Raw genomic sequence first — 905,471 nt, forward strand, 5'->3', positions numbered from 1 at the left:
GGGGACGGCCGGTCGCGCGGGCCCGAGGCACGGTCGCCGGACCGCGGCGCCGTCGTCGTCCCGTCCCGGTGCCCGGCCACGGCCAGGGCCGTGAGGTAGCCGGCCGCGCAGCCCAGCGCGACCCATCCGGCGACGGCGGCGCACACCGCCCAGACGTGGGAGCCGATGTCCGTCAGCGTGCCGAGCCCGAGCGTCCCGGAGGTGAGGGCCAGCGGCACGAGCAGCAGCAGCCCCGTGAGCAGTCCGGTGAGCACGGCTAGGGCCAGCGTGGACAGCGTCAGGGACACCGCGCGGCTGCCGTGGCGGGTGTGCAGCCAGTCGTCGAGGTGGTTCTCCCCCTCCCGCAGCAGCCACACGCCGGCCACGACGCCGGCGCCGATCGGCACGGCCAGCAGGAGCAGCTGCCACGGCGACCACGTCCCGGGCAGCGCACCCAGCGCCGGGAGGGCGGGCGCGGTGGCCGGCGTCGCGCCGAACACGGAGTAGAGGCTGTCCGCACCCACGGAGAACCCCGGGCCCGCCGTCCACGCGATCGACCACGCGGTGAACGTGGGCAGCCAGCCGATCTGCAGCAGCGCCAGCAGCAGGCCGCCCAGCGGGCCGCCCCCGATCGCCTGGGCCACGGTGACGACGGCGGCCCACTCGACGGCCAGCCGCCCCGCCACGAGCAGCGCGTTCAGGCCCGTCAGGGCGAGCACGGCGACGGCCGCGGCGCGCACCACGGACCACGCGTACGAGCCGGCCCAGCGTTCGTACTGCGAGCGCCGCGAGATCCGCTCCGTGAGGTCCAGGCCGATCAGGTGCGCCCAGGTGCCGGCCTCGCGCCGCGCCCCCGCGAGGGCGGCGACGCCGAAGAGCAGGGCGGGCAGCAGCGCCGCCGGGGCGGGGTGGGCCGTCAGCTCGTCCGTGCCGGGCAGGAACGCCACGGCCAGCCCCACCAGGGCGTAGGCCCCCACCGCGCCCACGAAGGCCTGCCACGCCTGGTCCCGGTAGGACGCGCGGGCCAGGCGCCGGCCGGCCCGCCAGGACAGCGCGAGCGGGACCAGGGTCAGGCCCCACGGCACGAGCCACGCCGTGCCGGTGATGAGGTGATCCGGCGCGGTGGGCATGGCCGTGGCCACGGTGACGGGCACCGCGTGCAGGGCCAGCCACAGGACGCCGCCCACCTGGACGGCGCCCTCGATGGTCGGCCGCTCGAACCCGCCCGTGGCCCACACCGCGAGGGTGGGGACCATGACCGCCAGCAGGCTGATCATCGCCGTGACGAGCGCCTCGACCACCCCCTGCAGCCACAGCGGCAGGGGGACGGGGCGCAGCAGACGGGGCGCAGCGGGGCGGGAACTCACCCGTCCATGGTGCCACCCGACTCCGGGCGGCGCCTGGACGGGGGCGGGCCGCGCGGGCCGGTGCGACGACCGTCACGCGCCCCGAGAGTTCACCGCGGGGTCACCGGGCCGTCGTCGGCGGGTGTCCCGGCCGTGGTCCGGGGTCCTTAGCGTCGGCCACGTGCGTGTCGTCGTGGTCGCCGAATCGTTCCTGCCCCATATGAACGGGGTCACCCACTCCATCCTCCAGGTGCTGCGCCACCTGCGGGAGCGGGGCGACGAGGCGATGGTGGTCGCCCCGGCTGCCTCGTGGTCCGCCGGGTGGACCCAACGCGCGGGCGCCGGTGAGGCCCCCCGCGAGGTCGAGGGCTTCCCCGTGCGCACCCTGCCCTCCGTGCCCCTGAGCGGGTACGCCTCCGTGCGGGTGGCCGCCGGCACGGTGGGCCGGCTGCGCGGCATGCTCGCCGACTTCGCCCCGGACGTGGTGCACATCGCCTCCCCCTTCGTGCTGGGCTGGCGCGCGGTGCAGGCGGCCGAGGAGCTCGGCATCCCCTCCGTGGCCGTCTACCAGACCGAGGTCCCCGGCTACGCGGCCCGGTACGGCGCCCCGTGGCTGGAGGACGTCCTGTGGAGCCACGTGGCGCGCCTGCACAACATGGCCACGCTGACGCTCGCGCCGTCGTCGTTCACCGTCCGGCAGCTGCACCGCCAGGGGGTGCGACGCGTGCACCTGTGGGGCCGCGGCGTCGACTCCCGCCGATTCCATCCCGCCAAGCGGGACGAGGCGCTGCGCGCCGAGCTCGCCCCGAACGGCGAGAAGCTCGTGGGCTTCGTGGGGCGGCTGGCGCACGAGAAGCAGGTCGGGGACCTGCGGGTGCTCTCGGACCTGCCGGGCACCCGCCTCGTGGTCATCGGCTCCGGGCCGCTGCGCGAACAGCTCGAGCGGGAGCTGCCCGGCGCGCACTTCGCCGGCTTCCAGGGGGGCGAGGACCTCGCGCGCCACGTGGCCAGCCTGGACCTGTTCGTGCACCCCGGCGAGTCCGACACCTTCGGCCAGACGCTGCAGGAGGCGATGGCCTCGGGCGTGCCCGTCGTCGCCGTCGGCCGCGGCGGCCCCCTCGACATCGTGGACGCCTCCCGCACCGGCTGGCTCTACCCGCCCGGCGAGCTGGACGAGCTGCGCCGCCACGTCGCGGACCTCGTGTACGACGACGTCAAGCGGGCCGCGTTCGCCGACGCGGCGTGGGCGTCGGTGCAGGGCCGGACCTGGCCGGTGCTGTGCGAGCAGCTCGTGGGCTACTACGAGAAGGCGATCGCGGTGCAGGAGCGCCGCCGCGTGGAGCTGGCCCGCCGGCTGCTGACGGCGCCGTCGCTGCTGGCCGCGCGCGTGTTCGGCTGAACCCCGGGACGGACGACGGGCCGGACGCCGGACGGGCGCCCGGGTGTCGTGTCCGGAGTCGTGGCTAGGGTGGCGGGCATGGACGCCACCCCGCATGCCCGCCCCGCCGAGCCTGGCCCCCTGCCCGATCCCGCCGAGCCCCGCCGCCTCGCCGGCAAGGACGTGCACCCCGTCGGCCTCGGATGCATGAACATCGTGCACGGCTACTCCGGATTCCTCGACGACGACGCCGCCGTCGACCTGCTCACCCGCGTGCTGGACGACGGCACCGACCACCTGGACACCGCCACCCTCTACGGCGGCGGCCGCAGCGAGGAGCTCGTGGGGCGCGCGCTCGCCCGGGCGGGGTCGGGCGTCCGCGAGCGCGTGCTGCTCGCCTCCAAGGGCGGGCTCGTGCGGGACGGGCAGCGACGGATCGACGGCCGCCCGGAGACACTGCGCGCGCACGTGGACGCCTCACTGCGCCGGCTCGGCCAGGACCGGATCGACCTGTACTACCTGCACCGGCTGGACCCGGAGGTCCCCGTCGAGGAGTCCGTGGGAGCGCTCGCGGAGGCCGTCACGGACGGCAAGATCGGGGCGATCGGCCTGTCCGAGGTCTCGGCCGTCACCCTGACCCGGGCCGTGGCCGTCCACCCGATCGCGGCCGTGCAGTCCGAGTACTCCCTCGCCACCCGCAACCCCGAAGGGGGCGTGCTCGAGGCGTGCCGCCGCCACGGGACCGCCTTCGTGGCCTTCTCCCCCGTCAGCCGCGGCCTGCTCACGGACGCGCCGCCGCGGCTGGACCGGCTGGACGCGGGAGATCTGCGGCACCGGCTGCCCCGCTTCGCCGAGGGCCACTACGAGGCCAACCTGACGCTGCGCGAGGCGCTCTCGGCCGAGGCCGTCCGGCTCGGGACGAGCACGGCGGGGCTCGCCGTCGCCTGGGTCCTGGCCCAGGGCGAGGACGTCCTGGCGATCCCGGGCACCACCTCGTGGGAGCACTGGCTCGAGGACCGGGACGCGCACGAGGTGCGGCTGACCCCGGCCGACGTCGCCCGGCTGGACGACCTCGTCAACGACGCGACCGTGGCGGGGCCGCGCTACAGCGAGAGCCAGCAGGCCAGCATCGACACCGAGGCGGCGCCGCCGCGCTGAGCCGAACGTGGGGCCCGGGGTGGCCCGCGTCTCATTTCGGTAACAGAGCGCGCTCCCTGTCAGGATGGGCGTCAGGCACCGCGGCCTCCTCCGACCGCGGCGCGCCACGGGGGGCACCGCGGGGCGTCTCTACCCCGACGTCCGAGGAGGACACCATGAATGAGTCTCTGGAGACCCTGCGCGACGAAGTGTTCGCGCGCAACCCCGGCGAGGCCGAGTTCCACCAGGCGGTGTCCGAGGTGTTCGAGGCGCTGGGACCGGTGATGCAGCGCCACCCCCAGTACGTCGAGGCCGGGGTCATGCACCGCCTCTGCGAGCCGGAGCGCCAGATCATCTTCCGCGTCCCGTGGATCGACGACGCCGGCGTCGTGCAGGTCAACCGCGGGTTCCGCGTGGAGTTCAACTCGGCGCTCGGCCCGTACAAGGGCGGGCTGCGCTTCCACCCCTCCGTGTACCTCGGGATCGTCAAGTTCCTGGGCTTCGAGCAGATCTTCAAGAACTCGCTCACCGGCATGCCGATCGGCGGCGGCAAGGGCGGCTCGGACTTCGACCCCGCCGGCAAGTCCGACCGCGAGATCATGCGGTTCTGCCAGTCCTTCATGACGGAGCTGCATCGCCACATCGGTGAGCACACGGACGTGCCGGCCGGTGACATCGGCGTGGGCGCCCGCGAGATCGGCTACATGTTCGGCCAGTACAAGCGACTGACCAACCGCTTCGAGGCCGGCGCCCTCACCGGCAAGGGCCTGACGTGGGGCGGCTCGCTGGTCCGCACTGAGGCCACCGGCTACGGCGCCGTGATGTTCGTCGACTCCATGCTGCGCACGCGCGGCGAATCCATGGACGGTCAGCAGGTGCTGATCTCCGGCTCCGGCAACGTGGCCATCTACGCCGCGGAGAAGGCCGCCGCGCTCGGGGCCACCGTGCTCACCGCGTCCGACTCCTCGGGCTACATCGTGGACCCGGACGGCCTCGACCTGGACCTGCTCAAGCAGATCAAGGAGGTCGAGCGTGCCCGCATCTCCGAGTACGCCGAGCGCCGCGGCGGGCGGTCCCGCTACGTGACCGGCGGCAGCGTCTGGGACGTCGAGGGCACCGTGGCCCTGCCGTGTGCCACCCAGAACGAGCTCGACGAGTCCGCCGCGCGGACCCTGCTGAAGAACGGGGTGAAGGCCGTGGCCGAGGGCGCGAACATGCCCTGCACCGAGGCGGCCGCCCACCTGTTCGTCGACTCCGGGACGCTGTTCGGCCCGGGCAAGGCCGCCAACGCGGGCGGCGTGGCGACGTCGGCGCTGGAGATGCAGCAGAACGCCTCGCGGGACTCGTGGAGCTTCGACTACACCCACGACCGGCTCGAGCAGATCATGCGCGACATCCACGACCGCTGCGTGGAGACCGCCGAGGAGTACGGCACGCCCGGCAACTACGTGGCGGGGGCGAACATCGCCGGGTTCATCAAGGTCGCCGACGCGATGATCGCCCAGGGCGTGGTCTGAGGCCCGGCCCTGTCCCTTCCGTGATCCTCCGCCGCCCTGCGACATCACCGCCGTTCTGACGCGCGGTGATGTCGCAGGGCGGCGGTCGCTCAAGGGCGCCCGGCTCCTGCACAGGCCCCCCGACGTCGGGTGCCCTCCACCGCCGGCGCGGCCGACCCGTCGCGCCCCCGACGGGCCCACGAGACTGGGCCGCATGACCCTGCTCTCCGACCACTCGCGTGCGCTGCTCCCGGGACGCGGGCCCCTGCTCAGCGCGGCGGACCCTCACGACGGGGCGGCGCGGCGCCGTCTCGAACGCGCCTGGACCCGCGGGGTCCTCGTGCGGCTCTGCCCGCGCGTCTACATCAGCGTCAGCGACTGGGCCGCGCTGCGTCCGTGGGACAGGGCGGTCGTGTCCGCCGTCGCCCTCTCGATCGCCCGCCCCGCGACGGTGTTCACGGGCCTGACCGCGGCCCGGTTGCACGGTCTGGGGCCGGCCGTCGAGCCGCCCGTGCTCGAGCTGCGCGCCCCCTCGCCCGGGCATCACGGCGCCGGTCCGCTGACCCGCCGTCCCTTCGCCCCCTCCGTGGTGGCCCACGATCGCCGGCTTCCCGTCCCGCCGCGCCGCCGACCCCGGTGGGGGCTGCCGGAGGCGGCCCCCGCCGCGCCTCAGCCGGTCGAGGCCGTCCTGTCGGACGGGCAGAGCCTGGGAACCGTCCTGGCGGATCCGCTGCCCACGGTGCTGCTGGTGCTGGGGGCGGCCACCCCGTTCCGCGACGCCGTGGCCCCGCTGGACGCGCTCGTCCGAGCCCGGCCCGAGGAGGCCGCACGCTGGGCGAGGCAGGCGGAGAGCCGACTCAAATCCGCGGCCGCCCTCCGCCGATTCGAGCGGGCCTGGCACTTCGCGGACGCGCGGGCGGAATCCGCCGGCGAGTCCTACAGCCGGGCCAGCATCCACGAGCTCGGCTTCGTCCCGCCCACGGCGCTGCAGCATCGCCACCGGGATGCGAACGGACGCGAGGTGGCCCGCACGGACTTCTGGTGGGAGCAGGTGCGGGTGTACGGGGAGTTCGACGGGCTGGGCAAGTACGACCTGTCGTTCTTCGACGGTGACGACACGGCCCGCCGCGCCAGCATCCGCCGGGAGAAGGAACGGGAGGTGGCCCTGCAGCTGGTCACCCGGGCGGGCGCGCATTGGACGTGGGGAGACCTCCTGCGGCCGGACCGGCTGGCGCGGATCCTCACCGCCGCGGGCGTCCCCCGCTCGGTCTGATCCACGGCCGTCCCACGGGCCCGGTCCCGACCTCCGCGAGCCCGAGCGTTCGACCTCCGCTCTGCGACATCACAGCCGTGCTGCACGGCGGTGATGTCGCTGGGCGGCTGCCGGGCAGTCAGCAGCCCACATCAGCCTGCCTCAGCCGGCCAGGGCCGCCCGCTGCTCGGGGCTGATGCGCACGGGGCGGCCCGTCTGCCCGTCGACGAACACCATGACGGACGTCGCGGTGGCGCAGAGGGTGTCGTCGACGCCGTCGTGCAGGGCGTAGCCCACGTGCACCGAGGCGGCCTTCACGGCGTCCACGCTCACCACCACGCGCAGTGGCACGGGGCGGTAGGGCATCTGGGCCCGGTACTTCACGGTGTGCTCGGAGATGAACGTCCGCACACCGGGGGCCACCCCCTCGAGCAGGTCGATCGGCGGGGCCTGCCCGCCGCCGGCGCCGGTGTTCGCGGGCACGCCGAAGGCCGCCACGCGGGCCTCCTCCAGCAGCTGCACCACGGCGATGTTGTTCACGTGGCCGTAGGCGTCCATGTCCGCCCAGCGCAGCGGGATGCGGACCTCGACGGAGCGCGAGGCGGTCAACGGGCGGCCTCCTCGTCCGCGGACCGGCCGTCGCGCTGCGCCGCGGCGTCGAGGGTCGCCGGCGCCTCGTCGTCGCCGAGGATGTCCTCGCGCCAGGCCTCGGGCTGCACGTCCACGAACTCGACGGGCAGGATGCCCAGGTCCTCGAGCTGATTGGACAGCGTGGCCCCGTCCGGGCCGTAGCACCACGGGATGCCCGGGGTGGAATGGCGGGTGTCCTCCGCCCGACCGCCCGCGAGCAGCGCCTGCGAGGGGGTCAGCTGCCGGATGACGATCGCCTTGACCCGGTCGGGGTGGCGCTGCGCGAACTCGGCGTAGATCTCGGGGTCGTGCTGGCCGTCGTCGCCCACCAGGATCCACTGGATGTCCGGGAACTGCTCGGCGAGGCGCTCGAGCTGGACCCTCTTGTGCTCCTGGCCGGAACGGAACCAGCGGTCCTTCGTGGGCCCCCAGCTGGTCAGCAGCAGGGCGCCGAGCGGGTAGAGGTTGCGGCCCAGGAAGCGGGTGAGGGTCTGCGCCACGTTCCACGCGCCCGTGGACAGGTACAGCACGGGGGCCTTCGGCTCGAGCTCGGCGATCCGGCGCAGCAGCACGGCGATCCCCGGGGTGGGCGTGCGGGCGTGCTCGTCGATCACGAACGAGTTCCAGGCCGCCAGCAGGGGGCGGGGCAGCGAGGTGACCACCACCGTGTCGTCGATGTCCGAGACCAGGCCGACCCGCGCACCCGGCTCGCAGATGTACAGGTCCATGACGGCGCGCTCCTCCTGGCCGCCGACATGGAGGGTGGCGGTCTGCCAGCCGGGCTCCAGCTCGACGTCCAGCACGACGTCGACGACGCCCATCCGGTCCGTGCGCACCGTGGTCCGCAGGTCCCCCACCTGCACCTCCACCTCGGCATAGGCCATGGGTGGGGCCACGAAGTTGCGCCAGCCGCGCACGCCGTCCGCCACCACCTTCGACAGCCGACGGCCGTTCATGAACTCCTCGTCGGGGGCGATCACCACGCGGGAGAGGAGCCGCACCCAGCTGGTGCTGCCGTAGCCCGTGAACGCCATGACCGTCGGCACGTTGCCGGCACGCAGCGCACGGGCGCGGTGCCAGCGGTTCCATCCCTCCTGCAGGTGCGTGGCGACGTTCTCCACGGGAGTGGGGTCACCGGAAGGGACCAGGCGGCCGCGCCGGGGCGCGGGCGTGGGTGCGTCGGAGGCTGCGGGCATGCGTCCAGTATTCCGCACCGCGCGCGCTCTCAGCGGATCTCGGGGACCAGCGCGGTCAGGCGGTCCAGCATGCGGCCGACCTTGCCGTTCTCGATCGCGGCGGCCACGTGCCCGTCCGTGAACCGCTCGCCGCGCACCAGGTAGGTGAACAGCGTGCCGAGGTCGGCCAGGGACGCCTCGGCGATGCCGGCCTCGCTCACCCGGTCCACGTTCCGCAGGTAGTCGACGTCGATGCCCGCCAGCTCCTGCGCGGCCACGAGGCCGGGGAACACGCGGTTGTCGTAGTCCGGGTAGACGCCGCCGAGGGTGCCGGGCGCGGGGGCGCCGTAGGAGGCGATCGGCCGGGCCTCGGTGCCGTAGCCGGCGGCGAGCAGCTCGCGCAGCGCACGCACGGCGGCCACGCGCTGGGGCGTGGGGGTCTGCGGGCCGGTGAGGGTGGCGTCGTCGTCGGGGGTCGGGAGGGGGTGCTCGGTCATGGCGGCTCCTCTGCTCGGGGGGGTCGGCCCCATTGTCTCGCGTGCGGTCCGGCGTGTCCGGACCCCCGCCTAGGCTCGGGGCATGAGCCCAGCCCTGCCCCGCCCCGCCGAGCTCCGCGCGATCGCCCTCGACGCCGCCCGCGCGGTCGTCGGCGACCTCGCCGCCGCCTTCCGCTCCCCCACCGCCATCGGGCCCGAGGCCAAGACCACGCACCACGACCTCGTCACCGTGCACGACCGACACACCGAGGCCCGGCTCGTCGCCGCGCTCACGACGGCGGTCCCCGGCTCCGGCGTGCTCGGCGAGGAGCTCGGGGCGCAGGCCGGCACCGGTGAGGCCGCCCGGCTGACCTGGATCGTCGACCCCATCGACGGCACCTCCAACTTCACACACGGCTTCGCGATGTTCTCGGTGTCCCTGGCCGCCGAGGTCGACGGCGAGGTGGTGGCCGGCGTCGTGCTGGACCCCGTGGGCGGGCTGGCGTTCTCCGCCGACGGGGACGGCGCCTACCTCACCCGCGGCGACGGGCCGGAGCGTCCGCTGGCCGAGGTCGGCCGGCCGGCGCCGGCCGGCGGCGAGCGCGCCCAGAACCTCGTGACCTCCTATCCGGCGGGCGAGGCGCTCGCGCGCGAGGGCGAGGACGCGCTGCGCCGCTTCGGGCGGCTCGTGACCGCCCACGCGACCGTGCGCCGCACCGTCTCCGGCGCCCTCGAGCTCGCCCACACGGCGGCGGGCTGGGCCGACGCCGCGCTGTACGTGGACACCAAGCCCTGGGACGTCGCGGCGGGGCAGCTGATCCTGCGCCGCGCCGGGGGCAGGTGGCTCACGCCGGACCCGGCCGCGCCGTCGTCGGGCCGGCTCGTCGACGACGGCCCGCGCGCCCACACGTGCCCGTTCGCGCTCGCCGTCGCCCCGGGCCGCGAGGCGCCGACGACGGCGGCGGTGCTGGGTGACATCGTCGCCTCGCGGGCGACCGACCATGTATAGAGTGGATGTGAGCCCGATCTCAGCGCCGCGCCCGACGGCGCCCGTCCCGGCATGCCAGGAGGCCCCGATGACCCAGCAGCACCATGACACCGACGACGCCCCGTCGATGCAGCGCCCCGATCCGGTCGCGGAGCCCGGGGACCACCTGATGTTCGAGCACCCGGACGGCGAGGCCGTCCTGGTGCTGGACGAGGACCAGGTCTGGCGACTGCTGGGCCGCGTGGGCCACGCGCGCCTCGGGCTGGCCGTGGACGGGCGGCCGGACATCGTGCCGGTGAACGTGCGGGCCCACGACGGCGCCATCTACTTCCGCACCGCGCCCGGCTCGAAGCTCGCCGAGCTCACGGTGAACCCGCGCGTCGTGGTGCAGGCCGACGGGATCCTGGCCGACCAGGCCTGGTCCGTGCTCGTGCACGGCACCGCGCGCCGCCTGGACACGGAGGCGGAGATCGCGGAGGCCGAGTCCCTCGGCATCGAACCGTGGGTGCCGACGCTCAAGGACTTCTACGTCCGCGTGGACGTCCAGCGCGTGTCCGGCCGCCACTTCGTGTTCGGCCCGCACCCCGAGCGCAACGAGTCCCAGACCGACTGAGCCGCCGGCAGGACGCGTGGGCTGAGCCGGACGGCTCAGCCCACGTCCGCCGGGCTCAGGGCTGCGCCGGGGGCTGGCCGCCCTCGCCGCCCGCCGGGGGCTGGCCACCGCCGGGCCCGCCCATCCCGCCCTGCTCCTGCTCAGTGGTGGTGTCGATCGGGACGTCGATGGTGATGGCGAAGCCCTTCTCCACGGAGCCCGTGATCTGCGGCAGCTGCGTCTCGTAGCCGTCCGAGAAGACGTTGTCCGTCTCGAGGCTGACGTCGGCGAAGTTCTCCGTGGACCCGTCGTAGGCCGAGGTGGCGTAGACCTGCGCGGACTGCTCCTCGGGCATGGCGATCTGGGAGGTGAGGACGTTGTTCGTCGAGTCCGTGATGGACGCCTTGTCCGGGAACACCTCGAAGTGCAGGTGGGGCCACCGGCCGTCGTAGCAGCCGGGCCACACCGTGGTGAAGGTGACCGTGCCGTCGTCGCCCACCACCTGGACGCCGCGCAGGTAGGTCTCCTCCGTGATGCCGTCCGAGTACATCGAGTAGCGGCCCTGCGCGTCGGCGTGCCAGAGGTACACGGCGGCGCCGGTCATGGCGGCGTCGCCGTTGGCCATGTCGATCACGTTCATCGTCACCCTCAGCGGGACGCCCTCGGCGGCGGTGCCCGTGTCGATGCTCGTGGTCAGGTCGGAACGTTCGATGCCGGACGCGTCGAGCACGTCCGGGCCGTTGGAGCCGCCGCCCGGGTACGGGCGTGCGTTCTCGGTGACCATCTCGGTCAGGGTGGCGGACGGCGAGGCGCTCGCCGCCGACGAGGAGGAGGCCGCGGGTGACGAGGAGCCGGCGCTCGCCGACGTCGAGCCGGAGGAGGACGAGGCGCCCTCCTGGACACCGCACGCGGCGAGGACGAGGGCTCCCGCCCCCGCGCCGAAGATGCCCAGCGCGTTGCGGCGGGAGACGAGCGTGCCGACGTCGAAGGCGGCGCCCTGGTCCTCGACGTCCTCGGCCGGGCGGTGGAAGGCCCGGCCCTCGAAGGTGGGCGTGACGGCGGGGGCCTCGCCTCCCTCGGAGACCTGGGGGAAGGGACGGCGGGAGCGGATCGAGAGCCAGGGGCCATGGAGTTCCTCTCGTGGGGCGCCCGCCGGGTGGCGGACCGCGTCGAGAGGCCAGCATGGCAACGGATGCCGGACGTTTTCGTGAGATCGGCGGGATGGTTCCAGGACATCTCCTGGGCGGTTTCTGACACGGGCGGGACCGCCGGCGCCTCGGTCGACGCCTCAACTACCTGCCGGTCCAGCTCCGTTGCTGAAACATGCACCTGGAAAGGTGGCGCACACTCTCAGGGTCGAGTCAGCGATTCCGGCGCCGGGCCGCCTCAGACCTCCGGGGCCTCCCCCAGGTGGCTCGGCGCCCACATCGCCAGGCGGGTCTGCACCACGACGACGTTCGGCCCGTCCGCCTGGAACGAGCGCTCGAGCGCGCCGCGCACGTCCCCCACTCCCACCGTCTCGGCGGGCACGCCGAAGGAGGCGGCGAGGGCCTGGAAGTCCGGCCGGTCGAGCTCGGTGGCCGTGGCCTTGCCGAACGCGCCCTCCATGTACTCGCGCAGGATGCCGTACCCGCCGTCGTCGATGATCAGCCACGTCACCGCCGCGCCGTGCTGCCGGGCGGCCGCGAGCTCGGCGATGGAGTACATCGCCGAGCCGTCGCCGGCGACGGCGAGCACGCGCCCGTCGATCCCGGTGCGTCCCTGGTGGGCCAGGCCCACCGCGCCGCCGAACGCGGCCGGGAACCCGTAGCCGAGCCCCCCGGCGCCCTGCGCCGAGTGGAACTCGCCGTCCTGCGCGTCCCAGCAGTTCCACGCCCAGTAGGCGGCGATGGTCATGTCCCAGTACGTCTGCATGGTCGACGGGACGGCGGCGCGGATGTCCGCCAGGAGCCGGCGCTCCACGCCGAGGTCCTGGGCGTCGAGCCGGGCGGTGATGCGCGCGTTGACGTCGGCGACCACCTCGGCCGGGGTGCGGCCGTGCCAGACGGCGGCGTCCTGCGCCACCGAGCCCGACTCGCGCAGCGCCGCGGCGAGGGCGTCGAGCGCCTGGCCGGCGTCGGCGCGCACACCCAGCGTGGGGTGGTTGGTCTCCAGCACGCGCGGCTCCGCGTCCACCTGGATGAGGCGGCCGCGCGGCTCGAGCGTGAAGTAGTTCGAGGTGACCTCGCCGAGCGAGGAGCCCACCACGAGCAGCACCTCCGCGTCCTCGAGCAGGTCCGTGACGAGGCGGTCCTCCACCCAGCCGCCGAGGCTGAGCGGGTGCTCCCACGGGAAGGCGGTGTTGCCGCCCGGCGAGCAGACCACGGGCGCCTGGAGCAGCTCCGCGACCTCCTGCAGGCTCTCCATCGCGGCCCGGCCGGAGCGGCGCACACCGCCGCCGGCCACGATCGCCACCCGCCCGGCCCCGCGCAGCCAGCGCACGGACTCGGCCACGAGCTCGGCGCGCGGCGGGTGGTCGTAGGGCACGGCCAGGGCGTCCTCGACCGGGGGCACCATGACCTCGCCGAGCAGCACGTCCTGCGGGATCTCGACCCACACCGGCCCCTGCGGCACGGTGATGGCCTCGGCCCACGCGTCCTGGATGGCGGAGGGGATGCCCGAGGCGTGGTGGACCGTGAACTGGGCCTTGGTGACGTTGCGGGCCGAGGCCTTCTGGTCGTCCAGCTGGTGCAGCATGCCCTTGCGCCGGGCACCGAGCCCGGACAGCGGGATCTGCGAGGCGATCACGAGCATCGGCACACCGGTCGCGTAGGCCTCCTGCAGGCCGGCCAGCGAGGTGAGGGCGCCCGGGCCGGTGGACAGGAACAGGACGCCGACCTCGCCGGTGGCCCGGGCGTACCCGTCCGCGGCGAAGGCGGCGTTGTTCTCCACGCGGTTCGAGACGAACTCCAGCGGGGAGCGGGACAGGGCGTCGAAGAGGCCCAGGGCGTGCTGGCCCGGGATGCCGAAGACCGTCCGTGCACCCAGGGCGTGGAGCGTCTCGACGGCGAGGTCGCCGCCGTTGCGCCGCGGGGCCGCCGCCGTCGTCGTCTGCTCGTCCGTCATCGGCCCGGCTCCTCACCGGCGGCCGCGCGGGTGGCGCGGCGGTCGGCCATCAGGGAGATGAGGTCGTACGCCACGTGGGAGGCGGCGACGCCGGTCAGCTCGGCGTGGTCGTAGGCCGGGGCCACCTCCACCAGGTCCGCGCCCACGATGTCCAGCCCGCGCAGGCCGCGGAGGATCTCGAGCAGCTCGCGGCTCGTGATGCCGCCGGCCTCGGGGGTGCCGGTGCCCGGCGCGTGCGCGGGGTCGAGGACGTCGATGTCCACCGAGATGTAGAGCGGCCGACCCCCGATGCGCTCGCGCAGCTGGTCCACGATCTCGTCCACGCCCTGACGGAACACGTCCGAGGAGGTGACGATGCCGAAGCCCATGCGGTGGTCGTCGTCGAGGTCCTTCTTGCCGTAGAGCGGACCGCGCGTGCCCACATGCGAGATGGCCTCGGTGTCCAGGATCCCCTCCTCCACGGCGCGGCGGAACGGCGTGCCGTGGGTGTACTCGGCGCCGAAGTAGGTGTCCCACGTGTCCAGGTGGGCGTCGAAGTGCAGCAGGGCCACGGGCTCACCCGCCCGGGCGGAGGCGGCGCGCAGCAGCGGCAGCGCGATGGTGTGGTCGCCGCCGATGGTCATGAGCGAGGAGCCGTCCTCGGTGAGGTCCATCGCGTCCTGCTGGATCGCCTCGATGGCCTCGCCGATGGTGAACGGGTTCACCGCCATGTCCCCGGCGTCCACCACCTGGGCCTGCGCGAAGGGCGAGGTGTCCGTGGCGGGGTTGTACGGGCGCAGCAGCCGCGAGGACTGCCGCACGTGGCCGGACCCGAAGCGTGCACCGGGGCGGTAGGAGACGCCGGCGTCGAACGGGACGCCGACCACCTTGATCTCCGGGGCGACGCCGGCCGCGGCCGCCTCGTCCAGGCGCGGCAGCAGCGCATAGGTGGGGGCGCCGCCGTAACGGGGCACGAGGGCGGAGTTCACGGGGCCGAGGCGGCCGTTGTCCTCGACGCGGGGGATCTCGAGCATCTGGATGTCCTCTCTGGGCGGTTCGGTTCGTTCTGGTCGGTCTGGTCTGTCCGGCGCGGGCGTGCCGCACGGGGTCACGCGTGGCCCACGAGGGTCCACAGCACGACGGCGGGGCGGTCGTCCGGATTGGCCCACGAGTGGGGCTCGCGGCCGGGGAAGGTGACGGTGTCCCCCTCCTCCAACAGGTGCACGGCCTCGGTGGTCCGCAGCTCGAGGCGGCCGGTGGCCACGTGCACCGCCTCCACGCGGCAGTCCACGGTGTACAGCTCCGCCTCCCCGCGGCCGTGCGGCGCGATGTCGGCGCGCAGGATCTGCAGGTCGCGACTGCCGCGCGGGGTGATCAGGCGCTCGCGGATGCCCTCGCCGCCGAGGCTGATCGCGGGGGCGTCGGCGAGGCGCACGACCGTCACCTCGGGCGCGTCCAGGACGTCGCCCGGGCTCGCGCCGAGCACCTGGCACAGGGTCACGAGCGTGCTCACGGACGGGCTCGTCAGGTCCCGCTCGAGGCGGGAGAGGAAGCCCTTGCTGACGCCGGCCGCCTCGGCCAGCTGGGCCACGGTGAGCCGCCGCGCCTCGCGCAGCGCGCGCAGCCGGCGGCCGATCAGCGCCTGGCCCGGGGTGGTCTCGAGCGGGAGGGCCTTCATCGCGTTCCTCCCGACGTCGGCCAGGCGAGGACGCGGGCCGGGGCGCCGTCGCCGCCGGCCAGGGGCAGCGGATGCACCTCGAGCCGGAGGCGGGCGGACCAGTCGGCGCGCGGCGCGGCCCCTGCGGGGCGGAGCGCGTCCAGCCCCACGAGGTTCTCGACGATGATCCCGTCGCCGCCGAGGAAGGCCGCGTGGGCAGGAAGGTCGGGCTCACCGGCGAGCCCGGTGGGATCGGGACTGAGCATGTCCACCCCCAACAGACGGATGCCACGATCCCACAGCATGGCCGCGGCCTCTCCTGTGAGGAAGGGATGACGCGCGCGGAGGAGGCCGTCGCGCCAGTGTCGATCCCAGCCCGTGGCCAGCAGGAGTCGGGCGGGCGTCTGCGCATCCGTGCCGGGCAGGAGGGGGGCCAGGCGCGCGGCGGAGATCGGCTCCCCGGGGGCGAGCCCGGCCAGACCGAGGACGAGGGTGTCCCCGCACAGCTCGTCCCAGGTCAGCCCCTCGACGGTGCGGCCGCCCGGCACGGTGTGGCACGGGGCGTCCACGTGGGTGCCGGCATGCGAGCCGATCTCGAGGGCCATGACCGCGACCCCGTCCTGGGCGACGGTGAGGGCGGGACGGATACGCACACCTGGATCGCCCGGGTACACGGGCATGCGGTCCTCCAGGGGGCGCGAGAGGAGCAGGGGGGCAACGGAGTCAGACGCCACGGCGTCCCTCGATCGACGCGCCGGCCTCCGGGCGGGCCTCCGGCCGATGACGCGGCCAGGCGAGCAGGGCGTAGAGCAGGGCGCTCAGGAGGAACACCGGGACGGTGACACCGACGGGACTGGGCCACACGTCCGTGAGCAGCCACGACGTCGCGGCACCGACGACCCACACGGCCACTGCTCGCCCGTGGACACCCCCGCGGAACCAGGCGCGCGGGCCACGGGCCACGAGCACGTCCAGGGTGGTGCGGCGGCCCTGGAGCACGTAGTCCACGAGGATCACGGCGAACACCGGCACGAAGAAGGCGCCGATCAGCGCAAGGAAATCTGTGAAGCGGGTGAGCAGGTCGAACCACATCGCACCGATGACGCTCACCGCGCCGAGCACCAGGGCGACAGGCACGAACGGAAGGGGCCGGCTCAGCGAGGCGTGGGTGACCGACGTCGCCATCCCGTAGACCACCATCGTGTTCGTGGCCATGACCGAGAGGAACATCACCACGGCCAGCGGCCAGCCGAAGGCCGCGACGAGGGTCGCCGGGTCGAAGGGGGTGGCCGCGGCGTCGCCCAGGAGCACGTGTGCGAAGGCCGTGAGGCCCAGGCTCATCGCGATGACGGTGGACAGGGTGTAGCCGATGCCAGAGCCCAGCGCGGCCGCTCGCGGGGTGCTCGCGTTCCGGGTGATGTCGGCGGAGAGGACGGTCCACGAGATGGCCGTGGCGAAGACGAGATCGAAGGCGAGGGCGGGAGTCAGCTCGACTGCGGGGTCCACCGGGATCGACGCCAGCTCGGCCGGGCCGTGGGCACGGAAGGCGGTGACGAAGATCCCGCCCATCACGGCGAGCATCACGAGGGCGAGCCAGGGTTCGATCCGCGCGATGCCCTCGTGCCCGAGGATCGCCAGGGCCACGACGACGAGCTGGCACAGGACCGCGAAGAGCATCGGCGAGGAGAATCCGGTGGCCGCGGACACCAGGGCGTCCACCGCGAGGCCGGCCAGCATGGCCTGCACCCAGGACCACCCCATCAGGACCACCACGTTGAACGTCACCGGCAACAGAGATCCGCGGTGGCCGAAGGCCGCACGGGTCAGCGCCATGGTGGGCAGACCGGTGCGGGCGCCGATGACCCCGACCCCCACCAGGACGAGGGCGCCGAGGACGGTGCCGAGCACGATGCTTGTCAAGGCGGTGGCATAGGAGACCCCGGGCTGGAAGAGGGTCCCCGTCAGAAGCGTGGTGACCACGAGGTTGGCGGCCAGCCAGATCAGGAGCATGCGGAGCGTGCTCACGGTGCCGCGGGGCGGTGTCTGGACGACATGCTCGGACACACGCGCTCCTCTCGTTCGACCCGGAGCCTGCGCCCCGTCGCCCTGGACGACATGTTGCCTGCGATGCAACATGTGTTTACCGTAGACCCAGATCGTGTGATCGGCAACACGCCGATCTCTCCTGTCCCGCCCGCGGCGCCCCCGCATCCCGGCGCCCTGGATCCCCTCGCCCCAAGGACCACCCGTGACCCTCAACCTGACCATCGTCGCCGTCTACCTGGTCGGCATGCTCGCCTTCGGCTGGTGGGGCAAGACCCGCGCCGCCAGCTCGGAGGACTACCTCGTGGCGGGCCGCCGCCTCGGGCCGGTGCTGTTCACCGGCACCATGGCCGCCGTCGTGCTCGGCGGCGCCGCCACCGTGGGCGGCGTCGGCCTGGGGTACGAGTTCGGGCTCTCCGGCGCGTGGCTCGTGGCCGCCATCGGCGTCGGCGTGCTCATCCTGTCGGTGGCGTTCGCCCCGATCCTGGCCCGCCTGAAGATCTACACCGTCTCGCAGATGCTGCGCCTGCGGTACGGCCGCGGCGGGGCCTCCCACGCCTCCTCCTTCGTGATGCTCGCCTACACGCTCATGCTCGCCGCCACCTCCACGGGCGCCTACGCGTCGATCTTCGTGGTGCTCTTCGGCTGGGACCGCTGGCTGTCCGTCCTGGTGGGCGGCGGCATCGTGCTGGCCTACTCCGTGCTCGGCGGCATGTGGTCCATCACCCTGGCCGACATGGCCCAGTTCCTCATCATGACCATCGGCCTGTTCGCCCTCATGCTCCCCCTCTCCCTGGCCAACGCCGGCGGCTGGAGCGCCATGCAGCAGCGCCTGGGCGCCGAGTTCTTCAGCTGGGACGGGATCGGCGTGCAGTCGATCGTCACCTACTTCGTGATCTACACCCTCGGCCTGCTGATCGGCCAGGACGTCTGGCAGCGCGTCTTCACGGCCCGCTCCCCGCGCGTGGCTCAGATCGGCGGCGCCACGGCGGGGCTGTACTGCATCGCCTACGGCGTCGCCGGCGCCGTGATCGGCATGGCCGCCCGCACGGTGACCGCGGACATCGCCACCACGGACGACGTGTTCGCGTGGGTCGCCCAGAACCTGCTGCCCGTCGGCGTGGGCGGCGTGGCCCTGGCGGCCGCCGTCGCGGCCATGATGTCCACCGCATCAGGGGCGATCATCGCGGCCTCGACCGTGATGCGCACCGACATCCTCCCCATCCTCCGCGGCGAGGCCGCCGCCGCCGAGGACGGCGCCACCACCGAGGACGCGGCCACGGAGACCGCGGCGGAGCTCGCCTCGAACCGCGGCTGGGTGCTGCTGCTCGGCGCCGTCGTGCTGGGGCTGGCGATCGTCGTCCCGGACGTGGTGGCGGCCCTGACCATCGCGTACGACATCCTCGTGGGCGGCCTGTTCGTCGCGATCGTCGGCGGCCTCGTGTGGAAGCGCGGCACCGGCACGGCGGCCCTGTGGTCCATGGTGGTCGGGACGGTGGGCACCCTCGGCACCATGGGCTGGCTCGAGCTGAACGCGGCCGAGCCCTTCGAGGGCGTCTTCGCGAACGAGCCAATCTACGTCGGCCTGGCCGCCTCCGCCGTCGTGTACGTCCTCCTCAGCCTGATGACCCGGCCCACCGACCCCGCGGTCCTCGAGGCCTGGCGGGTGCGCTCCCGCCACGGCGTCGACCCCGCGGTCCGAGCGCAGGTCTGACCGATGCGCCCGGGGCCTGCGGTCCTCCGATGCCCGCACGATGGTCAGGCCAGACGATGCGGCGGCGGGCGATCCTTCCTCAGGCTCCTCCCGGCCCCTAGTGTTTCCGTATAGCTCGGGACCGGGACGCCCCCTCGGGGCCGTTCCGGCTTCCATCCACCCGGGCCTCGCTGGAGACAGAAAGGCAACGGTTCCCATGACCACCAAGAATCGCGCCGTGGCATTCCACGGCATCAAGGACGTGCGCGTCGACGAGCTGGACTTCCCCAAGCTGGAGATGCCCGACGGCTCCGCCGCCCCGCACGGCGTCATCCTCAAGATCGTCGCGACCAACATCTGCGGCAGCGACCTGCACATCTACCGCGGGTCCTTCCCCGCCCCCGAGGGCATGGTGCTGGGTCACGAGATGACCGGCCAGGTGCTGGAGGTCGGCAGCGACGTCCAGTTCCTGCAGGAGGGCGACCTCGTCTCCGTGCCGTTCAACGTGGCCTGCGGCCGCTGCCGCAACTGCCGCGCCGGCCGGACCGAGATCTGTGAGACCGCCAACCCGGAGCAGGCGTGCGCCGCCTACGGCTTCAATCTGGGCGGCTTCCAGGGCGGACAGGCCGAGTACCTGTTCGTGCCGTACGCCGACTTCCAGCTGCTGCGCTTCCCGGACCAGGAGCAGGCGATGGAGAAGATCCTGGATCTGACCGTGCTCTCGGACATCCTCCCGACGGCGTTCCACGGTCTCATGGAGGCCGGCGCCAAGCCCGGCTCCACCGTCTACATCGCCGGCGCCGGCCCCGTGGGCCGGTGCGCCGCGGCCGCCGCTCGGCTGCTGGGCGCCTCGTGCATCATCGTGGGCGACCAGGACGCCTCCCGGCTGGAGCTGGTGCGCAAGCACGGCTGCGAGACCATCGACCTCTCCGCCACGGAGAACCTGCAGGACGCCGTGAACGACATCCTGGGCGAGCCGATGGTGGACTGCGCGGTGGACTGCGTCGGCTCCGAGGCCCACGGCCTGGGCTCCGCGTCCGATGAGATGCAGCCGATCGCCGCCGTGAACCAGGTCCTGGACATCACCCGTCCGGGCGGCGCCACGGGCATCATCGGCATCTACGGGCCGAACCCGATCGCGGAGACGAAGGCCGAGCAGGAGGGCACCTTCCCGGTGGACTTCGGCAAGGCCTGGATCAAGTCGCCCCACATCATCGGCGGCCAGGCGCCCATCATGCGCTACAACCGCCAGCTGATGATGTCGATCCTGTGGGACCGGATGCCGTACCTGACGGAGATGGTCAACCCGCGCGTGATCACCCTGGACGAGGCACCCCAGGCCTATGCGGAGTTCGACCAGGGGTCCCTGGAGAAGTTCGTCATCGACCCCCACGGCATGATCGCCCGCTGAGCGGTCCGCCCCCGGAGGCACGACGGCGCCCCTCACCTGCCCGCGCAGGTGAGGGGCGCCGTCGTCGTCCGCGGATCATGCCGCGTGCAGCAGCGTGGCGGTGATCCCGAGGCCCGCCAAGCCCACCACCAGGGCGACCATGCAGGCCACCGACGCCAGCGCCGGCCGGGCCCGCTCCCGCGCGATCCCGTCCGCCTGCGCCACGTAGCGCCGGCGCTGCGTGGCCAGCACCGCCGCCCCGCCGACGGCCGCCACCACCGCAGGCCCGAACGCCCACGCGCCGACGGCCGGCCACCACCTCAGGAACGTGAGGCTGAGGACGCCCAGCGCCAGGACCGTGCGGCCCCAGCTCATCACGGTGCGCTCGGGCTGCAGCCCCGGGTCGTGATGCAGACGCATCGCCTCAGCCCCGCGGCAGGACGACGGCGAGCATCAGCACCACGACGGCCAGCACGACGCCCCCCGCCAGGACCGGGACGATCAGCGGCAGCGGCAGCGGACGGCCGCGGCGCATCGCCCGCTCTACCCGGAGCCAGCGCACACCCGCGCCCAGGGCGAGCAGCGCCGCCAGGACGAGCAGCACCGTGCTCAGCACCACCCGGACCGGCGGCGCGAAGAGGGCGCCGGTGAACGCCTCCACCGCGACCCCGCCGGCCAGCAGCGCCAGCGCCGTCCGGACCCAGGCCAGGAACGTGCGCTCATTGGCGAGCGTGAACCGGGGGTCCGGCTCCACCCCGCCCGCCAGGAGGCGGTGCTGCCAGGCCGGCCGGCCGCCGTCGTGGGCGGCGGCCTCGGGGCCGTCGGGGGTCTCTGCTGCGTCCATGCGGCCATGGTAGCGACGGCGTAGACTGGCGGGTCGGGCGCGCGCCCGGCCGCCGTGGTCCGCGGCGGCGGCGCCCGTCCCCGCCCGACCATCCGATGGAGCCCCATGAGCCCCGCCCACACCGCCACTCCTGCAGCACGCCCCGAGCCGACCCGCGAGCAGGTCCGACGCTGGCGCCGCTACCTCGCCGACGAGATCGCCGAGGGCCAGATCTACCGCGACATCGCCGCCCGCAAGGACGGTGTGGAGCGCGACATCCTGCTCGGCCTCGCCGAGGCCGAGCGCCGCCATGAGCAGCACTGGCGGATTCTCCTGGGCAAGCACGCCGAGAACCCCCCACGCCCCTCCTTCCGTCGCGTCCTGCTGCGCTGGCTCGCACGGATCTTCGGCTCCGTGTTCGTGCTGGCCCTGGCCCAGCGCGCCGAGTCGGACACTCCCTACGCGGAGGACCAGGACGCCCCCGAGGGCATGGTGGCGGACGAGGCCATCCACGAGGAGGTCGTGCGCGGCCTCGCCGCCCGGGGTCGCGAGCAGCTGGCAGGCAACTTCCGTGCCGCCGTCTTCGGCATGAACGACGGGCTGGTCTCCAACCTGGCGCTCGTGATGGGCATCGGCGCGACGGGCGTGGCGCCGTCCGTCGTGCTGTTCACGGGCGTGGCCGGCCTGCTGGCGGGCGCGCTGTCCATGGCGGCCGGCGAGTACGTCTCGGTGCGGTCCCAGCGGGAGCTGCTCGAGGCATCCTCCCCCACCCAGATCACCCTCGAGGCGGCCCAGCACCTGGACCTGGACCACAACGAGCTCAAGCTCGTCTACCTGGCCCGCGGCATGACGCCCGAGGACGCCGAGCACCGCGCGCTCGAGCGCCTCGGCTATCTCACGTGCGACTGCAACCCGCGGTTCTCCGCCCGTCCCGACGGCTCCCAGGGACCCGTGGACCACTCGAACTCCTTCGCGGAGATCGGCTCGGCGTGGAGCGCCTCCCTGTCCAGCTTCGCGTTCTTCGCCTCCGGCGCGCTCATCCCGATCCTGCCGTACATCTTCGGCATGTCCGGGCCGTGGGCCCTGGGCCTGGCTGCGGCGATGGTGGGCGCGGCCCTGCTCTTCACCGGCGGTGTGGTCGGGCTGCTGTCCGGCTCCTCACCGCTGGCCCGGGGCCTGCGCCAGCTCGCGATCGGCTTCGGCGCCGCCGCCGTGACGTACGTGCTCGGCCTGCTCTTCGGCGCGAACGTGGGCTGACGGGCGCCCACCGCCTGCTCCGCCCCGCACAGCACACGGCCCCTGCCCCTCAGGACGAGGGACAGGGGCCGTGGTGCATCCGCCTGCCGGTGCGGAGCGCCGGCATCGGCGCCCCCCACCGCGGGATCAGGCCTGGGCCTGCAGGATCTCCCGCATGAGCTGGGCGGTCTCGGACGGGGTCTTGCCGACCTTCACGCCCGCGGCCTCGAGGGCCTCCTTCTTGGCCTGCGCGGTGCCGGCGGAGCCGGAGACGATGGCGCCGGCGTGGCCCATGGTCTTGCCCTCCGGGGCGGTGAAGCCGGCCACGTAGCCGACGACCGGCTTGGTGACGTTGGCCTTGATGAACTCGGCCGCACGCTCCTCGGCGTCGCCGCCGATCTCACCGATCATCACGATGGCCTGGGTGTCCGGGTCGGCCTCGAACGCCTCGAGGGCGTCGATGTGGGTGGTGCCGATGATCGGGTCGCCGCCGATGCCGATGGCGGTGGAGAAGCCGAAGTCACGCAGCTCGTACATCATCTGGTAGGTCAGCGTGCCGGACTTGGACACGAGGCCGATGGGGCCGGAGCCGGTGATGGTGGCCGGGGTGATGCCCGCCAGGGCCTCGCCCGGGGTGATGACGCCGGGGCAGTTCGGGCCGATGATGCGGGTCTTCGGCTTGCCGTCCTCGCCGGTCTTCGACTGGGACAGGGCGAAGAACTTGGCGGTGTCCTGCACCGGGATGCCCTCGGTGATGACCACGAGCAGCGGGATCTCGGCCTCGATGGCCTCGATGGCGGCGTCCTTGGCGAAGGCCGGCGGCACGAAGGCCACGGACACGTCCGCACCGGTCTTCTCCATGGCCTCCTTGACGGTGCCGAAGACGGGCAGCTCGACGGCGTTGCCGTCCTTGTCCTCGTGGGACACGGTGGTGCCGGCCTTGCGGGCGTTCACGCCGCCCACGATGTTCGTGCCGGCCTTGAGCATGAGGCGGGTGTGCTTGGTGCCCTCGCCGCCGGTGATGCCCTGGACGATGACCTTGGAGTCCTTGTTCAGGTAGATCGACATAGCTGTTTCCTCAGTCTTTCCGAACGGTCAGTTCGCGGAGTGGGCGAGCTCGGCGGCCTTGTCGGCGCCCTCGTCCATGGTGGCGGCCAGGGTGACGAGCGGGTGGTTCGCCTCCTGCAGGATGCGGCGGCCCTCCTCCACGGCGTTGCCGTCCAGACGCACGACCAGCGGCTTGGTGGCGGTGTCGCCCAGGATCTCGAGGGCCTTGACGATGCCGTTCGCGACCTGGTCGCACGCGGTGATGCCGCCGAAGACGTTCACGAACACGGACTTGACCTGCTCGTCGCCCAGGATGACGTCGAGGCCGTTGGCCATGACCTCGGCGTTGGCGCCGCCGCCGATGTCCAGGAAGTTGGCCGGCTTCACGCCGCCGTGCTGCTCGCCGGCGTACGCGACGACGTCGAGGGTGGACATCACGAGGCCGGCGCCGTTGCCGATCACGCCGACCTGGCCGTCCAGCTTCACGTAGTTGAGGTCGTTGGCCTTGGCCTTGGCCTCCAGCGGGTCCTCGGTGCGCTCGTCGACGAGGGCGGCGTGGCCCTCGTGGCGGAACGCCGCGTTGTCGTCGAGGGAGACCTTGCCGTCCAGGGCGAGGATCGTGCCGTCGCCGGTCTTCACCAGCGGGTTCACCTCGACGAGGGTGGCGTCCTCCTTCTCGAAGACCTCCCAGAGCTTCTGGATGACCTCGGCGACGTCGGCGCGCAGCTCCTCGGGGAAGCCCGCCTCGGTGACGATCTTCTGGGCGGTCTCGGCGTCGATGCCGGTCAGCGGGGAGACGGGCACCTTGGCGAGGGCCTCGGGGCGCTCCTCGGCGAGCTGCTCGATCTCCATGCCGCCCTCGACCGAGCACATGGCCAGGTAGGTGCGGTTGGCGCGGTCCAGCAGCACGGAGAAGTAGTACTCCTCGGCGATGTCGGCGCCCTGGGCGATCATGACCTGGTGCACGGTGTGGCCCTTGATGTCCATCCCCAGGATGGCCTTGGCGTGCTCGTAGGCCTCGTCGGCCGTCTTGGCGACCTTCACGCCGCCGGCCTTGCCGCGGCCGCCGACCTTCACCTGCGCCTTGACGACGGTGACGCCGCCGATCTTCTCCGCGGCCGCCTTGGCCTCGTCCGGGGTCTGCGCAACGATGCCGGCCAGCACGGGGACGCCGTGCGCCTCGAACAGATCGCGCGCCTGGTACTCATACAGGTCCACGGTGGTGTGTCCTTCTTGGTCGAAGACAGGGTCTGCCGGCCTCGCCCGCGGGCGCGGCCGACGTCGACGCCCCCTCCGTGGCCGGGCCGGGCGCGGGGGCACGGCGGGGCGGCGGACGGCGGCGTTCCACGGCTCACTGTAGTCCACGCCCCGGGGCGACCGGGGGGTCGGCGGGCCGGTCCCGTCAGCCCTCGACCTTCGTCAGCGGGGCGTAGCGCAGCAGCAGCCGCTTCTGCGCCCCGGTGGCGTCGAAGGTGACGGTCGCGACGGTCTTGTCCCCCGCGCCCGCGACGGCGTCCACGCGCCCCTCGCCGAACGTGGCGTGGGAGACGCGGTCGCCCGGGCTGAGCGCCACGATCTCCTTCTGCGGCTGCACCCGGCTCGGCGCCTTCCCGCGCACCACGGCGGAGGGCACCGTGAGGTCCGCCGGCTCGTCCCCGCGGGTGAGGCGCTGGGGCCGCGCGCCGTCGTCGTCCCGGGACCGCCACGCCGGCCGGCCGCCCCCGAACCGCCCCGCGTACCGCGAGGTGCCGGCGCCGGTCAGGCTCAACGACCCGGCCGAGCGCGTGGTGCCCTCCCGCTCCCAGTCGATGAGCGTCTCCGGGATCTCCCCGAGGAACTGGCTGGGCGGGTTGAACTGGTGCTGGCCCCACAGCGAGCGTGCCTCGGCGCGCGTCAGGAACAGGCGACGGCGGGCGCGCGTCAGGCCCACGTACGCCAGGCGACGCTCCTCCGCGAGCTCCTTCTCGTCCGTCATCGAGCGGGCGTGCGGGAACACCCCGTGCTCCATGCCCGTCAGGAACACCACGGGGAACTCGAGGCCCTTGGCGGTGTGCAGCGTCATGAGCGTGACCTGGCCCTGCTGCTCCGCGAGCGCCTCGCCCTCCACGTCCGGGGCCGTGGGCAGCTGGTCCGCGTCCGCCACGAGCGCGACCTGCTCGAGGAAGTCGGACAGGGTGCCGTCCGGGTGCGACGTCTCGAAGGAGCGGACGACGGCGACGAGCTCGCCGAGGTTGTCCGCGCGGGACTCGTCCTGCAGGTCCTCGGACTCGCGGAGGGCGGCCAGCATGCCGGACTGCTCGAGGACGGCCTCCAGGACGGTGGCCGGGCCGGCGGACTCGGCGACCTGGCCGAGGTCGTCCATCATCTGCACGAAGCCACGGACGGCCTTGAGCGAGCGCGCGGCCATGCCGGGGGCGTTCTCGGCGTCGCGCAGGGCCGCGGAGAACGTGGAGCGGTTGCGCTCGGCCCACGCGGCGATGGCGCCCTCGGCCCGGTCCCCGATGCCCCGCTTGGGCTCGTTGAGGATGCGGCGCACGTTGACGTCGTCGTCGGGGTTGACGATCACCCGCAGGTAGGCGAGCGCGTCCTTGATCTCCTTGCGGTCGTAGAAGCGCGTGCCGCCGATGACGCGGTACGGGATGCCGCGCGTCACCAGCCGCTCCTCGAGCGCGCGGGACTGCGCGTTGGTCCGGTAGAACACGGCGACGTCGGCCGGGCGGATCCCGTCCTCGTCCTGCAGCCGGTCGATGGTGGTGGCGATCCACTCCGCTTCGGCGGACTCGTTCTCCGCGGCGTAGCCGACGATCGCCGGGCCCTCCCCCTCGGCCGTCCACAGGCGCTTGGGGCGGCGGTCCGGGTTGCGCTCGATCACCGCGTTGGCGGCGTCCAGGATGGTCTGCGTGGAGCGGTAGTTCTGCTCGAGCTTGATGGTGACGGCGTCCGTGAAGTCCTGCTCGAACTCGACGATGTTGCGGATGTCCGCGCCGCGGAACGCGTAGATGGACTGGTCCGAGTCGCCGACGACGGTCAGCTCGCCGCCGGGGGTCTCCACGCCCTCGGGGTCGCCCGCCGGGCCGGCGAGGAGCCGGATCAGGCGGTACTGTGCGTGGTTGGTGTCCTGGTACTCGTCCACGAGGACGTGGCGGAACCGGCGGCGGTAGTTGTCCAGCACGCGCGGGAACGCCTCGAACATGTGGACCGTCATGCCGATCAGGTCGTCGAAGTCCAGGGCGTTGGCCTGGCGCAGGCGGGCCGTGTAGTCCCGGTAGACGGCGGCGACGGCGCGGCCCCACGGGTCCCCCTCGGCCACGGTGGCGGCGTAGTCGTCCGCCTCCACGAGCTCGTTCTTCAGGGAGCTGATGCGGTTCAGCAGGGCCTTGGGCGCGAAGCGCTTCGGGTCCAGCTCGTGCTGCTTGGCGACGGTGGTGACCAGGCGCAGGCTGTCCGCCGAGTCGTAGATGGTGAACGTGGACTTCAGCCCGATGTTGGCGGCCTCGTTGCGCAGCAGCCGCACGGCGGAGGAATGGAACGTGGAGATCCACATCCGCTGGGCGGTGGGACCGATCAGCCCGGCCACGCGCTCGCGCATCTCCGCGGCGGCCTTGTTCGTGAAGGTGATGGCGAGGATCTCGTGCGGCCGCGCCCGGCCGGTGGCGAGCAGCCACGCGATGCGGTGGGTCAGCACCCGGGTCTTGCCCGAGCCGGCGCCCGCCACGATCAGCAGCGGCGCCCCCGTGTGGGTCACCGCGGCGGCCTGCTGCGGGTTGAGCCCCGCCACGAGCGACTCGGGAGTGTGCGCCGGAGCGGCCGGGCGGGCGTCCTCGCCCCAGGCCTCGGGGTCCGCGGCCGCGCGCGTGACGGCCGGGGGCACGAGCCCGGGCAGGGCGGTCTCCGGGTCCGCGGGGCGGCGGGTCCGGTCGAGGTTCAGGGGCGTGCGTCCGAGCGCGGAGAAGAGGTCAGCCATGGCGGACCCAGTCTAGGCGCGGCCCCGGACGCGACAGGGGGCGCCGTCGTCGCCATCCCCCACCGCGCCGCCCCGCCCCACCCCACCCGCACTTTCGAACGTGATGTGGGGCCTATCTCGCGTTCGAAAGTCCCCAAGACCCCGATTCCACGTTCGAAAACCGGCGGGAATCGAACGGCCCGCTATGGTCTTCTGGGCGTTCCGCGCGATGTGGCGGCGGAGCCTCCTTCCCCTGCCCCGCCACGTCACCCCGGAGCCGCCATGTCCACCACGCCGACCCCGCCCATGTCCCACGGGTCCACCCCCAGCCGGATGACCTGGATGGACGCGATGCGCGGATTCGCCGTGCTGCTGGTGATGTTCACCCACACCTACACGATGCCGCAGGGCCTCGACGCGACCTTCAGCTCCGTGGCGTTCGCGAACGTGGTGCAGGTGTTCCAGTCGTGGCGGATGCCGATGCTCGTGTTCCTGTCCGGCGTCCTGCTGCCCCGCTCCGTGTCCAAGCCGCTGGGCACGTACTACCGCGGCAAGGCGGAGCGGATCCTGTGGCCGTTCCTCGTCTGGATGGTCGTGCTGGCGCTGGCCACGGGCAGGCCCGGGTCCCTGCTGTCCGGCGAGTTCTGGCGCGGTGGCGCGTGGCACCTGTGGTTCCTGTGGGTGCTCATGCTCTGCTATCTCATCGGCCCGGTGATCCGCCGTGTCCCGGCGCTGGTGGTCGCGGCCGTCCTCTTCGTGCTGCTCCTGGAGTTCGTCAGCGGCCCCCGCGACTGGGTGCGTCCCCTGTACTGGGGTGTGTACTTCTTCCTCGGTGCCGCGTCCGCGCGACTGCTCCCCCGGATCCGCACGGCGCCGGCCGCCCTGGGTGTGATCGCGGTGATCCTGATGGTGCTCACCGTGACGGCCACGCGCACCGGCGCGCTCGTGGTGGCGGAGCGCCAGCCCTGGTCCGTGTTCGCTGCTCTGCCGGGGATCCTCGTGGTGCTGTGGCTCGGCCCGCGCCTGCCCCGTCTGCCGTTCCTCGAGTTCTGCGGCCGCCGCTCGATGGTCCTCTACGTCGCCCACATGCCGGTGCTGATCCTGGCGGTGGCGGCCTTCCGCGACCTCGCCGCGGTCCGCCCGGTCGACTTCTACGTGGCCATCGCGTCGTTCACGTTCCTCGTCCCGCTCGCCCTCGCGCTCGGCTACCGACGGGTGCGCTGGCTCTTCGAGTTCCCGACGGCGGGACGCGGCCGGGAGCGGCCACGCACCCGGGCAGCGGTCCCGGAGGCGGCCGACGCCGTGCCGGCGCAGACCGCCGAGCCCGCCCCGACGACGGCGCCCCTGCCGGTCGTCGAGCCGGCGTCCGAGCCGCAGTCCACCGCGGGGCCGGCCCCGGCCACCGAGCCGGCGTCCGACGCACCCGCCCAGGTCCCCCGCCCGCGGCCTCGCCACGCGGACTGAGCCGCCCCGGACTCGCCCCCACCCGCACTTTCGAACGTGATGTGGGGCCTATCTCGCGTTCGAAAGTTCCCATGACCCCGATTTCACGTTCGAAAGTGAGCTGGGCTGGGCGGGGCTGGGCGGGACCGGACCGGCTCGGCCGGTCTGGGAGGATGGACCGCGGAGGTGCCCCGTGTCCCAGAAGTCTCGCAAGTCCCGTCCGCGCCCGTCGCGGCCCGCCGCGCGCCCGGTCGCCGAGTCCCCGCGCTCCCGTCCCACGCTGCGGGACGTCAACGTCCGTGAGGACCTCGCCGCGGCCGCTGAGCGCGAGGGCAGCCCGGCGATCCCGGTGAGCGCGCTGATCGTGACCACCCTGCTCGTGGGCGCGTACCTCCATCTGCTGGTGCTGCAGCAGATGACCCAGCTCAGCGGCGGCCTGGCGATGCCGGACTCCCTGCTGTTCTACGGGCAGGACCACATCCGCGCGCTCTCCGCGGTCATGGACGAGGACGCCCGCGGCCAGCTGAACTGGGTGCACAAGACGGCCGGCGTGATCTTCCCGATCGCCGTGGCACTGACGGTCACCGCGGTCGGCGCATGGCGCCTGCGTCCCGTCGGCGCCAAGTGGGCCGTCTTCGGGCTGGGCGTGCTGTTCGCGGTCGTGGACATCTGCGAGAACATCGCGATCGAGCAGGCGATCGCCGCCGGCGGCCCGGGCACCGGCCTGGCCGCCGCCCTGACGCTGACCCGCTGGGTCCTGCTGGCGCTGCTCGCGCTGGCGGTGGCCGTGATGCTGTGGGCCGGGCGGCGCCGTCGTGGTCGCGCCACGCGGGCGGCCTGAAGGGCTCGGCTAGACTCGCTCACCGGACCGACGCACGGTCCGCGCCCCAGTAGCTCAGTTGGATAGAGCGACCCTCTCCTAAAGGGTAGGCCGTCGGTTCGATTCCGGCCTGGGGCACCTGGGCGGCCGGTCCGGTCGCCGCCTCATTCCGCGTCGGCGAACTGCGTGGTGTAGAGCTCCGCATACCGCCCGCCCGCCGCGAGCAGCGCGGCGTGCGTGCCGCGCTCCACGATCCGCCCGGCCTCGACCACGAGGATCTCGTCCGCGCTGCGCACGGTGGAGAGCCGGTGCGCGATCACGATCGCGGTCCGCCCGGCCAGCGCCTCCCCCAGCGCCTCCTGGATGGCGCGTTCGTTGGTGGAGTCCAGCGCCGCCGTCGCCTCGTCCAGCACCACGACGCGCGGAGCCGCCAGCAGCAGCCGCGCGATCGTCATGCGCTGCCGCTCGCCGCCGGAGAGGCGGTAGCCGCGCTCGCCGACCACGGTGTCCAGCCCGTCCGGCAGCGCCTCGACCACGGGGCGCAGGCGGGCCCGCTCGACGGCGTCCCACAGCTGCTCGTCCGTCGCGTCGGGGCGGGCCAGCGTCAGGTTGGCGCGCACGGTCTCGTGGAAGAGGTGGCCGTCCTGGGTCACCATGCCCACGGCCCGCTGCAGGTCCGCGAACGCGAGGTCCCGCACGTCCACGTCGCCGATCTCGACGGCGCCGGAGGTGACGTCGTGCAGGCGCGTGACGAGCGAGGCGATGGTGGACTTGCCCGCACCCGAAGAGCCCACGAGGGCCACGGTGGCCCCGGCGGGCACGGCCACGTCGATCCCGTGCAGCACCTCCTCGCCGCCGCGCGTGTCCAGCACGGCGACCTCCTCGAGGGAGGCCAGGGACACCTGCTCCGCGGTGGGGTAGGCGAAGCGCACGTCCCGCAGCCGCACGGACAGGGGCCCCTCCGGCAGGGCCGCGGGCCGCGCGGGCTCCGTGATGAGCGGCTCCAGGTCCAGGACCTCGAACACGCGCTCGAAGCTCACGAGCGCGCTCATGATCTCCACGCGGGCGTTCGCCAGCGCGGTCAGGGGGGCGTACAGGCGGGTCAGCAGCAGGGCGAGGGTGACGACGTCGCCGGCGTCGAGGGTGCCCGCGATCGCCTGGAGCCCGCCCACGCCGTACACGGCCGCGAGCGCGAGCGCGGAGACCAGGGTGAGCAGCGTGGTGAAGACGGCCTGGCGCACGGAGATGTCCACGCCGGTGGCGCGCACGCGGTCCGCGCGGCGGGCGAACTCGGCGGACTCGGCGGCGGGGCGGCCGAAGAGCTTGATGAGTGTGGCGCCGGGAGCGGAGAACCGCTCGGTCATCTGGTCGCCCATGGCCGCGTTGTGCCCGGCCCGCTCGCGGGACAGGCCCGCCAGCTTCGAGCCGACCGCCCGGGCCGGCAGCAGGAACAGCGGCAGCATCACGAGGGACAGGACGGTGACCTGCCAGCTGGTGGCCACCATCACGCCCAGGGTCAGCGCGACGGACACCACGTTCGCGACGACGCCGGAGAGCGTCCGCGAGATCGCCGACTGCGCCCCGATCACGTCGTTGTTCAGGCGCGAGACGAGCGCGCCGGTGCGGGTGCGCTGGAAGAACGCCACCGGCATGCGCTGCACGTGGTCGAACACGGCGGTGCGCAGGTCGTAGATGACCTGTTCCCCCAGCCCGGCGGAGAGCCACTTGGTGAACACGGACAGCGCCGCGTCGAGCACCGCCACGAGGGCGATCAGCAGGGCCAGCCGCACCACGAGCCCGCGGTCCGCGCCGCCGGTGATCGCGTTGACGACGTCGCCGGCCAGCACGGGCGAGGCCACGCCGAGCACCGCGCCCACGATGGACGCCGCGACGAACACGATCAGGCGGGTGCGGTACCGGCCCGCGAACGCGATGGTCCGGCGCACCGTGCCGCGGGCGAGGCTCTGCTGGGCGTCGGACTGCCCGCGGGTCATCCGCATCATGGACATCCGTGCCGCCGACTCCATGCTCATGGGCCCCTCCGCTCTCTCGACCGTTGGAGAGTCTAGGAACCGCCGGGCACGGGCGGGCGCGATTCCGCTTCCGGCGTCAGGCCGCCAGGCGCAGGTAGTCCCGCCACGCTTCGGCGGGCCGCTCCAGCTCGCGGATCCGCCACTGGGCCCCGCGCGGGCGCACCGGCTCCACCCGCAGCCGCCAGCCCAGGGCCTCGAGCGAGCGGTCCGCCTTCGCCCCGTTGCAGCGCAGGCAGCAGGCCACGAGGTTCTCCCACGAGTTCTCGCCGCCCCGCGAGCGCGGCCGCACGTGGTCCACGGTGGTGGCGTGGGCGCCGCAGTAGGCGCAGCGGTGTCCGTCCCGGCGCAGCACGCCCTTGCGGGAGACCGGGGCCGCATCCGTGTGGGGCACCCGGATGTACTGGTGCAGCAGGATCACGAGGGGTCGGCCCCACGCGCGGGTGGGGCTGCGCATCGGGTCACCGGCGTCCTCGAGCACGCTCGCCTTGCCGGTGGCCACGAGCAGCAGCGCCCGGCGGTCGGAGACGACCGAGAGGGGTTCGTAGCCGGCGTTGAGGACGAGTGTGCGCATCGGGGGCCTCGGAAGCGTGGGGACACAGGGGCGTCGTGTCTCCACGCTAGACGCGGGTGCATCGGCGCGCCACGTGTCGCCTGCGGCGGCGGAAGAGGTTCACCGGCCCGTCACCGGGCCATCACGCCCCCGTCACGCACGACGACGGCGCGCCGCGCCTCAGCCGTCGAGACGCTCGACCCACACGTGCGCGGCCGTGGCCTCGGCCAGCTCGAGGGCCCCGCCGTCCGCGGCCGCGCCGTCCTCCGCCTCGCCCTCGACCCGGATGTACCCGGCGTCGCGGGCGGCCTCGGCACGCACCACGCGGCCGGGGGTCACGCCGGCGCCGGCCAGCTGGGCCAGCAGCTCGGGGTCGGTCTGCACGCCCTCGGCCAGCCCGCGGACGCGGAACCGGCCGGCGGTGGCGGCCTCCTCGGAGAGCCGGGCGCCCGCCAGGCCCATGTCGCGGCTCCAGTCCTCGGCGGAGGCCTGCTCGGGCCGGGGCGGGATCGGGGTGCCGTAGGGGGTCTCGGTGGGGTTCTCCAGGAGCGTGAGCAGGCGGCGCTCCACCTGGTCGCTCATCACGTGCTCCCAGCGGCAGGCCTCCTCGTGGACGAGCTCCCACTCGAGGCCGATCACGTCCGCGAGCAGGCGCTCGGCCAGGCGGTGCTTGCGCAGCACGGACACGGCCCGCTCGCGGCCCGCCACGGTCAGCTCCAGCCGACGGTCCGCGCCCACGTGCACCAGCCCGTCCCGCTCCATGCGGGCCACGGTCTGGGAGACGGTGGGGCCGGAGTGCTCCAGACGCTCGACGATGCGGGCGCGCAGCGGGGGGATGCCCTCCTCCTCGAGCTCGAGGATCGTGCGCAGGTACATCTCGGTGGTGTCGATCAGATCCGTCATGGCACGTCCTCTTCCCTCGGGCTCTTCGTCCCGGACATCCTAGCGAGGCGTGAGTCACGTGGACGGCCGGTGGTCCCGGGCGCGGGAGAATGGGCGCGACCCGCGACCCCGAAGCGTCAGGAGCACGCATGACCTCCCCCGCCGAGATCACCATCCCCCAGGACCTGCTGCCGGCCGACGGCCGCTTCGGCGCCGGCCCCTCCAAGGTCCGCCCCGAGCAGCTGAGCGCGCTCCAGGACGCAGCCGGGCTGCTCGGCACGTCGCACCGTCAGAAGCCGGTCAAGGACCTGGTGGCGAGCGTCCGGTCAGGCGTCGCCGAGCTGTTCTCGGCGCCGGAGGGCTACGAGGTGATCCTCGGCGTCGGCGGCTCCACCGCGTTCTGGGACGCGGCCGCCTTCAGCCTGGTCCGCGAGCGCGCCCAGCATCTGAGCTTCGGCGAGTTCGGCTCGAAGTTCGCCAAGGCCACCGACCAGGCGCCGTTCCTGGCGCCGTCGGACATCCGCACCTCCGAGCCGGGCACCCGCCCCGAGCCGGAGGCCGTGGCCGGGGTCGACGTGTACGCGTGGCCGCACAACGAGACCTCCACCGGCGTGATGGCGCCCGTCGTCCGCCCCGCGGGCATCGACGAGGACGCGCTGGTCGTCGTCGACGCCACCTCGGCCGCGGGCGGCCTGCCGGTGGACGTGTCCGAGGCGGACGTGTACTACTTCGCGCCGCAGAAGAACTTCGCGTCCGACGGCGGTCTGTGGCTCGCGCTGTTCTCCCCGCGGGCCCTGGCGCGGGTCGCGGAGATCAAGGAGTCCGGCCGCTGGATCCCGGCGTTCCTGGACCTGGCCACGGCCGTGGAGAACTCCCTCAAGGACCAGACCTACAACACGCCCGCGCTGGCCACGCTCGTCATGCTGGACGCGCAGCTGCGCTGGATGAACGGTCAGGGCGGGCTGGACGCGATGACCGCCCGCACCGCCGACTCCTCCTCGCGCGTGTACGCGTGGGCCGAGGCGTCGTCCTTCGCCACGCCCTTTGTGGCCCGGTCCGAGGACCGCTCCGCCGTGGTCTGCACCGTCGACTTCTCCGACGACGTCGACGCGGCGGCGGTCGCCCAGGCCCTGCGCGCGAACGGCGTGGTGGACGTGGAGCCCTATCGCAAGCTCGGCCGGAACCAGCTGCGGATCGCGACCTTCGCCGCGATCGAGCCCGAGGACGTCGCGGCACTGCTGCGCTGCATCGACCACGTGGTCGAGCGCCTGGCCTGAGCCGTCCCCGGACGGGGACACGGGCCCGCGGGGGACTCCACCGCGGGCCCGTTGCGTGTCCGCCCCGGCGGGTCAGCCGGGGCGCGCCGTCTCAGCCGCGGTCGTCCGGCGCGGTCTCAGGCGCCGGGGCGCCGGGCACACGGCCCTCGGCCACGGCCTTGAGCCGCTCGCGCTCCTCCTCGTTCACGCGCTCGGCGTACGGCACCCACGGGGGCGCCACGAGCGCACCCTCCCCCGCCATGAGGCCGGTCTCGCACACGGTGACCTGCTTGGCGCGTGGGGCCCGGGCGATCGTCACGTACCAGAGCCAGCCCGCGTAGCCGGGCATGCGGCACGCGAAGCGGTGCGTCAGGAGCCGGTCGTCGTCCACGAGCACGTCCACGTGCTCCCCCACCTCGTCCGGGGCGGCCAGCCCGGCCAGCCCCGCGCGGGCGGCGTCCACGGCGGCGGCGAGCAGCTCGTCGCGGCGCGGGGCCCGGCGACGCGCGGGCGGCACGGCCGCCCTCTCCTCCGCGGGCGCGGGCTCGGCGTCGGGGCTCCGGTGGTCGACGCGCGGGGCGTCGTCGTGGGTGGTCATGGCTCAGGCCTCCAGATCGTCGGCGACACGGCGCAGCACCTGCGCCATCTTCTGCGCCTGGGCGCGCTGGGGGTAGCGGCCGCGGCGCAGGCCGTTGGAGGTCTGGTCCAGCCACGTGATGAGGTCCTCCATGAGGACGGCCATCTCGGTGGCGCCGGGTCGGTGGTTGCGGACCACCGAGGGTGCGGCGTCGAGCACGCGCAGCGAGAGCGCCTGCTTGCCGCGGCGGCCCTCGGCCACGCCGAACTCCACGCGGGTGCCTCCGCGCAGCTCGGTCACCCCGGCCGGCAGGGCCGAGGCGGGCACGTGGACCTCCTCGCCCTCGTCCGTCTGGGCGAACCCGAAGCCCTTGGTCGAGTCGTAGAACTTGATGCGCCCGGTGGGCATGTGCGTCACCTGCTCCTCGTCATGTGGGTCCACCGCGTCGGGCCGGCGCCGCAGGGGCGGCCGTGCTCTCGTCTCGGGTCGGCGGGGTCCGGCACCGGCGTGGCGGTGCGCCGCGGCATCGGTGGGACCAGCCTGGCCGTGCGCCCGGAGGGGACGGCGGAGGACGTGGTCGTCAATGACCTCCCAGGATAGCCCGACTAGAGTGGCGGGCATGCCTCGGACCTCCACCCTCCCCGCCTCCGCGCCCGCCGCCGACCCCGCCGATCACCGGGGCGGTCGTGGCGTCGTCCTGGTGCTGGGCGTGGCCGTGACGGCGGTGTCCGCTCTGGCCCTGGTGGCCCTGCTGGTCGCGTACTTCCTGGCGTGGCCGGCGTCCCCGGCGCTGTTCGCGCTCGCGCTGTTCGGCCTGCCCGTCGGCTTCGGCCTGATGCTGCTGCACGTGGTGCTGGGCGCCGTCCGGCGCTCGCGCCCCTGAGCCGTCGGGCCAACGACGCCCCGTGACATCCAGCACCCTTTCAGGGTGTTCCCAGGTCGGGGCGGTTGACTGGGCTCCATGCAGCCTCAGAACCCCGAAGCACGCCTCCTGGTGGTGGACGACGAGCCCAACATCCGCGAGCTGCTCTCCACGTCCCTGCGCTACGCCGGCTTCGAGGTCACGGCCGCGGCCAACGGCCGGGAGGCCCTGGACGCCGCCGAGGAGTTCCAGCCGGACCTGGCCGTGCTGGACGTGATGCTCCCGGACATGGACGGCTTCACCGTGACCCGCCGCCTGCGCTCCGCCGGCCGTCACTTCCCCGTCGTGTTCCTCACCGCGCGGGACGGCACCGAGGACAAGATCACCGGCCTGACGGTCGGCGGTGACGACTACGTGACCAAGCCGTTCTCCCTCGACGAGGTGGTCGCCCGCATCCGCGCCGTGCTGCGCCGCACTGCCTCCCTCGACGACGACGACGCGGCGGTGCTGCGCGTGGACGATCTCGAGCTCGACGACGACGCGCACGAGGTCCGCCGCGGCGGCGAGGTCGTGGAGCTCTCCCCCACCGAGTTCAAGCTGCTGCGCTACCTCATGATGAACCCGAACCGGGTGCTCTCGAAGGCCCAGATCCTGGACCACGTGTGGGAGTACGACTTCAACGGGGACGCCTCGATCGTCGAGTCCTACATCTCCTACCTGCGCCGCAAGATCGACGTCGGCGGCCGCGAGAAGATGATCCACACCAAGCGCGGCGTCGGCTACATGCTCCGCACCGCGGACAAGCGCTGACGTGCGTGCGCGGCTCGACGCCGCGGCGGCCCGCGTCCGCCATCCGCGCGCCTGGCTGAGGGGCGCGTGGCAGGGGCAGTCCCTGCGCACCAAGCTGGTCGTGATGATCGCGGCGCTCATGCTGGCCCTGGTCGCCGTGACCGCCGTGGCGACCGCGGTGCTGTTCCGCCAGGAGGCGGTGCGCCAGCTGGACGAGGACATGGCCGCCAACCGGGACACCGTCTCGATGTACCTGGCCAACGTCGCCCAGACCGGCGAGTACTACATGCCGCAGCTGCCCATCCTGCGCTTCTACGGCGTCGTGTGGGACAACGAGGGCGCGCGGGTCGTCCAGACCCCGGTGATGCCGGGTGCGGACGAGCCGGCCCTGCCGGACATCACCCCGGCCGAGGCCCTGGAGCGCGGCTCCGCCTCCTTCGAGGTGCCCGGCACACAGCCGGACTCGAGCGGCTGGCGCGTGCAGCTGTACGGGCTCAGCAGCGGCGACGGCACCATGGCCGTGGCCCTTCCCCTGCAGAGCGTGACCTCCTCCGTCGAGCGCGTCACCTCGATCGTCGTGACCATCGGCCTGCTCGCGACGGCGGGCACCGTGATCGTGGCCAACCTGGCGGTCCAGCGCGCGTTCCGCACCCTGAACCGCGTGGAGCGCACCGCCGCCAAGATCGCCGCCGGCGACCTGAGCCAGCGCGTGGAGAGCGCGGCGCCCGACACCGAGGTGGGCCGGCTCTCCCGCTCCCTCAATGCCATGCTCGCGCACATCGAGTCCGCGTTCCGGGACAAGGAGATCTCCGAGGACAAGATGCGCCGATTCGTGCAGGACGCCTCCCACGAGCTGCGCACCCCCCTGGTCACCATCCGCGGGTTCTCCGAGCTGTACCGGCACGGCGGGCTGCGCGAGGAGGAGGACGTCGCCGCCGCCATGCAGCGCATCGAGTCCGAGGCCACCCGCATGACCCGCCTCGTGGAGGACCTGCTCACCCTGGCCCGCCTCGACGAGCAGCGCCCCCTCGAGCACGCCCCGGTGGACCTGCTCATCCTCGCGATGGACTCCATGATGGACGCGTCCGTGAACGCCCCGGACCGCAAGGTCACCCTCGTGGGCCCCGACGACGACCGGGCGGCTCCGGCGCCCATCCTCGGCGACGAGAACCGGATGCGCCAGGTGGTGGTGAACCTCATGGCCAACGCCCTGCGCTACACCCCCGCCGGCACCCCCATCGAGATCGCGGTCGGCACGGTCGACCACCTCGGCGGCCGGGCCGGGGCGGACGGCGCGGGCCGCAGCTCCGTGATCGAGATCCGTGACCACGGGCCGGGCGTGTCCGAGGAGGACCGCGCCCGCATCTTCGAGCGGTTCTACCGCGCGGACACCTCCCGGCACCGCGAGACGGGCGGCACGGGGCTCGGCCTGGCCATCGTCGCGGCGATCGTGGCCCAGCACGGCGGCTCCGTCCGGCTGCTGGAGACCGAGGGCGGCGGCGCCACCTTCTCCGTCCACCTGCCGTGGGCGCCGTTCGAGGACGAGGCGGACGAGGACGTCGAGGACGAGCGCCCGTCCGCGCAGGACACCGACGACGACGCGGCCGGTCCGCCCAGCGGCCCCCTCGCCCTGACCGCGCCGTCAGGAGCCGGCGCCAGCGCCGCGGACGCCGCCCGGAGCAGCCGCCTGCTGCGGGCGGCGGAGCGGTTCCGTCGTGCCTCGGCCGAGCGCCGCCGTCGGGCTTCTGCTCCTGCACAGGCGCCCGAGGCCAGCGTCCCGTCCCCAGGCGGGGACGACCCGGCGGCCGGGCGCGACGCGCGTCCCTAGCGTGGTGCCCGGCGGCACCCGCCGCCCATCAGCACTCATCAGAGGGGACAGTCACATGAGCATCGTGCAGATCGACGTCGAGGACCTGCGGGCCAAGAGCGGGGCGGTGGAGGGCTCCATCGGCCGCCTCCAGGCGGAGGTGAGCACCATGGAGGCCAACCTGCGCCAGCTGCAGGACACCTGGCGCGGCCAGGCGGCCGCGAACTTCCAGGGTGTGCTCACCGAGTGGCGCGCCACCCAGCAGCGCGTGGAGGAGTCCCTGGCGGGCATCCGCCGCGCGATGGACGCCGCCGCCACCCAGTACCAGGACGCGGAGACCGCCAACGCCGCGATGTTCCGGTTCTGAGCGCCCGGAACGGTCCGGGGTGCGGCCGGCCGGCCGCGCCCCGGTCCGTGCTTCCTAGAGTGGGGGCATGACCGTCCTGATCGACCCGCCCGCGTGGCCCGCCCACGGCACCGTGTTCTCCCACCTCGTCTCCGACGCCTCCCTCGAGGAGCTCCACGCGTTCGCGCGGGCGGCGGGGCTCTCGGAGCGGGCCTTCGACCGGGACCACTACGACGTGCCCGCGCACCGACGCGCCGAGCTCGTGGCCCGCGGGGCGGTGCCCGTCACCGGACGGGAGCTGGTGCGCCGCCTCGCCGCCTCGGGGCTGCGCGTGCCCGCCCGGAGCCGCGCCGAGAAGCGCGACGTCGTCCTCGCCCGGCGCTGGGCGCGGCTGTTCGAGGGCACGGCGGCGAGCCCGGACGCGGTGACGACGGCGGGACGCGACCTGCTGGCCCGCTGGGCGGAGCCGCATCGGCACTACCACGACCCGGCCCACCTGCTCGCGGTGCTCGAGTCCGTGGACCTGCTCGAGCGGGCGGGGGCGAAGGCCGGGCCGGATCCGCGTGCGGTCCGCCTGGCCGCGTGGTTCCACGACGCCGTCTACGTCGGGGACCCCGCCGCGCCCGCCGGCTAGGACGAGGCGGACTCGGCCGCCCTGGCCCGGGACGTGCTCACCGACCCGCGGCTGGCGGTGCCGGCCGACGTCGTCGACGAGGTGGCGCGCCTCGTGTTGCTCACCGCCGCCCACGACCCCGCCCCGCACGACGCGGCCGGGGCGGTGCTCTCGGACGCGGACCTCGAGGTCCTCGGCCGCTCCCCCGAGGCCTACGCCCGCTACGTGGCCGCGGTCCGGCAGGACTACGCGCACGTGTCCGACGCGGACTGGGCCCGCGGTCGCGGCGCGGTGCTGGACGCCCTGCTGGACGCCGAGCGGCTGTATCGGACCGCGCCCGGCCGAACGCGCTGGGAGGCCGCCGCCCGCCGCAACCTGGCGGCGGAACGAGCCGCGCTGTCGGCCTGAGCGGGGCGCCCCGGTGCCGGCCCCGGACGCGGCGAGGCCCGCCTCCCCGGACGGGGAGACGGGCCTCGCTGGCTGGGCGCCCGAACGGGCCGGGCCGGCTCAGCGGCTGATCACATCATGCCGCCCATGCCGCCCATCGGGTCCATGCCCTCGGCGCCGGCGGCGGCCTTCTCGGGCTTGTCCGCGACGACGGCCTCGGTGGTCAGGAACAGGCCCGCGATGGACGCGGCGTTCTGCAGGGCCGAGCGGGTCACCTTCACCGGGTCGTTGATGCCGGCGGCCAGCAGGTCCTCGTACTCGCCGGTGGCGGCGTTCAGGCCGTGACCGTCGTCGAGGGTCTTGACCTTGTCCGCCACGACGCCGGGCTCCAGGCCGGCGTTGAAGGCGATCTGCTTCAGCGGGGCCTCGATGGCGACCTTCACGATGTTCGCGCCGGTGGCCTCGTCGCCCTCGAGCTGCAGGCCGCCGAACGCCTTGGCGCCGGCCTGGATCAGGGCCACGCCGCCGCCGGCGACGATGCCCTCCTCCACGGCGGCCTTGGCGTTGCGCACGGCGTCCTCGATGCGGTGCTTGCGCTCCTTGAGCTCCACCTCGGTGGCCGCGCCGGCCTTGATGACGGCCACGCCGCCGGCCAGCTTGGCGAGGCGCTCCTGCAGCTTCTCGCGATCGTAGTCCGAGTCGGTGTTCTCGATCTCGGAGCGGATCTGGGCCACGCGGCCGGCGATCTGCTCGGCGTCGCCGCCACCCTCCACGATGGTGGTCTCGTCCTTGGTGACGACCACCTTGCGGGCGGTGCCCAGCAGGTCGAGGGTCGCGTTCTCCAGGGACAGGCCCACCTCGGAGGAGATGACCTGGCCGCCGGTGAGGATGGCGATGTCGGCGAGCATGGCCTTGCGGCGGTCACCGAAGCCCGGGGCCTTCACGGCCACGGACTTGAAGGTGCCGCGGATCTTGTTGACCACGAGGGTGGCCAGGGCCTCGCCCTCGACGTCTTCGGCGATGATCAGCAGCGGCTTGCCCGACTGCATGACCTTCTCGAGGATCGCCACCATGTCCTTCACGGAGGAGATCTTCGAGTTGACGATGAGGATGTAGGGATCCTCGAGGACGGCCTCCTGGCGGTCCGCGTCGGTCACGAAGTAACCGGAGATGTAGCCCTTGTCGAAGCGCATGCCCTCGGTGAGCTCGAGCTCGAGGCCGAAGGTGTTGGACTCCTCGACGGTGATGACGCCCTCCTTGCCGACCTTGTCCAGGGCCTCGGCGATGAGGGAGCCGATCTGCTTGTCCGCGGCGGAGATCGAGGCGGTGGCCGCGATCTGGTCCTTGGTCTCGATCTCGCGGGAGGCGGAGAGCAGCTCGGAGGTGACGGCCTCCACGGCCTTCTCGATGCCGCGCTTCAGGGACAGCGGGTCGGCGCCCGCGGCCACGTTGCGCAGGCCCTCGCGGACCAGCGCCTGGGCCAGCACGGTGGCGGTGGTGGTGCCGTCGCCGGCGACGTCGTCGGTCTTCTTGGCGACCTCCTTGACGAGCTCCGCGCCGATCTTCTCGTACGGGTCCTCGAGCTCGATCTCCTTGGCGATGGAGACGCCGTCGTTGGTGATGGTGGGGGCGCCCCACTTCTTCTCCAGCACCACGTTGCGGCCGCGGGGGCCGAGGGTCACCTTCACGGCGTCGGCCAGGGTGTTCAGGCCCTTCTCCAGGCCGCGGCGGGCCTCTTCGTCGAATGCGATGGTCTTGGCCATGTGCAGGTCCTTTCTGGACGTCGGCTTCCTACTGCTGGTGGCTGACCCGCGCCGGTGCCCGCGACGGACGGCCCCTGGGGGCCTCACCGGTGGACAGGTCCTCCTCCACGGCGCCGGGCCGACCGGGGTACGGCTGGCAGTCGCGCCTTCGGAGTGCTAACCCCATTATGAGCACTCGCACCGGGAGAGTGCAAAGGGTCCGCAGTGCGGGGCCCGCCCTTCCGCGGACGGCGGACGGCCCCCGGCAGAACGCCTCGGAAGGCGCCCCGCCGGGGGCCGGAAAGGGTGCGCGGCCGGCACGGCCGCACGACGGGCGGATCAGCTGGTGACGACCACCGCGATACCGTTCACCTGCAGGTTCGGGGTCTGCATGACCGGGAAGCCGAGCTCCTTGCCGACCGCCTCGGCGGCGGCCTTGTTGGCCGAGCCGTTGTACAGGACGGTGGAGGACTGGATGCCGTAGCCGCTCCAGTTCTTCGCGTCCACCGAGGTGTAGCCGGCGCCCGTGAGCCGCTGCGCGTAGGAGGCGGCGAGGCCCTGGGTGCGGGTCGCGTTGTACACGGTGACGTGGGTGCCGCGCACGGCCGCGGACTGCGCGGCTGCACGAGAGCTCGACGCGGCCGCAGACTGCGCGGCCGCACGAGAGCTCGACGCGGCCGCGGACTGCGAGCGCGAGGCCTCCGCCGCGGCGGCCGAACGGGACGCGGCGGCGCGCGAGGACTCCGCCGCCTGGGCGGCCGAACGGGACGCGGCGGCGCGCGAGGACTCCGCCGCCTGGGCGGCCGAACGGGACGCGGCGGCGCGCGAGGACTCCGCCGCCTGGGCGGCCGCCGCCGACCGAGACGCCTCTGCGGACTGCGCGGCGGCCTCGGAACGCGAGGCCTCCGCCGCCTGTGCCGCGGCGGCGGCACGGGACGACTCGGCGGCCTCGGCGGCCTCGGCGGCGGCTCGAGAGGACTCGGCGGCCTCGGCGGCAGCCGCCTCCTGCGCCGCCCGCGAGGACTCGGCCGCGGCCGCGGAACGGGACGCCTCCGCCGCGTCCTCGGACGGGGTGGCGGACTCGGTCGCGGACGCAGTCGACGCCGACGCGGAGGACGCCGAGGAGGACACGGACGACGCCGACGTCGACGGCGCGGCAGCCGGGGCCGTCGTCGAGCTCTCGGCGGCGACGGGCTCGGAGCGGTCGCCGGTGAGCCACGGCAGGACGACGCCCACGAACAGGCCGGCGAGCAGGACGAGGCCGGCCACCCAGAGCAGCGGGCTCAGGCGGCGACCCCCGCCCGCGGCGGTTGCGCCGGCAGCGGCGAAGGACTCGCGGTGCGCGCCGCGCTGGTCCGTGTACTCGGGGACCTCGTCGAAGCGGTCGGGCTGGTAGGCCATGGGTCAGTTCTCCTGGCGGGAAGCGGGCGTGGACGGCGCCGGATCCGCGGGTCCCCTCCGGGCCCGGCTGCGGGTGCCGCGCTTGCGCAGCAGCCGCGTGACCAGCAGGGGTCGGTAGGCCAGGGCGGCCTCACGGTCCAGCAGTCCGTTCAACACCTGATAATAGGCGGTCGGAGACAGCCCCAGACGCTCTCGGACGGCGTGGTCCTTGGCCCCGCCGTACCGCCAGGTGGCGGCCTCCAGGTCCAGGACCGCACGCTCCAGGTCCGTCAGCTCGTCCCGTCGCGCACGCGCGCGGGCACCCTCGTCCGGGGCCGGATCGGGCGAGACGGGCGTGGGGTGGGACATGGCGGCCACTGTACCCACCCGGTCTACCCTCGGGGCATGGAGTTCATCGCGCCCCTGGATCCGGGCTGGGAGGCGGCCCTCGCCCCGCAGGCCGCCGCGTTCGAGCAGGTCGGCGAGCGGCTGCGGGCCCGCCGGGCGGCCGGAGAGCAGGTGCTGCCGGCGCCGGAGCACATCCTGCGGGCGTTCCGTCAGCCGTTCGCGGACGTCCGCGTCCTCGTGCTGGGCCAGGACCCCTACCCGACGCCGGGCCATCCGATCGGCCTGAGCTTCGCGGTGGACCGCCACGTGCGGCCGCTGCCCCGCTCCCTGGCCAACATCCACCGGGAGCTGCACGACGACCTCGGCATCACCCCGCCCGCCCACGGGGACCTCTCCGCGTGGACGGACCAGGGCGTGCTGCTGCTGAACCGCGCCCTCAGCGTGCGGGCCGGCGCACCCGGCAGCCACCGCGGCCTCGGCTGGGAGCAGATCACGGAGGCCGCGGTGCGGGCCCTCTGCGCGCGCGGCACCCCGCTCGTGGGGCTGCTGTGGGGAGCCGACGCGCGGCGCATGGCGCCGCTGCTGACGGCGGCGGGGGCCGGCGTCGTGGAGTCCCCGCATCCCTCGCCCCTGAGCGCCCACCGCGGGTTCTTCGGCTCCCGGCCGTTCAGCCGGGTGAACCGGCTCCTCGAGGCGGCCGGCGCGGCCCCGGTGGACTGGCGCCTGCCCGACTGAGCCGGGCCGCCGGTCAGCCGCGCTGGTGCATCACGAGTTCGGTGGGCAGCAGCGTGCCCATCCGGTCGGTGATCGGCTTGGCCAGGGTGTTGCCGAAGGCGACGCCGGCCGCGATTGCCACGACGATGACCGCGGCGTTGAAGAGTCCCTCGACGCCCAGCAGCGTGGCCCCGGTCTCCACGGTGAACCCGTAGACGGACCGGAACATGGTGAGTCCGGGAAGCAGGAACAGCATGGACGGCAGGACGATCACGAGCGCCGGGGCCGCGAGCCGCTGGGCCACCAGGCGGCCGAGGAACCCGACCGCCGCCGCGGCGACCGCGGGCACCAGCCGGTCGCTGACCCCGATCTGCTGCGCTGCCAGGTACGCGCCGAAGCCGGCCCCGGACACGAGACCGCAGGCCAGGATCTGGGGCCACCGCGACTGCTCCACCACCGCGTCCGCCATGCCCGCGGCCATCACGAGGCCCAGCAGCAGCAGCGGCGGATAGCTCAGCGTCCCCGCCTCGGCCAGGTCCAGCTGTTCGAATCCCACGAGATCCCCGATGCCCACGGCGATCATGATCCCGGCCATCACGCCGGCGAACACGAGCAGCGCGGAGAGGAAGCGGCCCGCGGCGGTCACCGGGAAGCCGTGGATGGCGTCCTGCACCGCGGTGACGAACCTCGCCGTGGGCAGGAGCATCATGATGCCGCCGGCGATCACCAGCGCCGGGTTGACCGGCAGGTCGAGGGCGTGGGCCATCAGCGCGATCACCGTGGCCGTGATCGCCCCGAACATCGTGGAGAAGATCTCCGGGAAGCGCGCCTTGTCCGCCTGGACCTTGAGCCAGAAGACCAGCCAGGTGGAGACCATGCCCAGGGCCGCGCCCGTCCAGGTCCCGCCGATGAACGGCACGAAGCAGGCCACGAACACGCCGGAGAAGAGGACCTCGAAGACGGCGGGGAACGGCTTGGGCTGATGCCGGATCTCCACGAGCCGGCGCTGGGCCTCGGCCCGGTCCACCTCGCCCGCGGCGATCTCCTCGACGAGCCGGTGGACGGCCACGAGCCCCTCGAAGTTCACCGAGGACGAGCGGACCACCCGCTGGAGGGTGAACGGGGCCTCGCCGCGTGAGGAGTCGGGCGCGTAGTTCAGGGAGATGGACTGGTTGGTCAGGTCCACCTCGGTCTCGAGGATCCCGTAGGCCTGCGTGGCCACGATGATCGAGGTCTCCACGTCCAGCGAGGCCGCGCCGAAGCTGAACATCGTCTCGCCCAGCTTGAGCGCGAAGTCCAGGGTCGTGCGGGCCTCAAGGGCCTGCGCCTCCGCGCGGCGCTGCTGCAGCGTGGAGCGCATGCGGCGCCCGTACGGCGAGGAGTGCAGGCGGTCGGCCAGCACGAGCGCCTGCGTCGGCAGGTTCTCGACGAAGACCTCGCGGGAGCGCCGGCCGCGCCGACGCCCGCGCTTCTCGGGCGGACCCGCGGGGACCACCGGGTCCGGGACGGTGACGTCCGGCGCGGGGATCACCTCCGGGGCGGGCAGGGCGCCGTCGGCCTCCGCGGGCGCCAGGACGGAGGTGGGCACCTGCTCGGACAGCGGCGGCTCGGTCAGGGGCGCGTCCGCGGCCGGCTCCGGCAGCGTCTCCGCCTCCGGCTCGGCCGATTCCTCCGGCTCCGGCTCCGGCGCCGAGACCGGATCGGCGGCGGCGGGGCGGACCACGGGCGGCAGCGGCTCCGTCGGCTCGACGGCGACCGCGGCCGGGTGGGCCGACTCCGCCGGGTCGAGGTCGAGCAGGCCGGGGTCCTCCGGGTCGAGCGTGAGGTCGCCGACAGCGGCGGCGTCCTCGGCGCCGGCCGGGCGCAGCACGGGGATGAGCGTGGGGACGGCCGGGGGCTCCGCGATGCGGGGGTCGAACCGCGCCGGCTCCTGGGTGCCCTCCTGCTCCATGCGGCTCACCCTCTCCTTCCGTGTGCGGGCGCTGGACGCGCCACGGCGGTGGGCCGAGCCCCGCCGACGCGTCCATCCAACCACGCCGGCACCTCCCCCGCCGGGGCCGTCGGCACCGCGGCCCGGGGACGCGAAAGGGCCCTCCCGGAGGAGGGCCCTGCTGCGGTGGATCTTACTGGACTCGAACCAGCGACCTCTCGCGTGTGAAGCGAACGCTCTAACCAACTGAGCTAAAGATCCGGGCGTCGCCCCATGGGGGTGACAACTCGAAGAACGATACCTCAGGCGGCGCCGCCTGTCCACCCGGGCGACGGCCACCCCGCGCACGGCGGAGCGGCCATCGAGAGCCGACGAGCACGTCAGGCGTCGGTCAGCGTGGCGCCGGGCTCGAAACCGCCCTGGGCGACCAACGAGGTCCCGGCGCCCGGGCGGGCTCCGGTCAGGAGCTGCCACCGAGGGAGGAGACCGCCCTGGCGGCGTCCGCCAGGCCGGCGCCGCAGCCCGCGGAGCAGGACACGGGCATGGACCGGGCCGTGGACCTGAGGGTGGACTCGACCTGGGCCGGGGTGAGGCTCGGCCGCTCGGCCAGCAGCAGGGCGGCCAGGCCCGCGACGTGCGGGGTGGCCATCGAGGTGCCGTTGTAGGCGGCGTGGCCGGCCGTCGTCGGGGTGGTGGCGCCGTTGTTCACGGTCGAGATGATGTTCGCCCCCGGGGCGGTCACGTCCACGGCGGAGCCGTAGTTCGAGAACGAGGCGCGGGCGCCCTGCGAGGTGGAGGCGGCCACCACGATGGTGTTCCGGCAGTTGGCCGGGCGCACGTTGGCGGCGGGCTGGTTCTCGTTGCCCGCGGCCACGACGACGGGCACGCCGCGGGAGACGGCCGCGTTGATCGCGTTCTGGTAGGTGGTGCCGCACGTGCCGGAGCCGCCGAGGGACATGTTGATGACGTCCGCCGGGTTCGGGTTGGCCGGCACGCCCGCCACGGTGCCGCCGGCGGCCCACACGACCGCGTCGGCGATGTCGGACAGCGAACCGCCGCACTTGCCGAGCACGCGGATGGGCTGGATCTTCGCGTTCGGGGCCACGCCGACGACACCCTGGGAGTCGGCCACGGCCGCGACGGTGCCCGCCACGTGGGTGCCGTGCCACGAGGAGTCAGAGGCGCCGGTGGTGCCGCACTCGCCGGCGGCGTACCAGTCGCCCTCGTCGCGCGGGTTGGAGTCGCGGCCGCCGCCGTCGCGCGCCGCCCTGCCGTCGGAGATGAAGTCGTAGCCGGGCACGACGTTGCTGTCGAGGTCCGGGTGGGAGGTGATGCCGGTGTCGATGACGGCCACGGTCGCACCGGAGCCCGTCGTGCGGTCCCACGCCCCGGGGACCCGCATGCCGTGGGCGCCGGTGAAGCCCCACTGCTGAGAGTAGAGGGCGTCCACGGGGCTCAGGCCGGTGGCGGTGAGGATGGCGTCCGGCTCCACGGCCTCGACCGCCCCGGAGGCCTTCAGGTCGGCCATGAACTTCGCGGACTCGGCCTGGTCCAGCTTGCGGTCCGCCTTGACCACGCGGGAGCCGAGCGCGGTCTCACGCAGCTCCTTCACGGAGACGCCGGCCTCCTTCGCGGCCTTGCCCCAGGCGTTGGCTCGGCCCTTCGCGTGGGCGGTGGCGGCGGTCTCCTTGTAGGTGACGATGAAGGAGTCGTAGCCGTCGGCGTTCGGGTCCTCGACCTGCGCCGCCGCCAGGGGCGAGGCGGCGGTCGGGGTGGCTGCCGGTGCGGCGGGGGCGTCGCCGGAGGGGGCCGCAAGCGCGGGGGACGAGGTCAGGGTCCCGCCGGCGAGGACGGCGCCGGCCACGAGGGCGCCGATGCGGCGGCGGGTGCTGCGGGGGGTGGAGGACTGCACGGGATCTCCTCGGAGTTCTGGGCCACCGGACGCGGGTGCCCGAGGGGCTCGGGCCGGGGTGGCTGGGATCACGGTAAGGTCACGATTCCGTCACGACGAGGCCCAGGGTTGAAGTCTGGCGGATGGTCGAGGCATCTCTGGCGGATCCGCCAGCCGAGCCTGGCGGATGGCCGCGGGCGCGCACAGCGGCGCCCCAGCGTCGGCCCGCGCCGGACGCGACGACGGCGCCGCGCCCTCCCGGCGGAGGTGCGCGGCGCCGTCGGGCCCGCGGTGGGGTGGAGCCCCCTGCCGGATTCGAACCGGCGACCTGCTGTTTACAAGGCAGCTGCTCTGGCCAGCTGAGCTAAGGAGGCCTGCGGCCGGCGCCCGGGGCGCCGCGGCCGACCCTTCCAGCGTACAAGGCCCGGGCGGGGGGCGCGGGGCGCCCCCTGCGTGGGGACGCCCCGCGGACCTCGGCGACGGGTCAGCCGGGTCAGCCGGCGATCTTGGCGCCCGCCCAATCGGCGAAGGTCTTGTCCTCGCCGTCGAGGGCCCAGTTCTTCCCGTCCACGAACACGGTGGGGGTGCCGGCCACGCCGGCGACGCGCGCCTGGCGGGTGGTGTGCTCGACCGCGGAGCGGAACGTGCCGTCCTCGACGCAGGAGGCGATGTCCGCGCCGTGCTCCTGCGCGAGCTGCGTGATCGCCGCGTTGTCCAGGCCCTTGCCCTGGTGCTCGTCGTAGGTGGCGAACAGGGCGGCCACGAAGCCGTTGTAGGCCTCGGGCTTCTGGTCCGCCACGCAGTACGCGGCGTTGGCGGCGCGGGCCGAGTAGTTCTGGTTGTTCGGGGCGCTCAGGTAGTCCACCATCCGGTACTCGACCGTGACCTGGCCCTGCTCGAGCCACTGCTCGATCTGGTCCCCGTTGGTGGACTCGAAGTCCGCGCAGTGCACGCAGTTGAAGTCCGCGTAGAGCACGATCCGCGTCGGCTCACCGTCACCACGGGCCTCGGTGTTCGGCAGGGTCTCGGGCTGAGAGCTCGCGGCCTGCTTCGGCACCTCGATCTTCGAGGGGTCGACCTCGCGTTCTCCCGCGCCCTCCGCCAGGTCCGTGGCCGAGGTCAACTCGATGCCGCCCTGCTCGTTCGCCACGGCGGGGATGGGGCCGGCGGCCGCGGCGTCGTCGCCGTTGCGGTTGAGCACGAACGCGACGACGAGGCCGATCACGAGCACCACCGCGAGGACCGAGCCCCAGATGACGCCGGTGCGGCGGCGACTGTCCTTCCTGCGCTGCTCCTCCTGGATCTGGCGGGCACGCGCACGAGCGTCCGTCGCCGAGGTGTGCGAGCCTGACGTGTTCCGGGCCAAGGGTCCTCCTCGTGGGGCAGTCGGTCCGGGTCGAGCACCGGAGCCGGCGGGCAGCGGGCGCGCCGCGCCAGGCGAGCATAGCGGCCCTGTCTGAAAGGATCGTGACCATGGACACCGCCGAGACCCCCTCCCCCGTCGATCGACTGACCATCACGGGCGCCCCGTCGGGGGACGCGACCGAGGACCCGGCGACGTCTCTGCTCGCCCTGCCCTGGGCGCTCCCCCTCGAGACGTGGCCGCGTGAGGTGCTGGCGGCCCTGCCGCGGGGCATCTCCCGTCACGTGGTGCGCTTCGCCCGGGTGGGCGGGGGCATCGTGGCGGTGAAGGAGACCACCGAAGAACTCGCGTTCCGCGAGTACCGGCTGCTGCGCCGGCTCGAGCGGAGCCCGGCGCCGTCGGTGGTGCCGGTGGCCGTGGTCACCGGACGCACGGAGGACGACGGCACGCCCCTGCCCGCCGCCCTCGTGACCCGGCACCTGCGCTTCTCCCTGCCGTACCGCGCCGTGTTCTCGGAGCGCCTCGAGCGCCGCACCCTCGTGCGGCTCATGGACGCGCTGGCGACCCTGCTCGTGGAGCTGCACCTCGAGGGGTTCTTCTGGGGTGACGTCTCCCTGTCCAACGTCCTGTTCCGGCGGGACGCGGGCGGGTTCGCCGCCCACCTGGTGGACGCCGAGACCGGCGAGCTGCGGGCACGGCTGTCCACCGGCCAGCGCGAGCACGACCTGGACGTGGCCGCCGTGAACGTGGGCGGTGAGCTGCTGGACCTGCAGGCCAGCGGGCTGCTGGACCCGGAGGTGGACCCCGTCACCACGCCGGACCTGCTCGTGGCCTCCTACCGGCGGCTGTGGGACGAGCTGACCGGGCCCCTGCTGTTCCCCCGCGCCGAGCCGTGGCGCCTGGACCGCCGCGTCCGCCGCCTGCAGGAGCTCGGCTTCGAGCTGGCCGAGTACTCACTGCGCGCCGCCGACGCCCCCGGGATGATGATCGCCCGACCCGTCGAGATCCACGCGGGCTACCACCGCCGTCGGCTGACCCGCCTCACGGGACTCGAAGTCCAGGAGAACCAGGCCCGCCGGCTGCTCGTCGACATCGAGGCCGCCCGCCGGGAGTGGGACCCGTACATGGACATCGAGGCTGCGGCGCATCGCTGGGTGGTGGAGGTGTTCGACCCCGTGGTCCGCTCGGTGCCCCTTGAGCTGCGGGCCAAGCTCGAGCCCGCCGAGGTGATGCACCAGCTCCTCGAGCACCGCTGGTACCTCTCCGAGGCCCGCGGCCAGGCCGTGCCCCTGCAGGAGGCGGTGGACTCCTACGTGGACACGGTGCTGCGGGCCCGCCGCGACGAGGACGCGGTGGCACTGCACCCCACGACCACCATGCTGCGCGCCGTCCCGCCTGCGGACGCGGACTGACGCCGGACGCGGCTCAGCGGCGCAGGAGCAGGAAGCCGGGGGCCGGGACCGCCGCCGGCACCGTGCCGGGGCCGAGCGGGCCGTGGTCGCCGTGGCCGGCGAGGAGCCCGGCCCGCGCCAGGTCCGCGGGCACGGGCAGCGGGTCCGCGCCGAGGGCGACGAGCAGGATGACGTCGGCGTCCGCGCCGGCGCGGGTGAGGCGCACGTGGCGCCGGGCCGCGTCCACCTCGGCCCGGACGCGGTCGCGGCGGGGGTCGGTGAGCTGGGGCAGCGTGCGGCGCAGACCGATCAGGATGCGGTAGGCGGCGAGCACGCGCGCTCCCCGGCCGTGGCCGTCCGCGCCGCCCGCGGCCTCCGCCCAGTCCAGCACGGCCGCGTCCCGCGTGGCGGGGTCCTGCGGGTCGGGGACGTCGTCCGGATCCCAGCCGTGGGCGGCGAACTCGCGGCGACGTCCCTGCCGGACGGCGTCCCCGAGCTCGGGCTCGCGGAACGAGGTGAAGAACGGCCACGGCGTCGAGGCCGCGAACTCCTCCCCCATGAAGAGCATCGGCACGTGCGGGCCGGTCAGCAGCAGGGCGGCCTCGGCCGCGAGCGCGCCCTCGGACAGCGCGGCCGCGGTGCGGTCGCCGCCGGCGCGGTTGCCCACCTGGTCATGGTTCTGGATGCTGGCCACCCACGCGTGGTTGGGGATGGCGTCCGGCACGGGCCGGCCGTGGTCGCGGCCGCGGAAGGTGGAGCGGGTGCCGTCGTGGAAGTAGGTGCGCTCCATGACCTTGGCCACAGCCTCCAGCGGGGCGAAGTCCGCGTAGTAGCCGTGGGTCTCCCCCGTCGCGGCCACGTGCAGGGCGTGGTGGACGTCGTCGTTCCAGGCCGCGGCGAGGCCGAGCCCGCCGGCGTGGCGGGGCAGCACCAGACGTGGGTCGTTGAGGTCGGACTCGGCCAGGAGGGGCACGGGTCGGCCGGCACGGGCCGCGATCCCGTCCGCGAGTGCGGCCATCTCCTCGAGCAGGTGCACGGCGCGGGTGTCCCGCAGGGCGTGCACCGCGTCGAGGCGCAGCCCGTCCACGCGCATCTCCTCGAGCCAGAAGCGGACGTTGTCCAGGACGAACCGGCGCACCTCGTCCGAGTCGGCGCCGTCCAGGTTCAGGCCGTCGCCCCAGCCGGTGCCGCCCTGACCCAGATACGGCCCGAACACCTGCAGGTAGTTGCCGGAGGGGCCCAGGTGGTTGTGCACGACGTCCTGGACCACGCCGAGGCCGGCGGCGTGGGCGGCGGCCACGAAGCGGCGGTAGGCGGCGGGGCCGCCGTAGGACTCGTCGACGGCGAACCACGCCACCCCGTCGTAGCCCCAGTTCCGCGGCCCGGAGAAGGAGTTCACGGGCAACAGTTCGACGTGGGTGACCCCGAGGTCCGTCAGGTGCGGGAGGCGGGCGATGGCGGCGTCGAGGGTCCCCTCGGCCGTGAAGGTCCCCAGGTGCAGCTCGTACAGGACGGCACCGCGCAGGCCGCCGCCCTGGGGCGCGGCCGGATCGGACTCCACCCCGGGCGGCCCGGCCCAGCCCTCGTCCGGCCACGTGAAGACGCGGCCGGCGACGTCGCGGCGGGAGGGCCCGTGGACCGTGTCGGGCTGGCGGCGGGAGCGGGGGTCCGGCACGGGGTCCGCCCCGTCCACGCGGTAGCCGTAGCCGGGGTCGGCCGACGGCTGGGCGGCGTCGAGGCCGAGGGCGGCCAGCGGGTCCTCCGTGGGCGTCCACCAGCCTCCGGCGGCGGGGTCCATGGGCACGACGGCGGCGACGGGCCAGCGGTCCTCGGCGTCGTGCAGGGCGCCGGGCTCGGTGTCGACGAGGACGAGGTCGACGCTCTCGGCGTGCGGCGCCCACACGGCGTAGGGGACGGCGCGCGCGGCCTCGACGGCGGCCCGCTCCGCCGCGGCGGGGTCCACGGGGTCGGAGCCGATCGGGTGCAGGCCCGGGGCGGGGGCGTCGACCGGACGGGGCTCGGTCACGGGGCGGTCCTCTCTCGGCGGTCGGACGGGGCGTGCGCCGGGACGAGCAGCGCGACGGGCAGGGTGCTGAGCAGTTCGTCGAGGCGCACGGCGCCGCGCGCGTCCGGGTGGACGGGGTGGCCGGTGACGGCGTCCTCCCACCGCCCAGCCGGCACGGTCACGACGGTCTGGCCCCAGCCACCCGCGGCCGCGAGGCGGACGGGCCAGCGCGTGGCCACGGCGAGCGCCCCGCCCCGGTCGAACGCGATCGCGTGTTCGGCGGCGGGGCCGGAGACGTCGAGCGGGCGGTGGCCGGTGAACAGCTCGGGCCGGTCGCGGCGGGCGCGCAGCACGCCGGCCACGACGGCCAGCTTGGCGGCGGCGGGGTCGTCGAGGCCGGGCGTGTGGCCGGCGTCGAGGCGGTCCAGCAGGTCGGCCCGGGCCGCGAAGTCCACGGGGCGGCGGTTGTCCGGGTCCACGAGGGTGGGGAAGGGCACCTCCGTGCCCTGGTAGACGTCGGGGACGCCGGGGGCGGCGAGCTGGACGAGCTTGTGGCCGAGCTGGACCACGAGGCCGGGCTCGGCGATACGGTCCGCGACGGCCTGCAGCACGCCCCGCGCAGGCCCCTCGGGGGAGGTGACGGCGGCGGCGAGCGCGGCGAGCCGGGCCTCGAACTCGGGGTCCTGGTCCGTCCAGGTGGTGGCCAGGGCCGCCTCGCGGGAGGCCTTCTGCAAGAAGCCGAGGATCCGTTCCTCCTCCGGCGCGGTGCCGTCCGTGGGCCAGACGCCCACGATGGACTCCCAGAGCAGCCGCTCCGCGTCGGGGTGGCCGAGCGGGTGGAGGCGCCTCAGCTCCGCGAGCTCGGCGGCCCAGCGGTCGGGCTCCTCGGCGAGCACGGCGATGCGGGCGCGCACGTCCTCACCGCGCTTGGTGTCGTGGGTGCTCAGGGTGGTCATGGCCGTCGGCCAGGCGGCCTGGCGCGCCTGCTGGGCGGCATGGAAGTCGGCCAGGGACAGGGCGACGTGGGAGGGGTCTCCGCCGACCTCGTTCAGATTGGCCCACCGCGTGTACCGGTAGAAGGACCGGTCCTCGACGCCCTTGGCCATCACCATGCCGGAGGTCTGCTGGAACCGGCGGGCCACGGGCGAGTCCGGGTCGGTCAGCTCGGGCCGCAGGTCACCGAGCACGTCGGCGAGGCCCGGCTCCGCCGCGGCCGCGTCCGCCAGCGCACCCTCGAGCACGGCCAGGCCCACGGGCAGGTAGGTGCGGTACACGGGCAGGCGGGCGAGCACGGCGGCGAACGCGGCGGCCACGTCCTCGTCCGGGTGGGCACCGAGGGCGTGCACGGCGCGGACCTCCCGGACCAGCCGGGCGGTCTCGGCCGCGAGGGAGCCGGTGGCCACGTCGTGCTTGGCCCGCACCACGGCCTCGTCCCACTCCCGACGACGGCGCGCGTCCTCGGCCTCATCGCCCGCGGCGTCGGGGTGCATGAAGACGCGTTCGACCTCGCCGAGCGCGCCGTAGCCGGTGGTCCCGTCCACGGGCCAGTCCGCGGGCAGCGCCTCACCGGGCTCGAGGATCTTCTCCACCACGAGGTAGCCCTCCGGGAGCACGTGGGAGCGCAGGCGTCGCGCGTAGCCGGCCGGGTCCGCCAGGCCGTCCGGGTGGTCCACGCGCAGCCCGTCCACGAGCCCTTCGCGGACCCAGCGGGCGGGTTCGGCATGGACGGCGTCGAAGACCTCGGGCTCCTCCACCCGGACGCCCGCGAGCGTGGTGACGGTGAAGAACCGGCGGTAGTTCAGCTCGGCGTCGCCGCGGCGCCAGCCGACCAGCCGGTAGTGCTGGCGCTCGTGCACGGCGCGGGCCAGGCGGACCTGCTCCGCGGTCGGCTCCTTCGCCGGGTCCGCCGCCGCGAAGACCTCCGCGGCGCGCAGCCCGGTCTCCGCCTCGGCCGCCTCGAGCGATCCGGGGGCGAGGGGGTAGACGTTGTCCCAGTAGCGCAGACGGCCGCCCTCGGCGTCGACGACGAGACGGTCCAGTTCCGCGTCCGCGTCCCCGTCAGGGCCGTCTCCCAGCACGGGGATGAGCAGGGACCCGCCGCCGGCCGCCCAGTCCACGTCGAACCACGCCGCATGCGCCGCCTCGGGACCGTGGGTGAGCACGTCCCACCACGCCGGATTGGCCTGGGGCGTGGCCACGCCCACGTGGTTCGGCACGATGTCCACGAGCACGCCCATGCCCGCCTCGTGCGCGGCGCGCGCGACCATGTCCAGCCCCTCGGCCCCGCCGCGGGCGGCGTCCAGCCGGGTGGGGTCCACGACGTCGTACCCGTGGTCGGAGCCGGGCTCGGCCTCGAGCAGCGGCGAGAGGTAGAGCCAGTCCACGCCCAGGCGCCGCAGATAGGGCACGAGCCCGGCCACGGACTCCAGCGGCAGATCCGGGCTGACCTGGAGCCGGTAGGTGGACGCGGGGGCGGAACGGACGGTCGAGGTGCTCACGCGGCGACGCTAACAGAGGCCCCCGACGCGGCATCAGGCCCGACGGGCCGGGGCGGGAAGGTCAACGCGTCTCGACCGGACGGGCGAAGATGTCCTCCCCGACGACGGGCTCGCCCGAGGACTCCAGCAGGACCATCTCGTCGCGCAGCACGGTGCCGTCGGCCTGGGTCAGATCGGCCACGAAGCCGGGGCCGGACTGGCGGATGCGGTCCACCGCGGTGTAGCCGTACTTCGCCTCGAGGTTGCCGCGGAACGCGTCCAGACCCTGGACGTGCAGGACGGCGCCCGTCGCGCCGAGGGCGACGGCGGCCGCGAGCGCGACAGCCCCGACCCCGCGCTGGGTGCGGGTGTCCTCGAGGAGTCCGATCTCCGGGTTGCGGCCGTGGGTCGCGGCGAAGCGCCGGTGCCGCCGGGCACGCCACAGGCCGACGACCACGAGCGTGCCGCCGACCACGAGGGTCAGTGAGGCCAGCCAGTAGAGGATCCAGGGGGTCACGAGGTCGACGTTCGCGAAGTCCATGCCCCAGTGTGACACAGGTCTCACTCCGGCGGGAGGGCGCGCGGCCGGTCGCGCCTCGTCAGGGCAGCAGCCGGCCCCGCGCCGCGGTCCACAGGCGGTGCCACTGCGCGGAGTCCATCGCCTCGGCCGCGGCGGCCGCCTCGGCGCACGCGGCGACGCGCTCCGGGTCCTGGGTGCCGATCACGGGCCGCACGCCCCACGGCAGGCGCAGCAGCCAGGCGAGCACCACGGCCTCCCGGCTGACGCCCAGCTCCGCTGCGACCTCGCCGACGACGCCGGCCGCGCCGTCGTCGCCGGAGCTGAACCGACCCTGCCCCAGCGGACCCCAGGCCTGCAGCTCGATCCCCTCGGCGGCGCACACCGGGCCGAGGCGCCCGGCGTCGGCGTCCGCGGGGGCGTCCGGGTGGTTGGCGAGCACGACCGCCTCCACGAGGGTGCGGTGGTGCAGGCCGAGCTCGACCTGGACGCATGCCAGCCCGGTCCCGTCCGCCGCTTGGCTCTCGAGCTCGCGCTGGAACTCGAGGACGCGGCCCACGCCGAGGTTGGAGACGCCCAGCTTGCCGACCAGGCCCGCCTCCCGCGCGTCGAGGAAGGCACGCACGGTGTCGGCCACGGGCGTGAGGACGTCGGGCCGGTGGATGATCAGGGTGTCCACGCGCTGCTCGCCGAGGCGGGACAGCGAGCTCTCCAGCGAGGCGCGCACGTGCTCGGGCGAGGAGTCGTAGCGGGTCAGACGCCGCCCGGCCGGGTCCGTCTCGTGCAGGACGATCCCGCACTTGGTCTGCACCTTCAGGGCGGAGCGCTCCTCGTAGGGCAGCTCGTGCAGCAGCCGGCCGACGGTCTCCTCGGAGCGGCCGGCCCCGTAGATGTCCGCGGTGTCCAGCAGGTCGACGCCGGCCTCGATCCCGGCACGCAGGGCGCGGCGGGCACGCTCCACGGCCGCCTCGGCCTGCGCTGCGCCCGCGGGCCCCTCCGGCCCCGCCCCCGGATCGGCGTCCGGGGGCGGCGGGGGAACGGACCCCCAGGCCATGGTCCCGAGGACGATCGGGGTGGCCGGGGTCGGGTCGAGGTCGAGCGGCGGATGCGTGGAGGCTGTGCTCATGGCCTCACCGTCTCACGTCCGCCCGCCCCGGGTCCGGACCCGCCGCCCTGTGATGGGATGGGTCCATGAAGCTCGCCACGTTCCGCCAGCCCGACTCCGACGCCGCCTACCCCGGCGCCACGTTCGCCGCGGTCATCACCTCCGTGCACCCCGAGGACCCCGAGGTCGCCGTGCGCGCCGTCGCCCTGCCGGACTGTCGCGACGTCGGCGAGTACCTCACCGCCACGCCGGAGGAGCAGCGGGAGATGGTGGAGGGTGCCCTCCGCGCGGCGCAGGCCGACCGGTCCCTCCTGCTGGACACCTCCGGCCTCGTCTACGACACGCTCGTGCCCTTCCCCACCAAGGTGTTCTGCGTGGGCCTGAACTACACGAACCACATCGACGAGACGGGCCTGGATCGCCCCGAGCATCCGACGCTGTTCGCGAAGTTCCCGCAGTCCCTCACGGGTGCGCTGGACCCGATCGAGGTCCCCGAGGAGGACCACCGGGTCGACTACGAGGGCGAGCTGTGCATCGTGGTCGGGGAGCCGGGCCGACGCATCGCCGTCGAGGACGCCCCGGAGCACATCGCGGGCTACGCGGTGGCCAACGACATCTCCATGCGCGGCTTCCAGGGCCGCACCTCCGAGTGGCTGCAGGGCAAGGTGTGGGAGGCCTCGACGCCCGTGGGTCCGTGGCTGGTCACCCCGGAAGAGTTCCCGGCGGACGCGCGCGTCCTCACGCACGTCAACGGTGAGCTGCGTCAGGAGGACAGGGTCGCCGACGTCGTCTTCTCCCCCGCCGAGCTGGTCTCCTACGCCTCGCAGCTGATCACCCTGAACCCGGGTGACCTGATCCTGACCGGCACGCCCGCAGGGGTCGCCCTGGCCCGCCGGGACGCCGAGGGCCGCCGCCCGTGGCTGCGTCCCGACGACGTCGTCGAGGTGGAGATCACCGGGCTGGGACGCCAGCGCAATGAGCTCGTCTGAGGCGGCGCCGGCGGACGCCCTGCCCCGCGTCGTCGGCATCCTCGGTGCGGGGCGGGCGGGCACCGCGCTGGCACGGGCGATCGCGCGCATCCCCCGCCTCTCCCCGGGCACGGCCGCCCCACGGGTGATGGTCGCGGGCACGCGGCGCCCCGCGGCGGTCCAGCGTCACCTGACGATCTACGCGCCCGAGGCCGTCGCCGTGTCGGCCGAGGACCTGGCGGCGGAGGCGGAGCTCGTCGTCGTGGCCGTGCCGCGCGAGGCGCTCGACGACGTCGACCCGCTCGCCCTCGCCGGGCCGGCCACGCGCGCCGTGGTGGACCTGACCAACACGTGGCCGGGCGAGCCCGTCCCGGCGTGGCTCGACGACGACGGCTCGCCCGGCTCCGTCCGGATCGCCGCGCGCTGGGCCGCCGCAGGGCTGCGCGTGCCCGTCGTGCGCGCGTTCTCGGAGATCTCGCATCACGACCTGGAGGACGCCGGGCGCGCCACGGCCCCGCGTCGCGCCCTCGCGGTGGGCACCGAGCGGACTGACGCGGCGCCCGAGCCGGCCGCGGTCGCCGCCGCGCGCGACACGGTGGTCGCCCTCGTCACCGCGATGGGCTTCGACGCGGTCCCCTACACGGGCCTCGACCGGGCCGGGGTCCTCGAGCCGGGGGCGGCGGGATTCGGCACCGCGCACGACGCCGGCCGGCTCGCCGCGCTGCTCGCCGACGCGCCCACCGGCTGAGGCGCGCCACCGGCTGCGGTGCCTACGCTGGGCGGGACCGCCGACCCGTCCAGGAGGCCCCGTGACCCGTCCGACGCACCGCACCGCCCGCCGCACGCTCACCGCGGTCGCCCTGTCCGCCGCCGCCCTCACCGGACCGGCGGCGTCCGCCACCGTCGTCGCCCTGCCGGTCACGGCGGGGGTGACGGGCGCCGTCGTCGCCGCCGCGCCGCAGGCCCACGCCGTGGCCTGGGACCAGGTGGAGCTCGTGGATGACGCGGGCGTGATCGACCCCGCCCAGCTGCGCCGTGACCTGGCGGGGATCGAGTTCCGGGAGCCGACCCGCGTCGCCGTGGTCACCGAGCACGGCCCGGACCTGTCCGCACTGGACGACGACCGCGCGTCTCAGGCGTTCAACGGGCGGGTGCTCGAGCGGGCTCGCGCGGAGCACCCGGACTGGCTCAGCGCGGACGGCCAGAAATGGGCCGACGGCCTCGTGATCGTGGCGCTCGACCCGGACAACCGGGTGATCGGGGTGTACGTGGGCGAGGACCGGATGCTCAGCACGGGCCAGCTGCGGGAGGTGCGCGAGGCCGGACACGAAGCGGCCCGTGCGGCCCGATGGACGGACACGGTCGTGGATGTGACGGACGCCGCCGCCGAGCTGATCGGGCGCCCCTGGTGGCAGGCTCCCGAACTGTGGTTCGGCGCGGGGATCGTCGGTGTGGCGGGCGGTGGCGCCGCGGCCGCGGCACTCGCGAGCCGACGGCGTCGCCGCCGCCGGACGGCCGACCTGCTGGCCGAGGCCCGCACCCACCTGACCCCCGTCACCCTGGAGATGGACACCACCGAGGTGAACGCGTCTACGGTGCCCGAGGACTCGCCCCACGCGGCCGCGCTGATGGAGCGCTTCCGCAACTTCCGGCGCCAGGCGCTCGATGCGTCGGCGGAACTGGACCGCCTCGAGGCCCTGCCGGAGCGCAGCCTGCATCGCACAGAGCACGCCCGGGCCGCGGAGGACGTCCGGGACCGCGCCCGTGAGCTCGACCGCCTCGACGACGCCGTGGCCGCGGCGAACACCTTCCTCAACCGCCACGCGGGGTGGCCGTCGGCGTGGGACCAGCAGACCGCCCCGCTGCGGGCCGACCTGGACGCCGTCGGCACGCTGGCCTCCTCCGTCGGCTCCGCCGGACCCGTCCGATCCGCCGTCGCCGCGCTGGAGTCCTTCCGCACCGAGGCCCAGGACCGACTCGAGGCGCTGGGCGCGGACCTCCAGGACGAGCGCCTGACCCCGGCCGCGGCGCTGGATGAGCTGGACGCCCTGCGGCGTCGCCTGACCGGGCTCGTCTCCGCCCTCGCCGACGCCGAGGTGGCGGCGTTCGGCAAGGACGACGCCGAGCGTGAGCTGCTGCGCGACGAGCTGCGCTCGCACCGTGGCCCGGCCCGGTCCGGGCGCGGCTCGATCCTGGACTCCGCGCTGCCGGCGGATGCCTACTGGACGGTGGTGGCCTTCACCACGGGCCACCAGGCCGGCGAGCGGTCCGTCCAGGACCATCGCCAGGCGCAGTCCAGCTCCTCCGGGACCGGCTACGGATCCTCGGGCGGCTCGTTCTCCGGGGCGGGCTCGTCCGGCCGATTCTGAGCCGGTCGGGGCCGGATCTGAGCCGGAAGCTCGTCCGGGCCGGGCACCCGGTCCCTGGCCCACCGCCCCGTTCTGCGAGCCAGTGAAGGACCATGACCGCCGCTGACACCCCCGCACCCCGTCAGGACCCCCTCGCGTTCCTCCTCGACAAGGCCGTGCCCGAGGCGTGGCACGCGGTCGGGCCGCTGGCCTCGGCCGCGCGCGCCGCCGCCGAGCAGGCCGGGCTGGACCGGCAGCTCGTGGAGCTCGTGAACCTCCGGGTCTCCCAGCTCAACGGCTGCGTGTTCTGCCTGGACCGGCACACCCGCCAGGGCGCCGACGCCGGTCTGAGCGTGCAGCGCCTGGGGCTGCTGCCGGCGTGGCGTGAGGCCGAGGCCGTGTACTCGGAGCAGGAGCGCGCCGCACTCGAGCTCGCCGAGGCGGTCACGGACCTCCCCGAGCAGGAGCAGCTGAACTACGTGCAGGCCTCCACGGCCGCCGCGCTCACGGACGCCCAGTCCGCGGCCGTGCAGTGGGTCGCGATGGTGATGAACCTGACGAACCGCATCTCGATCCTGTCTCACCACCCCGTGCGGCGCCGGGACGGCTGACCCCTTCCCCGTCGCCGGCCCAGCGGCGGGGTCCACCCAGGAACGAGAGGACCGACCATGACCGAGCAGACCCCCAGCCTGGAGCACCCGCAGGTCCGCAAGAACGGGGAGAGGTACGAGATCGTCATCGACGGCGCGGGCACGGTGGCCGGCTTCACGACGGCGATCGACGACGACACCGCCGACGGCCCGGCCCAGCGGATCTTCCCGCACACCAAGGTCGACCACGAGTACGAGGGCCGGGGCCTGGCCTCGACCCTCGTGCGCGAGGCGCTGAAGGACACCGTGGCCGCGGGCCGCCGGGTCGTCCCCGTCTGCCCGTACGTGAAGGACTGGGTGGACGAACACGACGACGTGGCCGGCGAAGTGGACCCGGCGCGCCCCGAGCATCTCCAGTTCCTGGAGTCCCGCCAGGACTGACGCACCGCACCCGGTGAGCACCCGGAGACGAGAAGAGCCCCCGCCGATCCGGCGGGGGCTCTTTCTGGTCGGGGTGACAGGATTTGAACCTGCGGCCTCGTCGTCCCGAACGACGCGCGCTACCAAGCTGCGCCACACCCCGTTGGAGGTCTCAGACCTGAATCCAACAGAGAGCGACTATACCAGCCACACCGGGTGCCGCCAAACAGAGATGCGGGGCAGAATCTCACGCGTGAGACCTCTGCGCACCCCGCGAATCCGAGAGAGGCCGGCATGAGCTGGTGGCCGTTCCCGCGTTCCTCCGCGAGCCCCTCCCCCGACGACGACGGCGCCCCGGCCGCCGCCGAGCTCGAGGAGGCCGTGGCCGCCCTGCGACAGCTGTTGCGCGCGGAGCGGCACCGACTGCGCCCGGACAGCTGGGCCCTCGCGTGGGAGATGGTCGAGCACGCCGCCGAGTACGCGCCAGCCTGGACTCGCCTGCAGCGCACACGGCCCGTGGAGACCCAGGAGCTCGTGCTCGCCCTCACCGGGCGCTTGGAGCCGCTGCTGCGCGACTTCCTCGCACTCCCCGACTCGGAGAAGCCGGCCCATGCCGACGCCGTGCACGCGCGCCTTCGGGAGCAGGGCACGGAGCACGGCCGGCTGCGCCGCCGACTCACCCGCGCGCTCACGGCACGACTGCGGGCCGGCGAGGAGCTCTGAGCGCCGCGGGTGAATGCACCCGGAACGCAGAAAGCCCCGTGCAGATCGCACGGGGCCGCCCGGTGAATCCTCCCGGGAATGCGGGAAGGGCCTCGCACCAACAGTGCGAGGCCCTCCCCCAAAGAATGTCCGGCGGCGACCTACTCTCCCACAACCTCCCGGCTGCAGTACCATCGGCGCTGTGGGCCTTAGCTTCCGGGTTCGGAATGGAACCGGGCGTTTCCCCCACGCTATGACCGCCGTAACCCTAACCCCACACCACCACCCTCAACACGGGCAACAGCAGGGAAACCTAACGGGTCACACAACAGTGACACTATTCAACTGAAACACCCCAACCATCCACCAACACATGGACAGCCGGTTGCAATCAGACAACCGCACAGTGGACGCGAACACCAACCCATCACCTTGAAGCAAGCAATGGAATAAGAGTGTGTGTAAGTCATCGGCCTATTAGTACTGGTCAGCTTCACGAGTCTTCAGTCCTCGCTTCCACATCCAGCCTATCAACCCAGTGTTCTAGCTGGGGGCCTCACACCCTCAAAGGGGCAAGGAAATCTCATCTCGAAGCCGGCTTCCCGCTTAGATGCTTTCAGCGGTTATCCATCCCGAACGTAGCTAATCAGCCATGCACCTGGCGGTACAACTGACATACCAGAGGTTCGTCCGTCCCGGTCCTCTCGTACTAAGGACAGACCTTCTCAAATTTCCAACGCGCGCAGAGGATAGGGACCGAACTGTCTCACGACGTTCTGAACCCAGCTCGCGTACCGCTTTAATGGGCGAACAGCCCAACCCTTGGGACCTACTCCAGCCCCAGGATGCGACGAGCCGACATCGAGGTGCCAAACCATGCCGTCGATATGGACTCTTGGGCAAGATCAGCCTGTTATCCCCGAGGTACCTTTTATCCGTTGAGCGACGGCCGTTCCACAACGAGCCGCCGGATCACTAGTCCCGACTTTCGTCCCTGCTCGAGCTGCCACTCTCACAGTCAAGCTCCCTTGTGCACTTGCACTCGACACCTGATTGCCAACCAGGCTGAGGGAACCTTTGGGCGCCTCCGTTACATTTTGGGAGGCAACCGCCCCAGTTAAACTACCCATCAGGCACTGTCCCTGACCCGGATCACGGGCCGAAGTTAGATATCCAGAGTGACCAGAGTGGTATTTCAACGGCGACTCCACGAACACTGGCGTGCCCGCTTCACAGTCTCCCACCTATCCTACACAAGTCACACCGAATACCAATACCAAACTATAGTAAAGGTCACGGGGTCTTTCCGTCCTTCTGCGCGTAACGAGCATCTTTACTCGTAATGCAATTTCGCCGAGTTCATGGTTGAGACAGCGGGGAAGTCGTTACTCCATTCGTGCAGGTCGGAACTTACCCGACAAGGAATTTCGCTACCTTAGGATGGTTATAGTTACCACCGCCGTTTACTGGGGCTTAAGTTCTCCGCTTCGCCGAAGCTAACGGGTCCCCTTAACCTTCCAGCACCGGGCAGGAGTCAGTCCATATACATCGTCTTACGACTTCGCATGGACCTGTGTTTTTGATAAACAGTCGCTTCCCCCTGGTCTCTGCGGCCCCGATCCCCTCACACCAGCACGTGGTGCTCAAGGTTGGGGCCCCCCTTCTCCCGAAGTTACGGGGGCATTTTGCCGAGTTCCTTAACCATGATTCTCTCGATCGCCTTAGTATTCTCTACCTGACCACCTGTGTCGGTTTAGGGTACGGGCAGTTTGAACCTCGCGCCGATGCTTTTCTAGGCAGCATAGGATCACCGGATCACCCACCATGTGGGCGCCCATCAGGTCTCAGGCATACAGCCGGCGGATTTACCTACCAGCAGCCCTACACCCTTAGACCAGGTCATTTCCATTGCCCGGCCCGGCTACCTTCCTGCGTCACACCCGTTAATGCGCTTGCCTCCCCGGTTCAGGTCCCGCGCTCCCCATCACCGACCCCGTCAAAGACGAGGTTCGGGATGGTTCGGGCGGTTAGTATCACCGGCTCAACATGGACGGTTCTTCACTGGTACGGGAATATCAACCCGTTGTCCATCGACTACGCCTGTCGGCCTCGCCTTAGGTCCCGACTTACCCAGGGCAGATTAGCTTGACCCTGGAACCCTTAGTCATCCGGCGGACGGGTTTCTCACCCGTCTTTCGCTACTCATGCCTGCATTCTCACTCGTCCACAATCCACCAGAAGTTACCCGCTGGCTTCACCTCGTGAACGACGCTCCCCTACCCATCCAGCAAAACTGAATGCCACGGTTTCGGCGGTGTACTTGAGCCCCGCTACATTGTCGGCGCGGAATCACTTGACCAGTGAGCTATTACGCACTCTTTCAAGGGTGGCTGCTTCTAAGCCAACCTCCTGGTTGTCTCAGCAACTCCACATCCTTTCCCACTTAGCACACGCTTAGGGGCCTTAACCGGTGGTCTGGGCTGTTTCCCTCTCGACTATGAAGCTTATCCCCCACAGTCTCACTGCCACGCTCTCACTTCCCGGCATTCGGAGTTTGGCTGAAGTCAGTAACCTTGTAGGGCCCATCGTCCATCCAGTAGCTCTACCTCCGGGAAGAAACACGTGACGCTGCACCTAAATGCATTTCGGGGAGAACCAGCTATCACGGAGTTTGATTGGCCTTTCACCCCTACCCACAGCTCATCCCCTCCATTTTCAACTGAAGTGGGTTCGGTCCTCCACGCGCTCTTACACGCGCTTCAACCTGGCCATGGGTAGATCACTCCGCTTCGGGTCTAGGACACGCGACTCAATCGCCCTATTCAGACTCGCTTTCGCTACGGCTTCCCCACACGGGTTAACCTCGCCACGTATCACTAACTCGCAGGCTCATTCTTCAAAAGGCACGCTGTCACCCCACAAGGAGGCTCCAACGGTTTGTAGGCACATGGTTTCAGGTACTATTTCACTCCCCTCCCGGGGTACTTTTCACCATTCCCTCACGGTACTGATCCGCTATCGGTCAACAGGTAGTATTCAGGCTTACCAGGTGGTCCTGGCAGATTCACACGGGATTCCTCGGGCCCCGTGCTACTCGGGCAACCCTCCAACAGCGGCGGAACACATTTCGACTACGGGACTCTCACCCTCTACGGTCCAGCATCCACACTGGTTCGTCTATATGCCCGCACCTCACTGCGCCATGCCGGCAGACATGACAAGGAGGGGCCCACAACACCGCACATGCAACCCCTGCCGGGTATCACACACATACGGTTTAGCCCCATCCGCGTTCGCTCGCCACTACTAACGGAATCACTTTTGTTTTCTCTTCCTGTGGGTACTGAGATGTTTCACTTCCCCACGTTCCCTCCACCCGGTCTATGTGTTCAACCGGGGGTCACACGACACGTCGTGCGGGGTTTCCCCATTCGGAAATCCTGGTCTCAACGTCCGGTTATCGACTCCACCAGGCTTATCGCAGATTCCCACGTCCTTCTTCGGCTCCTGTTGCCAAGGCATCCACCATGCGCCCTTGGAAACTTTCACACACAATGAAAGTCCTCAAATGAGCAATATCTAACTAAGATGTCATTCTCGGCATCACCACACCTCACACACCACCCCAGGGGGGACAGTGCGATCAACGATGCAGCAACAAAAAAATAAGATGCTCGCGTCCACTATGCAGTTCTCAAACAACAACCCACACCCCATCCACCAACCCACAAGGCCAGCTTCACAAGATACGGAGACCAGAAACAACAACCCCAACCCTCACAGGTCAGGGCACCTGCTGTTCCAGGACCCAACAGTGTGCCAACACCAGCTCGCAGCCACCAACACCACCCATTCCAACCACACCCGCAAAGGCATGACGTACTCGAGCACTGCCGGCACCACCACTGGCACCATTCATTGATGTTCCACCCATGAGCAACCCGCCATCACACACGCGGTGATGCAACGGGCACTGATGCTCCTTAGAAAGGAGGTGATCCAGCCGCACCTTCCGGTACGGCTACCTTGTTACGACTTAGTCCCAATCGCTGGTCCCACCTTCGACGGCTCCCCCCACAAGGGTTAGGCCACCGGCTTCGGGTGTTACCAACTTTCGTGACTTGACGGGCGGTGTGTACAAGGCCCGGGAACGTATTCACCGCAGCGTTGCTGATCTGCGATTACTAGCGACTCCGACTTCATGGGGTCGAGTTGCAGACCCCAATCCGAACTGAGACCGGCTTTTTGGGATTAGCTCCACCTCACAGTATCGCAACCCATTGTACCGGCCATTGTAGCATGCGTGAAGCCCAAGACATAAGGGGCATGATGATTTGACGTCGTCCTCACCTTCCTCCGAGTTGACCCCGGCAGTCTCCCATGAGTCCCCACCATTACGTGCTGGCAACATGGAACGAGGGTTGCGCTCGTTGCGGGACTTAACCCAACATCTCACGACACGAGCTGACGACAACCATGCACCACCTGTGAACCCGCCCCAAAGGGGAAACCGTATCTCTACGGCGATCGAGAACATGTCAAGCCTTGGTAAGGTTCTTCGCGTTGCATCGAATTAATCCGCATGCTCCGCCGCTTGTGCGGGCCCCCGTCAATTCCTTTGAGTTTTAGCCTTGCGGCCGTACTCCCCAGGCGGGGCACTTAATGCGTTAGCTGCGGCGCGGAAACCGTGGAATGGTCCCCACACCTAGTGCCCAACGTTTACGGCATGGACTACCAGGGTATCTAATCCTGTTCGCTCCCCATGCTTTCGCTCCTCAGCGTCAGTTACAGCCCAGAGACCTGCCTTCGCCATCGGTGTTCCTCCTGATATCTGCGCATTCCACCGCTACACCAGGAATTCCAGTCTCCCCTACTGCACTCTAGTCTGCCCGTACCCACCGCAGATCCGGGGTTAAGCCCCGGACTTTCACGACAGACGCGACAAACCGCCTACGAGCTCTTTACGCCCAATAATTCCGGATAACGCTCGCACCCTACGTATTACCGCGGCTGCTGGCACGTAGTTAGCCGGTGCTTCTTCTGCAGGTACCGTCACTTTCGCTTCTTCCCTACTGAAAGAGGTTTACAACCCGAAGGCCGTCATCCCTCACGCGGCGTCGCTGCATCAGGCTTGCGCCCATTGTGCAATATTCCCCACTGCTGCCTCCCGTAGGAGTCTGGGCCGTGTCTCAGTCCCAGTGTGGCCGGTCACCCTCTCAGGCCGGCTACCCGTCGTCGCCTTGGTGAGCCATTACCTCACCAACAAGCTGATAGGCCGCGAGTCCATCCAAAACCGATAAATCTTTCCAACACCCACCATGCGGTGGACGCTCCTATCCGGTATTAGACCCAGTTTCCCAGGCTTATCCCAGAGTTAAGGGCAGGTTACTCACGTGTTACTCACCCGTTCGCCACTAATCCACCCAGCAAGCTGGGCTTCATCGTTCGACTTGCATGTGTTAAGCACGCCGCCAGCGTTCATCCTGAGCCAGGATCAAACTCTCCGTAAAAAAATTACAGAACAACACCGTGGCAGCCGGAAATAACCACCACGACATCCATTCAATACCTGGCAGACCATCACCACACCACGGGGGTGGCAGGCGATGATCAACCAATATGTGTTAAAACAATTGGCATCAACAAACTTGGCACACTATTGAGTTCTCAAACAACAGGCGCTTCCAGCTTCAGCGACCCGCTCCGCGGGCCGTTTCGCTCTGGAGCAACTTCTCCATCCTAGACCATCCGTTTCGACCGTGTCAACTCCGTGTCCGAAGCATTCACCGTCCGTTCACGTGGCCGGGCTAGAAAACCTTACCACGCGATCCGACAATGTCAACTCCGCTTCCGCGGGGTCAGACACTCACCGGACCATCCACGTGGAAGGCCTCGAAGAGCTTACCACATGATTCCCGGCTGTCAAACCAGATCATCTTCTTCAGGAATCCCGACCCGCATCACTGCCGGCCGCGCACCCGGTGAGCACCACCCGCCCTGGACCTGCCATTCTCGGCATGAATCCGCGGATTCTGTGTTCTTCACCCCGCCTCCCGGTCACCCGGTCGGCGTCTTGAGCACGAGATGGAACTCTACACACGAATCCCACCGAACACAAAATCAGGGGCGGCACCCGGCGTGCGGTCAAGGGTGGGCGGCCGGTTTCCGCCTGTTCTCGCGCATTCCTTCGGCCTGGCCCGCCCCGTTCGACGCTCCAGCGCCGTCACCCCCGGCCGTGACGTGCACCACTCCTCAGGGCGTGGCCGTCGTGTCCAGGGTCGGCTGGAGCCACAGGGTGGTCAGCGCCGGCACGTTCACCGTGACGTGGGCCGGCTGGCCCTGCCACTGGCCCTCGTGTGCCGCGATCACCTCGGACTGGCCGGTCTGCTCCCGCCAGCCGTCACCGTGGAAGTCGGTTGAGTCCGTGTCCAGCACCACCGTCCACTCCCCCGCGGACGGCACCCCCACGCGCAACCCCTGACGCGGCGACCCCGAGAGGTTGGTGATGCACAGCAGCGGGGCGCCGCCCGGTTCAGCGGCCGGGACCGCGGCGCCGTCGTCGTCGATCCGTGTCTCCGGCACCACCTGCGCCGCGGGCATGCGGAGGAACACGAGCGTGTTGCCGTCGGCGTCGCCGCCGTCCACCCACGAGAATCCCTCCGGGCTGTGGTCCAGCGACCACAGCGCCGGCTTGCTGCGGTAGAGCGCGTTGAGCTCCCGGATCGTCAGCTGGACCCCGCGGTGCGCCTCATCCCACGAGACGGGCCAGTCCAGGCCCTCGCCCTCGGACCACTCGCTCGGCTGCGCGTACTCCCCGCCCATGAACAGCAGCTGCTTGCCGGGGTGCGCCCACATGTACCCGTAGTAGGCGCGCAGGGTCGCCAGCTGCTGCCGTCGGTCGCCCGGGATGCGGCCCAGCAGGGAGCCCTTGCCGTGGACGACCTCATCGTGGGACAGCGGCAGCACGTAGTTCTCCGAGTAGGCGTACACCAGGGAGAACGTCCACTGCTCGTGGTGCCACCGGCGGTTGACCGGGTCCTGGGACAGGTAGGCCAGGGTGTCGTGCATCCAGCCCATGTTCCACTTCTTGCCGAAGCCGAGACCGCCCGCGTCCACGGGAGCGCTCACCCCGGAGAAGGCCGTGGACTCCTCCGCGATCATGTGGACGCCGGGGTGCAGGCGGTACACGGTCGCGTTGACCTCGCGCAGGAAGTCGATGGCCTCGAGGTTGTGGTTGCCGCCGTGCACGTTGGGCTCCCACTGCCCGTCCTCGCGCGAGTAGTCCAGGTAGAGCATCGAGGCGACGGCGTCCACGCGCAGCCCGTCGATGTGGAACTCGCCGAGCCAGTAGAGCGCGTTGGCCACGAGGAAGTTGCGGACCTCGGTGCGGCCGAAGTCGAACACGAGGGTGCCCCAGTCGGGATGTTCGCCCCGCCGCGGGTCCGGGTGCTCGTACAGGGCGGTCCCGTCGAAGCGCGCGAGCGCCCACTCGTCCTTCGGGAAGTGCGCCGGCACCCAGTCCACGATGACGCCGATCCCCGCCCGGTGGAGCGCGTCTACCAGGTGCTTGAACTCGTCCGGGGAGCCGAACCGGGAGGTGGGGGCGTAGTAGCCGGTCACCTGGTAGCCCCAGGACCCGCCGAACGGATGCTCCGCGACCGGCAGGAACTCCACGTGCGTGAACCCGAGCCACTGCACGTACTCCACGAGCTGCTCGGCCAGCTCGCGGTAGTCCAGCCCGGGCCGCCACGAGCCCAGGTGCACCTCGTAGATGCTCAGCGGGCGCTCGTGCGGGTCCGTGAGACGGCGGCGCTCCATCCAGGTGCGGTCCCCGAAGGCGTAGTCGGACTCGAGCACACGCGAGGCCGTGGCCGGCGGGACCTCCGTCCAGCGGGCCATCGGGTCCGCCTTCTGCCGCCAGAGCCCGTCCCGGCCGAGGATCTCGAACTTGTAGCGGTCGCCGTGACCGACGCCAGGCACCAGCAGCTCCCACACGCCGGAGGAGCCGAGGGACCGCATGGCATGGGTCCGGCCGTCCCAGCCGTTGTGGTCGCCCACCACGCGCACGGCCCGCGCGTTCGGCGCCCAGACCGCGAAGGCCGTGCCGACGGCCTCGCCCGCGGAGGTGCGGACCACGCGGGCGCCCAGCACCTCCCACAGCCGTTCGTGCCGGCCCTCCCCGATCAGGTGCAGGTCCAGCTCGCCGAGCGTGGGCAGGTGCCGGTACGCGTCGTCCTGCTCCTGGACGGGGCCGGTCGTGCCGTCCTCGGTCTCGTACGCCACCTCGACGCGGTAGTCGCCCGCGGCAGCCCCGGCCACGCGGGGCGTCGGGGCCACGCCCGCGAACACGCCGTCGTGCTCGTGCGTCAGCTCCACCCGCTGCCCGTCGCCGGCGCGGACCACCGTGACCGTGCGCGCCAGCGGGCGCAGCACGCGGTAGGTGACCGCCGCGCCGTCGGGATGCGGGTGGGCGCCCAGCACGGTGTGCGGATCGTGGTGCCGGCCCTGCGCGACGGCGGCCAGCACCTCCGGGTCCACGGCGAGCGGGGCGACGGCGGGACGGGGGGCGGCGGACGGGGTCATGGCGATTCCTGTTCTGGGGACGGCGGGCGTCGGGAGCGGCTCAGCCGTTCCGGACGACCCGCAGGACATGGGCGGGCTCGACGTTCGGGTCCAGGCGGACGTACGGGGTGCGGCCCCACCGCCAGCGCTGGCCGGTGAGCAGGTCCTCCACCTCGACGGCCCCGGACGCGTCGCGGTCCTCGGGGCGCAGACGCAGCGCCTCGAGGTCCAGGTCCAGGGTCGCCTCGACGACGTCGTGCGGGTTCGTGGTGACGACGACGATCAGGGTGTCCTCCGCGGGACCGGCGTCGGTGACCGCCTCGGCGTCCCGGTGCGCACCCTCGGGCCGGGCCGAGCGCGTCTTCGAGAACACGAGCAGGTCAGGGTGCGTCGAGGCGTGCAGGGTCAGGTTCTGCAGGTCGCCCAGCGCCGGGTGCGCCGCGCGGATCTCATTGAGCCGGGTGAGGTACGGGGCGAGCGAGGCACCCGCGGCCTCCGCGCCCTCCCAGTCCCGGGGGCGGTACTCGTACTTCTCGTTGTCGATGTACTCCTCCGCGCCCGGCCGGGCCACGTGCTCGAACAGCTCGAACCCGGCGTAGACGCCCCACAGCGGGCTGGCCGTGGCGGCGACGACGGCGCGGATCCGGAACGCGCCCGGGCCGCCGTGCTGCAGGTACTCCGTGAGGATGTCCGGCGTGTTGACGAAGAGGTTGGGGCGATAGAACGCCGGCGTCTCGTGCGAGATCTCCTGGAGGTACTCCGCAAGCTCCTCGGCCGTGTTCCGCCAGGTGAAGTACCCGTAGGACTGCTGGAACCCGACCTTGCCCAGGGCGTGCATCATCGCGGGACGGGTGAAGGCCTCGGCGAGGAACACGACGCGCGGCTCCTCGGCGCGGACCTTCGCGATCAGCCACTCCCAGAACCACAGGGGCTTGGTGTGCGGGTTGTCCACGCGGAAGATGTGCACGCCGCGGGCCACCCAGCCCCGCACCACGTCCAGCACCGCCTGGGCGAGGCCGCCCGGGTCGTTGTCGAAGTTCAGCGGGTAGATGTCCTGGTACTTCTTCGGCGGGTTCTCCGCATACGCGATGGTGCCGTCCACGCGGGTGGTGAACCACTCCGGGTGCGCGGCGACCCACGGGTGGTCCGGGGAGCACTGCAGGGCCAGGTCCAGGGCCACTTCGAGGCCCTCGTCCGCGGCCGCGGCCACGAACGCCTCGAAGTCCTCGACGGTGCCCAGGTCCGGGTGCACGGCGTCGTGCCCGCCCTCGGGCCCACCGATCGCCCACGGCGAGCCCGGGTCCTGCGGCCCGGCCGTCAGCGTGTTGTTCGGACCCTTGCGGTGCGTGGTGCCGATCGGGTGGATCGGCGGCAGGTAGACCACCTGGAAGCCCATCCGGGCGACCGCCGGGAGCCGGTCGGCCGCCGTCGCGAAGGTGCCAGAGGACCACGTGCCGGAGGCCTCGTCGAAGCGGGCGCCCTCGGAGCGGGGGAAGAACTCGTACCAGGCGCCGCGGCCGGCGAGCTCGCGCTGCACGTCCAGCGGGTAGAGCTCGGAGCTCGTGAGGTGCTCCCGCACGGGGCGGGCGTGGAGGACGGCGGACACCTCCGCCGACTCGGCGGAGGCCAGGCGCTGGGCCGGGATGAGCGACTCGTCCTCGAGGCCGCGAACGACCTCCTCGAACACGGCGCGGTCCTCGGCCGAGCGCTCCGCGTCCTCGGCGGCCCGGCGGAACAGGGCGGCGCCCTCGGCGAGCATCAGCTCCACGTCGACGCCGGCGGCGATCTTGACGGTGGCCGCGTGCTTCCACGTGCCCACCGGATCGTCCCAGCCCTCGACCACGAACTGGTGCAGGCCCGGCTCGGCGGGCCGCAGCGTGGCCACGACCTCGTCCAGGCCGGGCCGGCCCGGACGCATCTGCACGCGCTGCACCTCGGCGCCGGCCGGGTCGAACAGGCGGACGGTGGCGCGCACGGAGTCGTGGCCCTCGCGGAACACGGTCGCGCGGACGGGGATGTCCTCGCCGACCACGGCCTTCGCCGGGAACCGGCCGTCCAGCACAACGGGCTGCACGTCCGTCACCGGGATACGCCCCGTGACGGTCTGGAGGCGGACATCGGCTGCGGTGGCGCTCTGGGTGTCGGGCTTCACGGTGCTCACGCCACGACGCTACCCCGCGGCCGCGCCGGTGAGAACGGCCGGCCCGCCCGCCCGCCGTGGGGGGCGGAGGGGCGGGCCGGGGACGGGGCGCCGGACGGGACGCTCAGGACAGCATGGTCTTGTCGTCCACGACGGCGCCCTTGATCTTGCCGAACTCGGCCAGCAGGTCCGCCGGGGTGCGCCCGGCCTTCTCCTGCTCGTCCAGCTCGAGGATGATCCGGCCGTCGTGCATCATGATCAGCCGGTTGCCGACCTCGAGGGCCTGGGACATGTTGTGCGTGACCATCAGCGTGGTGAGCCGGTGCTCGGCCACCACCTGCCGGGTCAGGCGGGTCACCAGCTCCGCCCGGGACGGGTCCAGGGCGGCGGTGTGCTCGTCCAGCAGCAGGATCTTCGGTCCGGAGAACGTGGCCATGAGCAGGCTGAGCGCCTGACGCTGGCCACCGGAGAGCAGCCCGACCTTGGCGGTGAGGCGGTTCTCCAGGCCGAGTTCGAGCTTCGTGAGCTCGTCGCGGAACATCGCGCGCCGGGCGCGGGAGACGCCCCGCGAGAGCCCGCGGGCGTGCCCGCGTCGCCAGGCCAGGGCCATGTTCTCCTCGATCGTGAGATTCGGGGCCGTGCCCGCCGTCGGGTCCTGGAACACCCGGCCGATCGAGGCCGCGCGGCGGTGGTCCGGCATGCGGGTGACGTCCTTGCCGCCCACGGCCACGGTGCCGGTGTCCGGGAGCAGCTTGCCGGCGATCGTGTTCAGGATCGTGGACTTGCCGGCGCCGTTGGAGCCGATCACGGTGACGAAGTCGCCCTCGGCCAGGTACAGGTCGATGCCCTGCAGGGCGCGCCGCTCGTTGACGGTGTTCGGGAAGAAGGTCTTGGAGACCTGTGAGATCTCAAGCACGGGGGGCCTCCTCGGAGACGGATGCGGCGGGGGTGGCGCCGCCCGGCTCGCCGGTCAAAGGCATGCCGGCGGTGGCCGGAGCGGCGGCGGCCGGCCCCGGGGTCACGGCCGTGCCCCGCGTGCGCAGGCCCAGGCGCGTGGCGAAGCCGAAGCGCGGCAGCAGCAGGGCCACGACGACGAGAGCCGCGGAGATCAGCTTCATGTCGTTCGGGCTCAGGCCCGCGTTGAGGGCGAACTGGATGATCAGGCGGTAGAGCACGGCGCCGACGATCACGGCGAGCGTCGCCCAGAAGACCGTGCGCTGGCCGAACACGGCCTGGCCCACGATCACGGACGCCAGGCCCACGAGGATGAGGCCGATGCCCATGGAGATGTCCGCGAAGCCCTGGTACATGGCCAGCAGGGAACCGCCGAGGGCCACGAGGCCGTTGGAGATCATCAGGCCGAGGATCTTCATCCGGTCCGTGGAGACGCCGTACGAGCGGATCATCTCCTCGTTGTCACCGGTCGCCTGCAGGGCGAGGCCCAGGTCCGTGTGCAGGAACCAGTCGAGGATCAGCTTCACCACGAACACGCCGAGGAAGAGCACGAGGATCGAGCCCCAGTTCCGGGCCAGGCCCAGGTCGTCGAGCCACGTGAACAGGGTGTCCTGGCCGAGCAGGGGGATGTTGGCCTTGCCCATGATCCGCAGGTTGATCGAGTAGAGCGCGATCATCGTGAGGATGCCGGCGAGCAGGCCGTCGATCCGGCCCTTGGTGTGCAGCAGGCCGGTGACGAGGCCCGCGAGCGCGCCCGCCACGAACGCGGCGAGCATGGCCAGTGGCACCGGCGTGCCGCCCGTGATGAGCACGGCGGCCGTGGCGGCGCCGGTGGTGAACGAGCCGTCCACCGTGAGGTCGGGGAAGTCGAGGATGCGGAAGGTCAGGTACACGCCGAGCGCGACGACGGCGTAGATCAGACCCAGTTCCACTGCGGTCAGCATGGGGTGGGTGCCTTTCGGGCGGTGCGAGGGGGACGGACGACGGCGGGCGGGGTGGGCCGGCCGTCGACGTGCTCCGCGGCGGCCCGGACCCTGTGGTCCGGGCCGCCGCGGAGGCGGGTCAGGCGCGGGATCAGCCCTCGACGAGCTGGTCGGCCCTGTCCGTGAGCTCGGCGGGGATCTCGACGCCGTAGGCCTCGGCGGCCTTCGGGTTCAGCACGAGCTGCAGGTTGGCCGGGTCGGCGTAGCCCACGGGCAGCTCGGCCGGCTTCGCGCCGTCCTTGAGGATCTTCACGGCCATCTCGCCGGCCTGCTTGCCGTGCGCCTCGTAGTCGATGCCGTACGTGCCCAGGGCACCGCGCTCCACGGAGTCGATGTCCGCCGAGATGACGGGGATGCGCTGCTCCTCGCCGTAGCCCACCACGGTCTCCAGCGCCGAGACGACGGCGTTGTCCGTGGGCACGTAGATGCCGTCCACGCCGGACAGGGACTGCACGCCCTGCTGGACCTCGGACGAGTTGGTGATGGTGGCCTCCTTGACCTCGAGGCCCAGCTCCTTGCCGGCCTCCTTGGCCTGGTCCACCTGGACCTTGGAGTTGGCCTCGCCGGAGTTGTAGACGATGCCGACGGTCGTGGCGTCCGGCTTCACGTCCTTGAGCAGCTGCAGCTGCTCCTTGACCGGGTTGCGGTCCGAGACGCCGGTGACGTTGCCGCCCGGGGCCTCGTCCGAGGCCACGAGCTCAGCGCCCTTCGGATCGGTGACCGCCATGAACACGACCGGCTTGTCCTTCACGGCCGAGGCGGTGCCCTGCGCGGCGGGGGTCGCGATCGCGGCCACGAGGTCGACGTCCGCGTCGTTGGCGAAGGTGGAGGCGATGGAGGTGACGGTGGCCTGCTCGCCCTGGGCGTTCTGCTCCTCGAACGTCACGTCCAGGCCGGCGTCCTCGAACGCCTCCTTGAAGCCCTCGGCCGCGCCGTCGAGCGCCGGGTGGGAGACGAGCTGGTTGATGCCCACGGTGTAGGAGCCCTCGCCGCCGGCGGCGGAGGAGGAGCCGGAGCCGCCGGAGCCGGAGTCGCCGCACGCCGTGAGCCCGAGGGCGACGACGGCGAGGGCGGCGGTGAGGGGGAGGGAGCGGTGCTTCATGAGACGGACCTCGTTCTGATGGTGCGGTGCGGGATGCGCTCGCCGACGGGGGCCCGTCGGACACAGTGCAGACACTGTGCGCGGTGACGCGCGTCACGGGCAAGACGTGGGCGTGTCCACGCGACATCCTGCCATGTGATGGGCATCACGGTGGACACTCTGCCCCGCTGGGCTTCGTGTGCGACCCCCGCGTCCCCGCCCGGCCGTCATCCCGGGCGGGACGCCGTGGAGGTCAGCGCCCGCCGGCGCGCTGCACCGAGATCTCGTACAGGGAGATGCCCACCGCCATCGAGGCGTTGAGGGACTCCATCGTCGAGTCGATCGGGATGGACACGATCTGCTGGCAGTGCTCCCGCACCATGCGGGACAGACCCTTGCCCTCGGCCCCCACCACGAGCACGAGCGGCTCCGTGGCCAGGGCGAGCCCGGGCAGGGAGACGTCCCCGCCGCCGTCGAGGCCCAGCACGAAGTAGCCGGCCTTGTGCAGGTCGACGAGGGTGGTGTTCAGGTTGCCGGCCTGGGCCACGGGCACCCGCGCGGCCGCGCCGGCCGAGGTGCGCCAGGCGGTGGCGGTCACGCCGACGGAGCGCCGCTCGGGCACGATCACGCCGTCCGCGTCGAACGCGGAGCCGGCCCGGATGATGGCGCCGAGGTTGCGGGGGTCGGTGATGCCGTCGAGCGCGATCAGCAGCGGCGGGGTCCGCAGGTGCCCCTTCTCGTGCTTCGCGAGCGCGTCGAGGGCCAGGGCCGTGGCGTCCGCGTACTCATAGGGCGGGATCTGCAGCACGATGCCCTGGTGCACGGCCTCGCCGGAGAGGCGGTCCAGCTCCGGCTTGGTGTTCTCCAGGACCGGCACGCCCTGTTCGAGGCAGAGGCGCAGGGCCTCCTTGACGCGGTCGTCCATCTCGATGCGCACGGCCACGTGCAGCGCCTTGGCCGGGATGCCCGCGCGTAGCGCCTCGAGCACGGGGTTGCGACCGGAGACCGTCTCGTCCGTGAGCTTCACGCGGCCGCGGACCTGGTCCTTCACGGGGCCGCGCTTGGCGGCCGAGCGCTCGGCCAGCTGCTTGGCGCGGTGCGCCTTGTGGTAGACCCGGTCCTCGGCCTTGGGGGTGGGTCCGCGGCCCTCGAGCGCCTTGCGGCCGTGGCCGCCGGTGCCCTTCATGGGGCCCTTCTTGCCCTTGGGCTTGCGGGATCCGCCGGAGCGGGGGGCGGTGGACATGGCGGGACTCCTGCGGGCCGGGGACGGGGGCGGCGGCACGCGGGGCGCCGCCGGATCGCCCTCCAGTCTAGGTGTCAGTCCGCCAGGCGCCATGTGGCGCCGTCGGCGCCGTCCTCCACCACGACGCCGGCCGCGGCCAGCGCATCGCGGATGCGGTCCGCGGTGGCCCAGTCCTTGTCCGCGCGGGCCTGTGCCCGCGCCTCGATCTGCGACCGGACGAGCGAGTCGAGGGCGTCCGACACCGGGCCGGCCGCGGCGTCGTCGCCCTCGGGCACGTCGTCCAGGCCCAGCACCGCGGTCATGGCCTCCACCTCGGCCAGGCGGGCGGCCGCGGCGTCGAGGTCCTGCCCGGCCAGCGCCGAGTTGCCGGCGCGCACGGTCTCGTGCAGGGCCGCGAGCGCCTGGGGCACGTTGAGGTCGTCCTCCATGGCGGTGCGGAAGGCGGCGGGCACGCGGTCCGCGAGCGCCCCGTCGGGGGCGGGCGGGACGGCGCCGGCGGCGCGGGCGCGGGCCGTGAAGCCCTCGATGCGCTCGACGGCGGCCTCGGCCTCGTCGAGGGCGCCGGGCCGGTAGTCGAGCTGGGAGCGGTAGTGGGCCTGCCCCAGGAAATAGCGCACCGCCGTCGGGCGGGCCATGCCGAGCATCTCCTCGGGGGAGATCGTGTTGCCCACGGACTTGGACATCTTCTCGCCGCCGTAGGTGACGAGCCCGTTGTGCAGCCAGAAGCGGGCGAAGCCGTCACCGGCGGCCGCCGACTGGGCCAGCTCGTTCTCGTGGTGCGGGAACCGCAGGTCCAGGCCGCCGCCGTGGATGTCGAACTCGGCGCCGAGGTACTTCGTGGACATGGCCGAGCACTCCAGATGCCATCCGGGGCGGCCGGCCCCCCAGGGCGACTCCCACACGGCGGTGGCGGGTTCGCCGGGCTTGGCGCCCTTCCACAGGGCGAAGTCGCGGGGGTCGCGCTTGCCGCGCGGGTCGGCGTCGGGCGCGTCCTGCATGTCCTCCACGCGCTGGCGGGTGAGCTCGCCGTAGCGCTCCCACGACCGGACGTCGAAGTAGACGTCGCCCGAGCCGTCCTGCGCGGGGTAGGCGTGGCCGCGCTCCATCAGGCGCTCGATGAGCGCGAACATCTCGGGCACGTGGCCGGTGGCGCGCGGCTCGTAGGTGGGACGGCGGACGCCGAGGGCGAGGTAGGCGGCGTCGAACGCCTTCTCGAACCGATAGGCCAGGGCCCACCACGGCTCGCGGGCCGGGTAGAGGTCCGAGGCCTCGAAGCCGGCCTCGTGGGAGGCGGCCGAGCGCTCGAGGATCTTGTCGTCGATGTCCGTCACGTTCCGCACCGAGGTGACGCGCAGCCCGGTGGCCTCGAGCCAGCGGATGAGGATGTCGAACACGATCGCGCTGCGCACGTGGCCCACGTGCGGCATGCCCTGCACCGTGGCCCCGCAGTAGTACACCGACGCCTCGCCGGGCACGAGGGGCTCGAAGTCCCGGACCTGCGCGGTGCGGGTGTCGTAGAAGCGCTGGGCCATGGGGCGCGGTCCTTCCGGAGGGGCGGGGTCCTGACGGGGCTCTGCCAGCCTAGTCGGTGCGCCGGCGCGGACTCAGGCCGCAGGGATGACGAGCGCGGTCGCGATCCCGACCAGCCCCTCCTTGCGCCCGATGAACCCCAGCCGGTCCGTGGTGGCGGCGGAGACGGACACGGGGGCCCCGCCGAGGGCGGCGGACAGGGCGGCCTCCATCTCCGCGCGGCGCGCGCCCACCTTGGGCCGGGGGGCGACCACCTGGACCGCCACGTTCCCGACGGCGAGGCCCGCCTCCGTCAGCAGGCGCAGCACCTCGCGGAGCATGTCCGCGCCGGACGCGTCCGCCATCTCGGGCCGGTCGACGCCGAACACGGCCCCGAGATCGCCGAGGCCGGCGGCGGAGAGCAGGGCGTTGCACGCCGCGTGGGCGGCCACGTCCCCGTCCGAGGTCGCGGCCACCCCCCGCTCGCCGGGCCAGTGGATGCCGCCGAGCCACAGGGGCCGGGGGGCATCCTCGGGTGCCCACGCGTGCACGTCGGTGCCGATCCCCACGCGCGGCAGGGGGGCGGCCGCGACGGCGGGGCGGGTGGGCTGGCGCATGGAGGCCCCCTGGGGGGCGCGGCGGGCGAGCTCGAGGCGGGCGAGGTCGAGGTCGGCGGGGGCGGTGACCTTGAACGCGGCCGGGTCGCCGGGCACCACCACGACCTCGTGCCCCGCGGCCTCCATGACCATCGCATCGTCGGTGAGCGCCGCGGCGTCGAGCGTGGGGTCCGTGCGCACGGCCTCGTGGGCCGCCAGCAGGGTGTCCAGGTCGAAGCCCTGCGGCGTCTGGATCGCGCGCAGTCCGGCGCGGGCCGGCGTGGCCGCGACGACGTCGACGCCGCCCCGTCCGGGGGTGACCTGCTTGACGGTGTCCGTCAGCGGCAGGCCCGGGACCGCGGCGACCGCGCCGGTCCCGAGCGCCGCCGTCACGGCCCCGAACACGCTCGGCGGGGTCAGCGCGCGGGCCGCGTCGTGGACGAGGACACAGCGGGGCGCCCCCGCCGGGGCGAGGTCGGCCAGAGCGCCGGAGGCCGCGGCGAGTCCGGCGCGGACCGAGTCCGCGCGCTCGGCGCCGCCGGGCACGCAGTGCACGGGCACGTCCAGGCGCGGGCCGGCGTCGACCTCGGCGGCCACGCGGCCGGCATCGGCCTCCACCGGCGGGGTGAGCACCACGACGGCGTCCAGGGCGAGCCCGGCGGCGCGCGCGGCGGCGACGGACTCCAGGCAGTGGTGCAGGAGGGTGCGGCCGTCCGCGAGGGGGGCGAGGGCCTTGGGCAGCCCGGCGCCGAGGCGGGTGCCGGCGCCGGCGGCGGCGATCACGAGGGCGGTGGGCATGGCCTCATCCTAGGGAGCGCGCCGGGGTCCGTGGCCGGGGACCCCCATGGCGGCGACGGCCGTGGCCGGGGACGAGACAGGGGAGGGGCCCGCGTCGTGGACGCGGGCCCCTCCCCTGTCGTGTGCTGCTCGTCAGCCCTCGAGCACCTTGTCCAGGCGGCCCTCGGCCTCCTCCTCGGTGACCTTCTTGGCCAGCGCCAGCTCGGACACGAGCACCTGGCGGGCCTTCGCGAGCATGCGCTTCTCGCCGGCGGACAGGCCGCGGTCCTGGTCGCGGCGCCACAGGTCACGGACGACCTCGGCCACCTTGTTGACGTCGCCGCTGGCGAGCTTCTCCAGGTTCGCCTTGTAGCGGCGGGACCAGTTGGTGGGCTCCTCCACGTGCTCGGCGCGCAGGACCTCCATGACGTGCTCGAGCCCCTCCGCATCCACGACGTCACGCACGCCGACGAGGTCGACGTTCTCCGCAGGGACCTCGATGGTCAGGTCTCCCTGCGCCACCTTGAGCTTGAGGTACATCTTCTCCTCCCCCTTGATGGTGCGCATCTTAATCTCCTCGATCCGCGCAGCACCGTGATGGGGGTAGACGACGGTCTCTCCGACCTCAAAAACCATGTTGTTGTGCCCCTTTCAGTCGTCTCATTCTATCATGCGGCCTCGTCATGCCGCGCGCGCCGTCACATCGTCGGCCTCCGGATGTGATAGTGGACGACCCGGCGCCACGGGCCGGCCGGCGTCCCGGGATGCGGTAGCCTGACCTGGCAGGACCCCTGCCTCGGGGCTCCTGAGCACGTCATCGCACCTGAGGAGACCTCTGTGAAGAACGCATCCCGGCCCGCCCGGCGCCACCTCGCCGCAGGTGCGCTGGCCGCGGTCGCCCTGCTGGGCGCCACCGGCTGCTCCGCCGTGAGCCCGATCGCCACCGCCATCCAGTACTCCCCCTCGGACGGCATCAACGGCCAGGAGCAGGACTTCCTGAGCTACCGCAACCTCGCCCTCGTCGGCGACGGCGAGTCGGGCCCCGCCCGCCTGATCGGCACCGTGGAGAACACCTCCGGCCAGGATCAGACCTACACCTTCCAGGCCGAGGGCGGCGGCTCCGCGACCCTGAAGGTCCCCGCCGGCGAGAGCCGCAAGCTCGAGGACGAGGCGAACACAACCGTCCTGGAGCGCGAGGGCGTGTGGGTCGGCGAGAACCTGCCCGTGACCGTCTCCGGCAACGGCGGCACCGCCGACCTGGCCGTCCCGCTGCTGAGCGCCACCCAGGAGCAGTACCGTGACCTGCTCCCCGAGGGAGTCGAGCCCTCGGAGGAGGATCTCGTCGGGCACCTCCACGAGGAGACCCACCACTACGGCGAGGAGCACTGACCTCCGCCGGGCCTGCGCCCGGCACGCCACGGCCCCGGCCCCACCGCGAGGTGGAGCCGGGGCCGTCGTCGTCCCGGGTGCAGCGCGCCGGTCAGGCCTCGAACTTGTAGCCCAGGCCGCGCACCGTGACGAGGTAGCGGGGGCTCGAGGGATCGGGCTCGATCTTGGAGCGCAGGCGCTTCACGTGCACGTCGAGGGTCTTGGTGTCCCCCACGTAGTCGGAGCCCCACACGCGGTCGATCAGCTGGCCGCGGGTGAGCACGCGCCCGGCGTTGCGCAACAGCATCTCCAGCAGCTCGAACTCCTTGAGCGGCAGGGACACCTGCTCGCCGTCCACGGAGACGACGTGCCGCTCGACGTCCATGCGCACGGGGCCGGCGCTGATGGTCGCCGACATCGGCTCCTCCTGGTCCCCCTGACGGCGCAGCACGGCGCGGACGCGGGCCACCAGCTCACGCGAGGAGTACGGCTTGGTCACGTAGTCGTCCGCCCCGAGCTCGAGGCCGACGACCTTGTCGATCTCCGAGTCCTTCGCGGTCAGCATGATCACGGGGACGTTGGAGCGCTGGCGCACCTGACGACACACCTCGGTGCCGGACATCCCCGGGAGCATCAGGTCCAGGAGGATCAGGTCCGCGCTGTCGCGCTCGAAGACGCTCAGCGCCTCGTTGCCGTCGGCGGCGACGGTGACCTCGAACCCCTCCTTCTCCAGGAGGTAGGACAGGGGGTCGCTGAACGACTCCTCGTCCTCCACGATCAGAATGCGGCTCATGCGCTCGTCTCCTTCCGGGTCGGGGGTGCGGCCGAGGCGGTCACCCGGTGACCGCGCCGCTCGGTGACGTGGGCGGCACCCGGCGCGCCGTCGACGGCGACACCGTCCCCCCACTCGGGCAGGCGGATGGTGAAGGTCGACCCGCGGCCCGGCTGGGACCAGAGGGTGACCTCCCCTCCGTGGTTGATGACGACGTGCTTGACGATGCTCAGCCCCAGGCCCGTGCCGCCCGTCTGACGCGACCGCGCCGCGTCCACGCGGTAGAAGCGTTCGAAGACCCGCTCCTGCTCCTCCGGGCTGATGCCGATGCCCTGGTCCGTGACGGTGACCTGCGCGAGCCCGTCCACGGAGCTCAGGCCGATGCCCACCGTGGTGCCCTCCGGGGAGTAGCGCACCGCGTTGTCCACCAGGTTGCGCACCGCGGTCATCAGCTGGTCCTGGTCCCCGTGCACCACCGCGTCCACGCGGCCGCCCACGCGCAGCGCGATGCCGCGGTCCTCGGCGGTCAGGCGCAGGCGGTCCACGGCGTCCGCGACGACGGCGTTGAGGTCCACAGGCCCTCCGTCCTGGACCACGTCCTTGGCCTGCAGCCGGGAGAACTCGATGATGTCCTGCACGAGGGCCGTGAGCCGGCGGGACTCGACGCCCAGCCGTGCGGCGAAGCGACGCACCGCCTCCTCGTCCTCCGCGGCGTCGCCGATGGCCTCGGAGAGCAGGGAGATGGCGCCCACCGGCGTCTTGAGCTCGTGCGAGACGTTGACGACGAAGTCGTGGCGCATGGCCTCGGTGCGGGTCACGTCCGTGCGGTCGTCGGCGAGGATCAGGATGTACTCCTCGTCCAGCGGGGCCACGCGCAGCTCGACGACGAGGCTCGACTGCCCGAGGGGTCCTCGGGGCAGCTCCATGCGGCGCTCGACGATGACGCCGTCGGCCCGCACGGTCCGCGTGAGCTCCCGCAGCTGGTCCTGGACGAGCGAGTGCCCCCGCACCAGGCCCAGGGCGTAGGCCGCGGGGTTCGCGCGCACCACGCCGTCGACGTCGTCCACCACCGCGTACGCGCGGCCGACCACGGAGAGGACCTCGGCGGCGCCCGGCGCCAGGGTGGGTTCGCCAACCGTCAGGTCCACCGTCCGCGAGCGCTCGGACGCCCGGAAGGCCAGCATGGAGGCCACTCCGGTGAACAGTCCGACCGCTCCGCACAGCAGGCCGATGATGACGGGATCCACGGCACCAGACTAGCCTCTGGCGGCCCGGAGACGGGCTGCCCCGGCCCCGCCAGACGCCGGACGATCGGCGTTCATGGGCCGTTCATCTTGCCCTGCCAGGGTGGACCGTTGCCCCGGGGAGTCGGGGTCGGCGGCGCACGGGCGTCGCCGGGGAGAGGAGACCATGCGCGAGCTCTACCGAGCCGACCTCGAACGGCTGGGCCGCGACCTGACCGAGATCGCCCGCCTCGTGCACCGCGCCATGATGGACGCGCAGGCCGCCCTCGAGGCGGCCGACGTGCACGGCGCCGAACGGGTCATCTCGGAGGACGCGCGGATCGACCAGCTGCAGGAGTCCCTCGACGAGCAGGCCGTGCGCATCCTGGCGCTGCAGGCGCCCGTGGCCACGGACCTGCGCACCGTCGTCGCCACGCTGCGGATGAGCTCCTCGCTCGAGCGCATGGGCGACCTCGCCCGCCACGTGGCCCAGCTGACCCGGCTGCGCTACCCCGAGCACGTCATCCCGGAACAGGTCCGGACCGTGATCACCGCGATGTGCGACGCCGCCGTGGAGGTGGCCGAGGAGGTCGTCCTGCTGCTCGAGACCCAGGACCTGGCGCACGGGGACCGGATCGACGCCCTCAACGAGGACGTCAACGCGCTGCACCTGTCCGTCTTCCGCGCGATCGCCGCCCCGGACTGGAGCGCGACGCCGGCCACCACCACGGACGTCACGCTGGCCTCGCGCTACCTCGAGCGGTTCACGGACCACGGCCTGTCCGTGGCCGCCAAGGTGCGCTACCTCGTCACGGGCGAGTGGGCGACCCACCGCCCGGACGCCACCGGCTCCTGACCGTCCCCGACGCCACGGGCCGGGCCCCCGGCGGGGTCCCGGCCCGTCGTCGTCGGACGCGTCAGTGCGCGGAGCCCTGGGCGGCCACGGCGGCGGCGCCGGCGGCGGCGGCCTCCGGGTCGAGGTAGCGGCCGTTCGCGGTGATCGGCTTGAAGTTCTGGTCCAGCTCGTAGACCAGCGGGATGCCCGTCGGGATGTTCAGGCCCGCGATGTCCTCGTCCGAGATGCCGTCCAGGTGCTTGACCAGGGCGCGCAGCGAGTTGCCGTGCGCGGCGATCAGCACGGTCTTGCCGGCCTTGAGGTCGGGCAGGATCTGCTCCTCCCAGTAGGGCAGCAGGCGGTCGATGACCTGCTTGAGGGCCTCGGTGCGGGGGGCGTCCTTGCCCAGGTCCGCGTAGCGCTCGTCGCCGATCTGGGAGAACTCGGAGTCGTCGTCCAGGGCGGGCGGCGGGGTGTCGAAGGACCGGCGCCAGACCATGAACTGCTCCTCGCCGAACTCCTCCTTCACCTGGGCCTTGTCCTTGCCCTGCAGGGCGCCGTAGTGGCGCTCGTTCAGGCGCCAGCTGCGCTTGACCGGGATCCACTGGCGGTCCGCGGCCTCGAGGGCCAGGTTGGCCGTGGTGATGGCGCGCTTGAGCAGGGACGTGTGGACCACGTCCGGGCGGATGCCCTCCGCCTCCAGCAGCTCACCGCCGCGGGCGGCCTCGGCGCGCCCCTTCTCGGTCAGCGGGACGTCCACCCAGCCGGTGAACAGGTTCTTCTCGTTCCATTCGCTCTGACCGTGCCGCAGCAGGACCAGCGTGTACGTGGTGTTCGCCATGTCACCATCCTAGGCGGACCCGTCCCGCCGCTCCCCTACGCTGGAGCCCATGGTGGAGAAGGCCCGGCGGCTGCGCGCGCGCACGACGCCCGGCCCAGTCCCGGCACGGGGCCCGCAGGGCCACATCACCCGCGGCACGACGGCGGCGCAGCGGATGCGCCGGGTGGACCGCTGGCTCACGGACGTGCACGGCCCCCTGCTGCGGCGCACTCCCCGCCCGCTGGCCGTGGACCTGGGCTTCGGCGCGGAGCCGGTGACCGCCGTCGAGATGGCCCAGCGGCTGCGCGTGCAGAACCCGGCCCTCGAGCTGGTGGGCCTCGAGATCGACCCCGCTCGGGTGGCCCGGGCGCGGGAGCGGGCCGGCGGCCTGCCGGGGGTCACCTGGGCGGTCGGCGGCTTCGAGCTGCCCGTGCCGCGGCCGCCCACCGTGGTGCGCGCGTTCAACGTGCTGCGCCAGTACCGGGAGGAGGACGTGCCCGCGATCTGGTCCCTGCTGTGCGCGGGGCTCGCCGACGACGGCGTCCTCGTGGAGGGCACCTGCTCCGAGGACGGCCGGCGGGCGGCCTGGGTGGACCTGCGTCGGGACGGGCCCGCGAGCCTGACCGTGGCCCTCCGGCTGGGGTCCTTCGCCCGCCCCTCGGACGTGGCGGCGCGCCTGCCGAAGGTCCTCATCCACCGGCACGTACCCGGCGAGCCCGTCCATCGGCTCCTGGCGGAGGCCGACGCCGCGTGGGCCGCGCACGCCCCGCTCGCGGCCTACGGGACGCGGCAGCGGTGGCTGGCGACGGTCGGCACGCTCCGCGCGGCGGGCTGGCCCGTGCTGGGCGGCCCGCACCAGTGGCGGCGCGGGGAGCTGAGCGTGCGCTGGGCGGCGGTGGCGCCGTCGTCATGAGGGCGGCGCCGACGGCGCGGGACCCTCAGCGGCGCAGGGCCGGGCCCATGTCCTGGCGGGGGCCGGCGAGGTAGACGCACGCCACGCACGCGGCCACGAGGCCGAACATGCCCATCCCGCCGCCCGCGAGCACGCCGAGGAGCCCGACGACGGCGGCGACGCCGGTGAGGATCAGCCAGAAGCTCCTGTCCCGGCCCCCGATGCGGGCGAAGTCGTCGGGGCGGCGCCGGACGACGTCCACCAGCGCCCAGACCTCGAGCACGAGCGCGGCGATCGCCAGGACGCGGAACAGCCAGTGGTCGACGAGCAGGGCGAAGTGCATGGGGGCGCTCATGCCGGTCAGTCTAGGCGGTCGGCCCGGCCGGGTTCCCTCCCCGTCCGGGGCGGCGTCTAGGCTCGAGGCGTGAGCACCCAGACCGAACATCGCGGCCTGTTCGTCGCCGTCGAGGGACCAGACGGATCCGGCAAGTCCACCCAGGCCCGCGCCCTGACCGAGGCCCTGCGCGCCGCGGGCCACGAGGTGGTGCTCACGCGCGAGCCCGGCGGCTCGGACCTGGGCGAGACGCTGCGGGAGCTGCTGCTGGACCCCGGGCACGCCCCCGTGGACCCCCGCACCGAGGCGCTGCTGTTCGCCGCGGCCCGGTCCGCCCACGCCGTCCGCACGCTGCGCCCCGCGCTGGCCCGGGGCGCCGTCGTCGTCACGGACCGGTATGTGGACTCGTCCGTCGCCTACCAGGGCGCGGCGCGCGGGCTGGGCGAGGCGCGGATCGCCGCCCTGAACGAGTGGGCCACGGACGGCCTCGTCCCCGATCTGACGGTGCTGATCGACGTGGACGCGGCCACCGCCGCGGACCGGCGTGACCGCCGCGCGGCGGGGGGCGAGGGCAGCCCCGACCGCATGGAGCGGGAGACGGCGGACCGGCACGAGGCCCTGCGCGCCGCCTTCCTCGCGCGCGCGGCGGCCGCGCCCGAGCGGTACCTCGTGCTCGACGGCGCGCTGCCGCCGCAGGAGCTCACCGCCCGCGCGCTGGCCCGCGTCACCGCCCAGGCGGCCGACCGATGACGGCCCCCGCCCCCGCCGTGTTCGCGGACCTCGCGGGCCAGGAGGCCGCGGTGGCCCAGCTGCGCCGCGCCGCGGCCGAGGACCGTCCCACCCACGCCTGGATGTTCACGGGCCCGCCCGGCTCCGGCCGGTCGACGGCGGCGCGTGCGTTCGCCGCGGCCCTGCAGTGCGAGGTCGCAGACCCGGCGGCGCGCGGCTGCGGCGAGTGCCACGCGTGCCGCACCGTCCTCGGCGGCACCCACCCGGACGTGACCGTGTTGGCCACCGAGGCGGTGAGCTATCGGATCGAGGACGTCCGCGCCCTCGTGGAGGCCGGCCAGTCCACCCCCGCCACCGGGCGCTGGCGGATCTTCCTCATGGAGGACGCGGACCGCATGACGGAGCGCGCCACGAACGTGCTGCTCAAGGCCATCGAGGAGCCGCCGGCCCGCACGATCTGGATGCTGTGCGCCCCGTCCCCCGCGGACGTGCTCCCCACCGTCCGCTCCCGCTGCCGGCTGATCACGCTGAGCATCCCCGCCGTGGAGCAGGTGGCGGAGCTGCTGCACCGCCGCGACGGGCTGGACCGCGAGACGGCGCTCACCACCGCCCGGATCTCCCAGTCGCACGTGGGCATGGCCCGCCGCCTCGCGCGGGACCCGGAGGCCCTCGAACGCCGCGAGCGCATCCTCTCCCTGCCGCTCCAGGCCACCGCCGTCTCCGACGCGATGGCCCTGGCCGCCACGTTGGCCGAGGTGTCCAAGGCCGAGGCCGAGTCCGCCGCCGAAGCCCGGGACGCCGAGGAGCTCGAGGCACTGCGCCGCTCCCTGGGCCTCGAGCCCGGCGAGCCCGTCCCGCCCAAGCTCCGCCACCACGTCAAACGGCTCGAGGAGGACCAGACCCGCCGGCGGCGCCGCGCCGTCCGGGACTCGCTGGACCGGGCCATGATCGACGTCATGGGCCTGTTCCGGGACGTGCTGCGCGTGCAGCTGGGGGCCGACGGCGAGCTCATCAACGAGCACCGTCGGGACGAGATCGAGGCGTACGCCCGCGGCGCCGCCGGCGACTCGGCCGAGGTGCTCGCCCGGATCGACGCCGTCACCACGGCCCGCGAGCGCATCGCCGCCAACGTGCCGGAGCAGCTGGCCCTCGAAGCCATGATGCTGGCCCTGCTGCCCCGCCGGGTGCGCACCCCGCGACGTCGCTGAGCGGCCGCGCGGGGCGGGCCGGCGCCGGCTCAGCGGGTGCGGACCACCAGGTCCGGCACGTCGGCCAGGCCCGGCACCACCCGGTCCGCGCCCGCCGCCAGCAGGACGTCGTCCGCGTCGCGACCCGTGCGCACGCCGACCACGAGTCCGGCCCCCGCGCGGCGCCCGGCCGTCATGTCCTCCGCGGTGTCCCCGACCACGAGGACGCTGCGGACGTCGTCGAGGTCGAGACCGAGCAGGGCGGTGAGGATCATGTCCGGGTAGGGGACGCCGCGGCCGGCGTCGTCCGGGGAGAGGCTCAGATCCGCCAGGCCCATCCACCCCAGCGACTCGAGGATCATGTTCTGGGTGTGGCGGGCGTAGCCGGTGCAGAGGCACACGTGGAGGCCGAGGGCGCGCAGGCGGACGAGCGCCTCCTCCGCGCCCGGGACGGCCTGGACGCCGTGCTGGCCCAACAGCGCGTCGAAGGTCGCCTCGAACGTGCGGGTCGCCGCCGCGGCCACCGCCCGGTCGGCGAACACGCGGGGGAACACGGCCGTGCGCGAGGTGGGCCGGAGCGCGCGGAACCGCCGCGCGGCGTCGTCGTGCTCCGGCGTGCCCGCCGGGACGCCGTGCTGGTCCAACGTGCGGGCGAACGCCGTGTCCTGGAGCCCGTGCTCCACGATGGACGTGCCGGACATGTCCACCACGGCCAGGCGGAGGGGCACGGCTGACGAGGCCGCGGCAGGGGGTGCCGGGGTGCGAGGGGCGTGGGGCAGGCTCATGCGTCTCCCGTCGACGGTGTGTGCCCACCAGGGAACCGTCCCCGTCTGGCCGCGGCATGGCCTGGGGGTGAACGCCCGCAGAAGGGGCGGGCCACACTCGGTGGCCCGCGCGCCCAGCCGTGCGGTGGAATCGGGGCCGCGAAACCGGTATGCTCGTCAGCCGTGGCCGTTCACGGTCACGTGCCTCCTTAGCTCAGCTGGCCAGAGCAGCTCCCTCGTAAAGAGCAGGTCGCCGGTTCGAATCCGGCAGGGGGCTCCCCCGGGCCCCGCCGCGTGATCACGCGGCGGGGTCCTCTCGTCTCCGGGCCGGCCCTCCGGGGCGCGCCGCCGTCAGAGCCTGGCTCCCAGCTCCTCCGCCCGGTCCAGGTGGCCGAGGGTGCGTTCGGCGTGCCGGCCGACCGACTCCGCCGAACCCTGACCGAGCCGGTACAGGGCGAGGGCCTGGGCGGTCGCGGCCAGCTCGTGCGCGGCGCGGGAGAGCTCACGGTGGACGTCGGCGGCCTCGGCCGGGATGTGCTCGCCGTCGCCCTCGTGGTCCCGGTGCAGGCGGACGCACAGGGCGCGGACCGCGGGGAGCCGTTCCGTGAGGACGTTGCCGGCGTGGACCACGCCGTTGCGCTCCTCGGGGCTCAGCACGTCCGTGCCCCGCTGGCCCTCCAGCACCTGCCAGTAGCGGTCCAGGGCCCGGCCGAGTCGGTCGTGGGCACGGCGCCACAGCCCCGTGCCGAGCTCGCGGTCGTCGGCACGCTCCTGACGGAAGCGTGCGAAGGGCCCCCTCATGCGCGGTCGCCGGACGGCCGGCGCGCGTCGGCGGGGTCGGTGACGAGCACGACCTTGCCCGTGCGGGTGGCGGAGTCGAACCAGTCGAACGCCTCGGCGGCCTCGGCGAGCGGGAAGCACGCCCCGACGCTCGCGTCGATGCGGCCCGCCGCCACCAGGGGCCACACGGCACGTTCGGCCGCGGCCACGATCCCGGCCTTGTCCACGACCGAGCGGGAGCGGAGCGTCGCCCCCGTGAGCCAGCCGCGCTTGACCACCAGCTTCATGATGTTGAAGTCCTCCGGGACGGCGCCGCCCTGGACCGCGAGCGTCACGATGCGTCCCTCGGGGGCGAGCGCGGACACGTTGGGCGCCAGGTACGGGGCGCCGACGACGTCGAGGATGACGTCCGCGCCGTGGCCGTCCGTGACCTCCTTGACCCACGGGGCGAAGGCACCGGACTCGGCGGCGCGGTGGTCGAACATGTGCTCGGCGCCCAGCCGCCGACCGAGCGCCACCTTCTCCGGGCCGCCGGCGGTGCCCAGCACCCGTGCACCGAGCGCGGCGAGGAACTGGACGGCGAAGGAGCCGATGCCGCCGGTGGCGCCGTGCACGAGCACCCGGTCCCCGGCCTGCACGCCCGCACGGCCCACGAGCGCCGAGTGCACCGTGCAGGCGACCTCCGGCAGGGCCGCCGCCTCGACGAGGCCGACGCCGTCGGGGACGGCCATGAGCTGGCCCGCCGGCACGGCGACGTACTCGGCGAAGCCCCCGCCGGCCAGGAGAGCGCACACCCGGTCACCGACGGCGAAGCGCCCCTCCCCCGGCATCCCGGCCTCGGGTCCCAGCGCCGCCACGGTGCCGGAGACCTCGAGCCCGGGGATCTCGGAGGCGCCGCGCGGCGGCGGATAGCGGCCCTCGCGCTGCGCGATGTCCGCGCGGTTGAGACCCGCGGCGGCCACGTGCACCAGCACCTCGCCCGGGCCGGGGTCCGGCACGGGCTCGTGGCCCACGCGGACGACGCCGTTGTCGCCGGCACCGGTGAATCGCACGGCGCGCATCTGTGCGGGGACGTCCATGGGGGTCTCCTCCTCTGGTCGGGGGTCGAGGGTCCATCCTCGCGCGCGGGGGCCGGACTCGCCACCGGTCGCCCGCCGGGCCACGGGCTAGAGTGGGTCCTCGACGCGGCGGCCCACGCCGTCGCGGTCAGGCCCGGGATGGTTGTCCGAGCGGCCGAAGGAGCCGGTCTTGAAAACCGGTGCGCGGTGACCCCGTGCCGAGGGTTCGAATCCCTCACCATCCGCGTGCACACGACGAGAGGCGGCGGGCCGGACGGCCCGCCGCCTCTCGTTCACCTGGAGGCCACCTGGATGTGATGGACTCCGCGCGTCACCCCGCCGTCCACCGGCGGCGCACCTCTGTCATCACGCATCCCGGGGAGAGCCATGCCCAGCCTGTTCCGCCGCCGTGCCGTCACCACGGCCGCCTGCACCGTCCTCGTCCTCGCGCCCGCGAGTGCGGCGCCCGCCCTCGCCGTCGAGACGGCCGCCGCGGACGAGACCACCATCTCGATCCTGTCCTTCAACGACTTCCACGGCGCGCTGTCCGGGGACTACATCGGCACGCAGTTCGCGGACACCGTGGAGGACTACCGCACCGCGTTCGAGGCCGAGCACGGCGCCGGCTCCACGCTGCTGACCAGCGCCGGCGACCTGATCGGCGGCTCGAAGTCCGTGTCCAACGTGCAGCAGGACAACCCGACGATCGACGTGATGAACGCGCTCGGCCTGGCCTCGCTGACCGCCGGCAACCACGAGTTCGACAAGGGCCTGGACGACCTGCAGGGCCGCGTGGAGTCCCGGGCCCAGTTCCCGGTGCTCTCCGCCAACCTGGTGGACCCGACGAGCAAGGAGCCCGTCCTCACCTCGCACGCCGTCTTCGACGTCGACGGCGTGCGCGTCGCCGTCATCGGCGCCTCCCCCAACGAGCTGTACGCGACCACCACCGGCGCGGGTCTGAAGGGCAACGAGGTCCTCGACGAGGTCGCCGCCGTGAACGCGGTCGCCGACGAGCTGGCGGCCCAGGACGCCGCCGACGTGATCGTGGCCTCGTACCACGACGGTGCCGCCGGTGCGGGCGAGCTGGCCGCCGAGCGGGCGGCCCGGGCCGAGTTCGACCGGATCGTCGGCGAGACCTCCTCCGCCGTGGACGTCATCTTCAACGCCCACACCCACCAGCTCTACCAGTACGACACCACGGCCGGCGGCGCCCACCGCCCCGTGATCCAGGCGGGCGCCTCCGGCAGCCACCTGGCCGCCGTCGAGCTGACCGTGGGCGCCGACGGCGAGGTCACCGGGCTCACCCCGCGCCTGCTGACCCGGTCCACGCAGGCCCCCGCCGAGGCCGCCGCGGAATCCCCCGTCACCGCCCAGGTGTACGCGATCGAGCAGGAGGCCGTCGCGGTCTTCGAGGACCTGCAGGGCGAGGTCGTGGCCGACCTGTCCGCCTCCATCACCACCGACTACCAGAAGCTCATCGACGCCGGCGGCTCCTGGAAGGCCGGCGGCACGCGCGCCGCCGAGACCACCCTGGGCACCTGGGTGGGCGACGCCGTCAAGCACGCCGCCGAGCAGGCGAACCCCGAGGTGGACCTCGGCGTGACCAACCCCGGCGGCCTGCGCTCCGAGCTGCTGACGGACCGCTTCACCGACGGCGGCGCGTTCCCGGCCAAGCCGGCCGACCTCGTCGGTCGCCTCACCCTGGGCGAGCTGCTCGACATGGCGCCGTTCGGCAACACCATCACCTACTTCGACATCCCGGGCTCCTCCATCAAGCTGGCCCTCGAGGAGAACTGGCGGAACGACGTGCGCAAGTTCACCCTCGGCTGGTCCGAGGAGCTGACCTGGACCTACGACGAGTCCCGCCCGCAGGGGGACAAGGTGACCGGCGTGTGGATCGACGGCGAGCCGCTCCAGGCGGACCGCATGTACACGGTGGCCAGCCAGTCGTTCCTGGCCGACGACACCTGGACGACGCTCGGGGACCCGACCAAGGCCCCCGACGGCTACACCGCCTTCGCGACCGGCCGCCAGAACTTCGTGAACATGGGCCTGTTGGACTCCCAGGCGATCACGGACTACGCCCGCGCCCAGGACGCGGCCCACGGCGCCGTCGCCCCGGACTTCGGCAAGAACGGCGTGCCGGTCACCGACGCCCCCGCCTCGGTCGAGGCCGGGCAGGCCGTCGGCCTGACCCTCGGGGACCTCGTGGTGGACTCCGACGGCGCCCCCGCGGCGACCGCGGTCGACGTCGCCTTCCGCACGGCCGACGGCACCGAGACCGCCCTGGGCACCGTGGCCGTCCCCGCGGGCTCCGAGACCGTCACGCTCTCCGGGATCACCGCCCCCGCCGCGGCGGGCACGGGCGAGCTCGTGATGACCGTGCGCTACGCCGACGGCAGCACGACCGTGGTGCGCCATGCCCTCGAGGTCACCGCGGCCCCGTCCCCCACCGAGCCGGAGCAGCCCGCCCCGACCCACCCGGGCAAGGGTCATGGCAAGGGCCATGACAAGGGCGCCGACCACCCGGGCAAGGGCCGCGTGAAGGGCGAGGACCACCCGGGCAAGGGCCGCGGCGTGCAGCGCGGCGCCGCCACGCACCCCGTCTTCTCCGCCCATGCCTGGCTGACCGCCGCGGGCCTGCCGCGCTGACCCATCGAGAACGAGACCGAGGACGACATGACCCCCCTGCCCCGCTTCGCCGCGCGCACCGCGGTGACCACCGCCGCCCTGGCCCTGCTCGCCCCCGCCGTGGCCCTGCCCTCCCAGGCCAGCCCGGCCGGCGACTCCCTCGTCATCAACGAGGCATACACCAACGGCGGCTCCGCGAACGCCGTGTACACCCACAAGTTCGTGGAGCTCTACAACCCCACCGACCAGCCGATCAACCTCGACGGCTGGTCCCTGCAGTACCGCTCCGCCGCCGGCACGGCCGCGACCCAGGGCACGGTCGCGCTGTCCGGCACGGTGCCCGCGAAGGGCCACTTCCTGGTCTCTGGCGGCTCCAACGGCACCGCGGGCGCGGCCCTGCCGCAGGCAGACCTCGTGGCCGGCGGGGCGTTCAACCCCGCGGGCACCAAGGGCACGATCGTGCTCGCGCGCCAGGCGGGCACCGTGACGGACCTGCCGGTCGGCTCCGTGGTGACCGGCCAGGTGCCGGGCGTCGCGGACGTGCTCGGCTACGGAGCCACGAACACCTTCGAAACAGCGGCTGCCGGCGCCCCCTCGGCCAACTCGGACCCGAAGTCCCTCACCCGCACGAACGGCGTGGACACGGACGACAACAGCGCCGACTTCACCGTCACCGACCAGGTCACCCCGACCAACGCCGCCGCCACCGGCGGCGAGCCGACCCCGGAGCCCGAGCCGCAGCCGACCCCGGCCGAGCGGATCACCATCGCCCAGCTCCAGGGCACCGGCACGGCCACCCCGTACGCCGGGCGCCAGGTGACCACCACCGGCGTCGTCACCGCCGTGTACTCCACGGGCGGCTACGACGGCTACTACATCCAGACCGCCGGCACCGGCGGCGACACCCCCGACGCCACCCCGGGCGCCTCCGACGGCGTGTTCGTGTACTCGCCGGACACGGTCGGCTCCGTGACGCTCGGCGACCACGTCCAGGTCACGGGCGAAGCGGCCGAGCACTACGGCCTCACGCAGATCAAGGTCGCCGCCGGCGGCGTGCTGCCGGTCGCCGAGCCCGGCGCCGTGGCCCCCACGCCGGTGGAGTTCCCGCTGGAGGAGGCCGACCGTGAGGCGCTCGAGGGCATGGTCCTCGCCCCGCAGGGCGACTGGACGGTCACGGACAACTACTCCCTCAACCAGTACGGCTCCCTCGGCATCGTCCCCGGCACCACGCCGCTGGACAACCCGACGTCCGTGGCTCGGCCCGGCGCCGAGGCCCAGGCCGTCGCGGCCGCCAACGCGCAGCAGCTGATCGTGCTCGACGACGGGGCCACCACGAACTTCATGCGCTCGCCGGGCAACCAGAATCCGCTGCCGTACCTGGACGCGGACCAGCCGGTGCGCGTGGGCGCGGGCCTGGAGTTCACCACCGGAGTCATCCTCGACTGGCGCTTCGACGCGTGGTCCTTCCAGCCGCTGGGCCACCTCACCGATGCCACGGCGGCCGCCGTCCAGCCCGTGACGATCGAGGACACCCGCCCGGCCGAGGCCGCCCCCGAGGCGGTCGGCGGCAACGTCACCGTCGGCAGCTTCAACGTGCTCAACTACTTCACGACCCTGGGTCAGGACGTGGCCGGCTGCAGCGCCTACCGCGACCGCGCCGGCAACCCCGTCACCACGAACGGCTGCCTGCCGCGCGGCGCCTACACCTCCGAGGCGTTCGCCCGCCAGCAGGAGAAGATCGCGGCCGCGATCAACGGCCTCGGCACCTCGGTGGTCGCGCTCGAGGAGATCGAGAACTCCGAGAAGTTCGGCCTCGACCGGGACCACGCGCTGGCCCACCTCGTGGAGGCCCTCAACGCGCAGGCCGGCGAGCAGCGCTGGGCCTACGTGGCCTCCCCGGCCACCCGTCCCGCGCTCGCGGACGAGGACGTCATCCGCTCCGCGTTCATCTACCAGCCGGCCGAGGTCACCCCGGTGGGCGAGTCGGTGATCCTGGACGACCAGACGAACTTCGACAACGCCCGCGAGCCGATGGCCCAGCTGTTCCGCGCCGCCGACGGCACGTCCGAGGGGGCGGCCGGCACCGACTTCGTGGCGATCACCAACCACTTCAAGTCCAAGGGCGGCTCGGGTGCGACCGGGGACAACGTGGACGCGGGCGACGGCCAGGGCGCGTACAACGCGGACCGCGTGGGCCAGGCCGAGGCCCTCGTGGCCTTCGCCGAGCGCATGAAGGCCGAGACCGGCACCGACCGCGTCCTGCTGATGGGCGACTTCAACGCCTACGAGAAGGAGGACCCGATCCGCGTGCTCGAGGCGGCCGGGTACCTCTCGCAGGGCGCGCTCACGGGCGAGTACTCGTACGCGTTCGGCGGCGCCGTCGGCAGCCTGGACGGGATCTACGCCTCGCCGTCGGCGGCGACGGCGATCACCGGCCAGGACATCTGGATGATCAACGCGAACGAATCCGTGGCACTGGAGTACTCGCGCCACAACTACGTGGCCGAGGACCTGTACTCCGCGGACCAGTGGCGGTCCTCGGACCACAACCCGATCCTGGTGGGCCTCCAGCTCGACGCGCCCGTGACCGAGCCGACCCCGGAGCCGGAGCCCTCCCCGGGCGAGACCTGCGACGGCGTGACCGATCCGCGCGGCGTGCCGGGCAAGCCCGCGAACTCCGTGCGCGAGTGGCTGCGCTGCGTCGGCGCGACCCCGGGTCACGGCGGCGACCACCCGGGCAAGGGCCACGGCCCGGAGCACCCCGGCAAGGGCCGCGGGCCGGTCCGTCCCTGACGGGACGCGGGGCGCCGCACCCGGCATGACGACGGCGGGGCCGTCCGGGAGCAACCCGGACGGCCCCGCCGTCGTCGTGGGGGCTCAGCCGGCGAGCACGGCCGTCGCGGCGGCGTCGGCGTCGGCGAGGAAGAGGGCACGTCCGGCCGGATCGGCCCCGGCCTCGGCCGCGATCGCGGTGCCCCACTGCACGCCCGAGAGCTGCAGGCCCAGCACGAACACGTCCGCGTGGACCGTGCCGTCCGCGGCCCGCAGCCGGTACGGGCGGGCCGTGACGTCGAAGCCGGTGGCGGGCACGCGCACACCCTCCTCGTCCTCCCACGTCCCGGCCGCGGCGACGCCGTCCGCCAGCATCTGACGGACCAGCGGGGAGGCGGCGGCCTGCACGCGGTTGGGCGGCATCATCGCCTCCACCAGCCAGGCCCCCTCGACGACGGCGGGCCCCAGCGAGTCCTGCGCTCCCACCTGGGGGCTGTGGGCGGTGAATGCGTGTTCCTCGGCCTCGACCACGGGCGCGGGGCCGGCCCAGGTGAGCAGGCCGGCCCGGTGCACCGCGAGCATCTGCTCGACGCGCCACAGGGGCGGCCCGGAGGCGAGGCCCTCGACCAGCGGCTCGAACCAGCCCTGGACGTCCCGGATGCGGGAGGCCTCGGCGATCCGGCCCTCGGCGATCCACGCCTTGATCCGCAGTCGGCCGGCATGGAGCGCGCCGACGGCCATCATGAACGGGGACTCCTCCCCGAGGGCGGCCTCCACGCAGGCCTGCTCCATGAGGTCCGCGACGGCCCGCTGATAGTCCTCGTGGGAGGCGAACACGGCGTCCTCGAACGGGGACCCATAGGCCAGGATGTCGAGGAAGCGGCGGCCGGGGGCGTACCGCTGGAGGAGCTCCTCGGCGTGCGCGGAGGTCACGGGGGCGCCGCGGCCGGCCTCCTCGAGCTGGCCGACGAGCTCCCCGAGGAACCGGCGCGCCTCGACGGGCCCGCCGAGGATCTCGGGCTGGGCCCGGACGAGCGTGGCGTAGTAGTGCCGGACCACGTCGCGGTGCAGCAGCGGCCAGAGGTGCTCGGCGAGGTCCAGGGCCCCGTGCCGGGCGGCGAGGGCGTCCACGGCGGCGTCGGAGAGGTAGCTGAGGGTGACGCCGCGGGGCACGAAGGCGTCCACCTCCGCCTTGGGCAGGTACGGGATGCCGCGGCGGGACATCAGGTGCAGGCGCGGCTCGTCCCCCGACGGCTCGTACCGCAGGGCCCGGCCGGGTCCGTCGCCGGTGCGGCGGTACACCCCGCCCCGGCCCTGGGTGAGCTGGGCCAGCAGGTCGAACGCGTTCAGGCCCATGCCCCGCACGAGGACGTCCGCCCCGGCCTCCACGGTCTCCCAGTCCACGTCCGAGGGGATCTGCGGGCCCTGGTAGTGCAGCTCGTCCCGGCCCCGCGCGGCGGCGGCCATCCGGTTCTGGCCGGGGCTGAGCTCCGCCGGCTGATGGCCCAGGCAGAGCACGACGGCGTCCGCGTCGAGCGCGGAGACCGCACCGTCGGCGTCCCGCAGCTCCAGGCGGGCGCCGCCGTCGGGCCGGGGGTGCAGGGCGGTGGCCTCCGCGCGGTGCTCGACGACCTCGACGACCTCGGGGCGGGCGCGCAGCCCCGCGACGACGTCCTTGTACAGGTGCCGGAGGTAGCGCCCGTAGACCGCTCGGGCCGGGTACTGGTGGCGGCGCACGCCGAGGCTGGCCTCCGGGTGCACGCGACGCCACTGGTCGAAGGTCTGGGCGGCGGTGGAGGGGCGCAGACCGGGGTTGTCGGCGGCGCACGCGGTCGGGAAGAACGCGGGGGTGTTCATGAGGTACAGCTCGGACTGGTCCGTGCGCCACACCCGCCCTGGCCCGGGCGGATAGGGGTCCACGACGTCGATGCGCAGCCGCCGGGGGTGTGCGTCCGGGGCCGCGCCCTCGAGTCGGGCGAGGATCCGCTCCAGCAGCATGACGCCGCGGGGGCCGGCTCCCACCACTGCGAGGCGGCGCTCGGCCACCAGGGGCTCGGACATGGGGCCTCCACTCTCCTCGGGATCGTTTTCACGCCTGCGGCGCGCGTATTCCACACAATATCGGTGGCCGTCAAGGGTCGCGGACCGCATGCGCCACACTCCCACCGATCCCCCAGGATCCACAGCAGGCCCGGACGAAGAATCCGCGGAATCATGCGGATCACACCGAGATTCTGGGAGAAGTCTGGGAATTGGGAATCTGGGGGGCCGATGGTTGACGCCACTCGGGCCCATGGGGAATTGTGAATGAGCGTAAGGCAACAAAACACCAATTCAGAAGGAGAATTCCTCATGGACCGCAACGCTCTCGACCAGCTGCAGAACTCCACCGTCTTCGCCACCGACGGCGACAAGATCGGCTCCGTCGGTCAGGTCTACCTCGACGACGTCACCAACGAGCCCACCTTCGTCACGGTGAAGACCGGCCTGTTCGGCGCCCGCGAGACCTTCGTGCCGCTGCAGCAGGCCCAGACCACCGCCGACGGCATCACGGTGCCCTTCGAGAAGTCCTTCGTGAAGGACGCCCCGAACGTGGACGCGGACGGCTCGCTGACCCCCGAGGAGGAGCAGCGCATCTACGAGTACTACTCCATGGAGTACTCCGCCGCGGATCACGACGGCGACGTGCGTCGTGACGACGTGCGCACCGACGCCGGCGCCGCCGGCGTGGCCGGCACCGCGGGTGTGGCCGGCGTGGCCGACCGCCGCGACGAGGCCGTCGTGGACGGCGACCGCCGCGACGTGGCCGATCGTGACCGCCGCGAGGTGACCGACGCCGACTCCGTCGTCGTCAAGGACGAGCACCTGAACGTCGGCACCGAGCGCCGCGCCTCCGGCCGCGTCCGTCTGCGCAAGCAGGCCTACACCACCACCGAGACCGTCGAGGTGCCCGTCACCCGCGAGGAGGTCGTGGTGGAGCGCGAGTCCGTCGACCCGAACTCCGCCGAGGCCCGCACCGCCGGCCGCGACGGCGACGTCGAGGTCACCACCTACGAGGAGACCCCGGTCGTCAACAAGACCGTGGACGCCGAGAAGGTCTCCCTGGGCAAGCGCCAGGTGCAGGACACCGAGACGGTGACCGAGGAGGTCCGCCACGAGGACGTCAAGGTCGACGGCGACGCCACCGATCGCGACCTCGACGGCCGCAACGACCGCAAGGATCGCATCTGATCTGAACGGACGCGTCGGCCTCAGGCCGGACGGCTGACAGATCACGCGGGGCCCCGGATCCATGGATCCGGGGCCCCGCTCGTGCGCGATGGTGATCCGTCCGTGAGCACGCCGCTCCTTTGCCCTGCCCTGGCCTGGCGCGCTAAACTGAACCGGTCTGACCGCGCGTCGCCCCGTGCGAGGCGCGCCGGATGGAGGAGACGTGCCAGAGCGGCCGAATGGACTTCACTGCTAATGAAGGGCTCGACGAAAGTTGGGCCGGGGGTTCAAATCCCCCCGTCTCCGCGAGAGAGGGCCGGAATCCACGCGATTCCGGCCCTCTTCGCGTCTGCGCGCGGCGACCTGACATGCCGACCGGCCGGTGACTAGCCCTCCCCGCGGCGCTCCCGCATGCGGCGCAGCAGCTCGTACGCCTCCGGGACGGAGAGCTCCGAGTGGCTGGACAGCTGGACGGCGGCGGACTCGAGGTTGCCGTCCCGCACCATGGCGGAGAGCTGGTCGCGCAGCCACGGCGGCAGGTCCTGCGAGGAGAGGCGGACGGAGTCCGTCCCCCGCATCACCTCGACCTCGAAGGGGAGCTCCTCCTCGGCGGGGGCGGCGGTCCACTCGGCCGGGACGGTCAGGGTGGTCAGCTCATCGGCGGGCGTCGCCGTCGGACGCGGCGCAGCTGAGGCGTGGTCGGTGTCCTGCTGGGCGTCGTCCTCGGCCACGGCGTCAGAGGGCTCGCGATCGGGCGTCTGGGCGTCCGGCTCCCCCCGCCCGCTCGAATCCTGTCCGGGCCGCTTCGGCCCGGGGGTCTCGGCCGGGGCCGCATCGTCCCGGTGGGGCTCCCCATGGTCGTCGGGAACGGGCCCCGCGACTCCGGCGGACGTGGCGTCCGGTTCCTGCACCGGCTCGGAGTAGACCTGCGGATGCACGGCGAGGGACTGCACGTCCATGACGGCGTCCTTCAGGCCGCGTCCCGTGTGGGCGCGGTAGTCGCGCACGGCCTCCATCACACGGCTCTGGGCGATGTGCCCGTACACGCGCCGATGGGCGTCCTCGTCCAGCAGCCCCGCCGCCAGACGCGCCCGCTCCGGTCCGATGTCCAGCCCGCGACCGGACGGCGTGCGCTGATCCGCCGCCTGACGCGCTCGACCAGCCGACATCCACCGGGCGGCGGCGAACGCGAGGGCGCCGATGACGACCACCGCGAGGACAGGGACGAGATATTCCATGCCTCCAGTCTAGGTGTGGCCCGCGAGGGCCATGCCGGCGGCCGCGGCGCCACATCACAACCTGGTCACAGTTCTGCCAGGGCTCCAGAGCCACCGAGGGCCTCGCCTACGGTAGAAAATGGAGTTCTCCGTGTCTGGTCACGGCGGCCATGGAGGAGACACTCCGCCCGCCACTCGACCGAGCCAGGAGACCGCATGTCCTTCCCCCGCCCGTCCGCCCGCACCGTCGACACCCCCTCGCCCCGGCGACGCCGCTGGTGGGGGACGTCGGTGGCGCTCGCCCTCGTGCTGGCCGGCTGTGCCGCCCCGCAGGGGGACGAGGGGACGGCGGCCGGGTCCTCCGGCGCCACGGACGCGGCCGTCTCGTCGCCCGCATCTGCGGACGGATCCGAGGCCTCGTCGTCACAGGGACGGTCCTCGGATGCGGCCTCCTCGCAGGCTGCGTCGTCGTTCGGTGAGGGCTCGCCGTCGGCCGCCGCAGACCCCGCGGACCCCGCGCTCCCCCTGGCCGCCCGCTCCCACGAGGGCGTGCCGATGCGGGCCTTCACGGCGGAGGAGCGCCCGCCGCAGTTCGTCCTCTTCTCCTTCGACGGCGGCCGTCAGGACGCGCGCTGGAAGACCTTCCTGGACGCGGCCGCGGACTCCGACGCGAAGTTCACGGTGTTCCAGTCCGCGATCAACCTCATCGAGACCGCCAACCGGGAGAACTACACGGCACCCGGCAACGAGCCCGGCTACGTGGGCACGGAGTTCGGCGGCGACGAGGCCGAGGTGGCGCAGCGCATCGAGAACATCAACACGGCCCACGCCGCCGGCCACGAGATCGGCACCCACTACGCGGGTCACCTGTGCGCGCCCACGAGGTACGGCGCAGACCAGTGGTCCACGGCCGAATGGAAGCAGGAGTACGGCTCGTTCACGGACATCCTCTCCGACCCCGGCGCCTACAACCCGGGCAGCTCCCTGCCGGCGCTGGAGGTCACCCCCGACGACGTCAAGGGCGGACGTCTGCCCTGCCTCGACGGGGAGTGGGACCAGCTCGTCCCGATGTGGAAGGACAACGGACTCGAGTACGACACGTCGCGTGCCGCGGCCGCCTCCGGCGTCGCCTGGCCCTACCAGGAGGACGGGATCTGGGAGTTCGAGATGCCGATGACCTGGTCCCCCGTGCTCGCCGAGAAGGACGCGGCCAGCCCGTTCGTGATGGCGATGGACTACAACTTCTGGATCTCCGGCAACGGCGGCAAGGACATCCCGGAGGACGTCTCCCGACTCACCGACTTCCAGTACCGCACCTACCGCTACATGTACGACTCGGCGTTCGTGGGCAACCGCGCCCCGCTGGTCTTCGGCAACCACTTCAACGACTGGGGTCTCAACGCGTTCAACCCGGCTGTGGAGAAGGTCATGCGGGAGGTCTGCGTCGAGGAGGACACCTACTGCGTGACCTACCAGCAGATGATCGCGTGGCTCGAGCTGCAGGACCCGGAGGTCCTCGCCGCCTGGCGCGACCAGGCCCGGTCCGCCACCGGCACGGATGCCGAGGCCCTCAGCTGGTGACCCGCGGGTCGACCCGCTCACACCCGCCCCCACGACGGCCCCGGCTCAGCGCGCCGGGGCCGTCCCGCGTCCGCGCAGCACGACGACGGCGCTCGCCAGGGCGGTCAGCACCAGGGCCAGGACCATCAGCACCGTCCCCGGCCACCCATGGGACTCGTGGAACACGCCGCCCAGCCAGCCGAAGAGGCTCGAGCCGGCGTAGTACGCGAAGTTGTACAGGGAGGTCGACTGGGCGCGGCCCGTGGGGGCGGCCGTCCCGGACCACGCGGAGGCCACGGCGTGGGCGGCGAAGAACGCGCCCGTCACGAGCACGAGGGCGGGCACCAGCACCGCCGGATGCGGGACCGACGTGAGGGCGACGCCCGCCGCCATGGCCGCCGTCGCGCCGGCCAGGACGGGCAGCCGGCCCACCCGCGCGGCCAGCCGACCCGCGCGCGGCGACGACCACGTGCCCGCGAGATAGGCGAGGAAGACGAGGCCGGCCGCCGTCGGCGTCCAGGAGAACGGCGGGTCGAGCAGGCGGTATCCCACGAAGTTGTACAGCGCCACGAACCCACCCATCAGCAGCGCCCCCTGCAGGTAGACGACGACGAGCTCCGGCGAGCTCAGGTGACCGCGCACGATGCGCACGAGCGCCGCCGCGGAGGTGGGCGACGGCGTGAAACGTCGGGCACGCGGGGTGATCGCCAGGAAGCCGACCGTGCACAGCACACCGACCACGGTGACGGCCAGCATGCCGCCGCGCCACGAGGACGCCTCCGCGACGGGCAGGGCGAGGAGCCGGCCGGAGAGACCGCCGAGGGTGGTGCCGGCGATGTAGGTGCCGGCGGCCGCCGCGACCGCGTGCGGGGCCACCTCCTCCGCCAGCAGCGCCACGGCGAGTCCCGCGACGCCCCCGTGCGCCATGCCCTCGAGCAGGCGCAGGCCGAGCATGGCCTCGAACGTGGGCGCGAGGACGCCCGTGAGCGCGCACGCACTGGCGGAGACCATCGAGACCACCATGGCGCGTCGGCGGCCCCACCGGTCCCCGGCCACGGACCACGGCACCACCGACACGGCGAGGCCGAGTGTGCTGGCGGAGACGAGCAGGGCGGCACGGTCCGCGGGGACGCCCAGGTCGTCGCTGACGAGCGGCAGCAGGCCCTGCGGGGAGTAGAGCTGGGCGAACGTGGCCACCCCCGCCAGGAACAGCCCGATCAGCAGCCTGCGGTACGCGGGCTCCCCGGGAGCGGCCGGCGCGGGTCCCGACGGCGGGACGGCCGGGGGCCCCGCGCTCGGGGGCGGAGTGGTCGGGGGCACGCCCTCACTGTATCCAGGCTGTCCACTACGATCGGTCGGGTGACTACCTCGACCCCCTCCCTCGACCTGCACGACTCCTTCAAGGCGTACGACGTCCGCGGCATCGTGGGCGAATCCATCACGGCGGAGAGCGTCCGCGCGGTGGGCGCGGCCTTCGTGGACGTGCTGGGCCTGGCCGGTCAGACCGTGCTGGTCGGCGGGGACATGCGCCCCTCCTCGCCCGCGTTCATGACGGCCTTCGCCGAGGGTGCCACGCGCCGCGGCGCCGACGTCGTCACCCTGGGGCTGATCTCCACGGACATGCTCTACTACGCGGCGGGCGTGAAGCAGGCCTCGGGCGTGGTGTTCACCGCCTCGCACAACCCGGCCGAGTACAACGGCATGAAGATGGCCCAGGCCGGCGCCGTGCCGGTCTCCTCGGACACCGGGCTGTTCGAGATCCGCGACGCGGCCCAGGCCTACCTCGACGCCGGTGAGATCCCCGCGGCCGAGACCACCGGCACCGTGACGGAGGAGGACATCCTCCCCGGCTACGCCGCATACCTGCGCTCGCTCGTGGACCTGACGGGGGTGCGCCGCCTGAAGGTCGTGGTGGACGCGGGCAACGGCATGGCGGGCAAGACCACCCCGGCCGTCCTCGGCGACGCCGAGCTGGCCGCCCTGCCGCTGGAGATCGAGCCGCTCTACTTCGAGCTGGACGGCACCTTCCCGAACCACCCGGCCAATCCTCTGGAGCCGGAGAACCTGCGGGACCTGCAGGCCGCCGTCGTGGAGCACGGTGCGGACATCGGCCTGGCCTTCGACGGCGACGCCGACCGCTGCTTCGTGATCGACGAGCAGGGCGCTCCGGTCTCCCCCTCCGCGGTCACCGCCCTGGTGGCCCGCCGCGAGATCGCCCGCGCGAAGGCCGACGGCGAGCAGACCCCCGTGGTCATCCACAACCTGATCACCTCCCGCGCCGTCCCCGAGCTCGTGGCGGCCGACGGGGGCCGGGCCGTGGAGACCCGCGTGGGCCACTCCTTCATCAAGGCGGTCATGGCCGCCGAGTCCGCCGTGTTCGGGGGCGAGCACTCCGCGCACTACTACTTCCGCGACTTCTTCAACGCGGACACCGGCATGCTCGCGGCCATGCACGTGCTGGCGGCCCTGGGCGGCCAGGAGCAGCCGCTGTCCGAGCTGGCCGAGGAGTACGAGCCGTACGTGGCCTCCGGCGAGATCAACTCGCAGGTCGAGGACAAGGACGCCGCCGTGGCCGCGGTGGTGGCGCAGTTCGCCCCCGCCGTGGGCGAGGGCGTCGGCGAGGGCCAGGCCGTGCACGAGGACTTCGCCGGGGTGGCCACCACGGTGACCCGCATGGACGGCACCACGGTCGCCGCCCAGGACGGCACGTGGTGGTTCAACCTCCGCCCGTCCAACACGGAGCCGTTCCTGCGCTACAACGGCGAGGCCCGCACGGCCGCCACCATGGAGGCACTCCGCGACGCCGTGCTGGCGATCGTCCGCGCGGAGCGCTGACCGCGGCGGCTCATCCGGCCTGGGCGAGGACGAGCGGCAGCACCCCCTGCGCGCCGGCCTCGCGCAGCACCCGCGCAGCCTCGGCGAGCGACCACCGCGAGTCGACGAGGTCGTCGACCAGCAGCACGGGGCCGTGGCGGCCGGCGTCCGGGGCGGTGCGCAGCATCTGCGCCATCGCCTCGGGGACGGCGAACCGGCCGTACACGGACCCGAGCCGGTAGGCGCTGTTGCCGCCCGGCCCGGCCGTGGGACCGCCGCGCGCGTGCTCGAGCGAGCCGAGGAACGGCAGCCGGCCGATCCGGGCGATCCCCTCGGCGAACGACCCCACCAGCTGCGGGCGGGTGCGCGAGGGCATCGCGACGACGGCGATCGGCCGCGTCCGCCACCCCCAGCCGGCCAGGACGTCGACGGCGCCCCGCAGGACCTCCTCCGGCACCGGGGCGTCCTCCCGGTCCAGCAGGTCCCGCAGGACGGTGCCCCACCCGAGGTCCGTCAGGCGGGCGAGCGCGCGACCCTCCTCGGCCTGCGACTCGGGCGCGATGCGCCCCTTGACGGGCACGCCCAGCCGGTCCATGCCCGAGGGCCACATGCGACGGGGCTCGATCGGCACACCGGTGCGGCGCAGGGCGGCCTCCGCGCGCTCACGCGCCGCCCCGTCCGATCCCGTGGGGTACCAGGGGCCGGCGCAGACGTCGCAGCGGCCGCACGGCGCGGCGGTGGGGTCGTCCAGGGTGCGGGCCAGGAACTCCATGCGGCACCGGTCCGTGGTCTGGTAGTCGAGCATGAGCCGCTCCTCGGCCCGGCGGGCCTCGGCCACGCGGGCGTACCGCTCGGCGTCGTACGTCCACTCCCGCCCGGTGGCGCGCCAGCCGCCGCCCACCCGCTCGACCGCCCCGTCCACGGCGAGGACCTTGAGCAGCAGCTCCAGGGAGGTGCGCTTGATCCGCACGTCCGGCTCGAGCGCCGCCACGGAGAGGGCCCCGCCGTGGTCCGCGAGCGCCCCCAGCACGGCGCGCGCCTGCTCCTCGTCCGGCATGGAGGCGGTGGCGAAGTACTCCCAGATGCGACGGTCCTCGGGCCCGGGCAGCAGGAGCACGTCCGCGTGGTCCGTCCCACGGCCGGCGCGGCCGACCTGCTGGTAGTACGCCACGGGCGAGCCCGGCGCACCGAGGTGCACCACGAACGTCAGATCCGGCTTGTCGAAGCCCATGCCGAGCGCCGAGGTGGCCACGACGGCCTTCACCCGGTTGGCCTTGAGGTCCTCCTCGATCTCGGCGCGACGCTCCGGGTCTGTGCGGCCCGTGTAGGCGACCACCTCGTGCCCCGCCTCGCGCAGGGCGCGCGCCGTGTCCTCGGCGGCGGAGACGGTGAGGGCGTAGACGATCCCGGAGCCCGGCAGGTCCCCGAGGTGGTCGAGGAGCCAGGCCAGGCGCGCGGCCGGGCTGGGCAGGTGCAGCACGCCCAGGCGCAGCGAGGCGCGGGCCAGGGGGCCGCGGAGCACGAACACATCCTGCTCGGAGGCAACGCCGAGCTGCTCCACCACATCCGCCACCACACGGGCGTTGGCCGTGGCGGTGGTGGCCAGCACGGGCACCGCGCGCGGCCCCTCGGCGGGAAGCAGCCCGATCAGGTCCCGGATGCGGCGGTAGTCCGGCCGGAAGTCGTGGCCCCAGTCGGAGATGCAGTGGGCCTCGTCCACCACGAGCAGGCCCATGCGCGCCACGAGGTCCGGCAGCTGCTCGTCCCGGAACCGGGGGTTCGTGAGGCGCTCGGGCGAGATCAGCAGCACGTCCACCTCGTCCGCCGCGAGCCGGGCCCGGACCTCGTCCCACTCCGTGGCGTTCGCCGAGCTCACGGACACCGCGCGCACGCCCGCCCGGGCCGCGGCCGCGACCTGGTCCCGCATGAGCGCGAGCAGCGGGGAGACGATCAGCGTGGGCCCCGCGCCGCGGGCGCGCAGCAGCAGGGAGGCCACGAAGTACACGGCGGACTTGCCCCAGCCGGTGCGCTGCACCACCAGGGCGCGGCGGCGGTGGGCCACGAGCGCCTCGATCGCCTCGAACTGCCCGTCCTTGAATCGCGCGTCCGGCCGGTCCACGAGCCGACGCAGGACGGCCAGGGCCTCCTCGTGCAGCGCGGCGTCGCCCCCCGGCGCGGAGGTCTCGGGGAGGCGGGGGCCGGCGTCGGGGTGCGAGGTGGCGTCCATGGCGTCAGTATGCCAACCGGCCCGGACACCGCAGGCGCGGCGGCGCCGTGCACCGGTGGGATGATGGCGGGATGAAGCTGAGCGCCTACACCGACGTCTGCCTGCGCGTGCTGATGACGCTCGCGGCGGCCGAGGGGGAACGGCTCACCAGCCAGCAGATCGCGGACCGGATCCAGGTGCCCTACAACCACGTGATCAAGGCGGTCGCCGAGCTGCGTCGCCGCGGGACCATCGAGGTGCTGCGCGGTCGGCACGGCGGGGCCATGATTGCCGCGGCCGGTCTGGACCAGCGTGTGGGCGAGCTCGTGCGCTCGCTGAGCAGCCGCGACGAGGTGATCGACTGCACCGGGCGCGACTCCGGGGTGGCGTGCCCCTACGCCGGCGACTGCCGCCTGCGCGGCGCCCTGCACCGCGCACGCGAGGCCTTCCTCGCCGAGCTCGACACCGTGCAGATCCGGGATCTGGTGAGCGCCGGGCCTGTCGGCGGGCCCGTGCTGCTGGGCCTGCCGGAGATCCCCGTGGCGCACTGAGGGAACGGGCCGGGGGCGAGTTCCCGACGGCGACGGCCGGGTGTAATCTGGCAAAACCAGCGCAAGATTCGCCACCGAGGAGACGGAGACCCCCGTGCTGTCCGAGAAGTCCCGCCCCGTCATCGAGGCCACCGCCGCCGTCGTCGCCGAGCACATGCCGGAGATCACGCCCCTGTTCTACGCCCACATGTTCGAGGCCCACCCCGAGCTCCTCGACGGCGTCTTCTCCCGCGCCAACCAGCGCAACGGCGAGCAGGCCCAGGCCCTCGCCGGCTCGATCGTGAAGTTCGCGGTGCACCTGCTCGAGAACCCGGGCACCCTGCCCGAGGCCGTCCTGTCCCGCATCGCCCACAAGCACACCGCCCTCGGCATCGTCGAGGAGCAGTACCCGATCGTCTACGAGAACCTCTTCTGGGCCATCGGCGAGGTGCTCGGCGACGCCGTCACCCCCGCGGTGGCCGACGCCTGGACCGAGGTCTACTGGCTCATGGCCGACGCCCTCATCAAGATCGAGAAGGGCCTCTACTCCCAGCGGGCCAACGACAGGATGTGGACGGACTGGAGGGTCGTCGCGAAGGAGCCCACCGGCAACGCGGCCGTCACCTTCCGCTTCGAGCCGGCCGACGACACCCCGCAGTCCCGCGGCAGGGCCGGCGGCTACGTGTCCGTGCGCCTGAAGGTAGAGGACGGCCTGCGCCAGTGCCGCCAGTACTCCCTCTCCGAGAAGGCCGAGTCCACCACCGAGCGCGTCATCACCGTGAAGCTGGACGAGGGCGGCGAGGTCTCGCCCATGCTCATCCAGAACGTGGAGGTCGGCGACGTCATCGAGCTGTCCAACCCCTACGGCGACATCACCCTCGAGGACGAGGACTCCACCGCTCCCCTGGTCCTGGCGACCGCCGGCATCGGCATCACCCCGGCCGCCGCGATCCTGGACACCCTCGCCCAGCAGGGCTCGGACCGCCAGGTCCTCCTCCTCCACGGCGACGCGTCCTGGGAGGCGGTGGCCCTGCGCGAACAGGTGACGGAGTCCCTGGCGGCGTTGCCGCACGGCGACGCCCGCCTCTTCCTCGGGGTGCGGCCGGAGCAGGACCCCGAGGGCGTCACGACCGTCGAGGGTGTGATGCACTTCGACGACGTCGAACTGCCCCGCGACGGGCACTACATCCTGTGCGGCCCGCTCGCGTTCATGCAGTCCACCCGCTCGAAGCTGATCGACGCCGGCGTGCCCGCGACGTCCATCCGCTACGAGATCTTCGGCCCGGACCTCTGGCTCGCCGCCTGATCCGGCCCCGGAACGCGGAACGGCCCGCACCCCTCACGGGGTGCGGGCCGTTCCGCGTGCGGCGGGGCTCAGGCCTGCGCGAAGCGCTGCTTCTGCGCCTCGAAGCGGTCGCGGATGGCCTGCGGCAGGGACTCGCCGAACCGGCCGAGCCACTCCTCGATGAGCTCGTTCTCCTCGGCCCATTCCGCGGCGTCGACCCTGAGGGCGTCCTCGAGGTCCTCGGCCGACACCTCGAGGCCGGACAGGTCGAGCGAGCCCGCGGCCGGCACGAGGCCGATCGGGGTCTCCACGGCCTCGGCCTTGCCCTCCAGGCGCTCCACGACCCACTTCAGGACGCGGGAGTTCTCACCGAAGCCGGGCCAGGCGAAGCCGCCGTCGCGGTTGCGGCGGAACCAGTTGACCAGGTAGATGCGCGGCAGCTTCTCCGGGTCGGCCTTGCCGGACTCCCTGACCCAGTGGGCCAGGTAGTCGCCGGCGTCGTAGCCGAGGAACGGCAGCATGGCCATCGGGTCGCGACGCACGACGCCCACGGCGCCGGCGGCGGCCGCGGTGGTCTCGGAGGAGAGGGTGGCGCCCTTGAGGATGCCGTCCTCCCAGTCGAAGGCCTCGGTCACCAGCGGCACGGTGGTCTTGCGGCGGCCGCCGAACAGGATGGCGTCCAGCTTCACGCCCCGCGGGTCGCGGTACTCGTCGGCCAGCATGTCCGTCTGCTCGATGGGCGTGCAGAACCGGGAGTTCGGGTGGGCGGCCGGGGTGCCGGACTCGGGCGTCCAGTCGTTGCCGCGCCAGTCGGTGAGGTGCTCGGGGGCCTCGTCCGTCATGCCCTCCCACCACACGCCGCCGTCGTCGGTGAGGGCGACGTTGGTGAAGATGGAGTTGCCCTTGGAGATCGCGCGCATGGCGTTCGGGTTGGTGGACCAGCCGGTGCCGGGGGCGACGCCGAAGTAGCCGGTCTCCGGGTTGATCACGCGGAACTCGCCGTCCTTGCCGGCGCGGATCCAGGTGATGTCGTCGCCCAGGGTCTCGGCCTTCCAGCCCTCGATCGTGGGGTCGATGAGGGCGAGGTTGGTCTTGCCGCAGGCCGACGGGAAGGCGCCGGTGATGTGGTAGGACCGGCCCTCGGGGTTGGTCAGCTTGAGGATCAGCATGTGCTCGGCGAGCCAGGCCTCGTCCCGGGCCATCACGGAGGCGATGCGCAGCGCGTAGCACTTCTTGCCGAGCAGGGCATTGCCGCCGTAGCCGGAGCCGAAGGACCAGATGGAGCGCTCCTCGGGGAAGTGCACGATCCACTTGGTCTCGTTGCACGGCCACGGCACGTCCTGCTCGCCCGGCTCCAGCGGGGCGCCCACGGAGTGCACGGCCGGCACGTAGAAGGCCTGCTCGCGGGACATCTTGTCCAGCACGTCCTGGCCGATGCGGGCCATGATGCGCATCGACAGGACCACGTAGGCGGAGTCGGTGATCTCCACGCCGTACTTCGGGTCCTCGGCGTCGAGGTGGCCCATCACGAACGGGATCACGTACATGGTGCGGCCGCGCATGGCGCCGGTGAACGCGTCGTCGAGGATGCCGTGCATCTTCGCCGGGTCCATCCAGTTGTTGGTGAAGCCGGCGTCCTCTTCCTTCTCGGAGCAGATGAAGGTGCGGTCCTCCACGCGGGCGACGTCGGCGGGGTCGGAGAACGCGGCGAAGGAGTTGGGGAACTTGTCCTCGGCCAGGCGGGTCAGGGTACCCGCCGCCACGAGCTCGTCCGCGAGGCGGTCGCGCTCCTCCTCGGAGCCGTCGACCCACTGGACGGAGTCCGGCTGCGTCAGCTCAGCGATCTGAGCGACCCACTCGCGCAGCTGGGCGTAGTCCGTGGGCGCGTCCGCCAGGGCGCGATCCGCGAACGAGGTGGTGGCGTTGTCAGCCATGGTGGAGAGTCCTCCCATTGGGGTCCGGGGCCGTTCCGTCCCGTCCACTCCGATGCGTGCACCGCCGAAGCGCGCACCACATCGTTGTGGCCGCACGGTCCTGCCATGGTACCTGAGCCCGGCTATCATGGCCGCGCCTGCGCCACACCCCCGACACAGACCGCCGCAGACCGTCGATTTGCACTTCGCCGGAGAGGTCCTGTAGTGTTCTACGAGTTCGAGCCGCTCCGGCGGATCGGGTGATGCGCCCATAGCTCAGCTGGATAGAGCGTCTGTCTACGGAACAGAAGGTCAGGGGTTCGAATCCCTTTGGGCGCACGATCGGAAGGCCCCGCTCCTGCTGGAGCGGGGCCTTCGTCATGTCGGCGCGCCTCTGCCACGCGCGCCGCCGCGGAGGTCAGCGCCCCGGAACCACGAAGTGCGTCAGGGCGGCGTCGCGGCCGTCGAGCTCGGCCCACGGCTTCTCCACCCGGAACACCTGCATCCCGAGCGTCGGGCAGTGCTCGCTCATGCGCAGCGCCGCGTCCTGGTCCGAGTCCAGGCTCATCAGCCGCATGCCCAGCTCCTGCACCCACGGCATGTGGCCCACCACCAGCAGCCGTCGCGTGGTCTCCTCCGTCTCGTTGACGACGGCCAGGGCCCGCGCCGCGTCGGCGCCGTAGAGCCGCGGGTCCAGGTAGGGCGTGGGTGCCAGCTCGCCCAGGCGCTCGCACACCCACACGCACGTCTGACGGGTGCGCAGCGCATCGGAGCACACGACGGCGTCCGGGACGAGGTCGTGCTCGCGGAGCCAGTCGCCGGCGGCGGGCGCCTGGGCGTGGCCTCGCTCGGCGAGCGGGCGGGCATGGTCGTCGGCCGCGTCGGGCCAGCCGGCCTTGGCGTGCCGGAGGACGATCAGGGTCTTCGCGTCGGCGGTGCTCATGCGGCCAGGCTACGGCGACGGCCCCCGCTCGGGTGAGCGGGGGCCGTCGTCGGACACGGGCGGGCGCGGGTCAGATGCTGTACTCCGGCGCCGCCCACACGACCACCTCGGGGTGGCGGTAGAAGCGGTAGCCCTGGCCGCGCACGGTGCGCACGGTGTTCGCGAGGCGGCCGAGCTTGGCGCGCAGGCGGCGGATGTGCACGTCGATGGTGCGCTCGTTGGGCACCTCGTCGGCGTTGCGCCACAGGGCGTCGAGCAACTCCTCGCGGCCGACGGTGCGCTCGCCGTTCTCCACGAGGTAGTTCAGGAGCTCGAACTCCTTGAAGGTGAGGTTCAGCGACTCACCGTCCAGCTGCACCTCGCGCCGGGACAGATCGATCAGCACACCGGGCTGGCGCGTGGACACGGGGGCCGGCGCCTGCGCCAGGTCGGGACGGGTGCCGCCCTGCACGGTCGGGTCGCCGAGCACCTGGCGCACGACCTCGATGTCGCGGCCCTCCGCGCCGGCGGGGGCCAGGGCGACGGCGGCGTGCGACTCCGCCCCGGGGACGAGGGACTCCACGTAGTGGCGCAGCTCATTGGCCAGCCGCGTGAGGGAGGTGCCGGCGGCCGAGGCGGCCAGCTCGTCCATGCCCACGTAGATGACGAACCCACGGGCCTCGTTCTCCCGGGCCACCGCCTGGGGACCCGGGATGCCGTTCGGCGCCAGGACCGGCGTCGGCGCCGTCTGGGAGTCGGGGGCGTCGGTGCCACCGGCCAGGCGCAGGCCTGCGCGGGCCTGGCCTCGGCGGGACATGCCGTCGGCCCGGCGCTGCGCGTTGCGGACGGAGATGTGCACGTATCCGGCGGACTGACCCATGGCCACCACTCCTCTTTCGGCTCATGGCCCCTCCACCGCTCGGTCGGTGCGGCGGACGAGGCGTCACATGACAAGAATGTGACTTCACCGAGGGGACTGGCAAGTAACGTTCGCACTTTTGTCTCATTATTTGAGAAGAAGAGTCCTGAATGTGCTCAACATCACTATTCGCGGATCGGAATAACGTCGCGCCGTCGCTCGGCTCGCCCGCGTGACTCTCTCATTGTTCAACAGGTGGGAGCGCGCCGCAGGACCAATGAGTATGCGGAATATTTATGCAGGAGACTGCCAGGTTTTCCATGCGACGCCATGATGACGGGTCACAGCGGGTCGTGACGTCCACTAGATGGACGACACATTGGCGGCCCCGCTTGACGTCCCCGCCGGAGACGCTCCCGTGAGACGACCACGGCCCCCGCCGGGTGGGGGCGGGGGCCGTGGTCGTCTCGTGGCGGACGCGGAGGTCCGATCAGGTCATTCCGCCAGACCGTAGAGCCGGTCGCCGGCGTCGCCGAGGCCGGGGACGATGTAGGACCGCTCGTCCAGGCGCTCGTCGACGGCGGCCAGGTACAGGTCCACCTCGACGTCGCCCAGCGAGGCCTCCAGCCGCTCGATGCCCTCGGGCGCTCCGAGCAGGCAGAGGCACGTGACCCGCGCCGCGCCGCGCTGGTAGAGGAAGCGGATGGCCTCGATCAGCGTGCCTCCCGTGGCCAGCATGGGGTCCAGGACGAACACGTGACGCCCGGACAGGTCGGCCGGCAGCCGCTCCGCGTAGGTGACGATGTCCAGCGTCTCCTCATTGCGGGCCATGCCGAGGAACCCGACCTCGGCGGACGGCGCCATCTTGGTCATCCCCTCCAGCATCCCGAGCCCCGCGCGCAGGATCGGCACGACCAGCGGACGCGGCCGGGCCAGCCGGAAGCCGGTGGTCTCGGTCACCGGGGTCTCGATCCGCACCTCCTCCATGGCCACGTCGCGCGTCGCCTCGTAGGCGAGCAGCATCACGAGCTCCTCCGTGAGCTGCCGGAAGATCATGGACGGGGTCTTCTTGTCCCGCAGGACGCTGAGCTTGTGGGCCACGAGCGGGTGGTCGACGATGTGGACGCGCATGGCGCCCACGGTACCGCCCACGCGCGCCCCTGCGCCCGTCCCCGCGCCCGCGGGGGCGCCGACACCGCCGCTAGGCTGGCCGCGTGTCCGCCCCCGTCCCCTCCCCCGCGCCCACGGCCGAGCAGGAGCACGCGTGGATGGGCCTGGCACTCCGGGCCGCCCGCGTGGCCGGAGCGGCCGGCGACGTGCCGATCGGAGCCGCCCTCGTGGCCGGCGACGGGGCCGTCCTGGCCGTCGTCGGGAACGAGCGCGAGCAGCACCACGACCCCACCGCCCACGCCGAGGTCCTCGCGCTGCGCCGCGGGGCGGAGCTGCGGGCCGCCGCCGGGGCGGGCGACGGCTGGCGCCTGACGGACTGCACCCTCGTGGTGACCCTGGAGCCCTGCCCCATGTGCGCCGGTGCGCTGCTGCTGGCCCGCATCCCGCGCGTCGTGTTCGGGGCATGGGACCCGAAGGCGGGCGCGTGCGGCTCGGTGCTGGACGTGGTCCGCGACCCCCGCTTCAACCACCAGGTGCAGGTCCGCGCCGGCGTCCGCGCCGAGGAGAGCGCGGCGCTGCTGCGGGAGTTCTTCGCGGCACAGCGCGGCTGAACGCGCCCGCGCCCGACGACGGCGGGCGGCCGGTTTGGGCGCGCCGCCGCGGCTCGGGTAGGGTGTCCTGGTCTGGTGACGTGTCCGAGCGGCCGAAGGTGCAGCACTCGAAATGCTGTGTACGGTAACCCCGTACCGTGGGTTCAAATCCCACCGTCACCGCCAGATGTGTAGCCCGGGAGCCTCGTGCTCCCGGGCTTTCGCCATGCCGGGGCGGGTCCGGCCGCCGGCTCAGCGCGGCAGGACGGCGTCCAGGAACGAGGCCACCGCGGACCACGAGATGGTGGCGTGCACGGCGCTGGCCGGCACACCGTTGCGAAGCACCTCCGCGCTGCGGGTCTTCGCGGTCATCATGCCCAGGTCGTGGCCGCCCTCGGCCACCGAGTAGAACGCGGTGCGCAGTCCGGCGGCCTCCGCGGCCCGGTACAGCTCGAGGCTCTGCCCCCACGGCACCGTGACGTCCTTGCGCCCGTGGACGACCAGCAGGGGCGGCGAGTCCGAGCGCACGTGCGCGATCGGGGAGGCCAGCCGGGTCAGGCCGCCCGAGGCCAGGACCGGCACCCCCAGCATGTCCGACTTGGTGCTGCGGTCGTCGAGGTGACAGTGCTCCAGCCGGTTCGCGCGGTTGTAGTCCGCGCACGCGCCCGGGAGCATCTGGCGGTTCATCGTCAGGAAGTCCGTGGGCCCGAAGAAGTCCACGATCGCGTGGACGCGGTCCTCCTCCGGGACCGCGTGGCCGCCGTCGGGCACCTCCCGGCCGGGCGGCGGCACCTGCTCCCGGTCCAGGTCCTGTCCGCCCGTGAGGCCGGCCATGAGGGCGTTCCAACCGCCCGACGACGAGCCGGCCACGGCCACCCGCCCCGCGTCCAGCTGCAGGCCCGGGGCGTTGCGCCGCACCCAGCGGACCGCCGCCGTCGCGTCCTCCACCTGGGCGGGGAACGTGCCCTGCTTGGAGCTGCGCACCGAGAACGCGGCGACGGCGTAGCCGTGCGGGACCAGGCCGCGGGCGACGTCGACACCGTCGCTGTAGCCGCGATCGCTGCGCCAGCCGGAGCCCGCGTTCCACACGAGGACCGGGAACGGGCCCTGGCCCGGCGGCCGGTACACGTCGATGCGTCCGGCGCGCCCGGGCAGGGCCGCGTACGTGTGCCCGGTGGAGCTGCGCATGCCGTACAGGGCCGTCGCGTTGGCGCCCAGCGGCCCGGCGGGCGCGCCGGCCAGGTCGGTGACGACGGCCACCCCGCCCACCGCGAGGGCGCCGACCCCGAGGCCGAGCGCGGCGCGGCGGGACACCCGCGGGGACCGTGCGGTCGACGTCATGGGCCCCCTTCCGGTGCGGAGCCAGGCACCCCGCCCCGGCGAGCGTAACCGAGCGGCGGGGGCCGACCCCCGTACCGTGTCCGCGGCCGGTGCGATCATGGGGCCATGTCTGTTCGGGTGCTGGCCATCGGCAAGAAGCATGAGGCGTGGGTCGTCGACGGGATCGACCGCTACGAGCGGCGCCTCAAGAAGCCCTACGACCTCTCGTGGCGTCTGCTGCCGCACTCCGCGCGGCAGGAGGAGGCGGCGCGCACGGAGGAGTCGGACCGGATCCTGGGCGCGGTCGGCGCGGACGAGCACCTGATCCTGCTGGACGAGCGGGGGACGGCGTTCGACTCGCCGGGTCTGGCGCGGCACCTGCAGAGCCGGTTCGACGTCGGCGCCCCGGTGACGATGGTGATCGGAGGCGCGTACGGGGTGGACGCCCGGGTCCACGCCCGCGCGGACCGCGTCTGGTCCCTGTCCCCGCTCGTCTTTCCGCACCAGCTCGTGCGGCTGATCCTGGCGGAGCAGGTCTACCGAGCCCAGGAGATCTCCGCCGGCCGACCGTACCACCACGCATGAGCGGGCCCGCGGAGACCGCAGCGGGCACGGCCACGCCCGCGGCCGACGTCGTCCTGGGCCGGTTCACCGAGCCCACGCGCGCCTGGTTCACGGGCGCGTTCGAGGCCCCGACGCCGGCCCAGCTCGGCGCGTGGGACGCGATCTCCTCCGGGCGGCACGCACTGGTGATCGCGCCGACCGGCTCAGGCAAGACCCTCTCCTCCTTCCTCTGGGCGCTCGACTCGTTCGTGCGCGAGCCCGCCGCCGAGGGGACGGCGGCCACCCGCGTCCTCTACGTCTCGCCGCTGAAGGCGCTCGGCGTGGACGTGGAGCGGAACCTGCGGGCCCCGCTGGTGGGCATCACACAGACCGCCGCACACCAGGGCAGGCCCGTGCCGCGCGTCCGGGTGGGTGTGCGCTCCGGAGACACCCCGGCGGCCGAGCGACGGCGCCTGCAGCAGGATCCGCCGGACATCCTCATCACCACGCCCGAGTCGCTGTACCTCATGCTCACCTCGCAGGCCCGCGCGGCGCTGGCCGGGGTCCGCACGGTGATCGTGGACGAGGTGCACGCCGTGGCCGGGACCAAACGCGGCGCCCACCTGGCCGTCTCCCTCGAACGCCTGGACACCCTGCTGGACACGCCGGTGCAGCGGATCGGCCTGTCCGCCACGGTCGAGCCGGCCGCCGAGGTGGCCCGGTTCCTCGGCGGCACGCAGCCGGTGACGGTGGTGCGGCCCGCCTCGGCCAAGCGCTGGGACCTGACGGTCACGGTGCCGGTGCCGGACCTGACGGACCTCTCCTCCCCCGCCGCCGCCCACGACCTGGGCCCCGGCTCCTCGACGGGCGGGCTCGGCGACGAGGGCGCGGTGACGGGCGGGTCCATCTGGCCGCACGTCGAGGAGCGGATCGTGGACCTGGTGGCCGAGCGGCGCTCCACACTCGTGTTCGCCAACTCCCGGCGCCTGGCCGAGCGCCTCACCGGCCGCCTCAACGAGATCTGGGAGGCCCGCGCCGAGGCGGCCGCCGCAGCCGAGCACCCGGACGCCGTCCCCGGCTTCCGCACACCGGACCCGACCGGCTTCCACGGACCCGCCCAGGTGGCCGGGCAGACCGGCACCGGATCGGGCACCGTCTCCGACTTCGCCCGCGCCCACCACGGCTCCGTGTCCAAGGAGCAGCGCGCCATCGTGGAGGACGCCCTGAAGACCGGCCAGATCCGCTGCGTCGTGGCCACGAGCTCGCTCGAGCTGGGCATCGACATGGGCGCGGTGGACCAGGTGATCCAGGTCGAGTCGCCGCCCTCGGTGGCCTCCGGTCTGCAGCGCGTGGGCCGCGCCGGCCACCAGGTGGGTGAGGTCTCCCGCGGCGTGTTCTTCCCCAAGCACCGGGGCGACCTCGTGGACACCGCCGTCGTGGCCGAGCGCATGACGGCCGGGCGCATCGAGTCGCTGCGGATCCCCGCCAACCCGCTGGACATCCTCGCCCAGCACACCGTGGCCGCCGTCGCCGTCGCGGACCTGGACGCGCAGGAGTGGTTCGACCTCGTGCGCCGGTCCGCGCCGTTCGCCACGCTGCCGTTCTCCGCCTACGAGTCCGTGCTCGACCTGCTGGCCGGCCGCTACCCCTCGGACGAGTTCGCCGAGCTGCGCCCGCGCATCCTGTGGGACCGGGAGAACGGCACGCTCGCCGCCCGCCCCGGCGCCCAGCGCCTCGCGGTCACCTCGGGCGGCACCATCCCGGACCGCGGCCTGTTCGGGGTGTTCCTGGCCTCCGACGGCGGCGCGGACGGCACCCCCGGCGGCGCGGCGGCCGGGGACACGGCCGAGTCGGCGGGCTCCGCGTCCGCGGGCTCGGCCCGCTCCGGCGGGCGCCGGGTCGGCGAGCTCGACGAGGAGATGGTCTACGAGTCCCGCGTGGGGGACGTCATCCTGCTGGGCGCCACGAGCTGGCGCATCGTGGACATCACCGCGGACCGCGTCCTGGTGCTGCCCGCCTACGGGCAGCCCGGCAAGCTCCCGTTCTGGCGGGGCGACGCCGCGGGCCGGCCGGCGGAGCTGGGCGACGCCGTCGGGCGCTTCCGCCGCGAGCTGGACGCGGACCCCGAGGCCGGCCGCACCCGCCTGGCCGCCGCGGGCCTGGACCCGTGGGCGCAGGACAACCTGCTGGCCTACCTGAAGGACCAGCGCGAGGCCACCGGGGTGCTGCCCACCGAGCAGACGCTCGTGGTGGAGCGGTTCACGGACGAGCTCGGCGACTGGCGCGTGGTGCTGCACTCCCCCTACGGCATGGCGGTGCACGCCCCGTGGGCGCTCGCGGTGGGGGCGCGGCTGGCGCAGCGGTACGGGCTGGAGACCGGCTCGGGCGCGGCGATGGCGGCCGACGACGGGATCGTGCTGCGCATCCCCCTGATGGACGCGGAGCCGCCGGGCGCGGAGCTGTTCGAGTTCACGGCCGAGGAGCTGGACGAGATCGTCACGGCGGAGGTCGGCGGGTCCGCGCTGTTCGCCGCCCGGTTCCGGGAGAACGCGGCCCGGTCCCTGCTGCTGCCGCGCCGTGACCCCGGGCGGCGGACCCCCCTGTGGCAGCAGCGGCAGCGGTCCGCGCAGCTGCTGGACGTGGCGCGGAAGCACCCGCGGTTCCCCGTGATCCTGGAGACCGTGCGCGAGGTGCTCCAGGACGTCTACGACCTCCCGGCGCTCAAGGAGCTCGCGGGGCGGGTGGCCTCGCGGGCCGTCCGGCTCGTGGAGGTCACGACGACGGCGCCCTCCCCGTTCAGCCAGTCCATCCTGTTCGGCTACATCGCGCAGTTCATCTACGAGGGCGACTCCCCGCTGGCCGAGCGCCGCGCCGCCGCGCTCTCCCTCGACCCGGCACTGCTGTCCGAGCTGCTGGGCACGGAGGAGCTGCGCGAGCTGCTGGACGCCGGGGTCATCGCGGAGGTCGAGGCCCAGCTGCAGCGGCTCGCGCCCGACCGGCGCGCCCGCGGGGTCGAGGGCGTGGCGGACCTGCTGCGCCTGCTGGGGCCGCTGTCCGTGGCGGAGGCCGCGCGGCGCACCCGGGCCGAGGGGGAGGCGGAGGAGGCCGCGGACGAGGACGCCGTCGCCGGGATGCTGGCGGAGCTCGAGCGCGCCGGCCGCGCGTTCCGCCTGCGCCAGGACGGGGTCGAGCGGTTCGCCGCCGTCGAGGACGCCGCCCGCCTGCGGGACGCGCTCGGCACGCCGATCCCGCACGGAGTGCCCACCGCATTCCTCGATCCGGTCGACGACCCGCTCGGGGACCTCGTGGGCCGCTATGCCCGCACCCACGGCCCCTTCACCGCCGCCGAGGCGGGGGCCGCGCTGGGACTGGGCGGCGCCGTCGTGCTCTCGGTGCTGCAGCGTCTGGCCACCGAGCGCCGCGTGAGCACGGGCGCGTTCCGGCCGGAGGGCACCCCCGGGGCCGCCGGCCTGGACGCCGAGTGGTGCGACGCCGAGGTGCTGCGGCGGATCCGCATGCGCTCCCTCGCCGCGCTGCGCGCCGAGGTCGAGCCGGTGGACCAGGCCGCCTACGCCCGGTTCCTCGCCGACTGGCAGCACCTGCGGCCGCGGACGGGGCGCGACGGGGCCTGGCGGCCGCCGGCCACGCTCGAGGGCGTGGACGGGGTGGCCACCGTCCTGGACCAGCTGGCCGGCACGCCCCTGCCCGCGAGCGCGTGGGAGTCCCTGGTGCTGCCCGCCCGCGTGCGGGACTACGCCCCCGCCCTGCTCGACGAGCTGCTGGCCACGGGCGAGTACGTGTGGTCGGGCGTCGGGGAGGCCGCCGGCAACGACGGTTGGGTGGCCCTGCACCCCGCCGACGCCGTGGACCTCACGCTGCGCCTGCCCGAGCCCGCCGAGGCGACGCCGGCCGACGCCGCCCTGCGCGCGGCCGTGCTGGAGGTGCTCGCCGGCGGTGGGGCCTGGTTCTTCCCGCAGCTCGTGGAGCGGGTGCGGGCGGCGCAGGCGGCGGGCGACGACGGCGACGCGGGTGGCGCAGGCGGGGCGGGCGGGCCCGACCCGCACCGCGACCCGGCCGACCTGGCCCGCGGCCCCGCGGTGCTGGGCGCGCTGTGGGGCCTGGTGTGGGACGGCCGGGTCGGCAACGACACGTTCGCCCCCGTCCGCGGCCTGCTCTCGCTCGGCAAGACCGCGCACCGCACCGGGCGGCAGACGCCGCGGGCCCGCACCGCGCGGACGGGCGGGGCCGCGGGGGCGGCGGCCGGGCGCGGGCTCGGCGGACGGCTGGCCGGGGTGCGCGGGCGTGGCCGGTACGCGGGGCTCGCCTCGCCCGAGGGCGGCGCCCGGGGCTCGGCCGGTCTCACGGCGGGGACCGTCGGGCTCTCGGCCGCCGAGCAGGCCCGCTCGGCCGGCCGCTGGTCCCTGCTGCCCGCCGCCGAGCAGGACCCCACGATCCGCGCCCACGCCACCGCCGAGCTGCTGCTGGACCGGTACGGCGTGATCACGCGCGGCTCCGTGGTGGCCGAGGAGGTCCCCGGCGGGTTCGCGGGGCAGTACCGGCTGCTCACCCGAATGGAGGACGCGGGCCAGGTGCGCCGCGGCCACTTCGTCGACGGGCTGGGCGGCGCGCAGTTCTCCACCGGCGCGGTGGTGGATCGGCTGCGCGGGTTCCAGCGGGACGAGGAGGACGCCGCCGTCGACGCCGCCCCGCTCGCCCTCGCCCTGGCCGCGACGGATCCGGCGAACCCCTACGGCGCCGCGCTGGACTGGCCGTCCGTGCCGGCCGGGCCGGACGGCGTCGTGCCCACGGGCCACCGCCCGGGCCGGAAGGCGGGCGCCGTCGTCGTGCTGATCGCGGGGCGGCTGGCCCTCTACATGGAGCGCGGCGGGCGCACGCTGCTCGCGTTCACGGAGGATCCGGGCGAGCTGCGGGCCGCGGCGGAGGCGCTCGTGTGGGCGCTGCGCACCGGCCGCACCGAGCGGCTGAGCCTGGAGAAGGTCAACGGCGGGCCCGTGCTCGGCACGCCGCTGGCCGAGGCGCTGCTGGCCGCGGGGTTCTACTCGAGCCCATCGGGCATCCGGTTCCGGAACTGAGAACTCGTGTCCGTCTGTCCGTCCGCAACGCGGGTTGAGTTGTCACGGGTCCCGCCGTCGAACACCCGCGACAACCCAACCCGCGTTGCCCGGGGTGGCCCTGTCGCGGAGGCGGGTCCCGGGGGTAGGTTCGGCCCATGAGCATCGACGCCGCCCCGCCCGAGGACGGGGGCACCGCCCCCACGGGCACCTCCCCGGCCCCCGAGGCCCTCGAGGACGCCCTGCCGCACCCCTCGGACCCCTCCGTCACCCCGTTCCTCCTGTTCGAGGGTGACGCCGGCGCGGCCATGGACGCCTACCTCACCGCGTTCGTGGAATACCTGCCGGTCACCGAGGTCCGCCGCGACCTCTTCGACGACTCCTCCCCGCGCGGCGCCGAATGGGCGGGCAAGGTCCTGCACGGCGAGCTCGAGATCGCCGGCCAGCGGCTGCGGTTCTTCGACTCCTTCACCCCGCACGGGTTCACGTTCACCCCGGCCATCAGCCTGTTCGTCGAGCTGCCGGACGCCACCGCGGTGGACGCGGTCCACGACGCGCTCCTCGCCGGCGGCGGCCGTGACTGCATGCCGCCCGACGACTACGGCTTCTCCCGCCGCTTCGCGTGGGTCGGGGACCGCTTCGGCGTGACCTGGCAGCTCAATGCGGCCTGAGCCGGTGACGGCCCGTGCCTGAAGGCGACTCCCTCGTCCGCGTCGCGCACCGGCTCCGCCCCGTGCTCGAGGGCCGGGTCCTGACGCACGCGGACCTGCGCGTGCCCCGCCACGCCACCGCGGACCTGACCGGCTGGACGGTGGCCGAGGTCCTGCCGCGCGCCAAGTACCTGCTGATGCGGCTGACCCCGCCCGCGGCCCGCCCCGGGGCCCGGCCGCTCACCCTGATCTCGCACCTGAAGATGGAGGGGCGCTGGCTCGTCTCGACCCTCGACGGGCGGTGGGGCGCCCCCGCCTGGCAGGTGCGGGCGGTGCTGGAGACGGCGGAGCACCGCGTGCTCGGCGCCCAGCTGGGCCTGCTCACCCTCGTGCCCACCGCCGACGAGGCCACCGTCCTCGGCCACCTCGGCCCCGACCTGCTGGACCCGGCCTGGGACACGCCCGACGACGGCGCCGCGCTGCTCGCCGAGGGCGTGCGGCGGCTCACGGCCCGGCCCGAGCGGCCGGTCGGTCTGGCCCTGCTCGACCAGCGGCTCGTCTCCGGGATCGGCAACATCTACCGCTGCGAGACCCTCCTGCTGGCCGGCATCGACCCGCACCGGCCGATCGGCGAGGTCGACGACGTCGCCGGACTCGTGCTGCTCGCCCGGGACCTGCTGCGCGCCAACGTCCCGCCCGCCGCCCCCGCCGCGGGCGCCCGGCGCCGGACCACGGGCGTGCGTCCCAACCCGGGGCGGCCCTTCGGGGTCGAGGTGCTGGTCCCGGCCGGTCCGGCACCCGGCCGGACGCCCGGCGCGCGCGGCGGCGGGGCGCCGTCGTACTGGGTCTACGGGCACGACCGCGCCCCGTGCCTGCGCTGCCGCGGCCCGGTCCGCCAGGAGGACTACGGCTCCCCCGAGGACGACGCGCGGCGGCTGTGGTGGTGTCCGCACTGCCAGCGCTGAGCCGGACGCACCCGAACGGTGGCCGCGTGTCCTCCCCGCTCCCTACGCTGAACCCGCCCCGACCCGAGGAGAAGTCATGGCCGACCCGTTCCCCAAGGACCCAGAGGGCGCCGTCGTCGCGCTCGTGCTGGCCGGCGGCACCGGCGGCCGCCTCATGCCGCTCACCGCGGCCCGCGCCAAGCCGATGGTGCCGCTGGCGGGCCAGTACCGGCTGATCGACGTCGTCCTGTCCAACCTGGCCCACTCGCGCCTGCGGGACGTGTGGGTCGTGGAGCAGTACCGCCCCTTCACGCTCAACCAGCACCTGGCCGGCGGCCGGCCGTGGGATCTCGACGGCACCCGCCACGGCCTGCGGCTCCTGCCTCCCGCGCAGGGCCGCGCCGAGGAGGGCTTCGCCCGCGGCAACGGCCACGCGATCGCCCAGCAGCTGCCGCTGCTGGAGCAGTTCGGCGCCGAGACCGTCGTCGTGCTCTCCGCCGATCACCTGTACCAGCTGGACCTGCGCCCCGTGCTGGCCGAGCACACCCGCTCCGGCGCCGAGCTCACCGTGGTCACCACCGAGACGGACGAGGACCCCTCACGCTTCGGCGTCGTGCGGGTGGACGACGACGGCGCCGTGACCGACTACGCCTACAAGCCGGAGGACCCGGCGGGCACGCTCGTGGCCACCGAGGTGTTCGTGTTCGACGTCGCCGCGCTCTCCGAGGTGGTCGGCGACCTCGTGGCGGGCGAGGACGAGGCGGCCACCAAGGACGAGGGCGAGACCGATGAGGACGGCGACCCCGTGGGCTCCTCCCTCGGCGACTACGGGGAGAGCATCATCCCGGCGTTCGTGGCGCGGGGACGCGTGCGGGAGCACCGCCTCGTCGGGTACTGGCGGGACATCGGCACCCTGGACGCGTACGTCCGCGCCCACCGGGAGATCCTCGACGGCACCGGCCTGGACGTCGCCGCCGAGGGCTGGCCGCTGATCACCAACCCCCACCAGGCGCCGCCGGCGTGGGTGGCCCCGGGCGCCCGCGTCTCCGGCTCGCTGCTCAGCCCGGGCTGCCGGATCGAGGGCGAGGTGTCGGACAGCGTGGTCGGCCCCGGGGTGGTCGTGGCGGCCGGCGCCACGGTGCGCGGCAGCCTCCTGCTCGGCGACTGCGAGGTCCCCGCGGGCGCGGTGCTGGACACCGTGGTGGTCGACGTCGGCGGGGCAGTCCCGGCGCGCGAGGTGACGGGGCGCGCCGCGCCGGCCGAGGAGGTCGTGGTGCTCACCCCGCAGCACCGGGGCCCGGCCGAGGACGAGACCACCGGCTCCGGCCGGCCCGGCCGGTCGGACTGAGCGGCGCCGGTCGGACGCAGCCGCGCCGGGCTGGGAGGATGGACCCGTGGCCGTCCCCTCTCCCCTCCCCCCGCGCAACGGCGTCAACGCCACGCGCCTGCGCCTGCCCGCCTCCGGCTGGCCCACCGCGCAGGACTACGTGCTCCACCGGTTCGGTCACGTGGACCCGGACGGCATCCGCGCGCGCTTCGCCCGCGGCGAGGTCGTGGCGGCGGACGGCACCGCACTGACGCCGACGACGCCGCTGGGCGTCCACGAGGACCTCTGGTACTACCGGGACATCCCCGACGAGGCCCCGCTGCCCGTGACGCACACGCTCCTGCACCGCGACGAGCACCTCGTGGTCATCCACAAGCCGCACTTCCTGCCCACCACCCCGGGCGGCCGCTTCGTCCAGGAGACCGCGCTGGTGCGGCTGCGCAACGAGCTCGGCCTCGACGACCTCGTGCCCCTGCACCGGCTCGACCGGGCGACGGCCGGCGTCGTGATGTTCTCCGCGAACCCGGCCACCCGCGGCGCCTACCACCTGCTCTTCGAGCGGCGTGCCGTGGCCAAGACCTACGAGGCCGTGGCGCTCCTGCCGGACGCGCCCGACGACGGCGCCCGCCGCCCCGGCGCCCCGGCCGACCCCGTCCTGGGGCGATTCCCGCTGACCGTGCGCAGCCGGATCCGCAAGGACAAGGGGATCCTGCGCTCCGTGGTGGAGGAGATCCCGCCGGCCGCCTCGGGACGCCGGGCGGGCGCGCCGGTGCGGACCCGGCGGGCGAACCGGCCCCACGCCGGGGCGAACGCGGAGTCCCGGGTGGAGCTGCTGGGCGTCGGCATCTCCGCCGGGACGCTGGCGGGGCGGCGCGTGGGGCACCTGCGGCTCACCCCGCGCACGGGCCGCACCCACCAGCTGCGCATCCACCTGGCCGCCCTGGGCCTGGGCATCGCGTTCGACCCGTTCTACCCGGACCTGCTCGACCTCGCCCCGGACGACGTCACACGGCCCCTGCAGCTGCTCTCCCGGTCGCTGCGCTTCACGGACCCGGTGACGGGCGAGGAGCGGGAGTTCACCTCCTCCGCACAGCTGCAGGAGCGACCGCGGTGACGGGCGGGGACCCGGCCGGCCTGCTGGACGCGCTCGGGGCGTGGTTCCACCCGCTCACCGCGCTGCTCGTGGCCCTGGACGCCCCGATCCCGCCCGTCCCGTCGGAGGTGGTGGTCATCGGCTCGGGGGCGCTCGCGGCCGAGGGCCGGGTCTCCCCCGTGGCCGCGGTGCTGGCGGCGTGGCTGGGCTGCTGGGCCGGGGACGTCGGCCTCTACGCGCTGTTCCGCCACGGCCTCGCCGACCGCCTGGACCGCTGGGCGTGGTGGCGTCGGATCCACCGGGGGATCCGGACCCTGCTGGTGCGGGTGGGCCCGGCGGGCAGCCTGGCGGGGCTGTCCGTGCTGCGGTTCGTCTCGGGCGGACGGACGGCGTCGATGGCGGCGGCGGGGATCGGCGGGATCCGCTGGCCCGTGTTCCTGTGGCTGTCCGGGGCGGGCTCGCTCGCGTGGTCCTCGTCCATGGTGGGGCTCGGCTGGATCACCGGCCGGGCCACCGGCCTGCCGTGGTGGGCGTCCGCGGTGGTCGGCATGGTGTTCGGTACCCTTGCAGGGTTGATGATCGCGGGGATCGTGGCCCACCGTCGCCGGGGCCGGAAGGGGTGAGCATGCAGGACGCGTCCTCCGAGTCCCGCGCCGCCCTCGAGCGCCTCCGGGGCGCCTCGGCGCCCCGTCCCGACGACGACGCGACGCGTGCTCCCGCCGCGCGCCCTCGCCGCGCCCTGGCCGCGCCCGGGGAGATCTCCCGCCGCGATCTGCGCCGTCACGAGCGCGCCCTGCGCTCGGGCCGACCCGAGACCGCCGCCGAGCGCCGCGTGCGCGAGGACCGCCGCGCGGACGTGCACCGCGCCATGGACCGTCTGCGCACCCCGGGCGCTCCCGCCCAGCAGCGTCCACGCCGCGACCTCAGCGAGATCCTGGACCGCCTCGGCAGCCCGGACCTCGCCCGTTTCACCGACCCGCTCGTCGGCACGGTCGAGCGCATCCTCCCCGCCCCGGGCCGGGACCCGGAGAAGGCCGCGGAGGCCGCACGCCGCCGCACTGCGGCCGAGGAGCGCCGGCGGGCCCGCCTGCGAGCCGGCCGGGAGCGCGCCGCCGAGGCCGCCCGTCGCCGCCGCGAGGAGGAGAAGCAGCGCCGTCGGCGTGAAGCCGAGCGGCGCCGTCGGGTGGCGGCCGAGGAGAAGGCCCGTGCCGCCGCCGAGGCGGAGGCCCGCCGCCGGGAGCGGGAGGAACGGCGCCGCCGGGAGGCGGAGGTCGCCGCCGAGCGCGCCCGCGTGCAGGCGGAGCGGCGGGCCCGCGAGGAGGCCGCGCTCGCCGAGCGGGAGCGGCTGCGGCTCGAGGCGGAGGCGGAGGCGGAGCGCCGTCGGCAGGCGGCCGAGGCCGAACGCCGTCGCCTCGAGGCCGAACGCGTCGAGGCCGAGCGGCGCCGTCGGGCCGAGGAGGCCGAGCGGCGCCGTCGCGAGGCGGAGGAGGCCGCCCGCCTCGAGGCCGAGCGACGTCGTCGCCAGGCCGCACGCGTCCGCGCCCACACCGTGCTGCACGCCGAACGCGCCCTCGCCCAGGCCCGGCTCCTCGAGGACCGAGCCCGGGAGGCCGAGCGCCGCGCGGCGGAGGACGCCGCCCGCCGCCGCCGCGAGCACGAGGAGCGGGAGTCCCGCGCGCTGGCCCGGGCCGCGCGCGAGCTCGAGGGCCCCGAGGTCTTCCCGGCCGCCGCCGACCGGCCGCTGCTGTCCGACCCGGAGGAGCGGCTCACCGATGAGGAGCTCTTCGCCCGGGCCCGAGTGGCCCTGCCCGAGTGGCGGCGCCGGCAGCGGCTGTCCACGAAGGCGCAGGCCGTCCGGACCGAGGCCATCGCCCACTCCTCGGCGGGGCCGGTCACGGGCGCCCTGCCCCTGATCCCCGGCTACACCCCCGCCCCGCCCGAGGAGCCGGCCGGCTCACCGACCGCTGCGGACCGACGCGGCCAGGCGCTGCTGACCGTCGTGTGGGCGCTGTTCGTGCTCTCCGGTGCGTGGGGCCTCGGTCTGGCCGGGCGCGTCCCGGGGCTCGGCGCCCTCGATGCCGGCGCGTACCCGCTCACCGCCGACGGCCGACACGGCCCCGGCGCGAGCGTGTTCGGGCTGTCCCCGCTGCACCCGGCGATCTGGCCGGTGCTGTGGCTGCTGACCGGGATGTACGTGCTCCGGCAGTGGGGGCGGGGCCAGGGCGCGTCGCCGCGGCACCGCCGCATCCGGGGCGCGGTCGCGGGGACCCTGCTGGCGCTGGCGCTGTGGTTCCCCCTGGCCGTCCTGGCCCCCGGGGGCCTCGACGTCGTCCCGTGGCTGCTCGCCCTGGTCCTCATGCTCGGCGTGGTCCGGCGGCTCGGCGCACGCCCGGCGGCCCGCCGCGTCGCACGGGTGGCCGAGGACGGCGCGCTCGGCGTGCTGCTGGGCACCCTCCTCGCCGGCGCACCCACCGCGGTGGGCGCCGCCCTCCACGCCTGGGGTGTGCACGTCGACTGGTTCCCGACCGAGCTGCTCGCCCTGCTGGTGCTGGTGGCCCTGCTGCTGGCGGCCCTGCGCCTGGTGCTCGGTGGGCGCGGCCGCCTGGGTGTGGCCCTGGGCATGGCCTGGACCCTGCTCTGCCTCGCCCTGCCCCGCCTGCTGCCCAGCCCGCTCGGGGCGCAGCAGAGCGTGTGGGTGGGTCTCGCGGCCGCCTTCGGGGCGCTGCTGCTGATCACCGCCGCGGCCGTGCGCCGCTCCTGGGCCCGCCAGATCGAGCGCGACGCCGCCCGCCGGCCGCACCCGGCCGGCGCCTGAGCCCGGCCCCGTTCAGCGCCCGAGCCCAGCGGGCACCGGGACCCACCGGCCGCCGTCGCGCCGGAGCACGTCCAGCCGGCCCGTCACGGCGACGCCGGACACCGCCTCCGCCATCCGCCGCGCCACCTCGGCGGCCTCGGCGTCCTCGCCGGCCCGGTGCGAGCCGGGCACCGCGAAGCGCAGCACGATCCGCGGGACGCGCGCGACGACCTCGATGTCCTTGGCCGCGAGCACGTGCGTGGCCTGGACGGCCGCCTCGGCCAGGTCCATGACCTCTTCGGGTCGGTGGCCGGGCAGGAGGTCGCCGATCTGCAGGCGGGCACGGTAGGAGGGCATGGGCCCAGGGTAGGGGCGGACGCAGCAGCGGTGACGACTTCTCTCGTCGCGCGGGCCGGCCCGCCCTTCCGCCCGCGGCGGACGCGTGCCCTCCCGTGTCCGGACCCGCTCGTAGGGTGGGGTGCATGACTCAGACCGCCACCCCGCAGACCGACGCCCCCGCCGTGCCCGCGATCTTCGAACCGATCGAGATCAACGGCGTGCGCGTGCGCAACCGCCTGATCCTGCCGCCGATGTGCCAGTACTCGTGCGAGGCGCGCGACGGCGTCCCCCACGGCTGGCACTTCCAGCACCTGGGCGCCCGCGCGGCCGGCGGCTTCGGGATCGTGGTGGCCGAGGCCACCGCCGTCACCCCCGAGGGACGCATCTCCGCGTGGGACACCGGCCTGTGGAACGACGAGCAGCGGGACGCGTGGGCGCCGATCGCCGAGTTCATCGCCTCCCAGGGCGCCCTGCCCGCCATCCAGCTCGGTCACGCCGGCGCCAAGGCCTCGACCGTCCCCATGCACCCGGGCGCGCCCGCCGGGCAGCCGATCCTCGAGGGCCCCGACTCCTGGGAGACCCTCTCCCCCTCCGGCGTGGCCACCAACTCCATGGAGATCCGCACCCACGCGATGCGGGTGGACGAGATCCGGGAGACCGTCCAGGCCTTCGCCGACGCCGCCGAGCGCGCCGACCGTGCCGGCTTCGGCGCCGTGCAGCTGCACGCCGCCCACGGCTACCTCATCCACCAGTTCCTCTCGCCGCTGACCAACACCCGGACCGACGAGTACGGCGGGGACTTCGAGGGCCGCACCCGCTTCCTCAAGGAGGTCGTGGCGGCCGTGCGCGAGGTGTGGCCCGCGGACAAGGTCCTCGGCATCCGCATCTCCGGCTCGGACTGGGTCGAGGGCGGCTGGAGCATCGAGGAGACCGTCCGCCTGGCGCAGGAGCTGCAGGGACAGGTGCACTGGTTCGACCTGTCCTCCGCGGGCATCGGGGACACCTACGAGGGCCCTCAGGGCCCGGGCTATCAGGTGCCGCTGGCCACCGCCGTGAAGGAGGGCACCGAGGGGATCGTGGTGTCCGCCGTCGGCTCGCTGACCGGCGCCGAGGAGGTCGCGGCCGTGGTGGACGAGGACCGCGCCGACGCCGTCTGTGTGGGTCGCGCCGCCCTGGCGAACCCGAACTGGCCGACCGCGGCCGCCCTCGCCCTCGACGTCCCCTCGGAGCAGGTGCCGATGGCCCGGCAGTACTTCCGCGCCAAGTGGTGAGCGGAACACGCGGGACCCGGTGTGCCCCCGGCGCGGAACTCCGGTAGAACAGAACCATGAGCGTGCGCACCCCCGACCCGAATCCGGGCTGGCTGTCCGACGAGGACCTCTACGAGGCCCGGCGTCGGCTGCCCATGGTGTATGTGGAGGCCATCCCGGTGCGGCTGGACTCCCTCGGCTACGTCACCGAGATCGGCCTGCTCTACGTGGCGGACGAGACCGGCACGTTCCAGCGGACGTTCGTCTCCGGCCGCGTCCAGTACCGGGAGACCATCCGTGCCGCGCTGATGCGCCACCTGGAGAAGGACCTCGGCCCGCTCGCCTTCCCGCAGCTGCCGCCGTCGGTGGTCCCCTGCACCGTCGCCGAGTACTTCCCGGCGCCGTCCGAGACCGGGCTGACGGACGACCGCCAACACGCCGTGGCCCTGGTCTACGTGGTGCCGGTGACGGGTGAGTGTCAGCCGCGCCAGAACGCGCTGGAGCTGACCTGGCTCACCCCCGAGGAGGCCCTCGGCGAGGACATCCAGGCCGAGTTCATCGGTGGCCGCGGGGACCTGGTGCGCCAGGCCCTCGCCCACGTGGGATGGGGGCGCTGAGCATGGCACCCGTCGTCGGCGGCTACCTCCGCCATCTGAAGTCCCAGGACGTGCAGCCCGGGGACAGCTTCCTGACCCGCCGCGGCGAGCCCGCCCCGCCGGTGGCCTCGACCCGGGTGATGCGGGACGACTTCGGCACCCCCGCGCTCGTGATCGCCACCCTCGAGGGCGGCCGGGAGGTCAAGATCGCCCACGGCTCCGTGATCCGGGTCCGCACGGACCGCCCGGAGGAGCGCAGGGCCGTCCCGGACACCACCTTCTCCCCCGTGGACGCGGGGTCCCCCGAGGAGCGGATCGTCGCCGTCGGCAAGCGCCACCTCGAGGACACCGAGCTGACCGCCACCGCGGCCCGGCTCTCGCACGGGTTGAACCTGCGCTCCGGCTCCCAGCTGGAGGACGTGTTCGGCATGGCCGAGCGGCTCTACCTGCTGCACGAGGACACCGAGGGCACGCTCGCCACCCTGGGCCTGCTGACGAACCTGCCGTGGGACGGGGCCGTGGGGCGGTGGAAGTCCATCCAGGCCGCGCTGTCCCTGGCGTCGCTGATCCTGCGCGAGGAGGGCGAGCACATCGCCGCCGCCAACCTCGGGCGACGCCTGCTCGAGGCGGACGAGGTCCCCTCCGAGCCGGGCCGGGCGGCCCGTGTGCTCGAGGTGCGCCAGCGCCAGCTCAACGAGCCGCCGCTCTACGACCGGGAGATCTCCCGCGCCCTGCAGGCCCGCGACGCCGAGGCCGAATATCAGTGGCGCCGCGCCCGGTTCGACCAGCTGCTGTACCTGCGTGCCCGCGGCGGGTCTGAGACGCTCACGGACGCCGACCTGGATTCCCGGATCGCCCGCGAGCTGGGCACGCTGCGCACCCTCGCCAACGAACTCGAGGCGAAGGCCGCCACGCGCCGGTGACACGCCTGCCGGGGTCCGGTTCGTGTGGCGCACCTCACTGTGGAGCCCCTGTCGGGGCTATGCTCCCGGCATGACCGGCTCCGCACCCGCCCAGCTCCGCCCCCTGCGCTCCACGGACGCGCCCGCCGTCCTGACGGCCTTCCACGCGGGCACCGTCGGCATGGCCGATCCCGCGGAGGTCACCGATGAGGCCTCTGCCCGCGCCTACGTCGACGGACTGGTCCAGGCGGAGGGGACGGACGCCGTCGCCGTGGTGGAGCGCGGGACGGACACGCTGATCGGCCTGGTCGCCGTCGTGCGCGACGAGGCGCACGGCACCGGCGCGCTCACCGCCTGGCTGCATCAGGGCTGGCGCGGGGACGCGATCATGTCGCGCGCGGCGACCACCGTGGCGGACGCCGAACTGGCCGAGGGCGGCCTCGAGCGGATCGAGCTGGCCCACCGGGCGGACAGCCCGACGGCGGGGGCCGTCGCCCGGGCCGCCGGGCTCCGTCACGAAGGCACGCAGCGCGGCCGCCTCCGCGCGGGCGGGCGACGGCTCGACGTGCACCGCTACGGCCGGCTGGCCACGGACCCGCTGCCCGAGGAACGCGTCCGCCCCCTGCCGTGGGCCTCCGACGCCCGCCCCTGGGCCGACCGCTGACCGCGGCCCGCCCCCGACGACGCCCCACGACGCCGCCACGCCCTCCCGGCCCGATGCCCCGCTAGTCTGCCGAGATGACCACCCCGACCGACGCCGTCCCGAGCCCGCATCCGCGGCCGTTCCTCCTCGTCCAGACGCGCCCCGAAGACGACGCCGCGGCTGCCGAGGTCGAGGCCGTCCAGCGACTGGGCGGCTATTCGGAGGGCCGGCTGCGGGTGCTGCCCCTCGACCGCGTCGTGCAGCGCCCGGACGTGGCCACGCACGGCCTGGACTGGGAGGCGGAGCTCGCGGACGTTGTCGCCGTGATCCTGCCCGGCAGCCCGTTCACGGGCACCGATCCCGAGGAGACCAAGTCCCCCGTGCAGCGCGCCGTGGAGGCGGAGCTGGGCCGGATGCTCGACGTCGTCCGGCGCCGCGACCTGCCGTTCCTCGGCTGCTGCTACGGCGTCGGCACGCTGGGCCGACATGCCGGCGGCGTCGTGGACAACGCGTACGGTGAATCGGCCGCGCCCGTCGAGGTCACGCTCACCGACGAGGGTGCCGCGGATCCGTTGCTGGCCGGGGTGCCGCGCACGTTCGCGGCGTACGTCGGCCACAAGGAGGCGATGAGCGCACTGCCGCCCGGCGCGGTCCTGCTCGCCGCGGGCGCCGACTGCCCCGTGCAGATGTTCCGGCTCGGCACCCGCCAGTACGCCACCCAGTTCCACCCCGAGCTGGACCAGGCGGGGATCCTCGAGCGCCTCGAGATCTACCGCGACCACGGGTACTTCGCCCCGGGCGAGTACGAGCCCACGGTGGCGGGGCTGGCCGCCGTCGACCCCGAGCACCCCCGCCGGATCCTGGCGAACTTCCGCACGCTGTTCGGCTGAGCCGCCCGGCCCACCCCGTAGCGTGGCCGCATGGACACGCACCTCGCCACCGCTTCCCTGCCCTGGATCGACGGCCCCGCCGTGCGCGCCGCCCTGAGCCCGCGCGCCGCCGTCGACGCGCTGGAGGCGGCCCTCGCCGCCGGCCTGGACCCGGAGGCCGACGCCCCCCGCACCCGCGTGGCCACCGCCGCCGGGCAGCTGCTGCAGATGCCCTCGACGCGCGGGGCCGAGGTCGGCACCAAGCTGCTCACCCTCACGCCGGACAACCCCGAGCGCGGACTGCCGGTCATCCAGGGCGTCTACGTGCTGTTCGGCGCCCCGGGCACCCCCGGCCAGGCACCGCGGGCCGTGCTGGACGGCGTCGAGCTGACGGGCCTGCGCACCTCCGCGGTGTCCGCGCTCGGGGTGCGGCTGCTCGCGGACGCCTCGCCCCGGCACCTGGTCGTGTTCGGCACGGGCGTGCAGGCGTGGGAGCACGCGCTCACCTTCCAGGACGTGTTCGGGCTGGAGTGGGTGTCCGTGGTGGGCCGCGACGCCGGCCGGGCCGCCGCCCTGGCCGCGCGCATCGAAGCGGAGCTGGGCGTGACCGCGAGCGCCGCGGGCCCGGAGGCCGTGGCGGAGGCGGACGTCGTGGTGACGTGCACGGCCGCGACGGCCCCGCTGTTCGACGGGACGCTCGTGCCGGAGCACGCGACGGTCGTGGCGATGGGCTCGCACACCACGGACGCCCGCGAGACCGACGACGCCCTGGCCCGCCGCGCGACCGTGGCGGTGGAGTCGCGGGACTCGGCCGCCCGCGAGGCCGGGGACGTGACCCTCGCGATCGACTCCGGTGCGCTGGCCGGGATCGAGGACACGGTGACGCTGGCCGAGCTCGTGGCCGGGACCGCGCGTCGTCGGGAGGGCGCGCCCGCCCTGTTCGTCACCACCGGCATGCCCTGGCAGGACCTGGTGGTGGCGAGCGCAGTGGCGCGGGAGGTGCTGGGCTGAGCCGGGGCGGCCTGCGGTGCCTGCGCACTACCCTGGGTCCCATGCCTGAGACCCCCGCCGCCCCGACGCCGCAGCCCGCCTCCGGTGCCCCCGCGCATCCCTCGCAGTTCGGCTTCGAGGTGACGCACCGGCTGGAGACCGGCGGTGCGGACGGCGCCCCGCTCGGGCGCACCGGAGTGATCACCACCCCGCACGGGCGGATCCAGACGCCGGCGTTCATCCCCGTCGCGACGCAGGCCTCGGTGAAGGCCGTGCTGCCCGAGTCCATGGCGGAGCTCGGCGCGCAGGCCCTCCTGGCCAACGCCTACCACCTGTACCTGCAGCCCGGGGACGACCTCCTCGACGAGGCCGGCGGCCTCGGCGCGTTCATGAACTGGCCCGGCCCCACCTTCACGGACTCCGGCGGCTTCCAGGTGATGTCCCTGGGCTCGGGATTCAAGAAGGTCATCGACATGAAGGGCCCCGGCGCGCCCGAGGGGCAGGGCGCCGACGACGCCGTCGCCCCCGGCAAGGAGCGCCTGGCCAACGTCGACGACGACGGCGTCTGGTTCAAGTCCCACCTGACCGGGGACCGACACCGGTTCACCCCCGAGGTGTCCGTGGGCATCCAGCACAACCTCGGCGCGGACATCATGTTCGCCTTCGACGAGCTGACCACCCTGCACAACTCCCGCGGCTACCAGGAGGAGGCGCTCGAGCGCACCCGCCGCTGGGCCCAGCGCTGCCTCGACGAGCACGCCCGCCTCACCGGGGTCCGCGCGGCGCGGCCGTACCAGGCGCTGTTCGGCGTGATCCAGGGGGCCCAGTACGAGGACCTGCGCCGCAAGGCCTGCCGCGACCTCGCAGCGATGCGGGCAGAGTTCCCGGCCGCGGGGGAGCTCGACGGCGTGACCTCCGGCTTCGACGGCTACGGCGTCGGCGGGGCCCTGGAGAAGGAGAACCTCGGGACCATCGTGGGCTGGTGCGCGCAGGAGCTGCCCGAGGACAAGCCGCGCCATCTGCTGGGCATCTCCGAACCCGATGACCTGTTCACCGCCGTCGAGAACGGCGCCGACACCTTCGACTGCGTCTCCCCCACCCGTGTGGCCCGCACCGGCGCGTTCTACACCCGCGACGGGCGCTACAACCTGCCCGGGGCGAAGTACCGCCGCGACTTCGGGCCGCTGGACCCCGAGTGCGACTGCTACACGTGCGCCCACTACTCGCGCGCGTACCTGCGGCACCTGTTCAAGGCGAAGGAGATGGTGGCGCACACGCTCCTCTCCATCCACAACGAGCGGTTCACGGTCTCGCTCGTGGACCGGATCCGCGCGGCCATGCAGGACGGGACGTTCGCGGAGCTCAAGGCTGAGACCCTCGGCCGGTACTACGCCCCGAAGGGCTGAGGGGTGCTGGGTCCGCCGGCACGCTGCGGGGGGGGGGGGGGGGGGAGCCAGCACGCTGCGACGGGCGCGAGCCAGACGTTTCTGCTGTTCTGAGGGGGCTGTCACGACCGATTCGTCTGGCTCAGCGCCGCTCGGACGCGTAGAAGACGTGAGCCAGACGATTCAGTGGCTCCTGCACAGGGCCGCCGGCCCGGCTCGCCCTCCACGGCCCTCCCGCTCGCCATCCGGGGTCCACCGCCGGAAGGGGAGGCTGGCGGCATGGTCGCCCCTCCTCCGCACGACGACGCCCTCGGCCCCGTCTTCCCGGTCGCCGCGGGGCTGCAGGCCGGTCTGACGGCCTCGCAGCTGCGCGGCCCCCGGTTCGACGCCCCGCACCACGGGCTGCGGCACCTCGCCGGGGGTCAGCCCTCACTGGCCGACGTCGTCCGCGCCCTCCAGCGGACGAACCCCGGCACCGCGGCCACCCACGCCACCGCCGCTCGCCTCTGGGGGATGTGGCTGCCGCGGCAGTGGGAGCGCGGCCCCATCCATCTGGGGCGCACGCGGGCCGAGGGCGGGGCGCCGCGCCGCAGCGGCGTCGTCGGGCATGAGCTGCACCCGCAGGACCCCGTGCTGGTGCGCTCGGGGGTGCGGATCACGACGCCGGCCGCCACCTGGGCGGCGCTGGCGCAGCTGGGTCTGCCGTTGGCCGACGTCGTCGCCGCCGGGGACAGCCTGCTGCAACGGGCGGACGGCCCGGCCGGCCGGCGTCGCCCCGGCGAGCATCCGCGGTGCACCGTGCGTGATCTGGAGGCGGAGGTGCTGCGGGTGCGCGGGAGGCGAGGGACGCGGACCCTGCGAGCGGCCCTGCCGCTGCTCAGGGACGGCGCGGATTCGAGGGCCGAGACGCTCCTCCGACTGGCGCTGGCCGACGCGGGTGTGCCGGAGCCGGAGGTGAATCCGCTGCTGATGCTGAGCGACGGGTCCACCGTCCGGCCAGACCTGGTGTGGCGGGAGGCCCGTGTCTGCGTGCAGTACGAGGGCGATCATCACCGGACGGACCCGCAGCAGTGGCGCCGTGACATCGAGCGCGACCGCCGGATGCAGGCCGAGGGGTGGATCGTGCTGCGCGTGACCGCCAGCGTCGTCACCCAGCGGGGCCTCGACGCCCTGCTGCGCGACCTCGCCGCCCACCTGCGGCTCCCTCTGCCTGCGTGAGCCAGATGAATCGGCCGCCGAGCCAGACGAATCGGCGGCAGGGGGGCGTGCGTACCAGCAGAAATCTCTGGCTCACGCCGCCGCCCCCGCTCGCGTCATCTCACACGAACGCGCCGACCCCCGTGATCTCGCGGCCGATGATCAGCCCCTGCACGGTCTCGGTGCCCTCGTAGGTGTGGATCGCCTCGATGTCCGCGAAGTGGCGGGCCACCTCGTTCTGGATGAGGATGCCGTTGCCACCGAGCAGGTCGCGCGCGTTCGCGGCGATGGACCGCGCGGCGCGCGTCGCCGAGTACTTGGCCAGGGACGCCATCGGCCCGGTGAGCCGCCCCTCGTCCTCGAGCCGGGTCGCACGCAGCACGAGCAGCTGCACCTGGGTGAGCTGGGAGAGCATCTCGGCCAGGCGGGTCTGCACGCTCTGGGCGGCCGCCAGCGGCCGGCCGAACTGGACGCGCTGCCCCGCGTAGTGCACCGCCGCCTCGTAGCAGCCCACGGCCTTCCCGAGGGCGGACCACGCGACGCCCACGCGCGTGGCGAAGAGGACGCGGGAGGTGTCCTTGAAGGAGCGGGCCTCGGGCAGGACGTCGGCGTCGGGCACGAAGACGCCGTCGAGGGTGATGTGGGCCTGGTCGATGGCCCGCAGCGCGACCTTGCCCTTGATGACCTCGGCCGTGTAGCCCTCGGACTCCTGGCGCACGATGAACCCGCGGACCTTCTCGTCCTCGGCGCTGCGCGCCCACACCACGGTCACCCCGCCGGCGGCCCCGTTGCCGATCCACTTCTTGTGCCCGTGCAGCCGCCAGCCGCCGTCGACGCGCTCGGCGCGGGTCTCCAGCGAGACCGAGTCGGAGCCGTGGGTCGGCTCCGTGAGCGCGAAGGCGCCGTAGAGCTCGCCGCGCGCCATGGCCGGCAGGTGCTCGGCACGCTGCTCCTCGCTGCCGCACAGCTGGATCGAGCGCATGGCCAGACCGCCCTGCACGCCCGTCATCGTGGCGATCGAGCCGTCCAGGCGCGAGAGCTCCATCATGGCCAGGCCCGCTGCAACGCGGGAGACGTCGGGCAGCCCGTCCACGGGCACGCCGTCGCGCAGCAGGTCGGCCTGCCCCAGGCGGGCCACGAGGTCCAGCGGGTACTCGTGGCGGTCCCACGCCTCCCGGATCCGGGGCAGCACGTCCGGCTCGAGCGCGAAGGCGCGGGCCCGACGCCACACGTCCTTCTCGGCGTCGGAGACGTCCGCGAGCGCCAGGTAGAAGTCGGTGTCCAGCGGCGTGGCGACGTCGTATTCGGGCTCGACGGTGGGCAGGGTCTCGGTCATGGTGGCCTCCCGGGCGGGGTCGGAGAGATGGGTGTGTCCGTCATCACCCTACACCGACTGACACGCCATCTCACAGAAACAGACGCAGTCTCACCCCCTCTCCTCGCCCGTGGCACCATGGCCCGCATGACGACGCCCGCCGAGGACACCCTCACCGCCCTGATCCACCTGCTGGACCGCGAGGGCTACGACGCCGTCACGGCCGACCAGCTCGCCCGCCAGGCCGGCATGAGCCGGGCCAGCTTCTTCCGCCACCTCGGCGGGAAGGAGGAGGTGGTCTTCGCCGACCATGCGGCGCTGCTCGCCCGCCTGGACGACTTCCTGCGCGGCACCTCCCTCGGCGTGCGGGAGGCCCTCGAGGAGGCGGTCCTCCAGGTCTTCCGGCATCACACCGCCGATCCGGACCGGGCCCGGGCGCGCTCCCGCCTGCTGCGCGGCTCCCAGGCGCTGCGCACGCGCGAGCTGCTCACCTCGCACCGCTACACGGAGCTGTTCTCCGGCTGGCTCGCCACGGCCCTGCCGGACACGCCCGCGCGCGGCGGGGTCGCCGTCGGGCTGGCGGCGGCCGTGGTGGCCGTCCACAACCGCGCCCTGCGGGCGTGGCTCCACGCCCCGGCCGACGACGCCGAGGCCGGCCTGCGCGCGGACCTCGCGGAGGTCATCGCGCGGCTCACGGCCGAGCCGGCCGAGGCCGAACGAACGCTCGCCGCCGTGCGCCGACTCGTGGGCTGACGCCCCGCCCTCAGCGGCCGGCGACCTGCGCGTTCTCCGCCCCGAACGCGGGCGGGTAGCGGAACTCGCCGGCCGGCACCTCCGCGCCGTCCTGGAGCGTGAGGATCTGCAGCGCCTCGGGTTGACGCGCGAAGGCCGCGTGCACGCCGTGCTCGGAGGCCCGGTGGAAGCCGAACTTCGCGTAGTACTCGGGCCAGCCGTAGACCACCACGACCTCCTCGCCGTCGGCCTGGGCCTTCTGGAGCAGGGCGTTGACGAGCGCGGTGCCGGCGCCCTCGCCCTGGTGCTCGGGCAGGACGCCGTGCGGGGCGAGGGCGATCACCTCGGCGTGGTCGATGTGGGCCCGGACCAGGGTGCCGTAGCCCATCGGGTCCGACTGCAGGTCCGTGCCGGGGATCGCGGCGGTCATGGCCACGAGGGAGTACTGGGGCAGCCAGCCCTCCGCGCCGCCGGCGAGCGCCTCGACGAGGTCGGCCTCGGCCGTGGACGCGAAGGCGAGCTCGGCGATCTGGCGGACGGCGCGGCGGTCGGCCGGATCGTCGTGATCGGCCTCGCGGGTGGACCAGCGGTGGCCGAGATCCTGGCCGGCAGGGACGTGGGCGGTGCGGTGGCCGGGGGTCTGGGTGCTGTTCTGCTCGGCGCTCATGCGCTCACCGTAGCCAGGGTGTGACCCCGGATACAGAGACGGCGCCCTGCGTCACGCTCGTGACGCGGGCGCCGTCGCCTCCTCTGGCCGGGGGCGGGCTCAGTCGATCTGCAGCTCGCCCATCGGGCCGAAACCCTCCGCACCGACCTGCTCGGAGATGATCTGGGGCGTGCTCGCCAGCAGCGGGCGCATCGCGTCCAGGCCCTCCTGGAAGTGCGGGGACGCGACGTGGGCCTGCGCACCCTCGTCCGTGAACCCCTCGAGCAGGAAGTACTCGTTCGGGCCGCCCTCCACCGGGCGGTACCACTCGAAGAACAGGTTGCCGGGCTCGGAGCGCACGTCCGCGGTGTACTTCGCGACGGCGTCCATCCACTCGTCGGCACGCTCGGGCTGGACGGTGAACTTCAGGTTGATGAGGATCATGCCGTCCATTCTGGCCCACCCGGGACGGCCGCGGCACGGCCTCGCGTCCGCCGGTCGCGGAACCGCCGGGCCAGCAGCCACAGGCCCACGACGACGGCGACCACCAGCACGGCGACCAGCACCGGCAGGAACAGCGCGGCCGCGACGAGGCCGGCCGCCGAGACGTCCTCGGCCGCCGAGAGCACGGGCGCGGCGGCCCCCACCGTGACCGTGTCGGCTCCCACGACCGTCTGGACGGCGTCGTTGACCGCGTCCACCCCGGGGATCTTGTCCGCGACGAGCTCGAGCGCGAGCAGAACGCCGAGGATCCAGAGGGAGGCGTCGGCGGCGAGCCACGTCCAGCCCGCGGGCAGGTCGACGAGCCCCGTGAACCGGTCCAGCAGACCCAGGGCGAGCAGGGGGATGTAGGCGTTGAGCCCGGCCGAGGTGGCCAGGCCCGTGCCGGTGAGGAACTCGAGCACGTCCGTCCCCGTCCTTCGCGGGTCGCTCGGGGCGCCCGGGCGGACGCTCCGGGTCCGAGGACCCTCGTTCCCCGGTGAACACCGCCGGCCGTCGGGCGCTTCCCGTCCGGGGTCGGTCCTACCATGGGCGCATGCCCCAGACCGCTCACTCCCCCCAGCACTCCGCCTCCGCCCCCGCGCTCGCCCTGACCATCGCCGGGTCCGAGGCCACCGGCGGCGCCGGCGCCCAGGCCGACCTCAAGACGTTCCAGGAACTCGGCGTCTTCGGCATCGTGGCGCTGACCTGCATCGTCTCCTTCGACCCGGAGGACGACTGGAACCACCGCTTCTTCCCCGTGCCCACCGAGATCCTCCAGCAGCAGCTCGACGCCATCCAGGGCGACTACCCGGAGCGGCTGCGCACCGTGAAGCTGGGCATGCAGGGCTCCCCGGAGGTCATCCGCACCTCGGCCGCGGCCCTGCGCCGCGCCGCGTGGGACCACGTGGTCCTGGACCCCGTGCTCATCTGCAAGGGCCAGGAGCCGGGCCACGCCCTGGACACGGACCAGGCGCTCAAGGCCGAGCTGCTGCCGCTGGCCACCTTCACCACCCCGAACCACTTCGAGACGGAGCAGCTCTCCGGCATGACCGTGCGCTCGGTCGAGGACCTGACGGCGGCCGCTCGGCGCATCCACGAGATCTCCGGCGCGGCCGTGCTGGCCAAGGGCGGGATGCACCTGCCCGGCCCGGACGCCGTGGACGTGTTCGTGGACGGGGACACCGTGGAGGTGCTCTCCGCCCCGAAGATCGGCCAGTCCGGCGTCTCTGGTGCGGGCTGCTCGCTCGCCGCCGCCGTCACCGCCGAGTTGGCCAAGGGTGCCACCACGCTCGAGGCCGCGCGCCGCGCCAAGGAGTTCGTGCGAGCCGGCATCGCGCAGGCGGTGGAGGGCCGCACGCCGTTCGCCGCCCTGTGGCAGGGCGGCCTGCGCTCCGCCTGAGCGCGCACGTGGGCCGCTGACTCGTCCTGAGCCGGGCGGTGCGCCACACTGGGGGCATGAAGCTCTCCTCCCCCGCCCCGTCCGTCCCCGGCGAGGTCCACCACTCGGCGTCGTCCGTTCCCGTCGACAACGCGGAGGCCGTCGTCCCCGCGCTGCGCCAGCGCGCCCTCGCCCCGGGCGGCCGGCTCTACGGGCTGGCGGCGGCGGCCGCGGTCGGCGGGCTCACCCTGCTGGATCCGCACGCCCGCCGAGGGCGCGAGCGTCGGGCCCTCGCAGAGCTCGAGGCCGCCGTCAGCGGCACGTTCCTCGCGGCCGAGACCGCCAACGCCCTCCACACCGCCGCGATCGCCGACGGCGAGGTGGCCCCCTCCCCCGCCGCGCGTGCCCTGCGCGGGCTCGGCGGACTGGCCGTCGGCGGCGCGGTCGCGGCGGTCGCGCTGCGCACCACCGGCCTGAACGACCGGATCGACGGCGCCGTGGTGCGCGGGCTCCAGCGGGCCGGCGTCCCCGCCCCGCGCGTCGCGCTGGCCGCAGCGGCCTCCCTGGCGATGCTGCTGGCCAACGAGGACGCCCGCCGGACCCGCCGCGACGCCGTCGAACTCGCCGTCACCGGCCCCGCCGGCCTGGACGAGGACACGGTCGACGAGGTCGAGCCCGAGGCCACCGCCGAGCTGCCGGTCGAGGTGCGCGTCCTGCTCGAGACCCTGCTCGACCCGGCGCTGGCCGAGGGCCGGGACCTGCCCGGGGCTGAGGCGCTGCGCTCCCAGCTGCCGCACGCCCGCACCGTCACCTCGGTGGCCGAGGCCATCCGTGAAGCCGGCGAGGTCCCGGACTGGGTGCCGCTCGTCGTCCAGACCGACGACGACATCCGTCGCGCGGTGCCGAACGACTGCGTCTGGCCCGTCCGCGGCCGCTTCGCCTCCGGCTCCGCCGGAGGACACGAGCTCGAGCTGCGCCTGCAGGTGATCGACGGGGAGATCGGCGCCCTGACGGTGACCCTGCCCGCGGACGCCGAGGCGGACAGCGACGCCTGGGACGCGTTCCAGGAGATCGAGTCCTTCCCCGGCGTCGAGGACCTGGCCTTCCACGTGGACGGCGACCGGCGCGCCTGACCGGGAACTCTCCCGGGGCCCGTCCAGCCCGGCCCACTACAGTGGGGACCCGCCCGACGTCGTCGATCCCCCTCCCGGAGAGTTCCCGCCATGACCACCCCCGCCCCGGTCGCGTCCGCCGCCCGTGCCCGTCGCCGCGCGGCCCGTTCCGGCCCCCGCCCGCAGCTGCGCATGGGACTGAACGGGTTCCTCGTGGCCTGGCTGCTGCCCAACCTCGTGATGGCCGCCGTGGTGGCGGTCCTGGCCGTGGTCCCGGGCCTGCAGGCCTTCGGCAGCCTGACACCGCTGCTGACGGTGGTCGGGGTCGCCGGGCTGGTGGTGGGGCTGCCGCTGTGCCTGCTCGTGAACTGGGCGTTCCGGCACGTGCTCAACCAGTGGGTCCACGTGCTGGCGTACGCGCTGATCGGCATGCTCTACGGCCTGGTGGTGCTCACGCAGGGCGCGGCGGGCATCCTGCCGATGCTCATCCCGGTGATCGGATTCCCGGCCGCCGTGCTCATGGCCCTGGGCCGGACGGCGGCCCGTCCCCTCGTCCGCACGGTCACCCCGGAGCCGTCGCGCACCGAGCCGGCCTGAGCACGCCCGCAACGAGAAAGGACGATGGCCGGATGGCCATCGTCCTTCTCGGAACCGCGTCCGGGGCCCGCATCCCCTCAGGCATGTATCCCGGCTCGTGATTCGCACTGTGCACCGTCTCAATGGGGCATGACCCACTCTAGGAGGGACGACGGCGCCCCCGACAGTGGCGGATGGTGCAGACTTTCGGGCGATGATGTGAGGCAGCTCACATGGACGTGGTCCATGACGGTGCCGGCGCCGGCCTCAGTCAGACGGACCGGGGGAGCACCGCGCGCACCCGCCACCCCCAGCCCCCCGGCCCGGCCTCGATCGCGCCGCCGAAGGTGGCCACGCGATCCCGCATGGAGTTCAGGCCCACACCGGAGGAGTTCCACTGCGGCGGGCCGGACCGCTCGGCGACGGTGTTCTCCACCGCGAGCACCACGTCCGACCCCGCGTCGCGGAGTTCGATGCGCACGCGCGCGCCCTCGCCGGCGTGCTTGGCGACGTTCGTGGTGGCCTCCTGGAGCACCCGGTGCAGGGTGGACCGCACGGAGATCGGCATCGCGTTCTGGTCGCAGCGGACGTCCGTCTCCACCGTCATTCCGAGACTGCGCAGCTCCTCGGCCAGGCGGGCCACGGACAGGACCGGATCCGCGGACGTCGCGCCGTCCGCGTCCCCCGCGGCGCCCGGCTCACCGCTCGGGTCCACGATCCCGTCCTCCTGGAGGACGGAGAGCATGCGCCGCAGGTCCCGCAGCGCGTCCTTCGCGGAGTCCCCCACCACGTCCAGCACGCTCTGAGCCGCCTCCGGGGTGCCGAGGTAGCGTGCCGTCCGGGCCTGCATCGAGATGATCGTGAGGTTGTGCGCGACCACGTCGTGCAGGTCGCGGGCCAGGGAGCGACGCTCGGCCTCGGCAGCCAGCCGGGCCCGTTCCTCCGCCTCGAACACCCGGCGGCGATCCCGCTCCCGCCGGGTCAGGCTCTCGCGGATGAAGAGCCCGCCGCCGAGGCCCATGGACATGAGCAGCAGGATGAACCACGTCGCGTTCGCCTGACCCACCGCGAACGGCTGGGCGACGCCCCAGGTCAGCGCCAGGACGGCGGCCGTGACGACGAACCCCCAGGAACGGGCGGTCGCCGCGACGGCCCCGAGGACCACGGGCGCGACGACGGCGAAGAGCACCTCGGAACCGCCGACGACGGTCGCGACGGCCCCGGGCAGGAGCAGGGCGAAGCCCACCGTGCTGCGCCACCACTGGGCGAGGAAGGCGCTGGTCGCCGACGCGATGGCGATCCCGTCCAGGACCGGGATGACGCCGTGGCCCGGGCCGAACAGACCGATGTCGGACGCGGTCGAGGCGAGCAGGAACGCCGACCCGAAGGCGAGATAGACGCGGCTCAGCGGCGCCGCGGCCCAGAACGCGCGCCACCGCAGGCTGCGCGCCTGACGCCACGCCGAAGAGCGGCGCGCCCGGGAGGGCGCGCCGCTCCGGACGGAGGGGGTCGATGGGCTCGAATCAGGCATCGGGGGCGGACCGCCCCGGGGTCAGTCGCACCAGATGCCGAAGTGGCGGCACGTCCACTCCGCAGTGCCTTTGCCGAGGCCCAGGGTCGTGACGACGTCGTCCTCGGCCGAGGCCGCCGAGGCGGCGGCGGCCGGAGCGCCGACGAGGGTGGAGGCGAGAAGGAGAGCGGAAGCGAGGAGAGCGCGAGTCTTCATGGCCCCAGTATGTATGACGCCCGTCACAAATGGTGCACGCCGCGCACAGGCCGCGCCGCGGCATGGCGCAGATGACGGCCGGCGGGCACCCCGGCCTCGCCCCGACGCCGACAAGGTGGCATGCGCCACAGCACCGGTTACGCTGACCTGCGTGTCCGAAGAGCTGCGCATCCTGATCGCCGACGACCAGCCGCTCATGAGCGGCGCGCTCCGCGTGCTCGTCGACTCTGCCCCCGGCATGACCTGCGTGGGTGTGGTCGCCAACGGCGTCGAAGCCGTGGAGGCGTGCGCCGCCATCGAGCCGGACGTGGTCCTGATGGACATGCAGATGCCCCTGATGGACGGGGTGGAGGCCACACGCCGGATCAAGGACACCCACCCCGCGATCCGGGTCCTGGCGATCACCACGTTCACGTCCGAGGACTACCTCGTGCCGGCCCTGCGCGCCGGAGCGGGCGGCTACCTCCTCAAGGACGCGGAGCCGCCGGCCATCCTGGGCGCCATTCAGGCCGTCCATCGCGGCGAGTCCGTGCTCTCCCCCGCCGTGGCGACCAAGCTGCTCGTCTCGATCGAGCGGGACCGGCCGACGGTGGGCCCCACCTCGGTGCAGCCCGGCAGCCCCGACGGCTCCGACCTCACCGAGCGGGAGCTGGGCGTGCTGCGGCTGCTGGCCAGGGGTCAGTCGAACCCGGAGATCGCCGCGAACCTCTTCGTCTCCGAGTCCACGGTCAAGGCCAACCTCACGCGGATCATGGCCAAGCTGGAGGTCCGCGACCGCGTCCAGCTGATCATCCGGGCGGCCCAGCTCGGGCTCGTCACCCTCGCCCTGGACTGAGCGCGGCGGGGTCAGCCACGGGCCGCGATCTCGTTGCGCCGCGTGTTGAGGTCCTTCAGGACTTGCATCCCGTGCTCCACCACCGGGTCCGCCTCGGCCAGGAGCGACTCCTTGGCCGGCCCGTAGGCGAGGTCGGCGAACGTGCCGTTCTCCGGGTCGAGGGCCCGGATCTCCTGCTGCACCAGGCGCACCTGGTCCAGGCCGGCCGCGTACTCCACCGCTCGCTCGTCGATCTTCGTCAGGGACGCCTCCGCGTCCTCCGGGATCTGCTCCAGGGCGAACTGGGCCTCGTAGAGCCGGTTCTGGTACGTGCAGGGCTCCTCGATGTCGTAGAGCCCCACGCCGCGACCCACGGCCTCCTGATTGGCCTGGGCGATCTCCTCCGCCAGGCGCTTGCCGACGGCGACCTCCGTGGGGGCGGCCATGCCGGCCTCCGCCATGGCCACGTTGACGGTGCCGCCGCCGATCGAGATGACCGCGCTCTCCATCCCCTCGGGCGCGCCCTCGTCCGAGGTGGTCATGCTCGCGGTCGCCCCCTGCGGGAGCCGATCACGCAGCCAGGCGTAGGACTCCTCCCCCATGCAGAGGTTGGGGCCGACCTTGAGGCCCTCGGGGTTGCGGCCCGCGCTCGTGACGCCGGCGAGGACCACGGTCCGCTCGGTGCCGCCTTGGTTCACCACCACGGTGTTGCCGTCCAGCACGGTGACGATGTCCACGCGGGCGGCGTCGGCGGCCACGCCGCGGAGGACGGTGACGATGCCCAGCAGGAGCAGGACGGCGGCGACGGCGAGGAAGACCAGCAGCCCCTTCAGGGGGACCCGGGCACGGGCGGCGACGTGAGTCATGCGGACTTCCTGCAGGTGGACGGCGGGACGGGGGGCCGCGACGACGGCCCGGAGCCCGAGTCTAGCGAAGGGCCCCGGGACCGCCGAGCGGCGGGCCGAGGGACGGCTGCGTCGGGCTCAGCGCTCCCGGCGGTAGAACGGCGTGGCCACCACGGTGAACGGCTCGCCGCGGCCGCGCAGGTCCACCTGCAGGGACGTGCCCTCGGCGGCCACGTCGCGGCGGACACGGGCCAGGGCGATGGGGTGTCCGAGGGTCGGGCTGGGGGCGCCCGAGGTCACCTCGCCCACCCGCTCGCCGGACTCGTCCAGCACGGCGTAACCGTGCCGGGCGGCACGCCGACCCGCGCCCTGCAGCCCCACGAGGACCTCCTCGACGTCGTCCCTGCCGACCAGCGCGGATCGTCCGACGAAGTCGGCCTCCTTGCTCGCGGGCACCGCGAAGCCGACGCCGGAGGCGTGCGGCTGGTGCCCGGTGTCCAGCTCGTTGCCGTAGAGCGGCATGCCCGCCTCGAGGCGCAGCGAGTCCCGCGAGGCGAGCCCGCACAGCGTCAGCTCCACGCCCGCCTCGTCCGCGGCCGAGAGCATCGTGTTCCACACGGCGGAGCCGCGGTCGCCGGCCTCGGCGGTGGAGGCGGCGGGCAGGAACAGCTCGAAGCCGTCCTCACCGGTGTAGCCGGTGCGGGCGACGACGGCGATGACGTCACCGGCGTCCGTGGGCACGGTCAGGGTCAGGTGGCCGTAGTACTTCAGCTCGGCCAGCTGCGCCGCGGCCTCCGGCATGGCCCGGGCGAGGATCCTCTCGGCCTGCGGGCCCTGCACGGCCACGAGGGCGGTGGTCGAGGACTCGTCCTCGACGACGGCGTCCCAGCCCGACGCCCGCTGGTTCAGGGCGGTGTGGACCGCGGCGATGTTGCCAGCGTTGGGCACCACCAGGTAGTCGGGCTCGGAGCCGGCCTCGCCGTCGTCCATCCGGTAGACGATCGTGTCGTCGAGGATGGTGCCGGCGTCCGTCAGGCACAGGGCGTACTTGGCGCGGCCGGGCTTCAACGTGGAGAGCACGCTCGAGAGGGCGTGGTCCAGCATGGCCCCGGCCTCCGGGCCGGTGACCCGGATCTCGCCCATGTGGGAGAGGTCGAACAGGCCTGCGGAGGTGCGCACGGCCTTGTGCTCGGCCAGCTCGGAGCCGTACTTCAGGGGCATGTTCCAGCCGCCGAAGTCCGTGAACGTGGCGCCCGCGGCCTCGTGGACCGGGTGCAGCGGGGAGTTGCGCGTCGAATCGCTCATGGGGGTGATCCTCTCAGTCCTCGTCGGCGGTGTCGGCCACGGCGCCCTCGAACGCCTCGGGCGGCGGGCACGAGCACACGAGGTTGCGATCGCCGTAGGCGCCGTCGATGCGGCCCACCGGCGGCAGGTACTTGTCCAGACGCAGGCCCGGCACCGGCGTGCCCGCCTGGGCGCGCGAGTAGGGGCGATCCCACTCGTCGGCCATCAGGACGTTGAGGGTGTGCGGGGCGCGGCGCAGGACGGAGTCCGCCACGGTCTCCGGGGTGACGGCGGTGATCTCGGCGTGGATGGCCTCCATGGCCTCGATGAACCGCTCGATCTCCTCGAGGTCCTCGGACTCGGTGGGCTCCACCATGAGCGTGCCGGCCACGGGGAACGCCAGGGTCGGGGCGTGGAACCCGTAGTCGATGAGGCGCTTGCAGACGTCCTCGGCGGTCACGCCCGTGCGGGCCGTGAGCTCGCGCAGGTCGAGGATGCACTCGTGCGCCACGAGGCCGTCGTTGCCCGTGTACAGCGTCGGGTAGAGGGGCGCGAGGCGGCGGGAGATGTAGTTGGCGCCCAGCAGCGCGTGCGCGGTGGCGGAGCGCAGACCCTCGGCGCCCATCAGGTGGATGTAGGCCCAGGAGATGGGCAGCACGCCGGCCGAGCCGTGCGGGGCCGCGGTCATCAGGGCCTCGCGGGAGGGCAGGTACGGCACCAGGTGCTCGCCCACCGCCACGGGGCCCACGCCCGGGCCCCCGCCGCCGTGCGGGATGCAGAACGTCTTGTGCAGGTTCAGGTGGGAGACGTCTCCGCCGAACTCGCCCGGCTGGGCCAGGCCCACGAGCGCGTTGAGGTTGGCGCCGTCGATGTACACCTGGCCTCCCGCGGCGTGCACCGTGGCGCAGACCTCCTTGACGTCGGCGTCGTAGACGCCGTGCGTGGAGGGGTAGGTGATCATGATGGCCGCGATGCGGCCCTCGTTCGCCGCGATCTTGGCGTCCAGGTCGGCGGCGTCGATCGTGCCGTCGTCGGCGGTGGCGACGACGACGACCTTCAGCCCCGCCAGCACGGCTGAGGCCGCGTTGGTGCCGTGGGCGGAGGCCGGGATCAGGCAGATGTCCCGCTCACCCTCACCGCGGGCCAGGTGGTACTGGCGGATGGCCCACAGGCCCGCGAACTCGCCCTGCGAGCCGGCGTTCGGGGCCACCGAGACGCCCGCGTAGCCGGTGATCTCGGCGAGCTTGGCCTCGAGGTCCTCGATCAGGAACCGCCAGCCCTCGGTCTGGTGGTCGGGCGCGAACGGGTGGATGGAGCAGAACTCGGGCCAGGAGATGGCCTCCATCTCCGCGGTGGCGTTGAGCTTCATGGTGCACGAGCCCAGCGGGATCATGGTCCGGTCCAGCGCCAGGTCGTAGCCGGAGAGGCGGCGCAGGTAGCGCAGCATCTTCGTCTCCGAGTGGTGGGTGTTGAACACCGGGTGCGTCATGAACGCGGAGGAGCGGCGTAGCGCCTCCGGCACGGCCGGGGTGGCCACGGCGCCCTCGTGCGCGGAGGCCGGCAGGGAGCCCGCGTCCAGGCCGAACGCCGTCAGGACGGCCACGAGGTCGGCGTCGACGGTGGTCTCATCGGCCGCGATCCGCAGGGTGTCCGCGTCCACCAGGCGCAGGTTCACGCCGTTCTCCTCGGCGGCCTTCAGGACCTGTTCAGCCCGGCCGGGCACGCGGACGGTGATCGTGTCGAAGAAGTGCTCCTCGGCGACCTCGACGCCGCCGGCCCGCAGCGCCTCCGCCAGGCGGACGGCCTGGGCGTGGGCGTGGCGCGCGATGCGGGCGATGCCCTGGGGGCCGTGGTAGACGGCGTACATCGAGGCGACGATCGCGAGCAGCGCCTGGGCGGTGCAGATGTTGGAGGTGGCCTTCTCGCGCCGGATGTGCTGTTCGCGCGTCTGGAGGGCGAGGCGGTAGGCGGGCTTGCCGGCGTCGTCGTGGGAGACGCCCACGAGGCGGCCCGGCATGCTGCGCTGCAGGCCCTCCTTCACGGCCATGTAGGCGGCGTGGGGGCCGCCGAAGAACAGGGGCACGCCGAAGCGCTGCGTGGAGCCGACGGCGATGTCCGCGCCCTGCTCCCCGGGCGGGGTGATCAGGGCGAGGGAGAGGATGTCCGCCGCGACGGTCACGAGGGCGCCGGCCTCCTTGGCCTGCGCGATGACGGCGGCGTGGTCGTGGATGCGGCCGGAGTCGCCGGGCTGCTGCAGCACGACGCCGCACAGGCCCTTCTCCTCGACCTCGGCGCGGACGTCCTGGGGGATGCCTGCGGAGAGGTCGGCCACGCGCACGTCGATGCCCACGGCCTCGGCACGCAGGCGCACCACGGAGAGGGTCTGCGGGAAGAGGTCCGCGTCGAGGAGGGTGACGCCGTCGGTCCTGCGACGGTTGGCGCGGTGCATGAGGAGCACGGCCTCGGCGGCGGCGGAGGCCTCGTCCAGCAGAGAGGCGTTGGCGATGTCCAGGCCGGTGAGGTCCTGGACCATCGTCTGGTAGTTCAGGAGGGCTTCGAGGCGGCCCTGGGAGATCTCCGGCTGGTACGGCGTGTAGGCCGTGTACCAGGCCGGGTTCTCCAGCACCTTGCGGAGGATGACGCCCGGGGTGACGGTGTCCGAGAAGCCCTGCCCGATCATCTGGGTCTTCATGACGTTGCGGCCGGCGATCTCGCGCAGCTGCTCCAGGACCGCGGACTCGGTCAGCGGGGCGGGCAGCTCGAGGGGCTTCGGCTGGCGGATGCCGGCGGGGACGGCGGTGTCCACGAGGGCCTCGAGCGAGTCGTAGCCCAGGGTCTGCAGCATGTGCTCGACGTCCGCGGGGCGCGGGCCGATGTGGCGGGCCACGAAGGGGGCCGAGGCGGTGTCCTTGGGCTCGACGCGCTCGTGGGGCAGCGCGGTCGTGCTCTCGGTGGTCTGGGGGCTGGTCACGGGGTACCTCCGGGGGGATCCTGCCGTGGTCACGGCGTGGGTCTGCTCCTCCCCGCTCTGTCATGGACCTGAGAGTTTCCGACGCCCGGGTGGGCGGCTTGCACCGTCGGTGGTCTCGGTCCGGACGCGGGCGCGGCGGAGTGAGACGCTTTCCAGAGCGCCTGACCCCACGCGGTACGGATGCCTGAGAGATTCCCGGGGAGGGTTTGCTCCTTCGGCGGCCTGCTCACGCGGCCGGCCGGGGCAGGACGCGCGCCGACGCTCTCCCGCGCGGGGCATGCGGCGTGCCGCCAGTATCCCACACGTGTACGCCGCGTCACAGGGCGCCCGGGAGGGGCCGGACGGGGCGTGTCGAAGGCTTTCGTTGATGAAACGGGCGCCCGGGAGGGGTTGAGTCGCCCCACGCGCCCGTGCCTACCGTGGCGAGGACGGGCGGGCGTGTTCCTCCGCCCCGGAGCCGACCGAGGGAGCGATCCACCCATGTACACCCGCAGCCGGAACGACGTCGAGAAGGTCGAGTGGGGCGGAGGCACCTCCGAACGCCTCATCACCGCGAAGGACGAGATGGGCTTCGCCGTCGCCCACACGATCGTGCGCGCCGGATCGTCCTCGAAGCTCCAGTACCGCAACCACCAGGAGGCCTGTTACTGCATCGCGGGCAACGGCTCCGTGGTGGAGCCGGACGGCACCGTCCACGAGATCACGCCGGGTGTCATCTACGTCCTGCCGGACCACGAGCCGCACGACCTGCGCGGCGGCACCGAGGACATGCACCTGATCTCGGTGTTCAACCCCGCCATCACCGGCGACGAGAAGCACACCCTGTCGGAGGACGGCTACTCCAGCTACTGAGCCCGGGCACGGTGACGGGAGGCGTCGACGACGGCGCCTCCCGCGTCGGCGCCGACGGCGGCGTCCGGTCGTAGGGTGGCGGGGTGCTCAACCTGTGCGCCCCCGAGCGCACCGTGCGCCGCAACACCCACCTGGCGCTGGTGCTGACCGCGATCGCGGGGATCCTCAACTCCGTGGGCTTCGTCGCCGTGGCCACGTACACGTCCCACATGACGGGGATCGTGGCGTCCATGGCGGACGCGGCGGTCCTCCACGCCCCGGGTCTGGTCGGCACGGGCCTGCTCGCGCTGGCCATGTTCATCCTGGGCGCGGTCGTCTGCGCGCTGGTGTTCAACTGGGGCCGGGTCAACGGCCTCCGGTCGCGGTACGCCAACATCCTCCTGCTCGAGGGCGTCGGCATGCTGGTGTTCGGCCTGCTCGCCGAGCACGTCCGCGATGCGCACCGGCCGCTGGTCGTGGTGGCCGTGCTGTGCTTCACCATGGGCCTGCAGAACGCCTTGATCACCCGCATCGGGGCGTGGCCGATCCGCACCACGCACGTGACGGGCATGGTCACGGACATCGGCGTCGAGCTCGGCAAGATCCTGTACCGCAACGGCCCCGGGGCCGCGGCCCCCGTCGTCGGGGAACCGCGGCGCGTGGGACTGCTGGCGCTGCTCGTGGCCCTGTTCTTCCTGGGCGGGGTGGCGGGCGCGGCCGGCTACCTCTGGCTGGGCTTCGAGGTGGTCATCCCGGTGGCCGGCGTGCTGCTGCTCATCGCCCACCGCCCGCTGATCCAGGACCTGCAGGACGCGTGGCTCACACGAAAGCCGAGACGCCGGTGAGGGCCCGTCCCACGATCAGGGTGTTCATGCCGTAGGAGCCCTCGTAGGAGTAGATGGCCTCCACGTCCCCCATGATCTTGGCGATCTCGTGCTCCGTGAGCAGGCCGTTGCCGCCGAGGGCGTCGCGGGCGAGCGCCGCCGAGGACCGGGCCAGCCGGGTCGAGGTGGCCTTGGCCATCGCCGCGTGCATCATCTCCATCCGCCCCTCCTGCCGCAGGGCGTCCACCTGGAGCATCATCCCGGCGGAGGCGGCCAGGTTGCCGGCGACCTCGGCGATCTGGGCCTGGATCAGCTGGAACGCGGCCAGTGGGCGGCCGAACTGCTCCCGCCGCAGCGCGTAGGAGCGCAGCACGTCCAGCACGCCCATCTGCGCGCCGACGCCCTGCCAGCCGACCCACATGCGCGAGTCGCGCAGCAGGGCGCGGGTGGCGGCGAAGGTGGTGGCGCCGGGCAGGATCGCGTCCGCGGGCAGACGCACGTCCAGGGTGATGTCCGCGTTCTGCATGATCCGCAGGCCCATCTTCCCGCTGATCTTCGTGGCCTCGTAGCCGGGGGTGTCGGTGGGCACCACGAAGCCCTTGATCTCGCCGTCGGCGGTGTCGCGCGCCCAGACGAGCGCGACGTCGGCGATCGTGCCGGCCCCGATCCAGCGCTTGGCGCCGCGGATGACCCACTCGTCGCCGTCGCGGGTGGCGGTGGTGGCGAGGCCGCCGGCGATGTCCGAGCCGTGGTCCGGTTCGGTGAGGCAGAACGCGCCCAGGGCGTCGAAGGATTCGAGGCGCCCCTGCCACGTGGCCTTCTGACGCTCTGAGCCCAGGCCGGCGATCATGCCGAGGTTGAGCTCGTTGTGGATGCCCACGAGGGCGGACAGGGACAGGTCCACACGGGCGATCTCCGCGTGCACGAGCTGCTGGAACAGCGAGGACGAGCCGTCCAGGACGAGGCGCCCCAGACCCAGCTCGGCCAGGCCCGGCAGCAGGTCGAACGCGAACTCCTCGGCGTCCCAGTAGCGGGTCAGGTGTGGCCGCACGCGGGTCTGCAGGTGGTCCTCGATCGCGTCGAGCCGGGCACGCTCGACCGGTTCGAGGCGGTCCCGCAGGCGCAGCAGGTCCACGTGGGGCAGGCCGGGGGGGACGGCGGGCGCGCCGGTGGCGGGGAGGGGGCGGTCGGCGAGGGCGGTCATGGCTCTCCTTCGGGGGCGGTCCGACGACGGCGGGCGGTTTCACCGAGAATCCGACTGTAGGACTTCCAACTATCCAGGTCTGACAGTAGTGTTCCAGATCACAGACCCCCGGCCAAGGATCCGTTCAGCAGCCACCCCGAGGAGGGACCCATGACCGTCCAGGACCCCACCGCCGTCGCCGCCCCGTCGCCGACGGAGGTGTTCCGCGCGGCCCGCGACCTGCTGGTCGAGTGCCAGACCGACGACGAGCGCGCCCGCGCCGAGTTCGAGTGGCCCCGCTTCGAGCACTTCAACTTCGGCTTCGACTGGTTCGACCGCCTGGCCCAGGACCCGGCCCGCGCGGACGTGCCGGCGCTGATCATCGCCGAGGACGACGGTCGCAGCACCGAACGCACCTTCGCCGAGCTCTCCGCGGCCTCCAACCGGGTGGCGAACTGGCTCTCCGCGCAGGGCCTGCGCCGCGGCGACCGTCTCATCCTCATGCTGAACAACCAGGTGGAGCTGTGGGAGTTCATGCTCGCCTGCATCAAGCTGCGGGTGGTCATGGTGCCCACCACCACACAGATGACCTCCGGGGACCTCGAGGACCGGGTGACGCGCGCCGGCGCCGCGTGGGCCGTGGCCGGCGCCGAGGACCTGGCCAAGTTCGCCGGCGTCGGCGAGGACCTGCACCTGGTGCACGTGCCGGGCGTCTTCGCGGAGGGCCCGGCGCGCCGCGCCCCCGAGGTCGCCGGCCACACCGTGCTCTCCTACGACGACGCCGACGACGCCGCCACCGAGCTGACCCCGGCCGAGCCGACCCCCGCCGACGAGACGCTGCTCTTCTACTTCACCTCGGGCACCACCTCGAAGCCGAAGCTCGTGGAGCACACCCACACCTCGTACCCGGTCGGCCACCTCACGACGCTCTACTGGATCGGTCTGGAGCCGGGCGACGTGCACCTCAACGTGGCCTCCCCGGGCTGGGCCAAGCACGCGTGGTCCAACTTCTTCGCCCCGTGGATCGCGGAGGCCACGATCTTCGTGCACAACGCCCGCAAGTTCGACCCCGCGGCCCTGATGGCCAACATGGAGCGCTACGGCGTCACGAGCTTCTGCGCCCCGCCCACCGTGTGGCGCATGCTCATCAAGGCGGACCTGGCGCAGCTGACGACCCCGCCGACCAAGACCATCTCCGCGGGCGAGCCGCTCAACGCCGAGGTGATCGACCAGGTGCACAAGGCGTGGGGCACCACGATCCGCGACGGCTTCGGGATGACCGAGACCACCCTGCAGATCGCCAACACCCCGGGCCAGAAGGTCGTCATCGGCTCCATGGGCCGCCCGCTGCCCGGCATGGACGTCACCCTGCTCGACCCGCTCACGGGCCAGGAGGCCGAGGAGGGCGAGATCTGCCTGCGCCTGGACCCGCGTCCGGTGGGCCTGCTGAAGTCCTACTACGGCAACCAGGAGAAGACGGACGAGGTGTTCCGCGACGGCGTGTTCCACACCGGTGACATCGCCCGCCGCGACGAGAACGGCGTGCTGACCTATGTGGGCCGCGCGGACGACGTCTTCAAGTCCTCGGACTACAAGGTGTCCCCGTTCGAGCTGGAGTCGGTGCTGGTCAAGCACCCGGCCGTGATGGAGGGCGCGATCGTCCCCACCCCGGACGAGCTGCGACTGGCCGTGCCGAAGGCCTTCGTCACCCTCGCCCCGGGCCATGAGCCCACCGCGGAGACCGCCCGGGCGATCCTGCAGTTCACGCTCACCCAGCTGCCCCCGTACAAGCGCATCCGCCGCATCGAGTTCCTCGAGCTGCCGAAGACCATCTCGGGCAAGATCCGCCGCGTGGAGCTGCGCAAGGCCGAGGTCGAGCGCGCCCAGACGGGCGCCGCCCCGGACGGCTACGGCACCGAGTTCCGGGAGGAGGACCTGGACCTGCAGCGCTGACCGGCCGTTCCCCGCCACCGCCCCGTCCGTGTCCGGCGGTGGCGGGGGACCCCCGGTGCGCCGCTAGTCTGGAGCGCCATGAAGAAGCCACCCCTCGCCCAGGACCCCATCCGGGAGGCCGCCCGGAACTGGGAGCGTCACGGATGGGGTGACGTCGCCCGCCCGATGGCCGCCATCACCTCGATCATGCGGGCCCAGCAGATCCTGCTGGGTCGGGCGCAGGCCGCGCTCAAGCCCTACGGGCTCACCTTCGCGCGGTACGAGCTGCTGGCGCTGCTGAACTTCTCGCGCGAGAAGCGGATGCGGATGTCCAAGGCGTCCGCGCTCCTGCAGGTCCACCCCACCTCGGTGACCAATGCGGTGGACCGGCTCGAGGCCGCCGGGCTGGTGGAGCGCACCCCCCACGAGTCGGACCGCCGCGCGCTCGTGCTCGCCCTCACGGACGAGGGCCGGCGCGTCGCCGTCGCCGCCACGGAGACGCTCAACGCCGAGGTCTTCGGCCGTTCCGGCTTCGATCCGGCGGACGTGGACACCCTCATCGACGTCCTCGGCCGGTTCCGCGCCGAGGCCGGCGACTTCCAGGTCGACGGCCTCGACGCCTGAGCGCCCCGACGGCGGAGCACACCTCCTCCTGACGCTCTCCGCGGCCTCCGGCCGCGCGGCTCAGCGGGGCTCGAGGCGCACGGCGCCGTCGAGCCGGATGACCTCGCCGTTGAGGAACGGGTTGGACACGATCTGCTCGACGAGCAGCGCGTAGTCCTCGGGCCGGCCGAGGCGGGCCGGATGCGGGGTCTTGGTGGACAGCGCCTTGCGGGCGGCCTCGGGCAGGCCGGCCATCATGGGCGTCTCCATGAGGCCGGGGGCGATCGTGACCACGCGGATCTGCGAGGAGGCGAGCTCGCGGGCCGCGGGCAGGGTCAGCGCGACCACGGCGCCCTTGGAGGCGGAGTACGCGATCTGGCCGATCTGCCCGTCGTAGGCCGCCACGGACGCGGTGTTCACGATGACGCCGCGGTCCTCGCCGAGCGGCTCCTGCGTCCTCATCGCGGCGGCGGCCTGGGCCATCATCGACACGGTGCCGACCGTGTTGATCGCCAGGACCCGGCTCAGCACCTCGGCGGACAGCGGCCCGTCGCGGCCCACGAGCTTGCCCGGCGTCGCCACGCCGGCGCAGTTGACCAGCACCCGCAGCGGCCCGGCCTCCAGCGCGGCGGCCACGGCCTCCCGGGCGGTGTCCTCGGCGGTGACGTCGCCGGTCACGAAGCGCGCGCGGGGGCCGAGGGCGGCCACGGCGTCCGCGCGGACGGTCTCACCCTCGCGGTCCGGCAGGTCCACCACCACGACGGCGGCACCCGCGTCCGCCAGGCGGCGGGCGGTGGCGTGGCCGAGGCCCGAGGCCCCGCCGGTGACGATCGCGCTCTGGTTCGACAGGTCCATGGACGGACCCTCCCTTCCTCCTCGGGATACCCCCCGAGTTCGATAGTTGCATGTCCTACGTTCTCATCCTAGATTAGCGGAAGAGTAACCCAGATCACACACACAGCCGGGCCCGTCACGCCCGCCGTGGGCGGCGCCGCCCGGCGTCCGCCTTCCGCCTGGACCCGCGAGGAGCCCCCATGTCCCAGAAGACCGCGCCCACCGAGACCGCCCCCGTGATCCCCCACTTCGTGCACGGCGAGCGGCGCGAGGGCGCCTCCGGCCGGCACGGCGACGTCTACCACCCGGCCACGGGCGGCGTGGCGGGGCGCGTGCCGCTGGCCTCCGCCGAGGAGATCGACGCCGCCCTGGCCTCCGCCGAGGAGGGCTTCGCCGCGTGGTCGAGGCTGAACCCGCAGCGCCGCGGCCGCATCCTGCTGCGCTGGGTCGACCTGATCAACGAGAACATGGACGAGCTGGCCACCGTGCTCGCCCAGGAGCACGGCAAGACCTTCCCGGACGCCAAGGGCGACATCCAGCGCGGCATCGAGGTCGTGGAGTTCGCCGCGGGCGCCCCGCACCTGCTCAAGGGTGAGTTCACCGCCGACGCGGGCACCGGCATCGACGTGCACTCCATCCGCCAGCCGCTCGGCGTGGCCGTGGGCATCACGCCCTTCAACTTCCCGGCGATGATCCCGCTGTGGAAGGCCGGCATCGCCCTGGCGGCGGGCAACGCCTTCGTCCTCAAGCCCTCCGAGCGCGACCCCTCCGTCCCGGTGCGCCTGGCCGAGCTGGCCCTCGAGGCCGGCATGCCCGCCGGCGCCCTCAACGTGGTGCACGGCGACAAGGCCGCCGTGGACGCGCTCATCGAGGACCCGCGCGTCAAGGCCGTCGGCTTCGTCGGCTCCACCCCGATCGCGCAGTCCATCTACGCGCACGCCGCCCGCATGGGCAAGCGCGCCCAGTGCTTCGGCGGGGCCAAGAACCACGCCGTGATCATGCCGGACGCGGACCTCGAGATGGCCGCCGACGCCCTGGTCGGCGCCGCCTTCGGCTCCGCCGGCGAGCGCTGCATGGCGATCTCCGTGGCCGTCCCGGTCGGCGAGGAGACCGCCGACCGCCTGATCGCGCTGCTCCGCGAGCGCATCAAGGGCCTCACGGTCGGCCCGTCGCTCGAGGCGTCCTCGGACTTCGGCCCCGTCGTCTCGAAGGACGCGAAGGAGCGCATCGAGGGCTACATCGCGGCCGGCGTCGAGGCGGGCGCCGAACTGGTCGAGGACGGCCGGGGCGTCGTCGTCGAGGGCCACGAGGACGGCTTCTACGTGGGCGCCACCCTGTTCGACCGCGTCACCCCGGAGATGAGCATCTACCGCGAGGAGATCTTCGGCCCGGTGCTCTCCGTGGTCCGTGCGAAGGACTACGAGGAGGCGCTCACGCTCGTGAACGAGCACGAGTTCGGCAACGGCGTGGCCATCTTCACCCGCGACGGCGACGCCGCCCGCGACTTCTCCACCCGCGTGGACACCGGCATGGTCGGCGTGAACGTGCCGATCCCCGTGCCGATCGCCTACTACACCTTCGGCGGCTGGAAGGCCTCCGGCTTCGGCGACCTGAACCAGCACGGCACGGACGGGCTGAAGTTCTACACCAAGACGAAGACCGTCACCACGCGCTGGCCCTCCGGCGTGCGCGAGGGCGCCAGCTTCGTGATGCCGGCCGGCTCCTGACCGCCCCGCAGCCCGTCCCGACCAGGAGGACCCCATGACCACCGTTCTGTTCCTCGGCCTCGGCCACATGGGCGGCCCCATGGCCGCCAACCTCGCCGCCGCGGGCCACCGCGTGCTCGGCTTCGACCTCGTCCCCGAGGCCCTCGAGAAGGCCCGTGCGGCCGGCGTCGAGACCGTCACGGACACGGCCGCGGCGGCCGCGGAGGCCGACGTCGTGCTGACCATGCTCCCCCACGGACGCCTGGTGCTGGACGTCTACCGGGGTGAGGACGGCGACGGCGGCCTGCTCGCCGCCGCCCGGCCCGGCACCGTGTTCCTGGACTGCTCGACCATCGACGTCGCCGAGGCCCGCGAGGCGGCCGCGGCGGCGGAGGCGGCGGGCATGCGGGCGGCCGACGCGCCGGTCTCGGGCGGCCAGGTGGGCGCCGAGGCCGGCACCCTCGCCTTCATGGTGGGCGCCTCGGACGAGGTGTACGCCGAGGTGCTGCCGCTGCTCGAGGTCATGGGCGCGCGGATCGTGCACTGCGGGGCCGCCGGCCTGGGCCAGGCCGCGAAGATCTGCAACAACATGGTGCTGGGGGTCACGCAGATCGCCGTCGCCGAGGCCTTCGTCCTGGGCGAGCGCCTGGGCCTGCAGCACCAGGCCCTGTACGACGTGATGAGCAAGGCCTCCGGGCAGTGCTGGTCCCTGACCACCAACTGCCCGGTGCCCGGCCCCGTCCCCGGCTCCCCCGCGAACCGGGACTTCCAGCCCGGCTTCGCCGGCGCCCTGATGGCCAAGGACCTCGGGCTCGCGCTCGCGGCCCTGGACGAGCAGGGCGTGGCGGCCGACCTGGGCCGCCTCGCGCAGGCCAAATACGCCGAGTACGCCGCCGGAGAAGGCGCCGCCCGCGACTTTTCCGGCATCATCGAGGACATCCGAGCATCACACACGGACAGGAGCGAGGCATGAGCGAGCAGACCACCCCGGACGGCGCCGAGTCGCCGATCATCGTGGAGCGGCAGGGCCGGGTCGGCCACATCCGCCTGAACCGGCCGAAGGCCCTGAACGCGCTGAACGAGGCGACGATGCGTGCTGTCGTCGCGGCGGTGCAGGAGCTGGACACCGACCCGGAGATCGGGGCGATCCTGCTCTCCGGCTCCCCCAAGGCGTTCGCCGCCGGCGCGGACATCAAGGAGATGGCCACCAAGGAGTTCTCCGAGATGTACGCGGCCGACTGGTTCGCCGGCTGGGACGGGCTCACCCGTGCCCGCACCCCCATCGTGGCGTGCGTGACCGGCTACGCCCTCGGCGGCGGCTGCGAGCTGGCCATGATGGCCGATGTGCTCGTGGCCGGCGAGGGCGCGAAGTTCGGCCAGCCCGAGATCAACCTCGGCGTCATCCCCGGCATGGGCGGATCCCAGCGCCTGACCCGCGCCGTGGGCAAGGCGAAGGCCATGGACATGATCCTCACCGGCCGCATGATCGGGGCGGAGGAGGCCGAGCGCATCGGACTCGTCTCCCGCGTGGTGGCCGACGAGAATGCCCTCGAGGAGGCGCTGGAGGTGGCCGCGACCATCGCGTCCAAGTCCAAGCCGGCCTCCTGGATGGCCAAGGAGGCCGTCAACGCCGCGTTCGAGACCACGCTTGCCCAGGGCATCGCCTTCGAGCGCCGCGTGTTCCACGCCGCGTTCGCCACGGCGGACCAGAAGGAGGGCATGGACGCGTTCACGGCCAAGCGCGAGGCGGGGTGGCGGCACCGATGAGCGACGCGCAGACCACCGCGACGACGGCCCCCGCGGCCGCACAGGAGGGCGCGGCGGGCGAGGTGCTCCTCGAGGTCCGCGACGGCCTCGGCCGCATCACGCTGAACCGTCCGCGCGCCCTGAACGCGCTGACGCAGGACATGGTCCGGGCGATCGACGCGGCCCTGACCGACTGGGCCGCGGACCCCGCCGTGCGCGGCGTGCTGATCCGCGGTGCCGGCGAGAAGGGGCTGTGCGCCGGCGGCGACGTCGTCTCCCTGCGCTCCTCCCTCCTGGCCGGGCGGTTCGCGGAGGCCGAGCAGTTCTTCCGCGACGAGTACGCGATGAACGAGCGCATCGCGGCCTACCCCAAGCCGTACGTGGCCTTCATGGACGGGGTCGTCCTGGGCGGCGGCATGGGCGTGTCCGCGCACGGCTCGCACCGCGTGGCCACCGAGCGGACCCGCGCCGGCATGCCCGAGACGGCGATCGGGTTCACCCCCGACGTCGGCGGCTCCTTCCACCTCGCCCGCGCACCCTTCCAGGCGGGCCGGCACCTGGCCGCGACCTCGGCGCACGCCTCCGGGTCCGACGCGGTGGCCCTGGGCCTGGCGGACGTCTTCGTGGAGTCCGCCCGGCTGGACGAGCTCGAGCAGGCCCTCGCCGCGGCGTTCGGCGCCCTCGGCCCGGCCGCGGACGCGGGCGCGCGCGACGAGGCCGCCTTCGCCGCCGCCGACGAGGTGCTGGCCCGGTTCGCGGTGGCCGAGGACGCACGGCCCGCCACCGCGCTGGTGGCCGGCCGGGAGTGGATCGAGGACGTCTACGACCGGGAGACGGCCGCCGAGGTCCTCGCCGCCCTGGACGAGCGCGCCGCCGCTGGCGGGGAGCACGCCGAGGCCGCGGGGCAGGCCGCCGAGGCCATCCGCACCAAGTCCCCGACCGCCGTCGCCGTGGCCCACGAGGCCCAGCGCCGGCTGGCCGCGCGCGGAGCGGACCTGACCGTGGCCGACGCACTGCGCCAGGAGTTCACGATCGCCACCCACCTGATGCGCGAGCCGGACATGGCCGAGGGCATCCGCGCGCTGCTCGTGGACAAGGACAAGGATCCGACGTGGAGCCCGGCCCGGCTCGAGGACGTCTCGGCCGAGGACGTGGCCGGGCACTTCGAGCCCGTGTCCGGGGTGGACCCGCTGCAGCTCGGCTGAGCCCGCCCCGACGGACCGCGCCCCGTGGTCACGTGCGCTGACCGCGGGGCGCCGTGCTGTGCGGGCGACCGGGCAGGCCCCCGGCGTCAGCCGATCAGGCCGCGACCCACGATCATGCGCATGATCTCGTTGGAGCCCTCGAGGATCCGGTGCACGCGCAGGTCCCGGACGAGCTTCTCCACGCCGTACTCGTGCAGGTAGCCGTAGCCGCCGTGCAGCTGCAGGGCGGTGTCGGCGGCCTCGTAGCCGGACTCGGTGGCCACGAGCTTGGCCATGGCGCACAGGCGCACGGTGTCCGGGTCGTTGCGGTCCAGGGCGTCCGCGGCGCGCATGAGCATCGTGTGGGCGGTCTCCAGCTTCACGGACATGTCCGCGAGCTCGAAGACGAGGGCCTGCTTGGTGGTGAGCGGCTCGCCGAACGCGCTGCGCTCCTTGAGGTAGCGGGTGGCCTTGTCCAGGGCGGCCAGGCCGCCGCCGATCGAGCAGGCGCCGATGTTCAGGCGGCCGCCGTTGAGGCCCTTCATGGCGATGCGGAAGCCGTCGCCCTCCTCGCCGAGGCGGTCGGCCACGGGCACGCGGACGTCCTCGAAGATCACCTGGCGCGTGGGCTGGGTGTGCCAGCCCATCTTCTTCTCGTTGGGGCCGAAGGACAGGCCGGGGGTGTCCTTGTGGACCACGACGGCGGAGATCCCCCGGGCGCCCGTGTCCGCGGTGCGGCACATGACCACGTAGTAGCCGGAGGAGCCGGCGCCGGAGATGAACTGCTTGACGCCGTTGAGGACGTAGTGGTCGCCGTCGCGGACGGCGCGGGTCTTCAGCGCGGCCGCGTCCGAGCCGGCGCCGGGTTCGGTGAGGCAGTAGCTGGCCAGGTGCTCCATGCCCACGAGGTCGGGGATCCAGCGGGCGCGCTGCTCGTCGCTGCCGAAGGAGTCGATCATCCAGGCGACCATGTTGTGGATGGAGATGTAGGCGGCGAAGGCCGGGTCCGCCTTGGCGAGCTCCTCGAAGATCAGGATCGCGTCCGTGCGCGCCAGGCCGGTGCCGCCGTGCTCCTCCCCCACGTAGATGCCGCCCAGGCCGAGCTCGCCGGCCTCGGCGAGGACGTCCACCGGGAAATGCTACTCGGCGTCCCAGTCGAGGGCGTGCGGGGCGACGCGCTGCTCGGCGAAGTCGCGGACGGCGTCGACCAGGGCCTTCTGGTCATCGGTGATGGGGAACATGGGTTCGTCCTCCTGGGGCTCGGTCCGGCCGCGCGGGCGGTCCACGACGGGGTGGGGCGGGGGTGACACCGCGGGCGGCGACAGGGTGTGACTGTCATCACCATGATAATAGGACATCCAATGATTTGCCGTGTCGCCACCGGGCCGTGGGCTAGCGTGCTCCCCGTGCAGACCACCACCAGCCCCACCTCGGACTCGCCCACCGGCCCCCGCTCCCACGCCTCCGGCCGCACGGAACAGCTGTTCGGCATCCGCCGCCACGCGCTGATGAGAGAGCGGGACGGTGCCCTCAACCCTGCCGCGTTCGAGGTCGGCCCATGGTGCCTCGACCTGGACGGCCGGCCCACCGGCGCGGCGGCCACCGTGATCATGGACAACGCCACGGCGGTGGCCGTGCACCACGCGGCCCGGGACATCGAGACCGTGGTCACCACCGAGCTGCAGGTCAACGTGCTCGGCCCGCTGCCCGCCTTCGACGCGGCGGCGGTCACAGCCGGGGACGAGGACGGCCCGCTGCTGGAGTGCTGGACCCGCCCGCTGGCCTGGGATGCCGGCGGCGGCGTGGCCCGCGCGTGGCTCGAGGACGCGGACGGGCGTCGCGTCGTCGAGGCGACCGGCTGGTTCCAGTCGGTGCCGGCCGGAGCGCCGGAGCGGATGGCCGAGTTCGTCGCGGCCGGACGGCTGCCCCGCGGGGCCGAGACCCGTGTGCCCATGCCGGAGCTGCTCGCCGCCCGCCCCGAGTCGCTGCCGACGGCCGATCCGGACACGCGCCCCGCCGTCGCCGCGGCGCCGACCGCGGGCGCCCGCTTCGCCCCGAAGCCGGAGCTGGCCAACCCGTCGGGCGCGGTCCACGGCGGGGCCATGACGCTGCGGGCGGTCACCGCCGCGCAGGCGGCCATGCCGGACCGCGAGCGCTACGACGTCCAGGCCGTGCGCGTGGTGTTCGTGCGCCCGGGGCATGGCGAGATGGTCGCCCTCACGCGGGTGCGGCACGCGGGCCGGTCCCTGCGCCTCGTGGACGTGGACCTCGTGCCGGTCGGCGCCGACGGCGTCCCCGTGGCCGACAAGCCGATGGTCCAGGTGCAGGTCACCTTCCGCGCTGCTCGGAGCTGACGCCCCGCCCGCCCGAGCGCCCGAGCGCTTTCGAACGTGAGAGAGGCCCTATCCCACGTTCGAGAGCGCTCATTCCCCCGACATCACGTTCGAAAGTCCCGGGAGGAGGAGGGGCCGTCGTCGTGCGGCCGGCTCAGCGGCCCACGGTGCCGAACCGGGAGGCCACGGGGGCCGTGAAGGCGGGCTTCAGGAAGAACCACGCGGCGGCGGTGACCGCCACGCTCACGAGGAACACCACGAGGCCCCACGCGTCGGTGGCACCGCCCCGCGAGGTGTACATGTGGTTCAAGTTCGTCAGCAGGCCCGTGAAGGCCACGAGGAACACGTGCACCACGATGAACGCCACGAAGAAGACCATCACCGGGAAGTGCACCTTGCGGGCCACCTCCATGGGGAACGCCTTGTTCAGTCCCTTGGCCTCCGTGGGGAACCACGAGGACATGCGCCAGCCCGTGAGGGCGGCGAGCGGGGCGGCCACGAACACCACCAGCGCGTAGGAGAGCATCTGCAGCGCGTTGTAATGCACCCAGCCGTTCTCCGTGGGCCAGTCCAGGGACAGGTACTGGATGCCGGCGGACAGGGCGTGCTGGAACACGTGCGGGTCCGTGGGCACGATCCGCGCCCAGTGGCCGGTGACGATCAGCAGCACCACGAAGATCACGCCGTTGAGCAGCCACAGCGCGTCGAGGGCCTGGTGCGTCCAGATGGTGAGCGAGAACTTCTTCGGGGTGTTGCCCCGCGCGGAGAACAGGCCGTCCTTCGTCGGAGTGAAGTTGGCCGGAGGCCGCGTCTCGTGACGGATCTGCAGGCCCGTCCGGATGATCAGCACCATCAGGAACATGTTCAGGAAGTGCTGCCAGCCCATCCACCAGGGCATCCCCTCGGGGGTGCCCTCGGGCAGGACCGGGTGCCCGTCGTAGGTCGCGATGAAGTCCGCCACCGGGTCGAGGCTCCGCAGCCAGCGTCCGGCCAGCACTGCGAGCAGCGCCAGCACGACGACGCCGGCCACCGCCGGCAGCGCCTTGCGCAGGCGGGACGGGGCGGCGGATTCGGCGGCGTCCGTCTCCGCGGCCCGAGCGGGCGTGCCGGTGGCGGCCCCGGGGGCGGCCCGGGGCGGCTGCGCGGTGGAGGCCGGCGGGGCCGAACGGGTGTCCGGCGCGGTGGGAGCCGGCTCCGCAGCCGGCGCCGCGGCCACGGGGGCGGCGACGGCCGGTTCCGCATCGGCCGGCTCCGCGGCGGCGGGCTCGGCGGTGGCCGGCTCGGCGACGACCTCCTGCGCCACCATCTCCGGCGCGGTGGGGCCGCCCACGGCGGCGAGCTCGGTGAACCACTCCCCCTCCCGGGCGAACGGCACGTACCCGGCCATGCGTCGCCGCTTCGCGAGCGGCACGAGGTCGGACTCCACGGGAGCGCCCACCCCGGCCGCGGCCGGCGCACCGGTCGCGGAGGCGACGACGGCCGCCACGTCCGGCACGACGGGCTCGGTCTCCGCGGGTGCGGGGGCCCGCGTCGGGGACGCCGAGGCGGCGATCGGCTCGGGCGCGACGGACCGCGCCGGGGCGGCGGCCGGGATCGATCCCGCGGCCGGGGCGGGGGCGCCGCCGAGCCACTCGGCCTCGCGGGCGAACGGGACGTACCCGGCCATGCGGCGTCGCGCGGACAGGGGCGTGAGGCCCGACGTCGGCGCGGTCGGCGCCACCGGGACGGCGGCCGCGGCCGAGGCGGGGGCCGCCGTCGTGGTGTCCTGCGCCGGGGCGGGGGCGGGCTCGGTCTCGGCCGGGGCGCCCTTCAGGGGGACGTAGCCGGCCATTCGCTGCTTGGGCATGCTTCTCCTCGTCCGAGGGGCGCGGTCCGCAGCGGACCGCGCCCGCACCGGTTCAGCCGCGGCGGGTGCGCAGCTGCTCGATGACCTGCGGGACCACCTGGAAGATGTCCCCGACCACGCCGAAGTCGGCGTGCTCGAAGATCTCGGCGTCCTCGTTCTTGTCGATCGCCACGATGGTCTTGGCGGTCTTCATGCCGGCCAGGTGCTGGATGGCGCCGGAGATGCCGAGGGCGATGTACAGGTTCGGGGACACGATCACGCCGGTCTGGCCCACCTGGCGCTCGGCCGCGGTGTAGCCGGAGTCGACGGCGGCACGCGAGGCGCCCACGGCGGCGCCGAGCTCGTCGGCGAGCTGCTCGACGATCGCGAAGCCCTCCTCGGAGCCCACGCCGCGTCCGCCGGCGACGACGGTCTTGGCGCCGCGCAACGGCGGACGGGCGGAGTTCTGCGTGCGGGCGTTCACCTCGAGCACCCGGGCGCCGGCGGTCACCGGGCCCAGCTCGGCGGCGGCCAGCTCCACGACCTCGGGCGCCTCGACGGCCGGGGCCCGGTCCGCGACGGCGCCGGGGCGCATGGTGATGATCCGGGGGCCGCCCTCGCCGGTGGACTCGCTGAGGTAGTCGCCTCCGAACACGGAGTGGCGGGCGATGACCTCGTCGTCGGCCCAGCGCAGCCCCACGGCATCCGCGCAGACGGGGCCGCGGGCGCGGACGGACAGGCGGCCGGCCACCGCGCGGGACTCAGGACTGCCGGAGAGCAGCACGGCCACGGGCGCGGTGCGGGCGGCCGCGGCGGCGAGGGCCTGCACGGCGGCGTCGCCGAGGGTGGTGGCGGCGTCGTCGGCCACGAGGACGTGGACGCGCGTGGCGCCGTACTCCCCCAGCCGGGCGACGGCGGCGTCCCTGCCCTCCGCATCGGTCACGAGGACGGCCTCGGGCACGCCCACGGTGGCGGCCGCGCCGAGCAGCTCGGCCACGACCGGGCGGAGCGCGCCGTCCGCGCCGATCTCGGCGTGCACCAGCACGGTCTGACCGCTGTTCGCGGCGTCGGTCTGCGTCGTCATCTCGGTCTCCTCCACGTTCGCGCTCACACGAGCCCCCGACCCGCGAGGAACTCCACCAGCCGCTCGGCGGCGGTGCCGTCGTCGGTGATCTTCTCGCCCGCGGCGCGCTCGGGACGCGTGTCCGCCGAGACCATCACGGAGCGGTAGGCGGCCTCGGCCGGGCCCGCGGCGATGCCGAGGTCGGCCAGGGACAGCACGGTGAGCGGCTTCTTCTTGGCCGCCATGATGTTCTTGAAGTTCGGGAACCGCGGCTCGGCGGTCTTCTCCGTCAGGCTCGCCACGGCGGGCAGGGCGACGGCGGCGCGTACGTCCGCGTCCGAGGTCGCCACGGTGCCGGTCAGCTCGCCGTCGGTCAGCTCGGGGGCCTCGGCGTGCGGCAGGTAGGGCCGGTCCAGGAGCTCGGCGACCATGGCCGGCACCACGCCGGTGCCGCCGTCCGTGGACACCGTGCCGGCGAGCACGAGGTCGGCGCCCTCCTTCTCGACGGCCGCGGCGATCACACGGGCCGTCTCCACGGCGTCCGAGCCGACGAGCGCGTCGTCGGTGATCTGCACGGCGGAGTCTGCGCCCATGGCCAGCATCTTGCGCAGGGTCTTCGAGGAGTCCTCGGGGCCCACCGTCAGGGCCACGACCTCGACGTCCGCGCCGGCGTCCCGCCAGCCCAGGGCGACCTCCATGACGCGCTCGCTGATCTCGTCCGGCACGGGCTCGGCCGCGCCGTCGCGCACCACCCAGCCGGTCTCCAGGCTCAGCTCACGCTCCTGCCACGTGTCCGGCACCTGCTTGGCCAGCACCAGGATCTTCACGGCCTCTCCTCCTCGGCTCACGGTCTCGCCCCGGGGCCTCCGCCCCGAGCACGGTGACTTACGCTACAGACTACGGGTCCGCGCACATCCGGGCCGCATGACCCCCGCGCGGGAGCGGCCGGGGCCGCCGTCGTCGGCCCGTGCGTCCGGACCATGATCGCCCGAACCGAGGAGGCACCGTGAGCCCCGCCGCCCCGCCCGCCGAGGACCGGCCCCGGGTCCCGGCGGTGCCCGCCTCCTCCCTCGTGCTGGTCCGGCCCGGGGCCGGCGGCGAGATCTCGGTGTTCACCGTCCGCCGCGCCGGGACCATGGCCTTCAGCGCCCACGCCACGGCCTTCCCCGGCGGCCGCGTGGACCCCGCGGACGACCTGTCGGACCGATTGTGGGAGGGCACGGATCTGGCCGACTGGGGCCGGCGCCTGGGGCTGCCGCACGAGCCCGTGGACGCCCACCGCACCCTCACGGAGCTCGACCCCGCCGAGGGCGCCGGCCGCGTGCTGGCCGCCGCCGTCCGCGAGACGTTCGAGGAGACCGGAGTGCTCCTGGCCCGGGACGCCGTCACCGGCACCCCCGTGGACCCGGCCCGGGTGGCCGCGTTCCCCGACGAGCTGCGCGACGCCGTCGAGCGCCACGAGGTGGACTTCGGGGAGCTGCTCGACCGCGAGGGGCTGCGCCCCGACGCCCGCGCGCTCGTGCCGTGGTCCCGGTGGATCACCCCCCACGGGGGCCCGCGCCGCTACGACACGTTCTTCTTCGCCGTCCACCTGCCACAGGGCCAGTCCCCCGAGCGGATGTCCTCCGAGGCGGCCAGCCACGGCTGGGCGTCCCCCGCCGAGCTGCTGCGCCGCTTCCGGGCCGGCGAGGTCAACCTGATGGCCCCCACATGGTGGCAGCTGCGCACCCTGGTCGACGCCGGCGAGGACATCCACGCGGGCCGCTCCCGGTTCGAGCCCCTCGAGGGGGTCATGCTCGTGGCCGGGCAGGGGCCCGTGTTCCCCCACGCGGACGAGTATCTGCGTGACCTGACGGCGTTCCGCGCGGCCGCGCAGGTGGAGGAGTCCAAGGACAACATCCTCTGAGCGCTCCCGGCTCCGGACCGTGCGGCGGGCGACGGGCCGGAGAGCACCGCGGACCACGACCCGCGACCCCATGGCCTGCCGGGCCCCGTGCCCCTAGTCTGGTCTGCACCGGATCACCCGGCTCCGCGCGTCCGGCCCACACCCCCCGGCCACCGCGCGTCCCGCTCGCACCCTAGGAGCACTGCATGGCGCTCAGCGTCCTCGACCTGTTCTCGATCGGCATCGGCCCGTCCTCGTCCCACACCGTGGGGCCCATGCGCGCTGCCCGCCGCTTCACGGACAGCATGGGCCAGCACGGCGTCCTCGAGCGCACGGCCCGCGTGCACGCCGAGCTGTTCGGCTCGCTGGCGGCCACCGGCGTGGGCCACGGCTCGGACACCGCGGTGCTGCTCGGCCTGGCCGGCCAGGACCCCGAGACCATCGACCCGGACGCCTGCACCGGGCTCGTGGAGGAGATCGTCACGGGCGGTCGGCTGCCCCTGGACGGGCGCCACGAGATCGCCTTCGACCGGCAGGGCGACCTGACGCTGCACATGCGCGAGTCCCTGCCCGGGCATCCGAACGGCATGCGCCTGACCGCCTACGACGACGCCGGCGAACAGCTTCACACCCGCGACTACTACTCCGTGGGCGGCGGCTTCGTGGTCACCTCGGACGAGCTCGAGGCCGAGTTGGACGCCACCAAGGACGTCAACCGCACCGACGACGGCGACACCGGCGAACCGTACCCCTTCTCCACGGGCGCCGAGCTCGCCGCCCGCTGTCACGAGGCGGGCCTGAGCATCGCGGAGCTCATGCTCGCCAACGAGGCCACCCGCCACGACCTCGACGAGCTGCGCACCCAGCTGCTGGCCATCTGGGCCGTCATGGAGGAATGCGTCCACAACGGCGTGTCCCGCACCGAGCCGATCCTGCCCGGCGGACTGAAGGTCCGCCGTCGGGCCCCCGCGCTGCGGGAGCACCTGCTCCAGACCACCGACCGCACCGACCCTATGTGGGCCATGGAGTGGGTCAACCTCTTCGCGCTCGCGGTGAACGAGGAGAACGCCTCGGGCGGGCGCATCGTCACCGCGCCCACGAACGGCGCCGCGGGCATCATCCCGGCCGTCATGCTCTACTACATGCGCTTCGTGCTCCCCGAGGGCGCCACGCAGCAGGAGCGGGACGACAAGGTGGTCGAGTTCCTGCTCACCGCGGCGGCGATCGGCATCCTGTACAAGCGCAACGCCTCCATCTCCGGCGCCGAGGTCGGCTGCCAGGGCGAGGTCGGCTCCGCCTGCTCCATGGCGGCGGGCGCGCTGTGCGCCGTGCTCGGCGGCACCGTGGACCAGGTGGAGAACGCGGCCGAGATCGGGATCGAGCACAACCTCGGGCTGACGTGCGACCCCGTGGGCGGCCTCGTCCAGGTGCCGTGCATCGAACGCAACGCGATCGCGTCCGTGAAGGCCATCAACGCGGCCCGGCTGGCGCTGCTCGGGGACGGCTCGCACCGGGTGACCCTGGACCAGGCCATCACGACCATGCGCGACACCGGCGCGGACATGAAGTCCAAGTACAAGGAGACCTCGCGCGGCGGCCTGGCCGTGAACGTCATCGAGTGCTGATCGCCCGGGTCCGCGGCCCAGCGCCGCTCCGGTCGGGACGGACGGGGCACCCGTCCGCTACCGTGGGGCCCGACCCGCACCCTGCCCCCGAGCGCGAGAGGACCGACGTGGCCATTCATCCTGTGGACGCGACCCTGGAGGCCGCGAAGATCGATCCCGACCAGCGTGCCGAGAGGCTCAAGGGCGTGAAGCTCGACGGCGCCGGCTGGAAGTACGCGCTCACACGCGCGCTCAAGGAGTTCGGCAACGACGGCGGCACCGACCTGGCCGCGAAGCTCACCTACTACCTGGTGCTCTCGCTGGCTCCTTCCCTGCTGGCCGTGTTCTCCATCCTGTCCCTCGTGCTCGCCTCCAACCGCGGGGCCATCGACGATCTGCTGGGGGAGCTGACCGGCCTGGTCCCGAGCGACTACCAGCCGCTCGTCACGAACCTGGTGACCACCATGAGCGACTCGGCCGGCTCAGGCGGCGGGATCATCGCCCTCATCATCGGCATCGCGACCGCCCTGTGGTCCGCCTCCGCGTACGTGAAGGCGTTCAACCGCTCGGCCAACACGGTGTACGGCTACGAGGAGGGCCGCGGCCTGGTGAAGCTGACGCTGACCAACCTGCTCACCACGCTCATCCTGATCGTGGGCATCGTGGTCGTGCTGCTCTCGCTGGCGCTGAACCGCTCGCTCGTGGACGGCTTCCTCCAGCCGATCGCCGGGCCGCTCGGCATGACCGGCGTGGTGAACTTCCTCTCGGACACGTTCCTGCCGGTGTGGGCGTGGGCGAAGTGGCCTGTCGTCGTCGTGATCCTGCTGGTGCTGATCGCGACCCTGTACTACACCACCCCGAACGTCCAGAAGCCGCGCTTCCACCTCTTCGGCCCCGGCAACATCGTGGCGCTGGTGGGCATGGTGCTGGCCGCGGTGGCCCTGTCCGTGTACTTCACGCAGTTCGCCGGCTACTCGGCGTACGGTGCGATCGGCACGGTCATGGCGCTGCTGTTCGCCCTGTGGATCTTCAACATCGTGCTGCTGCTCGGCCTGGAGGTCGACGCCGAGGTGGAGCGTGCCCGCCAGCTCGAGGCCGGCCTGCCCGCCGAGGCTCGGGTGCAGCTGCCCCCGAAGGACGTGGCCGGGGTGGAGAAGCGCGCCGAGAAGCAGACGGCCGTGGAGGAGCGCGGCTACGAGCTGCGGGCGGTCCACGAGGGCCGCTGACCGCACCCGATGCGGCGCCCTCAGCGCCGGGCCGCGCGGTAGCCGCCCGCCTGCGCCGCGGAGGCGGAGGCGTAGCAGTGGCGCGCGTTGGTCTTGCCGTAGTGCTGCTGACCGGGCATGTGGTAGATGCCCGAGTTGTCGTTGGCCTTGACCGGGTGGGAGTCCGGGCACACGGAGTCGGCTCCGCTCACCGGCCCCGCGTCGCCGGCCGCGGGGGCCGCCTCCGGGGCGGGGGCCGGGGCCGCCTCCGGGATGGGCTCGGCCGCGGTGCCGCACTCCCCGGAGAACCTGCCGACGCCGTTCGCCCGGGCCTCCTCCCACGCCGCCTCGACCTCGGGCAGGAAACGGTCGTTGCCGTCGAAGACCGCCGGCTCGCCGTAGCCCAGGCGGGCCATCTCGGCGTTGACCAGGACGTCGTGCGCGTACACGCCGGCGAGGAGGCGGTCGTAGCGGTCGTAGAGCCGGCGATCGTACCGCAGCACCACCGTGTCGCCGGGGCTGATCATCGACTTCAGCGCCGCCGTCGCCTCCGGTCCCATGCACTCGACCGGCTTCGAGGGGTGGTGGGTCTCGGGGGTGTCGATGTTGAGCAGGCGCACCCGCGTGGACACCTCGCCGAGGGTCACGCGGAGCGTGTCGCCGTCCGAGATCGACTCGACCGTGACCACGTCTCCCTCGACGTCGGCCGGGGCGGCGGGCGCCGCCGGCTCGGCACTGCGGGAGCCCTCAGCGGCACGCGACTCGGCGGCCCCGCTCGAGGACGACGCTGCGGCGCGCGAGCTCTGCGCGGCGGAGGAGGCGGCCAGCGACGACGCAGCGGCACGGCTCGTCGCAGCCCCGTCGACGGAGGGGGTGGGCGTCGTCGGCATCGTGCTGACCGACGCGGAGGTGTCGGCATCGCTCGCCGGGGTGACGCCGTCGTCGGTGGCGGTGCAGCCGGTGAGCAGGAGCAGGGACAGTGCGGCCGCGGGGAGCGCCGCGCGCAGACGGGCAAGGGGCACGAGGATCCTGGAGGGGAAGGGACGGGGACATGACGAAGGCCCCGCCGTGAGGCGGGGCCTTCGGATCACCACATCATCGCATGTGGGAGGCACAGGTGTTGCCGCACGTCACGACAGCATCGGTCCCCGTTCCGTCAATGACGACGGGGGTCAGCGACGGCCGTCGATGGGGTCGCCGCCGCCGTCGAGTGCGTCGAGGACGAGGTCGCGGGCCTCGCCCGTCGCGGACCGGCGGGAGAGCAGCAGCGCGGCCAGCCAGCACAGCAGGACGATCGCCGCGCCGCCCCACGCCAGGAGGGCGAGGCTGCCCGAGAGCAGCCCCGTGCCGTCCGCGCGGCCGACGCCGATCCACACCAGACCCCACGCGAGCGCGAACGCCGGAGCCGGGCGGCCGCCGTTGTACACGGCCGTGAACGCGCCGATCAGCACGGCCACCACGAGCATCACCTTCGCCCAGAGGGACGACTGCCCCGGATCGCCGACGACGCCGGTCGAGGCCAGCCACGCGGCCAGGTTCGCCACGGCGGCGATCGAGACCCAGCCCAGATGCAGGCCCTGCACCCCGTCCAGGAGGATCCGCTCCCCCCAGCTGTGCGCGCGGACGGATTCGAGGAGCACCAGGATCCACGCCAGGCACGTCAGCAGCAGCGCGATCACCACGACGCTCAGCCCCAGCAGCCCGGCCTGCACCGTCCAGATCCACGCGGCGTTGAGCAGCACCGAGACCAGGATCCACGGTCGCAGGCGGTCGTGACGGGCGGACTGGGCCGAGGCGAGGAACTGCCACACGGCGTACGCCAGCAGCCCCGCGTAGATCACGGACCAGATGCCGAACGCGGGGGTCGCCGGGGAGACCCAGGTGGCGTCCGGGCCGAGCCAGCCGCCCGCGGCCTCGGCCACGGGGGTCAGGCCGCCGACGACGCCGGAGCCCAGGAACGCGGCCACGACCGCGAGGATCACGACCACGAGCATGGCCACCCGGCCGCCCGTCGAGGACAGCCCCGTCCCCGAGCTGGGGACGCGCGCCGCGGCGTCGGGGCCGAAGGGGCTGCGGGACGGGCCGAGGTCGGTGGCGGTGCTCATGGGTGCTCCCGTGGGGTGATCGTCGGGGGTGTGCCCCGGGCGGGGCGGGTCTCAGGGTCAGCGTAGCCGCCGGGCCCATCGCGGGCACGGGCCACCGCGGCCTAGGGTGGGGGCATGCGCACTTCCTCCCCGATAGGACTCCTGCTGGACGTGGACGCCCCCGTGGCCTCCACCGAGACCCGGACCGTGCCGGAGGGGATCATCGACGTGCTCGTCCGCCTCGCGAGGCGCGGGGTGCCGGTCGGCTTCAACACGGGCCGCTCCACGGACTTCCTCCTGCACAACCTGATCGCCCCGCTGCGCGACGCGGGCCTCCCGGACGACGCTCCCTTCCACGCGATCTGCGAGAAGGGCGCCGTGTGGTTCCCGTTCTCCGCGGTGCCCTCCGGGGACCTGCCCGACGTCACCGTGGACGGCACCGCCCCGGACTGGCTCCGCACCGACCCGGACATGGCCATCGACGCGGACACCCGTGACGCGATCTGGGCCCTCAACGATGAGCGCGCCGGGGACCTGCAGTTCACCGACCGCACCAAGCTGGCCATGGTCTCCCTCGAGAAGACGGTCGGCGCCGACCAGACGGAGTACGAGCGGGTGCGCGACGACGTCGCCGCGGGCGTCGAGGATCTGCTCGCCGAGCGCGGACTCGCCGAGGAGGTGCGCGTGGCCCCCTCGGTGATCTCGGTGGACGTCGAGCACCGCTCCTCCGGCAAGGACCTGGGCGTCGAGCGCTGCTTCGACCTGCTGGCGGAGGCGGGCACCCCGGTGCCCGAACGCTGGCTCACCGCGGGCGACTCGCGCAGCGACTACGCCATGGCCGACCGGCTGCACGAGCGCGGACTGGCCGTGGAGCACATGGACGTGCGCCCCGCCGACGGCGTCCCCGAGAAGCCCTACGGCGTGGTGACGGCGGCGATCCTCGCCGAACGCGGCATCGGCGACGCCGAGGACGTCCACGAGCGGGCAGGCGAGTCCCTGCTGCGCTGGGTGGAGCGCGACCTGCTGCGCTGACCCGGCCGGACGCCCCCTCCGGGCGGCCGCCCCTCCCCGGGCCTGGACCTCGACCCCTAGCGTGGAAGGCAATGCCGCGCCCCTGCCGAAACCGGCCCGGGCGCCTCCCGACCAGAGAGAGGTTCCACCGTGGCCACCGTCGCCCAGAACATCGTCGAGACCCTCCACGCCTCGGGCGTGCGCCGCATGTACGGCGTGCCCGGGGACTCCCTCAACGGGCTGACCGAGGCCCTGCGCTCCCACGGCGGCATCCAGTGGGTGCACACCCGGCACGAGGAGACCGCGGCCTTCGCGGCCTCCGCCGAGTCCCAGCTCACGGATGAGCTCGCGGTCTGCGTGGGCTCGTGCGGTCCGGGCAACCTCCACCTGATCAACGGCCTGTTCGACGCCCAGCGCTCCCGCACTCCGGTGCTCGCGATCGCCGCGCACATCCCGTCGGAGGAGATCGGCTCGGGCTACTTCCAGGAGACCCATCCGCAGGACCTGTTCCGCGAGTGCTCCGTCTACGTGGAGCACGTCTCCTCGGCGGACCAGATGCCCCGCATGCTGCGCACCGCGATGCGGGCCGCCGTCGAGCAGCGGGGCGTGGCCGTGCTCGTGATCCCGGGCGACGTGGCCCTCACCGAGCTCTCCGCGAAGCCCGAGGTGATCCGTCACACGCCGTCCCGCGTCATCCCGGCGGACTCCGTGCTGCGCGAGGCCGCCGAGGCCCTGGACTCGTCCAAGCGGATCACCATCCTGGCCGGCGCGGGTGCGGCCGGCGCCCACGACGAGGTCGTGGCCCTGGCGGAGCGCCTGCAGGCCCCGATCGTCCACGCGCTGCGCGGCAAGGACCGGATCGAGTACGACAACCCGTATGACGTCGGCTTGACCGGCCTGCTCGGCTTCGCCTCCGGCTACCACGCGCTCAAGGAGGCCGAGACTCTGCTGATCCTCGGCTCCTCCCTGCCGTACCGGCAGTTCTACCCCGAGGACGCCACGGTCATCCAGGTGGACGTGCGCGGCGAGCAGATCGGCCGACGGGTGGCCGTGGACGTGCCGCTCGTGGGCGGCGTGAAGGAGACGGCCCAGGCCCTGCTGCCGCTGCTGCGCGGGAACTCGTCGTCGGCGTTCCTGGACAAGGCGCTCAAGCACTACGCCAAGACCCGCAAGGACCTCGACCAGCTGGCCTCCCCGGGACGCGGACGCGTGCATCCGCAGTACGTGGCCCGCCTCCTCGACGAGCTGGCCGACGACGACGTGGTGTTCCTGCCCGACGTCGGCTCCCCGGTGGTCTGGGCCTCCCGGTACCTGACGATGAACGGGCGCCGCCGGATCATCGGCTCCCTGTCCCACGGCTCCATGGCCAACGCGGTCACGCAGGCGGTCGGCGCCCAGGCGGTCGACCCCACCCGCCAGGTGGTGGCGATGGCCGGCGACGGCGGGTTGGCCATGATGCTCGGCGAGCTGCTGTCGTTCGTGCAGAACGACCTGCCCGTGAAGACGCTCGTGTTCGACAACGACTCGCTGAACTTCGTGGAGCTCGAGATGATGGCCGCCGGGTTCGTCCCCTTCGGGACGGACCTGCAGAACCCGGACTTCGCGGCGATCGCGGAGGCAGCCGGCATCAAGGGCTTCCGCGCGGACCACACGACGGACCTGCCTGCGGTGATGCGCGAGTTCCTCGCCCACGACGGGCCTGCGCTGCTGGTGGTCAAGACCGAGCGTCAGGAGCTGACGATCCCGCCGAGCATCGAGTTCGAGCAGGCCAAGGGCTTCGCGCTCTACGCCATGCGCACCGTCCTCGACGGCAAGGGCACCAAGCTGCTCGACCTCGCGAAGGCGAACCTGCGCCAGCTGTTCTGACCTGCCGCGCACGACGACGGCCCGGACGCTGGCGGCGTCCGGGCCGTCGTCGTGGTGGGGCGGGGAGGGCCCAGCCCCGCCGGCCCGTCAGGCGCGGTGGGCGCCGCCCTCGGTGACGATCGGGTGCTCGGCCGTGCCGGCGACGCCCTGGGTGATCAGGCCGTCGGCGCGGTGCTCCCAGAAGTCCGCGTTGCGGATGCCGAGCGGGCGCGGGTCGAACTGCGGGTCGAGACCCTGGCGCTTCTGTGCACGGTAGTCCTTGAGGGCCTTGAGGGCCGGGCCCTGCAGCACGAGGATGCCGAGGATGTTCAGCCAGGCCATGGAGCCCACGCCGATGTCGCCGAGGCCCCAGGCCGCACCCGTGGTGGCGACGGCGCCGTAGGCCACGGACACGAGGATCAGGGCCTGCAGGAAGCGCAGCACGACGCGGCGGACCATGCCGTTGCGCAGGTTGCGCGTGAGGAACACGAGGTTGACCTCGGCCATGTAGTAGTACGCCACGATCGTGGTGAAGGCGAAGAACGCGAGCGCCACGGCCACGAACGTGGGGCCGAAGCCGGTGAACATGGCGTCGAAGCCAGTCTGGACGAAGGCCGGGCCCTCGGAGGCCGTCGGCGAGACGATGCCCTCGAACAGCAGGCCGGAGCCGGACCCGTCCGAGTACACCCGGTAGGCGCCCGTGGAGATGATGATGAACGCGGTGGCCGAGCAGACGAAGAGCGTGTCGATGTACACGGCGAACGCCTGCACGAAGCCCTGCTTGGCCGGGTGCGAGACCTCGGCGGCCGCGGCGGCGTGCGGACCCGTGCCCTGGCCGGCCTCGTTGGAGTAGACGCCGCGCTTCACGCCCCACTGGATGGCGAGGCCGAGGATCGCGCCGAACACGGCGTGCACACCGAACGCGCTGGCGAAGATGGAGCCGAAGACCTCGGGGATCTGGTCGAAGTTCAGGAACAGCACGATCAGCGCGAGGATGATGTACAGCACGGCCATCACGGGCACCACGTAGACGGCGAACGTCGCGATGCGCTTCACGCCGCCCAGGACGATGAAGGCCAGCAGGATGACCATGGCCAGGGCCACGACCCAGGCGGGCACGGCCCACGCCTCGCCCACGGCCGCGGCCACGCCGTTGGCCTGCACGCCCGGCAGGAAGTAGCTGGTGGCGAAGACGGTGACGACGGCGAACAGGATCGCGTACGCCTTGAAGGCGGGGGCGGCGGCCGTGTGCTTGTAGGCCTTCTCCAGGTAGTACGCCGGGCCGCCGCGGTACTCGCCGGTGTCCGGGTCGCGCTCCTTGTAGATCTGGCCGAGCGTGGACTCGATGAAGGATGTGGCGGCGCCGAGCAGGGCCATGACCCACATCCAGAACACGGCGCCGGGGCCGCCGAACGCGATGGCCGTGGCGACGCCGCCGATGTTGCCCATGCCGACGCGGCCGGCGAGCGACATCATGAGGGACTGGAGGGACGAGGTGCCGTCCGCGGAGTCCTGGCCCTCGCGGAGCTGCTTCACCATGTCCGGGATGTTCACGAACTGCAGGAACATGGTCCGGATGGTGAAGTAGAGGCCGACGATCAGGCAGAGCCAGATCAGGGCCGGGGACCAGATGACGTCGTTCACGGCGGTGATGAGATCTGCGAAGGACATGGGGTCTCCAGATCGGGGTGGGGATGGCCGGTGCGGTGCGAGCTCCGAGCGGCGGCCGCCGGCGGTCCCGGACGACTGGGGAGAAGGATACGCGCAAATGTGACCCGCGTCTCGCATCCAGCGTGGCGGATCGGGAGTCCGGGCGCGCGGCCCGCGACGACAGCGGCCCCGGACATGCGAAAAGCCCCGGAACCACTGGGGTCCCGGGGCTTGCCCGCGGAGGATGGGGGATTTGAACCCCCGAGGGCTGTTAACCCAACACGCGTTCCAGGCGTGCGCCATAGGCCGCTAGGCGAATCCTCCTTGGTGCGCCCTCATGCGGCGGACCGCGCGAGGGCAGGCTCCATCATAACCAGATCGTCCTGGGCCGCGCCAATCCCCCGCGGGAGGCGAGGGCCCGGTCCGGGTCTCGCCGCGGCCCGAATCGCCCCGCCCACCGCCGCCCTGGTAGAGTCGTGGGCGGCCCCTCACGTGGTGTCATCTCGCTGAACTCCCCCAGGACCGGAAGGTAGCAAGGGTAGGTGGGCTCTGGCAGGTGCGTGAGGGGTCTTCACTTTCCCCCAGGAGATCCCATGCCCGCCGGACGCTACGCCCCCTCCCCCACGGGAAGCCTGCACCTGGGCAACCTGCGCACCGCGCTCGTCGCGTGGCTCGCGGCGCGCGCCACGGACCGCGCCTTCCTGCTGCGGGTCGAGGACCTGGACCGCGTCCGCTCCGGGGCCGAGGCTGACCAGCGGGCGGACCTGGCCGCCGTCGGGCTGGACTGGGACGCCGAGCCGGTGCGCCAGTCCGAGCGCACCGCCCTGTACGACGCCGCCGTGGCCGCCCTGCGCGCCGCGCACGGCACGGACGCGGTCTACGAGTGCTTCTGCTCCCGCAAGGACATCGCCGAGGCGACGTCGGCCCCGCACCCGAGGCCCGACGACGGTGCCCCCGCCTCCGGCGGCACCGTGCCGCTGCGTCCGCCCGGCTTCTATCCGGGCACCTGCCGCGGCCTGACCGAGGCCGAGCGGGCCGAGCGACGGCGGGTGCGCCCCGCCGCCCTGCGGATCGATGCGGCGAAGGTCGCGGGTCTGCCGGCGGGCGAGATCCCGCGCGCCACCGCCGTGGACGTGCTGCACGGCGAGGTCACGGGCCTGGTCGACGACCTGGTGCTGCGCCGGAACGACGGGGCGTACGCGTACAACCTGGCCGTCGTCGTGGACGACCTGGCGCAGGGCGTGGACCAGGTGGTCCGCGGCGACGACCTGCTCGACTCGGCCCCGCGCCAGCGCTGGCTGGCCGAGGCGCTGTGCGCCGCGCGCGGGGAGCCGACGCCTGCGGTGGAGTACCTGCACGTGCCGCTCGTGCTGAACACGGAGGGGCGGCGGCTGGCCAAGCGGGACGGCGCCGTGACCCTCAAGGACCTCGCCGCGCAGGACCCGGCGTGGACCCCCGAGCGGGTGCGGGACCGGCTGCTGGAGTCCCTCGGCCTGCCCGCGGGACCGCTGGCGGCCGCCGTGCCCGCGTTCGACCCGGCCGCCCTGCCGCGTGTTCCGTGGGTGTTCACCGGGCTCTGAGCGGGCCGGCGCCCTGGTCCGCCGCAGGCCCGGCCCCGGTCAGAGGACCTGGGCGGCCTGGTCGAAGTCGAGGCGGCCCTGGCGGGGCTGCTGCGCCTTCTCGTCGTCTGCGGCGGCGTGGCCCACGTTGATCACCAGGAGGGACTTCCAGGCACGGTCCGCATGGAACTCGGCGTCCACGGCGGCGGCGTCGAACCCGGCCATGGGGCCGACCTCGAGCCCGTGCGCGCGCAGGGCCACGAGCAGGTAGCCCACCTGGATGAGCGCGTTCGTGCGGCCCATCCCCTCGCGCATGCCCGGCTTGCCCTCGGCATCCTCCTCGAAGCCCTCCCGGAACGGGGCGAGGTGGCCCATGTGGCGGTGCCAGTCGAGGTCGTAGGAGGCGATCAGCGTGAGCGGGGCGCGCTCCGTCTTCTCCCGGTTGAACTCGATCATCAGTGGAGCCAGGCGGGCGCGGGCCTCGGGGCTGTCCACGACGTCGAGCCGCAGCGGCTGGTTGTTCATGGCGGTCGGCGCCCAGCGGAGGTCCGCGTAGGCCCGCTCGATCAGTTCGAGGTCGACGGGCTCGTCCGAGAAGAGCTGCGTCGTGTGGCGGTCCGCGAAGAGGCGGTCGATCTCGGCCTGACTCAGCGGTCCCGCGTCCGGGGCCGGCTGCGTGGGGTGGATCGTGTCCTCGGCGTCGGTGTGCATGTGCGTGGTGGTCATGGGCCAGGGAACGGGCCGGTGGGTGGGCGCATTCCCCGGCTCCCTTAGCCCGTCCGCCCGCCGGATAGGCTTTCGAGGGTGAGCACCGCCCTGTACCGCCGCTACCGCCCGGACCGTTTCGAGGACGTGATCGGGCAGGACCATGTCACGGTCCCGCTGCGCACCGCACTGGCGAAGGACCGCGTGAACCACGCCTACCTCTTCTCCGGCCCGCGCGGCTGCGGCAAGACCACGTCCGCCCGCATCCTCGCGCGCTGCCTGAACTGCGCCCAAGGCCCCACGCCCACGCCGTGCGGCGAGTGCGACTCGTGCCGGGACCTGGCCACCGGCGGGCCGGGCTCGCTGGACGTGCTGGAGATCGACGCGGCCTCGCACGGCGGTGTGGAGGACGCCCGCGGCCTGCGCGAGCGGGCCACGTTCGCCCCGGTCCGGGACCGCTACAAGATCCTCATCATCGACGAGGCGCACATGGTCACCGCGGCGGGCTTCAACGCGCTGCTCAAGATCGTGGAGGAGCCGCCGGAGCACCTGAAGTTCATCTTCGCCACCACGGAGCCGGAGAAGGTCATCGGGACCATCCGCTCCCGCACCCACCACTACCCGTTCCGGCTCGTGCCGCCGGAGCCGCTCATCGCCTACCTCGAGCAGCTGTGCGCGGAGGAGGGCGTGTCCGTGGAGAAGGGCGTGCTGCCGCTCGTGGTGCGCGCCGGCACGGGCTCGGTGCGTGACACGCTCTCCGTGCTGGACCAGCTGATCGCGGGTGCCCAGGAGGGCCAGGTCTCCTACGAGCTCGCGGTGAGCCTGCTCGGCTTCACCCCGGAAGCCCTGCTGGACGACGTGATCGACGCCGTCGCCGCGGACGACACCCCCACCGTATTCCGCGTGGTGGACCGCGTGGTGCAGTCCGGCCAGGACCCGCGCCGCTTCGTCGAGGACCTGCTGGACCGCTTCCGCGACCTCGTGATCGCCCGTGCCCTGCCGGAGGAGGCCGGGGCGATCCTGCACGGCATGCCGGAGGACCAGGTGCGGCGTCTGTCGGCGCAGGCCGCGCAGCTCTCCCGCGCGGAGCTCTCCCGCCTCGCGGACGTCACCAACCTCGCGCTGACGGACATGGTGGGGGCCACCAGTCCCCGCCTGCACCTCGAGCTGCTCATGGCGCGCCTGCTGCTGCCTGCCTCGGACGAGACGCACCGCGGCCTGGCCGCCCGCCTCGAGGCCCTCGAACGGCGCCTGGAGCTCGGTGGCGCCGCGCCCGTCGAGGAGGGCGCCCCGGAGGGCACGACGACGCCGGCCCGGTCCGGCACGCCCGCCGCGGACGGCGGCGGATCGGCCGAGAACGCGGAGGGCTCCGGCACTCTGACCGGTGCCGCGCTCGCCCGGGCCGCCATGCGGCGGCCGGAGGAGCCCGCGCCGACCGCGTCCACCGCCCCGCCGGAGCGCTGGACGCCGCCTGCCCCGCAGTCCGCGGCAGAGGCGCCGGAGGGGGACGCCGCCGCCGGGGCCACGGGGTCCGAGCGTCCGCAGCAGGCGCCGCAGCCCGGGCGGCCCGAACCGGCTGAGGTCGGGGCCCGTTCCGGGGACACGCGCCGCCCGGAGGCCGGGAGCCGCGCCGAGCCTGAGGGCCGGCCCGAGCCCGAGGGCCGGTCCCAGGCCCAGGAGCGCACCGGTGCCGCGCCGGCCCCCGCCCACGGGCCGGAGGAGACGGCCGCGCCGTCGAGCCCCACGCCCGCCCCGGCGGCGAGCCAGGTGGAGATGATCCGCCGGGCCTGGCCGGACATCCTCACGGCCCTCGAGGACGCCTCACGCCTGGTGTGGATGCTGGTGAAGGACAACGCGAGCGTCGCGGGCTACGACGGCTCGTTGCTGACGATCGGCTTCCAGCAGGACGGGCCCCGCCAGTCGCTGCTCGGCCGGGGCGGTGACCGCGTGCTCGGCGAGGCCGTCCACCAGGTGCTCGGCATCCGCCCGCGGCTCGATCTGATCCTCGGTGGGGACGCGCCGACCGGGGACGCCCGCGCACAGTCCGGCGCTCGCCCGGCCGGCCCGGCGCGGACGGACCGGCCTGAGCGTCCGGCCCCGCAGCAGGGCCGGCCCGACCGACCGACGGCGCAGCCGAACCGGCCCGCTCCGGCACCGGGGCAGGCCCCACGCGAGCCGGAGTCCTCCCGCCCCACCCCGCCGCGCTCCGCCGCACCCTCCACCGCGGAGGACGATCCGGCGCCGCCGGCCGCTCCGCCCCGGGCCACGCAGCAGCGTCAGACGCCGGAGCCGTCCCCCGCCTGGACGCCCGCGGCTCCCGCCACCTCCTGGGGGCCGGCGCCGACGTCGTCGACGACGCCCGCCCCCGCCCCGCCGGCGGACGGCTGGGGCGGCCCGGACGAGGAGCCGCCCGCCTGGGACGACGCTCCCCCGCCCGAGGAGGACCCGTGGGACTCGCTGCCCGCGTTCGACCCGGACGCGGAGCAGGACGACTCGGACGGCCCCGAGGGCTGGACCCCGCCGGCCCGCGACGCCGAGGAGCGGCCGGTCGGCGCCGCCGGCTGGGACGGCCCCGTGCCGTCGGTCGAGGACTGGGGGGCGCCGCCGCAGCCCGCGCCGGCCCCCGGCGGCGCCGCGCCGGAGGCCGGCCAGGGCCCCCCGGCCCGGCCTGACGCCCCGACCCCCGGCGAGAGCGAGCCGAGCGCCGAGGAGGTCCGTCGGGCCTACGACCCGGGGCCGCTGGTCCGCGAGGAGGAGCACTCGATCCCCGTGTTCGCCCGTCCGGAGGCGGAGCTGCGCGCGGAGTTCGCGAAGCGCTTCGGCGCGACCCGTCCCGCCGGCTTCGACGACGGCGCGGGCGCGGCCGCGGACGGTGACTCCGCCCGGCCTGCCACGCCGTCGCCCGCCCCGGACGACGACGCAGCGGCCACGGAGCGACGCGATCTCCACCCGGCCGCCTCGGGCGCCGGCCCGTCCTCGGACGAGGAGCGGCGCCCCACGGGCTCGCCCACGGCCGACGCGACCCCTGACCCGGGCGTGCCCGCCGACGACGCGGACGCCGCGCCGCGCGCGGCTGCCGGCCCGACCGGTTCGGACTTCCCGGGTTCGGGCCATCCGGCGAGCATGTACCCGCGGCTCATGGAGCGGCTGCGGGCCGGTGGGCCCCTCGAGCCTCCGGTGAACGCGGGCTCGGGCGGCGGCGGCGGGACGGGCGGCGGCCCCGGCGCTCCCGGTGGCCCCGACCCGGACGCCTCGCCGGGCTCCCCCGCCGGGGGCCGGCCGAGCGCGGCCTCGCTCGGGGCGCGCCCCGCCGACGTCGAGCCCGCCGGGGGAGCCTCGGCGCTGCCGTCGTTGGACGCGCGGGCCGCGGCCATCCGCGCCGCCCGCGAGGCCGCCCAGGGCCGCGGCCCGACCCGGCCCGCCGACACCGGCCCCGCCGCCCCGGCGACGTCCGGGGTGGGGTGGGAGGACGAGGTCGCCAGCGACGACGACGTCCCGCTCGAGGACTCGGGCCTCGTGGGCCGGGCCGTCGTCGAACGGGTGCTCGGCGGCCGCCTGCTCGAGGAACGCCCCAACGACGCCTGAGGCGAACGCGCCCGTACGCCGTCCGGGGCCGCGGGCATGATGGACGCGGCGCCGGACCACGGCGCCGCGTCGGGGCGCACGCCCCACGAGACGCACCATCGGACGAGGGAGACGGATGTACCAGGGCGCGGTGCAGGACCTGATCGACGAGCTCGGCCGCCTGCCGGGCATCGGGCCGAAGTCCGCCCAGCGCATCGCCTTCCACATGCTGGAGGCGGACCGGGAGGACATGCTGCGGCTCGCGGACGCCATCCGCACGGTCAAGGACAGGGTGCGGCTGTGCTCGGTCTGCTTCAACGTCTCCGAGGACGAGGTGTGCTCGCTCTGCCGGGATGAACGCCGGGACCGCTCCCAGATCTGCGTCGTCGAGGAGTCGCAGGACGTCATGGCCATGGAGCGCACCCGCGCCTTCCAGGGCCGCTACCACGTGCTCGGCGGGGCCATCAACCCGATCGCCGGCATCGGCCCCGAGCAGCTGCACGTCCGCGAGCTGCTCACCCGGCTGCAGGACGAGGCCGTGCAGGAGGTCATCCTCGCCACGGATCCCAACCTCGAGGGCGAGGCCACGGCCACCTACCTCGGCCGGCTCCTCGGCGCCACGGGCATCCGCGTCACGCGTCTGGCCTCCGGTCTGCCCGTCGGCGGGGATCTCGAGTACGCGGACGAGGTCACCCTCGGCCGCGCCTTCGAGGGCCGCCGCCTGATCAGCGGCTGACACGGGCCGGCGTCGAGCAGGCCCCGCCCGACGCCGGCCCGGCTCAGGCCACGCGCGTGCCGGCGGGCAGCCGCCCGGCCGGGGTGTCCAGGCGACGGTGGCCCCACCAGCCCAGCCCGGCCACCAGCACACCCTGCATCGCCAGGCCGAGCGGCCACACCGGCCAGGTGCCCTGCCGGTCCGGCACGCCGCTCTGGTCGAGACCGCGCAGCTCGCCGTCGAGGCACTCGACGTCCCGGACGGGGTCACGCTGGGTCCAGCGCAGGCCCACGGACAGCAGGTTGAGCGGCCCGGGCTCCGCCCAGGTCCCGTCCTCGACGAGCCCGCCCTCCCAGGGGGACGCATCCGCGAGGACGGCGTAGGGGTTCGCCGCGAGCAGCCATCCGCTGCGCCGCGGGTCGGGGATCGTCCGGGTGGTCACCGGGCCGACGCACCGGTCGGCGATCCCGTCGTACAGCTCCGGGTGCGCCGCCTCCCACTCGGCCCAGGCCCGCTCCGCCTCCTCCGGGGTCATCTTCTCGAGCTCCGCCTCGGTGAACGGCTCCGCCGTCATGGAGCCGTACTCGGCGTCGTTGGCCCGCACCTCGGTCTGCAGGAACTGCAGGGACAGCCCGAAGGCCACCAGGGTGCCGATCGTCAGCGCCGCCACGATCAGGTACGTCACCACGACGGCGAACAGCGTGCGCCCGGCGATGGCCGAGACGGCCACGCCGATCCCCGCGATCATGCCGAACTCCACGAGGATCATCACGAGCCCCACCAGCACGGCCCACGGGGACACGCGTCCCACCACGGCCGCGACCGCGAGCCACGGCAGCGCGGCCGCGAGGAACGCGGCGGAGGCGATCCACGCGGCCAGCCACTTGCCCGCCATCAGGTGCCCGGTCCGCAGCAGGGTGACCTGGGTGATGGCCAGGGTGCCGCCGGCACGGTCGCCCGAGATCGCGTTGGCCGCCAGGGCGGGCGAGACCAGCAGCGAGAGGGTGAGGACGAAGAGCAGGACGCCGTCGAAGAGCGTCCGCCCCAGGGCGCGCATCTGCTGCTCCGCCAGCTCCGGCTCCAGGCCGGACGCCTCCATCTCCGTCATGCCCAGGCTCCGCAGCCCGAGGGCGCCGAGGGTCACCGCCCCCACCACCACGAAGAAGACGCCCAACAGCACGTACCAGCCGCGCGAGCGCAGCCGCTGACGCAGTTCCATGCCCACCACGGTGGCCACGGCCTGGGCCGCGCCGAGGCGTCCCCCCGGCTGCGGCTGCGGCGGGCGGCGGTCGTGGATCGAGGTCGCGACAGCGGTGCTCACGGCCGGTCTCCTTCGGTGCGGGGGCCCTCCAGATGGAGGCCCAGGTAGGCGTTCTCGAGGCGGGAGCCCTCCGGGGCGAAGTGGCTGACGAGCACACCCTCGCGCACGAGGTCCGCGAGCAGCGCGGCCGCGGCGGCCTCGCCCCGCAACTGCACCACGACGCCGTCCCGGCGCTGGCCCGCGCCGGCGCCGGTGGCCGCGGTGACGGTCAGGCCGCGGGTCTCGAGGGCGCGGACGAGGGTGTCCCGGGCCGTCGGGTCGGGCCCGGCGATCCGGTAGGGGCGGGCGAGGCCGTCGGCGGCGCGGAACTCCTGGGTGGCCACCGTGGCGCCCTCACGGAGGAACACGGCGCGATCGGACATCTCCTCGAGCTCGGCGAGCACGTGGGAGGAGACGAGCACGGCGGTGCCGGCTGCGGCCATGGCGCGCAGGTCGTCCCGCAGCCGGATGCGGGCGGCCGGGTCGAGGCCGTTGGCGGGTTCGTCCAGGAGCAGGACGGAGGGCCGATGCACGGTGGCCCGAGCCAGGGACAGGCGCTGCTGCTGGCCGCGGGAGAGCACGCGGGCGGGCCGGTGGGCGAACTCCGTGAGCTCGACCCACGCGAGCTGCTCGTCCGCGCGCGCCGACGCCTCCGCCTTCCCCATGCCGTAGAGCCGGCCCAGGCTGGCGAGGATGTCGTGGCAGGTCAGCTCCTCCCACACGCCCAGGGTGTCGGGCATCCAGCCGAGCCGCCGCCGGGCCTCGACGGGCTCGCGCACCGCGTCCACCCCGGCCACGGACACGGCGCCGGCGTCCGGGCGCAGCAGGGTGGCCAAGATGAGCAGGAGCGTGGTCTTGCCCGAGCCGTTCGGGCCGACGAGGGCCGTCACGGAGCCGGCGGGCACGGTGAGGGAGACGTCCCGCACCGCATGGACGGCGCCGAACGAGCGGGCGAGGCCGTGGGCCACGATCCCGTCGTGGGCGGCCGCCCCCAGGACGGGTGAGGCGGGCGGGGGTGCTGGAGCGGTCATGGCCCCATCCTTGCCGGGCCGTGCTCGGACGCGGATCCACCCGGGGGATGATCCCGGCGCCGATCCGAGCCCGACCGGGGCCGCAGGCGGGGCCGCGGGCGCCGTCGTCCTGACCGGCCGCGGGCGCCGGGTCCAGCATCCGGAACAGGGGTTCACCTGGCGGACCCGCGCGGGTGCGCGCCCCTAGACTTGGCCCGAACCGACCCTCGATCCCGTCCGGAGCGACCCATGAGTCTCATCGTCCAGAAGTTCGGCGGCTCCTCCGTGGCCGATGCCGCCGGCATCCAGCGCGTGGCCCGCCGCGTCGCGGACACGGTCCGGGCCGGGAACCGCGTGTGCGTCGTGGTCTCGGCCATGGGCGACACCACGGACGAGCTGCTCGACCTCGCCGCCGAGCTCACGCAGGACGCGCCCGCACGCGAGATGGACATCCTGCTCTCGGCCGGCGAGCGCATCTCCATGTCCCTGCTGGCGATGGCCATCCACGCCGAGGGCGTCGAGGCCCGCTCCTACACCGGCTCCCAGGCCGGCATGCTGACGGACACCTCGTACGGCCGGGCCCGGATCGTCAAGGTCAACCCCCACCGCGTGCAGGAGGCCCTCGACGCCGGCCGCGTGGCCATCGTGGCCGGGTTCCAGGGCATGAGCCCCGAGTCCAAGGACATCACCACCATGGGCCGCGGCGGCTCGGACACCACGGCCGTCGCCCTCGCCGCCGCGCTCGGCGCGGACGTGTGCGAGATCTACACGGACGTGGACGGCGTCTACTCGGCGGACCCGCGCGTCGTACCGACCGCCCGCAAGCTCACCGAGCTCTCCTCCGAGGAGACCCTCGAGATGGCGGCCTCCGGATCCAAGGTGCTGCACCTGCGCTCCGTGGAGTACGCGCGCCGCTTCGGCGTGCCGCTGCACGTGCGCTCCTCCTTCTCCGACCATGAGGGCACCTGGATCATGCCCGACCCGAACGACACCATCACCCTTCAGGAAGGCGCTCCCATGGAACAGCCCATCGTCTCCGGCGTCGCCCACGACCGCTCCGAGGGCAAGGTCACGATCGTCGGCGTCCCCGACGTGCCCGGCAAGGCCGCCGAGATCTTCCGCGTGATCGCCGTGTCCAACGTGAACATCGACATGATCGTGCAGAACATCTCCCGCGAGGGCTCGGGTCGCACGGACATCTCCTTCACCCTGCCGATCGTGGAGGGCAAGGACGCCATGGCCGCCCTGCGCGCCGCCCAGGACCGGATCGGCTTCCAGGACATCGTCTCGGACCCGGAGATCGGCAAGCTCTCGCTGATCGGCGCGGGCATGCGCTCCAACCCGGGCGTCTCCGCCACCTTCTTCAAGGCCCTCGCCGACGCCGGCGTGAACGTGGACCTCATCTCCACCTCGGAGATCCGCATCTCCGTGGTCACCGCCGAGAGCAAGCTCGACGACGCCGTCCGCGCCGTGCACGCCGCCTTCGGCCTCGACGCCGAGGAGGAGGCCACGGTCTACGGCGGCACCGGCCGCTGACGCCGCACCCGCCGCTGCCCTACTCACCACGACGCCGGCCCCGCACCTTCAGCGTGAAGGTGCGGGGCCGGCGTCGTGGTGGGCGGTTCCTCCCGTTCCGTCAGCGAGGACGGAGGGGGTGGGCGGTCACGGGACCTGGACGGTCACGTCGGTCGTGATGCCCGCGTCCCAGGTGACGAGGCCCTTCCAGGTGCCCGAGGTCAGGCCGGACCAGGAGAGGGTCGCCTCGGTGGCCTTGCCCGAGGTCACGGGGACCGGGTTCGGGGAGACGGTGAGGTTGCCCGCGTCCTCGCGCAGCTTGAGCGTCTCGAGGGTGCCGGTGTCCTTGCCGCCGTTGGCCGCGTACAGGTGGCCCACCACGGTGTAGGCACCCGGGGTGGGGTTGGCGATCGTCAGCGTCTCGGACTCGTCCGCGGTCGCCCGGGAGAGCTGCTTGCCCTCGGGGGTGATCACGTACAGGTCCCAGTCGGCGCCGGCGGCGCCCGCGCTGATCGAGGCCACCAGGGACTGGGTGCCCTCCTCCACGGTCACCGTGGACACGGCCAGTGCGCTGGACACGAGCGAGTTGCTCGCGGTGGCGGCGGCCACGGTGGAGTCCACCCTGCCCAGGCCCAGGACCTGCGGGGTCAGCTCACCGGTCACGCCGGGGGTGATCTCCACATTGGCGGAGCCGGTGGCGCCCGAGCCCTCGACGGCGGAGGTGACGGCCGCGGACTTCGCCTTGACGGTGACCGGGGAGGTCACCGCCGGGACGGCCTTGCCCTTGGCGGTGGTCCAAGACATGGAGCCGTGGGTCCAGGTGTTCACCGCGGCGTCGGTGCGGGTGACGGTCAGCTCGACGTCGGCGGACTGGCCGGCCTTCAGGTCCAGCACGGCCGGGGAGGCGGTCACCTCGAAGCCGGGCACGTTCGCGGAGAACCGCCAGCGGCCGTTCTCCAGGGCGGTCACGGTGCGGGTCACGGTGGCCGAGCCGACGACGTCGGGGATCGCCAGGGACGGGACGTTCACGTCACGACCGGCGATGTCGCCGCGCAGCAGCGCGTCCCACTGCTCCTTGCCGGAGTCGTAGACCAGGCCCGGGCGGGCGGCGGCGGCCGGATCGGCGGAGCCGGCGCCCGTGGCGAAGTTGTCCGTGTTCACGGTGCCGTCGGCGTTGTACACGTCGCCGGCGGTGGTCATGAGGGCGGACTTCACGGCCATCGGGGACCAGGCCGGGTACTTGCCGATCAGCAGCGTGGCCATGCCGGCCAGGTTCGGCGAGGCCATGGACGTGCCGGACATGAGGCCGAACGTGTTGCCGTGGTAGTCGGGGTCCAGCGGGGAGACACCGGCGATCACGTTCACGCCGGGGGCGGCGAGGTCGGGCTTCAGGAGCTCCTGGTTCACGGCGTTGGCCGGGCCGCGGGAGGAGAAGCCGGCGATCTGGGGCAGCGGGTCCTCCGGCAGGCCGGTGGTGTCGCCCGGGACGATCGTGGCGGTGAGGTCGGAGGACTTCACCTTCTCGATCACGCCGTTGTCGTTCATGTGCACGGTCGGCACCGCGTGGATGTCCGCGTCCAGCGAGCCGGACGGGGTGTTCACGAGGATCATGCCGACGCCGCCGGCCTCCTCCACCACCTGCGACTTCTCGGTGCGGGCGTTCCCGCCGCGCTCGCAGAGCACGATCTTGCCGGCGGCCTCCTCGGTGAGCCCGCCGGGCAGGCAGAGACGCGCGGCCTCGGCGTCGCCGGCGGCGGCCTCGGACGCGTGGATGACCTCGGCCGGGCCCACGCCGGTGCGGGCCGAGGAGGCGCCGCGGAGCTGCGTGCCGTCGGAGAACTGCACGGTGGCGGTGAGCTCGTTGGAGAACGTCTCCGCGGCCACGGTGGTCAGCCACGGGGAGCCGTGGTTCACGGTGTTCGGGCCGGGGCCGGAGTTGCCGCCGGAGGCGGCCACGAAGATGCCGGCCTCGGCGGCGGACTTGAAGGCCATGGCCACCGGGTCCACGATCGAGGTGTTGGAGCCGGAGATCGAGTAGTTCAGCACGTCCACGTTGTTCTCGATGGCCTGCTCGATGGCGGCCACGGAGGCGGAGGTGTAGCAGCCGCCGGTGTTCGGGTCGGTGTCCTCCCAGCAGATCTTGTAGGAGATCAGGTGAGCGGCCGGGGCCACGCCCGCGCCCTCGCCGAAGGAGTCGCCGTCGATGGTCTGCTCCACCCCGGTGTTGCCGAGGATGGTGGTGGCCACGTGGGTGCCGTGGGAGAACACGCCCAGCGGGGAGATGCGCTCCTCCGGGGCCCGCTCGTCCACCGGGACGAAGCGCTCGAAGTCGTCGGAGAAGGCGTAGGCGCCGATCAGCTTGGAGTCGCACGACGACGCCGGGAAGTCCGGGCCGGTCTCGCACTCGGCCGTGGCGGTGGTGCCGTCCGCCTTGAGCACGGCGATCTGGCCGTCCGCGGTGCGGTACGGCACGCCGACCTTGGCCTTGCCCTTGAGCGGCTGGACGGGCTGACCGTCGATGAACGGGTTGTCCGGGTGGATGCCGGAGTCGATGACGCCGACCACCACGCCCTTGCCCGCGTTCTCGGCCTTGCCGTACACGGACTTCCAGGTGCCCTTCTTGCCGGGCAGGCCGAGGAATTCGGTGGAGCTGTAGTCCGGGGCCACCTGCTCGTCCGGTGCGACGCCGAGCACGGCCGGGTCCTTCGCGATCGCCTGGGCCTCCTCGGCGGTCAGCTCGGCGACGAACGCGTTCACGGCGCGCTGGAAGGAGATCTCGGCCTTGGCGCCGTGGGCCTTCGCGACCTTCGCCTGCTGGCGCTGGAGCTTGGCCTCGTAGTTCTTCACGCGCGGGTGCGAGGGGTCGAACTTCGCCTTCGGGGCGGCGCCCGGAACGGCGCCGGCCTCGGGGGCGGTCACCGACGGCTGGTCCTTCAGGACCACGAAGTAGCGGGCGTCCTCGAACTGCTGCTGGACCTGCACCTCGCCCTGCGGGCTGGAGACGGTGCTGCCGTCGGGCAGTTCGACGGCGGTGGCCGACACCGCGAGCGCGGGAGCGGCCACGAGGCTCGCGCCGGCGACGGCCGCGGCCAGGGCCCGGCGGCGCCGGGCAGGGGTGGGGTTCTGAGGCATTGCCTCCGCCTTTCTCATCAAGGTCCGCCCAGCTCTCGCCCGTGGCACGCCGGCGGGGATGGCGCCGGGGGACGGGGAGATCGACACCCATGTGATGAGCGCCACAGCGAGACACATGCAATCTACCGTCCGGTAGGGCGTTTGACCAGATCTTTGTCAGGCAACGTCCAGGACCGTCGAATAGGGGCCGCCGGGGCGCGCTCCCCGCGTCGGCATCACGTGGGCCCGCTCGCTCGTGAGGGGCGCCACGGGGGAGGATGGTGGGGCCATGCCCGAGCCACGCACCGCCCCCGCACCCCCGCCGACCGCCGTCGTCGCCCTGTCCGCCGACGTGTGGCGGGCCCACGCGCGGGCGCACCGCGAGCGCATCGCCCGACGCACGGACCCGCTGGTGGCCCTGCGGATGCGCGGTGAGAAGCACCCGGTGCAGGACTTCCTCTTCGGCTACTACACGCACTCCCCCGCCGCGCTGCAGCGCTGGCACCCCGGGCCGGGGGTCCTCCTCGCGGACGACGACGGCGCCGCGGCCCGCGCCGAGGCGGCCGAGCTGGGCACGACCCCACGGGGCGAGTGGAAGCACTACCGGCGCGTCGAGGCCGGTGAGGTGGCGGGCGCCGTCGTCGACGGCCGCCCGGTGGGCGGCTGGCTGGTGGACGTGGCGGCGGTGCTGGCCGACCGCGCGTCGGGGGTGGCGTTCACGCGGGACCTGCTCGCGCGCACGGCGGAGCGGACGCCGCGCCTGGGCTGCTTCGGGCTGCACGAGTGGGCGATGGCATACCGCTCGGACGTGCACGGGGTGCGGCACTCCCAGCTGCCGCTGCGGCTCGGGGCCGAGGGGACGGACGCGGTGGTGGAGGGCTCGCGGATCCGGTGCACGCACTTCGACGCGTTCCGGTTCTTCGCGCCCGAGGCCCGCGACCGCAACGAGGGCGACGACGGCGTCCTGCCCACGCGCGCCGGGATGCGGGAGATGGAACAGCCCGGCTGCCTGCACGCGGGGATGGACCTGTACAAGTGGGCGTACAAGCTGGTGCCGGTGGTCGCCTCGGGCCTGCTCGCGGACTGCTTCGACCTCGCGTGGGACATCCGCCGGCTGGACATGGAGGCCTCGCCGTACGACCTGACCGGGGTGGACGACCTCTCCGACGGGTGCGGCGGCTACGCGGCCGTGCGGATCGAGGAGCCGACCGGGCGTGCCGAGTACGCGCGGCGGCAGCGCGAGTTCGCCGAGCGGGGGCAGGCGCTGCGGGTGCGGCTGCTGGCGGTGCTGGACGAGGCCGTGGGGGCGGCCCCTGGGACCGGGCCGGACGCCGAGTGGACTTCCAGCGCACGTCCATGATTAGGATGGCCGCTCTACAGGCTGTGAGGCGCATCACTCGCGTCATCCGGTGACCGCCCCGGCCCTCTCCGCACCGAACGACTCGAGGACCTGACGTGACCAGAACCGTTCCAGCTCGCCGCCGCACCACGCTCGCCGCCGCCGTCGCGGCCGTCTCGCTCGCCGTCACGGCCGCCGCCCCCGCGCTCTCCGCGCCCGGCAACGGCAACGGCAACGGCAACGGGTCCGCATCGCAGGGTCAGGCCCGCTCCAACGACCTCTCCGCCACGCGCGGCAACAAGGTCAACGACGCCGCCGCGCTCGCGCCGCACCTCGTGGGCCAGACGCTGGACTGGGATGCCTGCGACTTCGGCAGCGAGCGCCTCAACGCCCGGTTCAACGCGATCCCCGGCACCGCGTGCGCCGACGTCACGGTGCCCCGCGACTGGAAGAACCCCGAGGACGGCCACACCATCACCCTGCGCTTGGCCAAGACCGAGACCTCGAAGGGCAACCCGGAGCGCCAGGGCATCGCACTGGTGAACCCCGGCGGCCCGGGCGGCTCCGGCCTGCCCTGGGGCCCCGCCATGGCCGAGCGCGCCCCGGAGCTCGCCGAGCAGTACGACTTCATCGGCTTCGACCCCCGCGGCGTGGGCCAGTCCACCGCCCTGGAGTGCACCTACACGCCGAACCCCGAGCACGACGTGTGGCAGGACACGAAGGCCCAGGTCGACGCGTGCCTCGAGAACGAGCTCACCCCCTACATCACCACCGAGCAGACCGTGTACGACATGGACTTCATCCGCGCCGTCCTGGGCGAGGAGAAGACCTCCTACATCGGCTACTCGTACGGCACCTGGCTGGGCAGCTGGTACCAGCGCGTCTTCCCCCAGCACGCGCACCGGTTCCTGCTGGACTCCGCCGTCGACATCTCCCGCGACGGGCTCCAGACCACCTGGGACCTGCAGCCGCGCTCCCGCGACCGCCAGTTCCAGGACGCGATGCTCCCCTACGTGGCCCGGCACGACGAGATCTTCGGCCTCGGGGACGACCCGATGCAGATCCGGCAGCGCTGGGAGGACGGGGGCGGCACCCGCACCCAGCTCGGCATGATCGTCGCCGGTTCGTTCCTGCTGCCGGCCATGTACGACACGTCCCAGTACCTCGACGCCGGGTCCGTCATCGCCGCCTACATCCGCATCATGGAGTCCGAGGCCGCGGCCACGGACCCCGCGGGGCAGCGCACCCAGATCGAGCGCATCCTGGCCGAGGCCCGTGCGTCGCTGCCGGCCGAGGAGCGCGACTCCTTCGACCGCTTCGCCGCCCGCGGCCTGGAGACCGTGGGCGAGCGCGAGCAGCTCGTCGCCGCCACCCAGGCCGGTGACGCCGTCACCTTCGAGGGCGCGTTCTCGGCGATCCGCTGCCAGGACGGCCAGTGGAACACCTCGCAGGGATACTGGACCTCGTGGGTGGACGACCTCGGTCGCAAGGCCCCGTGGATCGGTGTGCTGATGGGCCCGTCGGAGTGCATGTACTGGCCCGCCCAGACCTCCATGCCCTCCCAGCCCGGCGGCAAGGGTGCCCCGAACACCGTGATCGTGCAGTCCGAGCTGGACGCGGCGACCCCGTACGAGGGCGGCCACCGCGCCGCCGGCGTGCTGCGCAACACGTCCCTGATCTCCGTGGACAACGAGGGCACCCACGGCCTGTTCCCGTACGGCACCGAGTGCGTGGACACGCCCATCCGTGACTACTTCCTGACCGGCGCCCAGCCGGCCGAGAAGTCGCTGTGCGACGCCGTCCCGCTCCCGCTCGAGACCCAGCCGGTCCAGGTGGCCGGGACCCCGACGCACAAGGGCGACATCAAGATCTCGATGCGCACCGACGCCGTGCGCGAGGCCAACCGGATCACCCACGACGCGATCGAGCGTCAGCTGATCGACTCCCGCGCGGTGACCCCGGACGTCGAGGCCTTCCTGGAGGACTGACGGCCCGGGCACCCCGGCACCCGGCTCGCCCCCGACGGCCCGGCGACTCCCCCGCGGAGACGCCGGGCCGTCGTCGCGCCCGGGGCGGCCCTGCAACGCTGGTTGGGTTGTCGCGGGTGCCGCCGCCCCACACCCCCGATAACTCAACCCGCGATGGGCAGCCGGAGGGGTGGCGTCGACGCCGAGGCCGATAGCCTCGCGCCATGATCCTGCACATCACCCTCCCGGAGGACTGGGCCGCCGCGCGTCGCACCGGCCGCTACACGGCGTCGACGCGCGGCGCCTCGATCGACGACGTCGGCTTCCTCCACGCCTCCGACGACGCCGCCCAGGTAGGAGTCGTCGGCGCGGCGATCTACCCGGACCGGCCGGACGCGTTCGTCTGCGGCCTGGACGAGGACGAACTGGCGGGGGCCGGCCTGCGGGTGCGGCGCGAGCCGGGAGACCCCTCCGATCCCCACTCGGCCGAGTTCCCGCACGTCTATCCGGGCGGGGCCGCCTCCGGGCACATCCCGTGCTCGATGCTCACCCCCGTGACCGACCCACGGGCGGACGCCCGCGTGCACCGCGAAGACTCGGCCGAGGCCGCTGCGCTGCTCGACGCCGGGTGGAGCGTGCGATCCCGCTCCTGGGGCGCGCGCCTCCACCTCGACGACGACGCCGACCTGGCGCCCTACCGTGGCCACATCGCGGCGGCCGAAGCGCGGGGAATCGAGGTGCGGAGACTGACCGCCGTCGACCTGCCTGCCCTGCGCGCCCTCGACGAGGAAGCGGCTCCCCGATTCCCGCACACCGACGGCTCCCGTCACGAGCCGCTGCCGGACGACCTCGAGGCCCGACTGTCCACCCCAGAGGGGCTCGCCGTGGGGGCCTTCGAGGGAGGCGTGCTCATCGGATTCACCCTGACGTTCCGCTCCCCTGCCCGGTGGGAGGTCGACCGCACCGCGGTCGCGGCCGAGCACGAGAACCGTGGCGTGGCGAAGGCCGTCAAGGCGGCGACCGTCCTGGCGACCCATGCCCGCGGTGGGCGCGAGTGGGGAACCGGCGGCGCCGAGTCCAACGCGGCGTCCCTGCGGATGAACGCGGCCCTCGGGTTCCGTCTCGAGCCTGCCTGGCTCGGGCTGACCCCGCCCACGACGTGGGAGGAGTTCGCGCGGGCCCCGGCGTCAAGCTCCCTTGACGACAAGGTCACTTGACTGTCAAGCTTGCTTCACAACGTCCGGTCGGACGGCCCCCACAGAGCCTCCGAGGCGGGCCGGGCCACCGGCCCAGGGCATCGACCACAGGAGGGCCCCATGACCACGAACCACTCCCGCCACACCACCGCCGCCGCGGACGGCCCGGGCACCCGGTACCCGGTCCGCCCCGACGGCCCGGCGACTCCCCCGCGGAGACGCCGGGCCGTCGTGGGGTCGGCTCAGCCGTCGAGGATGCAGAACTCGTTGCCCTCGGGGTCGGCGAGGACGGCCCAGCCGAGGTCGACGCGGCGGTCGTCGACCATCGCGGCGCCGAGGGCGAGCGCCCGCTCGATCTCGGCGTCGCGCGTCGAGCCGGCGGCCGCGCGCAGGTCCATGTGGGCGCGGTTCTTCACGCGCTTGGCGTCCGGGACGCGGAAGAAGAGGACGACCTGCCCGTCAGGGCCGACGAGTGAGCACTCGTCCGACCCCGGGCGGTAGAGGTGAGGCTCGTCGACCTCCCAGCCGAGCAGCGCGCGCCAGAACTCGGCGATGGCGTGGGGGTCCAGCGCGTCCCACGTGGTGTGAGAGAGACGGAGGGACATGGCGGCTCCTCAGGAACGGGCCGGGGCGGGCGGGGACGACTCCACGCGAGCCAAGGGCGCGGCACCCCGGGCAAGGCGGGTTGACTTGTCACGGGTATTCACCGCCCAGACCCGCGACAAGTCAACCCGCGTTGGCCGGACGGGCGGACGGACGGCGGAGGGCCGGGTCACCCGCGGATGTGTCGCATCACGAGCCGCGGGATCGCGCTGCGCGGGCTGATGCTGCACCACGCGACGGGCTCGCCGTCCGAGTACCGACGACGCCGGGCGCAGGCTCCCCCGCAGCGAGCGCCCGCATGGTGTCCTCGCGGGGGTCGCCGGGCGCGTGCCTCTGCGGCGCTGAGAGCCGGGGGGACAGGCACCAGCAGTGCGTGGCGCGGCGGTTCGGGTTGACGACGTGCGCGAAGTCGTCGAAGCGGTCGGCGGTGAGCGGGTGCACCTCGAAGGCCATGCGGCCAGCATCGTGGGCGGCGGTGGAGGCGTCCACGGCGAGGCCCAGCTCCGCCGCCGCCCTGTCGGGCCACCGTCAAGCAGACTTGACGTCAAACTCTCTTTACTGTCAAGCTTGCTTCACACGACGGGGACAAACCCCGGCCCCGCCCCGGAGGGACCGCCATGGCCACCACGCCGCACACCACCACCGACCTCGCCCGCGACCGCCGCCCCCGCTGGGGCCGCTCCGCCCGTCTGGGCGGCGGGTCCGGGCGACTGATCCTCGTCAGCCTCGTGGCCGGCGTCGTCATCGCCCTGCTGATCGGGGCCGCGTCCTACGGTCTGGCCTCGAGCCAGGGCGACGCCGGTCCCCGCTTCCCGGCGGTCACGGGCGCGGTCATGGCGGCGTCGGCGCTCCCGGTCGGCGCAGCCCTCGCCTGGCTGTTCCTCGTGGACCGCACCACCCTGCGCGGCGCCGTCCGGGACACCGAGGAGACCATCGAAGGCCGGTGGCTCGAGAAGGCGCAGTCCGGCGCGTTCGGCGACCTGCTCGTGGTGCTGGGCCTGGGCACGTTCGTCGTCGCCCTGGCGGGGTGGCAGCCCAGCCTCCCCCTCGTGGGCGCCGGGCTGCTCCTCTTCGCGGGCGCCTCGGTGGCCGTCCGCTACGCGCTCCAGAAGCGCCGGGGCTGAGCCGTGGAGAACACCATCCCCGACGAGCGTGCCCGCCTCGGCTGGTCGCAGCAGCGGCTCGCCGACGAGCTCGGCGTCTCCCGGCAGACCGTCATCTCTCTCGAGAAGGGCCGCTACGACCCCTCGCTCCCGCTCGCCTTCCGCCTGGCGGCCGTGTTCGGGCGGCGGATCGAGGACCTGTTCACCCCGGACGGCAACGCGGGTTGAGTTGTCGCGGGTCCGGGCGCCCAGCACCCGTGACAAGTCAACCCGCGTTGGGCCCGGGGCGGCGTGGGGCATGAGAGGCTGGGGCCATGGATCGAGAGCTGCGCACCCCTCCGGAGCTGGAGGGCGTGGACTGGCACGACGACGCCCCGCGTCGCCCCCGCCCGATCGTCACCCTGGTGGCGTGGGTCGCCATCCTGGGCCTGGTCCTCAGCGTGGGCGCCGGGATCTTCTCCGCCTTCTGACGCGGCACCGCCGGCCGCCGTCCGACGCGCCCCCGGCCTCAGCGCACGTCGCCGTCCACGTAGCGCCAGATCCCGTCCTCACGGCGGAACCGGCTGACCTCATGGAGTCGGAACCGGCCCTCGGCCCCCGCGCCGACGGCCACGAACTCCACGGTCCCGGCGTCCTGGAACGGCCCGCCGTCCCGCACGTCCAGCACCGCCAGGCGGGTGAACCGCGGAGCCTGCTCCCCCGCGGCCGGCAGCAGCTCGGCCGCGGTGGGCCGGTGCTCGGGAACCCAGGTCGCGGCGAGATAGTCGGCCATCGCCCGCGCCTCTGCCGGCCCGGCCTCGCCCAGCCGCGCGAACGCCGTGTACCGGGAGCGCATGAGCGCCTCGGCGGTGGGCGCGGTCAGGGCGCCGTCCCGGGCGAAACGCGCGTGCAGGCGACCGCAGCACGCCGCGAGCCCGGCTCCGGACCCGCAGGGGCAGGGCTCGGGGCGGGTCACCGGCGCGGGCGTCCGGTCGCGCGACGCCGGGCGGAGCGGGCCTTGATGCGGCGCACTCCCGTCAGCACGACGCCGGCCGCCGCGGCGAGCAGCGCGGGGCCGAGCGGGCTGATCGGCCGGCGTCGGCCGAGCGGGGACATACGGGTCTGCTGAGGTCTCATGCCGCCAGGCTACGCCGGGCCGGCTGCCGCGTGCCGCCCCCATCACACCCACGATCCCGCGTCCGGGCGGCCGAGTAGACTGGCCGGGCAAGCACGCGGAGCGCCCAGGGCCGGGCGTGAGACGGCATCTACACCGTCCTGCTCCGCGGCATCGTCCCGCACCCAGGAGCGTGTTCATGCCCATCATCGTCGTCGACGTCATGCCCAAGCCCGAGATCCTCGATCCGCAGGGCAAGGCGATCAACGGGGCCCTGCCCCGCCTCGGCTTCACCGAGTTCAGCCAGGTCCGCCAGGGCAAGCGCTTCGAGCTCACCGTGGAGGGCGAGGTCACCGACGAGATCCTCGCCCAGGCCCGCACGGCCGCCGAGGAGATGCTGTCCAACCCCGTCATCGAGGACGTCGTGAACGTGGCCGTCCTGGACGAGGCCGAGGGCGCCCGATGACCGAGCTCCCCCTCATCGGCGACTACTCGACGCCGACGACGCCGCTCAGCGGCGCGCGCATCGGCGTCATCACCTTCCCCGGCACCCTGGACGACGTGGACGCGCTGCGCGCCGTCCGCCTCGCCGGCGCCGAGCCCGTCTCCCTGTGGCACGCCGACGCGGACCCGCAGCGGACACTCGCCGGCGTGGACGCCGTCGTGATCCCGGGCGGCTTCTCCTACGGCGACTACCTGCGCGCCGGCGCGATCGCGCGCTTCGCCCCCATGATGGACGCGGTGGCGACGGCGGCCGGCGGCCCCGAGGGCGACGCGGACGGCCTGCCGGTGCTCGGCATCTGCAACGGCTTCCAGATCCTCACCGAGTCGCACCTGCTGCCGGGCTCGATGGTCAAGAACGACCACCTGCACTTCATCTGCCGCGACCAGGAGCTGGTCGTGGAGAGCACGGACACCGTGTGGACCCGCGACTTCGAGCAGGGCCAGACCATCACCGTGCCCCTGAAGAACCAGGACGGCCAGTACGTGGCGGACGAGACGACCCTCGACGCCCTCGAGGCCGAGGGCCGCGTGGTGTTCCGCTATCAGGGCTGGAACCCGAACGGCTCGCGCCGGGACATCGCGGGCATCGCGAACCCGGCCGGCAACGTCGTCGGTCTGATGCCGCACCCGGAGCACGCCGTGGAGACGGGCTTCGGCCCGGACACCGCCGCCGGCCCCCGCTCCGGCGTGGACGGCCTCGGCTTCTTCACCTCCGTCCTGACCACCCTCGCCAGCCGTGGAGGCCATGCATGAGCCAGCAGTTCAACATCGAGACGGTCGCGGACGCCCAGGCGACGCCGGACGTCGAGCAGCCCTGGGCCGAGCTGGGCCTGAAGGAGAACGAGTACGCCGAGATCAAGAAGATCCTCGGCCGCCGCCCCACCGCGGCCGAGCTGGCCATGTACTCGGTCATGTGGTCCGAGCACTGCTCGTACAAGTCCTCTAAGGTGCACCTGCGCCAGTTCGGCGAGAAGCTCACCGACGAGATGAAGCAGCACATGATGGTGGGCATCGGCGAGAACGCCGGCGTGACCGACCTCGGTGACGGCTGGGCCGTGACGTTCAAGGTCGAGTCCCACAACTCGCCCTCCTACGTGGAGCCCTACCAGGGCGCGGCCACGGGCATCGGCGGCATCGTGCGCGACATCATCTCCATGGGTGCCCGCCCGGTGGCCGTGATGGACCCGCTGCGCTTCGGCGCGATCGACCACCCGGACACCGCCCGCGTGTTCCACGGCGTGGTGGCCGGCATCGGCGGCTACGGCAACTCCCTGGGCCTGCCGAACATCGGCGGCGAGACCCGCTTCGACCCGATCTACCAGGGCAACCCGCTCGTCAACGCCCTCGCCGTGGGCGTGCTCAAGCACGAGGACCTGCGTCTGGCCAACGCCTCCGGCGTGGGCAACAAGGTAGTTCTGTTCGGCGCCCGCACCGGCGGTGACGGGATCGGCGGCGCCTCCGTGCTGGCCTCCGAGTCCTTCGACGGCGACGGCAAGCCCGCCAAGCGCCCCTCGGTGCAGGTCGGCGACCCCTTCTCCGAGAAGGTGCTCATCGAGTGCTGCCTCGAGCTGTTCCGCGACTCCCTCGTCGAGGGCATCCAGGACCTCGGCGCCGCCGGCATCTCCTGCGCCACCTCCGAGCTCGCCTCCAACGGCGAGGGCGGCATGCGCGTGGAGCTGACCGACGTGCTGCTGCGCGACTCCACGCTGACCCCGGGCGAGATCCTCATGTCCGAGTCGCAGGAGCGCATGATGGCCGTGGTGACGCCGGAGAACGTCGCCGCGTTCGAGGCCGTCATGGCAAAGTGGGACGTCGAGTACTCCTGGCTGGGCGAGGTCACCGGCGACGGCCGCCTGATCATCACCTGGGACGGCGAGGTCATCGTCGACGTGGACCCGCGCACCGTGGCCCACGACGGCCCGGTCTACGAGCGCCCGTACGCGCGTCCGGCCTGGCAGGACGAGCTCCAGGCGGACACGTTCCGCTCCTCCGAGGCCGGTCAGGACCTGCCCGCCACGGGCGAGGAGCTGCGCGCCGCCGTCGTGGAGCTGATGAGCTCCCCGAACCTGGCGGACACCTCTTGGATCACCCGCCAGTACGACCGCTACGTCCGCGGCAACACCGCCCTGGCGGCCCCGGACGACGCGGGTGTGGTGCGCGTGGACGAGGAGACCGGCATAGGCGTGGCCCTGGCCACGGACTGCAACGACCGGTTCACCTACCTGGACCCGTACACGGGCGCGCAGGCCTCCCTGGCCGAGGCGTACCGCAACGTCACCACCGCCGGGGCCGTGCCCCTGGCCGTCTCCGACTGCCTGAACTTCGGCTCCCCCGAGGACCCGGACGTGATGTGGCAGTTCGCGGAGGCCGTGCGCGGCCTGGCGGACGGCTGCCAGACCCTCGGCATCCCGGTGACCGGCGGCAACGTGTCCCTGTACAACCAGACGGGCAGCACCCCGATCCACCCCACCCCCACGGTGGCGGTGCTCGGCCAGCTCGACGACGTCCTGCGCCGCACCCCGTCCGGCTTCGCCCCGGACGCGGACGGCCAGGCGATCTACCTGCTGGGCGAGACCGCGGACGAGCTGGACGGCTCCGAGTTCGCGCGCCTGCGCGGCCACCTCGGCGGCCTGCCCCCGAAGGTCGACCTGAAGAAGGAGCGCCTGCTCGGCGAGCTGCTGGTCAACATGTCCCGGGACGGCATGATCGACGCCGCCCACGACGTCTCCGGCGGCGGCCTCGCGGCCACCCTGTCCGAGATGGTGCTGCGCTTCGGCGTGGGCGCCCGCGTGGTGCTGGACGAGGTGCTGCGCCGCGCCGGCGTGGACCTGTTCACCGCACTGTTCTCCGAGACGCAGGCGCGCGCCGTCGTGGCCGTGCCCCGCACCGAGGAGGTCCGGTTCACGGACATGACCACGGCCCGCGGCTACGCGGCCGTGCGCATCGGCGTGGTGGACGCCGACTCCGCGGCCCTCGAGGTCCAGGACGCCTTCACCCTGCCGATCGCGGAGCTGCGCGAGGCCTGGGAGGCCACCCTGCCGAAGCACTTCGGCTGAGCCTGGGACAGAAGCGACGAGCCCTGCGCAGTGGTGCCTATCCAGTACCGATAGGCCCCACTGCGCAGGGCTCGTCGTATCTCAGGGCTCGTCAGGTGGTCCGGTGCATCTCACCAACCCACAGGGAGAGCGTCGAGTGGGACGGGTCGCCGTCGAAGTGCTCATGCGAGACGTCCAGCACGGGGTAGGACGCCAGGTCGACGCCCTCCGGGACGGTCAGTGTCGTGTCCTGGCGGGTCACCGTGCCCAGCGAGATCATGCGGCTGGCGGCCTCGTCGCGGATCCAGACCTCCAGGTAGCCGTCCTCGGGGGCGGGCACCTGGGGCACATGCACGGCCAGGTGCATCTCCCCGTCGGCGGCACGCGTCATCTCCGCGCGGGCCGGCGATCCGTCGGTGGTCACGGACGCCATGACGGCGGTGCCGATGAGGTCGTCGCCGCCGCCCAGGGCGGCACCCACGGCCCCGCCGCCGATGACGAGCCCGGCGGCCGCCGCCGCGGCGACCGGCCACCAGCGGCCGCGGGCAGCGGACGGACCCGAGCCGATCGGACGGACGGGCGCGACGCCGTCGGGCGCGACATCCTCGCCCGTGGCCTCCCCCTGCAGTGGCCCGTCGTGAGCCACGGCCTCCGTCTCGGGTCCCAGCTCAGCGGCGATCCGCCCCCACAGGTGCGGCGGCGGGTCGGCCAGGTCCGGGGCGGGGCCGTCGAGGGCGGCCAGCACACGCAGGATGGCCTCCAGCTCGGCCGCGTCCTCCGGATGGAGCGACGCCGCGACGTCGGCGGGCGCGGCGAGCGGGCCGCCGTCGCCGCGCACGCGCTCGTGCAGCCGGACGGCGAGGTCGGAGATCTCCTCCGCGGGCTGTCGGCCGCGGGGATGCTCACGCTCGGGCATCGGCGGCCTCCAGACGGCTTCTCAGTGCGGCCAGGCCGCGGTGGATGTGGGAACGGACAGTGCCGAGCGGCATGTCGAGGCGCTCGGCGATCTGCTGGTGCGCCAGGTCCTCCAGGAAGGCGAGGCGCAGCACCTCGTCCTGGGGCGGACCCAACAGAGCGAGGGCGTCATGCACGACGACGGCGGCCACCACGGTGTCGCTGACCGCGTCCTCCGCGCCCTCGGCGCGGGGGAGGTGGACGACCTCCGCCTCCATCTTCCGCGCCTCACGAGCACGGCCGGCGAACATGTCGGCGATGACGCGACGGGTGATGCCCGTCAGCCACCCGCCGAGCGGCCGGGCGGGATCGTAGGTGTCCCGCGAGCGCCACGCCCGCGTGAACACCTGCTGGGCGGCGTCCTCGGCGTCCTACCGGCTGCGCAGCGCGGCGAGACACAGGGAGAAGACCAGGCGACCGTGGCGCTCGTACGCCTCGCGCACGGCGACGGCCTCCCCCGCGGCGAAGCGGCGGTCGAGCCCGTCGTCCTCAAACATGGGACTCCTCTCCCGCGGTGTGCTGCGTCGGCGCGGCGCGGCCCGATTCAGGCCAGACCTTCCGACAGGCTACCGGTCAGCCCTCGACGGGAGTGGCGATGGTCACGATGTTCTCCGTGTAGTCCCGCTCGTCCGGCAGCCATTCGCCGCCGCAGGTGATGAGGACGAGCTCGGCGGCGCCGTCCCGGCGGAAGTACGGGGACAGGTCCAGCTCGCCCTTCCCCAGACTCTGGGTGGAGGCCACCCGATAGCGCCGGGCGGTCCCCGCCGCATCCGTGACGGTGACCTCGTCGCCGACCGCGGCCTGCCGCAGCCCGTAGAGGGCCCCCACGGGATTGCGCGGTGAACCCGAATGGGAGGCGATCACCGCCGTCCCCTCAGGATCCCCGGGGGCCGAGCCGTGGCGGTACCAGCCGCCGACGGAGCTGTCGTCGGGCAGCTCCATCGCCCCGTCCTCCGTGACCCCGACCGAGACCACGCTCAGCGTGGCCCCGATGGCCGGATAGTCCACGCGCACGGGGATCCTGGCGTCGTCCGATGGGCTCTGGGTGGCGCGCCGGACGACGATCCCCGACGACGGCGTCCGCCCGGGGACGACCGGAGCCGCGGAGGGGGTTGCGGCCGGTGGAGTTCCCGTTCCCTCCGCGGGACCCGGCGTCATCGCGACGACGGAGCCTCGCCCCTGCTCGGACGGGAGGGAGGAGACCGCCGCCGACGGCGCGCAGCCGGTGAGGACGACGGCGGCGAGGGCGAGGACCACCGGCACACGGCCGGCGGTCCTCATCTCCGGGCGGGAGGGACCCCGCCCGCAGGACTCATCACGCACGGGCCGCCCGGCGGCGGGCCATGAGGACGGCGCCGGCGACCAGGGCGGCCGCACCGGTGCCGACGGCGGCCAGCATCCCGGTGGAGTCCTGGGCGGGGGCGACGTCGATGCCCGCGGGGACGGAGCCCGGCGCGCTGTGGTCGACGGCGACCTCCTGGGTGGCCAGCGCGAGGGTGCCGTCGGCGGCGGAGCCCCAGGCGTAGGCGATCGTGGTGACGCCGTCCTTGACCTCGACGTCGGCGGGGCCGATCACGGGGTCGGTGGTGCCGGCCACGGACACGGCGGCGGAGACGGTGCCGGCGGGCACCTCGAGGGAGGCCTCGTCCGGGTTCTCCAGGCCGGGCACGACGACGTCCTCGCCGGCCCAGACGTCCACGGCCGGGGCGGCGGCGATGTGACGCACGGTGAGGCGGCCCTCGCCGGCGGCGACGGCGCTCGTGTCGTTCTCGAACGCGGTCACCGTGGGCGTGCCGGCGGCGTCGAGGTGGGCGGCGGCGGTGTAGTCGCCGCCGTCGGCGAGGGTGAGGGTGACGGGACCGAGGATCGGGGCGGAGTCATCCATGGCGTCCGCGGCGGTGATGGCGACCTCGTAGTCGCCGGCGGCGAGCTCCAGGGGACCGGCGAGGTCGCCGGGCTCGAAGTCGTCCAGGGTGAGGGCACCGTTGACGTAGACGTCCACGGGGGTCGCGGGCACGGCGTGCAGCACGGAGAGCTCGGCGCCGGACGGGGCGTCCATGGCGGCGGCGGACAGGGGGGCGAGGACGGCGATGCCGAGGGCGGTGGTGACGGCGGCCGGGAGGGACTTGCGCATGGTGTCGTTCCTGTTCGTCGAGGGTCCTGCGGGGCGAGGCGCCGAATGCGCTCACACCAGGACTACCGACGCCGCGACCGATCCGTTGCAGAGGATTTTCCTCCCCCTCCGATCACGCGCCCTGCGCAGTGGGGCCCGTCGTGTTTCGGGGGCTCGTCAGAATTGAAGAAGGTCCGCCCCGTGGATTCATCGTGTACACACCCCTCCCGCGAGCCTCCCCGCCCCGCGGCCTGGGCGCCGTCGAGGGGCTCGACCGGGAAGAGGCCCTCCTCACCGGCGAGAACGACCCCGTCCCGACGCACGCGGGAGACGCCGTGCTCTCGGGCTCGGCCGTCGTCGCGGGCACGGGAGTGGTGCTCGCCATCGTCGTGGCCGTGCGCCTCAGTCGTTGACGCGGCGGGCTCCGATGACCAGAGTGATCCCAGGACAGCGCGCCAGCGCGCCGCCCGGCCCGTCCAAGAGGGTCGGCGCGGTCCCGACACATGAAGGAGACCACCCATGCGCCTCATCACCCTGGGCCTCGGCGCCGCACTCGGCTACCTGCTCGGCTCCGCCGAGGGCCGCAAGAACCTCGAGAAGATGACCCAGAACGCCCAGAAGCTCTGGAACGACCCCAAGACCCAGGAGAAGGTCGGCCAGGTCCAGGAGACCGCCCAGCAGAAGTTCGCTGAGGTGAAGAAGTCCGATCCGGTGCAGAAGGCCACGACGAAGGTGGAGGATGCCATGCAGGGCAACGACAAGAAGAACGACGTCCGCGAAGATCGCGTGACCGAGTCCAACAACGACAACATCACCTCGGCGGCCCGCCACGGTGCCGAGCCGGACACCATCTCGGACCCGTCCACCCCGCTGGGTGACGAGGGTCCGCTGACGCGCTGACCCGCGCAGACACGGCGGCCCGCCTCCCCGAGGGGAGGCGGGCCGCCGCCGCCGTGGGCCGGGTCAGCCGTCCTGCTTCAGGACCTCGTCGGCCGGCGGGGCCTGCACCGGATCCACCCCGCCCATCTCGGAGAGGGTCACCACGGCCTTCGTGCCGGCGGACTCGGTCTCCACGGTGAGCAGGCGGCCGTCCTCCTTGGACACCGTGAACGCGGTCAGCTCCACGCCCTCCTGCGGGCCCGAGACGGGCTCGTCCAGCACGTAGCGGATCGCATCCTGACCGCTGCGGCGGATGCCGTCCGCGTCCGCCTCGACGTCGTCCAGGCCGCCCGACTCCGGCAGGGAGCCCAGCAGGGAGCTCACCATCGCGCCCATGCCGGTGGCGCTGGGATCGCCCTCGTACGGGGTGGCGGTCCAGCGCTCCGCATAGGCGGGATGGTCCTCACCGCTCGCGCCGACGCGCTCCACCGTGAACCGGGAGTACGCGGTGCCGTCCACGATCCGGGACTCGTCCCGGGTGATCAGACCGTCGTCCTTGTACACGGACACGTACCGCATGGACGAGCCGTCCACGGGACCGGAGATGTCCACCGCGTCCGGGACCGCGCGGCCGTTGCTCGGGGCCTCGGACCGCAGCTCGGTGACCATGCGGACGGAGTCGGCCTCCTCGAGCTGGGTGCGGGCGCGGTCCCAGGCGCCGGGGGCGTCGTCGCCCGAGGCGCAGCCGGTCAGCAGCAGGGCGGCCGCCCCGAGGGCGGCGAGGGACAGGCCGCGGCGGGTGCGGCGGGTCTGGGTCTGGCGCTGCCTCACTCGGCCACCTCCTCCGGCGCCTCGGCCGGCTCGATCTGGTTCCAGTCGCTCAGGGCGTACTGCTGGGTGGCCCGGCCGTCGTCGACGGTGAGCGCGACCAGCTCGCCGTCGTCGTCCACCGTGAAGGAGTGCACCCGGGTGGCGTCGCCCTCGACCATTGCGGCGTCGGCGACCTCCTCGGGCACGGCGTAGCGGTAGGCCGTGCCGTCGTCCCAGTCGACCTCCTCGGCGCGCACCTCGGCGCCGTCGAGGGCGTCCGCCGCGGGGAAGCCCACCTGGTCGAGGAGGGCCTTCAGGGGCGGCTCCTGCCCCTCACCGGCCGGGACACGGCGCCACTGCGGGTCGGAGTACATCACCTGGACGTCGTCCGGGACGTCGGAGCCGTCCACGTCGACCCGGACGAACACATCCTCGCCGACCTGGCGGGACTCCATGGTGATGTGTGAGTCCCGGCCGACCTGCATGACGCCCTTCGACTCGGCGTCGCCGCCGTCGAGCCGGCCGGCGATGTCCCAGCGGACCGAGTGCGGGCCCTGACGGCCGGTGGTGTAGGCGGTCTCGAGTCGGACGGTCTCGGCCTCGTCCAACTGGGTGCGGGCCTGATGCCAGGCCTCCCCCGCCGACTGCGGCTCGGATGCGCACCCGGCCAAGGCCAGGGCGCCCACGACGCCGAGCCCGGCCGCGCGGACGGCACGTCTGCGCTGCATGTTCTCCTCCTGGGGCTGCTGCCGGCCGAGGCAGGGCGCCGCGGCCATTGGCGTCACCCTACCGGCGGCGCAGGGCGAAGGATGCGCCGTGGTGGTTCTGCGGCAGGTGGTCGCCGCGGCCGAAGAGCTTGTGGCGCAGCGTGCCGTCCGTGTACGCGGTCTTGTAGCGGCCGAGCTTCTGCAGCGCCGGCACCACGAACTCCACGACGTCCTCGAAGGCGCCCGGGGTGATGTGGTAGGCGAGGTTGAAGCCGTCCACGTCGGTCTCGTCGGCCCACTCGACGAGCTGACGGGCCGCGGACTCGCCGCCGCCCACGATCACGGGGCCGAAGCCGCCGATGCCCACCCATTCGGCGAGCTTGCGCACGGTCCACTCCTCATCCGTGCCGGAGGCCTTCTGGAAGGTCTCCACGGCGGACTGGATGGCGTTCGACTTCACGTCCCCGATCGGCTCGTCCAGGTCGTACTGGGACAGGTCGATGCCCATCCAGCCGGACATGAGCACGAGGCCGCCCAGCGGGTCCACGTACTGCGCCAGGTCGTCGTACTTGGCCCGCGCGTCCTCGTCGGTGGCCCCGGTGACGATCGTCTGCATCGCGAAGATCTTCACGTCGTACGGGTCACGGCCGGCGTCCACCAGGGCCTGGCGGATCTTCTTCACGGTGGCGGCCGCCAGCTCCTTCGTGGGGGAGTTGATGAACACGGCCTCGGCGTGCTTGCCGGCGAAGGCGCGGCCGCGCGTCGAGGCGCCGGCCTGGTAGATCACGGGGGTGCGCTGCACGGACGGCTCGGTGACGGCGTGGCCGGGCACGGTGAAGTACCGGCCCTCGTGGGCGATGTCGTGGACCTTGGCCGGGTCCGCGAACACGCCGGACTCCTTGTCGTAGACGACGGCGTCGTCCTCCCACGAGCCCTCGAGGAGCTTGTAGACGACGTCGAGGTACTCGTCGGCGTGCTCGTAGCGCTCGTCGTGCTCCATCTGGTCGTCCTGGCCCATGTTCTGGGCGGCGGAGGGCAGGTAGCCGGTGACCACGTTCCAGCCCACGCGGCCGCCCGTGAGGTGGTCGAGCGTGGCGAGGCGGCGGGCGAACGGGTAGGGGTGCTCGTAGGCGGTGCCGGCGGTGACGCCGAAGCCGAGGTGCTCGGTGACCGCGGCCATCGCGGAGACGAGCAGGAACGGGTCGTTCACGGGGGTCTGCGCGCCGGTCCTGATGGCGGCCTCGGAGGTGCCGCCGTACACGGAGTACGGGCCGAGGACGTCGGCGATGAACAGGCCGTCGAACAGGCCCTTCTCCAGCGTCTGCGCCAGGTGCGTCCAGTAGCCCAGGGTGTTGTAGTCCCGGGCGTGGTCGTCGGGGTGACGCCAGAGACCCGGGGACTGGTGGGCGACGCAGTTCATGTCGAATGCGTTGAAGAGGATCGCGCGGTGCTCGTCCGGGCGGGTGGGTGCTCCGGCCCCGGCGTTCTCGGCGGTGCTCATGGGTCTCCTTTCCAGGGCCGCCCGGTCGCAGGGGCGCGGCCGGGCGAGCGACGGTTCCGCACCATGCAACGCTGACGCGGCCGGCGGTGGAAGCCGGTCCGGCCCAGGGGTTCATGACGGCCCCGCCGGGCCCGGCCACGCGTGCGGCGCCCGGTTCGTGACATGCCCCGACCGTGACGGAGGGCACGTCCGCGGGTGGCGTCCCTGCGGCGACTCAGCGGCACCCCAGCGCTGAGCCAGTGACGTCCCAGCGCTGAGCCAGTGACACCCCAGCGCTGAGCCAGAGAAATCTGCTGCCTCCACCCTACGGAGACGACCGAAACGTCTGGCTCGGCGCTGGCTCGGCGCCGGCTCGGCGCGGGATCGGCGCGGGGCCCGGCGCCCCCGGTGTGACGCCCGTGCGGCCCTCCGGCGCCGGCGGCGGGGCAGACTTGCAGCCGACCGGGCCCGCGGTGGTCTGTTTGGCATCCGTCTCCGTCCGGCGCCGACACCGACGACGCAGCGACGATGGGAGCCCTCCATGAGCGTGCACGCGCCTTCCCGTGCCACCGCCTCCACCCCGGTCCGGGACGAGGACCGCCACAGCCTCGACGTCGTCTTCCGCGGCGTCGGGCGCACGTTCCCCACCGCGGACGGACCACGCGTCGTCCTGCGCGACGTGGACCTGACCGTGGCGCCCGGCGAGGTGCTCGCCGTGATCGGCGCCTCCGGCTGCGGCAAGTCCACGCTGCTGCGCGCCGTGGCCGGCCTGGACCCGGACTTCGACGGAGAGCTGCTGATCGACGGCTCGCCCGTGCGCCCCTACGACGAGCGCACCGCCGTCGGCTTCCAGGAGCCGCGCCTGCTGCCCTGGCGCACCCTGCGCCGCAACGTGGAACTCGGCCTGCCCCGGGGGCTGGACCGCGCCGCGGGCCGGGCCCGCGTGCAGGAGCTGCTCGAGCTCGTGGGCCTCGCGCCCTTCGCGGAGCACCGCCCCCGGGAGGTCTCCGGCGGCATGGCCCAGCGGGCCTCGCTCGCCCGCGCCCTGGCCCGCCGCCCCGGCGTGCTGCTGCTCGACGAGCCCTTCGGCGCCCTCGACGCCCTGACGCGCCTGAAGATGCAGGACCTGCTGCTGGACGTGCACGCCGCCACCGGCACCACCGTCCTGCTCATCACCCATGACGTGGAGGAGGCCCTGCAGCTCGCCGACCGCGTGCTGCTGCTCTCCCGTGACGTCCCCGTGCCCGAAGGCGCGGCCCGCCCCGGAGCGACCGTGGGGCGGATCGTGGACGTGCCGGGGGCCCGTCCCCGCGACCGCGCGGACGCCCGCCTGGCCCGGCTGCGCTCCGAGCTCCTCGAGGGCCTCGGCGTCGAGAGCCACGCCCGATGAGCGGCACCGGCACCGCACGCCTGACCCGTCGCACGGCGCTCGGCCTGCTGGCCGCGTCCCTGCCCCTGGGCCTGAGCGGATGCGTCCTGCAGGGTGAGGCGGGGGCCGGCCCGGTGAATGACCGGGACACGCTGAGCATCGACTACGCCACCTACAACCCGCTCTCCCTCGTGATCCGCCACCAGGGATGGCTGGAGGAGACGCTCGCGCCCCGCGGCGTCCGGGTGAACTGGGTGTTCTCCGCCGGCTCCAACAAGGCGAACGAGCTCCTGCGCTCGAACTCCGTGGACATCGGGTCGACGGCCGGCTCGGCCGCGCTGCTGAACCGGGCCAACGGAGCGCCCACGCGCATCGTGGGCATCGCCTCGCGACCGGAATGGTCCGCGCTCATGGTCCCGCCCGGCTCGGACATCACGGACGTCGCCCAGCTCGCGGGCCGCACGGTGGCCGCCACGCGTGGGACGGACCCGTACTTCTTCGCCGTGCAGGCACTTCAGGCCGCCGGGGTGGACCCGGCCGACGTCGAGATCCAGAACCTGCAGCACGCCGACGGCCGCGCCGCCCTCGCCGGCGGCTCGGTGGCCGCGTGGTCCGGGCTCGACCCGATCATGGCCAAGGCCGAGGCCGAGGGCGCCCGCTTCCTGTACCGGGACCTCGCCCTGAACACGTTCTCCGTCCTCAACGCCACGGAGTCCTTCCTCGAGGAGGACCCGGAGACGGCCCAGACCGTCCTGGACACGTACGAACGCGCCCGCGCCTGGGCGCTCGAGCACCCGGACGAGACCGTCGGGATCCTGGCCGAGGCAGCAAAGATCTCCCCCGACGTCGCCCGCACCGTGATCCTCGAACGCACCAACGCGGACGTCAGCCCCGTGCCGGGCCAGGAGCTGCTCGACGCCCTGACGGGGGTCGGACGGATCCTGGTCGACACCGGGTCCGTCGACTACCAGCACCAGGTGGACGCCGCCCTGGCGAGCATCCTGGACACCCGTTTCGCCGAGGAGGCCATCCGATGAGCACCGCCCCGACCACCCCCGCCGCGACGACGGACCCCGAGGCACGCGAGCGGTCGGGTCACGACGACGGCGACACGGGGGCGCGCCGGCGGCACCGGTCTCGGCTGCTGGAGCGGCCCGGCGCCCGGGCGGTGGTGGGGCTGGCCGTGCCCGCCGTCCTCCTGGTGCTGTGGTGGGCGGTGACGGCCGCCGGGCTGCTCTCCGCGGTGCAGCTGCCCTCGCCCGGGGCGGTGCTGAGCGCCGGCGTCAACCTGCTGGAGCGGGGCGACCTGTGGCTGCACGTGGGGATCTCCACCCAGCGCGTGCTGCTGGGCTTCCTGCTCGGCGCCGCGCTCGGGCTGGCCGTGGGGTCCGCGCTCGGGCTGTCCCGGTGGGCGGACGCGCTGTTCGCCCCGCTGATCGGGGCGCTGCGCGCGGTGCCCTCGCTGGCCTGGGTGCCGCTGCTGATCCTCTGGATGCAGATCGGCGAGGAGTCCAAGGTCACCCTCATCGCGATCGGCGCGTTCTTCCCGGTGTTCACCACCGTCTACGCCGCCCTGCGCCATGTGGACCCGCACCTGGTGGAGGCCGGTCGGGCCTTCGGCTACCACGGGCTGTCCCTGCTGCGGACGGTGCAGCTGCCCGCCGTGGTGCCGGCCGTGTTCTCCGGCCTGCGGCTGGCCCTGGCCCAGGCCTGGCTGTTCCTGGTGGCCGCGGAGCTGATCGCCTCCTCGATGGGCCTGGGCTTCCTGCTCACCGACTCGCAGAACAACGGACGCACGGACCGCCTGATCCTGGCGATCATCCTGCTCGCCGTGCTCGGCAAGCTCACCGACTGGCTGCTCGGCCTGCTGGAGCGCCGGGCCCTGCGCCGCTGGGCCTGAGCCCGGCACGTCCGGCCGCCCGGTCGTCGGGTCAGTCCCCCTCGGGGACCTCGCCGGCCGACGTGTAGGCGGTCGGCGGGGTGCCGTTCACGAGCCAGTCGCCGGCCATGCGCACCTTGAACGCCGCCGGGTCGTGGGTGGCGAGGGTGCGGGCGTTGCGCCAGTGCCGGTCGAGCCGCAGCGTGGCCGACGTCGCCGACGCGCCGAGCGTGTCGAAGATGCGGGTGCACACCTCGAGGACGGCCTCCGGCACCACGGCCTGGGCCCGGTACGCGGCCGCCATCGCCTCGGCGGACGCCGCCACGACGTCGGCCTCCGCCGGGCCGGCCCCGTCGGCGCCGTCCTGCCCCTCGTCGAGCAGCCGCCCGATCTCGCGCACCATCAGCTCGGCCGCGGCCTGCCGCCCGGCCAGCTGCCCCATGATCTCGAGGAGCTGGGGGTCGTCCTTGGGCAGCGCGGCCGTGCCGGTGTTGAAGGTGCGGCGCCGCTGCCGCAGCAGCTGCGTGCCCTCCGTGAGCGCCGCCCGGCCGATCCCGGCCTGCAGCGCCAGCAGGGTCGCCTCCATGAGCACGGGCACGGGCCCGTCCTGCCGCGGCACCTCGAGCAGCTCCTCGGCCGCGGCGTCGTCGAGCACCACGGACCCGGTGGCGGTCAGGCGCTGGCCGAAGCCGTCCCAGTCGTCCTTGATGCCCACGCGCGGCTGACGCACGCGCACGACGGCGACGGCCCGGTCCGGCTCGCGGACCGCGCCCCCGGCCCGCTTGGAGTTCCGGCGGGAGACGAGGTCCGCCCCCTCGATGCCCACGGTCGCGGCGGTCCACGTGGCGAAGGCCGAGCCGGTCGCGTAGTACTTCTGCCCCCGCACGACCCAGGTGCCGCCCTCGTCCCGGCTGGCCAGGGTGGCGGCACGGCCCGGCGCGGCCCCGCCGGCGCGTTCGGCCAGGGCGGAGCCGGCCCAGTCCCCGTCGACGATGTGCCGCAGCCACCGCTCCCGACGGGCGGGCGCCTGGTCCATGGCCGTGGCGATGAACACGAGGTGGGAGCGCCAGACGTGCGCGGTGTTCACGTCCCGGGCGGCCAGGTCCATGAGCAGGCGCAGCACGGTCTCGCTGCCGCCGCCCTCGCCGCCCGCGTCCTCGGGGACACCGACCTTGCCGAACCCGGCGGCCTGCAGCTCCGCGAGGGCGGCGAACGGCAGGTGCCGGCCCGCCTCGCGGGCCCGCTCGCCGTGGGCGACGGAGTCGAAGGCGTCGGCGTACCGGGCGGCGAGGGTGGCGTAGGTGGTCATGGACCTACTCTGACACGCGCGGGCGGCCCGGGGGCCGGGACGCCCCGGCCGTGGGACGGGGTCCACACCGGCCGCCGTCGCCCTGGCCCGCGCCGGACGCCCGCGGGGCCCCGGCGGGCCGAGCATGACCGCCGGTGACGACGGCGGGCGGGGCGCCGTCGTCGTCGTCCCTAGCCTGGTCGGACCCGCCGACCAGGAGGACCGCCGCCCATGACGCCCACCGAGGACCCCGCCCGCCCCGACCCGGCCGAGGAGGGCGCCTCCGGGGCCGTCCGCGGACCGAACGACGGCGTGCCCGCCGCGGCCCTCGCCACGCTGCCCGGCCCCCTCCCGCAGGCGCTCGTCGACGCCGCCGACCCGGACGTCCACCCCGGCCGCCCGGCGGACCGGCTGCACGGCGGGCGCGGCGACGGCCGCCCGGTGGCCGAGGCGGACCGGCTCGCGTTCTGGGAGGCGGCCGGCCGACGTCTGAGCTGGGAGCGACCCTTCACCCGGACGCGCTCCCTCACCGCCCCGGACCCGGCCGCCGAGCGCGGCCCGGAGATCCGCTGGTACGAGGACGGCACCCTGAACGTGGCCGTGAACTGCGTGGACCGCCACGTGGCGGCGGGGCGCGAGGAGAAGGTCGCCCTGTACTTCGAGGGCGAGCCCGGCGACCGCCGCGCCGTCACCTACGCACAGCTGCAGCGCGAGGTCGCCCAGGCCGCGAACGCCCTCGAGGAGCTGGGCATCGAGGCGGGCGACCGCGTCGTCGTGTACCTGCCCGTGCTCGTCGAGACGATCGTCATCACGCTGGCGTGCGCGCGGATCGGCGCCGTGCACTCGCTCGTGTTCGGCGGGTTCTCGGCGGAGGCGCTGCGGTTCCGCGTCGAGGACACGGGCGCCAAGCTGCTCGTCACCACCGACGGCCAGTTCCGCCGCGGTGCCGCCGTCCCCGTGAAGGCCAACGCGGACGAGGCCGTGTCCGGGGACAACGCGATCGAGCACATCCTCGTCCTGGACCGCACGGGCCACCGGGACATCCCGTGGACCGAGGGCCGAGACCTGTGGTGGCACGACGTCGTGGACCGCCAGCCGGACACCCACACCCCGCGCGCCTTCGACGCGGAGCACCCGCTGTTCATCATGTACACCTCCGGCACCACGGGACAGCCCAAGGGGCTCGTGCACACCTCCGGCGGGTACCTCGCCGCGGCCTCGTGGACGCACGACTTCCTGTTCTCCCACCCGGACCCGGCACGGCGCGACGACGACGTCCACTGGTGCACCGCGGACCTGGCCTGGGTCACCGCGCACACCTACGAGATCTACGGTCCGCTCTCGAACGGGGTCACGCAGGTGATCTACGAGGGTGTGCCGAACGCCCCGCACCCGGGCCGGCACTTCGAGGTGATCGAGCGCTACCGGGTGACGAGCTACTACACGGCGCCCACCCTGATCCGCTCGCTCAAGGGCTGGCATCCGGACGGGATCCCGGCGCACGCGGACGGCGGTCCGGACCTGTCCTCGATCCGTCTGATCGGGACCGTGGGCGAGTCCGTGAACCCGGAGGCCTGGACGTGGGCGCGGACCCAGATCGGCCGGGACACCCCGGACCTGCCGATGGTGGACACGTGGTGGCAGTCCGAGACGGGCGCCACCGTGCTCTCCCCCCGCCCCACGGACACGGCCTTCAAGCCGGGCTGCGGCTCCCGGCCCCTGCCGGGGGTGGACGTGGCCGTGGTCGACGACGACGGCGCCCCCACGCCCGAGGGCCTGCAGGGTCGGATCGTGGTCACCCGCACCTCGCCGTCGATGGCCCGGACCGTGTGGCAGAACCCGGCCCGCTACTTCCACTCGTACTGGGAGGACTACGCGGACCAGGGCGAGGCGGGCTGGTTCCTCGCCGGCGACGGCGCCAAGCGGGACGAGGACGGCGACGTCTGGATCCTCGGGCGCGTGGACGACGTCATCAACATCTCCGGGCACCGGCTGAGCACCATCGAGATCGAGTCCGCCCTCGTGGCGCACCCGGAGGTGATCGAGGCGGGGGTGTGCCCCGTGCCGCACGAGACCACCGGGCACGCCGCCGTCGCCTTCGTGGTGGCGCACGAGAGCTGGCTGGCCGGCGATGACGGCCCCGGCGCCTCCGCCGCCGACCGCGCCGAGGAGCTGCGGCGGCATGTGGGGCGGGTGATCGGGCCGGTGGCCAAGCCCGCCGAGGTGGTCTTCGTCCCCGACGTGCCCAAGACCCGTTCGGGCAAGATCATGCGGCGGCTGCTGACGCAGCTGCACCAGGGCACCGCGCTCGGGGACACCACGAGCCTGCAGAACGAGCCGTGCGTCGGGCAGATCGCCGAGGTGCTCCGGGCCGGCCGCCGCGCTCAGGACGCCGGCACCGGCGCCGTCCGCAGCGCCAGCTCGGCCAGCACCTGAGCGGCCCGCGGCACCACGGCGTCGTCGAACACGGCCTGCGGGGAGTGGTTGACCGGGGCCTCGTCCGGGTCCATGCCCTCCGGGACCGCCCCGAGCAGGACGTAGGCGCCGGGCACCCGCTGGAGGACCTCGGAGAAGTCCTCGCTGCCGGGCTCGGGCTCGGGCAGCTCCCGGTAGGCGTCGGCCCCGTAGAGGTCCTCCACGACCCCGCGGACGAAGGCCACCGCGTCCGGATCGTTGGCCGTCACCGGGAACGCGCAGTCCGTCCGGACCTGCGCGCTCATGCCGTGCGCCGCGGCGATCCCATGCACCAGGCGCTCCACGGCCGAGAGCAGCCGGGCGCGGGCGTCCGCGGAGAAGGTCCGCAGGGTGAGGGCGAGGGTGGCGCTGTCCGGGATGATGTTGGCCGCCGTGCCCGCGCTCAGGTGCCCGACGGTCGCGACCACCGGGTCGAAGGCGTCGAACTGCCGGGTGACCACGGACTGCAGCGCCAGCACCATCTCGGCGGCCACGGGCACCGGATCCTGGGCCAGGTGCGGCACCGAGCCGTGCCCGCCTCGACCGTGCACCGTCACCACCAGGTCGTCGCAGCCGGCCTGGATCGCCCCCGGGCGGCTGAGCAGGACGCCGCGCGGGTACGTGCCCGAGGAGACATGGATCGCGTAGGCGGCGTCCACCGGTCGCCCGGCCGCCTCCAGCAGTCCCTCCTGGATCATGTGCAGGGCGCCGCCGCCGGTCTCCTCCCCGGGCTGGAACATGGCCACCACGTCGGCGGTGAGCTCCCCGCGACGGCGCACCAGCCAGGCCAGCGCGCCGTAGAGGCCGGCGGTGTGCAGGTCGTGGCCGCAGGCGTGCATGGTGCCCGGCACGGAGGGGGCGTACTCCAGCCCGGTCTCCTCCGTGACGGGCAGGGCGTCCATGTCCCCCCGCAGCAGCACGACCGGCCGCCGGGCCCCCTCCGGCAGCGGGGCCCCGCCGCGCAGCACCACGACGACGGAGCTCAGCGCCCGGCCCACGCTCGTCTCCAGCGCGGGGCGGCCGGTGGCGGCATCCTCCCCCGCCTCGGCGCGCAGGGCCTCGAGCCGCTCGAGGACGGCGGCCTGGGTGCGGGGCAGGTGCAGGTCCAGCTCCGGATGCCCGTGGAGGCGCCGGCGGAAGGCGATCGCCTCCCGTGCGATGTCCTCCGGCAGGTCCGGGGCGAGGGCGTTCGCGGGCGGGGTGGGGGCGGTGCGGTCCATCAGGACATCATGCCGTGGCGCCCCGCCGGCCCACCCGGATCGCCCAGCGGGTCAGCCGGCCAGCTCCTGCAGCTCGGGCAGGTCGAAGACGTCCTCCGAGGCGGGGGCCTCGGGCGCCTCGACCGCGTTCCACTCGGTGAAGGTGGCGTCCGCGGCGGGCCGGAGGCGCAGCCGCGGATGTGCCGTCCCTGTGCGGGTCAGCCGCCGGTGGTGCCGTCCTCGAAGATCTGCCCCGCCGGGGTCTGCTTCTCCGCCTGGAACACGTCCTCGGCGCGGCCGTAGGCCCAGTACGCGCTCACCGACAGCTGCCGCCGGTCCACGCCGCGCACGTCCGTGAGGTACGCCCGGACGCGCTTGACCTGCTCCCGCTCGCCGTGCACGAACGCGTGCACCCGCCCCTCCCGCCACGCCGCGTCCTCGACGGCGGCGGCGAACCGCGTCGTCTCCGGGGTGAAGGGGTCGCCGCGGTGCAGCCAGCGCACCTCGACGCCGGCCGGCGCGGTCAGGGGCACCTCGTCCCGGGCGTCGGTCACCTCGATCAGCGCGACGCCGACCGCCGCGGCGTCCGTGGCGGCGAGGTCCTCGAGGGCGGCGGCGATCGCCGGCAGGGCGGCCTCGTCGCCGGCGAGCAGGTGCCAGTCCGCGGTGGGGTCGGGTCGGTAGGCGCCGCCGGGGCCCAGGAACGCGACCTGCTGCCCCACGGGCTCGGAGGCCGCCCACGCCCCGGCCAGGCCGCCGTCGCGTCCGGGGGCGGCGCCGTCGTCGGACGCGCCGTGGACCACGAAGTCGACGTCCATGGTGCGGGCGGCCGCGTCCATGCGGCGCACCGTGTAGGTGCGGCGGACCGGCAGCTGCTCCGGGGCGAGGCGCTCGCGGAGGGCGTCCAGGTCGTACGGGGGCTCGAGGCCGAGCGCGGGGTCGGCGAAGAGCAGCTTCACGTACTGGTCCGTGGCGCCCTTCTCCGCCCAGCGGGCGTGGACGGCGTCGAACTGCTCGCCGCCGAGGGTCAGGCGCACGAGGTGCGGGGTGAGCCGGCGGGCGGCCACCACGGTGAGGACGGTCTGGGGCCGGGCCATGCGGGCCTCCTGGGATCGGGGCGGGGTCTGCGCGGGCGCGCGTCCCCCACTTTCCCACGACGAGGCGGATTAGCGCACGTCAGCGTGTTGTTTTCCGCGGCCTCGGGGTCAGCGGAACCGGGCCCCCCGGTGGTCCTCGGGCAGCAGCGCTCCCGCGCCGGCCGGGGCCGGGGTGGCGCGGCGCGCCCCTAGGCTGTGGGCGTGCGTCTCGTCCTGCTCGTCCTGCTCTCGCTGCTGAGCCAGCAGCTCGGCGCGTCCGTGGCGGGCCTGCTGTTCGACGACGTCGGCGCGTCCGCCATGGTCGCCCTGCGCGTGGTGTTCTCCGCGGCCGTGCTGCTGCTCGTCACCCGGCCGAGCCGCGCCGCCCTCGCCGGCCTGGGCCCCCGGGGGTGGGCCGCCGTCGTCGGGCTGGGCGCGGCCATGACCGGCATGAACCTGGCCATCTACGAGGCGTTCGCGCGGATCCCGCAGGGCGTGGCCGTGACGTTCGAGGTGCTCGGGCCGCTGGCGCTGTCCGTGGCGGCGCGGCCGTCGTGGCGATCGGCGGCGTGGGCGGCCCTCGCGCTCGCCGGGATCGGGGTGCTCGGCCGGGAGGGGTTCAGCGCGGACGGCGGGATCGGCGGGGCGGGGCTGGACCCGGTGGGGGTGGCGCTCGCGCTGGCCGCGGCGGCGTGCTGGGCGGGGTACATCCTGCTCTCGCGGCGCGCGGGGACCCACCTGCCGGGGGTGCAGGGGCTGGCCCTGGCGACGGCGGCCGGGTCCCTCGTGGCGCTGCCGGTCGGCGTCGCGACGGCGGGGGCGGCCCTGCTCTCCCCCGTGGTGCTGGGCGTGGGGCTGGCCGTGGCGCTGCTGTCCACGGCGGTGCCGTACGGGATCGACCTGCAGGTGCTGCGCCGCATGCCGACCGCACTGTTCTCCCTGCTGACGTGCCTCTCGCCGATCGCGGCGGCGCTGACCGCGTGGGCCGTGCGCGGGCAGGAGCTCACCCCGCTGGACCTGGCGGGGATGCTGCTGGTGATCGCGGCGTGCGCGGCCGCCGTCTGGACGGGCCGATCACCGGGTGTGGCGGGCAGGGGCTGAGGCTAGCCTGTGTCGATGCCCCACCCGTCCCGTCCCGCCCCCGACGACGTCCCCGCCGCCGAGCGCGCCGCCCTGCGCCGTGGCCGGCTGCGTCCGTGGCTGCCGTTCCTGCTCGCGGCCGTGCTGTGCCTGGCGCTGCTGGGGTGGGCCCTCGTCGCCCTGCCGGGCCTGCCGGAGCGCGTGCCCACGCACTGGGGCGTCGACGGGCGGCCGGATGCGTGGGAGGACACCTCGTTCGGCACGGTGGCGGCGGGGCCGCTGATCGGCCTCGGCGTGACGGGGTTCCTGGCCCTGGTCTCCGCGATGGTCACCGTCCTCGTCCCCACGGATCCGGGGCTGTCCCCGTGGCGGCGCGTGCGCCAGGCGGGGGTGCACCGCGGGGTCCAGGAGTGCCTCGGGTGGTCGTGCGTGCTCATCGTGCTGGTGCTGGCCCCGTCGACGGTAGAGGCGCTCGCCGCCGGGGCGTGGATGATGCCCTGGTGGCTCCTGCCCCTCACGCTGACCGTGCTCATGGTGGGCATCTTCCCGGCGATGCGGGCCGGCATTCAGCGGTGGACGCGCTGGTCGGACCGCGTCGCGGCGGAGCTCGGGCACCGGCCCACGGCCGCGGAGCTCGCCGAGGACGAGATGTGGACGCCCCTGGGGCTCAAGCGCGACCCCGAGGACCCGGCCGTCTTCCCCGCCAAGCGCCCCGGCTACGGGGTGGGCGTGACGGTCAACCTCGCCACCCCGGTGGGCCGGTGGCTGGTGCGCGGATTCGTGGCCGTGTTCATCGTCGGCCTGCCTCTGGCGATCTGGCTCGGCGCGTTCGCGGCACGGTGAGGCGGACCGTGCCCGACGACGTCGCCGTCCGCCTGCTCCTGATCGCCGACACCCACATCCCGCGGCGTGCCCGTGCCCTGCCCGCGCAGGTGCGGGCCGAGGTGGCGCGGGCCGACGTCGTGCTCCACGCCGGCGACTGGGTGACCGAGGACGTGCTCGACGACCTCGACGCACGGGCCGCCCGGCTGGTGGGCGTGTGGGGCAACAACGACGGGCCGGGGCTGCGGGCGCGGCTGCCCGAGGTGGCGCGCGTGGAGATCGGCGGGGTGCGGATCGCGATGGTCCACGAGACGGGCCCGGCGGCCGGCCGCGAGCGCCGCATGGCCGCGGCGTTCCCGGACGCGGACGTGCTGGTCTTCGGGCACAGCCATATCCCGTGGGACACCGTGGCCGGGCCGGAGACCGCGAACCCGGGACTGCGGCTGCTCAACCCCGGCTCCTGCACGGACCGGCGACGGCAGCCCGAGTGCACCCTGATGCGCGCGGTGGTGCGGGACGGGCGGCTCGAGGACGTGGAGCTGGTGCCCGTGGACCGCACGCCGTGACCGACGGGCCGGCCGCTCCCCCCTGCAACGCTGGTTGAGTTATCACGGGTCCAGGCGGCTTGCACCCGTGATAACTCAACCCGCGTCGCGCCGGTGCCACCATGACCGGCGGGTCGGCCGCTCCTGCACAGCCACCACGACGACGGCGGCCCTCCCCAGGGCGCGTCGGTCCGGTCCGTCGCAGGGCCCGGGGGCGGCAGGCTCACCCCATGACCGCGCGCACGCCCCTGCCGTCCACCCTCGCCGCGGGCGCCTTCACGACGGCCGAGCTGCACGCCGCCGGCCTGCCGTGGCGCCGCACCCTCGCGGCAGACCTCGCCCGGATCTGCCGCGGCGTGCACACCGCGGGCATCCCCGACCCGTGCGCCCCGGACGGCGCGGCCGCGCTGGTCCGCCTCACGGGCGGGGTGGTCTCCCACGTCTCTGCCGCCCTCTGGCACGGACTGCCGCTGCCGCCCCGCCTCGCGCGGCCCGCCGGACTGCACCTGACCTTCGACCGCTCCGCGCGCACGCACCGGACCGACCTGGACGGCGTCGTCAGCCACCGGGTGCGGCTGCCCTCCGACCACGTGCTCGAGCTTCCCGACGGCCAGCGCGTCACGACGGCGGCGCGCACCTGGTTCGACCTCGCCGGGATGCTCCGCCCCCACGAGGTGGACTGGCTCATCGCGGACGGCGACCACCTGGTGCGTCCGCCGTGGACGCCGACGGGCCGGGCGGACCCCGTGGCCACCGTGTCCGAGCTGTCGGAGGTGCTCGCCCGCTGCCGTGGCCGGCCGGGTGTCCGTCTCGCACGTGCCGCGCTGGCGGAGGTGCGCGTCGGGGCCGACTCCCCGCCCGAGACCTTCCTCCGGCTCGCGCTGATCCGGGCCGGGCTGCCGGAGCCGGAGCTGCAGGTCGCCGTCGACCCGGCCGACCCGGCCTCGCCCGTCGTGGACCTCGGGTACCGGGGGGCGCGCCTGGCCCTCCAGTACGACGGCGCCGGCCACCGCACGGCTCAGCAGCAGGCGAGGGACGCCCGTCGGGACGCGTACTGCCTCGAACGGGAATGGACGACCCTGCGCTGCACCTGGGAGGACCAGCGCGCTGGGTTCGGGCGGATCGTAGGGCTGGTCCGGCGTCGGCTCGCCCGCACGCGCTGATCCGCCCCCGCCCGTCCCAACGCGGGTTGAGTTGTCACGGGTCCCGTCCAACGCGGGTTGAGTTGTCACGGGTCCAGGCCCGCGTAACCGGTGATAACTCAACCCGCGTTGCACGCCAGCGGCCGGCGCCGCGTGACGCTCTGCGACGTCCCCACCCTGCCCCCGGCGCGCCTCGCCCGGGACAATGGGACGGACTGTCCCGAAGCCTCCATCGAAAGGACCCCCGTGGCTGACCACGAGTTCGGCTTCCGCACCCAGGCGCTGCACGCGGGCGCCGTCCCGGACGCCGTCCACGGCTCCCGCGCGGTGCCGATCCACCAGACCAGCTCCTTCGTGTTCGAGTCCGCCGAAGACGCCGCCAACCTCTTCGCGCTGCAGAAGTACGGCAACATCTACTCGCGGATCGGCAACCCCACGGTCGCCGCGTTCGAGGAGCGGGTCGCCACGCTCGAGGGCGGGATCGGGGCCGTCGCGACGGCGTCCGGCATGGCCGCCGAGTTCGTCACCTTCGCGGCCCTCGCCGCGGCCGGCGACCACATCGTGGCGTCCTCCAAGCTGTACGGCGGCACGATCACCCAGCTGGACGTCTCCCTGCGCCGGTTCGGCGTCGAGACCACGTTCGTGGACTCCGCCGAGGCCGCGGACTTCGAGGCCGCCCTCCAGCCCAACACCAAGACCGTCTACACGGAGATCGTCGCCAACCCCTCCGGTGACGTCGTGGACCTGCCCGGCCTGGCCGACGTCGCCCACCGGCACGGCGTGCCGCTCGTCGTGGACGCGACCCTCACCCCGCCCTACCTGATCCGGCCGATCGAGCACGGGGCGGACATCGTCATCCATTCGGCCACGAAGTTCCTCGGCGGGCAGGGCACCACGCTCGGCGGCGTCGTGGTGGAGTCCGGCCGCTTCCCGTGGGACAACGGCAAGTTCCCGTCGATGACCGAGCCCGTGCCGTCGTACGGCGGCGTCTCCTGGTGGGGCAACTTCGGCGAATACGGTTTCCTCACCAAGCTCCGCTCGGAGCAGCTGCGCGACTTCGGCCCGTCGCTGGCCCCCCAGTCGGCGTTCCAGCTGCTGCTCGGCGTCGAGACGCTGGCCCCGCGCATGGACGCCCACCTGGCGAATGCGCAGGCCGTGGCGCAGTGGCTGGACGAGGACCCGCGCGTCTCCTGGGTCCGCTACGCCGGCCTGCCCGACCACCCGCACCACGCCCGCGCGCAGCAGCTGCTGCCCCGGGGCGTCGGCTCGGTGTTCAGCTTCGGCGTGGCCCCGGCAGCCACAGACACCGACGACGGCGCCTCCGGTCCGGAGGCCGGGCGTGCGACGGCGTCGCGCTTCATCTCCGCCCTGCAGCTGGCCAGCCACCTGGCCAACATCGGCGACGCGAAGACGCTCGTGCTGCACCCCGCCACGACGACCCATCAGCAGCTCACCGCCGAGCAGCTCGTGGCCGCGGGCATCCCGGAGGACCTCATCCGCATCTCGGTGGGCATCGAGGACACCGAGGACATCCTCTGGGACCTGGACCAGGCCCTGACCGAGGCCACCGGCCGCACCCGCGACGACGACGGCGCCCCGGCCGCGCCGAAGGAGGCCTGAGCCATGAGCACCACCCACCCCGAGCGCACCTGGACCGGCCCCGGCGCCCCCGAGCGCCTGGCGATCCTGCGGCGCACCCGGTCGATCGCGATCGTCGGCGCCTCGGACAAGCCGGCCCGTGCGTCGTACTTCGTGGCCACGTACCTGCTGAGCTCGACCACGTACGACGTCTACTTCGTCAATCCCGTGCTCGCCGCGGCCGGCAAGGAGATCCTCGGCCACCGCGTGTACGCCTCGCTGGACGACCTGCCCGTCACCCCGGACCTCGTGGAGGTGTTCCGCAAGTCCTCCGACGCCCCCGAGGTGGTGGCGGACGCCGCCCGCGTGGGCGCCCGGACCGTGTGGCTGCAGCTGGGCATCTGGAACGAGGACGCCGCGCGTCAGGCCGAGGCCGCGGGCCTGGAGGTCGTGATGGACCGCTGTGTGAAGATCGAGCACGCCCGCTTCCACGGCGGGCTCAACCTCGCCGGCTTCGTCACCGGCGTGATCAGCTCGCGGCGCCAGGAACTGGACCGCTAGGCGGACGACGCCCCGTGTCGGGCGTCGTCCGGCCCTCGTTGCGCACCCGCCCGTCGATGGCGTGAGATGGGCCCATGACCTCCGAGCTCCCCTCCTCGTCCCTCTCCCCCGCCTGGACCGGCCGCACCGACGGCGACACCCCCGAGCACCTGCGCTGGCACCAGGTCGTCCGCCCCGCCGACGGCCGCGGCGAGCCCACGACGACGCAGCGCCACCCCGGTGCCGGCGCTCCGACGTCGGGCGCGCGGTCCACGGCGCTCGTCGGCTTCGCCTCGGACGAGGGCGTGCGCCGGAACCACGGCCGCGTGGGCGCCGAGGACGGCCCGGAGGCGCTGCGCGGTGCGCTCGCCTCGCTCGCGTACCTCGAGGGCACGGGCGCGCTCGTGGACGCGGGCGACGTGTCCGTGGACCGCGGCGACGACGACGCCCCGGGCGAGCTCGAGGCGGGCCAGGCCGAGCTGGGCACGGTGGTCAGCGGGCTGCTGAACGCCCACGACCTGGCCGTGGTGCTCGGCGGCGGACACGAGACCGCCTACGCCTCGATCACGGGCCTGACCGGCTCCACGCGCGTGGGCGCGGGCACGCGCGTGGGCATCCTCAACCTGGACGCGCACTTCGACCTGCGCGAGGCGCCGCGGCCCAGCTCCGGCACCCCGTTCCTGCAGGCGCTGCGGGACGCCGAGGAGGCGGAGCATCAGCTCTCCTACGCGGTGGTGGGCATCAGCGAGGCCAACAACACCCGGGCCCTGTTCGACACCGCGCGCGAACGCGGGGTCACGTGGGTGACCGACGAGCAGGCCCAGACCGCCGACGTCACCGGCGTCCGCCGCTGGGTGCGCTCGTTCATCAACGCGGTGGACGTGCTCTACCTGACGATCGACCTGGATGTGCTGCCGGCCGCCGTCGCCCCGGGGGTGAGCGCACCGGCCGGCTTCGGCGTGCCGTACGAGGTGATCCACGCGTGCGCGCTGGAGGCCACCCAGTCCGGGAAGCTGGCCCTGGCCGACGTCGTGGAGCTCAACCCCGCCCTGGACGTGGACGGCCGCACGGCGAAGGCCGCGGCCCGGCTGATCCACACGGTCGTCAGCCGTCACCGGACGGACGCGTCGCTGCTGGCCTGAGGCAGGCCGGGGTCCCTTCAGGCGGGGGCCGCGCGCGTCAGCGTCCCTCCGCCCACGGGGCCGGGGGCTCGGCACTGCCGTGGGCCGCGCGTCGGGCGGCGTAGTCCAGCGCCGAGCGTGCCAGGAAGTCGTGCAGGGCCAGCACCCCGGCCCGGGCTCCCGCCGAGTCCCTCCGGGTCACCGCCTCCAGCGCCGGGACGTAGAACGCCCGGCCGCGTTCGACCTCGTCGGGCAGGCCCTTCGTGGTGGCGAGCCAGAACCGCCGAGAGAGCCCCTGGAGCGGGACCAGGGAATCGGCGAGATAGCGGTTGTTCGCGATCGTGCGCAGGAGTTCGTTCGAGCGCCCGACGGCGGCGACGTACGCCGGCAGGTCCTCCACCGTGCGCAGGTGCCGCACGTGGGCTGCGACGGCGGCCAGCTGCTCCTCGTCCGCCCGTGCGCAGGCCAGTCCCACGGCCAGCGCCTCGAGCGACCGCCGCACCTCCAGCCTCTCCAGCTGGTCGTCCACGGAGATCGGGGGCACCTGCAGGCCACGTCCCCCACCGGCCAGGAGCCAGTGGTCTCGGATGAGGCGTTGCACGGCCTCGCGCAGGGGCGTGCGCCCCGTCTCGGCGGCGGCGATGAGGTCCGCCTCGCTGAGGATGGCGCCCGGTGGCAGCTCCCCGGTCTCGATCTTCTGCGTCAGGCGGGCGTAGGCCTCCTCCGACTTGTTCATGGGGCCCAGCCTAGGCAGTCAGCTGCCCCCCTCCGCTTGATATATATCCGGAATATGCGGCGTAGCGTGGCCCACACACTGTTACCGGCATCACATGGAGGACTCATGAAGTACCGCCCGCAGCACGAGGCCAACCCCCTGCCCTTCTCCCCCTTCAAGAGCTCCACCGTGCCGCGGCCCATCGGCTGGCTGTCCTCCGTGAGCACGGACGGCCGGGAGAACATCGCCCCCTACAGCCAGTGGCAGAACCTCACCTTCGACCCGCCCATGGTGATGTTCTCCGCGAACCAGTACCCGGACGGACGCCGCAAGGACACCGTCCTCAACGCGGAGCAGACCGGCTGGTTCGTGTGGAACATGGCCACCTACGACCTGCGCGAGGCCGTCAACGTCTCCGCCATGGCCCTGGAGCCGGGCGAGAGCGAGTGGGACCGCATCGCCGAGCACGGCGTCACCAAGGTCTACGCGGACAACCACCCCATCCCGATGGTCGCCGAGTCCCCCGTGCGCTTCGAGTGCCGCTACCACTCGACGCACCGCATCAAGGGCGACTCGAACGTCGGCACCATCGACGTGGTCTTCGCCCACGTGGACACCATCCACATCGACGACGACGTCATCACCGCCGACGGCCGCATCGACATCCCGCGCATCCAGCCGATCGCCCGCCTGGGCTACTTCGACTACACCGTGGTGCGGGAGACCTTCGAGATGCGGGTGCCCGGCGCCGACGGCGATGCCCAGGCCGGCCTCGAGGGACGGGCATGAGCACCGCGGCCACCGGCGCGGCCCGGCCCGCTCCCGTGCCCCGGGCCCGCCCCCGGAGCCTGAAGGACATGCTGGCCGTGAACTTCGGCAACGCGCTGGAGTGGTACGACTGGAACGTCTACACGATCTTCGCCCCGGTCTTCGCGGCGCAGATCTTCCACGCGGACAATCCCACCTCCGAGCTGCTCGCCACCCTGGCCGTCTTCGCGGTGGGCTTCGTCGCCCGCCCCATCGGCGGCTACGTGTTCGGCGCCTACGCGGACCGGGTGGGCCGCAAGCGCAGCCTCTTCGCGGCGATGATGATCACCGCGCTCGGCAGCCTGATCATCGCCTTCACCCCCACCTACGGCACGGTGGGCGTCCTCGCCTCGGTGATCCTCGTCATCGCCCGCCTGCTGCAGGGCCTGGCGCATGGCGGCGAGATGGGCACCTCCGTGACCTACCTCGTGGAGCGGGCGCCGCAGGGTCGGCGCGGGCTGTTCGGGGCGACGTCGTGGGTGTCCGTGGTGGTGGGCACGATCCTGGCCACGCTCGTGGGCCTGGCCATCAACACGCTGCTCTCTCCCGAGCAGGTGGCGTCCTGGGGCTGGCGCGTGGCGTTCGGCATCGGCGGCGTCCTCGGCCTCTACGCGCTGTACCTGCGACGGAGCCTGACGGAGTCGGAGCACTTCACGGCGGCGCAGCAGGTGGTGCCCACCGCCGACGACGCTCCCCGCCGGGAGCCGGGTGCGGTGTGACGCGGCCTGCTGACGATCTTCCTGGTCTCCGCGGGCGGCTCCCTGATGTTCTACACGTGGCTGATCTACCTGCCCACGCACGCGCAGGTGGCCCATCAGATGGACAAGTCCACCACCCTCTCGGCCTCGCTCGTGGCCCAGGTGATCTTCCTGGCCGCCATCCTCGGGGCGGGCCTGCTGGGCGACCGGATCGGCCGCCGTCCGCTGGTCATCGCCTTCGGCCTGCTCTTCGTGGTGCTGCCGTTCCCGCTGTTCGGCATGCTGGACGGCACCTTCGCCTCGTTCCTGCTCGTGCAGACCATCGCCCTGCTGGCGGTGGCGCTGCTGTTCGGCGTCAACGGCGCCGTCTGGTCCGAGGCGCTGCCCACGGCGGTGCGCGCCAAGGGCGTGGCCACCATGCTCTCACTGGCCACCGCGATCTTCGGCGGCACGGCGCCGTACCTGATCACGTGGCTGACGGCGCAGGGGTGGACCAGCGCGTTCCCGATCTACCTCATGGTGGTCGGCGGCCTCACCGGCCTGACCGGCCTGGTCATGAAGGAGACGAAGGACGTGGACCTGGCGGCCTGAGCCGGGGCCAACCGACCCGACCCGCAGGCCGCCCCTCCACACACAGAGTGGTCACGACACGCCGTCTCGCGCAGGCGCACGGGGCATGTCGTGACCACTCTGTGGCGTCGGACCACGCTGTGGCGTCAGTGCCCCTCGGCCTCGGCGCCCTCGGACTCCTCGGCCAGGTCCTGCGGCTCGGCGTCGGCGGACACGCCCGCGAGCGCCTCCGCCACGGCGGCCAGCACGGACCCGTCGCGCAGGGCCTGCTCGGCGGCGGCCAGCTGCGGGGCCATGTACTGGTCCGGGCCGGGGCCGGGGACGCCGGCCTCGCGGATCACGCGGACGGCGGCACCGGTCGCGGCGGAGGGCTGCAGTGGGGCGCGCAGCTCGATCGCGCGGGCGGCGGCCACGAGCTCGACGGCGAGCACGCGGCGGAAGTTCTCCACGGCCGAGCGCAGCTTGCGGGCGGCGTGCCAGCCCATGGAGACGTGGTCCTCCTGCATCGCGGAGGACGGGATGGAGTCCACGGACGCGGGCACGGCCAGGCGCTTCATGTCCGAGACGAGCCCGGCCTGCGTGTACTGGGCGATCATCATGCCGGAGTCCACGCCCGGGTCGTCCACGAGGAACGCGGGCAGCCCGTGTGAGCGGGCCGGGTCCAGCATGCGGTCGGTGCGGCGCTCGGACATGCTGGCGACGTCGGCCACCGGGATGGCCAGGAAGTCCAGCACGTACGCCACGGGCGCCCCGTGGAAGTTGCCGTTCGAGCTCACCCGGCCGTCGTCGAGCACCACCGGGTTGTCCACGGTCGCGGCGAGCTCGCGCTCGGCCACGGTGCGCACGTACGCGAGGGTGTCGCGCAGGCCGCCGGCCACCTGCGGGGCGCAGCGCAGCGAGTAGGCGTCCTGCACGCGGGAGTCGCCCTCCTTGTGGCTGGCCACGATCGGCGAGCCCGCCAGGATCTTCAGCATCCGCTCCGCGGAGGCCGCCTGGCCCGGGTGGGGGCGCAGCGGGAAATGCAGCTCCCGCACGAACACGCGGTCGGTGCCGAGCAGTGCCTCCACGGACATGGCGGCGGTGAGGTCCACGGTGTCGGCGAGCTCGTCGAGGTCCGCCAGGGCCATGATCAGCATGCCGAGCATGCCCTCGGTGCCGTTGACGAGGGCCAGGCCCTCCTTCTCCCGCAGCTCGACCGGCTCGATCCCGGCCTCGGCGAGCGCCTCGCCGGCCGGACGCAGCGCGCCGTCCTCCCCGACGACGTCGCCCTCGCCCATCAGCGCCAGGGCCACGTGGGAGAGCGGAGCGAGGTCGCCGGAGCAGCCCAGCGAGCCGAACTCGCGCACGGCGGGGGTGATGCCCGCGTTGAGCATGGCCACGAAGGTCTCGACCACCACGGGGCGCACGCCCGTGCGGCCGGAGGCCAGCGTGGTGGCGCGCAGGAACATCAGCGCGCGGACGACCTCGCGCTCCACCACGGGGCCCATGCCGGCGGCGTGGGAGCGGATCAGGGACTTCTGCAGCTGCGCGCGGGACTCGAGCGGGATGTGCTTGTCCGCGAGCGCGCCGAAGCCGGTGGAGACGCCGTAGGTGGGGGTCTCGGCCTCGGCCAGCGCCTCGACGTGGCGGCGCACCGCGCCGACGGTCTCGAGCACGTCGTCGGCGAGCACCACGCGGGCGTCGTGGCGGGCCACGGCGACGACGTCGTCCAGGGTGGCCCCGGACGTGCCGAGCGTGACGGTGGCGGGAGGGGTGGTCATGGTGATGCGTTCTCCTTGCTGTCGGTCGATCAGACGGCCCGGCGACCGGCGCGCCAGACCGCATGGGTCAGCGGCATGCCGGGGCGGTAGGCCAGGTGGATGGCGGCGGGGGCGTCGAGCACGTGCAGGTCGGCGCGCTTGCCGACCTCGAGGCTCCCGACGCGGTCCTGCGCCCGCAGGCCGAGGGCCCCGCCGAGGGTGGCGGCGCGCACGGCCTCGGCGAGGGTCAGGTGCATCTGCAGCACGGCGGTGCCCACGTTGAAGTTCATGGACGTGGTGTAGCTGGTGCCCGGGTTGCAGTTCGAGGCCAGGGAGACCTCGATGCCGGCGTCGAGCAGGCGACGCGCGGGCGCCAGCGGGGCGCGGGTGGACAGGTCGCACGCGGGCAGGCAGCCGGCCACGGTGCCGGGCGTGCCGGTGGCCGAGGCGCGGTCCCAGCCGGTCCAGGTGCCGGCCAGGGCCTCGACGTCCGCGTCGGAGAGGTGGTTGACGTGGTCCACGGAGGCGGCGCCGAACTCCACGGCCACGCCCACCCCCGGGCCCTGCTCGATCTGGTTGCCGTGCAGGCGCACGCCCAGCCCCGCCGCCACACCCGCGGCGAGCACGCGGCGGGTCTGCTCGGCGTCGAAGGCGCCGGTGTCGCAGAACACGTCCACCCAGCTCGCGTGCTCCCGCACGGCCTCGAGCATCGGCCCGACGACGTCGTCGAGGTAGTCCTCCGCGTCCCGGCCCGGGGGCACGAGGTGGGCGCCGAGGAAGGTCACCTCGTCGACGAGGCCCTCCTCGCGCAGCCCGGCCAGCAGGCGCGCGTGGCGGGCCTCCTCCGCCACGGTGAGCCCGTAGCCGGTCTTGGTCTCGAGGTAGGTGGTGCCTCCGGCCACCGCGTCGGCCACCCGGCCGCGGACCAGCTCGGCCAGGCGGTCGTCCGAGGCGGCGCGGGTGGCGGAGGTGGTCACGCCGATGCCGCCGGCCGCGTAGGACTCCCCGGCCATGCGGGCCTCGAACTCGGCGGAGCGGTCCCCGTCGAACACGAGATGCGTGTGGGAGTCCACCCAGCCGGGCAGCACGGCACGGCCCCCCACGGACACCCGGTCGTCCGCGTCCGGGGCGTCCGCGGCGGCACCGATCCAGGCGATGCGCTCGTCCTCGACGACGACGGCCGCGTCCTGGAGCACCCGCCCTTCGGGGTCGACGGTGGTCAGCTCGGCGATGTCGGTGATGAGCGTGGAGCGCATGGGGGCCTCTCTCTGCGGGACGGACGGGACGGGACGGCGGGGCGGGGCCTCAGGTGAGCGCCGCGACCAGATGGGCGACCGGCGTGGCGAGCAGGATGGTGAGGGCCACACGCTCGGCCCAGATCACCACGAGCTTCCACAGCGGGATGGGGATGTCCGTGGCCAGGATGGCAGGCACCACCGCGGAGAAGAAGATGATCGCGGAGACGCAGACGACGCCGATCACGAACCGGGCGACGAGGTCCTCGTGACCGGCCGCCATCGTGGCCGGGATGAACATCTCGGCGATCGAGGTGGCGGAGGCCGAGGCCAGCAGGCCGGGATCGGAGTAGCCCAGCGCCCAGAACAGCGGGTAGAAGATCACGCCGATCCACTCGAACACGGGCGTGTAGGTGGCCAGGACCAGGGCGATCAGGCCCACGGACATGATGGAGGGCAGGATCTGGAGCACCATCACGAGGCCGTCCCGGAAGTTGACCCAGATGTTCTTCGGCAGGGACGGGGCCTCGGCGAGGGTCTGCTCGGCGGCGCGACGGGCCACCCGGAAGCGGTCCCGGGTGACGGCCAGCTCGGGCGAGTGCACCGCGCCGGGGTACACCTCGTCCGGGATGCGGCTCAGCGGCGGGATGCGCACGGTGATGGCCGTGACCGCGAACGTCACCACGAGGGTGCCGAAGAAGTACCAGAGCCAGATGTCCATCAGGCCCAGCGTCTTGGCGACGATCACCATGAAGGTCGCGGACACCGTGGAGAAGCCGGCGGCGATGATCGCCGCCTCGCGGGCCGTATAACGGCCGCCGGTGTACATGCGGTTGGTGAGCAGCAGGCCCAGGGCGTAGGAGCCCACGAAGGAGGCCACGGCGTCGACGGCGGCGCGGCCGGGCACGCGCCAGATCGGCCGCATGGCCGGGCGCAGGTAGACGCCCACGAACTCCATGAGGCCGTAGCCGATCACGAGGGCCAGGAAGACGCCGCCGATGGGCACGATCAGGCCCACGGGCACCACGAGCTTGTCCATCAGGAACGGGCCGATGCTCTTGTCCAGGATCCAGCTCGGGCCCACGCCGAACACGACCATCGCCGAGGCGACCAGGCCGAGCACGGCGAGGAGGGCGAAGACCGTCCGGGTGGTGCTGGTCCGCCAGCGGCCCGAGGCGAACGGGTACACGGCGCCGGCGGCGATGATGGCCAGGCCCACCCAGCGGTCGGCCGGGCCGAGCAGCCCGCGCACCCAGGTCACCAGGTGGTCCAGCGGGATGGAGCTCGCCCCGTTGATCGTGACGGGCACGAAGAACATGACGATGCCGATCGCCGAGTAGACGATCATGCGCCAGCGCGCCGGCGGGCGGGGCGCGTCGGCCTCGATCGCGGCCATCGCGGTGGTGTCGGTGTGCAGCTCGTGGTCTGCGGGGCGGGACGAGTCCATCGTGGTGTCCTTTCGATCGCGAGCCGGACGGGCGGCCGCCCGTCCGGCTCGCGGCGGTGAAGTCGTCGGACGGCGACGGCGCGGCGGCACCGTCGCCGTCCGACGACGTGACCGGGGTCAGTCCCGGATCGTGGCCTCCATGGGCACACGGACGCCGCGCTCCTTCGCCACCTCGGCGGCGCGGGAGTAGCCGGCGTCGACGTGGCGGATGACGCCCATGCCCGGGTCGTTGGTGAGCAGCGCCTCGAGCTTGGCCGCGGCCAGCTCGGTGCCGTCGGCCACGCCCACCTGGCCGGCGTGGATGGACCGGCCGATGCCGACGCCGCCGCCGTGGTGGATCGACACCCAGGTGGCACCCGAGGAGGTGGCGGTCAGCGCGTTCAGCAGCGGCCAGTCGGCGATCGCGTCGGAGCCGTCCAGCATGGACTCGGTCTCGCGGTACGGGGAGGCCACGGAGCCCGAGTCGAGGTGGTCGCGGCCGATCACGATCGGCGCCTTGACCTTGCCCTCGGCCACGAGCTGGTTGAAGAGCAGGCCGGCCTTGTGGCGCTCGCCGTAGCCCAGCCAGCAGATGCGGGCCGGCAGGCCCTCGAACTCCACGAACTCGGCGGCGCCGTCGAGCCAGCGGTGCAGGTGCTCGTTCTCGGGGAACAGCTCCTTCAGGGCCTCGTCGGTCACGCGGATGTCCTCCGGGTCGCCGGAGAGCGCGGCCCAGCGGAACGGGCCGAGGCCCTCGCAGAACAGCGGGCGGATGTAGGCCGGGACGAAGCCCGGGAACTCGAACGCGCGGGAGTAGCCGGCCTTGCGGGCCTCGTCGCGGATGGAGTTGCCGTAGTCGAACACCTCGGCGCCGATGTCCTGGAAGCCGACCATGGCCTCGACCTGGCGGGCCATGGACTCCTGGGCCTTCTTGGTGAAGGTGTCCGGGTCGGCCTCGGCCTCGGCGTGCCAGTCCTTCTCGTCGATCTCGATCGGCAGGTAGGACAGCGGGTCGTGCGCGGAGGTCTGGTCGGTGACGATGTCGATCTCGACGGTGCCGGCCTTCTGGCGCTCGAGCAGCTCGGGGAACACCTCGGCGGCGTTGCCCACGAGGCCCACGGAGACGGCCTCGCCGTCGCGCTTGGCCTGCATGACGCGCTCGACGGCCTTGTCGATGTCCGTCTCCACCTCGTCCAGGTAGCGCTTGCCCATGCGACGGCGCAGGCGGTCCTCCGAGACGTCCACGATCAGGCAGACGCCGCCGTTGAGGGTGACGGCCAGGGGCTGGGCGCCGCCCATGCCGCCGCAGCCGCCGGTGAGGGTGAGGGTGCCCTGGAGGGAGCCGTCGTAGCGCTTGCGGCCGATCGCGGCGAAGGTCTCGTAGGTGCCCTGCAGGATGCCCTGGGTGGCGATGTAGATCCACGAGCCGGCGGTCATCTGGCCGTACATCATCAGGCCCTCGGCCTCGAGCTTGCGGAACTCCGGCCACGTGGCCCAGTCGCCCACGAGGTTGGAGTTGGCGATCAGCACGCGCGGGGCCCACTTGTTGGTGCGGAACACGCCCACCGGCTTGCCGGACTGCACCAGGAGGGTCTCGTCCTCCTCGAGGTCCTTGAGGGTGGCGACGATGGCGTCGTAGGCCTCCCAGGAGCGGGCCGCGCGGCCGGTGCCGCCGTAGACGACGAGGTCCTCGGGCCGCTCGGCGACCTCGGGGTCCAGGTTGTTCATGAGCATCCGCAGCGGGGCCTCGGTCTGCCAGGACTTGGCGGACAGCTCGGTGCCGCGCGGGGCGCGGATGGTGCGGGACGGGTCGTGCTGGGTGAAGCCCACGGCCATGGCAGTTCCTCTCGACGGGGTGCGTGCGCCGCCGGGACGAGTGGCCCCTGTGATTTCACGGCTCGGCATGCACTTTCCGAACATTGAAACAGTGACTCGGCTCACGCGCAAGCCCGATCCGTGTGTCCCGCACCCGTTACGCTCCCTCTCATGACCACCACCCCCACCGCCTCGACGCGCACCGTGGACCGGGCCCTGGACCTGCTCGCCGCCGTCACCGAGCAGCCCCGGCTGAGCCTGACCGAGGCCGCCCGCGCCACGGAGCTGCCGGCGTCCACGGCGCTGCGCCTGCTGCGCAGCCTCGAGGGATCCGGCTTCGTGGCCCGCGACGACGACGGCGCCTACCGCCCCGGCGTGCGCCTCATCCAGCTCGGGGCGCGGGCCTTCTCCCGAGACTCGCTCGTGCAGCTGGCCCGCGGGCCGATGGACCACGTCGTGGCCGCCACGGGCGAATCCGTCTACCTCTCGGTGACGACCCCTCCGGACTCCGCCGTCTACCTGGCGATCGTGGAGGGCACGCACTCCGTCCGCCACACGAACTGGGTCGGACGCACCGTCCCCCTGGCGGGCACGGCCGTGGGCGACGCCCTGCGCGGCAGCGTGGCCGCGGGGGACTACACGCTGCGCACCCGTTCCGTGGAGAAGGACGTCACCTCGCTGTCCGCCCCCATCAGCGTGGCGGGCACGGTGGTCGGTGCGCTCAGCACGCTCGTGCCGGCCTACCGCTGCACGGACGAGCTGGCGGACCGGTGCGGGGCGGCCCTCGTCGCCGCCACCGGCGAGCTCGCGCACCTGCTCGGGGCGGCCGACACTCCCAGGGAACGCCCAGCCGACTCCCCTGGAAAGCCCAAGGCGAGTTCGTAGGCTGAAGCCACCTCATCGAAGGTGCGAGTGATGACGGAGAAGGCCCCGGGCCCGGCGAGAGCCGGAACCGGGGCCTTTCTCTGCGGCCGGCGCCCGAGGCGCCGGTTGCGGGGATCAGCGGCGGGAGGAGACGACGCCCGCCCAGAGGCCGCCGAGCAGGCCCGCCACCGGCAGCATCCAGAACAGGTGCAGGCCCGCCCCGTAGAGGACGGTGTTGGAGAACACCGCGAACAGGCCCACGGCACCGAGGAAGCCGCCGACCACGCCACCGACCACGTAGCGCACGACGGAGCGGGCAGCCCCGCCCATCAGCAGCACGACCAGGTAGCCGGCCGCGCCCGCCAGGGCGCCGCCCACCAGGCCGAACATGAACGACTGCACCAGCACGACCCAGCCGTGGCCGGTCTTGCCCAGCGCCACGGAGCCGTTCGGATCACCCAGGTCGCCGGTGAGCACGCGCACGACGTTGCCGATGATCACGACGAGCACCGAGACGAGGATGACGCGGTTGGTGAAGCCCCAGCCCTCCACCGGGCCCAGCGGCTCGAGCACCTCCTCCTCCACCACGGCGTGGCGCACGGGGCGGGCCGGGGCGGTGTGGGCGTTCGCGGCGTGGGGCTGGACGGCGTGGCTGCCGTCGGCGTTGATGGTCATCTCTGATCTCCCGTCCCGCCCCGGGCGGGGCGCGTTCCGAGCGCCGGGGCGCCCGTCTGGTTGCACGTCTGACGTGATTTTAGGCTTTTCCCAGCCCGAGGGGGTAATGGTGACCCGTCCGCCGGGCGGGGACGGCTCAGAGGACGTCGGTGCGGCGGTTGGCGAGCGAGGGGAGGAACTCCCGGACCTCGTCGATCCGCTCGCGGGTGACCTCCGCGGTCGCCACGGCCTCCCGCTCGTCGGCGAGCTCGGCGACGGGCAGCGCCAGCGGGTCCACGATCATCGAGTGGCCCACGGTGCCGTCCGAGCACGTGTCCGCCGCGGCCACCCACACGGTGTTCTCCACCGCGCGGGCCTTGAGCAGGGTGCGCCAGTGCTCCACCTTGTGCTCGCCGGAGAACCACGCCGCGGGGATCACGAGCACGTCCGCGCCCTCCACCGCGAGACGCCGGGACAGCTCGGGGAAGCGCAGGTCGTAGCAGGTGAGCAGGCCCAGGCGGAGCCCGCCGAGCTCGATCGCGGCGACGCCGCCGTCGCCGGGGGTGATCCGGTCCGACTCGCGGTGCGCGAACGCGTCGTAGAGGTGGAGTTTGCGGTACGCGCCCAGCCGGGCGCCGTCCGCGCCCACCGCCAGCAGCGTGTTGTAGGGACGCCGGTCCGGTCCCGGCTCGTAGCCGCCCGCGACGACGGCGATCCCGTGCTCCCGCGCCAGCGCGGCCAGGCCCGCGGCGAACGGCTCCCAGGCCGCGGCGACGGCGTCGGGGAACTCCTCCCCCACCTCGCGGGCCCCGAGCATGGCCTCCTCGGGCAGCACCAGGAGGTCCGCCCCCTCGCCCGCGGCGCGGGCGGCGAGGCGGGCCATCACGGCCAGGTTCTCCTCGACGTCGCCCACGGGCCCGAACTGTCCGACGCTGATCCTCATGCCCCCAGGGTAGCCAGGCCCCTGCCGGTGGCCGTCAGCCCTGGTCAGCACCGAGGTCAGCCGCCACGCTAAAGACCGGACACGACGTCGGCCCGCATCGGCCGCCGTCGTCCTCCGCCCCGGATCCGCGCGGCACCGCGCGGCACGTCGACACCACAGGAGCAGACGCGATGACCACCCAGCAGCCCGACATCCCCGGCACGCCGGGGCCGATCACCCCCGACCTCGAGGAGCACACCGCCCTCACCCACCCGGACCAGCCCGTGGCCGTGCCGGCCCCGGACCAGCGTGGTCCGGCCCAGGTCTCCCCCACCGGCCAGGACACCGGCGCCGACCCCGCGACCGCCGCGCAGGGCTGCCCATACCTGACCACCGCGCACGGCGTGCGCCTGCAGGACTCGGACCACTCGCTCAAGGCCGGCCGCCGCGGCCCCACCCTGCTGCAGGACCACCACCTGCGGGAGAAGCTCAGCCACTTCGACCACGAGCGCATCCCCGAGCGCGTGGTCCACGCCCGCGGCGCCGGCGCCCACGGCGTGTTCCGTGGCTATGGCACCGCCGCGAAGATCAGCCGGGCCGGGCTCTTCGCCAAGGACAAGGAGACGGAAGTGTTCGTCCGCTTCTCCACCGTGGCCGGCTCCCGCGGCTCCATGGACCTGGCCCGCGACACCCGCGGCTTCGCCACCAAGTTCTACACGGACGAGGGCACGTGGGACCTGGTGGGCAACAACATCCCCGTGTTCTTCGTGCAGGACGCCATCAAGTTCCCGGACGTGGTGCACTCGGTGAAGCCGCACCCGGACCGCGAGATCCCGCAGGCGCAGTCCGCGCACGACACGTTCTGGGACTTCGTGTCCCTGCACACCGAGGCCCAGCACCACACCCTGTGGAACATGTCCGACCGCGGCATCCCGCGCTCCTACCGCATGATGGAGGGCTTCGGCGTCCACACCTACCGCCTGATCGCGGCGGACGGCTCCACCGTGCTGGTCAAGTTCCACTGGAAGCCGATGCTCGGCGTGCACTCCGTGACCTGGGAGGAGGCGCTGCTCACCAACGGCATGGACCCGGACTTCCACCGGCGTGACCTCGCCGACGCGATCGAGGCCGGCGCCTTCCCCGAGTGGGAGCTCGGCGTGCAGGTGTTCGAGGACAACGAGGAGCAGATGTTCGAGGGCATCGACCTGCTCGACCCCACGAAGCTGGTCCCGGAGGAGCTCGCCCCCGTGCAGCCCCTCGGCCGCATGACGCTGAACGCCAACCCGTCCAACTACTTCGCCGAGACGGAGCAGGTGGCCTTCAACCCGGCCAACCTCGTGCCCGGCATCGACGTCACCAACGACCCGCTCCTGCAGGGCCGCCTGTTCTCCTACCTGGACACCCAGCTCACCCGCCTCGGCGGGCCGAACTGGAACCAGCTGCCCATCAACCGCCCGCACGCCCCGGTCAACGACATGCTGCGTGACGGCTTCCACCAGAGCGCCGTGCATCGCGGCGTGGCGCCGTACCGGCCCAACTCGCTCGACGGCGGCCTGCCGTACGAGACCCCCGCGGACGACCACGCGTTCATCGAGCACCCGGAGCCGCTGCCGGCGTCGGTGAAGGAGCGCGCGCACGCCGCCTCCTTCGACGACCACTTCTCGCAGGCGCGCCTGTTCTTCCTCTCCCTCTCCGAGGTGGAGCGCGAGCACGTGGCGCAGGCGTACACGTTCGAGCTGGGCAAGTGCTACGAGCAGACCATCCGCGAGCGCCAGCTGGCCCACCTCGCCGCGATCGACACGCGACTGGCCCAGCAGGTCGCGGACGGCCTGGGCATCCCCGTTCCCGCGCCGACCGAGACCCCGGCCGAGGTGCAGCCCTCCCCCGTGCTGTCCCAGATCGGCGGCGCGTGGCCGCTCGACGGCCGTCAGGTCGGCGTCGTGGTGGGCGAGTCCGTGGACGAGAAGGAGCTGGACGCCCTCGTGCAGGGCATCCACGGTGCGGGCATGGTCCCGCTGGTCATCGCGCCGAAGGGCGGCCCCGTGGCCGGGGAGATCGTGGCCCAGCGGACCTACCTGACCGCCGCGTCCATCGAGCTGGATGCCGTGGTCGTGGCCTCGCCGGCGGCCCCCGCCGCAGACGCCGCCCCCAGCCTGGACCAGAAGGCCGGCGCCGCCGACTCCGAGGCGGTGGACCCGCGCGTCGTCAAGGTGCTGCAGGAGATGTGGCGCCACTCGAAGGCGATCCTCGCCCTCGAGCCGGCGGAGGCCGTCCTCGCTGCCGCCCAGGTGTCCGGCAAGGGCGTCGAGTCCGCGGCGGACGGCGCGGCCGCCGTGGCGGCGCTGAAGCAGCTCCTGCCCGCGCACCGCGTGTGGGACCGCTTCCCGACGACGGGCCGCCTGGCCGACTGACCGGCGGACCCCCGGGCGCTTTCGAACGTGAGATAGGGCCTATCTCACGTTCGAAAGCGCCCATTCGCCCTCTTTCACGTTCGAAAGTGCAGGCCAGGGCGGGCCGGGCCGGGGCGGCGGGCCGGGTCAGTCCTCGATGAGGTCGCGGACCTGGACCACCTGGTCGCGGCCCGGGCCCACGCCGATCGCGGAGATCCGGCACCCGGAGAGCTTCTCGAGGGCCTCCACGTAGCGCTGGGCGTTCAGCGGCAGGTCGGTGAACGCGCGGGCACCGGAGATGTCCTCGGTCCACCCGTCGAAGTGCTCGTACACCGGCTTCGCGTGATGGAACTCGGTCTGGGTCATGGGCATGCGGTCGTGGCGCACGCCGTCCACCTCGTAGGCCACGCACACCGGGATCTTCTCGATGCCGGTGAGCACGTCCAGCTTGGTGAGGAAGTAGTCCGTGAAGCCGTTGATCCGCGCGGCGTAGTGGGCCATGACGGCGTCGTACCAGCCGGTGCGCCGCGGGCGGCCGGTGTTCACGCCGAACTCGCCGCCGGTGGTGCGCAGCTGCTCGCCCATCTCGTCGAAGAGCTCCGTGGGGAACGGACCGGCGCCGACGCGCGTGGTGTAGGCCTTCACGATGCCGATGGTGCGGGAGAAGCGGGTGGGGCCGATGCCCGCGCCCACGGCCGCGCCGCCGGCGGTCGGGTTGGACGAGGTCACGAACGGGTAGGTGCCGTGGTCCACGTCCAGGTAGGTGGCCTGGCCGCCCTCCATGAGCACCACCTTGCCCTCGTCCAGGGCGTCGTTGAGCAGGTTCACGGAGTCCACGACCATGGGGCGCAGGCGGTCCGCGTAGCCCAGGAAGTACTCGGCGATCTCGTCCACGGTCACGGCGCGGCGGTTGTAGAGCTTCACCAGCAGCTCGTTCTTCTGCCGCAGGGCGCCCTCGATCTTCTGGCGCAGGATCGACTCGTCGAAGATGTCCTGCACGCGGATGCCCAGGCGGGCCACCTTGTCCATGTAGGTGGGGCCGATGCCGCGGCCGGTGGTGCCGATCGCGCGCTTGCCCAGGAACCGCTCGGTCACCTTGTCCATGGTCTGGTGGTACGGCGCCACGAGGTGGGCGTTGGCGGAGATCTTCAGGTGCTCGCACGGGTGGCCGCGGGACTCGAGCCCGTCGATCTCCTCGAACAGCGCCTCCAGGTTCACCACCACGCCGTTGCCGATCACCGGCACCGCGTTGGGCGAGAGGATGCCGGCGGGCAGCAGCTTGAGCTCGAACTTCTCCCCGTTGACGACGACGGTGTGCCCGGCGTTGTTGCCGCCGTTCGGCTTGACGACGTAGTCCACTCGCCCGCCCAGCAGGTCGGTGGCCTTGCCCTTGCCCTCGTCGCCCCACTGGGCTCCGACGATCGCGATCGCTGGCATCTGCATCTCTCCTCAGGGCCGCGGGTCGCCCCGGACCGGCCCGTACATGGAAAACGCCCCCTTGCGGTGCACGCGGAGGCCGTACCCCCGAATCCTACCAGCGTGACGGATGCCACCCTCTGGCTACGCTGGCGCCATGAGCACCGCAGCGCCCGGCACCCAGCACTCGGAGTTCGCCTCCCCGACCCCCACCCGCAAGGGCCCGAGCGTGGGCACGTGGCGCCCCTGGGCCGTGCTGCCGTGGGCGCTGGCCCTCCTCGCCCTGCCCCTGATCGCGCTCGCCCTGCGCTCCAACTTCGGCGCGAACGGCTGGATGACGGTCATCTACATGGTCTTCGGCGCCCTGCCCCACGAACTCGTCCTCGTGCTCATGGTGGGGAGCCTGTTCCTCCTGCCCCGCGTGGACCCGCAGGATGAGCAGCGGGGCGGCATCCGGCTGGGGCGCCTGCTGCACACGCTGCTGGGCATCTCCTGGGGGTCCTTCGCGCTGGCCGCGATCATCTTCCCCGACGGCGGCGACCACCCGGACTCCGGCGCCACGACCCCGGTGCTCATGGACCTGCTCGGCAAGAGCACCGCGATGGACGTCGGCCTCGTGGGCGGCCTCGCCCTCGCGGCCGTCAGCGCCCTCACCGGTCTCGCGGTGATCGTGGTGTGCGTGGTGCGGCGGATCCGCGCCGTTCGCTGAGCACGCTCCCGACGACGGCGGTCAGCGCGCCGACATGACGCGCGGCGGGGTGCCCCGCGGCACCGTCTCCAGCACCGCCCCGTGGGCGCCGGCCAGGCGGGCCAGGAACACGAGGTTGGCCCGCTCGACGGGGTCTGGGTCCGCGGCCACGCCGCTGACGAGGATCCGCTCCGGCGCCACGCCACGGGCGGCGGCGTGCTCCACCGTGAGGCGCGCGTGGTTCTGCGTGCCCAGCCCGGGGCGCGCCACGACCGTCAACCCCGCGTCGAGCCCGGCCGCCCGCAGCGCGCGCACGGCGTCCACAGGCCCCTCGTCGGCCTCGGTCCACGCCACGGTGATCCCGCCGGCGCCCTCGATGAGCAGGTGGTCGACGCCCGCGGCGAGGCCACGCCACCGGCCCAGCTGCTCACCCAGAGGCGGCAGAGGGGGCGTCCCCTCCCCCGCGTGGGCGACCGCGTCCACGGGGGCCATCGCGGGGCCGACCCGCGCCCCCTCGGACACGGTCAGGCGGGCCGGAGCGGCGGCGTCGAGCGCGCCGGATGCGGCGGCCGCGGCCACCAGGTCCCGGACGGTCTCGACGTCGCCGGCCTCCCCCGGTGCGACGCCCGTCTGCACCGGCTTGTCCACGTGCACGCGGAGCCCGGCCACCAGGGCACGGGCCGCGAGCGCGGCGGTGCCCCACGTCTTGCCGACGTCCGTGTCCGTGCCGGTCACGACCTCGATGCGCATGTGTCCACTCCACTCTGCTCGATTCGGATGTCCTCGCCGCCGTGCCACGGTCCGGGCGTCACGAGCACGTGCTGCGGCGCCTGGAAGGAGAGCAGGCGCAGCCACGTCGCCGGCGGCCCGGTGAGCCGGGCGTCCGGCAGCAGGCGGGCGACCTCGCGGACCACGAGGGCGGTCTCGAGCTCCGCGAGCCCGGCCCCGAGGCAGCGATGCAGGCCGAAGCCGAAGGCGAGCCGGGCGTCGTCGTGCTGTTCGCCGCTGAGGTGCAGCAGGAGCTCGTCGCCGGCGCGGACCTCGTGCTCGCCGACGCGGACGTCCGCCGTGGCGAGGCGCCGCCAGGTGGGCACCGAGGAGCTCGTCCGGAGGCACTCGGCCACGAGCTCGGCCGCGGCCGCCTCCGCCGCATCGGCTCCGGCGCCCCCGTCCGCCCCGGCGCCGAGCGCGGCCCAGCGGGCGGGGTCGGCCAGGGCGCGGGTGAGCGCGGTGGAGATGAGCAGCCGGGTGGTCTCCTGCCCGGCGATCACCAGGAAGTAGCCGAGGGAGACGATCCGCTCGTCGTCGACGCCGGCCTCGTGCAGCGCCGCGAACAGGTTGCCGGGCTGTGCGTCGTCCCCGCGCGCCTCGACGACGGCCCCGCGCAGCCACCGGTGGAAGTCGGCGGCGGAGCGGGCGAGCCGCAGCTGGCGGTCCTCGTCCGGCCAGCCCCAGAACAGTTCGAGGGAGTCGGCGCTCCAGCGGTGCAGCTGCGCCTCGGGCGGGTTGGGCACGCCGGTCAGGGCGGACATCACGCGCGCCGGGACCGCTGCCGCCACGGTGGTCGCCAGGTCCACGGCCCCGCCTGCGCGGCCGGTGTCCGCGAGGGCGGCCGTGAGGGCCATCCGGGTGGTCGCGAGGATCCGGCCGCGGGCTTCGCGCACCTTCGCCGGGGAGAAGAACGGTGCCACGACGCGACGCACCGCCCGGTGCTCCTCCCCGCCGGCGGAGGCGAGCACGGGCGGCAGCCGGAAGCGGGCGGCGGCCAGGATGCGGCGGGCCGGGCCGCTCAGCGGGACGACCGCCGTGAGGGCGTTGTCCGAGGCGAACGTCCCGGGGTCGGTGAGCACGCGCCGCAGGTCGGCGGGATCGGAGATCCGCAGGTGGTCGCCGCGCACGGCCTCCGGCCGTGGGTCGCCGTGGGCGAACGGGCAGCCCGTGGACGCGCCCCACGCCCGGGCGGCCACGCTCGCCACCGCCTCCAGCGCCGCCCGCAGCCGGGGCTCGGGGACGGCGGTGGTCACGCTCACGCGGAGGCGGGCGATGCCGTCGGGCACGCTGGGCGGGCGGAAGCATCCCACGAGGACGCCGTGCGCGCGCAGCTCCGCGGCCGCGGCGACGGCCTGCTCCGGTCCGGGCATGCGGATCGAGTGGACGGCGCCCGCCCCGACCTCCACGTGCCCGGCCAGCTCGGGCCGGCGGGTGAAGACGTCCACGGCCGTCTCCCGGGCCCGCGCGAGCCGTGCCGCGGGCTCCCCCGTGGCGGCGATCCGGCAGGCGGCCGCCGCGGAGGCGGCGAGCACGGGGGCCAGGGCCGTGTCGAAGACGAAGGTGCGGGCGGTGTTGAGCACGTGGTCGCGCCAGGACCGCGCGTCGGGCCCGCCGAACAGGGCCAGACCGCCCTGGCCGCCGAGGGCCTTCGAGCAGGTGGCGGTGACCACGACGGGCGCCTGCCCCGCCCACAGTCCCAGGGCGCCCGTGCGGCTGCCGCCGGGGACCACGCCGAGCGAGTGGGCCTCGTCCACCACGAGCAGGGCGCCGTGTTCGGCGGCCAGGGCGGCCAGGGCGGGCAGGTCGGCCTCGTCCCCCAGCACGGAGTACAGGGACTCGACCACCAGCACGATCCGTCGCGCCCGCCCTTCGGTGCGCAGCCGGTCGAGGGCGGCCCGGAAGGCGGGCACCCTGTTGTGCTCCACCGTGGTGACCGACGCGCCCGCCAGGGGGGCGAACGCCCCTGAGCGGGCGGTGACGGCGAGGGCGGCGCCGTCGCGCAGGCTCGCGTGGGCGTGCTCGTCCAGGAGGAAGGCGGTGCCCGGCCCGGCCAGGGCGCCGAGGACACCGAGGTTCGCGGTGTAGCCGGAGGAGAAGGCGAGGGCGGCATCCGCGTCGGCCAGCGCGGCGGCGGCGGACTCGAGGTCGGCGTGCGCGGGATGCGTCCCCGTGACGACGCGGGAGGCCCGCGCCCCGACCGGCCCCTCGGTGGCGATGCGCGCGGCGGCGGCCCGCACGTCCGGGTGGACGGCCAGGCCCAGGTAGTCGTTGGCGGCCAGGTCCACGACGCTCGACGACGGCGCGCCCGGCTCCGGCGGGTCGGCGCGGCGCTCCAGGCCGCGGCGCGCGCGGACGGCGGCCCGAGAGCCCAGCCACGAGGACCAGGGGTCGGCGGGCGTGCTCGTGGCCGCGCCGGCCTCGGCGGTGTTCATGCGCAGACCTCCTCGACGGCCCCGGTGACGGCCGCGCAGATCGTGGCGACGTCGTCGTCGGTGCTCACGTAGGGCGGCATCACGTACACCAGCCGCCGGAAGGGGCGCACCCATGCACCGCGGGCGACGGCGGCCCGAGTGACGGGCTCGACGTCCACGGTCCGGTCCAGCTCCACGACGCCTACCGCACCCAGGACCCGCACGTCGGTGACGGCGGGCAGGTCGGCGGCCGCCGCCAGCCCGGCGCGCAGCCCGGCCTCGACGCGGGGCACCTGGGCGGCCCAGCCGTCGCGCGGGTCGGTGAGCAGGTCGAGGGACGCGGAGGCGACCGCGCACATCAGCGGGTTGCCCATGAACGTGGGCCCGTGCAGGAGAGCCCCGGGCATGCCCCGTTCCCGCCGGGAGACCGTCTCGGCGACCTCGGCGGTGCACAGCATGGCCGCGCCCGTCATGGTGCCGCCGGTGAGCGCCTTGCCGAGGCACAGCACGTCCGGGGCGACGCCGGCCCCTTCGCACGCGAGCCAGCGGCCGGTGCGGCCGAAGCCGGTGGCGATCTCGTCGGCGATGAGCAGGAGCCCGTGCTCGTCGCACAGCTCGCGCAGCACGGTGAGGCAGCGCGGGTCGTAGACGCGCATGCCCCCCGCCCCCTGGAGCACGGGTTCGAGGATCACGCCGGCGATCTCGTCCGCATGCGCGGCGGTGAAGGCGCGGGCCTCGTCCTCCCACGCGGCGAGGGCGGCGTCGTTGGCCTCCCAGTGGCCGGCCGGAGCGGCGTCGGGTGCCATGGGTGCCGCGGCGACGCCCTCGGGCACCCAGCGTGCCGCCGGCGGGCGGGGCAGGAACAGATGCCGAGCCACGAGCGAGGTGAAGGCCGCGTGCATGCCGTCCACGGGATCGCACACGCCCATGGGCGCGGCGGTGTCCCCGTGGTAGCCGCCGCGGACCGTGAGGAATCGGCGGCGGCTGGGCCGGCCGCGCGTCGCCTGGTACTGGAGGGCGAGCTTGAGCGCAACCTCCACCGAGACCGAGCCGGAGTCGGCGAGGAACACGTGCTCGAGCGCGGCGGGGGTGTGCGCGACGAGCCGTTCCGCCAGGTCGACGGCGGGCGCGTGCGTGAGCCCGCCGAACATGACGTGCGGGAAGGCCGCGGCCTGCCGGGTCAGGGCCTCGACGAGCGCGGGGTGCCCGTGCCCGTGCACCACGGACCACCAGGACGCCATCGCGTCGATGGCGCGGTGACGCTCCCCGCCCGGCCCCTCGAGGTCGAGGTGGACGCCCCGGGCACCGCGCACGGCGTAGAGCTGGCGGGCGCCGGCGGCCCCGTAGGGGTGCCAGAGGTGGGCGGCGTCGCGGTCGAGGAGGCCGGCTTCAGCGGGGGCGGTCACGGTGCGTTCAGGCGTTGGCGGGCTCGGCCGTGCCCGCGCCCCGGCGGCGCAGCTCGGGCTTCACGGTGCCCTCGGTGCCCGTGTCGGGGCGGACGTCCTCTGCGGCCCCGGCCTCCGCAGTGACGGCCGCACCGGAGCCGCACGGGCCGGCGTCGTCCGTGCCGCCGCAGCAGCCGCCGGCCGAGGCGCCGTCGTCGGCCGCGGCCTGCTGCGCACGCTCCTCGGCGCCGAGCACGGTGAAGCCGGCGTCGGCGATCATCTGCAGGTCCGCCTCGGCGTCCTGGCCCTCGGAGGTGAGGTAGTCGCCGAGGAAGATCGAGTTGGCCACCTGCAGGCCGACCGGCTGCAGGGAACGCAGGTGCATCTCGCGGCCGCCGGCGATGCGCAGCTCCTTGTCCGGGCAGGCCAGGCGGACCATGGCGAGGATCCGGAGGCACTCGAGCGGGGTGAGCTGCTGGTGGCCCTGCAGCGGGGTGCCGTCGAAGGGCATGAGGAAGTTGACGGGGATGGAGTCGGAGTCCAGGTCGCGGAGCGCGAGGACGGCCTCGACGAGCTGCTCGTGCGTCTCCCCCATGCCCGCGATCAGGCCGCTGCAGGAGGACAGGCCGGCGGCGCCGGCGCGCTGCACGGTGTCCACGCGCTGCTCGTAGGTGTGGGAGGTGCAGATGGACTCGTAGTGGGACTCGGCCGTGTTGAGGTTGTGGTTGTAGGCGTCGACGCCGGCGTCCTTGAGCTTCTCGGCCTGGCCGTCCTTGAGGAAGCCGAGGCACGCGCACACCTCGACGTCCGGGTGCTGGGCCTTGAGGTCGCCGACCATGCCGGCCACGCGGTCGACGTCGCGATCCGTGGGGCCGGTGCCGGAGGCGACCATGCACACGCGCGAGGCGCCGCCGGCGATGCCCAGGCCCGCCTGGCGGACGGCCTCCTCCGGCTTGAGCCACGTGTACCGCAGGATCTCGGCCTCGGTGCCGAGACGCTGGGAGCAGTAGGTGCAGTTCTCCGGGCAGAGGCCGGTCTTGAGGCTGACCAGGTAGTTGACCTTGACGGTGCGGCCGAAGTGCTTCTCGCGCAGGCGCGAGGCCGCCGCGACGATGCGGAACGTGTCCGCGTCCGGGGCGTCCAGCACAGCGACGGCCTCCTCAGCGGTAAGCACGTGGCCCGCCTCGATGCGGTCCACGAGGGCCTCGGGGTCGAGGGCGGCGGCGGGGCGGGGGTCGACGGCGGGGGCGTCCTGGGTGGCGGTCATGCGGGCCTCTCCGGTGGGCGGGGCTCGGCCCCGGGTGGGTCTGACCCGAGGGACTCTAACAGTGTTAATTGAACAGTGTTCAGGAGCGGGGGGCCATGACCCCGACGTCAGCGCCTGCGCCGGTCCAGAGGGACCGGCTCGGGCCGGGGCTGCTCCTCGAGCGTCGTCGCCGCGAGGATGCCGTGGGCGGCGGCAGCGAGCACCGCGCCGAGCGGACCGGCCCCGACCGCCCGGACGCCGGCGTCGTCGATCACGTTCAGCACCAGCCCCGGAATGACCGCGGCCCCCATCAGCAGCATCACCCACGCGGTGGAGCCGGCTCCGGCGTCGAACACGTTGCGGCGAGCCTGCTCCGCCTCGACCCGGTGATGCACCCCTCGCAAGGCGAGCATCGCCCCGAGGGCCGTGACGGCCACCAGCGTCAGACCCCACCCCAGTCCCAGATCCTGCCGCAGCCCCGCGAACACACCAGCCGAACCCACCAGGGCAGATGCCACACCGATGCGCCACCGCCACTCACGCTCATTCCCCACCCGGCTCACAGCCCCATGCTGGCACACGGCCCTCGGAGGCGGAGCGGCAGATCATGCGGTCGTGGCCGGCGGGATCACTCCTGCGTAAGGGGCGGATGGAACTCCGAGGCGAGCATCGCGTAGGTGGCGCCATCCACCCAGCCGCGCGTGAGATGCAGAGACTCCTCCTTGAACGTGCCCTCGTGACGCATCCCCACCTTCTCCATGATGCGCAGGCTCGGAGCGTTGTCCGCGAAGGCATGAGCCTCCACGCGCCGCACACCCAGATCGTCGAACGCGAAGCCCAGCAGGGCTCGCGCAAGCTCGGTGCCATAGCCCTGCCCGGCCTGGCGCGGATCGATCGTCCAGCCGAGCTCGGCCTGGGCGTCCCGGGCTTCCTCCCGCGGGCCGCCCTGACTCCACGCGTCCTGCACCGCGACCTTCCCGACACCGACGATGACGTCTCCGGCCCGCACGGTGAGACGGTCCCCCGCCCCGAGGTAGGACTCGCGCAGCGCGTTCTCACTCTCCGGGCGGCCGGAGGTCCACGACCACACCTGCTCACGACGGCAGAAGCTCCACACGGCGGGTGCATCGAGACCCCGGAACGGGGTGAGGGTCAGCCGGCGGGCTCGCAGCGGGAAGCAGACGCCTCGACTCGCGGCGAGCTCCAGGAGAGGGGTGGCCATGACAGACAGGGTACGAACAAAAGTTCTCGAGTCAGCCCCCGGACAGACCAGTGCCCGCACCCTGCGTCGATGTCAGATCCACGCGGCCTCTCAGGGCCCGTTGACCTCGGGCAGATCCCGCCACGGAGTCCCGCACCTGCACTGGCAGATGATCGCTTCGACCATCGTGCGGGCATCCGAGAAGGGTCGGCCCTGCTGGCCCGTGCGGTCTGGAGCAGCGGGGCGATCAGCTCCGATTTGGCGTCGGAGACGACCTGGAACCGGGACATGGCTCCCCGGATCTCAGCGGGTCCCTGGAGCCATTCTCAGACACGCCCTAGGCCATCTCCAGCGCCGAGGCCCGCCTCACATCCGAGGAGGTCCTCCACGCTCAGGTGACGCGGCTCAGACACGATGCAACAGTCGATCGAGGGCCTCTCGCCCGGCGGCCCGCTCACGGACGTCGTCGGAGTCCATGAGGTCCAGCGCCACGACTGTTTCAGTGCGAAGCAGGGCGGAGGGATCCACGGGTGCAGGTATGTGGCGGATCACCACTTCCCCCGCCGCCGAGGCGTCGAGGCGGAGCCGCGACTGGAGAGCCTCCAGGTCGCCGAGCAGATAGCCCTCCTCCCGCTGGTTCCCTTCGACAGCGGCGAGCCCGAAGCGGCGGGCGAGATCCGACTGATCCAGGGCGGACACCCCCGAGGGCACGAGAACGTCGGCGAGCTTGGCTCGGGCTCGAGGCGAGGCGTGGAACCGGTGGGGCCGGGCCCTGTTCTCAGCCAGTCGGTGCATCTCGGCAGCGGTGAGCGTTCGCAGCCGGGAGCGCAGACGGGAGATCCGCGGCTGGTCGAGGAAGGCCCGTCCGTTTCCTCCGGCAAGGAGGTCGACGGCGGCCCAGGCGGTCCGCGGAGCCCAGGTGCGGCCGATACCCGGCGCCCTGCGGGCACGACGGGCCAGGGCGCGCTCATCGATGAACCAGGATTCTCCGAGGCGGCGGGCCGGCACATCACCGCGCTCGACGAGACGCCGCACATAGCGGTCGGAGACCTTGAGGCGCTCGGCGGCCTCCCCCACCGTCAGAAGAGTCATGCAAGAAGAGTACCGGAGTCGGGCCTGTTCATGCATGCCCGGGGAGCCCTGGCTTTGAGACCCTGTCATGCCATGCGCCGAGAGCGCGTGGCCCTCTCTCTAGAGCCGTACTCCACCAGAGCGGAGACGCGAGGGCCATCGACAGCAGCGCTTGGAAGGAAACAACACGCCCCAGGGCGATCCCTTCGGCCTGGCGCTCCTTGATCCTTCGACGCGCGAACTCAGCGAATGCGGCCTGGATGCCGAGCATGAGTCCGGCTACGGGGGAAGTGCCGGGCCTGGGCACCGTGATCTCACTCGGTCGAGACCCGCACGGTGCATCCCTTGTCGGTGAGCTCGTCCACGATCGCGTACAGATTCCGGGTGACCCGGCCGAGCCGGGCCACGACGTCGTCGACCGCTGGGGGATCGACCGCGCCGGCACTCTCGTCAGCGAGCTCCCGGCCAGGGACGCGGCCCACGTCCCGCCCACGACGATCGAGCGCCTAGAGTGATCCACATCACTCTCGCCGTGGCCTCTCACCCTGAACAGGAGCCTCATGTCCGCCACGTCCACACGTCCGCCCACACCCGGACCCTCGGGCCGTACCGCCCGCGAGGGCACGTTCTTCAGCCGCGCCATGCGCCCGCTGAACACGACGATGGAGCGGTTCATCCCGTCCTCGCTCGTGTTCACCATCGTGCTCACGTTCGCGGTGGCAGCCCTGTGCCTGCTGCTCACTCCGGCCGGGCCGGCCGACGTCGTCGTGGGCTGGGGTGACGGTCTGTCCGGACTGCTGGCGTTCATCACGCAGATGGCGCTCGTGCTCATGCTCGGACACATCCTGGCGAACACCGGCCCGGTGCGCCGTCTGCTCGCCAGGCTCGCCAGCATTCCCCGCACGCCCCTGGCCGCCTACATCTTCGTGTTCGTGGTGGCGGCGGCGGCCTCCCTCATCACGTGGGGCCTGGGCCTGGTGGTCGGTGCGCTGCTGGCCAAGGAGGTCGCGGCGCAGGCCCGTGAGCGCGGGCTGGTCCTGCACTTCCCGATGCTGGTGGCCGCCGGGTTCTCCGGGTTCGTGGTGTGGCACATGGGGTACTCGGGCTCCGGCCCGCTGACGGCCGCCACCCCCGGTTCGTTCCTCACGGAGAGCCTGGGCGGCCGGACGGTCCCGGTCTCGGAGACCACCTTCTCCTGGTGGAACATCACCGCCGCCGTGGTGACCATGCTCGTCGTGGCCCTGGCCCTGTTCCTCGTCGCCCCGCGCGCCGGGGACCGGATCGTGGAGCTGGAGATCGACGCGCGGGACCGGGACGCCGCGCCCCCATCGGAGATCGAGACGCCGGCGGACCGCCTCGACGCCTCCCGTGCCCCCACGCTCCTCGTCGGCGCCATGCTCGTGGCCTATCTGGTGATGCACTTCGTCGGCGGCGGCACCCTCACCCTGGACATCGTCAACTGGTCCTTCCTCGCGCTGATCCTGCTGCTGGTGCGCAGTCCGCACGAGCTGATCGGCCTCACCCAGTCGGCCGCGTCCAACGTGGGCGAGATCCTGCTGCAGTTCCCCCTCTACGCGGGCATCCTCGGCATGATGACGTCCACCGGCCTGGTGGCGGTGCTCTCGGACGCCTTCGTGGCGATCTCGAACCCGGTGACGTTCGGCCTGCTGGCGTTCCTGGCCGCGGGCCTCGTGAACTTCTTCGTCCCCTCCGGCGGCGGACAGTTCGCCGTGCAGGGCCCGATCATGCTCCAGGCCGGCGACGCGCTCGGCGTGGACCCGGCCATCACCATCATGGCCGTCTCCTACGGCGACCAGTGGACCAACATGATCCAGCCGTTCTGGGCGATCCCCCTTCTGGCGATCGCCGGCCTGAAGATGCGCGACATCCTGGGGTACACCACGGTCGTGCTGCTCGCGTCGGGGCTCGTCTTCGGCGGCACGCTCCTGCTCGTCTCGCTCTGACCCGGCCGGCCGATGCGGGCCGGGTCAGGACAGACGAAGGGCCCCGGGATCACCGGGGCCCTTCGCCTGTCATCACTCGCACCTTCATCACTCGCACCTCGATGAAGTGGTTCCACCGTACGAACCGAGCATGGGCGCAGCCGTCATGCAGCCTGGCAGTTGCCTGGCAATGGCCGCCTCAGCCCAGGGCACCGCCGGACTCCGCCAGGTAGCACGTGCCGCACAGGGACTCGTAGGTCACCTGGACGCCGTCGATCGCCACCTGGTCCCCCTCGAACACGAAGTGCTCGGCGCCCGTGGCCGGGTCCACGACCTTGCGCGTGTTGAACACCGCCTTCCGGCCGCACCGGCAGATGGTCTTCAGCTCCTCGAGGGAGTGCGCCAGCTCCAGCAGCCGCGCGGAGCCCGGGAAGGAGCGGGTGCGGAAGTCGGTGCGCAGCCCGTAGGCGATCACGGGGACGCCGTCGAGCACGGCGATACGCAGCAGGTCGTCCACCTGCGCCGGCTCGAGGAACTGCGCCTCGTCCACGAGCAGGCACGCCACGGGCGGGGCCTCCACGTGCCCCACGAGGGCGTCCGGGTCGTCACCGGTGGCGTGCCGGCGGAACAGCTCCCGCACGTCCGCTCCCGCCGGGACGAGGAAGTCCACGGCGCGGGTCACGCCGAGGCGGGAGACGACGTCGCCCTCCCCCTTCACGTCCACCTCCGGCTTGGCCAGCAGCACCCGCTGGCCGCGCTCCTCGTAGTTGAAGGCGGCCTGCAGCAGGCCCGTGGACTTGCCGGAGTTCATGGCCCCGTAGCGGAAGTAGAGCTTGGCCACGGCTCCGCTCAGTCCCCGGCGCGGCCCTGGTCGGCCTCGATCTGGTCCGCCGCCGTGGGGTCCGAGTCCCGCAGGAAGGTGCGGATGCGCTCGACCTCGTCGGACTCCCCGATCCCGGCGGCCGCGCGGCCCAGCGCGTACAGGGCGCGCAGGAAGCCGCGGTTGGGCTCGTGGGCGTACGGCACCGGGCCGGCGCCGCGCCACCCCGCCCGGCGCAGCGCGTCCAGGCCCCGGTGGTAGCCGACGCGGGCGTACGCATAGGAGTCCACGGTCCGGCCCTCGGCCCACGCGTCCTCCGCCATGAGCGCCCACACCAGGGAGGACTCGGGCGCCACCGGCACGATGTCCTCGGGCAGGTCACCTGCCTCGAGCCGGGCCAGCACCTCCGGCTCCTCCGGCAGGCGCGTGGCCGGCGGCTCCATCAGGTTCTTGCCGATCAGGGACTCGGACATGGGATGCCTCTTCTCCTCGCGGACGATGCGGTCGCGGCCGAGTCTATCGACGGCGCCGGACGCCGGACGGATCGCCGTCCCCGCGTCCAGGACGGTCCGGTACCGTAGGCGCAGCGTCCGTCCGCAGCCCCACGCTCCCGGGGCCGGGCCGCCGATGCCGTCGAAGGAGCCTCCATGACCCACCCCGCGCCCGCCCGCCGCCGTGCCCCGCTGGCCGTCGGCGTCGCCGCCCTCGCCCTCGCCCTGGCCGGCTGCGGCTCGGCCGGCCAGTCCGGTGATCCCGCCTCGTCGACCGCCGCGGCGCCCAGCGGATCGGCGGCCTCGGCCGCGGCCGGCTCGGCCACGGAGAGCCCCACCGACCCCGCGTCCGCCGCGGCGTCCCGCGTCCGTGAGGCCCTCGCGTCGGAGTCCGCCGAGGGCACCCCGCGCGCCGAGCCGCGTCAGGCGTTCGAGACCGTCGGCCCGGGCATCAAGGACGGCGCCGCCACCGAGGCCTGGAAGAACACGGCCGCGGTCCGCAACGACACCGTCTCCGTGATGGACTGCACGCGCGACGTCCTGGACCAGCGCACCCTGGACGCCGTCGCCACGCACATCCCGGACAGCTCGAACATCGAGATCGTGCAGCTGTTCGCCTCGCAGGACGAGACCCACGAGTTCCTCACCTGCGTCTACAACGGCTACTTCGAGTACAGCCCCGGCATGCCCCTGGCGCAGGTCCACTACCAGCACAACCTCGACGGCTCCCGCCTGGAGTGGTGCCAGGAGGAGCCCGCCGCCGTGGCGGACGAGTACACGTTCGACCCGAAGACCGGCAAGGGGCTGCTCGCCCTGCTGCGCCCCGGCATGGTCGGCGGCCAGGACGGCGCCCCCCTGCTGCCCCAGCGCACCGCGTGGGCCTGCTCCGAGGACGGCAGCGAGATGGTCTCCGTGACCATGGGCTCCATGGAGGGCTTCGGCGACGCCAACGGCGGCCTCACCCAGGTGAAGAACTCGCCGGTCGCGCAGAGCACCACCCTCGTCACCGAGACCCGCGACCACCTCGCGGACACCGTGCTGAAGGACGCCGGGGACTTCCAGGAGGTCATCAAGCTCAGCTCGCCGTTCTTCCTGAACGCGCAGATGGACGAGGAGACCCTGGCCCAGGCCCGGGAGATCCCCACCGGCCGCGTGCCCGACGAGCTGCTGAACAACCAGTCCACGATCGACCGCCCCGAGGGCGCCCCCGGCCCCGTGGCCCCCGGCCAGCCGCCGCGGCCGTTCCAGGGCGCCGCGCGGGAGGCCGCCGAATCCCAGCGGGCCGCGGAGGCGTCCGCCTCGGCGTCGGCCAGCCCGTCACCGACGAAGTCGACTTCGGCCTCCCCGTCCCCCTCCACGTCCGGGGACTGACACCCGGCACGACGACGGCCGGTCACCTCGTGAGGTGACCGGCCGTCGTCGTGGGGCCCGGCGGATCAGGCCTTCGCCGCGGCGTCGTCCTGACCGGCGAAGTGCCGGCGGTACGCGCCCAGGGTGAGGAACGCCGGGTACTCCGGCGGCAGGGCCGACTCGCAGAACACGCGCACCGCGTCCTCGAACCGGTGGCCCTCGGGCAGCGGGCCGGCGAGGATCCGAGCGTGCTCCTCGCGGATCAGCTGCTCCATCCAGCCGCGGTTGGCGGTCCGCACGCCGCCCTCGGTCAGCTGCACACCGGTGCCGTTGTGTGCCCACTGCCAGATCTGGGACCGGGAGATCTCCGCCGTGGCGGCGTCCTCCATGAGTCCGTGGATCGCGGCGGCGCCGTTCCCCCGCAGCCAGGACTCGATGTAGCGGATCCCGACCTCGATGTTCATCCGCACGCCGGCCTCGGTCACCGAGCCCGTGGTCGCGGCGACGTCGAGCAGGGCGGCCTCGTCCGGCACCACGTCCTCGCGGCGGCGGGTGCGGATCTGGTTCGGGGCCTCGCCGAGCACGGCGTCGAACTCCTCCCGGGCGACCGGCACGAGGTCCGGGTGCGCCACCCACGAGCCGTCGAAGCCGTCGCCGGCCTCGCGGGCCTTGTCCGCGCGCACCTTCTCCAGCGCGGCGGCGTTGGCCTCCTCGTTCCGGCGGTCCGGGATCACGGCAGACATGCCGCCGATCGCCGAGGCGCCGCGCCGGTGGCAGGCCCGGACCAGCTGCTCCGTGTAGGCCCGCATCATCGGCTGGGTCATGGTCACCTCCGAGCGGTCCGGGAGGACGAACTCGGCCCCGCGGTCCCGGAAGTTCTTGATGATGGAGAAGATGTAGTCCCAGCGGCCGGCGTTGAGGCCCGCGGCGTGGTTGCGCAGCTGGTACAGGATCTCCTCCATCTGGAACGCCGCGGTGATCGTCTCGATCAGCACGGTGGCCCGGATGGTGCCCTGGGGGATGCCCAGCTCGTCCTGCGCCGCCACGAACACGCAGTTCCACAGCCGCGCCTCGAGATGGGACTCGAGCTTGGGCAGGTAGAAGTACGGGCCGTGGCCGCGGCGGATCAGCTCGTCGGCGTTGTGGAAGAAGTACAGGCCGAAGTCCACGAGGGCGCCGGCCATCGGCTCGCCGTCCACGCGGATGTGGTCCTCGAGGAGGTGCCAGCCGCGCGGGCGGACGATGATGGTCGGCCGGTCCGTGAGCTCGCGCTCGCGCAGCCGGTACTCCTTGCCCTCGGGGGAGGTGAAGTCGATCTGGTCGCGGATCGCGTCGAACAGGTTGACCTGCCCGTCCAGCATCCGGTCCCAGGACGGCGTCGAGGAGTCCTCGAAGTCGGCGAGCCAGCCCGAGGCGCCCGAGTTGAGGGCGTTGATCGTCATCTTCCGATCCACGGGGCCGGTGATCTCCACGCGGCGGTCCTGCAGGCCGGGGGCCAGCGGCGCCACACGCCAGGAGTCGTCCTCGCGGACCCGGCGGGTGGACCGCAGGTAGTGCGGGTTCCAGCCGTCGGTGATGCGGCGCCGGGTGTACTCCCGCTCCTCGAGCAGCCGCCGGCGGCGGTCCTCGGCCAGCCGGTGCAGGCGGCCGAGGAACGCCAGCGCCTCGTCCGTGAGGATCTCGGCCTGCCGCCCGTCGACCGGCCCGTGGACGGTCACCACGGGGGCGGCGCCCTCGGGGATGACGACGGGGATGGCCTGGGTGCTCACGTCATGCGGCAGGGGCGTGTGCTCCCGAACGTCGTCGGCATGGATCTCGTGCAGGGTGGGGGTCGTGGTCTGCGGGCTCATGGGACTGCCTCCTCGCGGTCTCGGCTGAGCGGATCAGTGGAACTGGCCGGACTCCGTGGAGCCCGCCAGGGCCACCGTGGAGCTGTCCGGGTTGATGGCGGTGGACACGGCGTCGAAGTAGCCGGTGCCGACCTCGCGCTGGTGCTTGGTCGCGGTGTAGCCGCGGGCCTCGTCGGCGAACTCGCGCTCCTGCAGCTCGACGTACGCGGACATCTGGCGCTCGTTGTATCCCTTGGCCAGGTCGAACATCGAGTGGTTCAGGGCGTGGAAGCCGGCCAGCGTGATGAACTGGAAGGTGTAGCCCATGGCGCCCAGCTCGCGCTGGAACTTGGCGATGGTGTCGTCGTCGAGGTTCTTCTTCCAGTTGAAGGACGGCGAGCAGTTGTAGGCCAGCATCTGGTCCGGGAACTCGGCCTTGACGGCCTCGGCGAACTTCCGGGCCAGCTCGAGGTCCGGCGTGCCGGTCTCCATCCAGATCAGGTCCGCGTGGGGGGCGTAGGCCTTGGCGCGGGCGATGCAGGGCTCGACGCCGTTGCGGACCTTGTAGAAGCCCTCCGCGGTGCGCTCACCGGTGATGAACTCGGCGTCGCGCTCGTCCACGTCCGAGGTGATCAGGGTGGCCGCCTCGGCATCGGTGCGGGCGATGATCACGCTGGGCACGTCGGCGACGTCGGCGGCCAGGCGGGCGGCGTTGAGCGTGCGGATGTGCTGGCCGGTGGGGATGAGCACCTTGCCGCCGAGGTGGCCGCACTTCTTCTCGGAGGCCAGCTGGTCCTCCCAGTGCACACCGGAGGCGCCGGCGGTGATCATCGACTTCATGAGCTCGTAGGCGTTGAGCGGGCCGCCGAAGCCGGCCTCGGCGTCGGCCACGATCGGCACGAGCCAGTCCTCGACGCTGCTGACGCCCTCGGCGTGCTCGATCTGGTCCGCGCGCAGCAGGGCGTTGTTGATGCGGCGCACCACCTGCGGCACGGAGTTGGCCGGGTACAGGGACTGGTCCGGGTACGTGTGGCCAGAGAGGTTGGCGTCCGCGGCGACCTGCCAGCCGGAGAGGTAGATGGCGCGCAGCCCGGCCTTGACCTGCTGGACGGCCTGGTTGCCGGTGAGGGCGCCGAGGGCGTTGGTGAACTCACCGCGGGCGTTCTCGTCCTTCAGCTGGGTCCACAGCTTCTCGGCGCCGCGGCGGGCCAGCGTGTGCTCCTCCTGGATGCGGCCGCGGAGACGGACGACGTCCTCGGCGGTGAAGCTGCGCTCGACGCCGGCCCAGCGGGGGTTGTTGTCCCAGTCGTGCTGGAGCTGTTCGGCGGAGGCGGGAGTGGAGTGGTGGGGCTGGGTGGTCATGACGTCCTCCTGAGGATCGGTCCGGTTCGTGAAGGGTTCGGTGCGACGTGTCCGTCGCTGCCGTTGACATCCACCTTGGCCCCGGGCAAGGCCCTCTGGAGCACAAAATCGGTGGAAACTCCGGCCGTTCCTGCCACTGGGTCAGAACGTGACAGTCCTTGCGCCCCCATGTGGCATGGATCACGGCAACGGCCCCCCGCTTGTCAAGAATGTGACTTTCTTTCCGTCACACGTGATCTCCTCCCCGGTTCCGTCTACAGTTCCGCGCATGATGACCCGCCCGCTTCCCGAGGACAGCGCGACCGTGGACACCGTCGCGCTGGGCCGCCGCGTCCGGCACCTGCGCAAGCAGGCCGGCCTCACCCTGGACCAGCTCGCGGAGCGCACGGGAGTGAGCGGCTCCCACCTGTCCCTCGTGGAGAACGCCCGCCGCGAGCCGCGGCTCTCGCTGGTCCAGCGGATCGCGGAGGTCCTGGGCGTGCCGGTCGAGGACCTGCTCACCGGCCGGGCCCCCACCCGGCGGGCCGAACTGGAGATCGAGGTCGAACGGTTCGCGCGCTCGGAGCACTACGCCTCCCTCGGCCTGCCGCCGCTGCGCATCGGGCCCCGCACCCCCACCGAGGTCCTCGAGGTGATCGCGGGGCTGGAGGCCGAGCTGCGCCGTCGCCTGGAGGAGCAGGCCGCCACCCCCGAGGAGGCGCGCCGCGCCAACGCCCAGCTGCGCGCCCGGATGCGCGCGGTGGACAATCACTACCCCGACCTCGAGGCCGAGGCGCATCGGCTGCTCGACGCGATCGGCCACACGGGCGGGCCGCTGGGCCTGCACGCGGTCTCGGAGCTGGCCGAGCACCTCGGCTTCACCCTGCGCTTCGTCCCGGACCTGCCGCACTCCACGCGCTCCGTCACGGACCTCAAGCACGGGCGCATCCACATCAGCGGCTCCCGCTCCTCGGACCACGACCGCCGCACCGTGGTGCTCCAGGCCCTCGCCGCCGCCGTCCTGGGCCACGGCGAGCCGCGGGACTACGAGGACTTCCTCGCCCAGCGTGTGGCGGTGAACTACCTGGCGGGCGCGCTGCTCATGCCGCAGCGGGCGGCGTCGTCGCTGCTGCGGGCCGCCCAGAAGCGCCGGGACCTGTCCGTGGACGACCTGAAGGACGCGTTCGGCGTCTCCTACGAGGCCGCCGCGCACCGGTTCACCAACCTGGCCACCGTGGACCTGGGCATCCGCTGCCACTTCCAGAAGGTCCACGAGACCGGGGTGATCCACAAGGCCTACGAGAACGACGGGATCGTGTTCCCCGCCGACCACACCGGTGCGATCGAGGGCCAGCAGGCGTGCCGGAAGTGGGGCGCACGGCAGGCCTTCTCCCGCAACGACCGGTTCCGCGCCCACACGCAGTACACGGACTCGCCCAACGGGACGTTCTGGTGCACCTCGATGATCGAGAACGGCCCCGACGGGCTGTTCGCCCTCTCCGTGGGCACCCCGTTCGAGCATGCCCGGTACTTCCGCGGCGCGGACACCCGCCACCGGGTCACCTCCACGTGCCCCGATCCGCGCTGCTGCCGCCGCCCCGACCCCGAGCTCGAGGCCGCGTGGGGCGGGCACGTGTGGCCCGCGGCCCGCATGCACGCGCATCTGCTGGCGGCCATGCCCACGCAGACCTTCCCCGGTGTGGACGAGCGTGAGGTCTTCGAGTTCCTCCAGGCCCAGGAGGAGCGGGAGGGCTGAGGACGACGCCGGCCCGCACCCTCACGCGAGGGTGCGGGCCGGCGCGGCGGACGGCGGGGTCAGCCGATGCTCTTGCCGGCCGAGTTCAGCTCGGTGCAGGCCTGGACCACGCGGGCGGCCATGGCCTCCTCGGCCTTGGCGCCCCACACGCGGGGGTCGTACTGCTTCTTGTCGCCGACCTCGCCGTCGACCTTCAGGACGCCGTCGTAGTTCTCGAACATGTGCCCGGCCACCGGGCGGGTGAACGCGTACTGGGTGTCCGTGTCCACGTTCATCTTCACGACGCCGTACTCCACCGAGTCGGCGATCTCCTGGGCGGCGGAGCCGGAGCCGCCGTGGAACACGAGGTCGAACGGGCGCTCCTTGCCGAACTTCTCGCCCACGGCCTGCTGGATCTCCTGCAGGATCTCCGGGCGCAGCTTCACGTTGCCCGGCTTGTAGACGCCGTGCACGTTGCCGAAGGTCAGCGCGGTGAGGTAGCGACCGTGCTCGCCGAGGCCGAGGGCCTCCACCGTGGCGATGCCGTCCGCCACGGTGGTGTAGAGCTTCTCGTTGATCTCGTGGGCCACGCCGTCCTCCTCGCCGCCCACGACGCCGATCTCCACCTCGAGGATCTGCTTGTTGGCGTGGGTGCGGGCGAGCAGCTCGCGGCCGATCCGCAGGTTCTCCTCGAGGGTCTCGGCGGAGCCGTCCCACATGTGGGAGTTGAAGATCGGGTCGCGCCCGGCCTTCACCTCGGCCTCGGAGGCGTCCAGCAGGGGCAGGACGAAGCCCTCGAGCTTGTCCTGGGGGCAGTGGTCCGTGTGCAGGGCGATGTTCACGGAGTACTTCTTGGCGACCTCGCGCGCGAACGCCGCGAAGGCCAGCGAGCCGGCGACCATGTCCTTCACGGAGGAGCCGGAGAAGTAGGCGGCGCCGCCGGTGGAGACCTGGATGATGCCGTCCGAGCCGGCCTCGGCGAAGCCGCGGATGGCGGCGTTCAGGGTCTGGGAGCTGGTGACGTTGATCGCCGGGTAGGCGAAGGCGCCGTTCTTGGCGGCGTCGATCATCTCGGCGTACTTCTCCGGGGATGCGATGGGCATGCTGCAGCTCCTAGGCGTCGTCGACTCGGGCAGGCGGGGGAGCGCGGCGGGCGCGCCGCCCTCGGGCTCATCCTATCCGCGCGGCCGGACCCGCCCCAGGGCCCCGGGCCCGACGGCGACGCCGGCCTGGGCACGGGCCCGTCGCTGGCCTAGGGTGAGCTGCGTCACATTCACATCCGAGAGACCGGAGACCGCCATGGCCCCCGCACGCCGCCCCTCCCGCCCCCTCGCCCTGGCCGCCGCCGTGGCCGTCGTCGCCGGGTTCGGCGCGCCGCACGCTGCCCTGGCCCAGGAGTCCGCCCCGGCCCCGGACGCGCCGGAGGTGAGCTCCGCCGTCGCGGACCTCTCGCAGCCGGCCACGACGGCCGAGGACGCCCGCTGGAACGCGGCCCGGGACGCCCTGGCGGCCGCCTCGGTCGACGACCCCTTCTACCTGCCGCCCGCCGTCGTGCCCGCGACCCCCGGCGCCCTGATCCGCAGCGAGCCCGCCGCCTTCTATCTGGATCCCGTGCGGCTGGTGCAGGTGCCCGCGCACGCCACGCGCATCATGTACGCCTCGCAGGACGCCCAGGGCCGACCCGTCGCCGTGACCGGCACCGTGCTGACCCCCACCGCCCCCTGGACGGGCGGCGGCGAGCGCCCCGTGATCGGCTACGCGGTGGGCACCCAGGGCGCGGCGGACCGCTGCGCCCCCTCGCGCACCCTCTCGACCGGCGCGCAGTACGAAGGCGTCGGGATCACGTCCCTGCTGAGCCGCGGCCACGCCGCGGTGGTCACCGACTACGAGGGCCTGGGCACCCCGGGCACGCACACCTACATGGTCCGGGAGGCCCAGGCGCACGCCGTCCTCGACGCGGTGCGCGCGGCCGCCCAGGTCTCGGGGTCGGGCGTCACCTCGACCGCGCCGGTCGCGCTCGCGGGCTACTCGCAGGGCGGCGGGGCGGCCGCGGCCGCCGCCGAGCTCGCGTCCGACTACGCCCCGGAGCTGGACCTCAAGGGCGCCTACGTGGGCGCCCCGCCGGCCGACCTCGTGCAGGTCGCGGACCGGATCGACGGCGGCCTGTACGCGGCCTTCCTGCTCTACGCGATGGCCGGGCAGCTCGCCGCGTACGACGTGGACCCGGCCACGCACCTCAACGAGACCGGCCTGACGGCCCTCGCCGGCGCGGCCGAGACCTGCGTGGCAGGCAGCCTCGCCTACGCGCACCTCGACTCCGCCACGCTGACCCACACGGGGCAGGACTTCCCTGAGCTCGTCCGCTCCGACGCCGAGCTGGCCGGGATCCTCGCCGAGCAGCGGATCGGCGCACCGGGCCGCCGTCCGGACGTGCCGGTGATGATCGCGCACTCCGTCACGGACGACGTCATCCCGTACCGCACCGGCCGCGACCTGGGCCGCCGCTGGTGCGCGGAAGGGGCACGGGTGCGTTTTGACCCGCTCCTCACCCCGACCCACGTGGGCGGCCACGTGGCCTCGCTGCCGCGGATGGGGGCGTTCCTGGACGCGACCCTCGCCGACCGCTGGACCGCCGACTCGTGCGGGTGGTTCTGAGCCTCGGCTAGCGTCGGGGCCAGGACCGTCCCGCCCACCGAAGGAGCAGTCATGCGCGCCGAGCAGGTCACCGATCCCATCACCTACCACGGCGAGGGCCCCGTCTGGGCCGCCTCGTGGGGCAGCGCCGCCGAGGGCGTGACCGCCGGCGGCGGCCTGCGCTGGGTGGACATGCTCGCCGGGGACGTCCTGTCCCTGCGCGCCGACGGCACGGTGGACCGCACGCACGTCGGGGACGTGGCCGCCGCGCTGCGCCCGCGTGCGGGGGGTGGCGCCGTCGTCGCGGTGGAGCGGGGCTTCGCCCTGATCTCGCCCGAGGGCGAGCTGACGACGCTGCCCGAGCTGTGGGGCGCGGACGCCGGGATCCGGATGAACGAGGGCGGCTGTGACCCAGACGGCCGGTTCCACTGCGGCACCATGGCGTACGCCAAGACCCCCGGCGCCGCGAACCTCTACCGGCTCGCCCCCGGACCCGACGGCGGCGCCGGCGAGGTGGACGTCGTGCTGACCGGCGCGACGACGTCCAACGGCCTGGAGTGGAGCCCCGACGGCACGCGGGCCTACTACAACGACACCCCCACACGGCAGGTGGCCGTGTTCGACTACTCCCGCGAGGAGGGCCTGACGAACCGCCGCGTGCTCGTGGACGTGCTCGACGGGGAGGGCAAGCCGGACGGACTCACCGTGGACGCCGAGGGCGGGATCTGGGTGGCCGTGATCAGCCACGGGCAGATCCACCGGTACACGCCCGAGGGGACGCTCGACGAGGTGGTCGAGGTGCCCGTGCAGAAGACCACGGCGTGCACCTTCGGCGGCGACGACCTCGGCACCCTCTACATCACCACCTCCTGGGAGAACCTGGAGCGCGGCGAGGACCCGCTGGCCGGGGCCGTGTTCGCCGTCCGCCCGGGGGTGACGGGCCTGCCGGCCCGCCCCTTCGCGGGCTGACGCCGTCACGCCGCACGTCGTCGGCGCGGTCCTGCGCCACCCTGCGCCGTTCTGCGCGGCGAGCCAGACGAATCTGCGGCCCAGAGTCTCCTTTCAGCACGGAATCGTCTGGCTCGCGCCGGACTCAGGGGACGGCCGCGTGCTGCCGGATCCACGCGTGCATCGCGATGCCGGCGGCCACGCCCGCGTTGATCGAACGGGTGGAGCCGTACTGCGCGATGGACAACACCGCGCTCGACGCCGCCCGCACCTCCGCCGAGAGCCCCGGCCCCTCCTGCCCGAAGACGAGCACGCAGGCACGCGGGAAGTCGAAGGTCTCCATCGGCACCGACTCGGGGAACAGGTCCACGCCGAGCACGGGCAGCCCCTCCCCCGCCGCCCACGCGGTGAACGCCGCCACCGTCTCGTGGTGGCGCACGTGCAGGTAGCGGTCGGTGACCATGGCGCCGCGCCGGTTCCAGCGGCGCCGCCCGATGATGTGCACCCCGGCGGCGTTGAACGCGTTGGCGGTGCGCACGACGGTGCCGATGTTCAGGTCGTGCTGCCAGTTCTCGATGGCCACGTGGAACGGGTGGCGCCGCGCGTCGAGGTCCGCGACGATCGCCTCGAGGCTCCAGTAGCGGTAGTGGTCGAGCACGTTGCGGCGGTCGCCGTGCGCGAGCAGCTCCGGGTCGTAGCGCGGGTCCTCCGGCCACGGGCCGAGCCACGGCCCGACGCCGACCTCGCGGGGCGCGGCGCCGTCCTCGGCCGGCGCGGGCTCGTTCAGCGGCCGGCCTCGGACCGGTCGACGGCGGCCCAGGCGGCCCCGGCGGACACCGCGGCCACGGAGAGCACCGCCGGCCACGCACCGATCTTCTTGGCCAGCGGGTGGGAGGCGCCGAAGCCGCCGAGGTACAGGGCGGCCAGGCCCCCGGTGACGGCCGGCCCCCGCGTGGCCAACCACGTCCGGCCGGCATACAGGCCGGCGGCGGCCAGCACGACACCGCCGAGCGGCCGGATGCCGGTCTCACGGGCGGTCAGGTAGCCGCCGATCAGACCGAATGCGGTGACCGGGGCCGTGGAGACGGCGTGGGCGGGGAGCAGGGTCTTGCCGTCGCGGACGACGGGCGGGGCATGACGCGGAGTCTTCATGGCGCCACCGTAGCGCGCGCATCCTGGAATCCGCCGGGGGCCGCCGTCGGGGAGAATGTCCGGGTGAGCATGATCGACAACGCCGTGTACGTGGACGGGCGGCGCGTCCACGCCCCCTCCACCCTCGAGGACACCTGGGAGGAGTGTGAGCGCACCGGCGGCATGGCCTGGCTGGGCCTGTACCGCCCGGACGTGGCCGAGCTCCAAGCGGTCGCGGAGGAGCTGCGCCTGCACCCGCTCGCCGTCGAGGACGCCCTCGCCGGAGGCGAGCGCGCCAAGCTGGACCGCTACGGCGAGGACTCGTTCATGGTCCTGCACCCGGCCCGCTACGTCGACCGCACCGAGACCGTGGAGTTCGGCGAGCTGAGCGTCTTCACCGGTGAGCACTACGTGGTGACGGTGCGTCACGCGGAGGAGCCGGACCTGGCCGCCGTGCGACGGTCCCTGGAGACGGAGGGCCGCGAGCGCCTCGCGATGGGGCCGTGGCAGGTCACCCTGGAGATCCTGGACCGGGTCGTGGACGACTACTTCCCGGTGGCCGACGGCCTCGAACAGGACATCGCGGAGATCGAGGACCAGGTCTTCGCCGGCGACGGGCACGTCTCCCGGCGCATCTACGAGCTCTCCCGCGAGGTGCTGAACTTCCAGCACGCCATCCGCGCGCTGCCGTCCATCGTGGAGCAGCTCCAGGAGGAGGTGCGCACCCGCCTGCATGAGGACACCCGCCGCCTCGACGCCGACGGCCTGCCCCGGCGCGACGACGCCCACGCCTGGGAGGACGAGGAGCTCAGCGATCAGGCGCGCCTCGAGGTGGAGAACCTGCGCCGCCTGCGCGACGTCCACGACCACGCCGTCCAGATCAACGAGCGCGTGATGACCATGCGCCAGATGCTCAACAACGCCCTCGAGCTGGACTCGACGCTGGCGTCGAAGCGGCTGGCCGAGCAGTCGATCGCCCAGAACGAGCAGGTCAAGCAGATCTCGTCCTGGGCGGCGATCATCTTCGCGCCGCAGCTGGTGGGCTCGGTCTACGGCATGAACTTCGACGGCATGCCCGAGCTGCACTGGGCGTTCGGCTATCCGTTCGCCCTGGGACTCATGCTGGCGGTGGCCCTCACCCTCTTCGTGCTGTTCAAGCGCGCGGACTGGCTCTAGGCGGGCGGCGCGGGGCCGGCCGAGGCTCAGTCGAGGCCGAGCTCGTCCTTGCCGAACGCGTACAGGTACGGCACCCCCGCCTCCTCGGCCACGCGCTCGGCGGCGCCGGTCGCACGGTCCACGATCACGGCCACGGCCTGGACGTCGCCGCCCGCGTTGCGCACGCCCTCGACGGCGGTGAGCGCGGAGCCGCCCGTCGTCGAGGTGTCCTCCAGCACGACGACGCGGCGCCCGTCCACGCCCGGGCCCTCCACCTGCCGGCCCATGCCGTACGACTTCTGCGCCTTGCGCACCACGAACGCGTCGAGCGCGCGGCCCACGGTGCCGGCCTGATGCATCATCGCGGTGGCCACGGGGTCGGCGCCCATGGTCAGGCCGCCCACCGCGTCGAACTCGATCCCGTTCTCCTCGAGCAGGCGCAGCATCACGCGGCCGATCAGTGGGGCGGCCTCGTGGTGCAGGGTGACACGACGCAGGTCCACGTAGTAGTCCGCCTCCTTGCCGGAGGACAGGGTCACCCGGCCGTGCACCACGGCCAGCTCCTGGATGAGCTGCTTGAGCCGCTCGCGGTCCTGCTCGGGCGTGGGGACGGTGGGGGTCTGCGCGTCGGTCATGCCGCCCATGCTAGTGCGAGCCCGGCCACCCCTGCCGATTCCGTCCCGGCCTGGCTAGGCTCGGGTTATGAGCGAGATCCCGCACGACGACGCCCCCGTCCAGCATCCCTCCGGCCTGCCCCTGGCGCACTGGCTCACCCTCACCGAGGGCCTGATCGCGGCGCGCGTGGCCGAGAGCCTCGAGGAGCACGGCCTGACCCGCGTCCAGTGGCAGCTGCTGAACACCCTCACGGTGGCCCCGCAGTCCCGCGCCGAGCTCGAGGCCGGCTTCGAGGAGGAGCAGCGCGGCGCGGTGTCCGGTCAGATCGAGGAGCTGGTCGAGTCCCACTGGGTGACGGTCGAGGGCGACCTCTACACCCTCACCGCCACGGGCCGCACCGCGGGCGCCCGCGTGGGTGAGGCGGTCGAGGCCCTGCGTGCCGAGGCGACGGCGGACGTCCCGCGGGACCAGATCGACGACGCCGTCCGCGTCCTGCGCCGCATCGCCCGCAACCTGGGGCACCCGGACGCGTGAGCCGTCGTCGCCGACCGCCCCTGTCCCCGTGCGCGGGGCCGGTCCTACGCTGACCGGCATGCGTGAACTCCAGCAGCGGATCATCGCCCAGCAGGGCGTCCTCCCCGAGATCGACCCGGCGGCCGAAGTCGAACGGCGCGTGGCCTTCCTCGCCGACTACCTCGCGGCCACGGGCGCGTCCGGCTTCGTCCTGGGCATCTCCGGCGGCGTGGACTCCACGGTGGGCGGCCGGCTGGCCCAGCTCGCCGTCGAGCGTCGCCGCGCCCAGCTCGGCGTCCCGGACGCCGTCGCCCTGGGCGGCCCCGGCACCACCCCGCCGGGTGAGGCGGGGGTGGGCGCCGACGTCGTGCCCTCCCGCGAGAACCCCCGGTTCACCGCCGTGCGCCTGCCCTACAAGGTGCAGCACGACGAGGCGGATGCCCGGGCCGCCATGGACTTCGTGGGCGCGGACCAGGACGTCACCCTGAACATCGCGGAGGCCGTGCAGGGTCTGGCCGCCGCCTTCGCCGAGGCCGTGGGGGAGCCGATCTCGGACTACAACCAGGGCAACGTGAAGGCCCGCATCCGCATGACGGCCCAGTACGCGGTGGCCGGCGCCCACGGGCAGCTGGTGATCGGCACGGACCAGGCGGCGGAGGCCATCACGGGCTTCTACACGAAGTTCGGCGACGGCGGCGCGGACGTCCTGCCGCTGGCTGGCCTGAACAAGCGGCAGGTGCGGGCGCTGGGCCGCGAACTCGGCGCCCCCGAGCCCCTGTGGAACAAGGTGCCCACCGCGGACCTGCTGGACGGCACGCCGGGCCAGACGGACGAGGCCGAACTCGGGATGACGTACGAGGACATCGACGACTACCTCGAGGGCAAGGACGTCCCTACCGAGGTCGCGGAGAAGCTCGAGGGCATCTGGCTCCGCAGCCGCCACAAGCGCACCACGCCGGTGACGATCCACGACGACTGGTGGCGCTGAGGCGCCGATCCCACGGTGTCCGCGCCCTTCGATAGCCTGGCCGGGTGAAGATCGCCACCTGGAACGTCAACTCCCTCCGTGCCCGCGCCGACCGCGTCGAGGCCTTCCTCGAGCGCCATGACATCGACGTCCTGGCCATCCAGGAGACCAAGTGCCGGGACGAGAACTTCCCGTGGGAGCTCTTCGAGCGCGCCGGCTACGAGGTGGTGCACAACGGCACCTCGCAGTGGAACGGCGTGGCCATCGCCTCCCGCGTCGGCCTGAGCGACGTGCAGCGCGGCTTCCCCGGCCAGCCGCACTTCGGCAAGGGCGGCGTGGACCCGCAGGAGGAGTCCCGCGCCATCGGGGCGACCGTGGGCGCGGAGGCGGCCGACGGCGTCGCCCCGGTGCGCCTGTGGAGCCTGTACGTGCCCAACGGGCGCGGCCTGGAGAACGAGCACATGGGCTACAAGCTCGAGTGGCTGCGCGTGCTCCAGGAGCACGCGGCCGCTCGCCTCGCCGAGGACCCGGACACCCGGCTCGCCCTGACCGGCGACTGGAACATCGCTCCGCAGGACGAGGACGTGTGGGACATCGAGCTGTTCCAGCGCGAGGGCTACACGCACGTCTCCCCGGCCGAGCGCGCGGCGTTCCACGCGTTCGAGGACGCCGGGCTGGTGGACGTGGTGCGCCCGCGCCACCCCGGCCCCGGCGTGTACACGTACTGGGACTACACGGGCCTGGCCTTCCCCAAGAAGAAGGGCATGCGCATCGACTTCCAGCTGTGCTCCCCCGCCCTCGCACGGACGGTCACGGACGCCTGGATCGACCGCGAGGAGCGCAAGGGCAAGGGCGCCTCGGACCACGCGCCCGTGGTCGTCGAGCTGGGCTGAGCCACGGATGAGCCCGCGATGACCCACGACGACGGCGGCCCGCCCCCGGGTGTCGCGCGCGGCACCGCGCACCTGCGCGTCTTCCAGCCGCTGGCCACGTTCCCGGACGCGGTCCAGGCGCGGCTGATCGCCGGCGGCCACCGCACCCGTGCCGAGGTCGAGGCCGAGGCGGCCGAACGGGCCCGGCGTCGCCTGGCCCGGCCCGTGGCCGACCCGTTCCCGGAACCCGGTGAGGACGACCTGGTGCGGGTCCTCCAGGACGAGCACCGCTCCGCCTTCTACTGCCCGGACGAGCGGGGCCTGCGCGCCGAGATGGCCGCGGCCATGCTCGAGGAGACGATGCTGCCGCGGCTGCACGAGGCCGCCATCCCGCCGGCGGCGCGCGCCATGAACCGCGGCCGCGCGCTCGTGGCGCTCGAGGACGAGTGGGGCCTCTCCCCCGACCCGGACGCGGCGGGCCAGGACCCGCAGGACGAGGGCGGCGCGCCGGAGCACCACCGCGTGCAGACGCGCACGGCCACGTGGGGTGTGCCGCACGGCTGGCTCACGGTGTTCGACCCCGAGGAGCCGGTGAAGCGCCTCGTGGACGGCGAGCGCACGGCGTACCGGCGCGCCCCGATCGTGGCCGCCCGGGAGCGGGCCGGGCACGCGGCGGCGGTGCTCGCGCGGCACGCCCCGGATGCGGAGCTGATCGGCGAGCTCACGGTGATGGTGGAGTGGCTCGGCGCGTTCCACCCCGACTCGTGGATCGAGCTGGACTACGGCGGCCTCACGCGGCACGTGTGGCCGGACGACTCCGTCTTCGACCTGTGGACGCTCATCGACGCGCTCGAGGAGGGCGACGAGGCGACCGCCGGCGTCGCACAGGAACGACTGAACCGGCGCTGGGCCGCCGTCGGGATGCTGGCCAGGCTGACCTGAGCCGGCCGCCGGCGCACCGGGGTGGGGCCGACCCGGGTGCTCGAGACGCACACCACGCCGCCGACGCCGCCCACGCGGGGCGCGCGCCCCGGCGTCGGGCCTAGGGTGGATCCCATGACCACGCAGCGCCTGAGCACCCCGCCCTCGGAAGCCCGGAACCGGCCCGTCACGCCGTGGTGGGTGGACGCCGTGATCTACCAGGTGTACCCGCGCTCCTTCGCGGACGCGGACGGGGACGGCATGGGCGACCTGCGCGGCGTCACCTCGCGCCTCGACTACCTGGCCCAGCTCGGCGTGGACGCGATCTGGCTCTCGCCCTTCTACCTCTCCCCGCAGCACGACGCCGGCTACGACGTCGCGGACTACCGCGCCGTGGACCCGCGGTTCGGCACGCTCGCGGACGCGGACGAGATGATCGCCGCCGCGCACGAGGCCGGCATCCGCGTGGTCGTGGACCTCGTGCCGAACCACACCTCGTCCGAGCACGCGTGGTTCCAGGCCGCCCTGGCCGCCGGCCCCGGCTCCCCCGAGCGCGCCCGCTACCACTTCGCCGAGGGCCGCGGCGAGCACGGCGAGCTGCCCCCCAACAACTGGGAGTCCACGTTCGGCGGCGGGGCCTGGACCCGCGTGACCGAGGCGGACGGCACCCCGGGCCAGTGGTACCTGCACCTGTTCGACACCACGCAGCCGGACCTGAACTGGGAGAACGAGGAGGTGCGTGAGGAGTTCCGCTCCATCCTGCGGTTCTGGCTGGACCGCGGCGTGGACGGCTTCCGGGTGGACGTGGCCCACGGGCTCATCAAGCAGCCCGGCTACCCGGACGCCGAGCACTCCCGCATGGGCATGGTCACGGACGCGGGCGAGGACGCCGACCCCACGTTCGACCCGGACACCTTCGAGCCGCTCACCCCGTTCATGGACCAGGACCGCGTCCACGAGGTCTACCGGGACTGGCGGCGGGTCCTGGACTCCTACGACCACGAGCCGATGATGGTGGCCGAGGCGTGGGTGGCCCCGCTCTCGCGGATGTTCCGGTACGTCCGCCCCGGCGAGATGCACCAGACCTTCAACTTCACCTACCTCATGGCCGGCTGGGACGCCGCCTCGCTGACCCACGCGATCGACCGGTCCTTCGAGCAGGCCGGCCGGGTCGGCGCCCCGAACACCTGGGTGCTCTCGAACCACGACACGGTGCGCCACGCCTCCCGCTACGGCCTCGCCGACCCGAGCTCCTACCCCGCCGGCATCACGGCCGAGGACGAGCAGCCAGACGAGGCGGTCGGTCGCCGTCGGGCCCGCGCCGCCGCGATGGTGGAGCTGGGCCTGCCCGGCTCCGCGTACATCTACCAGGGCGACGAGCTGGGCCTGCCCGAGCACACCACCCTCGCCGCCGAGCACCGCCAGGACCCGTACTTCTTCCGCACGGACGGCAAGGAGCCCGGCCGCGACGGCTGCCGCATCCCTCTGCCGTGGGCCGCCGACGAGCCGTCCTACGGCTTCTCGACCCCCGCGGACGACGACGGCCCCGCGTCCGCCGCCGAGGGCGTCGCCGCGCCGTGGCTGCCCCAGCCCGCGTCCTTCCGAGCGCTGGCGGCGGACCGGCAGGTCGGCGTCGAGGGCTCCGTGTTCGAGCTGTACCGGCGTCTGCTGCAGATCCGCGGCGAGCTCGACCTGGGCACGGGCACGTTCGCGTGGTCCGAGCACCACGACCCCACACGCGGCGTGCTGGCGTTCACGGTCACCTCGGGCGGTGGCCGGCACCTGGGCTCGGGCGAGCCGATCCCGGCGCGCACCGTGCTCGTGATGGCGAACCTGTCGACCGAGCCCGTCGACCTGCCCGCGAACCATTCCCGGGCCCTGTTCTCCCTCGAGGAGGCGGAGGCCGTGCAGGACGGGCGGCTCGCGCACGACGCCGCCGCGTGGCTGCTCATGGACTGAGCCCGGCGCGCCCCGGGACCCGCCGGGGCGCCACGGACCTTCCGCGGGGAATCCGCGGTGGGCGAGGTCACATCATCCGGCCTGGCCGGACGAACGCGACGTAACGTCCACGATGACTTGCATCACACCGGACAAAGTGGCATGAACGCTGTATCACGAGTCACCATGGCGTGTCCTGATCCACCCCCCCCCCTTCGAGCGGAGACTTCACGTGAGCACCTCCCCCTCCGGCTCCCGCGTCGCCGAGACCGGCGCGGCCACCGCGGACCGCGGGCAGCTGCACCGCGGCCTGAGCCAGCGGCACATCATGTTCATCGCCCTGGGCACGGCGGTGGGCACCGGCCTCTTCTACGGCTCGGCCGGCGGCATCCAGGCCGCCGGGCCGGGCGTGATCCTGTCCTTCCTCGTCGCGGGCGCCGCCGTGTTCCTCGTGATGCGCGCCCTCGGCGAGATGACGCTCCGGGAGCCCGTCTCCGGGTCCTTCGCCGCCTACGCCTCCCGTTATCTCGGCCCCTTCGCCGGCTACGTGACCGGCTGGACCTTCGTCTTCGAGCTGGCCGTCGTGATCGTCGCGGACACCGCCGCCATCACCACGTACATGGCGTTCTGGTTCCCGGGGGTCCCGGCCTGGGCCTGGGTCGCGGCCACGATCCTCGTGGTCGGCCTGATCAACTTCACGCACGTCGGCAACTTCGGTGAGGCCGAGTTCTGGCTGACGCTCGTGAAGGTCGGGGCCATCGTGGCGATGATCTTCGGCGGTGTGATCCTGCTCTTCACCGGCGCCTCCACCGCGGACGGCACCCAGGCCAGCCTGGCGAACCTCGTGGACCACGGCGGATTCCTGCCGCACGGCATCCTGGGCGTGCTGACCGCGCTCACCATCGTGACGTTCTCCTTCGGCGGCATCGAGACCCTCGGCGTGGCCGCGGGCGAGGCCAAGAACCCGGAGAAGGTGCTGCCCAAGGCCATCAACACGGTGCCGATCCGCATCCTGTTGTTCTACGTGCTGACGATGGCGGTCATCATGGCCCTCGTCCCCTGGAACCAGGTGGACGGCAAGGCCAGCCCGTTCGTGCAGATCTTCGAGGGCCTCGGCGTCCCCTTCGCCCCGCACCTGCTGAACTTCGTGGTGCTCACCGCCGCCGTCTCCGCGATCAACGCCTGCATCTACGCGTCCGGTCGCCTGCTCTACGCGATGGCCCACGACGGCCAGGCACCCCGGGCCTTCACCCACACCAACCGCGGCGGCGTGCCGTGGCTGTCCGTGGCCGTGATGCTGGGCGTGATGGTGCTCGGCGCGGTGCTGATCACCGTGGACCCGAACGCCTTCAGCCTGGTGGCCGGCGTCGCCTCGTTCGCCGTGGTGCTGACCTGGGCCATGATCTTCCTGTCCCACCGCGCCATGCGCAGGCGCGTCGCGGAGCAGGGCGCGGAGCCGTCCCCCTTCCCCATGCCGCTGGGCGGCGTCGGCACCTACCTGGGCCTGGCGTTCGTGGCCACCGTGGTGATCACCATGGCCACCATCCCGGATTCGCGCCAGGCGCTCATCATCGGTCTCGTGTGGGTCGCGGTCCTGACCCTCGCCTGGTTCGTCACGGGCACCCGCACGTCGGCCGCGGCCCACGACCGCACCGGCACCCTGCCGGTGGTCCGCACCCGCCAGTCCCACGAGGACTGACCCCCACGACGACGACGGCCCCTGTCCCGCGCGGGACAGGGGCCGTTCTCGTCGGGGCCGGGAGGTCGCCCGGGAGGCCGGACGTCAGTGCTCGTGGCGGCGCAGCCGGGGGCGGCGGGGCCCCTCTGAGGCCGGGACGCCGGCGGCCGCATCGGCGATCCGCTGCTGGTGGTCCCGGCTGAGCGAGGCCCACCACTGCGAGGCCGCCACGGGGCCGGCGTCGACCACCTCGTCGTCGTCGGACTCGAGGCCCAGGCGGTCCTTGATGGAGGCCAGCATGGCCTGGCGGCGCACCGCCTCCACCCGCGCCACGGAGTAGCCGAGCGAGCGGAACGTGGCCAGGCAGATCAGCAGCATCAGCACGGAGAACGGCAGGCCGATGGTGATGGCCAGGACCTGGATCGCGGACAGGCCGCCCGCGGCCAGCAGTGCCGCGGCCATGAGCGAGGTGGCGATGGCGAAGAAGATCTTCACCGTGGCCTTCGGGTTCACGTCGCCGCCGGTGGCGAGCATGCCCATCACGAGCGAGCCCGAGTCGGCGGAGGTGATGAAGAAGATGCCCGAGAGGATGATGGCGCCGACCACGAGCATCATGCCCGCGGGCAGCTGCTCGAGCACCTGGAACAGCGCGGTGTTCGAGTCGATGGCGCCGTCCGCGCCCACCACGGAGGTGTACCCGGCCGGGCGGGTGGTCTCGAGGAAGATCGCGGTGCCGCCCAGGATGCCGAACCAGACCACGCAGACCAGGGTGGGCACCAGCAGCACGCCGGCGATGAACTCGCGCACGGTGCGACCGCGCGAGATGCGGGCGATGAAGATGCCGACGAACGGCGTCCAGGACATCCACCAGCCCCAGTAGTACGCGCTCCAGCCGGCCTGCCACGCGTCGCCCTCGGCGCCATAGAACGCGGAGACGTTGAGCGAGTTCGCGAAGAAGTACTGCATGTAGGAGCCGAGGGACTGCACCATCTCCTTGAACAGGAACGCGGTGGGCCCCACGATCGCGATGAACAGCAGCAGGCCGGCGGCCAGGATCAGGTTGGTGTTGGACAGCCACTTCATGCCGCGCTCCACGCCGGAGACCACGGTGTAGAGCACCACGCAGGTGACCGCGCCGATCATGGCGTACTCGAGCCAGGGGCTGTCCTCGGGCACGATGCCCAGCGCACGCAGGCCCGCGGACATCTGGGTGACGCCGAGGCCCAGCGAGGTGGCCACGCCGAAGACGGTGCCGATGAGGGCGATGTTGTCGATCAGGTGGCCCCAGCCGCCGCGCACGCGGCGCTCGCCGATCAGCGGCTCGAAGGCCCAGCGCAGCGCGAGGGGACGGCCACGCCGGTGGATGGCCAGCGCGACCGCCACGCCCACCACCGCGTAGATCGCCCAGGGCTGCAGGCCCCAGTGCAGGAACGTGGTGGCCAGCGCCGACTGGGCGGCCTCCGCCTGGGTGGGGTTGGCGGCCGCCAGGTCGGGCCGCGGCGAGGTGAAGTGCATGAGCGGCTCGGTCATGCCGAAGAACACGAGGCCGATGCCCATGCCCGCCGCGAAGAGCAGGGAGAACCAGGACAGCGTGGAGAACTCGGGCTTCTCATCGGGCTTGCCCAGGGTGATGTCGCCCTTGCGGGAGAACGCGAGGTAGCCGCAGAACAGCACGAAGAACAGGGCGACGAGGGCGTACCACCACGAGAAGTTCGTGATGATGGCCTGCTGGACCAGGCTGATGCCCACGGTCATCTGCTCGGGGGCGAGCAGCGTGGCCACCACGAAGGAGAGCACGATGACCGCGGAGGGCCAGAACACCCACGGCAGCAGGACGCGATCGCGGTCGGCCGCGGCGGAGGTGGCAGGGGCGACGCCGGCGTCGGGGGCGGTCGCCGAGGACGGATGGTTCCCGGGTTGCTCGGGGATCATGGGCTCGGTCGAGGGCGGTGTCGGATCGCTCATCCTCCCGACCCTACGTGGTCCCGCACGCCGGCTCCCCGCCTGAGGCGCGGCCGAGTGGACGGTCTCACCCGGCGGGGTGACCGCGCCCACGGCCCCGGCGCGGGCGCCCCCTGGTGAGGCGTGGGCGGCCTCACTAGGGTGTGGGGCACCACGACGACGGCGGCGCCGGACGGGCCCGCCCGCGAGAGGAAGGACCGCACCATGACCGACGTCCCCTTCGAGGACCGCGAGGACGAACGAGAGCTCGAGACGGACCTGCTCGCCGATCCCAACGCCGCCGGCGACCCCGAGCCGGAGGACGGCCGCGACGGCCAGCCCGTGCGCGGCGGCTCGGACGACCCGCAGCACCGGGCCGGGGAGGGACGTGCCCCGGACTCCCTGCGCAATGCGGAGTCCGCCGCCATGCACATCGAGGAGGACGCCCAGGACCGCACGCGTGCGGACGAGGGCGACGTCGAGATCCTGTGACCGCCCCTCAGCCCCGGTCGGGGACGAGGCCGGTGCGCAGGAGGGTGAGTGCCTCGTCCTGCCCGAGGAGCGGCTGACGCATCTCGGCGCGGAGGAAGTCGAGCATCGCGGCGGCCAGCGCCGGCTCTTCGGAGGCGATCGCGTCCGTCGCGATCGCGGCGTGGAAGTCGAGGGCGAACGCGGCCGTGGCGGTCTCGGCGATGCAGCTGTGGGTGGAGACGCCGCACAGCAGGAGCCGATCCACCCCGCGGCCCCGCAGCTCGGCCGCCAGTCCCGTGCCGTGGAAGGCGGAGTCCCGGGTCTTCACGACCTCGACGGCGTCCGGGGCGGCCGCCGCGACCCCGTCGAGCAGAGCCGCCTGCCGGGTGCCCGGGAAGGCGAAGCCCTCGCCGTCGGCCAGCATGTTCAACGTCCACGTGGAGCGGTCCCGCGCGTGCTCGGTCCGCACCAGGAAGACGGGACGGCCGGCCTCGCGCGCGGTCCGGAGCAGTTCCACGACCGCCGCCGTCAGCTCGGCCTGCTGGGCGGCCAGCGCGGGATGCTCGAAGTAGCTGTGCTGGACGTCGATCACCACAAGCGCGGTCTCGCCGCCGGTCGCGCGGGCGGAGGGGGAATCGGGCATCGAACCAGTGTGCCCACCGCGTCGCCGCCTGTCAGTGGCTCGTCGCCCCGGACGACGAAGGCCCCCCGCGTCTGCGGGGGGCCTTCTCGAAGTGGTGGCTCCGACCGGCGTCGATCCGGTGACCTTACGATTTTCAGTCGTACGCTCTACCAACTGAGCTACAGAGCCCGGCGACCTTCGTCACCAGGACCATGCGTCACCGGACTCCGTTTCCGAATGCCGGTGATCGGACGATCCGAGCGACCCTGACGGGACTTGAACCCGCGACCTCCGCCGTGACAGGGCGGCGCGCTAACCAACTGCGCTACAGGGCCATGTTCTGTTGTTCTCGCCGCTTTCGCAACGAGTGGAAACTCTAGCAGAGCCTCCGAGCGTCGTGCAAGTCCACGCTCCACGTGCCGTTCCGGCCGCCGAGGGCGGCCGTTCTGCGTACCCCCAACGGGATTCGAACCCGTGTCGCCGCCGTGAAAGGGCGGTGTCCTAGGCCTCTAGACGATAGGGGCAGGTCCGGTGTCGAGATTCCCGAGGTGGACCCTGGGAGTCTATGGTGGCCGCACACCCTCCGGCAAGTCCGGCCGCCGGCCGGCCGCCCTCCGCACCGCGGAGCCCCGCACCCCCAGGAGCCGCCGTGGACCACCGCCCGTCGCCCGAGCAGCCCGCCGCCACGTGGATGAGCGAGCAGGAGTTCGACGACGCCGTCTCCGCGGCCCTCACCCGCATCCCGGACGAGCTGGCGCGGCTGCTGACGAACGTCGTCGTGGTGGTGGAGGACGAGTACGAGCCGCAGCGCTGGGAGGACCCGGCCACCGAGCTGTTCGGCCTCTACGAGGGCGTGCCGCTGACCGAGCGCGCCGAGCTCGCGTGGCAGATGCCGGACCGGATCGTGGTGTTCCGCGGCCCGCTCACCCGCCACTGCACCTCCCGCGCCGAGCTCGAGGACGAGATCACCGTCACCGTCATGCACGAGGTGGGGCATTTCTTCGGCATCTCCGAGGAGCGCCTCCACGAGCTCGGCTGGGGCTGAGCGCCGGTCAGGACTCCGGCTGGTCCTGGACCGGGCCGAACGAGGCGCGACGGCCGAGGCGGACGTCCTCGCGGAACGGGACGACGAGCACCGGGCCCTTCGCGTGGTCCGCGACGCCGCGGCTCGTGGAGCCGACGATCGCACCGGCGAAGCCGCCCAGACCGCGCGTGCCCACCACGGTGAGGCAGGCGGTGGCGCTCTGGTCCACCAACACGTCCACGGGGGTGCCGTCCACGAGCTCGGTGAGGACCTCGAGGCCGGGGAACTCGGAGCTGATCCACGCGGCGCCGGCGTCGAGGCGCTCGCGCAGCTCCCGCTCGCGGGCCTCCTCGTCCAGGCTGACGGCCAGCCATGCGGCGTTCGCGCCCAGGGGCGGGACGGCGCACACGAGCTTCAGCGGGGCCTGGCGGAGGCGGGCCTCCTCAGCGGCCTCGAGAGCGGCGGCACGGCCCTGCTCGGAACCGTCGACGCCCACCACGACGGCGGTCCTGTCCCCCGCGCGGCTGGCCTCGACCCCGGCGGGGATGATGGCGACCGGACAGTGCGCGTGGCCGGGCAGCGCGGCGGCCACCGAGCCGAGCAGGCGGCCCATGAAGCCGCCGCGGCCGCGCGCGCCCGAGACGAGCAGGGAGGCCTCGGCGGAGAGCTCCACGAGGACGCCGGCCGCGTCCCCGATCTCCACACGCAGCTCCGGACGCACCCCGTCGGCGTCGAGCTTGCCGGCGACCTCCTCCAGGAGGGCCTGCACGCCCTCGCGGAGACGGGAGTCGTCCAGGACGGCGCCGCCGGCGTCCGCGCCGTAACCCCAGTACGCGGGGATCGAGTAGGCGGTGACGAGGGTCAGCGGCTCGCCGCGCAGGCCGGCCTCGCGCTGGGCCCAGCGGGCGGCGGAGACGGACTGGTCGGAGCCGTCCACACCCACCAGGACGCCGAGCGGTGCGTCCTCACGGCGGGTGGCGGCGGGCTGGGTCTGGGCGGACATGGCGACCTCCTCGAGTCGGACTCGACGGGCCCCGGGCGGACCCGGCCGAGTGCCTCCAGTCTACGCCTCGGGGCCCGGGACGAGTCCCGTGATCCCGGGCGCGACGCCCGCGGGGAAGCCGCGTGGATCCTCCGCGAGCCGGGCCGGGAAGGCGTCCATGCGCAGGGCACGGGCCAGGCGGTCGCGGGGGTCGGAGCCGGGCGGGGCGTCCGCGGCGGGGCGGGCCACGGGGGCGTCCGAGGCCGCCACGATGACGTTGCCGCGGCGCCGCCCCTTGAGCATGGGCGGATCCGCGATCACCTCGACGTGCTCGAACGCGGCGACGACGGCGGCCACGTCCGCCCGCACCGACGTCAGGTCCGGCCCGCCGCCCACGTTGAGCACGTACAGCCCGCCGGGGGCGAGGACCCGCGCGGCGGCGCGGGCCGCGTCCAGGCCGGTGAGGCCCGGCGGGGTGATGTGGCGGGCGCCCGTCAGGTCCGTGGGGTCCGGGGCGAAGACGTCGCGGATGATCAGGTCGCGGCTGGCCGGGTGGGCCGTGGCCAGGACCTCGGCGGCGTCGGCCACGCGGATGCGCAGGGCCGGGGCGCGGGGCAGGCCGAAGCGCTCACGCGCGAGGGCGGCCAGGCCGGCGTCGATCTCCACCGCGGTCTGGTGGGAGCCCGGGTACGCGTGGTCCACCCAGCGGGCGAGCGCGCAGCCCGCGCCGCCCAGGTGCAGGGCCCGCAGGGGCGTGGGCTCCGGCCAGTGCGCCCGGACGGCCGCGGCGGCCCAGCGCATGTACTCGAAGGCCATGCGCTCGGGGCGCTCGGGGTCCAGCGGCGAGGACTCGACGCCGTTGACGTAGAGGATGAACGCGCCCGGCTCGAAGGCGTCCTCGCGGATCTCGGCGGTGCCGTGGGTGATCGCGTGGACGCCCGGCTCGATCCCGGCGGGGCCGGCGGCTCCGCCCGCGGCCCGGCCCCGGCGCGCCGACGACCGGCGGCTCACGCCGCACCGCCGTCGTGCGGGAGACGGCGCACCATCAGCTGCTCGTGCAGGCCGGCCCACGGGCCGGTCATCGGCTCCGGCGCCCCCACGGACGCGAAGCCGTGCTTGGCGTAGAACGCGACGGCCCGCGGATTCTCGGCGAGGACGCGCAGCACGGCGGGACGGTCGCCGACGACGGCGTCCAGCAGGCGCGCTCCCAGACCGGTGCCGTACGCCTCGGCCAGGACGTAGAGCACCATGAGCTCCACATCGGGCAGGTCGGCGGGCGATGCGGCCGCGTCGTCCGCGCCCGTCCGGCCCGTCTCCGCCGCCGAGCGACGCGGGCCCGCGAGCGCCACGCCGAGCAGCCGGCCGCCGTCGTCGGCGACCCAGAGGTCTCGGTCCGATCCGATCAGCGCGGTCCACACGGGCACGTCCTCTGGGATCCGGTCCTCGATCGCGTCCAGGTACGCGGACGGCAGGAGCGCGCCGTAGGCCTCCCGCCACGACCGCGCCTTGACGCGCAGCAGCGCCTCGACGTCCCCGGGGGCGGCGGGGCGCACGGTCACAGACTCAGGCACGGGCTGCTCCTCTGGGCCGCCGGCGCGGCGGCCATTTCTCGAACGAAAGCGCCTCGACACGCCGCCGTTTCTCGAACGAAAGCGTCCGGGGGGGCAGCGGGGAGGGGGGTCACCCGGCGTCGCCGTCGCGCGGGGCTGGGGCGGCGCGCCGCCCCTCGTCCTCGGCGAGGGCCGACTCGAGGCGCTCGAGCTTGCCGTCCAGCTCGCCGGTGCGGCCGGGGCGGATGTCCGCCTTCAGCACGAGCGAGACGCGTGTGCCGTACGGGGACACGGCGTCCACGGCGGCGCGCACGACCTCCATCACCTCGTCCCACTCCCCCTCGATCTCGGTGAACATCGAGGAGGTGCGGTGCGGCAGGCCGGAGGCGCGCACCACGGCGACGGCGGCCGCCACCGCCCGGTGCACGGACGCGGTGTCCGCGTCGCCGGGCAGGTGCTCGGCGTCGGCGGGTTGGCCGGAGGGGGCGACGGAGAAGGCGACGATCATGGCACCAGTGTGCCCCGCCCCCGCCGCCGGCTCACCCCCCGAGCACCGGCTGCAGGGCCTTGATCAGCTCGTTCACGCCGATCGCCACGAACACGGCCGCGGTCAGGCCCAACAGGGTGTTGCGGACCCAGCCGTTGCGGAACTGCCGCGGCACGTCCTTCGTGTTGTTGAGGAACAGCAGGGTCACGGCCAGGAACGGCATGAACAGGGCGCCGAGCGTGCCGTAGAGCAGGATCAGGAAGATCGGCCGGTCCAGGAACAGCAGCGCCATGGGCGGCAGGGTCAGCCACAGCAGGAAGAAGCGGCCGGGCTTCGAGGACAGCGACGGCGCGTCGTCCTGGTCCAGCTCCTCGGCGGGCCGGCGGAAGTTCGTCCAGAAGTCCGCGAACATCAGCGAGACGCCGTGCCACACGCCCAGCAGGGAGGAGAAGGACGCGGCGAAGAATCCGATGAGGAACACCGTGGACCACGCCGAGCCGTAGCGCTCGGCCAGCACGTCGCCGACGTCGAGCAGGCCCTTGTCGCCCGAGGAGATCGCCAGCCCCGCCGAGTGCAGCAGCTCCACGCCCATGACCATGGTGGCGATCACGAAGATGCCCGTGAGGATGTACGAGGTCGCATTGTCGAACCGCATGACCTTCAGGTACTTCGGGACGTTCCAGCCCTTCTCGCGCAGCCAGTAGCCGTAGGCCGCGAGCGTGATGGTGCCGCCGACGCCGCCGGCGAGGCCGAGCACGTAGAACATGGCCTGGGGATCGCCGGAGGGCAGGCGCGGCACGAGACCGGCCAGGATCGCGCCCAGGTTCGGAACGGTCAGTGCCGCCGAGAGCAGCACGGTCACGAACATGACGCCGATCAGCACCGTCATGAGCCACTCGATGAGCCGGTACCTGTCCAGCCAGACCAGCCCCAGGCCGATCAGGCCCGAGGCGATCGCGAACACCTTGCTGTCCACCCCGGGGAACAGCGCCGCGAGCGGCAGGGCGGTGGAGGACATCGCCGTCGCCCCGTACACGATGCCCCAGATGAGGATGTACGGGCCGAAGTACCAGGACGTCCAGGCCCCGAGGGTGCGCCAACCCTGGAAGATCGTCTTGCCGGTGGAGAGGTAGTAGCGGCCCACGCCCTCCACGAGCACGATCTTGAAGATCACGCCCAGCACCACGGCCCACAGCAGCATGTAGCCGTAGCGGGAGCCGGCGGTCAGGGTGGCCACCAGGTCCGCCGCGCCCACGCCCGTGGCCGCGGCGACGATGCCCGGGCCGAGGGAGTTCCAGCGCGGGCGGATCGGCGTCTCGTTCAGTTCGGCGTCGGTGAACCCGACGATGTCCGGGTTGTGCACGGGGCGCCCGGGGTCGACGGCGTGGGCCATGGGATGCTCCTGCGATCGGGGATGCGAGTGATGCAGCAAGTATCACGCACGGGGCGACGCCGCTCACATCACTCCGCGGTGCTTCACACGTGCGTCCCGTCCGCCTCCACCGCGATGCCCAGCTCGTTGCCCGGGATCGAGGCGAGCAGGCGGCGGGTGTACGGGTGCCGGGGGTTGGTGAAGACCTCCTCCGAGCTGGCCGCCTCCACCACCTCGCCGTCCTTCATGACGCACACGTAGTCGGAGATGAGCCGCACCACCGCCAGGTCGTGCGAGATGAACAGGTAGCTCAGCCCCAGCTCGTCCTGCAGGCGGCGCAGCAGCGTGAGGATCTGGTCCTGCACGAGCACGTCCAGCGCGGAGACCGGCTCGTCGCACACGATCAGCTCGGGGTTCAGCGCGAGCGCCCGGGCGATCGCCACGCGCTGGCGCTGTCCACCCGAGAGCTCGGCCGGGTACCGGCGGTGGAAGTGGGAGGGCAGGGCCACCTGGTCCATGAGCTCGAGCACGCGCGCCCGCCGCTGCGTGGCGTTGCCCCGCCGGTACGTCTGCAGCGGCTCCTCGATGATCCGGCCCACCGTGAACGAGGGGTTGAGCGAGGAGAAGGGGTCCTGGAACACGGCCTGCACGCGCTGCCGGAAGTCCTTGAGCCCCTCCCCCTTCAGCGCCAGCACATCCCTGCCCTCGAAGGTGATCTCGCCCGAGGTCGGCTCGATCAGCTTGAGCAGCATGCGCGCCGTCGTCGTCTTGCCGGAGCCGGACTCGCCGACGATCGAGACGGTCTTGCCGCGCGGGATCTTCAGGGAGACGTCCTTCACGGCGATGAAGTCCTCGTGCCCGCGCACGGGATAGACCTTCGTGAGGTCGCGAATCTCCACCAGCGGGGTGAGGTCCTGCTTCGCCAGGGCCACCGTGGTCAGGGCCGCGGTGTCGTCCTCGGCCAGGGCGACGGGCGCGGGATCGAAGGCCTCGGGCAGCAGGCGGGCCGCCGCCACCGACGGCGCGGCCGCCACGAGCGAGCGGGTGTAGGCGTGCTGCGGGTCCTCGAGGATGGCCCGCGCGTCGCCGGACTCCACCACGCGTCCGCGGTGCATCACCACGAGCTGCTGCGCCCGCTCGGCCGCGAGGCCGAGGTCATGGGTGATCAGCAGCACGGAGCTGCCGAGCTCGCGGGTCATCTCGCCGATCTGGTCCAGGATCACCTGCTGCACCGTCACGTCCAGGGCGGAGGTCGGCTCGTCCGCGATCAGCAGCTGCGGCCGGCACGCCAGGCCGATGGCGATCAGCACGCGCTGGCGCAGACCGCCCGAGAGCTCGTGCGGATACTGCTTGGCCCGTCGCGCGGGCTCGGGGATGCCGGCGCGCTCCATCACCTCGACGACGGCGGCCCCCACGTCCTTCTTCGTCGCCATGCCGTGGGTCAGCAGGGTCTCCCCGATCTGCTGACCCACCCGGGTCACGGGGTTGAGGTTGGACATCGGGTCCTGCGGCACCAGCCCGATCCGGCGGCCGCGGATGCGGCGCATCCGCGACTCGGGCAGGCCCACGAGCTCCTCGCCCGCGAAGCGGACGGAGCCTGCCGTGACCCGGCCGTTGCCGGGCAGCAGGCCGATCGCGGCCATCGCGGTGGTGGACTTGCCCGAGCCGGACTCGCCCACGATCGCCAGCGTGCCGCCGGCCGGGAGCGTGAGGGACGCGCCCTCCACGGCCTGCACGGTGCCCTGCTGGGTGGTGAACTCCACGTCCAGGTCGCGGATCTCCAGCAGGGGGGCGCCCGCCGCAGGGACCGCGGGCGCCGCGCCGGGGCCGGGTGCGCCGTCGTCGTGCTTGGGGTCCATGGTCAGCGCCTCCGGGAGGTCGGGTCGAGGGCCTCGCGCAGGGACTCGCCCAGCAGGGTGAAGCCGAGCGCGGTGATGGCGATGCACAGGCCGGGCAGGAACGCGAGCCACGGGTTGATGCCCAGCTCGGCCTGCGCGTAGGTGAGCATGCGGCCCCACTCGGCGGTCTCGGGGCGGCCGCCGCCGAGGCCCAGGAAGGACAGGGCGGCCGCGTCGATCACGGCCGTGGCCAGGGTGAGCGTGGCCTGCACGATCACGGGGCCCAGCGAGTTCGGCAGCACGTGGGACATCGTGATCCGTCCGCGCGAGAGGCCGAGGGTCTGCGCCGCGAGCACGTAGTCCGACCCCTTCTGCGTGAGCATCGAGGACCGCAGCAGTCGCGCGAACACGGGCACCTGCGCCACCCCGATCGCGATCATCACCGCGAACGGGGTCTGCCCGAGGATCGCCGCGATGGACACCGCCAGCAGCAGGTTCGGCACCGAGAGCAGGATGTCCACGACGCGCATCACCACGGAGTCCACCCAGCCGCCGAACGTGCCGGCCAGCAGGCCGAGCAGCATGCCGCCGGCCAGGCCGAACGCCGTCGAGATGACACCGATGAGCAGCGAGGCCTGCGCGCCCCAGATCAGCTTGGAGAGCACGTCCCCGCCGAAGCGGTCCAGGCCCAGCGGGTAGCCGGCCACCTCGCCGGGGCCGGGCACGTGGGTGGGGCGGATCTCGCGCATGCCGGGTGTGGCCGTGCCCGCGTACGGGGCCAGCACCGGGGCGAGGACGGCCACGAGCACGAAGAGCAGCACGATCACGGCGCCGGCGATCGCCGCCGGGTTGCGGCGCAGCCGCTGGAACGCGGCGCCCCACACGGAGGTGCCGCGGGTGTCCGCGGCGGCCTCGGTGGTCGCCTGGGTGGCCCCGGCCTCGACGGGCGCCAGCGCGTGCTCGACGGCGTGCTCGGTGGGTCCGCCGCCGGGGCTGGGGGGCAGGTTCACGCTCATGAGACACGCACCCTCGGGTCGATGAGGCCGTAGGAGACGTCCACGACCAGGTTGATCAGCGAGTAGAGCAGGGCGATGAAGATGATGAAGCCCTGCAGCACCGGGAAGTCGAGCTGGAAGATCGCCTGCGCGAGGAACCGGCCGATCCCGTTGAACGCGAACACCGTCTCGGTGAGCACCGCCCCGGAGATCAGCAGGCCCAGCTGCAGGCCGAGCGTGGTGCTCACCGGCAGCAGGGCGTTGCGCATGATGAACCGGTTTCGGATCAGGCGCGGGGCCAGGCCCTTGGCGCGGGCCGTGCGCACGAAGTCCGCGTCCTGCACGTCCAGCACGGAGGCACGGGTGATGCGCGCGATGATCGCCAGCGGGATGGTGCCCAGCGCGATGCCGGGCAGCACCAGGTGGGTCAGCGCGTTCAGGGCCGCGTCCCACTCCGCGGTGATGATGCCGTCCCACACGTAGAAGTTCGTGTAGTGGGTGGCGTCGATCCGCGGGTCCTGCCGGCCGTCCGTGGGCAGCCAGCCCAGCTTCACCGCGAACACCCACTTGAGGATGAACGCCAGGAAGAACACGGGCACCACCACGCCGACCAGGGACAGCACGACGGCGACGTCGTCCTGCCACCGGCCCACATGGCGGGCCGCCCAGTAGCCGAGCGGGATGCCGATGGCCACCGCGAACACGATCGCGAAGACCGAGAGCTCCAGCGTGGCCGGGAAGCGGTCCGCGAACTCCTCGACCACGGACCGGTTCGTCATGGTCGAGGTGCCGAAGTCGCCGCGCAGCAGCCGCCCCATGTAGGTGAGGTACTGCTCGAGCAGGGGCTTGTCGAAGCCGTACGCCGCGTTCACGCGGGCCACGGCCTCGGGGGTGGCGCGGTCGCCGAGCAGGGCGGTGGCGGGGCCGCCGGGCAGGCTGCGGACCCACACGAACAGCAGGACGGACAGTCCGAACAGGGTGGGGATCAGCAGCAGCAGGCGCTTGCCGATGAGTCTGAGCACGAGGGGCCTCCATGCCGGCGCGGGGGCCGGGCCGGTCGGTGCGAGGGACGGGCGGTGGCGGGCGGGCCGGCGACGACGGCGCCGGGGCGCGGCGCCGTCGTCGCCGGTGGGGCGGGTCGTCCCCGGCCCGCCGGGCTCACTCGGTCAGGTCGATCTCGTTGAAGACCTCGTCGTTGACCGGGCTCGCCGGGTAGGAGGCCACGCGCTTGTCGAAGGCCAGCGACGGGGCCGGGTGGGCGAGCGGGACCGCCGGGACGATCTCGGAGATCTGCTCGTTGATCTCCTGGTACTTCGGCGTCTGCTCCTCGAGCGTCGGGATCTGGCGGGCCTCCTCGAGGGCGGAGAACAGCTCCTCGTCGGTGAAGCCGAACTCGGGCTTCTCCTGGCCGAAGAACACGCCCACGAAGTTGTCCGTGTCGTTGTAGTCACCGGTCCAGCCGAGCAGGTGGATGCCGTGGTCCGAGGTGCCCTGCACCTGGTCGAGGTAGTCCGGGCTCCACTTGGCCGGCTTCGCGTTCACCGTGATGCCCACCTCGGCCAGCTGGCTCGAGAGGTTGGAGAACGCCTGCTCGGGGGTCGGCATGTACGGGCGCGAGACGCCGGTGGGGTAGTTGAAGTCGATCGTGAAGCCGTCCGGGTAGCCGGCCTCGGCGAGCAGCGCCTTGGCCTTGGCGGGGTCGTGCTCGTACGTGGTGACGTCCTCGCTGTACCCGTTCACGGACTTCGGGATGAACTGGGTGGCGGGCTCCGTGCCCTCGGGGAGGGTCTGCGCGATGAGGGCGTCCTTGTCGATCGCGTGGGCGATCGCCTGGCGCACCCTGACGTCCTGGAGCTCCTCCTTCTCCTGGTTCAGGCCCAGGTAGAGGATGGTGAACGGGTCGCGGGCCACCACGTTGAAGCCGGCCTCGGACAGCGCCGCGGTGTCCGCGGGGGCCACGAGGTCGTAGCCGTCGATGTCCCCGGCCTCGAGCGCCTGACGGCGGGCCACCGGGTCGTCGATCACGCGGAAGGTGATGTCCGTGACCTCGCCGCCCTCGCCCCAGTAGTCCTCGTTGGCGGTGAGCTTGACGTCCTCGCCCACGCTCCAGGACTCGAACTTGTAGGGGCCGGTGCCGGTGGGGTGTGCCCGGGCGTACTCGGACATCTGGGGCGACTCGGCGGTGCCGCCGACCTCGTCCGCCTTGTACTCCTCGAGCGCCTTCGGCGACTGCATGGCGAAGGCCGGCAGGGACAGGGAGGAGATGAAGCCCGCGAACGGCTGCGCCAGCGTGATCTTCACCTCGTGCTCGCCGGTGGCCTCGCACTCCTTGTAGACGGCGTCCTCGGGCTTGTCCGCGAAGCCGCGGAACAGCTTGCCGTAGTAGTACGAGAGGGTCTCCGACTGCTGGATGCCCGTGAAGTTGTACCAGCGGTCGAAGTTGGCGCACACGGCCTCCCCGTTGAACGGCTCGCCGTCGTGGAAGGTCACGCCCTCCTTCAGCTGGAACGTGTGGGTCAGGCCGTCCTCCGAGGACTCCCAGGACTCGGCCAGCAGCGGCGCGGGGTCCGCGGTGCCCGGCTTCGTGCCCACGAGGCCCTCGAAGATCTGACGGGAGACCCGGAACGTCTCGCCATCGCTCGCGAACGCCGGATCGAGGCTCTTGGGGTCGGAGGAGGCGGCGAAGATGAACGAGCCGTCCACTTGGGCGGCGTCGCCCCCGCCCGAGCCGCCGGAGCCGCCGCCGTCGCGCTGGCTCTGGGCGCAGCCGGTGACGAGCAGGGCGCCGGCCGCGGTGAGCGCGGCGGCGGACAGGAGTCGGTGACGCAGACGGGTGGCCATGGGGGCTCCTCCGGGAGAGGTCTCAGCCGAGACGCGGGTGCGAGGGGACCGCGCCGTCGGGTGTGACCTCGGGCACGCTCCTGGACGTGACTATAGCCACAAGCGCGGGCAGGAACGCAACGCAGGCCGCGTCTGCGCGTGCGGCACGGCGCCCTCAGGCCCCGGTGGGCACCCGCTCGCGACGCGCGGCGGCCCGCTCGCGGACCCAGCGCAGCACGTCCTCCGGACGGTTGGTGGTGAGCTCCTGCACCCCCTGGGCGAGGAGGAAATCGGCGTCCTCGCGCTCGTCGACGGTCCACACCCGCAGCCGCCGCCCCGCCGCCAGCCACGCCTTCACGTCCGCCAGGTGCTCCCGCACGTAGGCCACGGAGGGCCCCGCCATCCCGGCCCGGCCGCGCCAGACGAGCGCCTCGGACCCCGCCAGCGACTGACGCGCCGCCGCACGCACCGCCGCCCGGCTCAGCGGCCCCCGCGCGAGCCGGGTCGGCAGCTCCGTCGGCATGAGGTCCATCAGGGGGCAGAGGGGGTCCGTGCCGGCCAGCGGAGCCACGTGGCGCAGCGCGTCCGGATGGAAGCTCATGAGGGACACCTGCACCTGACCCACCCGGCCGGTCTCCGGATCCCAGCCGGCCCGCAGCAGCTCCCGCAGCACCCGCTCCTCGAGCTCATGCCCGAACGGGGAGGGATGCTTGAGCTCCACGGCCAGGCGCAGCGGCCGGTCCGCGGCCGTCGCGATCGCCAGGAGGTCGGCCAGGGTGAGCACCTGCTCCCCCGCGCCGCCGTACGCGGCGGGCGGCGTCGTCGTCGTGGTGGGCCCGGCCCCCGGGCGCCGGGCGTGCCACGAGACGACGTCGAGGCCGCGCAGACGCTCGAGCGTGTGGTCCGCGACGGCGCCGCGCCCGTCCGAGGTGCGGTCCACGGTGGGGTCGTGCCAGCAGACGACCTCGCGGTCCCGCGTGAGCTGGACGTCGCATTCGAGACCGTCCGCGCCCACGGCGAGGGCGTGGAGCATGGCGGCGCGGGTGTGTTCGGGGAAGGCGACGGAGGCACCGCGGTGGGCGATCACGAGGGCGGGCACGCCGCCAGGCTAGGTGTTGTGGGTCATGAGGTTCTTGACATGGGTACCGGGCTGAGATGAGACGAGTGGGCCTCTCCCGCAGGATGGAAGTTCCTCAACAACCCACCTGCCAGAAGAGACCCACTCATGACTCACGCTAACGCACCCCTGACCCCCACTGGCCGTCTCAGGATGGTCCACCGCCACCTGCACGACGGGATCCCGCAGGCACACGTGGCCGCCGAGTTCCGGGTGAGCCGGCCCACGGTGGCCACTTGGGTCGCCCGCTACCGCGCCCAGGGAGAAGCCGGCCTTCAGGACCTGCCCAGCCGGCCGCACCGTTCACCTGCCCAGCTCGATCCGGTCCTGGTCGCCCAGATCCACGCCCTGCGGCGGGAGCGCAAGTGGTCCGCACGGCGCATCCATCACCACCTCGTCTCCGAGGGCCACCGGGTGTGTCTTCGTACCGTGGGACGGTGGCTGCACCGACTCGGGATCTCCCGCCTACGGGACCTGACCCCGGCCGGAGAAGACCTGCGCCAACGACCCCAGAAGATCACCGCGAGAGGGCCGGGGCACATGGTGCACCTGGATGTGAAGAAGATCGGGAAGATCCCTGACGGGGGCGGCTGGCGTGCTCACGGACGTGAAAGTGAAGCAGGCCGTGCTTCCAAGCGTGGTGCAGGCCGGCGGGTCGGGTACACCTATCTGCACTCGGCGATCGACGGGTACACCCGCCTGGCGTACACCGAGGCGTTGGAGGATGAGAAGGCGGTGACCACGATCGGGTTCTTCTGCCGGGCGAGGGCGTTCTTCGCCGCCCACGGCATCACCGTGGACCGGGTGGTCACGGACAACGGGAACAACTATCGGGCTGCGGACTTCACCGCGAAGGTGGTCTCGCTCGGGGGCCGGCATCACCGGATCCGCCCCTACACCCCGCGCCATAACGGGAAGGTCGAGCGGTACAACCGGCTGATGGTCGATGAGGTCCTCTACGCCCGCCCGTATACCTCAGAGCAAGCTCGGCGTGAGGCCCTGGCGGTGTGGGTGAACCACTACAACTACCATCGGCCTCATACCTCCTGCGGAGACGCTCCTCCGGCCTCGTTGGCACCGGCCCGAGTCAACAACGTCATGCCCTCCTACAGCTAGGGAGCGCGTGTGCCGACCACGTCACCGCAGGGTGCCCGGCTGGTTAACTGGTGGGGACCATTCGGTGCACGCGATCAGGAGCCTGCCGTGTCCTTCTCCCCCGACCCCGCCCAGCAGCTGCTCAGCGCCGGCGCCCTCGAACGCGCGGCGGGCCTGCGGCGCATGAAGGCCGTCGCCCTGGGGCTGCTCATCCTGCTGGCCGTGGTGTTCGTGGTCGCGTTCCCGTTGCAGGACGCCCACCCGGTGTGGGGCTACGTGCGCGCCGCCGCGGAGGGCGGCATGGTCGGCGCGCTGGCGGACTGGTTCGCGGTCACGGCGCTGTTCCGCCACCCGATGGGGGTGCCCGTGCCGCACACCGCCCTGATCCCACGGAAGAAGGACCAGCTCGGCGCCGCGCTGACCGAGTTCGTGCAGGAGAACTTCCTGGACTCGGAGGTCGCCCACGAGAAGGTCGACGGATTGAAGGTGGCCGAGGCCGCCGGCGGCTGGCTGCGCCGTGAGGAGAACGCGGCCCGCACCGCCCGGGAGATCGCGACGGCGGCCCGGGGCGCCATGGCCGCGGCCGACGACGACGCCGTCCAGGAGCTGCTGCGCCAGCTGATGGAACGCCACATGGTGGCCCCGGACTGGTCCCCCACGCTCGCGGGCGTGCTGGAGGACGTGGTGGCCGGCCGGCACCACGAGCGCGTGGTGGACCTCGTGGTCGCCCACACCGGGGACTGGGTGGCCGCCCATCCCGAGCTGTTCGTCGAGACGGTGCGCCGTCGCTCCCCCGAGTGGAGCCCGGACCTCGTGGACCGCCTCCTCGCCGAGCGACTGCACGCCGAGACCCTCAAGTACCTCGCCGGCATCCGCCGCGACCGGCAGCACGAGGCCCGCCGCGCCGTCGACGACTGGCTCAACCGCCTCGCCGACGAGATGCGGAACGAGCCGGCCACCCGCGCCTCGGTGGAACGGTTCAAGCGGAACCTGTTCGCGGACGAACGGCTGCGTGCGTGGGCCGGGCGGGCCTGGGTCTCCCTGCGGGACTCGCTCCTGGATGCGCTCGAGGACCCGTCCTCCGACCTGCATCGCGCGCTCGTGGCCGCCCTGCGCGACCTCGGCGCCCGCCTGCAGGAGGACCCCGAGCTGCGCGATCGCGTGGACGGCCACGCCCGCCGCGCCGCGGCGTATGCGCTGAGCTCCTACGGCCCGGCGCTGACCGGGGTGATCGAGGAGACGGTCGCCCGCTGGGACGGAGAGCAGACCGCGCGCACCCTCGAGCTGTTCGTGGGCAAGGACCTGCAGTTCATCCGCATCAACGGCTCGGTCGTCGGCGCGCTCGCGGGACTGGCGATCCACGGGGTGGCCACGCTGTTCCTCTGAGCCGCCGCGCCCGCCCCGCACTTTCGAACGTGAAATGGGGCGAATGGGCGCTTTCGAACGTGAGATAGGGCCTCTCTCACGTTCGAAAGCGCGGGGGCGGAGCCGAAGGATGCGGGGGCGGGGCTGTCAGGCGGCGGGCTTGCCCTTCTTCTGCCTGTCGTCCTTCTCGTCCTTGCCGCCGGGCAGGGCGCGACGGATCGCACCGAAGACGCCGCCGTCGTCCTTGGTGCCCGCCGACTCCCCCTCGGCGCGCCCCTGCGCGGCGCCCTCGCGGATCTCGCCGGGGATCACCATCGGCAGGGGGCCGAAGAGCTCCGCGGCGTTCTCCATCACGGCCTTGCCCATGGCGCGGTTGCCCACGCCGCCGATCACGGCGCCCACGCCGAACGGCACGGCGCGGCCCACGAAGCCGGCACCCTGCCGCAGGAGCATCTTGCGCATGAACGTCCTCTTGAGGCGATCCACCACGAACGCGCTGATGCCGGTGCCCGATGCGGTGCCCGCGAGCGCGTTGAGGCTGGACTGCGGGTCGTAGGGACGGCCGGCCTTGGCGGCGGCCTCGCGGAGCAGCTCCTTGGCGTCGTCGCCGAGCATGAGGCCCATGACGAGGGCCTGGGCGCGCTGCGGGTCCTGCGTGGTGATGCCGTGCAGCTCGGCGAGGGACTGCGCGTAGAGGGCGGTGGCCTCCATGAAGCCGGCGACCGCGGCACCGGACAGGCCGAGCGCGGCCACGGTGCCGATGCCCGGGACGATCGCGGTGCCGCCCACGGCGGCACCGGCCCCCGTGACGGTGGTCAGGTACTGCTGCCCGAGCCGCTCGGCGAGACGCTCCGGGCTCTCCCCCGGGTGCTTCGCCGCCATGCGCTGGATGTTCTTCAGGACCAGGGGGCGCTGGACCGCCAACACCGTGGAGAGGGCCTTCTCGAAGCCCTCCGTGGGCTCGCCGTTCTCATCGAGTGCCGACTTCAGCGCGAAGTCCTTCACCTTCCCGGACGCGTACCGGCCGATCGTCGAGTTCTTTGCCATGCGCGCCAGAGTATCGGCGCGCGATCCCCGCGGTCAGGACCCGGGCGTCGCCGCGCGCAGGGAATGCTCGAGGAAGATGCGCACGTCACGGACCTCGTCGGGGCCGGTCCCGTGCAGGATCCCGGGGTAGGTGCGCACGGTCAGGCGGGTGTGCTCCTCGGCCCACGCGCGGGTGTGGGCGACGGCGTCCGGATGGATCACGGGGTCCTCGGCGTCCCGGCCCCAGAAGAACGGGCGCGGGCCCGGTCCCTCGGCCGGGGAGTCGAGCATGGCCAGCAGCTCGTTGTCGACGGCGAAGCCGCTCAGGCCCACACCGCAGGTGAACGCCTCGGGACGCAGACGCAGGACCGTCGTCGCCATGGCCATGCCCTGGGAGAAGCCGAGCACCGAGACCGTGCGGAAGCCGGCCGCCACGACCTCCTCGGCGGAGAGCACGTCGAACACGCGGTGGGCGGCGGCGAGCACCTGGGCGAAGTCGGACTGCAGCAGCAGGTCGAGCAGGAACCAGCCGTGCGCGCCGGGGTCGCCCGGGCCCTCGGAGGCCGTCTCGTCGATCTCGAAGCCGCCGCGCACCGCCAGGCCGGTGCACCGCTCCGGGAGCATCGGGAAGTGGCGGCGCGCCGCGCGGACCTCGTTGGAGCCGTAGCCGTGGAACACGAGCACCAGGTCCGTGCCCGCGCGCTCCGCCGGCGGGCGCGACCACACCACGCTGTGGCCGGAACTGATCGTCTCGGTGACTGGTGTGGGCGTGGGGCTCATGGCTCCATCCTAGGGAGAGGCCCCTGACCGGGCGTCATGCCTGGTCAGGGGCCGCTTTCCGGTGGGCCCTGCGGGGATCGAACCCGCGACCGGCGGAATAGCGGGGCGTGGTCCCGGACGGTGCGCGCCGGGTCCCGTCTCCCGCATGATTCCGCAGATTCCGCGCCCCTCCCCTCCACTGTTGAGCCGGTCCGAACAGGTTGTTTCCCAACGTTTAGGGTGGGTAAAGGGTGGGCGGTTCACGGGTGACCGGCGGGCGTGCTGGGCATGTCCCTCACCTGCCCGCACACGACGGCGGCCCCGCCGCCCGGTGAGGGGCGACGGGGCCGCGGGTGGCCGGTAGGCCGGTCAGGCGGTGGTGTCGGGGTCCACGGTGGTGGACCCGGCGGCCTGGACGGCCAAGGCAGCGGCCACAGCACCGTTCAGGCCTCCGGCCCCAGGGATGCCCTGGGCCTCTGCCTCGGCATCGTCCAGGGTCACGGCGAGGCCGGCCAGCGTGGGGGCCTCGGCCAGGGCGGCGGCCATGTCCGTGTCCTCGGTGATCGCGGCGTAGCGGGCCAGGGTGGCGCGCTCCAGGCGGTCCCCCAGCGCGGGGGCGGCGGCCGGGTCCCCGCCGTTCACGGCCAGGTAGGTGGGTGCCCACTCACGGACCGCCTGGAGGGTTGGGACGTCGGCGGTGGCCACGATCTGGTCCAGGGTGGCTCCCGCGCCCAGGCGCATCTCCACGCGCCGCCAGACGTCGGCGGTGGAGCCGGTGGGGGCCGGGACCTTGGCCAGGGCCTTGATGTTCAGGCGGGCCTGTCGTTCGTAGTCGTCACGGATCGGGCGGAGGGCCTGGGCGTAGGCGGTGCGGGCGGCGGCCTCGCGGTCCTGGCGCTGGCGGGTCAGGGCCTCCGGGGTGAGGTCCGGGTCCTGGTGGGTGCGGGCCGTCTGCACGGCCGCGTAGTAGGCGTGACGGGCGGCGGCCAGGTTGGCGGTGATGGTCTGTGCGGTTGTCATGGCGGCGGGTCCTTTCGAGTAGGGGTGAGGGGCAGGGACGGGGCCGCGCGGGGGTGCCCGTTCACAGGGGCTCGGCGCAGTCACCGGGCGTCCTCGGCAGCGAGAGCGGCGTAGACGTGATCCAGGCGGTGGACCACGGCGGAGACGTTGCGGGTGGCGGCCAAGGCGTCCAGGTCCTCCATGTGCGGGTCCGCCTGATCCAGGAGGGCGTGCGCGGCGTCCAGGACGTCGGCCACGACAGCCAGGGCCTCCGGGGTGACTGCAGCGGATACGGATGGGTCCATGGGCTCGAGTGGCCAACCGGCGAGGCGGGCCAGGTGCGCGAGGGATAGTCGAAGGCCAGACGGGGTGATCTTCCCGGCCGGGGTGAGGGTCTGGAGGACACTGGCGGCCATGCGGCCCGTGAGCGGGTCCATGACGGCCACGCGGCCGACGTCTTGCAAGCGGGGCCGCCGGGTGCCCGCCTCCAGGTACTTGAGCCAGCGGAGGGAGACCCCCATCCGGTCCGCGGCCTGGGCCTGGGTGAGGCCCGCGCCGCGGCGGAGTGCGCGTATTTCACGCCCGAACGGTGCCGTGTCAAGGGCACTGGTCAGGGGCACAGAGGCGGGCTGGCGGCTCATGCGTGGTCCTCCCAGTCGGCCTCGGCGAGGTTCAGGCGGGCGGCCAGGGCGGCGACGTCGGCGGCCAGCATGGTGCGGAGGGCGGTGGGGGTGGGTTGTGCCGGGTGGGCGGTGGTGGTGCTCATGGTGTGCTCCTCGCGGTGGAACAGGGTGGGCGTGGTCAGGTGTGGGCCTGGGAGTCGTCGGCCGTGGTGGCGGTGATGCCGGCCAGGTCCTCGGCGTGCTGCGCCACGATGTCCGCGGCGATGCGGGCCATGGCTTCGGCGTCTTTGGCCGCGGCGTCGGCGACGGCTGCCAAGTCCTCGGCATCTCTGGCTGCGGTGTCCAGGTAGCGGCCGCTGGCGTGCTGGTCCTCGGCGGGGTGCGTGCGGATCATCGGCGGTTCTCCAGGCTGGGGAGGCGGTCCCGCGTCGGGCGGGCGTCCTGCGCCGCGCTCGAGGCCGCTGCGGGCGTTCTGGCTGGCGTGGGGGCATCGGGGGCGGGAATGCCGTGGCGGGCGGCCAGGACAGCGAAGAACGGGGCTGCGGTGCGGAGGGTCCCCGCAGGGGTGCGGCGGTGGTGTCTGGCGGTGGTGGTGGCCATGGTCGGTTCCTAGGTGCTGGGCCTCCAGGCGTAGAGGCGGATGGATCGGGGCCACGGGGTGCGTGGTGAGTGGGGCGGCGGTCGCGCGGGGCGGTTCAGGCGGTGAGGGCGTCGGGGTCCTCGGTGTAGTGCTCGGCGGCCCACGCCAGGAGGCGGGCCTCCTGTTCTGCCTTGGAGGGGGTCCTGTCGTCATTCACGGCGTCGGACTCGCGCACGCGCGTACCGGGGTTGGGCTGGGAGGTGATGGGTGGTTCCTCTGGTGGCTCCTCCCGTGTTCCTCCCTGTGGTTCCTGGGTTCTCCTAGGGGGGTCCACGGCGGTCCCCCTCCTAGGTCCACCACGGTCCCCCTGGAGGGGGTCCACGACGGTCCCCCTCTGGGGGTCCACCACGGTCCCTACCTGGGGGTCCATGGCGGTCCCCCTGGCAGTCGTGGGCCGCGCCGTCCAGGTGACGTTCCGCCCTCGGCCGGACGGGACGTAGGTGGTCCCAGGCGCGAGGTTCAGGGCGTACTCCGCACGGATTCCGGCGCGGGCCGTACCGCTGGAGGTGATGGCCCCGGCCTCGGTGAGCGCGGTCAACGCCTTCACGGTGGTGCGCTTGGCGGAGGCGGGGTTGCCCTCCAGGTCCAGGCCTAGCGCACGGGCCACGGCCTCCCACCCGCCGTAGTAGACCGGCGGGCGGTCAGAGTCGAGGGCGGTCACGGCCATGAACACGAGCGCGTGGAGGTCCCGGTGCGAGAGGCGGTCGCGCCAGTAGGTGTAGGCAGCTATGACGTTGCTCGCGCCCATGGGTGCCCTCCTTCCAGGCCTGTGATGCGGGTGGTGGGTGTGCCGCTCATGCGGCGGGAGTGGCGGTGTCCTCCGCAGGGTCCTCGGCCCTCACGGGGACGGCCTCCCAGACGCGGACGGGCCGCGCGGACCCGCCCGGGGACCGCTCCAGGGCCAAGCCCGCAGGACGGATCACACGGGCCGCGTGGAGGTGCCGGACGACGGCCCCGAAGTGGGCCGGGTGAACCGGCTCCGGGAGCGTGGCGCGGAGGCGGGCCGGGGTGAACGGCTCCCCCATGGCGCGGGCGGCTGCTGTGGCTGCGCGGACCCATCCGGAGGGGAGGCGAGCGCCGGCGACGGGGACGCGGCCCTCCACATCTAGGACGGCGGGGTCCAGGCGGTAGCGGTCGGGGGCGCTCACCGGTCGTCCTCGGGGCCGGCGTCCAGGGCGTAGGGGTTCGGCCGGGTGACGCCGTGGAACTCGTCCACCAGGCCCGCGGCGTAGCCGTCTGCCCATGCCTGGGCCTGGATGCGTCGAACGGCGACGGCGGCGGCAGCGTGCGACTCCGGCGCGCTCATCGGTCGTCCTCGGCGGCCACCTGCGCGTCCTCCCACGCCTCCACGTCCGCCAGGCGGTACCGGAGGTGCTTCCCGACGCGGAACCCGCGGGGGCCGTAGCCGGTGGACCGCCAGTTGTAGACGGTGGCGACCGGGACGCCCACGCGGGCGGCGAGGTCCTGGGGGGACAGGTGGGTGATGGGGCGGACGGAGATGGGGGTGGGGGCGGTGGCGCTCATGGGCTTCCTCCTGGTGCACCTCTTTGGAACGGTTGACATCCAACACGGTACACAGATGATCCCGCTCTAGCAACCCGCTACGATATGGAACCGTTCCGCAATGGCGACAACTAGGAGGCGTCCATGCCTGCGACGTACAAAGACCGCACCATCGAGAAGGAGCGGCAGGTGGCCGAACAGGTGGCCATCCTCCGCGCGGCCCGTGGATGGTCATACGCCGACCTGGCGGCCCGCATGAAGGCGGTGGGATGCGACGTCCACCCCAGCGGCATCCAGAAGACGGAGAAGCAGGGACGCCGGGTGACCGTGGACGAACTCGTGGGCTACGCCCGCGCATTCGAGGTCCGGCCGGAGGTCCTACTGGGTGAAGAGGTTCCCGGCGACGTGGCCGCCCTGTGGGCCACGCTAGAGAGCGCAACCCGGCTGGCGCACGTGAAGCGGGAGACGGATGGTGCGTACTGGGAGGCCATTGAGCGCGTTCGGACTGTTGCCGCGGAAGACGCCGCGCTCCGTCAGCGCGTGGAGTTCCATCGGGAATCCCATTGGCGTCTCCAGGTTGACGAGGCGCGACGCCAGGCCGAACGTGACGGGGAGGACATCAGCACCGTTGAAGCCTGGGAGCAGTACCTCCGCGCCGCGGGTGTGTACGACGAACCCACGGTCCGCGCCACGACGGACATTCTGGACGACGATGGCCCCAGCCTGACCTACTCGGGCGGAAGCCTGGACGGCACCGCGGACGAGGAGGACTGACCATGCCGCGCCCTCCGTTGGCCGTGGGCACCTGGGGGCGGATCAGCGACCCCCTGGAGGTCGCCCCCGGCGTGTTCCGCGCCATGGCCAAGGTCCGCGACCTGGACGGCGTGACGCGCAAGGTAGAGGCCCGCGCATCGTCCAAGGAGCGCGCCCGCCGCACCTTGGAGGCCCGCCTCCGCGCCCGCACTGCCCCGCCCGCCGGCGAGGTCACCCCGGACACGCGCGTCCGCGACGTCGCCCGTCTATGGCTGGCAGAGGTGGAGGCCCGTGGCCGCGCGGCCAACACCGTGAAGCGGTACCGGATCACCGTGGACCTGCACGTCTGCAAGGCCCGCGGCGGCGTCGGGGAACTCCGGGTGAGGGAATGCACCACGTCCCGGATGGAGGCGTTCCTCCGCGGCATCGCGCGGGACCACGGGGCACCCTCGGCCAAGGTGGCGCGGACGGTCATGTCCGGCGTCCTCGGCCTAGCCGCCCGGCATGACGCCATCCAGGGGAACCCACTCCGCGAGGTGTCCCCCATCTCCGTCCCACGAAAGGAGGTGCGCGCCCTGTCGCCGGCGGACGTCCGGGTCCTGCGGCGGAAGTTGGCGGCCTGGCAGTCGGAGCCGCCGGTGAATGGGAGGCGTCGGCGGCCGGACGATCTGCTGGACGTCGTGGACGTCATGTTGGCGACGGGGTGCCGTATCTCGGAGGCGCTGGCCCTGCGGTGGCAGGACGTGGACGTGGACGCCCGGAAGGTGGCCATCACGGGTGCCGTCGTCGTGGCGGGCCGCGGGGGCGCGGTGCGCCAGGATCACCCCAAGTCGGCCGGGTCCGTCCAGACGTACACCGTGGACGCGCACACGGCGGACATGCTCCGCCGCCGGTGGGAACGGTCCATGGACCTGGGCCTGGTGTCCCCGATGGTGTTCCCGTCGTCCACTGGGACCCTCCGGGACCCGTCGAACTACCGGAAGCAGTGGCGGACAGCGCGGGAGGCTATCGGATTCGAGTGGGTCACCCCGCACACGTTCCGCAAGACGGTTGCCACGCGGCTGGCGGACACAGAGGGCCTGGCCGCAGCGTCGGCGTACCTGGGCCACTCCGGGGAGGCCGTCACGCGGACGCACTACCGGGCCAAGGCACCGGAGGCGGCGGACATGACGGCGGCGCTGGCCGGGTTCTGGGGGGACGCGGAGGGCGGCGAGGGGGAGGTCCCCTAAAGTGAATCGGGTGGGTAAAGGGTGGATCGCGGCCCCCGGTGCCCAACGGGATCGGCCCCTGACTCGGCATCATGCCTAGTCAGGGGCCGTTTTCGCGTGGGCCCTGCGGGGATCGAACCCGCGACCGGCGGATTAAAAGTCCGATGCTCTGCCAGCTGAGCTAAAGGCCCTCACCCGCGGCCGACGACGACGGCGTGCGGCCGACGACGGCGACCCTCGCGGGTGCCCTCCGATGGTAGCCCAGGCGTCCGGGGCACTACCGTGGACGGGGCCGCCGCCGCCGGCGACCACGTCCCCACCCCGATGCGCCCTCGAAGGGAGCCCGCCCATGGCACGTCACCGCCTGCCCGCCGGCCGCGGCGCGAGCTCGAGCGCCTCGGGCGTGCTGCGCCCGCACCGGCCCCGCCTCTCGGAGCCGCAGGAGCTCACGCACTTCGCCGGCGGCGAAGACCCGCAGGAAGTGGCCGCGGCGGCCTCGCGCCTGGCCCACGCCCTCGTGGCCGGCGGCCGCGCGGAGGAGGACCCGGCCGTCGTCGAGCGGCTGGTCGGGCTGGTCCACGAGCTCGGCGTCGAGACGCTCGCGGAGCTGTGGGCGGACGCCCCGCCCGTCTCGCTCGCCGGCGCCCTGTGGCGCCTGTACGTGCTCCAGGAGGCGACGGCCCGCGACGGCGAACGCTGGGCCGCCTGGTACCGCGCCGGGCACGCCGCCTACGCCTCGCGCGTCGTGGCGGGCGCCGTCGAGCCGCCGGGGCCGGCCGAGCTGCGCCGCCTCACGGACACGATCCTCACGGGCGCCTACCGCTCCGAGATCGACGTCGCGTTCGAGCGCGCCGCCGCCTACGCCCGCGTCGTGGCCCTGGGCCAGGTCGAGCACGCCGAGGGCTCCGAGGCCGCCGCCCCGGACCGCGCCGCCGCCCTCACCCGCCGGGCCGCGCGCCTGGTCAGCACCGCCGACGCCCTGGAGGCGGCGGGTCGAGCGTTTCGGGACGGATCGCTAGACTGATGGGGACGGCGCCGGGCCGCTGGTAACCCCGGGCTCCAACACATAGCCGCTGCGAGCGGCCTTCCGCCGAGAGGCGTTCCCGGTCCGGCGTCGTCGTCGACCCCTTCGCCACCCGTCGACGAGAGAGCGACCGCTGCCCATGTCCCCCCGCATGCCCTGGCTCTTCACGCGCGACACCCCGGCGCTGCGCCATATGGCGGACCTCGCCGAGGCCCTGCACCGGTCCGTGCATCTGGTGGCCCAGGTCGCGGGGACCCGCGGACCCGAGGCGGACCGTGCCGCCCGTGAGCTCGAGGAGCTCGACTCGTCCTCGAGCGCCACCCTCATGGCCTTCCTCACCGCGCTGCGCAGCGCCTACGTGACTCCGCTGCCCCGTCAGGACCTCTACCGGCTGGCCAGCGGCGTGCACGCGACCACCCGGCGCGTCGTGTCGGCGGGCGTGCTGATCCAGCGGGCCGACCTCGAGGAGCTGCCGACGCACGCCCTCGACGTCCTCGAGACCGTGGGGCGGCAGGCCGAGCTGCTCGCCCGCGGCGCCGCCGAGATGCGCGACCTCGACGCCCTGGAGGCCACGTGGATGCAGCTGCTGCGCGCCTCCCGCCGCACGGAGCGGATCATGGTCGAGTGGCTCGCCGACCTCGGCATGGACCTGCTGCAGCGCGACTACAACCGCCAGCGCGAGGTCGCCTGGGCGCTGCACGCGGCGCTCGAGGCCCTCTCCCGCGTGAACATGGACCTGGGCATGGTGCTCGTCCGTGAGTCCTGAGCCGGTGGAGGCGCCGTGACCGCGGGGCTCGCCGTCGTCCTCGTGCTGCTGTGCGCCGTCGGCGCGCTGATGGGGTTCCGCGACGCCCCCAACGCCGCGGCGCTGCCTGTCCGGTACCGGGCGCTGACACCGCGCGGGGCCCTCCTCCTGACCGGAGCGGTCAACACCGTGGGCGCGCTGCTGGGCATCGGGCTCATCACGCTGAGCGTGCACTACTTCACCTCGCCCGCGGTGCGCAGCGAGATCGGCCCCCTGGCCGTGGGCGTGTCCTGCGTGGTGACCCTCGTGTGGGGTCTGCTGCTGTGGTGGCGGCGCCTGCCCGGCTCCAGCACGCACGCGCTGATCTCCGCGCTGGCGGGCAGCCACCTCGCCGTGCGCCTGAGTCTGGACATCGACGTCGCCCTCACCATCTTCGACCTCGTCCGCGCCGAGGTGCTGCTCAGCCTGCTGCTCTCGCCCCTGATCGCGTGGGCGCTCGCCCGCCTGCTCACCGCCCCCGCCATGCGGCTCGCCACCCGGGGCACCACGGTCAACGTCCAGCACCGGGCCCGCGTCGCGTTGGGCATCTCCGCCAGCGCCATGGCCATGGGCCACGGCCTGCAGGCCGGTCAGCGCATGGGGGTGCTGTGGGCCGCCGTGCTGGTGGGGTCCGGGTCCGTCCTGGCGCCGGACGCCCTGACGGCCGAGTTCGTGGGGGGCGCGTTCCTGTTCGCCCTCGCGGTCGGGCTCGGCACGCTGGGCGGCGCCTGGCGGATCGCCTGGACCCTCACCGAGCGTCTCGTGCGCCTCGACCCCCTGCGGGCGTCCGTGGCCGCCGTCATCCCCGCGGGCCTGCTGTTCGTCGGATCCCTGGTGTTCCACCTGCCCCTGTCCTCCACCCACACGGCGACGGCGGCCATCGTGGGCGCCGGCCAGACGCAGACCTACGCGTCCGTGCGCTGGCCCACCGTGCTGCGCGTGGTCGGCTGGTGGCTGCTCACGCCGGTGGCCTGCGCCCTCCTCGGCCTCCTCGGCACGCTGGCCCTCCTCCCGCTGGCCTGAGGCCGCGCCCGACGACGACGCCCGGCCCCGCAGACGCCGCGACCCCGCCCGGCGTGCGGCCGGACGGGGTCGGGGACGGAGCGCGGGGCGGCTCAGCCGAAACGGCCGGAGACGTAGTCCTCGGTCTGCTGGCTCGAGGGGTTGTTGAAGATGACGTTGGTGTCGTCGTACTCGATCAGCTTGCCGGGCTTGCCGACGCCCTGGATGTTGAAGAACGCGGTCTTGTCCGCCACGCGCGCGGCCTGCTGCATGTTGTGCGTGACGATGATGACCGTGTACTCCTCCTTGAGCTCGTTGATCAGGTCCTCGACGGCGAGGGTGGAGATCGGGTCGAGCGCGGAGCAGGGCTCGTCCATGAGGATCACGTCGGGCTGCACCGCGATGGAGCGGGCGATGCACAGACGCTGCTGCTGACCGCCGGAGAGGCCGGAGCCGGGCTTGTCGAGGCGGTCCTTGACCTCGTTCCACAGGTTGGCGCCGCGCAGGGACTTCTCCACGAGCTCGTCCGCACGGGACTTGTTCAGGCGGGTGCCGTTGAGCTTGTAGCCGGCCAGCACGTTGTCGCGGATGGACATCGTGGGGAACGGGTTCGGGCGCTGGAAGACCATGCCGATCTGGGAACGGACGCGGACCGGGTCCACACCGGGCCCGTAGATGTCCTCGCCGTCGAGCAGGAGCTGGCCGTCCACGGTGGCGCCGGGGAGCACCTCGTGCATGCGGTTGATGCTGCGCAGGAAAGTGGTCTTGCCGCAGCCGGAGGGGCCGATGAAGGCGGTGACGGAGCGGGGGGCGATGTCGATGTTGACGCCCTCGACGGCCTTGAACTTGCCGTAGAAGACATCGACGTCGATGGCCTGGATGCGCTTGGACATGAGTGGTTCTGTTCCTTCGTGGAAGTCTCTGGGGGGGTGCGACGGGGTCGGGGCCGGCCGCCCGGGGGATTCCGGGCGGCCGGGCCTCACCGGCCCTTCTTGGGGGCGAACGCCTTGGCGATGAACCGTGCCGCCAGGTTGAGCAGCATGACGATGGTCACGAGCAGCAGGGCGGCTGCCCAGGCGCGGGCGGTCGAGGGGTCCGCCGCCGTGGGTGAGGTCGGGGCGACCAGCTGGCGGTAGATGTACACCGGCAGCGCGGTCATCCAGTTGTCGAACGGGTTCCAGTTGATGCTGGTGGCGAAGCCGGCCGTCACGAGGATCGGCGCGGTCTCGCCCGCCACGCGGGCGATGGCCAGGGTGACGCCGGAGGCGATGCCGGAAATCGCGGTGGGCAGGACCACCTTGGCGATGGTCTGCCACTTGCGCACGCCGAGGGCGTAGGCGCCCTCGCGCAGCTCGTTGGGCACCACACGGAGCATCTCCTCCGTGGATCGCACGACCACGGGGATCATGAGCACGGAGAGAGCGATCGCGGCCGTGAGACCCATCTGCACGGACTGCAGTGCGGTGGACTTGCTGCCGGTGACCAGGGTCAGGACCCACGTGATCGCGGCGTAGGCGAAGAGGCCGGCCACGATCGAAGGGATGCCGGTCATGACGTCCACGAAGAACACGATGGCCCGGGAGAACCAGCCGCCGCGGCTGTACTCCACCAGGTAGATGGACGTGAGCATGCCGATCGGCACGGAGATCAGGGTCGCGATGATCGTGATCACGACGGTGCCGATCAGGGCGTGGCCGAAACCGCCCGCGAGCCCGCCGGCGGGCTTGCCGTCCTCCACCCACGCCGAGTCGTCGATGCCGGTGATGCCCTTCATGTCGTACGCCATGATCTGCGGGTTGGCGATCAGGGTCGGCAGACCGGCGGAGAGGACCGACCACAGCACGGAGACCAGCGGCACCAGGGCCACGAGGAACGCCAGCCACACGAGGTTGCGACACAGGCCGTCTGCGGCGCGGCGCCGGTTCTCCATCACGCGCGTGGCCACGTAGAGCCCCGCGATGTAGAGGATGGCGGCGATGATCACGAAACCGACCACGTTGAAGGCGCCGCTGAGCAGCACGGTCAGGCCGGCGGCGACGACGGCCGCGGCAGCTGCGACGGCCATCCAGGTCCAGCCGGGCTTCTGACCCTCGGTCAGGGAATGACGCCGCGGCGTCACGCTGTCCTCGGTGGCCCGGGGAGAAGTCGAGACAGTGCTCATGTCAGTTGGCTCCCGAGAATTCCTTGTGCTTGCTCACGATCGCGCGGGCGATCATGTTCACCACGAGGGTGATGATGAAGAGCATGAGACCGGCAGCGATCAGCTCGTGCAGGCGCATGTTGAACGCCTCGGGGAAGTTGAGCGCGATCTCCGACGGGATCGTCTGGTTCCTGCCGGACTCCACGAGCGACCAGGAGAAGACACCGCCGGAGAGCACCATGGTGACCGCCATGGTCTCGCCGAGCGCGCGGCCGAGGCCGAGCATGATCGAGGAGATGATGCCGGCCCGGGCGAACGGGAACACGGTCATCTTGATCATCTCCCAGCGCGTGGCGCCGAGGCCGAGCGCGGCCTCCTCGTGGAGCTTCGGGGTCTGGGTGAAGATCTCACGGCAGAGCGCGGTGATGATCGGCAGGACCATCACGGCCAGCACGACGCCCGAGGTCAGCAGGGTACGGCCCGTGGTGGTGGCCGAGCCGCCGAAGAACGGGATGAAGCCCAGGTTCTCGTTGAGCCAGCCGTAGATCGGCACCATCAGCGGAGCGAGCGTCAGCCAGCCCCACACGCCGTAGACCACGGAGGGGATCGCGGCCAGCAGATCGATCACGAAGCCCACCGACTGCGCGATGCGCGGGGGCGCATAGTGCGAGATGAACAGGGCGACACCGATCGCGACCGGGGTGGCGATGAGCAGAGCGATGATCGACACCATCACGGTGCCGGCCATGAGCGGCCACACGTACTGGAAGAAGGAGTCCGCAGACACGAGCTCCGCACCCGGCTGCAGGGCAGGCCATGCCTCCGTCAGGAGGAAGACCGCCACGAAGGCGAGCACGAGCAGGATCAGGACGGCGGCCGCCAGGGCCCCGCCGGAGAGGAGCTTGTCTCCGGCGGCTCCGCGGCGGGGGCCGCGCAGGCTGGACGGCTTCGGTGCCGCCTCGTTGGTGGTTGAGGACACGGTGCCTTCCCTCAGATCGACGTGCGTGGTGATGGACGGGCCGCGACGAACGAGTGCCCTGACGCGGCTTCAGCCGCCGGGCCCGTGGGGCCCGGCGGCCGAAGCGGCGGTGGGTCAGCCGACAAGAAGCGACATCAGCCCTTGACCGAGATGGCCTCGATGCGCTCCATGGCCTTCTTGCGGGTGTCCTCGGAGATCGGGGCGTTGCCCGCGGACTCCTCGGCGGTCTTCTGACCGTCCTCGGACACGACGTACTCGGCGAAGGCCTTGACCTGGTCCACGGTCTCCTGCGACTCGTACTGGTTGCAGTAGATGTGGTAGGAGACCAGCACGACGGGGTACACGCCGGACTCGTCGGTGGCGCGGTCGAGCTCGATCGAGCCGTCCTCCTTGGCCTCGGACTTCTCGACGGTCGCGGCCGCGGCCTCGGCGGAGTACTTCACGTACTCCTCGCCGACCTTCACGGACACGGTGCCCAGCTCGCCCACGGCGGAGGCGTCGGCGTAGGTGATGGCGCCTTCGGTCTGGGAGGCCAGGCCCACGACACCCTTGGTGCCCTGGGCGGACTCGGCGGTGATGTCGGACGGCCAGGTCTCGACCTCGTCGTAGGACCAGGCATCGCCGGCGGCCTCGGTGAGGTAGGCGGTGAAGTTCTCGGTGGTGCCCGAGTCGTCGGAACGGTGCACGACGGTGATCGGGGTGTCGGGCAGCTCGACGCCCTCGTTCTGCGCGGCGATGGCCTCGTCGTTCCAGTTCTTGATCTCGCCGGAGAACACCTTGGCGATGGTCTCGGCGTCCATCTTGACGTCATCGACGCCCGGCAGGTTGTAGGCCACGGCGATCGGGGAGATGTAGGCCGGCACGTGGAACGCGCCCTCGTCGCCGCAGTTCTTCTTGGCGGACTCAGCCTCCTCCTCCTTGAGGGCGGCGTCGGAGCCGGCGAAGGAGGTGGCACCGGCGAGGAACTTCTCACGACCGGCACCGGAGCCGTCCGGGGAGTACTGCACGGTCAGGTTCGGAGCGGTCTCGGTGACACCCTGGGTCCAGGCGGTCATGGCCGCCTCCTGCGAGGAGGCGCCGGCGCCGACCAGGTTGCCCTGGACCTCGGAGGTGGTGCCCTGCTCGCCGCCGGCGGAGCCGGAGGCATCGGAGCCGCCGTTGCCGCTGTCCGCGGAGGAGCAGGCGGTCAGGGCGATGGCGGCCACGGACAGGAGGGCGGCGGAGCGGCCGAAGCGGAGAGCCTTCACGAAGAGCCTCTTTCAATCGGATGACGACGGTGAGGGCAGAGCGTCCGGCTGGCCCGGTTCTGCACCGCACTCGACCGTACGGTCCAGAGGTGAATCGAGTGCTCGGCCGGGGTGAACAGATGGTGAACGGGAGCGGCATTCGCAGGAATGAGCTGTGCCGTGGGTCACAATGCTTGGTTGAGCCTCGCACGGCGGGGGCTCCGCGGCGTCGGACTAGGCTGGCCGCATGACGGACCGCTTCGCCACCGCCACGGGCACGGTGCCGATGGTCGACCCCCAGACCCGCGGGGAGCGCCTCGGCCGCTTCCTGCGTCGGCGCGCCCGTGCGGGTTGGTCCCGCGTCCGCTCCTCCGTGGGCCAGGCCGCCCTCGTCGCGGTCTGCGCGGTGGGCGCCTATTGGTTCGCGGAGACCATCCTGGGCCACCAGCAGCCCCTGTTCGCCTCCACCGCCCTGCTGATCGCCCTCGGCTTCCAACGGGAGCCGAAGCTGCGCAAGGTGGCCGAGGTCGCCGTCGGCTGCACCGTCGGCATCCTGATCGGGGACCTGCTCATGGTCGGGCTCGGCCGCGGCCTGTGGCAGGCCTCGGTGGTCGTGTTCGTGTCCGTGATGGTGGCCCGGTTCCTGGACTCCGGCGCCACGTTCACGATGCAGATGTCCCTGCAGTCCGTCCTCGTGGTCCTCCTGCCCATCGGCGCGGGAGGGCCGTTCGTCCGCAGCCAGGACGCGATCGTGGGCGGCGTCCTGGCCCTGCTCGTCACGTTCCTCTCACCCCAGGACGTGCGACGCCCCGCGGTGCGTCAGCTGGGTGGGCTCTACAACTCGATCGCCACGGTGCTGCGCGACCTCTCCCGGGCCCTGCGGGACGACGACTCCCGCACCGCGTGGATGGCGCTCGTGGCCAGCCGCGGCACGCACACCACGCTGGAGGCGCTGCGCAACGAGCTGCGCGTCACGCATGAGCAGACCGTGTTCAACCCGCTGCACCGCTCCTCGCGCTCCTTCGTGGACGACGCGGTGAACGCGGCGGATCGCTCGGACCTGGCGGTGCGCTCCCTGCGGATCGTGGCCCGGCGGGTGGTCTCGGTCCTGGACGAGGGCGTGCTCGACGACGACGACCGCGAGCGCCTGGCCGCCTGGTTCGACGACGCCGCGGACGCCGTCGAGATCCTGCACCGGTCCCTCGTGGAGCCCCAGGCCGAGGGCCGCCATCGCTCGCTGTCCGTGGCGCGGGACGCCCTGGGGGCGTCCGCCTCCACGTTGGACCCGCACCAGCTGGGCGGCGGATCCGTGCACGGCGAGGCGCTCGTGATGCTGCTGCGGCCCATGATGGTGGACCTCATCGAGGCCACGGGCGCCGAGCACGACGAGGCGCGGGCCTACCTGCCCCGCGTCTGAGCCCGACGGCGGAGCGCGGCCCCGGCGGTCGACGGCGGGGCCGTGCGCGGGCCGGTTAACGCGTCCGCCCCGGCTCCTAGAGTGGGCGCATGGCCACCAAGACCGCCCCGAAGCGCGCCCCCGGATACCGCTGCACCGAGTGCGGCTGGACCACCGTGAAGTGGGTCGGCCGCTGCGGGGAGTGCCAGTCGTGGGGCACGGTCGAGGAGATCGGGCTGACGTCCACCACCGGCCGCACGCGCGCGGCCACGGTCGCGGAGGTCGCGCCGCGCATCGCGGACGTGGACGCCACGCTGGCCTCGTTCCGCTCCACGGGGGTGCGCGAGCTGGACCGCGTGCTCGGCGGCGGCCTCGTGCCGGGCGCGGTGATCCTGCTGGCCGGCGAGCCGGGCATCGGCAAGTCCACGCTGCTGCTGGACGTGGCCGCCCAGACGGCCCGCGGCGCGGGAGGCGGCGGTCCGCGCTCGGTGCTGTACCTGACGGGTGAGGAGTCGGCGGCGCAGGTGCGCTCTCGGGCAGACCGGATCGGGGCGATCGCGGACACCCTGCGTCTGACGGCGGAGACGGACCTGGGCCGGGCACTGGGGCAGATCGAGCGGACGGACCCGGAGCTGGTGATCGTGGACTCCGTGCAGACCCTGCAGTCCACCGAGGTGGACGGGATCGCCGGGGGCGTCAGCCAGGTGCGCGAGGTGGCGGCCAGCCTCATCCGCACGGCCAAGGAGAAGGGGATCACCACGGTCCTGGTGGGCCACGTGACGAAGGACGGGACCATCGCGGGTCCGCGGCTGCTCGAGCACCTGGTGGACGTGGTCTGCCAGTTCGAGGGGGACCGCCACTCACGGCTGCGCCTGGTGCGTGCCGTGAAGAACCGCTTCGGGCCCACGGACGAGGTCGGCTGCTTCGACCTGCGGGAGGACGGCATCGAGTCCCTGGACGACCCCTCCGGCCTGTTCCTCTCGGGCGTCTCGGAGCCGGTCGAGGGCACATGCGTGACGGTGACGCTCGAGGGCCGGCGCCCGCTCGTGGCCGAGGTGCAGTCCCTGCTCACCCCGTCCGCGGGCGGCAGCCCGCGCCGCACTGTCTCCGGCGTCGACGCGGCGCGCGTGAACATGCTCCTGGCCGTGCTCCAGCGACGGGCCCGTTTCGCCCTCGCCCAGGACGACTGCTACGTGGCCACCGTGGGCGGCGTGCGACTCTCGGAGCCCGCCTCGGACCTGGCCGTGGCCGTCGCCGTGGCCTCGGCGAAGCTCTCGGCCCCCGTCCCGCAGGGGATGATCGCGGTCGGCGAGCTGGGCCTGGCCGGGGAGGTGCGCCCCGTGCCCGGCATCGGGCGGCGCGTGCGTGAGGCCGCGCGGCTGGGCTTCACCCGCGCCCTGGTCCCCCGCTCCCCCGAGCCGCTCGGGGACGTCCCGGCGGGCTTCACGGTGGCGGAGGTCGGCTCGATCGGCGAGGCCCTCGCCACGATCCCCACGTGGACGGGCGGCGGCCCGGCCGCGCATCCGGAGGCCGGCCCCGGCCGCTGACGGCGCGCCCGGCTCAGCGGGATGGTGACGGCGACAGGTCAGTGGTCGTGGCGGGCGCCGCGGACGGCGAGGCCGACGCCGAGGCTGAGGCGGGCGCCGGAGCTGAGGCGGACCCCGACGGGGAGGTGCTGCCGCTCGAGGAGGGGGTGGCCGAGGAGCTGCTGTCCTGGGCCCCCGGGGCGAGCTCCTCGAGGATCTTCAGCGCCACGGGGCGGGAGGTGACGTCGCCGAGGCTGACCGTCAGCAGATGGGGCCCGGGCTCCGCGAGAGCGCCGAGGCGGCCGCAGTCCTGGCTCGAGGCGCGGCCGGACCAGCGGTACACGGCGGTGAGCTCCTCGTGCGGGTACAGCACCCGCTGGGCCTCCGCGGGGTCCGCCTGGCAGATGCGGGTGGAGAAGACGTCGTCGCCCTCGGCCGTGCGGATCGTGAACTCCTGCCGGGCCGTGCCCACATCCGTGCGGCACGGGGTCGAGGAGAGGTTCGTGATGCCCAGGCGCAGCTCGGCCTCCTCGCCCCGCTGGTACTCGGACCGGTCCGCGGAGGCGGCGATCCGCAGGTCCGAGGGCTGGCACTCGGCCGCGTCCTCGAGGGCCACGGTGGGCGAGGCGGAGCCGGACTCGGCGTCCGTGGCCGGGGCGGGCGACGGGGAGTGCACCGGCGTCGGGGTGGCGGAGGGGTCGGCGTCCTCGGAGGAGAGGGCACCGGCCCCGGCGCGGACGAGCGCCACGACGGCCCACCCCACCAGGAGCAGGAGCACGAGGGCGAGCAGGGCGGCCACGAGCCGCCGGCGGCGGTAGACGGCGGGGGACGGCTTCGACCCGGGGGAAGTCGGACGAGACGGCATGCGATCCAGGGTAGGCGGCGGCGCGCCCTACAGTGGACGCCATGCCCGCGCCCGCCCCGCTCGTCCCGCCCACGGTGGACGTGCCGCACCTGCACGACGCGGTCCTGGGGTGGTTCGCCGTCCACGCCCGGGACCTGCCGTGGCGCAGCCCGGACTGCTCCCCGTGGGGTGTGCTCGTCTCGGAGATCATGCTCCAGCAGACGCCGGTCGTGAGGGTGCTGCCCCGCTGGCGGGAGTGGCTGGAGCGCTGGCCCACCCCCGCGGACCTGGCCGTCGCCCCCACCGCAGACGTGCTCACGGCCTGGGACCGACTCGGCTACCCGCGCCGGGCCCTGCGCCTGCAGGAGGCCGCCCGGGCCGTCGTCGAGCGCCACGACGGCCGGGTGCCGGCCGACCCCGCCGCCCTGCGCGCCCTGCCCGGCATCGGCGAGTACACGGCCGCGGCGGTCGCGAGCTTCGCGTTCGGCATCCCCGAGACCGTCGTGGACACCAACGTGCGCCGGGTGATCGCGCGCGCGGTCGCGGGTGAGGCCCTGCCCGGCAGGTCGCTGACCCGCGCCGAGATGCGCCGCGCCCAGGCCCTGATGCCCGAGGACCCCGTCCGCGCCAACGCGTGGAACGCGGCCGTCATGGAGCTCGGGGCCCTCGTCTGCACGGCCCGCTCCCCCGCCTGCGACCGCTGCCCCCTGGCGGAGACGTGCGCGTGGGTCGCGGCGGGCTCCCCGCCGCCGGCGGAGGTGTCGCGCGGCCAGGCCTGGGCCGGCACGGACCGTCAGGTGCGCGGGGCCGTGATGGCCGCCGTCCGCGAGCACGGGCGCGTGGCCGAGGCGGAGGTGCCCGCCGTCGTCGTGGCCGGGGGGTGGCTCGGGTCGCACCGCCCCGAGGACGCGCAGTGGGCGCGGTGCGTGGCCGGGCTCGTGTCGGACGGGCTGCTGGCCCGGGACGCCGACGGCGGCCTCACCTTCCCGGCCTGACCTCGCCGGGGTACGGGGCGGCCCGCGGTGCGGCGGCTCAGAGGCGGCGGATCATCCGCGTGTTGCCGAGCGTGTTCGGCTTGACCCGGGCGAGGTCCAGGAACTCGGCGACGCCCTCGTCCGTGGAGCGCAGCAGTTCCGCGTAGACCTCCGGGTCCACGGCGGACTGGTCCGCCATCACCTCGAAACCGTGCCGGCGGAAGAACTCGACCTCGAAGGTCAGGCAGAAGACCCGCTCGACGCCCACGGCCCGCGCCCGGCCCAGCAGCTCCTCGATGATCAGGTGCCCGACGCCGGCCCCCCGGTGGGCCTCCGAGACGGCGAGGGTGCGGACCTCGGCGATGTCCTGCCACATCACGTGGAGGGCGCCGAAGCCGGCCAGGGTCCCATCCGCCTCCTCGGCGACCACGAACTCCTGGATGGCCTCGTAGTAGGCCACAGCCTCCTTCTGGAGCAGCACGCGCTCCCGCGCCAGCGGCTCCACGAGCGCCTGGATGACCGGGACGTCCTGGGTCCGCGCCGAGCGGAGGGTGAGGGGGCGGTCGGCAGGCATGGGGTCCAGTCTAGGCACGGACATCCCGACCCCGGACAGACGGGAGCCCCCGTCCCGGCGGACCGGGCGGGGGCTCCCGCGGCGTCGACGGCAGGCTCAGGCCTGCTGCTCGCCCTCGTCCCCGGACAGGAACTTCTCCTGCGCGCCGTCGACACCCTTGTTCACGGTGTCGCCGTGCTCGCCGAGCTTGTCGCCGTGCTGCTCCTGAGCGTTGTCCACGGCCTCGTCGATCTTGTCCGAGTGCTGGTTTGCGAGGTTGTTCAGGTCACCGATACCCATGGGCGGCCTCCTTCTTCTCGGGGCTGCTCCGCGGCCGTCCCGGCGAGTGCCGGGCCGAAGCGGAGACAGGACCACCGTCGAGCGGTCACAGACCACAGTGGCACCGATCCCGCCGCGAGGGAACCCCTCTCGCGCCTGCGGGGAGGCGGGCCGGTTCAGCGGTCCTTCGCGAGGCCGTCCTTGATGCCGGCGGCGGTGTCGCGGACCTCGGCCCCGGCGCCCCGCGGGGGCACCACGACGGCCCGCCGCCTCCTCCCCGAGGGGAGGGGCGACGGGCCGTGGCCACCGGACGCGCGGTCCGGCGTCGTGGGTCAGACCCCGCAGGTCACACGGAGCGGTCGGCGTCCACCGGATCGCCGGCACCGGACTCGAGCTCGGCCAGGTCCGCACCCTCCAGGGCCTCCCGGCCGCCGGAGAACGCGAACGTCAGCTCGGCGCCCTCCCCCTCGCCCGTGGCGTCCACGGTGATGAGGGAGCCGGCCGGGATCTCGCCGAAGAGGATCTTCTCCGAGAGCTGGTCCTCCACCATCTGCTGGATGGTGCGGCGCAGCGGGCGGGCGCCCATGGCCGGGTCGTAGCCGCGGTCCGCGAGCAGGTCCTTGGCGGACTGGGTGAGCTCGATGGACAGGTCCTGCTCCGCCAGGCGCTTGCCGAGGCGGGAGATGAACAGGTCCACGATCTCCACGATCTCGTGCTTCTGCAGCTGCGGGAACACGATCACGTCGTCCACACGGTTGAGGAACTCGGGGCGGAAGTGCTGGCGCAGCTCCTCCTTGACCTTGCCCTTCATCCGCTCGTACCCGGTGGTGGTGTCCGTGGCCGACTGGAAGCCGGTCATGACGCCCTTGGAGATGTCCCGGGTGCCGAGGTTCGTGGTCATGATGATCACGGTGTTCTTGAAGTCCACCACACGGCCCTGCGAGTCGGTCAGGCGACCGTCCTCGAGGATCTGCAGCAGGGAGTTGAAGAGGTCCTGATGGGCCTTCTCCACCTCGTCGAACAGCACCACGGAGAACGGACGGCGGCGGACCTTCTCGGTGAGCTGGCCGCCCTCCTCGTAGCCCACGTAGCCGGGAGGGGCGCCGAACAGACGCGAGACGGTGTGCTTCTCCTGGAACTCGGACATGTCCAGCGTGATGAGCGCGTCCTCGTCCCCGAAGAGGAACTCCGCGAGGGACTTGGCCAGCTCCGTCTTGCCGACGCCGGTGGGGCCGGCGAAGATGAACGACCCCGAGGGGCGGTTCGGGTCCTTCAGGCCCGCGCGGGTGCGGCGGATGGCGCGGGACAGGGACTTGATGGCCTCGTCCTGGCCGATCACGCGGCGGTGGAGCTCCTCCTCCATGTTGCGCAGGCGGTCCGTCTCCTCCTCGGTGAGCTTGAACACCGGGATGCCGGTGGACTTGGAGAGCACCTCGGCGATGAGGTCCTCGTCCACCGTGGCGACGTCGGCGTCCGCACCGGTGCGCCACGCCTGCTCCTTATCGCGGCGCTCGTCCTCGAGCTGCTGCTCCTGGTCGCGCAGGCGGGCGGCGCCCTCGAAGTCCTGGCCATCGATGGCGGCCTCCTTCTGGGTGCGCACCTCCGCGATCCGGGACTCGTAGGCCTTGATCTCCGGCGGCACGGTCATGCGACGGATGCGCAGACGCGCGCCGGCCTCGTCGATCAGGTCGATGGCCTTGTCCGGCAGGTGCCGGTCGGAGACGTAGCGGTCCGCCAGGCCGGCGGCGGCCTTGAGCGCACCGTCGGTGATGGAGACCTTGTGGTGCGCCTCGTAGCGGTCCCGCAGGCCGCGCAGGATCTCCGTGGCGTCCTCGACGGACGGCTCGGCGACCTGGATCGGCTGGAAGCGGCGCTCGAGCGCGGCGTCCTTCTCGATGTGCTTGCGGTACTCGTCCAGCGTGGTGGCGCCGATGGTCTGCAGCTCACCGCGGGCCAGCATCGGCTTGAGGATGCTGGCGGCGTCGATCGCGCCCTCGGCCGCGCCCGCCCCGACGAGGGTGTGGATCTCGTCGATGAACAGGATGATGTCCCCGCGGGTGCGGATCTCCTTGAGCACCTTCTTCAGGCGCTCCTCGAAGTCGCCGCGATAGCGGGAGCCGGCCACGAGGGAGCCGAGGTCCAGCGAGTAGAGCTGCTTGTCCCTGAGCGTCTCCGGGACGTCGCCGCGGTCGATCGCCTGGGCCAGGCCCTCGACGACGGCGGTCTTGCCGACGCCGGGCTCGCCGATGAGCACGGGGTTGTTCTTGGTGCGGCGGGAGAGCACCTGCATGACGCGCTCCATCTCGCCCGCACGCCCGATGACGGGATCCAGCTTGCCGTCGTGCGCGGCCGCGGTGAGGTTGCGTCCGAACTGGTCCAGCACCACGGAGCCGGCGTTCTGGCCGGCCTCGCCGCCCTGGCCCACCCCGGCGCCGGCGGTCTCCTTGCCGCCCTGGGCGCCGCCCTGGTAGCCGGAGAGCAGCTGGATGACCGTCTGACGGACGCGGTTCAGGTCCGCGCCGAGCTGCACGAGGACCTGGGCGGCCACGCCCTCGCCCTCGCGGATCAGGCCGAGCAGGATGTGCTCGGTGCCGATGTAGTTGTGGCCGAGCTGCAGCGCCTCGCGCAGGGACAGCTCGAGCACCTTCTTGGCGCGCGGCGTGAAGGGGATGTGGCCGGGCGGGTTCTGCTGGCCCTGGCCGATGTCCTCCTGCACCTTCTCTCGCACGGCGCCCAGGGAGATGTCCATGGACTCCAGTGCCTTGGCTGCGACGCCCTCACCCTCGTGGATCAGTCCGAGCAGGATGTGCTCGGTGCCGATGTAGCTGTGGTTGAGCATGCGCGCCTCTTCCTGGGCGAGCACGACCACCCGACGGGCGCGGTCGGTGAATCTCTCGAACATGGGCACACTCCTTGCGTACGGTCGTGGTCGACACTACGCACCCGGACCGCGTGCCGCGCGGCTGTTCGCCAGCGGGAGAAGCGGCCCGGCCGTCGTCGGGAGGGGCCGGAACGAGGCCCGGGGACGCCGATTCCTCGACGCACCCGGGCGGGGCGCTCACTTGCGCTTCGCGTTGCGGTAGGCCTCCACCACGTCGCGGTGCAGACGGCCCCGGCTCGAGACCTCGTAGCCGTTCTCGGCCGCCCACTTGCGGATCTGGGCGGCCTCGACCTTGGGCGACGGCGGCGCCACGGCGCGGCCCTTCTTCATGTAGGGCTTCAGGAACTCACGGAGTTCTGCGGCGTGCTCCTTCGACAGGTCGATCTCGTAATTGCGACCGTCCAATGCGAAGTTCACGGTCTCATCTGCAGGCGAACCGTCAAGATCATCCACGAGGACCACTTCTACCTTCTGTGCCAACGGTGATTCCCACTTTCTTCTCTCGTGCGCGTGTCCCTGGGTTCCGGTCTTCGCTCTCGGGGTTCTTTCCCGCGTGCTCACGATTCCGGCCGTGCACTTGTGGTGATTCAAGAATACCGCAACAAAGCCGGGCAGAAGGATTCTTCAACGCCGGGGAAGGAATCTCAGCGGGCGCGGTCCTCCGGATCGGCCTCCGGCCCTCCCTCGGCTCGGCGTCGGGCCGCCCACTCACGGGCCTCGGCCTCCTCGCGGGCCGCCCGCGCGTCCGCGCCCGAGAGCCGGCGGGCCTGACTCTCGCGCTCGCCCGTGTCCGAACGCAGCAGGGAGCGCATCACCAGCCAGAAGATGAGCCCGAGGCCGATCGAGGGGGCGAGGACGGAGAAGTAGTCCCAGAAGTCGGCCATGTCAGGCCTCCGGCTTGAGCAGCGGGAAGAGGATGGTCTCGCGGATGCCGGCGTCCGTGAACAGCATCACCAGGCGGTCGATGCCCAGGCCGATGCCGCCCATGGGCGGGGCGCCGTACTCGAGGGCGCGCAGGAAGTCCTCGTCCAGCTGCATGGCCTCGTCGTCGCCGGCGGCCGCCATCGCCGACTGGGCGGTCAGGCGCTCGCGCTGGATGACGGGGTCGATCAGCTCGGAGAACGCGGTGCCGCGCTCCATGCCGCCGATGATCAGGTCCCAGGCCTCGATGACCCGGTCCTTCGAGCGGTGCGGGCGCGCGAGCGGCTGGGCGGCCGGCGGGTAGTCGTACACGAACGTGGGGTTCATCAGGGTGGGCTCCACGATCTCACCGAACAGCTCGATCACGAGCTTCTCCGCGTCCCACGCGGGGTCCACCTTGACCTCGTGCTCCGCGGCGATCGCCCGCAGCGTCTCGGCGTCCGTGTCCGGGGTGATCTCGCGGCCCACGGCCTCGGACAGCCCCGGGTACACGGCGACCCAGGCCCACTCGCCGTCGAGGTCGATGACGCCCTTCGCGGTCTCGAGCCGACGCCCGGCGCCCACCGCGTCCGCGGCGTTGAGGATGATCTCCTGCATGCGCTCGGCCATGACGTGCATGTCCGCCCACGCCTCATAGGACTCGAGGGTGGTGAACTCGGGCGAGTGGGTCGAGTCCACGCCCTCGTTGCGGAACACGCGGCCGATCTCGAACACGCGGTCGATGCCGCCGACGACGGCGCGCTTGAGGTACAGCTCGGTGGCGATGCGCAGGGTCATCGGCTGGTCGAACGCGTTGAGGTGCGTCTCGAAGGGACGCGCGAGGGCGCCGCCGTGGACGAGCTGGAGCATCGGGGTCTCCACCTCCACGTAGCCGTGGCCCTCGAGGGTGCGCCGCACCGCCGAGGTGACCTTGGCGCGGGTGTAGACCATGCGGCGGGCCTCCTCGCGCACGATCAGGTCCGCGTAGCGCTGGCGGACGCGGGTCTCCTCGTTCAGGTCCGCGTGCAGCACGGGCAGGGGGCGCAGCGCCTTGGAGGCCATCTCCCATGCCGAGGCCATGATGGACAGCTCGCCGCGGCGCGAGACGATCACCTCGCCGGTGACGGAGAGGAAGTCGCCCAGGTCCACGACCTTCTTCCAGTCGGCCAGGGACTCCTCACCGACGGCGGCCAGGGACACCATGACCTGGAGGCGGACGGCCTCCCCGTCCGCGCCGGACTCCTGCAGGGTGGCGAAGCAGAGCTTGCCGGTGTTGCGGAGGAAGACGACGCGCCCGGTCACCGACACGGTCTCGCCCGAGGCCCAGTCAGGCTCGTGGCCGTCGAACCGCTCACGCACCTCGGCCAGCGCGTGGGTGCGCGGCACCTGCACGGGGTAGGCCTCGCGGCCCGAGGCGAGCAGCTGCTCACGCTTGGCGGCGCGGACGGCCTGCTGATCGTGGTGGTCGACGGCGGCGGAGGCGGAGTTCTGGGTGGTCACGGTCCCCGAGTCTACCGACGGCGCCCCGCCGGTCAGCCGCGCACCTCGGGGTTGACGAGGGCCGGGACCTCCGCGCCCGTGGCCATGGCGATCGCGTTGCGCGCGGCCAGCTCGGCCATCGCGGCGCGGGTGTCCCGGGTGGCGGAGCCCAGATGCGGCAGGAGCATCACGTTCTCCAGCTCGGCCAGGCCCGGGGCGAGGGCGGGCTCGTCCTCGTAGACGTCCAGACCGGCGCCGAAGAGCCGCCCCTCGCGCAGGGCGGTGACGAGGGCCGCCTCGTCCACCACGGGCCCCCGGGCCGTGTTGACGAGGACGGCGTCGTCCTTCATCTTCGCGATCACGTCCGCATCCACGAGGTGATGGGTGTCGTCCGTCAGGGGCACGTGGAGGGACAGGACGTCCGCGACCTCGACGTGCTCCTCCCAGCGGACCTGACGGACGCGGCCGGCGAGGTCGCCGAGCTCCGCGGCCGCGACCTCCCGGTGCGCGGGCGGCCGCGGCGCGAACACGACCTCCATGCCGAAGGCGAGCGCACGCTCGGCCACCGCCTTGCCGATCCGCCCGAAACCGGCCAGGCCCAGGGTCGCGCCACGCACGTCCCGGCCCACGAGCAGGTCCGGCGCCCAGCCGTGGAAGCGCCCCTCGCGCACCATCCGCTCGCCCTCGTGGACGCGGCGGGTCACCCCGAGGATCAGGAGCATCGCGATGTCCGCGGTGGCGTCCGTGAGCACGTCCGGGGTGTTGCCGACGGCGATCCCCCGCCGCGTCGCGGCGGCCACGTCCACGTTGTTGTAGCCGACCGCGTAGTTGGCGATGCCCCTGATCCGCGCGTCGGCGAGCACGTCGGCGGTGAACTTCTGGTCCAGGGCCGCGACGACGACGTCGTAGTCCCCCGAGGCCACCAGCCGCGCGAGCGCGGCGTCCCCTCCGACGTCGGCGCCGTCCACCACCTCTCCGGCCTCGCGCAGCATCCCGAGCCCGGGCTCAGGGAGGCGGGTCATGAGCAGGAAACGGGGGGTCACGGCGGGGCCTCACTCTCGGATCGGGGGGAGGACGCGGCGTCGTCCGGCGTGACCAGGCTAACCGCGGACGGCGGGTGCGGCCCGGTCCGACGCCCCTTATGATTGACTCTCGTCAATCATTGACTCATGTCAATCACCGCGCCGCCCCTCCCGCCGAAGGACCCCATGACCCCAACCTCCCCCGCCCCCGAGGCCGTCGCGCCGGCCGGCGCCCCCTCGCTCGAGCGCGCCGCCGCCGACGCCGCGCGCCACCGCTCCGTGCTCCAGGCCCTGACCGGCCTCCTGCTGGGCATGTTCGTCTCGATGATCGCCAACACGGTGGTCTCGACCTCGATGCCGGTGATCATCCACGACATCGGCGGCGACCAGACCGCCTACACCTGGGTCATCACCTCGGCCCTGCTCGCCACGGCCATCGCCACCCCGATCTGGGGCAAGCTGGCCGACCTCGTCAACCGCAAGGTCCTCTTCCAGGTCGCCCTGGCGATCTTCGTCGCCGCCTCCGCGGCGGCCGGGTTCACCCACGATCCGACCTTCCTGATCGTCTGCCGCACCGTGCAGGGCCTGGGCGGCGGCGGCCTCGTCGCGCTCAGCCAGGTGATCATGGCGGACATCATCAGCCCGCGTGAGCGCGGCCGCTACATGGGCCTGTTCGGCGCCGTGATGGCCGTGGCCACGGTGGGCGGCCCGCTCGCCGGCGGCGTGATCACCGACCTGTGGGGCTGGCGCTGGAACTTCTTCGTGGCGGTGCCCTTCGCCGTCGTCGCCCTGGTGATGGTGCAGCGCACCCTCCACCTCCCGCACCGCGAGCGCCAGAAGGTGTCCATCGACTACCTCGGCATCGTGTTCCTGACCGCGGCCACCGCGCTGCTGCTGATCTGGGTCACCAGCGCCGGTCGCGACTTCGACTGGGCCAGCACCACCACCGCGTGGATGCTCGGCGGCGCCGCCGTCGCCACCGTCCTGTTCGTCGTGACCGAGCTGCGCGTCGCCGAGCCGCTCATCCCGCTCACCCTCTTCCGCGACCGCACCTTCACCCTCGCGACGATCGCCTCGATCGCCACGGGCCTGGCCATGTTCGGCTCCTCCGTCTACCTGGCCCAGTACATGCAGCTGGCCCGCGGCGCGACGCCGACCCAGGCCGGCCTCATGACCATCCCGATGATCCTCGGCCTGCTCGTGTCCTCCACGGTGATCGGCGGCCTCATCACCCGCACCGGCGTGTGGAAGCGCTGGCTCGTGATCGGCGCCGTCCTGCTGATCGCCGGCACCGCCCTGCTCGGCACCCTGCACTACGACACCTCCTTCTGGCTGGTGTCCCTCTACATGTTCCTGCTCGGCGCCGGCGTCGGCATGACCATGCAGAACCTCGTGCTCGTGGTGCAGAACACCACCGACCCGCGGCAGATGGGCGTCGCCAGCTCCGGCGTCACCTTCTTCCGCACCCTGGGCGGCAGCATCGGTGTCGCCGTGATGGGCGCCGTGGTCTCCAACGTGGTCCCGGACCGCATCGAGGAGCGCCGCGCGGACCTCGCCGCGGCCCTGCGCAGCCTGGGCCCGGACGCCGCCGAGTGGTCCGAGAGCCTGCAGTCCAGCACCCTGCCACGCGTGGCAGAGATGCCCGACGGCCTGCGCTCGATCTTCGAGGACGTCTACGCCACCGGCATCTCCCACGCGTTCCTCGTGGGCGTGCCCCTCGCAATCGTCGCGCTGATCGCGATCCTGTTCCTGCCGAACATCCCGCTGGGTCGCATGACCACCTCCGAGCGCCTCCACGCCACCCGCGCCGACCTGGCCACCCACTCCACGGCCGAGGCCATGCAGACGCTGCCCGCGACCGGTCCGATCCCCGTGGTGACCGCGGCGCAGGGGCAGCATCCGGCCGAGGACCCGGAGGAGTCCCGGGCGGTGGCGGCCGAGCGCCCGGCGACGGCGTCGCCGGTGGCCGGCCGGCCCGTCGTCCCCGCGGCGCTGGCCGTGGCGGGGACGGCCCTGCTGGCGGCCGTCGTCACCGCGCTGGTCCGGGCCCGCCGTGGCTGACGGCGCCCCGGACCCGGGCAGAGGCGGCGACGACGCGGGCTTCGAGGCCGCCGTCCAGGGGCTCGAGCAGGCGTTCTCGCGTCTGGTCCTGCAGCACCGCCAGGTGATGGTCCGCTACGCGGCGGCCCTCAGCCCGGCCCTGTCCGTCGGGGCGATGAAGGCGTTCATGATGCTGGCCAACGAGGGGACCATGACGCCCTCGGCCGTGGCCGAGGGCCTGCTGGTGGACCGCGCCCAGGTCTCCCGCATGGTCCGCGACCTCGAGGCCGCCGGGCTGATCACCCGAGAGCCGGACCCGCGGGACCGCCGCTCCGCCCTCCTGAGCGCCAGCCCCGAGGGGCTCGCCCGCCTCGACGCAGTGCGCGGCGGCCCGGCGGGTCGCGGGCTGCGCGACGACCTGGCGCGCTGGGACCGCGAGGACATCCGGACGCTGACGCGCCTGCTGGACCGGCTGGCCGCCGAGCGTCAGACCCGGATGCAGGACCCCGCCGAGTCCGAGTGAGCCGCCGGCCGGACCCGCGGGCCCGGCCGGCGGGCGGGATCACCAGATGGTGACGCGCTCCTCCGGGGCCAGCCACATGGGATCCCCCTCGCGCGTGCCGAACGCCTCGTGGAAGGCGTCGATGTTCTTGACCACCTGGTTGCAGCGGAACTCGTTGGGCGAGTGCGGGTCCGAGGCGATGCGGGTGACCATGGCCTCCGGTCGCGTGAGCTGACGCCACACGGTGGCCCAGGCGGTGAAGAACTCGCGGTCCCCCGCCGCGGCGTCGAGGGAGGCGCCGTCGCCCTCGTCCCGCCAGATCTCCAAGGCGCGGTGGGCGATGCCCAGGCCGCCGAGGTCGCCGATGTTCTCCCCCAGGGTGAACTCGCCGTTGACGCGGTGGTCCGGGGCCTCGGCCGGGGAGAGCGCGTTGTACTGGGCCACCAGCCGGGAGGTGCGCTCGGTGAACGCCGCGCGGTCCTCCTCGGTCCACCAGTCCTCGAGCCGACCGGCGCCGTCGTACCGCGAGCCCTGGTCGTCGAAGCCGTGGCCGATCTCGTGGCCGATCACGGCGCCGATCGCCCCCAGGTTCGCGGCCATCGAGGCCTCGGGGTCGAAGAACGGGGGCTGCAAAATGGCGGCCGGGAAGACGATCGCGTTCTCGAGCGGGGAGTAGTACGCGTTCACCGTCTGCGGCGTGATGTGCCACTCCTCCGGGTCCGGCCCGTCCGCGATCTTGCGCAGGTCCCGCTCCCACTCGAGCTCCGAGGAGGAGCGGGCGTTGCCCAGCAGGTCGCCGGCGTGGACCTCGAGGGCGGAGTAGTCCAGCCACTTCGAGGGGTAGCCCACCATGGGGCGGAACATCGCCAGCTTCTCGAGCGCCCGCTGACGGGTCTCCTCGCCCATCCACTCGAGCTCCTCGATGGACCGGCGATAGGCCTCCTGGAGCAGGCCCACGAGCTCGTCCATCGCGGCCACGTGGCCCTGCGGGAAATGGCGGGCCACGTAGAGCTGCGCCACGTCCTCGCCGGCCGCCCCGTTGACGAACGCGACCGCGCGCTTCCAGCGGGGGCGGACCTCCTCGGTGCCGGCCAGGCGGCGGCCGTAGAAGGAGAAGTTCTCCTGCACGAACGCGTCCGGCAGGAAGCCGGCGAAGGAGCGCAGCACCTGCAGGATCAGCCAGTGACGCCAGTCCTCGAGGTCGGCGGCCTCGGGTCCCTCGAGCAGCCCCTGCACACCGGAGAGGAAGTCCGGCTGCCACACCACGACCTCCGCGGCGCGCTCGCCGGCGGCGTCCACGCCCTCGAGCCACGCGTCGGCCAGGGGGAAGAGCTCCGTCAGCCGGTCGTGGGTCATGGGGTTGTAGCGGGCCACGGCGTCCCGGCTGCGGACCAGGTCCCAGTGCAGGGCGGCGATGCGCTTCTCCAGCTCCACCACCCGGACGCCCAGCGCGGCGGCCTCGTCCCGGTCCGCGCCGATCCCGGCCAGCGTCAGCAGGCGGCCGGTGTGCTCGGTGTACTGCGCGAGGATCTCGGCGTAGGCCTCGTCCCGGTAGTAGGACTCGTCCGGCAGGCCCAGGCCGCCCTGGAGCAGGTGCAGGAGCATGCGGCCCGGGTTCCCGGCGTCGTTGAGGGCACCGGTGTTGATGAGGCCGGAGACGCCCTGGCGCTGCAGTCGCCCGGACAGGGCGAGCAGCTCCGCGGGGGTGGACACGGTGGCCACCGCCGCCAGGTCCGAGGCGATCGGCTCGAGGCCGCGGGCCTCCACGGTCTCGTCGTCCATGAAGGAGGCGTACAGCGCGGCGATCCGGCGCTTGAGCTGCGGATGCTCGGTGCCCTCCGCGTCCTCCTCGTCCAGCGGAGCGAGCGGGACGTCCCGGTGCCCGCCAGCCGCGGCCGTGGCCTGCACGCGCGCCTGGGCGGGGTCGAAGCCCGTGCCGACCTCGCGCACGGCGTCCTCGCACAGGCGCCGGACGGCGAGCTCGGCCGCGTCCCGCAGCTCGAGGAACGCGCCGTAGGCACCCTGGTCCGCGGGGATCTCATGGGTGTCCATCCACCCGGCGTTGACGTGGCGGTACAGGTCCTCGCGCGGCGACGGGACGCGGGGCTCGGCGGTGGCGGTCACGGCGGATCCTCCTGGACGTGGGGGGTGGGACGGTCTCGCACGGCACTCTAGCCGTGACACCGGACACGACGACGGACACGCACCCTGGTCGGGTGCGTGCCCGTCGTCGTGGGGACGGCCGGCACGGGGCCGCCGTCGGGAAGCGGGGGTCAGCCGACCTCGGCGGCCAGCTTCGCGAGCGACTCCTCCATCTGCTCCTCGGAGACCATCGGGAAGAGGTTCTTCTCCAGCAGCTCCGGGTCGGTCACGGCGGTCCAGTCGTAGGTGAGGGACACGTCCGTGCTGCCGGAGCCGTTGTCCTCGAGCCGGTAGACCCACTGCCAGCCCTTGGGCTCGGTGCCGGCGGGGGCGGTCTTCCAGCCGACCAGCTTGTTCGGGTCGTAGGCGACCACGTGATTGTCGGTCTGGTAGTCGCCACCCATGTGCTCCGCGTGCATGTTCATGGTGAACACGTCGCCGACCTTCTGGATGCGCTGGGTCTTGTCGTCGGACTGCACCATGCCCGAGCCGTCGAACTTCGCGTGGTTCGCGGGCAGGGTCAGGAAGTCGAACACGTCCTTGGCGGACGCGTCGATGGTCCGGGTGACGGTCTGCTGGGTCTCGCCGTGGGCGGTCTTGTTCATCTCGGTCATGGGATCAACCTAGGCACGGGGCCGGGGCGGTCGACAAGGTCTGGGGGTCAGTCCGGCACGTTGCGGCCACGCCGGAACGCGGACACGCTGCGGTGGCCGGCCACGCTGAACCGCCACGGGAAGCGCACGGAGCCGCCCTCCCCCGAGACGCCGACGCGCGGGCCCGTCACGACCTCGGTCGGCGGCTCGGCCGGATCGCGGGGCGCGGGCGGGGCCAGGAGGAACCGGGCGGGCGCGGCCGGCGCGGCGAGGCGGGCCGGGGTGCCGCCGTCGTCGGACACCTCCGGCGGCGAGGCGACGATCTCCACGGGCGCGTGGCCCATCTCCAGGGTGATGCCGAGGCCCTGGCCGAGGTTGCCCGGCCCGGAGAGCAGCTTGGGGCCGGTGTCCCGGCCGCGGCGGGCCACCGCGAGGTCCCCTCCCGCGAGCACCTCGGCCGCACGCAGCAGCACACCGCCGGCCTCCCCCTCGGGGTGGCCCACCAGGTTCAGGCAGCGGTGGATGCCGTAGTTCAGGTACACGTACGTGCGCCGCGGCGGCCCGAACAGCGCGGCATTGCGCTCGGTGCGACCGCGGAACGAGTGGGCGCCGGGGTCTGCGCCCGCGTTCCCGTACGCCTCGGTCTCGGTCAGCCGCACGGTGACGGCGCCGTCCGGGGCGACGACGGTCAGCCGGCACCCCAGCAGCGTCGCGGCGAGCGCGGGCGAGGGGCCGTCGAAGGCGGCGGCGAGACGCTCCGGGGTCACGGCAGCGGCCCCGCGGCGGGCAGCACCATGGTGTCGATCAGCCGGACGGGCGGCACGTGCGCGGCCACGAGGGCGAGGGCCTCGCGGCGCAGCGGCTGGCACAGCAGCTCCGGACCGAGCTCGGCGAAGGTGTCCCGGTCCACCACCACGAGGTGGTCCAGCTCGACGCCCGGCTCGTCCTCGACCATCCGGCGCGCGGCCTGGACGTCGACGGGCTCACCGGCCGCCGCGGCGTCGGCCAGGGAGCGCAGGGCGCGGCTGAGGACGAGCGCGTGTTCCAGGCCCGCGGCGTCCAGGCGGGTGTTGCGGCTGGAGAGCGCGAGGCCCTCGGGCGAGCGGACGATGGGCACGGCGCGGACGTCGACGTCGATGTCGAGGTCCGTGGCCAGGCGGCGCAGGACGGTGAGCTGCTGCGCGTCCTTCTGGCCGAAGTAGCTGCGCAGGACCGGCGCCGCCGGGCGCACGATGTTCCACAGCTTCGCCACGACGGTGGCCACGCCGTCGAAGTGGCCCGGGCGGGAGGCGCCCTCGAGGACCTCCCCCATGCGGCCGGCGGAGACGGTGACGATCGGCGCGTCCGGGTAACCCGGGTACATCTCCTGCACGTCCGGGGCGAACACGACGTCGGCGCCCGCCGCCGCCAGCAGGTCCAGGTCCGCGTCGAGGGTGCGCGGGTAGTGCTCCAGGTCGGCCGGATCGCCGAACTGGAGCGGGTTCACGAAGATGCTGACCGCGACGACGTCGTTCTCGGCGCGGGCCCGCCGCACCAGGGCCGCGTGGCCGCCGTGGAGGGCGCCCATCGTGGGGATCAGGCCGACGGTGACGGGCTCGGCGTCGCCGTCGTCCGTGGCGTGGGCGACGAGCTCACGGAGAGCGGAGCGCATCTCGGCGACGGTCCGGGCCAGACGCGGGCGCGCGGAGACGCCGTCGGCCTCGGCCGTCACGGGAGCGGGGAGGGCGTCCTCGAGGGTCAGGCCGGTGCCGGCGGGGACGGGGCGCTGGTCGGGGACGCGGTCGAGAGGGGTCACCCTCCGAGTCTAGGCACGGGGCCTCGGGGAGGACTTCCGCCTCACCACGCGCATCTGGTCCAAGGCCTGAGCCGCGGGCCGGATTCGGCCCCAAACGCGCGACGCCGGCCAGTCCCGTCAACGGGACCGGCCGGCGTCGTGCTCGGGTCGGGCTCAGGCGTCCTTCGCGGTGTCCTTCACCTGGCGGGCGGCGTCCTGGGACTCCGCCTTGAGGTCCTGCGCCGTGTCCGTGCCCTGCTCCTTGAGGTGGGAAGCGGCCTCGGCAGCCGACTCCTTCACGCTCCCGGCGGCCTCGCGGGCGGCGGGCTCGAGGTCCTCGCGCAGCTGCTGGGCGGCCTGCTTGGCCTCGTCCACCAGCGGGGCGGCCTGCTCCTTGAGGCCCTCCGCGGCGCGCTGCTCCACGCGTGAGGCGGGGATCAGCGAGCTGAGCAGCAGGCCGGCGCCGAAGGCGATCAGCCCGGCGGCCAGCGGGTTGCCCGCGGTGCGGCCGCGCAGCTGAGCCGGGGCCTGCTGCAGGGCGAGCTGGGCGTCGTCGGCCCACTCGGACACGCGGTCGCCGGCATCGCCCAGGCGGTCCTGGGCCTGGCCGGCAGCGTCGTACGCGGAGGCCCGGGCGTCGTCGATCACCCCGTGGGCGCGATCGCCCAGCGAGGGCTCGTGGCGGTGCTGCTCCGGGGAGCCCATGATGTTCTCCTTCGCGTGGATGAAGCCGTCCTTGATGCGGTTGGTCTGCCGGGACACGGCCTTCGTGGGGCTCACCTTCTCGGCGAGGGCGTCCACGTCCTGGCCGAGCTCGCGGCGCGTACGCTCGATGTCGGCGCGGATCTCATCGGGGTTGTTGCTCGTGGTCATCGCGTCTCCTTCGCGGGGTTCAGGGTCTCGGGGATCTCCTGAAGCGTCTCCTGGGTCTGCGGCAGACCCTTGATCTTCTCGATGTCCTTCTTGCCCTGCACGGCCAGCACGGCCGCCACGACGCCCCACAGCACGGCCACGATCAGCGCGGCCCAGCCGATCGGCAGGAACACGTCGAGCAGGTGCATCAGGGCGAGGGACAGGAACATCAGCAGGAAGAAGCCGCCGACGGCGGCGCCGGCCAGCAGCCCCGCCCCCTTGCCGGCCTTCTTCGCGGACTCGGTGGCCTCGGCCTTGGCCAGGGCGATCTCCTGGCTGACCAGCGTCGACAGCTTGGCCGACAGGCTCTGGAACATCTCGCCGAGGCTCTCGTGCTCGGCGCGGAACTCCGCCTGCGTGGGCGGCGGGGTGTGCGCGCCGGAGTGCGGCGTCGCGTCGCGGAACGGCTCGTGGGCGGTGCTCATGCGTCACCCCCGGGCCGGGTCTGGTCGAACGGCCGCTCGGCGGTCAGGCCCTGCTGGACCGGTGCCTGCGTGCCGTACGGGACGTCCCCGACGCCGGCCGCGCGGCGGGGCCCGGCGCCGTCCGCGACGCGGCCGTCGGCCTGGGAGAGCGAATCGCTCGAGTAGGCCGGGGCCTGCGAGTCCAGGTGGTGCGGAGTCACGTCCGCGTGCACCGCGTCCGGACGGGTCTCGTGACGGCGCGGCGAGGTGGAGGCGGTGGAGTCGGGCTGGGCGGCGTCGCGGATGCCGCGCGTCAGTCGACCGGCCACCAGCCCGGCGCCCAGGGCGAGGGCCAGGAACGTGCCCGGACGGCGAGCGGCGAAGCCGCGCACGTCCTGCAGCAGGTCCTGCGGGGAAGCGGTCTCCAGGCGCTGGGTCAGGGCCTCGGCACGGTCCGCCACCGAGGCGACGCCCTGGCGCACCAAATCGGTCTGCGGCTGCTCACCGGAGACCACGCGGTGCAGGTCGTCGGTGTAGCTGCGCACCTGGCCCGCGAGCCGCTCCTGCTGGGTCTGCACCTGCGCGCCGACCTGCTCCTGGGCGGAGCCGACCAGCGACTGCACCTGGTCAGCGGCCTCGTCCTTCACCTGGCCGGCCTCGTGCTTGGCGGTGGCCGCGAGGTCCTGGGCCTTGTCCTTGGCGTCGTGGGCCACGGCCTTCGCCTGGCCCTGGGCCTCGCCCGCGGCCTGCTGGGCCTTGCCCTTCGCCTGGTCCTTGGCGTCACGGCCCTCGGCTGAGGAGCCGTGGGCGTTCTTCGGCGTGTTCGTCGTCATGCTGTGCCTTCCTTCGTCCGGGTCGGCGTCCCTCATGGCCGGCCCTTCTGGCCGTCCACGTCACCGGGTCCACCGGTCTTGAGCGCCAAGGTAAGCACCGCAGGGACCCTGCCGGAAGACCTCGGGTCCGCCGGGATCGGTCGACGCAACACGCGTGCCGCCGCGCCCCCCACCGGGCCGGGCGGCGCGACGGCGTCGTCTCCGGTCGGGACGGGGTCAGCGCACCTTCAGGCCCCGCTGGGCGGTCTTGCCGACGCCCCGGCCCGGGTGCTCCTTCTTGCCCTGCATCCAGACGTCCACGGCCTGCACGCCGAGGTCGGGGTGGTCGGTGAAGAAGCCGTCGATGCCGGCGTCGAGGAACGGCTGGATCATGCCGACCATGTCGCCCTGTGCGTTCCGGTCCGTGGAGGAGCGGAACTCCGTGTAGAGGAACTGGTTCTCGGCGCGGAAGGTGTACGGCACCACCTCGAGGCCCGCGCGGTGGGCGAGGGAGACGAACGCGGTCTCCTCGCCCATCGAGCCGTCCTTCTCCTTGGTGATGATCTGCGCGAAGGCCGGGCCGAGCGTGTCGACGCCGGCCGCGCGGATCTCGCGCATGCCCGCGGCGGTCTCGTAGAAGTCGTAGTCGCGGAGTTCGTCGCCGGCGGCCACGGAGTCATAGGGTGCGCCGGTGACGCTGGAGAGGAACACCGTCTCGGCCTTGAGGCCGAGGTTCTCGTTGAGATCGCGCAGGTTGGCGAGTTCGAAGGACTGCACGGTGGCGGGGGCGTTGCGCTTGTTCAGGCCGTGCTCGTCGAGCAGCTCGACGACGCGCTCCTCCATGGACAGGCCGATGGAGTCGAAGTAGGTGGGGTGCTTGATCTCGGGGATGACGCCGATCTCGCGGCCGTGCCGGGCCGAGAGGCGCTCCCGCAGCTCGAGCACCTCCTCGAAGGTGGGCACCTGGTACCGGCCGTCGTAGGACGCGGACTCGGGGCGGACCTGCGGCAGGCGCTCCTTGGCGCGCAGGGTCTTGAGCTCGGCGAGGGTGAAGTCCTCGGTGAACCAGCCGGTGAGGGCCACGCCGTCGACGACCTTGGTGGTCCTGCGGTCCGCGAACTCGGGTCGCTGGGCGACGTCCGTGGTGCCGTCGATCAGGTTCTCGTGGCGGACCACGAGCACGCCGTCCTTGGTGGAGACCAGGTCCGGCTCGATCACATCCGCGCCCTGGGCGGCGGCCAGCTCGTAGGCGGCCAGGGTGTGCTCGGGGCGGTAGCCGGAGGCACCACGATGACCCACGACGTCGGGACGCACTACGGGCTTGCCCGTGACGGACTGCGCGGCGGCCGGGGTCTCCGTTGCGGCGGGGGCGGCGACGGCCGGGGCGGCCAGCGGGGCGCTGACGGCGACGGCGGCGGCGAGGGCCACGAGGCCGCGGGCGGCGTGACGACGGACGGAGGTCATGGAACGGTCCTTTCCGGGGGGGATGACCGCTCCAGTGGGCCAGATCCGGGTGTCGGCCGGGTGGCCCCCCTCCGGCCACAGCCGGCCCGTCCGGTGAACAGCCGGTGACGGGCGGCTGATCGGAGAGGTTCAGCCGCCCGTCACGATGCGCGGCACCGGGCCCGGCGACTCAGCCCGCCGTCGACGACGGCCGCGTCAGTCCCAGCGTCTCCGGGGCCGTCGGGGCGCTGTCGCCGAGGACGTGCTCGCCCAGGAAGCCGAGGACGACCTCGTACCAGACCTTCGCGTGCTGCGGGGCGAGGATCCAGTGGTTCTCGTGGGGGAAGTAGAGGAACCGGTGGTCGGTGGTGCCGTCCGCGGCGGCCGGCCGCCCGGACTTCGCCAGCAGGTCCGACCACAGGCGCAGCCCCTCGCCGATCGGCACGCGGTAGTCCTTATCGCCGTGGATGACGAGCATCGGGGAGACGATCTCGCCCACGAACCGGTGCGGAGAGTTCTCCTGCTGCATCTGCTCGTCCATCTCGCGGGCCCAGTAGAACGCGGCGTCCGTCGTCGGGCCGAAGCCGTCCAGCGCCCACAGCGAGGCGTGCGTGACCACGCACCGGAACCGGTCGGTGTGCCCGGCCACCCAGTTCGCCATGTAGCCGCCGAACGAGCCGCCCATGGCGGCGGTGCGGTCGCCGTCGACGTCCTCACGCGCCACGACGGCGTCCGTGAGCGCCATCAGGTCCGTGTAGGGCGCCTGGCCCCAGCGGCCCCAGCCGCGTTCGATGAAGTCCTGGCCGTAGCCCGTGGACAGCGCCGGGTCCGGCAGCAGCACCGCGTAGCCGCGCGCCGCCATGATCCACGGGGTCCAGCGCCAGCTCCACGCGTTCCACGAGCCCAGGGGCCCGCCGTGGATCCACAGCAGCAGCGGGTGACCGCCGGCCGGCGCCTCCCCCTCGGGGAGCACGAGCCAGCCGCGCACGTGCGTGCCGTCCTCGGCGACGGTCTCCACGTCCTCGAGGGTGCCCGGGATCGCGGGGCGCTCCACGGGGTTCGGCAGGCGCGTGGTCTCGCCCGTGGCCAGGTCGATCCGCGCCACCTCCGGCGGGAACAGGTAGGAGGAGCGGACGCCGTAGGCCGTGGCCCCGTCCGGGGAGAGCACGATGTCGGTCCACGCCTCGTCCTCCCGGGTCACCTGCGCGACGGCGCCGGTGGCCACCTCGATGCGGAACACCGGGCGGCGGCCCTCGGAGTCCGCGAGCGCGATCACCGCGGAGTCGTCCGGCAGCCACGCGACGACGTCGGCCCAGCGGTCCCAGCCGTGGGCCAGGGGCGTGGTCTGGCCCGTGGCCGTGTCCATCACGTACAGGCGCGGGTGCACGGCGGAGTGCGGGGTGGAGTCGGGGGTGCGGACGACGACGGCGCGCGTGCCGTCATGGCTGACGGGGCCGACGGCCACGTCCTCACCGGGGACGTCGTGCAGGACGCGGTGCTCGCCCGTGGCCAGGTCCACGCGCACCACCGTGCCCTCGCGCACGTTGCCGCGAGCCTCGGCGGTGGCGGCCGTGGTGAGCAGGAACGAGCCGTCCGGGGCCACCTGCGCGCCGATCCCGAACGCGTGGGAGCGCGGGAATCCGGAGACGTGGCGCAGGTGGTGCGCCACGTCGTCGGCCTCGGGAGCCAGGCCGGAGGCGGCGGGGCCGGGCTCGGCGGCGTCGGCGTCCGTGGCGGGCTCACCCTGCGGGTCCGGGCCGGGCTCGAGGACGAAGAGCTCGGGGCGGGCGGGGCCGAGGTCGTGGTCCCAGAAGCGGATGGGGTAGCCGGTGTGCAGGATGGCGTCCACACCGGCGTCCTTGCGGGTCTGCGCGAGGGCCGCGTGCTCGGCCTCGGTGGTGGCGCCGAGCAGCCGGTCCGCCGTGACGACCACGCGGTCCGCCGCAGAGGCGCACGTGACCGCGGCGACGCCGCCCGGGCGGGAGAGCACCACGCGCGCCTCGCCGCCCCGGGCCGGCAGGGCCCACAGGGCGCTGCGCTTCTCGGCCTCGGCGTCGGCGGGGTCGGGACGGGCGGAGGTGAAGAAGAGGGTGCCGTCCGCGGCGAACTGCGCGCCGGCCTCGCCCTCGCGGGAGCGGGTCAGGCGGTGGGCGGGGCGCTTGCCCGCGGGGTCGACCTCCCAGAGGGCGGTGGCGTAGCCGGTGCCCTTTGCGTCCCGGGCGGCGACGGTGGTCACCAGGCGGGCGCCGTCCGGGCTGAGGGTGAGACCGGCGACGCGCGGCAGCGCGGTGAAGGCGTCGAGGTCGTGGAAGGGGGTGGCGGGGGCGGCCGGGGTGTCCGGGGTGGAGGTCATGCGTTCGTTTCTATCGGCCCGCACGTGATCCGGGCAACACGGAGGGCGGCGGGGTGGTGGCGTCGACGGCGGGCCGCCCCGGTGCCCGCCGCGCCTCAGGCGCCGGGCCGCGTGCCGGCGTCGGCCCGGATCTGCTGGAGCTGTTCGCCGAGCCAGTCGACGTACCCGCCCATCCACTCCCCCGTGGCCTGGTGGTTCCAGCTCTGGCCGACCACCGGCTGCGGGAAGACGACGGCGTCCGAGAGGGTGTCCCGCAGCGCGAGGGCGGGCCCCTCCTCATCCGCGACCGTCACCCACTGCATGCCGTGGCGCGCACCCAGGTGCTCGCCGAGCAGCACCGCGACGACGTCCAGCAGCACCGCCAGCTCCTCGGGGTCCAGCTCGTCGGCCTCCGCCTGCGAGCGGGCCAGCACGGCGTCGTAGTACGCGGCGACCGCGTCCAGGTCCAGGTGGTCCACGCCCTCCTGCGCGGCGAAGTCGCGACGGACGCGCACCCACTCCCGCTCGGGCTCGGTCAGGGGGCTCATCTCGGGCTGGTCGGTCATGGCCTCCATCCTGCCAGGCGCGCCGGGCGCCACCGTCGCCGGAACAAACGGTGCCGGCCGCGCTTTCGTTCGAGAAGCGGCGGCGTGTCGCAGCGCTTTCGTTCGAGAAACGGCGAGGAACCGGGGGGACACACCGCCGGAGGCCTGCGATCCCCCAGCGGGAGCACTCGTGGACGCGCCCGATGTCGTGCCGCCAGCGACGAGGCGAGCGTGCGGGCCGTCGTCGTCCGCCGCCCCCGACCGGACTTGAGACACTGGCCCCATGCGCATCATGACCGTCTGCCTGGGGAACATCTGCCGCTCGCCCGCCGCCGAGGCCGTGCTGAACCGCAAGCTCGCGGAGGCCGGTCTCGACGACGTCGAGGTCACCTCCGCCGGCACGTCCGACGAGCACGTGGGCGCCCGGCCGCATCACCTCACCCGCGAGGTCGGCGGCGAACTGGGCTACGAGTTCCCGACGGTGGGGGTGCAGCTGTCCGCCGACCTCGTGGACGAGGCCGACCTGATCCTGGTGATGGACGAGGCCAACCTCGCCGACGCGCGGCGGCTCGCGACCACGGACGAGCAGCGGGACCGGATCCACCTGATGGGCGAGTTCGCGTCGGATGCGGACAGCGCCGGGGTGCGCGAGGTCCCCGATCCGTACGGGTGTCCGCGGCCGCAGTTCGAGGAGATGTACCGGCAGATCGAGGACGCAGCAGACGGCGTCGTCGCCGCGATCCGCGACGGCCGCCTCTGACGGCCGGGGCGCGGCCCCGGACCCGCCGTTTCCCGAACGAAAACGGTCCGGGACCCGCCGTTTCCCGAACGAAAGCGGGGGGCGGGGGCGGCGGGGGGTCGGTCAGTCGTCGTGGGGGTCGTCGGAGTCGTCGAGGACCTCTCGCAGCCGCGCCGCCGTGTCCGCGCGCAGGGTGCCGCGGGTCTCGGCGCGGTCGGTCGTCGCGCGGGCGAGGGTCTCCCACACGGCCCGCACGTCCGGGGGCAGTCCCCCGGCCTCGAGCTCCCCGAGGGTCTCACGGTGGGTCCGCAGCGTGTCGACGTCACCGCGGGCCACGGGGCCGGTGAGGGCGCCGTCGCCGTCCGTGAGCGCGTTCTCCAGCGCGGCGGTCATCAGTGAGCGCAGCACCCGCACCGGGTCGGCCACCCCGATCGTCTCCAGGATCTGGCGGGCCTGCGCCGTCAGCGTCACCAGGTGGTTCGACCCGTGGGACAGCGCCAGGTGGTAGGCCGCCCGGTCGGCCTCCTTCACGACCACGGGCTCGCCGCCCATCTCCACCACGAGCGCCTGGGCCACGGGCAGCACCACGGGGTCCGCGGTCACGCCGAACACGCAGTCCTGCAGCCGCGCGACGTCGAGGCTCAGCCCCGTGAACGTCATGGCCGGGTGGATCGCCAGGGGGATCGCCCCGTGCGCGCGCACCGGCTCCATCACCCCCACCCCGTAGCGGCCAGAGGTGTGCACGAGCAGGTGGCCGGTCTGCACGTGCCCCGCGGCGGCCAGGCCGGCCACGAGCTCGCCCAGCGCGTCGTCCGGGACGGCGAAGACGACCATCTCGGAGCGGCGCAGGATCTCGGGAATCTCCAGGACGGGCACGCCCGGCAGGAGCATCTCCGCGCGGTCCCGCGAGGCCTCGGAGACGGCGTGCACGCCCGTGATCGTGTGGCCCGCAGCCCGCAGCGCCGAGCCCAGCACGGCCCCCACTCGACCCGCGCTCACCACACCGACGCCCAGCCGCCCGGGCCGCTGCGCCGGGTCGTGCGGGTCCAGGCTCAGGTCGAATCCACCAGTCATCGCTCCTCCTCGCCGCGCACGGCGGGGACGTCTGCCCCGCTCTCCTCCCCGACGACGGCGCCGCCGACGACGCCGGCCCGGGCCAGTTCGCGGCGGCCCACCTCGGTGGCCGCGACCTCGCGCGTGCGCTGCTCGAAGCGGGCCAGCTCCTCGGGGCGCATCCACTGGTCGCGGTCGGCGAGGCGACGCGAGACGGCCGCGTGCCGGGCCTCCCGGGCGTACAGGTCCACGGCCACGTCCTCGTCGAGGTCGCGGACCACGGCGTTCGCCCCCGCGACCCACACGCGCACCGTGGCCAGGCCCAGGCGTCGCTGCACCGGGCCCTGCGCCAGCTCGGCCGCCTGCATGCGCTCGTGCTGGAGGGTCTGCAGCCGGCGGTTCAACCAGCCGCTGCGCACCACCAGCAGGGACCGCGTCGTCGTGAAGCCGGTCCGCCGCCAGGCGAACCAGTTGAACCACCACCTGCCGCGCCGCGGCACGTGCTGGAAGCCGCCCTCCGTGCCGGTGCCGTGCACGCCGAGGTGCATGAGCCCGGCGGGGGTCAGCCCCTGCGCGGCGCGCGGATCGCCGTCCAGGCCCGGGTCCGGGGCCACGACCGTGAGGACGCGGAGCACGTCCTCCCACGGGCCGACGGGCAGCGCGACGTCCCGGGCGCCGTCGGACTCCTGCAGGTACCCGGCCACCGCCATGTTCACCCGATACCAGCCGAAGGGCCGCCAGAACAGGGGCTGGGAGACGGTCACCCCCTGCACCCGCCCCGGCGGGACGGTCTGGTGGGTGGTCTCGGTGAGCCCGTGCCGCAGTCGCAGCCCGTCGGTGGAGCGGCGCACCTGGAAACCCCAGCCGGCGTTCAGCCGGGACCACGCGACGCCGGCCACGGAGAACAGGGCGGGCAGGGCCGCGGCCGCGCCGATCCCGGTCAGGGTCTCCCCCTCGTCCAGCACCGCCTCGGGCAGCAGCGCGACCACGAGGGCGAGGCCGCCCAGCCAGATCAGGGACCCGGCCAGCACCCCCAGCACGCCTCCGGAGAGCAGGACGGAGCCGAGGAGCCGCCCCGCGGGCACCTGCAGCATGAGTTCGCCGGCGTCCGCGGCGTCGGCGTCGGGGAGGCCGGGCTCGGCCGCCCGCTCCGGCGCGGACGCGTCCGCCCCGGCTCCCCCGAGCATCCCCGACGCGCGGTCCAGGATCTCCCGGCGCACCGCTTCGGCCTCGGCGCGGCGCAGGAAGGACAGCTCGAGCGCGGACTCGCCGCCGTCGGCCGCCTCGACCTTCACCGTGGCCAGCCCGAGCAGCCGAGCCACGAGGGGGTGCTGCAGGTCCACCGCCTGGATGCGGTCGTAGCGCATCTGCCGGCGGCTGCGGAAGAGCCAGCCCTGGCGCAGCTCGATCCGGTCCTCCCCGCAGCGGAACCGGGTGAACCACCAGGAGAAGAAGAACACGAGGCTGATCAGCAGGGTGACCCCCAGCAGGATGCCGCCGGCCACGAGCAGGCTGCCGTCGCCGCCGCCCGGGGCGTCCTCCCCGCTGAGCCGGCCCGCCGCGAAGTCCTCCACCGCGTTGCGGCCCGCGAAGAACAGGATCAGCAGCAGGAAGGTCCAGCCCCGCACCCAGGGCGAGGCGGGGTGGACGCGGACCCAGCCGGCGTCGTCGGCGGGGGGCGGGGCGGCCGCGCTCACAGGCCCGCCAGCCGCGCCTGGCCGCGCGCCATGAGGACCTCGCGCAGCTCCTCGGCCCTCTCGCGGGGCACGCCCTCCAGGGTGACGTCCCCGCCCGCGGCGGCGGTCTTCAGGGTGAGGGTCTGCAGCCCGACCCGGCGCAGCAGCGGACCGTCCGACACGTCCACGTACTGCAGGCGGCCGTACGGCACCGCGTGCACGCTGCGGAACAGGATGCCCTCGCGCCACAGGACGTCGTCCTCGCGCTCGGCCCAGCCCATCGCGCGCACGCGCCGCGGGATCAGGATCAGGTCCACGATCCAGGACACGACGACGACGGCCGGCAGCCCCCACGCGACCCACGCGGCCATCCCCGCCCACGGGCCGGTGAGCTTGAGGATCAGCGGCACGGAGAACGCGGCGAGCCAGATCAGGTGGCCGATGGTCGTGGCGATGAGCTTCACCGTCGCCAGCCGCGGCGAGGCCGGCGTGAAGGCCACGCCGCTCAGGTCAATGCCGGGCACGGGCATACCCTCCTTCCGTCTCGGGACGGGCCGGTCGGCCCGGGGACCCATCCTGCCCACGGCCGCCCTCGGGCGCATCCTCCTCAGGCGGGATCCGGCACCACCGTTCGACGATCAGCCCCACCACCAGCAGGACGAGACCGCCGACGGCCTGCAGGGCGGCCTCCCGCACGGTCGGTGCCTCCACGCCGGCCCGCAGCAGCACCTGCACCGCCACCCCGGCGTGCCACCCGCCGAGGGCCGCTCCCGCGAAGCCGGAGGCCTGGCCGAGCACGAGGGTGCGGGCCGCGGCGAGCGGGTCCATCCGCGCGGCGGCGGGCTTCTCCCGGTCGCGGCGCACCCGCCAGCCCAGCGCGAGGCACAGCACGGAGACCGCGGCCACGGTGATCAGGCCGCCGCGGCCCACCACGGGCGCCGGCCAGCCCAGGGACGGCGCGGCGAGCCCGGCCAGCCAGCCGAGCACGGCGGCCACCAGCACCACGAGCAGGGTCCACCCGGAGCGCAGCGCGATCACGTGGCCTCCCTCCCGAGGGCGTCCGGGCGTGCCGGGCGGAGCGGGGCGACGTCGTCGGTGCCGGCCAGCAGCCGGTGCCGCTCGGGCTCCTGACGGCGCACCCCGGGGGCGTCCGCGGCGACGGCGGCGAGGTCGGCGACGGGCGTGCCGGCGAGCGTGGCGTCCGCGTCGAGCCACAGCCACGGCAGCAGCACGAAGGCCCGCTCGGCCGCGCGGGGGTGCGGCAGGGTGAGGTCCGGGTGGTCGCTGCGCACGTCTCCGTAGGCGATCACGTCCACGTCCAGGGTGCGCGCGCCCCAGCGGACCTCACGCCGCCGATGGTGGTCCTGCTCGAGCCGGTGCGCCACCGCGAGCAGCTCCCACGGCGCGAGGTCCGTGCGCAGCGTGACCACCTGGTTGAGGTAGTCGGGCTGGCCCGGCGGCCCGCCCACGGGTGTGGTGACGGCCCGGGGCGAGGCCCGGACGTCCGTGATGTGCGGCAGCGCGGACAGGGCGGCGACGGCGGCGTCGAGCGTCTGCGCGGGCTCGCGCAGGTTGGCGCCGAGGGCCAGCACGGCCGCGACGGGCGCGTCCGGGCGGGCGCCCAGCTCGGGGATGGGCGCGGGGCCCTCGGCCGGGTGCGACCAGTCGACGGTGCTCACGCGAGGTCCTCCCGGGTGCGGTGCACGGTGACGGCGGCGTCCGCGAAGTCGTGCGGGATGGGCGCCTGCGGCTTGTGCACGGTGACCTCGACGGCGGCCACCACGGGCTGCTCGGCGAGGACGGTGCGGGCGATCCGGTCGGCGAGGGTCTCGATCAGGTCCACCGGCTCCCCGGTGACCAGGCGGACCACCGTGTCCGCGACCTCGGCGTAGTTGGCGGTGCGGGCGAGGTCGTCGCCGGCCGCGGCGGGGCCGGCGTCGAGGTGGAGGACGACGTCCGTGACGAACGGCTGCCCGTCCCGGCGCTCGTGGTCGAAGACCCCGTGGTGCCCGACGGCGGACAGTCCGGCCAGGCGGATGCGGTCCCGGGCGCTCACGGCAGCACGTCCTCGGAGACGGGCTCACCCGGGGCGTGGGCCCCGGCCCAGGCCGCGGCGGTGCGGACGGCGTCGGCGCTGGCGCGCACGTCGTGCACGCGCACGCCCCACGCGCCCTGGGCGGCGGCGAGGGCGGAGATGGCCGCGGTGGCGGCGTCGCGCGCGGCGGGCGGGGCCGGGGTGCCGTCGTCGTCCGCCAGCAGCGTGCCCAGGAACCGCTTGCGCGAGGCGGCGACGAGCACCGGGTGGCCCATGGCGCGGAGCCACTCGAGGCCGCGCAGCAGCTCCCAGTTCTGCTCGCCGGCCTTCGCGAAGCCCAGGCCCGGGTCGACGATCAGCTGCGCGGGCTCGACGCCCGCGGCGAGGAAGCGGCCGGCCACGTCCCGCAGCTCGCACACGACGTCCGGGACGGTGTCCTCGTAGACGGCCAGCCCGTCCATGGTCTGCGGGTTCCCGCGGTTGTGCATGAGGATGTACGGCGCGCCCGACGCGGCGATCAGCGCCGGCATATCCGGCTCGTGGGCGAGGCCGGAGACGTCGTTGACGATCACCGGCCCCAGCGCCAGGGCAGCCCGGGCGGTGGCGGTGTGGCGCGTGTCCACGGAGAGGACGACGTCCTCGGCCAGCAGCGCCTCGATCACGGGCAGGATGCGCTCCTGCTCCTCGGCCGGCGGCACGGCGCGGGCCCCGGGGCGGGTGGACTCCCCGCCCACGTCCACGATGTCCGCGCCGTCCGCGACCATGCGCCGGGCGTGCTCGACGGCCGCGCGGACGGTGGCGTGCTCCCCGCCGTCCGAGAAGGAGTCAGGGGTGACGTTGAGGATGCCCATGACCAGGGTCCGGTCCGCGGGCAGCCGCCCCAGCAGGGCGCGGTTCGCCTCCCGCGCCGCCGCGTCGATGCTCTCGTCCACGTGTCCTCCTCCGCCGTCGGTGGTCCTCAGCCGTGCATGATGAGGCTCATCGCCTCCGAGCGCGTGGACGGATCCCGCAGCTGGCCGCGCACCGCCGAGGTGACGGTCTTCGCGCCCGGCTTGCGCACGCCGCGCATGGACATGCACATGTGCTCGGCCTCCACCACCACGATCGCCCCGCGCGGGGCCAGGTGCTCCATGAGCGCCTCCACCACCTGCGTGGTCAGCCGCTCCTGCACCTGCGGACGCCGCGCGTACAGCTCCACGAGACGGGCCAGCTTGGACAGCCCCGTCACGCGGCCCTCGGCGGAGGGGATGTAGCCGATGTGCGCGGCGCCGTGGAACGGCACCAGGTGGTGCTCGCACGTCGAGTAGAACGGGATGTCCTTCACGAGCACGAGCTCCTCGTGCGCGATGTCGAACGTGGTGCCGAGCACCTGGTCCGGGCTCTGGTGCAGGCCCGCGAAGAACTCCGCGTACGCCTTGGCCACCCGCGCCGGGGTGTCCGCCAGGCCCTCGCGGTCCGGGTCCTCGCCGATCGCCAGCAGGATCTCCCGCACCGCCGCCTCGATGCGGGGCCGGTCGACCGCGGTCGAGTCCGGGTCGAACGTGCCGGGGACGGCGTCGTCGGGGGTGTGGGCTGTCATGCGGGCCTCCTGCGCGGTCAAAAGGTCGGTCCCTCGCCGGGGCCCGGCGTGTTGCTCGGACCGCCGTGCGGCGGCAGGCCGGGGCCGGCCGCGTCCCCGCCCAGCGACGACGGCGGCGCACCCTCCGGACGCACCGGCACCGTGGTGCCCTCGACGCCGACGGGGGTCTGCTCCCCGCCGTCGTGGCGCGAGCGGCGCTCGGAGGGGGAGAGGACGGGCGGGATGTCCTGCGGGAGCCGGTCGTCCGAGGCCAGCCACACGCCGCGCTCGGGCCGCTTGCGCACGTCCGCGAAGATGGCGGCGATGGCCTCCTGGGTCAGCGTCTCCTTCTCCAGCAGCTCGTAGGCCAGCCGGTCCAGGACGTCCCGGTTCTCCGTGAGCACCCAGTGGGCCTCGGCGTGGGCCTGGTCCAGCAGGGTGCGGACCTCGGCGTCCACCAGGTACGCGAGCTCCTCGGAGTACTCACGGGAGGAGCCGCCGGCGGCGCCGCCCACGAAGGGCTCGGAGCTGCCGCCGCCGAGCTTGACCGCGCCCACCTTGGCGGACATGCCGTACTCGGTGACCATCTTGCGGGCCGTGTCCGTGGCCTTCTGGATGTCGTTCGCGGCGCCCGTGGACGGGTCCTTGAACACGATCTCCTCCGCCACGCGCCCGCCCATCGCGTACGCGAGCTGGTCCAGGAGCTCGTTGCGGGTGACGGAGTACTTGTCGTCCTCCGGGACCACCATCGTGTAGCCCAGGGCGCGGCCGCGGGGCAGGATCGTGATCTTGGTGACCGGGGCGGAGTTGCGCAGCCCGGCCGCCACGAGCGCGTGGCCGCCCTCGTGGTAGGCGGTGACCTTGCGCTCGTGCTCGTTCATCAGGCGGGTGCGCTTCTGCGGGCCGGCCATCACGCGGTCCACGGCCTCGTCCAGGGCGTGGTTGTCGATCACGTTGTTGTTCGAGCGCGCCGTGAGCAGCGCGGCCTCGTTGATCACGTTGGCCAGGTCCGCACCCGTGTAGCCGGGGGTGCGCTTGGCCAGGGAGCGCAGGTCCACGTCCAGGGCGATCGGCTTGCCCTGCGCGTGCACCTCGAGGATCTTGGCGCGGCCCTCGAGGTCCGGGGCGTCCACGGGGATCTGGCGGTCGAAGCGGCCCGGGCGCAGCAGCGCCGGGTCCAGGACGTCCGGGCGGTTGGTCGCGGCGATCATGATGACGTTCGTGGAGGCGTCGAAGCCGTCCATCTCCACGAGCATCTGGTTCAGGGTCTGCTCGCGCTCGTCGTTGCCGCCGCCGATGCCTGCGCCGCGGTGCCGGCCGACGGCGTCGATCTCGTCCACGAAGATGATGGCGGGGGCGTTGGACTTGGCCTGCTCGAAGAGGTCGCGCACGCGCGAGGCGCCGACGCCCACGAACATCTCCACGAAGTCCGAGCCGGAGATCGAGTAGAACGGCACGCCGGCCTCACCGGCCACGGCCTTGGCCAGGAGGGTCTTGCCCGTGCCGGGCGGGCCGTAGAGCAGCACGCCCTTGGGGATCTTGGCGCCCACCGCGCGGAAGCGGTCCGGCACGGTGAGGAACTCCTTGATCTCCTGGAGCTCCTCCACGGCCTCGTCCGCGCCCGCGACGTCCTTGAACAGCACGTCCGGGTTGTCCTTGTTGATCAGCTTGGCGCGGGACTTGCCGAACTGCATGACCTTGCCGCCGCCGCCCTGCATGCGGGACATCAGGAACCAGAACAGCAGTGCGATGAGCAGGAACGGGACCATGAAGCCGAGCAGCGAGAGGAACCAGTTGCTCCGCACCGGCTCGTCCGTGTAGCCGTCCAGGGCCGAGTCGTCCACCGCGGTGACCACGTCCGTGGCGCGCGCGCTGGCGAAGTAGAAGTAGACCTCCTTGCCGAGGTCCCGGTCGTCCTGCTTGTAGGGCTCACGCAGGGTGAGGTCCACGCGCTGGTCCCCGTCCACCACGCGGGCCTGCGCGGCCTTGTCGTCCTTCAGCAGGGCCATGCCCACGTTGGTGTCCACCATGGTGCGGCCGCTCTGCGACGTGGTCAGCGGGATCGCGACGGCGAGGACCAGCAGGCCCAGCAGGATCCAGACGTAGGGCTTGTTGAACAGCTTCTTCACGGTCCGAGTGTCTCCTGGTCTGCCGCGGGGGCCGGGCTGCCCGGGGCGGCCGCCGTGCGGCCGGGGACGGCGCAGGGCCGACGTCGCGCCCGGGTCAAGCCCCCACGGTACCGGCCCGGCCCGGGTGTCCGCTGACTGTTCGCGTCAGGTGGACAGGGCGCGGGCGGTCGGCCGGCGCCGACGTCGGCCAGCGCCGTCTTGACGCCCACCGGGAATGCGAGAGGTCGGAATGGCGCGTGGATGGCGCCTCGGAGCGACCGCTCGCGTGACAGGTCGCCGGCGCTGCGGTCGCGCCCCTGTGTCCCCTCCTGCACAGGCCCCCGCGCACCCGAAATCCTCCCCGGGCCGGCGGCGGCCCAGCACATCGCCCGCCCCACCGCGCCAGGCTGGCACCATGCGTCGCCCCGCCCCGCTTCCCGCGGCCTTGCCTGACGGTCCCTTCACCGCCGCGCAGGCGAGGGCCGCCGGCATCGACCGCAACCGGCTGCGTCGCTCCGACATCGAACGCCTCGCCCGGGGCCTCTACCGCCGGCGTGAGGCCACCCCGGCCGCCGTCGAACGCCCCGTGGCCGGCTCCTCCCCCTACCGGTGGAGCACCCCGCTCTCGGCCACCCAACACGAGCTCCTGCTGCGACTCGCCCGGCACCGCGCCACCACGGTGGTGTCGCACCAGACCGCGGCCCGCGCCCGGGAGATCTGGCTGCCGGAGCGACTGGACGCGGGGGACGACGTCCACGTGAGCCGCCCGCGAGACCGTGGCCAGCTCTCCCTCCCCGGCGTCACCTCCCACCGAACAGCGCTCCCGCCCGCGGACGTGGAGCGCGTGCGGATCGGCGGCCTGGCCTGGTACGTCACCGCCCCGCCCCGTCTCTGGGTCGACCTCTCGGCCCTGCTCGACGACGACGAGCTCGTCATCCTCGGCGACCATCTCGTCCGCCGGGCGCAGCTGTCCGGCGGCCCGGACGCCGCCGAGCGGACCCGGGCGGCCCTGGCCCAGGCGGCCGAAGCGAGCCCGTCCGCGCACAACCGACGACGACGGCTCCGCACCACCGCCACACTGGTCCGGGTGGGGGCGCACTCGCCGAAGGAGACGCGGCTGCGGCTCGCGCTGAGGGCCGCCGGGCTCCCCGAGCCCGCACTGCAGCTCGAGGTCTGGGACCCGGAGTTCTCCCTGCACCACCCCGCGACGGCGGACCTGGGCTATCGGCAGGCGAGAGTGGCCCTGCACTACGACGGCGGCCACCACGGCGCGGATCGCCAGATCGACCGCGACGTGCAGCGCAACGCGGCCTTCGAGCGACGGGGCTACCGGAACATCACCGTGTCCTCCTCCGACGCTCGCCGCGGATTCACGCGCGTGATCGTGGAGGTGCGCCGTCACCTCGGGGACGCCGGCGACCTGTCACGCAAGGAGTCGGAATGGGGCGTGAATGGCACCTCAGAGCGACCGCTCACGTGACAGGTCGCTGCTGCGGCGGCCACGCCGGGCCGGGCCCCCGGTCAGCTGTACACGTGCGGGGCGAGGGTGCCCACGAAGTCCAGGTTGCGGTACTTCTCCGCGTAGTCCAGGCCGTAGCCCACCACGAACTCGTTGGGGATGTCCCGCCCGACGTACTTCACGTCGATGTCCACCTTCATGGCCTCCGGCTTGCGCAGCAGGGTGCAGATCTCGACCGAGGCCGGGCCGCGGGACTCCAGGTTGGCCTTGAGCCAGGACAGGGTCAGGCCGGAGTCGATGATGTCCTCGACGATCAGGACGTGCCGGCCCGTGAGGTCCGCGTCGAGGTCCTTGAGGATGCGCACCACGCCGGAGGACTTGGTGCCGGAGCCGTAGGAGGAGACCGCCATGAAGTCCAGCTCCACGTGGGAGTGCAGGGCGCGGGTGAGGTCGGCGACCACCATCACGGCGCCCTTGAGCACGGCGACGATGAGCAGGTCCTTGTCCGCGTAGTCGCGGTCGATCTGGCGGGCCAGGTCCGTGATCGTGTCCTGCACGTCCTCGCGGGACATGAGGACGTGGGTGAGGTCGTTCTGGACATCCTGTGCGTCCATGCGCCGCTCCTGGTGAGTGCTCGTGCGGGAATGCCGGGCCGGGCCGCAGTCAGGGACCGGGCAGGCAGGGGATGAGGTCCAGTCTGGCACACGCCCGATGCGCGGCCACCCCGCCGGGCAGCTCCACCGGACCGGCCGACGTGCCCCCCGCGCGGGCGCCCGTCACGAGGGCGTCCACCGCGAGGATCCGTTCGCGGGGCGGGGCCTGCCCTCCCGCGGCGCGGGCGGCGCGCGCGATCACGCGGTGGCGCACGGCGGCGGGCAGCGCGGCCAGGGCGTCCAGATCCAGGGAGACGACGCGCGGGTCCCGGGCGGGCGGGTCGACGCGCAGCCGGGTGACCTCGGCGCCGGCCCATGCCTCGAGGGCCGCGGCGTCCTCGGCCGCGATGGCCGCGGTGCGCACCAGCCCGGCCCGCACGCCGGGGCCGAGGCCGGCGTCGGGGTCCTCGAGCGCGGGCAGCACGCGGGTGCGGACCCGCGAGCGCAGCAGCGCGGGATCGCGGTTGTGCGGGTCCTCGAACCAGGTCAGCCCGGCCCAGCGGCAGATCGTCTCGGTGTCCGCGCGGGTCAGGCCCAGCAGCGGGCGGACGACGGCGGCCCCGCCCGGCAGCGTCCCGCGCGCCGGGATCCCCGCGAGGGACCGCGTGCCGGACCCGCGTGCGAGCCCGAGGAGGACCTGCTCCGCCTGGTCGTCGGCGGTGTGGGCGGTGAGGACGACGGCGGCGCCCCCCTGCCCCGCGTCCCGGGCGGCGGCGGCGAGGGCCTCCCGGCGGGCACGCCGGGCGTCGGCCTCGGGGCCGTCGCCGGTGCGGGCCACCTCGACCCGCGTGACGGTGACCGGGGTCAGACCGAGGATGCGGGCGACGTCGGCGGCGGCCGCCGCCACGGTGTCGCTGCCCGACTGCAGCCCGTGGTCCACCACGGCCGCGCCGATCGGGCCGAGCCGCGCACCCTCCCGGGTGCCCACGAGGACGGCGCAGGCCACGGCGAGCGCGAGGGAGTCGGCGCCACCGGAGAGGGCGACGAGGCCGCGGGGACGACTCCCCGCCCGGCCCGGCACGGCATCCGCGCGACGGGTCCCGTCGCCCGCCAGGGCCTCCCGCACCGCCGCGACGGCCCGGTGCAGGGGCTCGGGCCAGCGGGTGCGCGGCGGCCACGCGCCGACCGCGGGCACGCCGCCGACCCCGCCCACCGGCGTCGGCCCCGGGTCCCGCGCCTCAGGCCTGGGCACGGATGCGCGCCACCCACGTCTCGGGGGCGTGGAGCTCGGCCTCGCTCGGCAGCAGCTCGGGGGCGTCCCAGACCACGTTGAACCCGGCCATGCCGAGCTCGGCCACGGCGGCGGCCACGAACCTCTGACCGTCGCGATACTGGGCCATCTTGGCGTCCATGCCCAGCAGACGGCGGAGCATGCGGTCCAGGGGCGAGCGGCGGTCGCCGCGCTCGTCGAAGCGGCGGCGGATGGTCTTGACGGAGGACACGACGGAGGAGTCGACGCCGTCCATCACCACGTTCGCGTGCCCCTCGAGCAGGGACATCACGGCCGTCAGCCGGGACAGGCGCTCCCGGTCCTCCTCGTCCTGGATCGCACCGAGCAGGCCCGGCGCGGGGCGGGCCGGGGCCACGTCCTGCGCGTCGTGTCCGTCCCGCGCCCCAGTCCGGCCGGCGTCGGCCTCCCGACCCAGCGGGTTCGCCGCCGCGAGCGCGGTGCGCAGGCGCTCGGGCAGGGACTCGGCCTTGTCGAACAGGCCGACGGTGAGCGCCGTGATCTCGGCCCGCAGGTGCTCGCGCAGCCAGGGCGCGGCCGCGAACTGCACGCGGTGGGTCTGCTCATGCAGGCACACCCAGAGGCGGAAGTCCGCCGGGTCCACGTTGATCTCCGCGCGCACCTGCGCGACGTTCGGGGCCACGAGCAGCAGGCGTCCGCCGGCGGGGCCGCCCGCCGTCCCCCCGGGGCCGGGCAGCGCGATGAACGGGTCGTACTGGCCGAGGATCCTCCCGGACATCCAGGCGAGGATCCCGCCCATCTCCAGGGCGGTGGCGTGCCGGGTGACGCGGGTGGTGGCGGCGGCGTGCTCGCGGGGCCGGGTGTCCCGCAGATGCGCGAACGTGGGGTCCAGCAGGGTGGCGAAGGACTGGGTGGCGGCGCGCGACCAGGTGGGGCGGTCCACCACGAGCACCTGCGAGTCGCGCAGGTCCCGTGCCGCCTCGAGCCCGGTCAGGCGGTGGACGTGCGGCACGGCGGCCTCCGCGGCGGCGCGCAGGCCCTCCGCCTCGCGCGTCGCCTCCCGCGGCGTGAACCGGGGCCCGGCGGCGGCGAGGGACCGTGCGGTCCGTGCTGCGAAGGCCCAGTCCACCGGGTGGGCGACGGCGGGGCCCGGCTCGGCGGTGGCGCCCGGCTCGGCGTCCGCGGCGGTGCGGGGGCGGTCGGTCGCGTGGTCGTCGCTCATGGGCTCCATCAGATCACAGGCCCCGAACCTCGGATCAGAGCCCGGCGACGGCGCTGACGGCCTCGTCGACCGCCGCGCGCGCGGGCTCCAGCTTCCACTGCAGATCCGAGCAGATGATGCTGAACGCGAGGACCCGCCCGGACGTCGTGGTGACGGTGCCGGTGAGGGAGACCGTCTGGTCGAGCGTGCCGGTCTTCGCGGCCACGGCCTGCCGCGCGGGGGCATCCGGGAACCGGTCGCCCAGGGTGGAGTCCTCGCCGGGCCGCGGCAGGCCCTCCAGCACGGTGCCCAGGGCGGGTGTGCGGGCCACCCCGGCCACGACGCCGGCCAGCTGGCCCGCGCTGACGCGGTTGTCCGGGGACAGGCCCGAGGAGTCCACGAGCGCCATCCCGGCGGTGTCCACGCCGAGGTCCTCGGCGGTGGCCGTCAGCAGCCGCGTGGCGCCCTCGTGGGTGGCCGGCAGGTCCGTGGCGGGCGCGGCCGTGTGGGCCAGGGCCTCGACCACCTGGTTCTCCGAGTGGGCCAGCAGGTACGCGACCTGCTCCCCCACGGACGCGGACTCCACCGCCGCGACGGGGGCGGCGGCGAGGACCGTGGCGCGCGGCACCTCGGTGGCCGGGAACGTGTCCCGCAGGCCCACCTCGAGGTCGGCGCCGGAGGCGGCCACCGCGTCGTCGAGCGCGGCCTGGAAGGTGAGCGCGGCGAACTGCGCCGGGGCCTCGATGCGGTCCTCCCCGGTGCCGGGGGCCTCACGGCCGCCGTAGGTGGCCAACGGCTGCACCGGCGCGATGTTGCCGCTCTCCGGGATGTCCGACGTCCAGCGCGGGTTCAGGGCCGTCCGGTCCGTGAAGAGCCGCAGGTCCGTGCTGACCACCACCCGCCCGGTGACGCCGTCCTCGACCAGCCCGGCCACGGTCCGCTCCGCGAGGGTGCGCAGGCCCGCGCGGCCGGAGACGTGCGTCGAGTCCGAGGCGCCCGTGCCCAGCAGCACGTCGCCGCCGCCCACGAGCACCAGCTCGGTGGCCGCGCCGTCCGCGGTGGGCTGGGCCACCACGGTGGTCTGCAGGGTCGTCTCAGGACCCAGGGCGGAGACGATGGCCGCGGCGGCGAGCACCTTGAGCGAGGACGCGGGGGCCACGGGCTCGTCCGCGTCCCGCGCGTAGAGCACCTCGCCGGTGGCGAGGTCGCGGAACTCGGCGGAGACCGTGCCCGGGGACGTCGCCAGCCCCGGCTCGACGGCGGCCGCCACCTCGGCCGCGGTGGGGCCGGCGGACGGGGACGTCGACGTCGGCGCGGCGGTCGTCGACGCGGCGGGCGCGCTCGACGGGGCCGGCGGCGCGGTCACGGGCCCGCAGGCGACCAGGACGGCCGCGAGCGCGGCCAGGAGGACGGCGGGGAGCGAGCGGCTCCGGCGGTGTTCCGTGCGTCGATCCCGACGCCCAGCGCGCCCCGTGTCCACCTGTCCCATGCGTCCATCATGACGGACGCCCCCGGTAGGCTGACGGCAGCACCGCCGGGCGGCGCCGCGCCGCCCGGACACCCCACCCTCTGTGCGAAGGAGAGTCATGGCGCACGACGTCACCATCGAGATCCCCGCGGGCTCCCGCGTGAAGTACGAGTTCGACCACGAGACCGGCCGCCTGCGCCTGGACCGCGTGCTCTTCACCTCCATGCAGTACCCCACGCACTACGGCTACTTCGAGAACACCCTCGGCGAGGACGGCGACCCGCTGGACGCCCTCGTGTACCTGCCGGGCTTCGACCTGGTGCCGGGCTGCGTCGTCGAGGCCCGCCCGATCGGCGTGTTCAACATGACCGACGACGGCGGCGGCGACGCCAAGCTGCTGTGCGTCCCGGCGGACAAGCGCTACGACCACATCACCGAGCTCGAGCACGTGGAGGAGTCCCTCAAGCAGGAGATCGAGCACTTCTTCACCCGCTACAAGGACCTGGAGCCGGGCAAGTGGGTCAAGGCCGAGGGCTGGGAGGGCCGCGCGGCCGCCGAGGCCGAGCTCGAGGCGTCCATCCAGCGCTTCGACGCCCAGGGCGAGGAGTCCCCGACCGACGAGCCCCAGGGCCGCGCGGTGGACACCGAGGAGGCGCAGCCGGCCACCGAGGAGGGCGAGGCGACGGACGAGCCCCAGGGCCGCTGATCCCCGCACCGCCCACGCGCGCGACGCCGGCCGCTCACCCCTCGGGGTGGGCGGCCGGCGTCGTCTGCGGGCTGGCAGAATCGACCACCATGTTCGTGCTCACCATCAACCAGCGGGACACCCTCGACGCCGGCGACCGCGTGGACACGTTCCTGCGCGCCCTCCAGGACGTGCCGGGGCTGGACGACGCCGTCGTGCTCCCGTTCCAGCGCGCCGTGGGCGACGAGCTGATCGGCGCCGTCGAGGACCCGCGCGTCGCCGTGGACGTGGCGCTGCGCGCCCTGCGGCAGCGCCGCTGGAACGTGGGGGTCGGCGTCGGGACGGTGACGCACGCGGACGGTGCGGCGGGCGCGCCCGCCTCCGGGGACCTGCACGACGCCGGCGGGCCCGGTCTCGCGGCGGCGCGGCGGGCCGTGGAGGCGGCGACCGTGTCCACCGCGCGGATCCCGTTGGCCGTGCGCGGCCGCGACGAGGAGGCGGCCGCCGAGGCCGAGGCCGTCCTGCGACTCGTCGGGCAGCTCGTGTGGTCCCGGACCGACGCCGAGTGGGCGGTGCTGGACCTGCTGGTGCCCGGCGTGCGCGGCCAGCAGAAGCCGGCGGCCGCCGCGCTCGGGATCACGGCGCAGGCCGTCTCGCAGGCGGTGCAGCGCTCCTACTGGAACGAGGAGCACGCCTGCCGCCCCGCCGCCGCGCGGCTGCTCACGCTGGCGGGGGGCTGACCCGGCGGCCCGGGCCGGTCGCGCCGCTCAGGCCGCGGCCGGCTCCTCGAGGAGCGAGCGCAGCACCGTGGCGAGCCCGTGCTCGTCCACGTGCCCGGTGACCTCGTCCGCGGCGGCCACGACCTCCTCCACGGCCTGGCCCATGGCCACGCCGCGGCCGGCCCAGCGCAGCATCTCGATGTCGTTGCGGCCGTCGCCCACGGCCACGGTGTCCTCGGGGGCCACCTTCAGCACGGTGCGCAGCGCCTCGAGCCCGGAGGCCTTGGTCACGCCCGCCGCGGCGACGTCGAGCCACGCCGTCCAGCCCACGGAGTAGGTCACGCCGGACAGGCCGATGCCCTCCACCGCGCGACCGAACTCCTCGGCGGAGGAGTCCGTGGAGAACACCACGAGGCGCACGGCCGTGGTGTCCATGAGCTCCTCGAACGTGACGCCCTCCGCGGCCACGCCGAAGGACATGTCCTGGAACCGCTCGGTGGAGCGGAAGGTGCCGTCCGGCAGCTCGAGCGCGTACTTGGCGCTGGGCAGGCGGTGGCGCAGCTGGGTCAGGACCGAGCGCGGGTCGAAGGTGCGCAGGTCCGTGACCTCGTAGCCCTCCTCCAGCTCGGGGTCCAGGCGCAGCGTGACGCCGCCGTTGGAGCACACCATGAAGCCGGCGCCGATCCCCAGGGAGCGGGCCACGGGCAGGGTGGCCGCGCGGGAGCGGCCCGTCGCGATGACCACGTGGTGCCCGGCGTCCAGCACGGCCCGCACGGCCGCGCGCACGGGCTCATGCAGATGGCCGTCATGGTCCACGATCGTTCCGTCCACGTCCAGGCACACGAGCTTCTTCGTCATGACCTCCACCCAACCACACGGCCCGGACACGACGGCGACGCGCGGGTGAACCGCAGGGGCGCCGCAGGGGCGCCGCGGGGCGGGCGGGCGAGGCGACCGGCGCCGCGGGGGACGACGTCGTCCGTTCAGACCAGCTCGAAGCGCTCCATCCCGCCGAGGTAGGGACGCAGCGCGGCGGGCACGGTGACCGAGCCGTCCGCGTTCTGGTGGTTCTCCAGGATCGCCACGATCCAGCGGGTGGTGGCCAGGGTGCCGTTGAGCGTGGCCACCATGCGGGTGCCGCCCTTGGAACCGTCCTCCGTGCGGACCCGCTCGCGGATGTTGAGACGGCGGGCCTGGAACGTGGTGCAGTTCGAGGTGGACGTCAGCTCGCGATAGGTGCCCTGCGTGGGGACCCAGGCCTCGCAGTCGAACTTGCGGGCGGCGGAGAGGCCGAGGTCGCCGGCGGCGATGTCGATCACGCGGTACGGCACCTCGATGGCGCCCAGCATCCGCTCCTCCCACGCCAGCAGGCGCTCGTGCTCCGCCTCCGCGTCCTCCTGTGCGGCGTAGATGAACATCTCCAGCTTGTTGAACTGGTGCACGCGGATGATGCCGCGGGTGTCCTTGCCCGCCGAGCCCGCCTCACGCCGGTAGCACGTGGACCAGCCCGCGTACCGGACGGGGGCGCTCACGTCCATGATCTCGTCCGCGTGGTAGCCGGCCAGGGCCACCTCGGAGGTGCCCACGAGATACAGGTCGTCGCGCTCCAGACGGTAGATCTCGTCGTCGTGCTCGACGTCGAAGCCGGTGCCCTGCATGGTCTCCGGGCGCACCAGGGTGGGCGGGATGACCGGCACGAAGCCGTTCTCCAGGGCCAGGTCCAGGCCCAGCTGCATCAGGGCGAGCTCGAGACGCGCGCCCACGCCCTTGAGGAAGCTGAACCGGGCGCCGGACACCTTCGCGCCGCGCTCCATGTCGATCGCCCCGAGCAGCTCGCCGAGCTCGAGGTGGTCGCGCGGCTCGAAGCCCTCGGCGGCGAAGTCGCGCGGGGTGCCGACCTCCTTGAGGACCACGAAGTCGTCCTCGCCGCCGGCCGGGACGCCGTCGACGATCAGGTTCGGGAAGGCACGCTGCAGCTCCGCGAGGCGGGCCTCGGCCGCGCCGGCGGCCGACTCGGCCTCCTTCACGCGCGCGGCCAGGTCCTTCACCTCGGCCAGCAGGGCCTTCTTCTCCTCGCCCTTCGCCTGGGCGACGCGCTTGCCGAAGGCCTTCTGCTCCGCGCGCAGCTGCTCGAAGCCCGCGATGGACGAGCGGCGGGACGCGTCCGCCTCGACCACGCGGTCCACGAGGGACGCGTCCTCCCCGCGCGCCTCCTGGGAGACGCGGTACTTCTCGGGCTGCTCGATGAGGTCCTTGACGTCGATCACGTGCGCCAGCCTAGCGGGCGGGGCCGACGCCTAGACTCGGGGCATGACTCCCGAGTGGTGGATGGCGCTGGCCGCCCTGGTGCTCCTGGCCGTGCTGGCCGTCGTCGTGGTGGTGCTGGCGGTGCGCCAGGTCCGCCTCGGCGTGCAGCACCAACGGACGCGTCTCCTGGTGGACGCCCTCGACGCGCGGGTGGGCGGCGTGCAGCGCCGGCTGGAGGAGGTGCCCGGCATCGGCACGGGCCGCCACGAGGTCGCGCTGGTACTGAACCCCATCAAGACGCACGCGGACCGGGTGCGGCGCGAGCTCGAGCGGCTCGCGGAGGCGGAGGGCCTCGGCGAGGTGCTCGTGCTCGAGACGCAGGAGGACGACCCCGGCACCGCCATGGCGCGGCAGGCCCTCGACGCCGGCGCCCGGCTCGTGATCGCCGCGGGCGGCGACGGCACGGTCCGCACCGTGGCCGAGCAGCTGGCCGGCACCGACGTCGCCCTCGGCGTGGTGCCGCTGGGCACCGGGAACCTGCTGGCCCGCAACCTGGACCTGCCGATCAACGACGTCGAGCAGTGCCTGCGGATCGCCGTGGGGGGCCGGCAGCGACGCATCGACACCGTGGACGTCCGCTTCACGCACGAGGACGGGCGCGTCACCCGGCAGACCTTCACCGTGATCGGTGGCGCCGGCTACGACGCGGACATCATGGGCGACACCAAGGATGAGCTGAAGGATCTGGCCGGCTGGCTGGCCTACAGCGAGGCCGGCATACGGCACCTGCGCGGCAAGCGGCACGAGGTGACCGTGGCCCTCGACGGCGGTCAGCCCCGCCGGTTCAAGGTGCGCACCGTGATGGTGGCCAACTGCGGGATGCTCACGGGCGGCGTCGAGCTGCTGCCCCAGGCCAAGCTCGACGACGGCCTCCTCGACGTCATGGTCCTCTCGCCCCGGCACGCGCTCGACTGGGCGCGGATCGCCGTGAAGACCGTGACCCGGTCCCGCAGCTCCATCCCCGTGATGCACACGGAGCAGGCGCAGCGCGTGAAGGTGGAGTTCGCCGAGCCGATGCCCTCCCAGCTCGACGGCGACGCCACCGGGGTCATCACCGCCCTCGACGCCCGCGTGCAGCCGGACTCGCTCGTCGTGATGCTCGTGGCCGAGGACGACGCCTCCGTGCGCGACGACGGCGTCTCCGCCGCCGCCCCCGTCCCGGAGCCGGCCCCGCACATCTGACCCCCCGTCCCCGCTTTCGTTCGGGAAACGGCGGCTTCCCCACCGTTTTCGTTCGGGAAACGGCGGCTTCCCCAGCACTTTCGTTCGGGAAACGGGCGCCGGGGCGACGCGCGGACGGGAAGCACGACGACGGCCCGTCGTCGTGGTGATCGTCCCGTTTCGGCAACGAAAGTCTCTCGGGGCCGCCGTTTCCCGAACGAAGGTGACCCTGGGGCCGCCGTTTCCCGAACGAAAGTGACCCTGGGCCGGCCGTTTCCCGAACGAAAGTGCTGCACCGCCTCAGCGGGAGCGGAGGGACTCCACCCAGGCGCGGCCGGAGCGATACGCGGCGTCGGTGAACTCGGCCGGCACCCTCGTGGGCACGGGCTCGGCCTGGGCGTAGGAGCCCAGGAACCGCAGGTCGGGGTACTCCCGGTACAGGGCCGCGAGCGCATCACCCACGCGGGCCTCCGCCAGGTGCCCCTCGAGGTCGAGGGAGAAGAAGTACCGCCCGATGCCCTCGCCGGTCGGCCGGGACTCGATGCGGGAGAGGTTCACCCCGCGCGTGGTGAACTCGGCCAGGATCTGCCCGAGGGCGCCGGGCCGGTCCTCCGGCAGCGGCACCACGAGCGTGGTCTTGTCCGCCCCCGTGGGCGCGGGCAGGGCCGTCGGCCGGGAGAGCAGCACGAAGCGCGTCACGGCGCCCGGCACGTCCTCGATCCGCTCGGCGAGCACCGGCAGCCCGGTCTGCTCGGCCACGAGCGGGGCGCACACGGCGGCGTCGAAGTCGCCCTGGGCCACGAGGCCGGCCCCGGCCGCCGTCGACGGGGCGGGCGTGAACTCCACGCCCGGCAGCGCCGTCTCGGCCCAGCCGCGCACCTGCGCCCAGGCGTGGGGGTGCGTGGTCACGCGCCGCACGTCCTCGATCGCGACGCCGGGCCGGCCTACGAGCACGAAGCTGATGGGCACGTGCACCTCCGCGAGGATCTGCAGCGTCTCCCCGAGGGCGATCTCGTCCACGGTGGCGGAGACGCCGCCCTCCACCGAGTTCTCGATGGGCACGACGGCGCGGTCCACCTCCCCCCTGCGCAGCGCCGCCACGGCGCTCAGCACGGAGCCCGCAGACACGAACTCGGCCTTGGCCGGGTCCGCCACCTTGCGCAGGGCGGCCTCGGTGAAGGTGCCGGCCGGGCCGAGGAAGGCGTAGCGCAGGCGCGACGGCGTCGCGTCAGCGGAGTCCGTCCCCGTCACTTGACGGTGGGCTCGGCGTCGCCGTCGGCCTCCATCGGCTTGCCGGCCTCGAGCCACGCGCCGGAGCCGCCGGCCACGTTGATGGCCGAGTAGCCGCGGCCGGTCATGAACTCGGCGGCGCGGGCGGAGCGGCCGCCGGTGCGGCAGATCAGGTAGTAGTCCGTGTCCGGGTCCAGCTCCTCGAGCCGGTCCGGCAGCTGGCCCAGCGGGATGTGCTGGGCGCCGGCGGCGCGGCCCAGGGCCCACTCGTCGTCCTCGCGGACGTCCAGGATGGCCGCATCGGCGGGGATCTCGTTCACATCGACGGTCTCGAAGGCGCTCATGGCTTCAGCGTAGCCACCCGCCCGGACGTCCCAGGAAGGCCCCGCCGTCCATGACCCTGCCCACGCCCGTTAGGCTCGGCCGCATGCAGACCTCCGACGCCGCACCCGCCGCCGACGACGACCGCACCCCCTCCGCCCCCGGCCCGGCCCGGCTCCTGGACCGCTCGGCCGTGCGCCTGCGGGAGGACCTCGCCGCCGGGGAGCTGAGCGCCCGGGAGGTCACGGAGGCGGCCCTCGCCGCGGCCCAGACCCACGCGGACCTCGGCGCGTTCGCCCTCCTCGACGCCGAGGGCGCCCGGACCCGTGCGGCCGAGCTGGACGCGGCCCACCCGCGCGTCGCACCCCGGGCCGCGCCCGGTCCGCACACCTCCCCCGCCCCGGACGACGACGGCGCCCCCGCCTCCCTGCACGGCCTTCCGCTGGCGTACAAGGACCTGATCGACGTGCGCGGGATGCCCACGCGGTTCGGCTCCGCCCTGCTGGCCGACGCGCCGCCGGCCGCGCAGGACGACCCGCTCGCGCTCCGCCTGCGCGCGGCCGGCACGGTCACCCTCGGCAAGACGACCGTGCCCGAGTTCGGCCTGGACTCCTACTCGGAGAACCTCGTCACGGCGCCGGCCCGCAACCCCCTGGACCCCGCCCGCACCGCGGGTGGCTCCTCGGGCGGGGCCGCGGCCGCCGTCGCCGCGGGGATCCTGCCGTTCGCCCCGGGCTCGGACGGGGGCGGGTCCATCCGCATCCCCGCCGCCGCGTGCGGGCTCGTGGGCCTCAAGCCCGGCCGCGGGGAGCTGCCGATGGACGAGCACGCGGACACGGTCCGCAACCTCACGGTGTCGGGCCCGCTGGCCCACACGGTCGAGGACGCCGCCCTGCTCTACGACGTGCTGCTCTCCCCCGAGGGTCTGCCCGGCCGGGTGCTGCCGGACCTGCGCCGCACCGTGGAGACCGCCCGGGCCGGGGGCGCCGTCGACGCCCGCCGGATCGGCGTCACCACGGCCTCGCCCTTCGCCTCCGACCTCGAGATCTCCCTGGCCCGGCCCGCCGTCACCGCCCTGACGAAGGCCGCCGCCGCCCTGGACGCGGGCGGCCACGCGGTCGAGGACCTCTCCCCCTACTACGGCGAGGACTACCACCGGGACTTCCGCACGGTGTGGACCGCCGGGCTGCTCCGGGCGCCGCTGCCGGAGGACGCCGAGGCGCACGTGGGCGCGGTGGCCGCGCACTTCCTGCGCACGGCCCGGGCCGCAGGGCGCGCCGAGCTCGACGACGCCGCCCACCGGCTCGAGGAGTGGGCGCGCGGGGTGCGGGCGCAGTTCGCCGCCGTCGACGTGGTGATGACCCCGGTGCTGGCCACCGCGCCCCCGCCGGTCGGCCACTTCCTGGCGATGGAGCCCGAGGCCAACTACGAGGCGCAGTGCGCGTTCACGCCCTACACCTCGATGGTCAACGTGCTCGGTCTGCCCGCGGTCGCGGTGCCCGTGCTCCGGGACGAGCGGGGCCTGAACTGGTCCGTCCAGCTCATCGGTCGGCCCGGCACGTCCGCGCCCCTGCTCGCCCTGGCCGCACATCTCGAGCTGCTGCTGGCCGGCTGAGCCGGCCGGTCAGGTCGAGGTGTAGTCGCCCAGGGAGATCCCGGCGATCACCAGGATCACGAGGAACACGACGGCGAGCAGCAGCAGGGCGAGGGACACGTAGTTCATCACGAGGCCGGCGATCGCCATGCCGCGGCCGTGGGGCTCGCGCTTGAGGCCGATGTGGCCGAGGACCACGCCCACGATCGGCGGGAGGAGGAACGTGAACCCGCCCACCACGGAGATGATGCCGAGGATCATGGACGCCACCGAGCGGCCGATGCCCTCGGTCTGGCCGGGCTGCAGCGGGGCTCCGAAGCCGTGGCCGGGCGTGCCCTGCCCGTAGCCGTAGGCGGGGACGGTGTTCGCGTCCTGGCCGTAGCCGTACGGCTGGTCGTAGGCGGGGCGGGTCTGCCCCTCCTGCTCGGCGTACGAGGGGGCCCGGTCCCAGGCGGCGCGGTCGGCGTCGCCGGTCGGGGCGGCGGGCCAGCCGGCGGCCGAGGAGCCGGTGCCGGAGGAGCCCGCACCGGCCTCGGACCCGTACCAGCTCGGCCGGGCGGCCTCACGGCGCGGGTCGTGGGAGGCGTGGGGGTCGGTCATGACGGTCCTTCCGGTTCGGGGCGTCGCGGTCCGGTGCCGAGTCTAGGTGTAGGAGGGCATGACGTTGTTGACTCGGGCCGGTGCCAACGAGGCCGGAGGAGCGTCTCCGCAGGAGGTATGAGGCCGATGGTAGTTGTAGTGGTTCACCCACACCGCCAGGGCCTCACGCCGAGCTTGCTCTGAGGAGTACGGGCGGGCGTAGAGGACCTCATCGACCATCAGCCGGTTGTACCGCTCGACCTTCCCGTTATGGCGCGGGGTGTAGGGGCGGATCCGGTGATGCCGGCCCCCGAGCGAGACCACCTTCGCGGTGAAGTCCGCAGCCCGATAGTTGTTCCCGTTGTCCGTGATCACCCGGTCCACGGTGATGCCGTGGGCGGCGAAGAACGCCCGCGCCCGGCAGTAGAAGCTCACGGTCGTGGCCGCCCGCTCGTCCTCCAACGCCTCGGTGTAGGCCAGGCGGGTGTACCCGTCGATCGCCGAGTGCAGGTAGGTGTAGCCGACCCGCCGGCCAGGCCCGCGCTTGGAAGCACGGCCTGCTTCACTTTCACGTCCGTGGGTGCGCCAGCCGCCCCCGTCTGGGATCTTCCCGATCTTCTTCACATCCAGGTGCACCATGTGCCCCGGGCCGCGGGCGGTGATCTTCTGGGGTCGTTGGCGCAGGTCTTCTCCGGCCGGGGTCAGGTCCCGTAGGCGGGAGATCCCGAGTCGGTGCAGCCACCGTCCCACGGTACGAAGACACACCCGGTGGCCCTCGGAGACGAGGTGGTGATGGATGCGCCGTGCGGACCACTTGCGCTCCCGCCGCAGGGCGTGGATCCGGGCGACCAAGACCGGATCGAGCTGGGCAGGTGAACGGTGCGGCCGGCTGGGCAGGTCCTGAAGGCCGGCTTCTCCCTGGGCGCGGTAGCGGGCGACCCAAGTGGCCACCGTGGGCCGGCTCACCCGGAACTCGGCGGCCACGTGCGCCTGCGGGATCCCGTCGTGCAGGTGGCGGTGGACCATCCTGAGACGGCCGGTCGGGGTCAGGGGTGCGTTAGCGTGAGTCATGAGTGGGTCTTCTCGGGCAGGTCGGTGGTGTAGGAACTTCCATCCTGCGGGAGAGGCCCACTCGTCTCATCTCAGCCCGGTACCCATGTCAAGAACCTCATGACCCACAACATCTAGGCGGTGCCCCCGGACCCGGCCCGGACCCGCACCCCCTGTTCCACGGCCGGCCTCACCCGGGCCGGCCCACGGCCTTGAGGTGCCCGGAGAACCCGCCGGGGGTCCGCCCCTCCAGGCGGGACGAGGTGAGCACGCGGGTGGTGTCGGTGGCGATCACGCGCACCCGGCGGCCGTCACCGCCGTCGCGCTCCCCCGCCAGGGCCCGCACCGCCGCGGCCAGGCCGACGTCCTCGTGCTCGGCCACCGGCGGGAACCCGCCCACGGCCTCGTACAGCGACCACGGCAGCCCCAGGTTCGCCCCGTGCACGTGCGCGTGCCCCTCCTCGTGCCGGTAGCCGCGGAGCCAGGCCTGCCGCAGCGGCCCCTGGCGCACGTCCACCGTGCCCAGCACGAGCGCCTCGTCGCGGCCGGCGGCCACGGTCTGCGCCAGCAGCCAGTCGGCGGGGACGCGGCTGTCCGCGTCGGTGGAGGCGAGCCAGAGGCGCTCGGCGGGCACGTCGGGGAACAGCGCGCGGGCCCGGCGCGCACCCTCCGCGCGGGCCCGCCCGACGCCGGCCTGCCCGGCGGTCGGCTCCCCCAGTTCGAGGACGTGGATGCGCGGGTCGGCGGCGCGGGCCTCGAGGGCGGCGGCCACCGTGGCGTCGTCGCAGCGGTCCGCGGCGACCACGACCGCGGCCGTGCCCTGCGCGTGGTGCTCCTCCCAGCGGTCCAGGGCGGCGGTGAGGGCCGCGAGCGCGGCCGGCAGCCGCTCCTGCTCGTCCTTGGCGGGCACCACGACGACGGCGTGGGTCGCGGCGGCGGCCCGCACGTGGAGGCTGAGCCGGAAGTCGTCCTCCACGAGCTCGGTGCGCAGCCGCCAGCGCGGGTCGGCGGCGACGCGCGCGTGCACGGCGTCCCCGTCCAGCGGCCAGCCCTCGATGGGGTGGCGCCAGTGGCACAGCAGCAGCTCGCCGCCGGGGGCGAGCGCGGCGTCGGCGTCGTCGATCAGCGCGTCGAGCTCCTCGGGCTGCAGGAAGTAGCCAATCTCGGAGGCGATCACGAGGTCCGCGCCGGCGACGTCGGCCGGCCAGTCCGCGGGCAGCACGGCTCGGCGCACCTCGGCGTGCGGCGCGCCGGCCAGCCGGGCGGCGGCGCGCTCGACGGCGGTGGAGGACGCCTCGAGGCCGACCACGCGGTCCGCGCGCGCGGCCACGTCCGCGGTGAGCACGCCGATGGACGCGCCCGCCTCGACCACGGTCCCGTAGCGGGGCCGGGGCAGGGCGGCGAGGGTGAGCGCCCGCTTGCGGGCCTCGTAGGACGAGCTGAGGTAGCGCCACGGGTCCTCCTGGGCCCGGTAGAGCCGATCGAAGACGGCGGCGGCCCGGTGGGCGTCGGCGTCGTCGGGGCCGGAGACGCGGTGGGCCTCGAACGGGCGCTCGTGGTGGGCGAGCACGGCGGGGCCCAGGATCGCCTCGTCGCCGGGCGCGGCGGAGAGGGGCCGGACCTGGGAGGCGTGCGCGTCGAGGGCGGCACGGCGGGCGGCACGGTCGTCGTCGGTGAGCGGCAGCCGTCGGTAGCGGCGGGCGGGCAGGTCGGCCGGGTCGGCCCAGTGCCAGAACCAGATGGGGAAGGCGTAGAGCGGCAGGTCGCACTCGCCCGCGACCGCGCCGACGGCCCGGCCCACGGCCTCGTGGTCCGCGTGGCCGTCGCCCGGGTCGTGGGAGGCGAGCACGGCGGGGCCGGGGTGGGCGTCGAGGGCCGCGGCGACGGCGTCGCGCACGGCGTCCTCGTGCTCGGCCACGCCGGAGTCGGGCAGGGCCAGGGACGCCCACGTCAGCCGGTCCCGCGCCGGAGAGCCGGGGCCTGCGGAGGCGGGCAGGCCGGCGGCGAGGGCGTCGAGGGCGTGCTCCATCTCGTCCCGGCGCAGCCGGACCAGGTCCTCGGGCGTGTGCGTGGGCGAGTGCGGGTGGGAGGCCTCGCCGGCGGTGGCGACCAGCACGTGCACGCGTGCCCCGTCGCGCAGGGCGGAGCGGATCAGGCCGGTGGCGGCGAGGGTCTCGTCGTCCGGGTGCGCCACGGCCACGAGCAGCAGCGTCTGCGCGTCCCAGACGGGCAGGCGCAGCTCCGGCAGCTCACCGACGCCGCCCTCGGCCCAGGCCGCCTCGGACGTGCCGTCGTCGGTGTGGGAGAAGCTCACCACGTCCAGCCGCCGTCGGTCTCGCCGGTCAGGAGCGCGGCGCCCAGCCGGGCGTCGTCGCGGTGTCCATGGTGCTGGCGCAGGTAGACCTGCAGGTCGGCCACGGCGCGGGCGTGCGCGGCGCTGCCGGTGAGCGGGCCGGGGCCGGTGGCCTGCCCGACGACGTCCATCACCTCGGTGCACAGCTGCGCCACGGTGCCGCGGATCCGGTCGGCCTCGACCATGCCGCGGCCGTGGTCCAGGCGGCCGGCGTCCACGTCGTCGGCGGCACGGGCGAGCAGGGCGGCCATCGCATGGAGCAGCCGGTCGACGCGGCCGAGCGCGGCCTGGCCGATCTGGTCCGGGCCCGGTCCGCGGCCCTCGGCCTCGGCGGCCGCGCGGGCGGCGGTGGCGTTCCGCAGGGTGCGGGCGATGCCGACGGCGCCGCCGAACCACACCGCCGCCACGCCGATGCCGCCCCACGCGAAGCCGGGCCGGCGCAGGTACCACTCGGCGCCGCCGACGGCGTTGCCGGGGACGGCGTCGAAGGCCAGGCCCACCGTGCGGATCGGGGCGAGGCCGAGCGCGGGCCAGGCCGAGTCGGTCTCGGCCACGCCGGGGTGGGACAGGTCCACGAGCACGGCACGGCGGGTGCCGTCCGCCTCCCGGCCGGTGACGACGGCGGCCGCGCACCGGTCTGCGAGCGAGCACCACGGCTTCTCGCCGTCGAGCAGCCAGGCGGTGTCGGGGCCGTCCGGGACGGGGCGCAGGGCGGGGGTGCGGCCGCCGGACTCGGAGGCGTAGACGCCGAGCAACCCGGCCGGGGCGGGGACGCCGGCCTGGGACAGGATTGAGAGCGCGTCCAGATGGGGCTCGAGCACGCGGGCGGCCGAGAGGTCCTGCGCGGCGACGGAGGCGAGCAGCTCCCACTGCTCCCGGGTGCGCCCCGCGCCGGTCAGCGGCAGGTCGAGCGGGGCGGCGTCGTCGTCGGACGCGGCGCCGGACGCCGCACGGAGCAGCTCGACCATCGCGTCGACGTCGCCGCCGCAGGCCGCGGCGGCCGCGAGGAGGGCCTGCTCGGCCGGGCGGTCCACGGCTCCACCCGGGACGAGACGGACGGGCTCGGGCTGGGCCATGGGTGGGGACCTCCTCGTCGACGGCGCCCGGGCCGGTGCGCCCCGGGGTCGAGGATTCACCGTAGTCAGCACGGGGACGGCGGGGAATGGCCGGTGCGCCGGGGGCGAAGCGGCCCGCTCTTTCTTGACATGTTCCAGAGAACCGGATGGGATCGACTGGCATGGAGACCACGACGCGGGACGAGGACGAGCGCACGCTGCTGCGCGGCGTCGGCCTGCGCGTGACCCGGCCCCGCCTCGCGGTGCTGACCGCCCTCGCCGACCACCCCCACGCGGACGCGTCCACCGTGCTGGCCGCCGTGCGTCGGGCCCTGCCCGGCACCTCGCACCAGGCCGTCTACGACTGCCTCCACGCGCTCACCGAGGCCGGGCTCGTGCGCTCCCTGCAGCCCGCCGGCTCCCCGGCCCGCTACGAGATCTGCACGGGCGACAACCACCACCACCTCGTGTGCCGCGGCTGCGGCACGGTCGTGGACGTGCCGTGCCGCACCGGCTCCGCCCCGTGCCTCGACGCCCCCGAGGACCACGGCTTCGCGGTCGACGAGGCCGAGGTCTACTACTGGGGGCTGTGCGCCGGCTGCCGAGGGTGACCGCCGGCGTCGTCCCGCTGGGCCGCGCGTCTTCCCCCGTCCGCCCGCCCGTGCCAAGGTGTGGCACATGACCGAGAACACCGCCGCCCTGCCCCCCTCCGAGCGTCCCGGCACCCCCGCCCTGCCGCAGGACCTGATCGACGTCGACGCCCTCCTGGAGGCGTACCGCACCGGTCACCCGGACGTGACGGACCCGGCGCAGAAGGTCGTGTTCGGCACCTCCGGCCACCGCGGCTCCGCGTTCACGACCTCGTTCAACGACGACCACATCGCCGCCATCACGCAGGCCGTGGTCGAGTATCGCGCGCACCACGGGATCACGGGGCCGGTCCTCGTCGGCAAGGACACGCACGCCCTGTCCGGGCCCGCGCAGGAGACCGCCGTCGAGGTGCTGCTCGGCAACGACGTCGAGGTGCTCGTCGACTCCCGCGGCGGCTACACGCCCACCCCCGCCGTGTCCCACGCGATCCTGCACCTGAACGCCGGGCGCGAGCTGTCGCCGTCGGGCTTTGCGGTGGACGGGGACAACGCCGGCCTCGTGGACGGCCTCGTGATCACCCCCTCGCACAACCCGCCCGCGGACGGCGGCTTCAAGTACAACCCGCCCCACGGCGGCCCCGCGGACACCGAGGCGACCACGTGGATCGCCGACCGCGCCAACGAGCTGCTCGCCGCCGGGCTGGCGGGCGTGCACCGGGTAGCGAGCGCCGACGTCGCCGGCCACGCGAAGCTGGGCGGCTTCGACTTCCTGGACCGGTACGTGTCCGATCTGCCGCAGGTGATCGACGTGGAGGCGATCCGAGAGGCGGGCGTGCGCATCGGCGCCGACCCCATGGGAGGGGCGTCCGTGGCCTACTGGGGCGAGATCGCCGACCGCCACGGGCTGGATCTGACCGTGGTGAACCCGGAGGTGGACCCGCGGTTCGGGTTCATGACCCTGGACTGGGACGGCAAGATCCGCATGGACTGCTCGTCGCCGAACGCGATGGCCTCGCTGATCGAGCGGATGACCCCGGACGCGGACGGGCAGGCGCCCTTCGACGTCGCCACCGGCAACGACGCCGACGCGGACCGGCACGGGATCGTCACCCCCGACGGCGGGCTGATGAACCCGAACCACTACCTCGCGGTGGCCATCGACTACCTGTACCGCCACCGCGAGCAGTGGCCCCAGAGCGCGGGCGTGGGCAAGACCCTGGTGAGCTCCTCGATGATCGACCGCGTGGCCGGGGACCTGGGCCGCGAGCTCGTGGAGGTGCCGGTGGGCTTCAAGTGGTTCGTGCCGGGCCTGCTGACGGGCACCGGCGTGTTCGGCGGCGAGGAGTCCGCGGGCGCGTCCTTCGTGCAGTTCGACGGCAGCCCGTGGTCCACGGACAAGGACGGGCTGCTGCTGTGCCTTCTGGCCGCGGAGATCATCGCCGCGACGGGCCAGTCCCCGTCCGAGCGGTACCGCGACCTCGTGGCCCTGCACGGCGACCCGGCGTACGCGCGCATCGACGCCCCCGCGACCGCCGAGCAGAAGGCGAAGCTGAAGACCCTCTCCCCCGACGACGTCCCCGTGACCGAGCTGGCCGGCGAGACCATCCTCGCGACGCTGACCAACGCCCCGGGCAACGACGCCCCGATCGGCGGGCTCAAGGTGGTGACGCAGCACGCGTGGTTCGCGGCGCGGCCCTCCGGCACCGAGGACGTCTACAAGATCTACGCGGAGTCCTTCCGCGGCCCCGAGCACCTGACGCAGGTGCAGGCGGAGGCGCAGCGGCTGGTGGACGCGGTCATCGGCTGACCCCCGCCCCATCTCCCCTCCCCCCGTCCGCTTTCGTTCGGGAAACGGCGGCGTGTCGCACCGCTTTCGTTCGGGAAACAGCGGGGCGCGTGCGCCGTTTCCCGAACGAAAACGCCGTGGCGCCCGTCGGGGCGGCACCAGCGGCCGGAGGACGACGACGGCGCCCCGCCCTGCCGCCGCACAGGGCCGCTCGGTAGCGTGGCCGGCATGAGCACGCAGCCCCCCGGCCTGACCACCGACTCCCCCGACTCCCCCGCCGACGATCCGGTCCGCGAGCCGTTGCCCACCGAGGCCCTGCCGATCGCGCCGGCCGGGCCCCGACCCGAGGAGCCGCGGGCCGCCGTCGAGCGGCTGCGCGCCGCCGCCCGCTCCCGCGCCGCCCACCCGCGCGCGGTGCGGGTTCGCCAGCTCAAGGGCCTGAAGCGGATGCTGACCGAGCACGCGGACCGGTTCGTCGCGGCGCTCGGCACGGACCTGGGCAAGCCGGCCACCGAGGCGCTGATCACGGAGATCGTCTCGGTGCGCTCCGAGGTGGACCACGCGCTGCTGCACCTGACCGACTGGATGGAGCCGCGGCCCGTGAAGCTGCCGCTGGCCCTGCGGCCCGCGAGCGCGGAGGTCCGGCCGCGGCCCAAGGGTCTCGTGCTGGTCATCGGTGCGTGGAACTATCCGGTGCAGCTCGCGCTCGCCCCGGTCGTGGGCGCGCTGGCGGCCGGCAACACGGTGGTGCTCAGCCCGTCGGAGAAGGCCCCGGCCACGGCGGCGGCACTGCGGGAGCTGGTGCCGCAGTACCTGGACTCCGCGCTGGTCTCCGTGGTGGCGGGCGGCAAGGAGTGCAACACCGCACTGCTGGCGGAGCCGTGGGACCACATCCTCTACACCGGCGGGGAGCGCGTGGGCCGGATCGTCTACGAGGCGGCGGCGAAGACCCTCTCCCCCGTGACGCTCGAGCTGGGCGGCAAGTCGCCGGCGGTGGTGACGCCGTCGCGGAACACGGGCGCGATGGCCCGCCGCATCGCGTGGGCGAAGTTCACCAATGCGGGCCAGACGTGCGTGGCCCCGGACTACGTGCTGGCCGTCGGCGAGGCCGCGCTGCGCCAGGTCACCGCCGAGCTCCCCGCAGCCCTGCGCGAGTTCTACGGCGACGACCCCCGCGCGTCGAAGGACTACGGCCGGCTCATCTCCGCCGAGCACGCGGAGCGGCTGCGGGAGATGCTCCAGACGGACCTCGACGCCGGCGCCGAGCTGCTCGTCGGCGGCGACGTGGATGTGGCAGGACGGTACATGGCGCCGACCGTGGTGACGGGCGTGCGGCCCGACGGCGCGCTCATGCAGGAGGAGCTGTTCGGCCCGATCCTGCCCGTGCTGACCGTGGACACCTTCCAGGACGCCCTGGACTTCATCGCGGAGCGCCCGCACCCGCTGGCCGCCTACCTCTTCACGGACCGGCCGAGCTACCACCGCGCGTTCGACGACCAGGTGCAGGCCGGCGGCCTCGGCTACGACGTCGGCCTGCTGCACGCCGGCATCGCGACGCTGCCGTTCGGCGGGATCGGCGCGTCCGGGATGGGCGCGTACCACGGCATCCACGGGTTCGAGACGTTCTCCCACCTGCGCCCGTCCATCACGAAGTCGGACCAGGTGGACACGCTCAAGACCGCGTACCCGCCGTACGGGCGGATGAAGCGGGCGCTGCTGCCGAAGATGCTCTGAGGGGCGGGGATCAGCGCTGCGGCCAGAGCCCGCGGCGGGCGTAGACCTCGGCGAGGACGTCGGCGCGGTCGGTCATGACGCCGTCGACGCCGAGGTCGAGCAGGCGCTCGATCTCCGCGGGCTCGTCCACGACCCACACGTGCACCGGCAGGCCCGCCGCGTGGCAGCGGCGCACGAAGTCGGTGGTGGCCACGGGCACGCGGCCGTGCCGGACGGGCACCTGCACGCAGTCGACGTCGAGGGCGTACCGGCGCAGCCAGCGGGTCAGTCCCAGCGGGCCCAGCGTCACGAGCGCCGCGATGGCGGCCGCCCCGCCCGACGTCGCCACCCGCTCCGGCCCGTACGCCCGCTCGGGGTGGCCGAGGCGGGCGAGGGCGCGCCGGAAGAGGCGGCGCCGCGAGTCGTGGAACGAGGCGACGAGCACGCGGTCCCAGGCGCCGTGCTCGGCGAGGATGCGGGCCAGGGCCGGGGCCGACGCGCGGTCCTTGAGGTCCACGTTGAGGCGGGCTTCGGGGAGTGCCGTCAGCAGTTCGGTGAAGCGCAGCAGCGGCTCCCCGCCGACCGTGACGTCCTCCAGCCGCTCCCACGTGTGGTCGCGCAGCCGGCCGCGGCCCGTGCTGACGCGGTCCAGGGTCTCGTCGTGGAACACGACGAGCTCGCCGTCCGCCGTGGTGCGCACGTCCAGCTCGAGGTAGGTGAATCCGGCGGCGTGGGCGTCCACGAACGCGGCCAGGGAGTTCTCCCGGTCGACGGCGGCGCCCCGGTGCGCGAACCCCAGCGGGTGGCCGCGACGGGCGGGGACGGAGTCGGTGAGGTAGGCGGGGGCGGGACGGGGCGAGGTCGGACGCACGGGATCACCGTAGCGGGGACGGACGGCCGAGTGCCCGCTGCCGCAGCCGGGAACGCGAGAGGTCGGAATGAGCGTCAGATCCGCCCTCATTCCGACCTCTCGCGTGACCGGAGGGGCCGAAGCGCCCGCCCTCAGTCCTCGACCGGGAGCTCCAGCATGGGCCGGTGCTCGTAGAAGGTCTGCAGCACCACGGTGGTCCGGGTGGACACCGACGCCGTCTGGCGGATCTCCGTCACCAGCGCCTCGAGCTCCCGCGGGGAGCCGACGCGGACGAAGAGCATGTACGCGGCGTCGCCGGCCACGGAGTGGCACGCCTCGATCGCCGCGATGGACTCGAGGAGCTCGGGGGCGTCGTCGGGCTGACGCGGGTCCAGCGGGCTGATCTCGATGAAGGCGGAGAGCGGCTTGCCCACGGCCTCGGGGTCGAGCAACGCGCGGTAGCCCGTGATCACGCCCGTGCTCTCGAGCCGGCGCAGGCGCGCCTGCACCGCGGACGTCGACAGGCCGACCCGCTCGGAGAGCTGGGCGAGCGTGGCGCGCGGGTCATGGGAGACGGCGGCCGCGAGCCGCGTATCGACAGGGTCGTCCATGCGCGGCACGCTATCAGCCGGCCCCGGCCGCCGGGTTGACAGCCCCGTGCCCGCATGGAACCCTTCCGGCAAGTGATCCGCGTCACCGGATATTTTCCGGCGATTCGACCTCAGGAGGGGTTCCATGTCCACCGCTCTGCAGCCCGCCCGGACCGACGTCGTCGTCCCGGAGACCCCGGCCGACGCGCGCACCGTCGAGACCCACCCGGCCTGGCTCCGCCTCAAGGCCGCCGCCACCGCCCTCCAGCCCCTGCAGGTCAAGGACGGCTCCATCCCGGACCCCGCGGACCACGCCGCCGCGCGCGAGCACGTGGAGACCATCGTCGCCGCCGTCGAGGAGCTCGCCCCGCTCTTCCCGCACGACGCCGCCTACCTCGCCGCCCTGCCCCGCGACTTCGCCCGCTGGGCCGACGGCGGCTTCGCCGAGCCCGACTTCCTGGACTCCCTCGTCGCCTTCCAGCCGCAGGAGCACCGCGTCGACGGCGTCCGGCACCTCGTGGTCTTCCCGATGTACACGCAGAACGGCTCCCCCGACCGGCACGTGGAGGCCCTCGTCGTCGAGACCATCTGGCCGGAGTTCATCGCCGCACTCGAGGCCGGCGACTACGGCAACCGCCTCTTCGTCTCCCTGCGCCTGATCGACTTCACCCCCGGCTACGACACGAACTCGGCCGTGCTCTTCCCCGAGACCGTGGCCATGCGCGAGATCCCCACCTTCACGTGGGGCGCCATCTTCCAGGACCGCGAGGCCGCCCGCTTCCGCCGGGTCGTCACCGCGGCCGCCGAGATCACCCAACTCGAGCTCCCGGCCGAGCTCGCCGAACTGCTCTCCAGCCAGGAGCTCGCCGAGGGCACCTTCGTGATGTGGGACCTCATCCACGACCGCACGCACATGCGCGGCGATCTGCCCTTCGACCCGTTCATGATCAAGCAGCGCATGCCCTTCTTCCTCTACACGCTCGAGGAGATGCGCTGCGACATGACCGCCTTCCGCGAGTGCGTGGCGATCGAGCGCCGCCTCACGGCGCGCGCCGCCGCCGGCGAGCAGCTCACCGCGCTCGAGGAGCAGACCCGCCGCCACGCCGGGCTCGTGCAGCATGCCGTCCTCTTCGACCGGGTCTTCCGCTTCGCCCTCACCGGCTCCCGCGTCCGCAACTACGACGGCCTCGGCGGCCAGCTGCTCTTCGCCTGGCTGCACCGCAAGGACGTGATCCAGTGGCGCGACGTCGAGCTCAGCGTGGACTGGGACCGGCTCGCCGACGCCGTCGTCGAGCTGGGCGACGCCATCGACACGCTCTACTGGGAGTCCATCGACCGCCCCAAGACCGTGCACTGGCTCCAGGCCTACGAGCTCGTCGCCTCCGTGGTCACCCCGCACCCGGCCTCCGTCTGGGCGCAGGGCCTGCCGCGCGAGGTGCTCGCCGGCCCGCCCAAGGGCTACACCGACCTCGTGCTCGACGACGAGTTCCCGCTGTCCATGTTCTTCGAGGCCCTTGAGAAGAAGATGCGCGGCGTCATCGAGTCCACCGCCGGGATCCGCGGCACGGGCGACTGACCCGTGGCCGCCCTGACCGACCGCGCGGTCCTGATCGCGGGCGCCACGAGCGCCTCGGGCCGGGCCGCCGCCCGCACGCTCCTCGACGCCGGCGCGCACGTCGTCGCGACCGGGCGCGACGCCGCGAAGCTCGCCCCCCTCGCCGCGCTCGGCGCCGAGACCGCGGCCCTGGACCTCACGGACGAGGCCGCCGTCCGCGGCCTCGTCGAGGACCTGCACGCCCGCGGCACCCGGATCGACGGCCTGCTCCACCTGGTGGGCGGCTGGCGCGGCGGCGGGGGCCTCGCCGGCCAGTCCGAGGAGGACTACCGCGCCCTCGAGGCCTCGTTCACGGCGCTGCGGCACGTGAGCCGGGCCCTCGACGACGACCTGCGGGCCTCGTCCGCCGGTCGCCTCGCGATCGTCTCGTCCCCGGCGGTGACCCGGCCGCTCGCCGGCGGCGCGAACTACGCCGCGGTGAAGGCGGCGAGCGAGGCATGGACCCGCGCGGTCGCGCAGGGCTGGGCCAAGGCCGCCCGGGACGCGGGGACCCCGCTGCGCTCGGCGGCCGTCGTGTTCCGCGTGACCTCCCTCGCCGGGCTCGAGGCACGGCTGGCCGAGGAGTACACGCGACTGTGGGAGGCTGAGGCGGGCGCGCTGAACGACGCCGTCCTCACGCTCCAGGAGAAGGGAACGGACTGACATGCAGAGGATCCACGATCCGCAGGAGCGGGGCTTCGCCTCGGACAACTACTCCGGCGTCCACCCGGAGGTGCTCGCGGCGATCGCCGAGGCCAACGGGGGCCACCAGGTCGCCTACGGCGAGGACGTGTACACGGCCCGCCTCCAGGAGGTCGTGGCCCAGCACTTCGGCGAGGACGCCACCGTGTGGCCGATGTTCAACGGCACCGGGGCGAACGTCGTCGGGCTCCAGGCCATGCTGCCCCGCTGGGGCGCGGTGATCTGCGCGGACACCGCGCACATCCACGTGGACGAGGGCGGCGCGCCCGAGAAGTCCGCCGGCATCAAGCTGCTGCCCGTGGCCACCGACGACGGCAAGCTCACCCCCGAGCTGATTGCCGCCGAGGCCTGGGGCTGGGGTGACGAGCACCGCGCCCAGCCCCTGGTCGTCTACCTCACCCAGTCCACCGAGCTCGGCACGGTCTACACCCCGGACGAGGTCAAGGCCATCACGGACTACGCCCACGAGCACGGGATGCGCGTCTACATGGACGGCGCCCGCATCGCCAATGCCGCGGCCTCCCTGGGCCTGCCGCTGCGCGCCTTCACCACCGACGTCGGCGTGGACGTGCTCTCCCTCGGCGGCACCAAGAACGGGGCGCTGCTGGCCGAGGCCGTCGTCGTGCTCGACCCGGACGCCGCGGACGGCCTCGTGTACCTGCGCAAGAACCAGATGCAGCTGGCCTCGAAGATGCGCTTCGTCTCGGCGCAGCTGCTCGCGCTGTTCGACGGCGACCTGTACCTGCGCTCCGCCCGCCACGCCAACGCCATGGCCGCCCGGCTGCGCGCCGGCATCGAGGCGGGGGTCGCCGACGGCTCGCTGGCCGGCGTCGAGTTCACGCAGGCCACGGACGCCAACGCCGTGTTCGCCGTCCTGCCCGAGGGCGTGGCCGACCGGCTGCGCGCCCGCTTCCGGTTCTACGACTGGGACGCGGCGCGCCGCGAGGTGCGCTGGGTGTGCGGCTTCGACACGACCGAGGAGGACGTGGACGCGTTCACGGCGGCGCTGCGCGCCGAACTCGTCCCCGCCGTCTGACGGACGCGCCCGGCCGGGATACCCTTCTACCACCGTGCAGCAGGGTGGGACGCCGCGGCCTTCGACGCGCGTCCGACCGCTCCTCCACCGAAAGGCCACCGTGGACAACAGCGCACCCCGGACGTCCCCGTCGACGCCGCCCGCCTCCGCCGCCCACATCACCCCCGAGGGCGGCTCCCTGCGGCGCACCCTCAAATCCCGGCACCTGACGATGATCGCGATGGGCGGCGCCATCGGCACGGGCCTGTTCGTGGCCTCGGGCAACACCATCGCGACCGCCGGCCCCGGTGGCGCCCTTGCGGCCTACGTGGCCATCGGCTTCATGGTGTTCCTGCTGATGCAGTCGCTCGGTGAGATGTCCACGTACCTGCCGGTCTCCGGCGCGTTCGAGGAGTACTCGACCCGCTTCGTGAGCCCCTCGTTCGGCTTCGCCATCGGCTGGAACTACTGGTACAACTGGGCGATCACGGTGGCCGCCGAGCTCGTCGCGGCGGCCCTGATCATGCGGTACTGGCTCCCGGACGTGCCCTCGTGGATCTGGTCCGCGACCTTCCTCGCGCTGCTCTTCGGCCTCAACGCCCTCTCCACGCGCGCCTACGGCGAGAGCGAGTTCTGGTTCTCGCTCATCAAGGTCGCCACCGTGGTGATCTTCCTGGTGCTCGGCGTCCTGATGATCGTCGGCATCCTCGGCGGCTCCTCCCCCGGCTTCCACAACTGGACCGACGGCGAGGCCCCCTTCGTGGGCGGCGGCGCCGGCATCCTGGCGATCTTCATGGTGGCCGGCTTCTCCTTCCAGGGCACCGAGCTGGTCGGCGTGGCCGCGGGCGAGGCCGAGGACCCGGAGAAGAACGTGCCCAAGGCGATCCGCACCGTGTTCGTGCGCATCCTGCTCTTCTACGTCGGTGCGATCACCGTCGTCGGCTTCCTCATCCCCTACACCAGCCCCCACCTGCTGGGCAGCGACGTCGAGGACATCTCGATCTCCCCGTTCACGCTCGTCTTCGAGAACGCGGGCGTGCTCGCCGCCGCCTCCGTGATGAACGCCGTGATCCTCACGGCCATCCTCTCCGCGGGCAACTCGGGCCTGTACGCCTCCACCCGCATGCTCTGGGCCCTGGCCGACTCCGGGAAGGCCCCGCGCTTCCTGGCGAAGGTGAACCGGCGCGGCGTGCCCATGAACGCCCTCTACGCCACCACCGCGGTGGGCGCGGCGTGCTTCCTGACCACGTTCATCGGGGACGGCGCCGCCTACGTGTGGCTCGTCTCCGCCTCGGGCCTGGCCGGGTTCATCGTGTGGATGGGCATCGCCTGGAGCCACTACCGGTTCCGGCAGGCCTACGTCGCGCAGGGCCACGATCCGAAGGATCTGCCCTACCGCGCCTTCCTGTTCCCCCTGGGCCCGATCGTCGCGCTGGTCATGTGCGCCGTCGTGATCCTCGGCCAGAACTACCAGGCGTTCATGGGCGACGTAGACCTCGTGGCCGTGGCCAGCGCCTACATCGGCCTGCCCCTGTTCCTCGCGCTGTGGCTCGGCCACAAGCTCGTCACCGGCTCGAAGCCGGTCCGCTACGAGGATGCCGACCTGACCCGCGTCCTGGACTGAGTCCCCCACCCCGGAGGTCGCCGTGTCCGCCCGCTCGTCCCACGTCCCCGCCGCCACCCACACCGCACGCAGCCGCCTGGTCTGGGTGGACGTCGCGCGCGGCCTGGCCCTGGTCTCGATGATGGTCGCCCACACGGCGCCCACCGGCGGCCCGGGCGGGGTGCTCCACCTCTCCGAGTACCTCACCGCGCCCCTGTTCGCGGCGCTCGTGGGCGTGGGCGCGCGCCTCGAGGCGGAGTGGCTGGGCCGTGGCCGGGCCGTGCCTCGCGCGCTCGTGCGGGCGGCCGCCCTGTGCGGGGCGGTGTGGCTGGCCGGGCACTTCGGGGCAGCCGTCGTGAACGTGCTGGCACACCTGGCCGTGCTCACAGTGATCATGGCGCTGCTGGCCGCCCTCCCCCTCGCCGCGCACCTCGTGCTCGCCGTCCTGGCCGGCGGAGGCGGCCTCCTGCTCGCCGCCACACCGACGGCCGACGTCGTCGACCGGCTCGTCCCCCTCGCTCAGGCCCTCGGGCTGAGCCGCGCGACGCTGACCCCGTGGGTCTCCGCGTTCCTCACGGACGGCCCGTACCGTCTCCCCCTGTTCCTCGCGTGGGCGCTGCTGGGGGCGGTGCTGGTCGCCACCGTCCACGGCACGACGACGGCGGCCCCGGCCCGGCGCGCACGGCTCACGGGGCTCGCCTGGGCGGCCGGGGGGATCGCGCTGGCCGGCGTCGTGCTCGCCCTGTCCCGGACGCAGACCGGCGCCGCCCCCGTGCCCTACACGGCGACCCCGGCGGAGGCCCTGCTGGACACGGGCCTCGTGCTGATCGTGCTCGGCGCGTGCGCGGCCCTGGCGCCGCGGCGGGCCGGGCTGCTGGCCGTGCCCGGCGCGATGACGCTGTCCGTGTACGTGGCGCACCTGTGGTACCTCGGCTGGGTGCGGCGGCTCGGACCCGGGCCGTGGCGCAGCGCCACCGGCGCGGACGACACGTGGTTCACCCTGGCCGTGCTGGTGGCCGGCGCGCTGCTGCTGCCGCTGCTGTGGCGGGCCGTCGTGCGTATCGGCCCGTTCCGCGCGGGGCCGCTGGAGGGCGTCGTCCGCCTGCTGACGGCCCCGTTCGACCGCGCGCGCTGACCGACGTCCACCCCAGCGGGTAGCCTCGAGAGCGTGAGCGAGCGAACCACCTACCTGCTGATCGACGGCGAGAACATCGACGCCACCCTCGGCACGTCCATCCTGCAGCGGCGCCCCCAGCCCGACGAGCGGCCACGCTGGAAGCGCCTGCTCGGCTACCTCGAGGACCGCTGGGACCAGCCGGTCAAGGGCCTGTTCTTCCTCGCCATCGACGGTGAGATCCCCATCCCGTTCGTCCAGGCGCTCACCGCCCTCGGCTTCCAGCCGATCATGCTGCGGGGCGAGGGCAAGGTCGTGGACATCGGCATCCAGCGCACCGCGGAGGCGCTGCTGGGCCGGGAGGACGACGTCATCCTCGTCAGCCACGACGCCGACTTCGCCCCCCAGCTCACCGACCTCGCGGCCACGCCGGGCCGACGCACCGGGATCATGGGCTTCGAGGAGTTCCTCTCCCACGAGCTGCGCCGCATCCCCGGGGTCGAGTTCTTCGACCTGGAGCACGCGGTGGGCGCGTTCGACTCGTCCCTGCCGCGCCTGCGCGTGATCGACGTCGAGGCGTTCGACCCGAACGAGTTCCTCTGACCCGCCGGGGGCGGCCCGCGGCTCAGTCCGTGGGCAGCTCCAGCAGGCGTTCGACGGTGGCGGCCACCCCGTCGTCGTCGCACGCCCCGACCACGCCGTCCGCCGCGGCCAGCAGCGACGGATGGCCCGAGGCCACGGCCAGGCCGAGACCAGCCCACTGGAGCATCTCCAGGTCGTTGGGCATGTCCCCGAACGCGACGACGTCGACCGGCGCGACCCCCCGGCTCGCGGCGAACTCGGCGAGGGTCGCGGCCTTGTGCACGCCCGGGGCGGACATCTCCACGAGCGCGATGCCGGGCGCGGAGTGCGTGGCACTCACGAGCTCGTCCAGCTCGGCGCGGGCCGCGGCGAGGAAGGCGTCCGGGGCCAGGGTGTCCGAGCGGGCCAGCAGCTTCACCACGCCCAGCCGACCCGGCAGCGCGGCCTCGAGCGTGGCCGCCGCGTGGACCTCGGCCCGGAACTCGGCGCGCTCGGAGAACGCGTGCTCCCAGAAGAAGCCCTCGAGGGTCTCGGCGCCGAAGGACACGGTGCGGTCCAGGGCGCGCAGCCGGTCCGTGGCTGTCCACACGGCCTCGACGGGCATGGGGTGGGCGATCAGGACGTCGTCCGTGGCGGTGTCCACGAGGACGGCGCCGTTGGAGCAGATCACCGGGCCGACGGGGCCGAGCTGCGCGCTCAGCGGGCCGAGCCAGCGGAGGGGACGGCCGGTCACGAACACCACCTCGACGCCGGCGTCGTGGGCGTCCCGCAGCGCCGCGATGGTGCGCGGGCTCAGGCGCCCCGACCGCGTGTGCCGGTACCCGATGATGGTGCCGTCCAGGTCCGTCGCGATCATCCGCGGACGGCGCGAGGGCAGGGGCAGGGCGGGCATGCGCTCAGTCTAGGCCGGGGCCGTGCGGCGGGCCGGGGTGTCCTCCGCGGGCGAGCGGGGGCACGATGGGGGCGTGGACACCGCACAGCAGACCACCGCACAGGACACCGCCCCGGACCCCGCGTCGACGACGCCCCGCACGGTCACCGTCACCGGCGCCGCCGGCAACATCGGCTACGCGCTGCTCTTCCGCATCGCCGCCGGCGGGATGCTCGGCCCGGACACCCCGGTCCGGCTGCGCCTGCTCGAGATCCCGGCCGCCCTGGGCGCCGCGGAGGGCACCGCCATGGAGCTCGCCGACGCGGCCTTCCCGCTGCTGGCCGACGTGGAGGTCACGGACGACCCGGCCCGCGCCTTCGACGGGGTCCAGCACGCGCTGCTCGTCGGCGCGCGGCCGCGCACGAAGGGCATGGAGCGCGGCGACCTGCTCGAGGCGAACGGCGGGATCTTCGGGCCTCAGGGCCGGGCGATCAACGACCACGCGGCGCAGGACGTGCGGGTCGTCGTCGTCGGGAACCCGGCCAACACCAACGCGCTGATCGCCGCCGCCCACGCCCCGGACGTGCCGGCCGCGCGCTTCACGGCGCTGACCCGGCTGGACCACAACCGGGCCGTGGCGCAGTTGGCCGCGCGGGCCGGCGTCGCGGTGACGGACGTGTCCGGCGTGACGATCTGGGGCAACCACTCCGCCACCCAGTTCCCGGACCTCACCCACGCCCGCGTGCGGGTGGACGGGACGTGGCGGCCGGCGCTCGAGGTGGTGGACCCGGTGTGGGCGAGCGAGGAGTTCGTGCCGCGCGTGGCGAGGCGGGGCGCGGAGATCATCGAGGTGCGCGGGGCGAGCTCGGCGGCGTCGGCGGCGTCCGCGGCGATCGATCACATGCGCGACTGGACCCTCGGCACCGGTGTGGACGCGGACGGTGCGCCGCGCCGGACGTCGGCCGCGGTGGTCTCGGACGGCTCCTACGGGGTGCCGGAGGGGCTGATCAGCTCGTTCCCCGTGACCTCCGACGGCGGCACCGCGTGGCGGATCGTGCCGGGGCTGGAGCCGGACGAGTCCGTGCTGCCGGGTGAGGGCGGGCGGCTGGCCGCGACCGTCGCCGAGCTGGAGGCCGAGCGCGACGCCGTGCGAGGGCTGGGCCTGCTCTGAGGCGGCCGGGATCGTCTGCGTCTCTGACCCTTCTGGGGGCGTCCCCGCCCGCCGGAAGGGTCGGATGCGCAACAGATTCGTGCGGGGACGGGCGGGCGTGGGATCAGTCCGCCAGCTCGGCCCGCGTGGGCGGGTCCGCCCCCGGGCGGGAAGCCGTGATCGCCGACGCGCGGGAGGCGTAGATCAGCACCGACTCGACGTCGGCCGGGTCCATCGCGTGCAGGCGGCCGCGGTTCGCGGCGCCGAGCAGGGAGCGGTCGTCGAGGGCGGCGAGCAGGGCGGCGGTGAACGAGTCACCGGCGCCCACGGTGTCCGCGACGTCCACGGGCACGATCGGGCGCTCCACCACGCCGTGCGCGGTGACGGCCACGATGTCCTCGGCGCCGCGGGTCATCACCACGAACGCCGGGCCCATCTGCTGCCACGCCTGCAGCGACTCGCGCAGCGGGCGGTCCGGGTACAGCCACGCGATGTCCTCGTCCGAGGCGTGCACCACGTCCGCCAGCCGCACGGACTCCTCCGCGCGGGCGCGGGCGAACGCCCGGTCCGGCACGATCGTGGGCCGCACGTTGGGGTCGTAGCTGATGGTCGTGACCGCCGAGATCCGCTCGAGCAGGGCCATCACCTCGGCGTCGCCGGGGGCGAGCATGGTGGCGATGGAGCCGGCATGCATGTGGTGCAGCGGGCCGCCGGCGGCGTCGTCGAAGTCCCGGGCGAGCGCGGCGGCGGGCGGCAGCGTCCAGTCCAGCTCGAACTCGTAGCTGGCGGCGCCCGTGGGGTCCAGGCGGGCGGTGGCCACGGAGGTGGCGGCGGCATCCGGCTCGAGCAGGCAGCGCACGCCGTTCTCCCGCAGATGCGAGGCGATCATGTCCCCGTGCGCATCGCGGCCGAGGCGGCCGGCGAACAGGACGGGCCGCTCCAGCCGGCTCAGGCCCACGGCCACGTTCAGGGGGCTGCCCCCGACGTGCACGCGGGGGGTCGCGGTGTCCGAGACCACGACGTCGACGAGCGCCTCTCCGATCACACCACAGTACTGAGCCACGCGCCCCACGGTACCCTAATCACCGGCGCGGAACCGGGGCTGTGCTCAGGCTTCCAGGCCCCCGAGAAACGCCCGACACCCCCATCCCCGACCCCTCGGCAGGCGGCCATGTCCCCCACCCCCACCCGGCCCTCGCGCGGCCCCGGCTGGCGCCTCCACGGCGACGGCCGCACCATCACCCCGGGCACCGTCGTCGCCCCGGACGAGCGGCTGAGCTGGCCCCGGACCGTGGGCATCGGCGTGCAGCACGTGATGGCCATGTTCGGCGCCACCGTGCTCGTGCCCGCCCTGACCGGCATGCCCGCGACGACGGCGCTGCTCTTCTCCGGCCTGGGCACCCTGCTCTTCCTGGTCATCACGGGCAACCGCCTGCCCTCGTACCTGGGCAGCTCGTTCGCGTTCATCGCACCCCTGACGGCCGCCGCCGCGATCGGCGGCACGGGGGCCGCGCTCGGCGGCATCCTGGTGACGGGCCTGCTGCTCACGGTGATCGGCGCGATCGTGCACCGCGCCGGCACCGGGTGGATCCACGCGCTCATGCCGCCGGCGGTGATGGGCACGATCGTGGCCCTGATCGGCCTCAACCTCGCCGGCGCCACGACGACGGCCATGCAGGAGGTGCCGGTCACCACGTTCGGCACGGCCCTGGCGGTGGTGCTCACGGCCGTGACGTTCCGGGGGCTCCTGGGCCGCCTGTCCATCCTCGTGGGCATCGTGGTGGGCTACGTGCTGGCCCTCGCGCAGGGCCAGGTGGACTTCGCCGCCGTCGGGGAGGCCGCCTGGATCGGGCTGCCGCCCTTCCACGGCCCGGAGCTGCGCTGGGACCTGCTGCCCCTGTTCCTGCCCGTCGTGCTCGTGCTGGTCGCGGAGAACATCGGCCATGTCAGGACCGTCGGGCTGATGACCAAGCGCGACCTGGACCCGCTCACCGGCCGTGCCCTGATCGCGGACGGCCTGTCCACCATGCTCTCCGGCGCGGGCGGCGGCGTCGGCACCACCACGTATGCGGAGAACATCGGCGTGATGGCCAGCTCGCGCGTCTACTCGACGGCGGCGTACTGGGTGGCCGGCCTGACCGCGATCGCCCTCGCGTTCCTGCCGAAGTTCGGGGCCGCCGTCGCCACCATCCCGGCCGGGGTGGCCGGCGGCGCGGGCATCATCCTCTACGGGATGATCGGCATGATGGGCGTGCGCATCTGGGTGCAGAACCGCGTGGACTTCTCCAACACCGTGAACCTCATGACGGCGGGTGCGGGCCTGATCATCGCGATCGCCGACCCCCAGCTCGTGGTCGGCGGGCTCGTGTTCGGCGGCATCACGCTCGGCACGGTCGCCGCCCTGGTGGTGTACCACCTCATGACGACGATCGCCCGCGCCCGCGGCACCGAGCCGGTGCCCGAGGACGAGGAGCAGTTCGAGGCCTCGGAGGCCGGCCGGCTCGGCTGACCCCGATCCCGCGCCACGCGCACTTTCGGTCGTGAGGTAGGGCCGATCCCACGACCGAAAGCGCTCAGAACCCCCCTTTCACGTTCGAAAACGCGGGGGGTCGGCTGCGCGGGGCCGGGCGGGGCTGGGGGGCGGGTCCCGTCAGCCGGCCGCGACCTCCTCGTCGGCGAGGGCGAGGACCTGGTCGAGCACGTCGAGGCCGAAGCGCAGGTCCTCGTCCGAGATGTTCAGCGGCGGGCACAGGTGGAACCGGTTCTCGGCCATGAACAGCAACAGCCCGCGGTCCTTGGCCTCGGCCATCATCCGCCCCATCACGGGCGCGACCTGACCGAGCGGGGCCAGCCGCTCCCGGGTCTGCCGGTCCTTCACCAGCTCGACGGCCCAGAACGCGCCGGCGCCGCGCACGTCGCCCACGCTCGGGTGGGCCGCGGCGATCTCGGCCAGGCGCGGCCCGATGACCTCCTCGCCGATGCGCTTCGCGTGGGCGACCATGCCCTCCTCCTCCATCGCGGTGATCGCGGCGACGGCGGCCGCGCACGCGAGGGGGTGGCCCGAGTAGGTCAGGCCGCCGGGGTAGGGCGTGGTCGCGAAGCTCTCGTAGACGTCGTCGCTCATGGCGACGCCGCCCAGCGGCACGTACCCGGAGTTGACCCCCTTGGCGAACGTGACGATGTCCGGGGTGACGCCCGTGAGCTGGTGGCCGAACCACTCGCCCACGCGGCCGAAGCCGACCATGACCTCGTCGATGATCAGCAGGATCCCGTGCTCGCGGCACAGCTCCTTGACGCCGGCCATGTAGCCGGGCGGCGGCAGGAAGATGCCCGCGGTGCCGGGGACGGCCTCGAGGATCACGGCGGCCACGGTGGAGGGGCCCTCGAGTTCGATCACGTCGCGCAGGTGGGCCAGCGCGCGCTCGGCCTCCTGCTCGTCGCTCTCCGAGCCGAACGCGGAGCGGTACGTGTACGCGGGCTGGAAGTGCACGACGCCGTCGGACGCCGAGTCCGAGCCCACGCGCCGCAGGGAGCCGGTCAGGTTCGCCGTCAGGCGCGTGGCGCCGTGGTACGAGAGGTACGCGGAGAGCACCTTGTGCCGGCCCGTGTGCAGGCGTGCCATCCGCACCGCGTGCTCGTTGGCCTCTGCGCCCGCGTTCGTGAAGAACACGTGGTTGATGGACTCCGGCAGCCGCTCCGTGATCAGCCGGGCCGCCTCGGACCGGGCGTCGTTGACGTGCTGCGGGGCCACGGTGGCCAGCGTCTCGGCCTGCTCGCGGATCGCGGCCACGATCTTCGGATGGCGGTGGCCGACGTTCGTGAAGACGAGCTGCCCGCTGAAGTCGACCATGGGCCGACCCTCGCCGTCCCACACCCACGACCCCTCGGCATCGAGGATGGTCATGGGATTCAGGTCGCGCTGCGCGCTCCACGAGTGGAACACGTGCGCGCGGTCGAGCTCGTGGGCGCGGCGGCCCCGCTCGATGGCCTCGTCGCTGATCCGGGGGTCCCGGCGGCCGACGTGCTGCTGATGCTCGGACATGCGCCCTCCTTGAGTGTGATGCGGGTCATTCCGAGCATAGGCGCGCCCGCCCTCAGCGCGAGCTGGCGCCCCGCCGCCCGCGCGCCACCCCCACGAACGCCTGCACGAGCTCCGAGTCGGCCGCCTTGAGCCAGGCCAGGGCGACGTCCCAGCCGGGGTGGCGGGCGTCGTCGTCGCCGTGGCCCGCGGGATCCGCCCCGTCGACGACGGCGGCGCCCGCCTCCGCCTCGGCCCGCGCCTGCTCGTCCGCGAGCGCGGACCGCGTGGCGGCGGCCTCGCGGTCGGCGCGGGACAGGCCCACGGTGTCGTCGAGGGTGGAGGCCAGCGGCAGCACGATCACGTCCTTGCGGCCGAACATGCGGGCCACGGACATCGGCAGCACGACGTGGCCGGCGCCGGACGCGGCGATCTCCAGGGCCATCCGCTCGCCCGCGCCGGGCAGCTCGGCGGCGTCCATCGGCTCCGGGCTGGGGGCCGGGGCGAAGCGGGCGGGATCCAGCTCCTCGTCCGGGTCGAGCTCGGCGGGCGGCACCGGGCCGTCCGCGTCCACGTCCCACGCGGCGAGCAGGTGGTCCCTGCCCACGCACACCACCGGCAGCTCGGAGTAGACGCCCACGAGGTGCACGTGCCGCGGGTCGACGCCGCCGGCGCGCAGGAACTCCTCGACGGGCACGTCGCGTCGGCGCCGCACGTAGCCCAGCTGCGGCAGGAAGTGGCGGGGCTGACCGGCGGCGTCGTGGGCGAGGTGGGCCAGCTGGGCCGCGTCGTCGTGGTTGACGAGCTGCACCGTGCGCTGGCGCGTGGTGAACCGCTCCACCCACGTGGACGGCGTGGCCCCGGGGATGGTGGCCAGGAAGAGGGTCTCGGGCGGGACGGGCAGGTCGGCCGGTGGCGCGGGCGCGGGACGACGCCGGCCCTCGCCCCCGGCGCGGCCCGCAGGCTTCACGCCCTTGGCCACGCCGCGCCCGCCGCCGGAGCGGGTGGACCGGGCGGGGCCGCCCCTGCTCGCGCGGGACTTCCCGCCCCGGCCGCCACGGGAGCCGCTCAGCGGACCTTCTCCTTCAGGAAGGAGACGGCGCGGTCCCAGGCGAGGGCCGCGGCCTCGGGCCGGTAGTTGCCCTGGGGGTTCTCGTCGTTGTGGAAGGCGTGCGGGGCGTCGTAGTAGAAGTACTCGACGTCGGCCCCGGACTCCTCACGGATCTGCTGCTCCTGCTCCCGCGCGTCCTCGACGGGGAAGGAGTCGTCCTGCTCGGCGTAGTGGCCCTGGACGGCGGCGGTGACGCCGGAGAAGTCGCCGGGCACGCCCTGGCCCACGCCGTAGAAGGGCACGGCGGCGGAGACCTTGTCGCCCTGCTGGGCCGCGAGGGCGAGCACGAAGCCGCCGCCCATGCAGAAGCCGATCGCGCCCACGGTCTGCGAGGTCACCTCGTCCCGGGCGAGCAGCCAGTCGACGGCGCCGGCCAGCTGGCGGGCCCCCTCCTCGGCGGGCAGGTTCTGCATCATCTCGCCGGCCTCGTCGCCGTCGTGGGCGATCCAGCCTCCGTAGAGGTCGGGGGCGAGCGCGACGAAGCCGAGGTCGGCGAGGCGGTCGCACACATCCTTGATGTGGTCCACCAGGCCCCACCACTCCTGGATCACGATCACGCCGGGGCCCTTCCCGGAGGCGGGCAGCGCGAGGTAGCCGTGGCCCGTCCGGTCGCCGTCCTGGCCGGCGTCCTTGGTGGGCAGGTCGAACGTGACGTTCTGGTGCGGGGTCTTCGAAGCCATCATGGGCCCCACCCTATGAGGAGACCGGGCCCCTCATCGAGGGACCCGGTCTCGACGCGCGAGGTCGACTCAGGCTCAGGCCTGGGCGTCGGCCTCGGACAGCACGAAGGCGGCGCCGATCTCGAGCTTCACCTTGTCCGAGACCAGGACGCCGCCGGCCTCGGTGGCGGCGTTCCAGGTCAGACCGAAGTCCTTGCGGGAGATCTCGCCGGTGGCCTCGAAGCCCACGCGGGTCGCGCCGAAGGGATCCTTGTCCTGGCCGCCGAACTCGGCCTCAAGCTCCACGGTCCGGGTGACGCCGTGCAGCGTCAGCTCCCCGACCAGGGTGAACTCCTCGGGCTCGCCGCGGACCTCGGTGGAGCGGAAGGTCATGGTGGGGAACTGCTCCACGTCGAAGAAATCGGCGGAGCGCAGGTGGCCGTCGCGGCCCTCGTTCTTGGTGCTGATGGAGGCGACGTCGACGGTCACGTCCACGGAGGACTGGGCGAACTGCTCGGCGATGACGAGCTGGCCCTCCACGGCGTGGAAGGTGCCGCGCACCTTGGAGATGCCCGCGTGGCGGACGACGAAGTCGACGTCCGAGTGGGCGGCGTCGAGATTCCAGGTTCCGGTGGTGATGGCGTTCATGGGGTGCTCCTTCTGAAGCGGGTCTGTCTGGTGTGTCCGGGGTGGGCCGCCGCGGCGGCGATGGCTCCTGGGCCTCCGAACTTGTTTCAAATTCAAACATCATCCGGGCAGGCCGTCCACGCTTGATCGTCAAAATTCGAAATAGAGACGGAGGTCACGGTCCGGGGGCACATCAGGCCGCGTCCGCCCACGACGACGGCCCGGAACCTCCGGGGTTCCGGGCCGTCGGCCCGCGGTCGGGCAGCGGGGCCGCGCTCGGGCGGCCGGACGGGGTCAGGCGGCGGGGCCGCCCCCCGTCACGGGTAGAGGCCGCGGGTGCGGTGGGCCTCGGCCACGCGCTGGACAGCGGTCAGGGTGGCGGCCTCGCGCAGGCTCACGCGGCGGCTCTCGGAGGTGGCCAGCACCGCCTTCCATGCGGCGACCATGCGCCGCTTCAGGCGCTCGTCCACCTCCTCGCGGCTCCACCAGTAGGCCTGGTTCGCCTGGACCCACTCGAAGTAGGAGACGATCACGCCGCCGGCGTTGGCCAGGATGTCCGGGACGACCAGGACGCCCTTCTCCTCGAGGATGCGGTCGGCCTCGCCCGTGGTGGGGCCGTTGGCGCCCTCCACGACCAGCCGGGCGCGCACGCGCGGGGCGTTCTCCTCGGTCAGCACGGACTGCACGGCGGCCGGGACCACGAGGTCCACGTCCATCTCGAGCAGCTCGTCCGCGTCCATGGGCGCGGTGCCGGGGGTGTCCTTCACGGAGCCGGTGTCCCAGAGCTGCCTCTGCAGGGCGTCGTAGTGCAGGCCCTCGTCGTCGCGCACGGCGCCGTACTGGTCCGACACGGCCACGACCTTCACTCCGGCCGCCTCGAGCAGCTCGACCGTGCCGGCGCCGACCTTGCCGAAGCCCTGGACCGCGGCCGTCGCCCGCGACGGCTCGATGCCGAGGTGCTCGAGCGCGGCGAGCGCCACGTAGACCACGCCCGCCGAGGTGGCGGAGGCGCGGCCCAGCGAGCCGCCGAGCGAGACGGGCTTGCCGGTGACCACGCCGAGCGTGGTGTGGCCGACGTTCACCGAGTAGGTGTCCATCATCCAGGCCATGGTCTGCTCGTCCGTGCCCACGTCCGGGGCGGGGATGTCCACCTCGGGGCCGATGATCGGCTGGATCTCGGAGGTGTAGCGACGGGTGACGCGCTCGAGCTCGGCCTTCGAGTACTGGCGCGGGTCGATGGTCACCCCGCCCTTGGCGCCGCCGTAGGGCACGTCCAGCAGGGCGCACTTCCAGGTCATCCACATGGCCAGTGCGCGGACCTCGTCCAGGTCCACGTCCAGGCTGAAGCGCACGCCGCCCTTGGCCGGGCCGCGGGAGAAGTTGTGCTGCACGCGGTAGCCGCGGAGCACCTCGGTGGAGCCGTCGTCGCGGCGCAGGGGGATGGAGACGGCCATCTCGCGGCGGGGGGCGGCGAGCATCTGGTGCAGGCCCTCGTCGTAGCCGAGCGTCTTCACGGCGGCGGAGAGCTGGGCCAGGGCGTTGTCGAGCGGGGAGGACGGGGCCGTCACGGCCTCGTCCTCGGCGGGGATCCTCGTCATTGAGCGTCCTCGTGGTCCGGTGGGCAGGGATGTGTCGCGGCCCGACCGACGCGCGGAGGGCCGCGCCCCATTGCGCGGCCGACGTCGTCCGGACCCCGATGAACGCTACGCGCTCCCCCCGCACCCGTCACCCCTTCTGAGCCGAGATCCACGCCCACCCGGGTGACGTCGGACACGGTGGCGTGTACTGTGCTGTGGACGCGCCGCACACCCGCGGCGCCCTTCGGCGTCGAACCAACGCCGCTCGCTCAGGGCCCACCTGGTCCGTCCCCCGGCCGTCCGCCGCGCGAGGCACCCCGCCCGCGACCTCGGCCCGACGCCCCAGCCCCGTGAAGGAGCCCCTCATGACCGTGACCCTGCCCGCCGCGATCACCCCCTCCCCCGCGTTCCAGCCCGTGCCCGGCCAGCGCATCGATCCGGAGCTCGCCCGCTCCTGGCTGCTGGTCAACGCCGCCCAGCCCGAACGGTTCCAGCCCGCCGAGGACTCGGCCGCGGACATCGTCATCCTCGACATCGAGGACGCCGTGGCCCCCAAGGACAAGGACCAGGCCCGCGCGGACGCCGTCGCCTGGCTGACCTCCGGGCACACCGGCTGGGTGCGGCTCAACGGCTACGGCTCGCGGTGGTGGGAGCAGGACGTCGAGGCGCTCGCCGCGGCCCTGCCCGCGCACCTGGGCGGGCCGGTCGCCGAGGGCGGCCTGGCCGGCGTCGTGCTGGCGATGGTGGAGTCCACGGACCACGTGAACGAGACCGCCCGACGGCTGCCCGGCGTGCCCGTCGTGGCGCTCGTGGAGACGGCGCGCGGGCTGCAGCGGATCGACTCGATCGCCGCCGCGAAGGGCACGTTCCGGCTGGCCTTCGGGATCGGCGACTTCCGCCGCGACACCGGCCTGGGCGAGTCGCCGATGGCGCTGGCGTACACGCGGTCCCAGTTCACGATCGCGGCGCGGGCCACGGGGCTGCCGGGCGCGATCGACGGGCCGACCGTGGGCTCCACCGGCGTGAAGCTCGCCGAGGCGACGGCGGTGACCGCGGAGTTCGGCATGACCGGCAAGCTGTGCCTCGCGCCGGAGCAGTGCGCGGCCGTGAACGAGGGGCTCAGCCCGTCCCAGGAGGAGCTGGCGTGGGCCCACGAGTTCCTCGCGGACTTCGAGGCCGACGGCGGCGAGATCCGCAACGGCTCCGACCTGCCCCGCAAGGCGCGCGCGGAGAAGATCCTCGGGCTGGCCACCGCGTTCGGGGTGCACTCCACGCGGTACCCGGACCAGGACAACGCGATCACGGCGCCGTCGGACACGTACCACTACTGAGCGGGCCGCCGCCCACCAGAAACGCGGGTTGAGTTGTCACGGGTGCGGAGGCCGCACACCGGTGACAACTCAACCCGCGTTGTCTCGGGGGGCGCGGATCCCGCCTCCGCTCACACGTCCTGACGCGTCCGGCGCACGACGGCGGCCCGCACCGAGAACGCCAGCACGATCGCCAGGATCCCGTAGATCACCCACGTGATGGGGGTGGAGACGAGCACGGCCGGGTCGCCCACCGAGCTGAGCAGGGCGTCGCGCAGGCTGGTCTCCGCCAGCGGGCCGAGCACCATGCCGATCATCAGCGGCGCCAGCGGGTAGCCGTACCGCCTCATCAGGAAGCCCAGCACGCCGATCCCCAGCAGCATCAGCAGGTCGAACACCGCGCCCGTGGTGGCGTAGATGCCCAGCCCGCAGAACAGCGTGATCCCCGCGTAGAGGTAGTGCTTCGGGATGAGCAGGAGCTTGGCCCACAGCTGCGCGAACGGCAGGTTGATCGCCAGCAGCACGATCATCGCGATGAAGAAGCTCGCCAGCAGCGCCCACACGAGGTCCGGGCTGCGGTCGAACAGCAGGGGGCCGGGCTGCAGCCCGTACTGGCGGAACGCCGCCAGCATGATGGCCGCCGTCGCGGAGACGGGCAGGCCGAGCGTGAGCAGCGCGCCCATCGCCATGCCGGTGGTCGAGTTGCCCGCGGCCTCCGGGGCCGCCAGCCCGCGGATCGCGCCGCGGCCGAACTGCGGATGCGCCCGGCGCCGGTCCAGGCGCCGCTCGGCCGAGTACGCCAGGAACGTCGGCACCTCGGAGCCGCCCACCGGCACGATGCCGAACGGCAGGCCGATCGCCGTGCCGCGCAGCCACGCCGGGGCGGCCTCGCGGAACTCGGCGCCCGACAGCCACGGCCGGCCAGTGCGACGGATGCGCAGGTCCTCGCGCTCGCGGCGCACCCGGGAGGCCACGTGGAACACCTCGCCGAGCGCGAGGATCGCCACCGTGACGGTCACGAGCGGAATGCCGTCGAACAGCTGCGGGGAGCCCATCGTGAAGCGCTCGGTGCCGGTCACCGCGTCGATCCCGACGACGGCGATGCCCAGTCCCAGCACCAGGGAGGCCAGGCCGCGCAGCACCGAGTCGGCGACCACCGAGGAGGTGGCCACGAACGCGAAGAGCGCGAGCGCGAAGTACTCCGCGGGCCCGAAGCGCGTGGAGAACTCCGCCAGGACGGGGGCGAGGAACACGACGCACACCGAGGCCACCATGCCGCCGATGAAGGCGCCGAGCGCCGCCGTCGCCAGGGCCTGGGCCGCCCGGCCGTCCTGGGCCATGCGGTGGCCCTCGAACGTGGAGGCGATGGCCGAGGCCTGGCCGGGGGTGTTCATCAGGATGGCCATGGTGGAGTCGCCGAAGAGGCCGCCGAAGTACACGCCGGAGAACATGATGAACGCGGCGGTGGGCTCGAGGGCGAAGGTCATGGGCAGCAGCAGGGCCACGGCCATCGAGGAGCCGAGACCGGGCATCACGCCGACCGCGGTGCCGAGCAGGCAGCCCAGCACCACCCAGAGCAGGTTCATGGGGGTGAGGGCTCCGGCGAAGCCCTCCATGAGGAGTCCGAGGGTCTCCATGTCAGAAGCCACCTCCCAGGATGCCCGAGGGCAGGGTCAGGCCCAGGGCCACCGCGAAGCCGAGGTAGGCCAGCGAGGAGACGAACAGGGCGACGAGGATGTCGAACACGGGATGCGGGGCGCCGAACGCCCGCGTGACGCACCAGAACAGCAGCGCCCCGGCGAGGATCCACCCCAGCCAGGGCAGCAGGACGGCGAACGCGAGGAAGCCGAGGAAGCACCAGGCCAGCGCGCCGAAGTCCGAGTGGAACAGGGTCAGCGGACCGGCCGCCTGGCCGATCTCGCCGTCCGCGTCGGCCTGACCCTCGGGGGACTGGCGCACGCGCACGACCTCCACCGCGAGCGCGGCGGCGATCACGAGGCCCGCGACCGCGAGGATCAGCGGAAAGAAGTCCGGGCCGGGGAAGTCGGCGCCCTCGGTGTCCATGGCCAGGGATCCCAGCAGCAGGTAGAGGCTGAACGCGGCCAGCACGGCCGGCATGACGAGCGCGGAGAGCCCGGCGGCGCGTCCCCAGCGGGAGGGGGCGTCGGCGGCGGGGGGGACGGTGGATGCGTGGCTCACTTGATCTCCTCCGTCAGCGTGCCGATGCGCTCCTTCTCGGCGGCGATGAACTCCTCGAGTTCGGCGCCGGAGAGGGGCACGGGGTTCCAGTAGTTGCGCTGCACCGCTTCCTTCCACTCGGGGGTGTCGACCGCCTCGGCGATGAGGGCCTCGAGCTCGGTGCGCTCCTCCGCGGAGACGCCCGGGGGCACGAACAGGGCGCGCCAGTTGGTGAGCGTGACGTCGTAGCCCTGGGAGCGCAGGGTCGGGATCTCCTCGACGCCGGCCAGCGGCTCGGCCGCCACCACGCCGAGGGCGCGCAGTCGGCCGGCCTCGACCTGCGGGTAGATGTCCGCGAAGCCGCCGGCGGAGGCCTGGGCGGTGCCGTTGAGCAGGGCCTGGATGGCCTCACCGCCGCCGTCGGACGGGATGTAGGTGGTGTCCGCGACCGGCACGTCGGCCGTGCGGGCGATGTCCGCCATGACGAGCTGGTCGAAGGAGCCGCCGCCGGTCCACGCCACGTGGGCGGGATCGGCGCGCCAGGCGGTCACCAGGTCGTCCATGCTCTGGTACGGCGAGTCCGCCGGGACCACCACGAGGCTGTACTCCTCGACGACGCGGCTGACCGCGGTGACCTGGGAGAGCTCGGGGCCGGTGCCACGGGCCGCGTGGGCGGCGATCTGGCCGGTGCCGCCCACCATGAGGTTGTTCGCGTCCTCGAGCGTGGTCAGCTGACCGAGGGCGATGTTGCCGCCGGCGCCGGGGATGTTGACCACCTGGACGTTGTTCACGAGCCCGTTGACGCGCATGGTCTGCTGCAGCTCGCGCTGGAACGAGTCCCAGCCGCCGCCGGCGGCCGCGGGGGCGATGAGGGTCAGGTTGGTGCGGATGTCGTTCCCTCCCGAAGCCGAGCGGATGGAGAAGGCGGAGGCCGCGAGCACGGTGAGCACCGCGATCACACTGAAGACGATCCGGCCGATCCCCGTGCGCCGGCGCGGGGGGCCGTCGGGGGAGGTGGAGGGCATAACGGTTCCTAACAGAGACACCCCGCCGCCAGGGAGTGGCGCCGGGGACAGGTGCGAGTGGTGGAGGTCACGGTAACAGCGCGGCGGGGCCGCGTGCGCTCCGCGTCCGCAGAGTGACCGACGACAACCGGCCCGGGTGGTGACGGGGACCGCGCCCATGACGCACAGTGGTCCCCATGACGATCATCAGCACTGGAACCAGCAGCACCGAGAGCGCCGCGGCCTGGCGGGCCGCCCTGGCCGAGGCGGCCCTGCGCGGAGAGGACGTGGTCTGGTTCTCCCTCGACGGGACCGAGCCGGACGAGGCGGAGGCGCGCGAGGCCGGCGTCGCCGTGTCCGTGGCGCACGCCCAGGAGCGCGGCCGGGACGCCGTCGGCGACCTGCTCGAGCACGCCGAGCGCGTGGGCGCGAGCCGGATCGTCGTGGGCGTGAAGCACCGCTCCCCCGTGGGCAAGCTGCTGCTGGGATCGGCCGCGCAGCAGATCATCCTCGAGGCGCGCGTCCCGGTGGTGTGCGTCAAGCCGTGAGGGCCGGCGTCGGGCGCGCGGCCCCGCACCCGGCCCACCCCGCGGCGTTTGGGGGCGGTTTCGGGCGGTATTCGGCGTGGATACCGCCCGAAACCGCCCCCAACCGGTGAGTGGGGACCAGCCCGGGAACGCCGAAGGCCCCGGAACCGTGTGGTTCCGGGGCCTTCGTCCTCGGTGCGCGAGGGGGGACTTGAACCCCCACGTCCTTGCGAACACTGGCACCTGAAGCCAGCGCGTCTACCAATTCCGCCACTCGCGCGAGCGGCTTCCTGTTCTCGGCTCCGGACATCCGGCGACCGTCACAGGCAGCGAGGAATACTCTAACCCCCGCCCGCCCGGGCGCGCAAATCGGCCCCGACGCCCGCCCCCGCGTCCCCGCCACCCCCGCGGCTCGCCCCCTCCGGCACCTCTCCCACCCGCGCTCCACCCCGCAGAATGCCGCTGTTCTCGGCGGTCTCCCAGCCCGGCCCGTAGTATCGGGACGGACAACTGTGGAAAGGAGCCCCGTCGTGGGACTTCTGGACAACCTCGAACGCGGCCTCGAGCGGGTCGTGCGCTCGGCCTTCTCGGCCGGCGGTCCGCGGGCGGTCAAGCCGGTGGAGATCGCCTCGGCCCTGCGGCAGGCGATGGACGACGAGTCTCTCGCCCTGTCGGAGGGCCACACGGTCGCGCCCAACAGCTACGTGGTCCACTTCTCCCCCGCCGACTTCGAGCGCGCCCGCTCGTGGGGGTCCACCCTCGCCAGCGAGCTGTGCGATGAGGTCATCCGCCACGCCGACTCCCAGGGCTATGCACTGCCCGGCACGGTCCGGGTCGCCTTCCACCCGGACGCGGACGTGCGCGCCGGGGACCTGCGCGTGGTCACCCGCCTGGACGACGGCTCGCTCACCGCCCCGGCCCCCCACGACGACGGCGCCTCGCCCGCCACCGCCCACGGCCCGGGAGCCTCCGCCGCGACGCCGGACCGACTGGTCGAGGACCTGCCGGCGGCCGCGCCCCGCGAGCCCTCCCCCGCCCCGCGCGTCGGGCCCCGTCCGGCGCCCCGCCGGGCCGCCGCCCCGACCGCGCCCGCCGCCCCCGCCGACCAGCCGACCGTCGTGATGGGCCGCCCCGTGACCGAGCCCGCCGGCCCGGCCCTCGAGCTGGACGGCCGCATGCTCCCCCTGGACGGGGACGACCTCATCCTCGGCCGCTCGGCCGAGCGTGCCGACCTCGTGATCCCGGACTCCTCGGTGTCCCGCGAGCACCTGCGCCTGCTCACCGTCGGCTCCACGGTCACGCTCCTGGACCTGGGCAGCCGCAACGGCGTGCTCGTCAACGGCCGCCGCGTGGACGGCTCCGTCACCCTGCGCGACGGGGACGTGGTGACCGTCGGCCAGACCGAGCTGCTGTTCTTCGGCGGGACGGGGGGCCGCGCATGAGCGAGCTCGCCGTCGCCGTGCTCCGCATGGGCCTGCTGCTGGCCCTGTGGGTGCTGATCATCTCCATCGTCATGGCGCAGGGCCGCGACCTCGTGGTCGGCCGGCGCAACAAGACGCGCCTCCAGCAGGCCCAGCGCGACGCCGGCCTGGTCACCGCGGCGCCCGCGGCCGGGGTCGCCGGGGCGGGCTCGTCCGCGGTCGACCGACCCGCGCCCGCGTCGACGCCGGCCCCCGCCGCGTCCGCGCCGACGACGCCGGCCCCGCGGCTGTCCCGGACCCTGCGGGTGGTCGAGGGCCCGAAGGCCGGGCAGACCATCGCCCTGGAGGGCCGTCCCCTGCTGATGGGCCGCGCCCAGGACGCCGACCTGGTGCTCGTGGACGACTACGCCTCCGGCCGCCACGCCCGGCTGTTCCCGCAGGGCACCCGCTGGTTCCTCGAGGACCTCGGCTCCACGAACGGCACCTACGTGAACGGCGCCCCCGTCACCCGCGCGCTGCCCGTGGGCCCCGGCACGGCCATCCGCATCGGCAAGACCGTCATGGAGCTCGAGGCCTGACCCATGACCCTCGTCCTCCGCTACGCCGCCCGCTCCGACGTCGGCCGCGTCCGTGCCAAGAACGACGACTCCGCCTACGTGGGCCGTCATCTGGCCGTGCTCGCGGACGGCATGGGCGGGCACGTGGGCGGCGACGTGGCAAGCGCGTCCACGGTGCTGGATCTGGCCCCGCTGGATGCGGTGGGCTACGAGGACCCGGCCACGGTGCTGCCGGACGAGATCCAGAACGCCAACCTGATCCTCAACGAGCTGGTGCACGCCAACCCCAAGCTCGCCGGCATGGGCACCACGTGCACCGCCGGCCTGCTCGCGGGGACCACGCTGCACATCGCGCACATCGGCGACTCCCGTGCCTACCGGCTCGCGGACGGCGAGTTCTCCCAGGTCACCACGGACCACACGTTCGTGCAGAAGCTCGTCGACGAGGGGCGCCTCGAGGCCGGGGAGGCCCCGTTCCACCCGAACAAGAACGTGCTCATGCGCGTGCTCGGCGACGTGGACGCCTCCCCCGAGCTGGACGTGTTCGAGGTGCCCGTCGCCCCCGGAGAACGGTGGCTGTTCTGCTCGGACGGCCTCACGGACGTGGTCCCCCCCGAGAAGATCCACGAGGTGCTGCGGGACTCGGAGGCTCTCAACCAGGCCGTCGACACCCTCGTGGACCTCACCCTCAAGGGCGGCGCCCCGGACAACGTCACCGTGGTGGCGTTCGAGATCGCGGAGGGCACGGCGGAGGAGCTGGCCCCCGTCCCGGACGTCCACCTGTCCGAGCAGGCCCTCGCCGCCGCCCACCCGCCCGAGGTCGGCCCGGTCTCCGGCCTGCTGCTGCGCGAGGACCTGGACGCACGGCCTCACCTGCTCGTCGGCGCGGCCTCCAACGCCGTGAAGACCGATCGCATCCCCGTGGTCACCCGCAGCTCCACGCGCCGCCGTGCCGCCGCCCTGCTCGGCGAGACGCCCGTGCCGGAGAACCGTCCCCGGCGCACCGCGGCCGTCCTCACGGACGGGCCGGATCCCGCCGCCGCCCCGCGCCCGGACGCCTCCGTCCCGCCCGCCGCGCAGAGCGGCACCGCTGCCGCCGCCGGCTCCTCCTCCGCCGCCACACCGGCCGCCACCGCTGCCGACCACCCGTCCGACGAGGCCGCCGAGCCGATGACCACGGCCCCCACCCCGGCCCCGGCGACCGCCGGGCCCGCCGGCGGCCCCGAGGACGGGGCCGCGCGTCGGCGGCGTGGAAAGGACGACCGCCCGGTGCAGTACCGCCGCGGCTGGTTCATCCCCGTGTTCACCACGCTGCTCGCCCTCACCCTCGCGGCCGTGGCCGTGTGGGGCTACCTGTGGACCCAGACGCAGTACTACGTGGGGGCCAACGACGGCCGGATCGCCGTGTTCAAGGGCGTCTCCCAGCGGCTGGGCCCGCTCGAGCTGTCCCACGTGGACCGCCAGACCGACCTCCCGGTGGACGCGCTGCCCGCGTACGCACGCGACCGCGTGAACGCCGGCATGCCCGCCCGGGACGTGGACCACGCGGAGCAGATCGTCGCCGAGCTGCGCGACTCGCTGCACCCGAACGCCCCCGCCCCCGCCGGTGAGCCCTCCGAGCGGGCCCGGCCGAGCACGACGCCGTCGTCGTCCTCCGCCCGCCCCTCGGACGCGTCCGGCTCCACCGCGCCGACGAGCCCGGCGTCGTCCCCGAGCGCGACGGGAGGTGAGGCCCCGTGACCGAGGTGATCTCCCCCGCACGCCCGCGCCGGAACATCGAACTGGTCCTGCTGCTGGCCGCCCTGGCCATCGCCCTGGGGGCGGACCTGCTGGGCATGATCGGCACGGACGCCCCGCTGGACTCCACCGCCTGGGTGCCGCTGGGCGTCTTCGGCGCCGCCACCCTCGTGCTGCACGTGGTCCTGCGGCTGCGGGCCCCCTACGCGGACCCGTTCATGCTGCCGATCACCGCCCTGCTCAACGGGCTGGGCCTGGCCATGATCCACCGGCTGAGCCAGGACGCCGCGATGGCCAACCCCACCTCGCAGCTCGTGTGGTCCGTCCTGGCCGTCCTGGTGGCCTCCGCCCTGGTGTTCCTGGTGCGCGACCACCGGGTGCTGCGGCGCTGGCCCTACCTGTTCCTCGCCGCGTCCGGCGTGCTGCTGCTCCTGCCGCTCGTGCCCGGGCTGGGCCTGAGCATGTACGGGGCGCGGATCTGGATCGACGTCGGATTCGGCACCTTCCAGCCCGGCGAGATCGCCAAGATCACGCTGGCCATCTTCTTCGCCGGCTACCTCTCCGCGAACCGCGACCTGATCCTGCTGGCCGGCCGCCGTGTGGGCCCGGTGACCTTCCCCCGAGCCCGGGACCTCGGCCCGTTGCTGGCCGGCTGGCTCCTGGCGCTCGGCGTGCTCGTGTTCCAGCGCGACCTGGGCTCGGCCCTGCTGTTCTTCGGCATGTTCATGGCGATGCTCTACATCGCCACGTCCCGCGCCTCCTGGATCCTCCTCGGCCTGGGCCTGATCGCCTTCGGCGCGGCGCTGGCGTTCCTGTTCATGCCGCACGTGACCGCCAGGTTCGAGATCTGGCTGAGGGCCTTCGACCCCGAGATCTACCATCGCGACTTCGGCGGCTCCTACCAGGTGGTCCAGGGCCTGTTCGCGATGGCCTCAGGCGGGCTGATGGGCACCGGCCTGGGCGCGGGCAACCCCACCCAGGTGCCGCTGTCCTTCTCGGACATGATCCTCACGGCCATCGGCGAGGAGCTCGGCTTCGTGGGCCTGGCCGCCGTGCTCGTCCTGTACCTCCTGCTCGTCACCCGCATGATGCGCGCCGCCCTCGGCGTGCGCGACGCGTTCGGCAAGGTGCTCGCCTCCGGCCTGGCCTTCACCATGGCGTGGCAGGTGTTCGTGGTGATGGGCGGCGTGACCCTCGTGCTGCCGCTCACCGGCCTCACGACGCCGTTCCTCGCCGCCGGCGGCTCCTCGCTGCTGGCCAACTGGATCATCGTGGGGCTCGTGCTGCGCATCTCGAACGCCGCCCGCCGGCCCGTGGTCGTGGACGGGATGGTCAACGCGTCCGGGCCCGGCGCCGGCCACCTCGACCCCGGCACGGCGCTCCCGGCGGCCGCCGTGCCCCCGGGAGGAGGTGAGGAGCGGTGAACGAGGCGATCCGACGCACGTGGACCGTCATGGCGGCCATGCTCCTCGTGCTCGCGCTGGCTGCGTCCGTCATCCAGGTGCTGGCCGCTGACCAGCTCAAGACGCACGCCCTGAACTCTCGGCAGATGTTCCTGGAGTTCGGCGCCCCGCGCGGGCCGATCCTCGTGGACGGCGAGCCGATCGCCGAGTCCGTCCCCTCCGGCGACGCGTACCACTACCAGCGCGTCTACCACGAGACCGAGCTGTACGCCCCGCTCACGGGCTTCTATTCGCTCACCTACGGCACCGACGGGCTGGAGGCGGCCATGAACGAGCAGCTCTCCGGCACCCCCACGTCCCAGTTCGTGGACCGCGCCATGGAGATCATCACGGGTGCCACGCCCGAGGGCGACCAGGTGGAGCTGACGATCGACCCCGAGCTGCAGCGTCTGGCGTACGACGCGCTCCCGGACGGCGTGCGCGCCTCCGCCGTGGTCACGGACCCGACGACGGGCGAGATCCTGGCCATGGCGTCGAAGCCGGGCTTCGACTCCAACGCGCTCTCCTCACACAGCCCGGCCGAGGCGCAGTCGGCCATGGCCGCGATCGACCAGATCCCCGGCGCCAGCGCATACCGCAACCGCGCCGCGGAGCAGCTCGTGTCCCCCGGCTCCACGTTCAAGCTGATCGACGCGGTGGCCATGCTCGAGTCCGGTGACTACACCCCGGGCGGGACGGTGGACATCCCCGCCGCGTGGACGCTGCCCGGCACGACCACGGAGCTGCCCAACTACGACGGCTCACCGTGCAACACCGTGGGGCGTCAGACCCTCACGTGGGCGCTGGCGCAGTCCTGCAACACGCCGTTCGCCATGGCCGCCGTCGAGCTGGGCCAAGACCGGATCCGGGAGGTCGCCGAGCGGTTCGGCTTCAACGACTCCTTCGACTACCCGTTGCCCGTGACCGGCTCCGTGTTCCCCTCCGACCTGGACGACGCCACGCTGGCGCAGTCCTCGATCGGCCAGCGGGACGTGCAGGCCACCGCGCTGCAGATGGCCATGGTGGCCGCCGGCATCGCGAACGACGGCGTGGTCATGGAGCCGCAGCTGATCAAGGCGGTCCGCCGTTCGGACCTCACCACGGTGCAGGAGTTCAGCCCCCGTGAGCGCGGCCGGGCCACGACCCCCGAGGTGGCCGGGCAGGTCTCGGACATGATGGTCTCGGCGGTGGAGGACGGCATCCTGGGATCCGTGCAGTCGGACACGGTGCGGATCGCGGCGAAGTCGGGCACGGCCGAGGTCGGGGACACGGGCAACGTGCACTCCTGGATCACCGGCTTCGACGCGAGCGAGAACCCCCGGGCGGCCGTGACGATCGTGGTGGAGGACGAGCCGCCGGGGGTTGGACATCAGACAGTCGTCAGTGGCATGAAGGCAATCATGGAAGCGGTGGTCACGGAATGAGGCCGACATCGGGCATCACCCTCGGCGGCAGGTACCAGTTGACCGATCGCATCGCGATCGGCGGCATGGGCGAGGTGTGGAAGGCGCGGGACAAGGTCCTGGGCCGGATCACCGCCGTGAAGATCCTCAAGGAGGAGTACACGGGTGACCCCAACTTCCTGCGCCGCTTCCGGGCGGAGGCCCAGCACACCGCGCTGCTGAACCACCCCGGCGTCGCCAACGTCTACGACTACGGCGAGGAGAAGGGCTCCGCCTACCTCGTCATGGAGCTCGTGCCGGGCCAGCCGCTGTCCTCCATCCTCGAGAAGGAGAAGGTGCTCTCCCCCGAGCGGACCCTGCGGATCATCGCGCAGACGGCGGCCGCGCTCTCGGCGGCCCACGCCCAGGGGCTCGTGCACCGCGACGTCAAGCCCGGCAACCTCATGATCACGCCCACCGGCCGGGTGAAGGTGACGGACTTCGGCATCGCGCGCCTGGCGGACCAGGTCCCCCTCACGGCCACCGGCCAGGTGATGGGCACCGCCCAGTACCTCGCGCCCGAGCAGGCCACGGGGCAGCAGGCCACCGGCTCCTCCGATCTCTACTCGCTGGGCATCATCGGCTACGAGGCCCTCGCCGGGCATCGCCCGTTCACGGGCGAGTCCCAGATCGCGATCGCCCTCGCCCAGGTCAACGACACGCCGCCGCCCCTGCCGGACACCGTCCCGGCCCCGGTGCGCGCCCTGATCATGTGCATGCTCTCGAAGGACCCCCGGGAGCGGCCCTCGGACGCGGCCGCGCTCTCGGACGCCGCCGACGCGCTGCGGCGCAAGGACACCCGCGGCGCCGTGGAGGCCGTGCCCGCCCTGGCCGTCTTCCTCGAGGAGCAGGGCGTGACCGACCCCTCGGGCGCCGAGACCGCTCCCCTGGACTACGACGGCATGCGCACCACCCATCCCCGCGCCGAGGGCACCCGGACAGACGGCTCCCCCGCCACCGCGGCGCTGCCGGTGACCGCGGCCCAGCCCCGCACCGACGACGCCGCCCGCGGCCCCGGCGCCGCCGGTGCGGCGGCCGTGGGCGCGGCCGGTGCGGCCGGCGCCGCCGCGAGCGCGAGCACGCGCGACCACGAGATCGCCGCCGTGCGCGACCAGCAGACCCGCCCGGGCGACGTCGTGGACCCGGGCCCGCCCGCCGGGGGTGGCTCCGCGCCCGCCCGCCGGCGACGCGCCAACCCCTGGCCGCTGTGGGCGCTGCTCGGTCTCGTGGTGTTCGCCCTGTTGGGGGCGCTGCTGTGGCCGCTGCTCACGGGTGGCCGCGGCGACGGCGGCTCGGCGCCGGCGACCTCGCAGGAGGAGTCGTCCGTGCACGTGGACCCGGAGGCGTACAAGGGTCGCCCCGTGAGCGAGGTGCGCGCCGAGCTCGAGGGCCTCGGCCTGGCGGTGCGCGAGGAGGACCGCGACGCGCAGAGCCCGGAGGGCACCGTCGAGGAGATCAACCCCGTGGGGGCGCTGCAGCGCGGTGAGACCGTCACGCTGGCCGTCTCCACCGGGGAGGGCGTCATCCCGGAGGGTCTCGTGGGCCAGCCCGTGGACAGCGCGATCCAGACGCTGCGCGACCGCGGCTTCACCGTGGACCGGGTGGACGACCCGTCCGCCGACGGCGCCGACGGCGAGGTGGTGCGCGTGGTGCCCGGCGAGGGCGAGCGTCACCGCTATGACACGCACGTGCAGCTGATCGTGGCCACCGGCGGGTCCGACGCCGCGCCGACCCGCGAGGCCTCCCAGCCCGCCTCGGAGCCGGAGCCCAGCGCGTCGGAGGAGCCGAGCACCGAGCCGAGCAGCGAGCCGAGCCCGTCGGCCTCGGACGAGCCCCGCCCGTCCCCCACCGCCGAATCCCCGACGGCCACCGCCGACCCGGAGCCCACGCGGGAGCCGTCCGAGGAGCCGACGACGCCCACGGGGGATCCGACGACGGAGTCCTCCGGGGAGTCCACGGCGCCGACGGGCGAGTCCACCACCGACCCGTCCGCTGACGCGCGTGGCGCGGAGGCCTCGTCCGCCGACGCCACGCCCTCCGCCTGAGCGGCGGGCGGGACGAGCACGCGGACGTGTCTGTGGACGAGCAGAGGACCCTGAACGGGCGGTACCGGATCGGTGAGCTGATCGGGCGCGGGGGCATGGCGGACGTCTTCCGCGGCGAGGACCTGCGGCTGCACCGCCCGGTGGCGGTCAAGCTGATGCGCCGGGACCTGGCGCGCGATCCGCACTTCCAGGCGCGCTTCCGCAAGGAGGCACGCTCGGCGGCCTCCCTGAACCACCCCTCGATCGTCTCCGTGTACGACACGGGCGAGGTCTCCCTCGAGGACGGCCTCCATCCGGTGGACTGCCCGTTCCTGGTGATGGAGCTCGTCTCCGGCCGGACGCTGCGGGAGATCCTGCACGCCGAGGGCGCCGTGGGCACGGACCGTGCCGTGGCCTGGACCCGGGGCGTGCTGGAAGCGCTCGAGCACGCGCACGAGGAGGGCATCGTCCACCGCGATGTGAAGCCCGCGAACGTCATGGTCACGGAGACGGGCGCCGTGAAGGTCATGGACTTCGGGATCGCCCATGCGCTGGCCGACACCTCCGCCACCACGTCGCAGACCCAGGCCGTGGTGGGCACGGCCCTCTACCTGGCCCCGGAGCAGGCGACGGGCCGCACCGTGGACGGCCGCGCCGACCTCTACGCGGCCGGCTGCCTGCTGTTCGAGCTGCTCACGGGCCGACCCCCCTTCACGGGTGACACGCCGCTGGCCGTGGCCTATCAACACGTGCGCGAGGAGCCGCCGGCGCCCTCCGACGTCGACCCCGACCTGCCGCCCGCGTTCGACCCCGTGGTGCTGCGCGCCCTGCGCAAGGATCCGGAGGACCGGTTCCCCACGGGCACCGCGTTCCTCGCGGCCCTCGAGGAGGCCGCGGCGGATCCGCACGCCGGCCCCGGCCGTCACACCCCGCCGCTCGATGCCTTCCCTCCCGCCCTCGTCGGCGCGGGCGGCGCGGTGCTGGGCGCCGCGGCCGCGGAGCACGGGGCCGACGTGCCGATGGCCGCGGTCCCGCTGACCCGGCCGACGCCCTCCGTCCCGGCCGAGCCGGACGCCGCACAGCCCCAGGCGGCGAACCATGCCGTGGCGGGTGCGGGACTGCCCGGCGCCGCCTCCGCCGCGCAGCTTGCCGCCGCCGCCGCCATGGACGGCCCCCGCCCGGTGACGGTCGGCCAGCCGGTGAAGCCCGGTGCGGCCGCGACGCCCCGGCCCGAACCGCAAGGGGACACGCCGGCGCCAGCGACGGCCACGCACCGTCGCGTCCGCCGGCGCCTCCGCCGGCGCACGCTCCTGGCGGCCGGCGCGGTCCTGATCGGCCTGGCCCTGGTCCTGGCGCCGTGGCTCGCGGCGGCCCTGCGCACCACCGTGGAGGTGCCCGCGGTGGTGGGGCTGCAGCAGGACGAGGCGGTCGCGGCGCTCGAGGACGCAGGTCTGGTGGCCGTCGTCTCGTCCGCGTACATGGCCGACGCCCCGGACGGGACCGTCACCCAGAGCGACCCGCCGACGGGCACGGAGGTGCCCCGCGGGGCCAAGGTGCGGATACGAGTGTCCCGCGGCGAGGAGGGCATCGCGCTGTCCGACTCCCTGCACGGGCTGTCCGAGGACGCGGCCCGCCGCGAGCTGGAACGGCTGGGCCTGCGTGTCTCCTCCGTGCAGTACCAGGACGACGGCCGACTCGAGCGCGGGCTGCTCGCCCGCACCGACCCCGCGATGGGCACGCACGTGCCGCCCGGCTCCTCCGTGGTGCTGCACCTGTCCAGCGGCATGGTCGCCGTGCCGGATGTGGTGGGGATGAGCGCTCCGGACGCGCGGCGTCAGCTGGCGCTGAGCGCCCCCGAGCTGCGCGTGCGGATCCAGGACGAGGACGGCGCGACCACGGACACCGGGACGGTCGTGGCCCAGGATCCGCCCGCCGGCGTCCGCGTGGACAACCGTTCCTCCCTGACCCTGACGGCGTCCTCGTGGATCGCGCCCACGGCCGAGCCCTCCGAGCCGGCCCCGCCATCCAGCGAGGCGCCCGAGCCCACGCCGTCGGCGTCCGCATCACCGAGCCCCCCGCCGACGGAGAGCCCCGAGCCCTCCGAGAGCGCGGAGCCGTCACCCTCGCCGTCCGCCTCGGCCACGCCCAGCCCCGAGCCGACGACGACCGAGACGCCGTCGCCGACGCAGAGCCCGTCACCGACGTCGGCGGCCCCGTCGGAGCCGACCGGGCAGCCGCCGAGCACGTCGCCCACCGCGACGCCGGTGGACCCGCTGCCGACGCTGACACCGGACCCCGAGCCCTCGATCGATCCGCCGCCGTCCACCTGAGCGGACGGGGCGCCGTCGGACCCGCGAACCGGGCCCCGGGCCGGTCAGTCCTGGCGGACGAGGGGAGAGAGCCGGCCACCGCGCTCGGCGGCCCCGGAGAGCCCCACGGACTCGAGCCAGTTGCCGAGCATCCGGTAGCCGCCCTCGGTGAGCACGGACTCGGGGTGGAACTGCACGCCCCACAGGGGCGCGGTGCGGTGGGCCAGTCCCATCACGACGCCGTCCTCGGTCTCGGCGGTGATCTCCAGGACCGCCTCGTCCACGGTGGCCCGCACGGCGGCCAGCGAGTGGTAGCGGGTGGCGGTGAACGGCGAGGGGACGCCCTCGAACATGGGGTGCTCGCCGTGGCGGACCAGGGACGTCTTGCCGTGCATGAGGGACTCCGCGTGCGTCACGGTGGCGCCGAACGCCTCCGCGATGGCCTGGTGCCCCAGGCACACCCCGAAGAGCGGGCGGCCGCCGTCGGCGGCGGAGCGGATGAGGTCGAGGGAGACACCGGCGTCGGCGGGCGCGCCCGGCCCGGGTGAGATGAGCACCGCCGTGTGCTCGGCCGCGAGCTCGAGGGCGCGGGCGGGGGTGACCTCGTCGTTGCGGATCACGGTGGTGCGGGCCCCGAGCTGCTCGAGGTAGCCCACCAGGGTGTAGACGAAGCTGTCGTAGTTGTCGACGACGAGGACGGAGACCTGGGGGCTCTGCACGGGGGCGCTCTTTCCTCCCCGCCGCGTGGGAGCGGGGTGCATAGACTGGCCGGGCATGTCGCTGACCCCGGTCCTGGGCAGGTCAGCAGAATACCGTCCCCGCCCCGGTCCCCGCCGGTGGGGGCGCCCACCACCCCCCACCCGAGGAGAAGACCCGTGGCAGCACCCGCCGGCAAGCGCAAGGACTCGGCCCGTCGGAAGCGCGAGGAGCTCGAGGCCGCGCGCCGCAGCCGCTCCGCCGTGCGGACGGACCTCGGGGACGTGGACCCGGGTCCCAAGCCCCTCTCCCCTGTGTACAAGGCCGTGATGTTCGGCCTGCTGATCCTCGGCCTGCTCTGGATCATCGTCTACTACCTGACCCAGGGTCTCCTCCCGATCGTGCAGATCGGCGGCTGGAACATCCTCGTGGGCTTCGGCCTCGCGCTCGTCGGGTTCCTCATGATGTCCCGCTGGAGCGAATGACACGCGTGTAGTTCTCCACAGCGGTGGACAACCCTGTGGATGGGGGATCCGCACGATCCGGCCCGGAGACGAGTTGTCCCCGGAGTTGTCCACAGGTGTGGACACCCCTGTGGGAAGAAGTGCACACCCGCCTGTGGAGAACTCCGGGGACGGTCGGGGAAGACGGCCTACCCGAGCAGGCCGGCCACCGTGACCCGTGCGGCGCCGAGCACCGTGAGCGCCGCCAGCGCCGCCGCCACGACCACGAGGCCGGCCACCTGGGCGCCCACGGACGGCACGCGCGCGCGGCCGGGCCGCAGCCCGCCGGCCAGGGAGAACACGACGGCGACGACGGCGCCCGTCAGCAGCCCGCCCACGTGCACCTGCCAGGCCACCCCGGGCAGCAGGAACGAGAACACGAGGTTCAGGCCGATCAGCACGGCGATCGAGCGCACCTGCCCGCCCCGCACCCGGGTGAGCAGGAACAGGGCCGCGAACATGCCGTACACGGCGCCGGACGCCCCGACGACGGGCTGCAGCGGGTCCGAGACCCACAGTGCGAACACCGCACCGCCCACGGCGGAGAGCACGTAGAGGGCGAGGAACCGCCACCAGCCCAGCGCGGGCTCGAGCACGCGCCCGATCACCCACAGCGCGAGCATGTTCAGCAGCAGGTGCGTGGGGCCGGAGACGTCGTGCACGAGCGCGTAGGAGGCCATCCGCCACGGCTCCATGCCGTACGGGGACGTGTAGAGCCCGGCGTACCAGAGCGCCTCGGTCACGCCGGACGCCTGATCCCGGGTCATCCACTGCGCCGCATAGACCACCGTCGTGACCGCCAGCAGGATCCAGGTGACGGGCGAGGCGGTGAAGCCCGTCCGCCGTCGGGCCGGGACCGTCGCGGCGGCGCCGGCGGCGGGGGACGGCGTCGGAGCGGGGCTGGCCACGACGCCGGACGCACAGTCCACGCAGACCGGTCCGGCCGCGGGACCGGGACGCTGGCAGTCGAGGCACGCGGGGCGCCGGCAGACGGCGCAGCGCACATACGCCGCACGGCCCGGATGCCGCGGGCACACCGGGGGTGTGCCGTCCGCGGAGTCCGGGCCGTGCGGGTCAGAGGGGGTGGTGCTCACCGAGGGGCTGCTCAGGCCTCGTCGATGTCGATGGACTCGATGACGACGTCCTTGAGCGGGCGGTCACGGGGATCGGTGGCGACGGCGTTGAGCTCGTCCACGACCTTCTGGGAGGCCTCGTCCTTCACCTCGCCGAAGATGGTGTGCTTGCCGTTGAGCCAGCCGGTGGGCACGGAGGTGATGAAGAACTGGGAGCCGTTGGTGCCGGGGCCGGCGTTGGCCATGGCCAGCAGGTAGGGACGGTCGAACTGCAGCTCGGGGTGGATCTCGTCGCCGAACTGGTAGCCGGGGCCGCCGATGCCCATGCCGAGCGGGTCGCCGCCCTGGATCATGAAGTCCTTGATGATGCGGTGGAACACGGTGCCGGAGTACAGCGGGGCGCCGTTGTTCTTCTCACCGGTCTGCGGGTGGGTCCACTCCTGCTCGCCGGTGGCGAGGCCCACGAAGTTCTTCACGGTCTTCGGGGCGTGGTTGCCGAACAGCTCGACGACGATGTCGCCGTGGTTCGTGTGGATGGTCGCGGTGTGCGTCTTGTTCGCCATGCGCCCCATTGTTCCATCCGCGGCGGCGGGCCGTCCGGATCCCGCCGTCCGGGGTCGGGATCTTCCGCGATCGGCGTACGCACTCCCGGCGTGCCGGGACCCGTGCCACGGCGGGGGTCGGCCACTAGGCTGGGCCCCGAGGACCACCGCGTTCAACGACCATCCAGAACCCACGGGAGGCATCACATGGCTCGCAAGACCCTGCACGACGAGATCCAGCACGACGGCGGCGCGAACGCGTTCGTCGCACGCCAGGCGGAGAACCTGCGCCACTGGGCCGCCCCGAAGGTGGAGTCCACCCGCGCCTGGAGCGAGGTGGCGGCGGCCTACGGGCTGATCGGCGGCTCCGCCGCGGCCGAGGAGGGCCGCCGCAAGGCCCAGGACGCCAAGGAGGAGTACGGCCCCGTGGTCGAGCGCGGGGCGCGGAAGGCCGGTGAGGCCGTCGCGCACCAGTACGGGCTGCTGGCCCCGGCCGTCGCCAAGGGCGTGGACACCGTCCAGGACTTCCTCGAGCACCTGCAGGCCCAGGCGCAGGACGCCGGCCACGAGGTGCAGCAGCAGTTCGCCGCGGCGCGCAAGGACGCCGAGAAGGCCGCGAAGAAGGGCCGCCGTCGTGGGGGCCGCAAGGCCAAGCAGGTGCGCCGGGACGGCCGCCAGACCGCCAAGGGCCTGCGCAAGGACGCGAAGAAGGCCGCCAAGGGCGCCCGCAAGGACGCGCAGCGGTCCGCCGCCCTGTTCAGCGACCGTGCCGGCCAGGCCAAGGACGCCGCCGCCGCGGGCGGCCTGACCCTCGCCGGCCTCCTCGCCACGGGTCTGTCCGCGCTGCAGGAGCAGGGCGGGAAGGTGGCCCCGCAGGTGCAGGCCCGCCTGGCCGACGCCGGCGACTACGCCCAGCGCCGCAAGGAGGAGGTCCTTCCCGTGGCCGCCGCCCGCCTGGCCGACGGCGCCGCGCACGCCCGCAAGACCGCCCACGACGTCGAGGTCCCGGACGCCCTGGAGCAGGCCCTGATCAAGCTCACCGGGGACAAGGCGATCGTGAAGCGCCTGCGCCAGGGCGCCGAGCAGTACGCCGGCGCCGCCGAGAAGGACCTGAACCGTGCCGCCGGTCGCCGGGCCTCCCGCTCGGGTGGCCGCGCCTGGATCGTCGCGGGCATGGCGGCCGCCGCCGCCGGCGCCGGCTACGCCCTGTGGCGCCTGACCAAGCCGGTGCAGGATCCGTGGACCGCCCCGGTGCCGGGCCCGATCACCGCGAACATCCCGGTGGTGGAGGCCAACAACCCCTACGCCCAGCAGCAGAAGGTCGTGGCCGAGGCCGGCTCGGCCGCGGCGGGCCAGGGCGTGCGGGTGGACACCGCCGCCCCGGACCCGGTGGCCGCCGCCAACGCGAAGGTGCTGGGCGTCCAGCCCGGGCAGCAGCGCTGACCTGCTCCCCCGCGCTCTGAGCGCGCAGCGGACGACGCCCGGCCCGCGCATCCTCGGCAGGACCGAGGGGGCGCGGGCCGGCGCGCGTCCGGGCGCAGGTCGGGGCGGGAGCCGGTGGGCCGCCGTCGAACGGGGCGCGGGCCTTGTCCGCCGCCGGGAGCGCGCGGGAGGCTGGGAGCGCCCGGGATCCCGACGCCGGGCGGAGGAGTGATCTGCATGAGCACGACCCTGACCCTCTTCGGCCACTCGGCCGTCCGCCTCGAGAAGGCCGGTCGACGCCTCGCGTTCGACCCCGGCGCGTTCAGCGACGCGGCGGTCCTGGACGGCGCGGACGCCGTCCTCGTGACGCACGGCCACCCGGACCACGTGGTCCCCGAGCAGCTGGCCCGGGCGTTGGCCGGCACGGAGGCGCACGTGTGGGCGCCACGGGACCTCACGGGGCTGCTGGCGGAGGCGGGGCTCGACGCCGGGCACGTGCACACGGCCGTGCCCGGGGAGACGTTCGAGGCCGCCGGCTTCCGGGTGGAGGTGCTCGGCGGGGAGCACGCGGTGATCCACGCCGAGGTGCCGCGCCCGGTCAACGTGTCCTACCTCGTGGACGGGGCCGTGCTGCACCCCGGCGACTCGTTCACGGTGCCGGACGCCGACGTCGAGGTGCTCCTGCTGCCCGCCGCGGCGCCGTGGCTGCGCATCGCGGACGTGGTGGACCAGATGCGGGCCATCGCGGCGACGCACACCCGCCCCATCCACGACGGCATCCTCAGCGAGGACGGCAAGGGCGTGGTGGATCGGGTGCTCTCGGGGCTCGCCGAGGGCGTGACCGACTACCGACGCCTGGCCCCCGGGGAGCCCTGGAGGTTCTGAGGCACGGGGAGGCGACGGCGGCCGGCCCGGGGCCGGTCACCAGCTGAGGGTGATCTCCAGCTCGGCGTCGCCGTCGTCCTCGACTTCGAGCTCCACCTCGAGGCCCACGCGGTCCGGGACGGTGACGACGACGTCGCGGCCGCCGTGCTCGATCCGCACGTCGTTCTGCCGGGAGAGCTGGTCGGCGAGGTCGCGCAGGCGTGCGGCGGCCTGCTCGCGGCTGAGGGTCTGCTGCTGCTCGTGCTCGAAGAGGTCCTTGCCCATGGCACCGACGGTAGCCGGTGGGCGGGGTGCGCGCGACGGACGGGCCCCGGCGCGGCCGACACCGGGGCCCGTGCGGGTCAGCGGGACGCGGCCGGGGCGAGGGCGGGATCGTCGTCGCGGTGGATCTCGAAGCCGGGTGCCCGGTAGGTGGGCTCCCGGCGCTTGAGGGCGCGGATGACGAGCAGGGTCACCGGCACGATGAGGATCTCCACGAGAGTCTTGTACGCGAAGCCGGTCACCGTGTAGTTCGCCAGTTCCAGCAGCGAGATGGTGCCGGCGTAGGCGATGGTGCAGAAGATCAGGGTGTCGAAGAACTGGCCGACCACGGTGGAGAGGATGAGCCGGAATGCCACGTGCCGTTCCCTCATGCGCTCCTTGAGGCGGACCACGATGGACGCGTTGAGCAGGGAGCCCACGAGGAACGCGACGAAGCCGGCCACGGTGATCCGCAGCATGGGCGCCAGGGCCTGGTCCCACACCTCGAAGCCCTCGACGGGCGTGGTCCAGGAGACCACCGTGTAGGTGAGGGCGGCGAGCACGAGCATCGCGAAGCCGAGGACGATGGCGCGGCGGGCCCGGCGCCAGCCGTACACCTCGGCGAGGATGTCGCCGACGATGTACGCGAACGGGAACAGGAAGGCGCCGCCGTCGAAGATGAGCGGGCCGCCGTCGTAGAAGAGGTCCGAGATGACCGGGACGGTGGGGCCGTAGAAGAGCTTGGCCGCGGTGACGCCGGAGAGGATGAGGAGGGCGATGAAGACGCCCACGAAGATGTCGTAGTAGCTCGCGGGCACCCGGGCGTAGGCCGGAGTGCCCTGCCCAGAGGCGGGTCGGTCGGGGGACGTGGTGTGGATGGTGGTGTTCACCGGACCATCCAACACCACGCACGACGGCGACGGGCGCGGTGGGCGGGTCCGGCGGCGGGGGTTCGGGGCAGGCCATCCCCGTCCCTCCGTGGGCAGAAACGCCCTCTCTTCTGCCCACGGGGCCCGAAGTCCTGCGGCTTGTGCCCCAGGAGCCCCCGGGTCGCCGGTTTCTGCCCACGGTGCCGGCGCCGGCGGCCACCCTGGGCAGACGAAAGGGCCCGGGATTCTCACGACTCCCGGGCCCTTCTTCGGTGGAGGCAAGGGGACTCGAACCCCTAACCCCCTGCTTGCAAAGCAGGTGCGCTACCAATTGCGCCATGCCCCCGTGAGGACGGGTCAGTCCTCCGGTGCCGGCTCGACGCCGTCGGCGTCCTCCGGCAGGTCGTCCGTGGCCGTGGCCCAGACGTCCTTCCCCGCACTGTTCTCCCGCCAGAGACGCGCCCCATAGGCGGCTGCCGCGGCGCTGACCACGAGGGCCACGCGTGCCAGTCGACCCATGGGAAGACCTCCGGAGACGAACGGAGCCCCAGCGGACCGGGGCTCTGTGTGGTGGGAGTGGGCGTACCAAGACTTGAACTTGGGACCTCTTCGTTATCAGCGAAGCGCTCTAACCGCCTGAGCTATACGCCCTCACCGTCGCTCACGGCTGACGCCGTTCACAACAGGAGATGACTGTACAGGAACGCCGACGCCCCGCGCAAATCCGCGCGGGGCGTCGGCGAAGGTCGGCTCAGTCGTCCGTCAGCGTGACGCCGAGGCCGCCCACGAGGCTCGCGCAGAGGTTGTAGAGCAGCGCGGCCACGGTGGCCAGGGCGGTCAGCAGGATGACGTTGACCACGGCCAGCACGGTGGCCAGCGAGGTCACGGTGCTCAGCGGGGCCAGGGACGCCACGGTGTAGCGCCCGGCCTCGGAGCCGAGCACGGTGCCGATCACGTCGTTGACCCTGTCGAAGATCCCGAGGACGTCGGACAGCGAGTACAGCGCCACCGCCGCCACCACCGTGAGGATGCCCAGCGCCACCGAGAGCAGGAACGCCAGCTTCAGCACGGACCACGGGTCCACCCGGGTCAGGACCAGGCGGGCGCGGCGCACCTTGGCCTTCGGGACGGCGCGGACCAGGTCCTCCTGCGAGGACCCGCTGGCCTTGCGCACCGGGCGGCCGGACCGCGGCTCGGCGGCCTTCCCGGTGCTCCGCCCCTGGCCGGGACGCGACGACGCGGACGTGCTCACTGCTCTCCTCCGTCTGCACCCTCACCGGCGTCCTGCGTCAGGGCGTCCTCCGGTGCGGCTACGGGGTCGGTCGGGTCGATGTCTGCGTCCAAGGGTACATCCGGCCCCGCCTCGGCCTCGGCGTCCGCCTTCGCCTCCATCTCCTGCTCATTGTTCAGGGTGACGGCGACGATCCGGTCCCGCTTGTCCGGCTTGGCGAAGATCACGCCCATCGTGTCGCGGCCCTTGGCCGGCACGCCGGCGACGGCGGAGCGCACCACCTTGCCCGAGGCCATCACCACGAGGACCTCCTGGTCCTCGCGCACCACGAGACCGCCGGCGAGCTCGCCGCGGTCGTCCACGAGCTTGGCGACCTTGATGCCGAGGCCGCCGCGGTTCTGCAGGCGGTACTCGTCCACGTGGGTGCGCTTGGCGAAGCCGCCGTCCGTGACGGTGAAGACGTAGCCGTCCTCCTCCACCACGTCCATCGTCAGCAGGGAGTCGTCGTCGCGGAACTTCATGCCGGTCACGCCCGAGGTCGCACGGCCCATGGGACGCAGCGCCTCGTCCGTGGCGGTGAACCGCAGGGACTGGCCCTTGTGCGAGATCAGGATGAGGTCGTCGTCGGGTGAGACCACGCGGGCCGAGACCAGCTCGTCCCCCTCGCGCAGCTTGATCGCGATCAGGCCGGCGGTGCGGTTCGTGTCGTAGTCCAGCAGCGGCGTCTTCTTCACGAGGCCGCCGCGCGTGGCGAGCACGAGGTACGGGGCCCGGCCGTAGTCCACGAGCGGCTGGATCTGGGCGATCCGCTCGTCCGGCTGGAACGCGAGCAGGTTGGCCACGTGCTGGCCCTTCGCGTCGCGGCCGGCCTCGAGCAGCTCGTACGTCTTGATGCGGTACACGCGGCCGAAGTTCGTGAAGAACAGCAGCCAGTGGTGCGTGGACACGGTGAGGAAGTGCTCGACGACGTCGTCGCCGCGCAGCGTCGCCCCGCGCACGCCCTTGCCGCCGCGCGCCTGGGACCGGTACTGGTCGATCCGGGTGCGCTTGACGTAGCCGCCGCGGGTGATGGAGACGACCATCTCCTCCTCGGGGATCAGGTCCTCGATGGACATGTCGCCGTCGAAGCCGGCCATGATCTCGGTGCGGCGGTCGTCGCCGTGCTTGGCCACGATCTCGGCGAGCTCCTCGGAGATGACCTCGCGCTGACGCTGCGGGGACTCCAGGATCCGGTTGTACTCGGCGATCTTCGCCATGAGGTCGTCGTACTCGTCCTGGATCTTCCGGGACTCCAGGGCGGCGAGCTGGCGCAGCTGCATCTGCAGGATGGCCTGGGCCTGGACGTCGTCGATGTCCAGGAGCTCCTTGAGGGCCTCGCGGGCCACGTCCGCCGAGGCCGAGCGGCGGATGGTCGCGATGACCTCGTCCAGCATGTCCAGGGCCTTGAGCAGACCGCGCAGGATGTGCGCGCGCTCCTCGGCCTTGCGCTTGCGGAACGCGGTGCGGCGCACGATCACGTCGATCTGGTGCTTCACCCAGTGGTGCACGAAGCCGTCCAGGGACAGGGTGCGCGGCACGCCGTCCACGAGCGCGAGCATGTTGGCCGAGAAGTTCGACTGCAGCTCGGTGTGCTTGTAGAGGTTGTTCAGCACCACCTTGGCGACGGCGTCGCGCTTGAGCACGATCACCAGGCGCTGGCCGGTGCGGCCGGAGGTCTCGTCGCGCATGTCCGCGATGCCGCTGATCTTGCCGTCCCGCACCATCTCCGCGATCTTCGCGGCCAGGTTGTCCGGGTTGGTCATGTAGGGCAGCTCGGTGACCACGAGGCACGTGCGGCCCTGGATCTCCTCCACGTTGACCACGGCGCGCATGGTGATGGGGCCGCGGCCGGTCCGGTAGACCTCCTCGATGCCCTTGCGGCCCAGGATCTGGGCGCCCGTGGGGAAGTCGGGGCCGTGCACGCGGGCCAGGAGCGCCTCGAGCAGCTCCTCGCGGGTGGCCTCGGGGTGCTCGAGGTACCACTGCACGCCCGCGGCCACCTCGCGCATGTTGTGCGGCGGGATGTTCGTGGCCATGCCGACGGCGATGCCCGAGGAGCCGTTGACCAGCAGGTTCGGGTACCGGGCGGGCAGGACGACGGGCTCCTGCTGCTTGCCGTCGTAGTTGTCCTGCATGTCGACGGTGTCCTCGTCGATGTCCCGGACCATCTCCATGGCCAGCGGGGCCATCTTGGTCTCGGTGTAGCGCTGGGCGGCCGCGCCGTCGTTGCCCGGGGAGCCGAAGTTGCCCTGGCCGAGCGCCAGCGGGTAGCGCTGGACCCAGTCCTGGATGAGGCGCACGAGGGCGTCGTAGATCGCGGTGTCGCCGTGCGGGTGGTAGTTGCCCATCACGTCGCCCACCACGCGGGCGGACTTGTTGAACGCGCGGTCCGGGCGGTAGCCGCCGTCGTACATCGCGTAGAGCACGCGACGGTGCACGGGCTTGAGGCCGTCGCGCACGTCCGGCAGCGCGCGGCCGACGATCACGGCCATCGCGTAGTCCAGGTACGAGCGCTTCATCTCCGACTCGAGGTCGACGGGCTCGACCTTGTCGGCGGCGCCCTCGGGGAGCACGTAGTGCTCCACCTCGATGTCCAGGCCGGTCTGCGGGGTCGGGGCGCCCTCGACGGGCTCGTCCGGGGTCTGGGGGGTGGTCTCGTCGCTCACGCGGGTCCTCTCGTGCTCCCCGCGACGGCGGGGAGGGTGGTCGGCTCAGGCAGGTCTGCGGGTCCGGCTCAGACGTCCAGGAAGCGGATGTCCTTGGCGTTCTGCTGGATGAAGGTGCGGCGGGACTCCACGTCCTCGCCCATGAGCATGGAGAAGACGGCGTCCGCGGCGGCGGCGTCCTCCATGGTCACCTGCAGCAGGGTGCGGTGCTCCGGATCCATGGTGGTGTCCCAGAGCTCCTGGTAGTTCATCTCGCCCAGGCCCTTGTAGCGCTGCACGCCGTTGTCCTTGGGGTAGCGCCAGCCCTTGGCCAGGCCGGCCTCGACGGCGGCGTCGCGCTCCTCGTCCGAGAACACGTAGTCGTGCGGGGCGTTGGACCACTTGATGCGGTACAGCGGCGGCTGCGCGAGGAACACGTGGCCGGCCTCGATGAGCGGGCGCATGTACCGGAACAGCACGGTCAGCAGCAGCGTGGTGATGTGCTGGCCGTCCACGTCCGCGTCCGCCATGAGCACGATCTTGTGGTACCGCAGCTTGGAGATGTCGAACTCCTCGCCGATGTTGGTGCCGAACGCCGTGATCATCGACTGGATCTCGGCGTTGCCGAGGGCCTTGTCCAGGCGGGCGCGCTCCACGTTCAGGATCTTGCCGCGCAGCGGCAGGATGGCCTGCGTCTCCGGGTTGCGGCCCTGCTTGGCCGAGCCGCCGGCGGAGTCGCCCTCCACGATGTACACCTCGCAGCGCTCGGGGTCCTTCGAGGAGCAGTCGGCCAGCTTGCCGGGCATGCCGAAGGACTCCAGCGGGGACTTGCGGCGCGCGTTGTCCCGGGCCTTGCGGGCGGCCAGGCGGGCGTGCGAGGCCATGATGGCCTTGCGGATGATCTCCTTGGCCGGGCCCGGATTGCGCTCGAACCAGTCGCCGAGGTGGTCCGTGACCGCCTTGGACACGAACCCGCGGGCCTCGGAGTTGCCGAGCTTGGTCTTGGTCTGGCCCTCGAACTGCGGCTCGGAGAGCTTCACGGAGATCACGGCGGTCAGGCCCTCGCGGATGTCCTCGCCCGTGAGGTTGTCCTCCTTGGGCTTGAGGATCTCCTTCTCCCGCGCGTAGCGGTTGACCAGGGAGGTCAGCGCGGCGCGGAAGCCCTCCTCGTGGGTGCCGCCCTCGTGGGTGTTGATCGTGTTCGCGTAGGTGTGCACGGACTCGGAGTAGGCGGAGGTCCACTGCATGGCCACCTCGACGGCCATGGAGCGACCGTCCGAGACGTCCTCGGCCTCGAAGGCGATGACGTCGTCGTGGACGTACTCGACCTTCTTGGCGGAGTTGAGGTGCTGGACGTAGTCGAGCAGGCCGTTCTCGTACAGGTAGGTGACGGAGCGGCGCTGGGGCTCCTGCTCCGCCTCCTCCGCCAGGCCGTTCTCCGCGACGTCCTCACCGGCGGCGCCCTCGCCCGCGATCTCGTCGTCGACGACCTCGTTGGACTCCTGGACGCGCTCGTCCGTGAGGGTGATGCGCAGGCCCCTGTTGAGGAAGGCCATCTGCTGGAAGCGGGCACGCAGGGTCTCGTAGTCGAACTCGATCGAGTCGAAGATCTCCGGGTCCGGGTAGAACGTCTGCACGGTGCCCGTGGCGTCCGTGGCCTCCCCCTTCACCAGCTCGCCCTGGGGCACGCCGCCGTCCGCGAAGGACATGCGCCACACGTGCCCCTGACGGCGGACCTCGGTGTCCACGCGGCGGGAGAGCGCGTTGACCACGGAGATGCCCACGCCGTGCAGGCCGCCCGAGACGGCGTAGCCGCCGCCGCCGAACTTGCCGCCGGCGTGCAGGATCGTCATGACGACCTCGACGGTCGGCCTCCCCTCGGTGGGGTGCAGGTCCACGGGGATGCCGCGGCCGTCGTCCGCCACGCGCACGCCGCCGTCGGCCTGCAGCGTGACGTCGATGCCGGTGGCGTAGCCGGCCAGCGCCTCGTCCACGGAGTTGTCCACGACCTCGTACACGAGGTGATGCAGGCCCCGCGGGCCGGTGGAGCCGATGTACATGCCGGGGCGCTTGCGGACGGCCTCGAGGCCCTCGAGCACGGTGATGGCGCTGGCGCCGTACTCACCGGGCACCTTCCGGTCCTTCACCGGGGCCTCGGGCTGCCCGACGGCGTCCGGCACGGCCTCCGGGTTCGGCGCGGCCGACGCGGCGGTCGGCTCCTCCGCGGGGTTCTCGGGCATGGCGTCAACCACGGGTGGCTCACTTCCTCGGACGTCGGCGGCAGGGTCGACCCGCGCGCAGGCGCGCGACGCCGCCCGGACATAACCGGCACGCGACACGCTCCCGCAGATCCACGGGGGTGGGGGACGGACGACGGCCGGCCCCCTCTCACTGGTCCCAGTGTACCGCCTGACACCCCGAGGGCCCGCATCGACGGGGGTCCGCCGGGGGAGAACACCCGCTCAGCGGCCAGGGACACGGCTCAGGACGTGCGCAGGAGACCGCCCATGCCTCCCGGGCCGTCACCGACCCTGTGAGCGCGCCAGAGCGGCGCCCATGGCCTCGCCGCGTCCGGCACGTCGTCGTGCGCCGCGGGGGGCGGCCCCGGACTCAGCCGTAGGTGTCGCGCGGCCCGCGGCCGCCGCGCACGGTGCGCGGCCCCTTGCGCCAGCTCGGGGCCTGCGGGCCCGCCACGTCGATGCGGGTCACGACGCCGGGCCCGAGCGCCTCGTCGAAGCGTTGCAGGAGCACGGGGCTCATCAGGCGCAGCTGCGTGGCCCACGCGGTGGAGCTCGTCCGGACCCGCACCACGGAGTCCTCGAAGCTCTCCGGGCGGCAGTGCAGCGCGATCTCCGGCCCCACCAGCTCGGCCCAGCGGGTGAGCACGGAGCCGACCGCCACGGGGGTGGACCAGCCACGGTCGCGGATGAGCCGGCCGAACACGGTGGACACCGTGGCCGGGTCCCGGTCCGCACCCCCGAACGGGCGCCGACGGTCCTGCCGCTCCCGGCCGGCCGACGTCGTGCCCGCCATGGCCCCGGCCAGGCCCGCGCCCGTCCCCCGCGCCCGCAGCGGCGCCTCGCCCCGCTCCCGGGCGGCCTCGCGGACCCGGCGCAGCTGCACGAGCGCCAGGTCCGGCCGGTCCGGCTCGAACGGGGCGGGGGTCTCAGCCATCGGCGCCGCCCTCGCGCCGGGGCTCGCGGATGTCCCCCTCCACGGGGGCCGCGGCGGTCACGGCCTCGGAGCCCTCCGCGTCCTGGCGGATGAGCACGCGGTGGGCCGTGAGCTCCTCGGGGACGTCCTCGAGCGCGGCGGCCGTGACGATCACCTGCTCGGCCCGGTGCACGAGCGCGGCGAGGCGGCGGCGACGGGCGGCGTCGAGCTCCGCGAACACGTCGTCCAGGATCAGGACGGGGCGGGCGTCGGGGTCCGGGTCGTCGGCCACGAGCACGTCGTAGGCCGCCATGCGCAGGGCGAGCGCCAGCGACCACGTCTCCCCGTGGGAGGCGTAGCCGCGCGCGGGCGCCGGGCCCAGGAAGAGGGCGAGCTCGTCCCGGTGCGGGCCCACCAGGGTGAGCGCCCGCGCCCGCTCCTCCTCCCGTTGGGCCTCGAGCGTCCGGTGCATGTCCGCGGCCAGGTCCGCCACGGCCGGGACCTCCGCGTGGGTGCCACGGGCCAGCGGGACGGTGGACTCGTAGGCGTAGGCCGCGGCCTTGGAGCCGTTGGTCAGCGCCGCGTACATCTCCTGGAGGGGGCGGGCCAGCAGGCGCAGCACGTGCAGGCGGCCGTGGAGCAGGCGGGCGCCGGCGGCGCAGAGGTGCTCGTCCCAGACGGCGAGGGTCGCGTCCTCCTCGGGGCCCCAGCGGCGAGAGCCGCGGCTCGACTTGAGCAGGGCGTTGCGCTGGCGCAGCACGCGTTCGTAGTCGGCGGCGGCCTCACCGAGGGCCGGACGCAGCTGCACCATGAGCTGGTCGAGGAGACGACGACGGCCACCGGGCTCCCCCGTCACGAGGCTCAGGTCCTCCGGGGCGAAGACCACGGTGCGCAGGATCCCGAGGCCCTCCTTCGCCCGCACGGGGGCGCCGCGGTTGATGGCCACCCGGTTGGACCGGCCCGGCAGGATCTCCAGCTCGAGGGCGACGGTGCGGGACCCGCGGTGCACGCGCCCGGCGATCCGGGCCCGGTCCCGGCCGAAGCGCACGAGCTGCGCGTCCGAGCTGACCCGGTGGGACTGCTGGGCGCCGAGGTAGCCGATCGCCTCCACGAGGTTGGTCTTGCCCACCCCGTTGGCCCCGAGCAGCACCGTGGACCCCGGCGTCAGCTCCAGGTCGGCCCAGCGGTAGGACCGGAAGTCCGCGACGGTGAGGTGGGACAGGTACACGGGAGCGTCCAGCCCCCTGCGTCAGGCGATGCGCACCGGCATCACGAGGTAGCGGTAGTCGGAGACGACGCCGTCCTCCTGGTTCACGCCGGTGAGCAGGGCGGGCTTGGGCGCGGACGTGAACGCGAAGCGCACCTGCGGCTGGTCCACCACGGCCAGGCCCTCGGAGAGGTAGGACGGGTTGAACGCCACGGTGATGTCCTCGCCCTCGAGCGTGCACGGCACGGACTCGTTGGCGCTCGCGTCGTCGCCGGTGCCGGCGTCCAGGGTGACCTGGCCGTCCGTGAACACCATGCGCAGGGCGGTGTTGCGCTCGGCGACGAGGGCCACGCGGCGGGACGCCTCGACCAGGGCGGCGGTGTCCACCACGGCCTGGATGGGGCTGGACTCGGGGAAGAGCGAGCGGATCTTGGGGTACTCGCCGTCCACGAGCACGGAGGTGGTGCGACGGCCGCCGGAGGCGAAGCCCACGAGGTCGGCGGTCTGACCGAGCAGGATCTCCAGGTCGCCGCCGGAGCCGAGGGACTTGGCGACCTCGGTGAGCGTGCGCGCCTTGATGAGCAGCGACGTCGAGAGGGACGGGTCCGCCGGGGTCCAGCGGATCTCCTTCATGGCCAGCCGGTAGCGGTCCGTGGCCAGGAAGGTCATGGTGTCGCCCTCGATCTCCACCTTCACGGCGGTGAGGATCGGCAGGGTGTCGTCCTTGGAGGCGGCGACGGTGACCTGGGCGACGGCGTGGGCGAACGCGGCGCCGTCCACGGTGCCCGCGGGGGCCGGCAGCTCGGGCAGGGCCGGGTAGTCGCCCACGGGCATCGTGGCCAGGGCGAAGCGGGAGGAGCGGCAGGTGACGAGCACCTTGCCGCCGTCGAGCTCCACCGTGACCTGGGCCTGCGGCAGGGAGCGGACGATGTCGTTCAGCAGGCGGCCGGAGACGAGCACCTGGCCCGCGGTCTCGACGTCGGCCTCGATCTCCAGGCGCGCGGAGGTCTCGTAGTCGAAGCTCGCGATGGACACGACGCCGGCCTCGGCCGTGATCAGCAGGCCCGAGAGCACCGGCACCGGCGGGCGCGGGGACAGGGAGCGTGCGGCCCAGGAGACGGCGTCGGTGAGGATGTCGCGTTCGACGGTGAACTTCACGAGCTGCACTGCCTCTCTGGGGGTGATGACGGGGGTTGCGGGCCCGGGGGGAACGGCGACACGCGGGCCTCAGCATAGGCGGTCCGCGCGGTGGGTGTCAGGTCGCCCACGAATGACAGTGGTGTGATCCCACGGATTCCGAGCGCACGGGCGCAGCCCGGGCCCTCGAGGCGCTCAGCTCGGTGCGGGGCGGCGGAGATGATGTTGCTTGGCGGGATCTCTCCAGAGGGATCAGAAGGAGTGGTAGCGGGTGTGGATCCTGTGGAGAACGCGGTTCTGCCGCGCCGACATGCGGATCCGGTTGGGGGAACCGTGTGGACGCCCGCTCGTTCGGGGTGTGCATCCGATGTGGACGAGACTCGGAGGCCCTCCCCCCGCTCTGCACAGGCCCGACCGGAGTTGTCCAGACTCATCCCCGGATCCACCCCCCAGTTGTCCACATTCCTGTCCACAGGGTGCGTCCACACCCGTCGAAATCCGCGAGATCATGCGGTTTTCGGCTGTGGAGACCTGTGGATACGTGTGGGCCACCGAATGACATCCGTGTGATTCATCAGCCTGTGCGCCGTCGCCGTCCCCAGGGGTGTGGACGCGGCGTGAGCGGCCTGATTCCGCCATCCACAGGGGCGGAGGTTGTCCACAGCACCGGGGGTTCTCCACAGAGTTGTCCACACCGGTGGACAATGTGGAAGAAGGCTCGAGTCCCGGTCGAAGGTTCGAACCGGGACTCGAGGGTGGGACAGCGGGTGGCTCAGGCGCCGCGCTGCTTCCGCTTGATCTCGTTGGTGAGCTCGGTGACCTGGTTGTAGATCGTCCGCCGCTCGGCCATCAGCTCGCGGATCTTGCGGTCCGCGTGGATGACGGTGGTGTGGTCGCGGCCGCCCAGGACCTGGCCGATCTTGGGCAGGGACATCTCGGTCAGCTCGCGCAGCAGGTACATGGCGATCTGCCGCGCCGTCACCAGCGTGCGGGTGCGGGACTTGCTGGTCAGCTCCTCGAGGGTGAGATTGAAGTACTCCCCCGTGGCGTGCAGGATCAGCTCCGGGGTGATCTCGTGCGCCGTCTCGTCCGTGATCAGGTCCTTGAGCACATGCTCGGCCAGCTCGATGTCCACGGTCTGCCGGTTGAGCGAGGCGAACGCGGTCACGCGGATCAGCGCGCCCTCGAGCTCGCGGATGTTCGTGGAGATGCGCGAGGCGATGTACTCCAGCGCCTCCGGCGGGGCCACGAGCCCCTCGGCCTCCGCCTTCTTCCGGAGGATCGCGATGCGCGTCTCGAGGTCCGGCGGCTGGATGTCCGTGATCAGCCCCCACTCGAAGCGGGAGCGCAGCCGGTCCTCGAACCCGGAGAGCTGCTTGGGCGGCAGGTCCGAGGTGATGACCACCTGCTTGTTGTTGTTGTAGAGCGTGTTGAAGGTGTGGAAGAACTCCTCGACCGTCGCCTCCTTGTCCGCCAGGAACTGGATGTCGTCGATCAGCAGGATGTCCACGTTGCGGTAGACCTGCTTGAACGAGGCGCCCTCGTCGTGGCGGATGGAGTTGATGAAGTCGTTGGTGAACTCCTCCGAGTTCACGTACCGCACCCGCAGGCCCGGGTAGAGGCGACGGGCGTAGTGCCCGATCGCGTGCAGCAGGTGCGTCTTGCCCAGGCCGGACTCGCCGTAGATGAACAGCGGGTTGTACGCCTTCGCCGGCGCCTCGGCCACCGCGTTCGCGGCGGCGTGCGCGAACCGGTTGGACGAGCCGATCACGAACGTCTCGAAGTGGTAGCGGTCGTTGAGGCGGCTGGTCTCCGCGGACGTCGACGGCGGCGCGGGGGTCGGCTTGCCGTTCCCGCTCGGGGCCGCGGTCGCAGCGGGCGCGACGTCGGCCGGCGGCTCGATGCGGAAGCCCGGCAGCTCCTCGGCGACGGCGCGGCGGGAGGTGGCGGCGGTCGCAGCCGGGGGCAGCTCGACGTCCGGCACCGCGGCGGCGGCCGGTCCGCCCGCGAGGGAGGAGCGGCGGGCCTCGGACGAGGGGGTCCGCGGCGGCTGCAGGTTCGCGTCGATCGAGATGGCCAGCAGGATCTCCTCGCGGAACTCCTGGGTCAGGGCGTCCGTGAGGGCGTCGGCCACCTGGGTGCCCTGGAGCGTCTCGCGGGTGGTCTCGTTCGGCACGGCCAGCAGGAGCGTGTTGCCGATGAGGCCCTGCGGCTGGGCCAGGTAGACGAAGCCCATGAGGCGGGCGCTGACCCGCGCGTCGTCCTCGAGGGAGCCCACGACGGAGCGCCACGAGCTGAGCACGGCCTGGTCTGCCACCACGGAGGCTTCCTTTCCTGGGGCAGACGTCCCCGAGGACGGGGGCGGCTGCGCGAGACGGACGACGGTGCTCGGAGTCTAACGGTTGTCCACAGGGTTGTGCACAGACGGTGGACAACCCCTATCATCCTGTGGACGACCGCCCCGGGCGCCCACGGGCGTCCGGGATCCGCGCGCACCCGTTTGACCCCTGCGTACCCCGGCCACTAGAGTTGTCTGGTCCCCCGGGTGTCGGTTGATCGTGCCCGCCGGGGATTTCATGTCAGAGCCTCACCGGTCCTTCCCCCTGGTCCACCTGCTCAGGTCGACGGTCGAAGGCACACAACACGTCGTGGAGAGATCACAGTGACCAAGCGCACGTTCCAGCCCAACAACCGCCGTCGTGCCCGCAAGCACGGCTTCCGTGCCCGCATGCGCACCCGCGCCGGCCGCGCCATCCTGTCCGCTCGCCGCGGCAAGAACCGCGCCGAGCTGTCCGCCTGAGGACCTCGGTCCAGGGACGGCGCGCCCCGTGCTGCCCCGTGACCGTCGCGTCCGCACGCCCGCGGAGTTCCGTCACCTCGGTCGCACCGGCACCCGCGCGGGTCGGCGCACCGTCGTGGTGAGCGTCGCCACGGACCCCGATCAGACCCGGTCCACGTCGCCGAGCGCCCCTCGGCCGCGGGCCGGGTTCGTCGTGTCCAAGGCCGTGGGGAACGCGGTGACCCGCAACCGGGTGAAGCGGCGGCTGCGCGCCGTCGTCGCGGATCAGATGCGCCTGCCCCCGCTGCGCGACCTGCCGGTTCTGGTGCAGGTCCGCGCGCTGCCGGCCGCCGCCGAGGCGGACTACGCGCTGCTGCGCCGCGAGACCGTCGGCGCGCTCGGCAAGGCCCTGAAGCCGCACCTGCCCGCCGCCTCGGAGCACGCGTAGATGACCGTCACGCCCTCGCCCTTCGTCGTGCTCGAGCCCTCCCGTGAGTGGGGGCCGCTGCGCGCGCTGCCGTCCGCCCTGCTGGCGGGCCTGCTCACGGTCTATCGGGCCGTGGTCTCCCCGCTGTACGGACCCGTGTGCCGGTTCTTCCCCAGCTGCTCCGCCTACGGGCTGGAGGCCGTGCACGTGCACGGCGCGGTGAAGGGGTCGTGGCTCGCCGCGCGGCGCATCGGCCGGTGCCATCCCTGGAACGACGGCGGCGTGGACCCGGTCCCGCCCGGGCACCGACGCTGGCCGCCGGGCCGGCAGCCGCGCATCCTCGCCCTGAACCACCCTCCCATCCCACCTGATCTCCCGCAGGAGGATTGACCCCCATGTTCGAAGCCATCCTCTCCCCGTTCCGCTGGCTGATGTCCTGGCTGCTCGGGGCGTTCCACAGCATCCTGGAGTTCGCGGGCCTGCCCGCGGACTCCGGCTGGACGTGGGCCCTGTCCATCCTCCTGCTGGTGGTGCTCATCCGCACCCTGCTGATCCCGCTGTTCGTCAAGCAGATCAAGGCGCAGCGCGCCATGCAGGCCATCCAGCCCGAGCTGCAGAAGCTGCAGGCCAAGTACAAGGGCAAGAAGGACCAGCTCTCCCGCCAGGCCATGGCCATGGAGCAGCAGGCGCTCATGAAGGAGCACAAGGCGAACCCGTTCGCCGCCTGCCTGCCGCTGCTGATCCAGATGCCGTTCTTCTTCGCGCTGTACCAGGTGCTGATCGGCGCCCGCGGCGCGGCCGAGCGCGGCGAAGCCATGGACGCCCTGTCCGCGGACCAGATCCGCTCCTTCGAGGGCTCCACGATCTTCGGCGCCCGCATGTCGGACACCTTCATGAACTCGCTCGGCGCGCCGGGCAGCACGCCCGTGATCGTCACGGCGATCGTGCTGATCCTGCTGATGTCGGGCTCGATGTTCTTCATGCAGAAGATGCTCATGACGAAGAACATGACGCAGCAGGCCCTCTCCGGGCCCATGATGCAGACGCAGCAGGTCATGCTCTACGCCATGCCCCTGATCTTCGGCATCGGCGGCATCAACTTCCCGATCGGCGTGCTCCTGTACTGGACCTACTCCAACTTCTGGGCCGTCGGCCAGCAGTGGTGGATCATCCGCAACAACCCGACCCCGGGCTCCCTCGCCGAGAAGGAGCTCAACGAGCGCCGCGCCGCCAAGGGCCTGCCCCCCGTGGGCCAGAAGGTGTCGAACGCCGAGGCCACGCCCTCGTCCGCACACACCCAGGCGGGCCGCGGCGGTGCCGTGCTGAACGGTGAGGTCGTCCGCCAGTCGGGTCAGCGCGTCCAGCCCCAGCGCAAGAACCGCAGGAGGAAGTGAGCATGTCCGCCGAGAACGTGACCCCGGCCCCCGAGGCCGAGGACGCCGTCGTCGAGACCCCCGCGGGCCAGGGCTCTCGCGTCGCGGAGCAGGACGATGCCGCCGTCTCGGAGGCGGTGCGCCGCCTCGAGGAGGAGGGCGACGTCGCCGCGGACTACGTCGAGGAGCTGCTCGACATCGCGGACCTGGACGGGGACATCGACATCGAGGTCCGCGACGGGCGCACGTACGTGTCCGTCGTCTCCGAGGACCACGACGAGCGCCTGGACGGCCTCGTCGGCCCCGACGGCCGCACCCTGGAGGCCCTGCAGGAGCTCGTCCGGCTGGCCGTGCTCGCCGCCACGGGGCACCGCTCCCGGCTGATCCTGGACGTCTGCGGGCACCGGGAGCGCCGCAACGTCGCCCTGCGCACCGCCGCCCAGGCGGCCGTCGAGCGCGTCCGCGCCGGCGAGGGTCCCGTGCACCTCGAGCCCATGGGCGCGTACGAGCGCAAGATCGTCCACGACGTCGTCGCGGACGCCGGCCTGACCTCCGAGTCGGAGGGCGAGGGCGCCCGCCGGCACGTGGTCATCTCCGCCGATGACTGAGCGGGGCTCGGCCTACGAGCGGCGCCCCGGGCTGGATCCGCGGGACCGGGGCGACCGTCCCGCACCCGTGGGACAGCCGGCACCGCCGCTGACCGATGCGCTGCGGCCGGCCGCCGTCGAGCTGTTCGGCGAGGCCCTACCCCGGGCCGAGGCGTACGTGGCCCACCTGGCGGACACCGGCATCGAGTGGGGCCTGATCGGTCCGCGCGAGGCGCCCCGTCTCTGGGAGCGCCACGTCCTGAACTGCGCCGTGGTCGAGGAGCTCCTCCCGCAGGGTGCGCTCGTGGCCGACGTCGGCTCCGGTGCGGGCCTGCCCGGCCTGTGCCTCGCGCTCGCGCGCCCCGACTGCCAGTTCCTGCTCATCGAGCCGCTCGAGCGGCGCGTGGAGTGGCTGGACATGGTGGTCGCCGACCTCGGCCTGGAGAACGTGGACGTGATCCGCGGCCGCGCCGAGCAGGTCTCCGGGAACCTCGACGTCGACGTCGTGACCGCCCGCGCCGTGTCCGCGCTGAAGACCCTCGTGCCGCTGACCATGCCGATGCTGCAGGGCGCCGGGGAGCTGCTGGCCATCAAGGGCCGCTCCGCGGCCGACGAGATCGCCGCCGCCCGCAAGGTCCTGCGCAAGTATGGTGGTGCCGAGCCCGAGATCCTCACGGTGGGCGAGGGCCTGCTGCCCGAGACCACCACCGTCGTGCGCGTCAGCGCGCGTCCCCGCTGACCCCTCCCCCACCGGGACGGGACGGGCCGGGCGGCAGCAGATCCGCACACCCGCGACCCAGGAGGTAGAGCCGCATGGCGCAGGAGCAGGAGAGCCGGGGTGGGGCCTGGAGGGCCCTGCGCCAGAAGTGGACCGGCCGGACCGCCGAGAAGGGCGGCGCCGACGCCGAGGAGCCCGCGCGGCTTCAGCGGCGCCGTCTGACGCGCCCCGACCGCACCCGCGTGTTCACGACGTCCAACCAGAAGGGCGGCGTCGGCAAGACGACGACGACGGTCAACCTGGCCGCGGCCCTCGCCCGCGCGGGCATGCGGGTGATGGTGGTGGACATCGACCCGCAGGGCAATGCGTCCACCGCGCTGAACATCCCCCACACCGGAGACGTCGCCTCCGTGTACGACGTGCTCCTGGGCGAGATGGAGATCCAGGACGTCGTGCAGGACGCCCCGGACGTGGACGGCCTGCAGGTGGTGCCCGCGACGATCGACCTGGCCGGTGCCGAGATCGAGCTGGTCTCGCTGGTGGCCCGCGAACAGCGACTGTCGCGGGCGCTCGAGGCGTACACCGCCTGGCGCGAGGAGGACGGCCAGGAGCGGCTGGACTACGTGTTCATCGACTGCCCGCCGTCCCTGGGCCTGCTGACGGTCAACGCGTTCGTGGCGGCCGAGGAGGTGCTCATCCCGATCCAGGCCGAGTACTACGCCCTCGAGGGCCTCTCCCAGCTGCTCAAGAACGTGCAGATGATCCAGAAGCACCTGAACCCGCGTCTCCAGGTGAGCACCATCCTGCTGACGATGTTCGACGCGCGGACCAACCTCGCCGTGCAGGTGGCGGAGGAGGTCCGGACGCACTTCCCGGAGCAGCTGCTGAACACCGCGATCCCCCGCAACGTCCGCATCTCCGAGGCACCCAGCTATCAGCAGACGGTGCTGACCTACGACCCGGCCTCGGCGGGCGCCGTGGCGTATCGGGAGGCGGCCGCGGAGATCGCCGGCCGCGGTGCCCCGGCCGTGAAGGGCTGACGCCCAGGCGGTCCGCTGCGGTGATCGCCGGGTGGTGCCGCTGACGACGACGTAAGCCCGCCGGAGGGAGCAGTCCCCCGGCGGGTTTCGTCGTGAGTGAGCGTGGCCCGGAAGATGGGGGGTGAAAAGACAAGCGGAAACGCTGGGCATGGCGGATGACCGTGTTTCACGTGAAACGACCCCCTCCGAGGGTGCGAGCGTGGTGCCGCCGCGGCGGGACGATGGGGAGGGGTGCCCGTGGTAGACCGCTTCCGTCTGACGCGCTCCCCTCTCCTCCCCTGGCCCGAGCCCTCTGCCGCTCCGTTGTGGGCGGGGCGCATCTGTCGCCGGGCGTGGGGGTAGCAGGGGCGGCGACGCACGAAGTCACGGGGAGGACGGTTTTGCCCTGGAGCGGGACCGCGGCTGTGATGGCCGGCCGGCGGTGCACCGTGCGTTGAGGTGCGCCTCGGGAGCTGCGCGGTTCGTAGGGAACGTCCTGGCCGGCTGGTGCGGACGTGCAGGGCATGGCCCGTCCCTGCCCCTCAGGCGGGCTCGTGGCAGCCCCGAGAATGCAGCCGTCGAGCAGGCCGGGTGCCGTGGCTGGGTGCCCCCTCCCCCCACGTCAGACCTCCTCGCCGTCGGTGACGTGCAGGGAATCGGGGGCCAGAGCGGAGCACGAGTCAGAGTGCCGTCGCGGGGGTGCGCGGCCGGTCTGTCAGTCAGCGTGTCCGAGAGGGCACGTGAGCGGCGAGGTGGTCTCCTGTGATTCGTCTGAGTTGGAGGGGCCGATTGGGGGCGCCTGAAGGTCAGTTCGGCTGTGCATTCCTGTGTGCGGAGAAAGAGAGCCTCCAGTGAGGAAGCGCGGTCGTGTGCCCCCAATGTATACAGACACAAGTGGTTGAGCTGGCCAACAAGCGTCATGACGTGGTCACCAGCGAACGTCGATGTTGATATGTGGACAACATCTGTGGACAGTGTACGTCTAGGGTGTGCGGCCGTAGATGCCTCTGCGGTGCTGATGAGCCCTGCTCAGTCTCCTGTTGCGTCTGACGACTGGGCACGGGGACGGCGTGTGAATGGTGACTGCGGTGGAGGCCCCCCGGGAAGCCCGCGGCGGCTCCGTGCGGGATGGGGCGGGCCGTGTGGTTCTGTCTTGCAGCGACGTGGGAACCAGGGCGTCGAGTAATCGGCCGGTCGCCGGGGGTTTCACGTGAAACACGGTGGTTCCGCGCTCACCTAGCGTCGATCCCTGACCGCAGCTGTACGCGGATGGAGGCATTGAAGACCCAGTTTCCCCACGAGGCGGTCCTGAAACTTTGATGGGCGGCCTCAGCTGACAGGACGGATGGAGTCAGTGGGTGGGGTGGAGCGCCGGCCGCGTCACTGTACTGCCGCCCGTGACATCGGCGACCACATCGAGCAGTACTGTCAACGGCGGAAGTGGATGCTCGCTGCCCCGACATGCGACCCGCGACCCGGCGTTCCCTCCCAGCCGTTTCACGTGAAACTGAACGACCGGTGATCGGGGCTCACTAGATCGAACCAGTACCATCAGCGACGCGGCAAGTCTGAACCTCTCAAGATATAGAGGACCCTGCGCACGCCGGCCTCGGGGTGCGACCCGCTGGTGGGCGAGCTTCCATGGATGAGCGCACGGTCGAATCTTCGAACGATACGTTTCACGTGAAACGAGCTTCGGGTGAAAGCGCCGTGCCGCGAGGTCACAATCCCAGGCGATCCAAGGAGCACACGATCCGTGCCGGGAGCGAGCTGACTGAGAATGGCGCAGGAATGTGGCACTGACTTGCGGGTGAGCGAGCACGTGGCCCACCCGAACTCATGTCGTACTTGGATGACAGACTCGTCCGTGTTTCACGTGAAACGCGGATGGTGAAGCAGCGTTCAATTCGTGAGCTGCGCGGGTGTGAGGAAGCACTGACGGCGAAGCGACGAGCAGGCCGAGCTCATCCGTTCGGCGATTCGAGTGTTCACATCACACCGCGGGGAAGTGGGACGAGTGCTTCGCTGCTGGTCCGCCATTGCGCGTCCGATGAAGCACATCATCATGCGGGTAGCCAGCGATCTGAGTACCGTCCGCACGGAGGGCTGATCGGCCCGGGAGTACATGAAAAACAAACTGAACAACCGTGATTCTGATACCGCCCGCTCGTCGACGCGGGCTCGCGTTTCATGTGAAACGAGTGAACCTCGAGAGGGAACACGAGGAGGTCTTGAGGATTGCAGCGGCACCCTTCCGAAGCGCCCCCACTCGGAGTGTTCCACGTGAAACACTCACGCTCGCGGCAGGTGCTGTCCGCGCGCCCGCATCCTGCCATCCGGGCCCAATGCGGACGTCTCACCCCAGAACCGAGGCCCGAACCTCGCCGCGCCCCTTGCACGTGTCAGGCCCTCGCGCGCCCCCCGGCGGTCAGGGCCAGAGCTCCTTGAGAAGTGTCTTCCCGCCGCCCGGGACCATCGAGACCAGGCCGCTCACCTACACTGATCGCAGACCCACTCACTGCAGGAGGACCCGTTGAAGACGAGCCGTCGAGGAGGCCTGGGGCGAGGCCTCGGCGCCCTGATCCAGAGCACTGTAGAAGCCCCGGAAGAGAACGCCGAGGCCTCCTCCCCGAGGGACTCTGCGGTGCCGGTGAAGAGCGGCCCGAAGGCTGCCGCGGCAGCGGAGGCAACCACGACATCGACGCGGAGCACCGCGACGACCGAGACGCCAGGGGAGTCCAACGAGCCCGCCCCGTCGGCCTCGCAGCGGAAGACCGCGGGCCGAACGACACAGGCCGGGAAATCAACGGCTGCGACTGGCCGGAACGCCACGTCCGCCACGAAGGCAGGGCCCACCTCGTCGAAGCGTGCCTCGCGACCCGCGCAGCGTCCCGTCGACGTGTTCTTCTCCGCAGACTCCGAGGATGCACCCGCGGCGCGGCCGACCAAGGGGCGTCCGGCCATGCCGACGGTGAAGGCGCCCAGCAAGCGTGCCACCTCCGCGACGTCGTCGAGGAAGGAACCGGCGGACTCGACCGCGGACCCCGTCGCGACCGAGGGGACCGTGTCCGCGGACATCGCGGTCCTGCGGGAGATCCCGGTGGGGGACATCCACCCCAACCCGCGGCAGCCGCGTGAGGTGTTCGACGAGGACCACATGGCGGAACTGGTCACCTCGATCCGCGAGGTCGGCATCCTGCAGCCGATCGTCGTGCGCGAGGTGGACGGCCCCACCCCCTACGAGCTGATCATGGGCGAGCGCCGGTGGCGCGCCACCCAGAAGGCGGGTCTGGACACCATCCCGGCGATCGTCCGCCAGACCCCGGACCAGGACCTCCTGCGGGACGCCCTGCTGGAGAACCTGCACCGCTCCCAGCTGAACCCGCTCGAAGAGGCCGCCGCCTACCAGCAGCTCATGGAGGACTTCGCCTGCACGCAGGAGGAGCTCTCCCAGCGCATCGGCCGCTCCCGTCCGCAGATCTCCAACACGCTGCGGCTGCTCAAGCTGCCGCCCCTCGTGCAGCGTCGCGTGGCCGCCGGCACGCTCTCGGCCGGCCATGCGCGTGCGCTGCTCGGTCTCACGGACCCGTCGGACATGGAGCGTCTGGCGCAGCGGATCCAGTCGGAGGGCTTGTCCGTCCGGGCCACGGAGGAGGCTGTCGCGCAACTGCAGGGCGGGCTCCGGCCGGGCCGCACGCCGCGGCGCAGCACGGACGACGCCCGCCACGAGCGCCTGGACCACTACGCCACCGCGCTCACCAGCCGCCTGGACACCGCCGTAAAGATCACCCTCGGCGCGCGCAAGGGCCGCATCGCCATCGACTTCACCACCGTGGAGGACCTGAACCGCATCATGGACCTCATTCAGGACGGCGAGGACGGCAAGGGGAAGGGCAAGAAGTCCTGATCCGGACCTCCCGCGGACGGCGTCCACGGGCACCCGCCGCTTGTCCTGAAGATCGACGCGCGACGGCCCCGCCACCCTCTCGGGTGGCGGGGCCGTCGTGGTGAGTGGGGGAGGGGCTCAGCCGAGCAGGGCCGAGAACTCCTTCTCCAGCGCGGCCTTGGGCTTGGCGCCCACGGACTCGACGACCTTCTCGCCGTTCTGGAAGCCCACGACGAGCGGGATGGAGGTGACGCCGTAGCGCGCGGCGATGGCCGGGTTCTCGTCCACGTTGAGCTTGGCGATCACGGCCTTGCCCTCGTGCTCCACGGCCATGTCCTCCAGGACGGGCCCGAGCATGCGGCACGGGCCGCACCACTCGGCCCAGAAGTCCACGAGGACGGGCAGCTCGGACTGGAGGACCTTCTGGTCGAAGTCGGCGTCGGTGACGGTGATGGTGCTCATGGCAGCCTCCTGGGGGTTGTTCTGTGTCTGACGGGGGTGGACAGGGGTGTTATCGACATGACTCATGACGCTCGGTCAGGGGTGATGAGTCAGTGGCTCATGCCGGAACCGCGTCCGACTCCGGGCCGGCCGGCGCGGCCTCCTCCACGTCGGCCACGGTCGCGAGGTAGTGCTCCACGTCCTGGGCGGCCACGCAGCCCGAGCCGGCGGCGGTGATGGCCTGGCGGTAGGTGTGGTCCGTGACGTCGCCGGCGGCGAAGACGCCCGGCTGGGAGGTCCGCGAGGACGGATGGTCGATGCGGATCGTGCCGTGCTCCGTGAGCTCCACCTGGCCCTGCACCAGGTCCGTGCGCGGGTCCTGGCCGATGGCCACGAACAGGCCGGTCACGTCCAGCGTGGACGCCTCGCCGGTGCGGGTGTCCCGCAGGCGGAGGGTGTTGACCTTGTCGTCACCGGTCACCTCCGTGACCTCGGTGTTCCAGCGGAACTCGATCTTCTCGTTCTCCATGGCGCGGTGGGCCATCACCTTGGAGGCGCGCAGCTCGTCCTTGCGGACCAGCACGGTCACCTTGGACGCGAACTTCGTGAGGAACAGGGCCTCCTCCATGGCGGAGTCGCCGCCGCCCACGACCGCGATCTCCTGCTCGCGGAAGAAGAAGCCGTCGCACGTGGCGCACCAGCTGACGCCGTGGCCGGAGAGGCGCTCCTCGCCGGGAACGCCGAGCTTCCGGTAGGCGGAGCCGGTCGTGAGGATGACCGCGTGGGTGCGCAGCTGGGTGCCGTCGCCGAGCGTGAGCACCTTGGGGTTCGACGTCAGGTCGGCCTGCACGACGTCGTCGTAGACCACCTCCGTGTTGAACCGGCGGGCCTGGGCCTCGAGGTTCGCCATCAGCTCGGGCCCCTGCACACCCTCCGGGAAGCCCGGAAAGTTCTCCACCTCGGTGGTGTTCATCAGCTCGCCGCCCGCGGTCACCGCCCCGGCCACGAGGACGGGGGAGAGGTCGGCGCGGGCGGTGTAGATCGCCGCGGTGTATCCGGCGGGGCCGGATCCGACGATCACGACGTTGTGGACGCTCTGGTCCTGGGCGGTGGGGGCCACGGGTTCCTCCAGTGGATCGGGGTGGTGGACGCTCCTCCAGGACAACGGCGGAGCCACGGGCGGGTATTCCGCGGTGTCGGGCCGCGGTGCAGCGACGTCCGGCGACGGCGGCCGGAAGGTCCGGCGCGCCGTCGCCTGGGCGCGGGGTCAGCGGACGGCGATCTCGCCGAGGCGCAGGCCGAACGGGAGGTCCGACGTCGTGCCCTCCAGCTGGGGCAGCGAGGTGAGGCTGACGATCACGTACTCGGCCTCGGCCTCGGCGCCCTCGAAGGGCACGGGGATGGAGACGGTGTCCTGGTCGAAGGTGCCGTTGCCGATCTCCTTGGCGTTCGCGCCCTCGGGGGAGTCGGCGATGTAGGCGAACCAGGCGCCACCGGTGGCCCCCGTGCTCTGCAGGGTCACCTCGTTCACCTCGGTGCGCTCCTCGAGCTGGACCACGAGGTTCATGCTCTCCACATAGCCGCCGAAGTTCGGCCGTGCGTAGGCGAAGGTGCGCCACACGGTGGTGGGGTCGCCGTCGATGAGGTTGCTCAGGTCCGCGTCGTGCTCGGCCTCGTGCTCCGGCAGGTCCGGCACCGAGCGCAGAGCCTGGACGGGCTGCGGGGCGGCCGCGGCGCTCTCGCTGGTCGGGGTGGGGGAGGGGCTGGTGCTCTCCGACGGCGACGGGGTGTCCGATGCGGACTCGGACGACCCGGACCCGGACGACGCGGCCGCGGCCTGCGGGGTCGGCCCGCCGCGCAGGTTCTGGGCCAGCAGCACCCCGCCCACGACGAGTGCGGCCAGCAGGCCGAGCACGAGGAGCAGGGCCAGCGGACCGCCGCCGCGCGTGCGGCCGTTGCCGTCGCCCGGGTCGGCCACCGTGGCGCCGTCGTCGCCCCCGGTGGTGGCCGGGGCAGCTTCAGCATTCGGAGCCGCGGCGGCGGCCGTCGCACCGGCGGCCGCCGTTGCGGCCCCGGCCCCGGCAGCCACCGGCGCGGCCGTGCCGCGGGACTCCTCGTGGACGGGCGGCGCGGACTCGGCCACGATCGCTCGGCGGGGGACGGGGCGCTGGCGCCGCACGGGGATCGCCTCGGTGTCCGGGGCGACCGGCTCCGGCGCGTCGGTCTTCTCGGCCGCCACGGGCTCGACGGGCTCGGTGGGCGGCGTGGCCCCGTCGGCATCGGCGTCGGTGGTCTGCGCGGCGGCGGCCCCCGCCGCGACAGCCGGGAGTGCGGCGGTGCCCGCCTGGGCCTCGCGCTTCTCAGCTTCGCGCTCCGCGGCCTCGCGTTCCTGGGCCGCGCGCTTCTCAGCCTCGCGCCGCTCGGCCTCCCGGGCCCGCTCCTCCTCGGCACGACGGCGGGCCTCGGCCCGGCGCTCGAGCTCGCGGCGCTCGGCCTCCTCCCGCTCCGCGGCCAGCCGGGCCTGCTCGGCCTCCCGCTCGCGCGCGGCCCGCTCCTCAGCCTCCTGCTCCGCCTGGCGACGGGCGCGCTCGGCCTCGGCGCGGCGCTCCTCCTCGGCACGCTCCTCCGCCTCCCGGCGCTCGCGTTCTGCGCGCTCGGCGGCCTCCTTGCGCTCCCGCTCGGCCCGCTCCGCGGCCTCCCGTTCGGCGCGGGCCCTCTCCTCAGCCTCCTTGCGCTCCCGCTCGGCCCGCTCGGCGGCCTCCCGCTCGGCCCGCTCGCGCTCCTCCTGCTGCTTCCGGGTGGCGGCGTCCGCCGCGGCCAGGGCCGACGCCCCGGCGGCCGCCTTCGCCGCGGTGCCGTCGGAGGGACGGACCCGCTCGGCGAGGCGCTCGGAGAGGCGGTTCAGGAACCCGGGACGACGCTGGGCCTCGTCCTCGTCCGCGCGGAGCCGGCGGTCGAGGTCGGTGTAGTACGCCTCGTCGTCGTCGTAGGCGTGGGGGTCTCCGGTCCGCGACTCGCCGAACAGCTCGGAGCCGAGGCTGTCCGTCTGGAACGGCTCCACGTACAGCTCCTGCGGGTACGCCAGACCCAGCAGGACGTCCGGGTCGGGGTCCCCGCCTGCGATCAGGTACGTGCGGCCCTCGGACAGCCCCAGGTCGAGCACCTGCACGTCGTCGGTGCGCTCGCCCGTGGCCAGCTCCCGCGCGGACGAGGCCACCTGCGTGGCGTTCTCACGTGAGGCCACGAGCACGGTGACGCGGCGGTTGAGCACCTGGTCCGTGCCCAGGAACACCATGTCCTGGTCCGCGGACGTCACCACGTGCTGGGTGATGCGATAGCGGCCGCCCAGGACGGCGCCGACGGCGATGGGCTGGGGCACGGGCTCTTCTCCTGACGACGGGGTCGGAATCCGATGATACGTGGCGTGGCCGTCGCGGCCAGAGATCAGCCGACGCGCAGCAGACGACCCAGCGCCGGCACGCGGGCGACGAGCGGCCGGAGGGCGTCGTCCAGCTCGGGGAACCGCATGGCCCGCAGCACCACCAGGTACACCGGACCCATCGCCACGGCCGCCACCGCGCACGTGAGCAGCGCCGTCCCGATGGAGTTCCACGCGAACCCGCCGGTGTACCCGCCCAGCAGCCACACGACGACGACGCCCGCGGCCGCCGCGGCCAGCGCGGCCAGGCCCGTCTGGACGTGGGCACGCAGCACGGACGCGAGGCCGTAGTCCCCGAACCGGCGCACGGTGAGCACATGGGTCAGGACGAACTGGTACACGTACGAGACGGACGAGGCGAACGCGACCCACAGGGCCATGGACCACAGCGGCAGCAGCATCGCGCCCGCCCAGGAGAGCAACAGCATCAGGAGCGAGCCGCTGACCTGGACCACCATCGGCACCTTGGCGTCCTCGGCGGCGTAGAACACGCGCAGCAGATAGAAGGAGCCCGAGCGGAACGGAATGGACAGCGCCAGCGCGAGCAGGACCGAGCCCACCGCGATGCCGGCCACCATCGCCGTCTCGGCCGTCGAGCCGAAGACGCGGCCCAGGGGGCCCGCCAGGACCACCACGCCGGCGAGGCAGAACATCAGCGGCACGGTGAACGCGCGCAGACCCTGCGCCGTCGTGCGCCGGACCGCGGACATGTCCTGGCGGCCCATGGCGCGGGCCAGCCGGTTGAAGAGCACGGTGGCCAGGGAGAGCACGAACACCGAATGGGGCAGCACGGCCATCAGCATCGCCATGTTGTACGCGGCCACACCGGGGATGGCCGCCTGCGCCATCTCGGCGCTCCAGGTCTCGGTGCCTGGGATGCGCAGCTCACCGCGGTCGCGGGCCTCCGTGGCGGAGGTGACGTACCGCTGGCACAGCAGGAGCACCACGTTCGTGGCGACCATCGTGACCAGGGTGTACCCGGCGATCCGGCCGGTGTCCCGCAGGCCGATGCCCTTCCAGCCGAACCGCGGGCGCAGACCCAGGCCGAGCCCGCGCAGCGGCAGGAAGAGGATCACCGCCTGCAGCGCGACACCCAGGGTGTGGCCGCCGGCCAGCACGACCGTCTGCGCGGTCGTCCACCCGGCGAGGTCGTCCCCGGCCCGGTACGCCCCGAACATGCCCAGGTACAGCACGATCGCACCGATCGCGACGACGTTGTTCAGCACCGGCGCCCACATGTAGGCACCGAAGCGCCCGTTGGCGTTGAGCACCTGCCCCACCAACGCGTACATGCCGTAGAAGAACACCTGGGGCAGACACCACAGGGCGAACACGGTGGCCATCTCGAGCTTCTCCGGCGACCAGCCGCGGGTCAGGGCCGTCATGAGCGGGGCCGCCGCCAGCATGACCACCACCGTGCCGGCGAGCATCACGAGCGTGCCGAGCGTCATCAGGCGGGAGGTGTAGTCCGCGCCCCGGTCGGCGTCGCGGGCGTGCTTGATCAGCTGCGGCACGAGCACCACGTTGAACACGCCGCCCACCAGGAGCAGGTAGATCACGTTCGGCAGGGAGTTGGCGATCTCGAAGATGTCGGCCATGTCCGCGGACAGGCCGATCGCCACCGTCACCAGCGTCGCACGGACGAGGCCCAGCACGCGGGAGAGGAGCGTGCCGGAGGCCATGATCGCGGTGGACCGGCCGGCGCGGCGCTCGCCCTCGGGGGTCTCGTCCCCGGGATCCGCGGCGGGCGGGGTGGCCGGATCCGTGGCGGGGTCGGGGTCCGTCGTCGTCGGCTCCTCGTCGGCGACGCCGGCGTGGGCGGGGTCCTGCGCTCGGCGCGGGGCGGGTCTGCTGCTCAAGGGTCACCCAATCGTGGTCGGAAGGCCCCGTGCCGGGGGCGGTGGATCAGGGGCGGGGGCTCCGGGCGCCGCCCGGGGGGAAGTGCTGGTCGACCACCTGGCGGGCCAGGTCGACGATCCGGCGCTCGTTGGCGAAGGAGAGGCGGCGCGCGACGTCCTCGAGGCGCACCCATGCGACGTCCACGGCCTCGTGGTCCGGGTCGTTCTCCGTGGTCAGCTCGCCGCCTGTGGCGCGCAGCAGGAAGTGGTGCACGGTCTTGTGGACGCGGTGCCGGGCGACTGTGAACCAGTAGTCGATCGCGCCGAGCGGCTCGAGGATGTGGCCGGCGATCCCGGTCTCCTCCTCCACCTCGCGCACGGCCGCCTGCCGGTGGTCCTCCTCGCCCTCGGGATGGCCCTTGGGCAGGCACCACTCGAGCCGGCCACCGCGGTTGTAGCGGGCGATCACGGCCACCTCGAGGCCGCCGTCGTGCTCGCGGACGATGACGCCGCCGGCGGATACCTCTTCCACCGTGGGCAGGGAGGCGGCACCGGCGGAACGGGGTCCCGCGGGGGCCGGGGTGACGGGGCGCAGAGGCGGCTGCGGCCGGCGACGCCACGCCTCCAGCGCGGAGGGCAGGGGGGCGCCCCGGTGCGCGGAGGGATCGGGGCGGGTCATGCCGTCAACTCTAGCCCGGCCCGCGCGGGCCCGTGCCGGGACCGTCTGGCACCCTTGTAGGCATCATGGATCTGACCACCGCCACCCACGCGTTGCCCCCCGGCTTCCCCGCGGACGCCACCCTGCCCGCCGTCGTCGTGGAGCTGGGGCGGAGGTTCGAGGCCGCCGGCCACGAGCTCTCCCTGGTGGGCGGGCCGGTCCGCGACCTCTTCCTGGGGCGGCCGTCGCTGGACCTGGACTTCACCACGGACGCCGACCCGGACGCGTCCGAGGCCGTGGGCGCCGGCTGGGCGGACGCCACGTGGGACGTGGGGCGGCGGTTCGGGACCATCGGCTTCCGCAAGGCCGGCTGGCAGCTCGAGGTCACCACCTACCGGGCCGAGCAGTACGACCCGGCCAGCCGCAAGCCGCAGGTGGCCTTCGGCGACAGCCTCGAGGACGACCTGCTGCGCCGCGACTTCACCGTCAACGCCATGGCCCTGCGCCTGCCCGCCCTCGAGCTCGTGGACCCCTTCGGCGGCATGCGGGACCTGCACGCCGGCGTGCTGCGCACCCCCGGCACCCCCGAGGACTCCTTCTCCGACGATCCGCTGCGCATGATGCGCGCCGCCCGGTTCGCCTCCCAGCTCGGCTTCGCCGTGGCCCCCGAGGTGGAGCAGGCCATGACCGCGATGGCCGAGCGGATCACGATCGTCTCCGCCGAACGCGTCCGCGAGGAGCTCGTCAAGCTCGTGTGCGGGGCGCACCCGCGCGCCGGCCTCGACCTGCTCGTGCGCACCGGCCTGGCCGACCACGTCCTGCCCGAGCTGCCCGCCCTGCAGCTCGAGTCGGACGAGCACCATCGCCACAAGGACGTCTACGCCCACTCCCTGACCGTGCTGGAGCAGGCCATGGAGCTGGAGGGCGAGTACGCGCCGTCGACCCCCGACCCCGTGCTGCGCCTGGCGGCGCTACTGCACGACGTCGGCAAGCCGGCCACGCGCCGCTTCGAGAAGGGCGGGGCCGTCACCTTCCGGCACCACGAGACCGTGGGCGCCAAGCTCGTCCGCAAGCGGCTGCGCGCCCTGAAGTTCGACAACGACACGATCAAGGCGGTGGCCCGCCTGGTGGAGCTGCACATGCGGTTCTACGGCTACGGCGACGCCGGCTGGACCGACTCCGCCGTCCGCCGGTACGCCCACGACGCCGGCGACCTGCTGCCCCGCCTGCACGCGCTGACCCGCTCGGACGTGACCACCCGCAACCGGCGCAAGGCCGAGCGGCTGGCCCATGCGTACGACGACCTCGAGCGGCGCATCGCCGAGATCGCCGAGGCCGAGGAGCTCGCCGCCGTCCGGCCGGACCTGGACGGGCAGCAGATCATGGCGCTGCTGGGGATCCGCCCGGGCCCGGTGGTGGGCCGGGCGTACAACCACCTGCTCGAGTGGCGCCTCGACGAGGGCCCACACGAGCCGGCCGAGGCCGAGGCGGAGCTGCGGCGCTGGTGGGCCGAGCAGCCGGAGGCCCAGCAGGACTGAGTCGGCGCGGCGGGCCTTCCACCCGGCGTCGGGCCGGGACCACACTGGCCGCATGGCTGAGAAGAAGACCGAGAAGAACGGCGCCCCCATGGGCCCCGGCACGTCCAGCATCAAGGACCCCGAGGTCTACGAGGCGCTGCGCCGCGAGGGCGCGAGCGAGGAGAAGGCCGCGCGGATCGCCAACGCGTCCGCCCGGGACGGCCGGGACGAGGTCGCCGAGCGCGGCGGCGAGGCCGGCTCCTACGCGGACTGGACCAAGGACGAGCTCGCGAAGCGGGCCCGCGAGCTCGACATCGAGGGCCGCTCCACGATGACCAAGGATGAGCTCATCGAGGCGCTGCGGAACCACTGACCGGCGCCCGCACCCCCGCCTCCGGGGGCGGAACCCGGTGCTGTGGGAGCGGAATACCGCCGGAAACCGCCCCCAACGCGGTGGGGCCTGCGGGGGATAGCCGGAGGCTTTGGCCCATCCAGGTCCGGATGGGATGATCGACCGCTGTGAGTTCCGACCAGCGCACCGTGTCCGCGCCCCGCCATGCCCTGCCGCCCCAGGACGGCGTGCCCGCCGTCAAGGTCGGCACGCGGATCAGTCGCGGCCCCGGACGGGTCACCGCCCTCGACGGGCTGCGGGGGATCGCGGTGCTCGCCGTGCTCGTCTTCCACGCCTGGCCCACCTTCCTGCGCGGCGGGTTCGTGGGCGTGGACATGTTCTTCGTGCTCTCCGGCTTCCTCATCACCACCGGCCTGGTCCGTGGTGTGGACGCGGGCCGGGGCGTGGCGCTGGGCACCTTCTGGATGAAGCGCGTCCGACGCCTCATCCCGGCCATGCTGATGGCGCTCGTGGGCACCACCGCGCTCGCGTGGCTGGCGGTGGACGAGTTCCCCGCGGGCCTGGGCCGCCAATGGTTCGGCGCCCTGACCTACACCAGCAACTGGGTGATGATCCTCGAGGGCGGGGACTACTTCAACCGCGCCTCGCCGCCTCTGTTCGAGCACCTGTGGTCCCTGGCGATCGAGGAGCAGTTCTACATCCTCTGGCCCCTGCTCCTCTGGGGGCTGCTCCTGCTCACCTGGCCGCCGCGCAGCACGGTGAACTCGGGGCGGGTGGCGGACCGACGCCGCATCCTCGCGGTCGCGGTCGCGGCCGTGGCCTCCGCGGCGTGGATGGCCTGGGGCTCGTGGCACGGGTTCGAGCAGGCCCGCCTCTACTTCGGCACGGACACCCACGCCTTCGGCCTGCTGTTCGGCGCGTGCGTGGCGATCGGCCTGGCCCACGTGCCCCGGCCCGAGCACGGCGGCCCCGAGCCGCGGACCTCGGCCACGCGGGTGGCCGTCGCGTGGGGCGCCGTCGCGGTGCTCGCGGCGGGATTCGCCCTGGTCGACGGCGGCCACGCGAGCACGTACCGCGGGGTGCTGGCGGGCCTGTCCGCCGTCGTCGCGTTCATCGTCTGGCACGTGGTGCAGGGTGACCGGCGCGACTCGCTCTCGCGCGTGCTGGGCAACGGGTTCCTGCGCTGGTGGGGGCGCCGCTCCTACGCCGCGTACCTGTGGCACTGGCCGCTGCTCGTGATCATGCGCGTGATGGTGCCCGTGGACGCCCCCGGGTGGGTCGAGCCCGTGGCCGCCGGCGCGATCCTGCTGCTGACCGCCCTGATCGCCGACCTGAGCACCCGGCTGATCGAGGAGCCCATCCTCCACGAGGGGTTCAGGGGCGCCTTCGGCGGCTGGGGCGCGGCCGCGCGGCGGGCGTTCACGGGCGGGGCCGGGCCGATCGGCCGGCTCGCGGCCGCCGCCACGGCGCTGGGGCTCGTGGCCGTCCCCGCGGCGGCCGTGGCCGCCGTGGTGCACTCGCCCGCGCAGACTCAGCTCGAGCAGGACATCGCCCAGGCGGAGGAGTCCCTCAAGGCCGCCGAGGCGGCGCAGCAGGCGGCCCGCGAGTCCCGCGCGGCGGAGCAGTCGAAGCGGGCCGAGGCGTCGGCCTCGGGGGCACCCGGCTCGGCCGCCCCCGGGGACGCGGAGGGCTCCGCCGGTGCGACGCCCTCGCCCGGGTCGTCCGCCGAGCCATCCGGGCTCGGGCTCGGCGACCCGGCCGTCACGCGCCCCACGTACTCCAAGGAGCAGCTCACCGCGGCCCTGCCGCCGTCCGAGCTCGGCCCGGACGTCACCCTGATCGGCGACTCCGTCTCGCTCTCGGCCGCGCCAAAGCTCATGGAGCAACTGCCGGGGATGCTGCTGGAGGCGGAGGTGGGCTACCAGATCTGGGACGCCGCGGACGAGCTCGAGAAGCTCGAGGCGGACGGCCAGCTGAGCGACGTCGTCGTGGTGGCCCTGGGCGCCAACGGCACCACCCATCGGGGCGACTGGGAGAAGATCCTGGCGGCCGTCGGCGAGGACCGACTGCTCGTGCTCGTGGTGCCGCACGGCCCGATGGACTGGATCGCGGACGTGCAGGTGCAGATGGAGGCGCAGGCCAAGGCCCACCCGGACCGGATCGTCCTGGCGGACTGGGACGCCGCGGCGAAGCAGCACGTCACGGACTTCTCCGCCGACGGCGTGCACCCCCGCGCCGACGGCCAGGCCATGTATGCCCAGCTCGTCCGGCTCACCATCGAGGACCGGCTCGGCACGCGGCGCTAAGCGCGGTGGCCGGGGCGGCACGCGCCCCCACGACGACGCCGGCCCGTCACCTCCACGGGGAAGGCGACGGGCCGGCGTCGTGCGCGGTCCGCGGGGACCGGGCGGGTCAGCGCTCGATGTCGCCGCGGATGAAGGCCTCCACGAGCTCGTGCGCCGCGTCGTCGTTGTGCTGCACGGGCGGGGACTTCATGAAGTAGGACGAGGCCGAGAGGATCGGGCCGCCGATGCCGCGGTCCAGGGCGATCTTCGCGGCACGCACGGCGTCGATGATCACGCCGGCCGAGTTGGGGGAGTCCCACACCTCGAGCTTGTACTCGAGCGAGACCGGGGCGTCGCCGAAGTTGCGGCCCTCGAGGCGCACGAACGCCCACTTGCGGTCGTCGAGCCAGGCCACGTAGTCGGACGGGCCGATGTGCACGTCCTTCTCGCCCAGCTGCGCGGAGGTGTTGGAGGTGACGGCCTGCGTCTTGGAGATCTTCTTGGACTCCAGGCGCTCACGCTCGAGCATGTTCTTGAAGTCCATGTTGCCGCCCACGTTGAGCTGGTAGGTGCGGTCCAGGGTGACGCCGCGGTCCTCGAACAGCTTGGCCATCACGCGGTGGGTGATGGTGGCGCCGATCTGGGACTTGATGTCGTCGCCCACGATCGGCACACCCGCGGCGGTGAACTTCTCGGCCCACTCCGGGGTGCCGGCGATGAACACGGGCAGGGCGTTCACGAACGCGACGCCGGCGTCGATCGCGGCCTGGGCGTAGTGCTCGGTGGCCAGCTGCGAGCCGACGGGCAGGTAGCAGACCAGCACGTCCACCTCCGCGTCGCGGAGGGCCTGGGCCACGTCCACGGGCTCGGCCTCCGACTCCTCGATGGTCTCGGCGTAGTACTTGCCGAGGCCGTCCAGGGTGGGGCCGCGCTGGACGGTGACGTCCGCGTGGGGCACGTCCGCGATCTTGATGGTGTTGTTCTCGGAGGCGGTGATGGCCTCGGACAGGTCGAGGCCGACCTTCTTCGCGTCCACGTCGAACGCGGCCACGAACTCGAGGTCGGACACGTGGTAGTCGCCGAACTGCACGTGCATCAGGCCTGGGACCGTGTCCGTGGCCTTCGCCTCGCGGTAGTACTCCACACCCTGGATGAGGGATGTTGCGCAGTTGCCCACGCCGGCGATGGCGACGCGGATGGGATTGGTGGCCACGGTCTGGTTCTCTCCTCGACTGTCCGGAACGGGTGCGGGCACGCGGAGCGCGCGCAGGGGGCCCACGCCGTTCGGCGGGGCGCTCACCCGGGGATCAACCCCGCCAGTCTACGACCGACGACGGCGGCCCCGCCCGTCCGGTGTCCGGGCGGCTTCCTAGGATGGGGGCATGAGACCGGCCCCCGCGCACGCCGCGACCCCCAGCGAGCCGCCCACTCACGCCGCGGACGGCGCCCCGAGCGACGCCGTGACCGCCCCGGGCGCCCCCGCCGGGCGTTCCGCTGACAGCGCACCGTCCGGGGCCCTGCCCGCCCCCGGTGAGCGCGGCGGCCGCTTCCAGCTCGCCGGCGGCCTCGCGGCGAACGGCCCCGGACGGGGGACCGGCTCCTGGGCCGGGCCCGTGGCGCTGACGGCGCTGCTGGTGGCTCTGGCCGCCGTCGTGACCGTGCTGCAGAAGTCGCCGTGCCTGCTGCACGGCTGGGGCGCCCCGGACGTCTACTACGCGGGCTGCTACTCGGACTGGGCCGCGCTCTACGGCGGGCGCGGGTTCGCGGCGGACCCGTGGGCGCCGTTCCGGGCGGGCTCCACGTTCGAGTACCCCGTGCTGATGTCCGTCGTGGGCTCGGTGGCGGCCTGGATCACGCAGGCGCTGCCGTTCTCGCCGGAGCAGGGCACGGTGGTGTTCTGGCTCGTGAACTTCGGGTTCGTGGTGGTGCTGTGGGCCGTCGTCGCGGTGCTGACCGTCCGGATGGCGGGGCGCCGGTGGACGGACGGGCTCATGGTGGCCGTGGCCCCGGGGATCGTGCTGGCCGGCACCATCAACTGGGACCTGTGGGCCGTGGCCCTGCTGGCGTGCGGCATGTACGCGTGGTCGCGCGGCCGGTCCCTGACGGCGGGGGTGCTGTTCGGCCTCGGCGCGGCCATGAAGCTGTATCCGCTGCTGATCCTGGGGCCGCTGCTGATCCTGGCGGTGCGCTCGCGGCGGTGGCGGCCGTTCCTGCTCGCGGCCGGGGGCACGGTGGCGGCGTGGGCGGCGGTCAACGTGCCGCTCATGGTCGTGAACGTCCAGGCGTGGTCCGTGTTCTTCACCTTCTCCGGCGAGCGCGGGCCGGGCCTGTCCAGCGTGTGGCACGCGTGGGACGTGACCGCCGCGCAGGCCGGGTGGGCGTTCGTTCCGGAGGACTCCCTGACCCTGCTGGCCTACGGGACCTTCGCGGTGTGCTGCCTGGGGATCTTCGTGCTCGGCGTGCGGGTGCGGCACACCCCGCGGCTGGCGCAGCTGACGTTCCTGGTGGTGGCGGCGTTCGTGCTCACCAACAAGGTGTACTCACCGCAGTTCGTGGTCTGGCTGATCCCGCTCCTGGCGCTCGCCCTGCCGCGGTGGCGGGACTTCTGGGTGTGGCAGACGGTGGAGGCGCTGCACTTCTTCGCCGTGTGGATGTACTTGGCCAAGGGGGTGGCCGAGACCCCGCCGCAGCACTCCATGGACGACTCCGTCTACGTGGCCGCGATCCTCGCGCACATGCTCGCGGTGCTGTGGCTGTGCGGGCGCGTCGTGTGGGAGATGCTGCACCCGGCCGAGGACCTCGTGAAGCGCGACCACGGCGGCCACCCGGACACCGACCCGCTCGCCGGCGCGTACGCCGGACCGGCCCAGGGGCGCTCAGGCCGACCGGCCGCGGTTCAGGCGTAGTCCCAGCGGTGGATCGGGCAGTCCGGGGACGACGGCGGCGCGGTCGTCCCCGCCGCGGCGGCGCCGTCCTCGCGGGGCGGCGGCGGGCAGACGCACTGCGCCCCGGAGGCGGCCGTGGCCGCCTTCATCTGCTCGCGCCACATCACGTGGGGGTCGGTGGCCGGGTCCGCGGCCGCGCCGGGGTGCACCGGACGCGCGGCGCCGTCGTCGTGTGCGTCGTGGGCGGGGGCGCGGGCCGCGTCCCCGTCCCGGGTGAAGCCCATCCGCACGATGGCCCAGCCGCCCACGGTCCACGCCACCAGGAGGAAGACCCCCACGGCGACGGCGATCATGATGTCCACGGCGGGCTCCTCCTGCGCTGACGGGGCGGGCGATGCAGCGGGCCCGCCTCCGGGCCAGGGTAGCCGGACGGGGTGACGGGGCGCGGTACGGTCGGGGCATGACCCCCGTGACCCGTGACACCGTCGCCGAGATGCCCGCCCACCTGCGGGACCTGGCCGAGTTCGTGACCGCCTCGCCCTCCAGCTACCACGCCGCGGAGGAGGTCGCACGCCGTCTGGAGGCCGTCGGCTTCACCCGGCTGGACGAGACGGTCGACTTCCCGTCGGCCCCGGGCGGCTATGTGGTGGTGCGCGACGGCGCGGCGGTGGCCTGGATCGTGCCGACGGGCGCCGGGGCGCTGGGCCGGGCCGCGGGCGCTGAGCCGCGCGTGGCCGGGCCGGACGAGGCGGGGCCGAGCGCCGACGTCGTGCCGGTGTTCCGCGTGCTCGGGGCGCACACGGACTCGCCGGGGTTCAAGCTCAAGCCGAACCCGGCCACCGTGACGGCCGACGGCTGGGTGCAGGCCGGCGTCGAGGTGTACGGCGGCCCGCTGCTGAACTCGTGGCTGGACCGTGAGCTGCGGTTCGCCGGGCGTCTCGCCCTCGACGACGGCACGCAGGTGCTCGCCGCGACCGGGCCCGTGGGGCGCATCCCGCAGCTGGCCATCCACCTGGACCGCGAGGTCAACGAGGGGCTGACGCTGAAGCGGCAGCGGCACACGAACCCCGTCGTGGGGGCGCTCGCCCCGCGCGGCGAGGGCGCCGGCGAGGCGGAGGCCGACGGTCTGGCCGCCCGCGTGCCCGGTGACGTGCTGACCGCGCTCGCGGCCGCCGCCGGCGTGGACCCGGCCGCGGTGCGCGGGCACGACGTCGTGGTGGCCGACGCCCAGGCGCCCGGACTCTTCGGGCTGGCGGGCGAGTTCTTCGCGTCGGGCCGGCTGGACAACCTGAGCTCGGTGCACGCGGGCCTCGTGGCGCTCGAGGAGCTGGCGCGCGAACACGGTGGCGCCGAGGGGGCGATCGCGTACGAGGGGACCGTCGCGGGCGGGGTGGCCGGTGAGGCGGCCGGCGCCCCGGTGATCCCGCTGCTCGCCGCGTTCGACCACGAGGAGCTGGGGTCGGCGTCGCGGTCCGGGGCGGCCGGTCCGCTGCTCGAGGAGGTCATGGGGCGCGTGCTCGAGGTGCTCGGCGTGGCCGGGCAGGGCCGCGCGCGGGCGATCGCGGGGTCCTGGCTGCTCTCCGCGGACGCCGGCCACCTGGTGCACCCGAACTACGCCGAGCGGCATGACCCCGTGAACCACCCGCGCGTGAACCACGGCCCGCTGCTGAAGATCAATGCCAACCAGCGCTACGCCACCGACGCGGGGGGAGAGGCCGCGTTCGCCCGCTGCTGCGGCGTGGCGGGGGTGCCGTTCCAGGAGTTCGTCTCCCACAACGACGTCCCCTGCGGCTCCACCATCGGCCCGATCTCGGCGACCCGCCTGGGCATCCGGACCGTGGACGTGGGCCTGGGCCTGCTGTCCATGCACTCGGCGCGCGAGATGTGCGGCGTGCGGGACGTGGAGCACCTGACGGCGGCCGTGCGGGAGTTCTTCCGCGGGGTGTGAGGCGCGGCGGGGGATGACGGCTGCCACGTGCGGCGTGCGCGGGGCTGCGTCAGCCGGCGGGGCCCGGGGTCACAGCGTCCGAAAGTCGCCGACATTGTCCAAGGTCATGCCGTTCACGACGGCACTGCCGCGGCCGCTGACCGACACGCCGGCGAGGGTCGTGCTGCAGTTGCTGTACCACCCGATGCGCGGCAGGGTGATGGTGCCTGAGACGGGGGCGGGTACCGGGGTGGAGAGCTTGCTGACGTAGCGGTAGTACCGGGTGCCGTTGTTGGTGTACAGGACCGGACTGCCGGTCCCGGAGACCTCACGGACGGGGGTGCTCCAGTCCGTCGTGGCGCTCGTCCAGGTGAGGGGGTTCCGAGACCCCATCGCATCCACCATGTCCTTCTGCACCAGGACGGAGGCGGTCACATCCGTCACCGTGGAGCCGGTGCGCACATTGGCGATCCGGTAGTAGGTATTGACGTCGTCCGTGGTGACGCTCAAGCGGGTCGAACCCGAGCCGCAGGCCGACACCGACGCGCCGGGCACGGCTGCTGTGGTGGCGCGGCGGATACTGAACACGCGGTCGATCCGCGGGAGAGGGCTGGCCGCCTCGGCGGGGGCAGCGGCGGCGGCGACGACGGTCGGCACCGCCCACGCGAGGCTGCTGGCGACTCGGCGGCGGGAGGGGACGGACTGGGACGGCTGGGGCGCTGCCGACGTGGACTCTGACATGGATGCTCCGAAACGTGAGAGGGGTTTGACACAGGATGTGTGTCCTCCTTCCAAGGTACGTCGTCGTCGACCGAGGGCAAGCCCCGGCCACCCCACGGCCCCCTAGGGGTGGCACCTCATCTGCGGAGGCGCAATGCTGGTATTCTTGACGGGATCCCCTGCGTGCCGCCGAAGAGTGCGGATGCATGCGTGAGGGGAGAACGCAGAACCTCCTGCCGCGGAGAGACCGCGGCCGCAAGCCCAGAGGAGGTGGGTTCGCATGCGTGCTTATGAGCTGATGGTGCTGATCGACCCTGAGGTCGACGAGCGCACCGTGGAGCCGACCCTGAAGAAGTACCTCGAGGTCGTCACGAACGCCGGCGGCACCGTCGACAACATCGACGTGTGGGGTCGCCGCAAGACCGCCTACGAGATCCAGAAGAAGTCCGAGGCCATCTACGTGGTCGTCAACTTCCAGTCGGAGCCGGCCGCCACCCAGGAGCTGGACCGTCTGCTGAACCTCAACGAGACGATCCTGCGCACCAAGATCATCCGTCCGGAGGAGCAGAAGATCACCGCTGAGTGATCCTCGTACCGTGTCCGGAGGGTCTGAGAGCATCGGATCAGTCCCCGACGCCCCCACCGGAACCCCGCTGAGCAGTCCCGGATCCCCGGATCCGGTCACTGACCGGCAGAACCCCCGAAGACAGGAGTGACCATGGCAGGCGAGACCGTCATCACCGTGGTCGGCAACCTCACCGCCGACCCGGAGCTGCGCTTCACCCCGAACGGCGCGGCCGTCGCGAACTTCACCGTCGCGTCCACGCCCCGCACGTTCGACCGTCAGACCAACGAGTGGAAGGACGGCGAAGCGCTGTTCCTGCGCTGCTCGGTCTGGCGTGAAGCCGCGGAGAACGTGGCGGAGTCGCTGACCAAGGGCATGCGCGTGATCGTGCAGGGCCGCCTCAGGGCGCGCTCCTACGACGACCGGGACGGCAACCGTCGCACCAGCTGGGAGCTGGACGTGGACGAGGTCGGCCCGGCGCTGCGGTTCGCCACGGCCAAGGTCACCCGCGCCCAGCGCGGCGGCGGCGGCGGTGGCTTCGGCGGCGGCCAGCAGGGGGGCGGCTTCGGCGGCGCCCCGGCCGGCGGCGGCTTCGGGGGGAACAACGACGGCGGCTTCGGCGGCGCCCAGCAGGGCGGCGGCTGGGGCGGCCAGCAGCAGGGCGGCGGCCAGGCCGCACCGCAGGACCCCTGGTCCGGCGGCGGTGGCGGCGGATGGGACACCCCGTCCTCCAACGAGCCCCCGTTCTGATCCTGCACTGACCGGGCGCGGCCCCCGCGGCCGCGACGGACACGGAACACCACGGACCTCTCCGTCCGGGCGCACCTTGCCCGGAGGGCCGCCCCGGCGGCCCATCCCACCCGCGACCCGGCACCGCCGGGCCGCACTGCACACGGCCCCGTGCCCCGCACGGGACGCCGCGTGATCCCATCCCGCAGAACCGTTCTGCGGGCTCCAGAGAACTCTGAAGGAGCACCACGATGGCGAAGGCTGAACTCCGCAAGCCCAAACCGAAGTCCAACCCGCTCAAGGCCGCCAAGATCACCGAGATCGACTACAAGGACGTGGCCCTGCTGCGCAAGTTCATCTCCGACCGCGGGAAGATCCGTGCCCGTCGCGTGACCGGCGTGACCGTCCAGGAGCAGCGCAAGATCGCCCAGGCCGTCAAGAACGCCCGCGAGGTGGCCCTGCTGCCCTACGCCGGCGCCGGCCGCGGCTGATCGAGCGAGCGAAGGAAGGAACACCCAGATGGCAAAGCTCATCCTGACCCAGGAAGTGGCCGGTCTCGGCACCTCCGGTGACGTGGTCGAGGTCAAGAACGGGTACGCCCGCAACTACCTGCTCCCGCGCGGTTTCGCCACCGTGTGGACCAAGGGCGGGGAGAAGCAGGTCGAGTCCCTGCAGAAGGCCCGCGCGGCCCGCGCGGTGGCGAACCTGGAGGACGCGCAGGCCCAGGCCGCGCAGCTCCAGTCCGCCACCGTGAAGCTCGAGCGCACCGCCGGTGCGGAGGGTCGCCTGTTCGGCGCCGTCCAGACCGCCGACGTCGCCGAGGCGATCGAGGCCGCCGGCCTCGGTTCCGTGGACAAGCGCTCGATCACCCTGCCGGCGCACATCAAGTCCGTGGGCAACCACGAGGCCCAGGTCCGCCTGCACGAGGACGTCATCGCGACCGTCCAGCTGCAGGTCGTGGCCGCCAAGGCCAAGAAGTGATCATCCGCTTCTGAGCCCGTCGCGCCCGCGACGCGCACCCGAGGCCCCGGTCCGCTCTTCACGAGCGGGCCGGGGCCTCGTGCCGTGGGGGAACATGGAGGTCATGCCCTCCGCCCCACCGCCCTCCGACCTCGCCGGCTCGACGGCGGCCCCGCGCCCGCCGCTGTGGACGCGCCCGTTCATCCTCGTCAGCGCGACCTACCTGTTCGTGGCGATGATCTTCTACACGCTCATGACCGCCATGGCGCTCTACGCCGTCACGTCCTTCGGCGCGTCGGACGCGGAGGCCGGCGTCGTGGTGGGGGCGTTCGTGCTGGGCGCGGTCCTCACCCGCATGACGACGACACCCGCCACCTTCGCGTGGGGGCGGCGGCGGGTCCTGCTCGTCGCCTTGGCCTGCTACGTCCTCACGACGGCGGCGTACCTCTGGGCGGACTCCCTGGCCACGCTGACCGCGGTCCGGCTGCTCAACGGCATGTGCTTCGGCGCGGCCGGCACCGTGCTGGCCACGGCCGTGCAGCGGATCGTCCCGCCCGTGCGCCGCTCCGAGGGCACCGGCTGGTTCTCCACGTCCATGACGCTCGCGGGCGCCGTCGGGCCGATGGTGGCCCTGCAGCTGAGCACCACCCTCGGCTACGACGCCCTGTTCTGGGCGTGCATCGGCTTCACGGGCATGGCCCTGCTGATCGCCCTGTTCCTGCGCGTGCCCGAGCCGCCGCTGACGGGCCGGTTCCGGCTGCACCGGGCGGACGTGTTCTCCGCGGAGGTGGCGCCGGCGGCGGGCGTGGCCCTGGCCTCCGGGTTCATGTACGGCGGCATCCTCGCGTTCATGGCCACGTTCGCGCAGCAGCAGGGCTACCCGGCGATGGTGCCGAGCCTGTTCTTCCTGCTCTTCGCCGCGGGCACCATCGTGGGCCGCGCCGTCCTGGGCGTGCTGCACGACCGGCACGGGGACAACGCCGTCGTCTACCCGATCCTCGCGGGCATGGCCGTCTCCTACGCGGTGCTGGCGCTGTGGCGGGAGCCGGCGGGCATGCTCGCGGCCGGCGCCCTGCTGGGGCTGACCTACGGGCCCGTGGTGAGCGTGTTCCAGACCATCGCGATCAAGGTGGTCCGGCCCACCGAGATCGGCGTCGCCACGGGCACGTTCTTCCTGCTCCTGGACCTCGGCACCGGCCTCGGCCCCATGGTGCTCGGCGCGGTGGCGGCCGCCGTCGGGATCCCGGTGATGTACCTGCTCTCCGGCGGGGTCGGGATGGCGCTGCTGCTCTACTACCGGCTCGTGCACGGCGGCCGGGCCATCGCCCGGCGCCCGCCCCCGGCCTGAGCGGGGCCGGGGGCCGCCGTCGTCGCGGGGGTGCTCATGCGTCCCATCCTCCGATGTGCACGAGGGCGTCGCCGCGGTGCACCAGGGGTGCCTCGGTGCGGCCGATGACCACGCCGGTCAGCTCGGCCTTCACGTGCGCGAGGCGGCGGCCGAACGAGTTGTAGAGCGCGCCGATCCGGTCCCCGGCGTTCACGCGTTCGCCGAGCGCGACGTCCAGGTGCACGAGGCCGTCCGCGCGGGCGCGCACCCAGGTGGACTGCCACACCAGGTAGGGGGCGTCCTGCTCGCCGTCGACGACGTCGGGGTGGACGGCGGCGGTGTCCTCGCCGGTGGCGTCGGTCGCCTCGGGCACGTCCGTGGTCCGCTCCTCGGGGACCTCGCCGGGCAGCGGACCGGGGGCGTCGACGACGGCGTCCGGCCCGGGCTCGGTGAGCCCGATGTCCGCGGGGTCCACCATGTCCAGGGCGGCGAGCACGCGCAGGACCCCGTCCACGCCGGGGGCGATCGCGTACTCGTCGAACCGCCAGGCCTCACCGGCCTCGTAGAGCAGCACGCGCGCGCCGGTCTCGCGGGCCGCGGCGCGCAGGGAGCCGTCCCGCAGGCGGGCGTGGAAGAGCACGGGCGCGCCGAACGCCTCGGCGAGCGCACGGGTCTGGGGGTCCTCCAGGTCGCAGCGGATCTGCGGCAGGTTGGAGCGGCGGTCCGCGCCGGTGTGCAGGTCGATGCCCACGGTGCAGCGGCCGATCACCTCGGTCATCATCAGGTGCGCGATGCGCGAGGCCAGGGAGCCCCGGGCGGAGCCGGGGAAGGAGCGGTTCAGGTCGCGGCGGTCCGGCAGGTAGCGGTCCCCGGCCATCACGCCGAGCACGTTGACGATGGGCACGGCCAGCAGGGTGCCGCGCAGGTGCGTGGGCTGCAGGCGCTCCAGGACGCGGCGGATGATCTCGACGCCGGCCACCTCGTCCCCGTGGATCGCGGCGGAGACCCACACGGTGGGCCCGTCCTCGCGGCCGTGCAGCACGTGCACGGGCAGGGTGACGTCCGCGCCGGTGACGAGCTGGGAGATCGGCAGGGACAGCTCGTGGCGGCGGCCGGCCGGCACCTCGACCCCGCCGAACGCGAAGGGGGCGCGGGCGGGGCGACGGCTCACGCGCGTCCCCGGTTCCGGCGGCGCACGCCGCGCGGAGGCTGCCCGCCCACGTACGAGGCGGCGGGGTCCACGAGGAGGCCGCCGGCGGCCAGCGCGGTGCGCCCCACGAGCATGCGGAAGCCCATCTCGTCCCGGTGGGTCAGGGTCACCTCCGCCTCGATCGTGCGGCCGGCCAGGGTCAGCGGCATCACGACGACGACGCGTTCCTGCGTCTCGCCGTTCGAGGAGCGGACCGTGCGCAGGTCGGCCACCGGCAGCTCGGCCGTCCGCGCGTCCGCGGCCGAGGTCTGCCACGGGTGCACCTCGAACCGGACCCACGCGGCGCCGTCGCGGGTGAACCGCTCGATGCCGAAGGCGTGGAGCGCCGAGGTGCGGGCGCCGGTGTCGATCTTGGCCTTGATCCAGGGGGTGTGGGCGGCGGGCAGGCCGACCCATTCGCGCCAGCCCACCAGCCCCGGGCGAGCGGCGCCGTCGTCGGTGGGGGGCACGCCGTGGGGGGCCGGGGCCGTGTGCTTAGATTCAGACACGCCCCTCATCCTCCCAGGAAAGCGGTCATGAAGCTCGCCATCCTCTCCCGTTCCCTGCGCGCCTACTCGACGCAGCGCCTCAAGACCGCGGCGCTCGAGCGCGGCCACCAGGTGAAGGTCCTGGACACCCTGCGCTTCGGCATCGACCTCAGCTCGGACGAGCCCGATCTGATGTTCCGCGGCCGCCCCCTCTCCGGCTACGACGCCGTGCTGCCGCGCATCGGCAACTCGGTGACCTACTTCGGCACCGCCGTGGTGCGCCAGTTCGAGCAGATGGACGTCTACACGCCCAACACGGCCGCCGGGATCATGAACTCGCGGGACAAGCTGCGTGCCACCCAGATCCTCTCCCGCCACGAGATCGACATGCCCGCCACCGTGTTCGTGCGCAACCGCGGCGAGGTCTCCACGGCGATCGACATGGTGGGCGGGGCGCCCGTGGTGATCAAGCTGCTCGAGGGCACCCAGGGCATCGGCGTGATCCTGGCGCCGACCAAGAAGGTGGCCGAGGCGATCATCGAGACGCTGCACGGCACCAACCAGCAGGTGCTCATCCAGCGGTTCGTGGAGGAGTCCAAGGGCACGGACATCCGCGCGCTCGTGGTGGGGGACCGCGTGGTGGCCGCGATGCGCCGCCGGGCCCAGGGGGACGAGTTCCGCTCCAACGTGCACCGCGGCGGCACCGTGGAGCGCGTCGAGCTCTCGCCCGAGTACGCGGAGACCGCCGTGCGGGCGGCCCACATCATGGGCCTGCGCGTGGCGGGCGTGGACATGCTCGAGGGCGAGCACGGCCCGCTGGTCATGGAGGTGAACTCCTCCCCGGGGCTGCAGGGCATCGAGGCCGCCACGGACCTGGACGTGGCCGGCGCGATCATCGACTACGTCGCGGACCAGGCCGGCTTCCCCGACATCGACGTGCGCCAGCGCCTGGCCGTGTCCACCGGGTACGGGGTCGGTGAGATCACCGTGCACGCCGGCTCCGGCTGGGTGGGCCAGTCCATCGAGGACTCCGGGCTGCTCGCGAAGGACCTGCAGGTGCTCACCCTGCACCGCGGCACCTCCGTGTTCCCCAACCCCGCGGACACCAAGGTCCTCGAGGAGGGCGACCGGCTGCTCTGCTTCGGCAAGACCGAGAACATGCGCGCCCTCATCCCCGCCCGCGCCCGCCGCCCCAAGCGCGTGCGGAAGCTGCCGGCCACCCCGATCCTCGCCTCCGTGGCCGAGGAGGCTCCGGCGCCCGAGGCGCCCGCCGACGACGCCTGAGCCCGGGCGCGGGGCTCAGCGGGCCGGGGCGAACGCGCCGATGCCCGTGAGGTGCCGGCCGAGCGTGAGCTGGTGGACCTCGTCCGTGCCCTCGTAGGTGCGCACGGACTCGAGGTTGTTCGCGTGCCGCAGCGGCGAGTGCTCCAGGGTGATGCCGTTGCCGCCGAGCATCTCGCGGGCCTCCCGGGCGATGCCGATGGCCACGCGGCAGTTGTCCAGCTTGCCCGCCGAGATCATGGCGGGGGTGAGCGGGCCGGCGTCCTTGGCGCGGCCGATCTGGTGCGCCAGCAGGTAGCCCTTGCCGATGGCCACGGCCATGTCCGCGAGCTTGGCCTGCGTCAGCTGGTGGGAGGCCAGCGGCACCCCGAACTGCTGCCGCTCCATCGCATAGTCGAGGACGGCGTCGAAGGAGTCGCGGGCCGCACCCATCGCACCCCAGATGATCCCGTAGCGGGCCTCGTTGAGGCACTGGAAGGGGCCCTTGAGCCCGACGGCGGAGTCGGCCGGCAGCATTGCGGAGGCGGGCAGGCGCACGCCGTCGAGGTGGATCTCGCACTGCACCGAGGCCCGCATGGACAGCTTCTGGGTGATCGCCTCGGCACGGAAGCCGGGGGTGTCCGTGGGGACCACGAAGCCGCGCACCCCGCGCCCGTCGCCGGGCTCGCCGGTCTGCGCCCAGATGATCGCGACGTCGGCCAGCGTGGCCAGCCCGATCCAGCGCTTGACCCCGTCGAGCACCCAGTCGCCGCCGGGCTCCTGGCGGGCCGTCGTCGTCATGGAGGCCGGGTCCGAGCCGGCGCCCGGCTCGGTGAGGCCGAAGCAGCCGACCGCCTCGCCGGTGGTCATGCGCGGCAGCCACTGCGCCTTCTGCTCCTCGGAGCCGTGCTTGTGGATCGCACCCATCGCGAGCGAGCCCTGCACGGAGACGAAGGTGCGCAGGCCGGAGTCGCCGGCCTCGAGCTCCTGCGCGGCGAGGCCGTACTCCACCGCCGAGCGGCCGGGCATGCCGTGGCCCTCGTAGGGCATGCCGAGCACGCCGAGGCGGCCCAGCTCGGGGACGATCTCGCGCGGGAACACGGCGTCGTCGTACCAGCGGGCGATGTGCGGGCGGATGTGCTCGTCCACGAAGCCGCGCACCTGCAGCGCGACGGCCTTCTCCTCGGCGGAGAACAGGGAGTCCAGGCCGACGACGTCGGCGCGGCCGAGGAACGAGTCGGCTTCGGCGTGGAACGGGGTGGTCATGGCGGGGGTCCTCTCTGCGGGGTGGTCAGCGGGTGTCGAGCCAGGTGTTGACGGCCGCCGTGTCCGCGCCGAGCGCGGGCGGCGCGTGGTGCGGGTGCGCGACGGGCGGGTCCCACTGCACCGGGTGGCGGAACTGCCGGCCGGCGGGGGCGCCGGAGCGGTCCTGGACCTCGACGGTCGGCTCGAGGCCGAGGGACTCGGCCAGCTCGACGCCCTCGGCGACGGTGGACACGAGGCCGACCGGGAGTCGCTCGGCCTGCAGCACGTCCCGCCAGTGGGCGGCCGTCTCGGCCGAGAGCGCGTCCTCCAGGGCGGTGCGCAGCTCCTCGCGGTGCTCGACCCGGTCCGTGTTCGTGGTGAAGCGCGGGTCCTCGGCGAGCTCGGGGACGCCGAGGGCCGCGGCGAAGGTGCGGAACTGCGCGTCGTTGCCGATGGCGACGGCGAGCGGCGCGTCCCGGCACGCCAGCAGCTGATAGGGGGCGATCGAGGGGTGGTCGTTGCCCATCCGCCGCGGGACGACGCCGGCGCCGAGCCATGCCTGGCCCTGGTTGGCGAGCGCCCCCTGCAGCGAGGAGAGCAGGTTCAGTCGCAGGTGGGCGCCCTCCCCGGTGCGCTCGCGGCGCAGCAGGGCCGCGAGCACGCCGGCGGTGAGGTCCTTGGCCGTGAGCACGTCCACCAGGGCGACGCCCGCCTTCATCGGGGCGTCCGGTTCGCCGGTGATGCTCATGAGCCCGCCCGCGGCCTGGACGATGAAGTCGTAGCCGGGCAGGTCCCGGCCCTCGCGGTCGCCGAAGCCGGAGACGGCGGCATAGACCACGGACGGGTTCTCCCGCGCGACCTCGTCGTAGCCCAGGCCGAGGCGCTCCATGGTGCCGGGCTTGAGGTTGTGGACCACGACGTCGGCCCGGGCGGCCAGGGCGGCGGCCCGCCGCTGGTCCTCGGGGTCCTTCAGGTCCCAGCCGACCGACTCCTTGTTGCGGTTCACGGACTCGAAGTAGGTGGCGCCCGTCGCCGAGCGGGGCGGGGCCCAGCCGCGGGTGTCGTCGCCGCGCTCGGGGTGCTCCACCTTGATGACGCGGGCCCCGAGGTCCGCCAGCGTCATGGTGGCGAGCGGGCCGGCGAGGACGCGGGAGAAGTCGGCGACGAGGACGCCGTCGAGCGGGAGCGAGGCCGGGGAGGGGGCGGTGGTGGCCGGGGGCACGGCGGACTCCTCACTGTGGCGGACGACACGATGATGCATCCCACCCAAGCACCGTCCTTTCATTCCGTCCAATGACTCTTGGGCGGCCCACTGATGCGCGGGAGTCATCGGTGCGGGGCGGCCCGGGGCGGCCGGGAGAGGTGGGCACGGGGAGGACCCGGGGCCGCGCGCAGACGCTGTCAACTTCGCCGTCCCCAGATCCGGGCACCTTGTCCACAGGAGTTGTCCACAGATGTGGAGAGTGTGGATGACGGTGTGGATAGGCGTGTACCAGACCGTGTAATAAGGGTGCAAACGAGGCTGCTGTCAAGTTGGATCGATGGGGCCGAAAGGGGGGTGGAGAAACTTCCTCCACAGCCCTGGGGATCGCATCGTCCCAGGTCAGAGCGGGATTATGGGAGCGGTCGAGCGGTTGTCCCCAGCGTGGTCCTCAGGCGATCCACGCGACACGCCGCCGAATCCACACGTTGTCCACAAGGCCTGTGGGAAACGCGGTTGCCCAGCCTCCACGGCGCGCGTAGTGTCGCGTGGTATCCCCAACGCGAGGGCGGGTATTGGCCGCAGGTGACCACTGACAGGCGCGCATCCGCTCGGACCGTCGCCCCGGGGACCGTCGCACCGTCCGCCTGCAGGAGGGTGCGGCGGCACGGGCGGTGACAACAGAGGAATCAGAGCCGGGAAGACCGGCGAGGGCCGCCGTCGTGCGGGCTGTGGGAAGGGAGTCTCCGGACGTTGACTGAGAACTACGGAGACTCGGGCTCCTACGACGGCGGCCGTTCCTCTGAACGCTTCCTGCCGCCCCAGGACCTTGAGGCGGAGCGCTCGGTGCTGGGCGGCATGATGCTCTCCAAGGACGCGATCGCGGACGTGGTGGAGCTGCTGCGCGGCCACGACTTCTACCGGCCCAGCCACGAGATGATCTACGAGGCGATCATCGACCTCTACGGCCGTGGTGAGCCCGCAGATGCCGTCACCGTGGCGGACCTGCTGAACAAGCGCCAGGAGCTCAGCCGCGTGGGCGGCCCCGCCGTGCTGCACGAGCTGATCCAGTCCGTGCCCACCGCCGCCAACGCGAGCTTCTACGCGGAGATCGTGGCGGAGAAGGCCGTCCTGCGGCGCCTCGTCACCGCCGGCACCAAGATCACCCAGCTGGGGTATCAGGGCGACGGCGAGGTCGAGGAGATCGTCAACGAGGCGCAGTCCGAGATCTACAAGGTGGCGGAGAACCGCCAGTCCGAGGACTACGTGCGCCTCGCGGAGATCATGGAGCACGCCGTCGACGAGATCGAGGCGGCCGGCAACCAGGGGGAGGGCCTGACGGGCGTCCCCACCGACTTCTACGACTTCGACGAGCTGACGCAGGGCCTGCACGGCGGCCAGATGATCGTGATCGCGGCGCGCCCCGCCGTCGGCAAGTCCACGCTCGCGCTCGACTTCGCGCGGGCCGCGGCCATCCACCACAACATGGCGACGGTGTTCTTCTCATTAGAGATGGGGAAGAACGAGATCGCGATGAGGCTTCTGAGTGCCGAGGCGACGATCGCCCTGCAGGACCTGCGCAAGGGCACCATCCGGGACGACCAGTGGTCCAAGATCGCCGCGACCGTGGGGCGGCTGAACGAGGCGCCGTTCTTCATCGACGACTCCCCGAACATGACCATGATGGAGATCCGCGCCAAGTGCCGGCGGCTCAAGCAGAAGAACAACCTCAAGATGGTGGTGCTGGACTACCTGCAGCTCATGAGCTCGGGCAAGAAGGTGGAGTCCCGTCAGCAGGAGGTGGCCGAGTTCTCCCGTGCCCTCAAGCTGCTGGCCAAGGAGCTCGACGTGCCGGTGATCGCGCTGAGCCAGTTGAACCGTGGCAGTGAGCAGAGAACGGACAAGCGGCCGCAGGTGTCCGACCTGCGCGAGTCCGGCTCGATCGAGCAGGACGCGGACATGGTGATCCTGCTGCACCGCGAGGACGTGTACGACAAGGAGTCCCCGCGCGCCGGTGAGGCGGACCTGATCGTGGCCAAGCACCGCAACGGGCCCACGAAGACCATTGTGGTGGGGTTCCAGGGGCACTACAGTCGCTTCAGCAACCTCGCACAGGATGGCGGGGGTTCTGGGGGGTTCTAGGTGTTGTGGGTCATGAGGTTCTTGACACGAGGCACGGGCTGAGATGAGACGAGCGGGCTCCGCCCCGCAGGATGGGAATTGCGACATCCACTCATCCGCGGAAGGAAGCCCGCTCGTGACTCACGCTAACGCACCTCTGACCCCCACCGGCCGGCTGCGCATGGTCCACCGCCACCTGAACGACGGGATCCCGCAGTCCCACGTGGCCGCGGAGTTCCGCGTCAGTCGGCCCACGGTGGCCACCTGGGTCGCCCGCTACCGTGCCGAAGGCGAGGCAGGACTGCAAGACCGCTCGAGCCGGCCCCATCGCTCACCTGCCCGGCTCGACCCCGCGATCGTGGCCGAGCTGGAGGCCCTGCGCCGGGCCGAGAAGTGGTCCGCCCGGCGCATCCATCACCATCTGGTCGGCGAGGGCCACCAGGTGTGTCTTCGCACCGTGGGGCGATGGCTGCACCGGGCCGGGATCTCCCGCCTACGGGACCTGACCCCAGCCGGAGAAGACCTCCGCCGGCAGCCGGCCCGGAGGATCACCGCGAGGGGGCCAGGGCACATGGTGCACCTGGACGTGAAGAAGATCGGACGCATCCCTGAAGGGGGAGGCTGGCGCGCCCACGGAAGAGACAGTGAGGCAGGGCGTGCTTCCAAGCGGGGGTCTGGCCAGCGGGTCGGCTACACCTACCTGCACTCGGCGATCGACGGGTTCACCCGCCTGGCGTACACGGAGGCGCTGGAGGATGAGCGGGCGGTGACCACGATCGGGTTCTACTGCCGGGCCCGCGCGTTCTTCGCCGCTCACGGCATCACCGTGGACCGGGTGGTCACGGACAACGGGAACAACTACCGGGCCGTGGACTTCACCCGGAAGGTGGTCTCTCTCGGGGGCCGGCATCACCGGATCCGCCCCTACACCCCGCGCCATAACGGGAAGGTCGAGCGGTACAACCGGCTGATGGTCGACGAGGTCCTCTACGCCCGCCCGTACTCCTCAGAGCGGGCTCGGCGTGAGGCCCTGCAGGTGTGGGTGAATCACTACAACTACCATCGGCCGCATACCTCCTGCGGAGAGGCTCCTCCGGCCTCGTTGGCCCCGGTGCGTGTCAACAACGTCATGCCCTCCTACATCTAGGCCCCTGATGGATGGCAAAGGAGCCCTAGGTGAGCAAGTTCCACGTGGACCAAATCGCAACTCGTATCCGCGAGCTGTACTCGACGGATTATTGGGACGCAAACCTTTCGGATGTAAATAACCTTTCCCGCTTGCTTGCCCGCTATGCCGTAGATCTCACGATTCCTGAGTCAAGCGACAGTGGGAATCAGCGTATTGTCGAAGTAATCGACGGTGGCGAGGACCGCGGGATCGACGCGATTGGGATTGATTTTGTGTCCCAGTTGGTCGTTCTGGTTCAGTCAAAGTGGCGTCAGGACGGATCGGGCACAATGGACCTGGCCGGACTGCTAAAGTTTCGCCGCGGAGTCGAAACCCTGCTAGGCATCAGGACGGATAACGTCCCCGTGAGTGCATCTCCTGAAATGCGTATGGCAGTATCGGATATTTTGAAGAAACCAGGCACCCGGATGCGCTTCATTGCTGTAACAACTGCGCAGGAAGAGCTCCCCACGCAACAGCAAGAGTCTATGAATGAACTTTTGTCATCAGTTAATGAAGGGGGAGCAAGTGAGCCCATTGCGAGTTTTGTACACTTGGGGCAAGGTGCTCTCTTTGACTCTATTGTTGAGCGAGAGCCTATGGATCTTGACCTCAACATGCAGATTTTTAATTGGGGGAAGATTGATGAACCCAGGCGGATGGTTTACGGGCGTGTAGACGCTGCCCAAATTGCCCAGTGGTATCGTGACCATGAACACAAGCTTTTCGCAGAGAATATTCGCCTAGTTATCCCCCGGTCCGATATCAACGACGGCATTAGAAAGACCCTCACATCCGAGCCTGAAAACTTTGCCTACTTTAACAACGGAATTACTATGGTGGTCCGTGATATGCAGGTTGCTCCCGCGGGGTCTGCGACCCGCGAAGCGGGGTACTTCACTGCCAAGGGTGTATCTATTGTGAACGGGGCCCAGACCGTCTCTACGATCGGACGGATTTCTAAGAGCGAGGGTAGCCTTGATTTTCTCGAGGCAGCCTCGGTAATGATTCGTTGTATTGTCGTGAGTGATGAAGAAGCCGAGTTTGGTAGGCTCGTAACTCGATACGCCAACACCCAGAATGATGTTTCTACCCAAGATTTCGCATTCCTTGACGCCGAACAGCATCGCCTTAAGTCCGAAATTAAGGTAATGGGTTTCGAGTATCTTTTGCGGTCGGGCGAGGATGTTCTCACGGAGTCCTCCGATAAGAGAATTGACGTCCGCAGCGCGGCAATCGCTCTGGCCTGCGCGCACCGGGATGTGGAACTGAGTGTCTTGGTCAAACGCGAGATTTCACAACTCTTCTCGGACAGGTATAGAACGATTTTTAATCCTTCCACTGATCCGCGACTCCTTGTTTCATCTGTGCTGGTGAATCAGGTAGTCGAGAATAAGCTCGGTGAGCTAGAGCCTCTTACGGAGGGGGTGAAGAATGGAGTTATAATTCATGGCAAGCGTGTAATTTCTCACCTGATCTTGAGGGGTATTGGAACTACTAATCTAAGTTCCTCTGAGTTTGCCATCGAGAACTATGATTCGTGGATCGAGGACGAGTGCGAGAGGATCGTCGCCGCGCTTGTGGAGAATTTTCCGGATAATTCGTACCCTGGTAATGTTTTTAAAAACACCATTCGCGTACGTGCTTTGCTTAACGAGAGTTCCCTCCTGTGAGCTCGGGTGTTATGTGAGGGCTCGGATGGGCTGCGTTGCGAGGAACTTCGAGCAAACACTTGGCATCGGAGGGCGCTACCTCGTGATGGTCAACGCGGCGAGCATGTTGTTCAGGTTGCCCTAGGGACTGTGGTGCGCCCAAATAGCGGACGCTATGCGGGTAGTCAGTGTCAGTGAACGGCTTGACATCCAGGTAGCAGGACATAGTTTGTACCGCCTCATTGCGTTACATAAGGGCAACGAAGCCGGTGACTTTTGGGCTAGCTGTTGTGGGTCATGAGGTTCTTGCCACGGGGTACGGGCTGAGATGAGACGAGCGGGCCTCTCCCGCAGGATGGAAGTTCCTCAACAACCCACCTGCCAGAAGAGACCCGCTCATGACTCACGCTAACGCACCCCTGACCCCCACTGGCCGTCTCAGGATGGTCCACCGCCACCTGCACGACGGGATCCCGCAGGCGCACGTGGCCGCCGAGTTCCGGGTGAGCCGGCCCACGGTGGCCACCTGGGTGGCCCGCTACCGCGCCGAGGGCGAGGCCGGGCTGCTCGACCGGCCCAGCCGTCCGCGCCGTTCACCTGCCCAGCTCGACCCCGAGGTGGTGGCCCAGATCCAGACCCTGCGTCGCAGGGAGAAGTGGTCAGCCCGCCGCATCCATCACCACCTCGTCTCTGAAGGCCACCAGCTGTGCCTGCGCACTGTGGGCAGGTGGCTGCACCGACTGGGCATCTCCCGGTTGCCAGACCTCGCGCCCACGGGTGAGGACCTGCGCCAACGACCGCAGAAGATCACCGCCCGCGGCCCGGGGCACATGGTGCACCTGGACGTGAAGAAGATCGGGAAGATCCCTGACGGGGGCGGCTGGCGTGCTCACGGACGTGAAAGTGAAGCAGGCCGTGCTTCCAAGCGTGGTGCAGGCCGGCGGGTCGGGTACACCTATCTGCACTCGGCGATCGACGGGTTCACCCGCCTGGCGTACACCGAGGCGTTGGAGGACGAGCGGGCGGCCACGACCGTGAGCTTCTACTGCCGGGCGAGGGCGTTCTTCGCCGCCCACGGCATCACCGTGGACCGGGTGATCACGGACAACGGGAACAACTATCGGGCTGCGGACTTCACCGCGAAGGTGGTCTCGCTCGGGGGCCGGCACCACCGGATCCGCCCCTACACCCCGCGCCATAACGGGAAGGTGGAGAGGTACAACCGGCTGATGGTCGATGAGGTCCTCTACGCCCGCCCCTACACCTCAGAGCAAGCTCGGCGTGAGGCCCTGCAGGTGTGGGTGAACCACTACAACTACCATCGGCCTCATACCTCCTGCGGAGACGCTCCTCCGGCCTCGTTGGCCCCGGCCCGAGTCAACAACGTCATGCCCTCCTACAGCTAGGGCATGTCTGACAATCGTTTGGACCATGCGATCACAGCATTCAGCACCACAGCGGACCGGTAGACGATCGCGTACTTGTCATACCGGGTCGCCAGACCCCGCCACTGCTTCAGGTGCGCGTACTGACGCTCGATGACGTTGCGGCCCTTGTAGGCGTCCGCGTCGAGGCTGACGGGGCGCCCGCCGCGGGCACCGCGCCGTCTGCGGTGGCCCTGCTGGTCGGCCGGTTCGGGGATGACCGCTTTGATCCCACGGGCACGTAGGTGGGTGCGGATCGCCCGGGAGGAGTACGCCTTATCGCCCAGCACGGCCTCGGGGCGGGTCCGGGGCCGCCCTACTGGCCGGGTCACGCGCAGCTGCGCCAGAAGAGGAAGCAGCATCGGGGAGTCCCCTGCCTGGCCGGGGGTGATCAGGCTGACCAGCGGCAGCCCGGTCCCGTCGACGAGCTGATGGATCTTCGTGCTCAGCCCGCCACGGGAGCGCCCGATGCCGTGATCGGCCGGCTCCTCACGCGGATTCTTGTAGTTCGATCCATCCCCCTGTGTGGCGGGTGATGTTCGTCGCGTGCTGATGCGCGCGGGCGATCGTGGAGTCCACCGAGACCGACCAATCGATCAGGCCTTCGGCGTCAGCGGCGGCGGTCAGCGTGGCCAGCACCGTGTCCCAGGTGCCCTCTTCGGCCAAGCGCCGATGCCAGGTCCACACGGTCTGCCAGGGCCCGTAGACCTCGGGCAGATCCCTCCAAGCGATTCCGCACCGGTACCGGTAGATGATCGCCTCCACCATGGTGCGGGCGTCGGCGAACGGCCTGCCGGCGCGGCCGGTCCGGGTCGGGAGCATCGGGGCGATCAACTCCCATTGGGTGTCAGAGAGCATCTGGAACCGGGACATGTCCCCAGGGTCTCAGCTGACTCGTGCATCTATTCTCAGACACGCCCTACGTGCCCGTGGGATCAAAGCGGTCATCCCTGAACCGGCCGACCAGCAGGGCCACCGCAGACGGCGCGGTGCCCGCGGCGGGCGCCCCATTGGCCTCGACGCGGCCGCCTACAAGGGCCGCAATGTCATCGAGCGCCAGTACGCGCACCTGAAGCAGTGGCGGGGCCTGGCGACCCGGTATGACAAGTACGCGATCGTCTACCGGTCCGCTGTGGTGCTGAATGCTGTGATCGCATGGTCAAAACGATTGTCAGACATGCCCTAGCCCGTCCCGCGCACAGCGGCGCCGGACCACTCCAAGGGTGCGGCGTCATCGGCGTCCGTGGGGGCAGGCAACCTCAGCCCGCTCGCACCGCCGCCTCGTCCGTCACCCGCAGCCGCTCGCCGATTAAGGCGCCGATTGCGGACAGCGGGGAGCTGACCACGAGGATGATGAGATGATGGCCGGGGTGAACGTCTACACGGGGTTGCGTGACGATCAGCCAGGAGGCTTTGGAGCGCAGGAAGTCGGAGGTTGCGCCGGCCGGGTTGTAGCCGACAGTGGTGTCGGAGTTGCGGTACTCGGCCGGGAATCGCTCAGTGAGAATGCTGCCCGTCGCCGCGTAGGTGATGGACAGCAGTCCGATGCCTGTGGACGCGGCCGAGGTGATGGCCCATGCCTGGCCGATGTCGATCAGGGGCGAATAGTGGCCACGCCGCTGGCGCCGTGTTGATGCCGCCAGCCATGGTCACTCGGTCCGGGCCCCAGGACGCATCCACGCGGCCGACGAGCAGGATCACGAGAATTGGCACGACGGCGGCTACCAGGGTCGCGTTGATCATGGCCAGGCGGTACACACCGAGCGTGTTGGTGGCGTAGCTGAACGCTAAGGTGTTCGTCGCGTAGAAACTGCCAGAGCCCAGAAGCGCGGCCATGATCGCCATGATTGGGCGGCCGCCGAGATTCTGGAGCTCCTCGCAGACCGGCGACCCCTACATCTTCACCCAAATGCACAGGGCGATGGCCAGGATCGGCATGCGAAGAGGAACAGTAAGCGCCAGCCCCATGCGTCTACGAACTCCGTGGGGAGCATGAGCGCCAGCGCGAAGACGCCGGAGGGGATCAGGGTCCCTTGCGGGGAAGCCGAGCTGCATCATGGCGGCGTAGCGGCCGCGCTGCGCGTAGTGCGTGCTCGATCGCGACGGCGGCGGCCCGCATCAACCGCCGCTCACGGCCAGGCCCTGTAGGAGGCGCAGGACGGCCAGGATGATCGGCGCAGCCAAGCCGATGCATGCGCAGGTCGGCAGCAGGTCAATGGCCCCGGTCGCGGCGCCTCTCAGCACCACGGGGAGGACCAACGTGGGGCGTCGGCCTCAGAGGTCGTCGAGGATGCTTAACCTGAACGCGCCGACCGGACGGGCCGCGAAGCCCATGCCGAAGATCACTAAGAAGCCGCGGATCGCCGCTGTTGGGTTTAGCTTGGTGAAGAAGATAGAGCGTATGGCGATCGCCCTGCAGATGACCCACTTGTAGGCGCAGAGCCCGTACTTCACCGAGAGTTCCTCCCTGGTCCGCAGGGTGGGCAAAGGCCTCGGCCTGAACGGCGTCGACGTGCTTGCTGTGGCAGGCCATGGCTTCACCAACTGCAAGGAGGTCGTGCCTACGCCATGCTCTTCGTGCCCTCCGTGGCGGGATCCCTCACGAAGAGTGCGAGCTGAACAGCGACGAGGACGTGCCGGCCGACGTCGAACTGCTGACCGGGGTGCTGGCGCGCATAGTGGAGGGGATTTGGAGGGGTCGGGATAGGCAGCGCGGCGGGCAGTCCCGCCCCAGGCTAGCGGTGCTGGTCTCCTCCGAGGGCTGATCATGGGACTGGCCCCCAGTACGCCTTGGCCTCCATCCAGGCGAGGACATCGAAGACCCGGAGTACCGAGACCTCGGTGGGCAGTGACGCCGCCGAATGGTAGGACGCGAGTCGCTGCCATATGGTCCGCTCCTGGGCGGAGAACTCTGCATGGAGCAGTGCCCGGCCCACGTAACCGTCCTTTCGGGTCTCATGGAAGACGGTCTGGCGTAGCTCGGCGTCAATGATTGGGAAGAGTCGCGGCCGCTTGCGGGCGACGAGCTTCGACGCGATCGTGGGGCCGATCTTCGGCAGGGTCTTCAGCGCCTCATAGAGCTCGTACACCGGTGCCATGTCCTTGCCGGACGGGTCCGGGTCGACGTCGATGAAGTCGCGGTCGGGGCCGACGGCCTCCAGTAGCCCAGCGAAGTGCACCCTCTGTGTGATGAGCAGATGCACGACCGCATGCCCCGGCACTGGCGTGTTCAGCAGGGCGGCGGAGGCGACGTCGTCGGAGGTGAACACGTTCGCGGACGCTGCGCGCGTCCCGCTCGGGTCGAACCCGTCCCATCGGCCGCCGATGAACTTTCCGGGCGTGAAGTAGTGGCCGAGGAGGTCGACGGCACGATCGGTCTGATCGGAGACGACGGTGCGGGGCAGGTGCAGCTGGGGTGCGGTCATGGCTTCCTCTTCCACTAGATGTAGGAGGGCATGACGTTGTTGACTCGGGCCGGTGCCAACGAGGTCGGCGGGGCGTCCCCGCAGGAGGTATGAGGCCGATGGTAGTTGTAGTGGTTCACCCACACCGCCAGGGCCTCACGCCGAGCCTGCTCTGAGGTGTAGGGGCGGGCGTAGAGGACCTCATCGACCATCAGCCGGTTGTACCTCTCCACCTTCCCGTTATGGCGCGGGGTGTAGGGCCGGATCCGGTGATGCCGGCCCCCGAGCGAGACCACCTTCGCGGTGAAGTCCGCAGCCCGGTAGTTGTTCCCGTTGTCCGTGATCACCCGGTCCACGGTGATGCCGTGGGCGGCGAAGAACGCCCTCGCCCGGCAGTAGAAGCTCACGGTCGTGGCCGCCCGCTCGTCCTCCAACGCCTCGGTGTAGGCCAGCCGGGTGAACCCGTCGATCGCCGAATGCAGATAGGTGTAGCCGACCCGCCGGCCAGGCCCGCGCTTGGAAGCACGGCCTGCTTCACTTTCACGTCCGTGGGTGCGCCAGCCGCCCCCGTCTGGGATCTTCCCGATCTTCTTCACATCCAGGTGCACCATGTGCCCCGGCCCTCTCGCGGTGATCTTCTGGGGTCGTTGGCGCAGGTCTTCTCCGGCCGGGGTCAGGTCCCGTAGGCGGGAGAGCCCGGCCCGGTGCAGCCACCGTCCCACGGTACGAAGACACACCCGGTGGCCCTCGGAGACGAGGTGGTGATGGATGCGCCGTGCGGACCACTTGCGCTCCCGCCGCAGGGCGTGGATCTGGGCGACCAGGACCGGATCGAGCTGGGCAGGTGAACGGTGCGGCCGGCTGGGCAGGTCCTGAAGGCCGGCTTCTCCCTGGGCGCGGTAGCGGGCGACCCAAGTGGCCACCGTGGGCCGGCTCACCCGGAACTCGGCGGCCACGTGTGCCTGCGGGATCCCGTCGTGCAGGTGGCGGTGGACCATCCTGAGACGGCCAGTGGGGGTCAGGGGTGCGTTAGCGTGAGTCATGAGTGGGTCTCTTCTGGCAGGTGGGTTGTTGAGGAACTTCCATCCTGCGGGAGAGGCCCACTCGTCTCATCTCAGCCCGGTACGGATGTCAAGAACCTCATGACCCACAACAACTAGAAGGCGTCACGGTGATTGTGGCTGAGGGCTCATCGCAGCGGAAGGGTGATCAGGGGGCCTCGGCAGAATGGGGTCCCATGGAGTCCACCCAGCCCGTCCCCGAGCCCTTCGTCCTGACCCTCGGTGCGGTCCTCGCCGCCGCCGGCCTTGACCCGCACGACGTCCTGGCCATCCGCCACACCTACAAGGAGTCGGGGCTGCCGTCGCGGGCGGCAGCCACGCCGGAGCGCGTACTCGCCTACACGCGGGAGCAGCACCACGTGGGGAAGTTCCCGAAGGAGCCTGCTCGCCACTGGCTGATCTTCATGGGGGAGGGCGGGCGTCGTTCTCGTCTCACCGCCGTGTACGAGAACCGCGGGGAGGCCGTGGCTGAGCGCACGGAGCGGCATCGGTACTACGACGTTGCGCCGGTGCCGCTGCTGGCCTCCCTCGAGGAGCGCCTGGTGGTGGAGTGGTCCGCAGACCCCGTGAACTGGGCCAAGCGCGGGCCCCTCGCGGCGCGGTTCCCCGTCCTGGAGATCGCCGACCCCACCACCGAGGCGTTCCCCGGCTTCGACCACGTGCTCCTCAGCTACGGGGACCTGCAGTCACTGGTGACCGAGACCCGCTACGCAGGCTGGCGCACCGCCCTGCAGGCCGTACGCGGGATCTACCTGATCGCCGACGAGACCGCGGGCCAGTGCTACGTGGGCAAGGCCGACGGCGAGCGTGGTGTGCTCGGACGGTGGGCGGCCTACGCCCGTGACGGGCATGGCGGGAACGTCGCCCTCCGGGATGCCCTAGAGCTCGACCCCGCCCAACCGGAGCGGTACACGTTCAGCCTGTTGCGCGTGTTCGGCTCCAATACCCCGCCGGCCCAGATCGACGCCGCGGAGAAGCACTACAAGGAGGCTTTGATGACGCGCCGGTTCGGACTGAACCGGAACTGAACGGACGTCGTCGTCCTGGGGGAGAGAGCGAAGGGCAGACGGGAGGGGGGATGGATTGCCCCCGCCGAGCCTTGGGGAGGAGGGCAAGTGCGCCCTCCAGGCACAGCAGCCATCGCTGAGTTCCTCGAATATGACTGCCCACGAGCACACGGGGCATCCGCAAGCCGCCCGCATTGATGTCGCCGCGCGGGCCGACGTCGTCGAGGCGGGCGGGCCAGGTCTGATGGGTGTGAACGGCCTCCCCGGAACCGGCAAGACGACGATGCTCCGGGACATCCTGGCGTCCAACGTTGTCGAACGAGCACGCCGATTGTCGGCGTGTGAGAACCCACTCGACGCCCTCACCGAACGCACCCATGAGTGGACCGGCGAGGACAGGATGCGACGACGGGCGCGCGAACTCCGGCCTGAGGTGGCCGGCCTCGAAAGGGTGGTGGCCTCGGCGAACAACGCGGCCGTGGAGAACCTCTCCGAGGAGATTCCACAGCGGAGCGCCATCAAGGACAGCCGGAACGTGGATGCGGACTACTTCGCCTGCCTGTCCACCGCCGCCTTGGGCGGAAGCGGCGGGGAAGAGGACGCCCTGGGTGAGGACAGCTTGACGTCGGAGCAGCCGGGCGCCTCGGGCCTGGCCACTGCGCCGATGGCAACGGCACCGACTCCGCCCCGCTCCGCGCGCAGGCGGCCGACGAGGGGGTAGTGCTGCTCGGGGTTCTTCTGGAGGGGCCGGACCGGCCCGGACCGGCCCGGGGCGCACGGGGCGCACGGGGCCGGCCGGACCGACCTACGGACCGGACGGCTCAGCCCTGGGCCGACTCGACGTCCTCGTCGACCCAGTCGCGGGAGCGTTCCACGGCCTTCTTCCACAGCCGCAGGGCGCGCTCAACCTCCTCCTCGTCCGTGGTGGGCTCCCAGCGCTTGTCCTCTTCCCAGTTGGCCACGAGCTCGTCCTGGGACGCCCAGAACCCCACCGCCAGGCCTGCGGCGTAGGCGGCGCCGAGAGCGGTGGTCTCGATGACCTTGGGGCGCACGACGGGCACGCGCAGCAGGTCCGCCTGGAACTGCATGAGCAGCTCGTTGGCGACCATGCCACCGTCGACCTTCAGTTCGGTCAGGTCCACGCCGGAGTCCGCGTTCATGGCGTCCAGGACCTCGCGGCTCTGGAAGGCGGTGGCCTCGAGCGCCGCGCGGGCGATGTGCCCCTTGTTGACGTAACGGGTCATGCCCACCATGACGCCGCGGGCCGCGGCGTCCCAGTGCGGGGCGAAGAGGCCGGAGAACGCGGGGACGAAGTACACGCCGCCGTTGTCCTCCACGCCGGCGGCCAGGGTCTCGACCTCCGGGGCGCTGGCGATCATCCCGAGGTTGTCACGCAGCCACTGGATCAGCGAGCCGGTGACGGCGATCGAGCCCTCCAGCGCGTACACCGGCTTCTGGTCGCCAATGCGGTACGCCACCGTGGTGAGCAGGCCGTTGTCCGAGTGCACCGGCTCCTCGCCGGTGTTGATCAGCATGAAGTTGCCGGTGCCGTACGTGTTCTTGGCCTGGCCGACCTCGAAGCACGCCTGGCCGAAGGTCGCCGCGTGCTGGTCGCCCAGGATGCCGGTGATCGGCGTCTCGCGCAGCAGCTGCTGGCCGGATACGGTGCCCACCTCGGCGGAGGAGCTGACGATCTCCGGGAGCATGGACATCGGGATGCCCATGTCCGCGCAGATCTCCTCGTTCCAGTCGAGGGTGTCCAGGTTCATCAGCATGGTGCGGGAGGCGTTGGTGACGTCGGTGACGTGCCGGCCGCCCTCGCCGCCGCCGGTGAGATTCCACACGAGCCACGAGTCCGTGGTGCCGAAGATGAGGTCGCCGTTCTCGGCGGCCTCCCGGGCACCGTCCACGTTCTCCAGAATCCAGGCCACCTTGGGGCCGGAGAAGTACGTGGCCAGGGGCAGCCCGACGCGCTCCTTGTAGCGGTCCGCGCCGACGTCGCCGGCGAGGCGCTCGCAGAGGTGGTCGGTGCGGGTGTCCTGCCACACGATGGCGTTGTACACCGGCTTGCCGGTGTTGCGGTCCCACACCACGGTGGTCTCACGCTGGTTCGTGATGCCCACGGCGGCGACGTCGTGTCGGGTCACCTCGGCGCGGGCCAGGGCCTCGCCGATGACCTCGCGGGTGTTCGTCCAGATCTCCACTGGGTCGTGCTCCACCCAGCCGGCGCGCGGGAAGATCTGCTCGTGTTCGCGCTGACCAGTGGACACGATGGCCCCACTGTGGTCGAAGAGGATCGCGCGCGTGGACGTGGTGCCCTGGTCGATGGCCATCACGTAGCGGGGGGTGGTCATGTCCTACTCCTTCGGAGGTGGTCACGGGGGTGTGGGGGTGGCGGGCACGTTCCCGCAGGGGAACGTGCCCGCCGGGGTTGGACGGGCAGACCGCTCAGACGAACAGAGGCGCGGCGAGGCCGGCCAGGACGGCGCCGACGAGCGGGCCGACGATCGGCACCCAGGCGTAGCCCCAGTCCGAGCCGCCCTTGTGCCGGATCGGCGCGACGGCGTGGAACAGGCGGGGGCCCAGGTCGCGCGCCGGGTTGATGGCGTACCCCGTGGGGCCGCCCAGGCTCGCGCCGATCGCGACGACGAGCAGGGCCACCGCGAGCGGGCCGAGCCCGGAGGGGGTGGAGCCGAAGAGCAGGATCACGAACACCAGGACGAACGTGGCGATCACCTCGGTGACCATGTTCCACAGCGGGTTGCGGATCTCGGGGCCTGTGGCGAAGGTGCCCAGGATCGAGCCCTGGTCCGTCTCCGCCTGGTAGTGGTCGCGGTAGGCCAGCCAGGCCAGGGCCGCGCCGAGGAAGGCGCCGATCAGCTGCGCCGCGAAGTACGCGAGCGTGGTGCCGAGGGTCACGGCGATGCCGGGGGCGTACTCCTCGGCGCCGCTGACGAGCAGGCCGACGGTCACGGCGGGGTTCAGGTGCGCACCGGTCGCGGCAGCGACGTAGACGCCCGCGAAGACGCCCAGCCCCCAGCCGAAGCTGATGAGCAGCCAGCCTCCGCCGTTGCCCTTGGTCTTCGTCAGGACGACGTTGGCGACGACGCCGACGCCGAGCAGGAGGAGGATGGCCGTGCCGGCGATCTCATGCAGGAAGATCGTGCCCATGGACGGGCTCCTTTCAGGGGGTGGGGGCGGCGTCGGCGGCCGCGAGCGCGGCGGCGGCGGTGACGTCGTCGTGGGCGGTCTCGCCGCGGAGGCGGGCGGCGACGAGGTCCTTGTACGCCCGGATCTCACCGGCGATGCGCTCTTCATCCCAGCCCAGCTCGGGGGCCACGAGGGACGCGATCTCCTCGGCCGCCGCGACGCCGCGGTCGCGGACCTCGGTTGACAGGCGCGTGCGGCGCTCGATGACGTCGTCCAGGTGGACGACGCCCTCGGCTCGGGCCGCGTAGACGATCTCGGCGCGCAGGTAGCGCGGCGCCTCGGCGAGAGGGACGCTCAGGGACGGGTCGCCGTCGATCAGGTCGAGCACATGGCGCAGGACGGTGCCGTAACGGAACAGGAGCCGGTCCACGCGGGCCTCGTCCAGGCCGTAGTCGGCGGCGATGCGGTCCGCCTCCGCCTCGATCTCCGAGTAGCCGAGGCCGCCGAGCACGGGGATGCGCTCGGTGAGGCTGGGACGGGTCGGGTGGGTCTCGCGCACCACGAAGTCCACGACGTCCTCGGCCATGGCCCGGTACGTGGTCCACTTGCCGCCGGCCACGGCGGTGAGGCCGGGGGCCACCTCGGTGACGGTGTGCTCACGGGAGATCTTGGTGGAGCCGCCGTCGGATCCGGTGACCGGCTGCAGGAGCGGGCGCAGGCCGGCGTACGTGGCGATCACGTCGTCACGCGTGAGGTCCTCCTTCAGCACCGCGTTGGCGTGCTCGAGGATGTAGTCGATGTCGTCCGCGGTGGTGGCCGGATGGGCCACGTCCTCCGCCCACGGGGTGTCCGTGGTGCCGATCACCCAGTACTCGTCCCACGGGATGAGGAACAGCACGGACTTCTCCGTCTTGGTGATCACGCCGGTGGCGGCGTCGGCGCGGATGCGGTCGCGCGGGACGGTGATGTGGGCGCCCTTGGAGGCGAGCACCTCGAGGCCGCCGTCGGCCCCGGCCAGCTCCTGCTGCTCCTGGGTCCACACGCCCCCGGCCAGGATGACGGCGCGCGCGTGCACGTCGAACTCCTCGCCGGAGGTCTCCTCGCGGACACGCACGCCCTGCACACGGCCGTCGTCGCCGCGCAGGTAGCCGGTGACGGCGGTGTAGTTGGCGGCCACGGCGCCGTGGTCCACGGCGGATCGCACGAGCATCATGGCCAGGCGGGCGTCGTCGAACTGGGCGTCGGCGTACTCCACCGCGCCGACGATCTTCTCGTCGTCGAGGGAGGGGAAGGTCGCGGCCATGGAGCGGCGGCTGAGATGGCGGTGCGCGCCCATCGCGCGGCGGCGGCCGAGCGACTGCATGGCGTCGTACATGGTGACGCCGGCGCCGATGAAGCCGCGGTCGATCACCTTGTGGAAGAACGGGAAGACGAAGCGCAGGGGACGCACCAGGTGGGGCGCGGTCTGGGTGAGCAGCAGGTCGCGCTCCCGCAGCGCCTCGTACACCAGCTTGACGTCCAGCATCTCGAGGTAGCGCAGGCCACCGTGCATGAGGCGGGAGGAGCGGGACGAGGTCCCGGAGGCCCAGTCGCGGGCCTCGACGATGCCCACGTCGAGGCCGCGGGTGGCCGCGTCGAACGCGGCGCCCACGCCGGTGGAGCCGCCGCCCACGACCAGGATGTCGAGGGGGGCCTCCGGGCTGGTGGCCCGGAGGCGGGCGAGGTGGTCCTCCCGCGTGGCGGCGGAGAGGGGGACGGTTCGCAGGGTCGGCATGGGGGGTTGCTCCTTTATCAGTGGAGGCACAGTGTAGTGGCGTGGCTCACGATACCCAGTATCAGCACGAGCCGAGGTCCATGATGTCACTCCCGGGCCGCGGGTATGCACGCGTCGGGTACGGTCTCGCGGAACCCGAGCCGCTCGAACAGCGGCACGTCGGCGCGCGTGGAGGTGGCTCGTCCCACACGCTCCTCGGGCTGTGGCACCTCACCCTGTTCCGCTGGAACGAGGGCGGAGCGCCTCGGGTGACGCGTGCCCTCGGGTGAGGCCCCGCCCCTACACTCCGACCATGGACATCACCGTCGGCGCCGTCGGCCGCGCCTCGCTCTCGGACTGGGAGCAGGAATGCTGCGGTGACTCGATCGCCGTGGGGGAAGTCCACGAGCTGATCCTGCTGCCCTCCCGGGGAGTGAGTCAGGCTGGGCCCCTGGCCTCTGCAGGCTGGGTCGTCACCCATCACGACGACGGCAGCCCCGCCGGGTCGATCCCGTTGCGTCGTGTGCGGGCCGTGGTGAGGGCGGCACACGAGGTGTGGCCCTCGGGGCGGCTCGCCGAGATCGACCGCGTCCCCGGCCACGCTGACCTGACGATCCTTGAGCCGGAGGAGGCCACCGGCCTCGGCATGGGGGAGGTCGTCTACGTCGGCGCCTACGAGCCGGTGCTCCCCGAGACTCCCCGCCCTGACGAGTGGCTTCTCGACCTGGAGATCCTCGAGGACCTCGGTCCGCACACCTGGTGAGCCTCGCGAGTCCACCCCCTCACGGTGTCGAGCTACATGGGGTGAGCGTAGAAGTCCGTTCGGCGGCACGGATTGCGCCCGACACGCCGACCTCGGTGCGCATGGATGCGAACGTTCACATCACTGCATCCCCCACGCCTCTCCACGATGCGCAGGTGGGGGATTTCTCTTTCGCCACGGGGCCCGAGGCGGTTCTTCCGGAGCTGACGTTGCCTTCGCCGTCATAGATGGCCCCCCCACCTCCCCGGTCGCTCGCGAGCATCGCGTAGACGAGGGTGTCCGTCCACTCGCCCTTGCTCCACCAGTTCTGGCGGTGGTGTGCCTCTCGACGCATACCGAGCGTCTCGGCCAGTCGGGCGGACGCCGTGTTGCGGGCATCCATCTGTGCCACCACCCGGTGCAGGCCAGACGTCTCGAACCCCAGGTCCAGCAGCGCAGCCGCGGCCTCCCGGGCGAAGCCCTGACCAGCATGCCGCGGATCCAGAGCCCAGCCGATCTCCGCGACACCGCGCTCGCGGTCCGTCAGCCACAGGATCACGTCACCCACGGGGACGCCCGCGTGCTCCACCACCAGGGACGCCGCCCCGGACGGGCCGCCGAGGTCGTCCCACGTGATCCGCTTGGCCAGCTTCGCCCGCGCGGTCGCCTCGTCCCAGGGCTCGTCCAGCAGGTGGTGCACCACCTCGGGCTGCGTGTACATCTCCTGCAACCAGCCGCGGTCGTCCTCCCGGTGCGGCCGCAGCGTCAGCCGCGCGGTGGGCAACGGCCAGTCAGGGGCGCGGCCGCCCGCAGCCGCGCCCTCCTTGCGCCCCGCCGGGGGTGTGACGTCCGCGTCGGCCGGGACCGGCGTCGTCGTGCCGGACGCCCAGTCCTGGCGCAACATTGCGTAGGCCACGGACGCGAGCGGCTCGCCGCCGTCCACGGGCCAGCCGCGCCGGTAGTGCGCCTCCTTGACCCAGCCGGCCCGGCGGAAGGTGCGCAGCATGGGGACGTTGTCCTCGCGGGTCTGGCCCTCGAAGCGGTCCACCGCGGGCATCGTCTCGAAGACGCGCCGGGTGAGCGCGGTGAGGATCTGCGCGCCGAGCCCGCGCCCGCGGAACCGCTCCGCCACGCGCAGGTCGAACAAGGGGGTGGGGTCCGTGAGGTCCTCCAGGCGCACCACGCCGACGCGGCCGTGCTCGGGATGCTCGATCCAGAAGGTGCGGTGGTCCTCATCCTCCCAGGCGCCGCCATCGACGGCCTTCTCCGCCTCCGGCCGGGTGACGCGCGGGCGCGTGTGGAACGGCCACGCGTTCTCGGTGAGCAGGGCGACGAGCGCGTCCCGGTCGGCGCCTGCCGGGTCGAGTGGAGTGAAGGTGACGTCCATGGGGCCGAGAGTAGGGGAGGGGACGTCACCGCCGCCCGTTGCCGTGACCCCATGGCCACGCCCCTCCTCGACCTCGCGGCGCACCGCGCGAGGAAGCCCGGGACGCGCAGGCCGAGATCGGCTGGACCATAGCCCAGGCCCACGCCGGCCGGGGCCGCGCCACCGAGCTGGCCTGTGCCCTGTTGGACCTCGCCTTCGCAGGCCTCGGCGTCCGACCCGTGGAGGCTCACGCCTTCGCGGACAACGCGCCCATCCTGCGCGTGATGGAGAAGGTCGGCCTGCGCCACGAGGGCACCTTCAAGGAGGAGTCACTGCACCGCACCCGCGGCTGGGTGGACGGCGTCACTTACGCGATGCTCGCCTCGGAGCATCGGGCCCGGGGCAGACGGCTTTCCACCTCACGACGCCCAGAAGTACGCAACTCTCTAGACATAACGTTGCGTAAGGTGGCGGCATGAGCAACGATCCGCGCCCGACCCCGTGGGCCGTCGGCTGGGAAGAGCGCCCCTGGGCCGCGGGCCCGGATGACGCCGGCGTCCTCACTCGGCGCGCTCGCGTGCGTGCAGCAGGCCCATATCGAGCCGCGCTCCCAGCCCGCATCGCCCGACTCGGGCTCGACCTGCCCTCTGATCTGGCGACCGAGGTCGAGGAGGCGACGGCCGCCGTCGTGCGCTTCGATGCTGAGATCAGCCACGCCCTCCCGGGGCTCACGGGAGAGATCGCCCCGATCGACGCGGTGCTCCTGCGCACTGAGTCCGCGTCCTCCTCGCAGATCGAGCACATCACCGCGGGCGCGCGAGCCCTCGCCCTGGCGACTCTCGGCGAACGCACCCGCCCGAACGCAACGCTCGTGGCGGCGAACGTGAGGGCCATGGGCGCTGCTTCCCGGCTGGCCGCCGACCTCGACGAGCCCGCCCTGCTGGCCGCCCATCGTGCCCTCATGGACGGTCAGGAGCATGCCCGGCCGGGTGCCTACCGCGATGCGCAGGGGTGGATCGGGGGCGGGGCGCCCACGCCGCACACGGCGCAGTTCGTCCCGCCCCATCCGGAGCGCCTGCGTGCCGGGATGGACGATCTCTTCGCCTATCTGCGCCGCACGGACGTACCCGCCCTCGTGCAGGCCGCCATCGCGCACGCCCAGTTCGAGACCATCCACCCGTTCGCGGACGGCAACGGCCGCACCGGGCGCGTCCTCGTGCACGCCGTGTTGCATCGGGCCGGCGCGATCACCCGTATGGGGGTGCCCCTCTCCGCGGGACTCCTCACGGACACGGCCGGATACTTCGACGCCCTCACCGCCTACCGCGACGGCGACCCCGCGCCCATCGTGCGCCGCTTCGCGCAGGCCGCCCTGGCCGCCGTCGGCAACGGCCGAGAGCTCGTCGCGGACCTGGACGAGGCCCTGACCGGCTGGCGCGAGCGGCTCACCGCCCGGCGGGACGCGGCGGTCTGGCGGGCGCTCGCGGTGATCATCGCGCAACCCGCCGTGACCGTGGACCACCTGGCCCAGGTGCTGGGTGTCTCGCGCCCGGCCGCCCAGCGGGCCGTGGACCAGCTTGTCGAGGCCGGTGTGCTGCAGCCGGTCTCCAGCCAGCGTCGGAACCGGGTGTGGCTGGCCACCGAGGTGCTCGCCTGTCTGGACGAGTTCGCCGCGCGTGCGGGCCGGCGGGGTTGACCGGGTGTGGACTACCGGGCTGACCAGCCTCATGCCGCGTGTAGTGTCCCGGCCATGGTCAGGCGAACACACGAGGTGAGGCCCGCGGGATGACTCGCGGTCCGTCAGCCACAGGATCACGTCCCCACGGGCATGCCCACGTTCCCCACCACCAGAGACACCGATCCGGCAGGGCCAGCCGAGGTCGTCCTCCCGGGGTGGGCGCAGCGTCAGGCGCGCGGTGCGCAACGGCCAGTCAGGGGCGGGGCCGCCCGCAATCGCGCCCTCCCCGCGCTCCACCCGGGACGTCGACGCCGGCTGGGTGCCACGCTTCGACGTCGACGTGCTGGAGGCCGCCCTGCGGCCCGTCCACGAGCGGCCCCGGTGGGAGGAATGGGGGCAGATCGCCGCGCCAACCCTGCTGATCACCGGGGAGAACGGGTACGTGCCCGCCGGAGAGCTGGACGAGATGCGGCGTCGGCGCCCGGATGTGCGGCACGTGCAGGTGCCCGGCGCGGGGCACGACGTGCACCTGGACGCGCCGGAGCGGGTGGCTGAGCTCGTGCGGGGGTTCGCGGCCTGACTGATCTGGGGCAGGATCCCCCCATGGACCACAAGCAGATCCTCCACGACGGGCTGCGCCGCCAGCGTGCGGCCCTCCTCCAGAAGCTCGAGGGCCTCAGCGAGCGCGACGCCCGCCTGCCGCGCACTCCCACCGGCACCAACCTGCTGGGACTGGTCAAGCACGCCGCCGTCGTCGAGCTGGAGTACTTCGGCGAGACGTTCGGCCGCCCCGCCGAGGTGCAGCTGCCCTGGGCGGCGGCGGGGCAGCCGGAGGAGGACAACGTGGACATGTTCGCCGCCGAGGGTGAGTCCCTCGAGGACGTCCTCGAGTTCGCCCGCCGTTGCTTCGCCCACGCGGACGCGACCATCACGGCCCTCGGCGCCGACGCCCCCGGGCGGGTGGCGTGGTGGCCCGACGACAAGGCGGAGGTGACGCTCGCGCAGATCATTGCGCACGTCGCCCTGGACGAGGCCCGGCACGCCGGCCACGCGGACATCCTGCGGGAGCAGATCGACGGGCAGGCCGGCCTGCGCGCCCCGGGGAACAACCTGCCCCCGTGGGACGCCGACCGCTGGGCCGCCCACGTGGACCGTCTGACCGCCATCGCGGAGGGGAGTGGCGGGCCGGGCCGGAACTGAAGGCACATGCCTCCCGTGCCGGTCCTTGGCCTACGGTGTGGCCATGACGAGTACTCCCGCTGCCGCCGTACCCCCTGCCCTCCAGCGCTCATTCGATGCGTGGGCTGCCGCCGGCAGGCCCGCCGACGAGCCCACGCGCTGGTCCTTCGATCACTGGACGGCCCACGTGCCCGACCTGCCCGCCTGCCTCGAGTGTGAGCCGCTGACCCGCGCCGTCGTCACCGGCTACGCCGCGAAGGTGACCGCCGAGGACCGCGCCGTGCAGCGGGACGCCTTCATCGCCGCGATGGTGTGGGGATACGGACGGGTCGGCTACGGCCCCTCCCGGGTGGAGCGCATCATGGCGCAGCCCGGGTTTGAGGAGCAGCTCGCCGACGTCACCCGCATCACCCTCGAGCAGGGCGGGCCCGCGGCCTTCGAGCACATCCGGCAGCAGCGCAAGAGCGGGGTCGGCTGCCTCAAGCACCTCGGCGCGGCCTTCGGCACCAAGTACCTCTACTTCCTCACCAAGGCCCACCGGGAGTCCGACATCGCCCCCGTCCTCGACTCCGTGGTGCGCGCCTGGTTCGCCGAGCATGTGAAGGACGTCGACGTCCGGATCGGCGGCGGCTGGACCTACCCCGACAGGTACCGGACGTACGTCACGACCATGCAGGCGTGGGGTGAGGAACTCAAGATCCCGGCCGACGACGTCGAGCGGCTCATCTTCCTCCAGCAGCAGGACGCCACCCAGGAGCCCTGGCGGGCGAGCTGGAGTTCCGCCGCCGCGGACCCGGAGGCCGGCGAGCTGCTCGAGGCCCTCCGCCTCGCGCTGGCCGACCTGGGCGCCGGGGACGACGCCGAGCCCCACCTGCAGGCTCTGGAGGACGTCATCGCCGACGCGGAGGACCGGGCGCCCGACGAGGCGTGAAGCCCCGCCCGCCTGTGCGCGGTTGGCGTCGAGATGAACGTGTCCGCTGAGCAGCTGATCGGCGACGAGTCCGGCGTGCACCGCGGCCTGTACCGGCGCGTCGTGGACCACGTCCCGTGGCTACGCGGCTTCGTCTGCGACGACCTCCACAATTTCGGCCCAGAGGACCGGTGGATCTTGGCGCGGTGAGGGCTCAGCGATCCATCGCAAGGGCGCCTACCGTGTCCAGGGCCCTCCGTAGGCTCGAGGCGTAGCCGGGGTAGATGTCCCGGACGAAGAGAGGACATTGGCATGACCACCAAGGCGGGGCTCATCGTGGCCGCTTCCCATGCTCTGCAGAACAGTCCCCAGCTGTTCGCACGCGTCGAGGACGGCGGTGTGGTCATTGGTGGGCGTGGCGGCGAGGTCATGCCGGATTCGACCGGGCTGTACGCGGTTGTCGCGCAGGATCCTGACGCGGCGCGAGCCGAGCTGCGATTGGACACGTCTGTCAGTCGAAGCGATGTGCTTTACATCGGCAAGGCCGAGGGCAGCCTGCGGGCCCGCCTGGAACGCAAGCATTTCGCGGGCGGCGGCACCGCGCACTCCACTCTGCGCCGCACTCTGGCCGCACTCCTGGTGGATCGGCTGGACCTGGAGCCAGTCGCCGTCGCCTCCGCGGGTCGATTCTCCCTCACCCCGGAGAGCGGCGAGCAGCTGACCACCTGGATGCGCCGTCACCTCGCCGTCCGTGTGTGGCAGGCGCCCGCCGGGTTCGCGGAAGTGACACCGCTCGGGGGCATCGAGAAGCCTGTGATCGACACGCACACCCCGCCGTTGAACCTCATCTACGGCGGCACCAGCCCCGAAGCACAGCTGCTCCGCCAGCGCATCCGGAAAGCCCGCACGGCCATGGCGGAGCAGGCGAAGCGCGATGTGGACGTGGTGGAAGTCCATTCGTCGGCGCGCGCGACCGTCGGCGACTTGTTCCGCCGCCGCCGCCCCCGCCAGTACGGGCTGCGGGGAAGCATCGGTCTCTGGGAGGAGCTCGCTGAACGGCTCGACGACACCCCCATGCCCACCAGTGAGTATGAACTCGGCCGGCTCCTGCGCGATGCGCTCGATCGCTCCCTCGAGGGGGCCGAGCCTTACGACGAGGACAAGGTCAATGTGGAGCGGTTCAACCGCGGAGGCATGAGTCAGGGCCTCGTCCATCTGCCCTGGTGGGAGGACCAGGCCATCCCCCTCCTCCTCGACCGCTGGGGAGCCTGGGCGGACACCCGGGGTCTCCTCGGCCCGGAGGACTACATCGGGAGCTGGTGACCCGACAGTGTGTGGTGCCTGCCGCCGTCCTCGATGGCCTCCTTCGCCACCGGCCGGGTGACGTGGGGCGCACAGGGAAGGGCCACGTGTTGCCGGTGAGCAGCGCAATGAGCTCCGCGCGGTCCGCGCCGGCGGGGTCGAGACGGGTGATGGCGACGGTCATGGGGCGAGGGTGGGCGCCGGCATCATGGGCGCCTCCCCACCCGGACCCCTTCCGAGTCCGACACAATGCATACATCCATGCATGCATCCGATTACTCTGGCCCGCATGACTCCACTCTCCGACCCCTTATGGGGCAGTCGTGCCACGGCTGCCGGCCGCCTGGCCCACGACGTCGCCTGGCGCATCGTCCGCGGTGAGATCGCCGCGGGGGAGATGCTCACCGAGGTCCAGCTCTCCACGGAGGCCGGCATCTCCCGGACGCCGGCCCGGGAGGCCCTCCTCCAGCTCGAGCGCTGGGGCCTGGTGCGGCTCCTCCCCAAGAAGGGCGCGGCCGTGCAGGCCCTCACGCCGCAGAGCGTGGCCGACCTCACGGCCCTGCGCGGCCTCCTCGAGTCCACCGCCCTCGCCACGGTCGCCGCGCGGCCCGACGCCGTCGGGCCCCTCGTCGCCACGCTCACCGCCAACCTGGAGCAGCAGCGCGCCGCCCTGGACGCCGGCGACCTCGCTGCCTTCTCCGCGCTGGACGTGCGCTTCCACCGGGACGTGATCGCCACGTGCGGCAACGCCGCCTTCGACGAGGTCGTGCGCACCTTCGCCCCCCGCCTGGCACGCCTGATCCACGCCGCCACCGGCGGATCCGTCGACGCCGCCCGCCGCCTCCTCGATGGGCACGCCGAGATCTGCGCCCAGCTGGCCGCCGGGCGCGCCGCAGACGCCCAGCGCGCCCTGCAGGCGCACCTCGACGCCGCGGGGAGCGGCGTCGTCCCCGGCCTGCCGCCAGTGGGCCCGTCCGAGGCAGGTGAACCCCGATGATCGAGGGCCTGCTGATCCTGCTGCTCTGCCAGCTGGCGGGCACGCTCGTGGCCGACACGCTGCACCTGCCGATCCCCGGGGCCGTGCTGGGCATGCTCCTGCTGCTCGGCCTGCTCGCGTGGCGCCGGCCGGCCGAGGACGCGCCGGTGATGACGGCGAGCCATCACCTGCTCCAGCACCTGCCGCTGCTGTTCGTCCCGGCGGGCGTCGGCGTCGTCGCGGTGCTGGGCCTCATCGAGGAACACCGGGCGCTGATGCTGGTCGGCTTCGTGGTGCCCTGGCTGCTGGGGCTGGTGGTCACCGCCGGCGTCGCCGCCCCGCTCGCCCGCCGCCTCACGGACAAGGAGGACGCACAGTGAACGCCGCCGAACTCACCGACTCCCTCGCCGAGGCCTGGGACGCGCTCCTGCACACACCGCTGTTCGGCATCGCGCTGACCCTCGCCGTCGCCGTGCTCTCCCGCCGTCTGTGGCTCGCCGCCCGGCAGACCGCCCTGCTCACGCCCGTGCTCGTGACGATCGTGCTGGTGGCCGCGTTCCTGGCCCTGACCGGCATCGACTACGAGACCTACATGATCGGCGGCAGTTACCTCACCTTCCTGCTGGGCCCCGCCACCGTGGCCCTCGCCGTCCCCCTCTACCGGGCCGGCCCTGACATCCGGAAGCTGCTCCTGCCGGTCGCCGTCGGGGTCACCGTCGGCTCGCTGACCGCCATGGTGAGCGCCGTGCTGATCGTGCGGGCGATGGGCGGGGACGCCGCGCTGGCCGCCACGTTCGCCCCCAAGTCCGCGACGACGCCGATCGCCATGGCGGTGGCCGACGCCGGCGGCGGGATCGTCTCCCTCGCCGCCGTGCTCCCCGTGCTCACCGGCGTGCTCGGCGCCGTGTTCGCCCCCTGGGTGCTCGACCGGCTGCGCGTGCGCGACCCCCGCGTGCGCGGTCTGGCCATCGGCGTGAGCTCCCACGGCATCGGCACCGCCCGCGCCCTCGCTGAGGGGCCGAAGACCGGTGCGTTCTCCGCCCTCGCCATGGCCTGCTCCGGTGTGCTCACCGCCCTGCTGGCCCCGCTGGTGCTGGCGATGACGGGGTGAGGGGCCGGGCGGCCGCCCCCGGCCGGGCAGCCGCCTCGACCCGCTCCGGCCGCGGCGGCCGCCTTACCGTGTCCGCCCCGCCTGCCACCCTGGTCCTCTTCCTTCCCCGCGGGCCGCCCGCCGGCCCTCGCAGGCGCAGTGACGCGGCCCGGTCCTGCGAACGAGAGGACCCCACCCATGATGGGCCCGTCCCACGCGGCCACCGGCGCCGCGGCCTGGCTGGCGCTCACGCACTGGCAGTCGCCGATCGCCGTGCTGCACCTGCCCGCCGAGCTCCAGCTGCTCGGCGCCGTGACCACCGCCGGCGCGGCCATGATCAGCGACTGGGACCACCCCCGCGCCACCGTCGTCCACGCCCTGCCGCCCCTGACCGAGTGGCTGAGCCGCGGCATCCGCCACGTGGCCGGCGGGCATCGGCGCGGCACACACTCGCTGGTGGGGATCGCGGCGTTCACCGCCGTCGCGACGGCGGCCGCCTCCATCCAGGTGCCGATCGCGGGGCACGTCTACACACCGGGGCAGGGGGTCATCGCCGCGTTCCTGGCGGCCGTGGCCGCCAAGGCCCTCCGACTGCTCCCGAACCGGGGATGGAGGGCCGCGTGGGCACTCGGCATCCTGGTCGCGGTGTCGGCGACCGTCCTCAGCGACGGGCTGTGGTGGATCCCCGCCTCCGTGGCCGTCGGCGTGAGCGTGCACATCCTCGGCGACGCCCTCACCAACAACGGGGTGGCCCTGCTCTGGCCGCTCAGCCCGGAGCCTCCCGCGCGCCTGTGGTGGTGGCAGTCCTCCGGACGGTTCCGGCTTCCCCTGCTCGGCCGGACCGGGTCCTGGCGGGAGTGGGCGCTCGTCTCGGTGGTCACCGCGTTCACCGTGGTGCGGGCCGTGCGGCTCGTCCCGCTCGCCGCTCGGGGGGTGGCGGCACTGTTCTGAGCGGCGGCACCCGGCCACCGCCGCCCCCTCACGCCTCCGGGAGCCACCCCGCCCGCACGGTCGCCTCGGTCCCGCGGGGCAGCCTCGGGCGGCCGCCGGCGGCCAGGTCCCGGCAGGCGTCCGTGAGCGCCTCGAACGACCACCCCGGGACCCGGCCCAGCGCCTCGGCCGTGCCGTCCTCGCGCCAGTGCACGTGCCAGTCCCGGCGCCGCAGCCCATGACGGCCCCGCAGGCTCACCCCCGTCCCGACCGCGTGCACGACCGCCTGGTCCACGGCCTCGAGCAGCTCATCCGACCCGGGGTCGCAGGCGTCGCATCCGCAGTCCGGGAGCAGCGCGTGCACCTGCCCCGGGGCACCGACCGCCACCCGGAGCACCGGCAGGACGCCGCCGTCGTCGTCCTGGGGCACGTCCGTCTCCAGCAGCCACCAGGGGGAGGCGCCGTCGACGCAGGCCGGCGGCGCCACCCGCAGCGCCCGGTCCACGGGGGCCGCCAGGTCGGCGCGCCCGGCCTCGTCGAGCGGGATGCCACGCACCGGGTCCGGCACGACGACGGCGCCCGCCTCCGCGAGCACCTCGGCCCACACGCGGGCCCGGGCGCCCGCGATCCGATACCGCTGCGGGTCGGTCACCCGGGAGTACTCCTCCTCCCGAGGCGGGGCGCCGTCCGGGTGCGGGGCAGGCCAGGCGGGCAGGTCGAGGGCGGCGTACCGCCGGGCCACCTCCGCCCGCAGACGCGGCAGGGTCGTCATGGGAGGCTCACCCGTGTGTCCGGCCCGGGCGGTCACCCCGCTCACTCCGCCGGCGTCAGTTCCCGCTTGAGGATCTTGCCGGTGGCGGTCTTGGGCAGCCCGTCCCGCACGGTCACGGTGCGCGGGTACTTGTAGGGCGCCACCTGGGACTTCACGTGCTGGATCAGCTCCTCCTCCGTGGCGTGCGCACCGGGGGCGAGCACCACGTGCGCGGCGACCTCCTGGCCGAGCTCCGGGTGGGGCACCCCCACCACGGCGGCCTCCGCGACGGCCGGGTGCTCGTAGAGCACCTCCTCGATCTCGCGCGGGTACACGTTGAGCCCGCCGCGCAGGATCATGTCCTTCGTGCGGTCCACGATGTAGTAGTTGCCCGCGGCATCGCGCCGGGCGAGGTCGCCGGAGCGGAACCAGCCGTCCTCGGTGATGGCCTGGGCGGTGGCCTCCGGCTTGCCCCAGTAGCCCTTCATCACGTTCTCCCCGCGGATCCACACCTCGCCCAGGGTCTCCTCATCGCCCTCGGGCACCACGGCCCCGTCCGGCGTCACCAGCTGCAGTTCGCACCCGCGGACGGCGCGTCCGATCGAGCCCGGCTGATGCTCCTCACCCGGATGGTTGAAGCACGCCACCGGGGAGGTCTCGGACAGGCCGTAGCCCTCGAGGATCTCGCAGTCGAAGGTGGCCTCGAAGCGGCGCAGCAGCTCCACGGGCAGGGCCGATCCGCCGGAGACGCCCAGGCGCAGGCTGGCCAGGTCCTCCGGATGGTCCTTGGCCGCGGCCAGCACGGCCCCGTACATGGTGGGCACGCCGATGAACACGTCCACCGCGCACTCCCGGACGGTCTGCGCGGCCACGGCGGGATCGAAGCGGGGGATCAACGCCAGGCTGGCGCCCGTCGTCACGGGCGCCATGAGCGCGCACGTGAGGCCGAAGACGTGGAACAGCGGCAGGCAGCCGAGCACGGTCTCCCCGTGCTGGAGCTGGATCAGCGTCTCCGCCGCGGTGTCCGCGTTGGTGCCCATGTTCCGGTGGGTCAGCTGGGCGCCCTTGGGGCGGCCGGTGGTGCCGGAGGTGTAGAGGATGACGGCGTCGTCCTCGAGGTCCCGCTCGACGGTCTCGGTCACCGGGCCGGGGCTCGCCGCGAGGTGCGGGGCGAGGCCGTCCTCGCCGAGGGTGCGCAGCGGCACACCGCGCTCGCGGGCGCCCTCCACGGCTTCCTCGGACGGCACGGACCACAGCATCGACGCGCCCGAGTCCTCCAGGTAGTACTCGATCTCGCGGCGCTTGAACAGCGGGTTCATCGGGACGACGACGGCGCCCAGCTGCAGGGCCGCGAAGAACACCACCGGGAACGCCGGGATGTTCGGCACCATGAGCGCCACGCGGTCCCCGGGGCCGATGCCCTCCTGCCGCATGAGCCCGGCCAGACGCTGGGACTGGTCCTGCAGCTCGGCGTACGTCATGCGGTTCTCGCCGAGGATCAGGGCGGTGGAGTTCGGGTGCTCGGCGGCGGTGCGCTCGAGGCGGGCGGGCAGGGTGAGGGTCACGACGGGCCTCCGAGGGGAGTCGGATGTGATGGGAACCACAGCGTAACGCCCGGCGGTGCTCGTTCGCTGTGAGCCGAGCGGGGTGTGTCGGCGGACCTCACGCCAGCGACATCACCGCGGTTCTGCCCGGCGGTGATGTCGCTGGCGCGCGGTCATCCACCGGCCCCGCCTGCGACGTCGATGTGTCGTCTCCACGGCTCAGGGGCGCAAGACTGGTCCCCGCACACCGCCGCCCGGACCGCCGGGCCAGACCGGAGGACAGACCATGACCGCACAGACCCCCGCCACCCCTGCCATCCCCGAGACGATGAAGGCCGTCGTCATGCGCGCGCCGGGCGACGTCGTCGTGGAGGAGGTGGACACCCCGCGCGTCGCTCAGCCCACGGACGTCGTCCTGAAGCTGGCCGCCGCGTGCGTGTGCGGCTCGGACCTGTGGCCCTACCGCGGTCACAACGACGTCGACCACCGGCGCATGGGCCACGAGTACGTCGGCACGATCGTGGAGAAGGGCGAGGACGTCGCCACCCTCGAGGTCGGTGACTTCGTGATCGGCTCGTTCATGCTCTCGGACAACACGTGCGAGATCTGCCAGGCCGGCTACCAGTCCCGCTGCGTCAACGCCGGCGAGTACACGGGCAGCCAGGCGCAGTACATGCGTGTCGAGCTCGCGGACGGCTCCCTCGTGAAGGTGCCCGGGGGTGAGCCCTCGGACCCGGACCGCCTGGCCGACTACCTCGCCGCCTCGGATGTGCTCGGCACCGGCTGGTACGCCGCCGTCGCCGCGCAGGCCGGCCCCGGCAAGACCATCGCCGTGGTCGGCGACGGCGCCGTCGGCCTGTGCGCCGTCCTGGCCGCCAAGACCCTCGGCGCGGAGCAGGTCATCGTGTTCTCCCGCCATGAGGATCGGGCCGCGCTCGCCCGTGAGTTCGGCGCGGACGTCGTGATCGCCGAGCGCGGCGAGGAGGGCGCCGCCCAGGTGCGCGAGCTCACCGGCGGCTACGGCGCGCACGGGGTGTGCGAGGCCGTCGGCACGCAGGGCTCCATGGACCAGGCCCTGGCCTCGGTGCGCCCCGGCGGGTACGTCGGGTTCGTGGGCGTCTCCCACGACCAGACCCTCGACGGCTCCGACCTCTTCGCCCGGGAGATCCACCTCGAGGGCGGGCCCGCCCCCGTCCGCCGCTTCCTACCCGAGCTGATCGAGCGCATCCAGTCCGGCGAGATCCAGCCCGGCCGCGTGTTCACCGCGCGCATGCCGCTCGACGACGCCGCCGAGGCGTACCAGGCCATGGACGAGCGCCGCGAGATCAAGGTGCTGCTGGAGGTCTGAGCCCCCTGCGGAGTGCGGAGGTGCCGAGGGGCTCCTCCGCCCCTCAGCCCTTCTTCACGGTGATCGTCCACTCCGCGGCGCCGCGCTTCACGAAGTCGGTGACCTCGTGGCCGTTCTCCGCGGCCCAGCGGGGCAGGGAGTCGGTGGCCTGGGTGCAGTCGAAGTCGATCACGAGCTCGTCCCCGGAGGGGATCTGCTGCATCGCCTGGTTGGCCTCCACGAGCGGGAAGGGGCAGACCTGGCCGTCGGTCTCGAGCAGGTGCTTCGCCATGATGTTCTCTCCTTGGTGTCGGTGGTCAGAGGTCGTTCGTGGGCGGGTCGGCTCAGCCGATCGGCGTGAGCTTCACGGGGCGGGCCGCCCCGGCGTCCGCCGCCGCGCCCTCGGCCGAGGTGAGGCCAGAGCCGGAGGTGGGGGCCGGCGTCGTGCCCTTGCCGCGGTGGTTGAGGATGAAGAGCTTGGCCGCCAGGCCGGTGCCCAGCACCATGAACACGAGGGCGGTCCAGCCCTGGAAGCTGAAGGTCGCGGTGTTCACCATCGCGTTGCCGATGGTGCAGCCGCCGGCCCACGCCGCGCCCCAGCCCATGCCGAGGCCGCCGATGATCGAGCGGACGGTGGTCTGCGCCTCGGGAACGCGGACGCGGAACTCGCCGGAGGCCTTCGCGGCGATGAACGAGCCGATCAGCAGGCCCGTCACCATCAGCACGCCCCAGTCCACGAGCTCGAGTTCGCCCGTGCCGATGAACGCGCCGATGTTCGCGGACGGGCCGGTGATGCCCAGGCCGGACTCGCGGCCGGTCGCCCAGGAGAGCGGCCACGCGAGGATCGCCAGCACGCCGATGATCGCGGCGGTGACGAACGGGTGCCACGCCTTCTCGGTGAGCACGTGCGCGAGGCCGGTCTTGGCGGCGGGCAGGCGGAAGCGGGTCATGGCCGCCTCGCGGCGCAGGTGATGACGCACGGCCAGGCCGACGCCGGCCACGAGCAGCGCCACGAACACCCACGGGGACAGCCCCGTGAGCTGCTGGAACGAACCCGTCTGCGTCTCGACGGAGCGGACGGCCTCGGTGGTGCCGGCCAGCGGGCCCTTGCGGAACGCGGTGGCGCCCACGATGTAGAAGATCAGCGCGAACCACGAGCCCACGAGGCCCTCGCCCGCGCGGTAGTACGTGCCGGTGGCACAGCCGCCCGCGAGCACGATCGAGAAGCCGAAGATCAGGCCGCCGATGATCGTGCCGAGCCACGGGAACGTCTCCGCCTCCAGGGTGATCACGCCGAGCGCGTCGAGGGCGAACACGCCCACCGACTGGACGGCCACGATCACCATGAACGCGGTGAGCCAGCGGGTGGACCGGATGGTGAACAGGTCACGGAAGGCGCCCGTGACGCAGAAGCGTCCGCGCTGGAACACGAAGCCCAGGACGAGGCCGAGGAGGAGTCCGGTGATGATCATGCCTGCCATGAGACAGTGTGCGGCCGGGCCCGCGCGCCGCGCAGGACGCGCGGGGTAACAGTCGCAGAGCTGTGCCGGGGACGGCGCGCGGCGGCGCCGTGGGCGACGCTTGACCCTCCCCTTGGGGGAACGCCCACGCTGGGATCACCTGAGAGAGAGGTCGCCCCATGAGCCCCCTGATGACCGTCGGCGAGTTCGCCCTCGCCACCGGACTGAGCGCGAAGGCGCACGCGGCCGAGCTGCGACGCCGCCGCGACCTCGAGGACCGCGCGCTCGCGCTCGCGGTCGCCGGTGTCTACGCGGCCCCGGATCCCGACGACGACGGCGGCCCCGCCCGTCCCGGCCCCGTGGCGGAGCGCACGGTCGGGCCGACGCCGTGGGCCGGCGTCGTGCAGCGGGTGGCCCTGGACGAGGCCGGTGAGGAGTCGACCACCGAGCGCGCGAACGCCGCCTTCGCGACGCTGTTCCAGGCACTCGCGGAGGCGGGGTCGGCACCCGCCGGGCCGCTGTGGACGGCGCTGCGTCCGGTGCCGGGCGCCGCCGACGTCGTGGAGACCGTCCTGGCCGTCCCGCTGAGCGGCCCGGCTCCCGCGGGTCTCAGGGTCGACGGGCACGAGGTGGTGGCCGGGACGCTGCCGCGCCGCGTGGAGCGGTACGTGGACGTGCGGGCCGACACGGGCGAGGTCGACCTGCTCGACGACGCCCCCGGCGGCGCGCTGCCCCATCCGGATCTGCTGGGGCTCATGGACGCGTTCGACATGGAGGACGCCGGTGCCGCGCCGGAGATCCGCCAGATCCTCGCGGACCCGGAGGCCGGACACATCGAGCTGGCGGTGACAGTGCGGGAGGAGGCGGGAGCGGGGCAGGGGTGAGCCGGTGCGGGGGCGGCACGGCGTGTCTGGCCGGCCGACCCTGCCGGTCCCGCGCGGACCCCCGGGGGCTCAGGGGTGCCCGGGGTGGCCCGAATGTGATGGAGTGCACGGATCCTGTCCGCGACCTGGGAAGTGACCATGGAGCAGTTCGTCACCGCCGCCAACTCGATCATGTGGAGCCTGCCCATGGTCGTCGGGCTCCTCGCCCTGGGCCTGTACTTCACGATCCGCATGGCGGCTCCCCAGGTGCGGCTGCTCAAGGACATGGTGGGCCAGCTGGTCAGGGGAGGATCGTCGTCGGCGGGGATCAGCTCGTTCCAGTCGTTCGCCATGGCCCTGGGCGGGCGCATCGGGGTCGGCAACATCGCGGGCGTCGCGGCCGCGATCTACCTGGGCGGCCCGGGCGCGCTGTTCTGGATGTGGGTGACGGCGATCCTCGGCGCCCCCGTGGCGCTCGTGGAGAGCTCGCTGGCGCAGCTCTACAAGCACAAGGTCCGCGGCGAGTACCGCGGCGGGCCCGCGTACTACATCCTCGAGGGGCTCGGCCGGAACTGGCGGTGGCTGGCGGTCGCGTACGCCGCGGCCACCGTGTTCGCGACGGTCTTCACCGGCCCGCAGATCCAGGCCAACGCCGTCACCGCCGCCACGACCGAGGCATGGGGTTGGGATCCGCTGTGGGTGGGTCTCGGGATGGCCGTGCTGTTCTGCGTGATCGTGTTCGGCGGCATGCACCGCCTGGGCCGCACGGTGGGCCTCGTGGTCCCGTTCATGGCCGGCGCGTACATCCTGGTGGGGCTGCTCGTCGTCGGGCTCATGTGGCAGCAGGTCCCCGCGATGTTCGGGCTGATCTTCTCCAGCGCGCTGGGCCTGGACTCGGTCTACGGCGGCATCCTCGGTGCCGCCGTCGCGTGGGGCGTGCGCCGTGCCGTGTACTCCACCGAGATCGGCACCGGTTCGGGCGCCCAGGCCTCGGCGGCCGCCCACGTCTCCCACCCCGTGAAGCAGGGCCTGGCCCAGGCGTTCTCCGCCTACGTGGACACCCTGTTCGTCTGCACCATGACCGGCCTGATGATCCTCGCCACGAACAGCTTCAACGTGCTGGGCCCGGACGGGGAGAGTCTGCTCGCGGAGCACGTGCCCGGCGTCGAGGAGGGCCCGGCGTGGGTCCAGATCGCCATCGACGAGGCACTGCCCGCCTTCGGCCCGTCCTTCGTGGCGATTGCCGTCTTCCTCTTCTCCTTCACCACCCTGCTCTCCTTCGCGTTCTACGCGGAGACGAATGTCGCCTACCTCATCCCGAACAAGACGGCGCAGCGCGCGGTCATCGCGATCGCCCGGCTGATGCTGGCCGGCTCCATGGTGTTCGGGTCCGTGCAGAGCTCGGCCCTCGTGTGGGCGTTCGCCGACTTCGGCGTCGGCCTCTACACGTGGGTGAACATCGTGGCACTCATCCTGCTGAGCCCCGTGGCCATCCGGCTGTTCAAGGACTACGACCGCCAGCGCCGAGCGGGCCAGGACCCCGTGCTGGATCCGGCGGCGATCGGCGTCCGCAACGCCCGCCTGTGGGAGCAGATCCACGCGGCCTACGAGCGCACCGGGGACGTGGACGAGGCCATGGACCACGTCGCGGACACCGCCCCGGACACCCGGGCCATCACCGTGGTCCCGCGCCGGGAGGGCTGAGGACCGACGACGGCGGCCCGGGGCGCCGGACGTCCGCGACGACGTCGGGCCACGGGCCAGGGCCGTCCGCGCGGCCTGAATCCCGGCAGGCTCACCCCATGGACCACAAGGAGATCCTCCATCAGGGGCTGCGCCGGCAGCGCGACGCCCTCTTCGCGAAGCTGGACGGCCTGCCCGAGCGGGAGGTCCGCCTGCCCCGCACCCCCACCGGCACCAACCTGCTGGGCCTGCTCAAGCACGCGGCCACGTGCGAGCTCGAGTACTTCGGCGAGGTCTTCGGCCGCCCCGCCGGCATCCCCCTGCCCTGGGACGCGCCGGGGGTGGGCGAGGAGAACGGCGCGGACCTGTTCGCCGCCGAGGACGAGACCCTCGAGGACGTCCTCGACTACGCGCGGCGATGCTTCGCGCACGCGGACGCGACCATCGAGGCCCTCGTCCTCGACGCGCGGGGGCGGGTCCCCTGGTGGCCCGCGCACCTGGCCGAGGTGACTCTGGCGCAGATCCTCTCCCACGTGGCCCTCGACGCGGCCCGCCATGCCGGCCACGCCGACATCCTGCGCGAGGGGATCGACGGGCAGGCCGGCCTGCGCGGCCCCGGGGACAACCTGCCCGGCTGGGACGCCGAGCGGTGGGCCGCGCACGTGCGGCGGCTCGAGGGGATCGCCCGGGGTGCGGGCCCGGTGCGCTAGCGTCCGCGGTGATGACTCCCCGCTCGCTCGCCGGTCTGGCCCTCACCGTCGCCGCCCTGATGTCCGCCTTCGTGCTGATGGCGCCGACGGCGCCGGGGCTGTTCGTCGGCGTGCTCACGGTGGGGACCTTCGGGTTCGGCCCGTTCTACGGGGAGCCCTCGCGGCAGCTCGTGGACCGGCCGTGGAGGCGGGACACGCGCTGGCGCGATCTCGCCCGCCGGGTCCGCACCGACTGGCTCTCCCGGCAGCTGGGCGCCGTCGGCTGGAACGCGGCCATCAGCCGCCGCATCACCGGCCGGGCCGACCTGCGGCGCATCCGCACCGCCGCCGTGGGCTCCCTCGTCAGCCACGCCGCCTCCGCGGGTCTGCACGCGGTGGCGGGCGTGGCGCTGGCGGCCGTCGGGCATCCGGTCTGGGGCGTGGTCGCGGTGGCCCTGGGGCTCGTGGTGCACGCCTGGCCAGCCCTGCTGCAGGTCTCCGTGCTCGGGCGCATCGACGGACTCCAGACGCAGATCCGCGGGGACCAGCTGCTCTGGTGACCGGCCGGCACCGGGCGGCCCGGCCGAGCACTTTGTGGGCCGAATCCGACGGATGAGCCCCTGAATCGGGCACGGGAGCGTCGCATTCGGCCCGCAAAGCGGTGGGGAGGGGGCAGCGGGGAGAGGGCGGCGAGGAGAGGGCGGCGGGGAGAGGGCGGCACCGCGCGCTCAGCCCTACGCTCGGACCCATGACCGAGCACACATCCGAGCACACCCCCGAGAACCCCCACGTCGTCCGCCGCGGCTCCGGCGTCCCGCTGATCGCGGTGCACGGCAACAGCGTGGACCACCGGCTGCTGCTGCCGCTCGACGACGCCCTCGCCGAGGCCGGGGAGGTCGAGCGGATCTACGTGGACCTGCCGGGCTTCGGCCGGACCTCGGCCCTCCAGGACGACGGCGGCCTCCCCGAGCTCGCCGCCTGGCTCGTGGACTGGATCCGCGCGGAGGTCGGCGAGCGGCCGTTCGCGGTGCTCGGCAACTCCCTCGGCGGCCTGCTCGCCCGGCACGTGGCGGCCGAGTTCGGCGCGCAGGTGTTGGGGCTGGGGCTGCTCGCGCCCGTCGTCGACCCGGACGAGGACCGGCGCACCCGCACCGACCTGGTGGTGCGCGAGCGCGACGACGCCTTCATGTCTACCCTCGACCCCGACGACGCCGCCCCGTTCCTCGAGATGTCCCCGCGGCTGACGCGGGACACGTGGGAGCGGTTCCGCGAGCACGCGCTGCCGGGCGTCCGCGCCGTGGACGAGGAGGCGCTGAAGCGCCTGTCCGCGCGCTACGTCCTGGACGCCGTGCCGGAGGAGGCCGCGCCGCCGTTCGAGGGGCCCGCCCTGATCCTCACCGGCCGGGAGGACCACCTCGTCGGCTACCGGGACCAGGCCGCGCTCCTGGAGCATTACCCGCGCGCCACCTACGCGGCGCTCGACGCCGCCGGCCACAACGTGCACCTGGACCAGCCGGAGGTCGCCGAGGCGCTCGTCCGCGCGTGGGCGGTGCAGGTGGGCCGCGCGGCGTCGGACTGAGGCGGGGTCAGGGGGAGGGACGGGCCTCCACCCGGGCCTCCGCCTCGGCGCCCGCCCCCACCCCGACGCCGGCCCGCGCCAGCAGGCCGTCGGCCACCCGCAGCAGGGCGGCGACCGCCACGAAGAACACGAGGATCGCCACCACGTAGACGGCGACGCCGTCGTAGCCCAGCCGCGGGACGTCCAGGATCGTGTACGGGTACCAGTCCAGCCACGGCCCGCGCAGCAGCGTGAACGCCAGCCAGGCGAGCGGGATGAGCGTAGACAACCACACCACCCGCCACGTGATCTGCCGCCGCGGCCCGAAGACCGCCCACAGCACCGGGGTGAGGATCGGCGTGACGATGTGCTGCAGGGTGTCGTTGAACCGCTCGACGGCGGTCATCGGGTCGGCGTCCCGCAGCAGCACGTTGAACACCACGCCCGTGATCACGATGCACACCACCCCCGTCACCCGCAGCACCCGGAACAGCGTGCCCGGCCGGTGCAGGCGCAGCGCCAGCAGCAGGGACGTCAGCCCCACCAGGAAGTTCGAGAGGAACGTGAAGTACGTGGGCTGGTTGAGCATGTGCTCCCAGCCGCCCTCGAGCACGCCCGCGTAGCCCGCGTCGGCCGGCAGGTCCGAGGACTTCCACGAGCCGATCCACAGTGAGAGCAGGTTGCCGCCCAGGGACAGGGCCGCGGCGACGGCGAAGGCAGGCCGCGCCGTCGTCGTCCAGCGGCCGGAGGGGGTGGGGAGGGTCATGCGCCCATCCTGCCGGAGCGCGACGCCGCCCCCGGTGCACTGGCCGAGCCGCTCGGGCCGGCGGGCGTGTCCCGGCCGGCGGTCCGGACCCTACGCTCGGCACCATGATCCGGACCCCCTGGACCCGCACCCCCGCCGGCGCGAGGCGCGCGCGCCGCCCCCGACAGTTCCGCCGCGTGACGACGACCGGGCCCGCCGCCGTGGACGTGGCCTGGGCCCGCTACGCCGACCTGCGCCTGTGGCCGCGGTGGGCTCCGCAGATCCGCGCCGTGGAGGCGCCACGGCGCCGGCTGCGGGCCGGGCTTCGCGGCGTGGTCCACGCGCCCCTGGGGCTGCGCGTCCCGTTCGTGGTCGAGGAGGTCGACGACGACGCCCGCACCTGGCGGTGGACGGTGCGGGTGGCCGGGACGGCGGTCTCCATGACGCACGACCTCACCGCCACCCCCCGCGGCACCCGGGCGGGGCTGACGGTCCACGGGCCCGCCGTCGTCGCCCTGGCCTACCGACTGCCGGCCCGCGTGGCGCTGCGGCGGCTGTGCCGGGCGCACCTCTGAGGGCGGACCGCCGGGCCGGGCCTGTGGCCAGGGGCCCCGCCCGCCTCACACCGCCGCGGCGTCGGTCCGCAGCTCGACGCGCGGCCAGTCGGCGAGGTCGGCGAGCATCTGCCGGTCGTGGGTCACCACGACGACGGCCTGCTCCGTGACCTGCAGGGCCTCGGTCATCTCGTCCACGAGCGCGGGGGAGAGGTGGTTCGTCGGCTCGTCCAGCAGCAGCACGTGGGGGCGCTCGATGAGCACCATCGCCAGGTGCAGACGGGCCTGCTGCCCCTGGGACAGGCGTCCGACCGGGGTGTCCGCGGCCTCGGCGGTGAGCAGCCCGAGCGAGGGCAGCGTGGGGGCCGGCAGGGGACGGCCCAGGTCGTCGACGCCGGCCTCGTCCGCGCCGACGCGGCGCACGTGCTCCTCGAACACGGCGGCGGCGGTGCGCTCCTCGTCCCACGCGGGGGTCTCCTGCGCCACGAGGCGCACGCGCACGTCGGCGCCCACGGTCACCAAGCCGCTCGTGGGCTCCAGGTCCCCGGCGAGCACGCGCAGCAGCGTGGACTTCCCGGCCCCGTTCGGGCCCGTCACCAGCACGCGGCCGCCCGGCACGAGGGCCGCGCCCATCGGCTGCTCGAGCCGCCCGGCCACGCGCACGGCGTCCGCGGTGAGCAGGACGTCGTCGCCCGCCGTGCCCGGCCCGCCCGCCGTGCCCGCCGCCGCGTCCGCGCCGTCCCGCGGGTCGCCGTCGGGCATGTCCGCGAACGGCCAGTCCAGGCGCAGGGGCGGCTCGGGCACGGTGATCCGGTGCGCCTCCAGCTCGTCGAAGCGCCGGTTGAACATCTGCACGATCCCCGCCGACCGGCTCGAGCGCTGGTGCTTGCCGGTGCCCTTCGGGGGCCGCCACGAGCCCTGCATCTGCTCCCGCGCGTCCTCCACGGCCAGCTCCAGCCGCTCGCGCTCGGCGTTCTGCTCGGCGTACTCCTGCTCCCAGGCGGCCCGGGCGCGGCGGCGCCCCTTCGCCCAGCCGGCGTACCCGCCGGAGTACCGCCGCGGCCGCCCGTCCTGGCTGGGATCCAGGTCCACGATGTCGGTGCACACGGCGCGCAGCAGGGCGCGGTCGTGGCTGACGACGGCGACCCCGCCCGGGTGCTCCACCAGCCGGCGGGTGAGGAAGTCCAGGGCGACGTCGTCCAGGTGGTTGGTCGGCTCGTCCAGCAGCAGCAGGTCCGGCCGGGAGCCGAGGGTGACGGCCAGGCGCACCCGGTGGCGCTGGCCGACCGAGAGCGATGTGAGGGGGCGCTCGCGGTCCGTGCACGCGTGCAGCCCCTCGAGGTCCATGTCCACGCGCCGGCCGGCGTCCCAGGCGTCGTAGAGGTGGGCCCGCTCCAGCGCGGTGGAGTACCGGTGTCCGGCGCCGGCGTCGTCGGGGGCCTCGGCCAGGGCGGCCGCGGCGGCGTCCAGGGCCTCGAGTGCGGCGTGCGGGCCCGTGAGGGCGTCGCGGACCAGGTCGCCCACCGTGCGGGAGCGCCCGTCGGCCCGCGCCCGCAGCGCCTGCGGGACGAACGCGAGCGTGCCCGCCCGCGTCACGCGGCCGACGTCGGGCGTGATCCGGCCCGTGAGCACGTGGAGCAGCGTGGTCTTGCCGCGCCCGTTCTCACCCACGATCCCGAGCCGCGAGCCGGCGTTGATCCGCACCGTGGCGTCCGTGAGCACGCGGTGCCCGCCGAGCGAGACGGTCAGGTGCTCGCCGCGCAGGTGGGCGGCGGGCCCGGCGGGCAGGGCGGGGGAGGGAGGGCCGGAGGTCATGTCCGCCAGTCTAGGGAGGGGGCGCGCTGCCGCGTCCGGGGTCGGGACTACGCTCGGGGCCATGTCCGCCGCCCCGCCGCCGCCCGCCTTCGGCACCGTCCTGCACCACCGCGCCCACGGGATGGCCCCGGGGGAGTCCATCTCCCCGCCGCTGGTCCACGCGAGCGCGTTCCACCTGCCCGGCGCGGACCCGGACGGCGCCCCCACCGCCCCCGGCGCGGACGTGCCTTTCCAGTACGCGCGCTGGGCCACGCCCACCTGGTCCGCGCTCGAGGCCGCCCTGGGCGCGCTGGAGGACGCCGACGTCGCCGTGGTCCCCTCCGGCATGGCCGCGATCGCCGCCGTCCTGCTGCCCCTGCTGCACCCGGGGGACCGCGCCCTCCTGCCCGCGGACGGCTACGGGCCCACCCGCGCCCTCGCCGCCGAGCACCTCACGCCCCGAGGCGTGCACGTGGACCTGGTCGCCACCCAGGGGCTCGCCCATGCGGACCTGAGCGGCTACGACCTGGTGCTCGTGGAGACCCCCTCCAACCCGGGGCTGCGCGTGGCGGACCTGGCGGACGTCGCCGCCCGCGCCCACGCGAACGGCCGCCGGGACGGCGCGGGGGCCCTCGTGGTGGTGGACAACACGCTGCTGACCCCCCTGGGGCAGCGCCCGCTGGAGCTGGGGGCGGACGTGGTCATGGCCTCGGACACGAAGGCCGTCAACGGGCACACGGACGCCCTCGGCGGGCACGTGGCCAGCCGGGACCCGCAGGTGATGGCGCGGGTGCGCGGCTGGCGGACCCTGGCCGGCGGGATCCTGGGCACCCACGAGGCCTGGCTCATCCACCGCGGTCTCGAGACCCTCGAGGTCCGCTTCGCCCGGATGTGCGCCTCGGCGCAGGCGGTCGCGGAGCTGGCCGCGGGCCACCCGGCGGTGCGCGCCGTGGTCTACCCGGGGCTGGCGGACCACCCGGACGCGGAGGTCGTGGCGCGTCAGATGACGGCGGCGGGCGGCCTCGTCGGGCTGCGGTTCGCGGACGCGGCGGCGGCCGAGCGGTTCATCGCCGCGGCGCAGTACGTGGTGCCGCAGACCAGCTTCGGCGGCACGCACACGGCGGCCGAGCGCCGCGCCCGCTGGGGCGACGACGTCCCGGACGGTTTCGTGCGTCTGTCCGTGGGCGTGGAGCCCACCGCCGAGCTGCTGGCCGACCTGGAACGCGCGATGACCGCCGCGGGCGGCGGGCCGACCGCCTGACCCGCGCCCTCCGCACTTTGTGGGCCGAATACGACTCTCCCGGGGGCTCTGGGGCCCGGGAGAGTCGTATTCGGCCCTGAAAGTGAGCGCCGCCGAGACCTCACCCTGACCCGCGTCCCGGCTACGCTCGCGGACGAGGCCGCCCACCCGCGCCTCGCCCGCCCGCCCCGCCCCAGGAGACCCGCCCCATGCAGCTCGACCTGATCGTGGAGAACGCCCGCCTCATCACCGGCGACCCCGCCCGCCCGTCGGCCTCGCGGCTGGGGGTGTGGCGGGGCGTCGTCGTCGGGGTGGACGAGGAGCTGGACGGCTTGACGGCGCGCGAACGCCTCGACGCGCGGGGGCGCACCGTCCTCGCCGGGTTCAACGACGCCCACGCGCACAGCGTCTGGTTCGGCCAGTCCCGGCTGGACGTGGACCTCGAGGGTGCGCGCACCGCGGAGGAGGTCCACCGCCGGGTCCGCGCCCGCGCCGCCGAGCTCGACCCCGGCGCCTGGGTGACGTGCACCGGCTTCGATCCCGGCCACCTCACCGGCCCCCAGCCGGACCGGGACAGCCTCGACGCCGCCGCCTCCGGGCGCCCCGTGCTCATCCGCCACAACACGGGCCACGCCGTCACGGTGTCCGGGGCGGTGCTGGTCCTGGCCGGCGTGGGGGAGCAGGTGCTGCAGCAGCCCGAGGGCGGGCGGATCCTCACGGACGCCGCCGGCCGGCCCACCGGTCTGTTGGAGGAGACCGCCATGAGCCTGGTGACCCGGCTGCTGCAGCCGGAGTCCCACGAGCACATCGGCGCGTGCCTGGCGCGGGCGTCGCAGGAGTACGCGGCCGAGGGCATCACCTCGGTGACCGATGCGGGGGTGGCCGGCGGGTGGATCGGGCACAGCCCGCTCGAGTTCGGCGCGTATCAGCGCGCCCGGGACGCGGGGCTGCTGCGCACCCGCTTCCAGACGATGGTCGCCCTGGATGCGCTGCGCCCGGTGGACGGCCACCCCGACGACGGCACGCACCTCACCCTCGACGCCGGCGTGCGCACGGGGGTGGGCGACGAGTGGCTGCAGATCGGGCCGGCGAAGGTGTTCACGGACGGGTCGATGCTCGGGCAGACCGCCGCGATGACCGAGGACTACTGCGGGCACGGCCACGGCCGCGGCTACCTGCAGCAGGACGCGGGGGAGATGCGCCGGGCGTGCCTCGGTGCGGCGGCCGCCGGCTGGGCCCTGGCCCTGCACGCGATCGGCGACGCCGCCCTCGACTTCGCCCTCGACGTGATCGCCGAGGCGCGGGGCCGGTTCGGGCGGCCCGTGATGCCGCACCGCGTGGAGCACGGCGGGGTGGTCCGCGACGACCAGGTGGCCCGCATGGCCGAGCTGGAGGTCGTGATGGCCACCCAGCCGAACTTCATCGGTGCGTTCGGCGGGTCGGTGCGGGAGCGGATCGGGCCGGAGCGGGCCGCGCTGTCGTACCCGGCCGGCCGGCTGCTGCGTGCGGGCCTGGTGCTGCCCGGCAGCTCGGACCGCCCCGTGGCCGGCGGCCGCCCGCTGGAGGTCATCCAGGACTTCGTGCTGCGCCGCACCGAGACCGGCGAGCAGTACGGCCCGGACGCGGAGCGGCTCACGGTGGCCGAAGCCCTGCACGCCTACACGGTCGGCTCCGCGGAGGCGACCGGCTGGGGCGGCCGCAAGGGACGGCTCGTCGCAGGCCAGCTCGCGGACTTCACGGTGCTCAGCGAGGACCCGCGCGCGGTGCCGAGCGACCAGATCGCGGCGATCGACGTCGTCGCCACCGCCGTGGGCGGGGAGTTCGTGCACGGCGGGCTGTGACGCCCGGCCCCGGCACCGGCCCCGACTCCTCGCGACGAGCCCTGCGATATGGCCCCTAAACGCGTGGTTTAGGGGCCATATCGCAGGGCTCGTCATCCAGGGGAGCGGGTGGGGCACGTCCGGTGACCCGGGGATCAGCCGTGGCGCCGCCGGGGGGCTGCTCCCTACGCTCGGAGGACGGCGCGCAGACCGCGCGTCGCCCCGAGACCGTGAGGAGCACCCCGTGGCGCACGACGACGCGAACACCACCACCACCGACCAGCTCACCCTGCAGGACCCCACGAAGCGCTACCCCGTGATCAGCCCGCCGGAGCAGTCGCTGCCGGGCACCGGCCTGGACGCGGAGATGACGCCGAAGGCCGACCTGGGTGAGAAGTCCTACCGCGGCACCGGCCGTCTCGAGGGCCGCAAGGCGCTCATCACCGGCGGTGACTCCGGCATCGGCGCGGCCACCGCGATCGCGTTCGCGCGCGAGGGCGCCGACGTCGTCATCAGCTACCTGCCCGAGGAGGAGAAGGACGCCCAGCACGTCCTCGAGGTCCTGCAGGCGGAGGGGCGCACCGCCGCTGGGATCCCCGGCGACCTGCGCGACAAGACGTTCTGCGCCGACCTCGTGGCCCAGGCGGTCGAGAAGCTCGGCGGGCTGGACGTGCTGGTGAACAACGGCGGCAAGCAGGTGGCGCAGGACTCGATCGAGGACATCGACGACGAGCAGCTCGAGGCCACCTTCGACATCAACATCCTGGCCCAGTTCCGCCTGGTCAAGGCCGCCCTGCCGCACCTGAAGCCGGGCTCCACGATCATCAACACCACCTCCGTGGTCGCCTACATGGCCCCGGAGCAGCTGGTGGACTACTCCGCCACGAAGGCCGCCATCAACACCTTCACGAAGGCCCTGGGCCAGCAGCTGGCCCCGAAGGGCATCCGCGTGAACGCCGTGGCGCCCGGTCCGATCTGGACCCCGCTGCAGCCCTCCGGCGGCCAGAAGTCGGAGGACCTGCCGGAGTTCGGCCAGTCCACCCCGCTGGGCCGCGCCGGGCAGCCCACCGAGCTGGCCCCGGCCTACGTGTTCCTGGCCTCGCCGGAGTCCTCCTATGTGGTGGGCGCGACCATCCCGGTGACCGGCGGCATGCCCACCCCGTGACCGGAGTCGGGCGTTCCTGTCCCTGGGCGGTCACACCACCAGGGACAGGAACGCGCCGAGCGCGAAGCCGACCACGGTGAGCAGCCCGGCCTTCTCCCCGCCCTTCTCTCGGGCCTCGGGGATCATCGTGTCGATCAGCATGACCAGCAGGGCGCCGGCCGCGAACCCCTGGATGCCGCCGGTCAGGGTGGGGGAGGCGACGTCGGCGATCAGCCCGCCGCCCCACGTCGCCAGAGCGCAGACCACCGCCACGAGCGACCACTGGACCAGCAGGTGGCGCCGCGTCTTGCCGCCGTCGAGGGAGTCGGCCGTGGCGGCGATGGACTCGGGCAGGTTGGACATGAAGATCGCCACGAGCAGCGCAAGGGAGACGCCCTCGCCCGCGGCCAGCCCGATGCCCAGCACGAGCTGCTCCGGGATGCCGTCCAGCAGCGCGCCCACGGTCAGCGCCGCGCCCGAGGACGAGCCGCCGGACCTCGCGGCGGAGCGCTCCACCGCACGGTCGCCGAGGAAGTAGGCGGCCGCGCCGAGCGTCAGCCCGATGCCGACGGCGGCAGGTCCGGCCGCCTGCACGCCCGCCTCCGCGAGCTCGAAGGACACGGACGCGATCAGGGCGCCGGCGCCGAAGGCGAGCACGAGTCCGATCGTGCCCATGTGCCAGCGGCGCAGGGTCGCCAGGACGGCGCCCACGAGCAGGGAGGACGCGGCGACCGCGCCCCACATCAGGGTCATCACGGCAGCCAGGCTACGCGCTGACCGGGGGCGACGCCGGGCCGCCGCCTCAGCTCACCGCACGACCTCGTCCGCCTCGCCCGTGAGCCCGAGCTTCTCGGCCACGTAGTCCACGTCCTTGTCTCCGCGGCCGGAGAGGTTGACCAGGATCCGCGCGTCCCGGCCCATCTGCGGGGCGAGGCGGATCGCGTGCGCCACGGCGTGCGCGGACTCGAGCGCGGGGATGACGCCCTCGAGCCGCGTGAGCCGCTGGAACGCGTCGAGCACGGCCGCGTCGTCCTCGGCCACGTACCGGACGCGGCCGACGCTCGCGAAGTGGGCGTGCTGTGGACCGACGCCCGGGTAGTCCAGGCCCGAGGCGATCGAGTGCACGGGATCCGGGGTGCCGTCGTCGTCGGCGAGGACGAGGGTGGCCATGCCGTGGAGGACGCCGTCGCGGCCCTGGGTCATGGTCATCGCGTGCTCGCCCTTGGTCGCGGAGCGGCCGCCGGGCTCGACGCCCACGAGCGCGACGTCGGCGTCGTCGAGGAACGCGGTGAACGCGCCCATCGCGTTGGAGCCGCCGCCCACCGCGGCGACGACGGCGCTGGGCAGCGCCCCGAACCGCTCCTGGAACTGGGCGCGGGCCTCGCGGCCGACCACGGACTGGAAGTCGCGGATCATCGTGGGGAACGGGTGCGGGCCCACCACGGAGCCGATCGCGAACAGGTACTTCTCCGGGTTCGCCGCGTACACCTCGAACGCCGAGTCCACGGCCTCCTTCAGGGAGCGGCCCTCGCGCTCCACCGAGACGACCTTCGTGCCGAGCAGGCGCATGCGCACCACGTTGGGGTGCTGCTTGGCCACGTCGATCGCGCCCATGTGGATCTCGCAGTCGAGGCCGACCATCGCGGCCGCCGTCGCCAGGGCCACGCCGTGCTGGCCGGCGCCGGTCTCCGCGATCAGGCTGCGCTTGCCCATGCGCTTGGCGAGCAGCGCCTCGCCGATCGTGTGGTTGATCTTGTGGGCGCCCGTGTGGTTCAGGTCCTCGCGCTTGAGCACGATCCGTGCGCCGCCGAGCTCGTCGGAGAGGCGGTCCAGCGGGGTCAGGGGGGAGGGGCGCCCGACGGCGTCGCGCAGCAGGCGTCGGTATTCGGCGTAGAACTCGGGGTCCTGGCGCGCCTCGGCGTACGCGCGGGCGACCTCGGCCATGGGGCCGGCCAGCTGCGGGGGCAGGTGGGCGCCGCCGTACTGGCCGAACATGCCGTCCGCGGAGACGTCCAGGTCCGGGGTGGTGACGAGGTCGCAGGCCTCGGCGAGGGTGCGGGGCTCGGGGGCGCCTCTCAGGGCGTTGTCCTCGGGGTTGCGGTGGGTCATCGGGGGTCCTCCTGGGATGGGGCCCGCCGGAGCCGCTCATGACCGAGCCGCCCGGCAGGCGAGCGGCTCGTCGTGTCAGATGCGCATGACCGGGGCCGCCCTCAGGCGGTCCACCACTGCTGCGCGCGCATCTGCATGGGGCCAGCGTACTGCACATCGGGCGGCGTGGGTCTCACCATGTGATTGCAAATCTCAGAATATGGACATCGCTCCCCGTCTCAGTGAATCGCGATTCACCCTGGATCCATGACCATCACCGCCGTCGACACCCCGTCCCCGACCGCCGAGGCCGCCGCTGTGCTCGCCGCCACTCCGGGCATGCGGTACGCCGAGTTCCTCACCGCCGCCCCCGCAGTGCCCGGCATCGTGGCCGTGGTGGCCGAGGAGTCAGCCCGTGCCGCCCTGGGCCTCACCCCCGCCGCCGGTGATGTCCTCGCCGTCGACGTGGCCGACGAGAGCCTGCAGCGCCGCGAGGTGCGCGCCGCCTTCCAGTCCGGTCGTACCGGCGTCTCACCGCTGCGCCAGGCGTTCGCCGCCCTGCTGGCGGGCGAGCTCGGCCTGGATGTGGAGCGCACCAGCCCGGGTGCGGCGGGGGTGGGCTTCGCCCTCACCCCGGAGTCCGAGGAGACGCTCACGGCGTGGATGCGGGAGCACCTGACGCTGCGCGCCTGGGTCGCCCAGGACGCCTCCGCCCTCGAGGGGGTCGCCCGAGAGGTGGCCGCCGATCTCGCCCCGGCCCTGCAGCCGGGCGCTCTGGAGGCCCCTGTGGCGCAGCGGGTCGCGGCCATGAGGGCCTCCGCCCGCCGTTCCGCCACGCTCTGAGCCGGCCGGGCGCCGGAGGCGACGCCCTCGTCCGTGGCGCTCGGTCTCGTCGTGCCGGGAGATCACCCCGAGTCCGCTGACAGGATGGGTGCATGAAGCACGAGATCGTCCTCACCCGCGGGGACCTCACCCTGCGCCCCCTCTCACCCACCGACGGCCCCGCCCTGCGCGAGCTCGTCGACGCGGTCATGTGGGCGGGGAACAGCGCGCCTCTGCCGGTGGACGGTGCGGCCATGTCCGCGCACCTCGCCGAGCTGATCGAGCGGGAGGGCACCTTCGCGTTCGCCGTCGAGCAGGGCGGGGAGCTGGTGGGGCGCACGAGCCTCTATGACCTGGTGCCGGGGCTGCGGGTGGAGGTGGGGCACACGGTCTACGCCCGTCGGGTGTGGGGCACCTCCGTGAACCCCGGCTGCAAGCTGCTGTTGTTCGGGCACGCGTTCGAGGAATGGACGCTGGAGCGGGTGGCCCTGCGCTGCGACCACCGCAACGCCCGTTCGCACGCCGCCATCGCCCGTCTGGGGGCGACGTTCGAGGGCACTCTGCGCCGCTTCCGTCCGGCGGCGGACGGCACGATCGCCGACGTCGACTACTTCAGCGTGGTGCGCGAGGAGTGGCCCGCGGTGCGCGCCGGGCTCGAGGCGCGCCTGGCCGCCTAGGGGTGTAGAACGGGGGGATGCCACCCGCATCCTCTGCCCCGTCCGCAGAGCGCGGACGCTCCCGCCCCCGCCCGGCCGACGTCGCCGCCCGCCCGGACGCCCCCTCCCCGCGGGCGACCGCCCTGCTGTTCGCTCTCGCGGTGGCCGCCGGCTCCGTGATGCCGCTGCAGGGCCGCATCAACTCCCGCCTCGCCCACCTGACGGGCGACCCCGTCCTCGCCGCGCTGTGCTCCTTCGCGGCGGGCCTGGTCGTCATGGTGCTCGTGAGCGTGCTGACGCCGCGGGGCCGCCGGGGCCTGGCCCGCATCCGCCCGGCCCTGGCCGCGGGGTCCGTGCGCCCGTGGTACGCGGTGGCGGGCGTGATCGGCGGGCTCCTGGTGCTCACCCAGTCCGCGACGATCGGCCCCCTCGGCGTGGCCGTGTTCACGGTCGCCGTGGTCACCGGGCAGGTGGTCGGCGGAATGGTCGTGGACCGGTTCGGGCTCAGCCCCGCCGGGGTGCAGCGCCTGACGCCGCGGCGCCTCACGGGGGCGGCGCTCGCCCTGGCCGCGGTCGCCCTCGTGGTGTGGCCCTCGCTCGGCGAGGCCGGCGGCGGGCCCGGCTGGGCGCTGCTGGCCCTGCTGCCCCTGCTGACCGGTCTGGCCACCGCCGGGCAGCAGGTGTTCAACGCCCGTCAGACCACGGCCTACGGCACCGCCATCCCGGCGACCCTGGTCAACTTCACTGCCGGCGTCCTCTTCCTCGGGGTCGTGTGGGGCGGGATCGCCCTGGCCTCCGGCCACGGCATGCCCGCGCTGCCGCACGACTGGCGGCTCTACCTCGGCGGCCCGCTGGGGTGCGTGTTCATCGGGGTGGGCGCCATGGTCGTCCCGCGCCTGGGCGTCTTCGCCGCCACCCTCGGCCTGGTCTCGGGCAACCTCCTGGGCTCCCTCGTGGTGGACCTGGTGGCCCCCACCGACGGATCCACGGTCACCACGACGACGGTGCTGGGCACCCTGGGCGCCCTCGCCGCCGTCATGCTCGCGTCCTGGCCGGCGCGGCGCCGGTAGCGTCGCCCGCGGCGGCAGGCCGCCGTCACCGCGCGGGACTCAGGCGCGGGCCACGGTCCCCCGCCGCCCGTGCCGGCGTCCGTGCATCACGAAGTAGTACCCGGCGGCGATCACCAGCACGCCCGCCAGGGCCGCGTACATGGCGCCGTAGCCGGCGGAGGCCACGAGCCCGCCGAGGAGCACGGGGCCCAGGCCCAGCCCCACGTCCGCGAAGAGCATGAGGGTGGAGATGCCGGCGCCGAGCTGGTGGGAGGGCACCGCGTTCACGGCGATCGCCTGGGCCGCGGGCATGAGCGTGCCGTAGCCGAGGCCGCTCAGCGCCCCGGCCAGCACCACCTGCCAGTCGCGCGTGGCGAAGGCCAGCACCAGGAGCGCGGCCGTGAAGCAGAGGAGCGCGGGGTAGACGACGGCGTCGTCCCCCCGGCGGTCCTGCAGGGTGCCCAGGGTGAGGCGCATGACGAGCATCGCCGCGGCGTAGGCCAGGAAGAAGAGGCCGGCGCCGGCCGTGAGCCCGCGCTCCACCGAGTAGGCGTTCAGGTAGGTGAGGATCCCGGCGTAGCTCAGGCCCACCAGCAGCATGAAGCCGCTGATCGGCAGCACCGCCGGGTGCAGCACGGAGCGCAGGCGGAAGCCCACCGCGGGGGCGGGGTGCTCCAGGGGGACCTCGCCGGCGGCGCGCTCGCCGTCGACGTCCGCCGCGGCGGGCGCCTCGCGCACCAGCAGGCCCAGCACGAGGCTGACCACCGTGATCCCCAGAGTCGCCCGGAACAGCCACGCGTAGCCGATGGAGCCGGCGAGGAAGAGTCCCAGGGCGGGGCCGATCGCGGTGGCCAGGGTGGTGCCCAGCGCGAGGTGGCCGGTGGCCTCCGCGCGTCGCCCGTCGGGGATGGCCGCCTGGGCCAGGGCCATGACGGCGGTGCTGGCGAAGGCGTAGCTGGCGCCGTGGAGCATGCGCACCGCCACCAGGGCCGGCAGCGAGGAGGCGACGAGGTAGAGCGTGCAGGACAGCGCGACGGCGACCAGGGCCACCACCAGGACGCGGCGCTTGCCGAAGCGGTCCACCACGTGGCCGGTGACCACGCGGCTGAGGGTGGCGCCGATGACGAAGGCGCTCGAGGCCAGCCCCGCCCCGGCGTCCGAGGCGGCGAACTGCCGGACCGCGTACACAGCCATGGTGGTGACGAGGGCGTAGAACGCGAGGAACTGGAGGAAGGAGACCACCCAGGCGAGGACGAAGGTGGGGGAGGCGATGCGTTCCTGCTCGGCGATTTGCATGATGCAAAAGGTAGCATCGTTTGCATGATGCAATCATCTGAGGGGGCGTGGCCCGACCCGGTCGAAGGGATCATGTACGAGCACATGCTCCTGCTGCGGGTGGCCACGCAGGGGGTGGCACCCTACGGCCGGTCGAGTGCGCTGGAGCGCAGCGCCACCGTGCTGCTCGCCCGCCTGGACGCAGGCGGGGCCATGAGCGTCGGCGAGCTGGCCGAGGCCTTCGACCTCGACGTCTCCACCGTCCACCGGCAGGTGGCCGCCGCCATGAAGGCCGGCCTCGTCGAGCGGGTGGCGGACCCCGACGGCGGCTCCGCCCGGCTGCACCGCCCCACGGAGGAGGGGCGCGCCCGCCTCGCCGCGGAGCTGAGCTCCCGCGCGGACAACGTGGCGCAGATCGTCGCCTCCTGGCCCGCCGAAGACGTCGTCGAGTTCAGCAGGCTCCTGCGGCGTTTCAACGAGGGGGCGGAGGAGCGCCGGGGCCACCCGTGGCCCCGGCCGCAGACGGGCCCCGGTGCGGAGGACCCCCGGCCCTGAGCGCCGCGCCCGCCCTCAGGCGCGACGGATGCGGGCGGCCAGCGCGGCCGATTCCGCCGGGTCCAGCACGGCCGCCGGATGCGGCCCCGCCGCGGCGAGGCGCTCCGTGCAGCCGGCCTCTCCCAGCGGCGCCCCCGCGGCCAGCACGACGTTGCCCCAGTCCAGGCGCTCCAGCATCCCCTGGTCCGCGAGCGTCCACGGGCCGGGCACCCCGGCCTCGGCGGCCGCCTCCTCGAGGGCGCCCAGCTCGGCGCCCAGGAAGTGCAGGCCGGCGTCGTCGCCGATGTTCACCAGCAGCACCCCACCCGCCGTCAGCAGCTCGAGCAGCTCCCCGTAGAACACGGCGCCGCGCAGGTGCTCGGCGCCCTCCTCGCCGGTGCCGATGTCCAGCACGACGGCGTCGAACCGCTCCCCGTCCAGCGCGAGGTCGACGGCGGCCAGGCGCGCGTCCGCGACCACGGAGACGAGGTCCGTGCCCGCCGGCAGGGGCAGCTCAGCGAGCACGAAGGACACGAGCTCCCGGTCCAGGTCGACCACCGTCTGCTCCGAGCCGGGTCGGGTCGCCTGGAGGTAGCGCGGCAGGGTCAGCGCGCCCGCGCCGAGGTGCAGGACCCGCACCGGCGCGCCCGTCGGGGAGGCTACGTCGAGCACGTGGGCCATGCGGCGCAGGTACTCGTAGCGGATGCGAGCGGGGTCGGCCAGGTCCACGTGGGACTGGACAGCCCCGCCGATCTCCAGGACGAACCCGCCGAACTCGTCGGGGGCGATGCGGGCGTCCACGCCCGACGTGGACAGGTGGACGGTGCGGCCGGAGGGGGAGGGCTGGGCGGGCATGCCCCCCAGCATCCCACCCCTCAGTACGCTGGACGGATGAGTCAGAACGTCCTCACCGTCGACGGCGCCGACTGGTGCCGCGACTGCCTGCGCACCCGGCGCCAGAAGGACATCCCCGTGGTCGTGTTCCCCGACGGCGACCACCAGGTGGAGCCGACCAACGAGGAGACCGCGGCCAAGCTCACCGCGCTGGGCCTGATCTGAGATCGGGGGCCGCTCCCCGAGCGAGCCCCGCCGACCCTCTCGGCGGGTGCGCATCGGGGTCTACGTTCTCCCCATGGAGCACATCGACGAGACCGCCCTGCCCGCCCCCGAGGACCGCGTCGTGTCCGCGACCCACCACGTCGACGCCCCGGCCGGCGTCGTCTTCGAGCTGATCGCGGACCCCTCCCGCCAGCCCGAGTGGGACGGCAACGACAACCTGGCCGAGGCCGCCCCCGGGCAGCGGGTGACCGCCGTCGGGGACGTGTTCGTGATGACCCTGCAGAAGGGCGTGGACCGCGCGAACCACGTGGTCGAGTTCGAGGAGGGCCGCCGCATCGCCTGGAAGCCCTCCGAGGTCGGCGGGGAGCCGTTCGGCCAGCTGTGGCGGTGGGAGGTCGAGGGCGACGACGAGGGCGGCTGCCGCGTCACCCACACCTACGACTGGACCGCCCTGACCGACCCGAAGCGCATCCAGAAGGCGCTGCGGACCGGAGAAGAGCAGCTCCGCGCGTCGATCGACCGGCTCGCGGACCTCGCCGAGCGTCAGGACTGAGGGCAGGCGACGCCCGCCGCCGTCACGCCGCCCCGCGCCGCCGTCAGCGGTTGAGTCGCTCGCCGGTGTCGGCGTGGAACAGGTGCACGCGCTCCGGGTCCGGGACCACGTGCACCACGGACCCCTTCTCCGGCGCCGTGTAGCCCACCGTCCGCAGGGTGATGAGCCGCTCCTCGCCGCCGATCGTCGCGTGACCGTACACGTACGCGTCCGCGCCGAGCTCCTCCACGGTGTCCACCTCCACGGGCAGGCCGGCGGCGTCGTCGCTGATCACCAGGTTCTCGGGGCGCACGCCGAGGTCCACCGTCGTGCCGGCGTCGGCCAGATCCTCCCGCGGCACGGGGATGACCGTCTCGCCCCAGTGCACGCCCTCGTGCGTGGCGGGCATGCGGAAGATGTTCATGGCGGGGGAGCCGATGAACCCGGCGACGAACACGTTCATCGGGCGCTCGTAGAGGTTGCGCGGCGTGTCCACCTGCTGGAGGCGGCCCTCCTTGAGGACCGCCACCCGGTCGCCCATGGTCATGGCCTCGGTCTGGTCATGGGTCACGTACACGGTGGTGGTGCCCAGGCGACGGGTCAGGTTGGCGATCTGGGCGCGGGTCTGCACGCGCAGCTTTGCGTCCAGGTTGGAGAGCGGCTCGTCCATGAGGAACACCTGCGGGTCGCGCACGATCGCCCGGCCCATGGCCACGCGCTGACGCTGGCCCCCGGAGAGGGCCTTCGGCTTGCGGTCCAGGTACTCGGTCAGGTCCAGCAGCTTTGCGGCGTCCTCGACGCGGCGGCGCCGCTCGTCCGCGGGGACGCCGGCGATCTTCAGGGCGAAGCCCATGTTGTCCGCCACGGTCATGTGCGGGTACAGGGCGTAGTTCTGGAACACCATCGCGATGTCCCGGTCCTTGGGGTCCACGTCGGTGACGTCCCGGTCGCCGATCAGGATGCTGCCGTGGGAGAGCTCCTCGAGGCCGGCGAGCATGCGCAGGGAGGTGGACTTGCCGCAGCCGGAGGGGCCCACGAGCACGAGGAACTCGCCGTCGGCGATCTCCAGGTCGAGGGAGTCGACGGCGGGGCGGGGGGAGCCGGGGTACTGGCGGCTGGCGGAGCGGAAGGTCACGGAGGCCATGGTGGGGTTCCTTTCACGGGCAGGTACGTGCCCGACGATCCAAGGTGAAGGAGAGGGGTGGGTGAGGGTCGGGGCTGACGGTCTACGGCGGCGCGGTGCTCGCTCTCGGCCGCAGGGCCAGGTGGTGCATGATCCGGTGGGGGTGGGCGGCGCCGTCGAGGGCGCCGAGCGCCAGGCGGACGGCGCGGCGGCCCTGCTCGAGCGGGTTCTGGTCCACGGTGCTGATGCCCAGGCGGGCGGCCTCGGGGTGGCCGTCCAGGCCCATCACGGACACGTCCTCGGGCACGCGCAGCCCCAGGGAGTGGGCTGCCATCCAGGTGCCCATGGCCATCTCGTCCGAGATGCACATGACCGCCGTCGGCCGGCGCCGCGGGTCGGCGAGAAGGGCGCGCGCCTGGTGGTAGGTGCCGCCGATGGTGAAGTCCGCGGGCACCATCCAGTCGGCCGGCGTGCGCACCCCGATGGCGGCGAGGGCGTGCAGGAACCCGCGGGTGCGCTCGGTGCTGACCTGGAACTCGATGTCCTCGTCTACGCGGCCCACGTAGGCGATGTCCCGGTGTCCGAGCTCCAGCAGGTGCTCGGTGGCCATCCGTGCGGCGCGGGCGTCGTCCACCTGGACGGCGGTGAACCAGTCCGGCAGGGTCTCACCCGCCGGCAGGCGGCCGCCGACGGCGATCACGGGCAGGCCGAGGCGTTCGAGTCCGGCGAACTCGAACACGCTCAGCCGGAACGAGAGGGTGATCAGGGCGTCCAGCCGCCGTCGGGGCAGCAGGTCGGAGATGACCGTGGATCGACGCTCCGGGTCCTGGCCGACGTCGTAGAGCGTCAGGTCGTACCCGTGCCGCACGAGCTCGTCCGCGGCGCCCTCGAGCACGGCGGCGAAGAACCACCGGTGGACGGAGGGGGTCACCAGCCCGATGTTGCGGGTGCGGCCCGAGGCGAGCGAAGAAGCGGCGGAGTCCGCCACGTAGCCGAGCGTGGCGACGGCCTCCTGGACTCGGGTGCGCGTGGCGGCCGCCACGGGGCCGGAGCCGGTGAGGGCGCGGGAGGCGGTGGCGGTGGAGACCCCGGCCATGCGGGCGACGTCCTTGATGCCGACCATCGGCGGTCCTCCTCCCGGTTCATGGGGTTCTGCGGCGGGGCGGGTGCACGACGGCGGCGGGCCGGGGGTCGATGCGTGGCACCAGAGTACGGCACGGCAGGCGCGGTGGTGGAAGCGCTTCCATTCCGGTTTCAGCCGGTCTTGACCTCCGCCCCCACTCCCGCATGCCCGTGTTCATGCGGGAGCGCACCTCTGTGTGGCATATCACAGTGGAAGCGTTTACACTCCTGGGGACTGACTCCTTCAGCCGCCGGGGGCAGGCGCCGTCTCACCGCGGGGCCCACGTCGGCGACGCAACGGCCGGCGCATGCCGCGGGCCACCCCTCGTGAAAGGCACATCATGCAGTCGACGACGACCGGCGGCCTCTTCCGCCGCCCGCTCAGCCTGACCCTCACCGCGGCGTTCTCCGCCCTCGCGCTCACCGCGTGCGGCGGCGGCTCCTCCGCCCCGGCGTCCTCCTCCCCGGCCGGCGCCACCGAGCAGGGCACGGCCACCGCGTCCCCGAGCCAGGACCTCTCCGAGGCCGGCGCCAGCACCATCACCATGTGGGTGGACCAGAACCGCCAGGAGCCGCTGCAGGCCGTGGCGGAGGACTTCAAGGAGGACACCGGGATCACGGTGGAGCTCGTGGTCAAGGACAACTCCACGATGAAGGACGACTTCATCACCCAGAACCCCACGGGCGAGGGCCCGGACGTGATCGTCGGCGCCCACGACTGGATCGGCTCGCTCGTGCAGAACGGCACCATCGAGCCCCTTGAGCTGGGCGAGAGAGCCGGCGACTTCGTGGAGTCCTCCGTGCAGGCCGTCACCTATGAGGGTCAGACCTGGGGCGTGCCGTACTCCGTGGAGAACATCGCCATCCTGCGCAACACCGAGCTGGCCGAGTCCACCCCGGCCTCCTTCGACGAGATGATCGCGGAGGGCCGGAAGGCCGTCGACGCCGGCGAGGCCGAGTACCCGTTCGTGGTGGGCCTGGACGCCGTCAACGGCGACCCGTACCACTTGTACCCGTTCCAGACCTCCATGGGCGCCCCCGTGTTCAAGCAGGCCGAGGACGGCTCGTACGACACCGGCTCGCTGGCCATGGGCGGGCCCGAGGGTGAGGCCTTCGCCGAGAAGCTGGCCGAGTACGGCGAGTCCGGGGTGCTGAACCCGAACATGACCGCGGACATCGCCAAGGAGCAGTTCAACTCCGGCAACGCGGCCTACTTCATCACCGGCCCGTGGAACATCGAGGAGGCCGAGGCGGCCGGCGTCGACTTCGAGGTCGAGGCCATCCCGTCCATGGGCGACCAGCCGGCGCAGCCGTTCGTGGGCGTCAACGCCTTCTTCGTCTCCTCAGAGTCCGAGAACCAGCTGGCCGCGAATGAGTTCGTGGTCAACTACCTCTCCACCGAGGCGGCCCAGGACGCGCTCTTCGCCGAGGGCAAGCGTCCCCCGGCGCTGACCGCCTCCTTCGACAAGGCGGCCTCGGACGAGACCGTGAAGGCGTTCGGCGAGATCGGCGAGAACGGCGTCCCCATGCCGGCGGCCCCCGAGATGGGCGCGGTGTTCGAGTTCTGGGGCGGCGCCGAGATGAGCATCATCAAGGGCGAGGGCGACCCGGTCCAGACCTGGCAGAAGATGATCTCCGACATCGAGGGCCGCATCGGCCAGTGATCCGGCGCGGTCCACCTCCGGCGTCCCCGCGGGGACGCCGGAGGCGGACCGTGGCCCTGCGCCCTCGGGGCGCGCATCCCCCCCTTCCACGGCAGGCCCTCGGGCCGGATGAGGAACCATGAGCCCGTCTTCCACCGCGTCGGACCGGTCCGACGCCGCCACCGCCGCCCTCGACGACGCCGCGCGCCGCACCGGCCCGGGCCGCCGTCGTCGTGCGGACGCCCGGGGTACCGAGGGCCTCGGCGGCACGCTGGCCAAGATCGTCCTGCTGGGCCTCGTGGACGCCTTCGCGGCGTTCCTGCTGTTCCAGCTCGCGGCCGCGGGGGACTGGGTGGTGTTCGCGCTGACCCTGGCGGTCACGATCGGCATCAACTGGATCTACCTGCGCCGCGGCGGCCTGCCGGCCAAGTACCTCGCCCCCGGCCTGTTCTTCCTGATGCTGTTCCAGGTGTTCGTGGTGGTCTACTCCTCCTACGTCGCCTTCACGAACTACGGCGCCGGGCACAACTCGGACAAGGCCGCGGCGATCGAGATCATCCAGCGCTCCTCCTCCATCCGCGTGCCGGACTCCCCGGTGTACGACATCACGGTGCTGGAGGAGGGCGGCGACCTCTACCTGCTGACCCTGCGGGACGGGGAGCCCGTCCTCGGCGGCGCGGACCAGGCGCTGGAGCCGGTCGAGGCCCAGATGCAGGACGGGGAGCCGGTGGGGGTGGAGGGGTACACCACCCTGCGGTTCGGCGACCTGCTGCAGCGTCAGGACCAGGTCGCCCGCCTGAAGGTCCCGCTGAGCGACGACGCCGCGGACGGCACCCTGGAGACGCGCGACGGCTCCCGCGGGTACGTGTACGCGCCGCGTCTGGAGTACGACGAGGCCCGGGACACCTTCACGGACCTCGAGAGCGGCGTGGAGTACCGGGACAACGGCGAGGGCCAGTTCCAGGCGGACGACGGCAGCACGCTGCAGACCGGCTGGCGGGTGTTCGTCGGCCTGGACAACTTCACGCGCGCGTTCACCGACCCCGAGCTGCGCGACCCGCTCCTGCGGGTCACCGTGTGGACCTTCGCCTTCGCGTTCCTGAGCGTGGCCACGACGTTCGCCGTCGGGCTGCTGCTGGCGATCGCCTTCAACCGTTCGGACATGCGCGGCAAGAAGGTCTACCGGGTGATGATGATCCTGCCGTACGCGTTCCCGGCGTTCCTGTCCGGCCTCGTGTGGGCCGGCCTGCTCAACCCGGAGTTCGGCTTCGTCAACACCGTGTTCTTCGGCGGCGCGGACATCCCGTGGCTCACCGACCCGTGGCTGGCCCGGCTGTCGGTGCTCGTGGTGAACCTGTGGCTGGGCTTCCCCTACATGTTCCTGGTGACCACGGGCGCCCTGCAGTCCCTGCCCGAGGACGTGGACGAGGCCGCCCGCATGGACGGCGCCGGCCCGTGGCGCATCTTCCGCTCCATCAAGCTGCCCCTGCTGCTGGTCTCGGTGGCGCCGCTGCTGATCTCCTCGTTCGCGTTCAACTTCAACAACTTCAACATCATCTACATGCTGACCGGCGGCGGACCGCGGTTCCCCGACGCGGGCTCGAACATCGGCGCCACAGACCTGCTGATCACGGTCGTCTACAAGACGGCGTTCAGCGGGGTGGGGCGCGACTACGGCCTGGCCTCCGCCCTGTCCATCGTGATCTTCCTGATCGTGGCGACCATCTCGGCGATCAGCTTCCGGCAGACCAAGGCGCTCGAGGAGATCGACAAGTGAGCATCCCCCAGGATTCCGGACGGCCCCGGCCGGACGCCCCGACCTCGCCCCTCGCCGCCGCCCTGGCGCAGCAGGAGACGGACCCGCTGCGCTGGGAGGAGGACCCGGCCCCGCCACGACGCCGCCGCTCGTTCGGCCGCTGGATGCGGGAGCTGGGCTGGCGTCACGCGGTGGGCGTGCTGGCCAGCGCGTTCGCACTGTTCCCGCTGCTGTACGTGCTGTCCGCGTCGCTCGACCCGACCGGCACGATGGCGAGCTCGAACCGGCTGTTCTCCTCGTTCAGCGGGCAGAACTACGTGGACCTGTTCAGCGACCCGAACCGGCCCTTCGGCCGCTGGTTCCTCAACACGATGGTGATCGGCGTCATCACGTCCGTGATGACGGTGTTCCTCGGCGCCCTGGCCGCCTACGCGTTCTCCCGGATGCGGTTCACGGGCCGCCGCGTGGGGCTGCTGACGCTGCTGCTGGTGCAGATGTTCCCGCAGCTGCTCGCGGTGGTGGCGATCTTCCTGCTGCTGACCTACATCGGCAACCTGGTGCCCGTCCTGGGCATCGGCTCGCAGCTCGGCCTCATCCTCGTGTACCTGGGCGGCGCGCTCGGGGTGAACACGTACCTGATGTACGGGTTCTTCAACACCATCCCGCCGTCGCTGGACGAGGCTGCCAAGCTCGACGGCGCCTCGCACGCGCGGATCTTCTTCTCGATCATCCTGCGCCTGGTGACCCCCATCCTCGCGGTGGTGGCCCTGCTGTCCTTCATCACCACGGTCTCGGAGTTCGTGATCGCCTCCGTGGTGCTCACGGACCCGTCCGCGCAGACGCTCGCGGTGGGCCTCTACGGCTACGTCTCGGAGACCCGCTCCGAGAACTGGGGTGTGTTCGCGGCCGGCGCCGTGCTGGCAGCCCTGCCCGTGATGGCGCTGTTCCTGTTCCTGCAGCGGTACATCGTCTCCGGCCTCACGGCCGGCGGCGTGAAGGGCTGAGCCGAGGGCGGCGGTGGGAGGGGCGCCCGCCCCTCCCGCCTCACGGCAGCGCCAGCCGGAACACCTTCTTCCACGCGGAGCCCACCTGCCGCAGCAGCGGGCCGGTCGTGTAGGGCAGGCCGTAGCGGGCGCAGATCTCCCGGACCCTGGGCGCCACCTCGGCGTACCGGCTGGACGGCAGGTCCGGGAACAGGTGGTGCTCCACCTGGTGGGAGAGGTTGCCGGTCATGAAGTGCATCAGCTTCGAACCGGAGATGTTCGCGGAGCCGATCATCTGCCGCACGTACCAGTCGCCGCGGGTCTCGCCGTCCACCATCTCCTCGGAGAACGTCTCCGCACCCTCCGGGAAGTGCCCGCAGAAGATGACCGCGTGCGCCCAGATGTTGCGCAGGCCGTTGGCGAGCAGCGTGCCCACGAGCGCGGCCTTGCCCGAGCCGGTCAGCACCTCGGCGACGGCCGGCGTGGCCACGTAGTCCTTCGCGAACTGCCGTGCGGCCTTGACGCCCACGGAGCGCAGATCCGTCATCAGTTCCTCGCGGGACTTCTCGCCGCTCTGCACGCGGTCCAGCTCGAGGTCGTAGAGCGCGATGCCCCACTCGAAGATCGGCGCCAGCCCCGCATTGATCACGGGGTTGAGCAGGTGGCGGGGCCGCCACGGCTCGGACTCGTCCATGCGCAGGACGTTGTAGCCCACGTCGCGGTCCTTGCCCACCACGTTGGTCCAGCGGTGGTGCAGGTCGTTGTGGGTGTTCTGCCACGCCCGCGACGGCGTCACGAAGTCCCACTCCCACGTGGTGGAGTGGATGTCCGGGTCGCGCATCCAGTCCCACTGGCCGTGGAGCACGTTGTGCCCGATCTCCATGTTCTCCACGATCTTCGCGACCGTGAGCATGGCTGTTCCCGCCACGAACGCGGCGGGGTGGCGTGCGTTGAGCAGGAGGGCGCGGCCGCCGAGCTCGAGCCGGCGCTGCCAGCGGATGACGCGGCGGATGTAGGCCGCGTCGGAGGCGCCGCGGCGGGCGAGCACGTCGTCGCGGATCGCGTCCAGCTCCCGGCCCAGCTCGGCCACCTGCGCGTCCGTCAGGTGGGCGGCGCCGGGCGGGCGCACCGCCGGGCTCCCGACGACGCCCGGCAGCCCCGGCGTCGTGGCGGCGGCACGGGACTCGGCGGTGCGGGGAGCCCAGCTCGTGGTGTCGGGGCGGTCCTGCGGCAGGACCCGGGCGGCGCGGCCGCGCACGGTGGTGCCGGGGATGGCCAGGGCCAGATCGTCCGGGGCGGTGGCGCCGGTGCGGTCGGGGGCGGTGGGGGTCTGGGTCATGTGATGCTCCTGGGGGCGGGAGGCGGGGATGGTCGGGGAGGCCCGGGTCGCGGGCCGGGCGTCAGGTTCACAGGCTGAGGCTCAGCGGGCCGGCGGCGGCGCTCACGCAGGTCTGGACCAGCTCGCCGAGCTCGCCGTGGACCTGCCCGGTCCGCAGGTCCGTGACCCGGCCCGAGCGCAGCGGCGTGAGGCACGCGTGGCAGATGCCCATGCGGCAGCCGGCGGGCGCGGCGACGCCGGCCTCCTCGGCCACCACGAGCAGCGGCACGTCGCCGGGAGCGTCCACCTCCACGTCGGCGTGCTCGAACACCACGCGGCCGCCGGCCCCCGCCACGCCCGGGGCGAAGTCGGCCTGGAACCGCTCGATGGTGAGGTCCGCGGCCGCCTCGCGCCGCCACAGGGCCTCGGCGTCGTCGAGGAACCCGGCCGGCCCGCACGCGTAGCCGGCGCGCTCGCGCCAGTCCGGGCAGAGGCCCTCGAGCTGTGCGGGGGAGGAGAGGTCGAGGCGGCCCGTCTCCGCGGTGTGGTGGTGCACCACGCGCAGGCCCGGGAACTGGTCGGCCAGCTCGGCCAGCTCCTCGCGGAACAGGGCGTCCTCGGGGGTGCGGGAGGAGTGGATGAGCACGACGTCGGCATCCCGGCGCGTCGGCACGAGCGTGCGGATCATGGACATCACCGGGGTCAGGCCCGAGCCGGCGGTGAGCATGAGCAGTGGGCGCGGCTCGTCCGGCAGGGTGAAGTCGCCCTCGGGGATGTCGAGGAAGAGGACGTCGCCGGGCTTCGTGTGGCGCACGAGCGTGCCGGAGACGAGGCCGATGTCGGACACCGTGATCTCGGGGTCGGCGCCCGCGGGAGCGGAGAGCGAGTAGGAGCGCCACTGGCGCACGCCGTCCACGTCCACCCCGATGCGGGCCCACTGGCCGGCGTCGTGGGCCCGCCAGCCCGGGCCCGGGCGGAAGGCGATGGTGGCGGTGCCGGGCGTCTCGCGCGTCACGGAGGTGACCACGCCGCGCAGCTGCCGCGAGGAGTGCACGGGGTCGAGCAGGCTGAGGACGTCCTGCGGGGCGAGCGGGTGCAGGAGCGTCGACGCCAGACGGGAGAACAGAGACGGGCCGACCATGGCTCCAGTCTATGGCTCGGCATGCCGCAGTTCTTCGTCTTCAGCGTACGATCTGGGCCATCACTTCATCGCGAGGAGACAAGATTGAGTGTGACGCAGACCACCCCCGCCCCCGACTGGCGCCCGCCCTGGCAGTCCCTCCCCGACGACCTCGCGGAGCGCCTGGCCCCGGCGATCCCCGGGATCATGGAGCGCATCATCGAGACGGTCCCGGACCAGATCCCCGCCTACGCGGCGGCGCGCGACGGCCACTACGGCAAGAACCTCACCGCCGGCGTGACCACCGCCCTCGAGCAGCTGATGAGCCTGCCCGGCACCACCCGCCCGGCCCTGAACAGCGAGTCCCGCGTCCTCATGGCCCGCCTGGGGGCCGGCGAGTTCCGCGAGGGGCGCTCCATGGACGCCCTGCTCGGCGCGTACCGCACCTCCGCGCGGATCGTGTTCCGCGAGCTCTCCGCCGAGTGCGCGCGCCTGGGCCTGGAGATGTCCGTGGTGATCGAGCTGGGCGAGTCCATCTGGGCGTACATCGACGAGCTCTCCTCCGTCAGCGCCCAGGCGTACGCGGAGGCGCAGTCCGCCCAGGCGGGCGTGCTCGAGCTGCACCGCGCCGCCCTCGCCACCGCCCTGGTCCGGGGCGGGACCGAGGAGAAGGAGGTGCAACGGCTGGCCGCGCTCGCGGACTGGCGGCTGCCGCGCCGGCTGGCGGTGGTGGTGCTGCCCGCGGACGCCGGCGTCGCCGTCCGGGAGAGGCTGGGCCGGGCCGGGCTCGTGGTGGAGCGGGACTCGGAGGTGGTCGCCGTGATCGACGCGACGCCCTCCCAGGGCCGCCGCGAGCGCATGCTGCGCCTGCTGGCGGGGACGGCCGCCGTCGTCGGGCCGGCCGTGGACTGGCCGCTCGTGCCCCACTCCTACCGGGTGGCCCGCACGCTGGCCGTCCAGGAGGCGGCGGGCCGGACGGCGGAGCCCGCGCAGGGGGAGGACGACGACGGCGCCCCGTCCCCGATCCTCGCCGCGGACCACCTGGCGCGCGTGGTGCTGGGGGCCGAGCCGCGCGTCGTGACGCAGCTGGCCGAACGCGTGCTGGCGCCCCTGGACGAGGTGAGCGAGGCGAAGCGGGCGGTGCTGGAGGAGACCCTGCTCGCCTGGCTCACGCACTGGGGCCAGCGGGCGCCGATCGCCGCGGAGCTCGGCGTGCACCCCCAGACCGTGGGGTACCGGGTGGGCCGGCTGCGCGAGCTGTTCGGGGAGGCCCTCGAGGACCCCGACGCGCGGTTCGACCTGGAGATCGTGCTGCGGGCGCGGCGGGACGGGGTCGGGTGAGCGGGGCGGCAGGGGGTGCCGTCTGACGGGGGCCTTCACTAGCGTGGGTGGACCACGCATCCCGACGAGGGACCCCGACGAGAGAAGAGGGACAGTGCCATGACGAACGCCCCGAACCGCGACGAGCTCCCCCTGCCGGACTACGACCACATCCCCAACGGCACGCTGTCGACCCGGATCACCGGCCTCGACGAGTCGCAGGTGGAGCAGCTGCTCGCCTACGAGCGCGCCCACGGCGACCGCCTGCCCGTGGTGCAGGTCCTCGAGACGCGGCTCGAGGCGCTGCGCTCCGGCGCCCAGCCCTCCGGCGATCAGGTGCCGGACACCCCGGAGGTCGGCGGCTCCCGCACCGGCTCGCCCGTGACCCCGGAGACGAGCGGCCCGCCCGTGGAGCCCCTGAGCCGCGGCATCCCGGCCGACCCGCAGCACCCCGGCAACCGCTGAGCCGGCCGGGCGTCGCCTGACAGGGCGGCCCCCCGCGGAACGCGGCCACGACGCCCCGTCTCCTTCCTGTGAGAGGCGACGCGTCGTGGCCGCCTCGCGTTCCGGGCGATCCCGCGGTCCGGCCACGGAGCGCCTGCGAGGGTCCCCGTAGCGTGTTTGTGAGCTGGGTTATATTTCGACACAGCTGCGGCGGGCCTTCGGGCGCTGACGTGCGAGGCTGCCGGATTCCCGGCTGTCCGGCTCCTACTCACGGATGGGTGAAACGGCATGACTGAATTCGAGGACAAGCTTGCGCAAGTGGCTCGGCGAGCCCGCGACTACGCAAGCTCCCTGGACACGGAAGAGGCGACGAAGAACGCGCTCGTCATGCCATTCATCTCGCAGGTGTTGGGCTACGACGTGTTCGATCCCCAGGAGGTCGTCCCGGAGTTCGTCGCAGATCTGGGCCTGAAGAAGGGGGAGAAGATCGACTACGCCATCATGCGGGAGGGGAAGGTCAACATCCTCGTGGAGGCCAAGAAGGTCGGCTCGGAGCTGTCCCTGGCGCACGCGAGCCAGCTGGTGCGCTACTTCCACACCAGTGAAGCGCGGATCGGCGTGCTCACCAACGGGCGGGTGTGGAACTTCTACACGGACCTCGACAAGGCCAACATCCTCGACGAGCGTCCGTTCCTCGTCCTCGATCTTCTGGACATCGACCCGGTCACCGTGCCGAAGCTCGAGCAGCTGGCGAAGGGATCCTTCGATCTCGACTCGGTCATCGCCGCAGCCGAGGAGCTGAAGTACGTATCGGCCATCAAGCGCGAGATTTCTGCCGAGATGGCTGCGCCGAGCGATGAGTTGGTGAAGGTCCTCGCCAAGCGCGTGTACTCCGGGTACATGAACGCCAAGGCGGTGGAGACCTTCACCCGGCTCACCGAGGAGGCTGCGCGCCAGTACATCAACGATCGCGTCAACGCGCGGCTGAAGACTGCCCTGGGCGACCAGGTCGCTCCGGTACTGGCGGCTCCCGCTGAGCCCGTGGCCACCGGCGATCAGACGGTCCTGTCCGACGAGGAGAACGGTCAGGAGGGCCAGCTCAAGCCGGGCGTGGTGACGACCGAAGAGGAGATCGAGGGTTTCCGCATCATCAAGGCGATTCTCGCCGGAATCGTGCCGATGAACCGCGTCTACATGCGCGACGCAGCCTCGTACTGCAGCGTCATCCTGGACGACAACAATCGGAAGCCGATCGCGCGCCTTCACTTCGACGGGAAGGTGAAATATCTGGTGCTGTTCGATGCGGACAAGAACAGGACGCGGGCCGACCTCGAGAACTTGGAGGACATCTACGAATCCGCCGAGGCACTGCGGAGCGTCGTCAGCTCCTACGTCGGGGCCTGAGCGGACTCTGACCCGCCTACTGACCGGATCCGGCCCGCGGGCGGGCAGGACTGTGCCCCGCCGCCGTCGATGCGCCACCCTGGTGCGCACGCCCCGGTGGGACAGACCCGCCGGGCGCCGACCCGAGAGGACGTCATGACCCATCACGAGCGCGACGACCGCCAGGCCCTGGCCGCCGGCGAGACCTACCTGATCCACGTGCTGGAGACCTCCGACCCGCCCGGCAACCCGGACCACTACCGGATCACGGACGCGGTCGAGGCCCACCACGCGTCCACCGGCTCCTACGACGTCGAGGCCGGCGGCCTGGACGCCGCCCGCGAGCTGCTCGCCCGCCACGCCAAGTGAGCGACCGGGGCTGAGACGTCCGGCCGGGCCGCGCCTCACGCGCCCGGCCGGAGCCTCATCCCCAGCACGGTGCGCGCCTCGAGCCCCAGAGCCGCGCGGGCCTCGGGCGCGCCGGTGCGGTCCTCGCCCACCACGGTCATCCCGATCCGCTCGGCCACCCGGCGCGAGGCCGTGTTCTCCGGGTGGATGATCGCCACGAGCTCGTGGTGCCCCAGCACGTCCCGGGCGTGGTCCCGGCAGGCGGCGGCCGCTTCGGTGGCGTAGCCGCGCCCCCACAGGTCGGCCCGCACGTGGTAGCCGACCTCCAGGCGAGGCTCCCCGTTGACCTCCTGCCACGTCAGGCCGCAGTCGCCCACGAAGCCGGGCCCGCCGTCGTCGTGGGTCTCGATGATCCACAGCCCGTGCCCGTCCTGCGCGTACCGGCGCCGGTTGCCCGCGATCCACGCCGCCGCCTCCGCGCGCGTGCGCGGGGCGGGGTAGAAGCGCATCACCACGGGATCGGCGAGGAGGCCGGCCAGGTGGTCGAGGTCGGCGTCGGCCATCTCGCGGAAGCGCAGACGGGCGGTGGGGGCGGGCGGCATGCGCCCAGGCTAGCGGCGGGCGGATGCGCCCCGCCTCTTGTCTGCGCGGGGCCGGGCTGGTCGACTGTGCCCATGCCGCATTCCCTCTCCCTGCGCCCGTTGCGGGTGGATGACGCCGAGGCCATGGCCGCGGTCCTCGCCGACCCGGACCTGTACACGTACACCGGCGGGACGCCGCCGGGCGAGGAGGAGCTGCGGCAGCGGTACGCGATCCTCGCGCGCGGTCGCTCCGAGGACGGCGCGGAGGACTGGGCCAACTGGATCGTGGTGCTGGAGCCGGAGGGCCGGCCGGTCGGCTACGTCCAGGCCACCATCCCCGTGGACGGGGGACCCACGCAGATCGCCTGGCTGATCGGCACGCCGTGGCAGGGCCGCGGGCTGGCGAAGGAGGCCGCCGGCCTCCTCAAGGGCGAGCTGCGGGACCGGGGGGTGCGGCGCCTCGTGGCGGATGTCCACCCCGAGCACACGGCCTCCCAGCGGGTCGCCCAGGCGATCGGCCTGGCGCCGACGGACGAGGTCGTGGACGGGGAGGTCCGCTGGGCCGGGTCCGTGGACGACGGCGGCGGCCCGGTCACCGGCTGAGGCCGCGGCGCCGCTCCGGGTAGGAGCCGCCGAGCTCCACGCCCCGCTCGGCCAGGTAGGCCTCCGGGTCCACCGGCTCGCCGTCCACGCGCAGCTCCAGGTGCAGGTGCACGCCGGTGGCGGCGCCGGTCTGCCCGACGCCGGCCAGGTGGTCCCCGGCGGAGACGCGCTGGCCCGCGTCCACCACGGTGGAGTCCGGGGCGGCGTGCAGGTAGCGCCACACGTGGCCGTCCCCGGCGTCCACGGCGAGCAGGTTGCCGCCCGCGTCCCCGCCGGCCTCCACGAATAGGACTCGGCCGTCGGACACCGAGTGGAAGGGCGTGCCCTCCGGCACCCCGCCGAGGTCCACGCCGTCGTGGCGGGTCAGGGCCTCCTCGGACACCCCCGAGGGCACCACGCCCTCGCCGAACGGGTTGGGGCGGGGCCCGAAGCGGGAGGTCACGCGGCCCTGCACGGGCTCGGCGTACCCCTGCGTGTTCACCGTGGGCGGGGCGGGGGTGAAGCCGCCGTTCCAGCGCCGCCGCTCGGCGCCCGCGCCGGCGTCGTCCCGGCCGGCCGGACCGAACGCGAGGACCAGCGCCAGGACGGTCGCGATCAGGGCCAGCGCCCCCACTGCGGCCAGCACGCCCCCGGCCACACCGCTGCCCGGGGAGCCGGCGCCGGGGGTCGGGGTGGTCATCCCCTCAGTCTGTCATGCAGGGTCGGGACGGCCCCGGCCTTCGCCCACGGCATCCCGGCCCGCCACCAGCTCCCGCCCGCGCTCGTAGTCCTCGTCCGCGTTGTAGGTCAGCACGCCCACCACGCGGTCCTGCGCGTCCGTGTACCAGAGAGTGAACCCGCCGGTGCGCTCCACCATGCGGGCCTGCTCGTGGCCGTCGCCCCACGCGGCGTGCTTGAGCGTGTGCTCGCCGATGGTGCTCCAGAACCCGGGCACGGCCTCCCACCGCCGCAGGGACTCCGGGTCCGCCGTCGCCGCGTGGGCCAGCACGGAGGCCTGGCCGGCGCCGCCCGGCACGCCGACCTCGGTGCGGGCCGCGTTGTGCCCGGCGACCTCGCCCATGCCGAGGGCGTCGCCCCAGTGCTCCACGGGGATCGGCCGGCCGGCCACGGCGTGGTGGGCGCGGGCCACGTCCCCGGCCACCCACACGCCCGGCGCCGCCGCCAGGTGCTCGTCCGCCACGATCCGCCCCTCGTGCATGGTCAGCTCGGAGTCCTCGAGCCACCCGCCCCCCGGCTCGACCCCCACCGCGGCGAGGATCAGGTCCGGGGCGAGCGTGGCGCCGTCGTCGAGGTGGACGGTGCGCGGGGCGCGCACCTGCCCCACCCGCACGCCGGTGCGCAGCTCGACGCCGGCGCCGATCAGCCACTGCGCGATCCGATCGCCCGCCTCGCGGCCGAGCCGCTTCTGCTGCGGCACCTCGTCCGGGGTGACCAGCGTGGTGGCCACCCCGCGCAGGGCCAGGGAGGCGGCCGCCTCGCAGCCGATGAACCCCGAGCCGATCACGACGGCGGAGCGCGCGTGCCCGGCGGAGGCCACCAGGCGGCGGGCGTGGTCGAGAGAGCGCAGCAGGTGCACCTCGGCGTCGTCGTCCGCGACGGGCAGGGGCTTCGGGTGCGCGCCGAGGGCGAGGATCAGGCGCTCGAAGCGGACCGGCTCCTCGCCGACCCGCAGCGTCCGCGCGGCGAGGTCCGCGCCGGTGACGGTGGTGCCGCGGCGCAGCTCGACGCCGTCCGGCAGCTCCTCCCCGGCGATCGGCGTGCCCTCGGGGGCCGCCATGCCGCGCAGCACCTCCTTGGACAGCGGCGGGCGCTCGTAGGGGTGGTCCACGTCCGAGGTGAGCATGAGGACGGGGCCGGGTCCCCCGGCGTCGACGTAGGCGCGGGCGGCGCTGACGCCGGCGGGGCCGCTGCCCACGATCACGAGCGGGAACGGGGTGGAGCTGTGCTGGGCCATACGGCCAGCATGCGCACCCGTCACGGGCGGAAGCCAGGGCCGACGGACACCCCCGGCTCCGGCATACTGCCCGCATGGACCCCTCCCTGGTGTGGCTGCCGGCCGTCGTCGCGCTGGCCGCGATCACCGTGGGCGGCACGCTCCAGCGGGTGAGCGGCATGGGCGTCGGCATGATCGCCGCACCCACGCTGTCCCTGCTCCTGGGCCCGGTGGCGGGGGTGACGCTGTCCAACGTGGCCGCCTCGGTGTCCGCGGTGCTGCTGTTCGCGGTGCTCCACAGGCACGTGGACTGGCCGCGCTTCGTCCGCCTCGCACCCCTGCTCGTGGCCGGCTCGTTCGCGGGGGCGTGGGCCGTGCGGGTCCTGGACGCCCACGCCCTCGAGATCCTCCTGGGGTCCTCCGTGCTGGTGGCCGTGGCCGCCGTCCTGGGCCTGCAGCAGCGCTTCACCGCCCAGGGGAACGGGGCCGTGTTCGCCTCCGGCGCCGTGGCCGGGTTCATGAACACCACCGCGGGCATCGCCGGGCCGGCGCTCGCGGTCTACGCGGTGGCGAGCCGGTGGGACCAGCGCTCGTGGGCGGCCACCCTCCAGCCCGTGTTCCTGCTGGCCAATCTCACCTCGCTGGTCACCAAGTCGCTGTTCGGCGCGGCCGTGCCCGCGGGGCTGCACGTGCCGTGGCCGGTGTGGGTCGCCGTGGTGGCGGGCGGTCCGCTGGGTGTGCTGCTCGGTTCGGTGGTGGCCCGCCGGGTGGACCCCGCGAAGGCGCGCGTCCTCGCGATCTGCCTCGCCGGCGTCGGGGGCACGGTGGCGCTGGTGCGCGGTGTGGCCGGCACCCTGGGCTGAGGCGGGGCCGGCGCGCAGGCGTCAGGGCAGGAGGGAGCGCACGGCCGCGGCCAGCGTGTCCCGCACGTCGTCCACCGTCAGGTCCTCCGGGGCCAGGTGCCGCTCGACCGACAGCGTGTGCACGAGCATCAGGAGCATGGCCGCGGTGTGCGTGACCTGCTCGTCCGGGACGTCGGCCAGCACGCGGTGCTCACGCAGCAGGCCGGCCAGGAAGTCCCGCCGCCGGACGGTGAGCGTCCGGTAGGCTCTCCCCACGGCGGGCTCGCGCAGGCCCACGGCCTGGAACTCGTGGAGGAGCAGGGGCCAGGAGCCCGTGGTCTCGAGCACGACGTCGGCCAGGGCCTCCGCCACGCGGGCCACCAGGTCCTCGCGCGGCAGGTCGGGGTCGTCCAGGGCGTCGGCGACGCCGTCCATGGCTCGGGTGGTCGCCCGCTCGAACTGGACGGTGCAGGCGGCGGCGAAGAGGTCCGGCTTCCCCGCGAAGCCGGAATAGACGGCGCCCTTCGTGTAGCCGGCCTCCGCCGCGATGCGGGCGAGGGAGGAGCGCGCGTAGCCCTCCCGTCCGAACACCCGGGCCGCGTGGTCGAGGATGGCCGCGCGGACATCCTCGCGGCGGGGTCGGGTGGCCATGTTGCCCTCTCGATGCCGATGGTATTGAATACCGATGGTATTGAATCCGCCTCGACTCGGCAAAGAGGGCCCATGTCTTCCACTCCCACCGACGCCGATCACCATGGCCCCGGGCCCGCCCCCGACCCGGCGCACCTCGACGACCTCCCGCCCGCCACCCTCGTGGCGCGCGCTCTGACCCTGCGCGGCGGTCGCGGGCCGGTGTTCGGCCCCCTCGACCTCGTGCTGCCCCCGCAGACCCACCTGGCCGTGCTCGGAACCCAGGGCTCGGGCCGGTCGGCCCTGCTGCTCGCCCTCACGGGGCGCCTGCAGGGCGTGCGGGGCGAGCTCGTGCTCACCGGCGGCCCCGTGGACGTCGCGCTGGACGGGCCGGAGCGGCCCGCCGCCCGCGCGTACCGCCCCCCGATCGACGCCGCGCGCCACCCGCACGCCCTGCGTGCCCGCACCGCCGTCGCCCACACCACCGATGTGGTGGAGCTCGAGCCGGCGCTGACCGTGGCCGAGGTGGTGGACGAGCGCTGTCTCGCCGACGGCGTGCGCCGCCGCGCCGGCCGTGCGCGCTTCGCCCTCCTCGCGGAGGCGGTGAGGCTGAGCGTGGCGCCGGAGGCCGTCGTCGGGGAGCTGTCCGCGCCCGATCGCGCGCTGCTGGCCGCCGTCGTCGCCTGCCTGCGCCCGGCCCGCCTCGTCACCTTCGACGACGTGGACGCCACCCTGACCATCGATGAGCTGGTCGCGCTCCACGCGGCCCTGGACGTCCTCAAGGACCACGGCCACCCGTTCGCGGTGAGCGCCGTGGCCTCCGCGCCCGTGCCGCGCGACGCCGTCGTCCTCACCCTGCCCCCCGTCCGGGAGAACTGATGCTGTTCCGCTACGAGCTGCGACGCTTCCGCCGTGGCCTGCCCCTGCTCGCCCTGCTGTTCATCTTCCTCGTCCCCGCCATCTACGGCGCCCTGTACCTGTCCGCGAACTGGGACCCCTACGGGGCCATGGACCGGCTGCCGGTGGCGATCGTCAACGAGGACGAGCCCGTCCAGCGCGGCGACACCACGCTGCGCACCGGCGCGGACATGACCGAACGCCTCAAGGACGACCGCGCCTTCGACTGGCGCGAGACCACGCGCGAGGAGGCCGAGGAGGGACTGCGGGAGGGCCGGTACTACCTCGTCCTGGAGATCCCCGCCGAGCTCAGCCGTGACCTCGTCAGCCCCGAGGGCGGCGGGACACCGCAGCAGGCGCAGATCACCCTGCGCCGAGACGACGCCAACGGCTTCGTGATCGGCTCCGTCACGAACGCGAGCCAGGCCAAGGTCGAGGCCGCCGTGAACCGGTCCGCGATCGAGGCGTACTTCGAGGCCGTCTTCTCCAGCCTCGGCGAGCTGCGGTCGGGCATGGTGGACGCCGCCGACGGCGCCGCACAGCTGGCCGACGGCACGGCCTCCGCGAAGGACGGCGCGAGCCAGCTGGAGGACGGGATCGTCCAGGCCCACGACGGCTCGGGCAAGCTGGCCGAGGGCGCGGGCCAGCTCGCCACGGGTGCGGGTGACCTCGCGGACGGCGCCGCCCAGGCCGACGACGGCGCCCAGCGACTCGCCGAGGGCGCCGCGTCCGCGCAGGACGGGGCCGGGCGCCTGGCCGACGGGCTCGACCAGGCGCGCGGGGGCTCCCAGGCCCTCGCCGACGGTGCCGGGCAGCTCGCCGAGAACGCCCCCGCCCTGCGTCAGGGCGCCACGGACCTCTCCGACGGGCTGGCCCAGCTGCAGACCGGATCGGCCGAGCTCACCGACGGCGCCACGCAGGTGGCCGATGGCACCCAGCAGCTCTACGACACGGTGATCCCCGGCCTGGACCAGGTGAGCGAGCGGCAGGACGCGGTGGCCGCCGACGTCGCCGCGGTGGACGAGGACGTCCAGCGGGTCGCCGAGGTGGCCGGCACGGCCGAGGACGGCGCGGGCGCCCGCATCGCCGATGCGCAGGCCGCCCTGGCCGAGCTCGCCGACGAGGATCCGACGCTCGCCGAGTCCGAGCAGTACGCCGCGCTCCAGGAGGCGCTCACCGGCGCGGACGAGCGGGTGACCGCCGTCGCCGGCCGCGCCGAGGAGGCCGCCGCGACCTCCGCGGCCGCCAACGAGCGCGTCCAGGGCTTCGTCGAGGACGACGTCGCCGCCTCCGCCAAGGCGGATCTGACGGACCTCAACGACGGCGCCCACGCCGTGGCCGCGGGCGCCGAGAAGCTGCAGGGCGGGATCGGTGAGGCGAAGGACGGGGCCGACTCCCTCGCCGACGGCGCCGGGAAGTTCGCGGACGGCCTCGAGCAGCTGGGCTCCGGCGCGACCGAGCTCGACGGCGGCCTGGCCCAGCTCCAGGACGGCGCCGGGGAGCTGCAGTCCGGCCTCGGCGAGCTGACGGACGGGGCGACCACCCTCGCCGAGGGCAACGCCGCGCTCCACGACGGGGCGCTGACCCTGCAGGACGGTGCGGGGCAGCTGGAGTCCGGCGCGACCGAGCTCGACGGCGGCCTGGCCCAGCTCCAGGACGGCGCCGGGGAGCTGCACACCGGCCTCGGCACCCTCGACGACGGCGCCCACGAGCTCGCCTCCGGGCTCTCCGACGGCGTCGACCGCGTCCCCGCCCTGACCGAGGATCAGCGGGACGAGGCCGCCCTGGTGATGTCCCGGCCGGTGGAGGCCGTGATGCAGGTGGACAACTCCGCGGAGGTCTACGGCCGCGGCATGGCGCCGATGTTCTTCTCCATCGCGCTGTGGGTGTTCGGCATCGCCGCGTTCAACATCATGCGGCCCATCAGCGGGCGGCTGCTGGCCGGGCGCCGCAACCCGGTGGCGATCGCGCTGGCCGCGTGGCTGCCCGTGGGCATCGTGGCCGTGGGCGGCGGCCTGCTCATGCTCGCCGCGACGCTGCCGCTGGGCCTGGCCCCCGTGCACCCGGTGCGGGCCGTGGCCCTGACGGTGCTCGTGGCCGTGGTGTTCTCCCTCATCGCGCACCTGGTGCAGACGGCGCTCGGCACCCCCGGTTCGGCGCTGCTGCTGGTCCTGCTGGTCCTGCAGCTGGCCTCCACCGGCGGCACCTACCCGGCCGAGGTGCTGCCCGGCTTCTTCCAGGCGCTGCACCCGTTCATGCCGATGAGCTACTCCATCGAGGCGTTCCGCAACGCGATCTCCGGCGGTCCGGACCAGCGCTTCTGGGTGCCGGTGGTCGTGCTGATGGGCATCGGGGCGGCGGCGCTCGCCCTGGACGTGCTCGTGGTGCGGCGCCGGCGTCGGTTCCGCATGAAGGACCTGCACCCCGCGCTGCAGGCCTGAGCGGGGATGACCTCCGCACCCCGTGCCGCCGTCGTCCGTCCGGCCCGCCCCGAGGACGCGCCCGCGATCGCCGCGATCGCCGCGGCCACCTTCCCGGACGCCTCCCCGGCCTCGCTGCCGCGTGCCGCGGTGGACGCGCACATCGCGCTGCACCTGAGCGAGGCGGCCGTGGCCGCGTGGATCGCGGACCCGGAGCGGATCGTGCTCGTGGGCGCCGCGGCCGACGCCCCGGAGACCCTGCTCGGCTACGCCATGTACGAGACCGCCGCGACCCCCGAGGCACCCGTCACGGAGCGGCTCGGCGACGTGCCGGCCGGCCACCTCTCGAAGCTGTACGTGCTCGCCGAGGGGCGCGGCACCGGGCTGGCCGAGGCCCTCGTGCACGACGGCGTCGAGCGGCTGAGGCGGCTGGGGTTCCGGCACGTGTGGCTCGGCACGAACGCGCAGAACACACGGGCCAACCGGTTCTACGAGCGCCTTGGCTTCGCGACGATCGGGGCGCGGCAGTTCGTGGTCGGCGGGGAGCGCGTCGAGGACGACTGGGTGCGGCTGCTGACGGTGGAGTGAGCCCGCCGCCGCTCAGCAGGCCTCCGGGCCGTCGGGGTCGTCGTCGGGATCGATCCACGCCGACGGGTGGTAGTGCACCGCGGCCAGCCCGTCGTCGTCGGCCAGGTGGGTCTGCGCCTCGGGCACGGAGTCCGTGTTCTGCCCGGCTACCGCCTCCCACGCCCCGGCCTCGGTGCGGCGCACCACGAGCAGCAGGACGCCGGTGCGCTCGCCGGCCTCGTCGCCGTCGGGCGCGGTCTGCCCCGTCATGGTCCACGGCGCATGCACCACCGCCACGTCCCCGAGCTCGCGCACGCGCACCTGACCGAGCACAAGCCGGGAGGCCGGGAACATCCAGCGGAAGCCGAGCGCGTGGTTCACCCGGATCTGCCGCCGCCGCGTCCACCACACGCCCACCACGTTCACGAAGTCCGCGTCCTCGGCGAACAGGTCGGCGAGCGCGTCGGCGTCGGCGGCGTTCCAGGCGGCCGCGAAGGCCTCGGCCACCGCGGCGGGGCCGGCCGGCCGGGCCGCGACGTCGGCGGTGGGGTCCGCGGGGGACATGACTGCTCCTGGATCGGGGAAGGGCGGGTTCAGCGGGCGGGCCCGTAGGCCAGCATCAGCACGACGGCGGCGAACAGCACCGCCATCACGGCCAGGACCGTGAGCACGGCGCGCAGGGCCGCACGCGTGCGCGGGTCGGCCGGGGGTGGTGCATCCGGACGTCGGGTCACGCTCGCCAGTGTGGCACGCGGCACGGCGCGAGGGGCGCATGCGTCGGCGCGCGTCGAAGGCTCCTCCCAGCCGGGGCACAGTCGACGCTGACGCTGCGGAGGTGGTTGCCGAACACGAAGCGGTCGAACACGGTCCGCGCCGAGCTCGGCTCGTCCGCGTGACCACTCTGTGCCGTCTACGGCGGATCGAGCCCCGCCGCCGGCCGGCCTCCCATGCCCGGCCGGCTCCCACCACCGCCCCGCCCGGCAGGGGTGGTCTCGGGCCGGGCGGCCTTGGGATGATGGGTGCCCCCGGAGAAAGGTGCCCGATGCCCCCGCCCGTGCCGCAGCCGACCCGCCGACAGATGCTCCTGGCCGGTTCCGCCCTGCTCGGATCGGGACTGCTGACCGCCTGCGGGCAGGACGGGGAGGACGCGCCGTCGTCGTCGTCCGAGCCCGCCTCGTCCGCGCCCACCTCCGCCGCCCCCGCTGGACCGCCGCCCGCCGGCGACCCGGTGGCCTGGCCGGACGTGGCCCGGGTGCCGCACCTGTTCTTCCACTCCCTCGTGGTGGACCCGGCCCGCGCCTTCGACGGCGACGACAAGGCCGGCGGCTACCTGGACTTCATGGTCACGGTGGACGAGTTCGACGCCGTCATCCGGCAGGTCTACGAGCGCGGCTACGTGCTGGTCTCCCCGCACGAGCTGTACGAGGTGGGGGAGGACGACGTCGTGCGCCCGAAGACCCTCATGGTCCCCGAGGGCCGGACCCCGCTGATCCTCTCCTTGGACGACTGCTCGTACTACCTCTACATGGACGGCGACGGCTTCGCGGACCGCCTGATCGTGGCCGAGGACGGCCGCGTCCGCAACGAGTACACGGACGCCCAGGGCACCACGCACGTCGGGGCGTTCGACGTCGTCCCGCGTCTGGACGACTTCCTCGCCGAGCACCCGGACTTCAGCCTCAACGGCGCCCGCGGCGTGCTGGCCATGACCGGCTACGACGGCGTGTTCGGTTACCGCACCTCGGCCCGCGAGTTCGGGGACAGCCCCACGTTCGACGCCGACGTCGCGGCCGCCATCGAGGTCGCCGACGCGCTCAAGGACAGCGGCTGGGAGTTCGCCTCCCACACGTGGGGCCACCGGACGGTGCCGAAGCTGACCATGGAGGAGCTCGAGTTCGACATGGGGCACTGGCACGAGGAGGTCGAGCCGATCCTCGGCCCCACGGACATGCTCATCTACCCGTTCGGCGCGGACGTCACCGGCCCCGGCAAGTACACGGAGGACAACGAGCGGTACCGCTACCTCCGCGAGCTCGGCTACCGCTCCTTCTTCCTCGTGGACGGCACCTCCAAGGCGTGGGGCCAGCTCGAGCCCGGCTACTACCGCGGCTCGCGCATCAACGTGGACGGCATCAGCCTCGCCGCGGCCGTCTCGGGTGAGCGGCCCGTGCTGGAGGAGTTCTTCGACCCCCGGTCCGTCCTGGACCCGGCCCGCCCCGAGTCCATCCGCGGCCCGAAGAAGCCGAGCCCGGCACCGTCGTCGTCCGCCGCGGCCCCGAGATCCCCGCGACCCTGAGGAGAGCACCATGTCCATCCCCGCCACCGAGGTCGAGGCCCGCTGGAACGCGGCCGCCGAGCCGTTCACCGCCGTCGTCCGTGAGGTGCGGGACTGGGACGCCGCCACCCCGTGCGAGGGTTGGGACGCGCTGGACCTGCTGGACCACGTGATCGCCGGCCAGCGCGACTTCGCCGCCCGCCAGGGCCGGGAGGTGCCCCTCTTCGACGGCTCCCGCCAGCAGCTGGCCACCCAGTGGACCAAGCACGCCGCCGCCATGTCCGCCCTCGCCGGTGACGAGGAGTTCATCCTGCGGCCCATGGACACCGCGCTCGGGGAGATGACCGTGGGCGAGGCGCTGATCCGCTTCCACACGTTCGACCTGATCGTGCACCGTTGGGACCTGGCCCGCTCGCAGGGCGTGGACGCGCGGTTCACGGACGCGGAGATCGACTGCGTGGAGGAGTCGCTGGCGCTGTTCGGCGACGCCGCCTACACGCCCGGCATCCTGGGTGAGCCCGTCCCCGTGGCCGACGACGCCGACCCGCAGACCCGCCTGCTCGGCCGTCTGGGCCGTCGGGGCTGAGACCAGGGCAGGACCCGTCCCCGAACCCCAGGAGGCACCGTGAGCGAGTCCACCGGTTTCAGCGCCGCGGAGAAGGCCGCGATGGCCGAGCGCGCGGAGGAGCTGCGCGCCCAGCGCGGCGGCAGGAAGAAGGCGGACGCCCTGCAGGACCTGCTGGCGAAGATCGAGGAGATGCCCGAGCCGGACCGCGCCCTGGCGGTGACGGTGCACCGGATCGTCACGGAGGTGGCCCCGGAGCTCGCCCCCCGCACGTGGTACGGCATGCCCGCCTACGCCCGCGGCACGGACGTGCTCGTGTTCCTGCAGGTCAGCAGCAAGTTCGGCGTGCGGTACACGACCCTCGGCTTCAACGAGGGGGCGAAGCTCGACGACGGCGTCATGTGGCCGACGTCGTTCGCCCTGACCGCCCTCGACGACGACGTCCGGGCCCGGATCGCCGATCTGGTGCGCCGCGCCGTCGGCTGACGTCCGGCCCCTCTGTGGCCCGGGCTGCCCGTCGCCAGCGCCGCACCGCCCACAGGGTCAGACCGCCCACGGCGAGCCAGCCCACCCCGAGCAGCACGCCGTTCACGACGCCCGGGCGCACCGCGAACGCCCCCATCGCCACGAGGGAGAGCTGCCCGGGGATCACGCCGACCGCGGTGGAGCCGGCGAAGATCCCCAGCGGCACGGCGAGCGCGCCCGCCCCGTAGTTCACGGGCCAGTACGGCAGCCCCGGGGCGACGCGCAGGGCCAGCAGGGCGAGGAACCCGGTGTCCTCGAGCCGCCGCTCCACGGTCTCGGCGTGGCGGCCGAGCCCGCGCAGGACCACCTCGCGCCCGACCGCGCGCGCGATGCCGTACGCCCCGAGCGAGCCCAGCAGGGCCCCGACCACGGACAGCACTGTCCCCTCAATCGCTCCGAAGAGCACACCGGCGGTGACCGCCATGATCGTCACGGGGATGGGGGTCAGCGCCACGGCCGCGTACAGCACGGTGAACGCGAGCCAGCTCCACCAGCCGAAGCCGTCCAGCTGGGCGCGCAGCTCGTCCACGCCGGGCAGGCGCACGGTGAGTGCCAGCCACACGAACGCCGCCACCACGAGGACGAGGGCGGCGGTGCGCAGGATCGACACCCCGCGGTGCCCGGTGCGGGCGGGCAGGGTGGAGGCGGCGCCGGAGTCGCGCGGCGGCACGGCGGTGGAGGGCATCGGCTCAGGCTACCGGCAGCCGCTCCCTCCGCATGTCCTCCCTGGTCTGCGGTCACACCCTGCTCTGCTTCGGTGGATCACACGCATGTGACTCATCCACACCTGTGGACAACTCTGTGGAGAACCCTGTGCACGCGGCCCGCCGGGTGTGGACGGAGGGGCTCAGACGGTGGACGCGCCGGGCGCGTCGTCACCCGGCCGCGCCTCGCCCGGATCCGTGCCGTCCGGCCCCGCCGCCGGCTCGTCCTCGAAGGCGGGACCGCCGTCGTCCTCCCAGGCCGCGGCGGCGTCGTCGTCCCTGTCGGTCTCCTGCACCTGGTCGTGCAGGCGCTCCATGCGGGTGTCCAGGTCCGCGGCCACGCGGGCGGCGGCCACGAGCTCGGTCGCGATGTCCGGGGGCACGCCGCCGTCGAACTTGTAGTTGATCTTGTGCTCGAGCGTGGCCCAGAAGTCCATGGCGCTCGTGCGGAACTGCATCTCCACGGTCACCGGGATCGTGCCGGTGGACAGGTGGATCGGCACCTGCACGAGGCAGTGCAGACTCCGGTAGCCGGAGGGCTTGGGCCGGGAGATGTAGTCCTCCACCTCGAGCACCCGGATGTCCGGCTGCTGCGTGAACTGGCGGAACACGCGGTACACGTCCCGGGCGAAGCTGACGATCACGCGCGCCCCGGCGATGTCCGTGACGTTGGTGCGCAGCGCGTCCAGGTCCAGGGACAGCCCGCGGGCGGAGGCCTTGCGCAGGATCGACTCCGGCGACTTCACCCGCGTGACGATGTGCTCGATGGGGTTGTAGTCGTGCAGGTGTGTGAACTCGTCCCGCAGCACCTCGAGCCGCGCCTCCACCTGGAGCAGGGCCGAGCGGTACTCGAGGTCGAAGCGCTCGACGTCTCGGCGCAGCCGCTCCAGCGCCCCTGACGCCGCGGGGGTGAGCTGCGTCAACTCGGACACGGGGGTGCCGCGCAGCGCCTCGACGTCCGCCGAGGGCGCGTCCGGGGAAGGGTCCTGCTCCATGGCCTCAGAGCCTACGGCGGGATCCTGCGAGACGGCAGGCCGTCCACAGGCCCGACGGCGGCCCGTCAGTCCTCGGCGGGGATCAGCACGCGCTCGAAGGCGGCGCGCTCCTCGTCGGAGACGGCCACGGGCCGCCCGGCCGCCGGGTCCACCTGCACGAACACGGCGTCGCACAGCACGCAGCGCCGCCCGTCCTGCCACAGCTCGTGGCGCAGCGTGAAGGACGTCCGGCCGATCCGCAGGATCCACACCCGCGCCGTCACCTCGGGCCCGGCGTAGACCACGGGCGCCTCGTACTGGACCTCCATGGACCGCACGACGCGCTGGACGTCCGGGGACGCCGTCGTCGTGGCCCACGCGGCCAGGGCGCGCACGCGCGCCTCCTCGGCGAGGGTGAGCAGGCGGGCGTTGTTGACGTGGCCGTAGCGGTCTTCGTCGGACCAGCGCAGCTGCAGCCCGACCTCGAACGGGGTCGGTGTGCCGGCGTCGGCGGGGGTCTCGGGGGTGGTCGGCTGAGTCACGGGGTGAACACCTTTCCTGGGTTGAGGATGCCGTGCGGGTCGAACACGGCCTTGATGCGCTGCTGGAGGTCGTGCTGGGCGTCGCCGAGCTCGTCCCGCAGGAACGCGCGCTTGAGCAGGCCCACGCCGTGTTCGCCGGTGAGCGTGCCGCCGAGTTCCAGGCCGGCGCGGAACAGCTCGCGGGCGGCCTCCCACACGTCCGCCGGGATCGACGCGGCGTCCTCGGCCGCGCCGCCCACCTGCGCCGCCGCGCCGAACAGCAGGATCGGGTGCAGGTTGCCGTCCCCGGCGTGGGCCGTGGTGGGGATGGCGACGCCGGTGCGTGCCTCGATCTCACGGATCCGCGCGAACATCTCGGCCATGCGGCTGCGCGGGACGGCCACGTCCTCCACGAGCGGGGTGCCGAGGCGCTCGAGCGCGGGGAACGCGGTGCGGCGCAGGGCCATGAGGGCCTCCCCCTCGGCGGGGTCCACGGTCACGGTGACGTCCCCGCCGTGGGTACGCATGAGGGCGGCCATGGCCTCCCCGTCCGCCTCGGCGCCGGCGCCGTCGGCCTGCACCAGCAGGAACGCGCCGGACTCGGGCAGGGCGGCCCCGCGCTCGGGCCCCGCGTGCGCGCGCACCGCGGCGAGCGTCGCCTCGTCCATCAGCTCCATCAGGGCGGGCACGTGACCGGCCCCGGTGATCGCCTCGGCCGCGGCGGCGCCCGCGACGACGTCCGGGAAGAACCCGCCGAGCGTCACGGGCACGCCGCGCACGGCCGGCCGCAGCGCCAGCGTCGCGCCCACGATCACGCCGAGCGTGCCCTCCGAGCCGATCATCAGCGCGACCAGGTCGTAGCCGGTCACCCCCTTGACGGTGCGGTGGCCCAGCCGCAGCAGGGTGCCGTCTGCGAGCACCACGTCCAGGCCCAGCACCGCCTCGCGCGTGACGCCGTACTTGGCGCACAGCAGCCCGCCGGCGTTCATCGCGATGTTGCCGCCCACCGTGGAGATGTCCTTCGACGCGGGATCCGGGGCCCACCACAGCCCGTGCTCGGCGAGCGCGGCGTTCAGCGCCCCGTTGAGGATCCCCGGCTCGACGACGGCCACGCGGTCCGCGGGGGAGACCTCCAGGATCCGGTCCATCGCGGTCATGTCCAGGACGATCTCGCCCGCCCCCGCGACGGCGCCGCCGGCCAACCCCGTGCCCGCTCCGCGGGTGACCAGCGGGGTGCGGGTCCCGTGCGCGATCCGGCACGCGGCCTGCACGTCCTCCACCGTCCGCGCGCGGACCACGGCCAGCGGCGCGGCGGGGGAGCGATGCCCCGAGCGGTCCGCCCGGGCGGCCTCGAGTGCGGCGGCGGAGACGTCCACGCGGCCGGGCAGCTCCGCCTGCAGGCGGGCGACGACGTCGGCGGGCGGGGCGTCCGCGGCAGGCGGGGCGGCGGGGGTCGGGTCGAGGGGTGCGGAGGAGTCCATGTCCACCAGTGTCGCCGATCACACGGGGTGGGGCGTGCGTCGGCCGGTCCGATGACGCGCCCGGCCCCGTCCCTAGACTGGCGGCCATGACCTCCCCGGACCCCGCGCCCCCGCGCCCCCGCGTCCACGTGCTCACCCTGCGCCCGGATGGAGCCCGTGAGGACACCGCCCGCCGCGTGGGCGCCGTCCTCGCCGAGGCCTTCGCCACGGACCCGTACACGCTCGGGCTCGTGCCCGAGGACCGGCGCGGGCCCCGCCTCGAGCGCAAGTTCACCGCCGCCGTGCGCCAGGGGCTGCGCGCGGGGGCCGACGGCGCCCCGCTGGGCGCCGTGGACGTCGCCGTGGACGCGGCCGACGGCACGCTGCTCGGCGCCGCCGTGTGGACCTCCCCCGCCGCCCCCCGCGGGGTCGACGTGCCGGGCCTGCTGGCGGGGCTGCCCACCGCCGTCGCCGTCCACGGCCGCCACACCCTCGCCCTGAAGCGGATCCAGGGCGCCTGCGAGCGGGCCCGCCCGGCAGGCCGGCACTGGTACCTTGAGGAGGTCGGCACCGTCCCGTCCGCCCGCGGGCGCGGGGCGGCGAGTGCGCTGGTGCGCCACGGCCAGCGCCGCGCGTCGGGTCTGCCCGTGCACCTCGAGGCGTCCGTGCCCGCCACCGTCCCGTTCTATGAGCGGCTCGGCTTCCGTGCGACCGGCCACGTGCCCGTGCCCGGGGGCGAGCCCCTGACCTGCCTGCGCTGGGAGGCCTGAGATGAGACACCCGATCCCCGACTACCTGGCGAGCCTGGTCACCGAGCTCGGCGCCGTGAACCCGGGCGAGACGGCCCAGTACATCCCCGTGCTCGCGGAGGCGGACCCGGACCGCTTCGGCATCGCGCTGGCCACCCCCACCGGGCGGCTGCACTTCGCGGGCGACGCGGACGTGGAGTTCACCATCCAGTCCGCGTCCAAGCCGTTCACGTACGCGGCCGCGCTCGTGGACCGGGGCTTCGCCGCCGTGGACCGGCAGGTGGGGTTGAACCCCTCGGGCGAGGCCTTTAACGAGCTCTCCCTCGAGGCGGAGTCGCACCGCCCGGACAACGCCATGATCAACGCCGGCGCGCTCGCGGTGCACCAGCTGCTCGTGGGACCGGAGGCGAGCCGGAAGGAGCGGCTGGACCGGGCCGTGGAGATCATGTCCCTGCTCGCCGGGCGTCGGCTCTCGGTGGACTGGGAGACGTACGAGTCCGAGATGGCGGTCTCGGACCGCAACCTCTCCCTGGCGCACATGCTCCGCAGCTACGGGGTGCTGCAGGACTCCGCCGAGGAGATCGTGGCCGGGTATGTGGCGCAGTGCGCCGTGCTCGTCACCGCCAAGGACCTCGCTGTGATGGGCGCGTGTCTGGCGACCGGCGGCATCCACCCGATGACGGGAGAGCGGATGCTGCCGTACATCGTGGCGCGGCGCGTGGTGTCCGTGATGACCTCCTCCGGCATGTACGACGCCGCCGGGCAGTGGCTCGCCGACGTCGGGATCCCGGCCAAGTCCGGGGTGGCCGGCGGTGTGCTCGGCGCGCTGCCGGGTCGCGTGGGGATCGGCGTGTTCTCGCCGCGCCTGGACGAGGTGGGCAACTCGGCGCGCGGCGTGCTGGCGTGCCGCCGCCTCTCCGAGGACTTCCGGCTGCATCTCATGGACGGGGACAGCCTGGGCGGCACCGCCGTGCGCTTCGTGGAACGCGAGGGTGACCGCGTGTTCGTGCATCTGCAGGGCGTGATCCGGTTCGGCGGTGCGGAGGCGGTGCTGGACGCGCTCACGGACCTGGACACCGGTGCGGAGAAGCCCGGCACCGGGTGGGACGCCGCCGTCTACCCGCGGTGGCAGGAGGCCGCGGCGGACAGCGCGGCGCTCGCGGCCGCGACCAGCGGCGGTGCGGTGCACGAGGCCGCCGCCGTGGCCGCCCGAGATGAGAACGACGGGCCCATCCGCACCGTGGTGCTCAACCTCACGCGGGTGGACCGGATCGACGACGTCGGCCGACGGCTGATCGCCGAGGGCGTGCGCCGGCTGCAGGCCGACGGCGTGCGGGTGGAGGTCGAGGATCCGGAGCGCATCCTGCCGCTGGAGGAGGCCGGCGCCCACTGAGGCGGCGGGGCGGGCAGGAGGGGGGCGCGGCGGTGTTCTCCGTCTCGCCCCCTTTCGTTCAACTGCTGTTCATGTGAGAATGGGCGGTCTCATCCCTTGACCCCGCCGTTCGAGGACGACCCCCCATGCCCCTTTCCACCCTCCGCGTCAGCCTGCCCTCCGTCCGCCGCACCCGCCCCGCCCCGCAGGGGGTCCGTGAGCGGATCGCGCACGCCGTCGTGTCCCGGCTGCAGCCGCGTCCCGTGCCGCCGGTGGACCGTCGGAGCCGCCTGGCGTGGCAGGTCTCGGGGGCACTGCCGCTGATCGGGTGCCTGACCTCGTTCCCCATCGGGATGTCCAAGGACTCCATGGTGATCCCGGGCGTCGGCTATCAGGGCGGGTTCCCCGCGGGCTGGTCCCACGCCCTCAACCAGCCGGCGTACTTCACGTGGCTGTCCAACGCGCTGGTCGCGGGCACGTCGCTGACGCTGGCCGCGCGTCGTGAGGCGCCCACGTCGGACGCGTTCTGGGCCGTGCGCACCGCCGGCCTCGGCTCGGTGCTGGTCACGGGGATCGTCTACAACGCGGTGCTGCGCGGCCGCGAACAGGACACCTTCCTCTACCGGTTCAACGACGCGCTGCAGCACATCGTCAACCCCGTGCTCGCCCCGGCGGTGTGGGCGCTGTTCGACCCCCGCGGGCAGATCACGCCGCGGCGCGCCGGGCTGGCCTCGGTCATCCCGCTGATGTGGGCGGCGGCGACCATGGCGCGCGGGCCCCGCATCGACTGGTACCCGTACCCGTTCCTCGACGTGCCGCGGCTCGGCCGACGCAGCGTGGGCGTCGTGCTCGCCGGGATCCTGGCCGGCTTCACCGGGCTCATGGGTGTGCTCGGCACCGTGGACCGCCGCCTCGGCCTGGCCTGAGGGGCGGTCCCCGGCGCTGACGGCGCGTCAGTCGCCGCGGACGGCCTCGGCCACGGGCACGTCGCCGTCCACGAAGTCGATCTTCCGGCCCACCGTGCCCGGTTCGTTGAGCACGGCCACGATCGCTCGGGCGACGTTGCCGCGGCTGACCTCACCCTGCGAGGCGTCGGAGCCGGAGAGGTCCGGGTCCACAGTGATGCGGCCGGACGGCTCCTCATCGGTCAGGGTGCCGGGACCGAGGATGGTCCAGGCCAGCCCGGAGTCCCGCAGCGCCTCGTCCGCCTCGGCCTTGGCCTGCGCGTAGGCGTAGAAGGGGTCGTCCTCGGGCACGTCGTGGTGCAGGGACGCGCCGAGGTAGGACACCATCACGTAGCGCCGCACGCCCGCGGCCTCGGCGGCGCGCATGCTGGCGACGGCGGCGTCGTGGTCCACGGCCCGGGTGCGCTGGGCGTCCCCGCCGCCCGCGCCCGCGGAGAACACGACGTTGTCCGCGTCGCGCAGCGCGTGGAGCAGCTCCTCCTGGTCCGCCTTCTCGATGTCCAGGACGAGCGGTTCGGCGCCGGCGGCGCGGACGTCCTCGGCGTGGTCGGGGTTGCGGATGATCGAGACGACGTCGTGGCCGGCCTCCGCCAGCAGGGGTGCGGCGAGCAGGGCCACCTTGCCGTGGCCGCCGATGATCACGGTGCGGGTCATGGGGATCTCTCCTTCGGTTCGATCGGGTGCTGGACTTCCACAGTAGGGAGAGCCCGACGCCGGTGCGAGGGTGGAGCGGCGCTCCACCACCCCACTCCTCAGCTCTCCGCCTGGCCCTGCCGCCAGTAGCCCATGAAGGAGACGTGCTTCTTCGGCACGCCGCCGGGGCCCACGCTGAGCCGGCGCAGGGCGCGCACCATCGCGGACTCCCCGGCGAGGAACACGTAGGCCTCGGGCCGTTCGTCGGCCTCGAGGGCGGCGACGGTCCACTCGCGCTCGACGGAGGCCGCGGGCGGCGCGACCGGCCCGCCGGCGTCGTCGGGGTCCACGCCCAGCAGGGCGGCGAGGCGGGCGTGCGCCCAGGACCCCGACGGCGCCCCCGGCGCCCGGCGGCCCACGTGCAGGCGCACGCGGCCCCGGTCCGTCAGCTCCGTCACGGCCCGCCAGTCCCACGGCTCGGGGACGGCCAGGCGCTCGGCGATGAGGTCGGCGGCCTGCCCGTCGTGGGGCAGCTCGAGCACGAGGTCCGCCTCGCCGTCGAACCCGCCGAACGGGTCCGCGAGCTCCTCCGCCACGGACACCAGGGCGGGGACGGCGGTCTCGTCGCCCACGGCCAGCACACGGTGCGCCCCCGTCTGCCGCCAGCCGGACCACGCCGGCGCCTCCGCCGAGGGCACCAGCACGTTCACCGCGTCCCCCGCCTGGACGGCGCGCGCCCAGCGCAGGCCCGGCCCCTGATGCGGGTCGGCGGGGTCGTCCGGGTCGCCGTGCAGCACCACGTCCACGGTCAGCGAGGGCACCTGCCGCCCGTCGAGCCGCACGAGCCCGGCCGAGCGCACCGTGTACGTGCGCATCCAGCCGCGCTCCTCCTCGGGGATGGCCAGGAACCCGGCCCGGAACCCGGCGGACAGGTCCGGGTCCGCCGATGTCCCGCCCGGTGGGGGGATCAGCAGCTTCACGTAGGCGTCCCGGCGCGGCCGCGCGCCCCGGTACAGGGCGTGCAGGTCGGCGACGCCGGGCGGCAGCAGTCCCAGCAGGTCCCCGCTGGCGGCCTCCAGGTCCGGCCCCGCCAGCACGATCCGCCGCAATCCGCGGCACGGCTGCTCCACGGACACCACGCGCGTGTGCGCCACGATCATGCCGTCGGCGCTCATCGGCGGTCCCCGTCCCCGCGCGGCAGCACCACGGGGTGGCCCAGCAGCGGGTCGGCCACCACGTCCGCGTCCAGGCCGAACACCTCGGCCAGCACCTCCGGCACGATCACCTCGCCCGGCGTGCCCTGCGCCACCACCCGGCCCGCGGCCATCGCCACGATGTGGTCCGCGCTGCGCGCCGCCAGGTTCAGCTCGTGCAGCACCGCGACGACGGTCGCCCGGCCCCCGCCGCGCGGGTCCGGGAGCGCGCGCACCAGGTCCAGCACCTCCACCTGATGGCTGAGGTCGAGGTAGCTCGTGGGCTCGTCGAGGAGCACCACCGGGGTCTGCTGGGCGAGCACGAGGGCGAGCCACGCCCGCTGCCGCTGCCCGCCGGAGAGCGTGCCGGCCTCGCGGTCGGCGAGCTCCACGAGGTCGGTGCGCTCGAGCGCCGAGGCGATCGCGGCGTCGTCGCCGGCGGCCCGGCCGCCCAGGAGCCCGCGGTGCGGGTGACGGCCGCGCGCCACGAGCTGCGCCACCGTCATGCCCTCGGGCGCCACGGGATGCTGGGGCAGCAGCGCCACGGTGCGGGCGTAGTCGCGCGCGGACACGCGGGCGGCGTCCCGGCCGAGCACCTCGATGCTCCCGGCGCGCGGGGCGAGCTGGCGGGTCAGGCCGCGCAGCAGCGTGGACTTGCCGCAGCCGTTGGCGCCGATGATCGCGGTGACGCGCCCGGCGGGCACGTCCAGGTCGAGGTCCTCGACGATCGGCGGTGCCGAGGCCGGGCCGTAGCCGAGCGTCAGGCCGCGCAGGCGGATCGCGACGTCGTCGGCGGCCCCGGCGCGCGGTGCGGCGGGGGACGGGACGGTGAGCGGGGGAGCGGTCATGCGGGGCGCACGCCTCCTGGGGTCCGGCCCTGGCGCAGCAGCAGCCAGAGCATGAGCGGGGCGCCGGCGGCGCCGGTGAGCACACCGGTGGGCAGGGCGGCGCCGGTGAGCAGGGGGACGGCCTCGCCGGCCACGAGGTCCGCGAGCAGCACGAGTGCGGCGCCCGTGAGCGCCGCCGCGGGCAGGGAGGGCAGGCCGCGGGTGAGCCCGCGCGCCACCGGGGTGGCCAGCAGCGCCACGAACGCCAGCGGCCCCACGACGGCGGTCGCCACGGCGGCCAGCACCGCGCCGAGCCCCAGCGCCGCGGCCGAGGTGGGGCGCGGTCGGGCGCCGAGGGCGTGCGCGAGGTCCGGGCCGACGTCGGCGGGGGCCAGCCGCGCGTGGAGCACCCCCGCCAGCGGCAGGGCGGCCACGAGGACGCCCGCGAGCAGCGCGATGCGGCCCCACGTGACCCCGTTGAGCGAGCCGGCGATCCAGACGGTGGCCGACTGCAGGTCGTGCTGGGCCAGCGAGAGCATGGCCCCGGCCACCACGGCCTGGCCCGCCGCCGCCACCGCGATGCCGGCCACCACGAACCGTTCGCCGCCCACCGAGCGGGCCGTGGCGAACACGGCGACCACCGCCGCGAGGCCACCGATCAGTGCCGTGGCGGCGCGCATCAGGTCCGATCCTCCGCCGGTCTGCCCGGCGGTCGCCAGCATCCCCAGCACGACCGCCGCCGCGGCGCCCTGGGTGACGCCCAGGATGTCCGGCGAGGCCAGGGGGTTGCGCAGCGTGCGCCGGTAGAGCGCGCCGGCCGCGCCCAGGGCGGCGCCGGTGAGCACTGCGGCCACGGCGCGGGGCAGCTTCTCCTCCAGCACGATGAAGCTCGCTCCCGGGATCGTCTCCCCGCCCAGGATCCGCACGAGGTCCGGGACGGTCACCTGGTACGTGCCCCACACCACGCGCAGCAGGGCGAGGACCAGCACGGCCACGGCGAGGCCCGCGCAGGCCCCTCCGAGGCGGCGCCGGTCGGCGCGGCGCAGGCGGGCGACGACGTCGTCCGAGGCGGTGCGCTGGACGCTCATGCGGCCACCCCCGGGCGGCGCAGCAGCGCCAGCAGCACGGGCACGCCGAGCAGGACGGTGGTCACCCCGAGGTGGATCTCCCCGGGCGCCACGACGAGCCGCCCGGCGAGGTCCGCGAGGATCACGAGGACGGCGCCCCACAGGGCGCAGCCGACCATCAGGGCCCGCGTGCTCGGCGGCCGCAGACGGCGCAGCGCGTGGGGCACGAGCAGCCCCACGAACCCGACCGGCCCGGCCAGCGCCACCGCCGCGGCCGTGAGCAGCACGACCGCGCCCAGCAGCACCGCGCGCACCCGCTCCGGGCGCCCGCCCAGGCCGTGCGCGAGGTCGTCGCCGAGGGCGAGGGCGTCGAGCCCGGGGGCCACGGCGACGGCGGCGAGCAGCCCGACGGCGATCACGGGCGCCAGGGCGAGCGCCTCGCCGAGGTCGGCGCGGGCCACCGTGCCCACGGCCCAGAACCGCAGTCGGTCCTGGACCGTGGGGGAGAGCACGAGCAGCGCCGTGGTGCCGGCGGTGGCGCCGGCGGTGATCGCGGCGCCGGCCAGCACGAGCGCCATGGGGGAGGGGGCGCCGGGCGTCCGGCCCCTCCGCGTGGCGGCCGCCGCCACCGCGTAGCCGAGCGCCGCCGCGACCAGCGTCCCGACGGCGGCCAGCGCCAGCACCCCGAACGTGGAGCCGGCGACGCCGAGCGCCATGCCCGCCGCCACGGCCAGCCCCGCGCCGGCGGAGAGCCCGAGCAGCCCCGGGTCACCGAGCGGGTTGCGGGTGGCCCCCTGCAGGGCCGCGCCGGCCACGGCCAGCGCCGCCCCCACCAGCGCCCCCGTCACCACGCGGGGCACGCGGGAGGCCACGGCCGCCGCCTCGATGCCCTCCGGCACGGGGTGCCCGGTGAGGACCGCGCCCAGGGTGTCGAGCGCCGTCGTCGCCGGCACGGTGCGCGCGCCGAGGGCGACGCCGGCCACGAGCGCCGCCAGCAGCAGCGCCGCGGGCAGGGCGCCCATCAGCACGCCCGCGCGGACGCGGGCCGGGGAGGCCAGGGCCGTGGACGGCATGGGGAGGGATCAGCCCTGCGCGGTCTTCGCGGCCTCGGCGATCGGCGGGACGACCTTCTCGAGCGCGAACGGGATGGACAGCGGGGAGATCGCGGAGACGGAGAGGACCTCCTGCTCGTCCGTCTGCAGGACGAGGGCGCCGGCCTTCACGGCCGGGATCGAGCCCAGCAGGGGGTCGGACTCGATGGCCTCGCGGACCGAGTCCTGGGCGGCCCAGGAGACGAACACGTCCGACTCCAGCTCGTCCGCGCGCTCGGGCGACCACGTGAAGAAGAACGCCTGGTCCTCCGGGGAGTTCTCCGTCACCACCGGCGCCTGCTCCATGCCGAGCAGCTCGAGGAACTTCGGGCGGTTGTCCACGTCCGTGTAGATGCTGATCTGGTCCGCGGCGGCGGGGTCGATGGTGCCGTAGACGAAGGACGCGCCCTGGAGGCCCGCGTGCTTCTCGCCGGCGTCCTTGATCTGCTGCTCGAGGTCCGCGATGAGCTCCTCCGCCTCCTGCTCCTTGCCGAGCACGCGGCCGATGACCTCCGTGGACTGCTGCCACGAGGTGCCGTAGGCGGGGACGTCCTTCGGGTAGGCCACGGTGGGGGCGATCTTCGAGAGGCGGTCGTAGTCCTCCTGCGTGATGCCGGAGTAGACGGCGAGGATGACGTCCGGCTTCACGGCGGCGATCGCCTCGGCGTCGATGCCGGAGGCCTCGGACCACTGCACGGGCTTCTGGGCGCCCTCGGTCTCGGCGAGCTTCGCGTCGAACCAGTCGGTGGACTTCTCCGCGTTCCCGCCGAACTCCACGGCGGCCATGCCCACCGGCACCACCCCGAGGGCGAGGGCCACGTCCTGGTTCACCCAGGACACGGTGGCCACGCGGGCCGGGCGCTGCGGGATCTCGGTGGTGCCGTAGACGTGCTCGATGCTGCGCGGGAACGCGGCGTCCCCGCCCGCGGCGTCTGACGACGACGCACCGGCCGACGAGGACGAGGCCGAGCCTCCGGCCGGGCCGGTGGAGCACGCGGCGAGCAGGAGGGTGAGCCCGACTCCCCCGCTGGCGAGGAGGGAGCGGCGGGACAGGGGGGACGGTGCCATGGTGGTGGCCTTTCACGGTCGCGACGCGCGGGCGCCGGGCGGAGGGGGTCGGGTCTGCGGTCGGAGGATGCGTCGGCCCTGCCGGGCCGGTATTAGCAAACACCGACGTGAGGTAACTCTGGAAGATTAGGGCAACCTAACTCCCCTGTGCAATCCCGGTGAGGGGCGTCGTCGGGGGAGGTGGGCGGGATACGGTGGCCTGGTGAGCCAGAACCCCCTCCCCGCCCCGCGCGGCGACGCGCAGCGCGGCGCCGCCGACCACCACGACCGGGTCTCCGCGATGTTCGACGCCATCGCCGGCCGCTACGACCTGATGAACGCCGTCATGACATGGGGTCAGGAGCCGCGCCTGGTGCGCCGCACGGTGGCGCGGGCCAACATCCCCGCGCAGGCCCGCGTGCTCGACCTGGCCACCGGCACCGGGGACCTCGCGTTCGAGGTGCTCAAGCAGCACCCCGACGCGCAGGTGGTGGGCGCCGACATCGCCGCCGAGATGATGGAGGTCGGCCGTGCCCGCGCGGGCGGGGACCGCATCGAGTGGGTCGTCGCGGACGCCACGGACCTGCCGTTCGAGGCCGGCTCGTTCGACGCCGTGACCCACGGCTACCTGCTGCGCAACGTCGCGGACATCCCGGCGACCCTCGCCGAGCAGTTCCGTGTGCTGCGCCCGGGCGGCTGGGTCGCGGCCCTCGAGACGTCGCCGGCGCCGGACAACGTGCTCAAGCCCTTCTCCTCCTTCTACATCCACCGGGTGATGCCACAGCTGGCGAAGCTGATCGCCGACCGGCCGGAGGCCTACGCGTACCTGTCCTCCTCGACGAAGGCGTTCCACACGCCGGACGAGGTCGCGGACCTCTTCGCCGAGGCCGGCTTCGTGAACATCGGGCACGAGACCCACATGTTCGGCACCCTGGCCACGCACTGGGCCATGAAGCCGGTCGACTGACGCGGGCCACGCGGCGCGGCGTCAGCACAGGGCGGCCCCGGTGGCGCCGCCGGATGCGTCAGGGCTGTGACGAGTCACGCTGATGTCCGCAATCCGAGAAGACTCTGGGCCGACCCGGCTGATCCGCGTAGCATGGGGCTCCGTCGAGGGGGGATCCGCGCACCCCCCGGCCTCCGGTCGCCGCCCGTCCGCCATCCCCCGGAACGGCGTCGCCCCTCCGTCGCGAGGCGCTCGTCCCCCGCAGCCCGCGACGTCCGCGTGGGCACCGTGAACCGTCTCTTGAACGTAGAGGAACCTTGTGAGCCCCATCCAGAGCACCACCGGCCCGTCATCCATGGCGGAGCTGAAGAAGGTCCTGCCCGAGCTCTCGCACCCGGACGGCGCGCCGGTGCGGGTGCTCGTCGTGGACGACGAGCCGATGATCGCCGACCTGCTCTCCATGGGCTTCACCCTCTGCGGCTGGGAGGTGATCGTGGCCCACGACGGCGCGACCGCCGCCGAGCTGGGCACCGCCGGCCGTCCGGACCTGGCGATCCTGGACGTCATGCTGCCGGACATGGACGGCCTGGACGTCCTGGATCGCCTGCGCGCCCACTGGTCGGAGATGCCCGCCATGTTCCTCACCGCCAAGGACGCGACCGAGGACCGCGTGGCGGGCCTGGCCGCCGGCAGCGACGACTACGTGACCAAGCCCTTCTCCATGGAGGAGGTGCTCATCCGCGCGCACCGGCTCGTGCAGCGCTCCGGCGTGGTCTCGGGCGGCTCCGAGGTGCTCGTGGTCGGCGACCTGGTGATGAACACCCGCACCCACGAGGTGACCCGCGGCGGCGACGAGATCGAGCTGACGGCCACGCAGTACAACCTGCTGAAGTTCCTCATGGCCAACGTCCGCACGGTGCTCTCCAAGGAGCGCATCCTGCAGGACGTCTGGGGCTACGACTTCGGCGGCCGCGCGAACATCGTCGAGCTGTACATCTCCTACCTGCGGAAGAAGATCGACGCGGACCGGGATCCCATGATCCACACCATCCGCGGCGCCGGGTATGTCATCCGGCCTGCCTGAGACCGCCGCGGTCCCGTCGGGGCACGGCAGCACCCGCCGCAGGCGGCCCACGTCGCTGGCCCGACGCATCGGCGCCGGCGTCCTTCTGATCCTGATGGCCACCATCCTGGCCTACTCGTTCTACGCGGCCGGCATCACGAAGGCCCTGCTGACCGAATCCGCCTCCCGGGACGCCTCCGAAGCATGGATCCGCGCCTCGGAGCAGCTGACGGCCCCCTCGCCGGGCGGAGGGGGCGACGGCGGCCCGGGGCAGGGGGACCTCCGCGTGCCGGGCACCCTCGGCCAGCCCGAGGGCACGGTGGTCGCGCTCGTCCCGCTCTCCGGTCTGGAGGAGCATCAGCAGGACGCCCTCATCGGGCACCGGGTCGGTGACGCCGGGGAGTCCGTGCCGCTCACGGCGCGGGAGGCCCACGACCTTCTGCACGCCCTCCGGGACCGGCCGGGCGGGCCGATGCTGGACGCCGTCGTCGGCGACGTCTCCTATCGCGTCCAGGCCCAGACCCTGACCGCGCCGGGCCCCTGGGTGGCCGCGGACCAGGTGCTCGTGGTGGGGGCGCCGACGGGCGCCATGTCCGACGTCACACGGCAGGCGCTGCTCGCGGTCGCCGTCGGACTGTCCGTCACCGTCCTCACCACCGCGATCCTGGTGACCCTGTGGCTGCGTCGGGGACTGGCCCCGCTGCGCGAGGTCGCCGCCGTCGCCGAGCGGGTCGCCCAGGTGGACATGGCCCGCGCCGGGCTCGATCCGGAGGACTCACGCATGCCGCCTCGGCTCCTGCAGGGGCCGGACGAGGTGGCCGTCGTCGCCCAGGCGCTCGAACGGTTCACCGGCTCGGTCGAGGCGGCCCTGGAGCAGCGCCGCGTGCAGGAGCAGCAGATGCGCCGGTTCATGGCGGACGCCTCCCACGAGCTGCGCACGCCGCTCGCCTCGGTGCGCGGCTACGCCGAGATGATCGCGATGACGGAGGAGCTCTCCGCGGCCGGCCGGCGGTCGCTCGACCGGGTGCTGTTCCAGGCCGACCGGATGGCCGCCCTCGTGGACGACATGCTCCTGCTCGAACGGCTCGAGTCCGTCTCGCGCGGCCGGGCCATGGGCCTGGAGCCCTCCGAGGAGGTGGCGCTGGCCGAACGGGTGGATCTGTCCGAGGTGGTCCTCGAGGGGGTGATGGACGCCCGCGCGGCGTGGCCGGACCACACGTGGGTGGTGGACCTGCCCGAGGGGGTGGAGCCGGGCACCCAGCGGTCCGTCACCGGTGACCGGTCGCAGCTGGCCCGCGTGGTCGGCAACCTGCTCTCCAACGCGGCCAAGCACACCCCCGTCGGGACCACCGTCACGGCCTCCGTGCGGCAGGACCAGCCCCGGCCCGGCTTCATGCTCGTCAGCGTCCACGACGACGGCGGCGGCATCCCGGCCGACCGACACGCCACCCTCTTCCACCGCTTCGTCCGCGGCCCCGGGAAGGGCCGGACGGGCCCCCCGGGCACGGAGCCGTCCACGGGTCTGGGTCTGGCCATCGTGCGCTCGATCGCGCGCAGCCACGGCGGGGACGTGACCGTGGCGTCCGAGGGCGGGTGGACGCGTTTCGACGTCGTCGTGCCCTGCACCCCGGGGCGCGCCGGGCCGGGGGCTGCGGGCTCCTGCTGCGGCTCCGCCCGGGCCGGCCGGCCCTGACCCCGGGACGGCAACCGTTGACGTATCCCCACCCCCCTATGCGTACGGTGCCTGTGTATGACCGACAGGGTCGTCCGGGACTTCCGGCCGATCCACCCCGACGCCGGTCGGCGCAGGCCGCCGGTGAGAGGAGCACGATCATGACTGACATCCGCCGCACCGCCACCGCCCTGACCCTCGGCGCCGCCGTCGTCACCGGCCTCGGTGCCCCCGCCGCCGTCGCGCAGACCACGGCCCCGGCCACCGAGACCGCCACCACGGCACCGGCCTCCGAGTCGCCCGCCCCCCAGGAGGAGGAGAAGGACGACAACGGCAACTGGGGCCTGTGGGGCCTGGCCGGCCTGCTGGGCCTCGCGGGCCTGGCCGGTCGCCGCAAGCGTGAGGTGCACGCCGAGCCCGTGCGCCGCGACCACCACGTGGCCGGCGCGCACCGTGACCACGACGTGCACCGCGTGGACGACCGCGCCGGCGACGTGCGCACCGAGGGCGCGGACGCCCGCCGTCGCGAGGCCGACGGCACCCTGGGCGACGCCACCCGCCGCCCGGGCACCGGCGACGCCCGCTGACCCGACCCCGGCCGCCCCGAGCGGCCCGTGACCGCGACCCCCGCCCCTCCGGCGGGGGTCGCGGTGTGTCCGGGAGAGTCTCGAATGCGCCCGTCAGTCCGCGGTGTCCCCCGCCGAGGGCGCGGCGCGCAGCACCGCGTCCGTGAGGCGGTCCAGAGCCGCGGTCCCGGCCGTCCAGCGCTGCCAGTGCAGGTGCACGTCGGCCGCGCCGAGGGCCGGGATCGGCTCGAGGTCGGGGTGCCGGCCCTCGAGCACGCCCGGCGGGATCTGCACCGAGGGGAGCATGCCCCAGCCCAGCCCGAGCTCCACCGCCCGCAGATACGCGTGCACGGACGGCACGAGGTGGGTCGGCGGGTCGGCCACGGGCCGGCCGCGGGTGACGCGGCGCAGCACCGTGTGCTGCAGGCCGTCACGGGGGCCGTAGTCCACGATCGGCAGCGAGCCGAAGTCCACCCGGCCCCGCGCGTCGCGGTGCAGCTCCAGCAGGAAGGACGCGCACACCGCGTGATAGCGCATCGTGCCCAGCGGGGTGGAGGTGCACCCGGCCACGGGCGTGGGGTCGTCCGTCACGGCGGCCACGACCGCGCCGTCCCGCAGCAGGACGGCGGTGTGCTCCTGATCCTCGGACTGCATCTGCAGGACGACGTCGTCCCACGTCGCCGCCTCGCGCAGCACGGGCTCCCACCACGTGTCGAGGGAGTCCGCGTTGAGGGCCACGCGCAGCGGCACGCGGCCTCCGTCGCCGCGGCCGAGCGCGGCGAGCGCCTCGTCCTCGAGTGCGAGGGTCTGCCGGGCGAGACGGAGCAGGCGCTCTCCGGCCGCGGTCGGCCGGACGGGGACGGTGCGGGCCAGGAGCACCTGGCCCACCTGCCGCTCGAGGGCCTTGATCCGCTGCGAGAAGGCCGAGCCGGAGATCCGCAGGGAGTCCGCGGCGGCGTCGAAGGTGCCGTGGTCGACGGCCGCGACGAGGGCGCGCAGGTGGTCGGAGTTCATGCGGTCCAGGGTAGGGGTGGTCATGAAGGATGTCTTCAGATCTTGAAGAAGATCGCGATGGCACGGACGTGGGACGGCTCCTATCCTCGCTCGGTGACCATCTTCGCCACCGGATTCCTGACCTACCTCGCCCTCATCGTCGCCATCGGCGCGCAGACCCTGTTCCTGCTGCGCCAGATCGTCCGACGCGACCGCGTGTGGACCGTCCTGACCGTGTGCTTCGTGGCCGATGTGGCGCTGCTCGTGCTCGGCGCCGGCGGCGTGGGCGTGGTGGCCGAACGCTGGCCGTGGCTCGTGCCCGCGCTGACCGTGGCCGGCGTGGTCTACCTCCTCGCGTTCGCCGTGGGCGCGCTGCGCTCCGCCTGGCGCGGGGACCGGACCCTCACCACCGCGGCCGCGGACGTCGAGGGGACCGGGCACGGCCCTGACCGCATCGACCTCGCGGTCCTCACCGGCGAGCTGCCGCTGATCGACCCGGCGACCGGCCGCCTGGCCGATCGCGAGCCGGCCGGGGCCGGCGTCGGCCGTCACGACGACGGCGCGCCCGGCTTCGGCGCCCCCTCGGGCGGCGGGTCGGTGGCGGTGCGGCAGCGCGTGCAGCCGCGCCGCGTGGCGCTGGACCGCCCGCAGACGCCGCTGCCGCGGATCATCCTGCTGGCGCTGTCCGTCTCCCTGGTGAACCCGCACGCCATCCTCGACACCGTGGTGATGATGGGCACCTTCGCGCAGACGTTCGGGGCGGCGAAGTGGGTGTACGTGGGCGGCGCGGTGGCGGCCTCGCTCGTCTGGTTCACCGCGCTCGGCTGGGGCGGCACCAAGCTCGCCCCGTCCATGGACTCGGCGCGGACGTGGCGGATCGTGGACGCCGTGGTGGGCGTGCTCATGCTGGGAATCGCCGTGAAGGTGGGGCTCACGCTCCTCTGAGCCGCCCGGGGAGGATGATGGGGGCATGAGTCCTTCCCCCTCCGACTCCGCCCGCACGCCGACCGTCGCGGGCGGGGAGGTCATCCGCGTCTCCGCCGTCGTGCTGGCCCGCCCGGACCGCCGCGTGCTGACCGTCCGCAAGGCCGGCACCGCCATGTTCATGTTCCCCGGCGGCAAGCACCTGCCCGGCGAGGCCGCCGTGGACACCGCCGTCCGCGAGGTGGCCGAGGAGACCGGGTTGCGCCTGCGCCCGGACGAGCTGACCCGCCTCGGTGCGTGGGACACCGCCGCGGCCAACGAGCCCGGTGCCGCCCTGCACTCGGAGGTGTTCGCGCTGTGGCGGCCCGTCGCCCGGCACGAGGTCCCCGAGCCGACGGACGAGATCGTCGAGCTGCACTGGATGGACCCCGCCGCCCCGGCCGCACCGGGCGGGCACGGCGTGGCCCCGCTGCTGCACCCCGTGCTGGCCGCCGTCGCCGCCACGCCCCCGTTCTGACGTCCTGGCGGGCCGGCCGGCCCGCGCTGATGTCCGCCCCGGCCACTAGCCTGGCCCGGTGACGTCGCTGCTCCGCATCCTGCGCCTTGCGCCCCAGCTCCACCGCCTCTACCTCGGCATCGCCGTCAGCTCCGTGCTGGCCGCGGTGCTGGCCCTGGCCACCCCGTTCCTGATCGGTGCGGCCACGGACCGGATCGTCGCCGCCGTCGCGGGGGAGACCGACGTGGCCGAGGCCGTCACCGCGGTGATCTGGCTGGCGGTCGCGTTCCTCGCCGTCGAGGTGGCGACCACCCTGGTGGTGAGCGTCGGCGGCTACTGGGGCGACGTGATGGCCGCACGCATGCGCACCATCCTCTCCACGCGGTACTTCGAGCAGCTGCTGCACCTGCCCCAGCGGTACTTCGACACCGCGATCACCGGGCGGGTCGTCAACCGGTTGAACCGCACCATCAACGAGCTCACCCAGTTCCTGCAGTTCTTCGCGAACAACGCGTTCACCATGCTCATCACCACCGCCGCGGTGCTCGTGATCACCGCGTTCTACTGGTGGCCGCTGGCGATCCTGCTGGCCGTCGTCTTCCCCGTGTACATGTGGCTCACCGCCCGCACCTCCGCGAAGTGGCAGGTGTGGGAGGGGGAGAAGAACACGGAGGTGGACATCGCCTCGGGGCGGTTCGCCGAGGTGGTCTCTCAGATGTCCGTGGTGCGGGCCTACAACCGGCAGGACCACGAGCTCACCGGGTTCCGCGACCGGTTCCTGCGGACCGTGGGGATCACCCGGCAGCAGTCCCGGTTCTGGCACGGCATGGACGCCGGGCGGCGGCTCGCCCTGAACGTGGCCTTCGGCGCGATGTACCTGATCGTGTTCGTCCGCACCGCGCAGGGCCTGTTCTCCGTGGGCGACATGGTGATCCTCCTGCAGCTGATGAACATGGCCCGGCAGCCGATCTTCTCCATGAGCTTCCTCGTGGACTCCGCCCAGCGGGCCGTCGCCGGGTCGAAGGACTACTTCGAGGTGCTCGCCGAGGAGCGCGAGCGGGCCGGCGGGGCGGCGCTCGCGGTGGCGGGTGCGGAGGCGCCGCGCACGCCGGCGGAGCCGCGGGCCGACGTCGTGCCGGGTGCGCCGGGCGTCCCCGCGGACGTGCCGGCCGTGCGCTTCGACGAGGTCTCCTTCGCCTACGACGCCGACGCCTCCCGCCCCGTGCTGGACCGCGTGTCCTTCGACATCCCGCGGGGTGCCAGGGTGGCGCTCGTGGGCGAGTCGGGCGGCGGGAAGTCGACCATCGCGCACCTGCTGCTGGGTCTGTACCCGGTGACGAGCGGACGCATCGAGGTGTTCGGACAGGATGTCGCCGGGCTGGACCTGGCCGCGCTGCGCGGGCGGATCGCCACCGTGTTCCAGGAGCCGAGCCTGTTCTCCGGGACGGTGCGCGAGAACATCGCCTACGCGGACGCCGGCGCCTCCAACGAACGCGTCCGGGCCGCCGCCAAGGCCGCGTACGCGCACCGGTTCGTGGAGGCGTTCGACGACGGCTACGAACAGGTGATCGGCGAGCGCGGGCTGCGGCTGTCCGGCGGGCAGAGGCAGCGGATCGCGGTGGCGCGGGCCGTGCTCAAGGACGCACCGATCCTCGTGCTGGACGAGGCCACCTCCGCACTGGACACGAAGTCCGAACGGCTCGTGCAGGCGGCCCTCGAGGACCTGATGGTGGGGCGGTCGAGCCTGATCGTGGCGCACCGGCTGAGCACGATCGCGTCCGTCGACCGGATCGTCACGCTGCGCGGCGGGCAGGTGCAGGAGATCGGGACCCCGGCCGAGCTGGCCGAGTCAGGCGGGATCTACGCGCAGCTGCTCGAGCTGCAGAGGGCCGGCACCCAGGAGGCCCGGAAGATGCTGAAGGAGTACGGGCTGAGCGGATGATCCCGGAATCTTCTGCGGATCCGACCCTTCCGAGCGCTGCGCGGCGGCCCAGAAGGGTCAGATGTGCAACGGATTCCCAGCGCGCGGCAGGACGTCCACGACGACGTCGGCCCGACGCCTCCGCAGGGCCTGTGGACAACCGGGCCCGCCGACGTCGGGAGCGAGCAGGATCGGGGCCATGCGCGTGCCCGGACCCTTCCCCGCCCACCTCCAGGACGCCCCGTTCACGCGGGCGCAGGCGCTGGCCGCCGGGGTGTCCGGGTCGCGGCTGCGCAGCCGGGACGTCGAACGCGTCGCGCACGGCCACTACCGCTGGATCGGCCCCGTCACCGGGGCGACGCCGCCCGCGCGTCCCCTCGCCACCGAGCTGTCCCGGCTGCAGGACCTGGCGGCGATGCGTCCCGACGTCGTGGTGACCGGAGAGTCCGTGGCCCGGTTGCTGGGCTGGCCCCTCCCGGACGACGTGAAGGCCCGGGTGCGTCCTACCGTCCTGCGGTCCCGCACCCGCCGGGTGCTACGGGAGCCCGGCGTGCGCACCCGGCTCGTGGACCTGGACCGCGTCCTCGTGCGGAGGGACCGGCTGCACGGGCTGCGATGGACCTCGCACGCCGACACCTGGTTCCACCTGGCCACCGTCCTGGACCGAGACGCGCTCGTGGCGGTGGGGGATCGGCTGGCACGGGAGGACGAACGGCGGGGGAAGGTCGCGCTGGCCACCCGCCGGGAGCTCGGCGCCGCGCTCGAGCGGCACACCGGCGAGGCCGGGATCGTGCGGGCGCGGGAGGCGCTCGCGCTCGTGCGCACCGGTTCCGACTCCCCGGCCGAGACCGAACTGCGCCTGGCGCTGATGGCCGCGGGGCTGCCCGAGCCGGACCTGCAGATCGAGCTCTGGGACCCGGACTACTCGCTGTGGCACCCCGCCAGCGCGGACCTCGGCTACCGGTGGTGGCGGATCGCGATCCACTACGAGGGCAAGACCCACGACGGCGCCGCGCAGGTCGGCAAGGACACCCGCCGGGACGCGGTGTTCCTGCGTCAGGGCTGGCTCAACATCCGGGTGGCGGGGACGGACCGGTGGCGGGGATTCGTCGAGACGGCGGGGCTGGTGCGGGCCGCGATCGCGGAGCGTGGCGGTCTCGACGCCGGTGGCGCGGAGGATCGTCTGCGGAACTGACCCTTCTGGGGCGGGAGCGGACGTCCAGAAGGGTCAGGGGCGCAGAAGATTCCGGAAGGCCGACGACGGCGCCGCGTCACGCGACGACGCACCGCGGTCGCGCTCCTACCATGACGGGATGACCGCACCGGATCCCGCCCCCACCGACGCCCGCCGCGCGGAAGACCGCTCCGCACGCATCGCCGTCACCGTCTTCCCGCTGCTGGTGCTCGCCGCCGCGCTCGTGGGCTTCCTCGCCCCGACCGCCGCGAAGACGCTGCTGCCCCAGGTCAACCTGTTCCTCGGGATCATCATGTTCGGCATGGGCCTGACGCTGACCCTTCCGGACTTCGGCCTCGTCGCCCGCCGGCCGCTGCCCGTGCTGCTGGGCGTGGTGGCGCAGTACGCGATCATGCCGCTGCTGGGGCTCGGCGTCGCCGTCGTGCTCCAGCTGCCGCCCGAGCTCGCGGCGGGCGTGATCCTCGTGGGCTCGGCCCCGGGCGGCACGTCCTCGAACGTGGTCAGCTACCTCGCCCGCGCCGACACCGCCCTCTCCGTGGCCATGACCTCCGTGTCCACGCTCCTGGCCCCGCTGCTCACGCCGTTGCTCACCCTGTGGCTGGCCGGCCAGTACATGGCCGTCGACGGCGGCGCCATGGCGAAGTCCATCGTGAACATCGTGCTCCTGCCGGTCCTGGGCGGACTCGTCGTGCGCCTGCTGCTGCGCCGCGTCGTCGACCGCGTGCTGCCCGCCCTGCCGTGGGTCTCGGTGGTGTTCATCGCGCTGGTGGTGGCCGCCGTCGTCGGCAACAGCGCCTCCCGCGTGCTGTCGGCGGGCCTGCTGGTGTTCGCAGCGGTGGTGCTGCACAACGGGCTCGGCTACCTGCTCGGCTACGGCGCGGCGAAGCTGTTCCGGCTGCCCACGCCCGTGGCGCGCACGGTCTCGATCGAGGTCGGCATGCAGAACTCGGGCCTGGCCGCGGGCCTCGCCGCGCAGTACATCTCGCCGGCGGCAGCCCTGCCGGGCGCCGTGTTCTCGATCTGGCATAACCTCTCCGGGGCCGTGCTCGCGATGGCCTACCGCCGTTCCGACGGCCGGCGCGCCGCGCAGGAGTGAGGGCCGCGGCGCAGGTCAGCCCTGCGCGGGCGGCTCGTTGATTTGGAACGTGGCCCCGGCGGGGTCCTGCACGGTGGTGACGCGGCCGAACGGGGAGTCCTGGGGGCCGTCCAGGACCGTGCCGCCGTGCTCGCGGATCACCTCGAGCGCGCGGTCCGTGTCCGCGACGGCGATGTACATGCGCCAGTACCCCACCGCGTTCGGCGGCAGCCAGGCCCGCGCGTCGCACAGGCCCGCGGTCGCGCGGTCGAACGGGTGGTTCGTCGCGTAGCGGGGGCCGTCGTGGGCCGCGTCCTCGGCGTCGGCCGCGGTCTGCGTGTCCTCCGGGGCGCCGTCGTCCCCCAGCGGGGTGGGCTGCCAGCCGGCCACGGCGCGGTAGAACTCGGCGGACTCGTCGAAGCGGGTCGTCATGAGCTCGAACCACACGGAGGTGCCGGGGGTGAGCGGCAGGTCATGGCCGGCCAAGGTGCCGGACTGCCAGAAGCCCACCACCTCGTGGCCCGGGCCCTCGGCCATGGCCATCACACCGAGGTCGCCGACGGGCATGGCGTCCACGAGCACGGCGCCGCCGTTCTCCCGCACGGCGGTGAGGGTGGCGTCCATGTCCTGTGTGCGCAGGTACACGGTCCACGCGGCGGGCGGGGCGTCCTCGCCGGTCATCTGCGAGAGCTGGTCGGCGTCCATGGCGCCGCCCACGGAGGCGCCGTCCTTGGTGATCATGCGGTAGTGGCCGAACTCCTCGCCGGAGTCGGTGAAGGACCAGCCGAAGAGGGCCTCGTAGAAGGCCTGCTGGCGGGCGAAGTCGGGGGCGGTGTAGTCGATCCAGGCGGGGGAGCCGGCGGGGGCGGCAGGGGCAGCGAGGAGGGTCTCGCTCATGCGGCTCAGCGTAGGGCGCGCCCGGGACCCCGTCACGAGGTCTCGGGCGCGTCGCCGGGGCCGCGGACCGGCGCCGAGCTGTGGGGCGCGGCTCGCACGCACCGCGCCCCGCCTGCTCACACCTCGGTGGAGGTGGCGGTGTCCAGGTTGCCGGTGGGCTCGTCCCCGAACACGACGCCCGGTCGGGTGAGCAGGGCGCGGGCGACGGCGACGCGCTGCTGCTGACCGCCCGAGAGCTCGTGCGGGCGGTGGCGCAGGCGGGTCAGGGCGGTGTCGTCCAGTCCTGTGATCTCCGTGCCGCCGATCCTCACGGAGCCCGAGGTCCGCGCGTCCAGCCCGGCCAGGCAGTGCAGGAGCGTCGACTTGCCCGACCCCGAGGGCCCCATGATCGCGGTGAACGCGCCCGAGGCGAAGTCCACGTCCACCCCGCGCAGGGCGTGCACCTGCGCGTCACCGCGCCCGTAGGCGCGGGTGAGGCCGCGGGCGCAGACGGCGGGCGCCGTCGTCGTGGTGGCGGACGACGACGGCGTGCCCGGCCCCGGCGCGACGGGGCCGGGGGTCGTGGGGGAGAAGGGGTGTGCGGGGGAAGAGGTGTCCATGGCGGCCACTCTCCCGCGCGGACCCGGCGGGGCGGATCGGAGGAGGGGACCACCTCCGCGGGCGGCGGGTCATGCCCGGGGATGAGGCGGGCCGGCGAGGCGTGGACCCGAGGGCGTCAGGTCCCCGCCGCCGGGCGGTGCCGGGCGGAGTGGGATGATGGGGACATGAGAGCCGACGCCCGCGCCAACCGCCAGGACCTGCTGGCGGCCGCCGGCCGTCTCATCGCCACCCAGGGGGGCCGCGATGTCCCTCCGCGGGGTGGCGCAGGAGGCCGGGGTCGGCGTGGGCACGCTGTACCGGCACTTCCCCACGCGTCGGGATCTGCTGGACGCCGTGCTCGAGGACGTCGTGGCCCGCACCGGAGGGATCCTGCAGGCCTTCCTCGACGGGGCGGCCGGGGACGAGCGCGACGGCGGGGCCGAGGCGCGGTGGCGGCGGCTCGCCGAGGACCTGGGGGCCGTGAACCTGGCCTCGCTCGCGGCGGCCCGGGACGACTTCGACCCAGCCGACCGGCCGCCGGAGGCCCTCATCGCCGAGGCCGAGCGTGTGATCCTCGAGCTCGCGGACCAGGTGGTGGCCGGGGCGCGGCGGGCCGGGCTCGTGGGCCCGGACGTGACCGGGGCGGACTACCTGTTCGGCCTGCTCATGGTCACCCGGTCGCCGGAGTGCGAGCTGCTGGGCCACGGCCCGGGCCAGCGGGGCTGGCTGCTGGACACGTACCTGCGCGGCCTGCGGCCCTGAGGGCGCAGCCGGGTCAGTCGCCCGGGGCGTCGTCCTCCAGGACGGGGCGGGCGGTGGCCCACGCGACGGCGCCGGCGAGCAGGCCGGCGCCCGCGGTGAGTGCCAGGCGGAGCAGCCCCTCGACCCCCGTGAACAGGCTCAGGCCCAGCATCACGACGGCGGCCGTCACCAGCGCCACGAAGAAGGCCACGCATTCACTGTCCCGCTGCGCCTGCTCGGCGGCTGGGTCGGAGGCGCGGGACGTCGTCGGGGTGGGGTGGTCCAGGATGCTGCCGGTCATGGTGCCTCTCCTCCAGTGCGCGTCGGGCCGGGGCGGCCATCGGCGCGTGCACCCCGGCGGCGGACCCGCTGCGGGGCCTGCGTCCAGCATCGCGGAGGGGGTGGGCGCACCGGCAGGGCCATGAGGATGAACCTCGGGGCGTCCGACTCATACCCAGGTATGACCTGTGATTGTGCTGGCAGGTGCCTGGGGAGTGGCTCAGGGAAGGGCCCCGCCGCCCCGGCCGACCGCTGAGGCCGGCCGTTGAGGCCGGCCGTTGAGGCCCGCCGCCCAGGCCCGCAGACACGCCGCTACGACGACGGCGTAGCGGCGCGTCTGCGGGCCTCGACGAGGGGTGGGGCAGGGGCTAGGGCGGGGGCTGCAGGGCGTGCCGGAACGGCGGGTCAGAACTGCACGAGGCCCGCGCGGTGGGCGATGAGCACGGCCTGCACGCGGTCGCGGGCGCCGAGCTTGGCCAACACCCGGCCCACGTGCGTCTTCACCGTCGCCTCGGAGAGCACGAGCTCGGCGGCGATCTCCAGATTCGCGGCGCCCTGCGCCATGAGCACCAGCACCTCGCGCTCGCGCGGGGTCAGCGACGCCACCGCCGCCTGCTGCTCCTCGCACTCCGCGCTGCGGACCTGGTCCGAGCGCAGACGCGGGGCCATGTGCGTCAGGAGCCGGCGCGTCGTGGACGGGGCGATCACGGCGTCGCCCCGGTGCACCGTGCGGATCGCGGCGAGCAGCTCCTCGGGCGGGGCGTCCTTGAGCAGGAAGCCGCTGGCGCCCGCCTCGATCGCGTCGAAGGCGTACTCGTCCAGGTCGAAGGTGGTCAGCACCACGACGCGCGGGGCGTCCGGCCGGCGCAGCAGCGCGCGGGTGGCCTCGATGCCGTCCATCTCCGGCATGCGCACGTCCATCAGCACGACGTCGGCGCCCGCCACGGACACCGACGCCACCGCCTCGCGCCCGCTGCCCGCCTCCGCCACGACCGTCAGGTCCGGCTGCGAGTCCACGAGCATGGCCAGCCCGGACCGGATCAACGCCTGGTCGTCCACCAGGGCCACGCGGACGGGGGCGGTCTCCTCGGAGCTCATGGGGTCATCCTCTCAAGTCGGGCGGGGGCGGCCACCCCTCACACCGCCGAGTACGGCAGGTGGGCGGACACGCGGTACCCGGCCCCCACGCGCGGCCCCGACTCGAGCGTCCCGCCGAACAGGGCCGCCCGCTCGGCGGCCCCCCGCAGACCCTGGCCGCTTCCCCGGGTGGCGGGGTCGGCGGCGGCGCCGCAGCCGTCGTCGTCGATCTGCAGGTCCAGGCCGCGCGCCGTCCAGGCGAGCGTGACGAACGCGTCCGCGTCCGGCCCGCCGTGGCGCAGCGTGTTGGTCAGCGCCTCCTGCACGATCCGGTACGCGGCCAGCTCGCCGCCCGCCGGCAGCGCACGGCGGGGCGTGCCGGTCTCCAGCAGGGACACCTCGAGTCCGGACAGCCGCATCGTCTCCACGAGCGCGGGCAGGTCCGCGAGCCGCGGCTGGGGTCGGCGGCCCGGGGGTAGGCGGGTGCCGCGGCCGTCGGGGGAGGCGTCGGCGGCGGGCCGCCGGGCGTCGTCGTCCGTCACGCCGGGCACCCCGGCCACGGTCTCGCCGGTCTCGCGGAGCACGCCGAGCAGCTGGCGCATGTCCGCGAGCGCGGAGCGGCCGGTCTGGCCGATGGTCTCGAGCGCGGTGACCGCGAGCGCGGGCTTGGCGGCGGCGGCGTACCGGGCGCCGTCGGCCTGGGAGATGACCACCTGCAGGGAGTGGGCGACGATGTCGTGCATCTCCCGGGCGATGTGGCTGCGCTCGTCGGCGGCGGCGAGCTCGCGCTCCTGCCGGGACTGCACCTCGAGGCGGTGGGCGCGGTCCTCGAGGGCGCGCACGGTGAGGCGGCGGTTGCGCACGACGTCGCCGAACGCCCACGCGGTGAGCACCATGAGCCCGCAGCCGATCGCCATGATGACCATGGCCAGCGGCTCCGCGGGGGAGCGGACGGTGAGGCCGTCGGGCGTGACGAACTGCGCCGGGAACAGCCACACCTTCACCCCGTTGGCCACGCCGCCGGCCAGCCCCGTGAGGAGCCCGGCCACGGAGATGCTCCGGGGCGCGTTCGCGGCGAGGTTGTAGACGGTGAGCGGCACCATCAGCAGGGACATGCTGAACTCGGGCCCGGCGAGCAGGTGCAGGACGGCCGCGGCCGTCACGACGGCGGCCGAGGCCACCGGGCGCACCCGACGCACGGCCCACGGCAGGACCATGCCGGCCCCGGCCAGGAGGGAGACGGCCGTCTGCCTGCCCTGGGGGTCCGGGGCGACCATCGGCCCGAGCGCGATCCACGGGAGCGCCACGAGCACGGTGAACAGTGCCGCGGCGGCCATCACGTCGGTGCGCACGGGGTGCAGGCGCGTCCACTGGTCGAGGCGGCGCAGGGGGTTCACGCGGGCCAGCCTAGGTGTTGTGGGTCATGAGGTTCTTGACATGGGTACCGGGCTGAGATGAGACGAGTGGGCCTCTCCCGCAGGATGGAAGTTCCTACACCACCGACCTGCCCGAGAAGACCCACTCATGACTCACGCTAACGCACCCCTGACCCCGACCGGCCGTCTCAGGATGGTCCACCGCCACCTGCACGACGGGATCCCGCAGGCGCACGTGGCCGCCGAGTTCCGGGTGAGCCGGCCCACGGTGGCCACTTGGGTCGCCCGCTACCGCGCCCAGGGAGAAGCCGGCCTTCAGGACCTGCCCAGCCGGCCGCACCGTTCACCTGCCCAGCTCGATCCGGTCTTGGTCGCCCGGATCCACGCCCTGCGGCGGGAGCGCAAGTGGTCCGCACGGCGCATCCATCACCACCTCGTCTCCGAGGGCCACCGGGTGTGTCTTCGTACCGTGGGACGGTGGCTGCACCGACTCGGGATCTCCCGCCTACGGGACCTGACCCCGGCCGGAGAAGACCTGCGCCAACGACCCCAGAAGATCACCGCCCGCGGCCCGGGGCACATGGTGCACCTGGATGTGAAGAAGATCGGGAAGATCCCAGACGGGGGCGGCTGGCGCACCCACGGACGTGAAAGTGAAGCAGGCCGTGCTTCCAAGCGCGGGCCTGGCCGGCGGGTCGGCTACACCTACCTGCACTCGGCGATCGACGGGTACACCCGCCTGGCCTACACCGAGGCGTTGGAGGACGAGCGGGCGGCCACGACCGTGAGCTTCTACTGCCGGGCGCGGGCGTTCTTCGCCGCCCACGGCATCACCGTGGACCGGGTGATCACGGACAACGGGAACAACTATCGGGCTGCGGACTTCACCGCGAAGGTGGTCTCGCTCGGGGGCCGGCATCACCGGATCCGCCCCTACACCCCGCGCCATAACGGGAAGGTCGAGCGGTACAACCGGCTGATGGTCGATGAGGTCCTCTACGCCCGCCCGTACTCCTCAGAGCAAGCTCGGCGTGAGGCCCTGGCGGTGTGGGTGAACCACTACAACTACCATCGGCCTCATACCTCCTGCGGAGACGCTCCTCCGGCCTCGTTGGCACCGGCCCGAGTCAACAACGTCATGCCCTCCTACACCTAGGCCGCAGGCGGAGGGGCCGGCGTCAGCCCGCGGGATGATCCGGGGCGGTCCTCAGGGCGTGAGGGAGGCGAGGACGTCGACGGCCGGCGCCTCCCGGACCCGGTGCGCCTCGGTGCCGGCCCACAGGTGGACGCGTTCGAGGTCGCCGGCGGCCGCGGCGGCGGCGCGCAGCCCCTTCGTCAGGACGTTGACCTCGGGGTACGCGGCGGGGGCGTCCGGGTGCTCCGCCATGAACGCGGTGGCCAGCGACCGCGCCCACCGCCCCGTGTAGGCGCGGGTCAGGCCGGTGCGGGCCCGGCCGTCGTCAGCGGAGAAGCGTGTCCCGGCCGCACACGCCGCGACGGCGGCCCGGTGCGCCGCCGAGGTGCCCGCCTCCGGGGTGAGGAGGAACGCGGTGCCGGCCGAGACGGCGTCCGCGCCGGCGGTCAGCAGGGCGCGCACGTCCTCGGCGGTGCCCACGCCGCCGGCGGCCACCACGGGCACGGCGCTCGTGGCCCCCGTCCCGACGACGTCGCGCACCGCCGGCAACACCGCCGGCAGCTCGGCGCGGGGCGGCTCCGCGGCCGGGTCCGACGTGCCCCGGTGCCCGCCGGCGCGGTGGCCCTGCACCACGAGGAACGCGGCCCCGTGCTCGAGGGCGGCCCGCGCCTCGGTCGCGTCCGTCACGGTGGCCCCGGCCGGGATGCCCGCGGCGGCCAGCCGGGCGAACACGTCCGCGGCCGGCAGGCCGAACGTGAAGGAGACCAGCGGCCACGCCTGCTCCTCGGCGGCGGTGAGCAGGGCGTCGAAGTCGGCCCGTTCGGCGTCGGGGTCCGGGACCACGTCCGCGGCCGTGGGCAGGTCGGCGGCGCCGTCGGCCGTCAGGTCCGCCCGGTACGCGGCGACGGCCGCCGCCCGCGCCGACCGTGCCGCCTCCGTGCGCGCCGCGTCCGGGATGGCCGTGTTCACCGCGTCCGGCACGAACAGGTTCACGCCCCAGCGGTCCGGCCCCTCCGCGCCCAGCAGCGCGCGCAGCGCGTCCACCTGCGCGCGCATCTGCGCGGCCGTCCGCATGCCGCCGGCGAGGAACCCGCCGCCGCCTGCGCCGACGACGGCGGCGACCAGCTCCGGGGTCGAGGGGCCGCCGGCCATCGGGGCCACCGCCACGGGCACGGGCGGGATCAGGCGGGCGCGGGTGACGTCGTCGGGGTGGGATGGCTGCGTCATGACCCCCAGAGTAAGGGGAGGGGTGTCGGCCCCACCCCGCGCCTACAGTGGGGCGCAGTACACGAGGAGAGGGGGTGCGCCGTGGAGGTGCTGCTCGCGCTCTCACCCATCCTGCTCACCCTCGTGCTGCTGCTCACCCGGCTGCCCGCGTGGGTGGCCCCGGCCGCCGGGACGGCCGTGGCCGTGCTGCTGGCCCTCACGGTCTTCGGCGTGGCCCCGGGCGACCTGGGCGGCGCGGTCGGCGCCGGCGTGCCCACGCTGCTCGAGATCCTGGCGATCATCGCTGGCGGTATCACCCTGTCCCGCGTCATGGAGTACTCGGGCGGGCACGCGCGCCTGGCCGCGTGGCTGTCGGCGGGCAACGGCCCCACGATCGCGACCGCGCTGCTCATGGTGCACGGCGTCATCCCGTTCCTCGAGACCGTGACCGGGTTCGGCGTCTCCCTGATCGTGGGTGTGCCGCTGCTGCTGGGTCTGGGCTACACGGCGTTCCGGTCCGCGCTGATCTCCGTCCTCGCGCTCACCATCGGCCCGTGGGGGTCCATGGCGCCGGGCACGCTCATGGGCGCCCGCCTGTTCGGCCTGGACTTCCGGGAGATCGGGGTCACCGCCGCGGTGTTCAACCTGCCGGCCTGCCTGGTGGCGGGCGTGGCCACGGTGCTGCTGCTGCGCGGGGCGCGCGGCATGCGAGTCGACGTCGGCCCGGCCCGGACACTGCCCTGGCTCGGCGTCGCCGTGCTCTCCGGGGTCGCCCAGTGGGCGCTGATCCTGGGGGCGAACCTCGTGGTCGGCACCGCGCCGGCGGGCGCCGTCGCCACGTTCGTGCTCACCGTGGCCTGGCTGCTCGTGATCCGCGGCGGCCGGCTGCTGCCCGGGCCGGGGCGGGACGTGGTGCCGTACCTGACGCTCATGGCCGGCACCGTGCTGGGCACCACCGTGAAGGGCGCGTTCGGACTCGAGGGGGCGGCGGCCCTCGTGGGGACGCCGGCGCTGTGGGCGTTCGTGGCGGTGGGCGTGGGCGTGCAGCTGCTCCACCTCGACGCCGCCGCCCGCCGCCGCGTCCCCCGCGAGGCCGGGAAGCTGTGGGTGGGCACCGCCATCCCCAACGCGCTCTACGTGGCGTTCGGGCTCATCCTCTCCGCCGGCGGGGTCTCGCAGGCGCTCGCGGGCGCGCTCAGCGGGATGGGGGAGTCCTACCTGGTGGCGATGCCGTTCCTCGGTGCGTTCGCAGGCTTCATCACGGCCTCGAACACCGGGGCCATGGCCCTGATCGGCCCCCTGCAGATGGACACAGGCGCCGCCCTGGGCGTCCCCCCGCCCTGGTCCAACGGCCTGCACAACGCGGCCGCGGGCTGGGGCATCGTCGCCGGGCCCGCTCGCATCCAGGTGGCCCACGGCATGGCCGCGGGGGCGCAGTCGCCGCAGATGCCCGGCTGGGCCGTGACGCGGCGGAACCTGTTCGTGGTGCTGCTGCCGGCCATGCTCGCCGGGATCCTCGGCATGGCCGTGATGGGCTGGTTCCTGCTGCCGCGGTGACGCGCGGGGGGTGGAGCGGGGCCCGGGTGGGGCGGCCCGGTTCCGTGGGCGGAAGCGGCAGGCCAGAGCGTTCCGTGGGCAGAAGTGCCCTCTCTTCTGCCCACGGAGGCGATGGGGTTGTGGGTTCTGCCCACGGAGGCGCCGGGACTGCGGTGGCCGGCCGGGCGCGGGAGCCGGCCCGGTCCGCCCCGAGGCGGGGGCCGACGTCGACCTTCGGTGGACGCGCGGCGGCCTGTGCGCCTCCTAGGCTGGGCGCCATGATCCGAGTAGTCGTGGCCGACGACCAGGCGTTGATGCGCACCGCCCTCGAGCACTTCGTGGCCCAGGCCGAGGACCTCGAGGTGGTCGGCTCCGCCGAGGACGGGGTCCAGGCCCTCGAGGCGGCCCGCACGCTGGCCCCCGACGTCGTGCTGATGGACATGCAGATGCCCCGCATGGACGGCGTCGAGGCCACCGCGCGCATCTCCGCCGAGGCCCCCGGCGTGCGCGTCCTGGCGATCACCACCTTCTCCTCCGAGCAGTACCTCGTGCCCGCCTTGCGCGCCGGCGCCGCCGGCTACCTCGTGAAGGACGCCCCGCCGGCCGAGGTGGTGGACGCCATCCGCCGCGTCCATGCCGGGGACGCCGTGTTCTCCGCCCGCGTGGCCGCGGACCTGGTGGAGGCCGTCACCGCGGCCCCCGAGCACACCGCCCCCTGCCCGGCCGAGCCCCTCGCCCCGCACGAGCGCCTCACCGAGCGCGAGCTGGACGTGGTCCGCGAGCTCGCCAAGGGCGCCTCCAACGCGGAGATCGCCGGCGCCCTGTTCCTCGCGGAGGCCACGGTGAAGTCCCACATCGGCAAGGTCCTGGACAAGTGGCAGGTCCGTGACCGCGTGCAGATCCTCATCCGCGCCGCCCGCGCGGGCCTCGTGGACATCGGATGAGCATCGCGGCGCCCGCCCCGGCTCGGACGACGACGGCGACGTCGCCCCCGCCTGCCGAGTCTCCCCTGGGCTCCCGCCTGCCGGCGATCCTGCGCACGGAACCCGTCTCCCGGCACACGCGGATCGTCCTCTATGTGATCGTCGGGCTCATGGTGCTGGGGGAGATCCTCACCCTGATGCTGGGGCCCACGGTGGCCGCCGGGCTGAGCGCCGACCCCGAACTCGCGGGCATCCTCGAGGAGGACGGCGGGCTGACGGGTGAGGGGCGGGAGCCGCTCCTGCGCTGGGTCCTGTTCCTGGCGAGCGTGCTGGTCACGCTGCTGTTCGGGTGGCAGCCCACCCTCGCGGCGGTGTTCGTGCTGCTCGGGTGCACGTTCGGTCTGGTGGGCCTCGTGGAGGCGGACCACGCGCACCTCACCCCGCAGGCGTTCAGTGGCGGGGTCGTCCTGGGCGCGGCCATGGTGACGCGGTACTCGCACCGGGTGTTCGTCTGGTTCGCCCTGGGCGCCCTCATCCTGCTCACCGTCGCGGGCGAGGTCCTCACCGACGGCACGTGGGCGGACGAGGACAGCCTCAAGGGCGTCATGGTCATCACGCTCATCGTCGCGCTGTGCGTGGCGGTGCCGGCCTTCATGATCCGCCGATCCCGGCATCGGGCCCGGGACCGCGAGGCGGCCCTGCGCCGGGCCGAGGAGGCCGCCGCCTGCGCCGCGGAGGCCGAGCGGCAGCGGATCGCGGCGGAGCTGCACGACGTCGTCGCGCACGGGCTCACCGTGATCTCGATGCAGGCCGCCATGCTGCCCACCCAGAGGGACCCGGACAAACGGGCCGCCGCGGAGAAGGCCATCGAGGAGGCCGCCCGGCAGTCCCTCGTGGACCTGCGCCGCATGCTCACCGCGCTGCGCGGCTCCTCCCGCAACGCGCAGACGGCGGAGGGGGACGCCGTCGTGGACCTGCCGGCCCGCCTCGACGAGTTCGAGGCCCAGCTGCACGCGGCCGGGTTCGCGGTCGAGCGCTCGCTGACCGAGCTGGACGAGCTGCCGCGCTCCCTGGAGCTGACCGTGCTGCGTGTGGTGCAGGAGTCGGTGACGAACATCCTCAAGCACGCCCCGCGCCGCGGCACGGTGCGCCTGACCTCGCAGCTCGAGGGCGCGGACCGCCTCGTGCTGTGCATCGCCAGCCCCATGGACGAGGGCGAGCCCCGCCGCGACCGCGTGGTGGTCGCGATGGCCAGCGGCTTCGGCCTGGCCGGCATGCGCGAGCGCGTGGCCGTGTTCGGCGGCACCCTCACGGCCGGCCCGCTGGGCGGCTGCTGGGTGGTCCGCGCCGAGCTGCCGCTGCGCTGAGCCGGGGCGGCAGCCGCGTCCTCCCGCGTCCTCCCGCGTCCGGGGGCGAAAGTGGGCGGTATCCGCGCGGGATACCGCCCACTTTCGCCCCCAAAGGGACGGGGTGGGGTGGCCGACGACGGCGGCCCTCAGCCCAGCGGGACCGTCAGCTTCTCGCCGGGGGACAGGGTGTGCTCGCGGCCGGCGATGATCATCGGCACGTCGTGCCACATGCCCTCGCCCGCGGCCACCGTCACCTCCCGCTGGGTCATCTGGATGACCACGGGCTGCTGGCGGAACCGGATGGTGAACCGGGCGCCGGGCAGCTGGGCGGGCATGCGGGGGTGCAGCCGGACGACGTCGTCGCGCGTCTCGAGGCCCGCGTAGCAGCGGATCACCGTGTCCACGGTGCCCGCCATCAGGCCCAGGTGGATGCCCTCCTTCGTGGTGCCGCCCTGCGTGTCCGAGAGGTCCGACTCGAGGGCCTCCGTGAACAGGTCCCAGGACCGGTCCGGGTCCGTGCGGGCCGACACCCACGCGTGCACCAGCCGGGAGAGCGTGGAGCCGTGCGTCGAGCGGGCCTCGTAGTACGTGACCATCCGCTCGAACGCCTCCTCGGGCAGCTCGTAGCCCATGCGGCGCAGGATCCGGTCCAGCTCCTCGGCGGAGAACAGGTATCCGAGCATGAGGGTGTCGGCCTGCTTGGAGAGCTTGTACCGGTTGGTGGCGTCGCCCTCGGCCTGCAGGATCAGGTCCATGCGGCCGATGTTCCCGTACTTGGCGCGGTAGGCCTCCCAGTCGAACTCGAGCAGGTCCTGGTAGCCCTCGAACTGGGCGAGGATGCCGGCCTCCTCGCCCTCCTCGAAGAACGGCACGGTCAGACGGGTGCTGACCTCCTCCCAGCGCTCGATCTCCTCCTCGGAGATCTCCATGAGCTCGGGCAGGCCGTCGTCGATCGTGTCCAGCCAGCGGACCAGGCGGGCGGTCTCCGCGAGCACCCACGAGGTCAGCACGTTCGTGTACGCGTTGTTGCGCAGGCCGGAGCCGGGGGTCTCGGGATAGCCGTCGTGGAACTCGTCCGGGCCCATGACGCCGTGGATCTCGTAGCGGTCCGTGACGGCGTTGTGCAGGGTCATGGACATGAAGAACCGGGAGATCTCCACGAGCATCTCCGCGCCGTAGTCCGAGATGAAGGACGTGTCCTTCGTGATCTCGATGTACCGCAGCACCGAGTAGGCGATGTCCAGGGAGACGTGCCGCTGGTTGTGGGAGTTGTCCGGCATCCACATGCGCGAGCGCGGGTTCCACAGCTCGGTGGGCGTCTCCTCGGAGCCGTCCGCCCCGGACTGCCACGGGTACATGGCACCGGCCCAGCCCTCGGCCTGGGCGTTGGCGCGGGCCTCGTTGAGACGCCGGTAGCGGTACATCAGCAGGCCCCGGGTGATCTCGGGGCGGCGCAGCGTGAGCATCGGGTAGACGTAGATCTCGTCCCAGAAGATGTGGCCGCGGTAGCCCTCGCCGTGCAGGCCGCGTGCCCCCACGGAGGCGTCCAGGTCCCGGCGGCGGCCGTAGGCCGTCTGGAGCACGTGGAACGTGTGCAGGTTCAGGGCGAGCTGCTGGCGCAGCGACGCGCCGTCCTTGCCCATCGGGACCGCGGACCCCACCGGGGCCGAGTGGCCGGCGTCGACGACGGGCGGCGCGTATTCGCCGCCGGCCTCCGCCGCCGTGGAGCGGCGCTGATGCCGGTACGGCTCGGCCAGGTCGATGCGCACGGAGAACCGGTCCCAGTTGGTGCCCCAGCGCTGCTCGTGCAGGGTCAGCAGGTTGCGGAAGTTCTGGGCGCGCTGGACGTCCTTCACCGCCGACTCCCACACGGAGGCGTTGGCGTGGTCGTGGCTCGTGGCGACGGCGGCGATCTTCTCCAGCACGAGCGGCACGCCCTCGTCCACGTGGAGGAGGATGTCCTGGCCGACCACCAGGTCCGAGCCGTCCACGGGGCGGCGGATGGGCTCGTGGTGGCCCACCGGCGCCACCTGGCGGGTGCGGGTGGCCACGGCCACGTGGATGCCGGACTGGTTGGTGGCGGTCTCGAGCAGGACGGTCTCGCCGTCGATCTCCCGGGCCTGGACCGGCTCGAGGTGCTGGTTGGCGAGGGTGCGGTCGTCGGAGACGTTGAGGTTGGCCACGCGGCCCTCGATCTTCGAGCGCACCGTGAGGTCCCCGGACCAGTTCTCCGCCACGACGGTCAGCTCGATCGCGGCGAGGTGCCGGTTGGCCAGCGAGGTGAACTGTCGGGTGTGGACCGTGGTGCGCCGGCCCTGCTCGTCCTCGAAGGTCATGGTGCGGGAGAGCACGCCGCGGCGCAGGTCCATCTCCTGGCCGTACTCCACGAGGTTCTCCTCACCCGGCAGCAGCGGGCGGCCGTGGCGCGGGGTCACCACGAGCGGGGTCCAGTCCTGGATGTTGACCATGTGCTCGGTCTCCACGACCCGGCCCTGGACCATCGAGGTCAGCCGGTTGAACACCCCGGCCATGTAGGTGCCGGGGTAGTGGACGGAGGAGATGTGCGTGCCGGGCACAGCGCCGCGGGTGCCCCAGTACCCGTTGGCCAGGGTGCACAGCACCTCGCGCGTGCCCTCGGAGGCCGGGTCGAAGCGGTCCCAGCGCAGCACCCACGCGGGGTCGAACGGGGTGGTGGTGCGGTCCTCCAGATGCAGGGTCCCGTAGTCCTGGACCACCAGGTGGGCGCCGGCCGCCTTGAGTCGGCCCTTGCCGAGCTCGGGCTCGCGGTCCACGCCGATCACGAGGCCGAAGCGGCCGTCCGAGGCGGCCTTCACGCCGGAGACGGCGTCCTCGAGGACCATCGCGTCCGCGACGTCGACGCCCAGCTCGCGGGCGGCCTCCCAGAACATCGCCGGGTCCGGCTTGCCCGGCAGCCCGCGCTCGACGGCGGTGTTCCCGTCCACGATCACGGGGAAGAAGTCCAGCACGCCGCCGGCCGTGAGCACGGCGCGGGAGTTCTTGGAGCTGGTGACCAGTGCGACCGGCACACCCTTGGCCCGCAGCCGCTCGAGGAGGTCCTGGGCCTCCGGGAACACGCGGACGCCGTCGCGCTCGAGGACCTGCTCGAAGTAGCCCTGCTTGCGCTCGGCGAGGGCGAGGACGGTCAGCTCCGGGGCGGCGTCCGCCTCGGGGGCGTCGGCCTCCGGCACCCTCAGGCCGCGGGAGGCGAAGAACGTGCGGACCCCGTCCTCGCGGGGGCGCCCGTCCACGTGGTGCAGGTAGTCGGCGGCGGCGTCGAAGGGACGCAGCACGTCCGGGTCCGCGGCGACGACGGCGGCGTTGGCGGGCAGCGCGCCCACGGCGGGCAGCGCCCCGTCGAAGAGCTCCTTCCACGCCTGCGCGTGCACGCCGGCGGTGTCCGTGATGACCCCGTCCATGTCGAAGATGACGGCGCGGTAGCGGCGGAGCCGGTGACGGCGGGCGTTCAGGTCCTGCGGAGCGGCGGGGGTGAGCGTCTGCGACATGGGAACCAGCCTACGGGCGGGGAAGTGGGGCCGCACGGGGAGTGCCGCGGCGATGTTCACCGCAGCGAGCGCGCCGTCGTTCCGGCCGACCGCACCGCAGCGACATCACAGCGGTTCTCAGCTGCGGTGATGTCGCTGCGGCGCGGTGGGTTCCGGGAATAGGGTCGTGCCGACGGGGCGGACGTGTGCCCCCGCGCGCCGGAAGCGTGGCCCGGGAACGAGCAGGACACACTCGGCGGAGATGGCCGGGGGGCGAAGGGCTCATGAACTGGATGATGAGCAAGTGATGGATGCGAAGCCGACGCGGTTGCGGAAGAAGGCGACGCGGGAGGAGATCCTGGCGAGTCTGCCGGTGCAGGCGCGGGTGCGTCCGGCGCGGTGGTTGCTCCTGTGGCTGATCGTCGTGGTGTGCATCGCGGTGTTCGTGTGGGTGATCTTCCGGCCGCCGGAGGATGTCTCGGCCGGGTTCGGGGTGTGGCGTGTGGCGTCGTTCATCGGGTTGGCGCTGGCGTTGGCGGTGCTTCCCGCCGCGACGATGGGTCTGTTCCGGCCTCGGCATGTCACGTTCGATGAGCGACGGGTGTGGACGCGGGACTGGTCCGTGGACTGGGCGGACGTGAAGGAAGTCCGTGCTGTGGCGCCAGAGTCGGAGCACACGATGAAGGTGGCGCTCAAGGTGGACGAGCGGCTGTGGAACGAGGGTGGTCTGCGCAAGGCCAACCGGTGGGACTCGGGACGGCCGTTGCAGGGTGGCGGGTTGACCCGTGCGCAACCGCTCGTGCTCACGCAACCCGCGCTCGCGCCGTCGGCTCTGACGCTGCTGCAGGTCTTCGTCGAGTTGAAGAAGCGGAACCGTCGGGCGGGGAGCCCGCGGTGACGCGCCCCGGCTTCCGTCACCGCCGGGTCAGCAGCGTGAGCACCTCCGCGTGCCGGGTCTGGGGGAACATGTCGAACACCTGCACCCGCGCCACCCGATAGCTCGGCATCCGGGCCAGGTCCTGCGCGAGCGTCGCCGGGTTGCAGCTGGAGTACAGGACGGTGGGCACACCCGAGTCCTCCAGCGCGTCCGCCAGCTCGGCGCCGATGCCCCGCCGCGGCGGATTCACGACGACGGCGTCCGGGCGGGGCCGCCGTTTCTTGGACGAAAGCGCCTCCGGAGCCCGCCGTTTCTCGAACGAAAGCGCGGAGGTGGCGTCGCCGTCGGAGAAGCGCGCCCGGTCGGCCAGGCCGAGCTCCGCGGCCGTCTCCCGGGCCGCGGCCACCGCCTCGGCGGAGGACTCCATGCCCCACACGTCGCGCACGCCGGCCCGGGCCAGGTGGAACGCGAACCCGCCCACCCCGCAGTACAGGTCCCACGCCGACGCCGGCACACCGCCCTCGGCGACCCACGCCGCCGCCGTCGCGTACAGCCCCTCGGTCACCGCGGTGTTCGTCTGGAAGAACCCCTGCGGGCGCAGCCGCAGGCCGATCCCGTTCAGTTCCATCCGCAGGGTCGGCCCGCCGGCGAGCACGATCTCCTCGTCGCCCTCGGGCAGGGCCACGTGCTCGGGCAGCAGGTTCGCGCTCACCACGGCGGCGGGTGTCCCGCGCGCCGCGAGGTCGTCCAGCAGCCCCGGCACCGCCGCGCGCAGCGCGTCCAGCCGGTCGGCGGAGCGCAGCACGAACCGGACCATCGCCTCCCGGTCGGGGGAGAGCGTCACGATCACGTTCTTCAGCTCGCCCGTGCGGGCGGCGACGTCGTAGGGCTCCAGCCCGGCCGCCGTCACCGCCGCCGCGCACGCGTCGAACACGCCTTCCATGCCGGCCTCGTACAGGCCGCAGTCGCGCAGGTCCACGCCGGCGCCGTCGTGATGCCGGGGGTGCTGGCGCGGGTCCAGGATGCCCAGCCGCGGCGCCGCCGCCGACCCCGTGACCACGAGCTTCGCCTTGTTCCGGAATCCGGCCTCCGCGGAGGCGAACGGCTCGGCCACGACCGTGTCCGCGTCGACCGCGTCCGCCAGGGCGGCCAGGACCGCGGCCTGCTTGTCCGCGAGCTGCCGGGCGTACGGCACGCCCATCAGCGGGCAGGAACGGCACTCGCCGACGTCGAAGTGGGGGCACTGCACGGGCGTCGCCTCAGCCCTCGAGGCTGACCCGCAGGCCGGGCCGGTCCAGGCGGATCGCGAGCTGCTCGAGGGCCAGCTCGGCGGCCGCGGCCAGGTCCGCGTCCACGTCCATCACCATGCCGGTGAGCACGGGCAGGGCGGACTCGAGGTCCTCGGGGCGGGCGAGGGCGCCCAGCGCGGACGCGGCCGACGCGCGGACCTCCGGGTCCGGGTCGGCACAGCCGGCCCGCACCGCGTCCACGAGGGTGCGGTCGACGGCGGCATCGCGGCGCAGCGAGCCGGCGCGGGAGGCGAGCACGAGGTGGGCCGCCGAGCGGACGTCCGCCTCGGGGGCGGTGAGCGCCCCGGTCAGGGCGGGCAGCGCGCTGCGGTGCCACGCGTGCATCAGGGCCAGGGCGCCGGTCGCGGCGGGGCTGAGGTCGCCGTCGTCGCCGGTGAGGGCGCGGGCGGCGCCCGAGGTGACGTCATCGGGAGTGGCCGCGCCGGTCATCAGGCGCACCGCCAGCCCGGCGACGGCGGCCTCCCCGCGCTCGGCGACGGCGGCCTCGGTGCGGCGGCGCAGGCGGTCGTGCGGAGTCTGGGGCTCCGCGGGCAGGGGGAGACGGTCGAAGGCGGTCATGGGTCCATTGTCCCCCGTGCGCGGACCCGCCTGGGGCGCGGCCGGGAGGTTCCCCGCAGACTCCTGGACGGGGCGTGACCGGCCGCACAGGGCCCGGACTCGGGTGATACGTTCGACGGCATGAGACCCCCCGGAGCCCTCGCCCTCGAATTCCGGGCGGACAGCTTCGATCATCCCACCGGCCTGGTGGACGCCGGCACCGTCATCTCCTGGATCGAGAAGGCCGGCTACGCCGTCGCGGCGAGTTGGGCCGGGACGTTCGTGCGTGCCCGCTACATGGGGCACACCCAGTTCCGGCACCCCGTGCCGGTGGACCGCCGCGCTGTGGTGCAGGCGCGCGTGGTCCACACGGACGGCGCCGAGGTGCACGTCCAGACCCGCCTGCTGCTGCCGGAGATCCGCGACGACGACGGCGACCCCGTGGTCGCCACCTCGTCCCTCGTGGTCTACGCCGCGGAGGAGGGCGGGGTGCCCGTGACCGTGCCGGTCTGGGAGCCCTCGACCCCCGGCCAGATCGAGCGCGACGAACAGGCCCGCCGCTCCACCGTGGCCCGCCGCGCCGTCGAGCGCGGCATGGCCCGACTGCCGTTCCCCGCGCCCGGGGAGGCCCCCGAGGAGATGAGCACCCTCGCGTTCCTGGCCCCCAACGCGGAGGCCACCGTGGGCGGCACCATCAACGCGGGCGCGATCCTGCGCTGGGTGGACGAGGCGGCCGCCGTCTGCGCCGCCCGCTGGACCGGACATGAATCCGTGGTCGCGGTGTTCGGCGGCGGTGTGCGCTTCGTGCGGAACATCCACGTGGGCGACCTCGTGCGCGTGGAGGCCCTCCTGGTGAACACCACGGAGCGGTCCATGCATGTGGCGCTGCGCGTCTACGCGAGCCGACGCACCGGGGCGGAGTCCCGCCTGGTGGCGCACTCGATCGCCGTCATGGTGGACGTCTCCGCGGAGGACCAGGCCCAGCGGGTGCGGCAGTACATCCCCGAGAGCGAGAGCGCCCGGAGGCTGCAGGAGACGGCGATCGAACTCGTGCGCATGCGCTCCGAGGTGAGCGCGGCCTGGACCGAGATGCGCCGCTCGACCGATCCGCGCTGACGGGGCCCTGAGTAGACTGAGCGAATGCGTCGACCGTCCCTGCCGTCCCTGTCCCGCCTGCCGGTCCGTCGTCTCCTCCGGGGAGCGGCCGTGGCCGCGGGCGTCGGTCTCGTGGGACTGCCGCTGACGGTCGCCGCCGGGCTCACCGGCGTGGACATGGTCAAGCGCGGCGGCCGAGTGCGCCGACCCGCGCCGAACCCCGGCGTGTTTGACGCCCACGTGGAGGGCTCCGAGCTGCGCATCTTCACCTCGGGTGAGGACCTCTACAAGGAGATGATCGCCGCGATCGACGGAGCGCAGCGGATCATCAAGTTCGAGACCTTCATCTGGAAGGGCGACCCCACGGGCCAGCGGTTCATGGACGCCTTCAACCGGGCGGCCGCGCGCGGCGTGGAGGTCTACGTCTCCTACGACGGGTTCGGGAACCTCGTGGTCCCGCCCCGCTTCTACCGTCAGCTGGACCCGCGCATCCACGTGTTCCGGCTGCCGGCCTTCGCCCGCCCGATCTGGCGAGGCGTGGTCCGGCACAGCGGGTTCAACCACTCGAAGATCATGGTGGTGGACGACGAGGTCGGCTTCGCCGGCGGCTTCAACATCGGCGACGACTACGCCCGCCTGTGGCGGGACACCCACGTGCGTGAGCGCGGCCCGGCGGTGTGGGCGCTGGGCCAGTCGATCTCCATCAAGTGGAACGCCCACCACCGCGCGGGCGAGCAGATGTCCTGGCGCCCCCCGGACACGTGGGACCCGCGCGTCACCGTGGCCGCGAACCAGCCGCCGCTCCTGGTCTACCCGATCCGGCTGAGCTACCTCGACGCCATCCAGCGGGCGCAGCACCGCATCCTCATCAACACGCCGTACTTCATCCCGGACCAGCAGGTCCTCGAGGCGCTGCTGCACGCGGCCCGGCGCGGGGTGGACGTGCAGGTGATGGTGCCGGAGGACTCCAACCACATCGTGGCGGACTGGGCCTCGCGCGGCTTCTTCGGGAAGATGCTCGAGGCCGGCATCACGATCCTGCTGTACAGGGCCAGCATGATCCACGCGAAGACCGCCACCGTGGACGGCATCTGGTCCACCGTGGGCTCGGCCAACGTCGACCGCCTCTCCCTGGGCTTCAACTACGAGTCCAACGTGGTGGTCGTGGACCGCGACTTCGCCGCCCGGATGGAGGAGATCTTCGCTCTCGACGCCCAGCGGGCCGTCCGGATCGACACCCCGCGCTGGGAGGACCGTCACGGCCTCGCCCGCGTGGTCGAGGCCCTGCTGGTACCACTGCGTCCCCTGCTCTGAGGACCCCGGGCGCTGAGCCAGACGTTTCTGCAGTTCTGACGCCCGATCCGCAGCGGAATCATCTGGCTCACGCCCCCCGCCGCGTGAGCCAGACGTTTCTGCCGTTCTGACGCCCGATCCGCAGCGGAATCATCTGGCTCACGCCCCCTGGCGACGTCTCCCGACCGTGCCGTCCCTTCCCGTCGCCGCCCGGGCTCACCCTCTCTCTTGCATACCCCTGGGGGTATACCCTACGCTCGTTCTCGACATACCCCAGGGGGTATCGGATGGACATCGAGACCCCCCGACCCGGAGGAGAACCATGCTGCTCGAGCGCATCTACGACGAGGACCTCGCCCAGGCCAGCTACGTGATCGGCTGCCAGGCGAAGAACGAGGCGATGGTGGTGGACCCCCGCCGCGACATCCAGGTGTACCTGGACCTGGCCGCCAAGAACGGCATGACCATCACCCACGTGACCGAGACCCACATCCACGCGGACTACCTCTCCGGCACCCGCGAGCTGGCCCACGCCACCGGCGCCCAGATCCACCTGTCCGGCGAGGGCGGCGAGGACTGGGCCTACGGCTTCGAGGGCAACCTCCTCAAGGACGGCGACACGGTGACGCTCGGCAACATCACCGTCGAGGCCGTGCACACCCCGGGCCACACCCCCGAGCACCTGTCCTTCCTCGTCACCGACGGCGCCTTCGCGGACGCCCCGGGCTACATGCTCACCGGCGACTTCGTGTTCTCCGGCGACCTCGGCCGCCCGGACCTGCTGGACGAGGCCGCCGGCGGCGTCGACACCCGCTTCGAGGGCGCCCAGCAGCTCTTCGCCTCCCTCAAGGCGAAGTTCCTGACCCTCCCGGACCACGTGCAGGTGTTCCCGGCCCACGGCGCCGGCTCCGCCTGCGGCAAGGCACTCGGCGCGCTGCCCTCCACCACGGTCGGCTACGAGCGCAAGTACGCGTGGTGGTCCGACTACCTGAAGAACGACGACGAGCAGGGCTTCATCGACGAGCTGCTCGACGGCCAGCCCGACGCCCACGCCTACTTCGCCCGCATGAAGCGCCAGAACAAGCAGGGGCCAGCCATCCTGGGCGAGCTGCCCGAGCTCGAGGAGCTGGACGCCGGGGGCGTGCAGGCGACGCTCGCCGAGGGCGCCGTGTTCGCGGACACCCGCGGTGTGGACGAGATCCTCGCCGGCACCGTGCCGGGCGCGCTGGCCTTTCCGTCCCGCGGCAAGGTCGCCACGCACGCCGGCTGGGCCTACGACCCGGAGAGCGACGACGCCGCCCTCGTCCTGCTCGCCGAGGACCGCGAGGACGCGCACACGATGCGCGACCACATGATCCGCGTGGGCGTCGACGCCGCCGCCGCGTTCACCACCTCCGTGGACGGCCTCACGTTGGAGCCGGTGCCCACCGTGCAGGCCGACGAGCTGCGGTCCCGCATCGAGGCCGGCGAGGTCGGCGCGGAGCAGGACACCGTGCTGGTGGACGTGCGCAACAAGACCGAGTTCTCCCACGGCACCGTGGCGGACGCCCGGCAGCTGAACGCCGGCAAGGTGCTCTTCCACCAGGAGGAGCTGCCGAAGGACAAGACCCTGGTGACCTTCTGCCAGTCCGGCCTGCGCAACATCGTGGCCGCCCAGGCGCTGCGCCGCGCCGGGTTCGACGTGATCGAGCTCGAGGGCAGCTACGCCGCCTGGCAGCAGTCCTGACACACCCCCAGACCAACCCCGAGGAGCCCCTCCCATGAGCGTCACCCTGTCCCCCGTCGCCCCGCGCGACCTGAAGGCCGAGCTGGCCGCCCGCCCCGACGCCGTCGTGCTGGACGTGCGCACCCCCGGCGAGTTCGAGACCGAGCACATCGCCGGCTCCTACAACGTGCCGCTGGACCTGCTCCAGGAGCACGCGGACGAGGTCGCCGCCCGCCTGGACGGCACCGCGGTGCTCGTCTGCCAGTCCGGCAGCCGGGCCGGCACCGCCCAGGACCGTCTGGCCCAGGCCGGCTTCACCTCCGCGCGCGTCCTGCAGGGCGGCATCTCCGCCTACGCCGAGGCCGGCGGCGAGGTCGTCCGCAGCGGCAACCGCTGGTCCATGGACCGTCAGGTCCGCATGACCGCCGGGTCCATCGCGCTGGTCGGGGCCGTGGCCTCCCAGGTCGGCTCGAAGCGGTTCGGCCTCATCCCCGCCGCGATCGGCGCGGGCCTGTCCTTCTCCGCCGTGTCCAACACGTGCGCCATGGCGTCCGTGCTGGCCAAGATGCCGTGGAACCGCCCCGCGCAGGAGCGCTCCGCGGGCGACGTGATCGGCCGCATCCCCACCGGCGCGGGGAAGCGGAGCTGACCCGTGATGTGGATCGTCCTCGCCCTGGCCCTCGTGGTCGGCCTGCTGCTCGGCCTCATGGGTGGCGGCGGGTCGATCCTGATGGTGCCCCTGCTGACGTACGTGGCCGGCCTCGAGCCGAAGCAGGCCATCGCGGGCTCCCTGTTCGTGGTGGGTGTGACCTCGCTGGTCTCAGTGCTGCTGCACTCGCGGCACGGCACCGTCCGGTGGCGCACCGGCCTGATCTTCGGCGCGGCCTCGATGGTGGGTGCCCTCCTGGGCGGCGTCGTCGGCGGCTTCCTGCCGGAGACCCTGCTGCTGATCGCCTTCGCGGTGATGATGCTCTTCACGGCGTGGGCCATGATCCGGCCCAAGAAGACGCAGCCGGCGGCCGCCCCCTCAGTGGAGGCCTCGGCTGACGTCGAGCCCCGCCGCCACCCGCTCGGGAAGATCCTGCTGGAGGGCGTCGTCGTCGGCTTCGTCACGGGCATCGTCGGCGCCGGCGGCGGGTTCCTCGTGGTCCCTGCGCTGGTCCTGCTCGGCGGCCTGCCGATGTCCGCTGCGGTGGGCACGTCCCTGCTGGTGATCGCCATGAAGTCCTTCGCGGGCCTCGGCGGCTACCTGACCAGCGTGACGCTGCCGTGGGACCTGCTGCTGTGGGTCACCGGTGTGGCCGTGGTCGGTGCGCTGATCGGCGTTCCGCTCATGAAGCGGGTCCCGGAGAAGGCGCTGAAGAAGGGCTTCGGCTGGTTCGTGCTGGCCATGGGCCTGGTGATCCTCGTCCGGGAGCTCATCGGTCTCCTCGTGTGACATCCGGCGACGTCGCCGGATACCCCTGGGGATATGATTCCCCTCCCCGCCACCGTGACAAAGGAGGTCGCCGTGCGCACCGCCGACGCCGAGACCCAGCGCAAGATCCTCAACCGCCTCAAGCGGGCCCGCGGCCAGCTGGACGCCGTCATCCGCGAGGTCGAGGGCGAGGGTCGCTGCAAGGACGTGGTCACGCAGCTCTCCGCCGTCTCCACCGCGCTGGATCGCGCCGGCTTCGCGGTCGTCTCATCCGCCATGCAGTATTGCCTCGCCGACCCCGAGAAGGCGGAGGACGAGGAGAAGCTCACCGTCGCCGAGCTCGAGAAGCTCTTCATGACCCTGGCCTGACCGGCCACCCCGAAGCCCCCTCGCCGAAAGGATCCCTCATGTGCCGTCCGGCGCGCTGACCCGTCTGCCGCAGGGCCACCTGGGCCGGATGCGGCCGGCACGTCGAGTCCCTCAAGGCCGTCGTCCCCGCGGCGCAGTGGTGCGATGGCCGTCACCCTGATGCCGAGCGCGACGCAGCCCGCGCGGGCCGTGCCGGGGCCGCAAGGTTCTTCGCGAGGCTCTTCGGGCGCTGAGCCAGGCGTTCCGGGGGCGTGAGCCAGATGTTCGTGCTGTTCTGAGGGACCCTCAGCCGCGGAAACGTCTGGCTCACGCCCCCCGTCTGGCGTCGCTCAGTCCTCGTACGGGTCCGCCAGCGGGTGGTTCGGCAGCCGGCTGTCCGGGGTGCGCCCGCGTCCCCTCGACGACGGCTGCTGCCCGCGCCCTCCCGCGGCTGGGGCACAATGAGCCCGGCCCCCTTCGGCCCACCTCACTGCAGCCCACGCGGCCGCGCGCCCATCCCGACTCCCTGGGAGCCCCATGCTCTGGACCCTGCTCCGCCGTCACGGCCGGCGCTATCGCGGCGCCGTCGCGGCCGTCGTCGTGCTGCAGCTGATCAGCACGCTGGCCATGCTGTACCTGCCCAGCCTCAATGCCCGCATCATCGACGAGGGCGTAGCCCGCGGCGACACCGCCCGCATCTGGGACATCGGCCTCGTGATGCTCGGCGTCGCGCTGGTGCAGGTGGTCGCCGCGATCGCCGCCGTGTGGTTCGGGGCGAAGGCCTCGATGGGCGTCGGCCGGGACCTGCGCCGCGCCGTCTACACCCGCGTGGACGCGTTCTCCGCGGAGGAGCTCGGCCGCTTCGGCGCCGCGACCCTCATCACGCGCGGCACCAACGACGTCAACCAGGTCCAGATGCTCACCCTCATGGCCCTGAACTTCATGGTGGCCGTGCCGATCATGGCGGTCGGCGGCATCATCATGGCCATCCGCGAGGACCCGGGCCTGTCCTGGCTCGTGTGGGTCTCCGTGCCGGTGCTGCTGGTGATCGTGGCGTGGATCGTCGCCCGTCTCATGCCGCTGTTCCAGCGGATGCAGGACAACATCGACGACGTCAACGGCGTGCTGCGCGAGCAGATCCAGGGCATCCGCGTGGTCCGCGCGTTCGTGCGCGAGCGCCACGAGACACGCCGGTTCACGGACGCCAACGCCGCCCTGACGGAGACCTCCGTGCGGATCGGCCGGCTGTTCGTGCTGCTCGGCCCGGTCATCACGATGATCCTCCACCTCGCCACCGCCGCCGTCCTGTGGTTCGGCGGCGAGCGCGTGGACGCGGGGCTCGTGCAGGTCGGCGCGCTCACCGCGTTCATGCAGTACCTGCTGCAGATCCTCATGGCGGTGATGATGGGCACCTTCATGATGATGATGCTCCCGCGCGCCGTGATCTCCGCGGGCCGCATCGGCGAGGTCCTGGACACCGTCCCCACGCTCGGTGAGCCGGTCCGCCCGGTGACCCCCGCGCGTCGCGACGGCGCCGTGGAGCTGCGCCACGTCACCTTCCAGTACCCCGGCGCCGAGGCGCCGGTGCTCGACGACGTGAGCTTCGCCGTCGCCCCCGGCACCACGACGGCGATCATCGGCTCGACCGGCTCCGGCAAGTCCACGCTGATCAGTCTGCTGCCGCGGCTGTACGACGCGACGTCCGGCGAGGTGCTCGTGGACGGCGTGCCGGTGACCGACCTGGCCCGGGCCGAGCTGACCGAGGCCGTGGCCCTCGTGCCGCAGAAGCCGTACCTGTTCTCCGGCACCGTGCGGGAGAACATGCAGTTCGGGGCCCCGGACGCCTCGGACGAGCGCATCTGGGCGGCCCTCGAGACGGCCCAGGCCGCCGACTTCGTGCGCGCCCGCACCACCGGCAAGGGAGAGGCGGCGGCTTCCGGTCTGGACTCGCGGCTGTCTCAGGGCGGCACGGACGTCTCGGGCGGCCAGCGCCAGCGCCTGTCCATCGCGCGTGCCCTCGTGGCCGAGCCGCGGGTCCTCGTGTTCGACGACTCATTCTCCGCCCTGGACGTCACCACCGACGCGCGGCTGCGGGCGGCGCTCGACCGCGCGGCGGCCGGGGTGACCCGGATCGTCGTCGCCCAGCGGGTGGCCACCATCACCGACGCCGACCAGATCATCGTGCTGGACGAGGGCCGCGTGGTCGGCCGCGGCACCCACGCCGAGCTGCTGGCGGACAACCAGACCTACCGGGAGATCGTGGACTCCCAGCTGACCGCGGAGGACGTGGCATGAGCGAGCACCTGACGGACGAGGAGATCCTCGAGATCCAGGAGCAGGGCGCCACCGACGACTGGGGCGGCGGGCCGGCCCGCAAGGCCAAGGCGTTCTGGCCGTCCGCGAAGCGGCTCATGAGCCTGTTCCGCACGGAGAAGCTGGGCCTGGTGGTGGTCGCGCTGATGGTGCTGGTCGCCGTCGTGCTCAACGTGTGGGCCCCGCACGTCCTGGGCCGGGCGATGGACGTGATCTTCGGCGGCGTGGTCTCCGCGCAGATGCCCGGCGGGCTGAGCCGCGAGCAGGTCATCGACGGGCTGCGCGCCCAGGGCGAGGACCAGGCCGCAGAGATGCTCTCCGGCATGGCGTTCACGCCGGGCGAGGGGATCGACTTCACCGAGCTGGGCCGGCTGATCCTCATCGTCCTGGGCATGTACCTGGTGGCGCAGACCTTCATGTGGCTGCAGGGCCGCGTGCTCAATGACATCGTCATGCGCATCGTCTTCCGCCTGCGCGAGGAGATCGAGGCCAAGATCAACCGGCTGCCGCTGAGTTACTTCGACCGCGGGCAGCGCGGCGACCTGCTCTCCCGCGCCACCAACGACGTGGACAACGTCCAGCAGGCCCTCCAGCAGGCGTTCGCCTCGCTCGTGTACTCGGTGCTGACCGTGATCGGCATCGTCGGCATGATGTTCTGGCTGTCCTGGCAGCTCGCGCTCATCGCCCTGGTCGCCCTGCCGGTGGCCGGTGTGGTGGTGGGCGTGATCGGCAAGAAGTCCCAGGCGCTCTTCTCCGCGCAGTGGCGGGAGACGGGCCGGCTCAACGGGCACATCGAGGAGTCGTTCACGGGGCACGAGCTGGTGACCGTGTTCGGCCGTCAGCGGGACATGGCCGCGCGCTTCGACGAGCGCAACGAGGAGCTGTACGAGGCCGCGTTCACGGCGCAGTTCTACTCGGGGATGATCATGCCGATCATGCAGTGGGTGAACTGGCTGGGCTACGTGGGCATCGCGGTGGTCGGCGGCCTGCGCGTGGCCAACGGGCAGATGACCCTCGGCGCCGTGACCGCGTTCATCCAGTACTCGCGCGAGTTCAACCAGCCGCTTGGGCAGATCGCCGGCATGTCCAACATGCTGATCTCCGGCGTGGCGTCGGCCGAGCGCATCTTCGAGCTCCTCGACGAGCCGGAGGAGACCCCCGACGGCACCCCCGCCCGCACCCCCGACGGCACTTTCGTTTGGGAAACGGCGCCCTCCGAGAGCGCTTTCGTTCGGGAAACGGCGCCCTCCGCCATCCCCGGGCCCGACGGCGTCGCCCACCTCCCGCGCCCGCTGCGCGGTCGCGTGGAGTTCGAGCATGTGCGCTTCTCCTACACGCCGGAGAAGCCGCTCATCACGGACCTGAACTTCGTGGCGGAGCCGGGGCAGACGGTCGCGATCGTCGGGCCGACCGGTGCCGGCAAGACCACCCTGGTCAACCTGATCATGCGGTTCTACGAGGTGGACGGCGGGCGGATCCTGCTGGACGGCGTGGACACCCGCACGGTCAGCCGCGGCGAGCTGCGCGCCGCCACCGGCATGGTGCTCCAGGACGCCGTGCTCTTCGGCGGGACCATCCGGGAGAACATCCGCTACGGCCGACTCGACGCCACGGACGAGGAGGTCGTCGCGGCGGCGAAGGCCACCTACGTGGACCGTTTCGTGCACACCCTGCCCGACGGCTACGACACCGTGATCGAGCAGGACGCCGCCAACGTGTCCGCGGGCGAGCGGCAGCTCATCACCATCGCCCGTGCGTTCCTGGCCCAGCCCTCGCTCCTGATCCTGGACGAGGCCACCTCCTCCGTGGACACCCGCACCGAGGTGCTGGTCCAGGGCGCGATGGCGGCGCTGCGCTCGGACCGCACGAGCTTCGTGATCGCCCACCGCCTCTCCACCATCCGGGACGCGGACGTCATCCTCGTGATGGAGGACGGCGACATCGTGGAGCAGGGCTCGCACGATCAGCTGCTGGCCGCTCGCGGCGCGTACTTCCGGCTGTACAGGAGCCAGTTCCAGGGCGGGGAACAGGCGGAGGAGCAGGACGACGACGGCGCGCCCGCCGCGCGCGAGGACGCCCGCTGAGGCCGGGGCTGGATGGCGCCGGCGCCCAGCCACTGGCCGCTGGCGTCGCTGCGACACGGGACCACCCGATGACCTTCTCGATCCAGGTGCCGGTGAGTTTCACGAGCCCGCACCTCTCCGGAGCCGGAGGTGTACGGGGCTAGGGCGCGCGGCGGTGACGGGAGTATCGAAACCCGATCGTCGGGCCACCCCTGCCGGTGTGGCCGCGCTCATTCGTCCCCTGAGATTGCGCATCCGTCACGCGCAGGACCCTCTTGACTCCCTGGTGGGGCACGTCTGTGGACCGACCGAGAATTCTCTGGACACAGGGCGAGCACCTTCATAGAGTGTGATGTAGATCACGACTGAGCGTGAACCATAAAGAGGAGCGACATGGGTATGAAGCAGCGGATTTCTAAGGTCGGTGCCGGCGTGGCCGTCGCTGGACCGTTGGCCGTCTCCGGTGCGGTGCCAGCGCAGGCGCTGACGGACTCCGGTCGGCAGGACTGCAGCGCAGGACTCCTCCTGTCGGGCACCTACGGCTACTGCTACTACCCGTACTGACTCGCCGGCACCGATGACTTCATTACGCATTCCTGCGACGGCCGCCCTGGTGGCGGCCGTCGCCCTGACCCTCACCGGCTGCGTCGGTCGGGAGTCTGCGGGCCTCGGCGGTTCATCCACGGTCGCCGCTCCCCCCACCGCGACGGCCGAGAAGACCTGGGACGCCTCGCAGTGGGTTCCCACCGAGAGGATCGAACCCCTCCTGACGACGGAGGCGGAGAAGGAGCGCGCCTACCGTGAGCAAGTCGCGCGGCACGCTCAGGGGGCGGGAATGCCCGCGCCGCCTCAGGTGGAGCGCTCCGGGTGGTACGCCACGTCCCTCGAGTCGGACCGCATGGTGTCCACATGCCTGGCCGAGGCCGGGTGGCCGAACTCGGTCGGTCCGACCGGGGGAATTCAGATCGACACCCCACCTGAGTCCCAGAGGTCTGCTTTCGAGGCGGCCTACGTGACCTGCTACGCACAGCACCCGGTGGATCCGAGCTACACCCAGGACTGGACCGATCCGCAGCTCCGCCTCGTCTATGACTACTGGGACCAATACCTCATCCCGTGTCTCGAGGCCTACGGCTACACGGTCGACACCTCCGCGCGCCCCTCCAAAGAGGCATTCGTCTCCGCGTTCTACACTCCAGGCCGCCACCAGTGGTGGCCCTTCGCGGACAGCATGAGGGGCGTGTCGGCAGAACGCCAGGCCGAGGTCGCGCAGACATGCCCGGAGCTTCCGCCGCAGGATGTCTTCTGGGGGTCATCCGGATGAATCGCCCCGCCCGCTGGGCCGCCCTCGTCCTTGCGCTCGTGGCCGTCGCCGCGCTCGCCTTCTGGGCCGGCCGGGTCACGCTCACCCCTCCGGCTCAGGCCGAGCAGCGTCCGGCCGCGAGCGCCCTCGTCACCGTCGCCGAGCAGGAGCTCGGCCGCGTCATCACCCTCGGCGTCTCCGTGTCGCGCGAGCAGACGCCGGCGGCGGTGAACGCGCTGACCGGCGTCGTCACCCGGGCCGGAGAGTCCGGCGAGGTGGCTGCCGGGGAGGTGCTGTACGCCGTCGCCCAGAAGCCCGTGCTCGTCCTCCAGGGCGAGCTTCCCCAGTGGCGCCCTCTCGGGGAGGGCACTTCCGGCGACGACGTCGCCGCGTTCCAGCGCATGCTCGCCGCCACCGGCGCGAAGGTGGAGGCCACCGGCACGTGGGACGAGGCCACCGCGGACGCCTGGGACGACTGGCTCACCGAACGCGGCTACCCCGCCGCGGACACCGTGGAGCTCGGCCAGCTCGTGGTCCTCGACGCCCTCCCCGCGCCCCTCAGCGTGGACGCGAAGACCACCGCCGTCGGCACCACCCTCGCCGGCGGCGAGAACGTGGTGGCCCGCCCCGGCGACCAACCGGACTTCGCCCTCGAGGTCAACCAGGAGCAGGCCGCCCTCATCCCGGCCGGCACCCAGGTCACCGTGCCCCACGGCGAACACGAATGGAAGGCCGTCGCCGGCGAGTCCACCTCCGACGAGCAGGGCCTGATCCGCATCACCCTCACCGCCCCGGACGGCGGCGTGGTCTGCGGCGAGGACTGCGACACCCTGCCCGCCGACGCCACCACCTCCCTGCTCTCCCAGGTCAGCGTGGTCCCGCCCGTCTCCGGGCCCGTGGTCCCCGTGTCCGCCCTGCGCACCCAGCCAGACGGCGCCGCGACGGTCACGGTGGTCCGGGACGGCGCCGCGGAGGACCGCACCGTCACCGTCCTCGGCTCCGCCGACGGCCTCGCCGTCGTGGACGGCGTGGACGCCGGCGAGCAGGTGCGCGTGCTGAACGGCACCCGATGACGGGGCCCGCCACCCCGGGCACGCCCGCCGCCCCCGTCGTCCCCGCCGCCCTCGCCGTCGAGGACCTGCGCTTCGCCTATACCCGCGCCGCCGAGGAGCTGTTCGACGGCCTCACCCACGCGTTCACGCCGGGCGCCGTCACCGCCCTCACCGGGCCCTCCGGGCGCGGCAAGTCCACCCTCCTGTACGTGCTCGGGCTCATGCTCACGCCCACCTCCGGAGTGGTGCGCCTCGGCGACGTCGACGCCTCCACCCGCCCGGACCGGGAGCGCTCCCGCCTGCGCGCCACCTCCGTGGGATTCGTGTTCCAGGACTCGGAGCTGGACCCGTCCCGCCCCATCCTGGACTCCGTGGTGGAGCCCGGCCTCTACGCCGGGTTGGAGCGCCAGACGCTCGAGGACCGGGCACGGGCGCTGCTCGAGCGCTTCGGCCTCGCCCACCGCGCCGACCACCGGCCCGGGCAGGTCTCCGGCGGGCAGGCGCAGCGGGTGGCCGTGTGCCGCGCCCTCGTGAACGCGCCCGTCGTCGTCCTCGCGGACGAGCCCACGGGCAACCTCGACCCGGACAACGCCGGCCTCGTCATGGACGCCCTCGCCGATGCCGCCGCCGAGGGGCGCACCGTGGTGGTCGCCACCCACGACCCCGCCGTCGTCGCCCGCGCCGACGAGGTGGTGCGGCTGTGAACCGGGAGGACCGCCCATGAACCTGCGCACCCTGCTGCGTGAAGCCGTCACCGCCGCACGCACCTCTCCCGTGCCCTCCGCCCTCGTGCTGCTCGTGGTGGCCGCCATGTGCTTCGCCGCCGTGGCCACCGTGGGCAGGCAGGCCGCCACCGAGGCGGCCGTCGCCGCAGAGCTCTCCGGCCCCGGCGCCCGCGTGCTCACCGTCACCGACACCGGCGGCACCGGTTTCCTCACCGGCGCCACCGCGGCCACCCTCGCCGGACTCGACACCGCCGAGGCCGCCCTCGCCCGGGACTCGCCCATGGACGCCGTGAACACCGGGATCGGCCGGGGCGGCGCCCGCGTGGCCGTGACGAACGTGGTCGGCACCCTGGACCGTGGCATCGTGCTGACCCGCGGCCGCCTGCCCGCCCCCGGCGAGGTGGTGGTCCCCGAGGCCAAGCTCGCCGAGCTCGGCCTCGCCCAGCCCTCCGGAGCGATCGAGGCCACGGACGGCGGCCAGTGGGCCGTCGTCGGGGCGTTCCAGGCCCAGGACCCCTTCCAGGACCTCGACGGCTACGCCCTCACCGTCCCCGCCGCCCCGGACGCCCTCGTGATGCAGCAGGTCCGCGTCCTCGCCGCCGACACCGCCGGCACCCGCGCCATGCAGGAGGCCGCGCTCGCCGTGATCGACCCCGACCCGCGCGCCTCCTCCATCCAGACCGCCCGTGCCCTCTCCGCCGGCAACCAGGTGATCACCGGCGAGCTCGCCGGGCTCGGACGCTCCCTGCTGCTGCTGATCCTCGGAGCCGGCGCGTTCTTCGTGTCCATCGTGGTGCTCGCCGACGTCCTCATCCGCCGCCGCGACCTCGGCCGCCGCCGCACCCTCGGCATCGGCCGCGGAGACCTGATCCTGCTCGTGGCCGTGCGCACCGCCGTGCCTGCGCTGCTGGGCGCCGTGCTGGGCTCCGGAGCCGGGTACGCCGTCGTCGCCGGCCAGGGCGGGACGCTGGGGGTGGACTTCGTGGCGGCGGTGGCCGTGCTGGCCGCCCTCACCGCGCTGCTGGCCAGCCTCGCCCCGGCGGCGTTCGCCGCGTTCCGCGACCCCGTGCGGGTGATGCGGACGGCGTGAGGGGTGGCGGGCGGGCCCGCTCACCGGCGGGCACCCCGCCCGCGCACCGCTACCCTCGGGAGCATGCCCGCCTTACCCGCCGCGCCCCCGCCTGCCCTCACGCCGCTCCAGCGGCAGTCCGTCCTGCGCACCCTGCGCAGCCCTCGGCTGCTGGGCACGGAGGTGCTGGCCGCCGTCGTGGTGGCGCTCGCGCTGATCCCGGAGGCCATCGCGTTCTCGATCATCGCGGGCGTGGATCCGCGCGTCGGGCTGTTCGCGTCCTTCACCATGGCGGTGACCACGGCGATCGTGGGCGGCCGGCCCGCCATGATCTCCGCGGCCACGGGGGCGGTGGCGCTGGTCGTCGCACCGCTGTCCCACGCGTACGGGGTGGGGCACCTGCTTGCCGCGATCATCCTCGGCGGCGTCATCCAGATCCTGCTCGGCGTGTTCGGTGTGGCCCGGCTCATGCGGTTCGTCCCGCGCTCGGTGATGGTGGGGTTCGTCAACGCGTTGGCCATCCTCGTGTTCACCTCGCAGCTGCCCGAGCTGATCGGCGTCCCGTGGCTCGTGTACCCGCTCACGGCGTTGGCCCTGGCGATCGTGGTGCTGTTGCCGCGGCTCACCACGGCGGTGCCGGCGACGCTCGTGGCCGTCGTCGTGGTCACCGCCCTGGTGATGGCCGCCGGCCTGGCCGTGCCGCGCGTGGGGGACCGGGGCGCGCTGCCGGATGCGCTGCCCGTGCTCGGCCTGCCGGACGTCCCGCTGACGTGGGAGACCCTCCGGTTGATCCTGCCGTTCAGCGTCGGCATCGCGTTCGTGGGGTTGCTCGAGTCCCTGCTCACCGCGAAGCTCGTGGACGACATCACCGACACCCGCTCGGACAAGACGCGCGAGTCCTGGGGGCAGGGTGTCGCGAACGTGGTCTCGGGGTTGTTCGGCGGCATGGGCGGCTGCGCCGTGGTGGGGCAGACCATGATGAACGTCAAGGCGAACGGCGCCCGCACCCGGACCTCCACGTTCCTCGCGGGCGTGTTCCTGCTGGTGCTCGTGGTGGCCTTCGGCGGCTTCGTGGCGCAGATCCCCATGGCCGCGCTCGTGGGCGTGATGATGTTCGTGGCCGCCGCCACCTTCGATTGGCATTCGGTGCGCCCCGCCACCCTGCGCGCGATGCCGCGCTCGGAGACCGCCGTCATGGTCGTGACCGTGGCGGCCACGGTGCTCACTCACAACCTCGCGATCGGCGTGGGTGTGGGCGTGCTCGCTGCGCTGGTGCTCTTCGCTCAGCGCGTCTCGCGTCTGGTCACGGTGGTCCGCGAGGTCCACGACGACGGCGACGCCGTCACGTATCGCGTGCACGGCGCCCTGTTCTTCGCGTCCTCGAACGACCTCTACTCGCAGTTCGAGTACGCCCTCGACCCGCCGCGCGTCGTGATCGACATGAGTGCCGCGCACGTGTGGGACGCCTCCACTGTGGCCGCGCTCGACTCGGTGCTGACCAAGTACGCCCGGCACGGGATCCACGCCGAGGTGACGGGGCTGAACGAGGCCTCCGCGGCGATGCACGCGCGCCTCACCGGGCGACTCGGCGCCTGAGCCGGCGGGCTCAGGCGGTGACGAACTCCCACTGGTGCCCGTCCGGGTCGACGATCTCGCGGGAGTGCATGCCGGAGTCGGCCATCTCCTCGCGCAGGTCCTCGGGCAGGGGCACCTCGGCGGCGCCGAGCTCGATCGCCCGGTCCGCCAGGGCGTCCACCGCCGCGGCGTCGCCGACGGTCAGCGCCATGAGGGCGGAGTTGGTGGTGAGGCAGTCGGCGATCTCACGGTTGCCGATGAAGTCGGTGTAGTAGCCGGGGCTGAGGTACATCGCGTACGTCGACTCGGTGAGCTCGATGCACACCGAGTGCTCGTCCGAGTAGTCGTCCATTGCGGTGGCGCCCAGGGTCGTCCAGAACTCACGGATCCGCTCGGTGTCCGTCGTCGGGAGGTTGATGAACACCGGCTGGGAGAACAAGGCCATGGGGAGCACCGTAGACGAGGCGTTCGGCCCGCCGCCACCGCGCGCGTGTCGCGGGCGCGCGGGCGTGGCGTGGGCCACGGAGCCGCTCCCGACGACGGCGCCCGCGGCCTGGCGCGTCCGCCCCCGTTGGTAGCGTGGCCGCCATGAGCGTTCCTCCCTCTGGCCCGCCGGCCGGTCCGCCCGCCGGCTGGCCGCCGTCGGGCCGGCCGTCCGCCCGCCGCGCCGCCGTCGCCCCGAGCCTGCACGGGCACCCCGGCGCCCCCGGTGGCGTCCCCGCCGGCTGGCCCGGCCGCCGGCCCGCGGCCCGCCCCGCGCCGGACTGGACCCCGGGTCGGTTCCACTGGGGCGACGCCGTCGTGGTGCTCGTGTACGTGGCGCTCATGGTGCTCGGGCTGGGGCTGTGGCTGGCGGTGTCGCTCGGCCTGGTCCCCGGTGACCTCGAGGCGTTCGACCTGGTCCGCGACGGGTTCACGGTGAACATCGTCAGCTACGCGATCCTCGTGGTGCTCGTGCTGGCCGTGGCCTGGCGCCCGCTCGTGACGTCGCTGCGGGTGTTCCGCACGGGGACGTGGTGGAAGCTGTTGCTGCTGCCCGCCACGTGGCTGGCGTGCATCGTCGTGAACGTGATCGTGCTGAGCCTCATCGGGGAGGCGCAGACCAGCGCCAACCAGGCCGCGCTCGAGGAGATGACCACGCAGGCCCCGCCCGTGCTCATGATCCTCATGACCGTGGTGGCCGCCCCGCTCGTGGAGGAGTACCTGTTCCGCCACCTGCTGATCGGCAAGCTCTCCCGCTGGATCAACGTGTGGGTGTGCGCCGTGGTCTCCGTGCTCGCGTTCACACTCCTGCACTTCCTCGGCACCGGCGGCGACTTCCGGCTCGTGGAGACCGTCCCGTACCTGACCCTCGCGGTGGCGATCACGGTGTCCTACATCCTGATGGGCCGCTCGTTCGGGTACGCGGTGCTGCTGCACATGGTGAACAACGGCATCGCCATCGCGATGCTCTACCTCGTGGCCCCCCTGCTGCCGGACACGCTGCCCGGCCCCACTGCCCCGACCACGGCGCTGGCCCCGCTGCTGGCCCTGCTGGGCTGAGATGGCAGGACCCTCCGGCTCGACGGCGGCGCCCGCCCCGCAGGACGCGCGCGCCCTCACGCGGCGCATCCTCGCGCTCGCGGTCCCCGCGTTCGGCGCGCTCATCGCGGAGCCGCTGTTCCTGCTGGCCGACACCGCGATCATCGGGCACCTGGGCACGGCCCAGCTGGCCGGCGTCGGGATCGGCACCACCATCCTGCACACGCTCATCGGCCTCATGATCTTCCTGGCCTACGCCACCACCCCGGCGGTGGCCCGGCTGATCGGGGCGGGGAACCCGGCCGCCGCGATGGACCGCGGCCGCGACGGCATCTGGCTGGGCCTGCTGCTCGGCGCGGTGCTGGCCGTCCTCGGCTGGCTCGCGGCCCCCGCGCTGACGGCGGCCCTCGGCGCGACGGGCGAGGTGCAGGCCCACGCCGTCGCCTACCTGCGCTGGTCCATGCCGGGGCTGCCGGCCCTGCTGGCCGTGCTCGCGGCCACCGGGGTGCTCCGCGGCCTCCAGGACACCGTGACGCCGCTCGTGGTGGCGGGTGTGGGCTTCGGCGCGAACATCGGGCTGAACGTGGCCCTGGTGTACGGGCTGGGCTGGGGCGTAGCTGGCTCGGCCGTCGGTACGTCCGTGGTGCAGTGGGCGATGCTCGTGACATACCTGTTCGTGCTGGCCCCGCGCTTCCGCCGCTCGGGCACGGTGTGGGCGCCCCGTGCGTCGGGCATGCGCGCCACGGCCCAGGTGGGCTCGTGGCTGCTGCTGCGCACCGCGAGCCTGCGCGCGGCCATCCTCATCACCGTCATGGCCGCCGCCGGCGCGGGCGACCTCACCCTCGCCGCGCACCAGCTCGTCTTCACGCTGTTCTCCACGCTGGCGTTCGCCCTCGACGCCCTCGCGATCGCCGCGCAGGCCCTGATCGGCGCCGAGCTCGGGGCCGCCCGGCCGGATGCGGCCCGTCGCCTCACCCGGACGATGGTGCGCTGGGGGCTGGGCTTCGGCGTCGTGACCGGGGCCGTGCTGGCCCTGGCGGCACCGGTGCTGCCGGGGCTGTTCACCACGGACCCGACCGTGCAGGCCGCCGCCACCGTGGGCCTGTGGGTGCTGGCCGCCGGGCAGCCGGTGGCCGGGTACGTGTTCGTGCTGGACGGCGTGCTGATCGGCGCCGGCGACGCCCGCTACCTCGCCCTCGCCGGCCTCGTGAACCTCGTGGTCTACGCGCCGGCGCTCTGGGTGCTCGCGCAGCTCGCCACGGGCGGATTCGGCTGGACCGCGGCCTGGCCCGGACCGAACGCCGCCGTGCCCGACGCCGGCGTGCAGCTGGGCCTGCTCTGGCTCGGCTTCGCAGGGGTCTACATGGGGATGCGGGCGCTCACCCTCGGCTGGCGGGCCCGGCGCGACGACTGGATGCGGCTCGGCGTCGTGTGAGCGCGTCCGGGCGGTGACGCGCGGGCCGGGCCGCGGCCGCACTGCTCCTAGACTGGGGCGGTGGCTACCGTGCAGACCCCCCTCGAGATCTCGTCCGTGGTGTTCAAGCCGATCCTGATCCGCGCCGTGGTGGCGCTGGCGTTCGGTCTGACCACCGTGTTCGTCGCCGAGCCGGGCCTGACGTGGATGAAGGTCATGTTCGCGCTGTACCTGGCGTTCTCCGGTTCGGCGATGTGGGAGTACCTGCGCCGCGACCCGGTGCCCGTGGCCATGCGCTCCCCGCTGTCCCTGGCGGCGGCCGCGTGGATGCTCGGCGTGATCGTGCTGCTGTTCCTGGGGTCCCCGGCGGCGGTGGGCGTGGCGGCCGGCGCCGCCCTCGTGCTCGGCGGCGTCGCCGAGCTCGTGGCGTGGGCCCGCCACCGCCGCGAGTTCATCCCCGCGCGGGACCAGCTGTGGACCGGACTCGTGGGCCTGCTCTCCGGGGGCGGCGTGGTCGTGGCCGCCCTGCAGGGCTTCGGCCCGCACGCCCTGCTCGGCATCGCCGGCGGCGGGGCGATCCTGATCGGCGTGCTCCTGATGGTCTCCGGGCTCGGCTTCCACCACGAGGTGCGCCGGGACCGGGGCACGGCCAGGGGCCTCTGAACCGGGCCGACGTCGTCGTCCTGACCCGCGGGGCGGACGTTCGCCGGGGGAGGACCTCGGGGCCCCGAGGGGCCACCCGTCGGCCGGACGCGTAGACTGGCTCCGGTCCGCCGCGCCCCGAGGGCCTCAGCCCCGGGCGCCTGCGCGGGCCGTGTCGCCCCAGCCGCCCCCAGCCGTCAGGAGTCCCGCCGTGAGCGCACCGTCCCCCCGCCCGTCCGCCGATCGCGCCGGATCCGGCCGCCCGGCACGCGGCGGTCTGCGCACCACGGTCAAGGGCCCGCTCGTCTTCTCCGCCGTGCTCGGCCTGATCGGCGGGGTGATCGCCGGCATCACCGCCTCCGGCGGCACCCAGAATCCACTGCGCGTCGACATCGCGCTGATCGCCTTCGGCGTCTTCTTCATGACCTCGCTCGTGGTGGTGGCCATGCTGCAGCTCGCCGCGCGCGAGAACCCGGACCACCTCTCCCAGGGCTCCGGTGTGAACCGCTCCTCCGAGGAGATGTTCCGCAAGGCCGCCGCCGACCGCCGCGCCCAGGCCGCCGCCGAGCGCCGCGAGCAGGGCGGCACCGGAGGCGACGCCCCCCGCGCCTGAGCCCGGCGCCTCAGAACCCGAGGCTGCGTGCCTCCCGCCGCAGCGCGTCCGCCGAGGCGTGCAGCGCCCGCATCTCCGCGTCGTCCAGCTCGGGCTGGATCACGCGGGTGACGCCGTCGCGCCCCACCACGGACGGCATGGACAGGGCGACGTCCGAGAGCCCGTGGACGCCGTCGAGCACGGTGGAGACCGGCAGAATGGCGTGCTGGTCGCGCAGGATCGCCTCGAGCAGGCGGGTCGTGGCCACGCCGACCGCGTACGTGGTGGCGCCCTTGCCCTGGATCACCTCGTACGCGGCGTGCACCACGGTGTCCGCCACCTCGTCCAGGTCGGCGCGGGTGAACAGCGGGTCGACCGGCGTCGGCCACTCCAGGATGGGCGTCGGGCCGATGCGCGCCGAGCTCCACGCGGGGAACTCCGTGTCCCCGTGCTCGCCGAGGATGGCCGCGTGCACCGACGACGGGTGGACCTGCGCCCGCGACGCCAGCAGCCACCGCAGGCGGGACGTGTCCAGGAGGGTGCCCGAGCCGATCACCCGGCCGGCAGGCAGACCGGTGAGGCGCTGGGCCACCAGCGTGAGGACGTCCACGGGATTGGTGACGAGCACGATCAGCGCCTCCGGCGCGTGCGCCTGCACCTGGGGCAGCAGGCCGCGCAGGATCTCCACGTTGTGCGCGCCGAGGTCGAGGCGGGTCTGCCCCGGCTTCTGCTTGGCGCCGGCCGTGATCACCACGACCTCGCAGCCGGCCAGGACGTCCGGGTCCGCGCCGCCGGTCATCGCCGACGCGGAGGTGAACGGGGTGCCGTGGGCCAGGTCGAGGACCTCGGCGCGGACCTTGGGCTCGTCGATGTCGTACAGGGCGACCTCGCGGGCGACGCCGCGGATCAGCGCCGCATAGCAGATCGCCGTGCCGACGCCGCCGGCCCCCACGACGCCGACCTTGCGGTGGGCGGGTCCGAGGGACGCGGGGGCGGCGGGGGTGTGCTCGCTCATGCCTCGCAGGCTAGGGGTGTCCGGTCGGCCGACGGAACCACGAGGCCGCCCCGTCCCCCGATGTTCAGCGCCGGGTCACCTGGCGGGCAGGGCCGGGTCAGTCCTTCTTCTTGTCCGACTTCTTCTTGCCGGCCTTCTTCTCCGCCTTCTTGCGGGCCTTCTTCTTCGCCTTCCTGCGCTCCTTCTTCTCCTTCTTGGTCTCCTGGCGGGGCTCGTCGGCGGGGGCCTCGGAGTCCACGACGGCCTCCGGTGCCTCCGCCTCCTCCGGCCCGGCCGGATCCGCCGCGGGCGCGGCCTCCGCCGCCTCGGCCAGGCGTGCCCGGTAGGAGCGCACGTGGGTGCGGTTGGCGCAGTTGGCCTCGTCGCAGAACCGCTTGGACCGGTTCCGGCTGGCGTCCACGAGCGCGTTCTCGCAGTCCTCGCCCTCGCACACGCGCAGGCGGGTCAGCTCGCCGTCCATCGCGGTCTCCGCCAGCGCGAGGGCGGCCATCGCGGCCAGCCGCTCCACCGCGTCGGCGGGGACCTGCGCCGGGGCCAGCCCGACGACGTCGCCCCCGGCCGTCAGCCGCAGCGGGCCGGCCGCGGCGAGGAGGGCGTTCACGCGCTCCACGGCGGCCGCCTCGTCCCCGGCGGCGAGGGCCCAGACCTCGGCCAGACGGCCGCGGAGCTCGCGGCCACGCACGGCCGCGGCGGCGGCCAGGCGGAGGCGGACCTCGTCCTCCTGGAGCTCAGGGACGAGAGAGGGCAGCTGCGTGGCGGCGGTGAACCGCTCGTCGGCCGGCTGACCGCCCCGCAGGCCGGGGGCGGTGTTCAGGAACGCGGCCAGGGAGGCGAGGCGGGAGAGCGTCGGCGCGGAGAGCATGGGGAAAGCGTACGGCGGGCCCGCCCTCGCGTCACCGGCTTCACGCCGCGTATCGGGTCGCCTCCGGCGCCGTCCCGTCCAGTACCCTGACCCCCACGGACCCCGTCTGCGCGGCGGGGTGCACCCATGGGGCCGGAGGGGCCCCCGAACCAGCACAGGAGACCTCCATGTCCCAGACCTCCCAGGCGACCGGTCGCCTCTCCGCCGGGCACGTCATCGTCAAGACCCTCGAGTCCCACGGCGTGAAGCGCGTCTACTCCGTGCCGGGCGAGTCCTACCTGGACGTCCTGGACGGCCTGTACGACTCGGGCATCGAGAACGTGGTGTGCCGCCACGAGGGCGGCGCCACGTACATGGCCGAGGCCGACGGCAAGATGAACGTGGTCCCCGGCGTCGCCATGGTGACGCGCGGCCCGGGCGCCGCGAACGCCCACGTCGGCCTGCACACCGCGTGGCAGGACTCGACGGCGCTCGTGCTGTTCGTCGGCCTGATCCCGTTCGAGCACCGCGACCGCGAGGCCTTCCAGGAGTTCGACCCGCACGCCTGGTTCGGCACCGGTGCGAAGCGCGTGATGGTCCTGGACCACCCGGAGCGCGCCTCCGAGATCGTGGCCGAGGCCATGTTCGCCGCCAGCTCGGGCCGGCCCGGGCCCGTCGTCGTCGGCCTGCCGGAGGATGTGATCCGCCAGGAGATCGACGCGCACCTGCACCCGCAGATCCCCGTGGCCCCGGGCGGCATGACCGTGGAGGACTGGAAGTCCCTGCACGCCGCGCTCAAGGAGTCCCGCAAGCCGCTGTTCATCACCGGTGGCAACGACTGGACGGACGAGGGTGCGCAGACCCTGACGACGTGGCTGGAGGAGCACAAGATCCCCGCCGCCGCCGAGTGGCGCACCGAGGGCACCGTGCCGTTCTCCTCGCCGTCCTACGTGGGCCCGATCGGCTACGGTCGCCCGAAGCCGACCTACGACATGCTCGAGGAGACCGACCTCATCGTGTTCGTCGGCACCGTGCCGGGCGACGTCGTGACCAACGGCTTCACCATCCGCCAGAACTGGGACAAGAAGAACTTCCTGGTCACCATCGACCCGTCCCTGCGCGGCCGCTCCGGCCCCGTGTCCCACCAGATCGTGGCCAAGCCGGACGTGTTCATCCGCGACCTCGTCCGCATGGAGCTCGAGGTCAAGCCGGAGTGGGAGGAGTGGACCTCCCGCATGCGCGGCGAGCAGGAGAAGTTCGCGGCCCTGCCCCCGGCCGAGCCGTCCGAGGGTCAGGCGAAGATGGCCACCCTCATGGCCAACCTGGTGCCGAAGCTGCCGAAGGACTCGATGATCTCCCTCGGCGCGGGCGAGCACACCAACTGGGCGCACCGGTACTTCCCGACCGAGGGCTACCGCGCCATGATCTCGGCCCGCAACGGCTCCATGGGCTACTCGGTGCCGGGCGCCGTGGCCGCGTCCCTGAACTTCCCGGACCGCACCGTGGTGACCATCGCCGGCGACGGCGAGTTCCTCATGAACGGTCAGGAGCTGGCGACCGCCGCGCAGTACGGCGCGAAGCCCCTCGTGATCGTCATGGACAACCAGGAGTACGGCACCATCCGCACCCATCAGGAGCGCGAGTACCCCGAGCGCGTCTCCGGCACCCAGCTGAAGAACCCCGACTTCGCCGCCATGGCCCAGGCGTTCGGCGGCTTCGGGGTGCGCGTGGAGCGGGACGCGGACGTGCCGGCGGCCGTGGACGCGGCGCTCAAGGCGGTCCAGGAGGAGGGCCGGTTCGCGCTCATCCACCTGATCGTGGAGCAGCGCGTCAAGGCCTACTGAGGCCGGCGGCGCGGTCCCCGCCGTCCCTCCGGTCAGGCCGCCGTCGTGGGGACGTCGAAGCGCAGCTGGGGCACGGGGAAGGGCGCACCGTCGAGGTCCGCCTCGACCCGGTCCCGCAGCACGCCCCCGCACGCACGGATCGTGGCCACGGAGGCGGTGTTCGTCTCGTCGCACGTGAGCAGGGCGGCGGGCACCCCGCGTGCGGCCAGCAGCGTCAGGGCGCCGCGCAGCAGCCGCGCGGCGTGGCCCCGCCGCCGGAACGCGGGGCGCACCGCATAGCCCACGTGTCCGTTGACGTGCCGCAGCGCCTCGTTCAGCTCCCACCGCACGGACACCCGGCCCACCAGCTCACCGTTCTCGTCCACGCCCACGTAGAAGGAGGCGGGCGCGCGGCCGGGCTCGACGTCGCCCCGCGCCTCGGCGGCGAACGCGCGGCGGATCGCGGGGAAGGAGCGGGTGCCGGCCATCAGGAAGTCGAACCCCTCCCGATGCAGCTCGGCGTCCGCCTCGCGCGCCGCGATCTCGTCCGCGGCGCGCAGCGGGCGCAGCAGGAGGCCGTCCACGGTGACGGTGGGGCTGGGGTCCGGGAGCATGTGCCGAGTGTACGAGGGGGACGCCGGGCGTGGCCGCGTGAGCCGCCCGCCGCCCCAGCCCTCGTGCTTTCCCCACCTCCGCGCCACCCCCGCGCCGTGAGCCAGACGTTTCGGTCGTGATCAGCCCCTGATTGCAGCCGAAACGTCTGGCTCGCGGCACAGCCCCCGGGCCGCCGCGCCCCCCACGACACGAGCAGGGGTGACGTGGATCACGTTCGAGGCTAGGGTGTGGGGACCGACGATCGCCCATCCCCAGGAGGTCGCGATGACCGTGCCGTCCTCGTCGGCGGAGCATGCGCTCGACGCTCGCCCCGAGCTGCCGGGCGAAACCGTGTCCCGCGTCGCCATGACGCCCGCGGCGCTCGAGCTGATCCGCCGACTCCTCCCGATCCACGGCCCGCTCATGTTCCACCAGTCCGGCGGCTGCTGCGACGGCTCCGCGCCCATGTGCTATCCCGCCGGCGACTTCACGACCGGCGCCGCCGACGTCCTGCTGGGCACCTTCGCGCTGCCGGCCGAGGGGGACCAGGCCGCCGTGGAGATCCCGTTCTGGATGTCCGCCGCCCAGTTCGAATACTGGAAGCACACCCACCTCACCCTGGACGTGGTGGACGGGCGCGGCTCCGGCTTCTCCGTCGAGGCCCCCGAGGGCAAGCGGTTCCTGATCCGCTCGCGGTTGATGGCAGGCTCGGGATGAGCTCGACCCTCGCCACCGGTGCCTACCGGCGCGCCGTGGACCGGGCCCACGAGTCCCTCGCCGCGGTCCGCCTGTCGCTCGCGCCGTCGTCGCCCACCGCTCCGGCCGGGGCGGACCAGGGCCTGCGCGCCGCCCTGCAGGGACTGCGCCGGGAGGTCCGCGAGTCCTGGCTGCGCTCCCTCGGCGCCCTCACCCCCGCGGTGCCCGGCCAGACCGACCCGGCCACCCTCGCCGACGACGACCTCGCCGCCGCCCGCCGCGAGCAGCGTCTCGCCGTGGCCCTGCCGGTGGTCCGCCGCATGCTCATCCACCCCGCGGCCGAGGCCGGGATGCTCGCCGCGATCGGCAACGCGCGCGGCCACCTGCTGTGGGTCGAGGGCGACCGGACCGCGGTGCGCCACGCCGAGACCATGGGCTTCGTGGCCGGCGCCGACTGGTCCGAGGCGTCCATGGGCACCTCCGCCCCCGGCATCGTCCTCGCGACCGGCGCCCCCACGCAGGTCAGCCGCGGCGAGCACCTGAGCCCGCGCGTGCACCCGTGGAGCTGTTCGGCCGTCCCGCTCACGGACCCGGCCACCGGGCGGCTCGTCGGGGTCCTGGACCTCACGGGCGGCGAGGACGCCGTCAGCCACCTCGCCCTGCCGCTGCTCCAGGCCACCGTGGACGCCGTGCACGCCGCCTGGCGGGACCTGCCCGCCCCGTCCCGGGGCCGTCCCCGCGGCACCGCCCCGACGCCGGGCCCCTCGGCTCTGCCGTCCGCCTCGCCGGCGCCGAGCCCCGCCGCCGCGCCGCACCGCCCCGACGCCGCCGCGGGCCTGCTGCGCGTCACCGGCCACCTGCCGCCCACGCTGGACGGGGTCGAGCTCACCGGCCGGCACGCCGAGATCCTCACCCTCCTCGCGTGGCACGGCCCGGGCCTGACCGGCGCCGAGCTCGAGGTCGCGCTGTACCCGGAGGAGACGGCCGGTCCCCGGCCCGCGCCGGGCGCCGCCCCCGCCCGCGCCATCTCGCTGCGCGCCGAGGTGCACCGTCTCCGCCGGGCGCTGCAGGACGTGGGGGCGCCGGTGGCACTGCTGTCCCGGCCGTACCGGCTCGTGGGGGAGGTGCACGCGGACCTGCTGTGCGCGCGGGAGGCGCTGCGCGCCGGGGATCTGGACCGTGCGCTGCACGCGGCGGCCGGGCCGGTGCTGCCGCGGTCAACGTCCCCCGGTGTCGCCTCGATCCGCGCGGAGCTGGGGGAGGCGCTGCGCGAGGCCGTCGCCCAGGACGCGGATGTCGACCAGCTCTGGGCCTACCTGGGCCGCCCCGAGGCCCGCGACGACGTCGAGCTCTGGGGCGCCGCCCTGCGTCTGCTGCCGACGGACTCGCCGCGGCGCGCGCTCGCCGTGGCCACGCTCGAGCGGATCGAGCGGGACCTGGCCTGAGCCGGCCCGCCCCTCACCCGCGCCCGGCTGCAACCTCCGTGCAACCTCCCTGTGACTAGGGTCACAGCCACGGCAGGGCGCCACCCGGCGCCGAGGCAACCGCAGGCAAAGGAGCCAGCACCATGACCGTCTACGCATTCCCGGGCACCGAGGGAGCCAAGGTCGAGTTCAAGTCCCGCTACGAGCACTTCATCGGCGGAGAGTGGACACCCCCGGTCAAGGGCCAGTACTTCGAGAACGTCACGCCCGTGACGGGCAAGGTGTTCTGCGAGGTCGCCCGCGGCACGGCCGAGGACATCGACGCCGCCCTCGACGCCGCCTGGAAGGCCGCCCCGGCCTGGGGCGCCACCTCGCCGGCCGAGCGGGCGCTCGTGCTGCACCGCATCGCGGACCGCATGGAGGAGAACCTCGAGATGCTGGCGGTCGCGGAGACGTGGGACAACGGCAAGGCCGTCCGGGAGACCCTCAACGCGGACGTCCCGCTGGCCATCGACCACTTCCGGTACTTCGCCGGCGCGATCCGCGCGCAGGAGGGCCGCCTGTCCCAGGTGGATGAGGACACCGTCGCCTACCACTTCCACGAGCCGCTCGGCGTGGTCGGCCAGATCATCCCGTGGAACTTCCCGCTGCTGATGGGGGTGTGGAAGCTGGCGCCCGCGCTGGCCGCGGGCAACGCCGTCGTGATCAAGCCCGCCGAGCAGACCCCGGCCTCGATCATGGTGTTCATCGAGCTGATCGCGGACCTGCTGCCGGCCGGCGTCGTCAACGTGGTCAACGGCTTCGGCCTCGAGGCCGGCAAGCCGCTCGCGCAGTCGCCGCGCATCCGCAAGATCGCGTTCACGGGCGAGACGACGACGGGCCGGCTGATCATGCAGTACGCCTCGGAGAACATCATCCCGGTGACCCTGGAGCTGGGCGGCAAGTCGCCCAACGTGTTCTTCGAGGACGTCATGGCGAACGACGACGCCTACTGGGACAAGGCACAGGAGGGCTTCACCCTGTTCGCGCTGAACCAGGGCGAGGTCTGCACGTGCCCGTCGCGTGCGCTTGTGCAGGAGTCGATCGCGGAGAAGTTCCTCGACGCCGTCGTGGAGCGGACCTCGCGCATCGTCACCGGCAACCCCCTCGACACGGACGTGATGATGGGCGCCCAGGCCTCCAACGACCAGCTCGAGAAGATCACGTCCTACCTGGACATCGGCCGTCAGGAGGGCGCCGAGGTGCTCATCGGCGGCGCTCGCGCCGAGATGGAGGGCGAGCTGGCCGGCGGCTACTACGTGCAGCCCACGATCTTCCGCGGGGACAACTCGATGCGCATCTTCCAGGAGGAGATCTTCGGGCCGGTGGTCTCGACGACCACGTTCACCGACTTCGACGACGCCATGCGGATCGCCAACGACACGCTCTACGGTCTCGGCGCCGGCGTGTGGTCCCGGAACGGCAACACCGCCTACCGCGCGGGCCGGGCGATCCAGGCCGGCCGCGTGTGGGTGAACAACTACCACGCCTACCCGGCCCACGCCGCGTTCGGTGGGTACAAGTCCTCCGGCATCGGCCGTGAGAACCACCTGATGATGCTCGACCACTACCAGCAGACCAAGAACCTGCTCGTCTCCTACTCCGAGGACAAGCTCGGGTTCTTCTGAGCCGACGCCGGCACGGCACGACCCCCTCCCCACTCCACGAAAGGTGATCCCCCATGACCACGATGAAGGCAGCCGTCGTCACCCAGTTCGGCACAGAGGCCGACGTCACGGAGGTCGAGCGTCCGACGCCCGGCCAGCACGAAGCGCTCGTGAAGCTCATCTCCTCGGGCGTCTGTCACACGGACCTGCACGCGATGGAGGGCGACTGGCCGGTGAAGCCGACCCCGCCGTTCATCCCGGGCCACGAGGGCGTGGGCATCGTCGAGGAGGTCGGACCCGACGTCGAGAACCTCAAGGTCGGGGACATGGTCGGCAACGCGTGGCTGTGGCGAGCGTGCGGCCACTGCCAGTACTGCCGCACCGGGTGGGAGACCCTGTGCGAGGAGCAGGTCAACGGCGGCTACTCCGTGGACGGTTCGTTCGGTGAGTACATGCTCGTGGATGCCCGCTACGCGCCCGTGATCCCCGAGGGCGCGGACCCGATGGAGGTCGGCCCGATCCTGTGCGCCGGCGTCACGGTGTACAAGGGGCTGAAGCAGACCGAGGTGCGGCCCGGGCAGTGGGTCGTGATCTCCGGCATCGGCGGCCTGGGGCACATCGCGGTGCAGTACGCCGTGGCGATGGGCATGCGCGTGGTGGCCGTGGACGTCGCGGACGACAAGCTGGCGCTCGCCTCTCGGCACGGCGCGGAGCTGACCGTGAACGCGAACGTCGCGGACCCCTCCGTGGAGATCCAGGAGAAGATCGGCGGCGCCCACGGCGTGCTCGTCACGGCCGTGCACCCGCAGGCGTTCGGCCAGGCCATCGCGATGACCCGCCGCGGCGGCACCATCGTGTTCAACGGCCTGCCCCCGGGCGACTTCCCCGCGCCGATCTTCGACATCGTCCTCAAGGGCCTGACCATCCGCGGCTCGATCGTGGGCACCCGGCAGGACATGGTCGAGGCACTCGAGTTCTACGAGGCCGGGAAGATCCACCCGACGTTCCACACCCGCCCGCTCACCGAGATCAACGACGTGTTCGACGAGATGCGCCACGGCAAGATCGAGGGCCGCGTGGTCATCGACTACGCGATGCAGGACTGACGTGGCGCCTGGGCGTCGGCTGGGCGCGGGGTAGTATCGACACATCACGCGCACCAGTGCGACGGCGGTCGTCCCGCCCGGAGATCCGGGCCGGGGCGGCCGCCGTCGTCGTCGCGGGGACGGGACGGGCCGCAGCGATTCCGGTGCGCGAGCCTCAGCGGGCCGCGGCCGGGGCGACGCCGTCGCGCAGCCACTCCAGCGTGGCCGGCCAGAAGGCCGGCGCGAACCGCGCGTGGAACAGTCCGAAGTGCCCGATCTCCGCGACACCGAGCTCCTCCGGCCGCACCCGCCAGCGCACCGTCTGCCGACCCGGCGAGTAGGCGTCCGCGCGGTCGAGGGCGGCGTCGGTGCCGAAGTCGTCGTCCACGGGCGCCACGATCAGCGCGTCCGCCGTGAACGCGGCCAGACGACGGCGCAGCTCGTCCCGGCCGGCGCCGGTGCGGGCGCTCGCGGTGAAGTCGCGGCGACTGCGCGCCCAGTCCAGGGCGACCCCGCGCGGCAGGTCCTCGAGCCAGCCGAGCCGCCGCCCCGGGAAGTGCCCGCGGGCCAGCGTGATCGCCGGCATCGCCGCGTGCCAGCGCGCCCACATCCGCGCCCTCCCCGGCCGCGCCCGGTAGTCCCGCCAGTAGGCGTGCTGCCCGCCGACGGCCACGTGCCGGGCCACATGCCGCGCCTCGTCCGCGAGCCCGACGCCGAACCCGCCGAAGCTGTGGCCCACCGTCAGGAGGGGGCCGGGCAGGCGCGTCCGGGCCCAGCCGAGCACGGCGTCCGCGTCGAGGGCGCCCCAGTCCGCCCACCGCGCCCGCCGCGCCACGGCGAACGGCTCGCGGGACTCCCCGACACCCCGGTAGTCGAACGTGACCGCGTGGAACCCGTGGCCGGCGAGGAACTCCGCGTAGCGCCGGTAGTACGTGGCCTTCACCCCGGTCGCCGAGGCGATCACCACGGTGCCGGCAGGCGAGGCCGGGGGCGTCGTCATGGGGGCCAAGTGGCGGGCCGCGAGCACGAAGCCGTCGCGGGCGCGGAGGCGCACGAGGGTGGAGGTGGTCTGCGTCACGCCGCCACCCTAGGCGCGGGGCGGCGCGACCTGCGACACAGACCTGCGACACAATGGGCCCATGACTGAGACCCCCCAGAGCTCGTCCGGCCAGAGCCGGGACGAGATCCTCGCCCGCCTCGAGGAGATCTACGCGAACGACCCCGCGGTGCGCGAGCACGGCGTCACCCTCGGCGAGGTGGCCGAGGGGCGCGTGGTGCTGCACCGCGACGTCACCGCGGACATGGTGAACTCCCACGAGATCTGCCACGGCGGCTTCCTGTTCCACCTCGCGGACTCGGCGCTGGCGTACTGCGTGGCGACCTTCGGCGCCGCCCCCGTCACCCGGCGCGCCGAGATCACCTACGTGGCGCCCGCCAGGCTCGGCGCGCACCTCGTGGCGACCGCCCGCCAGTCGGTGGAGTTCGGCCGCGACCGCATGATCGAGGTCGGCATCGAGGCGGACGGCCAGCTCGTCGCCTGGTTCACCGGCCACTCCACGAGCCCGCGGGTGCACGCGTGAGCGCCGGGCAGGACGCGACGACGGCCGGGCCGGTCGTCGAGTCGGTGGAGCTGCACGTGGCCGCGGGGGCGGAGGCGGCGTTCGAGGCCGCCGTCGCCGAGGCCGAGCCGCTGTTCCGGGACAAGGGCGCGACGTCCTTCGCGCTGTCCCGGCAGGTGGAGGACCCGGCGCGCTACCGGCTGCTGATCGGCTGGCGCACGCTCGAGGACCACACCGTGGCCTTCCGCGAGTCCGACGCGTTCCTCGCGTGGCGTGCGCTCGTCACCCCGCACCTGGCGCAGCCGCCGGCCGCGACCCACTGGTCCGCCGTCTGACCCCCGCACCCCCCGTTTTCGTTCGGGAAACGGCGGTCCCCGGCGCGTTTTCGTTCGAGAAACGGCGCGAGGGCCGACCGTTTCCCGAACGAAAGTGCCCGACACGCCGCCGTTTCCCGAACGAAAGTGCCGACTGAGACGCGGTCGGTTCAGAGGTGACGGCCGGCCAACCGCGTGAGGCTCGACTGGATGCCCCGCCCGTTGTCCGCCGGCACCCGCAGCAGCTCGTACGCGCGGCGCACGGCCGGCCGGGCCCACGAGTAGTCGAAGGTCTCGGTGACCTCGGTGGTGCCGTCCCCGTTGTCCCGGAACGCCCAGCGCCACCGGTGTCCGCCCGGGTGGGCCCACTCCACGAGCTCGTCCTCGTCCACGGCGGTGGCGGTCAGCGTCATCGTGTACGGCACCCCGTACTTTCGCATGGCCACGCGGAACCGGTCGCCCACGGCCAGCCGGTGCGGCCCGCTCACCTTCGGCCGCACGGTCCCGGATCCGTCCGCCTCGTGATGGCGGTGCGGGTCCGCGAGCATCGCCCACAGCTCGTGCGCCGGCGCGGCCACGGTGACCCGGTAGGACACCTGGTGCTCGCCGGTCTCCACGCGCTCGGGCCACGCCGCCTGCGGGGCGGCCTGCGGCAGCCCGGACGACGACGGCGCGGCGGCGGACTCGGTCTCGGGGGTGGCGGACGAGGGGGTCGGCTCGGTGCTCATGCCGCCCAGTCTAGGAACCGCCGCGGACACCGGAAGCGGAGGCGACGGCACCCCTCGGCGGGACACCACAGGACTCTTGCCGGGGGCCCGCCCCGGGCCTAGGGTCAGGTCATGGGCGCATGGGGCAGAAACGTCTTCCAGAACGACACCGCGCTGGACATCGTGGACGAGGTCCTCGACGGCACCTTCGACCTGGACGAGTTCCGCAAGAACTTCCGTCGCGACGAGGACGAGGGCCACCTGACCGCGAGCCAGGGCGCCGCACTCCTCACCCTCGGGGCGCTCGTGCGGATCGCCCGGAACGAGGACCACGCGGACCTCGAGGCCCTGCTCGAGCACGCGGAGACGGACGAGGTGGACCTCACCGCCTTCATCGACCAGTTCTCGGACGAGGACGTCGAGACCCTGCGCGAGCTGATCGGCGTGGTCATCCGCGAGCCCTCCTGCTCCGAGCTCTACCAGCTCTGGGAGGAGTCCGGGGAGCTCGAGCAGTGGCTCGAGTACTCCCGCGAATGCCTGCCCTGACCGGCCGGCCGGGCCGGGGTGGACCCGGCCCGCGCTCGGCCCCGCCCCGGCTCAGCGCGCGTAGCGGGTGAGCCGCAGCGAGTTCAGCACCACGAGCACGCTCGAGGCCGCCATCGCGCCGCCGGCGATCATCGGGTTGAGCAGGCCCAGGGCCGCGACCGGGATGCCGAGCACGTTGTAGAGGAACGCCCAGAACAGGTTCATCCGGATGATCCCCAGGGTGCGGCGGCTCAGGTCGAGCGCCTGGACCACCTGGTGCAGGTCGTCGCCCATCACGGTGATCTGCGCGGCCTCGCGGGCCACGTCCGTCCCCGAGCCCATGGCGATGCCCATGTCCGCCGCGGCGAGCGCCGGGGCGTCGTTGACGCCGTCGCCCACCATGGCCACCACGGCGCCCTCGGACTGCAGGCGCGTCACCACGTCCACCTTGTCCTCGGGGCGCACGCCGGCCACCACGTCCTCGGCCGGGATCCCGACGGCGGCCGCCACCTGGGTGGCGACGGCGGCGTTGTCCCCGGTCACCAGCAGCGGGCGCAGGCCGAGCTCCTTGAGCCGGGCGATGGCGTCCGCCGAGGTCTCCTTCACGGTGTCCCGCACGGACAGGACGCCGGCCACGCGGCCGCCGACCGCGACCCATACGGCCGTGGCGCCGGCCTGCTCCGCGGCCTCGAACGCGGCCCGGTGCTCGGCGGGGATGCCGCCGTCGAGGGCGGTCTCGAGGACGGAGCCGCGGCCGACGGCCACGCGGACCGGGGCCGGGCCGGCGGCGTCGTGCGCGCCGGAGCCGAGGGCGCCGTCGTCGTGGGGGAGGGCGACCAGCCCGGACACGCCGCCGCCGGCTGTGGAGGCAAAGTCCGCCACGTCGGGCACGGTCAGGCCGCGTTCCTCGGCGCCGGCCACGATCGCGCGGGCGATCGGGTGCTCGGACCCGCGCTCAACGGCGGCCGCCAGGGTCAGCAGGACGTCGGCGGCCTGGTCCGGCGCCGTCTCGGCCACGAAAGCGCTCCGGGAGGCGCCCGTTTCGGCCACGAAAGCGGGGTCGAGGACGAGGACGTCCGCGAGCGCCATGCGGCCCTCGGTCACGGTGCCGGTCTTGTCCAGCACGATCGTGTCCACGGTGCGCGAGTCCTCGAGCACCTCGGGGCCGCGGATGAGGATGCCCAGCTGCGAGGCGCGGCCGGTGCCGGCCAGCAGGCCGACCGGGGTCGCCAGACCGAGGGCGCACGGGCACGCGATCACGAGCACGGCCACGCCGGCGCGCAGCGCGGACGGCAGGTCGCCGGTCACCAGCATCCACACCGCGAAGGTCAGCACGGCGATCCCGAGCACGATCGGCACGAACACGGCGGAGATCCGGTCGGCCAGCCGGGCCACGCGGGCCTTGCCGGTCTGCGCCTCGGAGACGAGCCGTCCCATCTGGGCGAGCGTCGTGTCCGAGCCGACGCGGGTCGCGCGGGCCACGAGCCGGCCCGAGGTGTTCAGGGTGGCGCCGGTGAGGGCGTCCCCGGGGCCGACCTCCACGGGCACGGACTCGCCCGTGAGCAGGGAGGCGTCCACGGCGGAGGTGCCCTCGAGCACCTCGGCGTCCGTGGGCACTTTCTCGCCGGGGCGGATCAGCACGACGTCGCCCGGCGCGAGGGACTCGGCGGGCACCGTGCGCTCGTCGTGGGTCTCGGGGTCGTAGAGGGTGGCCTGGGCCGCGCCCAGGTCCAGGAGGGCCCGCAGCGCGGCGCCGGCCTCCCGCTTGGCGCGGGCCTCGAGCCAGCGGCCCAGCAGCAGGAACGTGGTGATGACCGCGGCCGTCTCGAAGTACAGGCTGTGGTGGGCCATCTCCGCCATGGTCCCGCCCACGTGGGCGGTCATGTCCGGCGCCAGGATCAGCTCCACGGCCGAGAAGGAGAAGGAGACGAGCACGCCCAGGGACACGAGGGTGTCCATCGTGGACGAGCCGTGCCGGGCCGCGCGGAACGCCGCCGAGTGGAACGGCCACGCCGCCCACAGCGCCACGGGCGCCGCCAGGGCGAACGCGACCCAGCCCCAGTGCGGGAACTGCAGCGCCGGGACCATGGAGATCAGCACGAGCGGCACCGTCAGCACCGCCGCGCCGATCAGGCGCGGCTTGAGCACGTCCTCACTCGGACCGTGGGCCATGTGGTCGTGGTGGTCCACGCCGTCATGGTCCGCGGCATGCTCCTCGCCGTGCTCGGAGGTGTGCGCGTGCCCGGCGTGTCCGGCGTGTCCGGCCGGCGGGGCGGGACGGCGCACGGTGGCGCCGTACCCGGCCTTCTCGACGGCGGCCACGAGCTCCTCGTCCGAGACGCCGGCGGGCGCGGTGACGGTCGCCTGTTCGAGCGGCAGGTTCACGGACGCCGTGACGCCCTCGAGCTTGCCCAGCTTGCGTTCGACGCGACCCACGCACGAGGCGCAGGTCATGCCGGTGACGTCCAGGTCGACGCGGCGGGTGGTCTCGGCCGGCGGGCCGGCCGGGGTGGAGGAGGCGGGGTGGGTCATGGGGCTCAGCCCTCCACCAGCGTGTAGCCGGCCTCCTCGACGGCGGCGCGTGCGGCGGCGGGGTCGAGGGGGCCCTCGGAGGTGACGGTCGCGGTGGACACGCCCCCGGCGTTCAGGTCGACGTCCACGGCGGAGACGCCGGCGATCTCACCGAGCTCCTCCCGGACGGAGGCGACGCAGTGGCCGCAGGTCATGCCGGTGATCTTCAGGTCGGTGGTGGTCATCTCGTGCTCCTCGTGCGGTGGTGGGTGGGCGACGGCGCCGGTCAGCGCAGCAGGCGGCCGAGGGCGGCCGTCGCCTCGGCGACCTTCTCGTCGATGAGCTCGGTGCGGCCTTCCGCCTCGGCCTGCACCGCGGCCTCGGCCACGCAGTGACGCAGGTGCTCCGAGGTGAGGTTCAGGCTGAGGGACTGCAGCGCCTTCGTGACGGCGGCGATCTGCGTGAGGACGTCGATGCAGTACACGTCCTCGTCCACCATGCGGTGGAGGCCGCGCACCTGCCCCTCGATGCGGCGCAGTCGCGCCAGGTGCTTGGCCTTGTCCCGGTGGACCTCGTGCGGGGGCCGGTGGCCGTCGCAGGCGTCCGCCGCGGCGGACGGAAGGGGCGAGGCGGCGGCGGGCGCCGTCGTCGTGCTGTCCGTGCTCATACCCCCTGTTCTATACTCCAGGGGGGTATAGGTCAAGGGGTCGGCCGACGCGGGTGCCCTCCTCCGGCAGCGGGGTGGCGGCTTCGCCCAGATCGGCGATCAGGCCGCGGACCTCCAGGTCCAGGGCGTCGCGCACGCCGCGCACCTGCTCGAGGCTCATGCCGCGGATCGACGGCACGGACCACTTCTGCACCTGCGCGCCCTCGGGGATCTCGAACGGATCCGCGCCGTCGAAGAGCACCACGATCTCGGCGGCCCGGAGCACGTCCGGGTCCAGACCCTTGGTGTACGTGTGGTGCAGCGGGATGCCGATCTCGTTCATCGCCTCGAACGCGGTGGAGATGACCTCGCCGGCAGGCTCCGTGCCGGCCGAACGGGCCCTGACCGCGCCGTGGGTGCGGTTCTCGAGCAGGGCCGCGGCCATCTGCGAGCGGCCGGCGTTGCCGTGGCAGACGAACAGCACACGCGGGTGGCGGGACTCGATGCTGCCCTGGTTGATCGCCTTGGCGCGCAGGCGCGAGGCGGCATGCTGCACCGCGGTGGTCGGCAGCATCTCCGGATGGCGGCTCGTCGCGGCGAGCTCGGCGTAGGAGTCGAACAGGATCTGACGCACCGTCGCCTCGTCGGCCACGCCGGGGAAGCGCGCCATCAGCGGCCCGACCTCGCGCTCGAGCACGTGCGCGGCCATCCCGTGCGGCACGGGGTCCACCGCGGCGGGGATGTCCGGCGCGGCCGTCGTGTCCAGCGGCATGTCGTCCACCGCCGGGGCGTGATCGGCGTGGGGGTCCGGGGGGATGGGGGTCATGGTGCGAGTCCTCCGGGGAAGGCGGTCGGCTGAACGCGAGGTGAACGGGTGCCCCCACCCTGCGACGTCGGGTGTGCCGGCGCAAGCCTTGACGGGATCCCTCCGCGCCCGACGACGCTGCTCGCCGCCGTCGTCGGGGCGGTGGCCGACGCCCGGGCCCGGAGCGGGGGTCCGCCGAGGTGGGAGAGAATGGGGGCCATGTCTGTCCGCTCCCTGCTCCCGGACCTCGGCGCCCCCGCGACCGGGGCCCCCGAGGCCGCCGTCCCCCCGTTCGCCCGGGCGGTGCTGTGGGCGCACGGGGACGACGCGTGGCGGGGCGAGGGCGGCTGGACCGTGCTCCTGGACGGCACCGACCGGCTCCGCCGGCTCTCCGCGCTGTGGCAGGCCGCCGTCGCCGGGCGACCGGACCCGACGGCCCCGCTGCGGGGCTGGATCTCCTCGACCTTCGCCGATGACTCGCCCGAGCCCGCGGTCCTGCGCATCCCCGCGGATCTGCGCCGCGCCACGCCGTCCGGCGTGCGGGACGTGGCCCAGCACGTGGACGCGGACGCGCTCGCAGCCGCCGTCGCCGCGGACCGCGGAGCCCGGCTGCTGGCCGACGGCGAGGTGCCCCTGCCCGCCGACGTCGCCGACCTCGCCTGGGACGACGCCGGCTACGCGGCCGGGGTGCGCGAGCTGCTGACGCGGATGGCCGACTCGGGCGGGGAGCTGGCGAAGGTCGTGATCAGCCGCACGATGACCGTCCCCGCGGACGACGCCGACCTGTGGCGGGCGATCGGGGCCCTGCGCCGCGAGTACCCGCAGACCTGGGTGTTCGCCGTCGGCGGGCTGCTGGGCGCCACGCCCGAGGTCCTCGCCACGCGGCACGCGGGGCTCGTGGGCTCGCGGGTGCTGGCGGGGTCCATGCCGCGCGGCGCGGACGAGGAGGAGGACGCCGCGCTGCGGGAGCGTCTGGCCTCTGATCCGCGGCTGGCGGAGGAGCATCGCTGGGCCGCGCGGTCGGTGCTGGACGCGCTGGCGCCCGTCGTCGACCTCGCCGACGACGACCCCGCGCCCACCGTCCTGACCCTGCCGAACGTGCACCACCTGGCCACGTCCGTGCGCGGCCGGCTGCGGGACGGGCGGGGGACCGTGCTGGACGTGGTGGCCGCGCTGCATCCGACGGCGGCCGTCGGCGGGACCCCCACGCCGGACGCGGTGAGGGTGATCGCGGAGGTCGAGCCCGTGGACCGCGGCCGCTATGCGGGCCCGGTCGGGTGGCTCGACCAGGACGGCGACGGCGAGATCGCCCTGGCGCTGCGCTGTGGCCAGCAGGTGCCCGGCGGGGTGCGGCTGCAGGCCGGGGGCGGGATGGTCCCGGGAGCGGTGCCCGAGGAGGAGGTCACGGAGATCCGGGCCAAGTTCCTGCCGATGCGCCGAGCGCTGGGCGTCGCCGAGGACTGAGGCCTCCCGTGCCGGTCGCGCTTTCGTTCGGGAAATGGCGGCGTGTCGCGGTGCTTTCGTTCGGGAAACGGCGTCGCACGCCGGATTCGCGTGGGCGGCGATGGAACGGCGTCCAGGAGCGGAGGTGCCGGATGGCCGCATCAGCAAGGAGCGGTGACGCCGTTTCTCGAACGAAAGCGTCCGGGGAGGCGAGAAGACCCGCCGGCCACGGCCCCTCGCGGGGCGGGCCGACGGGTCGTCGCGTCGGTATGGGGGATCAGGCGGCGACGGCCATGGCCTCGTGGGCCGGCGTCGCGGCCTGGAGGCGGCGGGTGGCCTCGCGCTCGGCGAGGGCCGGCAGGAAGGTGGTGATGCGGGCGCCGCGCTTGAGGTCGGCGACGACCTCGCGGACGACCGAGCGGACGGTCTCGGCGGTGACGGTGCCCTCGAAGCGGCGGAGGAGGGTCTCCTCGACGCGCTGGAGCACGTGGCGTTGCATGAGGGGGCTCGGGGCGGTGGGCAGGTGGTGGCTGGTCGTGTTGATGCTCACGGTGAGCACCTCCTTTGGTTGCCGGACCACGAGTCCGGCGGATCGTCGCGGCGGGGCCGCGGGTGATGAGTTCGGTGGAGTCCCGACCTCGCGTTCCGTAAACGCTAGGTGAACTGCTTGTGAACAAGTTTACAGATTTCCTCCCGGAGTGCAACTCCGTGTTCACCAACGTGACCTGTGACACCCTGTCGCGCATGCCTGCATGGCGCGAAATCAGCGCAATCATGCGGTTCTCGGATCGAGGTGCCACGAGCGGCAGGCGAACAGCAAGATGAACAGAAGGTGAACGGCACCGTTCATCTCGGCCCCCTGCCCCTCCGCCCGGCCCGGTGCGAGGCTGGGACCATGCGCCCCGACTGCCACTCCGCCCCGACCTCCGCGGCCGCCCTCGCCCGCGAGGCCGTGATCCTCGCCGGCGCCGGCGCGGCGATCCTGCTCCAGGTGGCGCACCGGCCGGTGGGGGCCGGCGTCGCCGTCCACTCCCGGTTCACCGAGGACCCGATGCGCCGGCTCCGCCACACGCTCGCCTACATCTACGCGGTCACCCTCCCCGAGGCCGCGTCGTTGCGAGACGCGGTCGTCGACCGGGTGCGGGCGGCGCACCGCCCGGTCCGCGGGGTCGACGCCGGAGGCCACCCCTACGACGCCGCCGACCCGGACGCCCAGCTCTGGGTGGCCGCCACCCTCTACGCGATGGGGGAGCAGGTGCGCCGCCGGATGTGGGGCGCCCTCGACGCCGAGGACGCCGACCGCCTCTACCGCGGGTACGCCCCGCTCGCCACGAGCCTGGAGGTCCCCGCCTCCGCCTGGCCGGTCGACCGCGCGGCGTTCGCGGACTACTGGGACGACCGGGTGGCCCGGCTCGAGGTCACGGACGACGCGCGGCGGATCGCCGCCGACCTGTTCTCCGGCCAGGGCGTCCCCGCGCCGCTGCGGGCGGCCCTGCCCCTGGCCCGGTTCGTCACCGCCGGCCTCCTCCCGGGGCGCGTGCGCGCCGGCCTCGGCTGGTCCTGGACCGGGCGGGACTCCGTCCGGGAGGCACGCCTCTGGGGGCTGGCGCGGACCCTGTACCGGCCGCTGCCGGCGAGGGTGCGCGGCGTCGTCGTCCGCTGGGTCCTGCGGGGGCTGCCCCGGATGCCGGGGCCGCGCGGCGCCGTCGACGTGGAGGCGACCCGCCGCGAAGTCCGCCCCGTCTGGGAGAATGGTGCCGATGTCTGACTACCAGCCCCGCCGCCCCGGATCGAAGCCCACCCCGAACCGCCAGAGGGACCGCGCCGGCAAGCCGGCCCTCGGCCGCCCCGAGCGCGGCCTGATCGACGAGTCCGAGGCGCGCCAGCTCGCCGAGGACCGAGAGCGCATGCGCCGCGCCGGCGTCGGCCACCAGCTCTCCGCGCCCAAGCGCCGCGAGGCCGCCACCGCCGAGCGCCCCCAGGTGATGCCGAAGACCGAGGGCTGGACCCAGCCGATGGGCCCGGACGGCCGACCGCAGCTGCAGTTCAAGCAGCCGCGCGTCTCCCAGCCGCCCACCCACCTGGCCGACCTCACGCTGAAGGAACGGCAGGAGAAGGCCAAGGAGATCGGGCTGCCGGCGTTCCGCGCCAAGCAGCTCTCGGTGCACTACTTCGAGCACTACACCACCGATCCGGAGCAGATGACGGACCTGCCCAAGGACAAGCGGGAGGCGATCGCGGAGGCGTTCTTCCCGCCGCTGCTCACCGAGGTCCGGCGCATGGAGACCGACCGCGGGGACACCGTCAAGTTCCTGTGGCGGCTGTTCGACGGCGCTCTCGTGGAGTCCGTGCTCATGCGGTACCCCGGCCGCGTGACGCTGTGCGTGTCCAGCCAGGCCGGCTGCGGGATGAACTGCCCGTTCTGCGCCACCGGCCAGGCCGGGCTGACCCGCAACATGTCCACGGCGGAGATCGTGGAGCAGATCGTGCTGGCCAACCAGGTGATCGCCCAGGGCGGACTGGGCGGCAAGCGCAAGGATGGCGGGCACGACGCCGACCGCGTCACCAACGTCGTGTTCATGGGCATGGGTGAGCCCCTGGCCAACTACAAGCGCGTGATGGCCGCCGTGCACCGCATGGTGGACCCCTCGCCCGAGGGCCTGGGCATGTCCGCGCGGAACATCACGCTGTCCACCGTCGGCCTGGTGCCGGCCATCCGGAAGCTGGCCGAGGAGGGCGTGCCGCTGACGTTCGCGCTGTCCCTGCATGCGCCGGACGACGAGCTGCGCGACGAGCTGATCCCCGTGAACTCGCGCTGGAAGGCGGACGAGGCGATCGACGCCGCGTACGACTACTTCGTGGCCACCGGCCGCCGGGTGTCCATCGAGTACGCGCTCATCAAGGACATGAACGACCACGCGTGGCGTGCCGACCTGCTGGCCAAGAAGCTCAACGCCCGGGGCAAGGGCTGGGTGCACGTGAACCCGATCCCGCTGAACCCGACGCCGGGCTCCATCTGGACCGCCTCGGAGAAGGACGTGACGCGCGAGTTCGTGGACCGGCTCAACGCCGCCGGCATCCCCACCACCCTGCGCGACACCCGTGGCAAGGAGATCGACGGCGCGTGCGGCCAGCTGGCGGCCGAGGACGTCGACTGACCCGCCGAGGCCCCTCGCGCGGCGCTCACCGGCCCGTCCGCGGGCAAGTCGCGAGGCCGGCGTCGGGAGGCGCCGTCAGAAGCGGACGGTCTCGCTGTCGCCCGGGTGGGCCTCGCCGCCGGTGACCTTGGCCTTCACCAGCTCGACGGCGGTGGCCACCGCGCCCGGGGACTCCCAGAACTGGGCGGTCTGCACATCCACGCGCACGAGCACGATCTGCGGATCCTCGGGGCTCGAGCCCTCACCGAAGAAGGCCTCGGTGGCCGGGTTCCAGAACTCCTTCTTGCGCGCGTCGTCGCGGACGAGCTGACCGTGGCCCGCGAGGGAGGCCCAGAAGTCCTTGTCCTGCACGGCGACGTTGACCGGGCGCTGCGGAGCGTCCGCGGCGACGTCGGAGGTGGCGCCCGTGAGGAACCAGAGCGTGCCGCCGTCCTCGGCCTGTTGCAGGCCCATCGGGCGGGTGACGAGCGTGCCGTCCCGCTCAGCGGTGGTCAGCATGCAGACGTTCACCTTCGCGAGCTTCTCGAGCAGACGGGCGCGGGGATCCTGGGTGCCCATGGCGTGACTCCTTCGTCGTCGGGTGCCGGCGCCCTGATGTGGCCACCGGCTCGTACCACCGACCCTAGGCACGGCCAGGCGGGTCCTGACCAGCGCTCAGCGGCGCACAGCCGCGGCGAGCCAGTCGACGGCGAGGGCGTAGCCCTGGACGCCCGCCCCGGCGATCACGACGTCGGCGACGGCGGAGACGTGCGAGTGGTGCCGGAACGCCTCGCGCCGGTGGACGTTGGAGATGTGCACCTCGGCGATCGGCCGGTCGACGGCGGCGAGGGCGTCGCGGATCGCGATGGAGGTGTGCGAGTACGCGGCGGGGTTGATGAGGACGCCAGCGTGGGAGGTGCGGGCCTCCTGGATCCAGTCGATGAGCTCGCCCTCGTGGTTGGACTGTCGGAAGTCCACGGTCAGCCCGTGCTCGGCCGCGCGGGCCTCGGTGAGCGCACGGACGTCGTCGAGGGTGGCCGTGCCGTAGACCTCGGGCTCGCGGGTGCCGAGCAGGTTCAGGTTGGGGCCGTTGAGCACGAGCAGGGGCAGGGCGGGAGTGGCGGTCATGCGGTCAGTCTAGGAAGCGACGACGACGGCTCCCGTCTCGGCCGCGACAGTGCGTGGAAGGCGCCCGTTTCCCGAACGAAAGTGCCGGGACACGCCGCCGTTTCCCGAACGAAAGCGGGGTGGGGCGGAATAGGTGCGGCGGGGTGTCCGTTGTGGTCGGCAGGACGATCGCCGGCGTGAGCGCGTCGGCCCCGCTGACGAAAGGACCCACCGTGGCCACCAAGGACCTGACCCTCGAGGAGTTCGGCTCCACCGTCGCCGAGAACGACACCGTGCTCGTGGACTTCTGGGCCGGCTGGTGCGGCCCGTGCCGCCAGTTCGCCCCCGTGTTCGAGGCCGCCTCCGAGAAGCACGAGGACGTCGTGTTCGCCAAGGTCGACACGGAGGACCAGCAGCAGCTGGCGGCGATGGCCGGCATCACCTCCATCCCCACGCTCATGGCCTTCCGCGGCGGCGTGCTCGTGTTCTCCCAGGCCGGCGCCCTGCCGGGCACCGCGCTCGAGCAGCTGCTCGACCAGGTCAAGGGCCTCGACGTCGCGGAGGTCCGCCGCATGGCCGAGGAGCAGCAGGGCCAGCAGGGCGACGCCGAGCCGGCGCAGGACGAGGCCGTGCAGTCCACCGCCGCCCACCTCGACGACGTCAACGGCCGCTGACGGCCCGCGCGGCGTCGCCGCGCCGGCCGCTCACCGCGGGTCGAACGCCCCCTGCTGCCACTGCTCCACGAGCCACGGGCTGAACGCCCGGGGGACGGCGGCCAGGGCGGCGGCCAGATCGGCCGGCTCCACCCAGCACCACTCCGCGACCTCGTCCCGCTCCGGGGCGGGGTCGCCGTGCATCCGGGCCCGGAACACCGGGCAGATCTCGTGCTCCTCCATGCCGGAGGCGTCTGCGGCCCGGTAGCGGAAGTCGGGGAGCACCTCGACGACGTCGGACACCTCCACGCCCAGCTCCTGCGGGGCGCGGCGCAGCACGGCCTCCGCGGGGGACTCGCCGGGGCCGGGGTGCCCGCAGAACCCGTTGGTCCACACCCCGGGGAACGCCGCCTTGCCCAGCGCCCGGCGGGTGAGCAGGAACCGGTCGGCCTCGTCGTACACGTGACAGGAGAAGGCCAGGTGCAGGGGCGTGCCGCCGTCCTCGGTGCGGCGGTGGACCGTGGCCTTGGCCTCCGTGCCCACGGCCTCGCCCTCCGGGGACAGCAGGACCACGCGCTCGACGTCGTCGGGGCCTGCGACCGGGACGTCCGAGGCCGCCAACCACGGTCGGGCGACGGGGGAGGGGCGGTCGGGCGGGGAGGGCGTGGCCGGGGTCTGCATGCCTCTCAGTGTGGCAGGCGAGCCGGGCCACCCATCAGATGTGGGCCACGTCACCTCAGTCCGATCCCGACGGCCGGGCGTGGCTAGAGTGCTGAGGTCGGCGCCACACCCCGGCGCGTCCCACGTCACTCGAGGAGAGCACCCCCATGGCCTTCGCCGCCCTGTCCCGTTCCGCCCGTCTTGCCGGCCTGTCCGCTGCCGCGCTGCTGGCCCTCACCGCGTGCGGCGGTCAGGACTCGTCCGACGCCGACGCGTCCGCCTCGACGACGGCGCCCGCCTCCGCGTCCGCGCAGGGTGCGGAGTCGTCGTCCGCCTCGGCGTCGTCGCTGTCCGCGGCCCCGGCCGACTACGAGGCCGGCACGTGCTTCACCGCCCCGCTCGGCGCCCGTGACCTGTCCTCCTTCGAGACCACCGACTGCGAGGGCGCCCACACCGCGGAGTACCTCTGGGCCGTGCCGGCCGTGGCCGAGGGTGAGGAGGCCGACCCGGCCGCCGCCCAGACCTGCACCGCCCAGGCCCAGCGCCTGAGCGAGGAGAAGGAGGACCAGCTGAACGGGGCCGTCCTGACCTCCTCCGAGCTGGGCAACTACGGCACCGACGAGAAGCACTGCGTCGTGTACGGGGTCTCCGGTGAGTGGGAGGGTCAGATCGTGGACCCGGAGATCACCCTGGAGACGGCGTCCGCCGACGCCTGATCCCGCCGGCGGCCCCGTGCGTCGTGAGATCGCGCCGCCCGGGACCGCCGCGGATGGACGCGGGACCGGCGCGGCCCGTAGTGTCTTCTGCGTCCAGAAGTTAGACGGTCGAACAGATGCGGCGGTCGGTGCCGCGTCGTGTCCGCCACCAAGGAGGCGCCATGGGTGAAGTGAGGACGGGCGGCGAGGCCGCGCTCTCCGGGGTGACCGCCGAGCTGGACGCCGCGCTCCGACATGCCGCGGCCCAGGCGCCCGGATCCGCCGCCTTCGCCGAGCTGCTCGACTCGCTCCACGTCCATGTGGGCGCCGGCAAGCTCATCCGCCCCCGTCTCGTCGAGCTCGGCTGGCGCCTGGCGACCGCCGACCCGGTCCCTCCGTCCGGCCGCGCTGCCGTCGACCGGCTCGGGGCCGCCTTCGAACTGCTGCACACCGCACTGCTCGTCCACGACGACGTCATCGATCGGGACGTGCTGCGGCGCGGCCAGCCCGCCGTGCACGCCTCCGCCCGGCACCGCCTCGAGGCCCGCGGGGTGCCCGCCGCGGACGCCACCCACGCCGGGGTCGCCGTCGCCCTCATCGCGGGGGACGTCCTGCTCACCCAGGCGTTCCGGCTCGCCGCCACCTGTGCCGCCGACACCGCCCGTGCCGCCGAGGCCGCCGCCGTCGTCTTCGACGCCGCCGCCGTGACCGCGGCCGGCGAGCTCGAAGACGTGCTCCTGGGGCTGTCCCGCCACACCGGTGAGGAGCCCGATCCCGACCGCATCCTCGCCATGCAACGGCTCAAGACGGCGCACTACACGGTCGGCGCGCCCCTGCGCGCCGGCGCCCTCCTGGCCGGGGCGGATCCCGACCTCGCCCGGGCGATGGGCGAGGCCGGCGCCGACCTCGGCGCCGCCTACCAGGTGATCGACGACGTCCTCGGCGTGTTCGGCGATCCCGGGGAGACCGGCAAGTCCGCCGACGGCGACCTGCGCGAGGGCAAGGCCACCGTGCTCACCGCCCACGGCCGCCGCATCCCCGCCGTCCGCGCCCTGCTCGACGCGGGCCCGGCCACCCCCGCGGACATCGAGGCCGCCCGCCGCGCCCTCGAGGCGGCCGGTGCCCGGGAGCACGCCCTCGACGTCGCCGCCGAGCTCACCGTCCGCGCCCGCGAGCGCATCGCGGCCCTGCCCCTGGACGAGACGGTCCGGGCGGAGTTCGCCGACGCCTGCCACGCCGTGCTGACCCGGAGGTCCTGAGATGGCCGCGCCCACCCCGAGCCCTGCCGCGCTGTACACGCGGACGGCCCACACCGCAGCGGCCCAGGTGATCCGCCGCTACTCCACGTCCTTCTCCTGGGCCTGCCGCACCCTGCCCCGGCAGGCACGCCAGGACGTGGCCACGATCTACGCCATGGTCCGCGTCGCCGACGAGGTGGTCGACGGCGTCGCGGTGGCCGCCGGGCTCGACGAGGCCGGGGTCCGCGCCGCCCTGGACGACTACGAGCGGGCGTGTGAGGCCGCGATGGCGTCGGGCTTCGCCACCGACCCGGTCCTGCACGCCTTCGCCGACGTGGCCCGTCGCCACGGCATCACCCCGGAGCTGACCCGTCCCTTCTTCGCCTCCATGCGCGCGGACCTGGGGATCCGCGAGCACGGCGCCGAGTCCCTGGACGCCTACATCCACGGCTCGGCCGAGGTGGTGGGGCTGATGTGCCTGCAGGTCTTCCTCTCCCTCCCCGGCACGCGGGCCCGGACCCCGGGCCAGCGGCAGGAGCTGCGCGCGCAGGCCTCCCGGCTGGGGGCGGCGTTCCAGAAGGTCAACTTCCTCAGGGACCTGGCCGCGGACCACCACGAGCTGGGCCGCACCTACCTGCCCGGTGCCGCACCGGGCGTGCTCACCGAGGCCCGCAAGGCCGAGCTCGTGGCCGAGGTCCGCGCCGACCTCGACGCCGCCCTGCCCGGCATCCGTGTCCTGGACCCCGGGGCCGGGCGCGCCGTGGCCCTGGCGCACGGACTGTTCGCGGCCCTGGTGGACCGGATCGAGGCGACCCCGGCGGCCGAGCTGGCCCACCGCCGTGTCCGGGTGCCGGACCATCAGAAGGCCCGGATCGCCGCCCGCGTCCTGGCACGGGGCCGCCGGGGAGGCCGCCGATGAGCGCCCGGGACACCGCTCTCGGCCCGCGCACCGTGGTGGTGGGCGGCGGTTTCGCCGGACTGGCCACGGCGGGCCTGTTGGCCCGCGACGGGCACCGGGTGACGCTGCTGGAGCGCGGCGCCGTCCTGGGCGGCCGTGCCGGACGCTGGTCTGAGGCGGGGTTCACCTTCGATACCGGGCCCTCCTGGTACCTGATGCCCGAGGTGATCGACCGCTGGTTCCGCCTCATGGGGACCTCCGCCGCCGAACGGCTGGACCTGCGCCGTCTGGACCCCGGCTACCGGGTGTACTTCGAGGGGCACCTCCACGAGCCCCCCGTGGACGTGCGCACCGGCCACGCGGAGACGCTGTTCGAGTCCCTCGAGCCCGGCGCCGGGCGCCGGCTGCGGGCCTACCTCGACTCCGCGTCCCGGATCTACGGGCTCGCCAAGGAGCACTTCCTCTACACGGACTTCCGCCGGCCGGCCGCCCTGGCCCACCCGGACGTCCTGCGCGCCCTGCTGGCCCTCGGGCCCCAGCTGCTGGGGGGCCTGCGCTCCCACGTGGCGGCCCGCTTCCAGGATCCCCGGCTGCGCCAGATCCTGGGCTACCCGGCGGTCTTCCTCGGCACGTCCCCCGACCGTGCCCCCGCCATGTACCACCTGATGTCCCATCTGGATCTCGCCGACGGCGTGCAGTACCCCCTCGGCGGGTTCGCGGCCCTCGTGGACGCCATGGCGGAGGTCGTGCGCGAGGCCGGCGTGGAGATCCGCACCGGGGTCGAGGCGACCGCCGTGGAGGTCGCGGACCGTCCCGCCCCCGCCGGCCGCCTCGGACGCCTGGCCGCCCGCCTGCCCAGGCCGGGAGCAGCCCGCGGGGACGAGGGCCGACGTCGCCGCCCGGGCCAGGTGACCGGCGTCGCCTGGCGGTCCGACGACGGCGCCGCGGGACGCCTCGACGCCGATGTGGTGGTGGCCGCCGCGGACCTGCACCACGTGCAGACCCGTCTGCTGCCTCCCGGCCGGCGCGTCGCGGAGTCCACGTGGGACCGGCGCGACCCCGGTCCCTCCGGCGTGCTCGTGTGCGTGGGGGTGCGCGGATCCCTGCCCCAGCTGGCCCACCACACCCTGCTGTTCACGGCGGACTGGGAGGACAACTTCGGGCGCATCGAGCGGGGAGAGGACCTCGCCGCGGACACGTCGATCTACGTCTCGCGCACCTCCGCCACGGACCCGGGCGTGGCCCCGGAGGGCGACGAGAACCTCTTCATCCTCGTCCCGGCCCCCGCCGAGCCGGGGTGGGGGCGTGGCGGCATCCGGGTCCGCGACGGCCAGAGCTGGCGGGTGGATCGCGCCGGGGACGCCCAGGTGGAGGCCGTGGCGGACCGGGCCCTCGATCAGCTGGCCCGCTGGGCCGGGATCCCGGACCTGGCCGAGCGCATCGTGGTGCGGCGCACCTACGGGCCCGGTGACTTCGCCGCGGACGTGCACGCCTGGCGGGGTTCGCTGCTGGGCCCCGGGCACACGCTGGCGCAGTCGGCCATGTTCCGTCCCTCGGTGCGGGACGCGGACGTGGCCGGCCTGATGTACGCGGGCTCCTCGGTGCGTCCGGGCATCGGGGTGCCCATGTGCCTGATCTCCGCCGAAGTGGTCCGCGACGAGCTGCGCCACGACGCGCGCAGGGCCCGGCCCGCGGGCCCCGGGAGGAGCGGCACATGATCCGCACCCTCTTCTGGGCGTCCCGGCCGGTCAGCTGGGTGAACACGGCGTACCCGTTCGCCGCCGCCGCGATCCTGACCGGGGGGCTGCCCGCGTGGCTGGTGGTCCTGGGCGTCGTGTTCTTCCTCGTGCCCTACAACCTGGCCATGTACGGCATCAATGACGTGTTCGACTTCGCCTCGGACCTGCGCAACCCCCGCAAGGGGGGCGTGGAGGGCTCCGTGCTGGGCGACCCCGCGGTGCGCCGCCGGGTGCTGGCGTGGTCGGTGCTGCTGCCCGTGCCGTTCGTGGCCGTGCTCGCGGGCTGGTCCGCCGTGCGGGGCGAGTGGGCCGCCGTGCTGGTGCTCGCGGTGAGCCTGTTCGCGGTGGTGGCGTACTCCTGGGCGGGGCTGCGGTTCAAGGAGCGGCCCTTCCTGGACGCCGCGACCTCCGCCACCCACTTCGTCTCCCCCGCGGTCTACGGCCTCGCGCTGGCCGGGGCGACCCCCACGCCCGCCCTGGCGGCGCTGCTGGGGGCGTTCTTCCTGTGGGGCATGGCCTCGCAGATGTTCGGGGCGGTGCAGGACGTGGTGCCGGACCGGGAGGGGGGCCTGGCCTCGGTGGCCACCGTGCTGGGCGCTCGGCGCACCGTCCTGCTCGCCGCCGGCCTGTACGCGGCGGCGGGCCTGCTGCTGTTGGCCACCGACCCGCCGGGTCCGCTCGCGGCGCTGCTGGCCGTGCCCTACGTGGTGAACACCCTGCGCTTTCGCCGCATCACGGACGCCACCTCGGGCGCGGCCCACCGCGGCTGGCAGCTGTTCCTTCCGCTGAACTACGTGACCGGCTTCCTCGTGACCCTGCTGCTGATCGGGTGGGCGCTGACCCGGGGGGCGGCGGGATGATCTACCTGCTGGCCCTGCTGGGTGTCATCGGCTGCATGCTGCTGGTGGACCGGCGCTTCGAGCTGTTCCTGTGGCATCGCCCGCTCCCGGCGCTGCTGGTGCTGGCCGCCGGGGTGGCCTACTTCTTCGCCTGGGACCTGTGGGGGATCGCCGAAGGCGTGTTCCTGCACCGGCAGTCGCCCTACATGACCGGGGTGATGCTCGCCCCCCAGCTGCCCCTGGAGGAGGGGTTCTTCCTGCTCTTCCTCAGCCAGATCACGATGGTGCTGTTCACCGGGGCGCTGCGCCTGCTGCGCGGCCGGCGAGGTGACGCCCGTGCCGCGACGCCGGCCGATCCGACCGACGGGGGCAGCCGGTGACCTTCCTCGACCTCGTCCTCGTCTTCGTGGGCTTCGCCCTGGCCGTGCTCGTGGGCGCCGCCCTCGTCGGCCGCGTGCGGGGCGGGCACCTGCGGGCCGTGGCGGCCACCCTGGTGGCCCTGTGGGCCCTCACGGCGGTCTTCGACAACGTGATGATCGCCGCGGGGCTCTTCGACTACGGCCATGAGCTGCTGGTGGGTGCCTACGTGGGCCAGGCGCCCGTGGAGGACTTCGCCTACCCGCTCGGCTCCGCCCTGCTGCTGCCGGCGCTCTGGCTGCTGCTGACGAGCCGTGGTCGTGCCGGTCGGCGCGGCCCTCGGCCGGGACGCCGCCCCCACCCGGACGATCGCTGACATGCTGCCGCTGATCCCCGCAGACCTGTTGCGCGCGCTCGGCCTGATCCTCGTCCCGGTCGCGGCGGTGCACGCCGGATGGCCGTCCGCGGCGGCGATGCTGCTCGTGTTCGGCTCCCAGTGGCTCACCCGCTGGCTCGCCCCGGGCGGCGCCCTGGACTGGGCCGCGCAGGCGGTCCTGCTGCTGGCCGGGTGGCTGAGCGTCATCGGCCTCTACCCGCGGGTGCCGTGGCTGGACCTGCTCGTGCACGCCGCCGCCTCCGCCGTGGTCGCCTGTCTGACGGCACTGGTGGTGGGGGCATGGCTCCGGCGTCGGGGGACCGAGGCCGGGCAGGCCGTGGCCCTGCTCGGCCCGGGCCTGGCCGGGCTGGGGATCGCGGCCGCCGCCGTGGCCCTGGGCGTGGTGTGGGAGCTGGCCGAATGGTGGGGGCACACGGCGGTGACCCCCGAGATCGGTGTGGGCTACACGGACACCATCGGCGACCTCGCCGCCGACCTCGTCGGCGCCGGGATCGGCGCCGCCCTCGCCGTGCGCCGGGAGCGCATCCGGTGACCCCGGCCCGCCCCACGGTCTCCGTGGTCGTCCCGGTGCTCGACGACGCCGAGCACCTGCGCGTGTGTCTCGCCCTGCTGGCCGCCCAGAGCCGGCCGGCGCTGGAGGTGGTGGTGGTGGACAACGGCTGCGTGGACGACTCGGCGGTGCTCGCCCGCGCCGCCGGCGCGCGGGTGGTGCACGAGCCGCGCCGCGGGGTCCCGGCCGCGGCGGCCGCCGGCCTGGACGCCGCGGTCGGGGAACTGCTGGTGCGCTGCGACGCCGACACGCGGATGCCCGCGGACTGGCTCGAACGGATCGTGGCTCGGTTCGACGCCGACCCCGGGCTCGACGCCCTCACCGGGCCGGGGACCTTCCACGACCAGCCCGGCCTCCGGGGACAGGTGCGGGCGGCGCTCTACACCGGCGCGTACCGCTGGGGGGCGGGCGCCGCGGTGGCGGCCACCCCCGTCTGGGGCTCCAACTGCGCCCTGCGCGCCGAGGCGTGGCAGGCTGTGCGGACCCGCGTCCACCGCGAACGCGGGGACGTGCACGATGACCTGGACCTGTCCTTCCAGCTGGCCCTGGCCGGCCGCCGGATCCGGTTCGATCCGGACCTGCGGGTGGAGGTCGCCGGGCGCATCTTCCACTCCCTGCGCCAGCGGGTGCGGCAGGGCCGGATGGCGGTCACCACCCTGCAGGTCAACTGGGCCCGGCTGTCCCCCGGGCGGCGGTGGCTGCGCCGGGCGGCCCGGTCACGCCCCCGGCCCCACTGGGGGCGTGGCCCCGACGGTCAGTCCCGCGACTGAGCGCCGCCGGCGCCGCGGGCTCGCCTGTCCAACGGGTTGCGACGCAGGGGCAGCCGGTCCACCAGCGGCCGCAGCAGGCCGCGGGTGCGGGGACGCTCGCCGCCGTCGTGCCGGCGCCTGGCCTCGGCCAGGATGTTCGCGGCCATCTCCGGGAACACCACGGCGTGGAAGGGCAGGATGGCGGTCCAGTAGGCGCGTCCGAGCAGGCCGTCCGGCATGAAGACCGCCCGCTGGCGGTAGACGGAGCCTCCGCCCTCCCGCGGCTCGGTGCTCAGCTGCAGCCAGGCCCGCCCGCCGGCCTTCATCTCCGCCCGCAGGGTCAGCCGCCGCCCCGGCTCCACGTCCTCCACCCGCCACCAGTCCACGGCGTCGCCGCGTCGCAGGTGGTTCGGGTCCCGCCGGCCGCGGGTCAGGCCGGGCCCGCCGGCCAACTTGTCCATCAGCCCGCGGATCTTCCACAGCAGCGGGGTGGAATACCAACCGTTGGCGCCGCCCACCGACTCGATCACCGGCCACACCTCCTGCGCGGGCAGGTCGGACTCGCGCTCGCGCTCGTCCGTGTAGACCGTGGTGCCGGCCCACTCGGGATCCGAGGGCAGGGAGGCGGCCGGGTCCGCGGAGCTCTGGAGGTCCGCGTCGAAGGTGACGTCCAGGGGACCCTCCTTCTCCCGCTTCAGCGCCAGCCGCACGGCGTCCATGTAGGAGGTCAGCCCGCCCGGCGGGTCCGGGATGAGGTCGCGGACCGAGCGGTCCTCCACGACCGCCTCCTCGGCGAGGGATGCGGCCAGGGGCAGGGCCACCGCGACCGGGATGGGGGTCACCATGCCGATCCAGAAGCCCGCCAGGGTCTTCAAGGGCAACGGGGTGGGGATCACGATGCGCCGGGACAGGCCGGCGGCCTTGGCGTAGTCCACCAGCACGCTCGCGAACGGCTGGGGGTGCCCGTTGCCGATCTGGGCCCGCAGCTGCACGGGCTCCGGGAGGGCGCAGGCCTGCAGGAGGTAGTACAGGACGTCGCGGATGGCCAGCGGCTCCACCCGGTTCCTCAGCCAGGACGGGCCGGGCATCACGGGCAGCCGCTCGGCGAGGTGGCGGATCATCTCGAACGAGGTGGAGCCCGAGCCGATGATCACCCCGGCCTCGAACGTCAGTGCCGGGGTCGCCGCCCGCTCGAGACGCTCGGCCACGAGGGCGCGGGAGCGCATGTGGTCGGACAGCTCCGCGACGGGGACCGTGTCCGGGTGCAGGCCGGAGAGATAGACGAGCTGGGCCACGCCGGCCGTGTCCGCGGCGGTGCCCACGATGTCCGCGATCCGCTGCTCCTGGGCCACGAAGTCGCCGCCCCCGCCCATGGAGTGCACGAGGTAGAGCACGGTGTGCACGTCCTGCATGGCGGCTTCGACGAGGTCCGCCTCGGTGAGGTCGAGCTCCACCGCCTCGATGCTGTCCGACCACGGTCGGTCCGCGAGGTCGGAGGGGTTCCGGGCGCCGGCCCGGACGTCGAAGCCGGCGGCGAGCAGCTCGGGGATGAGGCGCCCGCCCACGTAACCGGTGGCACCGGTGACGAGGACGCGACGGCCCCGGCCGTCCGGCAGGGACAGGCCGAGGGGGGAGGTGTGGGACGCCGGCGTGGCACCGGCGGGGACGGGGGAGGGCTGTGTGGACGCCATGGGCGCACTCTAGGGTCCGGGGCGGGTCGGGCTGAAGGTCTCAGGTGTGCGGACCCGGGGCCCGTGAGTGGGCACGCCGCCGGACCTGCGTCGGTCGGAGCGGGCCCGGCACGGTCCGTGAAAGACTGCTCGCTATGGCCACTGCAGATTCCGGAGACGTCCTGCCGCACCTGCGCACCGAGGCCATCCGCGCCGTCGTCGGGCCCACCAGTGCGGACCGCGGCTTCGCCGTGGCCGCGTCGGGTGCCGTGGGGCGCCTGCGCTATGACGCCGCCACCGGCCGTCTGAGCGCCTCCGTCCAGGGCACCGCGCCCAGCCCCTACCGGGTGCAGGTGCAGCTGCAGGAGGCCTACGACGACGCCGCCGAGGACGGCGCCGGCGCCCTCATGGAGCCGGTGGGCGGGCGCTGCACGTGCCCGGTCGGGACGGACTGCAAGCACGTGGCCGCCGCGCTCTACCAGGTGGTCCGCCTCGACGCCGACCAGGCCCTCGACGACGCCCGCCGCAAGCTCGCCGAGATGGTCACCACGGCGGACGCGCTGCCCGCGCCCGCCGGCCGGGGCCACGACGGCGGCGGCCCGGCCGGCCTCGACGCCCCGGCCGCGGACGGGGCGGCACCCCCACCCCCTGCCGGCCTGGACTGGCGACGGGTCATGGAGCCGCTGGCCGGACTCCACGGCCCGCGCCGGGTGGGCACGCCGCCCGCGCTGGCGATCGGCGTGGAGCTCGTGGCCGAGTCCTCCCGCAACGCGTTCCAGCAGTGGGGCCCGGCGACCGCCGGGGAGGAGCAGGTGCGCGAGGGCCGCCCGCTGTACGTGACCGTGCGCCCGCTCAAGCGCGGGGCCAAGGGGACGTGGATCAAGGGCGGGCTGACGTGGAAGGCGTTCCAGTTCCCGCGCGCCGAGTTCGCCCCCGCCCAGGAGCGGGCGATGCGCCTGATCTGGCGTCAGGTCCAGGCCGAGGACTCCTACCCGGGCGACGCCTGGTTCGGTCTGCACGTCTTCGACTCCCCGCGGATCTGGCAGCTGCTCGCGGAGGCCCGCGAGGTCGGGGTGGAGCTCGTGCCGCTGGGGCTGCTGACGGACGTGGTGCTGGAGGCGCCCGTCGCCGTCGGGCTGGACGTCACCCGCGCCCCCGACGGCGGTCTGGACGTGGCCCCGTCCCTGGACCCGGCCCCGCCCGGCCCCGGGCTGTGCGGTGTGCACGCCGTGGGAGGCATCGGCTTCTACCGCGTGGAGCTCACGGACGAGGAGGCCGTGCTCCACCTGATCCCCGCCGCACGCCCCGTCCCCGAGGCCGTGCAGCAGCTCGTGCTCGCCGGCGGGCCCGTGCGCGTGCCCGCCGCGGACCGCGAGGAGTTCCTCGGCCGGATCTACCCGCGGCTGCGTGGCGCCCTGCCCGTGACCAGCGGCGACGCCTCCGTGGAGCTGCCCGAGTTCGAGCCGCCCGTGCTGCGGCTGCGCGCCGACTTCCGACCCGGCCACGAGCTCGTGCTGCGCTGGTCCTGGCTCTACTTCGACCCGCCCCGCGAACTCGGCCTCGACGCCGGCGGCGACCCCCTGCGGGACACCCGGCACGAGGACGCGGTGCTGCGCGCCGTGGCCGAGCTCTGGCCGCGCGCCGGCCGTGCGGAGGAGCAGGTCCTCGAGGGCGTGGGCGCCGCCCGGTTCTCCGAGCAGGTGCTGCCGCTGCTGCAGCGCGCGGACCACGTGCGCGTGGACGTCACCGGCGACCGCCCCGACTACCGCGAGCTGAAGGCCGCCCCGCGCATCGAGGTCGGCACGAAGGCCACGCAGAACGACTGGTTCGACCTCGGCGTGCAGGTCTCCGTGGACGGGCACGTGCTGCCGTTCGTGGAGCTGTTCACCGCGCTCGTGCAGGGCAGGACCACGCTGATCCTCGCGGACGGCTCCTACCTGGGCCTCGACCACCCCGCCTTCGACCGGCTGCGCGCCCTGCTCTCCGAGGCCGCCACCCTGCAGGAGTGGACCCCGGAGCACACCCCCGTCTCACGGCACCAGGTCGGCTTCTGGGAGGACCTCAAGGAGCTCGCGGACGAGGTGGACGAGGACCCGGAGTGGACCGCCGCCGTCGGGCGTCTGGCCGCCGTCGAGCGCCTCCCCGAGGCCCCGCGCCCCGCCGGCCTGAAGGCCGACCTGCGCCCCTACCAGGAGGAGGGCCTGCGCTGGCTCGCGTTCCTGTGGGAGCAGGACCTCGGCGGGATCCTGGCCGACGACATGGGCCTGGGCAAGACCGTCCAGACCCTCGCGCTCTTCGCCCACGCGCGCCAGGCCCGGCCCGAGCGGCCGCCGTTCCTCGTGGTCGCGCCGAGCTCCGTGGTGTCCGTGTGGGCGGCCGAGGCCGAGAAGTTCACCCCGGACCTCGACGTGCGCGTCCTGGACACCACCACCCGCAAGCGCGGCACCGCCGTGGCGGACGAGGTGGCGGGGGCGGACGTGGTGGTCACCAGCTACACGCTCCTGAGGATCGACGCCGGCCAGTACGGCGGACTCGACTGGGGCGGGGTGGTCTTCGACGAGGCACAGTTCCTGAAGAACCGCGCCGCGAAGGTGCACACGGTGGCCCGCGACCTGCGCGCCCCCTTCCGGCTGGCCATCACCGGCACGCCGATGGAGAACTCCCTCAGCGACCTGTGGGCGCTGCTGGGCGTCGTCGTGCCGGGCCTGTTCCCGAGCCACCGCCGGTTCCGCGAGACCTACGTGACCCCCATCGAGACCGGGGGGGACCCCGAGCGGATGGCGGCCCTGCGCCGCCGCGTGCGCCCGTTCATGCTGCGCCGCTCCAAGGAGCTCGTGGCGAAGGACCTGCCGTCCAAGCAGGAGCAGATCCTCCAGGTGGAGCTCGAGCCGGCCCACCGCAAGCTCTACGACCGCGTGCTCCAGCGCGAGCGCCGCAAGGTGTTGGGCCTGCTCGGGGACATGGACGGCAACCGGTTCACCATCTTCACGTCGCTCACGCTGCTGCGGATGCTCGCGCTGGCGCCGCAGATCGTCGACGACCAGTACGCCTCCGTGCCCAGCTCGAAGCTCGAGCGGTTCCTCGACGACCTCACCGAGGTGATCGGCGAGGGGCACCGCGTGATCGTGTTCAGCCAGTTCACGAGCTTCCTGCGGGTGATCGCCGAGGAGCTGGACCACCTGGAGATCGAGCACGCGTACCTCGACGGCTCCACGCGCGGGCGCGCCGACGTGATCCGCGGCTTCCGCGAGGGCGAGGCGCCGGTGTTCCTGATCTCCCTGAAGGCGGGCGGCTTCGGCCTGACCCTGACCGAGGCGGACTACGTGTTCCTCATGGATCCGTGGTGGAACCCCGCTGCGGAGGCGCAGGCCGTGGACCGGGCGCACCGGATCGGGCAGGAGCGGACCGTGATGGTCTACCGGCTCGTGTCCGAGGGGACGATCGAGGAGAAGGTGCTCGAGCTGCAGCGGCGCAAGGCCGAGCTGTTCGGCGCGCTCATGGACGAGTCCGACGACTCCGGAGCCGGCGCCTTCACCGACTCCCTCACCGCCGAGGACATCCGGGAGATGCTCGGCGCCGAGGAGTGAGGGCCGCGCGAGGCGGGCCGGACGTTTTCGTTCACGAAACGGCGGCGTGTCGCGACGTTTTCGTTGATGAAACGGCGTCCCGCCCGCCCGTTTTGTCAACGAAAGTCGTCCCCGGGGCGCCGTTTCCCGAACGAAAGCGGGGGGTAGCCTCGGGCCATGCGTCGCCCGTCCCGGCCCAGCACCGCCGCCCCCGCCAGCACCGCCGCCCCCGTCAGCACCGCCGCCCCTGCCTTCGCGCCGTCCGCCCGGTCGCAGGTGCCGCCGTTCACGGTGATGAGCATCCTCGGCCGGGTCGCCGAGCTGCGTGCCGCCGGCCACGACGTCGTCAGCCTGTGCGCGGGGGAGCCGGGCGGGGGCGCCCCGCCCGCCGTCGACGCCGCGGCCGCCGCCGTCCACGCCTCCGGCTGTGCCCTCACCTACACCCCGGCGCTGGGCCTGCCGGAGCTGCGGGCCGCCGTCGCCGGCCACTACCGCCGCTGGTACGGGCTCGACGTGCGCCCCGAGCAGGTCGCGATCACCACGGGCTCCTCGGGGGCGTTCATGCTCGGCTTCCTCGCGGCGTTCTCCCCGGGGGACCGCGTGCTCCTGCCGCGCCCCGGCTATCCGGCGTACCGCAACATCCTCACGGCGCTCGGGGTGGAGGTGGTGGACGTGGACGTCGACGCCGGCACCCGCTACCAGCCCACGGTCGCCCACCTGGAGGCGGCGCTCGCGGAGGGCCCGGTCGCGGGGCTCGTGCTCGCCTCCCCGGCCAATCCCACGGGCACGATGGTCAGCGCCGCCGAGCTCGCCGAACTCGCCCGCTGGTGCGAGGAACGCGGTGTGCGGCTCGTCTCGGACGAGATCTACCACGGCATCGTGCACACGGACGGGGAGGGGCTCGGCGCCTGCGCATGGCGCACCTCCCGCACCGCGCTCGTGGTCAGCTCGTTCTCCAAGTACTGGGGCATGCCCGGCTGGCGGCTGGGCTGGATGCTCATGCCGGACGATCTGGCCGCCGCGGTCGACGGCCTCGCCGGCTCGGTCGCCCTCTGCCCGCCCGCCGCGGCACAGGAGGCGGCCGTCCACGCGTTCAGCGAGGAGTCCTACGCGTTCTGCGCTGAGCAGGCCGGCGGCTTCACGGCGACGCGCGGCGTCGTGCTGGCCGCCCTGCCCCGGCTCGGCTGGGCCGACGCCGCCCCCGCCGACGGCGCCTTCTACCTGTGGGCCCGTCTCGCCCCGGGCATGCTGGCGGAGTTCGGCAGCGCCGTCGGCTACTGCGCCGCCCTGCTGGAGGAGGCCGGCGTCGCGCTGACCCCCGGCGACGACTTCGACGCCGTCCACGGGCCCGAGTCCGTCCGGCTCTCCTTCGCCGCCGGCCCGGACGCCGTCCACGAGGCGCTCGAGCGGATCGCCGCCTGGCACGCGGCGCGCGGCCTGGCCTGACGGGCTCCGCCGCACGCCGCACCGGCCGACGTCTCAGCCGCCCAGCCGGTAGCGGCGCCCGAGCGGCGTGTCCGTGACGGCCCGGTCGCCGCGTCGAGGGCGTCACGTGCCGGTTCCCGCGACGGGGGCGCGCCGTCGGCGCCGCCGGGATGACGGGGTGAGGTCCACCGCAGTATTGCGAATCATCCGCAACAGTCTTTATTGTGAATCAGTCGCATCTTTTCGCTCTCGTGAAAGGCTCCCCGTGTCCCACTTCGCCCCGCAGCGCCGTTCCACGCGCACCGCCACCTTCTCCGCCACCCTCGCCGCCGCGGCCATCGCCCTGACGGCGTGCGGCGCGGACGCCGACCCGTCCGGCCCGACGTCGGCACCCGCCTCCGCCGCGGGCGGCGCCCAGTCGCCGGCGGGTGAGGCGACGGCGGCCTCCTCCGTCTCCGCGGAGGACCGCGTCGACCCGACCCAGACCACCGAGGTCTCCGCGGTGACGCCGCGCATCCTGCTCTCGCACGAGGACGGGCTCACGCTGCTCGACGCCGAGTCCGGTGAGGTGGTGAAGGAGCAGGACATCACGGGCTTCACGCGGCTGAGCAACGCCGGCAACGGCAAGGACGTCCTGGTGACCACCGGGAACGGCTGGGAGGTGTTCTCCACCGGCATCCAGGCCAAGGCCCACGGCGATCACGTCCACAACTACGAGTCCGCGCCCGGCATGACCGGCGTAACGTTCCCGGGTGAGCATCCCGGCCACGTCGTCACCCACAACGGCAAGACCACTCTCTTCGCGGACGGCACGGGCGCGATCCGGACCTTCGACTCGACCCACCTGGACAAGGCGACCCCGGACCTCATGCCCGTCATGACGGAGGCCGAGACCGAGGACCCGCACCACGGCGTGGCGCTCGAGCTCTCCGACGGCACCCTCTTCACCACGCAGGGCACCGAGGACTCCCGGAACACGCTCCAGGTGATCGACCCGAAGACCGGCGAGGTCACGGCCGAGACCGACGACTGCCCCGGCAGCCACGGCGAGGCCGCGGCCCAGCCGACGGAGGCGGGCGACGTCGTCGTGATGGGCTGCGAGAACGGGCCCGTCGTGTACCGGGACGGCGAGTTCCACAAGGTGGAGGTCGAGACCGAGTACCAGCGCTCCGGGAACCTGTTCGGGTTGCATGACTCACCCATCGTCCTGGGTGATCACAAGGTCGAGGAGGAGCCGAAGGAAGCCGTCGAGCGGCCCACGGGGATCGCCCTCATCGACACCCGCACCGATGAGCTCACCACCGTGGACCTCGGCTCGTCCTACTGGTTCCGCTCGCTCGGCCGCGCTGAGGACGGCTCCGCGGTCGTGCTGACCTACGACGGCGAGGTCACCGTGATCGACGAGGAGACCGGTGAGGTCACCGCCGAGTACCCGGTGATCGAGCCGTGGAAGGAGAAGGACGAGTGGCAGGAGCCCGGTCCGATCCTGAAGGTCGCCGGGAACACCGCCTACGTGACGGACGCGGAGAACCGGAGGCTCGTGGCCGTGGACCTGGAGACCGGTGAGACCGTCCTGGAGAAGGACCTGGAGTTCGCCCCGGTCGAGATGGCCGTGGTCACCGGCCAGCCGGAGTCCGTGAAGCCCGAGGAGGGCGCGCACGGTGACGAGGACCACGACGACGACGGCCACGAGGGCCACGACCACGGCGCCGAGCCCTCGGAGGGCCACGAGGGGCACGACCATTGATCGTGTGACGAGACTCCGGCCGGGCGCCCTTCGTGGGGAGGGGTGCCCGGTCGGCGGCCGGGGGCGTCGTGGGGACGCTGACGGCCAGGGCCGGCACCTGCCGCCGGCCCGTGGATGGAGGAGGGCGGGGTCGCGTCGTGGGGACGCGGCCCCGCCCGCCTGTCCGCAGGCCCCGCTCCGGGAGGGCCTGCCGGATCCAGGAGGGCCTGCCGGAGAGGATGCCCCGGGGATGGTGGGGTCAGTCGGCCACCGGATCGTGGTCCGTGATCACGCTCAGGCGGTACCGGGTGCCCTCGGGGGCCTCGGCGCTCACCACCAGGTCCTCCGCGTCCGACTCCGGCACCATGACGACGTATCCGCCGCAGCGGTCCGACCACCCCAGGGGTTGGTAGGCGGCGAAGCCGTCCGCCCCGAGGATGCCCACCGAGGACGGGCCGGCGTCCGGGTCGTCGCACAGCAGCATCAGGCGCAGGGTGCCCTCGGGGCGTTCGCCGCCCATCGCCGCGCCCCCCTCCCCGGGGGTCTGGAGGCCCTGCAGCTCGGAGGCGATCACGTTGACGTCCCTCGTGGGCGTGCCGGGCAGCTCGACGCCCTCCAGGGCCCGGGCCAGGGGGTCCTCCGTCGGACTGCCCGCCCGGTGCGTGACGGCGGCCTCCGGGAGGGCGGCGAGGAAGCCCTCGCTCAACGGCAGAGCCCCGTTCCTGGCGGGATCGGCGCCCTCGGGCACGAACCCGGCACCGGCGGTGGAGCCGCCGCCCGAACCCTGCGTGGCGCTCCCGGAGGCCGGCGCCGGAGTGCTCGGCGCCGTGGTGCCGGAGGCTGGCCCGCCCGCGGACGGCGTGGTGGTCTCGGACGTGCTCGACGGGGACGGCGTCGTGTCGGAGGACGCCGCAGGGGAGGGTGTGGTGCCGGACGCCGTCGCTGGGCCCCCGCCGCCGGAGCAGCCGGCGAGCGTGAGGGCCAGGGTCAGGGCCGCCGTCGTGGCCGGGAGGGCATGGCGGGCGGAGCGGAGGGAAGGGGGTGAGGGGGTCAAGGCGGACCTCCGTCGGTCGGGGGAGCCCGTGCTCCCGGACGCCGGCCCGACCGGTCGTCGTGCAGTGCGTGAGGGGAGACTATGCATCGCATGGGTCCCCGTCTAGCCCCCGGTGTGAGGGACGCCGGATGTGCGCTTCGCGCGCGGCGGGGAGGAGTCCTCAGGCGGCCGGTGCCTGACCCCGCACCTGCCGCAGCACCTCGGGGGCGACCGCCGCGGCCCAGTCCTCGTAGCCGGCGCCGTTGGGGTGGAACAGGTCCCGGGCCAGGCGGCTGACCTGGTGCCTCAGATTCCGCCGCCACGTGGCCGCGTGCACGTCCGCCACGCCGAGGCCGTGCCGGGCGGCCACCCGCCGCACCACCGTGTTCGCCCGGCGCACGCGGGCCTCGAACGGCGGGATGCGGAACGTCGGGACCAGGCCCAGCGTGGCGCCGGCGGGCAGGGCGCGGGCGATCGCCTCGAGGGGCTCCTCGAAGGCGGCCTCGCGGAACCGCCAAGCCCAGGTGACGTCGTTGCCGCCGACGACGCACGTCACCGCGTCCACCCCGCTCGCCGGCATGAGGGGCAGCTGATCGGCGAGCACGTCCTTCGCCATGGCCCCGCTGACGGCGAGGTTCACCACCCGCACGGGCCGGCCGGTCTCGGCGGCCACCCGCTCGGCCACCTGGGCCACGTACGTGCGCTCCACGCTCTCGGCCCCGATCCCGACGGCGGCCGAGTCGCCCAGCACCACCCAGGTGAGCGCGTCGGGGTCCGCGCGGGCGGCGAGGGCGTGCCAGTGGGCGCGGTAGTCGGCGTCGTGCTGGGCCTGCCAGCCGGAGGGGGAGGGCATGCGCGCCAGGCTACCGGCGCCCTGACGTGCGGACACGCGGGAGGGCCTCGACTCGGGCCACCTCATGGGCCAGGATTCGGCCATGACGCTCCTCCGGGCCGTGGGCCGCTTCTACGGACGCTACGCGCAGTTCGGCGGCCGGGCCGGGCGCGCCGAGTTCTGGTGGGTGGTGCTGTACCTGTCCCTCGCGTCCCTCGGCATCACCCTCCTGTTCGGGGCGCTCGGGGCGGACACGACGACGGCCGCCCCCTCCGCCGTCGTGTTCCCCGGCTTCGCGGTCAGCGGTCTCAGCGTCCCCGCCGTCGACTCGATGACCGAGGCCTACCAGGCCTTCTCGGGGGTCTGGGGCCTGCTCCATCTGGTGCCCGCCTGGGCGCTGACGGCCCGGCGCCTGCACGACGCCGGGCTCAGCCGCGCCTGGCTGCTCCTGGCGCTGCTGCCCGTGCTCGGTGCGATCGCCCTGCTGGTGATGGTGCTCCAGCCCTCGGATCCGCGGGTGGCCGCGGAGGCCGCCGCGCCGAGCGGTCAGTCGTCGACGACCTGAACGTCCACGCGGATGTTGCCGCGGGTGGCGTTGGAGTAGGGGCAGACCTGGTGGGCGGCGTCGGCGAGCTGCTGCGCCTCGTCCTGGGGCAGGTCCGGGATGACGACCTCGAGGGTGACGGCCAGGCCGAAGCCCTCGCCGGCCTTGCCGATCGAGACGCGGGCGCCCACGGAGGAGTCGCCGAGCTTCTTCTTGGCCTGGCGGGCGACGCTCTGCAGGGCGGAGTGGAAGCACGCGGCGTAGCCGGCGGCGAAGAGCTGCTCGGGGTTGGCGCCGTCGCCGCTGCCGCCCATCTCGGCGGGGATCGCCAGGTCCATGTCGACGCGGCCGTCCGCGGTCCGGACGTGGCCGTTGCGGCCGCCGCCCGTGGCGATGGCCTCGGTGGTGTAGAGGGGCTCGATCTCGATCACGGTGTGCTCCTTGACGGTGTCTGGCCCGGGGTGCCGGGGGCCGCTCGACGGCGGCCACGGTCCAAGGTAGTCCGCGATCAGGTTGTGTGCAATCCAGTTGTCTGCGGGGTAGGTTGTCCGGGTGGACGTCACCCCCCTCGACCTCGACCGCCAGCTGTGCTTCTCCCTCTACCGCGCCAGCCGGGCGGTGACCCGCGCCTACCGGCCCCTGCTCGAGGAGCTGGGCCTCACCTACCCCCAGTACCTCGTGATGCTGGTGCTCTGGCAGGAGGACGGGCCGGTGGGCGTGAACGACATCGGCGCGCGCCTGGGACTCGACAGCGGCACCCTCACCCCGCTGCTGCGCCGCCTCGACCACGCCGGCCTGGTCACCCGTGCCCGCAGCGCCGACGACGAGCGGCGTCGCCTCATCTCCCTCGCCCCCGCCGGCCGGGACCTGCGCGAGGCCGCCGCCGACATCCCCGCACGCATGGCCGACCTCTACCCCGGGCCGGCCGGACAGCGGGAGGAGCTCAAGGCCTTCCTGGACGAGCTGGCCGCGGGACTCGACTGAGCCGGGGCGCGGGCGGGGGCGCAGGATCCCCGCGACCGCCTGCTGTGCTCAGGACCGCGTCATGAGGACGCGGTCCTGAGCACATCGAGCGGTCTTCTCAGGACGCCGCCCGGGCCACCACACCGCCCCGCCCCGACCGCACCGGCGCGGTGCGGCGGTACCAGTCCAGGCAGAAGACGGCGATCAGCACGAGGTCGATCCAGTCGCCGCCGTAGTACATGAGCTGGGCGCCGGCCTGGGCCTCCGCCACGCCCACGCCCGCCGGCGGATGCGCGTAGACGTGCTTGGAGAGGATCGCGTGCAGCGCGAGGAACGCCACGAGCACACCTGCCCGCAGCGGGTGTCCGTGCGGGTGCGGTGCCGGGTCCACCTGCAGGATCGCGGCGGTGAACACCCACCCGGCCAGCAGCACGTGCACGTGCACCAGCAGATGCCCCACCGCGGAGGCATGCATCCAGGCGTGCAGGGGTGTGGTGTAGAGCAGCCACAGCCCGCCGATGTTCAGCAGCCCCGCCACCACCGGGTGCGAGACCACCCGCACGTACGGCGTGGACAGCACCCGGGACAGCCGCCGCGCCCACGCCACGGGCAGGCCCCGCAGGGCCACGGTCACCGGCGCGGACAGCACCAGCAGCAGCGGGGCGAGCATGCCCAGCAGCAGGTGCCCCCACATGTGGGCCGTGAAGTCGTGGTGGCCGAGCACCCCCAGCGGTCCCACCGCCACGACGCCGGCCACCACCCCCGCGGCCGCGCTCAGGGTGCGCGCGTCGGACCAGGCGCGGCCCCGGCGTCGTCCGGCGCGGACCAGCGCCGCATAGGCGACCAGGAACAGCAGGAGTCCGCCGCCGATGACGACGCCGGCCAGCGGGAACGGGGCGCTCGCCGCCTGGGCGCCGAGCTCCGCCCCGATCCCGCCGGGGTGCTCATGCACGGGCGGCCGCCCGGCGGGAGCCGCGCCGCCACGCCAGGGTGCCGATCACGAGGAAGGCGATCGCAATGGCCATCCACACGAGGTCGTACACGAGGATGTCGTCCACGGGCGCGTACGGGCCGGTGCCCTGCAGCTCCGTGGGGATGACCTCGTACCGGATCTGGTGGATCCTCATGAGCTTGTGCTGGACGGTGCCGTCCCACGCCTGGAACGCGCCCGCGCCGATCAGCACCGCCGGCCACCACCGGCCGACGCCGGGGCCGCCGCGGCGTCGCACGTCCGCGAAGAGGAACAGCCCGGCCACGGCGGCGAACCAGCCGAAGGCGTGGAAGAGTCCGTCGGAGACCAGGCCGACGGCCGCGGTGGACAGGTCGTAGAAGTGGTGCCAGTGCAGGAGCTGGTGCAGGACGACCTCGTCGACGAAGGCGGCCACGCCCACCCCGAAGAGGATCCCGGACAGCAGCAGGCGGCGGTGGAGGTCGGGGGCGGGGCGGCCGACGGGCCGAGCCGTGACGGAGGGGGAGACCATGGCGCCCACGCTAGCGGCAGTTCCCAGCGAATGCCCAGGTCACGGGCGTCATCCACGCACCGGCCGCAGTGGCGGTCCCGTGAGGCGATGATGGTGCCCATGGCCGCCCACTCCTTCGCCCTCGTGCCCTCCTCCTACGTCCTCTTGCTGCGGGGACGGGAGGTGCTGCTGCAGCGCCGGCATCACACCGGGTACATGGACGGGTTCTGGGTGGCGGGCGCCGCCGGGCACGTGGAGCCGGGGGAGGCGGCCCGGCAGGGGGCGGTCCGGGAGACGGCGGAGGAGCTCGGCGTCGAGATCGAGCCTGCTGCCCTCGAGCTGCTGACCGTCATGCAGCGCACGGACGGCACGGACACCCCGCGCGAGCAGCGCGTGGACTGGTTCTGGGCCTGCCGGTCCTGGGCGGGTGAGCCGCGGATCTGCGAGCCCGGCAAGGCCCCCCACCTGGAGTAGTTCCCCCTGGATTCGTTGCCGAGCCCGATTCCGGACTACGAGCGGCTCGTGCTGGAGGGCCTGCGCGACGGCGACCTCACCCCGGACACGGCGGTCGGGTTCGGGGGCTGAGGGGCATAGGGGCTCGCCGTCCACCGCCCGGTCAGTCCCGCACCGCCTCCACCACCATGAGCGGGTGCTCGGCGGGGTCGAAGGCCGTGCGGTGCCAGTCTCCGGAGAGCCGTTCCACCCGCAGCCCCGCTGCGGCCAGGTCCGCGCGCACCTGCTCCGCGGAGCGGAACTGCAGGTGCTGGTCCACCTCGGACACCTCCCCGGAGTCGAGGAACTCGGTGCGCACGCGCATCGTCACCACCCCGTGCCGGTCCGGGGCGGAGGTGCGCTCCGACTCGAGGACCCGCCCGGCCGGCATCGTGCGCTCCGTGGGGTCCTGCTGCCAGCCCTCCCACGCGCGCCGGACGGGGTTGCGCGTCTCGAAGACCAGGCGGCCGCCGGGCACGAGCCCCGCACCGATGCGCCGCAGCGACGCGTGCCAGTCGTCGTCGACCAGGTGCATGGCCACGTTGCCGCTCATCACCACCAGGTCGGCGGAGTCCGGCGCGATCAGCCCCGCATCCCCGTGTCGCCACTCGACGCCGTCCCCGCCCGGGCGCGCGCGGGCCGCCGCGAGCATGGCCTCGGCCGGGTCGATCCCGACAACGTCCCGCCCCGGGCCCGCGAGCGTCACCGTCAGGATGCCGGTGCCGCAGCCGAGGTCGACGATGCGGGTGCTGGCCCGCGCGGCCAAGACCTCGTCCGCGACCCGGCGGAAGAACGCGTGGTCCTCGCCCGCGGGGTTGTCCACGTCGTAGATCGCGGCGAGGCGGGCGTCGTCGTAGGTGCGCCGGTTGGCCTCGGCGCGGGAGGGGGCGTCGGTCATGCGCGCAGTCTGTCACCCGGGGCGGGCGCCCCCTGCCGCAGGGCCTGCCCCGCCACGATCAGCAGCATCGCCGCGCCGGCCGCCGCGGCCCCGGCCGGTCCCGCGGCGGGCACGCGGAGCATCGCCGCCAGGGCGCCGACCAGGCCCAGGACCAGCATCGACCCGCCGATCCACTGGAACACCGGCGCGCCGAACGCGCGCGCGAACGGCAGGAAGTGCGCGCCCACCACGGCCGCCACCAGGGCGATCTGCGCCGTCGGCGCGTCTGCGGCCCGGGCCACCAGACGGGTCACCGGGAACAGCAGCAGCATCACGACGACGGCGGCCCCGTACACCCGCAGCGCCCCGGGCGCCGGGGGCGGCAGGGCGGGCAGGGTCCGGCGGCGGAGCAGGACCGCCGCGAGGGCGAAGACGGCGAGGGCGACCGCCGCACTGCGGAGCATGCTCTGAGCGTCGCCGGGCAACCCGGCGATCCCGGCGAGCAGGAAGGCCATGCCGCCGACCACCCCGATCAGCCCGCCGAAGACCACCGGATGACCCGCCCGGCTGATCCCGCGGACGCGCTGGCCGTCCACGATCTGCCTGTGAGCGTTGCCTGTGTGCACCTGTGTCATCGTTCCCCTCCTGCTGTGTGCGACCGGGGCCATCGTGTCACGGCCGTTAGCCTCCTCCCATGCCCTCCGCCTCGATCGACCACGTGCGGCAGGCCCGCCGCGTCCTGTTCCACGGGGTCACGGGGGCCGGGAAGTCCACCGCGGCCGTGCGGCTCGGCGCTGTGCTCGGCCTGCCGGTCACCCTCGTGGACGAGGAGTTCGGCTGGCTGCCGGGCTGGGTCCCGCGGCCGGAGGCCGAGCAGACCGCCCTGGCGGACTCGGTCACGGCGGGGGAGGCCTGGGTGCTGGACTCCGCCTACGGCTTCTACCGGCCGATGGTCATGAAGCGGACCGACGTCGTCATCGCCCTGGACTACTCGCGGGCCCGGACCTTCGCGCGCCTGGTGCGGCGCACGATCCGCCGGGTGGTGGGGCAGGGGGAGATGTGCAACGGCAACCGCGAGTCCTGGCGTCGGGTGCTCGGGGAGGAGTCGATCCTGCGCTGGCACGCCGCCACGTTCGACCGCAAGCGGGCATGGGCCCGGGAGCGGGAGGCCGCGGCGGAGGGGGCGCCGGTGCTGCGCCTGAGCACGCCGCGGCAGTGGGAGTGGGTGCTGGCCCGGCTGGAGGGCAGGCGGCAGGCTCCCTGAAGCACGCTGCTCCTCCGGACCTCACGTCGTGCTCAGGACCGCGTCCTCAGGACACGGTCCTGAGCAGAAGGGGAGGTCCTGCGGCCGCCTCGCCCTTCGTCCCGCGCTCTGACAGGGTGGGGCCATGGACGGGATGGAGCGGGAGAAGGTCTGGCACGTGCGGATCGCCGTCGCGGCGGCGCTCGTGGGATGCGCCGGCGTCGTGTCCGGACTGCGGCACGAGCTGGGGCTGGGATGGGCGGTCGGGCTGCTGACGGCGTGCCTCCTGGGCGTGGTCCTCGCCCTGCGCGACGTGCACCACCGGGTGGACCAGGAGGAGGCGGGGCGTCAGGTGTTCTACGCCGGCCGGGGGAGTACGGCGTGGTTCGCGGTGGTGATGGTGGGGGTCGCGATCGTGCCGGGCATGGTGATCCCCCTGCTCGCGGACGGGGCCGCCACGGCGCTGGGTGTGGGACTCTTCGCCGCCGTGCTGACCGCGGCGGCACACGGCGTGCTCGCGGCCACCACCACCGGGGAGCCTCAGCCCGAACCGGTCCCGGTGCCGTTGCGCCGCGAGGACGGCTGAGAATCCGCTGCGGAAGTGACCCTTCTGAGGGCGGTGGCGGTCGCCAGAAGGGTCAGTTCCGCAGTGGATTCGGCGACGCCGGAGCACTCAGGAGCACGTCGGGCGCCGGGCGTCGGACGCTCCCGTGGCACCATCGGCTCATGCCCGAGCGCCCCGCCCCCACGCCGCCCGCCGCCACACCCGGCCCCGCCCCTGCCGTCCATGCCGCGGGCTTCGACGAGCTCGACCGGACGACGGCCTACCGCCTCTGGCAGCTGCGGTCGCTGGTGTTCGTCGTCGAGCAGGACTGCCCCTACCTGGACCTGGACGGCCGCGACCTCGAGCCGGCCACCGTCCACCTGTGGGTCGAGGACGAGGCGGGCACGCCCGTCGCCACGCTGCGGCTGCTGGACGACGGCGACGTCGCCCGCATCGGCCGCGTCGTCACCCACCCCGACGCGCGGGGCCGGGCCCTGGCCGGGGCGCTGCTGGACGAGGCGGTCGCCCGGATCGGCGGGCGGCCGAGCGTGCTGGACGCCCAGGCCCACCTGGCGCACTGGTACGCCCGCTGGGGCTACGCGCCGGACGGGCCGGAGTTCCTCGAGGACGGCATCCCGCACGTGCCGATGCGGCGGGCGGGGGCGGGTGCGACGGACGGGCGTCGCGCGCACACCTGAGAATCGACTGCGGAAGTGACCCTTCTGGGGGTGTCAGCGGGCGTCAGAGGGGTCACTTCTGCAGTCGATTCCGGACGTCGCCGCTCGACGTCGCCTGGGTCACCGTCGCCTGCAGCTCCGCGGCCGTCTCTGGATCCGGGGTCACCACAGTGAACCGCTGTCCGTCGTGGGTGGCGAGGACCAGCCCGGCGGGGCCGCCGAGGTCCAGGCGCACGCCGCGGCGGGAGCGGGCCCGCCCCGTCACCGGCCAGTTGATGTAGGCGACGCCCGGGCCGACGTCGTCCTGGACCTCCACCGTGGCCAGTGAGTCCAGGGGCAGCTCGCGGGAGTACAGCGGGGCCCGGAGGCGGAGTACGCCGGCGGCGGGGTCCGCCGCGAGCTCGATGCGGGCGCGCAGGAACGCCACCTGGCTCAGCCACACGACCAGCCCGAGGCTCACCGCGGCGATCACGAGGATGCCCGCCGACCGTAGGGCCTGATCCAGCACGAGCAAGAGGACCAAGGGGAGCGCCGTGACGAACACCAACGCCCACCCCAGCACCGCGTAGCCGGGCGGCGGCTCGACGACGGCGGTGCGCGCCGCCTCGGCCGGCGCGGTGGTCATCGGCGCCGGTCCGGGTCCGACGGGGGCTTCAGCCCGAACCGGACGATGTGGAACGCCAGACCCAGCAGCAAGAGCCCCCAGCCGATGAGTCCTCGCCATTCGAGGTCCGTGAAGGAGAGGACGTAGAGGCCCGCGACGGTGGCGAGCACCGCCGCAAGAGGCCAGTCGGCGGCCGCCATCGCCAGCACCACCAGGAGCACGGCGGCGATCGTCACTGCGGTGTACCGCAGGAACAGGGCGCGGTTGCCGAGCGCCTCCTCGAGTCGTGACTCCGTGCCGGTGTGGACGGGGGTGGTACCGGGGGCGGCCTTGAAGAGGCGGATGTGGCCGTAGGTGAGCGCGGGCGTCCAGCCGGCGGCCCGGAAGAGGTCGAAGTGGTGGTCGTCGGGGTCGGTCTCGTAGGACATGTCGAAGACGACGTCCTCGGGCTCGGCGTCCTCGAAGCGCCAGCCGTGGGCGGCCAGGGAGAACCCGGTCAGCCGCTGGCCGCGGCGGGCCGTGTCTTCGAACCTCGCGAGGTCCTTCTCCGGGGTGAAGGCCGGCCCACTGCTCATGCGTGTGGTGCTCATGTCGTCTCCATGATCTGGTCGGCCATCGCCAGGATTCCGCGCCGGCGCTCGATGTCGCTCATCAGGACGCCGCGTCCCCGGGGGTGAGGCGATGGACGCGTCGGGCGTCGTCGCCGTCGAACTCCTCGATGAACCCGGCATCCCTGAGCTTCTTCAACGTGGTGTGGAGATGCGGATCATCGGGGTCCCGCCACTCCCCGAGAATCATTGAGGGATATATCTCTGAGTGACACTCAGTCATCGACTGCCGGTGGGTGCAAGGGGATGGGGCATCGGATGCCGACCTTGACGCCCCCCCGGGCGCGACGACGCCCCGGATGCGCGCGGCACCCGGGGCGTCGTCGGTGGGACGAGGTGGTCGGTCAGTGGCCGTAGCCGCCCTCGTCGTTCTCCTCGGTCTCCTTCTCGGACTGCTCGGCCTTGGCCGCGAGGCCGTCGACCTCGGCGGGCGCCTGCTGCGCGGCCTGGTCCTGGTCGCCGGGGGCGTCGGAGTTCTTCGTCTCGGGGATCTGCTGATCAGCCATGGGTGCCCTCCTCAGGCGTGGTGGGAGGGGCGCCGGGTGAGCGCCCCCTGTCCGACGGCGCCCGGGGTGGGGTGGGCCGACGTCGTCGCAAGTCAACCAAGGGTCAGGCCGACACGCCCACCCCTGGCCCTCCTGCCGGAGGCCCCCGGGTCAGTCCTTGCCGGGCAGCAGGTCGCGGGCGGTCTCGGCGGCGCGCTGGAGCAGGGAGTCGTCCCCGCCGCCGGCCCAGGAGGGGTCGTGGGGCATCGGGCCCATCGGATCGGCCGCGTCCGGGTCGGGTCCACCGCTGCACCTCGTTGCGCGACTTGGCTCGCGGGTAGTAGCGCATGACCTCCGCGTCTCCGAGGAGCCTGCACATGTCGTCGAGGTCAGCGTCGGTCATGCACCGGAACGTGAGTCGATCTGTGGGTTGCGGGATCACCCGACGACCTTACCGACGGCACTGAGCCGTGCCGCGGTCTGCCGCGCTCACCCCACGAAGACGCAGAAGGGGTGGCCGGCCGGGTCCGCGAACACGTACAGGGGCTCGTCCTCGTCGTCGGAGCGGTCCAGGACGAGACGCCCGCCCAGGCGCAGCGCGTGGTCGTGGGCCGCGTCGAGGGAATCGCGGTCCGGCACGGTGAAATCCAGGTGCAGCTGCATCGGCACCTCGGGTGACGGCCACGTGCTGGGCTTCAGTTCCTCGGTGCGCTGGAATGTCAGGACGCGGCGGCCGTCGTCGTCCAGCAGCACGAGCCAGTCCGCGCTGTCCGGCTCGCGGCCGTCCGCGAGCTCGTCGCCCGCGCGGTAGTGGAGGCCGAGGAGCTCGCGGTAGAACTCCGCGACGGAACGGATGTCGGCGGCGTCGACGACCGGCTGCTGGAGCACGGGGCGGCTGACCATGGCCACACATTAAGCGACCTCGGCGTCCGCGTCAGCGTCTCGGCCTCAGTCGACGTCGTCGCGCCCCGCATCCACCCACCGCGCGGCCGGCACGACGGCGGCCAGCGAGACCACCGCCAGGACCTGCCACCCCGCGAGCGCCCAGCCGACCCCGAGCGTCGCCCCGAGCGCACCTCCCGCGAGGGTCGCCAGCGGCACGGAGCCCCGGGTGAGGGTGCGGCGCATCGCGGTGACCCGCCCGAGCGTGCCCTCGGGGCAGGCGCGGGCGGTCACGGCGGCCTGGGTGATGTTCCCGAGCAGGACCATGAACCCCCAGAGGGCCGCGCCGGCCAGCAGCCACGGCCCGGCATGAGCGCGGTCGACGTAGGCCAGCAGGTGCAGCCCCACGGCCACGGCGCAGCCGACCGAGCCGAGGAGGATGCACCGGCGCCCGCCCAGGCGGTCGATGGCCCGGCCCGCCAGGGACGAGGCCGCCAGTGCCCCGACCGCGCCCGCGGTGATCTGGACGCCCAGGAACTCCGGCCCGAGCCGCAGGTCGGTCAGGATCCAGACCGCCTCGACCGGGGCGAAGAGGGCCATGCCCACATTGGCGGCCACCGACCCCATCGTCAGCAGCCACAGGACCGGGGTGCGCCGCAGGACCGTCCACCCCTCCGCGGCGTCCTTCCCGAACCGGGCCCAGCGGGAGAGGACGTCCGCGACGCCGGGGTCCCCGTCGTCGTCCGGAACGTCCGCCGCGGCGGAGGGCCGCAACCGCACCCGGAGCGCGACGATCGCCGCCGCGAAGAGGAACGCCGTCGCGATGCCGAGCACGGGTCCCGCGCCCAGCGACCCGACGAGGACGCCCGCCGCGGCGGGCACGATCAACACAAGGGCGGCGTCGGCGGACTCGAGCCGCGCCGTCAGGCGGGCGACGGCGCTGGCCGGCACGACGCGCGGCACGAGCGCGGTCTGGGTGGTCTCGGCCAGCACCGTGAGCACGCCCAGCAGGGCCATGACAGCGGCGAGGTGACCGAACGTGAGCGCGTCGAGCGCCCACGCCACGACGAGCGAGCCGAGCACCGCCGCCTTGGCGAGGCCGGTGGCCGCGAGCAGCCGCGGGCTGAGGTGTCGGTCCACCACGATGCCGATGGGCACGCCGAGCAGGAGGAATCCCAACCCGGAGAGCGCCATCAGCACGCCCATGCCGTCGGCGCCCACGCCGAGCAGGAGCACCGCCAGGACATCCAGGGCGACGTCCGAGGCGGACCGGCCACCCGCGTCGAGGGCGTTGGAGGCGACCAGCCACCGCGCCCGTCCTTCCGGCGGCGGGGGCGTCCCAGTGTCAGGGGTGCGGGGGGCAGGCGTCTGACGACGCGGGTCCGTGCTCACCGCCACACGTGGAGCAGGTAGCCGTAGCTCAGCGACGTCGCTGCGGGGTGCTCGGCGAGCCACGCGTCGGCGACCCCTCGCTCGAACTCCAGCCGCAGGACGGCCTCGAGGTCGGCGCGGGAGTCGAAGGTCCACGAGCTCATGACCTCGCGGGTCTGGGCCCCGACGCCGGCCCACCACTCGCGGGCGTACGTGTCCTGGCCCTGCGCCGCGGCGTTCGTGCTCGCCCGCAGCAGCTCGGCGAACTGGCCGCGCTCGGTGTCGTTGTCGATCACCACGAGCGCGCCGCCGGGCCGCAGCACCCGGGCGACCTCGTCCAGGCCGGGTCGGACGTCCCAGCGCGGGTGCGGGAAGAAGTACGCGAACCGGGCATGCACGACGTCGACGCTCGCCTCCGGCAGCGGGATCTGCTCGGCCGAGCCGTACAGCACGCGCGCCCCGCCGGGGCGGGCGCGGGCGGCCCCCAGCAGGCGCACGTCCGGCTCGACGGCGATCGTCTCGGCCGCGTCGGCGTAGCGGGGCAGCCAGAAGCCGGTGCCCGCACCGAGGTCGAGCAGCGTCCGCCCGGCCCAAGGCGCCGCCTCCTGCAGCGCCGCCCAGAGGGCGCCCTCACGGTCCATGGCCGCGTTCTCGATCTCGTACAGCGCCGGGTCCACGCCCTGGTTGCCCGAGGGGCGGAAGTCGGGCAGGCCCGTGGCCGGTCCGCCCGGTGTGCTCTGTGTCATGCCTGGGAGTCTGACACACCCCCCCTCCACGCCGGTCCGTCACACGGGTCTGCCTCGGCCCGCCGCGCCCCGGAGAGGCTCCGGCCGGTCCTGGATGGCGCGGTGGCGGCTCATATGACGCGCGAGCCGGCCGCCCGCTGGACTCGCGGCGGCCCACCGCGTGGGATGGGCTCACCACCCATCCAGAGCGGCCGAGAGATCTGGCTCGACGACGCCGCAGCAACCCGCCCGCCGGACCCGGACCCCCGGGAACGGCAGGCCCGGTGCTACCGCCAGGACCGATGGAGGAGAGCAGATGCCCCGTCACGCCACACAGCAAGTCCACGCCGGCTACGAGCCCGCCGCACCCCACCGGCCGGTCGTCCCGCCCATCCACCAGACCACGGCGTTCCGTTTCCCGGACCACGCCACAGCGGCATCGATGTTCCGGCTCGAGACCCCCGGCTTCACCTACAGCCGCACGGGCAACCCGACCGTCGCGGTGTTCGAGAACCGCCTCGCCGCACTGGAGGGCGGCATCGGCGCGATCGCCACGGCCACCGGCCAGGCCGCCGTCGCGCTGTCCCTGCTGGCGCTGCTGCAGGGCGGCAAGCACCTGGTCGCCTCCAGCCAGCTCTACGGGGGCACCGTCGACCTGCTGACGGACACGTTCGCGGACTTCGGCATCGAGGTCACCTTCGCGGACCCGGCGGACCCGCCCGCGTGGGCCGCCGCGGTCCGGCCCGACACGCGCGCGTTCTTCCTCGAGGCCATCACCAACCCGCTCGCCACCCTCCCGGACCTGCCCGCGCTCGCGGACCTCGCCCACGCGGCCGGTGTGCCGGTGGTGGTGGACAGCACCCTCGCGACGCCGGCCCTCTACCGGCCGCTGGAGCACGGCGCCGACGTCGTCGTGCACTCGGCCACCAAGTTCCTCGGCGGACACGGCGCGGTGCTCGGCGGCGCGATCGTGGACGGCGGCACGTTCGACTACGGCGCGGCGCCGGACCGGTGGCCGCAGCTGGCCCGGCCCAAGGCCCGCTACGGCGGGCAGACGCTGGTCGAGCGGCACGGCCGTGGCGCCTACCTGACGCTGGCCCGCAGCAAGTTCCTGCACGACCTCGGCCCCACCCTCGCCCCCGCGAGCGCGGCGCAGTTCATCCAGGGGCTCGAGACGCTCGACCTGCGCGTGGCCCGCCACACCGCCACCGCGCTGGCCGTAGCCCAACACCTGGCCGGGCACCCCGCGGTCGCGCGGGTGCACCACCCCGGTGTGGCCGGGCATCCCAGCGCGGCGCTGGCCGCCCGCGACTTCCCGGACGGCGTCGGCTCGGTGTTCTCCTTCGACCTGGCCTGCGGCCCCGAGGCCGTGGCCCCGTTCCTCGACGCGCTCGAGCTGTTCCAGCTGGTGGTCAACGTCGGTGACGCCCGGTCCCTCGTCTCCCACCCGGCGACCATGACGCACTGCCGCCTGACGCGGCAGCAGCGCGAGGCCGCCGGGATCGCCGAGACCACCGTCCGGCTCTCCATCGGGCTGGAGTGTCCCGACGACCTGATCGCGGACCTGGACCGTGCCCTGGCCGCGGTGTCCGCCGCCGGGCCGGCCGTCCCCGCCGCCACGCCCGCCGTCCCCGAGACCGCCGCCGTCACCCAGGAGGTGCGCTGAGATGACCGCCGTCCACCACACCACCCGCTCCGTGTCCCGCCCCGCCGTCCGCGGCTTCACCACCACCGCCGTGCACGCCGGCCAGGAGCCCGACCCGCTGACCGGCGCCGTGGTGCCGCCGATCTACCAGACCAGCACCTTCGTGCAGGACGGCATCAACGTGCTGCGCGCCGGGCATGAGTACAGCCGGGGCTCCAACCCGACCCGGAACGGCTTCGAGACCCAGCTCGCCGCCCTCGAGCACGGCGACCGGGCGTTCGCGTTCGCCTCCGGGCTCGCCGCCGAGGACGCCCTCCTGCGGGCCGTGCTGCGCCCCGGCGACCACATCGTGCTGGGCGGCGACGGCTACGGCGGCACCCACCGCCTCATCACCACCGTCCTCGAGCCGTGGGGCGTGTCCAACACCCCCGTGGACATCACCGACCCGACGGCGGTCGCCGCGGCCGTCCGTCCCGGCCGCACCGCGCTGCTGTGGGTGGAGACGCCGTCCAACCCGCTGCTCGGCATCGCGGACCTGGCCGCCTGGGCGCAGATCGCCCACGACGCCGGCGCGCTGCTGGTCGTGGACAACACGTTCGCCTCGCCCTACCTCCAGCGGCCCCTCGACCTCGGCGCGGACGTCGTGGTGCACTCCACCACCAAGTACATCGGCGGGCACTCGGACGTGCTCGGCGGCGCCGTGGTGGTGGCCGACCGCGAGTTCCGCGGCCGGGCGCTGGCCGAGGCGGTGGCCTACCAGCAGTTCGCCGCCGGTGCGGTCGCCGGCCCGCAGGACTCCTACCTCGCCGCCCGCGGCCTCAAGACGCTCGGCCTGCGCATGGACCGGCACGGCGCCAACGCCGCCGCGCTCGCGGGCTGGCTGCAGGGCCGCCCCGAGGTCGCCCAGGTCTTCTACCCCGGGCTGCCCGACCACCCGGGCCATGCACTCGCCGCGCGGCAGATGGACGGCTTCGGCGGGATCGTCTCCATCCGGTTGGCCGGGGGAGAGGCCGCGGCCCGCGCGTTCGCCGAGGCCACCGAGCTGTTCGCGCTCTCGGTCAGCCTCGGCGGGGTCGAATCGCTGCTCTGCTACTCCTCCGAGATGACCCACGCCTCCGTGCGGGGCACGCCCCTGGCCGTCCCCACGGACCTGGTCCGGCTCTCCGTCGGCATCGAGGACGTGGCCGACCTGCAGGCGGACCTCGAGGCCGGCCTCGAATGTGCCGCACGCGTCGCCGCCGGCTGCGGGGCGCCGTCGTCGTCCGCGGTGCCCCGTCCCGCACCCGCCCACCACCGCACCACCCACGCCCGCACCCCGGAGAGGACCCGATGAGCCACGCCACCCTTGTCCCGAGTACCGTGCCCACCCGCGTGGACGACCTGACGTTCAGCATCCACACCACGCCGTTCGACGAGGACTACACGCCCGCCGCCAGCACGCGCGCCACCACGAACTTCGCGAACCTCGCCCGCGGTGCGGACCGGCGGGAGAACCTGCGCGCCGCCCTGGCCATGATCGACGGGCGCCTCAACGACCTCGCCCCCTGGGACAACCCGGAGCGGGACCGCTACACGGCACGGATCGAGATCGTCTCGATCGACGTGCACTTCACCGCCGACGACGGCGCGGATGTCGACTTCCCGCTCATGGAGATGCTCGACGTGCGGGTGGTCGAGCGTGCGACGGGCGCTGTGCTCGGCCGCAGTGTGGGGAACAACTTCTCCTCCTACGTCCGCGACCACGACTTCTCCGTGGTGCTGCCCGCGCACGCGGCGACGTCGCCGGGGACCGAGGAGCCCGACGGCTTCGGCGACCTGCACGGGCGGCTGTTCCGGCACCTGCTCGACTCGCAGGCGTACCGGGAGCGGTTCCCGCAGCCGCCCGTGATCTGCATCAGCGTGTCCACGAGCCGCACCTACCGGCGGCTGACGAACGAGCACCCGGTGCTCGGGGTCGAGTACCGCCAGGACGAGCCCTCCCGCACGGACCGCTACTTCGGCCGGATGGGCCTGGGGATCCGGTGCTTCCTGCCGCGCGGGGCCGTGGCGCCGCTGGCGTTCTACTCGCGGGGCGACCTGCTCAACGACCACGCGAACCTCTCCCTGGCCGGGCTGATCGCCACCATGGAGACCTTCCAGCGGATCTACCGGCCGGAGATCTACAACGCGAACGCCGGGGCCGGCGAGGTCTACCGGCCGCGCCTGGACCACGGCGACTTCTCGCAGACCCGGATCGCCTACGACCGCGAGGAGCGGGCCCGCCTCGGCCGGGAGCAGGGGGAGTACACGCAGGAGCACTTCGTGGGCCCGCACCGCGACCTGCTGGAGCGCTGGGCCGCCGCCCACGCCGCACGAGACACCGAGGAGACCCGATGACCACCCTGATCCCCACCGCCCTCGTCGGCAGCCTGCCGAAGCCCGGCTGGCTCGCCGAGGAGGAGACGCTCTGGTCGCCCTGGAAGCTCGAGGGGGAGCAGCTGCGCGAGGGCAAGCTCGACGCGCTCGCCCTCGCCGTGGCCGATCAGGAGCGTGCGGGCATCGACATCGTCTGCGACGGCGAGCAGACCCGCCAGCACTTCGTCACCACGTTCATCGAGCACCTCGGCGGTGTGGACTTCGACCGGCGGGAGACGGTGCGGATCCGCGACCGGTACGACGCGAGCGTGCCGACCGTCGTCGGGGAGGTGGGCCGGCCGGCGCCGGTGTTCGTGGACGACGCGAAGGCCCTGCGCGCGCGGACGGACCGGCCCATCAAGTGGACCCTGCCCGGGCCGATGACCATGATCGACACCCTCGCCGACCGCCACTACGGCAGCCGCGAGAAGCTCGCGTGGGAGTTCGCGCGCATCCTCAACGAGGAGGCGCGGGAGCTGGCGGCGGTGGGCGTCGACGTCGTGCAGTTCGACGAGCCCGCGTTCAACGTGTTCTTCGACGACGTCCGCGACTGGGGCGTGGCGACGCTCGAGCGTGCGGCCGAGGGCCTGACGTGTGAGACGGCCGTGCACATCTGTTACGGCTACGGGATCAAGGCGAACAACGACTGGAAGGCCACGCTCGGGGAGGAGTGGCGCCAGTACGAGACGTCGTTCCCGCTGCTGCGCGAGTCCACGATCGACACGATCGCCCTGGAGCGGCACCACTCCCGGGTGCCGGCGGAGCTCATCGGCCTGCTGCGCGGCAAGAAGGTGATGGTCGGCGCGATCGACGTGGCGAGCGACGAGATCGAGACGCCCGAGGAGGTCGCGGCGACCCTCCGGGAGACCCTCGAGTTCGTGGACGCGGACAAGCTGATCGCGAGCACCAACTGCGGCATGGCGCCGCTGGCTCGCTCCGTGGCGCGGGACAAGACCGCCGCGCTCGTGGCCGGCGCGCGGATCCTCCGGGAGGAGCTGGGCGGGGAGTGAGGGGGGCCTGATGGCCTTGCCTGGCCGGCGGGGCCCCGTCAGGATCGTCTGCAGGGATCCTGATGCGAGCCCCCGTGTCCGGCTCACCGCTGACGATCCCCGGCCGGGCAGTCGTCCCGTGACGTCGACCGAGGGGCCCCACCGACAGCTTGATCAGCGATCATCGCCGGAGCTGTGGGGCCGTCTGGTCGCTGCGGTGTTCGCCCTCGACGGCGTCGAGGAGGGCCACAGCACCGTCTCGCCAGCAACGTCGCGCGCCCTCCACCTGACAGGCCGGCCGGAGGAGCGCACCCCGGAGGTCAACCTCTCACCAGGCCGGCGCTGGGAGCCGGTGCACCTGCATGGGGTGGACGACACGTCAGTGCACCTCGTCCTGGCGCCCGAGCGCGGCGTCCGTCTGGCCGAGCTCGGATGGCTCGAACCGCATGGCTACGCGGACTTCGGCACGGAGTGGATGCTCTACGGTCCGCGGGACGAGGCAGAGCTGGCCGTCGTCGTCGGGATCATCGAGGAGTCGCTCGCCTACGCGCGCGGTTGACGCAGCGCCCCGGAGCGGGGAAGCGGACGCGAGAGGAAACTGCGAATTTTTCGTTTTCGCGGGTAGTCTTGTTCCATGACTGCGACGGTGAATGACAAGCACACGGTGCTGCCGCCGACGGACCTCGAGGAGATGCTCGACGTCGGCAGGTTCCTCGACGGCCTGACGCAGCCGGCCGCCCTGGTCGGCCCTGATGGGCAGAAGGTCCCCCTGCCGCCAGAGGCTTTCAACGTCCTGCGGGACGTCGTCGAGGCGATGCGGGTGGGCAAGGCCATCACGGTGGCACCCGTCGACCAGCTGCTCACGACACAGGAGGCGGCGAACTTCCTCGGCATCAGTCGTCCCACGCTGGTGAGGCTGCTCGAGGAGGGCGCGTTGCCGTACGAGAGGACGACCGGTGGTCGGCACCGACGCATCCGGCTCCAAGACGTCGTGTCCTATCAGCAGCGGAAGCGCGGGGAGCGGCGTGCCTCGCTGAGTGACCTCGTCGGGGAGGCCGCGTCTGCGGGCCTCTACGACCAGAAGGCGGAGTCCTACCGCGAGGCGTTGCGTCAGGCTCGCGCCGACCTCCGGGGTGAGCGCGGGTAGTGGCTCGTGCCGGAGGCGCGCTCCGGCGTCTGCCTGCTCATCCCCACACGCCGGACCCGGCGATGAGCCGGACCGCGAGCACCGCCATGACCACCGCGATCACCACGTCCACCACGCGCCACGCCTTCGGGTCGGCGAGCACCCGGGCCAGCAGGCGCGCGCCGTAGCCGAGCGCGGTGAACCACAGGACCGAGGCGGCGACGGCGCCGGCGGCGAAGACCCACCGCGCGTCGGGACCGTGCTGGTTGGCGAGGCTGCCCAGCAGCACCACGGTGTCCAGGTAGACGTGCGGGTTGAGCCAGGTCAGTGCGAGCGTGGTGGCGACGACCGAACCCGCGGTGCGCGGCGCCTGCTCGGCCACGAGCCCCTGCGGGCGCAGCGCGGCACGCAGGGAGGAGACCGCGAACCAGAGCAGGTACAGGGCGCCGCCCCAGCGCAGCACCTCGAGCAGCCACGGCACGGCCTGCACGAGCGCACCCACCCCGGCGGTCCCGGCCAGGATCAGCACGGCGTCCGAGGCCATGCACACCAGCACGACGGCGCCCACATGCTCCCGGCGCACGCCCTGGCGGAGCACGAAGGCGTTCTGGGCGCCGATGGCGACGATGAGGGCGAGTCCGGTGAGCAGGCCGGTGCCGGCGAGGGTCCACATGGGTGAGGACGCTAGGGCCCGGCCGGGCCTGAGCCAAACGAAGAGAACTGCAGGTGCCTCAGCTCTGCTTCATGAACCTGGATCAGCTGCAGGCGCTGCGTGCGATCGCGGACGAGGGCTCGTTCGAGGCGGCCGCGTACGAGCTCGGCGTCAGCGCCTCGGCGGTCAGCCAGCGCATCCGCGCCCTGGAGCGGGAGGTGGGCCAGGTGCTGCTCCGGCGCGGCGAGGTGCTGGCCGCCGTCACCACGGAGCCGCAGCCGGTGCAGGGGTGCGCGGCGGAGCCGCTGGGGAGCATGCGCTACGTCCCGCTCGCCTCGCCCGCCCTGCTCGCCCGGCACGCGGCGGGCGACGTCGTCGACCTCGGCGCGATGCCCATGATGCGCTACAACGCGAAGGACGACCTGCAGCGCCTCGCGCTGAGCGGCGCCGGGCTGGACGTCGCCCCGCCCACGCACCTGGCGCCGTCGTTCGACGGGTTCCACCGGTCCGTCCGGGCCGGCCTGGGGTGGGGGATGCTCGTGGACGCCCAGGCCGTCGAGGACGTGCGCGCCGGCCGGCTGGTCCGCGTGCCCGGGCTCGACGACGTCCTCGTGCCCCTGTACTGGCAGGCGGCCACACTGCCCGTGACGCGCCTGGTGCGGCTCACGCGGGCGGTGCGGGAGGCGGCCCAGCGGACGCTCGAGCGGGGGTGAGGCGGCGCCGCGGGTCGCGGGCCGTCAGCGACGTCGCAGCGGTGCCGGCGCTTCCATGGACGCCTCGGCCAGCACGGGCCGGAAGCCCAGCGCCTCGTTGACGTCGAGCATGTGCCGGTTCTCCTCGGCGTTCCACGTGATGATCGCGCGGGCCCCGGGCAGCGCGTCGCGCACGGCGATGAGGTTCGCCGCCTTCACGCGCATGCCGAGGCGGTGGCCGCGGTGCTCGGGCAGCACGATGGTGTCCCACTGGTCGATGAGCCCGTCCGGGCGCGAGCGGGGCGCCACCAGCTCGCTCAGGGCAACGATCCGACCGGTGGCGCGGTGCCGCGCCACCGCGCGGAAGAGGCGCCCGGTCGTGAGGATCTGCTCGTCCATGCGACGCACGCGGGCCGCGTCCCACACCTGCTCCACCACGGTGCGTTCCCCGGAGGGCACGTCCGTGGCCATGCGGGCCTTGAGGACGGCAAGGTCGTCCTGCAGGGACGCGTCGGCCGCGCCCTCCCAGGCGTGGAGCTCGTAGTCCGACGAGACGCGTTCGGCCTCGGCCAGGGCGACGGCGGGGTCGATCCCCGGATCGGCGAAGTCATACCGGCTCACCCGCTCGATCTGGACGAGCGCGAAGCCGTAGGACTGGGCGAGACGCACACCCGGATGTTCGGCGGACACCGCGCCGGCGCCGTTGGGCGGGGTGAGCGTCCGTTGCCCGGCCACCGGCCGCGGCGTCAGCGGCCAGGTCTCGAAACGGGTGAGGCCGGCGGTGTCCAGGACGAGCCGCTCGGCCAGTGCCCGGCCGTGGCCGCGTCCGCGGTGCCGCGGGTGGACGTAGACGTTGAGGGTGGCCGCGTCAGGGTCGTCGACCTGGTTGATCAGGACGCGGGCGTAGCCGACCGCCTCGCCGTCGACGTACGCCAGGTAGCGGCGCAGCGTGTGGTCGGTCTCGGCGGCGGCCTGGATGAGCGCGTCCGTGGGGGTCTCGTCCCACTCGGTCGTGCCGATCAGTTCGTGGTTGTACTCGTCTCCGAGCTGGCAGTAGGCCCGCCAGTGGGGGTCGTCCGACGAGACGGGCAGGGGGAATTCGATGATGTCAGGCATGCGGTGACTGCTTTCTGAAGAAAGGGGTGGGCGCAGAGGCACCCGTCGAGCCGTGCTCGAGACGGGCGCGCGGGGAGGCCGGTGGTGGGTCGTCGGACCCACGGCGTCACTGCTGCTGCATCATGGGGTGAACTGTGTCACGATGCGGATCGGTGGGCAAGGGCCTTTGCTGTCGAGATGCAGGCAAGGTTCCACACGACGCGCGGTGGACTCTTCGCGTATCGGGCGGGATCCGGTCGGCGTGACACTGGGTGTCCAGGTGGGCGCCCCCGCGCACCCCAGGGCTCGCTCGAAACGTACGGACGGCTGCCGCTCTAGCGGGTTGGTTGTGGCGAGCCGTGCGGCGGGCGGGCAGGGCCGGAGGTGGCGCACACGGCGCATGGCGGGGCCCCTCGTCACTAACGACCGATTTAGCCGGATGAGCGTGCTCTGATCGACCGGACATCCTCAACCAGGCGGCTCGCCTGGTCGTGATCGTCCACTACGACGTTGAAGAGCGACCCGTCACGGGTCCGGATCGTGACGCGGGCCCGACCGCCGTTGTTGATGCGGACCCCGCCGGGGGCTGAAGCGCGGCCCGTGACGAACCAGTTGAGGAGTCCGTGGTTCATGCCGTCATCACTGGCTGAAGTGATGTCGGAGATCTCCGAGACGGGAATCGCTCGCCTGCAGAACGGCGCGTGAATCCGCACCTCTGGCGTCGGACCCTCGGGCGTGTCAACTTGTCTGTGTAAGCGGGGTGGTCACAGGTAGGGGTTGATCCGGTCGGGGTAGGCCGCGGCGAGCTGGGCGAGGGCCTGCTTCCAGTTCGTGACGGCCTGGCCTTCGACGAGCCGGCCCTGGGCTTTGCGCTGGCCGGCGGGTTTGCCCCGGTCCCGAGCGCGTTCGGCGGCGCGTTTGTCTTCGATGTTGCAGATCGCCAGCCAGAGCAGCTTCACCGCCGCCTCGGTCGAGGGGAAGTGGCCGCGGTTCTTGGTCACCTTCCGTAGCTGGAAGTTCAGCGACTCGATGCTGTTGGTCGTGTAGATGACCTTGCGGAGCATGGGTGGGAACTGCAGGAACGGGATGAACCGCTCCCAGGAGTTCGCCCAGGTCGCGGCTGCAGACGGGTACTTCGTGCCGAGCTCGGAGGCCTCGAACTCGGCCAGCGCCTTCCTCGCGGTCTCTTCGTTGGGGGCGGTGTAGATCGGCTTCAGCGCGGCGGCGACCTTCTTGCGGTCCTGGTAGGCCACGAACCGCATCGCGGCCCGGATCAGGTGAACCACGCAGGTCTGGACCATCGAGTCCGGCCACGTCGCCTCGATCGCCTCCGGCAGGCCCTTGAGCCCGTCGCAGCACACGATCAGCACGTCCTGCACGCCCCGGTTGGCGAGATCGGCGCAGACGTGGGCCCAGAACGCCGAGCCCTCGGTGTCCTGGACCCAGATCCCCAGCACGTGCTTGATGCCCTCGAGGTCCACGCCGACGGCGATGTAGGCGGCACGGTTGAGGACCTGGCTGTTCTCTCGGATCTTGATCCGGATTGCGTCGAGATAGATCACCGGATAGAACTCCTCCAGCGGCCGCGACTGCCACGCCAGGACCTCTTCGCTCACGGCGTCGGTGATGTTGGAGATCGTCTCGTGCGACAGGTCCGTGCCGATCGTGGAGGCCAGGTGGTGCTGGATGTCCCGGATCGTCATTCCGCCGGCATAGAGGCTGATGATCATGTCATCCAGGCCCCCGAGGCGCCGCTGGCCCTTGGGCACCAGGCGCGGGGTGAACGACCCGCCCCGGTCTCGCGGGACGTCCAGCTCGATCGGCCCGACCTCGGACTCCACGGTCTTCGGGGTGGTCCCGTTGCGGGAGTTGGCGTGCTTCGGCGCCTCGCTCGAGCCCTTCTCGTAGCCCAGATGGCTGGTCAGCTCGGCCTGCAGGCCCCGCTCGAGCGCGGCCTTGACCAGCGCGGGCACGAACCCGCCGTCACCGGTGAGCTCGACGCCGCCCGCGTCGATCTGCGCGAACAGGGCATCAAGCTGCCCTGAGGCTTTCAGCTGCTCGACCAGGTCCTGGCCCGAGGGCTCGCCTGGGTTCTTCTCGTCGATCATGGTCATGATTCTTACCGTTCCTCTCGGTACGGCTTACACAGACCATCTGACACGCCCGGACCCTCAGGGACGTCGACAGTGATTCGAGCCCCTAGGCTCACCAAGCGGTTTCCACGGACTGTCACTCTCATGCGCCCACGATCCGGCATGATGCGGTTCCGACACCAGGGCGGAGGGCAACAACTCACCCGCCCCAACTTCTCCAGCTGAGGTTATGCCGGACAGCGATCTGTGCGAGATACCGGACATTCATCGGCGCAAGTCACACCGCCTAGCTGTTGTGGGTCATGAGGTTCTTGCCACGGGGTACGGGCTGAGATGAGACGAGTGGGCCTCTCCCGCAGGATGGAAGTTCCTCAACAACCCACCTGCCAGAAGAGACCCACTCATGACTCACGCTAACGCACCCCTGACCCCCACTGGCCGTCTCAGGATGGTCCACCGCCACCTGCACGACGGGATCCCGCAGGCGCACGTGGCCGCCGAGTTCCGGGTGAGCCGGCCCACGGTGGCCACCTGGGTGGCCCGCTACCGCGCCGAGGGCGAGGCCGGGCTGCTCGACCGGCCCAGCCGTCCGCGCCGTTCACCTGCCCAGCTCGACCCCGAGGTGGTGGCCCAGATCCAGACCCTGCGTCGCAGGGAGAAGTGGTCAGCCCGCCGCATCCATCACCACCTCGTCTCTGAAGGCCACCAGCTGTGCCTGCGCACTGTGGGCAGGTGGCTGCACCGACTGGGCATCTCCCGGTTGCCAGACCTCGCGCCCACGGGTGAGGACCTGCGCCAACGACCGCAGAAGATCACCGCCCGCGGCCCGGGGCACATGGTGCACCTGGACGTGAAGAAGATCGGGAAGATCCCTGACGGGGGCGGCTGGCGTGCTCACGGACGTGAAAGTGAAGCAGGCCGTGCTTCCAAGCGTGGTGCAGGCCGGCGGGTCGGGTACACCTATCTGCACTCGGCGATCGACGGGTTCACCCGCCTGGCGTACACCGAGGCGTTGGAGGATGAGAAGGCGGTGACCACGATCGGGTTCTTCTGCCGGGCCCGCGCGTTCTTCGCCGCCCACGGCATCACCGTGGACCGGGTGGTCACGGACAACGGGAACAACTACCGGGCCGTGGACTTCACCGCCAAGGTGGTCTCGCTCGGGGGCCGGCACCACCGGATCCGCCCCTACACCCCGCGCCATAACGGGAAGGTCGAACGGTACAACCGGCTGATGGTCGATGAGGTCCTCTACGCCCGCCCGTATACCTCAGAGACAGCTCGGCGTGAGGCGCTGGCCGTGTGGGTGAACCACTACAACTACCATCGGCCTCATACCTCCTGCGGGGACGCCCCTCCGGCCTCGTTGGCACCGGCCCGAGTCAACAACGTCATGCCCTCCTACACCTAGCAGGCGACGTGGGGAGACTGCCGGAGACATCTGGGGCGCGTGCCACAAACGACCGTTTAAGCCGCGTGCCTCTGAGAGTCACCTACCCGCCGCATCCGCAGGCGGAGGATGGCGAAAGCGCTCACCCCCCGAGTGGGGCTGGCGTCCATGGCGCGGGTGGTGACCGATGCAGTTCCGGCGTGGGTCAGCACTACACGGGTCGGTCAGACCCGCGTAGCGTCGATGCTGTCCGGCGTGGAGCCCCTCGGGCCTTCACGCATCCGACTTGATCGAGGGGAGTCCTCCTTGTACATCCACAAGCAGAAGCTTCAGCACGTCTCCAGTCCTGAGAAGCCTGACGCGGTCTACGCCCGCAAGCTGCAGGAGGTGATCGGCGGACAGTACGGCGAGATCACCGTGGCCATGCAGTACAGCTTCCAGGCATGGAACGCCCACATTCCGGGCAAGTACCGGGACCTGCTCTTCAGCACGGCGGCCGAGGAGTTCGGTCACGTCGAGATGCTCGCCACCATGGTGGCCCAGCTGCTGGAGAAGGCCCCGGTGGGGATCACCACCGACGCCATCCAGGATGACCCGGCCGTGGCCGCCGTCATCGGGGGCACCGACCTGCAGCAGGCCATCGTGGCCGGTGCCGGTGCTCGCCCCGTGGACAGCATGGGGAATCCGTGGACGGCGGCCTACGTCACCGCCAGCGGCAACCTGCTGGCCGACATGACCGCCAACCTCAACGCGGAGATGCAGGGGCGGACCCAGGTGGCCCGGCTCTACCACATGACCGATGACCCGGGCATCCGGGAGCTGCTCTCCTTCCTGCTGGCCCGGGACACGATGCACCAGAACCAGTGGGCGGCGGCTGTGAAGGAGCTGCAGGAGGACGGCCTGGAGGAGATGCCGGTGCCGAGCAACTTCCCGCAGAAGAAGGAGGCCACGGAGCACTCGTACACGCACTATGAGTTCTCTGACGGTCAGGCCACTGCGGAGGGTTCGTGGGCTGCAGGCCCCACCCCGGACGGCAAGGGCGAGTTCTCCTACTCGTCCGAGCCGCCGGCGGGGGTCCCCATGCCCCCGCCCACCCACCCGGACTCCCGTTTCTACGGGACCACGGAGGTGCCCAACCGCGTCGAGAAGCTGGCGGGCACGGTGCAGGACAAGCTGCACCGCGAGTGACCCGACCTTCCCGATGAGGGAGTGCACGGGCCCGTCTGCTCCGGCAGGCGGGCCCGTGTCGTCTGTCCCTGTACGGGTCCGCATCTACCTGGCAAGCGCCGTGGCGAGAATGTGCCTCGCCATTCTTGAGGGGATGCGGGCGCTTCGGACAGGGCTGCGTGGTCGCACGGAGTGTTCTTGACCCACGTCCACGCGGGTATACCCCTTTACACGCCCTGCCCTGTGGCTTCGTTCGCTTGGTGGCGGGGTTTTTGCAGCGCTCCGTGGCGGTCTTGTTGCCGCGATCACGCAGGACTGGCTGCAGGTAGGTGTCGCGGTCTGAACCGAGAGGGGTGCGCCCGGTCGGGGCCGTTTGGATCGCTGCCGCTACGTCAGAGTCCGAAGGCTCCGCCGCTGACGAGGATCACGATGCCGAGGCCGATGAGAACGATGGGGAAGAGGATGTTCTCCCAGCGTTCGAGCACTTCGGCGATCGGGGGGCGGGTGGCGACGAACTTTGCCAGGGCCACCAGGACCGCGACGAGCGCGAGGAAGACGATGCAGTAGGCGACTACTGCGAGAGGTTCCACGCTGAGGAAGACAGGGGTGTAGACGCCGATGTTGTCGCCGCCGTTGGCAAGGGTGACGCCTGCGACTGTCCACACGCCGACCTTCTTGCCGGCAACCTTGGCCTCGTCGTCATCGTCGTCATCGTCTCCGCGCCAGGCCTGCCATGCGGCCCAGAGGCCGAGGCCCAGAGGGATGAGGCCGAAGTACGGGATGGCTGCCGGGGGCAGGAATGCTCCGGCGCCGATGGTCACCAGGACCGCGGCACCGAGGATGCCGGCGAATCCGAGGTACTGGCCGGCCAGAATGCGGGCGGTAGTGCCGCGCTGGCCTGCCCCTCGCGCGAAGAAGAGGGAGAGCACGATGATGTCGTCGATGTTGGTCGCTGCGAACAGGCCCATCGCCTGCAAGACCGAGGTGAGGCTCATGCGCCCTCCCCAGCTGCGTCGCATCCGGGAAGCGAGCAGGCGGGATCGATGCACGGAGCACTCTCATCCACCGCGAGGGTGACCTCGACCAGAGCAGTCAGCGCCCGCGCCAGGTGTGCATCGGCGATCTCGTATCGGGTCTGGCGGCCCTCGGCCACGGCGACCGCGATCCCGCAGTCCCGCAAGCACGCCAGGTGGTTCGACACGTTCGACCGGGTCAGCCCCAAGTCTCGCGCTAGTTCGGCCGGGTACGCCGGCCGTTCCAGCAAGGTCATCAGGATCCGCGACCGGGTGGGGTCGGCCATCGCTCGGCCCAACCGGTTCATCACATCAACACGAGAGGCGATAGTCAGCATTCACTGAACTATACAGTATGAGCTGAACTTACAGTGTCGCCTCGTAAAGCTATACCCCAGCGGGGTGGCACAGAACGTCGTGCCGTCCCGCTGTTTGCTCATCGGCCGACGGGGAGCTCGATCAGTTGCGGGCTGCTGCAGCAGGCGTCGCCGGCTGGGGCTGGGGCGTCGCAGCTGCCGCCGAGGTCGGTGGTGCATACGCCGGTCTCGGGTAGTTCGAGGTGGACTGCGTCGGCTGCTTTGCGGTCGCCGGCCAGGGCTGCTGCGATGGAGCGGACCTGTTCGTAGCCGGTGGCCATGAGGAAGGTGGGGGCGCGGCCGTAGCTCTTCATCCCCACGATGTAGAAGTTCGTCTCCGGGTGGGCGAGGACTCGCTCACCGTGAGGCTCGACGGATCCGCAGGAGTGGAACTCGGGATCGATCAGCGGCCCCAGCTGGGACGGTGCTTCGACGGCCGGGTCCAGGGCCAGGCGGAGTTCGGAGAGCATTCCGAGATCAGGGCGAAACCCGGTGGCGGGCACCAGCACATCGACGCTCACTTCTCGCTCCCCGTCCGGGGTCACAGCGTGGACGGTCAACGTGTCGTCGGCTCTGAAGCGAGTGATGGTGAAGGAGGTGAGGACCGCGATGCGTCCGGAGTCGACCAGCTGGCGCAGTCGCGAGCCGAGCGCTCCTCGGGCTGCGAGTTCGTCCTGGTCGCCGCCCCCGTAGACGCGGGTGAGGTCTGCGGTGCGAGCGGCCCACATGATGGTGGTGTCGGCCTCCAGGTCCGCGAGGTCCAGCAGGGTATTGGCGGCTGAGTGGCCGGCACCGGTCACCATGACTCGCTTGCCGGCGAAGCGGTCACGGTCGCGGCCCTGCACGTCAGGCAGCGGCGCGGTGATGTGGCCCGCGGCGCGGGCCTGCTGCTCGCCGGGAGCAAGGAGCCCGGCCTGTCCGAGGGGGTTGGGCGTGGACCAGGTGCCGGAGGCGTCGATGACCGCGGAGGCGAGCACGTCTTCGCTGTGCCCGTCGGTGGTCTGGATCCGGACGAGGAAGGGGGTCTCCTCGCGGCGTGCGGTGCGGGTCTTGTCGATGCCGGCGCGGGAGACGGCGGTGACCCGCGCCCCGTAGCGGATCGACTCGGCGAGCTGGGGAAGCTGCGCGAGCGGTTCGAGGTAATGCTCGCGCAGTTCGTGACCGGTCGGGAGAACGTCGGCGTCGGGTGCGGTCCAGCCGGCAGCTTCGAGGAGACGCTGTGCGGCGGCGTCGAGGTTGTGCTGCCACGGCGAGAAGAGCCGCGTGTGCCCCCACTCGGCGATCGCGGCTCCTGCCGCGGTCCCGGCCTCGAGGATCAGGAACGGCAGGCCGCGCTCAGAGAGGTGGGCAGCGGCGGCAAGGCCGATGGGGCCAGCGCCGATGACGACAATGGGATGTGAGTTCGTTGCGGTGGTCACGATGATGAGTCTCCTTGCTGCGGGGCGGTCAGTTCGCGGTGCCGGTGAGGTCGGTCAGGAGCTTGCGGACGTGGGTGTCGATGTCGTCGCGGACCAAGCGCATCCGCTCCATCCCTTCGATGCCGCGCTGAGAGGGTTCATCGGTGTGCCAGGTCGTGACCGGCGCGGTCATGCCCTCGACGGGTTTGATGACGGCTTCGTCGCCGATGACGATCACGTGGTCGACGCTTCGCAGCAGCTCGGGGGTGACCGGCTGCGGGACGGCGGAGGACATGTCCGCGCCGACCTCGGCGATCGCCTCCGCGGACTGGGCGTTGATGGCGGTGCCCGGGCGGGTGCCGGCGGAATGCACGTCGACCTCATCCCCGGCGTGATGGCGCATGAGGGCGGCGGCCATCTGGGACTTGCCGCCGTTCTTCACGCAGACGAACAGGACTGAAGGGCGCTTCGTGGTCATGGCGAGGGGATCCTTCTGTGGGGTCATCGGGTGGGGGCGGTGGTGTCGCCGGGGAACAGGCGCCGCCCCATAGCGAGGGCGACGTAGACGAGGGCGACGAGGACGGGGACTTCGATCAGCGGGCCGACGACGCCGGCGAGGGCCTGGCCGGAGGTGACTCCGAAGGTGCCGATGGCGACGGCGATGGCGAGCTCGAAGTTGTTGCCCGAGGCCGTGAACGCGACGGTCGTGGACTTCGCGTAGTCGAGGCCGATCGCGCGGCCGAGCAGGAAGGACCCCAGGAACATGACGACGAAGTAGACCAGCAGCGGCAGGGCGATGCGGGCCACGTCTCCCGGTGCGGAGATGATCGCGTCGCCCTGGAGGGCGAACAGCAGCACGATGGTGAACAGCAGCCCGTACAGCGCCCAGGGACCGATCTTCGGGAGGAACCGCTCCTCGTACCAGGTCCGGCCCTTGGCTCGCTCACCGAGGATGCGGGTCAGGAACCCTGCGACCAGCGGGATCCCGAGGAAGATCAGCACGCTGAGGACGATCGCACCGATCGAGAACTCGGCCGACGTGGTCGGCAGCCCCAGCCAGGACGGCAGCGCCTGGAGGTAGAACCAGCCCAGGGCACCGAAGGCGATCACCTGGAAGACGGAGTTGATCGCGACCAGCACCGCGGCTGCTTCTCGGTCACCGCAGGCGAGGTCGTTCCAGATGAGGACCATCGCGATGCAGCGTGCGAGCCCGACGATGATCAGGCCGGTGCGGTACTCCGGAAGGTCGGCCAGGAAGATCCAGGCCAGGGCGAACATGAGTGCCGGGCCGACGATCCAGTTCAGCACCAGCGAGGTCACCAGCAGGCGTCGGTCCGCGCCGATACGCCGGGTCTCGTCGTAGCGGACCTTCGCCAGGACCGGGTACATCATCACCAACAGTCCGATCGCAATGGGCAGGGACACGGATCCGATCTTCACCGCCTCCAGCGCGGTGTTCAGGCCGGGGATGAACCGCCCCAGCAGGAGACCCACTGCCATGGCGGCCAGGATCCACACCGGGAGCCAGCGATCGAGGAAGGACATCTCCTTCATCACGCGGGGCTGCTCCACATCCTTGGTGGTCGTACTCATGAGGGGGGCCGAACCTTCCATCGACGGATATCGATGCGAACGCTATGCTTCACATCGATGACTGTCAATGTAAGGTGGGGGCATGTCCACGACGACCGCGATCACAGCTGCCGGGCTCGAGACGATGAACGGCCCTGAGGAGTGCTGCAGGCTCTCAGCGGGGCCCGTCGACAGCGTCGAGGCCGAGAGGATCGCGTCCTTGCTCAAGGCGCTTTCCGACCCGACCCGTCTCCGGCTTCTGTCCCATGTCGCTGCTCAGGGCTGCAATTCGGTCTGCGCCTGTGATCTCACCGAGCCGCTGGGCATCAGCCAGCCGACCGTGAGTCACCACATGAAGAAGCTCGTCGACGCTGGCCTGCTCACGCGCGAGCAGAAGGGCCGCTGGGCGCACTACTCCGTCGTGCCGTCGGCCTTCGCCGAGCTCCGTTCCTTCCTCGACATCGCCTGAACCCCCGCCGCCGACTTTGGAGATCCTCCTGACCGCACGGCCCAGTGTCCAGGTCGTCTGCGTCCACAACGCCGGTCGCTCGCAGTCCGGTTAGCTGTTGTGGGTCATGAGGTTCTTGACATGGGTACCGGGCTGAGATGAGACGAGTGGGCCTCTCCCGCAGGATGGAAGTTCCTCAACAACCCACCTGCCAGAAGAGACCCACTCATGACTCACGCTAACGCACCCCTGACCCCCACTGGCCGTCTCAGGATGGTCCACCGCCACCTGCACGACGGGATCCCGCAGGCACACGTGGCCGCCGAGTTCCGGGTGAGCCGGCCCACGGTGGCCACTTGGGTCGCCCGCTACCGCGCCCAGGGAGAAGCCGGCCTTCAGGACCTGCCCAGCCGGCCGCACCGTTCACCTGCCCAGCTCGATCCGGTCCTGGTCGCCCAGATCCACGCCCTGCGGCGGGAGCGCAAGTGGTCCGCACGGCGCATCCATCACCACCTCGTCTCCGAGGGCCACCGGGTGTGTCTTCGTACCGTGGGACGGTGGCTGCACCGACTCGGGATCTCCCGCCTACGGGACCTGACCCCGGCCGGAGAAGACCTGCGCCAACGACCCCAGAAGATCACCGCGAGAGGGCCGGGGCACATGGTGCACCTGGATGTGAAGAAGATCGGGAAGATCCCTGACGGGGGCGGCTGGCGTGCTCACGGACGTGAAAGTGAAGCAGGCCGTGCTTCCAAGCGTGGTGCAGGCCGGCGGGTCGGGTACACCTATCTGCACTCGGCGATCGACGGGTACACCCGCCTGGCGTACACCGAGGCGTTGGAGGATGAGAAGGCGGTGACCACGATCGGGTTCTTCTGCCGGGCGAGGGCGTTCTTCGCCGCCCACGGCATCACCGTGGACCGGGTGGTCACGGACAACGGGAACAACTATCGGGCTGCGGACTTCACCGCGAAGGTGGTCTCGCTCGGGGGCCGGCATCACCGGATCCGCCCCTACACCCCGCGCCATAACGGGAAGGTCGAGCGGTACAACCGGCTGATGGTCGATGAGGTCCTCTACGCCCGCCCGTATACCTCAGAGCAAGCTCGGCGTGAGGCCCTGGCGGTGTGGGTGAACCACTACAACTACCATCGGCCTCATACCTCCTGCGGAGACGCTCCTCCGGCCTCGTTGGCACCGGCCCGAGTCAACAACGTCATGCCCTCCTACAGTTAGCCGGCGACGCGTTGGTCCGCTGCCACCGCCGGGTCCAGCAGGACCTGCATGGCCACCGCGGCCGCACGGGCGACCCGCTCTACTCCGCCCGTCGAACCCTGCACGCCGGAACCGGGTTGCTCACCGACAAGCAGAGGGCCCGGCTCGAGGCCACTTGGGGGACCTGCCAGCGGATGATCAGCGCCTACCGCGAACCCGACAGGGCTCGAGGAAAGGAGTCGATGGTTGGCGTGCACAGGTTCAGGAGGAGGTGACAGGCAGGTCCTTCGGAGACTTGCGCTGACCGGAGCGCTGCCCGGACTGCCCGGACCGCCCGGACCGACCGGGCTGCGCCCTGGGGCAGGGTCACAGCATTTCCAGTGGTCGCGGTCCGCTCGGGGGCGGAAACGCACGGTCCAGAGCATCCAGGTCTTCGCGGGTCAGCTGCACGTCCAGTGCTGTGGCGTTGTCGCGCACGTGCTGCGGGCTGCTCGCCTTGGGGATCGTGCAGAGCGAGTCGCGGCGCAGCACCCAGGCAAGGGCCGCCGCCGCGGGGCTGACGCTGTGACGGGCCGCGACGTCGTTCAGCGTCGTGTCGTCAAGGATGCGGCCCTGCTCGATCGGCGAGTACGCCATGACCGGCAGCTGGTGGTCGGCGCACCACGGCAGGAGGTCGTACTCCGGTCCTCGCCGCGACAGGTTGTACAGCACCTGATCCGTGGCCAGCCCGCTGCTGCCCGGCACGTCCTGCAGCTCGGCGAGGGCCCGGTGGTCGAAGTTGCTGACGCCCCAGTATCGGATTTTCCCGTCCTCGACGAGCTGGTGGAAGGCCGCGACGGTGTCCTCCAGCGGGTACCGGCCCTGCCAGTGCAGCAGGTAGAGGTCGATCCGATCGGTGCCCAGGCGTTTCAGGCTGCGTTCGCAGGCCGCGATCGTGCCGGAACGGGAGGCGTGGGACGGCAGGACCTTGCTGACCACGAACGCCTCGTCGCGGCGACCCGCCAATGCTTCACCGACCACCTCCTCCGCGCCGCCGTCGGCGTACATCTCGGCGGTGTCGACCAGCGTCATGCCCAGCTCGAGGCCGGCGTGCAGCGCGGCGACCTCGTCGCCGCGGCGGCCGGGGTCCTCACCCCAGCCCCAGGTGCCCTGGCCCAGCACAGGGATGGACTCCCCGCTCGGCAGCGTCATCCGTCGCATCCGCGATCACTTCCTTCTGGTTGTCCTGAGGTGGGACGTGGGCTGAGATCCTCGAAGGGCCGGCGCGTCCCCGGCCGGTGCTGGCTTATAGGAGGGTTGCGGGTACCGAGGTGCCGGGTGTCGAGCCGGTAGTCAGCCCCGCCTGTGCCATGTGGCGTACCGGGCTGCTCAGGAGCGGTTTCCGGCGCCGGTGGGCTGGACGGTACCACCACGGCGGAACAGAAGGCAGAGGTCATCGGGTGAGCGGCTGGTGGCCAGGTTCCCGTCTCGGGCGGCCTCTTGGTCCACCACGTTCACGCCGGCGTTGCGCAGGTCGGTGCGGATGCTGGGGAATGAGGTCAGGGCCCGGCCGGTCACGAGACGTCATGGCCCTGCCCGGACTGCCCGGCCACCCCGCCTTACGCCCCCGCTCGCCAGTACTGGCCGCGGTCCGCGAGATGCTCGGCGGGCCGCAGACCTCGTTCCTGCTGATCGCCGGTCAGCACAACGCCCAAGCCGACCGCTGCCTCGGTGTCGCCCCGGGAACGCACCCCGGCCGCCCACACCTCCGCCCCTGCAGTAGACTCCTGAACACTGTTCAACTCGTCGGGCACTCGCCATGCGCCCCGCGCCTCGGCTGAGCGCCCCCTCGCACTCGCTTCCGCACCAGGAGTCCCTCCATGAGCACTTCCGTGCCCTCGTCCCACGACGGCCACGTCCGCCCCGCGGCCACCACGACGGCGGACCGCCCCACCGACGCCGGCCGCCCCCGTCGCGGTTCCGCCGGCGGCAGCCTCGCGCGCATCGCCGTCATGACCGCGTTGATGGCCGTCCTCGGTCTGGTGCCGCCGATCGCCGTCGCCGGTGTGCCCGCCCCGATCGTGCTGCAGAACATCGCCGTGATCCTGGCCGGTGTGATCCTCGGCCCGTGGCGCGGGGCCGCCTCGATGGCGCTGTTCGCCGGCCTCGTGGCGCTCGGCCTGCCGCTGCTCAGCGGCGGCCGCGGCGGCCTGGGCGTGTTCGCCGGCCCGACGGCCGGCTTCATCCTCGGCTGGATCCCGTCCGCGCTGATCGTCGGCCTGATCTTCTGGGCCCTCACCTCCCGGGCCCGCCCCGGCCTCGGCGCCGGACGGGTCGCGCTCGGCGCGGCCGTCGCCGGGCTGATCGGCGGCGTCGTGATGGTCTACTTCTTCGGCGTGCTCGGCTTCGTCGGGATCGCCGGGATGGAGTTCGGCGCCGCCGTCCTCTCCATGGCCCCGTTCGTGCCCGGTGACCTGATCAAGCTCGTCGTGGCCGTCATCCTCATCGTCGGCCTGTGGAAGGCCTACCCCCGCGCCTTCCGATGAGCCCGGACCGTTCCGTCACCCTCACGGGCGTCCGCGTCGAGGCCGACGGCCCCGAGGGCGTCGTCGTGCTCCTCGACGGCGTGGACCTCACCCTCACGGCCCCGCGCGTGGCGGTGATCGGGGAGAACGGCTCCGGCAAGTCCACGCTGGCCCGCGCGATCGCCGGACTGGCCGACGTCGTCGCCGGGGAGGTGAGCGTGCACGGGGTGGACGCCGTCCGGGACGTGAAGGCGCTGCGCCGCACCGTCGGCTTCGTGTTCGCGAACCCGGCCGCACAGATGGTCATGCCCACCGTCCGGGAGGACGTGGAGCTGACCGTGAAGTCGCTCAGGGACGACGCCGGCCGCCGCCTGACCCAGGACGACGTCGCCGCGCGCGTGGCCGCGGCGCTTCAGGAGCACCGGCTCACCGCGCTCGCGGACCGGGCGTGCCTGTCCCTGTCCTCGGGGCAGGCGCAGCGGCTGGCCATGTGCTCGGTGATGACCGCCGGGCCGTCCCTGGTGATCGCCGACGAGCCGACCTCCCTGCTGGACGGCCGGCACCGGCGGATCGTGGCCGACCGGCTGCTGGCCGCAGACCCCTCCGCCCCGGACGGGTTCCAGCTGCTGCTGGTGACCCACGACCTCGAGCTGGCCCGTGCGTGCGACGAGGCCGTGTGGATCCACGGCGGCCGTGTGGAGCGGACCGGCCCGGCCGAGGACGTGGTCGAGGCGTACGAGCGCTTCCTGGACCACGCCGTGGCGGCGGAGCTGCGCTGATGCTCTCCCTGTACATCCACGGCGACTCGCCCCTGCACCGCGCCCGCGCCGGCCTCAAGACGGGCCTGTTCGCGGTGTGGGTGCTGGCCCTGACCCTGCTGACGCTGTCCCGGTGGACGGCCGGCGCCGCCGTCGTGGGTGCCGTGACCGCGTATCTCGTGGGCTTCGGGCTGCGGCGTGGGGCGGCGATGATCGCCTCCGACCTGCGCGCTCTGTGGCTCTTCTACGTGGTCCTGTTCGCGGCGCAGTGGATCTTCACCGACGCGTTCGCCGCCGGACTCATGGTGGCGCGCGTGCTCGGGCTCGTGCTCACCGCGCAGGTGCTGACGCGCACCACCCGGATCGCGGACATGACCGGGGTGGCCGAGGCGGTGCTGCGGCCGGTCGAGCGGATCCCGTGGGCGGGGCCGCGCCTGGCGCGGGCGGGGTTCCGCGCCGACCGCGTGGGCCTGGCGATGGGCCTGGTGCTCTCCTCGATCGGCCACCTGCGCGCGCTGGCCGAGCAGATCCGGCATGCGCAGGCCGCCCGCGGGGTGCGGATGGCGCCGTGGGCCTGGGCGCTGCCGCTGCTGGTGCTCAGCTTCAAGCACGCCGACGACGTCGGCGACGCTCTGGCCGCCCGCGGCATCGACTAGAGCCGCCCGCCCCCGCACCGCGTGGGGTGGCGGGCTGGCTCAGAGGGGGTTGTCCAGGGGCAGGCGGTCGCGGTCGTAGGTGATCTCGGTGAAGCCGTGGGGCACGGGCTTGCCGTCCTCGCCCAGGGACACGAACACGATCTTGTCGATGGTCAGGATCATCTCGCCGGTCACGATGTTCCGCACCTTCGCCCGCATGCTCAGGGACGTGCGCCCGAACTCGGTGGCGCGCAGGCCCATCTCGATCATGTCGCCCTGCTTCGCCGAGGCCAGGAAGTTGATCTCCGAGATCAGCTTCGTCACGCACCGCGGGTTGCCCAGCTGCAGGGTCGCGTAGATGGCCGCCTCCTCGTCGACCCAGCGCAGCAGCGAGCCGCCGAAGAGGGTGTTGTTCGCGTTGAGGTCCTCCGGCTTGACCCACTTGCGGGTGCGGAAGTTGACGTCGTCGTGGGCGGCGCGGTCGGCCGAACGGGTGAAGAGCGTGGAGTCCATGGCCCCACGGTAGAGCGACGCCGACGCCGGCACGAGAGAGGGCGCCCGATGCGGAGACGTGCTCGAGCAGGCCGTAGGGTCGCCGGAGGGATCCGCAACGGAGCACACAGGAAGGACCCGGCCGATGACCATCCGCCCCCACCCCGACCCCGCCACACCCGACGCCACCTGGCGCGATGTGCCGGTGGTCGGCTTCACGGTCTCCGCCGGCATCGCCGTCCTGTTCTGCCTGGTTTGGCTGCTCCGGGACGGGCTCACCACCGACTACACGTGGGGGCTGCTGCTGGCCCCGGTGCTGATGGGTGTGGCCGGGGTGGCGGTGATGGTCCTCTGGGAGCGGCTTCTCGCCCGCGTCCCACGGCTGGCCGCCACGCTGGTCGCCGCCGTCGCCCTCCCGGCCTTCGTGCTGGTGCTCGCCTGGTGGCTCGTCGAGGTGAACGCGCAGAGGCACCTGTTCACCGGGAGCACGTTCTGGCTGCTCGCCGTCGCCCCGGCCTGCGCGGGCCTCGCCTGGCTCGCGCACCGGTTGCTCCCGGCCGCCCGCCGGCCCGTGGGGGAGCCCCCCGCCGCCCTCGACGACGACGCGTGGGCCCGCCGCCTCGCCGGCGTCCTGCGGCTGCGCAAGGACCTGCCCGACGCGCGGGTGGCCGAGATCGTCCGTGGCGCGCGGGCACGCGGGGCCGTGGCCGGGCGCCCGCTGGCCGAGGAGCTCGGCTCCCCGGAGGCGTACGCCGCGGGCTTCCGGAAGGACCGGGTCGCCGCGCCCCGCCGGCGGGCCTGGGCGGTCACCGCGCTCGTGGTGCTCATCCTGGCCAGCCGTCTCCCGGGCGTGGTGGCCGGGGAGCGGCTCAGCGCGTGGAACGTCGCGTACCTGCTGGTCGCCCTCGTCGTGCTGGTGTGGGAGTGGCGCGGCTACCGGGCGGCGGTGCGCCGGGCCCGCCGCTGAGGGGTCTCACGCCCCCGCGGCGGCCAGCACCCGCGCCACGTGGCGGCGGTGCACCTGGTGGATCAGCTCGATCAGCCCGCACCCGACGGCCGCGATCACCAGCGCGGCCACGAGCACGTCCGTGGGCGGGACCTCCATCTGGTGGTACCAGCGGGAGGCCGGCACCAGCACGACGGCGGCCAGCACCGCGTACATCGCCAGGATCAGCAGTACCACGCGCGCGCTCAGCGGGCGGGACATCACGCTGAGCACCCACAGGCCCAGCAGGGTCAGGGTGATCATGAACGCGGCCTGCTGGCGGGCCAGGTCGACGTCGTCGGCGGTGAGGCGCACGTACGTCTGCAACGCCACCATGGACAGCAGGATCACCGCGCCGGAGGGGATCGCGAACCGCAGCGCCCGCCCCAGGAAGCCGGGCACGTAGCGGCGCGGGTTCGGCAGCAGGGCGAGGAAGAACGTGGGTGCGCCGATCATGATGAAGTCCACGGTGGAGGCCTGCCGTGGCAGCAGCGGGAACTGCCACGCGAACAGGGAGAACACCACGCCGAACAGCAGCGCGTACGTCGTCTTCGTCAGGTAGATGTGGGCGAGCCGCTCCATGTTGGCGATCACCTGGCGGCCCTCGCCGAGCACGCGTGGCAGGCGGTCGAAGCGCCCGTCCAGGAGCACCATCCGGGACACCGCCTTGGTGGCCGGGGCCGCGTTGCCCATGGCGATGCCCAGGTCCGCGGTCTTCAGGGCCAGGGCGTCGTTCACGCCGTCGCCGGTCATGGCCACCACGTGCCCGCGCGACTGCAGCGCCTGCACCATCGCCTTCTTCTGGTCCGGGCTGACGCGGCCGAACACGTCGTGCTCGGCCATCACGTCGGCGAGCGCGCCGGGGTCCTCCGGCAGGGTGCGCCCGTCGTAGGCCTGGCCCGCCACCTCGAGACCCACCTCGCGCGCCACGGCGGCCACGGTGCGCGGGCTGTCCCCGGAGATCACCACGGTCCGCACGCCCTGCGCGTGGAAGTAGTCGAGGGTCTCGGCGGCGTCCGGGCGCACGTTCTCGCGGAACGTCACGACGGCGACCGGGACGCCTCCGGCGGGCAACGCATCCCCGATCAGGGGCTCGTCCGTGCGGGCCAGCAGCAGCACGCGGCGGCCGGCGTCCGCGTCGGCGTGGACCTGGGCGCGGACGGCCTCGGCGGCGTCGGGGCCCAGGAGCCGCTCGTCCACGAGGGCCTCGGGCGCACCGAGCAGCCACGTGCCGGCCGCGGCCCCGGCCTCCGGGCCGAACGCGACCGCCGACCACCGGCGCGCGGAGGAGAACGCCACCTGGGCCGCGGGGTCCACCGCCGGGACGGCCGTGAAGGGCTCGCGCAGGGCCGCCGCGGTGGGGTTCACGTCCGGGTCCGCGCCGAACCAGGCGAGCACGGCCCGAGCCCCGTCGCCGACCTCGGCCGGGGCGCCGTCGTCGTGGGCGTCCGGGGACGCGTCCGCCGAGGCGGGCGCGGCGAGCCGGTCGAACCGGACGCCGCCCTCGGTGAGGGTGCCGGTCTTGTCCAGGCAGACGGTGTCCACGCGGGCCAGGACCTCCACGGCGGGCTGCTCCTGGATGAGGACCTCCTGCTGGGCCAGCTTGAGCGCGGCCACGGCGAACGCGATGGTCGTCATGAGCGCCAGGCCCTGCGGGATCATGCTGGTCACCGCCGCCACGGACGCGATCAGCGCGGGCTCCAGGGCGGCCTCGCGCGGCTGGGAGAGGGCGAGGGACCAGCCGCCGACCGCCGTCATCTGGCCGTGCACGATCACCGCGATGATCGGCACCAGGGCGATCGTCAGCCAGCGGGCCACCGTCTCCAGGGCGCCGCGCAGCTCCGAGCGGATGGCGGAGTAGCGGCGGGCCTCGGCGCTGAGCCGGGCCGCGTGCGAGGCCGAGCCCACCGCCGTCGCGCGCACCAGGCCCGCGCCGGCCACGACGGCCGAGCCCGAGAGCACGGCGTCCCCGGGGGTCTTGGGCACGGGGTCGTTCTCGCCGGTGAGCAGCGCCTCGTCCATGTCCAGGCCGTCCGAGACGAGGACCTCGCCGTCCACGGGCACCTGGTCGCCGCGGCGCAGCACCACGACGTCGTCCCGCACGATCTGCGCCATCGGCAGGGGCACGCGCGCCCCGTCCCGGATGACGAGGACGTCGTCCTGGTGCAGCAGCGCGATCCGGTCCAGCTTCCGCTTGGCCGAGTACTCCTGGACCACGCCGATCACCACGTTGGCCACGGCCGCCAGCGAGAACAGCAGGTCCAGCCAGCGGCCCATCAGGATCACGACGACGGCGCACAGCGCGATCGCCAGGTTGAACAGCGTGAACACGTGCACGCGCAGGATCTGCCCCAGCGAGCGGGAGGTGTCCCGCGACTGGACGTTGACCAGGCCCGCGCCCTCCCGCTCGGCGACCTCGGCGGCGGTGAGCCCGGTGATCCCCTCCACCCCGGTGAACCCCAGGCCCGTCCCGCTCTCGGGGGCGGACGGGTGCGCGGACGCAGGGGAGGGGGAGGCCATGGCACAGAATCTACCCAGCCGGTGCGGGGCCGGGCATCCGACGAGGGGATGAACCCGGGTGCGACCGCAGGCGGGACCGCGGGTGGGGCGGGCTCACTCGCCGGTCTGGCCGTCGATCCCCTCGCGCAGCAGGTCGGCGTGGCCGGCGTGGCGGCCGTACTCCTCGATCATGTGGGTGAGGATCCACCGCAGCGAGACCGGGTCCCGCCCCTCCCGGATCCGGTGGGCGCGGGCCAGGGCTGCGGCACCGTCGTCGCCGTCCGCCGCGAGCAGGTCCACCACGATCTGCCGGGACCGCTCCACCTGGCCCTGCCACAGGGCGCGCAGGTCCGCCGCGGAGTCCTGCGCCGCACTGTGCCAGTCCCAGTCGGGGTCCGCGTCGAAGTCCGCGCCCACCCAGGGCGCCGAGGTGGGCTCGCCGAGGGCGACGGCTTCGAACCACCAGAACTCGACGAACGCGAGGTGCTTGAGCAGGCCGCCGAGCGTCATCGCGGACGGGTGCCCCGGCAGGCGGCGGTGCAGCGCGGCCGTGTCCAGGTCCGCCGTCTTCCACTCGATCGTGGCGCGCAGGAAGTCGAGGAAGCCCAGCAGGGTGGCGGCCTCGCCCGCGGCGAAGGGCGGCTCGGGGCGGCCCTGGTCGTCGTAGAACACGGTGGTCATGGCGGCCAGGCTACGCCCCACCCGCGTTGTCGTTCGGGAAACGGCGCGTGCGGGGGCGGGTGAGCTGGCGGGCGGGGGCGGGTGCGCCCGCGGACCTGGAACGCGTGCGGTCGCTCTGCACCTGAAAAGTGCGCCCATACCGACCGCAGGCGTTCCCGGAACGGGCGGGCCGGCGTCGTGGCCACCCAGGAGGACCCGGAGGAGCTCGTCGGGGTCAGCGAGGACTGGGCGGCGCAGGCGTACGCGGACGCCGCCGCGGTCGGAGGCGATCCTGCTCACCGCGGCGGATCCACCACGAGTCGCACCCGCGGGCTCGCCTGCTCGGCGGCGTCCTCCTGGGTCTCGGCGATCCGGCGCCAGATGCGGTCCGCCGACGGGTCGACCATGAGGTGCCCCATCTGCCGGATGACGGTGCCGAACACGGACGTCGGCATGCTGCGCCGCGGGGCGAAGCCGGACCGGCGCAGGCGCTCGGTCTGTTCCGTGGTCAGGTCCACGAGGCGCTCCAGCAGGGACTCGGTCTCTCCGCCGGCCTCCAGCAGCGAGCGGCGCACGTAGGCCCCCACCACCGGGTGGTCGGCCAGCAGGTCCGCGAACGCCGCGTCGCGGGCCGCGGACACCTCCTGTGGGGTGCCCACGAGCGGGACCTCGTCGAGGGTCGCGGCGATCAGGCGCAGCACGTCGTCGTCGACGGCGCGGGTCAGCCCCGCCTTGCTGCCGAAGTGGTGCCGCACCAGCCCGGGGGCGACGCCGGCCCGTTGCGCTATCTCGCGGACGCTGGCCATCTCGACCCCCCGCTCGGCATACAGCTCGAGGGCCGCCAGGCGCAGGCGCGCGGGGGAGGAGAGATCGTCCTGGTCGAAGGGCAGGGGGGTGTTCATCGGGTCCTCGGGGCTGGGTCGGCGGATGGGATGGCCCGTGGTCGGGAGACGAGGATGCGGGGGCTCGCTGAACCCTACGGCAGGGATCGAAACGACCCTCGCACCCTTCTTGCACGCTAGTGCAACATCGTGCTTGAGTGTGCAACACACGCCCAGTGAGGCATGTCACAGATGACTGCCGCCCGCCTCCGCGACCACCACACCTCCCAGGGGGACCCATGCAGACCACCGACACCGTCCTCGGCACCCCGTCCACCATGGGCGACGACGAGCAGCTCACCACCACCCGCCTCCTGCGGGACGCCGCCCGGACCTTCGGGGATCAGCACATCATCCACACCCGCGGCGGCGGCTCCCCGTGGCAGACCACCACCTACGCGGCCGTGTGGGAGCGGGTGCGCCGCATGGCCGCGGCCCTGCGCGCCGAGGGCGTCGGGCCGGGGGACCGGGTCGGCCTGCTGCTGTGGAACGACGTCCGCCACCTCGAGTCCTACTTCTCCGTCCCGCTGCTGGGCGCGACCATGGTGCAGCTCAATCTGCGCCTGGCGCCCACGGACCTGGCCTACGTGATCACCCACGCGCAGGTGGGGACGATCGTCGTGGACGAGACCCTCCTGGAGCTCGCCGCCGCGCTCGAACCGCACCTGCCCGGGGGCATCCGCTGGATCGTGGCCGGCGACGGCGAGCTCCCCGCCGACTGGGCCGGTCGCGGCGACGTCCTCTCCTACGAGGCCCTCCTCGACGGGCAGGAGCCGCTCGAGACAGCGGACCTGCCGAACGTGAGTGAGCGCTCCGCCTCCGGCGCCTGCTACACCACGGGCACCACCGGCCGTCCCAAGGGCGTCTTCTACTCGCACCGGGCCACCTGGCTGCACGCGCACGCCGTGGTGTCCACCCTGGGCATGACCATGGCGGACACCGCCCTGCTGCTGACCCCCATGTTCCACGCGCAGTGCTGGGGCCTGCCGTTCGCCGCCGTCGCCGTGGGCGCGCGCCTGGTGCTGCCGGGCCGGTTCAACCTCACGGACACCCCGTGGCTGACCTCCACCCTCGTGGACCACGGCGTCACCGTGGCCCCGGCAGCCCCCGCGATCCTCATGCCGATGCTCCACCACCTCCGCACCCTCGAGACGCCCCCACGGATGGACGGCGTGCGCCTGCTGTGCGGCGCGACGGAGCCCCCCGTGGCCATGATGCGCGGCTTCGACGAGCTCACCGGCGCGGAGGTCATCCACGCCTACGGCGCCACGGAGACCTCGCCCATCGTCTCCCTCAACCGCATGAAGCCGAGCCTCATGGACACCCTCTCCGAGGATGAGCGGTGGAACCTCAAGCGGTTCCAGGGCCTCGTCGTCGTCGGGGTGGACGTGAAGATCACCGACCCCCTGGGCGAGCTGCTGCCGCCCGGCGAGGAGAACGTGGGCGAGATCCGCCTGCGCGGGCCCTGGGTGACCACCTCCTACGCGGACAACGCCGAGGCCACCGAGGCCGGCTTCGACGACGAGGGCTACTGGCGCTCCGGGGACCTGGGCTACCTCTCCCCGGAGGGCTACCTCAAGGTCACCGACCGCCTGAAGGACGTGGTCAAGTCCGGTGGCGAGTGGATCTCCTCGATCGACCTGGAGAACCACATCATGACCGTCCCCGGGGTCCGCGACGCCGCCGTGATCGGCGTCCCCCACCCCCAGTGGGAGGAGCGTCCTCTGGCCCTCGTGGTGCGGGACGAGGACTCCGACGTCGACCAGGACGCCGTCCTCGCCGCACTCGCCGAGCGCTTCGCCACCTGGCAGCTGCCGGACGAGGTCCGCTTCGTGACGGAGATCGACCGGACCGGCGTCGGGAAGGTCAACAAGCGCAAGCTGCGCGCCGACTACGCCGACGCCCTCACCTCCGGCCGCTGACCGGCCCGCCACCTCCCCAGACCCACCCCGACCCCAGGAGACCCCGTGACCCAGGACGCCTTCCTCTACGACGCCCTCCGCACGCCGCGCGGTGCCGGCAAGCCCTCCGGCTCCCTCCACGAGGTCAAGCCGATCGACCTCGTCGTCGGCCTGACCCACGCGCTGCGCGACCGCCATGAGGGGCTCGACCCCGCCGACATCGAGGACATGATCCTCGGCTGCGTCAGCCCGGTGGGCGACCAGGGCGCGGTCCTGCCCCGGGTGGCCGCCCTCAAGGCGGGCCTGCCGCAGACCGTGGCCGGCGTGCAGCTGAACCGGTTCTGCGCCTCCGGGCTCGAGGCCGTGAACCAGGCCGCCGCCCGCATCCGCTCCGGCTGGGAGTCCCTGCTCGTGGCCGGCGGCGTGGAGTCCATGTCCCGCGTGCCCATGGGCTCCGACGGCGGCGCGTGGGCCATGGACCCGGCCACCTCCCTGGCCACCGACTTCGTCCCGCAGGGCGTCTCCGCGGACCTGATCGCCACCCGTGAGGGATTCAGCCGCGCAGAGCTGGACCGCTTCGCCGCGCAGAGCCACCGCCGTGCTGCGGCGGCGTGGCAGGAGGGCCGGTTCGCCCGCTCCGTGGTCCCGGTGACGGACATGAACGGGATGACCGTGCTGGACCGGGACGAGACCATCCGCCCCGACTCGTCCGTGGAGACCCTGGCCACGCTCAAGCCCTCCTTCGAGGCGCTGGGCCGGGAGGCGGGCTTCGACGCCGTGGCGCTGGAGAAGTACAGCTCGCTGGCGGGGATCGAGCACCTGCACCACCCCGGCAACTCCTCGGGCATCGTCGACGGCGCCGCGCTGACGCTGATCGGCTCCGAGGAGGCCGGCCGGCGGGCCGGGATGAGTCCGCGGGCCCGGATCGTCTCCGCCGCCGTCGTCGGCTCCGAGCCCACCATCATGCTCACCGGCCCCACCCCGGCGTGCCGCAAGGCCCTCGAGGTGGCCGGCATGACCGCCGCGGACATCGACCTCGTGGAGATCAACGAGGCGTTCGCGGCCGTGCCGCTGCTGCTGATGAAGGAGATGGGCTGGACCGAGGAGCAGACCAACGTCAACGGCGGCGCGATCGCCATGGGCCACCCCCTGGGGGCCACCGGCGCCATGATCCTCGGCACCCTCGTGGACGAACTCGAGCGGCGCGACCTGCGGACCGGCATCGCCACGCTCTGCATCGGCGCCGGCATGGGCGTCGCCACGATCGTCGAGCGCGTCTGAGCGCCCCACCCACCCGACCGACCAGCACGGCAGGAAGAGCACCGGCATGAGTGAGCACATGATCACCTGGGACCAGGACGCCGACGGCGTCGTCACGCTGACCATGGACGACCCGCAGGCGCGGGTCAACACGATGAACGAGCGGTACCAGGACGCGATGGACGCCGTCGTGGACCGCCTGGAGGCGGAGCGGGACACGGTGACCGGCGTCGTCCTGACCAGCGCGAAGAAGACCTTCTTCGCCGGCGGCGACCTGGACTCCCTGGCCCAGGCCGGCCCCGAGGACGTGGAGTCTGTGTTCGCGCTGACGCAGCGGGTCAAGGGCCAGCTGCGCCGCCTCGAGACCCTCGGCCGCCCCGTGGTCGCCGCGATCAACGGCACGGCGCTCGGCGGCGGCCTGGAGATCGCCCTGGCCTGCCACCGGCGCATCGCCGTGGACGACCCGGGGCTGAAGGTCGGCCTCCCGGAGGTCACCCTGGGCCTGCTGCCCGGAGGCGGCGGCATCACCCGCCTGGTGCGCATGGTGGGCGTGGAGCGCGCCCTGATGGAGTGGCTGCTGCAGGGCACCGCCCGCGACGCCCGGGCCGCGATGGAGAAGGGGATCATCGACGAGGTCGTGACCGACCCCGCGGACCTGGTGCCCGCCGCCAAGCGCTGGATCCTGGAGCACCGCGACGACGCCGACGCCGCCGCGAAGCCCTGGGACGTCAAGGGCTTCAGGATCCCCGGCGGCACCCCCGCCCAGGCCTCCTTCGCCTCCCGCCTGCCCGCGTTCGCCGCCACCCTGCGCCGGCAGCTCCACGGCGCGGACCTGCCCGCCCCGAAGGCGATCCTCAGCGCCGCGGTGGAGGGCTCGCAGGTGGACTTCGACACCGCCTCGCGCATCGAGACCCGGTATTTCGTGTCCCTCGTGACGGGCCACACCTCCTCCGCCATGATCCAGGCGTTCCACTCGGACATGCAGGCGCTGCGCTCCGGCGCGGCCCTGGGCGGTCCCTCCCGCGAGCGCAGCACGATCACCACGGCGGCGGTGCTGGGCGCCGGGATGATGGGCGTGGGCATCGCCCACGCGCTCGCGCTCAACGGCGTGGACGTGATGCTCAAGGACGTCAGCCTGGAGGCCGCCGAGCGCGGCCGTGAGCGGGTGGGCGCCCTCCTCGAGGGGCGCGTGGCGAAGGGGCGCATGAGCCGCGAGGACGCCGACGCCGTCCTGGCCCGCGTGCAGCCCACCGAGGACTATCAGGACCTCGCGCACGTGGACGCGGTGATCGAGGCCGTGTTCGAGGACGTCGAGCTCAAGGACTCGGTGTTCGCCGAGGTGGAGAAGGTGGTCGGCCCGGACACCCTGCTGTGCAGCAACACCTCCACGCTGCCGATCACCCTGCTGCAGGGCCCGCGGGAGCGCTCCCAGGACTTCATCGGCCTGCACTTCTTCTCCCCGGTGGACCGGATGAAGCTCGTGGAGATCATCCGTGGTGAGCAGACCTCCCCGCGCACGGTGGAGCGCGCCTACGACCTGGTGCAGCAGATCCGCAAGCTGCCCATCCTGGTCAACGACGGGCGCGGCTTCTACACCTCCCGCGTCTACGGCACGCTCGTGCTCGAGGCCGCGGCCCTCGTGGAGGAGGGCGTGGACGCGCAGCGGATCGAGCGGGCGGCCCGCCACGCCGGCTTCCCGGCCTCCCCGCTGGCCATGATGGACGAGGTCTCCCTGACCCTGATCCAGCACATCCGCCGCGAGGAGGAGAAGGCCGTCGCCGAGGCCGGCGGTGAGCGTCCGGTGCGTCCGGGCGAGCGCGTGGTGGAGCGCATGGTGGACGAGTTCGGCCGCCCGGGCCGCGCTCAGGGCGCCGGCTTCTACGAGTACCCGGAACAGGGCCCCAAGCACCTGTGGCCAGGCCTGGCCGAGCACTTCGCCACCGGGGCGGACGTGCCCGAGCAGGACCTGCAGGACCGCCTGCTGTACCGCATGGCCATCGAGACGGCCCGCTGCTTCGACGACGGCGTCCTCACCGACGCCCCCTCGGCGAACCTCGGCGGCGTGTTCGGCATCGGCTTCCCGCCGCACACCGGTGGGCCAGTGACGTTCATGACGCACCGCGAGGGCGGACCGGCCGCGTTCGTGGCCCGCGCCGACGAGCTGGCCGACCGCTACGGCGAGCGGTTCCGTCCCGGCGGCACCCTCCGGCAGCTGGCCGAGCGAGGCGAGGGGCCGGGCCGATGAGCGCCGCACCGCTGGCCGGGGTGCGCGTGGTGACCATCGCGCTGAACCTGCCCGGGCCCGTCGCCGCGGCCCGCCTGCAGGAGCTGGGCGCCGACATCGTCACGGTGCTCCCGCCCAGCGGGGACCCCGTGGCCACCCTGGTGCCGGCCCTCTACGAGGAGCTGCACCGCGGGCAGTCGGTGCGCACCGTGGACATGAAGTCCCAGGCCGGGGCTGCCGAGATGGAGCAGATCCTGGCCGAGGCGGACGTGTTCCTCACCTCCCACCGCTCCGGGGCGCTGCGCCGGCTGGGCCTGGACGCCGACGCCGTCCGCGCCCGCCACCGGCGGATCTGCCAGGTGGACATCACCGGATACGACGGGGACCGCACGGACGTGCCAGGCCATGACATCAACTACCAGGCCGCGGCGGGCCTGCTGGCGCCGGGGGCTCCACCGCGGATCCTCGCGGCGGATCTGCACGGTGCCGAGCGGGCCGTCTCCGCCGCGCTGGCCCTGCTGTGGGCCCGCGGCGCGGACGGGGACGGCGGGCATGCCACGGTGGCGCTCGCCGATGCGGCGCACGCCCTGGCCCTGCCCAACCGGCACCGCATGACGGGCCCGCGCAGCCCCCTGGGCGGGGCCCTGCCCCACTACGGGGTGTATCCGGCGGCCGAGGGCCATGTGGCCGTCGGCGCGCTCGAGCCGCACTTCGCGGCCGCGCTTGTCGAGGGCCTCGGGCTGGACGCGGACGGGGACGTCCGCGCGCAGCTCACCGAGGCCCTCTCCCGGCACGACGCCGCCCACTGGCAGGCATGGGGGGAGGAGCGGGGCATCCCGCTCACCGCCCTGGCCAGCCCCACCGCCTGACCCCCACGACTCAGCACCCCCCTCGAACGACCTCCAGGAGCCCCTCATGACCACCACGGATTCCCGCACCCGCTCGCTGATCGACGTCGACGTCCTCGAGTACCACCGCCTCCTGACGCCCGAGCAGCAGGAGGAGCTCACGGAGATCCGCGCCGCCCTGGCCGAGATCGTCACCCCGCACGTGGCGGAGGCCTGGAGCCGGGACGAGTTCCCGCACGAGATCGCCCGCCGCGTCGGGGAGCTGGGCTACAACCACATCAGCGGCATGACCGAGGACCCGTTGTTCCGCGGGCACCTGATGGCCGAGCTGGCCCGCGCGGACATCTCCCTCAGCGTGTACTTCGCCCTGCACAACGACCTCGTCGGGGCCACCCTGGAGGCCCTGGGCTCGGAGGAGCAGAAGCAGACGTGGCTGCCGGGCCTGTACGCGATGGAGTACACCGGCTGCTTCGCGCTGACCGAGCCGGAGCACGGCTCCGACGTCGCCGGCGGCATGGCCACCACGGCCCGCCGAGAGGGGGACGAGTGGGTGATCAACGGGGCCAAGCGGTGGATCGGCAACGGCACCATGTCCCGCATCGCGATCGTGTGGGCCCGGGACGAGGAGGACGACCAGGTCAAGGGCTTCATCGTGGAGACCGACACCCCCGGCTACGAGGCCACCAAGATCGAGCACAAGACCGCGGTGAAGATCGTCCAGAACGCGGACATCACCTTCACGGACGTGCGCATCCCGGCGGAGAACAAGCTGGAGAAGGCCAACACCTTCGCGGACACCAACGTGATCCTGCTGGGCTCCCGCAACGGCCTGGGCTGGCAGGCCGTGGGCGCGCAGCAGGGCATCCTCGACGCCGCCCGCCGCTACGCGCTGGAGCGCACTCAGTTCGGCCGGCCGATCGCCGGGCATCAGCTGGTGCAGTCCCTGCTCGTGCAGATCGCGGCCAACCTGGCGGCCACCCTGGGCATGGCGCACCGGGCGGTGCAGCTGGAGGCCACCGGCGAGGTGTCCATGACGCAGGCCTCCCTGGTGAAGCTGAAGACCTCCCAGATGTGCCGCGAGTCGGCCGCGCTGGGCCGCCAGATGATGGGCGGCAACGGCATCCTCGCCGACGTCGGGCTCGGCCGGTTCTTCTGCGACGTCGAGGCGATCTTCACGTACGAGGGCACCTACGAGGTGAACTCGCTGATCGTGGGCCGCGGCCTCACCGGTCACTCCGCCTTCCTCTGAACCCCCTCCGACGACCGCCCCACCAGATCAGGAGCCACCGTGACCACCTCCGAGACCCCCGACACCTCCGCGACCACCCACGGCCGGCCCACCGAGCGCCGGGGTCATGTGGCCGAGCTGCTCTCGGCCACCGTGGCCCGGCAGCCGGATGCCGTGGCCCTGCGGATCGGCGAGGCCCGCATGACCTACCGCGAACTGGACCAGGTCACGGCCGCGACGGCCGGCTGGCTGCGCCACCGCGGGGTGGGCCCGGGGGACCGGGTGGCCGTGCTGCTGCCCAACGTCCCGGCCTTCGTGGCGGTCTACGAGGCGCTCATGCGCCTGGGTGCGGTGATGGTGCCGCTCAACCCGCTGTTCACGGCCCGTGAGCTGGAGTACTTCCTCGAGGACTCCGGGGCGCGCGTGCTCTGGGCCATGCCCGGGCTGCCGGCCGTGGACGAGGTGGCCGGGAACGTCGACGTCGAGGTGGTCACCCTGGACCTCGAAGCGGTCGGGCGGGAGTGCGCCGCCGAGGGCATCGCCCCGGTCACGGAGATCACCCCGCGCGACCCCGACGACGACGCCGTCCTGCTCTACACCTCGGGCACCACGGGGCGGCCCAAGGGTGCCCGGCTGACGCACACGAACCTGCGTTCCAACGCCATGGCGACGGCGACCGGCCTGGGCCGGCTCGGCCCGGACGACGTCGTGTTCGCGGCGCTGCCGATGTTCCACGTGTTCGGGCTCTCGGTGGTGCTCAACGGGGCGGTGTTCGCCGGGTCCACCCTGTCCCTGATGCCGCGGTTCGTGCCGGAGGCCGCCTACGACCAGCTGCAGGACCACGGCATCACGTTCCTGCCCGGCGTGCCCACCATGCACGGGGCGTTCCTCTCCGTGGCCCGGACCCGTCGTGAGGCCGGGGCCGAGCCGGCGGACTTCTCGAGGCTGCGCATGCCCCTCTCCGGCGGTGCGAGCCTGCCGGTGGAGACGCTGCGCGCGGCGGAGAAGCTGTTCGGCGTGCCCGTGTTGGAGGGCTACGGACTGTCCGAGAACGCGGGCGCGTGCTTCTTCAACCCCGTGGATGCGCCGACCCGGCCGGGCACCGTGGGCCGGCCGGTGGACGGCTTCGAGTTCCGGATCGTGGCGATGGACGGCACCGAGGTGCCCGAGGAGGATCTCGAGACCTCCGGTGAGCTGCGCATCCGGGGCGAGGGCATCATGGCCGGCTACTGGGGCCGCCCGGAGGACACGGAGGCGGCGTTCGACGAGGACGGCTGGTTCCGCACCGGGGACATCGCCCGCCGGGACGAGGCCGGGTACGTGATGATCGTGGACCGGCTCAAGGACGTGATCATCCGCGGCGGCATGAACGTGTACCCCCGCGAGGTGGAGGAGGTCCTCTACGAGCACCCGGACGTGGTCGAGGCCGCCGTGGTGGGTGTGCCGGACGAGCGGCTGGGCGAGGAGATCGCCGCCTTCGTCTCGCTGGCCCCGGGCAGCGCCGTCACGGGGGAGGAGCTCCAGGCGTTCGCGGCCGAACGTCTGGCCCGCTACAAGCAGCCGCGGGAGGTGACCGTCCTGGACGGGCTGCCGAAGAACGCCACGGGCAAGATCCTGCGTCGCGAGCTGCGTCAGGGGTGAGGGGCGTGCCGGGCGGTCTGGGCGCAGGTCGTCTGGTCTGAGCGAGAGGAACGACAGACAGGTGGCCTCTCGCTACGCTCCCGCGGTGCACGAGCAGGCGATGCGCCGCCTGGCCGAGGTGACCGGACTGGTGCCGGTCGAGTACCCCACCACCCGGCAGCTCGGGGCGAGTCCCGAGGACCGGGCGCGGGACCTGAACGCGGCGTTCGCGGACCCCCAGATCCGGGCGGTGATCGCCACGGTGGGCGGGGAGGACCAGATCACTGTGATCGGCCACCTGGACGCGGACGCAGTGCGCGCGGACCCCAAGCCGTTCCTCGGCTACAGCGACAACACCAACCTGCACCAGTGGCTGTGGGCGAACGGCGTGGCGAGCTTCTACGGCGGCTCCACCCAGGTGCACCTGGGGCCGGGGCCGGCTGTGGACGAGGTGCACGCCGCGTCCCTGCGGGCCGCCCTGCTGACGGGAGGGCGGCTGGAGATCACGGAGCCGGGGGAGTCGGAGGATCACGGCGTCGACTGGCTGGACCCGCGGGCGCTCACCGAGTTCGGGACGCGCGAGCCGGTGCCGGGCCCGCACGACGACGGCGCGCGCGGCGTCGGCGCGGGCGCCTCACCGTGGCGCTGGGCCGGGCCGCGGCGCGCGGTGACCGGCCGGACATGGGGCGGCTGCCTCGAGGTGCTGCCGTGGGTGATGGCGGCCGGCCGCGGGCCTGCGGACATGGCGGTGCTCGTGGGCGGTGTGCTGCTCATCGAGACCAGCGAGGAACTGCCGAGCGCCGGCGAGGTGCGGCGGCTGCTGCGGATCCTGGGGGAGCGCGGCGTGCTCCCCGCCGTGGACGCCGTGCTGGCGGCCCGCCCGCCGACGAGCTCCTTCGAGGTGCCGCGCAGCCCGGAGGAGCGGGCGCGGCTGCGCGCGGAGCAGGCCGACGTGGTGGTGGAGGAGGTCGGACGCTACAACCCGGACGCGGTGGTGTGCGTGGGTGTGCCGTTCGGCCACACGCGGCCGCAGTGGGTGTTGCCGCATGGCGGCGTGATGACCGTGGACGGTGAGGCGAGGCGGGTGTGGGCGGAGTTCGGGTAAGGAGACTGACCGGACGGTGATCCACCAGACACCGTCCATGACTACAGTCTGGTCTGAAGCCCAGCGAAAGGGGAGCCGATGAACATCGTTCCGGTGAGTTCTGAATCTGTGAGTAAGGCGCTCGCCGAATGCGATGCGCTCGGGCGAGACAGGTTTCTCGAGAAGCATGGCTTCGGTCCGTCGTCCGTCTACGAGCTCGTGGTTGGCGACATGATCTACGACCCGAAAGCGATCTACGCTGTCGCGTACGGCCACGATCACCCGGACTCTGCTGCTCCTACCTCCGGTGATCTCCCCAGTAGCCCAAGGCTTCGACAGGCCTTAACTTCAGCTGGTTTTGAGATTCGGTTTAAGATTGGGACGGCAGATCGAAACATCGCCAGCTTGCTGTCCGAATTCTTAGGTAAGTATCGCCCTAGCACGATGGGGCAGTTCTCTGGTTCTCACCCCGTTGCCCGGCTGTGGAAAGACGAGATCCGGGGGTGGTTCGCCACGTGCGGTCCAGTAGCCAGATTCCCGCAGATGAAGGTCAAAGCCTCATACGGACAGGGGAATTGGGCCGGGGTTCCCTGGATTGCTTTCCTAGATCCTCGGGAAACTTCGAGCACGCAGCGGGGCATATACGCGGTTCTCTTGGTGAAAGAAGACTCTAGTGGCTTTTATCTGACGGCGGCTCAGGGTGTCACCGAGTACAAAAAGAATGCCAAGCTAACAGTCGCTGAGCGTGATCGACGGATGCAGGAGGTCGCCCGTCGGGTGCAGTCGTGGGGAACGGACGAAGTCGTGGGCGCCGGATTCAGTCTTAGCCCGCAGCCGTTTCTCGGTGATGGCCAGCTCGCGCGTGGTTATTCGGCCAGCGTCATCGCTCATAAGTATTTTCCTGCGGATGGGTCTCTCGACCCAGAGGATTTCCTCGACTCGCTGGATGCGGTCCTGCGGTTCGTGGACCAGGACATCGAGCGGCGGGCGGTCGGGGAATCACCCTTGCACCCTTCGGACGCGCTCTTCGACGCGTCCAGCGCGGAGGCCCCCCGCGTCTCTCTTGAGGAGCTGGTCGAGTCGTTCGACTCGGCGGCCCGTGAGTCCGGCATGTTCTTCGTAGACGAAGTTCTGTCGCGTCCGGCCGCGCTCCTCACTGCGTTGGTAACCAAGCCGTTCGTTGTCCTGGCTGGCATGTCTGGCAGCGGCAAGACGCAATTGGCTCTTAGGCTTGGAGAGTGGTTCGGGCGCAATCGACACGACGAAGCACGGTCTCTCGTGGTTGCGGTCAGGCCCGACTGGACCGGACCAGAGTCGCTGTTCGGATATGAGGATGCGCTGCGGACGCCTCGGGGAGGGCGAGCGGCATGGTTTGTCCCGCCGACCTTGGACTTCCTGCTTCGAGCGGCCAGTGAGCCTGACATGCCCTACCTCCTCGTTCTTGACGAGATGAACCTGGCGCACGTTGAGCGGTACTTCTCGGACTACCTCTCCGGCATCGAATCGGGTGAACCCGTGGTCCCAAACTTGCGGCGCGATGATGATGGCGAATGGCGCGTAAGCTCTGAGGGTCCTACACAGTTCCCCCTTCCAAAGAATGTGATGGTGGTGGGCACCGTCAATGTCGACGAGACGACTTATCAGTTCTCGCCCAAGGTGATCGACCGATCCACCACGTTCGAGGTTCGGACGGCGACGGACGAACTGACAACCGACGTGCGAAAGCCGAGACCCATCGAGCCTGCACCGGAGCGATTCCTAGCAGCCATCGTTGATTTGTTGCGCGACGACTCATGGCACTCTCGAGGTGCCTCTCGAGAAGCGCTTGCGGATCGCCTCCGCGCCCTCCACGCCGATCTCACGGTGAGTGGTCATGAGTTCGGGCACCGCGTTTTCTACGAGTGCCTCGCGTGGGGTGCTGCTTTGGAGTCTGGCGTGCATCTAGATGAGAGTGCTGTTCTCGACGAACTCGTCCTTCACAAGGTCCTCCCCCGAGTGCAAGGTGCGCGGCGAGCCATCGAACCCGTTCTAGCACGGTTGCAGGCTGCCGCCACCGCCCAGGAGTCAGGTACTCCAGGTGGTAACGGGCCGGCAGCATCCGTTCATTTGCCCAAGTCGCTGCGCAAGATTGAGCGAATGCTCGCGTCTGCCCAGCAGCAGCACTTTGTGAGCTACCTCGAGTAATGGCTGAGCATGAAACTGTCACGATTCTGCTTCGGGATGACCATGGGGACGCCACTCTCGAGGTTCGCCAGCACCTAGCAACGAGTCGCGCTCCCGAAACTCGGGGTCGAGACGAGGTGCCGACCATGGTGGAGGGGGCCCGGTACGAGTTTTCCGTGCAGTTGGATGGCGATGATGTCGTGGACGTTCAACCATCGGAGCTTTTCCAACGGTCTGCCGCATCGGCGGCTCGGGGGGTGCTCGAGACGGGATGGGCAGTCGGCGACGTGACTGTCACCGTCAGCACGGTCACCGGGCGCGAGCTCCGCGGAACTTTTTCTGTGCGTGCCGCGAAGTTCTCCCAGGAAGAGGACTTCGCCACCATGGTGAATGACTTGTCACGGGTGGCTGTGGAAGCACTGCATCTCGGGTTCGCCCCTTCGGCCGGTCAGTATCAGGCTTCATTGGACGGTGTACCGCGATTGGACTACCAGCGGTTTGCTGTTCTCCACTCGCTCCTGCGCGCGGGAGATTTACGGATGGCGCTGGAGTACATCACTGCGCGGACGTACCGGACGTGGGTGCCGGCAACTGAATCGCGCCGTCCGGGTCAGCCCCTACCAGGGTCATCACGACTTGCCAGCCAGTTCGCTTCGGCCCAGCGGAGGGTCCTAGCTGTTGTGGGTCATGAGGTTCTTGCCACGAGGCGCCGGCTGAGATGAGACGAGTGGGCCTCTCCCGCAGGATGGAAGTTCCTACACCACCGACCTGCCCGAGAAGACCCACTCATGACTCACGCTAACGCACCCCTGACCCCGACCGGCCGTCTCAGGATGGTCCACCGCCACCTGCACGACGGGATCCCGCAGGCGCACGTGGCCGCCGAGTTCCGGGTGAGCCGGCCCACGGTGGCCACCTGGGTGGCCCGCTACCGCGCCCAGGGAGAAGCCGGCCTTCAGGACCTGCCCAGCCGGCCGCACCGTTCACCTGCCCAGCTCGATCCGGTCTTGGTCGCCCAGATCCACGCCCTGCGGCGGGAGCGCAAGTGGTCCGCACGGCGCATCCATCACCACCTCGTCTCCGAGGGCCACCGGGTGTGTCTTCGTACCGTGGGACGGTGGCTGCACCGACTCGGGATCTCCCGGTTACGGGACCTGACCCCGGCCGGAGAAGACCTGCGCCAACGACCCCAGAAGATCACCGCCCGCGGCCCGGGGCACATGGTGCACCTGGATGTGAAGAAGATCGGGAAGATCCCAGACGGGGGCGGCTGGCGCACCCACGGACGTGAAAGTGAAGCAGGCCGTGCTTCCAAGCGCGGGCCTGGCCGGCGGGTCGGCTACACCTACCTGCACTCGGCGATCGACGGGTACACCCGCCTGGCGTACACCGAGGCGTTGGAGGACGAGAAGGCGGTGACCACGATCGGGTTCTTCTGCCGGGCCCGCGCGTTCTTCGCCGCCCACGGCATCACCGTGGACCGGGTGGTCACGGACAACGGGAACAACTACCGGGCCGTGGACTTCACCGCCAAGGTGGTCTCGCTCGGGGGCCGGCACCACCGGATCCGCCCCTACACCCCGCGCCATAACGGGAAGGTCGAACGGTACAACCGGCTGATGGTCGATGAGGTCCTCTACGCCCGCCCGTATACCTCAGAGACAGCTCGGCGTGAGGCGCTGGCCGTGTGGGTGAACCACTACAACTACCATCGGCCTCATACCTCCTGCGGGGACGCCCCTCCGGCCTCGTTGGCCCCGGCCCGAGTCAACAACGTCATGCCCTCCTACACCTAGCTCCGCGAACGCGTTTTGGCACTGTGCCGGCCGTACTCACGGTCGAGAGAACTGAAGAAACGTTCGATAACCCACCGAATCGCTGGACGAAGAGTGTCCTGGAGGAATGGCGCCTCCTGGCACTGCGCATCAGAGAGGCGGGGCGGTCCCTGGGTGCCGGCCCCGCGGCGCGTGCAACTCGGGAAGCGGACTGGGTGATCGAACTTCTCGACGAGGTCTTAATAACTCCGGCGTGGGCCTCTGTGGCTCCGTCGCGCCAGTCTGTGGGCGACAATTATGTACTGCGTCGCGGCCAGGGGTACCAAACTATTACCTCGGCAGCAGCCGTCATTGATATGGCCATGCAACTGGATGTGGACGAGGACCCCTTCCACGTGTCGCGACGATCCGTCGCCACCCTGTACGAGTACTGGACGTTTGTCCGTCTGGCGTTGGCCGTTGCTGCCGCTTTCGAAACGACACCCCCGCTGGACCAGCTGTTTCGGCAGGATGATAACGGGCTCAGTTTGGCGCTCAAGGCCGGTCGAGCCCATGCGCTGAGTTTCCGCGGCCATGTCCAGGGTGCCCCCGTTCATGCGGAGCTGTTCTTCAACCGGACGTTCGGCTCGGGGGCATCGTGGACTAACCAGATGCGCCCCGACGCGAGCTTGGTTGTGAAGAACGCCCGAGGGCCCGGAACCGCAGGAGGCCCAGCTACCCCGCATCTGTGGGTGCACTTTGACGCCAAGTACAAGGTGGATTGGCTCGACGCGGGGGAGTTGCTGGAATCGTGCGCGGAAACCCCAGATTCCCTGGAAGCGGGTGAGGCCAAGCGCAGTGACCTGCTCAAGATGCACGCGTACAAGGACGCTGTTTACGGTACGGCGGGGGCGTACATCTTGTTCCCTGGCACAAGGCACGTGACGTTCAACGAAGCCTCCGAGGAGGAAGCTCTTCCCGGGATTGGGGCTTTCGGTCTGCGTCCCGCATCGGCAGATGCTGATACCGATCACCTTCAGGCCTTTATTTCGCGGCTCTTGAGGCATGTCGTTCGCTCGGGAACGCGCCACGCGCGGCTCGAGCGGTGGACGGTTGAGGCCTTGGAGGGTGCCTCCTCCCGTTCCTTCTTGCCGCGTCCACCGGGCGAACCGCGGCCGCCCCACGACACCCTGGTGATGTGGGGGCACGTACGCAGTGAGGAGCACGAGGCGTGGGTCGATGCACGTGGCTGGTATAACGTGCGCGCGGATCAGGGCCGGGCAGGTTTTCAGCAGGCAACCTCGAATCACCTTCACGCGGAGTGGATTGTTCTGTATCAAAAGCGGGGTGCGGCGCGGTTGTACCGCCGTCGAGGTGGGTGGACCATCATGGACCGGGCGGATCTCACAGATTTGGGCTATCCGCAGCCGCGCGGTCGGACCTACTTCGTGTGCCGCGTTGAACGTGTTGATGGTTACGCGTGGACGGAGCTCATTCAGGGGAAAGAGTTAGACCGCATGACAAATCCGCGAGCGCCCGAGGCACATGTCGGTCCGGAGCATCCCTACGGCGCTCCCTTCTCTACGACCTGGCTGGACGTTATGGAGGCGGCGGAGCGCGGCCGGGCAGCGTTGGAGGTGTAGGACGCCACCGTGACTGATGCACGTAGAGGTGACACTCTCGGTCACGCCGCGTGTGTGGACGTGTAGTCCATGATCATCTGGAACTCTTGGTCGGTGTCCTCTCCCACGTCACCGCCGCGCGCCTGTGAGGCTTGCCGGCGCCGGCGCGCAAGATAGTCGATCCGATCCCGCCAGCTCCACAAGGAGGCGGAGGCGGCCCAGCTGGACGGCCTGCGGCTGGCCTCGCTCGCCTGGACGTGGGCACATCTCGCCGAGCAGGTGTCCCTAGATGTGATGTCCAGGGAGGTTGTTGAGCCTGGTGGCAGGCACGGCGCCGATCGCGGAGTGGACGCGATGATGATTGTAGAAGTGCAGCCATTCAGGCAACGCGGCCCTGCGCTCCGTCTCTGAGCTGTAGAACCGGGCGTAGGCCCACCCGTCAGCGAGCGTGCGATGGAACCGCTCAATCTTCCCGTTCGTCTGCGGCCGGTAGGGCCGAGTCCGCTTGGGCTTGATCCCGAGCTCGGTGCAGGCATCACGCCAGGCATGCGAGCGGTAGGCCGAGCCGTTGTCCGTCAGCACCCGCTCCACCTCCACGCCCAGGCGCGCGAAGTGGGCGACCGCGCGGCGCAACACCGCGATGGCCGTCTGGCTGCGTTCATCGGAGTGCATCTCCACAAAGGCGAAGCGGGAGTGATCATCGATCACGGTGTGCAGAAAGCCCACCCCGAGCCGGGGCTGATATCGGGCATCACGGGTTCCTTCGCGGTCCGAGGTCGCCGCGCGGTGCTTCATGCCCTGCTGGCGCCCGACGAATCGGTGTCCGCCCCCGTTGGGGATGCGCCCGAACTTGGTGACGTCGACGTGGATCAGCGAGCCGGGGTGGGGGTGCTCGTAGCGGCGGATCGGCTCGCCGGTGACCCAGTCCAGACGGGCGAGGCGGTTGATCCGGCAGCGCACGAGCACGGCATGGACGGTGGAGGCCGGCATCCTGAGTTCTCCGGCGATCTGTGCCGGCCCCAGGCGTCGGCGCCATCGGGCGGCCACGATCTGTTTCACCACCGCCGGCGGTGTTCTGGTCGGCATCGTGGACGGCCGGCTGGACCGGTCTGCCATCCCTGCAGGTCCCTCGGCCCGGAAGCGTGTGGCCCATTTGTGTGCGGTGGGTGGGGAGACCATGAACATCTTGGCCGCGGTGGCGACCGGCCAGTGCTCCTCGACGATGTGCTTGGCCAGGCGTAGGCGGGCGCGAGGGGTCAGGGCGGCGTTAGCGTGGGACATGAAGGCCTTCTGTTCGCGTGAGCGGTTTCTCGACAACTCCACTCTCGCAACAGGAGGCCTTCGCCTGTCAGCTATTCACGCAACAACGTCCCTGGACATCACATCTAGTCATGACGACTACGCATGATAAACCGTGGCGTTTGCTTCAGGTTCCCAGAGCCTACTTCGCCCGGCCCCTTCGATTGTGAGCCTGACGAGGCGCACTCAGGGCGCGCCGTCGTCCTCCTTCGCCCGACATTGCCCCAGTGGCCCCAAGGTCTCGCCAAGCCCCCCACCCATGCGGGTGAACTGGGTGTTCCATTCCCGAACTCCCCGTTGAGAGAGGAGCACCTCATGACCCCCACCCCCACCCCCGCCACGTTCCACGGCAACCGTGTGGACCAGCAGTTCATCGCCGGCCAGTGGCGTGACGGCGCCACCGGTGACCGCGCGTCGGACATCAACCCCTACACCGACGACGTCGTCGCCGAGTTCGCCCTCGCCACCGCGGAGGACCTCGACGAGGCCTACCGCGCCGCCGCCGCGGCCCAGGAGGAGTGGGCCGCCACGCCGCCGAAGGACCGCGCCGCCGTCCTGCGTCGTGCGGCCGAGATCCTCGAAGAGCGCCGCGACGAGGTCATCGACTGGCTCGTGAAGGAGGCCGGCTCCACCCGCATCAAGGCGGACACCGAGGTCAACCTCGCGATCGCCATCACCCAGGAGGCTGCGAGCTTCCCCACCCGCGTGCACGGGAAGATCTTCGATTCCAACACGCCGAACCGCGAGACGCGCGTGTACCGCAAGCCGGTCGGCGTCGTCGGGGTCATCTCACCGTGGAACTTCCCGCTGCACCTGTCCCAGCGCTCCGTGGCTCCCGCGCTCGCGCTGGGCAACGCGGTGGTCCTCAAGCCTGCGTCGGACACCGCGGTCACGGGCGGCACCCTGATCGCCCGCGTCTTCGAGGAGGCCGGGCTGCCTGCCGGCGTGCTGTCCGTCGTGGTGGGCTCCGGCTCCGAGATCGGCGACGCCTTCGTCACCCACCCCGTGCCGCGCCTGATCTCCTTCACCGGCTCCACTGCTGTGGGCAAACAGGTGGCCGCGAACGCCGTCACCGGGGACACCATCAAGAAGGTGGCGCTCGAGCTCGGCGGGAACGCGCCGCTCGTGGTGCTCGACGACGCCGACCTCGACGCAGCCGTCGACCAGGCCGTGCAGGGCGGCTACCTCCACTCCGGGCAGATCTGCATGTCGGTGCAGCGCGTGATCGTGGACGAGTCCGTCTACGACGAGTTCCTGCCCAAGTACGAGGGCGCGGTGAAGGCGCTCAAGGTCGGCGACCCTGCTGAGGAGGGCGTCCTGGTGGGACCGATCATCAATGACTCCCAGGTCGAGAGCCTCAGGAAGAAGATCGCGTCGGCGGAGGCGGACGGTGCCCGGGCGCTCGTGGGCGGCGAGATCCAGGGTCGAGTGGTGCCGCCTTTCGTCTGGGTGGACGCCACGGCCGACATGGACATCGCGCGTGAGGAGATCTTCGGCCCCATGACGGTGGTGCTCAAGGCCCGTGACGAGGCCCATGCGCTCGAGCTGGCCAACGACCACGAGTACGGCCTTTCCTCGGCCGTCTTCACGCAGGATCTGGACCGCGGGCTGCGCTTCGCGGACGGACTGGCGGCGGGCATGAGCTTCATCAACGAGATGACCGTGCAGGACGAGGCGCACGTGGCCTTCGGTGGCGCCCGGAACTCCGGTCTGGGGAGGTTCAACGGCGAGTGGGCCCTGGAGGAGTTCACCACCGACCACACCATCGGCGTGACGCGGGTGGGCTGACCCAGACCGGTTACGCGCAGACCCCCTGCTGAGTGACGAGCCCTGCGATATGGCCCCTAAAACCCGCGGGTAGGAGCCATATCGCAGGGCTCGTCAGAGGGGGTGGGTGGGGGCGGTGCTGGACGGTCTCCTGCACAGGTGCGTGCGGCCGGGCCGTGGTCCACAGGTCGGACTCCGCCTGCTCCCAGTGAGAGCGCGGAGTACCAGCCTGGTCGCATGCCGCGACCCCTCGCTCCTCTCGCACCGACGCTTCCTGCGATCCTGACCGTCCCGGAGGGCCGAGAGGCCGGCCTGAGCCGCGCCCGGCTCCGCGCACCGGACCTGGCCCCGGTCGGCCACGGCCTGCGCATGAGCCGGGATGTGGAGGCCACGTGGGCGGACTATCTGCGCGCCGTCCAGTCGCTGAACCCCTCGGGGGTGTTCTCCCACGCCACGGCCGCGCGGATCTGGGGGATGTGGATCCCGGGCCGGCTGCTCGAGGATCCGCGAGTCCATCTCGCGAAGGAGCGCGGCCGCGGAGGACGGACGAGTCGGCCGGGCCTGGTCATGCACCAGCTCCAGCCGGACGCACCCGTGATCGAGTACCGGGGTCTGCGTCTGACCGCCCCCGCCTGGACTTGGGTGGACCTCGCCCATCACCTCTCTGTCGAGGACCTCGTGGTCGCTGGGGATAGCCTGCTGCCGTCACCGCACGGGGCGGAGGCGCGCCGTCTCGGTCACCTGCCTGCCCGGGCCACCACGGTGGAGCAGATGCGGCGTCTCGCGCACGCACGGAAGAACGTCCGCGGCATCGTGCGGGCTCGCGCTGTGCTGGACCTATTGCGCACGGGCGTGGACTCTCCGCCGGAGTCGCGGTTGCGGCATCGGCTCTACGAGGCGGGATTCCCCGAGCCTCAGGTGAATCCTCCGATCCGCTTGAGGTCCGGGGAGACGGTCCGCGTGGACCTGGTCTGGGAGGAACTGCGGCTGTGCCTCGAGTTCGACGGCGACCAGCACCGTACGGATCGGGCTCAGTGGCAGCGGGATCGAGCGCGCAGGCGCGGTCTTGAAGCCGACGACTGGGCCGTCACCTGGGTCGCGGGCGAGGTCTTCACGCGAGGTGGCTGGCCCCGCTTCGTGGGGGACCTGTCCCGTCTCATGCGTCGCCAGGCCGCCCGTTGCGGCGCGGTGCTGCCGCCGGGACTGCCGGGGGAGTGAGGCGGCGGCGCGCGCCGGTGTCGTGGTCTGCCTCCACGGGACGACGAGCCCTGCGATATGGCCCCTAAAACGCCCCGGAAGGGGCCATATCGCAAGGCTCGTCGCAAGAACCGCCCCGCCTCACCGCTTCCGGTACAGCCCCTTCTTCTGGAACTTCGGCTCGCTCGTCACGAGCATCCCCAGGGACCGGAAGATGCCCTCATCCACGGAGCCGAGGATCGTCGTCGTGTGCACGTCGCAGCCCTCGAGGCTCGCCAGTTGCTCGACGGCCGCCTTCGCGTTCTCGTCGGTCGCCGCGGACACGGACAGCGCGATCAGCACCTCGTCCGTGTGCAGCCGCGGGTTCTTGGAGCCGAGGTGCACGGTCTTGAGCGTCTGGATCGGCTCGATCGAGGCGGGGGAGAGCAGGTGCACGTCGTCCTCGATGCCGGCCAGCACCTTGAGGGCGTTGAGCAGCACCGCGGCGGAGCAGCCCAGCAGCTCCGAGGTCTTGCCGGTCACCAGGGTCCCGTCCGCCAGCTGCACGGCCGCGCCGGGCTCGCCGGTGCGCTCGGCCACCAACTGCGCGGCGCCCACCACCGGGCGGTCCTCCGAGCTCAGGCCCAGCTTGGACATCACCAGGGCCACGCGCTCGGACTCGGTGTCGTCCGTGCCCTCCAGCGCCTCGTTGACCTGGGCCTTGTAGTAGCGCCGGATGATCTCCTGCTTCGCGGCCTCCTGGCACACCTCGTCGTCCACGATCGCCGCGCCGGCCATGTTCACGCCCATGTCCGTGGGGGACTTGTACGGTGTGGTGCCCGTGACCTTCTCCAGCAGCGCGGACAGCAGCGGGAACACCTCGACGTCGCGGTTGTAGCTCGTCACCCGCTCGCCGTACTCGGCCAGGTGGAACGGGTCGATCAGGTTGATGTCGTCCAGGTCCACGGTGGCGGCCTCGTAGGCGGCGTTCACCGGGTGCTCGAGCGGCAGGTTCCAGATGGGGAACGTCTCGAACTTCGCGTAGCCGGCCGGGATGCCCCGCTGCCGATCGTTGTACACCTGGCTCAGGCACGTTGCCAGCTTGCCGGAGCCCGGGCCGGGGGCCGTCACGACGACGAGGTCCCGCGTGGTCTCGGACCACTCGTTCGCGCCGAAGCCCTGCTCCGAGACGATCGTGGACATGGCGTGCGGGTAGCCGGGGATCACGCGGTGGCGGGCCACCTTCAGGCCGAGGCGCTCGAGCTTCTCGAGGAACGCCAGCGCACGGTGGTTGGCGTCCTCCAGCTGCGTGACCACCACGTGCTCCACCAGGAACCCGCGCTCCCGGAACACGTCCACGAGGCGCAGGACGTCGTCCTCGTACGTGATGCCCAGGTCCGCGCGGACCTTGTTCCGCTCGAGGTCCTTGGCGTTGAAGCACACCAGGATCTCGGTCTCGTCCTTGATGCGGTCCAGCATCGCGATCTTGTTGTCCGGGGTGAAGCCGGGCAGGACGCGGGAGGCGTGCAGGTCGTCGAAGAGCTTGCCGCCCATCTCCAGGTACAGCTTCCCGCCGATCTGGCGGCGGCGTTCCTGGATGTGCTGGGACTGGAGCTCGATGTACTTCGCGCGGTCGAATCCGACGCGGTGGAGGGGGCCGGAGGCCGCGGCCTCCGTGGTCGTGCTGGCGGGGCGGGCGGTCTCATGCGTGCCGGTCATGGACTCTCAGCATAGACCTGTCCGCGGGGTGCGCGTGCGCGGCCCGGCGTCGGGCCCCCGCATCCCTCAGTCCCTCGGGTCCTCCGGGTCGTCCGCGATCCAGTCGTGCTCGGGGTCGTCGAAGCTGCGCGTGCGCCCGGTGCGCAGGTCGGTGACGTCCATGACACCGGTGCCGCGGTCCAGGCGCACCTGCTGGTGTGAGGCGGGGTCGACGACGGTGATCGTCTGGGTCTGCGGGTCGTAGTCGTCCACCCGCACCTGGTCCTCGTATTCCTCCCGCGGTCCATAGGACCCGTGCGTGTCGTCGTCGGGGAAGGCGGGGGCGCCGGGGGAGCGCAGCCGGCGCTCGAGGGTGCGCTCCACCCGGCGCGCGGCCGCCTCCTGCGCCTGCGTGGCCAGGCGCCGCAGACGTTCGAGGGACTCCTTGTCCTGGGAGATCTCCGCGCCGAAGAACCGCCACTGGTAGCGGTAGGCGATCATCCGCACCGCGAAGATCAGGAACGCGATGAGGAAGCCCGTGAACGCGTTGAGCGCGCCGTTCATCGCCACCACGGTCGCCAGCACCGCGCCCAGGAACGTGGGGAGCACGTAGACGCCGCGGGGGTCGAAGATGGAGGGCACCTCGTTGGCGACGATGTCCCGCAGCACGCCGCCGCCGAGCGCCGTGACCATCGCGATCACCACCGTGGACACCGGGTGCACGCCCATCGAGTGCGCCAGCAGCACACCGGACACCGTGAACAGGGCGAGCCCGGCGGCGTCGAACAGGGTGATGGTCAGGTTCAGCCGATTCGGGTGGATCAGCTTGACGTACACGAGCAGGGACACCAGCACGGGCGGGGCCAGGTAGACCGGGTTCTCCAGGGACGCGGGCAGACCGCGGTCCAGCAGGATGTCCCGCGTGAAGCCGCCGCCCAGGCCCGCCAGCAGGGACAGCGCCATCGAGCCCACCAGGTCGAACTGCTTGCGCGCCGCCAGCAGCGCCCCCGAGGTGGCGAAGAAGAAGATCCCGATCAGGTCCAGGGTCGTGAGCAGCCACGGGACGTCGGTGAGGGTGGCGAAGAACTGCTGCACGTCCACGGCGGCTCCTTCCGTCGGGTCCGGGGGGTCACCGGCCATTGTCCCGGGCGGCCCGCGCGGTGGCTCGTTTGTTCACCCGGGTGTCCCCGGAGGTGTGACGTCTTCGTCGGTTCCGGGCGTCTCCTCGTTCGCCGGGGGGCCGTCCTCACCGGGGTCGGCGGGTGGCCCGTCCCTGCCCTTGCGGTCGCGGATGTCCGGCACGGGCGGCTCGTCGTGCGGATCCAGGCGCTGGCGCTGGGTCTTTCCCGAGATCTCGGCCCCCGGGGCGAGCCACTCCCTGCGCAGCGACACCACGCGCAGCACGAGCACGAGCACCATCACCGCGGCCGAGGTCAGCGGGTTCAGGAGCTCCGCCTGGCCGAGGGCCGCCGTCGTGCCCGCGCCGAGGATGGCCGGCAGCGCGTACCAGCCGCGCCCGCCGAACACGGCGGGCGGTTCCCCGGCGACGACGTCGCGCAGGATGCCGCCGCCGACGGCGGTCACCAGGCCCAGCACCGCGGCGGCGACCGGGCTCAGGCCGGCGAGCAGGGCGATGCGCGTGCCCACCACGCAGTACACGGCCAGGCCGATGGCGTCGAAGGCCATGACGGCGTGGTGGCCGCGCTCGCCGTCGAAGATCCGGAGGAACACCGCCAGCGACGCGACCGCCGGCAGGATCAGGTACCAGGGGTTGTCGAAGGCCGCGGGCACGTCCCGGCCGACCACGAGGTCCCGGACGACGCCGCCGCCCGTGCCCACCATGAGGGCCAGCAGCAGGGAGCCGACGATGTCGTAGCCCTTGCGCACGGCGAGCACGGCGCCCGAGATCGCGAAGAAGAACACGCCCACGAGGTCCACGGCGGTGATCGCCGCGGTGATCGCCTCGGCGAGCTCGCCGTGCGCGTCGATCGGCTCGGGCACCTCCCGTTCGAGTTCGGCGGGGTCCTTGGGGGTGGCGGACAGCAGCCAGAGGGGGAGAGACGGAAGCAGCACCCGCCCATCGTCCCCCGTCAGGCGGTCCCGGGTCAGTCCTGGGCCGAGGCCGGCCCCGTCACAGGGCGGAGCCGGCCTCTCCCGGAGGGGCGGGAGCGGCGCCTGGTGGTGCCGCGGGTCAGCGGACGAGCAGCACTCCGGCGCTCCGGGTCAGCGGGCCAGGCCGAAGCGACGCCGGCCGGTGACCAGGGCGCCCGTGCCCGCGGCAGCGGCGGCGGCCAGCCACCAGGCCTGGCCGGAGCCGGTCTCCACGGTCTCGGGGACGGTGTGCTCGCCGGCGGGCTCCGAGGGCTCGGAGGCCTCCGGGGCGTCCGCCGAATCCGGGGCGGGGGTCGCCGGGGACTCCGGTGCGGGTGCCTCGGACGCGTCGTCCTCGCCCTGGGCCTCGAGGGCCTCCCACACGCGGGCCTCGTCGAACGGGAGACCCGTGCCCTGGACCCCCAGGTGGGGGTCGGCGGCCCGCGGGTCCCCGATCGAGAACGTCACGACGAGCGTCTTCTCCTCACCCGTGGCCTCGTCGGTGATCGTGAACACGGCCTGGTCGGTGCCGGTGAAGCCCTCGTCCGCCACGTAGACGGTGCTGGCCCAGCTGCCGTTCGCCCCGTCGGGGGTCCAGTTCATGGGGTCGCCGATGCGGGGCAGCTCGACGAGGGTGCCGTGCTTCGGCTGCTCGGCCACGATCATGGTGGCGTCCGCGCCGGGGACGTCGCCGCTGGAGTTGCCCTGCAGGTGGACCAGGCGGGAGGCGGGAGCGGCGAGGTGGGTCTGGTGGTCCACCGTCGGGCGTGCGCCGAAGTCGTATGCCTGCGGACCCTCGGCGTCCAGGAACATGCCGGGCACGTCGTCGCCGAGGTCCCTGTCCTCGCCGAAGATGAGGGTCGCGACGCCCCGCCCGTCCACGTAGAGGGTGAAGACGGCGCCGGTGGTGCCCTCCTCGCCGAGGACCCGACGCTGCTCCAGGACGTCCACGTAGCCGGTCTCGAGCTCGGCGTCGTAGGCGAACTCCACGTCCGTCTCCGGGCCCATCTCGCCGGGGACGTACCCGGAGATCTCCTCGAGATCCGTGAAGGACGGGTAGAACGGCGCCACGGTCACGCGGACGTCCTTGACGGCGTGCAGCGTGTAGAAGCGGCCCGTCAGGGGCGAGAGCTCCGTGGAGCCGAAGGTGGCCCCGGCGAAGTGCCCGTACTGTGATCCGTCCGTGGTCTCGGCGGGGGCGGCCAGGGCCGGGGCGGCCGCGGTGGCGGCGAGGCCACCCGCCAGGACGGCGGCGGCGAGGGCGGTGGACAGGGGGCGGGAGGTGCGGCGAGCGGACATCAGGTCTCCTCGGGGCGTGCTCTGCGGCGGGTCGCGGCCTCCGGGTGGCGGCCACGCCCTCAGCTTGTCCGCGTGGCGCCCGCCACACCAGAGGTGTGCTCAGGTCGTGATCATCCTGTCCTCGGATCGTGACCTGGGCGTCCGAGCCCGCCGGGAGGCTGACACCCAGGCAGCGTCCCGGCCGCCCCGGGCGGGCCGGCCCGGGGCGGCCGGCCCGGTCAGCCCTGCGCGGGGCCGAACTCCTTGGCCAGCTCCGCCGCCACGCCGGTGTACCCGGCCGGGGTCAGCTCCAGCAGGCGCGCCTGGGCCGCCTCCGACAGGCCGAGGCCCTGCACGAACTCGCGCATGCGCGCCCCGTCCACGCGGTGGCCGCGGGTCAGCTCCTTGAGGCGCTCGTAGGGGTTGTCCATGCCCTCGACGCCGGCGATCGCCTCGGCACGCATCACGGTCTGGACGGCCTCGCCGAGCACCTCCCAGTTCGTGTCGAGGTCCTCCGCCAGTACGGGCGCGGCAACCTGGAGCTGGCCCATGCCCTTGGTGACGTTGGTCAGGGCGAGCACCGAGTGGCCGAGGGCCACGCCGATGTTGCGCTGCGACGTCGAGTCGGTGAGGTCGCGCTGCCAACGGGACTCCACGAGGGTGGCGCCCAGCGAGTCGAGCAGGGCGCAGGAGAGCTCGAGGTTGGCCTCCGCGTTCTCGAAGCGGATCGGGTTCACCTTGTGCGGCATGGTGGAGGAGCCGGTCGCGCCGGCCACGGGGATCTGCGCGAAGTAGCCGATGGAGATGTAGCTCCACACGTCCACGCAGAAGCCGTGGAGGATCCGGTTGAAGCGCGCGACGTCGGCGTACAGCTCCGCCTGCCAGTCGTGGGACTCGATCTGGGTGGTCAGCGGGTTCCAGGTGAGGCCGAGGTGTTCCACGAAGGACCGGGACAGGGCCGGCCAGTCCGCGTCCGGGGCGGCGGCGAGGTGGGCGGCGTAGGTGCCGGTGGCGCCGTTGATCTTGCCCAGGTACTCCTGGCCGGCGATGCGCCGGGTCTGACGGGTCAGACGGTGCACGAACACGGCCATCTCCTTGCCCAGCGTGGTGGGCGTGGCCGGCTGGCCGTGCGTGCGGGAGAGCATGGGGGTCTCGGCGGCCTCGGCGGCCATCGCGGAGACGGTGGCCACGGCGGCGCGGGCAGCCGGCAGCCAGACCTGCTCGACGGCGTCGCGCACGCCCACCGCGTAGGCGAGGTTGTTGATGTCCTCGGAGGTGCACGCGAAGTGCACGAGCGGCTTCAGCCGGCCCAGGCCCAGCCCTTCGAGGCGGTCGGAGATGAAGTACTCGACGGCCTTCACGTCGTGCACCGTGACCTTCTCGGTGGCCGCCAGCTCGGCCACGGACTCCGCGTCGAAGTCCGTGACGATCGCCCGCAGGCCCGCCTGCTGCTCGGCCGTGAGCGGCTCGAGACCCGGCAGCACGCGGTGCTCGGCCAGGTGGATGAACCACTCGACCTCCACGTGGATGCGGTTGCGGTTCAACGCCGCCTCGGACAGGTGCTCCACGAGCGGCTCCACCGCCGCGCGGTAGCGGCCGTCCAGGGGGCCGAGGGCGATGCCGGCCTCGGCGAGGGAACGGCGGTGGGCGGTGGACGCGGGCGCGGGCTGCGAGGTCATGGCCCCCATTCTGGCAGGCGCCGCGGACGCCCGACGAAGGCGACGACCGGGTCCGTCCTCGACCGCGACGGGGTGGCGAGTGCAACATCGAGTGCAACATGCGGACGCGCCTGGTGGCCCGGGGCGCGATGGACCTACCGTGGCTGACGTCGCCGTCGCCCGGCGTCGGCGTGCCGAGAGGGATGAGGAGACCGAGATGACGGAACGGACCGGGCAGGCCCACGAGGCCGGGACGATCGACCAGCTGATGGCCGGGTGGGTGGCCGACGTCGAGACCCCGGACGCCTGCGCCGCCCACCTGCTCTGCGACCGCTGGCCGGCCGACGCCGTGGCGTTCCGGTTCGTGGCGGAGGACATGTCCGCCGTCGACCTCACCTTCGGCGAGCTGGCCGACCGCTCCCGCCGCCTCGCCGCCGGCCTCGCCGCCCGCGGCGTCACGCGCGGCGACCGCGTGCCCGTGATGATGTCCAAACGGGAGGAGCTCGTCATCACGCTGCTGGCCCTGTGGCGGCTCGGCGCCGTGCACGTGCCGCTGTTCACCGCGTTCGCCGAGGGCGCCGCACGGATGCGCATCGAGGGCGCGGCGGCGCGGCTCGTCGTCGCCGAACCCCGCCAGGCCGAGAAGCTCACGGACATCCCCGGCATCGAGATCATCCGCACCGGCCCGGAGTGGGACGCGCTCGCGGACTCCGCGCCGCTGGCCGAGGACGTCGCCGTCGGCGGGGACGGGCCGATCGCCCTGCTGTTCACCTCCGGCACCACCGGCCGCCCCAAGGGGGTGCCCGTGCCGCTGCGCGCGGCCGCCGCGTTCGCCGTCTACCTCACGTGCGCGGTGGACCTGCGCCCCGAGGACCTGTTCTGGAACGCGGCCGACCACGGCTGGGCGTACGGGCTGTACTACGGGATCGTCGGCACGCTGGTGCTCGGGGCGACCTCGGTCCAGTACCGCGGCGCCTTCTCCCCGGCGACCATGGTCGAGGTGATCCGCTCGCAGGGCGTCACGAACCTCGCCGGCGCCCCCACGATGTTCCGCGCGTTGGCCAAGGCCGGGGAGGTCACCGAGGACACCCCGCTGCGGCTGCGGCGCGTGTCCACGGCGGGGGAGCCGCTGCCGCCGTCCGTGCTCGAGTGGGGCCGGTCGGCCCTCGGCACGGAGATCCGCGACCACTACGGCCAGACCGAGCTGGGCATGGTCATCTGCACCCCCGCGCACCCCGAGCTGGCCGCGCCGCCCCGCCCGGGTTCGATGGGTGTGCCCCTGCCGGGGATCGCCGCGGAGATCCGGGACGGGCAGATCGCGATCGACGCGGCCTCGCCCCTGTTCTGGTTCCCCGGCTACCTCGGGGAGCCGGAGAAGACCGCGGAGCGCTTCACCCCGGACGGCCGCTGGTATTTGACCGGGGACACCGCCCGGCAGGACGACGACGGCTGGTTCTTCTTCTCCTCCCGGGACGACGACGTGATCCTCGCCGCCGGGTACCGGATCGGCCCGTTCGATGTGGAGTCCGTGCTCATCGACCACCCGCGGGTGCAGGAGGTCGCCGTCGTCGGCCTGCCGGACCCGGAGGGGGTGCGGGGCGAGGAGGTCGTGGCGTTCGTGGTGCCCGCCGGGGCCGTCGCGGACCCGGACGCCCTGGCGGCCGAGCTGCAGGCGAAGGTCCGCGACGAGTACTCCAAGCACGCCTACCCGCGCCGGGTGCACTTCGTGGACCGGCTGCCCAAGACCCCCTCCGGCAAGCTGCAGCGGTTCCTGCTGCGCCAGGGCGCCGCCGACTGAGTCAGCGGTGCACGAGCCGCAGGAACGCGCCGATCATCGGCAGGTCCTCGGGCCTGGTGGGCAGCGCGTCCGCGAGGGCGGGAGAGTGGACGAGGTAGGCGGCCCACTGTCCGCGCGAGATCGACACGTTGAGCCGGTTCCGGTTCAGGAGGAAGTCCAGCCCGCGCGGCACCTCCTGCGGTGAGGACGCCGCCATCGTCAGGATCGCGACGGCGGCCTCCCGGCCCTGGAACTTGTCCACGGTGCCGACGGTGGTGCCCTCGAGACCGGCGGCGTCGAGCGCCTCCCGGACCGTGGCGACCTGCGCGTTGTACGGGGCCACCACGATCACGTCGGACGGCTCGAGCGGCCGGCCGGGATCGTCCGGGCCGGTGGACCAGGTGCGGCCGAGCAGTGACCGGATGATCTCGACGACGGCCGCGGCCTCCTCCGGCGAGGACACCGCGTTGCCCGTGTGGGAGACCGGCCAGGGGTGCAGCCCGGGCTCCACGCCGTCGAGGCGGCGGGCGTCCGTGACCTCCTCCCGCGCGCCGAGCCGGCCGGCGTAGGAGAGCTCGGAGACCGGTGCGCAGAGCGCCGAATGCATGCGCCACGAGGTGTCCAGGAAGAAGCCGCGGTCGGGGCGGAGCACGGGGGCGCCCTCCGCGATCCAGGTCAGGGCCGCGTCGCCGATGGGCTGGGGGTGCTCGCCCCTGCTGACCTGGGGGAGCTGCTGCGGGTCACCCAGCAGCAGCACCGTCTCGGCCAGGGCGCTCGCACCCAGGAGGTGCGCGAGGGAGAGCTGCCCGGCCTCGTCCACCACCAGGAGGTCGACCGGCTGGGCCGCGGCGTTCGCGAAGGTCCACGCGGTGCCGCCCAGGACCCGGCCCGGTGCCAGGAAGGCATGGACCTCCGATGAGCCCAGGGACGTCCAGCGGTGCGGTCCGTCCGGGTCCTTGGGCTCCTTGCCCACGCGGTCGGGGTCCACACCGACGCCGATCAGCTGGTCGAGGAAGTTCTCCACCACCGCGTGGGACTGGGCGGTGACGCCGACCGTCCAGCCCCGGTCCAGGAGTTCCTTCACCGCGCGGCTGCCCACGTACGTCTTGCCGGTGCCGGGAGGGCCCTGCACGGCCACGTAGGAGCCGCGTGCGGATTCGACCGCCTCGACCAGGCCCCCGACGCCGTCCCGCCGGCCGTCTCGTACGTCCGCCCCGATCGCGGCGAGGGTCCGGCCCGTGGTGCGCGGGGCACGGCGCGCCAGGATGTCGAACACCGCTCCGTCCGGCAGTCGGCCGCGGCGGGCGGCCTCGGCGGCCTGCTCCCGGATGCGTTCGAGGAGGCCACCGGGCCGGACATAGTTGAGGTGGAACACCGCCATGGGCACCTCCGCGTGCGGTTCCGGCTCGTACTTGGTGCTGAGGCGCTGCAGCAGGCTGACGCGGAACCGGCCCGGTGCGATCTCCTCCACCTCGGTCACGTCCACGGGCGATCGGCTCTGCCAGCGGACGGCGTTGGGAGCCAGCTCCGCCCCGCGCGGCGGCTGCTCGTACAGGGCGTTGAGCTTGAACCTCTCCTGGCTGTTCCGACGCGGCCGGACCTCGGTGCCCGGTTCGAGGCGCCCGGTCACGGTCAGCGTCCGGGCGGGGTTGCTCCGCGGGGTGGGACGTTCCCACGCACCCACCGACTCGACGGTGTCGAACACCAGGTTCGCGCGTGGCTCCTGCCACTCGTCCGGGGCGGACACGGCCCGATCGAACATGGCCCACCACAGCGGCTTGTTCTCCCTGGCGAAGTAGCCCAGGCCCGCGGCCAGCAGGGCGATACCGCGCCGCCCGCCGTCGAGCTCCGCCTCCGGGCCCCCCGTCCCACCCGCCTCGTCCCTCTCGACGCCCGCCAGCGCCTGCAGCGAGGCGGCGAGGGCCGCGTCCTGCTCCTGGAGCGACGGCGCGGCCTCGACCAGCGGCTCGTCCCCGGTCGCGGCGTCGCCGACGGGACGGTCCGCGACGGCGGTCTCCTCGGGCTCGACCTGCGCCAGCAGCCAGTCCCGCAGCCGCGCCGTGGAGACGCAGTCGTACCGGTTGTAGTCCTCGATGTCGGCCCGGATCGCCCTCGCGACCTCGGTGTCCCCGGCCTCCATCGCGGCGACGTACCGGTGGTACTCGGTGACGCTGTCCGCCGCCGTCGTGACGCCGTCCTCCGCCCGGTGCTCCGCCCCCATGTAGAGGGGCTCCAGCTTCTTGATGGAGTAGCTCGGCACACCGGCCCGCAGGGCGGCGCGGACCGTGGAGTAGAGGTCCACGAACAGCCCCGCGCGCAGCCAGTCGTCCAGCTCGCGCTCGCCCACGCCGTGGCGCACGGTCAGGCGTTTCAGCGCGGTGACCTCGTACGCGGCGTAGTGGTAGATCCGCATCCCCGGGTGGGCCGCGCGTCGGGCCTCCACGAACGCCACGAACTGCTCGAGCGCCGCCCGCTCGGCGGCACGGGTGTCCGCCCACAGACCCGTGAACCGGAAGTCGGCCGAGGCGGTGCGCGCGGTGTCCCCGCCCGGCGCCTCGACCCAGCCCCACAGATACTCGAGGCCCTCCATGCTCCCGTCCGCGGAGACCCACAGCGGGTCCCCCTCGAAGTCGAAGAAGACGTCTCCGGCGTCCGGCACGGGCAGCCCCGCCACGGCGCGCGGGTCCACGATCCGATGCGGCGGCAGCCCGTCCGCCCCGGCCGGCTCCAGCTGGATCGCCGCCTGTTCCCGCAGCGCCTCCCACGTGCGGCGGGCCATGCCCTCCGGCGGTGCGACGGACACCGCGAGCTGCTCGATGGTCGTGATGCCGGCCCGGCGCAGCCGGGTGCGCTGCAGCCGCGTGGCCCCCGCCGTGAGCAGCACGTCCCGGTGCTCGGCGACGGCCTCCTCGCACGCCTCGCATGCGCCGCAGACGCTCAGGCGGTCGTCGCCCCAGCGGGCGGGCTCCCCGGCGGCCACGTGATCCTGCAACAGCGCCTCCAGCCGGGCGCGCTGGTGCCGGTACACCGGGATCACCTCGTCCAGGTCCGCGACGTGCCGGGAACCGTCCCCGAGCCACAGGCTGCCCTGCCGTGCCCGCGGCACGTCCATGCCGTCCAGCAGGTCTGCGTACGCGGCGATCTGCAGCAGCGCGGTCACCCGTGCATGCCGGGCCAGCTTCGTGTCCACCACCTCGTACGCGCCCTCGGGGTGCTCCTCGTCCGTGCGGAGCACGAGGAAGTCGGCCAGGCCGCCGAACGCGCCGTCGTGCAGCATCCCCTGGAACACGACGGCGGGGCGCGCGGCCAACGCCGCCGCGGTGCGCTCGCGGGCGGCCTGCACACCCTCGGGCGTGTAGCGCTCCGGGCGGGCGAGCCGGACCACCTGGTCTGCGCCGTGCTCCGCCTCGAGTCGCGCGAGCACGCGGGACTCGTGCTCGTCCCCGAGGCGGGAGACCCGCTCGAGGAACGCGTCCGCCACACCGATCCGCGGGGCGCGCCCGAGCGCGGGGTCCACCGTCCCGCGCAGCCACCCGTACGTGCACGTCGCGGCGGCGGTGATGTCCGAGGGGCTGAGCATGAAGGAGGCGCGGTCCGGCGCGAAGGTCACCATGCCGTCACCCTAGACAGCAGCCGCGGACACGATAGGCAGGGCCCGCGCACAGGGTCCCGGTGCACCTCGCCCCGGCGGCGGCAGGGCGGGATCGGCGCGCGTCACACACCGGACCGGACTTGACGTGGGTCACATCCAGGGAGTTACCTAATGATCGTTCAGTAATTCTCTGCGCCGCCGCGCCGGCGCGCCCCTGCCGGCAGGGAGGCCCGCCCATGACCGAGACCGCCCGCCACCCCATGCTCGCGGAGGACCGCGTGGCACGGTGGCTCGGCGTCACCCTCGAGGCCGCCGAGAAGGAGCACGCGCGCATCCGGATGACGCTCACCGAGGACCAGCACAACGGCTTCGGCCTGGCCCACGGCGGCGCCGTCTTCGCGTTCGCGGACACGTGCTTCGCGCTGACCTGCAACGACCCCGCCTCGGACGGCTCCACCCTCACCGTGGCCTCCGGCGTGGACGTCAACTTCCTCGCGGCCACCCGCGCCGGGCAGACCCTCGTCGCGGAGGGCCGCCTGGTCGCCGCCGCCGGCCGCTCGGCCGTCTATGACATCACCGTCACCACCGACGACGGCACCCCGGTGGTCGCCTTCCGCGGCCGCTCCCGCACCATCCCCGCCCCCGGACGCTGACCGGCGGGCGCACCCGCCGGTGCGCCGCCGTCGTCGACCGCCGCCCGACCCCGCATCCCCAGGAGAACGCCATGCTCGAGGCCTCGATCCCCAACCCGTACACGCCGGCACCCCTGCCCGCCCCCGCCGACCGCGGGGCCCCGGACCCCGAGGAGACGATGAGCCGGGACCAGATCGAGGCGCTTCAGTTCGAACGCCTCCGCTGGACCCTGCACCACGCCTACGAGAACGTGCCCGCGTATCGGGAGCACTTCGACGCGCACGGCGTCCACCCCTCGGACTTCACGGAGCTCGGGGACCTCGCCAAGTTCCCGTACACGGACAAGGAGTTCCTGCGGAAGAGCTACCCGTTCGGCGCCTTCGCCGCCACGGGCCCCGAGCTGCGTCGCATCCACGCCTCCTCCGGCACCACCGGCCAGCCCACCGTGGTCGGCTACACCGACGACGACCTGGCCACGTGGGCCACCCTCGTCGCCCGCTGCTTCCGCGCCGGCGGCATCCGCCCCGGTGACCGCGTGCACAACGCGTACGGCTACGGCCTGTTCACCGGCGGCCTCGGCGCCCACTACGGCGCCGAGCGCATCGGCGCGGCCGTGATCCCGATGTCCGGCGGGCAGACGGAGAAGCAGGTGCAGCTGATCACCGACTTCCAGCCGCGCGCCATCCTCTCCACGCCCACCTACCTGCTGACCATCGCGGACGGCTTCAGGAAGCTCGGCCTGGACCCCCGCGAGTCCTCCCTCGAGGTCGCGATCCTCGGCGCCGAGCCGTGGACCGACGAGATGCGCCGCGAGATCGAGCAGACCTTCGACCTCGACGCCCTGGACATCTACGGCCTCTCCGAGGTCATGGGCCCGGGCGTGGCCGGCGAGTCCGCGGCCACCAAGGACGGCTCCCACATCTGGGAGGACCACTTCCGCCCCGAGATCATCGACCCGCTCACGGACGAGGTCCTCGAGACCGGCCGCCACGGCGAGCTCGTCTTCACCTCGCTCACCAAGCAGGCGCTGCCGATCATCCGGTACCGCACCCACGACCTCACCCGCCTGCTGCCGGGCACCACGCACCCGGGCCACCGCCGCATGGGCCGCATCACCGGCCGCTCGGACGACATGATCATCCTGCGCGGCGTGAACCTGTTCCCGTCGCAGATCGAGGAGCTGGCCCTCAAGGAGCCGGCCCTGTCGCCGCACTTCACCCTCGAGATCACCCGTCCGGACCGCATGGACCAGATGGCTGTGAACATCGAGCGCCGCGATCATGCGACCCTCGAGGAGGCCCAGGCCTGCGCCGCGCACCTGCGCATGGAGATCAAGACGAAGATCGGCTCCTCGTGCGTGATCAACGTGGTGGAGCCGGAGTCCCTGGCCCGCTCCTCCGGCAAGCTCAAGCGGATCTACGACCTGCGCGACCAGGCCTGATCCCGACCCCGCGGCCGAACCCGACGCCGGCGTGCCCGGTAGAGTGGACCGGTGCGCCGTCGTCGGCGTCCGCCCGCCCCCGAAGGAGCCCCGTGCCCCAGAGCAGCCCCACCCCGCGCCGCGGCCGGCCCGGCTATGACCGGCAGACGCTGCTGGCCGAGTGCGTCGAGCTCTTCAACCGGCACGGCTACGAGGCGACGTCCATGGGCATGCTCGCCGCCCACCTGGGCATCTCCAAGTCCGCGATCTACCACCACGTGGAGTCCAAGGAGGCGATCCTCGACCACGCGGTGACGGAGGCGCTCGACGCCCTCGAGGCGTGCCTGGACGATGTGGTGGCCAGCAGGGCCGACGCCGGCGCGCAGGTCGAGGCGGCCATCCGCGGCACGCTCGGGGTGCTGGCGGAGAAGCAGCCCGAGGTGACCCTGCTGCTGCGCCTGCGCGGGAACTCGGCGGTCGAGGTGGCCGCCGTCGAGCGCCGGCGCGAGATCACCCGGCGTCTGGGCGACCTGCTCGAGGCCGCCCAGGCCGCGGGTGCGGTGCGCTCCGACGTGACCCCGCGCAACCTCGCGCGCCTGGCGCTCGGCATGATCAACTCGATCGTCGACTGGTACCGGCCGGATCGCGGCGTCCCCGGCCAGCAGGGACCGGGCCAGATGATCGACGCCGTCACGGGCGTGGTGCTCGGGGGTCTGCGGGGCTGAGGGCCCGCTGTCCTCAGCCCTCGCCGTCGAGCGCGGCGAGCACGTCGGCCACGATCGAGGCCGCACGGTCCTCGGCGTCCGCGGGCACCCCGCCGTCCGCGTCGGCCTGGGCCACGGCCACGGTGCGGGCGCCGTCCTGCACGGCCGTGAGGTGGGAGTAGACGGACCCCCCGGGGGCCGGGATCGCCGTGTACGCGGTGCCGCCCTCGTGCTCGGTCCGCGTCACGCTCTCCACGCCGAGCCCGGCCAGGTCCACCCCGGTGCAGGCCTGCGCCGCGGCCCGGACGTCCTCCAGAGCGGCGCGGGCAGCCTCCTCCGTGGGGTACGCGGTGACGCGCACGCCGAGCGGAGTGACCTCGGCGTCGGGGGACGCCGTGAAGGAGGGCGCCGGCGTCGTGGTGGGCCCGCCGCCGGTCGTGGCGGCCGTCTCCGGCTGGGCCGTGAGCCCCAGGTCCGCCGCCCCGGCCTCGGCGTCCCGCTCCAGGGCGGAGCGGGTGGCGACCAGGCAGGCCTGCTGTTCCGCGCTGCGGGTGGGAGCCGGGCTCGCACCGGCGTCGACCGTCTGCTCCAGACCGGCGGCCCGCTGACGCAGCTCCGTCTGCCGCTCCAGCGGCGAGGCGGCGCTCAGCCCCACCTCGGACCCCGGCCCCGCGGCCCGCTGCACGGCGGCCTGCACGGCCAGGGTCCGCTGCCCGTCCAGCGCGGGGGGCATCTCGAGGGACAGGCTGCCCGAGGCGGAGGCGCCGCCCGTGCTCTCCGTGGAGGCGCTGGCCGCGGGTGACGTGGGGGCCGTGGAGCTGCTGGCCGCGGGCGACGTGGACGCTGACGAGGCCGCCGTCGTCGTGGACGGCGCCGACGAGGGGGCGGGGGAGGAGGGCTCCGCGCCGCCGCCCGCGCACCCGGCGAGGGCGAGCGCGCCCACGGCGAGGGCGCCGAGCAGAGGGAGTCGGGGGGTCGTCATGGCTCGACTCTACTTGCACTGTGACGGATGCCACAAGGAAGTGGCGGGGACATGCGACGGGGCCGCCCGATGCGTGATGCGCACCGGACGGCCCCTGATCCGTCAGTCGAGGAGGTCAGCCGAGCGGGGTGTCCTTGTCGCCCAGGTTCCAGTCCTCCACCGGGCCGAGGTTCTCCCCGTCCGGCCCGTAGCGGTAGAAGCCCTGGCCGTCGGCCACGCCGCTGTGGCCCTCGGCGATGCTCTTCTCCAGCAGCTCGGCGAAGCCGCGCTGCCAGTCGGCGCCCGCGTTGCGGGAGACGTTGGCGGCCACGTGGAAGCCCACGATGTCGTAGGTCTGGAACGGGCCGCGCTCGTTGCCGGTGGCCACGCGCCAGGTGCGGTCGATGTCCGCCGGGTTGCCCACTCCGTGCATGTACAGCTTGGAGCCGGCCTGCAGCCACGGGATGAGCAGGGAGTTGAGGAAGTAGCCCGGGATCTCCTTGCGCACGTGCACGGGGACCATGCCGGTCTCCTCGGCGAACTGCAGGGCTCCCGCGACGGCCTCCGGCGAGGTGGCGGCGGTGCCCATGACCTCGGCGGTGTTCTGCGCCCAGATGCGGTTGGCGTAGTGCAGGGCCAGGAAGCGCTCCGGATGGCCGCTGGCGTCGGCGAAGTCCGAGGGCAGCAGGGAGGAGGTGTTCGTGGCGAACAGGGTCGTGGCGGGGGCGAGCTCGCCCACCTGGGCCCACACCTTGCGCTTGAGCTCCAGGTTCTCCGGGACGGCCTCGACCACGATGTCCGCATCCGCCAGGGCCTCGCCGAGGTCCGAGGTCGGCGTGATGCGGGCGATGGCCTCGTCGAAGCGCTGCGGGTCGTAGCCCTCCCCGAGGTCTGCTTCGTAGCCCTGGCGGATCCACGCCCAGCGGCGCTCGATCCCCTCGAGGGCGGCGGGGACGGCGTCGTAGGCCATCACCCTCTTGCCGTGGTACGCCGCCTGCATGATGATCTGCGAACCCAGCACGCCGGTGCCCAGCACGGCGACCTGCTCGAAACGGGTGAACTCGGACATGTGTGTCGACCTTCTTCTCTCGCGGTCCGAATGGGACGTACAGGTGAACGCCCCGGGCACGCTCCTTGTTCCCTGGGACGACGACGGGCCGCCCGGCGCGCAGCGGGCGCACGGGACGGCCCGTCGAAGCAGGGGGGGGGCTCAGCCCTGGGAGGTCTCGGACGGGGCCATCGGCCAGGTCTTGGCCACGAGCGTCAGCACGTCGTACTGGGCGCAGAGCTCGTCCTTCTGGTTGTGGATCCGGCAGTCCCAGGCCACCTCGCCGTACTCGTCGCTCACGCGCGGGGTGATGCGCTTGGCCGTCAGGGTCACGCGGATGGCGTCGTCGTAGGTCACCGGCGTGATGAAGCGCAGGTTCTCCAGGCCGTAGTTGGCCAGCACCGGGCCCGGATCCGGGGCCACGAACAGCCCCGCGGCCCACGAGACCAGCAGGTAGCCGTGGGCCACCCGGCGCGGGAAGAACGGGTTGGCCATGGCGGCCTCCTCGTCCGTGTGGGCGTAGAACCTGTCCCCGGTCTCCTCCGCGAAGGCGGTGATGTCCTCCAGGGTGACGGTGCTCAGGCCGGAGGCGAACTGGTCGCCCACCGTCAGCTCGGCCAGGGACTTGTAGAACGGGTGCACGGCGGTGCCGGCCTCCACGTCCTCGCGGGTCACCGTGTGGGCCGCCGCGCCCTGATGCCACACGCCGGTGATGGCCGTGAGCATGTCCGGGGAGCCCTGGATCGCCGTGCGCTGCATGTAGTGCTTCACGGCGCGGACCCCGCCGAGCTCCTCGCCGCCGCCGGCGCGGCCGGGGCCGCCGTGGATCAGCACCGGCACGGGGGCGCCATGGCCCGTGGTGGTCGCGGCGGTCTGGCGGTTCAGGACGTGCACGCGGCCGTGGTGGGCGCCGATCCCGGCGGCGAACGCGCGGGCGGTCTCACCGTCGTTCGTGGCGACCGTGGCCACGAGCGACCCCGAGCCCAGGGCGGCCAGGGCCACGGCGTCGGCCACGTCCGTGTAGCCGATCACCGAGGTGACCGGACCGAACGCCTCGACGCTGTGCACCTCGGGGGTGCGTGCGTCCTCGAAGGTGAGCACCGTGGGGGCGAAGAACGCGCCGGACTCGGCGTCGGCGTCACCGGTCGAGCCCTCGGGGCCGCCGAGGCGGACCTGACCGCCGGCGTCGACCAGGCGCTGCACCGCGCCGCGGACCTCGCTCTGCTGCTCCTTCGAGGCCAGGGCGCCCATCGTGGTGCCCTCGACGCGCGGGTCGCCCAGGACGACCTTCGCGGCCAGGCGCTCGGTGAGGGCGGCGGTCACGGCCTCGACCCGATCCTGCGGGACGATCACCCGGCGGATGGCCGTGCACTTCTGGCCGGCCTTGACCGTCATCTCCTGGAAGACGACCTTCACGAACGCCTCGAACTCGGGGGTGCCGGGGGCGGCGTCGGGGCCGAGGATGGCGGCGTTGAGGGAGTCGGTCTCCGCGGTGAAGCGGACGCCGCCCTCCTGCACGTTCGGGTGCTTCTTCAGCGTGGCCGCGGTGGCGGCGGAGCCGGTGAACGCGACGTGGTCGCGGTAGTCCAGGTGGTCCAGCAGGTCGCGGGCGGAGCCGGAGATCAGCTGGATCGAGCCCTCGGGCAGCACGCCGGACTCGAGCATCAGCTCGACGCACTTCTGCGTGACGTAGCCGGTGGGGGTGGCCGGCTTGACCACGGTGGGCACGCCCGCGACGAAGGCCGGGGCGAACTTCTCCAACATGCCCCACACGGGGAAGTTGAAGGCGTTGATCTGCACGGCCACGCCCGGGATGCGCTGGTAGATGTGCTCGCCGATGAAGGAGCCGTCGCGGGAGAGGGGCTCCACGTCGCCGTCGATGATCACGGTGGAGTTCGGCAGCTCGCGGCGGCCCTTGCCGGAGAACGTGAAGAGGGTGCCGATGCCGCCGTCGACGTCGAAGGCGTGGTCGCGCTGCGTGGCGCCGGTGGCGAAGGAGACGTCGTAGAGCTCCTGGACGCGGGAGTTCAGGTAGAGCGCGAGCTCCTTGAGCTTGAGGGCGCGCTCGTGGATGGTCAGCGCGCCCAGGGCCTGCTGGCCGACGGTGCGGGCGTGCTCGATGGCGGCGGCCGTGTCGAGGCCGTCGGTGGAGACGCCGGTCAGGCGCGCGCCGGTGTTCGCGTCCGTCACGTCGGTGACCTTGGACGGGTGCGACGGCGTCCACCAGCTGCCGGCGACGTAGCTGGGGAGGATCTCCGGGAGGGAGGGGGCGGTGACGGTCACGGGGGCTCCTGGTGTCGGGGGCGCGGACGAGTCCCGACCGATCGGTCGGTTATTGGTCCTCACCCTAGCCGAGACGTGGATCACGCGGGAGGGGGAGCCGGGCGGGTGACGCCGTCGTCGTGGAGAGGGCTTCGCCGGCCGAGCCGTGGCGCCCAGGCCCGCAGACACGCCGCTACCGCCAGGACGTAGCGGCGTGTCTGCGGGCCTCGACGGGGCGTCGTCCACAGATCCCGGCGGACGACGACGGCGGCGCGGCCGGATCGGGCACGCTCGGCGCATGCCCCGCTCGCCCGCGCCCCTGCCTCCGATGCGCTGCGGACTGGACGGCCTCCTCCGCTCTCCGACCGTGTTCTCGACCCCGGCCGCGCGCGAGGCGGGGGTGAGCGCGGCCCGGCTGCGGCGCGGGGACGTGGTCGCACTCGGCTGGGGGCTCTGGGGCCGGCGCGGCGTCGAACCGGACCCCATGGACCACGTGCGGGCGCTGCAGGATCTGCACCCCGAGGGCGTGTTCAGCCACGTCACGGCCGCCCGGGTGCTCGGCCTGTGGCTGACCGGGCCGCTCGCCGCCGACCGGTCCGTGCACATCGCGACCCCGCGCGGCCACGGCACCGGGTCGAGCCGGGCCGGGATCCGCTCACACCGCCTCCGCGCCGACGCCCCGGTGCGGATCGTGGACGGGGTGCGCGTGACCGCACCGGGGTGGATCTTCGTGGACCTCGCCGCGCAGGCCGGGCCGCTCGAGCATCTCGTCGCGCTGGGGGACAGCATGGTTCGGACCGCCCCGACGGAGGCCCGCCGCCGTCGGCTGCCTCCCGGGGTGACGGACGTGGCCGAGCTGCGCGCCGCCGTCGAGGAACGCGGACGGGTGCGCGGGATCCGTGCGGCCCGGGAGGCGCTGGAGCTCGTGCGCCCCGGGGCCGACTCGCCGCAGGAGAGCCGGCTGCGGGCGCGGCTCGTCCTGGACGGCGTCCCGGAGCCCGCAGTGAACCCGTGCATCCGCCTCGCCACGGGACAGCTGCTCCGCGTGGATCTGGTGTGGGCGGAGGCCAAGGTGGCCGTCGAGTACGACGGCGATCACCACCGCACGGATCGCCGGCAGTGGCGTGAGGACCGCGAGCGGGACGCGGCCCTGCGCGCGGAGGGGTGGGAGGTGATCCGGGTGACCGCCGACGTGTTCCGGCCGGGGCACTGGGAGCTGTTCGTGGGGCAGCTGCGGGGCCTGGTGGCCGCGCGGACGCCGCCGGGCTGAGTGCCGCCGTCGTGGATCTGACCTGTCGAGGCCCGCAGACGCGCCGCTACGGCCTGGCGGTAACGGCGTGTCTGCGGGCCTCGGCGAGAGGGGCGGGAGCCTCGGGCCGGCGTCGGCCCCTGCCCCTCGTCTCCGGACCGGCGTAGAATCGAGCACCGGTCCTCTCGGACCCGACCCACCCCCTCATCCGGAGAGTTCTGCCGCATGCTGCGCACCATGTTCCACGCCAAGATCCACCGGGCCACCGTGACCCAGGCGGACCTGCACTACGTGGGCTCCGTGACCGTGGACCAGGACCTGCTGGACGCCGCGGACATCCTCCCCGGCGAGCTCGTGTCCATCGTGGACGTCACCAACGGCGCGCGACTGGAGACCTACACCATCGCGGGCGAGCGGGGCTCCGGCGTGCTCGGCATCAACGGCGCCGCCGCCCACCTGGTGCATCCGGGGGACATCGTCATCCTCATCGCCTACGGGCAGATGGACGACGACGAGGCCCGCCACTTCCAGCCCAAGGTCGTCCACGTGGACGCGGACAACAGGATCGTGGAGCTCGGCATCGACCCCGCCGACGGCCTCCTCGACGGCCTCTCCCGCCCGCCGCTGTCCCGCGAGTGGAACGAGGCGCAGGCCGAGCTCTGAGCCGGCCTGGGGCGCCGGGCCGTCATGGACGAGCCCTTCGAGCGGGATCAGCGGTCGGCACGGCCTTCGCCCCGAGCGCTCGACGCGCGGAGCGCATCGCGGCCGCGTGGCTGAGGCCCATCGCGGTGCGGGCGCCCGGCACGTGGGCCACGGCGCGCATCCACGGCGAGGTGAGCACCACCTCCTGCTCCCACGCCACGATGCAGCGCGGCGCGTGTCCGGCCGGGGCACCGTCGTCGTGGACGGTGACCCGCACGGTGCCCGTCAGGCCCCCGCTCAGGCGGGCGACCAGTAGGCCGCGGGCGCGGTCGTCGATGAGACGCTCCATCGTCAGACGCACCGGCACGAACCCGCGCAGCCGGACGGCGGCGCGGTCGGGGCCCAGGCGACGGACGCGCGGGACGGCCGGCCACCAGCGTGGGTAGCCGGCCGGGTCGGCGAGCAGGGCCAGCACGGACCGGGCGTCCGCGGGGACGGCCCAGCGGTGGGTGAAGCGGAAGGGGCGGTCGACCGACATCAGGCCCGGCCGAAGGTCTCGGGGTCCACGGGGCGCCGGGTGCGGGGGAGCTTCGCGACGACCAACAGGTACGACTCCGTGACGAGGTCCCGCACGAGCTGCTCGTCGAGGGCCGGGTGCGCGGCCAGGCTAAGCCAGTGCCGCTTGTCCATGTGATAGCCGGGCGTGATCGCCGCGGGCAGGGCCGCGCGCAGCTGGGCGCCGTCCTCCGGGCGGGCCTTGACGTTCACGAGGCGGCGCCCGTCGTGGTCGATGAACACCGCGAACAGCTTCCCCTGCACCTTCATGACCTCGGTGTCCGGGCCGAAGGGGTGCGACGCGGCGCTGCCCGGCAGCTCGAGGGCGCGGTCGCGGGCGACGCGCAGCAGCGTGGGCTCGTCCATACCCGTCACGCTAGCCGCGCCGCCCCGCACTTTCGAACGTGATATCGGGGGAATGGGCGCTTTCGAACGGGAGATAGGCCCTATCTCCCGTTCGAAAGCGCCTGCCCCGGGGGCTCAGCGGTAGTCGAAGAAGCCCTTGCCGGACTTCCGGCCGAGCTCGCCGCGGGCCACCATGTCCCGCATGAGCTGCGGCGGGGCGAAGCGCTCACCCAGCTGGGACTCGAGGTACTCCGCGATGCCCAGGCGCACGTCCAGGCCCACGATGTCGGTCAGGGCCAGCGGGCCGACCGGGAACTTGTATCCGAGCACCATGGCGGCGTCGATGTCCTCGGGGGAGGCCACGCCCTCCTCGACCATGCGGATGGCCTCGAGCGCGATCGCCACGCCCAGGCGCGACGAGGCGAAGCCCGGGGCGTCCTTGACGACGACGGGGGTCTTGCCGAGCCCGCGGACCCACTCGGTGGACAGGGCCTGGAGCTCCGCACCGGTCTGCTCGCCGATCACGACCTCCACGAGCTTCGAGGCGGGCACCGGGTTGAAGTAGTGCAGGCCGCAGAAGCGCTCGGGACGCTGCAGGTGCGAGGCGATCTCGTCGATGGACAGGGAGGAGGTGTTGCTGGCCAGCCAGGCGTCCTCGCGCAGGTGGGCCTCGACGTCGGTGAGCGCCTCGATCTTCACCTGCATGTCCTCGAACACGGCCTCGACCACGAGGTCGCAGCGGGCGAAGTCGGCGCGGTCCACGGTGACGGTCAGGCGCTGCGCCCACTCGTCCAGGTCGCCGTCGATCTTGCCGCGGTCCAGGGAGGCGGCCAGGTCGGCCTCGATGCGCTCCCTGGCGGCCTCGGCCGACCGCGGGTCGCGCTCGACGACGACCACCTCGGACGAGCCGGAGACGAGGAACGCGTGGGCGATGCCGCCACCCATCCGGCCGCCGCCGAGGACGCCGACGACGGCGGGCACGGAGGACGGCGCGGCATCAGGGGTGTGCTGCTGATCGGTCATGTCAGTCCTCACTTCTTCTTGCGGTCGAGGAACGCCTGCATGCGCTCGAACTTGGCCTCGGACTCGAACAGGATGGCCTGCGCGATCTCGTCCACGTGGGGGTGGGCCTCGCGGGGGAGGTGGAAGACGCGCTTGGACAGCCGCACCGCCAGCGGGTCCTGCTGCGCGATGCGGTCGGCGAGGGCGTCGGCGGCGTCGAGGAGGGCCTCCGGCTCGTGCAGCTCGGTGACGAGCTTGAGCTCGAGGGCCTCCTGCGCGTCCAGGATCCGTCCGGCGAGCAGCAGCTCGAGGGCCACCGGCTCGCCCACCAGCTCCTTGAGCCGCCACTGGGCGCCCGCAGCGGCGGTGATCCCCAGACTCGTCTCGGGCTGGCCCATCTTCAGCGCCGGGGTGGCGATGCGGAAGTCGGCCGCGTAGGCCAGTTCCGCGCCGCCGCCGAGGGCGAAGCCGTCGATCGCTGCGATCACGGGCATGGGCAGCCGGTGGATGCGGTCGAAGACCTGCGAGTTCACGCCGCGCAGGGCGTCGTCGCGGCGGCGCTCGCGCAGCTGTCCGATGTCCGCGCCGGAGGCGAAGATGCCGGAGAACGTCCCCGGCTCGCACTTCGACTCCACCTGCGTGCCCGAGATGATCAGGATCTTCGGCTCGCGTTCGAGGTGGGCGCAGAGCTCGTGGAACTCGTCGACCATGGTCTGGTCGATCGCGTTGCGCACGCCCGGGCGGTCCATGCGCGCGTGGACGCGGTCCTCGCGCTCCTCGACGTGCAGCGCCGAGAAGTGGCTGAAGTCGGTCATCTGCTCAGACCCTCTCGACGAGCATCGCGGAGCCCTGGCCCACGCCCACGCACATCGTGGCCAGGCCCCTGTCCGCGCCCTCGCGCTCCATCCGACCGAGCAGCGTGACCACGAGACGCGACCCCGAGGAGCCCAGCGGATGGCCCAGGGCGATCGCGCCGCCGTCGGCGTTGACGGTCTCCGGGTCCAGGCCGAGGCGCCGCATCGAGGCCAGGGACTGGGTGGCGAAGGCCTCGTTGAGCTCGACGGCGCCCAGGTCCGCCACGGACCAGCCGGAGCGCGCGAGGGCCTTCTCGGTGGCCGGGACGGGGCCCAGGCCCATGATCTCGGGGGCCAGGCCCGCCGAGGTGGACTCCACGACGCGGGCGCGCGGGGTCAGGCCGTACTTCTGCGCGGCCCGCTCGGAGACGACGAGGATCGCCGAGGCGCCGTCGTTGAGGGAGGAGGAGTTGCCGGCGGTGACCACGCCGTCCTTCTTGATGATCGGGCGCAGGCCGGCGAGCACCTCGGGGGTGGAGCCGGGGCGGGGGCCCTCGTCCGTGTCCACGACCGTCTCGGCGCCCTTGCGGCCGGTGACGACGATGGGCACGATCTCGTCCGTGAAGCGGCCGGCCTCGATGGCGGCCAGCGCACGCTCGTGTGAGCGGGCGGCGAAGGCGTCGGCGTCCTCGCGGGTGATGCCGTCCACCTCGCCGACCTCCTCGGCGGTCTCCGGCATGGAGAAGGTGAACTTCTCCCCGAACTCGCCGTCCGCGAAGCGCGGGTTCACGAAGCGCCAGCCGATCGCGGTGTCGAAGGCCGCACCGGGCTTGGCGAACGCCGTCGTCGGCTTCTCCATCACCCAGGGGGCGCGGGACATCGACTCCACGCCGCCGGCCACGACGACGTCGGCCATCCCGGAGCGCACCATCGCGGTGGCGATGCCGATCGCGGACATGCCGGACGCGCAGAGACGGTTCACGGTGATGCCCGGGACGGTGTCCGGGAAGCCGGCCAGCAGCCAGGCCATGCGGGCGACGTTGCGGTTCTCCTCGCCCGCGCCGTTGGCGTTGCCGAGGATGACGTCGTCCACGACCGACGGGTCGATGCCGGCGTCCTCGACCACGGCCTTGACGGTCAGGGCGGCGAGGTCGTCGGGGCGGACGGAGGAGAGGGCGCCGCCGTACTTGCCGACGGGCGTGCGGCGACCGCCGACGAGCAGGGCCTGGGACTGTGCGGACATGGAGACTCCTTGAGTGACCGACGACGAGGCGGGCGCGGCGAATTACCGACCGTGCGTTCAGGTTCAGTATCCCGGGCCGGTGTGACGGGGGTCAACTGCGGGGGCGGGGTGTGACGGGGCGGAGACGGGGCCGGGCGGCCGCGCCGAGGCCACGTCGATCAGCGTCTGACCCGGCGCACCCCGCACGGAGGCCCGCAGACGCGCCGTTTCGTCCCCGACGTGGCGGCGTGTCTGCGGGCCTCGGCGCCGGCCCGGTCCGGCCCGCGCACCGCACGACGACGGCGCGCCCTTCCGGAGGAGGACGCGCCGTCGTCGTGGGGTGGGGACGGGCGAAGCCCGTCAGGCGGCCCGGATCAGGCCGGGACCACCGGGTGGGAGCGGGTGGCGACGACCTGCTCGTCGTGTAGCTCGCGGTCCTGGATGCCCTTGGGGACGAACAGGACGGCGATGAGCGAGACCGCGGAGATCGCGATGATATACCAGGCCACGTTCTCCCAGCCGGTCTTCACGAGCTGGTCGGCGATCAGCGGGGCGAAGGCGCCGCCGATGATGGTGCCGAGCGCGTAGCCGATGGAGACGCCGGAGAAGCGGACGCGGGCCGGGAACATCTCGGCGTACATCGCCGACTGCGGGCCGTAGGACGGGCCCAGGCCGAGGGTCAGGACGAACAGGCCCAGCGAGAACAGCGGCAGAGACGCGGTGTTGAGCAGCCCGAACAGCGGGAAGGCCCAGACGATCAGGAAGCCGTAGCCGAGGACGAAGGTCAGCTTGCGGCCGATCTTGTCCGAGATCCAGCCGCCGAGCAGGGTGAAGATGAACCAGCCGACGCCGCCGATGAGGCTCGCGATGAGCACCTCGGAGGAGGTCATGCCCAGGCCCTTCGGGCCGCCGTACTTCGAGAACCACGCGATGAGCAGGTAGCCGACGCCGTTGTTCGCGGCGAAGATCACGGCGGCGAGGATGACCTCCTTGGTGTGGTTCCGGAAGAGCTCACCGAGCGGGGCGGACTCGTCCACCTTGAGCTGCTGCATCTCCTTGAAGACCGGGGACTCCTCCACGGCCTTGCGGATCAGGTAGCCGACGACGATGAGCACCACGGAGATCAGGAACGGGATGCGCCAGCCCCAGGTGAGGAACTGCTCCTCGGACATGGTGGAGCGCACGATGAACAGCACGCCGGTGGCCAGGATCATGCCCAGCGGCACGCCGATCTGCGGAGCGGAGCCGAACAGGCCGCGCTTGCCGTGGGGGGCGTGCTCCACGGACAGCAGCGCAGCGCCGCCCCACTCGCCGCCCGCGGACAGGCCCTGCAGCAGGCGCAGCACGACGAGCAGGATCGGCGCCCACACCCCGATCTGGGCGTAGGTGGGCAGCAGGCCGATGAGGGTGGTGGCCAGGCCCATGCCGATCAGCGTGAGGGACAGGACGAACTTGCGGCCGAAGCGGTCGCCGAGGTGGCCGGCGATGATCGCGCCGAGCGGGCGGATGAGGAAGGAGATGCCGAGGGTGGCCCACGCGGCGATCTGGGAGCCGCTCTCGCCCATCGGCTGGAAGAAGAGGGCGGCGAAGACGAGTGCGGTGGCCTGGGCGAAGATGAAGAAGTCGTACCACTCGATGGTGGTGCCGACGACGGTGCCGGCGATGACCTTGCGCTCCTCGCGGCGATCGCGCGCGGGGGCGGTCGCCGCGGGGGATGCGACGGTGTGGCTCATGGGTGCTCCTGGGATGCGGGGCGGCGGCCGACCGTGAGACGGCGGCGGGACGGTGTGGCACCCGACCGATCGGTCGGGAAGTGACACCCGTCACCGTATACGACCCCATGTGACTTACGCCACGATCCAGGCTGATGACGGGAATGTGACGCGGCGTAGCCGGGACGACGACGGCGCCGCGCCCCTCGTGCGAAGGGTGCGGCGCCGTCGTCGGTGGCGGGGTGCGGCGGCTCAGCCGCGGCCGGTGAACTCCGGCTTCCGCTTCTCCTGGAAGGCCTGGAAGCCCTCGGCGTAGTCGGCGGTGCCGCAGAGCTCGCCCTGGGCGATGTTCTCCGCGTCGAGGGACTCCCACAGGCCCACGCGCCGGTCGCGGACCTGGGCCACGAGCTCCTTCGACGCGCGGAACGCGAGGGTCGCGCCGGAGGCCACCTGGGCGACCTTGGCGCGGGTGAACTCGAGCAGCTCGTCCGCGGGCAGGGCCCGGGAGAACAGCCCGGCCTGGACGGCCTCGGCGCCCGAGAGGAGCTCGGCCGTGTAGATCAGGTCCAGGGTGCGGTGCGCGCCCAGGCGCTCGGTGAACAGCCAGTGGCCGCCCGAGTCCAGGGTGGCCCCGAGGTTCGCGAACGGCGAGCCGATCTTCGCGTCCTCGGCCACGTACACCACGTCCGTGGCGATCGCGAGGCCGAGGCCCACGCCCAGGCAGGCGCCCTGCACCGCGGCGAAGGTGGGCACCGGGATCTCGGACATGGCCCGCAGCACCGGGGTGACCCTGTCCCGCAGGTAGGCGGTGGCGTCGTCCTCGGCCGGGACCACGGCGGAGATGTCGCGGCCCGCGCAGAAGCCGCGGCCCTCGCCGCGCAGCAGCACGGCCCGGACCTCGCCGGACTCGACGCCGGCGGCGGCCCGCTCGTAGGCGGCCTGGAGTTCGGCCAGCGCGGCCTCGTCCAGGGCGTTCATCCTCTGGGGGGCGTCCAGCACGATCTCGGCGACGCCGTTCTCGACGGTGATCTCGATCATCGGGGGCTCCTTCGGTCTCGTGGGCGGGCGCTCAGGCGTCGAAGTCCAGCGTGATCGAGTCGGAGGTCGGGCGGGTCTGGCACGTGAGCACGTAGCCCTTCTCCACCTCGTCCTTCTCGAGCGCGTAGTTCTCGTCCATCTCGTACGCGCCGTCGACGACCTTGGCGCGGCAGGTGCCGCACACGCCGCCGGCGCAGGCGAAGGGCACGTCCGAGCGGACGCGCAGCGCGGCGTTGAGGACGGTCTCGTGGGCAGACGTGGGGGACTCGACCTTGGCGGTGAGGCCGTCGAGGTTGAACTCGATGGTCACGTTGTCGCCCTGCGGGTCCACCTCCACCACGCGGCCGGAGTGGCCCTGCGGGTTCTCCGGGCGGCCGGTGGTGAACAGCTCGAAGCGCACGTCGTCCTCGGACACGCCGCGGGCGGCGAGCGTCTCACGGGTGAGCTGCACGAGCTCGAACGGGCCGCAGAGGAACCACTCGTCGGTACCCTGCACGTCGATCACGCGGTCCAGGAGGGTGGTGAGCTTGTCCTCGTCGATGCGACCGGAGAGCAGCGGGGACACGCGCTGCTCGCGGGAGAGCACGTGGTGCACCGTGAACCGGGCCGGGTACTTGTCCTTGAGGTCGCCGATCTCCTCGGCGAACATCACGTCCATGGCGGAGCGGTTCGCGTAGACCAGGTCGAAGCGCGAGGTCTCGGAGGCCGCGAGCACGGCCTTGGCGATCGCCATGATCGGGGTGATGCCCGAGCCGGCCGCGAACGCCACCAGGTGCGTGTCCTTCTTCTCCGCGACCTTCTCCGCCGCCACCCTCTGGGCGTCGTTGAGGGAGGTGACGTGCGTGCGGGACGTGAACGCGCCCTGCGGGTTCATCACGTCGATCCTCTCGCCGACCTCGAGGCTCTCGTTGGCCCACGTGGAGAACGTGCCGCCGATGTCCTTCTTCACGGCCACGCGGATCTCGCCGCGCTTCGGGACGGCGCAGATCGAGTAGGACCGGCGCACCTCGGCGCCGTCGAGCTCCTTGCGCAGGGCCACGTACTGACCCGGCACGTAGTCGTAGTCGTCGGCGAGCTCCTCGGGCACCGCGAAGGTGACCTCCACGGAGTCGTCGGTCAGGCGGCGCAGCTCGGACACCTCGAGGGTGTTGAACGTGGCGCGGCGCTTGCCGGTGGTGGGGGCGTCGGTGGTCTCGGTCATCAGTGCACCTTGAAGTAGTCGAAGGGCTCGAGGCACTCCCGGCAGGTGTAGAGGGCCTTGCAGGAGGTGGAGCCGAAGCGGGTGATCTCGCGGGTGTTCAGGGAGTGGCAGCGCGGGCACTTCACGGCCATGCCGATCCTGATCGGGCCGTCCGTGGTGCGCGCGACGGGCGGGGCGATGCCGTACTCGTTGAGCTTGGCCTTGCCCTCGTCCGTCATCCAGTCCGTGGTCCACGCCGGCTGGAGCACCAGGCGCACCTCGGCGTCGGGGAATCCGGCGCGCTCGAGCGCGCGGGTGACGTCCGTGGTGATGGTGTCCATGGCGGGGCAGCCGGAATAGGTGGGCGTGATGACGACGACGGCCCTCTCGCCATCGGCCCGTGCCTCCCGGAGGATCCCGAGGTCCGCGATGGACAGCACGGGGATCTCCGGGTCGTGCACGGTGGAGGCCGCATCCCAGACCCGCGCGTCGGCGGGATCGGCGGGGCGCAGCTCGCTGGCGGTGGTCACCAGGTCGCTCCCGGGTGACGGCGCGCCAGGGACTGCATCTCCGCGAGGATGTACCCGCGGTACTCGCTCATGGCGCCGGAACGGTCGCCGCCGCGGGCGGTGCCCGTCGTCGGGACGGTCAGGCCGGCCTCCTCGATGGCCGCGCGGATGCGGGTCATCGTGGGCTCCTCGAGCGAGGACGGCAGCACGGCGACGCCCTGCTCGGCGAGGGCGCGGACGACGTCGTCGTCGTGGAAGAGCTCGGCCACGTAGGGCCACAGCTCGTCCAGGCCGCGCTGCATGCGGCGCTTCGACTCCTCGGTGCCCAGGCCCAGGCGCTGCAGCCACAGGGCGGCGTGGTCCTGGTGGTACAGGACCTCCTTGAGGGCCTTGTCCGCGATGGCGGCGAGCGTGGGGTCCGTGGACTCGCGCAGGCGGGTGTACAGCTCGTACGAGTAGAACGAGTAGTACAGCTGGCGGGCGATCGTCTTGGCGAAGTCGCCGTTCTCGGCCTCCACGAGGCGGACGGAGCGGAACTCCTCCTCGTCGCGGAAGTACGCGAGCTCGTCCTCGGTCTTGCCCCATGCCGTGCCGGCGTAGGAGAGGAGGAAGCGGGCGTGGCCCACGAGGTCCAGGGCGATGTTGCCCAGGGCGATGTCCTCCTCGAGCTCCGGGGCGCGCGAGATCCACCAGGACAGGCGCTGGCCGAGCATCAGGGCGTCGTCACCGAGGGCGAGGGCGTAGCGGGCGACGTCGTCGCTCGCCTTCTGCTCGCCGGCCGCGATCTCCTCCGCGGTGATGGCCACGCCCGCGGAGTGCTTCGTGGCGGAGTCGTTGGTCGCGAAGCTCACAGGTGCGGCACCCCCTCGGACTGCTGGTAGTAGGTGGCGTGACGGTAGGACTTGCCCTGCGGGGACTCGAAGAAGCCGCCCTTGGAGTCCGGGTCGGAGGCCGCGATGGCCTCGGCCGGGACGACCCACACGGAGGTGCCCTCGTTGCGGCGGGTGTACAGGTCGCGCGCGTTGCGCAGCGCCAGGGTGGCGTCCGGGGCGTGCAGCGAGCCGGCGTGCACGTGGGAGAGGCCGCGGTTGGCGCGGACGAAGACCTCCCACAGGGGCCAGGCGTGGGAGGCGGCGGTGGTCTCGCTCATGGGTCAGGCTCCGATCAGGTGGGTCTCGGCCGGCGCGTTCTGCTCGGCCTGGCGGCGGGCGTAGGCGTCGGCGGCCTCGCGGACCCAGGCGCCCTCCTCGTGGGCCTGGATGCGGCGGGCCATGCGCTGGGTGTTCATGGGGCCGTTGCCCTTGATCACGGACATGAACTCGTCCCAGTCCAGCTCGCCGAAGTCGTAGTGGCCGCGCTCCTCGTTCCACTTCAGGTCCGGGTCCGGCAGGGTGAGGCCGAGGGCCTCGGCCTGCGGGACGATCATGTCCACGAAGCGCTGGCGCAGGTCGTCGTTGGAGAAACGCTTGACCTTCCAGGCCATGGACTGGCGGGAGTTGGGGGAGTCCTCGTCCGGCGGGCCGAACATCTGCAGGGCCGGGCCGTAGAAGCGGTCCACGGCGTCCTGGGCCATCTGCTTCTGCTCCGGGGTGCCGTGCGAGAGCTCGTAGAGGATCTCCCAGCCCTGGCGCTGGTGGAACGACTCCTCCTTGCAGATGCGCACCATCGCGCGGCCGTACGGGCCGTAGGAGGCGCGGCACAGCGGCACCTGGTTGCAGATCGCGGCGCCGTCGACGAGCCAGCCGATCGCGCCCATGTCCGCCCAGGTGCGGGCCGGGTAGTTGAAGATCGAGGAGTACTTCGCGCGGCCGGAGAGCAGCTGCTCGTTCAGCTCGTCCCGCGGGGTGCCGAGGGTCTCGGCGGCGGAGTACAGGTACAGGCCGTGGCCGGCCTCGTCCTGGACCTTGGCCATGAGGATCGCCTTGCGCTTCAGGGAGGGGGCGCGGGTGATCCAGTTGGCCTCCGGCTGCATGCCGATGATCTCGGAGTGCGCATGCTGGGAGACCTGGCGGGTCAGGGACTTGCGGTACGCCTCGGGCATCCAGTCGCGGGGCTCGATGCGCGAGTCCTCCGCGATCAGGCGATCGAAGTTCTCCTGGCCGGCCGCATCCTCGGGGGACGGGACGGAGGCCAGGTGCTGGGGGGAGCTGGTCTGCGTCATGGGGATCACCTCACGCTGAGTGCGGGCTGGTTCCGTGGTCAGGGCGCACCGGGGCGCACCGAATTACTGACCGCTCGTTCAGGATAGGCCAGGGTGTGACCTCGGTCAACACGCCGGAGCCGGTGCGACCCGGGTGCGATGCGGCCGCCGGGACGGTGCGGGAGGGTTGGCTCCTGCACAGGCGTTCCGACGGCGTCATCCATCCCCGGATCGCCCCTCGCCGCAGTCGCGGGGCCCGGGCCCTCCCTACGGTGGCCGCATGTCACCCCTCATCGGACCTCAGCAGATCGCCACGGCCCTGCGGGCCGTCGGACTCGACGACGACGCCGCCCGCCTGGTCGCGTGGGCCGACCCCGCCCGTCGCGAGCGGGAGGCCGCCGAGCAGGCACTCGCCGACTTCGCCGTGGCCCAGACGCAGCTGCGCACGGCGTTGGGCGGGCTGGTCAGCGCCGCCACGGATGTGCGCTCGGCGCTGCACACGGCATGGCGCGGCGAGGCCGCCGGCGCCTATGGGGAGGCCGTGCGGCGGGCGGCGACCCTGGCGGCGGAGCTCGAACGGGAGGCCGGGGAGTGGCTCGCCCTGCGGGCCACCGCCGAGCGGGAGGCGGAGGACGCGCGCCGGGACGCGGAGGCCCGGCAGCGGGCGGCCGAGGAGACGGCGCTGGCCGTCCTGCGCTCGTTGGCGGTGGCGGCGTGACCGGCGGGCGGGGTGCCGGCCCGGGGGCGGTGGCCTTCAGCACGCACGGCGGACCGGGCTCGATCTACGCGGAGGCCGAGGAGATGCGCGTCGTGGCCGGGCGGCACGAGCACGCCGCCGAAGAGGCGGCCGGAGCCTCGTGGCAGGTCGACGCGGCCGCCTTCGGGCTGGGCCGGTCGGCCACGTGGCTCGCCTCCGCCGCCCTGCTGCAGGAACGGCTGGTGGAGGCGGTCGGTCGGGTGCGGAGCCTGTCGGAGCAGTGCGCCGAGCTGCACCGCGACCTGCTCTCCGCGGCGGCCCGCTACGAGGAGGCCGAGCGCGCGGCGGCCGGCATCATGGCCGCCGAGGACGCCTCCCTGGGGGAGCTGCCGGCGCTGCTCTGGCGGGACGGCCATGACGGCCTCACCACCCGCGAGGCGGAGCGGCTCGTGCAGGACCTCGTCCAGGCGGTGCCCGAGGCCATCGTGTCCGCCGCGCTCGCGGCCACCGGGTTCCCCCTGCTCGCGGCCCTGGCACGGATCGACGTGAAGATGCTGACGAGGGCGCAGAAGCGCGTGCTGAAGCGGCCCGTCTCCACCGCGGCGAAGAAGGGGACGGACGCCGCGTCGGACCTCACCGAGGCGCTGCGGGTCTCCCCGGACGAGGCGTGGACCGTGGCGGCGGACGCCCTGACCCTCGCCGGCGCGGCGCCCCGGGGCGCGGTGACCCCGCACGGGGCGCCGCAGGACCGGCCGACCGCGCCCGCCCTGCTGGACGGCTCGGCCACGGGGCTGGCCTCTCTCATCCCGCGTGGGGAGGGGGACGGGGACCTCACGGTCACGGAGGTGGTGCGGGAGAACGGGAGCCGCGCCTGGGTGGTGGGCCTGCCGGGCACCCGCGGCGGCCTGATCCCGGATCCCGAGTCGACCGACCCGTGGGACGCCGGCGGACTGCTGGACGCCCTCGGCTCCGAGTCCGAGGTCACGGCCCCGGCGGTGCGGGCGGCGCTCGAGGCGGCCGGCGTCCCGCACGGCGCCCCGCTCGTCCTGGCCGGCTACTCCCAGGGCGGGGTGCACGCCGTGAACCTGGTTGGCCGGGAGGACTTCACGTCCGTGTACCCCGTGGCCGGCGTCATGACGATCGCGGCGCCGTCCGGCAACGCGGTGGAGACCGGGCGGGCCGCGGTGCTGGAGTTCTCCTCGGACGGGGACCTGGCCGTCGCCGCGGACGGGGCGCCCACCCCCGTCTCGTCGCGCCGGGCCGAGGTGGTCTTCCACCCGGCCGGCCACGGGTGGGACGTGCCCGGGGGTGGCTTCCGGACCGGCTCTCCGCCGGCGGTGAAGGGCGACCTGGACGCCGCCCACGACTTCGAGGGCCAGGTGAACCTGATCCGGCAGTTCGAGGCCGCCGAGCCCGCGGCCCGGGCGGAGGTCGCCGGGCTCTCCGCCGCGTTGGCCGGGCTGACCGCGGGGACCGTGGCCTCGAGTCGGGCGGTGCGCCTGCGTCGCACGCCGCCGGAGGGGGGCCACCTGCCCCCGGGATCCCGGTGAGCGCACCGGCGGCGGGGTGCCTGCCTCCGCCCGCTCAGTTCGCGTCGAGCAGCACGCCCGCGAAGAACGCGTTCAGGCGGTCGACCTCGTCCAGGCCGAAGACGCCGGAGACGTACTGGTCCGGGCGGACCACGACGACGGCGCCGTCACGGCTGATGCCGCGGGCCTCGAAGATGTCCTCACCGTGCGTGGGCCGGCACGTGGCGAAGATGTTGTTCAGGTCGTGCAGGCCGAGGGAGCCGGTGGTCGGCCGGAAGACCGACGGCACGTCCGGGTGGGCGAACTCGGTCTGCTTCTGCTGGTACACGACCTTGATGTCGAAGCGGGCGTCCTCCGGCCCGTCCGACGGCGTGTGGCGGTTGCGGAAGGACCGCGGGTCCTCCTCGATCGCCTTCGCCCACGCCGCCACCTTCGAATCCTCGGCGCGCGGGGAGGCGGCGTCGGCGAACACGTAGACGCGCCAGCGGCCGTCCGCGCGGTGCAGGTGGCCCAGGTGCTTGACGTTGGTGTCGCACGAGCGCTCCACCAGCGCCGACTTGAAGCGCTTGCCGATGGGGTAGCCCTGCGCCAGCGCCTGGCCGGTGGCGTCCGTGGTGAGGAGGGAGGGCTGGTACTGCGTCATGAAGCCGGCCGGGAACTCGGCGGTCTTCGTGTAGAACTCGGCCACCTCGTTCGGGTCGCCCAGCTCGGAGGTGGGCTTGGCCATGAGCGTCGACCACTCCTTGTCGAAGTCGATCAGGTTCCTGGCGATCTCCTTGCGCTCCTCCGAGTAGGTCGGCACGAGCTCGACCGGGGCCATCCCGGAGAGCACCTGGCCCAGCTTCCAGCCGAGGTTCCAGCCGTCCTGCATGGACACGTTCATGCCCTGGCCGGCCTTCGCGGAGTGGGTGTGGCAGGCGTCGCCGAGCAGGAACACGTTGGGGTGGGCCACGCGCTCGCGGTTGTCGAAGCCCGAGGTGAGGCGGTGGCCCACCTCGTACACCGAATGCCAGGCGACCTCCTTCACGTCCAGCGTGTAGGGGCGCAGGATCTGCTGGGCCCGGCGGATGATCTCCTCGAGCGGGGTCTGGCGCACCTTGTGGTCGTCGTCCGCCGGGACCTCGCCGAGGTCCACGTACATGCGGAACAGGTGGCCGCCCTCGCGGGGGATCAGGAGGATCGAGCCGCTGGACGAGTGGATCGCGCACTTGGTGCGGATGTCCGGGAAGTCCGTGTCGGCCAGTGCGTCCATGACGCCCCACGCGTGGTTCGCGGCGTCGCCGGTCAGGGTGTGGCCGATCGCCTTGCGGACGCGGGAGCCCGCGCCGTCCGCGCCCACCACGTACTTGGCGCGCACCTGGCGGGTCGGGCCTGAGGCGGGGTCCTCGAGGGCGTTGCCCTGGGCGTCCACGGTCCGGCGCAGGGTCACGAGCACGGGGTGCTCGCCGTCGTTCGTGTCCTCGAGGGTCTCGAACGCCCAGCCGTAGTCCGGCTGCGCGCGGGTGGGGGAGTTCTTCATGTACTCGGCGAACCAGTCCAGGATGCGGGCCTGGTTCACGATCAGGTGCGGGAACTCGGAGACGCCCTCCGGGTCGTCCTCGGCCAGCGAGGTGCGCACGATCGTGTCCGCGTCGTCCTCGGCCGGGTTCCAGAACGCCATGGAGGTCAGGTCGAAGGCCTCGTCGATGATCTCGCTCGCGAAGCCGAAGGCCTGGAAGGTCTCCACGGAGCGGGCCTGGATGCCGTCCGCCTGGCCGATCTCGAGGCGGTGGGGGCGGCGCTCGATGATGCGGGTGTGGACGTCCGGGAACATCGCGAGCTGGGCGGCGGCGATCATGCCGGCCGGGCCCGAGCCGACGATCAGCACGTCCATCTCGTCCGGCAGCTCGGCGGGGCGGTCCAGGCCGATGCCGGCCGCCACCTGGACGCGCGGGTTCGTGGAGACATAGCCGTGGTGGTGGAAGAGCATGGGGGTCCTTTCGCTGCGGGGGATGTCGCGGCGCGGTGCGCGTGCCACCCGACGGCGTGTTCTCTCAAAGAACACGGTGTTCTCCCTGGGAACACATGTGTGCCAGACTGTACGCGGACGTGACCGGGTTCACAACCGGCGCGTGAACCGACCACGCCCCGGGCGCGTCACGTCCGGCACGCGAGGCGAGGAGCACAGATGGCGGAGCACGACGGCGGCCCGGTCCGGGAGGGCGCACCCTCCCAGACGCTCTCCCGCGCGCTCACCCTGCTCGAGACCGTCGTGGAGGCGCCCGAGCCGCCCACCATCGCCGACCTCGCCGACGGCCTGGGCGTCCATCGCTCGGTCGCCTACCGCATGCTGCGCACCTTCGAGACCCATGGCCTGCTGCGCCGCGACGGTCTCGGCCGCGTCCACGCCGCCCCCGGCCTGGCCGTCCTCGCCCGCCGGGTGGAGCAGGATCTGCGCGCTGCGGCCATGCCGCACCTGACGGCCGTCTCCACCGACCTGGGCATGACCGCGTTCCTGGTGGTGTGGGACGGGGCCCACTGCCTCACCCTGGCCACGGCCGAGCCGCCCAGCGGCAACCTCGTCACGCAGCGGCCGGGGACCCGGCACCCCCTCGGGGTCGGTGCGCCGGGGATGGCGATCGCCGCCACCCTGACCGGACAGGAGTGGGCGCGGCTGTCCGGCGAGGCCCCGCCTGAGCGGCCCGAGCTCGACGACGTGCGGGAGCGCGGCTGGGCCGTCAGCTCCGACGAGGTCATCACCGGCGTCTCCTCGGTCGCCGTGCCGCTGCGGGTCCCCGGCCAGCTGCCCGCCGCCCTCGCCGTGGTCTACGCGACGCGGCCGGAGGACCCGGCGCGCCTCGGGGACCGGCTCGGTGAGGCGGCCCGGGCCGTCGCCGTCGCCTTCGGTGCGGCCTGAACCCGGGTCCCGTGGTGCCGCTCACGGCGTCCGCGGCCCGCATTACCCTGGTGGCCATGACTGATGACGCACAGCAGACGCCCGCCGTGGTCGCGCCCCACAAGAAGGTCGGCATGCTGCCGCCGTACGCCGCCGGCAAGCCGCCGGTCGCCGTCCCGGGCCTGCACCCCTACAAGCTCTCCTCGAACGAGAACCCCTACGCGCCCGTGTCCGGCGTGATCGACCGGGTGCGTCAGGTCGTGACCGGCCCGGAGGGCGCGCCCAGCACCCTCTGCCGCTACCCGGACACCCTCTCCACTGGCCTGCGCCAGGCCCTGGCCGCGCACCTGGACGTCCCGGCGGACGACGTCGTGACGGGTGCCGGCTCCCTCGGCGCCCTGGCCCAGGTCATCACCGCCTTCGCCGGCCACGGCGAGGCCGGGGAGGGTGACGAGGTGATCTTCGCGTGGCGCTCCTTCGAGGCCTACCCGATCGTGGTCCGCACCGCCGGTGCCGTAGACGTGCAGGTGCCGCTCACCGCGGACCACCGCCACGACCTGCCGGCCATGCTGGAGGCGATCACGGAGCGGACCCGCGTGATCCTGCTCTGCACCCCCAACAACCCGACCGGCCCCGTGCTCACGACCGCCGAGGTCGAGGACTTCCTGGCGCGCGTGCCCGCGCACATCCTCGTGGTCATCGACGAGGCGTACGTGGAGTTCGTCCGCGACGAGGACGCGGTCAAGGGCCTGGAGATGTACCGCAAGCACGCGAACGTCGTCGTGCTGCGCACCTTCTCGAAGGCGCACGGCCTGGCCAACCTGCGCGTGGGCTACTCGGTCTCGCAGCCGGAGATCACGAAGGCCCTGCGCACCGTTGCCACCCCGTTCGCGGTGTCCACGGTGGCCGAGGAGGCCGCGATCGCCTCGCTCGAGCACCTGGACGAGGTCCTCGAGCGCGTGCAGATCGTCGTCGACGAGCGCGAGCGCGTCGCCGCCGCCCTGGCCGAGGCCGGCTGGGACCTGCCCTCCTCGCAGGCCAACTTCGTGTGGCTGCCGCTCGGCGAGCGCACGCAGGCGTTCGCCGAAGCCGCCCAGGCCCGGGCCCTGTCCGTCCGGGCGTTCGCGGGCGAGGGCGTGCGCGTGAGCATCGGCGAGAAGGAGGCCAACGACCGCTTCCTCGAGGTCGCGCGCGACTTCCTGACGTGAGCGGGCCGGCGTGAGCTCACGCCGGCGGCCCGATCACCCGCCACATCAGGCGGCGGTACAGCAGCGCGCACGCGGTGAGGACCAGCGCCCCGGCGAGCACCGGGGTGACCAGGTAGTGCCAGTCCGCGTTGCTCAGCATGACCGTCAGCGCGGTGGCGCCCGCGGGGGCGTGGATGACGCGGAGCCCGGCCATGACGGCCATGGCCAGGCCCATGCCGGCCGCGAGCGAGTACCAGGCCAGGGGCAGCACGGAGATCACGGCGATCCCGCATGCGGCTGAGACCACGTGCCCCACGAGCACGTTGGCGGGGTGGGAGTGCGGGCCGTGCGGCACGAGGAACACGAGCACGCAGGACGAGCCGAAGGCGCCCACCAGCAGCGGCACGGAGGCCAAGTCCTCGCCGAGGCTGAGGGTGGCGATGGTCAGTGCCCCCGCGATCGAGGCCGCGAGGACCACATGCCAGGGCAGGCGGGGGGCCAGCGGGCGGCGCCACGGGTCCAGGAACCGCGGGGGACGCAGACCGGGCAGGCGGGTCATGCGCTCGTCTCATCTCCTCGTGACTCGGTCGCGGCCCGGTTCGGGCTCCTCCAGGGTAGGCCGCGGGCGGGGTCCGGGGGCGCCCGGGGGCGGAGAGGCCGGGTCTGTGACGGCCGCCCCGCGGCGCAGCGCCACGAGGGCGTCCTCGGCGTCCCACTCGTGCCTCGGGGGAACGCCGGTTGACTTATCCCGGGTGCGGCGGCCTACGACCGGTGATAACTCAACCGACGACGTCGGCCGGCAGGCCGCCCCGCGCCGTGAAAGGCCAGCGACACGGCAAGGGCGAGGCCCCCGAGCGCGGTCGGAATGCGCCGAGGAATCTCCTTGACACCCCGTCGGGGGGGGGGGGGGGGATGAGTACCCTACTCACAGGGATGTGGGAGGCGTCACAGGGGATCAGGGGATCCTCTGGGTGCCACACAGCAAGGAGGCCATCATGGCCCTGCTCAGGAAGACTGCGGCGTGGGGAGCCGCTGCGGTCGGTGCTGTGGCGCGGGTGCAGTACGGGGCCCTGTCCGAGCCCATCGGTGGGAACTGACCGTGACGGGCAGGGGACTCCGGACGCTCGGGCTGCTCGTCACCCGTGCCGTGCTGCTCGTGGCACTGTGCGGGCTGGCGCTGAGCCTCGTGGGCTCCCTGTCCGTCCACCATCGGCAGTACTTCGGAGCCGCGGAGTGCGGACCGGCCGTCTGGGATGTCGGCATCGGAGGCGGCAGCGAGGCCTGGTCCGTGGCAGAGGCCGCCACGACCGGGCGGAAACTCACCCTGATGGCGAGCGGGGCGGACCCCGGCGTGCGCCACCTGGCCGGCCCCGCGGCCCCGTGTCTTGCGGGCATCGACGTGCCGACCTTGGAATCTCTGCGGGCAGCGCGAGGGTTTCTGCTGCGCGAGGGCAGCATTCTGGCCGACCGGGCCGCTCGGAGCGGGGAACTGGCGGGCCGGCCTGTGGCCCTCGCCTCATCGGCCCGCTGGCGAGGACTGCCCTCGGACGGGGTGATCCAGCCGACCCCGGCGTTCGACAACGCCGCCGCCTACGTCGGGTTCCTCGTGGGCGACCCCGCCGACCTGGACGGATTCCTGCAGAACCTGCGAACCGCCGGCCTGGAAGTCGACGCGGCGCCGGCACCCACGGCGATGACCGCGTCGCTCGGGACGCCCGTGCTCGGCGTGACCTCGTCGCTGACCGGCCTCACTCTGATGAGCGTCACGGCGTTCTGGGTGCTGACTCTGCGCGCGGGGGAACGTCCCTCTTTGCGGGTGCTGCGCCTGCTCGGGGTCTCCCCGCTCCGGGCCGCCGTGTCTCGGGCTCGCGTGAGCCTGGTGCCGTTCCTCGGCGCTGCGGGGATCTCGGCCGCGCTGTGGCAGGGGATGGTGCTGACCGGCGCGGTCACGGAACCGTCCCCGCTCGTCGCGAGTGGCGTGATCCTGGTCGTGCTGCTGGGCGATGCCGTGCTCGTGGCGGCGACCCATGTGGTCTCCCTCTGGATGCGAGCGCCCCGGTGAGCCTCCGGAGTCTCGGCGTGGCTTGGAGCGACGGGCTGCGCGACACCCTGAGGTTCTGGCCGTTGGTGCTGGTCGCCTTCGTCCACGCGGTCGCCTCGTGCTCGCTCTTGGGACTGTCCTTCCAGCAGGCGAGCGAGGCGCAGGAGATCGATCGGCACCTGCAGCGGTGGGAGCAGCTCGGTGCGGCCTCGTTGCGGGGCTTCTATCTCGCGGGGCCAGGGGATCTGGAGGGAGGCGGCGCCGCGCCTGGCGACTCGCAGCAGGAGCCGCCCGAGCCCGACTTCTCTGCCGACTCCACGGCCGACTCCGCCGACGACGGTCGGCGCGCCGCCGCGCTGTTGGCCCTCCTGGCGGACCCGCACCGGACGGCGTACACGATGGACCCCTACGGGGACCGATTCGGCGACGACCTCCCCGGCGCCCTGCTGGTGACCGAGGACTTCTTCGCCGGGTCCGGTCTCGACGAGACGATGTCTCCGACGGGTCAGTCCCCGCATCGCGACGCCGGCGGCACTGCCGCTCCCTACGCGGTGCTGGGCAGCGACTCCTCGGCGAAGGACCCGTACGCGCTCACGGCCGGGGGCGTCCTGCCGCCGCCGACGCGTGTGCAGTTCCAGGACGCCATGATCCCGGTGACCGGACGACTGGCACCGGGCGCCACCGCTCTGGATCCGATGATGGGATCGGTTCCGCTGGACGAAGCCGTCCTGGTGGTCGTCCCGCCCTCGATGCTGGCGAGCCTGTACCCGCCAGACGCGTTGGAGGGCCTCCTGCTGCGCACCATCGTCCTGGGCCAGGACGCCGTCCCGGCACTGGATGCGGCAGGACGAGCCCTCGAAACGGACGCTCTGGTGGTCACCGCCGAACCCCTGACTCCGCAGTCCTCCGCGCTGCTGCAGTCCCTGAGCGCCAGCTCCCGCACGCTGCTCGTCCTATTCGGCGCGGCGGTGCTCGGCGCCGTCGTCTCCCTGTTCGGCGTTCTCGGCGTGCTCGCCCGGGCTCTCGCCCCCACCTGGCGGATCGCCGCGATGGTGGGCGCCGCCCGCTGGCAGGCCGCGGTGCGGATCATCGTTCCCGTGCTCTTCGCGTGGGTCCTGCCGGCCGCCGTCGGTCTCACCGCGGGCGCGTCCGCCCTGCCGGGGCCGCCGCCCACCGGTCTGACGTCCACCGCGCTCATCGCCGTCATGGCGATCGGCGCCGTCGCCACCCTGTCCTCCTGGCGCGCACTCGCGGCGACCTTCGGTCGCCGCCCCCGCCGCCACCGGCCGACCAAGGAGACCGCATGAGCCTCCTCGAAGTCCACGACGTGGACAAGACGTTCCTCTCCGGCGGGGAGGCGGTGCCCGTCCTCCGGGGGGCCTCTCTGCTGGTTCCGGCCGGTCAGATGCACGCCGTCACCGGGCCTTCCGGGTCCGGGAAATCCACCCTGCTGCGGATCCTCGCGTGCCTGGACTCCCCGGATTCGGGTCGCGTCCTGCTCGGGGGCGAACCTCTCCCGGAGCCGTGGAGCCGGGGCGGGGACCGGTATCGGAACCAGCGGTGCGGCATCGTCCTGCAGGACTTCGCCCTCATGGAGCACGCCACCGCACTGGAGAACGTGATGCTGCCCCTGCGCTACGGCCCGGACCGGGTCCCGCGTGGGGAGCAGCGACGCCGCGCGGGGGAGGCCCTCGAGCGGGTGGGGTTGGGAATGCGCACGGGTCACCGGGCCCGCACGCTGTCCGGCGGGGAGAAGCAGCGGGTGGCCGTCGCCCGGGCTCTCATCAACGAGCCGCCGCTGGTCCTGGCGGACGAGCCGACGGGTGCGCTGGACCAGGCGAGGACGCGGGACGTCGTCGACCTGCTGCGCGGAGCCGTGGGGCCTGAGCGAGCCGTGGTGGTCGTGACCCATGACCCGAGGGTGGCGGCCGCCTGCGACCGGCGCTGGCACCTCGTGGACGGGGAGCTGGCACCACAGGACTGAAGCGGCGCGCGCCCTCGTCGACTTCTCGTGGGGAGCAACGCCGGTTGACTTATCCCGGGTGCGGCGGCCTACGACCGGTGATAACTCAACCGACGACGTCGGCCCGCACCTTCACGCGCAGGCGCGGGCCGACGTCGTCCCGGCGGGGTGCTCAGGCGGTGCGCAGCACCATGCCCGGGTGGAGCATGGTCGAGACCGTCATGCCGTTGAGGCGCTGCAGGCGCTCCATGGAGACGCCCGTGCGCTGGGCGATGAGCCACCAGCCGTCGTTCGCCTGGACCACGTAGGTGGCGGGCGAGGGCGCCGGGGCGGAGGCGGTCTGGCCGGTCCGCAGCACCATCCCCGGGTGCAGCACGGTGGTCGCGGTCATGCCGTTGAGGCGCTGGAGGGTCTCCATCGTCACGCCGGTGCGGTGGGCGATGATCCACCAGCCGTCGCCCTCACGGACCGTGTACGTGCCCGGGGCGGGGGCCGGAGCGGGCGCGGGCGTGGAGGCCGGCGCCGTGGCGGCCGTGATGAGCACCATCCCCGGGTGCAGGACGGTCGACGCCGTCATGCCGTTGAGCCGCTGGAGCTCCGCGGCGGACACGCCGGTCCGTCGGGCGATGACCCACCGGCCGTCGTTCGGCTGCGCCGTGTACGTGCCGGTGGTGATGGGGGTGGGCTCCGGGGCGGTCGGGTCGGCGACGGTGCGCAGCACCATGCCCGGGTGGAGCACGGTCGACTCGGTCATGCCGTTGAGCTCCTGGAGGGTGGCCGCGGGCACGCCGGTGCGGCGGGCGATGGTCCACCAGCCGTCGTTCGGCTGCACCGTGTACGTGCCGGCGGTCGACGGCGCGGTCGTCGGGGCCGGCGTCGGAGCCGGGGTGGCCGCTGCCGGCGGCTGGCCGGCCGCCGTCGCGATGGCCTCGGCGCGGTCCCGCAGGTCGTCGAAGCGGGCCATCAGGTGCTGCCCCGGGCACGCGGTCGCGGACGTGGCCCGGTGCGGGAAGATCGTGTCCACGGTGACGGGCGTACCCGCGGCGTACTTCGTGCTGCCGCCCGAGGTCAGGGTGACCCGGCCCCGCGCGTCGATGCCGTCGCGGTACAGGTAGTAGGCGGTGGCGCGGGCCATCGCGTCCACGACCTCCTCGGACGGGGCGACCACGTCGTAGTCGCCCATCGTGGAGATGCCCATCGTGCCCCGGTTGAACCCGCCCGCGTGCGTGCCCAGCGGGTTCGAGTCCAGGGCGCCGCGACGGCCCTCGTAGATGTTGCCGAAGCGGTCCGTGATCAGATGGTACGGGAAGTCGCCCCAGCCGAGGGTCTTCGTGTAGTACGCGTAGATGCCGCGCATCTGCTCCACGGCCTGGGCGCGTGTGTAGTCATTGGTGCCGGCCGTGTGGTGGATGGTCAGCGCGCGCACCTGGTCGAACTGCGGGGAGGACTCGGCCCAGGACTCGTCCGCGCCCCACTGCGCGCGGGTGATCACGTCCGGGAGGATCTTCGCGCGCGCATCCGAGGCCGTGGCCACGGTGTGGGCCTCGGCGGGCTCCGCGCCCCCGACGACGGCGCTCGACTTCACGCCCCGGGGCAGGCCGGCGGTCTCGGCGGCCTGCTCGGCGGTCACGGCCGGGTGCGCGCTCGCGACGGTCTCGTCCGTGGCGGCCGTGCCCGGGTCGATGAGGGACAGCTCGAGGCCGGCCGGGGCCGCGCCGTCGGCGGTGGTCACGCGCAGCTGGGCGCCGTCCGCGCCGAACGCGACGAACGGGTCCGTGCCGGTGCGCGCGGGGGCGGCGTCCTCGGGCAGGACGGGCCGATCCAGGACCTGCCACGGGCCCCAGGCCCCGTCCTGACGCACGCGGATCTCCACGCGCTCGACGGCGTCGTCCGCCGCGGTGTCCCATACGGCGGCGGCCACCGTGAACGGGCGGTCCACCACGGGCTCGCCGAGCACGACGCCGGCCGGGGCCTCCTCGGCCGGGACGAGGTTCTCGCCCTCCTGCGGGACGGTCGCGACGCCGGCGCCCTCGACGGGAGCGGCCGACGCGGGGGTCGCGGCCGTCCCGGCGGTCGTGGCGCGGGCGGCGTCGTCGCGAGGGCGTGCGTCGGGGGCGCCCTCCGTGGTCGCGGACGGCTGCTGCGGGAGCAGGCCGCCGACGAGGACGGAGAGCGCGGCGACCGCGACGGCGGGCGCGAGCGGGCGGGGGGACGCGGCGGAACCCGGCAGGAGAATCTTCATGCGGATGCCGTCGGAAGGTGGAGTGCCCGAGGAATGACAGGCGCGGGCCGTGTCGCTTTCCCGGGTCGGTGACGTGGTGCGGGCGGGATGACGGCCGGAGAGCCGTCGTGATCGTAGCGTGATCGACCATTCCCGGGAACCTTTTTCTCAGGCTTGTCGGGTCATTTCATGCCCCCGTGATGTCCGGTTCATCCATTCACAGGTGGGCACGGTGTGGCGCCGGGGCGGAGCACAGCGGAGGGGTGTCGGGTCCGCGCCGGGGGATACGGTGACGGGAGACCACCACGGGCCGCCCGGCCCGGGAACCAGAGGAGGCAGACCATGGCGGAGCCGATCCACATCGGCGCGGCGGCGGACGTCCCGGAGGGCGAGGCGATCGTCGTCCCGGCGGCGACGGCGGGGACGAGGGACGACGTCGCGGTGTTCCACACGGACGCGGGCGAGTTCCACGCGATCGACGACACGTGCACCCACGAGGACGCCTCGCTGGCCGAGGGCTGGCTCGAGGACGACCGCGTGGAGTGCCCGCTGCACGCCGCGCAGTTCTGCCTGCGCACCGGCGAGGCGCTCTGCCTGCCCGCCACCAAGGGCGTCGGCGTGCACCGCGTCGAGGAGCGCGAGGGCCAGCTCTACCTCGTCCCCGGCGCATGAGCCACGACGTCGAGGCCCCGGCGGGCGTGCCCGGCTCGGTCGCGGTGGTGGGCGGCGGCGTCGCGGGCTTCGCCGTGGTCCGCGAGCTGCGGCGTCGCGGTTTCGCGGGCGGGATCGCACTCGTGGACCCGCAGGGCGTGCCCTATGACCGGCCGCCCCTGAGCAAGGAGTTCCTGACCGGCGACGCGGACGCGCACCGCCTGCTGCTCGCCCCGCCGGCATGGTTCGCCGAGCACGGGGTGGAGCTGGTGGAGGACGAGGCGGTCCGGGTGGTGCCGGGCGGCGTCCACCCCGACGGCGGCCCCGCGCCCCACCGGGTGGAGACGGCCTCCGGGCGGGTCCTGGAGGCGGACGCGGTCGTGCTCGCCACGGGCGGGCGACCCCGGGCCCTCGACGTCGCCGGCGCCGACCACCCGGACCTGATCACCCTGCGCACCCGCGCCGACGCCGAGGCCCTGCGCGACCGCCTGACGTTCGGGGCCGAGGTGGCGGTCGTGGGCGGCGGCTTCACGGGGGCGGAGGTCGCGGCCGCGGCGCGCCGCTCGCTCGCCGCGGTGACGCTCGTGACCGGGACGGACGCCCCGGCTCGCGCGGCGGTCGGGCCGGCGCTGGCCGCCCGCCTGCACCGGATGCACGTCGAGCACGGGGTCGCTGTCGAGGTCGGCCGGGCGGCCTGGATCGAGCACCGGGACGCCGACGGCGGCGCCGCGCTGCCGGCCGCCCACCGGCTCCACCTCCACGACGGGCGGGCCGTGGACGCCGACGTCGTGGTGCTGGCCGGGGGCACCGTGCCGGACACCGCCCTCGCCGAGGACGCCGGTCTGGAGGTGGCCGACGGCGTGCTCACGGACGCGATGGGCCGCACTGCCGTGCCCGGGATCCTGGCCGTGGGTGACGCCGCGCGCGCCCGGGAGTCCGCGTGGGCGCCGTCGCGGCACTGGGAGCCGGCCCTGCGGTCCGGTGCGGCCGCCGCGGCGGCGATCCTGGGGGAGCAGGCGGACGCCCCGGGCGCCCCGTGGTTCTGGTCCGACCGGTACGACGCCCACGTGGAGGCCGTGGGGGACATGACGGTGCCGGCCGGTGGGCGGATCGTGGATCGCGAAGTGCGCGGGACGGTGGTGGCGAGCTTCGCGCTGGCCGCGGACGGGACCCTGCGCGGGGCCGCGTCGATCGACGACCCCATGACCGTCAAGGCCGGCCGGCGCATCATCGACCGGGGGATCGTGGTGGACGCCGCCGCGCTCGCGGACCCGGCCGTGCCGGTCAAGTCGCTGGCGCGGGGGTGAGGGCGCCCGTTTAGTCAACGACAAGCGGTCAGGTGCCGCAGTAGGTGACGAACGGGGCCCCGTCCGCCGGACCCGGCTCCGCGTACCGCTCGAACCCGGGGCGCGGGGTGAAGAGATCCGTGACGGCCTCGAGCAGCCGGTGGACGGCGGTGAGATCCCCGTCCTCCGCGGCCGTCAGGGCCTCGTCGAGCAGGTGGTTCCGCGGGATGTAGACGGGGTTCACCGCGCGCATCCGGGCCGGATCGGGACCCATCGCCCGCCAGTCCGCGAGCCAGGCGGCGAGCCCCGCGGGGTCCGGGGCGCCGGGGACGAGTCGTGCCGCCTCGGTGCGGGCCGCGTCGTCGTCCACGGGCGCCGCCGTGTGCTCGGCCAGCCGCACCCAGAACGAGGTCCAGTCGGCCCGCGCCGCGGCCAGCCACGGGAACAGGCGGTCGGTGAGCGCGGCGACGTCGTCCTCCGCCACGGACGCCGGGAGACCGAGCTTGTCCCGCAGTCCGCCCCGCCACGCCGCGAGATGGGCGCCGTGGAACCTGCCCAGCGCCTCCTGGGCGAGTGCGACGGCGCGGTCGGGGTCGTCGTCGAGCACGGGCACGAGGGCCTCGCCGAGCCGAGCGAGGTTCCACGCCGCGATGGGCCCCTGGTTGCCGTACGCGTACCGGCCCTGGGTGTCGATCGAGGAGAAGCTCGCGGCCGGGTCGAAGGCGTCGATGAACGCGCAGGGGCCGTAGTCGATGGTCTCGCCGGATAGGGTCATGTTGTCCGTGTTCATCACACCGTGCACGAAGCCGACGAGCATCCAGCGGGAGATGAGCTCGGCCTGCGCGGCGATCACCGCCTCGTAGAGCGCGAGCGCGGGGTGCTCGGCGTCGGTGGCGTGCGGGTGGTGGCGGGCGATGGCCTCGTCGACGATCCGGCGCAGCACCTCCGTGGGGTGCGCCTGCTCGGGGAGGGCCGCGGCGTACTGGGCCGTGCCGACGCGCAGGTGCGACGCGGCCGTCCGGGCCAGCACCGCACCCGGCAGCACGGTCTCGCGGCGGACCGGGTGGCCCGTGCCGACGACGGCCAGCGCCCGCGTGGTCGGCACGCCGAGGGCGTGCATCGCCTCGGAGACCACGTACTCGCGGAGCATGGGGCCGAGCACGGCCTGCCCGTCGGCGTTGCCGCGCGCGAAGGGCGTGCGACCGGAGCCCTTGAGATGCAGGTCGTGGAGCCGACCGTCCGGAGCCGTGAGCTCGCCGAGGAGGAGGGCGCGCCCGTCACCCAGGCGGGGAGAGTAGTGGCCGAACTGGTGGCCCGCGTACGCCTGCGCGACCGGCCGCGCGCCCGGGCCGGGCTGCTCGCCGGTGAGGAAGGAGACGCCGTCGTCGGTGGCGAGCCACTCGGCGTCGAGGCCGAGCTCCGCCGCGAGGCCGGCGTTGAGCAGGACGAGCTGCGGGCCGTCCGTGGCCTGGGCCTGCCAGGGCAGGGCGAGCTCCGGGAAGGTGTCGGCGAAATGCGAGCTCAGGGCGGGAACGGACGCGGTCATGGGGCCACGCTACGTGGAGGAGGACGGGTGTTCACGGGCCGACTCCCACCGCACCCGTCCTTTCGAGGCGGGAAATCGACCCCACGGGCGTGGACCAGAGCGCTTTGACCTGGATTTCCCGCCTCGAAACGGGGGGCCGTGGCGGACTGCGGTGACCGTGGATCTCACCGGGTCACCCACCGAACGCGGCCGCCCGGCGCCGCACCCGCGCGACGACGTCCGCGTAGTCGTTCCGAGCGTCGGCCCACATGACCTTGATCGAGAGCCAGTCGTGGTCGGCGCACCAGCGGTCGCGCAGCACGTCGCGGGCCTGCTGCTCGGCGGTGCGGTGGTGCTCGCCTTCGTATTGCAACGCGAGGCGCCACGGCCGATACCCGAGGTCGACCGTCGGAGCGCGGCGGTCTGACGGGTCCAGCCGGCACTGCACCTCGGGCTCCGGCAGCCCGGCATCGACGAGCGCCAGCCGCAGACGCGTCTCGCGCGGCGAATCCGCCCCCACGCGCATCCTCGCCAGCGCTGCCCGGGCCAGTCCGCGCCCCCGGAAACGTCCCCGTTCGGCCAGCGATCGGACGAGCTCCTCCGGGGTGTAGGCGGGATCCCCGCGTCCGCCGCCGGGCAGCCACGGCGGGCAGAGCAGGGCGTCACCGGCGACGACGACGTCCCGCTCCGTGAGCGCCGCCCGTGCCGCGCACAGGTCCCACAGGGTGCGGGCCGGCGTCGTCACAAGCACGCCGCCCCGCGTCATCCGCTGTCCCTCCGGCACCTCGATGCGGTGGGGCACCAGACTCGCCTGGACCGGCCGGCCGCCCGAGGTGCCGACGCTGACGTGCACCGCACCGGGGGCCAACAGCCGTGCGGGCACGGTCAGGCCGTGCAGGCGCGCGGCGGTCTCATGGCTGACGACGACGTCGGGATGGCGCCGCTGATACGCGCGGATCTCATCCATCGTCCACTCACGGACGGAGACCGCCGCAGGGCCGGCCGGCCCGTAGATGCCGTGGCGCAGCCGCCGCAGGTCTGAGGACTGCAGACGGGACCACGTCACACCCGCCCGGCGCGCGTCATCGACCGTGAAGGCGGTGGGGTCGATCGACGGCGGCAGCGGGGCGGGACGACGGGGCATGCGGCGAGCGTGCTCCGTCGGTCGGCATCCCGAGACAGACGAGCGGGGGCCTGGGGACGCGCGAGGGGGCCCGGCGCGGTTGTGCAGGAGGCGGTGACGTCCCCCGGGGCGCCGGCCCCGAGCCATTCGAGGCGGGAAATCCACGTCATGGGCCAGGATCGGGCGTCCATGGGGTGGATTTCGCGCCCCGAAGTGAGGGGATGACCAGGTCAGTACGACGCGCGGGGCGCGCCCTCCCCGTCGGCCGCGGCGTCGCTCGGCTCCGGGCACCAGCGGTCGGCGAGGGCCTCGGCGGCGCGGGCCAGCAGGGCGACGTCGGCGCCCACGTTGACGTAGTCCGCACCGGCGGCGGCGTAGGCGTCGGCCTGCGCGGGCACGAACGCATTGACGCCCACGAACTTCCCGGCGGCCTTGACCTTCGCGATGACCTCCTCGACCGCGGCCACCACCTCCGGGTGCGACTGCTGGCCGAGCAGTCCCAGGGACGCGGAGAGGTCCGAGGGGCCGATGAAGACGCCGTCGATCCCGTCCACCGCCGCGATCTCCTCGGCGTTGCGCACGCCCGCGGCAGTCTCGATCTGCACGATCACGGAGACGTGGTCCGCCGCGCCGGGCAGGTAGCCGGGGATCCGGTTCCAGCGGCCCGAGCGTGCCAGGGCGGAGCCCACGCCGCGCACCCCGCCCTCGGCGGAGCCGTCCGGGTAGCGGACGGCGGCCACGGCGCGGCGGGCCATCGCGGCGTCGTCGACCATGGGCACCAGCAGCGTCTGGGCGCCCAGGTCCAGGAACTGCTTGATGGCCACGGTGTCCAGCGCCGGCACACGCACCAGGGTGGGCACACGGTAGCCGGCGATCGTGCGCAGCTGGGCGAGGACGTCCTGCAGGGTCAGCGGTGCATGCTCGGCGTCGATGAGCAGGTAGTCGAGGCCCGCGCCGGCGCAGATCTCCGCCGTCGTCGGGTCCCCGGAGGAGAGGAACATGCCGGCGGCGGGGCGGCCCCCACGGGCGGCGGCGGCCTCGGGCGTGAAGAGGTCGCGGAACAGCGGCTGCGGGTTGTGGCGGACGGGCATGGGACGTTCCTCCGGGGTTCTCCGCGCCCCTCCACCCGACGCGGGTTGAGTTGTCGCGGGTGGAGCGGGGTCGTACTGGTGATAGGTCAACCCGCGTTGCGGGCGGGCGGGCGGGGCGACGACGACGGGCGGGTCAGGCGAAGCGGCAGGTGATGGTGCCGAGCGGGCCGTAGTCGGCGTAGACGGTGTCGCCCTCGTACACCCACATCGGGCGGGTGAAGGAGCCGGCGAGCACGATCTCACCGGCTTCGAGCGCGTCCCCGTGCTCGGCGATGCGGTTGGCCAGCCAGTGCACGCCGTTGGCCGGGTGGTTCAGCACGCCCGCGGCCACCCCGGTCTCGATGATCTCCTCGTTGCGGGAGAGGATGCCGGAGACCCACCGCAGGTCGACGTCGTGCACGCCCACGGGACGGCCGCCGATCACCAGGGAGCCCAGGGCGGCGTTGTCCGAGATGGTGTCCGTGATGGTGCGGCCGGCCATCTCGATGCGCGAGTCCAGCACCTCCAGCGCGGGCACCACGTACTCGGTGGCGCGCAGCACGTCCATCAGGTTCAGGCCGGGCCCGCGCAGCTCGTCCCGCAGCACGAACGCCAGCTCCATCTCGATGCGCGGATGGGTGTACTTCTTCCACTCGTACACGTGGCCGGACTCGAACACCTGGTCGTCGAAGATCACGCCGTAGTCCGGTTCGTCGATCCCGGTCGCGTCCTGCATGGCCTTGGAGGTCAGGCCGATCTTGTGGCCCACCTTGCGGCGGCCCGCCTCGACCTGGCGCTCGGCCCAGATGCGCTGGACGGCGTACGAGTCCTCGATCTGCATCTCCGGGTAGCGCGCGGTCAGCCGCGGCACGGGCACGCGGTCGATGCCCGCGCGGTGCAGCTCGTCGGCGATCTTGAGGTGGGTCTCGTGGTCCAGCACAGCGGTCTCCTTCACGACGACGGGCAGGGGCCTGACCTTGATCGTATACGATTACGCGGCTCGCCCCCGGCCCCGTCGCCATCCTGGCACCGCCCCGGATCAGTCCGGGGCGCGCGTCCCGATGCCCAGCCCGGGCTTGCGGCGGTGCACCGTGAGCCAGGCCAGCCCCTCGACGCCCGTCTGCGAGGCGGGACACCCCTGCTCCCCACGCTTCGAGGCGGGAAATCGAGCTCAAACTGGCCCTCCCGGCTCGAATGAGGTGGATCTTCCGCCTCGAACGGCGCGGGGCGGGGAGACGCGGAGGGTGGCAGGGAGGGCGGACGCCGACGGCGGGCACCTGCGTTGGGTGCCCGCCGTCGTCGTGGTGTCCCGGAGCGGCGCCCGGCAGTGCCGGTCAGAGCTGGTTGCCGAGCTTGTACTCGCCCTGCTTCCACTCCGGCATGGACTCCTCGCCCTGCCCCTCGCGGGTGTAGGAGAAGCCGTCGGCGCCGATGGTCACGGCCATCTCCGAGTCGTCGGTGCGGGACACCAGCGGCTGCAGGTTGCCGTCGAGGTCCAGCACGCGGGAGGCGTCGGTGTACCAGGACGGCACGACCGGGGTGCCCCACCAGTCGCGGCGCTGGTTGTCGTGCACGTCCCAGGTGACCACGGGGTTGTCCGGGTCACCGGTGTAGTAGTCCTGGGTGTAGACCTCCACGCGGTGGCCGTCCGGGTCACGCAGGTAGAGGTAGAACGCGTTGGAGACGCCGTGGCGACCCGGACCGCGCTCGATGTGGTCGGACATGCGCAGGGCGCCGAGCTTGTCGCAGATCGCCAGGATGTTGTGCTTCTCGTGCGTGGCGAAGCACACGTGGTGCATCCGGGGGCCGTCGCCGCCGGTCATGGCGGTGTCGTGCACGGTGGGCTTGCGGCGCATCCACGCGGCGTAGACGGTGCCCTTCTCGTCCTGGATGTCCTCGGTGACGCGGAAGCCCAGGTCCTGCATGTAGCGGGCGGCACGCGGCACATCCGGGGTCACCTGGTTGAAGTGGTCCAGGCGGACCAGGGCGCCCGGGGTGTAGAGGTCGTAGCGCCAGGCCAGGCGCTCCACGTGCTCGACGTCGTGGAAGAACTCGTAGGGGAAGCCCAGCGGGTCCTCGACGCGCACGGAGTCGCCGACGCCCTTGACGAAGCCGTCCTTCCGGCGCTCCACGCGGCAGCCCAGCTCCTCGTAGAAGGCGACCGCCTTGTCCAGGTCCTCGGGGGTGCGCACGCGGTAGGAGAACGCGGCCACGGCGGCGGTCTCGCCCTGGCGCAGCACCAGGTTGTGGTGGATGAACTCCTCCATGGAGCGCAGGTAGACGGTCTCCTCGTCCTCCTCGGTGACCACGAGGCCGAGCACATCCACGTAGAACTCGCGGGACTGGGCGAGGTCTGTGACCACGAGCTCCATCGAGGCGCAGCGCAGGATGTCCGGCGCCTCGGACGTCGGGGTGGGGAGGGGGTTCTCCGGGTCGATGGGGGCTTCCTTCGTGACGAAGAAGCCGGAGGAGGTCTTCTGGCGGCTCTCGAGGTTGGTCATCGGTGCTCCTTGGTGGGGGGGCGGCGCGCTGTGGCCTGGGACGCGGTCACGGGCTCGATCGTATACGATCCAGGCGACCGGCGGGAAGGCCGTCGAGGAACGCGGGTTGAGTTGTCGCGGGTCCGGGGCGCCCGCACCCGCGACAACTCAACCCGCGTCGGTGGGCCGGGGGAGAGACCCGGCCCGGCCCCACCACGACGACGGCGCCCGCACCGTCGCGGGGACGGTGCGGGCGCCGTCATGGTCGCCGGTCAGCGCGGGGTCAGCCGTCGATCTGCGCCGCGGCCTGCTCCTGCTTGCCGAACACCGGGTTGTGGACCTCGCCGAGGTTGATGTGCACGGCCTGCTGATCGGTGTAGAAGTCGATCGAGCGGTAGCCGCCCTCGTGGCCCAGGCCGGAGGCCTTCACCCCGCCGAACGGGGTGCGCAGGTCCCGCACATTGTTGGAGTTCAGCCACACCATGCCGGCCTCCACGTTCTGCGCGACGTTGTGGGCGCGCTTGAGGTCGTTCGTCCAGATGTACGCCGCGAGGCCGTACTTGGTGTTGTTGGCCAGCTCGAGGGCCTCCTCGTCCGAGTCGAACGGGGTGATGGCCACGACCGGGCCGAAGATCTCCTCCTGGAAGATCCGGGCGTCCGGGGCCACGTCCGCGAACACGGTGGGCTGCACGAAGTTGCCCTCGGGGAAGCCCTCCGGGCGGCCGCCGCCGGCCACCAGGCGAGCCTCGGTCTTGCCGATCTCCACGTAGGACATGACCTTCTCGAAATGCTCCGGGTGCACGATGGCGCCGACCTCGGTGGTCTCGTCGTCCGGCAGGCCGACCTTCACACGGGAGGCCTGGGCGGCGTAGCGCTCCACGAACTCGTCGTAGACGGAACGCTGGACCAGGATGCGGGAGCCGGCGGTGCAGCGCTCGCCGTTCAGGGAGAACACGCCGAAGATGGTCGCGTCGATCGCCGCGTCCAGGTCCGCGTCCTCGAACACCACGGCCGGGGACTTGCCGCCGAGCTCCATGGACAGGCCCTTCAGGTGCGGGGCGGCGTTGGCGAAGATGATCTGGCCGGTGCGGGACTCGCCGGTGAAGGAGATCAGCGGCACGTCCGGGTGCTTCACGAGCGGGTCGCCCGCGTAGCCCTCCTCGCCGAAGCCGTGCACCATGTTGAACACGCCCTGGGGCAGGCCGGCCTCCTCGAAGATCCCGCCCCACAGGGAAGCCGAGAGCGGGGTGAACTCCGCCGGCTTCAGGACCACCGAGTTGCCGGTGGCGATGGCCGGGGCCAGCTTCCAGGACTCCAGCATGAACGGGGTGTTCCACGGGGTGATCAGGCCGGCGACGCCGATCGGCTTGCGGTTCACGTAGTTGATCTGGCGACCCGGCACCTTGAAGGTGTCGTCGTGCTGGGCCACGATCAGGTCCGCGAAGAAGCGGAAGTTCTCGGCGGCGCGGGCGGCCTGGCCCCTCGCCTGCTTGATCGGCAGGCCGGTGTCGAAGCACTCCATCTCGGCCAGCTGGTCGCCGCGGGTCTCCATGATGTCGGCGATCCGGTGCAGCACACGGGAACGCTGGCGCGGCAGGGCCTGGGACCATTCGCCGGACTCGAAGGCCCGCTTCGCGGCGGCGACGGCGCGGTCGATGTCCGCGGCCTTGCCGGAGGCGGCCGTCAGGTACGGCTCGTTGGTCACCGGGTCGAGCACCTCGAAGGTGTCGCCGTCGATCGAGTCGACGAACTCGCCGTCGATGTAGTGGCGCAGGACGTCGGGCAGGCCCTCGGGCTTGCGGGCCTCGATGCTGGTCTTCTCCGTCATGGTGTCTCTTTCGCTGAGTGCTTCGGGGGCGGATGGTCGGGGTCTGGCGCCGACGACGTCGGCGCCGGTCCGGCCGGCGGTCACGCGGACGGCTCGGCGCTGTGCTCCAGGTAGGCGCGCAGGGTGTTCAGGCGGTGGGCGCGGGCGGCGGCCTCGATCTCCTCGAAGCGCGCCCCGTCCTCGATCAGGCGCAGCAGGTGCTCGTGCTCGTCCACGGAGGCCACCGCCCGGCCGGGCACGTACGCGAACGTGGAGGAGCGCAGCGCGGCCAGGCGGTTCCAGCCGCGGTGCACCAGGTCGTGCACGTGCTCGTTCTGGTGATGCTCGAACAGGATCGAGTGGAAGCGGCGGTTGAGCTCGGTGAACGTCACCGGGTCCCAGGCCGTCTCCGACTCCGTCATCGCGCGCATGGTCGCGTTCACCTCGCGGGCCGCCGCGAGGTCCTCGGCGGTCACGTGCGGGGCGCACTGGGCGGTGGAGAACCCCTCCACCAGCGCCAGCGTCTCCATGGTGTGGCGGTACTCGACCGGGTCGATGCCCACCACGGTGGCGCCCACGTTGCGCTCGTAGGCCACCAGCTTCTCGGACTGCAGGCGGCGGATCGCCTCCCGCACGGGCACCACGGACATGCCCAGCTCCGCGGCGATCTGGGACAGCACCAGCCGGTCGCCCGGCTCGTGGCGCTGGTCCCGGATCCCCTCGAGGATCGCCTGGTAGGCGCGGTCCGCCTTGGAGACGGGGGCGCCTGCGAGGCCGACCGTTCCGATGTCCGTGCGGCGCATGCTCAGGCGTCGCCCTCCGGGGCCGGGGCGTCCGGCAGGGTCTTGCGGTACTCGGCGAACTTGGCCTTCCACTCGGCGTTCGGGGGGAACATCCCGTCCACCGGGTAGCCGGCCTTGACCTGCTCGTACGCCCAGGCGTCCTGGAGCTCCTGCTCGTAGGCGTCGTCCACAACCTCCTGGAGCAGGGACGGCGGGATGACCACCACACCGTCGTCGTCGCCGACGATGATGTCGCCGGGCTGCACGGTGGTGCCGCCGCAGGCGATGGTGCCGCCGACCTCCCACGGGATGTGACGGCGGCCCAGCACCGCCGGGTGCGTGGCGCCGGCGTACACCTGGAGGCCGACCTCGGCGACGGCGGCGGAGTCGCGGATGCCGCCGTCCGTGATCACGGCGTTCGCGCCGTTCACCTGGGCGCGCAGGGCCAGGACGTCCCCGAGGGTGCCGGTGCCGTGCTCGCCACGGGCCTCCATGACCACCACGTCGTCCGGCTGCACCGAGTCGATCGCCCGCTTCTGGGCGTTGAAGCCGCCGCCGAACTCCTTGGCCAGGTCCTCACGCTTGGGGATGTAGCGCAGGGTCTTGGCGTAGCCGAGGACGCGCCGACCCCGGTGGATCGGGCGCGGGCCGTCGATGGTCGCGTTCTGGACGCCGCGCTTCTGCAGCTGGGCGGTGAGGGTGGCCACCGCGATGGCGTCGATCTTGGCGCGCAGCTCGGGGGTCAGCAGGGAGCGGTCCGGCTGCGGGGCGCTCGCGACCCAGTGGCCGTTCTCGTCCACCGCGGACGACGACGGCGCCGCGGCCTGCGGGGCCAGACCGGCGGCCTCGCGGGAGCCCCAGGCCTCCTCGCGCTGCACGTCGTCCACCTGCGGCTGCGCGCCGAACGGGGCCAGGGAGTGCTCCGAGTCGACGACCGTCGTCACCAGGCGGCCGGTGGTCGGTGCGCCGGGGGCGCTGGGGGCGTCCACCTCCACCTCGACGACGTCGCCCGGCTGGGCCACGGAGGACCCGGCGGGGGTGCCGGTGAGGATGACGTCGCCCTCCTCGAGCGTCATGAGCTGCGAGAGGTCGGCCACGAGCTGGCCGAACGGGAAGACGAGGCCCTCGGTGGTGTCGTCCTGGACGATCTCGCCGTTGACCCAGGTGCGCACGCGCAGGGCGGCCGGGTCCAGGCCCGCGGTGGAGATCACCGCGGGGCCGAGCGGGGTGTAGCCGTCGCCGGACTTGTTCTTGACGTTGGAGCCCTTGTCCGCGTGGCGGAGGTCGTAGAGGCCCCAGTCGTTGGCGGCGGTGATGCCGGAGACGTGCGACCAGCCCTCCTCCGGGCTGACGCGCCGGGCGGTGCGGCCGATGATCAGCGCGATCTCGCCCTCGTAGGCGAGCAGCTCGGTGCCGGCGGGGCGCTCGATGGTGTCGCCGGTGCGGGCGAGGGAGGTGCCGGCCTTGAGGAAGTAGCCGGGGGCCTGCGGGGACCGGCCGCGCTGGGCGATGCGGGAGGGGTAGTTCAGGTGGACGGCGAGCACCTTGCCCGGCCGGTTCTCCCGGACGGTGAAGTCGTGCTCGGTGACGGTGGGCGTGGGATCCGGTGTGCTCTGCGTCATGGTCGAGATCGTATACGATCTCGCGGGCCCGGGGAAGAGGTCGCACGTCCGGCAGACGCGCCGGGCCGACGTCGTCGTGGGCGCCCGCCGCGGCTCAGCGGGCCCGGTCGATCGACTCGTTCACCGCCGGGGCCAGGCGCCGCACGCCCTCCACGAGCTTCTCGGCCGCCACGAACGAGTACGCCAGGCGCAGGGTGGAGTGCGTGCCCTCGACGGGGGTGAAGGCCGCCCCCGGCACGAACACCGCGCCCGCCTCGATGCCGCGGTGCATCACCTCGAGGGTGTCCACCCCGGCTGGCAGGGTGGCCCACAGGAAGAAGCCGCCCTGCGGGGTGATGAACTCGACCGCCGGGTCCCAGTGCTCACGCACCGCGTCCACGAGCGCCGCGGCCCGCTCGCGGTACAGCCCGGTCACGTGGCGGACGTGGCCCTGCCAGTCCAGCTGCGTGACGAAGGCGGTGGAGAGCATCTGCGAGTACGTGGACGCGTGGATGTAGGCGGACTCCGCGCACAGGTAGAACTCGCGCTTGAGCGCGGCCGGCACGAGCGCCCAGCCGATGCGCACGCCCGGGGAGAAGATCTTGGACATCGTGCCGAGGTGGACCACGTTGTCCCGGTGGTCGGCGGCGATCGGGGCGACGGGCTCGCCGTCGAACGCGATCTGCCCGTACGGGTTGTCCTCCACGATGAGCACGCCGTGCTTCTCGCAGATCGCGCCCACCTCGGCGCGGCGGCCCGGGGGCAGCAGGGCGCCCGAGGGGTTCGCGAACGAGGGGATCGTGTAGAGGAAGGCCACGCGGCGGCCCTCGGCGGCCAGGCGGGTCAGGGTCTCGTCGAGGGCCGCGGGCACCAGGCCGTGGTCGTCGGTGCCCGTGGCCACGGCCTCGAGCTGCCAGGTGGTGAAGGTGGTCAACGCGCCCACGAACGTGGGGTCCTCCACCACGACGACGTCGCCCGGGTTCGCGAACGCCCGGCAGGCGGTGTCGATCGCGGCCTGCGAGCCGGGGGTGATGACCACGAGGTCGGGATCCGCGTCCGGGATGCCGTCGGCGGCCATCACGGCGGTCGCGGCGGCACGCATCTCCTCGGTGCCCTGGCCCGGGCCGTACTGCAGGGACTCCGTGCCGAACCGGGTCATCAGGTCGGAGGCGATCCGGCCCAGCTCGTCGAGGGGCAGGTCCGCGAGCCACGGGTTCCCGCCCGCGAGCGAGACGAGGTTCGGGTCCATCGCGATGTCGAAGACGTCGCGGACCGCGGACTGCTTCACGCCGACGGCGCGCTGGGACAGGTGATCTCGGAGGTTCCGCACGCTCGGCACCCTATAGCACGGCGCGGCCGCCAGTGGAGGCCCGATGACGGGCGACGACGGCGGGTCGCCCGGTCAGGGGGCGCTCGGCTCCTGGCCGGGGGACCACGTGCCCTGGGTCGGCTCGGCGGGACCCCACGACGACTCCTCGGCCGGCGCCCAGGTGTCGTCCGAGGGCTCGGCCGGCGCCCACGTGTCCTCGGACGACTCGCCCTCCGGCGCCCACGTCTGCTCGCCGGATCCGTCGCTCGGCTCCCCGCTCGGCGCGGGGTCCCCCTGCGGGACGTCCACGGACTCGCCGAGGCGGAGCGGCTCGAGCCCCAGCACGTCGTCGAGGTCCCGGCCGTCCACCTCGAGCCGGACCTGTCCCGCTGACGTGAAGGCGGCGGCGGTCGCCTGCAGCTGGGCGCGGATCCGCTCGGCCGTGCAGTCGTCCTCCGGCGTCACGGTGCCGGTGAAGGTGAAGATCTCCACGTCGCCCTCGCGGCGGTGCCCGGTCGGGGTGAGGGTCTCGCGCGCGTCGAACACGGCGTTCCACAGCGACGGGTCGCCGTGCCAGCCGCGCTCGTCCGCGAACAGGAAGTCCAGGGCGGCGTCCGCCTCGTCCTCGGTGTCCGTCGGCACGGTCTGCACGGGCACCAGCAGGTCGCCGCAGCCGAAGGGCCGGCCGCTCGTCCCCGGGACCGCCTCCGGTTCCGCGACGGCGAGGTAGACCGTCAGCGGCTGATACCCCTCCGTCGCGGGCAGGGGCACGCCGTCGTCGGACGCCGAATCCTCGGCCAGTCCGGGGTCGACCGCGCAGCCGGCCAGCAGGCACGCGGCGGCCACGGCACCCGTGATCCGCAGGGCGCGGGAAGGGGAGGTCGGGCGCATCGGGTACTCCTGGCGGTCGGGGGTCGGCGGCGTCGGACGGACCGACGGCCTCTCCATGCTACGGCCGTCCGTCTCGCCCGCCGCGAGCGGATGTGAGGCCTCCCGCGGGTGGGAAGGGGCCCGCGGGCGGACGGCCGCGGCGGGCTAGGCTGGAGGCCATGCCCGTGAGGAACCGTCGCGCCGCCGCCCTGCCCGCCAAGCTCAGCCGCTCCTGGCTGCTGGTCAACGCGGCCACCCCCGACGCGTTCGCCCCCGCCCTGGCCTCCGAGGCCGACTCCGTCATCTTCGACCTCGAGGCCGCCGTGCCGGAGGAGCAGAAGGACACGGCCCGCCAGCACGTCGTGGACGCCCTCTCCGGCGGCATGACGGCGTGGGTGCGCATCTCCGCGACCTCCACGGACCACTGGCAGCGGGACCTCGAGGCGCTCGCGGGCCTCGACGGCGTGCGCGGCGTCGTGCTGGCCGAGACCGAGGAGCCGGAGCAGGTCACGTTCACCGCCATGCGGCTGCGCGCCGGCACCCCGGTGATCGCCCTGCTGGAGTCCGCCCTGGGCATCGAGAACGCCACGGCCGTGGCCAAGGCGCCGGGCACGTTCCGTCTCGCCTTCGGCGTGAACGACTTCCGCAAGGACGTCGGCGTCGGCGAGGACCCGCTGGCCATGGCCTACGCCCGCTCCCGCATGGTGATCGCCTCCCGCGTGGGCGGTCTGCCCGGGGCGATCGACGGACCGCCCGGCAACACGGACGGTGAGGACGCGGTCATCGAGTCCAGCGCCGTCACCGCCTCGATGGGCATGACCGGCCGCCTCGTCCTGAACCGGGATCAGGTGGACTGGGTCAACCGGGCGATGTCCCCGTCCGAGGACGAGCTCGCGTGGGCCCGCGACCTGCTCGAGAAGCACGCGCAGGGCGCCGCCGTCGGCGACGGCTCGTACCTGCCCCGCGTGCTGCGCGCCCAGAAGATCGCGGACCTCGCGGACTCGTACGGGCTCTGGAACGCGTGAGCACGGCCGGGGCGCGCGCATGAGTCCCCGCACCGACGGGTGGCTCCGCCCATGATGGCGTGGATCGACGGACTGCCGCTGCTGTGGTCCATCGGGTTCTTCTGGATGCTGGCGATCCTACGCACCCTGATCGTGTTCTCGCTCGGGCGGGGGCTGGCCTCCGGCGTCGAACGGACCCGCTGGTTCGCCCGCGTGATGGAGGGGCCCGTCTATGTCCGGGCCCAGCGCTTCATCCAGCGCCACGGGGTGTGGGCCATCCCGTTCTGCTACCTCACGGTGGGCATCCAGACGGCGGTGATCGGCTCCGCCGGCGTCGCCCGCATGCCCTGGCGCCGGTTCCTGCCGGCGGCCGCGCTCGGCACGTTCCTGTGGGGCGTGGTGTACGGGACCGTCGGGATGGCCGTGGTGTGGGCCGTCATCGGCGCGGCGCTCGGAGAGGGCCGGGGCGTCCTCGCCCTCGTGCTGATCCTCGCGGCCGTGGCCGCGTTCGTCGTCTGGCGCCGACGCCGCACGCTGCGCCGGCACGGGGCCGGGTGACGTCGTCGTCCGTGACGCGGGCCGGGCTTCGCCGCCGGGGGACTAGAGTTGACCGCGTCTCCGCCCCGGCCAGCCGCCCCGCGGCCGGGGCCGCCACCCCTTCGGAAGGACCACCATGAGCGACGAGCGCGCCCGCAGCTTCTCCGCCTCCACCGCCTCCGCCGCCGACGACGGCGCCCGCGGCACCGGCACGACCCGCGTCAAGCGCGGCCTGGCGGACATGATGAAGGGCGGCGTGATCATGGACGTCGTCAACGCGGAGCAGGCGCGCATCGCCGAGGACGCCGGCGCCGTGGCCGTCATGGCGCTCGAGCGGGTCCCGGCCGACATCCGCGCCCAGGGCGGCGTGGCCCGCATGTCCGACCCCGACCTGATCGACGGCATCGTCGAGGCCGTGTCCATCCCCGTGATGGCCAAGGCGCGCATCGGCCACTTCGTGGAGGCCCAGGTGCTGCAGGCGCTCAAGGTGGACTTCATCGACGAGTCCGAGGTGCTCTCCCCGGCGGACTACGTGAACCACATCGACAAGTGGGACTTCGACGTGCCCTTCGTGTGCGGCGCCACCAACCTCGGCGAGGCCCTGCGCCGCATCACCGAGGGCGCGGCCATGATCCGGTCCAAGGGCGAGGCCGGCACCGGCGACGTCTCCGAGGCCGTGAAGCACATCCGCACCATCCGCAAGGAGATCGCCCAGCTCCAGGGCCTGGCCCAGGACGAGCTGTACGTGGCCGCGAAGGAGCTGCAGGCGCCGTACGAGCTGGTGCGCGAGGTCGCCGAGACCGGCGCCCTGCCCGTCGTGATGTTCACCGCGGGCGGCGTGGCCACCCCGGCCGACGCGGCCCTGATGATGCAGATGGGCGCCGACGGCGTGTTCGTGGGCTCCGGCATCTTCAAGTCCGGCAACCCGGCCGAGCGCGCCCGCGCCATCGTCAAGGCCACCGCCCAGTTCGACGACCCGATGGCGGTCGCCGAGGCCTCCCGCGGCCTGGGCGAGGCCATGGTGGGCATCAACGTGGGCGACCTGCCCGCCCCGCACCGCCTGGCCGAGCGCGGCTGGTGAGTCCACAGAAGACCGTCGGCGTGTTCGCCCTCCAGGGCGACGTGCGGGAGCACGTGCACGTGCTCGAGGCCCTCGGCGCGCGCACGCGCCCGGTGCGCCGCCCCGCGGACCTCGAGGGTCTGGACGGCATCGTGCTGCCCGGCGGCGAGTCCTCCGTGATGGACCGCCTCGCCCGGATCATGGGGCTGAAGGACCCGCTCATCGCCGCCCTCCGCGACGGCCTGCCCGCCTACGGCACGTGCGCGGGGCTGATCATGCTGGCCCGGGAGATCCGCAACCCGGCGCCGGATCAGGGCGGGCTCGGCGTGCTGGACGTGGCCGTGCGGCGCAACGCCTTCGGCGCGCAGGTCGACTCGTTCGAGGAGGACCTGGACGTCCCCGCGGTCGCGGCGGAGCCGGTGCACGCTGTGTTCATCCGCGCCCCCGCCGTCCTCCAGGCGGGGGAGGGCGTCGAGGTCCTGGCGAGCGTGCCGGCGTCGCGCCTGTCCGTGCCCGCGGCGGACCCGGGGCTCGACGGCGACGCGCGGCTGCCCGTGGCCGTGCGGCAGGGCCACCTGCTCGCCACGGCCTTCCACCCCGAGGTGACCGGCGACTGGTCCTTCCACCGGGCGTTCCTCGCGGGGCTCAGGCCTCCGCGAGCACCTCGGAGGTGACGCGGACGTCCTTCCGGGGGTCCAGGCCGAGCTCGTCGGCCACGGCCGTGGCGACGGAGGGCAGGGTGAGGACGCCGTCGTGCGCGTTGAGGCCCCCGGCGAAGCCCTCGTCCGCGGCCAGCGCGGCGCGCCATCCGAGGTCGGCGATGCGCTTGATGTAGGGCAGCGTCGCGTTGGTCAGGGCCGAGGTGGAGGTCTGCGGCACGGCGCCGGGCATGTTGGAGACGCAGTAGTAGATCTTGTCCCCCACGAGGTACGTCGGATCCTGGTGGGTGGTGGCCCGCGAGTTCTCGAAGCAGCCGCCCTGGTCGATCGCGATGTCCACCAGCACGGAGCCGGGCCGCATGGACTCCACCATCTCGGCGGTCACCAGCTTCGGGGCCGCGGCGCCGGGGATCAGCACGGAGCCGATCACGAGGTCCGCGTCCGCCACGGTCTCGCCGATGTTCAGGTGGGACGAGGCCAGCGTGCGGATCCGACCCTGGTGGACGGCGTCCAGCTGCGCGAGCCGCTCGAGGGAGATGTCCAGGACGGTCACGTCCGCGCCCATGCCCGCGGCGATCACGGCCGCCGCCTCGCCGGCCACCCCTCCGCCGATCACGGCCACCCGGGCGCGGCGGGTGCCGGGCACGCCGCCCATCAGCACGCCCAAGCCGCCCTGCGGCTGGAGGAGGTGGTAGGCGCCCGCGGCGGGGGCCAGGCGGCCGGCCACCTGGCTCATGGGGGCCAGCAGCGGCAGGGAGCGACCGCGGGTGACCGTCTCGTAGGCGATCGCCGTCGTGCCGGCGTCCAGGATCGCCCGCGTGCACGCGGGGGAGGCGGCCAGGTGCAGATAGGTGAAGAGGACCTGGCCGCGGCGCAGGCGGCCGTATTCCTCCGGCTGCGGCTCCTTGACCTTGAGGACCAGCTCGGCGCGCTCCCAGAGCTCGTCGACGTCGTCGACCAGCTCGGCGCCGGCGTCGCGGTAGTCCTGGTCCGAGGCGCCGGAGCCGACGCCGGCCCCCGACTGCACGAGGACCTGGTGGCCTGCGCGCACCAGCTCCTGGACCCCGCCCTGCGTCAGGGCCACACGGAACTCGTTGTTCTTCACTTCGGTGGGCACGGCGACCAACATGCGGCGAATCTAGCCCATCCGGCCCGTTCCGGCGAGGGCGCGGGGGCCGCTGCGCGGTCGCCGGTGCCGCCGTCACCGCGGTGCCCGTCCCGTCATACTGGTGCGGTGACTCCCGCGCTGATCTCCCTCGTGGCCGTGCTCCTGCTCCTGGTGGGGCTGGTGGGCACCGTGTACCCCGTCCTGCCCGGCTCGCTGCTCAACCTCGTGACGGCTCTCGGGTGGGCCGCGCTGCTGGGTTCCCCCGCGTCCTGGACGTTCGGCGTCATCGCGGCCGGTCTCGCCGTGGCGGGGCTGAGCGCGTCCGCGGTGCTGACCGGCCGACGGCTGCGACGTGAACGCGTCACCCGCGGCCCGATCCTGTGGGGGGTGGCCGGCGCCGCCGTCGGGTTCTTCGTGATCCCGGTGGTGGGTCTATTCCTCGGCTTCGCCGTCGGCCTGTTCGCCTCCCAGTGGGCCCGCACCCGGGACGCCCGGGCCGCGCTCAGCAGCTCGATCGGCGCGCTCACGGCCATGGGCATGGGCATGCTCGTGGAGTTCTGCTGTGCGCTGGGCTCGCTGACCGCCGTGGGCGTGGGCGCCCTGGTGCACGGCGTCACCGCCTGAACCGCCGGAGCCGTCCGTCCGGCGGGACCCCGCGCGCGCCGGACCCTTCGCCGGCTCAGCCGCCGGCGGGCACCCTGCCGGTCTGGGCGAGGGCGGCGAAGCCGAGGACGTGCTCCCGCAGCTCCTGCGCGGCCGCCCGGCCGTCCCCGGCGGCGGAGGCGGCGAGGATCCGCCGATGGTCGGCCTGCAGGCCGGCGCGCACGGCGGGCCAGTCGGACAGCCCGGCCACGGTCTCGGTCACGTAGCCGATGGTCGCCTGGCGCAGGGAGTCCAGCATCATCGCCGTCACGACGTTCCCGCCCAGGGTGGCCAGCCGCACATGGAACTCGGTGTCGAGCAGGTGGAAGTCCTCTTCCGGCAGCGCGGGGTCGTCCATCCGGTCCAGCAGGGTTTCCACCTCGGCCAGGACGGCGACGCTCTCGGGGTCGCCGGAGGTGGCGGCGGCCGCCTGCGCCGCATCGGTCTCGAGGAGCACGCGCGCGGCGACGACGTCGGCCATCGGCAGGGACCGGGTGGCGATGTGCAGGCGCAGCGCCCAGCCCAGCGCCGCGGACGGCTCGGAGACGACGACGGCGCCCGAGTTCGGCCCGGAGCCGGCGCTGGCGCGGATCAGGCCCATGGCCTCGAGCATCCGGGTGGCCTCCCGCACGGACGCCCGGGAGATGCCGAAGCGTTCGGCCAGGGTGCGTTCGCCGGGCAGCTTGTCCCCCACGACCACGGCGCCGGAGCGCAGCTCGGCCTCGAGCCAGTCGAGCACGATGGTGTAGGCGGGGGCAGCGGTCATGGACGGACCTTCCGAGGGGGCGGGGCGGCGACCGTCCATCCTACCGATGGACGCCGCCCCGCTCGGGTGGTGCAGGCGGTCAGCCCGCCGCCGGCAGCATCCACGCCAGCACGTTGGACTGCAGGTACACGAGCGTGCACACCGCCAGCAGGAGCACGAGCGACCACACCACCACGCGGCGCAGGATCTCGGACTCCCGGCCCTCCATGCCGACCGCCGTCGCGGCGATCGCCAGGGACTGCGGGGAGATCATCTTGCCCACGACGCCGCCGGAGGTGTTGGCGGCCACCAGCAGGGCCGGATCGGCGCCGATGTTCGTGGCGGCGGTCTGCTGCAGGGTGGAGAACAGGGCGTTCGCGGAGGTGTCCGAGCCGGTCACGGCGGTGCCGAGCCAGCCGAGCACCGGGGACAGGAACACGAAGGCCGCGCCCAGGCCGGCCACCCACGTGCCCATGGCGACCGTCTGGCCCGAGAAGTTCATGACGTAGGCCAGGGAGAGCACGATCACGATCGTCAGGGCGGACCAGCGCATGCGGGCGAAGCAGCGGCCGATCTCGGCGAGCGCGTTCCCCACCGAGAGCGGGAACCGGCCGTCGTGGTCGAACCGGGAGTAGACCACGGCCATGATCAGGCCGGCGATCAGCAGCAGCGTGCCGGGGGAGGCCAGCCACTCGAACTTGTACACGGTGCTCGCCAGGGGCGCGCCGGAGGCGTCGACGAGGTGCCCGTCGAGCCCGGGCCACGGGATCTTGGCGGTGGCGGAGTTCAGGGCCGCGGTGATCGAGGGGACCAGCTTGGCCAGGGCGAACACGGCCACGACCACGATGTAGGGCAGCACGGCCATGAAGATCCGGCCGGGGGTGAGGTCCTGCGCCGCCGCGCGGGCGGGGGCGTCGAGGCGCTGGCGGGCCTCCTCGGCGCCCCGCGGCCGCCAGAAGCGCAGCAGCAGGACGGCGGCGGCGAGGGAGACCAGGGAGGCCACGACGTCGGTGAGCTCGTAGGAGAAGTGGGTCGAGGCCAGCCAGATGGCGACGGCGAAGCTCGCGCCGATCACGATCAGTGCCGGCCACGTCTGCCGCACGCCGCGCAGCCCGTCGATGATGAACACGAGCAGGAACGGCACGAACACGGCCACGAACGGGGCCTGGTGGCCGACGATCGCGCCGATGTGCGTGGCGGGGATGCCGGTGAGCGTGCCCGCGGTGGTGATGGGGGTGCCCACGGCGCCGAAGGCCACGGGCGCGGTGTTCGCCAGCAGCACGGCGGTGGCCGCCCGCAGCGGGGGCACACCCAGGCCGAGCACCATGGTGGCCGTGATGGCCACGGGGGCGCCGAAGCCGGCGAGGGCCTCGAGCAGGCCGCCGAAGCAGAACGCGATGAGCACGGCCTGGATGCGGATGTCTCCGCCGCCGAGCGAGTCGAAGATCGCGCGCATGTCGTCGAATCGCCCGGAGAGCACGGTGACCTGGTAGAACCACAGCGCCATCACGACGATCCAGACGATCGGGAACAGGCCGAAGGTCGCTCCCTGGGCGGCGGCCAGCGCCGCCAGGTGGGCCGGCATGTGGAAGCCCAGCACGGCCACGAGCAGGGCCACCACGAGCGCGGCGAGCCCCGACTGCCAGGCCTTGAGGCGCAGACCGAGGAGGGTGGCGAAGAACGTCAGCAGGGGCAGGACGCCGAGCGCGGCGGAGAGCGCGACGCTGCCGGCGGCATCGGGGGTGGGGGTGAAGGTGTGCACGGGGGTCTCCCGGTGGGCGAGGGGACGGGGCGGGATCCGGTCGGGCCGGTGATGGTCGGACCACTGTGGTCAGACCAAGGAGCGTACTGTGAGGGCGGTCACCTCGCAAGCGGCTGGCATGATATGGTCTGACCACTACGGCACCCGTGTGCTGCCGCACCGCACGGCGCCCCAGGCGCCCCGTCCGGAACGGAGACCGGCATGAGAATCGCCCTGTTCGCCACGTGCATCGTGGACGCGATGTACCCCAAGGTGGCCCTCGCCACCGTCCGCATCCTCGAGCGGCTCGGCCATGAGGTCGTCTTCCCGCCCGGCCAGGTCTGCTGCTCGCAGATGCACGTCAACAGCGGATACATGGAGGACGCCCTGCCCGTCGTGCGCAACCACGTCCGCACCTTCATGAAGGCCGACTACGACCTCGCCGTCGCCCCCTCCGCCTCCTGCGTGGCCTCGCTCGGCCACCAGCAGCCGGACGTCGCCCGCTCCGGCGGGGACGAGGGTCTGGCCCGCGACGCCGAGGTCGTCGCCTCCCGCACCCTCGAGCTGTCGCAGCTGCTCACGGACGTCCTCGGGGTGACGGACGCCGGGGCCCAGCTCGGCTCCTGGTTCCCGCACACCGTGACCTACCACCCCTCCTGCCACGGCATGCGCCTGCTGCGCCTGGGCTCGCGCCAGGAGGACCTGCTGCGCACCGTCGCGGACATCGACCTGCGACCGCTGCCGGACGCCGAGGAGTGCTGCGGCTTCGGCGGCACCTTCTCCCTGAAGAACCCGGACGTCTCCGCCGCCATCGCGGAGGAGAAGATCGAGAAGGTCACCGCGTCCGGCGCCTCCCTCTGCACGGGCGGCGACGCGTCCTGCCTGCTCCACCTGGACGGGGCCATGCACCGTCGAGAGGCGCGCGGCCAGGACGGCCGCCCGCTGCGCACCGTGCACCTCGCCGAGATCCTCGCGGCCACCCGGGAGAACCCGCTCGAGGTCGACGGCCCCGTCGAACTGTCCATCCCCGCGTCCGCCGGCGCCCGCCGCGGACCGTCCGCCCGTGTTGAGGAGGCCCGCCGATGAGCACCGCACCCACCCGCGTGCGCCTGGGAATGCCCACCGTCCGCCCCGTCCACGGCGAGGGCGAGATCCTGCTGAACACCCCGTTCCCCGAGTCTGCCCGCGAGCAGCTGGGGAACGGCCAGATGCGCGCCAACATCCGCCGGGCCACGCACACCATCCGTGCCAAGCGTGCCGGCGTCGTCGAGGAGCTGCCGGACTGGCAGGAGCTGCGCGCCGCCGGCTCCGCGCTGAAGCAGTCCGTCATGGCGGACCTGCCCGCGCTCCTGGAGCGGCTCGAGTCCGAGGTCACCGCGCGCGGCGGCGTCGTGCACTGGGCCCGGGACGCGGCCGAGGCCAACCGCATCATCACGGAGCTCGTCACCGCCAAGGGCGTGGACGAGGTGATCAAGGTCAAGTCCATGGCCACCCAGGAGATCGGCCTGGACGCCGCGCTCGAGCATGCCGGCGTGGCCGCCGTCGAGACGGACCTGGCCGAGCTCATCGTCCAGCTCGGCCACGACCGGCCCAGCCACATCCTCGTCCCGGCGATCCACCGCAACCGCGAGGAGATCCGGGACATCTTCCGCCGGGAGATGCCGGAGACGGACGAGAGCCTCACCTCCGAGCCGGCCGACCTGGCCGAGGCCGCACGCCGGCACCTGCGCGAGAAGTTCCTGAGCACGAAGGTGGCGATCTCCGGGGCGAACTTCGGTGTCGCCGAGACGGGCACGCTCTCCGTCGTCGAGTCGGAGGGCAACGGCCGCATGTGCCTGACCCTGCCGGAGACGCTGATCACCGTGATGGGCATCGAGAAGCTCGTGCCCACCTTCGAGGACCTCGAGGTGTTCCTGCAGCTGCTGCCGCGCTCGTCCACGGGCGAGCGGATGAACCCGTACACCTCCATGTGGACGGGCGTCACCGAGGGCGACGGTCCTCAGGAGTTCCACCTGGTCCTGCTGGACAACGGCCGCTCCGCGGTGCTGTCCGACCCGAAGGGCCGTTCCGCGCTGCACTGCATCCGCTGCTCGGCGTGCATGAACGTGTGCCCCGTGTACGAGCAGACCGGCGGCCACGCCTACGGCTCGGTCTACCCGGGCCCGATCGGCGCGATCCTCTCCCCGCAGCTCACCGGTGTGGACGCGGGGGAGAACGGCACCCTGCCCTACGCCTCCACGCTGTGCGGCGCGTGCTACGACGTCTGCCCCGTGGCCATCGACATCCCCTCGATCCTCATCCACCTCCGGGACGAGGACGTGCAGGCCACCCACGCCGCCCGGAAGGCTCTGCGCACGGACGAGGACGCCGCTGCCGGCCCCCTGGCCCGCGCCAAGGCGGCGGTGGAGTCTGTCACGCCCTCGCAGATGGACGTGGCGATGAAGGGCGCCTCCGTGGTGATGTCCTCGGGTCGGCGCATGTCGCTGGCCGAGCGGGGCCTGGGGCTGGGCCGGGTCGCGGCCGGGCCGGACCGGGTGCTCGGCTGGCTGCCGGGCATCGCCGGCGGCTGGACCGACGAGCGTGACGTGCCGGCGCCCCCGCGGGAGTCCTTCCGCAACTGGTGGGCCCGCCACAAGGATGAGACCGAGCACCGAGTCGCCATGGACGGCGTCACCGGGCTGGACCGGCCGGAGGACGAGCACGTCGAGGAGGACGGACGATGAGCGAGGCGAAGGCCGAGATCCTGCGGCGCATCCGCGAGGCGACGGCGGACGGGCCGGTCGCGGACCCGGTGCAGCGCACCTACCGGCGGACCTCCTCCCGGGACCGGGCCGAGGTGGTGGAGATGCTGCGTGACCGGCTGATCGACTACCGCGCCTCCGTGCGGGACGAGACCGAGGAGACGGTGGCCGCGGCCATCGCCGAGCTGCTCGGCCCGGACGCCCGGTACGTGGTGCCGGCCGGTCTGGAGCCTGACTGGCTCCCCGCGGACTCGCGCGGGGCCGGCCGGGAGCGCATCACGGAGCCCGCGGTGGGTCACACGGGGGAGCGGGCCGCGGTCCGCGGCGCCCACGACGGCGAGCGCGAGCCCCTCAGCGTGGACGCGCTGAACGAGGTGGACGCGGTGGTGACGTCCTCGACGGTCTCCTGCGCGGAGACCGGGACGATCTTCCTCAGCGGCCGCCCGGACGAGGGCCGCCGGGCGATCACCCTGGTCCCGGACCACCACGTGTGCATCGTGCCGCTGGACTCCGTGGTGGAGCTCTTCCCGGAGGCGCTGGCCCGCGTGGAGGCGACGGCGCCGATCACCATGATCTCCGGGCCCTCGGCCACGAGCGACATCGAGCTCGAGCGCGTCGAAGGCGTGCACGGGCCGCGCCGCCTGGACGTGATCCTGCTCGACCGCGCTCGCTGACGCGGGCGCGGTCGGGCAGGGGATCGAGCGGGTCAGGCCCCCTCGATGACGGCGCCGCCGGTGCGGCCCGTCTCGAGGTGGGCCTGACGCTCCCGCACGCCGCTGTACAGGGCGACGAACAGCAGCGCGAGACCGGCGGTCACGAGCATGCGCCCGAGCCCGGCGATGCCCGGGATGGCGGCCGAGGTCTCGGCGGGGGTCAGGCGGACGACCGCGTCGAGGGCGAGGACCACCAGGGTCACGGGCCGCCCCCGGCGGAGGCCTCAGATGATCGAGCGGCCCTCCCGACGGGCCGCGGCCCAGTCGGCGACGAAGCCGCGGGCGATCGAGACGAGGACGGCCAGCACGAGGACGGGCCACATCAGGACGTACAGGGTCAGACCGACGGTCATGCGGATGCTCCTTGCGAGTCGGGGGACGGGGGGATCAGGACGCGGGGGCCGAGGCGCGCTCGACCTGCGGCAGGTCCTCGGTCGCGGGGTCGAAGTCGCCGGTCACGCGCGCGATCCGGTCGAAGTCGAAGTCCCGGCCGGAGCGGACGGACAGCCCCCAGCACACGAGGAAGGACACGGCGTAGGCCACGAGCGAGCCCGTGAGGGTGGCGTAGTCCCGCAGGAAGCCGTAGCCGAGGAACAGCATCACGACCGAGGCGATCGCGCCGACCACGACTGCCGGGCGCAGGCCGAAGAAGCCGAAGCACATGATGCCCAGCACGACGCCCACGCCGAGGATCGCGAGGGTCTCCACCACGAACGCCCAGGCGCCCTCGAGCGGGATCCACTCGAAGCGCACGGGCAGGAACACGGTCAGCGCGGCGAGGACGGACACCGTGAACGCGACGTTGGTGATCCTGCCCCAGTAGAAGGACGCGATCACGGGGAACACGAGGCAGCCCCACAGGGCGCCCACGAAGACCAGCAGGTCGAGGATGTCGAACTTGGCGGTGGCGAAGTACAGGGCCGCCGCCGTCGCCACGATCATGGTGATGCGGCCGATCAGCAGCATGGTCTTCGGGTCGGCGTTCTTGCGGCCGACCGACTGGCCGTAGACGTCCGTCATCACGATCGACGAGAGGGCGGACAGGTCCGAGTCGGCGGTGGAGGACAGCGAGCCGATGATCATCAGGAACGCCAGGGCCACGAGCGCCAGCGGCAGGTGGTCGGCGACCATCTGCGGCAGGAGGTTGTTGACGTCGCCGTCGAGCGGCTCGGCGCCCAGGTAGAGCGCCATGACGCCGAGCATGCCGACGCCGATCACGGTGCCGCCGTAGCCGAGGGTGGCCGTGATGAAGGTGGGCTTGATGAGGTCCTCACGCACGGCGAAGAGGCGCTGGGCGATGGTCTGGTTGCCGATCGCGTAGGCCAGCACGGCGGCGATGTACGGCGCCCCCTGGTTCATGAACGCCTCGGAGGAGAAGAAGCTCTGCTGCTGGGCCGTGACGTGGCCGGCCTCGACGCCGGCCTGGAACATGCCCGGGCCGCCCGCGGCGAAGAACACGGCGGGGATGATGATGACGGTCGCGCCGAGCATGGCCATCACCTGGGCGAAGTCGGTGAGCACGGAGGCGCGGAAGCCGGACCACAGGGTGTACAGCAGCACGCCCGCGGCCACGATCAGGATGCCCGCGCCGAAGGACAGCGGGGACAGCAGGGAGATCAGGGCGCCGCCGGCGATGAAGTTGGAGGTCAGGGAGATGACGGAGCCGAGCACGTTGGAGCCGGCCAGCATGAGCTGCGAGGAGCGGCCGTGCCGGGCGTACATGACCTCGGCGAGGGTGTGGGCGCGCGGCGCGACCGCGCGGATGCGGCGGCCGAACGGGTAGATGAACAGGATCATCAGGGCGCCCCAGAGGCCGTAGTGGAGGGGGCCGGAGACGCCGTACGTGTAGCCGGCGGTCACGGAGGCGTACATGGAGGCGGCCCAGATCCAGGTGGCCGTCATGGAGGCGGCGGACACGCCGAAGCCGATCCGATTGCCGGCCGTCATGTAGGCGTCGGCGTTCTCCTTCTTCTTGGAGATGGCCACGGACATGATCATGGTCCCGCCGTAGAACAGCGCGACGAGCAGGATCACCCCGATCACGCCGAGCTGGGTCAGGGATGCTGCGTCCTGGGAGGGCGGCATCGGACTTCCTTTCGCACGAGTGACTGTGGACGTCCCGATCCCCCGGCGCGGTCCGGTCAGGGCACGGCTCCACAGGGCGGAAGGTGGCGTACCGATCACGTCGCGGCCAGGGGGCCGGGGAGGTGGAGGGCATCCCGCCGGGTCCCGAGTCCACGAACGGCGAGCTCTCTGCTCAAGCCATCGCGGTCCCTCGGCCCTGGGCGGCGCTGTCAACACCGGCATCCTGGCGGAGCGAGCCCACCCGGATGGGGTGATCATCACATGATCGGCGCAGAAATGGCAAAAACATAGATCCTTTTCAGCAGGGCGGGGGCATGAGTGCGCGGTGCAGAAGCACGACAGAATGGGCGGATGACCGTTCCCCCCGGCTCCCCGACCACCTCCGCTTCCCGACGACGGCGCCGCGCCCTGGCGGCGGCGCTGGCCGTCGCCGTCGTGGTGCAGCTGGTGGTGCTGTACCTGCCGGGCGAGCAGGTGCCGGAGGCCGGGTTCGCCGTGCCGGGGCTGGACAAGGCGATCCACGTGGCCGTGTTCGCGCTGCCCGCGTTCCTCGCCGTGTGGCGGGGGCGGAGCGAGTGGTGGGCCCTGCCGTTCGCGGTGCACGCACCGGTGAGCGAGCTCGTGCAGCACGCGTGGGTGCCGCTGCGGACGGGGGACCCGGTGGATGTCGTCGCGGATCTGGCGGGTGTGGTGCTCGGCGTGGTCGCCGCGCGGCGTCGCCGAATTGGAGGATCGGGGGCGTCGGGCGTATGATGGTCCGGTGCACTCCCGCGGGAGGGCACGACCTGGGGCTATAGCTCAGTTGGTAGAGCGTTTCGTTCGCAATGAAAAGGTCAGGGGTTCAATTCCCCTTAGCTCCACGGACCGTCCCGGTCCGCGATCCTCGAGGTCGCGGGCCGGGACTTTCTCGTGACGGGGGCGTGAGCGCCTGCCCTGCCCTCACCCCCGGGAGGGGGGCCGGCGCTTCCGGGGGGACCCCCCGGGTGTCTACAGTGCCGGGGTACGTCAGCGCGGACGTGATGCGGTCGTGTCACCGCAGGTCAGTCGCGCTTCTGCCGCCCCGCACGGGGCCGTTCGGCCCGGCCCGGGCCGGGAAGGGGACGCCGATGCGCATCAGCGTGCTCACCCACATGCTCCACCCCATCCGTTCGCCCTACGAGGGCGGGCTGGAGATGCACACGGCCATGACCGTGGAGCACCTCGTGCGCCGGGGCCACGACGTCACCGTCTACGCGCGGGAGGGCACCCGGCTGCCGGGCGACGTCGTCGCCGTGCTGCCCGCCGAGGGCGCCGGCCCGGGCCGCGCGGGCACCCGCGTGCGCGAGGCGGCCGCCCGCCGGGCCTGCGCGCTGATCCTCGACGACGACTCCGACGCCGTCCTGAACAACTCCCTCTCCCCGGCGCCGCTCGAGCTGCTGCGCGCCCGCCCCGTGGTCACCGTCCTGCACACGCCGGCCACGCTGGCGGAGGTGCTGGCCGTCGTCGACGCCCCGGGCTGGACGGCTCCCGACCACCACCGGTGGGCCTCGGTGTCCGCGTCGAACGCGCTGGCCTGGCAGCACCGGCTGCCGCGCGTGGACGTGGTGCCCAACGGGATCGAGCTGCACCACTGGGTCTCCGACGCCGTCCCCGTGCGCGGCCGCGCCGTGTGGTCGGGCCGGATCACGGCGGAGAAGGGCCTGCACGTGGCGATCGACGCCGCCCGGATCGCGGGCATGGAGCTGCACTTCGCCGGGCCGATCTCGGACGAGGAGTACCACGCCCGGGAGGTCGTGCCGCGGCTCGGTCCGGACACCGTCTACCACGGCCACCTCGACCATCACGCGCTGCCGCACATGCTGGCCACGGGCGAGGTCTTCCTGGCCACCCCGCTGTGGGCCGAGCCGTTCGGGCTCGCCGTGGTCGAGGCCATGGCGCTCGGCGTGCCGGTGGCCGCGCTGCTCAGCGGCGCGATGGGGGAGATCGTCGCCCCGCAGGCCGGCGCGCTCGCGGTCCATCACACGGCGCAGGAGCTCGCGGTCTCGATCCGCCACGCCCGCCGCAAGGACCGGGGACGCGTGCGTGCGTGGGCCTGCCGGTTCAGCGCGGAGACCATGGTGGAGGGCTACGTGGACCTGCTCGAGCAGGCCGCCGAGGACGCCCGCGATCTCGCCGCCGCCGAGGACGCGTACGGGTTCGACCCCCAGGAGGCCCCGCGCCCGTCCGCCGAGGCGGCGGACCTGGAGTCCCTCTGATGGCCCCGGCCCGCAGGCGGGTCCTCTACTACGCCCACCAGCACGGGGCGGGGCATCTGCGGCACGCCGCCGGCCCGGCGTCGACCGGGGCGTTCGACGTGACGGTCGTGACCGCCCACCCCCGGGCGGCCGAACTGCTGCCCGCGGACGTCCCCGTCATCCCGCTGCCCTCGGACCTCGTGCCCGGCCACGAGCAGCCGGCACGCTCGCCCCTGCACTGGTCCCCGGTGGGGCCCGAGATCCGGGCGCGCTTCGACGCCCTCCACGCGGCGGCGCAGCGGGTGGAGCCGGACGTGTGCGTGGTGGACGTGTCCGTGGAGGCCGCTCTGTTCCTGCGCCTGGCGGGCTGGCCCGTGCTGCACCGCCGCATGCACGGCGAGCGCACCGACCCCGCGCACGCCCTCGTCTACGCCGAGGCCGACGGCCTCTTCGCCCACTACGCGGCCGAGCTCGAGGTCCCCGCCTGGCGCGCCGCCCACGCGGACCGGGTCACCTACCTCGGGGTCGCGGACGTCACCGGCCGGCTCGGCACCCGCGCCACGACGACGTCGTCCGCCGGCGCCGCCCCGCGCGTCGCCGTGATCGCCGGGACAGGCGGCGGCGGGGTGCGGGCCGCGGACCTGGCCCGGGCGGCGTCCGCCGTGCCGGAGGCGACGTGGGAGGTGTACGGCCCGATCGCCGGGGTGGGCGAACCGGAGGCGCCGGGCGGGTTCGCGGCGGAGGCGATGCCCGCCACCGTGACGCTGCACGGCTGGGTCCAGGCGCCGGCCCGCCGGGCCGCAGACGCCGACGTCGTGGTGGTCTCGGCCGGGCACAACGCCGTGGTGGACGCCGCCCGCTCCGGCCGTCCCGTGGTGCTCGCCCCCGAGCCGCGGCCGTTCGACGAGCAGCGCGTGTTCGTCCGCGAGATCCACCGGGCCGCGGGTGTGCCGTGGTGCGCGTGGGAGGACCCGGACGCCGACTGGGCCGGCGCGGTGCGCGGCGCCCTCGCCGACCCGGCCGCCGCCGACCGGCTCGCGGGCCTGCTGCTCGTGGCGCCGGGCGAGTACCGGCGGCGCTGGGAGGCGGCGATCGAGGGCGCCCTGGGCTGAGTCCGCCCGCCGCCCCCGGCCGTCACGGCGCTCAGTACGCGGCGTCGTCGCGGCGGGCGGCCGTCAGCTCCGCCTCCGTCGGGTGACGCAGCAGCTCGAGCCGCTCGCCCTCGGGGTCCCACGCGATCAGCCCCGCGTCCGCGAACGCGCGCAGCCACCCCTCCATGGCCCATCGGCCGTGCACCTGCCGGAAGCGGCGGGCGTTGACCAGGATGTCCTCGAGGTGGTGCAGCGGCGGGGTCATCACGCCGTGGTGCTGGTGGAACGCCTCGGCGGGGCTGAACCGCAGCGTCAGGCCGGCGTCGCGGGCGCGGAAGGCCAGGTCCGTGTCCTCGGCGCCGTAGCCGGTGAAGCCCGCGTCGAAACAGCCGATGCGGGCCAGGTCCGCGCGCCGCAGTGCCAGGATCAGCGTCCACACGAGGTGCCACTCGTCCGAGGGGCCGGCGGTCAGGTGCGCGCGTGCCCGGTGGGGCAGGGAGAGGCGGCGCAGCAGGGCGTCGGCGCGGTGCGAGGTCAGGTCGGCCTCCCCGACGTCGCGGGTCCAGCCCGGCCGCAGGTAGCGGGGCCGGCCCATCACCACGGACCCGGGGTGGGCCGCGACCTCGGTGGCCAGCACGCCGACGGTCTCGGCGGCCGGGATGCAGTCCACGTCGAGGAAGACGAGGATCTCGCCGGTGGCGAGCTCGGCCGCGCGGTTGCGGGCCTGCGCCAGGGGCAGGCCCGCCTCGGCGGCCACGTGCCCCACGGTGACGGGCAGGTCCGTGGCCGGGACGCGCCCGTCCGGCTGGCCCATGAACACCACGACCACCTGGTCCGGGCGGCGGTGGGAGCGCTCCAGCCCGGCGATCACGCGGGCCAGGTGCTCGTCCCGGTGCCCCGTGATGACCAGCACGGACACGCTCGGCAACGCTCCGCGCGCCCGGGCGAGGGCCTCGCGGTAGACGGCCACGTGTGCGGCCGCCACGCGACGGCGCTGCCGGGCCCGGGCGGCGGGATCGGCGGGGGCCGTGCGCGCGCGGGCGCGCACCAGCGTCTCGAGCGCGTCGGCGAGGGAGTCGGGATCCTCCGGGTCGAACGCGGCGAGCGAGTCGGGGCTCAACCAGGCGCCGGACTGGTCCGCGATGTGCCCGATGTCCGCGACGGCCACCGGCACCCCCAGGTCCCGGCACATCTCCACCCAGCCCGAGTGGGTGCCGATGCGGTACGGCAGCACGGACACGTCCACGTCGCGCAGCAGCGCGTGCAGGGCGGGGTCGTCGAGCCGGTCGTGCTGCCACAGCTCGAAGCCGTGGTGGGCGCAGCCCGCGCGCAGCGCGGCCAGGGCGTCCTCGTCCTGCACGGTGTCCTGGACCTCCACGGTCACCCGCGCGTCGAGGCCGCGGTCGGCCAGCGTCGCGACGGCGGCGGCGAGCACCGGCAGCAGCGCCACCGGGGCCACCTGGGCCCGCAGGTCCTTGGCGTGCACCAGCAGGCGGGCGGGGGCGGCCGCGCCGTCGCCGTCGTCGGACGCGTCGGGGGGCAGCAGGCCGGGCTCCGCGCCGGGGGCGTCGTCGTCGCCCTGCGCCACGAGGTCCTCGAGCGGGACGATGTGCGGGTGGGGGACCACGAGGGCGCGCACGCCGTAGTCGCGGGCGAGGGTCGCCGCGGCGCCGGGGGTGAGCGTGAGCACGGCGTCCGCGCGGCCCAGCAGCACGGCCAGGCGGTCCCGGTGGGGGCCCTGGTCCGTCAGGTGCGGGTTCTCGAGGTCGTGCACGGTCACGACGACGGCGCCCCCGTGCGCGTGCTGCGCGTCCAGGGCGGCGGCCAGCTGGGCGGGGCTGAAGTGCTCGAAGCCGAAGTGCACGTGCAGCACGTCCGGGCGGTGCTCGGCCAGCCACTCCGCGTGCAGGGCCCGGGGCGGCCACCACTGGTGCGCGGGCGCGCCCGGCACCGGCGGGTCCGGCAGGAACTCCACGTCCGGCGCGGCGCCCGGGTCGAGGGGGCGGATCGCGCGGGTGTACGGGTGCTGCGCGGGCACGTGCTGGACGGTGATGCTCACGGGGGAGGGCCTCCTGACCTGGGGGATGCGATGCCGCGCGGGCGGCGTGTCCCCGTCCCGGGTCGGGGGTCGCGGAATCTAGTCTGTCAGGGCAGGATCGGAGAATCGGAGCAGCGGCATCCTGTCCGTTCCGGCGCGCCGCCGCGTCGAGGAGCGCCGCCGCAGGTGAAGGGGATCGTGGACGTGGACTCGCAGCCGCAGGGGCGTGTGCTGTACGTGACCGTGGGCGCGCCGGAGCACGGCGTGGTGCGCCATGGCCGGCAGACCGCCGCCGCCCTCCGTCGGGTGGGCGCCGAGGTGGAGCTGCTCACGGCGGAGGACGTCGCGGCGTTCCGGGGCCTCGTGCCCGTGCTGGAGGAGGCGCGCGCGCTGGGCGCCGCCGTGCACCTGGACGTCACGGACGCGCTGTTCGGCCCCACCGCGACCGCCGCCGCGGACCTGCTCGTCGACGTCCTGCCCGAGGGCACCACGCTCACCCTGCACGACATCCCGCAGCCCGCCGAGGGCGACGGCCGCTACCGCCGCCGCGGCGAGGCATACGCGCGGCTCGCCCAGGCGGTGGACGGCGTCGTGGTCTCCTCGCAGCACGAGCGGGCGCTGCTGGCGGACCTGGTGGACGTGGCCGCGGACGTGGTCCCGCTGCCCGTTCAGGACCGCCGGGCCGCGGCCGCCCGCGCCGAGCCGGTGGTGCCGGAGAGCATGGCCGGCCTCGACCGGGACCTCGTGCTCTTCGGCTTCGTCTACCCGGGCAAGGGGCACGCCCTCGCCCTGGAGGCCCTCACCGAGCTGCACCGCCAGTGGGGCCCGGACTCCGGGGCGCCGCGCCGGCTGACGGCGCTCGGACCCGTCAGCATCGGGCATGACGACCTCGTGGCGGAGCTGACCCGCGACGCCGAGGCGCGCGGCCTGGAGTTCCGCGTCACCGGGTTCGTGCCGGACGAGTTCGCGGACGCGGCCCTGCTCTCGGCGGGCATCCCGTTCGCGGCGCACCGCAACGTGTCCGCGTCCGGGTCCCTGGCGGCGTGGACCTCGGTGGGGCGGCGGGCGATCGCCTCCGCGGGCCGCTACACGGAGGAGATGGAGCGCCTGCGCCCGGGCACCCTGCGGCTCGTGCACCCGAACGGGTCGCCGGCCTTCGCGCTGGCCGAGGCGATCGCCGAGGCGGTCGAGGACCCCGAGCGCACGTGGCTCGACCCCGCCGTGGACCTCTCGCCCGGGGCCGAGGACTGCGCGCGGATGCTCTTCGACGTGCTCCGCCGCGTGCACAGGTGGACGTGAGCGCTGCCGTCTCCGTGGTGGTGCCCTACTACCGGGCCCAGGCGGACCTCGACCGGCTCACGGCCGCGCTCGCGGCCCAGCGCGGCCTGACCGGCGGGCTGCAGCTCGTGGTGGCCGACGACGGCTCGCCCGTCCCGCCCCGGGTGGACCCGGGCCTGCCGTTCGACGTGGTGACCGTGCGCCAGCCGGACCGCGGGTTCCGCGCCTCGGCGGCCCGGGCGCTCGGGGCGGAGGCGGCCGACGGCGACGTGCTCGCCTTCCTCGACGGGGACATGCTCCCCGAGCCCGGGTACCTCGCCGCGGCGCTGGCGGCGGTGGCCACGGCGCCCCGGGACGCCGCGGTGGTGGGTCGGCGGCGGCACCTGGCCGAGGCCTGGCTGGAGCGGGCCTGGGCGGACGGCTGGCGGCCCGGGGACGAGGTGCCGGAGAGCTCCCGCCTGGCTGAGCCGGCGTGGCTGGGTGACGGGTACCGCGCGACGGACGACCTGCGCCGCGCCGACTCCACCGGCTACCGGTACGTCATCTCGGCCGTGCTCACGATGGCGCGCGAGGTCTACGAGGACGCCGGCGGCTTCGACCCCGCGTTCGTGGGCTACGGCGGGGAGGACTGGGAGCTGGCGCACCGGCTGTGGCGCGTGGGGGCGGCCCTGCGCCACGCGCCGGACGCCGTGGCGTGGCAGGCCGGCGCCGACTTCGGCGGACGCGGCGACACCGCCGAGGCCGCCCGGGTGAAGGCCCGCGAGGCGCTCGTGCTCGCCTCGCGCATCCCCGCGACGACGGCCCGCGGCCACGGCCTGTCCCTGGCCGGCCCGCTGCGGGTCGAGGCGCGCGTGCGGGTGCCGGAGGGCGCGGACGGCGCGGCGGCGGCCGTGGTGGCGGTGGACGCCGTGCTGCGCGCGGCACCGGGGGCGCGGGTCGGCGTCGTGGGCGGCCTCGACGAGGCGGCGGCGCGGGCGCTCGGCGACCCCCGCGTGCGGCTGCTGGGCGAGCCCGACGGCGGCGCGGCGGCGTCCCAGGACCTGCCGCCGACGCCGGCGCGCGGCGACCTCGACGCCGTGCGGTCGGTGCCCGACTGGTCCGTGGACGTGCACGTGCGGCTGCGGCCCGCCGCGGCCGGAGCCCGGCCTGACGCGGACGCCGTCGCCGCGTGGCTGCTGCGCCTGGAACGGGCCGGCGTCGAGCGCGTGGAGGTGCTGGGCGAGCCGGGCGAGCGGGCCGAGCGCGACGCGCTCGCCGTGCTGACGTGCGCCCGGGCGCGGTGGCGGCGTCGGCGGGGCGGGACGGCGCGGGTGTGGCGGGTGCCCGCCTCCCGGCTGGGCTGGGCGCCCGTGGCCGCCGTGCCGGACCTCGAGGCGTGGTGGGGCGGCTGGGGCTGAGCGGGCCGGTGTCCGCGGGGCTGGCACAATCGCGGACAGGACGGAGCACGGGAGGACCGATGAGCGAGCTGGACGAACTGGACTTCGCGGCGCTCTCCGCGTTCCTGGCCTGGTGGTTCGGGACGGCGGGCGTCGACTGGATCCGTCGCGAGGACGGCTGAGGAGAGAGGACGCAGGCGTGCACGAGGACGAGGGACGACGCCGGCACTACGGCCACTTCTACGGGCTCGAGGACCTGCCCGAGGGTGACCTGCTGCTGGTGTGGGGCAACTGCCAGGGCGAGTCGTACCGGCGGCTGCTCGGCGGGGAGCCCGGCACACCGCTGCACGGGGCGGACCTGGTGAGCGTCCGCGTGCCGCCCGCCTTCGAGGCCCAGCCGGACGAGGTCGAGCACCTGGAGCGGCTGCTGCCCCGCGTGAAGGCCCTCGTCACCCAGCCGATCCCCCACGACTACCGGGGCATGCCCATCGGCACGGACCAGCTCGTGGCCCGGTTGCCGAAGGACGCCGCCGTGGTGCGGATCCCCGTGGTGTACGACGTCTCGCGCTTTCCCTGGCAGGTCACCCTCCGCAACTGGAAGTTCGCGCCCGGGGCGGCCGAGCGGCCGGGGGAGGACCCGCCCGTCGTGCCGTACCACGACCTGCGCGTGCTGGCCGAGGCGGCGACGGGCCGTCGTCGGGAGGTGGCGCCGGCGGCGATCCGCGAGGCCGCGGCCGCGTCCGTGCAGGCGCTGCGGGCGCGGGAGGAGGCGAAGGGGACGCTGTCCATGGCGGATCTGGTGGCGGCGGAGCGGGGCGTCGGCTTCTACACCGTGAACCACCCGACCAACATGCTGCTGACCCGCGTGGCCGAGCGCGTGGCCGGGCACCTGCCGGGCGACGTCGCCGTCCAGCCCGTGCCCGCCTCCCGCGTGCTCCTCGGCGGGGTGCGCGCGCCCCTCGAGGCGGTCGTGGTGGAGGCCCTCGACCTCGACGCCGAGCCGACCGAGGACTGGACCGTGGCCGGACAGACCGTCCCGGCCGAGCAGCTGCGGCAGACCCACCTGGACTGGTACACGCAGAACCCGCAGGCCGTGGAGGTCGGGATGCGCAAGTACGCCGACCAGCTGCGGCTGCTGGGCCTTACGGGCTAGCGCCGGCTCCGGCCCCCAGTGGAGGATGGGCGGCACGTCCCGTCTGCCGCGGAGCACGTCTGCGGGGGCGGACGTACCGTTCCTTTGACCCCGTCACCCCACGGAGGACCACGTGACAGAGCAGTACGACATCCTGATCGTCGGTGGCGGCAACGCCGGCGTGTCCCTGGCCGCCGCACTGCGGCGGAAGCGGCAGGGGCGGGTCGCCATCGTCGACGGCCAACAGCTGCACCGCTACCGGCCCATGCTGAACTACGCGGCGGGCGGGCAGGCGGACATGGCCCGGTTCGAACGGCCGATGCGGGCCGTCATCCCGGACGGGGTCGAATGGATCCCGGACCACGTCGTGGCCGTGGACGCCGAGGAACGGACCGCGGTGACGACCACCGGGCTGACCGTCGGCTTCCGCCACCTGGTGCTCTGCCCGGGGCTGACCCCGTGGTGGGGTGCGATCGACGGGCTGCGTGAGGCCTACGCCGCCGGATGGGCGGCGAGTGCGCACGTGCCCGAGCACGTGGACGCCGCCCGGGCGCTGCTGTCGCGTGTGGCCGCGGGGGACCGTGTGGTGGCGAATGTGCCGGCTGAGCCCTCCTCGTGCGGCGGCACCGTGCTCAAGGCGCTGTTCCTGGCCTGCGCGGCGTGGGAGCGCACGGGGATCCTGCCGGACGTGGACGTCCGCCTGGTGACCCCGTACGGCCGGATCCTGGACCGGCAGACCATCGACCCCGCTCTGGCCGAGGCCGTGGCGAGGTACGGCATCCGTGTGCACGCCGACGCAGAGGTGAACGCCGTGGACCACGAGGCCCGCGAGGTGGTGCTCAACACCGGTGAGCGGATCACCGACGTCGCGGCCGCGTACATCACGCCCGTGGTGCGGGCCCCGGAGTTCATCGCCGAGGCGGGCCTGGCGGACGACGGCGAGGCCGGCCTGGCGGCCGCGGATCCCGCGACCCTGCGGCATCCCGTGCACCCGCACGTGTGGGCGCTGGGCGACGCCGCCGCCCTGGGCACACGGCCCTCCGGCGGAGCCCTGCGCCGGCAGGTCAAGATCCTGACCCAGAACATCCAGGCCGCGGACGCGGGGAAGCCGCTCCAGAAGTACGACGGCTACACCGTGATCCCCGTGATGGTCAGCCGGGACGAGCTGGTCCTGGACGAGCACGTCCGCGACGGCTCCGAGGACCGGTCGATCCCCGGCGTGGACCTGACGAAGCCGCGGAAGAGCACGGCGGCCTTCGACCGCTTCGGCCAGCCCCGGATCTACTGGCACCGACTGCTCAAGGGGAAGGTCTGAGCCCAGCGTTCTCGCTGCCGCGACACGTGCGGCGGACGTACTGTCCCTCGCGGGGCGCGCCCGCCCGATCCAGATGACGGCGCCGGCCCGCCGAGCGTTTTCGTTCGGGAAACGGCGGCGTGTCGCACCGCTGTCGTTCGGGAAACGGCGCCCTCCCGACGACGCCGCCCTCAGTCGTCGCGGCCCCGCACCGGGCGCTCCTCGAGCGTGGTCTGCACGACCCGCCCGCGCTCCCAGCTGTTCGCGCCCGGCACCACGTCCGGGACCGGGATGTCCGCGCGGTGGCGTCGCTTGGCCGCGGTGTCCACGCCCACGCGCTCGTCGCGGGCGCGCAGGAGGGCCTCGTCCACCTGGCCGTCGCCGGTGAGGCCCATCATCAGCTGGGGGATGCCGTACGGGAAGTCGTCCCGGTCGTACTGCCAGGTGTGGAACGTCTTCCCGTAGGTGTGGATGAGGTCTTCGAAGTAACTGTGCTCGGCCAGCTCGGGCACCCCGGGGGCCGTGAGGGCGCCGGAGCTCACCTCGTAGTGGTGGCTGTGCCACAGGCGCCGCTCCTCGTCGGGGAGGCTGCGGAACCGCTCCTCGCTGATGATGTACTCGATGCCGATCAGCCGTGCGTCCGGCGCGTTGCGGTCGAAGATCACGCACTGGTGCAGGTCGTGGCGCAGGTGGATGCAGAAGTGGCTGGCTTCGACCTGCCGGCCGAGGTCGTCGGCGTAGAAGTGCAGTCCGTTGAGGTAGGTGCTCATCGCGCCCATGGGGTACTTCGGCTGGACCAGGCCGGATGCCGCGTCCAGGAGGCGGTGCTTGAGCGGGTGGCCCTTCCCGACGGCGGCCATGAGGGCGATCCTGCGGGCTGCGGTGACAGCGGCCGCGGTGCCCAGTCCGGCGGCGAACCCGAGGGCGGTGGAGGACAGGCGATGGGTGCTCATGGCCCCACGCTAGGAGCGCGGGGCGGACTCGGCCAGGGTGGTGGAGCTGCCGGGTCTGCTCAGGAGGCGGGGACGGCGACGGCCCCTCGCCTCAGGCGATCCGGTGGAGCCGATGCTCGCCGTCGCCGACGCCGAAGACCGCGCGCGTGCGCACCGACGAGCCCAGCTCGCTCACGTAGTCGACCACGCGGAAGCGGGCCTCGAGCAGCTGGGCGGAGAGGTCCACGCGGAGGTAGCCGCGCAGGTCGTTGTTGAACTTGATGTGCGGGTTCCACGCGAGCGCCTCCGCGGCGGCGTCCGAGCCGTCGCCGCCCGAGGTGATCGACGTGGTGATGAGCTCGACGCCCACGGATTCCGAGGAGAGGTCGTTGAAGTCCTGCTTGATGTCCGAGGCGAAGGCCTCGTGGATGTCGCCGGTGAGCACCACGGGGTTGCGGACGCCCGCCGTGGTCCATGCGCTGACCACGCGGTCGCGCGAGGCGACGTAGCCGTCCCACGAGTCCATGTCGCCCCACAAGACCGGGCCGGAGGAGCGGTCGTACTGCACGAACGGCACCTGCTGCGTGATGAGGTCCCAGCGGGCGACCGAGGTCTCGAAGCCCTCGCGCAGCCACGCCTCCTGGGCCGCGCCCGTGATGGTGCGCCGCGAGTCCCGTGCGTCGGCGTCGACGACCTTCACCAGGTCCAGGTTGGCCTGGTCCGAGCGGTACTGGCGCGTGTCCAGGAGGTGGAACGTGGCGAGGTTTCCCCAGTGGATGCGGCGGTAGAGCTGCATGTCGATGCCGCGGGGCACGGACGACGCGCGGAGCGGCATGTTCTCGTAGTACGCCTGGAACGCGGCGGCGCGGCGCGCGAGGAAATTCGGGTCCCAGATCTCCGGGGTCTCGTCCGCCCAGTTGTTCTCCACCTCGTGGTCGTCGAAGATCACGAGCCACGGGGCGGCGGCGTGCGCGTCCTGCAGGTGCGGGTCCGTCTTGTACTGCGCCATGCGGGCCCGGTACTGGGCGAGGGTGCGGGACTCCCCGTTCCTGTGGGCGCGCGGGACGCCCGAGGAGACCGGGTACCCGTACGGCATGATCTCGTAGTAGTAGTCGCCCAGGTGGACCATGAGGTCGGGACGCTCGGCGGCCATGTGGCCGTAGGCAGTGAAGTAGCCGTGCTCCCAGTTGGCGCACGAGGCGACCGTCATGGTGAGGCTGCTCGGGTTCGAGCCGCGGGCGGGCGCGGTGACTGTGCGGCCGACGCGCGAGAGGTGGCCGAGCGCGCGGAACCGGTAGAAGTACTCGGTGCCGGGGCGTAGACCGGTGAGCGTGACGTGCACCGCGTAGCCCTGCGTGCGGTCCGTGGTGACGGCGCCCGACCGGACGACCTTGCGGAAGCCCTCGTCCGTGGCCACCTGGTACTCCACCCGGAACGACTGGTCCGGCATGCCGCCGAGGCCGTCGAGCGCGAGGGGGTCCACGGCCAGGCGGGTCCACAGGACCACGCCGTCGGGCCACGGGTCGCCCGAGGCGACGCCGAGCGTGAACGGCGTGGGGCCGGTGGCCGCGTGGGCGGTGCCGGCCGGCGTGGACAGCAGCGCCGCGGAGGCGACGACGAGGCCCGCCCCGCCGAGGAGGGTGCGGCGGGAGACGGGGTGGGCGGTCGGGTGCGCGGGATCAGTGTGCGAGCTCACCCGTGCAGGGTGGCAGGGGTGGGTGACGCGGACGTGACCGGGCGGTGACGGCGGGGTGGGCGTGACGTCGGTCCATACGGCACGCGACAATGCGCAAAATACATTTGCGCTAATCGCCTATCGACTAAGGCTAGCCCCTCTTGTGCTATTCGCGGGCGGGAGTAATCTCGATTCCAGCAGCACCGCCCCGGCCCGGGGCGGGCCCGAACCGGGAGGATCACGCCATGACCACCGCCGTCCGCACCTGCGCCGCCAGTGCCTGCGCCTTCAATGCCGAGACGTCCTGCAACGCCCTGGCCATCACCGTCGCCGGCTCCGACCGCACGCCCGGCTGCGGCACCTTCGTCCAGCTGGACGTCCGCCGCCCGGTGACCGAGGGCGCCTCGACCGTCGGTGCGTGCCACCGCCTCGAGTGCACGTACAACGCCGACCTCGCCTGCACCGCCGAGGGCATCGAGGTCACGGACGTGGCCACCTGCGCCACCTACACGATCGACTGACGCCGCCCCTCAGGGGTGGGCGACCCGCGCCGGGATCGCGTCCAGCAGTCGCCGCCAGGCGTGTCGGGGGCTGTGATCGAGCCGGCCCGCACCGGGCAGGGCCACGTGCACCGCTGTGGCCTCGCCGTCGCGGACGCGCAGCAGGGTCACTCCAGCTTCGTCCGCGTCGAGGGCGTGGGCGGGCGACTCGGGCAGGGGCCCGGTGCCGACCTGCAACGGGGTGCTCTCGCCCGGCAACAGGCCCAGGGCGACGGCGTCGGCCAGGTCCGCGAGCACCTCGGGGGCGGTGCCCAGCACGTCGTCCGCCAGGTCTGCGAGCTCGGCCTGGTCGATGAGCCCGCGCGACGTGAGCGGCAGGGTGTGGCGGCAGAACACGGCGACGCCGTCGACGTCGTGCAACAGGATCCGCTGGGTCTCGATGACGCCCACGCGCACCCGCGGGCCGACGTCGGCCACGAGATCCGCGACGCGGCCACGCAGCCCCAGCTCCGCGACCTCGGCCGAGTCCCGGCACCAGCGCAGGGTGCCGAGCAGATGCACAGACGCCAGGCGGGTGGGGACCGTGAGGTCCAGGGCGTCGCGCAGGACGTCCACGCGCACGTCGAGTGGCGCGAGCGTGTGGAACGCGCCGAGCGACCCGAGGAGGTTGGGGGCGTGGGCGACCACGAGGCGGCCGTCCGCGCTCACGCCGTGGACGGCCGTCATGAGCGTCTCGCCGGCGCGGAAGGCCGTGACCTCGACGGAGCCCTCGCCGCGGAGCAGCCGCTGGGCCAGCAGCAGGCGACGGGGCGCCACGGGCGGCAGCGGATGAGCGGGGTGCGTGGAGGCGTGGGCCATGGGGGTCCTTCCGGCGGGGGTCCGGAAACCAGTAAGGCACACCTCAGTGAGATACGCAAGGTGAGTGTTGTGTATTTGTCGTACGCGGGGGTGGTGGGGGCGTGTGGTGCTGGGCTACGGTGACGGGACTCACATGCCGTCGTCGAGGGAGCCAGCCGATCATGACCTTCCGCCCCACCTGGGCTGACCCCGTTTCGTAGGTCCAGTCGTTATGAGAGTCGTCCTGTTGCCCGCGGTCGCGGGCAGGGAGACTGGTCAGATCATGACGAACAGCAGGAAGCGTCACACCCCCGAGCAGGTCGTCCGTAAGCTCGGGCAGGCCGACAGGATGCTCGCCGATGGTCAGGACGTCGCGGCGGTGTGCCGGGAGCTCGGGGTGTCCGAGCAGACGTACTACCGGTGGCGGAACCAGTACGGCGGCCTCAAGGCCGACGACGCAAAGCGCCTGAAGGAGCTGGAGAAGCAGAACGCGACCCTGAAGCGTCTGCTCGCGGAAGCGGAGCTGGAGAAGGCCGCGCTCAAGGAGCTGGCTGAGGGAAACTTCTAAGCCCGGACAGGCGCCGCGCCGCCGTCGATCACCTCAAGCGCAAGTTGCGGGTGAGCGAACGGATGGCGTGCCGTCTGGTCGGGCTGAGCCGCTCCGCGTACCGGCGACCGCTCAAGGGCGACACGGTCACGGACCCGGATCGGGCGCTCAGGGAGTGGCTGCGCGCCTGGGCGAAGGACCATCCCCGCTACGGGTATCGGCGGGCGTATCACGACGCCCGCGCCGAGGGGTGGGTGGTGAACCACAAGAAGATCCAACGCCTGTGGCGTGACGAAGGGCTCCGGGTCCCGCAGCGGCGTCGACGCAAGCGCGTCGGGTCCTCGACCGTCGACGCGCCGACGGCGGACGCGCCGAACGTGGTGTGGGCGGTGGACTTCCAGTTCGACGCCGACGAGCACGGACGACCGATCAAGATCTGCTCGATCGTCGACGAACACACCCGGGAGTGCATCGGCGGGCTCGTGGAGCGCTCGATTACCGCCGACCGACTCACCGCCCACCTCGAGGACCTCGTCGCCGCCCGGGGCGCCCCGGCGGTGCTCAGGTCGGACAACGGGCCGGAGTTCATCAGCGAGGCGATGGCCGACTGGGCCGGCACCCGCACCGGCCTGTCCTACATCCCTCCGGGCTCGCCGTGGCGCAACGGGTACGTCGAGTCGTTCAACAGCCGGATCCGCGACGAGTGCCTCAACATCAACAGCTTCTACTCGCTGCTGCACGCACAGGTCATCATCGGCGACTGGAAGGACGAGTACAACCACCACCGCCGGCACTCCTCGCTCGGCTACCTAGGGCATGTCTGACAATCGTTTTGACCATGCGATCACAGCATTCAGCACCACAGCGGACCGGTAGACGATCGCGTACTTGTCATACCGGGTCGCCAGGCCCCGCCACTGCTTCAGGTGCGCGTACTGGCGCTCGATGACATTGCGGCCCTTGTAGGCGGCCGCGTCGAGGCCAATGGGGCGCCCGCCGCGGGCACCGCGCCGTCTGCGGTGGCCCTGCTGGTCGGCCGGTTCAGGGATGACCGCTTTGATCCCACGGGCACGTAGGGCGTGTCTGAGAATAGATGCACGAGTCAGCTGAGACCCTGGGGACATGTCCCGGTTCCAGATGCTCTCTGACACCCAATGGGAGTTGATCGCCCCGATGCTCCCGACCCGGACCGGCCGCGCCGGCAGGCCGTTCGCCGACGCCCGCACCATGGTGGAGGCGATCATCTACCGGTACCGGTGCGGAATCGCTTGGAGGGATCTGCCCGAGGTCTACGGGCCCTGGCAGACCGTGTGGACCTGGCATCGGCGCTTGGCCGAAGAGGGCACCTGGGACACGGTGCTGGCCACGCTGACCGCCGCCGCTGACGCCGAAGGCCTGATCGATTGGTCGGTCTCGGTGGACTCCACGATCGCCCGCGCGCATCAGCACGCGACGAACATCACCCGCCACACAGGGGGATGGATCGAACTACAAGAATCCGCGTGAGGAGCCGGCCGATCACGGCATCGGGCGCTCCCGTGGCGGGCTGAGCACGAAGATCCATCAGCTCGTCGACGGGACCGGGCTGCCGCTGGTCAGCCTGATCACCCCCGGCCAGGCAGGGGACTCCCCGATGCTGCTTCCTCTTCTGGCGCAGCTGCGCGTGACCCGGCCAGTAGGGCGGCCCCGGACCCGCCCCGAGGCCGTGCTGGGCGATAAGGCGTACTCCTCCCGGGCGATCCGCACCCACCTACGTGCCCGTGGGATCAAAGCGGTCATCCCCGAACCGGCCGACCAGCAGGGCCACCGCAGACGGCGCGGTGCCCGCGGCGGGCGCCCCGTCAGCCTCGACGCGGACGCCTACAAGGGCCGCAACGTCATCGAGCGTCAGTACGCGCACCTGAAGCAGTGGCGGGGTCTGGCGACCCGGTATGACAAGTACGCGATCGTCTACCGGTCCGCTGTGGTGCTGAATGCTGTGATCGCATGGTCCAAACGATTGTCAGACATGCCCTAGGTGGGTGCGGATCGCCCGGGAGGAGTACGCCTTATCGCCCAGCACCGCCGCAGGGCGGGTCCGGGGCCGCCCTACTGGCCGGGTCACGCGCAGCTGCTCCAGAAGAGGAAGCAGCATCGGGGAGTCCCCTGCCTGGCCGGGGGTGATCAGGCTGACCAGCGGCAGCCCGGTCCCATCGACGAGCTGATGGATCTTCGTGCTCAGCCCGCCACGGGAGCGCCCGATGCCGTGATCGGCCGGCTCCTCACGCGGATTCTTGTAGTTCGACCCATCCCCCTGTGAGGCGGGTGATGTTCGTCGCGTGCTGGTGGGCGCGGGCGATCGTGGAGTCCACCGAGACCGACCAATCGATCAGGCCTTCGGCGTCAGCGGCGGCGGTCAGCGTGGCCAGCACCGTGTCCCATGTGCCTTCTTCGGCCAAGCGCCGATGCCAGGTCCACACGGTCTGCCAGGGCCCGTAGACCTCGGGCAGATCCCTCCAAGCGATTCCGCACCTGTATCGGTAGATGATCGCCTCCACCATGGTGCGGGCGTCGGCGAACGGCCTGCCGGCGCGGCCGGTCCGGGTCGGGAGCATCGGGGCGATCAACTCCCATTGGGCGTCGGAGAGCATCTGGAACCGGGACATGTCCCCAGGGTCTCAGCTGACTCGTGCATCTATTCTCAGACACGCCCTAACCCCAGCCGAGTACGCTCGGCAGTGCACCCATCAAATGGAAACCGACGACTCACAGAACGTCCGGACCGAATGAAGGGGGCGGCTCAGTGGGTGCGCCGGACGCGCGAACTCCTGATGCTTTCGTTCGGGAAACGGCGCTCCCCAGCGCACTGTTGTTCAGAGAACGGCGCTGAGGACCGGGTCGCGTGGACGCGGTCGCGAGCCCCAGGCCCCCAGCATGTACTCCAGCTGCCGGGGCTCTCGCTCGACGATGCCCAGGTTGAACCCGTCGCAGGGCAGCGCGGTCACTGATCCTGGCCCGTAGGTTCCGCTGCAAGGACACCGATGATGGTCGCGTCTCTGATGTGCCGGATGTCGTCGCCGTCCGTCGATGACTCGGTGATCCAGGTCTTGTGCGCTTGGGAGATGGCGTCGGCGTAGTTGCGGGCCTGGCGAGCGTTGGCGCGGGACTCCGGCGGCAGTGCGGCGTATCCCTGCGCGACGGCGGACCGGAGCACGGTCTCGTCAAACGACCAGGTCCGACGCAGGGTGCGCACCACGATCTCCGCGATGTCGTCGGGGCTGTAGTCCGGGAACTCGATATTGTGCGGTACTCGGGATGCCAACCCCGGGTTGAGGGAGAGGAACTGCGCCATGCGGTCGGTGTACCCCGCGAAGATCGCGATGAAGGAATGACGATCGTCCTCCAGGCGTGTTATGAGGGTCTCCACGGCGACTTTGCCGAAGTCGTTCGAGCTGTCCGGCATGTCCAGCTGATAGGCCTCATCCACGAACAGCACACCACCGCGTGCCTCGTCCAGAAGGAGACCGGTGCGTTCTTCGGTGTGACCGATGTAGCGGCCGACCATTCGCTCCCGACTGGCTTCGACCACCTGGGGAGTAGACAGGATGCCGAGGCGATGGAAGAGCTTCCCGACCAGGCGGGCGACGGTCGTCTTGCCGGTTCCCGGGCTGCCGGCGAACACCATGTGATACGTGGGGCGCGGCAGGTCGACGCCGGCGTCCCGCAAGCGCTCGTCCGCCTCTGCTTGGGCCACCAGCCCGCGCACCCAGGCCTTGACGGTCTCGAGCCCAACCATCTCGTCCAGCTCCACCAGTAGGTGGTCGACGCCGGTGTCGTCTTCCGTAGATCGGCCCAGCAGAGCATGCAGGTCCGCTGGGTCGACTTGGGTGAGCCGTTCGTCTTCGACCCCCACCATGTCCTCGGCCGCTCCCGACTCGGCCATGACGCGATGGGCCATGTGCCGGACGAGTCTGTCGTTGAGATTACGGACCCAGCGGCCGTTGCTGCGATCCCCCGAGGACCGGTGCGCCTCCGCCACGGTGCGCCGGTAGGCGTCGGGATCCACGGTGAAGCCGTCGTCCGCCAGGGCGGCGAGGCCCATCTGGACGAGCTCGGCTGTGCTGTAGTCCTCGAAGTCGAAGCGCAAGGGCACACGCGAGCGCAGCCCCGGGTTGGCTTTGAAGAATGCGTGCATCTGCTCCGGATAGCCCGCGAGGATCACCATGAACTCGTCTCGGTGGTTCTCCATGAAGGCCAGCAGGGTTGCGATCGCCTCACGGCCAAAGTCCTGGGGCCCTCCTTCCGCGAGTGTGTAGGCCTCGTCGATGAAGAGGATGCCGCCCAAAGCGGACTCCAGGATCCTCCGGGTCTTCGGTCCAGTGCCGCCGATGTGCTCAGAGACCAGGTCCTCACGGGTGACCTCGACGAAGACGTCCGAGGACAGCACACCTGCCTGATGTAGTGCGCGGCCCAGCAGCCGGGCCACCGTGGTCTTGCCGGTGCCGGGGTTGCCGAGGAACTGGCTGTGCAGGGTCTGCCGCCGGACGGCGAAGCCGCGCTGTCGGCGTGCCTCGGCGAATCGGACCTCCGCGATGAACGTCTGCACCTGGTTCTTGACGTCGGCCAGCCCGGTGAGGGCGCTCAGCTGAGCCATGGGGTCGCAGTTAGTGTCCGCCAGATCTGCCCCGTCGTGGCCACGCCCGGCGGAGGGTTCCCTGTCACCTGTGCTGTTCTCGCCTGGGTGCTCGACCAGGGTGGCATCCGCTGTGGCTGTCTGTGAGGGCTCCTCCGCCGTGGCGATGGCATCTTCGGGAATGCTGTGCAACGCCGTGTCGGTGGTGATGAGGTGAAGCGCGTGGGGTGCTGAGCTCACGTGGGCGATCTGAAGGGAGCCGGCGACGAACACCTCGCACGGTTCCTCGACGCACAGATCCGCGATGGTGCCGCGGCCGCCTTCCTCGACGGCGAGGGCGCGCAGGTGCGGGGTGGTCGGGGGGATACGGAGGGTGCCGAGGCTCAGGGCTTCACCGGATCCCAAGACATAGAGCTGGTTCGCCGTGCAATCGGTCAGGGTGGCGCGTGCGGAGGACTCAAGACGAACGATGCCGAAGGTGGAGTCCTCGGCCACGATCACGCCGCCCTGCGTGCCCAGCACGTCGGCAAGGTAGGACGTGGGTTCGGAGACGACCCGCACCTCGTTGAGTGTGAGCCGCCCACCGGAGGAGCACAGTGGAGAGAATACTTCCGCTTTGGTGGGGTCCACCAGGACACCAGTGAGCGTGGCGTTGCCGCCGGCGTGCACATTCACGGCGTTCCCGGTAGACGGTGTCACAAGTAGCATGTTCTCGAGGCGGACGGTGGCACCGTTCGGGATGCCGACAGCGCCGTGGAGGCGGATGCGGTCAGCGCGCCCCGTGCCGCGGATGTGGCAGTTCAGCATGATCGCAGGATCAGGGAGGTGGAAGTCCCCCTCCTCGAGCACCAGCGTGTCACCGGGGCGGAGCTGGTCCTGGACGGTTGTAAAGTCTGCGCCCTGGGCGGCCGTCCACATCACCGCCCGGGGCTTGGCTTCCTCCTGGCGGCGGGCCTCCGCCTGAGCTTCAGCGGCCGCCTGGCGTGCGGCTTCGCCTGTGGCAGCAGCCTCAGCAGCCGCTTCCTCGGCACGACGGCGGGCTGCCGCCTCCTCGCGCTGTCGACGTTCCGCGACCTCCTGTTCCGCCTTCTGCCGATCGATGTCGGTCACGCGCACAGTGTCCGGCGGTATCTGGACGTGCGACCCGCCTGAGGTCATCACGTGCACGTCGACATCGCTTGACGTGGAGACCTCGGCGACATCTAGAGCGCTGTCCTCGAGGGACAGCTCGAGGTACGTGATATCGGTGGTGAGCCGCTCGGCCTTCAGCACACTGAAGGCGGTCAAGACGAGCCCGCGCATGCCTTCTGCCGGGGCCAGGCACAGGGTGCCGCGGGCGTGGACCTTGCTGGCAGCGGAGAGATGGAAGGCCCCGTGGGTGGAATCAACGGTGGTCACTGTTGAAGCCACGGCGTTGACGGTGCCGGTGGTGGAGTCTTCGAAGGTCGCGGTGCCCTGTCCCTCCACGTAGAGGGCACAGCCCCCGGGACCCTGGTCGAGGGTCGAACGACGCACCGTCACCGCGCCACCCTCCGAGTACACGGCGGGAAACTGGCCGGTGGGCTCAGGCTGGATGGCGGTGTAGAGGAAGACGGCGGAGGCTGTGGGGCCGTGCAGACGTACGGCGTTGTGGAAGTGCGGCGCCTGCAGCGTCAGATTCTCTACGGAGATTTGGCCGTGCACATCCAGCTGGGTCACGAGGATGACGTCCTCGGGGCGAGATCCGGCCCCGATGATCCGTAGGTTTCCGACCGGAATGCTCTCGAACTCCGCGTAGGTTCCGGGGGTGAGCGCGATCGTCGCTCCGGGGGAGGCCTTGTCCAGCGCCTGCTGGAAGGTGAGACCGAAGAGTCCGTCATGGACGCGCAGAATGGACACCGGCACTCCTCGGATCTCAGGCGATGGATTCTCGGCTCAGCATAGCCGCTGGCTGGGCTGTGAAACCGGTATCAGTAGGGGAACCCGCGCAGCTGCAGGGCGGGGGGTTCTCTCCATCAGTGACCCCGGGTCTTAGCGTCCCGAGCGCCAGATCTTCGCCATCTTCTCCGCCGCCGCGGGGTCCACCGAGGCCCCCAGAAGCTGTCCATGCGGGGTCGGGGCAAGTCGCCGTTCGCGGTGGAACAGCTCAGAGTGGTTGATGTCCTGCACGCCGCGGTTCCACAGGTGCAGTTTGGATTCGTAGGTGAAGCTGCCCCTCATGGATGCCAGCCGCTGGGGGTCGGTGACCCAGGCGTACTTGGACGAGTCGTTGAGCTGGTGATCGACAGCGCGTGTGACGGCGGCGGCGACCCAGTCGGCGAACTGCACGTTGGAGCTCAGCGAACTGTCCACGTGCATGGGCGGTTCCACGATGCACCGCATCTCCGGAAAGTCGCCGGCTCGGCTGAAGATGTGGGCATACATCGATGCAACGCGTTCGACTCGCGTCTTCTCATTGATTTGATCGATGATCACCATGAGGTTATGTCCGTGATGGTGGGCATGGCGGGCCAGACGGTTCAGAGTCTCTCGCATGGCGTCGGCTTCGCGTTTCTCGACGTCGAGGCCGATCTGCTTGGGCGTCCCACGCTGCTTCTCGTCGGCGTAGTAGAACAGCTTGCCGCCGTGGTCGACGACGACGGACCGCACGAGCGCATCGAACACGCGGAGCTGCTGCGGAAAGCGCGCGGGGGTATCCGGCCGGAACAGATTGGCCCCCTTGAACTCCCACCGTCCGGGGTGTTTCGCTCGGTCGATCTCCGAGGCGAACAGCTGACGCTTCAGTGCGGTGAACTTCGCTCCAAAGCCTCGTGCGGCAGACTCCGGCATGACGAATCCGGCATAACCGAAGGCTGGGCTTGTCCGGAAGCGAGGATGGTCCGGGCCGACGTAGGCGCCCGGCTCGCCGATCTCGTCGATGTACGCCAGCAGCATCTGAGGGCGTGTCAGATGGTCTGTGTAAGCCGTACCGAGAGGAACGGTAAGAATCATGACCATGATCGACGAGAAGAACCCAGGCGAGCCCTCGGGCCAGGACCTGGTCGAGCAGCTGAAAGCCTCAGGGCAGCTTGATGCCCTGTTCGCGCAGATCGACGCGGGCGGCGTCGAGCTCACCGGTGACGGCGGGTTCGTGCCCGCGCTGGTCAAGGCCGCGCTCGAGCGGGGCCTGCAGGCCGAGCTGACCAGCCATCTGGGCTACGAGAAGGGCTCGAGCGAGGCGCCGAAGCACGCCAACTCCCGCAACGGGACCACCCCGAAGACCGTGGAGTCCGAGGTCGGGCCGATCGAGCTGGACGTCCCGCGAGACCGGGGCGGGTCGTTCACCCCGCGCCTGGTGCCCAAGGGCCAGCGGCGCCTCGGGGGCCTGGATGACATGATCATCAGCCTCTATGCCGGCGGAATGACGATCCGGGACATCCAGCACCACCTGGCCTCCACGATCGGCACGGACCTGTCGCACGAGACGATCTCCAACATCACCGACGCCGTGAGCGAAGAGGTCCTGGCGTGGCAGTCGCGGCCGCTGGAGGAGTTCTATCCGGTGATCTATCTCGACGCAATCCGGATCAAGATCCGAGAGAACAGCCAGGTCCTCAACCGTGCCGCCTACATCGCCGTCGGCGTGGACCTCGAGGGCATCAAGCACGTGCTGGGGATCTGGGTCCAGGACACCGAGGGCTCGGCGTTCTGGGCCCACGTCTGCGCCGATCTCGCCAACCGGGGCGTGCAGGACGTGCTGATCGTGTGCTGCGACGGGCTCAAGGGCCTGCCGGAGGCGATCGAGGCGACGTGGCCGGACTCGATGGTCCAGACCTGCGTGGTTCACCTGATCCGGGCCGCGATGCGGTTCGTGGCCTACCAGGACCGCAAGAAGGTCGCCGCCGCGCTGAAGCCGATCTACACTGCCCCCAACGAAGAGACCGCGAGGAAGGCGCTGGCCGAGTTCGAGGCCTCCGAGCTCGGCACGAAGTACCCGTCTGCAGCCGCGACCTGGGCGAACTCCTGGGAGCGGTTCATCCCGTTCCTGCAGTTCCCACCCATGCTCCGCAAGGTCATCTACACGACCAACAGCATCGAGTCGCTGAACTTCCAGCTACGGAAGGTGACCAAGAACCGCGGCCACTTCCCCTCGACCGAGGCGGCGGTGAAGCTGCTCTGGCTGGCGATCTGCAACATCGAAGACAAACGCGCCGCCGAACGCGCTCGGGACCGGGGCAAACCCGCCGGCCAGCGCAAAGCCCAGGGCCGGCTCGTCGAAGGCCAGGCCGTCACGAACTGGAAGCAGGCCCTCGCCCAGCTCGCCGCGGCCTACCCCGACCGGATCAACCCCTACCTGTGACCACCCCGCTTACACAGACAAGTTGACACGCCCGCATCTGACCATTGTGCAGGGCACAGCGGACACTGCAGACAAGCGCAGAGGCCCACGCAAGCGCGGGCCTCTCGAATTGGTGCTCGGGGCACTGTCTCAGCCCTAGCTACCACACGCGAGCGTACTCGCGCGCGCAGAGTATAGGCAAGTGTGGTTGTGTATGAACCGTCGCCCTGTCGGGTCGCTGCGGGGTCGGAATAGGTCCCGTCCAGCGGCCCGCCCCCACCATTCGAAGGACCCCATGACCACCCCCGCCACGCGCGGCGCTGCCTCGGCGCCCCACCGCTCTCCCCAGAACCTCTCGAACTTCGTGTGGGGGATCGCGGACCAGCTCCGGGGCGTGTTCAAGCCGAACCAGTACGGCACGCTCGTCCTTCCGCTCACCATCCTGCGCCGCATGGAGGCGGTCATGGCCCCGCACCGGGAGTTCTTCGCGGAGCTCGCCGCGAAAGACCATCCGGACTTCGTCCTCGACAACCTGGTGGAGTCCCGCACGGGCCTGACGTTCTACAACCTCAGCCCCTTCACCCTGGACCGCATCCTGCAGGAGCCGGACCTGCTCCGCACGAACCTGCTGGCCTACGTGGACGGGTTCTCCCAGAACGTGGCGGACCTGTTCACCTATTACGAGTTCGACAAGACGGTCGCCAAGCTGGACGAGCACGACCGCCTCTTCCTGGTCCTGCAGCAGTTCGCCTCCATCGACCTCTCCCCGGACACCGTGTCCAACGCGGAGATGGGCACCCTCTTCGAGGACCTGATCCGCCGCTTCGCCGCCGCCTCCAACGAGACCGCCGGTGAGCACTTCACCCCGCGCGACGCGGTGAAGCTCCTCGTGGACCTGCTCACCGCCAACGACGACGACGTCCTCACCGGCTACCCGGTCCGCACCGTCTATGACCCCACGGCCGGCACCGGCGGCATGCTCTCCCTGCTGGACGAGCGCCTGCGCCGCATGAACCCGAACGCGGAGGTCCGCCTGTTCGGGCAGGAGCTCAACGACCAGTCCTACGCCATCTGCAAGTCCGAGCTGCTCGGCAAGGGCCAGGACGCGGACGGCATCGCCCGCGGGGACACCCTCAAGAACGACGCCCACCTGACCGAGCGCTTCGACTACGTCCTCTCCAACCCGCCCTACGGCGGCGACTGGAAGGCCTCCCGCACCGCAGTGGAGAAGGAGATCGCCGCCGGCGGCGCCACGAACCGCTTCCCCGGCGGCACCCCCGCCATCAGCGACGGCCAGATGCTGTTCCTCCAGCTCGTCGCCTCGAAGCTCCGCCCGGTCTCGGAGGGTGGCGGCCGGGCCGGCATCGTCCTGAACGGCTCCCCGCTGTTCACGGGCGGGGCAGGCTCAGGCCCGTCCGAGATCCGCCGCTGGCTGCTGGAGTCGGACCTGGTGGACGCGATCGTCGCCCTGCCCACGGACATGTTCTACAACACCGGCATCGCCACCTATGTGTGGGTGCTGGACAACAACAAGCCGGCAGACCGCCGCGGCAAGGTGCAGCTGATCGACGCCCGCACGTTCTTCACCAAGCTGCGCCGCAACGTGGGCTCGAAGAACAAGGAGCTGTCCAAGGAGGACCGCCAGCGCGTGCTGGACATCTACCGGGACTTCGACGCCCAGTCCGAGGACAACGCCGAGTTCTCCAAGGTCCTCACCGCGCAGGACTTCGGCTACCGGGAGATCACCGTGGAGCGCCCGCTGCAGCTGCGCTTCGAGGTGGAGGACGCCACCATCGCGGCGGCGCTCGCCACCAAGCCGGCGGACAAGCTTCCCGACGACGGCCGATCGGCTCTCGAGGCCGCCCTCGCCTCCCTACGTGGCCGGGTCTGGGACCACCAGCCCACCTTCGCGATCGACCTGAAGAAGGCGATGAAGGAGCACGGCGTGACTGCCGGCGCCCCGCTGGTGAAGGCACTGACCGGGGCGATCGGCGTGCACGACCCCGAGGCGGAGGTCGTGACGAACAAGAAGGGCGAGCCGGAGCCGGACACCTCGCTGCGCGATACCGAACTGGTGCCCTTCGGCCGGGACATTCACGACTACTTCGAGGCCGAGGTGGCCCCGCACGTGCCCGGCGCCTGGATCGACGAGTCCAAGACGAAGATCGGCTACGAGATCCCCTTCACCCGGCTCTTCTACACGTACGTGCCGCCACGCCCGCTCGAGGAGATCGACGCGGAGCTCAAGCAGCTCACCGCCGAGATCATCGAGCTATTGCAGGAGGTCGAGCGGTGACCTCAACGACAGCGCTTCAGCATCTCGTCAGGTTTGGGAACGGTTCGGACTGCAAGTCGATCGAAGCTCCAGAGGGGCCCTACCCGGTGTACGGGTCGGGTGGAGAATTTGCGCGCGCGACGGAGTATCTGCATGAGGGCGAGTCGGTCCTGTTCGGCCGCAAGGGCACCGTAGACCGGCCGCTCTACGTCAACGGCAGGTTCTGGACAGTCGACACGATGTACTACACCGTTCCCGGTCCCCAAGTGGAGCCGAAGTTTCTCTATTACTGGGCAACCACGATCCCCTTCGACCTCTACTCGACAAATACGGCTCTGCCCAGCATGACGAGCGGAATGCTTGGTCGACTGCAGTTCCCATTGTTAGAGCGTAAGAACCAACGACGCATCGCGGACTACCTCGACCGCGAGACCGCCACGATCGACGCCCTGATCGAAAAACAGCAACGCCTCCGTTCGGTTCTCAAGGAACGTCGCCAAGAAGTAGTCCGTGCGCACTTGGCGGACGTCGGTCCACAGGTCCAACTGCGCCACCTTGTGGTCCGTGAACGCCCAATGACTTACGGCATTCTGCAGGCTGGCGAGCATGACGATGGTGGTGTGCCATACATCGGTCCCGCGGACATCTCGCGTGTCGGAGGGACGCCTGCACTGCAAGATCTGCGTCGTACGACGGTCGAAATCGCAGCGCAGTATCGGCGTTCGACTCTGCGCCCGGGTGACCTCGTGGCATCGATCGGTCCGGCCTATGGGCACGTGATGGAAGTCAGTGAGGAACTGGACGGTGCCAATCTGACGCAGGACACCGTGCGGCTTGCCCTAGACCCTGATCGGGCGAACAGGCGCTATCTGATGTGGGTATTGCAGGGGGCCGCATCACGAGATTTCTGGGACTTCGAGATCACAGGCGCCACGTTCCGCCGCTTGAACCTCGGCACTCTTGCCAGGACACCGGTGCCGCTCCCGTCATTGAACGAGCAACGAGAAATCGCCGACCACCTCGACCGCGCGACCGCGAAGATCGACGCACTCATCGCCAAGGCCGAACGCTTCATCGAGCTCGCCCAGGAGCGCCGGGCCGCGCTGATCACCGCCGCCGTCACCGGCCAGATCGAGATCCCCACGGAGGACTGACCGCACATGGCCATCCACAACGAGAGCGAGCTCGAGACCTTCATCTGCGAGTACCTGGAGCAGCACGGGTGGCTCTACTCGGCCAACGATGACGGCTACGACCGCAAGAACGCGGTCTTTCCGGAGGACGTCCACGCCTGGCTGGCCGAGAACCAGCCGGAGGACTACGGGCGCATCGTGAAGGCGGATGCCCCAGCCCCGGCGCAGCAGGCGCAGCGGGACCAGATCACCACCCGCTTGATCGACGTGCTGAACAAGCCGCAGGACACCGGTGTCGGCGGCACCCTCAACGTGCTCCGCAAGGGCTTCAAGGTCGGCACCTCCGCCACATTGCGCATGGCCGAGCCGCGGCCAGCCACGAACCTGAACCCGGCCGCCGTCGCCTCCTACGAGCGCATGCGCCTCCGCGTGATGCGTCAGGTGCACTTCAACCCGGCCACCAATCAGTCCGTGGACCTGGTGCTGTTCGTCAACGGCCTGCCCGTGGCGACGATCGAGCTGAAGACCGACTCCACCCAGTCCATCGGCCACGCGAAGAAGCAGTACCGCGAGCGCAACCCGAAGGCCACGCCGCTGTTCGGGTTCGGCACCCGCGCCGTGGTCCACTTCGCCGTCTCCAACCGCGAGGTCTGGATGACCACCAAGCTGGCCGGGAAGGACACCTTCTTCCTGCCGTTCAACCAAGGCGACGACGGCCACGCCGGCAACCCGCTCAACCCGAACGGCGGTTCCTCCACGGCCTACCTGTGGGAGCGGATTCTCCAGCGGGACACCTGGCTCGAGATCCTCCAGAAGTTCGTCTTCCTCAAGAAGGAGACCGTGGAGGACGAGCACGGCCGCTCGCACCGGAAGTCCACGCTGATCTTCCCGCGCTTCCACCAGTGGGAGGCCGTCACCACGATGCTCGCCGCCGTCCGCGAGGAGGGCGCCGGCAAGTCCTACCTGATCGAGCACTCCGCGGGCTCCGGCAAGACCAACACCATCGCCTGGACCGCCCACCGCCTGCTCTCCACCTACGGGGCGGACGAGCAGCGGGTGTTCGACTCGGTCATCGTGGTCACGGACCGCACCGTGCTGGACGACCAGCTTCAGGAAGCCGTCCGACAGATCGAACGGACCTCCGGCACCGTGGTGGCCGTGGACCGAAAGAATCTTGGGGGAGAGGCCATCAGCAAGTCCGCCCTGGTGAAGCAGACCCTGCTGCAGGGCAATCGGATCATCGTGGTGACGTTGCAGACCTTCCCCGCCGTGCTTGAGCTCCTCAAAGGCGACTCGACGCTCGCCGGCCGCACCTACGCAGTGATCGCGGACGAGGCGCACTCCTCCCAGACCGGCTCCGCCGCAGCCAAGCTCAAGCGCGTGCTCACCCCGGACGAGCAGACCGACCTCGACGACGGCGGAGAGGCGGACACCGAGTCCATCCTCGCCGCCGAGGTCGCCGCCACCGGACGGCCGGAGAACATCAGCTTCTTCGCCTTCACCGCCACGCCGAAGGACAAGACCCTGCAGATGTTCGGCCGCCCCTCCGGCGAGTACGACGAGAAGGGTCAGGAGATCCCGGCATCCTTCCACCGGTACACCATGCAGCAGGCCATCGAGGAGGAGTTCATCCTCGACGTGCTGAAGAACTTCACCAACTACGACACCGCCTTCAAGCTGGCCCTGGCCGGACAGCAGGGCGAGTTCCGTCCGGACGGCGACCGGGCCGCCGTCGGGAAGCCGACCACCGAAGTGGACCAGACCGAGGCGAGCAAGAAGCTCATGCGGTGGGTCAAGCTGCACCCGACGAACATCGCGCAGAAGGTCAAGATCATCGTGGAGCACTTCCGGGCCAACGTGGCCGGGCTGCTCGACGGGCAGGCCAAGGCCATGGTGGTCACTGACTCCCGCGCCGCCGCCGTCCGGTACAAGCGCCAGATGGACCAGTACATCCAGGACATGGGGTACACGGACGTGGGCACCCTGGTGGCCTTCTCCGGCGAGATCACCGACGACGACCTCGGGCTCGAGAAGGTCACCGAACGGTCCATGAACCCGTCCGTGACCGGCGACCTGGCGAGGGCGTTCGACGGGGACGGCTACCAGGTGATGATCGTGGCCAACAAGTACCAGACCGGCTTCGACCAGCCGAAGCTCTGCGCCCTGTACGTGGACAAGAAGCTCTCCGGCGTGCTGGCCGTGCAGACGCTGTCCCGGCTGAACCGCGCGGCGCCCGGCAAGGACACCACCTACGTGCTGGACTTCGTGAATTCCGAAGATGACATCCAGGCCGCCTTCGAGCCGTACTACGCCGGCGCGAAGCTGGAGACGGTGACGGATCCGAACCTGATCCATGACCTCGGGACGAAGCTCGACGCCGCGGGCGTGTACGACTGGGACGAGGTCGACGCGTTCGCCGAGGTGTGGGTGGCGTGGAAGCCGGGGAGCGGGCAGGAGGGCTTGCAGGCCGCGCTGGAGCCCGTGGCGTACCGGTTCCGCAAGGAGCTGGCGCATGCGCGGATGAACCAGGACGAGTCGCGCGTGACTGAGCTCGTGCTGGTGCGCAAGGACATGCGGTCCTTCGTCAGCCTCTACGACTTCCTCTCCCAGATCTACGAGTTCGGGGACACCGAGCACTACAAGCGGGCGCTGTTCCTGCGGCACCTGGTGCAGCTCGTGGGCGATCAGCCCGGCGGTGAGGAACTGATCGACCTGAGCGATGTGCAGCTGGTGAGCATCCGGCAGAAGAAGACGTCCTCGGGGGACATCGGGCTGACCGGTGGGGCCGCACTGAAGGGGACCACCGCTGTGGGAGGCGGGCAGGTGCGTGAGAAGCAGCGCGGGCCGTTGGAGGAAGTGATCGAGAAGATCAACGAGATCTTCGCCGGCGAAGGCGTGGATGCGTCCCCGTCCCAGCAGGAGGCGTGGGTCAGTGCCCTCGTGGCGCCGCTCATGGAGGACGAGAAGCTGCTGGGCCAGGCCGGAGCGAACTCGCTGGAGCAGTTCCTCGCGAGCCCGAACCTGGAACGGTCTGCGATGGGCGCCGTGTACGCAAACGAGGACGCCTTCGCGAAGATGACGGACATCGTGGGCAGGGGCGGGGACCCGTCGAAGATGATCGTCGCCGCGATCGGGGAGTACCTGTACTGGAAGGTGCGGGGCGAAGGGACTGGGCCGGTGGACTATGCCGAGGGGGTCGGTGTCGAGGTGGAGAGCGGGTCAAGGGCTGTTGGCAGCAACGCGAGCCCATGGGCGAAGTCACGTGAGCGTTGGACGAGCGGCCAGAGATGAGCACCTATGAGGTGATGCTAGTGGTCGCATCGATGGGGTCGGCCGCGGGCGCGATCGCGGCCGCCGTCATCACGTTCTTCTCGGCGCGGAGTTCTGTCCAGCAGGTTCGCCTCCAAAGTGAGCAGTACGAGGCGTCCATGCAACCGTACGTGTGGGCGGATATTCGCCCTCGCGATGAAGATGGGCAGCTGTTGGAGCTGGTGGTGGGCAATTCAGGACCCACTGTGGCAACTAACATCCGCGTGCACTTCGACAGCGAATTACCCCATGCGGAACGGCACCGGAGCAAGGTCACGTCCGCTCTCAACCGGTTTAATGAGGGACATGCTTCCCTGGCACCCGGGAGGCAGGTCGGTTGGGCGCTGGGGACTGGGCCGGAACTCCTGAAGGACCCCGCCGTCACAAGACGGGTGACCGTGCGCGTCAACGCGGATGGCCCCCATGGCTCTGTACCGACGCTGGTCTATCCCATCGACCTCAACGATTGGCGCGAGTCCGTGGTGCATGCCAGCGGCTCGCTCTACCGGGTAGAGAAGCAATTGAGGTCTCAGGGGGCAGCGATCACTAGGGCACTGAAGACTCTCGCAGGAAGCGATGATCCCTAGGGGAAGAAGGCATATTCATGAATATCCCCTTGTTGCCTGTGATTGAGAGGCGTGGGGTATGTCGCGGAATCGTGTTAGCACCGGAGTGATGCCCTGGTTATGGCAGGATCACAGGCATGAACACCGTTCCCATCTGGCCTCGCTTCGTCCGCCCTGCCCTTGAGGTGCTCGCAGAGCACGAGAGCATGAAGCGCCGCGACGTGATCGAGGCGGCAGCCGACCGGCTTGAGCTCAGCGAAGAAGCCAGGGCAGAGACGGTCGAGTCCGGAGAAGTGCGGTACCGCGGACGCGGCGGCTGGGCACTGACGCACTCCTCCAAGGCCGGACTGATCGAGCGGCCCGCGCGGGGTATCTACGTGCTGACGGAGGCTGGGCGGGCCTGGCTGAAGGATTATCCGGAAGGCTTCAACGACTTCGCCGGCGCCAGCGCATTCTTCGATCCGTTCTGGTCCAAGGGCACCGCCAAGAAGCCTGTCCAGACCTATGCCCATACTGAAGCGCAGCCCGCTGTTGAATCCGACCCGATCGTGGACCCTGAAGAACAGGCTCAGGACGCCGTCACCAGCCTCAACGAGACCGTCCGTGTGGAACTGCTCGAGCGGCTGCAGAACTCCACGCCGACCTTCTTCGAGGAAGCCGTGGTCCAGTTGCTCATGGCCATGGGTTACGGCGGGACCCAGGGAAAGGCGGCCGTGACCGGCAAGTCCCACGACGGCGGCATCGATGGGGTCATCGACGGCGATGCCCTCGGCCTCGACCGTGTCTACGTTCAGGCAAAGCGCTACGCCGATGCGAACACCGTCGGCCGGGAGCCGATCCAGGCGTTCGTCGGAGCGCTGCACCTGCATGGTGCGACGAAGGGCGTCTTCATCACCACGAGTTCCTTCAGCAAGCACGCCCAGTCATACGCGGACGCCGTGCCCAACAGGATCGTGCTGATCGACGGTGTGAAGCTCACGCAACTCATGCTCAAGTACCGGGTCGGCGCGCAGGTGAAGAAGACCCTTCACGTACTGCAGATCGACGAGGACTTCTTCGAGTGACGCGTGTTCAGCGGCGTCGTTGGTAGAGCCAGAGACCGTGGGCGAACTGCGTCAGATCGGGGGCTCCGTGCAGGTCGGGCGCAACTTGTCCGTGGGCCGCGACCACAAGGTCATGTGCCTTCCCGGCAGGGCAAGCGGCCCCGACACCTCGGGGCGATCTGCCTTCAGAGCCCCCGTTAAGCTCGTCACATGGTCGCCGCGCGTGAAGTCACCCTTCAGGAACTCCTCGGGGGCTCCTACCAGTACACGGTCCCGCTCTATCAGCGGACGTACTCCTGGGGCCGCCCGCAGTGGCAGCGACTGTGGGAGGACGTCGTGGACGTCGCCGACCACCGGCGGCACAACCCTTCGGCGACTCACTTCATCGGCTCCCTCGTTCTCGCCGGCTTCCGGGACAACGGGCCCGGCGGCGTCCAGCGGTGGCTCGTGGTGGACGGGCAGCAGCGGCTGACGACGCTGACGCTCCTCCTCGCCGCTGTCCGCGACCACCGGGCTGAGCACGAAGGCCCCATGCACGCCGATCGGGTCAACGAGAAGTACCTGGTCAACAAGTGGGAGGACGGCGACCTCCGCTACAAGGTCCTGCCCACCCAAGCCGACCGTGGCGCCTACCGCGGACGGATCGAGCACGCCCCGGACGCTGCCGAAGGCTCCAGGATCAGCGAAGCCCACCAGTTCTTCCTGACGAAGCTGCTCGGGTTGAGTCAACCGTCTGCTGACGGTGAAGAGGAGCCGCTGACCTTGGCGGAGGTCGAGTCCGCCGTCGTCGCCGGCCTGTCGATCGTGTCCGTGACCACCGGGGAGAACGACAACGCCCACCGCATCTTCGAGTCGCTGAACAACACCGGCCTCAAGCTCACCCAGGGCGACCTGCTCAGGAACTACCTGTTCATGCAGCTGCCCACTCGGGCAGAGGAGGTCTACACCACCCTGTGGCTCCCGTTGCAGAACCTGCTCTCCGATGAGGAACTGGAGACGCTGTTCTGGCTTGACCTGGTGCAACAGGATCCCAAGGTCCGCCAGACGGAGATCTACGCGGGGCAGCAGCGTCGCATGCGTGACCTGCAGGACGAGTCGCAGGTCAGGGCGGAAGTCGAGCGGTTCCTGGCGTTGGGGCGTCTCTACGACGTCATGCTCCGTCCGGAGAAGGAGAGGGACGCCGCAGTGCGGTTCCGCTTGGCACGCCTGCGCGCCTGGCGCACGACGACGACGTTCCCGATCACACTGCACCTGATGGAGCGCCGGTCGTTGGGGGACATCGATTCGGACGAACTGGCCCGTGCGCTCCTCTACCTCGAGTCGTACCTGGTCCGACGTCTCGTCTTCGGCCGCTACTCCGACGGTCTCAACACCACCTTGCTCGCGGCCACGGCCGACATTCAGGGCCAGGACGATCCGGCGGATGCCCTGCAACGCTTCCTCTCCAGCGGACGGAAGCACTTCGCCTCCGACGACCAGGTCCGCCAGGCCGTGATGACGGCACCCTTCTACACGACGGGCCGAGCGGCCCACCGAAAGCTGATCCTCCGGTGGATCGAGGAGTCCTACGGCAGCAAGGAGCCGGTGGGCCTCGACAGCGCGACCATCGAGCACGTCATGCCGCAGACCCTCACGGAGGAGTGGGAGCGCGCTCTGGCCGACCAGCTCGAGGCGCACCAGGACCTTCGAGAGGTGCACACCGAACTCCTCCACACCTTGGGCAACCTCACCCTCACCGGGTACAACAGCGAGCTGAGCAACGGGCCCTTTGCGGTCAAGCGTGCGGAGCTGGCCAAGAGCGGCATCCGCATGAACCAGGAGATCTCCGCTGAGCCGGTATGGGGTCCCGCGCAGATCCGTGCTCGCGCCGAGCGGCTGGCGGACCGGATCGTCGGTATCTGGCCGGGGCCCTCAGCAGAGGCCGCCTCCGGGGTCGCTCACACGGCCTGGCAGACGCTGTCGGATGCCGTCGAGGCCATTCCCGCCGGGTTCTGGACCTCCTATGGCGAACTGGCACGGCTGATCGGAAGCCATCCGGTCCCCGTGGGGACCTACCTCGCACGGACTGCCCTGCCGCACGCTCATCGTGTGCTGCAAGCAGGAGGCACCGTCTCTCCGTCCTTCCGGTGGGCCGACGTCCACCGGACGGACGATCCGCACGACGTCCTCGCGGCCGAAGGCGTGCGCTTCTCCGAGGATGGACGTGCCGACGGCGGCCAGCGTCTGTTGGCGGAGCAGCTCGCCGAGCTCATCGACGTCGATGTCGACCTGACCGATCCCCGGTCGCTCGCGGCCCCGGGCAACGACTCTGCGCTCCGGGACCGCTGGGTCGACCGACTGCACGACCACAACGATCCCGAATCGGCCCGCGCACTGATCGAGGTCCAACGAGGCTGGGTCGAGCGCGGTGGCCGGGCGGAATTCGCGGACAATGCCGCCGGCGGTTGTTTCTTGGTCGTCCCGCGCACGTCAGCACGCGCCATCTGGCCGGTGATCCTGTACCCGACGTACGGCGTCGAGGTCGTCTTCTATCACCTGGCGAAGTGGCCTCCCTTCACGGACGAGGCGCTTCTCGACGAATTCCGGGGACGTCTGAATCTCATCCCCGGGCTGGAATTCGGTCCTGAGTCTCTCCGCCGGCGCCCGAGCATCAAGCCGCAGACCCTTCAGCCGCCCGCGGCGCAGGAGGCGTTCCTCGACGCGCTGGAGTGGTTCCTGCACACCGCCCAGGAGGACGACAGAATTGCCTGACAGCCCGGCCAGGGGCAGGTCCTGACGAGGCGCTGACCCCCTCACCCCGTCCACCTCACCCAGTACGCTCGCCCCATGAAGATCGGTCTCCGCAAGCCCAGCCTGAAGAAGTCCATCAAGGCCCGCACCACGGGCCGCGCCAAGCGCGCGATCAAGCGCAAGGTCATCCCCGGCTACGGCCGCAAGGGGATGGGCTGGCTGCGCGATCCGAAGCGCGCCGCCCGCAACGCGGTCTACAAGCGCACCACGTTCGGTCTCGGCGATGTCCTGCGGATGTTCCGATGAGCGCGCCCGGCAGCATCACCGCCGACGGCGCTCGCGGTCTCGCCACACACCGCGCCCCCGGCGCCGTCGAGCTCGTCGAGCCGCCCCGCGAAGCTGTGGAGTGGATGGCCTCATCCGCCCCCGCGACCGACCTCTGGTGGACCGCCACCGTCTGTGGCGAGGAGGACCCGGGCTGGCACCGGCTGGAGAGCGCCGCCCAGATCGCGGACCTGGTGCACGCCCTCACCGACCCGCGGGACAAGCTGATCCTCGAGGACGAGCCGCCCACCCGGTACGCGCAGATCATGCTGCTGGGCGACGGGCTCTTCATGGTGGAGATCGCCAAGCGGTTCGAGGGGCTCGGGGCCTACAACTGGCGGATCGGCCGGGGCCGGGCTGCGGACGAGGCCGCCAACGACCCCCAGGACCTCGTCCAGCCCCTGCAGGAGCTCACCGCCGCCGAGACCGTCGAGGTCCTCGTCAGCTGGGCACAGGGCCACGGCCTCCCGCTGCCCTACGGGGCGGCCCTGCGAACCTACGGCACCCCGCCGGACCCGGGGCTCGGGTTCGACTCGTGACGCTCTAGGGGCGCGAATGTTCCCGGGCGCGGTGCAGTGCCGACCGTATGGTGTGATAAGCGTCATGCAATTCCGATGATGAAGGAGCACAGTGGAGTTCGAGGTCCCTTCCGTGTCACCCGGCTCGGAGTCTCTTAACGCCCCGTTCACCTCGAAGCGACGCCGTGAGCTCGCTGCGCTGGCCAGCATGACCATCCTGCCGTCGACCCCGCGCGCTGTGAGGATGGCCCGGGAGTACTTCGAGGGCAGCACACTGGCCGAGATCGGGGAGCGGTTCGGCCGCACCCGGGAACGGGTCCGGCAGCTCATCCGTGATGAAGCGGGGTACTCGACCAAGGAATTGAAGGCGTACCGCGAACTCCTCGCTGACGAGGAGTTCCGCATGAAGCGGGCGGCCGCCGTGTCCTGGTCGGAGCGACACGTGGGCGTGCCGCTCTTTGTGGCATCGCAGGATCTGAGTCTGTCCCAGCAGGAGCTGCGGCGGTTGCTGGGCAAGCGCGTCAAGTTCCATCTGGGAGACGCCAAGCCGCGCAAGACGTCCTCGGCTACCCCGGACGAGGTTCTGCTCTCTGCTCTCCGCGAGTTCTACGAGGAGACGGGAGAGACGGCGGCGCAGTCGTTCACCCAGTGGTCCCGGAGCCACGGAGTGCCCACTCACCAGACAGTGGCCAACCGGTTTGGTGGATGGAACGCCGCTCTCGAACGCGCGGGCATCGCGGTCACGGACCGGCGTCGGAGTCGATCCAAGTACTCCGACGCAGAGTTGGTCGAAGCACTGGTGGACGCGTGGTCCTCAGCGACGCCGCCCCGCACCTACCTCGAACTCTCGGACTGGCTCTCCGCGCGCCCGGGCATGCCGTCGGCGGCCCTGATCCGCAATCGTCTCGGCGTGGGGTTCGAAGAGATGCGAGCGCGCGCCCTGCGCGTCGTGGCCGGTCAGTCGATGGGCTTCCCGGGGCGGAAGCGGACCCGGGTCGACTGGAAGGGCAAGCTCGATCCGGGGGACGACCCGCTGACCCTGGTGCGCCGGGCGATCGAGGACCGAGGGCCGCGCCTGACCGTCGCCGCCTACAACAGCTGGGCGGCGGAACACGGAGTCCCCGCCACGCCGACGGTCCTGCGCCGCGCTGGCACCAATTGGGTCCAGCTCGTGGAGGCGGCCGGCGGTACCCCCAACCCGCCGAAGCCCGCCAACCCCTTCACTACCGAGGAACTCCGGGTGTGGATGGAGCGGTTCATGACAGAGTCGGCCACCCACAGCCAGTCCGCTCACGAGGAGTGGCGCCAGGCCCACGGTGGCCCTTCGGCTCAGACGATCACCACCCGTCTTGGCCCGTGGCGAGAGGTCCTCGAAAATCTCGGCGGGGGCCAACGAGAGGGCTGAACCGGCGGTGAGCGCCCCGTGAAGTTTGTCCCCCGGGCATCATGGCCCCATGACGTCCGCTCTCAACCGCCTCGAGCATCTCGCCGCCCTCCCACCTCACACCGCGATCGACCCAGCCGAGCTTGCTGTGGCCCTCACGGGGGTGCCAGAGCTCGGGGGTTGGCGCGTCACGCCGTCGCCCACACCCGCCGGCACCACCCCACCCGAGCTCACCATCACCTACGCCACCGACGACTTCGCCACGGCCCTGGCCCTGGCGAACCGGATCGGGGAGGCAGCCGAGGCCGCCGACCACCACCCGGACCTGACCGTCTCCTACGGCCGGCTCACCGTGGGCATGCACAGCCACGACGTCCGCGCCCTCACCTCCCGCGACGTCCGCCTGGCCCGCACCGTCGCCCGCCTCGCCAGCGAGGTCCTCGCCCCCCACGCCCTCGCCGCGTACGGCACCCTGGCGCCCGGCCGCTCGAACGCGCACGTCATGGACGGTGTGCGCGGCACCTGGATCCCCGGCACCCTCCGCGGCACGCTCCACGCCAGCGGCATCGGTGCGGCCACCGGCTACCCAGGCGTCGTCCTCGCGGGCACCGCGCCCGCGCACGCGACCACCGACGTCCCCGCCCAGGTGCTCGTCTCCGCCGACCTCCCGGACCACTGGGACCGCCTCGACGCCTTCGAGGGCGCCGGCTACCGGCGGGTGCCCGGCGTCGTCGCCCTGGAGGACGACGACGCCGTCCGCCCCGCCTTCGTCTATGAGCTGGTGCCCGATGCCGTCCCGCCGTCCGCCTGAGCCCCCCGCCATGACACCGCACCTCGACACCCACCCCGACGCCCGCCCCGACCCCGGCTCCCGCCAGCGGGCCCTCGTCCGGCGCTCGCCCCTGATCCTCGCGGCCGTCGTCCTCCTGGCTGGAGCCGCCGTCCTCGCCGCCCAGGGACACCGCGAGGCGGCCGGCCTCAGCCTGCAGATCGTCACGGTGGTCCCCGTGCCGATCGCCCTCGAACGCGCCCACCGGGTCCGCCTGCCCACCGCGCTGCATGCGATGTACGCGGCCCTGCTGCTCGTCGCACCGTGGGTGGGTGCCGCGCTCGGCGGCTACGACGCCTGGCCGTGGTGGGATGCCCTCGTGCACTTCTACTCCGGCGTGCCGATCGCGCTCGGGTGCGTCTTCCTGCTGGGCGTCGCGGCCGCGCGCCGTGGGCTGGTCCTGCCGCCCGGGCTCGAGGCGCTCCTCGTGATGGCGCTGCACTCGCTCGTGGCCCTGGCGTGGGAGATCGCCGAGTTCACCGCCGACCAGGCGCTCGGCGCGCAGACGCAGAAGGGCAACACGGACACCATGACGGACATGATCGTCGGCACGCTCGGGGCCCTGATCGTGGCGTTCGCCCTGTACGCGCACCGCACCCGCGGCCGCTTCGCCTGGCTCTCGCGCTTCACCGGGGCTCGGACGGACCTCGCCGGGGGGCCGGCGCAGCCGCCGCCGGCCTGAGCCCGCGGCGGCGTCGCCTCAGTGGGCGACGCCGCCGGCCCGCGCCGCCGCCCACCTCTCACCGGCCCGCGAACGCCTCCACCCGCCGCACGGCCTCCAGGTGCTCGGACGCCGCCGCGATCGACGCCGCCTCCTGCCGCACGTGTGCACGCAGCGCCTCGACGTCGGCCCCGCGCGCCAGCGCCTTCGTCGGCTCATAGGTGTGCGCCGGACCGGCCACCAGCTCGTCCTCGAGCTCCGCCAGACGCGCCGCGAACGCGTCCCCGGCCACCGCCTCGGTCGCCAGGCCCCACTCCACGGCCTCGGTCCCGTTCAGGCGCCGCCCGCCGAGCAGCAGCTGCGTCGCGCGCACCGGCCCCAGCACCCGCGGCAGCCAGTAGGACACGCCCGTGTCCGGTGTCATCCCGAGCGCGGAGAACGCCGTCACCAGCTGCGCGTCCTCGCGCACCAGCACGACGTCGCCGCCCAGCATGAGCCCGAGCCCCGCCCCGGCGGCCGTCCCGTTGACGCCGGCCAGCACCAGCAGGCGAGAGCCCGTCAGCGCCACCGCGACCTCGCCCGCCGCCTCGCCGAGCTCCTGGATCATCGCGCGCCGCTCCGGCCCGGCAGGCGCGGCGGCCATGGCCTGGACGTCCCCGCCGCCGCAGAAGATCCGCCCGGCGCCGGTCAGCGTGAGCACGTGCACGGACTCGTCCGCCTCGGCCGCGGCGATCGCCGCGAGCACCTCGCGCGCCATCGTCAGTCCGAGCGCGTTGCCCTTCGCGGGCCGGTTCAGCGTCAGCCGCACGACGCCGGGCCGCGCCTCGACGAGGACGGCCGGGGCGTCGTCGGAGGAAGAAGGGGTGGGTGCGGTGCTCATGTCAGCTCCTGGGGTTGGCGGGTGCGGTGCACGGGTGCCGGCCGCGAGGACGGCCGGCCGGGCATGGGGTGGGTGCGCGATCCGAAGCGCGCCGCCTACAACGCGGTCTACAAGCGCACCACGTTCAGCGTCTGGGACCTGTTCCGCTGAGTCTGTTCCTCACGCGGGCTGGTCCGCCTCGTCCTCGTCATGCTCCTCCACGCTGCGGATCAGGGCCCGCAGGAACGCGGCCGCGCCGGCGAGCTCGGCCGGGGTGAGGCCCTCCACCGCGGCGAGCATACTGCGGTGCATGGCGCCCAGGGTGGCGCGGACCTCGTGGTCCGTCTTGGCCGTCGGCTCCACCACCACGGATCGGCGGTCCTGTGGGTGGGGCGCCCGTCGGGCGTAGCCGTCTCGGACCAGTCGGTCCACCAGGGCGCTGGCGGAGGCCGGGGTGATCTCCAGGGCGCTGGCCAGATCCCGCTGACGGACCTTGTGGCCGCGTCGGTCGGCCCGCAGCAGGTAACGCAGGGCTGACAGGTGGGTCTCTCCCATCCCCATGCTGTCCCGGGTGCGGGCGCGCATGCGCCGTTCGGCCTCCCGGTAGCGTCGCAGCAGGTTGAGCACGTCCACAGGTTCGATCTCGCGGGCGCCGCGGGTGTACCAGTAGCCCGACGTCGGTTCGCCATCCGTGCTGGTCAGCGTGGTGTGCTCCTCACCCATGCGCTCTTGAACCTCCCTGTTCACGTCACCCCGAAAATTTGGTTAGTCTTCCTAACGCATAGTTAGACTAACATTTTCCAGGTCACGGCGATCTCTGTGAGGGGGCGCCCGGGCCGCGGCGAGAGGAATGTCATGACAGCAACGCTGGAGGCCCCCCAGGCCATGGGGCGGACCCTGTCCGCCGTCCCGCCCGTCCTCGAGTCCCCGGCGCCGCAGCCCGCCGCCTTCCGTCAGCGCTGCGCCCTCCTGGCCATGAGTGCCGCGCGGGCCGTCACCGTGTTCCCCGAGGTCGCTGAGGCCAGGTTCGCCATCACCGGCACCCCCTCCGCCCCCGCGCTGGAGGTGGACTGCATCCTGCGGGACGGAGAGGACACCGCGGCGGTCATCGAGACCATCACGGTGCACCTCGTCGAGGACCTCGAGGAGCTGCTCGGCGCACGGTTCCACGAACGTCGGCTGGAGCTGGTCGTGGACCGCAGCCTGCCCCGGATGGGCGTGGGGGTCGTCTCCGCGCCCTGAGGGAGGCGCTCACGCGAACGCGCTCATCCCGGTCAGGTCCCGGCCGAGGATCAACGCCTGCACGGACTCGGTTCCCTCGTAGGTGTGCAGCGCCTCGACGTCGGCGAAGTGCCGCATCACCCGGTGCTCGAGGAGGATGCCGTTGCCGCCGAGCATGTCCCGGGCGATCTGCGCCACCCGCCGCGCACCCCGGGTGCAGGCGTACTTCAGCAGGGACGCCTGCTCGTCGCGCAGCCGCCCGGCCGCCTGCAGGCGGGCCACGGCCACGCAGCGGGTCTGCATCGCGGTCACCTCGTCCAGCATCTGCGCGAGCCGTTCCTGCACCATCTGGTGCGCTCCCAGCGGCTTGCCGAACTGCTCCCGCTGCCGGGCGTAGGCCAGCGCGGCCTCGAACATGGCGGTCGCGTGGCCCAGCGCGGACCAGCCCACGTTCACGCGGGTGGCCACCAGCACGCGCGCGGCGTCCTTGAACGTCGCCACGCCCGGCAGCCGCGCGTCGTCGCCGACCCGCACGTCGGTCAGCGTGATCTCGGCCTGGTGGATCGCCCGCAGCGCGCCCTTGCCCGTGATCACCTCGGCCTCGTACCCGGGCGTGGACTGCTCCACCACGAACCCCTTGACCTGGCCGTCCTCGGTGTCCCGCGCCCACACGATCGTGATGCCCCCGGCGGCCCCGTTGCCGATCCACTTCTTGGCGCCGTTCAGCACCCAGCCGCCGGCGCCGTCGGACCGCGCGGACGTCTCGAGGGACACCGAGTCCGAGCCGTGCAGCGGCTCCGTGAGCGCGAACCCGCCCGGCAGCGTGCCGCGCGCCACCGGCTCGAGGTACCGCTCCTTCTGCCCCGGGCTCGCGCAGTGCACCAGGGCGCGCAGCACGAGCCCGCCCTGCACCGCCGCCGCTGCCGCCATCGACCCGTCCGCCCGGGAGATCTCCATCGCCACCAGACCCGCCGCCAACGGCGACATCACCGCGTGCCCCGGCACCTCCAGCCCGTCGGTGAGCAGGTCGAGCTCGCCCGCCCGCGCCACCAGGTCCAACGGGTACTCCGCCCGGTCCCAGTGCCCGTCGATCCGCTCGAGCACCTCCCGGCCGTAGGCACGGGCGCGGTCCCAGTGCGCGCGGTCCTCCTCCGTCGCCTCCCCGAACGCGTCCAGGTAGTCGACGTCCAGGGGCGTGACGACGTCGTAGGTCGGCTTCTGCCTGCGCGTCACCGGGCCTCCTGCGTCCGCTCGGCGCGCAGCGCGCGCTTGAGCAGCTTGCCCGACTGGTTCCGCGGCAGCTCCGCCACGAAGTCCACGCGCTTGGGCACCTTGAAGCCTGCCAGGCGCTCCTTCACGTGGGTGCGCACGGTCTCCGCGGTCAGCTCGGCGCCCTCCTTGAGCACGACGACGGCGGTCACCGCCTCGATCCAGCGCTCGTCCGGCAGGCCGATGACGGCGACCTCGGCCACCTCGTCGAGCTCGTAGATCGCGTCCTCGACCTCCCGCGGGGCGACCAGCACGCCGCCCGTGTTGATGACGTCCTTGATGCGGTCCACCACCTGGATGTAGCCGGCCGCGTCCTGGGTGACCTGGTCGCCGGAGCGGAACCAGCCGTCGTCGGTGAAGGCGTCCGCGGTGGCGTCCGGGCGGTTCCAGTAGCCGGAGAGCAGCTGCGGCGAGCGGTACTGGATCTCGCCGGGCTCGCCGGGCGCGGCGGGGGCGCCGTCGGCCGTCATCACCCGCGCCTCCACGTGGAACACGGGGCGGCCGCATGAGGCCGGCCGCGCGTCGTGCTCCTCGGGGCGCAGCACGGTGCACAGCGGGCCCAGCTCGGACTGGCCGAAGCAGTTGTAGAAGCCGATGCCCGGCTGACTCTGACGGAGGCGCTGCAGCACGGTCACCGGCATGATCGAGGCCCCGTACTGGGCCTTGTGCAGCGAGGAGAGGTCACGCGTGGCCAGGTCCGGATGGTTCGCCAGCGGCACCCAGACGGTGGGCGCCAGGAACAGGGAGCCGATGTGCTCGGTCTCCACGAGCTCGAGCATCCGGGGGATGTCCGGGGCGGCCAGCAGGCGCACCGTGGCGCCGAGGCTCAGGTAGGGGAGCAGGAACACGTGCATCGCGGCCGAGTGGTACAGCGGCATGGCCACCAGGGGGCGGTCCTCGGCCGTGAAGTCCAGCGCGATGATCGAGGAGAGGTACTCCGCCACGAGCGCCCGGTGGGACATCATGGCGCCCTTGGGGGTGGAGGTGGTGCCGGAGGTGTAGAGCAGCTGGGCCAGGTCGGTGGCCGACACCTCCGCCTCCGGGGCGGCGGCGTCCAACGTCTCGTCCTGGGCGGTCTCCAGCACGGAGGGCTCGGCGTGGCCGGCGGGGAGCATGGTCCACACGTGCCGCAGAGCCGACGCGCGGCCCTCGGCCCGGACCTGGTCGACCCGCTCGAGCATGCCGGCGTCGGCCACGAGCAGCTCCGCGCCGGAGTCCTCGAGGGCGTGGGCGAGCTCGCCGCCCTTGAGCGCGAAGTTCACGGGCACGTGCACGTAGCCGGCCGTGACGCAGGCGAGGAAGAGCAGCGCGTAGGCGTCCGAGTTGGTGGCGTAGGCGGCCACCCGGGTGCCGGCCGGCAGGCCGGTGTCCTGGAGGCGGCGGGCCACGCGGTGCGCTCCGTCCCGGAGCTGGGCGTAGGTCCAGTCGCGGTCCTCGAAGCGCAGGGCGACGGCCTGCGGGGAGCGGGCGACCGCGCGTGCGAACACGCGGCCGATCGTGTCCTCCGGGGCGGGGGAGAGGTGGCCGGCGTCGGTGGGGTGGGTGATCTGGTCGGGCATGGAAACCTCCGGGGGATGGGTCAGAGACGTTCGATCACGGTGACGTTGGCCTGGCCGCCGCCCTCGCACATGGTCTGCAGGCCGTAGCGGCCGCCCGTGCGCTCGAGCTCGTGCAGCAGGGAGGTCATCAGGCGGGCGCCGGTGGCGCCGATGGGGTGGCCCAGGGCGATCGCCCCGCCGTTGACGTTGACCTTCGCCGGATCGGCGCCGGTCTCGGTCAACCAGGCCAGCACGACGGCGGCGAACGCCTCGTTGATCTCCACGAGGTCCATGTCGTCGATGGTCAGGCCCATGCGGTCGAGCGCGTACGCCGTCGCCGGGATCGGGGCGGAGAGCATCATGACGGGGTCGGCGCCGCGGGCGGAGAGGTGGTGGATGCGGGCTCGCGGGGTGAGGCCGTGGCGGCGCACCGCCTCCTCGGAGGCGAGCAGGAGGGCGGCCGCGCCGTCGGACATCTGGGAGGCGGTGGCGGCGGTGTGCAGCCCGCCGGGGACGATCGGGTCGAGCGAGGCGATCTTCGTGGCGTCCGGGGTGCGGGGGCCCTCGTCCGCGGTGAGGCCGGCGAGGGGTAGGATCTCGCGGTCGAAGCGACCGTCGGCCTGGGCGGCGAGCGCACGCTCGTGGGAGCGCACCGCGAACTCCTCCAGGGCGTCACGGTCCAGGTTCCAGTGCCGGGCCATCATCTCGGCCCCGCGGAACTGGGAGATCTCCTCGCTCCCGTAGCGGGCGGCCCAGGACTCGGAGCCGGTGAACGGGTCGGGGAAGCCGAGATCGCGGGCGGCCGTGTTGGACCGGGAGAGCGGGATCGCGCTCATGGACTGGACGCCACCGGCGACGACGAGGTCCGCCGTCCCGCTCATGACGGCCTGCGCGGCGTAGTGGACCGCCTGCTGGCCGGAGCCGCACTGGCGTTCGACCGTGGTGCCGGGGACGTCCTCGGAGAGCCCGGCCGCGAGCCAGGCGTTGCGCGCCACGTCCATGGCCTGCGGGCCGAGCTGGTCGATGCAGCCGAGGATGACCTCGTCGTATTCGGCTGAGTCGATGTCCTGGCGGCCGACGAGCTCGCGCAACGGCGCGGCCGCCAGGTCGAGGGGATGCACACCGGCGAGCCCCTTCCCTCGGCGACCCACGGGGGTGCGGACGGCGTCGATGATGTAGGCCTCGGGCATGGGGGCTCCTCCGGACGGCGGGGACGTGACGCCGATCACGCTATTGCTTGGACATCCAACGATCAAGAGTGTGACGGGATCCGTCGCGGCGGCGTGGAGGAGCGCCGTTTCGTCAACGAAAGCGGCTCGGGGCGCGCCGTTTCGGCTACGAAAGCGCTGGGGCGGGCGTCGCCATACCCTGGTCAGGACCCCCTGCCCCGGGCCTAGCGTAAGGACCAGCGGCATGCACCCGTGCCGCCGAGACGAGAGGAACCGGCCATGGCCACCCCGCACACCCCCGACCCCCAGGACGCCCGGCGCGCACGCGAGGCGACGGACGAGACCTCCGGTGCCGCGTTCGACGGCGACACGCCCCCAGCCGAGGGCGCAGGCGTCGGCCCGAGCAACCCGGGCATGGACGTGGAGCAGACCGGCGAGCGCTCGGCGGGCAAGATCGTGCTCGGGCTGATCATCGCCCTCGTGGTCATCGGCGTCCTGCTGTTCATCCTGGGCCGCGTCGCCGGCCTCGGCTGAGCCGCGGCGCAGACCCCTCGGGCACGCCACCGGCACACCACGACCACGGGGCGGGCACCGATCCGTCGGTGCCCGCCCCGTGGTCGTGTCCGCTCCGCGGTGATGCCGTTCAGCGGCGACTCCGCACCGTCGCAGCGGTCAGAAGCCGCCGCCCATGGTCCGGCGGCCACCCGCCGTGCGTCGGCCGGCGGCACCGGACCGGCCGCGGGAGGCGAGGGCCCCGCCGAGCAGCCCGCCCAGCAGGCCGGTGCCGAGGCCGCCCGTGGACCGGGCCGAGGGCCCGAAGCCGCCGCGGTACGCACCGGAGCTGCGCCCGCGCGTCGTGCTTCCGGCGCCGCGGCGCGAGAGCTCACGCAGCGCCAGACCGCCGAGCGTGCCCAGGAGGGCACCGCCCAGGCCGCTGGACCGGCGTCCCTGAGAGCGGGCCTGCCGGCCGAAGCCGGGGGACCGGCCGATGTGCGCACCGATGGTGGGTCGGCTGGAGCGGCGGCCACCGCCGCCGAGAGTGCGGGTGAGGCTGGAGAGGATGCCCATGGTGTCCTCCTCGGACGTCGTGCCGGCCACTCGTGCGTGGCCGGTCGGGTGCGCCTCAACCTAGGCGCCGACCACCGCACGGTGTCCAGACCGGGCCTCCTCATGCATCGAGGCGGGATATCCACCCCACGGCCGCCCGCGGCAGCCGGATGGGGTCGATATCCCGCCTCGAAACGCGCGGGCGGGGGCGTCAGTCCTGGAGCGGGGAGGTCTTCGGCTCGTCCCTCCAGAGGGCCACGTTCCGCGCCTCGGGCAGGTCGGAGATGTGGAAGCCCGGATTCATGCCCGCCTTGAGCTTGCGCTCGTAGTCCCGGAGCAGCTTCACGGCCAGCCCGCCCAGCGGGATGATCGCCACGAGGTTGATGGTCGCCATGAGGGCCGCGAACGTGTCCGCGAGGTTCCACACCAGCGCCACGGAGCCGAGCGCGCCGCCGACCACGCACACCAGCACGAGCACGCGGAACACGGTGATGGCCGGGCCCGCGTGGCGGCCGGCCAGGTACCGGATGTTGGCCTCGCCGTAGTAGGTGTTGCCCAGCACGGAGGACCAGGCCAGGAAGAAGATGATGACGGTCAGCGCCGGGCCGGCCCACGCGCCCACGGCCTGCTGGAGCGCACCCTGGGTCACCTGCATGCCGATCGCCTCCCCGCGTCCGTAGGCCGGGTTGGAGAGCAGGATGACGAACGCGGTGGCCGAGCACACGATCAGGGTGTCGAAGTAGACGCCCAGGGACTGCACGAAGCCCTGCTTGGCCGGGTGGGAGACGGCCGCGGTGGCGGCGGCGTTCGGGGCGGAGCCCATGCCGGCCTCGTTGGAGAACATGCCGCGGCGCACGCCCTGCATCACCATCGTCATGCCGACGGCGGCGCCCGCGACCTCGCGCAGGCCGAACGCGTGGCCCACGATCAGCGCGATCATGCCCGGGACCTCGGTGATGTTGACGACCATCACGATCAGGGCCAGGAAGATGTAGAACGTGGCCATCACGGGGACCAGCACGTTGGTCACGGCCGAGAGCCGGCGCACGCCGCCGAAGATCACGAGGCCGGTGAGGGCGGCCAGGCCCAGGCCCACGATCCACGCGGTGGTGGAGGACGCGCCCCAGTTGGCCTGCACGGACTCGGAGATCGAGTTGGACTGCACGGCGTTGAACACGAAGCCGTAGGTCACGGTGATGGCGACGGCGAACACGGCCGCCAGCCACTTCGCGCCCAGGCCGTCGCGGATGTAGTACGCGGGGCCGCCGAAGTAGCCGTCCGAGCCCTTCTGCTTGTACAGCTGGGCCAGCGTGGACTCGACGAACGCGGTGGCGCCGCCGATGATCGCCAGCAGCCACATCCAGAACACGGCGCCCGGGCCGCCGATCACGATCGCGATCGCCACGCCGGCCACGTTGCCGGTGCCCACGCGCGAGGCCGCCGAGATGGTGAAGGCGCGGAACGGGCTCACGCCGTCGTTCTCGAACCCGGTCTGGGACTTGGCCGTCACCGACCGCAGCATCTCCGGGAGCATGCGCACCTGCACGCCCACGGTCCGGATGGTGAACCACACCCCGGCCACGAAGAGCAGCGCCATCACGACGTACCAGTACTTGTCGTTGAGGGCCGTGATGGCCGCTGTGATCTGTTCCACTGTCGCTTCCACAGCCCCACCCTAGAGGCTGGGGCGGAGGACGGGGAATCGGGGGCCGGGGTCAGCCGGCGGCGTCGTCCTCGACGCGGAGCTGGATCAGCTGCCCCATCCGCTCGGGCAGGTCCCCCTCGGGGGTGCCGACGCTGGCGTGGCGGGCGGCGGCCCGGGCGAGGTCGTCGGCCAGTTCGTTGCCGTGCACGCCCACGTGGCCCTTGACCCACGTGGTGTCCACCTGGACGTCCGCGGCCTGCGCCAGGTCGACGGCGGCCAGCAGGCGCCGCAGGGTGCGGCGGATGCGCTCGCCCCGGGCGCCGCCGAGGGTGAGCCGCTCGCGGCGGGCGGCGTTGAGCAGGGCCAGCGCGGCGCGCGAGTCCGAGTGGATGGTGACCCGGCCGCCGGGGGTGCCCGCCCACGCGCAGATCACGTGCCCCAGCACGAGCGCCTCGAGTTCCACCTCGAGCGGCATCGTGGCCCCGGCCACGGCCTGCACGGCCCACATGCTCGGCCCGGCGACGGCGGCCGCCCCGCCGATGCGGGAGCCGCGCAGCACGGAGCCGTCCACGTACACGTCCGTCACGTCCGCCTCGTCCGCGAACGTGAGGCTGTGGGTCACCCCGGGCAGGTTGCGGCGCAGGAAGCGGTCCGTGCGGCGGCGGGAGAGGAAGACGCCGGAGGAGCGGCGCAGCGCGTCCTCCTCCTCCTGGGCGGCCTCGATGGCCTCGAGCGGGATCCGGGCCGCGCCCGTCTGGGCGACCGTCTCCGGGTCCACGTCCGGCAGCAGGTAGCTGGAGCGCTGCGTGCCCACGGGGGACTCGTCGAGCCGGTAGGAGACCACGCGCGTGTCCACGGGGGCGAGGACCTCGAGCAGGGAGAGCAGCTCGGCGTCCCGGTCCGAGCGCAGCCGCACGATCACCGGGCGCTCCGGTGGCAGGTCGACGGTGACGGTGGACCAGAAGACGCTCAGATGCGCCGTGCCGACCATCCCGGTGTAGACGTGGCCGCGGACGTCGTCGCCGAGCTCGCGCAGCTCAAGCTCGCGGGCCACGTAGACGATGCCCCCCGTCGTCGGATGCAGGTCCAGGCGGAGGGCGGGGCCGTGGTCCACGCCGGGCAGCATGGCCAGCGGGCTGGCCACCACGCGGACGCCGTCCCGGCGGATCCGGGTGCGCGGCGGGGAGGGGCGGGGGACGACGGGGCCGGTGCGCGTGAGGTCGACGCTGTTCCGGTCCCGCGGGGTGCCCCGAGGCCGGCGGGCACGGACCACGCGCAGCGGGCGGTGCTGCTCCTCCGCCTTGGCGCCCGGGCCACGGAAGTCCCAGCCCACGTCGACGAGCGCCGCGGGGTGTGCGGGCTCGACGTCGTGATGCAGCGTCCGGTCCACGACCGTCCGCGGGTGGTTGATCCGTGCTCCCATGGCTTCGCCGGCTGTGTCGAAGGGGACCGCGCCGGAACTGTGAGCCGGGTCCGGCGGGCCATGCTGGTACTGCGGCGGTCGGGCGGGATCGCCGTGGACGAAGGGGACGACCCGTCCCGACCTGTTCTGCTCTGGGCGACCTTACCGAGCGCACCTGTGAGGAGGCAGGTCTCCTCTCCTCGGCCTCCCGCGCGGCGGCGTCGGACGAGGGGTCAGAGCGGGTCCGTGCGGTGCCGCTGCACGTCCGGGCCGGTCGCCACGCCGAGCGCTTGCGCCTGTGCGCGCTGCTGCCGCAGGGACACGGTGCCCAGCAGCAGCGCCAGGGCCCGCTCCCCGTCCTCCGGGGTGTCCGCCGCCTCGGTGAGCAGACGGTGCAGGCCGAGGCCGCCCAGCCCGAGCGCGAGGGCGGAGAGCACCACGTCCGCCCCGTCCCGGTGCCGCAGCAGGGCGGCCTCCGCGGCCTCGGCGCGGCCCGCCAGGTCCGTGACGCGGCGGGCGCGCACGGTCTCCTCCGCCTCGGCGACGATCCGGTCCGCCACCCGCGCCAGCAGTGACTGCTTGTCCGGCACGTGCCAGTACAGCGCGGAGGCCTGCACGCCCAGCACCCCGGCCACGCGCCGCATGGACAGGTCGCCCATGCCGAAGTCCTGCAGGATCCCGACGGCGGCGTCCACCACGTCCTGGGCGGTCAGCCGGGGGCGGGGTGCGGGCGGGGTCATGCCTGAGAGGCTACCGCCGGGCCGTCCTCCTCCGCCGCGATGCGTCCCCCCGCGCCGAGGCGCACGGTGCGGTCGGCCATCACGGCGGCCTCCGCGAGGTCGTGGGTGACGACGACGCCGGTCGTCCCCGCCGCCCGCAGCACCGCCCGGATGTCCTCGGCCAGGCGCCGGCGCAGGTCCGCGTCGAGCGCGGACAGCGGCTCGTCCAGCAGGAGCACCCGCGGGGCCGGGGCCAGCGACCGGGCCAGCGCCACGCGCTGGGCCTGCCCGCCGGAGAGCCGCTGCACAGGCCGGTCCGTGAGCTCGGTCAGGCCCACCAGGTCCAGCAGCTCGGCCACGCGTGCCCGCCGCCGGGCCCGGTCCCAGCCGGCGGACTCGAGGCCGTACGCCACGTTCCGGCCCACGGTCCGGTGCGGGAACAGCTGCCCGTCCTGGAACACCATCCCCACGCCCCGGCGGTGCGTCGGCACCGCCGCCACGTCCCGCCCGTCGAGCTCCACCGTGCCCGCCACGACGTCCTCGAGCCCGGCGATCCCGCGCAGGATCGTGGACTTGCCCGAGCCGGAGGCGCCCACGAGCGCCACGATCTCCCCGGCGGCCACGTCCAGGTCCGTCCCCCGCACGGGGGTGGAGCCGTCCGGATAGCGGATCGCCACATCCCGCAGCCGGAGGGAGGCCCCCGTCGTCGTCGGCGTCATCACAGACCTCCCGCCCCGGCCGGGCCCCGGGGGCGCAGCCGCTCGCACACCAGCATGATCCCGGCGCTCAGCACGGCCAGCACCGTGGCCGCCGCGAGCGCCATCCCGTAGTTGTCCGCGCCCGGCCGGCCCAGCAGCCGGGCGATCAGCACCGGCAGGGTGGGCGCGGACGGGCTCGCCAGGAAGCTCGTGGCCCCGAACTCGCCCAGGGACACCGCGAAGGCGAAGCCCGCGGCCACGCCCACGCCGCGGGCGAGGAACGGGCCGTCCACGGTGGCCAGCACCCGCCACGGGCCCGCCCCGAGGGTGCGTGCGGCCTCCCGCAGCCGCGGGTCCACCGCCGCGAGCACGGGCACGAGCGCCCGCACCGCGAGCGGCAGCGCCACCACCGCCTGGGCCAGTGGCACGAGCACGCCCGAGGCCGCCAGCTCCGGGAACGCGGCCCGCAGGGACACGACGAAGCCGAAGCCCACGGTCACCGCGGACACGCCGAGCGGCAGGAGCAGGGCGCCGTCGAGGGCCCGCTGGGCCACCAGCGCCGCGCGTGAACGGAAGGGCCGGGTCAGCAGCAGGGCCAGCGGCACGGCCACCACGAGCGTCACGAGCGTGGCGTCCACGGCCACCCGCAGGGACTGTTCGAGCGCCTGGGCCGGCGTCGACCCGCCCACGAACCCGCTGCCCGCGCTCGTGGACAGCAGCCGATAGTTGCCCAGCCCCCAGCCGTGGCGGGTGTGGAAGGAGCGCACCACGAGCGTCAGGATCGGCGCCACCACGAGCGCCACCACCGCGAGCATCACGGCCACCGGGACCGCGTCCGCGCGCGTGAGCCGGGCCGGCGGCGTCTCCCGCAGGCGCAGCGCCCGCTGGGTGCGCGCCGCCGTCACGCCGGAGACCACGACGGCGGCCAGCACCACCGCGAACTGCAGCACGGAGAACACCGCCGCGGTCCGCAGGTCCAGGTAGACGGAGGTCTGCACCCAGATCTCCGACTCGAGCGTGCCGTAGCCGGGCCGGCCGAGCGTCTGGACGATGCCGAACGCGGACGCGCAGAACAGGAACACCAGCGCCGCGCTCGCGGCGATCGCCGGGGCGAGCTGGGGCAGCGTCACGGTGCGGAACGCCCGCCACGGCGAGGCGCCCAGGGTGCGGGCGGCCTCGGTCTGGCGCGGGTCCAGCGCGTTCCACAGCGCGCCCACCTGGCGCACCACCACGGACACGTTGAAGAAGACCATGGCCAGCACGACGGCGGTGGTCGTCTGGTCCAGCCCGGTGAAGCCGAGCGGTCCGCCGGGGGCGAGCAGGGCGCGGAACGCGACGCCGACCACCACCGTGGGCAGCACGAACGGCACGAGCACGAGGGCGCGGAGCACGGCCCGCCCCGGGATGCGACGCCGGTGCAGCACGAACGCGGTCGGCAGGCCGAGCGCCACCGAGACCACCGTGCCGGCGGCGGCCATGCCGAGCGTCTGGCCGAGGATGCGCCACGTGCGCTCGCGGGCGAGGGTCTCCCCGAAGGCGGTGAGGTCCACGGCGCCGGTGAACGCGTCGGCGTCGCCGCCGATCCCGCGCCAGAGCATGGCCGCCACGGGCCACGCGAAGAAGACGAGCAGGAAGGCGACCGGCAGGACGGCGGCCACCAGCCACCACGGGCCGAGCCCGTCCCCCCGGCCGCGGGCCCGCCGGCGCGGCAGGTCCGTGCCGGGGGCCGCGACCTCGGTGAGCGCGGACATCAGCGCCGGGAGGCCTCGGCCAGGGCGGTCCACTCCTTCAGCAGGTCCTCGCGGCGCTCGTCGATGCGGGCGGGGTCCGGGGTGATGGCGTCCTCGACGAGCGGCGCGTTCTGCGCCCACTCCTCGGGCAGCTGCACCGACTCGTCGATCGGGTACATGTACATCGACTCGGGCAGGGCGGACTGGACCTCCTCGGTGAGCATGAAGTCCACGAACGCCTGCGCGCCCTCGGGGTTCTTCGCGCCCTCGAGCACGCCGGCGTACTCGACCTGCGGGGTGCAGGAGTCCTCGATCACCTCGGTCTCGGGGGCGAACGCGGGGGAGGAGGAGTAGGAGAGCACCACCGGGAACCGACCCTTGCCCTCGCCGCCGGAGAAGTCCGAGTTGTAGGCGTCGGACCAGCTGTCGGCGATCTTGCCCCCGTTCTCCATCAGGCCCCGCCACCAGTCCTGCCAGCCGTCGTCGCCGTACTTCTCCGTGGTGGCCGCGAGCAGCGCCAGGCCGGGGGAGGAGGCCACGGGGGAGGTGGCGACCGTCAGCTTCGCGTACTCGGGGTCGTCGAGCTGGTCGATCGAGGTGGGGGCCTCGACGTCGTGGGCCTCGAACCATGCCGGATCCGTGTTGAAGCACACCTGGCCCTGGTCCACCGGGGTCATGCGGTCCTCCACCATCCGGTCCTGTGCGGAGGCGGGCAGGTCCTGCGGGGTGTATTCGGCGACGACGCCCTCGCGGACGAGGCGGTGCGCCGAGTGGTCCTCCACGCCGTAGACGCCGTCCACGGTGGGCTCGTCCTTGGCCAGCAGGAGCTGGTTCACCACGCTGCCGGCGTCGCCGGGGGCCGTGGTCTTCAGGGTGTAGCCGGACTCCTGCTCGAACTTCTGGACGAGCTCCTGGGGCAGGTTGAACGAGTCGTGCGTCATGATCGTCACCGTCGTCGGCTCGCCGCCGCCGGCGCCGGAGGCGGACGACGACGCCCCGTCGCCGGACGAGCCGGACACCGAACAGCCGGTGAGGGCGAGGGCGGCCACTGAGAGGGCGGCGAGGGCGCGGTGCGGGGTGCGGGACATGGCGGTTCTCCTCTGGGACGGCAGAGGGGCCGGGACGAGGCCGCCACCGGAATCCCGGGACGACGTCGACCGGGAGACTCGACTTCCTTCGCCGGTGCGGACCGGAGCAGGTTCGAGGGTCTGCGGCGGACCGCACTCTCAGCGCCGCGCGGGCGCTCCCCTGTCGATGTGGACTGGTCCCGACCCTACCCCGTCCGGCCCGCGCATAGACTGCCCGCGTGAGCGCCGCACAGCCCGCGGGGGTGACCCCGCCGCCCGCCTCGTCCAGCCCCGCCTCCGACTGGGACATCCGCCGCCCCCACCGCATGTGGCCGCGCATGCTGGTGATCGTCCTGACGCTCGCGGGCCTGGTGCTGGTGGTGCAGTTCTTCCAGGGGATCGCCTCCATCGCGGCGCCCGTCTTCCTGGGGCTGAACCTCGTGATCGTGGTCTATCCCCTGCAGGCCTGGCTCATCCGCCGGGGCCTGCACCCCGTGCTCGGGGCCGCCACCACCGTCCTGCTGGTCGTCGCGGTGATGGCCGTGTTCGGGGGCATGATGGTGTGGTCCGGCCTCGAGCTGGTGGCGGAGCTGCCGAAGTACGCGGACCGCTTCCAGCAGATCGTCCTGGACGTCTCGCACTGGCTCAACGAGCGCGGCGTGACCCCGGACATGGTGTCCCAGCAGCTGGCCTCGATCGACATGAGCACCGTGACCGGGACGGCCGTCAGCGCCATCACGAAGATCGCCACGAACGTCTACGCGGTCTTCGGCCTGCTCGTCACCGTGATCATGGGCATGTTCTTCCTCGCGATGGACTCGATGGACGTCGAACGCCGCGTCCGCCTGCTCAGCACCGCCCGCCACGAGTTCGGCCACGCCCTGGTCGAGTTCGCCCAGGGCGTGCGCCGCTACTGGGTGGTCACCACGGTGTTCGGCCTGATCGTGGCGGTGCTGGACGTGATCGCCCTCATGCTGATCGGCGTTCCGCTCGCGCTCGTGTGGGGCGTGCTCAGCTTCCTCACCAACTACGTCCCGAACATCGGCTTCATCATCGGCCTGCTGCCGCCGGCCGTCCTGGGCCTGGCGGCGGGCGGCTGGTCCGACTTCCTGTGGGTGGTGGTCAGCTACTCGGTGCTGAACTTCGTGCTGCAGTCCGTGATCCAGCCCAAGGTGGCCGGCGACGCGATCGGCGTGATCCCCACCGTCAGCTTCCTCTCCCTGCTCTTCTGGGCCTGGGTCCTCGGGCCGCTCGGCGCCATCCTCGCGCTGCCCTGCACGCTGCTGGCCAAGGCCGTGCTGATCGACGCCGACCCGAACGCCCGCTGGATCAACGCGCTCATCGCCTCCGACCTGAAGGGCATGGAGCGCCGTCAGTCCTCGCTCCTGGAACGGCTGCGCCCGGCGGCCTGGCGGTCCGACGCGCACGGGAAGGACGAGGACCGCGCCCCGGCGGACGGCGGGGACGACGACGGCCCCGCGGCGGACGAGGTCACGGGCGAGGCTGGAGCAGCACCAGGTCGTTGAGCGCGCCGGCCAGCCGCAGCAGCGGCGGGGCGGGGAACGACAGCTGGGGCAGCCCCGGGTGCAGTGCCGCGCACGCGGCGGCCGCGGCCTCCTCACCCGCGGCGTCCTCGAACGCCGGCCGCAGCACCGCCGCGCCCAGCGGCAGCGTGTCCAGGAGGGAGCGGGGGCCCCGCTCGGCCGGGTCGTACTCGGCGGGCTGCACCGCCCCGGTCACCGTGCGCACGCGCAGGGGCCGGCCGGCGGCGTCGTCGGCGCCCTGCAGGAAGCGCAGCGCCGCCGCCGCGTAGGGGTGCTCGGGGTGGAACCGGTCGCCGCGCCAGTGCACGGCGGCCTCGCCGTCGCCCCCCAGCCGCACCCACGAGGCCAGGTGGCCGGGCCCGCCCCACGGCCCGGTGTCCGGCCGCGGTGCCGGCGGCACCCACAGCACCCGGGTGATCCCCAGCAGGGCGGCGAACTCGGCGGCCACCTGGCCGGGGGTCCACGCGCCGTTGATCCGCCCGTCCAGCACGGGGTCCGCGGCCACCACGGCCGTCCCCTCGCCGTCGCTCACCCAGGCCCCGCGCGGGGCGCACAGCAGGGGGGTGAGCAGCGGCAGTCCCGCCGCCTCCGCCACGGCCGTCGCGGCCGCGCCGTCGAGCGGCCCGGTCCCGGTCAGTCCCGCGGCGCTGCGCCAGGCGACGGCGGCCAGGCCCTCGGGGCGGCGGACGAAGCTCGGCCCGGTGCGGCCCAGCAGCGGTGAGCCCACGGGCGCGCGCAACAGGTCCACCTCCGGGGGCACCAGCCGCGCCGCCCCGGCGTCGCGCGGGTGGGCGAGCACGGTGACCGGCAGCACGGCGGCGAGCGTCTCGGCCAGGCCCACGACGGCGTCCCGCGTCTCGTCTAACAGCGTCGGCACCGGGTGGCGGTGGGGCAGGACGAGCCAGGCCCGCTCGGGCGGATCCTCGGGTCCGGGCACGGGCACGACGACGTCCCGGCGCTCCCGCGCGTCGGTGGGGACGGGGTCGGCGGCGGCCATGGCGGACGGGCTCCTGGGAAGACGGCGGCGACGCGCGGGCGCGCGGCGAGGGGATGTCCATCGAGCATAGGCGTCTGACAGGAAGCCGCGGCGGTTTGACCTGTGACCCGGCACACGTGCAGAGTGCGGCCATGACCGCGATGTTCTCCGCCCAGGACCACGACGATCTCGACCGGGTCCTCGGCGCGACCGGCGGGATCCCCGACCCCGCCGACCTGCACGCCCTCGCCGACGACGCCGTCGCGCAGGTGCGGCGTTGGCTCGCCGAGTCCCGCGACCATGAGGCCGACTTCGCGGCCCGCCAGCTGGCGGGCGCCCTGAAGGAGCCGGGCGGCCTCGACTTCATCGTGCGCTTCGTGGACCACGTGGTCCGCCCCGAGGACCCCGCGATCGCCGCCCGGGCGCTGCGGGAGCTCGCCGGCCGCGCCCCCGGCTTCCTGCCCCCGGCCCTGCGCGCCGTCCTCGGCGTCGGCGGCCGCGCGGCCCCGCTCGTGCCGCGCATCGCCGTCCCCACGGCCCGCCGCGTGCTGCGGCGCATGGTCTCCCACCTGATCGTCGACGCGCGGGACCGGCAGCTCGGCAAGGCCATCGCGGCCCTGCGCGACGAGCACACCCGGCTGAACATCAACCTGCTGGGCGAGGCGATCCTCGGTCAGGGCGAGGCGGACCGCCGACTCGAGGGCATCGCCGCGCTGATCCGCCGCGACGACGTCGACTACGTGTCCGTCAAGGTCTCCGCCGCCACCGCCCCGCACGCGCCCTACGCGTTCGACGAGGCCGTCGCGGACATCACCGAGCGGCTCACCCCGCTGTTCGAGCTCGCCCGGGACCGGGACACCTTCATCAACCTGGACATGGAGGAGTACCGCGACCTCGACCTCACGCTCAACGTGTTCACCGCCCTGCTCGAGCAGCCGGGCCTGCGCGACTACGAGGCCGGCATCGTGCTGCAGGCCTACCTGCCGGACGCGCTCGCGGCCATGGTGCGCCTGCAGGAGTGGGCCGCGCGCCGCGTCGCCGCCGGCGGCGCCCCGGTCAAGGTGCGCGTGGTCAAGGGCGCCAACCTGCCCATGGAGCGGATGCAGGCCTCCCTCACGGGCTGGCCGCTGGCCACGGTGGGCTCGAAGCAGGAGGCGGACACCAACTACAAGCGCGTGCTCAACTACGCGCTCACCCCGGAGCATCTGGCCCACGTGCGCATCGGCGTGGCCGGGCACAACCTCTTCGACGTCGCCCTCGCCCACCGGCTGATCGAGCACCGCGGCCTCGACCCGGCCGCGGTGGAGTTCGAGATGCTGCTCGGCATGGCCACCGGCCAGGCCGCCGCCGTCCGGGCCGACGTCGGCGCCCTGCTGCTCTACACGCCCGTGGTGCGGCCCGAGGAGTTCGACGTGGCGATCTCCTACCTCGTGCGCCGCCTCGAGGAGGGCGCCTCCCCGGAGAACTTCATGTCCGCCGTGTTCGACCTGGACGCGGACGCGGACCTGTTCGCCCGCGAGGAGGAGCGCTTCCGCGCCTCGCTGCGCCACCTGGACGCGGCCGTGCCCCGTCCGAACCGCCTCCAGGACCGGTCCCGCGGGGAGGACGGGCCGACCCCCGCCCCCGTGGACGGCTTCGCCAACACCCCGGACACGGACCCCGCGCTGCCCGGCAACCGGGAGTGGGCCCGCCGGATCCTCGCGGCCGTCCCGGGCTCGGACCTCGGGACGGACACCGTCCGCGCCCACCGCGCCACCACGGCCGACGACGCCCGCGCCGCCATCGCCGCCACCGCCGACCCCGGCGCCCGCTGGGGCGCGCTCACCGGCCACGAGCGCGCCGACGCGCTGGACGCCGTCGGACGGGCCCTGCACGCCGGCCGGGCCCGCCTGCTGGAGGTGGCCGCCGCCGAGACCGGCAAGACCCTGGACCAGGGCGACCCCGAGGTCTCCGAGGCCGTGGACTTCGCGCACTACTACGCGCGCCTGGCACGCGGCCTGGACGCGGTGGAGGGCGCCCGCGCCGTGCCCGTCCGCCTGACCCTGGTGATCCCGCCGTGGAACTTCCCCGTGGCCATCCCGGTCGGGGGCGTCCTCGCCGCGCTCGGGGCCGGCTCGCCCGTGGTGTTCAAGCCGGCCCCGCAGTCCGAGCGGACGGGCGCGGTCGCGTGGGAGCTGATCGTGGCCGGGCTGCGGGACTCGGGGCTGTTCGACGACGGCGGCCCGCTCGCCGGGCACGACCCCGCGGACCTCGTGCGCCTGGTGACGCTGGCGGACGAGGACGAGGCGGAGGTCGGCGCGGCGCTCGTGACCGACCCGGCCGTCGAGCGGCTCATCCTCACCGGCAGCTGGGACACCGCACGGCTGTTCAAGGGGATGCGCCCCGACCTGCACCTGCTCGCCGAGACCTCCGGCAAGAACGCCGTGATCGTGACCCCGTCCGCGGATCTGGACCTGGCCACGAAGGACGTGGTCCAGTCCGCGTTCGGTCACGCCGGCCAGAAGTGCTCGGCGTCCTCCCTCGTGGTGCTCGTCGGCTCCGTGGCCACCTCCGAGCGCTTCCACCGGCAGCTGCTGGACGCCGCCTCGTCCCTGCACGTGGCGCACCCCGCGGACCCGCGCGCCGAGATGGGCCCCGTGATCGAGGCCCCCGGCGAGAAGCTGCGCCGCGGGCTCACCGAGCTCGGCCCGGGGGAGCGGTGGGCCCTGCGCCCGCGGCAGCTGGACGAGACGGGTCGCCTGTGGAGCCCGGGCATCCGCTCCGGCGTACGCCCCGGCGCCGACGCCCACCTCACCGAGTACTTCGGCCCCGTGCTGGCCGTGATGACGGCCGAGACGCTCGAGGAGGCCATCGGGATCGTGAACGCCGTGGACTACGGCCTCACCTCCGGGCTGCACTCGCTGGACCGGGAGGAGATCGACGTGTGGCTGCGCGGCGTGCGCGCCGGCAACCTCTACGTGAACCGCGGCATCACCGGGGCCATCGTGCGCCGCCAGCCCTTCGGCGGCTGGAAGCGTTCCGTCGTCGGCCCCACCACGAAGGCCGGCGGGCCGCACTACCTGCACGGCCTCGTGGACTGGGAGGACGCGCCCACGTGGGGCGGGGGAGAGGGACGGCCCGGGTCCGAGGCCGACGGTGCGGGCGCGTCCTGGCTCGAGACCGCCCGCGCCCTCGACACCCACGCGTGGACCACCGTGTTCGGGGTGGCCACGGACGTCTCCGCGCTCGAGGCCGAGCGGAACGTGCTGCGTCACGTGCCCACCCCGGTCCTCGTGCGGCGGCACTCGGGGCCCGCCGACCACCTGCTGCGCATCGTCTCCGCCGGCCTGCGCGCCGGGGCGCCCATGACCGTGAGCCTGGGCCCGACCCCCACCGTGGAGGGGACCGATGCGGACGGGCTCTCGGCCGAGGCCGTGCGCGGCCGGGTGGAGGAGCTGGTCCGGTCCGTCCGCACGGAGGGTTCCGGCACGGCCGCGCCGGTGGACGTCGTCGTCGAGGACGACGCCGCGTTCCACGACCGCGCCCGGCGGCTGGCCCTCATCCCGCCCGCAGCGGAGGGCGGCGGCGACGCACGGATCCGGCTCGTCGCCGACTGGGCCGGCGACCGGGAGGCGGCCGAGGCGGCGCGGAGCGCGCTCCACGCGGCGCTCGGCGACACCCCCGACGTGGCGGTCTACGCTGGCCCCGTGGTGAGCGCCGGCGAGGTGGAGCTGCTGCCGTTCCTGCACGAACAGGCCGTGTCCGTGACCGCCCACCGGTTCGGCACGCCGGACCATCTGACCGAGGGGGTCCTGTGACCCCGAGGAGGAACATCCGATGCATCTGATCCCCCGCACGATCTGGGTCGTCGCCCGCGCGCGTCGCCGCCCGCGCGCCGGACTCTGGGAGCCGACGACGCTGCCGATGCGCGCCCTGCCCACGGACGTGGACATGGCCCTGCACGTCAACAACGGCCAGTACTTCGGGCTGTTCGACCTCGGCCGCTTCGACGCGATGGTCCGCACCGGCCTGTGGGACGAGATCCGCCGTCGCGGCTGGACGCCTGTGGTGCAGGCCGAGCAGATCGCGTTCCGCCGCTCGGTGACCCTGGGGCAGCGGTTCGACGTGGAGACGCGGATGATCGGCCTGGATGAGCGCGCAGTGTGGTTCGAGCAGCGCGTCGTGGTCGACGGCGACGTCGCGGTGCGCGCGTACATCTGCACGCGCCTGCGCACGAAGGACGGCCGCCCCGTGGAGAACGACGAGGTCCGGGCGATCGCGGCGGCGGCCGGCCACGACCTCGCGGGGGAGCCGACGCTGCCGGAGTGGCTGCACGAGTGGCGGCGCAGCGTGGCCCTGCCGTCGGCCCGGACGCCCCTGCCCCACACGTGGGACCTCGATACAGTGCGGCGAGGATGAACGTTCGAGTGATATGGGGCACGATGGTCGGGTGAACAACAGACTCCTGATCGTCGCGACCCTCTCGCTGGCCGCGCTCGTCGTCGTGCTGGTGGCCGCCATCGGCGGCGGCGCGTGGTGGGTGCTGGCGGTGCTCCTGGTGGCGCTGCTCGTGCTCGCCGTGTGGGACATGACCCAGAAGCGGCACGCGATCCTCCGCAACTACCCCGTGCTCGGCCACATGCGGTACCTGCTGGAGTCGATCCGCCCCGAGATCCAGCAGTACTTCATCGAGCGCAACTTCGACGGCAAGCCGTTCGACCGGGACACCCGCTCGATCGTCTACGCCCGTGCGAAGGGACTGGACAGCCACAAGGCGTTCGGCACCGAGCGGGACACCTCGGAGATCGGCTACGAGTTCCTGTTGCACTCCACCGCCCCGGTCAACCCGCCGGAGGAGCCCCCCACGGTGCGGATCGGCGGCCCGGACTGCCGCCGGCCCGTGGACATCTCGCTGATGAACATCTCGTCCATGTCCTTCGGCTCCCTCTCCGCCAACGCCGTGATTGCCATGAACAAGGGCGCCGGCCTGGGCGGGTTCATCCACGAGACCGGCGAGGGCGGCCTCACCAAGTACCACCGCGGCAACGGCGCGGACCTGTTCTGGGAGATCGGCTCCGGCTACTTCGGCTGCCGCAACGAGGACGGCACCTTCAGCCCGGAGAAGTTCGCCGAGAAGGCGCTGCTGCCCGAGGTCAAGGGCATCACCATCAAGATCTCCCAGGGCGCGAAGCCCGGCCTGGGCGGCATGCTGCCCAAGGAGAAGATCTCCCCCGAGATCGCCGAGGCCCGTGAGATCCCGATGGACAAGGACTGCCTGTCCCCGGCGTCCCACTCCGCGTTCCGCACCCCGCGCGAGATGGTCAGGTTCATCGAGCAGCTCCGTGAGCTCTCGGACGGCAAGCCGATCGGCATCAAGTTCTGCGTGGGCTCCCGCGTGGACGTGCTGGCCATGACCAAGGCCATCTGGGAGGAGCGGATCGCCCCCGACTTCATCATCGTGGACGGCTCCGAGGGCGGCACCGGCGCCGCCCCGCTCGAGTACTCGGACCGCGTGGGCACCCCGCTGACCGAGGGCCTCATGCTCGTGCACAACGCGCTCGTGGGCACCGGCCTGCGCCACATGATCAAGCTCGGCGCGGCCGGCAAGGTCGCCACCGGTTCGGACATCGTCAAGCGTCTGATCCAGGGCGCGGACTTCACCATGTCCGCCCGCGCGATGATGATGGCCACCGGGTGCATCCAGGCGCAGAAGTGCCACACGAACGAGTGCCCCGTGGGGGTGGCCACGCAGGACCCGCGTCTGATGCGCGCCATCGACGTGGAGGACAAGGGCAACCGCGTCTTCAACTACCACCGCCTGACCGTGCGCGAGGCCGTGCAGATCATGGCGTCCATGGGTCTGACGCATCCGTCCCAGCTGAACACCCGCATGCTGCGCCGCCGCGTGGACCACCTGAGCACCCGCTCGTACGCGTCCATCTACCATTGGCTGCGCACGGACGAGCTGCTCAACGACCCGCCCGCCGGCTGGGCCATGGACTGGGAGGAGGCGGACGCGGACCACTTCGGCGAGCACGCCCGCGTGGACTACCTCACCGAGCGCGACCCCCAGTGGCGCTCCGAGCTGCTGATCCCGGGCCGCGAGGCGGCCGGCGCCCCAGTGCAGGGCTCGCCCGTCTCCGGGACGGGCTCCACGCTGGTCGACGCCCGGCGGACCGAGTCCGTGCCGCTGACCACGTCGCCGATGCCGCGCGTCAGCTCGCTGGGTGAGGGTGAGTCGCTGTCCTCGCACGGCGGCCGTCGTCGGGCCCCGCAGGATCCGGCACCCGCCGCCACCGCCGGCGAGACGCCCACCGACGAGAACGAGGGCCTGCCGGCGGAGGCCGGCGAGCGGCCCGAGCGCCAGGACGGCGAGGAGGTCACCCAGCGGGGGACCACCGGCCGCGTCGAGGGCGAGCACCGCGGCGAGGGCCGCGTCGGCTGACCCACCCCCGCAGTCACCCCCGCCCCTTTCGAGGCGGGAAATCCACCTCACACGACGCCCCCGGGCGCCCATGAGATGGATTTCCCGCCTCGTCGCGTGAGGGGTCGTAGCCTGGGGCCGTGACCCCGCCCGCCCCCGCCGCTCGCCGCCCCTCCACGGCCCTGCTGTGGGTGCTGCTGGCGGCCATGGGCGCCGGGCCCCTGTTCAACTACGGCGTCTCCGCCTCCTCCACGGTCGTGATGGAGCGGCTCGACGTCACCTCGGGCCAGCTCGGCACCGTGATGACGGTCGTGTTCGCGGCGGCCGCCGTCACCTCGCTCGGCCTCGGCCGGGCCGCCGACCGCCTGTCCGCCCGCGCACAGCTGAGCATCATCTTCGGCGGCACCGCCGCGGCGCTCGTGCTCGGCGCCGTCGCCCCGTCCCTGCCCGTGCTGTACGCGGCGGCCGCCGTCGCGGGCGTCACGCAGGCCATCTCCAACCCCACCACGAACCGGATCATCCGGACCGTGGTGCCGCCGGAGAGGCGCATCGGGTGGGTCGGGGTGAAGCAGTCCGGCGTGCAGGCGGCCCAGCTGGTCGGCGGCCTGTTCTTCCCGGCCGCGTCCCTCGCCCTCGGCTGGACGGGCGCCGCGCTGGGGGCCGCGGTGCTCATCGGGGCGCTCTGGGTGCTCGCGCTGGTCGCCGCCCCGCCGCTGCCCGGGGCGCCGCCGCCGGCCACCGGCCCCGTCGGCGGACGACGACGGCGGGACACCTCGCCCCTGCCGGCCACGGTCTGGTTCTTCGCGGCGATCGCGTTCCTCACCGGCCTGGGCATGCAGGCCACGAACACGTACCTGCCGCTGTTCGCGGTCGAGACGCTGGGGATGACGCTCGTGGCCGGCGGTGCCGCGGCGGCCGTGTCCGGGGTGGTGGGGGTTCTCTCCCGGATCGGGTGGAGCCGGCGGATGAGCTCCGGAGACCGGCCCACCACCCTGCTGACCGTGATCTGCCTGGGTGCCGTGGCCGGCGTCGTGGTGTTCCTCGCAGCGGACCTGCTGGATCTGCCGGTCCTGCTGTGGGTGGGCGCCGCGGTGCACGGACTGACGGTGCTGGGCGCCAACGTGGTGATCAACGCGGGTCTGCTGAGTGAGGTGCCGGCCGAGCGGCTGGGCCGAGCGACCGGGGCGAACTCGATGGGCATGTACGCCGGTTTCGCCCTGGGCCCGCTGCTGATGGGCGTGCTGCGCGACGTCACGGGCGACTACCGGGCCGGCTTCGCGGTCGTCGCGGCCGGGTATCTGCTGGCCCTGGGCGTGGTGCTGCTGTTGCGTCGCCACGTGGGTCGGCGGGGCGCGGCCTGACGCGCAGGGCCAGGACGAGGCCCACCCCGGAGGACCGCGCCTCAGCGACATCACCGCAGTGCAGCCCTGCGGTGGTGTCGCAGCGCCGCGGTCGAACGGGCGTACGGCGGAGTGCGGCGCAGTGCGCGGCGGGGCGTGCGGAAGCGCACACGACGACGCCCCCGGTCCGTGCGGACCGGGGGCGTCGGAAGCCGTGCGTCAGGCGAAGATCAGAGCTTCGTCACGTTGGCGGCCTGGAGGCCCTTGGGGCCGTCCTGGGTCTCGAACTCGACGCGGTCGTTCTCCTGGAGCTCCTTGAAGCCCCCGCCCTGGATGGCGGAGAAGTGCACGAACACGTCCGCGGAGTTGTCCTCGGGGGCGATGAAGCCGTAGCCCTTCTCAGCGTTGAACCACTTGACAGTACCGACAGCCATGATGGTGTCCTTTCGATGTGCCCCCGCGGTGCGGTGGCGGTGTTGGACCGCGGCCCGGATGTGGGACGCGGGTGAAGCGGCGAGACTGAACCGCTTGCCCAACACTCATCGACGCCGGCGATGCCGGGCTGACGAGCAGTGAAGATGGCGGGATACAGCTTGATCAACTTCAGGCTCCATCATTGCACGGATCTCGCCGACCGGGAACCAGGGGCCCGATTGTTCACCTAGAGTTCGCTCAGAGCGCGCGCAGGCCGTGGAAGAGATTGCGGTGCAGGGCGGCCGGGGGAGCGGCGTCCGTGTGATCCGCGAAGGCCGTCACCTCGAGCAGCACCACCGTGTGGTCGCCCGCCGGGACCTCGGCGTGCACCCGCGTCTCGAGCCAGAGCGAGGAGCCCCCGATCAGCAGGGCGTCGTGCGGGCTGCGGTGCACGTCCAGACCGGCGAAGCGGTCGCCCTCGCGGGAGGCCAGCTGACGGCACAGCGGCGTCTGGTCCGCCGCCAGCAGGGAGACGCCGATCGCCCCGGCCCGGCGCAGGCGCGGCCAGGTGCGGGAGCTGTTCTGCGCGGAGAAGGACACGAGGGCCGGCTCCCAGGAGATGCCCACGCCGAAGGAGGAGGAGACCATCACCTCGGGGACGCCGTCGGCGAGGCCTGCCAGCGCGACGACCCCGGTGGGGAAGGCCGAGAGGCCGGAGCGGAGGTTGCCGAGGGACAGGTCGGTGTCCCACGCGGCGGTGTGGGGTTCGTGGGTCAGGGTCATGGCGCGCGTCCTCTTCCGATGACTGACGCGGCTCCGCAGACGGCGGGAACGCGGATCGCCCGGATCCGCGGAGGCGCGGTACTTGCCCGTCGGGGTGTCCGAGGGGCCGAATCATCACCTGGAGCACCCCACTACTGCGTGAGAGGGTTGCCGTCCCGCCGGCCAGGGCCGTGAATGACGGGAACTCGTGATTCTGGGCACCAGCCTACGGAGGGGTCCGTGGGGCGGTCAAAGCGCCGCGGTCGCGCGGCGTCATCCGAGCTGCCCGATGTGATGCTTGACACACCGCGCATCGCCAGCCAGGATCAAGCCACTCGAGAGGGGGGCTCGAGACCGCAGCCCGCGGCCCCGCAGTCGGTTCTCTGAGAGGGATCGGATCATGCGGATGGACATCGAGAAGAAGCGTGCGGCATTGTCGGCCGCCGTGGTCGTCGCGGCTCTCCTCGGTATCGCCATCTCGGGATGCTCCGCTTCCCCGGGCAGCGTCTCCTCCACCGCGAAGGCATCCACCGCTGCGGCGTTCTCCGTCACCGTGACGTCAGCGGCCCCCTCGGCAACCCGGTCGGCCTCCGCCACCGGTTCGTCCGCGTCGTCACCCGCCGGTGAAGAAGCACTCCCCGCCGCGCTGTTCGAGGAGGACGGGATGACGTTGGTCGAGTACACGCGCCGGCATCCGGATGCGGACTATCTCGACCCGGAGAAGGAGTCCGTCCTGAAGGGGTCCGTCCTGGAGGAGGCGGTCGGGACGGGCACACAGCAGATCACCGTGGACGCCCAACAGGGTGCGGTCCTTCGGGTCATCGTGCTGTGTCCTTCGGATGGCACCGGTGAGACGGAGATCCTGACCTCACGGGGTGGCGGGGGAACGAAGACCTGGATGGCCGGGTCGGAGGCGCTGTGCGGCGGCTGGTCGGCGGCGACTCCCCCCGTGGATGAGGCGGGGCCGATGACGTTCACCGCCACGGTGGACAACGACAAGCCGTTCCGGATGGTGCTGACCGCACCCTCCGCATGAGGCTGCCATCACGACGGCGGATGACGGCGCGGGGAGGACTGAGTCGCTCAGCGTCGGTCGCGGCCGCGCAGCGCGTCCAGCTGCCGGCGGTCCCGTTTGGTGGGCCGGCCCGCGCCGCGCTCGCGGTACGGCACCGCGAGCAGCTCACGCGGCACGGGCGGCGGGGAGTGGTCCACGTACTGCTGCCGGGCCACGGGGGCACCCACCCGCTTGGCGATCAGCCCCGTGACCTCGAGGATCCGCTCGCGTCCGTCCTGGCGCACCCGCACCCGGTTCCCGACGACGACGGGCGTCGCCGCCTTCACGGGCTCGCCGTCGATGCGCACGTGGCCTGCGCGCACGGCCGCCGTGGCCGCGGACCGGGTCTTGTACAGCCGCACGGCCCACAGCCACGCGTCGATGCGGACGCCGCTCACGCCCGCCCCCTCACGCGAAGCGGGCGCGGATCGCGGCGCCGTGCGCGGGCAGGCGCTCGTCCTCGGCCAGCACGCCGATCCCGTCCGCGACCTCCTTGAGCCCGGTCTCCGTGTAGCGGATGCGCTGCTGCAGGCGCAGGAACGTCACGGTGTTCAGACCGGAGGAGTGCCGGGCCGTCCCCGAGGTGGGGAGCACGTGGTTGGACCCGGCCGAGTAGTCGCCCAGCGGCACGGGGGCGTGCGGGCCCACGAACACGGCGCCGGCGTTGCGGATGCGCCCCACGAGGGCCTCGGGGTCGCGCGTCTGGATCTCGAGGTGCTCGGTGGCGTAGCGGTCGGAGACCTCCACGGCCTGGTCCATGTCCCGCACCAGCAGCACGCCGGACTGGGGGCCGGTGAGGGCCTCGCGGATCTGGTCCTCGTGGAACGCCCCGGGCACCTGCGCCTCGATCGCCGCCAGCACGTCCCGGAGCAGGTCCTCGGAGTCCGTGATGAGCACGGAGGCGGCCAGCGGGTCGTGCTCGGACTGGCTGATCAGGTCCGCGGCCACCCAGTCGGCGCGGGCGGTGCCGTCCGCGATCACGGCGATCTCGCTCGGCCCGGCCTCGGCGTCCACGCCGATCACGCCCTGCAGGGCGCGCTTCGCGGCGGCCACGTACACGTTGCCGGGCCCCGTCACCAGGTCGACGGGCGCGCAGAGCCACCCGCCGTCGTCGTCCTGGACGCCGTGCGCCAGCATGGCCACGGCCTGGGCGCCGCCGGCCGCGTAGACCTCGTCCACGCCCAGCAGCGCGCACGCGGCGAGCACGGTGGGGTGGGGCAGGCCGCCGTGGTCCCGCTGCGGGGGTGAGGTCACCGCGAGGCTCCCCACGCCGGCGGCCTGCGCGGGCACCACGTTCATCACCACCGAGGAGGGGTACACGGCGCGGCCGCCGGGCACGTACAGGCCCACGCGGCCCACGGGGGTCCAGTGGTTCTCCACGACGGCGCCCTCGCCGAGCTCGACCGTGGAGTCCTGGGGGTGCTGGGCGTCGTGCACGAGCCGGGCCCGGCGGATCGACTCCTCCAGGGCGGCGCGCACCCGCGGGTCGAGCCCGGCCAGGGCGGCCTCGAGCGCCTCCGCGGGCACGCGCAGGGCCGGCGGGCGGACACCGTCGAACCGCTCGGCCAGGTCCAGCAGGGTCTGCTCGCCGCCGTGGCGGACCTGCTCGATGATCGGGGCGATCACCGGCACCACGGAGGACACGTCCACGTTCGCCCGCGGGATGATGCGGGACAGGTCCGCGGTGGCGGTGTCGAGCGGGCGCAGGTCGGTGACGGAGAGCACGGATTCCTCCAGGGGGGGGGGCGGCGGCGGGCCGGCGGGACGGGGCGCGACGACGGCCGGGCCCGGACCGCGCGGACGGTCAGGCTCCATTGTGCTCTTCTCCGGGGTGCGTCCGGGGGTGGGTGTCAGACTGTCGTCATGGTCTTCCCCGCGCTGCCCGCCCTCGCGACCCCGCCCCTGCTGACCGCCCTGGACCGCCTCCTGGCGGGCGAGACCGTGCCGTCCGGGGTGGAGGGGGACATCCAGGACGGGGCGGCCGCCACCACCCGGGCCTTCGGCGTGGAATGGGGGACGCTGCTGACCGTGCTGATGGCGTTCGCCATCGGCGCGGCGGTCGTGTACCTGGCCCTGCAGGTGGCACGCGTCGTGCTCGTGCGCCGCCCCGCGTTCCAGCACGGCGCCGCGCGGCTGAGCCTGCCGGCCGCCGTCGCCGCCGGCCTGCTGGCCTCCCGGATCTGGCTCGGGGTCATGGCCGAGGAGCAGACCTGGTACCGGCCGGCGTCGTTCCTGATGCTCATCGCCGTGGCCGCCGCGGGCGCATGGGCCGCGTGGCGCCTGGTCGGCGTGATCGAGGCGGGGATCCTCGGCCGCTACCAGGAGACCGGCGTCGAGCACCGCCGCGAGCGACGCATCCGCACGCAGACCATCCTGATCCGGCGCATCCTCAACGCGGTGATCGTGGTGGTGGCCGTCGCCGTGGTCCTGCTGGGGGTGCCCGAGGTGCGCTCGCTCGGGGCCGGCCTGCTCGCCTCCGCCGGTGTGATCTCCGTGATCGCCGGCCTGGCCGTGCAGTCCACGCTGACCAACGTGTTCGCCGGCTTCCAGCTCGCCTTCACAGACGCGATCCGGGTGGGCGACGTGGTGGACATGGAGGGCGTGTTCGGCACCGTCGAGGAGATCACCCTGTCCAACGTGGTGCTCAAGCTCTGGGACGGTCGCCGCATGGTCTACCCGTCCTCGCACTTCACCACCCAGCCGTTCGAGAACTGGACGCGGGTGGGCTCCGAGGTCTCCGGCGTCGTGGAGCTGGACGTGGACTGGCGCGTGCCCATGGACGCGCTGCGCGCACGACTCACCCAGCTGCTCGAGTCCACGGACCTGTGGGACGGACGCGAGCACGCGCTGCAGGTGACCGACGCGACCGGCGGCATCGTGCGCATCCGCGCCGTGGTCTCCGCCCGCAACTCCGGCGACCTCTGGGACCTGCGCTGCCTCGTGCGCGAGGACCTCGTGGCCTTCCTGCGCCACGAGCACCCCGAGGGCATCGTGGTGCAGCGCATGGTGGTCCGGCACCCCGCCCACGACGACGCGGCGCCCGCCTCCGAGGGATCCGATGCGGGGGCCCGCGGTGGCGACCGGACGGGTGATCCGGGCCCGGACGGCTCCGGGGTGGCGGCCCGCGAGCCGCGCCCGCGCACCGCGCCGCTGCCGCGCGTCGACGGCGCCGATCCGCGCCCGCACACCCTCACCACACCGCTGACCCGCGTGGGCGACCACTCCGGCCTGTACACCGGCTCGATGACGGCGGTGCAGCGCAACCGCGAACTCGCCGGCCCGGGCGAGGAGGCGTTCGCCGAGCGGCGCGCCCAGCAGGCCAAGCAGGCGGCGGAGGCCGCGGCGGCGGACGAGGCCGGGCGGCGCAGCGGCGCCGGCTCCCACGCGGACGGCCCCCTCGACGACGCCGTCACGCGCCGCCGTCAGGACGACGAGGACTGAGGCCCGGCGGGAGCGCTCAGCGCTCGAGCGTCGGGTCCCCGGAATCGACGGGTGTGAGCCGACGCCGCTCTGCCATCGGCTCGGACGCGGGCAGGCCGTGGGCGGCCGGGTCCGTCTCGGCGACGTGGCTCACGGCCTCGGGCGTGTGGTCCCCGTACTGCCGGTACTCCTTCACGCACAGCACCGGCTGATCGATCTCCTGCAGCAGCTCGTCCGAGACCGATCCCATGACGAACCGGCCGAAGCCGCCGCGGCGGCGCACGCCGATGACCACGATGGACGGGTCCAGCTCCGCGGCCACGTCCTTCATCTCCTCCACCGTGGACCGGCCGCGCGCGTACTGACGGAACTCGGCCGTCACGTCGGAGGCGTCCAACCGGGCCTGCACCCCGCGCTGCTGCTCCTCCGTGACGAGGGACTTGGTGCGGTGCTCGCCGCCGGGGCCCGCATTGACCACCACCACGTGCTCGCCGGTGGAGCGGGCGATGTCCAGGGCGGTGTCCAGAGCGGCGTCCGCGGCCTTCGAGGGGGCGTAGCCGACGAGGATGGTCATGGGGTGCCTCCGCGGGGTCGAGGGGACGGGTCTGAGGTCAGCGTAGTGCGGACCGGGCCCGCGGCGGAGGGGCTCAGTCCTCGCGCAGGTGGCGCAGGTGCGCGGCCACCGTCTGGACGGCCACGCGGGCCACGGTGCCGGTGAGGCCGGGGTAGATGCGCGGGGCCAGGTCCTCGGGTGTGATCGTCGCCGCCTCGGTCTCGGGCAGCGCGGCCAGGGCGGCGCGGATCTGCTCCAGGCGGCCCTCGCGGTGGTGCCGGTAGTCGCGGGCGACGACGTCGAGCGGCTCCGGCACGGGCCCGTGCGCGGGCAGCACCGTGAGCGGGCCCGCCGCCTCGAGGCGGCGCAGGCTGGCCAGGTAGTCGGTGAGGGTGCCGTCCGGGTGGTCGAGCATGGTGGTGCCCGAGCCGAGGATGGTGTCGCCCGTGATGACCGCGCCGTGCGCGCCCGCGTCCGGGACGGCGAACGAGTAGGAGTCCGAGGTGTGGCCCGGGGTGTGCCACGCCAGCATCGGGGTGCCGGCGGCGTCGATCCGTTCGTCCGGCGTCAGGACGGCGGCCCCGCCGCGGCACCAGTCCGGGTCCGCGGCGCGCACGGGGGCGCCCGTGGCCGCGTGGAAGGCGTCCACCCCGCCGGTGTGGTCGGCGTGCCGGTGCGTCACCAGGATGAGCGCGATCCGGCGCCCCTCGGCCGCCGCACGGACGCGCTCGAGGTGGGCGGCGACGTCGTCCTCCGGACCCGGGTCCACCACGACGGCCGCGTCCGAGTCCGGTGCGGCGACCACGTACGTGTTGGTGCCCGCGAGGGTCATCGGGGAGGGGTTCTGGGCGGTCACGCAGCGCACCAGCGGGGCGGGCGTGGGGCCGGGCGTGGCGGTGGTCGTCGTCATAGGCTCGAGTGTATGGAGAACCAGCAGACCGGCCAGGCCGCGGACCGCGGCACCATCGACACGCGCGAGGGGTTCACGGGCAACTACGTGCAGTCCGGGGCGGAGTTCACGCGGGACACGAACTACATCGCGGACCGGATCGTGGCGGATCCGGAGGCCGTGCGGGCCCTGCCCGTGGCCGAGCCGTCCACGGTCGGCCGCGTGGGCGGCGGGCTCACCGAGGGGGCCGAGGCGTGGCCCGTCGAGGCGGGCCGCTACCGGCTCGTGGCGGCGCGGGCGTGCCCGTGGGCGAACCGGACGATCATCGTGCGGCGCCTGCTCGGCCTGGAGGACGCGATCTCGCTGGGCACCCCGGGGCCGACCCACGACGAGCGGTCCTGGACCTTCGACCTCGACGAGGGCGGGAAGGACCCCGTGCTGGGCACCGAGCGGCTCCAGGAGAACTACTTCACGCGGTTCCCGGACTACCCGCGGGGCATCACGGTGCCGGCGATCGTGGACGTGCCGACGGGCGGCGTCGTGACCAACGACTACCCGCAGATCACCCTCGACCTCTCGACGGAGTGGACCGCGTTCCACCGCGACGGCGCCCCGCAGCTGATCCCCGACGCCGGGCCGGAGCGGGACGAGATGTTCGAGGTGATCGAGCGCGTGTTCACCGAGGTGAACAACGGCGTGTACCGGTGCGGCTTCGCGGGCTCGCAGGAGGCGTACGACGCCGCGTACGAGCGGCTGTGGGCCGCGATGGACTGGCTCGAGGAGCGCCTGTCGACGCGCCGTTTCCTGATGGGGGAGCGGATCACCGAGGCCGACGTGCGGCTGTTCACCACGCTCGTGCGGTTCGACCCCGTGTACCACGGGCACTTCAAGTGCAACCGGAACAAGCTGACCGAGATGCCGGCGCTGTGGGGCTACGCGCGCGACCTGTTCCAGACCCCGGGCTTCGGCGACACGATCGACTTCGTGCAGATCAAGGAGCACTACTACGTGGTGCACGAGGACATCAACCCGACGGGCATCGTGCCCGCGGGCCCGGAGCTGGCGAGCTGGCTGAGCGAGCACGGGCGTGAGGCGTTCGGCGGGGACCCGTGGGGCGGCGGCACCGCACCCGGGCCCGTGCGCGAGGGCGAGCGCGTGGACCCGGAGCACACGCCGCGCTGACGTTGCTCAGCCCGGCCCGGTCCGCAACGCGGGTTGAGTTGTCGCGGGTGGCGCGGCTGAACACCCGCGATAACTCAACCCGCGTTGCCGAGTGGACCGGGTGAGCGTCAGAAGGGCGCGCCGGGGATTGTTGAACAATCATCCTTCATGCCTCAAGATTGTGTGACCGGCACCTCAGCCGGGCCCGATCCGAGAGGACTGCACCGTGTCTCACGCGCCGCAGATCGACCTGAACTCCGACGTCGGCGAGTCCTTCGGCTCGTGGACGATGGGGGACGACGCCGCCATCATGCCCTCCGTCTCCTCCGCCAACGTCGCGTGCGGCTTCCACGCGGGCGATCCCTCGGGGATCGCCCAGACCTGCCGTGACGCGGTCGCCGCCGGCGTCACGATCGGCGCGCACGTGGGCTACCGCGACCTCGCCGGATTCGGCCGCCGCTTCCTGGACTGCACGCCCACCGAGCTGGCCGATGACGTCCTCTACCAGATCGGCGCCCTCGACGCGCTCGCCCGCGCGGCCGGCGGCCAGGTCCGCTACGTGAAGCCGCACGGCGCCCTCTACAACACGATCGTCCGTCACGAGGCGCACGCCCAGGCCGTCGTCGACGGCGTCAAGGCGTTCGGCTCCGACCTCCCGCTGCTGCTCCTGCCCGGCTCCGTCGCCCTGGACAAGGCGGCCGCCGCGGGGCTGCGCGGCGTCGCCGAGGCCTTCGCGGACCGCGGCTACAACCCGGACGGCACGCTCGTCTCCCGCCGCGAGCCCGGCGCGGTCCTCCACGACGAGGACGACGTCGCCGCCCGCATGGTGCGCCTGGCAACCGAGGGCGTCGTCGCGGCGGTGGACGGCACGGACGTGCGCGTCGACGCCGAGAGCATCTGCCTGCACGGCGACACGCCCGGCGCCGTGGCCATGGCCGCGGCCGTGCGCCGCGCGCTCGAGGGCGCGGGCGTGGCCATCAAGGCCTTCGCATGAGCGCCCCACATCACCCCGCCGCCGAGCCGCCGGCCCGCCCGATCCGCTGGGTCGGCACCCAGGGCTTCCTCGTCGAGTGCGCCTCGCTCGAGGACGTCATGGCCGTCCACGCCCACCTCACGGCCCACCCGGAGCGCGGCCAGCGCCAGGTCATGGCCGCCGCCGCGACCGTCCTGGTGACCTTCACCTCGCAGGCCGCCGCCGAGCACGCCGCACCGCGGGTCAGCACTCTCACCCCCGACGCCGGTGAGCTGACGGGGGGCCGCGTCGTCGAGATCCCCGTGGTCTACGACGGTGAGGACCTCGCCGAGGTCGGCCGGCTCACCGGGCTCGGCGTCGACGGCGTCATCCGGGCCCATAGCGAGGCCGACTGGTTCGCCGCGTTCGGCGGCTTCGCGCCGGGGTTCATGTACTGCGCCTCCGAGGCGGCCCCGTTCGAGGCGCCCCGCCGCAGCTCGCCCCGCACGGCCGTCCCCGCGGGCGCCGTCGCCGTCGCCGGGGCCTTCTCTGCCGTCTACCCGCGCACCTCGCCCGGCGGCTGGCAGCTGCTGGGGCACACCACCGCGGCCCTGTGGGACCTCGGCCGCGAGCAGCCCGCCCTGCTGCAGCCCGGCGACCGTGTCCGCTACGTCCCCGTGCGCCCGACGGCGTCCGTCACCTCCGGCACGGACGCGGCGGTCGACGCCACCCCGCCCGCCGACGCCGCGGCCGGCCTCCCGTCCGTGGCCGGCCGCCGCGGCGTCACCGTCGTGGACCCGGGGCTCCTGACCCTGGTCCAGGACCTGGGCCGCCCGGGCCTGGGCGACCTCGGCGTCGTCGTGTCCGGCGCGGCCGATCGGGACGCGGCGCGCCAGGCGAACCGGCTCGTGGGCAACCGCTCACGCGAGGCGGTGCTGGAGACCGCCCTGGGCGGCCTCACCCTCACCGCGCACGGCCACCAGGTGATGGCCCTGGCCGGCGCCGAGGCCGGCGGGACGATCACCGCGGCCGACGGCGCCACGCGCCGGGTGCCCGCTCGCACCCCGTTCGTCGTGCTGGACGGCCAGACGCTGACGGTGGACGAGCCGGTCGGCGGCCTGCGCGTGTACGTGGGCCTCCGGGGCGGGCTCGACGTGCCGCCCGTGCTCGGCAGCCGTTCGACCGACACCCTGTCCGGGCTCGGCCCCGTCCCGCTGGCGGCGGGGGACCGCCTCGCCCGTCGCGTCGACCCGGACGCGAGGGGTGCCGCCGGTGCCTCCGCCGCGCGCCTGACCGCCGCCGGCACCCCCGCCCCGGAGGAGGCCGGCGTCGTGATGGTGGGGGACCCGGAGACCGCGCTGCGCCCCATGCCCGCGCCCGGCCAGGTGGCCGTGCTGCGCGTGGTCCCCGGCCCCCGCGACGACTGGTTCGGGGAGGCGGGCCTGGAGCGCCTGTTCACGCAGGACTGGGACGTGAGCCAGCAGACCGACCGGATCGGCGTGCGCCTCACGGCCCCCGACGGCGGCGCGCCGCTCGAGCGCGTGCGCGAGGGCGAGCTGAAGTCCGAGGGCGCCGTGCGCGGCGCGCTGCAGGTGCCGCCCTCGGGTGAGCCCGTCCTGTTCCTCTCCGACCATCCGGTCACCGGCGGCTACCCGGTGATCGGCGTCGTGGCCCGCGCGGACCTCAGCCTGGCGGCCCAGCTGCCGCCGGGCGCCCGCGTCCGCTTCGTCCCCCATCCCCGCCCCGGCGCCGAGACCGTCGTCGACTCCGCATCGCCCTCCGAGGAGGCCCCCGCATGACCACCACCCCCGCCGCCCGCCCCGTCACGCGGGTGCTCATCGCCAACCGCGGCGAGATCGCCGTGCGCGTGGCCCGCGCCGCCCGCGACCACGGCATCGCCTCGATCGCCGTCTACTCGGATCCGGACGCCGACGCCCTGCACGTGGCCGTCGCGGACGAGGCCTTCCACCTGCCGGGCGCGTCCTCGGCGGACACCTACCTGACGATCGACGCGGTCCTCGACGTCGCCCGCCGCGCCGGCGCCGACGCCGTGCACCCGGGCTACGGCTTCCTCTCCGAGAACGCCGACTTCGCGCAGGCCGTGATCGACGCCGGGATGACCTGGATCGGCCCGTCGCCGGACGCCATCCGCGCCCTCGGCGACAAGATCACCGCCCGCTCCCTCGCCCAGCAGGCGGGTGCCCCGCTCGTGCCGGGCTCGGACGGCCCCGTGCCGGACGCCGCCGCCGCGCGCACGTTCGCCGAGGAGCACGGCCTGCCGATCGCCATCAAGGCGGCCTTCGGCGGCGGCGGCCGCGGCATCCGCGTGGTGCGCGAGCTCGGCGACGTCGAGGACGCGTTCGAGGCGACCGTCCGCGAGGCCGTCGCCGCGTTCGGCCGCGGCGAGTGCTTCGTGGAGCGCTTCCTGGACCGCCCCCGCCACGTGGAGGCCCAGGTCCTCGCCGACGAGCACGGCCACGTGGCCGTGCTCGGCACCCGCGACTGCTCCCTGCAGCGTCGCAACCAGAAGCTCGTGGAGGAGGCCCCGGCGCCGTTCCTCACGGACGAGCAGCGCGAGCGCATCCACACCTCCGCCCGCGAGATCTGCCGCGCCGCCGGGTACACCGGGGCCGGCACGGTCGAGTACCTCGTGGCCCCGGACGGCCTCATCAGCTTCCTGGAGGTGAACACCCGCCTGCAGGTGGAGCATCCGGTCACCGAGGAGGTCTTCGGCGTGGACCTGGTGCGCGAGCAGTTCCGCGTCGCCGCCGGCGAGCCGCTGAGCATCCCCGAGGACCCGACGCCGCGCGGCCACGCCCTCGAGTTCCGCCTCAACGCCGAGGACCCGGCGTACGGCTTCCTGCCCGTGCCCGGCCCGATCGACGCGTTCGAGGCCCCCACCGGCCCCGGGGTCCGCATGGACTCGGGCGTCCGCACCGGCTCCGTGGTGCCGGGCGAGTACGACTCCCTGCTCGCCAAGCTCATCGTGTGGGGCGAGGACCGCGCCCAGGCCGTCGCCCGCGCCCGCGACGCCCTGGCCGAGCTGCGAATCGACGGCGTGCCCACCGTGGTGCCGTTCCACCGCGCCGTGCTCGAGCAGGACGCCTTCACCTCGGGGGACCGCCTCGGCGTCTACACCACGTGGATCGAGTCCGAGTTCGCCGAGCCGCTGGCCGAGTCCCCCTACCTGGGCGCCGAGGTGCCCGCCGGCGGCCGGACTGCCGTCACCGTCGAGCTGGACGGCCGCGCCGTGCGACTGGGCCTGCCCGCCGATCTCTACGCGGCCCTCCTCGGAGGCGGCGGCGCGGGTGCCGCGGCCCCGGCCGGCGCTGCCGGCGCCGGGAAGCCCGACGACGACGGCGCCGTGGCCTCGCCGGTCACCGGCACCCTGGCCTCGTGGAAGGTCGAAGACGGCGCCGAGGTGGCCGAGGGTGACACGGTCGCGATCGTCGAGGCGATGAAGATGGAGACGCCGATCCGTGCCCCTCGTGCGGGCCGGATCCAGCTCCTCGTGGCCGAGACCCCGGCCTCGGTGACGCGCGGCCAGGCGATCGCCCGGCTGGGGGCGTGAGGGTGCCGGCGCGCGGCGGTGTCACCGGGGAAGGCCTCGCGCCCGGCGCCGGCGGCGGCGAGTCCGCCCCGGCTCCGGCTCCCGTGGCCGCGGCCGCACAGCTGCGGCAGCGGATCGCGGCGGCCGGGCTCGTGCCGGGGGAGCGACTGGGAGAGGTGGCGCTGGCCGCCGAGCTCCAGGTCAGCCGCAACAGCTTGCGCGAGGCGTTCACCATGCTGGCCTCGGAGGGCCTCGTGGAGCGACGGCCGCACCGCGGGGTGTTCGTGACGGCGCCGGGTCCGGAGGACGTGCGTGGGCTGTACCGCACGCGTCGGGTGATCCAGCTCGGCGCCCTCGAGCACGGTGAGCTCACCCCCGGCGCGGCGCGCCAGCTGCGCTGTGCCCAGGACCTGCTCTCGGGCGGCCCGGACACCCCCGCGCGGGTCCTGGGCGACGCCAACCATCGCGTCCACGTCGGCATCGTGGACCTGGCCGGCGCCCCCGAGCTCACGCGGCTCATGGCGTCGGTGCAGGCCCGCGTGCGCCTGGCGTTCCACCCCATGGACGAGCAGACGCGCCTGCACGTGCTGTTCGCGGACCGCAACCGGTGGATCGTGGAGCGGCTGCTGGCCGGCGACCTGCCCGCGGTGCACGCCATGTTCGGCGACTACCTGGACGAGGCGGAGCAGTTCGTCCTGGCGCACCTCGCCGCCGCGGGGGACTGACCGCCTCCCCGGGCCCGGACGGTCACGGGACCTGGAACATCCGGTCCGGCAGGTCCGTGATGAGCATGTGCCCGGGAGCGTGGGTGATGGCCAGCGGCGGGCGGGACTCCATGATCGCCGCCTGCGGCGTCACCCCGCACGCCCAGAACACGGGCAGGTGGCCCTGCGGGACCTCGACGGCGTCGCCGAAGTCCGGTGCCGACAGGTCCGTGATCCCGAGGCCGGCCGGGTCGCCCACGTGCACGGGCGCGCCGTGCACCGCGGGGTAGCGGGAGGTGATGCGCACGGCGTCGGCCACGCGGTCGGCGGGGAGGGGGCGCATCGAGACCACGAGCGGGCCCGAGAGGCGGCCCGCCGAGGCGCAGCGCCGCGTGGTGCGGTACATCGGCACGTTCACGCCGGCGTCCTGGTGGGCCATCCGGATGCCCTCGGCCACCAGGGCGGACTCGAAGGTGAACGAGCAGCCGATCACGAACGTCACGAGGTCGTCCCGCCACACGTCGAGCAGATCCGTGGGGCGGTCCGTCTCGACGCCGTCGCGGTACACCACGTACTGCGGCACGTCCGTGCGGACGTCGCCGTCCAGTGCGGGGCCGTTGACCTCGCCGGCCTCGAACACGCCGAGCAGCGGCAGGGCCTGGGGGTTGCGCTGGGCGAAGAGCAGGACGTCGTAGGCGTGGTCCTGCGGGATCGAGACGAGGTTCGCCTGCGCGTAGCCGTCGGCGATCCCCGAGGTCGGCCGCACGAGCCCCGCGCGGAAGCGCTCGCGGGCCTGCGCGGGGGTCGTGGCGCCGTCCAGCGGCGGCAGCGGCGTCGTCGTGGTCATCTCAGGCACCGGTGATCATCTCGACCATGGGGATGAACCCGCGCACCGCGATGAACACGGAGACGATCCACGCGAGCGCGCCGATCACGAGCAGCCACCCGGGGTAGCGGTAGCCGTGCAGCAGGTCGCGGCGGCGCCAGGCCACGTAGAGGAGGGCGGCGAAGCCGACCGGCAGGATCATGCCGTTGAACGCGCCGGCGAACACGAGCAGCGTCTGCGGTGCCTGGCGCAGCGCCAGGTAGAGGGCGGTGCAGACCACGATGAAGGCGACCGTCAGCAGGTTGCGGGTGCGGGCGCTGGTGGTGGAGCGGGTGACGAAGCTGATCGAGGTGTACGACGCGCCGATCACGGAGGTGACGGCGGCGGCCCACAGGACGATGCCGAACATGCGCAGGCCGATGTCGCCGGCGGCGGCCTGGAAGGCGGAGGCGGCCAGGTTGTCCTTGGACAGCACCGCGCCCGAGGCGACGACGCCGAGGATCGCCAGGAACAGGAGGGCGCGCATCAGGCCGGTCACGAGGATCGAGGCCACGGAGCTGCGGGTGATGTCCTGGACGTCGTCCACGCCCTTCACTCCGGAGTCGATCATGCGGTGGGCGCCCGCGTAGGTGATGTAGCCGCCGATGGTGCCGCCCACGAGGGTGACGATCACGAAGAAGTCGACCTCCTCCGGCATCACGGACTGGCGCAGGGCCTCGCCCACGGGCGGGGCGGAGGTGATGGCCACGTACAGCATCAGCAGGATCATGACGGCGCCGAGCGCCACCACGATCCGGTCCAGGGCCACGCCGGCGCGCTTGGAGAGGAAGATCAGCAGCGCGATGAGCGCGGAGACGCCGCCGCCGATCAGGGGGTCGACGCCGAGCATGGCGTTCGCGCCGAGGCCGGTGCCGGCGATGTTGCCGATGTTGAAGACCATGCCGCCGAGGAACACGAGCGCGGCGAGGACCCAGCCGAGGCCGGGCAGGACGCGGTTCGCCAGCTCCTGGGCGCGCATGCCGGAGACGCCGATGACGCGCCACACGTTCATCTGGACGGCGATGTCGATGAGGATCGAGACCAGGATGGCGAACGCGAACGCGGCGCCCATCCGGACGGTGAACGTGGCGGTCTGCGTGATGAAGCCGGGGCCGATGGCCGAGGTGGCCATGAGGAACATGGCGCCGAGCAGTGCGGTGCGCCGGGTGGCGCTCGCGGCGCGGGAGTCGGTCTTCGGCGCGGTGCCCGAGGGGGTCGAGCCGTCCGGTCCGGCGTGGGGGATGTCTGCGTGGGACACGGTGGTCACCTTCGTCGAGGGCGCCAGGCGAGGTGACGGGCGTCACGAGGCGCTGGGGAGACGGTAGCTGTTGTTGAACAATCCTGGCAACAGCGAGACCGGGTGTCCTGGCGTCCCCGTCCGAAGGACCGCCTCACCTGCCTGGCGCGTCCCGCCCCGCGCCGCGAGCATGGAGACATGTCGCACACGTCTGAACAGTCCTCGCCCCTGACCGATCAGGTCCCGCCGGGCGGTCCCGACGAACCGCACGCCGCCGGCGGCGTGCATGCCCGCCTCAACTGGCTCCGGGCGGGCGTGCTCGGCGCCAACGACGGCATCGTGTCCGTCGCGGCCACCGTCGTCGGTGTCGCCGGCGCGACGACGGCGCTCACCCCGATCCTGCTGGCCGGCGCCGCCGCGGTGGTCGGCGGCGCCTTCTCCATGGCGCTGGGCGAGTACGTGTCCGTCTCCTCGTCCTCCGACTCGCAGAAGTCGCTGATCGCCAAGGAGCGCCGCGAGCTCGAGGAGGATCCCGAGGGCGAGCTGGAGGAGCTCGTGCAGCTCTACGAGGCGGACGGCCTGAGTCGGGCCACGGCCGAGGCCGCCGCGCGGGAGCTCACCGAGAAGGGCGCGCTCGCCGCCCATCTGCGCATGGAGCTGGGCATGGCGGAGGAGGACGTCGTCAGTCCGTGGGCCGCCGCCGGAGCGTCCTTCCTCGCGTTCCTCGTGGGCGCGCTGCTGCCCTTCCTGACGGTCGTCCTGGCGCCGGTGGGCCTCCGTGTCCCGTTCACGTTCGCCGTCACCCTCGTGGCCCTCGCCGTCACCGGCTGGGTCGGGGCCCGGCTCGGCGACGCGCCCGCGCTGCGGGCGGCCGTGCGCGTCGTCCTCGGCGGCGCTCTGGCGCTCGGCCTGACCTTCGCGGTGGGCTCGCTGCTGGGGGCGTCGGTCGCCTGATCCGCGCCGGAGGGGTGGGCCGGCCCAGCGCGCGTGGCCGCGCCGTGGCGCGCGGAGCGGTCCTGGGGGCCGAGGACCGTGCGCATACCACAGGCGCCCCCCGTCGAGTTGAAGCGACGCCCATGGTTCGCGTAAGATGGCACGGCGCACGCCGCGTTGTTCTCGTCGTTCCATCGGTCAGGTGACCGGGCGGACGGCGGGTCGGAAAAGCAACGCGCTCCCGCAGACCGGATCCCGGGACGCCCTCAGGGCGGACCGGGGCTCACCGTCCACACCAGCGATCCATAAGGAACTTCGGTTGGCTCTCACCCAGCCTGGTCCCCCTTTTCGAGAAGTCGCAGTAAGAGTGCGGTGTCCACACCCGGGGCGGGGCTCACAACAGGTGTCCGCGGACAGGTCCGCGGCTCGCCGCCATGCGGGTTCCGCCCGTCCTTTTACTACTACTTGCCACGAGGAGTGATCATGGCAGCTCACTGCCAGGTAACCGGGGCTGGGCCGGGATTCGGCCACAGCATCTCCCACTCGCACCGTCGCACCAAGCGCCGGTTCGACCCGAACATCCAGAAGAAGACCTACTGGGTCCCCTCCCTGCGCCGCAACGTCACGCTGACGCTGTCCGCCAAGGGCATCAAGACCATCGACGTGCGCGGGATCGACGCCGTCGTGGCGGACCTGATCGCGAAGGGAGTGAAGCTCTGACATGGCCAAGGACAAGGACGTTCGTCCGATCATCAAGCTGAAGTCCACCGCCGGCACCGGGTTCACCTACGTGACCCGCAAGAACCGCCGGAACAACCCGGACCGCATCACCCTGAAGAAGTACGACCCGGTGGTCCGCAAGCACGTCGACTTCCGAGAGGAGCGCTGAGATGGCCAAGAAGTCCAAGATCGCCAAGAACGAGCAGCGCAAGGCCATCGTGGCCCGTTACGCCGAGAAGCGTCTCGAGCTGCGCAAGACCCTCGTGGACCCGAACGCGTCGGACGAGGCCCGCGAGGCCGCCCGCCTGGGCCTGCAGAAGCTGCCCCGCGACGCCTCCCCGGTCCGCGTGCGCAACCGCGACGCCATCGACGGTCGCCCCCGCGGCACCTTCCAGCGCTTCGGCATCTCCCGCGTGCGCTTCCGCGACATGGCGCACCGTGGCGAGCTGCCCGGCGTGACCAAGTCCTCCTGGTGACCTGAGGCCCGGTCTCCGGGCGCTCGGCACCACCGCGACGGCGGCGTCCCTCCTCAGGAGGGGCGCCGCCGTCGTCGTGCCTCGGGGATCAGGGCCGCCCGGGTCACGGGAAATCGCGGATTCTCGCGGTTCAGGGGGCGATTCGCCCGCGGAGAGGTGGTACGTTCACAACTGGCAGCCCGGTCCGAACGGCCCGGGAACCGTAACCGACGTCCCATAGGGAGGACCCATGGCCATGAACCGCAAGGAACTCGTCGCCGCCGTCGCCGAGCGCTCCGGCAACACCCAGGCCGCCGTCAGCGATGTGCTGGACGCCCTCTTCGAGGTGTTCACCGCCCAGGTCAAGAAGGGCGAGAAGGTCTCGATCCCGGGCTGGCTGGCCGTGGAGCGCACCGAGCGCAAGGAGCGCACCGGCCGCAACCCGCGCACCGGCGAGGAGATCACCATCCCGGCCGGCCACTCCGTGAAGGTGACCGCCGGCTCCAAGCTCAAGGCCGCCGCCTCCGAGTGATTCCGGTCGCGGTGCGGGTCCCCGGACCCACGCCGCACGCCGCGGGACGGGCGTCCCACCCTCGGGTGGGGCGCCCGTCGTCGTCTGCGGGCGCGTAGGATGGGCGGACGATCGTCCGGCCGACGTGGGCCGGGGCCGTGCGGAGAGGAGTCGTGGCATGCGCAGCGCCGTCGCCGCCGCTCCGTGGGCCCCGTCCGGCCTCGAGGACGCCCCTCCGCGCGTCGTGCGTGGGCCGGCCCGTCTGGTCCGGGGCTGGGCCGGGGCCCTGGCGATGACCGCCCTGGCCGCGCTGTTCCACACCGCCGCCGAGCCCGGTCACGGGTTCCCCGAGGTCGGCGTGGTCGCCTTCGCGGCCGTCCTCGCCGCCCCGCTCTGCACCGCCCTGGCGGGCCGCGCCCTCTCGCTGTGGCGCACCGCCGCCGCCGTCGCGATCGCCCAGGGGCTGTTCCACGTGCTCTACGGGCTCGCCGCCGGCGGACACGCCGTGGCGCCGGTCGCCGGCGTCGACCCGGCCCACCTCGGCCACGCCCATCCCGGCGCCGGGGCCCTCGTGGCACCGGGGGAGGCCCTGTCCGGCGCCCCCGCCGGCCACCTGACCGACCTGCGCATGCTCGCGGCCCACGTGATCGCCGCGGTCCTCACCGTGCTGGTGCTGCGGCGCGGTGAGGCCCTCGTGCTCACCATCGCCGAACGCGTGGTGGCCGCCGTCTGCCCGCCGCCGGCCGCGCACGGCCCCCTGCCGACGCCGGCCCGCGTCCGGGTCCCCGTCCCGCCGGCGCGCCGTCCGGCGACGTCCCTCGCCCTCCTCAGCTCTCCGGGGCGGCGCGGCCCGCCGTTCGCCCTCGCGGCCTGAGGACGCCGGCTCCGTCCGCGTCTCGAGGCCCGACCGCGCCCGACGACCCTTCGGAACGGTCCGCCCGCGACTCCCGTCCGGGACCGCGGCAGACCCGTGAGGACACCACCATGCATCACCAGACCACCCCTGTCCGCCGCGCCGCTCGCGCCGCCGCCGGACTCGCCCTGCTGCCCGCCCTCGTCGTCGCCGGGGCCGCCCCCGCGGCCGCGCACGACGAGCTCATCCGCACCGCCCCCGCCGTCGACGAGACCGTCACGACGGCGCCGTCGGAGGTCTCGCTGACCTTCAGCGGCGACTTGATCGACGGCGAGGGCATCCAGAACCTCTTGCAGGTCCGCGACGCCGACGGCAACCAGTGGCAGTCCGCCGCCGGCACCGTGGACGGCCCCACCTTCTCCGCGCCGCTGTGCGAGGGGCTGCCCAACGGCGACTACGAGGTCGCCTACCGCGTCGTCTACTCGGACGGGCACTCCGAGGAGCGCTCGTTCGACTTCGCGGTGGACGACCCGGCCGCACCGGCCGCCGGCACCGCGCCCCAGGGCTGCGGCTCCGCCGTCGCCGGGGCCTCGATCGCCGCCTCCCCGGAGGCCACGGCAGGTCAGGGCGACGCCGCCTCGGCCGAGGCGACCGCGCAGGCGGACGCCTCCGATGCCGCGCAGCCCGCGGACTCCGACGCGCTGCCCGCCTGGGTGTGGGTCGCCGGCATCGCCGGCCTGGCCGTGCTCGTGGTCGCCTTCCTCCTGATGGGCCGCCGCGCCCGCGCGCTCGGCCACCTCGACGACGGCCGCTGACCTCTGATCCCCGGCCGGCCCCCTGAGGGGACCGGCCCCGCCCTCGCGCGCCCGGACGCCCCGCGCGTCGTCGAGCGCCCGCCTGACAAGGAACCCCACAGACGTGACCACCACCTCCCCCCGCGCCCCTCGCCGCCTCGGCGCCGCCGCCGTGCTCGCCGTCGCCGCCCTCGGCCTGACGGCCTGCGCCGGAGACGACGCCGGCTCCGCCCCGAGCGCGTCGGACGCCTCGAGCGTCGCGCCGGCCACGGACGCCGCCCCGGCCTCGGATGCCTCGCCGGCCGCGTCCACCGCGGACGGCCAGGCCGCCGGCCTCACGATCACCGACCCCTGGACGAAGGCCACCGAGGAGGGCATGACCGGTTCCTTCGGCATGCTCGAGAACCCCTCGGACCAGGACCTGCACATCGTCGGCGTCCGCTCGGAGCTGGGCGAGACGGTCGAGCTCCACGAGATGGTCTCCGGTGAGGACGGCCAGATGGTGATGCAGGAGAGCCCCGACGGCTTCACCGTGCCCGCGGGCGGGAGCCTCGAGCTCGCCCCGGGCGGCAACCACGTGATGTTCATGGGCCTGACCGACCCGATCGAGCCGGGTGAGGACGTGACCTACGACCTCGAGCTGGAGGACGGCTCCACCCTCGAGGTCACCTCCGTGGTCCGGCCCTTCACCGGCGCCAACGAGTCGTACCACGGCGGCGAGTCCCACGAATCGGAGGACCATGCCGACCACTGACCCCGCCGTCCGGCCGGACGACCACCACGGGCCGGACGGGCGCGAGGGCGCCCGTCCGGCCCCGGGGGGCCCCTCCCGCCGCGGCCTGCTCCTCGGGGCGGGCGCGGTGGGCGGCGGCCTGCTGGGCACGGCACTCGGTTACGGCGCCGGCCACGCGTCGGCCTTCACCGCCTCGGGCGCGTCCGCCGCGCCCGGGGCGGGGGCCTCGCCGTCCGAGGTCATGGGCGATACCGGCATCGAGGGCGACGTCGGCCGGGCCGGCTGGGCCGAGCCCGGCGGCCAGGCCGCCCGGGTGGCCGTCAGCTCGCCCGTGGGCACGGACACCGTGCCGTTCCACGGGCCGCGCCAGGCCGGCGTCGACACCCCCGCCCAGGCCCACGCCGTCTTCCTCGCCCTCGACCTGCGCGAGGACGCGGACCGGGTGCGCATCGAGCGGATGCTGCGCCTGCTCACCGACGACGCGGCGCGCCTGACCCAGGGCCGCGCCACGATCGCCGACACCGAGCCGGAGCTCGCCGCCGCCCCCGCGCGGCTCACCGTGACGTTCGGCTTCGGCCCGGAGCTCGTCCGCCGCGTGGCCCCGGACCGGGCCCCGGCCTGGCTGCGCCCGCTGCCGGCGTTCGAGCAGATCGACCGCCTGGACCCCGCGTTCAGCGACGGCGACCTGCTGCTGCAGATCTGCGGCGACGACCGGATGTCCGTGGCCCACGCCCGGCGCATGCTCCTCAAGGCAGCCCGGCCGTTCGCCACCGAGCGCTGGGTGCAGGAGGGCTTCCGCTCCGCCCGCGGCGCCCACCCCACCGGCACCACGATGCGCAACCTCTTCGGGCAGGTGGACGGCACCGGCAACCCGGCGGCGGGCACCCCGCACCTCGACCGCGTGGTGTGGGGCGTGGGCGCGGAGCAGGTGGGCGTCACCCCGTGGATCGCGGACGGCACGTCCGTGGTGATCCGGCGCATCGAGATGCTCATGGACACGTGGGACGAGCTCGACCGCCCGGCCAAGGAGAAGGTCATCGGCCGTCGCCTCGGCACCGGCGCCCCCCTCACGGGGGAGCAGGAGCACGATGAGCCGGACTTCGACGCCGTCGGCCCCACGGGCTTCCCGGTCATCTCGGACATCGCGCACCTGCGACGGGCCCGCGGGGAGGAGCCCGAGTACGGGATGCTGCGTCGCGGCTACAACTACGACGACCCGCGCGGGGCGCTGGAGGCGGGCTCGGGCCTGATCTTCGCCGCCTACCAGGCGGACGTGGACCGACAGTTCGTCCCCGTCCAGGCCCGGCTCGCGGAGTCGGACCACCTGAACCTGTGGACCGTGCCCGTCGGCTCGGCGGTCTTCGCGATCCCGCCCGGCTGCGCCGAGGGCGGGTTCGTGGGCGACGCCCTGTTCGCCTGACTCAGGGGCCCGACGACGGCGGGGCCGCTCCCGTCGTCGTCGGGCGTCCGCATGCTTTGAGAGGATGGACCCCATGTCCGCCGCCACCGCCCCCGCCCGGGGCAGCCACCCCGCCGAGAACGACGACGCCGCCCGCCCCGGTCCGTCGGGGCCGGTCGGTGTGCCCCGGTGGATCTGGGTGCTCGTGGCCGCCGCGGGAGCCGCCGGCCTCGCCGCCGCCGGCTGGCTGACCGGCGTCACCGCCGCGCGCCAGCTCTCCGACCCGGGGTGGATCACCCGCTGGGGCGTGCCCGTGGGGGAGCTCGTCTCCAACCTGGCGATGTCCCTGACCATCGCCGCGCTGATCTTCGCGGCCGGGGTCCTGCCGCCCCACGCGGCGGGCACGGAACGGTGGCACCGCTCCGCCCGGCAGCGGCGCGAGGACGCGGACGCCGCACCGCTGCCCGAGCACCCCGCGTTCACCCGCGTGATGCGGATCGCCGCCGTCAGCGCCGGCGTGTGGACGGTGGCCGCGCTGGCCGTCGGCGTGCTGTCCTACTCGGACCTCGCCGGCATCCCCGTCACGGCGGGGCAGGGCTTCACGGACGGCCTGGCGGCCTACGTGGTCGGCATCTCGGTGGGCCAGGCGTGGTTCTGGGTCACCGTGATCGCCGCCGTCGTGACCACGTTGGCGATCGCCGTCCGCTCCCACAACGGCCTGTTCTGGACCGGCATCCTGGCGATGCTCGCCCTCGTGCCCCTGGCCCTGATCGGGCACGCGGCGGGCGGTGACGACCACACCGGCGCCGTGAACTCGATCGGCCTGCACCTGCTCGGCGTCGTCGTGTGGGTGGGCGGACTGCTCGTGCTCGTCGCGATCTCGGACACCCTCGTGGGGCCCAACGGGGCGCAGGGGCGGGGCCGCAGCCTGCGCCGGCAGGGCCCGGCGCCCCTGCTGCACACGGTCCTGACCCGCTACTCCGTGCTCGCCGGGCTGGGCCTGGTCACGGTGGCGCTGTCCGGCGTGGTCAACGCGTCGATCCGCATGGACGATCCGGCCCAGCTGCTGAGCCCCTACGGCATCCTCGTCTCGGCCAAGTTCCTGGCGGCCCTGGGCCTCGGCCTGATCGGCCTGCTGCACCGCCGGTGGGTGATCCCCCGCCTCGACGCCGGCCCGGACCGTCCCAGCCCCGCCCCCGCGCGTCGCCTGCTGTGGCAGCTCATCGCCGTGGAGGCCGTGATCATGGGCGCCGTCATGGGCGTCTCCTCCGTGCTCTCCCGGACGGCCCCGCCCGTGCCGGAGGAGCTCGCGCCGGACGCCTCCCCGGCCCGCATCCTCACCGGCTACGAGCTGCCGCCGGCCCTCGAGGGCGCCCGGTGGATCACGATGTGGCGGTTCGACTGGCTGTGGGTCGCGATCATCGCGTTCCTGACCCTCTGGTACCTGCGCTCCGTGTGGCAGCTGCGCCGCCGCGGCGACCGCTGGCCCGTGCTGCGCACCGTCGCGTGGCTCGCGGGCCTGGCCGTGCTGCTGTGGGCGACCTCCGGGTCCCCGGCCGTGTACGGCCGCGTCCTGTTCAGCGCGCACATGGTGGGCCACATGACGCTGACGATGCTCAGCCCCGTCTTCCTCGTCCTGGGCGCGCCGATCACCCTGGCGCTGCGGGCCCTGCCGTCCCGCACGGACGGGACGCGCGGCCCGCGCGAGTGGATCCTGTGGATCGTGCACTCCCCGTGGGGGCGGTTCATCACGAACCCGATCGTGGCGGGGGTCAACTTCGCCGGCTCGATCCTGGTGTTCTACTACACGGACTTCTTCCGGTTCTCGCTGGAGACCCACGTGGGCCACGAGTTCATGAACGTCCACTTCCTGCTGACCGGGTTCCTGTTCGCCCTGGTCATGATCGGCTCGGATCCGCTGCCGCGCCGGCCCCCGTACGCCCTGCGGCTCGTGCTGCTGATGGCCACGATGATCTTCCACGCCTTCATCGGCGTCGCCATGACCTCCTCCACCGGCCTGATGCAGGCGTCCTGGTTCGGCAACATGGGCCGCGACTGGGGCCCCACCGCCCTCGAGGACCAGCGCATCGGCGGCGCGGTGATGTGGGGCATCGGCGAGTTCCCCACCGTGATGATGGCGGTGATGGTGGCCGTGCTCTGGTATCGCAGCGACCGCAAGAACGCGGTCCGGCTGGACCGGCAGGCCGACCGCGACGGCGACGCGGAGCTGCGCCGCTGGAACGAGATGTACGCCCGCATGCACGGCACCCCGGTCACCGACGCCCCGAGCGGCGCCGAGCCCGTGGCCCGTGACTCCTCCACCGGCCCCGAGGAGGCCCGTGATGTCCGCTGACCTCCTCCCTCCCCTCGGCCGCCCGGCCGCGCCCCGGCGTGGTCGGCTGCGCCTCGCGGCCGCCGTCGCCGCCGGCCTGCTGGCCCTGACGGGCTGCAGGGCCGGGGACGGCGATCCGGCCGCCGCGTCCGCGCCCGCGGACGGAGTCCACGGCGACGCCGGCACCGCGGCGCCCACGGAGTCGGCGGCCCCGGAGGGGCTCGGCCTGGGCGACCGTCAGGACGAGCGCATGGCGCAGGCCGCGGCCGAGCGTGCGGCCACGTTCGGCTTCGTCCGGCAGCGGGCCGCCACGGCGGAGGAGATCGACGCGGCCCGCGAGGACTCCCGGGACCGGCGCGCGGACGCGGACCGGACCACCGTGCAGCCGGCGCAGTGCAAGGCGCCGCTGACCGCCCTGGACTTCTCCCCGATCGCCCTCGACGAGGCCGAGGCCACGCGCGTGGACGTCGGCGCCGACACCTTCACGGGCACGGGCACCGTGGAGGTCGCCCGGCTCACGGGCCAGGGCCGCCAGGACGTCGAGCGCCACATCCAGACCGTCAACGCCCTGCGCGCCGACTGCCGCGAGATGACCATGACCGTGCAGGAGGGGGACGCGACCGTCGACTACCGCCTCGAGGTCTCCGACGCGCCGCTGTCCGACGGCACGCCGGCGCAGTCCGCCCTCGTGTGGGAGCGGACCGTGGCCTCGGAGTCCGAGCCCCAGCTCACGGCCCAGGTGCTCACCGCCGTCACCTCCGACGCCGTGGTGATGGTCTCCTTCGTGGGCCGGCCCGAGGCCGGGCGCAAGGAGTTCACCCTCATCGCCGAGGAGATGCTGGCCGCCGCCCTGGCCGCCGACTGAGCCGGACCCGCCCGGCGGCGTCGTCTTTCCCCCTGTGACGCCGCCGGCGTCCGCTCACGGCTGACGCGTCCGGGGCGTGCGTCATGATGGTGGACATGACCGCACCGCAGACCCCGAACCCCGCCCCGACCGCTGACGCCCCCGCCGCCGTGCCGCGCGCGGCCACCCGGGTGCGCGCGTCCGAGCTCGTGGGCCGCGGCTGGCTGAACACCGGCGGCGAGCAGGTGAGCCTCGAGGACCTGCGCGGCAAGGTCGTCCTCCTCGACTTCTGGACGTTCTGCTGCATCAACTGCCTGCACGTCCTGGACGAGCTGCGCCCGCTCGAGGAGGAGTTCGCGGACGTGCTCGTCACGGTGGGCGTGCACTCGCCCAAGTTCGAGCACGAGGCGGACCCGGACGCGCTCGCGGCCGCCGTCGAGCGCTACGCCATCGAGCACCCCGTGCTGGACGACCCCGAGCTGACCACGTGGCAGGCGTACTCGGCGCGCGCGTGGCCCACCCTCGTGGTGGTGGACCCGGAGGGCTACATCGCCGCGCACCTGTCCGGAGAGGGGCACGTGGCCGGGCTCTACGGGCTCGTGCGCGAGCTCGTGGCCGAGCACGAGGCCAAGGGCACGCTGCACCGCGGCTCGGGCCCCTACGTCCCGCCCGCCCCCGTGGCCCGGGACCTGTCGTTCCCCGGCAAGGCCGTGTCGCTCGGCGGCCGCGGCTCCCGCCCGGGCACGTTCCTCGTCTCGGACACCGGCCACCACCGCCTCCTGGAGGTCGCCGAGGACCTGACCACGGTGCTCCGCGCGTTCGGCGGCGGGGACCCCGCCACGGCGGACGCGGGCCAGGCCGAGCTCGCATTCCCCACGCCCGGGGAGAAGGGCCACGCGGACGGCGGGCCGGACCAGGCGCTGTTCAACGAGCCGCAGGGCCTGGCGCTGCTGCCCGAGGACGTCGCCCAGCGCGTCGGCTACGACGTCGTCGTGGCGGACTCCGTCAACCACCGGCTGCGGGGCCTGCGCCTGTCGGACGGGCACGTCAGCACCCTCGCCGGCAACGGCGTGCAGAAGCTCATCGACTCCGAGCGCGCCAAGGAGGCCGCCGCCGTCGACGACGAGGGGGACGTCGCCGTCGACCTCGCGGACCTGCCCGGGGAGCCGACCGCGATCTCGCTGTCCTCCCCGTGGGACGTCGTGTGGCACCCCGCCCTGGGGCGTGTGGTGATCGCGATGGCCGGCACGCACCAGCTCTTCGACTTCGACCCCGTCACAGACGCGCTCGCGGTGCACGCGGGCACGGCGCTCGAGGGCCTGCTGGACGGCGACGCCGGACGGGCCTGGTTCGCGCAGCCCTCGGGGCTGTCCGTGGGCGCGGACGGCACGCTGTGGGTCGCGGACTCGGAGACCTCCGCGGTGCGCTGGGTGCGGACCGGGGAGGACGGGCGCCGCGAGGTCGGGACCGCCGTCGGGGCGGGCCTGTTCGACTTCGGCCACGTGGACGGGGAGGCGGACCGCGCGCGCCTGCAGCACGCGCTGGGCGTCACAGCCCTGCCGGACGGCTCCGTGCTGATCGCCGACACGTACAACGGCGCGATCCGCCGGTACGCCCCGGCCGGCGAGGACGCCGCGGGCCGGGCGGTCCCGGCCACGGTGACCACGGTGGCGCGCGGACTGCTCGAGCCCTCGGACGTGCTCGTGGAGCACGACGCGGACGGGAACGACACCGCGATCGTGGTGGTCGAGTCCAACGCCCACCGGCTCACGCGGCTGGCGGTGCCGGAGGAGTTCCTCACCGTGGACGAGGGCGCGCGGCAGACGCAGCGTCCCCGCACCCCGGTGGTGGCCGGCGACCTGGACCTGACGATCGGCTTCGCCGCGCCCACGGGGCAGAAGCTGGACGACCGCTGGGGCGACCCCACGCAGCTGAAGGTCTCCTCGTCCCCGGAGGAGCTGCTGCTCGAGGGCGCCGGCACGTCCACGGGGCTGCACCGGACGCTGCGGCTGAACCCCGAGGTCGAGGAGGGCGTCCTGCACATCACCGCCCGGGCCGCCGCGTGCGACGGGGAGAAGGGGCAGCCCATCCCGGACCACGCCGCCTGCCACCTGTACCAGCAGGACTGGGGCATCCCGGTCACGGTGCACACCCCGGACCGGGCCCCGAAGGGCGCCGAGACCCGCCTGGACCTGGACCTGCGCGGGATACACTGAGCGCGTCGTCCGCCCCCGACCCCGAAGGCTGCGCCCCACCATGACCACGCTCATCGTCACCTCGTCCGCCCACGGATCCACGCGAGAGATCGCCGAGCGTGTCGCGGAGGTGCTGCGCACGTCGCAGGCCGTCCCGACCGTGGTGGAGGACGTCGAGGGCGCCGCCGCGTGGCTGGCCACGGCGGACGCGGTGATCGTCGCGGCCCCGGTCTACACGGGCTCGCTCGCCGCCGACGCGCGGGCGTTCCTCGACACCCGTCGGGCCGAGCTGGCGGACCTGCCGCTCGTGATCCTGGCCTCCGGCGGCGCGCCCGAGCTGGCCCCGCCGGTGCGGGAGAAGCTCGAGTCCTACGGTCCGCGCGAGGTGGCGTACTTCCGCGGGGCGCTCGTCGAGGAGCGCCTGGGCCGGCTGGAGAAGCTCAAGCTCAAGCTCTCCCGCAACGAGCACTACGGCGACTACCGCGACTGGGACGCCATCGAGGCCTGGGCCAAGACCCTCTCCGGCGCCGGCGTCCGCTGACCTCACCCACCGCGCTCGTCGACGAGACGGCGGGGGCGCAGGAGCCTCCACAGCCGCTGTCGTTGACGAAACGGCGCCGGAGGCGCTCGTGCCCGCGGCGGAGGCGAGCGGTTAGCCTGGCCGCATGTCCCCTTCCGCCCGTCGCCCCGCCGCGTCCTCCCGCCCCGCCCGGCCCCGCCCGACGACGGCGCCCCTCGCCCTGCCCGACCGGCCCGGCTGGGTGCGGCTCGCCGCGGGTGCGGTGGTCCCGGGCGTCATCGCCGCCGCCGCGGCGCTCGCGGCCCTGCAGGTGTTCGTCCTCAACCCGTTGGCCGCCGCGCCCGGCGACCGCGGCCTCGGGAGGATCTACGCGGACCTGAGCGCGGCGGGCCAGCTCGGCGTCCCCTTCGTCCTGTCGGCCGTGATCCTGGCGGCCGGGCTCGGTGTGGCCGCGATCCTGTGGTTCCTCACGTGGCGTCGCGAGGAGGTCGACCCCCTGGCGGTCCTCGCCCTGGGCCTCGCCTCGCTCGTCGCCGCGTCCCCGGCCTACTTCATGGCCTCGTTCGGGCCGGGCATGGCGCTCGCGGACACCTACGGCGTCGGCGGGGGCGACCACAGCCCGTGGGCCTGGCCGATCTACGTGGTCAGCGTGCTGGCGTTGGCGGGGCTGGTCGCCGTCGTCGTGCTCCTGCTGCGCGGTCCGGCCGGCGGACTCGGCGCCCCGCGGCGCCGGGCCTAGGCTGGCGGGACCGACCTGACCACGACCCCACCAGGAGGACGCACATGACCATCCGCGCCGGCATCGTCGGATACGGGAACCTCGGACGCAGTGTGGAGAAGCTCGTGAAGCTCCAGCCGGACATGGAGCTGGTGGGCATCTTCTCGCGTCGCACCGGCCTGGACACGGACACGCCCGTGCTCCCGGCGGAGCGGGCCGCCGAGCACGCCGGGGAGATCGACGTGCTGTTCCTCTGCCTCGGCAGCGCCACGGACATCCCCGAGCAGGCGGCCGGCTACGCGCGGCACTTCACCACCGTGGACACCTACGACAACCACCAGCTCATCCCGCGGCACCGCTCCGAGATGGACGCCGCGGCCCGGGAGGGCGGGCACGTGGCGATGATCTCCACCGGCTGGGACCCGGGCCTGTTCTCGGTGAACCGGGTGCTGGGCGCGGCGCTGTTCCCGCAGCCGCAGCAGAACACGTTCTGGGGCAAGGGTCTCTCGCAGGGCCATTCCGACGCCGTCCGGCGGGTCCCCGGCGTGCGGCGCGGCGTGCAGTACACGATCCCCAGCGAGGAGGCGATCGCCGAGGCCCGCGCCGGACGGGGCGCCGAGATCACCGGCGCCTCCGCGCACGTGCGTGAGTGCTACGTGGTGGCCGACGAGGCCGACCACGCGGCCATCACCGAGGCCATCACCACGATGCCCGACTACTTCGCCCCGTACGAGACCACCGTGCACTTCATCTCCGAGGAGGAGTTCGAGCGCGACCACCAGGGCATGCCGCACGGCGGCCACGTCGTCACCTCGGGCGACCTCGGCGGCTCGCGCAGCGCTGTCGAGTTCGTGCTGGAGCTGGAGTCCAACCCCGACTTCACCGCCGCCGCGCAGGTCGCCTACGGCCGCGCAGCCGCGCGTCTGAAGGCCCAGGGGGAGACGGGGGCGCGCACCGTGCTCGAGGTCGCCCCGTACCTGCTCTCGCCCACGGGGCTGGACGAGCTGATCCGCCGGGACGTCTGAGCCGCGGCGAGGCGTCCGGCGCGGGGCACCGGGCCGGGCGCCGCCGTCGTCGGCCTCAGGCCAGCAGCAGTGCGACGGCGATCATCGCCGGGATCGCGACGATCGTGGTGACCAGGATCGTGTCCTTCGAGACGCGCAGGCCCGTGTCGTAGCGGACGGCGGTGACGAACACGTTCTGTGCGGTCGGCAGGGAGGCCAGGACGACGGCGACGAACACGTGCCGCGCATCCAGGCCGAACACGAACTGCGCGAGCAGCCAGGCCAGCAGCGGATGCACCACCAGCTTCACCGCCGAGGCGAGCAGCACGTCCGCGCGTCGCCCGCCGGCCCGCTCGAGCGGCCGCGAGCCGACCAGCGACATGCCGAACGCCAGGAGCATCGCCGGGATGGACAGCCCGCCGATGAGCTCCACGGACTCCATGAGGGGGCCCGGCAACGACCAGCCGGTGAGGGAGAAGACCAGGCCGGCCACCGAGCCCAGGATCAGGGGGTTGGTGGCCGTGTGGCGGACCTGGTCGGCCACGGCGCGCCCGGGGGAGCGGCGCACCGCCCGGCGCCGGCCCGCCGTCGTGCGTCGTCGGGCCTCGCGCGCGGTGGCGGCGTCCATCGCGGCCACGTAGAGCGGCGTGTAGATCGCCAGCTGGAAGATGAGCGCCGGGGCGGCCAGGGCGGCGTCGCCGAGGACGTAGGCCGCGATGGGGATGCCGAGGTTCGCCGAGTTCACGAGCGAGGCGCTGAGCGCGGACATGATCCGCTCCGAGGCCGACCTGCCCTTCAGCAGCGGGACCGTCACCGCGAGGTACAGTGCGGCCGCGGTGAACGCGGACAGCGTGGCCACCCACAGCTGGGGGCCCAGCACGGCGCCCACGTCCGCGCGGGAGAGCGTGACGAACAGCAGGGCCGGGTTGCCGATGAAGAACGCCGCGCGGGAGAGCACGGTGCGACCGTGCTCGCCGAGCACCCCCGTGCGCCCCACCAGGACGCCCACGAGGATGATCACCCACACGACCGCGAAGCCGGAGAGCACCTGGGTCACGGACGGGCCTCCACGGGTCGGGGTGGGGCGGTCCGCGGCGGGGTCAGGTGCATGGCGCGATCCTACGCCGCGGGTGTCGGCTAGCCTGGATCACGACGGCGGCGCCCACCGCCGAGCGCGCCACGCGGCCCGGCCCCGCGCGGCAGGGCCCTGCAGCCCGGCGCGAAGGGGAGCGGATCCTCGGGCCCACCCGCACGCGACGGACGTCGTCCCCGACCCGCGGCGCGGCATGGCCGGGAGCGCGCCGGCGAGGATGCACCATGACCCGTCAGTCCGACCTCAAGACCCTGATCCGCGCCCGCATGGCCGTCACCGGTGAGCGGTACACCGCCGCGGCGGCGGCCCTCGCCGACGAGTGGCAGTCCGCCGAGCGCTACCACGCGACCGTGCTCACCCGCTTCTTCGACGGGGACCGGCTGCGCTCCATCCCTGCGCGTCGCAAGCCGCGGGTGGCCGTCCTTCTCGAGCTGCTGCGTCGCTTCAGAGCGGGCCGCGCCTACGCGGAGGCCGAGGTCAACGACCTGCTGCGCCCCGCCCACGAGGACGTGGCCACGCTGCGTCGCGAACTCGTGGACTACGGGTTCCTCGACCGCGCCGACGGCGTCTACCGGCTGGCGGACGCCGGGCCCGACCTCGACCCGCGCTTCGCCGCGGACCTGCCGGTCGACCTGGAACGCCGGCTGCGCGAGATCCGCGCGGGCCGTTGAGGGGAGCGGGACCCCGCACGTCGACCTGGAACGCCAGCGGTCGCCATGACGCCGGAATGTGGCCGCATTCCGACGTCTCGCGTTCCCGGTGCGGCCGTGGCGGGGCGACGTGGGCCGACACGGCCCCGGGTCCCTCGCGTGAGGGGCCCGGGGCCGTCGTCGTGGTGTGGAGCGGGCGACGGGAATCGAACCCGCGTATCTTGCTTGGGAAGCAAGCGCTCTACCATTGAGCTACGCCCGCGCAACCGCTCGGCTTCCGCCTGCGGCGCGGGCACCACCATACACCAGCCCGGCCGGTGCACCGGCCCCGCGTCGTCCTCGCGCCCCACGGCCCCGTACGTCAGTGCACCGGGTCCGCCACGGCGACCTCGCGCGCCTGCACCCGCCGCGTCGCCGCCCGGGCGCGCGAACGACCGAACGCGTCCGCGTACCGCGTGAGCACCGGCCCGGCGATCACGATGGAGAACTCCCCGCGGATGGTCAGGGCCGCACCCGCGCGCCAGCGGCCGGCCACGCCGTTTCCCGAACGAAAGCGCACCAGGGGCCGCCGTTTCCCGAACGAAAGCGCGCCGGGGGCCGCTGGTAGAGTCCGAACCGCGCCCGGCCGCGGCCGGACGCGTCCGGCAGCCCCTGTCCCGGAAGGACGTCCCATGCGCGACACCACGGCCGACGCGGCCCAGGTCCCCGCCCGCCCCGACGACGCGGCGGTGTACCGCTACCTCGCGTTCGGGGAGGCGGACCGCCCCTTCCTCGTCGGCGGTCCCCGGCCCGCACCGCTGGCCCCCGCCGCGACACCGTCCCCGGTCGCCGACCTCGAGCCGGTCCGCGCCGCGATCCGCGCCCACGGCGGCCCCCTGGCCTCGACCGCGCACGTGTGCGGCCGCCCCGCCCCGACGCCTTCGGCCGCCGACGCGTCCCGCGGCCTGCGCGGTGCCGCGCGCACCCTGACCGCGACCCGCCGCGACGTCGCCGCACGCCTGGCCGACTCCCGCGAGCGCGCCGACGTGCCCGTCGAGGCGCTGCTGAACTCGGCCTTCGTCGACGCCCACGCGGACGAGCGCCCCGCCGATCGCGGCGTGCCGCGCGGGCGGCTCGCCGGCCTGGTGGACGCCGTCCTCCCGCCGGCCCGCCACGCGGACGACGACGCCGCGGCCGGCCTGCTGCTCGCCCTGCGCGAGCCGGTCCGCGAGGTGTTCGCCTCCGACTCGTTCGCCGCCCGCCCGTACGCCGACGCGCCCACCGTCCGCGCGCTCTTCGAGGACTTCCTCGCCCACCCGCGCCGGCACGACCCCGAGCGCTTCTGGCGCCTGCTCAACCTCGAGCTCTGGCTGCGCGACGCGGTGGACGCGGACGCCGCCCCGGCCGGCCCCGCCACCGCGGTCGACGAGGCCCCCACCGCCCCGGCACCGGCCAAACCGGACCACGAGCCGAACCCGGGCAAGGAGCTCGATCTGGTCTCCGCCGAGGACGGCCGCCGCTACCGCCGCTTCCCTGTGCAAACCGGCCTGGTGGACCGGGACACGGACCTGCAGGCCTACCTGCGCGGCGAGATCGAGGACTTCTTCCGCGACCTGCCCGCGGACGCGATGCCGCAGGACGCCCCGTGGCACTTCTCCGTGTCCGAGAAGATCGTGGCCATCACCCAGGGCCGCTCCTACTACACCTGGGAGGTCCGCCCCTCCGTGGCCGCCCGCGCCCTCTCCCGCCTGGTCACCCGCACGCCCGCGGGCATCGGCCTGGGCGACCCCACCACCATGCAGCTGGCCATCCAGGAGGCCGGCCTGCCGCGCATCGTGCTCTCCGCGGCCGCCGGCGCCGCCGGCAAGGTCGCCGGCAAGCGCGGTGTGTTCTACAACGTGGTGGGCGGCAACGTCCGCGCGATCGACGGGCCCACCACCTACTCCACGTTCCCGGCCAACGTCTCGGCCAAGCTGCCCCCGGCCGAGCCGGACCGGGTGGCCGCCGAGGTCTCGGCGATGATCCGGGCGGCGGACATCCCGGCCTGGGCGAAGGCCTCCTTCGCCGGCACCGTCGTGATGGACGCCAACGACATCGGCCGCAACGCGCTCGGCAAGGACACCGCCGCGTCGGCCGCCGTCCTCGAGGCCGCCTTCGCGGACAACCCGCTGGGCCAGGGCCGCGAGCGCACCCCGCTGGCCGTCGTCGTGCGGTTGGACTGAGCCGTGCTGCTCTCCGACCGCGACATCCGCGCCGAGCTCGACTCCGGCCGCGTGGGCCTGGACCCCCTCGACCCGGCGATGGTCCAGCCCGCGTCCGTGGACGTGCGCCTGGACCGGTTCTTCCGGCTCTTCGACAACCACCGGTACGCGCACATCGACCCGCGCCAGGAGCAGGACGAGCTGACCCGGCTGGTGGAGGTGGACCCGGACGAGTCGTTCATCCTGCACCCTGGGGAGTTCGTGCTCGGCTCCACCTATGAGCAGGTCACGCTGCCGGACGACCTCGCCGCTCGCCTCGAAGGCAAGTCCTCGTTGGGGCGGCTGGGCCTGCTGACGCACTCGACCGCCGGGTTCATCGACCCCGGGTTCTCCGGGCACGTCACGCTCGAGCTGTCCAACGTGGCCACGCTGCCCATCACGCTGTGGCCGGGGATGAAGATCGGCCAGCTGTGCTTCTTCCGGCTCTCCTCGTCGGCCCAGTCGCCGTACGGCACCGGGGCCAACCAGAACCGGTACCAGGGTCAGCGCGGGCCCACGGCCTCCCGGGCGCACCGCGACTTCCATCTCACCCGCATCGAGCGATGACCGACGTCGCGCTCCCGCCGGTCGCTTCCGCCGCCCCGCGCCGCCAGGTGGCCGCCTGGGCGCTGTGGGACTGGGGTTCGGCCGCGTTCAACGCGGTCATGGTCACCTTCGTGTTCGGCACCTACCTGGCCTCGGACGCGTTCGGGCCGGATGAGCGGGGCACGGCCTGGCTCTCGACGGCGATGGCGGTGGCCGGCGTCGTCATCGCGGCCACCGCGCCCGTGCTGGGGCGTCGGGCGGACGGCGCGGGACGGCGCCGGCGAGGGCTGGGGCTGACCACCGGCGCCGTGATCGCGTGCACCGCGGCCTGCTTCTGGGTCACCCCGGAGGAGTCCTCGCTGCTGCTGGGCGTCACCCTGATCGCCCTGGGCACGGTGTTCTTCGAGTTCGCGGAGGTGCAGGTCAACGCGATCCTCGTGCACATCTCGACGCCGGCCACGATCGGCCGGATCTCGGGCATCGGCTGGGGCGCGGGCTATCTCGGCGGCATCCTGCTGCTCCTGATCGTGTTCGTGGGCTTCGTCTCGGGGGATGCGCACTGGTTCGGCGTCACGGAGGACGCGGCGCTGAACATCCGGGTGGTCGCGCTCGTGGCCGCCGCGTGGTTCCTCGTGTTCGCGATCCCCGTGCTGGTGGCCGTGCCGGACCCGGCCCCCGCCCCGGCGGCGGACGGCGGGCCGCGCCGTGAGTCGCTGCTGGGCTCGTACCGCGAACTCGGGGCCACGCTGGCCCGGATGTGGCGCGAGGACCGGAACACGCTGTGGTTCCTCGTGGCCTCGGCGGTGTTCCGCGATGGCGTGGGCGCGGTGTTCGTCTACGGCGCCATCCTGGGCACCACGGTCTACGGGCTGGCGGCCTCGGACGTGATCCTGTTCGCGATCGCGGCCAACGTGGTGGCCGCCCTGGGCGCCTTCGTGGGCGGGCGGCTCGACGACGCGGTCGGTCCGCGCCGGGTGATCCTGGGCTCGCTGGCCGCCATGGTCCTCGTGGCCGGGGCGCTGTTCTTCGCCTCGGGCACCCTCGCGTTCTGGGTCGGCGGGCTGGCGCTGTGCCTGTTCGTGGGCCCGGTGCAGTCGGCCTCGCGCGCGTTCCTGGGTCGACTCACCACGCCGCGGACGGCCGGCGAGGTGTTCGGGCTGTACGCCACCACGGGCCGCGCGGTCGGGTTCATCACGCCCGCGCTCGTGACGCTCGCGCTCGCCCTGCACCCGGACAACCGGGTGGTCATCCCCGTGATCGTCGTCGTGCTCGTGGCCGGTGGGCTGCTGTTCGCCCGGGTCACGGAGCCGATCACGCGGAGCGCGGAATCGATTCGCTGACCCCGGGCGGGGCGCATCCCTCCGCTAGTCTGGACAGGACCCTCGCCCGTGCCTGACGAAGGGACCGCATGCTCGTCACCCTGACCGCGCTCTTCGTCGTCGCGCTCGCCGCCCCGGTGCTCTTCCGGTGGACGGGACGTCAGGGCTTCTACCTCCTCGCCGCGGTCCCCGCCGCCGGCTTCGTGTGGCTCCTGACCCAGCTGCCGCACGTGTTCGCCCTGCAGGAGGCGCTCGACGCGGGCCGGCCGATCCCGGCCTCCGCGGCCCACCTGGACCGCAGCGTGCCGTGGGTGCCGTACCTGGACATCGAGCTCGCCTTCCGCATGGACGTGCTGGCCGCGTTCATGTCCCTGATCGTGCTGGGCGTCGGCGCGCTGGTGCTGGCGTACTGCGCCCGCTACTTCCGCGAGCACGAGCCGCGCAACGCGGTGTTCGGCGGCCAGCTGCTGGCCTTCGCCGGCGCGATGTTCGGCCTGGTGACCACGGACGACCTCATGGTGCTCTACACCTTCTGGGAGATCACCTCGGTCCTGTCCTTCCTGCTGATCGGCTACTCGGGCCACCGCATCTTCGCCCGCCGCTCCGCCATCACCGCCCTGATCGTCACCACGTTCGGCGGCCTGGCCATGCTGGCGGGCCTGATCATGCTGGCCCACGCGGCCGGCTCCTGGCGGATCTCCGGCGTGCTGGCCGCGGCCCCCCGCCTCCTCGCGGACGACGGCGGGCGCGTCCTGCTCGAGGTCGCCGTCGGGCTCGTGCTGATCGGTGCGCTGACCAAGTCCGCCCAGGCGCCGTTCCACTTCTGGCTGCCGGGCGCGATGGCCGCCCCGACCCCGGTCTCGGCCTACCTGCACGCGGCCGCGATGGTGAAGGCCGGCGTGTTCCTCGTGGCCCGCCTGGCCCCCGCCTTCCACGAGCTGGCCACGTGGCAGGTGCTCGTGCTCGGCCTGGGCCTGTGGACCCTCATGCTGGGCGGCTGGCGGGCCCTGCGGCAGACCGACGTCAAGCTCGTGCTCGCCTACGGCACGGTCTCCCAGCTCGGCTTCCTCATGGTGGCCAACGGGCTGGGCGTCCGCGACGCAGCGCTGGCCGGCCTCGCGATGCTCCTGGCGCACGCCCTGTTCAAGGCCCCGCTGTTCATGGTGGTCGGCATCATCGACCACGAGGCCGGCACCCGCGACCTGCGCGAGCTCTCCGGCATCGGCCGCCGCCACCCCGTCCTCGCCGCCGTCGCCGTCCTGGCCGCCGCCTCGATGGCCGGCCTGCCCCCGTTCTTCGGGTTCGTGGCCAAGGAGGCGGTCCTGCAGAGCCTGACGGACCACGGCGCGGCCCACGGCGGCCCGCTCGCGTGGGCGCCCCTCGTGCTGATGGCCGCGGGGTCCGTGCTCACCGTGGCCTACACGTGGCGCTTCCTCTGGGGTGCCTTCGCCACCAAGCGCACCCCCGAGGGTGCCCCCGTGCCCGCCACCCGCTTCCACACGCGCGTGACCTTCCTCGAGCTGGCCCCCGCCGGGCTGCTGGCGCTCACCGGTCTGGTGCTCGCGGTCCTGCCCGGGCCCCTCGAGCACCTGCTGGCCGCCCACACGGCCACGATCCCGGCCCTGGACCCGGCCGCCTCTCCGGCGCACCTGGCCCTGTGGCACGGCTGGACGCCCATCCTCGCCCTCTCCGCGGGGATCTGGGTGCTCGGCGCGCTGCTCGCCCTCGGCCGGCCGGGAGTCGAGGCGTTCCAGCGCCGCGTCGAGTTCCCGGTCGACGCCCTGCGCACGTACCGGAAGATCACCGGCGCCCTCGACGAGGTCGCCATCTGGGTCACGGGCCGCACCCAGACCGGCTCGCTGCGCCGCTACCTGGCCATCATCCTCACGACGGCGGCCGGCCTGCCCGTCGCCTTCCTCCTGTTCCCCGCCGGGCGGGAGGACCGCCTCCTGGCCACCGCGTTCCTCGACGGGGACATCATCTGGGCAGAGAGCCCGGCGCAGCTGGTCATCGTCCTCATGATCGCCGTGGCCACCGTGTTCGCCGTCCGCGCCCGCCGCCGCTTCAAGGCGATCATGCTGGTGTCCGTGACCGGCTACGGCGCCGCCGCCCTGTTCGCCCTGCGCGGCGCCCCGGACCTCGCCATCACCCAGGTGCTCGTGGAGACCATCATCCTGGTCACCCTCATCCTGGGCCTGCGCGTGCTGCCGCCGGACTGGTACGACCGCCGCACCGGCTCACGGCGGCTGGGCCGCCTGGCCGTGGCCGTCGGGTTCGCGCTGACCATGATGTGGATCGCCGCCACCGCGCTGGCCGCCCGCACCGCCGAGCGCATCTCGCTGCCCATGCCGGAGCTCGCCTACACGGACGGCTACGGCGCCAACGCCGTGAACGTCACCCTCGTGGACATCCGCGCGTGGGACACGTGGGGCGAGATCACCGTGCTGGCCGCCGCCGCCACCGGCGTGGCCTCCCTGATCTTCCTGCAGCACCGCGACGGGCGCACCCGCAGCATCGACGACGTCGCCCCCGGCTCCGTCGGCGACTTCGGCGCCGACTCCTCGCTCGGGGCCCGCGAGCTGTCCGTCGTGCGCAGCTTCGCTGTGGACGATCGCAAGGGCCAGTGGCTCGTGGCCGGCCACACGATGGCCCCCGAGCGGCGCTCGATCATCCTCGAGGTCGTCACCCGCTTCATGTTCCCGATCATGATGCTGCTCTCCGTCTACTTGCTGCTGGCCGGGCACAACACCCCCGGCGGCGGCTTCGCCGGCGGCCTGCTCGCAGGCCTGGCCCTCACGCTGCGCTTCCTCGCCGGCGGCCGGTACGAGCTGCAGGAGGCCTCCGTGATCCCGGCCGGGCCCATGATCGGCCTGGGCCTGGCGATCGCCACGCTCACCGGGATCGCCCCGCTCTTCTTCGGCGGGCAGATCCTGCAGTCCTATGTGGTGGAGTTCACCGACCTGCCGCTGTTCGGCGACGCCCTCAAGCTGGTCTCGGCCACGGCGTTCGACATCGGCGTGTACCTCGTGGTGGTCGGGCTCGTGATCGACGTGCTGCGCTCGCTCGGCGGTGAGGTGGACCGCCGGGGCGAGGAGGCCCGCCGCGCCCGCCTGCGCGCCGCGGCCCGCCGTCGTCATCCGCGCATGCCCACCCCGTCCACCCCCGACGCCCCGGAGGCCGCCCGATGATGACCGTCGACCTGGCCCTGCTCCTGGCGATGGGCGTGATGTTCGCCGGGGGGATCTACCTGGTGCTCGAGCGCAGCCTGACCCGCATCCTGCTGGGGATCATGCTGATCAACAACGGCGCCATCATGCTGCTGTTCCTCGCCTCCGGCGGCGTCGGCCTGGCCCCGCTGTTCGTGCGCGGCCGGGACCCGCACGAGTACGCGGACACCCTGCCGCAGGCGCTGATCCTCACCGCGATCGTGATCGGCTTCGCCGTGGTCGCGTTCCTGACCGCCATGATCTACCGCTCGTGGCTGCTCATCCGCGAGGACGAGGTCGAGGTGGACGCGGAGGACGTCAAGATCGCCCGGATGCCCGCCTGGGACGCGGAGGACGACGCGGAGCTCGTGGAGGAGTCCTCCGAGTTCCTGGACGACGCCGCGGACCCCAACGCCCACTACGAGCACGCCACGGAGTCCCGACCCCACGTGCGCCACGCCTCGCCTACGCCGCCCGCCCGTCCCGGCCCGGCGTCCGCCGTCCGTGCCCACCGCGCCGACGGGGGGCCGCGCCCGTGAGCATCGGCACCCTCCCCCTGACCGACCTGGCCCCGTTGGCCGTCATGCTGCCCGTGCTGGGCGCGGCCGTGACCTTCATGCTCGTGCGTCGCCCCCGCGCGCAGATCACCGTCACGGTCTCCGCGCTCGTGCTCACCCTCGTGCTGGACGCGCTGCTGCTGGCCGCGGTCTGGGACACCGGGGTCGCGGCCGTCCACCTCGGCGGCTGGCCGGCCCCGCTGGGCATCAGCCTCGTGGTGGATCGGCTCTCGGCCCTCATGCTCGTGGTGTCGGCGCTGATCACCCTGGCGGTGCTGCTGTACGCCTCGGCGCAGGGGCTGATCAACCGGGACGAGGGTGGGCCGGTCTCGATCTTCCACCCCACGTTCCTGATCCTCGTGGCGGGCGTGTCCAACGCGTTCCTCGCCGGCGACCTGTTCAACCTCTACGTGGGCTTCGAGATCCTCCTGACGTCCTCCTACGTGCTGCTGACCATGGGGGGCACCGCCCAGCGCATCCGCGCGGGCATCACCTACGTGGTGGTCTCCGTGCTCTCCTCGGTGGTGTTCCTGATCGCGATCGCGATGATCTACGCGGCCACCGGCACCGTGAACATGGCGGACCTGGCCGTGAAGCTGGGCGAGCTGCCCACCGACGTGCAGATGGTCCTGCACGTGCTGCTCCTGGTGGGCTTCGGCATCAAGGCGGCCGTGTTCCCGCTGTCCTTCTGGCTGCCGGACTCGTACCCCACCGCGCCCGCCCCGGTGACCGCGGTGTTCGCGGGCCTGCTCACCAAGGTGGGCGTGTACGCGATGATCCGCACCGAGACGCTGCTCTTCCCGGGGGAGCACGTCAACGCGCTCCTGCTCGTGGTGGCCGCGCTGACCATGGTGGTGGGCATCCTCGGCGCGCTGGCCCAGACGGACATCAAGCGCATCCTGTCCTTCATCCTCGTCTCCCACATCGGCTACATGATCTTCGGCCTGGGCCTGGCCACGGAGGCGGGGCTGGCGGCCACCGTGTACTACGTGGCCCATCACATCACCGTGCAGACCACGCTCTTCCTCGTCACGGGTCTGATCGAGAACCGCGCCGGCACCGCGAACATCGACCGCCTCGGGTCCCTGGCGAAGGTCTCCCCGTTCGTGAGCGTCCTGTTCCTCGTGCCCGCGCTCAACCTCGGCGGCATCCCGCCGTTCTCCGGCTTCCTCGGCAAGGTCGGCCTGCTGCGCGGCGGCGTCGAGCAGGCCACGCCCCTGGCCTACACGCTGGTGGGCGTGTCCCTGCTCGTGTCCCTGCTGACCCTGCTCGTGGTGGTGCGCGTGTGGACCCGCGCGTTCTGGCGCCGCGTCGAGGACGTGGAGCACCCGCCCGCCCAGCTCGTGGCCGCCTACGAGCGGGCCGTCGCCCGTGGCGAGCGCCCCCGCCCGCTCGAGCCGGGCCTCGTGCTGCCCACCACGGCGCTCGTGGGCCTGACGCTGGTGTTCACGGTGGCCGCCGGTCCGCTGTTCGCCCTGGCCGACGAGGCCGCCACGGACATGCTCGACCGCTCGCCCTACATCGCGGCGGTGCTCGACGACGCCGCGGCCGAGCGGGCCGCGGCCACCCTCAGCGTCGACCCGACGGAGGTGCACGATGCCCGGAAGTGACTCCGCCCGCCGCGGCGTGGTGCGCCCCGACGGGATCCGGGGCATCGTGGCCCAGTGGCCGCTGATCCTCGTGATGGTGGCCGTGTGGTGCGCCCTGTGGCAGGACTTCGCTCCGCACGTGGCCCTGACCGGCCTCGCCTTCGCGCTGCTGATCATCGGGCTCTTCCCGATGCCGGACATCCCGTTCAGCGGCCGTCTGAACCCCTGGTGGTCCCTCGTGTTCACGGTGCGGTTCCTCGTCGACGTCGTGCGCGCCTCAGTCAACGTGACCGGGACGGTGCTGCTGCGTGGCCGCCGCGCCCGCGGCTCGATCGTGGGCGTCCCGCTGCGCAGCCACGACGACCTCATCATCACGCTCGTCAGCCACGCCCTGGCCCTGGTGCCGGGCTCGATCGTGCTGGACGTGGACCGGGTCCGCTCCGTCCTGTACCTGCACGTGCTCGACGCGACCACGGACGAGGACGTGGCGGGCTTCCGCGCCAAGGCCCTCGACGTGGAGGCGGGCATCATCCGCGCCGTCGGCACGCGTGAGGACCTCGAGCTGGTCCGCCGCTTCCCGAGTTCGGCGCCCCCCGCCGCCCGCCCCCCGAAGGAGGAGGCCTGATGGACCCCATGGACCTGGCCACGTGGGCCGGCGGGGCGCTGCTCGTGGTCGGCGCCGTCGGTGCGCTCTACCGGATCGTGCGCGGCCCCTCGCTGCTGGACCGGGCGGTCGCCACGGACGTGCTGCTCGTGGTGTTCTCCGGGATGCTCGTCCTGGAGATGGCCGTGCACCGCCACACCCACCACGTGGTCCTCGTGGTGCTGGCCGCCGCCGTCGGCTTCGTCGGCTCGGTGACGGTGGCGCGCTTCGCGGAGGACCGGCGCCCGGACCACTCGCTCGAGGACCAGGCGCGCGTGCCCGGCACCACGGACGTGCCGGGCGGGGAGGAGGGCCGATGACCGAGACCGCCACGCTCCTGGACTGGCTGGCCGCGTTCCTGATCGTCAGCGGCGCCTTCTTCTCCCTGGTGGCCGGCGTGGGCCTGCTCGTGCTGCCGGACCTGCTGGCCCGCATGCACGCCGCCGCCAAGCCGCAGGTCCTCGGCCTGCTGCTCATGCTCGCGGGGCTGGCGATCGAGTGGCGCTCGTGGGTGTGGCTGCCCGTGCTGTTCCTGGCCTGGGTCACCCAGATGGTCACGGCCCCGGTGGCCTCCCACCTGGTGGGCCGCACGGGCTACCGCACCAAGCACGCCCGCCGTGAGCTGCTGCACCGGGACGAGCTGGCCGCCGTCGTCCGTCGGGCCGAGCCCCCGGCGGACCCCGGGCCGCGCCGCGCCGGCGCCCGGCCACGCGGGCGCCGCTGACACCACCCCGCACAGCACGACGGCCGCCGTCCGGATCCCTCCGGGCGGCGGCCGTCGTCGTGGTGGTCGCGGGCGGCTCAGACCTCGTGGTCCACGCGGTGCGCGGTGGACTCGGACACCTTGCGGATCGCGGCGCCGGCGCCGCGCTGGCCGGCGACCTTCAGCAGTGCCGCGACGCCCGCGGAGATGAACGCGAAGGACAGGGCCTCGACGAGGGGCAGCGTCTCGTCGGCCGCGTCGTCCGGGGCGCTGTGGCCGGTGACGAGCCGCCAGCCGCCCGCGACCACGCGGGAGCCGACGATGCCGCCGACCAGCGTGATGCCGGCGGACAGGGCCTTCTGGACGAGCGTGTTCATGGTGCGCCTTCCGTGGTCGGGGATCTCACGTGCGGTTGCGGCCGCGGCCGACGACGTCGGACGGGCCGGTCCCCAGCCTAGCCCGCGGTGGGCACCGGGTCGCCGCTGACGTGCCGGCCGGGATCGCCGTCGGCGTCCAGATGGGCCTGCAGCATGCCGGTGAGCTCGTGGTCCACGGGGATCTCGACGCCGTCGACGGCGCGCACCGGCAGGACGCCGCGCACCGAGGAGACGAGCCAGACGCCCTCGGCGCCCTGGAGGTCCGCCGGGACGAGCGGGCCGTAGCCGAGCTCCCAGCCGTCCGCGTGGGCGGCCGCGAAGATCACGGCCTGGGACGTGCCGGCGAGGATGCCCTTCTGGCGCAGCGGGGTGAGGAGACGGCGGACGCCGTCCTCCCCGGTGCGCACGATCAGCACCGTGGAGGTGGGGCCCTCGAGCAGGTAGCCGTCCGCGCTGGTGAAGACGACGTCGTCGGCGCCGTGGTCGCGGGCGTAGCGCAGGGCGGCCATGTTCACGGCGTAGGAGAGGGTCTTCGCACCGGTGAGCAGCCACGGGGAGCGCTCGGGGGCCTGCGAGTCGATGCCGCGGTCCAGCAGCAGCACCCGCAGCCCCCGCCGCCGCTCCTCGTCCTCGACCACTGGGGCCGGGCTCAGCAGCGCCCACGCGGTGGGCGTGGGCACCGCGCCGGGAGCCGCGTCCGGGCCGCGCGTGACGGTCAGGCGCACGGCGAGACGGTCCCCGGGCGCGACGTCGTTGGCCTCGGTGAACGCCCGCAGGCCGAGCGCGACGGCGGCCTCCCACGCCGCCGCCTCGGGAGCGGCCAGCTGCAGGGCGGAGGCAGACGCGGCCAGCCGGCCGAGGTGGGCTCCGAGCTTGCGCATGCGCAGGGTCCCGAGGCCGTCGGCGACCGCGAGCGCGGTCTCGAAGATGCCGTCGCCGCGCGTGACCCCCTGGTCCGTGACGCTCAGGTGCGGGACGGCCGGGTCCGCGAGCCGCGGGGCGGGGGCACCGTCCGCGTCCGTCCCGAGCAGGACGAGGACGGGCGAGCCGGCGGCGGGGGAGAAGGAGGTGGGACGCATCCGCCCAGGATAGACGCCGCCCCCGGCCGATCGGGGCCGGGGGCGGGCGTCAGGCGGGGGCGGTCAGGCCCGGTGGGCGCCGCCGTCCGGGGCGGGGCCGGAGGGGTGCGCCGGGGCGTGGGCGCGCTCGAGCTGGGCGCCCTCCACGTCCACGTCCGGCATGATGCGGTCCAGCCACCGGGGCAGCCACCACGCCGCGTCCCCGAGCAGGTGCATCAGGGCCGGCATCAGCAGCAGCCGGACGACGAACGCGTCCAGCAGCACGCCGAAGGCCAGGCCGAAGCCCATCGGGCGGATCATCGCGTCGTGGGCGAAGATGAACCCGCCGAACACGGAGATCATGATGATCGCCGCGGCGATCACGACGGCCCGGCCCGAGCGCAGGCCGGTCAGCACGGCCTGGCGGGCGGGCAGGCCGTGGGCGTAGGCCTCGCGCATGCCGGAGGCGATGAACAGCTGGTAGTCCATGGCCAGGCCGAACAGCACGCCGATCATGATGGTCGGCAGGAAGCTGAGCACGGGGCCGGGGTTGTGGACCCCGAACACCGAGCCGAGCCAGCCCCACTGGTAGATGGCCACCACGCCGCCCATGGCGGCGAACATGGAGAGCACGAACCCGCCGGTGGCGATCAGCGGCACCAGGATCGGGCGGAACACCAGCACCATGATCAGCAGGGACAGGCCCACCACCACGCCCAGGTAGAGGGGCAGGGCGTCGGAGAGCTTCTCCGAGACGTCGATGAACCCGCTGGTCATGCCGGCCACGCCGAGGTTGGAGGCCTCGCCGGCCGGCTCGGTGGCGCGCAGCTCGCGCACCAGCTCCTCGGTGGAGACGGCGTTCGGGCCCTCCTCGGGCAGCACCTGGAACATGGTGACGGTGCGGTCCTCGTTGAAGCCCGCGGGCACCACGGCGTGCGCGTGCTCGAGGCCGGCGAGCTGCTCGCCCACCGCCAGGCGGGCGTCCTCGGCCGCGTCCTCGTCCAGGCCGGCGGGCAGGTCCACGGTCACCACGAGCGGGCCGTTGTAGCCCTCGCCGAACTTCTCGGCGGTGAGCTCGTACGCAACCTGCGAGTCGGAGCCCTCCGGCTCGGACCCGCCGTCCGGCAGGCCCAGGCGCATCGAGCCGACCGGCAGGGCCACGAGGACGAGCAGGGCCACGGAGGCGAGTGCCGTGGCGAGGGCGGTCGGCGTGGACAGCGTGGCGCGGCGGTGGGCGCGGCGCACGGCGTGGGCGCCCTCGCCGACGGCCGGGGAGGTGTCGGTGAGCCGTGCGCGCTCCCGGCGGGAGAGCACGCGCGGGCCGGCCAGGGCCAGCAGGGCCGGGGTCAGGGTCACCGCCACGAGCACGGCGACGGCCACGCAGACCGCGCCCACCGTGCCCATCAGGCCCAGGAAGCCGATGCCGGTGACGTTCAGGGCCGCGAGGGCGATCACCACGGTCACGCCGGCGAACACCACGGCGTTGCCGGAGGTGCCGGTGGCCAGCGCGATCGACTCGTGCAGGCCCGTGCCGCGACGCAGCTCATGGCGGTGCCGGTTGACGATGAACAGCGCGTAGTCGATGCCCACGGCCAGGCCCAGCATCACCCCGAGCACCGGGGTCACGGAGATCATCTCCACGGCGGAGGAGAACGCGAGCGCCCCGGCGGCGCCCACGCCCACGCCCACCAGCGCGTTGACCAGCGGCAGGCCCGCGCCCACGAGGGTGCCGAGCATGACCACCAGCACGATCGCGGCGACCACGAGGCCCACGACCTCGCCCGGGCCGAGCAGGGAGAGCACGGTGGCGTTGAGCTCCTGGGAGGGATGCACGGCGACGCCGTCGATGTCCGCGCCGGTGAGGGCGCCGGTGACCGCCTCCTTGTCCTCGGCGGTCACGTCCAGGGTCGGCGTTGTGAAGGTGACGATCCCGACGGCGGTGCTGCCGTCCTCGGACACGGTGCGGAAGTCCTCCGCGAGGGCCAGGGTGCGCTCACCGCGTTCGGCCTCGACGCGGCCGTCGTCCAGCTCGGCGCGGCCGTCGGCGAGGTCGGCCTCGGCCTGGTCCAGGCGCTCCGCGCCGGCGGCCAGCTGGGCCCGGCCGTCCTCGAGCTCGGCGACGCCACGCTCGTACTCGGCCCGGCCCTCGTCGATCTTCTGCTGCTGCGCGTCCAGCTCAGCCTCGGCCGCGTCCAGGGCCTGCTGCCGTCCCGCGGCCACCTGCTCGCGGCCGGCCTCGAGCTCGGCCTCGGACTCCTGCAGCTGCTGCCGGCCGGCGGCGAGTCGGGCGGCGCCGTCGTCGGCCTCGGCCTGGGCGGCCGCGAGCTGTTCGGCGCCCGCGTCGGCCTCGGCCTGGGCTGCCTCCAGCTGGGCGCGGGCGGCGTCGGCCTGGTCCTGAGCGGCCGCCAGCTGTGCCTCGGCGGCGGCGAGCTGCGCCTCCTGGTCGGCGAACTGTTCGGTGACCTGCTCCGACGGGATGCCGGCGGCCTCGGCCTCGGCCAGTGCGGCGTCCCGGGCCTGCTCGAGCTCGGCGCGGCCCGCGGCCAGCTGCTCGGCCTGGGCGTCGAGCTCGGCCTGCCCGGCCTCGAGCTCGGTCCACCGGTCGCCGAGCTCGGCCTGCCCGGCCTCGAGCTCCTGACGCCGCGCGTCGAGTTCGGCCTGGCCGGCCTCGAGGCGCTCCGCCTGCTCCTCGAGCTCGGCGCGGCCGGCGTCGAGCTGCTCCTGGCCGTCGGCCACCTTCTGCTCGGCCTCCCGGAGCGGGGCCAGGGCGTCGGCCGGCAGGGCCTCCAGGCCGCGCTCCTCGAGGTCGGCACGCGCGGCGTCGAGCGTGGCCTGCCCCTCGTCCAGCTGGGCGGCGGCCTCGGCGAGGCGCTGCTCGGCCGCGTCGGCCTCGGCCGCGCGCCGCTCGAGCTCGGCCCGGCCGTCCTCGATCTCCTGGCGTCCGTCCGCGAGGCGCTGCTCGCCGTCGGCCAGCTCGGTGCGGCCCTCGTCGAGCCGGGTGCGGGCGTCGTCCCGCTGGGCCTGGGCCTCGAACGGGTCCACGACGCCCTCCACGGCCGGCTGCTCGGCGACGTCGTCCAACAGGGCGGTGATCTGCTCGCGCTGGGCGTCGGTCAGGGGGGAGCCGTCCTCGGTGGTGAACACGACCTGGCCCCTGCCTCGGGAGGCCTCGGGGAACTCCTCCTTGAGGCGGTCCGTGACCTGGGCGGTGGGCGTGCCGGGGATGGTGACGGTGGAGGAGAGCGTGCCGCCGAAGGCGAGGAACCCGCCGACGGCGAGGGCCAGGGCGAGCACCCAGGCGAGGATCACGAGGAGGGGGCGGCGGGCGGCGCCGAGGCCGAGACGGTAGAGCAGTGTCGCCATGGGAAGGGGAGGTCTCCGTGCGTTGGGGTGGGACGCGGCCGGACGCGGCGCGCCGCCTCCGATGCTACACCTAAGCAGAGCGAACCGCTCCGGTCCCGGCGCCGGCGCCCGGCCGGCCCGCACGCAGACCCCGACGCCCCCGACCCCGGGCGGCGTCGCGGTCAGGCGGAGGGCGGGTGCAGGACCAGGTCCGCCGCGGCGCGCGGGGCATGCCGGGCCAGGTAGTCCTCCTCCTGTGCGGCCCAGCGGTCCCAGTGCGGGGCGAAGGTCTCGCCGTCCCGGGCCAGCGCCCGCGTGCGCCGCGCGGGGGTCTCGAGCTCGAGCCACACCGCCAGGTCGAGCAGCGGTCGGGCGGCGGTGCTGAGCGCGCCCACGCCCTCGCACACCACGACGTCGGCCGGCGCGGTCCGCCGCGGCGGACCGGGGGCGGCGCGGTGCCAGTCCCACGTGGTCCAGGCCGCCGTGCCCCGCTCCCGCAGCGCGCGCACGACGGCCGGGTAGGGGCCGTCGTCGCCCACCGCCGCGGCCAGCCCGTCCCAGCCCCGGTACATGGACTCGATCTCGATCACCTCGACGCGCGCGAACGGTGCGATCCGGGCCGCGAGCGCGGCGGCGAGGACGGTCTTGCCCGACCCCGAGCGGCCGTCCAGGCCGATGAGCGCCGGTCGGGTCACGGGTCCTCCGGGGCGGGGTCCGTCAGTGCGGCGGTGGCCGCCTCGAGCACCCGCACCGCGGCCCGCAGCTCCGCGGCGGAGAACCCCTCGAGGGCGGCGCTCAGCCGCTGGGACATCGGTTCGAACGCGCGCTGTCCGTCGCGGCGGGCCGTGTCCGTGTGCTCCACCAGCACGCGCCGCCGGTCGCCCTCGTCCCGGTGGCGGCGGACGTGGCCCGCGGCGGCCAGGCGGTCCACGAGGGCGGTGGCCGAGGCCCGGGTGAGGTGCAGGTGGGCGCCGAGGTCCGAGGCCGTGACGGGCTCACCGGCCGCCGCGCGGGCCATCAGGTACGCGAGGGCTCTGAGGTCCGTGCGGTGCAGGCCGACGCCGCGGCCGGCCTCGTCGACGGCGTGCTCCGCGCTCTCGCTGAAGACGCGCAGCGCGTGGACCACGGCGAGGTGCTCCGCGGGGGCGGAGGGGGGCTGCGTGGTCATGGCCGGGAGTCTAGCCAGCCCCCATGGTTGTTTGATCATCGAACCATCCCCTACGCTCGGGGCATGCCCACCCCGCCCGACCTGTCCGCCTTCCGCACCCCCGCCGCCACGGGGCGTCCCCCTCGGGGGCTGCGGCTGGGCCTGGCCGCGGCGCTCACCGTGGTCTGGCTCGCCGTGCTCGGCCTGGGCGGCCCCGTGTTCGGCAAGATCGGCGACGTCTCCTCGAATGACCAGGCCACCTTCCTGCCGGCGTCGGCCGAGTCCACCCGCGCGGGGGCGGAGGCGGCGGCGTTCCAGGACGGCGAGGCCGTGCCCGCCGTCGTCGTGGGCCCGGCGAGCACAGCGGACCCCGCGGCCGCCTTCCCCGCGCTCGCGGACCTCGCGGGCCGGCTGGGCGAGGTGCCGGGCGTGACCGACGTCGCCGGCCCGATCCCCTCCGACGACGGCGCGGCGGTGCAGTTCCTGGCCTTCGTCGACTCCTCGGTCGGGGCCGAGCGGCCCGTGGCCGACGTGGTGGCCGACCTGCGGGAGGTCGTGGCGGACCCCGCGGCCGCCGACCCCGCCCTCGCCGGGACCGTGGCCGCGGACACCGAGTGGCACGTGGGCGGCCCGGCGGGCCTGGTCGCCGAGCTGGGCGGCGCGTTCGCGGGGATCGACGGGCTGCTGCTGCTCGTGGCGCTCGCGGTGGTGTTCGTGATCCTCGTGGCGGTCTACCGCTCCGTCCTGCTGCCGGTCCTCGTGCTCCTGACGGCCGTGGCCGCGCTCTGCGGCGCGATCGTGGCCGTCTACGGGATGGCCCTGGCGGGCTGGATCCAGCTCAACGGCCAGGCCCAGGGCATCCTCTCGATCCTCGTGATCGGCGCGGCCACCGACTACTGCCTCCTGCTCGTGGCCCGGCACCGCGAGGAGCTGCTGGTCCGGGCGGACGTCGGGGAGGCGCTGCGGGCCGCCGTGCGCGGGTCCTTCGGCGCGATCACCGCGTCCGCCTCGACCGTGGCCCTCGCCCTGCTGATCCTGATGGCCTCGGACCTCAACTCGACGCGCTCCCTCGGCCCCGTGGCCGCCACGGGTGTGGCGTTCGCGTGGCTCGCCGCCCTGACCCTGCTGCCGGCGCTGCTGCGGCTGACCGGGCGTGCCGCCTTCTGGCCCACGATCCCGTCCCCCGAGCGCGCGCGCCGTCGCGCGGAGCGCCGCGCCGCCCGGGGCCGGGCCTTCACCCCGCCGCGCGACGGGGCGGGCCGGCCCGTCGCCGGCCTCGAGGAGGACCACGGGGTGTGGACGCGGGTGGGCGCCGTCGTCGCGCGCCGGCCCCGTCTCGTCTGGGTCGCCACGACGGTCGTGCTCCTCGCCCTCTGCGGCGGTCTGCTGCAGCTGCGCGCGGACGGCGTCGCCCAGGAGGACGTGCTGCTCGGCGACTCCGACGCCCGGCAGGCCCAGGCCCTGCTGAGCGAGCACTTCGACGCCGGCGCGGGCGCCCCCGCCCAGATCCTCGCCCCGGCCGGGGACGCGGAGGCGGTGCTCGCCGCCGTCGCGGAGGACCCCGGCGTGGCCGAGGCCGAGGTCACCACGGACGCCCCCGAGGCCGCCGCGGGCCCACCCCCGGGCGTGACCGACGCGGAGGGCGGGGCGGGCGCCGCGTCCGCGCCGGAGCCGCAGCCCCGCGTGGTGGACGGCCGCGTGCTGGTCTCGGCCACCCTGGCGGACCCGGGCGAGTCCCTCGCCGCGCAGCAGACCGTGGCCCGCCTGCGCGACCGGCTCGCGGACCTCCCGGCCACGGGCGAGATCCTCGTGGGCGGCCCGGCGGCCCAGGCGCTGGACACGAACGTCACCACGCAGCGCGACCTGCGGGTCGTCATCCCGCTGATCCTCGCGATGCTGCTGGTCATCCTCGCGGTGCTGCTGCGCTCGCTCCTGGCACCCGTGCTGCTCGTGGCGGCCACCGTGGTCAGCTTCGGCGCGGCCCTGGGCGTCTCGGCCCTCGTGTTCCGGCACGTGTTCGGCTTCGAGGACGCCGACCCCACCGTGCCGCTGTACGGCTTCGTCTTCCTCGTGGCGCTCGGGATCGACTACACGATCTTCCTGATGACCCGGGCGCGGGAGGAGACCCCGCGGCACGGCACGCGGGCGGGTGTGCTGCGCGCCCTCACCGTCACGGGCGGGGTCATCACCTCGGCCGGCGTCGTGCTGGCGGCCACCTTCGCCGCGCTCGCGGTGATCCCGCTGATGTTCATGGTGCAGCTGGCGTTCATCGTCGCGTTCGGCGTGCTGCTCGATACGCTGATCGTGCGCTCCCTGCTCATCCCGGCCCTCGTGCGGGACATCGGCCCGAAGGTGTGGTGGCCGGCGCGGGCCGCCTGAGCCCGGACGGCGACGGAGGGCCCGACCGGCGGTGCGGTCGGGCCCTCCGTGCTCGCGGGCGCCTCAGGGGCGCGCGGTCACTTCTTCTTGGACTTCTTCGCGTCCGACTTCTTCGTGCGCCCGGCCTTCGGGGCGGGCGCGGACTGGGCGCCCTTCACGCGGCCCGCGGCGGCGGCCTCGGTGGTGGTGCCTGCGCTGCTCAGCCGGCCGTCGTCGGTGGTCAGGAACGAGCGCATGAACCACTGGAACAGCTCGAGCTGGGCCACCTGGTCGATGAGGATGTCCTGCGTGACCGGGTCGAGGTCCTCGGTGGCGTCGATGGCGGCGCGGTGGTCCGTCACGACGCCGTCGTAGACGAGGTCCAGCGCGGCCAGGTGCTCCAGGGTCGACGCGCGGCCCAGCGTGTAGTCGTCCCACGCGCGGGCGGCCACGAGTGCGCCCGGGGTGCCGGCGGGGGAGACGCCCAGGGTGGCGATGCGCTCCGCGAGGACGTCCACCATCCCGCGGACCAGCTCGATCTGGGGGTCGAGCATCTCGTGCACGCCGATGAAGCCGGGGCCCACCACGTTCCAGTGGGCGTGCTTCAGGGTGAGCTGCAGGTCGTTGAGGGCGTGCAGGCGGCCCTGGAGGATCTCGGCGGTGCGGCGGCCCGTGCTCAGGGACAGGCCCGGGACGGTGTACTCGGCGGCGTTCTTCTCGGCCATGGTGGTGCTCCTTCTCCGTTGGGGTGGGCGCGCCGTCGGCGACGCCCCGTGATCCGCCATCCAACCGCGTGAGGTCGTCGTGTTTCCAGGTCTGAGCGGCGTGCGCGGGCGGGTCCGGAGCGGATCCGCGGCGCCGGGAATGGATCGCGGACGGCCCGCGTTGACCCCCGCAGAAGCAGAAGTGAGTGAAGTCGACTCAGGTTCACTTGACAGTCCACCGACCCGGTGGCAACCTGAGTCATGAAGGCTCAAGTCCCTGTGGCGTCGGTGCCCCCGGCCCGCGGGTCCGGCCCCCGCTTCACCGTCAGACAGGAAGGACCCCACCATGTCCCGTGCAGTCGGCATCGACCTCGGCACCACCAACTCCGTCGTCGCCGTCCTCGAGGGCGGCGACCCGGTCGTCATCGCGAACGCCGAGGGCGCCCGCACCACCCCGTCCGTCGTCGCGTTCTCCAAGGGCGGGGACGTCCTGGTCGGCGAGGTCGCCAAGCGCCAGGCCGTCAACAACCCCGAGCGCACCTACGCGTCCGTCAAGCGCCACATGGGCACCGACTGGACCACCGAGGTGGACGGCAAGAAGTACACCCCGCAGGAGATCTCGGCCCGCACGCTGATGAAGCTCAAGCACGACGCCGAGGAGTACCTGGGCGAGAAGGTCACCGACGCGGTGATCACCGTGCCCGCCTACTTCAACGACGCCGAGCGCCAGGCCACCAAGGAGGCCGGCGAGATCGCGGGCCTGAATGTCAAGCGCATCATCAACGAGCCCACGGCGGCCGCGCTGGCCTACGGCCTGGAGAAGGGCAAGGAGGACGAGCTCATCCTGGTCTTCGACCTGGGCGGCGGCACCTTCGACGTGTCCCTGCTCGAGGTCGCCAAGGACGAGGACGACTTCGCCACCATCCAGGTGCGCGCCACCGCCGGCGACAACCGCCTCGGCGGCGACGACTGGGACCAGCGGATCGTGGACTGGCTGCTCCAGCAGGCCAAGTCCAAGGGCGCGGACCTGTCCAAGGACAAGATCGCCCTGCAGCGCCTGAAGGAGGCGGCGGAGCAGGCCAAGAAGGAGCTCTCCTCGGCCACCTCCACCAGCATCTCGCTGCAGTACCTGTCCGTGACCCCCGAGGGCCCGGTGCACCTGGACGAGCACCTCTCCCGCGCCAAGTTCGAGGACCTCACCAAGGACCTGCTCGAGCGCACCCGCAAGCCGTTCGAGGACGTCATCAAGGAGGCCGGCGTCAAGGTCTCCGACATCGACCACGTGATCCTCGTCGGCGGCTCCACCCGCATGCCCGCCGTGTCCGAGCTCGTGAAGGAGCTGACCGGCGGCAAGGAGCCCAACAAGGGCGTGAACCCGGACGAGGTCGTCGCCATCGGCGCGGCGGTGCAGGCGGGCGTGCTCGCCGGTGAGCGCAAGGACGTGCTCCTGATCGACGTGACCCCGCTGTCGCTGGGCATCGAGACCAAGGGCGGCGTGATGGCCAAGCTCATCGAGCGCAACACGGCCATCCCGACCAAGCGCTCCGAGACGTTCACCACGGCCGAGGACAACCAGCCCTCCGTGTCCATCCAGGTCTTCCAGGGCGAGCGCGAGTTCACCCGGGACAACAAGGCGCTGGGGACCTTCGAGCTGACCGGCATCGCCCCGGCCCCGCGCGGCATGCCCCAGATCGAGGTCACGTTCGACATCGACGCGAACGGCATCGTGCACGTCTCCGCGAAGGACAAGGGCACCGGCACCGAGCAGTCGATGACCATCACGGGCGGCTCCTCGCTGTCCCAGGAGGACATCGACCGCATGGTCAAGGACGCCGAGGCCCACGCGGACGAGGACAAGAAGCGCCGCGAGGCCGCCGACCGCCGCAACCAGGCGGAGCAGTCCGCCTACTCCGTTGAGAGGCTCCTGCAGGACAACGGCGACAAGCTGCCCGAGGACGTCAAGACCGAGGTGCAGGCCGACGTCGACGCCCTGAAGGCCGCCCTGGAGAAGCAGGACAACGACGACGAGGTCGCCGCCGCGTTCGAGAAGCTCCAGGCCTCCCAGGTCAAGATCGGCGAGGCCCTCTACGCCCAGCAGGGCGCGGAGTCGGCCGACGCCGGCGCCGAGTCCGCCGCCCCGCAGGGCGACGATGAGGACATCGTCGACGCCGAGGTGGTCGACGAGGACGACGAGAAGAAGGCCTGACACCCCGGGGCCGGGGCGGGCGTCCACGCCCGCCCCGCCCGGAGGCCCACGACGCCGGCGGGCCGGCCCGGCAGCGCCCCTGCCGGGCCAGCCCGCCGGCCTTCCCGCACCACCCCCGCGCGGCGGACCCGCCGCGCCCACCCGCTTCGAAAGGACACACCATGAGCGCCGACCAGCAGCGTCCGCACGGCTCCTCCGACGCCGAGCGCGGCTCCGAGGAGGAGCCCATCGTGTTCAACGACCGTCGCCGCATCGACCCCGAGACCGGTGAGCCCCGGGTCTCGGCGGAGAGCGCCGCAGAGCAGGCCGAGGACGGCGACGCCCTCGCCCAGGCCGAGCGCATCCTCGACGAGGCCGGCGCGCAGGCCGGGACCGAGGCGCCGCAGCCCGCGGCCTCGGACCGCGAGGCCGAGCTCGAGACCGACCTGCGACGTCTGCAGGCCGAGTTCGTGAACTACAAGCGTCGCGTGGACCGCGACCGCGACCTGGCCAGGGACGCCGGCGTGCTCAAGGCCGTCACCGCACTGCTGCCGGTGCTCGACGACATCGACGCCGCCCGCGCCGCCGGCGACCTGACGGACGGCCCGTTCGCCGCCATCGCGACCAAGCTCGACACCGTCCTGGCCGGCCTCGGCCTCGAGCGCCACGACCAGGCGGCGCTGGCCGGCGTCGAGTTCGACCCGGCCCTGCACGAGGCCGTGATGCGCCAGCCGCACGCGGAGGTGCCCGCGGACCACGTGGTCCAGGTCTTCCGCAACGGCTACGTCCGGGACGGCCGCGTGCTGCGCGCCGCCCAGGTGATGGTCTCCGCCGGAGACGAGTGACCCCGTCGGCCGGCGGCCCACCCCGCCGCCGGCCGACCCCCTGACCGATGCACACGAGAGGAGGCACCATGGCCTCGCAGGATTGGATGGACAAGGACTTCTACGCGACCCTGGGGGTGTCCAAGGACGCCTCCGATGCGGATGTGAAGAAGGCCTACCGCAAGCTCGCCCGCACCCACCACCCGGACCAGAACCCCGGGGACGAGGCGGCCGAGAAGAAGTTCAAGGAGATCTCGGAGGCATACGCCGTCCTGAGCGACCCCCAGGAGCGCCAGGAGTACGACGCGATCCGCGCGATGGGCGGCGGCGCCCGGTTCTCCGCCCCGGGCGGTGCCGGCGGCGGCGGCTTCGAGGACGTCTTCGGCGGCATGTTCGGCGGCGGGGGCGGCCCCCGCACCACGCAGTCCGAGCCCGACCTGTCCGACCTGTTCAGCGGGATGTTCAGTGGCGCCGCCGGCCAGCCCGGCGGCTTCGGCCCCGGCGGCTTCGGCGATGCGGGGTACGCACGGCCGCGCCCCACGAAGGGCGCGGACCGCACCGCCACCACCACGATCTCCTTCCGCGGCTCGATCCAGGGCACCACGGTGTCCCTGCGCGGCCCGGACGGCGAGACGATCGAGGTGAAGATCCCGAAGGGCATCCGCGACGGCCAGAAGGTCCGTGCCCGCGGCAAGGGCTCGCCCGGCCCGGCCGGCCGCGGCGACCTGCTGGTCACCGTGCACGTGCGCGAGCACGAGTTCTTCCGCCGGGACGGGGACGACCTGCGGATCACCGTGCCGATCACCTTCCCCGAGGCCGCCCTCGGCGCCACGATCGAGGTGCCGACGCTGGATCGCCCCGTGAAGGTGAAGGTGCCGGCGGGCTCCCAGTGTGGCCGCGTGCTGCGCCTGAAGGGCCGCGGTGTCGAGCGCGGGAAGACGACGGGTGACCTGCTCGTGGAGCTGCGCGTCACCGTGCCCACCACGCTCAACGACGACGCCCGCGCCGCCGTCGAGGCCCTGCAGTCCGCCACTGCCGGCGACGATCCGCGGCGGGAGCTGGCCCGGAAGGCAGCCTGGTGAGCGCCCGCGACGGCGCCGCCCGTGCGGACCGGGGCCGCGAGGGGGGTCCCGACCGGCACGCCCCGGTCTTCGTGATCTCCGTGGCCGCCGAGATGGCGGACATGCATCCGCAGACCCTGCGCCAGTACGACCGGCTCGGCCTCGTGGTCCCCGCCCGCCAGGACGGACGGCACCGCCGCTACTCCCTCGCCGACGTCGAGCGGCTGCAGACCGTGCAGACCCTGAGCCGCGAAGGCATCTCGCTGGAGGGCATCCGCCGCGTGATCGCGCTGCAGCGCGAGGTCGAGCAGCTGCAGGACACCGTGGTCGAGCTGGCTGCCCAGGTGGACCGCCTCCACCACGCCTCCCGCCTGGCCCGCGTCTTCACCGTGGGCTCCGGCGGTGACGTCTCGGCCCGCTACGCCGACCGGATGGCCGTCCGCCGTCACGCCGCGGCACGGGCCGGGGCGGACACCGCGGGCGAGGCCTGCCCGAGCGGCCTGCGGAGGCTGCCCTCCGGCGTCGCAGGCCTCCGACGGGTGCCCACGTGGCAGTCCGAGCAGGACTGAGCCGGGCGTCGTTCGGGGCGGCCGCGCGGTCCCGCGTGCAGGAGCGGCTGCGCGCCGACATGGCCCGGCGCGACGGCCTCGGCCGGCAGGCCCGGAGCGCCCTGGACGGGATCGTCCACGCCCTCAAGCCGGAGGGCATGGACCCGCACCTGCCCGCCCGGCATCTGCTGGACTACGTCCTCGAGGGCCCGGACGGGCCGCGCGCGGTGGTCGCCGCGGGGGACCCCGCGACCGCCACCCACCTGACCTGGCTCGTCTCCGGCATGGGCATCCGCCCCCAGACGGCCATGTGGGGGACGGCCCGGGAGGCCGCCCACCTCGCCGCCGCCCAGCGCGCCGCCGGCGCACCCCGCCCCGTCGTCATCGGGTGGCTCGGCTACCCCGCACCCACGCCCTGGCGGGTGGTGCTCGACGGCCCCGGCCGGCGCGGCGGCGCGATGCTCGCCGCGGATGTGCGGGCCTGGTGGGAGTTCCTGCGCCACGGGCCGGGGGAGGACGACGATGTCGCCCCGGCCCTGCGCGCCCGCGGGACCGCCGTGCACGGGGCCGTGGAGGCCCACTCGTACGGCTCGCTCGTGGCCGCGCACGCCCTGCGCCTGCTCGCGGACCGGGGCCTGCAGCCCGACGACGCGGAGGCCCCGTGGCCGGCCGAGCGTCCCGTCGAGGCCCTCGTGGTCTCGGGCACGGTCGGCCTGCCCGCCGCCCTGGCGGCCCGGGCCGCGCACCTCGGCCTGCGGTCCGGGCGGACGTTCCGCGCCCTGGCCCCGGGCGATCTCCTCGCCCGGGTCGGCCGCGCGGTCGGCCGTCGTCGGGACTGGACGGACGCCGCCGTGCTGCCGGTGGCCCCGCGGCCCGGCCTGGCGGGGGCCGCCGTCCGCGGCCACCGCACGGCCCGCTGGTCGCCGACGGCCCCCGAGGACGCCCCGAGGGGCTACCGGGACGCCGGGTCCGTGACGCTCGCGGCGACCGCGCGGGTGACCGCCGGCCTGCCGCTGTCGCCCGTTCCGGACGGCGCCGACCCGGCCGGGCCGGTCGCCCCGGCCTAAGCGACCCCGTCGGGCCCCGTGCTCAGCGGCGGCGGTACGCCAGGTCGAACACGAGCCGCCCGGCCCGCTGGGACTTCGCCTCGAAGCTCGTGATCGGTCGGCCCTCGAACCGGGGCGCCCAGCCGCCGTCGTGGTCCACGGGGTCCGCGGCCGCCGCGCCGGCCCGCGCCTCGCCCAGGCCGGCGCGCAGGGGGCGCTCCTCCTCGGCCGCGCTCTCCCATCCCGCGGGCAGCGGCTGGGCACCCACCTCGGTCTCCCTGCCCTCGCGGCGCACCCGCGTGAGCGGAGAGTCCTCGCCCGCGGCGCGCCCGGGGAAGAGGTTCTCGAACTCCGGGTGCGCCTCGAGCACCTCGCGCATCTGCACGGCGTAGCCCGACCAGTCCGTCGCCAGCCGCAGCACCCCGCCGGGGGTGAGCACCCGCGCCACGCGGTCCGCGAAGGCGGGGGAGACCAGGCGGCGCTTGTGGTGCCGCTTCTTGTGCCACGGGTCCGGGAAGAACACCCACACCTCGGAGACGGAGCCGGGCGTGAGCAGGGCGTCCAGCAGCTCGGGGGCGTTGGCCTCCACGGCGCGGACGTTCTCCAGGCCCTGCTGCTCCACGCGCGTCATGAGCGCGGCCAGGCCGGGCACGTAGACCTCGACGGCGAGCACGTTCCAGTCCGGCCGGTCGGCGGCGGCCTGCGCCGTGGACTCGCCCAGCCCGGAGCCGATGTCGACCAGCAGGGGGGCCTCGCGCCCGAACACCCCCGCCCAGTCCAGTCGGGCCTGGCCGTCCACCGAGGTGGCGCCGCGGCCGCGAGGCACGTCCACGAGGACCCGCTCCGCCTGGCGGTCCCACACGGCCTGCCGCCCCGCGTTCAGGCGGGCACCACGTCGGACGAAGGAGACCGGCTCCCGTCGGACGAGGGCGGGGTCCTTGTCCCGATTGTGGTCGTGCGCGTGGACGCGCTCGGCGGGCGGCGGCACGGCGTCGGGGCCGGGTGCGTCCGGGCAGGGGCGGGGCAGGTGCTCAGTCATCGCCCCGATCCTGCCACGGCCGCGCGTCGACGGTGCAGACCGCGGCCGACGACGGCGCCCGGCGCCGGGGTCAGGGGGTGCTGCTGGAGCGGTCCCCCGACGTGGGCGACGCGGACGCGGAGGCCGTGGTGGCGGTCGGCTCGGGTGCGGACTCGGTCGGGTCCGGCGCAGGGTCCGTGGCCGGCGCGCTCGTGGACGGACCGGACGCGCTCGTGGACGGACCGGACGGGCTCGGGGACGTCGGGGTCGGGGACGTCGGGGTCGGCGTCGCGGAGGTCGGCGTCGGGTCGGGGGTGCTCGGCGTCGGACTGCCGGATCCCGTGCCCGACGGCGAGGACGAGGTGGGGGGAGACGACGGGGAGGACGGCGTGGCCGAGCGGGTGGGCGCGGGGGCCGAGGAGGACGGGGCCGTGCTGCTCGGCACCGGGGTGGTCACGCTGGGCGTCGGGGCCGCCGTGTCGGCGGGCGCGGACGGGGGCGGCACGGGTGCGCCGGTGGCCTCCTCCGTCCACGAGGACGTCTCGGGCTCCGGCTCGGGGGCGGGCTCCGGCTGCTGCTCCTCGGGGGTCGGGGTGGAGCGGTCCGGCAGACGCAGGTCGGCGGGGGCGGAGGCGGCGTCCGCGGCGACGTGGCCCAGGTCGGACAGCCAGGCGGTCGCCGTGTCCCGAGGGATCCGCACCGTCAGCACGCCCGCGGCGGCCGGCGCCATGGACGCCTGGTCCGCCTCGAGCATCAGGCTGCCGTCCGGCAGGAAGACCACCGCGTCCCAGACGCGACGGTTCTCCACCTGCTCCGGGGCGTCGACCGCCGAGTCCAGGCGCGAGCCGATCACGTCCGGGTCGTTGGCCATGCGCTGGCGCACCTCGGCGCGGAACGCGTCCCAGCCGTCGGGGGTGAAGAGATCGGCGGTCTCGAGCACGCGGTCCTCGCGGGCCGAGTACCAGATCACGTGCGAGGTGGACACGGAGTCCGTGCCGCGCCGCTCCGTGGCGAGCAGGCGGGCCGCGGCGATGTCCTCGGCCACGACGGCGAGCTGCGGCTGGATCTCCAGACGCGGGTCCGCGCTCGGGTCGGTGTCCCGGCGGTACTGGTCGATCTGGGCGCGCACGGCCTCGGCCATGGCCTCCGTCCAGGCCGGCGCCCCGGGCACCTGCAGCCACGCCCCGTGGTGGTCCGGGTCCTCGCCCTCGAGCACGGCGACGCTCGCCTCCGGCACCCGCTCGAGGTCGTGCGAGGGGACCTCGACCGTGAACGGGGCCATGTCCATGGACGGCAGGGCGGAGGCCGCCGTCGTGGCGGGCGCAGGCTCAGGCTGCGGCTCGGTGCGGGCACAGGCGCTCAGCGTCACCAGGGCGACGGCGGCCAGGCCGAGGGCCGCGCGGCCACGGCGGGGGGAGGGCAGGACGGGGTGCATGCGATTCACTTCCGGTGGTCGGAGGACTCCAGGATGGCCTCGACGCGGGCGGCCATCTCGTCCGCGGTCGGCGGGCGCCAGTCCGGGTCGTTCCGGCGGCGGGCGTCGCGGCGCAGGCGCAGGACCACCCAGGTCGCGAGGAAGGCCAGGATCAGGACCAGGACGATGTTGGAGAAGACGTCCGCGTACTCGGAGACGACGTGGAACCGCTCCCCGAGCGCGTAGCCGCCGTAGACGAAGATCGCGTTCCAGATCAGGGAGCCCAGCGCCGTGAACAGGGTGAACTTCGCGAGGTTCATCCGCTCGATGCCCGCGGGGATGGAGATCAGGGAGCGGAACACGGGGACCATGCGGCCCAGGAACACGGTCCAGTAGCCGTATCGGATGAACCAGCGCTCGGTCTTGGCCACGTCCTCCATGTCCACCAGCGGCATGCGGTCCGCGAGGCGGTACATGCGGTGGCGGCCGAGCCACGCGCCGAGGCCGTAGAGGGCCAGCGCTCCGACGATCGAGCCGACCGTCGCCCAGACCAGCGCGGCATGCGGGCTGAAGGCGCCGCCGGCCGCGGTGAAGCCTGCCAGGGGCAGGATCACCTCGGACGGGATGGGCGGGAAGATGTTCTCCGCGAAGACGGCCAGGCCGACGCCGATCGGGCCGACCGCCTCCATGATGTCCACGACGATGTTGCCGAGCCAGCCGTAGTCGGTGGGCGCGGCGGCGGCCGCGGTCAGGGGTGCGACGAGGGGGAGCATGCGCCCCATTGTCCATCATCGACGGCCTCGGCGACGTGGTGGAGGCGTCGACGTCGTCCGCTCTGCGCGCACAGCCGCGCCTCCGGGCGGGCGGGAGCGGGCTGCCGTTGGTACTGTCGGAGGTGCAGACCGCTCACCGACCGTTCGCGCCACACCCCACTCCACGTGCGTGCCGCGGGCCCTACTGGAAGGAAGACTCCATGAGCATCGTCCAGATTCCGCTGCGCCTGGCCTCCGGCGCGTTCATCCTGAACTCCGGCCTGAACAAGCGCGGCATCTCCGCGGAGCAGGCCCAGGGCCTGCGCGACATGAGCGCCCGCGGCCTGCCCGCGCTGGCCAACCTGTCACCGGAGCAGTTCAAGAAGTTCCTCGTGACCACCGAGATCGGCGTGGGCTCGGCCCTGCTGGCCCCGTTCGTCCCGGGCTGGCTCGCCGGCTCCGCCCTGACCGCGTTCTCCGGCGGTCTGTTCTCCATGTACCTGAACACGCCGGAGATGACCGAGGCGGACGGCGTGCGTCCGTCCCAGGAGGGCACCGCCGTCGCCAAGGACATCTTCCTGGTCGGCTCCGGCCTGGCCATCGCCGCCGACTCCGTGGCCAACCGCCCCGGCAAGCGCCGCAAGGCCGCCAAGAAGCGCGCCGCCCGCATCGAGGGCGCCCGCGACGCCAAGGTGCAGGCCATCCGCGACGCCCAGGACGAGAAGGTCGCCGCGATCCACGCCGCCCGTGAGGAGCAGGTCGCCGCGCTGCGCGAGGCCCGTGACGAGCTGAAGAAGCTGCGCAAGAAGGCCTGACGCCTCCGCCGCATGCGTGAGGGGCCCCGCCCGGACCACGGTCCGAGCGGGGCCCCTCACGCATGTGCCCGCCCGCCGGGGCACGGCGGGCGGGCAGGCTCAGAGGTCGATCTCGGTGGGGTGCAGCACGCGGCGCAGGAAGTCCTGGGTGCGCGGCTGCTGGGGATCGGAGATCACCGCGGCGGCCGGGCCGGCCTCCACCACGACGCCGCCGTCCATGAACACGACCCGGTCGGCCACCTCACGGGCGAAGCCCATCTCGTGGGTGACCACGAGCATGGTCATGCCGTCGCGGGCCAGCTGACGCATGATCGCCAGGACGTCGCCGACGGTCTCGGGGTCGAGGGCCGAGGTGGGCTCGTCGAAGAGCATCAGCTGCGGGTCCATGGCCAGTGCACGGGCGATCGCCACGCGCTGCTGCTGACCGCCGGAGAGCTGGTCCGGGTAGCGGTCCTCGAGCTCGGCCAGGCCCACGCGGGCCAGCTGCCGGCGGGCGATGTCCACCGCCTCGGCCTTGCCCCGCTTGAGCACCTTGAGCTGGGCCACGGTGCAGTTCTCCAGCACGGACAGGTGCGGGAACAGGTTGAACTGCTGGAACACCATGCCCACGTGGCGGCGCAGCACGTCCAGGTCCACGTCCTCGTCCGTGACCGTGAACTCACCGACCGTGACGACGCCCGAGTCGGGCTTCTCCAGCAGGTTCACGCAGCGCAGGAGGGTGGACTTGCCCGAGCCGGACGGGCCGATCAGGCACACGACCTCGCCGGGGGCGACGTCGAGGTCGATGCCGCGCAGCACGTGGTTGGCGCCGAAGGACTTGTTGAGGCCGGCCACGTGCACGCCGGCGGCGTCCGCGGCGGCCACCGCGCCGAAGGATCCGGTGATGGGGTTCTGCTGGGCCATCTCAGTGCCCCTTCTTGGTCGAACGGGTCTCGAACCGGCGGGCCAGCAGGGACAGCGGCACGGTGATCACGAGGTAGAACAGGCCGGCCACAAGGATCGGCGTCATGCCGGCGTCGAGGGCGGAGATGCCGTCGCGACCGAACTTGGTGAGCTCGTACTCGTGCGCGGCCAGGCCGAGCACGTAGACCAGCGAGGAGTCCTTGGTCAGGAGGATGACCTCATTGGTGAGCGGCGGCAGCACGATGCGGAACGCCTGGGGGATCACGATGGTGACCATGGCCCGCCACGTCGGCATGCCGAGGGACCGGGCCGCCTCCATCTGGCCGCGGGGCACGGCCTGCAGGCCGGCGCGCAGGGTCTCGGCGATGTACGCGGCCGAGACCATGCCCAGGGCCACCATCACGACGACGGGGATCGGCCAGGACACCCCGAACGCGAAGGGCACCCCGTAGCCGAAGGCGAGGAACACCAGCAGCGCGGGGACGCCGCGGAAGAACTCGACGTAGGCGGTGGCCAGCCACCGGTACGGGCCGAACGAGCTCAGGCGCATGAGCGCGAGCACGATGCCGCCCAGGAGGCCGACGACGAACGAGGTGACCGTGTAGAACAGCGTGTTGCCCAGGCCCACGAGGATCACGTTGGGGAACATCGGGGCCACGGCGGGGAAGTTCAGGACGTTCTCGGTGAGCGTGCCCCAGTCGATGAGGACGGCCAGGACGACGAGGGCGAGGACGAAGACGGCTGCCTGGATGATCAGGGACAGCCGACGACGGCGGCGCGCGCGGCCGGGCTTCATGGCCGGTGCCGGCGAGACGGGGGCCTGCGTGCTCATCGGTAGTCCTCCTGTGCCTGACCGAACCAGCGCTCCTGGAGCTCGGCCACGGTGCCGTCGTTGCGCAGCTCCTGCAGCGCGCGGTTCACGGCGGAGCCGAGCTGCGCCTTCTGCGGGCCGACCGCCATGCCGAGCTGCTCGCCCGTGGGCAGCGACTCGACCACCTCGAAGCGATCGTCGTCCTTGAGGGAGTAGAGCAACACGGACTGGTTGCCCAGGGCGGCGTCCACGGTGCCGGCCTGCAGGGCCTGGACCTGCATGCCGCCGTCCTCGAACTGCACGGGGCTCAGGCCGTTCTGCTGGGCGTATTCGTCGCCGGTGGTCGCGGCCTGCACGCCGATCCGGCGGCCCTTCGCGGAGTCGACGTCGGTGATGCCGGAGCCCTTCTTCGCGACCAGGACGAGGTCGTCGTCGAGGTAGGGGAGGGTGAAGGCCATGACGCGCTGACGGGCCTCGGTGATGGAGATCGACGAGGCGTTCACGTCGCAGCCGGTGAGCGAGGCACCCGACTCGATGGCCTCGAAGGAGGAGTCGATCACGTTCACCCCGAGGCCCAGCTTCTCCGCCACCGCCTCGACCAGCTGGATGTCGTAGCCGGTCAGCTCACCGTTCTCCTCGAACTCGAAGGGCGGGTAGGGGACGTCGGAACAGACCGTCAGGACGCCGGGCTGGACGAGGCCGTACGAGGTGCTCAGGTCGTCGTCGGACACGATGCCGGCGGATCCGGCGTCGCCGCCGAGGACGGCGCAGCCGGTGAGCAGCGCCGCCGACGCGGTGAGCCCCACGGTGCCGAGGAGGCGGGAGTGGATGCGGGTCATGGAGGGCCTTCTGTGTCGCCGTCGGGAGGGGGCGGGTCGGAGGGAGCCGGCAGAGTGACGTGTTCCGCCGTGATTGGTGGTCATCGTAGTGCGTCGGGCCCGTCGCGGGCGCCGGGAGACGGCTCGTCGCCGCGGAGCGAGCCGATCGACCGGTGGCCCTGCCGCGACCCGCCTCCGCAGGCGAAAGCTGGCCCTGCGCTGTGGGGATTGTCAGGCTGGTCACATCGTCGTCACCCGGTCTGAGAGGTCTCTCATGCTCCGCCCCGCCGCCCCCGCTCGCCCCGCCGTCGCCCTGTCCCTGCTCGCCGTGGGCGCCCTCGCGCTCGTCGGCTGCGGCGGGGGAGGCGGCGAGGCCTCGTCCTCCTCGGCCGACGCGTCCGAGTCCGCCCCGACGGGGGCCGGCTCGGACCTCACGGACGAGCAGGAGGAGCGCGTGGAGGCGCTCGAGGACGTCCTGCTCACCCCGGAGACCGCGCCCGGCGGCGTGTTCACGGGCATGGAGACCCAGGCCGGCGGCGGCGAGCCGATCAGCACCAGCCTGAGCCTGACGGGCGTCACCCCCACGGGCGCCTGCGCGGACCTCATCGAGCAGATCAACACGCAGCAGGCGCCCGGGCTCGGCGGTGCGCTGGCCCAGTACGAGGTGGACCCGGCCGCCGTCACCGGCCTGGCCGGTTCCCAGGCCGGGGCGTTCGGCATGGTCGCGGTCACCGACGACGGCACCGATCTGCTGGCGCCCTTCGGCAAGCTGGCCGACACGTGCGGCACGTTCGGCGACCCGGACGGCGTCCAGGCGGCCTTCACGAAGGTGCCCGGCGTGCCGGACGCGGTCCACATCGCTCTGGGGAACTCGGGCATGGACACGGCCCTGTTCACCATGACCGTCGGCGGCGTCACGGACGGGGACGAGCTCGTGTACCTCGGCATGGTGGGCCTCGACGAGGAGATCGCGGCCGAGACGCTGCGTGCCCAGGTCGAGGCGTTCGAGGCCCGGGAGCGCTGACCTGTCAGTCGTCGGGCCGGGACGTCGGCTCGAGGCGGGCGCCATCGTCGGACACCGGGTCCGCGTGGAACGGGCTGCCCGAGCTGACGTCCTCCGGGTCCCGCCGCCCCGACTCGACCGCGAGGAGGCGCCCCTCCTCGGAGAGCAGGGGTGTGGCCTCGATCGTGAGGTCCTCGCCGGCGCGCACGGCGTCGGCCACGAGCCGGGCCAGGCGGCGGTTGCGGGCCTCGTACCGTTCGGAGGCCTCGAGCACCGCGGTGTGCCGCGTCGCCAGCTGGATCTCGACGGAGGCGTCGATGCCGACGGCCAGCTGGCGGGCACGCAGCACCTCCGCGTCGAAGGCGGCCCCGGCCAGCAGCACGATGCACGCCACCCACGCGAGGGCGAGCACGCCGATCGCGGAGTTGATCCGCCCGACCACGGCGAACTGGCCGAACCGGTCCGTGATCCAGCCCAGGGCCACGGTGGCGCCGAAGAGCAGGACCACCACGGCCACGGCGCCGAGCGAGAGCGGGCGGTAGCGGGGCTGCCGGACGTTGGGCCCCAGGCGGTAGGCGAGGGTCACGATCAGGGCGATCACCACGAGGATGACCGGCCACTTCACCACGTTCCACGTCTGGACCGTCTCCTCCGGCAGGCCGACGGCCTGGCCGAGGCGCAGGGAGAGGTCGCCGCCGACGACCACCAGGATCGTGATCAGCACGGCGCCGAGCATGAGGGCGAGCGTCTCGACGAAGACCACGAGGCGGAAGTGGAGGAAGGGCCGGCCCTCGCGGGTGTCGTGGATGCGGTGCATGGCCCGGTGGAACGCGCCGACGGCGCCCGAAGCGGACACCACGGTGCCGACGGCCCCGAGGACGACGGCGCCGGTGCCGGGCCCGGCCGAGCCGAGGGTCAGGATCCATTCGCGGACGACGTCGGGCGTCAGCGACGGCCAGATCTCGGCGGCCAGGTGGGCCGCGGCGTCCACGGTCTCCTCCTCGACGCCCAGCAGCGAGACCACGGAGAGCAGGGCGATGACGGTGGGCAGCAGGGACAGCGCCCCGAAGAAGGTCATGGCGGCGGCCACATCCCAGACCTGCAGCTCGAAGAGCCGGTGCAGGGTGCGGCGCAGGACGTACAGCAGGGACACCCGCGGTCGGGTGTACGTGCGGAGGCGCCGGGGCGCCGCTGTGGAGCCGGCCATGGCACCAACGTACCGGCGCGAGGGGGAATAGCCCTGGTGCGTGGAGGGTTGAGCTATATAGACTCAACTTCGTCTGCGGCGGGAACGGCCCGCGGTCGACGGTTGTCCGACACCCCGGGACACGGGAGAGAAGGAGCCAATAGTCCATGGATGCCAAGTTCACCACCAAGAGCCAGGAGGCGCTCTCGGCTGCGGCCATGAACGCCTCCACCGCCGGCAACCCCCAGGTCGAGCCGGCCCACCTGCTGAAGGCCCTGATGGACCAGCGGGAGTCCGTCGCCGTGGCCGTCCTGAAGGCCGCCGGGGCCGACCCCGACGCCGTCTCCACGGCGGCCTCCTCGGCCATCCGACGCCTGCCCTCCACCCAGGGCAGCACGGTGGCCCAGCCCCAGTTCTCGCGCGCCGCCCTGCAGGTCGTGCAGAACGCGCGCACCCAGGCCGAGCAGCGCTCGGACGAGTTCGTCTCCACCGAGCACCTGCTGCTCGGCGTGGCAGCGGACTCCGGCGAGGCCGGTGAGGCACTGCGCTCGAACGGGGCGAGCCTCGAGGCGCTCGCCGCCGCCCTGACCCTGGTGCGCGGCGACTCCCGCGTCACCACCCAGGACCCGGAGACCACCTTCCAGTCCCTGGAGAAGTACGGCACGGACCTCACCGAGATCGCCCGCTCCGGCAAGCTCGACCCGGTGATCGGCCGCGACGCCGAGATCCGCCGTGTGGTGCAGGTGCTCTCGCGCCGCACCAAGAACAACCCCGTGCTCATCGGCGAGCCCGGCGTCGGCAAGACCGCCGTCGTCGAGGGCCTGGCCCAGCGGATGGTGGCCGGGGACGTCCCCGAGTCCCTGCGCGGCAAGACGCTGATCAGCCTGGACCTGGGCGCCATGGTCGCCGGCGCCAAGTACCGCGGCGAGTTCGAGGAGCGCCTGAAGGCCGTCCTCGAGGAGATCAAGGCCGCCGAGGGGCAGGTCGTCACGTTCATCGACGAGATCCACACCGTCGTGGGCGCGGGCGCGTCCGAGGGCGCCATGGACGCCGGCAACATGCTCAAGCCCATGCTGGCCCGCGGCGAGCTGCGCCTGATCGGCGCGACCACCTTGGACGAGTACCGCGAGAACATCGAGAAGGACCCCGCCCTGGAGCGCCGCTTCCAGCAGGTCTTCGTGGGCGAGCCCAGCGTGGACGACACGATCGCCATCCTGCGCGGGCTCAAGGAGCGCTACGAGGCCCACCACAAGGTGGCCATCGCCGACTCCGCGCTCGTGGCCGCGGCCACGCTGTCCCACCGGTACATCACCGGCCGCCAGCTGCCGGACAAGGCCATCGACCTCGTGGACGAGGCCGCCTCACGCCTGCGCATGGAGATCGACTCCGCCCCGGAGGAGATCGACGTCCTGCGCCGCCAGGTGGACCGCCTGACCATGGAGGAGCTCGCCCTCGAAGGCGAGACGGACCCCGCGTCCATCGAGCGGCTCGACGCCCTGCGCGCGGAGAAGGCGGACCGCGAGGAGGAGCTCACCGCCCTCACCGCCCGCTGGGACGCGGAGAAGGCCACCCTCAACCAGGCCGGCGACCTGCGCGCCAAGGTGGACGAGCTGCGTTCGCTCGCCGAGAAGGCCCAACGCGACGGCGACCTCGCCGAGGCCTCCCGCCTGCTGTACGGCGAGATCCCCGCGCTGGAGAAGCAGCTCGAGGAGGCGGACCGCGCCGCCCGCGAGGCCGACCGCTCGGCCACCGAGCCGATGGTCTCCGAGGAGGTCACGGCGGACGACATCGCCGAGGTGGTCTCCGCCTGGACCGGCATCCCCGCCGGGCGCATGCTCACCGCCGAGTCCGAGAAGCTGCTCACCATGGAGGAGCACCTCGGCGAGCGGCTGATCGGGCAGCGGGACGCCGTCGTCGCCGTCGCGGACGCGGTGCGCCGCTCGCGGGCCGGCATCGCGGACCCGAACCGGCCCACGGGCTCGTTCCTGTTCCTGGGCCCCACGGGCGTGGGCAAGACCGAGCTGGCCAAGGCGCTCGCGGAGTTCCTCTTCGACGACGAGCGCGCCATGGTGCGGATCGACATGTCCGAGTACGCGGAGAAGCACTCCGTCTCCCGCCTGGTCGGCGCCCCTCCGGGCTACGTCGGCTACGACGAGGGCGGCCAGCTCACGGAGGCCGTGCGGCGTCGCCCGTACTCGGTGGTGCTGCTGGACGAGGTGGAGAAGGCCCACCCCGAGGTCTTCGACATCCTGCTCCAGGTGCTCGACGACGGCCGCCTCACCGACGGCCAGGGCCGCACCGTGGACTTCCGCAACGTGATCCTGATCCTCACCTCGAACCTGGGCTCGCAGTTCCTCGTGGACCCGACCCTGGACGAGGCCGCCAAGCGCGAGTCCGTGATGTCCGTGGTGCGCGGGGCGTTCAAGCCCGAGTTCCTCAACCGCCTGGACGAGATCGTGCAGTTCGACGCGCTCACCGTGGCCGAGCTGACGCGGATCGTGGACCTGCAGGTCGAGTCCCTGCAGGCGCGCCTGACGGACCGCCGCCTCACCCTCGAGGTGTCCGACGCCGCCAAGGCGTGGCTCGCCGCGACCGGGTTCGACCCGGCCTACGGCGCCCGGCCCCTGCGCCGCCTGGTGCAGCGCGAGATCGGCGACCGCCTGGCCCGCGGCATCCTCGCCGGGGAGATCGCGGACGGGGACACCGTGGTCGTGGACCGTGTCGAGGGCGAGAACGGCCTCACCGTGACCCGGAAGGGCTGACGCCGGGACCGACGGACCGTGTTCCTCCTCCCTCTGGCGCGTCGGGGGCGGTTTCGGGTGGCATCCGGCCTGGATACCACCCGAAACCGCCCCCGACGGCATCTGCGAGACGGGCGGACGCCTCGGGTCAGCGGGTGCCGAGGGCGTCGGCGTCCTGCTGGAGGGTGCCGATCAGGTTCGCCACCGCGCGGGCCGTGTGGGTCAGCGTGGTGATGGAGACGTTGTCGATGTCGTCCTGGGGCGTGTGGTAGTTGTCGTCGCGGATCGAGAGCAGGCCCGTCGAGGCGATGCCCGCGTCCACGAACGGCGCGTAGTCCGAGCGGCCGTTGCTGCCCTCGGGCTGGTGCGTGTGGCCGTCGCGGTCGAGCTGCGCGCCGAGCAGGGACTCAGCACCGATCGACCAGTCGGCCGTGAGCACGCCGAGCGTGTTCTGGTGGTCCAGCGAGGCCACCATGTCCAGGTTGGTGTAGAGGATGATGTCCTCACGCTCCGCGGCGGTCAGGGTGTCCACGTAGTGGTGCGAGCCCAGCAGGCCGATCTCCTCGGCGCCCCACAGGGCGAAGCGGACCTTGCTCTCGGCCTTGTTGGCCTTGGCGGCCTGGCGCGCGACCTCGAGGGTCGCCGCGACGCCCGAGGCGTTGTCGTGGATGCCCGGGCCCTCCGGCACGCCGTCCAGGTGGGCGCCGAGCATCACGACGTCGTCGTCGCTGCCCGTGCGCGTCTCCGCCAGCACGTTCCAGGTGGGCCGCTGCTCCACGAGCTGCTCGAGGTCCAGGGTGACGGTGGCGCCGCCGGCGCGGGTCTGGGCCAGCAGATCGGCGCCCAGCTCGCGGGTCACGCCCACGGTCCCGACGACGTCGCCCGGCGCGGCGCCCAGGGTGCCGTTCAGCGCGCCCTCGGCGTTGTTGTAGATGATGACGGCCTCGGCACCGGAGGCGGCCGCGACCTGGGACTTCTGGGCGAAGGTGCAGTCGCCCCGGGAGACCAGGGCGACGCTGCCGGTCAGGTCCGCGTCGGCCCAGTCCGCGTCGGCGCAGCCGGTGGCGGCGCCGGCGGGGGCGGCGAGCGGGGCGTCGGCGACCTGCGCTGACGGCGAGGACGTGAAGACGGTGTGCTCGAGGTCGCGCTGGACGGGTCCGGTTTGCTGAAGCCGGTCCCGCAGGGTCTCGGTGTAGGTGATCTCGAACTCCTGGAGCTCGACGTCGTAGCCGGCCTCCTCGAGCTCGCCCACGGCGTAGTCGAGCGAGGCCTGGAAGCCCGGCGTGCCCGCGGCGCGGTTGCCGTGCTCGTCCGCGATGGCCGCGAACGCCTCGATGTCCTGGCGGAGGTGGTCCGAGGAGATGGATCGGACCAGCTTCTCCGGTGAGTTCGGGTTGCCGCCGGCACGGTTCTGGCCGGGGCCCAGGCCCCGGTCGGCGGTCTGCGCGGTGGCTGCGGTGGCCTTCGCCGGGGCGGCCGGGGAGGACGGGGCGGCGATCGAGACGGGGGCGGCGGCGAGCGTGGCGGCCAGGGTGGCGGCGGCCAGCAGGGTGGGGGTGCGGCGCATGGGCATCCTCATCGTCGGGGCGGATGTGACGTACGCAACCTAGCCGCTCGTCCAGCGTCCGTACAGGGTGCGTGTCACGCCCGTCCAGCCGGATGCCGCGCGTGTCGCGGCCGCCCGCGCCGCACCCGGCGCCACTGCACGCCCCGCCGGACCGGGCCGGTCGTCGTCGTCCACAGGCCGTCCGGCGGGTCATGTATCCTTGTCCGCACGAACCATATTGACCAGTGAAGACCTCGGCGGGCCCCTGTGCGCCACAGATCCGAGGCGGCGAGAGATGCGAAGGGGGTCACGCTCATGGGGCGCGGCCGTCAGAAGGCGAAGGCCACGAAGCAGGCACGGGAGATGAAGTACTTCTCTCCCGGAACAGACCTCTCGGCACTGGAGCGAGAGCTCACGGGCGGACGCACGCGCGGCCCGGAGCAGGACCAGGAGCCCGAGTACGAGGATCCGTACGCGGACCTCTACGCGGAGGACGAGGACGACGACGCGCGGGCGCGATGACGCCCGCACGGCATCCGGCCCTGGACGGGCATCAGGCCGCCCTGCGGTCGATCGCCAGGGTGGTGGATGAGACAGCACCGCTGCAGGACCCCGAGACGGCGTCTCGGGGTCTGCTGCGTCTGATGGAGGAGTCCCGCCCGCTCGTGATCACCGGGGCCGGCGTGTCCACCGACTCCGGCATCCCGGACTACCGGGGGCCGAACGGGTCCCTGCACCGCCACCGGCCGATGACGTACCAGGAGTTCCGGGACGACCCGGCCGCCCGCCACCGCTACTGGGCACGCTCGTTCGTGGGCTGGCGTCGCATGGACCAGGCCCGGCCGAACGAGGCGCACCGCATCCTCGCGCGCTGGGCGGCCGAAGGGCGGATCGCCGGCGTCCTGACCCAGAACGTGGACGGGCTGCACGCCGAGGCCGGACGCGCGGCGGGGATGCCGGAGGACCGGCTGATCGAGCTCCACGGGGACCTGGCGCGCGTGGCCTGCCTGAACTGCGGGGCCACCGAGTCCCGCCGTGACCTGGACCTGCGGCTCGAGGCCGCCAATCCGGGCTACCTCGAGCGCGTGGCGATCGACCCGGACGCCGTGAACCCCGACGGGGACGTCTCCCTCGACCAGCACTGGGTGGAGGAGTTCACGATGGTCGGCTGCCGGGTGTGCGGCTCCGTGAAGCTCAAGCCGGACGTCGTGTACTTCGGCGAGTCCGTGCCCGCGGCGCGGCGCGCGGCCGCGGAGGCGATGGCCGACGACGGCGGCACGGTGCTCGCCGTCGGCACCTCGCTGGCCGTGATGAGCGGCTACCGGTTCGTGCTGCGGGCCGAGCGGGCCGGGCATGAGACGGGGCTGATCAACCTCGGCCCCACCCGCGCCGACGCCAAGGCCCGCTGGCGCTGGCGCGCCCCGGTCGCCGACGCGCTGGCCTGGCTCGACGCCCGCCTCTGACCCCCACCCACGTTTTCGTGCGGGAAACGGCGGACGCCGGGGCGTTTTCGTGCGGGAAATGGCGGGCGCCGGGGGTGTGGACACCGGGTGGCCCGGGGCCACGCACGACTCCTGCACAGGCGGCGCCGCCGACGTCCTCGTCCACGGTGGGTGCTCCCGCGCGGCCGGGGTCGGCCGGGTTGAGCCATCGTCACGGGCATGGTCACGTCTTCCCTGCCCCTATCGGACATCGCCGAGGCCGGCCGGCCGTTCACCCGTGGCGACCTGCGCGCGGCCGGGGTTTCGGAGCGACTGGTCCGCGGCGGTGACGTGCGGCGCGTGACGCATGGGGTCCATCGGCTCCGGTCTGACCACCTCGGCTCGTGGGCGGATCTCGGCTACGTCGAGGCCCCCGCTCCCTTCGCGCCGGAGGAGACGGCCGCGATCGTGGAGGCGAGCGGGGGAGTGGCCTCCCACCTCACGGCGCTGCTCCTGCACCGCGTGCCGCTGCCGCCGTTCCTGGCGGAGGACGGCACGGTGCACGTGTCCCGGCCGCACCCGCGCGGGGCGAGCGTCCGACCGGAGATCACCTCGCATGCCCGCCTCGTCCCGGCCGCGGACGTCACAGCCCTCCACGGGATCCGCCTGACGAGCCTGGAGCGATCCTGGGCGGATCTGGCCGCGCTGCTTCGTCCAGGCATGCTCGAGCCCGTCGTGGCGGCCGGGGACGCCCTCATCCATCGGCCGTGGTCGCCGGAGGGGCGTCGCTCACCACGGACCACGACGGCGGCCCTGCGGTCCGCGCTCCTGCGTGCCGGACGGTTCAAGGGAGTGCGCACCGCCCGTGCCGCACTCGAGCTGGTGCGGGTGGGCGCGGATTCCCCGCAGGAGACAGCCCTGCGACTGGCCCTGCTCCACGCCGGCCTGCCCGAGCCGGAGCTCCAGCTGGTGCTGCACCCGGGCCGGGCCCGGTCACCGGACGCGGATCTGGGGTGGCGGCAGTGGCGCTTGGTGGTCCACTACGACGGCGGTCACCACCTCGACCCGGCACAGCTCGCGGTGGACTCGTGGCGAGACGAGGGATGGGCGCGCGCGGGCTGGACGCAGATCTGGGCCACGGTGGACGACGCACGGGACGACTTCCGGCGCGTCGTCGCCGAGGTGCAGACGCACCGGGCCCGGCTCGGCGGGCGGGTGTTCGCGTCGTGAACCGCCGTTTCCCGAACGAAAACACCCCGGAGGCCGCCGTTTCCCGAACGAAAACGCCCCCGGGGGGTCAGGCGGCGTACTGGCCGCGCATCAGCACGGCGCCGCCGTCGACGCCCTTGGCGCCCTGCACGAAGTCCAGGCCTGCGGCCGCCGCGTCGTCGGTGAGGGCGCCGATGGTGCCCATCTCCCACGCGTCGATGCCGGCGTCCACGAGCACGGAGATCGACTTCGCGGCCACCTCCGGGTCCACCACGGCCACCATGCCCACGCCGAGGTTGAGGGTGCGCTCGAGGTCGGACTGCGGAACGCGGCCGAGCTCGCCCACCAGGCGGAACACGGGCGGCAGGGACCAGGTGTCGCGCTCGACGGTCGCCATGAGGCCCTGCGGGAGCACGCGCGCCAGGTTCGCGGCCAGGCCGCCGCCGGTCACGTGGCTGAACGCGCGCACCGGCAGGTCCGAGCCGCCCTCGTGGCCGTTGAGGCGCTGCACCAGGTCGAGGCAGGCGCGGGAGTAGATGCGGGTCGGCACGAGCAGCTCCTCGCCGAGGGTGCAGCCGAGCTCGGTGACCTCGCGGTCCAGGGACCAGCCCGCGGCGTTCACCACGCGGCGCACGAGCGAGTAGCCGTTCGAGTGGATGCCGGAGGAGGCCATGCCGATCACGACGTCGCCGGACTGCACCCGCTCCGCGCCCAGGACCATGTCCGCCTCGACCACGCCGGTGGCCGCGCCCGCCACGTCGTACTCGTCTGCGGCCAGCAGGCCCGGGTGCTCGGCGGTCTCGCCGCCCACGAGCGCGGTGTCGGCCAGGCGGCAGCCCTCGGCCACGCCGCGCACGATGTCCGCGATGCGCTCGGGCACGACCTTGCCGCACGCGATGTAGTCGGTCATGAACAGGGGCTGGGCACCGACCACCACGATGTCGTCCACGACCATGCCCACGAGGTCCTGGCCGATGGTGTCGTGCTTGTCCATCGCCTGCGCGATCGCCACCTTGGTGCCGACGCCGTCCGTGGACGTGGTCAGCAGCGGCTTGCGGTACTGCAGCAGCGCGGAGGCGTCCCACATGCCGGCGAAGCCGCCGATGCCGCCCATGACCTCGGGGGTGTGGGTGGCCTTCACGGCGTCCTTCATCAGCTCGACGGCGCGGTCGCCGGCCTCCACGTCGACGCCGGCCGAGGCGTAGGTGATCGGGGCGGCGGAGGAGGGGGTCTGGTTCGGGGTCACAGCGGGGTCCTGTCCGTCTCGGTGAGCAGCTTCTCGTCGTCGGCGTCCGGGCCGGGCTCGCAGCCCGTGGCGGTCACGGTGGTGGTCTCGCCGCCCTCGTCCAGCACCACGGTGGACGCGGGCGACACGGCGACCGGCTCCAGCAGGCCCTTGCCGCGCTCGCCCTCGTCGGCCAGCGGGATCGGGTAGTCGCCGGTGAAGCAGGCGGTGCACAGGCGCTCGCGCGGCTGCCCGGTGGCCTCGATCATGCCGTCCTCGCTGATGTAGGCCAGCGAGTCGGCGCCGATGGACGCGGCGATCTGGTCCACCGCGGCGCCGTTGGCGATGAGCTCGGCGCGGGTGGCGAAGTCGATGCCGTAGAAGCAGGGCCACTTCACGGGCGGGGAGGAGATCTTCACGTGCACCTCGGCGGCGCCGGCCTCCTTGAGCATCCGCACGACGGCGCGCTGGGTGTTGCCCCGCACGATCGAGTCGTCCACCACCACGACGCGCTTGCCGGCCACCACGGTGGACTCGACGTTGAGCTTGAGGCGGATGCCGAGCTGGCGCAGCGTCTGGGACGGCTGGATGAAGGTGCGGCCCACGTACGCGTTCTTCACGAACCCCTGGCGGAACGGCAGGCCCGAGGCGTCCGCGTAGCCCACGGCGGCGGGCGTGCCGGACTCGGGCACGGGGATCACGACGTCGGCCTCGACCGGCTGCTCGAGCGCGAGGCGGCGGCCCATCTCCACGCGGGACTCGTACACGGAGCGCCCGGCGATCGTGGCGTCCGGCCGGGCGAGGTAGACGTACTCGAACACGCAGCCGGCCGGCTTGGACTCGGCGAAGCGGGTGGAGCGGATGCCCTCCTCGTCGATCGCGATCATCTCGCCGGGCTCGACCTCCCGAATGAAGGAGGCGCCGACGGTGGCGAGGGCCGACTGCTCGGAGGCCACCACCCAGCCCCGCTCGAGGCGGCCGAGCACGAGCGGGCGCACACCCTGCGGGTCGCGGGCGGCGTAGAGGGTGTGCTCGTCCATGAACACGAAGCAGTAGGCGCCGCGGATCTTCGGCAGCAGCTCGAGGGCGGTCTCCTCGAGGCGGTCCCCGGGGGCCCCGTGCAGCAGGGCCGTGACCAGAGCGGTGTCCGTGGTGTTGCCCTGCTTCATCTCACCGTGGGTGTGGCGGCCGTCCGCGGCGTGCACCATGCGCAGCAGCTCCGCGGAGTTCACGAGGTTGCCGTTGTGCGCCAGGGCGACCGTGCCGTCGTCGGCGGTGGCGCCCAGGGTGGGCTGGGCGTTGGCCCACTTGTTCACGCCGGTGGTGGAGTAGCGGCAGTGGCCGACGGCGATGTGGCCGCTCAGCGCGGTCAGGGTGGCCTCGTCGAACACCTGGGAGACCAGGCCGATGTCCTTGTAGACGGCGATGCGCCCGCCGTCCGAGACGGCGATGCCCGCGGACTCCTGGCCGCGGTGCTGGAGGGCGTACAGGCCGTAGTAGGCCAGCTTCGCGACCTCCTCTCCCGGCGCCCACACGCCGAACACGCCGCATTCGTCCTGCGGCCCCTGGTCCTGGGGGTCGAGGGCGGCGGTCAGGCGGCCGTCGCCTCGTCGGGTGCGCGGTGCGATCACTGCTCGGGGGTCCTTTCGGTGGGGGTGGCGCGGGCGGGCGGGGCACCCGCGTCCACGCGGTCCAGGCGGACGTCCGCCATGGCCGGGTCGTCGGTGCGCTCGAGGACCACGGTGCGCGCGGTCGACCGGGAGCGGCGGTCCAGCAGCAGCCACACGAGCAGTCCGAGCACGCTCGTGCCGAGCATGCTCAGCAGCGATGCGAAGCCGAACGTCTCCGAGAAGGAGAGCGGGATGCCGGAGTACGGGTCCGCGGGCGGGGTGGGGGAGGCATGGACCGCGGTGGTGATCACGAGGGCGATCAGCAGGCCGAGCGCGAGCGCCACCGCGAGCACCGCGGTCAGCCGCGGGGCGCGACGGACGGTGTAGGCGCGCTGATCGGGGGTCGGCTCGGGGGCGGAGGTCATGCGCGCCAGTCTATCGAGTCGGCCGCTGGGGCCAGTCCCGGGTGCCCGCGGCGGTGGAGGCAGTCCCGGAGCACGCTCTGGCCGGCGCGCTGCGTGACGGTGAGCTCGTCGACCGTGGCCTGGCATTCCTCCAGCGGGAGCACGACCTGCCCGCGGGTACGGTCGAGCTGTGCCGTCGCCGCGGTGTCCGGGGTGGGGCCGGCAGAGCTGCATCCTGCGACGAGGAACGGTGCCGACGTTCGAACGGTCGGTGTCGCCGAGAGGACTGCCGGACACCCCTCGCTCACGGCCGCACGAGCGGCAGGTGCGCGCCGAGGTCGGCCCGCACGCCCGAGGCGCGCACGCCGCCGGCCGCCGTCGCGTCCTCCCAGGTCGTCAGCCCCGTGGCCAGGGACAGCCATGTCACGGCGTCCATCTCCACGACGTTGGGCGGGGTGCCGCGTGTGTGCCGGGGCCCGGGGAGGCACTGGGCGACGCCGAAGGGCGGCACGCGCACCTCCACCGAGTTCCCGGGCACGCGGGTCGCCAGCTCCTCGAGCGCGAAGCGCACCGCCGTCGCCCGCGTGGGGCGCGGCAGCGCGGCGGCCGCCGCGGGGTCCTCCTCGTGGGCGCGTGCCCACGCCAGCAGCGCCGCGTGGCCCTCGACGACAGGCACCCGGCGGCGCGGGACGGAGCCGGTGGTCACGCCCGCGCCTCGAAGGCCGGCAGGACGTCCCCCACGAGGTCCCGCACCGGCGCGGCCAGGCGGATCTCGCCGACCGGCTCGCCCCGGCCGAGCACCGGGGGCACGACGGCGGCCAGCACGCCCGGCAGCGTCGCCCGGTCCACGTGGTCCGGGGCGAACCGGGCCAGCAGCGCGAGCGCGACCAGGTCGCCGGCCCGCGTGCCGCCGTCGAGCGCCTTGACGGCCACGGCCGTGCCGTCCGGCGCGGCCATGACGAGGACGCCGTCCGCGCCCACCTTGGCGAGCAGGCCGAGCTCGCGCATCACCACGGTGTTGGAGCTCGTCTCCCCGTGGACGGCCCACGGGTGCTCGAGCATCGCCGTGGCGACGGCGGCCGCGTGCGGATCCGCGTCGGCGCGGCCGGGCGCCGCGGCGACCCGCCCGATGCCGCGGGCCAGGCCCGCCAGCGAGATGACGGCGGCCGGGGCGCCACAGCCGTCCACACCGGTGTGGGCCACCGGCTCGCCGCAGTACTCGGCGATCACCGCGTCCACCTCGCGCTGCAGCGGGTGCGCCGGGTCGAGGTACGTGGCGACGTCGTGCCCGGACGCCGCGCAGGCCGCGAGGAAGCCGGCGTGCTTGCCGGAGCAGTTGAAGGCCAGCGGGGTGGCGGCGGCGGCCTCGCCGTCGCGGCGGACCTGGGCGACCACCTCGGAGGTGTCCGCGGGCCAGGCCGGCGGGCACTGCAGGGCGGACGCGTCGAGGCCGGCGTCCGCGAGCATGCGCTCGGCCAGCGCCTGGTGCCGGAGCGTGCCCCGGTGCGAGCCGCACGCGATGGACAGGGCCTCGCCCTCCAGCGCCGCCCCGTGGCGCAGCGACGCGATGGCCTGGAACGGCTTCAGCGTGGAGCGCGGGTAGATCAGCGCGTCTGCGGGGCCGAGGGCGGCCAGCACCCGCCCGTCGGGGCCGGTCACGACGGCGGCGCCCGCCGTGCGGGACTCGACGAAGCCGTTGCGGACGGTCTCCACGAGCTCGACGGCATCGGACAGGGCGAAGGTCTCGCCCGTGGGGGCGACGGTGGCGTGGGTCATGCGGTCCAGGGTAGCGAGGGCCCCGGACGCGCCGGGCGTCCGGGGCCGGTGGGCCGGGTCAGGTCCGGCGGCATCACCGGCTCACTCCGCGGAGAGCCGCCCGTCCACCATGGTCAGGGTGCGGTCCGTGGCGGAGAGGAACTCGTGGTCGTGCGTGACCATGAGCGTCGCCACCTGCTCCTCGCGGGTCAGCGTGCCCAGCAGGTCCACGACGGCGGCCGAGCGCTCGCGGTCCAGCGCGGAGGTGGGCTCGTCCACGAGCAGCAGCGTCGGCGAGGCCATCAGCGCGCGCACGATGTTCACGCGCTGCCGCTGACCGCCCGAGAGCTGGTGCGGGCGCTTGCCGGCCTGGTCGGCCAGGTCCACACGCTCGAGCAGCTCCAGGGCCCGCGCCTTGGCGGCCCTGCGGTCGGCGCGGGTGGCGTCACGGTCCAGGTGCACGGTCAGCTCCAGCTGCTCGGCCGCCGTGAGGGACGGGATGAGGTTGGGCTGCTGGAAGATCATGCCGATCTCCTGGCCGCGCAGCGCGGTGCGCTCCTTCCGGGACAGCCCGGCCATCTCGCGGCCGGCCACGGACACGCAGCCGGAGGTGGGCGTCACCAGGCCCGCGGCCACCGCCAGCAGGGAGGACTTGCCCGAGCCGGACGGGCCGACCATCGCGGTGAACGTGCCGGGGAGCAGGTCCAGGCTCACCTCGTCCAGGGCGCGCAGCACGCCGCGCTCGCCGTCCGGGTACTCCAGCACGAGGTCGCGCACGGACAGCGCGGGGGTGGCGTCGGCCGCGGCGGCGGGGCGCTCGCCGGCGACGCGGTGGGCGGCCGCGGCGGCCGGGGTGCGGAGGGCGTCGAGGTCGGCCTGCGGGGCGGTGAGGGTGGTCATGGGGAGGTCCTTTCTCCAGGCGGGGGCGAGGCGGAGCCGAGGGGGACGACGGCGCCGGGCGGCGCCGTCGTCGGAGGCGGTCAGTTGCCGCCGAGGGCGACCAGCGGGTCGATCCGGGTGACGCGGTAGACCGCGACGACGGCGGCGAGCATGCCGAGCACGAGGACCCCGGCGGCGGGCACCGCGGTGGTGGCCCACGAGAGCTCGAACGGGACGGCCCGCCCCGCGAACGCGCCGACCACGGCGGCCAGCCCGGTGCCCACGGCCACGCCCCCGACGAGCACGAACGCGGCCTGCGCGAGCGAGTCCTTCAGCACCCAGCCGTTCGAGCCGCCGAGGGCCTTGAGCACCGCGATGTCGCGGGTGCGCTGCACCGTCCAGATGGACAGGAACGCGATCACCACGAGCGCCGAGATGCCGTACAGGAAGCCCTGCATGGTCATCAGGGAGCCGTTCTCGGACCGGTAGCTGGGCAGGGCGGCGTAGGAGCCCTTCACGGTCTCGGCGACGGTGCCCGCGGCGTCGTCACCGGCGGCGGCCACGGCGTCGACGTCGGCGCCGGCGTCGAAGCGCACCAGGCCGGCGGTGCCGAGCACCGCGTCGTCGGCGGTGTGCGAGATGGCGTTCCAGTCCTCGAGCGCCAGCCACGTCACGGGGGAGTGGGAGTAGTACTCGGTCGGCACGACGTCGGCCACGGTGTAGACGAAGCCGGAGACCGCGACGGCGTCACCCTCCTGCGCGTGGAGGGAGTCGGCCACGTCCTGGCTGAGCACGATCTGCCCGGGCTCGACGCCGGCCGGCGCGTCGGAGCCGCCCGGGGTGAGACCGATGAACGCGGTGGTGGCCACGCCGGTGGTGGGCTCGCCGGACACGTCCGCGCGGCCCTGCGGGTCCGTGTCCACGGGGTGCTCGAGGCCGATGGCCCGGCCCTGGCTCACACCGAGCGGCTCGACGGAGGCCACGCCGTGAGTGGCCGCCCACGCGTCGCGCTGGGCCACGGTGAACTCGGACTGGGTGAACGACGCGGTGGGCTCCTGGCCCGCCGCGCCGCCGAAGACCAGACGCTGCACGCCCTGCTCGCCGAGGCGGTCGATCGCGGCGGTGTTCTGCCCGCCCAGGCCGGCCGTGAGGCCGGAGAGCATGACGAGCAGCAGGCTGATGAGGGCCACCACGGAGCCCATGAGGGCGAACCGTCCGGTGGCGAAGCGGAGGTCGCGGAGTGCGAGGAACACGGGGCGCGTCCTTTCCTGGGAGAGGTCTGTCCTGAGATTGCCTCCACGGTCTCGCGCGGGGAGGGGTCGGCACATCGCCCGCGGCGGCTGGACCCGGTCAACCGAATGGTTGATCCCGGCGGCTCAGCGGCGCAGCCCCGGGGCCGCGGGCCGCTGTCGCGTCCGGGGCGCGCCCTAGGGTGGAGCCATGTCCGTCGCACCCCGCGCCGCCGTGCCCCCCGCGGCCGCCGAGACCGGCACCACCGCCGTGCTCGCCGGCCTGCGCGTGGCCCTGCACGTCACGTTCGCCGCGCTGCTCACCGTGGGGCTGGCGCGCGCGCTCGCGGACCGGTCCCCGGAGGCGTCCTCCGGTCCGTTCCCGGCCACCACCCTGGTGCTGCTGACCGCCGCGCTGGCGGGCGTCTACCTGGCCGGGACCGTGCTGGAGCGGCGCCGGTGGGCCCGGGGCGACGACGTCGGCCGCGGTCCGGCGGTCGCCTGGCTGGCCCTGGTGCTGCTGCTGTGGGGCCTGCTCGTGGCCCACCACGGCGACTTCGCGTGGGTCGCCTTCCCCCTCTTCTTCGTCGTCCTGCACGTGGTCGACCGGGTGGCCCGGCAGGCCTGGGTGCGCCACGTGGTCGGGCCCGCGCTGGTGGTGGCGATGGCCGTCGTCGTGGTGGCCGGGATGGCGGCGGGCGCCGGCGGCGTGCGGGTGCCGGCCGTGATCGGTCCGCTGGTGGGCGCCGCCGTGGCCGTGGTGCTCTCCGGGGCGTACCGCGCCCTGCACGCCGAGTCCGAGCGCCAGCGTGCCGTGGCCGAGCAGCTGCGCGCCGCGCAGGCCGAGCTCGCGCGCACCGAGCACCGGGCGGGGGTGAGCGCCGAGAGGGAGCGGCTCGCCCGCGAGATCCACGACACCCTCACCCAGGGGCTGGCCTCGATCGTGCTGGTCTCGCGCGCGGCCCAGGACGCGCTCGACGCCGCCGACCCCGCCCTCGCCCGGCAGCGCATGGAGACCGTGCGCGCCACGGCCGCCGAGAACCTCGCCGAGTCCCGCCGCTTCGTCCGCGACCTGCGCGGCACCGGGGCACCGTCCCTCATCGAGGCGCTCGAACGAGCGGTCGCCGGGTTCGCCGACCGGCAGGCCGCCGCCGGGACGCCCGTGGCTGCGGACGTCGAGGTCGTGGGGGAGCCGGTCGCGGTCGCCGAGGCCGTGGAGACCGCGGTGCTGCGAGCCGTGCAGGCCTCCCTGGCGAACGTGGGCGCGCACGCGGGCGCTCGGCGCGCCCGGGTCACGCTGGGCTACCTCGGTGATGAGCTGACGGTGGACGTGGCCGACGACGGCGCGGGGTTCGACCCGGCCGTCGTCGCGGCCCGCCCCCGGGCCGGAGCCGCCGGTGCCGACCCGGGGGCGGGGACCGGCGTGGGGCTGGCGAGCGTGCGCGAGCGTCTCGCTGCGGTGGGCGGCGAGGCCACCGTCGAGTCGGCCCCCGGCGAGGGCACCGTGGTGGCGCTGCGGGTGCCGCTGGCCGCCGCCGGGGCCGGCCGGAGCGCTGATCCCGAGCAGACCGAGAGCGAGGAGACCGCATGAGCGTGCGGGTGATGCTGGTGGACGACCACCCCGTGGTCCGGGCGGGGGTGCGGGCCGTCGTCGAGGCGCACCCGGACCTGAGCGTGGTGGCCGAGGCCGCCGACGGGGCGGAGGCGATCGGCGTCCTGGAGGCGGGCGAGCCCGCGGTGGACGTCGTGCTGATGGACCTGCAGATGGGCGCGGGGATGGACGGCGTGACCGCCACCCGCGCGGTGCGGGAGCGGTGGCCGGGGGTGCAGGTGCTGATCCTGACGACCTTCGACACGGAGGCGGACATCCTCGCGGCCGTGAACGCGGGCGCTGCCGGCTACCTGCTCAAGGACGCCCCGAGCGAGGAGATCGCCTCGGCGGTGCGGCAGGCGGCGGCGGGGCGCAAGGCGCTGGCCCCGCAGGTCGCGGCCACGCTGATGGGGCGCATGTCCGGCGGCTCCGAGGTGCTGTCCGAGCGGGAGATCCAGCTGCTCGAGCTGATCGCGCGGGGCGCCACGAACAAGGTGGCCGCGAAGGAGCTGTTCATCTCCGAGGCCACCGTGAAGACGCACCTGGTGCACATCTTCCAGAAGCTCGGGGTGGACAACCGCACGCGCGCCGTCGACGAGGCCCGGCGACGGCGCATCATCCGCTGACGGGCAGGCCGAGGCGGCCGGCCCTGGAGGGCCCGGCCCTGCTCAGCGGCGCCGCACGTACCGGGTGATCACCGCCGCGGCGACGGCGGCCAGCGCCAGCACGCCGAGCGCGGCGGGCAGGCTGAGGTCGCCGCGCTGGACGCCGAACCCCCGCAGCGTCCAGAAGACGATCAGGGCGCACGTGAACATCACGCCGACGAACATCCAGACCGACCGGAGCCCGGGTCCCAGCCCCGCACCGGGCCGGTGGCGGGGGTCACGGGGGTCACCGTCGTCGCCGGGCTGACCGTGGTGGAGGGGAGGCATCGTCATGCGCTCCACCGTAGGGGCCACGGGCCGGGCCGGGCCAGGGCCACCGCGTAGGCTTCAGGCTCGTGAAGACCCTTGTGCTCGGCAACGGCGGCCGCGAACACGCGCTGCTCACCGCCCTCTCCCGTGATCCGCAGGTCAGCGCCCTCCACGCGGCGCCCGGCAACGCCGGCATGGCCGACCTCGCCACCCTCCACGCCGTCGAGGCCACCGACCCGGCCGCCGTCGTGGCGCTCGCGCGCGAGCTGGGGGCCGACCTCGTCGTCGTCGGACCCGAGGCCCCGCTGGCCGCCGGCGTCTCCGACGCCCTGCGCGAGGCCGGGTTCGCCGTGTTCGGCCCCTCGCAGGCCGCCGCGCAGCTCGAGGCGTCCAAGGCCTTCGCCAAGGAGGTCATGGCCGCCGCGGGCGTGCCCACCGCCGGCTCCCGCGTGTGCACCACCGCCGCGGAGGCCGCCGCCGCCCTCGACGAGTTCGGCGCCCCGCACGTCGTCAAGGACGACGGTCTGGCCGCGGGCAAGGGCGTCGTGGTCACCTCCGACCGCGCCGAGGCCCTCGCCCACGCCGAGGCCTGCTTCGCCGCCGGCGGCACCGTGGTGATCGAGGACTTCCTGGACGGCCCCGAGGTCTCCCTCTTCGTGATCTGCGACGGCGAGGCCGCCGTCGCCCTCACCCCCGCCCAGGACTTCAAGCGCATCCACGACGGCGACGCCGGCCCCAACACCGGCGGCATGGGCGCGTACACGCCGCTGCCGTGGCTGCCCGAGGGCTTCACGGACGAGGTCATGGACCGCGTGGCCCGCCCCGTGCTCGCCGAGATGGCCCGCCGCGGCACCCCGTTCACGGGCGTGCTGTTCTGCGGCCTGGCCGTGACCGCCGAGGGCGTGGAGGTCATCGAGTTCAACGTGCGCTTCGGCGACCCCGAGACCCAGGCCGTGCTCGCCCGCCTCGAGACGCCCCTGGGCGGGCTGCTCGCCGACGCCGCGGCCGGCCGGCTCGGCGCGGACCGTCGACTCGAGTGGAGCGACGACGTCGCCGTGGACGTGGTCATGGCCTCGGCCGGCTACCCGGCCTCCTCCTCGAAGGGCGACGTGATCAACGGGCTGGCCGACGCGGCCGGCCTCGAGGGCGTGCACGTGATCCACGCGGGCACCGCGGTGTCCGGTGAGGACGTGGTGACGGCGGGCGGCCGGGTGCTGGCCGTCGTCGGGCGCGGGGCGGACCTGGCCCAAGCGCGCGAGCGCGCCTACGCGGGCGTCGAGCGCATCCGGTTCGACGGCGCCCAGTGGCGCACGGACATCGGACTCAAGGCCGAGCGCGGCGAGATCACCGTGCCCGGGACGGAGGGAGCGAAGTGAGCGGGGAGCGCGTGGGGTTCACGGGGGCCGAGGCCCTCGAGCTGCCGGGCTGGCGGCACGTCTACTCGGGCAAGGTGCGGGACCTGTACGAGCCCGCCGACGCCGAGCCGGGGCGGTCCGCGACGCTGCTCGTGGTGGCCTCCGACCGGATCAGCGCCTACGACCACGTGCTGGAGCCGCCGATCCCGGACAAGGGCGCCATCCTCACCCGGCTGACCCTGTGGTGGTTCGAGAAGCTGGCCGAGGGCTACAACGGGGCCCACGCCGAGCCGGTCGAGCACCACGTGGTGAGCACGGACGTGCCCGCGGCCGTGGCCGGGCGGGCGATGATCGTCAAGCGCCTGGACATGTTCCCCGTGGAGTGCATCGCCCGCGGCTACCTGACCGGCTCCGGCCTGGCCGAGTACCGCGCGTCGGGCACGGTGGCCGGCCTGCCGCTGCCCGCCGGGCTCGTGGACGGCTCGCGGGTCGACCCGCCGATCTTCACGCCGTCCGCGAAGGCCGAGGTCGGCGAGCACGACGAGAACATCACGTTCGAGCAGATGGTCGAGCGCGTGGGCACCGAGGCCGCCGAGCGCCTGCGGTTCCTCACCCTGGACCTGTACGCCCGCGCCGAGGCGATCGCCCGCGAGGCCGGCATCATCCTGGCGGACACGAAGGTCGAGTTCGGCGTGGACCCGGCCACCGGCCAGGTGGTGCTGGGCGACGAGGTCCTCACCCCGGACTCCTCCCGGTTCTGGGACGCCGAGGACTACGAGCCCGGCCGCCCCCAGGCGAGCTTCGACAAGCAGTTCGTCCGCGACTGGCTCACGGGCCCCGACTCCGGTTGGGACAAGACCAGCGGGGAGGCCCCGCCGGCGCTGCCCGCCGACGTCGTGGCCAAGACCCGCGACCGCTACGTGGAGGCGTACGAGCGCCTGACGGGCCGCCCCTTCGACGCCTGACCCGGACTTTCGAACGTGGGGTAGGCCCTCTGCCACGTTCGAAAGCGCGTCGGGCGCGCCACCCATCAGGCGAGCGAGTCCTCCCAGGCCCGGTGCAGCGCCGCGAACCGGCCGTCGGCCGCCACCAGCTCGGCGGGGCTGCCGTCCTCGATGATCCGGCCATCGTGCATCACGAGCACCCGGTCGGCGGTCTCGACGGTGCTGAGCCGGTGGGCGATGATCAGCGCCGTCCGGTTCCCCAGCAGCCGCTCCAGCCCGGCCTGCACGAGCCGCTCGCTCGGCAGGTCCAGCGACGACGTCGCCTCGTCCAGGATCAGCACGGCGGGGTCCGCGAGGAACGCCCGCGCGAACGACACGAGCTGCCGCTGCCCCGCGCTCAGCCGCCCGCCGCGCTTGGCGACGTCGGTCGCGTAGCCCTCGGGCAGCCCCAGGATGAAGTCGTGCGCCCCCACCGCCCGGGCGGCCGCCTGGATCTCGGCCTCGGTGGCGTCGGGCCGGCCGAGGGCGATGTTCTCCGCGATCGACCCGGAGAACAGGAACGCCTCCTGGGTCACCATCACCACGTTGCGCCGCAGATCCGCCTGGCTGAGCTCGCGCAGCTCCACCCCGTCCAGTGTCAGCGAGCCGGTGGACACGTCGTAGAACCGGGCGATGAGCTTGGCCAGCGTCGACTTGCCCGCGCCCGTCTGGCCCACCACGGCCACGGTCTGACCCGCCGGGATCACGAGGTCGAACTCCGGCAGCACCACCCGGTCCGGCCCGTAGCTGAACACCGCGTCCCGGAACTCCACCCGCCCGGACGCCACGCCCGTCCCCGGAGCGTCGGCCCCGGGCAGCGGCGTGGGCTCGGCGGCCTCCACCACGGTGGGCTCCTCCTCGAGCAGGCCGGAGACCTTCTCGAGCGCCGCCGTCGCGGACTGCAGCGACGAGTAGAACATCGCCACCATCTCCATGGGCTGGAACACGCGCCGTCCGGCCAGCAGGAGCGCCACGAGCACCCCCACCTCGAGGTCGCCGTCGAGCACGCGCAGGCCCCCGGTCACGAGCAGCGCCGCCACCGTCAGGTTGCCCGTCGCCACGAGCACCGGCTGCAGGATGCCGAACAGGTTGAGCGTGGCCACCATGTCGTCCCGGTAGGCCGTGGCCAAGTCGCGGTACCGCGCGTCGTTGTCCCGTTCCCGCCGGAAGGCCTGGACCGCGCGGATGCCGGTCATGGTCTCCACGAAGTGCACGATCGACCGCGCCGAGGACACCCGCGACCGCCGGTACGCCTCCTCGGACCGCACC

Annotated in this window: 819 protein-coding genes, 19 tRNA genes, 3 rRNA genes, 1 other RNA gene, 15 pseudogenes and 3 riboswitches (2 of these 860 cut by a window edge); of the genes and pseudogenes, 435 read left to right on the plus strand and 422 right to left on the minus strand. The window is 73.2% G+C overall.

The genetic code is table 11. The features are described 5' to 3' along the window. On the minus strand, nt 1-1,346 hold the 5' portion of the coding sequence (locus tag HDA34_RS04940; RefSeq protein ID WP_230594448.1) for a cell division protein PerM. The gene continues 19 nt to the left of window position 1, outside the view; only the first 1,346 of its 1,365 coding nucleotides appear in the window; it begins with the start codon at nt 1,344-1,346; its stop codon lies beyond the left edge, outside the window. Between the two features lie 160 nt (nt 1,347-1,506). Here HDA34_RS04940 and HDA34_RS04945 point away from each other — a divergent pair, with 160 nt between their 5' ends. From HDA34_RS04945 to HDA34_RS12110, 4 genes are all read left to right on the plus strand, one after another. Continuing rightward, a complete protein-coding gene (locus HDA34_RS04945) occupies nt 1,507-2,724 on the plus strand; it encodes a glycosyltransferase family 4 protein (protein ID WP_041102988.1) in 1,218 nt (405 codons plus the stop codon). Between the two features lie 78 nt (nt 2,725-2,802). After that, complete coding sequence (locus HDA34_RS04950; protein ID WP_052006988.1) at nt 2,803-3,861, plus strand: aldo/keto reductase; 1,059 nt, start codon at nt 2,803-2,805, stop codon at nt 3,859-3,861. Nucleotides 3,862-4,016: 155 nt separating this feature from the next. Then, nucleotides 4,017-5,357: an NADP-specific glutamate dehydrogenase gene (gdhA, locus tag HDA34_RS04955; RefSeq protein ID WP_036382024.1), complete on the plus strand. Its 1,341-nt coding sequence runs from the start codon at nt 4,017-4,019 to the stop codon at nt 5,355-5,357. 193 nt (nt 5,358-5,550) lie between these two features. Continuing rightward, the gene (locus HDA34_RS12110) at nt 5,551-6,609 is read left to right on the plus strand and encodes a hypothetical protein (protein WP_020621603.1); all 1,059 of its coding nucleotides are present in this window, start codon (nt 5,551-5,553) and stop codon (nt 6,607-6,609) included. Between the two features lie 141 nt (nt 6,610-6,750). Here HDA34_RS12110 and HDA34_RS04965 read toward each other — a convergent pair whose 3' ends face one another. Genes HDA34_RS04965 through HDA34_RS04975 form a run of 3 tightly spaced genes read right to left on the minus strand, consistent with a single transcriptional unit; the run spans nt 6,751 to nt 8,890 of the window. Then, nucleotides 6,751-7,197, minus strand: coding sequence for an acyl-CoA thioesterase (locus HDA34_RS04965; RefSeq protein WP_002853740.1), 447 nt, complete (start codon nt 7,195-7,197; stop codon nt 6,751-6,753). Continuing rightward, the gene (locus HDA34_RS04970) at nt 7,194-8,414 is read right to left on the minus strand and encodes an App1 family protein phosphatidate phosphatase (protein WP_134377451.1); all 1,221 of its coding nucleotides are present in this window, start codon (nt 8,412-8,414) and stop codon (nt 7,194-7,196) included. The genes HDA34_RS04965 and HDA34_RS04970 overlap by 4 nt, the downstream gene beginning before the upstream one ends. Before the next feature lie 29 nt (nt 8,415-8,443). Beyond that, a complete protein-coding gene (locus HDA34_RS04975) occupies nt 8,444-8,890 on the minus strand; it encodes a DUF6508 domain-containing protein (RefSeq protein WP_134377452.1) in 447 nt (148 codons plus the stop codon). An 82-nt stretch (nt 8,891-8,972) separates the two neighbouring features. Between HDA34_RS04975 and HDA34_RS04980 the strand changes: the two genes are divergently transcribed. Together HDA34_RS04980 and HDA34_RS04985 are read left to right on the plus strand one after the other, a co-directional pair. Continuing rightward, on the plus strand, nt 8,973-9,878 hold the full coding sequence (locus HDA34_RS04980) for an inositol monophosphatase family protein (RefSeq protein WP_134377453.1): 906 nt from the start codon (nt 8,973-8,975) through the stop codon (nt 9,876-9,878). Nucleotides 9,879-9,945: 67 nt separating this feature from the next. Then, the gene (locus HDA34_RS04985; RefSeq protein ID WP_020621599.1) at nt 9,946-10,470 is read left to right on the plus strand and encodes a pyridoxamine 5'-phosphate oxidase family protein; all 525 of its coding nucleotides are present in this window, start codon (nt 9,946-9,948) and stop codon (nt 10,468-10,470) included. A 55-nt stretch (nt 10,471-10,525) separates the two neighbouring features. On the opposite strand, the gene HDA34_RS04990 is transcribed toward HDA34_RS04985, so the two are convergent. From HDA34_RS04990 to HDA34_RS05015, 6 genes are all read right to left on the minus strand, one after another. Continuing rightward, nucleotides 10,526-11,560: a dioxygenase family protein gene (locus HDA34_RS04990; protein ID WP_134377469.1), complete on the minus strand. Its 1,035-nt coding sequence runs from the start codon at nt 11,558-11,560 to the stop codon at nt 10,526-10,528. A 275-nt stretch (nt 11,561-11,835) separates the two neighbouring features. After that, nucleotides 11,836-13,554 carry a thiamine pyrophosphate-binding protein gene (locus tag HDA34_RS04995; protein ID WP_020626404.1) on the minus strand — a complete coding sequence of 573 codons (1,719 nt, stop codon included), beginning with the start codon at nt 13,552-13,554 and terminating at the stop codon, nt 11,836-11,838. Continuing rightward, nucleotides 13,551-14,567, minus strand: a complete 1,017-nt coding sequence (gene speB, locus HDA34_RS05000) for an agmatinase (RefSeq protein ID WP_061866960.1) — start codon at nt 14,565-14,567, stop codon at nt 13,551-13,553. Before speB ends, HDA34_RS04995 begins: the two co-directional genes overlap by 4 nt. A 74-nt stretch (nt 14,568-14,641) precedes the next feature. Then, on the minus strand, nt 14,642-15,211 hold the full coding sequence (locus HDA34_RS05005) for a type II toxin-antitoxin system RelB family anti-toxin (protein WP_134377454.1): 570 nt from the start codon (nt 15,209-15,211) through the stop codon (nt 14,642-14,644). Then, nucleotides 15,208-15,924, minus strand: coding sequence for a cyclase family protein (locus tag HDA34_RS05010; protein ID WP_256748563.1), 717 nt, complete (start codon nt 15,922-15,924; stop codon nt 15,208-15,210). The genes HDA34_RS05005 and HDA34_RS05010 overlap by 4 nt, the downstream gene beginning before the upstream one ends. Continuing rightward, nucleotides 15,914-17,254 carry a purine-cytosine permease family protein gene (locus HDA34_RS05015; protein WP_060973602.1) on the minus strand — a complete coding sequence of 447 codons (1,341 nt, stop codon included), beginning with the start codon at nt 17,252-17,254 and terminating at the stop codon, nt 15,914-15,916. The genes HDA34_RS05010 and HDA34_RS05015 overlap by 11 nt, the downstream gene beginning before the upstream one ends. 184 nt (nt 17,255-17,438) lie before the next feature. On the opposite strand from HDA34_RS05015, the gene HDA34_RS05020 reads away from it, so the two are divergent. Together HDA34_RS05020 and HDA34_RS05025 are read left to right on the plus strand one after the other, a co-directional pair. Continuing rightward, complete coding sequence (locus HDA34_RS05020) at nt 17,439-18,947, plus strand: sodium:solute symporter family protein (protein ID WP_134377456.1); 1,509 nt, start codon at nt 17,439-17,441, stop codon at nt 18,945-18,947. Nucleotides 18,948-19,143: 196 nt separating this feature from the next. Then, complete coding sequence (locus HDA34_RS05025; protein WP_134377457.1) at nt 19,144-20,337, plus strand: alcohol dehydrogenase catalytic domain-containing protein; 1,194 nt, start codon at nt 19,144-19,146, stop codon at nt 20,335-20,337. A 75-nt stretch (nt 20,338-20,412) separates the two neighbouring features. On the opposite strand, the gene HDA34_RS05030 is transcribed toward HDA34_RS05025, so the two are convergent. Together HDA34_RS05030 and HDA34_RS05035 are read right to left on the minus strand one after the other, a co-directional pair. After that, entirely contained in the window at nt 20,413-20,736 is a 324-nt protein-coding gene (locus HDA34_RS05030) for a DUF202 domain-containing protein (protein ID WP_134377458.1), read from the minus strand. A gap of 4 nt (nt 20,737-20,740) precedes the next feature. Next, complete coding sequence (locus tag HDA34_RS05035; RefSeq protein ID WP_036317007.1) at nt 20,741-21,160, minus strand: YidH family protein; 420 nt, start codon at nt 21,158-21,160, stop codon at nt 20,741-20,743. Nucleotides 21,161-21,265: 105 nt separating this feature from the next. On the opposite strand from HDA34_RS05035, the gene HDA34_RS05040 reads away from it, so the two are divergent. Further along, nucleotides 21,266-22,396: a VIT1/CCC1 transporter family protein gene (locus tag HDA34_RS05040; RefSeq protein ID WP_049147151.1), complete on the plus strand. Its 1,131-nt coding sequence runs from the start codon at nt 21,266-21,268 to the stop codon at nt 22,394-22,396. Between the two features lie 126 nt (nt 22,397-22,522). Here HDA34_RS05040 and sucD read toward each other — a convergent pair whose 3' ends face one another. From sucD to pcrA, 3 genes are all read right to left on the minus strand, one after another. Continuing rightward, a complete protein-coding gene (gene sucD / locus HDA34_RS05045) occupies nt 22,523-23,443 on the minus strand; it encodes a succinate--CoA ligase subunit alpha (protein WP_012750749.1) in 921 nt (306 codons plus the stop codon). 27 nt (nt 23,444-23,470) lie between these two features. Further along, nucleotides 23,471-24,640, minus strand: a complete 1,170-nt coding sequence (gene sucC / locus HDA34_RS05050; protein ID WP_036339919.1) for an ADP-forming succinate--CoA ligase subunit beta — start codon at nt 24,638-24,640, stop codon at nt 23,471-23,473. A 184-nt stretch (nt 24,641-24,824) separates the two neighbouring features. Further along, complete coding sequence (gene pcrA, locus HDA34_RS05055; protein ID WP_134377459.1) at nt 24,825-27,386, minus strand: DNA helicase PcrA; 2,562 nt, start codon at nt 27,384-27,386, stop codon at nt 24,825-24,827. A 261-nt stretch (nt 27,387-27,647) separates the two neighbouring features. Between pcrA and HDA34_RS05060 the strand changes: the two genes are divergently transcribed. From HDA34_RS05060 to HDA34_RS05070, 3 genes are all read left to right on the plus strand, one after another. Then, nucleotides 27,648-28,829 (plus strand): acyltransferase family protein, encoded by a 1,182-nt coding sequence (locus HDA34_RS05060; RefSeq protein WP_101967279.1) that lies wholly within the window; start codon nt 27,648-27,650, stop codon nt 28,827-28,829. A 172-nt stretch (nt 28,830-29,001) separates the two neighbouring features. Further along, nucleotides 29,002-29,649 (plus strand): hypothetical protein, encoded by a 648-nt coding sequence (locus HDA34_RS05065; RefSeq protein ID WP_044659023.1) that lies wholly within the window; start codon nt 29,002-29,004, stop codon nt 29,647-29,649. Between the two features lie 43 nt (nt 29,650-29,692). Continuing rightward, nucleotides 29,693-29,766: transfer RNA gene (locus HDA34_RS05070), tRNA-Arg, on the plus strand. Between the two features lie 26 nt (nt 29,767-29,792). Here the strand turns inward: HDA34_RS05070 and HDA34_RS05075 are convergent. From HDA34_RS05075 to HDA34_RS05085, 3 genes are all read right to left on the minus strand, one after another. Then, nucleotides 29,793-31,661 carry an ABC transporter ATP-binding protein gene (locus HDA34_RS05075; protein WP_060974277.1) on the minus strand — a complete coding sequence of 623 codons (1,869 nt, stop codon included), beginning with the start codon at nt 31,659-31,661 and terminating at the stop codon, nt 29,793-29,795. Between the two features lie 76 nt (nt 31,662-31,737). After that, complete coding sequence (locus HDA34_RS05080; protein ID WP_020628346.1) at nt 31,738-32,232, minus strand: HNH endonuclease; 495 nt, start codon at nt 32,230-32,232, stop codon at nt 31,738-31,740. 159 nt (nt 32,233-32,391) lie between these two features. Next, nucleotides 32,392-33,114 carry a metal-dependent transcriptional regulator gene (locus HDA34_RS05085; RefSeq protein WP_020628347.1) on the minus strand — a complete coding sequence of 241 codons (723 nt, stop codon included), beginning with the start codon at nt 33,112-33,114 and terminating at the stop codon, nt 32,392-32,394. Between the two features lie 128 nt (nt 33,115-33,242). Between HDA34_RS05085 and serC the strand changes: the two genes are divergently transcribed. Continuing rightward, nucleotides 33,243-34,370 carry a phosphoserine transaminase gene (gene serC / locus HDA34_RS05090; RefSeq protein WP_044659024.1) on the plus strand — a complete coding sequence of 376 codons (1,128 nt, stop codon included), beginning with the start codon at nt 33,243-33,245 and terminating at the stop codon, nt 34,368-34,370. Nucleotides 34,371-34,461: 91 nt separating this feature from the next. Here the strand turns inward: serC and HDA34_RS05095 are convergent, their stop codons facing one another. Both HDA34_RS05095 and HDA34_RS05100 read right to left on the minus strand, forming a co-directional pair. After that, a complete protein-coding gene (locus tag HDA34_RS05095; RefSeq protein ID WP_041103071.1) occupies nt 34,462-34,947 on the minus strand; it encodes a DUF3027 domain-containing protein in 486 nt (161 codons plus the stop codon). 3 nt (nt 34,948-34,950) lie between these two features. Next, complete coding sequence (locus HDA34_RS05100) at nt 34,951-35,334, minus strand: cold-shock protein (protein ID WP_020628350.1); 384 nt, start codon at nt 35,332-35,334, stop codon at nt 34,951-34,953. A gap of 211 nt (nt 35,335-35,545) precedes the next feature. Between HDA34_RS05100 and HDA34_RS05105 the strand changes: the two genes are divergently transcribed. The 5 genes and pseudogenes from HDA34_RS05105 (at nt 35,546) to HDA34_RS05125 (ending at nt 39,751) form a co-directional block, all read left to right on the plus strand. Beyond that, entirely contained in the window at nt 35,546-35,809 is a 264-nt protein-coding gene (locus HDA34_RS05105) for a hypothetical protein (protein WP_041103073.1), read from the plus strand. Between the two features lie 78 nt (nt 35,810-35,887). Then, nucleotides 35,888-36,598 (plus strand): response regulator transcription factor, encoded by a 711-nt coding sequence (locus HDA34_RS05110; RefSeq protein WP_041103075.1) that lies wholly within the window; start codon nt 35,888-35,890, stop codon nt 36,596-36,598. Between the two features lies 1 nt (nt 36,599). Then, nucleotides 36,600-38,405, plus strand: a complete 1,806-nt coding sequence (locus HDA34_RS05115; RefSeq protein WP_061867185.1) for a sensor histidine kinase — start codon at nt 36,600-36,602, stop codon at nt 38,403-38,405. A gap of 55 nt (nt 38,406-38,460) precedes the next feature. Beyond that, on the plus strand, nt 38,461-38,751 hold the full coding sequence (locus HDA34_RS05120; protein WP_010079419.1) for a WXG100 family type VII secretion target: 291 nt from the start codon (nt 38,461-38,463) through the stop codon (nt 38,749-38,751). Between the two features lie 67 nt (nt 38,752-38,818). Continuing rightward, nucleotides 38,819-39,751, plus strand: a pseudogene (locus HDA34_RS05125) (DUF4031 domain-containing protein). Nucleotides 39,752-39,861: 110 nt separating this feature from the next. On the opposite strand, the gene groL reads toward HDA34_RS05125, so the two are convergent. The 3 genes from groL to HDA34_RS05140 form a co-directional block, all read right to left on the minus strand. Continuing rightward, the gene (groL, locus tag HDA34_RS05130; RefSeq protein ID WP_036315916.1) at nt 39,862-41,493 is read right to left on the minus strand and encodes a chaperonin GroEL; all 1,632 of its coding nucleotides are present in this window, start codon (nt 41,491-41,493) and stop codon (nt 39,862-39,864) included. A 318-nt stretch (nt 41,494-41,811) separates the two neighbouring features. Beyond that, nucleotides 41,812-42,873, minus strand: coding sequence for a LytR C-terminal domain-containing protein (locus tag HDA34_RS05135; protein WP_134377460.1), 1,062 nt, complete (start codon nt 42,871-42,873; stop codon nt 41,812-41,814). A 3-nt stretch (nt 42,874-42,876) separates the two neighbouring features. Continuing rightward, nucleotides 42,877-43,221: a DUF3263 domain-containing protein gene (locus HDA34_RS05140; protein WP_205805498.1), complete on the minus strand. Its 345-nt coding sequence runs from the start codon at nt 43,219-43,221 to the stop codon at nt 42,877-42,879. Nucleotides 43,222-43,257: 36 nt separating this feature from the next. Here HDA34_RS05140 and HDA34_RS05145 point away from each other — a divergent pair, with 36 nt between their 5' ends. Then, the gene (locus tag HDA34_RS05145) at nt 43,258-43,935 is read left to right on the plus strand and encodes a uracil-DNA glycosylase (RefSeq protein WP_036315921.1); all 678 of its coding nucleotides are present in this window, start codon (nt 43,258-43,260) and stop codon (nt 43,933-43,935) included. Nucleotides 43,936-43,948: 13 nt separating this feature from the next. Here HDA34_RS05145 and HDA34_RS05150 read toward each other — a convergent pair whose 3' ends face one another. The 5 genes from HDA34_RS05150 to HDA34_RS05170 all read right to left on the minus strand — a co-directional run bounded on the left by HDA34_RS05150 (nt 43,949) and on the right by HDA34_RS05170 (nt 49,101). Then, nucleotides 43,949-45,865, minus strand: coding sequence for a threonine/serine exporter family protein (locus tag HDA34_RS05150; RefSeq protein WP_036315922.1), 1,917 nt, complete (start codon nt 45,863-45,865; stop codon nt 43,949-43,951). 166 nt (nt 45,866-46,031) lie between these two features. Next, nucleotides 46,032-46,105, minus strand: a tRNA-Val gene (locus HDA34_RS05155). A gap of 199 nt (nt 46,106-46,304) precedes the next feature. Then, complete coding sequence (locus HDA34_RS12115; protein ID WP_233437097.1) at nt 46,305-47,756, minus strand: S8 family peptidase; 1,452 nt, start codon at nt 47,754-47,756, stop codon at nt 46,305-46,307. Nucleotides 47,757-48,032: 276 nt separating this feature from the next. After that, nucleotides 48,033-48,109, minus strand: a tRNA-Thr gene (locus tag HDA34_RS05165). Nucleotides 48,110-48,228: 119 nt separating this feature from the next. Then, a complete protein-coding gene (locus HDA34_RS05170; protein WP_134377461.1) occupies nt 48,229-49,101 on the minus strand; it encodes a DsbA family protein in 873 nt (290 codons plus the stop codon). A 107-nt stretch (nt 49,102-49,208) separates the two neighbouring features. On the opposite strand from HDA34_RS05170, the gene HDA34_RS05175 reads away from it, so the two are divergent. Beyond that, nucleotides 49,209-50,510, plus strand: a complete 1,302-nt coding sequence (locus HDA34_RS05175; protein WP_134377462.1) for a DUF4032 domain-containing protein — start codon at nt 49,209-49,211, stop codon at nt 50,508-50,510. A 13-nt stretch (nt 50,511-50,523) separates the two neighbouring features. On the opposite strand, the gene treZ is transcribed toward HDA34_RS05175, so the two are convergent. The 4 genes from treZ to HDA34_RS05195 form a co-directional block, all read right to left on the minus strand. Continuing rightward, nucleotides 50,524-52,515: a malto-oligosyltrehalose trehalohydrolase gene (gene treZ / locus HDA34_RS05180; RefSeq protein ID WP_134377463.1), complete on the minus strand. Its 1,992-nt coding sequence runs from the start codon at nt 52,513-52,515 to the stop codon at nt 50,524-50,526. Then, nucleotides 52,512-54,992: a malto-oligosyltrehalose synthase gene (gene treY / locus HDA34_RS05185; RefSeq protein ID WP_134377464.1), complete on the minus strand. Its 2,481-nt coding sequence runs from the start codon at nt 54,990-54,992 to the stop codon at nt 52,512-52,514. The genes treZ and treY overlap by 4 nt, the downstream gene beginning before the upstream one ends. Before the next feature lie 61 nt (nt 54,993-55,053). Continuing rightward, a complete protein-coding gene (locus tag HDA34_RS05190) occupies nt 55,054-55,512 on the minus strand; it encodes a hypothetical protein (protein WP_020625726.1) in 459 nt (152 codons plus the stop codon). A gap of 58 nt (nt 55,513-55,570) precedes the next feature. After that, the gene (locus HDA34_RS05195) at nt 55,571-56,614 is read right to left on the minus strand and encodes an aldo/keto reductase (RefSeq protein WP_134377465.1); all 1,044 of its coding nucleotides are present in this window, start codon (nt 56,612-56,614) and stop codon (nt 55,571-55,573) included. 65 nt (nt 56,615-56,679) lie between these two features. On the opposite strand from HDA34_RS05195, the gene HDA34_RS05200 reads away from it, so the two are divergent. The 5 genes from HDA34_RS05200 to HDA34_RS05220 all read left to right on the plus strand — a co-directional run bounded on the left by HDA34_RS05200 (nt 56,680) and on the right by HDA34_RS05220 (nt 60,940). Further along, nucleotides 56,680-57,582, plus strand: coding sequence for a fumarylacetoacetate hydrolase family protein (locus tag HDA34_RS05200; RefSeq protein WP_020625724.1), 903 nt, complete (start codon nt 56,680-56,682; stop codon nt 57,580-57,582). After that, complete coding sequence (locus HDA34_RS05205; protein WP_134377466.1) at nt 57,569-58,309, plus strand: NADPH-dependent F420 reductase; 741 nt, start codon at nt 57,569-57,571, stop codon at nt 58,307-58,309. Before HDA34_RS05200 ends, HDA34_RS05205 begins: the two co-directional genes overlap by 14 nt. A 61-nt stretch (nt 58,310-58,370) precedes the next feature. Beyond that, nucleotides 58,371-59,930 carry a DUF5129 domain-containing protein gene (locus HDA34_RS05210; RefSeq protein ID WP_134377467.1) on the plus strand — a complete coding sequence of 520 codons (1,560 nt, stop codon included), beginning with the start codon at nt 58,371-58,373 and terminating at the stop codon, nt 59,928-59,930. 92 nt (nt 59,931-60,022) lie between these two features. Further along, nucleotides 60,023-60,520 carry a carboxymuconolactone decarboxylase family protein gene (locus HDA34_RS05215; RefSeq protein ID WP_134377468.1) on the plus strand — a complete coding sequence of 166 codons (498 nt, stop codon included), beginning with the start codon at nt 60,023-60,025 and terminating at the stop codon, nt 60,518-60,520. 57 nt (nt 60,521-60,577) lie between these two features. Beyond that, nucleotides 60,578-60,940 (plus strand): GNAT family N-acetyltransferase, encoded by a 363-nt coding sequence (locus HDA34_RS05220; RefSeq protein ID WP_073117502.1) that lies wholly within the window; start codon nt 60,578-60,580, stop codon nt 60,938-60,940. A 65-nt stretch (nt 60,941-61,005) separates the two neighbouring features. On the opposite strand, the gene HDA34_RS05225 is transcribed toward HDA34_RS05220, so the two are convergent. Beyond that, nucleotides 61,006-61,082: transfer RNA gene (locus HDA34_RS05225), tRNA-Pro, on the minus strand. 131 nt (nt 61,083-61,213) lie between these two features. Between HDA34_RS05225 and HDA34_RS05230 the strand changes: the two genes are divergently transcribed. After that, a complete protein-coding gene (locus tag HDA34_RS05230) occupies nt 61,214-61,642 on the plus strand; it encodes a hypothetical protein (protein ID WP_036315952.1) in 429 nt (142 codons plus the stop codon). Between the two features lie 127 nt (nt 61,643-61,769). On the opposite strand, the gene rrf is transcribed toward HDA34_RS05230, so the two are convergent. The 12 genes from rrf to HDA34_RS05290 form a co-directional block, all read right to left on the minus strand. Beyond that, nucleotides 61,770-61,886 (minus strand): 5S ribosomal RNA (rrf, locus tag HDA34_RS05235). 192 nt (nt 61,887-62,078) lie between these two features. Continuing rightward, nucleotides 62,079-65,170: ribosomal RNA gene (locus tag HDA34_RS05240) — 23S ribosomal RNA — on the minus strand. Nucleotides 65,171-65,608: 438 nt separating this feature from the next. Next, a 16S ribosomal RNA gene (locus tag HDA34_RS05245) occupies nt 65,609-67,131 on the minus strand. The 16S, 23S and 5S rRNA genes sit together here, the layout of an rRNA operon. Nucleotides 67,132-67,873: 742 nt before the next feature. Then, nucleotides 67,874-70,204, minus strand: coding sequence for a 1,4-alpha-glucan branching protein GlgB (gene glgB, locus HDA34_RS05250; RefSeq protein WP_134376972.1), 2,331 nt, complete (start codon nt 70,202-70,204; stop codon nt 67,874-67,876). A 40-nt stretch (nt 70,205-70,244) separates the two neighbouring features. Then, complete coding sequence (locus HDA34_RS05255) at nt 70,245-72,344, minus strand: alpha-1,4-glucan--maltose-1-phosphate maltosyltransferase (RefSeq protein ID WP_049147756.1); 2,100 nt, start codon at nt 72,342-72,344, stop codon at nt 70,245-70,247. 103 nt (nt 72,345-72,447) lie between these two features. Continuing rightward, nucleotides 72,448-73,239: an ABC transporter ATP-binding protein gene (locus HDA34_RS05260; RefSeq protein WP_134376973.1), complete on the minus strand. Its 792-nt coding sequence runs from the start codon at nt 73,237-73,239 to the stop codon at nt 72,448-72,450. After that, nucleotides 73,232-74,221, minus strand: coding sequence for an ABC transporter permease (locus HDA34_RS05265; protein WP_098093600.1), 990 nt, complete (start codon nt 74,219-74,221; stop codon nt 73,232-73,234). The genes HDA34_RS05260 and HDA34_RS05265 overlap by 8 nt, the downstream gene beginning before the upstream one ends. 130 nt (nt 74,222-74,351) lie before the next feature. Beyond that, on the minus strand, nt 74,352-75,362 hold the full coding sequence (locus HDA34_RS05270) for an ABC transporter substrate-binding protein (protein WP_044658572.1): 1,011 nt from the start codon (nt 75,360-75,362) through the stop codon (nt 74,352-74,354). Between the two features lie 232 nt (nt 75,363-75,594). After that, nucleotides 75,595-76,584 carry a 23S rRNA (guanosine(2251)-2'-O)-methyltransferase RlmB gene (gene rlmB, locus HDA34_RS05275; RefSeq protein ID WP_036382443.1) on the minus strand — a complete coding sequence of 330 codons (990 nt, stop codon included), beginning with the start codon at nt 76,582-76,584 and terminating at the stop codon, nt 75,595-75,597. 74 nt (nt 76,585-76,658) lie between these two features. Beyond that, a complete protein-coding gene (cysS, locus tag HDA34_RS05280; RefSeq protein ID WP_134376974.1) occupies nt 76,659-78,116 on the minus strand; it encodes a cysteine--tRNA ligase in 1,458 nt (485 codons plus the stop codon). A 72-nt stretch (nt 78,117-78,188) separates the two neighbouring features. Then, nucleotides 78,189-79,487, minus strand: coding sequence for a 2-C-methyl-D-erythritol 2,4-cyclodiphosphate synthase (gene ispF, locus HDA34_RS05285; protein WP_134376975.1), 1,299 nt, complete (start codon nt 79,485-79,487; stop codon nt 78,189-78,191). A gap of 132 nt (nt 79,488-79,619) precedes the next feature. Continuing rightward, nucleotides 79,620-80,102, minus strand: coding sequence for a CarD family transcriptional regulator (locus HDA34_RS05290; RefSeq protein WP_036384689.1), 483 nt, complete (start codon nt 80,100-80,102; stop codon nt 79,620-79,622). 201 nt (nt 80,103-80,303) lie between these two features. On the opposite strand from HDA34_RS05290, the gene HDA34_RS05295 reads away from it, so the two are divergent. Next, nucleotides 80,304-80,855, plus strand: coding sequence for a hypothetical protein (locus tag HDA34_RS05295; RefSeq protein WP_036384688.1), 552 nt, complete (start codon nt 80,304-80,306; stop codon nt 80,853-80,855). A gap of 91 nt (nt 80,856-80,946) precedes the next feature. On the opposite strand, the gene HDA34_RS05300 is transcribed toward HDA34_RS05295, so the two are convergent. Both HDA34_RS05300 and HDA34_RS05305 read right to left on the minus strand, forming a co-directional pair. Then, complete coding sequence (locus HDA34_RS05300; RefSeq protein WP_041104721.1) at nt 80,947-81,627, minus strand: response regulator; 681 nt, start codon at nt 81,625-81,627, stop codon at nt 80,947-80,949. Further along, on the minus strand, nt 81,624-82,853 hold the full coding sequence (locus HDA34_RS05305; RefSeq protein ID WP_036316036.1) for a sensor histidine kinase: 1,230 nt from the start codon (nt 82,851-82,853) through the stop codon (nt 81,624-81,626). The genes HDA34_RS05300 and HDA34_RS05305 overlap by 4 nt, the downstream gene beginning before the upstream one ends. Nucleotides 82,854-83,016: 163 nt before the next feature. On the opposite strand from HDA34_RS05305, the gene phoU reads away from it, so the two are divergent. Beyond that, nucleotides 83,017-83,685 carry a phosphate signaling complex protein PhoU gene (phoU, locus tag HDA34_RS05310; RefSeq protein ID WP_036316039.1) on the plus strand — a complete coding sequence of 223 codons (669 nt, stop codon included), beginning with the start codon at nt 83,017-83,019 and terminating at the stop codon, nt 83,683-83,685. Nucleotides 83,686-83,746: 61 nt separating this feature from the next. On the opposite strand, the gene HDA34_RS05315 is transcribed toward phoU, so the two are convergent. Further along, nucleotides 83,747-84,505, minus strand: coding sequence for a phosphoglyceromutase (locus tag HDA34_RS05315; RefSeq protein WP_063189350.1), 759 nt, complete (start codon nt 84,503-84,505; stop codon nt 83,747-83,749). 49 nt (nt 84,506-84,554) lie between these two features. On the opposite strand from HDA34_RS05315, the gene HDA34_RS05320 reads away from it, so the two are divergent. Beyond that, nucleotides 84,555-85,397, plus strand: coding sequence for a hypothetical protein (locus HDA34_RS05320; RefSeq protein ID WP_060974309.1), 843 nt, complete (start codon nt 84,555-84,557; stop codon nt 85,395-85,397). A 25-nt stretch (nt 85,398-85,422) separates the two neighbouring features. Here HDA34_RS05320 and HDA34_RS05325 read toward each other — a convergent pair whose 3' ends face one another. Continuing rightward, nucleotides 85,423-85,719 (minus strand): DUF2516 family protein, encoded by a 297-nt coding sequence (locus HDA34_RS05325; protein ID WP_063189348.1) that lies wholly within the window; start codon nt 85,717-85,719, stop codon nt 85,423-85,425. Nucleotides 85,720-85,800: 81 nt separating this feature from the next. On the opposite strand from HDA34_RS05325, the gene tmk reads away from it, so the two are divergent. Next, entirely contained in the window at nt 85,801-86,460 is a 660-nt protein-coding gene (tmk, locus tag HDA34_RS05330) for a dTMP kinase (protein ID WP_073117222.1), read from the plus strand. Further along, nucleotides 86,457-87,647, plus strand: a complete 1,191-nt coding sequence (locus tag HDA34_RS05335; protein WP_063189346.1) for a DNA polymerase III subunit delta' — start codon at nt 86,457-86,459, stop codon at nt 87,645-87,647. The genes tmk and HDA34_RS05335 overlap by 4 nt, the downstream gene beginning before the upstream one ends. Nucleotides 87,648-87,676: 29 nt before the next feature. Here HDA34_RS05335 and HDA34_RS05340 read toward each other — a convergent pair whose 3' ends face one another. Beyond that, on the minus strand, nt 87,677-88,411 hold the full coding sequence (locus HDA34_RS05340; protein ID WP_073117221.1) for an HAD family hydrolase: 735 nt from the start codon (nt 88,409-88,411) through the stop codon (nt 87,677-87,679). Between the two features lie 182 nt (nt 88,412-88,593). Here HDA34_RS05340 and HDA34_RS05345 point away from each other — a divergent pair. Beyond that, nucleotides 88,594-88,667, plus strand: a tRNA-Thr gene (locus tag HDA34_RS05345). Nucleotides 88,668-88,741: 74 nt separating this feature from the next. On the opposite strand, the gene HDA34_RS05350 is transcribed toward HDA34_RS05345, so the two are convergent. Both HDA34_RS05350 and HDA34_RS05355 read right to left on the minus strand, forming a co-directional pair. Then, nucleotides 88,742-89,191: a hypothetical protein gene (locus HDA34_RS05350; RefSeq protein WP_073117220.1), complete on the minus strand. Its 450-nt coding sequence runs from the start codon at nt 89,189-89,191 to the stop codon at nt 88,742-88,744. After that, nucleotides 89,188-90,249: an NAD(P)H-quinone oxidoreductase gene (locus tag HDA34_RS05355; protein WP_081097720.1), complete on the minus strand. Its 1,062-nt coding sequence runs from the start codon at nt 90,247-90,249 to the stop codon at nt 89,188-89,190. Before HDA34_RS05355 ends, HDA34_RS05350 begins: the two co-directional genes overlap by 4 nt. A 136-nt stretch (nt 90,250-90,385) precedes the next feature. Here HDA34_RS05355 and HDA34_RS05360 point away from each other — a divergent pair. The 3 genes from HDA34_RS05360 to HDA34_RS05370 all read left to right on the plus strand — a co-directional run bounded on the left by HDA34_RS05360 (nt 90,386) and on the right by HDA34_RS05370 (nt 95,652). Further along, nucleotides 90,386-90,473 (plus strand) — tRNA-Ser (locus HDA34_RS05360). Nucleotides 90,474-90,615: 142 nt separating this feature from the next. Continuing rightward, nucleotides 90,616-92,880 carry a bifunctional metallophosphatase/5'-nucleotidase gene (locus tag HDA34_RS05365; RefSeq protein WP_134376976.1) on the plus strand — a complete coding sequence of 755 codons (2,265 nt, stop codon included), beginning with the start codon at nt 90,616-90,618 and terminating at the stop codon, nt 92,878-92,880. 27 nt (nt 92,881-92,907) lie between these two features. Then, complete coding sequence (locus HDA34_RS05370) at nt 92,908-95,652, plus strand: ExeM/NucH family extracellular endonuclease (protein WP_182496703.1); 2,745 nt, start codon at nt 92,908-92,910, stop codon at nt 95,650-95,652. Nucleotides 95,653-95,736: 84 nt separating this feature from the next. Here the strand turns inward: HDA34_RS05370 and HDA34_RS05375 are convergent, their stop codons facing one another. Then, a complete protein-coding gene (locus HDA34_RS05375) occupies nt 95,737-97,692 on the minus strand; it encodes an FAD/NAD(P)-binding protein (RefSeq protein WP_060973962.1) in 1,956 nt (651 codons plus the stop codon). Between the two features lie 291 nt (nt 97,693-97,983). Here HDA34_RS05375 and HDA34_RS05380 point away from each other — a divergent pair, with 291 nt between their 5' ends. Both HDA34_RS05380 and HDA34_RS05385 read left to right on the plus strand, forming a co-directional pair. Continuing rightward, nucleotides 97,984-98,862: a PRC and DUF2382 domain-containing protein gene (locus tag HDA34_RS05380; protein ID WP_036383728.1), complete on the plus strand. Its 879-nt coding sequence runs from the start codon at nt 97,984-97,986 to the stop codon at nt 98,860-98,862. A gap of 196 nt (nt 98,863-99,058) precedes the next feature. Beyond that, nucleotides 99,059-99,147: transfer RNA gene (locus tag HDA34_RS05385), tRNA-Ser, on the plus strand. 80 nt (nt 99,148-99,227) lie between these two features. Here the strand turns inward: HDA34_RS05385 and HDA34_RS05390 are convergent. Then, nucleotides 99,228-100,079 (minus strand): hypothetical protein, encoded by an 852-nt coding sequence (locus tag HDA34_RS05390; RefSeq protein ID WP_060973961.1) that lies wholly within the window; start codon nt 100,077-100,079, stop codon nt 99,228-99,230. A 195-nt stretch (nt 100,080-100,274) separates the two neighbouring features. On the opposite strand from HDA34_RS05390, the gene HDA34_RS05395 reads away from it, so the two are divergent. Continuing rightward, nucleotides 100,275-101,639, plus strand: a complete 1,365-nt coding sequence (locus tag HDA34_RS05395; protein ID WP_134376977.1) for a polysaccharide deacetylase family protein — start codon at nt 100,275-100,277, stop codon at nt 101,637-101,639. Nucleotides 101,640-101,684: 45 nt separating this feature from the next. Here the strand turns inward: HDA34_RS05395 and HDA34_RS05400 are convergent, their stop codons facing one another. Next, on the minus strand, nt 101,685-102,836 hold the full coding sequence (locus HDA34_RS05400) for an MFS transporter (RefSeq protein WP_260843503.1): 1,152 nt from the start codon (nt 102,834-102,836) through the stop codon (nt 101,685-101,687). Nucleotides 102,837-102,977: 141 nt separating this feature from the next. Between HDA34_RS05400 and HDA34_RS05405 the strand changes: the two genes are divergently transcribed. Then, the gene (locus HDA34_RS05405; protein ID WP_060973572.1) at nt 102,978-104,453 is read left to right on the plus strand and encodes a phosphomannomutase/phosphoglucomutase; all 1,476 of its coding nucleotides are present in this window, start codon (nt 102,978-102,980) and stop codon (nt 104,451-104,453) included. Between the two features lie 10 nt (nt 104,454-104,463). Here HDA34_RS05405 and HDA34_RS05410 read toward each other — a convergent pair whose 3' ends face one another. Next, nucleotides 104,464-106,659 (minus strand): RecQ family ATP-dependent DNA helicase, encoded by a 2,196-nt coding sequence (locus HDA34_RS05410; protein WP_060973571.1) that lies wholly within the window; start codon nt 106,657-106,659, stop codon nt 104,464-104,466. 71 nt (nt 106,660-106,730) lie between these two features. Here HDA34_RS05410 and HDA34_RS05415 point away from each other — a divergent pair, with 71 nt between their 5' ends. Together HDA34_RS05415 and HDA34_RS05420 are read left to right on the plus strand one after the other, a co-directional pair. Further along, nucleotides 106,731-107,189 carry an RrF2 family transcriptional regulator gene (locus HDA34_RS05415; protein WP_060973570.1) on the plus strand — a complete coding sequence of 153 codons (459 nt, stop codon included), beginning with the start codon at nt 106,731-106,733 and terminating at the stop codon, nt 107,187-107,189. Between the two features lie 94 nt (nt 107,190-107,283). Then, on the plus strand, nt 107,284-108,474 hold the full coding sequence (locus tag HDA34_RS05420; protein ID WP_060973569.1) for a globin domain-containing protein: 1,191 nt from the start codon (nt 107,284-107,286) through the stop codon (nt 108,472-108,474). 68 nt (nt 108,475-108,542) lie between these two features. Here the strand turns inward: HDA34_RS05420 and HDA34_RS05425 are convergent, their stop codons facing one another. Next, nucleotides 108,543-110,387: a phosphoenolpyruvate carboxykinase (GTP) gene (locus tag HDA34_RS05425; protein WP_134376978.1), complete on the minus strand. Its 1,845-nt coding sequence runs from the start codon at nt 110,385-110,387 to the stop codon at nt 108,543-108,545. A gap of 244 nt (nt 110,388-110,631) precedes the next feature. Here HDA34_RS05425 and HDA34_RS05430 point away from each other — a divergent pair. Then, a tRNA-Arg gene (locus tag HDA34_RS05430) sits at nt 110,632-110,705 on the plus strand. Between the two features lie 79 nt (nt 110,706-110,784). On the opposite strand, the gene HDA34_RS05435 is transcribed toward HDA34_RS05430, so the two are convergent. The 3 genes from HDA34_RS05435 to upp all read right to left on the minus strand — a co-directional run bounded on the left by HDA34_RS05435 (nt 110,785) and on the right by upp (nt 113,278). Beyond that, entirely contained in the window at nt 110,785-111,309 is a 525-nt protein-coding gene (locus tag HDA34_RS05435; RefSeq protein ID WP_041102852.1) for a SixA phosphatase family protein, read from the minus strand. A 70-nt stretch (nt 111,310-111,379) separates the two neighbouring features. Next, nucleotides 111,380-112,168, minus strand: a complete 789-nt coding sequence (locus HDA34_RS05440) for a winged helix-turn-helix domain-containing protein (protein ID WP_036316068.1) — start codon at nt 112,166-112,168, stop codon at nt 111,380-111,382. 474 nt (nt 112,169-112,642) lie between these two features. Next, entirely contained in the window at nt 112,643-113,278 is a 636-nt protein-coding gene (upp, locus tag HDA34_RS05445) for a uracil phosphoribosyltransferase (RefSeq protein WP_010079486.1), read from the minus strand. An 83-nt stretch (nt 113,279-113,361) separates the two neighbouring features. On the opposite strand from upp, the gene tadA reads away from it, so the two are divergent. Both tadA and HDA34_RS05455 read left to right on the plus strand, forming a co-directional pair. Further along, nucleotides 113,362-113,868, plus strand: a complete 507-nt coding sequence (gene tadA, locus HDA34_RS05450) for a tRNA adenosine(34) deaminase TadA (protein WP_063189914.1) — start codon at nt 113,362-113,364, stop codon at nt 113,866-113,868. Between the two features lie 74 nt (nt 113,869-113,942). After that, nucleotides 113,943-114,033, plus strand: a tRNA-Ser gene (locus HDA34_RS05455). A 66-nt stretch (nt 114,034-114,099) separates the two neighbouring features. Here HDA34_RS05455 and HDA34_RS05460 read toward each other — a convergent pair. After that, on the minus strand, nt 114,100-115,188 hold the full coding sequence (locus tag HDA34_RS05460) for an alpha/beta hydrolase (protein ID WP_060973721.1): 1,089 nt from the start codon (nt 115,186-115,188) through the stop codon (nt 114,100-114,102). Nucleotides 115,189-115,293: 105 nt separating this feature from the next. On the opposite strand from HDA34_RS05460, the gene HDA34_RS05465 reads away from it, so the two are divergent. The 8 genes from HDA34_RS05465 to HDA34_RS05500 all read left to right on the plus strand — a co-directional run bounded on the left by HDA34_RS05465 (nt 115,294) and on the right by HDA34_RS05500 (nt 127,611). Further along, a complete protein-coding gene (locus tag HDA34_RS05465) occupies nt 115,294-115,752 on the plus strand; it encodes a 23S rRNA (pseudouridine(1915)-N(3))-methyltransferase RlmH (RefSeq protein ID WP_174232859.1) in 459 nt (152 codons plus the stop codon). Next, nucleotides 115,749-120,803 (plus strand): ATP-dependent helicase, encoded by a 5,055-nt coding sequence (locus HDA34_RS05470; protein WP_134376979.1) that lies wholly within the window; start codon nt 115,749-115,751, stop codon nt 120,801-120,803. The genes HDA34_RS05465 and HDA34_RS05470 overlap by 4 nt, the downstream gene beginning before the upstream one ends. Nucleotides 120,804-120,940: 137 nt before the next feature. Continuing rightward, on the plus strand, nt 120,941-121,453 hold the full coding sequence (locus tag HDA34_RS05475) for a VOC family protein (protein WP_101967254.1): 513 nt from the start codon (nt 120,941-120,943) through the stop codon (nt 121,451-121,453). A 14-nt stretch (nt 121,454-121,467) separates the two neighbouring features. Then, on the plus strand, nt 121,468-122,397 hold the full coding sequence (locus HDA34_RS05480; protein ID WP_134376980.1) for a DNA-formamidopyrimidine glycosylase family protein: 930 nt from the start codon (nt 121,468-121,470) through the stop codon (nt 122,395-122,397). A gap of 76 nt (nt 122,398-122,473) precedes the next feature. Then, nucleotides 122,474-123,724 (plus strand): glucose-1-phosphate adenylyltransferase family protein, encoded by a 1,251-nt coding sequence (locus tag HDA34_RS05485; RefSeq protein WP_134376981.1) that lies wholly within the window; start codon nt 122,474-122,476, stop codon nt 123,722-123,724. Nucleotides 123,725-123,770: 46 nt separating this feature from the next. Next, a complete protein-coding gene (locus HDA34_RS05490; RefSeq protein WP_134376982.1) occupies nt 123,771-124,817 on the plus strand; it encodes a pseudouridine synthase in 1,047 nt (348 codons plus the stop codon). Further along, on the plus strand, nt 124,814-125,419 hold the full coding sequence (locus HDA34_RS05495) for a DedA family protein (RefSeq protein ID WP_134376983.1): 606 nt from the start codon (nt 124,814-124,816) through the stop codon (nt 125,417-125,419). The genes HDA34_RS05490 and HDA34_RS05495 overlap by 4 nt, the downstream gene beginning before the upstream one ends. Nucleotides 125,420-125,421: 2 nt before the next feature. After that, the gene (locus HDA34_RS05500) at nt 125,422-127,611 is read left to right on the plus strand and encodes a hypothetical protein (RefSeq protein WP_134376984.1); all 2,190 of its coding nucleotides are present in this window, start codon (nt 125,422-125,424) and stop codon (nt 127,609-127,611) included. Nucleotides 127,612-127,623: 12 nt separating this feature from the next. Here HDA34_RS05500 and HDA34_RS05505 read toward each other — a convergent pair whose 3' ends face one another. Continuing rightward, nucleotides 127,624-127,947 (minus strand): hypothetical protein, encoded by a 324-nt coding sequence (locus HDA34_RS05505; protein ID WP_087114125.1) that lies wholly within the window; start codon nt 127,945-127,947, stop codon nt 127,624-127,626. Nucleotides 127,948-128,072: 125 nt separating this feature from the next. Between HDA34_RS05505 and HDA34_RS05510 the strand changes: the two genes are divergently transcribed. From HDA34_RS05510 to HDA34_RS05545, 8 genes are all read left to right on the plus strand, one after another. Beyond that, nucleotides 128,073-129,200, plus strand: coding sequence for an NADH:flavin oxidoreductase/NADH oxidase (locus HDA34_RS05510; protein ID WP_036339859.1), 1,128 nt, complete (start codon nt 128,073-128,075; stop codon nt 129,198-129,200). 56 nt (nt 129,201-129,256) lie between these two features. Next, nucleotides 129,257-129,796, plus strand: coding sequence for an NUDIX hydrolase family protein (locus tag HDA34_RS05515; protein WP_036316089.1), 540 nt, complete (start codon nt 129,257-129,259; stop codon nt 129,794-129,796). A 2-nt stretch (nt 129,797-129,798) separates the two neighbouring features. Next, nucleotides 129,799-130,698, plus strand: a complete 900-nt coding sequence (locus HDA34_RS05520) for a DUF6707 family protein (RefSeq protein WP_233437062.1) — start codon at nt 129,799-129,801, stop codon at nt 130,696-130,698. A 70-nt stretch (nt 130,699-130,768) separates the two neighbouring features. Further along, on the plus strand, nt 130,769-131,341 hold the full coding sequence (locus HDA34_RS05525; RefSeq protein WP_134376986.1) for a GNAT family N-acetyltransferase: 573 nt from the start codon (nt 130,769-130,771) through the stop codon (nt 131,339-131,341). A 74-nt stretch (nt 131,342-131,415) separates the two neighbouring features. Beyond that, nucleotides 131,416-132,210: a glutamine amidotransferase gene (locus HDA34_RS05530; RefSeq protein ID WP_060973800.1), complete on the plus strand. Its 795-nt coding sequence runs from the start codon at nt 131,416-131,418 to the stop codon at nt 132,208-132,210. 30 nt (nt 132,211-132,240) lie between these two features. Then, the gene (locus HDA34_RS05535; protein ID WP_060973801.1) at nt 132,241-133,200 is read left to right on the plus strand and encodes an ornithine cyclodeaminase family protein; all 960 of its coding nucleotides are present in this window, start codon (nt 132,241-132,243) and stop codon (nt 133,198-133,200) included. A gap of 41 nt (nt 133,201-133,241) precedes the next feature. Continuing rightward, complete coding sequence (gene tgt / locus HDA34_RS05540) at nt 133,242-134,585, plus strand: tRNA guanosine(34) transglycosylase Tgt (RefSeq protein WP_134376987.1); 1,344 nt, start codon at nt 133,242-133,244, stop codon at nt 134,583-134,585. Nucleotides 134,586-134,843: 258 nt separating this feature from the next. Continuing rightward, complete coding sequence (locus HDA34_RS05545) at nt 134,844-135,782, plus strand: endonuclease domain-containing protein (protein ID WP_134376988.1); 939 nt, start codon at nt 134,844-134,846, stop codon at nt 135,780-135,782. Nucleotides 135,783-135,882: 100 nt separating this feature from the next. Here the strand turns inward: HDA34_RS05545 and HDA34_RS05550 are convergent, their stop codons facing one another. Further along, the gene (locus tag HDA34_RS05550; RefSeq protein ID WP_012750721.1) at nt 135,883-137,097 is read right to left on the minus strand and encodes an acyl-CoA dehydrogenase family protein; all 1,215 of its coding nucleotides are present in this window, start codon (nt 137,095-137,097) and stop codon (nt 135,883-135,885) included. Nucleotides 137,098-137,223: 126 nt separating this feature from the next. Here HDA34_RS05550 and HDA34_RS05555 point away from each other — a divergent pair, with 126 nt between their 5' ends. Next, a complete protein-coding gene (locus tag HDA34_RS05555) occupies nt 137,224-137,829 on the plus strand; it encodes a TetR/AcrR family transcriptional regulator (RefSeq protein WP_036341145.1) in 606 nt (201 codons plus the stop codon). Nucleotides 137,830-137,839: 10 nt separating this feature from the next. On the opposite strand, the gene HDA34_RS05560 is transcribed toward HDA34_RS05555, so the two are convergent. The 3 genes from HDA34_RS05560 to HDA34_RS05570 all read right to left on the minus strand — a co-directional run bounded on the left by HDA34_RS05560 (nt 137,840) and on the right by HDA34_RS05570 (nt 139,359). After that, nucleotides 137,840-138,475, minus strand: coding sequence for a GNAT family N-acetyltransferase (locus tag HDA34_RS05560; protein WP_002856702.1), 636 nt, complete (start codon nt 138,473-138,475; stop codon nt 137,840-137,842). Nucleotides 138,476-138,574: 99 nt separating this feature from the next. Further along, nucleotides 138,575-138,898 carry a putative quinol monooxygenase gene (locus tag HDA34_RS05565; protein WP_010079505.1) on the minus strand — a complete coding sequence of 108 codons (324 nt, stop codon included), beginning with the start codon at nt 138,896-138,898 and terminating at the stop codon, nt 138,575-138,577. After that, a complete protein-coding gene (locus tag HDA34_RS05570) occupies nt 138,895-139,359 on the minus strand; it encodes a DUF4126 domain-containing protein (protein ID WP_134376989.1) in 465 nt (154 codons plus the stop codon). Before HDA34_RS05570 ends, HDA34_RS05565 begins: the two co-directional genes overlap by 4 nt. Before the next feature lie 131 nt (nt 139,360-139,490). Between HDA34_RS05570 and HDA34_RS05575 the strand changes: the two genes are divergently transcribed. The 3 genes from HDA34_RS05575 (at nt 139,491) to HDA34_RS05585 (ending at nt 142,024) form a co-directional block, all read left to right on the plus strand. Next, on the plus strand, nt 139,491-140,336 hold the full coding sequence (locus HDA34_RS05575) for a hydroxymethylpyrimidine/phosphomethylpyrimidine kinase (RefSeq protein WP_119217559.1): 846 nt from the start codon (nt 139,491-139,493) through the stop codon (nt 140,334-140,336). Nucleotides 140,337-140,392: 56 nt separating this feature from the next. Beyond that, entirely contained in the window at nt 140,393-141,448 is a 1,056-nt protein-coding gene (locus tag HDA34_RS05580; RefSeq protein WP_134376990.1) for a hypothetical protein, read from the plus strand. Between the two features lie 90 nt (nt 141,449-141,538). Beyond that, on the plus strand, nt 141,539-142,024 hold the full coding sequence (locus HDA34_RS05585) for a hypothetical protein (RefSeq protein WP_087114642.1): 486 nt from the start codon (nt 141,539-141,541) through the stop codon (nt 142,022-142,024). Nucleotides 142,025-142,274: 250 nt separating this feature from the next. Here the strand turns inward: HDA34_RS05585 and HDA34_RS05590 are convergent, their stop codons facing one another. Together HDA34_RS05590 and HDA34_RS05595 are read right to left on the minus strand one after the other, a co-directional pair. Next, on the minus strand, nt 142,275-143,534 hold the full coding sequence (locus HDA34_RS05590) for a sensor histidine kinase (protein ID WP_044659069.1): 1,260 nt from the start codon (nt 143,532-143,534) through the stop codon (nt 142,275-142,277). 21 nt (nt 143,535-143,555) lie between these two features. Further along, nucleotides 143,556-143,729: a hypothetical protein gene (locus HDA34_RS05595; RefSeq protein WP_002856694.1), complete on the minus strand. Its 174-nt coding sequence runs from the start codon at nt 143,727-143,729 to the stop codon at nt 143,556-143,558. 151 nt (nt 143,730-143,880) lie between these two features. Here HDA34_RS05595 and HDA34_RS05600 point away from each other — a divergent pair, with 151 nt between their 5' ends. Then, entirely contained in the window at nt 143,881-144,564 is a 684-nt protein-coding gene (locus tag HDA34_RS05600) for a response regulator (protein WP_061867535.1), read from the plus strand. A gap of 11 nt (nt 144,565-144,575) precedes the next feature. Here HDA34_RS05600 and HDA34_RS05605 read toward each other — a convergent pair whose 3' ends face one another. From HDA34_RS05605 to gcvP, 3 genes are all read right to left on the minus strand, one after another. Then, nucleotides 144,576-145,409: a thermonuclease family protein gene (locus tag HDA34_RS05605; RefSeq protein WP_002856692.1), complete on the minus strand. Its 834-nt coding sequence runs from the start codon at nt 145,407-145,409 to the stop codon at nt 144,576-144,578. A gap of 117 nt (nt 145,410-145,526) precedes the next feature. Next, nucleotides 145,527-146,693 (minus strand): glycine cleavage system aminomethyltransferase GcvT, encoded by a 1,167-nt coding sequence (gene gcvT, locus HDA34_RS05610; protein ID WP_044659070.1) that lies wholly within the window; start codon nt 146,691-146,693, stop codon nt 145,527-145,529. A gap of 13 nt (nt 146,694-146,706) precedes the next feature. Further along, a complete protein-coding gene (gene gcvP / locus HDA34_RS05615; RefSeq protein ID WP_060974195.1) occupies nt 146,707-149,643 on the minus strand; it encodes an aminomethyl-transferring glycine dehydrogenase in 2,937 nt (978 codons plus the stop codon). Between the two features lie 162 nt (nt 149,644-149,805). Then, nucleotides 149,806-149,922, minus strand: a riboswitch (glycine riboswitch). Between the two features lie 201 nt (nt 149,923-150,123). Between gcvP and HDA34_RS05620 the strand changes: the two genes are divergently transcribed. Both HDA34_RS05620 and HDA34_RS05625 read left to right on the plus strand, forming a co-directional pair. Further along, the gene (locus tag HDA34_RS05620; protein ID WP_020624813.1) at nt 150,124-150,495 is read left to right on the plus strand and encodes an ectoine synthase; all 372 of its coding nucleotides are present in this window, start codon (nt 150,124-150,126) and stop codon (nt 150,493-150,495) included. A gap of 83 nt (nt 150,496-150,578) precedes the next feature. Continuing rightward, nucleotides 150,579-151,319, plus strand: coding sequence for a YoaK family protein (locus HDA34_RS05625; RefSeq protein ID WP_036338795.1), 741 nt, complete (start codon nt 150,579-150,581; stop codon nt 151,317-151,319). On the opposite strand, the gene HDA34_RS05630 is transcribed toward HDA34_RS05625, so the two are convergent. After that, nucleotides 151,294-152,502 carry an acyl-CoA dehydrogenase family protein gene (locus tag HDA34_RS05630; protein ID WP_061867538.1) on the minus strand — a complete coding sequence of 403 codons (1,209 nt, stop codon included), beginning with the start codon at nt 152,500-152,502 and terminating at the stop codon, nt 151,294-151,296. The genes HDA34_RS05625 and HDA34_RS05630 overlap by 26 nt on opposite strands. 150 nt (nt 152,503-152,652) lie before the next feature. Here HDA34_RS05630 and HDA34_RS05635 point away from each other — a divergent pair, with 150 nt between their 5' ends. Further along, entirely contained in the window at nt 152,653-154,434 is a 1,782-nt protein-coding gene (locus HDA34_RS05635) for an AMP-binding protein (RefSeq protein WP_134376991.1), read from the plus strand. A 78-nt stretch (nt 154,435-154,512) separates the two neighbouring features. Then, a complete protein-coding gene (locus tag HDA34_RS05640) occupies nt 154,513-155,037 on the plus strand; it encodes a MarR family winged helix-turn-helix transcriptional regulator (RefSeq protein ID WP_020624809.1) in 525 nt (174 codons plus the stop codon). A gap of 60 nt (nt 155,038-155,097) precedes the next feature. Here the strand turns inward: HDA34_RS05640 and HDA34_RS05645 are convergent, their stop codons facing one another. Further along, nucleotides 155,098-155,871 (minus strand): SDR family NAD(P)-dependent oxidoreductase, encoded by a 774-nt coding sequence (locus HDA34_RS05645; protein ID WP_095353575.1) that lies wholly within the window; start codon nt 155,869-155,871, stop codon nt 155,098-155,100. 179 nt (nt 155,872-156,050) lie between these two features. On the opposite strand from HDA34_RS05645, the gene HDA34_RS05650 reads away from it, so the two are divergent. The 4 genes from HDA34_RS05650 to HDA34_RS05665 are packed head-to-tail and all read left to right on the plus strand — an operon-like array spanning nt 156,051 to nt 160,507. Continuing rightward, nucleotides 156,051-157,577, plus strand: a complete 1,527-nt coding sequence (locus HDA34_RS05650) for a CoA-acylating methylmalonate-semialdehyde dehydrogenase (RefSeq protein ID WP_095353576.1) — start codon at nt 156,051-156,053, stop codon at nt 157,575-157,577. Between the two features lie 34 nt (nt 157,578-157,611). Continuing rightward, on the plus strand, nt 157,612-158,529 hold the full coding sequence (mmsB, locus tag HDA34_RS05655) for a 3-hydroxyisobutyrate dehydrogenase (protein ID WP_041102792.1): 918 nt from the start codon (nt 157,612-157,614) through the stop codon (nt 158,527-158,529). After that, nucleotides 158,526-159,323 (plus strand): enoyl-CoA hydratase, encoded by a 798-nt coding sequence (locus HDA34_RS05660; protein ID WP_134376992.1) that lies wholly within the window; start codon nt 158,526-158,528, stop codon nt 159,321-159,323. The genes mmsB and HDA34_RS05660 overlap by 4 nt, the downstream gene beginning before the upstream one ends. After that, entirely contained in the window at nt 159,320-160,507 is a 1,188-nt protein-coding gene (locus tag HDA34_RS05665; protein WP_134376993.1) for an enoyl-CoA hydratase/isomerase family protein, read from the plus strand. Before HDA34_RS05660 ends, HDA34_RS05665 begins: the two co-directional genes overlap by 4 nt. 86 nt (nt 160,508-160,593) lie before the next feature. Here HDA34_RS05665 and HDA34_RS05670 read toward each other — a convergent pair. After that, a pseudogene (locus HDA34_RS05670) lies at nt 160,594-161,727 on the minus strand (acyl-CoA dehydrogenase family protein). Between the two features lie 165 nt (nt 161,728-161,892). On the opposite strand from HDA34_RS05670, the gene HDA34_RS05675 reads away from it, so the two are divergent. Beyond that, nucleotides 161,893-162,840, plus strand: coding sequence for a PaaI family thioesterase (locus HDA34_RS05675; RefSeq protein WP_041102878.1), 948 nt, complete (start codon nt 161,893-161,895; stop codon nt 162,838-162,840). A 133-nt stretch (nt 162,841-162,973) separates the two neighbouring features. Here the strand turns inward: HDA34_RS05675 and HDA34_RS05680 are convergent, their stop codons facing one another. Genes HDA34_RS05680 through HDA34_RS05690 form a run of 3 tightly spaced genes read right to left on the minus strand, consistent with a single transcriptional unit; the run spans nt 162,974 to nt 166,534 of the window. After that, a complete protein-coding gene (locus HDA34_RS05680; protein WP_233437063.1) occupies nt 162,974-164,665 on the minus strand; it encodes a cytochrome b/b6 domain-containing protein in 1,692 nt (563 codons plus the stop codon). 52 nt (nt 164,666-164,717) lie between these two features. After that, nucleotides 164,718-165,755 carry an electron transfer flavoprotein subunit alpha/FixB family protein gene (locus HDA34_RS05685; protein ID WP_036315473.1) on the minus strand — a complete coding sequence of 346 codons (1,038 nt, stop codon included), beginning with the start codon at nt 165,753-165,755 and terminating at the stop codon, nt 164,718-164,720. Further along, a complete protein-coding gene (locus HDA34_RS05690; protein WP_044658703.1) occupies nt 165,752-166,534 on the minus strand; it encodes an electron transfer flavoprotein subunit beta/FixA family protein in 783 nt (260 codons plus the stop codon). The genes HDA34_RS05685 and HDA34_RS05690 overlap by 4 nt, the downstream gene beginning before the upstream one ends. Nucleotides 166,535-166,713: 179 nt before the next feature. Here HDA34_RS05690 and HDA34_RS05695 point away from each other — a divergent pair, with 179 nt between their 5' ends. The 3 genes from HDA34_RS05695 (at nt 166,714) to HDA34_RS05705 (ending at nt 170,422) form a co-directional block, all read left to right on the plus strand. Beyond that, nucleotides 166,714-167,613 (plus strand): NUDIX hydrolase, encoded by a 900-nt coding sequence (locus tag HDA34_RS05695; protein ID WP_134376994.1) that lies wholly within the window; start codon nt 166,714-166,716, stop codon nt 167,611-167,613. Nucleotides 167,614-167,798: 185 nt separating this feature from the next. Then, on the plus strand, nt 167,799-169,217 hold the full coding sequence (locus tag HDA34_RS05700) for an L-serine ammonia-lyase (protein WP_095347320.1): 1,419 nt from the start codon (nt 167,799-167,801) through the stop codon (nt 169,215-169,217). 107 nt (nt 169,218-169,324) lie between these two features. Further along, complete coding sequence (locus HDA34_RS05705) at nt 169,325-170,422, plus strand: YihY/virulence factor BrkB family protein (RefSeq protein WP_227717929.1); 1,098 nt, start codon at nt 169,325-169,327, stop codon at nt 170,420-170,422. A 20-nt stretch (nt 170,423-170,442) separates the two neighbouring features. On the opposite strand, the gene HDA34_RS05710 is transcribed toward HDA34_RS05705, so the two are convergent. Beyond that, the gene (locus tag HDA34_RS05710) at nt 170,443-171,423 is read right to left on the minus strand and encodes a thermonuclease family protein (protein ID WP_134376995.1); all 981 of its coding nucleotides are present in this window, start codon (nt 171,421-171,423) and stop codon (nt 170,443-170,445) included. A gap of 150 nt (nt 171,424-171,573) precedes the next feature. Continuing rightward, complete coding sequence (locus tag HDA34_RS05715) at nt 171,574-172,506, minus strand: TspO/MBR family protein (protein ID WP_041102773.1); 933 nt, start codon at nt 172,504-172,506, stop codon at nt 171,574-171,576. A 114-nt stretch (nt 172,507-172,620) separates the two neighbouring features. Here HDA34_RS05715 and HDA34_RS05720 point away from each other — a divergent pair, with 114 nt between their 5' ends. After that, the gene (locus tag HDA34_RS05720; protein ID WP_041102771.1) at nt 172,621-173,517 is read left to right on the plus strand and encodes an HAD family hydrolase; all 897 of its coding nucleotides are present in this window, start codon (nt 172,621-172,623) and stop codon (nt 173,515-173,517) included. Nucleotides 173,518-173,646: 129 nt separating this feature from the next. Continuing rightward, nucleotides 173,647-175,362 carry a ubiquinone-dependent pyruvate dehydrogenase gene (gene poxB / locus HDA34_RS05725; RefSeq protein WP_041102769.1) on the plus strand — a complete coding sequence of 572 codons (1,716 nt, stop codon included), beginning with the start codon at nt 173,647-173,649 and terminating at the stop codon, nt 175,360-175,362. A gap of 87 nt (nt 175,363-175,449) precedes the next feature. Here poxB and HDA34_RS05730 read toward each other — a convergent pair whose 3' ends face one another. After that, entirely contained in the window at nt 175,450-177,012 is a 1,563-nt protein-coding gene (locus HDA34_RS05730; RefSeq protein WP_041102767.1) for an alanine/glycine:cation symporter family protein, read from the minus strand. 217 nt (nt 177,013-177,229) lie between these two features. Next, nucleotides 177,230-177,315 (minus strand) — tRNA-Ser (locus HDA34_RS05735). 155 nt (nt 177,316-177,470) lie between these two features. On the opposite strand from HDA34_RS05735, the gene ffs reads away from it, so the two are divergent. Further along, nucleotides 177,471-177,567, plus strand: an RNA gene (ffs, locus tag HDA34_RS05740) — signal recognition particle sRNA small type. A 17-nt stretch (nt 177,568-177,584) separates the two neighbouring features. After that, entirely contained in the window at nt 177,585-178,571 is a 987-nt protein-coding gene (gluQRS, locus tag HDA34_RS05745) for a tRNA glutamyl-Q(34) synthetase GluQRS (RefSeq protein WP_041102765.1), read from the plus strand. Between the two features lie 39 nt (nt 178,572-178,610). Here gluQRS and HDA34_RS05750 read toward each other — a convergent pair whose 3' ends face one another. Next, nucleotides 178,611-179,276 (minus strand): malonic semialdehyde reductase, encoded by a 666-nt coding sequence (locus HDA34_RS05750; RefSeq protein WP_041102763.1) that lies wholly within the window; start codon nt 179,274-179,276, stop codon nt 178,611-178,613. Between the two features lie 78 nt (nt 179,277-179,354). Here HDA34_RS05750 and HDA34_RS05755 point away from each other — a divergent pair, with 78 nt between their 5' ends. Further along, nucleotides 179,355-182,840 carry a DNA polymerase III subunit gamma and tau gene (locus HDA34_RS05755; RefSeq protein ID WP_134376996.1) on the plus strand — a complete coding sequence of 1,162 codons (3,486 nt, stop codon included), beginning with the start codon at nt 179,355-179,357 and terminating at the stop codon, nt 182,838-182,840. Nucleotides 182,841-182,955: 115 nt separating this feature from the next. After that, on the plus strand, nt 182,956-183,555 hold the full coding sequence (recR, locus tag HDA34_RS05760) for a recombination mediator RecR (protein ID WP_002856659.1): 600 nt from the start codon (nt 182,956-182,958) through the stop codon (nt 183,553-183,555). 43 nt (nt 183,556-183,598) lie between these two features. Here the strand turns inward: recR and HDA34_RS05765 are convergent, their stop codons facing one another. Together HDA34_RS05765 and HDA34_RS05770 are read right to left on the minus strand one after the other, a co-directional pair. Then, entirely contained in the window at nt 183,599-184,855 is a 1,257-nt protein-coding gene (locus tag HDA34_RS05765; RefSeq protein WP_101967238.1) for an ABC transporter permease, read from the minus strand. Then, complete coding sequence (locus HDA34_RS05770) at nt 184,852-185,865, minus strand: ABC transporter ATP-binding protein (RefSeq protein ID WP_049147236.1); 1,014 nt, start codon at nt 185,863-185,865, stop codon at nt 184,852-184,854. The genes HDA34_RS05765 and HDA34_RS05770 overlap by 4 nt, the downstream gene beginning before the upstream one ends. Nucleotides 185,866-186,093: 228 nt before the next feature. Here HDA34_RS05770 and HDA34_RS05775 point away from each other — a divergent pair, with 228 nt between their 5' ends. Beyond that, nucleotides 186,094-187,380: an aspartate kinase gene (locus HDA34_RS05775; protein ID WP_036384130.1), complete on the plus strand. Its 1,287-nt coding sequence runs from the start codon at nt 186,094-186,096 to the stop codon at nt 187,378-187,380. A 126-nt stretch (nt 187,381-187,506) separates the two neighbouring features. On the opposite strand, the gene HDA34_RS05780 is transcribed toward HDA34_RS05775, so the two are convergent. Continuing rightward, nucleotides 187,507-190,491: a S8 family serine peptidase gene (locus tag HDA34_RS05780; protein ID WP_134376997.1), complete on the minus strand. Its 2,985-nt coding sequence runs from the start codon at nt 190,489-190,491 to the stop codon at nt 187,507-187,509. A 268-nt stretch (nt 190,492-190,759) separates the two neighbouring features. Between HDA34_RS05780 and HDA34_RS05785 the strand changes: the two genes are divergently transcribed. The 3 genes from HDA34_RS05785 (at nt 190,760) to HDA34_RS05795 (ending at nt 194,993) form a co-directional block, all read left to right on the plus strand. Then, nucleotides 190,760-191,830 carry a 3-methyladenine DNA glycosylase gene (locus HDA34_RS05785; RefSeq protein WP_134376998.1) on the plus strand — a complete coding sequence of 357 codons (1,071 nt, stop codon included), beginning with the start codon at nt 190,760-190,762 and terminating at the stop codon, nt 191,828-191,830. A 95-nt stretch (nt 191,831-191,925) separates the two neighbouring features. Continuing rightward, nucleotides 191,926-193,797, plus strand: coding sequence for an alpha/beta hydrolase (locus tag HDA34_RS05790; RefSeq protein ID WP_041103638.1), 1,872 nt, complete (start codon nt 191,926-191,928; stop codon nt 193,795-193,797). 203 nt (nt 193,798-194,000) lie between these two features. Beyond that, on the plus strand, nt 194,001-194,993 hold the full coding sequence (locus HDA34_RS05795; RefSeq protein ID WP_044658687.1) for a GNAT family N-acetyltransferase: 993 nt from the start codon (nt 194,001-194,003) through the stop codon (nt 194,991-194,993). A 221-nt stretch (nt 194,994-195,214) separates the two neighbouring features. Here the strand turns inward: HDA34_RS05795 and HDA34_RS05800 are convergent, their stop codons facing one another. Continuing rightward, nucleotides 195,215-195,577 carry a VOC family protein gene (locus tag HDA34_RS05800; RefSeq protein ID WP_020621445.1) on the minus strand — a complete coding sequence of 121 codons (363 nt, stop codon included), beginning with the start codon at nt 195,575-195,577 and terminating at the stop codon, nt 195,215-195,217. A 615-nt stretch (nt 195,578-196,192) separates the two neighbouring features. Between HDA34_RS05800 and HDA34_RS05805 the strand changes: the two genes are divergently transcribed. From HDA34_RS05805 to HDA34_RS05815, 3 genes are all read left to right on the plus strand, one after another. Then, entirely contained in the window at nt 196,193-196,699 is a 507-nt protein-coding gene (locus tag HDA34_RS05805; RefSeq protein WP_020621444.1) for a hypothetical protein, read from the plus strand. Between the two features lie 3 nt (nt 196,700-196,702). Further along, a complete protein-coding gene (locus tag HDA34_RS05810) occupies nt 196,703-196,906 on the plus strand; it encodes a helix-turn-helix transcriptional regulator (protein ID WP_002856639.1) in 204 nt (67 codons plus the stop codon). Nucleotides 196,907-196,992: 86 nt separating this feature from the next. Next, the gene (locus HDA34_RS05815; RefSeq protein WP_166795201.1) at nt 196,993-197,148 is read left to right on the plus strand and encodes a hypothetical protein; all 156 of its coding nucleotides are present in this window, start codon (nt 196,993-196,995) and stop codon (nt 197,146-197,148) included. A 38-nt stretch (nt 197,149-197,186) separates the two neighbouring features. Here HDA34_RS05815 and HDA34_RS05820 read toward each other — a convergent pair whose 3' ends face one another. Together HDA34_RS05820 and HDA34_RS05825 are read right to left on the minus strand one after the other, a co-directional pair. Beyond that, a complete protein-coding gene (locus HDA34_RS05820) occupies nt 197,187-197,633 on the minus strand; it encodes a YchJ family protein (protein WP_102708209.1) in 447 nt (148 codons plus the stop codon). Continuing rightward, nucleotides 197,630-197,794 (minus strand): hypothetical protein, encoded by a 165-nt coding sequence (locus HDA34_RS05825; RefSeq protein ID WP_158530781.1) that lies wholly within the window; start codon nt 197,792-197,794, stop codon nt 197,630-197,632. Before HDA34_RS05825 ends, HDA34_RS05820 begins: the two co-directional genes overlap by 4 nt. Before the next feature lie 176 nt (nt 197,795-197,970). Here HDA34_RS05825 and purS point away from each other — a divergent pair, with 176 nt between their 5' ends. The 3 genes from purS to purL are packed head-to-tail and all read left to right on the plus strand — an operon-like array spanning nt 197,971 to nt 201,331. Continuing rightward, complete coding sequence (purS, locus tag HDA34_RS05830) at nt 197,971-198,237, plus strand: phosphoribosylformylglycinamidine synthase subunit PurS (RefSeq protein WP_002856633.1); 267 nt, start codon at nt 197,971-197,973, stop codon at nt 198,235-198,237. Beyond that, a complete protein-coding gene (purQ, locus tag HDA34_RS05835; protein WP_070708867.1) occupies nt 198,234-199,028 on the plus strand; it encodes a phosphoribosylformylglycinamidine synthase subunit PurQ in 795 nt (264 codons plus the stop codon). Before purS ends, purQ begins: the two co-directional genes overlap by 4 nt. Beyond that, on the plus strand, nt 199,025-201,331 hold the full coding sequence (gene purL / locus HDA34_RS05840; protein ID WP_041103643.1) for a phosphoribosylformylglycinamidine synthase subunit PurL: 2,307 nt from the start codon (nt 199,025-199,027) through the stop codon (nt 201,329-201,331). Before purQ ends, purL begins: the two co-directional genes overlap by 4 nt. A 91-nt stretch (nt 201,332-201,422) precedes the next feature. Here the strand turns inward: purL and HDA34_RS05845 are convergent, their stop codons facing one another. From HDA34_RS05845 to HDA34_RS05860, 5 genes are all read right to left on the minus strand, one after another. After that, the gene (locus HDA34_RS05845; RefSeq protein ID WP_060973475.1) at nt 201,423-202,226 is read right to left on the minus strand and encodes an anti-sigma factor; all 804 of its coding nucleotides are present in this window, start codon (nt 202,224-202,226) and stop codon (nt 201,423-201,425) included. Next, the gene (locus HDA34_RS05850) at nt 202,213-202,611 is read right to left on the minus strand and encodes an RNA polymerase sigma factor (RefSeq protein WP_225348885.1); all 399 of its coding nucleotides are present in this window, start codon (nt 202,609-202,611) and stop codon (nt 202,213-202,215) included. The genes HDA34_RS05845 and HDA34_RS05850 overlap by 14 nt, the downstream gene beginning before the upstream one ends. A gap of 24 nt (nt 202,612-202,635) precedes the next feature. Beyond that, on the minus strand, nt 202,636-202,761 hold the full coding sequence (locus HDA34_RS11960) for a hypothetical protein (protein WP_255419541.1): 126 nt from the start codon (nt 202,759-202,761) through the stop codon (nt 202,636-202,638). Nucleotides 202,762-202,837: 76 nt separating this feature from the next. Further along, the gene (locus HDA34_RS05855) at nt 202,838-203,272 is read right to left on the minus strand and encodes a class F sortase (protein WP_158604212.1); all 435 of its coding nucleotides are present in this window, start codon (nt 203,270-203,272) and stop codon (nt 202,838-202,840) included. A 307-nt stretch (nt 203,273-203,579) separates the two neighbouring features. Continuing rightward, nucleotides 203,580-204,398, minus strand: coding sequence for a DUF4397 domain-containing protein (locus HDA34_RS05860; protein ID WP_134377000.1), 819 nt, complete (start codon nt 204,396-204,398; stop codon nt 203,580-203,582). 191 nt (nt 204,399-204,589) lie between these two features. Between HDA34_RS05860 and HDA34_RS11965 the strand changes: the two genes are divergently transcribed. Both HDA34_RS11965 and HDA34_RS05870 read left to right on the plus strand, forming a co-directional pair. Further along, nucleotides 204,590-204,790, plus strand: coding sequence for a P-type ATPase actuator domain-containing protein (locus HDA34_RS11965; RefSeq protein WP_036384100.1), 201 nt, complete (start codon nt 204,590-204,592; stop codon nt 204,788-204,790). Nucleotides 204,791-204,896: 106 nt separating this feature from the next. Then, nucleotides 204,897-205,277: a YtxH domain-containing protein gene (locus HDA34_RS05870; protein ID WP_044658681.1), complete on the plus strand. Its 381-nt coding sequence runs from the start codon at nt 204,897-204,899 to the stop codon at nt 205,275-205,277. A gap of 63 nt (nt 205,278-205,340) precedes the next feature. Here the strand turns inward: HDA34_RS05870 and HDA34_RS05875 are convergent, their stop codons facing one another. The 3 genes from HDA34_RS05875 to HDA34_RS05885 are packed head-to-tail and all read right to left on the minus strand — an operon-like array spanning nt 205,341 to nt 208,274. Beyond that, the gene (locus tag HDA34_RS05875; protein ID WP_060973610.1) at nt 205,341-206,087 is read right to left on the minus strand and encodes a hypothetical protein; all 747 of its coding nucleotides are present in this window, start codon (nt 206,085-206,087) and stop codon (nt 205,341-205,343) included. Next, nucleotides 206,084-206,842, minus strand: a complete 759-nt coding sequence (locus HDA34_RS05880) for a hypothetical protein (protein WP_044658680.1) — start codon at nt 206,840-206,842, stop codon at nt 206,084-206,086. Before HDA34_RS05880 ends, HDA34_RS05875 begins: the two co-directional genes overlap by 4 nt. A 10-nt stretch (nt 206,843-206,852) precedes the next feature. Then, nucleotides 206,853-208,274: an LLM class flavin-dependent oxidoreductase gene (locus HDA34_RS05885; RefSeq protein WP_020621436.1), complete on the minus strand. Its 1,422-nt coding sequence runs from the start codon at nt 208,272-208,274 to the stop codon at nt 206,853-206,855. Nucleotides 208,275-208,794: 520 nt separating this feature from the next. On the opposite strand from HDA34_RS05885, the gene HDA34_RS05890 reads away from it, so the two are divergent. From HDA34_RS05890 to HDA34_RS05900, 3 genes are read left to right on the plus strand one after another with little or no spacing between them, the layout of a single operon-like run. Beyond that, nucleotides 208,795-209,643: an ABC transporter ATP-binding protein gene (locus tag HDA34_RS05890; RefSeq protein WP_036317077.1), complete on the plus strand. Its 849-nt coding sequence runs from the start codon at nt 208,795-208,797 to the stop codon at nt 209,641-209,643. Then, entirely contained in the window at nt 209,640-210,659 is a 1,020-nt protein-coding gene (locus tag HDA34_RS05895) for an aliphatic sulfonate ABC transporter substrate-binding protein (RefSeq protein WP_036317079.1), read from the plus strand. The genes HDA34_RS05890 and HDA34_RS05895 overlap by 4 nt, the downstream gene beginning before the upstream one ends. Next, complete coding sequence (locus HDA34_RS05900; RefSeq protein WP_036317100.1) at nt 210,656-211,522, plus strand: ABC transporter permease; 867 nt, start codon at nt 210,656-210,658, stop codon at nt 211,520-211,522. Before HDA34_RS05895 ends, HDA34_RS05900 begins: the two co-directional genes overlap by 4 nt. A 31-nt stretch (nt 211,523-211,553) precedes the next feature. On the opposite strand, the gene HDA34_RS05905 is transcribed toward HDA34_RS05900, so the two are convergent. After that, the gene (locus HDA34_RS05905; protein WP_063189897.1) at nt 211,554-212,810 is read right to left on the minus strand and encodes an acyl-CoA dehydrogenase family protein; all 1,257 of its coding nucleotides are present in this window, start codon (nt 212,808-212,810) and stop codon (nt 211,554-211,556) included. 210 nt (nt 212,811-213,020) lie between these two features. On the opposite strand from HDA34_RS05905, the gene acs reads away from it, so the two are divergent. Then, nucleotides 213,021-215,225 carry an acetate--CoA ligase gene (acs, locus tag HDA34_RS05910; protein ID WP_134377002.1) on the plus strand — a complete coding sequence of 735 codons (2,205 nt, stop codon included), beginning with the start codon at nt 213,021-213,023 and terminating at the stop codon, nt 215,223-215,225. On the opposite strand, the gene HDA34_RS05915 is transcribed toward acs, so the two are convergent. Together HDA34_RS05915 and HDA34_RS05920 are read right to left on the minus strand one after the other, a co-directional pair. Then, the gene (locus tag HDA34_RS05915; RefSeq protein ID WP_134377003.1) at nt 215,174-216,463 is read right to left on the minus strand and encodes a M20 metallopeptidase family protein; all 1,290 of its coding nucleotides are present in this window, start codon (nt 216,461-216,463) and stop codon (nt 215,174-215,176) included. The two genes, acs and HDA34_RS05915, sit on opposite strands and share 52 nt — an antisense overlap. A gap of 197 nt (nt 216,464-216,660) precedes the next feature. Further along, nucleotides 216,661-217,539 (minus strand): siderophore-interacting protein, encoded by an 879-nt coding sequence (locus HDA34_RS05920; RefSeq protein ID WP_095353584.1) that lies wholly within the window; start codon nt 217,537-217,539, stop codon nt 216,661-216,663. A gap of 201 nt (nt 217,540-217,740) precedes the next feature. Here HDA34_RS05920 and HDA34_RS05925 point away from each other — a divergent pair, with 201 nt between their 5' ends. The 7 genes from HDA34_RS05925 (at nt 217,741) to hutG (ending at nt 224,367) form a co-directional block, all read left to right on the plus strand. Further along, nucleotides 217,741-218,619: an EamA family transporter gene (locus tag HDA34_RS05925; RefSeq protein ID WP_041104451.1), complete on the plus strand. Its 879-nt coding sequence runs from the start codon at nt 217,741-217,743 to the stop codon at nt 218,617-218,619. Nucleotides 218,620-218,634: 15 nt separating this feature from the next. Then, nucleotides 218,635-219,441, plus strand: a complete 807-nt coding sequence (locus tag HDA34_RS05930) for a DUF1648 domain-containing protein (protein WP_134377004.1) — start codon at nt 218,635-218,637, stop codon at nt 219,439-219,441. Nucleotides 219,442-219,449: 8 nt separating this feature from the next. Beyond that, nucleotides 219,450-219,986, plus strand: coding sequence for a metallophosphoesterase family protein (locus HDA34_RS05935; RefSeq protein ID WP_134377005.1), 537 nt, complete (start codon nt 219,450-219,452; stop codon nt 219,984-219,986). A 209-nt stretch (nt 219,987-220,195) separates the two neighbouring features. Then, nucleotides 220,196-221,128: a hypothetical protein gene (locus tag HDA34_RS05940; protein ID WP_049147891.1), complete on the plus strand. Its 933-nt coding sequence runs from the start codon at nt 220,196-220,198 to the stop codon at nt 221,126-221,128. A gap of 225 nt (nt 221,129-221,353) precedes the next feature. Then, nucleotides 221,354-222,727, plus strand: a complete 1,374-nt coding sequence (locus tag HDA34_RS05945; protein ID WP_134377006.1) for an O-acetylhomoserine aminocarboxypropyltransferase/cysteine synthase family protein — start codon at nt 221,354-221,356, stop codon at nt 222,725-222,727. 3 nt (nt 222,728-222,730) lie between these two features. After that, nucleotides 222,731-223,246 (plus strand): CoA-binding protein, encoded by a 516-nt coding sequence (locus HDA34_RS05950; RefSeq protein WP_041104443.1) that lies wholly within the window; start codon nt 222,731-222,733, stop codon nt 223,244-223,246. Nucleotides 223,247-223,320: 74 nt separating this feature from the next. Further along, nucleotides 223,321-224,367, plus strand: a complete 1,047-nt coding sequence (hutG, locus tag HDA34_RS05955; protein WP_134377007.1) for a formimidoylglutamase — start codon at nt 223,321-223,323, stop codon at nt 224,365-224,367. A 37-nt stretch (nt 224,368-224,404) separates the two neighbouring features. Here the strand turns inward: hutG and HDA34_RS05960 are convergent, their stop codons facing one another. Then, the gene (locus tag HDA34_RS05960) at nt 224,405-225,082 is read right to left on the minus strand and encodes a GntR family transcriptional regulator (protein WP_073116184.1); all 678 of its coding nucleotides are present in this window, start codon (nt 225,080-225,082) and stop codon (nt 224,405-224,407) included. Between the two features lie 105 nt (nt 225,083-225,187). Here HDA34_RS05960 and HDA34_RS05965 point away from each other — a divergent pair, with 105 nt between their 5' ends. From HDA34_RS05965 to HDA34_RS11975, 3 genes are read left to right on the plus strand one after another with little or no spacing between them, the layout of a single operon-like run. Beyond that, nucleotides 225,188-225,850 carry a flavin reductase family protein gene (locus HDA34_RS05965; RefSeq protein WP_134377008.1) on the plus strand — a complete coding sequence of 221 codons (663 nt, stop codon included), beginning with the start codon at nt 225,188-225,190 and terminating at the stop codon, nt 225,848-225,850. Further along, a complete protein-coding gene (locus HDA34_RS11970; RefSeq protein WP_230297364.1) occupies nt 225,847-226,587 on the plus strand; it encodes an MFS transporter in 741 nt (246 codons plus the stop codon). The genes HDA34_RS05965 and HDA34_RS11970 overlap by 4 nt, the downstream gene beginning before the upstream one ends. Nucleotides 226,588-226,608: 21 nt before the next feature. Next, nucleotides 226,609-227,157: an MFS transporter gene (locus HDA34_RS11975; RefSeq protein WP_310735469.1), complete on the plus strand. Its 549-nt coding sequence runs from the start codon at nt 226,609-226,611 to the stop codon at nt 227,155-227,157. Nucleotides 227,158-227,282: 125 nt separating this feature from the next. Here HDA34_RS11975 and hutH read toward each other — a convergent pair whose 3' ends face one another. The 4 genes from hutH to hutU form a co-directional block, all read right to left on the minus strand. Beyond that, complete coding sequence (gene hutH / locus HDA34_RS05975; RefSeq protein ID WP_049147895.1) at nt 227,283-228,896, minus strand: histidine ammonia-lyase; 1,614 nt, start codon at nt 228,894-228,896, stop codon at nt 227,283-227,285. 29 nt (nt 228,897-228,925) lie between these two features. Then, a complete protein-coding gene (hutI, locus tag HDA34_RS05980; RefSeq protein ID WP_134377009.1) occupies nt 228,926-230,131 on the minus strand; it encodes an imidazolonepropionase in 1,206 nt (401 codons plus the stop codon). Nucleotides 230,132-230,180: 49 nt separating this feature from the next. Beyond that, complete coding sequence (locus HDA34_RS05985) at nt 230,181-231,557, minus strand: YjiH family protein (RefSeq protein WP_134377010.1); 1,377 nt, start codon at nt 231,555-231,557, stop codon at nt 230,181-230,183. Between the two features lie 117 nt (nt 231,558-231,674). Beyond that, nucleotides 231,675-233,372 (minus strand): urocanate hydratase, encoded by a 1,698-nt coding sequence (gene hutU / locus HDA34_RS05990; protein WP_134377011.1) that lies wholly within the window; start codon nt 233,370-233,372, stop codon nt 231,675-231,677. A 150-nt stretch (nt 233,373-233,522) separates the two neighbouring features. On the opposite strand from hutU, the gene HDA34_RS05995 reads away from it, so the two are divergent. Then, the gene (locus tag HDA34_RS05995) at nt 233,523-234,236 is read left to right on the plus strand and encodes an IclR family transcriptional regulator (protein ID WP_041104426.1); all 714 of its coding nucleotides are present in this window, start codon (nt 233,523-233,525) and stop codon (nt 234,234-234,236) included. A gap of 114 nt (nt 234,237-234,350) precedes the next feature. Here HDA34_RS05995 and HDA34_RS06000 read toward each other — a convergent pair whose 3' ends face one another. Further along, nucleotides 234,351-234,890: a hypothetical protein gene (locus tag HDA34_RS06000; protein ID WP_134377012.1), complete on the minus strand. Its 540-nt coding sequence runs from the start codon at nt 234,888-234,890 to the stop codon at nt 234,351-234,353. A 136-nt stretch (nt 234,891-235,026) separates the two neighbouring features. Next, nucleotides 235,027-235,812, minus strand: coding sequence for a carbon-nitrogen hydrolase family protein (locus HDA34_RS06005; RefSeq protein WP_078025417.1), 786 nt, complete (start codon nt 235,810-235,812; stop codon nt 235,027-235,029). A gap of 170 nt (nt 235,813-235,982) precedes the next feature. Here HDA34_RS06005 and HDA34_RS06010 point away from each other — a divergent pair, with 170 nt between their 5' ends. Beyond that, the gene (locus HDA34_RS06010) at nt 235,983-238,202 is read left to right on the plus strand and encodes a catalase (protein WP_134377013.1); all 2,220 of its coding nucleotides are present in this window, start codon (nt 235,983-235,985) and stop codon (nt 238,200-238,202) included. 126 nt (nt 238,203-238,328) lie between these two features. Here HDA34_RS06010 and HDA34_RS06015 read toward each other — a convergent pair whose 3' ends face one another. Next, entirely contained in the window at nt 238,329-239,618 is a 1,290-nt protein-coding gene (locus HDA34_RS06015) for an adenylosuccinate synthase (protein WP_060973532.1), read from the minus strand. Nucleotides 239,619-239,754: 136 nt separating this feature from the next. On the opposite strand from HDA34_RS06015, the gene HDA34_RS06020 reads away from it, so the two are divergent. Beyond that, nucleotides 239,755-240,306 carry a hypothetical protein gene (locus HDA34_RS06020; RefSeq protein WP_036315775.1) on the plus strand — a complete coding sequence of 184 codons (552 nt, stop codon included), beginning with the start codon at nt 239,755-239,757 and terminating at the stop codon, nt 240,304-240,306. 21 nt (nt 240,307-240,327) lie between these two features. Here HDA34_RS06020 and bioD read toward each other — a convergent pair whose 3' ends face one another. The 9 genes and pseudogenes from bioD to HDA34_RS11860 form a co-directional block, all read right to left on the minus strand. Next, complete coding sequence (gene bioD / locus HDA34_RS06025) at nt 240,328-241,035, minus strand: ATP-dependent dethiobiotin synthetase BioD (protein WP_098093797.1); 708 nt, start codon at nt 241,033-241,035, stop codon at nt 240,328-240,330. After that, nucleotides 241,017-243,488, minus strand: a complete 2,472-nt coding sequence (locus HDA34_RS11980) for an aminotransferase class I/II-fold pyridoxal phosphate-dependent enzyme (protein ID WP_231862047.1) — start codon at nt 243,486-243,488, stop codon at nt 241,017-241,019. Before HDA34_RS11980 ends, bioD begins: the two co-directional genes overlap by 19 nt. Continuing rightward, entirely contained in the window at nt 243,485-244,873 is a 1,389-nt protein-coding gene (bioA, locus tag HDA34_RS06035) for an adenosylmethionine--8-amino-7-oxononanoate transaminase (RefSeq protein ID WP_134377014.1), read from the minus strand. Before bioA ends, HDA34_RS11980 begins: the two co-directional genes overlap by 4 nt. Nucleotides 244,874-244,880: 7 nt before the next feature. Beyond that, on the minus strand, nt 244,881-246,119 hold the full coding sequence (gene bioB, locus HDA34_RS06040) for a biotin synthase BioB (protein ID WP_095353586.1): 1,239 nt from the start codon (nt 246,117-246,119) through the stop codon (nt 244,881-244,883). 107 nt (nt 246,120-246,226) lie between these two features. Continuing rightward, the gene (locus HDA34_RS06045) at nt 246,227-246,601 is read right to left on the minus strand and encodes a hypothetical protein (RefSeq protein WP_233437065.1); all 375 of its coding nucleotides are present in this window, start codon (nt 246,599-246,601) and stop codon (nt 246,227-246,229) included. A 125-nt stretch (nt 246,602-246,726) separates the two neighbouring features. Beyond that, a complete protein-coding gene (locus HDA34_RS06050) occupies nt 246,727-247,320 on the minus strand; it encodes a GNAT family N-acetyltransferase (protein WP_205810640.1) in 594 nt (197 codons plus the stop codon). A gap of 93 nt (nt 247,321-247,413) precedes the next feature. After that, nucleotides 247,414-247,589 (minus strand): annotated as a pseudogene (locus HDA34_RS06055) (transposase); the annotation flags it as partial. Nucleotides 247,590-247,704: 115 nt separating this feature from the next. After that, a complete protein-coding gene (locus HDA34_RS06060) occupies nt 247,705-248,391 on the minus strand; it encodes a helix-turn-helix domain-containing protein (protein WP_036317302.1) in 687 nt (228 codons plus the stop codon). A gap of 293 nt (nt 248,392-248,684) precedes the next feature. Then, nucleotides 248,685-248,852 carry a recombinase family protein gene (locus tag HDA34_RS11860; RefSeq protein ID WP_186315055.1) on the minus strand — a complete coding sequence of 56 codons (168 nt, stop codon included), beginning with the start codon at nt 248,850-248,852 and terminating at the stop codon, nt 248,685-248,687. Nucleotides 248,853-249,011: 159 nt separating this feature from the next. On the opposite strand from HDA34_RS11860, the gene HDA34_RS06070 reads away from it, so the two are divergent. Continuing rightward, nucleotides 249,012-250,334: a short-chain fatty acid transporter gene (locus HDA34_RS06070; protein ID WP_166795202.1), complete on the plus strand. Its 1,323-nt coding sequence runs from the start codon at nt 249,012-249,014 to the stop codon at nt 250,332-250,334. Between the two features lie 178 nt (nt 250,335-250,512). On the opposite strand, the gene HDA34_RS06075 is transcribed toward HDA34_RS06070, so the two are convergent. Both HDA34_RS06075 and HDA34_RS06080 read right to left on the minus strand, forming a co-directional pair. Continuing rightward, a complete protein-coding gene (locus HDA34_RS06075) occupies nt 250,513-251,154 on the minus strand; it encodes a thymidine kinase (protein WP_010079593.1) in 642 nt (213 codons plus the stop codon). A gap of 8 nt (nt 251,155-251,162) precedes the next feature. After that, complete coding sequence (locus tag HDA34_RS06080) at nt 251,163-251,606, minus strand: DUF3151 domain-containing protein (RefSeq protein WP_095353588.1); 444 nt, start codon at nt 251,604-251,606, stop codon at nt 251,163-251,165. A gap of 174 nt (nt 251,607-251,780) precedes the next feature. On the opposite strand from HDA34_RS06080, the gene HDA34_RS06085 reads away from it, so the two are divergent. Further along, nucleotides 251,781-252,995 carry a hypothetical protein gene (locus tag HDA34_RS06085; RefSeq protein WP_041104407.1) on the plus strand — a complete coding sequence of 405 codons (1,215 nt, stop codon included), beginning with the start codon at nt 251,781-251,783 and terminating at the stop codon, nt 252,993-252,995. A 65-nt stretch (nt 252,996-253,060) separates the two neighbouring features. Here the strand turns inward: HDA34_RS06085 and aceB are convergent, their stop codons facing one another. Both aceB and aceA read right to left on the minus strand, forming a co-directional pair. Next, nucleotides 253,061-254,824 carry a malate synthase A gene (gene aceB / locus HDA34_RS06090; RefSeq protein WP_080772563.1) on the minus strand — a complete coding sequence of 588 codons (1,764 nt, stop codon included), beginning with the start codon at nt 254,822-254,824 and terminating at the stop codon, nt 253,061-253,063. A 33-nt stretch (nt 254,825-254,857) separates the two neighbouring features. Next, on the minus strand, nt 254,858-256,165 hold the full coding sequence (aceA, locus tag HDA34_RS06095; protein WP_012750705.1) for an isocitrate lyase: 1,308 nt from the start codon (nt 256,163-256,165) through the stop codon (nt 254,858-254,860). Between the two features lie 268 nt (nt 256,166-256,433). Between aceA and HDA34_RS06100 the strand changes: the two genes are divergently transcribed. Beyond that, entirely contained in the window at nt 256,434-257,900 is a 1,467-nt protein-coding gene (locus HDA34_RS06100; protein ID WP_044658650.1) for a type II toxin-antitoxin system RelB family anti-toxin, read from the plus strand. A gap of 59 nt (nt 257,901-257,959) precedes the next feature. Here the strand turns inward: HDA34_RS06100 and fbaA are convergent, their stop codons facing one another. Continuing rightward, nucleotides 257,960-258,982 (minus strand): class II fructose-bisphosphate aldolase, encoded by a 1,023-nt coding sequence (gene fbaA, locus HDA34_RS06105; RefSeq protein ID WP_041103616.1) that lies wholly within the window; start codon nt 258,980-258,982, stop codon nt 257,960-257,962. Between the two features lie 196 nt (nt 258,983-259,178). Between fbaA and HDA34_RS06110 the strand changes: the two genes are divergently transcribed. Then, nucleotides 259,179-260,534 carry a lipase family protein gene (locus HDA34_RS06110; protein ID WP_134377015.1) on the plus strand — a complete coding sequence of 452 codons (1,356 nt, stop codon included), beginning with the start codon at nt 259,179-259,181 and terminating at the stop codon, nt 260,532-260,534. A gap of 51 nt (nt 260,535-260,585) precedes the next feature. Continuing rightward, nucleotides 260,586-261,482 (plus strand): SMP-30/gluconolactonase/LRE family protein, encoded by an 897-nt coding sequence (locus HDA34_RS06115; RefSeq protein ID WP_134377016.1) that lies wholly within the window; start codon nt 260,586-260,588, stop codon nt 261,480-261,482. A 124-nt stretch (nt 261,483-261,606) separates the two neighbouring features. On the opposite strand, the gene HDA34_RS06120 is transcribed toward HDA34_RS06115, so the two are convergent. Together HDA34_RS06120 and HDA34_RS06125 are read right to left on the minus strand one after the other, a co-directional pair. After that, nucleotides 261,607-262,248 carry a TrmH family RNA methyltransferase gene (locus HDA34_RS06120; protein WP_166795203.1) on the minus strand — a complete coding sequence of 214 codons (642 nt, stop codon included), beginning with the start codon at nt 262,246-262,248 and terminating at the stop codon, nt 261,607-261,609. Continuing rightward, nucleotides 262,245-262,613, minus strand: coding sequence for a hypothetical protein (locus tag HDA34_RS06125; RefSeq protein ID WP_036316791.1), 369 nt, complete (start codon nt 262,611-262,613; stop codon nt 262,245-262,247). The genes HDA34_RS06120 and HDA34_RS06125 overlap by 4 nt, the downstream gene beginning before the upstream one ends. Before the next feature lie 69 nt (nt 262,614-262,682). Between HDA34_RS06125 and HDA34_RS06130 the strand changes: the two genes are divergently transcribed. Then, nucleotides 262,683-263,768 carry a magnesium and cobalt transport protein CorA gene (locus HDA34_RS06130; protein ID WP_036316798.1) on the plus strand — a complete coding sequence of 362 codons (1,086 nt, stop codon included), beginning with the start codon at nt 262,683-262,685 and terminating at the stop codon, nt 263,766-263,768. Between the two features lie 26 nt (nt 263,769-263,794). Here HDA34_RS06130 and pyrE read toward each other — a convergent pair whose 3' ends face one another. After that, on the minus strand, nt 263,795-264,391 hold the full coding sequence (gene pyrE / locus HDA34_RS06135) for an orotate phosphoribosyltransferase (RefSeq protein WP_036316789.1): 597 nt from the start codon (nt 264,389-264,391) through the stop codon (nt 263,795-263,797). A gap of 58 nt (nt 264,392-264,449) precedes the next feature. Here pyrE and HDA34_RS06140 point away from each other — a divergent pair, with 58 nt between their 5' ends. From HDA34_RS06140 to HDA34_RS06165, 6 genes are all read left to right on the plus strand, one after another. Continuing rightward, complete coding sequence (locus HDA34_RS06140; protein ID WP_036316787.1) at nt 264,450-264,896, plus strand: MarR family winged helix-turn-helix transcriptional regulator; 447 nt, start codon at nt 264,450-264,452, stop codon at nt 264,894-264,896. A 58-nt stretch (nt 264,897-264,954) separates the two neighbouring features. Continuing rightward, nucleotides 264,955-265,863, plus strand: coding sequence for an NAD(+) synthase (gene nadE / locus HDA34_RS06145; protein ID WP_036316784.1), 909 nt, complete (start codon nt 264,955-264,957; stop codon nt 265,861-265,863). Between the two features lie 44 nt (nt 265,864-265,907). Further along, nucleotides 265,908-266,735 (plus strand): exodeoxyribonuclease III, encoded by an 828-nt coding sequence (locus HDA34_RS06150; protein ID WP_036316782.1) that lies wholly within the window; start codon nt 265,908-265,910, stop codon nt 266,733-266,735. Between the two features lie 18 nt (nt 266,736-266,753). Continuing rightward, on the plus strand, nt 266,754-267,656 hold the full coding sequence (locus HDA34_RS06155) for a DUF8083 family protein (protein ID WP_036383519.1): 903 nt from the start codon (nt 266,754-266,756) through the stop codon (nt 267,654-267,656). A gap of 114 nt (nt 267,657-267,770) precedes the next feature. Next, complete coding sequence (locus HDA34_RS06160; RefSeq protein WP_036383521.1) at nt 267,771-269,594, plus strand: glycoside hydrolase family 13 protein; 1,824 nt, start codon at nt 267,771-267,773, stop codon at nt 269,592-269,594. Between the two features lie 211 nt (nt 269,595-269,805). Then, nucleotides 269,806-271,272 (plus strand): amino acid permease, encoded by a 1,467-nt coding sequence (locus HDA34_RS06165; RefSeq protein WP_036383523.1) that lies wholly within the window; start codon nt 269,806-269,808, stop codon nt 271,270-271,272. A gap of 84 nt (nt 271,273-271,356) precedes the next feature. Here the strand turns inward: HDA34_RS06165 and HDA34_RS06170 are convergent, their stop codons facing one another. Further along, on the minus strand, nt 271,357-273,216 hold the full coding sequence (locus HDA34_RS06170; RefSeq protein ID WP_036383525.1) for a BCCT family transporter: 1,860 nt from the start codon (nt 273,214-273,216) through the stop codon (nt 271,357-271,359). A 201-nt stretch (nt 273,217-273,417) separates the two neighbouring features. Here HDA34_RS06170 and HDA34_RS06175 point away from each other — a divergent pair, with 201 nt between their 5' ends. Then, complete coding sequence (locus HDA34_RS06175; protein ID WP_041103606.1) at nt 273,418-273,684, plus strand: hypothetical protein; 267 nt, start codon at nt 273,418-273,420, stop codon at nt 273,682-273,684. 7 nt (nt 273,685-273,691) lie between these two features. On the opposite strand, the gene HDA34_RS06180 is transcribed toward HDA34_RS06175, so the two are convergent. From HDA34_RS06180 to HDA34_RS06195, 4 genes are all read right to left on the minus strand, one after another. After that, entirely contained in the window at nt 273,692-274,306 is a 615-nt protein-coding gene (locus HDA34_RS06180) for a cysteine hydrolase family protein (protein ID WP_095353589.1), read from the minus strand. Nucleotides 274,307-274,398: 92 nt separating this feature from the next. Next, nucleotides 274,399-274,474, minus strand: a tRNA-Phe gene (locus tag HDA34_RS06185). Nucleotides 274,475-274,546: 72 nt separating this feature from the next. Next, nucleotides 274,547-274,620 (minus strand) — tRNA-Asp (locus HDA34_RS06190). 116 nt (nt 274,621-274,736) lie between these two features. After that, nucleotides 274,737-274,809 (minus strand) — tRNA-Glu (locus tag HDA34_RS06195). A 125-nt stretch (nt 274,810-274,934) separates the two neighbouring features. Here HDA34_RS06195 and HDA34_RS06200 point away from each other — a divergent pair. Continuing rightward, nucleotides 274,935-275,330 (plus strand): metallopeptidase family protein, encoded by a 396-nt coding sequence (locus tag HDA34_RS06200; RefSeq protein WP_095353590.1) that lies wholly within the window; start codon nt 274,935-274,937, stop codon nt 275,328-275,330. Nucleotides 275,331-275,337: 7 nt separating this feature from the next. On the opposite strand, the gene HDA34_RS06205 is transcribed toward HDA34_RS06200, so the two are convergent. The 10 genes from HDA34_RS06205 to HDA34_RS06250 form a co-directional block, all read right to left on the minus strand. After that, nucleotides 275,338-276,312, minus strand: a complete 975-nt coding sequence (locus HDA34_RS06205) for a universal stress protein (RefSeq protein ID WP_095353591.1) — start codon at nt 276,310-276,312, stop codon at nt 275,338-275,340. 60 nt (nt 276,313-276,372) lie between these two features. Then, on the minus strand, nt 276,373-277,302 hold the full coding sequence (locus tag HDA34_RS06210; RefSeq protein WP_119217608.1) for a spermidine synthase: 930 nt from the start codon (nt 277,300-277,302) through the stop codon (nt 276,373-276,375). Continuing rightward, a complete protein-coding gene (locus HDA34_RS06215) occupies nt 277,299-277,862 on the minus strand; it encodes a GNAT family N-acetyltransferase (protein ID WP_095353593.1) in 564 nt (187 codons plus the stop codon). Before HDA34_RS06215 ends, HDA34_RS06210 begins: the two co-directional genes overlap by 4 nt. A 109-nt stretch (nt 277,863-277,971) precedes the next feature. Beyond that, nucleotides 277,972-278,349 (minus strand): thiamine-binding protein, encoded by a 378-nt coding sequence (locus HDA34_RS06220; RefSeq protein ID WP_036383533.1) that lies wholly within the window; start codon nt 278,347-278,349, stop codon nt 277,972-277,974. 31 nt (nt 278,350-278,380) lie between these two features. After that, a complete protein-coding gene (locus HDA34_RS06225; protein ID WP_095353594.1) occupies nt 278,381-279,721 on the minus strand; it encodes an Nramp family divalent metal transporter in 1,341 nt (446 codons plus the stop codon). 83 nt (nt 279,722-279,804) lie between these two features. Next, a complete protein-coding gene (locus HDA34_RS06230; RefSeq protein ID WP_044658639.1) occupies nt 279,805-281,559 on the minus strand; it encodes a dipeptide ABC transporter ATP-binding protein in 1,755 nt (584 codons plus the stop codon). Nucleotides 281,560-281,561: 2 nt separating this feature from the next. Further along, nucleotides 281,562-282,554, minus strand: a complete 993-nt coding sequence (locus HDA34_RS06235) for an ABC transporter permease (protein WP_069941073.1) — start codon at nt 282,552-282,554, stop codon at nt 281,562-281,564. Further along, a complete protein-coding gene (locus HDA34_RS06240; RefSeq protein ID WP_069941074.1) occupies nt 282,551-283,555 on the minus strand; it encodes an ABC transporter permease in 1,005 nt (334 codons plus the stop codon). Before HDA34_RS06240 ends, HDA34_RS06235 begins: the two co-directional genes overlap by 4 nt. Before the next feature lie 136 nt (nt 283,556-283,691). Continuing rightward, nucleotides 283,692-285,374, minus strand: coding sequence for an ABC transporter substrate-binding protein (locus HDA34_RS06245; RefSeq protein ID WP_134377017.1), 1,683 nt, complete (start codon nt 285,372-285,374; stop codon nt 283,692-283,694). A gap of 154 nt (nt 285,375-285,528) precedes the next feature. Then, nucleotides 285,529-286,452, minus strand: a complete 924-nt coding sequence (locus tag HDA34_RS06250; RefSeq protein ID WP_134377018.1) for a glycerophosphodiester phosphodiesterase — start codon at nt 286,450-286,452, stop codon at nt 285,529-285,531. Between the two features lie 126 nt (nt 286,453-286,578). Here HDA34_RS06250 and HDA34_RS06255 point away from each other — a divergent pair, with 126 nt between their 5' ends. Then, entirely contained in the window at nt 286,579-287,586 is a 1,008-nt protein-coding gene (locus HDA34_RS06255) for an IS481 family transposase (RefSeq protein ID WP_182496704.1), read from the plus strand. 87 nt (nt 287,587-287,673) lie between these two features. Beyond that, on the plus strand, nt 287,674-288,951 hold the full coding sequence (locus tag HDA34_RS06260) for a DUF445 domain-containing protein (protein WP_036339111.1): 1,278 nt from the start codon (nt 287,674-287,676) through the stop codon (nt 288,949-288,951). 126 nt (nt 288,952-289,077) lie between these two features. Here the strand turns inward: HDA34_RS06260 and HDA34_RS06265 are convergent, their stop codons facing one another. From HDA34_RS06265 to HDA34_RS06305, 10 genes are all read right to left on the minus strand, one after another. After that, nucleotides 289,078-289,977, minus strand: coding sequence for a hypothetical protein (locus tag HDA34_RS06265; protein WP_036339114.1), 900 nt, complete (start codon nt 289,975-289,977; stop codon nt 289,078-289,080). Nucleotides 289,978-290,010: 33 nt separating this feature from the next. Further along, nucleotides 290,011-290,736 (minus strand): alpha/beta hydrolase, encoded by a 726-nt coding sequence (locus tag HDA34_RS06270; RefSeq protein ID WP_010079631.1) that lies wholly within the window; start codon nt 290,734-290,736, stop codon nt 290,011-290,013. Nucleotides 290,737-291,084: 348 nt separating this feature from the next. Beyond that, nucleotides 291,085-291,735 carry a hypothetical protein gene (locus HDA34_RS06275; protein ID WP_166795225.1) on the minus strand — a complete coding sequence of 217 codons (651 nt, stop codon included), beginning with the start codon at nt 291,733-291,735 and terminating at the stop codon, nt 291,085-291,087. A gap of 80 nt (nt 291,736-291,815) precedes the next feature. Next, complete coding sequence (locus tag HDA34_RS06280) at nt 291,816-292,355, minus strand: helix-turn-helix transcriptional regulator (protein WP_134377519.1); 540 nt, start codon at nt 292,353-292,355, stop codon at nt 291,816-291,818. Next, a complete protein-coding gene (locus HDA34_RS11985; protein ID WP_259392676.1) occupies nt 292,352-292,480 on the minus strand; it encodes a hypothetical protein in 129 nt (42 codons plus the stop codon). The genes HDA34_RS06280 and HDA34_RS11985 overlap by 4 nt, the downstream gene beginning before the upstream one ends. A gap of 35 nt (nt 292,481-292,515) precedes the next feature. Then, complete coding sequence (locus HDA34_RS06285) at nt 292,516-292,731, minus strand: hypothetical protein (RefSeq protein WP_134377520.1); 216 nt, start codon at nt 292,729-292,731, stop codon at nt 292,516-292,518. 301 nt (nt 292,732-293,032) lie between these two features. Next, nucleotides 293,033-293,725: a hypothetical protein gene (locus tag HDA34_RS06290; protein ID WP_134377521.1), complete on the minus strand. Its 693-nt coding sequence runs from the start codon at nt 293,723-293,725 to the stop codon at nt 293,033-293,035. 46 nt (nt 293,726-293,771) lie between these two features. Beyond that, nucleotides 293,772-294,125, minus strand: coding sequence for a hypothetical protein (locus tag HDA34_RS06295; protein WP_134377522.1), 354 nt, complete (start codon nt 294,123-294,125; stop codon nt 293,772-293,774). After that, nucleotides 294,122-294,283, minus strand: a complete 162-nt coding sequence (locus HDA34_RS06300; protein ID WP_166795226.1) for a hypothetical protein — start codon at nt 294,281-294,283, stop codon at nt 294,122-294,124. Before HDA34_RS06300 ends, HDA34_RS06295 begins: the two co-directional genes overlap by 4 nt. Further along, complete coding sequence (locus HDA34_RS06305) at nt 294,280-294,501, minus strand: helix-turn-helix transcriptional regulator (RefSeq protein WP_182496705.1); 222 nt, start codon at nt 294,499-294,501, stop codon at nt 294,280-294,282. Before HDA34_RS06305 ends, HDA34_RS06300 begins: the two co-directional genes overlap by 4 nt. A 123-nt stretch (nt 294,502-294,624) precedes the next feature. Between HDA34_RS06305 and HDA34_RS06310 the strand changes: the two genes are divergently transcribed. Then, nucleotides 294,625-295,254: a helix-turn-helix domain-containing protein gene (locus HDA34_RS06310; RefSeq protein WP_134377524.1), complete on the plus strand. Its 630-nt coding sequence runs from the start codon at nt 294,625-294,627 to the stop codon at nt 295,252-295,254. Nucleotides 295,255-295,256: 2 nt separating this feature from the next. Further along, nucleotides 295,257-296,462 carry a tyrosine-type recombinase/integrase gene (locus HDA34_RS06315; protein ID WP_134377525.1) on the plus strand — a complete coding sequence of 402 codons (1,206 nt, stop codon included), beginning with the start codon at nt 295,257-295,259 and terminating at the stop codon, nt 296,460-296,462. Nucleotides 296,463-296,559: 97 nt separating this feature from the next. Here the strand turns inward: HDA34_RS06315 and HDA34_RS06320 are convergent. After that, a tRNA-Lys gene (locus HDA34_RS06320) sits at nt 296,560-296,632 on the minus strand. Nucleotides 296,633-296,790: 158 nt separating this feature from the next. Between HDA34_RS06320 and HDA34_RS06325 the strand changes: the two genes are divergently transcribed. The 3 genes from HDA34_RS06325 (at nt 296,791) to HDA34_RS06335 (ending at nt 299,272) form a co-directional block, all read left to right on the plus strand. Then, nucleotides 296,791-297,465 carry a hypothetical protein gene (locus tag HDA34_RS06325; protein WP_036339116.1) on the plus strand — a complete coding sequence of 225 codons (675 nt, stop codon included), beginning with the start codon at nt 296,791-296,793 and terminating at the stop codon, nt 297,463-297,465. 139 nt (nt 297,466-297,604) lie between these two features. Further along, nucleotides 297,605-298,231 carry a hypothetical protein gene (locus HDA34_RS06330; RefSeq protein WP_129867084.1) on the plus strand — a complete coding sequence of 209 codons (627 nt, stop codon included), beginning with the start codon at nt 297,605-297,607 and terminating at the stop codon, nt 298,229-298,231. Nucleotides 298,232-298,246: 15 nt separating this feature from the next. Then, nucleotides 298,247-299,272 (plus strand): inorganic phosphate transporter, encoded by a 1,026-nt coding sequence (locus HDA34_RS06335; RefSeq protein WP_129867085.1) that lies wholly within the window; start codon nt 298,247-298,249, stop codon nt 299,270-299,272. Nucleotides 299,273-299,364: 92 nt separating this feature from the next. Here HDA34_RS06335 and pstB read toward each other — a convergent pair whose 3' ends face one another. From pstB to pstS, 4 genes are all read right to left on the minus strand, one after another. Then, nucleotides 299,365-300,144: a phosphate ABC transporter ATP-binding protein PstB gene (gene pstB / locus HDA34_RS06340; protein ID WP_036384205.1), complete on the minus strand. Its 780-nt coding sequence runs from the start codon at nt 300,142-300,144 to the stop codon at nt 299,365-299,367. An 86-nt stretch (nt 300,145-300,230) separates the two neighbouring features. Then, nucleotides 300,231-301,412, minus strand: a complete 1,182-nt coding sequence (gene pstA / locus HDA34_RS06345) for a phosphate ABC transporter permease PstA (protein ID WP_036384203.1) — start codon at nt 301,410-301,412, stop codon at nt 300,231-300,233. 1 nt (nt 301,413) lies between these two features. After that, nucleotides 301,414-302,370, minus strand: a complete 957-nt coding sequence (pstC, locus tag HDA34_RS06350) for a phosphate ABC transporter permease subunit PstC (protein ID WP_134377526.1) — start codon at nt 302,368-302,370, stop codon at nt 301,414-301,416. Nucleotides 302,371-302,504: 134 nt separating this feature from the next. Further along, a complete protein-coding gene (gene pstS / locus HDA34_RS06355) occupies nt 302,505-303,617 on the minus strand; it encodes a phosphate ABC transporter substrate-binding protein PstS (RefSeq protein ID WP_060974250.1) in 1,113 nt (370 codons plus the stop codon). A gap of 226 nt (nt 303,618-303,843) precedes the next feature. Between pstS and HDA34_RS06360 the strand changes: the two genes are divergently transcribed. Both HDA34_RS06360 and radA read left to right on the plus strand, forming a co-directional pair. After that, a complete protein-coding gene (locus HDA34_RS06360) occupies nt 303,844-305,013 on the plus strand; it encodes an FUSC family protein (protein WP_134377527.1) in 1,170 nt (389 codons plus the stop codon). A gap of 89 nt (nt 305,014-305,102) precedes the next feature. Continuing rightward, complete coding sequence (gene radA, locus HDA34_RS06365; protein WP_069941089.1) at nt 305,103-306,539, plus strand: DNA repair protein RadA; 1,437 nt, start codon at nt 305,103-305,105, stop codon at nt 306,537-306,539. Between the two features lie 13 nt (nt 306,540-306,552). Here radA and HDA34_RS06370 read toward each other — a convergent pair whose 3' ends face one another. Next, the gene (locus HDA34_RS06370; RefSeq protein ID WP_134377528.1) at nt 306,553-307,383 is read right to left on the minus strand and encodes a hypothetical protein; all 831 of its coding nucleotides are present in this window, start codon (nt 307,381-307,383) and stop codon (nt 306,553-306,555) included. 41 nt (nt 307,384-307,424) lie between these two features. Between HDA34_RS06370 and HDA34_RS06375 the strand changes: the two genes are divergently transcribed. Continuing rightward, the gene (locus tag HDA34_RS06375; protein ID WP_182496706.1) at nt 307,425-308,357 is read left to right on the plus strand and encodes an iron-sulfur binding domain-containing protein; all 933 of its coding nucleotides are present in this window, start codon (nt 307,425-307,427) and stop codon (nt 308,355-308,357) included. A 37-nt stretch (nt 308,358-308,394) separates the two neighbouring features. Here the strand turns inward: HDA34_RS06375 and HDA34_RS06380 are convergent, their stop codons facing one another. The 7 genes from HDA34_RS06380 to HDA34_RS06410 all read right to left on the minus strand — a co-directional run bounded on the left by HDA34_RS06380 (nt 308,395) and on the right by HDA34_RS06410 (nt 315,471). After that, nucleotides 308,395-308,910 carry an amino-acid N-acetyltransferase gene (locus HDA34_RS06380; protein WP_065572796.1) on the minus strand — a complete coding sequence of 172 codons (516 nt, stop codon included), beginning with the start codon at nt 308,908-308,910 and terminating at the stop codon, nt 308,395-308,397. 96 nt (nt 308,911-309,006) lie between these two features. Next, nucleotides 309,007-309,189, minus strand: a complete 183-nt coding sequence (locus tag HDA34_RS06385; protein WP_041104640.1) for an Rv0909 family putative TA system antitoxin — start codon at nt 309,187-309,189, stop codon at nt 309,007-309,009. Nucleotides 309,190-309,514: 325 nt separating this feature from the next. Continuing rightward, nucleotides 309,515-312,070: an ATP-dependent Clp protease ATP-binding subunit gene (locus HDA34_RS06390; protein ID WP_063189116.1), complete on the minus strand. Its 2,556-nt coding sequence runs from the start codon at nt 312,068-312,070 to the stop codon at nt 309,515-309,517. Between the two features lie 156 nt (nt 312,071-312,226). Further along, nucleotides 312,227-312,529, minus strand: coding sequence for a histone-like nucleoid-structuring protein Lsr2 (locus HDA34_RS06395; protein WP_036314827.1), 303 nt, complete (start codon nt 312,527-312,529; stop codon nt 312,227-312,229). A 164-nt stretch (nt 312,530-312,693) separates the two neighbouring features. Then, a complete protein-coding gene (locus HDA34_RS06400; protein ID WP_002856071.1) occupies nt 312,694-312,933 on the minus strand; it encodes a hypothetical protein in 240 nt (79 codons plus the stop codon). 1 nt (nt 312,934) lies between these two features. Further along, nucleotides 312,935-314,449, minus strand: a complete 1,515-nt coding sequence (gene lysS, locus HDA34_RS06405; RefSeq protein ID WP_134377530.1) for a lysine--tRNA ligase — start codon at nt 314,447-314,449, stop codon at nt 312,935-312,937. Between the two features lie 32 nt (nt 314,450-314,481). Next, nucleotides 314,482-315,471, minus strand: coding sequence for a 2-hydroxyacid dehydrogenase (locus tag HDA34_RS06410; RefSeq protein ID WP_134377531.1), 990 nt, complete (start codon nt 315,469-315,471; stop codon nt 314,482-314,484). Between the two features lie 165 nt (nt 315,472-315,636). Between HDA34_RS06410 and HDA34_RS06415 the strand changes: the two genes are divergently transcribed. Then, nucleotides 315,637-317,511, plus strand: coding sequence for an MDR family MFS transporter (locus HDA34_RS06415; RefSeq protein ID WP_044658624.1), 1,875 nt, complete (start codon nt 315,637-315,639; stop codon nt 317,509-317,511). After that, entirely contained in the window at nt 317,504-318,013 is a 510-nt protein-coding gene (locus tag HDA34_RS06420) for a MarR family winged helix-turn-helix transcriptional regulator (protein WP_036314817.1), read from the plus strand. Before HDA34_RS06415 ends, HDA34_RS06420 begins: the two co-directional genes overlap by 8 nt. Nucleotides 318,014-318,052: 39 nt before the next feature. On the opposite strand, the gene HDA34_RS06425 is transcribed toward HDA34_RS06420, so the two are convergent. The 10 genes from HDA34_RS06425 to HDA34_RS06470 all read right to left on the minus strand — a co-directional run bounded on the left by HDA34_RS06425 (nt 318,053) and on the right by HDA34_RS06470 (nt 328,970). Further along, nucleotides 318,053-320,116 carry a M13 family metallopeptidase gene (locus HDA34_RS06425; RefSeq protein WP_134377532.1) on the minus strand — a complete coding sequence of 688 codons (2,064 nt, stop codon included), beginning with the start codon at nt 320,114-320,116 and terminating at the stop codon, nt 318,053-318,055. 149 nt (nt 320,117-320,265) lie between these two features. After that, nucleotides 320,266-320,748, minus strand: coding sequence for an SRPBCC family protein (locus HDA34_RS06430; RefSeq protein WP_049146638.1), 483 nt, complete (start codon nt 320,746-320,748; stop codon nt 320,266-320,268). Between the two features lie 47 nt (nt 320,749-320,795). After that, a complete protein-coding gene (locus HDA34_RS06435; RefSeq protein WP_044658621.1) occupies nt 320,796-321,494 on the minus strand; it encodes a DNA-3-methyladenine glycosylase in 699 nt (232 codons plus the stop codon). Next, the gene (gene panC / locus HDA34_RS06440) at nt 321,491-322,522 is read right to left on the minus strand and encodes a pantoate--beta-alanine ligase (protein ID WP_044658620.1); all 1,032 of its coding nucleotides are present in this window, start codon (nt 322,520-322,522) and stop codon (nt 321,491-321,493) included. Before panC ends, HDA34_RS06435 begins: the two co-directional genes overlap by 4 nt. A 153-nt stretch (nt 322,523-322,675) precedes the next feature. Beyond that, complete coding sequence (locus HDA34_RS06445; protein WP_036338457.1) at nt 322,676-323,374, minus strand: DUF3618 domain-containing protein; 699 nt, start codon at nt 323,372-323,374, stop codon at nt 322,676-322,678. Next, a complete protein-coding gene (locus HDA34_RS06450; protein ID WP_036314802.1) occupies nt 323,371-323,838 on the minus strand; it encodes a phage holin family protein in 468 nt (155 codons plus the stop codon). Before HDA34_RS06450 ends, HDA34_RS06445 begins: the two co-directional genes overlap by 4 nt. Next, nucleotides 323,835-324,650: a CsbD family protein gene (locus HDA34_RS06455; protein WP_020625303.1), complete on the minus strand. Its 816-nt coding sequence runs from the start codon at nt 324,648-324,650 to the stop codon at nt 323,835-323,837. The genes HDA34_RS06450 and HDA34_RS06455 overlap by 4 nt, the downstream gene beginning before the upstream one ends. A gap of 216 nt (nt 324,651-324,866) precedes the next feature. Then, the gene (locus HDA34_RS06460; protein ID WP_044659881.1) at nt 324,867-326,093 is read right to left on the minus strand and encodes a glycerophosphodiester phosphodiesterase; all 1,227 of its coding nucleotides are present in this window, start codon (nt 326,091-326,093) and stop codon (nt 324,867-324,869) included. A gap of 169 nt (nt 326,094-326,262) precedes the next feature. Then, entirely contained in the window at nt 326,263-328,425 is a 2,163-nt protein-coding gene (locus tag HDA34_RS06465) for a S9 family peptidase (RefSeq protein WP_102708237.1), read from the minus strand. 95 nt (nt 328,426-328,520) lie between these two features. Beyond that, on the minus strand, nt 328,521-328,970 hold the full coding sequence (locus tag HDA34_RS06470) for a DUF3806 domain-containing protein (RefSeq protein WP_063189136.1): 450 nt from the start codon (nt 328,968-328,970) through the stop codon (nt 328,521-328,523). 262 nt (nt 328,971-329,232) lie between these two features. Here HDA34_RS06470 and HDA34_RS06475 point away from each other — a divergent pair, with 262 nt between their 5' ends. Then, complete coding sequence (locus HDA34_RS06475) at nt 329,233-329,709, plus strand: low molecular weight protein-tyrosine-phosphatase (protein WP_070708525.1); 477 nt, start codon at nt 329,233-329,235, stop codon at nt 329,707-329,709. A 102-nt stretch (nt 329,710-329,811) separates the two neighbouring features. Here HDA34_RS06475 and HDA34_RS06480 read toward each other — a convergent pair whose 3' ends face one another. From HDA34_RS06480 to ftsH, 9 genes are read right to left on the minus strand one after another with little or no spacing between them, the layout of a single operon-like run. Continuing rightward, complete coding sequence (locus tag HDA34_RS06480) at nt 329,812-330,762, minus strand: Rossmann-like and DUF2520 domain-containing protein (RefSeq protein ID WP_060974356.1); 951 nt, start codon at nt 330,760-330,762, stop codon at nt 329,812-329,814. Next, nucleotides 330,759-332,438: a PH domain-containing protein gene (locus HDA34_RS06485; protein ID WP_101967669.1), complete on the minus strand. Its 1,680-nt coding sequence runs from the start codon at nt 332,436-332,438 to the stop codon at nt 330,759-330,761. The genes HDA34_RS06480 and HDA34_RS06485 overlap by 4 nt, the downstream gene beginning before the upstream one ends. Next, nucleotides 332,435-332,947 carry a PH domain-containing protein gene (locus HDA34_RS06490; RefSeq protein WP_020625296.1) on the minus strand — a complete coding sequence of 171 codons (513 nt, stop codon included), beginning with the start codon at nt 332,945-332,947 and terminating at the stop codon, nt 332,435-332,437. Before HDA34_RS06490 ends, HDA34_RS06485 begins: the two co-directional genes overlap by 4 nt. Further along, nucleotides 332,928-333,455 (minus strand): DUF3180 domain-containing protein, encoded by a 528-nt coding sequence (locus tag HDA34_RS06495; protein ID WP_020625295.1) that lies wholly within the window; start codon nt 333,453-333,455, stop codon nt 332,928-332,930. Before HDA34_RS06495 ends, HDA34_RS06490 begins: the two co-directional genes overlap by 20 nt. Further along, entirely contained in the window at nt 333,452-334,096 is a 645-nt protein-coding gene (folK, locus tag HDA34_RS06500) for a 2-amino-4-hydroxy-6-hydroxymethyldihydropteridine diphosphokinase (protein WP_020625294.1), read from the minus strand. The genes HDA34_RS06495 and folK overlap by 4 nt, the downstream gene beginning before the upstream one ends. Continuing rightward, nucleotides 334,093-334,473 (minus strand): dihydroneopterin aldolase, encoded by a 381-nt coding sequence (gene folB, locus HDA34_RS06505; protein WP_041104654.1) that lies wholly within the window; start codon nt 334,471-334,473, stop codon nt 334,093-334,095. The genes folK and folB overlap by 4 nt, the downstream gene beginning before the upstream one ends. Continuing rightward, nucleotides 334,470-335,384, minus strand: coding sequence for a dihydropteroate synthase (folP, locus tag HDA34_RS06510; RefSeq protein WP_041104655.1), 915 nt, complete (start codon nt 335,382-335,384; stop codon nt 334,470-334,472). The genes folB and folP overlap by 4 nt, the downstream gene beginning before the upstream one ends. A 26-nt stretch (nt 335,385-335,410) precedes the next feature. Continuing rightward, entirely contained in the window at nt 335,411-336,031 is a 621-nt protein-coding gene (folE, locus tag HDA34_RS06515) for a GTP cyclohydrolase I FolE (protein WP_010079671.1), read from the minus strand. Nucleotides 336,032-336,048: 17 nt separating this feature from the next. Then, nucleotides 336,049-338,139: an ATP-dependent zinc metalloprotease FtsH gene (gene ftsH / locus HDA34_RS06520; protein WP_095353932.1), complete on the minus strand. Its 2,091-nt coding sequence runs from the start codon at nt 338,137-338,139 to the stop codon at nt 336,049-336,051. Nucleotides 338,140-338,533: 394 nt separating this feature from the next. On the opposite strand from ftsH, the gene HDA34_RS06525 reads away from it, so the two are divergent. After that, nucleotides 338,534-339,598, plus strand: a complete 1,065-nt coding sequence (locus tag HDA34_RS06525; protein WP_123244270.1) for a type IV toxin-antitoxin system AbiEi family antitoxin domain-containing protein — start codon at nt 338,534-338,536, stop codon at nt 339,596-339,598. Between the two features lie 41 nt (nt 339,599-339,639). Here HDA34_RS06525 and hpt read toward each other — a convergent pair whose 3' ends face one another. From hpt to HDA34_RS06545, 4 genes are read right to left on the minus strand one after another with little or no spacing between them, the layout of a single operon-like run. After that, entirely contained in the window at nt 339,640-340,191 is a 552-nt protein-coding gene (gene hpt / locus HDA34_RS06530; RefSeq protein ID WP_002858265.1) for a hypoxanthine phosphoribosyltransferase, read from the minus strand. A 49-nt stretch (nt 340,192-340,240) separates the two neighbouring features. Next, on the minus strand, nt 340,241-341,422 hold the full coding sequence (gene tilS, locus HDA34_RS06535) for a tRNA lysidine(34) synthetase TilS (RefSeq protein WP_123244269.1): 1,182 nt from the start codon (nt 341,420-341,422) through the stop codon (nt 340,241-340,243). Next, nucleotides 341,409-342,641, minus strand: a complete 1,233-nt coding sequence (locus HDA34_RS06540) for an Rv3626c family coenzyme F420 biosynthesis-associated protein (protein ID WP_123244268.1) — start codon at nt 342,639-342,641, stop codon at nt 341,409-341,411. Before HDA34_RS06540 ends, tilS begins: the two co-directional genes overlap by 14 nt. A gap of 34 nt (nt 342,642-342,675) precedes the next feature. Next, nucleotides 342,676-344,109 carry a D-alanyl-D-alanine carboxypeptidase/D-alanyl-D-alanine-endopeptidase gene (locus tag HDA34_RS06545; protein WP_123244267.1) on the minus strand — a complete coding sequence of 478 codons (1,434 nt, stop codon included), beginning with the start codon at nt 344,107-344,109 and terminating at the stop codon, nt 342,676-342,678. A gap of 97 nt (nt 344,110-344,206) precedes the next feature. On the opposite strand from HDA34_RS06545, the gene HDA34_RS06550 reads away from it, so the two are divergent. Beyond that, the gene (locus HDA34_RS06550; RefSeq protein ID WP_123244266.1) at nt 344,207-344,794 is read left to right on the plus strand and encodes an inorganic diphosphatase; all 588 of its coding nucleotides are present in this window, start codon (nt 344,207-344,209) and stop codon (nt 344,792-344,794) included. Between the two features lie 89 nt (nt 344,795-344,883). Further along, a complete protein-coding gene (locus HDA34_RS06555; protein ID WP_123244265.1) occupies nt 344,884-345,513 on the plus strand; it encodes a hypothetical protein in 630 nt (209 codons plus the stop codon). A 27-nt stretch (nt 345,514-345,540) separates the two neighbouring features. Here the strand turns inward: HDA34_RS06555 and HDA34_RS06560 are convergent, their stop codons facing one another. After that, complete coding sequence (locus HDA34_RS06560; RefSeq protein ID WP_044659867.1) at nt 345,541-346,350, minus strand: HAD family hydrolase; 810 nt, start codon at nt 346,348-346,350, stop codon at nt 345,541-345,543. A 125-nt stretch (nt 346,351-346,475) separates the two neighbouring features. Further along, entirely contained in the window at nt 346,476-347,759 is a 1,284-nt protein-coding gene (gene serS, locus HDA34_RS06565; RefSeq protein WP_123244264.1) for a serine--tRNA ligase, read from the minus strand. 43 nt (nt 347,760-347,802) lie between these two features. Between serS and HDA34_RS06570 the strand changes: the two genes are divergently transcribed. Beyond that, nucleotides 347,803-348,981, plus strand: coding sequence for a diacylglycerol/lipid kinase family protein (locus HDA34_RS06570; protein WP_123244263.1), 1,179 nt, complete (start codon nt 347,803-347,805; stop codon nt 348,979-348,981). A 279-nt stretch (nt 348,982-349,260) separates the two neighbouring features. On the opposite strand, the gene pheA is transcribed toward HDA34_RS06570, so the two are convergent. Further along, entirely contained in the window at nt 349,261-350,211 is a 951-nt protein-coding gene (gene pheA, locus HDA34_RS06575) for a prephenate dehydratase (protein ID WP_134377533.1), read from the minus strand. Continuing rightward, nucleotides 350,208-350,534, minus strand: coding sequence for a rhodanese-like domain-containing protein (locus HDA34_RS06580; protein WP_010079684.1), 327 nt, complete (start codon nt 350,532-350,534; stop codon nt 350,208-350,210). The genes pheA and HDA34_RS06580 overlap by 4 nt, the downstream gene beginning before the upstream one ends. An 83-nt stretch (nt 350,535-350,617) precedes the next feature. On the opposite strand from HDA34_RS06580, the gene HDA34_RS06585 reads away from it, so the two are divergent. Then, nucleotides 350,618-352,126 (plus strand): amidase, encoded by a 1,509-nt coding sequence (locus HDA34_RS06585; protein WP_134377534.1) that lies wholly within the window; start codon nt 350,618-350,620, stop codon nt 352,124-352,126. A 9-nt stretch (nt 352,127-352,135) separates the two neighbouring features. On the opposite strand, the gene HDA34_RS06590 is transcribed toward HDA34_RS06585, so the two are convergent. From HDA34_RS06590 to HDA34_RS06605, 4 genes are all read right to left on the minus strand, one after another. After that, nucleotides 352,136-352,705, minus strand: a complete 570-nt coding sequence (locus tag HDA34_RS06590; protein ID WP_134377535.1) for a DUF4190 domain-containing protein — start codon at nt 352,703-352,705, stop codon at nt 352,136-352,138. Nucleotides 352,706-352,747: 42 nt separating this feature from the next. Beyond that, a complete protein-coding gene (locus tag HDA34_RS06595) occupies nt 352,748-353,755 on the minus strand; it encodes an IS481 family transposase (protein WP_182496707.1) in 1,008 nt (335 codons plus the stop codon). A 169-nt stretch (nt 353,756-353,924) separates the two neighbouring features. Beyond that, nucleotides 353,925-356,048, minus strand: a complete 2,124-nt coding sequence (locus tag HDA34_RS06600; RefSeq protein WP_061867220.1) for a PIG-L family deacetylase — start codon at nt 356,046-356,048, stop codon at nt 353,925-353,927. Continuing rightward, nucleotides 356,045-357,163 carry an acyl-CoA dehydrogenase family protein gene (locus HDA34_RS06605; RefSeq protein WP_061867218.1) on the minus strand — a complete coding sequence of 373 codons (1,119 nt, stop codon included), beginning with the start codon at nt 357,161-357,163 and terminating at the stop codon, nt 356,045-356,047. Before HDA34_RS06605 ends, HDA34_RS06600 begins: the two co-directional genes overlap by 4 nt. Before the next feature lie 161 nt (nt 357,164-357,324). Here HDA34_RS06605 and HDA34_RS06610 point away from each other — a divergent pair, with 161 nt between their 5' ends. The 3 genes from HDA34_RS06610 to HDA34_RS06620 all read left to right on the plus strand — a co-directional run bounded on the left by HDA34_RS06610 (nt 357,325) and on the right by HDA34_RS06620 (nt 361,252). Continuing rightward, on the plus strand, nt 357,325-357,753 hold the full coding sequence (locus HDA34_RS06610; RefSeq protein ID WP_061867217.1) for a Fur family transcriptional regulator: 429 nt from the start codon (nt 357,325-357,327) through the stop codon (nt 357,751-357,753). Nucleotides 357,754-357,820: 67 nt separating this feature from the next. Beyond that, nucleotides 357,821-359,539 (plus strand): phosphoglucomutase (alpha-D-glucose-1,6-bisphosphate-dependent), encoded by a 1,719-nt coding sequence (gene pgm, locus HDA34_RS06615; RefSeq protein ID WP_061867216.1) that lies wholly within the window; start codon nt 357,821-357,823, stop codon nt 359,537-359,539. Between the two features lie 207 nt (nt 359,540-359,746). Then, nucleotides 359,747-361,252 (plus strand): aldehyde dehydrogenase family protein, encoded by a 1,506-nt coding sequence (locus HDA34_RS06620; protein ID WP_134377505.1) that lies wholly within the window; start codon nt 359,747-359,749, stop codon nt 361,250-361,252. Between the two features lie 10 nt (nt 361,253-361,262). Here HDA34_RS06620 and HDA34_RS06625 read toward each other — a convergent pair whose 3' ends face one another. Together HDA34_RS06625 and HDA34_RS06630 are read right to left on the minus strand one after the other, a co-directional pair. Beyond that, on the minus strand, nt 361,263-362,102 hold the full coding sequence (locus HDA34_RS06625; protein ID WP_134377504.1) for a glycerophosphodiester phosphodiesterase family protein: 840 nt from the start codon (nt 362,100-362,102) through the stop codon (nt 361,263-361,265). Between the two features lie 131 nt (nt 362,103-362,233). Next, the gene (locus tag HDA34_RS06630) at nt 362,234-362,692 is read right to left on the minus strand and encodes an Lrp/AsnC family transcriptional regulator (RefSeq protein WP_134377503.1); all 459 of its coding nucleotides are present in this window, start codon (nt 362,690-362,692) and stop codon (nt 362,234-362,236) included. Nucleotides 362,693-362,816: 124 nt separating this feature from the next. Between HDA34_RS06630 and HDA34_RS06635 the strand changes: the two genes are divergently transcribed. The 6 genes from HDA34_RS06635 to HDA34_RS06660 all read left to right on the plus strand — a co-directional run bounded on the left by HDA34_RS06635 (nt 362,817) and on the right by HDA34_RS06660 (nt 369,302). Further along, nucleotides 362,817-364,247, plus strand: a complete 1,431-nt coding sequence (locus HDA34_RS06635) for a DUF6421 family protein (RefSeq protein ID WP_134377502.1) — start codon at nt 362,817-362,819, stop codon at nt 364,245-364,247. Between the two features lie 3 nt (nt 364,248-364,250). Then, nucleotides 364,251-364,928 (plus strand): SDR family NAD(P)-dependent oxidoreductase, encoded by a 678-nt coding sequence (locus HDA34_RS06640; RefSeq protein WP_134377501.1) that lies wholly within the window; start codon nt 364,251-364,253, stop codon nt 364,926-364,928. Nucleotide 364,929: 1 nt separating this feature from the next. Continuing rightward, nucleotides 364,930-366,003: a threonine aldolase family protein gene (locus HDA34_RS06645; protein ID WP_134377500.1), complete on the plus strand. Its 1,074-nt coding sequence runs from the start codon at nt 364,930-364,932 to the stop codon at nt 366,001-366,003. A 100-nt stretch (nt 366,004-366,103) separates the two neighbouring features. Beyond that, the gene (locus tag HDA34_RS06650) at nt 366,104-367,606 is read left to right on the plus strand and encodes an amino acid permease (protein WP_134377499.1); all 1,503 of its coding nucleotides are present in this window, start codon (nt 366,104-366,106) and stop codon (nt 367,604-367,606) included. Between the two features lie 22 nt (nt 367,607-367,628). Then, complete coding sequence (locus HDA34_RS06655; protein ID WP_134377498.1) at nt 367,629-368,720, plus strand: hypothetical protein; 1,092 nt, start codon at nt 367,629-367,631, stop codon at nt 368,718-368,720. A 33-nt stretch (nt 368,721-368,753) separates the two neighbouring features. Then, nucleotides 368,754-369,302, plus strand: a complete 549-nt coding sequence (locus HDA34_RS06660) for an NYN domain-containing protein (protein ID WP_063189174.1) — start codon at nt 368,754-368,756, stop codon at nt 369,300-369,302. 22 nt (nt 369,303-369,324) lie between these two features. Here HDA34_RS06660 and HDA34_RS06665 read toward each other — a convergent pair whose 3' ends face one another. Continuing rightward, nucleotides 369,325-370,173: an HAD family hydrolase gene (locus HDA34_RS06665; protein ID WP_036316534.1), complete on the minus strand. Its 849-nt coding sequence runs from the start codon at nt 370,171-370,173 to the stop codon at nt 369,325-369,327. Between the two features lie 73 nt (nt 370,174-370,246). Here HDA34_RS06665 and HDA34_RS06670 point away from each other — a divergent pair, with 73 nt between their 5' ends. Beyond that, nucleotides 370,247-371,323 carry a malate dehydrogenase gene (locus HDA34_RS06670; RefSeq protein WP_049146380.1) on the plus strand — a complete coding sequence of 359 codons (1,077 nt, stop codon included), beginning with the start codon at nt 370,247-370,249 and terminating at the stop codon, nt 371,321-371,323. A gap of 103 nt (nt 371,324-371,426) precedes the next feature. Here the strand turns inward: HDA34_RS06670 and HDA34_RS06675 are convergent, their stop codons facing one another. Continuing rightward, nucleotides 371,427-372,347, minus strand: a complete 921-nt coding sequence (locus tag HDA34_RS06675; RefSeq protein ID WP_010079702.1) for a carbohydrate kinase family protein — start codon at nt 372,345-372,347, stop codon at nt 371,427-371,429. Between the two features lie 126 nt (nt 372,348-372,473). On the opposite strand from HDA34_RS06675, the gene HDA34_RS06680 reads away from it, so the two are divergent. Continuing rightward, on the plus strand, nt 372,474-373,811 hold the full coding sequence (locus HDA34_RS06680; RefSeq protein WP_134377497.1) for a uracil-xanthine permease family protein: 1,338 nt from the start codon (nt 372,474-372,476) through the stop codon (nt 373,809-373,811). 141 nt (nt 373,812-373,952) lie between these two features. Here the strand turns inward: HDA34_RS06680 and HDA34_RS06685 are convergent, their stop codons facing one another. From HDA34_RS06685 to HDA34_RS06705, 5 genes are all read right to left on the minus strand, one after another. Then, nucleotides 373,953-375,344 carry an aspartate aminotransferase family protein gene (locus HDA34_RS06685; protein WP_061867205.1) on the minus strand — a complete coding sequence of 464 codons (1,392 nt, stop codon included), beginning with the start codon at nt 375,342-375,344 and terminating at the stop codon, nt 373,953-373,955. A 52-nt stretch (nt 375,345-375,396) separates the two neighbouring features. Next, complete coding sequence (locus tag HDA34_RS06690; RefSeq protein WP_061867204.1) at nt 375,397-376,302, minus strand: hypothetical protein; 906 nt, start codon at nt 376,300-376,302, stop codon at nt 375,397-375,399. 86 nt (nt 376,303-376,388) lie between these two features. After that, complete coding sequence (locus HDA34_RS06695) at nt 376,389-377,114, minus strand: dienelactone hydrolase family protein (RefSeq protein WP_061867203.1); 726 nt, start codon at nt 377,112-377,114, stop codon at nt 376,389-376,391. Nucleotides 377,115-377,186: 72 nt separating this feature from the next. Then, nucleotides 377,187-377,738 carry a YceI family protein gene (locus HDA34_RS06700; protein WP_044659846.1) on the minus strand — a complete coding sequence of 184 codons (552 nt, stop codon included), beginning with the start codon at nt 377,736-377,738 and terminating at the stop codon, nt 377,187-377,189. A gap of 296 nt (nt 377,739-378,034) precedes the next feature. Continuing rightward, nucleotides 378,035-379,315: a Glu/Leu/Phe/Val family dehydrogenase gene (locus tag HDA34_RS06705; protein WP_044659845.1), complete on the minus strand. Its 1,281-nt coding sequence runs from the start codon at nt 379,313-379,315 to the stop codon at nt 378,035-378,037. Nucleotides 379,316-379,659: 344 nt separating this feature from the next. On the opposite strand from HDA34_RS06705, the gene HDA34_RS06710 reads away from it, so the two are divergent. Then, nucleotides 379,660-380,625, plus strand: coding sequence for an HpcH/HpaI aldolase/citrate lyase family protein (locus tag HDA34_RS06710; RefSeq protein WP_044659844.1), 966 nt, complete (start codon nt 379,660-379,662; stop codon nt 380,623-380,625). A gap of 110 nt (nt 380,626-380,735) precedes the next feature. Here the strand turns inward: HDA34_RS06710 and tctA are convergent, their stop codons facing one another. The 3 genes from tctA to HDA34_RS06725 are packed head-to-tail and all read right to left on the minus strand — an operon-like array spanning nt 380,736 to nt 383,807. Then, a complete protein-coding gene (gene tctA, locus HDA34_RS06715) occupies nt 380,736-382,241 on the minus strand; it encodes a tripartite tricarboxylate transporter permease TctA (protein ID WP_134377496.1) in 1,506 nt (501 codons plus the stop codon). A 1-nt stretch (nt 382,242) separates the two neighbouring features. Next, nucleotides 382,243-382,803, minus strand: coding sequence for a tripartite tricarboxylate transporter TctB family protein (locus HDA34_RS06720; RefSeq protein ID WP_036384166.1), 561 nt, complete (start codon nt 382,801-382,803; stop codon nt 382,243-382,245). Beyond that, on the minus strand, nt 382,800-383,807 hold the full coding sequence (locus tag HDA34_RS06725) for a tripartite tricarboxylate transporter substrate binding protein (RefSeq protein ID WP_115165583.1): 1,008 nt from the start codon (nt 383,805-383,807) through the stop codon (nt 382,800-382,802). The genes HDA34_RS06720 and HDA34_RS06725 overlap by 4 nt, the downstream gene beginning before the upstream one ends. A gap of 176 nt (nt 383,808-383,983) precedes the next feature. Here HDA34_RS06725 and HDA34_RS06730 point away from each other — a divergent pair, with 176 nt between their 5' ends. Then, on the plus strand, nt 383,984-384,334 hold the full coding sequence (locus tag HDA34_RS06730; RefSeq protein ID WP_134377495.1) for a universal stress protein: 351 nt from the start codon (nt 383,984-383,986) through the stop codon (nt 384,332-384,334). 175 nt (nt 384,335-384,509) lie between these two features. On the opposite strand, the gene HDA34_RS06735 is transcribed toward HDA34_RS06730, so the two are convergent. After that, nucleotides 384,510-384,593 (minus strand) — tRNA-Leu (locus tag HDA34_RS06735). 250 nt (nt 384,594-384,843) lie between these two features. On the opposite strand from HDA34_RS06735, the gene HDA34_RS06740 reads away from it, so the two are divergent. The 7 genes from HDA34_RS06740 to HDA34_RS06770 are packed head-to-tail and all read left to right on the plus strand — an operon-like array spanning nt 384,844 to nt 395,266. Then, nucleotides 384,844-385,755 carry an FHA domain-containing protein gene (locus HDA34_RS06740; RefSeq protein WP_134377494.1) on the plus strand — a complete coding sequence of 304 codons (912 nt, stop codon included), beginning with the start codon at nt 384,844-384,846 and terminating at the stop codon, nt 385,753-385,755. Further along, nucleotides 385,752-386,312 carry an FHA domain-containing protein FhaB/FipA gene (locus HDA34_RS06745; protein WP_002858202.1) on the plus strand — a complete coding sequence of 187 codons (561 nt, stop codon included), beginning with the start codon at nt 385,752-385,754 and terminating at the stop codon, nt 386,310-386,312. Before HDA34_RS06740 ends, HDA34_RS06745 begins: the two co-directional genes overlap by 4 nt. A gap of 3 nt (nt 386,313-386,315) precedes the next feature. Continuing rightward, nucleotides 386,316-388,031, plus strand: a complete 1,716-nt coding sequence (locus tag HDA34_RS06750) for a PP2C family protein-serine/threonine phosphatase (protein WP_049146851.1) — start codon at nt 386,316-386,318, stop codon at nt 388,029-388,031. After that, a complete protein-coding gene (locus tag HDA34_RS06755; RefSeq protein ID WP_036314455.1) occupies nt 388,028-389,452 on the plus strand; it encodes an FtsW/RodA/SpoVE family cell cycle protein in 1,425 nt (474 codons plus the stop codon). Before HDA34_RS06750 ends, HDA34_RS06755 begins: the two co-directional genes overlap by 4 nt. Then, nucleotides 389,449-390,894: a peptidoglycan D,D-transpeptidase FtsI family protein gene (locus tag HDA34_RS06760; protein WP_036314452.1), complete on the plus strand. Its 1,446-nt coding sequence runs from the start codon at nt 389,449-389,451 to the stop codon at nt 390,892-390,894. The genes HDA34_RS06755 and HDA34_RS06760 overlap by 4 nt, the downstream gene beginning before the upstream one ends. Beyond that, nucleotides 390,891-392,957: a protein kinase domain-containing protein gene (locus HDA34_RS06765; protein WP_123244071.1), complete on the plus strand. Its 2,067-nt coding sequence runs from the start codon at nt 390,891-390,893 to the stop codon at nt 392,955-392,957. Before HDA34_RS06760 ends, HDA34_RS06765 begins: the two co-directional genes overlap by 4 nt. Before the next feature lie 32 nt (nt 392,958-392,989). Then, complete coding sequence (locus tag HDA34_RS06770; protein WP_123244072.1) at nt 392,990-395,266, plus strand: protein kinase domain-containing protein; 2,277 nt, start codon at nt 392,990-392,992, stop codon at nt 395,264-395,266. A gap of 44 nt (nt 395,267-395,310) precedes the next feature. Here the strand turns inward: HDA34_RS06770 and HDA34_RS06775 are convergent, their stop codons facing one another. Further along, nucleotides 395,311-395,964 carry an anthranilate synthase component II gene (locus HDA34_RS06775; protein ID WP_123244073.1) on the minus strand — a complete coding sequence of 218 codons (654 nt, stop codon included), beginning with the start codon at nt 395,962-395,964 and terminating at the stop codon, nt 395,311-395,313. Between the two features lie 156 nt (nt 395,965-396,120). Between HDA34_RS06775 and HDA34_RS06780 the strand changes: the two genes are divergently transcribed. After that, nucleotides 396,121-396,426, plus strand: a complete 306-nt coding sequence (locus HDA34_RS06780; protein WP_101965668.1) for a cell division protein CrgA — start codon at nt 396,121-396,123, stop codon at nt 396,424-396,426. Between the two features lie 167 nt (nt 396,427-396,593). On the opposite strand, the gene HDA34_RS06785 is transcribed toward HDA34_RS06780, so the two are convergent. Both HDA34_RS06785 and HDA34_RS06790 read right to left on the minus strand, forming a co-directional pair. Then, the gene (locus HDA34_RS06785; protein WP_101965669.1) at nt 396,594-397,373 is read right to left on the minus strand and encodes a rhomboid family intramembrane serine protease; all 780 of its coding nucleotides are present in this window, start codon (nt 397,371-397,373) and stop codon (nt 396,594-396,596) included. A gap of 176 nt (nt 397,374-397,549) precedes the next feature. Then, on the minus strand, nt 397,550-398,080 hold the full coding sequence (locus HDA34_RS06790; protein ID WP_123244086.1) for a peptidylprolyl isomerase: 531 nt from the start codon (nt 398,078-398,080) through the stop codon (nt 397,550-397,552). A 186-nt stretch (nt 398,081-398,266) separates the two neighbouring features. On the opposite strand from HDA34_RS06790, the gene HDA34_RS06795 reads away from it, so the two are divergent. After that, a complete protein-coding gene (locus tag HDA34_RS06795) occupies nt 398,267-399,502 on the plus strand; it encodes a hypothetical protein (RefSeq protein ID WP_134377493.1) in 1,236 nt (411 codons plus the stop codon). Between the two features lie 216 nt (nt 399,503-399,718). Then, nucleotides 399,719-400,366 (plus strand): MBL fold metallo-hydrolase, encoded by a 648-nt coding sequence (locus HDA34_RS06800; RefSeq protein WP_123244075.1) that lies wholly within the window; start codon nt 399,719-399,721, stop codon nt 400,364-400,366. 36 nt (nt 400,367-400,402) lie between these two features. On the opposite strand, the gene HDA34_RS06805 is transcribed toward HDA34_RS06800, so the two are convergent. The 12 genes from HDA34_RS06805 to dnaA form a co-directional block, all read right to left on the minus strand. Then, entirely contained in the window at nt 400,403-400,630 is a 228-nt protein-coding gene (locus HDA34_RS06805; protein WP_123244076.1) for an amphi-Trp domain-containing protein, read from the minus strand. A 77-nt stretch (nt 400,631-400,707) separates the two neighbouring features. Further along, the gene (locus tag HDA34_RS06810) at nt 400,708-401,496 is read right to left on the minus strand and encodes a queuosine precursor transporter (RefSeq protein WP_134377492.1); all 789 of its coding nucleotides are present in this window, start codon (nt 401,494-401,496) and stop codon (nt 400,708-400,710) included. 252 nt (nt 401,497-401,748) lie between these two features. Further along, nucleotides 401,749-401,821 (minus strand) — tRNA-Ala (locus HDA34_RS06815). An 11-nt stretch (nt 401,822-401,832) separates the two neighbouring features. After that, nucleotides 401,833-401,994, minus strand: a complete 162-nt coding sequence (locus tag HDA34_RS06820; RefSeq protein WP_020624432.1) for a hypothetical protein — start codon at nt 401,992-401,994, stop codon at nt 401,833-401,835. A gap of 58 nt (nt 401,995-402,052) precedes the next feature. Next, nucleotides 402,053-402,126: transfer RNA gene (locus tag HDA34_RS06825), tRNA-Ile, on the minus strand. Nucleotides 402,127-402,226: 100 nt separating this feature from the next. After that, nucleotides 402,227-402,727, minus strand: a complete 501-nt coding sequence (locus HDA34_RS06830) for a DUF3566 domain-containing protein (protein ID WP_010079768.1) — start codon at nt 402,725-402,727, stop codon at nt 402,227-402,229. Then, nucleotides 402,724-405,411: a DNA gyrase subunit A gene (gene gyrA, locus HDA34_RS06835; protein ID WP_134377491.1), complete on the minus strand. Its 2,688-nt coding sequence runs from the start codon at nt 405,409-405,411 to the stop codon at nt 402,724-402,726. The genes HDA34_RS06830 and gyrA overlap by 4 nt, the downstream gene beginning before the upstream one ends. Before the next feature lie 68 nt (nt 405,412-405,479). Then, nucleotides 405,480-407,630, minus strand: a complete 2,151-nt coding sequence (gyrB, locus tag HDA34_RS06840) for a DNA topoisomerase (ATP-hydrolyzing) subunit B (RefSeq protein ID WP_176726068.1) — start codon at nt 407,628-407,630, stop codon at nt 405,480-405,482. Nucleotides 407,631-408,000: 370 nt separating this feature from the next. After that, nucleotides 408,001-408,564 carry a DciA family protein gene (locus tag HDA34_RS06845; protein WP_002856448.1) on the minus strand — a complete coding sequence of 188 codons (564 nt, stop codon included), beginning with the start codon at nt 408,562-408,564 and terminating at the stop codon, nt 408,001-408,003. Continuing rightward, a complete protein-coding gene (gene recF, locus HDA34_RS06850; RefSeq protein ID WP_134377489.1) occupies nt 408,557-409,771 on the minus strand; it encodes a DNA replication/repair protein RecF in 1,215 nt (404 codons plus the stop codon). Before recF ends, HDA34_RS06845 begins: the two co-directional genes overlap by 8 nt. Nucleotides 409,772-409,792: 21 nt before the next feature. Next, on the minus strand, nt 409,793-410,908 hold the full coding sequence (dnaN, locus tag HDA34_RS06855; RefSeq protein ID WP_002856446.1) for a DNA polymerase III subunit beta: 1,116 nt from the start codon (nt 410,906-410,908) through the stop codon (nt 409,793-409,795). Between the two features lie 751 nt (nt 410,909-411,659). Further along, on the minus strand, nt 411,660-413,207 hold the full coding sequence (gene dnaA / locus HDA34_RS06860; RefSeq protein ID WP_134377488.1) for a chromosomal replication initiator protein DnaA: 1,548 nt from the start codon (nt 413,205-413,207) through the stop codon (nt 411,660-411,662). Between the two features lie 342 nt (nt 413,208-413,549). On the opposite strand from dnaA, the gene rpmH reads away from it, so the two are divergent. The 8 genes from rpmH (at nt 413,550) to HDA34_RS06900 (ending at nt 421,697) form a co-directional block, all read left to right on the plus strand. Beyond that, the gene (gene rpmH / locus HDA34_RS06865; protein ID WP_002856443.1) at nt 413,550-413,687 is read left to right on the plus strand and encodes a 50S ribosomal protein L34; all 138 of its coding nucleotides are present in this window, start codon (nt 413,550-413,552) and stop codon (nt 413,685-413,687) included. A gap of 28 nt (nt 413,688-413,715) precedes the next feature. Beyond that, nucleotides 413,716-414,114: a ribonuclease P protein component gene (gene rnpA, locus HDA34_RS06870; protein ID WP_002856442.1), complete on the plus strand. Its 399-nt coding sequence runs from the start codon at nt 413,716-413,718 to the stop codon at nt 414,112-414,114. Then, nucleotides 414,115-414,483: a membrane protein insertion efficiency factor YidD gene (gene yidD / locus HDA34_RS06875; protein ID WP_002856440.1), complete on the plus strand. Its 369-nt coding sequence runs from the start codon at nt 414,115-414,117 to the stop codon at nt 414,481-414,483. A gap of 5 nt (nt 414,484-414,488) precedes the next feature. Next, entirely contained in the window at nt 414,489-415,487 is a 999-nt protein-coding gene (gene yidC, locus HDA34_RS06880; protein ID WP_102708250.1) for a membrane protein insertase YidC, read from the plus strand. Nucleotides 415,488-415,489: 2 nt separating this feature from the next. After that, nucleotides 415,490-416,074 (plus strand): Jag family protein, encoded by a 585-nt coding sequence (locus tag HDA34_RS06885; RefSeq protein WP_049145024.1) that lies wholly within the window; start codon nt 415,490-415,492, stop codon nt 416,072-416,074. Beyond that, on the plus strand, nt 416,067-416,792 hold the full coding sequence (rsmG, locus tag HDA34_RS06890; protein WP_095353493.1) for a 16S rRNA (guanine(527)-N(7))-methyltransferase RsmG: 726 nt from the start codon (nt 416,067-416,069) through the stop codon (nt 416,790-416,792). Before HDA34_RS06885 ends, rsmG begins: the two co-directional genes overlap by 8 nt. Before the next feature lie 74 nt (nt 416,793-416,866). Continuing rightward, nucleotides 416,867-417,811: a ParA family protein gene (locus HDA34_RS06895; protein ID WP_049145027.1), complete on the plus strand. Its 945-nt coding sequence runs from the start codon at nt 416,867-416,869 to the stop codon at nt 417,809-417,811. A 2,512-nt stretch (nt 417,812-420,323) separates the two neighbouring features. Further along, entirely contained in the window at nt 420,324-421,697 is a 1,374-nt protein-coding gene (locus HDA34_RS06900) for a ParB/RepB/Spo0J family partition protein (protein ID WP_081097781.1), read from the plus strand. A 117-nt stretch (nt 421,698-421,814) separates the two neighbouring features. On the opposite strand, the gene trxA (HDA34_RS06905) is transcribed toward HDA34_RS06900, so the two are convergent. The 5 genes from trxA (HDA34_RS06905) to HDA34_RS06925 form a co-directional block, all read right to left on the minus strand. Beyond that, nucleotides 421,815-422,204 (minus strand): thioredoxin, encoded by a 390-nt coding sequence (gene trxA, locus HDA34_RS06905; RefSeq protein WP_002857810.1) that lies wholly within the window; start codon nt 422,202-422,204, stop codon nt 421,815-421,817. A gap of 31 nt (nt 422,205-422,235) precedes the next feature. After that, nucleotides 422,236-423,237: a thioredoxin-disulfide reductase gene (gene trxB / locus HDA34_RS06910; RefSeq protein WP_036337321.1), complete on the minus strand. Its 1,002-nt coding sequence runs from the start codon at nt 423,235-423,237 to the stop codon at nt 422,236-422,238. Between the two features lie 147 nt (nt 423,238-423,384). Further along, nucleotides 423,385-425,496, minus strand: coding sequence for a hypothetical protein (locus HDA34_RS06915; protein ID WP_134377487.1), 2,112 nt, complete (start codon nt 425,494-425,496; stop codon nt 423,385-423,387). A gap of 65 nt (nt 425,497-425,561) precedes the next feature. Further along, nucleotides 425,562-427,415, minus strand: coding sequence for a murein biosynthesis integral membrane protein MurJ (gene murJ, locus HDA34_RS06920; RefSeq protein WP_134377486.1), 1,854 nt, complete (start codon nt 427,413-427,415; stop codon nt 425,562-425,564). A gap of 46 nt (nt 427,416-427,461) precedes the next feature. Then, nucleotides 427,462-428,073, minus strand: a complete 612-nt coding sequence (locus tag HDA34_RS06925) for an NUDIX hydrolase (protein WP_134377485.1) — start codon at nt 428,071-428,073, stop codon at nt 427,462-427,464. Nucleotides 428,074-428,138: 65 nt separating this feature from the next. Between HDA34_RS06925 and HDA34_RS06930 the strand changes: the two genes are divergently transcribed. The 3 genes from HDA34_RS06930 (at nt 428,139) to HDA34_RS11865 (ending at nt 432,227) form a co-directional block, all read left to right on the plus strand. Further along, nucleotides 428,139-429,590, plus strand: a complete 1,452-nt coding sequence (locus HDA34_RS06930) for a CCA tRNA nucleotidyltransferase (protein ID WP_134377484.1) — start codon at nt 428,139-428,141, stop codon at nt 429,588-429,590. A gap of 52 nt (nt 429,591-429,642) precedes the next feature. Next, on the plus strand, nt 429,643-429,942 hold the full coding sequence (locus tag HDA34_RS06935; RefSeq protein ID WP_061867469.1) for a DUF7218 family protein: 300 nt from the start codon (nt 429,643-429,645) through the stop codon (nt 429,940-429,942). Between the two features lie 146 nt (nt 429,943-430,088). Further along, a complete protein-coding gene (locus tag HDA34_RS11865) occupies nt 430,089-432,227 on the plus strand; it encodes an acyltransferase family protein (RefSeq protein WP_220482128.1) in 2,139 nt (712 codons plus the stop codon). A 106-nt stretch (nt 432,228-432,333) separates the two neighbouring features. Here HDA34_RS11865 and HDA34_RS06950 read toward each other — a convergent pair whose 3' ends face one another. Beyond that, on the minus strand, nt 432,334-433,419 hold the full coding sequence (locus HDA34_RS06950; RefSeq protein WP_002857798.1) for an inositol-3-phosphate synthase: 1,086 nt from the start codon (nt 433,417-433,419) through the stop codon (nt 432,334-432,336). A 169-nt stretch (nt 433,420-433,588) separates the two neighbouring features. Between HDA34_RS06950 and HDA34_RS06955 the strand changes: the two genes are divergently transcribed. After that, nucleotides 433,589-435,112 carry a glycosyltransferase family 87 protein gene (locus HDA34_RS06955; RefSeq protein ID WP_134377482.1) on the plus strand — a complete coding sequence of 508 codons (1,524 nt, stop codon included), beginning with the start codon at nt 433,589-433,591 and terminating at the stop codon, nt 435,110-435,112. Here HDA34_RS06955 and HDA34_RS06960 read toward each other — a convergent pair. Further along, nucleotides 435,103-435,444, minus strand: coding sequence for a hypothetical protein (locus HDA34_RS06960; protein ID WP_220482316.1), 342 nt, complete (start codon nt 435,442-435,444; stop codon nt 435,103-435,105). The genes HDA34_RS06955 and HDA34_RS06960 overlap by 10 nt on opposite strands. A gap of 107 nt (nt 435,445-435,551) precedes the next feature. On the opposite strand from HDA34_RS06960, the gene HDA34_RS06965 reads away from it, so the two are divergent. Further along, complete coding sequence (locus tag HDA34_RS06965) at nt 435,552-437,039, plus strand: M18 family aminopeptidase (protein ID WP_129867166.1); 1,488 nt, start codon at nt 435,552-435,554, stop codon at nt 437,037-437,039. 69 nt (nt 437,040-437,108) lie between these two features. Here the strand turns inward: HDA34_RS06965 and HDA34_RS06970 are convergent, their stop codons facing one another. After that, the gene (locus tag HDA34_RS06970; RefSeq protein ID WP_134377481.1) at nt 437,109-437,675 is read right to left on the minus strand and encodes a hypothetical protein; all 567 of its coding nucleotides are present in this window, start codon (nt 437,673-437,675) and stop codon (nt 437,109-437,111) included. Nucleotides 437,676-438,018: 343 nt separating this feature from the next. Between HDA34_RS06970 and rpsF the strand changes: the two genes are divergently transcribed. From rpsF to HDA34_RS06995, 5 genes are all read left to right on the plus strand, one after another. Beyond that, nucleotides 438,019-438,324 (plus strand): 30S ribosomal protein S6, encoded by a 306-nt coding sequence (gene rpsF / locus HDA34_RS06975; protein WP_002857790.1) that lies wholly within the window; start codon nt 438,019-438,021, stop codon nt 438,322-438,324. A 132-nt stretch (nt 438,325-438,456) separates the two neighbouring features. Next, nucleotides 438,457-439,053 carry a single-stranded DNA-binding protein gene (locus HDA34_RS06980; protein WP_044659956.1) on the plus strand — a complete coding sequence of 199 codons (597 nt, stop codon included), beginning with the start codon at nt 438,457-438,459 and terminating at the stop codon, nt 439,051-439,053. Between the two features lie 230 nt (nt 439,054-439,283). Beyond that, complete coding sequence (rpsR, locus tag HDA34_RS06985; protein WP_002857788.1) at nt 439,284-439,523, plus strand: 30S ribosomal protein S18; 240 nt, start codon at nt 439,284-439,286, stop codon at nt 439,521-439,523. A 28-nt stretch (nt 439,524-439,551) separates the two neighbouring features. Continuing rightward, nucleotides 439,552-440,013: a 50S ribosomal protein L9 gene (gene rplI / locus HDA34_RS06990; protein ID WP_002857787.1), complete on the plus strand. Its 462-nt coding sequence runs from the start codon at nt 439,552-439,554 to the stop codon at nt 440,011-440,013. 103 nt (nt 440,014-440,116) lie between these two features. Further along, nucleotides 440,117-441,340: an MFS transporter gene (locus tag HDA34_RS06995; protein WP_233437102.1), complete on the plus strand. Its 1,224-nt coding sequence runs from the start codon at nt 440,117-440,119 to the stop codon at nt 441,338-441,340. Between the two features lie 34 nt (nt 441,341-441,374). Here HDA34_RS06995 and HDA34_RS07000 read toward each other — a convergent pair whose 3' ends face one another. Continuing rightward, entirely contained in the window at nt 441,375-442,490 is a 1,116-nt protein-coding gene (locus HDA34_RS07000) for a succinylglutamate desuccinylase/aspartoacylase family protein (RefSeq protein WP_134377479.1), read from the minus strand. Continuing rightward, entirely contained in the window at nt 442,487-443,017 is a 531-nt protein-coding gene (locus HDA34_RS07005; RefSeq protein WP_134377478.1) for an ATP-dependent zinc protease family protein, read from the minus strand. The genes HDA34_RS07000 and HDA34_RS07005 overlap by 4 nt, the downstream gene beginning before the upstream one ends. A 27-nt stretch (nt 443,018-443,044) precedes the next feature. Between HDA34_RS07005 and rimK the strand changes: the two genes are divergently transcribed. After that, entirely contained in the window at nt 443,045-444,280 is a 1,236-nt protein-coding gene (gene rimK, locus HDA34_RS07010; RefSeq protein WP_036314384.1) for a 30S ribosomal protein S6--L-glutamate ligase, read from the plus strand. Between the two features lie 15 nt (nt 444,281-444,295). On the opposite strand, the gene HDA34_RS07015 is transcribed toward rimK, so the two are convergent. Then, a complete protein-coding gene (locus HDA34_RS07015; protein ID WP_036314382.1) occupies nt 444,296-445,522 on the minus strand; it encodes an acyl-CoA dehydrogenase family protein in 1,227 nt (408 codons plus the stop codon). A gap of 25 nt (nt 445,523-445,547) precedes the next feature. Beyond that, the gene (locus tag HDA34_RS07020) at nt 445,548-446,723 is read right to left on the minus strand and encodes a CaiB/BaiF CoA transferase family protein (protein ID WP_036314380.1); all 1,176 of its coding nucleotides are present in this window, start codon (nt 446,721-446,723) and stop codon (nt 445,548-445,550) included. Between the two features lie 732 nt (nt 446,724-447,455). Between HDA34_RS07020 and dnaB the strand changes: the two genes are divergently transcribed. From dnaB to HDA34_RS07040, 4 genes are all read left to right on the plus strand, one after another. Continuing rightward, a complete protein-coding gene (gene dnaB, locus HDA34_RS07025) occupies nt 447,456-448,844 on the plus strand; it encodes a replicative DNA helicase (protein WP_010079804.1) in 1,389 nt (462 codons plus the stop codon). 115 nt (nt 448,845-448,959) lie between these two features. After that, nucleotides 448,960-449,970 (plus strand): IS481 family transposase, encoded by a 1,011-nt coding sequence (locus HDA34_RS07030; protein WP_182496708.1) that lies wholly within the window; start codon nt 448,960-448,962, stop codon nt 449,968-449,970. A gap of 29 nt (nt 449,971-449,999) precedes the next feature. Then, nucleotides 450,000-451,664 (plus strand): AIPR family protein, encoded by a 1,665-nt coding sequence (locus HDA34_RS07035; RefSeq protein WP_223247489.1) that lies wholly within the window; start codon nt 450,000-450,002, stop codon nt 451,662-451,664. Nucleotides 451,665-452,041: 377 nt separating this feature from the next. Next, nucleotides 452,042-453,049, plus strand: coding sequence for an IS481 family transposase (locus HDA34_RS07040; protein WP_182496709.1), 1,008 nt, complete (start codon nt 452,042-452,044; stop codon nt 453,047-453,049). On the opposite strand, the gene HDA34_RS07045 is transcribed toward HDA34_RS07040, so the two are convergent. Then, a protein-coding gene (locus tag HDA34_RS07045) for an IS5 family transposase (RefSeq protein WP_119217444.1) occupies nt 453,046-453,940 on the minus strand; the annotation gives its coding sequence in 2 pieces (ribosomal slippage) (nt 453,046-453,582 and nt 453,584-453,940; 894 coding nt in all). The two genes, HDA34_RS07040 and HDA34_RS07045, sit on opposite strands and share 4 nt — an antisense overlap. Before the next feature lie 37 nt (nt 453,941-453,977). Between HDA34_RS07045 and HDA34_RS11995 the strand changes: the two are divergent. Next, nucleotides 453,978-454,253, plus strand: a pseudogene (locus HDA34_RS11995) (IS5/IS1182 family transposase); the annotation flags it as partial. A gap of 311 nt (nt 454,254-454,564) precedes the next feature. On the opposite strand, the gene HDA34_RS07055 reads toward HDA34_RS11995, so the two are convergent. The 4 genes from HDA34_RS07055 to HDA34_RS07070 all read right to left on the minus strand — a co-directional run bounded on the left by HDA34_RS07055 (nt 454,565) and on the right by HDA34_RS07070 (nt 457,514). After that, entirely contained in the window at nt 454,565-454,903 is a 339-nt protein-coding gene (locus tag HDA34_RS07055) for a hypothetical protein (RefSeq protein WP_134377334.1), read from the minus strand. A gap of 438 nt (nt 454,904-455,341) precedes the next feature. Next, on the minus strand, nt 455,342-455,521 hold the full coding sequence (locus HDA34_RS07060; RefSeq protein WP_010079808.1) for a hypothetical protein: 180 nt from the start codon (nt 455,519-455,521) through the stop codon (nt 455,342-455,344). Nucleotides 455,522-455,832: 311 nt separating this feature from the next. Further along, complete coding sequence (locus tag HDA34_RS07065) at nt 455,833-456,492, minus strand: DUF6308 family protein (protein WP_036314458.1); 660 nt, start codon at nt 456,490-456,492, stop codon at nt 455,833-455,835. 14 nt (nt 456,493-456,506) lie between these two features. After that, nucleotides 456,507-457,514, minus strand: coding sequence for an IS481 family transposase (locus tag HDA34_RS07070; protein ID WP_182496710.1), 1,008 nt, complete (start codon nt 457,512-457,514; stop codon nt 456,507-456,509). 194 nt (nt 457,515-457,708) lie between these two features. Here HDA34_RS07070 and HDA34_RS07075 point away from each other — a divergent pair, with 194 nt between their 5' ends. Further along, nucleotides 457,709-458,560 (plus strand): GIY-YIG nuclease family protein, encoded by an 852-nt coding sequence (locus HDA34_RS07075; RefSeq protein ID WP_134377330.1) that lies wholly within the window; start codon nt 457,709-457,711, stop codon nt 458,558-458,560. A gap of 130 nt (nt 458,561-458,690) precedes the next feature. Next, on the plus strand, nt 458,691-459,260 hold the full coding sequence (locus tag HDA34_RS07080; protein ID WP_233437087.1) for a hypothetical protein: 570 nt from the start codon (nt 458,691-458,693) through the stop codon (nt 459,258-459,260). A 100-nt stretch (nt 459,261-459,360) separates the two neighbouring features. Here HDA34_RS07080 and glpK read toward each other — a convergent pair whose 3' ends face one another. The 3 genes from glpK to HDA34_RS07095 all read right to left on the minus strand — a co-directional run bounded on the left by glpK (nt 459,361) and on the right by HDA34_RS07095 (nt 463,463). Beyond that, nucleotides 459,361-460,893, minus strand: coding sequence for a glycerol kinase GlpK (gene glpK, locus HDA34_RS07085; RefSeq protein ID WP_044659371.1), 1,533 nt, complete (start codon nt 460,891-460,893; stop codon nt 459,361-459,363). A 94-nt stretch (nt 460,894-460,987) separates the two neighbouring features. Beyond that, a complete protein-coding gene (locus HDA34_RS07090; RefSeq protein WP_134377329.1) occupies nt 460,988-461,710 on the minus strand; it encodes an MIP/aquaporin family protein in 723 nt (240 codons plus the stop codon). Between the two features lie 13 nt (nt 461,711-461,723). Further along, the gene (locus HDA34_RS07095) at nt 461,724-463,463 is read right to left on the minus strand and encodes a glycerol-3-phosphate dehydrogenase/oxidase (RefSeq protein ID WP_134377328.1); all 1,740 of its coding nucleotides are present in this window, start codon (nt 463,461-463,463) and stop codon (nt 461,724-461,726) included. Between the two features lie 292 nt (nt 463,464-463,755). Between HDA34_RS07095 and HDA34_RS07100 the strand changes: the two genes are divergently transcribed. Next, nucleotides 463,756-464,205: a hypothetical protein gene (locus tag HDA34_RS07100; RefSeq protein WP_123243980.1), complete on the plus strand. Its 450-nt coding sequence runs from the start codon at nt 463,756-463,758 to the stop codon at nt 464,203-464,205. 115 nt (nt 464,206-464,320) lie between these two features. On the opposite strand, the gene HDA34_RS12125 is transcribed toward HDA34_RS07100, so the two are convergent. Further along, nucleotides 464,321-465,571, minus strand: a complete 1,251-nt coding sequence (locus HDA34_RS12125; RefSeq protein ID WP_310735467.1) for a GNAT family N-acetyltransferase — start codon at nt 465,569-465,571, stop codon at nt 464,321-464,323. Between the two features lie 110 nt (nt 465,572-465,681). Between HDA34_RS12125 and HDA34_RS07110 the strand changes: the two are divergent. The 11 genes and pseudogenes from HDA34_RS07110 to HDA34_RS07160 form a co-directional block, all read left to right on the plus strand. After that, a pseudogene (locus HDA34_RS07110) lies at nt 465,682-466,029 on the plus strand (GNAT family N-acetyltransferase); the annotation flags it as partial. Continuing rightward, nucleotides 466,026-467,246: a Fic family protein gene (locus HDA34_RS07115; RefSeq protein WP_134377327.1), complete on the plus strand. Its 1,221-nt coding sequence runs from the start codon at nt 466,026-466,028 to the stop codon at nt 467,244-467,246. The pseudogene HDA34_RS07110 and the gene HDA34_RS07115, both read left to right, overlap by 4 nt. Nucleotides 467,247-467,466: 220 nt before the next feature. Continuing rightward, a complete protein-coding gene (locus HDA34_RS07120; RefSeq protein ID WP_049147456.1) occupies nt 467,467-467,808 on the plus strand; it encodes an alpha/beta fold hydrolase in 342 nt (113 codons plus the stop codon). Nucleotides 467,809-467,831: 23 nt separating this feature from the next. Then, nucleotides 467,832-468,428, plus strand: coding sequence for a DinB family protein (locus tag HDA34_RS07125; RefSeq protein WP_044659366.1), 597 nt, complete (start codon nt 467,832-467,834; stop codon nt 468,426-468,428). Nucleotides 468,429-468,471: 43 nt separating this feature from the next. Beyond that, complete coding sequence (locus tag HDA34_RS07130; protein WP_131661463.1) at nt 468,472-469,338, plus strand: 8-oxoguanine DNA glycosylase OGG fold protein; 867 nt, start codon at nt 468,472-468,474, stop codon at nt 469,336-469,338. A 33-nt stretch (nt 469,339-469,371) separates the two neighbouring features. Then, nucleotides 469,372-469,527 carry a hypothetical protein gene (locus HDA34_RS07135; protein ID WP_155643142.1) on the plus strand — a complete coding sequence of 52 codons (156 nt, stop codon included), beginning with the start codon at nt 469,372-469,374 and terminating at the stop codon, nt 469,525-469,527. A 102-nt stretch (nt 469,528-469,629) separates the two neighbouring features. Further along, complete coding sequence (locus tag HDA34_RS07140; RefSeq protein ID WP_052833440.1) at nt 469,630-470,640, plus strand: GIY-YIG nuclease family protein; 1,011 nt, start codon at nt 469,630-469,632, stop codon at nt 470,638-470,640. A gap of 268 nt (nt 470,641-470,908) precedes the next feature. Continuing rightward, nucleotides 470,909-471,616 carry a GntR family transcriptional regulator gene (locus HDA34_RS07145; RefSeq protein ID WP_041104849.1) on the plus strand — a complete coding sequence of 236 codons (708 nt, stop codon included), beginning with the start codon at nt 470,909-470,911 and terminating at the stop codon, nt 471,614-471,616. After that, nucleotides 471,613-471,975, plus strand: coding sequence for a CidA/LrgA family protein (locus HDA34_RS07150; protein ID WP_036315546.1), 363 nt, complete (start codon nt 471,613-471,615; stop codon nt 471,973-471,975). The genes HDA34_RS07145 and HDA34_RS07150 overlap by 4 nt, the downstream gene beginning before the upstream one ends. Then, nucleotides 471,972-472,706, plus strand: a complete 735-nt coding sequence (locus HDA34_RS07155) for an LrgB family protein (protein ID WP_044659364.1) — start codon at nt 471,972-471,974, stop codon at nt 472,704-472,706. The genes HDA34_RS07150 and HDA34_RS07155 overlap by 4 nt, the downstream gene beginning before the upstream one ends. Before the next feature lie 177 nt (nt 472,707-472,883). Continuing rightward, nucleotides 472,884-473,636 (plus strand): metal-dependent hydrolase, encoded by a 753-nt coding sequence (locus tag HDA34_RS07160; RefSeq protein ID WP_044659363.1) that lies wholly within the window; start codon nt 472,884-472,886, stop codon nt 473,634-473,636. A 28-nt stretch (nt 473,637-473,664) separates the two neighbouring features. On the opposite strand, the gene HDA34_RS07165 is transcribed toward HDA34_RS07160, so the two are convergent. Continuing rightward, complete coding sequence (locus HDA34_RS07165) at nt 473,665-474,387, minus strand: DUF6226 family protein (protein WP_044659362.1); 723 nt, start codon at nt 474,385-474,387, stop codon at nt 473,665-473,667. A 41-nt stretch (nt 474,388-474,428) separates the two neighbouring features. Then, complete coding sequence (locus HDA34_RS07170) at nt 474,429-475,931, minus strand: long-chain-fatty-acid--CoA ligase (RefSeq protein WP_044659361.1); 1,503 nt, start codon at nt 475,929-475,931, stop codon at nt 474,429-474,431. A 265-nt stretch (nt 475,932-476,196) separates the two neighbouring features. Here HDA34_RS07170 and HDA34_RS07175 point away from each other — a divergent pair, with 265 nt between their 5' ends. Beyond that, a complete protein-coding gene (locus HDA34_RS07175) occupies nt 476,197-477,258 on the plus strand; it encodes a zinc-binding dehydrogenase (RefSeq protein WP_044659360.1) in 1,062 nt (353 codons plus the stop codon). A 43-nt stretch (nt 477,259-477,301) separates the two neighbouring features. On the opposite strand, the gene HDA34_RS07180 is transcribed toward HDA34_RS07175, so the two are convergent. Together HDA34_RS07180 and HDA34_RS07185 are read right to left on the minus strand one after the other, a co-directional pair. After that, on the minus strand, nt 477,302-477,529 hold the full coding sequence (locus HDA34_RS07180; protein WP_002855519.1) for a sulfurtransferase TusA family protein: 228 nt from the start codon (nt 477,527-477,529) through the stop codon (nt 477,302-477,304). A gap of 52 nt (nt 477,530-477,581) precedes the next feature. Next, entirely contained in the window at nt 477,582-478,709 is a 1,128-nt protein-coding gene (locus HDA34_RS07185) for a YeeE/YedE family protein (protein ID WP_134377331.1), read from the minus strand. Nucleotides 478,710-478,876: 167 nt separating this feature from the next. On the opposite strand from HDA34_RS07185, the gene HDA34_RS07190 reads away from it, so the two are divergent. From HDA34_RS07190 to HDA34_RS07210, 5 genes are all read left to right on the plus strand, one after another. Beyond that, the gene (locus HDA34_RS07190) at nt 478,877-479,581 is read left to right on the plus strand and encodes a hypothetical protein (RefSeq protein WP_044659358.1); all 705 of its coding nucleotides are present in this window, start codon (nt 478,877-478,879) and stop codon (nt 479,579-479,581) included. Between the two features lie 138 nt (nt 479,582-479,719). Beyond that, nucleotides 479,720-481,264 carry an alanine/glycine:cation symporter family protein gene (locus HDA34_RS07195; RefSeq protein WP_044659357.1) on the plus strand — a complete coding sequence of 515 codons (1,545 nt, stop codon included), beginning with the start codon at nt 479,720-479,722 and terminating at the stop codon, nt 481,262-481,264. Nucleotides 481,265-481,362: 98 nt separating this feature from the next. Continuing rightward, nucleotides 481,363-481,953, plus strand: coding sequence for a DinB family protein (locus HDA34_RS07200; RefSeq protein WP_044659356.1), 591 nt, complete (start codon nt 481,363-481,365; stop codon nt 481,951-481,953). Between the two features lie 11 nt (nt 481,954-481,964). After that, nucleotides 481,965-482,492, plus strand: a complete 528-nt coding sequence (locus tag HDA34_RS07205; protein WP_036315583.1) for a hypothetical protein — start codon at nt 481,965-481,967, stop codon at nt 482,490-482,492. A gap of 188 nt (nt 482,493-482,680) precedes the next feature. Then, the gene (locus tag HDA34_RS07210) at nt 482,681-483,511 is read left to right on the plus strand and encodes an alpha/beta fold hydrolase (RefSeq protein ID WP_020627045.1); all 831 of its coding nucleotides are present in this window, start codon (nt 482,681-482,683) and stop codon (nt 483,509-483,511) included. 7 nt (nt 483,512-483,518) lie between these two features. Here the strand turns inward: HDA34_RS07210 and HDA34_RS07215 are convergent, their stop codons facing one another. After that, nucleotides 483,519-484,256: a Pr6Pr family membrane protein gene (locus HDA34_RS07215; protein WP_020627044.1), complete on the minus strand. Its 738-nt coding sequence runs from the start codon at nt 484,254-484,256 to the stop codon at nt 483,519-483,521. 104 nt (nt 484,257-484,360) lie between these two features. On the opposite strand from HDA34_RS07215, the gene HDA34_RS07220 reads away from it, so the two are divergent. Further along, nucleotides 484,361-484,810, plus strand: coding sequence for an SRPBCC family protein (locus HDA34_RS07220; RefSeq protein WP_020627043.1), 450 nt, complete (start codon nt 484,361-484,363; stop codon nt 484,808-484,810). A 45-nt stretch (nt 484,811-484,855) separates the two neighbouring features. Here the strand turns inward: HDA34_RS07220 and HDA34_RS07225 are convergent, their stop codons facing one another. Further along, nucleotides 484,856-486,604: an ABC-F family ATP-binding cassette domain-containing protein gene (locus HDA34_RS07225; RefSeq protein ID WP_036315586.1), complete on the minus strand. Its 1,749-nt coding sequence runs from the start codon at nt 486,602-486,604 to the stop codon at nt 484,856-484,858. Nucleotides 486,605-486,665: 61 nt separating this feature from the next. Between HDA34_RS07225 and HDA34_RS07230 the strand changes: the two genes are divergently transcribed. The 3 genes from HDA34_RS07230 to HDA34_RS07240 all read left to right on the plus strand — a co-directional run bounded on the left by HDA34_RS07230 (nt 486,666) and on the right by HDA34_RS07240 (nt 490,808). Then, nucleotides 486,666-487,844: a cystathionine gamma-lyase gene (locus HDA34_RS07230; protein ID WP_095353522.1), complete on the plus strand. Its 1,179-nt coding sequence runs from the start codon at nt 486,666-486,668 to the stop codon at nt 487,842-487,844. A 188-nt stretch (nt 487,845-488,032) separates the two neighbouring features. Beyond that, a complete protein-coding gene (locus HDA34_RS07235) occupies nt 488,033-489,664 on the plus strand; it encodes an amidohydrolase (protein ID WP_101967770.1) in 1,632 nt (543 codons plus the stop codon). Nucleotides 489,665-489,887: 223 nt separating this feature from the next. Then, on the plus strand, nt 489,888-490,808 hold the full coding sequence (locus HDA34_RS07240; protein ID WP_060973477.1) for an SDR family oxidoreductase: 921 nt from the start codon (nt 489,888-489,890) through the stop codon (nt 490,806-490,808). 30 nt (nt 490,809-490,838) lie between these two features. Here HDA34_RS07240 and HDA34_RS07245 read toward each other — a convergent pair whose 3' ends face one another. Both HDA34_RS07245 and trpB read right to left on the minus strand, forming a co-directional pair. Beyond that, the gene (locus tag HDA34_RS07245) at nt 490,839-491,540 is read right to left on the minus strand and encodes a ZIP family metal transporter (protein WP_044659347.1); all 702 of its coding nucleotides are present in this window, start codon (nt 491,538-491,540) and stop codon (nt 490,839-490,841) included. Nucleotides 491,541-491,594: 54 nt separating this feature from the next. Then, complete coding sequence (gene trpB, locus HDA34_RS07250) at nt 491,595-492,896, minus strand: tryptophan synthase subunit beta (RefSeq protein ID WP_196489411.1); 1,302 nt, start codon at nt 492,894-492,896, stop codon at nt 491,595-491,597. A 246-nt stretch (nt 492,897-493,142) separates the two neighbouring features. Between trpB and HDA34_RS07255 the strand changes: the two genes are divergently transcribed. The 3 genes from HDA34_RS07255 to HDA34_RS07265 all read left to right on the plus strand — a co-directional run bounded on the left by HDA34_RS07255 (nt 493,143) and on the right by HDA34_RS07265 (nt 495,423). Next, entirely contained in the window at nt 493,143-493,718 is a 576-nt protein-coding gene (locus HDA34_RS07255; RefSeq protein ID WP_044659346.1) for a hypothetical protein, read from the plus strand. 92 nt (nt 493,719-493,810) lie between these two features. Beyond that, complete coding sequence (locus tag HDA34_RS07260) at nt 493,811-494,374, plus strand: GNAT family N-acetyltransferase (protein ID WP_044659345.1); 564 nt, start codon at nt 493,811-493,813, stop codon at nt 494,372-494,374. A 17-nt stretch (nt 494,375-494,391) separates the two neighbouring features. Beyond that, complete coding sequence (locus HDA34_RS07265) at nt 494,392-495,423, plus strand: DMT family transporter (protein WP_082067598.1); 1,032 nt, start codon at nt 494,392-494,394, stop codon at nt 495,421-495,423. Between the two features lie 39 nt (nt 495,424-495,462). On the opposite strand, the gene HDA34_RS07270 is transcribed toward HDA34_RS07265, so the two are convergent. Beyond that, a complete protein-coding gene (locus HDA34_RS07270) occupies nt 495,463-496,698 on the minus strand; it encodes an MFS transporter (RefSeq protein WP_044659344.1) in 1,236 nt (411 codons plus the stop codon). Between the two features lie 24 nt (nt 496,699-496,722). Between HDA34_RS07270 and HDA34_RS07275 the strand changes: the two genes are divergently transcribed. Then, nucleotides 496,723-497,232, plus strand: coding sequence for a MarR family winged helix-turn-helix transcriptional regulator (locus tag HDA34_RS07275; protein WP_082067597.1), 510 nt, complete (start codon nt 496,723-496,725; stop codon nt 497,230-497,232). Between the two features lie 15 nt (nt 497,233-497,247). On the opposite strand, the gene HDA34_RS07280 is transcribed toward HDA34_RS07275, so the two are convergent. Next, on the minus strand, nt 497,248-498,066 hold the full coding sequence (locus tag HDA34_RS07280) for a spermidine synthase (RefSeq protein ID WP_044659349.1): 819 nt from the start codon (nt 498,064-498,066) through the stop codon (nt 497,248-497,250). A 36-nt stretch (nt 498,067-498,102) separates the two neighbouring features. On the opposite strand from HDA34_RS07280, the gene HDA34_RS07285 reads away from it, so the two are divergent. Together HDA34_RS07285 and HDA34_RS07290 are read left to right on the plus strand one after the other, a co-directional pair. Then, on the plus strand, nt 498,103-498,270 hold the full coding sequence (locus tag HDA34_RS07285; RefSeq protein ID WP_160311879.1) for a hypothetical protein: 168 nt from the start codon (nt 498,103-498,105) through the stop codon (nt 498,268-498,270). Between the two features lie 73 nt (nt 498,271-498,343). After that, nucleotides 498,344-498,823 (plus strand): SRPBCC family protein, encoded by a 480-nt coding sequence (locus HDA34_RS07290; RefSeq protein WP_044659343.1) that lies wholly within the window; start codon nt 498,344-498,346, stop codon nt 498,821-498,823. Nucleotides 498,824-498,866: 43 nt separating this feature from the next. On the opposite strand, the gene HDA34_RS07295 is transcribed toward HDA34_RS07290, so the two are convergent. Both HDA34_RS07295 and HDA34_RS07300 read right to left on the minus strand, forming a co-directional pair. After that, nucleotides 498,867-499,946, minus strand: coding sequence for an ABC transporter ATP-binding protein (locus HDA34_RS07295; RefSeq protein ID WP_041104133.1), 1,080 nt, complete (start codon nt 499,944-499,946; stop codon nt 498,867-498,869). An 82-nt stretch (nt 499,947-500,028) separates the two neighbouring features. After that, nucleotides 500,029-501,048 (minus strand): LacI family DNA-binding transcriptional regulator, encoded by a 1,020-nt coding sequence (locus HDA34_RS07300; RefSeq protein WP_044659342.1) that lies wholly within the window; start codon nt 501,046-501,048, stop codon nt 500,029-500,031. Between the two features lie 340 nt (nt 501,049-501,388). On the opposite strand from HDA34_RS07300, the gene HDA34_RS07305 reads away from it, so the two are divergent. From HDA34_RS07305 to HDA34_RS07315, 3 genes are all read left to right on the plus strand, one after another. Beyond that, nucleotides 501,389-502,711 (plus strand): sugar ABC transporter substrate-binding protein, encoded by a 1,323-nt coding sequence (locus HDA34_RS07305; RefSeq protein WP_044659341.1) that lies wholly within the window; start codon nt 501,389-501,391, stop codon nt 502,709-502,711. A 118-nt stretch (nt 502,712-502,829) separates the two neighbouring features. Next, nucleotides 502,830-504,467, plus strand: coding sequence for an ABC transporter permease subunit (locus HDA34_RS07310; RefSeq protein WP_020624872.1), 1,638 nt, complete (start codon nt 502,830-502,832; stop codon nt 504,465-504,467). Nucleotides 504,468-504,529: 62 nt separating this feature from the next. Further along, a complete protein-coding gene (locus HDA34_RS07315; protein WP_041104154.1) occupies nt 504,530-505,450 on the plus strand; it encodes a sugar ABC transporter permease in 921 nt (306 codons plus the stop codon). Between the two features lie 40 nt (nt 505,451-505,490). Here the strand turns inward: HDA34_RS07315 and HDA34_RS07320 are convergent, their stop codons facing one another. After that, nucleotides 505,491-506,768, minus strand: a complete 1,278-nt coding sequence (locus tag HDA34_RS07320; RefSeq protein ID WP_044659333.1) for a fatty acid desaturase family protein — start codon at nt 506,766-506,768, stop codon at nt 505,491-505,493. Between the two features lie 67 nt (nt 506,769-506,835). Continuing rightward, nucleotides 506,836-507,888 carry a ferredoxin reductase gene (locus HDA34_RS07325; RefSeq protein ID WP_134377326.1) on the minus strand — a complete coding sequence of 351 codons (1,053 nt, stop codon included), beginning with the start codon at nt 507,886-507,888 and terminating at the stop codon, nt 506,836-506,838. Nucleotides 507,889-507,978: 90 nt separating this feature from the next. Between HDA34_RS07325 and HDA34_RS07330 the strand changes: the two genes are divergently transcribed. The 4 genes from HDA34_RS07330 to HDA34_RS07345 all read left to right on the plus strand — a co-directional run bounded on the left by HDA34_RS07330 (nt 507,979) and on the right by HDA34_RS07345 (nt 511,383). Continuing rightward, complete coding sequence (locus tag HDA34_RS07330; protein WP_020624876.1) at nt 507,979-509,208, plus strand: PucR family transcriptional regulator; 1,230 nt, start codon at nt 507,979-507,981, stop codon at nt 509,206-509,208. A gap of 99 nt (nt 509,209-509,307) precedes the next feature. Then, the gene (locus tag HDA34_RS07335) at nt 509,308-509,652 is read left to right on the plus strand and encodes a DUF8129 domain-containing protein (protein WP_041104120.1); all 345 of its coding nucleotides are present in this window, start codon (nt 509,308-509,310) and stop codon (nt 509,650-509,652) included. Nucleotides 509,653-509,919: 267 nt separating this feature from the next. Continuing rightward, complete coding sequence (locus HDA34_RS07340; protein WP_036314529.1) at nt 509,920-511,035, plus strand: type I restriction endonuclease; 1,116 nt, start codon at nt 509,920-509,922, stop codon at nt 511,033-511,035. A gap of 135 nt (nt 511,036-511,170) precedes the next feature. Further along, nucleotides 511,171-511,383, plus strand: a complete 213-nt coding sequence (locus HDA34_RS07345; protein ID WP_010079881.1) for a hypothetical protein — start codon at nt 511,171-511,173, stop codon at nt 511,381-511,383. Between the two features lie 35 nt (nt 511,384-511,418). On the opposite strand, the gene HDA34_RS07350 is transcribed toward HDA34_RS07345, so the two are convergent. Beyond that, on the minus strand, nt 511,419-511,964 hold the full coding sequence (locus HDA34_RS07350; protein WP_020624710.1) for a GNAT family N-acetyltransferase: 546 nt from the start codon (nt 511,962-511,964) through the stop codon (nt 511,419-511,421). A 72-nt stretch (nt 511,965-512,036) separates the two neighbouring features. Between HDA34_RS07350 and HDA34_RS07355 the strand changes: the two genes are divergently transcribed. Further along, nucleotides 512,037-512,546 (plus strand): GNAT family N-acetyltransferase, encoded by a 510-nt coding sequence (locus HDA34_RS07355; protein WP_044659331.1) that lies wholly within the window; start codon nt 512,037-512,039, stop codon nt 512,544-512,546. On the opposite strand, the gene HDA34_RS07360 is transcribed toward HDA34_RS07355, so the two are convergent. Together HDA34_RS07360 and HDA34_RS07365 are read right to left on the minus strand one after the other, a co-directional pair. Then, on the minus strand, nt 512,536-513,225 hold the full coding sequence (locus tag HDA34_RS07360) for a M23 family metallopeptidase (RefSeq protein ID WP_020624712.1): 690 nt from the start codon (nt 513,223-513,225) through the stop codon (nt 512,536-512,538). The genes HDA34_RS07355 and HDA34_RS07360 overlap by 11 nt on opposite strands. Nucleotides 513,226-513,237: 12 nt before the next feature. Continuing rightward, nucleotides 513,238-514,500 carry an NAD(P)/FAD-dependent oxidoreductase gene (locus tag HDA34_RS07365; RefSeq protein ID WP_134377325.1) on the minus strand — a complete coding sequence of 421 codons (1,263 nt, stop codon included), beginning with the start codon at nt 514,498-514,500 and terminating at the stop codon, nt 513,238-513,240. A 74-nt stretch (nt 514,501-514,574) separates the two neighbouring features. Here HDA34_RS07365 and HDA34_RS07370 point away from each other — a divergent pair, with 74 nt between their 5' ends. Further along, on the plus strand, nt 514,575-515,342 hold the full coding sequence (locus HDA34_RS07370; RefSeq protein ID WP_073117328.1) for a sulfite exporter TauE/SafE family protein: 768 nt from the start codon (nt 514,575-514,577) through the stop codon (nt 515,340-515,342). 21 nt (nt 515,343-515,363) lie between these two features. Here the strand turns inward: HDA34_RS07370 and HDA34_RS07375 are convergent, their stop codons facing one another. Next, a complete protein-coding gene (locus HDA34_RS07375; RefSeq protein ID WP_020624715.1) occupies nt 515,364-515,972 on the minus strand; it encodes a TetR/AcrR family transcriptional regulator in 609 nt (202 codons plus the stop codon). 72 nt (nt 515,973-516,044) lie between these two features. Here HDA34_RS07375 and HDA34_RS07380 point away from each other — a divergent pair, with 72 nt between their 5' ends. Genes HDA34_RS07380 through HDA34_RS07390 form a run of 3 tightly spaced genes read left to right on the plus strand, consistent with a single transcriptional unit; the run spans nt 516,045 to nt 519,856 of the window. Continuing rightward, nucleotides 516,045-516,830, plus strand: coding sequence for an ATP-binding cassette domain-containing protein (locus tag HDA34_RS07380; protein ID WP_134377324.1), 786 nt, complete (start codon nt 516,045-516,047; stop codon nt 516,828-516,830). Continuing rightward, nucleotides 516,830-519,289, plus strand: a complete 2,460-nt coding sequence (locus tag HDA34_RS07385) for a YhgE/Pip domain-containing protein (protein ID WP_134377323.1) — start codon at nt 516,830-516,832, stop codon at nt 519,287-519,289. The genes HDA34_RS07380 and HDA34_RS07385 overlap by 1 nt, the downstream gene beginning before the upstream one ends. Before the next feature lie 6 nt (nt 519,290-519,295). Then, nucleotides 519,296-519,856 carry a GNAT family N-acetyltransferase gene (locus HDA34_RS07390; RefSeq protein WP_036382331.1) on the plus strand — a complete coding sequence of 187 codons (561 nt, stop codon included), beginning with the start codon at nt 519,296-519,298 and terminating at the stop codon, nt 519,854-519,856. 12 nt (nt 519,857-519,868) lie between these two features. Here HDA34_RS07390 and HDA34_RS07395 read toward each other — a convergent pair whose 3' ends face one another. Next, nucleotides 519,869-520,399, minus strand: a complete 531-nt coding sequence (locus HDA34_RS07395) for an SgcJ/EcaC family oxidoreductase (RefSeq protein WP_134377322.1) — start codon at nt 520,397-520,399, stop codon at nt 519,869-519,871. Between the two features lie 29 nt (nt 520,400-520,428). Then, nucleotides 520,429-520,569 (minus strand): hypothetical protein, encoded by a 141-nt coding sequence (locus HDA34_RS07400; RefSeq protein WP_002855432.1) that lies wholly within the window; start codon nt 520,567-520,569, stop codon nt 520,429-520,431. Nucleotides 520,570-520,877: 308 nt separating this feature from the next. Between HDA34_RS07400 and HDA34_RS07405 the strand changes: the two genes are divergently transcribed. Genes HDA34_RS07405 through HDA34_RS07415 form a run of 3 tightly spaced genes read left to right on the plus strand, consistent with a single transcriptional unit; the run spans nt 520,878 to nt 523,161 of the window. After that, the gene (locus tag HDA34_RS07405) at nt 520,878-522,131 is read left to right on the plus strand and encodes a polysaccharide deacetylase family protein (protein WP_134377321.1); all 1,254 of its coding nucleotides are present in this window, start codon (nt 520,878-520,880) and stop codon (nt 522,129-522,131) included. A 10-nt stretch (nt 522,132-522,141) separates the two neighbouring features. After that, nucleotides 522,142-522,696 (plus strand): TIGR03086 family metal-binding protein, encoded by a 555-nt coding sequence (locus tag HDA34_RS07410; protein ID WP_134377320.1) that lies wholly within the window; start codon nt 522,142-522,144, stop codon nt 522,694-522,696. A 39-nt stretch (nt 522,697-522,735) separates the two neighbouring features. Then, on the plus strand, nt 522,736-523,161 hold the full coding sequence (locus HDA34_RS07415; protein ID WP_134377319.1) for an iron chaperone: 426 nt from the start codon (nt 522,736-522,738) through the stop codon (nt 523,159-523,161). Here the strand turns inward: HDA34_RS07415 and HDA34_RS07420 are convergent. The 4 genes from HDA34_RS07420 to HDA34_RS07435 form a co-directional block, all read right to left on the minus strand. Further along, nucleotides 523,073-523,885, minus strand: coding sequence for a TVP38/TMEM64 family protein (locus tag HDA34_RS07420; protein WP_134377318.1), 813 nt, complete (start codon nt 523,883-523,885; stop codon nt 523,073-523,075). The genes HDA34_RS07415 and HDA34_RS07420 overlap by 89 nt on opposite strands. Before the next feature lie 162 nt (nt 523,886-524,047). Next, a complete protein-coding gene (locus HDA34_RS07425; RefSeq protein ID WP_060974352.1) occupies nt 524,048-524,899 on the minus strand; it encodes a GTP pyrophosphokinase in 852 nt (283 codons plus the stop codon). 65 nt (nt 524,900-524,964) lie between these two features. Then, complete coding sequence (locus HDA34_RS07430) at nt 524,965-525,420, minus strand: acyl-CoA thioesterase (protein ID WP_060974353.1); 456 nt, start codon at nt 525,418-525,420, stop codon at nt 524,965-524,967. Further along, nucleotides 525,417-526,880 (minus strand): FAD-binding oxidoreductase, encoded by a 1,464-nt coding sequence (locus HDA34_RS07435; protein ID WP_259392678.1) that lies wholly within the window; start codon nt 526,878-526,880, stop codon nt 525,417-525,419. Before HDA34_RS07435 ends, HDA34_RS07430 begins: the two co-directional genes overlap by 4 nt. Before the next feature lie 86 nt (nt 526,881-526,966). On the opposite strand from HDA34_RS07435, the gene HDA34_RS07440 reads away from it, so the two are divergent. From HDA34_RS07440 to HDA34_RS07450, 3 genes are all read left to right on the plus strand, one after another. Then, nucleotides 526,967-527,629 (plus strand): GNAT family N-acetyltransferase, encoded by a 663-nt coding sequence (locus tag HDA34_RS07440; RefSeq protein ID WP_134377317.1) that lies wholly within the window; start codon nt 526,967-526,969, stop codon nt 527,627-527,629. 1 nt (nt 527,630) lies between these two features. Further along, a complete protein-coding gene (glsA, locus tag HDA34_RS07445) occupies nt 527,631-529,001 on the plus strand; it encodes a glutaminase A (protein WP_134377316.1) in 1,371 nt (456 codons plus the stop codon). A 125-nt stretch (nt 529,002-529,126) separates the two neighbouring features. Then, nucleotides 529,127-529,906 (plus strand): Pr6Pr family membrane protein, encoded by a 780-nt coding sequence (locus HDA34_RS07450; RefSeq protein WP_098094054.1) that lies wholly within the window; start codon nt 529,127-529,129, stop codon nt 529,904-529,906. A gap of 27 nt (nt 529,907-529,933) precedes the next feature. Here HDA34_RS07450 and HDA34_RS07455 read toward each other — a convergent pair whose 3' ends face one another. From HDA34_RS07455 to HDA34_RS07480, 6 genes are all read right to left on the minus strand, one after another. Beyond that, the gene (locus HDA34_RS07455) at nt 529,934-530,599 is read right to left on the minus strand and encodes an SDR family oxidoreductase (protein ID WP_070709459.1); all 666 of its coding nucleotides are present in this window, start codon (nt 530,597-530,599) and stop codon (nt 529,934-529,936) included. 98 nt (nt 530,600-530,697) lie between these two features. Then, nucleotides 530,698-531,753, minus strand: coding sequence for a siderophore-interacting protein (locus HDA34_RS07460; protein WP_036314499.1), 1,056 nt, complete (start codon nt 531,751-531,753; stop codon nt 530,698-530,700). After that, the gene (locus HDA34_RS07465; RefSeq protein ID WP_036314497.1) at nt 531,750-532,619 is read right to left on the minus strand and encodes an ABC transporter ATP-binding protein; all 870 of its coding nucleotides are present in this window, start codon (nt 532,617-532,619) and stop codon (nt 531,750-531,752) included. Before HDA34_RS07465 ends, HDA34_RS07460 begins: the two co-directional genes overlap by 4 nt. Next, nucleotides 532,616-533,686 (minus strand): FecCD family ABC transporter permease, encoded by a 1,071-nt coding sequence (locus tag HDA34_RS07470; RefSeq protein WP_134377315.1) that lies wholly within the window; start codon nt 533,684-533,686, stop codon nt 532,616-532,618. The genes HDA34_RS07465 and HDA34_RS07470 overlap by 4 nt, the downstream gene beginning before the upstream one ends. Then, complete coding sequence (locus tag HDA34_RS07475; RefSeq protein ID WP_113914254.1) at nt 533,683-534,738, minus strand: FecCD family ABC transporter permease; 1,056 nt, start codon at nt 534,736-534,738, stop codon at nt 533,683-533,685. Before HDA34_RS07475 ends, HDA34_RS07470 begins: the two co-directional genes overlap by 4 nt. A gap of 9 nt (nt 534,739-534,747) precedes the next feature. Continuing rightward, entirely contained in the window at nt 534,748-535,824 is a 1,077-nt protein-coding gene (locus HDA34_RS07480) for an iron-siderophore ABC transporter substrate-binding protein (RefSeq protein WP_102708653.1), read from the minus strand. A gap of 202 nt (nt 535,825-536,026) precedes the next feature. On the opposite strand from HDA34_RS07480, the gene HDA34_RS07485 reads away from it, so the two are divergent. The 4 genes from HDA34_RS07485 (at nt 536,027) to HDA34_RS07505 (ending at nt 540,071) form a co-directional block, all read left to right on the plus strand. Beyond that, nucleotides 536,027-536,770 (plus strand): ubiquinone/menaquinone biosynthesis methyltransferase, encoded by a 744-nt coding sequence (locus tag HDA34_RS07485; RefSeq protein ID WP_036314489.1) that lies wholly within the window; start codon nt 536,027-536,029, stop codon nt 536,768-536,770. A 334-nt stretch (nt 536,771-537,104) separates the two neighbouring features. After that, a complete protein-coding gene (locus HDA34_RS07490; protein WP_036314541.1) occupies nt 537,105-537,833 on the plus strand; it encodes a response regulator transcription factor in 729 nt (242 codons plus the stop codon). A gap of 94 nt (nt 537,834-537,927) precedes the next feature. Continuing rightward, the gene (locus HDA34_RS07500; protein WP_223247485.1) at nt 537,928-539,505 is read left to right on the plus strand and encodes a HAMP domain-containing sensor histidine kinase; all 1,578 of its coding nucleotides are present in this window, start codon (nt 537,928-537,930) and stop codon (nt 539,503-539,505) included. Between the two features lie 140 nt (nt 539,506-539,645). Beyond that, nucleotides 539,646-540,071 carry a WGxxGxxG family protein gene (locus tag HDA34_RS07505; protein ID WP_061866758.1) on the plus strand — a complete coding sequence of 142 codons (426 nt, stop codon included), beginning with the start codon at nt 539,646-539,648 and terminating at the stop codon, nt 540,069-540,071. Between the two features lie 93 nt (nt 540,072-540,164). On the opposite strand, the gene HDA34_RS07510 is transcribed toward HDA34_RS07505, so the two are convergent. Further along, entirely contained in the window at nt 540,165-541,088 is a 924-nt protein-coding gene (locus HDA34_RS07510; protein WP_084776531.1) for an ArgP/LysG family DNA-binding transcriptional regulator, read from the minus strand. Between the two features lie 69 nt (nt 541,089-541,157). Between HDA34_RS07510 and HDA34_RS07515 the strand changes: the two genes are divergently transcribed. The 5 genes from HDA34_RS07515 to HDA34_RS07535 all read left to right on the plus strand — a co-directional run bounded on the left by HDA34_RS07515 (nt 541,158) and on the right by HDA34_RS07535 (nt 546,675). Next, on the plus strand, nt 541,158-541,988 hold the full coding sequence (locus HDA34_RS07515) for a LysE/ArgO family amino acid transporter (RefSeq protein WP_231862037.1): 831 nt from the start codon (nt 541,158-541,160) through the stop codon (nt 541,986-541,988). A 25-nt stretch (nt 541,989-542,013) separates the two neighbouring features. Then, nucleotides 542,014-542,484, plus strand: a complete 471-nt coding sequence (locus HDA34_RS07520; RefSeq protein ID WP_061866760.1) for an NUDIX hydrolase — start codon at nt 542,014-542,016, stop codon at nt 542,482-542,484. Between the two features lie 58 nt (nt 542,485-542,542). After that, a complete protein-coding gene (locus HDA34_RS07525; protein ID WP_134377314.1) occupies nt 542,543-544,405 on the plus strand; it encodes an ABC transporter ATP-binding protein in 1,863 nt (620 codons plus the stop codon). Nucleotides 544,406-544,583: 178 nt separating this feature from the next. Beyond that, nucleotides 544,584-545,579 carry a hypothetical protein gene (locus tag HDA34_RS07530; RefSeq protein WP_123244128.1) on the plus strand — a complete coding sequence of 332 codons (996 nt, stop codon included), beginning with the start codon at nt 544,584-544,586 and terminating at the stop codon, nt 545,577-545,579. 118 nt (nt 545,580-545,697) lie between these two features. Beyond that, nucleotides 545,698-546,675, plus strand: coding sequence for a bile acid:sodium symporter family protein (locus tag HDA34_RS07535; RefSeq protein WP_036382369.1), 978 nt, complete (start codon nt 545,698-545,700; stop codon nt 546,673-546,675). A gap of 15 nt (nt 546,676-546,690) precedes the next feature. Here the strand turns inward: HDA34_RS07535 and HDA34_RS12130 are convergent, their stop codons facing one another. Further along, nucleotides 546,691-547,551, minus strand: coding sequence for a VOC family protein (locus HDA34_RS12130; RefSeq protein WP_036382371.1), 861 nt, complete (start codon nt 547,549-547,551; stop codon nt 546,691-546,693). 119 nt (nt 547,552-547,670) lie between these two features. Beyond that, a pseudogene (locus HDA34_RS07545) lies at nt 547,671-548,150 on the minus strand (ABC transporter ATP-binding protein); the annotation flags it as partial. Between the two features lie 244 nt (nt 548,151-548,394). On the opposite strand from HDA34_RS07545, the gene HDA34_RS07550 reads away from it, so the two are divergent. Then, the gene (locus HDA34_RS07550; protein ID WP_233437085.1) at nt 548,395-548,892 is read left to right on the plus strand and encodes a TetR/AcrR family transcriptional regulator; all 498 of its coding nucleotides are present in this window, start codon (nt 548,395-548,397) and stop codon (nt 548,890-548,892) included. A gap of 13 nt (nt 548,893-548,905) precedes the next feature. On the opposite strand, the gene HDA34_RS07555 is transcribed toward HDA34_RS07550, so the two are convergent. The 3 genes from HDA34_RS07555 to HDA34_RS07565 all read right to left on the minus strand — a co-directional run bounded on the left by HDA34_RS07555 (nt 548,906) and on the right by HDA34_RS07565 (nt 551,624). Then, nucleotides 548,906-549,172 carry a hypothetical protein gene (locus tag HDA34_RS07555; RefSeq protein WP_020625619.1) on the minus strand — a complete coding sequence of 89 codons (267 nt, stop codon included), beginning with the start codon at nt 549,170-549,172 and terminating at the stop codon, nt 548,906-548,908. Between the two features lie 383 nt (nt 549,173-549,555). Then, the gene (locus HDA34_RS07560; protein ID WP_012751126.1) at nt 549,556-550,248 is read right to left on the minus strand and encodes a response regulator; all 693 of its coding nucleotides are present in this window, start codon (nt 550,246-550,248) and stop codon (nt 549,556-549,558) included. 38 nt (nt 550,249-550,286) lie between these two features. After that, nucleotides 550,287-551,624, minus strand: a complete 1,338-nt coding sequence (locus HDA34_RS07565) for a sensor histidine kinase (RefSeq protein ID WP_061866766.1) — start codon at nt 551,622-551,624, stop codon at nt 550,287-550,289. A gap of 127 nt (nt 551,625-551,751) precedes the next feature. Here HDA34_RS07565 and HDA34_RS07570 point away from each other — a divergent pair, with 127 nt between their 5' ends. Further along, nucleotides 551,752-552,759, plus strand: coding sequence for an IS481 family transposase (locus HDA34_RS07570; protein WP_182496707.1), 1,008 nt, complete (start codon nt 551,752-551,754; stop codon nt 552,757-552,759). Between the two features lie 51 nt (nt 552,760-552,810). Here the strand turns inward: HDA34_RS07570 and HDA34_RS07575 are convergent, their stop codons facing one another. Next, nucleotides 552,811-553,965, minus strand: coding sequence for a nitronate monooxygenase (locus tag HDA34_RS07575; protein WP_036316206.1), 1,155 nt, complete (start codon nt 553,963-553,965; stop codon nt 552,811-552,813). Nucleotides 553,966-554,046: 81 nt separating this feature from the next. Between HDA34_RS07575 and HDA34_RS07580 the strand changes: the two genes are divergently transcribed. The 3 genes from HDA34_RS07580 (at nt 554,047) to HDA34_RS07590 (ending at nt 557,770) form a co-directional block, all read left to right on the plus strand. Continuing rightward, a complete protein-coding gene (locus HDA34_RS07580; protein ID WP_036316204.1) occupies nt 554,047-555,501 on the plus strand; it encodes an L-lactate permease in 1,455 nt (484 codons plus the stop codon). Between the two features lie 257 nt (nt 555,502-555,758). Continuing rightward, a complete protein-coding gene (locus HDA34_RS07585) occupies nt 555,759-556,424 on the plus strand; it encodes a response regulator transcription factor (RefSeq protein ID WP_036316202.1) in 666 nt (221 codons plus the stop codon). Continuing rightward, a complete protein-coding gene (locus HDA34_RS07590; protein ID WP_051995287.1) occupies nt 556,421-557,770 on the plus strand; it encodes a sensor histidine kinase in 1,350 nt (449 codons plus the stop codon). The genes HDA34_RS07585 and HDA34_RS07590 overlap by 4 nt, the downstream gene beginning before the upstream one ends. Before the next feature lie 128 nt (nt 557,771-557,898). Here HDA34_RS07590 and HDA34_RS07595 read toward each other — a convergent pair whose 3' ends face one another. Further along, complete coding sequence (locus tag HDA34_RS07595; RefSeq protein WP_036316201.1) at nt 557,899-561,276, minus strand: beta-phosphoglucomutase family hydrolase; 3,378 nt, start codon at nt 561,274-561,276, stop codon at nt 557,899-557,901. 286 nt (nt 561,277-561,562) lie between these two features. On the opposite strand from HDA34_RS07595, the gene HDA34_RS07600 reads away from it, so the two are divergent. After that, complete coding sequence (locus HDA34_RS07600; protein ID WP_036316210.1) at nt 561,563-562,153, plus strand: hypothetical protein; 591 nt, start codon at nt 561,563-561,565, stop codon at nt 562,151-562,153. A 16-nt stretch (nt 562,154-562,169) separates the two neighbouring features. Here HDA34_RS07600 and rlmC read toward each other — a convergent pair whose 3' ends face one another. Both rlmC and HDA34_RS07610 read right to left on the minus strand, forming a co-directional pair. Further along, nucleotides 562,170-563,381: a 23S rRNA (uracil(747)-C(5))-methyltransferase RlmC gene (gene rlmC, locus HDA34_RS07605; protein ID WP_036316199.1), complete on the minus strand. Its 1,212-nt coding sequence runs from the start codon at nt 563,379-563,381 to the stop codon at nt 562,170-562,172. A gap of 10 nt (nt 563,382-563,391) precedes the next feature. Next, entirely contained in the window at nt 563,392-564,000 is a 609-nt protein-coding gene (locus tag HDA34_RS07610) for a HEAT repeat domain-containing protein (RefSeq protein ID WP_020628173.1), read from the minus strand. 120 nt (nt 564,001-564,120) lie between these two features. On the opposite strand from HDA34_RS07610, the gene HDA34_RS07615 reads away from it, so the two are divergent. The 15 genes and pseudogenes from HDA34_RS07615 to HDA34_RS07680 all read left to right on the plus strand — a co-directional run bounded on the left by HDA34_RS07615 (nt 564,121) and on the right by HDA34_RS07680 (nt 579,958). Then, nucleotides 564,121-565,095: an acyl-CoA thioesterase gene (locus tag HDA34_RS07615; protein ID WP_036316197.1), complete on the plus strand. Its 975-nt coding sequence runs from the start codon at nt 564,121-564,123 to the stop codon at nt 565,093-565,095. Nucleotides 565,096-565,119: 24 nt separating this feature from the next. After that, nucleotides 565,120-566,388 (plus strand): phospholipase D-like domain-containing protein, encoded by a 1,269-nt coding sequence (locus HDA34_RS07620; protein ID WP_036316196.1) that lies wholly within the window; start codon nt 565,120-565,122, stop codon nt 566,386-566,388. 301 nt (nt 566,389-566,689) lie between these two features. Further along, nucleotides 566,690-568,093 carry an MBL fold metallo-hydrolase gene (locus HDA34_RS07625; protein WP_036384546.1) on the plus strand — a complete coding sequence of 468 codons (1,404 nt, stop codon included), beginning with the start codon at nt 566,690-566,692 and terminating at the stop codon, nt 568,091-568,093. Nucleotides 568,094-568,127: 34 nt separating this feature from the next. Beyond that, the gene (locus HDA34_RS07630; protein ID WP_052007121.1) at nt 568,128-568,721 is read left to right on the plus strand and encodes a rhodanese-like domain-containing protein; all 594 of its coding nucleotides are present in this window, start codon (nt 568,128-568,130) and stop codon (nt 568,719-568,721) included. 6 nt (nt 568,722-568,727) lie between these two features. Further along, entirely contained in the window at nt 568,728-569,510 is a 783-nt protein-coding gene (locus HDA34_RS07635) for a sulfite exporter TauE/SafE family protein (protein ID WP_134377391.1), read from the plus strand. A gap of 72 nt (nt 569,511-569,582) precedes the next feature. Then, nucleotides 569,583-569,858 (plus strand): metal-sensitive transcriptional regulator, encoded by a 276-nt coding sequence (locus tag HDA34_RS07640; RefSeq protein WP_044659303.1) that lies wholly within the window; start codon nt 569,583-569,585, stop codon nt 569,856-569,858. A 74-nt stretch (nt 569,859-569,932) separates the two neighbouring features. Then, nucleotides 569,933-570,091: pseudogene (locus HDA34_RS12215) on the plus strand (DUF8730 family Cys-rich protein); the annotation flags it as partial. A 283-nt stretch (nt 570,092-570,374) separates the two neighbouring features. After that, complete coding sequence (locus HDA34_RS07645; RefSeq protein WP_129866969.1) at nt 570,375-572,132, plus strand: ABC transporter ATP-binding protein; 1,758 nt, start codon at nt 570,375-570,377, stop codon at nt 572,130-572,132. Next, nucleotides 572,129-574,234: an ABC transporter ATP-binding protein gene (locus HDA34_RS07650; RefSeq protein ID WP_049147053.1), complete on the plus strand. Its 2,106-nt coding sequence runs from the start codon at nt 572,129-572,131 to the stop codon at nt 574,232-574,234. The genes HDA34_RS07645 and HDA34_RS07650 overlap by 4 nt, the downstream gene beginning before the upstream one ends. Before the next feature lie 372 nt (nt 574,235-574,606). Continuing rightward, a complete protein-coding gene (locus HDA34_RS07655; protein ID WP_020621742.1) occupies nt 574,607-574,777 on the plus strand; it encodes a hypothetical protein in 171 nt (56 codons plus the stop codon). A gap of 13 nt (nt 574,778-574,790) precedes the next feature. Then, a complete protein-coding gene (locus HDA34_RS07660) occupies nt 574,791-575,537 on the plus strand; it encodes a hypothetical protein (protein ID WP_227717954.1) in 747 nt (248 codons plus the stop codon). After that, nucleotides 575,534-576,589, plus strand: coding sequence for a hypothetical protein (locus tag HDA34_RS07665; protein ID WP_020621740.1), 1,056 nt, complete (start codon nt 575,534-575,536; stop codon nt 576,587-576,589). The genes HDA34_RS07660 and HDA34_RS07665 overlap by 4 nt, the downstream gene beginning before the upstream one ends. Beyond that, nucleotides 576,586-577,272, plus strand: coding sequence for an ABC transporter ATP-binding protein (locus HDA34_RS07670; RefSeq protein WP_020621739.1), 687 nt, complete (start codon nt 576,586-576,588; stop codon nt 577,270-577,272). Before HDA34_RS07665 ends, HDA34_RS07670 begins: the two co-directional genes overlap by 4 nt. Nucleotides 577,273-577,288: 16 nt before the next feature. Further along, nucleotides 577,289-578,383, plus strand: a complete 1,095-nt coding sequence (locus HDA34_RS07675; RefSeq protein WP_049147055.1) for a hypothetical protein — start codon at nt 577,289-577,291, stop codon at nt 578,381-578,383. A gap of 63 nt (nt 578,384-578,446) precedes the next feature. Then, nucleotides 578,447-579,958 (plus strand): SulP family inorganic anion transporter, encoded by a 1,512-nt coding sequence (locus tag HDA34_RS07680; RefSeq protein ID WP_134377387.1) that lies wholly within the window; start codon nt 578,447-578,449, stop codon nt 579,956-579,958. 10 nt (nt 579,959-579,968) lie between these two features. On the opposite strand, the gene HDA34_RS07685 is transcribed toward HDA34_RS07680, so the two are convergent. Beyond that, entirely contained in the window at nt 579,969-580,382 is a 414-nt protein-coding gene (locus HDA34_RS07685) for a VOC family protein (RefSeq protein WP_020621736.1), read from the minus strand. Between the two features lie 143 nt (nt 580,383-580,525). Between HDA34_RS07685 and HDA34_RS07690 the strand changes: the two genes are divergently transcribed. From HDA34_RS07690 to HDA34_RS07705, 4 genes are all read left to right on the plus strand, one after another. Continuing rightward, nucleotides 580,526-581,479 (plus strand): CPBP family intramembrane glutamic endopeptidase, encoded by a 954-nt coding sequence (locus tag HDA34_RS07690; RefSeq protein WP_036317511.1) that lies wholly within the window; start codon nt 580,526-580,528, stop codon nt 581,477-581,479. A 1-nt stretch (nt 581,480) separates the two neighbouring features. Then, nucleotides 581,481-582,893 carry an MATE family efflux transporter gene (locus tag HDA34_RS07695; protein WP_134377386.1) on the plus strand — a complete coding sequence of 471 codons (1,413 nt, stop codon included), beginning with the start codon at nt 581,481-581,483 and terminating at the stop codon, nt 582,891-582,893. Nucleotides 582,894-582,953: 60 nt separating this feature from the next. After that, on the plus strand, nt 582,954-583,535 hold the full coding sequence (locus tag HDA34_RS07700; RefSeq protein WP_010079963.1) for a hypothetical protein: 582 nt from the start codon (nt 582,954-582,956) through the stop codon (nt 583,533-583,535). 190 nt (nt 583,536-583,725) lie between these two features. Beyond that, the gene (locus HDA34_RS07705; protein ID WP_049144854.1) at nt 583,726-584,127 is read left to right on the plus strand and encodes a hypothetical protein; all 402 of its coding nucleotides are present in this window, start codon (nt 583,726-583,728) and stop codon (nt 584,125-584,127) included. 10 nt (nt 584,128-584,137) lie between these two features. Here the strand turns inward: HDA34_RS07705 and HDA34_RS07710 are convergent, their stop codons facing one another. Both HDA34_RS07710 and HDA34_RS07715 read right to left on the minus strand, forming a co-directional pair. Then, nucleotides 584,138-585,121 (minus strand): L-lactate dehydrogenase, encoded by a 984-nt coding sequence (locus HDA34_RS07710; RefSeq protein ID WP_119217701.1) that lies wholly within the window; start codon nt 585,119-585,121, stop codon nt 584,138-584,140. Nucleotides 585,122-585,218: 97 nt separating this feature from the next. Further along, entirely contained in the window at nt 585,219-585,983 is a 765-nt protein-coding gene (locus HDA34_RS07715; RefSeq protein WP_134377385.1) for a CGNR zinc finger domain-containing protein, read from the minus strand. A 167-nt stretch (nt 585,984-586,150) separates the two neighbouring features. Between HDA34_RS07715 and HDA34_RS07720 the strand changes: the two genes are divergently transcribed. Continuing rightward, nucleotides 586,151-587,806: a thiamine pyrophosphate-dependent enzyme gene (locus tag HDA34_RS07720; protein WP_049144858.1), complete on the plus strand. Its 1,656-nt coding sequence runs from the start codon at nt 586,151-586,153 to the stop codon at nt 587,804-587,806. A 32-nt stretch (nt 587,807-587,838) separates the two neighbouring features. Here HDA34_RS07720 and HDA34_RS07725 read toward each other — a convergent pair whose 3' ends face one another. After that, entirely contained in the window at nt 587,839-588,399 is a 561-nt protein-coding gene (locus HDA34_RS07725; RefSeq protein WP_134377384.1) for a GNAT family N-acetyltransferase, read from the minus strand. A gap of 265 nt (nt 588,400-588,664) precedes the next feature. On the opposite strand from HDA34_RS07725, the gene HDA34_RS07730 reads away from it, so the two are divergent. The 4 genes from HDA34_RS07730 to adhP all read left to right on the plus strand — a co-directional run bounded on the left by HDA34_RS07730 (nt 588,665) and on the right by adhP (nt 593,251). Beyond that, a complete protein-coding gene (locus HDA34_RS07730) occupies nt 588,665-589,096 on the plus strand; it encodes a DUF779 domain-containing protein (protein ID WP_036316759.1) in 432 nt (143 codons plus the stop codon). Continuing rightward, on the plus strand, nt 589,093-590,520 hold the full coding sequence (locus tag HDA34_RS07735; RefSeq protein WP_134377383.1) for a helix-turn-helix domain-containing protein: 1,428 nt from the start codon (nt 589,093-589,095) through the stop codon (nt 590,518-590,520). The genes HDA34_RS07730 and HDA34_RS07735 overlap by 4 nt, the downstream gene beginning before the upstream one ends. A 122-nt stretch (nt 590,521-590,642) precedes the next feature. Beyond that, nucleotides 590,643-592,166, plus strand: coding sequence for an acetaldehyde dehydrogenase ExaC (gene exaC, locus HDA34_RS07740; protein ID WP_041103406.1), 1,524 nt, complete (start codon nt 590,643-590,645; stop codon nt 592,164-592,166). A gap of 53 nt (nt 592,167-592,219) precedes the next feature. Next, the gene (adhP, locus tag HDA34_RS07745; RefSeq protein ID WP_041103404.1) at nt 592,220-593,251 is read left to right on the plus strand and encodes an alcohol dehydrogenase AdhP; all 1,032 of its coding nucleotides are present in this window, start codon (nt 592,220-592,222) and stop codon (nt 593,249-593,251) included. A 154-nt stretch (nt 593,252-593,405) separates the two neighbouring features. On the opposite strand, the gene HDA34_RS07750 is transcribed toward adhP, so the two are convergent. Beyond that, nucleotides 593,406-594,308 carry an alpha/beta hydrolase family protein gene (locus HDA34_RS07750; RefSeq protein ID WP_134377382.1) on the minus strand — a complete coding sequence of 301 codons (903 nt, stop codon included), beginning with the start codon at nt 594,306-594,308 and terminating at the stop codon, nt 593,406-593,408. A 61-nt stretch (nt 594,309-594,369) separates the two neighbouring features. Between HDA34_RS07750 and HDA34_RS07755 the strand changes: the two genes are divergently transcribed. Both HDA34_RS07755 and HDA34_RS07760 read left to right on the plus strand, forming a co-directional pair. After that, nucleotides 594,370-594,810 carry a hotdog fold thioesterase gene (locus tag HDA34_RS07755; protein ID WP_020624653.1) on the plus strand — a complete coding sequence of 147 codons (441 nt, stop codon included), beginning with the start codon at nt 594,370-594,372 and terminating at the stop codon, nt 594,808-594,810. Continuing rightward, nucleotides 594,807-595,124: a putative quinol monooxygenase gene (locus HDA34_RS07760; RefSeq protein ID WP_020624654.1), complete on the plus strand. Its 318-nt coding sequence runs from the start codon at nt 594,807-594,809 to the stop codon at nt 595,122-595,124. The genes HDA34_RS07755 and HDA34_RS07760 overlap by 4 nt, the downstream gene beginning before the upstream one ends. A gap of 149 nt (nt 595,125-595,273) precedes the next feature. Here the strand turns inward: HDA34_RS07760 and HDA34_RS07765 are convergent, their stop codons facing one another. Next, complete coding sequence (locus HDA34_RS07765) at nt 595,274-595,831, minus strand: SRPBCC family protein (RefSeq protein ID WP_020624655.1); 558 nt, start codon at nt 595,829-595,831, stop codon at nt 595,274-595,276. A 111-nt stretch (nt 595,832-595,942) separates the two neighbouring features. On the opposite strand from HDA34_RS07765, the gene HDA34_RS07770 reads away from it, so the two are divergent. Continuing rightward, nucleotides 595,943-596,356 (plus strand): DUF4259 domain-containing protein, encoded by a 414-nt coding sequence (locus HDA34_RS07770; RefSeq protein ID WP_036316745.1) that lies wholly within the window; start codon nt 595,943-595,945, stop codon nt 596,354-596,356. A gap of 51 nt (nt 596,357-596,407) precedes the next feature. Here HDA34_RS07770 and HDA34_RS07775 read toward each other — a convergent pair whose 3' ends face one another. From HDA34_RS07775 to HDA34_RS07790, 4 genes are read right to left on the minus strand one after another with little or no spacing between them, the layout of a single operon-like run. Continuing rightward, complete coding sequence (locus HDA34_RS07775; RefSeq protein WP_041103401.1) at nt 596,408-598,867, minus strand: heavy metal translocating P-type ATPase; 2,460 nt, start codon at nt 598,865-598,867, stop codon at nt 596,408-596,410. Nucleotides 598,868-598,872: 5 nt separating this feature from the next. Further along, a complete protein-coding gene (locus HDA34_RS07780; protein ID WP_041103399.1) occupies nt 598,873-599,091 on the minus strand; it encodes a heavy-metal-associated domain-containing protein in 219 nt (72 codons plus the stop codon). A gap of 41 nt (nt 599,092-599,132) precedes the next feature. Further along, nucleotides 599,133-599,513: a metal-sensitive transcriptional regulator gene (locus HDA34_RS07785; protein WP_010079981.1), complete on the minus strand. Its 381-nt coding sequence runs from the start codon at nt 599,511-599,513 to the stop codon at nt 599,133-599,135. Between the two features lie 10 nt (nt 599,514-599,523). Beyond that, nucleotides 599,524-600,318, minus strand: coding sequence for an arsenate-mycothiol transferase ArsC (locus HDA34_RS07790; RefSeq protein WP_041103397.1), 795 nt, complete (start codon nt 600,316-600,318; stop codon nt 599,524-599,526). A 198-nt stretch (nt 600,319-600,516) separates the two neighbouring features. Here HDA34_RS07790 and HDA34_RS07795 point away from each other — a divergent pair, with 198 nt between their 5' ends. After that, nucleotides 600,517-601,761 (plus strand): isochorismate synthase, encoded by a 1,245-nt coding sequence (locus tag HDA34_RS07795; protein ID WP_041103395.1) that lies wholly within the window; start codon nt 600,517-600,519, stop codon nt 601,759-601,761. A 256-nt stretch (nt 601,762-602,017) separates the two neighbouring features. On the opposite strand, the gene HDA34_RS07800 is transcribed toward HDA34_RS07795, so the two are convergent. After that, nucleotides 602,018-602,290, minus strand: a complete 273-nt coding sequence (locus tag HDA34_RS07800) for a three-helix bundle dimerization domain-containing protein (RefSeq protein ID WP_227448856.1) — start codon at nt 602,288-602,290, stop codon at nt 602,018-602,020. A 345-nt stretch (nt 602,291-602,635) separates the two neighbouring features. Here HDA34_RS07800 and HDA34_RS07805 point away from each other — a divergent pair, with 345 nt between their 5' ends. Next, complete coding sequence (locus tag HDA34_RS07805) at nt 602,636-603,508, plus strand: oxygenase MpaB family protein (RefSeq protein WP_020628429.1); 873 nt, start codon at nt 602,636-602,638, stop codon at nt 603,506-603,508. Between the two features lie 217 nt (nt 603,509-603,725). Continuing rightward, nucleotides 603,726-604,898, plus strand: a complete 1,173-nt coding sequence (gene rlmN / locus HDA34_RS07810; protein WP_459536903.1) for a dual-specificity RNA methyltransferase RlmN — start codon at nt 603,726-603,728, stop codon at nt 604,896-604,898. 75 nt (nt 604,899-604,973) lie between these two features. Here rlmN and HDA34_RS07815 read toward each other — a convergent pair whose 3' ends face one another. After that, nucleotides 604,974-605,456, minus strand: a complete 483-nt coding sequence (locus HDA34_RS07815) for a pyridoxamine 5'-phosphate oxidase family protein (RefSeq protein ID WP_134377381.1) — start codon at nt 605,454-605,456, stop codon at nt 604,974-604,976. Nucleotides 605,457-605,552: 96 nt separating this feature from the next. Then, the gene (aroQ, locus tag HDA34_RS07820; protein ID WP_020628425.1) at nt 605,553-606,005 is read right to left on the minus strand and encodes a type II 3-dehydroquinate dehydratase; all 453 of its coding nucleotides are present in this window, start codon (nt 606,003-606,005) and stop codon (nt 605,553-605,555) included. Between the two features lie 212 nt (nt 606,006-606,217). On the opposite strand from aroQ, the gene trxA (HDA34_RS07825) reads away from it, so the two are divergent. Then, complete coding sequence (gene trxA / locus HDA34_RS07825; protein WP_049145764.1) at nt 606,218-606,658, plus strand: thioredoxin; 441 nt, start codon at nt 606,218-606,220, stop codon at nt 606,656-606,658. Between the two features lie 30 nt (nt 606,659-606,688). Here the strand turns inward: trxA (HDA34_RS07825) and idi are convergent, their stop codons facing one another. Beyond that, nucleotides 606,689-607,318, minus strand: coding sequence for an isopentenyl-diphosphate Delta-isomerase (gene idi, locus HDA34_RS07830; protein ID WP_036384334.1), 630 nt, complete (start codon nt 607,316-607,318; stop codon nt 606,689-606,691). Nucleotides 607,319-607,464: 146 nt separating this feature from the next. Between idi and HDA34_RS07835 the strand changes: the two genes are divergently transcribed. From HDA34_RS07835 to crtX, 9 genes are all read left to right on the plus strand, one after another. After that, nucleotides 607,465-608,013 carry a hypothetical protein gene (locus HDA34_RS07835; RefSeq protein ID WP_020626537.1) on the plus strand — a complete coding sequence of 183 codons (549 nt, stop codon included), beginning with the start codon at nt 607,465-607,467 and terminating at the stop codon, nt 608,011-608,013. A 161-nt stretch (nt 608,014-608,174) separates the two neighbouring features. Continuing rightward, a complete protein-coding gene (locus HDA34_RS07840; RefSeq protein WP_134377380.1) occupies nt 608,175-609,251 on the plus strand; it encodes a polyprenyl synthetase family protein in 1,077 nt (358 codons plus the stop codon). Nucleotide 609,252: 1 nt separating this feature from the next. After that, nucleotides 609,253-610,149, plus strand: a complete 897-nt coding sequence (locus tag HDA34_RS07845) for a phytoene/squalene synthase family protein (RefSeq protein ID WP_010079994.1) — start codon at nt 609,253-609,255, stop codon at nt 610,147-610,149. Beyond that, nucleotides 610,146-611,846 (plus strand): phytoene desaturase family protein, encoded by a 1,701-nt coding sequence (gene crtI, locus HDA34_RS07850; protein WP_134377379.1) that lies wholly within the window; start codon nt 610,146-610,148, stop codon nt 611,844-611,846. The genes HDA34_RS07845 and crtI overlap by 4 nt, the downstream gene beginning before the upstream one ends. Then, nucleotides 611,843-612,727 carry a prenyltransferase gene (locus tag HDA34_RS07855; RefSeq protein WP_134377378.1) on the plus strand — a complete coding sequence of 295 codons (885 nt, stop codon included), beginning with the start codon at nt 611,843-611,845 and terminating at the stop codon, nt 612,725-612,727. Before crtI ends, HDA34_RS07855 begins: the two co-directional genes overlap by 4 nt. Beyond that, nucleotides 612,697-613,086, plus strand: a complete 390-nt coding sequence (gene crtYg / locus HDA34_RS07860; RefSeq protein ID WP_036314902.1) for a C50 carotenoid gamma-cyclase subunit alpha CrtYg — start codon at nt 612,697-612,699, stop codon at nt 613,084-613,086. Before HDA34_RS07855 ends, crtYg begins: the two co-directional genes overlap by 31 nt. Continuing rightward, nucleotides 613,083-613,439: a C50 carotenoid gamma-cyclase subunit beta CrtYh gene (gene crtYh / locus HDA34_RS07865; RefSeq protein ID WP_134377377.1), complete on the plus strand. Its 357-nt coding sequence runs from the start codon at nt 613,083-613,085 to the stop codon at nt 613,437-613,439. The genes crtYg and crtYh overlap by 4 nt, the downstream gene beginning before the upstream one ends. 1 nt (nt 613,440) lies before the next feature. Beyond that, on the plus strand, nt 613,441-613,992 hold the full coding sequence (locus HDA34_RS07870) for a DUF2238 domain-containing protein (protein WP_169577817.1): 552 nt from the start codon (nt 613,441-613,443) through the stop codon (nt 613,990-613,992). Then, nucleotides 613,989-614,780 carry a C50 carotenoid glucosyltransferase CrtX gene (crtX, locus tag HDA34_RS07875; protein WP_036384352.1) on the plus strand — a complete coding sequence of 264 codons (792 nt, stop codon included), beginning with the start codon at nt 613,989-613,991 and terminating at the stop codon, nt 614,778-614,780. The genes HDA34_RS07870 and crtX overlap by 4 nt, the downstream gene beginning before the upstream one ends. On the opposite strand, the gene HDA34_RS07880 is transcribed toward crtX, so the two are convergent. After that, complete coding sequence (locus tag HDA34_RS07880) at nt 614,765-616,450, minus strand: SDR family oxidoreductase (protein WP_049145750.1); 1,686 nt, start codon at nt 616,448-616,450, stop codon at nt 614,765-614,767. The genes crtX and HDA34_RS07880 overlap by 16 nt on opposite strands. A gap of 134 nt (nt 616,451-616,584) precedes the next feature. Here HDA34_RS07880 and HDA34_RS07885 point away from each other — a divergent pair, with 134 nt between their 5' ends. From HDA34_RS07885 to HDA34_RS07895, 3 genes are all read left to right on the plus strand, one after another. Then, entirely contained in the window at nt 616,585-620,016 is a 3,432-nt protein-coding gene (locus HDA34_RS07885; RefSeq protein WP_060973564.1) for a DEAD/DEAH box helicase, read from the plus strand. A gap of 156 nt (nt 620,017-620,172) precedes the next feature. Beyond that, a complete protein-coding gene (locus HDA34_RS07890; RefSeq protein ID WP_134377376.1) occupies nt 620,173-621,441 on the plus strand; it encodes an aminotransferase class I/II-fold pyridoxal phosphate-dependent enzyme in 1,269 nt (422 codons plus the stop codon). Between the two features lie 244 nt (nt 621,442-621,685). Further along, entirely contained in the window at nt 621,686-623,167 is a 1,482-nt protein-coding gene (locus tag HDA34_RS07895) for a BamB-related PQQ repeat family beta-propellar protein (RefSeq protein ID WP_134377375.1), read from the plus strand. Nucleotides 623,168-623,405: 238 nt separating this feature from the next. On the opposite strand, the gene HDA34_RS12020 is transcribed toward HDA34_RS07895, so the two are convergent. Then, entirely contained in the window at nt 623,406-624,200 is a 795-nt protein-coding gene (locus HDA34_RS12020) for a hypothetical protein (RefSeq protein WP_233437093.1), read from the minus strand. Nucleotides 624,201-624,360: 160 nt separating this feature from the next. Then, nucleotides 624,361-625,032 (minus strand): SGNH/GDSL hydrolase family protein, encoded by a 672-nt coding sequence (locus HDA34_RS07905; RefSeq protein WP_010080009.1) that lies wholly within the window; start codon nt 625,030-625,032, stop codon nt 624,361-624,363. 82 nt (nt 625,033-625,114) lie between these two features. Here HDA34_RS07905 and HDA34_RS07910 point away from each other — a divergent pair, with 82 nt between their 5' ends. Beyond that, entirely contained in the window at nt 625,115-625,576 is a 462-nt protein-coding gene (locus HDA34_RS07910) for a DUF805 domain-containing protein (protein WP_134377374.1), read from the plus strand. Here the strand turns inward: HDA34_RS07910 and HDA34_RS07915 are convergent. Further along, nucleotides 625,558-625,986, minus strand: a complete 429-nt coding sequence (locus HDA34_RS07915) for an organic hydroperoxide resistance protein (protein WP_036341242.1) — start codon at nt 625,984-625,986, stop codon at nt 625,558-625,560. The genes HDA34_RS07910 and HDA34_RS07915 overlap by 19 nt on opposite strands. Nucleotides 625,987-626,107: 121 nt before the next feature. On the opposite strand from HDA34_RS07915, the gene HDA34_RS07920 reads away from it, so the two are divergent. After that, nucleotides 626,108-626,539 carry a MarR family winged helix-turn-helix transcriptional regulator gene (locus HDA34_RS07920; RefSeq protein ID WP_012751108.1) on the plus strand — a complete coding sequence of 144 codons (432 nt, stop codon included), beginning with the start codon at nt 626,108-626,110 and terminating at the stop codon, nt 626,537-626,539. A gap of 97 nt (nt 626,540-626,636) precedes the next feature. Here the strand turns inward: HDA34_RS07920 and HDA34_RS07925 are convergent, their stop codons facing one another. Next, nucleotides 626,637-627,470 carry a cytochrome c oxidase assembly protein gene (locus HDA34_RS07925; RefSeq protein WP_010080013.1) on the minus strand — a complete coding sequence of 278 codons (834 nt, stop codon included), beginning with the start codon at nt 627,468-627,470 and terminating at the stop codon, nt 626,637-626,639. Then, on the minus strand, nt 627,463-627,999 hold the full coding sequence (locus tag HDA34_RS07930) for a DUF2243 domain-containing protein (protein ID WP_134377373.1): 537 nt from the start codon (nt 627,997-627,999) through the stop codon (nt 627,463-627,465). The genes HDA34_RS07925 and HDA34_RS07930 overlap by 8 nt, the downstream gene beginning before the upstream one ends. 99 nt (nt 628,000-628,098) lie before the next feature. Here HDA34_RS07930 and HDA34_RS07935 point away from each other — a divergent pair, with 99 nt between their 5' ends. Beyond that, nucleotides 628,099-628,452, plus strand: coding sequence for an NUDIX domain-containing protein (locus HDA34_RS07935; RefSeq protein WP_225348749.1), 354 nt, complete (start codon nt 628,099-628,101; stop codon nt 628,450-628,452). A 142-nt stretch (nt 628,453-628,594) separates the two neighbouring features. On the opposite strand, the gene HDA34_RS07940 is transcribed toward HDA34_RS07935, so the two are convergent. Together HDA34_RS07940 and HDA34_RS07945 are read right to left on the minus strand one after the other, a co-directional pair. Next, nucleotides 628,595-629,368, minus strand: a complete 774-nt coding sequence (locus tag HDA34_RS07940; protein ID WP_134377372.1) for a class I SAM-dependent methyltransferase — start codon at nt 629,366-629,368, stop codon at nt 628,595-628,597. Next, nucleotides 629,365-629,982, minus strand: coding sequence for a hypothetical protein (locus HDA34_RS07945; protein WP_134377371.1), 618 nt, complete (start codon nt 629,980-629,982; stop codon nt 629,365-629,367). The genes HDA34_RS07940 and HDA34_RS07945 overlap by 4 nt, the downstream gene beginning before the upstream one ends. A gap of 59 nt (nt 629,983-630,041) precedes the next feature. Here HDA34_RS07945 and HDA34_RS07950 point away from each other — a divergent pair, with 59 nt between their 5' ends. From HDA34_RS07950 to HDA34_RS07960, 3 genes are all read left to right on the plus strand, one after another. After that, complete coding sequence (locus tag HDA34_RS07950) at nt 630,042-630,611, plus strand: P-loop NTPase family protein (RefSeq protein WP_134377370.1); 570 nt, start codon at nt 630,042-630,044, stop codon at nt 630,609-630,611. 124 nt (nt 630,612-630,735) lie between these two features. Continuing rightward, nucleotides 630,736-631,176, plus strand: a complete 441-nt coding sequence (locus HDA34_RS07955; RefSeq protein WP_098094167.1) for a hypothetical protein — start codon at nt 630,736-630,738, stop codon at nt 631,174-631,176. A 140-nt stretch (nt 631,177-631,316) separates the two neighbouring features. Continuing rightward, nucleotides 631,317-631,832: a GNAT family N-acetyltransferase gene (locus HDA34_RS07960; protein ID WP_049145708.1), complete on the plus strand. Its 516-nt coding sequence runs from the start codon at nt 631,317-631,319 to the stop codon at nt 631,830-631,832. A gap of 52 nt (nt 631,833-631,884) precedes the next feature. Here HDA34_RS07960 and HDA34_RS12025 read toward each other — a convergent pair whose 3' ends face one another. From HDA34_RS12025 to HDA34_RS08000, 8 genes and pseudogenes are all read right to left on the minus strand, one after another. Further along, complete coding sequence (locus HDA34_RS12025; RefSeq protein WP_233437092.1) at nt 631,885-632,436, minus strand: hypothetical protein; 552 nt, start codon at nt 632,434-632,436, stop codon at nt 631,885-631,887. After that, nucleotides 632,433-633,005, minus strand: a complete 573-nt coding sequence (locus HDA34_RS07970) for a DUF2812 domain-containing protein (RefSeq protein ID WP_049145701.1) — start codon at nt 633,003-633,005, stop codon at nt 632,433-632,435. The genes HDA34_RS12025 and HDA34_RS07970 overlap by 4 nt, the downstream gene beginning before the upstream one ends. A gap of 61 nt (nt 633,006-633,066) precedes the next feature. After that, the gene (locus HDA34_RS07975) at nt 633,067-633,246 is read right to left on the minus strand and encodes a hypothetical protein (protein ID WP_158184041.1); all 180 of its coding nucleotides are present in this window, start codon (nt 633,244-633,246) and stop codon (nt 633,067-633,069) included. 121 nt (nt 633,247-633,367) lie between these two features. Further along, nucleotides 633,368-633,529: a hypothetical protein gene (locus HDA34_RS07980; RefSeq protein ID WP_153239435.1), complete on the minus strand. Its 162-nt coding sequence runs from the start codon at nt 633,527-633,529 to the stop codon at nt 633,368-633,370. Between the two features lie 286 nt (nt 633,530-633,815). Continuing rightward, nucleotides 633,816-633,950 (minus strand): annotated as a pseudogene (locus HDA34_RS07985) (GNAT family N-acetyltransferase); the annotation flags it as partial. 47 nt (nt 633,951-633,997) lie between these two features. Next, on the minus strand, nt 633,998-634,411 hold the full coding sequence (locus HDA34_RS07990; RefSeq protein ID WP_049145697.1) for a VOC family protein: 414 nt from the start codon (nt 634,409-634,411) through the stop codon (nt 633,998-634,000). A 45-nt stretch (nt 634,412-634,456) separates the two neighbouring features. Next, nucleotides 634,457-635,782 carry an MFS transporter gene (locus HDA34_RS07995; RefSeq protein WP_233437091.1) on the minus strand — a complete coding sequence of 442 codons (1,326 nt, stop codon included), beginning with the start codon at nt 635,780-635,782 and terminating at the stop codon, nt 634,457-634,459. After that, complete coding sequence (locus HDA34_RS08000; RefSeq protein WP_134377369.1) at nt 635,779-636,507, minus strand: class I SAM-dependent methyltransferase; 729 nt, start codon at nt 636,505-636,507, stop codon at nt 635,779-635,781. The genes HDA34_RS07995 and HDA34_RS08000 overlap by 4 nt, the downstream gene beginning before the upstream one ends. A 295-nt stretch (nt 636,508-636,802) precedes the next feature. Between HDA34_RS08000 and HDA34_RS08005 the strand changes: the two genes are divergently transcribed. The 6 genes from HDA34_RS08005 to HDA34_RS08030 all read left to right on the plus strand — a co-directional run bounded on the left by HDA34_RS08005 (nt 636,803) and on the right by HDA34_RS08030 (nt 642,661). Beyond that, on the plus strand, nt 636,803-638,152 hold the full coding sequence (locus tag HDA34_RS08005; protein WP_036381364.1) for an O-acetylhomoserine aminocarboxypropyltransferase/cysteine synthase family protein: 1,350 nt from the start codon (nt 636,803-636,805) through the stop codon (nt 638,150-638,152). A 1-nt stretch (nt 638,153) separates the two neighbouring features. Continuing rightward, nucleotides 638,154-639,464 carry a cystathionine gamma-synthase gene (locus HDA34_RS08010; protein ID WP_134377368.1) on the plus strand — a complete coding sequence of 437 codons (1,311 nt, stop codon included), beginning with the start codon at nt 638,154-638,156 and terminating at the stop codon, nt 639,462-639,464. Beyond that, nucleotides 639,461-640,507: a DUF1852 domain-containing protein gene (locus HDA34_RS08015; RefSeq protein WP_049145680.1), complete on the plus strand. Its 1,047-nt coding sequence runs from the start codon at nt 639,461-639,463 to the stop codon at nt 640,505-640,507. The genes HDA34_RS08010 and HDA34_RS08015 overlap by 4 nt, the downstream gene beginning before the upstream one ends. Then, complete coding sequence (locus HDA34_RS08020; protein ID WP_036314939.1) at nt 640,504-641,535, plus strand: methionine synthase; 1,032 nt, start codon at nt 640,504-640,506, stop codon at nt 641,533-641,535. The genes HDA34_RS08015 and HDA34_RS08020 overlap by 4 nt, the downstream gene beginning before the upstream one ends. Before the next feature lie 118 nt (nt 641,536-641,653). Next, complete coding sequence (locus tag HDA34_RS08025) at nt 641,654-642,073, plus strand: luciferase domain-containing protein (RefSeq protein WP_227717957.1); 420 nt, start codon at nt 641,654-641,656, stop codon at nt 642,071-642,073. Nucleotides 642,074-642,148: 75 nt separating this feature from the next. Continuing rightward, on the plus strand, nt 642,149-642,661 hold the full coding sequence (locus HDA34_RS08030) for a helix-turn-helix domain-containing protein (protein ID WP_134377367.1): 513 nt from the start codon (nt 642,149-642,151) through the stop codon (nt 642,659-642,661). Nucleotides 642,662-642,698: 37 nt separating this feature from the next. On the opposite strand, the gene lysE is transcribed toward HDA34_RS08030, so the two are convergent. Further along, nucleotides 642,699-643,313, minus strand: a complete 615-nt coding sequence (gene lysE, locus HDA34_RS08035; RefSeq protein ID WP_060973796.1) for an L-lysine exporter — start codon at nt 643,311-643,313, stop codon at nt 642,699-642,701. Nucleotides 643,314-643,384: 71 nt separating this feature from the next. Between lysE and HDA34_RS08040 the strand changes: the two genes are divergently transcribed. Next, nucleotides 643,385-644,005, plus strand: coding sequence for a LysR family transcriptional regulator (locus tag HDA34_RS08040; protein WP_041103377.1), 621 nt, complete (start codon nt 643,385-643,387; stop codon nt 644,003-644,005). Between the two features lie 24 nt (nt 644,006-644,029). Here HDA34_RS08040 and HDA34_RS08045 read toward each other — a convergent pair whose 3' ends face one another. Both HDA34_RS08045 and HDA34_RS08050 read right to left on the minus strand, forming a co-directional pair. Then, nucleotides 644,030-645,100 carry a GNAT family N-acetyltransferase gene (locus HDA34_RS08045; protein WP_134377366.1) on the minus strand — a complete coding sequence of 357 codons (1,071 nt, stop codon included), beginning with the start codon at nt 645,098-645,100 and terminating at the stop codon, nt 644,030-644,032. A 743-nt stretch (nt 645,101-645,843) separates the two neighbouring features. Continuing rightward, nucleotides 645,844-647,187: an IS256-like element ISMlu11 family transposase gene (locus tag HDA34_RS08050; RefSeq protein ID WP_012750929.1), complete on the minus strand. Its 1,344-nt coding sequence runs from the start codon at nt 647,185-647,187 to the stop codon at nt 645,844-645,846. Between the two features lie 388 nt (nt 647,188-647,575). Here HDA34_RS08050 and HDA34_RS08055 point away from each other — a divergent pair, with 388 nt between their 5' ends. Together HDA34_RS08055 and HDA34_RS08060 are read left to right on the plus strand one after the other, a co-directional pair. Further along, a complete protein-coding gene (locus tag HDA34_RS08055) occupies nt 647,576-648,583 on the plus strand; it encodes an IS481 family transposase (protein WP_182496711.1) in 1,008 nt (335 codons plus the stop codon). A gap of 285 nt (nt 648,584-648,868) precedes the next feature. Next, nucleotides 648,869-649,750, plus strand: a complete 882-nt coding sequence (locus HDA34_RS08060; protein WP_134377543.1) for a manganese catalase — start codon at nt 648,869-648,871, stop codon at nt 649,748-649,750. Nucleotides 649,751-650,121: 371 nt separating this feature from the next. On the opposite strand, the gene HDA34_RS08065 is transcribed toward HDA34_RS08060, so the two are convergent. From HDA34_RS08065 to arsB, 5 genes are all read right to left on the minus strand, one after another. Then, entirely contained in the window at nt 650,122-650,724 is a 603-nt protein-coding gene (locus tag HDA34_RS08065; RefSeq protein ID WP_036341590.1) for a cadmium resistance transporter, read from the minus strand. After that, on the minus strand, nt 650,721-651,080 hold the full coding sequence (gene cmtR / locus HDA34_RS08070) for a Cd(II)/Pb(II)-sensing metalloregulatory transcriptional regulator CmtR (RefSeq protein ID WP_010080053.1): 360 nt from the start codon (nt 651,078-651,080) through the stop codon (nt 650,721-650,723). The genes HDA34_RS08065 and cmtR overlap by 4 nt, the downstream gene beginning before the upstream one ends. A 98-nt stretch (nt 651,081-651,178) precedes the next feature. Next, nucleotides 651,179-652,516 carry an FAD-dependent oxidoreductase gene (locus tag HDA34_RS08075; protein ID WP_166795231.1) on the minus strand — a complete coding sequence of 446 codons (1,338 nt, stop codon included), beginning with the start codon at nt 652,514-652,516 and terminating at the stop codon, nt 651,179-651,181. 28 nt (nt 652,517-652,544) lie between these two features. Continuing rightward, nucleotides 652,545-652,973: an arsenate-mycothiol transferase ArsC gene (locus HDA34_RS08080; RefSeq protein ID WP_002855764.1), complete on the minus strand. Its 429-nt coding sequence runs from the start codon at nt 652,971-652,973 to the stop codon at nt 652,545-652,547. A 23-nt stretch (nt 652,974-652,996) separates the two neighbouring features. After that, nucleotides 652,997-654,088: an ACR3 family arsenite efflux transporter gene (gene arsB / locus HDA34_RS08085; protein ID WP_036381392.1), complete on the minus strand. Its 1,092-nt coding sequence runs from the start codon at nt 654,086-654,088 to the stop codon at nt 652,997-652,999. An 82-nt stretch (nt 654,089-654,170) separates the two neighbouring features. Between arsB and HDA34_RS08090 the strand changes: the two genes are divergently transcribed. From HDA34_RS08090 to HDA34_RS08100, 3 genes and pseudogenes are all read left to right on the plus strand, one after another. After that, entirely contained in the window at nt 654,171-654,536 is a 366-nt protein-coding gene (locus tag HDA34_RS08090; RefSeq protein WP_044658723.1) for an ArsR/SmtB family transcription factor, read from the plus strand. Nucleotides 654,537-654,743: 207 nt separating this feature from the next. Beyond that, nucleotides 654,744-655,751, plus strand: a complete 1,008-nt coding sequence (locus HDA34_RS08095; protein ID WP_182496704.1) for an IS481 family transposase — start codon at nt 654,744-654,746, stop codon at nt 655,749-655,751. Further along, nucleotides 655,739-655,975, plus strand: a pseudogene (locus HDA34_RS08100) (ISL3 family transposase); the annotation flags it as partial. The gene HDA34_RS08095 and the pseudogene HDA34_RS08100, both read left to right, overlap by 13 nt. A 121-nt stretch (nt 655,976-656,096) precedes the next feature. Here HDA34_RS08100 and HDA34_RS08105 read toward each other — a convergent pair. After that, nucleotides 656,097-656,921, minus strand: coding sequence for an aldo/keto reductase (locus HDA34_RS08105; RefSeq protein WP_233437106.1), 825 nt, complete (start codon nt 656,919-656,921; stop codon nt 656,097-656,099). Between the two features lie 177 nt (nt 656,922-657,098). Further along, nucleotides 657,099-657,290: pseudogene (locus HDA34_RS08110) on the minus strand (DJ-1/PfpI family protein); the annotation flags it as partial. A 299-nt stretch (nt 657,291-657,589) separates the two neighbouring features. Here HDA34_RS08110 and HDA34_RS08115 point away from each other — a divergent pair. Genes HDA34_RS08115 through HDA34_RS08125 form a run of 3 tightly spaced genes read left to right on the plus strand, consistent with a single transcriptional unit; the run spans nt 657,590 to nt 659,648 of the window. Further along, nucleotides 657,590-658,255, plus strand: a complete 666-nt coding sequence (locus HDA34_RS08115; protein WP_044658727.1) for a biotin transporter BioY — start codon at nt 657,590-657,592, stop codon at nt 658,253-658,255. Continuing rightward, on the plus strand, nt 658,252-659,013 hold the full coding sequence (locus tag HDA34_RS08120; RefSeq protein ID WP_049147549.1) for an energy-coupling factor ABC transporter ATP-binding protein: 762 nt from the start codon (nt 658,252-658,254) through the stop codon (nt 659,011-659,013). Before HDA34_RS08115 ends, HDA34_RS08120 begins: the two co-directional genes overlap by 4 nt. Then, complete coding sequence (locus HDA34_RS08125; RefSeq protein WP_129867287.1) at nt 659,013-659,648, plus strand: energy-coupling factor transporter transmembrane component T family protein; 636 nt, start codon at nt 659,013-659,015, stop codon at nt 659,646-659,648. Before HDA34_RS08120 ends, HDA34_RS08125 begins: the two co-directional genes overlap by 1 nt. Nucleotides 659,649-659,687: 39 nt before the next feature. Here the strand turns inward: HDA34_RS08125 and HDA34_RS08130 are convergent, their stop codons facing one another. After that, the gene (locus HDA34_RS08130) at nt 659,688-660,140 is read right to left on the minus strand and encodes an acyl-CoA thioesterase (RefSeq protein ID WP_051050163.1); all 453 of its coding nucleotides are present in this window, start codon (nt 660,138-660,140) and stop codon (nt 659,688-659,690) included. A gap of 124 nt (nt 660,141-660,264) precedes the next feature. Between HDA34_RS08130 and HDA34_RS08135 the strand changes: the two genes are divergently transcribed. Beyond that, the gene (locus tag HDA34_RS08135) at nt 660,265-661,086 is read left to right on the plus strand and encodes a hypothetical protein (protein ID WP_134377510.1); all 822 of its coding nucleotides are present in this window, start codon (nt 660,265-660,267) and stop codon (nt 661,084-661,086) included. Nucleotides 661,087-661,092: 6 nt separating this feature from the next. Here HDA34_RS08135 and HDA34_RS08140 read toward each other — a convergent pair whose 3' ends face one another. The 3 genes from HDA34_RS08140 to HDA34_RS08150 all read right to left on the minus strand — a co-directional run bounded on the left by HDA34_RS08140 (nt 661,093) and on the right by HDA34_RS08150 (nt 665,165). Further along, on the minus strand, nt 661,093-663,624 hold the full coding sequence (locus HDA34_RS08140) for an HAD-IC family P-type ATPase (protein ID WP_134377509.1): 2,532 nt from the start codon (nt 663,622-663,624) through the stop codon (nt 661,093-661,095). Nucleotides 663,625-663,717: 93 nt separating this feature from the next. Continuing rightward, nucleotides 663,718-664,284 carry a DinB family protein gene (locus tag HDA34_RS08145; RefSeq protein ID WP_010080071.1) on the minus strand — a complete coding sequence of 189 codons (567 nt, stop codon included), beginning with the start codon at nt 664,282-664,284 and terminating at the stop codon, nt 663,718-663,720. 275 nt (nt 664,285-664,559) lie between these two features. Then, nucleotides 664,560-665,165 carry a TetR/AcrR family transcriptional regulator gene (locus HDA34_RS08150; protein ID WP_041104679.1) on the minus strand — a complete coding sequence of 202 codons (606 nt, stop codon included), beginning with the start codon at nt 665,163-665,165 and terminating at the stop codon, nt 664,560-664,562. A 218-nt stretch (nt 665,166-665,383) separates the two neighbouring features. Between HDA34_RS08150 and HDA34_RS08155 the strand changes: the two genes are divergently transcribed. The 12 genes and pseudogenes from HDA34_RS08155 to HDA34_RS08205 all read left to right on the plus strand — a co-directional run bounded on the left by HDA34_RS08155 (nt 665,384) and on the right by HDA34_RS08205 (nt 680,869). Beyond that, nucleotides 665,384-667,066 (plus strand): long-chain-fatty-acid--CoA ligase, encoded by a 1,683-nt coding sequence (locus tag HDA34_RS08155; RefSeq protein ID WP_134377508.1) that lies wholly within the window; start codon nt 665,384-665,386, stop codon nt 667,064-667,066. Between the two features lie 45 nt (nt 667,067-667,111). After that, nucleotides 667,112-668,326 (plus strand): acetyl-CoA C-acetyltransferase, encoded by a 1,215-nt coding sequence (locus HDA34_RS08160; protein WP_036336657.1) that lies wholly within the window; start codon nt 667,112-667,114, stop codon nt 668,324-668,326. A gap of 46 nt (nt 668,327-668,372) precedes the next feature. Then, nucleotides 668,373-670,550: a 3-hydroxyacyl-CoA dehydrogenase NAD-binding domain-containing protein gene (locus HDA34_RS08165; RefSeq protein ID WP_044658734.1), complete on the plus strand. Its 2,178-nt coding sequence runs from the start codon at nt 668,373-668,375 to the stop codon at nt 670,548-670,550. Then, complete coding sequence (locus HDA34_RS08170) at nt 670,547-671,398, plus strand: CoA transferase (protein WP_044658735.1); 852 nt, start codon at nt 670,547-670,549, stop codon at nt 671,396-671,398. Before HDA34_RS08165 ends, HDA34_RS08170 begins: the two co-directional genes overlap by 4 nt. Nucleotides 671,399-671,444: 46 nt before the next feature. Beyond that, nucleotides 671,445-672,626 (plus strand): acyl-CoA dehydrogenase family protein, encoded by a 1,182-nt coding sequence (locus tag HDA34_RS08175; protein ID WP_087113629.1) that lies wholly within the window; start codon nt 671,445-671,447, stop codon nt 672,624-672,626. 39 nt (nt 672,627-672,665) lie between these two features. Next, the gene (locus HDA34_RS08180; protein ID WP_233437105.1) at nt 672,666-674,246 is read left to right on the plus strand and encodes a long-chain-fatty-acid--CoA ligase; all 1,581 of its coding nucleotides are present in this window, start codon (nt 672,666-672,668) and stop codon (nt 674,244-674,246) included. 61 nt (nt 674,247-674,307) lie between these two features. Continuing rightward, the gene (locus HDA34_RS08185) at nt 674,308-675,330 is read left to right on the plus strand and encodes an LD-carboxypeptidase (protein ID WP_267899379.1); all 1,023 of its coding nucleotides are present in this window, start codon (nt 674,308-674,310) and stop codon (nt 675,328-675,330) included. Nucleotides 675,331-675,408: 78 nt separating this feature from the next. After that, a complete protein-coding gene (locus HDA34_RS08190) occupies nt 675,409-677,493 on the plus strand; it encodes an MrcB family domain-containing protein (RefSeq protein WP_134377507.1) in 2,085 nt (694 codons plus the stop codon). A 125-nt stretch (nt 677,494-677,618) separates the two neighbouring features. Beyond that, entirely contained in the window at nt 677,619-678,194 is a 576-nt protein-coding gene (locus HDA34_RS12165) for a DUF2357 domain-containing protein (RefSeq protein WP_166795224.1), read from the plus strand. Between the two features lie 66 nt (nt 678,195-678,260). Next, nucleotides 678,261-679,268 carry an IS481 family transposase gene (locus tag HDA34_RS08200; RefSeq protein WP_182496712.1) on the plus strand — a complete coding sequence of 336 codons (1,008 nt, stop codon included), beginning with the start codon at nt 678,261-678,263 and terminating at the stop codon, nt 679,266-679,268. Next, a pseudogene (locus HDA34_RS12170) lies at nt 679,160-679,564 on the plus strand (DUF2357 domain-containing protein); the annotation flags it as partial. The gene HDA34_RS08200 and the pseudogene HDA34_RS12170, both read left to right, overlap by 109 nt. Nucleotides 679,565-679,609: 45 nt before the next feature. Next, entirely contained in the window at nt 679,610-680,869 is a 1,260-nt protein-coding gene (locus HDA34_RS08205) for a nuclease domain-containing protein (RefSeq protein ID WP_233437096.1), read from the plus strand. Between the two features lie 264 nt (nt 680,870-681,133). Here the strand turns inward: HDA34_RS08205 and HDA34_RS08210 are convergent, their stop codons facing one another. After that, nucleotides 681,134-682,129 carry an IS481 family transposase gene (locus tag HDA34_RS08210; RefSeq protein ID WP_134377446.1) on the minus strand — a complete coding sequence of 332 codons (996 nt, stop codon included), beginning with the start codon at nt 682,127-682,129 and terminating at the stop codon, nt 681,134-681,136. A 333-nt stretch (nt 682,130-682,462) separates the two neighbouring features. Between HDA34_RS08210 and HDA34_RS08215 the strand changes: the two genes are divergently transcribed. Together HDA34_RS08215 and HDA34_RS08220 are read left to right on the plus strand one after the other, a co-directional pair. Then, nucleotides 682,463-683,935 (plus strand): aldehyde dehydrogenase family protein, encoded by a 1,473-nt coding sequence (locus HDA34_RS08215; RefSeq protein ID WP_134377445.1) that lies wholly within the window; start codon nt 682,463-682,465, stop codon nt 683,933-683,935. Nucleotides 683,936-684,151: 216 nt separating this feature from the next. Then, nucleotides 684,152-685,132, plus strand: a complete 981-nt coding sequence (locus tag HDA34_RS08220; RefSeq protein WP_134377444.1) for a hypothetical protein — start codon at nt 684,152-684,154, stop codon at nt 685,130-685,132. Between the two features lie 120 nt (nt 685,133-685,252). Here the strand turns inward: HDA34_RS08220 and HDA34_RS08225 are convergent, their stop codons facing one another. From HDA34_RS08225 to purB, 5 genes are all read right to left on the minus strand, one after another. Then, nucleotides 685,253-686,809: a DUF1846 domain-containing protein gene (locus HDA34_RS08225; protein ID WP_134377443.1), complete on the minus strand. Its 1,557-nt coding sequence runs from the start codon at nt 686,807-686,809 to the stop codon at nt 685,253-685,255. A 66-nt stretch (nt 686,810-686,875) separates the two neighbouring features. Next, nucleotides 686,876-687,889: a trimeric intracellular cation channel family protein gene (locus HDA34_RS08230; RefSeq protein WP_134377442.1), complete on the minus strand. Its 1,014-nt coding sequence runs from the start codon at nt 687,887-687,889 to the stop codon at nt 686,876-686,878. 72 nt (nt 687,890-687,961) lie between these two features. Beyond that, nucleotides 687,962-688,861, minus strand: coding sequence for a trimeric intracellular cation channel family protein (locus HDA34_RS08235; protein ID WP_134377441.1), 900 nt, complete (start codon nt 688,859-688,861; stop codon nt 687,962-687,964). Between the two features lie 150 nt (nt 688,862-689,011). After that, nucleotides 689,012-690,178, minus strand: coding sequence for a hypothetical protein (locus HDA34_RS08240; RefSeq protein ID WP_134377440.1), 1,167 nt, complete (start codon nt 690,176-690,178; stop codon nt 689,012-689,014). A 218-nt stretch (nt 690,179-690,396) separates the two neighbouring features. Beyond that, nucleotides 690,397-691,836: an adenylosuccinate lyase gene (gene purB, locus HDA34_RS08245; protein ID WP_134377439.1), complete on the minus strand. Its 1,440-nt coding sequence runs from the start codon at nt 691,834-691,836 to the stop codon at nt 690,397-690,399. 196 nt (nt 691,837-692,032) lie between these two features. On the opposite strand from purB, the gene HDA34_RS08250 reads away from it, so the two are divergent. After that, entirely contained in the window at nt 692,033-693,613 is a 1,581-nt protein-coding gene (locus tag HDA34_RS08250) for an AMP-binding protein (protein WP_134377438.1), read from the plus strand. Between the two features lies 1 nt (nt 693,614). On the opposite strand, the gene HDA34_RS08255 is transcribed toward HDA34_RS08250, so the two are convergent. Further along, nucleotides 693,615-697,205 (minus strand): TM0106 family RecB-like putative nuclease, encoded by a 3,591-nt coding sequence (locus tag HDA34_RS08255; protein WP_134377437.1) that lies wholly within the window; start codon nt 697,203-697,205, stop codon nt 693,615-693,617. Between the two features lie 215 nt (nt 697,206-697,420). Between HDA34_RS08255 and HDA34_RS08260 the strand changes: the two genes are divergently transcribed. From HDA34_RS08260 to HDA34_RS08270, 3 genes are all read left to right on the plus strand, one after another. Further along, nucleotides 697,421-697,837, plus strand: a complete 417-nt coding sequence (locus tag HDA34_RS08260) for a PaaI family thioesterase (RefSeq protein WP_134377436.1) — start codon at nt 697,421-697,423, stop codon at nt 697,835-697,837. A 71-nt stretch (nt 697,838-697,908) separates the two neighbouring features. Next, a complete protein-coding gene (locus HDA34_RS08265) occupies nt 697,909-699,258 on the plus strand; it encodes a phenylacetate--CoA ligase family protein (RefSeq protein WP_134377435.1) in 1,350 nt (449 codons plus the stop codon). A 92-nt stretch (nt 699,259-699,350) separates the two neighbouring features. Next, nucleotides 699,351-699,962: a TetR/AcrR family transcriptional regulator gene (locus tag HDA34_RS08270; protein ID WP_134377434.1), complete on the plus strand. Its 612-nt coding sequence runs from the start codon at nt 699,351-699,353 to the stop codon at nt 699,960-699,962. Nucleotides 699,963-699,975: 13 nt separating this feature from the next. Here HDA34_RS08270 and HDA34_RS08275 read toward each other — a convergent pair whose 3' ends face one another. The 3 genes from HDA34_RS08275 to paaZ all read right to left on the minus strand — a co-directional run bounded on the left by HDA34_RS08275 (nt 699,976) and on the right by paaZ (nt 704,233). After that, nucleotides 699,976-700,923, minus strand: a complete 948-nt coding sequence (locus HDA34_RS08275; RefSeq protein ID WP_134377433.1) for a hypothetical protein — start codon at nt 700,921-700,923, stop codon at nt 699,976-699,978. 115 nt (nt 700,924-701,038) lie between these two features. Then, nucleotides 701,039-701,971, minus strand: a complete 933-nt coding sequence (locus HDA34_RS08280) for a 3-hydroxyacyl-CoA dehydrogenase (RefSeq protein ID WP_134377432.1) — start codon at nt 701,969-701,971, stop codon at nt 701,039-701,041. A gap of 141 nt (nt 701,972-702,112) precedes the next feature. Then, nucleotides 702,113-704,233: a phenylacetic acid degradation bifunctional protein PaaZ gene (gene paaZ / locus HDA34_RS08285; RefSeq protein WP_134377431.1), complete on the minus strand. Its 2,121-nt coding sequence runs from the start codon at nt 704,231-704,233 to the stop codon at nt 702,113-702,115. Between the two features lie 277 nt (nt 704,234-704,510). On the opposite strand from paaZ, the gene HDA34_RS08290 reads away from it, so the two are divergent. Next, complete coding sequence (locus HDA34_RS08290) at nt 704,511-705,482, plus strand: DUF559 domain-containing protein (protein ID WP_134377430.1); 972 nt, start codon at nt 704,511-704,513, stop codon at nt 705,480-705,482. Between the two features lie 204 nt (nt 705,483-705,686). Next, nucleotides 705,687-706,124 (plus strand): aspartate 1-decarboxylase, encoded by a 438-nt coding sequence (panD, locus tag HDA34_RS08295; protein ID WP_010080090.1) that lies wholly within the window; start codon nt 705,687-705,689, stop codon nt 706,122-706,124. 22 nt (nt 706,125-706,146) lie between these two features. On the opposite strand, the gene HDA34_RS08300 is transcribed toward panD, so the two are convergent. From HDA34_RS08300 to paaA, 12 genes are all read right to left on the minus strand, one after another. Then, nucleotides 706,147-706,641 (minus strand): SRPBCC family protein, encoded by a 495-nt coding sequence (locus tag HDA34_RS08300; RefSeq protein ID WP_134377429.1) that lies wholly within the window; start codon nt 706,639-706,641, stop codon nt 706,147-706,149. Then, the gene (locus tag HDA34_RS08305) at nt 706,641-707,024 is read right to left on the minus strand and encodes an MmcQ/YjbR family DNA-binding protein (RefSeq protein WP_044658760.1); all 384 of its coding nucleotides are present in this window, start codon (nt 707,022-707,024) and stop codon (nt 706,641-706,643) included. The genes HDA34_RS08300 and HDA34_RS08305 overlap by 1 nt, the downstream gene beginning before the upstream one ends. Nucleotides 707,025-707,138: 114 nt before the next feature. Next, nucleotides 707,139-708,026, minus strand: a complete 888-nt coding sequence (locus tag HDA34_RS08310; RefSeq protein WP_123244484.1) for a 3-hydroxyacyl-CoA dehydrogenase family protein — start codon at nt 708,024-708,026, stop codon at nt 707,139-707,141. Nucleotides 708,027-708,034: 8 nt separating this feature from the next. Then, nucleotides 708,035-708,820 carry an enoyl-CoA hydratase/isomerase family protein gene (locus HDA34_RS08315; protein WP_060973844.1) on the minus strand — a complete coding sequence of 262 codons (786 nt, stop codon included), beginning with the start codon at nt 708,818-708,820 and terminating at the stop codon, nt 708,035-708,037. Between the two features lie 4 nt (nt 708,821-708,824). Continuing rightward, nucleotides 708,825-710,042 (minus strand): thiolase family protein, encoded by a 1,218-nt coding sequence (locus HDA34_RS08320; protein WP_134377428.1) that lies wholly within the window; start codon nt 710,040-710,042, stop codon nt 708,825-708,827. 353 nt (nt 710,043-710,395) lie between these two features. Then, nucleotides 710,396-711,754, minus strand: a complete 1,359-nt coding sequence (locus HDA34_RS08325) for an MFS transporter (protein ID WP_134377427.1) — start codon at nt 711,752-711,754, stop codon at nt 710,396-710,398. A gap of 231 nt (nt 711,755-711,985) precedes the next feature. Continuing rightward, nucleotides 711,986-712,771, minus strand: a complete 786-nt coding sequence (locus HDA34_RS08330) for an enoyl-CoA hydratase/isomerase family protein (protein WP_095347243.1) — start codon at nt 712,769-712,771, stop codon at nt 711,986-711,988. Between the two features lie 31 nt (nt 712,772-712,802). Further along, entirely contained in the window at nt 712,803-713,972 is a 1,170-nt protein-coding gene (gene paaE / locus HDA34_RS08335; RefSeq protein ID WP_134377426.1) for a 1,2-phenylacetyl-CoA epoxidase subunit PaaE, read from the minus strand. Beyond that, nucleotides 713,972-714,481 carry a 1,2-phenylacetyl-CoA epoxidase subunit PaaD gene (gene paaD / locus HDA34_RS08340; RefSeq protein ID WP_044658766.1) on the minus strand — a complete coding sequence of 170 codons (510 nt, stop codon included), beginning with the start codon at nt 714,479-714,481 and terminating at the stop codon, nt 713,972-713,974. The genes paaE and paaD overlap by 1 nt, the downstream gene beginning before the upstream one ends. After that, nucleotides 714,478-715,311, minus strand: a complete 834-nt coding sequence (paaC, locus tag HDA34_RS08345) for a 1,2-phenylacetyl-CoA epoxidase subunit PaaC (RefSeq protein WP_134377425.1) — start codon at nt 715,309-715,311, stop codon at nt 714,478-714,480. Before paaC ends, paaD begins: the two co-directional genes overlap by 4 nt. Continuing rightward, nucleotides 715,308-715,610, minus strand: coding sequence for a 1,2-phenylacetyl-CoA epoxidase subunit PaaB (gene paaB, locus HDA34_RS08350; protein ID WP_002857863.1), 303 nt, complete (start codon nt 715,608-715,610; stop codon nt 715,308-715,310). The genes paaC and paaB overlap by 4 nt, the downstream gene beginning before the upstream one ends. A gap of 3 nt (nt 715,611-715,613) precedes the next feature. After that, entirely contained in the window at nt 715,614-716,621 is a 1,008-nt protein-coding gene (gene paaA / locus HDA34_RS08355; protein WP_134377424.1) for a 1,2-phenylacetyl-CoA epoxidase subunit PaaA, read from the minus strand. 259 nt (nt 716,622-716,880) lie between these two features. On the opposite strand from paaA, the gene HDA34_RS08360 reads away from it, so the two are divergent. Then, nucleotides 716,881-717,318, plus strand: a complete 438-nt coding sequence (locus HDA34_RS08360) for a hypothetical protein (protein ID WP_134377423.1) — start codon at nt 716,881-716,883, stop codon at nt 717,316-717,318. 29 nt (nt 717,319-717,347) lie between these two features. Beyond that, nucleotides 717,348-718,847: a hypothetical protein gene (locus HDA34_RS08365; RefSeq protein ID WP_310735468.1), complete on the plus strand. Its 1,500-nt coding sequence runs from the start codon at nt 717,348-717,350 to the stop codon at nt 718,845-718,847. Between the two features lie 34 nt (nt 718,848-718,881). Here the strand turns inward: HDA34_RS08365 and HDA34_RS08370 are convergent, their stop codons facing one another. Beyond that, the gene (locus tag HDA34_RS08370) at nt 718,882-720,795 is read right to left on the minus strand and encodes an FAD-binding monooxygenase (protein WP_134377421.1); all 1,914 of its coding nucleotides are present in this window, start codon (nt 720,793-720,795) and stop codon (nt 718,882-718,884) included. A gap of 198 nt (nt 720,796-720,993) precedes the next feature. Between HDA34_RS08370 and HDA34_RS08375 the strand changes: the two genes are divergently transcribed. Both HDA34_RS08375 and HDA34_RS08380 read left to right on the plus strand, forming a co-directional pair. After that, entirely contained in the window at nt 720,994-721,722 is a 729-nt protein-coding gene (locus HDA34_RS08375; protein WP_134377420.1) for an IclR family transcriptional regulator, read from the plus strand. A gap of 56 nt (nt 721,723-721,778) precedes the next feature. After that, nucleotides 721,779-722,909 (plus strand): histidinol-phosphate transaminase, encoded by a 1,131-nt coding sequence (locus HDA34_RS08380; protein WP_179288589.1) that lies wholly within the window; start codon nt 721,779-721,781, stop codon nt 722,907-722,909. Nucleotides 722,910-722,925: 16 nt separating this feature from the next. Here HDA34_RS08380 and HDA34_RS08385 read toward each other — a convergent pair whose 3' ends face one another. Then, nucleotides 722,926-723,447 (minus strand): HPP family protein, encoded by a 522-nt coding sequence (locus HDA34_RS08385; RefSeq protein WP_134377419.1) that lies wholly within the window; start codon nt 723,445-723,447, stop codon nt 722,926-722,928. A gap of 540 nt (nt 723,448-723,987) precedes the next feature. On the opposite strand from HDA34_RS08385, the gene HDA34_RS08390 reads away from it, so the two are divergent. The 3 genes from HDA34_RS08390 to HDA34_RS08400 are packed head-to-tail and all read left to right on the plus strand — an operon-like array spanning nt 723,988 to nt 726,913. Beyond that, complete coding sequence (locus tag HDA34_RS08390) at nt 723,988-724,950, plus strand: hypothetical protein (protein WP_134377418.1); 963 nt, start codon at nt 723,988-723,990, stop codon at nt 724,948-724,950. A gap of 17 nt (nt 724,951-724,967) precedes the next feature. Beyond that, on the plus strand, nt 724,968-726,236 hold the full coding sequence (locus tag HDA34_RS08395; RefSeq protein ID WP_134377417.1) for a hypothetical protein: 1,269 nt from the start codon (nt 724,968-724,970) through the stop codon (nt 726,234-726,236). After that, the gene (locus tag HDA34_RS08400; RefSeq protein WP_134377416.1) at nt 726,233-726,913 is read left to right on the plus strand and encodes an ABC transporter ATP-binding protein; all 681 of its coding nucleotides are present in this window, start codon (nt 726,233-726,235) and stop codon (nt 726,911-726,913) included. Before HDA34_RS08395 ends, HDA34_RS08400 begins: the two co-directional genes overlap by 4 nt. Nucleotides 726,914-727,064: 151 nt before the next feature. On the opposite strand, the gene HDA34_RS08405 is transcribed toward HDA34_RS08400, so the two are convergent. Continuing rightward, a complete protein-coding gene (locus tag HDA34_RS08405; protein WP_134377415.1) occupies nt 727,065-729,134 on the minus strand; it encodes a LysM peptidoglycan-binding domain-containing protein in 2,070 nt (689 codons plus the stop codon). 321 nt (nt 729,135-729,455) lie between these two features. Here HDA34_RS08405 and HDA34_RS08410 point away from each other — a divergent pair, with 321 nt between their 5' ends. Together HDA34_RS08410 and HDA34_RS08415 are read left to right on the plus strand one after the other, a co-directional pair. Continuing rightward, on the plus strand, nt 729,456-729,785 hold the full coding sequence (locus HDA34_RS08410; protein ID WP_002857882.1) for a bifunctional 3-phenylpropionate/cinnamic acid dioxygenase ferredoxin subunit: 330 nt from the start codon (nt 729,456-729,458) through the stop codon (nt 729,783-729,785). Further along, nucleotides 729,782-731,071, plus strand: coding sequence for an NAD(P)/FAD-dependent oxidoreductase (locus tag HDA34_RS08415; protein WP_134377414.1), 1,290 nt, complete (start codon nt 729,782-729,784; stop codon nt 731,069-731,071). Before HDA34_RS08410 ends, HDA34_RS08415 begins: the two co-directional genes overlap by 4 nt. 28 nt (nt 731,072-731,099) lie before the next feature. Here the strand turns inward: HDA34_RS08415 and HDA34_RS08420 are convergent, their stop codons facing one another. The 10 genes from HDA34_RS08420 to HDA34_RS08465 form a co-directional block, all read right to left on the minus strand. After that, on the minus strand, nt 731,100-732,596 hold the full coding sequence (locus HDA34_RS08420) for a protein adenylyltransferase SelO (protein ID WP_134377413.1): 1,497 nt from the start codon (nt 732,594-732,596) through the stop codon (nt 731,100-731,102). A gap of 172 nt (nt 732,597-732,768) precedes the next feature. Next, a complete protein-coding gene (locus tag HDA34_RS08425) occupies nt 732,769-733,719 on the minus strand; it encodes a hypothetical protein (protein WP_036313563.1) in 951 nt (316 codons plus the stop codon). 209 nt (nt 733,720-733,928) lie between these two features. Next, nucleotides 733,929-734,789, minus strand: coding sequence for an HpcH/HpaI aldolase family protein (locus HDA34_RS08430; RefSeq protein WP_134377412.1), 861 nt, complete (start codon nt 734,787-734,789; stop codon nt 733,929-733,931). Between the two features lie 133 nt (nt 734,790-734,922). Continuing rightward, entirely contained in the window at nt 734,923-735,708 is a 786-nt protein-coding gene (locus HDA34_RS08435) for a 2-keto-4-pentenoate hydratase (protein WP_134377448.1), read from the minus strand. Nucleotides 735,709-736,102: 394 nt separating this feature from the next. Then, on the minus strand, nt 736,103-737,269 hold the full coding sequence (gene hpaD / locus HDA34_RS08440; protein ID WP_134377411.1) for a 3,4-dihydroxyphenylacetate 2,3-dioxygenase: 1,167 nt from the start codon (nt 737,267-737,269) through the stop codon (nt 736,103-736,105). A 262-nt stretch (nt 737,270-737,531) separates the two neighbouring features. Continuing rightward, nucleotides 737,532-739,076 carry a 5-carboxymethyl-2-hydroxymuconate semialdehyde dehydrogenase gene (gene hpaE, locus HDA34_RS08445; RefSeq protein WP_134377410.1) on the minus strand — a complete coding sequence of 515 codons (1,545 nt, stop codon included), beginning with the start codon at nt 739,074-739,076 and terminating at the stop codon, nt 737,532-737,534. An 80-nt stretch (nt 739,077-739,156) separates the two neighbouring features. After that, nucleotides 739,157-739,858: a GntR family transcriptional regulator gene (locus HDA34_RS08450; protein ID WP_036383628.1), complete on the minus strand. Its 702-nt coding sequence runs from the start codon at nt 739,856-739,858 to the stop codon at nt 739,157-739,159. 2 nt (nt 739,859-739,860) lie between these two features. After that, on the minus strand, nt 739,861-741,459 hold the full coding sequence (locus HDA34_RS08455) for a fumarylacetoacetate hydrolase family protein (protein WP_134377409.1): 1,599 nt from the start codon (nt 741,457-741,459) through the stop codon (nt 739,861-739,863). 94 nt (nt 741,460-741,553) lie between these two features. Beyond that, nucleotides 741,554-742,768: an aminotransferase-like domain-containing protein gene (locus tag HDA34_RS08460; RefSeq protein WP_134377408.1), complete on the minus strand. Its 1,215-nt coding sequence runs from the start codon at nt 742,766-742,768 to the stop codon at nt 741,554-741,556. Nucleotides 742,769-742,840: 72 nt separating this feature from the next. After that, complete coding sequence (locus HDA34_RS08465) at nt 742,841-743,638, minus strand: GerMN domain-containing protein (RefSeq protein ID WP_134377407.1); 798 nt, start codon at nt 743,636-743,638, stop codon at nt 742,841-742,843. Nucleotides 743,639-743,796: 158 nt separating this feature from the next. On the opposite strand from HDA34_RS08465, the gene HDA34_RS08470 reads away from it, so the two are divergent. The 4 genes from HDA34_RS08470 to pdxT all read left to right on the plus strand — a co-directional run bounded on the left by HDA34_RS08470 (nt 743,797) and on the right by pdxT (nt 746,892). Further along, nucleotides 743,797-744,642: an HpcH/HpaI aldolase/citrate lyase family protein gene (locus tag HDA34_RS08470; protein WP_134377406.1), complete on the plus strand. Its 846-nt coding sequence runs from the start codon at nt 743,797-743,799 to the stop codon at nt 744,640-744,642. 51 nt (nt 744,643-744,693) lie between these two features. Further along, nucleotides 744,694-745,179: a DedA family protein gene (locus HDA34_RS08475; protein WP_041102620.1), complete on the plus strand. Its 486-nt coding sequence runs from the start codon at nt 744,694-744,696 to the stop codon at nt 745,177-745,179. Nucleotides 745,180-745,294: 115 nt separating this feature from the next. Next, nucleotides 745,295-746,239, plus strand: coding sequence for a pyridoxal 5'-phosphate synthase lyase subunit PdxS (gene pdxS, locus HDA34_RS08480; RefSeq protein WP_036313496.1), 945 nt, complete (start codon nt 745,295-745,297; stop codon nt 746,237-746,239). Beyond that, on the plus strand, nt 746,236-746,892 hold the full coding sequence (gene pdxT, locus HDA34_RS08485) for a pyridoxal 5'-phosphate synthase glutaminase subunit PdxT (protein WP_182496714.1): 657 nt from the start codon (nt 746,236-746,238) through the stop codon (nt 746,890-746,892). Before pdxS ends, pdxT begins: the two co-directional genes overlap by 4 nt. Here pdxT and ald read toward each other — a convergent pair. After that, nucleotides 746,864-748,006: an alanine dehydrogenase gene (gene ald / locus HDA34_RS08490; RefSeq protein WP_069941121.1), complete on the minus strand. Its 1,143-nt coding sequence runs from the start codon at nt 748,004-748,006 to the stop codon at nt 746,864-746,866. The genes pdxT and ald overlap by 29 nt on opposite strands. A 105-nt stretch (nt 748,007-748,111) precedes the next feature. Between ald and HDA34_RS08495 the strand changes: the two genes are divergently transcribed. Further along, nucleotides 748,112-748,609: a DUF456 domain-containing protein gene (locus HDA34_RS08495; RefSeq protein WP_036339666.1), complete on the plus strand. Its 498-nt coding sequence runs from the start codon at nt 748,112-748,114 to the stop codon at nt 748,607-748,609. 55 nt (nt 748,610-748,664) lie between these two features. Here HDA34_RS08495 and HDA34_RS08500 read toward each other — a convergent pair whose 3' ends face one another. Further along, nucleotides 748,665-749,393 (minus strand): FadR/GntR family transcriptional regulator, encoded by a 729-nt coding sequence (locus HDA34_RS08500; protein ID WP_036313468.1) that lies wholly within the window; start codon nt 749,391-749,393, stop codon nt 748,665-748,667. A gap of 79 nt (nt 749,394-749,472) precedes the next feature. Then, complete coding sequence (locus HDA34_RS08505; RefSeq protein WP_078026224.1) at nt 749,473-751,134, minus strand: L-lactate permease; 1,662 nt, start codon at nt 751,132-751,134, stop codon at nt 749,473-749,475. A 201-nt stretch (nt 751,135-751,335) separates the two neighbouring features. On the opposite strand from HDA34_RS08505, the gene HDA34_RS08510 reads away from it, so the two are divergent. Genes HDA34_RS08510 through HDA34_RS08520 form a run of 3 tightly spaced genes read left to right on the plus strand, consistent with a single transcriptional unit; the run spans nt 751,336 to nt 754,528 of the window. Further along, nucleotides 751,336-752,199, plus strand: coding sequence for a (Fe-S)-binding protein (locus HDA34_RS08510; RefSeq protein ID WP_036339657.1), 864 nt, complete (start codon nt 751,336-751,338; stop codon nt 752,197-752,199). Beyond that, nucleotides 752,196-753,836, plus strand: coding sequence for a LutB/LldF family L-lactate oxidation iron-sulfur protein (locus tag HDA34_RS08515; RefSeq protein ID WP_134377405.1), 1,641 nt, complete (start codon nt 752,196-752,198; stop codon nt 753,834-753,836). Before HDA34_RS08510 ends, HDA34_RS08515 begins: the two co-directional genes overlap by 4 nt. Next, complete coding sequence (locus HDA34_RS08520; RefSeq protein ID WP_044658796.1) at nt 753,833-754,528, plus strand: LutC/YkgG family protein; 696 nt, start codon at nt 753,833-753,835, stop codon at nt 754,526-754,528. The genes HDA34_RS08515 and HDA34_RS08520 overlap by 4 nt, the downstream gene beginning before the upstream one ends. Nucleotides 754,529-754,560: 32 nt before the next feature. Here HDA34_RS08520 and HDA34_RS08525 read toward each other — a convergent pair whose 3' ends face one another. The 3 genes from HDA34_RS08525 to HDA34_RS08530 are packed head-to-tail and all read right to left on the minus strand — an operon-like array spanning nt 754,561 to nt 756,652. Continuing rightward, nucleotides 754,561-754,770 (minus strand): hypothetical protein, encoded by a 210-nt coding sequence (locus HDA34_RS08525; RefSeq protein ID WP_134377404.1) that lies wholly within the window; start codon nt 754,768-754,770, stop codon nt 754,561-754,563. Nucleotides 754,771-754,791: 21 nt separating this feature from the next. Then, nucleotides 754,792-754,920 carry a putative transporter small subunit gene (locus HDA34_RS11870; protein WP_036383231.1) on the minus strand — a complete coding sequence of 43 codons (129 nt, stop codon included), beginning with the start codon at nt 754,918-754,920 and terminating at the stop codon, nt 754,792-754,794. 34 nt (nt 754,921-754,954) lie between these two features. Further along, nucleotides 754,955-756,652 carry a sodium:solute symporter family protein gene (locus tag HDA34_RS08530; RefSeq protein ID WP_134377403.1) on the minus strand — a complete coding sequence of 566 codons (1,698 nt, stop codon included), beginning with the start codon at nt 756,650-756,652 and terminating at the stop codon, nt 754,955-754,957. 351 nt (nt 756,653-757,003) lie between these two features. Here HDA34_RS08530 and HDA34_RS08535 point away from each other — a divergent pair, with 351 nt between their 5' ends. The 4 genes from HDA34_RS08535 to HDA34_RS08550 all read left to right on the plus strand — a co-directional run bounded on the left by HDA34_RS08535 (nt 757,004) and on the right by HDA34_RS08550 (nt 759,977). Further along, entirely contained in the window at nt 757,004-757,405 is a 402-nt protein-coding gene (locus tag HDA34_RS08535) for a VanZ family protein (RefSeq protein ID WP_134377402.1), read from the plus strand. 34 nt (nt 757,406-757,439) lie between these two features. Further along, nucleotides 757,440-757,512, plus strand: a tRNA-Ala gene (locus tag HDA34_RS08540). Between the two features lie 246 nt (nt 757,513-757,758). After that, nucleotides 757,759-758,886, plus strand: a complete 1,128-nt coding sequence (locus HDA34_RS08545; protein WP_134377401.1) for a glycosyltransferase — start codon at nt 757,759-757,761, stop codon at nt 758,884-758,886. Further along, the gene (locus tag HDA34_RS08550; protein WP_134377400.1) at nt 758,886-759,977 is read left to right on the plus strand and encodes a glycosyl transferase; all 1,092 of its coding nucleotides are present in this window, start codon (nt 758,886-758,888) and stop codon (nt 759,975-759,977) included. The genes HDA34_RS08545 and HDA34_RS08550 overlap by 1 nt, the downstream gene beginning before the upstream one ends. A gap of 31 nt (nt 759,978-760,008) precedes the next feature. Here HDA34_RS08550 and HDA34_RS08555 read toward each other — a convergent pair whose 3' ends face one another. Beyond that, nucleotides 760,009-762,015: a glycosyltransferase gene (locus tag HDA34_RS08555; protein WP_134377399.1), complete on the minus strand. Its 2,007-nt coding sequence runs from the start codon at nt 762,013-762,015 to the stop codon at nt 760,009-760,011. Between the two features lie 165 nt (nt 762,016-762,180). Between HDA34_RS08555 and HDA34_RS08560 the strand changes: the two genes are divergently transcribed. The 4 genes from HDA34_RS08560 to HDA34_RS08575 all read left to right on the plus strand — a co-directional run bounded on the left by HDA34_RS08560 (nt 762,181) and on the right by HDA34_RS08575 (nt 767,095). Further along, nucleotides 762,181-763,293, plus strand: coding sequence for a glycosyltransferase family protein (locus tag HDA34_RS08560; RefSeq protein ID WP_134377398.1), 1,113 nt, complete (start codon nt 762,181-762,183; stop codon nt 763,291-763,293). After that, the gene (locus HDA34_RS08565) at nt 763,290-764,669 is read left to right on the plus strand and encodes a glycosyltransferase (protein WP_233437095.1); all 1,380 of its coding nucleotides are present in this window, start codon (nt 763,290-763,292) and stop codon (nt 764,667-764,669) included. The genes HDA34_RS08560 and HDA34_RS08565 overlap by 4 nt, the downstream gene beginning before the upstream one ends. Before the next feature lie 178 nt (nt 764,670-764,847). Beyond that, nucleotides 764,848-765,801 carry a WcbI family polysaccharide biosynthesis putative acetyltransferase gene (locus HDA34_RS08570; RefSeq protein ID WP_134377396.1) on the plus strand — a complete coding sequence of 318 codons (954 nt, stop codon included), beginning with the start codon at nt 764,848-764,850 and terminating at the stop codon, nt 765,799-765,801. A 112-nt stretch (nt 765,802-765,913) separates the two neighbouring features. Beyond that, nucleotides 765,914-767,095 (plus strand): NAD(P)/FAD-dependent oxidoreductase, encoded by a 1,182-nt coding sequence (locus tag HDA34_RS08575; RefSeq protein ID WP_134377395.1) that lies wholly within the window; start codon nt 765,914-765,916, stop codon nt 767,093-767,095. A 170-nt stretch (nt 767,096-767,265) separates the two neighbouring features. Here HDA34_RS08575 and HDA34_RS08580 read toward each other — a convergent pair whose 3' ends face one another. Continuing rightward, nucleotides 767,266-768,027 carry an OBAP family protein gene (locus HDA34_RS08580; protein ID WP_134377394.1) on the minus strand — a complete coding sequence of 254 codons (762 nt, stop codon included), beginning with the start codon at nt 768,025-768,027 and terminating at the stop codon, nt 767,266-767,268. Between the two features lie 91 nt (nt 768,028-768,118). Continuing rightward, nucleotides 768,119-769,702: an alkaline phosphatase D family protein gene (locus tag HDA34_RS08585; protein WP_208537659.1), complete on the minus strand. Its 1,584-nt coding sequence runs from the start codon at nt 769,700-769,702 to the stop codon at nt 768,119-768,121. Nucleotides 769,703-769,926: 224 nt separating this feature from the next. Between HDA34_RS08585 and HDA34_RS08590 the strand changes: the two genes are divergently transcribed. Continuing rightward, nucleotides 769,927-770,202 (plus strand): DUF1540 domain-containing protein, encoded by a 276-nt coding sequence (locus HDA34_RS08590; protein WP_020624892.1) that lies wholly within the window; start codon nt 769,927-769,929, stop codon nt 770,200-770,202. Nucleotides 770,203-770,211: 9 nt separating this feature from the next. Here HDA34_RS08590 and HDA34_RS08595 read toward each other — a convergent pair whose 3' ends face one another. Further along, entirely contained in the window at nt 770,212-771,039 is an 828-nt protein-coding gene (locus HDA34_RS08595) for a hypothetical protein (RefSeq protein WP_134377392.1), read from the minus strand. Between the two features lie 262 nt (nt 771,040-771,301). On the opposite strand from HDA34_RS08595, the gene HDA34_RS08600 reads away from it, so the two are divergent. Beyond that, nucleotides 771,302-772,389 (plus strand): IS3 family transposase gene (locus tag HDA34_RS08600; RefSeq protein ID WP_182496715.1). Its coding sequence is split into 2 segments (ribosomal slippage): nt 771,302-771,572 and nt 771,572-772,389, totalling 1,089 coding nucleotides; the frame shifts between segments, so codons are not numbered across the junction. Here HDA34_RS08600 and HDA34_RS12030 read toward each other — a convergent pair. Further along, nucleotides 772,375-772,650: pseudogene (locus tag HDA34_RS12030) on the minus strand (IS5/IS1182 family transposase); the annotation flags it as partial. The gene HDA34_RS08600 and the pseudogene HDA34_RS12030 sit on opposite strands and share 15 nt — an antisense overlap. A gap of 37 nt (nt 772,651-772,687) precedes the next feature. On the opposite strand from HDA34_RS12030, the gene HDA34_RS08610 reads away from it, so the two are divergent. Further along, a protein-coding gene (locus HDA34_RS08610; RefSeq protein WP_119217444.1) for an IS5 family transposase occupies nt 772,688-773,582 on the plus strand; the annotation gives its coding sequence in 2 pieces (ribosomal slippage) (nt 772,688-773,044 and nt 773,046-773,582; 894 coding nt in all). On the opposite strand, the pseudogene HDA34_RS08615 reads toward HDA34_RS08610, so the two are convergent. From HDA34_RS08615 to HDA34_RS08625, 3 genes and pseudogenes are all read right to left on the minus strand, one after another. After that, nucleotides 773,580-774,210: pseudogene (locus HDA34_RS08615) on the minus strand (IS5 family transposase); the annotation flags it as partial. The gene HDA34_RS08610 and the pseudogene HDA34_RS08615 sit on opposite strands and share 3 nt — an antisense overlap. A gap of 335 nt (nt 774,211-774,545) precedes the next feature. Further along, entirely contained in the window at nt 774,546-778,055 is a 3,510-nt protein-coding gene (locus HDA34_RS08620; RefSeq protein ID WP_134377537.1) for an AAA family ATPase, read from the minus strand. A 132-nt stretch (nt 778,056-778,187) separates the two neighbouring features. Beyond that, a complete protein-coding gene (locus HDA34_RS08625; protein ID WP_044658521.1) occupies nt 778,188-779,090 on the minus strand; it encodes a DUF3800 domain-containing protein in 903 nt (300 codons plus the stop codon). Between the two features lie 61 nt (nt 779,091-779,151). Here HDA34_RS08625 and HDA34_RS08630 point away from each other — a divergent pair, with 61 nt between their 5' ends. The 12 genes from HDA34_RS08630 (at nt 779,152) to HDA34_RS08690 (ending at nt 795,267) form a co-directional block, all read left to right on the plus strand. Continuing rightward, complete coding sequence (locus tag HDA34_RS08630; RefSeq protein ID WP_012750929.1) at nt 779,152-780,495, plus strand: IS256-like element ISMlu11 family transposase; 1,344 nt, start codon at nt 779,152-779,154, stop codon at nt 780,493-780,495. Between the two features lie 274 nt (nt 780,496-780,769). Next, nucleotides 780,770-782,770, plus strand: a complete 2,001-nt coding sequence (locus HDA34_RS08635) for a type I restriction-modification system subunit M (RefSeq protein ID WP_134377215.1) — start codon at nt 780,770-780,772, stop codon at nt 782,768-782,770. Then, the gene (locus tag HDA34_RS12135; protein WP_081339239.1) at nt 782,767-783,903 is read left to right on the plus strand and encodes a restriction endonuclease subunit S; all 1,137 of its coding nucleotides are present in this window, start codon (nt 782,767-782,769) and stop codon (nt 783,901-783,903) included. The genes HDA34_RS08635 and HDA34_RS12135 overlap by 4 nt, the downstream gene beginning before the upstream one ends. 6 nt (nt 783,904-783,909) lie before the next feature. Continuing rightward, nucleotides 783,910-787,173: a type I restriction endonuclease subunit R gene (locus HDA34_RS08650; protein WP_233437078.1), complete on the plus strand. Its 3,264-nt coding sequence runs from the start codon at nt 783,910-783,912 to the stop codon at nt 787,171-787,173. After that, entirely contained in the window at nt 787,170-787,778 is a 609-nt protein-coding gene (locus HDA34_RS08655; RefSeq protein ID WP_134377216.1) for a DUF8453 domain-containing protein, read from the plus strand. Before HDA34_RS08650 ends, HDA34_RS08655 begins: the two co-directional genes overlap by 4 nt. A 116-nt stretch (nt 787,779-787,894) precedes the next feature. Then, nucleotides 787,895-788,821, plus strand: coding sequence for a restriction endonuclease (locus HDA34_RS08660; protein ID WP_134377217.1), 927 nt, complete (start codon nt 787,895-787,897; stop codon nt 788,819-788,821). A 189-nt stretch (nt 788,822-789,010) separates the two neighbouring features. Beyond that, nucleotides 789,011-791,551, plus strand: coding sequence for a GmrSD restriction endonuclease domain-containing protein (locus tag HDA34_RS08665; protein ID WP_134377218.1), 2,541 nt, complete (start codon nt 789,011-789,013; stop codon nt 791,549-791,551). A gap of 75 nt (nt 791,552-791,626) precedes the next feature. Next, nucleotides 791,627-791,836 carry a hypothetical protein gene (locus tag HDA34_RS08670; RefSeq protein WP_134377219.1) on the plus strand — a complete coding sequence of 70 codons (210 nt, stop codon included), beginning with the start codon at nt 791,627-791,629 and terminating at the stop codon, nt 791,834-791,836. Then, nucleotides 791,833-792,393: a hypothetical protein gene (locus HDA34_RS08675; RefSeq protein ID WP_134377220.1), complete on the plus strand. Its 561-nt coding sequence runs from the start codon at nt 791,833-791,835 to the stop codon at nt 792,391-792,393. The genes HDA34_RS08670 and HDA34_RS08675 overlap by 4 nt, the downstream gene beginning before the upstream one ends. A 187-nt stretch (nt 792,394-792,580) precedes the next feature. Continuing rightward, nucleotides 792,581-793,777 (plus strand): homing endonuclease associated repeat-containing protein, encoded by a 1,197-nt coding sequence (locus HDA34_RS08680; protein ID WP_134377221.1) that lies wholly within the window; start codon nt 792,581-792,583, stop codon nt 793,775-793,777. 49 nt (nt 793,778-793,826) lie between these two features. Next, nucleotides 793,827-794,567 (plus strand): 4a-hydroxytetrahydrobiopterin dehydratase, encoded by a 741-nt coding sequence (locus HDA34_RS11880; RefSeq protein WP_081339235.1) that lies wholly within the window; start codon nt 793,827-793,829, stop codon nt 794,565-794,567. 10 nt (nt 794,568-794,577) lie between these two features. After that, entirely contained in the window at nt 794,578-795,267 is a 690-nt protein-coding gene (locus tag HDA34_RS08690; RefSeq protein WP_134377222.1) for a DUF2238 domain-containing protein, read from the plus strand. A gap of 58 nt (nt 795,268-795,325) precedes the next feature. On the opposite strand, the gene HDA34_RS08695 is transcribed toward HDA34_RS08690, so the two are convergent. Then, complete coding sequence (locus tag HDA34_RS08695) at nt 795,326-796,126, minus strand: enoyl-CoA hydratase/isomerase family protein (protein WP_134377223.1); 801 nt, start codon at nt 796,124-796,126, stop codon at nt 795,326-795,328. A gap of 21 nt (nt 796,127-796,147) precedes the next feature. Here HDA34_RS08695 and HDA34_RS12045 point away from each other — a divergent pair, with 21 nt between their 5' ends. Further along, the gene (locus tag HDA34_RS12045) at nt 796,148-796,276 is read left to right on the plus strand and encodes a hypothetical protein (RefSeq protein ID WP_255351296.1); all 129 of its coding nucleotides are present in this window, start codon (nt 796,148-796,150) and stop codon (nt 796,274-796,276) included. A 9-nt stretch (nt 796,277-796,285) separates the two neighbouring features. Here HDA34_RS12045 and HDA34_RS08700 read toward each other — a convergent pair whose 3' ends face one another. Then, the gene (locus HDA34_RS08700) at nt 796,286-796,828 is read right to left on the minus strand and encodes a MarR family winged helix-turn-helix transcriptional regulator (protein WP_002857975.1); all 543 of its coding nucleotides are present in this window, start codon (nt 796,826-796,828) and stop codon (nt 796,286-796,288) included. Between the two features lie 132 nt (nt 796,829-796,960). Between HDA34_RS08700 and HDA34_RS08705 the strand changes: the two genes are divergently transcribed. Next, nucleotides 796,961-797,347 (plus strand): hypothetical protein, encoded by a 387-nt coding sequence (locus HDA34_RS08705; RefSeq protein ID WP_134377224.1) that lies wholly within the window; start codon nt 796,961-796,963, stop codon nt 797,345-797,347. A 9-nt stretch (nt 797,348-797,356) separates the two neighbouring features. Here the strand turns inward: HDA34_RS08705 and HDA34_RS08710 are convergent, their stop codons facing one another. The 3 genes from HDA34_RS08710 to HDA34_RS08720 are packed head-to-tail and all read right to left on the minus strand — an operon-like array spanning nt 797,357 to nt 801,323. After that, nucleotides 797,357-798,559, minus strand: coding sequence for an acyl-CoA dehydrogenase family protein (locus tag HDA34_RS08710; protein WP_134377225.1), 1,203 nt, complete (start codon nt 798,557-798,559; stop codon nt 797,357-797,359). Then, on the minus strand, nt 798,556-800,154 hold the full coding sequence (locus HDA34_RS08715; RefSeq protein ID WP_100057876.1) for a fatty acyl-CoA synthetase: 1,599 nt from the start codon (nt 800,152-800,154) through the stop codon (nt 798,556-798,558). Before HDA34_RS08715 ends, HDA34_RS08710 begins: the two co-directional genes overlap by 4 nt. 20 nt (nt 800,155-800,174) lie before the next feature. Then, nucleotides 800,175-801,323, minus strand: coding sequence for an acetyl-CoA C-acetyltransferase (locus tag HDA34_RS08720; RefSeq protein WP_036317622.1), 1,149 nt, complete (start codon nt 801,321-801,323; stop codon nt 800,175-800,177). A gap of 258 nt (nt 801,324-801,581) precedes the next feature. On the opposite strand from HDA34_RS08720, the gene HDA34_RS08725 reads away from it, so the two are divergent. Continuing rightward, nucleotides 801,582-801,836, plus strand: a complete 255-nt coding sequence (locus HDA34_RS08725; protein ID WP_036317625.1) for a DUF6480 family protein — start codon at nt 801,582-801,584, stop codon at nt 801,834-801,836. Between the two features lie 138 nt (nt 801,837-801,974). On the opposite strand, the gene HDA34_RS08730 is transcribed toward HDA34_RS08725, so the two are convergent. From HDA34_RS08730 to HDA34_RS08760, 7 genes are all read right to left on the minus strand, one after another. Beyond that, entirely contained in the window at nt 801,975-802,370 is a 396-nt protein-coding gene (locus tag HDA34_RS08730; RefSeq protein WP_036317637.1) for a hypothetical protein, read from the minus strand. 190 nt (nt 802,371-802,560) lie between these two features. After that, entirely contained in the window at nt 802,561-804,003 is a 1,443-nt protein-coding gene (locus HDA34_RS08735) for an alanine/glycine:cation symporter family protein (protein WP_036317627.1), read from the minus strand. 61 nt (nt 804,004-804,064) lie between these two features. Then, nucleotides 804,065-805,417 (minus strand): RNase H family protein, encoded by a 1,353-nt coding sequence (locus HDA34_RS08740; RefSeq protein WP_134377226.1) that lies wholly within the window; start codon nt 805,415-805,417, stop codon nt 804,065-804,067. Between the two features lie 212 nt (nt 805,418-805,629). Beyond that, nucleotides 805,630-806,136, minus strand: a complete 507-nt coding sequence (locus HDA34_RS08745; protein WP_036316161.1) for a TetR family transcriptional regulator — start codon at nt 806,134-806,136, stop codon at nt 805,630-805,632. Then, nucleotides 806,133-806,834: an ABC transporter ATP-binding protein gene (locus tag HDA34_RS08750; RefSeq protein WP_036316162.1), complete on the minus strand. Its 702-nt coding sequence runs from the start codon at nt 806,832-806,834 to the stop codon at nt 806,133-806,135. The genes HDA34_RS08745 and HDA34_RS08750 overlap by 4 nt, the downstream gene beginning before the upstream one ends. After that, nucleotides 806,834-808,564, minus strand: a complete 1,731-nt coding sequence (locus HDA34_RS08755) for an ABC transporter permease (protein ID WP_069941406.1) — start codon at nt 808,562-808,564, stop codon at nt 806,834-806,836. Before HDA34_RS08755 ends, HDA34_RS08750 begins: the two co-directional genes overlap by 1 nt. After that, nucleotides 808,564-809,631, minus strand: coding sequence for a thiamine ABC transporter substrate-binding protein (locus HDA34_RS08760; RefSeq protein ID WP_041102657.1), 1,068 nt, complete (start codon nt 809,629-809,631; stop codon nt 808,564-808,566). The genes HDA34_RS08755 and HDA34_RS08760 overlap by 1 nt, the downstream gene beginning before the upstream one ends. A 66-nt stretch (nt 809,632-809,697) precedes the next feature. Further along, a riboswitch (TPP riboswitch) is annotated at nt 809,698-809,803 on the minus strand. Nucleotides 809,804-809,849: 46 nt separating this feature from the next. Here HDA34_RS08760 and HDA34_RS08765 point away from each other — a divergent pair. Beyond that, nucleotides 809,850-811,136 carry an AI-2E family transporter gene (locus HDA34_RS08765; protein ID WP_101966109.1) on the plus strand — a complete coding sequence of 429 codons (1,287 nt, stop codon included), beginning with the start codon at nt 809,850-809,852 and terminating at the stop codon, nt 811,134-811,136. Here the strand turns inward: HDA34_RS08765 and HDA34_RS08770 are convergent. Further along, nucleotides 811,102-812,151, minus strand: coding sequence for an agmatine deiminase family protein (locus HDA34_RS08770; protein ID WP_101966108.1), 1,050 nt, complete (start codon nt 812,149-812,151; stop codon nt 811,102-811,104). The two genes, HDA34_RS08765 and HDA34_RS08770, sit on opposite strands and share 35 nt — an antisense overlap. Before the next feature lie 131 nt (nt 812,152-812,282). Here HDA34_RS08770 and HDA34_RS08775 point away from each other — a divergent pair, with 131 nt between their 5' ends. From HDA34_RS08775 to HDA34_RS08790, 4 genes are all read left to right on the plus strand, one after another. Further along, complete coding sequence (locus HDA34_RS08775) at nt 812,283-815,927, plus strand: bifunctional proline dehydrogenase/L-glutamate gamma-semialdehyde dehydrogenase (RefSeq protein WP_134377227.1); 3,645 nt, start codon at nt 812,283-812,285, stop codon at nt 815,925-815,927. A gap of 19 nt (nt 815,928-815,946) precedes the next feature. Continuing rightward, nucleotides 815,947-816,528: an acyl-CoA thioesterase gene (locus tag HDA34_RS08780; protein ID WP_036338752.1), complete on the plus strand. Its 582-nt coding sequence runs from the start codon at nt 815,947-815,949 to the stop codon at nt 816,526-816,528. Between the two features lie 13 nt (nt 816,529-816,541). Beyond that, nucleotides 816,542-818,554 (plus strand): FMN-binding glutamate synthase family protein, encoded by a 2,013-nt coding sequence (locus HDA34_RS08785; RefSeq protein ID WP_041102661.1) that lies wholly within the window; start codon nt 816,542-816,544, stop codon nt 818,552-818,554. A 119-nt stretch (nt 818,555-818,673) separates the two neighbouring features. Continuing rightward, on the plus strand, nt 818,674-819,894 hold the full coding sequence (locus HDA34_RS08790; protein ID WP_134377228.1) for an MFS transporter: 1,221 nt from the start codon (nt 818,674-818,676) through the stop codon (nt 819,892-819,894). A 209-nt stretch (nt 819,895-820,103) separates the two neighbouring features. On the opposite strand, the gene HDA34_RS08795 is transcribed toward HDA34_RS08790, so the two are convergent. Together HDA34_RS08795 and HDA34_RS08800 are read right to left on the minus strand one after the other, a co-directional pair. Continuing rightward, nucleotides 820,104-820,307, minus strand: a complete 204-nt coding sequence (locus HDA34_RS08795) for a cold-shock protein (RefSeq protein WP_020628179.1) — start codon at nt 820,305-820,307, stop codon at nt 820,104-820,106. Nucleotides 820,308-820,545: 238 nt separating this feature from the next. Next, on the minus strand, nt 820,546-821,070 hold the full coding sequence (locus HDA34_RS08800; protein WP_036316175.1) for a flavin reductase family protein: 525 nt from the start codon (nt 821,068-821,070) through the stop codon (nt 820,546-820,548). A 73-nt stretch (nt 821,071-821,143) separates the two neighbouring features. Then, a riboswitch (SAM riboswitch) is annotated at nt 821,144-821,263 on the minus strand. A 192-nt stretch (nt 821,264-821,455) separates the two neighbouring features. Between HDA34_RS08800 and HDA34_RS12050 the strand changes: the two genes are divergently transcribed. Continuing rightward, nucleotides 821,456-822,085 (plus strand): hypothetical protein, encoded by a 630-nt coding sequence (locus HDA34_RS12050; RefSeq protein ID WP_233437079.1) that lies wholly within the window; start codon nt 821,456-821,458, stop codon nt 822,083-822,085. A 47-nt stretch (nt 822,086-822,132) separates the two neighbouring features. Here HDA34_RS12050 and HDA34_RS08810 read toward each other — a convergent pair whose 3' ends face one another. After that, nucleotides 822,133-822,501, minus strand: a complete 369-nt coding sequence (locus tag HDA34_RS08810) for an Hsp15 family ribosome-associated heat shock protein (protein WP_002855797.1) — start codon at nt 822,499-822,501, stop codon at nt 822,133-822,135. Nucleotides 822,502-822,511: 10 nt separating this feature from the next. Further along, on the minus strand, nt 822,512-823,828 hold the full coding sequence (gene hisD / locus HDA34_RS08815) for a histidinol dehydrogenase (RefSeq protein ID WP_134377230.1): 1,317 nt from the start codon (nt 823,826-823,828) through the stop codon (nt 822,512-822,514). A 138-nt stretch (nt 823,829-823,966) separates the two neighbouring features. Here hisD and HDA34_RS08820 point away from each other — a divergent pair, with 138 nt between their 5' ends. Beyond that, nucleotides 823,967-825,544, plus strand: coding sequence for a mechanosensitive ion channel family protein (locus HDA34_RS08820; RefSeq protein WP_233437080.1), 1,578 nt, complete (start codon nt 823,967-823,969; stop codon nt 825,542-825,544). A gap of 16 nt (nt 825,545-825,560) precedes the next feature. Here HDA34_RS08820 and HDA34_RS08825 read toward each other — a convergent pair whose 3' ends face one another. Continuing rightward, a complete protein-coding gene (locus HDA34_RS08825; RefSeq protein ID WP_134377231.1) occupies nt 825,561-826,097 on the minus strand; it encodes a universal stress protein in 537 nt (178 codons plus the stop codon). 73 nt (nt 826,098-826,170) lie between these two features. After that, nucleotides 826,171-826,986, minus strand: coding sequence for an MBL fold metallo-hydrolase (locus HDA34_RS08830; RefSeq protein ID WP_078025505.1), 816 nt, complete (start codon nt 826,984-826,986; stop codon nt 826,171-826,173). Between the two features lie 12 nt (nt 826,987-826,998). On the opposite strand from HDA34_RS08830, the gene HDA34_RS08835 reads away from it, so the two are divergent. The 5 genes from HDA34_RS08835 to HDA34_RS08855 all read left to right on the plus strand — a co-directional run bounded on the left by HDA34_RS08835 (nt 826,999) and on the right by HDA34_RS08855 (nt 833,353). Next, entirely contained in the window at nt 826,999-828,147 is a 1,149-nt protein-coding gene (locus HDA34_RS08835) for a glutathione S-transferase family protein (RefSeq protein WP_134377232.1), read from the plus strand. 205 nt (nt 828,148-828,352) lie between these two features. Beyond that, complete coding sequence (locus tag HDA34_RS08840) at nt 828,353-829,120, plus strand: LamB/YcsF family protein (RefSeq protein WP_036338774.1); 768 nt, start codon at nt 828,353-828,355, stop codon at nt 829,118-829,120. After that, nucleotides 829,117-830,877 (plus strand): 5-oxoprolinase subunit B/C family protein, encoded by a 1,761-nt coding sequence (locus tag HDA34_RS08845; protein WP_134377233.1) that lies wholly within the window; start codon nt 829,117-829,119, stop codon nt 830,875-830,877. The genes HDA34_RS08840 and HDA34_RS08845 overlap by 4 nt, the downstream gene beginning before the upstream one ends. Beyond that, nucleotides 830,874-832,649 carry an acetyl/propionyl/methylcrotonyl-CoA carboxylase subunit alpha gene (locus tag HDA34_RS08850; RefSeq protein WP_134377234.1) on the plus strand — a complete coding sequence of 592 codons (1,776 nt, stop codon included), beginning with the start codon at nt 830,874-830,876 and terminating at the stop codon, nt 832,647-832,649. Before HDA34_RS08845 ends, HDA34_RS08850 begins: the two co-directional genes overlap by 4 nt. Then, nucleotides 832,646-833,353, plus strand: a complete 708-nt coding sequence (locus HDA34_RS08855; RefSeq protein WP_134377235.1) for a GntR family transcriptional regulator — start codon at nt 832,646-832,648, stop codon at nt 833,351-833,353. Before HDA34_RS08850 ends, HDA34_RS08855 begins: the two co-directional genes overlap by 4 nt. 22 nt (nt 833,354-833,375) lie before the next feature. Here HDA34_RS08855 and HDA34_RS08860 read toward each other — a convergent pair whose 3' ends face one another. Together HDA34_RS08860 and HDA34_RS08865 are read right to left on the minus strand one after the other, a co-directional pair. Then, complete coding sequence (locus HDA34_RS08860) at nt 833,376-834,188, minus strand: putative hydro-lyase (protein ID WP_036339768.1); 813 nt, start codon at nt 834,186-834,188, stop codon at nt 833,376-833,378. After that, nucleotides 834,181-835,464: an NRAMP family divalent metal transporter gene (locus HDA34_RS08865; protein ID WP_041104497.1), complete on the minus strand. Its 1,284-nt coding sequence runs from the start codon at nt 835,462-835,464 to the stop codon at nt 834,181-834,183. Before HDA34_RS08865 ends, HDA34_RS08860 begins: the two co-directional genes overlap by 8 nt. Before the next feature lie 168 nt (nt 835,465-835,632). On the opposite strand from HDA34_RS08865, the gene HDA34_RS08870 reads away from it, so the two are divergent. The 15 genes from HDA34_RS08870 to HDA34_RS08940 all read left to right on the plus strand — a co-directional run bounded on the left by HDA34_RS08870 (nt 835,633) and on the right by HDA34_RS08940 (nt 849,466). Next, nucleotides 835,633-836,388, plus strand: coding sequence for a VIT1/CCC1 transporter family protein (locus HDA34_RS08870; protein ID WP_134377236.1), 756 nt, complete (start codon nt 835,633-835,635; stop codon nt 836,386-836,388). 462 nt (nt 836,389-836,850) lie between these two features. Then, nucleotides 836,851-837,087 (plus strand): 50S ribosomal protein L28, encoded by a 237-nt coding sequence (gene rpmB, locus HDA34_RS08875; RefSeq protein ID WP_002858335.1) that lies wholly within the window; start codon nt 836,851-836,853, stop codon nt 837,085-837,087. A 1-nt stretch (nt 837,088) separates the two neighbouring features. Further along, a complete protein-coding gene (gene rpmG, locus HDA34_RS08880; protein WP_002858336.1) occupies nt 837,089-837,256 on the plus strand; it encodes a 50S ribosomal protein L33 in 168 nt (55 codons plus the stop codon). Nucleotide 837,257: 1 nt separating this feature from the next. Continuing rightward, nucleotides 837,258-837,563, plus strand: a complete 306-nt coding sequence (rpsN, locus tag HDA34_RS08885) for a 30S ribosomal protein S14 (protein WP_002858338.1) — start codon at nt 837,258-837,260, stop codon at nt 837,561-837,563. Between the two features lie 229 nt (nt 837,564-837,792). Then, entirely contained in the window at nt 837,793-838,074 is a 282-nt protein-coding gene (locus HDA34_RS08890) for an HU family DNA-binding protein (protein ID WP_002858339.1), read from the plus strand. A 157-nt stretch (nt 838,075-838,231) separates the two neighbouring features. Beyond that, on the plus strand, nt 838,232-838,927 hold the full coding sequence (locus HDA34_RS08895) for a hypothetical protein (RefSeq protein ID WP_134377237.1): 696 nt from the start codon (nt 838,232-838,234) through the stop codon (nt 838,925-838,927). 110 nt (nt 838,928-839,037) lie between these two features. Beyond that, nucleotides 839,038-839,721 carry a copper resistance CopC family protein gene (locus tag HDA34_RS08900; RefSeq protein ID WP_134377238.1) on the plus strand — a complete coding sequence of 228 codons (684 nt, stop codon included), beginning with the start codon at nt 839,038-839,040 and terminating at the stop codon, nt 839,719-839,721. Between the two features lie 103 nt (nt 839,722-839,824). Continuing rightward, a complete protein-coding gene (locus HDA34_RS08905) occupies nt 839,825-840,454 on the plus strand; it encodes a copper chaperone PCu(A)C (RefSeq protein WP_134377239.1) in 630 nt (209 codons plus the stop codon). Continuing rightward, nucleotides 840,441-841,853 (plus strand): Dyp-type peroxidase, encoded by a 1,413-nt coding sequence (locus HDA34_RS08910; protein ID WP_134377240.1) that lies wholly within the window; start codon nt 840,441-840,443, stop codon nt 841,851-841,853. Before HDA34_RS08905 ends, HDA34_RS08910 begins: the two co-directional genes overlap by 14 nt. 73 nt (nt 841,854-841,926) lie before the next feature. Further along, nucleotides 841,927-844,185 carry a bifunctional copper resistance protein CopD/cytochrome c oxidase assembly protein gene (locus HDA34_RS08915; protein ID WP_044658530.1) on the plus strand — a complete coding sequence of 753 codons (2,259 nt, stop codon included), beginning with the start codon at nt 841,927-841,929 and terminating at the stop codon, nt 844,183-844,185. After that, the gene (locus tag HDA34_RS08920; protein WP_178329097.1) at nt 844,175-845,029 is read left to right on the plus strand and encodes a hypothetical protein; all 855 of its coding nucleotides are present in this window, start codon (nt 844,175-844,177) and stop codon (nt 845,027-845,029) included. The genes HDA34_RS08915 and HDA34_RS08920 overlap by 11 nt, the downstream gene beginning before the upstream one ends. A 95-nt stretch (nt 845,030-845,124) precedes the next feature. After that, nucleotides 845,125-847,224 carry an NHL domain-containing thioredoxin family protein gene (locus tag HDA34_RS08925; RefSeq protein WP_134377241.1) on the plus strand — a complete coding sequence of 700 codons (2,100 nt, stop codon included), beginning with the start codon at nt 845,125-845,127 and terminating at the stop codon, nt 847,222-847,224. Between the two features lie 40 nt (nt 847,225-847,264). Then, the gene (locus tag HDA34_RS08930; RefSeq protein WP_069941971.1) at nt 847,265-847,744 is read left to right on the plus strand and encodes a flavodoxin domain-containing protein; all 480 of its coding nucleotides are present in this window, start codon (nt 847,265-847,267) and stop codon (nt 847,742-847,744) included. A 124-nt stretch (nt 847,745-847,868) separates the two neighbouring features. Then, on the plus strand, nt 847,869-848,462 hold the full coding sequence (locus HDA34_RS08935; protein WP_134377242.1) for a hypothetical protein: 594 nt from the start codon (nt 847,869-847,871) through the stop codon (nt 848,460-848,462). A 44-nt stretch (nt 848,463-848,506) separates the two neighbouring features. Continuing rightward, nucleotides 848,507-849,466: a diaminopimelate dehydrogenase gene (locus HDA34_RS08940; protein ID WP_020626110.1), complete on the plus strand. Its 960-nt coding sequence runs from the start codon at nt 848,507-848,509 to the stop codon at nt 849,464-849,466. 55 nt (nt 849,467-849,521) lie between these two features. Here HDA34_RS08940 and HDA34_RS08945 read toward each other — a convergent pair whose 3' ends face one another. Beyond that, a complete protein-coding gene (locus tag HDA34_RS08945; RefSeq protein ID WP_134377243.1) occupies nt 849,522-850,502 on the minus strand; it encodes an AEC family transporter in 981 nt (326 codons plus the stop codon). 260 nt (nt 850,503-850,762) lie between these two features. Between HDA34_RS08945 and HDA34_RS08950 the strand changes: the two genes are divergently transcribed. Then, nucleotides 850,763-851,209: a DUF2087 domain-containing protein gene (locus tag HDA34_RS08950; RefSeq protein ID WP_020626108.1), complete on the plus strand. Its 447-nt coding sequence runs from the start codon at nt 850,763-850,765 to the stop codon at nt 851,207-851,209. A 167-nt stretch (nt 851,210-851,376) separates the two neighbouring features. On the opposite strand, the gene HDA34_RS08955 is transcribed toward HDA34_RS08950, so the two are convergent. Beyond that, nucleotides 851,377-851,450, minus strand: a tRNA-Gly gene (locus HDA34_RS08955). 99 nt (nt 851,451-851,549) lie between these two features. Further along, nucleotides 851,550-851,738, minus strand: a pseudogene (locus tag HDA34_RS08960) (cation:proton antiporter); the annotation flags it as partial. A 121-nt stretch (nt 851,739-851,859) separates the two neighbouring features. On the opposite strand from HDA34_RS08960, the gene HDA34_RS08965 reads away from it, so the two are divergent. From HDA34_RS08965 to mnhG, 9 genes and pseudogenes are all read left to right on the plus strand, one after another. Beyond that, nucleotides 851,860-853,389, plus strand: coding sequence for a hypothetical protein (locus HDA34_RS08965; protein ID WP_134377244.1), 1,530 nt, complete (start codon nt 851,860-851,862; stop codon nt 853,387-853,389). A 3-nt stretch (nt 853,390-853,392) separates the two neighbouring features. After that, nucleotides 853,393-853,974, plus strand: coding sequence for a dCTP deaminase (gene dcd / locus HDA34_RS08970; RefSeq protein ID WP_101966059.1), 582 nt, complete (start codon nt 853,393-853,395; stop codon nt 853,972-853,974). Then, nucleotides 853,920-855,293: pseudogene (locus HDA34_RS08975) on the plus strand (MFS transporter); the annotation flags it as partial. The gene dcd and the pseudogene HDA34_RS08975, both read left to right, overlap by 55 nt. A 68-nt stretch (nt 855,294-855,361) precedes the next feature. Next, entirely contained in the window at nt 855,362-858,460 is a 3,099-nt protein-coding gene (locus HDA34_RS08980; protein WP_101967510.1) for a Na+/H+ antiporter subunit A, read from the plus strand. Then, nucleotides 858,457-859,017, plus strand: a complete 561-nt coding sequence (locus tag HDA34_RS08985) for an NADH-quinone oxidoreductase subunit K (protein WP_010080214.1) — start codon at nt 858,457-858,459, stop codon at nt 859,015-859,017. The genes HDA34_RS08980 and HDA34_RS08985 overlap by 4 nt, the downstream gene beginning before the upstream one ends. Next, a complete protein-coding gene (locus HDA34_RS08990) occupies nt 859,014-860,645 on the plus strand; it encodes a Na+/H+ antiporter subunit D (protein ID WP_101967511.1) in 1,632 nt (543 codons plus the stop codon). The genes HDA34_RS08985 and HDA34_RS08990 overlap by 4 nt, the downstream gene beginning before the upstream one ends. Continuing rightward, nucleotides 860,632-861,249, plus strand: a complete 618-nt coding sequence (locus tag HDA34_RS08995; protein WP_101967512.1) for a Na+/H+ antiporter subunit E — start codon at nt 860,632-860,634, stop codon at nt 861,247-861,249. The genes HDA34_RS08990 and HDA34_RS08995 overlap by 14 nt, the downstream gene beginning before the upstream one ends. Then, nucleotides 861,249-861,587: an MrpF/PhaF family protein gene (locus tag HDA34_RS09000; RefSeq protein WP_036317163.1), complete on the plus strand. Its 339-nt coding sequence runs from the start codon at nt 861,249-861,251 to the stop codon at nt 861,585-861,587. The genes HDA34_RS08995 and HDA34_RS09000 overlap by 1 nt, the downstream gene beginning before the upstream one ends. Then, complete coding sequence (mnhG, locus tag HDA34_RS09005; RefSeq protein WP_036340024.1) at nt 861,584-861,991, plus strand: monovalent cation/H(+) antiporter subunit G; 408 nt, start codon at nt 861,584-861,586, stop codon at nt 861,989-861,991. Before HDA34_RS09000 ends, mnhG begins: the two co-directional genes overlap by 4 nt. A gap of 77 nt (nt 861,992-862,068) precedes the next feature. On the opposite strand, the gene HDA34_RS09010 is transcribed toward mnhG, so the two are convergent. From HDA34_RS09010 to HDA34_RS09030, 5 genes are all read right to left on the minus strand, one after another. Beyond that, nucleotides 862,069-862,347 (minus strand): DUF4235 domain-containing protein, encoded by a 279-nt coding sequence (locus tag HDA34_RS09010; protein WP_036317169.1) that lies wholly within the window; start codon nt 862,345-862,347, stop codon nt 862,069-862,071. Nucleotides 862,348-862,424: 77 nt separating this feature from the next. Then, the gene (locus HDA34_RS09015; protein WP_101967513.1) at nt 862,425-863,426 is read right to left on the minus strand and encodes an aminotransferase class IV; all 1,002 of its coding nucleotides are present in this window, start codon (nt 863,424-863,426) and stop codon (nt 862,425-862,427) included. Nucleotides 863,427-863,489: 63 nt separating this feature from the next. Continuing rightward, nucleotides 863,490-866,768: an MMPL family transporter gene (locus tag HDA34_RS09020; RefSeq protein ID WP_134377245.1), complete on the minus strand. Its 3,279-nt coding sequence runs from the start codon at nt 866,766-866,768 to the stop codon at nt 863,490-863,492. A gap of 161 nt (nt 866,769-866,929) precedes the next feature. Then, nucleotides 866,930-867,442 (minus strand): nucleoside/nucleotide kinase family protein, encoded by a 513-nt coding sequence (locus tag HDA34_RS09025; RefSeq protein ID WP_049146213.1) that lies wholly within the window; start codon nt 867,440-867,442, stop codon nt 866,930-866,932. Next, complete coding sequence (locus HDA34_RS09030) at nt 867,439-867,915, minus strand: MarR family winged helix-turn-helix transcriptional regulator (protein ID WP_036317223.1); 477 nt, start codon at nt 867,913-867,915, stop codon at nt 867,439-867,441. The genes HDA34_RS09025 and HDA34_RS09030 overlap by 4 nt, the downstream gene beginning before the upstream one ends. A gap of 63 nt (nt 867,916-867,978) precedes the next feature. On the opposite strand from HDA34_RS09030, the gene HDA34_RS09035 reads away from it, so the two are divergent. Then, on the plus strand, nt 867,979-870,273 hold the full coding sequence (locus tag HDA34_RS09035; RefSeq protein ID WP_134377246.1) for an MMPL family transporter: 2,295 nt from the start codon (nt 867,979-867,981) through the stop codon (nt 870,271-870,273). 77 nt (nt 870,274-870,350) lie between these two features. On the opposite strand, the gene HDA34_RS09040 is transcribed toward HDA34_RS09035, so the two are convergent. Further along, nucleotides 870,351-870,977, minus strand: a complete 627-nt coding sequence (locus tag HDA34_RS09040) for a Dps family protein (RefSeq protein ID WP_036317229.1) — start codon at nt 870,975-870,977, stop codon at nt 870,351-870,353. Between the two features lie 325 nt (nt 870,978-871,302). Here HDA34_RS09040 and dnaK point away from each other — a divergent pair, with 325 nt between their 5' ends. The 5 genes from dnaK (at nt 871,303) to HDA34_RS09065 (ending at nt 876,641) form a co-directional block, all read left to right on the plus strand. Further along, nucleotides 871,303-873,162 carry a molecular chaperone DnaK gene (dnaK, locus tag HDA34_RS09045; protein ID WP_041104534.1) on the plus strand — a complete coding sequence of 620 codons (1,860 nt, stop codon included), beginning with the start codon at nt 871,303-871,305 and terminating at the stop codon, nt 873,160-873,162. 161 nt (nt 873,163-873,323) lie between these two features. Next, nucleotides 873,324-873,986 (plus strand): nucleotide exchange factor GrpE, encoded by a 663-nt coding sequence (locus HDA34_RS09050; protein ID WP_134377247.1) that lies wholly within the window; start codon nt 873,324-873,326, stop codon nt 873,984-873,986. Nucleotides 873,987-874,054: 68 nt separating this feature from the next. Continuing rightward, a complete protein-coding gene (locus HDA34_RS09055) occupies nt 874,055-875,047 on the plus strand; it encodes a DnaJ C-terminal domain-containing protein (RefSeq protein ID WP_134377248.1) in 993 nt (330 codons plus the stop codon). After that, nucleotides 875,044-875,595 carry a heat shock protein transcriptional repressor HspR gene (locus tag HDA34_RS09060; RefSeq protein WP_020626477.1) on the plus strand — a complete coding sequence of 184 codons (552 nt, stop codon included), beginning with the start codon at nt 875,044-875,046 and terminating at the stop codon, nt 875,593-875,595. Before HDA34_RS09055 ends, HDA34_RS09060 begins: the two co-directional genes overlap by 4 nt. Then, the gene (locus tag HDA34_RS09065) at nt 875,574-876,641 is read left to right on the plus strand and encodes an alpha/beta hydrolase (protein WP_225348670.1); all 1,068 of its coding nucleotides are present in this window, start codon (nt 875,574-875,576) and stop codon (nt 876,639-876,641) included. Before HDA34_RS09060 ends, HDA34_RS09065 begins: the two co-directional genes overlap by 22 nt. Nucleotides 876,642-876,663: 22 nt before the next feature. Here HDA34_RS09065 and trmB read toward each other — a convergent pair whose 3' ends face one another. The 3 genes from trmB to HDA34_RS09080 all read right to left on the minus strand — a co-directional run bounded on the left by trmB (nt 876,664) and on the right by HDA34_RS09080 (nt 879,825). After that, nucleotides 876,664-877,659, minus strand: a complete 996-nt coding sequence (trmB, locus tag HDA34_RS09070; protein ID WP_020626479.1) for a tRNA (guanosine(46)-N7)-methyltransferase TrmB — start codon at nt 877,657-877,659, stop codon at nt 876,664-876,666. A 70-nt stretch (nt 877,660-877,729) separates the two neighbouring features. Then, complete coding sequence (locus tag HDA34_RS09075; RefSeq protein ID WP_101966068.1) at nt 877,730-879,073, minus strand: hypothetical protein; 1,344 nt, start codon at nt 879,071-879,073, stop codon at nt 877,730-877,732. Nucleotides 879,074-879,078: 5 nt separating this feature from the next. Further along, nucleotides 879,079-879,825: a DedA family protein gene (locus HDA34_RS09080; RefSeq protein ID WP_049148024.1), complete on the minus strand. Its 747-nt coding sequence runs from the start codon at nt 879,823-879,825 to the stop codon at nt 879,079-879,081. A gap of 200 nt (nt 879,826-880,025) precedes the next feature. Between HDA34_RS09080 and HDA34_RS09085 the strand changes: the two genes are divergently transcribed. Beyond that, nucleotides 880,026-880,619 carry a hypothetical protein gene (locus HDA34_RS09085; RefSeq protein WP_020626481.1) on the plus strand — a complete coding sequence of 198 codons (594 nt, stop codon included), beginning with the start codon at nt 880,026-880,028 and terminating at the stop codon, nt 880,617-880,619. Nucleotides 880,620-880,718: 99 nt separating this feature from the next. On the opposite strand, the gene HDA34_RS09090 is transcribed toward HDA34_RS09085, so the two are convergent. From HDA34_RS09090 to HDA34_RS09100, 3 genes are read right to left on the minus strand one after another with little or no spacing between them, the layout of a single operon-like run. Then, nucleotides 880,719-881,522 carry an amino acid ABC transporter ATP-binding protein gene (locus HDA34_RS09090; protein ID WP_049148021.1) on the minus strand — a complete coding sequence of 268 codons (804 nt, stop codon included), beginning with the start codon at nt 881,520-881,522 and terminating at the stop codon, nt 880,719-880,721. Between the two features lies 1 nt (nt 881,523). Next, the gene (locus HDA34_RS09095; RefSeq protein WP_049148022.1) at nt 881,524-882,354 is read right to left on the minus strand and encodes an amino acid ABC transporter permease; all 831 of its coding nucleotides are present in this window, start codon (nt 882,352-882,354) and stop codon (nt 881,524-881,526) included. Continuing rightward, nucleotides 882,351-883,172, minus strand: a complete 822-nt coding sequence (locus HDA34_RS09100) for an ABC transporter substrate-binding protein (RefSeq protein WP_036314235.1) — start codon at nt 883,170-883,172, stop codon at nt 882,351-882,353. Before HDA34_RS09100 ends, HDA34_RS09095 begins: the two co-directional genes overlap by 4 nt. 253 nt (nt 883,173-883,425) lie before the next feature. On the opposite strand from HDA34_RS09100, the gene HDA34_RS09105 reads away from it, so the two are divergent. Then, nucleotides 883,426-884,175 carry a hypothetical protein gene (locus HDA34_RS09105; protein ID WP_230282047.1) on the plus strand — a complete coding sequence of 250 codons (750 nt, stop codon included), beginning with the start codon at nt 883,426-883,428 and terminating at the stop codon, nt 884,173-884,175. 4 nt (nt 884,176-884,179) lie between these two features. Here the strand turns inward: HDA34_RS09105 and HDA34_RS09110 are convergent, their stop codons facing one another. Next, nucleotides 884,180-885,361 carry a YihY/virulence factor BrkB family protein gene (locus HDA34_RS09110; protein WP_036314237.1) on the minus strand — a complete coding sequence of 394 codons (1,182 nt, stop codon included), beginning with the start codon at nt 885,359-885,361 and terminating at the stop codon, nt 884,180-884,182. Between the two features lie 146 nt (nt 885,362-885,507). On the opposite strand from HDA34_RS09110, the gene clpB reads away from it, so the two are divergent. Continuing rightward, nucleotides 885,508-888,102, plus strand: coding sequence for an ATP-dependent chaperone ClpB (gene clpB, locus HDA34_RS09115; RefSeq protein ID WP_070709419.1), 2,595 nt, complete (start codon nt 885,508-885,510; stop codon nt 888,100-888,102). A 127-nt stretch (nt 888,103-888,229) separates the two neighbouring features. Here clpB and HDA34_RS09120 read toward each other — a convergent pair whose 3' ends face one another. Next, nucleotides 888,230-889,648: a M20/M25/M40 family metallo-hydrolase gene (locus HDA34_RS09120; RefSeq protein WP_233437081.1), complete on the minus strand. Its 1,419-nt coding sequence runs from the start codon at nt 889,646-889,648 to the stop codon at nt 888,230-888,232. A gap of 294 nt (nt 889,649-889,942) precedes the next feature. On the opposite strand from HDA34_RS09120, the gene HDA34_RS09125 reads away from it, so the two are divergent. From HDA34_RS09125 to HDA34_RS09135, 3 genes are all read left to right on the plus strand, one after another. Further along, nucleotides 889,943-890,149: a DUF3073 domain-containing protein gene (locus HDA34_RS09125; protein ID WP_036314242.1), complete on the plus strand. Its 207-nt coding sequence runs from the start codon at nt 889,943-889,945 to the stop codon at nt 890,147-890,149. Then, nucleotides 890,146-891,090, plus strand: a complete 945-nt coding sequence (locus tag HDA34_RS09130) for a Sir2 family NAD-dependent protein deacetylase (RefSeq protein ID WP_044658859.1) — start codon at nt 890,146-890,148, stop codon at nt 891,088-891,090. Before HDA34_RS09125 ends, HDA34_RS09130 begins: the two co-directional genes overlap by 4 nt. 198 nt (nt 891,091-891,288) lie before the next feature. After that, a complete protein-coding gene (locus tag HDA34_RS09135; protein ID WP_073116715.1) occupies nt 891,289-892,278 on the plus strand; it encodes a hypothetical protein in 990 nt (329 codons plus the stop codon). Between the two features lie 67 nt (nt 892,279-892,345). On the opposite strand, the gene purM is transcribed toward HDA34_RS09135, so the two are convergent. The 7 genes from purM to HDA34_RS09170 all read right to left on the minus strand — a co-directional run bounded on the left by purM (nt 892,346) and on the right by HDA34_RS09170 (nt 899,383). Continuing rightward, the gene (gene purM, locus HDA34_RS09140) at nt 892,346-893,503 is read right to left on the minus strand and encodes a phosphoribosylformylglycinamidine cyclo-ligase (protein ID WP_036314247.1); all 1,158 of its coding nucleotides are present in this window, start codon (nt 893,501-893,503) and stop codon (nt 892,346-892,348) included. Continuing rightward, nucleotides 893,500-895,113, minus strand: a complete 1,614-nt coding sequence (purF, locus tag HDA34_RS09145; protein WP_036339306.1) for an amidophosphoribosyltransferase — start codon at nt 895,111-895,113, stop codon at nt 893,500-893,502. Before purF ends, purM begins: the two co-directional genes overlap by 4 nt. Further along, nucleotides 895,110-895,517 (minus strand): hypothetical protein, encoded by a 408-nt coding sequence (locus tag HDA34_RS09150; protein WP_036314251.1) that lies wholly within the window; start codon nt 895,515-895,517, stop codon nt 895,110-895,112. Before HDA34_RS09150 ends, purF begins: the two co-directional genes overlap by 4 nt. A gap of 283 nt (nt 895,518-895,800) precedes the next feature. Beyond that, nucleotides 895,801-896,202: a sterol carrier family protein gene (locus tag HDA34_RS09155; protein WP_036314253.1), complete on the minus strand. Its 402-nt coding sequence runs from the start codon at nt 896,200-896,202 to the stop codon at nt 895,801-895,803. Beyond that, nucleotides 896,199-897,272: an asparaginase gene (locus HDA34_RS09160; protein ID WP_036314255.1), complete on the minus strand. Its 1,074-nt coding sequence runs from the start codon at nt 897,270-897,272 to the stop codon at nt 896,199-896,201. The genes HDA34_RS09155 and HDA34_RS09160 overlap by 4 nt, the downstream gene beginning before the upstream one ends. 81 nt (nt 897,273-897,353) lie before the next feature. Beyond that, on the minus strand, nt 897,354-898,151 hold the full coding sequence (locus HDA34_RS09165; protein ID WP_041103971.1) for an ABC transporter ATP-binding protein: 798 nt from the start codon (nt 898,149-898,151) through the stop codon (nt 897,354-897,356). A gap of 80 nt (nt 898,152-898,231) precedes the next feature. After that, a complete protein-coding gene (locus HDA34_RS09170; protein ID WP_041103973.1) occupies nt 898,232-899,383 on the minus strand; it encodes an ABC transporter permease in 1,152 nt (383 codons plus the stop codon). Between the two features lie 187 nt (nt 899,384-899,570). On the opposite strand from HDA34_RS09170, the gene HDA34_RS09175 reads away from it, so the two are divergent. Both HDA34_RS09175 and HDA34_RS09180 read left to right on the plus strand, forming a co-directional pair. Beyond that, the gene (locus HDA34_RS09175; RefSeq protein ID WP_052520068.1) at nt 899,571-900,950 is read left to right on the plus strand and encodes a sensor histidine kinase; all 1,380 of its coding nucleotides are present in this window, start codon (nt 899,571-899,573) and stop codon (nt 900,948-900,950) included. Then, nucleotides 900,947-901,576 carry a response regulator gene (locus HDA34_RS09180; RefSeq protein ID WP_020624423.1) on the plus strand — a complete coding sequence of 210 codons (630 nt, stop codon included), beginning with the start codon at nt 900,947-900,949 and terminating at the stop codon, nt 901,574-901,576. Before HDA34_RS09175 ends, HDA34_RS09180 begins: the two co-directional genes overlap by 4 nt. Before the next feature lie 42 nt (nt 901,577-901,618). On the opposite strand, the gene HDA34_RS09185 is transcribed toward HDA34_RS09180, so the two are convergent. Beyond that, nucleotides 901,619-901,888 (minus strand): hypothetical protein, encoded by a 270-nt coding sequence (locus HDA34_RS09185; protein ID WP_036314260.1) that lies wholly within the window; start codon nt 901,886-901,888, stop codon nt 901,619-901,621. Nucleotides 901,889-901,950: 62 nt separating this feature from the next. Between HDA34_RS09185 and purD the strand changes: the two genes are divergently transcribed. After that, nucleotides 901,951-903,240 carry a phosphoribosylamine--glycine ligase gene (gene purD, locus HDA34_RS09190; RefSeq protein WP_134377249.1) on the plus strand — a complete coding sequence of 430 codons (1,290 nt, stop codon included), beginning with the start codon at nt 901,951-901,953 and terminating at the stop codon, nt 903,238-903,240. Next, nucleotides 903,237-904,184, plus strand: a complete 948-nt coding sequence (locus HDA34_RS09195) for a phosphoribosylaminoimidazolesuccinocarboxamide synthase (protein ID WP_044658867.1) — start codon at nt 903,237-903,239, stop codon at nt 904,182-904,184. Before purD ends, HDA34_RS09195 begins: the two co-directional genes overlap by 4 nt. 65 nt (nt 904,185-904,249) lie before the next feature. On the opposite strand, the gene HDA34_RS09200 is transcribed toward HDA34_RS09195, so the two are convergent. Then, nucleotides 904,250-905,471, minus strand: partial view of an ABC transporter ATP-binding protein gene (locus tag HDA34_RS09200; protein WP_134377250.1) — the 3' portion only. Its footprint extends 644 nt past the window's final position; only the last 1,222 of its 1,866 coding nucleotides appear in the window; the start codon falls outside the window, past its right edge; its stop codon occupies nt 904,250-904,252.

This window comes from Micrococcus luteus (assembly GCF_014138885.1).
Lineage (GTDB): Bacteria > Actinomycetota > Actinomycetes > Actinomycetales > Micrococcaceae > Micrococcus > Micrococcus luteus.

Bases quoted from the DNA above. Each gene is read 5' to 3' on its own strand.
- HDA34_RS06225 (WP_095353594.1), bottom strand. From the start codon at position 279,721: ATGGCCCACGCCGTCGACCCCGGGCGCCCCGTGCACAACCCGGACATC.
- HDA34_RS06385 (WP_041104640.1), bottom strand. From the start codon at position 309,189: ATGGGTATCGGTGACCTGAACAACCTCGCAAACCAGCACTCGGACAAG.
- HDA34_RS05795 (WP_044658687.1), top strand. From the start codon at position 194,001: ATGATCCTGCACATCACCCTCCCGGAGGACTGGGCCGCCGCGCGTCGC.
- HDA34_RS08465 (WP_134377407.1), bottom strand. From the start codon at position 743,638: ATGCGCCCGACCTCCCCTTCCCGCGCCCTGCGGATCACGGGTGCCGTG.
- HDA34_RS08045 (WP_134377366.1), bottom strand. From the start codon at position 645,100: ATGCCTGACATCATCGAATTCCCCCTGCCCGTCTCGTCGGACGACCCC.
- gluQRS (WP_041102765.1), top strand. From the start codon at position 177,585: ATGCCCGCCGGACGCTACGCCCCCTCCCCCACGGGAAGCCTGCACCTG.
- HDA34_RS05715 (WP_041102773.1), bottom strand. From the start codon at position 172,506: ATGAGCACCGCCACCGACCTCGGCCCGTCCCGCAGCCCCTTCGGCCCC.
- HDA34_RS08315 (WP_060973844.1), bottom strand. From the start codon at position 708,820: ATGACCGACTTCAGCCACTTCTCGGCGCTGCACGTCGAGGAGCGCGAG.
- HDA34_RS09100 (WP_036314235.1), bottom strand. From the start codon at position 883,172: ATGACCCGCATCCACTCCCGCCTCCTCGGCACCGTGGGGCTCACCGCG.
- HDA34_RS07160 (WP_044659363.1), top strand. From the start codon at position 472,884: ATGATGGGCCCGTCCCACGCGGCCACCGGCGCCGCGGCCTGGCTGGCG.
- HDA34_RS08330 (WP_095347243.1), bottom strand. From the start codon at position 712,771: ATGATCGAGATCACCGTCGAGAACGGCGTCGCCGAGATCGTGCTGGAC.
- HDA34_RS11960 (WP_255419541.1), bottom strand. From the start codon at position 202,761: ATGTTTGAGGACGACGGGCTCGACCGCCGCTTCGCCGCGGGGGAGGCC.
- HDA34_RS06430 (WP_049146638.1), bottom strand. From the start codon at position 320,748: ATGACCGAGATGAACAAGACCGCCCACGGCGAGACCCAGCAGACCGTC.
- HDA34_RS07960 (WP_049145708.1), top strand. From the start codon at position 631,317: ATGCCCGAGCGCCCCGCCCCCACGCCGCCCGCCGCCACACCCGGCCCC.
- tctA (WP_134377496.1), bottom strand. From the start codon at position 382,241: ATGGAGACCCTCGGACTCCTCATGGAGGGCTTCGCCGGAGCCCTCACC.
- HDA34_RS12165 (WP_166795224.1), top strand. From the start codon at position 677,619: ATGGTGGAGGGGGCCCGGTACGAGTTTTCCGTGCAGTTGGATGGCGAT.
- HDA34_RS06955 (WP_134377482.1), top strand. From the start codon at position 433,589: ATGAGACCGGCCCCCGCGCACGCCGCGACCCCCAGCGAGCCGCCCACT.
- HDA34_RS05630 (WP_061867538.1), bottom strand. From the start codon at position 152,502: ATGACCGCCCTCGCCGACCGCCCCCTCCCCGCCACCGGCGCGCCCGCC.
- paaE (WP_134377426.1), bottom strand. From the start codon at position 713,972: ATGACCGAGACCACCGACGCCCCCACCACCGGCAAGCGCCGCGCCACG.
- HDA34_RS05475 (WP_101967254.1), top strand. From the start codon at position 120,941: ATGAGCATCGACGCCGCCCCGCCCGAGGACGGGGGCACCGCCCCCACG.
- HDA34_RS09160 (WP_036314255.1), bottom strand. From the start codon at position 897,272: ATGACCCACGCCACCGTCGCCCCCACGGGCGAGACCTTCGCCCTGTCC.
- HDA34_RS09010 (WP_036317169.1), bottom strand. From the start codon at position 862,347: ATGAACACGCTCGTCCAGAAGGCCCTGTCCGCCGGCATCACGCTGGTC.
- HDA34_RS05485 (WP_134376981.1), top strand. From the start codon at position 122,474: ATGGCCGACCCGTTCCCCAAGGACCCAGAGGGCGCCGTCGTCGCGCTC.
- HDA34_RS05905 (WP_063189897.1), bottom strand. From the start codon at position 212,810: ATGACCACCTACGCCACCCTCGCCGCCCGGTACGCCGACGCCTTCGAC.
- rlmN (WP_459536903.1), top strand. From the start codon at position 603,726: ATGCCGAAGACCGAGGGCTGGACCCAGCCGATGGGCCCGGACGGCCGA.
- HDA34_RS08720 (WP_036317622.1), bottom strand. From the start codon at position 801,323: ATGCCCGAGGCCTACATCATCGACGCCGTCCGCACCCCCGTGGGTCGC.
- HDA34_RS08400 (WP_134377416.1), top strand. From the start codon at position 726,233: ATGAGCCTCCTCGAAGTCCACGACGTGGACAAGACGTTCCTCTCCGGC.
- HDA34_RS12110 (WP_020621603.1), top strand. From the start codon at position 5,551: ATGACCCTGCTCTCCGACCACTCGCGTGCGCTGCTCCCGGGACGCGGG.
- HDA34_RS05800 (WP_020621445.1), bottom strand. From the start codon at position 195,577: ATGTCCCTCCGTCTCTCTCACACCACGTGGGACGCGCTGGACCCCCAC.
- HDA34_RS07665 (WP_020621740.1), top strand. From the start codon at position 575,534: ATGAATCGCCCCGCCCGCTGGGCCGCCCTCGTCCTTGCGCTCGTGGCC.
- HDA34_RS06315 (WP_134377525.1), top strand. From the start codon at position 295,257: ATGCCGCGCCCTCCGTTGGCCGTGGGCACCTGGGGGCGGATCAGCGAC.
- HDA34_RS07130 (WP_131661463.1), top strand. From the start codon at position 468,472: ATGACGAGTACTCCCGCTGCCGCCGTACCCCCTGCCCTCCAGCGCTCA.
- HDA34_RS07295 (WP_041104133.1), bottom strand. From the start codon at position 499,946: ATGGCCTCCGTGACCTTCCGCTCCGCCAGCCGCCAGTACCCCGGCTCC.
- HDA34_RS08370 (WP_134377421.1), bottom strand. From the start codon at position 720,795: ATGCTCTTCCACCACCACGGCTATGTCTCCACGAACCCGCGCGTCCAG.
- glgB (WP_134376972.1), bottom strand. From the start codon at position 70,204: ATGACCCCGTCCGCCGCCCCCCGTCCCGCCGTCGCCCCGCTCGCCGTG.
- HDA34_RS06245 (WP_134377017.1), bottom strand. From the start codon at position 285,374: ATGGCCACCCGTCTGCGTCACCGACTCCTGTCCGCCGCCGCGCTCACC.
- HDA34_RS07435 (WP_259392678.1), bottom strand. From the start codon at position 526,880: ATGGACTCCTCCGCACCCCTCGACCCGACCCCCGCCGCCCCGCCTGCC.
- HDA34_RS07980 (WP_153239435.1), bottom strand. From the start codon at position 633,529: ATGGCTGATCAGCAGATCCCCGAGACGAAGAACTCCGACGCCCCCGGC.
- phoU (WP_036316039.1), top strand. From the start codon at position 83,017: ATGCGCGAGCTCTACCGAGCCGACCTCGAACGGCTGGGCCGCGACCTG.
- rpmG (WP_002858336.1), top strand. From the start codon at position 837,089: ATGGCCAAGGACAAGGACGTTCGTCCGATCATCAAGCTGAAGTCCACC.
- rimK (WP_036314384.1), top strand. From the start codon at position 443,045: ATGAAGCTCGCCATCCTCTCCCGTTCCCTGCGCGCCTACTCGACGCAG.
- HDA34_RS06455 (WP_020625303.1), bottom strand. From the start codon at position 324,650: ATGACGACGAACACGCCGAAGAACGCCCACGGCTCCTCAGCCGAGGGC.
- adhP (WP_041103404.1), top strand. From the start codon at position 592,220: ATGACCACGATGAAGGCAGCCGTCGTCACCCAGTTCGGCACAGAGGCC.
- HDA34_RS05640 (WP_020624809.1), top strand. From the start codon at position 154,513: ATGAAGAAGCCACCCCTCGCCCAGGACCCCATCCGGGAGGCCGCCCGG.
- HDA34_RS06465 (WP_102708237.1), bottom strand. From the start codon at position 328,425: ATGACCTCCACCCCGGACACCCCGGCCGCCCCCGCCACCCCCTTCCAC.
- panD (WP_010080090.1), top strand. From the start codon at position 705,687: ATGCTGCGCACCATGTTCCACGCCAAGATCCACCGGGCCACCGTGACC.
- HDA34_RS07670 (WP_020621739.1), top strand. From the start codon at position 576,586: ATGACGGGGCCCGCCACCCCGGGCACGCCCGCCGCCCCCGTCGTCCCC.
- HDA34_RS06310 (WP_134377524.1), top strand. From the start codon at position 294,625: ATGCCTGCGACGTACAAAGACCGCACCATCGAGAAGGAGCGGCAGGTG.
- HDA34_RS08635 (WP_134377215.1), top strand. From the start codon at position 780,770: ATGACCACCCCCGCCACGCGCGGCGCTGCCTCGGCGCCCCACCGCTCT.
- HDA34_RS09185 (WP_036314260.1), bottom strand. From the start codon at position 901,888: ATGACGATGCCTCCCCTCCACCACGGTCAGCCCGGCGACGACGGTGAC.
- HDA34_RS08240 (WP_134377440.1), bottom strand. From the start codon at position 690,178: ATGTCCGCTCGCCGCACCTCCCGCCCCCTGTCCACCGCCCTCGCCGCC.
- HDA34_RS07610 (WP_020628173.1), bottom strand. From the start codon at position 564,000: ATGACCGCCTTCGACCGTCTCCCCCTGCCCGCGGAGCCCCAGACTCCG.
- HDA34_RS04975 (WP_134377452.1), bottom strand. From the start codon at position 8,890: ATGACCGAGCACCCCCTCCCGACCCCCGACGACGACGCCACCCTCACC.
- purQ (WP_070708867.1), top strand. From the start codon at position 198,234: ATGACCGAGCTCCCCCTCATCGGCGACTACTCGACGCCGACGACGCCG.
- HDA34_RS08845 (WP_134377233.1), top strand. From the start codon at position 829,117: ATGAGCGCCCCACATCACCCCGCCGCCGAGCCGCCGGCCCGCCCGATC.
- HDA34_RS07775 (WP_041103401.1), bottom strand. From the start codon at position 598,867: ATGACCCACCCCGCCTCCTCCACCCCGGCCGGCCCGCCGGCCGAGACC.
- HDA34_RS08705 (WP_134377224.1), top strand. From the start codon at position 796,961: ATGACAGCAACGCTGGAGGCCCCCCAGGCCATGGGGCGGACCCTGTCC.
- HDA34_RS08820 (WP_233437080.1), top strand. From the start codon at position 823,967: ATGGTCTTCCCCGCGCTGCCCGCCCTCGCGACCCCGCCCCTGCTGACC.
- HDA34_RS07675 (WP_049147055.1), top strand. From the start codon at position 577,289: ATGAACCTGCGCACCCTGCTGCGTGAAGCCGTCACCGCCGCACGCACC.
- HDA34_RS06080 (WP_095353588.1), bottom strand. From the start codon at position 251,606: ATGTCCGAGTCCCTGATCGGCAAGAACCTGATGGAGCCGCCGGCCACG.
- lysE (WP_060973796.1), bottom strand. From the start codon at position 643,313: ATGTGGACCCTCGCCGGCACCGGCCTGCTCACCGGACTCGCCCTCATC.
- HDA34_RS06400 (WP_002856071.1), bottom strand. From the start codon at position 312,933: ATGGCCGACTTCTGGGACTACTTCTCCGTCCTCGCCCCCTCGATCGGC.
- HDA34_RS08470 (WP_134377406.1), top strand. From the start codon at position 743,797: ATGCCCGTGAGGAACCGTCGCGCCGCCGCCCTGCCCGCCAAGCTCAGC.
- HDA34_RS08920 (WP_178329097.1), top strand. From the start codon at position 844,175: ATGTCCGCTGACCTCCTCCCTCCCCTCGGCCGCCCGGCCGCGCCCCGG.
- HDA34_RS06965 (WP_129867166.1), top strand. From the start codon at position 435,552: ATGACCCCCGTGACCCGTGACACCGTCGCCGAGATGCCCGCCCACCTG.
- HDA34_RS07015 (WP_036314382.1), bottom strand. From the start codon at position 445,522: ATGACCACCCCGTTCCACGCCGAAGCCGACTCGTTCCTCGGCCGCGCC.
- crtI (WP_134377379.1), top strand. From the start codon at position 610,146: ATGAGCGCCCGGGACACCGCTCTCGGCCCGCGCACCGTGGTGGTGGGC.
- HDA34_RS06700 (WP_044659846.1), bottom strand. From the start codon at position 377,738: ATGAACGCCATCACCACCGGAACCTGGAATCTCGACGCCGCCCACTCG.
- HDA34_RS09095 (WP_049148022.1), bottom strand. From the start codon at position 882,354: ATGAGCACGCAGGCCCCCGTCTCGCCGGCACCGGCCATGAAGCCCGGC.
- HDA34_RS05775 (WP_036384130.1), top strand. From the start codon at position 186,094: ATGAGTCTCATCGTCCAGAAGTTCGGCGGCTCCTCCGTGGCCGATGCC.
- HDA34_RS06730 (WP_134377495.1), top strand. From the start codon at position 383,984: ATGACGATCATCAGCACTGGAACCAGCAGCACCGAGAGCGCCGCGGCC.
- HDA34_RS07950 (WP_134377370.1), top strand. From the start codon at position 630,042: ATGCCCTCCGCCTCGATCGACCACGTGCGGCAGGCCCGCCGCGTCCTG.
- HDA34_RS05395 (WP_134376977.1), top strand. From the start codon at position 100,275: ATGTCCTTCCCCCGCCCGTCCGCCCGCACCGTCGACACCCCCTCGCCC.
- HDA34_RS08580 (WP_134377394.1), bottom strand. From the start codon at position 768,027: ATGAGCACCCATCGCCTGTCCTCCACCGCCCTCGGGTTCGCCGCCGGA.
- tgt (WP_134376987.1), top strand. From the start codon at position 133,242: ATGCCTGAGACCCCCGCCGCCCCGACGCCGCAGCCCGCCTCCGGTGCC.
- HDA34_RS09015 (WP_101967513.1), bottom strand. From the start codon at position 863,426: ATGCGTCCCACCTCCTTCTCCCCCGCCGCCGGCTCGCCCGTCCTCGTC.
- hutG (WP_134377007.1), top strand. From the start codon at position 223,321: ATGACCTCCGAGCTCCCCTCCTCGTCCCTCTCCCCCGCCTGGACCGGC.
- HDA34_RS07185 (WP_134377331.1), bottom strand. From the start codon at position 478,709: ATGATCATCACCGGACTCCTCCTCGGCCTCGTCCTGGGCTTCGTGTTC.
- HDA34_RS07560 (WP_012751126.1), bottom strand. From the start codon at position 550,248: ATGAGCTCCGAGGAGACCGCCCCCGTCCGCGTGGCCCTGGTGGACGAC.
- HDA34_RS07720 (WP_049144858.1), top strand. From the start codon at position 586,151: ATGTCCCAGACCTCCCAGGCGACCGGTCGCCTCTCCGCCGGGCACGTC.
- HDA34_RS05005 (WP_134377454.1), bottom strand. From the start codon at position 15,211: ATGAAGGCCCTCCCGCTCGAGACCACCCCGGGCCAGGCGCTGATCGGC.
- HDA34_RS06725 (WP_115165583.1), bottom strand. From the start codon at position 383,807: ATGCCCTCCACCTCCCCCGACGGCCCCCCGCGCCGGCGCACGGGGATC.
- HDA34_RS06585 (WP_134377534.1), top strand. From the start codon at position 350,618: ATGCAGACCTCCGACGCCGCACCCGCCGCCGACGACGACCGCACCCCC.
- HDA34_RS07680 (WP_134377387.1), top strand. From the start codon at position 578,447: ATGCCCGCCTTACCCGCCGCGCCCCCGCCTGCCCTCACGCCGCTCCAG.
- HDA34_RS07270 (WP_044659344.1), bottom strand. From the start codon at position 496,698: ATGCAAATCGCCGAGCAGGAACGCATCGCCTCCCCCACCTTCGTCCTC.
- HDA34_RS07885 (WP_060973564.1), top strand. From the start codon at position 616,585: ATGGCCACTGCAGATTCCGGAGACGTCCTGCCGCACCTGCGCACCGAG.
- HDA34_RS07165 (WP_044659362.1), bottom strand. From the start codon at position 474,387: ATGACGACCCTGCCGCGTCTGCGGGCGGAGGTGGCCCGGCGGTACGCC.
- HDA34_RS07470 (WP_134377315.1), bottom strand. From the start codon at position 533,686: ATGAGCGTCCAGCGCACCGCCTCGGACGACGTCGTCGCCCGCCTGCGC.
- HDA34_RS09125 (WP_036314242.1), top strand. From the start codon at position 889,943: ATGGGGCGCGGCCGTCAGAAGGCGAAGGCCACGAAGCAGGCACGGGAG.
- HDA34_RS05770 (WP_049147236.1), bottom strand. From the start codon at position 185,865: ATGACCGCTCCAGCACCCCCGCCCGCCTCACCCGTCCTGGGGGCGGCC.
- HDA34_RS08115 (WP_044658727.1), top strand. From the start codon at position 657,590: ATGAGCACTTCCGTGCCCTCGTCCCACGACGGCCACGTCCGCCCCGCG.
- HDA34_RS07855 (WP_134377378.1), top strand. From the start codon at position 611,843: ATGATCCGCACCCTCTTCTGGGCGTCCCGGCCGGTCAGCTGGGTGAAC.
- HDA34_RS07455 (WP_070709459.1), bottom strand. From the start codon at position 530,599: ATGACCCGCACCGTGATCATCGGCGGCCACGGCAAGGTGGCCCTGCTC.
- HDA34_RS06020 (WP_036315775.1), top strand. From the start codon at position 239,755: ATGAGCACCGCAGCGCCCGGCACCCAGCACTCGGAGTTCGCCTCCCCG.
- HDA34_RS08055 (WP_182496711.1), top strand. From the start codon at position 647,576: ATGACTCACGCTAACGCACCCCTGACCCCCACTGGCCGTCTCAGGATG.
- HDA34_RS08650 (WP_233437078.1), top strand. From the start codon at position 783,910: ATGGCCATCCACAACGAGAGCGAGCTCGAGACCTTCATCTGCGAGTAC.
- HDA34_RS06160 (WP_036383521.1), top strand. From the start codon at position 267,771: ATGACCACGCAGCGCCTGAGCACCCCGCCCTCGGAAGCCCGGAACCGG.
- HDA34_RS07395 (WP_134377322.1), bottom strand. From the start codon at position 520,399: ATGTCCCCCGCGGACCCCACCGCCGACGTCGCGGCCCGGCCGGCCGGC.
- HDA34_RS04980 (WP_134377453.1), top strand. From the start codon at position 8,973: ATGAGCCCAGCCCTGCCCCGCCCCGCCGAGCTCCGCGCGATCGCCCTC.
- HDA34_RS07265 (WP_082067598.1), top strand. From the start codon at position 494,392: ATGCCACCCGCATCCTCTGCCCCGTCCGCAGAGCGCGGACGCTCCCGC.
- HDA34_RS08000 (WP_134377369.1), bottom strand. From the start codon at position 636,507: ATGACACAGAGCACACCGGGCGGACCGGCCACGGGCCTGCCCGACTTC.
- HDA34_RS07300 (WP_044659342.1), bottom strand. From the start codon at position 501,048: ATGGTCGGCATCAAGGACGTCGCCCGCATGGCCGGGGTCTCCACCGCC.
- HDA34_RS09055 (WP_134377248.1), top strand. From the start codon at position 874,055: ATGGCCTCGCAGGATTGGATGGACAAGGACTTCTACGCGACCCTGGGG.
- HDA34_RS06620 (WP_134377505.1), top strand. From the start codon at position 359,747: ATGAGCACGCAGCCCCCCGGCCTGACCACCGACTCCCCCGACTCCCCC.
- HDA34_RS05325 (WP_063189348.1), bottom strand. From the start codon at position 85,719: ATGCACTTCGCCCTGCTCGTCGACCACTGGCTGTTCCGCGTCCTGGCG.
- hutH (WP_049147895.1), bottom strand. From the start codon at position 228,896: ATGACCACCCCTCCCGCCACCGTCACGCTCGGCACGTCCGGGGCCACC.
- HDA34_RS06580 (WP_010079684.1), bottom strand. From the start codon at position 350,534: ATGAGCGCCTTCGAGACCGTCGATGTGAACGAGATCCCCGCCGATGCG.
- HDA34_RS06375 (WP_182496706.1), top strand. From the start codon at position 307,425: ATGCCCGCGCCCGCCCCGCTCGTCCCGCCCACGGTGGACGTGCCGCAC.
- HDA34_RS12050 (WP_233437079.1), top strand. From the start codon at position 821,456: ATGGACATCGAGAAGAAGCGTGCGGCATTGTCGGCCGCCGTGGTCGTC.
- HDA34_RS08005 (WP_036381364.1), top strand. From the start codon at position 636,803: ATGCCCCGTCACGCCACACAGCAAGTCCACGCCGGCTACGAGCCCGCC.
- HDA34_RS06645 (WP_134377500.1), top strand. From the start codon at position 364,930: ATGCAGAGGATCCACGATCCGCAGGAGCGGGGCTTCGCCTCGGACAAC.
- HDA34_RS08260 (WP_134377436.1), top strand. From the start codon at position 697,421: ATGACCGAGACCGCCCGCCACCCCATGCTCGCGGAGGACCGCGTGGCA.
- HDA34_RS06935 (WP_061867469.1), top strand. From the start codon at position 429,643: ATGGCTGAGAAGAAGACCGAGAAGAACGGCGCCCCCATGGGCCCCGGC.
- HDA34_RS07890 (WP_134377376.1), top strand. From the start codon at position 620,173: ATGCGTCGCCCGTCCCGGCCCAGCACCGCCGCCCCCGCCAGCACCGCC.
- HDA34_RS11870 (WP_036383231.1), bottom strand. From the start codon at position 754,920: ATGACCGTCGGTCTGACCCTGTACGTCCTGATGTGGCCCGTCCTCGTG.
- HDA34_RS05465 (WP_174232859.1), top strand. From the start codon at position 115,294: ATGTCTGTTCGGGTGCTGGCCATCGGCAAGAAGCATGAGGCGTGGGTC.
- purB (WP_134377439.1), bottom strand. From the start codon at position 691,836: ATGACCTCGCAGCCCGCGCCCGCGTCCACCGCCCACCGCCGTTCCCTC.
- HDA34_RS06125 (WP_036316791.1), bottom strand. From the start codon at position 262,613: ATGAAGACTCCGCGTCATGCCCCGCCCGTCGTCCGCGACGGCAAGACC.
- HDA34_RS08935 (WP_134377242.1), top strand. From the start codon at position 847,869: ATGTCCCCTTCCGCCCGTCGCCCCGCCGCGTCCTCCCGCCCCGCCCGG.
- HDA34_RS05470 (WP_134376979.1), top strand. From the start codon at position 115,749: ATGAGCGGGCCCGCGGAGACCGCAGCGGGCACGGCCACGCCCGCGGCC.
- HDA34_RS05940 (WP_049147891.1), top strand. From the start codon at position 220,196: ATGACCGCGCGCACGCCCCTGCCGTCCACCCTCGCCGCGGGCGCCTTC.
- HDA34_RS08430 (WP_134377412.1), bottom strand. From the start codon at position 734,789: ATGCCCGTCCGCCACAACCCGCAGCCGCTGTTCCGCGACCTCTTCACG.
- gdhA (WP_036382024.1), top strand. From the start codon at position 4,017: ATGAATGAGTCTCTGGAGACCCTGCGCGACGAAGTGTTCGCGCGCAAC.
- HDA34_RS08535 (WP_134377402.1), top strand. From the start codon at position 757,004: ATGACCGTTCCCCCCGGCTCCCCGACCACCTCCGCTTCCCGACGACGG.
- HDA34_RS09075 (WP_101966068.1), bottom strand. From the start codon at position 879,073: ATGCACCCCGTCCTGCCCTCCCCCCGCCGTGGCCGCGCGGCCCTCGGC.
- HDA34_RS08890 (WP_002858339.1), top strand. From the start codon at position 837,793: ATGGCCATGAACCGCAAGGAACTCGTCGCCGCCGTCGCCGAGCGCTCC.
- HDA34_RS07345 (WP_010079881.1), top strand. From the start codon at position 511,171: ATGACCCATCACGAGCGCGACGACCGCCAGGCCCTGGCCGCCGGCGAG.
- HDA34_RS06475 (WP_070708525.1), top strand. From the start codon at position 329,233: ATGCGCATCATGACCGTCTGCCTGGGGAACATCTGCCGCTCGCCCGCC.
- HDA34_RS09040 (WP_036317229.1), bottom strand. From the start codon at position 870,977: ATGGCCGAGAAGAACGCCGCCGAGTACACCGTCCCGGGCCTGTCCCTG.
- HDA34_RS06925 (WP_134377485.1), bottom strand. From the start codon at position 428,073: ATGACCCGCCCCGATCCCTCCGCGCACCGGGGCGCCCCCCTGCCCTCC.
- HDA34_RS07260 (WP_044659345.1), top strand. From the start codon at position 493,811: ATGAAGCACGAGATCGTCCTCACCCGCGGGGACCTCACCCTGCGCCCC.
- HDA34_RS08155 (WP_134377508.1), top strand. From the start codon at position 665,384: ATGCAGACCACCGACACCGTCCTCGGCACCCCGTCCACCATGGGCGAC.
- HDA34_RS09180 (WP_020624423.1), top strand. From the start codon at position 900,947: ATGAGCGTGCGGGTGATGCTGGTGGACGACCACCCCGTGGTCCGGGCG.
- idi (WP_036384334.1), bottom strand. From the start codon at position 607,318: ATGCAGACCCCGGCCACGCCCTCCCCGCCCGACCGCCCCTCCCCCGTC.
- HDA34_RS08835 (WP_134377232.1), top strand. From the start codon at position 826,999: ATGGAGAACCAGCAGACCGGCCAGGCCGCGGACCGCGGCACCATCGAC.
- HDA34_RS07765 (WP_020624655.1), bottom strand. From the start codon at position 595,831: ATGAGCACCGAGCCGACCCCCTCGTCCGCCACCCCCGAGACCGAGTCC.
- HDA34_RS05590 (WP_044659069.1), bottom strand. From the start codon at position 143,534: ATGCCTGATTCGAGCCCATCGACCCCCTCCGTCCGGAGCGGCGCGCCC.
- HDA34_RS05510 (WP_036339859.1), top strand. From the start codon at position 128,073: ATGACTCAGACCGCCACCCCGCAGACCGACGCCCCCGCCGTGCCCGCG.
- HDA34_RS07425 (WP_060974352.1), bottom strand. From the start codon at position 524,899: ATGGAGCAGGACCCTTCCCCGGACGCGCCCTCGGCGGACGTCGAGGCG.
- HDA34_RS08450 (WP_036383628.1), bottom strand. From the start codon at position 739,858: ATGCGCCGCACGGACATCGGAACGGTCGGCCTCGCAGGCGCCCCCGTC.
- HDA34_RS06230 (WP_044658639.1), bottom strand. From the start codon at position 281,559: ATGGACCCCAAGCACGACGACGGCGCACCCGGCCCCGGCGCGGCGCCC.
- HDA34_RS06705 (WP_044659845.1), bottom strand. From the start codon at position 379,315: ATGACGAGGATCCCCGCCGAGGACGAGGCCGTGACGGCCCCGTCCTCC.
- HDA34_RS08120 (WP_049147549.1), top strand. From the start codon at position 658,252: ATGAGCCCGGACCGTTCCGTCACCCTCACGGGCGTCCGCGTCGAGGCC.
- HDA34_RS06180 (WP_095353589.1), bottom strand. From the start codon at position 274,306: ATGCCCGATTCCCCCTCCGCCCGCGCGACCGGCGGCGAGACCGCGCTT.
- HDA34_RS06960 (WP_220482316.1), bottom strand. From the start codon at position 435,444: ATGATCGCCGTCGCCGTGGGGGTCTTCCTCCTGGTGGCGTGGACCGTG.
- HDA34_RS07735 (WP_134377383.1), top strand. From the start codon at position 589,093: ATGAGCTCGACCCTCGCCACCGGTGCCTACCGGCGCGCCGTGGACCGG.
- HDA34_RS05300 (WP_041104721.1), bottom strand. From the start codon at position 81,627: ATGAGCCGCATTCTGATCGTGGAGGACGAGGAGTCGTTCAGCGACCCC.
- HDA34_RS08200 (WP_182496712.1), top strand. From the start codon at position 678,261: ATGACTCACGCTAACGCACCCCTGACCCCGACCGGCCGTCTCAGGATG.
- HDA34_RS08030 (WP_134377367.1), top strand. From the start codon at position 642,149: ATGACTGCGACGGTGAATGACAAGCACACGGTGCTGCCGCCGACGGAC.
- HDA34_RS06205 (WP_095353591.1), bottom strand. From the start codon at position 276,312: ATGTCCGCCCAGACCCAGCCCGCCGCCACCCGCCGTGAGGACGCACCG.
- HDA34_RS08985 (WP_010080214.1), top strand. From the start codon at position 858,457: ATGATGACCGTCGACCTGGCCCTGCTCCTGGCGATGGGCGTGATGTTC.
- HDA34_RS08410 (WP_002857882.1), top strand. From the start codon at position 729,456: ATGGCGGAGCCGATCCACATCGGCGCGGCGGCGGACGTCCCGGAGGGC.
- HDA34_RS07490 (WP_036314541.1), top strand. From the start codon at position 537,105: ATGGCGGAGCTGAAGAAGGTCCTGCCCGAGCTCTCGCACCCGGACGGC.
- HDA34_RS07115 (WP_134377327.1), top strand. From the start codon at position 466,026: ATGAGCAACGATCCGCGCCCGACCCCGTGGGCCGTCGGCTGGGAAGAG.
- HDA34_RS05730 (WP_041102767.1), bottom strand. From the start codon at position 177,012: ATGTCCTTCGCAGATCTCATCACCGCCGTGAACGACGTCATCTGGTCC.
- HDA34_RS09150 (WP_036314251.1), bottom strand. From the start codon at position 895,517: ATGACCTCCGCCCCCGAGCCGACCCCCGATCAGCGCGCCTACACCGTC.
- HDA34_RS08590 (WP_020624892.1), top strand. From the start codon at position 769,927: ATGACCACCGCCGTCCGCACCTGCGCCGCCAGTGCCTGCGCCTTCAAT.
- ald (WP_069941121.1), bottom strand. From the start codon at position 748,006: ATGTTGGTCGCCGTGCCCACCGAAGTGAAGAACAACGAGTTCCGTGTG.
- HDA34_RS08145 (WP_010080071.1), bottom strand. From the start codon at position 664,284: ATGACCACCGTGTTCTACGACGACCAGGGCCGCCCCGAGCCGCCCTTC.
- HDA34_RS07140 (WP_052833440.1), top strand. From the start codon at position 469,630: ATGACCACCAAGGCGGGGCTCATCGTGGCCGCTTCCCATGCTCTGCAG.
- purL (WP_041103643.1), top strand. From the start codon at position 199,025: ATGAGCCAGCAGTTCAACATCGAGACGGTCGCGGACGCCCAGGCGACG.
- HDA34_RS08385 (WP_134377419.1), bottom strand. From the start codon at position 723,447: ATGACCCGCCTGCCCGGTCTGCGTCCCCCGCGGTTCCTGGACCCGTGG.
- HDA34_RS05900 (WP_036317100.1), top strand. From the start codon at position 210,656: ATGAGCACCGCCCCGACCACCCCCGCCGCGACGACGGACCCCGAGGCA.
- HDA34_RS08800 (WP_036316175.1), bottom strand. From the start codon at position 821,070: ATGACCCTGACCCACGAACCCCACACCGCCGCGTGGGACACCGACCTG.
- HDA34_RS06680 (WP_134377497.1), top strand. From the start codon at position 372,474: ATGTCCCCCACCCCCACCCGGCCCTCGCGCGGCCCCGGCTGGCGCCTC.
- HDA34_RS08300 (WP_134377429.1), bottom strand. From the start codon at position 706,641: ATGTCGGTCGACCGCCCCTTCCGCTTCACCCACCGCTGGGCCGTCCCC.
- HDA34_RS08725 (WP_036317625.1), top strand. From the start codon at position 801,582: ATGGCCACCCCGCACACCCCCGACCCCCAGGACGCCCGGCGCGCACGC.
- HDA34_RS07625 (WP_036384546.1), top strand. From the start codon at position 566,690: ATGCTGCTCGAGCGCATCTACGACGAGGACCTCGCCCAGGCCAGCTAC.
- HDA34_RS08215 (WP_134377445.1), top strand. From the start codon at position 682,463: ATGACCCCCACCCCCACCCCCGCCACGTTCCACGGCAACCGTGTGGAC.
- HDA34_RS05200 (WP_020625724.1), top strand. From the start codon at position 56,680: ATGAAGCTCGCCACGTTCCGCCAGCCCGACTCCGACGCCGCCTACCCC.
- HDA34_RS07230 (WP_095353522.1), top strand. From the start codon at position 486,666: ATGTCCGCCGCCCCGCCGCCGCCCGCCTTCGGCACCGTCCTGCACCAC.
- HDA34_RS08105 (WP_233437106.1), bottom strand. From the start codon at position 656,921: ATGACGCTGCCGAGCGGGGAGTCCATCCCTGTGCTGGGCCAGGGCACC.
- HDA34_RS05460 (WP_060973721.1), bottom strand. From the start codon at position 115,188: ATGACGTCGACCGCACGGTCCCCGCGGGTGTCCCGCCGCGCCGCGCTC.
- HDA34_RS05040 (WP_049147151.1), top strand. From the start codon at position 21,266: ATGAGCCCCGCCCACACCGCCACTCCTGCAGCACGCCCCGAGCCGACC.
- HDA34_RS08510 (WP_036339657.1), top strand. From the start codon at position 751,336: ATGAGAATCGCCCTGTTCGCCACGTGCATCGTGGACGCGATGTACCCC.
- HDA34_RS06895 (WP_049145027.1), top strand. From the start codon at position 416,867: ATGGCGCAGGAGCAGGAGAGCCGGGGTGGGGCCTGGAGGGCCCTGCGC.
- HDA34_RS08210 (WP_134377446.1), bottom strand. From the start codon at position 682,129: ATGTCCCACGCTAACGCCGCCCTGACCCCTCGCGCCCGCCTACGCCTG.
- HDA34_RS05620 (WP_020624813.1), top strand. From the start codon at position 150,124: ATGTACACCCGCAGCCGGAACGACGTCGAGAAGGTCGAGTGGGGCGGA.
- HDA34_RS06330 (WP_129867084.1), top strand. From the start codon at position 297,605: ATGTCCCCCCGCATGCCCTGGCTCTTCACGCGCGACACCCCGGCGCTG.
- HDA34_RS07200 (WP_044659356.1), top strand. From the start codon at position 481,363: ATGGACCACAAGGAGATCCTCCATCAGGGGCTGCGCCGGCAGCGCGAC.
- HDA34_RS08795 (WP_020628179.1), bottom strand. From the start codon at position 820,307: ATGGCTGTCGGTACTGTCAAGTGGTTCAACGCTGAGAAGGGCTACGGC.
- HDA34_RS07440 (WP_134377317.1), top strand. From the start codon at position 526,967: ATGACCTCCCCGGACCCCGCGCCCCCGCGCCCCCGCGTCCACGTGCTC.
- HDA34_RS08040 (WP_041103377.1), top strand. From the start codon at position 643,385: ATGAACCTGGATCAGCTGCAGGCGCTGCGTGCGATCGCGGACGAGGGC.
- HDA34_RS06470 (WP_063189136.1), bottom strand. From the start codon at position 328,970: ATGACCGACCAGCCCGAGATGAGCCCCCTGACCGAGCCCGAGCGGGAG.
- HDA34_RS04970 (WP_134377451.1), bottom strand. From the start codon at position 8,414: ATGCCCGCAGCCTCCGACGCACCCACGCCCGCGCCCCGGCGCGGCCGC.
- gyrB (WP_176726068.1), bottom strand. From the start codon at position 407,630: ATGCCCGAGAACCCCGCGGAGGAGCCGACCGCCGCGTCGGCCGCGCCG.
- HDA34_RS07770 (WP_036316745.1), top strand. From the start codon at position 595,943: ATGGGCGCATGGGGCAGAAACGTCTTCCAGAACGACACCGCGCTGGAC.
- HDA34_RS06995 (WP_233437102.1), top strand. From the start codon at position 440,117: ATGCCCTCCGCCCCACCGCCCTCCGACCTCGCCGGCTCGACGGCGGCC.
- HDA34_RS05135 (WP_134377460.1), bottom strand. From the start codon at position 42,873: ATGGCCTACCAGCCCGACCGCTTCGACGAGGTCCCCGAGTACACGGAC.
- HDA34_RS08380 (WP_179288589.1), top strand. From the start codon at position 721,779: ATGACTGATGACGCACAGCAGACGCCCGCCGTGGTCGCGCCCCACAAG.
- HDA34_RS06765 (WP_123244071.1), top strand. From the start codon at position 390,891: ATGAGGCCGACATCGGGCATCACCCTCGGCGGCAGGTACCAGTTGACC.
- HDA34_RS05220 (WP_073117502.1), top strand. From the start codon at position 60,578: ATGACCGAGCAGACCCCCAGCCTGGAGCACCCGCAGGTCCGCAAGAAC.
- HDA34_RS07075 (WP_134377330.1), top strand. From the start codon at position 457,709: ATGGAGTCCACCCAGCCCGTCCCCGAGCCCTTCGTCCTGACCCTCGGT.
- pstA (WP_036384203.1), bottom strand. From the start codon at position 301,412: ATGAGCACTGTCTCGACTTCTCCCCGGGCCACCGAGGACAGCGTGACG.
- HDA34_RS07350 (WP_020624710.1), bottom strand. From the start codon at position 511,964: ATGCCGCCCGCCCCCACCGCCCGTCTGCGCTTCCGCGAGATGGCCGAC.
- HDA34_RS08655 (WP_134377216.1), top strand. From the start codon at position 787,170: ATGAGCACCTATGAGGTGATGCTAGTGGTCGCATCGATGGGGTCGGCC.
- pdxS (WP_036313496.1), top strand. From the start codon at position 745,295: ATGAGCGACGAGCGCGCCCGCAGCTTCTCCGCCTCCACCGCCTCCGCC.
- HDA34_RS07145 (WP_041104849.1), top strand. From the start codon at position 470,909: ATGACTCCACTCTCCGACCCCTTATGGGGCAGTCGTGCCACGGCTGCC.
- HDA34_RS08065 (WP_036341590.1), bottom strand. From the start codon at position 650,724: ATGAGCCTCACCTCGGTCTTGCAGGCGATGGGCCTGTTCGCAGCGACC.
- rpsR (WP_002857788.1), top strand. From the start codon at position 439,284: ATGGCGAAGGCTGAACTCCGCAAGCCCAAACCGAAGTCCAACCCGCTC.
- HDA34_RS06930 (WP_134377484.1), top strand. From the start codon at position 428,139: ATGGATCTGACCACCGCCACCCACGCGTTGCCCCCCGGCTTCCCCGCG.
- HDA34_RS06635 (WP_134377502.1), top strand. From the start codon at position 362,817: ATGTCCACCGCTCTGCAGCCCGCCCGGACCGACGTCGTCGTCCCGGAG.
- HDA34_RS06490 (WP_020625296.1), bottom strand. From the start codon at position 332,947: ATGCCCGTGCCCGGCATTGACCTGAGCGGCGTGGCCTTCACGCCGGCC.
- HDA34_RS05390 (WP_060973961.1), bottom strand. From the start codon at position 100,079: ATGGAATATCTCGTCCCTGTCCTCGCGGTGGTCGTCATCGGCGCCCTC.
- HDA34_RS07615 (WP_036316197.1), top strand. From the start codon at position 564,121: ATGAGACCCCCCGGAGCCCTCGCCCTCGAATTCCGGGCGGACAGCTTC.
- rlmB (WP_036382443.1), bottom strand. From the start codon at position 76,584: ATGTCCACCGCCCCCCGCTCCGGCGGATCCCGCAAGCCCAAGGGCAAG.
- HDA34_RS07220 (WP_020627043.1), top strand. From the start codon at position 484,361: ATGATCCGGACCCCCTGGACCCGCACCCCCGCCGGCGCGAGGCGCGCG.
- HDA34_RS07405 (WP_134377321.1), top strand. From the start codon at position 520,878: ATGCCCCCGCCCGTGCCGCAGCCGACCCGCCGACAGATGCTCCTGGCC.
- HDA34_RS07755 (WP_020624653.1), top strand. From the start codon at position 594,370: ATGACTGAGACCCCCCAGAGCTCGTCCGGCCAGAGCCGGGACGAGATC.
- pcrA (WP_134377459.1), bottom strand. From the start codon at position 27,386: ATGGCTGACCTCTTCTCCGCGCTCGGACGCACGCCCCTGAACCTCGAC.
- HDA34_RS07340 (WP_036314529.1), top strand. From the start codon at position 509,920: ATGACTGAATTCGAGGACAAGCTTGCGCAAGTGGCTCGGCGAGCCCGC.
- HDA34_RS07385 (WP_134377323.1), top strand. From the start codon at position 516,830: ATGCTGTTCCGCTACGAGCTGCGACGCTTCCGCCGTGGCCTGCCCCTG.
- HDA34_RS04995 (WP_020626404.1), bottom strand. From the start codon at position 13,554: ATGACGGACGAGCAGACGACGACGGCGGCGGCCCCGCGGCGCAACGGC.
- HDA34_RS05075 (WP_060974277.1), bottom strand. From the start codon at position 31,661: ATGAGCATGGAGTCGGCGGCACGGATGTCCATGATGCGGATGACCCGC.
- HDA34_RS05415 (WP_060973570.1), top strand. From the start codon at position 106,731: ATGAAGCTGAGCGCCTACACCGACGTCTGCCTGCGCGTGCTGATGACG.
- HDA34_RS05565 (WP_010079505.1), bottom strand. From the start codon at position 138,898: ATGATCCTCATCAACCTGAAGTTCACCGTCCAGCCCGAGCGTGCCGAC.
- HDA34_RS05890 (WP_036317077.1), top strand. From the start codon at position 208,795: ATGAGCGTGCACGCGCCTTCCCGTGCCACCGCCTCCACCCCGGTCCGG.
- HDA34_RS08740 (WP_134377226.1), bottom strand. From the start codon at position 805,417: ATGGGAGCACGGATCAACCACCCGCGGACGGTCGTGGACCGGACGCTG.
- HDA34_RS06300 (WP_166795226.1), bottom strand. From the start codon at position 294,283: ATGAGCGCGCCGGAGTCGCACGCTGCCGCCGCCGTCGCCGTTCGACGC.
- HDA34_RS07150 (WP_036315546.1), top strand. From the start codon at position 471,613: ATGATCGAGGGCCTGCTGATCCTGCTGCTCTGCCAGCTGGCGGGCACG.
- HDA34_RS08265 (WP_134377435.1), top strand. From the start codon at position 697,909: ATGCTCGAGGCCTCGATCCCCAACCCGTACACGCCGGCACCCCTGCCC.
- HDA34_RS07585 (WP_036316202.1), top strand. From the start codon at position 555,759: ATGATCCGAGTAGTCGTGGCCGACGACCAGGCGTTGATGCGCACCGCC.
- rpmB (WP_002858335.1), top strand. From the start codon at position 836,851: ATGGCAGCTCACTGCCAGGTAACCGGGGCTGGGCCGGGATTCGGCCAC.
- HDA34_RS07360 (WP_020624712.1), bottom strand. From the start codon at position 513,225: ATGACCACCCCGACCCCCGGCGCCGGCTCCCCGGGCAGCGGTGTGGCC.
- HDA34_RS08280 (WP_134377432.1), bottom strand. From the start codon at position 701,971: ATGTCCGAGTTCACCCGTTTCGAGCAGGTCGCCGTGCTGGGCACCGGC.
- HDA34_RS09000 (WP_036317163.1), top strand. From the start codon at position 861,249: ATGGACCCCATGGACCTGGCCACGTGGGCCGGCGGGGCGCTGCTCGTG.
- HDA34_RS09085 (WP_020626481.1), top strand. From the start codon at position 880,026: ATGAGCATCGTCCAGATTCCGCTGCGCCTGGCCTCCGGCGCGTTCATC.
- HDA34_RS08940 (WP_020626110.1), top strand. From the start codon at position 848,507: ATGACCATCCGCGCCGGCATCGTCGGATACGGGAACCTCGGACGCAGT.
- HDA34_RS08415 (WP_134377414.1), top strand. From the start codon at position 729,782: ATGAGCCACGACGTCGAGGCCCCGGCGGGCGTGCCCGGCTCGGTCGCG.
- HDA34_RS08150 (WP_041104679.1), bottom strand. From the start codon at position 665,165: ATGAACACCCCCCTGCCCTTCGACCAGGACGATCTCTCCTCCCCCGCG.
- HDA34_RS04985 (WP_020621599.1), top strand. From the start codon at position 9,946: ATGACCCAGCAGCACCATGACACCGACGACGCCCCGTCGATGCAGCGC.
- HDA34_RS08080 (WP_002855764.1), bottom strand. From the start codon at position 652,973: ATGACCACGAAGCGCCCTTCAGTCCTGTTCGTCTGCGTGAAGAACGGC.
- HDA34_RS08125 (WP_129867287.1), top strand. From the start codon at position 659,013: ATGCTCTCCCTGTACATCCACGGCGACTCGCCCCTGCACCGCGCCCGC.
- HDA34_RS07210 (WP_020627045.1), top strand. From the start codon at position 482,681: ATGACCGAGCACACATCCGAGCACACCCCCGAGAACCCCCACGTCGTC.
- HDA34_RS08225 (WP_134377443.1), bottom strand. From the start codon at position 686,809: ATGACCGGCACGCATGAGACCGCCCGCCCCGCCAGCACGACCACGGAG.
- HDA34_RS09020 (WP_134377245.1), bottom strand. From the start codon at position 866,768: ATGGCGACACTGCTCTACCGTCTCGGCCTCGGCGCCGCCCGCCGCCCC.
- HDA34_RS06445 (WP_036338457.1), bottom strand. From the start codon at position 323,374: ATGACCACGAGCAACAACCCCGATGAGATCCGCGCCGACATCGAGCGT.
- HDA34_RS06610 (WP_061867217.1), top strand. From the start codon at position 357,325: ATGGAGACCACGACGCGGGACGAGGACGAGCGCACGCTGCTGCGCGGC.
- HDA34_RS12130 (WP_036382371.1), bottom strand. From the start codon at position 547,551: ATGAGCGAGACCCTCCTCGCTGCCCCTGCCGCCCCCGCCGGCTCCCCC.
- HDA34_RS05535 (WP_060973801.1), top strand. From the start codon at position 132,241: ATGGACACGCACCTCGCCACCGCTTCCCTGCCCTGGATCGACGGCCCC.
- HDA34_RS07975 (WP_158184041.1), bottom strand. From the start codon at position 633,246: ATGACTGAGTGTCACTCAGAGATATATCCCTCAATGATTCTCGGGGAG.
- HDA34_RS08850 (WP_134377234.1), top strand. From the start codon at position 830,874: ATGACCACCACCCCCGCCGCCCGCCCCGTCACGCGGGTGCTCATCGCC.
- HDA34_RS08190 (WP_134377507.1), top strand. From the start codon at position 675,409: ATGAACATCGTTCCGGTGAGTTCTGAATCTGTGAGTAAGGCGCTCGCC.
- HDA34_RS11980 (WP_231862047.1), bottom strand. From the start codon at position 243,488: ATGAACACCGCCGAGGCCGGCGCGGCCACGAGCACGCCCGCCGACCCC.
- HDA34_RS06285 (WP_134377520.1), bottom strand. From the start codon at position 292,731: ATGATCCGCACGCACCCCGCCGAGGACCAGCACGCCAGCGGCCGCTAC.
- HDA34_RS05440 (WP_036316068.1), bottom strand. From the start codon at position 112,168: ATGGGTCAGTCCGCCGGATACGTGCACATCTCCGTCCGCAACGCGCAG.
- HDA34_RS05680 (WP_233437063.1), bottom strand. From the start codon at position 164,665: ATGCCCAAGCAGCGAATGGCCGGCTACGTCCCCCTGAAGGGCGCCCCG.
- HDA34_RS05025 (WP_134377457.1), top strand. From the start codon at position 19,144: ATGACCACCAAGAATCGCGCCGTGGCATTCCACGGCATCAAGGACGTG.
- HDA34_RS05880 (WP_044658680.1), bottom strand. From the start codon at position 206,842: ATGGCCGCGGCGCCCTGCCTCGGCCGGCAGCAGCCCCAGGAGGAGAAC.
- HDA34_RS07845 (WP_010079994.1), top strand. From the start codon at position 609,253: ATGGCCGCGCCCACCCCGAGCCCTGCCGCGCTGTACACGCGGACGGCC.
- HDA34_RS06015 (WP_060973532.1), bottom strand. From the start codon at position 239,618: ATGCCAGCGATCGCGATCGTCGGAGCCCAGTGGGGCGACGAGGGCAAG.
- HDA34_RS07945 (WP_134377371.1), bottom strand. From the start codon at position 629,982: ATGACACAGGTGCACACAGGCAACGCTCACAGGCAGATCGTGGACGGC.
- HDA34_RS07460 (WP_036314499.1), bottom strand. From the start codon at position 531,753: ATGAGCGCCGACGGCATGATCGTGGCGCACACGCGCGTGGTGTCCGTG.
- rpsN (WP_002858338.1), top strand. From the start codon at position 837,258: ATGGCCAAGAAGTCCAAGATCGCCAAGAACGAGCAGCGCAAGGCCATC.
- rsmG (WP_095353493.1), top strand. From the start codon at position 416,067: ATGACTGAGCGGGGCTCGGCCTACGAGCGGCGCCCCGGGCTGGATCCG.
- HDA34_RS07650 (WP_049147053.1), top strand. From the start codon at position 572,129: ATGAGCGAGCACCTGACGGACGAGGAGATCCTCGAGATCCAGGAGCAG.
- HDA34_RS11970 (WP_230297364.1), top strand. From the start codon at position 225,847: ATGAGCACCGCGGCCACCGGCGCGGCCCGGCCCGCTCCCGTGCCCCGG.
- HDA34_RS06450 (WP_036314802.1), bottom strand. From the start codon at position 323,838: ATGAGCACCGCCCACGAGCCGTTCCGCGACGCGACGCCGCACTCCGGC.
- HDA34_RS05270 (WP_044658572.1), bottom strand. From the start codon at position 75,362: ATGAAGCACCGCTCCCTCCCCCTCACCGCCGCCCTCGCCGTCGTCGCC.
- HDA34_RS05190 (WP_020625726.1), bottom strand. From the start codon at position 55,512: ATGGACTTCGCGAACGTCGACCTCGTGACCCCCTGGATCCTCTACTGG.
- HDA34_RS07290 (WP_044659343.1), top strand. From the start codon at position 498,344: ATGGAGCACATCGACGAGACCGCCCTGCCCGCCCCCGAGGACCGCGTC.
- HDA34_RS06390 (WP_063189116.1), bottom strand. From the start codon at position 312,070: ATGTTCGAGAGATTCACCGACCGCGCCCGTCGGGTGGTCGTGCTCGCC.
- HDA34_RS06525 (WP_123244270.1), top strand. From the start codon at position 338,534: ATGCGTCGCCCCGCCCCGCTTCCCGCGGCCTTGCCTGACGGTCCCTTC.
- HDA34_RS07550 (WP_233437085.1), top strand. From the start codon at position 548,395: ATGTCCCTCCGCGGGGTGGCGCAGGAGGCCGGGGTCGGCGTGGGCACG.
- HDA34_RS05120 (WP_010079419.1), top strand. From the start codon at position 38,461: ATGAGCATCGTGCAGATCGACGTCGAGGACCTGCGGGCCAAGAGCGGG.
- HDA34_RS06005 (WP_078025417.1), bottom strand. From the start codon at position 235,812: ATGAGGATCAGCGTCGGACAGTTCGGGCCCGTGGGCGACGTCGAGGAG.
- HDA34_RS09120 (WP_233437081.1), bottom strand. From the start codon at position 889,648: ATGCGCCGCACCCCCACCCTGCTGGCCGCCGCCACCCTGGCCGCCACG.
- HDA34_RS06070 (WP_166795202.1), top strand. From the start codon at position 249,012: ATGCGCCCGCTGAACACGACGATGGAGCGGTTCATCCCGTCCTCGCTC.
- HDA34_RS08660 (WP_134377217.1), top strand. From the start codon at position 787,895: ATGAACACCGTTCCCATCTGGCCTCGCTTCGTCCGCCCTGCCCTTGAG.
- HDA34_RS05530 (WP_060973800.1), top strand. From the start codon at position 131,416: ATGACCACCCCGACCGACGCCGTCCCGAGCCCGCATCCGCGGCCGTTC.
- HDA34_RS08050 (WP_012750929.1), bottom strand. From the start codon at position 647,187: ATGATCGACGAGAAGAACCCAGGCGAGCCCTCGGGCCAGGACCTGGTC.
- HDA34_RS09105 (WP_230282047.1), top strand. From the start codon at position 883,426: ATGCTCCGCCCCGCCGCCCCCGCTCGCCCCGCCGTCGCCCTGTCCCTG.
- HDA34_RS05350 (WP_073117220.1), bottom strand. From the start codon at position 89,191: ATGAGGGGGCCCTTCGCACGCTTCCGTCAGGAGCGTGCCGACGACCGC.
- HDA34_RS08220 (WP_134377444.1), top strand. From the start codon at position 684,152: ATGCCGCGACCCCTCGCTCCTCTCGCACCGACGCTTCCTGCGATCCTG.
- clpB (WP_070709419.1), top strand. From the start codon at position 885,508: ATGGATGCCAAGTTCACCACCAAGAGCCAGGAGGCGCTCTCGGCTGCG.
- HDA34_RS05545 (WP_134376988.1), top strand. From the start codon at position 134,844: ATGGTCGCCCCTCCTCCGCACGACGACGCCCTCGGCCCCGTCTTCCCG.
- HDA34_RS06155 (WP_036383519.1), top strand. From the start codon at position 266,754: ATGACCCACGACGACGGCGGCCCGCCCCCGGGTGTCGCGCGCGGCACC.
- HDA34_RS08770 (WP_101966108.1), bottom strand. From the start codon at position 812,151: ATGGCCGCCGCCGACCCCGTCCCCACCGACGCGCGGGAGCGCCGGGAC.
- HDA34_RS09175 (WP_052520068.1), top strand. From the start codon at position 899,571: ATGTCCGTCGCACCCCGCGCCGCCGTGCCCCCCGCGGCCGCCGAGACC.
- HDA34_RS08925 (WP_134377241.1), top strand. From the start codon at position 845,125: ATGACCGCACCGCAGACCCCGAACCCCGCCCCGACCGCTGACGCCCCC.
- HDA34_RS06270 (WP_010079631.1), bottom strand. From the start codon at position 290,736: ATGAGCCCCACGCCCACACCAGTCACCGAGACGATCAGTTCCGGCCAC.
- HDA34_RS08825 (WP_134377231.1), bottom strand. From the start codon at position 826,097: ATGACCATCCTCGTCGGCTACGCCCCCTCGAAGGCCGCGGACGCCGCT.
- cysS (WP_134376974.1), bottom strand. From the start codon at position 78,116: ATGGCCCAGCGCTTCTACGACACCCGCACCGCGCAGGTCCGGGACTTC.
- HDA34_RS07500 (WP_223247485.1), top strand. From the start codon at position 537,928: ATGGCCACCATCCTGGCCTACTCGTTCTACGCGGCCGGCATCACGAAG.
- HDA34_RS05915 (WP_134377003.1), bottom strand. From the start codon at position 216,463: ATGGACCGCACCGCCCCCACCCCGCCCGCGAACGCCCTCGCCCCGGAC.
- HDA34_RS07905 (WP_010080009.1), bottom strand. From the start codon at position 625,032: ATGCCCTCCCCCTCCGGCTGGCAGGCCCAGCACGACGCCGACTACCGC.
- glpK (WP_044659371.1), bottom strand. From the start codon at position 460,893: ATGACCACCCCCCGCTACGTGATGGCCATCGACCAGGGCACCACGTCC.
- HDA34_RS06370 (WP_134377528.1), bottom strand. From the start codon at position 307,383: ATGCCGTCTCGTCCGACTTCCCCCGGGTCGAAGCCGTCCCCCGCCGTC.
- folE (WP_010079671.1), bottom strand. From the start codon at position 336,031: ATGACAGCCCACACCCCCGACGACGCCGTCCCCGGCACGTTCGACCCG.
- HDA34_RS05375 (WP_060973962.1), bottom strand. From the start codon at position 97,692: ATGTCCGAGCCCCTGGTGGCCGAGCGCCGCCTCGCAGTGGTGGGAGCC.
- HDA34_RS08325 (WP_134377427.1), bottom strand. From the start codon at position 711,754: ATGAGCCACACCGTCGCATCCCCCGCGGCGACCGCCCCCGCGCGCGAT.
- HDA34_RS07465 (WP_036314497.1), bottom strand. From the start codon at position 532,619: ATGACCGCTCCCCCGCTCACCGTCCCGTCCCCCGCCGCACCGCGCGCC.
- HDA34_RS08090 (WP_044658723.1), top strand. From the start codon at position 654,171: ATGTCCACGACGACCGCGATCACAGCTGCCGGGCTCGAGACGATGAAC.
- HDA34_RS08015 (WP_049145680.1), top strand. From the start codon at position 639,461: ATGAGCCACGCCACCCTTGTCCCGAGTACCGTGCCCACCCGCGTGGAC.
- HDA34_RS05085 (WP_020628347.1), bottom strand. From the start codon at position 33,114: ATGACGGATCTGATCGACACCACCGAGATGTACCTGCGCACGATCCTC.
- HDA34_RS06800 (WP_123244075.1), top strand. From the start codon at position 399,719: ATGAGCACGACCCTGACCCTCTTCGGCCACTCGGCCGTCCGCCTCGAG.
- HDA34_RS06630 (WP_134377503.1), bottom strand. From the start codon at position 362,692: ATGGACGACCCTGTCGATACGCGGCTCGCGGCCGCCGTCTCCCATGAC.
- HDA34_RS11880 (WP_081339235.1), top strand. From the start codon at position 793,827: ATGACGTCCGCTCTCAACCGCCTCGAGCATCTCGCCGCCCTCCCACCT.
- HDA34_RS08715 (WP_100057876.1), bottom strand. From the start codon at position 800,154: ATGCCCGACCAGATCACCCACCCCACCGACGCCGGCCACCTCTCCCCC.
- rpsF (WP_002857790.1), top strand. From the start codon at position 438,019: ATGCGTGCTTATGAGCTGATGGTGCTGATCGACCCTGAGGTCGACGAG.
- HDA34_RS08870 (WP_134377236.1), top strand. From the start codon at position 835,633: ATGTCGCACACGTCTGAACAGTCCTCGCCCCTGACCGATCAGGTCCCG.
- HDA34_RS07870 (WP_169577817.1), top strand. From the start codon at position 613,441: ATGCTGCCGCTGATCCCCGCAGACCTGTTGCGCGCGCTCGGCCTGATC.
- HDA34_RS07620 (WP_036316196.1), top strand. From the start codon at position 565,120: ATGCGTCGACCGTCCCTGCCGTCCCTGTCCCGCCTGCCGGTCCGTCGT.
- HDA34_RS06590 (WP_134377535.1), bottom strand. From the start codon at position 352,705: ATGACCGACCCCCACGCCTCCCACGACCCGCGCCGTGAGGCCGCCCGG.
- HDA34_RS05720 (WP_041102771.1), top strand. From the start codon at position 172,621: ATGCGCACTTCCTCCCCGATAGGACTCCTGCTGGACGTGGACGCCCCC.
- HDA34_RS07505 (WP_061866758.1), top strand. From the start codon at position 539,646: ATGACTGACATCCGCCGCACCGCCACCGCCCTGACCCTCGGCGCCGCC.
- HDA34_RS08665 (WP_134377218.1), top strand. From the start codon at position 789,011: ATGGTCGCCGCGCGTGAAGTCACCCTTCAGGAACTCCTCGGGGGCTCC.
- HDA34_RS06790 (WP_123244086.1), bottom strand. From the start codon at position 398,080: ATGGCGAACAAGACGCACACCGCGACCATCCACACGAACCACGGCGAC.
- HDA34_RS08730 (WP_036317637.1), bottom strand. From the start codon at position 802,370: ATGGGCATCCTCTCCAGCCTCACCCGCACTCTCGGCGGCGGTGGCCGC.
- HDA34_RS05365 (WP_134376976.1), top strand. From the start codon at position 90,616: ATGCCCAGCCTGTTCCGCCGCCGTGCCGTCACCACGGCCGCCTGCACC.
- yidD (WP_002856440.1), top strand. From the start codon at position 414,115: ATGACCGTCACGCCCTCGCCCTTCGTCGTGCTCGAGCCCTCCCGTGAG.
- HDA34_RS12125 (WP_310735467.1), bottom strand. From the start codon at position 465,571: ATGGACGTCACCTTCACTCCACTCGACCCGGCAGGCGCCGACCGGGAC.
- HDA34_RS05895 (WP_036317079.1), top strand. From the start codon at position 209,640: ATGAGCGGCACCGGCACCGCACGCCTGACCCGTCGCACGGCGCTCGGC.
- HDA34_RS05435 (WP_041102852.1), bottom strand. From the start codon at position 111,309: ATGAGCACCGCCGACGCGAAGACCCTGATCGTCCTCCGGCACGCCAAG.
- HDA34_RS06060 (WP_036317302.1), bottom strand. From the start codon at position 248,391: ATGACTCTTCTGACGGTGGGGGAGGCCGCCGAGCGCCTCAAGGTCTCC.
- HDA34_RS07325 (WP_134377326.1), bottom strand. From the start codon at position 507,888: ATGGTCGGCCCGTCTCTGTTCTCCCGTCTGGCGTCGACGCTCCTGCAC.
- HDA34_RS08745 (WP_036316161.1), bottom strand. From the start codon at position 806,136: ATGACCCCGCCCGCACCCCGCCCCCGGCTGACCGCCCAGGACGTGGTG.
- HDA34_RS05320 (WP_060974309.1), top strand. From the start codon at position 84,555: ATGGTGGAGAAGGCCCGGCGGCTGCGCGCGCGCACGACGCCCGGCCCA.
- HDA34_RS05175 (WP_134377462.1), top strand. From the start codon at position 49,209: ATGGACACCGCCGAGACCCCCTCCCCCGTCGATCGACTGACCATCACG.
- HDA34_RS09050 (WP_134377247.1), top strand. From the start codon at position 873,324: ATGAGCGCCGACCAGCAGCGTCCGCACGGCTCCTCCGACGCCGAGCGC.
- HDA34_RS08515 (WP_134377405.1), top strand. From the start codon at position 752,196: ATGAGCACCGCACCCACCCGCGTGCGCCTGGGAATGCCCACCGTCCGC.
- HDA34_RS06115 (WP_134377016.1), top strand. From the start codon at position 260,586: ATGCGCGCCGAGCAGGTCACCGATCCCATCACCTACCACGGCGAGGGC.
- HDA34_RS05860 (WP_134377000.1), bottom strand. From the start codon at position 204,398: ATGCGCAAGTCCCTCCCGGCCGCCGTCACCACCGCCCTCGGCATCGCC.
- fbaA (WP_041103616.1), bottom strand. From the start codon at position 258,982: ATGCCCATCGCATCCCCGGAGAAGTACGCCGAGATGATCGACGCCGCC.
- HDA34_RS06360 (WP_134377527.1), top strand. From the start codon at position 303,844: ATGACGGACCGCTTCGCCACCGCCACGGGCACGGTGCCGATGGTCGAC.
- HDA34_RS07725 (WP_134377384.1), bottom strand. From the start codon at position 588,399: ATGCTCCCGGACCCCAGCCCCACCGTCACCGTGGACGGCCTCCTGCTG.
- HDA34_RS07365 (WP_134377325.1), bottom strand. From the start codon at position 514,500: ATGGCCCAGCACAGCTCCACCCCGTTCCCGCTCGTGATCGTGGGCAGC.
- HDA34_RS07840 (WP_134377380.1), top strand. From the start codon at position 608,175: ATGGGTGAAGTGAGGACGGGCGGCGAGGCCGCGCTCTCCGGGGTGACC.
- HDA34_RS06280 (WP_134377519.1), bottom strand. From the start codon at position 292,355: ATGAGCCGCCAGCCCGCCTCTGTGCCCCTGACCAGTGCCCTTGACACG.
- HDA34_RS06980 (WP_044659956.1), top strand. From the start codon at position 438,457: ATGGCAGGCGAGACCGTCATCACCGTGGTCGGCAACCTCACCGCCGAC.
- HDA34_RS05150 (WP_036315922.1), bottom strand. From the start codon at position 45,865: ATGGAGCAGGAGGGCACCCAGGAGCCGGCGCGGTTCGACCCCCGCATC.
- paaA (WP_134377424.1), bottom strand. From the start codon at position 716,621: ATGACGCAGACCAGCTCCCCCCAGCACCTGGCCTCCGTCCCGTCCCCC.
- HDA34_RS05650 (WP_095353576.1), top strand. From the start codon at position 156,051: ATGTCCCAGAAGACCGCGCCCACCGAGACCGCCCCCGTGATCCCCCAC.
- purS (WP_002856633.1), top strand. From the start codon at position 197,971: ATGCCCATCATCGTCGTCGACGTCATGCCCAAGCCCGAGATCCTCGAT.
- HDA34_RS05380 (WP_036383728.1), top strand. From the start codon at position 97,984: ATGGACCGCAACGCTCTCGACCAGCTGCAGAACTCCACCGTCTTCGCC.
- HDA34_RS06820 (WP_020624432.1), bottom strand. From the start codon at position 401,994: ATGGGTCGACTGGCACGCGTGGCCCTCGTGGTCAGCGCCGCGGCAGCC.
- HDA34_RS08520 (WP_044658796.1), top strand. From the start codon at position 753,833: ATGAGCGAGGCGAAGGCCGAGATCCTGCGGCGCATCCGCGAGGCGACG.
- HDA34_RS05750 (WP_041102763.1), bottom strand. From the start codon at position 179,276: ATGACCACCACGCACATGCACACCGACGCCGAGGACACGATCCACCCC.
- HDA34_RS05425 (WP_134376978.1), bottom strand. From the start codon at position 110,387: ATGGCTGACAACGCCACCACCTCGTTCGCGGATCGCGCCCTGGCGGAC.
- HDA34_RS08625 (WP_044658521.1), bottom strand. From the start codon at position 779,090: ATGCTGCTGGCGTACATCGACGAGATCGGCGAGCCGGGCGCCTACGTC.
- HDA34_RS06255 (WP_182496704.1), top strand. From the start codon at position 286,579: ATGACTCACGCTAACGCACCCCTGACCCCCACTGGCCGTCTCAGGATG.
- HDA34_RS06805 (WP_123244076.1), bottom strand. From the start codon at position 400,630: ATGGGCAAGGACCTCTTCGAGCACGAGCAGCAGCAGACCCTCAGCCGC.
- HDA34_RS08780 (WP_036338752.1), top strand. From the start codon at position 815,947: ATGCATCTGATCCCCCGCACGATCTGGGTCGTCGCCCGCGCGCGTCGC.
- HDA34_RS08500 (WP_036313468.1), bottom strand. From the start codon at position 749,393: ATGACCGCTGCCCCCGCCTACACCATCGTGCTCGACTGGCTCGAGGCC.
- HDA34_RS09135 (WP_073116715.1), top strand. From the start codon at position 891,289: ATGGTCACGTCTTCCCTGCCCCTATCGGACATCGCCGAGGCCGGCCGG.
- pstB (WP_036384205.1), bottom strand. From the start codon at position 300,144: ATGTCCAAGCGCATCCAGGCCATCGACGTCGATGTCTTCTACGGCAAG.
- HDA34_RS08255 (WP_134377437.1), bottom strand. From the start codon at position 697,205: ATGGTGACCTTCGCGCCGGACCGCGCCTCCTTCATGCTCAGCCCCTCG.
- HDA34_RS07125 (WP_044659366.1), top strand. From the start codon at position 467,832: ATGGACCACAAGCAGATCCTCCACGACGGGCTGCGCCGCCAGCGTGCG.
- HDA34_RS09110 (WP_036314237.1), bottom strand. From the start codon at position 885,361: ATGGCCGGCTCCACAGCGGCGCCCCGGCGCCTCCGCACGTACACCCGA.
- HDA34_RS05560 (WP_002856702.1), bottom strand. From the start codon at position 138,475: ATGAGCGCCGAGCAGAACAGCACCCAGACCCCCGGCCACCGCACCGCC.
- HDA34_RS07375 (WP_020624715.1), bottom strand. From the start codon at position 515,972: ATGGCCACCCGACCCCGCCGCGAGGATGTCCGCGCGGCCATCCTCGAC.
- HDA34_RS08690 (WP_134377222.1), top strand. From the start codon at position 794,578: ATGACACCGCACCTCGACACCCACCCCGACGCCCGCCCCGACCCCGGC.
- HDA34_RS05930 (WP_134377004.1), top strand. From the start codon at position 218,635: ATGCCCCACCCGTCCCGTCCCGCCCCCGACGACGTCCCCGCCGCCGAG.
- HDA34_RS05505 (WP_087114125.1), bottom strand. From the start codon at position 127,947: ATGCCCTCCTACCGTGCCCGCCTGCAGATCGGCGACCTCCTGCCCGGC.
- HDA34_RS07180 (WP_002855519.1), bottom strand. From the start codon at position 477,529: ATGGCGAAGCACCTGCTCGAGACCGACGGCCAGGTCTGCCCCTTCCCG.
- HDA34_RS05355 (WP_081097720.1), bottom strand. From the start codon at position 90,249: ATGGACGTCCCCGCACAGATGCGCGCCGTGCGATTCACCGGTGCCGGC.
- HDA34_RS07805 (WP_020628429.1), top strand. From the start codon at position 602,636: ATGCGCCCCGACTGCCACTCCGCCCCGACCTCCGCGGCCGCCCTCGCC.
- HDA34_RS08670 (WP_134377219.1), top strand. From the start codon at position 791,627: ATGAAGATCGGTCTCCGCAAGCCCAGCCTGAAGAAGTCCATCAAGGCC.
- HDA34_RS06480 (WP_060974356.1), bottom strand. From the start codon at position 330,762: ATGACTGGTGGATTCGACCTGAGCCTGGACCCGCACGACCCGGCGCAG.
- HDA34_RS07600 (WP_036316210.1), top strand. From the start codon at position 561,563: ATGGATGCGAAGCCGACGCGGTTGCGGAAGAAGGCGACGCGGGAGGAG.
- bioD (WP_098093797.1), bottom strand. From the start codon at position 241,035: ATGCGCATCGAGGTCGTGACCGGCACGGACACGGACGTCGGCAAGACG.
- HDA34_RS08550 (WP_134377400.1), top strand. From the start codon at position 758,886: ATGGCCCCGGCCCGCAGGCGGGTCCTCTACTACGCCCACCAGCACGGG.
- HDA34_RS05920 (WP_095353584.1), bottom strand. From the start codon at position 217,539: ATGGCCCGGCCCCAGACCGTCCTCACCGTGGTGGCCGCCCGCCGGCTC.
- HDA34_RS08305 (WP_044658760.1), bottom strand. From the start codon at position 707,024: ATGGACGAGCCCACGCTGCTGCGCGTCGCCCGCGACCGCGCCCTCGAG.
- exaC (WP_041103406.1), top strand. From the start codon at position 590,643: ATGACCGTCTACGCATTCCCGGGCACCGAGGGAGCCAAGGTCGAGTTC.
- HDA34_RS08630 (WP_012750929.1), top strand. From the start codon at position 779,152: ATGATCGACGAGAAGAACCCAGGCGAGCCCTCGGGCCAGGACCTGGTC.
- HDA34_RS07055 (WP_134377334.1), bottom strand. From the start codon at position 454,903: ATGGCCGCGCTTCTGGGCTCTGGCAGTTTCTACGCGACGAACACCTTA.
- HDA34_RS07815 (WP_134377381.1), bottom strand. From the start codon at position 605,456: ATGGGCACCCAGGATCCCCGCGCCCGTCTGCTCGAGAAGCTCGCGAAG.
- HDA34_RS06050 (WP_205810640.1), bottom strand. From the start codon at position 247,320: ATGGCCACCCCTCTCCTGGAGCTCGCCGCGAGTCGAGGCGTCTGCTTC.
- HDA34_RS08700 (WP_002857975.1), bottom strand. From the start codon at position 796,828: ATGGGTGAGGAGCACACCACGCTGACCAGCACGGATGGCGAACCGACG.
- HDA34_RS06170 (WP_036383525.1), bottom strand. From the start codon at position 273,216: ATGAGCGATCCGACACCGCCCTCGACCGAGCCCATGATCCCCGAGCAA.
- HDA34_RS07255 (WP_044659346.1), top strand. From the start codon at position 493,143: ATGACCATCACCGCCGTCGACACCCCGTCCCCGACCGCCGAGGCCGCC.
- HDA34_RS12025 (WP_233437092.1), bottom strand. From the start codon at position 632,436: ATGACCACCGCGCCGGCCGAGGCGGCGCGCACCGCCGTCGTCGAGCCG.
- HDA34_RS08405 (WP_134377415.1), bottom strand. From the start codon at position 729,134: ATGAAGATTCTCCTGCCGGGTTCCGCCGCGTCCCCCCGCCCGCTCGCG.
- HDA34_RS08980 (WP_101967510.1), top strand. From the start codon at position 855,362: ATGCTCGTCACCCTGACCGCGCTCTTCGTCGTCGCGCTCGCCGCCCCG.
- HDA34_RS11985 (WP_259392676.1), bottom strand. From the start codon at position 292,480: ATGAGCACCACCACCGCCCACCCGGCACAACCCACCCCCACCGCCCTC.
- HDA34_RS07410 (WP_134377320.1), top strand. From the start codon at position 522,142: ATGTCCATCCCCGCCACCGAGGTCGAGGCCCGCTGGAACGCGGCCGCC.
- HDA34_RS05580 (WP_134376990.1), top strand. From the start codon at position 140,393: ATGAAGCTCTCCTCCCCCGCCCCGTCCGTCCCCGGCGAGGTCCACCAC.
- HDA34_RS07645 (WP_129866969.1), top strand. From the start codon at position 570,375: ATGCTCTGGACCCTGCTCCGCCGTCACGGCCGGCGCTATCGCGGCGCC.
- HDA34_RS07710 (WP_119217701.1), bottom strand. From the start codon at position 585,121: ATGAGCGAGCACACCCCCGCCGCCCCCGCGTCCCTCGGACCCGCCCAC.
- HDA34_RS07530 (WP_123244128.1), top strand. From the start codon at position 544,584: ATGCGCGTGCCCGGACCCTTCCCCGCCCACCTCCAGGACGCCCCGTTC.
- HDA34_RS05785 (WP_134376998.1), top strand. From the start codon at position 190,760: ATGCCCGAGCCACGCACCGCCCCCGCACCCCCGCCGACCGCCGTCGTC.
- HDA34_RS07225 (WP_036315586.1), bottom strand. From the start codon at position 486,604: ATGACCTCCGGCCCTCCCTCCCCCGCCCTGCCCGCCGGGCCCGCCGCC.
- HDA34_RS05585 (WP_087114642.1), top strand. From the start codon at position 141,539: ATGACCACCCCCGCCCCGGTCGCGTCCGCCGCCCGTGCCCGTCGCCGC.
- HDA34_RS05145 (WP_036315921.1), top strand. From the start codon at position 43,258: ATGGAGTTCATCGCGCCCCTGGATCCGGGCTGGGAGGCGGCCCTCGCC.
- HDA34_RS08360 (WP_134377423.1), top strand. From the start codon at position 716,881: ATGTCACCCCTCATCGGACCTCAGCAGATCGCCACGGCCCTGCGGGCC.
- HDA34_RS08915 (WP_044658530.1), top strand. From the start codon at position 841,927: ATGTCCGCCGCCACCGCCCCCGCCCGGGGCAGCCACCCCGCCGAGAAC.
- trmB (WP_020626479.1), bottom strand. From the start codon at position 877,659: ATGACTGAGCACCTGCCCCGCCCCTGCCCGGACGCACCCGGCCCCGAC.
- HDA34_RS06175 (WP_041103606.1), top strand. From the start codon at position 273,418: ATGACCGACGTCCCCTTCGAGGACCGCGAGGACGAACGAGAGCTCGAG.
- hpaE (WP_134377410.1), bottom strand. From the start codon at position 739,076: ATGACGGAGAAGACCAGCATCGAGGCCCGCAAGCCCGAGGGCCTGCCC.
- HDA34_RS07910 (WP_134377374.1), top strand. From the start codon at position 625,115: ATGACGCTCCTCCGGGCCGTGGGCCGCTTCTACGGACGCTACGCGCAG.
- HDA34_RS05985 (WP_134377010.1), bottom strand. From the start codon at position 231,557: ATGGACTCGTCCCGCCCCGCAGACCACGAGCTGCACACCGACACCACC.
- HDA34_RS07280 (WP_044659349.1), bottom strand. From the start codon at position 498,066: ATGCCCGCCCAGCCCTCCCCCTCCGGCCGCACCGTCCACCTGTCCACG.
- HDA34_RS07475 (WP_113914254.1), bottom strand. From the start codon at position 534,738: ATGCCGTCCACGGCCCTGGCCTCCCCGGCCCGCGTCCGCGCGGGCGTG.
- HDA34_RS06555 (WP_123244265.1), top strand. From the start codon at position 344,884: ATGTTCGTGCTCACCATCAACCAGCGGGACACCCTCGACGCCGGCGAC.
- HDA34_RS08750 (WP_036316162.1), bottom strand. From the start codon at position 806,834: ATGACGCCGACGACGACGGGGGCCTCCCTCCGGCTGCGGGATGTGGCG.
- HDA34_RS05265 (WP_098093600.1), bottom strand. From the start codon at position 74,221: ATGCTGACCGCAGTGGAACTGGGTCTGATCTACGCCGTCGTCGCGCTC.
- HDA34_RS08900 (WP_134377238.1), top strand. From the start codon at position 839,038: ATGCATCACCAGACCACCCCTGTCCGCCGCGCCGCTCGCGCCGCCGCC.
- HDA34_RS08250 (WP_134377438.1), top strand. From the start codon at position 692,033: ATGACGGAACGGACCGGGCAGGCCCACGAGGCCGGGACGATCGACCAG.
- HDA34_RS07790 (WP_041103397.1), bottom strand. From the start codon at position 600,318: ATGACCCCCATCCCCCCGGACCCCCACGCCGATCACGCCCCGGCGGTG.
- HDA34_RS06000 (WP_134377012.1), bottom strand. From the start codon at position 234,890: ATGACCATCAACGCCGACGGCAGCCACGCCGTCCAGCCCCACGCCGCG.
- gcvT (WP_044659070.1), bottom strand. From the start codon at position 146,693: ATGAGCGATTCGACGCGCAACTCCCCGCTGCACCCGGTCCACGAGGCC.
- HDA34_RS07285 (WP_160311879.1), top strand. From the start codon at position 498,103: ATGAGTCAGAACGTCCTCACCGTCGACGGCGCCGACTGGTGCCGCGAC.
- HDA34_RS07190 (WP_044659358.1), top strand. From the start codon at position 478,877: ATGAGCCCCCTGATGACCGTCGGCGAGTTCGCCCTCGCCACCGGACTG.
- HDA34_RS05635 (WP_134376991.1), top strand. From the start codon at position 152,653: ATGACCGTCCAGGACCCCACCGCCGTCGCCGCCCCGTCGCCGACGGAG.
- HDA34_RS08695 (WP_134377223.1), bottom strand. From the start codon at position 796,126: ATGAGCACCGCACCCACCCCTTCTTCCTCCGACGACGCCCCGGCCGTC.
- HDA34_RS08310 (WP_123244484.1), bottom strand. From the start codon at position 708,026: ATGACCGATCAGCAGCACACCCCTGATGCCGCGCCGTCCTCCGTGCCC.
- HDA34_RS07480 (WP_102708653.1), bottom strand. From the start codon at position 535,824: ATGGCACCGTCCCCCCTGTCCCGCCGCTCCCTCCTCGCCAGCGGGGGA.
- HDA34_RS08205 (WP_233437096.1), top strand. From the start codon at position 679,610: ATGCAACTGGATGTGGACGAGGACCCCTTCCACGTGTCGCGACGATCC.
- HDA34_RS07730 (WP_036316759.1), top strand. From the start codon at position 588,665: ATGACCGTGCCGTCCTCGTCGGCGGAGCATGCGCTCGACGCTCGCCCC.
- HDA34_RS08895 (WP_134377237.1), top strand. From the start codon at position 838,232: ATGCGCAGCGCCGTCGCCGCCGCTCCGTGGGCCCCGTCCGGCCTCGAG.
- HDA34_RS08420 (WP_134377413.1), bottom strand. From the start codon at position 732,596: ATGACCGCGTCCGTTCCCGCCCTGAGCTCGCATTTCGCCGACACCTTC.
- upp (WP_010079486.1), bottom strand. From the start codon at position 113,278: ATGCGCGTCCACATCGTCGACCACCCGCTCGTGGCCCACAAGCTCAGC.
- HDA34_RS06325 (WP_036339116.1), top strand. From the start codon at position 296,791: ATGGCACGTCACCGCCTGCCCGCCGGCCGCGGCGCGAGCTCGAGCGCC.
- HDA34_RS06665 (WP_036316534.1), bottom strand. From the start codon at position 370,173: ATGCCCGCCCTGCCCCTGCCCTCGCGCCGTCCGCGGATGATCGCGACG.
- speB (WP_061866960.1), bottom strand. From the start codon at position 14,567: ATGCTCGAGATCCCCCGCGTCGAGGACAACGGCCGCCTCGGCCCCGTG.
- HDA34_RS07420 (WP_134377318.1), bottom strand. From the start codon at position 523,885: ATGCCCTCCACCGCCGTGCCGCCGCGCGACTCCGGCGCCGCCTCCACC.
- hutU (WP_134377011.1), bottom strand. From the start codon at position 233,372: ATGGCCGTGGGCTTCACCCAGCACGACCCGTCCCGCACCATCCGCGCC.
- nadE (WP_036316784.1), top strand. From the start codon at position 264,955: ATGCGTGAACTCCAGCAGCGGATCATCGCCCAGCAGGGCGTCCTCCCC.
- HDA34_RS05230 (WP_036315952.1), top strand. From the start codon at position 61,214: ATGAGCTGGTGGCCGTTCCCGCGTTCCTCCGCGAGCCCCTCCCCCGAC.
- HDA34_RS07970 (WP_049145701.1), bottom strand. From the start codon at position 633,005: ATGAGCACCACACGCATGAGCAGTGGGCCGGCCTTCACCCCGGAGAAG.
- hpt (WP_002858265.1), bottom strand. From the start codon at position 340,191: ATGGACGCACAGGATGTCCAGAACGACCTCACCCACGTCCTCATGTCC.
- arsB (WP_036381392.1), bottom strand. From the start codon at position 654,088: ATGAGTACGACCACCAAGGATGTGGAGCAGCCCCGCGTGATGAAGGAG.
- HDA34_RS07195 (WP_044659357.1), top strand. From the start codon at position 479,720: ATGGAGCAGTTCGTCACCGCCGCCAACTCGATCATGTGGAGCCTGCCC.
- HDA34_RS06885 (WP_049145024.1), top strand. From the start codon at position 415,490: ATGTCCGCCGAGAACGTGACCCCGGCCCCCGAGGCCGAGGACGCCGTC.
- HDA34_RS08455 (WP_134377409.1), bottom strand. From the start codon at position 741,459: ATGACGCAGAGCACACCGGATCCCACGCCCACCGTCACCGAGCACGAC.
- HDA34_RS07660 (WP_227717954.1), top strand. From the start codon at position 574,791: ATGACTTCATTACGCATTCCTGCGACGGCCGCCCTGGTGGCGGCCGTC.
- HDA34_RS05960 (WP_073116184.1), bottom strand. From the start codon at position 225,082: ATGAACAAGTCGGAGGAGGCCTACGCCCGCCTGACGCAGAAGATCGAG.
- HDA34_RS08530 (WP_134377403.1), bottom strand. From the start codon at position 756,652: ATGCCGCCCTCCCAGGACGCAGCATCCCTGACCCAGCTCGGCGTGATC.
- HDA34_RS07940 (WP_134377372.1), bottom strand. From the start codon at position 629,368: ATGACCGACGCCCCCTCCCGCGCCGAGGCCAACCGGCGCACCTACGAC.
- HDA34_RS08020 (WP_036314939.1), top strand. From the start codon at position 640,504: ATGACCACCCTGATCCCCACCGCCCTCGTCGGCAGCCTGCCGAAGCCC.
- HDA34_RS07310 (WP_020624872.1), top strand. From the start codon at position 502,830: ATGAGCCCGTCTTCCACCGCGTCGGACCGGTCCGACGCCGCCACCGCC.
- HDA34_RS09090 (WP_049148021.1), bottom strand. From the start codon at position 881,522: ATGGCCCAGCAGAACCCCATCACCGGATCCTTCGGCGCGGTGGCCGCC.
- HDA34_RS08130 (WP_051050163.1), bottom strand. From the start codon at position 660,140: ATGGACTCCACGCTCTTCACCCGTTCGGCCGACCGCGCCGCCCACGAC.
- HDA34_RS06460 (WP_044659881.1), bottom strand. From the start codon at position 326,093: ATGACCTCCGTCCGTCGTCACGCCGCCCGCGGCCTCGTGGCCCTCGCC.
- HDA34_RS07595 (WP_036316201.1), bottom strand. From the start codon at position 561,276: ATGTCGCAGACGCTCACCCCCGCCGCTCCGCAGGACCTGAACGCCCGC.
- HDA34_RS05950 (WP_041104443.1), top strand. From the start codon at position 222,731: ATGAGCACCACCCACCCCGAGCGCACCTGGACCGGCCCCGGCGCCCCC.
- groL (WP_036315916.1), bottom strand. From the start codon at position 41,493: ATGGCCAAGACCATCGCATTCGACGAAGAGGCCCGCCGCGGCCTGGAG.
- HDA34_RS07390 (WP_036382331.1), top strand. From the start codon at position 519,296: ATGACCTCCGCACCCCGTGCCGCCGTCGTCCGTCCGGCCCGCCCCGAG.
- HDA34_RS05140 (WP_205805498.1), bottom strand. From the start codon at position 43,221: ATGTCCCACCCCACGCCCGTCTCGCCCGATCCGGCCCCGGACGAGGGT.
- HDA34_RS09080 (WP_049148024.1), bottom strand. From the start codon at position 879,825: ATGCTCCCCCTCGTCGCACCCCTGACCGCGGCCGCCGCCGCGCCCACC.
- HDA34_RS06695 (WP_061867203.1), bottom strand. From the start codon at position 377,114: ATGATGGCTTCGAAGACCCCGCACCAGAACGTCACGTTCGACCTGCCC.
- HDA34_RS05525 (WP_134376986.1), top strand. From the start codon at position 130,769: ATGACCGGCTCCGCACCCGCCCAGCTCCGCCCCCTGCGCTCCACGGAC.
- HDA34_RS05335 (WP_063189346.1), top strand. From the start codon at position 86,457: ATGACGGCCCCCGCCCCCGCCGTGTTCGCGGACCTCGCGGGCCAGGAG.
- HDA34_RS09130 (WP_044658859.1), top strand. From the start codon at position 890,146: ATGACGCCCGCACGGCATCCGGCCCTGGACGGGCATCAGGCCGCCCTG.
- HDA34_RS07235 (WP_101967770.1), top strand. From the start codon at position 488,033: ATGCAGCTCGACCTGATCGTGGAGAACGCCCGCCTCATCACCGGCGAC.
- HDA34_RS09035 (WP_134377246.1), top strand. From the start codon at position 867,979: ATGCCCACCCCGCCCGACCTGTCCGCCTTCCGCACCCCCGCCGCCACG.
- HDA34_RS07380 (WP_134377324.1), top strand. From the start codon at position 516,045: ATGTCTTCCACTCCCACCGACGCCGATCACCATGGCCCCGGGCCCGCC.
- HDA34_RS05080 (WP_020628346.1), bottom strand. From the start codon at position 32,232: ATGCGCACACTCGTCCTCAACGCCGGCTACGAACCCCTCTCGGTCGTC.
- HDA34_RS07555 (WP_020625619.1), bottom strand. From the start codon at position 549,172: ATGACCGGCAGCATCCTGGACCACCCCACCCCGACGACGTCCCGCGCC.
- HDA34_RS05845 (WP_060973475.1), bottom strand. From the start codon at position 202,226: ATGCCCGAGCGTGAGCATCCCCGCGGCCGACAGCCCGCGGAGGAGATC.
- HDA34_RS07070 (WP_182496710.1), bottom strand. From the start codon at position 457,514: ATGACTCACGCTAACGCACCCCTGACCCCCACTGGCCGTCTCAGGATG.
- HDA34_RS05095 (WP_041103071.1), bottom strand. From the start codon at position 34,947: ATGACCACCCACGACGACGCCCCGCGCGTCGACCACCGGAGCCCCGAC.
- HDA34_RS07695 (WP_134377386.1), top strand. From the start codon at position 581,481: ATGGCAGGACCCTCCGGCTCGACGGCGGCGCCCGCCCCGCAGGACGCG.
- HDA34_RS06560 (WP_044659867.1), bottom strand. From the start codon at position 346,350: ATGACGAAGAAGCTCGTGTGCCTGGACGTGGACGGAACGATCGTGGAC.
- HDA34_RS05315 (WP_063189350.1), bottom strand. From the start codon at position 84,505: ATGGCGAACACCACGTACACGCTGGTCCTGCTGCGGCACGGTCAGAGC.
- HDA34_RS05555 (WP_036341145.1), top strand. From the start codon at position 137,224: ATGACGACGCCCGCCGAGGACACCCTCACCGCCCTGATCCACCTGCTG.
- HDA34_RS08175 (WP_087113629.1), top strand. From the start codon at position 671,445: ATGACCACCACGGATTCCCGCACCCGCTCGCTGATCGACGTCGACGTC.
- HDA34_RS08475 (WP_041102620.1), top strand. From the start codon at position 744,694: ATGATGGCGTGGATCGACGGACTGCCGCTGCTGTGGTCCATCGGGTTC.
- HDA34_RS06305 (WP_182496705.1), bottom strand. From the start codon at position 294,501: ATGAGCGCCACCGCCCCCACCCCCATCTCCGTCCGCCCCATCACCCAC.
- HDA34_RS06235 (WP_069941073.1), bottom strand. From the start codon at position 282,554: ATGAGCGTGAACCTGCCCCCCAGCCCCGGCGGCGGACCCACCGAGCAC.
- sucD (WP_012750749.1), bottom strand. From the start codon at position 23,443: ATGTCGATCTACCTGAACAAGGACTCCAAGGTCATCGTCCAGGGCATC.
- HDA34_RS05700 (WP_095347320.1), top strand. From the start codon at position 167,799: ATGGCGCTCAGCGTCCTCGACCTGTTCTCGATCGGCATCGGCCCGTCC.
- HDA34_RS08950 (WP_020626108.1), top strand. From the start codon at position 850,763: ATGACCCGTCAGTCCGACCTCAAGACCCTGATCCGCGCCCGCATGGCC.
- HDA34_RS06275 (WP_166795225.1), bottom strand. From the start codon at position 291,735: ATGACAACCGCACAGACCATCACCGCCAACCTGGCCGCCGCCCGTCAC.
- dnaK (WP_041104534.1), top strand. From the start codon at position 871,303: ATGTCCCGTGCAGTCGGCATCGACCTCGGCACCACCAACTCCGTCGTC.
- HDA34_RS05660 (WP_134376992.1), top strand. From the start codon at position 158,526: ATGAGCGAGCAGACCACCCCGGACGGCGCCGAGTCGCCGATCATCGTG.
- HDA34_RS08830 (WP_078025505.1), bottom strand. From the start codon at position 826,986: ATGACGACGACCACCGCCACGCCCGGCCCCACGCCCGCCCCGCTGGTG.
- HDA34_RS07305 (WP_044659341.1), top strand. From the start codon at position 501,389: ATGCAGTCGACGACGACCGGCGGCCTCTTCCGCCGCCCGCTCAGCCTG.
- HDA34_RS05825 (WP_158530781.1), bottom strand. From the start codon at position 197,794: ATGAGACCTCAGCAGACCCGTATGTCCCCGCTCGGCCGACGCCGGCCG.
- hpaD (WP_134377411.1), bottom strand. From the start codon at position 737,269: ATGACCAACCTCGAGAGCCGCCAGAAGACCTCCTCCGGCTTCTTCGTC.
- HDA34_RS06140 (WP_036316787.1), top strand. From the start codon at position 264,450: ATGAGCGAGATCCCGCACGACGACGCCCCCGTCCAGCATCCCTCCGGC.
- HDA34_RS07655 (WP_020621742.1), top strand. From the start codon at position 574,607: ATGGGTATGAAGCAGCGGATTTCTAAGGTCGGTGCCGGCGTGGCCGTC.
- HDA34_RS07080 (WP_233437087.1), top strand. From the start codon at position 458,691: ATGACTGCCCACGAGCACACGGGGCATCCGCAAGCCGCCCGCATTGAT.
- mmsB (WP_041102792.1), top strand. From the start codon at position 157,612: ATGACCACCGTTCTGTTCCTCGGCCTCGGCCACATGGGCGGCCCCATG.
- HDA34_RS05030 (WP_134377458.1), bottom strand. From the start codon at position 20,736: ATGCGTCTGCATCACGACCCGGGGCTGCAGCCCGAGCGCACCGTGATG.
- HDA34_RS05515 (WP_036316089.1), top strand. From the start codon at position 129,257: ATGAGCGTGCGCACCCCCGACCCGAATCCGGGCTGGCTGTCCGACGAG.
- HDA34_RS06085 (WP_041104407.1), top strand. From the start codon at position 251,781: ATGACCCACCCCGCGCCCGCCCGCCGCCGTGCCCCGCTGGCCGTCGGC.
- mnhG (WP_036340024.1), top strand. From the start codon at position 861,584: ATGACCGAGACCGCCACGCTCCTGGACTGGCTGGCCGCGTTCCTGATC.
- HDA34_RS08995 (WP_101967512.1), top strand. From the start codon at position 860,632: ATGCCCGGAAGTGACTCCGCCCGCCGCGGCGTGGTGCGCCCCGACGGG.
- HDA34_RS07685 (WP_020621736.1), bottom strand. From the start codon at position 580,382: ATGGCCTTGTTCTCCCAGCCGGTGTTCATCAACCTCCCGACGACGGAC.
- HDA34_RS08965 (WP_134377244.1), top strand. From the start codon at position 851,860: ATGCGCGACACCACGGCCGACGCGGCCCAGGTCCCCGCCCGCCCCGAC.
- HDA34_RS08165 (WP_044658734.1), top strand. From the start codon at position 668,373: ATGAGTGAGCACATGATCACCTGGGACCAGGACGCCGACGGCGTCGTC.
- hutI (WP_134377009.1), bottom strand. From the start codon at position 230,131: ATGCGCTCCACGCTCATCACCGACATCGCCGAGCTGACCACCGTCGAC.
- serC (WP_044659024.1), top strand. From the start codon at position 33,243: ATGACCTCCCCCGCCGAGATCACCATCCCCCAGGACCTGCTGCCGGCC.
- HDA34_RS06795 (WP_134377493.1), top strand. From the start codon at position 398,267: ATGGCTCGCAAGACCCTGCACGACGAGATCCAGCACGACGGCGGCGCG.
- HDA34_RS07690 (WP_036317511.1), top strand. From the start codon at position 580,526: ATGAGCGTTCCTCCCTCTGGCCCGCCGGCCGGTCCGCCCGCCGGCTGG.
- HDA34_RS05500 (WP_134376984.1), top strand. From the start codon at position 125,422: ATGCAGGACGCGTCCTCCGAGTCCCGCGCCGCCCTCGAGCGCCTCCGG.
- rplI (WP_002857787.1), top strand. From the start codon at position 439,552: ATGGCAAAGCTCATCCTGACCCAGGAAGTGGCCGGTCTCGGCACCTCC.
- HDA34_RS05035 (WP_036317007.1), bottom strand. From the start codon at position 21,160: ATGGACGCAGCAGAGACCCCCGACGGCCCCGAGGCCGCCGCCCACGAC.
- HDA34_RS06750 (WP_049146851.1), top strand. From the start codon at position 386,316: ATGACCCTCGTCCTCCGCTACGCCGCCCGCTCCGACGTCGGCCGCGTC.
- HDA34_RS05995 (WP_041104426.1), top strand. From the start codon at position 233,523: ATGACCACCACCCCCACCGCCTCGACGCGCACCGTGGACCGGGCCCTG.
- HDA34_RS08275 (WP_134377433.1), bottom strand. From the start codon at position 700,923: ATGACGACCCCCCGACTCCCTCTGCTCGGCGCCCTCGCCGTGGGCGCG.
- aceA (WP_012750705.1), bottom strand. From the start codon at position 256,165: ATGACCACCCAGCCCCACCACTCCACTCCCGCCTCCGCCGAACAGCTC.
- glsA (WP_134377316.1), top strand. From the start codon at position 527,631: ATGAGACACCCGATCCCCGACTACCTGGCGAGCCTGGTCACCGAGCTC.
- HDA34_RS05885 (WP_020621436.1), bottom strand. From the start codon at position 208,274: ATGAGCACCGCCGAGAACGCCGGGGCCGGAGCACCCACCCGCCCGGAC.
- aroQ (WP_020628425.1), bottom strand. From the start codon at position 606,005: ATGACCGCCACTCCCGCCCTGCCCCTGCTCGTGCTCAACGGCCCCAAC.
- HDA34_RS09165 (WP_041103971.1), bottom strand. From the start codon at position 898,151: ATGACCACCCTCACCGCCCCGCAGGCCGACCTCGACGCCCTCCGCACC.
- HDA34_RS04950 (WP_052006988.1), top strand. From the start codon at position 2,803: ATGGACGCCACCCCGCATGCCCGCCCCGCCGAGCCTGGCCCCCTGCCC.
- HDA34_RS07065 (WP_036314458.1), bottom strand. From the start codon at position 456,492: ATGACCGCACCCCAGCTGCACCTGCCCCGCACCGTCGTCTCCGATCAG.
- HDA34_RS07320 (WP_044659333.1), bottom strand. From the start codon at position 506,768: ATGACCCAGACCCCCACCGCCCCCGACCGCACCGGCGCCACCGCCCCG.
- HDA34_RS07795 (WP_041103395.1), top strand. From the start codon at position 600,517: ATGTCTGTCCGCTCCCTGCTCCCGGACCTCGGCGCCCCCGCGACCGGG.
- HDA34_RS07370 (WP_073117328.1), top strand. From the start codon at position 514,575: ATGGACCCCTCCCTGGTGTGGCTGCCGGCCGTCGTCGCGCTGGCCGCG.
- HDA34_RS07715 (WP_134377385.1), bottom strand. From the start codon at position 585,983: ATGCTCTCCGCGCCGACGCTCTCCCGCCTCGCCTCCCTGGCCGCGTTC.
- HDA34_RS06110 (WP_134377015.1), top strand. From the start codon at position 259,179: ATGGCCCCCGCACGCCGCCCCTCCCGCCCCCTCGCCCTGGCCGCCGCC.
- HDA34_RS06545 (WP_123244267.1), bottom strand. From the start codon at position 344,109: ATGGGACAGGTGGACACGGGGCGCGCTGGGCGTCGGGATCGACGCACG.
- HDA34_RS08375 (WP_134377420.1), top strand. From the start codon at position 720,994: ATGGCGGAGCACGACGGCGGCCCGGTCCGGGAGGGCGCACCCTCCCAG.
- HDA34_RS07335 (WP_041104120.1), top strand. From the start codon at position 509,308: ATGACGAACGCCCCGAACCGCGACGAGCTCCCCCTGCCGGACTACGAC.
- HDA34_RS07570 (WP_182496707.1), top strand. From the start codon at position 551,752: ATGACTCACGCTAACGCACCCCTGACCCCGACCGGCCGTCTCAGGATG.
- HDA34_RS06685 (WP_061867205.1), bottom strand. From the start codon at position 375,344: ATGTCCGAGCATCAGCAGCACGTCGGCCGCCGGGACCCCCGGATCAGC.
- HDA34_RS07935 (WP_225348749.1), top strand. From the start codon at position 628,099: ATGGCCGCCCACTCCTTCGCCCTCGTGCCCTCCTCCTACGTCCTCTTG.
- HDA34_RS05965 (WP_134377008.1), top strand. From the start codon at position 225,188: ATGAAGTACCGCCCGCAGCACGAGGCCAACCCCCTGCCCTTCTCCCCC.
- HDA34_RS08010 (WP_134377368.1), top strand. From the start codon at position 638,154: ATGACCGCCGTCCACCACACCACCCGCTCCGTGTCCCGCCCCGCCGTC.
- HDA34_RS07245 (WP_044659347.1), bottom strand. From the start codon at position 491,540: ATGACCCTGATGTGGGGCGCGGTCGCCGCGTCCTCCCTGCTCGTGGGC.
- HDA34_RS07275 (WP_082067597.1), top strand. From the start codon at position 496,723: ATGATGCAATCATCTGAGGGGGCGTGGCCCGACCCGGTCGAAGGGATC.
- HDA34_RS06570 (WP_123244263.1), top strand. From the start codon at position 347,803: ATGACTCCCGAGTGGTGGATGGCGCTGGCCGCCCTGGTGCTCCTGGCC.
- HDA34_RS06710 (WP_044659844.1), top strand. From the start codon at position 379,660: ATGACCGTGACCCTGCCCGCCGCGATCACCCCCTCCCCCGCGTTCCAG.
- HDA34_RS08320 (WP_134377428.1), bottom strand. From the start codon at position 710,042: ATGTCCGCACAGTCCCAGGCCCTGCTCGTCGGCGGTCGCCGCACGCCC.
- HDA34_RS07785 (WP_010079981.1), bottom strand. From the start codon at position 599,513: ATGAGCACGGACAGCACGACGACGGCGCCCGCCGCCGCCTCGCCCCTT.
- HDA34_RS07535 (WP_036382369.1), top strand. From the start codon at position 545,698: ATGACCGCACCGGATCCCGCCCCCACCGACGCCCGCCGCGCGGAAGAC.
- HDA34_RS05665 (WP_134376993.1), top strand. From the start codon at position 159,320: ATGAGCGACGCGCAGACCACCGCGACGACGGCCCCCGCGGCCGCACAG.
- HDA34_RS05410 (WP_060973571.1), bottom strand. From the start codon at position 106,659: ATGGACGCCACCTCGCACCCCGACGCCGGCCCCCGCCTCCCCGAGACC.
- HDA34_RS05520 (WP_233437062.1), top strand. From the start codon at position 129,799: ATGGCACCCGTCGTCGGCGGCTACCTCCGCCATCTGAAGTCCCAGGAC.
- HDA34_RS08140 (WP_134377509.1), bottom strand. From the start codon at position 663,624: ATGGCCTCCCCCTCCCCTGCGTCCGCGCACCCGTCCGCCCCCGAGAGC.
- HDA34_RS08930 (WP_069941971.1), top strand. From the start codon at position 847,265: ATGACCACGCTCATCGTCACCTCGTCCGCCCACGGATCCACGCGAGAG.
- HDA34_RS05870 (WP_044658681.1), top strand. From the start codon at position 204,897: ATGCGCCTCATCACCCTGGGCCTCGGCGCCGCACTCGGCTACCTGCTC.
- HDA34_RS07635 (WP_134377391.1), top strand. From the start codon at position 568,728: ATGTGGATCGTCCTCGCCCTGGCCCTCGTGGTCGGCCTGCTGCTCGGC.
- HDA34_RS06380 (WP_065572796.1), bottom strand. From the start codon at position 308,910: ATGCCTGCCGACCGCCCCCTCACCCTCCGCTCGGCGCGGACCCAGGAC.
- HDA34_RS07450 (WP_098094054.1), top strand. From the start codon at position 529,127: ATGCCCCTTTCCACCCTCCGCGTCAGCCTGCCCTCCGTCCGCCGCACC.
- HDA34_RS05215 (WP_134377468.1), top strand. From the start codon at position 60,023: ATGACCGCCGCTGACACCCCCGCACCCCGTCAGGACCCCCTCGCGTTC.
- HDA34_RS07205 (WP_036315583.1), top strand. From the start codon at position 481,965: ATGACTCCCCGCTCGCTCGCCGGTCTGGCCCTCACCGTCGCCGCCCTG.
- HDA34_RS06220 (WP_036383533.1), bottom strand. From the start codon at position 278,349: ATGATCGTCGCCTTCTCCGTCGCCCCCTCCGGCCAACCCGCCGACGCC.
- HDA34_RS05575 (WP_119217559.1), top strand. From the start codon at position 139,491: ATGCCCCAGACCGCTCACTCCCCCCAGCACTCCGCCTCCGCCCCCGCG.
- HDA34_RS07135 (WP_155643142.1), top strand. From the start codon at position 469,372: ATGAACGTGTCCGCTGAGCAGCTGATCGGCGACGAGTCCGGCGTGCAC.
- ispF (WP_134376975.1), bottom strand. From the start codon at position 79,487: ATGCCCACCGCCCTCGTGATCGCCGCCGCCGGCGCCGGCACCCGCCTC.
- pyrE (WP_036316789.1), bottom strand. From the start codon at position 264,391: ATGGGCGGCATGACCGACGCGCAGACCCCCACCGTCCCCACGCCCGAG.
- HDA34_RS08775 (WP_134377227.1), top strand. From the start codon at position 812,283: ATGACCGCGATGTTCTCCGCCCAGGACCACGACGATCTCGACCGGGTC.
- HDA34_RS07930 (WP_134377373.1), bottom strand. From the start codon at position 627,999: ATGGTCTCCCCCTCCGTCACGGCTCGGCCCGTCGGCCGCCCCGCCCCC.
- bioB (WP_095353586.1), bottom strand. From the start codon at position 246,119: ATGACCGCCACCCAGGACGCCCCCGCCGTCGACCCCCGCCCCGCCGCC.
- HDA34_RS05805 (WP_020621444.1), top strand. From the start codon at position 196,193: ATGGCCACCACGCCGCACACCACCACCGACCTCGCCCGCGACCGCCGC.
- HDA34_RS06605 (WP_061867218.1), bottom strand. From the start codon at position 357,163: ATGGCCCAGCCCGAGCCCGTCCGTCTCGTCCCGGGTGGAGCCGTGGAC.
- HDA34_RS07520 (WP_061866760.1), top strand. From the start codon at position 542,014: ATGAGTCCTTCCCCCTCCGACTCCGCCCGCACGCCGACCGTCGCGGGC.
- HDA34_RS08785 (WP_041102661.1), top strand. From the start codon at position 816,542: ATGGGGCACGATGGTCGGGTGAACAACAGACTCCTGATCGTCGCGACC.
- HDA34_RS08545 (WP_134377401.1), top strand. From the start codon at position 757,759: ATGCGCATCAGCGTGCTCACCCACATGCTCCACCCCATCCGTTCGCCC.
- HDA34_RS05595 (WP_002856694.1), bottom strand. From the start codon at position 143,729: ATGAAGACTCGCGCTCTCCTCGCTTCCGCTCTCCTTCTCGCCTCCACC.
- HDA34_RS07780 (WP_041103399.1), bottom strand. From the start codon at position 599,091: ATGACCACCACCGACCTGAAGATCACCGGCATGACCTGCGGCCACTGC.
- HDA34_RS08135 (WP_134377510.1), top strand. From the start codon at position 660,265: ATGACCATCCGCCCCCACCCCGACCCCGCCACACCCGACGCCACCTGG.
- HDA34_RS07215 (WP_020627044.1), bottom strand. From the start codon at position 484,256: ATGACCCTCCCCACCCCCTCCGGCCGCTGGACGACGACGGCGCGGCCT.
- HDA34_RS08595 (WP_134377392.1), bottom strand. From the start codon at position 771,039: ATGGCCCACGCCTCCACGCACCCCGCTCATCCGCTGCCGCCCGTGGCG.
- HDA34_RS05780 (WP_134376997.1), bottom strand. From the start codon at position 190,491: ATGCCTCAGAACCCCACCCCTGCCCGGCGCCGCCGGGCCCTGGCCGCG.
- HDA34_RS07575 (WP_036316206.1), bottom strand. From the start codon at position 553,965: ATGACGCAGCCATCCCACCCCGACGACGTCACCCGCGCCCGCCTGATC.
- HDA34_RS08675 (WP_134377220.1), top strand. From the start codon at position 791,833: ATGAGCGCGCCCGGCAGCATCACCGCCGACGGCGCTCGCGGTCTCGCC.
- HDA34_RS08290 (WP_134377430.1), top strand. From the start codon at position 704,511: ATGCCCCGCTCGCCCGCGCCCCTGCCTCCGATGCGCTGCGGACTGGAC.
- HDA34_RS06415 (WP_044658624.1), top strand. From the start codon at position 315,637: ATGACCCCAACCTCCCCCGCCCCCGAGGCCGTCGCGCCGGCCGGCGCC.
- HDA34_RS06540 (WP_123244268.1), bottom strand. From the start codon at position 342,641: ATGAGCGACGACCACGCGACCGACCGCCCCCGCACCGCCGCGGACGCC.
- paaB (WP_002857863.1), bottom strand. From the start codon at position 715,610: ATGAGCGAGACCACCGCCGCCTCCCACGCCTGGCCCCTGTGGGAGGTC.
- HDA34_RS05815 (WP_166795201.1), top strand. From the start codon at position 196,993: ATGGATCGAGAGCTGCGCACCCCTCCGGAGCTGGAGGGCGTGGACTGG.
- aceB (WP_080772563.1), bottom strand. From the start codon at position 254,824: ATGAGCCCGCAGACCACGACCCCCACCCTGCACGAGATCCATGCCGAC.
- HDA34_RS07100 (WP_123243980.1), top strand. From the start codon at position 463,756: ATGGACATCACCGTCGGCGCCGTCGGCCGCGCCTCGCTCTCGGACTGG.
- yidC (WP_102708250.1), top strand. From the start codon at position 414,489: ATGTTCGAAGCCATCCTCTCCCCGTTCCGCTGGCTGATGTCCTGGCTG.
- HDA34_RS07630 (WP_052007121.1), top strand. From the start codon at position 568,128: ATGAGCGTCACCCTGTCCCCCGTCGCCCCGCGCGACCTGAAGGCCGAG.
- HDA34_RS05105 (WP_041103073.1), top strand. From the start codon at position 35,546: ATGCCTCGGACCTCCACCCTCCCCGCCTCCGCGCCCGCCGCCGACCCC.
- HDA34_RS06265 (WP_036339114.1), bottom strand. From the start codon at position 289,977: ATGGCAAAGAACTCGACGATCGGCCGGTACGCGTCCGGGAAGGTGAAG.
- HDA34_RS07040 (WP_182496709.1), top strand. From the start codon at position 452,042: ATGACTCACGCTAACGCACCCCTGACCCCCACTGGCCGTCTCAGGATG.
- HDA34_RS09030 (WP_036317223.1), bottom strand. From the start codon at position 867,915: ATGACCACGCAGCCCCCCTCCGCCCCCGCGGAGCACCTCGCCGTGGTC.
- HDA34_RS05550 (WP_012750721.1), bottom strand. From the start codon at position 137,097: ATGACCGAGACCCTGCCCACCGTCGAGCCCGAATACGACGTCGCCACG.
- trpB (WP_196489411.1), bottom strand. From the start codon at position 492,896: ATGACCCACCGCAACCCCGAGGACAACGCCCTGAGAGGCGCCCCCGAG.
- HDA34_RS08425 (WP_036313563.1), bottom strand. From the start codon at position 733,719: ATGCCCCGTCGTCCCGCCCCGCTGCCGCCGTCGATCGACCCCACCGCC.
- HDA34_RS06100 (WP_044658650.1), top strand. From the start codon at position 256,434: ATGATGACCCGCCCGCTTCCCGAGGACAGCGCGACCGTGGACACCGTC.
- trxA (WP_002857810.1), bottom strand. From the start codon at position 422,204: ATGAGTCATGTCGATAACACCCCTGTCCACCCCCGTCAGACACAGAAC.
- HDA34_RS05605 (WP_002856692.1), bottom strand. From the start codon at position 145,409: ATGACTCACGTCGCCGCCCGTGCCCGGGTCCCCCTGAAGGGGCTGCTG.
- HDA34_RS06550 (WP_123244266.1), top strand. From the start codon at position 344,207: ATGGCGCACGACGTCACCATCGAGATCCCCGCGGGCTCCCGCGTGAAG.
- HDA34_RS07590 (WP_051995287.1), top strand. From the start codon at position 556,421: ATGAGCATCGCGGCGCCCGCCCCGGCTCGGACGACGACGGCGACGTCG.
- HDA34_RS06745 (WP_002858202.1), top strand. From the start codon at position 385,752: ATGAGCGAGCTCGCCGTCGCCGTGCTCCGCATGGGCCTGCTGCTGGCC.
- HDA34_RS05645 (WP_095353575.1), bottom strand. From the start codon at position 155,871: ATGGACCTGTCGAACCAGAGCGCGATCGTCACCGGCGGGGCCTCGGGC.
- HDA34_RS06290 (WP_134377521.1), bottom strand. From the start codon at position 293,725: ATGGGCGCGAGCAACGTCATAGCTGCCTACACCTACTGGCGCGACCGC.
- HDA34_RS05205 (WP_134377466.1), top strand. From the start codon at position 57,569: ATGAGCTCGTCTGAGGCGGCGCCGGCGGACGCCCTGCCCCGCGTCGTC.
- HDA34_RS06845 (WP_002856448.1), bottom strand. From the start codon at position 408,564: ATGGCTGAGACCCCCGCCCCGTTCGAGCCGGACCGGCCGGACCTGGCG.
- HDA34_RS06130 (WP_036316798.1), top strand. From the start codon at position 262,683: ATGATCGACAACGCCGTGTACGTGGACGGGCGGCGCGTCCACGCCCCC.
- HDA34_RS07090 (WP_134377329.1), bottom strand. From the start codon at position 461,710: ATGGGCACGATCTTCCTGCATGAGATCGCCGGCACGGCCATCCTCCTC.
- HDA34_RS08755 (WP_069941406.1), bottom strand. From the start codon at position 808,564: ATGTCCGCGCTCACCGAGGTCGCGGCCCCCGGCACGGACCTGCCGCGC.
- HDA34_RS07175 (WP_044659360.1), top strand. From the start codon at position 476,197: ATGACCGCACAGACCCCCGCCACCCCTGCCATCCCCGAGACGATGAAG.
- HDA34_RS05290 (WP_036384689.1), bottom strand. From the start codon at position 80,102: ATGGTTTTTGAGGTCGGAGAGACCGTCGTCTACCCCCATCACGGTGCT.
- HDA34_RS05370 (WP_182496703.1), top strand. From the start codon at position 92,908: ATGACCCCCCTGCCCCGCTTCGCCGCGCGCACCGCGGTGACCACCGCC.
- HDA34_RS05060 (WP_101967279.1), top strand. From the start codon at position 27,648: ATGTCCACCACGCCGACCCCGCCCATGTCCCACGGGTCCACCCCCAGC.
- pgm (WP_061867216.1), top strand. From the start codon at position 357,821: ATGACCGAGAACACCGCCGCCCTGCCCCCCTCCGAGCGTCCCGGCACC.
- HDA34_RS07510 (WP_084776531.1), bottom strand. From the start codon at position 541,088: ATGACCACCCCTACCCTGGACCGCATGAACTCCGACCACCTGCGCGCC.
- HDA34_RS07095 (WP_134377328.1), bottom strand. From the start codon at position 463,463: ATGCCGACCCTGCGAACCGTCCCCCTCTCCGCCGCCACGCGGGAGGAC.
- HDA34_RS08910 (WP_134377240.1), top strand. From the start codon at position 840,441: ATGCCGACCACTGACCCCGCCGTCCGGCCGGACGACCACCACGGGCCG.
- HDA34_RS07880 (WP_049145750.1), bottom strand. From the start codon at position 616,450: ATGGCGTCCACACAGCCCTCCCCCGTCCCCGCCGGTGCCACGCCGGCG.
- recR (WP_002856659.1), top strand. From the start codon at position 182,956: ATGTACCAGGGCGCGGTGCAGGACCTGATCGACGAGCTCGGCCGCCTG.
- HDA34_RS06010 (WP_134377013.1), top strand. From the start codon at position 235,983: ATGACCACCCAGCAGCCCGACATCCCCGGCACGCCGGGGCCGATCACC.
- HDA34_RS07990 (WP_049145697.1), bottom strand. From the start codon at position 634,411: ATGGTCAGCCGCCCCGTGCTCCAGCAGCCGGTCGTCGACGCCGCCGAC.
- HDA34_RS07955 (WP_098094167.1), top strand. From the start codon at position 630,736: ATGGACGGGATGGAGCGGGAGAAGGTCTGGCACGTGCGGATCGCCGTC.
- HDA34_RS06595 (WP_182496707.1), bottom strand. From the start codon at position 353,755: ATGACTCACGCTAACGCACCCCTGACCCCGACCGGCCGTCTCAGGATG.
- cmtR (WP_010080053.1), bottom strand. From the start codon at position 651,080: ATGCTGACTATCGCCTCTCGTGTTGATGTGATGAACCGGTTGGGCCGA.
- HDA34_RS08095 (WP_182496704.1), top strand. From the start codon at position 654,744: ATGACTCACGCTAACGCACCCCTGACCCCCACTGGCCGTCTCAGGATG.
- HDA34_RS08680 (WP_134377221.1), top strand. From the start codon at position 792,581: ATGACCATCCTGCCGTCGACCCCGCGCGCTGTGAGGATGGCCCGGGAG.
- acs (WP_134377002.1), top strand. From the start codon at position 213,021: ATGACGCCCACCGAGGACCCCGCCCGCCCCGACCCGGCCGAGGAGGGC.
- HDA34_RS05340 (WP_073117221.1), bottom strand. From the start codon at position 88,411: ATGAGCCTGCCCCACGCCCCTCGCACCCCGGCACCCCCTGCCGCGGCC.
- HDA34_RS05195 (WP_134377465.1), bottom strand. From the start codon at position 56,614: ATGAGCACAGCCTCCACGCATCCGCCGCTCGACCTCGACCCGACCCCG.
- HDA34_RS08760 (WP_041102657.1), bottom strand. From the start codon at position 809,631: ATGTCCCGCACCCCGCACCGCGCCCTCGCCGCCCTCTCAGTGGCCGCC.
- HDA34_RS05110 (WP_041103075.1), top strand. From the start codon at position 35,888: ATGCAGCCTCAGAACCCCGAAGCACGCCTCCTGGTGGTGGACGACGAG.
- radA (WP_069941089.1), top strand. From the start codon at position 305,103: ATGGCCACCAAGACCGCCCCGAAGCGCGCCCCCGGATACCGCTGCACC.
- HDA34_RS07835 (WP_020626537.1), top strand. From the start codon at position 607,465: ATGGCCTTCGCCGCCCTGTCCCGTTCCGCCCGTCTTGCCGGCCTGTCC.
- HDA34_RS05100 (WP_020628350.1), bottom strand. From the start codon at position 35,334: ATGCCCACCGGGCGCATCAAGTTCTACGACTCGACCAAGGGCTTCGGG.
- HDA34_RS08170 (WP_044658735.1), top strand. From the start codon at position 670,547: ATGAGCGCCGCACCGCTGGCCGGGGTGCGCGTGGTGACCATCGCGCTG.
- HDA34_RS07355 (WP_044659331.1), top strand. From the start codon at position 512,037: ATGCCGCATTCCCTCTCCCTGCGCCCGTTGCGGGTGGATGACGCCGAG.